This window comes from Paraburkholderia aromaticivorans (assembly GCF_012689525.1).
GTDB lineage: Bacteria > Pseudomonadota > Gammaproteobacteria > Burkholderiales > Burkholderiaceae > Paraburkholderia > Paraburkholderia aromaticivorans_A.
In genome coordinates, this window is record NZ_CP051515.1 from 1,835,783 (window position 1) to 2,758,528 (window position 922,746).

The 922,746-nt window shown below is 62.9% G+C and carries 807 protein-coding genes, 4 tRNA genes, 6 rRNA genes, 12 pseudogenes and 2 riboswitches (1 of these 831 running past the window's edge); of the genes and pseudogenes, 372 read left to right on the top strand and 457 right to left on the bottom strand.

The window, feature by feature from the left end:
* Positions 1-445 precede the first annotated feature (445 nt).
* The 5 genes from HF916_RS20100 to HF916_RS20120 form a co-directional block, all read right to left on the bottom strand.
* A complete protein-coding gene (locus tag HF916_RS20100; protein WP_168790596.1) occupies positions 446-1,252 on the bottom strand; it encodes a hypothetical protein in 807 nt (268 codons plus the stop codon).
* Between the two features lie 143 nt (positions 1,253-1,395).
* Entirely contained in the window at positions 1,396-5,580 is a 4,185-nt protein-coding gene (locus tag HF916_RS20105; RefSeq protein WP_168790597.1) for a DUF6861 domain-containing protein, read from the bottom strand.
* A 154-nt stretch (positions 5,581-5,734) separates the two neighbouring features.
* Positions 5,735-6,382, bottom strand: coding sequence for a hypothetical protein (locus HF916_RS20110; RefSeq protein ID WP_168790598.1), 648 nt, complete (start codon positions 6,380-6,382; stop codon positions 5,735-5,737).
* A gap of 2 nt (positions 6,383-6,384) precedes the next feature.
* Positions 6,385-8,973: a phage tail protein gene (locus HF916_RS20115; RefSeq protein WP_206001827.1), complete on the bottom strand. Its 2,589-nt coding sequence runs from the start codon at positions 8,971-8,973 to the stop codon at positions 6,385-6,387.
* A 317-nt stretch (positions 8,974-9,290) separates the two neighbouring features.
* A complete protein-coding gene (locus HF916_RS20120) occupies positions 9,291-10,058 on the bottom strand; it encodes an eCIS core domain-containing protein (protein ID WP_206001828.1) in 768 nt (255 codons plus the stop codon).
* Between the two features lie 708 nt (positions 10,059-10,766).
* Between HF916_RS20120 and HF916_RS20125 the strand changes: the two genes are divergently transcribed.
* From HF916_RS20125 to HF916_RS20135, 3 genes are all read left to right on the top strand, one after another.
* Entirely contained in the window at positions 10,767-12,302 is a 1,536-nt protein-coding gene (locus tag HF916_RS20125; RefSeq protein WP_168790600.1) for a hypothetical protein, read from the top strand.
* Between the two features lie 128 nt (positions 12,303-12,430).
* On the top strand, positions 12,431-12,907 hold the full coding sequence (locus HF916_RS20130; protein WP_168790601.1) for a lysozyme: 477 nt from the start codon (positions 12,431-12,433) through the stop codon (positions 12,905-12,907).
* Entirely contained in the window at positions 12,907-13,344 is a 438-nt protein-coding gene (locus HF916_RS20135; RefSeq protein WP_168790602.1) for a lysozyme inhibitor LprI family protein, read from the top strand. Before HF916_RS20130 ends, HF916_RS20135 begins: the two co-directional genes overlap by 1 nt.
* Positions 13,345-13,401: 57 nt before the next feature.
* Here the strand turns inward: HF916_RS20135 and HF916_RS20140 are convergent, their stop codons facing one another.
* From HF916_RS20140 to HF916_RS20185, 10 genes are all read right to left on the bottom strand, one after another.
* Entirely contained in the window at positions 13,402-15,579 is a 2,178-nt protein-coding gene (locus HF916_RS20140) for an ATP-binding protein (protein WP_168790603.1), read from the bottom strand.
* A 10-nt stretch (positions 15,580-15,589) separates the two neighbouring features.
* Positions 15,590-16,603 carry a hypothetical protein gene (locus tag HF916_RS20145; RefSeq protein ID WP_168790604.1) on the bottom strand — a complete coding sequence of 338 codons (1,014 nt, stop codon included), beginning with the start codon at positions 16,601-16,603 and terminating at the stop codon, positions 15,590-15,592.
* Positions 16,578-17,261, bottom strand: a complete 684-nt coding sequence (locus tag HF916_RS20150; protein ID WP_168790605.1) for a phage tail protein — start codon at positions 17,259-17,261, stop codon at positions 16,578-16,580. Before HF916_RS20150 ends, HF916_RS20145 begins: the two co-directional genes overlap by 26 nt.
* Positions 17,254-18,354, bottom strand: coding sequence for a hypothetical protein (locus HF916_RS20155; protein ID WP_168790606.1), 1,101 nt, complete (start codon positions 18,352-18,354; stop codon positions 17,254-17,256). The genes HF916_RS20150 and HF916_RS20155 overlap by 8 nt, the downstream gene beginning before the upstream one ends.
* A gap of 5 nt (positions 18,355-18,359) precedes the next feature.
* On the bottom strand, positions 18,360-21,296 hold the full coding sequence (locus HF916_RS20160) for a putative baseplate assembly protein (protein WP_168790607.1): 2,937 nt from the start codon (positions 21,294-21,296) through the stop codon (positions 18,360-18,362).
* A complete protein-coding gene (locus HF916_RS20165; protein ID WP_168790608.1) occupies positions 21,293-21,709 on the bottom strand; it encodes a GPW/gp25 family protein in 417 nt (138 codons plus the stop codon). Before HF916_RS20165 ends, HF916_RS20160 begins: the two co-directional genes overlap by 4 nt.
* Positions 21,710-21,785: 76 nt before the next feature.
* Complete coding sequence (locus HF916_RS20170) at positions 21,786-22,433, bottom strand: phage baseplate assembly protein V (RefSeq protein ID WP_168790609.1); 648 nt, start codon at positions 22,431-22,433, stop codon at positions 21,786-21,788.
* On the bottom strand, positions 22,430-23,500 hold the full coding sequence (locus HF916_RS20175) for a phage late control D family protein (RefSeq protein WP_168790610.1): 1,071 nt from the start codon (positions 23,498-23,500) through the stop codon (positions 22,430-22,432). Before HF916_RS20175 ends, HF916_RS20170 begins: the two co-directional genes overlap by 4 nt.
* Entirely contained in the window at positions 23,497-24,222 is a 726-nt protein-coding gene (locus HF916_RS20180; protein WP_168790611.1) for a CIS tube protein, read from the bottom strand. Before HF916_RS20180 ends, HF916_RS20175 begins: the two co-directional genes overlap by 4 nt.
* Positions 24,213-25,175, bottom strand: a complete 963-nt coding sequence (locus tag HF916_RS20185; protein ID WP_168790612.1) for a hypothetical protein — start codon at positions 25,173-25,175, stop codon at positions 24,213-24,215. The genes HF916_RS20180 and HF916_RS20185 overlap by 10 nt, the downstream gene beginning before the upstream one ends.
* A 736-nt stretch (positions 25,176-25,911) precedes the next feature.
* On the opposite strand from HF916_RS20185, the gene HF916_RS20190 reads away from it, so the two are divergent.
* Positions 25,912-26,151: a hypothetical protein gene (locus HF916_RS20190; protein ID WP_168790613.1), complete on the top strand. Its 240-nt coding sequence runs from the start codon at positions 25,912-25,914 to the stop codon at positions 26,149-26,151.
* A gap of 760 nt (positions 26,152-26,911) precedes the next feature.
* Here the strand turns inward: HF916_RS20190 and HF916_RS20195 are convergent.
* From HF916_RS20195 to HF916_RS20220, 7 genes are all read right to left on the bottom strand, one after another.
* Positions 26,912-27,343 (bottom strand): phage tail protein, encoded by a 432-nt coding sequence (locus tag HF916_RS20195; RefSeq protein ID WP_168790614.1) that lies wholly within the window; start codon positions 27,341-27,343, stop codon positions 26,912-26,914.
* A gap of 9 nt (positions 27,344-27,352) precedes the next feature.
* Positions 27,353-27,580: a DUF6760 family protein gene (locus HF916_RS51725; RefSeq protein WP_346777718.1), complete on the bottom strand. Its 228-nt coding sequence runs from the start codon at positions 27,578-27,580 to the stop codon at positions 27,353-27,355.
* Positions 27,523-27,891 (bottom strand): phage tail assembly protein, encoded by a 369-nt coding sequence (locus HF916_RS20200; RefSeq protein WP_168790615.1) that lies wholly within the window; start codon positions 27,889-27,891, stop codon positions 27,523-27,525. The genes HF916_RS51725 and HF916_RS20200 overlap by 58 nt, the downstream gene beginning before the upstream one ends.
* Positions 27,888-28,334, bottom strand: coding sequence for a phage tail protein (locus HF916_RS20205; RefSeq protein ID WP_168790616.1), 447 nt, complete (start codon positions 28,332-28,334; stop codon positions 27,888-27,890). Before HF916_RS20205 ends, HF916_RS20200 begins: the two co-directional genes overlap by 4 nt.
* A 14-nt stretch (positions 28,335-28,348) precedes the next feature.
* On the bottom strand, positions 28,349-29,641 hold the full coding sequence (locus tag HF916_RS20210; protein ID WP_168790617.1) for a phage tail sheath family protein: 1,293 nt from the start codon (positions 29,639-29,641) through the stop codon (positions 28,349-28,351).
* A 22-nt stretch (positions 29,642-29,663) separates the two neighbouring features.
* Positions 29,664-31,637 carry a phage tail sheath C-terminal domain-containing protein gene (locus HF916_RS50990; RefSeq protein WP_240975447.1) on the bottom strand — a complete coding sequence of 658 codons (1,974 nt, stop codon included), beginning with the start codon at positions 31,635-31,637 and terminating at the stop codon, positions 29,664-29,666.
* Between the two features lie 63 nt (positions 31,638-31,700).
* A complete protein-coding gene (locus HF916_RS20220; RefSeq protein ID WP_240975448.1) occupies positions 31,701-32,504 on the bottom strand; it encodes a DUF4255 domain-containing protein in 804 nt (267 codons plus the stop codon).
* Between the two features lie 296 nt (positions 32,505-32,800).
* On the opposite strand from HF916_RS20220, the gene HF916_RS20225 reads away from it, so the two are divergent.
* Together HF916_RS20225 and HF916_RS20230 are read left to right on the top strand one after the other, a co-directional pair.
* Positions 32,801-34,438, top strand: coding sequence for an FHA domain-containing protein (locus HF916_RS20225; protein WP_168790618.1), 1,638 nt, complete (start codon positions 32,801-32,803; stop codon positions 34,436-34,438).
* Positions 34,439-34,511: 73 nt separating this feature from the next.
* A complete protein-coding gene (locus HF916_RS20230) occupies positions 34,512-35,813 on the top strand; it encodes a PP2C family protein-serine/threonine phosphatase (RefSeq protein ID WP_206001829.1) in 1,302 nt (433 codons plus the stop codon).
* A gap of 257 nt (positions 35,814-36,070) precedes the next feature.
* On the opposite strand, the gene HF916_RS51530 is transcribed toward HF916_RS20230, so the two are convergent.
* A complete protein-coding gene (locus HF916_RS51530; RefSeq protein WP_277352280.1) occupies positions 36,071-36,196 on the bottom strand; it encodes a hypothetical protein in 126 nt (41 codons plus the stop codon).
* Here HF916_RS51530 and HF916_RS20235 point away from each other — a divergent pair.
* The 7 genes from HF916_RS20235 (at position 36,195) to HF916_RS20265 (ending at position 41,796) form a co-directional block, all read left to right on the top strand.
* The gene (locus HF916_RS20235; protein ID WP_168790620.1) at positions 36,195-36,728 is read left to right on the top strand and encodes an FHA domain-containing protein; all 534 of its coding nucleotides are present in this window, start codon (positions 36,195-36,197) and stop codon (positions 36,726-36,728) included. The genes HF916_RS51530 and HF916_RS20235 overlap by 2 nt on opposite strands.
* A 6-nt stretch (positions 36,729-36,734) precedes the next feature.
* A complete protein-coding gene (locus HF916_RS20240) occupies positions 36,735-37,676 on the top strand; it encodes a serine/threonine-protein kinase (protein ID WP_168790621.1) in 942 nt (313 codons plus the stop codon).
* 146 nt (positions 37,677-37,822) lie between these two features.
* Positions 37,823-38,440: a hypothetical protein gene (locus HF916_RS20245; protein ID WP_168790622.1), complete on the top strand. Its 618-nt coding sequence runs from the start codon at positions 37,823-37,825 to the stop codon at positions 38,438-38,440.
* Positions 38,441-38,494: 54 nt separating this feature from the next.
* Entirely contained in the window at positions 38,495-38,953 is a 459-nt protein-coding gene (locus tag HF916_RS20250) for a hypothetical protein (RefSeq protein WP_206001830.1), read from the top strand.
* Positions 38,946-40,064 carry a S41 family peptidase gene (locus HF916_RS20255; RefSeq protein ID WP_168790624.1) on the top strand — a complete coding sequence of 373 codons (1,119 nt, stop codon included), beginning with the start codon at positions 38,946-38,948 and terminating at the stop codon, positions 40,062-40,064. Before HF916_RS20250 ends, HF916_RS20255 begins: the two co-directional genes overlap by 8 nt.
* 3 nt (positions 40,065-40,067) lie before the next feature.
* On the top strand, positions 40,068-41,387 hold the full coding sequence (locus HF916_RS20260; protein WP_168790625.1) for a serine/threonine-protein kinase: 1,320 nt from the start codon (positions 40,068-40,070) through the stop codon (positions 41,385-41,387).
* 19 nt (positions 41,388-41,406) lie between these two features.
* Complete coding sequence (locus HF916_RS20265; RefSeq protein ID WP_168790626.1) at positions 41,407-41,796, top strand: DUF4280 domain-containing protein; 390 nt, start codon at positions 41,407-41,409, stop codon at positions 41,794-41,796.
* A gap of 170 nt (positions 41,797-41,966) precedes the next feature.
* On the opposite strand, the gene HF916_RS20270 is transcribed toward HF916_RS20265, so the two are convergent.
* From HF916_RS20270 to HF916_RS20280, 3 genes are all read right to left on the bottom strand, one after another.
* Entirely contained in the window at positions 41,967-44,612 is a 2,646-nt protein-coding gene (locus tag HF916_RS20270; protein WP_168790627.1) for a PASTA domain-containing protein, read from the bottom strand.
* A 671-nt stretch (positions 44,613-45,283) separates the two neighbouring features.
* On the bottom strand, positions 45,284-45,808 hold the full coding sequence (locus tag HF916_RS20275) for an FHA domain-containing protein (RefSeq protein WP_168790628.1): 525 nt from the start codon (positions 45,806-45,808) through the stop codon (positions 45,284-45,286).
* Positions 45,809-46,727: 919 nt separating this feature from the next.
* Positions 46,728-47,882 (bottom strand): branched-chain amino acid ABC transporter substrate-binding protein, encoded by a 1,155-nt coding sequence (locus tag HF916_RS20280; RefSeq protein WP_431311404.1) that lies wholly within the window; start codon positions 47,880-47,882, stop codon positions 46,728-46,730.
* Here HF916_RS20280 and HF916_RS20285 point away from each other — a divergent pair.
* The 5 genes from HF916_RS20285 (at position 47,881) to HF916_RS20305 (ending at position 52,667) form a co-directional block, all read left to right on the top strand.
* Positions 47,881-48,075 (top strand): hypothetical protein, encoded by a 195-nt coding sequence (locus HF916_RS20285; RefSeq protein ID WP_168790629.1) that lies wholly within the window; start codon positions 47,881-47,883, stop codon positions 48,073-48,075. The two genes, HF916_RS20280 and HF916_RS20285, sit on opposite strands and share 2 nt — an antisense overlap.
* Positions 48,076-48,126: 51 nt before the next feature.
* Complete coding sequence (locus HF916_RS20290) at positions 48,127-49,212, top strand: GlxA family transcriptional regulator (protein WP_168790630.1); 1,086 nt, start codon at positions 48,127-48,129, stop codon at positions 49,210-49,212.
* 192 nt (positions 49,213-49,404) lie between these two features.
* On the top strand, positions 49,405-50,652 hold the full coding sequence (locus HF916_RS20295) for a D-amino acid dehydrogenase (protein ID WP_168790631.1): 1,248 nt from the start codon (positions 49,405-49,407) through the stop codon (positions 50,650-50,652).
* A 59-nt stretch (positions 50,653-50,711) separates the two neighbouring features.
* A complete protein-coding gene (locus tag HF916_RS20300; RefSeq protein WP_168790632.1) occupies positions 50,712-51,704 on the top strand; it encodes an asparaginase in 993 nt (330 codons plus the stop codon).
* A gap of 48 nt (positions 51,705-51,752) precedes the next feature.
* Positions 51,753-52,667: an ornithine cyclodeaminase family protein gene (locus HF916_RS20305; RefSeq protein WP_168790633.1), complete on the top strand. Its 915-nt coding sequence runs from the start codon at positions 51,753-51,755 to the stop codon at positions 52,665-52,667.
* 64 nt (positions 52,668-52,731) lie between these two features.
* Here the strand turns inward: HF916_RS20305 and HF916_RS20310 are convergent, their stop codons facing one another.
* The 4 genes from HF916_RS20310 to HF916_RS20325 all read right to left on the bottom strand — a co-directional run bounded on the left by HF916_RS20310 (position 52,732) and on the right by HF916_RS20325 (position 56,415).
* Complete coding sequence (locus HF916_RS20310) at positions 52,732-53,172, bottom strand: MarR family winged helix-turn-helix transcriptional regulator (RefSeq protein WP_168790634.1); 441 nt, start codon at positions 53,170-53,172, stop codon at positions 52,732-52,734.
* 3 nt (positions 53,173-53,175) lie between these two features.
* Positions 53,176-55,089, bottom strand: coding sequence for an FAD-binding monooxygenase (locus HF916_RS20315; RefSeq protein WP_168790635.1), 1,914 nt, complete (start codon positions 55,087-55,089; stop codon positions 53,176-53,178).
* A 102-nt stretch (positions 55,090-55,191) separates the two neighbouring features.
* Positions 55,192-55,965 carry an SDR family oxidoreductase gene (locus tag HF916_RS20320; protein WP_168790636.1) on the bottom strand — a complete coding sequence of 258 codons (774 nt, stop codon included), beginning with the start codon at positions 55,963-55,965 and terminating at the stop codon, positions 55,192-55,194.
* Positions 55,966-56,001: 36 nt separating this feature from the next.
* Positions 56,002-56,415, bottom strand: coding sequence for an acyl-CoA thioesterase (locus tag HF916_RS20325; protein ID WP_168790637.1), 414 nt, complete (start codon positions 56,413-56,415; stop codon positions 56,002-56,004).
* A gap of 113 nt (positions 56,416-56,528) precedes the next feature.
* Between HF916_RS20325 and HF916_RS20330 the strand changes: the two genes are divergently transcribed.
* The 4 genes from HF916_RS20330 (at position 56,529) to HF916_RS20345 (ending at position 60,670) form a co-directional block, all read left to right on the top strand.
* The gene (locus HF916_RS20330; RefSeq protein WP_168790638.1) at positions 56,529-57,233 is read left to right on the top strand and encodes a Crp/Fnr family transcriptional regulator; all 705 of its coding nucleotides are present in this window, start codon (positions 56,529-56,531) and stop codon (positions 57,231-57,233) included.
* A 144-nt stretch (positions 57,234-57,377) separates the two neighbouring features.
* The gene (locus HF916_RS20335; protein ID WP_168790639.1) at positions 57,378-58,745 is read left to right on the top strand and encodes an MFS transporter; all 1,368 of its coding nucleotides are present in this window, start codon (positions 57,378-57,380) and stop codon (positions 58,743-58,745) included.
* 59 nt (positions 58,746-58,804) lie between these two features.
* Entirely contained in the window at positions 58,805-59,725 is a 921-nt protein-coding gene (locus tag HF916_RS20340) for a 3-keto-5-aminohexanoate cleavage protein (RefSeq protein WP_168790640.1), read from the top strand.
* Between the two features lie 3 nt (positions 59,726-59,728).
* Positions 59,729-60,670 carry a 3-hydroxyacyl-CoA dehydrogenase NAD-binding domain-containing protein gene (locus HF916_RS20345; RefSeq protein ID WP_168790641.1) on the top strand — a complete coding sequence of 314 codons (942 nt, stop codon included), beginning with the start codon at positions 59,729-59,731 and terminating at the stop codon, positions 60,668-60,670.
* Positions 60,671-60,919: 249 nt separating this feature from the next.
* Here HF916_RS20345 and HF916_RS20350 read toward each other — a convergent pair whose 3' ends face one another.
* Complete coding sequence (locus HF916_RS20350) at positions 60,920-62,302, bottom strand: FAD-dependent oxidoreductase (RefSeq protein ID WP_168790642.1); 1,383 nt, start codon at positions 62,300-62,302, stop codon at positions 60,920-60,922.
* 118 nt (positions 62,303-62,420) lie between these two features.
* Here HF916_RS20350 and HF916_RS20355 point away from each other — a divergent pair, with 118 nt between their 5' ends.
* The 3 genes from HF916_RS20355 to HF916_RS50995 all read left to right on the top strand — a co-directional run bounded on the left by HF916_RS20355 (position 62,421) and on the right by HF916_RS50995 (position 65,307).
* Positions 62,421-63,971, top strand: a complete 1,551-nt coding sequence (locus tag HF916_RS20355) for an alpha/beta hydrolase (RefSeq protein ID WP_168790643.1) — start codon at positions 62,421-62,423, stop codon at positions 63,969-63,971.
* A gap of 423 nt (positions 63,972-64,394) precedes the next feature.
* Positions 64,395-65,012, top strand: coding sequence for a CobW family GTP-binding protein (locus HF916_RS20360; RefSeq protein WP_240975449.1), 618 nt, complete (start codon positions 64,395-64,397; stop codon positions 65,010-65,012).
* 31 nt (positions 65,013-65,043) lie between these two features.
* Entirely contained in the window at positions 65,044-65,307 is a 264-nt protein-coding gene (locus tag HF916_RS50995; protein ID WP_168790644.1) for an SH3-like domain-containing protein, read from the top strand.
* Positions 65,308-65,328: 21 nt separating this feature from the next.
* On the opposite strand, the gene dhaK is transcribed toward HF916_RS50995, so the two are convergent.
* From dhaK to HF916_RS20455, 18 genes are all read right to left on the bottom strand, one after another.
* On the bottom strand, positions 65,329-66,318 hold the full coding sequence (gene dhaK / locus HF916_RS20370; protein WP_168790645.1) for a dihydroxyacetone kinase subunit DhaK: 990 nt from the start codon (positions 66,316-66,318) through the stop codon (positions 65,329-65,331).
* A 14-nt stretch (positions 66,319-66,332) separates the two neighbouring features.
* Complete coding sequence (gene dhaL, locus HF916_RS20375) at positions 66,333-66,971, bottom strand: dihydroxyacetone kinase subunit DhaL (protein ID WP_168790646.1); 639 nt, start codon at positions 66,969-66,971, stop codon at positions 66,333-66,335.
* The gene (locus tag HF916_RS20380; protein WP_168790647.1) at positions 66,968-68,005 is read right to left on the bottom strand and encodes an ABC transporter ATP-binding protein; all 1,038 of its coding nucleotides are present in this window, start codon (positions 68,003-68,005) and stop codon (positions 66,968-66,970) included. The genes dhaL and HF916_RS20380 overlap by 4 nt, the downstream gene beginning before the upstream one ends.
* Complete coding sequence (locus tag HF916_RS20385) at positions 67,998-69,101, bottom strand: ABC transporter ATP-binding protein (protein WP_168790648.1); 1,104 nt, start codon at positions 69,099-69,101, stop codon at positions 67,998-68,000. Before HF916_RS20385 ends, HF916_RS20380 begins: the two co-directional genes overlap by 8 nt.
* Positions 69,102-69,104: 3 nt before the next feature.
* Positions 69,105-69,299 (bottom strand): hypothetical protein, encoded by a 195-nt coding sequence (locus HF916_RS20390; RefSeq protein ID WP_168790649.1) that lies wholly within the window; start codon positions 69,297-69,299, stop codon positions 69,105-69,107.
* Positions 69,296-70,249 (bottom strand): carbohydrate ABC transporter permease, encoded by a 954-nt coding sequence (locus HF916_RS20395; RefSeq protein ID WP_168790650.1) that lies wholly within the window; start codon positions 70,247-70,249, stop codon positions 69,296-69,298. The genes HF916_RS20390 and HF916_RS20395 overlap by 4 nt, the downstream gene beginning before the upstream one ends.
* Positions 70,246-71,202: a carbohydrate ABC transporter permease gene (locus HF916_RS20400; RefSeq protein ID WP_168790651.1), complete on the bottom strand. Its 957-nt coding sequence runs from the start codon at positions 71,200-71,202 to the stop codon at positions 70,246-70,248. Before HF916_RS20400 ends, HF916_RS20395 begins: the two co-directional genes overlap by 4 nt.
* A gap of 71 nt (positions 71,203-71,273) precedes the next feature.
* Positions 71,274-72,605, bottom strand: a complete 1,332-nt coding sequence (locus HF916_RS20405; protein WP_168790652.1) for an ABC transporter substrate-binding protein — start codon at positions 72,603-72,605, stop codon at positions 71,274-71,276.
* A gap of 113 nt (positions 72,606-72,718) precedes the next feature.
* Complete coding sequence (locus tag HF916_RS20410; protein ID WP_168792085.1) at positions 72,719-73,738, bottom strand: substrate-binding domain-containing protein; 1,020 nt, start codon at positions 73,736-73,738, stop codon at positions 72,719-72,721.
* Positions 73,739-74,160: 422 nt separating this feature from the next.
* Positions 74,161-74,898, bottom strand: coding sequence for a BON domain-containing protein (locus tag HF916_RS20415; RefSeq protein ID WP_168790653.1), 738 nt, complete (start codon positions 74,896-74,898; stop codon positions 74,161-74,163).
* A 66-nt stretch (positions 74,899-74,964) separates the two neighbouring features.
* Entirely contained in the window at positions 74,965-75,450 is a 486-nt protein-coding gene (locus HF916_RS20420) for an aminoacyl-tRNA deacylase (RefSeq protein ID WP_168790654.1), read from the bottom strand.
* 249 nt (positions 75,451-75,699) lie between these two features.
* A complete protein-coding gene (locus HF916_RS20425; protein WP_168790655.1) occupies positions 75,700-76,401 on the bottom strand; it encodes an AIM24 family protein in 702 nt (233 codons plus the stop codon).
* 80 nt (positions 76,402-76,481) lie between these two features.
* Positions 76,482-78,023, bottom strand: a complete 1,542-nt coding sequence (locus HF916_RS20430) for a DUF2235 domain-containing protein (protein ID WP_168790656.1) — start codon at positions 78,021-78,023, stop codon at positions 76,482-76,484.
* Positions 78,024-78,056: 33 nt separating this feature from the next.
* Entirely contained in the window at positions 78,057-79,418 is a 1,362-nt protein-coding gene (locus HF916_RS20435; protein ID WP_168790657.1) for a sigma-54-dependent transcriptional regulator, read from the bottom strand.
* Positions 79,408-81,273 carry an ATP-binding protein gene (locus HF916_RS20440; protein WP_168792086.1) on the bottom strand — a complete coding sequence of 622 codons (1,866 nt, stop codon included), beginning with the start codon at positions 81,271-81,273 and terminating at the stop codon, positions 79,408-79,410. Before HF916_RS20440 ends, HF916_RS20435 begins: the two co-directional genes overlap by 11 nt.
* Positions 81,274-81,364: 91 nt before the next feature.
* The gene (locus HF916_RS20445; RefSeq protein ID WP_431311405.1) at positions 81,365-82,720 is read right to left on the bottom strand and encodes a 2-hydroxycarboxylate transporter family protein; all 1,356 of its coding nucleotides are present in this window, start codon (positions 82,718-82,720) and stop codon (positions 81,365-81,367) included.
* Positions 82,721-82,827: 107 nt separating this feature from the next.
* The gene (locus tag HF916_RS20450; RefSeq protein WP_168790659.1) at positions 82,828-85,533 is read right to left on the bottom strand and encodes a CoA-binding protein; all 2,706 of its coding nucleotides are present in this window, start codon (positions 85,531-85,533) and stop codon (positions 82,828-82,830) included.
* Between the two features lie 42 nt (positions 85,534-85,575).
* Positions 85,576-86,868, bottom strand: a complete 1,293-nt coding sequence (locus HF916_RS20455) for an ATP citrate lyase citrate-binding domain-containing protein (protein ID WP_168790660.1) — start codon at positions 86,866-86,868, stop codon at positions 85,576-85,578.
* 204 nt (positions 86,869-87,072) lie between these two features.
* Here HF916_RS20455 and HF916_RS20460 point away from each other — a divergent pair, with 204 nt between their 5' ends.
* Positions 87,073-87,414 (top strand): hypothetical protein, encoded by a 342-nt coding sequence (locus HF916_RS20460; RefSeq protein ID WP_168790661.1) that lies wholly within the window; start codon positions 87,073-87,075, stop codon positions 87,412-87,414.
* Positions 87,415-87,558: 144 nt separating this feature from the next.
* Positions 87,559-90,315: a UPF0182 family membrane protein gene (locus HF916_RS20465; RefSeq protein WP_168790662.1), complete on the top strand. Its 2,757-nt coding sequence runs from the start codon at positions 87,559-87,561 to the stop codon at positions 90,313-90,315.
* 72 nt (positions 90,316-90,387) lie between these two features.
* Here HF916_RS20465 and HF916_RS20470 read toward each other — a convergent pair whose 3' ends face one another.
* Both HF916_RS20470 and HF916_RS20475 read right to left on the bottom strand, forming a co-directional pair.
* Entirely contained in the window at positions 90,388-91,899 is a 1,512-nt protein-coding gene (locus HF916_RS20470; RefSeq protein WP_168790663.1) for a sensor domain-containing diguanylate cyclase, read from the bottom strand.
* A 416-nt stretch (positions 91,900-92,315) separates the two neighbouring features.
* On the bottom strand, positions 92,316-93,317 hold the full coding sequence (locus HF916_RS20475) for a bifunctional helix-turn-helix transcriptional regulator/GNAT family N-acetyltransferase (RefSeq protein WP_240975451.1): 1,002 nt from the start codon (positions 93,315-93,317) through the stop codon (positions 92,316-92,318).
* A 138-nt stretch (positions 93,318-93,455) separates the two neighbouring features.
* Here HF916_RS20475 and HF916_RS20480 point away from each other — a divergent pair, with 138 nt between their 5' ends.
* Both HF916_RS20480 and HF916_RS20485 read left to right on the top strand, forming a co-directional pair.
* Positions 93,456-94,364, top strand: coding sequence for a LysR family transcriptional regulator (locus HF916_RS20480; protein ID WP_168790664.1), 909 nt, complete (start codon positions 93,456-93,458; stop codon positions 94,362-94,364).
* Positions 94,365-94,632: 268 nt separating this feature from the next.
* A complete protein-coding gene (locus HF916_RS20485; protein ID WP_240975452.1) occupies positions 94,633-95,505 on the top strand; it encodes an enoyl-CoA hydratase/isomerase family protein in 873 nt (290 codons plus the stop codon).
* A gap of 364 nt (positions 95,506-95,869) precedes the next feature.
* Here HF916_RS20485 and HF916_RS20490 read toward each other — a convergent pair whose 3' ends face one another.
* The 3 genes from HF916_RS20490 to HF916_RS20500 all read right to left on the bottom strand — a co-directional run bounded on the left by HF916_RS20490 (position 95,870) and on the right by HF916_RS20500 (position 99,215).
* Positions 95,870-97,003, bottom strand: a complete 1,134-nt coding sequence (locus HF916_RS20490) for a branched-chain amino acid ABC transporter substrate-binding protein (protein ID WP_168790666.1) — start codon at positions 97,001-97,003, stop codon at positions 95,870-95,872.
* 40 nt (positions 97,004-97,043) lie between these two features.
* Positions 97,044-98,120 (bottom strand): ornithine cyclodeaminase, encoded by a 1,077-nt coding sequence (locus HF916_RS20495; protein WP_168790667.1) that lies wholly within the window; start codon positions 98,118-98,120, stop codon positions 97,044-97,046.
* A 63-nt stretch (positions 98,121-98,183) separates the two neighbouring features.
* Entirely contained in the window at positions 98,184-99,215 is a 1,032-nt protein-coding gene (locus HF916_RS20500; RefSeq protein WP_168790668.1) for a histone deacetylase family protein, read from the bottom strand.
* A gap of 116 nt (positions 99,216-99,331) precedes the next feature.
* On the opposite strand from HF916_RS20500, the gene HF916_RS20505 reads away from it, so the two are divergent.
* On the top strand, positions 99,332-99,820 hold the full coding sequence (locus tag HF916_RS20505; protein ID WP_168790669.1) for an Lrp/AsnC family transcriptional regulator: 489 nt from the start codon (positions 99,332-99,334) through the stop codon (positions 99,818-99,820).
* Between the two features lie 24 nt (positions 99,821-99,844).
* Here the strand turns inward: HF916_RS20505 and HF916_RS20510 are convergent, their stop codons facing one another.
* From HF916_RS20510 to HF916_RS20520, 3 genes are all read right to left on the bottom strand, one after another.
* A complete protein-coding gene (locus HF916_RS20510) occupies positions 99,845-100,225 on the bottom strand; it encodes a response regulator (RefSeq protein ID WP_240975453.1) in 381 nt (126 codons plus the stop codon).
* Positions 100,226-100,251: 26 nt separating this feature from the next.
* On the bottom strand, positions 100,252-100,893 hold the full coding sequence (locus tag HF916_RS20515; RefSeq protein WP_168790670.1) for a response regulator transcription factor: 642 nt from the start codon (positions 100,891-100,893) through the stop codon (positions 100,252-100,254).
* A gap of 280 nt (positions 100,894-101,173) precedes the next feature.
* A complete protein-coding gene (locus HF916_RS20520) occupies positions 101,174-102,604 on the bottom strand; it encodes a sensor histidine kinase (protein WP_168790671.1) in 1,431 nt (476 codons plus the stop codon).
* Between the two features lie 529 nt (positions 102,605-103,133).
* On the opposite strand from HF916_RS20520, the gene HF916_RS20525 reads away from it, so the two are divergent.
* Positions 103,134-104,489 carry an epoxide hydrolase family protein gene (locus HF916_RS20525; RefSeq protein ID WP_168790672.1) on the top strand — a complete coding sequence of 452 codons (1,356 nt, stop codon included), beginning with the start codon at positions 103,134-103,136 and terminating at the stop codon, positions 104,487-104,489.
* Between the two features lie 91 nt (positions 104,490-104,580).
* Here HF916_RS20525 and HF916_RS20530 read toward each other — a convergent pair whose 3' ends face one another.
* Entirely contained in the window at positions 104,581-105,225 is a 645-nt protein-coding gene (locus HF916_RS20530; protein WP_168790673.1) for a glutathione binding-like protein, read from the bottom strand.
* A gap of 71 nt (positions 105,226-105,296) precedes the next feature.
* Between HF916_RS20530 and HF916_RS20535 the strand changes: the two genes are divergently transcribed.
* Positions 105,297-105,974 (top strand): TetR/AcrR family transcriptional regulator, encoded by a 678-nt coding sequence (locus HF916_RS20535; RefSeq protein WP_168790674.1) that lies wholly within the window; start codon positions 105,297-105,299, stop codon positions 105,972-105,974.
* A 28-nt stretch (positions 105,975-106,002) separates the two neighbouring features.
* Here HF916_RS20535 and HF916_RS20540 read toward each other — a convergent pair whose 3' ends face one another.
* Positions 106,003-108,051: a pyridoxamine 5'-phosphate oxidase family protein gene (locus HF916_RS20540; protein ID WP_168790675.1), complete on the bottom strand. Its 2,049-nt coding sequence runs from the start codon at positions 108,049-108,051 to the stop codon at positions 106,003-106,005.
* A gap of 33 nt (positions 108,052-108,084) precedes the next feature.
* The gene (locus HF916_RS20545; protein ID WP_168790676.1) at positions 108,085-108,726 is read right to left on the bottom strand and encodes a glutathione S-transferase family protein; all 642 of its coding nucleotides are present in this window, start codon (positions 108,724-108,726) and stop codon (positions 108,085-108,087) included.
* 110 nt (positions 108,727-108,836) lie between these two features.
* Between HF916_RS20545 and HF916_RS20550 the strand changes: the two genes are divergently transcribed.
* Positions 108,837-109,757, top strand: coding sequence for a LysR family transcriptional regulator (locus HF916_RS20550; RefSeq protein ID WP_168790677.1), 921 nt, complete (start codon positions 108,837-108,839; stop codon positions 109,755-109,757).
* Between the two features lie 51 nt (positions 109,758-109,808).
* On the opposite strand, the gene HF916_RS20555 is transcribed toward HF916_RS20550, so the two are convergent.
* Positions 109,809-110,957 carry a porin gene (locus tag HF916_RS20555; protein ID WP_168790678.1) on the bottom strand — a complete coding sequence of 383 codons (1,149 nt, stop codon included), beginning with the start codon at positions 110,955-110,957 and terminating at the stop codon, positions 109,809-109,811.
* Positions 110,958-111,227: 270 nt separating this feature from the next.
* A pseudogene (locus tag HF916_RS20560) lies at positions 111,228-111,896 on the bottom strand (glycine betaine ABC transporter substrate-binding protein); the annotation flags it as partial.
* Between HF916_RS20560 and HF916_RS20565 the strand changes: the two are divergent.
* Positions 111,889-112,170, top strand: a pseudogene (locus HF916_RS20565) (hypothetical protein); the annotation flags it as partial. The pseudogenes HF916_RS20560 and HF916_RS20565 sit on opposite strands and share 8 nt — an antisense overlap.
* A 138-nt stretch (positions 112,171-112,308) precedes the next feature.
* A complete protein-coding gene (gene purU / locus HF916_RS20570; RefSeq protein WP_168790679.1) occupies positions 112,309-113,184 on the top strand; it encodes a formyltetrahydrofolate deformylase in 876 nt (291 codons plus the stop codon).
* 95 nt (positions 113,185-113,279) lie between these two features.
* Here purU and HF916_RS20575 read toward each other — a convergent pair whose 3' ends face one another.
* From HF916_RS20575 to HF916_RS20620, 10 genes are all read right to left on the bottom strand, one after another.
* Complete coding sequence (locus tag HF916_RS20575; RefSeq protein WP_168790680.1) at positions 113,280-114,137, bottom strand: glycine betaine ABC transporter substrate-binding protein; 858 nt, start codon at positions 114,135-114,137, stop codon at positions 113,280-113,282.
* Between the two features lie 138 nt (positions 114,138-114,275).
* The gene (locus HF916_RS20580; protein WP_168790681.1) at positions 114,276-115,523 is read right to left on the bottom strand and encodes a hybrid-cluster NAD(P)-dependent oxidoreductase; all 1,248 of its coding nucleotides are present in this window, start codon (positions 115,521-115,523) and stop codon (positions 114,276-114,278) included.
* Positions 115,524-115,556: 33 nt separating this feature from the next.
* Positions 115,557-116,870: an aromatic ring-hydroxylating oxygenase subunit alpha gene (locus HF916_RS20585; RefSeq protein ID WP_168790682.1), complete on the bottom strand. Its 1,314-nt coding sequence runs from the start codon at positions 116,868-116,870 to the stop codon at positions 115,557-115,559.
* Positions 116,871-116,943: 73 nt separating this feature from the next.
* A complete protein-coding gene (locus HF916_RS20590) occupies positions 116,944-117,720 on the bottom strand; it encodes an electron transfer flavoprotein subunit beta/FixA family protein (RefSeq protein ID WP_168790683.1) in 777 nt (258 codons plus the stop codon).
* The gene (locus tag HF916_RS20595; RefSeq protein WP_168790684.1) at positions 117,717-118,898 is read right to left on the bottom strand and encodes an electron transfer flavoprotein subunit alpha/FixB family protein; all 1,182 of its coding nucleotides are present in this window, start codon (positions 118,896-118,898) and stop codon (positions 117,717-117,719) included. Before HF916_RS20595 ends, HF916_RS20590 begins: the two co-directional genes overlap by 4 nt.
* 4 nt (positions 118,899-118,902) lie before the next feature.
* On the bottom strand, positions 118,903-120,816 hold the full coding sequence (locus tag HF916_RS20600; RefSeq protein WP_168790685.1) for a (Fe-S)-binding protein: 1,914 nt from the start codon (positions 120,814-120,816) through the stop codon (positions 118,903-118,905).
* Positions 120,817-120,818: 2 nt separating this feature from the next.
* Entirely contained in the window at positions 120,819-122,882 is a 2,064-nt protein-coding gene (locus tag HF916_RS20605; protein ID WP_168790686.1) for an NADH:flavin oxidoreductase, read from the bottom strand.
* Positions 122,883-122,942: 60 nt separating this feature from the next.
* A complete protein-coding gene (locus HF916_RS20610; protein ID WP_168790687.1) occupies positions 122,943-123,479 on the bottom strand; it encodes a DUF5943 domain-containing protein in 537 nt (178 codons plus the stop codon).
* A 53-nt stretch (positions 123,480-123,532) separates the two neighbouring features.
* Positions 123,533-124,504 carry a dipeptidase gene (locus HF916_RS20615; protein ID WP_106280831.1) on the bottom strand — a complete coding sequence of 324 codons (972 nt, stop codon included), beginning with the start codon at positions 124,502-124,504 and terminating at the stop codon, positions 123,533-123,535.
* 18 nt (positions 124,505-124,522) lie between these two features.
* Positions 124,523-125,797 (bottom strand): serine hydroxymethyltransferase, encoded by a 1,275-nt coding sequence (locus tag HF916_RS20620; protein WP_168790688.1) that lies wholly within the window; start codon positions 125,795-125,797, stop codon positions 124,523-124,525.
* A 444-nt stretch (positions 125,798-126,241) separates the two neighbouring features.
* Here HF916_RS20620 and HF916_RS20625 point away from each other — a divergent pair, with 444 nt between their 5' ends.
* On the top strand, positions 126,242-127,237 hold the full coding sequence (locus HF916_RS20625; RefSeq protein ID WP_168790689.1) for a GlxA family transcriptional regulator: 996 nt from the start codon (positions 126,242-126,244) through the stop codon (positions 127,235-127,237).
* 191 nt (positions 127,238-127,428) lie between these two features.
* On the opposite strand, the gene fdhA is transcribed toward HF916_RS20625, so the two are convergent.
* Positions 127,429-128,628 carry a formaldehyde dehydrogenase, glutathione-independent gene (gene fdhA, locus HF916_RS20630; RefSeq protein WP_168790690.1) on the bottom strand — a complete coding sequence of 400 codons (1,200 nt, stop codon included), beginning with the start codon at positions 128,626-128,628 and terminating at the stop codon, positions 127,429-127,431.
* A gap of 290 nt (positions 128,629-128,918) precedes the next feature.
* On the opposite strand from fdhA, the gene betI reads away from it, so the two are divergent.
* The 5 genes from betI (at position 128,919) to HF916_RS20655 (ending at position 134,452) form a co-directional block, all read left to right on the top strand.
* A complete protein-coding gene (gene betI, locus HF916_RS20635) occupies positions 128,919-129,506 on the top strand; it encodes a transcriptional regulator BetI (RefSeq protein WP_168790691.1) in 588 nt (195 codons plus the stop codon).
* Positions 129,507-129,549: 43 nt separating this feature from the next.
* Positions 129,550-131,019: a betaine-aldehyde dehydrogenase gene (gene betB, locus HF916_RS20640; RefSeq protein ID WP_168790692.1), complete on the top strand. Its 1,470-nt coding sequence runs from the start codon at positions 129,550-129,552 to the stop codon at positions 131,017-131,019.
* A gap of 12 nt (positions 131,020-131,031) precedes the next feature.
* Positions 131,032-132,717 carry a choline dehydrogenase gene (gene betA / locus HF916_RS20645; RefSeq protein ID WP_168790693.1) on the top strand — a complete coding sequence of 562 codons (1,686 nt, stop codon included), beginning with the start codon at positions 131,032-131,034 and terminating at the stop codon, positions 132,715-132,717.
* Between the two features lie 149 nt (positions 132,718-132,866).
* A complete protein-coding gene (ampC, locus tag HF916_RS20650) occupies positions 132,867-134,033 on the top strand; it encodes a class C beta-lactamase (RefSeq protein WP_168790694.1) in 1,167 nt (388 codons plus the stop codon).
* Positions 134,034-134,050: 17 nt separating this feature from the next.
* Positions 134,051-134,452: a cupin domain-containing protein gene (locus HF916_RS20655; protein ID WP_168790695.1), complete on the top strand. Its 402-nt coding sequence runs from the start codon at positions 134,051-134,053 to the stop codon at positions 134,450-134,452.
* A 45-nt stretch (positions 134,453-134,497) separates the two neighbouring features.
* On the opposite strand, the gene HF916_RS20660 is transcribed toward HF916_RS20655, so the two are convergent.
* From HF916_RS20660 to HF916_RS20690, 7 genes are all read right to left on the bottom strand, one after another.
* Positions 134,498-135,916: an MFS transporter gene (locus HF916_RS20660; protein WP_168790696.1), complete on the bottom strand. Its 1,419-nt coding sequence runs from the start codon at positions 135,914-135,916 to the stop codon at positions 134,498-134,500.
* Between the two features lie 142 nt (positions 135,917-136,058).
* Positions 136,059-136,322, bottom strand: coding sequence for a hypothetical protein (locus HF916_RS20665; protein WP_168790697.1), 264 nt, complete (start codon positions 136,320-136,322; stop codon positions 136,059-136,061).
* A gap of 56 nt (positions 136,323-136,378) precedes the next feature.
* Complete coding sequence (locus HF916_RS20670; RefSeq protein ID WP_168790698.1) at positions 136,379-137,035, bottom strand: sarcosine oxidase subunit gamma; 657 nt, start codon at positions 137,033-137,035, stop codon at positions 136,379-136,381.
* Positions 137,025-140,027 (bottom strand): sarcosine oxidase subunit alpha family protein, encoded by a 3,003-nt coding sequence (locus HF916_RS20675; RefSeq protein WP_168790699.1) that lies wholly within the window; start codon positions 140,025-140,027, stop codon positions 137,025-137,027. Before HF916_RS20675 ends, HF916_RS20670 begins: the two co-directional genes overlap by 11 nt.
* Positions 140,024-140,350: a sarcosine oxidase subunit delta gene (locus HF916_RS20680; RefSeq protein WP_168790700.1), complete on the bottom strand. Its 327-nt coding sequence runs from the start codon at positions 140,348-140,350 to the stop codon at positions 140,024-140,026. The genes HF916_RS20675 and HF916_RS20680 overlap by 4 nt, the downstream gene beginning before the upstream one ends.
* Before the next feature lie 28 nt (positions 140,351-140,378).
* Entirely contained in the window at positions 140,379-141,623 is a 1,245-nt protein-coding gene (locus tag HF916_RS20685) for a sarcosine oxidase subunit beta family protein (RefSeq protein ID WP_168790701.1), read from the bottom strand.
* A gap of 58 nt (positions 141,624-141,681) precedes the next feature.
* A complete protein-coding gene (locus HF916_RS20690) occupies positions 141,682-143,076 on the bottom strand; it encodes an L-serine ammonia-lyase (protein ID WP_168790702.1) in 1,395 nt (464 codons plus the stop codon).
* Between the two features lie 193 nt (positions 143,077-143,269).
* On the opposite strand from HF916_RS20690, the gene HF916_RS20695 reads away from it, so the two are divergent.
* Positions 143,270-144,352, top strand: a complete 1,083-nt coding sequence (locus HF916_RS20695) for a GlxA family transcriptional regulator (RefSeq protein ID WP_168790703.1) — start codon at positions 143,270-143,272, stop codon at positions 144,350-144,352.
* Between the two features lie 131 nt (positions 144,353-144,483).
* Here HF916_RS20695 and HF916_RS20700 read toward each other — a convergent pair whose 3' ends face one another.
* The 9 genes from HF916_RS20700 to HF916_RS20735 form a co-directional block, all read right to left on the bottom strand.
* Positions 144,484-144,984 carry a hypothetical protein gene (locus HF916_RS20700; RefSeq protein WP_168790704.1) on the bottom strand — a complete coding sequence of 167 codons (501 nt, stop codon included), beginning with the start codon at positions 144,982-144,984 and terminating at the stop codon, positions 144,484-144,486.
* Positions 144,984-146,120, bottom strand: coding sequence for a hypothetical protein (locus tag HF916_RS51000; RefSeq protein ID WP_240975454.1), 1,137 nt, complete (start codon positions 146,118-146,120; stop codon positions 144,984-144,986). Before HF916_RS51000 ends, HF916_RS20700 begins: the two co-directional genes overlap by 1 nt.
* Entirely contained in the window at positions 146,050-147,045 is a 996-nt protein-coding gene (locus HF916_RS51005; protein WP_240975455.1) for an RHS repeat domain-containing protein, read from the bottom strand. Before HF916_RS51005 ends, HF916_RS51000 begins: the two co-directional genes overlap by 71 nt.
* A 356-nt stretch (positions 147,046-147,401) precedes the next feature.
* The gene (locus HF916_RS20710; protein WP_168790705.1) at positions 147,402-148,337 is read right to left on the bottom strand and encodes a choline ABC transporter substrate-binding protein; all 936 of its coding nucleotides are present in this window, start codon (positions 148,335-148,337) and stop codon (positions 147,402-147,404) included.
* Positions 148,338-148,402: 65 nt separating this feature from the next.
* Positions 148,403-149,401, bottom strand: a complete 999-nt coding sequence (locus tag HF916_RS20715) for a GlxA family transcriptional regulator (RefSeq protein WP_168790706.1) — start codon at positions 149,399-149,401, stop codon at positions 148,403-148,405.
* A gap of 7 nt (positions 149,402-149,408) precedes the next feature.
* The gene (gene choW / locus HF916_RS20720) at positions 149,409-150,311 is read right to left on the bottom strand and encodes a choline ABC transporter permease subunit (protein WP_168790707.1); all 903 of its coding nucleotides are present in this window, start codon (positions 150,309-150,311) and stop codon (positions 149,409-149,411) included.
* Entirely contained in the window at positions 150,304-151,482 is a 1,179-nt protein-coding gene (locus tag HF916_RS20725; protein WP_116144550.1) for a quaternary amine ABC transporter ATP-binding protein, read from the bottom strand. The genes choW and HF916_RS20725 overlap by 8 nt, the downstream gene beginning before the upstream one ends.
* Before the next feature lie 711 nt (positions 151,483-152,193).
* Positions 152,194-153,489, bottom strand: a complete 1,296-nt coding sequence (locus HF916_RS20730; RefSeq protein ID WP_168790708.1) for an MFS transporter — start codon at positions 153,487-153,489, stop codon at positions 152,194-152,196.
* A 95-nt stretch (positions 153,490-153,584) separates the two neighbouring features.
* A complete protein-coding gene (locus HF916_RS20735) occupies positions 153,585-154,703 on the bottom strand; it encodes a tartrate dehydrogenase (RefSeq protein ID WP_168790709.1) in 1,119 nt (372 codons plus the stop codon).
* 113 nt (positions 154,704-154,816) lie between these two features.
* On the opposite strand from HF916_RS20735, the gene HF916_RS20740 reads away from it, so the two are divergent.
* On the top strand, positions 154,817-155,728 hold the full coding sequence (locus HF916_RS20740; RefSeq protein WP_168790710.1) for a LysR substrate-binding domain-containing protein: 912 nt from the start codon (positions 154,817-154,819) through the stop codon (positions 155,726-155,728).
* Positions 155,729-155,832: 104 nt separating this feature from the next.
* Here the strand turns inward: HF916_RS20740 and HF916_RS20745 are convergent, their stop codons facing one another.
* From HF916_RS20745 to HF916_RS20755, 3 genes are all read right to left on the bottom strand, one after another.
* Positions 155,833-156,147: a hypothetical protein gene (locus HF916_RS20745; RefSeq protein WP_206001831.1), complete on the bottom strand. Its 315-nt coding sequence runs from the start codon at positions 156,145-156,147 to the stop codon at positions 155,833-155,835.
* 160 nt (positions 156,148-156,307) lie between these two features.
* A complete protein-coding gene (locus tag HF916_RS20750; RefSeq protein ID WP_168790711.1) occupies positions 156,308-158,005 on the bottom strand; it encodes a long-chain fatty acid--CoA ligase in 1,698 nt (565 codons plus the stop codon).
* Between the two features lie 87 nt (positions 158,006-158,092).
* The gene (locus tag HF916_RS20755) at positions 158,093-158,866 is read right to left on the bottom strand and encodes an SDR family oxidoreductase (protein WP_168790712.1); all 774 of its coding nucleotides are present in this window, start codon (positions 158,864-158,866) and stop codon (positions 158,093-158,095) included.
* Positions 158,867-159,133: 267 nt separating this feature from the next.
* Between HF916_RS20755 and HF916_RS20760 the strand changes: the two genes are divergently transcribed.
* The gene (locus HF916_RS20760) at positions 159,134-160,939 is read left to right on the top strand and encodes an acyl-CoA dehydrogenase (protein WP_168790713.1); all 1,806 of its coding nucleotides are present in this window, start codon (positions 159,134-159,136) and stop codon (positions 160,937-160,939) included.
* A gap of 315 nt (positions 160,940-161,254) precedes the next feature.
* The gene (locus HF916_RS20765; protein WP_168790714.1) at positions 161,255-161,617 is read left to right on the top strand and encodes a BON domain-containing protein; all 363 of its coding nucleotides are present in this window, start codon (positions 161,255-161,257) and stop codon (positions 161,615-161,617) included.
* A gap of 137 nt (positions 161,618-161,754) precedes the next feature.
* Here the strand turns inward: HF916_RS20765 and HF916_RS20770 are convergent, their stop codons facing one another.
* On the bottom strand, positions 161,755-162,324 hold the full coding sequence (locus HF916_RS20770; RefSeq protein ID WP_168790715.1) for a helix-turn-helix domain-containing protein: 570 nt from the start codon (positions 162,322-162,324) through the stop codon (positions 161,755-161,757).
* A gap of 238 nt (positions 162,325-162,562) precedes the next feature.
* Between HF916_RS20770 and HF916_RS20775 the strand changes: the two genes are divergently transcribed.
* The 3 genes from HF916_RS20775 (at position 162,563) to HF916_RS20785 (ending at position 165,854) form a co-directional block, all read left to right on the top strand.
* A complete protein-coding gene (locus HF916_RS20775) occupies positions 162,563-163,954 on the top strand; it encodes an LLM class flavin-dependent oxidoreductase (RefSeq protein ID WP_168790716.1) in 1,392 nt (463 codons plus the stop codon).
* 83 nt (positions 163,955-164,037) lie between these two features.
* Positions 164,038-164,583, top strand: coding sequence for a flavin reductase (locus HF916_RS20780; protein ID WP_168790717.1), 546 nt, complete (start codon positions 164,038-164,040; stop codon positions 164,581-164,583).
* A gap of 26 nt (positions 164,584-164,609) precedes the next feature.
* The gene (locus tag HF916_RS20785; protein WP_168790718.1) at positions 164,610-165,854 is read left to right on the top strand and encodes an MFS transporter; all 1,245 of its coding nucleotides are present in this window, start codon (positions 164,610-164,612) and stop codon (positions 165,852-165,854) included.
* A gap of 20 nt (positions 165,855-165,874) precedes the next feature.
* Here HF916_RS20785 and HF916_RS20790 read toward each other — a convergent pair whose 3' ends face one another.
* From HF916_RS20790 to HF916_RS20820, 7 genes are all read right to left on the bottom strand, one after another.
* Entirely contained in the window at positions 165,875-166,090 is a 216-nt protein-coding gene (locus HF916_RS20790) for a YXWGXW repeat-containing protein (protein WP_206001832.1), read from the bottom strand.
* Positions 166,091-166,323: 233 nt separating this feature from the next.
* On the bottom strand, positions 166,324-167,472 hold the full coding sequence (locus tag HF916_RS20795) for a DUF1501 domain-containing protein (RefSeq protein WP_168790719.1): 1,149 nt from the start codon (positions 167,470-167,472) through the stop codon (positions 166,324-166,326).
* Positions 167,473-167,477: 5 nt separating this feature from the next.
* Positions 167,478-169,097, bottom strand: a complete 1,620-nt coding sequence (locus HF916_RS20800; protein WP_168790720.1) for a DUF1800 domain-containing protein — start codon at positions 169,095-169,097, stop codon at positions 167,478-167,480.
* Positions 169,098-169,170: 73 nt separating this feature from the next.
* Entirely contained in the window at positions 169,171-169,701 is a 531-nt protein-coding gene (locus HF916_RS20805) for a periplasmic heavy metal sensor (protein WP_168790721.1), read from the bottom strand.
* Positions 169,698-170,126: a hypothetical protein gene (locus tag HF916_RS20810; RefSeq protein WP_168790722.1), complete on the bottom strand. Its 429-nt coding sequence runs from the start codon at positions 170,124-170,126 to the stop codon at positions 169,698-169,700. Before HF916_RS20810 ends, HF916_RS20805 begins: the two co-directional genes overlap by 4 nt.
* Positions 170,123-170,683: an RNA polymerase sigma factor gene (locus tag HF916_RS20815; RefSeq protein WP_240975456.1), complete on the bottom strand. Its 561-nt coding sequence runs from the start codon at positions 170,681-170,683 to the stop codon at positions 170,123-170,125. The genes HF916_RS20810 and HF916_RS20815 overlap by 4 nt, the downstream gene beginning before the upstream one ends.
* A gap of 359 nt (positions 170,684-171,042) precedes the next feature.
* Positions 171,043-171,363 (bottom strand): YXWGXW repeat-containing protein, encoded by a 321-nt coding sequence (locus HF916_RS20820; RefSeq protein WP_168790723.1) that lies wholly within the window; start codon positions 171,361-171,363, stop codon positions 171,043-171,045.
* On the opposite strand from HF916_RS20820, the gene HF916_RS20825 reads away from it, so the two are divergent.
* The 4 genes from HF916_RS20825 to HF916_RS20840 all read left to right on the top strand — a co-directional run bounded on the left by HF916_RS20825 (position 171,362) and on the right by HF916_RS20840 (position 175,976).
* Entirely contained in the window at positions 171,362-171,580 is a 219-nt protein-coding gene (locus HF916_RS20825) for a hypothetical protein (protein ID WP_168790724.1), read from the top strand. The genes HF916_RS20820 and HF916_RS20825 overlap by 2 nt on opposite strands.
* Before the next feature lie 181 nt (positions 171,581-171,761).
* A complete protein-coding gene (locus HF916_RS20830; protein WP_168790725.1) occupies positions 171,762-173,528 on the top strand; it encodes a phospholipase C in 1,767 nt (588 codons plus the stop codon).
* A 200-nt stretch (positions 173,529-173,728) separates the two neighbouring features.
* Positions 173,729-175,171 (top strand): cytochrome-c peroxidase, encoded by a 1,443-nt coding sequence (locus tag HF916_RS20835; protein WP_168790726.1) that lies wholly within the window; start codon positions 173,729-173,731, stop codon positions 175,169-175,171.
* A 112-nt stretch (positions 175,172-175,283) separates the two neighbouring features.
* Positions 175,284-175,976, top strand: coding sequence for an HAD family hydrolase (locus tag HF916_RS20840; RefSeq protein ID WP_168790727.1), 693 nt, complete (start codon positions 175,284-175,286; stop codon positions 175,974-175,976).
* A gap of 96 nt (positions 175,977-176,072) precedes the next feature.
* Here the strand turns inward: HF916_RS20840 and HF916_RS20845 are convergent, their stop codons facing one another.
* Both HF916_RS20845 and HF916_RS20850 read right to left on the bottom strand, forming a co-directional pair.
* The gene (locus HF916_RS20845) at positions 176,073-176,465 is read right to left on the bottom strand and encodes a carboxymuconolactone decarboxylase family protein (RefSeq protein ID WP_168790728.1); all 393 of its coding nucleotides are present in this window, start codon (positions 176,463-176,465) and stop codon (positions 176,073-176,075) included.
* Positions 176,466-176,565: 100 nt separating this feature from the next.
* Positions 176,566-176,784 carry a hypothetical protein gene (locus HF916_RS20850; protein ID WP_168790729.1) on the bottom strand — a complete coding sequence of 73 codons (219 nt, stop codon included), beginning with the start codon at positions 176,782-176,784 and terminating at the stop codon, positions 176,566-176,568.
* Between HF916_RS20850 and HF916_RS20855 the strand changes: the two genes are divergently transcribed.
* On the top strand, positions 176,783-177,031 hold the full coding sequence (locus HF916_RS20855) for a hypothetical protein (protein WP_168790730.1): 249 nt from the start codon (positions 176,783-176,785) through the stop codon (positions 177,029-177,031). The two genes, HF916_RS20850 and HF916_RS20855, sit on opposite strands and share 2 nt — an antisense overlap.
* 243 nt (positions 177,032-177,274) lie before the next feature.
* On the opposite strand, the gene cysS is transcribed toward HF916_RS20855, so the two are convergent.
* From cysS to HF916_RS20885, 6 genes are all read right to left on the bottom strand, one after another.
* Positions 177,275-178,663: a cysteine--tRNA ligase gene (cysS, locus tag HF916_RS20860; protein ID WP_168790731.1), complete on the bottom strand. Its 1,389-nt coding sequence runs from the start codon at positions 178,661-178,663 to the stop codon at positions 177,275-177,277.
* Positions 178,664-178,980: 317 nt separating this feature from the next.
* Positions 178,981-179,313 carry a cytochrome o ubiquinol oxidase subunit IV gene (cyoD, locus tag HF916_RS20865; RefSeq protein WP_168790732.1) on the bottom strand — a complete coding sequence of 111 codons (333 nt, stop codon included), beginning with the start codon at positions 179,311-179,313 and terminating at the stop codon, positions 178,981-178,983.
* A complete protein-coding gene (gene cyoC / locus HF916_RS20870) occupies positions 179,314-179,919 on the bottom strand; it encodes a cytochrome o ubiquinol oxidase subunit III (protein WP_168790733.1) in 606 nt (201 codons plus the stop codon).
* Positions 179,919-181,907 (bottom strand): cytochrome o ubiquinol oxidase subunit I, encoded by a 1,989-nt coding sequence (gene cyoB / locus HF916_RS20875; protein ID WP_168790734.1) that lies wholly within the window; start codon positions 181,905-181,907, stop codon positions 179,919-179,921. Before cyoB ends, cyoC begins: the two co-directional genes overlap by 1 nt.
* A gap of 3 nt (positions 181,908-181,910) precedes the next feature.
* The gene (cyoA, locus tag HF916_RS20880) at positions 181,911-182,810 is read right to left on the bottom strand and encodes a ubiquinol oxidase subunit II (RefSeq protein WP_168790735.1); all 900 of its coding nucleotides are present in this window, start codon (positions 182,808-182,810) and stop codon (positions 181,911-181,913) included.
* 368 nt (positions 182,811-183,178) lie between these two features.
* A complete protein-coding gene (locus HF916_RS20885) occupies positions 183,179-184,735 on the bottom strand; it encodes an NADH-quinone oxidoreductase subunit M (RefSeq protein WP_168790736.1) in 1,557 nt (518 codons plus the stop codon).
* Positions 184,736-185,433: 698 nt separating this feature from the next.
* On the opposite strand from HF916_RS20885, the gene HF916_RS20890 reads away from it, so the two are divergent.
* The 3 genes from HF916_RS20890 (at position 185,434) to HF916_RS20900 (ending at position 190,593) form a co-directional block, all read left to right on the top strand.
* Positions 185,434-186,168, top strand: a complete 735-nt coding sequence (locus tag HF916_RS20890; protein ID WP_168790737.1) for an ABC transporter ATP-binding protein — start codon at positions 185,434-185,436, stop codon at positions 186,166-186,168.
* Positions 186,155-188,728 (top strand): FtsX-like permease family protein, encoded by a 2,574-nt coding sequence (locus tag HF916_RS20895; protein WP_431311406.1) that lies wholly within the window; start codon positions 186,155-186,157, stop codon positions 188,726-188,728. Before HF916_RS20890 ends, HF916_RS20895 begins: the two co-directional genes overlap by 14 nt.
* A gap of 794 nt (positions 188,729-189,522) precedes the next feature.
* A complete protein-coding gene (locus HF916_RS20900; RefSeq protein ID WP_240975617.1) occupies positions 189,523-190,593 on the top strand; it encodes a carotenoid 1,2-hydratase in 1,071 nt (356 codons plus the stop codon).
* Between the two features lie 95 nt (positions 190,594-190,688).
* Here HF916_RS20900 and rrf (HF916_RS20905) read toward each other — a convergent pair.
* The 5 genes from rrf (HF916_RS20905) to HF916_RS20925 form a co-directional block, all read right to left on the bottom strand.
* Positions 190,689-190,802 (bottom strand): 5S ribosomal RNA (gene rrf, locus HF916_RS20905).
* Between the two features lie 149 nt (positions 190,803-190,951).
* Positions 190,952-193,833, bottom strand: a 23S ribosomal RNA gene (locus HF916_RS20910).
* A 321-nt stretch (positions 193,834-194,154) separates the two neighbouring features.
* A tRNA-Ala gene (locus HF916_RS20915) sits at positions 194,155-194,230 on the bottom strand.
* Positions 194,231-194,304: 74 nt separating this feature from the next.
* A tRNA-Ile gene (locus tag HF916_RS20920) sits at positions 194,305-194,381 on the bottom strand.
* A 65-nt stretch (positions 194,382-194,446) separates the two neighbouring features.
* Positions 194,447-195,979: ribosomal RNA gene (locus tag HF916_RS20925) — 16S ribosomal RNA — on the bottom strand.
* Together the 16S, 23S and 5S rRNA genes with 2 tRNA genes alongside form the textbook arrangement of a ribosomal RNA operon.
* A 654-nt stretch (positions 195,980-196,633) precedes the next feature.
* On the opposite strand from HF916_RS20925, the gene HF916_RS20930 reads away from it, so the two are divergent.
* The gene (locus HF916_RS20930; RefSeq protein WP_168790739.1) at positions 196,634-197,578 is read left to right on the top strand and encodes a flagellar brake protein; all 945 of its coding nucleotides are present in this window, start codon (positions 196,634-196,636) and stop codon (positions 197,576-197,578) included.
* Positions 197,579-197,613: 35 nt separating this feature from the next.
* Here HF916_RS20930 and HF916_RS20935 read toward each other — a convergent pair whose 3' ends face one another.
* The 4 genes from HF916_RS20935 to cobW all read right to left on the bottom strand — a co-directional run bounded on the left by HF916_RS20935 (position 197,614) and on the right by cobW (position 204,262).
* On the bottom strand, positions 197,614-198,159 hold the full coding sequence (locus tag HF916_RS20935; protein ID WP_431311433.1) for a vWA domain-containing protein: 546 nt from the start codon (positions 198,157-198,159) through the stop codon (positions 197,614-197,616).
* 131 nt (positions 198,160-198,290) lie between these two features.
* Complete coding sequence (locus HF916_RS20940) at positions 198,291-199,361, bottom strand: ATP-binding protein (protein ID WP_240975457.1); 1,071 nt, start codon at positions 199,359-199,361, stop codon at positions 198,291-198,293.
* A complete protein-coding gene (gene cobN, locus HF916_RS20945) occupies positions 199,358-203,164 on the bottom strand; it encodes a cobaltochelatase subunit CobN (RefSeq protein WP_168790741.1) in 3,807 nt (1,268 codons plus the stop codon). Before cobN ends, HF916_RS20940 begins: the two co-directional genes overlap by 4 nt.
* A gap of 6 nt (positions 203,165-203,170) precedes the next feature.
* Entirely contained in the window at positions 203,171-204,262 is a 1,092-nt protein-coding gene (gene cobW, locus HF916_RS20950; RefSeq protein ID WP_277352281.1) for a cobalamin biosynthesis protein CobW, read from the bottom strand.
* Positions 204,263-204,459: 197 nt separating this feature from the next.
* Positions 204,460-204,741: riboswitch (cobalamin riboswitch) on the bottom strand.
* 67 nt (positions 204,742-204,808) lie between these two features.
* A riboswitch (cobalamin riboswitch) is annotated at positions 204,809-205,058 on the top strand.
* Positions 205,059-205,285: 227 nt separating this feature from the next.
* Between cobW and cobA the strand changes: the two genes are divergently transcribed.
* From cobA to bluB, 5 genes are read left to right on the top strand one after another with little or no spacing between them, the layout of a single operon-like run.
* Positions 205,286-206,059: a uroporphyrinogen-III C-methyltransferase gene (cobA, locus tag HF916_RS20955; protein WP_168792095.1), complete on the top strand. Its 774-nt coding sequence runs from the start codon at positions 205,286-205,288 to the stop codon at positions 206,057-206,059.
* On the top strand, positions 206,056-206,520 hold the full coding sequence (locus HF916_RS20960; RefSeq protein ID WP_168790742.1) for a cobalamin biosynthesis protein: 465 nt from the start codon (positions 206,056-206,058) through the stop codon (positions 206,518-206,520). Before cobA ends, HF916_RS20960 begins: the two co-directional genes overlap by 4 nt.
* A complete protein-coding gene (cobO, locus tag HF916_RS20965; protein WP_007177053.1) occupies positions 206,517-207,119 on the top strand; it encodes a cob(I)yrinic acid a,c-diamide adenosyltransferase in 603 nt (200 codons plus the stop codon). The genes HF916_RS20960 and cobO overlap by 4 nt, the downstream gene beginning before the upstream one ends.
* 3 nt (positions 207,120-207,122) lie before the next feature.
* Entirely contained in the window at positions 207,123-208,421 is a 1,299-nt protein-coding gene (locus HF916_RS20970; protein WP_168790743.1) for a cobyrinate a,c-diamide synthase, read from the top strand.
* A complete protein-coding gene (bluB, locus tag HF916_RS20975) occupies positions 208,405-209,064 on the top strand; it encodes a 5,6-dimethylbenzimidazole synthase (RefSeq protein ID WP_168790744.1) in 660 nt (219 codons plus the stop codon). Before HF916_RS20970 ends, bluB begins: the two co-directional genes overlap by 17 nt.
* Before the next feature lie 12 nt (positions 209,065-209,076).
* Here the strand turns inward: bluB and HF916_RS20980 are convergent, their stop codons facing one another.
* The 9 genes from HF916_RS20980 to HF916_RS21020 all read right to left on the bottom strand — a co-directional run bounded on the left by HF916_RS20980 (position 209,077) and on the right by HF916_RS21020 (position 221,757).
* Positions 209,077-209,721, bottom strand: coding sequence for a DUF4136 domain-containing protein (locus HF916_RS20980; RefSeq protein ID WP_168790745.1), 645 nt, complete (start codon positions 209,719-209,721; stop codon positions 209,077-209,079).
* On the bottom strand, positions 209,718-212,201 hold the full coding sequence (locus HF916_RS20985; RefSeq protein WP_168790746.1) for a CHASE2 domain-containing protein: 2,484 nt from the start codon (positions 212,199-212,201) through the stop codon (positions 209,718-209,720). The genes HF916_RS20980 and HF916_RS20985 overlap by 4 nt, the downstream gene beginning before the upstream one ends.
* Positions 212,202-212,267: 66 nt before the next feature.
* Complete coding sequence (locus HF916_RS20990; protein WP_168790747.1) at positions 212,268-213,722, bottom strand: FecR domain-containing protein; 1,455 nt, start codon at positions 213,720-213,722, stop codon at positions 212,268-212,270.
* On the bottom strand, positions 213,719-214,456 hold the full coding sequence (locus tag HF916_RS20995; protein ID WP_168790748.1) for a response regulator transcription factor: 738 nt from the start codon (positions 214,454-214,456) through the stop codon (positions 213,719-213,721). Before HF916_RS20995 ends, HF916_RS20990 begins: the two co-directional genes overlap by 4 nt.
* Before the next feature lie 846 nt (positions 214,457-215,302).
* The gene (locus HF916_RS21000) at positions 215,303-215,923 is read right to left on the bottom strand and encodes a septal ring lytic transglycosylase RlpA family protein (RefSeq protein ID WP_168790749.1); all 621 of its coding nucleotides are present in this window, start codon (positions 215,921-215,923) and stop codon (positions 215,303-215,305) included.
* A gap of 99 nt (positions 215,924-216,022) precedes the next feature.
* Positions 216,023-216,820 carry a peptidoglycan DD-metalloendopeptidase family protein gene (locus HF916_RS21005; RefSeq protein WP_168790750.1) on the bottom strand — a complete coding sequence of 266 codons (798 nt, stop codon included), beginning with the start codon at positions 216,818-216,820 and terminating at the stop codon, positions 216,023-216,025.
* A gap of 73 nt (positions 216,821-216,893) precedes the next feature.
* Positions 216,894-217,142 (bottom strand): hypothetical protein, encoded by a 249-nt coding sequence (locus HF916_RS21010; protein ID WP_168790751.1) that lies wholly within the window; start codon positions 217,140-217,142, stop codon positions 216,894-216,896.
* Between the two features lie 240 nt (positions 217,143-217,382).
* A complete protein-coding gene (locus HF916_RS21015) occupies positions 217,383-220,850 on the bottom strand; it encodes a DEAD/DEAH box helicase (protein ID WP_168790752.1) in 3,468 nt (1,155 codons plus the stop codon).
* A gap of 124 nt (positions 220,851-220,974) precedes the next feature.
* The gene (locus HF916_RS21020; protein WP_168790753.1) at positions 220,975-221,757 is read right to left on the bottom strand and encodes a DeoR/GlpR family DNA-binding transcription regulator; all 783 of its coding nucleotides are present in this window, start codon (positions 221,755-221,757) and stop codon (positions 220,975-220,977) included.
* Between the two features lie 274 nt (positions 221,758-222,031).
* Between HF916_RS21020 and HF916_RS21025 the strand changes: the two genes are divergently transcribed.
* Positions 222,032-224,527 (top strand): GcvT family protein, encoded by a 2,496-nt coding sequence (locus tag HF916_RS21025; RefSeq protein WP_168790754.1) that lies wholly within the window; start codon positions 222,032-222,034, stop codon positions 224,525-224,527.
* Positions 224,528-224,534: 7 nt separating this feature from the next.
* Here HF916_RS21025 and HF916_RS21030 read toward each other — a convergent pair whose 3' ends face one another.
* The 3 genes from HF916_RS21030 to HF916_RS21040 all read right to left on the bottom strand — a co-directional run bounded on the left by HF916_RS21030 (position 224,535) and on the right by HF916_RS21040 (position 226,543).
* Positions 224,535-225,074 (bottom strand): cytochrome b, encoded by a 540-nt coding sequence (locus HF916_RS21030; protein WP_168790755.1) that lies wholly within the window; start codon positions 225,072-225,074, stop codon positions 224,535-224,537.
* The gene (locus HF916_RS21035) at positions 225,071-226,162 is read right to left on the bottom strand and encodes a catalase family peroxidase (RefSeq protein WP_168790756.1); all 1,092 of its coding nucleotides are present in this window, start codon (positions 226,160-226,162) and stop codon (positions 225,071-225,073) included. The genes HF916_RS21030 and HF916_RS21035 overlap by 4 nt, the downstream gene beginning before the upstream one ends.
* 111 nt (positions 226,163-226,273) lie before the next feature.
* Positions 226,274-226,543 (bottom strand): DUF4148 domain-containing protein, encoded by a 270-nt coding sequence (locus HF916_RS21040; RefSeq protein ID WP_168790757.1) that lies wholly within the window; start codon positions 226,541-226,543, stop codon positions 226,274-226,276.
* A gap of 279 nt (positions 226,544-226,822) precedes the next feature.
* Here HF916_RS21040 and HF916_RS21045 point away from each other — a divergent pair, with 279 nt between their 5' ends.
* The 3 genes from HF916_RS21045 (at position 226,823) to HF916_RS21055 (ending at position 229,037) form a co-directional block, all read left to right on the top strand.
* A complete protein-coding gene (locus tag HF916_RS21045) occupies positions 226,823-227,545 on the top strand; it encodes an anti-sigma factor family protein (protein WP_168790758.1) in 723 nt (240 codons plus the stop codon).
* A gap of 149 nt (positions 227,546-227,694) precedes the next feature.
* The gene (locus HF916_RS21050; RefSeq protein ID WP_168790759.1) at positions 227,695-228,213 is read left to right on the top strand and encodes a sigma-70 family RNA polymerase sigma factor; all 519 of its coding nucleotides are present in this window, start codon (positions 227,695-227,697) and stop codon (positions 228,211-228,213) included.
* Positions 228,210-229,037 carry an anti-sigma factor family protein gene (locus tag HF916_RS21055; RefSeq protein ID WP_168790760.1) on the top strand — a complete coding sequence of 276 codons (828 nt, stop codon included), beginning with the start codon at positions 228,210-228,212 and terminating at the stop codon, positions 229,035-229,037. Before HF916_RS21050 ends, HF916_RS21055 begins: the two co-directional genes overlap by 4 nt.
* 160 nt (positions 229,038-229,197) lie before the next feature.
* Here HF916_RS21055 and HF916_RS21060 read toward each other — a convergent pair whose 3' ends face one another.
* Positions 229,198-230,124, bottom strand: coding sequence for an AraC family transcriptional regulator (locus HF916_RS21060; protein ID WP_168790761.1), 927 nt, complete (start codon positions 230,122-230,124; stop codon positions 229,198-229,200).
* A gap of 205 nt (positions 230,125-230,329) precedes the next feature.
* Between HF916_RS21060 and HF916_RS21065 the strand changes: the two genes are divergently transcribed.
* Together HF916_RS21065 and HF916_RS21070 are read left to right on the top strand one after the other, a co-directional pair.
* Complete coding sequence (locus tag HF916_RS21065; RefSeq protein ID WP_168790762.1) at positions 230,330-231,247, top strand: NAD(P)H-binding protein; 918 nt, start codon at positions 230,330-230,332, stop codon at positions 231,245-231,247.
* Between the two features lie 24 nt (positions 231,248-231,271).
* On the top strand, positions 231,272-231,478 hold the full coding sequence (locus HF916_RS21070; RefSeq protein WP_168790763.1) for a hypothetical protein: 207 nt from the start codon (positions 231,272-231,274) through the stop codon (positions 231,476-231,478).
* 128 nt (positions 231,479-231,606) lie between these two features.
* Here the strand turns inward: HF916_RS21070 and ribA are convergent, their stop codons facing one another.
* Positions 231,607-232,257: a GTP cyclohydrolase II gene (gene ribA / locus HF916_RS21075; RefSeq protein ID WP_168792096.1), complete on the bottom strand. Its 651-nt coding sequence runs from the start codon at positions 232,255-232,257 to the stop codon at positions 231,607-231,609.
* Between the two features lie 270 nt (positions 232,258-232,527).
* On the opposite strand from ribA, the gene HF916_RS21080 reads away from it, so the two are divergent.
* Complete coding sequence (locus tag HF916_RS21080; RefSeq protein ID WP_012426849.1) at positions 232,528-232,971, top strand: CBS domain-containing protein; 444 nt, start codon at positions 232,528-232,530, stop codon at positions 232,969-232,971.
* A 378-nt stretch (positions 232,972-233,349) separates the two neighbouring features.
* Here the strand turns inward: HF916_RS21080 and HF916_RS21085 are convergent, their stop codons facing one another.
* Positions 233,350-233,694: a DUF4148 domain-containing protein gene (locus HF916_RS21085; RefSeq protein WP_168790764.1), complete on the bottom strand. Its 345-nt coding sequence runs from the start codon at positions 233,692-233,694 to the stop codon at positions 233,350-233,352.
* A 282-nt stretch (positions 233,695-233,976) separates the two neighbouring features.
* Positions 233,977-234,618, bottom strand: a complete 642-nt coding sequence (locus HF916_RS21090; RefSeq protein WP_168790765.1) for a DNA-3-methyladenine glycosylase — start codon at positions 234,616-234,618, stop codon at positions 233,977-233,979.
* 416 nt (positions 234,619-235,034) lie between these two features.
* Here HF916_RS21090 and HF916_RS21095 point away from each other — a divergent pair, with 416 nt between their 5' ends.
* Both HF916_RS21095 and HF916_RS21100 read left to right on the top strand, forming a co-directional pair.
* Positions 235,035-235,391: a BON domain-containing protein gene (locus HF916_RS21095; protein ID WP_168790766.1), complete on the top strand. Its 357-nt coding sequence runs from the start codon at positions 235,035-235,037 to the stop codon at positions 235,389-235,391.
* A 503-nt stretch (positions 235,392-235,894) separates the two neighbouring features.
* Entirely contained in the window at positions 235,895-236,977 is a 1,083-nt protein-coding gene (locus tag HF916_RS21100; protein WP_168790767.1) for a calcium:proton antiporter, read from the top strand.
* A gap of 66 nt (positions 236,978-237,043) precedes the next feature.
* Here the strand turns inward: HF916_RS21100 and HF916_RS21105 are convergent, their stop codons facing one another.
* On the bottom strand, positions 237,044-237,937 hold the full coding sequence (locus HF916_RS21105) for a LysR substrate-binding domain-containing protein (RefSeq protein ID WP_168790768.1): 894 nt from the start codon (positions 237,935-237,937) through the stop codon (positions 237,044-237,046).
* A gap of 546 nt (positions 237,938-238,483) precedes the next feature.
* Between HF916_RS21105 and HF916_RS21110 the strand changes: the two genes are divergently transcribed.
* The 7 genes from HF916_RS21110 (at position 238,484) to HF916_RS21140 (ending at position 244,970) form a co-directional block, all read left to right on the top strand.
* Positions 238,484-239,578 (top strand): ABC transporter substrate-binding protein, encoded by a 1,095-nt coding sequence (locus tag HF916_RS21110; protein ID WP_168790769.1) that lies wholly within the window; start codon positions 238,484-238,486, stop codon positions 239,576-239,578.
* A complete protein-coding gene (locus tag HF916_RS21115; protein WP_206001833.1) occupies positions 239,575-240,549 on the top strand; it encodes an ABC transporter permease in 975 nt (324 codons plus the stop codon). The genes HF916_RS21110 and HF916_RS21115 overlap by 4 nt, the downstream gene beginning before the upstream one ends.
* On the top strand, positions 240,546-241,436 hold the full coding sequence (locus HF916_RS21120; protein WP_168790770.1) for an ABC transporter permease: 891 nt from the start codon (positions 240,546-240,548) through the stop codon (positions 241,434-241,436). Before HF916_RS21115 ends, HF916_RS21120 begins: the two co-directional genes overlap by 4 nt.
* A gap of 36 nt (positions 241,437-241,472) precedes the next feature.
* Positions 241,473-242,546 carry an ABC transporter ATP-binding protein gene (locus tag HF916_RS21125; protein ID WP_168790771.1) on the top strand — a complete coding sequence of 358 codons (1,074 nt, stop codon included), beginning with the start codon at positions 241,473-241,475 and terminating at the stop codon, positions 242,544-242,546.
* Positions 242,547-242,671: 125 nt separating this feature from the next.
* Entirely contained in the window at positions 242,672-243,496 is an 825-nt protein-coding gene (locus tag HF916_RS21130) for a transporter substrate-binding domain-containing protein (protein ID WP_168790772.1), read from the top strand.
* Positions 243,497-243,564: 68 nt separating this feature from the next.
* Positions 243,565-244,311, top strand: coding sequence for an amino acid ABC transporter permease (locus HF916_RS21135; RefSeq protein WP_168790773.1), 747 nt, complete (start codon positions 243,565-243,567; stop codon positions 244,309-244,311).
* A 2-nt stretch (positions 244,312-244,313) separates the two neighbouring features.
* The gene (locus HF916_RS21140; RefSeq protein WP_168790774.1) at positions 244,314-244,970 is read left to right on the top strand and encodes an amino acid ABC transporter permease; all 657 of its coding nucleotides are present in this window, start codon (positions 244,314-244,316) and stop codon (positions 244,968-244,970) included.
* Positions 244,971-245,048: 78 nt separating this feature from the next.
* Here the strand turns inward: HF916_RS21140 and HF916_RS21145 are convergent, their stop codons facing one another.
* Genes HF916_RS21145 through HF916_RS21155 form a run of 3 tightly spaced genes read right to left on the bottom strand, consistent with a single transcriptional unit; the run spans position 245,049 to position 249,051 of the window.
* On the bottom strand, positions 245,049-246,329 hold the full coding sequence (locus HF916_RS21145; protein ID WP_168790775.1) for a cytochrome c: 1,281 nt from the start codon (positions 246,327-246,329) through the stop codon (positions 245,049-245,051).
* Positions 246,330-246,341: 12 nt separating this feature from the next.
* Entirely contained in the window at positions 246,342-248,594 is a 2,253-nt protein-coding gene (locus HF916_RS21150; protein ID WP_168790776.1) for a xanthine dehydrogenase family protein molybdopterin-binding subunit, read from the bottom strand.
* A 1-nt stretch (position 248,595) separates the two neighbouring features.
* On the bottom strand, positions 248,596-249,051 hold the full coding sequence (locus HF916_RS21155; protein WP_168790777.1) for a (2Fe-2S)-binding protein: 456 nt from the start codon (positions 249,049-249,051) through the stop codon (positions 248,596-248,598).
* A 410-nt stretch (positions 249,052-249,461) separates the two neighbouring features.
* On the opposite strand from HF916_RS21155, the gene HF916_RS21160 reads away from it, so the two are divergent.
* The gene (locus HF916_RS21160; protein ID WP_168790778.1) at positions 249,462-249,860 is read left to right on the top strand and encodes a hypothetical protein; all 399 of its coding nucleotides are present in this window, start codon (positions 249,462-249,464) and stop codon (positions 249,858-249,860) included.
* 471 nt (positions 249,861-250,331) lie between these two features.
* Complete coding sequence (locus HF916_RS21165; RefSeq protein WP_168790779.1) at positions 250,332-251,150, top strand: alpha/beta fold hydrolase; 819 nt, start codon at positions 250,332-250,334, stop codon at positions 251,148-251,150.
* 10 nt (positions 251,151-251,160) lie between these two features.
* Here HF916_RS21165 and HF916_RS21170 read toward each other — a convergent pair whose 3' ends face one another.
* The gene (locus tag HF916_RS21170) at positions 251,161-252,123 is read right to left on the bottom strand and encodes a peptidoglycan DD-metalloendopeptidase family protein (protein ID WP_168790780.1); all 963 of its coding nucleotides are present in this window, start codon (positions 252,121-252,123) and stop codon (positions 251,161-251,163) included.
* Positions 252,124-252,749: 626 nt separating this feature from the next.
* Positions 252,750-253,166 carry a hypothetical protein gene (locus HF916_RS21175; RefSeq protein WP_168790781.1) on the bottom strand — a complete coding sequence of 139 codons (417 nt, stop codon included), beginning with the start codon at positions 253,164-253,166 and terminating at the stop codon, positions 252,750-252,752.
* Between the two features lie 165 nt (positions 253,167-253,331).
* Between HF916_RS21175 and HF916_RS21180 the strand changes: the two are divergent.
* Positions 253,332-253,493, top strand: a pseudogene (locus tag HF916_RS21180) (SRPBCC family protein); the annotation flags it as partial.
* A gap of 146 nt (positions 253,494-253,639) precedes the next feature.
* On the opposite strand, the gene HF916_RS21185 reads toward HF916_RS21180, so the two are convergent.
* From HF916_RS21185 to HF916_RS21200, 4 genes are all read right to left on the bottom strand, one after another.
* The gene (locus HF916_RS21185; RefSeq protein ID WP_168790782.1) at positions 253,640-254,911 is read right to left on the bottom strand and encodes a cytochrome c; all 1,272 of its coding nucleotides are present in this window, start codon (positions 254,909-254,911) and stop codon (positions 253,640-253,642) included.
* Positions 254,908-255,630, bottom strand: coding sequence for a (2Fe-2S)-binding protein (locus HF916_RS21190; RefSeq protein ID WP_168790783.1), 723 nt, complete (start codon positions 255,628-255,630; stop codon positions 254,908-254,910). Before HF916_RS21190 ends, HF916_RS21185 begins: the two co-directional genes overlap by 4 nt.
* Complete coding sequence (locus tag HF916_RS21195; RefSeq protein ID WP_168790784.1) at positions 255,627-258,455, bottom strand: xanthine dehydrogenase family protein molybdopterin-binding subunit; 2,829 nt, start codon at positions 258,453-258,455, stop codon at positions 255,627-255,629. The genes HF916_RS21190 and HF916_RS21195 overlap by 4 nt, the downstream gene beginning before the upstream one ends.
* Positions 258,456-258,924: 469 nt before the next feature.
* Complete coding sequence (locus HF916_RS21200; protein WP_168790785.1) at positions 258,925-259,680, bottom strand: DeoR/GlpR family DNA-binding transcription regulator; 756 nt, start codon at positions 259,678-259,680, stop codon at positions 258,925-258,927.
* 122 nt (positions 259,681-259,802) lie between these two features.
* Here HF916_RS21200 and HF916_RS21205 point away from each other — a divergent pair, with 122 nt between their 5' ends.
* Positions 259,803-260,390, top strand: coding sequence for an NUDIX domain-containing protein (locus HF916_RS21205; protein WP_168790786.1), 588 nt, complete (start codon positions 259,803-259,805; stop codon positions 260,388-260,390).
* A 221-nt stretch (positions 260,391-260,611) separates the two neighbouring features.
* Positions 260,612-260,941, top strand: coding sequence for a hypothetical protein (locus HF916_RS21210; protein ID WP_168792098.1), 330 nt, complete (start codon positions 260,612-260,614; stop codon positions 260,939-260,941).
* 139 nt (positions 260,942-261,080) lie between these two features.
* Here HF916_RS21210 and HF916_RS21215 read toward each other — a convergent pair whose 3' ends face one another.
* Positions 261,081-262,082, bottom strand: coding sequence for an aldo/keto reductase (locus HF916_RS21215; RefSeq protein WP_168790787.1), 1,002 nt, complete (start codon positions 262,080-262,082; stop codon positions 261,081-261,083).
* Positions 262,083-262,345: 263 nt separating this feature from the next.
* Between HF916_RS21215 and HF916_RS21220 the strand changes: the two genes are divergently transcribed.
* Positions 262,346-263,293: a LysR family transcriptional regulator gene (locus tag HF916_RS21220; protein WP_168790788.1), complete on the top strand. Its 948-nt coding sequence runs from the start codon at positions 262,346-262,348 to the stop codon at positions 263,291-263,293.
* 12 nt (positions 263,294-263,305) lie between these two features.
* Here the strand turns inward: HF916_RS21220 and HF916_RS21225 are convergent, their stop codons facing one another.
* Positions 263,306-264,466, bottom strand: coding sequence for a porin (locus HF916_RS21225; RefSeq protein ID WP_168790789.1), 1,161 nt, complete (start codon positions 264,464-264,466; stop codon positions 263,306-263,308).
* 523 nt (positions 264,467-264,989) lie between these two features.
* Here HF916_RS21225 and HF916_RS21230 point away from each other — a divergent pair.
* Both HF916_RS21230 and HF916_RS21235 read left to right on the top strand, forming a co-directional pair.
* Complete coding sequence (locus tag HF916_RS21230; RefSeq protein ID WP_168790790.1) at positions 264,990-266,099, top strand: OpgC domain-containing protein; 1,110 nt, start codon at positions 264,990-264,992, stop codon at positions 266,097-266,099.
* 175 nt (positions 266,100-266,274) lie between these two features.
* Positions 266,275-267,165, top strand: coding sequence for an alpha/beta hydrolase (locus HF916_RS21235; protein WP_168790791.1), 891 nt, complete (start codon positions 266,275-266,277; stop codon positions 267,163-267,165).
* Positions 267,166-267,224: 59 nt separating this feature from the next.
* On the opposite strand, the gene HF916_RS21240 is transcribed toward HF916_RS21235, so the two are convergent.
* Entirely contained in the window at positions 267,225-268,307 is a 1,083-nt protein-coding gene (locus HF916_RS21240) for an AI-2E family transporter (RefSeq protein WP_168790792.1), read from the bottom strand.
* Between the two features lie 374 nt (positions 268,308-268,681).
* Here HF916_RS21240 and HF916_RS21245 point away from each other — a divergent pair, with 374 nt between their 5' ends.
* Both HF916_RS21245 and HF916_RS21250 read left to right on the top strand, forming a co-directional pair.
* On the top strand, positions 268,682-268,963 hold the full coding sequence (locus HF916_RS21245; RefSeq protein ID WP_106311561.1) for a DUF3331 domain-containing protein: 282 nt from the start codon (positions 268,682-268,684) through the stop codon (positions 268,961-268,963).
* Between the two features lie 274 nt (positions 268,964-269,237).
* Positions 269,238-271,814: an adenosylcobalamin-dependent ribonucleoside-diphosphate reductase gene (locus HF916_RS21250; RefSeq protein ID WP_168790793.1), complete on the top strand. Its 2,577-nt coding sequence runs from the start codon at positions 269,238-269,240 to the stop codon at positions 271,812-271,814.
* A 192-nt stretch (positions 271,815-272,006) separates the two neighbouring features.
* Here the strand turns inward: HF916_RS21250 and HF916_RS21255 are convergent, their stop codons facing one another.
* The 7 genes from HF916_RS21255 to HF916_RS21285 form a co-directional block, all read right to left on the bottom strand.
* Complete coding sequence (locus tag HF916_RS21255) at positions 272,007-272,957, bottom strand: dimethyl sulfoxide reductase anchor subunit family protein (protein ID WP_168790794.1); 951 nt, start codon at positions 272,955-272,957, stop codon at positions 272,007-272,009.
* 19 nt (positions 272,958-272,976) lie between these two features.
* Complete coding sequence (locus HF916_RS21260) at positions 272,977-273,720, bottom strand: 4Fe-4S dicluster domain-containing protein (RefSeq protein ID WP_168790795.1); 744 nt, start codon at positions 273,718-273,720, stop codon at positions 272,977-272,979.
* 27 nt (positions 273,721-273,747) lie between these two features.
* Positions 273,748-276,672 carry a molybdopterin-dependent oxidoreductase gene (locus tag HF916_RS21265; RefSeq protein WP_168790796.1) on the bottom strand — a complete coding sequence of 975 codons (2,925 nt, stop codon included), beginning with the start codon at positions 276,670-276,672 and terminating at the stop codon, positions 273,748-273,750.
* A 252-nt stretch (positions 276,673-276,924) separates the two neighbouring features.
* On the bottom strand, positions 276,925-277,923 hold the full coding sequence (locus HF916_RS21270) for an Ldh family oxidoreductase (RefSeq protein ID WP_168790797.1): 999 nt from the start codon (positions 277,921-277,923) through the stop codon (positions 276,925-276,927).
* Positions 277,924-278,109: 186 nt separating this feature from the next.
* Positions 278,110-279,480, bottom strand: a complete 1,371-nt coding sequence (gene dctA / locus HF916_RS21275) for a C4-dicarboxylate transporter DctA (RefSeq protein WP_206001834.1) — start codon at positions 279,478-279,480, stop codon at positions 278,110-278,112.
* A 195-nt stretch (positions 279,481-279,675) separates the two neighbouring features.
* Positions 279,676-280,851 carry a UxaA family hydrolase gene (locus tag HF916_RS21280; RefSeq protein WP_168790798.1) on the bottom strand — a complete coding sequence of 392 codons (1,176 nt, stop codon included), beginning with the start codon at positions 280,849-280,851 and terminating at the stop codon, positions 279,676-279,678.
* A 75-nt stretch (positions 280,852-280,926) separates the two neighbouring features.
* Positions 280,927-281,271, bottom strand: coding sequence for a UxaA family hydrolase (locus HF916_RS21285; RefSeq protein ID WP_240975458.1), 345 nt, complete (start codon positions 281,269-281,271; stop codon positions 280,927-280,929).
* A 255-nt stretch (positions 281,272-281,526) separates the two neighbouring features.
* On the opposite strand from HF916_RS21285, the gene HF916_RS21290 reads away from it, so the two are divergent.
* The gene (locus HF916_RS21290) at positions 281,527-282,285 is read left to right on the top strand and encodes a GntR family transcriptional regulator (protein ID WP_168790799.1); all 759 of its coding nucleotides are present in this window, start codon (positions 281,527-281,529) and stop codon (positions 282,283-282,285) included.
* Between the two features lie 25 nt (positions 282,286-282,310).
* Here the strand turns inward: HF916_RS21290 and HF916_RS21295 are convergent, their stop codons facing one another.
* Positions 282,311-283,243, bottom strand: a complete 933-nt coding sequence (locus tag HF916_RS21295) for a 2-hydroxyacid dehydrogenase (RefSeq protein ID WP_168790800.1) — start codon at positions 283,241-283,243, stop codon at positions 282,311-282,313.
* Positions 283,244-283,500: 257 nt separating this feature from the next.
* Here HF916_RS21295 and HF916_RS21300 point away from each other — a divergent pair, with 257 nt between their 5' ends.
* Entirely contained in the window at positions 283,501-284,979 is a 1,479-nt protein-coding gene (locus HF916_RS21300; protein ID WP_168790801.1) for a sensor domain-containing diguanylate cyclase, read from the top strand.
* 122 nt (positions 284,980-285,101) lie between these two features.
* Here the strand turns inward: HF916_RS21300 and HF916_RS21305 are convergent, their stop codons facing one another.
* A complete protein-coding gene (locus HF916_RS21305; protein ID WP_168790802.1) occupies positions 285,102-285,404 on the bottom strand; it encodes a putative quinol monooxygenase in 303 nt (100 codons plus the stop codon).
* 293 nt (positions 285,405-285,697) lie between these two features.
* Here HF916_RS21305 and HF916_RS21310 point away from each other — a divergent pair, with 293 nt between their 5' ends.
* Complete coding sequence (locus HF916_RS21310; RefSeq protein WP_168790803.1) at positions 285,698-286,114, top strand: VOC family protein; 417 nt, start codon at positions 285,698-285,700, stop codon at positions 286,112-286,114.
* Here HF916_RS21310 and HF916_RS21315 read toward each other — a convergent pair.
* Positions 286,111-287,511 carry a heavy metal sensor histidine kinase gene (locus tag HF916_RS21315; protein WP_168790804.1) on the bottom strand — a complete coding sequence of 467 codons (1,401 nt, stop codon included), beginning with the start codon at positions 287,509-287,511 and terminating at the stop codon, positions 286,111-286,113. The genes HF916_RS21310 and HF916_RS21315 overlap by 4 nt on opposite strands.
* On the bottom strand, positions 287,508-288,179 hold the full coding sequence (locus tag HF916_RS21320; protein ID WP_168790805.1) for a heavy metal response regulator transcription factor: 672 nt from the start codon (positions 288,177-288,179) through the stop codon (positions 287,508-287,510). Before HF916_RS21320 ends, HF916_RS21315 begins: the two co-directional genes overlap by 4 nt.
* Positions 288,180-288,373: 194 nt before the next feature.
* Between HF916_RS21320 and HF916_RS21325 the strand changes: the two genes are divergently transcribed.
* From HF916_RS21325 to HF916_RS21335, 3 genes are all read left to right on the top strand, one after another.
* On the top strand, positions 288,374-289,006 hold the full coding sequence (locus HF916_RS21325; RefSeq protein WP_168790806.1) for a hypothetical protein: 633 nt from the start codon (positions 288,374-288,376) through the stop codon (positions 289,004-289,006).
* A 92-nt stretch (positions 289,007-289,098) separates the two neighbouring features.
* Complete coding sequence (locus tag HF916_RS21330) at positions 289,099-289,734, top strand: cytochrome b/b6 domain-containing protein (protein WP_168790807.1); 636 nt, start codon at positions 289,099-289,101, stop codon at positions 289,732-289,734.
* Positions 289,731-290,507, top strand: coding sequence for a molybdopterin-dependent oxidoreductase (locus tag HF916_RS21335; RefSeq protein ID WP_168790808.1), 777 nt, complete (start codon positions 289,731-289,733; stop codon positions 290,505-290,507). Before HF916_RS21330 ends, HF916_RS21335 begins: the two co-directional genes overlap by 4 nt.
* Positions 290,508-290,532: 25 nt before the next feature.
* On the opposite strand, the gene HF916_RS21340 is transcribed toward HF916_RS21335, so the two are convergent.
* On the bottom strand, positions 290,533-291,501 hold the full coding sequence (locus HF916_RS21340; RefSeq protein WP_168790809.1) for an AraC family transcriptional regulator: 969 nt from the start codon (positions 291,499-291,501) through the stop codon (positions 290,533-290,535).
* A gap of 318 nt (positions 291,502-291,819) precedes the next feature.
* Between HF916_RS21340 and HF916_RS21345 the strand changes: the two genes are divergently transcribed.
* Positions 291,820-292,872: an NAD(P)-dependent alcohol dehydrogenase gene (locus HF916_RS21345; RefSeq protein WP_168792100.1), complete on the top strand. Its 1,053-nt coding sequence runs from the start codon at positions 291,820-291,822 to the stop codon at positions 292,870-292,872.
* A 221-nt stretch (positions 292,873-293,093) separates the two neighbouring features.
* On the opposite strand, the gene HF916_RS21350 is transcribed toward HF916_RS21345, so the two are convergent.
* A protein-coding gene (locus HF916_RS21350; RefSeq protein WP_240975460.1) for an IS3 family transposase occupies positions 293,094-294,643 on the bottom strand; the annotation gives its coding sequence in 2 pieces (ribosomal slippage) (positions 293,094-294,169 and positions 294,169-294,643; 1,551 coding nt in all).
* A gap of 655 nt (positions 294,644-295,298) precedes the next feature.
* On the opposite strand from HF916_RS21350, the gene HF916_RS21355 reads away from it, so the two are divergent.
* Positions 295,299-296,255, top strand: coding sequence for a LysR family transcriptional regulator (locus tag HF916_RS21355; RefSeq protein WP_168790810.1), 957 nt, complete (start codon positions 295,299-295,301; stop codon positions 296,253-296,255).
* 41 nt (positions 296,256-296,296) lie between these two features.
* Here HF916_RS21355 and HF916_RS21360 read toward each other — a convergent pair whose 3' ends face one another.
* The 7 genes from HF916_RS21360 to HF916_RS21390 form a co-directional block, all read right to left on the bottom strand.
* Complete coding sequence (locus tag HF916_RS21360; protein WP_168790811.1) at positions 296,297-297,439, bottom strand: nucleoside hydrolase; 1,143 nt, start codon at positions 297,437-297,439, stop codon at positions 296,297-296,299.
* 354 nt (positions 297,440-297,793) lie between these two features.
* Positions 297,794-299,275 (bottom strand): glucose-6-phosphate dehydrogenase, encoded by a 1,482-nt coding sequence (gene zwf / locus HF916_RS21365; protein ID WP_168790812.1) that lies wholly within the window; start codon positions 299,273-299,275, stop codon positions 297,794-297,796.
* Positions 299,276-299,564: 289 nt separating this feature from the next.
* Positions 299,565-300,497, bottom strand: a complete 933-nt coding sequence (gene lhpI, locus HF916_RS21370; RefSeq protein ID WP_168790813.1) for a bifunctional Delta(1)-pyrroline-2-carboxylate/Delta(1)-piperideine-2-carboxylate reductase — start codon at positions 300,495-300,497, stop codon at positions 299,565-299,567.
* Between the two features lie 45 nt (positions 300,498-300,542).
* Entirely contained in the window at positions 300,543-301,649 is a 1,107-nt protein-coding gene (locus HF916_RS21375; RefSeq protein WP_168790814.1) for a potassium channel family protein, read from the bottom strand.
* A gap of 94 nt (positions 301,650-301,743) precedes the next feature.
* Entirely contained in the window at positions 301,744-301,995 is a 252-nt protein-coding gene (locus HF916_RS21380; RefSeq protein WP_168790815.1) for a hypothetical protein, read from the bottom strand.
* Between the two features lie 97 nt (positions 301,996-302,092).
* Entirely contained in the window at positions 302,093-302,725 is a 633-nt protein-coding gene (locus tag HF916_RS21385) for a C39 family peptidase (protein WP_168790816.1), read from the bottom strand.
* A gap of 35 nt (positions 302,726-302,760) precedes the next feature.
* Entirely contained in the window at positions 302,761-304,101 is a 1,341-nt protein-coding gene (locus HF916_RS21390) for an NAD(P)/FAD-dependent oxidoreductase (RefSeq protein ID WP_168790817.1), read from the bottom strand.
* 265 nt (positions 304,102-304,366) lie between these two features.
* Between HF916_RS21390 and HF916_RS21395 the strand changes: the two genes are divergently transcribed.
* The 3 genes from HF916_RS21395 to HF916_RS21405 all read left to right on the top strand — a co-directional run bounded on the left by HF916_RS21395 (position 304,367) and on the right by HF916_RS21405 (position 307,112).
* Complete coding sequence (locus HF916_RS21395; RefSeq protein ID WP_168790818.1) at positions 304,367-304,621, top strand: helix-turn-helix domain-containing protein; 255 nt, start codon at positions 304,367-304,369, stop codon at positions 304,619-304,621.
* 2 nt (positions 304,622-304,623) lie between these two features.
* A complete protein-coding gene (locus tag HF916_RS21400) occupies positions 304,624-305,964 on the top strand; it encodes a type II toxin-antitoxin system HipA family toxin (RefSeq protein WP_168790819.1) in 1,341 nt (446 codons plus the stop codon).
* 293 nt (positions 305,965-306,257) lie between these two features.
* A complete protein-coding gene (locus tag HF916_RS21405) occupies positions 306,258-307,112 on the top strand; it encodes a helix-turn-helix domain-containing protein (RefSeq protein WP_116121330.1) in 855 nt (284 codons plus the stop codon).
* 82 nt (positions 307,113-307,194) lie between these two features.
* Here the strand turns inward: HF916_RS21405 and HF916_RS21410 are convergent, their stop codons facing one another.
* Positions 307,195-309,039, bottom strand: a complete 1,845-nt coding sequence (locus tag HF916_RS21410; protein WP_168790820.1) for an ATP-binding protein — start codon at positions 309,037-309,039, stop codon at positions 307,195-307,197.
* Positions 309,009-309,551, bottom strand: a complete 543-nt coding sequence (locus HF916_RS21415) for a molybdopterin-dependent oxidoreductase (RefSeq protein WP_168790821.1) — start codon at positions 309,549-309,551, stop codon at positions 309,009-309,011. Before HF916_RS21415 ends, HF916_RS21410 begins: the two co-directional genes overlap by 31 nt.
* 288 nt (positions 309,552-309,839) lie before the next feature.
* On the opposite strand from HF916_RS21415, the gene HF916_RS21420 reads away from it, so the two are divergent.
* The gene (locus HF916_RS21420; RefSeq protein ID WP_168790822.1) at positions 309,840-310,787 is read left to right on the top strand and encodes a phosphoribosyltransferase; all 948 of its coding nucleotides are present in this window, start codon (positions 309,840-309,842) and stop codon (positions 310,785-310,787) included.
* A 16-nt stretch (positions 310,788-310,803) separates the two neighbouring features.
* Here the strand turns inward: HF916_RS21420 and HF916_RS21425 are convergent, their stop codons facing one another.
* Positions 310,804-312,498: an ATP-binding domain-containing protein gene (locus HF916_RS21425; RefSeq protein ID WP_168790823.1), complete on the bottom strand. Its 1,695-nt coding sequence runs from the start codon at positions 312,496-312,498 to the stop codon at positions 310,804-310,806.
* Between the two features lie 214 nt (positions 312,499-312,712).
* Between HF916_RS21425 and HF916_RS21430 the strand changes: the two are divergent.
* Both HF916_RS21430 and HF916_RS21435 read left to right on the top strand, forming a co-directional pair.
* Positions 312,713-313,337 (top strand): annotated as a pseudogene (locus HF916_RS21430) (glutathione S-transferase family protein).
* 132 nt (positions 313,338-313,469) lie between these two features.
* Entirely contained in the window at positions 313,470-314,042 is a 573-nt protein-coding gene (locus tag HF916_RS21435; protein WP_168790824.1) for a Fur family transcriptional regulator, read from the top strand.
* A gap of 135 nt (positions 314,043-314,177) precedes the next feature.
* Here the strand turns inward: HF916_RS21435 and HF916_RS21440 are convergent, their stop codons facing one another.
* A complete protein-coding gene (locus HF916_RS21440; protein WP_168790825.1) occupies positions 314,178-314,690 on the bottom strand; it encodes a response regulator in 513 nt (170 codons plus the stop codon).
* 479 nt (positions 314,691-315,169) lie between these two features.
* Here HF916_RS21440 and HF916_RS21445 point away from each other — a divergent pair, with 479 nt between their 5' ends.
* Positions 315,170-315,889 (top strand): ribonuclease activity regulator RraA, encoded by a 720-nt coding sequence (locus HF916_RS21445; RefSeq protein ID WP_168790826.1) that lies wholly within the window; start codon positions 315,170-315,172, stop codon positions 315,887-315,889.
* 82 nt (positions 315,890-315,971) lie between these two features.
* Here HF916_RS21445 and HF916_RS21450 read toward each other — a convergent pair whose 3' ends face one another.
* Positions 315,972-316,766, bottom strand: coding sequence for a TetR/AcrR family transcriptional regulator (locus tag HF916_RS21450; RefSeq protein WP_168792101.1), 795 nt, complete (start codon positions 316,764-316,766; stop codon positions 315,972-315,974).
* A 74-nt stretch (positions 316,767-316,840) separates the two neighbouring features.
* Here HF916_RS21450 and HF916_RS21455 point away from each other — a divergent pair, with 74 nt between their 5' ends.
* The 3 genes from HF916_RS21455 (at position 316,841) to HF916_RS21465 (ending at position 321,316) form a co-directional block, all read left to right on the top strand.
* Positions 316,841-318,382: an MDR family MFS transporter gene (locus HF916_RS21455; RefSeq protein ID WP_206001835.1), complete on the top strand. Its 1,542-nt coding sequence runs from the start codon at positions 316,841-316,843 to the stop codon at positions 318,380-318,382.
* A 386-nt stretch (positions 318,383-318,768) separates the two neighbouring features.
* Positions 318,769-320,031 (top strand): hypothetical protein, encoded by a 1,263-nt coding sequence (locus HF916_RS21460; protein ID WP_168790827.1) that lies wholly within the window; start codon positions 318,769-318,771, stop codon positions 320,029-320,031.
* Positions 320,032-320,239: 208 nt separating this feature from the next.
* Complete coding sequence (locus tag HF916_RS21465) at positions 320,240-321,316, top strand: TAXI family TRAP transporter solute-binding subunit (protein ID WP_168790828.1); 1,077 nt, start codon at positions 320,240-320,242, stop codon at positions 321,314-321,316.
* Positions 321,317-321,369: 53 nt separating this feature from the next.
* Here the strand turns inward: HF916_RS21465 and HF916_RS21470 are convergent, their stop codons facing one another.
* Entirely contained in the window at positions 321,370-321,897 is a 528-nt protein-coding gene (locus HF916_RS21470; RefSeq protein WP_168790829.1) for a hypothetical protein, read from the bottom strand.
* Between the two features lie 493 nt (positions 321,898-322,390).
* Here HF916_RS21470 and HF916_RS21475 point away from each other — a divergent pair, with 493 nt between their 5' ends.
* From HF916_RS21475 to HF916_RS21505, 7 genes and pseudogenes are all read left to right on the top strand, one after another.
* Positions 322,391-323,278, top strand: coding sequence for a DMT family transporter (locus tag HF916_RS21475; RefSeq protein ID WP_168790830.1), 888 nt, complete (start codon positions 322,391-322,393; stop codon positions 323,276-323,278).
* A gap of 234 nt (positions 323,279-323,512) precedes the next feature.
* A complete protein-coding gene (gene sapR / locus HF916_RS21480; protein WP_168790831.1) occupies positions 323,513-324,409 on the top strand; it encodes a sap1 transcriptional regulator SapR in 897 nt (298 codons plus the stop codon).
* Positions 324,410-324,431: 22 nt separating this feature from the next.
* Entirely contained in the window at positions 324,432-324,995 is a 564-nt protein-coding gene (gene ddpX / locus HF916_RS21485; RefSeq protein ID WP_168790832.1) for a D-alanyl-D-alanine dipeptidase, read from the top strand.
* A gap of 56 nt (positions 324,996-325,051) precedes the next feature.
* Complete coding sequence (locus tag HF916_RS21490) at positions 325,052-325,312, top strand: hypothetical protein (RefSeq protein WP_168790833.1); 261 nt, start codon at positions 325,052-325,054, stop codon at positions 325,310-325,312.
* A 192-nt stretch (positions 325,313-325,504) separates the two neighbouring features.
* The gene (locus HF916_RS21495; protein WP_168790834.1) at positions 325,505-326,098 is read left to right on the top strand and encodes a GNAT family N-acetyltransferase; all 594 of its coding nucleotides are present in this window, start codon (positions 325,505-325,507) and stop codon (positions 326,096-326,098) included.
* Between the two features lie 167 nt (positions 326,099-326,265).
* Positions 326,266-327,131 (top strand): annotated as a pseudogene (locus HF916_RS21500) (MerR family transcriptional regulator).
* Positions 327,132-327,451: 320 nt separating this feature from the next.
* Positions 327,452-328,446, top strand: a pseudogene (locus tag HF916_RS21505) (sulfonate ABC transporter substrate-binding protein).
* A 44-nt stretch (positions 328,447-328,490) separates the two neighbouring features.
* Here HF916_RS21505 and HF916_RS21510 read toward each other — a convergent pair.
* Positions 328,491-329,045: a putative glycolipid-binding domain-containing protein gene (locus HF916_RS21510; protein ID WP_168790835.1), complete on the bottom strand. Its 555-nt coding sequence runs from the start codon at positions 329,043-329,045 to the stop codon at positions 328,491-328,493.
* A gap of 255 nt (positions 329,046-329,300) precedes the next feature.
* On the opposite strand from HF916_RS21510, the gene HF916_RS21515 reads away from it, so the two are divergent.
* The 3 genes from HF916_RS21515 (at position 329,301) to HF916_RS21525 (ending at position 331,352) form a co-directional block, all read left to right on the top strand.
* Entirely contained in the window at positions 329,301-330,245 is a 945-nt protein-coding gene (locus tag HF916_RS21515; RefSeq protein WP_168792103.1) for an urea transporter, read from the top strand.
* A gap of 92 nt (positions 330,246-330,337) precedes the next feature.
* Positions 330,338-331,114, top strand: coding sequence for a class II aldolase/adducin family protein (locus HF916_RS21520; RefSeq protein WP_168790836.1), 777 nt, complete (start codon positions 330,338-330,340; stop codon positions 331,112-331,114).
* 52 nt (positions 331,115-331,166) lie between these two features.
* Complete coding sequence (locus tag HF916_RS21525; protein WP_168790837.1) at positions 331,167-331,352, top strand: 4-oxalocrotonate tautomerase; 186 nt, start codon at positions 331,167-331,169, stop codon at positions 331,350-331,352.
* Between the two features lie 271 nt (positions 331,353-331,623).
* Here the strand turns inward: HF916_RS21525 and HF916_RS21530 are convergent, their stop codons facing one another.
* The 7 genes from HF916_RS21530 to garD form a co-directional block, all read right to left on the bottom strand.
* Complete coding sequence (locus tag HF916_RS21530; protein WP_168790838.1) at positions 331,624-332,823, bottom strand: porin; 1,200 nt, start codon at positions 332,821-332,823, stop codon at positions 331,624-331,626.
* Between the two features lie 98 nt (positions 332,824-332,921).
* A complete protein-coding gene (locus tag HF916_RS21535) occupies positions 332,922-334,274 on the bottom strand; it encodes a TRAP transporter large permease (protein WP_168790839.1) in 1,353 nt (450 codons plus the stop codon).
* A 7-nt stretch (positions 334,275-334,281) separates the two neighbouring features.
* A complete protein-coding gene (locus tag HF916_RS21540; protein ID WP_168790840.1) occupies positions 334,282-334,761 on the bottom strand; it encodes a TRAP transporter small permease in 480 nt (159 codons plus the stop codon).
* 147 nt (positions 334,762-334,908) lie between these two features.
* Complete coding sequence (locus HF916_RS21545) at positions 334,909-335,901, bottom strand: TRAP transporter substrate-binding protein (RefSeq protein WP_168790841.1); 993 nt, start codon at positions 335,899-335,901, stop codon at positions 334,909-334,911.
* A 625-nt stretch (positions 335,902-336,526) separates the two neighbouring features.
* On the bottom strand, positions 336,527-337,456 hold the full coding sequence (locus HF916_RS21550) for an SMP-30/gluconolactonase/LRE family protein (protein ID WP_168790842.1): 930 nt from the start codon (positions 337,454-337,456) through the stop codon (positions 336,527-336,529).
* On the bottom strand, positions 337,453-338,295 hold the full coding sequence (locus HF916_RS21555) for an NAD-dependent epimerase/dehydratase family protein (RefSeq protein WP_168790843.1): 843 nt from the start codon (positions 338,293-338,295) through the stop codon (positions 337,453-337,455). Before HF916_RS21555 ends, HF916_RS21550 begins: the two co-directional genes overlap by 4 nt.
* A 65-nt stretch (positions 338,296-338,360) precedes the next feature.
* Positions 338,361-339,950 carry a galactarate dehydratase gene (gene garD, locus HF916_RS21560; protein WP_168790844.1) on the bottom strand — a complete coding sequence of 530 codons (1,590 nt, stop codon included), beginning with the start codon at positions 339,948-339,950 and terminating at the stop codon, positions 338,361-338,363.
* Between the two features lie 224 nt (positions 339,951-340,174).
* Between garD and kdgD the strand changes: the two genes are divergently transcribed.
* The 3 genes from kdgD to HF916_RS21575 all read left to right on the top strand — a co-directional run bounded on the left by kdgD (position 340,175) and on the right by HF916_RS21575 (position 343,598).
* Complete coding sequence (gene kdgD / locus HF916_RS21565) at positions 340,175-341,092, top strand: 5-dehydro-4-deoxyglucarate dehydratase (RefSeq protein ID WP_168790845.1); 918 nt, start codon at positions 340,175-340,177, stop codon at positions 341,090-341,092.
* A gap of 208 nt (positions 341,093-341,300) precedes the next feature.
* A complete protein-coding gene (locus HF916_RS21570; protein WP_168790846.1) occupies positions 341,301-342,653 on the top strand; it encodes an MFS transporter in 1,353 nt (450 codons plus the stop codon).
* Between the two features lie 201 nt (positions 342,654-342,854).
* Positions 342,855-343,598: a FadR/GntR family transcriptional regulator gene (locus tag HF916_RS21575; protein WP_054040224.1), complete on the top strand. Its 744-nt coding sequence runs from the start codon at positions 342,855-342,857 to the stop codon at positions 343,596-343,598.
* Positions 343,599-343,699: 101 nt separating this feature from the next.
* On the opposite strand, the gene HF916_RS21580 is transcribed toward HF916_RS21575, so the two are convergent.
* Positions 343,700-345,283, bottom strand: coding sequence for an aldehyde dehydrogenase (NADP(+)) (locus tag HF916_RS21580; protein WP_168790847.1), 1,584 nt, complete (start codon positions 345,281-345,283; stop codon positions 343,700-343,702).
* A 222-nt stretch (positions 345,284-345,505) separates the two neighbouring features.
* Between HF916_RS21580 and garL the strand changes: the two genes are divergently transcribed.
* The 3 genes from garL to HF916_RS21595 all read left to right on the top strand — a co-directional run bounded on the left by garL (position 345,506) and on the right by HF916_RS21595 (position 349,482).
* Positions 345,506-346,306, top strand: a complete 801-nt coding sequence (gene garL, locus HF916_RS21585; RefSeq protein ID WP_168792104.1) for a 2-dehydro-3-deoxyglucarate aldolase — start codon at positions 345,506-345,508, stop codon at positions 346,304-346,306.
* A 31-nt stretch (positions 346,307-346,337) separates the two neighbouring features.
* The gene (locus HF916_RS21590; protein WP_240975461.1) at positions 346,338-347,231 is read left to right on the top strand and encodes a 2-hydroxy-3-oxopropionate reductase; all 894 of its coding nucleotides are present in this window, start codon (positions 346,338-346,340) and stop codon (positions 347,229-347,231) included.
* Between the two features lie 235 nt (positions 347,232-347,466).
* The gene (locus HF916_RS21595) at positions 347,467-349,482 is read left to right on the top strand and encodes a glycoside hydrolase family 28 protein (RefSeq protein ID WP_168790849.1); all 2,016 of its coding nucleotides are present in this window, start codon (positions 347,467-347,469) and stop codon (positions 349,480-349,482) included.
* Positions 349,483-349,649: 167 nt separating this feature from the next.
* Here the strand turns inward: HF916_RS21595 and HF916_RS21600 are convergent, their stop codons facing one another.
* Complete coding sequence (locus HF916_RS21600) at positions 349,650-350,942, bottom strand: MFS transporter (protein WP_168790850.1); 1,293 nt, start codon at positions 350,940-350,942, stop codon at positions 349,650-349,652.
* A gap of 29 nt (positions 350,943-350,971) precedes the next feature.
* Positions 350,972-351,808 (bottom strand): NAD-dependent epimerase/dehydratase family protein, encoded by an 837-nt coding sequence (locus tag HF916_RS21605; protein WP_168790851.1) that lies wholly within the window; start codon positions 351,806-351,808, stop codon positions 350,972-350,974.
* Positions 351,809-352,201: 393 nt separating this feature from the next.
* On the opposite strand from HF916_RS21605, the gene HF916_RS21610 reads away from it, so the two are divergent.
* Positions 352,202-352,744 carry a DUF2867 domain-containing protein gene (locus HF916_RS21610; protein ID WP_168790852.1) on the top strand — a complete coding sequence of 181 codons (543 nt, stop codon included), beginning with the start codon at positions 352,202-352,204 and terminating at the stop codon, positions 352,742-352,744.
* Positions 352,745-352,873: 129 nt separating this feature from the next.
* Here HF916_RS21610 and HF916_RS21615 read toward each other — a convergent pair whose 3' ends face one another.
* Complete coding sequence (locus HF916_RS21615) at positions 352,874-353,695, bottom strand: alpha/beta fold hydrolase (RefSeq protein WP_168790853.1); 822 nt, start codon at positions 353,693-353,695, stop codon at positions 352,874-352,876.
* A 766-nt stretch (positions 353,696-354,461) separates the two neighbouring features.
* On the opposite strand from HF916_RS21615, the gene HF916_RS21620 reads away from it, so the two are divergent.
* From HF916_RS21620 to HF916_RS21635, 4 genes are all read left to right on the top strand, one after another.
* On the top strand, positions 354,462-355,874 hold the full coding sequence (locus tag HF916_RS21620; protein ID WP_168790854.1) for a cytochrome ubiquinol oxidase subunit I: 1,413 nt from the start codon (positions 354,462-354,464) through the stop codon (positions 355,872-355,874).
* Positions 355,875-355,914: 40 nt separating this feature from the next.
* Positions 355,915-356,919 carry a cytochrome d ubiquinol oxidase subunit II gene (cydB, locus tag HF916_RS21625; RefSeq protein WP_168790855.1) on the top strand — a complete coding sequence of 335 codons (1,005 nt, stop codon included), beginning with the start codon at positions 355,915-355,917 and terminating at the stop codon, positions 356,917-356,919.
* The gene (locus HF916_RS21630; RefSeq protein ID WP_168790856.1) at positions 356,894-357,094 is read left to right on the top strand and encodes a hypothetical protein; all 201 of its coding nucleotides are present in this window, start codon (positions 356,894-356,896) and stop codon (positions 357,092-357,094) included. The genes cydB and HF916_RS21630 overlap by 26 nt, the downstream gene beginning before the upstream one ends.
* 357 nt (positions 357,095-357,451) lie before the next feature.
* A complete protein-coding gene (locus HF916_RS21635; RefSeq protein WP_168790857.1) occupies positions 357,452-358,225 on the top strand; it encodes a response regulator transcription factor in 774 nt (257 codons plus the stop codon).
* Between the two features lie 57 nt (positions 358,226-358,282).
* Here HF916_RS21635 and HF916_RS21640 read toward each other — a convergent pair whose 3' ends face one another.
* The gene (locus HF916_RS21640) at positions 358,283-360,253 is read right to left on the bottom strand and encodes an ATP-binding response regulator (RefSeq protein WP_168790858.1); all 1,971 of its coding nucleotides are present in this window, start codon (positions 360,251-360,253) and stop codon (positions 358,283-358,285) included.
* A 365-nt stretch (positions 360,254-360,618) separates the two neighbouring features.
* Between HF916_RS21640 and HF916_RS21645 the strand changes: the two genes are divergently transcribed.
* The 3 genes from HF916_RS21645 to HF916_RS21655 all read left to right on the top strand — a co-directional run bounded on the left by HF916_RS21645 (position 360,619) and on the right by HF916_RS21655 (position 366,031).
* Positions 360,619-361,410, top strand: a complete 792-nt coding sequence (locus HF916_RS21645) for a hypothetical protein (protein ID WP_168790859.1) — start codon at positions 360,619-360,621, stop codon at positions 361,408-361,410.
* Between the two features lie 203 nt (positions 361,411-361,613).
* Positions 361,614-365,072, top strand: a complete 3,459-nt coding sequence (locus HF916_RS21650) for an alpha/beta fold hydrolase (RefSeq protein WP_168790860.1) — start codon at positions 361,614-361,616, stop codon at positions 365,070-365,072.
* Between the two features lie 176 nt (positions 365,073-365,248).
* Entirely contained in the window at positions 365,249-366,031 is a 783-nt protein-coding gene (locus HF916_RS21655) for a substrate-binding domain-containing protein (protein ID WP_168790861.1), read from the top strand.
* 22 nt (positions 366,032-366,053) lie between these two features.
* On the opposite strand, the gene HF916_RS21660 is transcribed toward HF916_RS21655, so the two are convergent.
* Positions 366,054-367,466, bottom strand: a complete 1,413-nt coding sequence (locus tag HF916_RS21660; RefSeq protein ID WP_168790862.1) for an FAD-binding oxidoreductase — start codon at positions 367,464-367,466, stop codon at positions 366,054-366,056.
* Positions 367,463-368,452 carry an isopenicillin N synthase family dioxygenase gene (locus HF916_RS21665; protein ID WP_168790863.1) on the bottom strand — a complete coding sequence of 330 codons (990 nt, stop codon included), beginning with the start codon at positions 368,450-368,452 and terminating at the stop codon, positions 367,463-367,465. The genes HF916_RS21660 and HF916_RS21665 overlap by 4 nt, the downstream gene beginning before the upstream one ends.
* A gap of 288 nt (positions 368,453-368,740) precedes the next feature.
* Here HF916_RS21665 and HF916_RS21670 point away from each other — a divergent pair, with 288 nt between their 5' ends.
* The 5 genes from HF916_RS21670 to hutC (HF916_RS21690) all read left to right on the top strand — a co-directional run bounded on the left by HF916_RS21670 (position 368,741) and on the right by hutC (HF916_RS21690) (position 372,744).
* Entirely contained in the window at positions 368,741-369,568 is an 828-nt protein-coding gene (locus HF916_RS21670) for a transporter substrate-binding domain-containing protein (protein WP_168790864.1), read from the top strand.
* Positions 369,569-369,664: 96 nt separating this feature from the next.
* Complete coding sequence (locus HF916_RS21675; RefSeq protein WP_168790865.1) at positions 369,665-370,315, top strand: amino acid ABC transporter permease; 651 nt, start codon at positions 369,665-369,667, stop codon at positions 370,313-370,315.
* Between the two features lie 21 nt (positions 370,316-370,336).
* Positions 370,337-370,999, top strand: a complete 663-nt coding sequence (locus HF916_RS21680) for an amino acid ABC transporter permease (protein ID WP_168790866.1) — start codon at positions 370,337-370,339, stop codon at positions 370,997-370,999.
* Between the two features lie 19 nt (positions 371,000-371,018).
* Positions 371,019-371,888: an amino acid ABC transporter ATP-binding protein gene (locus HF916_RS21685; protein ID WP_168790867.1), complete on the top strand. Its 870-nt coding sequence runs from the start codon at positions 371,019-371,021 to the stop codon at positions 371,886-371,888.
* 52 nt (positions 371,889-371,940) lie between these two features.
* Complete coding sequence (gene hutC / locus HF916_RS21690) at positions 371,941-372,744, top strand: histidine utilization repressor (protein ID WP_168790868.1); 804 nt, start codon at positions 371,941-371,943, stop codon at positions 372,742-372,744.
* 23 nt (positions 372,745-372,767) lie between these two features.
* Here the strand turns inward: hutC (HF916_RS21690) and hutC (HF916_RS21695) are convergent, their stop codons facing one another.
* The 8 genes from hutC (HF916_RS21695) to HF916_RS21730 form a co-directional block, all read right to left on the bottom strand.
* Entirely contained in the window at positions 372,768-373,496 is a 729-nt protein-coding gene (hutC, locus tag HF916_RS21695; RefSeq protein ID WP_206001941.1) for a histidine utilization repressor, read from the bottom strand.
* A 124-nt stretch (positions 373,497-373,620) separates the two neighbouring features.
* Positions 373,621-375,270, bottom strand: a complete 1,650-nt coding sequence (locus tag HF916_RS21700; protein WP_168790869.1) for an aromatic amino acid ammonia-lyase — start codon at positions 375,268-375,270, stop codon at positions 373,621-373,623.
* A gap of 38 nt (positions 375,271-375,308) precedes the next feature.
* Complete coding sequence (locus HF916_RS21705; protein ID WP_168790870.1) at positions 375,309-376,100, bottom strand: ABC transporter ATP-binding protein; 792 nt, start codon at positions 376,098-376,100, stop codon at positions 375,309-375,311.
* A 35-nt stretch (positions 376,101-376,135) separates the two neighbouring features.
* Entirely contained in the window at positions 376,136-376,888 is a 753-nt protein-coding gene (locus HF916_RS21710) for an ABC transporter permease (RefSeq protein ID WP_168790871.1), read from the bottom strand.
* A 14-nt stretch (positions 376,889-376,902) separates the two neighbouring features.
* Positions 376,903-377,625 carry an ABC transporter permease gene (locus tag HF916_RS21715; RefSeq protein WP_106311831.1) on the bottom strand — a complete coding sequence of 241 codons (723 nt, stop codon included), beginning with the start codon at positions 377,623-377,625 and terminating at the stop codon, positions 376,903-376,905.
* A 102-nt stretch (positions 377,626-377,727) separates the two neighbouring features.
* Positions 377,728-378,588: a transporter substrate-binding domain-containing protein gene (locus HF916_RS21720; RefSeq protein WP_168790872.1), complete on the bottom strand. Its 861-nt coding sequence runs from the start codon at positions 378,586-378,588 to the stop codon at positions 377,728-377,730.
* 291 nt (positions 378,589-378,879) lie between these two features.
* Positions 378,880-379,560, bottom strand: a complete 681-nt coding sequence (locus HF916_RS21725; RefSeq protein ID WP_168790873.1) for a methyltransferase family protein — start codon at positions 379,558-379,560, stop codon at positions 378,880-378,882.
* Positions 379,561-379,572: 12 nt separating this feature from the next.
* Positions 379,573-380,409, bottom strand: a complete 837-nt coding sequence (locus tag HF916_RS21730; RefSeq protein ID WP_168790874.1) for an arylamine N-acetyltransferase family protein — start codon at positions 380,407-380,409, stop codon at positions 379,573-379,575.
* 480 nt (positions 380,410-380,889) lie between these two features.
* Between HF916_RS21730 and HF916_RS21735 the strand changes: the two genes are divergently transcribed.
* The 6 genes from HF916_RS21735 (at position 380,890) to HF916_RS21760 (ending at position 388,794) form a co-directional block, all read left to right on the top strand.
* Entirely contained in the window at positions 380,890-382,413 is a 1,524-nt protein-coding gene (locus tag HF916_RS21735; RefSeq protein WP_168790875.1) for a carbohydrate porin, read from the top strand.
* A 101-nt stretch (positions 382,414-382,514) separates the two neighbouring features.
* Entirely contained in the window at positions 382,515-383,666 is a 1,152-nt protein-coding gene (locus HF916_RS21740) for a hypothetical protein (RefSeq protein ID WP_168790876.1), read from the top strand.
* A 37-nt stretch (positions 383,667-383,703) separates the two neighbouring features.
* Complete coding sequence (efeB, locus tag HF916_RS21745; protein WP_168790877.1) at positions 383,704-385,011, top strand: iron uptake transporter deferrochelatase/peroxidase subunit; 1,308 nt, start codon at positions 383,704-383,706, stop codon at positions 385,009-385,011.
* Positions 385,012-385,071: 60 nt separating this feature from the next.
* Positions 385,072-386,103 carry an iron ABC transporter substrate-binding protein gene (locus HF916_RS21750; protein ID WP_168790878.1) on the top strand — a complete coding sequence of 344 codons (1,032 nt, stop codon included), beginning with the start codon at positions 385,072-385,074 and terminating at the stop codon, positions 386,101-386,103.
* On the top strand, positions 386,103-387,707 hold the full coding sequence (locus tag HF916_RS21755) for an ABC transporter permease (protein WP_168790879.1): 1,605 nt from the start codon (positions 386,103-386,105) through the stop codon (positions 387,705-387,707). Before HF916_RS21750 ends, HF916_RS21755 begins: the two co-directional genes overlap by 1 nt.
* A 28-nt stretch (positions 387,708-387,735) precedes the next feature.
* Entirely contained in the window at positions 387,736-388,794 is a 1,059-nt protein-coding gene (locus HF916_RS21760) for an ABC transporter ATP-binding protein (RefSeq protein ID WP_168790880.1), read from the top strand.
* Here the strand turns inward: HF916_RS21760 and HF916_RS21765 are convergent.
* Positions 388,779-389,657, bottom strand: a complete 879-nt coding sequence (locus tag HF916_RS21765) for a LysR substrate-binding domain-containing protein (protein ID WP_168790881.1) — start codon at positions 389,655-389,657, stop codon at positions 388,779-388,781. The two genes, HF916_RS21760 and HF916_RS21765, sit on opposite strands and share 16 nt — an antisense overlap.
* A 101-nt stretch (positions 389,658-389,758) precedes the next feature.
* Between HF916_RS21765 and HF916_RS21770 the strand changes: the two genes are divergently transcribed.
* Positions 389,759-390,679, top strand: coding sequence for a DMT family transporter (locus tag HF916_RS21770; protein WP_168790882.1), 921 nt, complete (start codon positions 389,759-389,761; stop codon positions 390,677-390,679).
* Positions 390,680-390,755: 76 nt separating this feature from the next.
* Here the strand turns inward: HF916_RS21770 and HF916_RS21775 are convergent, their stop codons facing one another.
* From HF916_RS21775 to HF916_RS21785, 3 genes are all read right to left on the bottom strand, one after another.
* On the bottom strand, positions 390,756-391,052 hold the full coding sequence (locus HF916_RS21775) for a Txe/YoeB family addiction module toxin (protein ID WP_431311407.1): 297 nt from the start codon (positions 391,050-391,052) through the stop codon (positions 390,756-390,758).
* Positions 391,009-391,302, bottom strand: coding sequence for a type II toxin-antitoxin system Phd/YefM family antitoxin (locus HF916_RS21780; RefSeq protein WP_168790884.1), 294 nt, complete (start codon positions 391,300-391,302; stop codon positions 391,009-391,011). Before HF916_RS21780 ends, HF916_RS21775 begins: the two co-directional genes overlap by 44 nt.
* Before the next feature lie 263 nt (positions 391,303-391,565).
* Entirely contained in the window at positions 391,566-392,864 is a 1,299-nt protein-coding gene (locus HF916_RS21785; protein ID WP_206001836.1) for an MFS transporter, read from the bottom strand.
* Between the two features lie 177 nt (positions 392,865-393,041).
* Between HF916_RS21785 and HF916_RS21790 the strand changes: the two genes are divergently transcribed.
* The 8 genes from HF916_RS21790 to mdcH are packed head-to-tail and all read left to right on the top strand — an operon-like array spanning position 393,042 to position 400,150.
* Entirely contained in the window at positions 393,042-393,815 is a 774-nt protein-coding gene (locus tag HF916_RS21790) for a GntR family transcriptional regulator (RefSeq protein ID WP_168790886.1), read from the top strand.
* 8 nt (positions 393,816-393,823) lie between these two features.
* Entirely contained in the window at positions 393,824-395,506 is a 1,683-nt protein-coding gene (gene mdcA / locus HF916_RS21795; protein ID WP_168790887.1) for a malonate decarboxylase subunit alpha, read from the top strand.
* A 2-nt stretch (positions 395,507-395,508) separates the two neighbouring features.
* A complete protein-coding gene (locus HF916_RS21800) occupies positions 395,509-396,516 on the top strand; it encodes a triphosphoribosyl-dephospho-CoA synthase (RefSeq protein ID WP_168790888.1) in 1,008 nt (335 codons plus the stop codon).
* Complete coding sequence (locus HF916_RS21805) at positions 396,504-396,818, top strand: malonate decarboxylase subunit delta (protein WP_168790889.1); 315 nt, start codon at positions 396,504-396,506, stop codon at positions 396,816-396,818. Before HF916_RS21800 ends, HF916_RS21805 begins: the two co-directional genes overlap by 13 nt.
* Positions 396,815-397,699: a biotin-independent malonate decarboxylase subunit beta gene (locus HF916_RS21810; protein WP_168790890.1), complete on the top strand. Its 885-nt coding sequence runs from the start codon at positions 396,815-396,817 to the stop codon at positions 397,697-397,699. The genes HF916_RS21805 and HF916_RS21810 overlap by 4 nt, the downstream gene beginning before the upstream one ends.
* Complete coding sequence (gene mdcE / locus HF916_RS21815; protein ID WP_168790891.1) at positions 397,696-398,514, top strand: biotin-independent malonate decarboxylase subunit gamma; 819 nt, start codon at positions 397,696-397,698, stop codon at positions 398,512-398,514. Before HF916_RS21810 ends, mdcE begins: the two co-directional genes overlap by 4 nt.
* Positions 398,514-399,218 carry a malonate decarboxylase holo-ACP synthase gene (locus HF916_RS21820; protein WP_168790892.1) on the top strand — a complete coding sequence of 235 codons (705 nt, stop codon included), beginning with the start codon at positions 398,514-398,516 and terminating at the stop codon, positions 399,216-399,218. The genes mdcE and HF916_RS21820 overlap by 1 nt, the downstream gene beginning before the upstream one ends.
* Positions 399,218-400,150, top strand: coding sequence for a malonate decarboxylase subunit epsilon (mdcH, locus tag HF916_RS21825; RefSeq protein ID WP_168790893.1), 933 nt, complete (start codon positions 399,218-399,220; stop codon positions 400,148-400,150). The genes HF916_RS21820 and mdcH overlap by 1 nt, the downstream gene beginning before the upstream one ends.
* Positions 400,151-400,179: 29 nt before the next feature.
* Here mdcH and HF916_RS21830 read toward each other — a convergent pair whose 3' ends face one another.
* Positions 400,180-401,118, bottom strand: coding sequence for a LysR family transcriptional regulator (locus HF916_RS21830; RefSeq protein ID WP_168790894.1), 939 nt, complete (start codon positions 401,116-401,118; stop codon positions 400,180-400,182).
* 183 nt (positions 401,119-401,301) lie between these two features.
* On the opposite strand from HF916_RS21830, the gene HF916_RS21835 reads away from it, so the two are divergent.
* The gene (locus tag HF916_RS21835; RefSeq protein ID WP_168790895.1) at positions 401,302-402,081 is read left to right on the top strand and encodes a putative hydro-lyase; all 780 of its coding nucleotides are present in this window, start codon (positions 401,302-401,304) and stop codon (positions 402,079-402,081) included.
* Positions 402,082-402,147: 66 nt separating this feature from the next.
* The gene (locus tag HF916_RS21840; protein WP_168790896.1) at positions 402,148-403,449 is read left to right on the top strand and encodes an MFS transporter; all 1,302 of its coding nucleotides are present in this window, start codon (positions 402,148-402,150) and stop codon (positions 403,447-403,449) included.
* A gap of 16 nt (positions 403,450-403,465) precedes the next feature.
* Here HF916_RS21840 and yjfF read toward each other — a convergent pair whose 3' ends face one another.
* From yjfF to HF916_RS21865, 5 genes are all read right to left on the bottom strand, one after another.
* On the bottom strand, positions 403,466-404,563 hold the full coding sequence (yjfF, locus tag HF916_RS21845) for a galactofuranose ABC transporter, permease protein YjfF (protein ID WP_168790897.1): 1,098 nt from the start codon (positions 404,561-404,563) through the stop codon (positions 403,466-403,468).
* Positions 404,560-405,615 carry an ABC transporter permease gene (locus HF916_RS21850; RefSeq protein ID WP_168790898.1) on the bottom strand — a complete coding sequence of 352 codons (1,056 nt, stop codon included), beginning with the start codon at positions 405,613-405,615 and terminating at the stop codon, positions 404,560-404,562. The genes yjfF and HF916_RS21850 overlap by 4 nt, the downstream gene beginning before the upstream one ends.
* Complete coding sequence (locus HF916_RS21855) at positions 405,612-407,243, bottom strand: sugar ABC transporter ATP-binding protein (RefSeq protein ID WP_168790899.1); 1,632 nt, start codon at positions 407,241-407,243, stop codon at positions 405,612-405,614. The genes HF916_RS21850 and HF916_RS21855 overlap by 4 nt, the downstream gene beginning before the upstream one ends.
* Positions 407,244-407,472: 229 nt before the next feature.
* Positions 407,473-408,459 (bottom strand): ABC transporter substrate-binding protein, encoded by a 987-nt coding sequence (locus tag HF916_RS21860; protein ID WP_168790900.1) that lies wholly within the window; start codon positions 408,457-408,459, stop codon positions 407,473-407,475.
* Positions 408,460-408,810: 351 nt separating this feature from the next.
* A complete protein-coding gene (locus HF916_RS21865) occupies positions 408,811-409,422 on the bottom strand; it encodes an alpha-ketoglutarate-dependent dioxygenase AlkB family protein (protein ID WP_168790901.1) in 612 nt (203 codons plus the stop codon).
* 155 nt (positions 409,423-409,577) lie between these two features.
* On the opposite strand from HF916_RS21865, the gene HF916_RS21870 reads away from it, so the two are divergent.
* Positions 409,578-410,162, top strand: coding sequence for a malonic semialdehyde reductase (locus HF916_RS21870; RefSeq protein WP_168790902.1), 585 nt, complete (start codon positions 409,578-409,580; stop codon positions 410,160-410,162).
* Positions 410,163-410,193: 31 nt separating this feature from the next.
* Here the strand turns inward: HF916_RS21870 and HF916_RS21875 are convergent, their stop codons facing one another.
* Positions 410,194-410,514, bottom strand: a complete 321-nt coding sequence (locus tag HF916_RS21875) for a hypothetical protein (RefSeq protein WP_168790903.1) — start codon at positions 410,512-410,514, stop codon at positions 410,194-410,196.
* Positions 410,515-410,902: 388 nt separating this feature from the next.
* On the opposite strand from HF916_RS21875, the gene HF916_RS21880 reads away from it, so the two are divergent.
* The gene (locus tag HF916_RS21880; protein ID WP_168790904.1) at positions 410,903-412,066 is read left to right on the top strand and encodes a metallophosphoesterase; all 1,164 of its coding nucleotides are present in this window, start codon (positions 410,903-410,905) and stop codon (positions 412,064-412,066) included.
* Between the two features lie 19 nt (positions 412,067-412,085).
* On the opposite strand, the gene HF916_RS21885 is transcribed toward HF916_RS21880, so the two are convergent.
* Entirely contained in the window at positions 412,086-412,610 is a 525-nt protein-coding gene (locus tag HF916_RS21885; RefSeq protein ID WP_168790905.1) for a hypothetical protein, read from the bottom strand.
* A gap of 671 nt (positions 412,611-413,281) precedes the next feature.
* Here HF916_RS21885 and HF916_RS21890 point away from each other — a divergent pair.
* The gene (locus tag HF916_RS21890; protein ID WP_168790906.1) at positions 413,282-413,989 is read left to right on the top strand and encodes an MgtC/SapB family protein; all 708 of its coding nucleotides are present in this window, start codon (positions 413,282-413,284) and stop codon (positions 413,987-413,989) included.
* A gap of 161 nt (positions 413,990-414,150) precedes the next feature.
* Positions 414,151-414,405 carry a GlsB/YeaQ/YmgE family stress response membrane protein gene (locus HF916_RS21895; RefSeq protein ID WP_011491455.1) on the top strand — a complete coding sequence of 85 codons (255 nt, stop codon included), beginning with the start codon at positions 414,151-414,153 and terminating at the stop codon, positions 414,403-414,405.
* Positions 414,406-414,477: 72 nt separating this feature from the next.
* Here the strand turns inward: HF916_RS21895 and HF916_RS21900 are convergent, their stop codons facing one another.
* From HF916_RS21900 to HF916_RS21910, 3 genes are all read right to left on the bottom strand, one after another.
* Positions 414,478-415,992 carry an acetyl-CoA hydrolase/transferase family protein gene (locus HF916_RS21900; RefSeq protein WP_168790907.1) on the bottom strand — a complete coding sequence of 505 codons (1,515 nt, stop codon included), beginning with the start codon at positions 415,990-415,992 and terminating at the stop codon, positions 414,478-414,480.
* 192 nt (positions 415,993-416,184) lie between these two features.
* Positions 416,185-416,400 (bottom strand): hypothetical protein, encoded by a 216-nt coding sequence (locus tag HF916_RS21905; protein WP_168790908.1) that lies wholly within the window; start codon positions 416,398-416,400, stop codon positions 416,185-416,187.
* Positions 416,401-416,571: 171 nt separating this feature from the next.
* Positions 416,572-418,737 carry an FUSC family protein gene (locus tag HF916_RS21910; protein WP_168790909.1) on the bottom strand — a complete coding sequence of 722 codons (2,166 nt, stop codon included), beginning with the start codon at positions 418,735-418,737 and terminating at the stop codon, positions 416,572-416,574.
* A gap of 202 nt (positions 418,738-418,939) precedes the next feature.
* Between HF916_RS21910 and HF916_RS21915 the strand changes: the two genes are divergently transcribed.
* Complete coding sequence (locus HF916_RS21915; RefSeq protein ID WP_168790910.1) at positions 418,940-419,923, top strand: LysR family transcriptional regulator; 984 nt, start codon at positions 418,940-418,942, stop codon at positions 419,921-419,923.
* A gap of 235 nt (positions 419,924-420,158) precedes the next feature.
* Here HF916_RS21915 and rrf (HF916_RS21920) read toward each other — a convergent pair.
* The 13 genes from rrf (HF916_RS21920) to phnS all read right to left on the bottom strand — a co-directional run bounded on the left by rrf (HF916_RS21920) (position 420,159) and on the right by phnS (position 434,276).
* Positions 420,159-420,272, bottom strand: a 5S ribosomal RNA gene (rrf, locus tag HF916_RS21920).
* A 149-nt stretch (positions 420,273-420,421) separates the two neighbouring features.
* Positions 420,422-423,303, bottom strand: a 23S ribosomal RNA gene (locus HF916_RS21925).
* A 321-nt stretch (positions 423,304-423,624) separates the two neighbouring features.
* Positions 423,625-423,700: transfer RNA gene (locus HF916_RS21930), tRNA-Ala, on the bottom strand.
* Positions 423,701-423,774: 74 nt separating this feature from the next.
* A tRNA-Ile gene (locus tag HF916_RS21935) sits at positions 423,775-423,851 on the bottom strand.
* A 65-nt stretch (positions 423,852-423,916) separates the two neighbouring features.
* Positions 423,917-425,449, bottom strand: a 16S ribosomal RNA gene (locus tag HF916_RS21940).
* Between the two features lie 579 nt (positions 425,450-426,028).
* Positions 426,029-426,589, bottom strand: coding sequence for a phosphonate degradation HD-domain oxygenase (locus HF916_RS21945; protein WP_168790911.1), 561 nt, complete (start codon positions 426,587-426,589; stop codon positions 426,029-426,031).
* A gap of 4 nt (positions 426,590-426,593) precedes the next feature.
* The gene (phnY, locus tag HF916_RS21950) at positions 426,594-428,045 is read right to left on the bottom strand and encodes a phosphonoacetaldehyde dehydrogenase (RefSeq protein WP_168790912.1); all 1,452 of its coding nucleotides are present in this window, start codon (positions 428,043-428,045) and stop codon (positions 426,594-426,596) included.
* Positions 428,042-429,313: a phosphonoacetate hydrolase gene (phnA, locus tag HF916_RS21955; RefSeq protein WP_168790913.1), complete on the bottom strand. Its 1,272-nt coding sequence runs from the start codon at positions 429,311-429,313 to the stop codon at positions 428,042-428,044. Before phnA ends, phnY begins: the two co-directional genes overlap by 4 nt.
* A gap of 56 nt (positions 429,314-429,369) precedes the next feature.
* Positions 429,370-430,104, bottom strand: coding sequence for a phosphonate utilization associated transcriptional regulator (locus HF916_RS21960; RefSeq protein WP_168790914.1), 735 nt, complete (start codon positions 430,102-430,104; stop codon positions 429,370-429,372).
* Positions 430,105-430,185: 81 nt separating this feature from the next.
* The gene (gene phnV, locus HF916_RS21965; protein WP_168790915.1) at positions 430,186-431,049 is read right to left on the bottom strand and encodes a 2-aminoethylphosphonate ABC transport system, membrane component PhnV; all 864 of its coding nucleotides are present in this window, start codon (positions 431,047-431,049) and stop codon (positions 430,186-430,188) included.
* A complete protein-coding gene (locus HF916_RS21970; RefSeq protein WP_168790916.1) occupies positions 431,039-431,983 on the bottom strand; it encodes a 2-aminoethylphosphonate ABC transporter permease subunit in 945 nt (314 codons plus the stop codon). The genes phnV and HF916_RS21970 overlap by 11 nt, the downstream gene beginning before the upstream one ends.
* A complete protein-coding gene (phnT, locus tag HF916_RS21975) occupies positions 431,961-433,061 on the bottom strand; it encodes a 2-aminoethylphosphonate ABC transport system ATP-binding subunit PhnT (protein ID WP_168790917.1) in 1,101 nt (366 codons plus the stop codon). The genes HF916_RS21970 and phnT overlap by 23 nt, the downstream gene beginning before the upstream one ends.
* Before the next feature lie 126 nt (positions 433,062-433,187).
* A complete protein-coding gene (gene phnS / locus HF916_RS21980; RefSeq protein ID WP_168790918.1) occupies positions 433,188-434,276 on the bottom strand; it encodes a 2-aminoethylphosphonate ABC transporter substrate-binding protein in 1,089 nt (362 codons plus the stop codon).
* Positions 434,277-434,631: 355 nt separating this feature from the next.
* Between phnS and HF916_RS21985 the strand changes: the two genes are divergently transcribed.
* Complete coding sequence (locus tag HF916_RS21985) at positions 434,632-435,774, top strand: 2-aminoethylphosphonate--pyruvate transaminase (protein WP_431311408.1); 1,143 nt, start codon at positions 434,632-434,634, stop codon at positions 435,772-435,774.
* Between the two features lie 20 nt (positions 435,775-435,794).
* On the opposite strand, the gene HF916_RS21990 is transcribed toward HF916_RS21985, so the two are convergent.
* Positions 435,795-436,550 (bottom strand): DeoR/GlpR family DNA-binding transcription regulator, encoded by a 756-nt coding sequence (locus tag HF916_RS21990; protein WP_106286413.1) that lies wholly within the window; start codon positions 436,548-436,550, stop codon positions 435,795-435,797.
* 185 nt (positions 436,551-436,735) lie between these two features.
* On the opposite strand from HF916_RS21990, the gene HF916_RS21995 reads away from it, so the two are divergent.
* Both HF916_RS21995 and HF916_RS22000 read left to right on the top strand, forming a co-directional pair.
* Positions 436,736-438,295 (top strand): ABC1 kinase family protein, encoded by a 1,560-nt coding sequence (locus tag HF916_RS21995; protein WP_168790919.1) that lies wholly within the window; start codon positions 436,736-436,738, stop codon positions 438,293-438,295.
* 120 nt (positions 438,296-438,415) lie between these two features.
* Positions 438,416-439,288 carry a DMT family transporter gene (locus HF916_RS22000; RefSeq protein WP_168790920.1) on the top strand — a complete coding sequence of 291 codons (873 nt, stop codon included), beginning with the start codon at positions 438,416-438,418 and terminating at the stop codon, positions 439,286-439,288.
* Positions 439,289-439,376: 88 nt separating this feature from the next.
* Here the strand turns inward: HF916_RS22000 and HF916_RS22005 are convergent, their stop codons facing one another.
* Positions 439,377-440,363 carry a L,D-transpeptidase gene (locus tag HF916_RS22005; RefSeq protein WP_240975462.1) on the bottom strand — a complete coding sequence of 329 codons (987 nt, stop codon included), beginning with the start codon at positions 440,361-440,363 and terminating at the stop codon, positions 439,377-439,379.
* A gap of 329 nt (positions 440,364-440,692) precedes the next feature.
* Between HF916_RS22005 and nadE the strand changes: the two genes are divergently transcribed.
* Positions 440,693-441,553, top strand: a complete 861-nt coding sequence (gene nadE / locus HF916_RS22010) for an ammonia-dependent NAD(+) synthetase (RefSeq protein WP_168790922.1) — start codon at positions 440,693-440,695, stop codon at positions 441,551-441,553.
* A 118-nt stretch (positions 441,554-441,671) separates the two neighbouring features.
* Here the strand turns inward: nadE and HF916_RS22015 are convergent, their stop codons facing one another.
* The 6 genes from HF916_RS22015 to HF916_RS22040 form a co-directional block, all read right to left on the bottom strand.
* On the bottom strand, positions 441,672-441,938 hold the full coding sequence (locus tag HF916_RS22015) for an RNA recognition motif domain-containing protein (RefSeq protein ID WP_168790923.1): 267 nt from the start codon (positions 441,936-441,938) through the stop codon (positions 441,672-441,674).
* Positions 441,939-441,943: 5 nt separating this feature from the next.
* Entirely contained in the window at positions 441,944-442,102 is a 159-nt protein-coding gene (locus HF916_RS22020; RefSeq protein WP_168790924.1) for a hypothetical protein, read from the bottom strand.
* 278 nt (positions 442,103-442,380) lie between these two features.
* A complete protein-coding gene (locus tag HF916_RS22025) occupies positions 442,381-442,731 on the bottom strand; it encodes a hypothetical protein (protein ID WP_168790925.1) in 351 nt (116 codons plus the stop codon).
* A gap of 112 nt (positions 442,732-442,843) precedes the next feature.
* Positions 442,844-443,497, bottom strand: a complete 654-nt coding sequence (locus HF916_RS22030; protein WP_168790926.1) for a hypothetical protein — start codon at positions 443,495-443,497, stop codon at positions 442,844-442,846.
* A gap of 264 nt (positions 443,498-443,761) precedes the next feature.
* The gene (locus HF916_RS22035; protein WP_168790927.1) at positions 443,762-445,423 is read right to left on the bottom strand and encodes a S10 family peptidase; all 1,662 of its coding nucleotides are present in this window, start codon (positions 445,421-445,423) and stop codon (positions 443,762-443,764) included.
* 71 nt (positions 445,424-445,494) lie between these two features.
* Positions 445,495-447,054 carry a S53 family peptidase gene (locus tag HF916_RS22040; RefSeq protein ID WP_168790928.1) on the bottom strand — a complete coding sequence of 520 codons (1,560 nt, stop codon included), beginning with the start codon at positions 447,052-447,054 and terminating at the stop codon, positions 445,495-445,497.
* A 302-nt stretch (positions 447,055-447,356) separates the two neighbouring features.
* On the opposite strand from HF916_RS22040, the gene HF916_RS22045 reads away from it, so the two are divergent.
* Positions 447,357-447,866 carry a DUF1993 domain-containing protein gene (locus HF916_RS22045; RefSeq protein WP_168790929.1) on the top strand — a complete coding sequence of 170 codons (510 nt, stop codon included), beginning with the start codon at positions 447,357-447,359 and terminating at the stop codon, positions 447,864-447,866.
* Positions 447,867-447,965: 99 nt separating this feature from the next.
* On the opposite strand, the gene HF916_RS22050 is transcribed toward HF916_RS22045, so the two are convergent.
* A complete protein-coding gene (locus HF916_RS22050) occupies positions 447,966-448,286 on the bottom strand; it encodes a YnfA family protein (protein ID WP_091802314.1) in 321 nt (106 codons plus the stop codon).
* 133 nt (positions 448,287-448,419) lie between these two features.
* Between HF916_RS22050 and HF916_RS22055 the strand changes: the two genes are divergently transcribed.
* On the top strand, positions 448,420-448,593 hold the full coding sequence (locus HF916_RS22055) for a DUF1289 domain-containing protein (protein WP_106301649.1): 174 nt from the start codon (positions 448,420-448,422) through the stop codon (positions 448,591-448,593).
* Between the two features lie 97 nt (positions 448,594-448,690).
* Here the strand turns inward: HF916_RS22055 and HF916_RS22060 are convergent, their stop codons facing one another.
* Positions 448,691-449,344: a LysE family translocator gene (locus HF916_RS22060; protein WP_168790930.1), complete on the bottom strand. Its 654-nt coding sequence runs from the start codon at positions 449,342-449,344 to the stop codon at positions 448,691-448,693.
* Between the two features lie 154 nt (positions 449,345-449,498).
* Here HF916_RS22060 and HF916_RS22065 point away from each other — a divergent pair, with 154 nt between their 5' ends.
* The 4 genes from HF916_RS22065 (at position 449,499) to HF916_RS22080 (ending at position 453,083) form a co-directional block, all read left to right on the top strand.
* Positions 449,499-449,966: an Lrp/AsnC family transcriptional regulator gene (locus tag HF916_RS22065; RefSeq protein ID WP_168790931.1), complete on the top strand. Its 468-nt coding sequence runs from the start codon at positions 449,499-449,501 to the stop codon at positions 449,964-449,966.
* A 65-nt stretch (positions 449,967-450,031) separates the two neighbouring features.
* Positions 450,032-450,265 carry a hypothetical protein gene (locus tag HF916_RS22070; RefSeq protein WP_012426650.1) on the top strand — a complete coding sequence of 78 codons (234 nt, stop codon included), beginning with the start codon at positions 450,032-450,034 and terminating at the stop codon, positions 450,263-450,265.
* 882 nt (positions 450,266-451,147) lie between these two features.
* Positions 451,148-451,303, top strand: coding sequence for a hypothetical protein (locus HF916_RS22075; RefSeq protein WP_168790932.1), 156 nt, complete (start codon positions 451,148-451,150; stop codon positions 451,301-451,303).
* Between the two features lie 121 nt (positions 451,304-451,424).
* Complete coding sequence (locus HF916_RS22080) at positions 451,425-453,083, top strand: NRAMP family divalent metal transporter (protein ID WP_168790933.1); 1,659 nt, start codon at positions 451,425-451,427, stop codon at positions 453,081-453,083.
* 55 nt (positions 453,084-453,138) lie between these two features.
* On the opposite strand, the gene HF916_RS22085 is transcribed toward HF916_RS22080, so the two are convergent.
* Positions 453,139-453,615, bottom strand: coding sequence for an OsmC family protein (locus tag HF916_RS22085; protein ID WP_168790934.1), 477 nt, complete (start codon positions 453,613-453,615; stop codon positions 453,139-453,141).
* 90 nt (positions 453,616-453,705) lie between these two features.
* Entirely contained in the window at positions 453,706-454,044 is a 339-nt protein-coding gene (locus tag HF916_RS22090) for a hypothetical protein (protein ID WP_168790935.1), read from the bottom strand.
* A 160-nt stretch (positions 454,045-454,204) separates the two neighbouring features.
* Between HF916_RS22090 and HF916_RS22095 the strand changes: the two genes are divergently transcribed.
* From HF916_RS22095 to HF916_RS22105, 3 genes are all read left to right on the top strand, one after another.
* Positions 454,205-454,849: an HD domain-containing protein gene (locus tag HF916_RS22095; protein ID WP_168790936.1), complete on the top strand. Its 645-nt coding sequence runs from the start codon at positions 454,205-454,207 to the stop codon at positions 454,847-454,849.
* Between the two features lie 113 nt (positions 454,850-454,962).
* On the top strand, positions 454,963-455,661 hold the full coding sequence (locus tag HF916_RS22100) for a glycine zipper 2TM domain-containing protein (RefSeq protein WP_168790937.1): 699 nt from the start codon (positions 454,963-454,965) through the stop codon (positions 455,659-455,661).
* Between the two features lie 86 nt (positions 455,662-455,747).
* Positions 455,748-457,754 (top strand): bifunctional DedA family/phosphatase PAP2 family protein, encoded by a 2,007-nt coding sequence (locus HF916_RS22105; protein WP_168790938.1) that lies wholly within the window; start codon positions 455,748-455,750, stop codon positions 457,752-457,754.
* A 184-nt stretch (positions 457,755-457,938) separates the two neighbouring features.
* On the opposite strand, the gene HF916_RS22110 is transcribed toward HF916_RS22105, so the two are convergent.
* Positions 457,939-458,220: a GCG_CRPN prefix-to-repeats domain-containing protein gene (locus tag HF916_RS22110; protein WP_206001837.1), complete on the bottom strand. Its 282-nt coding sequence runs from the start codon at positions 458,218-458,220 to the stop codon at positions 457,939-457,941.
* A 332-nt stretch (positions 458,221-458,552) separates the two neighbouring features.
* Here HF916_RS22110 and HF916_RS22115 point away from each other — a divergent pair, with 332 nt between their 5' ends.
* Both HF916_RS22115 and HF916_RS22120 read left to right on the top strand, forming a co-directional pair.
* Entirely contained in the window at positions 458,553-459,107 is a 555-nt protein-coding gene (locus HF916_RS22115; protein WP_168790939.1) for a hypothetical protein, read from the top strand.
* 156 nt (positions 459,108-459,263) lie between these two features.
* Positions 459,264-459,407 carry a hypothetical protein gene (locus HF916_RS22120; RefSeq protein WP_168790940.1) on the top strand — a complete coding sequence of 48 codons (144 nt, stop codon included), beginning with the start codon at positions 459,264-459,266 and terminating at the stop codon, positions 459,405-459,407.
* A gap of 25 nt (positions 459,408-459,432) precedes the next feature.
* Here HF916_RS22120 and HF916_RS22125 read toward each other — a convergent pair whose 3' ends face one another.
* Positions 459,433-459,714 (bottom strand): hypothetical protein, encoded by a 282-nt coding sequence (locus HF916_RS22125; protein WP_168790941.1) that lies wholly within the window; start codon positions 459,712-459,714, stop codon positions 459,433-459,435.
* On the opposite strand from HF916_RS22125, the gene HF916_RS22130 reads away from it, so the two are divergent.
* Positions 459,713-460,396: a response regulator transcription factor gene (locus HF916_RS22130; protein ID WP_168790942.1), complete on the top strand. Its 684-nt coding sequence runs from the start codon at positions 459,713-459,715 to the stop codon at positions 460,394-460,396. The two genes, HF916_RS22125 and HF916_RS22130, sit on opposite strands and share 2 nt — an antisense overlap.
* Positions 460,393-461,379, top strand: coding sequence for an alpha/beta fold hydrolase (locus HF916_RS22135; RefSeq protein WP_206001838.1), 987 nt, complete (start codon positions 460,393-460,395; stop codon positions 461,377-461,379). The genes HF916_RS22130 and HF916_RS22135 overlap by 4 nt, the downstream gene beginning before the upstream one ends.
* Here the strand turns inward: HF916_RS22135 and HF916_RS22140 are convergent.
* The 3 genes from HF916_RS22140 to HF916_RS22150 all read right to left on the bottom strand — a co-directional run bounded on the left by HF916_RS22140 (position 461,342) and on the right by HF916_RS22150 (position 463,111).
* Entirely contained in the window at positions 461,342-462,346 is a 1,005-nt protein-coding gene (locus tag HF916_RS22140) for an alpha/beta hydrolase (RefSeq protein WP_168790943.1), read from the bottom strand. The two genes, HF916_RS22135 and HF916_RS22140, sit on opposite strands and share 38 nt — an antisense overlap.
* A 134-nt stretch (positions 462,347-462,480) precedes the next feature.
* Positions 462,481-462,762 (bottom strand): hypothetical protein, encoded by a 282-nt coding sequence (locus tag HF916_RS22145; RefSeq protein WP_168790944.1) that lies wholly within the window; start codon positions 462,760-462,762, stop codon positions 462,481-462,483.
* Positions 462,763-462,838: 76 nt separating this feature from the next.
* Positions 462,839-463,111 carry a hypothetical protein gene (locus tag HF916_RS22150; RefSeq protein ID WP_168790945.1) on the bottom strand — a complete coding sequence of 91 codons (273 nt, stop codon included), beginning with the start codon at positions 463,109-463,111 and terminating at the stop codon, positions 462,839-462,841.
* 250 nt (positions 463,112-463,361) lie between these two features.
* On the opposite strand from HF916_RS22150, the gene HF916_RS22155 reads away from it, so the two are divergent.
* The gene (locus HF916_RS22155) at positions 463,362-463,547 is read left to right on the top strand and encodes a DUF3563 family protein (protein WP_168790946.1); all 186 of its coding nucleotides are present in this window, start codon (positions 463,362-463,364) and stop codon (positions 463,545-463,547) included.
* 106 nt (positions 463,548-463,653) lie between these two features.
* Here the strand turns inward: HF916_RS22155 and HF916_RS22160 are convergent, their stop codons facing one another.
* On the bottom strand, positions 463,654-465,048 hold the full coding sequence (locus tag HF916_RS22160) for a carotenoid oxygenase family protein (protein ID WP_168790947.1): 1,395 nt from the start codon (positions 465,046-465,048) through the stop codon (positions 463,654-463,656).
* 271 nt (positions 465,049-465,319) lie between these two features.
* Between HF916_RS22160 and HF916_RS22165 the strand changes: the two genes are divergently transcribed.
* Positions 465,320-466,519, top strand: a complete 1,200-nt coding sequence (locus HF916_RS22165; protein WP_431311434.1) for a hypothetical protein — start codon at positions 465,320-465,322, stop codon at positions 466,517-466,519.
* Between the two features lie 17 nt (positions 466,520-466,536).
* A complete protein-coding gene (locus HF916_RS22170; protein ID WP_168790948.1) occupies positions 466,537-469,113 on the top strand; it encodes an ATP-binding response regulator in 2,577 nt (858 codons plus the stop codon).
* 46 nt (positions 469,114-469,159) lie between these two features.
* Here HF916_RS22170 and HF916_RS22175 read toward each other — a convergent pair whose 3' ends face one another.
* Complete coding sequence (locus tag HF916_RS22175) at positions 469,160-470,326, bottom strand: hybrid sensor histidine kinase/response regulator (protein WP_168790949.1); 1,167 nt, start codon at positions 470,324-470,326, stop codon at positions 469,160-469,162.
* Positions 470,327-470,635: 309 nt separating this feature from the next.
* On the opposite strand from HF916_RS22175, the gene HF916_RS22180 reads away from it, so the two are divergent.
* The gene (locus tag HF916_RS22180) at positions 470,636-472,471 is read left to right on the top strand and encodes an ABC transporter ATP-binding protein (RefSeq protein ID WP_168790950.1); all 1,836 of its coding nucleotides are present in this window, start codon (positions 470,636-470,638) and stop codon (positions 472,469-472,471) included.
* A gap of 34 nt (positions 472,472-472,505) precedes the next feature.
* On the opposite strand, the gene HF916_RS22185 is transcribed toward HF916_RS22180, so the two are convergent.
* Entirely contained in the window at positions 472,506-472,727 is a 222-nt protein-coding gene (locus tag HF916_RS22185; protein ID WP_168790951.1) for a hypothetical protein, read from the bottom strand.
* Between the two features lie 423 nt (positions 472,728-473,150).
* On the opposite strand from HF916_RS22185, the gene HF916_RS22190 reads away from it, so the two are divergent.
* From HF916_RS22190 to HF916_RS22205, 4 genes are read left to right on the top strand one after another with little or no spacing between them, the layout of a single operon-like run.
* Complete coding sequence (locus HF916_RS22190; RefSeq protein WP_168790952.1) at positions 473,151-474,413, top strand: efflux RND transporter periplasmic adaptor subunit; 1,263 nt, start codon at positions 473,151-473,153, stop codon at positions 474,411-474,413.
* A 15-nt stretch (positions 474,414-474,428) separates the two neighbouring features.
* Positions 474,429-477,554, top strand: a complete 3,126-nt coding sequence (locus tag HF916_RS22195; RefSeq protein ID WP_168790953.1) for an efflux RND transporter permease subunit — start codon at positions 474,429-474,431, stop codon at positions 477,552-477,554.
* Positions 477,551-480,871, top strand: a complete 3,321-nt coding sequence (locus tag HF916_RS22200; protein WP_168790954.1) for an efflux RND transporter permease subunit — start codon at positions 477,551-477,553, stop codon at positions 480,869-480,871. The genes HF916_RS22195 and HF916_RS22200 overlap by 4 nt, the downstream gene beginning before the upstream one ends.
* Entirely contained in the window at positions 480,868-482,355 is a 1,488-nt protein-coding gene (locus HF916_RS22205; protein ID WP_168790955.1) for an efflux transporter outer membrane subunit, read from the top strand. The genes HF916_RS22200 and HF916_RS22205 overlap by 4 nt, the downstream gene beginning before the upstream one ends.
* 33 nt (positions 482,356-482,388) lie before the next feature.
* Here HF916_RS22205 and HF916_RS22210 read toward each other — a convergent pair whose 3' ends face one another.
* Together HF916_RS22210 and HF916_RS22215 are read right to left on the bottom strand one after the other, a co-directional pair.
* Positions 482,389-483,222, bottom strand: a complete 834-nt coding sequence (locus HF916_RS22210) for an ABC transporter substrate-binding protein (protein ID WP_168790956.1) — start codon at positions 483,220-483,222, stop codon at positions 482,389-482,391.
* A gap of 74 nt (positions 483,223-483,296) precedes the next feature.
* Complete coding sequence (locus HF916_RS22215; RefSeq protein WP_168790957.1) at positions 483,297-483,524, bottom strand: hypothetical protein; 228 nt, start codon at positions 483,522-483,524, stop codon at positions 483,297-483,299.
* A 278-nt stretch (positions 483,525-483,802) separates the two neighbouring features.
* On the opposite strand from HF916_RS22215, the gene HF916_RS22220 reads away from it, so the two are divergent.
* From HF916_RS22220 to HF916_RS22230, 3 genes are all read left to right on the top strand, one after another.
* Positions 483,803-484,345 carry a hypothetical protein gene (locus tag HF916_RS22220; protein WP_206001839.1) on the top strand — a complete coding sequence of 181 codons (543 nt, stop codon included), beginning with the start codon at positions 483,803-483,805 and terminating at the stop codon, positions 484,343-484,345.
* Positions 484,346-484,556: 211 nt separating this feature from the next.
* Positions 484,557-485,624 carry a catalase gene (locus HF916_RS22225; RefSeq protein ID WP_168790959.1) on the top strand — a complete coding sequence of 356 codons (1,068 nt, stop codon included), beginning with the start codon at positions 484,557-484,559 and terminating at the stop codon, positions 485,622-485,624.
* A gap of 252 nt (positions 485,625-485,876) precedes the next feature.
* The gene (locus HF916_RS22230) at positions 485,877-486,743 is read left to right on the top strand and encodes a helix-turn-helix domain-containing protein (RefSeq protein ID WP_168790960.1); all 867 of its coding nucleotides are present in this window, start codon (positions 485,877-485,879) and stop codon (positions 486,741-486,743) included.
* A gap of 140 nt (positions 486,744-486,883) precedes the next feature.
* On the opposite strand, the gene HF916_RS22235 is transcribed toward HF916_RS22230, so the two are convergent.
* The 16 genes from HF916_RS22235 to HF916_RS22310 form a co-directional block, all read right to left on the bottom strand.
* Entirely contained in the window at positions 486,884-488,155 is a 1,272-nt protein-coding gene (locus tag HF916_RS22235; protein ID WP_168790961.1) for an MFS transporter, read from the bottom strand.
* A gap of 153 nt (positions 488,156-488,308) precedes the next feature.
* Complete coding sequence (locus HF916_RS22240; protein ID WP_168790962.1) at positions 488,309-488,827, bottom strand: GlcG/HbpS family heme-binding protein; 519 nt, start codon at positions 488,825-488,827, stop codon at positions 488,309-488,311.
* A 269-nt stretch (positions 488,828-489,096) separates the two neighbouring features.
* Positions 489,097-489,846: an SDR family NAD(P)-dependent oxidoreductase gene (locus HF916_RS22245; protein WP_168790963.1), complete on the bottom strand. Its 750-nt coding sequence runs from the start codon at positions 489,844-489,846 to the stop codon at positions 489,097-489,099.
* A 169-nt stretch (positions 489,847-490,015) separates the two neighbouring features.
* Complete coding sequence (locus HF916_RS22250; RefSeq protein ID WP_168790964.1) at positions 490,016-491,149, bottom strand: porin; 1,134 nt, start codon at positions 491,147-491,149, stop codon at positions 490,016-490,018.
* A complete protein-coding gene (locus tag HF916_RS22255; protein WP_168790965.1) occupies positions 491,146-491,514 on the bottom strand; it encodes a Rieske (2Fe-2S) protein in 369 nt (122 codons plus the stop codon). The genes HF916_RS22250 and HF916_RS22255 overlap by 4 nt, the downstream gene beginning before the upstream one ends.
* A 12-nt stretch (positions 491,515-491,526) precedes the next feature.
* Positions 491,527-492,402, bottom strand: a complete 876-nt coding sequence (locus HF916_RS22260; protein WP_168790966.1) for an intradiol ring-cleavage dioxygenase — start codon at positions 492,400-492,402, stop codon at positions 491,527-491,529.
* Positions 492,399-493,490 (bottom strand): branched-chain amino acid ABC transporter permease, encoded by a 1,092-nt coding sequence (locus tag HF916_RS22265; protein WP_240975464.1) that lies wholly within the window; start codon positions 493,488-493,490, stop codon positions 492,399-492,401. The genes HF916_RS22260 and HF916_RS22265 overlap by 4 nt, the downstream gene beginning before the upstream one ends.
* 10 nt (positions 493,491-493,500) lie before the next feature.
* The gene (locus tag HF916_RS22270; RefSeq protein WP_116121178.1) at positions 493,501-494,367 is read right to left on the bottom strand and encodes a branched-chain amino acid ABC transporter permease; all 867 of its coding nucleotides are present in this window, start codon (positions 494,365-494,367) and stop codon (positions 493,501-493,503) included.
* Entirely contained in the window at positions 494,364-495,074 is a 711-nt protein-coding gene (locus tag HF916_RS22275) for an ABC transporter ATP-binding protein (RefSeq protein WP_168790967.1), read from the bottom strand. Before HF916_RS22275 ends, HF916_RS22270 begins: the two co-directional genes overlap by 4 nt.
* 2 nt (positions 495,075-495,076) lie before the next feature.
* Complete coding sequence (locus tag HF916_RS22280) at positions 495,077-495,799, bottom strand: ABC transporter ATP-binding protein (RefSeq protein ID WP_168790968.1); 723 nt, start codon at positions 495,797-495,799, stop codon at positions 495,077-495,079.
* A 20-nt stretch (positions 495,800-495,819) separates the two neighbouring features.
* Positions 495,820-497,121: an ABC transporter substrate-binding protein gene (locus HF916_RS22285; protein WP_168790969.1), complete on the bottom strand. Its 1,302-nt coding sequence runs from the start codon at positions 497,119-497,121 to the stop codon at positions 495,820-495,822.
* A 41-nt stretch (positions 497,122-497,162) separates the two neighbouring features.
* Positions 497,163-498,221 (bottom strand): maleylacetate reductase, encoded by a 1,059-nt coding sequence (locus HF916_RS22290; RefSeq protein ID WP_168790970.1) that lies wholly within the window; start codon positions 498,219-498,221, stop codon positions 497,163-497,165.
* Positions 498,222-498,227: 6 nt separating this feature from the next.
* Entirely contained in the window at positions 498,228-499,691 is a 1,464-nt protein-coding gene (locus HF916_RS22295; RefSeq protein WP_168790971.1) for an aldehyde dehydrogenase family protein, read from the bottom strand.
* Between the two features lie 94 nt (positions 499,692-499,785).
* On the bottom strand, positions 499,786-500,781 hold the full coding sequence (locus tag HF916_RS22300) for a hydroxyquinol 1,2-dioxygenase (protein WP_168790972.1): 996 nt from the start codon (positions 500,779-500,781) through the stop codon (positions 499,786-499,788).
* A gap of 35 nt (positions 500,782-500,816) precedes the next feature.
* The gene (locus HF916_RS22305) at positions 500,817-501,308 is read right to left on the bottom strand and encodes a hydroxyquinol 1,2-dioxygenase (RefSeq protein ID WP_106301548.1); all 492 of its coding nucleotides are present in this window, start codon (positions 501,306-501,308) and stop codon (positions 500,817-500,819) included.
* 164 nt (positions 501,309-501,472) lie between these two features.
* Entirely contained in the window at positions 501,473-502,438 is a 966-nt protein-coding gene (locus HF916_RS22310) for a LysR family transcriptional regulator (RefSeq protein WP_168790973.1), read from the bottom strand.
* 317 nt (positions 502,439-502,755) lie between these two features.
* On the opposite strand from HF916_RS22310, the gene HF916_RS22315 reads away from it, so the two are divergent.
* The 4 genes from HF916_RS22315 (at position 502,756) to HF916_RS22330 (ending at position 508,879) form a co-directional block, all read left to right on the top strand.
* A complete protein-coding gene (locus HF916_RS22315; protein ID WP_240975466.1) occupies positions 502,756-504,396 on the top strand; it encodes an MFS transporter in 1,641 nt (546 codons plus the stop codon).
* A 426-nt stretch (positions 504,397-504,822) separates the two neighbouring features.
* Positions 504,823-506,109 carry a c-type cytochrome gene (locus tag HF916_RS22320; RefSeq protein WP_168790974.1) on the top strand — a complete coding sequence of 429 codons (1,287 nt, stop codon included), beginning with the start codon at positions 504,823-504,825 and terminating at the stop codon, positions 506,107-506,109.
* The gene (locus tag HF916_RS22325; protein WP_168790975.1) at positions 506,106-506,618 is read left to right on the top strand and encodes a (2Fe-2S)-binding protein; all 513 of its coding nucleotides are present in this window, start codon (positions 506,106-506,108) and stop codon (positions 506,616-506,618) included. Before HF916_RS22320 ends, HF916_RS22325 begins: the two co-directional genes overlap by 4 nt.
* Positions 506,615-508,879 (top strand): xanthine dehydrogenase family protein molybdopterin-binding subunit, encoded by a 2,265-nt coding sequence (locus tag HF916_RS22330; protein ID WP_168790976.1) that lies wholly within the window; start codon positions 506,615-506,617, stop codon positions 508,877-508,879. The genes HF916_RS22325 and HF916_RS22330 overlap by 4 nt, the downstream gene beginning before the upstream one ends.
* Positions 508,880-508,914: 35 nt before the next feature.
* On the opposite strand, the gene HF916_RS22335 is transcribed toward HF916_RS22330, so the two are convergent.
* Complete coding sequence (locus HF916_RS22335; RefSeq protein WP_168790977.1) at positions 508,915-509,847, bottom strand: LysR family transcriptional regulator; 933 nt, start codon at positions 509,845-509,847, stop codon at positions 508,915-508,917.
* A 119-nt stretch (positions 509,848-509,966) separates the two neighbouring features.
* On the opposite strand from HF916_RS22335, the gene HF916_RS22340 reads away from it, so the two are divergent.
* The gene (locus HF916_RS22340) at positions 509,967-510,620 is read left to right on the top strand and encodes a DsbA family oxidoreductase (protein WP_168790978.1); all 654 of its coding nucleotides are present in this window, start codon (positions 509,967-509,969) and stop codon (positions 510,618-510,620) included.
* Between the two features lie 94 nt (positions 510,621-510,714).
* Positions 510,715-511,980: an MFS transporter gene (locus HF916_RS22345; RefSeq protein WP_168790979.1), complete on the top strand. Its 1,266-nt coding sequence runs from the start codon at positions 510,715-510,717 to the stop codon at positions 511,978-511,980.
* A gap of 313 nt (positions 511,981-512,293) precedes the next feature.
* Here the strand turns inward: HF916_RS22345 and HF916_RS22350 are convergent, their stop codons facing one another.
* The 9 genes from HF916_RS22350 to HF916_RS22390 all read right to left on the bottom strand — a co-directional run bounded on the left by HF916_RS22350 (position 512,294) and on the right by HF916_RS22390 (position 520,566).
* Positions 512,294-512,650, bottom strand: coding sequence for a BON domain-containing protein (locus HF916_RS22350; protein WP_206001840.1), 357 nt, complete (start codon positions 512,648-512,650; stop codon positions 512,294-512,296).
* Positions 512,651-512,907: 257 nt separating this feature from the next.
* Entirely contained in the window at positions 512,908-513,975 is a 1,068-nt protein-coding gene (locus HF916_RS22355; RefSeq protein ID WP_168790981.1) for a porin, read from the bottom strand.
* Positions 513,976-514,162: 187 nt separating this feature from the next.
* A complete protein-coding gene (locus HF916_RS22360) occupies positions 514,163-514,954 on the bottom strand; it encodes an alpha/beta fold hydrolase (protein WP_168790982.1) in 792 nt (263 codons plus the stop codon).
* Between the two features lie 107 nt (positions 514,955-515,061).
* The gene (locus HF916_RS22365; protein ID WP_168790983.1) at positions 515,062-515,718 is read right to left on the bottom strand and encodes a c-type cytochrome; all 657 of its coding nucleotides are present in this window, start codon (positions 515,716-515,718) and stop codon (positions 515,062-515,064) included.
* Between the two features lie 117 nt (positions 515,719-515,835).
* Entirely contained in the window at positions 515,836-516,774 is a 939-nt protein-coding gene (locus HF916_RS22370; protein WP_168790984.1) for a fumarylacetoacetate hydrolase family protein, read from the bottom strand.
* 155 nt (positions 516,775-516,929) lie between these two features.
* On the bottom strand, positions 516,930-518,219 hold the full coding sequence (locus tag HF916_RS22375; protein WP_168790985.1) for an MFS transporter: 1,290 nt from the start codon (positions 518,217-518,219) through the stop codon (positions 516,930-516,932).
* 97 nt (positions 518,220-518,316) lie between these two features.
* Positions 518,317-519,522, bottom strand: a complete 1,206-nt coding sequence (locus HF916_RS22380; protein ID WP_168790986.1) for an acetamidase/formamidase family protein — start codon at positions 519,520-519,522, stop codon at positions 518,317-518,319.
* Between the two features lie 37 nt (positions 519,523-519,559).
* Positions 519,560-520,123 carry a GlcG/HbpS family heme-binding protein gene (locus tag HF916_RS22385; protein ID WP_206001841.1) on the bottom strand — a complete coding sequence of 188 codons (564 nt, stop codon included), beginning with the start codon at positions 520,121-520,123 and terminating at the stop codon, positions 519,560-519,562.
* Between the two features lie 164 nt (positions 520,124-520,287).
* Positions 520,288-520,566 (bottom strand): YciI family protein, encoded by a 279-nt coding sequence (locus tag HF916_RS22390; protein ID WP_168790987.1) that lies wholly within the window; start codon positions 520,564-520,566, stop codon positions 520,288-520,290.
* Between the two features lie 423 nt (positions 520,567-520,989).
* Between HF916_RS22390 and HF916_RS22395 the strand changes: the two genes are divergently transcribed.
* Positions 520,990-522,123 (top strand): FAD-dependent monooxygenase, encoded by a 1,134-nt coding sequence (locus HF916_RS22395; RefSeq protein ID WP_168790988.1) that lies wholly within the window; start codon positions 520,990-520,992, stop codon positions 522,121-522,123.
* A gap of 50 nt (positions 522,124-522,173) precedes the next feature.
* Here HF916_RS22395 and HF916_RS22400 read toward each other — a convergent pair whose 3' ends face one another.
* The 3 genes from HF916_RS22400 to HF916_RS51735 are packed head-to-tail and all read right to left on the bottom strand — an operon-like array spanning position 522,174 to position 524,617.
* The gene (locus HF916_RS22400; protein ID WP_168790989.1) at positions 522,174-523,598 is read right to left on the bottom strand and encodes an efflux transporter outer membrane subunit; all 1,425 of its coding nucleotides are present in this window, start codon (positions 523,596-523,598) and stop codon (positions 522,174-522,176) included.
* A complete protein-coding gene (locus tag HF916_RS51730) occupies positions 523,595-524,212 on the bottom strand; it encodes an HlyD family secretion protein (protein WP_346777719.1) in 618 nt (205 codons plus the stop codon). The genes HF916_RS22400 and HF916_RS51730 overlap by 4 nt, the downstream gene beginning before the upstream one ends.
* Positions 524,213-524,227: 15 nt before the next feature.
* Complete coding sequence (locus HF916_RS51735; RefSeq protein ID WP_346777720.1) at positions 524,228-524,617, bottom strand: biotin/lipoyl-binding protein; 390 nt, start codon at positions 524,615-524,617, stop codon at positions 524,228-524,230.
* A 560-nt stretch (positions 524,618-525,177) separates the two neighbouring features.
* On the opposite strand from HF916_RS51735, the gene HF916_RS22410 reads away from it, so the two are divergent.
* Complete coding sequence (locus tag HF916_RS22410) at positions 525,178-526,317, top strand: FAD binding domain-containing protein (RefSeq protein WP_168790990.1); 1,140 nt, start codon at positions 525,178-525,180, stop codon at positions 526,315-526,317.
* 66 nt (positions 526,318-526,383) lie between these two features.
* Here HF916_RS22410 and HF916_RS22415 read toward each other — a convergent pair whose 3' ends face one another.
* A complete protein-coding gene (locus HF916_RS22415; protein ID WP_240975467.1) occupies positions 526,384-527,709 on the bottom strand; it encodes a porin in 1,326 nt (441 codons plus the stop codon).
* A 318-nt stretch (positions 527,710-528,027) separates the two neighbouring features.
* Between HF916_RS22415 and HF916_RS22420 the strand changes: the two genes are divergently transcribed.
* From HF916_RS22420 to HF916_RS22450, 7 genes are all read left to right on the top strand, one after another.
* The gene (locus tag HF916_RS22420) at positions 528,028-528,933 is read left to right on the top strand and encodes a LysR family transcriptional regulator (RefSeq protein WP_168790991.1); all 906 of its coding nucleotides are present in this window, start codon (positions 528,028-528,030) and stop codon (positions 528,931-528,933) included.
* A 290-nt stretch (positions 528,934-529,223) separates the two neighbouring features.
* Positions 529,224-530,336 carry an alkene reductase gene (locus HF916_RS22425; RefSeq protein ID WP_168790992.1) on the top strand — a complete coding sequence of 371 codons (1,113 nt, stop codon included), beginning with the start codon at positions 529,224-529,226 and terminating at the stop codon, positions 530,334-530,336.
* A gap of 267 nt (positions 530,337-530,603) precedes the next feature.
* Positions 530,604-531,242, top strand: a complete 639-nt coding sequence (locus HF916_RS22430; RefSeq protein ID WP_240975468.1) for a TetR/AcrR family transcriptional regulator — start codon at positions 530,604-530,606, stop codon at positions 531,240-531,242.
* Positions 531,243-531,594: 352 nt separating this feature from the next.
* Entirely contained in the window at positions 531,595-532,080 is a 486-nt protein-coding gene (locus HF916_RS22435; protein WP_168790994.1) for a VOC family protein, read from the top strand.
* 2 nt (positions 532,081-532,082) lie between these two features.
* Positions 532,083-533,306 carry an FAD binding domain-containing protein gene (locus HF916_RS22440; RefSeq protein WP_168790995.1) on the top strand — a complete coding sequence of 408 codons (1,224 nt, stop codon included), beginning with the start codon at positions 532,083-532,085 and terminating at the stop codon, positions 533,304-533,306.
* Between the two features lie 81 nt (positions 533,307-533,387).
* Complete coding sequence (locus HF916_RS22445) at positions 533,388-533,750, top strand: DUF485 domain-containing protein (RefSeq protein ID WP_168790996.1); 363 nt, start codon at positions 533,388-533,390, stop codon at positions 533,748-533,750.
* Entirely contained in the window at positions 533,747-535,381 is a 1,635-nt protein-coding gene (locus HF916_RS22450; RefSeq protein ID WP_168790997.1) for a cation acetate symporter, read from the top strand. The genes HF916_RS22445 and HF916_RS22450 overlap by 4 nt, the downstream gene beginning before the upstream one ends.
* A 91-nt stretch (positions 535,382-535,472) precedes the next feature.
* On the opposite strand, the gene HF916_RS22455 is transcribed toward HF916_RS22450, so the two are convergent.
* The gene (locus HF916_RS22455; protein WP_168792113.1) at positions 535,473-536,846 is read right to left on the bottom strand and encodes an MFS transporter; all 1,374 of its coding nucleotides are present in this window, start codon (positions 536,844-536,846) and stop codon (positions 535,473-535,475) included.
* 138 nt (positions 536,847-536,984) lie between these two features.
* Entirely contained in the window at positions 536,985-538,118 is a 1,134-nt protein-coding gene (locus HF916_RS22460) for a porin (protein ID WP_168790998.1), read from the bottom strand.
* Positions 538,119-538,658: 540 nt separating this feature from the next.
* Here HF916_RS22460 and HF916_RS22465 point away from each other — a divergent pair.
* Complete coding sequence (locus HF916_RS22465; RefSeq protein ID WP_168790999.1) at positions 538,659-539,216, top strand: DUF4863 family protein; 558 nt, start codon at positions 538,659-538,661, stop codon at positions 539,214-539,216.
* A 139-nt stretch (positions 539,217-539,355) separates the two neighbouring features.
* Here HF916_RS22465 and HF916_RS22470 read toward each other — a convergent pair whose 3' ends face one another.
* From HF916_RS22470 to HF916_RS51010, 4 genes are all read right to left on the bottom strand, one after another.
* Entirely contained in the window at positions 539,356-539,961 is a 606-nt protein-coding gene (locus HF916_RS22470) for an NADPH-dependent FMN reductase (RefSeq protein WP_240975470.1), read from the bottom strand.
* A 73-nt stretch (positions 539,962-540,034) separates the two neighbouring features.
* Positions 540,035-540,724: a nitroreductase gene (locus tag HF916_RS22475; protein WP_168792115.1), complete on the bottom strand. Its 690-nt coding sequence runs from the start codon at positions 540,722-540,724 to the stop codon at positions 540,035-540,037.
* Positions 540,725-540,845: 121 nt separating this feature from the next.
* A complete protein-coding gene (locus HF916_RS22480) occupies positions 540,846-541,817 on the bottom strand; it encodes a LysR family transcriptional regulator (protein WP_168791000.1) in 972 nt (323 codons plus the stop codon).
* A gap of 303 nt (positions 541,818-542,120) precedes the next feature.
* Positions 542,121-542,402 carry a hypothetical protein gene (locus tag HF916_RS51010; protein ID WP_168791001.1) on the bottom strand — a complete coding sequence of 94 codons (282 nt, stop codon included), beginning with the start codon at positions 542,400-542,402 and terminating at the stop codon, positions 542,121-542,123.
* 621 nt (positions 542,403-543,023) lie between these two features.
* On the opposite strand from HF916_RS51010, the gene HF916_RS22490 reads away from it, so the two are divergent.
* Positions 543,024-544,196 carry a porin gene (locus HF916_RS22490; RefSeq protein ID WP_168791002.1) on the top strand — a complete coding sequence of 391 codons (1,173 nt, stop codon included), beginning with the start codon at positions 543,024-543,026 and terminating at the stop codon, positions 544,194-544,196.
* 286 nt (positions 544,197-544,482) lie between these two features.
* Here HF916_RS22490 and HF916_RS22495 read toward each other — a convergent pair whose 3' ends face one another.
* Entirely contained in the window at positions 544,483-545,469 is a 987-nt protein-coding gene (locus HF916_RS22495; RefSeq protein ID WP_168791003.1) for a LysR family transcriptional regulator, read from the bottom strand.
* A gap of 331 nt (positions 545,470-545,800) precedes the next feature.
* On the opposite strand from HF916_RS22495, the gene HF916_RS22500 reads away from it, so the two are divergent.
* The 3 genes from HF916_RS22500 (at position 545,801) to HF916_RS22510 (ending at position 549,436) form a co-directional block, all read left to right on the top strand.
* Positions 545,801-547,420, top strand: coding sequence for a class I adenylate-forming enzyme family protein (locus HF916_RS22500; protein ID WP_168791004.1), 1,620 nt, complete (start codon positions 545,801-545,803; stop codon positions 547,418-547,420).
* 131 nt (positions 547,421-547,551) lie between these two features.
* A complete protein-coding gene (locus HF916_RS22505; protein ID WP_168791005.1) occupies positions 547,552-547,983 on the top strand; it encodes a TerB family tellurite resistance protein in 432 nt (143 codons plus the stop codon).
* A 277-nt stretch (positions 547,984-548,260) separates the two neighbouring features.
* Positions 548,261-549,436 carry an FUSC family protein gene (locus HF916_RS22510; protein WP_168791006.1) on the top strand — a complete coding sequence of 392 codons (1,176 nt, stop codon included), beginning with the start codon at positions 548,261-548,263 and terminating at the stop codon, positions 549,434-549,436.
* 386 nt (positions 549,437-549,822) lie between these two features.
* Here HF916_RS22510 and HF916_RS22515 read toward each other — a convergent pair whose 3' ends face one another.
* Together HF916_RS22515 and HF916_RS22520 are read right to left on the bottom strand one after the other, a co-directional pair.
* Entirely contained in the window at positions 549,823-551,556 is a 1,734-nt protein-coding gene (locus HF916_RS22515; RefSeq protein ID WP_168791007.1) for an FAD-dependent oxidoreductase, read from the bottom strand.
* 214 nt (positions 551,557-551,770) lie between these two features.
* Positions 551,771-552,076, bottom strand: a complete 306-nt coding sequence (locus HF916_RS22520) for a DUF4148 domain-containing protein (RefSeq protein WP_168791008.1) — start codon at positions 552,074-552,076, stop codon at positions 551,771-551,773.
* Between the two features lie 271 nt (positions 552,077-552,347).
* On the opposite strand from HF916_RS22520, the gene HF916_RS22525 reads away from it, so the two are divergent.
* Positions 552,348-552,770 (top strand): VOC family protein, encoded by a 423-nt coding sequence (locus HF916_RS22525; protein ID WP_168791009.1) that lies wholly within the window; start codon positions 552,348-552,350, stop codon positions 552,768-552,770.
* A gap of 25 nt (positions 552,771-552,795) precedes the next feature.
* On the opposite strand, the gene HF916_RS22530 is transcribed toward HF916_RS22525, so the two are convergent.
* On the bottom strand, positions 552,796-553,317 hold the full coding sequence (locus HF916_RS22530) for a GlcG/HbpS family heme-binding protein (protein WP_041759553.1): 522 nt from the start codon (positions 553,315-553,317) through the stop codon (positions 552,796-552,798).
* 335 nt (positions 553,318-553,652) lie between these two features.
* Here HF916_RS22530 and HF916_RS22535 point away from each other — a divergent pair, with 335 nt between their 5' ends.
* Both HF916_RS22535 and HF916_RS22540 read left to right on the top strand, forming a co-directional pair.
* A complete protein-coding gene (locus HF916_RS22535; protein WP_168791011.1) occupies positions 553,653-554,660 on the top strand; it encodes a TIGR03571 family LLM class oxidoreductase in 1,008 nt (335 codons plus the stop codon).
* 555 nt (positions 554,661-555,215) lie between these two features.
* A complete protein-coding gene (locus HF916_RS22540; RefSeq protein WP_168791012.1) occupies positions 555,216-555,647 on the top strand; it encodes a (R)-mandelonitrile lyase in 432 nt (143 codons plus the stop codon).
* A 190-nt stretch (positions 555,648-555,837) separates the two neighbouring features.
* Here HF916_RS22540 and HF916_RS22545 read toward each other — a convergent pair whose 3' ends face one another.
* From HF916_RS22545 to HF916_RS22555, 3 genes and pseudogenes are all read right to left on the bottom strand, one after another.
* A complete protein-coding gene (locus tag HF916_RS22545) occupies positions 555,838-556,527 on the bottom strand; it encodes a cysteine hydrolase (protein WP_431311409.1) in 690 nt (229 codons plus the stop codon).
* 385 nt (positions 556,528-556,912) lie between these two features.
* A pseudogene (locus HF916_RS22550) lies at positions 556,913-557,086 on the bottom strand (aldo/keto reductase); the annotation flags it as partial.
* A 61-nt stretch (positions 557,087-557,147) separates the two neighbouring features.
* A complete protein-coding gene (locus HF916_RS22555; RefSeq protein WP_168791014.1) occupies positions 557,148-558,131 on the bottom strand; it encodes an aldo/keto reductase in 984 nt (327 codons plus the stop codon).
* Positions 558,132-558,243: 112 nt separating this feature from the next.
* On the opposite strand from HF916_RS22555, the gene HF916_RS22560 reads away from it, so the two are divergent.
* Entirely contained in the window at positions 558,244-559,176 is a 933-nt protein-coding gene (locus tag HF916_RS22560; RefSeq protein WP_168791015.1) for a LysR family transcriptional regulator, read from the top strand.
* A gap of 120 nt (positions 559,177-559,296) precedes the next feature.
* Here HF916_RS22560 and HF916_RS22565 read toward each other — a convergent pair whose 3' ends face one another.
* Together HF916_RS22565 and HF916_RS22570 are read right to left on the bottom strand one after the other, a co-directional pair.
* Complete coding sequence (locus HF916_RS22565) at positions 559,297-559,842, bottom strand: carbonic anhydrase (RefSeq protein WP_168791016.1); 546 nt, start codon at positions 559,840-559,842, stop codon at positions 559,297-559,299.
* 88 nt (positions 559,843-559,930) lie between these two features.
* Positions 559,931-560,917 carry a nitrilase-related carbon-nitrogen hydrolase gene (locus HF916_RS22570; protein ID WP_168791017.1) on the bottom strand — a complete coding sequence of 329 codons (987 nt, stop codon included), beginning with the start codon at positions 560,915-560,917 and terminating at the stop codon, positions 559,931-559,933.
* Between the two features lie 220 nt (positions 560,918-561,137).
* On the opposite strand from HF916_RS22570, the gene HF916_RS22575 reads away from it, so the two are divergent.
* Positions 561,138-562,094 (top strand): GlxA family transcriptional regulator, encoded by a 957-nt coding sequence (locus HF916_RS22575; protein ID WP_168791018.1) that lies wholly within the window; start codon positions 561,138-561,140, stop codon positions 562,092-562,094.
* 48 nt (positions 562,095-562,142) lie between these two features.
* Here the strand turns inward: HF916_RS22575 and HF916_RS22580 are convergent, their stop codons facing one another.
* The 3 genes from HF916_RS22580 to HF916_RS22590 form a co-directional block, all read right to left on the bottom strand.
* Positions 562,143-562,757 carry an HD domain-containing protein gene (locus HF916_RS22580; RefSeq protein WP_168792116.1) on the bottom strand — a complete coding sequence of 205 codons (615 nt, stop codon included), beginning with the start codon at positions 562,755-562,757 and terminating at the stop codon, positions 562,143-562,145.
* 92 nt (positions 562,758-562,849) lie between these two features.
* Complete coding sequence (locus HF916_RS22585) at positions 562,850-563,899, bottom strand: patatin-like phospholipase family protein (RefSeq protein WP_168791019.1); 1,050 nt, start codon at positions 563,897-563,899, stop codon at positions 562,850-562,852.
* Between the two features lie 20 nt (positions 563,900-563,919).
* Positions 563,920-567,378, bottom strand: a complete 3,459-nt coding sequence (locus tag HF916_RS22590) for an adenylate/guanylate cyclase domain-containing protein (RefSeq protein ID WP_168791020.1) — start codon at positions 567,376-567,378, stop codon at positions 563,920-563,922.
* Between the two features lie 325 nt (positions 567,379-567,703).
* Here HF916_RS22590 and HF916_RS22595 point away from each other — a divergent pair, with 325 nt between their 5' ends.
* The 3 genes from HF916_RS22595 to HF916_RS22605 all read left to right on the top strand — a co-directional run bounded on the left by HF916_RS22595 (position 567,704) and on the right by HF916_RS22605 (position 570,957).
* A complete protein-coding gene (locus tag HF916_RS22595; protein WP_168791021.1) occupies positions 567,704-569,380 on the top strand; it encodes a 3-(methylthio)propionyl-CoA ligase in 1,677 nt (558 codons plus the stop codon).
* Between the two features lie 118 nt (positions 569,381-569,498).
* Positions 569,499-569,984: an adenosine-specific kinase gene (locus HF916_RS22600; protein WP_168791022.1), complete on the top strand. Its 486-nt coding sequence runs from the start codon at positions 569,499-569,501 to the stop codon at positions 569,982-569,984.
* Positions 569,985-570,033: 49 nt separating this feature from the next.
* Positions 570,034-570,957, top strand: a complete 924-nt coding sequence (locus HF916_RS22605; RefSeq protein WP_168791023.1) for an ATP adenylyltransferase family protein — start codon at positions 570,034-570,036, stop codon at positions 570,955-570,957.
* A gap of 171 nt (positions 570,958-571,128) precedes the next feature.
* Here HF916_RS22605 and HF916_RS22610 read toward each other — a convergent pair whose 3' ends face one another.
* Both HF916_RS22610 and HF916_RS22615 read right to left on the bottom strand, forming a co-directional pair.
* Entirely contained in the window at positions 571,129-572,640 is a 1,512-nt protein-coding gene (locus tag HF916_RS22610) for an aldehyde dehydrogenase family protein (RefSeq protein WP_168791024.1), read from the bottom strand.
* A 58-nt stretch (positions 572,641-572,698) separates the two neighbouring features.
* A complete protein-coding gene (locus tag HF916_RS22615) occupies positions 572,699-574,324 on the bottom strand; it encodes a GMC family oxidoreductase (RefSeq protein ID WP_206001842.1) in 1,626 nt (541 codons plus the stop codon).
* Between the two features lie 654 nt (positions 574,325-574,978).
* Between HF916_RS22615 and HF916_RS22620 the strand changes: the two genes are divergently transcribed.
* From HF916_RS22620 to HF916_RS22655, 8 genes are all read left to right on the top strand, one after another.
* Positions 574,979-576,679 (top strand): DUF1302 domain-containing protein, encoded by a 1,701-nt coding sequence (locus tag HF916_RS22620; protein ID WP_168791025.1) that lies wholly within the window; start codon positions 574,979-574,981, stop codon positions 576,677-576,679.
* A gap of 106 nt (positions 576,680-576,785) precedes the next feature.
* A complete protein-coding gene (locus tag HF916_RS22625) occupies positions 576,786-578,153 on the top strand; it encodes a DUF1329 domain-containing protein (RefSeq protein ID WP_168791026.1) in 1,368 nt (455 codons plus the stop codon).
* 122 nt (positions 578,154-578,275) lie between these two features.
* Complete coding sequence (locus HF916_RS22630) at positions 578,276-579,403, top strand: WD40/YVTN/BNR-like repeat-containing protein (protein WP_168791027.1); 1,128 nt, start codon at positions 578,276-578,278, stop codon at positions 579,401-579,403.
* Between the two features lie 31 nt (positions 579,404-579,434).
* A complete protein-coding gene (locus HF916_RS22635; RefSeq protein ID WP_168791028.1) occupies positions 579,435-581,942 on the top strand; it encodes an efflux RND transporter permease subunit in 2,508 nt (835 codons plus the stop codon).
* A gap of 39 nt (positions 581,943-581,981) precedes the next feature.
* Positions 581,982-582,959 (top strand): lactoylglutathione lyase, encoded by a 978-nt coding sequence (locus HF916_RS22640; RefSeq protein WP_168791029.1) that lies wholly within the window; start codon positions 581,982-581,984, stop codon positions 582,957-582,959.
* A complete protein-coding gene (locus tag HF916_RS22645) occupies positions 582,960-583,787 on the top strand; it encodes an enoyl-CoA hydratase/isomerase family protein (RefSeq protein WP_168791030.1) in 828 nt (275 codons plus the stop codon).
* Positions 583,788-583,791: 4 nt separating this feature from the next.
* Positions 583,792-584,649 carry an SDR family NAD(P)-dependent oxidoreductase gene (locus HF916_RS22650; protein WP_168791031.1) on the top strand — a complete coding sequence of 286 codons (858 nt, stop codon included), beginning with the start codon at positions 583,792-583,794 and terminating at the stop codon, positions 584,647-584,649.
* Complete coding sequence (locus HF916_RS22655) at positions 584,646-585,437, top strand: alpha/beta fold hydrolase (RefSeq protein ID WP_206001843.1); 792 nt, start codon at positions 584,646-584,648, stop codon at positions 585,435-585,437. The genes HF916_RS22650 and HF916_RS22655 overlap by 4 nt, the downstream gene beginning before the upstream one ends.
* Before the next feature lie 49 nt (positions 585,438-585,486).
* On the opposite strand, the pseudogene HF916_RS22660 reads toward HF916_RS22655, so the two are convergent.
* Positions 585,487-585,909, bottom strand: a pseudogene (locus HF916_RS22660) (MarR family winged helix-turn-helix transcriptional regulator); the annotation flags it as partial.
* 115 nt (positions 585,910-586,024) lie between these two features.
* On the opposite strand from HF916_RS22660, the gene HF916_RS22665 reads away from it, so the two are divergent.
* The 3 genes from HF916_RS22665 to HF916_RS22675 all read left to right on the top strand — a co-directional run bounded on the left by HF916_RS22665 (position 586,025) and on the right by HF916_RS22675 (position 590,087).
* On the top strand, positions 586,025-587,590 hold the full coding sequence (locus HF916_RS22665; protein ID WP_168791033.1) for a DHA2 family efflux MFS transporter permease subunit: 1,566 nt from the start codon (positions 586,025-586,027) through the stop codon (positions 587,588-587,590).
* 125 nt (positions 587,591-587,715) lie between these two features.
* Positions 587,716-588,570 carry an SDR family oxidoreductase gene (locus tag HF916_RS22670; RefSeq protein WP_168791034.1) on the top strand — a complete coding sequence of 285 codons (855 nt, stop codon included), beginning with the start codon at positions 587,716-587,718 and terminating at the stop codon, positions 588,568-588,570.
* 242 nt (positions 588,571-588,812) lie between these two features.
* Positions 588,813-590,087, top strand: coding sequence for an MFS transporter (locus HF916_RS22675; RefSeq protein ID WP_240975471.1), 1,275 nt, complete (start codon positions 588,813-588,815; stop codon positions 590,085-590,087).
* A 117-nt stretch (positions 590,088-590,204) separates the two neighbouring features.
* Here HF916_RS22675 and HF916_RS22680 read toward each other — a convergent pair whose 3' ends face one another.
* From HF916_RS22680 to HF916_RS22695, 4 genes are read right to left on the bottom strand one after another with little or no spacing between them, the layout of a single operon-like run.
* Entirely contained in the window at positions 590,205-591,089 is an 885-nt protein-coding gene (locus tag HF916_RS22680; RefSeq protein ID WP_168791036.1) for a fumarylacetoacetate hydrolase family protein, read from the bottom strand.
* A 2-nt stretch (positions 591,090-591,091) separates the two neighbouring features.
* A complete protein-coding gene (locus HF916_RS22685; RefSeq protein WP_168791037.1) occupies positions 591,092-592,042 on the bottom strand; it encodes a VOC family protein in 951 nt (316 codons plus the stop codon).
* Positions 592,043-592,085: 43 nt separating this feature from the next.
* On the bottom strand, positions 592,086-592,844 hold the full coding sequence (locus HF916_RS22690) for an SDR family NAD(P)-dependent oxidoreductase (protein ID WP_168791038.1): 759 nt from the start codon (positions 592,842-592,844) through the stop codon (positions 592,086-592,088).
* Between the two features lie 20 nt (positions 592,845-592,864).
* On the bottom strand, positions 592,865-593,095 hold the full coding sequence (locus HF916_RS22695; protein ID WP_168791039.1) for a ferredoxin: 231 nt from the start codon (positions 593,093-593,095) through the stop codon (positions 592,865-592,867).
* A 346-nt stretch (positions 593,096-593,441) separates the two neighbouring features.
* On the opposite strand from HF916_RS22695, the gene HF916_RS22700 reads away from it, so the two are divergent.
* The 7 genes from HF916_RS22700 to HF916_RS22730 all read left to right on the top strand — a co-directional run bounded on the left by HF916_RS22700 (position 593,442) and on the right by HF916_RS22730 (position 600,706).
* Entirely contained in the window at positions 593,442-594,290 is an 849-nt protein-coding gene (locus HF916_RS22700; RefSeq protein ID WP_168791040.1) for an IclR family transcriptional regulator, read from the top strand.
* 270 nt (positions 594,291-594,560) lie between these two features.
* The gene (locus HF916_RS22705; protein WP_168791041.1) at positions 594,561-595,874 is read left to right on the top strand and encodes an amidohydrolase family protein; all 1,314 of its coding nucleotides are present in this window, start codon (positions 594,561-594,563) and stop codon (positions 595,872-595,874) included.
* Positions 595,875-596,060: 186 nt separating this feature from the next.
* Complete coding sequence (locus HF916_RS22710; RefSeq protein WP_168791042.1) at positions 596,061-597,209, top strand: acyl-CoA dehydrogenase family protein; 1,149 nt, start codon at positions 596,061-596,063, stop codon at positions 597,207-597,209.
* A gap of 6 nt (positions 597,210-597,215) precedes the next feature.
* On the top strand, positions 597,216-598,307 hold the full coding sequence (locus HF916_RS22715) for an acyl-CoA dehydrogenase (RefSeq protein WP_168791043.1): 1,092 nt from the start codon (positions 597,216-597,218) through the stop codon (positions 598,305-598,307).
* Positions 598,304-599,107 (top strand): crotonase/enoyl-CoA hydratase family protein, encoded by an 804-nt coding sequence (locus HF916_RS22720; RefSeq protein WP_168791044.1) that lies wholly within the window; start codon positions 598,304-598,306, stop codon positions 599,105-599,107. The genes HF916_RS22715 and HF916_RS22720 overlap by 4 nt, the downstream gene beginning before the upstream one ends.
* An 80-nt stretch (positions 599,108-599,187) precedes the next feature.
* On the top strand, positions 599,188-600,312 hold the full coding sequence (locus tag HF916_RS22725; RefSeq protein ID WP_168791045.1) for an acyl-CoA dehydrogenase family protein: 1,125 nt from the start codon (positions 599,188-599,190) through the stop codon (positions 600,310-600,312).
* A 70-nt stretch (positions 600,313-600,382) separates the two neighbouring features.
* Positions 600,383-600,706 (top strand): 2Fe-2S iron-sulfur cluster-binding protein, encoded by a 324-nt coding sequence (locus tag HF916_RS22730; protein ID WP_168791046.1) that lies wholly within the window; start codon positions 600,383-600,385, stop codon positions 600,704-600,706.
* Positions 600,707-600,780: 74 nt separating this feature from the next.
* Here HF916_RS22730 and HF916_RS22735 read toward each other — a convergent pair whose 3' ends face one another.
* On the bottom strand, positions 600,781-602,058 hold the full coding sequence (locus HF916_RS22735) for a cytochrome P450 (protein WP_168791047.1): 1,278 nt from the start codon (positions 602,056-602,058) through the stop codon (positions 600,781-600,783).
* Between the two features lie 195 nt (positions 602,059-602,253).
* On the opposite strand from HF916_RS22735, the gene HF916_RS22740 reads away from it, so the two are divergent.
* The gene (locus HF916_RS22740; RefSeq protein ID WP_168791048.1) at positions 602,254-603,900 is read left to right on the top strand and encodes a phytoene desaturase family protein; all 1,647 of its coding nucleotides are present in this window, start codon (positions 602,254-602,256) and stop codon (positions 603,898-603,900) included.
* Here HF916_RS22740 and HF916_RS22745 read toward each other — a convergent pair.
* The 5 genes from HF916_RS22745 to HF916_RS22765 all read right to left on the bottom strand — a co-directional run bounded on the left by HF916_RS22745 (position 603,856) and on the right by HF916_RS22765 (position 609,537).
* Complete coding sequence (locus HF916_RS22745; protein WP_168791049.1) at positions 603,856-604,611, bottom strand: TetR/AcrR family transcriptional regulator; 756 nt, start codon at positions 604,609-604,611, stop codon at positions 603,856-603,858. The genes HF916_RS22740 and HF916_RS22745 overlap by 45 nt on opposite strands.
* 157 nt (positions 604,612-604,768) lie before the next feature.
* Positions 604,769-605,503: an SDR family oxidoreductase gene (locus HF916_RS22750; RefSeq protein ID WP_168791050.1), complete on the bottom strand. Its 735-nt coding sequence runs from the start codon at positions 605,501-605,503 to the stop codon at positions 604,769-604,771.
* A 52-nt stretch (positions 605,504-605,555) separates the two neighbouring features.
* Positions 605,556-607,010, bottom strand: a complete 1,455-nt coding sequence (locus HF916_RS22755) for an acyl-CoA reductase (protein ID WP_168791051.1) — start codon at positions 607,008-607,010, stop codon at positions 605,556-605,558.
* 7 nt (positions 607,011-607,017) lie between these two features.
* Positions 607,018-608,436: a hypothetical protein gene (locus HF916_RS22760; RefSeq protein WP_168791052.1), complete on the bottom strand. Its 1,419-nt coding sequence runs from the start codon at positions 608,434-608,436 to the stop codon at positions 607,018-607,020.
* 123 nt (positions 608,437-608,559) lie between these two features.
* Positions 608,560-609,537: a helix-turn-helix domain-containing protein gene (locus HF916_RS22765; RefSeq protein ID WP_168791053.1), complete on the bottom strand. Its 978-nt coding sequence runs from the start codon at positions 609,535-609,537 to the stop codon at positions 608,560-608,562.
* Between the two features lie 232 nt (positions 609,538-609,769).
* On the opposite strand from HF916_RS22765, the gene HF916_RS22770 reads away from it, so the two are divergent.
* The 4 genes from HF916_RS22770 (at position 609,770) to HF916_RS22785 (ending at position 613,235) form a co-directional block, all read left to right on the top strand.
* Positions 609,770-611,056, top strand: a complete 1,287-nt coding sequence (locus HF916_RS22770; protein WP_168791054.1) for a cytochrome P450 — start codon at positions 609,770-609,772, stop codon at positions 611,054-611,056.
* A gap of 79 nt (positions 611,057-611,135) precedes the next feature.
* Complete coding sequence (locus HF916_RS22775; protein WP_168791055.1) at positions 611,136-612,167, top strand: hypothetical protein; 1,032 nt, start codon at positions 611,136-611,138, stop codon at positions 612,165-612,167.
* 69 nt (positions 612,168-612,236) lie between these two features.
* Positions 612,237-612,593, top strand: coding sequence for a nuclear transport factor 2 family protein (locus HF916_RS22780; RefSeq protein WP_168791056.1), 357 nt, complete (start codon positions 612,237-612,239; stop codon positions 612,591-612,593).
* A 96-nt stretch (positions 612,594-612,689) separates the two neighbouring features.
* Positions 612,690-613,235 (top strand): glutathione peroxidase, encoded by a 546-nt coding sequence (locus HF916_RS22785; RefSeq protein WP_168791057.1) that lies wholly within the window; start codon positions 612,690-612,692, stop codon positions 613,233-613,235.
* 126 nt (positions 613,236-613,361) lie between these two features.
* Here HF916_RS22785 and HF916_RS22790 read toward each other — a convergent pair whose 3' ends face one another.
* From HF916_RS22790 to HF916_RS22810, 5 genes are all read right to left on the bottom strand, one after another.
* On the bottom strand, positions 613,362-614,537 hold the full coding sequence (locus HF916_RS22790) for a thiolase family protein (protein ID WP_168791058.1): 1,176 nt from the start codon (positions 614,535-614,537) through the stop codon (positions 613,362-613,364).
* Positions 614,534-615,436 (bottom strand): 3-hydroxyacyl-CoA dehydrogenase, encoded by a 903-nt coding sequence (locus tag HF916_RS22795; protein ID WP_168791059.1) that lies wholly within the window; start codon positions 615,434-615,436, stop codon positions 614,534-614,536. The genes HF916_RS22790 and HF916_RS22795 overlap by 4 nt, the downstream gene beginning before the upstream one ends.
* 23 nt (positions 615,437-615,459) lie before the next feature.
* Complete coding sequence (locus HF916_RS22800) at positions 615,460-616,308, bottom strand: fumarylacetoacetate hydrolase family protein (protein WP_168791060.1); 849 nt, start codon at positions 616,306-616,308, stop codon at positions 615,460-615,462.
* Complete coding sequence (locus HF916_RS22805; RefSeq protein ID WP_097392597.1) at positions 616,305-617,387, bottom strand: amidohydrolase family protein; 1,083 nt, start codon at positions 617,385-617,387, stop codon at positions 616,305-616,307. The genes HF916_RS22800 and HF916_RS22805 overlap by 4 nt, the downstream gene beginning before the upstream one ends.
* Positions 617,388-617,710: 323 nt before the next feature.
* Positions 617,711-618,484, bottom strand: coding sequence for a TetR/AcrR family transcriptional regulator (locus tag HF916_RS22810; RefSeq protein WP_240975472.1), 774 nt, complete (start codon positions 618,482-618,484; stop codon positions 617,711-617,713).
* Positions 618,485-618,657: 173 nt separating this feature from the next.
* Here HF916_RS22810 and HF916_RS22815 point away from each other — a divergent pair, with 173 nt between their 5' ends.
* Positions 618,658-620,307, top strand: a complete 1,650-nt coding sequence (locus HF916_RS22815) for an ATP-dependent acyl-CoA ligase (RefSeq protein ID WP_168791062.1) — start codon at positions 618,658-618,660, stop codon at positions 620,305-620,307.
* 103 nt (positions 620,308-620,410) lie between these two features.
* Here HF916_RS22815 and HF916_RS22820 read toward each other — a convergent pair whose 3' ends face one another.
* Positions 620,411-621,211, bottom strand: a complete 801-nt coding sequence (locus HF916_RS22820; RefSeq protein ID WP_168791063.1) for an SDR family NAD(P)-dependent oxidoreductase — start codon at positions 621,209-621,211, stop codon at positions 620,411-620,413.
* Between the two features lie 128 nt (positions 621,212-621,339).
* On the opposite strand from HF916_RS22820, the gene HF916_RS22825 reads away from it, so the two are divergent.
* A complete protein-coding gene (locus tag HF916_RS22825) occupies positions 621,340-622,074 on the top strand; it encodes a DUF2889 domain-containing protein (RefSeq protein WP_168791064.1) in 735 nt (244 codons plus the stop codon).
* A gap of 89 nt (positions 622,075-622,163) precedes the next feature.
* Here HF916_RS22825 and HF916_RS22830 read toward each other — a convergent pair whose 3' ends face one another.
* The 4 genes from HF916_RS22830 to HF916_RS22845 all read right to left on the bottom strand — a co-directional run bounded on the left by HF916_RS22830 (position 622,164) and on the right by HF916_RS22845 (position 626,732).
* Positions 622,164-622,730, bottom strand: a complete 567-nt coding sequence (locus HF916_RS22830; RefSeq protein WP_168791065.1) for a 3-phenylpropionate/cinnamic acid dioxygenase subunit beta — start codon at positions 622,728-622,730, stop codon at positions 622,164-622,166.
* 40 nt (positions 622,731-622,770) lie between these two features.
* Complete coding sequence (locus HF916_RS22835; RefSeq protein WP_168791066.1) at positions 622,771-624,162, bottom strand: aromatic ring-hydroxylating dioxygenase subunit alpha; 1,392 nt, start codon at positions 624,160-624,162, stop codon at positions 622,771-622,773.
* Positions 624,163-624,338: 176 nt separating this feature from the next.
* Positions 624,339-625,253: an NAD(P)-dependent oxidoreductase gene (locus HF916_RS22840; protein ID WP_168791067.1), complete on the bottom strand. Its 915-nt coding sequence runs from the start codon at positions 625,251-625,253 to the stop codon at positions 624,339-624,341.
* Positions 625,254-625,301: 48 nt separating this feature from the next.
* A complete protein-coding gene (locus HF916_RS22845) occupies positions 625,302-626,732 on the bottom strand; it encodes an aldehyde dehydrogenase family protein (protein WP_168791068.1) in 1,431 nt (476 codons plus the stop codon).
* A 188-nt stretch (positions 626,733-626,920) separates the two neighbouring features.
* Here HF916_RS22845 and HF916_RS22850 point away from each other — a divergent pair, with 188 nt between their 5' ends.
* The 7 genes from HF916_RS22850 (at position 626,921) to HF916_RS22880 (ending at position 633,106) form a co-directional block, all read left to right on the top strand.
* Positions 626,921-627,868: a LysR family transcriptional regulator gene (locus HF916_RS22850; protein ID WP_168791069.1), complete on the top strand. Its 948-nt coding sequence runs from the start codon at positions 626,921-626,923 to the stop codon at positions 627,866-627,868.
* Between the two features lie 136 nt (positions 627,869-628,004).
* Entirely contained in the window at positions 628,005-628,655 is a 651-nt protein-coding gene (locus tag HF916_RS22855) for an RraA family protein (protein ID WP_168791070.1), read from the top strand.
* Positions 628,656-628,675: 20 nt separating this feature from the next.
* Positions 628,676-629,449: a fumarylacetoacetate hydrolase family protein gene (locus HF916_RS22860; RefSeq protein WP_168791071.1), complete on the top strand. Its 774-nt coding sequence runs from the start codon at positions 628,676-628,678 to the stop codon at positions 629,447-629,449.
* Positions 629,450-629,489: 40 nt separating this feature from the next.
* Positions 629,490-630,968, top strand: a complete 1,479-nt coding sequence (locus HF916_RS22865; protein WP_168791072.1) for an aldehyde dehydrogenase — start codon at positions 629,490-629,492, stop codon at positions 630,966-630,968.
* Positions 630,969-631,090: 122 nt separating this feature from the next.
* Positions 631,091-631,627 carry a thiamine pyrophosphate-binding protein gene (locus HF916_RS22870; protein WP_168791073.1) on the top strand — a complete coding sequence of 179 codons (537 nt, stop codon included), beginning with the start codon at positions 631,091-631,093 and terminating at the stop codon, positions 631,625-631,627.
* Entirely contained in the window at positions 631,624-632,229 is a 606-nt protein-coding gene (locus HF916_RS22875) for a thiamine pyrophosphate-dependent enzyme (protein ID WP_168791074.1), read from the top strand. The genes HF916_RS22870 and HF916_RS22875 overlap by 4 nt, the downstream gene beginning before the upstream one ends.
* Positions 632,230-632,236: 7 nt before the next feature.
* A complete protein-coding gene (locus HF916_RS22880) occupies positions 632,237-633,106 on the top strand; it encodes an alpha/beta hydrolase (protein ID WP_168791075.1) in 870 nt (289 codons plus the stop codon).
* A 61-nt stretch (positions 633,107-633,167) separates the two neighbouring features.
* On the opposite strand, the gene HF916_RS22885 is transcribed toward HF916_RS22880, so the two are convergent.
* The 12 genes from HF916_RS22885 to HF916_RS22940 all read right to left on the bottom strand — a co-directional run bounded on the left by HF916_RS22885 (position 633,168) and on the right by HF916_RS22940 (position 645,848).
* The gene (locus tag HF916_RS22885) at positions 633,168-634,238 is read right to left on the bottom strand and encodes an oxygenase (protein ID WP_240975473.1); all 1,071 of its coding nucleotides are present in this window, start codon (positions 634,236-634,238) and stop codon (positions 633,168-633,170) included.
* Positions 634,239-634,271: 33 nt separating this feature from the next.
* Positions 634,272-635,216 carry a Rieske 2Fe-2S domain-containing protein gene (locus HF916_RS22890; protein WP_168791076.1) on the bottom strand — a complete coding sequence of 315 codons (945 nt, stop codon included), beginning with the start codon at positions 635,214-635,216 and terminating at the stop codon, positions 634,272-634,274.
* A gap of 111 nt (positions 635,217-635,327) precedes the next feature.
* Positions 635,328-636,353 carry an amidohydrolase family protein gene (locus HF916_RS22895; protein ID WP_168791077.1) on the bottom strand — a complete coding sequence of 342 codons (1,026 nt, stop codon included), beginning with the start codon at positions 636,351-636,353 and terminating at the stop codon, positions 635,328-635,330.
* Positions 636,354-636,487: 134 nt separating this feature from the next.
* The gene (locus tag HF916_RS22900; protein WP_168791078.1) at positions 636,488-637,318 is read right to left on the bottom strand and encodes an SDR family oxidoreductase; all 831 of its coding nucleotides are present in this window, start codon (positions 637,316-637,318) and stop codon (positions 636,488-636,490) included.
* Positions 637,319-637,333: 15 nt separating this feature from the next.
* Positions 637,334-638,104: an SDR family NAD(P)-dependent oxidoreductase gene (locus HF916_RS22905; protein ID WP_168791079.1), complete on the bottom strand. Its 771-nt coding sequence runs from the start codon at positions 638,102-638,104 to the stop codon at positions 637,334-637,336.
* Positions 638,105-638,168: 64 nt separating this feature from the next.
* Positions 638,169-639,221 carry a phosphotransferase family protein gene (locus tag HF916_RS22910; RefSeq protein WP_168791080.1) on the bottom strand — a complete coding sequence of 351 codons (1,053 nt, stop codon included), beginning with the start codon at positions 639,219-639,221 and terminating at the stop codon, positions 638,169-638,171.
* Positions 639,222-639,240: 19 nt separating this feature from the next.
* Complete coding sequence (locus tag HF916_RS22915) at positions 639,241-640,515, bottom strand: acyl-CoA dehydrogenase family protein (RefSeq protein WP_168791081.1); 1,275 nt, start codon at positions 640,513-640,515, stop codon at positions 639,241-639,243.
* Between the two features lie 36 nt (positions 640,516-640,551).
* Positions 640,552-641,289 (bottom strand): SDR family NAD(P)-dependent oxidoreductase, encoded by a 738-nt coding sequence (locus tag HF916_RS22920; protein ID WP_168791082.1) that lies wholly within the window; start codon positions 641,287-641,289, stop codon positions 640,552-640,554.
* A 20-nt stretch (positions 641,290-641,309) separates the two neighbouring features.
* Positions 641,310-643,628, bottom strand: coding sequence for a CoA transferase (locus tag HF916_RS22925; RefSeq protein ID WP_168791083.1), 2,319 nt, complete (start codon positions 643,626-643,628; stop codon positions 641,310-641,312).
* Positions 643,625-644,632 (bottom strand): fumarylacetoacetate hydrolase family protein, encoded by a 1,008-nt coding sequence (locus HF916_RS22930; RefSeq protein WP_168791084.1) that lies wholly within the window; start codon positions 644,630-644,632, stop codon positions 643,625-643,627. Before HF916_RS22930 ends, HF916_RS22925 begins: the two co-directional genes overlap by 4 nt.
* Positions 644,629-645,153 carry a bacteriohemerythrin gene (locus tag HF916_RS22935; RefSeq protein WP_168792120.1) on the bottom strand — a complete coding sequence of 175 codons (525 nt, stop codon included), beginning with the start codon at positions 645,151-645,153 and terminating at the stop codon, positions 644,629-644,631. Before HF916_RS22935 ends, HF916_RS22930 begins: the two co-directional genes overlap by 4 nt.
* Complete coding sequence (locus tag HF916_RS22940; protein WP_168791085.1) at positions 645,153-645,848, bottom strand: SDR family NAD(P)-dependent oxidoreductase; 696 nt, start codon at positions 645,846-645,848, stop codon at positions 645,153-645,155. Before HF916_RS22940 ends, HF916_RS22935 begins: the two co-directional genes overlap by 1 nt.
* Before the next feature lie 166 nt (positions 645,849-646,014).
* On the opposite strand from HF916_RS22940, the gene HF916_RS22945 reads away from it, so the two are divergent.
* The 5 genes from HF916_RS22945 (at position 646,015) to HF916_RS22965 (ending at position 651,152) form a co-directional block, all read left to right on the top strand.
* Positions 646,015-646,428, top strand: a complete 414-nt coding sequence (locus HF916_RS22945; protein WP_168791086.1) for a Zn-ribbon domain-containing OB-fold protein — start codon at positions 646,015-646,017, stop codon at positions 646,426-646,428.
* Entirely contained in the window at positions 646,425-647,615 is a 1,191-nt protein-coding gene (locus HF916_RS22950) for a thiolase family protein (protein WP_168791087.1), read from the top strand. Before HF916_RS22945 ends, HF916_RS22950 begins: the two co-directional genes overlap by 4 nt.
* 195 nt (positions 647,616-647,810) lie before the next feature.
* Entirely contained in the window at positions 647,811-649,112 is a 1,302-nt protein-coding gene (locus HF916_RS22955; protein WP_168791088.1) for an MFS transporter, read from the top strand.
* Positions 649,113-649,134: 22 nt separating this feature from the next.
* Entirely contained in the window at positions 649,135-650,373 is a 1,239-nt protein-coding gene (locus HF916_RS22960) for an NAD(P)/FAD-dependent oxidoreductase (RefSeq protein WP_168791089.1), read from the top strand.
* A 77-nt stretch (positions 650,374-650,450) separates the two neighbouring features.
* Positions 650,451-651,152: a hypothetical protein gene (locus HF916_RS22965; RefSeq protein WP_168791090.1), complete on the top strand. Its 702-nt coding sequence runs from the start codon at positions 650,451-650,453 to the stop codon at positions 651,150-651,152.
* A gap of 36 nt (positions 651,153-651,188) precedes the next feature.
* Here HF916_RS22965 and HF916_RS22970 read toward each other — a convergent pair whose 3' ends face one another.
* The 5 genes from HF916_RS22970 to HF916_RS22990 form a co-directional block, all read right to left on the bottom strand.
* The gene (locus HF916_RS22970; protein ID WP_168791091.1) at positions 651,189-652,943 is read right to left on the bottom strand and encodes a GMC family oxidoreductase; all 1,755 of its coding nucleotides are present in this window, start codon (positions 652,941-652,943) and stop codon (positions 651,189-651,191) included.
* A 107-nt stretch (positions 652,944-653,050) separates the two neighbouring features.
* Entirely contained in the window at positions 653,051-654,541 is a 1,491-nt protein-coding gene (locus HF916_RS22975; RefSeq protein WP_168791092.1) for an aldehyde dehydrogenase family protein, read from the bottom strand.
* A gap of 72 nt (positions 654,542-654,613) precedes the next feature.
* The gene (locus HF916_RS22980) at positions 654,614-656,287 is read right to left on the bottom strand and encodes an AMP-binding protein (protein WP_206001844.1); all 1,674 of its coding nucleotides are present in this window, start codon (positions 656,285-656,287) and stop codon (positions 654,614-654,616) included.
* 87 nt (positions 656,288-656,374) lie between these two features.
* Positions 656,375-657,214: an enoyl-CoA hydratase-related protein gene (locus HF916_RS22985; protein ID WP_168791093.1), complete on the bottom strand. Its 840-nt coding sequence runs from the start codon at positions 657,212-657,214 to the stop codon at positions 656,375-656,377.
* 75 nt (positions 657,215-657,289) lie between these two features.
* The gene (locus tag HF916_RS22990; protein WP_159001107.1) at positions 657,290-658,141 is read right to left on the bottom strand and encodes an enoyl-CoA hydratase/isomerase family protein; all 852 of its coding nucleotides are present in this window, start codon (positions 658,139-658,141) and stop codon (positions 657,290-657,292) included.
* A gap of 219 nt (positions 658,142-658,360) precedes the next feature.
* On the opposite strand from HF916_RS22990, the gene HF916_RS22995 reads away from it, so the two are divergent.
* Together HF916_RS22995 and HF916_RS23000 are read left to right on the top strand one after the other, a co-directional pair.
* A complete protein-coding gene (locus tag HF916_RS22995; protein ID WP_168791094.1) occupies positions 658,361-659,593 on the top strand; it encodes a CaiB/BaiF CoA transferase family protein in 1,233 nt (410 codons plus the stop codon).
* A 68-nt stretch (positions 659,594-659,661) separates the two neighbouring features.
* Complete coding sequence (locus HF916_RS23000) at positions 659,662-661,308, top strand: class I adenylate-forming enzyme family protein (RefSeq protein WP_168791095.1); 1,647 nt, start codon at positions 659,662-659,664, stop codon at positions 661,306-661,308.
* Between the two features lie 6 nt (positions 661,309-661,314).
* Here the strand turns inward: HF916_RS23000 and HF916_RS23005 are convergent, their stop codons facing one another.
* Both HF916_RS23005 and HF916_RS23010 read right to left on the bottom strand, forming a co-directional pair.
* Positions 661,315-662,184 carry a PaaX family transcriptional regulator gene (locus HF916_RS23005; protein ID WP_168791096.1) on the bottom strand — a complete coding sequence of 290 codons (870 nt, stop codon included), beginning with the start codon at positions 662,182-662,184 and terminating at the stop codon, positions 661,315-661,317.
* A 124-nt stretch (positions 662,185-662,308) separates the two neighbouring features.
* Complete coding sequence (locus HF916_RS23010) at positions 662,309-662,695, bottom strand: PaaI family thioesterase (protein ID WP_240975474.1); 387 nt, start codon at positions 662,693-662,695, stop codon at positions 662,309-662,311.
* Positions 662,696-662,945: 250 nt separating this feature from the next.
* Between HF916_RS23010 and HF916_RS23015 the strand changes: the two genes are divergently transcribed.
* Together HF916_RS23015 and HF916_RS23020 are read left to right on the top strand one after the other, a co-directional pair.
* Complete coding sequence (locus HF916_RS23015) at positions 662,946-664,046, top strand: porin (RefSeq protein WP_168791098.1); 1,101 nt, start codon at positions 662,946-662,948, stop codon at positions 664,044-664,046.
* A gap of 65 nt (positions 664,047-664,111) precedes the next feature.
* The gene (locus HF916_RS23020; protein ID WP_168791099.1) at positions 664,112-665,419 is read left to right on the top strand and encodes an MFS transporter; all 1,308 of its coding nucleotides are present in this window, start codon (positions 664,112-664,114) and stop codon (positions 665,417-665,419) included.
* A 24-nt stretch (positions 665,420-665,443) separates the two neighbouring features.
* On the opposite strand, the gene HF916_RS23025 is transcribed toward HF916_RS23020, so the two are convergent.
* Both HF916_RS23025 and HF916_RS23030 read right to left on the bottom strand, forming a co-directional pair.
* The gene (locus HF916_RS23025; RefSeq protein WP_168791100.1) at positions 665,444-666,328 is read right to left on the bottom strand and encodes a PaaX family transcriptional regulator; all 885 of its coding nucleotides are present in this window, start codon (positions 666,326-666,328) and stop codon (positions 665,444-665,446) included.
* 13 nt (positions 666,329-666,341) lie between these two features.
* Positions 666,342-668,021 (bottom strand): AMP-binding protein, encoded by a 1,680-nt coding sequence (locus HF916_RS23030; protein ID WP_168791101.1) that lies wholly within the window; start codon positions 668,019-668,021, stop codon positions 666,342-666,344.
* 349 nt (positions 668,022-668,370) lie between these two features.
* Here HF916_RS23030 and HF916_RS23035 point away from each other — a divergent pair, with 349 nt between their 5' ends.
* From HF916_RS23035 to HF916_RS23070, 8 genes are all read left to right on the top strand, one after another.
* Positions 668,371-669,573 carry a cytochrome P450 gene (locus HF916_RS23035; RefSeq protein WP_168791102.1) on the top strand — a complete coding sequence of 401 codons (1,203 nt, stop codon included), beginning with the start codon at positions 668,371-668,373 and terminating at the stop codon, positions 669,571-669,573.
* Positions 669,574-669,628: 55 nt separating this feature from the next.
* Complete coding sequence (locus HF916_RS23040) at positions 669,629-670,732, top strand: Zn-dependent alcohol dehydrogenase (RefSeq protein ID WP_168791103.1); 1,104 nt, start codon at positions 669,629-669,631, stop codon at positions 670,730-670,732.
* Positions 670,733-670,770: 38 nt separating this feature from the next.
* Entirely contained in the window at positions 670,771-672,186 is a 1,416-nt protein-coding gene (locus HF916_RS23045) for an aldehyde dehydrogenase family protein (RefSeq protein WP_168791104.1), read from the top strand.
* Positions 672,187-672,268: 82 nt separating this feature from the next.
* Positions 672,269-672,505 carry a ferredoxin gene (locus HF916_RS23050; RefSeq protein WP_168791105.1) on the top strand — a complete coding sequence of 79 codons (237 nt, stop codon included), beginning with the start codon at positions 672,269-672,271 and terminating at the stop codon, positions 672,503-672,505.
* Between the two features lie 552 nt (positions 672,506-673,057).
* On the top strand, positions 673,058-674,362 hold the full coding sequence (locus tag HF916_RS23055; RefSeq protein WP_168791106.1) for an MFS transporter: 1,305 nt from the start codon (positions 673,058-673,060) through the stop codon (positions 674,360-674,362).
* 157 nt (positions 674,363-674,519) lie between these two features.
* On the top strand, positions 674,520-675,734 hold the full coding sequence (locus HF916_RS23060) for a porin (RefSeq protein WP_168791107.1): 1,215 nt from the start codon (positions 674,520-674,522) through the stop codon (positions 675,732-675,734).
* Positions 675,735-675,792: 58 nt separating this feature from the next.
* Positions 675,793-677,217, top strand: a complete 1,425-nt coding sequence (locus tag HF916_RS23065; RefSeq protein WP_168791108.1) for a M20 family metallopeptidase — start codon at positions 675,793-675,795, stop codon at positions 677,215-677,217.
* 79 nt (positions 677,218-677,296) lie between these two features.
* Complete coding sequence (locus tag HF916_RS23070) at positions 677,297-678,256, top strand: LysR family transcriptional regulator (RefSeq protein ID WP_168791109.1); 960 nt, start codon at positions 677,297-677,299, stop codon at positions 678,254-678,256.
* A 345-nt stretch (positions 678,257-678,601) separates the two neighbouring features.
* Here the strand turns inward: HF916_RS23070 and HF916_RS23075 are convergent, their stop codons facing one another.
* Genes HF916_RS23075 through HF916_RS23125 form a run of 11 tightly spaced genes read right to left on the bottom strand, consistent with a single transcriptional unit; the run spans position 678,602 to position 686,336 of the window.
* Positions 678,602-679,435 (bottom strand): shikimate dehydrogenase family protein, encoded by an 834-nt coding sequence (locus tag HF916_RS23075; RefSeq protein WP_168791110.1) that lies wholly within the window; start codon positions 679,433-679,435, stop codon positions 678,602-678,604.
* Between the two features lie 27 nt (positions 679,436-679,462).
* Positions 679,463-679,660, bottom strand: a complete 198-nt coding sequence (locus HF916_RS23080) for a hypothetical protein (protein ID WP_168791111.1) — start codon at positions 679,658-679,660, stop codon at positions 679,463-679,465.
* Positions 679,661-679,705: 45 nt separating this feature from the next.
* Complete coding sequence (locus tag HF916_RS23085) at positions 679,706-680,518, bottom strand: sugar phosphate isomerase/epimerase family protein (protein WP_168791112.1); 813 nt, start codon at positions 680,516-680,518, stop codon at positions 679,706-679,708.
* Positions 680,519-680,533: 15 nt separating this feature from the next.
* Positions 680,534-681,598, bottom strand: coding sequence for a 4-hydroxy-2-oxovalerate aldolase (dmpG, locus tag HF916_RS23090; RefSeq protein ID WP_168791113.1), 1,065 nt, complete (start codon positions 681,596-681,598; stop codon positions 680,534-680,536).
* Entirely contained in the window at positions 681,598-682,557 is a 960-nt protein-coding gene (locus HF916_RS23095; protein WP_168791114.1) for an acetaldehyde dehydrogenase (acetylating), read from the bottom strand. The genes dmpG and HF916_RS23095 overlap by 1 nt, the downstream gene beginning before the upstream one ends.
* 21 nt (positions 682,558-682,578) lie before the next feature.
* The gene (locus tag HF916_RS23100) at positions 682,579-682,797 is read right to left on the bottom strand and encodes a 2-hydroxymuconate tautomerase family protein (RefSeq protein WP_168791115.1); all 219 of its coding nucleotides are present in this window, start codon (positions 682,795-682,797) and stop codon (positions 682,579-682,581) included.
* A gap of 4 nt (positions 682,798-682,801) precedes the next feature.
* Positions 682,802-683,569, bottom strand: a complete 768-nt coding sequence (locus HF916_RS23105) for a 2-keto-4-pentenoate hydratase (protein WP_168791116.1) — start codon at positions 683,567-683,569, stop codon at positions 682,802-682,804.
* The gene (gene mhpD, locus HF916_RS23110; RefSeq protein WP_168791117.1) at positions 683,566-684,384 is read right to left on the bottom strand and encodes a 2-keto-4-pentenoate hydratase; all 819 of its coding nucleotides are present in this window, start codon (positions 684,382-684,384) and stop codon (positions 683,566-683,568) included. The genes HF916_RS23105 and mhpD overlap by 4 nt, the downstream gene beginning before the upstream one ends.
* Positions 684,381-684,593 carry a tautomerase family protein gene (locus HF916_RS23115; RefSeq protein ID WP_168791118.1) on the bottom strand — a complete coding sequence of 71 codons (213 nt, stop codon included), beginning with the start codon at positions 684,591-684,593 and terminating at the stop codon, positions 684,381-684,383. Before HF916_RS23115 ends, mhpD begins: the two co-directional genes overlap by 4 nt.
* Before the next feature lie 46 nt (positions 684,594-684,639).
* On the bottom strand, positions 684,640-685,395 hold the full coding sequence (locus HF916_RS23120) for an ABC transporter substrate-binding protein (RefSeq protein WP_168791119.1): 756 nt from the start codon (positions 685,393-685,395) through the stop codon (positions 684,640-684,642).
* Positions 685,392-686,336: a dioxygenase gene (locus tag HF916_RS23125; protein WP_168791120.1), complete on the bottom strand. Its 945-nt coding sequence runs from the start codon at positions 686,334-686,336 to the stop codon at positions 685,392-685,394. The genes HF916_RS23120 and HF916_RS23125 overlap by 4 nt, the downstream gene beginning before the upstream one ends.
* 210 nt (positions 686,337-686,546) lie before the next feature.
* On the opposite strand from HF916_RS23125, the gene HF916_RS23130 reads away from it, so the two are divergent.
* Positions 686,547-687,452, top strand: a complete 906-nt coding sequence (locus tag HF916_RS23130) for a LysR substrate-binding domain-containing protein (RefSeq protein ID WP_168791121.1) — start codon at positions 686,547-686,549, stop codon at positions 687,450-687,452.
* Between the two features lie 43 nt (positions 687,453-687,495).
* Here the strand turns inward: HF916_RS23130 and HF916_RS23135 are convergent, their stop codons facing one another.
* The 4 genes from HF916_RS23135 to HF916_RS23150 form a co-directional block, all read right to left on the bottom strand.
* Positions 687,496-688,371 carry a glyoxalase/bleomycin resistance/dioxygenase family protein gene (locus HF916_RS23135; protein WP_168791122.1) on the bottom strand — a complete coding sequence of 292 codons (876 nt, stop codon included), beginning with the start codon at positions 688,369-688,371 and terminating at the stop codon, positions 687,496-687,498.
* Between the two features lie 55 nt (positions 688,372-688,426).
* Positions 688,427-689,776 carry an MFS transporter gene (locus HF916_RS23140; protein ID WP_168791123.1) on the bottom strand — a complete coding sequence of 450 codons (1,350 nt, stop codon included), beginning with the start codon at positions 689,774-689,776 and terminating at the stop codon, positions 688,427-688,429.
* A gap of 127 nt (positions 689,777-689,903) precedes the next feature.
* Entirely contained in the window at positions 689,904-690,905 is a 1,002-nt protein-coding gene (locus HF916_RS23145; protein WP_240975475.1) for a Gfo/Idh/MocA family protein, read from the bottom strand.
* Positions 690,906-691,157: 252 nt separating this feature from the next.
* Positions 691,158-691,868, bottom strand: coding sequence for a FadR/GntR family transcriptional regulator (locus tag HF916_RS23150; RefSeq protein WP_168791125.1), 711 nt, complete (start codon positions 691,866-691,868; stop codon positions 691,158-691,160).
* 112 nt (positions 691,869-691,980) lie between these two features.
* Between HF916_RS23150 and HF916_RS23155 the strand changes: the two genes are divergently transcribed.
* The 5 genes from HF916_RS23155 (at position 691,981) to HF916_RS23175 (ending at position 697,624) form a co-directional block, all read left to right on the top strand.
* Positions 691,981-693,201, top strand: a complete 1,221-nt coding sequence (locus HF916_RS23155) for a mandelate racemase/muconate lactonizing enzyme family protein (RefSeq protein ID WP_168791126.1) — start codon at positions 691,981-691,983, stop codon at positions 693,199-693,201.
* Between the two features lie 101 nt (positions 693,202-693,302).
* Positions 693,303-694,706 carry a sodium:solute symporter family protein gene (locus tag HF916_RS23160; protein ID WP_168791127.1) on the top strand — a complete coding sequence of 468 codons (1,404 nt, stop codon included), beginning with the start codon at positions 693,303-693,305 and terminating at the stop codon, positions 694,704-694,706.
* 25 nt (positions 694,707-694,731) lie between these two features.
* Entirely contained in the window at positions 694,732-695,694 is a 963-nt protein-coding gene (locus HF916_RS23165) for a 2-hydroxyacid dehydrogenase (RefSeq protein ID WP_168791128.1), read from the top strand.
* A gap of 479 nt (positions 695,695-696,173) precedes the next feature.
* Complete coding sequence (locus HF916_RS23170; RefSeq protein ID WP_168791129.1) at positions 696,174-696,476, top strand: ArsR/SmtB family transcription factor; 303 nt, start codon at positions 696,174-696,176, stop codon at positions 696,474-696,476.
* Between the two features lie 86 nt (positions 696,477-696,562).
* Positions 696,563-697,624: an alkene reductase gene (locus HF916_RS23175; RefSeq protein ID WP_168791130.1), complete on the top strand. Its 1,062-nt coding sequence runs from the start codon at positions 696,563-696,565 to the stop codon at positions 697,622-697,624.
* A 189-nt stretch (positions 697,625-697,813) separates the two neighbouring features.
* Here HF916_RS23175 and HF916_RS23180 read toward each other — a convergent pair whose 3' ends face one another.
* Positions 697,814-698,341, bottom strand: coding sequence for a GNAT family N-acetyltransferase (locus tag HF916_RS23180; RefSeq protein WP_168791131.1), 528 nt, complete (start codon positions 698,339-698,341; stop codon positions 697,814-697,816).
* Positions 698,342-698,479: 138 nt separating this feature from the next.
* Between HF916_RS23180 and HF916_RS23185 the strand changes: the two genes are divergently transcribed.
* Complete coding sequence (locus tag HF916_RS23185; protein ID WP_168791132.1) at positions 698,480-699,127, top strand: VTT domain-containing protein; 648 nt, start codon at positions 698,480-698,482, stop codon at positions 699,125-699,127.
* Between the two features lie 17 nt (positions 699,128-699,144).
* Complete coding sequence (locus HF916_RS23190; RefSeq protein WP_168791133.1) at positions 699,145-699,756, top strand: LysE family translocator; 612 nt, start codon at positions 699,145-699,147, stop codon at positions 699,754-699,756.
* Between the two features lie 30 nt (positions 699,757-699,786).
* Here HF916_RS23190 and HF916_RS23195 read toward each other — a convergent pair whose 3' ends face one another.
* Genes HF916_RS23195 through HF916_RS23205 form a run of 3 tightly spaced genes read right to left on the bottom strand, consistent with a single transcriptional unit; the run spans position 699,787 to position 701,084 of the window.
* A complete protein-coding gene (locus tag HF916_RS23195) occupies positions 699,787-700,284 on the bottom strand; it encodes an SRPBCC family protein (RefSeq protein ID WP_168791134.1) in 498 nt (165 codons plus the stop codon).
* Positions 700,281-700,619: an ArsR/SmtB family transcription factor gene (locus HF916_RS23200; RefSeq protein WP_168791135.1), complete on the bottom strand. Its 339-nt coding sequence runs from the start codon at positions 700,617-700,619 to the stop codon at positions 700,281-700,283. Before HF916_RS23200 ends, HF916_RS23195 begins: the two co-directional genes overlap by 4 nt.
* A 3-nt stretch (positions 700,620-700,622) precedes the next feature.
* Positions 700,623-701,084 (bottom strand): VOC family protein, encoded by a 462-nt coding sequence (locus HF916_RS23205; RefSeq protein ID WP_168791136.1) that lies wholly within the window; start codon positions 701,082-701,084, stop codon positions 700,623-700,625.
* Between the two features lie 150 nt (positions 701,085-701,234).
* Between HF916_RS23205 and HF916_RS23210 the strand changes: the two genes are divergently transcribed.
* From HF916_RS23210 to HF916_RS23220, 3 genes are all read left to right on the top strand, one after another.
* On the top strand, positions 701,235-701,687 hold the full coding sequence (locus HF916_RS23210) for a MarR family winged helix-turn-helix transcriptional regulator (RefSeq protein WP_168791137.1): 453 nt from the start codon (positions 701,235-701,237) through the stop codon (positions 701,685-701,687).
* Between the two features lie 16 nt (positions 701,688-701,703).
* Positions 701,704-702,267 (top strand): isochorismatase family protein, encoded by a 564-nt coding sequence (locus HF916_RS23215; protein WP_168791138.1) that lies wholly within the window; start codon positions 701,704-701,706, stop codon positions 702,265-702,267.
* Between the two features lie 64 nt (positions 702,268-702,331).
* Positions 702,332-703,672 carry an MFS transporter gene (locus HF916_RS23220; protein ID WP_168791139.1) on the top strand — a complete coding sequence of 447 codons (1,341 nt, stop codon included), beginning with the start codon at positions 702,332-702,334 and terminating at the stop codon, positions 703,670-703,672.
* A gap of 88 nt (positions 703,673-703,760) precedes the next feature.
* Here HF916_RS23220 and HF916_RS23225 read toward each other — a convergent pair whose 3' ends face one another.
* Positions 703,761-705,284, bottom strand: a complete 1,524-nt coding sequence (locus tag HF916_RS23225; RefSeq protein ID WP_168791140.1) for a CoA-acylating methylmalonate-semialdehyde dehydrogenase — start codon at positions 705,282-705,284, stop codon at positions 703,761-703,763.
* 259 nt (positions 705,285-705,543) lie between these two features.
* Positions 705,544-706,500: a LysR family transcriptional regulator gene (locus HF916_RS23230; RefSeq protein ID WP_168791141.1), complete on the bottom strand. Its 957-nt coding sequence runs from the start codon at positions 706,498-706,500 to the stop codon at positions 705,544-705,546.
* Between the two features lie 276 nt (positions 706,501-706,776).
* On the opposite strand from HF916_RS23230, the gene HF916_RS23235 reads away from it, so the two are divergent.
* The 3 genes from HF916_RS23235 to aroQ are packed head-to-tail and all read left to right on the top strand — an operon-like array spanning position 706,777 to position 709,765.
* The gene (locus tag HF916_RS23235) at positions 706,777-708,183 is read left to right on the top strand and encodes an MFS transporter (protein WP_168791142.1); all 1,407 of its coding nucleotides are present in this window, start codon (positions 706,777-706,779) and stop codon (positions 708,181-708,183) included.
* A gap of 33 nt (positions 708,184-708,216) precedes the next feature.
* The gene (locus tag HF916_RS23240) at positions 708,217-709,284 is read left to right on the top strand and encodes a Gfo/Idh/MocA family protein (protein ID WP_168791143.1); all 1,068 of its coding nucleotides are present in this window, start codon (positions 708,217-708,219) and stop codon (positions 709,282-709,284) included.
* Between the two features lie 43 nt (positions 709,285-709,327).
* A complete protein-coding gene (gene aroQ, locus HF916_RS23245) occupies positions 709,328-709,765 on the top strand; it encodes a type II 3-dehydroquinate dehydratase (protein ID WP_168791144.1) in 438 nt (145 codons plus the stop codon).
* Between the two features lie 64 nt (positions 709,766-709,829).
* On the opposite strand, the gene HF916_RS23250 is transcribed toward aroQ, so the two are convergent.
* Positions 709,830-710,918, bottom strand: a complete 1,089-nt coding sequence (locus HF916_RS23250; protein ID WP_168791145.1) for a hypothetical protein — start codon at positions 710,916-710,918, stop codon at positions 709,830-709,832.
* 202 nt (positions 710,919-711,120) lie between these two features.
* Here HF916_RS23250 and HF916_RS23255 point away from each other — a divergent pair, with 202 nt between their 5' ends.
* From HF916_RS23255 to HF916_RS23265, 3 genes are all read left to right on the top strand, one after another.
* The gene (locus HF916_RS23255; protein WP_168791146.1) at positions 711,121-712,026 is read left to right on the top strand and encodes a LysR family transcriptional regulator; all 906 of its coding nucleotides are present in this window, start codon (positions 711,121-711,123) and stop codon (positions 712,024-712,026) included.
* Between the two features lie 136 nt (positions 712,027-712,162).
* Positions 712,163-712,834, top strand: coding sequence for an HAD family hydrolase (locus HF916_RS23260; RefSeq protein WP_168791147.1), 672 nt, complete (start codon positions 712,163-712,165; stop codon positions 712,832-712,834).
* Positions 712,835-712,854: 20 nt separating this feature from the next.
* Positions 712,855-713,994, top strand: coding sequence for a DSD1 family PLP-dependent enzyme (locus tag HF916_RS23265; RefSeq protein ID WP_168791148.1), 1,140 nt, complete (start codon positions 712,855-712,857; stop codon positions 713,992-713,994).
* A gap of 61 nt (positions 713,995-714,055) precedes the next feature.
* Here the strand turns inward: HF916_RS23265 and hpaR are convergent, their stop codons facing one another.
* The gene (hpaR, locus tag HF916_RS23270) at positions 714,056-714,463 is read right to left on the bottom strand and encodes a homoprotocatechuate degradation operon regulator HpaR (RefSeq protein ID WP_168792122.1); all 408 of its coding nucleotides are present in this window, start codon (positions 714,461-714,463) and stop codon (positions 714,056-714,058) included.
* Between the two features lie 180 nt (positions 714,464-714,643).
* Here hpaR and HF916_RS23275 point away from each other — a divergent pair, with 180 nt between their 5' ends.
* The 7 genes from HF916_RS23275 to hpaI all read left to right on the top strand — a co-directional run bounded on the left by HF916_RS23275 (position 714,644) and on the right by hpaI (position 720,717).
* Entirely contained in the window at positions 714,644-715,417 is a 774-nt protein-coding gene (locus HF916_RS23275; protein WP_168791149.1) for a fumarylacetoacetate hydrolase family protein, read from the top strand.
* Complete coding sequence (locus HF916_RS23280; RefSeq protein WP_168791150.1) at positions 715,414-716,172, top strand: fumarylacetoacetate hydrolase family protein; 759 nt, start codon at positions 715,414-715,416, stop codon at positions 716,170-716,172. The genes HF916_RS23275 and HF916_RS23280 overlap by 4 nt, the downstream gene beginning before the upstream one ends.
* Positions 716,173-716,252: 80 nt before the next feature.
* Positions 716,253-717,710, top strand: coding sequence for a 5-carboxymethyl-2-hydroxymuconate semialdehyde dehydrogenase (hpaE, locus tag HF916_RS23285; RefSeq protein WP_168791151.1), 1,458 nt, complete (start codon positions 716,253-716,255; stop codon positions 717,708-717,710).
* 73 nt (positions 717,711-717,783) lie between these two features.
* A complete protein-coding gene (gene hpaD / locus HF916_RS23290) occupies positions 717,784-718,647 on the top strand; it encodes a 3,4-dihydroxyphenylacetate 2,3-dioxygenase (RefSeq protein ID WP_168791152.1) in 864 nt (287 codons plus the stop codon).
* A gap of 20 nt (positions 718,648-718,667) precedes the next feature.
* Entirely contained in the window at positions 718,668-719,069 is a 402-nt protein-coding gene (locus tag HF916_RS23295) for a 5-carboxymethyl-2-hydroxymuconate Delta-isomerase (RefSeq protein WP_168791153.1), read from the top strand.
* A gap of 20 nt (positions 719,070-719,089) precedes the next feature.
* Entirely contained in the window at positions 719,090-719,893 is an 804-nt protein-coding gene (gene hpaH, locus HF916_RS23300) for a 2-oxo-hept-4-ene-1,7-dioate hydratase (protein ID WP_168791154.1), read from the top strand.
* A gap of 20 nt (positions 719,894-719,913) precedes the next feature.
* Positions 719,914-720,717: a 4-hydroxy-2-oxoheptanedioate aldolase gene (gene hpaI, locus HF916_RS23305; protein ID WP_168791155.1), complete on the top strand. Its 804-nt coding sequence runs from the start codon at positions 719,914-719,916 to the stop codon at positions 720,715-720,717.
* A gap of 59 nt (positions 720,718-720,776) precedes the next feature.
* On the opposite strand, the gene HF916_RS23310 is transcribed toward hpaI, so the two are convergent.
* Both HF916_RS23310 and HF916_RS23315 read right to left on the bottom strand, forming a co-directional pair.
* Positions 720,777-723,110, bottom strand: coding sequence for a bifunctional diguanylate cyclase/phosphodiesterase (locus HF916_RS23310; protein WP_168791156.1), 2,334 nt, complete (start codon positions 723,108-723,110; stop codon positions 720,777-720,779).
* 118 nt (positions 723,111-723,228) lie between these two features.
* Positions 723,229-724,374, bottom strand: coding sequence for a diguanylate cyclase (locus tag HF916_RS23315; RefSeq protein WP_168792123.1), 1,146 nt, complete (start codon positions 724,372-724,374; stop codon positions 723,229-723,231).
* A gap of 553 nt (positions 724,375-724,927) precedes the next feature.
* Between HF916_RS23315 and bcsD the strand changes: the two genes are divergently transcribed.
* The 7 genes from bcsD to HF916_RS23350 all read left to right on the top strand — a co-directional run bounded on the left by bcsD (position 724,928) and on the right by HF916_RS23350 (position 737,969).
* Positions 724,928-725,383 (top strand): cellulose biosynthesis protein BcsD, encoded by a 456-nt coding sequence (bcsD, locus tag HF916_RS23320; protein ID WP_106304586.1) that lies wholly within the window; start codon positions 724,928-724,930, stop codon positions 725,381-725,383.
* A gap of 177 nt (positions 725,384-725,560) precedes the next feature.
* On the top strand, positions 725,561-726,487 hold the full coding sequence (bcsP, locus tag HF916_RS23325) for a cellulose biosynthesis protein BcsP (RefSeq protein ID WP_168791157.1): 927 nt from the start codon (positions 725,561-725,563) through the stop codon (positions 726,485-726,487).
* The gene (gene bcsQ / locus HF916_RS23330; RefSeq protein WP_168791158.1) at positions 726,484-727,272 is read left to right on the top strand and encodes a cellulose biosynthesis protein BcsQ; all 789 of its coding nucleotides are present in this window, start codon (positions 726,484-726,486) and stop codon (positions 727,270-727,272) included. Before bcsP ends, bcsQ begins: the two co-directional genes overlap by 4 nt.
* Positions 727,269-729,473, top strand: a complete 2,205-nt coding sequence (gene bcsA / locus HF916_RS23335) for a UDP-forming cellulose synthase catalytic subunit (RefSeq protein ID WP_168791159.1) — start codon at positions 727,269-727,271, stop codon at positions 729,471-729,473. The genes bcsQ and bcsA overlap by 4 nt, the downstream gene beginning before the upstream one ends.
* Positions 729,474-729,476: 3 nt before the next feature.
* Entirely contained in the window at positions 729,477-732,044 is a 2,568-nt protein-coding gene (bcsB, locus tag HF916_RS23340) for a cellulose biosynthesis cyclic di-GMP-binding regulatory protein BcsB (protein WP_168791160.1), read from the top strand.
* A gap of 10 nt (positions 732,045-732,054) precedes the next feature.
* Positions 732,055-733,236: a cellulose synthase complex periplasmic endoglucanase BcsZ gene (gene bcsZ / locus HF916_RS23345; RefSeq protein ID WP_168791161.1), complete on the top strand. Its 1,182-nt coding sequence runs from the start codon at positions 732,055-732,057 to the stop codon at positions 733,234-733,236.
* Positions 733,227-737,969 carry a cellulose synthase subunit BcsC-related outer membrane protein gene (locus HF916_RS23350; protein ID WP_168791162.1) on the top strand — a complete coding sequence of 1,581 codons (4,743 nt, stop codon included), beginning with the start codon at positions 733,227-733,229 and terminating at the stop codon, positions 737,967-737,969. The genes bcsZ and HF916_RS23350 overlap by 10 nt, the downstream gene beginning before the upstream one ends.
* A gap of 62 nt (positions 737,970-738,031) precedes the next feature.
* Here the strand turns inward: HF916_RS23350 and HF916_RS23355 are convergent, their stop codons facing one another.
* Positions 738,032-739,264: a DUF2252 domain-containing protein gene (locus tag HF916_RS23355; RefSeq protein ID WP_168791163.1), complete on the bottom strand. Its 1,233-nt coding sequence runs from the start codon at positions 739,262-739,264 to the stop codon at positions 738,032-738,034.
* Between the two features lie 456 nt (positions 739,265-739,720).
* On the opposite strand from HF916_RS23355, the gene HF916_RS23360 reads away from it, so the two are divergent.
* Both HF916_RS23360 and HF916_RS23365 read left to right on the top strand, forming a co-directional pair.
* Positions 739,721-742,432, top strand: coding sequence for a hybrid sensor histidine kinase/response regulator (locus HF916_RS23360; protein WP_168791164.1), 2,712 nt, complete (start codon positions 739,721-739,723; stop codon positions 742,430-742,432).
* A 34-nt stretch (positions 742,433-742,466) separates the two neighbouring features.
* Positions 742,467-743,387 carry a DUF72 domain-containing protein gene (locus tag HF916_RS23365; RefSeq protein ID WP_168791165.1) on the top strand — a complete coding sequence of 307 codons (921 nt, stop codon included), beginning with the start codon at positions 742,467-742,469 and terminating at the stop codon, positions 743,385-743,387.
* Between the two features lie 114 nt (positions 743,388-743,501).
* Here HF916_RS23365 and HF916_RS23370 read toward each other — a convergent pair whose 3' ends face one another.
* Positions 743,502-744,410 carry a LysR family transcriptional regulator gene (locus HF916_RS23370; protein WP_168791166.1) on the bottom strand — a complete coding sequence of 303 codons (909 nt, stop codon included), beginning with the start codon at positions 744,408-744,410 and terminating at the stop codon, positions 743,502-743,504.
* Between the two features lie 184 nt (positions 744,411-744,594).
* Here HF916_RS23370 and HF916_RS23375 point away from each other — a divergent pair, with 184 nt between their 5' ends.
* The 5 genes from HF916_RS23375 (at position 744,595) to HF916_RS23395 (ending at position 746,728) form a co-directional block, all read left to right on the top strand.
* Entirely contained in the window at positions 744,595-745,149 is a 555-nt protein-coding gene (locus HF916_RS23375; protein WP_168791167.1) for a hypothetical protein, read from the top strand.
* Positions 745,150-745,221: 72 nt separating this feature from the next.
* Entirely contained in the window at positions 745,222-745,968 is a 747-nt protein-coding gene (locus HF916_RS23380) for a GntR family transcriptional regulator (protein ID WP_168791168.1), read from the top strand.
* Positions 745,965-746,201, top strand: coding sequence for a hypothetical protein (locus HF916_RS52080; RefSeq protein WP_431311410.1), 237 nt, complete (start codon positions 745,965-745,967; stop codon positions 746,199-746,201). Before HF916_RS23380 ends, HF916_RS52080 begins: the two co-directional genes overlap by 4 nt.
* Positions 746,198-746,353 (top strand): DUF1634 domain-containing protein, encoded by a 156-nt coding sequence (locus HF916_RS23390; RefSeq protein ID WP_168791169.1) that lies wholly within the window; start codon positions 746,198-746,200, stop codon positions 746,351-746,353. The genes HF916_RS52080 and HF916_RS23390 overlap by 4 nt, the downstream gene beginning before the upstream one ends.
* A 108-nt stretch (positions 746,354-746,461) precedes the next feature.
* Positions 746,462-746,728 (top strand): hypothetical protein, encoded by a 267-nt coding sequence (locus HF916_RS23395; RefSeq protein WP_168791170.1) that lies wholly within the window; start codon positions 746,462-746,464, stop codon positions 746,726-746,728.
* Between the two features lie 43 nt (positions 746,729-746,771).
* On the opposite strand, the gene HF916_RS23400 is transcribed toward HF916_RS23395, so the two are convergent.
* The 6 genes from HF916_RS23400 to HF916_RS23425 all read right to left on the bottom strand — a co-directional run bounded on the left by HF916_RS23400 (position 746,772) and on the right by HF916_RS23425 (position 755,059).
* Complete coding sequence (locus HF916_RS23400) at positions 746,772-748,127, bottom strand: ATP-binding protein (protein ID WP_168791171.1); 1,356 nt, start codon at positions 748,125-748,127, stop codon at positions 746,772-746,774.
* Complete coding sequence (locus HF916_RS23405) at positions 748,124-748,837, bottom strand: response regulator (protein WP_168791172.1); 714 nt, start codon at positions 748,835-748,837, stop codon at positions 748,124-748,126. Before HF916_RS23405 ends, HF916_RS23400 begins: the two co-directional genes overlap by 4 nt.
* 21 nt (positions 748,838-748,858) lie before the next feature.
* Positions 748,859-751,990, bottom strand: coding sequence for an efflux RND transporter permease subunit (locus HF916_RS23410; RefSeq protein ID WP_168791173.1), 3,132 nt, complete (start codon positions 751,988-751,990; stop codon positions 748,859-748,861).
* On the bottom strand, positions 751,987-753,060 hold the full coding sequence (locus HF916_RS23415) for an efflux RND transporter periplasmic adaptor subunit (protein ID WP_240975478.1): 1,074 nt from the start codon (positions 753,058-753,060) through the stop codon (positions 751,987-751,989). The genes HF916_RS23410 and HF916_RS23415 overlap by 4 nt, the downstream gene beginning before the upstream one ends.
* 23 nt (positions 753,061-753,083) lie before the next feature.
* Positions 753,084-754,655 (bottom strand): efflux transporter outer membrane subunit, encoded by a 1,572-nt coding sequence (locus HF916_RS23420; protein ID WP_168791175.1) that lies wholly within the window; start codon positions 754,653-754,655, stop codon positions 753,084-753,086.
* A gap of 113 nt (positions 754,656-754,768) precedes the next feature.
* Positions 754,769-755,059 carry an EF-hand domain-containing protein gene (locus HF916_RS23425; protein WP_168791176.1) on the bottom strand — a complete coding sequence of 97 codons (291 nt, stop codon included), beginning with the start codon at positions 755,057-755,059 and terminating at the stop codon, positions 754,769-754,771.
* Between the two features lie 424 nt (positions 755,060-755,483).
* Here HF916_RS23425 and HF916_RS23430 point away from each other — a divergent pair, with 424 nt between their 5' ends.
* A complete protein-coding gene (locus HF916_RS23430) occupies positions 755,484-755,819 on the top strand; it encodes a hypothetical protein (RefSeq protein WP_168791177.1) in 336 nt (111 codons plus the stop codon).
* A gap of 387 nt (positions 755,820-756,206) precedes the next feature.
* Positions 756,207-756,452, top strand: coding sequence for a hypothetical protein (locus HF916_RS23435; protein ID WP_168791178.1), 246 nt, complete (start codon positions 756,207-756,209; stop codon positions 756,450-756,452).
* A gap of 49 nt (positions 756,453-756,501) precedes the next feature.
* On the opposite strand, the gene HF916_RS23440 is transcribed toward HF916_RS23435, so the two are convergent.
* Positions 756,502-757,752, bottom strand: a complete 1,251-nt coding sequence (locus HF916_RS23440; protein ID WP_168791179.1) for an arsenic transporter — start codon at positions 757,750-757,752, stop codon at positions 756,502-756,504.
* 133 nt (positions 757,753-757,885) lie between these two features.
* Positions 757,886-758,911 (bottom strand): sensor domain-containing diguanylate cyclase, encoded by a 1,026-nt coding sequence (locus HF916_RS23445; protein WP_168791180.1) that lies wholly within the window; start codon positions 758,909-758,911, stop codon positions 757,886-757,888.
* A 208-nt stretch (positions 758,912-759,119) separates the two neighbouring features.
* On the opposite strand from HF916_RS23445, the gene HF916_RS23450 reads away from it, so the two are divergent.
* The 3 genes from HF916_RS23450 to HF916_RS23460 all read left to right on the top strand — a co-directional run bounded on the left by HF916_RS23450 (position 759,120) and on the right by HF916_RS23460 (position 760,980).
* Positions 759,120-759,674 (top strand): cytochrome b, encoded by a 555-nt coding sequence (locus HF916_RS23450; RefSeq protein WP_168791181.1) that lies wholly within the window; start codon positions 759,120-759,122, stop codon positions 759,672-759,674.
* A gap of 106 nt (positions 759,675-759,780) precedes the next feature.
* A complete protein-coding gene (locus tag HF916_RS23455; RefSeq protein ID WP_168791182.1) occupies positions 759,781-760,356 on the top strand; it encodes a YceI family protein in 576 nt (191 codons plus the stop codon).
* 45 nt (positions 760,357-760,401) lie between these two features.
* On the top strand, positions 760,402-760,980 hold the full coding sequence (locus tag HF916_RS23460) for a YceI family protein (protein WP_168791183.1): 579 nt from the start codon (positions 760,402-760,404) through the stop codon (positions 760,978-760,980).
* Positions 760,981-761,111: 131 nt separating this feature from the next.
* On the opposite strand, the gene HF916_RS23465 is transcribed toward HF916_RS23460, so the two are convergent.
* Positions 761,112-762,095, bottom strand: a complete 984-nt coding sequence (locus tag HF916_RS23465) for a hypothetical protein (protein WP_168791184.1) — start codon at positions 762,093-762,095, stop codon at positions 761,112-761,114.
* A gap of 77 nt (positions 762,096-762,172) precedes the next feature.
* Between HF916_RS23465 and HF916_RS23470 the strand changes: the two genes are divergently transcribed.
* Entirely contained in the window at positions 762,173-762,547 is a 375-nt protein-coding gene (locus HF916_RS23470) for a hypothetical protein (RefSeq protein WP_240975480.1), read from the top strand.
* 201 nt (positions 762,548-762,748) lie between these two features.
* Here the strand turns inward: HF916_RS23470 and HF916_RS23475 are convergent, their stop codons facing one another.
* Positions 762,749-763,966, bottom strand: a complete 1,218-nt coding sequence (locus tag HF916_RS23475; protein WP_168791185.1) for an FAD-dependent monooxygenase — start codon at positions 763,964-763,966, stop codon at positions 762,749-762,751.
* Between the two features lie 173 nt (positions 763,967-764,139).
* Here HF916_RS23475 and HF916_RS23480 point away from each other — a divergent pair, with 173 nt between their 5' ends.
* From HF916_RS23480 to dinB, 3 genes are all read left to right on the top strand, one after another.
* Positions 764,140-765,084, top strand: coding sequence for a LysR family transcriptional regulator (locus HF916_RS23480; RefSeq protein WP_168791186.1), 945 nt, complete (start codon positions 764,140-764,142; stop codon positions 765,082-765,084).
* Between the two features lie 164 nt (positions 765,085-765,248).
* Positions 765,249-766,148: a hypothetical protein gene (locus tag HF916_RS23485; protein WP_168791187.1), complete on the top strand. Its 900-nt coding sequence runs from the start codon at positions 765,249-765,251 to the stop codon at positions 766,146-766,148.
* Between the two features lie 89 nt (positions 766,149-766,237).
* Entirely contained in the window at positions 766,238-767,404 is a 1,167-nt protein-coding gene (dinB, locus tag HF916_RS23490) for a DNA polymerase IV (RefSeq protein WP_168791188.1), read from the top strand.
* On the opposite strand, the gene HF916_RS23495 is transcribed toward dinB, so the two are convergent.
* The 6 genes from HF916_RS23495 to HF916_RS23520 all read right to left on the bottom strand — a co-directional run bounded on the left by HF916_RS23495 (position 767,371) and on the right by HF916_RS23520 (position 776,451).
* Entirely contained in the window at positions 767,371-768,828 is a 1,458-nt protein-coding gene (locus tag HF916_RS23495; RefSeq protein ID WP_168791189.1) for a heavy metal sensor histidine kinase, read from the bottom strand. The two genes, dinB and HF916_RS23495, sit on opposite strands and share 34 nt — an antisense overlap.
* On the bottom strand, positions 768,825-769,511 hold the full coding sequence (locus tag HF916_RS23500) for a heavy metal response regulator transcription factor (protein ID WP_007176723.1): 687 nt from the start codon (positions 769,509-769,511) through the stop codon (positions 768,825-768,827). The genes HF916_RS23495 and HF916_RS23500 overlap by 4 nt, the downstream gene beginning before the upstream one ends.
* A gap of 101 nt (positions 769,512-769,612) precedes the next feature.
* Positions 769,613-771,109 (bottom strand): efflux transporter outer membrane subunit, encoded by a 1,497-nt coding sequence (locus HF916_RS23505; protein WP_168791190.1) that lies wholly within the window; start codon positions 771,107-771,109, stop codon positions 769,613-769,615.
* The gene (locus tag HF916_RS23510) at positions 771,106-772,329 is read right to left on the bottom strand and encodes an efflux RND transporter periplasmic adaptor subunit (RefSeq protein WP_168791191.1); all 1,224 of its coding nucleotides are present in this window, start codon (positions 772,327-772,329) and stop codon (positions 771,106-771,108) included. The genes HF916_RS23505 and HF916_RS23510 overlap by 4 nt, the downstream gene beginning before the upstream one ends.
* 35 nt (positions 772,330-772,364) lie before the next feature.
* The gene (locus tag HF916_RS23515; protein ID WP_168791192.1) at positions 772,365-775,595 is read right to left on the bottom strand and encodes an efflux RND transporter permease subunit; all 3,231 of its coding nucleotides are present in this window, start codon (positions 775,593-775,595) and stop codon (positions 772,365-772,367) included.
* Positions 775,596-776,016: 421 nt separating this feature from the next.
* Complete coding sequence (locus HF916_RS23520) at positions 776,017-776,451, bottom strand: VOC family protein (RefSeq protein ID WP_012427720.1); 435 nt, start codon at positions 776,449-776,451, stop codon at positions 776,017-776,019.
* A gap of 143 nt (positions 776,452-776,594) precedes the next feature.
* Between HF916_RS23520 and HF916_RS23525 the strand changes: the two genes are divergently transcribed.
* From HF916_RS23525 to HF916_RS23535, 3 genes are all read left to right on the top strand, one after another.
* Complete coding sequence (locus HF916_RS23525; RefSeq protein ID WP_168791193.1) at positions 776,595-777,479, top strand: LysR family transcriptional regulator; 885 nt, start codon at positions 776,595-776,597, stop codon at positions 777,477-777,479.
* Between the two features lie 239 nt (positions 777,480-777,718).
* On the top strand, positions 777,719-778,357 hold the full coding sequence (locus HF916_RS23530) for a LysE family translocator (protein ID WP_168791194.1): 639 nt from the start codon (positions 777,719-777,721) through the stop codon (positions 778,355-778,357).
* 87 nt (positions 778,358-778,444) lie between these two features.
* Positions 778,445-778,774, top strand: a complete 330-nt coding sequence (locus HF916_RS23535) for a hypothetical protein (protein WP_240975481.1) — start codon at positions 778,445-778,447, stop codon at positions 778,772-778,774.
* A 49-nt stretch (positions 778,775-778,823) separates the two neighbouring features.
* On the opposite strand, the gene HF916_RS23540 is transcribed toward HF916_RS23535, so the two are convergent.
* A complete protein-coding gene (locus HF916_RS23540) occupies positions 778,824-780,536 on the bottom strand; it encodes a SulP family inorganic anion transporter (protein WP_168791195.1) in 1,713 nt (570 codons plus the stop codon).
* A 706-nt stretch (positions 780,537-781,242) separates the two neighbouring features.
* Here HF916_RS23540 and HF916_RS23545 point away from each other — a divergent pair.
* A complete protein-coding gene (locus HF916_RS23545; protein WP_168791196.1) occupies positions 781,243-782,100 on the top strand; it encodes a PA4780 family RIO1-like protein kinase in 858 nt (285 codons plus the stop codon).
* 56 nt (positions 782,101-782,156) lie between these two features.
* Here HF916_RS23545 and HF916_RS23550 read toward each other — a convergent pair whose 3' ends face one another.
* From HF916_RS23550 to ftrA, 8 genes are all read right to left on the bottom strand, one after another.
* Positions 782,157-783,200 (bottom strand): LacI family DNA-binding transcriptional regulator, encoded by a 1,044-nt coding sequence (locus tag HF916_RS23550; RefSeq protein ID WP_168791197.1) that lies wholly within the window; start codon positions 783,198-783,200, stop codon positions 782,157-782,159.
* 50 nt (positions 783,201-783,250) lie between these two features.
* Positions 783,251-784,378 carry an ABC transporter ATP-binding protein gene (locus HF916_RS23555; protein WP_206001947.1) on the bottom strand — a complete coding sequence of 376 codons (1,128 nt, stop codon included), beginning with the start codon at positions 784,376-784,378 and terminating at the stop codon, positions 783,251-783,253.
* A 100-nt stretch (positions 784,379-784,478) separates the two neighbouring features.
* Entirely contained in the window at positions 784,479-785,396 is a 918-nt protein-coding gene (locus HF916_RS23560) for a carbohydrate ABC transporter permease (RefSeq protein ID WP_168791198.1), read from the bottom strand.
* On the bottom strand, positions 785,396-786,340 hold the full coding sequence (locus HF916_RS23565) for a carbohydrate ABC transporter permease (protein ID WP_168791199.1): 945 nt from the start codon (positions 786,338-786,340) through the stop codon (positions 785,396-785,398). The genes HF916_RS23560 and HF916_RS23565 overlap by 1 nt, the downstream gene beginning before the upstream one ends.
* A 9-nt stretch (positions 786,341-786,349) precedes the next feature.
* Positions 786,350-787,588 (bottom strand): ABC transporter substrate-binding protein, encoded by a 1,239-nt coding sequence (locus HF916_RS23570; protein ID WP_168791200.1) that lies wholly within the window; start codon positions 787,586-787,588, stop codon positions 786,350-786,352.
* Positions 787,589-787,683: 95 nt separating this feature from the next.
* A complete protein-coding gene (locus HF916_RS23575) occupies positions 787,684-789,096 on the bottom strand; it encodes a GH1 family beta-glucosidase (RefSeq protein ID WP_168791201.1) in 1,413 nt (470 codons plus the stop codon).
* A gap of 366 nt (positions 789,097-789,462) precedes the next feature.
* On the bottom strand, positions 789,463-790,677 hold the full coding sequence (locus HF916_RS23580; RefSeq protein WP_168791202.1) for a DUF2252 domain-containing protein: 1,215 nt from the start codon (positions 790,675-790,677) through the stop codon (positions 789,463-789,465).
* Between the two features lie 163 nt (positions 790,678-790,840).
* Positions 790,841-791,806: a transcriptional regulator FtrA gene (gene ftrA, locus HF916_RS23585; protein ID WP_168791203.1), complete on the bottom strand. Its 966-nt coding sequence runs from the start codon at positions 791,804-791,806 to the stop codon at positions 790,841-790,843.
* A 133-nt stretch (positions 791,807-791,939) separates the two neighbouring features.
* Here ftrA and HF916_RS23590 point away from each other — a divergent pair, with 133 nt between their 5' ends.
* Both HF916_RS23590 and HF916_RS23595 read left to right on the top strand, forming a co-directional pair.
* A complete protein-coding gene (locus HF916_RS23590; RefSeq protein ID WP_168791204.1) occupies positions 791,940-792,374 on the top strand; it encodes a rhodanese-like domain-containing protein in 435 nt (144 codons plus the stop codon).
* Positions 792,375-792,454: 80 nt separating this feature from the next.
* On the top strand, positions 792,455-794,524 hold the full coding sequence (locus tag HF916_RS23595) for a putative bifunctional diguanylate cyclase/phosphodiesterase (protein WP_168791205.1): 2,070 nt from the start codon (positions 792,455-792,457) through the stop codon (positions 794,522-794,524).
* Positions 794,525-794,694: 170 nt separating this feature from the next.
* Here the strand turns inward: HF916_RS23595 and HF916_RS23600 are convergent, their stop codons facing one another.
* The 4 genes from HF916_RS23600 to dapA form a co-directional block, all read right to left on the bottom strand.
* Complete coding sequence (locus tag HF916_RS23600; RefSeq protein ID WP_168791206.1) at positions 794,695-795,129, bottom strand: bactofilin family protein; 435 nt, start codon at positions 795,127-795,129, stop codon at positions 794,695-794,697.
* Between the two features lie 134 nt (positions 795,130-795,263).
* Positions 795,264-795,662, bottom strand: coding sequence for a hypothetical protein (locus HF916_RS23605; protein ID WP_168791207.1), 399 nt, complete (start codon positions 795,660-795,662; stop codon positions 795,264-795,266).
* Positions 795,655-796,662 carry a M23 family metallopeptidase gene (locus HF916_RS23610; protein WP_168791208.1) on the bottom strand — a complete coding sequence of 336 codons (1,008 nt, stop codon included), beginning with the start codon at positions 796,660-796,662 and terminating at the stop codon, positions 795,655-795,657. The genes HF916_RS23605 and HF916_RS23610 overlap by 8 nt, the downstream gene beginning before the upstream one ends.
* A gap of 322 nt (positions 796,663-796,984) precedes the next feature.
* On the bottom strand, positions 796,985-797,908 hold the full coding sequence (gene dapA / locus HF916_RS23615; protein WP_168791209.1) for a 4-hydroxy-tetrahydrodipicolinate synthase: 924 nt from the start codon (positions 797,906-797,908) through the stop codon (positions 796,985-796,987).
* Positions 797,909-798,294: 386 nt separating this feature from the next.
* On the opposite strand from dapA, the gene HF916_RS23620 reads away from it, so the two are divergent.
* A complete protein-coding gene (locus HF916_RS23620) occupies positions 798,295-799,587 on the top strand; it encodes an aspartate carbamoyltransferase (protein ID WP_168791210.1) in 1,293 nt (430 codons plus the stop codon).
* A gap of 48 nt (positions 799,588-799,635) precedes the next feature.
* Here the strand turns inward: HF916_RS23620 and HF916_RS23625 are convergent, their stop codons facing one another.
* Both HF916_RS23625 and HF916_RS23630 read right to left on the bottom strand, forming a co-directional pair.
* The gene (locus HF916_RS23625; RefSeq protein ID WP_168791211.1) at positions 799,636-800,487 is read right to left on the bottom strand and encodes an alpha/beta hydrolase; all 852 of its coding nucleotides are present in this window, start codon (positions 800,485-800,487) and stop codon (positions 799,636-799,638) included.
* Positions 800,488-800,693: 206 nt separating this feature from the next.
* A complete protein-coding gene (locus HF916_RS23630; protein WP_168791212.1) occupies positions 800,694-801,470 on the bottom strand; it encodes an NAD(P)H-dependent oxidoreductase in 777 nt (258 codons plus the stop codon).
* A 71-nt stretch (positions 801,471-801,541) separates the two neighbouring features.
* Here HF916_RS23630 and HF916_RS23635 point away from each other — a divergent pair, with 71 nt between their 5' ends.
* Complete coding sequence (locus HF916_RS23635; RefSeq protein WP_168791213.1) at positions 801,542-802,450, top strand: LysR family transcriptional regulator; 909 nt, start codon at positions 801,542-801,544, stop codon at positions 802,448-802,450.
* A 50-nt stretch (positions 802,451-802,500) separates the two neighbouring features.
* Here HF916_RS23635 and HF916_RS23640 read toward each other — a convergent pair whose 3' ends face one another.
* Complete coding sequence (locus HF916_RS23640; protein ID WP_168791214.1) at positions 802,501-803,382, bottom strand: aldo/keto reductase family oxidoreductase; 882 nt, start codon at positions 803,380-803,382, stop codon at positions 802,501-802,503.
* A 104-nt stretch (positions 803,383-803,486) separates the two neighbouring features.
* On the opposite strand from HF916_RS23640, the gene HF916_RS23645 reads away from it, so the two are divergent.
* A complete protein-coding gene (locus HF916_RS23645; protein WP_168791215.1) occupies positions 803,487-804,386 on the top strand; it encodes a LysR family transcriptional regulator in 900 nt (299 codons plus the stop codon).
* A 101-nt stretch (positions 804,387-804,487) separates the two neighbouring features.
* Here the strand turns inward: HF916_RS23645 and HF916_RS23650 are convergent, their stop codons facing one another.
* A complete protein-coding gene (locus tag HF916_RS23650) occupies positions 804,488-804,847 on the bottom strand; it encodes a response regulator (RefSeq protein ID WP_240975482.1) in 360 nt (119 codons plus the stop codon).
* Positions 804,848-805,129: 282 nt separating this feature from the next.
* Here HF916_RS23650 and HF916_RS23655 point away from each other — a divergent pair, with 282 nt between their 5' ends.
* Both HF916_RS23655 and HF916_RS23660 read left to right on the top strand, forming a co-directional pair.
* A complete protein-coding gene (locus tag HF916_RS23655; RefSeq protein WP_168791216.1) occupies positions 805,130-806,347 on the top strand; it encodes a sensor histidine kinase in 1,218 nt (405 codons plus the stop codon).
* Between the two features lie 23 nt (positions 806,348-806,370).
* Positions 806,371-806,859, top strand: a complete 489-nt coding sequence (locus HF916_RS23660; RefSeq protein WP_168791217.1) for a GNAT family N-acetyltransferase — start codon at positions 806,371-806,373, stop codon at positions 806,857-806,859.
* Between the two features lie 309 nt (positions 806,860-807,168).
* Here the strand turns inward: HF916_RS23660 and HF916_RS23665 are convergent, their stop codons facing one another.
* The gene (locus tag HF916_RS23665) at positions 807,169-807,387 is read right to left on the bottom strand and encodes a hypothetical protein (RefSeq protein WP_168789127.1); all 219 of its coding nucleotides are present in this window, start codon (positions 807,385-807,387) and stop codon (positions 807,169-807,171) included.
* Between HF916_RS23665 and HF916_RS23670 the strand changes: the two genes are divergently transcribed.
* Both HF916_RS23670 and HF916_RS23675 read left to right on the top strand, forming a co-directional pair.
* Positions 807,306-809,153 carry a S10 family serine carboxypeptidase-like protein gene (locus HF916_RS23670; RefSeq protein ID WP_168791218.1) on the top strand — a complete coding sequence of 616 codons (1,848 nt, stop codon included), beginning with the start codon at positions 807,306-807,308 and terminating at the stop codon, positions 809,151-809,153. The genes HF916_RS23665 and HF916_RS23670 overlap by 82 nt on opposite strands.
* An 84-nt stretch (positions 809,154-809,237) precedes the next feature.
* Positions 809,238-809,630, top strand: coding sequence for a 2-oxoglutarate dehydrogenase (locus HF916_RS23675; protein WP_240975483.1), 393 nt, complete (start codon positions 809,238-809,240; stop codon positions 809,628-809,630).
* Between the two features lie 484 nt (positions 809,631-810,114).
* Here the strand turns inward: HF916_RS23675 and HF916_RS23680 are convergent, their stop codons facing one another.
* The 7 genes from HF916_RS23680 to HF916_RS23710 form a co-directional block, all read right to left on the bottom strand.
* Positions 810,115-811,215 (bottom strand): hypothetical protein, encoded by a 1,101-nt coding sequence (locus HF916_RS23680; protein ID WP_168791219.1) that lies wholly within the window; start codon positions 811,213-811,215, stop codon positions 810,115-810,117.
* 286 nt (positions 811,216-811,501) lie between these two features.
* Positions 811,502-812,488, bottom strand: a complete 987-nt coding sequence (gene lipA, locus HF916_RS23685) for a lipoyl synthase (RefSeq protein ID WP_168791220.1) — start codon at positions 812,486-812,488, stop codon at positions 811,502-811,504.
* Position 812,489: 1 nt separating this feature from the next.
* On the bottom strand, positions 812,490-813,602 hold the full coding sequence (locus HF916_RS23690) for an acetoin dehydrogenase dihydrolipoyllysine-residue acetyltransferase subunit (RefSeq protein WP_168791221.1): 1,113 nt from the start codon (positions 813,600-813,602) through the stop codon (positions 812,490-812,492).
* Between the two features lie 3 nt (positions 813,603-813,605).
* A complete protein-coding gene (locus tag HF916_RS23695) occupies positions 813,606-814,610 on the bottom strand; it encodes an alpha-ketoacid dehydrogenase subunit beta (RefSeq protein ID WP_168791222.1) in 1,005 nt (334 codons plus the stop codon).
* A gap of 94 nt (positions 814,611-814,704) precedes the next feature.
* Positions 814,705-815,688, bottom strand: coding sequence for a thiamine pyrophosphate-dependent dehydrogenase E1 component subunit alpha (locus HF916_RS23700; protein WP_168791223.1), 984 nt, complete (start codon positions 815,686-815,688; stop codon positions 814,705-814,707).
* 40 nt (positions 815,689-815,728) lie between these two features.
* Entirely contained in the window at positions 815,729-816,793 is a 1,065-nt protein-coding gene (locus tag HF916_RS23705; RefSeq protein WP_168791224.1) for an ATP-NAD kinase family protein, read from the bottom strand.
* Positions 816,794-816,944: 151 nt separating this feature from the next.
* On the bottom strand, positions 816,945-817,112 hold the full coding sequence (locus HF916_RS23710; protein WP_206001845.1) for a hypothetical protein: 168 nt from the start codon (positions 817,110-817,112) through the stop codon (positions 816,945-816,947).
* 118 nt (positions 817,113-817,230) lie between these two features.
* Here HF916_RS23710 and HF916_RS23715 point away from each other — a divergent pair, with 118 nt between their 5' ends.
* From HF916_RS23715 to HF916_RS23725, 3 genes and pseudogenes are all read left to right on the top strand, one after another.
* Positions 817,231-819,219, top strand: a complete 1,989-nt coding sequence (locus HF916_RS23715) for a sigma-54-dependent Fis family transcriptional regulator (RefSeq protein WP_168791226.1) — start codon at positions 817,231-817,233, stop codon at positions 819,217-819,219.
* A 165-nt stretch (positions 819,220-819,384) separates the two neighbouring features.
* Positions 819,385-820,955: pseudogene (locus tag HF916_RS23720) on the top strand (IS3 family transposase).
* Positions 820,956-821,247: 292 nt separating this feature from the next.
* On the top strand, positions 821,248-821,628 hold the full coding sequence (locus HF916_RS23725; protein ID WP_168791227.1) for a DUF2917 domain-containing protein: 381 nt from the start codon (positions 821,248-821,250) through the stop codon (positions 821,626-821,628).
* 146 nt (positions 821,629-821,774) lie between these two features.
* Here the strand turns inward: HF916_RS23725 and HF916_RS23730 are convergent, their stop codons facing one another.
* The 9 genes from HF916_RS23730 to HF916_RS23770 all read right to left on the bottom strand — a co-directional run bounded on the left by HF916_RS23730 (position 821,775) and on the right by HF916_RS23770 (position 831,359).
* Positions 821,775-822,347 (bottom strand): hypothetical protein, encoded by a 573-nt coding sequence (locus tag HF916_RS23730; protein ID WP_168791228.1) that lies wholly within the window; start codon positions 822,345-822,347, stop codon positions 821,775-821,777.
* 511 nt (positions 822,348-822,858) lie between these two features.
* The gene (gene pcaF, locus HF916_RS23735; RefSeq protein WP_168791229.1) at positions 822,859-824,061 is read right to left on the bottom strand and encodes a 3-oxoadipyl-CoA thiolase; all 1,203 of its coding nucleotides are present in this window, start codon (positions 824,059-824,061) and stop codon (positions 822,859-822,861) included.
* Positions 824,062-824,442: 381 nt separating this feature from the next.
* The gene (gene denD, locus HF916_RS23740; RefSeq protein WP_168791230.1) at positions 824,443-825,423 is read right to left on the bottom strand and encodes a D-erythronate dehydrogenase; all 981 of its coding nucleotides are present in this window, start codon (positions 825,421-825,423) and stop codon (positions 824,443-824,445) included.
* Between the two features lie 17 nt (positions 825,424-825,440).
* Positions 825,441-826,229, bottom strand: a complete 789-nt coding sequence (gene otnI / locus HF916_RS23745; RefSeq protein ID WP_168791231.1) for a 2-oxo-tetronate isomerase — start codon at positions 826,227-826,229, stop codon at positions 825,441-825,443.
* Between the two features lie 69 nt (positions 826,230-826,298).
* Positions 826,299-827,636: an MFS transporter gene (locus HF916_RS23750; protein ID WP_168791232.1), complete on the bottom strand. Its 1,338-nt coding sequence runs from the start codon at positions 827,634-827,636 to the stop codon at positions 826,299-826,301.
* Positions 827,637-827,713: 77 nt separating this feature from the next.
* The gene (locus HF916_RS23755; protein WP_168791233.1) at positions 827,714-828,376 is read right to left on the bottom strand and encodes an aldolase; all 663 of its coding nucleotides are present in this window, start codon (positions 828,374-828,376) and stop codon (positions 827,714-827,716) included.
* Positions 828,373-829,683 carry a 3-oxo-tetronate kinase gene (gene otnK, locus HF916_RS23760; RefSeq protein ID WP_168791234.1) on the bottom strand — a complete coding sequence of 437 codons (1,311 nt, stop codon included), beginning with the start codon at positions 829,681-829,683 and terminating at the stop codon, positions 828,373-828,375. The genes HF916_RS23755 and otnK overlap by 4 nt, the downstream gene beginning before the upstream one ends.
* 13 nt (positions 829,684-829,696) lie before the next feature.
* On the bottom strand, positions 829,697-830,587 hold the full coding sequence (gene ltnD / locus HF916_RS23765) for an L-threonate dehydrogenase (protein WP_168791235.1): 891 nt from the start codon (positions 830,585-830,587) through the stop codon (positions 829,697-829,699).
* A gap of 67 nt (positions 830,588-830,654) precedes the next feature.
* The gene (locus HF916_RS23770) at positions 830,655-831,359 is read right to left on the bottom strand and encodes a FadR/GntR family transcriptional regulator (RefSeq protein ID WP_168791236.1); all 705 of its coding nucleotides are present in this window, start codon (positions 831,357-831,359) and stop codon (positions 830,655-830,657) included.
* Positions 831,360-831,564: 205 nt separating this feature from the next.
* On the opposite strand from HF916_RS23770, the gene HF916_RS23775 reads away from it, so the two are divergent.
* Positions 831,565-832,389 (top strand): IclR family transcriptional regulator, encoded by an 825-nt coding sequence (locus HF916_RS23775; protein ID WP_168791237.1) that lies wholly within the window; start codon positions 831,565-831,567, stop codon positions 832,387-832,389.
* 45 nt (positions 832,390-832,434) lie between these two features.
* Here the strand turns inward: HF916_RS23775 and HF916_RS23780 are convergent, their stop codons facing one another.
* Together HF916_RS23780 and HF916_RS23785 are read right to left on the bottom strand one after the other, a co-directional pair.
* Positions 832,435-833,736 carry an MFS transporter gene (locus tag HF916_RS23780; RefSeq protein WP_168791238.1) on the bottom strand — a complete coding sequence of 434 codons (1,302 nt, stop codon included), beginning with the start codon at positions 833,734-833,736 and terminating at the stop codon, positions 832,435-832,437.
* A gap of 66 nt (positions 833,737-833,802) precedes the next feature.
* A complete protein-coding gene (locus HF916_RS23785) occupies positions 833,803-834,993 on the bottom strand; it encodes a M20 aminoacylase family protein (protein ID WP_168791239.1) in 1,191 nt (396 codons plus the stop codon).
* A 134-nt stretch (positions 834,994-835,127) separates the two neighbouring features.
* Here HF916_RS23785 and HF916_RS23790 point away from each other — a divergent pair, with 134 nt between their 5' ends.
* The gene (locus tag HF916_RS23790) at positions 835,128-836,036 is read left to right on the top strand and encodes a LysR family transcriptional regulator (protein WP_168791240.1); all 909 of its coding nucleotides are present in this window, start codon (positions 835,128-835,130) and stop codon (positions 836,034-836,036) included.
* 6 nt (positions 836,037-836,042) lie between these two features.
* Here the strand turns inward: HF916_RS23790 and phnN are convergent, their stop codons facing one another.
* From phnN to phnF, 3 genes are read right to left on the bottom strand one after another with little or no spacing between them, the layout of a single operon-like run.
* Positions 836,043-836,597 carry a phosphonate metabolism protein/1,5-bisphosphokinase (PRPP-forming) PhnN gene (phnN, locus tag HF916_RS23795; protein ID WP_168791241.1) on the bottom strand — a complete coding sequence of 185 codons (555 nt, stop codon included), beginning with the start codon at positions 836,595-836,597 and terminating at the stop codon, positions 836,043-836,045.
* Positions 836,598-836,599: 2 nt separating this feature from the next.
* Positions 836,600-837,322 (bottom strand): DUF1045 domain-containing protein, encoded by a 723-nt coding sequence (locus HF916_RS23800; RefSeq protein WP_168791242.1) that lies wholly within the window; start codon positions 837,320-837,322, stop codon positions 836,600-836,602.
* Complete coding sequence (phnF, locus tag HF916_RS23805) at positions 837,319-838,077, bottom strand: phosphonate metabolism transcriptional regulator PhnF (protein WP_168791243.1); 759 nt, start codon at positions 838,075-838,077, stop codon at positions 837,319-837,321. The genes HF916_RS23800 and phnF overlap by 4 nt, the downstream gene beginning before the upstream one ends.
* Before the next feature lie 181 nt (positions 838,078-838,258).
* On the opposite strand from phnF, the gene phnG reads away from it, so the two are divergent.
* The 7 genes from phnG (at position 838,259) to HF916_RS23840 (ending at position 844,218) form a co-directional block, all read left to right on the top strand.
* Entirely contained in the window at positions 838,259-838,756 is a 498-nt protein-coding gene (gene phnG / locus HF916_RS23810) for a phosphonate C-P lyase system protein PhnG (RefSeq protein ID WP_168791244.1), read from the top strand.
* The gene (gene phnH / locus HF916_RS23815; RefSeq protein WP_168791245.1) at positions 838,756-839,391 is read left to right on the top strand and encodes a phosphonate C-P lyase system protein PhnH; all 636 of its coding nucleotides are present in this window, start codon (positions 838,756-838,758) and stop codon (positions 839,389-839,391) included. Before phnG ends, phnH begins: the two co-directional genes overlap by 1 nt.
* Positions 839,391-840,521: a carbon-phosphorus lyase complex subunit PhnI gene (locus HF916_RS23820; RefSeq protein WP_168791246.1), complete on the top strand. Its 1,131-nt coding sequence runs from the start codon at positions 839,391-839,393 to the stop codon at positions 840,519-840,521. The genes phnH and HF916_RS23820 overlap by 1 nt, the downstream gene beginning before the upstream one ends.
* A complete protein-coding gene (locus HF916_RS23825) occupies positions 840,518-841,450 on the top strand; it encodes an alpha-D-ribose 1-methylphosphonate 5-phosphate C-P-lyase PhnJ (RefSeq protein WP_168791247.1) in 933 nt (310 codons plus the stop codon). The genes HF916_RS23820 and HF916_RS23825 overlap by 4 nt, the downstream gene beginning before the upstream one ends.
* The gene (gene phnK / locus HF916_RS23830; RefSeq protein ID WP_168791248.1) at positions 841,447-842,217 is read left to right on the top strand and encodes a phosphonate C-P lyase system protein PhnK; all 771 of its coding nucleotides are present in this window, start codon (positions 841,447-841,449) and stop codon (positions 842,215-842,217) included. Before HF916_RS23825 ends, phnK begins: the two co-directional genes overlap by 4 nt.
* Before the next feature lie 8 nt (positions 842,218-842,225).
* Positions 842,226-842,990, top strand: a complete 765-nt coding sequence (phnL, locus tag HF916_RS23835) for a phosphonate C-P lyase system protein PhnL (protein WP_168791249.1) — start codon at positions 842,226-842,228, stop codon at positions 842,988-842,990.
* A gap of 94 nt (positions 842,991-843,084) precedes the next feature.
* Positions 843,085-844,218 carry an alpha-D-ribose 1-methylphosphonate 5-triphosphate diphosphatase gene (locus HF916_RS23840; RefSeq protein WP_168791250.1) on the top strand — a complete coding sequence of 378 codons (1,134 nt, stop codon included), beginning with the start codon at positions 843,085-843,087 and terminating at the stop codon, positions 844,216-844,218.
* An 85-nt stretch (positions 844,219-844,303) separates the two neighbouring features.
* Here the strand turns inward: HF916_RS23840 and HF916_RS23845 are convergent, their stop codons facing one another.
* The 5 genes from HF916_RS23845 to HF916_RS23865 all read right to left on the bottom strand — a co-directional run bounded on the left by HF916_RS23845 (position 844,304) and on the right by HF916_RS23865 (position 848,824).
* On the bottom strand, positions 844,304-844,750 hold the full coding sequence (locus tag HF916_RS23845) for a lytic transglycosylase domain-containing protein (protein ID WP_168791251.1): 447 nt from the start codon (positions 844,748-844,750) through the stop codon (positions 844,304-844,306).
* Between the two features lie 56 nt (positions 844,751-844,806).
* The gene (locus tag HF916_RS23850) at positions 844,807-845,148 is read right to left on the bottom strand and encodes a hypothetical protein (protein WP_240975484.1); all 342 of its coding nucleotides are present in this window, start codon (positions 845,146-845,148) and stop codon (positions 844,807-844,809) included.
* Positions 845,149-845,159: 11 nt separating this feature from the next.
* Positions 845,160-845,468: a hypothetical protein gene (locus tag HF916_RS23855; protein WP_206001846.1), complete on the bottom strand. Its 309-nt coding sequence runs from the start codon at positions 845,466-845,468 to the stop codon at positions 845,160-845,162.
* Positions 845,469-845,861: 393 nt separating this feature from the next.
* Positions 845,862-847,676, bottom strand: coding sequence for a sensor domain-containing diguanylate cyclase (locus tag HF916_RS23860; protein WP_168792128.1), 1,815 nt, complete (start codon positions 847,674-847,676; stop codon positions 845,862-845,864).
* Positions 847,676-848,824 (bottom strand): extracellular solute-binding protein, encoded by a 1,149-nt coding sequence (locus HF916_RS23865; RefSeq protein ID WP_168791253.1) that lies wholly within the window; start codon positions 848,822-848,824, stop codon positions 847,676-847,678. Before HF916_RS23865 ends, HF916_RS23860 begins: the two co-directional genes overlap by 1 nt.
* Positions 848,825-849,317: 493 nt before the next feature.
* Between HF916_RS23865 and HF916_RS23870 the strand changes: the two genes are divergently transcribed.
* The 3 genes from HF916_RS23870 (at position 849,318) to HF916_RS23880 (ending at position 852,086) form a co-directional block, all read left to right on the top strand.
* On the top strand, positions 849,318-849,560 hold the full coding sequence (locus HF916_RS23870) for a hypothetical protein (RefSeq protein ID WP_168791254.1): 243 nt from the start codon (positions 849,318-849,320) through the stop codon (positions 849,558-849,560).
* A gap of 380 nt (positions 849,561-849,940) precedes the next feature.
* Positions 849,941-850,723 (top strand): ABC transporter substrate-binding protein, encoded by a 783-nt coding sequence (locus HF916_RS23875; protein WP_168791255.1) that lies wholly within the window; start codon positions 849,941-849,943, stop codon positions 850,721-850,723.
* A gap of 247 nt (positions 850,724-850,970) precedes the next feature.
* Positions 850,971-852,086: a succinylglutamate desuccinylase/aspartoacylase family protein gene (locus tag HF916_RS23880; protein WP_168791256.1), complete on the top strand. Its 1,116-nt coding sequence runs from the start codon at positions 850,971-850,973 to the stop codon at positions 852,084-852,086.
* A gap of 122 nt (positions 852,087-852,208) precedes the next feature.
* Here the strand turns inward: HF916_RS23880 and HF916_RS23885 are convergent, their stop codons facing one another.
* Positions 852,209-853,015: a MetQ/NlpA family ABC transporter substrate-binding protein gene (locus HF916_RS23885; protein ID WP_168791257.1), complete on the bottom strand. Its 807-nt coding sequence runs from the start codon at positions 853,013-853,015 to the stop codon at positions 852,209-852,211.
* A gap of 294 nt (positions 853,016-853,309) precedes the next feature.
* Here HF916_RS23885 and HF916_RS23890 point away from each other — a divergent pair, with 294 nt between their 5' ends.
* The gene (locus tag HF916_RS23890) at positions 853,310-854,464 is read left to right on the top strand and encodes a porin (RefSeq protein ID WP_168791258.1); all 1,155 of its coding nucleotides are present in this window, start codon (positions 853,310-853,312) and stop codon (positions 854,462-854,464) included.
* Positions 854,465-854,759: 295 nt separating this feature from the next.
* Positions 854,760-855,575, top strand: a complete 816-nt coding sequence (locus HF916_RS23895) for a class II aldolase/adducin family protein (protein WP_168791259.1) — start codon at positions 854,760-854,762, stop codon at positions 855,573-855,575.
* Positions 855,576-855,687: 112 nt separating this feature from the next.
* Here HF916_RS23895 and HF916_RS23900 read toward each other — a convergent pair.
* Positions 855,688-856,113 (bottom strand): annotated as a pseudogene (locus HF916_RS23900) (helix-turn-helix domain-containing protein); the annotation flags it as partial.
* 2 nt (positions 856,114-856,115) lie between these two features.
* Here HF916_RS23900 and HF916_RS23905 point away from each other — a divergent pair.
* Positions 856,116-856,271: pseudogene (locus tag HF916_RS23905) on the top strand (SDR family oxidoreductase); the annotation flags it as partial.
* 116 nt (positions 856,272-856,387) lie between these two features.
* Here HF916_RS23905 and HF916_RS23910 read toward each other — a convergent pair.
* Positions 856,388-857,041, bottom strand: a complete 654-nt coding sequence (locus HF916_RS23910) for an OsmC family protein (RefSeq protein ID WP_240975485.1) — start codon at positions 857,039-857,041, stop codon at positions 856,388-856,390.
* A 406-nt stretch (positions 857,042-857,447) separates the two neighbouring features.
* Here HF916_RS23910 and HF916_RS23915 point away from each other — a divergent pair, with 406 nt between their 5' ends.
* The 5 genes from HF916_RS23915 (at position 857,448) to HF916_RS23935 (ending at position 864,924) form a co-directional block, all read left to right on the top strand.
* Positions 857,448-858,953 (top strand): efflux transporter outer membrane subunit, encoded by a 1,506-nt coding sequence (locus HF916_RS23915; protein WP_168791260.1) that lies wholly within the window; start codon positions 857,448-857,450, stop codon positions 858,951-858,953.
* 73 nt (positions 858,954-859,026) lie between these two features.
* Entirely contained in the window at positions 859,027-860,178 is a 1,152-nt protein-coding gene (locus HF916_RS23920; RefSeq protein ID WP_168791261.1) for an efflux RND transporter periplasmic adaptor subunit, read from the top strand.
* A 12-nt stretch (positions 860,179-860,190) separates the two neighbouring features.
* Positions 860,191-863,244 carry an efflux RND transporter permease subunit gene (locus tag HF916_RS23925; protein ID WP_168791262.1) on the top strand — a complete coding sequence of 1,018 codons (3,054 nt, stop codon included), beginning with the start codon at positions 860,191-860,193 and terminating at the stop codon, positions 863,242-863,244.
* A 177-nt stretch (positions 863,245-863,421) separates the two neighbouring features.
* A complete protein-coding gene (locus HF916_RS23930; RefSeq protein WP_431311435.1) occupies positions 863,422-864,297 on the top strand; it encodes a glutamate/aspartate ABC transporter substrate-binding protein in 876 nt (291 codons plus the stop codon).
* 213 nt (positions 864,298-864,510) lie between these two features.
* Positions 864,511-864,924, top strand: a complete 414-nt coding sequence (locus HF916_RS23935) for a DUF302 domain-containing protein (protein WP_168791264.1) — start codon at positions 864,511-864,513, stop codon at positions 864,922-864,924.
* Between the two features lie 40 nt (positions 864,925-864,964).
* Here the strand turns inward: HF916_RS23935 and HF916_RS23940 are convergent, their stop codons facing one another.
* Positions 864,965-865,390, bottom strand: a complete 426-nt coding sequence (locus HF916_RS23940; protein WP_168791265.1) for a PqiC family protein — start codon at positions 865,388-865,390, stop codon at positions 864,965-864,967.
* A gap of 62 nt (positions 865,391-865,452) precedes the next feature.
* Here HF916_RS23940 and HF916_RS51535 point away from each other — a divergent pair, with 62 nt between their 5' ends.
* The 5 genes from HF916_RS51535 to HF916_RS23970 all read left to right on the top strand — a co-directional run bounded on the left by HF916_RS51535 (position 865,453) and on the right by HF916_RS23970 (position 868,520).
* Entirely contained in the window at positions 865,453-865,824 is a 372-nt protein-coding gene (locus HF916_RS51535) for a hypothetical protein (RefSeq protein WP_277352291.1), read from the top strand.
* Entirely contained in the window at positions 865,706-866,146 is a 441-nt protein-coding gene (locus HF916_RS23955) for a transporter suffix domain-containing protein (RefSeq protein ID WP_240975486.1), read from the top strand. Before HF916_RS51535 ends, HF916_RS23955 begins: the two co-directional genes overlap by 119 nt.
* 102 nt (positions 866,147-866,248) lie before the next feature.
* On the top strand, positions 866,249-866,638 hold the full coding sequence (locus HF916_RS23960) for a DUF6232 family protein (protein ID WP_168791267.1): 390 nt from the start codon (positions 866,249-866,251) through the stop codon (positions 866,636-866,638).
* 176 nt (positions 866,639-866,814) lie between these two features.
* A complete protein-coding gene (locus HF916_RS23965; protein ID WP_168791268.1) occupies positions 866,815-867,174 on the top strand; it encodes a hypothetical protein in 360 nt (119 codons plus the stop codon).
* Between the two features lie 254 nt (positions 867,175-867,428).
* Positions 867,429-868,520, top strand: a complete 1,092-nt coding sequence (locus tag HF916_RS23970; RefSeq protein ID WP_168791269.1) for a hypothetical protein — start codon at positions 867,429-867,431, stop codon at positions 868,518-868,520.
* Between the two features lie 88 nt (positions 868,521-868,608).
* On the opposite strand, the gene HF916_RS23975 is transcribed toward HF916_RS23970, so the two are convergent.
* Complete coding sequence (locus tag HF916_RS23975; protein WP_168791270.1) at positions 868,609-871,062, bottom strand: glycogen/starch/alpha-glucan phosphorylase; 2,454 nt, start codon at positions 871,060-871,062, stop codon at positions 868,609-868,611.
* Positions 871,063-871,781: 719 nt separating this feature from the next.
* Between HF916_RS23975 and HF916_RS23980 the strand changes: the two genes are divergently transcribed.
* Entirely contained in the window at positions 871,782-873,149 is a 1,368-nt protein-coding gene (locus tag HF916_RS23980; RefSeq protein ID WP_168792130.1) for an MFS transporter, read from the top strand.
* A 116-nt stretch (positions 873,150-873,265) separates the two neighbouring features.
* Here the strand turns inward: HF916_RS23980 and ltaE are convergent, their stop codons facing one another.
* The 3 genes from ltaE to HF916_RS23995 form a co-directional block, all read right to left on the bottom strand.
* Positions 873,266-874,273, bottom strand: coding sequence for a low-specificity L-threonine aldolase (gene ltaE, locus HF916_RS23985; RefSeq protein ID WP_168791271.1), 1,008 nt, complete (start codon positions 874,271-874,273; stop codon positions 873,266-873,268).
* 149 nt (positions 874,274-874,422) lie between these two features.
* A complete protein-coding gene (locus HF916_RS23990; RefSeq protein ID WP_168791272.1) occupies positions 874,423-875,190 on the bottom strand; it encodes a peptidoglycan DD-metalloendopeptidase family protein in 768 nt (255 codons plus the stop codon).
* 155 nt (positions 875,191-875,345) lie between these two features.
* On the bottom strand, positions 875,346-875,657 hold the full coding sequence (locus tag HF916_RS23995; protein ID WP_012427812.1) for a cupin domain-containing protein: 312 nt from the start codon (positions 875,655-875,657) through the stop codon (positions 875,346-875,348).
* Positions 875,658-875,908: 251 nt separating this feature from the next.
* On the opposite strand from HF916_RS23995, the gene HF916_RS24000 reads away from it, so the two are divergent.
* Positions 875,909-876,229, top strand: a complete 321-nt coding sequence (locus HF916_RS24000; RefSeq protein ID WP_054041885.1) for a hypothetical protein — start codon at positions 875,909-875,911, stop codon at positions 876,227-876,229.
* A 143-nt stretch (positions 876,230-876,372) separates the two neighbouring features.
* Here the strand turns inward: HF916_RS24000 and HF916_RS24005 are convergent, their stop codons facing one another.
* The 7 genes from HF916_RS24005 to HF916_RS24035 all read right to left on the bottom strand — a co-directional run bounded on the left by HF916_RS24005 (position 876,373) and on the right by HF916_RS24035 (position 881,807).
* Positions 876,373-876,690, bottom strand: a complete 318-nt coding sequence (locus HF916_RS24005) for a DUF4148 domain-containing protein (RefSeq protein ID WP_106282431.1) — start codon at positions 876,688-876,690, stop codon at positions 876,373-876,375.
* A 267-nt stretch (positions 876,691-876,957) separates the two neighbouring features.
* Entirely contained in the window at positions 876,958-878,367 is a 1,410-nt protein-coding gene (gene gndA, locus HF916_RS24010) for an NADP-dependent phosphogluconate dehydrogenase (RefSeq protein ID WP_168791273.1), read from the bottom strand.
* Positions 878,368-878,535: 168 nt separating this feature from the next.
* A complete protein-coding gene (locus HF916_RS24015; RefSeq protein ID WP_168791274.1) occupies positions 878,536-879,168 on the bottom strand; it encodes a DUF938 domain-containing protein in 633 nt (210 codons plus the stop codon).
* Positions 879,169-879,193: 25 nt separating this feature from the next.
* A complete protein-coding gene (locus HF916_RS24020) occupies positions 879,194-879,799 on the bottom strand; it encodes a pyridoxamine 5'-phosphate oxidase family protein (RefSeq protein WP_168791275.1) in 606 nt (201 codons plus the stop codon).
* A 29-nt stretch (positions 879,800-879,828) separates the two neighbouring features.
* Positions 879,829-880,698: an NAD-dependent protein deacetylase gene (locus tag HF916_RS24025; protein WP_168791276.1), complete on the bottom strand. Its 870-nt coding sequence runs from the start codon at positions 880,696-880,698 to the stop codon at positions 879,829-879,831.
* 54 nt (positions 880,699-880,752) lie between these two features.
* Positions 880,753-880,965, bottom strand: coding sequence for an oxidoreductase-like domain-containing protein (locus tag HF916_RS24030; protein WP_168791277.1), 213 nt, complete (start codon positions 880,963-880,965; stop codon positions 880,753-880,755).
* A gap of 77 nt (positions 880,966-881,042) precedes the next feature.
* A complete protein-coding gene (locus HF916_RS24035; protein WP_168791278.1) occupies positions 881,043-881,807 on the bottom strand; it encodes an SDR family oxidoreductase in 765 nt (254 codons plus the stop codon).
* Positions 881,808-882,026: 219 nt separating this feature from the next.
* Here HF916_RS24035 and HF916_RS24040 point away from each other — a divergent pair, with 219 nt between their 5' ends.
* Complete coding sequence (locus HF916_RS24040) at positions 882,027-882,893, top strand: polysaccharide deacetylase family protein (RefSeq protein ID WP_168791279.1); 867 nt, start codon at positions 882,027-882,029, stop codon at positions 882,891-882,893.
* A gap of 92 nt (positions 882,894-882,985) precedes the next feature.
* Here HF916_RS24040 and HF916_RS24045 read toward each other — a convergent pair whose 3' ends face one another.
* Entirely contained in the window at positions 882,986-884,398 is a 1,413-nt protein-coding gene (locus HF916_RS24045; RefSeq protein WP_168791280.1) for a DUF2252 domain-containing protein, read from the bottom strand.
* 89 nt (positions 884,399-884,487) lie between these two features.
* Positions 884,488-885,501 (bottom strand): hypothetical protein, encoded by a 1,014-nt coding sequence (locus HF916_RS24050; RefSeq protein ID WP_168791281.1) that lies wholly within the window; start codon positions 885,499-885,501, stop codon positions 884,488-884,490.
* Between the two features lie 437 nt (positions 885,502-885,938).
* Between HF916_RS24050 and motA the strand changes: the two genes are divergently transcribed.
* From motA to HF916_RS24070, 4 genes are all read left to right on the top strand, one after another.
* A complete protein-coding gene (gene motA / locus HF916_RS24055) occupies positions 885,939-886,808 on the top strand; it encodes a flagellar motor stator protein MotA (RefSeq protein WP_168791282.1) in 870 nt (289 codons plus the stop codon).
* Between the two features lie 14 nt (positions 886,809-886,822).
* Positions 886,823-887,812 (top strand): flagellar motor protein MotB, encoded by a 990-nt coding sequence (motB, locus tag HF916_RS24060; RefSeq protein ID WP_168791283.1) that lies wholly within the window; start codon positions 886,823-886,825, stop codon positions 887,810-887,812.
* 86 nt (positions 887,813-887,898) lie between these two features.
* Complete coding sequence (locus HF916_RS24065; protein ID WP_168792131.1) at positions 887,899-888,582, top strand: Pr6Pr family membrane protein; 684 nt, start codon at positions 887,899-887,901, stop codon at positions 888,580-888,582.
* 168 nt (positions 888,583-888,750) lie between these two features.
* On the top strand, positions 888,751-889,038 hold the full coding sequence (locus HF916_RS24070; RefSeq protein ID WP_168791284.1) for a CsbD family protein: 288 nt from the start codon (positions 888,751-888,753) through the stop codon (positions 889,036-889,038).
* A gap of 97 nt (positions 889,039-889,135) precedes the next feature.
* On the opposite strand, the gene HF916_RS24075 is transcribed toward HF916_RS24070, so the two are convergent.
* The 3 genes from HF916_RS24075 to HF916_RS24085 form a co-directional block, all read right to left on the bottom strand.
* On the bottom strand, positions 889,136-889,948 hold the full coding sequence (locus HF916_RS24075; RefSeq protein ID WP_168791285.1) for an exodeoxyribonuclease III: 813 nt from the start codon (positions 889,946-889,948) through the stop codon (positions 889,136-889,138).
* Between the two features lie 24 nt (positions 889,949-889,972).
* The gene (locus tag HF916_RS24080) at positions 889,973-890,191 is read right to left on the bottom strand and encodes a hypothetical protein (RefSeq protein WP_168791286.1); all 219 of its coding nucleotides are present in this window, start codon (positions 890,189-890,191) and stop codon (positions 889,973-889,975) included.
* Positions 890,192-890,333: 142 nt separating this feature from the next.
* On the bottom strand, positions 890,334-892,391 hold the full coding sequence (locus tag HF916_RS24085) for a D-(-)-3-hydroxybutyrate oligomer hydrolase (protein ID WP_277352292.1): 2,058 nt from the start codon (positions 892,389-892,391) through the stop codon (positions 890,334-890,336).
* 209 nt (positions 892,392-892,600) lie between these two features.
* Here HF916_RS24085 and HF916_RS24090 point away from each other — a divergent pair, with 209 nt between their 5' ends.
* The 4 genes from HF916_RS24090 (at position 892,601) to HF916_RS24105 (ending at position 897,241) form a co-directional block, all read left to right on the top strand.
* A complete protein-coding gene (locus tag HF916_RS24090) occupies positions 892,601-893,326 on the top strand; it encodes a 2Fe-2S iron-sulfur cluster-binding protein (RefSeq protein ID WP_168791287.1) in 726 nt (241 codons plus the stop codon).
* A 12-nt stretch (positions 893,327-893,338) separates the two neighbouring features.
* Positions 893,339-894,340: an FAD binding domain-containing protein gene (locus tag HF916_RS24095; RefSeq protein ID WP_168791288.1), complete on the top strand. Its 1,002-nt coding sequence runs from the start codon at positions 893,339-893,341 to the stop codon at positions 894,338-894,340.
* Positions 894,337-896,559 carry a xanthine dehydrogenase family protein molybdopterin-binding subunit gene (locus HF916_RS24100; protein ID WP_168791289.1) on the top strand — a complete coding sequence of 741 codons (2,223 nt, stop codon included), beginning with the start codon at positions 894,337-894,339 and terminating at the stop codon, positions 896,557-896,559. Before HF916_RS24095 ends, HF916_RS24100 begins: the two co-directional genes overlap by 4 nt.
* 94 nt (positions 896,560-896,653) lie before the next feature.
* Positions 896,654-897,241 carry a nucleotidyltransferase family protein gene (locus HF916_RS24105; RefSeq protein WP_168791290.1) on the top strand — a complete coding sequence of 196 codons (588 nt, stop codon included), beginning with the start codon at positions 896,654-896,656 and terminating at the stop codon, positions 897,239-897,241.
* Between the two features lie 132 nt (positions 897,242-897,373).
* On the opposite strand, the gene HF916_RS24110 is transcribed toward HF916_RS24105, so the two are convergent.
* A complete protein-coding gene (locus HF916_RS24110; protein ID WP_168791291.1) occupies positions 897,374-897,916 on the bottom strand; it encodes a PaaI family thioesterase in 543 nt (180 codons plus the stop codon).
* Between the two features lie 349 nt (positions 897,917-898,265).
* On the opposite strand from HF916_RS24110, the gene HF916_RS24115 reads away from it, so the two are divergent.
* A complete protein-coding gene (locus HF916_RS24115; protein ID WP_168791292.1) occupies positions 898,266-899,753 on the top strand; it encodes a UdgX family uracil-DNA binding protein in 1,488 nt (495 codons plus the stop codon).
* A gap of 78 nt (positions 899,754-899,831) precedes the next feature.
* Here the strand turns inward: HF916_RS24115 and HF916_RS24120 are convergent, their stop codons facing one another.
* Entirely contained in the window at positions 899,832-901,133 is a 1,302-nt protein-coding gene (locus tag HF916_RS24120) for a type II toxin-antitoxin system HipA family toxin (protein ID WP_168791293.1), read from the bottom strand.
* Positions 901,130-901,507 carry a helix-turn-helix domain-containing protein gene (locus HF916_RS24125; RefSeq protein WP_168791294.1) on the bottom strand — a complete coding sequence of 126 codons (378 nt, stop codon included), beginning with the start codon at positions 901,505-901,507 and terminating at the stop codon, positions 901,130-901,132. Before HF916_RS24125 ends, HF916_RS24120 begins: the two co-directional genes overlap by 4 nt.
* A 361-nt stretch (positions 901,508-901,868) precedes the next feature.
* Here HF916_RS24125 and HF916_RS24130 point away from each other — a divergent pair, with 361 nt between their 5' ends.
* A complete protein-coding gene (locus tag HF916_RS24130; RefSeq protein WP_168791295.1) occupies positions 901,869-902,573 on the top strand; it encodes a PIG-L deacetylase family protein in 705 nt (234 codons plus the stop codon).
* 10 nt (positions 902,574-902,583) lie between these two features.
* Entirely contained in the window at positions 902,584-902,826 is a 243-nt protein-coding gene (locus HF916_RS24135; RefSeq protein WP_168789129.1) for a hypothetical protein, read from the top strand.
* Between the two features lie 33 nt (positions 902,827-902,859).
* Here HF916_RS24135 and HF916_RS24140 read toward each other — a convergent pair whose 3' ends face one another.
* The 3 genes from HF916_RS24140 to aepX are packed head-to-tail and all read right to left on the bottom strand — an operon-like array spanning position 902,860 to position 906,853.
* Positions 902,860-903,927 carry a 2-aminoethylphosphonate aminotransferase gene (locus tag HF916_RS24140; RefSeq protein ID WP_168791296.1) on the bottom strand — a complete coding sequence of 356 codons (1,068 nt, stop codon included), beginning with the start codon at positions 903,925-903,927 and terminating at the stop codon, positions 902,860-902,862.
* A gap of 32 nt (positions 903,928-903,959) precedes the next feature.
* Positions 903,960-905,123: a phosphonopyruvate decarboxylase gene (gene aepY, locus HF916_RS24145; protein ID WP_168791297.1), complete on the bottom strand. Its 1,164-nt coding sequence runs from the start codon at positions 905,121-905,123 to the stop codon at positions 903,960-903,962.
* Positions 905,120-906,853 (bottom strand): phosphoenolpyruvate mutase, encoded by a 1,734-nt coding sequence (gene aepX, locus HF916_RS24150; RefSeq protein WP_168791298.1) that lies wholly within the window; start codon positions 906,851-906,853, stop codon positions 905,120-905,122. Before aepX ends, aepY begins: the two co-directional genes overlap by 4 nt.
* Positions 906,854-907,457: 604 nt before the next feature.
* On the opposite strand from aepX, the gene HF916_RS24155 reads away from it, so the two are divergent.
* From HF916_RS24155 to HF916_RS24165, 3 genes are all read left to right on the top strand, one after another.
* Positions 907,458-908,999 carry a methyl-accepting chemotaxis protein gene (locus HF916_RS24155; protein ID WP_168791299.1) on the top strand — a complete coding sequence of 514 codons (1,542 nt, stop codon included), beginning with the start codon at positions 907,458-907,460 and terminating at the stop codon, positions 908,997-908,999.
* Between the two features lie 400 nt (positions 909,000-909,399).
* Entirely contained in the window at positions 909,400-910,023 is a 624-nt protein-coding gene (locus tag HF916_RS24160; protein WP_168791300.1) for a trimeric intracellular cation channel family protein, read from the top strand.
* A gap of 25 nt (positions 910,024-910,048) precedes the next feature.
* Positions 910,049-911,782 (top strand): peptidoglycan D,D-transpeptidase FtsI family protein, encoded by a 1,734-nt coding sequence (locus HF916_RS24165; RefSeq protein ID WP_168791301.1) that lies wholly within the window; start codon positions 910,049-910,051, stop codon positions 911,780-911,782.
* A 122-nt stretch (positions 911,783-911,904) separates the two neighbouring features.
* On the opposite strand, the gene HF916_RS24170 is transcribed toward HF916_RS24165, so the two are convergent.
* Complete coding sequence (locus HF916_RS24170; RefSeq protein WP_168791302.1) at positions 911,905-913,020, bottom strand: GGDEF domain-containing protein; 1,116 nt, start codon at positions 913,018-913,020, stop codon at positions 911,905-911,907.
* Positions 913,021-913,294: 274 nt separating this feature from the next.
* Here HF916_RS24170 and HF916_RS24175 point away from each other — a divergent pair, with 274 nt between their 5' ends.
* Positions 913,295-913,552: a DUF2866 domain-containing protein gene (locus HF916_RS24175; protein WP_012427844.1), complete on the top strand. Its 258-nt coding sequence runs from the start codon at positions 913,295-913,297 to the stop codon at positions 913,550-913,552.
* A gap of 39 nt (positions 913,553-913,591) precedes the next feature.
* On the opposite strand, the gene HF916_RS24180 is transcribed toward HF916_RS24175, so the two are convergent.
* The gene (locus HF916_RS24180) at positions 913,592-914,230 is read right to left on the bottom strand and encodes a 2-hydroxychromene-2-carboxylate isomerase (protein WP_168791303.1); all 639 of its coding nucleotides are present in this window, start codon (positions 914,228-914,230) and stop codon (positions 913,592-913,594) included.
* A gap of 312 nt (positions 914,231-914,542) precedes the next feature.
* Here HF916_RS24180 and HF916_RS24185 point away from each other — a divergent pair, with 312 nt between their 5' ends.
* Positions 914,543-914,911: a hypothetical protein gene (locus tag HF916_RS24185; RefSeq protein ID WP_168791304.1), complete on the top strand. Its 369-nt coding sequence runs from the start codon at positions 914,543-914,545 to the stop codon at positions 914,909-914,911.
* 54 nt (positions 914,912-914,965) lie between these two features.
* Here the strand turns inward: HF916_RS24185 and HF916_RS24190 are convergent, their stop codons facing one another.
* Positions 914,966-915,592 carry a LysE family translocator gene (locus HF916_RS24190; protein WP_168791305.1) on the bottom strand — a complete coding sequence of 209 codons (627 nt, stop codon included), beginning with the start codon at positions 915,590-915,592 and terminating at the stop codon, positions 914,966-914,968.
* 291 nt (positions 915,593-915,883) lie between these two features.
* Between HF916_RS24190 and HF916_RS24195 the strand changes: the two genes are divergently transcribed.
* The 3 genes from HF916_RS24195 to HF916_RS24205 all read left to right on the top strand — a co-directional run bounded on the left by HF916_RS24195 (position 915,884) and on the right by HF916_RS24205 (position 917,971).
* Positions 915,884-916,468 carry an IMPACT family protein gene (locus tag HF916_RS24195; RefSeq protein ID WP_116122022.1) on the top strand — a complete coding sequence of 195 codons (585 nt, stop codon included), beginning with the start codon at positions 915,884-915,886 and terminating at the stop codon, positions 916,466-916,468.
* 231 nt (positions 916,469-916,699) lie between these two features.
* Positions 916,700-917,239 carry a hypothetical protein gene (locus HF916_RS24200; protein ID WP_168792133.1) on the top strand — a complete coding sequence of 180 codons (540 nt, stop codon included), beginning with the start codon at positions 916,700-916,702 and terminating at the stop codon, positions 917,237-917,239.
* 111 nt (positions 917,240-917,350) lie between these two features.
* Positions 917,351-917,971 carry a LysE family translocator gene (locus HF916_RS24205; protein ID WP_168791306.1) on the top strand — a complete coding sequence of 207 codons (621 nt, stop codon included), beginning with the start codon at positions 917,351-917,353 and terminating at the stop codon, positions 917,969-917,971.
* 105 nt (positions 917,972-918,076) lie between these two features.
* Here HF916_RS24205 and HF916_RS24210 read toward each other — a convergent pair.
* From HF916_RS24210 to HF916_RS24225, 4 genes and pseudogenes are all read right to left on the bottom strand, one after another.
* Positions 918,077-919,334 (bottom strand): annotated as a pseudogene (locus HF916_RS24210) (IS256 family transposase).
* Between the two features lie 15 nt (positions 919,335-919,349).
* A complete protein-coding gene (locus tag HF916_RS24215) occupies positions 919,350-920,522 on the bottom strand; it encodes a polysaccharide pyruvyl transferase family protein (RefSeq protein WP_168791307.1) in 1,173 nt (390 codons plus the stop codon).
* 17 nt (positions 920,523-920,539) lie between these two features.
* Positions 920,540-921,703 carry a glycosyltransferase gene (locus HF916_RS24220; protein WP_168791308.1) on the bottom strand — a complete coding sequence of 388 codons (1,164 nt, stop codon included), beginning with the start codon at positions 921,701-921,703 and terminating at the stop codon, positions 920,540-920,542.
* A 6-nt stretch (positions 921,704-921,709) separates the two neighbouring features.
* Positions 921,710-922,746: the 3' portion of an EpsG family protein gene (locus tag HF916_RS24225; protein WP_168791309.1), read on the bottom strand. 4 nt of this gene lie beyond the right edge of the window; 1,037 of the gene's 1,041 nt are visible here — the last part of the coding sequence; its start codon lies off the right edge, out of view; its stop codon occupies positions 921,710-921,712.

The window sequence follows — 922,746 nt, forward strand, 5'->3', positions numbered from 1 at the left end:
CAGTCGCGTGCATGAAGAGAATCCAGCGAATGTGGGATTGCGAACATAGTCGTAAGGCACCCGTTAGAATGCCTGCATTGGGGTTACTTTCCTTGCGATAGGACTACAGCTACCGTGCGGTCCGATGTGACTCTGCTAGAGAAAGACGAGTGGCGAAGATGTGGTTTCAACCTTTAACCGGCGTCGCAGTACATGATTTGACGGAGACCGTATTTCATAGCGTCATGGACCGATTGCGTGATCTGCAGACTGTGGAGTCCGCTGATCGCGCTGATAAGCCGGACCGTGTATCGTGACTTCGCATCGATCGGTATGATGAGGAATACTTACATCACGAACGGATAGAACTGCTCATTCCGTCCATCGTATGCGCCCGTTACAACAAGCGCATGATTGAGTCCACTGAATACGCCGGCGTCAAGCGGTCGAACGTTGCGCGACCTGGTTAGCTGGTGAGGGGCAAATCGTCAGGCGCACCGTAGTGCTCCGACGTGACGATCCTTCCCCATCGCGGAAAGGTCGTCACATGCAGCGTGCCGACCTTGCGTTGAAACGCAAGCTCAATGAAAAGTGCCCGTAGCGCGATTTGTCCATCCGAGCTCAGCGTTTTCATGCGCGCCGCCGCCGCCGTTTCCAAACGCTCGCGCAGCAGCGCGCGCTTGGCCTCGACCTCGGCAATGCGGCCAGGCAAAGCTGGATGGCTGCATCCGTTGGCACGCTCGAAAGCGTCGGCGCGGTTGAGCATGGCCGCCAGATTCAGCAGCACGGAGAACGCGTGCGGCGCCGCAGCGTCCGGTGCCACGGTTGCGAAATCCCTCGCGTTAAGCGAAATGAGCGGCAACCACCAGCGGATGTAGGGCTCCAGTGAGCGCTGCTCGATGCTCGCCTCGAAAGCGAGGGCATACGCGAGGCGGCGGCGGTAAGCGACGTCGAAGCCATAGATCCAGCTCCCCTCGGCTTGCTCGATGACGCGCAGCGCAACGCGCTGCGCGTCGGCGGCGCGGCGAGCCACCGTGTTCAGCATCTCGATCTCCGCTCGATGGATCGCAAGCCGGGTCTGGCGCTGCTCAGGCCGCCTGTCGCTCGCCGCGAACGCGTCACTGGCATGCATTCTGTCCTCCGCGTCCGTTTCCATCGGGTAGTCGCGGTACAGGCCGATGCCCGCCTGGCAACTCCATGCGAGCGATATGCCACAAACGCCGCGGGCCGGGCCAGGCGGCTCTGGCGCGCCATCCGTGCCGAACAGCGTCATCAGCCGCCACGGCTCGTCGAGCGCTGCTTCAGCGGCAATGCTTTGCAAACCCAGCAGGAGAATCCGCGCGTCAGATGCCGTCAACGTGCTGGCGGCCTCCAGCGGATCCACATCAAGCGCTAGCAGATCGCTAAAAAAGGTACTCATTTGCCGCTCCCGCCGGTGATGATCTCGCGCAGGCGCGGGTCCATCTCGATCTCGATGTGCGCGGGTGTAGAACGAGCGGGAACACCGATGCCCGCATCATCGAGATGGTAGCCTTCCGGACTGATCCGATCGAGGTGGGGTTGCCGGTTAAGCATGTATGGGCTCGTGTTACCCGATCCGGGAATGTCTACATCGATGCGGCTCCCGTCGCCGAACTCCCAGGTGGCGCGTACCGCGCCCGTGGGCATTTCGCTCGGCTTGAGCCCGGCAGCCGCGCCTTCGATCTGATCGGGCGGACGGCCAATCGCCCGCTCGACCTCCGAGAACGGCTGGCCACGGAACGGACCAAACTTCGCTGCTGCGCAGTTCGAAGCCACACCGGTGCCGAACGGGTCCTCACCTTGGTTCAAGCGAGTTCGATCCTTCGTTAGTGTGTCAAGGTGGTCGAGGAGTTTGTCGAGCGAGCCGCCCTTGCCGTGTTGCTCCAGCGCAGTGTCTTCGATTGCCTGCAAGGCGTCGTTGGCGGTCTTCATTCCCGCCGGGTCGCCGGCCTCGCGCGCCGCGCGCAAGTCCTGGAGGACCTTCGTATATTGACCTATCAGGTCGTGCTCTTCGGGTGTCGGAACGCGCAGCGGCTCAGCAGCTGGCTTGCCGACCCGCAGGCGTTCGAGTTCCGCCCGTAGCCGAACCTGTTCGGCCACCTTCTCTGCTGGACTCAGCGTCTTGGCGTGCTCGACAGCAGCTTTCAGCGCCTCGTTCGCGGGATCTTCCAGGATCGTGGAGAACTCACTGGCGAGGTCGCTGATCTCGCAACTCCTGCAGATAACCACTCGCCCGTCGTCGAGCGCCTTGATGGTCGCACCGTCGCCGGTGGGCGCCTCCGCCAGCGCGCGGCCACCCTCCACGCCGGGTGCATGGTCGGCTGGCTTCACATCGCTTGCGCCGCCTTCCGGCACCTTTATTTCGGGCCCCTTCTCCCCCCTGAAGAGGCCAGTGACACCTTCCCAGACCGACTTCGCCAGCTTCGCCGCAATTTCGCCGATCAGCATCATCGCAAGCGTTATCCCAACGGTGAGCGTACTGCCTCCGATCTTGCTGTAGTCTTGCTCGTCCTCTTCAGGCTTGTCATTGCCGATCGCGAGATCGGCGACCGACTTCACGATCACTGCCGACTCCGTGACTATCAGGGCCGCGACGAGCGCTTCACCGACTTCGCCCGCGAATGCCGCGCCGGCGAGCGCGCCTGGAATCGCGCCAACCCCGCCGAAGAATGCCCCGATGATTGCGCCCACCAGTACCGAGGCGATAAAGAACCAGCCATAGAGGTTGCCGAGAATGCTGTTGATTTTCTGTTCGATGGCGAGAAAGTCGTCGATGACTTTGCTCACGCGCAAGTGATAGGCGTCGTCGAAACCAGTCTTGATCTGTTTCCAGATGTCCTTCAGGTCGCCCCATACCGCGGGCCAGGGCCATAGTAGATTCCAGCCCACCTTCTTCAACTCATCCCACCAATGGATCTTGAGATGATCGAGGCCCTTCTCCAGATACCGCCGTATGCCCTTGAGGTGATCCGAGGCGCTGACATGCCGTTTGGCAGGTGTAGATGCCGCGGGCTCCCGTTGGACCCGCAAGGCCTGGCCCGGCGCCCGACTCGCAGCAGCGGGCGCGGGTGTCGCCGACGCCAGGGTTGCGCCGCCAAGCTGCCCCGCCAGTTCCTGCAGTTTCGCGTGCGCCTTGGCCGGCGTCTCGCTCACCATCGCGCCGAGGGACTTCTTGAGCCCTTCGATGACCTGATCCGCGAGCCCTTCGAGATCCAGCGCACCGGTCACAAACTTGCCGTACTTTGCGACCCATTGGACCAGTTTAGCGAGCGTTTCCATCGCCTGGAACGGCAACAGCGCGAGTTTCTCCAGCACGTCGATCGCCTTGTTGAAGGCGGTCTGCAGGAGGCCGAGCGCCGTATCGATCGCTTTCGCCACAGCGTCGAGGATCGCGTCGGCTGCGCGGTGAAGGGCCTCAGCCGCCCGGTTGACGGCGTCGCTCGCCGCCTTGACCTTACCGTCGATCCACGCACGCGCCTTCTTCGCCAGTTCCGGAAACGCGGCGAGCGCCACGCTCACCAGACCCTTCACGAACTCGCCGAACGTATGGATCATGCCGACTATCACTGAGCGGCAGGCCTCGATTAGCGCATGCACCGCGCGCCTCGCTGTGTCGATGATGCCTTTCACGACTTGCCGCAGCTTGTCGAAAATCGCGTTCACGGCCGAGCGGATCGCATTGAATGCATCCGACACAGCACCCTTGACGCGATCCCACCAGCTGCGCGGTTTGCTCTCTTCGTCGCGCTTCCTGTCGGTCGCCTCCTTCTCAGACTTGGCCTTTTCGCCTTCTGCCTTTGTTTCGGCATCCTGTAGATGCGTGTCCGCTTCGCGATGAGTGGCGGCAACTTTCTCGTTGATCTGTCGATCGATCTCCTGCCGCTTTGCCGAACTCTGAGCGCCGACCTGCTGCTGGATCTTGCGGTTCTCCTCCTGCCAGCGGCCGCGCTCGGCAGCGACGTCGGCATGCACCTCCTTGCGCAGCGTTTCCTGCTCGGCGCGGGTACGCTTCGTCTCGTCGTCGAGTTCGCGCTTGCCGGTTTGCTGCGCGTCTTCGGTCGCGCGCTCATAGATGCCGCGTTCCTTGCCGTAGACGCCGAGTTGTCCATGGATCTGCTCGTCGAGCCAGGGCTTCGCTGAATGATCGAATTCGGCGCGTTCCTTGGCTGGTAGTACGGGCGCCTGCTGCGCGGCTTTTCCCGCCGGGCGCGCCGCAGGAGCGGGTTGGTAGGCGGGCTTCAGCTTGCCGACCGGCACGGTCGGATACACGGCGTTTTCGCCGAAATCGGCGCGGGAGGCGACGTCTGCCACGGTTCGATGCGCTGCGACATCCTGCTCGCCAGCCTGTTGGTGCGTCACGTTCTGGGCGGGATCCGATTCGCCCGACATGTCGACGCGCTGCGGCGGGCCTGCTGAGGTCGATACATTCGGGTCGCTCGTCGGCAGCGATCCAAAGAAACCCTGCAAGCGATCGACGAGCCAGTTCCACCAACTTCCGCCACCACCATCAGGATCCTGTCGCGGTTCGGACGGGACAGTCGACAGCTGGCTTGCCGGGAGCGGTCCGCCTGGCGCGGCCTGGAGGGGTGGCTCGGCAGGCGTAGCGCGGCCGGCGGCCGGCGGCGGCGGGACGCTGCGACCTTGCGGCAGGCTGGTCGGCGCCGGCGGATTTTGCGGCGCCATAGCAGGCAGGCCGGTCGGCTGGTTGATCGCGGGGATTGCCGCCTGCGCGCGCGCTTTCTCCTGCTGCTGGAGGCCGGGTGCGATTGCTTTCGCGATCCCGAGTGCCTGTTCCAGACCGCTCACGGGCGATGAGGCGATCGACGCCAACAGCCCTTCCGTGCTGCTGGAATCGATTGCCGGCGCGGCGGGGCCGAAGGCTGGCACTGCGGATTCGCCGGCTGCGCCCAGCGCAGCTGCCGGAATGGCTGCGCCGGCGCCTGCACCGCCTGCCCCCGCGCCGGTTTGCGCGCGTTCGCGCGATGAGATTTCCGGCCTGTGGTCGTTGGCGCTGTCCGCGGTTTGGGGACGCCCGGCGGAAGGCCCCACGGCAGCGGGCGCGTTCGGCACAGGTCCGGCCGACGTGTGATTCGATGCAACGATGGACGTGCGTCCTGCAGGCAATTGCGTGTCCGTTGGATTGGGATCTTTCGAGCGCGGTGCGACGGGTGGCCTGTCCTTGCCCGGTGTGCCGGATGCGTCGTCATTGGCAGAGCGAGATGCCTGCGAGTCCCCGACGGCGGGCCCGACCTGCTGATGGACCTCGGACACGGTTTCGGCGTCTGGCGGTGCCGAAGCGGCCCGCTTGAGCGATGCCACAACCTTCTGAAAGTGATGATTTCCCTGCGTCCGGCCGATGCTGCCGGCCATCGCGCGCTTGCAACCAAGAGGAAGCCGCGTGTCGTTGAACCGTGCTCCCTGCGCTTCGACGCTTGCATCGGCGAGTGCTGCAGGCAGGCCGGGCACGGCTCGCCGGCCGACCGCTTCGGGCGTACATGCAGAGCACGTACCTGGTTGACTCGCGCGACGCCCCAAAGCCGAATTCTTGCGAAGTTCGAGGTCTGCGGCGACATTTGGCATAGTGGCGCTCCAACATGCGGTTCTGTTACTACCGAGTCGTTTTCCCTTCGGCGCAAGGCCGATCGTCGCGGCCGAATTTACTTGAGGGTTCCTAAGTTAAGACTGGCGATGCCGACTTAACTGTCTCGCGCACGTGTCGGGACCGCCCCTGTCATCACGCGCTCCCTTCGAGCCGTTTTCGCAGCGTCGATGGGAGGCCAGGCGCAGCAGACATGGCTCGCTCGAGTTGTTTGTCTACTTCGCTACTATCGCCTGCGGCCCGCTCAAAGCCGTGCACGAGGGCCACAAGACGGTATAGGTGGCCGATAGCGCGCTGGCTGGCGGTCCACCGCTCCACTTCTTGAGCGTAACGGATGTCGAGTTCGCGAGCCGCGTCGCGGAGGATCGGATCGTCAATGGCCTGCGGATCGGCTCCACTGGGAAGGACGAGTCCACGGGGAAGATCCGGCACCGCCGATACATGTTCCGGTCCAGCGGCAGCTTCAGCAACGAGCTGCCGCCACGCCTCAAGCAATAGCGCATGAATCCGGCGGCGAGAAGTCGCGGTTGCTGGATCGGAAGCCACGGCCAATAGCTGCTCGAAGATACAGGCGCGGGAGTCGATCAATCGCGGAGCGTTACGATGCAGTATCGCGTCAGCCAGCGCGAGAAGCGCCTCGAGCCGCTCAGGCGTGTTCATGCCAACGTCGAGTCCTTCCAGCATCTCGCACATAACGCGATCGTACTGCTCAGGAAGCATGGCGCTCCAGGAGCGCTGTTCCTGCTCCAGGCGTTCTCGAATGAAGGGTTCCGGTACGTTCATGGTCAAGGTGTCCTCGGTCCGCCGACCGCCCCCTCCTTAGTCGTCGTTTCTTCGCCAGTTGATCCGGTCATTTCCTGAATGTGGTCGCCGGTGCTGTAATTGATTGGACTTCCGGTGCCCCCAACACGATACTCCTGGGGAATCGGCCAGTGGAACTTGCCTTTGCTGAAGGGGGGCGGGGTTCCATCGGGCGCAACGCTCCCAACCGTGTCTCGGATGCCGCTGTTCTTTACATCGACCGCGAGCCACGCTCCAAGCTTGTGGGGAATGTTGTTCCAGTGCAGGACGGTATCGTAGTAGCCACTGGCGACGGACATGACCGTGTCCTCGCGTACCTGGATGCGCGAGAAAGAGACGTTGGTCGGCTGGATCACGACTTGTGCGACAAACCCTGACCCAGCACGACCCGCAGTGTACGACTGGGGTGCTGGGTTGATCAGCGACCGGTGGCTCGGCGCATGAGCCACAACCGTCACAGAACAGGATCGGGCGCCGCCGGGTGGCTGTGCAGTGATGACGCACGAGCTGGCCTTATCCGGTGCCGTCCAGATACTCGTGGACGGTCCGGTCGGCGTGATGGTGCCGCCTTTAGCGGACCAGCTTACGGCTGTCGAAGCTGTCAGCTCGACCTGCTCATTGACGCCAACCGACGCGCGAGAATCGGGCGAACCGTCCGGGGCAGAGACCGAAGTTCGAGTCGTGATCTTGCAGGAGGGCGGACGCGGTCGAAGCCGTTTCGTGATGAGGCGAATCAGTAGAACAAGCACCAGCAGCGCCAGAACCAGCACGACGATGACTGCAACACCGACCACGATGAAGGCCGCCGCTTCGGTGAGGCCCAGTGCCACGAGCGCCGTGATGACGATGGCAAGCTCTGGAACCAGATAGACGATCAGCGCACCGACCACAAAAAAAGCCGCCAGGACAACTCTCACACCGGGCAGTGTGATCGGGCCGCCCGGAGGACGCGGTTTTGTGATCGGCCCGCGTGCAGTTGTGAAACCGCGAATGGCATCCCCGATACTCGCGAGCACACCGCCCCCGCTGAGGAGCGCCCGCGCTAGCGTGGAGGCCAGGTTCCCGATCCGCGTCGAGATATTCGTGGCTGCACTCAGCAGCGTATCCACGGGAGCCTGAACGACCGAGCGCATCCAATCCAGCATCGCGGCAACCGTTGCCATGACCGGCTGCACCACCGATTGCACGAGACCAATCACACTTTCCACAGCCTGTTCCAGCGCCTGAACCACTTGCCCCACTCGCGTAACCGCGGTCTGCACAGCTCGGGCGAGCCCCGTGGTAATGCCCTGGATCACTTTTGCGACGCCAGCGGCTAGGGTGTGGAACAGCGACGCGACTGTCCCGGAGATCTTCGCATCGAAGGTTTGTATGATCGCGCGATTGTTCGCCATCGCCTCCTGAGCGATTGCGCGAATATCAGCGAGCGCATCGCCTGTGGCGCTCTTGCCGTTTCCCCCATTCCCGCCGCCAGCCGCAGGATGGACTGCATCCGCAAGCGCCTTGATGTGCTGCTGCCGGTTCTTGCGTATCGCGCTCAGCGCGCTCTGCTCTCCTTTTCCGATTGCGTTGGTGATTTGACTTTCAAGCCGGTTGAGCCCCGGGTTGAGAGCTGTGCTTAAGACTCTCCCGATACCCGAGACGACAAGACCCGTTACACGGCTGAGCGCGCTCGCGACCAGCGTGCTCACGCGCGTGATCTGCGAAACGATGGCGGACAACGCCATGCTCGCGAAGCCTCCTACCGCGCCGACAATCGAAACAAGGGTTTCCATCGCGGCACTCAGGGCCTGACGGATGAATCCGAGTACGCTCGACAATGCGGCGTTCACGGCGCCACTCGCCTGCTTCAGAAGACCCGTAGCGGCATCGCGTATAGCGGTGACGCCTGGAATATCGGCACCAGGAATCGCGTTGACGAAGCCAAAAATCTGTTCAACGATTCCCTTCACTCTGCCTTGAAGGGAAGACGTGGCAGATTCAATGAAACTGCTCATTGCTTCGCGGATGTGGTTGGCGCTGGCCCGAACTGCAGCGACCGCGTCGGCAATCAGCTTCTGGACTGACCGGGTGACGCTCGCAACGGCAGCCGCCATCTCCGCCTGCTTCGCGGAAATAGCACGCTGAACACCGGTGCTGGCATTCCGGAAGAAATCGGATAGCTCGATTCGGATTGCAGCAAAACGGTTGGCGACTTCCGCCCGGCGCGTCGCTGCAATGCGTGCGACCTGAGCCTCGCTTTGAGCGGAGTCCGAGTCGATCAATCGCGCTTGCCCGGTCGCTTCAGCATCGACGGCGGATTTCGCAGGCTCAGCGGCGCGCGAGGCCGGCACTGATGGAGCAGCCTCGGGGGGCTGCACAAAGGCTGGGGAAGGTGACGTCTCGCTGGGCGGCGGAACGTTTCCGATCGGCGGCTCGTCGCGCTTCCTGTTCTGCGGAACCGGCAACTGCTGACGGTCGGACAGGGACTCGGCAGCCGATGCATGGGTTGACACCGAGGACGGAGGTTGTGGCATGAGGCGCTGCACGGCGCGGTTTCCCACCGCCCTCTGGAGCGCGCGGAAAGTGCTCACGTGCCTTACGTTGCCTGCGCGGCTGGGGCACCCGGCGTGTGGCATGGCATCTTTCAGCGAGCTGCGGGACACGCTGCGCAAGCCGGTTGCGAGGTGCGGTTCGTCCCGTCGTCCGGCACAAGACTCCGGCATAGGTTTCCTCCCCGCAGGCTTATGCGGCGCCAAACCGGTAGTCTCATCCAGCGCCTTCATCGTGTCGTCGCCCTCACGCAGTCTGGGCCTTGAGCACATCGGACCGTTTGACTAACATCGCCCCCGACTATGGCCTCTGATGCTCTCATGAACGGTCAGCTATAGTTGCCACGATCCTCCTGGCCTCACCCCGCCGCCCCGTCTTCGCTCTGACGCGCAAGCGCGCCCAAATCACGCTTCAGATGCGCCTTCTTCTTCTCCTCCTCGTCCAGCGGCTTCGGTGCCTCGGGCTGGCGCTGCAAGCCGTCGGCCGCCGGTTTGGTCGCGAGATGCTTGTCCTTGTCGTCGTCCTTGTGCGCATCTTCCCGGTCGATCACCTGCCGGTCAGTCGTCCCTGAATGTTCCTGCTGGATAACCGCATGCGCCATCTTGTCCGCCTCGACCTCATGCGGATCGCCCGGCTCGCTCACGCTCATCTTGCGGCGAATGCCGTCGCCAGTCTGTTGCACGACATGGGTCAGTTCGTGCGCAAGAAGCTCGCGCCCCGACGACGAGCCGGGATGATACTCACCTTGCCGAAAAAACACGTCATGCCCGGTCGTAAATGCGCGGGCACTCAGCGAGTTGCTCAGGCCATCGGCGCGACTGTCGGTATGAATCCGCACGCCGGAAAAATCGGCGCCGAACGCCGTCTCCATCCGGGTACGGGTGCCATGATCCATGCCGTGGCCGCCACCGCGAGCCGAGTCGATAGAACGCTCGATCCCCTCCATTTCATGGGTCGCCTCGCCGCCGCTGCTCACGCGGTTCAGTACGCGCCCCACATACTGATTGCCATAGCGCATCTGCAAACGCAGCAGCGACTGTTGCCCGGATACCCCGTTCACGCGCATTGAGCGGTGCAACACCCCCGCGTGCGCGCCCGCGCAAGACGCGTCGCCGGCGCGGCACACCACGCTGTCGACGGGATCTCGCGAAACGAACGGATACGTCAGTTGGCGCATGAGCTCGGCTGCTCGAGGGGCCGGCGCGTCGCTGCGTCGTGCCATCAGAAGCACGGCGCTTCGCGCAGAAGTTGGTTCCTGATCGCTCATGTCGATAACTCCTCTCTCCATTAATCCGGGGTAGCAAAATCGCTTAAAAAACTTCCCAGATCAGTTCGTTCAACACTACATACAGGATATGCAATACGGTCCGGTTTCGCGAGTTCGAAGCGCGCAATCATTTGCCGTGAATGCCACCCACGCACGGGCCCATTAAGCGCGGGTTTAACAGAGTCCACAACGTAGCGACGCCTTATGAAAGACGCGAACGCAGTGCATTGAATTCAATGCCGCACGGCTTACCGCTACCACTTTGGCAAAGCAAAACAACATGGTGCTGGATCGCGGCAAGCAACTCGCACGCGGACGGATTACTTTTTTACTTCGTCTTGCGAAGCAAATGCTTTTGAACGTAGCGTTGTACCCGGTTGCATAACCAAAATCGCTATCCTATCTTCATGAGACAAACCCATTAGCGCAATCCGCATCTCGAGGCATGACGCCTCTTCGCGATATCGAATCCATCTTTCGATCGACTCCTCATCGCACGGTAGTGTCAGTCGTTTTCCGCGATCGATTCGCCATTTTGCGCCACTGGTCTCAATTGAAAGGCCAATCATGTCCGCGAGACCAAAGTTAAATGCCGACGGCGAAATGCGCATGCCGTTTTTCCTGCGCGGATGGCAACGTGGTCTCGCGTTGTGGACGGTAGTTCTGGCCGTCAATGTGATCGGCAATCTGACGGCGTACGCACTATTTGTGCGAGGCCCGCAGACCAGCGGCTGCATGGTCACCTCGATAACGCCGCTCGTGCCGGGTCTGGACGCTGCCGCAATCATGCCTCGCTGGTGGGATGCGTTCAGGATCACGACGCCTTGCCAGCTTTTCCCGGCAGGCTCACTGGCCTTCTCGCGCGACGACCTCGAACTCGGCGCGATCCTCGGCGCCATCGCGACGGCCATATGTGCCGGCCCGCTTATCTGGTTTCTAATGCACACGTGGTTTGCGCGCTACGACGAGTTTCGCAACAGCCTTAAAGACGGCGCGCTGCGTGCCTATCTGGAACGCTTCTGGGCCCGCAGGCTAATCAGCGAGTTGTCCGACCGCAAGCTGATTCCGCGAGCCTCGGCTGAGGAAAGCACGGGCGCAGCGGACTCATGGCGCGTCGCCGCCGATTCGAATCCGTTGATCTGCCAATACGTATTCAAGGCGATCTATCACAATCAGTACGGTTTAAGCGCGTTCCTGACGCCATTTGCGCTGCTGATCGCGGTCTCGTATGTATCGGCCCTCCTCGTGGCCTGCATGCGTGGCTGCATCGCGACAGGCGCGACCTGCTCCCCGTTCCTGTTCGCCAACCAGGCGCCCGTGGTGATCAGCGCGATCGCCGGCGCATTCATGTTTGCGGTCGGCGACTCGGTGCGTTGCATCAGGCAGCGCTGCATGACCGTGTCAGATGCGTTCTGGTATGCGCTGCGCCTGTTTCTTGCCATTCCGGTGGGCCTCGCGGTCGCCCGCTCCGCCGATCCCAAGGTGGCGCAGACCGCGGTGGCATTCGGTCTCGCGATGTTTCCGCTAAACGACTTTCTGAAAGTGATCCGGCGTTTTGCGTTCCCACAGATCCTTTCAAACGACAACGCCGAAAACGGCGACAAGCTGCTGATGCTCGGCGGCGTCACGTTACCGATTGCCGCGATGTTTGCAGCCGAAGGCATTTACTCGATCGAGCAGTTGGCAACGACCGATCCGGTGGTTTTGTCGATACGCACCGGCTTACCCTTTCGCTTCCTGCTGTCGCTCGGCTCGCAGGCCGTCGTGCGTCGTCATCTCGGCGCTCAGGCGGACAAGCTCAGCGACATCGGCCTGAGCGATGCGTTGTCGATTCTCGAGGTCGTGCGCGCGCTGGATGCGCAAGAGGGCACGCCGGGCCTCAAGACGAAAGAGCCGCGCAAGATTATCGGGAGCGCGGTGAAACAGCTAGGCGGCGGCGATGCCAGCCCGATCAACGATGCCGTCATCGAAATGAAGTTTCGCGAAATCGCCGCCGACGAATACACGCATTTCCTGGATCACGTGATGCCTTTTGAACCCGTGCAGAGCCAACCGGTTACGCAGCCGGAGCCGAGGCTGGCTCCGGTTCCGGCAGTCGCATAAGCGCGCTTTCGCCAATCCAGCAGCTTAAAACGCGCAACCACGCAATCGTTATCGAAGTACCGTGAATGCCACTCGTCATGTCCGACCGGGCGGCATCCGTCGAGTGATATGTTTCCCGGAGAGAGATCATGCAAATGAGTGACCATGGGCGAGACCTGCTGACCCAGTGGGAAGGATTCAAGACCCACGCCTACAACGACATCGTCGGCGTCGCGACAATCGGCGTCGGCCATGCGCTGACGCCGACAGAGAAGAGCGCCGGCGCGCTCGACATTGACGGCACATCCGTGCCGTACGCGGGAGGCATTTCCGAAGATCAGGTCAAAGCACTGCTGGGGTGCGACCTGCACCGCTACGAAAGCGCGCTCAACGACGCGATCGCTGTCGATCTCGCGCAGAACCAGTTCGATGCGCTAGTATCGTTCTGCTACAACATCGGGATCAACGGCTTCCAGGGCAGCAGCGTGCTCAAGGACGTCAACAACAGTAATTTCGACGCCGTGCCCGACGATCTTAATTTGTGGAACAAGGCGGGCGGCCAGGTCAGCCAAGGCCTCGTCAACCGGCGTGCCAACGAAGTAAGCCTCTGGCTAGGACAAATATAATGCGCTTCAGCGACAGTTCAGGCAGTCGACGCCTACCCGGCGTGCCGCTCGCCCTTGCGTTTCTGCTCTGTGCGGGCTGCGCGTCGTCACCCGTCGGCGCGCCGTCCGCGGCACCCACGATGCAGCAGACAGCGCAGGAAGCCTCCGACCGGCTAAAAGCCGACACGCAACAACTCAACCAGTTGCTGCACGAACTGAACACGTCGCTGCCGCCGGAATCCGCGAAGCAACTCAGGCAAACCCAGCCGCGCTGGGAGACGCTAGCGCGAGACGAGTGCGGCTGGCAACGCGACCTTTCGGGCGGCGGCTCGATGGCGCCGCTCGTCTATCTCACGTGCATGGATCAGCGTGTACGCGAGCGCATCAACTGGCTGAAGCTGTTCCTGTGTGAAGGGTATGGCAGCACCGGCGAATGCGCGGCGTCAAAACGCTATTGACGCCGACAGTCGCGTTGGCTTCCGCCAGCCGCGCGCTTCACTACCGACTCACCCGACTCACCGCCCATTCGCACCCCCCATCCCGCCAAATTCGCCATCGGCTACCAGCTTGCCCATTTTCTGATACTCGCGCTGGGTCGCCGCAATCAGATGTGTCATGCGGACGATATCGGCGCCATCGGCCGCAAGAAAAGCCGCGGCGAGCGCAATGTTTCGGATATTGCCGCCCGACAGATCGAAGCGGCGCGCAAGCAGAGCAAGGTCAAGCGCAACGTCGCGCGGCGTCTGTTCGGGCAATACCCTTTGCCACATCCGGAAACGGTCGGCTTCGTCGGGCAATGCAAAGTCGACGGTAAACTGCAGGCGGCGCACGAATGCTTCGTCCATATTGCGCCGGAAATTGGTGGCGAGAATCGCGACGCCCTCGTATTCCTCGATGCGCTGTAACAGATAGCCCACTTCGATATTCGCATAGCGATCGTGCGAATCCTTGACTTCGCTGCGCCTGCCGAATAGCGCGTCAGCCTCATCGAAGAACAGGACCGCATTGGCGCTCTCCGCTTCGTCGAAAATGCGGCCGAGATTCTTCTCGGTCTCGCCAATGAACTTGCTGATTACCGACGACAAGTCGATCTTGTACAGATCGAGGCCCAATTCCCCCGCGATGATTTCCGCCGCCATCGTCTTGCCGGTACCTGACGGTCCCGCGAACAGCGCCATCAAACCCTTGCTTGAGATGAGCTTGCGATCGAATCCCCAGTCGCCGAACACCTGATGCCGGTACTTCATGTGATTGCAGATTTCGCGCAGTTGCGTGAGGCGATCGGCTGGCAACACGATGTCGTCCCATCCGACTCTGGGGCTGATCTTGTGCGCGAGCGTCGACAGCGTGCGATTCGAGTGATAACGGCAAGCATCGTACACATCCTGCACGCCAACCTCGACGCTCGCGGGATCGCGCCACCGTGCGAGTTCTTTTGCGGTTTGCAGTGACTGCCTGATCTGCCGCGGCGTGAAGCGAAAGCGCGTGGCGATACCGGTCAGGTCGGCAGCGGCGTGATTGAATGGCTGGCGGTCCAACGCCTTGTGCCATAGCTCGAGCCGTTGCGCGACCGTGGGTAACGCCAGCGTCACCAGGACATGGTGCGTGTTGCCCGATGCGCGCTCGGGCAAACGCAATGTCTCGCTGGCGATGAACCCCAGCGACGGTCCGGTATCGACAAGCGTTTCGAAAGCCGACAGCAGCGCGCGATTTTCGCCAGCCCTGAGGACGTCGACGTTGTCCCAGTACAGCGCCGCGCCGGCGAGACGCGCCTCCCGATCGATCAGCATGGCGCAGGTCGCGAAATCCGCGTCGGTGTTCAGCCTGACGAGATCGACTGCGATCATCGGCACGCCACGCTCATGACACAACGCCCTTGCAACCGCGTGCCGCCCGATACCCGGCCGCCCCTGCAAGTGCACAACCAGCCGCGACGTCGCGGCGGACCGCACCGCGAGTCCTTGCAAGCCGCGCCTCATCGCGTCGTCGAGAACGAGCGATGCAAGATCGTCGCCCGCTTCGCTGCGCTCGACATAGCGTGCAATCCGTTCGCCCGGCTGGTCGGAGCCGAGCAGAAACGCGGCGATGCGATCGTCCGCCTTGAGATATTGGCCAATCAGTGGCGGCATGGCGCGTGAGGCGTCGTCGAACACTTCGAGCAAGCGATAGCGGATCAGCGGCGCATCGGGATCGAAATGCGCCCGCGCGGCCATGCGCCTGAGTGGATCCGTTTCGGCGAGAGACAACACGAGGTCGACGCTCGGCCGCGTCTTCGTGACATCGTCCTGCAGGTACGCATAAAGCTTCTCGTAACGTGTGTCCAGGGCGATCGCAAGACAGATCAGCAGGATACGGAGATCGAATTCGTCGAGGCCGAACAATTGCTTCAGGCGTTCGAGCCGCAAATCGATACCCGCGTCGAGGCTGGCTTGCTTGCGGTTGTCGATCTGCTTTCGCAATATCGCCAAACGCGGCGTGAGTGCCGTGTCGCCGTTATCGGCAAGCAGCCAGGACGGCATGCCGAGCGGTGCATCGAGCAGCGCATCGACGCGCTGCTCCGACAGATAGAGCCCGCGAAACTGGTCGTCTTCGGTCTGCTGCCTGCGTACGCGAGCGACCAGCGCCCGAATCGACAGATCGATCCACTCCATTTCAGCGAGCAGATGCGCGAGCGAATTGTCGAAGGCAGCCATGATCCGCGGCTTATGCGTCCTGCGCCGGCGGACGACCCGTGACGTGTTCGTACGTCACCTCGACCGCGACGAGCGACACGCGGGCATAGCCTTCGGCGTGGATTTCCAGTGCGAGCGTCGACGTCTCCAGATGCAGGTCGCCTTTTTCAATTTCCCAGGTGGTATCGAACGCGCCGGCAGACAGATTGGCTTTCAACACATTACGCGCGACATGCTTGCGAGCAGCGGCGTCCCAGCCACCGATCACCAGTTCGACATGCATAGGTGCTTCGTTTTCGGCTCCGGCAAGCCGCAAGCGCAACACGCGAGTCACACCTGCCGGCAACGTAATCGCCATGGTGCCCGCAGCGCCGCGCGTGTTCGGCTGCTCGTTATACTCACGGTGCGAACGCGCTTCAGTTGGACCGACCCGGAACGGCGGCGGCGGCGTTTGCTTGTCCGGCGGAAGCGGCATGGGCCGGAACGGTGATCTCAGCCAGCCGGTGCGAAGATGCGCGTCGAGCGCCGTGGCGTTCACCGAACCGGGCAGCAACAGTGTTTTGAGCTGCCGCCGGTTGGCGACGCTGATCCCGTGATGGCCGATATGGCCTTTTTCATCCAGTTGTACGGTCGCGAGTACGACCGCGCCCTCGGCAACGCCCACCGCCGCGCTCAAGACCGCGTAGCAATGCAATGCGTGCTGCTGGTTATCGCCGCCCAGATTCGCGGGGTCCTCCTCTTCGTAAATCAGACTGACGGCGACCTGTGCTTCCGTCGGCGCCGACGTCAGACTCAGCTTCTCTTCCTGCAGCAACGCGATCTCGTGGCCGTGTCCGTCGATCGCGAAGCCCGCGCTGACGACGAGCGTCGTCTCATCGGCGCGTCTCACCTCCAGACCCTGCACGACACCCCAACCGTGCAGATTCAGTGCGTGACGATACCGCGCGGTCGCGTGATAGCGCTGCTCGGCGATGAAGTCGTCCTCCAGCAGCAACTGGCCGCGGAAATAGCCAGGCTTCTTATGAAGCAACTGTTTCTTTTGCATTTGAGGTGCCTCTTCTCAACACCAGCTCGTACACCGTATGCGCCGGCTTCGCAAAATCCACGACAGCTCGCACACGGTGTTCGAGCGATTGTGATGGCTCATGCTGCGCTCCGCCCGTCGCCTCGCTGATCGCAATTTCGATGCGGAAGCGCCCCGGTGCCTCGCGCACCAGTATCGAGTCCTGACCGAGCCGTGCGCGCCCGATCGTGAAACCGTGCAGCGGGTTTTCGTCGACCCGCACTTCGCTCACGCCGTCAAAACACAAGCGCAGCAGCGCTTTCAGATACTGACGCGTGCCCCGCCGCCCGTACAGCGGCACGATTCCGGCGATGATGATTCTCAACCGGTCAGGCGGGAACAACCGGTAAGGACTGAACGCGACCCACTGCGCAAGCCACGGCAAAAACCGGTCGGGCGTGCGCGCATGAGGATGGGTCTGCCCATGCGCCGAAGCGTCGATACCGAGCGGCGCAAGCAAGCCAGGAATCGCATCGATCTGCTGCGAAAACGACGGCGCTTTGGGGTCCGCACTGTCAAGCAGGATGGTTTCGAACGCGGCGAGCAACGCGCGCAATTGCCCCGACTGGTCCGCGGCCCGGTATATCGCGGGCAGGTTGTCGAGCATGCGGTCGCCGGGTTTGGTGCTGCCGTTATTCATCGCGGGCCCCCTGGTATGCGATCGGGCCGGACTGATCGCGGTCAATTTCACGCATGCCGTCGTGCGTGATCGAGAGCCGCAGCAACTCCCATGGCCGCAACGTGATCGACGCAAGCACGCCCTCGCTGTCCCGTATCAACCTGTCCTTGTAATGCGGCGGTGGACCGCCAATCCGTGTATCGATACCGAGGCTCGAGCGCGTGCCGACCTGCACGCCGAGGCTCGCATCGCGATGCGCAGCGGACTCGGGCCCGTTCCCCAATTGCAGCACGCTGAGATTCTCGACGTAATCGACGTCAGGCACGTCGTCGATCGTTCTGGCCACCTCCGCGAGGATCAGCGGCGCGCCCAACGCGGTGTCCGCCGACGCGGCCGTGCCGTCATAACCGAAACGCGCCTGCAGCGCGGCCGCGATGCGCGTGCGAGCGGCCTGCGGCGACACGCCGGCCAATAACGCGACGTCGAAGCCGATTCCAACGTACAGCGTGTCCGGCGCGACGACGTGCAGACGGGTCGTCAGCAGACAGCGAGGCAGTAGAAAGCGCCGCACTCTGGCGCGCAGACGCGCGGCGTCTTCAGGCGAGCGTTCGTCTAGCGGCGCGACGATCACGCTGACGTGGCCGGTCTGCTTCGTCAGCGCGTGGTGCCGGTTGCCGCTCAGATCCGCATCGACGACGCAACGCGCGATCACATCGTGTGGCTGCGTGACAGAAGGTGAGGCATGACGTCGCGCGGCCAGCAGGGCGAGTTGCTCGAAGTCAGCCGCGGTCGCCGCGCATTGCGGCTCGCCAAAGTCCTGCAACACGCGCTCGATTGCGCACTGTAGCGTCGCCCGGTCGGCGCCGACGAGACTCGCGGCGTCGTGCCGCGCGCCGCCGTTCAACAAACGCAGGAACTGCAGCAGCGCAGCCGGCGTCACGCGGCCGGCGCGATACAGCAGAATGTCCGTGAAATAGGCGAGCAGTTCGACCAGTGTGACGCCTGGGTCCGACGGATTGTGATTGGTCCAGTCGGGCGCGTAGATCGGCAGCAGCGCCATCCCCTCGCTGACCAGGTCGTTGAAATCGAGCACGTCGATATGGGTTGTCGCCATGATCGTCAGCCTGCGCGCAGCGCATGAGTGCCTGCGCAGACGAGGTAACGCGCCGCGCCCGGTGCATCGGGAAATGCAGCGTCGAAACGCAGCCTGATCGATTGCGCGTAGTCAAGCCCGTCGACGCCGGCCAGCACCTCATGGAAATCCGACGCGTGCGGTCGCGCGCCGAACCCCCAGCCGCGCCCTGCCCGTCCGCCAGTCAAAGGATGCAGGAAGAGGTCGAGACGCTCCAGGCATTGGGCAATCACACGAGATGCCTGGGTGTCGGCATCGATCGCGAGCGTGGCACTGACGCTGACGCGCAGATAGCTCGGGCCGAACAGCATCAGATCGACACCCGCCGGCCGGCGCGCGTCGAGAAAACGCTTGACGTTGCGCAACAGCGCGGCCGAGGGCTGCGGTTCACGCGCCGTGCTGTATGGCACGATCGCGACCCCGACAGCACCCGGCGACTGCGGCATGCCCGACGCGCCCCCCTTCAGCTCGGCGGCACCGAGCGCACTCGCGCGTGCCACTTCGGGTGAGGCACGCAACGCCAGCGCCGCGTAGTCGTCGATGCAGACGGCGCGGTCACGGTGGCCGAGCCACGCCAGCGCGGCCCGTCTCGAGGCATGCTCGCCCTGCGCGTCCTGGCCGCCGCGGGCGGCGTCCACATTGGTGACCGACTCGATATGGGGGATCGTCGTGCGCAACTGCGCGATCTTCTGCGGCGCGCAGTTGCCCTGCGCCCCGCCGCCCGCCGCATAAGTCACACGCAGGTTATTGCCGCCCGCGGGCGGAATCCGTCCGCGCCGGCCGTCGCCAAAAGTGATCGCGCCGGTGAGCCGATCGACGACAAAAGCCGTCGACTGCGGCGTGGCATCGTCGAATGACGCGACGCATTGCCAGTGCAGCCACGGCTGGGCGGATGCGGCCACGCCTTCGCGAACTTCAAGTTCGACCTCGCCGACAAGCGGAGCGCGCGCCGTATGGAACACCATCCCGGCTCGGCCCGTACTCGAACCCAGCAGTTCCCGTTCGAGACGGATCGACTGGATCGCCGGCACCACGTTCACCGCGATGTGCTGGAGCGACGGCAGCCTCGGTCCGTCGTCCTGCGGGTCAAGCAGGCAGCGCAGCCACAGCAGCTTGCGGTCCGGCTCGGCAGCCGCATCGACCCATGCAGCAACGTCCGGTCCGACGGACAGCGCGATGAAACCGGATTCGCGCAACCCGGCCGTTTGATCGACGACCTCGCAATCGCACCAGCCGGACGCGCCACGCACCTGCCAACGCGACGCCGTGCCGCCCGTTATTGCCGCGTCGCGACAGACGGGCGGCGCGTCGCCGGTTGCGATGGCGACGTAGGTATTCAGCTTGCGCTTCGCGAGATCGGTCGGGGCCGCCTGAACGCCGAGATACAGCATCTCGCCAGCCTGCCCGGTGGCTGGGAACGGGCGAAACGGCAAGCGCTGCCCTTCTGGCGTCGTACCGATCTGGATCTGTTCGAGGCCATCGTCGAGCACGACCTGCTCGAGTTGCAGCGGCCCCCGCGTCATCGACACGCTCGTGCTGATTCGCGCGATCGACGGCGCCACCACGGAGAGCGTCATTGCGCTGTCCAACGTGGGCCTGGCCACGCCATAGCTGCCGGACACCAGACGGGCCCGCAACCAGCCGCTGACGACAGAACCCATCATCGTCAGGCCGGCGTCGGCGGGAATCGTCAACATCACCGTGCCGTTCACGGTGAACGATCTCGTCCCGTCCGTGACGGGCAACGGCGCCCAGCCCGACGGCGTCTGGATATCCCATTGCACGCGTGGCTCGCCTTCGGTGCTCACCAACGCAATCGGCGCGGCGTCCGGATCGCCGTCAGCGGGATTGGTCAACGTCAGGTGCAACTCGACGTGAGCGCCGCCCAGCGCAATATACTTCGACGCCACGTAGAACACATCGCCAAAACGCGGCCGTTCGCCGAACGGGAAAAAATCGCGCGTCACGTCGAGCGGAATACGCCCATACCATGCGGCCTCCACCGGCGCCGCAGCGAGCGCGTGCTGAGTCGACACGCTCAACGCGCGGATCAGCGCGGACGGCGATGCGGGATTCGCGCGCGAGGTAACGGCGCCGTCTGACATTCGCGGCCCGGGTGCCGCGGTCGAACCGAAGCGCGCGCTCAGCCAGCAGTTCTGGATGCCATGCACGGCCGTCTGGGGCCACGTGGGCATGGGCAGCGCACCGAAGCCGACCTGCCCGCTTTGCGCGAGACCTTGAGTGGTGTCGGACAACGGAGTCAAAGTCATGAAGCCCTGCGGCGTCGCGATGCCCCATTCGAGCGCCGCACCGTTAGGCACTGCCCACGCATTGTCCAACTCGACGTTCACCTGCATGCCCGTCAGCACCGGCGGCGCGCCGAGCGCCTGCAAGCCGAGATGCATCGCGCGCACGAGCGGCGTGGCCGGCAATGGCGCACTGACACTGGCCGCGGCCCCGCTAGCCACCATCGCGCTGACGTCGGTCAACAGCATGCGGCGCAAATCCACGCGCAGCGCGCGTTCAGGTTCGACACGCAACACCTCCAGATCACGCGTGGTCTGGAACACGACGGGCGCGCCACTGCCATCGGCCGAGGGCGCCGCGACTTCCGTATAGCGAGGAACCACCGGCGCATCCAGCGTGGTCGATGCACGTGCCGGCTTGAACGACAGCGGCGCGCTCGCCGGCACCGGCGGCACCGGCCGGATCGGCAGGAGCGCCACGAACGCCGCCAGATGAAGCTCGGGCGCGCGGTTCAGCGCATCGGTCAGAAGCCGGCAGTAATGCGCCATCGCAGCCTCCAACGCGCCGCGCAAAGGGTCGACCCCGTCCGCGTTCGCCAGCGCGCGTGACACCGCGGCGTCGATTTGCGATACCGTCCAGGTTTTCCTGCTGAGTTCCGGTGCGCTGTCGAAGTTCACACGATCGGCCTGTCGACATAAAACGGATACACGAGGTTGTAGCGGCTGTCGGTCAAACGGACCCGGTAGTCGATATCGATCAGCAACTGCTCGCCCTGCAAGCCGCCACTTGAAGCGACAACATTCAGCACGTCGATGCGCGGCTCCCAATCCTGTAACGCTTCACGCACATGGAACGCGGCCATCCCCTGCGTCGCGCTGCTGTTGACTGCGAACACGAGTTCGTGCAGACCGCAGCCGAAAGTCGGCCGCATGACCCGCTCGCCCTTCGCTGTCGAAAGAATGATCACGATCGACTGCCGCACGCTTTCCTCGTAGCGCGCCATCGACATTCGCGCACCGCCGGCCGCTTTGGCCTGCTCGTCCAGTTCGACCGGGAAACCCCAGCCCACTCCCAGCACTTCAGCTGGCATCGCCCGTTCTCCCTGGCACGCGCGGCATCCATTCGCCGCGCCGCGAATATCGGTTCTGTCAGTCCGGTCACTTCATTCAGTTCAGATTGATCACCGCGCCTTTCAGACTCATCGGCGCGGTCGCGGTTGCGTCGATGGTCGTGGCCGCCTTGACCGTCACGTCCGCCTGCGAATTCAGTTCGATGCCCACAGCCTGGATCGACACCTTGCCGGTCTGCGAGCGCAGCGAGATGTCGCCTTGCGCCTCAATCGCGATCGAGTTGTCCGCGGCATGAATGACGATACGGTTTTGCCCGGTCTTGTCGATGATCTCGATGCTCTCCTCGCCGGCCCGATCGCACAGACGCACCACATGGCCGCTGCGCGACTTGATGCTGCGATTGTCGTTATTGCCGTCCGAGTTCGATTCGTGCGCGACATCCTTGCCGTTCCACAACGCGCCGATCACGAACGGCTGCTCGACGCTGCCGTGCTCGAACGCGACCAGCACTTCGTCGTCGACCTCGGGCAGAAAATAGGCGCCGCGTCCGTTACCCGCCATCAACGTGGCGACACGCGCCCAGTTGCTCTCGTCGTCCTGTTTCAGCCAGGGAAAGCGCACTTTCACGCGGTGCATGCTGTCGGGGTCCTGGTTATTCGTGACGACGCCAACCACCACGCCGTAATAACGGCCGTCGGCGTTCGCGCCCGCGAGCAGGCTGTGCAGCAGGTCGTCGTGCATCATGTCGCGTTCCTCCTTACAGCAAAGCGCGTGCGGTAGCCCTTCGCGATCGAAAAACTCTGCTCCGTCGCGGTCACGTAATAAAGGCCGCTAAAGCGCGCGCCAAGTCCTTCGATCTTGACAACGACGCCAGCACGCATCAACGGCTCGCCGATGCAAACGCCATCGGCTTTGATATAGCCAAGCGCCATTTCTGAAAAACGCTGTTTCGCCATCTGATCCGCTTCCTGCTGGCTTTGCACCGGGACGCGCACCACGGTGCTGCCGGACGCGCCGAAAATCGGCTGCACGCTCGCCGCGCCGGACTTCTTTCCGCTCATCAACGAGGGTTCGTCGCCAACCGCGGCGCGCGCAACGAACTCCTTTTTATCTTTCGCGTTCCAGCCGCGCACGACGAGTTCCTGAACCTGCCCCATCGTCGTCATTCGAGGGCGGAATTGCAGTAGTTCGATTTCGCGCCGCAGCGTCAGTGTTGCGCTCTCGCTGATCTTGCGTGGCCGGTAAATCAGCGAATGGCCATCCACCACCACTTCGTGATCGATACGCCGTGCGCGGCTCAACAGGAACTCGAGGTCCGTCTGGCCGTGTTGCAGCACGTAAGGCAGCACCACCTGGGTGTCGTCGATCTGCGGCTTGAGGCCAGCGGCGCCCGCCAGTTGACTGGCAATGTCACTGTCCTTCAGGTTGATATAGGAGCGCGTCTTGTGCTCGCGCATCATGCGATGACGCCGGTCGTATCCGCGCACGGTGAGCGTTGGCGGGCCGTTTTCGGGGAAGCTCGGCTCGAGCCCGGTAATCTCGCCGCTGAACAGAACTCGCCGGTTGTCTCGATAGCCCATTTCGATCTCGACGGGATTGCCTTCGCGGAACAGATCGTCGTCGATCCATTTGACCTGCATCTGCGCCGTGTCCATGCAGGTCAGCGAAAACGTGAACATGCCCATCGTATTCACGTCGTCCAGCACGTTAATGCCGATCAGATCCGCGGCGGCGGCAAGCGGAAGCGCCGCGCCGTTGATCTTCAGCGCGAATTCCGGGGCCAGCGTGTCGAAGTTGCTGCGCGAGTTCATGGTTCCGCCAGATAGGCGCCGCCGTTGGCCTGAGTGTTCGGCGTCGTCGACAGGCGCAGCGCGGGCAGCAGCAAGGTCGTGCCGGGCTGCAACGCAAGCGGGTCGTCGATGCCGTTCGCCTCGGCGATCTGCCGCCAGTAGCGCGGATCGCGATACTCCAGTGCCGCGATGCTGGCGAGCGTCTGACCGCGCCGCACGGTCCACACCTTGACCACGTCCGACGACATCAGGTTCTGCTTTTTCAAGTCTTTCTGGTTGCTGCGCCATTGGGTGAACGTGCACTTCACCGTCGCGCGCACGGGCGTGCCGTTGTCCAGGAACATCGTGTATTGCGTGTCGAGGCCTTGCAGCACGCCTTGAAAGATGATCGCTTCTCCGCCCCACTGAATCTGGCAAACCGGCGGCCGGTGCTTGTCACCGGTTACCGATGTCAACGCGAGCAGCTTGCTGGTGTACTTGAAGACGCTCTCCTTGGCGGGATTCGGCGTGTCATAGGTGTCGAAGAACAGTTCGACGCTGAGCGTCGCGGGGTCGGCTGTCGTGAATTGCAGCTCCGGGCTGTCACGTTTGGACGCGTCCTGGCTCTTCCATTGCACCTGCCGGGTGACGCTCAAACTCTTCGGGTTGAACATCGCGACGATCCGCGAGTCCTCGGAGGATTCGCTGAATTGCAGGTTTTCGCCAGGCAGTTCGATGAGGATGGTCAGTTTGTTCAGGGCCATGACGCGTACCCTCGCCGTTCGCGCTCGACGGCCAGCTTGTCCTGAATCACCTCCCAGACCTTTTCGGCCAGTTCATTCGGGTCGGCCGTCTTCTGCGCAGCGGGCGCCGGCGCGGTTTGCGCAGGCGCCGTTGCGCCTGCGGGTCGAGCGGCCGTCTTTTGCGTGTCGACTGGGATGACACCGTATTGCTCGGCCAGCCGATCTATCGCGACCGGCGGCGTGGATGGGTCACTGCCCGTTGGGCTGGCCGCCGCGGCGTGGCGTGCTGGCGCGCCATAGGCGGGCAACAGCGGCAACGGCGAGCGCTGGACAGCGCGCGCGCCCGTCGCGCGCATGGCCCACGAGCCCGACGGTGTGAACACCCGATGCACATACGGCGAGCGAGCGACGGGCGCTCCCCGCACACTGGCGGTGCTGCGCTCGTCGATGGATGGGGGAGAAAAGTCGTACGACGGCGGTTGACCCCTACCGCCAGGTTCGTGCGTGAAATCGGCCTGGCGCTCGACGCTGGTGTGCATCGATGTCGGAAAATCGTGGTGGAACATCATGCCACTGGGCTGCGTCAGCGGCTTCGCAATCCATTGCGGGTCGGACGACACCGCCGTACTCCCGGGCACCACTTCATTTGTCGATGTTGGCCGGGGCTGCGGACCGCTCTCGAGTGTTCCCGCCGCCGCCGTCGATGCTGACCAGGGCGCGGACGGTGGCGTCGCGGTTCGGGCGACAACGCGGGCCAACGTGGCGGCTTCGCCAGGACCGGCGGCGCCGCTGAGCGACGCGGTACGCGATCCGGCCGTCTCGCGCCCCGCGTGGTTCGGTGGGATCGGCTTGATCGGCAGATGCGAGGATGGCTCGGCGACAGCGGGGGCATCGGCCAGAACCTTGGCGTCTGATTCGATTGCGGGATCGCGCTGCAAGCTCCTGCGCTCGCTCGAACCTCGCAACAGATTCACGATGGCTCGCGCGTTCACATCGGTTAAGCGGGCAACCGGTAACGTTGCGACCGGCTCATGAGGCTCATGAGGCCGATGAGCTTCGGACGAAGCCTCGGCGCGGGACGGATTATTGGCGTCGGCGTGGAGCACAGCAGCCGCAACCTGGGTGCGTGCATCAGCGGGGTTGTGTGACGATGCTGCGGTTTCGCGCGCAGGGGCGCCGGCCCATTCGCGGGCCGGTTGCGACGGCGCGCTGACGATGGGAGCCGGCGCGAGAAGTGTGTGGTGGTCCACAGCTAATCGACGACGCTCCGGCAAAGCAGACGCGGCGCGGCTCACTGATCCGTACACTGAGGCGCGCTGCATCGTATTTGCCGTCGGCCACATCGCGACCGCCTCGCGAGTGGCCCGATCGATAGCCCGCTCGGTCCGCACGGGAGCAACGTCGCTCGGGATTCGCGATGCGGTCCGCGCAAGGACAGCTTCCCCTACGACGTTCGACGCAGTCCGCGCAGCGGCAGCGTCGGTCTGGACTCGCGATGCGATCCGTTCACGGACGGCTTCGTTTACGGCAGGCCATACAGTCCGCGTCGCCGAGGTCGAAGCGCTGCTTGCGCCCTTCAGGTTCAAAGACGGGTTGTGGGAAGCGACGCGCATCGGACTGGCCAACGGCTGCTCCAACGTCCCCCGGCGGCCGCGCTCGCGATGAATCACGCCGTGCATCACGCCGGGTAGGGGTTGCCTGGATGCCGTCGTGAGCATCGTCGAAGGTCGAGGCGTCGCAATCTCGTGCGTGCCGGACGCGACCGATGCGGCCATCGGCATGCGCATCGTGACGGACGTCAACGCGTTCGTTACCTGTGCGCGAGACTCGACCGAGCCACGCGCACTTGGCTCCCCGATCGTCAAGCTGCCGGAGGGGACCAAGGGCGTGCGCGATTGCGGCACCATTGCGTCCCGCACGCTAGCCGAGCCCTCGCCCGCGTGCTGTTGAACTGACTCACCGTGAACATGACCGGTGCTGATGGAGCGCTGCAGCGCAGTGGCGTCGGTCAGATCGCCGGCAACGGATTGGTCCGCTCGCACGTCCGGCTTCCGCGCAGCCTGCTGGGGCGCTGCGTGAACCTGCGGCGACTCCGGCTGTTCGCTAGCGGTCGCACTTGCCACCCGGTCAATGGCGCGACGCCCGATCGGCGCGACCGGATCGGGCGCATGCGCAGGTTGAGCGCCATCGCGCGCCACAATCGACGCAATCGCCGCGCTCGCCGCAGTCGGCACGGATGCCACCGGTGACACGGTCGGTGCACTCTGTGCGCCAGCCTCATCCGCCGCGCTCGCCGCAGCGGATCCTGCACGATCGGTTGAGGCGTGCGTCCGCGGTATCTGTCCATCATCCTGCCGAGCGTCAGTCGTCAACAGCAGTGCGTCCGCGCTGAACTGATCGTGCGCACTGGCCACCGGCAACTCCGTCAGTTGCGCGCGCGCGACCACCCTATGCGTCCCGGCGAGGGGCACATCAGGCGGCTGCGGATCAAATCGCGTACGCCACCCAACCACAACAGGCCAGTTCTGCGCGTCACCCGTTGCGTCGCGGCCGCTTGCGCGCCGCAATGGCCCGGCGACGAACTCCGTGTGTCTGTCCTGGATCGCGGCGCCCATCCGCGTCGCCTCCCACGACTGCCCCGAGCGGTGCCGCGCGATATGCGTATGACGCTGCCACAGCGCGTCACCGAGCGATCGCGTAACCGACGTAGTCACTTATGCACTCCCCGATGTACAACCTCAATCGACTCGAATGCGACCGCCGACGTGTTCGCGTGCATCTCCGGTCCGGTCCACTTGACGGGGCACGCATCCATGAACGTCCAGTGCAAGCCGGGCAGGCCGCGCGTGCCGTTCAGAAGAATCGTCAACGGCTGTCTTGCGATCTGTCCATTCAACACCAGTAGATACCAGTGCCACAGATCCTGAGGATCACCGAGACCGCGCTTCAGCACGAGCCGCGACGAGTACTTCGTCGGCCCCACCAGTTGGTGTTCGAAATCATTCACGCCGCCTTCGCGCAGCGACTCGACCTCGGACTCGACGACCAGCCCCGACACCTCGTTAAACCCGGCGACCACACGAGGGCCGATCGAAACGGAGAACACGAAACCGACATACAGGTTGTCTGCTCTGATTGACATGGCCATGTGCTACTCCAGAGCGCCTGGTTGCGCGTGATTGATGCGCCCGTTGATTCTGGCCACCTCTTCCACCCACCGCTGACGCTCGAGATGGTCGAGCTTCATCAGTTGCGAGTGTGGCCAGTGAAAGTGATACGCGACGTAGGCTACCTCCTCGAAGAGCTGGTCGGGGGGGTAGCCTATGGCTCCCCCGATTCTTCGATTTCCACCTCGAATTTCTTTTCGCAGCCTGGACACGTCACGCGCACGCGATTGTGGCCATTGCTGTTGATTCGCTGGTATAGCGCCTCCAGATGCGCAAAGTCTGCCGAAAACAGTTCCTCGATTACGCGCGGGTTGACCTGCGGCAACTCGCCAAGCTGCGTCACCACGCGCGATAAAAGAATGATCGCCAGATAACCGGGGTTCGATTGCACACGCGGATCCTTCATTGGCGCAATCTCGTCGTTCGCGGTCGCGAGCCGCATCACGCCATCGCGATGCAGCGTGCCCTGCGCATCGACGTAGCCATTCGGCAGCGTGAAGGGGAATTCAGTGATGAGGCTCATTTGGTCCGATCCAGCCCTTCATGCACAAGTTCGATCGTATCGATCGCGACTTCGTTAGCCGTTGCGTTGAACGTCGGCCCGGTCCATTTGGTCGGCCACGCTTCGACAAAATCCCACTGCGCGACGTCGTTGCCTTCGTCGTCCATCAGAATGATCGAGCCATTCTTGCGGCAGTCCTTGATCTTGCCGTCCATCACCTGCTTGCGCCATTTCCACAGGTCATGGTCGTCGGTAATGCCGCGCTTCAAGGTGAGATTCGAGAACTTCTTCAGCCCCGGCAGCTTGTGAATCGTCAGGGTCTTGTCATCCCCTTCGCGATAGTCGATCGGATCCGTGGCTGCGTCGAGCCCCGATACTTCCCGAAAGCCTGCCCTTTGAATCCCGTCGATCGACACCCTGAATTTAAAGCCACGAAACGGATCAGAACGCTTTCCGGTTGCCATGATGTGACTCTCCTCTATACCGTGGCTGTAGGTCCAGTAACGGTCACGCCGCTCGCACTCTGCGTGATCCTGACAATGACAAATTCGCTCGGCACCTCGGGCGCGAGGCCCACCTCTGCGACGACAACGCCGCTATCGCGGCTGTATGGCGGATTCGTTTCGGCATCGCACTTCACGAAATAGGCTTCTGACGGGCGCTGCCCCTTCAGTGCGCCATGCCTGTATAGCTCCGCGCAATGACGGTCGATCCGTTCGGTGATGATTCCCCACAAGACCGGATCGTTCAGTTCGAACACCAGATCGCGCAGATCGTGATCGAGCCAGCGCTTGAGTGCGAGCATCACGCGGGTGACGTTCACGTACATCCACGCGGACCGGTCATTTAGTGTGCGTGCGCCCCACACGCGAATACCCCATCCCGGCGACGCGCGCAGGCAGTTCACGCCAGCGCCGTTCAACTTCGTCTGCCCGCTGTCGTCGAGATCGAACGACAGATCGAGCGCGCCTTCCAGCAGTTCGTTCGCGGGCGGTTTGTGTACGCCGATGCGCCGGTCGCTGCGCGCATACACGCCCGCGATGTGACCGCAAGGCGGAACCAGCATGTCCGCACGCGCAGTGCCGTCGCTCGCCCGGTGACCCTTGACCCGAATCCACGGAAAGTAGAGCGCGCCGTGATTCGCCGGCAGCGACTGCCAATGGCCGACTGCATCCATCACCACATCATCGTGACGCGGGTCGGTCATGGAGCTGTCCGGGTCGGTGGCACGCACGTCCAGAATCGCAAACCGGTCGCCCATGCGCGCGCAGTATTCCATCACGGAGCCTTGCAACTCGATCACGCTCTCAGCGGAGCGCGCAATCACTCGCGTCATGATGTCGGGCACACAAACGAGATCGATCTCCTCGACTTGTTCCAGCGGGCCGCCGATCTCAAACAATGCGAGAAACGCCGACGTTACGTGGCTTGCGTGCATGTCGACGCCCACCTCCGCGGGCGGATCGGGCGCCAGTTCGACTGGCATCACGTAGCACAACCGGCCACCATTTTCGAAGAAGCCGCGCACCGCGCACGCGAGCAGGCTGCTCACCGAATCGCTGGCGAACGCTTCGTCGAATTGCTGCCAGCGTGTCAGGCGGCGCACGGGCGCCGCGTCCTGCCCCGGCTGCACAGGGCCCGTCAAGCCGACAAACAGCGGCACCCCGCTCGGCAGCCGCGCCGGCGCGTTGGCAGCAATAGCCTGCCAGTCGAAGTAAAGACCGGGCGGACGCTGGAAGTCCGCACCGGGCGGGGGCAGTCGTGTGCTCATCGCTCACTCCGGACGAACCGGCTCAGGTCTGCAGCGCACCGGTGGACTGGGTGATGCGGAAAATCACGAATTCGGCGGGCCGCACGATCGCCACGCCGATTTCCGTAATCACCTGGCCGACGTCGCGCACTTCAGGTGGATTGAGTTCCGCATCGCACTTCACATAGAAAGACTCTTCCGGTGTCGCGCCGAATAGTGCGCCGCTGCGCCATACGTTCTTCAGGAACGCGGAGATGTTCAAGCGGATCTTGGCCCATAAAGCCTCGTCATTCGGTTCAAAGACGATCCATTGAGTCCCTTCTTCAATCGACTTCTGCAGGAACAGGAACAGGCGCCGCACACTGATGTACTTCCATTCACCGTTCGCATCGCCGCCGATAGTGCGAGCCCCCCAAACGGTGACCGCACCGTTCATGATGCGAATCGCGTTGACGCCCTGCGGGTTGAGCATTTCCTGCATGGGTTTGCTGACGTAGTACTTGACCTCAATGGCGCCACGCACCACGCAATTCGCAGGCGCCTTGTGCACACCGCGCGTTTCGTCAGTCAACGAATAAATGCCGGCAATGTGTCCGCTCGGCGGCACATACGTGCGGCCTCGATATTTCGGATTGACCTTGCGTGCAAGGTCACTGTCCTGCAATTGCTTGGCGGGATCGATCACCTCGATGTGCGGAAAATAGAACGCGGCGTCCTTGCACGGGCGCGGCAGCGCCTCGCTGATTCCCCCACTGCTGGTGTAGCTCAACTGCTCGATGTCGAGATCGTTGTCAATTTCGTCGTTGACTACCTGCTCGCTGTCGAGAATCGCAAAGCAGTTTTCGCGGTCTTCCACGTGGTCCATCAACGCCTCCCACGTAGTCGGGTTCTTCGGCAAACCTGGCGCGGCGATAATGGCGAGTTCGTCGATCGACCTGAACTTCTCCAATGCGTCTTCAAGCTGATCGACGTTGTCGATTCGCGCCACGAAAGCCTTGGTCCCGCCGTTTCTGAAGAAACCATTGAGTGCGTGCGTCAACGCGTGATGGCCAGGATGCATCGGACCGAATATCCTGCTGTCAGGACTGTCGTCCGGGTTATCGGCGAGCGCTTTATAAGCCGAGAAATTGCCGAAACGCTGCACGTATTCGGTGAAGTTGGTGCACAGCTTCGTGTCGAGCGCGGCGGTTGGAATAACGAATTCCTGCAGCACGAACGGACTCAGAATCGAACGGGCAAGAAGCTCGTTGCCGCCCGTCACGTCCTCGAAATCGGCGTCCTCCTGCTCGACGAAACTACTTTTTGGCGGCGTCCTGGCCGGCGGCGCGGCCGCGGGCGCTTCCGCCACCGCGACGGCTCCCTCAGCGGCTTCTGCGCCACCAGCAGGAGCAGGCGCCGGCTGCGTTTTTGCCGCAGCCAGCTTCTCCTTGAGTTCATCGAACTCCTGCTGTTTCTGCGGTATCTCCTGCTCTATCTCGGCAAGATTTCTTATCGCCGTCGCGTGGGCTTTATCAGCTTTCTGCTCAGCCGCGCGGGCAACGTCGACCGCTCTCTTTTTCGTGTCCCGGTCCGCATCGTCAGTCGCGGCGTTGAGTGCAGTGGTCGCACTTTCCAGCGTCTGCGCCGCGGCGACCAAGGTTGTTTTCGTCGCGTCCACCTGCTGCTGCGCTAGCGGCTGTTTTTTGGTCAAATCCGCAAGCGCGGCGCTCACGCGTTGAACGGACTTGTCGAGGACCGCAATTGCCTGCGCTTTCGCCTCCGCCGCGACGGCTTCTCTGCCAGGATCGACAGGCGCACCCGGCACCGCCGCCGCCTGGCCGGCTAACAGGTCCGCAAGCTGCGCCGCAGCGCGGGCAGCCACCGGATCGTAGTCGGGATTGGGCACCGGAATATAGATCTTCGGACCGAAGACACCGATAAATCCGGCGACATTGGTTCCCACACCCGCAATCGGTTGCTGTGCGGACGCGACTTCTTCCACATAGACGCCCGGGGCGAGATAAGTTGCACTTGACATGGACACGTCCCCTTTCAGTCGATATTCCTGCGCACAATGATCCGTTTCAACCGCTCTGCTGCGTCACCCGCCCTTGTACGCCATCTCATCGAAATGGAAGATTCTCTCCTTGACGAGATACACCTCTTGCGGCGCGGCAACGTCGATGGAGAGCGTAACGGTGTAGTTGATCGCAGCCTTGGGCTTGCCACCCATGGCCTGCCAGAATTCGCCGAGGCTCTGCAGACGCCCCGGCTGTAATGCACTGACCGGCAACGGCAGTTCGCTGGCGGCAAGCGTCCCGTGCAGCAGATCCTGCGGCAGCGTGCGGTAACGCAACAACACGCGCATCACCTCGCCGAGCAGGCGATGTTCGTCTTCCGCCGGATTGGCGATCCCTTCGCGCGGCCATGCCGTAATCAGATAAGAAGCGTCAACGCGCACCGGCATAAAACGGCGCAACGCGATGCCGTTTTCATGCTTTTCAAGCTCGACATCGTTACTGCGCAATTCGAGGTTTTCGCGCACGTCGTAAAGAAACAGATCGACCGCCGGCGTGGTGACAGATTGCGGCGGAAAGCGATCATCCGGCGCCTCGAAGCTCACCTGGATCTGTTCGCTCAAACCAGGTGCGAGTTCGCGTCTCAGCAATGCCGCCAAGGTCTTGTCGAGGTCGTCAATCATAGGGGCGAACGCATCCCTTGGCAGTGCGCCAGACAGTTCTTCGAACACGGGGCGTGCGTCTTTCGACGATCGGCGCGATGCACGTTGGATAACGTTCGATTGAACACCGAACTCAACTGTGTCGCGTCTCTTTGAATACGAAATCTCAACCGCTTTATGGATAGGGCAGATCTTTAACAATGTCAAGGATACCGATGTATTCACCAATTTCGACTGCGAGGCGTGTCGAAAAAACCGCTATTGCGATGCACTCTCGTGCACCGTGATACATGGCCATGCACTGTGCAAATCAGACGCACGTCGGCTCATTCCAGCCAAATCTTGACAAACACGAGTCGCGAGTCTAAACCTCAGTTCAATAATCCGCGTTGTGTTCGAGGTACGCGTTATTTGCGAACGACGCTTAGTAGCACACGCTCAAAAAGTTGCATGGGATACGCCAGCCGGACGAGAGCTGAACGGCGCGCAACGCCTTGAGTTGTGATCTGAAGGGCCTGGCCATGCCTGTCGAACCTCGTTCCGATGCCGCGAGCGGCGGAGTTGTAAGGACGCGACTCCTTCGCGTCGTGCAGGCGGGCGCGATGTTCGCCGCGTGGCTAACTTCATTGTGGATCTTTTCGACGGGTCTCGCACTCGGGGCCGATCTGCAAATTGTGTCGGTCAAGGAGGCCAGCCCCGGCTCGGTGGTCGCCACGGTTCGAACTGCCGACAGTCAGCCGCCCGCCACAGCGTTCCATCTGCACTTCCCCAATTCGCCGACCCGGGATGTCGTCGCGAATCAGGTCACTCCCGTCACCGATCTTGCGTCCGCTCAGCCTACTGCGGTGATCGTCGGCGTCGACCGCAGCGGCTCCATGCGGCTCGCGGTGCCCGCCATCAAGCAGGCGTTGACCGAGGCCTTTGCCGTATCGCGTCCGGATCTGCAGATCGCGGTCCTGCCGTTCGGTTCCGCCATTCCACCACCCCAGCCATTCATGTCGGACCAGGCGGCCGTCACGGGCGCTATTTCAGGCGTGCAGGCCGAGCGCGGCAAAGATGGCAAGACGTTGCTTTACGACACGGTCAACCACGCGCTCAATCGCTTGCGCGATCAGTCGCAAGGGCGTGGCCGCCTGCTCATCATTTCCGACGGCAAGGACGAAGGCAGCCAACTCGCACTCCAGAGCCTGCTCGAAGAAGCAAAAGCGCGCGGCGTCCCCATCGATACCGTTGGCTTCGGTCCCGAAGCCCATGGCTTTGCGGGGTCGCTGCAGGCCATGTCCATGGCAAGCGGAGGCAAGTTCGTTCTGGCAGGCGACGGCGGACAATTAGCCGACGCCGTTCGTAGCGATCTCGGGGTCAAGCCAGTGCCGACCTTCGATCTGCATTTCCAGTACCCCGCAAACCCGTCGGCAAGACCTGACGCTTCGGCACAACTTCGCTACGCGGTGGCCGGAGCCACTGCCGTGAGCGTACCGGTGAACCTGGCGCTGGCACTACCGGCGACGGCTCCCGCCCGCGCCGCCGTGCAGCCCGTGAAGCGCCCCCCACCGCCGCCGCCGGAAAAAAACTTGCTGGAGAAATTCATAAAGCTGCTGTCTGGCTCGTCTCCTATAGCGAAGGTGAACATCGGCACATTTGCTGCGGTGATTCTCGCGATGGTCGCGGCGCTCATCTGGTTACTGACCTATCTGTTGCGCCCTCGCCCACCCGAACCGCCGCCTGCCCCCACGCCGCCGCCCGAGCCTTACGCTCGCCCGCTACGCGCAGGCACGCAGATCGGCGCGTTTTTCGCCGCACCGGCGCGAGGCCGTCCGAACGCCCAGTTGATCGGACGCTCTGGCCCGTGGCGGGGCAAACAGTTTGCAATCGAGCAAGCGTTGATTCACGTCGGAGCTGACGCGAAGAATGAACTGGCACTCACAGGCGATGAATACGTATCGGGCAACCACGCGACGATCCGCTTCGAAGGAGGCTCGCTGTATCTGAATGATTTGTCGTCGACTAACGGCACGTTCCTGAACGGCACCCGTCTGAGTGGCACGGCTGGCGTGCTCGCGCCTGGCGACGAAATCCGTTTTGGACGGACCACGTTCGAACTGCACAGCATCAGTGAAGGCGCGATTCGCCACAACGAAGATCGGCACAGGGTGCCGTAGCGCCCGTCACCCAACATGCTGAACGCACCGGCGACCAGGTATGACGGCAACGCCCAGAACGAACAGATGGTCGGTGGGACAGCGCTCCGAGACCGGGTATGTGCGCACCGAGAACCAGGATCGCATGAGCTGGGTGCGCACTGCGCAAGCGGATATTTTTGCAGTGCTGGACGGTATGGGCGGCCATGCGGGTGGCGCGATCGCCGCGCAACTGGCAGCACGGGTTTTGCAGCGGCATTTTGAGGCCCTGGCGTCGCCGGATACGGCGGACGCAGTGTTGCGCAGCGCGCTGCGAGACGCCAACGAAACGATCTATGTGCAGGCGCAAAGCGGCGATCCGGCCACGCTGCGCATGGGTACGACAGCGGTCGTACTGGTTGCCGCGGATTCGCGCATCATGCTGGCGCATGTCGGCGACAGCCGCGCGTATCTGATGAAGCGTAACGGCGAATTACGCGCGTTGACGAAGGACCACAGCCAGGTCCAGAAGATGGTCGACGCGGGCCTGCTGACCCAGGCACAAGCAGCGAGCCATCCCGACGCAAATGTGTTGGAGCGGGCTTTGGGACACGCTGCGCAGGTCGAGGTGGAGGTCAGCAAATGGCTGCGGCTGCGTAGCGGCGATAGCTGCATGCTCTGCTCCGACGGCTTGCACGGCTATGTCAGCGACGTCGACATCGCCGCCGTGCTGCAAAGCGCGCGCTCGCCGCAGGAACAGGCTGATGAGCTCGTCAAACTCGCGCTGGAGCGCGGAGGTGAAGACAACGTGACGGTCCAGGTCATCCGCTATGGCGAGCGCCGGGGGCTGCGCTCAGGCAGAGGCTTCGGCGCATTCGTGCGCAAAGCCGGCATCGTGATCGTGCCGCTGCTTTGCGTCGCAGTGCTGGTGCTCGGCTGGTTCACATGGCTTGTCTCGCCGTCCAAAGTGACGGAGAACAACGCGCAGACCGCGGACCTCAGGGCGCTCGCGAGCAGTTTGCGCGGCGAACTTGCGGAAGCCAAAGCGCAACATCAGGCAACCGAACAGGAACTGGTGGCGCTTCGCAAGCACGTTGCCGATCTCGAGGCGAAGCTGCCCGCGCCGCCGGCAGCCCGCGCGGCGAGCGCGGCCGGTGCAGTGAGCGCGGTGGGGCCATCCGCGATACGCAAGCCGCCGCTCGCGAAAGCGAAATCCGATAACCGGAAGCCTCCGGAGCAGCATCGCGGAACAGCGGGCGCCCAGACCGCCGCGGGGGGGCGCGCTGCGAGTAAGGAGACCAAAGCCGACACGAAGGCGAGCGCGAATGCAGCGACAAGCGCCGCGGCGAGCAGCAGCACACCCGTGCCCGATGCGCCGGACACGCCTGCCTCACCGAATGCGGCGCCCGTGCACTGAATCACGGAGCGAAACCATGGAAACGGTTCAATTGACAAGACGGCCACGACCACGCGCGACTCACCCGGCCGACGCTGGCGGCCTCACGGGCCATTTCGATGGATGCACGTGCCGTGCTGAGCAGCGGCAAGCGCACAGCATCTGGGGCGGCCGGTCATGAGCGAGAAGTCAATCTGGTCCTCCGTCTCGCGTTTGCTGGGTGGCGGCCGACAGACAAGCACCGACAGCGGCGCCTCGGAATATACCTGTCCGAAAGGTCATCCAATGGACCCGAGTTGGACCAGTTGCCCGCGTTGCGAAGCGGAAAGCCGCGCGCAGGAACGCAGCACGGTGGACCCCATGTCCCAGTCCGCGAGCGAAAAAATCGAGAGGAGTTCGAGCATGGCGCACAACACCATCATCGCGCCGGAAGGCACAGGTCAACCAGGCCGCGGCGGCACCCGCGTGGACACCAGCGACCCGGAAATGATGCCCGTCACACGGCGCGCCGAATCGGGCAACAAGATAACCGGCGTGTTGTGTACGTTCGTCTGGCGAGCGCAAGGCGATCTGTTCGTGCTTTACGAAGGGCGAAATGTGATCGGCAAAGGCTATGTCGAGAGTGAGGGCGGCCGGCCGTGCGACGTGCTGTTGAACTCCGACGCGTCGATGTCGAGCGAGCATGCGGTCATTCTGTGCCGCGCCGGACGCTACGAACTCTTCGACCGGCAGAGCACGAATGGCACCTTCGTCGACGACGTATTCGTCGAAAGCCACGGCATCATCCTGAAGGACGGCGCGAGAATCAAGACCGGCGCGACCATCTGGTTGTTCCGCAAGATCGAATCGGATTCGAGCGGCGTAGTGGCGAGCCATACACGGCGTGACGAGCCGCCCGGGCTGCCCCCGACGCGAGACCCGTCGACCGTGCTTTGACCGCATATGAGCTTGCGGGTGGGTCAGCGCGTCGGACCATACGTCGTCGAGAGTCTGCTCGGCGCCGGCGGTATGGCCACGGTATGGCGCGCGTGGGACGACAGGAGTTCGGAGCACGTCGCGATCAAGATCATGGCCGACGCACTCGCCGACGACGCGCAACTCACCGCCCGTTTCATCGACGAATTGCGCCGTCACGTGCAATTGCACCATCCGCATATCGTGGCGGTGCGCGACGTGTTCAGCATTGGAGGTAAGCCGTGCATGGTGATGGACCTCATCCCAGGCGGCTCGCTCGCCGCGGCGCTCGACGCGAGTCCGGAACGCCGCCTGAGTGTGGAGGTTGCGCGGCCGTTGATGCTAGAGGTGCTGGACGCGCTCGACTACGCGCATCGCAAAGGCATTGTGCATCGTGACGTGAAGCCGTCGAACATCCTGCTCGACGCGCAACACCAGCATGCATGGTTATCGGATTTCGGCATCGCGCTGACGGAGGGCGAAAAGCGGCGCACGCGGGTGGGTGTGTCGGTGGGTACCAACGCATACATGAGCCCGGAACAGATTCGCGCCGAGAAGATCGATTTTCGTTCGGATGTCTATGCAATGGGCTGCGTGCTGTACGAAACGCTCACGGGGCGCCCGCCGTTCGTCGCCGTCGCGAGCGGTGACAACTCGATACGCGCCGCAGTGCTCGCCGCGCATCTGCGCGATCAGCCGGTGGCGCCACGCCGCCGCGTCGCGTCGATTCCGGCGAACGTCAGCGAGTTGATCATGTCGGCGCTGATGAAGGATCCGGCGCGGCGCGTCGCCGGATGTGCGGAATTCGCGCGCCTGTTGAGTGCGCCCGCGCGGACGCCGGGCGGGGCCGTTCCGCGCAAGGTATGGATTGCCGCGCTCGTGGCGCTGGCGCTGATAGTGGGCGTGCTTGCACTGTTGGCCGTGCGATAGACGAGAGACAGGCAAGCGATAAGGAAGCGACAAGCAGGTGATAAGCAGGCGACAAGCAGACGAAAACGATGTCTTACCCGGGCGGCGAACCGCGCGCAATGGCGCGCGAACGCCGATGAAATGAAGAGATTTCGAGGGGACCAGTGATGATCAGAGGGCTTATCGCGGTGGCGCTAGCGTCACTCACCGCCGCCTGCGCGACGGAACAACAGAATGCGTCACTCGAGTGTGGCGCCGTCGGGGTAGGCCTCGGTTTTCTCGCGTGCAAGCTGGCGGGCGGCAACGACGCGACGTGTGCCGCCGTCGGCGCCGGTGTCGGGCTCGGCGGTGGTGCGCTCTGCTACAAACTGTCGGACAACCTTGACAAGCAGCGCAAGGAACTGGCAGGCCACGAGAATGACCTCGACGCGCGGCTTCGCTACATGAAGGCGGTCAACACAGCCAGCGCGAAATACAACGACGATCTGCAAAAGCAGGTCGTTACGATCACGCAGCACACCGACATCGTGGTCCAGCAGATCCACGACAAGACGATCGACCAGAAAGCCCTCGACAAGGAACGCGCCAAGCTCGACCAGGCGGTGAAAGATGCGGACCAGTCGGTTGCCGCGCAAGAGGAAGCGGTCAATTACATGCATGGTCTGCAGGCCCAACACGCATTCAAGGAACACGAGTACACCCAGGAACTGCAGCATCAACAGCAACTGCTCGCGCAGACACGCGTGACCGCACAGGCGGTCGCGGCACAACGGCAACGCGTGTAGCGGCCGCGACAAACTTCTGCAGGGGATGCGTCGATGTGTAGAAACATGATGTGGATGCTGTTCGCAGTCCTGGCAGCATGGACAGCGTCCGGCTGCACGCTGATGAATCAGTACCAGGACGTGCAAGCGACCCAGCAGCGGGTGCAGTACAAGGAGACAGACCTCGCGCAGGAGCAGGCGATACGGGATGAGTTGAATCGCCAGACGCGGCAACTCAGCGCCGACCTCGCGAACCGGCAGATGACCGCCGGGCAACTGGACCAGCGGCTGGCGGCCTTGCAGAAGCAGAATGATCGGCTCGCGGCGACCAATGCGAAGGAGCGCCAGAAGACCGCGCAGCTACGCCAGCAGATCGCCGGCTATCGCGCGCAACTCGACGCGCTTGAACACGATACGACGTCGAATCCGGACGACATCCGCGCAAAGATCGACCAGGTCAAGCTGGAAATCAGGCAGCGGCTCGAGGTACAGGCCGGCGTTCGTTCGACCCCGGCCGCCCCGCCGCATGAATAAGGCCATGCTGCTCGCCGTGCTGGTCACGCCGCTCGTCAGCGCGTCGGGGCCGACGCGCGGGCCGTCCGACTGCCCGCTCGATTGCGCGGCGCAATCCGATCCCGCGTTGCAGCTCTATGCGCAGGCGCTTTCGCTGATCAGCACGAAGGCGGTCTTCGCGCGCGGTGACCCGTTGCAGATTGTCGGCGAGACGCTCGGCGACTATCTGGCCACGCAAGATCCCTATTCCGGCTTCCTGACACGCGACGAATACGTCGCGTACCTCGGCGTGCGCAACGGCCACTATTCAGGCGTCGGCGCGGACCTCGAACGGCGGCGCGACGGCACCACCCTGTTCTATCCGTATCCGCAAGGGCCGGCCGCGCGTGCCGGCATCCGGTCCGGCGAGCAGTTGCTCGCCATCGATGGGCAGCGCGTCAGGGGCAAACCGCTCGCCTTACTCGCCGCGCTGGCGACCGGCCAGGCCGGCACGCAGGTCAGACTGCAAATCGCCGATGCGCGCGGCGCAGTGCGCGAAGTCAGCGTGACGCGCGAGACGCTCGACGCCTCGCCAGTCTCTGACTACACCGTCGGCGACATGCACGTGCTGAAGATCACCGACTTCACCAGCTCGACGCTGAGCGACGTGAAAGCGACGCTGTCACGCTGGGACCGCAACATGCCGGTCATCATCGATTTGCGCGATTGCGGCGGCGGCGATTTCTATACGGCGATCGATACCGCGATGCTGTTTCTGACCAGCGGCATGCCGATCGTCTCCGTGATCCAGCGCGGGCTCACGCAGACCTACACGAGCACGACAGCGGGACTCGCGCTTGCGCAGCCGGTTTTCCTGTGGCAGAGCGAACACACGGCGAGCGCCGCGGAACTGTTCATCGGCGCGCTAACCGACAACGGACGCGCCATCTCAATCGGCCGCACCAGCGCGGGCAAAGGCAGCCGGCAGGACATTCTGCCGCTCAGCGATGGTTCGGCACTAATCCTGACCACTGGCTACCTCGTCACGCCTCAAGGTGTGCGTTTCGACGGTCAGGGACTCGCGCCGCAACGCCCCGTCATGGACGGCGCAGCCACCACCATTTATCTACAGGCTACCGTCGCCACGGAGTAAGCGATGCAAGACGATTATCTGATCGGCCGGACCGTGCACGGCAACCTGTTGATCAAGGCGCGCATCGGCGAAGGCGGGATGGGACAGGTCTATCTTGCGTCCAACGTCGAGGTGCAGGAGAGGCGCTACGCGGTGAAGATCCTCAAGCGCGAGCTCACGCACGACGCCAGGTTTCGCCAGTACTTTTACGACGAAGCGCGGCATCAGGCGCAGCTCGATCACCCGAACATCGTCCAGATGATCGATTATTTTCATATCGACGACGACTATTACCTGGTACTCGAATACGTCGACGGCCAGTCGCTCAGCGAAATGATCGAAAGCAAGGGTAAGAACGGTCTGCCCGAAAAGCAGGCGCTGTCGACCGTCAAGGGTGTGCTTGCCGGGCTCGACTGTGCGCATCGGCTGGCTATCCTTCACCGCGACGTCAAGTCGTCGAACGTGCTGGTCGACCGTTCCGGCCGCGCGCGCCTGACCGACTTCGGGATCGCAATGCAAGCCGGCGGTCCGGGCGCGTCGCAGGGAGCGAACGTGATGGGCACGCCCGCTTACATGAGCCCTGAACAACTGCGCAACAGCGCGGACATCGATCATCGTTCGGACGTGTATTCCGCGGGCGTCGTGCTATTCGAAGCGTTGACCGGCAGGCTGCCGTTCACGGGCGAGACCTTCGAGGCCGTCCAGGCTCAGCAGATGGCGCATGCTGCGCCGGATCCGCGCCGGTTCAATCCGAAGATCCGCCGTGGCGTGGCCGAAGTCGTACGGCGCGCGTTGCGCATCGATCCGGCCGAACGCTTTCAAGGCTGCGGCGCATTCCTGAAAGCGCTCGAGAAGCTCGACAGCGACAAGTGGAAATATGTGCTGGTGTCCGCGTGCGTGATGGCGGCGTTGAGCGTCTACCTCGTCAAGGCACTCGTGATCGACAGGCAGGCGATTCACAACGTGCTGACCAGCGCGACGCGCGCGCACAACCTGCTGTGCCGCGAGCAGACGTTACGCGAATTTCGCGAACGGCAGAGGGACATTGCGACTGCGGACGGCTTCTCGGATCTGACCACCAGTTTTACCAAACTGATCTCCGACAGCGATCGCAACATGGTTACGTTCTCGTCCGACTACAGCCAGGCACTGCATCGCCTGACAGATTTCAATCAGCTGGCAGTTCGGCAGGTGCTTGACGCGCCCGAGTCCGATCCCCACACACGCGAGACGAAGCCGCGGCTGCGTGCCGATTATCAGCAGTATCGCGAGACCGGGCAGCCCCCGTCGACCCAGGCGATGCGCGGTAATTGTCCGCAGATCGGTTACGACGCTTCCGAGTAATGACTGGCAGGAGATGGCAATGGCACAACAGGTCACGATGGGCGCACTCCTGCAGTGCAGTTTTGGCGTCGCGCCCGCAAGTCTCACGGTGTTGCCGGTCAATCGCGTGATGGCCGAAGGTCCGCCGGCAGCAACCATTCAGGATCATGTGCCGCTCGTCAATATTGGCTCGTTCGGCATGTGCATGTCGATTGCCAATCCGGCCGTGGCGGCCGCGACAAGTGCGGCGCTCGGCGTACTGACGCCGATGCCGTGCATTCCCGCGACCGTGAGTCCATGGGTGCTAGGCGCGCCGACCGTGCTGATCGACGGCATTCCGGCGCTGGACAATCTGTCTCAATGCATGTGCATGTGGGCAGGCGTGGTGACGATCTCCGATCCCGCGACGGTGCGCACCAATGTGCCCTAGCCGGAGTATGCCGCCGCGAGCGCGTGACTTACGAATCCCGCCGCGAGCTCGGGTGCAGTCGATCGGGCGAGCCGGGCATGCCGGGAACCGGCATGCCCTTGCGGAGGCAACGAATCTGACAGGGTGTCCGCGCGGCCCCGTGCCGCCCCCCGGCAGACCGACCGGCGCCCTTACCTCGAGCTTTTAACCCGCCTATGCAGACCGGCAGCTTGCCGCGAACTGGACGGCACCGGAGAACCAAGCTTCGCCTTCCGATGACTCCACCAATACTTCGCCAGCGGAATCAGGAGCGTCACCCACAACCATTTCCAGTTTGCTGCAATGAACCGGGCGACGAGGCTCATCGGCGTCACGGTGACATCGATGTTCTCGGCGTACGTCTGGATCGTCACCGGTTCAGATTTACCATTAATCGAGACCAGCGCTTCAAGTTCCAGACGAAGTGCGTGCTTGCCCCAGGTCTTCGGCGTAACCAGCCAGGTCCACACGGCCGGTCGCTTATCACTGACCGCCTGCCGCTGCCACCCCGCCGGGTCGATGAGGAAGTCGGCGGGGTCGGCCGTCAGCTTCGCGTGCATGACATCGGATATCTGAACCCGGTTGTGGTGGAAACCGCTAGCCGACGGATTCATATCGGTGATCATGGCCTCGATCTGTGGAATCTGCCGCGTCGCGTCGAGGACAAAGTCGATCCGGCATGGGCAATTGTCGTCGACGTCCACGACATCTGGCACGTTAAAGACTGCATTGGCTGACTTCATTTGCGCGAGCGCAGCGTCGACGGATTTGAACCCCGTGGATGTCGCGGCCGGTTGGGCGGCCAGATCCGCCGCCGCGTCATGCGCCGTATCAGATGAAGCCTGTCCCGCAGTTGCCGCGTCGTTCGCATGGCTCGCGAGCACGCCCGCACCGGCCGCCCCCGCCAGGGCAGCCGCCGCCCCTGGCCCCGGACTGGCCGCTGCGGCGGCCGGTGCCTCAGGTGCTGCAACAGGAGGTGCGCCTGCGAGGGGCGCCTCAGCCGTAGCAACAGGAGGTGCGCCTCCGAGGGGCGCCTCAGCCGTGGCAACAGGAGGTTCGCCGATGGCTTGTGCTTCGCCAGGGGCGGGCTGCCCTTCAATTGCGATGCTTCCCGCACCCGTCTGATCGGGTTCGGGCTGCGCCGCCGCGACGTCGGCCGCAGGGGATGTCGCCACATCAGGCGTGTCTGTTTCATCCGGGGCGGCCTCGACGGTCGCCGCATCTGCGGGCGACGTCATTGCACCCGCTGCCGCTCCGGTGGTGCCCGCTTGCGATGGTCGATCCGACAACGTCGCCGTGGCACCGACTCCCACGGACGGGTGACCTCCCGAGTCTGGTTGATTTGGTCCCGTGCTCGCAACCGCCGGCGGCGGCTGAACCGTTCCGGTCGCCGGCCGGGGCCCCGGTGCGGTGGGCGACACGACATCCCTAGGCTGATTTGCGGCAGAAGAGCCGATTGCCCCTTTTGAACCGCCTGCCCCCGAATCGGTGATGCGCGATTGCGCGGTTATGGACATCCCTGCGCCCCTCCCGTCGCCTTTCAAAACATCACGCCTGTCGTCATGTCCGGATTGCCCGGGCCCCGGTATTTTCAGCATATACACCGTGACGGGCGTGCCCAAGGGCACCTCGGTGCCCGGCGCCGGCACCTGGTTCAGGATTTGACCGGCATGAGCCGATCCGTCATTTTCAGCGAAAGCCAGGACCAGGTTGCTCGCGCCTAGCCGGCGCCCCGCATCTGCGACGCTCGAATTCGTGAGGTCGGGAACCTTGACACTGGCCGCCGCTGTGCCGGTGATGGATACATTGACAACTGTACTGGGAGACACGTGCGTTCCTGGTAGCGGCAGTTGCGTGTGAATGGTGCCGGTGACCTGATTAGCACTGACGCCGCCTATCTGGAGCCCACTATTGCGTATCTCCCGGCGTGCTTCCTCCAGAGTGCGCCCGACCACTCCTGGAACGACGATGTACACGACCTGAAGGGGTGGCATGTAGGGCCGCAAATTAGTGGCCGGCACGCCTGAAACGTTGCTGGTCTTCGAATATGGGAGCTTGACTGTCGTCGATGGCACTCCCGCACGGGAATAGGTGGACGCGTTGCCAACCTGTTGCTGATGGGAACCCAGGGCGGGAGTCGCCACGTTTTGATTCTGAGCCGCGGACATCGGCTGTGAAAGGTTGCCAGCGGTGCCGGGCTTCTGCTGAGTCCGCCGCATCATCTGCTGTTGCTGCGCCTGCTGCGCCTGCTGCCGTTGCTGCGCCTGCTGCTGCGCCTCCTGCCGTTGCTGCATCCCCCGCTGTTGCTGCGCCTCCCGCTGTTGCTGCATCTGCCGCTGTTGCTGCGCCTCCCGCTGTTGCTGCGCCTCCCGCTGTTGCTGCGCCTCCCGCTGTTGCTGCATCTCCCGCTGTTGCTGCATCTCCCGCTGTTGCTGCATCTCCCGCTGTTGCTGCATCTGCCGCTGTTGCTGCATCTCCCGCTGTTGCTGCATCTCCCGTTGTTGCTGCATCTCCCGTTGTTGCTGCATCTGTTGCTGAGCAGAGGACGTGGATTGCTGGCATTGACCCATCTGAAAATTACAAGCGACGCCGCCCGCAAAAGCCAAATCAAGCTGGCAGCCCGTCTCAATCGTGACGCAGGCTAAAACCAGGCACCAGAGAAAACGCCTGAACGTTCCACGTGACCGGTATTCATCCAGCCAGCGCGTCGAGAGCAAGCGTTCGAATGACACAGCAGCCTTTCGTGGCAACGTCAACAGAGCGGGATGAAACGGGCGGTCAGCTTGCTGCACTTCCATGATGACTCTCCCCTCCTGGCATGAGAGCAGTCCGCCGATCGTTGGGACACGCGCAGGTCTCGACTCGGGCGGGCGACGGTGCTTCAGGACGTCTTGTCAGGCGCTCCGGACGAAAAAGACGGGCAAGCGCCAGGTCTGTCAAGCCAAAGCCCGCCGTTAAACGGCGTGCCGCCTGCCGTTATGCACCTGTAGCGTGCAGGACATCCGTTGCAGCCGGGTCAACGCTGCCCCTGTCACTTCAATTGCCTGCCTCTGGCTTCGCCTGGTCGAACCCGCATCTCATCGAGGCTAGTCTTCGCCGCGTTTTGCGGCACCCGCTGTCTTTCATTCTATGTCGCTCACTTCTGATGTACAGGAATGCGCAACAATGCTCCGCGTTCGTGCTGGCGGGTACGAATGTCGTGTGATTGCGCTTCGCATCACGCAGGCAAGGTATGGCCCGCCATGCACTTTTTCGCGCACGCACACGCACACGCACACGCGCACACAACACGATGGGGTAAACAGCGAAAACCTCAAGGCAGGTATCGTCTTGCGAGGGTAGCGGGCCCGGCTGAAGCCTCGTGGATTGTGCGTCGGGTCAACTCGGCATCGACCTGTTGCGTCGTCTTCCATAGAACGACCGACGGACAGCTTTTTTTAGCACATCGTGCAGCAGGCGCGAGCCGGTCTTAGCGCGGACGCGCGGCGCCACCGGAATGGCCAATCCTGCGAAGTTCGTAGGTCGTGCGTCCAAAGCGAATCAGGTCCCCAGGCGCGAGCATCACCACGCTTTGGCCGACCCGCGTGCCATTGCGAAAGGTACCGTTGCTCGATCCGAGATCCTTCAGATAGAGGCAGCCCTCCTGAAACCGAATGTTCGCATGCTTACGGGATACATACGCGTCGCCACGGATGACGAGGTCATTTTCATCTTCGGTGCCAATCTGCACCTTCGATTTCTCAATCGGAAAGCGCGTGTCACGGTGTCCGCCCCCATCCTTGAACAGGATCGCCGCGGGCCGGCCCGGAGCGGGATTCGGAAAAACCACGCTCACCCGGTTAACGCCATGCGCGAGCGGCGGCAGCGGCTTAACCACTTTTGGCTGCGGGACCACAGTAACCGGATTCGGACGACGCCCCCAGTGGCGGATCACGGCCCATCCAGCGACGCACGCGAGCAGAAACCCAAAGACTCCGCGCAGGTCGAACCGCACGCTATCGATCGTGACCGACCACCAGCTCTTCGGGACCGGCTGCCACAAAGACGGCCGAGGAGTGGCTGGTGTAGCGAGCGGCACCTGTGACTCGGGCATGGCGAGTGCGACGCTGACTGGCATCAGTGTCGCCGGTTGCGACTTCGATGCGGTCACGGTGAGCCGTGTTGCGGCTGGCGGATTGAATCCGGTGAAAGCCCGCAGTTCGGTGCGTGCCTGCGCCATCACCCCACCAGGCGCTCGCCATTCCTCCGCGGAGGCTTGCCGGGAGGCGGCGGCGCCTGTGGCAAGTACCACTATTAGCGAAGCTGAGCGAACTGCTTGAATGTTCACAGTCCCTCCATGCGCGTCCATCGTGGGAATCTGGAAAACGCCCGTTGACCGGCAATTTCGCGTGGGATCGTCGGGTCGAGAGAATCGTAAGCGCGTTTTGCGTGCCACGTATCGCACATTCTGGCATCGCATCGAATCCGGCCCGTGCTGGAAGCGGACGCAATCCGCGCCATGGCGGCCCTCACATCAACAGTTCGTGTGACTAACTAAATCATCTATAGAAGACCACTTTTGCTTTGTCAAGACAACGCCCTGCACCCCATTAAACGAACGTCTAACAGGCCATTTCAAATGGGTTCGCGGTCTGCGAAACCTATGCAACCGCTCAGGCGACCAGAGTCTGGCTGTTGCGGGAGTCCGCCTTAAGCATTCATTCCGTCTCCCATTTGGTGCGAAGGCGTGAACCTCCGTTCCAGTGAGGGTGTGATTGGAACGCTTATGAAGCGTCGCCAGTCACCGCAAAGCGATAACCAAAAATCGTGATGTCGTAAAACAGCGGCACATAAAACACGCTCCTGTGCCGCTGTACGCACCGCAAGCTGAAAACGGCGTTGCAGCGGAGACAAGACAGACTGCTAAAGCGCCCTTACTTCTCCACAACGCCCAGTAACGCCTGTTTGCCACCGACGTATTTGTACAGCGAGATCACACCGTGCCGCAGATCGCCTCTCGAATCGAACTGCGTTTCACCGAGCACGCCGTGATAATCGGTCGCCGGCATCGCGGCGAGAATCTTCGCGGAGTCAGTTGACTGCGCGCGCTTCATCGCGGCAACGATCACGCCGACTGCGTCGTACGCAAACGGAGAATTCAAGACCGGCGCGTAGCCGAAGCGCTTCTTATAGCGTTCGACAAACGCCGGACCTTCGGCCATTTTGAGCAGCGGCGCGCCGGCAATCGAGCAGATCACGTTATCGGCGGCGTCCCCCGCGAGCTTCGCGAGGTCGTCGGCACACAAACCGTCGCCGGCAAGCACTTTTATCGTGATGCCGAGCTGCTTCGCCTGCTTCGCAAACGGGCCGCCGGTGCCGTCGAGGCCACCGTACATGATCGCGTCCGGCTTTTCGCCCTTGATCTTCGTGAGAATCGCGCGGAAATCGACGGCCTTGTCGGTGCTGGCGTCGTGCGACAACACGGTGATGCCATTCGCCTTCGCCCGCTTCTCGAACTCGACCGCGAGGCCCTGGCCGTAGGCGGTCGAGTCGTCGACGATCGCAACCGTCTTCACGTTCAGCGTTTTCGCCGCGTAGTCGGCAAGCGTTGGCCCCTGCTGCGCGTCGGTGGCGACCACGCGGTACGCGGTTTTGAATCCTTGCAACGTATACGCCGGGTTGGTCGCGGACGGCGACACCTGCACGACACCGGCATCGCTGTAGATCTTCGACGCGGGGATGGTCGAACCGGACTGCATATGACCGACTACCGCGACCACCTTGTCGTCCACCAGTTTCTGCGCGACCTGGGTCGCCTGACGCGGATCGCCCGCGTCGTCCTGCGCGTCGAACACCAGCGTCACCTTCTGTCCGCCGATCACGAGCCCCTTCTGGTTGATTTCCTCGATCGCAAGGCGCGCACCGTTTTCCGTATCCTTGCCCAGATACGAAGCCGGCCCGGTCACGGGCGCGGCTTCGCCGATTTTCACCATCTCGTCGGCACGGGCGACGCCCACGGCAGCCGCCGCCAATGTACCCAGAATGCCGACAGTCGCCATGCCGCGACCCAAGGCTGTGCTTTTGCTCATGCTTCACCCGAAAAGTAGTGATGGTTGGGGCACGCGACTGCATGCGGCCGGTCTTCCTGCCTTCGCCGGATCGCTCGCACCTCGCGGCGCGGCGTCGTTCGTCAGCGGTTCCAAATTTATGCAGCCAGAAAGCGGCGGCATTGAACCGATCTGCCGGAAAATAGAAGAATTGCGTCAGGCGCCGATTGCGTGAATTCGCGGCACCTCACCGTATAATCAGCGCGAACCGCCCTCGAGTTCGCGCATGCCGACTACCCGCTCTTCCCATCCTGTGTCCCCTGCGCCGACGGCTCATGAACTGGTTGAGCAACTGGACGCGCTGCCGCGGGCGTTGCAGGCCCGCCCGAGCCGCTCCGACGCCGAGTTGAGCGTCGGCATTCTGTTGTGGCCGCGTTTTCCGATGCTGTCGCTCGCCGGCTTGTGCGACGCACTGCGCCACGCGGCGGATCGTGGCGACCAGAGCCGCCAGTTGCGCTGTCTGTGGACCATCATCGGCGTTCAGGCCGAAGCGGTCGAAGCGAGTTGCGGCATTCCCGTGCAGGTGCAATCGGCGTTTCCGGATGTCACGCAATTCGACTACGTGGTCGTGATCGGCGGATTGTTGCCGCATCTGGATCAGGTCGACCGCCGCTACTGGGACTATCTGCAGCAGGCCGCTCACGCGGGCATACCGCTGGTCGGCATGTGCACCGGCAGTTTCGTGCTGGCGCGGGCCGGTCTACTGGAAGATCGCGTCGCCTGCGTGCACAGCTTCCATCTTGACGACTACAGGCGCATGTTTCCGGCACTGCGCGTGATCACGCACGCCGACTATCTGATCGACGGCAACCGCATCACCTGTGCGGGCGGGATTTCGGTGGTCGAACTCGCCGCGCGTCTGATCAGCCTGCACTGCGGACCAGACCGCGCGTCGAAAGTGATTCATCAGATGACCGTCAGCCGTCAGGGCGGCTCATCGTTCGTCGAGCGCCGTGCCGCGCTGGGTTATCTGTCGGTCGAGGACGCGACCGTGCGTCACGCGGTATTGCTCATGGAAGAGAATCTGGAAGCGCCGCTGAACATCGCGGTCATCGCGAAGATGATCGGCACGAGCGTGCGTAACCTCGAACGCGCGTTCATGACCGAGATGAACGCGTCGCCGAATGAATTCTATCGGCGGATGCGGCTGCGCTACGCGCGCTGGATGCTCGTCAACACGGCGCGCAAGATCACCGACGTCGCCTACGAATGCGGCTTCGCGGACTCGGCGCACTTTATCCGGGTCTTTCGCGAAGCGTATGGCGTGACACCCGGCAAGCTGCGCGCCTCGCGCGGCGCTGTCGCCGCCTGACCTTTCCAGGGCCGACGCCGCACCCGCGAGCGCTTCATTGCACCAGGCAGAGACCTGTCGCATTTCTTCTACTTTTCGGCAAATCGATGCAATTCCTCCGCATCGGCCTCGTCGTACAGTCGGGTCATCGGGCAAGCCATGCATCGTGCTGCCTCTAACGCAAAGACTATGTAAGAGAGCGAGTGCAGCGGTATGCGGATATTGATCATCGGCGCGGGCGTCATCGGCCTGTCGAGCGCGTATTATCTCAGCCGCGCGGGCTACGACGTGACGGTGGTGGAGCGGCATGCGGAGGTCGCCAGCGAAACCAGTTTCGGCAACGGCGGACAACTGTCGTATAGCTACGTCGCGCCACTCGCCGGCCCCGGCGTCGTGTCGAAACTGCCGCGCTGGCTGACGCAGCGCGATTCGCCGGTGCGCTTCCGGCCGAAGCTGAGCGTCGAACAGTGGCGCTGGTGCTTCGAATTCCTGTCCGCCTGCACGCGCGCACGCAGCGAACTGACCACGCAAAAACTGCTGTCGCTGTCGTTCCTGAGCCGCACGCTGATGCACGAACTCATCGTCGCCGAGCCCTCGCTCGATTTCGATTTCGTGCGCTCCGGCAAGCTCGTGCTGCATCGTGACGCAAACGCCATGCAAAGCGCGGTGAATTTGCTGGCGTTCCAGCGCACGCTCGGTTGCGAACAGCAAGCGCTGAGCGCCGATGCATGTGTAGAAATCGAGCCGGCACTTGCGCACGCCAGATCGTTTCTGGTTGGCGGCATTCACACGCCGAGCGAAGACACGGCCGATTGCCAGCGCTTTTGCAAGGGTCTCGAAGCCGTGCTGCGCGAGCGCGGCGTACGCTTCCTGATGAAAACGTCAATCGATGCCCTGAAGCCCAATGCAACAGGCGTCGAAGCAACCTGCGACGGAGCACCGCTCGCGGCGGATCAGATTGTCGTCGCCTCGGGTGCGGGCGCGGCGCGATTGCTCAAGCCGCTCGGCATCCGCGTGGCGATCTACCCTATCAAGGGCTACAGCCTGACATTCGATCTTCAGCCGCACATCACGGCGCCGCATGTGAGCGTCACCGACTTCGCCCGTAAGGTCGTTTATGCGCGGCTTGGCGAACGGCTGCGGGTCGGGGGCATTGCCGATATCGACGGCTATTCGCTCGAAGCGGACCCCGCGCGCTTCGCGACGCTGCGCAAGGAGACGGCAGCGCTGTTTCCCGAGGTCGCCCAATCCACCGCTACCAGCGAATGGACTGGCTTGCGTCCGGCCACGCCGCACGGCCTTCCGATTGTCGGACCGACGCGCTACCCGAACCTGTGGCTCAACGTAGGGCATGGCGCGCTCGGTTTTACGCTCGCGACCGGTTCAGCTGCGCTGCTGGCGGATGGACTCGCGGGCAGCAACAGCCGTGAACTGAGCAGCGCATTTGTCCTTTCGCATTGACGTTGCAACGCCGATTCCTTAATGACCGCGTTTCTACTCCCCAACCTGACCAGACCGGCATGACAGCAAAAGCCAACATCGTGGTGATTGGCACAGGCGGTACTATCGCCGGCCAAGGCAAAGGCAGCGTCAACACGTCCACTTACATGTGCTCGGTGCTCGGCATCGACGAGATTCTCGGCTCGATTCCACACGCGGGCGAACTGGCGAATCTGCGCGCGGAACAACTGCTGCAAACCGGCTCCGAGAATTTCAACAACGCGCATCTGCTTGCAATCGGCAACCGCGTCGGCGAACTGCTCGCACGAAACGATGTTGACGGCGTGGTCATCACGCACGGCACCGACACGATCGAGGAGACCGCGTACTTTCTGCATCTCACCCTCAAGAGCGCAAAGCCGGTGGTGGTAGTGGGCTCGATGCGTCCGCCATCGGCGATGAGTTCCGACGCGGCGCTGAATTTATACGATGCGCTTGCGGTTGCAACGCATCCGTCGTCGCGCGGACTCGGGACGCTGGTGGTTGCCAACAATGAGATCCATACGGCGCGTGATGTGGTCAAGAGCAACAGCTTCAAGCTCGACGCATTCCGCTCGCCATACGGCGCGCTAGGGTATGTGATCGAAGGCGCGCCGCGCTATTACCGTCGGCCCGCGCGCGTCCATACGCTCGACACGCCATGGTCGATCAATACGCTTTGCTCACTGCCCAAAGTCGATATCGTCTATGCGTATGGCGCGCTCGAACCCGGCGCGGTCGACGCAATCGCCGCGAACGCGCGTGGGTTGATCTACGTGGGGACCGGTAATGGCAACGTCGCCAGTCATCTGATCGACCCGCTTCGGGATGCCGTGAGGCGGGGCGTGCATGTGGTTCGCGCCTCGCGCACCAGCAGCGGCATCGTGTTGCACAACGGTGCGCAACCCGACGACGACTACGGCTGGCTCACAGTCGACGACCAGATTCCGCAGAAGGCCCGCATCCTTCTGACATTGGCGCTCACGCAAAGCGACGACACAGCCGCGTTGCAGGCCGTCTTCGAGCGCTATTGAAGCGCGCCCATCTGCTTTCTGACCCACTCTCATCCGACCACACCCATCATGCAATTCATCACCGACGATCACGTGCGCCGCCTCATCACGATGCGCGACGCAATTGCCGAACTGCGCATCGCGCTCACGGAACACGGCGCGGGCCGCGCTTCGGTTCAACCGCGGGTCAGAACAAAGGGCGAGCATGTATCGATCAGCATGATGGGCGCGATCCTGCCGTTCCGCGGCGTGTGCGGTGCCAAGGTTTATTCGACGCATGGCGGCCGGTTCGATTTCGTCGTTCCACTCTTTTCGAGCGACGACGGATGCTTGATATCGATTCTTCACGGCGACGCACTAACCGAATTCCGCACCGCAGCGGTCACGCGTATCGCCAGCGATGCACTCGCCCGGCCCGACGCACGCGTGCTCGCGGTGTTCGGTACTGGCCGGCAAGCCAGAGCACATATCCGTGCGCTCGCTGACGAGTCCAGCATCGAGCGCGTGCTGATAGTCGGAATCGACCACGTGGCGCAAACGGTTGCTGAAATGCAGGCGCTGTTCCCGGACAAACTGATCGAAGCCAGCCACGCGCAAGCGGTCGCTCGGGCCGCCGATGTGATCGTCACCGCCACGCGTAGCACGACGCCGCTCTTCGACGGCACGTGGGTAAAGCCGGGCGCATTCATCGCGGCGATCGGTTCAAGCAAACCCGATGCGCGCGAACTCGACGACGCGCTGCTGGCGCGCGCGAGCACGCTCGTCGTCGAGTCGCTGGAGCAGGCCCGCAGCGAAGCGGGCGATCTGCTGATGGCAGCGCCGGGTGTCGTCGATTGGGACAACATCGTCGAACTGGGCGCGATACTCGCGAACCATCGGATTGCGCATCGCGCGCGAGGCGACGTGACGATTTTCAAGTCGCTCGGGTTCGGTCTCGCTGACGTTGCGTTAGCCGGTTTGATCGCGCGTCGCATGACCCGCTGAGGGCAGTAGCGCTGCCCTCCGGATCATGCATGAAAACGACGAGGCTATGGTCGAATGACTAGCGCTATTCCGCAGTCGGCAACAGTGCCAAAAGCAGGCGCCGCAACTCCAGACATTCGCGTGGCGTCAGCCTCGCAGTGAGAATGCGCTCGACCTCTTCGACACGTGGACGCAACGTCGCAAGATGCTTCTTGCCTTCGGGGGTCAGGAACAGCACATAACTGCGTTTGTCGACGGGATCGTCCGAGCGTTCGATCAAATCATTGCGAACCATGCGCGCGACGAGATCGGCGATTGTCGAACGGTCCACGTCGAGTTCATCGCCGAGTTGTCGCTGATTGATGCCGGGCGTTATCTGCAAGATTTCGAGCGCCGCGTACTGGACGCTCGTGATCTCGGTGGAAACTTCGCTCAGCCATATTGCTACGTGACGCTGCTGGGCCCGGCGCACCAGGCTGCCCGTGAACTTCGAAAGTCCTTTGGGGTAGTCGTGTTTGATTGGCAATTTCTAGACGTTTGGCGAAGGTGTGTTCGTTCGGAAAATGGGCCGCAAAAACGCATTCAATTCGGCGTAGGCGTCGAGCGGAAGTACATGCGCGACGTACTGGTCCGGACGGACCACGACGAGCGCGCCGCGTTCGCGGTCGATACCGCGTGCCGTGAAGATATCAGTCGATGCGTCGCTCGTAAATGCCTTCTCGTAGTCGATGAGTCCGTAGCGGCCCTTGCGCGGCAGCAGCAACGCATGCAGATCTTCGAGTCGTACTTCACGATGAGGTTGCTGCAACACTGCGCGCAGATCGAAGACGCTATCGGCATCGGCATCTTTTGATGCGAGGAGACGCAGGACAGAATCGGGCGACGCGGCAAGATGGTCGCACAACGCATTGAGCGCGCTCCCGCTCGCGTCCGAAAAGGCATACAGGCGCCAGCGACCGTCGGCGCGTGCAACATGGCCGAGGTGCATCGGCTTCGCATCGGCGAGACGAACGACAGGCGAGGAATGAAAGCGCATGCCGATCGTGAAGCCACTGGCGAGCGATTGATGCGTCGATTCGCCCGTCAACGCGCCCGGGCGATATCGCGCCGCGACACCCGCCGTATAGTGGCCCGCACGCACGAAGTAAGCCTGAAGTTCCGCGGGATCGACACCGCCTGCTTCGGGCCGATTGGGATCTTTCGGCGGCGCGGCCATCATCGCGGACCATTCCTTGTCGAAGTCGATCAGCTCTTGCGCGATGGGCTGGCGTTCATCGGAATACGTGCGCAGGAGGTTGATGTCGCCGAGTCCTTGCAGAACGGCGCCGAGCTTCCAGCCGAGGTTGAAGCCGTCCTGCATCGAAACGTTCATGCCCTGACCCGCCTTTGCGCTATGCGTATGACAGGCATCGCCGGCGATGAAAACGCGTGGCTCGCGGGATGTTCCATCGGCGGCGATAGCGTCGTCGAAGCGATCGGTCAAACGCTGTCCCACTTCATAGACCGAGAACCAGGCGACTTCTTTTACGTCGAGCGAATAAGGATGCAGAATCCCTTGCGCGGTCTGAATGATGCGTTCGACCGTGATCTGTTTGATGGTGTCGCGATTCTCAGGCGTGACTTCGCCAAGATCGACGTAAAAGCGCACGAGATAGCCGCCTTCGCGCGGAATGATGAGCAGATTGCCTTTGCTCGCAGATTGAATTGCAACCTTCAGCCGGATGTCCGGAAAGTCGGTAACGGCGAGCGCATCCATCACACCCCACGCATGATTAGCCGCATCGCCGCGCAGCGTTTGGCCGATCGCCGTGCGCACGTGACTGCGCGCACCATCGCAGCCCACGACATAGCGCGCGCGCACGACGACTTTCTCATCGAGGCGCGACGCATCCGTGCGGCGTAACGTGACGCGCACCGGATACTCGCCCTCGTTATCGCGTTGCACGTCCACGACTTCGAGATCGTAATCCGGCTCGAGTCGTTGCGCGGAACGGCGCATCACATCAAGTAGATAGTCCTGCACGCGGGCCTGATTGACGATGACGTGCGGAAACTCCGACATGCCTGTTTCCGTATCCTGAACACGTCCGGTACGCTTGATCGCGCCGCGGTCGTTTGCATCGGGCCGCCAGAAGACCGTCTCGTTGACCCAATAGGCTTCGCGCAACAGGCGATCGCTGAGGCCGAATGCATTGAACATCTCGACGGTCCTGCACGCGACGCCATCCGCTTGCCCCATCAGCAACGGGCCCGAGCGACGCTCGACGATGCGTGTCGTGATCGACGGAAACTGCGACAACTGCGCCGCAAGCACGAGCCCCGCCGGCCCGCTTCCGGCGATGAGCACGTCCACCGTATCGGGCATGTCGACGCGCGGCGCGCCATCAGCGGCCGGCTCGATCGTCGGATCTCCGACGCGAAAACCGTTGAGATGAAATTGCATGATGTCTTCCTCCAATTAGTCTCGATCACCTTGGTGACGAATATACTCCGTACGCCAACCATTTAAAAGTACTTCATGTCGTCATGGATGTTTACCCTGATCTCAGGATGCGCTTTGCGAATCTCCGTCGATCGGGATTATTTGCCCGGAAATGGATCGACCGGCGTCGGATGCCAGAAAAACAGCGAGCGCCGCGATGTCCGCTGGATCGACGAAGTGCCTGATGGACTGGTTGGCGAGCGCAGCCGCCTCTTCCTGTGCGACGGTGCGGCCGCTGGCCGAGGCACGTCCCGCCAGCACCTGCTGAATCCGTGGACCGTCCACGGCGCCCGGCAGGATCGCATTGACCCGTATGCCGAATTCGCCCAGCTCACGAGACAAGGTCTTCGCGAATCCGATGAGCCCCCACTTGGTCGTTGCGTAGGGACTGCGGTTCGGGTAACCGAAGCGGCCGGCAAGCGACGACATGATGAGAATCACGCCCGCGCCTGATTGCTTCAGGAAAGGGATCGCTTGCTGCGTGACCATGAATGTGCCGGTGAGGTTCAGACGAAGCACGGCTTCCCAGGCGTCCGGATCCATCTCCGCGACGCTCGCGGTCGGTCCAGCCATGCCTGCGTTGTTGATCAGGACATCCAGTCCGCCGAGAGAAGACGCGGCGTCCGCGACCATGCGCGATGCCGCCGCGCGATCGGCGATGTCGCATACCGATGTCCTGACGCCCGGCAATTGCGCCTGCATCTGTTGAAGCGCCGCTTCGTCGATGTCGCAGACAAAGACGCTCGCGCCCGCCGATACGAATGCTTCCGCGATGGCGCGCCCTATCCCACCCGCACCCGCCGTCACCAGCACGCGCCGGCCTTTTGATGTGGTCATGAAATCCTCTTTTCTGAGTTGGGTCACGCTCGCCGCTCAGTCGCAGGCAGCACGTATAAACTCGGGCACGGGGACGGCCTTCAGCCGTCCATCGTCCTGTTTGATGCACAACGCGCGAGTCGCTCGCCCCTCGCAAATCAGCGTATCGTTGCGCATGATTCGATGGCTTTGGATAAAGACTTTGCCTCGCCATTCCTCAATGCGGGTATGCACCTCCAGAGTTTCGCCATAGGTCGCCGAGGTGTGAAAGCGGGTGTGGACCTCGAGCAACGGCGCGCCAATGCAATTGGGCAGCGTTTGCATCTCCCGCCATGGCGGCAGGCCGCACTGGTTAAAATAATCGTGCGAAGCGGCGTCCATCCAGCGCGAGAAGTTCGGAAAGAAGACGATTCCGGCTGGGTCGCAATCGCCGAATTGCACGTCGATACGATAGACAGTTTCTTTACTCACGGGTCTATGCTCCAGTTTCCAGTCCTACCATTGTGTGTGTATTGCACTCGCAACACTGTCCGCGCAGCGACAGTTCGCATCGCCTGCCGGACGAGCAGTTCTGGGAGAAGAGGATGACCAGACAAAAGCGGATCGCCACTGTTTCGCTTACGCTCGACGAACTACTCGCACAGTCGCCGTGGTTCGCACGGCTGGACGAACCCGTGAAGTCCCGCGTGCGCGCCGACGCGTCGGAGCGCGCCGTCGCCGCAGGTCAGACTCTCGGGCACCACGGCGAACGGCAACACGTGTGGTTTGGCATGCTGGAGGGCCTCATCAAGTGGTCGATCACCGCGCGCGACGGACAGACGGTGACTTTAGGCGGACAGTCGGTCGGCAGTTGGTTCGGAGAAGGCACGCTGATTCGCAACGCGCCGCGCGAGTCCGATCTCATCGCGTTGCGCGACAGCCGCGTCGCGCAGATTCCACGCACCACGTTCAATTGGCTGCGCGAGCATCAACCGTCATTCAACGAATTTCTGCTGCTTCAGGTCAACGAGCGTCTGCACTGGTTCATGGGCGCCGTCGCCGCGTACGGATTGCTCGATACCGACAGCCTTGTCGCACGGGCGCTGGTAGGCATGGTGCAGCCATTGTCCAATCCGGGCGGCGAGGGGCATCTGCCGATGTCTCAGGAAGAACTTGCCAACCTGGCCGCCGTGTCGCGTCAAACGTGTAATAAAGCGATGACCCGCTTCAAGAGCGCCGGCCTCGTGCGTACCGAGTACGGCGGCATCGTCGTATTGGATCTGCCAGGGCTTCATGCCTTGGCACGCTAACGCCGCACATCGTTCTTCGCGAATCGTTGCCGCCGGCGTTCGCGCATTGCTTGGTGTTTACGCTGACTCCAACTGTCGCGCGATCGACAGTCGGGGGAGCGGTCGATCGAAATAATGCGTGTCATACAGAACCAGGAGACACGCATGCATCACGCTCGTTCGCTGCCAGCCGCAGCCGCGCTCGTCGACAGCTCGACGGATCGCATAGTCGAAGACGCCCTCTTTCGTAAGATCAGCTGGCGCATCATGCCGCTCGTTTTGATCGCGTATGTCTGCGCGTTTCTCGATCGAATCAATATCGGATACGCGCAACTGCAGATGAAGCAGGATCTTGCTTTCTCCGATGCCGTGTATGGACTCGGAGCGGGCATCTTCTTCGTCACCTATCTGCTGTTCGAGGTGCCCAGCAATCTGCTGCTCGAAAAGATCGGCGCGCGCCTAACCTTTCTGAGGATCATGGTGCTGTGGGGCCTCACGTCGGCGGCGACCGCTTTCGTTACGGCACCGTGGCAGTTCTATGCCATCCGGCTGCTGCTGGGCATATTCGAGGCAGGCTTCTTCCCCGGCATCATTCTGTACCTGACGTACTGGTACCCGAGCCAGCGACGCGGCCGTGTGACGGGGCTGTTCCTGTTCGGCATGCCGATCACGGGCGTTCTCGGCGGCCCACTGTCGGGAACGATCATGAGCGGCATGGAGGGCCTTGGCGGCATGCATGGATGGCAGTGGCTCTTTCTCGTCGAAGGCTTGCCGACCGTTCTGCTGGGGTTTCTGCTGTATCGCATGCTGCCGAACGGACCAAGCCGCGCTCCCTGGCTGAACGATGGCGAGAAAGCGCGGGTGCAGTCGGTCCTGAATGCCGACCACCGAGGCGAGGCGAACGCCGGGCATCATGGCAGGCTCGTCGCGGCGCTGGCGGACCCGAAGACTTACGTGCTTGCCTTCGTCTACTTCTGCTGCGCTTGCGCCGTCTACACGCTGACGTTCTGGCTACCGACCATGATCAAAGGCCTCGGCATCGCGCCGATTGCGACGATCGGCTGGTACACGGCGGTGCCCTATATCTTCGGTGCGCTCGGTGTGCTCGCCATCAGCCGCAGTTCGGACCGTTTCAAGGAGCGTCGCTGGCATGTTGGGGGAACCCTGGTTCTCGGCGCGGTGGCTTTGGCCTCCACATCCTTCCTTGGCAACGCGATCGTCCCGGTGATGGTCCTGCTGTGTGTTGCCTCGTTCTTCATCTTTGGCGGCGGCTCGCTGTTCTGGTCGATTCCCCCGACCTACCTTGGCCGGGATGCAGCCGCAGCCGGCATCGCAGTGATCAGCTCACTGGGCATCCTCGGCGGCTTCGTCAGCCCGACGCTGATCGGCTGGATCAAGGGCGCGACGGGCAGCATCCAGATGGGTCTGCTGGCCTTGACCGCACTTGTCATCGGCGGCGGCCTGACGATCCTGCTGGGCCTGCCAAAGAACGCGGTCCGAGTAGGCCCGGACGACGGCGCGAGCGCGCACTAGTCGAACAACCCCAGCCAATCCTGTCCTTCAGACCCATTTCTTCCTTGGAGAAGACCAGCATGAGCAAGCCCAAAGTCATCGTGACGGTTGCCCCGACGGGCGGCATGGCCAACAAGAAAATGAACCCGAACCTGCCGACACAGCCGCACGAAATCGCCGACGACACCTACCGCTGCTACAACGCCGGAGCCAGTGTCGTGGCAGTGCATGCACGTCGTCCCGACGACGAGGCCACCTGTGATCCCGCAATCTATAGCCACATCAACCGGCTGATTCGCGACAGGTGCGACATCATTCTGAACAACTCCACCGGCGGCGGCATTAACGGCGACATGGTCCGCGAACTCGACAACGGTTTGTGGGAAATCCAGTGGGAAGAACGCCTGAAGGGCATGCAGGGTGACGGGGTCGAGATGTGCACGCTCGATGCACAGACCGTGATCGCAAGTTTCGGCGGCAAGGAAATCCTGGTGGCGACGCCGCCGTCGCGAATCAGGCAGATCGCCGAGATGATGAGAGAGCGCGGCATCAAGCCGGAGTGGGAGGTGTTCGGTCTTGCCGACATCGTTCAGGATGTTCAACGGGCCATCAGCGAGGGCCTCGATGATGCCCCGCACTTCATCAATATCGTCATCGGTGCCAACGCCTTCCAGGGCGCATTGCCCTACACGCCCCGCCTGTTGCAGACTATGGTCGACCATCTGCCGCGCAACACCGTCTTCAATGTGAGCGCCATCGGCGCGGCGCAGTTGCCCGCCGCGATGAATTCGCTTTTACTGGGTGGGCACGTGCGGGTCGGGCTCGAAGACAACCTGTACTACAAGCAGGGCGAGTTGGCCACCAACGTGCAACTGGTCGAGCGGCTCGTACGCCTCGTGCGTGAGATGGGTTACGAGCCGGCCACACCGGCCGAAGCACGGGAGATCATCGGACTGCGGCCGTTGCGCGAAACAATCAACGCTACCTGCCTGGAGAGTTAGACCATGACAAAGCAAGCCGTCAACATCGCCATCGTCGGCGCGGGCGTCATTGGCGCAGGCTGGGCGACACACTTCCTGGCTCATGGGTTCGAGGTCACAGCGACGGATCCCGCCGACGGGGCCGAGTCGCGCCTGCGCGACTGGATCGACAACAGTTGGCCCGTAGTCGAAAGACTCGGGCTGGCACAGGGTGCCTCGCGGGACAAGCTGACTTTCACGACTGACGTGGGCGCGGCGGTGCGCAACGCCGATTTCATTCAGGAGAGCGGCCCAGAACGGCTGGATGTCAAACACTCGTTGATAGCAAGCATCGAATCGGCGGCAAGGGCGGACGTGATCATCGCGTCGTCGTCGTCGGGACTGGCAATCAGCGACATTCAGGCAGGCGCGAGGCACCCGGAACGAATTGTCCTGGGTCATCCATTCAATCCGTCCCACATCATTCCGTTGGTGGAGGTCGGCGGTGGCAGCCTCACATCGCCCGAAAACATAGCGCGGACCATGGCGTTCTATTCGTCGACGGGCAAGAAGGTCATCCGGATCAACAAGGAAGTCAAAGGTCATATCGCCAACCGTCTGCAGGTGGCGATATGGCAGGAAGCCATTAGTCTGGTACAGCGCGGGGTCGCCTCCGTGGAGGACATCGACGCGGCGATCTCCTACGGCCCGGGTCTACGCTGGGCGCTGCTCGGCCCGTTTCTCAACCTTCACGCTTCCGGCGGCCCCGGCGGCATCGCGCATGTGCTGCGGCATCTAGGCCCGGCCCAACGCGAGTGGGCCAAAGACCTCGGCACGTATCCCGAGACAGACGACTACATCGAGTCCATTGCGAAAGGCGTCGATATCGAATTGCAATCGTACGATTTTCCAGAAATGCTTCGCCAGCGCGATCAATTGCTGATTCAGCTGATCGAGACGAAGCGAAATCTTTCTCAGATTCCGTAGGTGAAAGGAACCAGGAACTGAGTAGAGCTTGAACGCAAATCCCGTGCTGAGGTGGCACACGTTGAAACTGCCATTCTTGCAACTGGAAAGACGCACTTGTTTCCGTTTGGCGATGCGAGGAATGATGAATGCCTGGTCCCTTGCTTTTAAGGTGTTGCTCAGCGCGACATAACCAATTGGCCGAATCGACGCTAATTATCGGATGATTATCCCGCTTTCCGTCAGGCACTTTGCGCGTTGGATGCCTGCTCAAGACGACGCCCTATTCCGCCTCGCTGCTTCGATTGCAGGCGAGAGAACCGATAGCTCGGGCCTCCTGTTGCCCTGCCAGACCCGCCAGGCGATTGCGGGGCCGAGCAGCGACGACGGCGGCATCATCAGGTTGACAACCTTTAGAAACGCAATCGCCAGCGTGCTGTCGCGTGTCGCGGCGCGGTGAAGCTTGCCTATGTACCAGTTGATGAAACGCAGCATCGGCGGGCGCGCGCCCTTGACCTGTGGATGGCGGAGGTCGTTGCCAACCGCAATGTCCCACGGAATATCGACGATCTTCGCGGCCGCCTTGAAGAATCGACGCGCAAGATCGTTCGAACCCGCGCGCAGGCACCGCTGCAGCGTCAGCGCTTCCTCTGCCGCGACCGTCATACCCTGCCCGTAGACAGGGTTGAAGCTGCAGATGGCGTCACCGAAAACCAGATAATTTTTGGGGAAGCGTGCGAGCTTCTCGTACCGCCGACGCAGGTTGGAGACGTAGCGGTAGCGCCTGTAGTCGGTGAGCGGCTCCGCTCGTGCGACAACGTCGTGAATCTCCATGGTCGGAAGCGTCGCCAGATAGGCGAGAAAGCCCGGGTCGTCGTCGGGGGCGTCGTCGCCAAGAAAACCGCCGGCACTGACGATCCAGCTGTCGCTTTCCTGCGCGAGCATGACGCCGTTGCGCCAGTTCGGCGCACTCCCGGCGACAACGATACCCTGCTTACCGTCGAGATCGGTCGCTCGACGTCGATAGGTACGGGTCATGTAGCAGATGCCGATCTCGACCTCCTCTTTGGCGGGAGGTAGGTAGCCGAGCGCTTCGAGCCACGCCGCACTGGATGAGCCACGGCCAGTCGCATCGACGACAAGGTCCGCGTTGATGGTCTCTTCCGGCCTGCACTCGACACATGTGCGCACACCGGTCACGCATCTGCGAGCGGGGTCGGTGGCAAGCCCCCGCACAGCGCAATTTTCCACGACGCGCACGTTCGTCAATCCCAGCAGCCGCCGGCGTAGATGACCTTCGAGCACGGGACGGCTCGCGAGCAGACCGGTCAGCTCGCTCGTGCCGTTGGCAAGCCTGACGTTGCGACCTATCCAGATCACATCGTTGGCTACATCACCGATCAAGCCGCCGCTTTGCGCGACAACCTCGTCGTTATATCCGGGCAAGAATTCGTCGAGTATCGCGCTGCCGCGCGCAAGAAGCCCATGGGTATGACGACCCTGTGGCACGCCCTTGCGCGGCATGTCAGCTGCCGGAAACGCATCGCGTTCGAGCACGGTGACGGTGGTGAAGAAATCCGACAATACGCGGGCGGCCAGGAGCCCACCCATGCTGGCGCCGATCACGATCGCATGTTCGCCCAGGTTCTTCATGGCAATCCTCCAGTTCAATCCATCGCGATGAGTCCAGTGACCATCGCTTGCACGGAATGGTAGGATTGCCCCGTCCCCTGAGCGTCCCTCGGACGCCGTCATTGAGGGTCGCCTCGCCATGGCTCTGTTCAGCGTGCGGACGCTTGGATTTCCGGAGGTCCGTCGGGACGACCGGCTGTGCCCGTTGCCCTTGCGCAAGGGCCTGGCCCTGCTGGTCTACCTGGCCGAAGCGAAGGGCTCAGTCGCGCGCGATGCCGTCGCTACGATGTTGTGGCCGGAAGGCGGTGAAGAGGTTGTACGGGCGCGGCTGCGGCGTCTGTTGCATCGCCTCCAGCACACGCTCGGCGACGACGTTCTCACCACAGACCGGTCAACCGCTCGATGGTCGGCCGCGATTGATCTGCAAGTGGATTCCCAGCTGTTCGAGCAAGCCTGCGACCGCGGCGATTTCGAGCGGGCGTGCCGCCATTATCCCGGCGACTTTCTCGAAGGTTTTTCGCCCGGCGACTGCCCGCAGTTCGACGAGTGGGCTTTTTTTCGCCGGGAGGCCTTGCGAGGCCGGGCGATCCAGGCGCTAGAGCGAGTGGTGCACCACAAGAACGCAGCCGGCGACTACGCGGCCGCGGCCGCGCATGCCGGCCGTCTTGTCGAGCTCGATCCGCTCAGCGAAGTGTACGGCCGGCACCTCATCCGCAACCTTCTGCTCGCTGGAGACCGGACCACGGCCCAGCGGCAGTTCGAGGCCCTGACACAGCGACTTCGCGACGAGCTCGATGTGGTGCCCGAATCCGAGACCCGCATGCTGCTCGACGCCGGCGCGGCGTTGCCCTTCGAGGATCCGCCGTCGACGCGCTACGTCAGCGGTGGCGGCGTCCATCTCGCCTACCAGACGTACGGCGCCGGCCGCATTGATGTGCTGGTGCTGCCCGGTTTCGTGTCTCACGTCGAACGGGTGTGGGAGGAGCCTCGCTGCCGGGCGTTCCTGTCTTCCCTTGCCGAGATGGGCCGTCTCATCCTGCTCGATCGTCGCGGCGTCGGGCTTTCCGACCGGGTCGGGTTCAATCCCAGCGTCGACGCGACCGCGCAGGACATCGGCACCGTGCTGGACGCCGCCGGCAGCCGGAGGGTCGTGTTGTTCGGCGCGTCAGAGGGCGGACCCGCATGCATCAGGTTTGCCGTTGATCACCCCAATCGCGTCGCCGGCCTCATTCTGTTCGCCTCGTTGGCGAAGGGAACCGCAACGCACGACTATCCCCACGCACTTCACGCCAGTCAGTACGACATGTGGCTGCAGCAGCTCATCGCGGTCTGGGGCGGCCCTGCAGGCATTGAAACATTCGCGCCGAGCCTGTCCCGCGATCCTCAGGCGAGAGCCTGGTGGGCAGGCTTGCTTCGGGCCGCGTCGAGCCCGGGCGCCATCAAGGGCGTGCTCGAGGCGTTGCGCGACATGGATGTGCGACATCTCCTGGGCCGAATTTCCGTGCCGACCCTCGTGCTGCATCGTCACGACGACCGCGCCGTTCGCATCGGCGCGGGCCGGCATCTCGCCAGCCACATCGCGCAGGCGCGATTCGTCGAGCTCGACGGCGCCGATCACTGGGCCTTCGCGGGCGATCAGCAACCCGTCCTGGACAACATCAAGCAATTTGTCGGCAGTCTCGCTGGGTAATCGTGACCGGAAGATGCGGCACAAAGACTTCCGTCCGGGCAGAGCGCGATTCAGAGGGAATCCGCCACATCGACCGCGCGCGAATGGTCCGATAGCCATGTGAAGCTCCGTGCGACTTATCGGCGCTTTGCGCTGACAAGTCGCACTCTTCTGGACCGGACATGCACTGTTTGAGCGCAACGGCATCTCTCCGGCAGTCGTACGTTCGCAAAGGCGAGATGACGAAACGACACCCGTCATGGCCGTTTTGTACAAATCGGACGCATCCGGCCACCGACCCCAGCAGATCATGCCAACTAAGGCGCCGACTAGGACAGCCCGTCAAATGCGGCCCGGAAGTCGCTAAAGACCATCCAACTTCGTTTGTACCGGCACGCAAAATCCGCGAGCCAAACGGTCGGGCGACTCTAAAGGATGACAGCGATGCGACTCGGCAAAATCCCCGTGACGGTCATTACCGGCTTTCTCGGCGCAGGCAAGACCACGCTCGTCAATCACATTCTCGACGCAACCCGGCCGATGCCGATCGGCATCATCGTCAATGAATTCGGCGAGGTGGGCATCGACGGCCAATTGATCGTGGCCAACGAAGAAGCCGTGGTCGAGATCAACAAGACTGATGCCGCTACGCCCGCTCAACGCGCAGCGCTGGCCGACATCATTGCCACGCTGAATCCGACCGCGAAGCTCGAATTCACGGCTCACAGCGTGATCGACGTCAACGCGCTGCTCGGCGTGCGCAGCTTTTCGCTCGACAACCTGCTCTCGATCGAACCCGATCTTCTGCAAGACGGCGCGCACGATCACGAACACGACAACTCGATCGCGTCTTGCGCGTTCGTCGTGCAGGGCGACGTGTACGCCGAGCGCTTCAACCGCTGGGCCAATCAGCTCGTGCAAACGCATGGACAGCAACTGCTGCGCATGAAGGGCGTGCTCAACATGCGTGGCGAGGCACGGCGGCTCTATTTTCACAGCGTGCACATGTTGATGGACACGCGCTTTGGCAAAGCCTGGGCGCGCGACGAAACGCGCAGCTAATTCGATTCCTATCCGTCTGCGTAGACGTATCGTGAAACTACAGCATCACCTTGGCGGCATTGAAAATCTCGGACCTGTCAGCACGGGAACACGCGTGTTCGTCGAACCGTGGGAAAAGCGCATCTTCCGGCGCCGACTACAGATCAATCCCGCGGAGTATCGCGAACGTTTCAGGTCGAGCAATGCATCATCCAGAACAGGTGTGAGCACGGTCCCCGCTGAAACGCATCCGGCCGATAGCGCGAGCCGCGCTCTGAATACGTCGCTCAAGGCCCGCACTTTGGCTGAGGCATGACCCGTTTGCGGCCAGCGCGCCCTACATCCCCCACCGCAACGACGGCGTATGGACCGGGCTGTCCCAGTGGCGTGCCATTTCGTCGTCCAGCACACATAACGTAATCGACGCGCCCGCCATCTCGAGCGAAGTCGTCAGTGCACCCACCTGTGCCCGGCCGACCTTCAGGTCGCGTTGCTGGAGCCACGCGCGCGTTGAGTTGAAGAGCAGGTAAAGTTCGCCAAGCGGTGTTCCGCCAAGGCCGTTGATGAGCACCAGCAATTCAGTTCCGGCTTGGGGCTTGAGGTCATCAACGATCGCTTTGAGCAGCTCTCCGGCAATCGCATCGGCCCCCGCAAACTTCGCCCGGCGCCGGCCCGGTTCGCCATGAATGCCGACGCCGACTTCGATCTCGTCGTCGCCGATCTTGAACGTCAGGGTGCCGGCCGCCGGCACTGTGCAACTGGTGAAAGCCACGCCCATCGACGCAGTGCGCTTGTTGATCCGGTCGCCAAATGCCTTGCATTGTTCAAGGTCTGCGCCGCCTTCCGCCATGCTGCCGACCAGCTTCTCCACGATCACCGCACCCGCGACCCCGCGCCGTCCGGTGGTATAACTCGAGTTTTCCACGGCCACATCGTCGTTGATCAGCACCATCGCGTTCGGGACCTCCGTCATTTCCGACGCCATTTCGAAATTCATCAGATCACCAGAGTAATTTTTCACGATGAACAGCACGCCGGCCCCGGTATCGACGGCGCCGGCAGCGGCCATCATCTGGTCCGGTGTGGGCGACGTGAAGATCTGGCCCGGGCAGGCCGCGTCGAGCATCCCATAGCCGACAAAGCCCGAATGCAGGGGCTCATGTCCCGAGCCGCCTCCCGATATCAGAGCCACCTTGCCAGGCTTGAGTGTCTTGCGCCTCACGAACACAGGTTCGGTGTTGACCACGACCAGATCGCTATGTGCAGCGGCAAATCCCGCCAGGCTTTCGGCGAGGAAATCGTCGACATGGTTGATGAATTTTTTCATGGTCTGGCCTCCATTCACGGTTGGTTTCGCGCGAGATGCGTGCACACCGCTGCAATCATGATCTGACTGGAACGCGCACCGGGATCGATATGACCACGCGAGCGTTCGCCCAGAAACGACGCCCGCCCTTTGGTCGCGAGCATGTCGCGGGTGGTGAGCATGTTCTCTTCGGCCACCCGTGGCAACGTATCGAGCACCGTCTGCCGCGTCGCGGGCGACCCGGTTGCGGCCAGCTCGTTAAAGCGCGCGGCGACCGGAATCAGCACGTCCATCATCGTCTTACTGCCGACTCCCGTCTTGCCCCGCTGTCCGACCGCCTCGACGCCGGCCGAATAGATACGCGCAAAACCCGCAATGTCCATCGGATTGTCCACCGAGGCTTTCGACATCCCGCTGAGCAACGAAAAGAACAGCGGCCCGGATGATCCGCCGACCGTCGATAGCACCTTGCTCGCCGCCAGTTCCAACGCGGCCCCTAAGGTTTCGGCTTCGATATCCGCGCGCACTGCGAGCAAGGCCTCCATGCCGCGCAGCAGATTGAAGATGTGATCGCCATCGCCGATCTGCTGGTCGAGTAAGGCGATTTCGTCCGTGTGCTCCTTCAGCGCTGCGTATGCGGCGTCGATACACTCCATGACCGTTTTGCCGTTCATGTCGGGATCCTCCTGCCGTCTGCACGGAAATATAAGAGACTGCGTGTGGGCAGCGACACGCCCACCGACTGCCCCGGGCTGAAATTGCGCTCGGCCATCGTGGTCGCCACAACCGCGGTTCCAGCGCGCTCCAGAATCAGAAGATGACGCAACGGTGAGTATTCGAGCACCTTCAGGTCGAGTGCATGATGGCTGCCGGGTGCATCACGCGCTTCGCCATCGCGCAGCACCACGTCTTCAGGACGAATCGCCACGGTCGCGGTACCAGACGGCACGGCTACCGAATCGAACAGGCCTGGCGGCAGCAGGTTGATCGGCGGCGAGCCGAGCCGCTGCGCCGCGCTCAATGAAACCGGATTACCGTAGACCTCGCGCGGCGTGCCGAGCTGCACCAGACGGCCGTGTTCAAGAATGCCGATGCGGTCGGCCAGTGTGGTGGCTTCCACCTGATCATGCGTGACGTAGAGAATGGTCGCGCCAATCGTACGATGTAGCCGCTTCAGCTCGGTACGCAATTCCTCGCGCAGTTTTGCATCGAGCGACGACAGCGGTTCGTCCATCAGAAACACTTTCGGCTCCCGCACGAGCGCACGCCCTATCGCGACGCGCTGCATCTCGCCCCCTGACAAATGTGTTGCCATGTTGTCGAGCTTCGCTTCCATATGCAGCATCTGCGCGACCGCGTGCACGCGCGCGCGGACCTGTTCCTCGCCGCTGCGACGACGTGGCGAACGCAGCGGAAACGCAAGATTGCCGAACACAGTCAGATGCGGATACAGCGAGTATTGCTGAAAGATAAACGCGACATCGCGATCGGAAGGATGCACGCTGGTGGCGACCACGCCGTCGATTAGCACGTCGCCGGCATCGGGACGTTCGAGTCCCGCGATCAAGCGCAGCGTCGTGGTCTTTCCCGCGCCGCTCGGCCCGAGCAGCACGACGAATTCGCCGTCTTTCACGTCGATCGACAGGTCGTCCACGGCAACAATGTTGCCGAAGCGCTTCGATACATTGCGTAGCTGGATTTCAGCCATGACCGCCTCCGTTGGCAGAAAGCGTGGCAGCGGCGCCCGGCAGCAGGCGTTCAGTAGCGGCGTCATAAAGCAGCGTGCGTTCTTTCCGAAACAACAGACCGACGGTCGTGCCCGCGGCAACACGATCGTCTTTGCTTGCCCGCACGCGCACGACGCCGAGCGCGGTTTCAACCGCCAATATCTGGTGCGAGCCGAGATATTCGTCGGCGATCACTTGACCGCGCAGCGGGCCGTGCTCGTCGATCACGATGTGCTCCGGTCTGATGCCCAGCAACACGCGCGCGGCGGCGGCATCGCAACGGGGCACGGACACCGCCGCGCCATGCAGATTCACCTGCTCCTGGCCCATCATGACCGCTCCGTCAACGGGCAAGAAGTTCATGGGCGGACTGCCAATGAAGTTGCCGACGAACACAGTCGCGGGGAAGTGATAGATCTCATGGGGCGAGCCCGCCTGCAACACTTCACCCTGGTTCATCACCACGATATCGTCCGCCATGGCCATCGCCTCACTCTGATCGTGTGTGACGTACACCGTGGTGGCGGCAAGCGCGTTGTGCAGTTTGCGCAACTCCAGGCACATCAGTTCACGAAAGTCCGCATCGAGGGTGCCGAGCGGTTCGTCCATCAGGAATGCTTTCGGTTGCCGCACGATCGCGCGGCCGAGCGCCACGCGCTGCCGGTCGCCGCCGGACAAACCGCCCGTCTTGCGATCGAGAATGTTCTCGATGCGCAGCATATGCGCCGCCGCGTCGACACGGGTGACGATCTCGCGGCGCGATACATGCTCGTTTTTCAACGGGAACGCGAGGTTATTGCGCACCGTCATGTGCGGATACAGCGCGAACATCTGGAACACGAAGGCAATGTCGCGTTGCCTTGCGCGCAGCGCCGTCACGTCCTCGCCGTCGATCAGGATCTGACCCGAGGTCGGCAACTCCAGCCCGGCGATCATTCGCAGGGTCGTGGTCTTGCCGCAGCCCGACGGGCCGAGCAGCACGACGAAGCGGCCAGCGCCGATCGTCAGGCTGGTGTCACGCACCGCGATGAAATCGCCGAAGCGCTTGTGGAGGTGAGAGAGAGCGATCGTGGACATGATTCACTCAGGAAAGTGGCTGGTGACGATGAATGCGAGCGCGCCCACCAGAATGACCGGAAACGACCAGGTGAAGAGCGCTAAAGAAAACGGCTGCACCAGCATCCCTACCCCCAGACCGATCAGGACCGTCGACGCGCCCTCGCTGTAGCTGCGGCGCAGCAGTCGGCCGCGCGGCAAAGCGGCTTCACGTTTCATTTGCGCACGGCTCCAAAGGTGATGCCGCGCAACAGATGCTTGCGAAGCAAGACGGTGAAGAAGAGGATCGGCAGCACAAATAGCGTCGTCGCTGCTGCCACAGCGGGCCAGTCCTGGCCACCCTCACCGATGATGAACGGGATGAAAGGCGGCATCGTCTGCGCATCGCCGCTCGTCAGCAGCGAGGCGAACGCGTACTCGTTCCACGCGAAGATCAGGCAGAAGATCGCCGTGGCGGCGATGCCGGTCATTGCCTGCGGCAACACCACCTTCACAAAGGCCTGCAAGCGCGTGTAACCGTCCACCAACGCAGCCTCTTCGTACTCGCGCGGGATCTCATCCATGAATCCCTTGAGCAGCCATACCGCCAACGATACATTGACCGCCGTGTACAGCACGATCATGCCGACATAGCTGTCGCTCAACCCTAGCGCGCGGTACATCAGGTAGATCGGAATGGCGACCGCGATAGGCGGCATCATCCGTGTCGCCAGAATGAAGAACAGCAGGTCGTCGGCCAGCGGCACCTTGAAGCGCGAGAACGCGTAGGCTGCGAGCGTGCCGAGAAACACGGCCAGAAATGTCGAGCCGAAACCGATCACGAGCGAATTCACGAAGCGCGGCAAGACCTTGGATGGCCCGGCGATCACCAGATTGCGCGTGCGTACCTCGCGCTCATACCAGGTGCGCGCAGGCGGCAAACTCGCAATAAACTCCGGTGTCTGCCGCGAGCGGATCGTGAACAGGTTCACATAGCCTTCCAGCGAAGGCTGAAACAACACAACGGGAGGATAGGCGATCGCATCTTCCTGCGTCTTGAAGCTCGTCAGAAAGATCCAGACCATCGGCAACGTGGCGACAAGCGCATACGCGATGACGACCGCGGCCGCAAACCGTTTGCCGCGCGGCGACGCCGCCACCACCGAATATTGGGTCGTAGTCGGTCTCATCGCTGTTTCATCCGGTTGAGCGCCTTCACGTAGATACTCGCCGCGCCGAAGACCGTCACGAACAGGATGATCGCGAGCGCCGACGAGTAACCGGTCTGCCATTTCTCGAATGCGGCACGCTTGAGCGTGATCGATACGGTCTCCGTCACCGACCCCGGGCCGCCCGATGTGAGCAGGTTCACCATATCGAACATCTTGAAGTTTTCGATGCCGCGAAACAGGACTGCCAGCATCAGGAACGGCATGGTCATAGGCAACGTGATCGACCAGAACTGACGCCACGGCGTCGCGCGGTCCACTTCCGCTGCTTCGTAGATATAGTCGGGGATTGAACGCAGGCCCGCGAGGCAGATGAGCATGACGTACGGTGTCCACATCCACGTATCGACCATCACAATGGTCCACGGCGCGAGCGATACGTCGCCGATCATCTGGAACGACCCCGGCGCGATGCCGGTGAAGAAGCTGACGATATCGTTGAAAAGCCCCGTCTGCGGTTGCAGCAGGAACGTCCAGAAGTTGCCGACCACGGCGGGCGACAGCATCATCGGCAGCAGGATGAGCGTGGTCCAGAAGCTATGTCCGCGGAACTGCCGGTTGATCAGCAATGCAAGACTGAAGCCCAGCAACACCTCCAGCCCGACCGACCAGAACACGAAACGCGCGGTCACTTGCATCGCGTACCAGATATCTTCGTCGGTCAGGATGTCGACATAATTGTCGATGCCGACAAAACGCGCCGGCACGCTCGGCATGTTCGACTTGAAGTTGGTGAACGACAGTCGAAGCGCCCAGATCAACGGGAAAATGTTGATCGCGAGCAGCAGCAGAATGGTCGGAAGAATGAACAGCCACGCGATGGCCCGATCCGACAGTCCGCTGAGCCGCTTTGCGATGCGCGTTGACGCACCCGCTTCGAGACTCGTGGGAGAAAAGGGTTTGTCTGCCAACATGCCTGGCTCCTTCAAGCGGACCGGAGACAGGCCGTTCAGCCGTCGCCGGTCCAGTCAAGTCCAGCTAAAAGCTAATACTTCCCTTCTTCCTTAAAGACCTTGGTCCAGTCTTTCACCAGCAGATCCAACGCATCTTTGGCCGTGCCCTTATCGGCGACGACGTAGTCGTGCACACGCTTCTGCATGTCGAGCAGCAGTTCGGCATAAGCGGGCTCTGCCCAGAAGTCTTTGACGATTGCCATCGACTTCAGGAAGGCAGGTGCGAACGGCGCGCTCTTCGGAAAGTCCGGTGCGTCGACCACTGATTTAGCCGCCGAATAGCCGCCCAGTTGCCACCATTTCTTCTGCACGTCAGGTTGCGCAAACCATTTGATGTACTCGAGCGCGTCTTCTTTATGGTCCGAATACGAGACGACCGAGATGCCCTGCCCGCCCAGTTGCGTGTATTGCTTCAGCTCACGCGGATTGACGAAGAAGCCGATCTTGTCGCCACCGACGTTCGGGTCTTTATAAAGCCCTGGAAAGAACGCAAACCAGTTCATCTGCATCGCCACCTGACCGGACTTGAACGCGTCGAGTCCTTCCTGCATGTAGGCGTTGGTCATGCCCGGCGCCGTGCAGCACTTATAGAGCGCCTTATAGTATTCGAGCCCCTTCACCGCGCCTGGCGAGTTCACGAAGCCATCGAGGTGATAGGGCTTCTTGGGGTCCTGATACTCGAAGCCGAAGTTGTACATGGCGTTGGTCACGCCCATAGTAATCCCCTCGGATCCACGCTCCGTGAAGATGTACACGCCATAGACCGTCTTGCCGTCGATCTTGCGACCTTGGAAGAATTCCGCAGTCTGCTTGAGTTCATCGAGCGTACTGGGCGGTGCGAGTTCACGGTTGTATTTCTTCTTGAATTCCGCGCGCAGCTCCGGGCGCGCAAACCAGTCCTTACGGTAGGTCCACCCGACCGCGTCAGCCATCGCGGGTAAGGCCCAATAGTTCGGCGTATTCTTTGGCCACTCCGAATATCCCACCACCGTTGCCGGCACGAAGTCGTCCATAGAGATCTTGTTCTTGCTAAAGAAGTCGTTGAGCTTGACGTAATGCCCATTGACCGCCGCGCCGCCGATCCACTGACTGTCGCCAATGATCAGATCACACAGCTTGCCGTGCGAATTGAGTTCATTGATGAAGCGGTCGGCATAACTGGTCCACGGCACGAACTCGAACTTCATCTTGATGCCGGTCTTGGACGTGAAATCCTTCGAAAGTTCGACCAGTGCATTGGCGGGATCCCATGCCGCCCAACAGAGTGTCAACTGCTTGTCCTGTGCGTGCGCGCCCGTTGCAATGCCGAGCCCCAGCGATATGAGGGTTGCCGCCACTACCCTCGCTGACGTTAGACGTGACATGTCTCTTCTCCTTGTCTTTCTCGGGTCTCCAACCTGATGACATTCAGCGCCCATGCGCCGGGCACCGTATTTCGGCTCTGGCGGATCAGAAGTCGGTCCGCGTGTCGCGAGCGTCAGGCATGCGCATTCTCACGAAGATAAATCCGGGTTTCCGGCGTCGGGATGGCAAGCGCCCCCCGGACGTCGTTAAGAAAGTTAATGGCGGCGAGCCCCGCCCAATGTACGATGCCGCGGACGTCCTGATCGAGGATCACGTCGATCGCGCGTTCCGATAGTTGGATGCGAGTTTCCGCGGTGCATTCGTGGCCGATCAGGACCAGGTGGGCCTTGTCTCCGGACTCCTGCAATGCCGCTGCAATGCCGGAGATGCCGCCGCCTGTCACATAGACGCCGACGAGATCCGCATGGCGCGCGCGCAAGCCCTGCACGGCAAGACCGGCGCCGTCGTCGTCTTCCGCGAAGTCCGGCTCGGCGACCCAGCGCAGGTTGCGGAAATCCTCTTCCAGCACCTGCGAGAATCCGGTGCGGCGCTCCACCTGATCATGCAGACGGGACGATCCCGATAGTACGGCGACCGTACCGAGTCGCATGCCCAGAAAGCGGCCCATCAGCAGTCCCGCGGTGCGTCCGGCAATCCGGTTGTCGACGCCGACGTAAGCGGCGCGGCGGCTTGCGGGCAAATCGGAGAACACCGTAACGACCGGCACGGCTGCGTCGCTCATCTCTTCGATCACACGCTCCACCCAGGGATAGTCGAGCGGTGCGAGAACCAGTGCGTCGTAGTCGACCATCTGAGCGGCGAATGCAGCGGTGTCGCGCTGCGTGGAGAAGTCGCACCGGTAAAACGAGGGGGTGATGCGGTGCTCGCGAAAGAAGCTGGCAGACAGCGCAATGTCGCGTTCGACGTGATCCAGAAAGCGCGAGTTGACTTGCGGAAGAACGAACGCGACGCGAAATGAGCTGATTTTTGCCGGACGGCCGCGGCTCGCCCGCTCGTCGCGCAGATTGGCGAGCGCCAGGTGAACACGCTCGGCGGTTTCCGGGCGCACAGCATGATCGTCGCGCAAGACACGATCAACCGTGGCGACGCTTACGCCGGCCCGACGCGCAATCATCGTACGAGTAGCCGGCATGGTCTCCTCCGGTGCCGAGCGTAGAGCGATTTTGTTTACAGAAAGTAGTTTTTTCTGAGAAAAATGCAAGCTTTTTCTTCGAGAAAAAAGCGTCATTGTTTTGATAAACAGAGCAGCGCCTAATAGGCGCCCGCAAGCGCAACGGAACGCGCAGCGAACCCGAAGATTGCGAATCGCAGGGAGAGTCGATGGTGTGCGGCGGCGACTAACGGCCGACGAGAAGTGCCGGCCGAGACAAACTCCTCGTTCACGCCACCGTTCAAGCGTCGTATATGTGTGCGTGAATACAGCGCGCCCGGCGATGCGCGGAGGGAGAAAATCTCGGCGAGGTTCGTGCCGTTCTCAGGAAGGCGATGGCAGAGCACGCGATCAGCAGCGCCCGCCGCTTGCGCGTACTCATTTCCAGCGGGCCTGCAGTCAGATCAGGCACGCACCTGGATACGATTGACGACGCCCCCGATAGCATCCATGCACCAGGCGTCGTGTTCCGCCTGCCGTTTTTCAGCTTCGGTCGCCACCCAACCTGCCAGGGTGATCCTGTGGTTTTCCACGTTGATGGTGATCTGCCCGGCGCGCACGCGCGGGTCGGTTTCTAGCACCAAGTGCAGGATCTCGGACATTTCATCGTCGCCGTCGGCTTCGGCGGGCACCAACTCCAGCAGGTTCACCACGTCGCGGCAGCCGCCGACCCACCAGGCAGTCACACTCGCCAGGCGCCTGTGAGACAGGCTGATCACCTGCCCCGTCAAGGTCACCACACCGTCCTCGACCGTGATCTCGATGACGCCGCTGCCGTCGTTGCCCGCTTCGTCCATGGTGCCGCGCAGCACTTCGAGTTGGCCCTTCACGCGTGCACAGATCACGCAGTTGCGGAAATCCACCGCCTGAGCCAGCCGTTCGCCGATACGTATGCGCAACTCGCCATCGGCGACCGGTGGGTTGGCGGTGACACGTAACTGATCGACCAGGCGCTTGTCCTCGCTGTGCATCCGGGCCAACTGAAGAAGACGCTTCTTGGAGGCGACATCCGGCACCTCGCCTGCCACGATCAAGGCACCGTCGTCGAAACTGATATGAATGGGATGATGGTGAAGCTTCAGGTGTGATTCGCGTTCGAAGGCTGCCATCACCTGCTTCAGGACCGTATCGCTGCGTTGCATGATCTGCCTTGCGCAAAGGTTGGGTGACGCAGCGCGCCTTATGGCGCACTGCGCAAACCAGGCCAGTCACATTGGCATACCCTGCATGCGACGGGCGAAACGTGTCCGCTCGGCTCGGTCCATCAGGTCCAGGAATTGATCCGTGCCCATGTGAATCAGCGCTTCATGATCGCCGGCCTCGAAATAAACGTCCGGCTGCAGGGCGAGGCTCTCGTCGAGATAGGTTTGCATACCATAGGCCGTACAAACCGGCGGGAGCGCTCCCGCGTCGCAATCCTTGAACAACTCCCGCAAATCGGTCTCTTTGGCTAGCAGGAGATGGCGTCCGGTCTTTGCCCAAAGCTCGGACAGTCGCACGGCGTAGGTCGATGGCAACACCGTTGCCACATAGCCGTGCTCGTCTTCAAAAAGCACGGTCTTGGCAAGGCGATCGCCAGGAATATGGGCTGCCGCCGCGGTTTCGACGCTGGAATGGCTGTAAGGATGACGCACGATTTCGTACTGCGAGCCCTTGCTGCGCAGGCAGTCCTGAAGCGTGGCTGACATTGACATGACGCACCTCCGCTGGAAGCAAACAGGAAATTGCTTTCGCAAGATTCTTTAAGAATAGTTCGCTTTCGCTGGCGCGTGAAAAACATGCGGACAACTGCGCCGTGACTGCGCGGGCGCGGCAGCGAATGGGACATTTTCCCCATATGGCACACACGTGTACCCGACGAATCTCAGCCGTCGACGTGCCAGAAAGCCGCAAACAGCGATGCCACGCAACCTGTCCACGACGCATCCGTTGAATTGCGTTTCCTACCTGTCGCTTGTCGCATTGTTTACATACATGGACTGGATCCCTACGCGGCCCGGACCGGTGAACCGGTTCACGGTAAAGTTGAAGCCCGATGCGAAAAGACCGCTCGTCAGCCTGTCAACCACGGTGTCCATCTTGACGTGCGGATCCTTGTAAAGCCATCCGCCCGGTTCCACATCGATCGTCTCCCCCGCAGTCAGCACCTTTTCGAAGACGTTTCCGTACCCATGTAACCAGAGCACGCCCTCTCCGGCGTGTCCACGAAACTTGTCGACGAAAAAACCGGTCTGGCCGAAAAGCATGTTGGAGATTCCGCGGATCCGCTCGAACGTGTATTCGATATTAGCCGTGGCAGCCAGGAATTGATGTTCCCGCACGTGAAGCTCCTCGTCCGCCCGAAGATGAATCGGCACGACATGACCGGCGCCGTCGCGGCTGAACGCGATTATTCCGTCGCCACTCGCCTCCGTGACGAACACCTGCATGCCCGCGAGCATGCGCTTGACTGCCCCCTTCACGGGCCTGATGCTGATGCGGACGTTTGAGTTTTTCCAAAGCAAAATATGGTGTTCGAAGTAGACCGGGCGGTTCGATACGTCAACCGACAAAACCGGCACAAGCTCACCGCCGATGTGATAGGTCACTCCGCCGAAGGTTTCATCTGACGCCGCAGTCGGCAAGAGCCGGGGTAACTGATTCATTTTCTTTTCCTACTCGTGGTCGCCCGACGATTTCCGAGCGCATATCGGCCGTTCAGGCACAAACTTCAATGCCTGACTTGTCATGATGGTTGACCCGCTCCGGAACCTCCGGGTGCTGTTGCAGGTGCGGTCAGGTTATCAGCCGCTCCATTGCTAGCCGGCATGCCGCCTGATTCGGTTATTTCAACCCGCAGACTGCCTTGATTATTCCAATACGCCCAACTGGCGTCGTTGGCGAAGCAATACAGGTAACCCGAGCAGGGAGCCTTGATCTCCACTTCCCTACCAATTCTGAAGTAGAAGGGTTGAGGTGACACGTCTGTCTTGGCCGCTTGCCCCGAATATGAAATTGCACCGCAGAGTTCGAACCACTTCGCCTCCCTGACCCGCCTGGGCCAGGCAAACAGGCGTTGCATCCAGTTACCCGGCATTCCCTCCGCACCGGATGGCGTGTCCCCATCCAGCCACGCCTGACCTTCAGGCACCTTGAACCGGTAGCGCGTCCCCTCCTTCATGAAAATACCGGTCCAATTCCACAACGGGCTGGCGAAAACCCGCACCTGAACAGCCGTCGCAGGGTCTATGTTCGGTCGATAAGGAGCCTGAAAGATGGGAGGACTAGCCTGCCGTTCCACCGTCAGGTCCGATATCGATTCAGAGCATCTTCGTGAACCCTTCGCCAGATACGGAAAGGATCGGGGACGAAAGCCGATTCTCCTGTAAAAACCGGTGAGCGAATTGTGGAGGACACCATGTACCGCCGATGGCGACAACTGGTCCGCATCGGCTAACTGCTTCAACATGTCTGACTCAAACTTCGCACCGCACCGCGCGGCCTCGGAAATCATCCATTTGAGCGTGGCATCGGAAAGTCCGGTCTCTTTATAGCCGCCCCCAACGTCAGCATGCACGCCAGGGAACCACACCTGCAACACGCGTGACAGGTCGCAACCATCCGAGTCCGTCCACAACGTTGGAGAGAAATTGTTCCGCTGCTCGTCGATTGCAAGGGCATGGACCGCGCGTTCAACTTCCGGCGGGAGCGTCGTGTCATGAAATTCGTAGCGCTTTCTGCTGAAACCGAACAAGTCCACAATTCCCGGGATGCCAAGAGCGCCCACCGTCTCCCACACTCCCAGGAAGCGGATAGGCGGAGGTTTGCCATGCTCGATGCGGAACCGTTCCTGCCGGCTGACGCTTTCGGGTATGTTTGGGTCAAGCCGGTACAGGTTCCATGCCTGCCTGACCAGCGCCCAGGTTGCCTTGTGAGGAAGTCCGCAATGGTGCAGCATGCCGACCAGGCTTCGAGCTGTGAACGCGCCACGAGAGAAGCCGATGACAAAAATTTCAGAACCTTCTTCGTAATGGTCGGACAGCCACTTGTACGCGGTTCGAATGTCACGGGAGAGGCCTAGTCCTAGCGCACCATCCACGAGCCGACGCAGCCGGCCTTCGTTGGCGCCAATGCCGACGTGATAGTACTTGAGCTGCTCGACGCCATCCTCACCGTGGTCGCTCAACGCGTTGAAAAAGCGAACGACATTGGTTGGAACGGGCACGCCCTGAAACCGGTCGCTCTCCGAGTTCCATGTGCCGTCACAGCAGACGAAAAGTCTCTTCATGTTTGCGGCCCTGATGGCGATTCATGCCGGCTCTCACGCGTCGAGTCCTTCACTTTCCGCGTCTCCCGCCGAAATCTTCAATTGACGCACCTTGTGATACAGCGTCTTTTTCGGCATTCCCAGTTCCGCGCTGGCCTCAGCGATATTTCCATTGTGCCGTCGCAGCATATCGTCGATCAGCATGTGCTCGAAATGCGCAAGTTGCTCCGCAAGTGTTCCACTTTTGATTCGCTGACTGCCGTTCGGCAACAGACGATCGCCACCGAGACCCAGCACAAATCGGTCTGCGACGTTCTGCAGCTCCCGCACATTGCCCGGCCACTGATGCGACATCAGCTCGGAGACCTGCGATGCAGACACGATCGGAGCGGACTGTCCGAAACGAAGTGCGGCAGCGAGCACAAAGTGCTCGAATAGCAGCGGTACGTCTTCACGACGTTCGCGCAAAGGCGGCAATTCGATCTGCGCGACGTTCAGCCGGTACAGCAAGTCGGCCCGGAAACGTCCGTCTGTCGAAAGCTCTGCGAGATCCGCCTTCGACGCAGCCACGATCCGGCAATCGACGGCGATCTCCTCGTTTGCGCCCAGCCGCTCGATTCGGCGTTCCTGCAGTACTCGCAGCATCTTGATCTGCAGTGCGATCGGCATGGTTTCGATTTCATCGAGAAAGAGCGTGCCGCCGTTGGCCCATTCGATTTTGCCAATCCGATTCTTGATTGCACCCGTGAACGCGCCGGCCTCATGACCGAATAACTCACTTTCGAATAGCTGCTCCGGGAGACCGCCACAGTTGAGAGCAACAAAATGATGATCGCGGCGCCCGCCGAAATCGTGCAGCCCGCGCGCGATCAGCTCCTTGCCCGTGCCAGTTTCACCCGTGACCAGCACGGACACGGAAGTATCCGCGAGCCGCAGAATCTTCCTGCGAACCTCTACGATTGCGGGTGACTTGCCGAGCACGAGGCCCTCTATGCCTTTCCAGTTTCGCAGCGCCGCGCGCAAGCCCTGTACTTCGAGCGTCAAACGACGCTTCTCGACAGCGCGTGCGACTCGACTCGCGATGTGGTCCGACGAAAAAGGCTTTTCAATGAAGTCATAGGCGCCCGTTCGCATCGCACCCACTGCGGTCGCGATGTCCGCGTGCCCGCTGATCAGTACCACAGGGATCTGCGCATCGATCGCGAGGACGCGTTCAAGCAACTTCAGGCCGTCGATGCCCGGCATCCGGACATCGGACACGATCACCAGCGGTGCCGCCGGCGTGACCTCCGCCAGCGCCTCAGCCGCAGCCGCATAAGCACGCACAGGAAATCCCGCGAGAGCAACCGCCTGCTCGACGCCGAGCCGCACGTTCTCATCGTCCTCGACTACAACAACGCAAATCTCATCGCCCATTTGCTGCCCCCTGTGCCGTCGTCTCGGAGAATTCAATCGTGAATTGTGCGCCGCCGTCGGGTCGATTGGCAGCGAAGATCCGCGCCCCAAAGCCATTGACCAGTCGGGAAGTGATAGCGAGTCCGAGTCCCAGGCCGTGGCCTCGCGGCTTCGTGGTAACAAATGGCTCGAACAGATGCGCCAGAACCTCCGGTGCGATGCCGGGGCCACTGTCGGTGACGGTGAAGAGTACGCGACCCGCCTGTTCGCTCCTGGAAGCTTCGATGGCGATAACACGCCTCGCCTGGCCGGCAACGGCATCGAGCGCATTGCCGAGCAGATTGACGATCACCTGCTGCAACTGGCTCGGCTCCGCGCATATCGTCGTGCCGGCCGGGATGAAGATATCGAGTTGCACGTGTTCGTCGCGAATTCGCGCTTCGTAGATCAGCACCGCATGCGTCACCGCTTCATTCAGTGACACCGCAACCCGTTCGAAATCAGGCTTGCGGGCGAAAGTCTTGAGTTCACTTGTCAGTACCGCCATGCTGTCGACCAGGCGCGAAATTCGTTGCAGGTTTCCGATGGCAGGTGCAGGTTGATTGCGTTCGAAAAACGTGAGGGCATTTTCGCAAAGCGTTTTGATGGCAACGAGCGGCTGGTTCAGTTCATGGGTCAAACCGGCCGCCATCTGTCCAAGCACGGCAAGCTTGCCCGCATGTACGACCTCTTGCTGGGAGTCCCGCAGGAGCTGTTCAGCGCGTGTGCGCTCGACGATCTCCTGCCGCATCCGCTCGTTGGCCTGCGTCAGTGCTGCCGTGCGCTCGCGAACCGTGATCTCCAGCCGATCGTTGGCGCTGCGCAACGTGTCCTGTGCTCTTAGTTTTTCCGCAATGGTGCGACGGCGCTGGATCGCATAGAGGCAATAAAGCCCCACGATGAGGAAAGCCCCCGTGACGAACGCAAGCGCAATTTGCTGCTGGTGCCGCGCCCCGGCGATGTCGAGCAGAACCAGGATGGAATCGCCGGCCTGGGGCGCGGTTCGCGACATCGCCAGATAGCGCCGCTCGTGGCCAGGGTGCGCCCAGTCGGGAAAGCGTGCAAACCACGCCGACGTGCCCCAGTCATCAAGACGCCGATACGGCAGCGCATCAACGCTACGGCCCGCGTATTGCCGCGACGTCTGGATGCGGTGCTGCTGCTCAGCGGTAATCGGTCTGAGCGCCGTGAACTTCCACGCCGGAATCGTCGAAATGACAATCACGCCGTTTGCGTCGATTACCATCGCCGCTTCGCCCGGCGTCCTCCACGCGGATTCGAGCGCGTCGACGCTGACCTTGACTGCCGTCACACCGATCGGCCCACCCGCATCCCGCACCGCGCTCGCGAAATAAAGGCCAGGCATCCCGGTGTTGGTACCGATGCCGAAAAAGCGACCCGCCCCATGCGCGAGCGCGTCCTGGAAATACGGTCGATATGACACGTTTGTGCCGACGAAACTCTCTGGCCGATTCCAGTTGCTCGCGGCAATGACCAGGCCGTGCTGGTCGATCACATCCACGGCAACGCTGCCAGCCTCGTGATTCACTGCGTCAAGATAGCTATTCACCGTTTGTAGAAGTTCGGCCGCCGGGTCGGGCATCGCGCCCAACAATTCACGCACGCTTTCCTGTCTCGCGACGATGGACGGCATCACCTCGTACCGGCCGAGTTCACTTCTGAGGCCGGCGGCATACAAGTCGAGCCGGTGTGCGCCGATCTCCGCCAGCGCATTGATCGAACGGTCCCACGCAAACTCGACCGCAGCGGCCGCCGCGCCGAAGTAAAGCGCGGCCGCGGCCGCCAATCCCCACCATGGAATACCGCTTTTCCTCACGCTCAAGGTCGCCCCGCCGATCGCCCGATTGCAGAATGACCGCCGAACCCGACGTACAGTGCGGCGTCCCGGCGGTCGCCAATAGCGATGATCATCCCATGTGCGCTAGCACGATCAACGTGACCGTGACGACAATCGCCCCGCCGATGCGGGTGGCGATCTGCGCAAACGGCATCAGTTGCATACGGTTGGCGGCGGTGAGGATGGCCACGTCGCCGGTCCCGCCCTGTCCACTGTGACAGGCGTTCACGATCGCCGTGTCGATAGGGTACATCTTCAACACGCGCCCGACCACAAAGCCGGTCCCCATCAGCGTCGCCACCGTTGCGACGATGGTGATGATGTTGACTAGTGTGAACGCCGCCATCAGTTTGTCCCACGGCGTCATCGCCACGCCGATCGCGAACAGCAACGGATAGGTAACGGCCGTCGAAAAGAACTTATAGACGACAAAAGCACCTTCCTGCAAAGGCGGCGACACTGCGCGGGCGAGCTTGACCAGCACCGCGAGAAACAACATGGCCACCGGCGCCGGCAGTCCGAACATATTGCGGCACATCAGCCCCAGCAGGTACAGCGTGATCGCGGTGATTCCCGCTGCTGCGATATGGGAGACGTCGACATGTCCGCGAATTTCCTCCTGCACCGGATCCATTTCGTCCTCCTCTCCGACCTGCAGACGGCCCTGACCCGTGAGATGCGGCAGGCGTTTTCCGATCATATCGAGCGCGCCTGCGAAGATGATCGCGGTGAGACTGCCGAGCATCACTGGCGGCAGAACTTGAGCGAACAGTTCGCCCTGCGGCAGGTGAAGGATTTCCGAATAGCCGATCGACAAAGGTATCGCGCCTTCACCGATGCCGCCCGCCATGATCGGCACCACCACATAGAAGAACGTATGGCGCGCGCCGAGGCCCAGCGCCGTGCCGACCAGCGTCCCGACAATACCTGCCGCGATCGAGCCGAGGGCGAGCGGCACGAAGATCTTGATGAAGCCCCGGATCAGCACGCGGCGGTCCATGCTCAGGATACTGCCCACGATGATCGAGGCGATGAACAGGTAGAGGAAGTTGGTCGACTTCGTGAAGTCCGTCGTGAGCGTAATGATCGGCTTCGGCAGCAAATGATAGTAAGTCAGTGCCGACGGGATGAAGGTAGCGAAGATTGCGGCAGCTCCGATATTGCGGACGATCGGCAGGCGCTTGCCGATCTCCGCGCAGGTGAAGCCGAAAAACGCCAGCACGGCGATGGCCATCGAGATCTCACCGGGCACCTTTCCGGTGATCGCGAAGCCCGCGATCAGCGCCAGCAGAATGACGTAGACCGGCAGCGGGATGATACCGATCCGGTATTCCATCAGCTTCCACCAGCCCTCAGGCCAGAAATGCGGCTTGATCTGGGGTTGCTGCGCCGGCGCCGGATCTGATGTGTGTGAAGTGATTTGCACGAAGCGTCTCCTCGCGGTTAAAGACCGGTGCTGCATTGCAATAGAGCAGTCGAATGCGGCCCGGGCTTTGTCTGATCAGTGGATCGTAGTGGCAGCGTTCAGTCTGCTCAGGCGACGAATCGAACATTAGACTGCGGTGTGCGAGTGTCAAGGTTTCGACCGCGATTCAGGTGGTCGTCAACCTCCGCGGCGCAGCCGATCATCCGGCCGTACAGGAAGACCGTGAAGGCGGCGGTCTCGAGTGCCTGGTTGGAGAAGTCGCCCGCACGATGGCGCGCCCACAGCATTTTTAGCAGCACCGAAGCAATCACTGCATCGACGTTGACCGCGAACACGTTGCGCGTCACGTTCTCGTCGTACAGCGCCTGCACGAGTTCCCGATAGTAGTGGTGGAACACGTTGTATTCGCCCCGGGCCTCGAAGCGCTGACGCACGAACTCTTCACGTGGATCGACGTTCACGGGCTTGCCCTTGAACACCGGATGGTTGATGCAGGGCAGCGCGGTCGCTTGCTGGGCGCCGACCTCCTTGCGCTGTGCCCGCTCCTCGCCATAGGCACGCGCGAATCCGGCGGCCATCGCCTTCAGGTCGAGGCCGTGCGCCGGGTCGCCGGGATCGGACATCGCGACCTCCCTGAAGCGTTCGAGCAGGAACGCCACGCCCTCGAAGCCATTGCCGCCATGTGCGTAACCCGCATGCGTCAGAAAGCCAACCATGGCCTTGTTCAGTTGCACGCGCTCCGGGGTCTCGGGACCGTCCGCCGATACCGCGCCCTTCGCTCCTTGCGCGGAAATCGCCCCCGGGCCGTTGGTGAGCAGCAGGCCCACGAGTGTCTGGAATCCGAAAAGCTCGGCTTCATCGGGCTTGCCCCCAATCAACGCGGCGCACGCAACATCGGTCAGTGAGCGTTGTCCTAGCACCTCGTCCATGGCGATACCGCAAAAGCGCCCCACTTCATGCTGGCGTGCATCGACCGACGCGCCGATCAGCGTGCCGAACAGGCGCATCCACCATGGCAGATTTTCGACGCTCATCCGCGATACGCGCTTGCGCATCAACGGTCCCCACGCGAGCGTCGTGGTGATGGCAGCCAGCACGGCATCCGCGCTCGGATGCCCGTCGAGGCTCTGTAAGTAGCGGATGAACACGGACTTCGCCTCTCTTTTCGTGAGACCCGCGAGCATCGCCGTGGCCTTTTCGTCAGGCGCATCGCACGTGAGCAATGTGCGCGCCTCGGAATCGCAATGCATCGACGTTACGTCGAAACCTTCGTCGAGCGCATCGCGCAAGCCCGCCGCGGTGCCGAGTTCGACCAACGCCCGCGCGGCCCGGCGCGCGCCGTCCGCGCGACGCGGGCCGACAATACTCGCCGCCGCCGCGAGCACGCTGTTTGGCGCGTTGCCCGCGTCGCGTGCAGCCTGAGCCGCCGCAAGCGTCGCGTCGCCAAGCAGATTGAGCTCGGCTCCGACCGCGACGCTGACAAGTCTCGCGTCGTTCACGCCTCCCGGCTCATGCAGCAGCGCGAGACAAAGGTTGCCCTCGAGCGAATACTGCGCGGCCTGCAGCACCGGAACGCCATGCAGGCTCGTCACCTGCGTGCCCGGGTCCATCTGCGAGGCGCCCGAAGCGTCCTTCATGTTCTGGCGGGGAAACACGATGCCGACTTGCTGGTTCAGTGTGGCGATCTGCGCGTCATACGGCGACAGCGCTGCGACAACGGGCAGGTCGAGTTCGGGCGGCATGGCAATTCCGTTCGACGAACGAAACCACGGTTTGAGCGCGAGGTTGCCTTCCGGCTCGAAATCCGGCCGCGCGCCGTTTTCGCGCATGACCGCCGTCAGGGCCGCCGGAATGTAGGCGATGTTGGTCACCAGCGCGCCCTTTGCACTGCATACCGGATCGTCCGGTGTGAACGGCCGATCGACGCCGAACTTCTGCATGAACCAGCGCTCCTTGGACGCCGCGTCGTCATTGCCGCCTGCCAATGCTCCCGCATGACCGACGGCGCGCGTCAGCTTCTGCTTCCAGCGGCCGACCACACAAGCCACCACCGGTTTGCTGAATTCCGCTTCGAGTTCGTAGTACCCGCCCGGCTCCGAGTACAGGACGGCCGCTTTGCTGCGTGCGTCATTGGCGAGCGCGAACGCGAACTCCGGCGCCGCGAAGTGGATATAGACGTCCTTGCCGCTCGACATGAGCGTGGTCGTTCCCCACCCGGCCATTCGCAGGTAGGTGGCGATCGTTGTGGTGAAGTTGCCCGAGTTGGAGAAGATCGCAATCGAACCTTTCTTGAGCGCCTCGTCGGGACTATCACCGCCGAGTGCACCGCCGATGCGCACGCGGTTCCAGGCATCGGCGATACCGAGGCTATTGCCGCCGAAAATATCAATGCCGTTTTGCTGCCCCATCGCCCGTATCTCGCGCGAATCATGCACGGACAATTTCTCCGTGACGATGAAGATCTTCTTCAGTTCGGGATTGACGCGAATCAGTTCCGCCACACCATCGCGCGCGGCGGATGGCGGCAAGTAGATCACCCCGCAATTGAAACGGTGGCCGTCCTGCAGCCCCTCCAGCACGCTGTTGTACACGGGGATATTGCCAAGCGACGTCTCGAGCACCTGTCCGCGTCGCCCGGGCGATGTGCCGAAAACGACGTTACCACCCGAATACACGTGGCCGACCGGCGTGACCTGCTTCGACTCGCCGCCGAGTATGTTCAGCACGCACACGCGGTCCTCGCGGCTGGCCGCCTGCGCGAGTGAACTGATGCCGACGTAGTATTTGAAATCTCCTGCACCTTGCCTGTACATGGTCTTCCTCCAGATCGATTTATGCGTTCAGGTTGTGGCGGCTCATGCCTGGGCGGGCGCGCTTTGCGCGCTATTGAGCCTTGCGGCGACCTGCTCACGGCCTCCTGCCTTCATCCATCCATCGGCTGCCTTCGCGTACTGGATGACTTCGCTAATATCCGAATCGAATCCGAAAATGCTGTATGGCAGACCGAGCGCATCGCAGGTATCGCGCATCGCACCCATGCCGCGCACGAGATTTGGTCCGCCACGGCCGATCACAACGTAGAGCGGCGTCGGCCCGTTCTTGCTGAAGTGCTCGCGCAAGGCGTCGGCCATGGCGCGCAACGTCTCGAAGATATCGGTGTTGTTCGACTTCCCACCGATGATGAACAGTACGTTGGTCTGCTTCAGCCAGTGCTTGAAGCAGATGCGAGCCACTTCCTTCATCTTTTCGTAGGGCGGATTTCCACCAAAGTCCGAGGAGATGATCGCGTCGTCGCCGAGCATCTCCGACACGAGCGAGTTCGCCCCGCCGCCAAAAGTCGGCGCGAGGATGGTGCCGCTTTCGTTGATCACGTAGACGTCGCTTTGGCCCTGGTAGGTCCGCAACTGATTGATCTCCGATTCGAAATCGGAATAGTCGACCGAGAACACATGGGCGGGTATGTCGAGGCGCTGCCAGCGAAGGTCGTCGCGGTCAAAGCCGCATTTGAAGTCGCAGGCGACGGGCGTCAGTCTGCCGTCGCGACCCGGCTGCATGCGAATCGGGTTCAGTTCGAGCGTAGTCATGCCAAAGTTGTGATACAGCTCCCACAGCTTCGGCAGGTGTTGAACCAACGGCGAAATAATCTCTTTAGGCGCATTCAGGCGTGACAGCGCGTTGGCGACGACGAACGCCTTCAGGCCGGTGAGTGGATCGAATGGCACATGCGCGATCATGCTGGGGTCAAGCTCCTCGATGTCGACGCCGCCGTGATGCGTGATCGTCATGGTCGGCGCCCTGAAACGCGTCGAATCGGTGATCGAGAAATACACTTCGTGCTGAGCCGGTACTGCGCCCTCGAAGGTCACGCCATTGGCCTTGGCAGTCTGATTGCCATGCCGGTGTTCGGCGAAGTACAGGCGCTCCTTCTCCTTCAATGCGGTTTTCAGGTCGCTCGCGCGCCCGATCAGTCCTGCCTTGCCCTTTTTGCCTATCCCGCCCTTGAACATCGGCTTCACAAACACTGAACCATAACGATCGATCAGGGCCTTGATCTGCTCTTCACTCGCGTCAGGGCCGAGCACTTCGGCAGTCGGAAAGCCGCCGAACTTCAGCAGTTTTGAGCCGTACAACATTCCGGTGACTTGCATAACGTCTCCTTTCGGGTTGCTTCCTGAATGAAACTGAGAGTTGGCGTCGTCGGGGACATGCATTTACGAGCCGAACGACGGCCGAACGACGGACGCATCTTTCCCGCCGGCCGCATAAAGCGGTCGGTGCTGAAGCCGGCTGGGAAACGGTAACTTGCGGTGTGCTAGCGCCGCGCGTTTGCGCAAGGGGGGATAAATAGAATCATGGGTGTCGTCTCCGTAATCGCGCCGCTGAACGGACGCCTTGATGGCGTTAAACGCCTGTGCACCAAGGAATGCAAGGCCCGTGCCAATGATCGACGCTCGACAAGATCACGTATGTCTTTGATTTATTTGACTTTAATTCCATTGAAAGCGCGGGGGTCGGCAGGGGAAGTCTCGAACGTCAGAATTCGCTGGCTGCGCAGGCTTAAACTTCATCCACGGGAGAAAGCCAGCGGACATGAATTGGCCTCGGTTCGGCGCGGGGATCTGGCGAACGTGGTGCGCAACCAGGCGAACTCGCACAGCATCCGCGTCCTGCCGCACCCGAACTACAATCATTGATAGGGTCCCTATTGAGTTCTGGTGGTGTGCCGGCTTTTTCGGCGCGCGCATTGACAGAACGCTCTGCCTCGCTCCTAGCGGATCAGCGGTTTAACAGGCCCGATCGCAGCAAGCCATGAGCGGCGTCCCGGCACAGGAGGATCGATGCGTTCGCAGGCAAGCTCCCGCGTGCGCTTCAAACGCACCGCAGTCACGGTTGCGATCATTGTTGTCGGCCTGATCGTCGTCGGGCGGATCACGGGCATCGTGGTCGACTGGCTGTGGTTTTCTTCAATCGGCTATGCCCAGGTTTTCTGGACGGTCATCTCCGCCCGGACACTTCTGTTTGCCGCGGTGTTCGCCGCCTCGGCGGGCGCAATAGGCGCATCAGGGTTCCTCGCGCATTATTACGCGCGGCGTCCCGGTAGCTGGCGAGTGGAACCCCGTCATCCGCCAGCTACGCCGGAGATCATCAGCGGACTGGCGGACCAGTTCGCGCCGTACATTCCCTGGCGCGCCAGCATTGCCGGCATCGCCATTATCCTGGGACTGGTCATCGCCGCCGGCGAAATCGCCAACTGGGACCTGGTGCTGCGCTTCCTCTATCAGGTGCCCTTTGGCGAGCGCGATCCTGTCTTCGGCAAGGACTTCGGCTTCTATCTATTCTCGCTGCCCGCCTACATCGCGTTCAAAAACTGGCTGCTGCAGTTGCTGTTTTGCAGTTTGATCGTTGCCGGCGTGGTCTACGGAATACGCGGCGACATCACCTTCGAGCGGCCGGCACGCCAACTCTCGGCTGCTGCCGCCGCTCATGGTTCTGTGCTGCTCGGTGCGTTCTTCGTCCTGAAGGCGTGGTCCTACGCACTCGACCGCTTTTTGCTGCTCTACGGCGATAACGGCGTCGTGGTCGGCGCCGGCTATACCGACGTCCATGTCGAACTCCCGGTCTTGTGGGTGCTCATCGGCCTTGCCATCACCGCAGCCGTCGCATCGTGGGGCAATATGCGCCGGCGGGACTATCGAATTCCTGCCGCCTCGGTGTTGCTGGTGTTCGGCACCTCGTTCGTGTTCTCCGTGATCTACCCAGCGCTGTTCCAGCGCCTCCATGTCAAGCCGAGCGAGTTGCAACTGGAAACGCCCTATATCAAGCACAATATCGCGCTAACGCGAATGGCCTACGGCCTCACGCAGATCGCGGTCAAACCGTTACCGGTCGAGCAGGGATTGAATCTCGCCTCGCTCGAGGCCAATCGCGCGACCATCGACAACATCCGCCTGTGGGATGTGCAGCCGCTGATGGATACCTACGCGCAGCTACAGGAGATCAGGACTTACTACAAGTTCATCTCCGTCGACATCGACCGCTACCGGCTCGACGCCGGCTACCGGCAGGTGATGCTGTCGGCCCGCGAACTGGCGCCCTCGATGCTTCCCGCCAACGCCCAGACCTGGGTGAACCTGCACCTCCTGTTCACGCATGGCAACGGCATCGTGATGTCGCCAGTCACCGAAAAATCGACGGAAGGTTTGCCCTCCTTCTATCTGCAGGATATTCCGCCCGTCGCCCATGGCGGGCCGGCCATTCGCGAGCCACGTCTGTATTTCGGCGAAGGTGGCGAGGGTTACGTCATCGTCAAAGGCAGCGTCGCCGAATTCGACTACCCCAAGGGCAAGGACAACGTTTACACCACTTACAACGGCAGCGATGGTATTGCCATCGGCAGCACCGCGCGCCGCAGCCTCTTCGCCTGGCAGTTCGACGATCCGAACATCCTGCTGACCGACTACATCACGAACGCTAGCCGCATCCTGCTGCACCGTAACATTCAGGACCGGGTGCGCATGATCGCCCCGTTCCTCAGCCTCGACCATGATCCCTATCTCGTCACAAGCAACGGGCGTCTTTTCTGGATGCAGGACGCCTATACGACAAGCCGCTGGTTCCCCTACGCCCAGCCGGGTTTCGGCGATGGCGCCAACTACATCCGTAACGCAGTCAAGATCGTGATCGACGCGTATAACGGCACGGTCGATTTCTATGTCAGCGATCCTGCCGATCCGATCCTGCGGACTTACCAGCGCATCTTCCCGGATCTGTTCAAGTCTCTCGCGGCGATGCCGCAAGATCTGCAACAGCATATCCGCTACCCCGAAGACCTGTTCCAGATTCAGGCGCAACTTTATCGGCTTTACCACATGGATGCGGCGGAGGTCTTCTACAACCGCGAGGATCTCTGGCAGTTCCCTCGGGAATTGGTCGGCATTAATGGTGCGAATAGTCCCGGCACACCGATGACGCCGTACTACATGATCATGCGGCTGCCCGAGGAATCGCGCGAGGAATTCGTCCTGATGCTGCCGATGGTGCCCAGTCAGCGCGACAATATGATCGCGTGGCTCGCTGCGCGTTGCGATCCACCTAACTACGGCAAGCTTATCGTCTACTCGTTCCCCAAGGACAAGCTCGTCTATGGGCCGTTCCAGATCGAGGCGCGCATCCAGCAGAACACCGAGATTTCGCAGCAGATTTCGCTGTGGAACCAGATGGGTTCGCGCGTCATTCGCGGCCATCTGGTTGTCGTGCCGATTGAGCACTCCGTCCTCTACGTCTCTCCGCTCTATCTGCGCGCCGAGTCGGGTCAGTTACCCGAGTTGAAGCGTGTCATCGCCGCGTACGGTGACCGCGTGGTGATGGAGGAAACCTTGGGAGCAGCGCTCGCTGCGCTCTTCAAGGAGAGCGCCACGCTCGCGCCGTCGCCCCAAGGCACGGCGGACGCGCGTGCCCACGAGGCGCTTGCTCACTATGATCGTGCGATCGAGCGATTGAAGGCAGGAGACTGGAGTGGTTTCGGCGCGGAACTGGATGCCTTGCGGCCGCTGCTCGAGACGCTCGGTGGCACTAGCTCGCAGGGCAAGAGGTAACGCGTGAGAAAAGATTGCCCGGCTGAGCGCTCGTCGGGGCGAAGCGGCTATCCCAACAACGTGACAGCCTTTCTATGCCTCGCAGACCCGGTTACGTCCGGTTGACTTCGCTTCGTATAGGGCCGAGTCGGCCATGTTCACCAGAGTCGCGCCATCGTGAGCCCCCCTCCCCTGGGACGTCACCAGGCCGATGCTCACGGTCACCCGACCATACCGGCTTTGGACGTGCTCAAGATTGAGATCGAATACGGCGCGCCGAATGGTCTCCGCGACATTCGTGGCGCCAGTCGCGTCGGTATCTGGAAGGGTCACCACGAACTCCTCGCCGCCATATCGGGCGACCTGGTCCGCCGATCGTAGAACGCACAGACCCACACATTGAGCAACGGCCCTCAGCACCTCATCGCCCGCCTGGTGACCATAGTAGTCGTTGTAGGCCTTGAACTGATCAATGTCGATGAACAGCAACGAGAGCGGACGGCCCGAGCGATTGGCTCGTTGCCACTCCTTCTGCAGCGTATCGTCAAAGGTGCCCCGGTTGCTCAACCCCGTGAGGGCGTCCGTACGCGCCAGATGTTGTAGTTTCGATTCTGCAAGCTGCCGCCGCCGTAGTTCTCGCGACAACAGCAACGATCCGGACCCAAGGATCATGCTGAACACCGCCATCACGATCTCGAGTCGCGTGGCCCGGCGTTGCCATTCAGCGTAAACGTCGCTCTCCGCAGGCGCCACGTCGACGATGATCGGAAGCCCGGGCAAGTGCTTGTACACGTAGAGCCTGCGGATCCCATCAATTGAGGCAGTGCCCGCGAACGCACCTTCGTTCGTCGACATCGCCTGAATAAACACCGGGGCGCTTCGGATGTCACGCCCGACCACCTTCGGATCGTAGGGCAAACGCGTGATCATGGTGCCGTTAGTCTCGATCACTGCCGCGGTGCCGCGCTCCCCCACGGACAGGCCGTCCAGCAAAGCGCGAAAATAGTCAATGCTCAGCGTCCCGACCACGACACCACCGAAAGAGCCGTCCGTGCGCGTAATCCGACGGCTCAGGGCAATCGTGAGCGCCCCGTCCCGCAGTCGTGACGCGTAGGGCTTGCTGATGTAGAGGCCGGTGTTGCCGCTGTTGCGGTGAAAGCTGAAATAGTCACGATCGGCGAAATTGCCGGCTCGCGCCGGCATGAATCCGGAGTCCAGGATGATGTCACCACGCTCACTCATCACGAAGATGGAGCCGAGGTACTTGCCGGAAGCGGCGCGGTCGAACAGCACCCCGTTTCGAATCTTGGGGGGGAGCGCCATCACCTGCGGATCCGCAACCCCTTCCACTACCGCTTGCAGTGAAAGGTCGTAGAGTTCGATGTTGCGAGCGATGTCCCGCTCGATAACCAGCATCAGATTCCGCGCGTTTTCCTCGGCGTGGTTGTAGGCATCGGCACGTGATTCGAAAAGCACCCACGCGCAAAGACTGCACGTGAAGAGTATCAGCAGAACGCCACAAACAATTACGCCGGATGGTGACAGCACCCGCGAGGCGGATGACGAAACGGATCGCCGCACAGAAAGCGATAGTGACGAACGCATGGAGCCTCATGAAACGAATTCAACCACACGGCCTGAAAGAACGTCGCCGCGCACTGGGGCAGCAGGTGCTGCATGACGATTAACCAGTTTTCGCTATTTCCTGCGACGCACGAAACCCCCGAAATGAATGCGATTATCGCCGCACAGGATCTGACAAAATCATTACTTGAGTAATTTAATGGAAAGCTAAAGACCGCCTTATCGAATACTTGAGGCGACACGCGCCCCCGGCGCCGCCGGGTAGACGAGCGGGCCGAGGTGAGCTTACCCGCCTGAGGCGATGGTCTCGATTGGGAGTACCGGCACTGCGACCGATCGCTATGGTATCCGAGAATCACAACGCGCCGCGATTGTCGAACCGCCAGCATCTTCACGTGGGCGACGATCGTCATCGTGAAACCGGCGAGAACGGCGGTTCAGACCAGTCGCTTTTCAAACCAGTGATGGGCATACGGTTCCGCGCTGAACGCATCGACTTCGACGTAGCCACATTGCCGGTATAGCGAAATCGCCTCGCGCAGAGTTCGATTTGTCTCCAGGCGAATAACGCGCGCTTTGGCCTGCCGGGCACGTTTCTCCGCCTCGACAATCAACCGACGGCCTACACCCATACCGCGAGCGGAAGGACTGACCCACATTCGTTTGAGCTCGGCCGGAGACTTCTTATGAAACTTCAGCGCGACGCAGCCGATCGGGCTTCCATGGAGTCTCGCGACGATCAACGCGCCTTCCGGCGCCGTCAGTTCATCGGCATCTGCCGACAGACTCATGGACGGGTCGAATCCTGCGTCAAAGCGCTCATCGAGTTCGCCGAAATACTGTTCAAAGCACCACCGCGCGTCATCGCTATCCGGCTTCTCAAGCGCAAAATGCACAAGAGATGCCTGTAGCAAGCGCTCAACTTCAGACATGGCTGCGACCAGTCTCCGACGCTGCTCATCGCCGAGCGGTTCGAGCGCGCGTAAAGCGACCGCGTTGGAAAGCCGTTCGAGTTCAGCCCTTTCCACGAGGCCCTTCTGAGTCAGGCAAGCCCGGCGTACCCGGCGGTCGTCCGGATGAGTGAGGACAGCGACAAGTTTTTGCCGTTCAAGAGACGCCAATGTACGGCTGACATAGCCTGAATCAAGATTTAGCCGTGCGCGAAGAGTACGAATATCCGCACCTTCGACACCGATCTCCCATAGCAGGCGTGATTCACCCATCGGGTGGCCCCGTCCGAGGAAATGATCGTCGATAGCGCCAATGCTTTCGGCGACTATGCGGTTAAAGCTACGAATCTGGAGAATGTCGGATGCGCTCATATCTCTGACTTTAGTCAGAGATATGGATCCCGTCAACATAAAGTCGAGGAATGCTGTGCCTTCGGAAGTGGACCGAAACTCCGGTATCAGGCTGATCGCCCAGCGCATCGGTCTCATCGTCGGACTTCTTGCACGTTCGATCGCCGAAGCTTCTCAGTCGGGCGACAGGGAAGCCATATCCAAGTTGATAGAACAAGTACCGAAAATGGAAGATGATTGGGAAAATGGATTTCCTCGCTCCCGTCAATTTGTCACATGGATAACTTCGATCTCAATCTTTTGCGCGTCTTTGATGCATTACAGCGTCACGGACATCTTGGTAAGGCGGCCGAGGAGCTGAATCTGAGTCAGCCTGCGGCTTCTTACGCCTTAAAGCGTTTGCGTGAAGAGCTTGGAGATGCGCTCTTTGTCAAAACCAGATCCGGCATGCAAGCAACGCCACGCGCGATCCAGCTAGCACCCGTGGTTCAGTCGGTACTTGCCGATATCCGTGAACGAGTGTTGAGGGCTCCGAATTTCGTACCGGACAAAGCTCAGCGCACGTTCACGATTGCCATGTCGGACGTCGGTGAGATGGTCTCCCTGCCGCGACTACTGCAGCGGGTCACAAGTCTCGCTCCCGGCGTCAATGTGACGACAGTGTCCCTGGCTCCCAGCCAGCTATTGGCCGCACTTCAGCGAAGCGAAGTCGATCTTGCGATTGGATATTTTCCTGATCTTGACGGCGTCGACGTCTTTCAGCAGCGCCTGGTTCGACATTCGTTCGTGTGCCTCGCCCGGCAGAATCATCCGGCGGTACAGGGTCGGCTGACAAAGAAGCTTTTTTGCGAACTGCCACATGCGGTGGTTCAGGCGGAAGGCCGCCGCCAGGAAATCGTTGAGCAATTCCTGAAAGAGCACGGAATCCAGCGCAGAGAGCTCCTCCACACTCCGCATTTTTTAAGCATCCCGATGACCATTGCAATGACAGATCTGGTAGTCACGGTTTCCAGCGATGTGGGCAAGATATTTGCGCGCATCGCTGAACTCGAGATTTTAGATCCCCCGTACAAGATGCCGCAGTTTGATGTCAAACAACACTGGCACCGCTCGCAGCATGATGATCCCGGTAACCGCTGGATGCGAGGCCTCGTCCGGGAGCTCTTCGTGCCGATACCTGACTGACTGCCTCCGCGGCGTCCCGACGCCGGTTATCAGGTTGGTGGAAGAGTGTTATTTGTGAGATCGGCTTGTTGAATGTTCGCCTTGGCGCGACACTCTTCTAACCCGCTCTTCGAGCAAGTTCGGCCGGCGCAGAACCGGTTATGACTCGTTGTCCTCCGAACGCGGGAGCACGTCATTTGATGTTTGCGCCGCTATGCCGACGCGGGTCTCACCCTGAGTGAAATTGAAATTATCGCTAAGCCCGCAGTGTCGAAAGCAGCCGGCGCCCGTGTATTTCAACGCATCGCTCCGTGTAGTCGCCGACAGTTATTCCGTCGATCTTCACCCCACTCCAACTTATAGGTCACTTCACATGCCGGTTATCCGTTTCGAACGCCAAGGTAATGTTGGGCACATCATTCTGGCCGATGCACCGCTGAATCTGATCAACAACCGGTTCTGCGAAACGCTTAAAGATGCCGTACACGAGGCCAGTCGCACCGAGATTCGGGCACTACTGGTGCGCGCCGAAGGCGAGAATTTTAGTCATGGCGGAGATGTCCTTGATTTTATCGATAAGGGCTTCAACGATTGGCGCACGTTCATCAGTGAGATGAACCAATCCTACCGCGCTATCGAGGCGCTACAGATTCCAACCGTCGCAGCCGTTCGTGGTGCGTGCTTCGGTGGAGCGTTCGAACTGGCGTTGGCCTGCGACTTCATCGTTGCTGCCGATAACGCGGTCTTTCACCACTTCGAAGCTTCGGTCGGTTCCGCGCCGGTGGCAGGCGGCGTTCAGCGCCTGGCAGAACGCGCCGGGCGCGCTATTGCCGCTCGCTACACCATGCTGAGCGAACCGATGACCGGCAAGACGGCCGGCGAACTCGGCGTGGCTGCGTTCGTTTGTCCCGACACGGACGTCGAAGCCACTGCAGTATCACTGGCCACCCGGCTTTCCAATGGGCCGACCCGTTCGCATGCAGCAATCCGTGCACTTCTGAAGGCGTGGTCGGGTGGCGGCGTGCCCGCTGCCGACGCCGTTCTGCTGGACATCACAATGCCGCTGCATGGTACGGAAGACGCACGCAAGGGCAGGACCGCACGCGTCGAAGCAATTAAGCGTGGAGTCGAGCCAGAGCCCGTTGTATTCACTGGCCGATAATTCCGCGGGATCGCGGTTACGGATCACGCGCAAGCAAAAACGGCTGTGAGCGGACTGGTCGAACGACTCGGTCTCTTCGGCGTCGACCTGGTTCGCTGGAAGCCGGGGGCCAGCTCGTTCAAGTCTCTTCAAGACCCGGCGCACCACCGACCCGGCAAGCCGGAATCTACCGGATCGCACTTTCAACGCCAGATCGCCAGGCGCACTGCCGATACCGCCAGAACCGCCGAGTATCACGCAGACCTTTCCTTCCAGTGACATGTGCCATGTCAACGCCTACGCAAGAATGGAAATACCGGTTGTCGCGCTGTGCGAGCGACGCCGTAACGGTCGGGCCAGGGAAACGCTCATGGATGTTATCGCGTCACATCCGAATGACATCAAGCAGGATTTTCTTCCCGTCCTTGTACGAGAACACCGAGATCGCACCGTGCCTGAGATCACCCTGTGCCGTGAAACTTGTCTCGCCAATCACGCCCTTGTAGTCGGCGGACGGCATGGCGGCCACTACCTTTGCCGGGTCGATCGAGTTTGCCCGCTTCATCGCGTCGACGATGATGTACACCGCGTCGTAAGCAAAGGGCGCATAAACCTGTAATGGCTGATGGAAGCGCGCCTCGTACTTCCGCGCAAACGCCGCACCGCCAGGCATCTTTTCCAAAGCCATGCCGGCCTCCGAGCAAACCACGTTATCCGCTGCGGCGCCCGCCAGCTTGGGGAGATCCGCCGAACAAACGCCATCCCCGCCCAAAATCTTTGCCCTCACACCCAACTGCCGCGCCTGCTTCGCGAACGGCCCGCCAGTTGCGTCCATTCCGCCGTACAGGATCGCGTCCGGATTTTCGCCCTTGATCTTCGTGGCGATGGCGCGAAAATCGATGGCCTTGTCGTTCGTGGCGTCGCGTGACACGACCTTCAGGCCGACGCCCTTGGCCGCTTTCTCGAACTCATTGGCAAGACCTTGTCCGTAGGCTGTTGAATCGTCCACGATCGCGACTGTCCTCACACCGAGGCTTTTGCCCGCGTAGATGGCCAGCGCGGGTCCCTGTTGCGCGTCGGTGGCGACAACCCGGTACGTCGTGTTGAAGCCCTGCTGCGTGTAGGTGGGATTCGTCGCTGCCTGCGAGATCTCGACGATGCCGCCATCCTTATAAATCCGCGACGCTGGAATCGATGTGCCGGAATTCAGGTGACCGACGACGCCGGCCACCTTATCGTCGACGAGTTTCTGCGCGACCTGGGTGGCAGTACGTGGATCGCCCGCATCGTCTTGTGCATCGAGCTGCAATGTGATTCGCTTTCCTCCAATCACCAGGCCCTGTGCGTTGATTTCTTCGACCGCGAGCCGCGCGCCGTTTTCGCTGTCCTTGCCCAGGTGCGCGATGGCGCCTGTGAGCGGCGCGACGTGACCGATTCGCACGACCTCCTCAGCGTGGACAGCGAATGAGCAAGCGATTGCGGCAACCGCGACCGCGATTTTTCTGTGATGTCGAGTCATGTCCCTTCCTCTTCGTGAGGCGCCGGAGGCGCTTGTTCAATCAATGACGAATCGTGTCAGCCAGCGCGGGTTCGACGCGCTTCAGCGGTTCACACGGGGCGCCGCCGATCGCCACGCCATAGAGATTCTTCGGGTCAAGCGGCGTGGGAATAAGATCGAGTTCGATGCCGATGTTCCGTTCGCGTGACGCAGCATTCAGGTAGCGCAGCGCGGAGAAGTCTTCCAGCGCGAAACCGACCGAGTCGAACACAGTGACCTGCGAGGCGGATTGGCGACCTTTTTCCGCGCCGGACACGATCCGGTGGAACTCGACGACGGGAAAGTCCGGCGTGAGCTGCTGGATATCACCTTCTATGCGCGTCTGCGGCTCGTACTCGACGACGACACGTGAGCGCCGGAGAACATCCGCATGCAATTCCGTCTTGCCCGGACAGTCGCCCCCGACGGCGTTGATATGCATGCCGTCTTCGATCATCTCCGGCGTCAGAATCGTCGCGTTTGTCTTGTCCGCGGTGACCGTGGTCACGATGTCCGCGCCTCGGACCGCGTCCGCTGCGGAGTCGCACCGTATCACTCGAAGCGTCCTGAACGGCGCGAGGTTGCGCACGAGCTTTTCCGTCGCGGCCTCGTCGACGTCGAAGACTCTGATCTCGTCGATACCCAACATCTCGTGAAACGCAATGGCCTGAAATTCGCTTTGGGCACCATTGCCGATCATGGCCATCGAGCGCGAGTCCGGTCGTGCAAGGAAGCGTGCAAATAGCGCCGATGTCGCGGCCGTCCGAATCGCTGTCGTCAACGTCATCTCACTCAGGAGTAACGGATAGCCCGTGTCCACATCCGCGAGCACGCCGAACGCCATGACGGTGAGCAGGTCCGACTGTGTATTCTTCGGATGCCCGTTGACGTACTTGAACGAGTACAGCCGGTTATCCGACGTCGGCATCAGTTCAATCACGCCATCGGTCGAGTGGCTTGCCAACCGGGCAGTCTTTTCAAACGTATCCCAACGGCGATAGTCCTGTTCGATGTATGACGCCATCGTCGTCAGAACCTGCGTCATGCCGATCTCGGCGACCAGCTTTGAAACGTCTTTCACATCTATGTATCGCGTCATGCTTTTAGCTCCTTGTGTGCAGGCGACGGTCAGATCGCGCAGCAACGAATCGGTAAGACAACATCAGGCTCTGCCTTCAAAGCCCAACAGAACGTTGACCGCGTTGATTCCAATCTCGTCCACCATGTATCCGCCCTCCATCACGAAAAGCGTGGGGACGTTGAACCTTGCGATTGCCTCGCCGATGCGCAGATAGTCTGGCGTGCGCAGGCGGAAGTGGCTGATAGGGTCGTCTTCGAACGTGTCGACCCCGAGAGAAATGACCAGCGCGTCGGGGGCGTGCCGCCCGATCGCCGTGCCGGCGTGGCGCAACGCGTGGTCGAAGCCTTCCCAGGCCGTTCCCTTCGGAAGGGGGAGGTTCAGATTGAAGCCCTCTCCGGCGCCGACGCCACGCTCGTCGGCATGCCCTGAGAAATAGGGATAGGACACCGTTGGATCACCGTGAGTCGATACGAACAGAACATCAGGTCGATCGTAGAAGATGTCCTGCGTGCCGTTGCCGTGATGGAAGTCGATGTCGAGAACGGCTACGCGCTTTGCGCCGCCGTCGATGCAATGCTGGGCCGCAATCGCCGCGTTGTTCAGATAACAATAGCCGCCCATGTATTCACGGCCAGCGTGGTGGCCCGGCGGGCGGCAAAGCGCGAATGCGGCGCGCGCGCCACTCGACAGCGCATCCATGCCCGTCAACGCTGAGTTGGCACTGGAACTGATCGCGGCCCACGTACCCGCGTTGATGGGGGAACCGGCGTCCATCGAAAAGAAGCCAAGCTTGCCATCGATGAATTCAGGCAACTCGTGACTGGGCAAACCCCTCACGGGCCAAACGAGCGGCAGAGCCTGACAGGTCCTGCCCGTCGCGAGCCATTCGTGCCACGCGCCTGCCAGAAAGTCGATGTACCGCTGGCTGTGCGCGCCCGCATAGTCCGCGCGTTTGTAGGCCTTTGGGCTGATGACATCGCCGAGTCCGGTGGCCCTGACTTGCGCAAGCACCGTCTCGGCGCGGAGGGGCTTCTCGAAGGAGTCGGAGATGGCGCCGTCCTTGAGTTCGACGCCATGGTGCAAGCGATGATCGCTACTGTAGATGGTGAGCATGGTTGACTACCGCGTTGAAGATAGCCAACAGTTTATTGAGCGGCCGCCGCATTGATTTTGCTTTCGAATGCGGAAAAGCCTAATATTTTGGGAAATTTGTCTAACGGGAATGAAAGATGAGCACAAATCGCCCAAAAATCGAAATGGACGCGGTCGACCGCTCAATGTTGCGCCTGCTTCAGGACGACGGCGCCGTATCGAATGCGGCACTCGGGGAGAAACTCTCGCTGAGCGTGACGCCATGCTGGAGGCGGCGCAAGCACCTGGAAGACGAAGGTGTGATTACCGGTTACCAGGCGAACATCGACCGGCGCGCGGTCGGCCTGAATCTCCTTGCGTTCGTGCATCTCCGCTTTAACGTGCACTCGGACAAAACCGCGGACAACTTCGAAGCCGTCATCCGCGGTCGACCGGAGGTTCTCTCGTGCCACAAAATCACAGGCGATGCGGACTACATCCTGCAGGTGGTCGCCGCTGATCTGGACGCATATGGTGAATTTGTCGAGCGGGTGCTACGACGGCAGCCAGGCATCGCGTCGATACAATCCAGCCTTGCGCTACGCGAGGTCAAGTTTTCGTCCCGGGTTCCGATTCCTGACGCCTGAACGCAACCTCGACATAGTAGACGTTCAAGCGATGCTATCCAGAAGGTCCAGCAAGGCGTCGCCGTCGACAGGCTTTCTGAAGAAACCCAATGCGCCTCTTTGCAAATAGTAGTCTTCTGTATGCCCGCTCGGGTTCCCTGTGATAAGGATAACGGGCGTATGTGCGTTCGAATGAACCGTTCTTTCGAGTACTTGAATGCCGTCGACGGGCCGCATTCCCAGGTCGGTGATAACGCATACCAGACCCGAGTAGCCATCGGCAAAGAAATCCAGTGGAGATTCGTAGACCCGTGTTCCGTACCCGCCAGAGGCCAGCAGGTTCGCAAGAGACCTCAAAACGCGCCGATCGTCATCAATGACGGCAACGGTCCGAACCGAAGGCATGGGCATTTTTTCTCCGGCCATCGCTTCTCACGAAGGATTAATCGACCTCAAACATCGGAGGTAGTCGTCGACGATGTTTCGAGTTGCAGTTTGCTGGCTTGCCTGACGAGAGTAGCAAACGAATCCGCCTGCATTTTTCTCATGATGTGACCGCGATGTACCTGCACGGTGTATTCGGTGATGCCCAGGATTGCTGCCGCCTGCTTGTTGAGCAGACCGCTTGCGAGTAACGGCAAAATTTCCTGCTCACGAGGCGTCAGGGATTGATAGAGCGCCTGGAGTGTCGTCGCGTCCTCCGCTTCCTTGCGAAGAACGTATGCCCTGGCAATGGCTGCATCGACCGCGTGCATCAACGCGTCTTCATTGACGGGCTTGGTGAGGAAATCAACTGCCCCGCCCTTCATGGCAAGGACCGCGGACGGCACATCGCCTCTCCCGGTAATGAAAATGACGGGAATTCGCGAGTCCGTGCGAACCAGCTTCTGAACTTCCAGTCCGTTCATATCCGGCATTCGCATATCCAGGATCAGACATGCAACGACATTCTTTTGACGCGGCGTATCCAGAAACTCTCCACCGGAGCTAAACGCCTGAACGTTTCTTCCGTTTGCGCGCAGCAGCGCGGAGAGTGCTTCTCGCACCCGCCTTTCGTCGTCGACCACGTAGACTAATTCGCTTGCGGATTCCATGGAACCCCTCGGTTGTCAGGTGAAAGTCCCTCCTGACTTCGGCACAGCCGGCCCACGATAGTCCCGCTGAATGTTCCTCTCACGCGGTCGTGCCGACAAAAAATAGCCATGGGAAACGTCATATGAGACCACGGACGGCTGAGTTGTGCATCACATGAATATGTAATGGCACCGCTCAATATGACGTTGTAGGCTCGAAACCCGTTGCGAAATGACCCATGGAGTCTGATAAGGATGCGCTGAAAAAGTCCTTGCGCCGACGTGCGGCTGAGAGTCCTCGTCAACGTGCTGTTGCGTTCGACCGCTCTATCGGAAGACTGAAGCTAAAGGTTACGCCCCGAGACACATTGCGCACGGCCCAGATCCGGCCGGCGTGTGCTTCGATGATGGACCGGCAGATTGCCAGTCCCATGCCCATGCCTGTTTCCTTCGTGGTGAAGAACGGCTCGAAGATCTTCTCGAAGTCTAGCTGCCCCGTACCATGATCCTCTACGTCGATCACCACGTTGTCCGCATCGCGACGCGAGCGGATCACTAGCAGCCTCGGCCGTTCCTCCGATGCGGCTAACGCTTCGATGGCGTTGCGCACGAGATTCACGATCACCTGCTGAATCTGCACCGCGTCTGCGCTGATCTTCGACACGTCTTCGCCCAATATTGTCTCGAGCGAAACCGCGCTGCGCTGGATGTCGTCGGCCATCAGCGTGCATACCTGAAGAATCAGCTTGTTGATATCGAGTTCGACCTTTTGGGGAGGCATGTGTCTGAAGAGCGCCCGAATGCGGGATACCACGTCAGCCGCGGCATTCGCGTCGCGGAGCAGCTGCTCGGCCGAATATTTGGCTTCGTCGATTCTGGGCGGCGTTGCGGCGAGCCATCGCACGCATGCGCGCCCATGCGCCACGATGGCCTGAAGCGGCTGGTTGAGTTCGTGGGCGATGGAGGCCGACAGTTCGGCAACAGCCGCGAGCCTCGACGCCTGCGCGAGCTGCTCCTGCGCATCGTGCAAGGCCTTCGACAGTTCTGCGCCGTCGTCGATATCGACATCGAGGCCGAAGAACTTCATCACTTGCGCGGCGGGCGTTTCAGTACCACGCTGCTCTCGAGCGTGGTCGACTTCGAGCCTCGATAGCAGCTCCGGCTCGTCCGATAACTGCTCGAGGAGCGCGACGAGATGGTGTCGCACGCTTTCGGAGCGGCGTGCACCCTCTTCGATTGCGATGGCCAGTCCAGCCCCCCGCGGCTGCCGATATTGTTCACCCAGATAGGACCGGACAATGATCTGCGCAATGAAATCGAAGTGGTCGAGGAGGTACAGCGAGACATCGGCCAGAAGTTCTTTGGCGATACGCTCGTCCAACGCTCCCAGCGCGATGTAGGTGCTCCAGGTTTCTCGCAAGCCCAGCCGCAGCGCCTGAAGGAGGTTCTGCAGCGGCACGCGCTGATGCTCACGTCTTTGGCTGATTTCGCGGAAAGCGTCCATGTCCTGTGCCGATGGAGGTTCGCCCGACAACAGCGTCTCAAACCATACTCTGGCTGACAGCGCAACGGATTCTTGAACGTCCCGTTTCGCTGCTGGCGCGAGCAAAATGTATCCATCGAACTGCGTCAGTATCGCAAGCGTGCGTTCGACGACAAGCGTCAGATCCGCTGCGATGGACACGGTTTTTTCCCGCAGGTGATGGCTGATCTTTGGAACTTTGGCTAACACGGCTATATGTCTATCGGTAACAGGCGCGTGATTTCGACTGACAAGGAACGCCGGCGCTGCGACGTCGATGGCTGCGCACCGACCGGTTCGCGCCTGGTACTCTGCAATGCGGTTCGATGCGGCGTATCAGGTGGCGGAAACGAGTCGCTCCCGGCGAAGCGCCAGTGAGCCGCCCGGCAGTGATCGACAGGCGCGCTGCGCTTCTCCGGGGGGCACGCTTCGATCCCAACCCGGTGCACGCATGATCTCCTGGCGCGGCGCGGCCCACCATCCCCCATACAGGGGATGCCGGCAAGCGCGGCAACCAACCTCGTACGCCGACACGGCCCCTCTTTGTATCGCAACGTATCTGCCGGGTGCATCGATACCCGCGCATACAAAAACCGCCCTTCCCGACACATGCGCGATACCTCCGCGCGCTCCAATACGTCCACCCTACGTCGAACACCGCCACCCAACGGCGCGCGAAATCGTGAAATCATGTCGCCGTTGATGGGTAAGCCTGGCTTCATCGCCGATCGGAGAATTTATGTCAGACAACCTCCCTCCTCAATCGCCCTCTCGCCGCCGTTTTGTCAACGTAGCAGCGGCGGCCGTCGCTGCCGGCTCATTGAGTCAGCTCGCGTTCGCAGAAACGAATCGAGCGATTACTGAAGTTGCTCCCGCGACGGGCGGCGACAAGACCGCCATTCGCCCGCTCCGCGTGCATGTGCCGGAATCGCAACTCATCGACTTGCGCCGACGCATCAAGGCGACGAGATGGCCTGATCGGGAGACCGTCACCGACAATTCGCAAGGCGTGCCGCTCGCGATGATTCAGGAACTCGCGCGCCATTGGGCGACCGATTACGATTGGCGCAAGTGCGAAGCGAAGCTCAACTCGTTGCCGAATTTCGTGACCGAGATCGACGGACTGGATATTCATTTCATTCACGTCCGTTCGAAACATGAAAATGCAATGCCGCTCATCGTCACGCATGGATGGCCAGGTTCGGTGATCGAGCAGTTCAAGATCATCGATCCGCTGACCAATCCGACCGCCTATGGCGCGAGTGCGTCCGACGCGTTTCATCTGGTCATTCCGTCTTTGCCGGGCTACGGATTTTCAGGCACGCCGACCACGACCGGCTGGGGCCCGGAGCGGACCGCGCGTGCGTGGGTCGTTCTGATGAAGCGCCTTGGGTACGAGAAATTTGCCGCGCAAGGCGGCGATCTGGGCGGCGTTGTCTGCAACGTCATGGGCAAGCAGGCGCCGCCGGAATTGTTAGGCATCCATGTCAACTTCCCCGCGACGGTTCCACCCGAAATCGCCAAGGCACTCCAAGCCGGCGATCCGCCGCCCGCCAGCCTCTCTGCCGACGAAAAGCACGCTTACGAGCAACTGAGCTCAGCGGCCATGAAGCGACGCGCCTATGCGTTGGAGATGGGCACACGCCCGCAAACGCTCACCGGCCTGTCGGACTCTCCCGTTGCCCTGGCGAGCTGGCTTCTCGATCACGGTGACGGGTATGAGCAGCCGGCGGCGGCATTGACCTCGGCCGTGTTCGGGCACCCGGTCAACGGGGAATCGGCGGGCGACTTGACGCGCAACGACGTACTCGACGACATCACACTCTACTGGCTGACAAACACGGGGATTTCCGCAGCGCGTTTCTATTGGGAGTCGCACTTCAATTTCCTGGCCGCCGCCGATGTATCCGTCCCCGCTGCGGTCAGCGTCTTTCCGCGCGAGAACTATCAGGCTCCGCGCAGCTGGACAGAGCGGGCGTATCACAACCTGATCTATTACAACAGGCTCGACAAAGGCGGACACTTCGCGGCGTGGGAGCAACCGCAGCTATTTGCCGAAGAGGTCCGCGCGGGATTGAGGCCGCTGCGCACCTAGTTGGCAAGCTGCCAGACCCGGACCACTAATCGCAACGCGCGACAACGGTCCGAGTTCGGCGTATGAAGCGGCCGCATCCCGCTCCGGCATTTCACGCAGCATTCACCTGCCGCCTGGCCTGCTCCTCGAGATAAAGCGCCACCTCTTCGGCCAACGCCTTTGCGACCTGCGGACGATGCACCATTCGCTTGTAATACGCGTCAACAGAAGGCCACTCCGCAAGATCGACACCGCTATGCTGCGCCCAGTTGAGGACGGTGACGAGATAAGCATCCGCCACCGTGAAATGCTCGACGAGAAATTCCCGCCCGCGCAGATGTTCTTCGAGCACGCCAAGCCGGAGGCTGATTTTCTTGCGTGTGTAGGTCTGAACGTCGGCCGGGGCATGCGGATCGAGCAGCGGCACGAATACGCCTTTATGCAGCTCGGTGCTGATGAAACCCAGCCATTCCTGCAGCTTCGCGCGCTCCGCGCTTCCCGCTGCCGGCGCGAGCCGCGCTGCCGGAAATGCGTCTGCGACGTACGGCAGGATCGCGGTGTTTTCCCTGAGCAGCCAACCCTCGTCGGTACGCAAGACAGGCACCTGCCCTAAAGGGTTGATCGGATAAAAATCGGAGCCGTCACGCAACTGCTTCGACTTCGTATCGACTTCGATGAACTGCGCGTCGGCATTGGCCTCGTACAACGCAATCCGTGTCGCAAGCGAACAGGCGAGCGGCGAGAAGTAAAGCTGCATGCTGATGTCTCCGGTCGTTGGGATGATTTTTGTACTATAGTGTATAAAAATCAACGCGGCCAGATAATTTCATGCACAACGGTACAAAAAGTGAGAAGCGTGCGCGCGGAAGGCCTCGTGGCTACGATTCGGAGCAGGCGCTGCGCGACGCGCGGGACGCGTTCTGGCACGGCGGCTATTCCGGCACGTCGCTCGACTCGCTAAGCAACGCGACCGGCATGAACCGGCCCAGCCTGTACGGCGCATTCGGCGATAAACATGCGCTCTATCTGAACACGCTGGATCAATACATTGAACTCGGGCGCCAGGGGATGGAAGTCGCGCTGGCCGGAGATCGCCCATTGGCGGAGGCCTTGCAGTCGGTGTACGACGCCGCGCTCGCCATGTACCTTCCGCCCGGCGAGGCGCCTCGCGGATGTTTCCTGATCGGCACGGCAGTCGTGGAATCGAGAAGCGATGCCGAGGTTCGCGACAAGCTGCTCGGCGGCCTGACTATCTATGATCACGCATTCGAGCGACGGCTCGAACGCGCCAAAGCGCAGGGCGAACTCAGTGCGGCTTCGGACCCGGTCATGCTGGCGAAAATCGCCTCGGCGATTCTTCACAGCATCGCGCTGCGCTCCCGCGCGGGCGATTCAATCGATTCGTTGCGGGCGACCGCCGAGGCCGGCGTCGCGTTGATCTGCCGCACGCGCGGCGAGCCGCCAGCCAATCCGCCACCACACGTGCGACGCAAATCGAAGTCTTAGACTTTTATCGAAAGCCAGAGGCTGTCGATCAAAGATCCAACGTCACACCCGCATCGCCGGCAACCGGATGCGCCATGCAAACCAGCGCTGCGCCGGGTTCGATTTGCGCCTCGACTTCGCCGTCGTACTTGACCTGGCCCGACAACAGACGCGTCGAACACGTCCCGCACATACCCGACCTGCAACTCGACGGCGCGTCGATACCATGCGCTTCGGCAAATTCAAGCAGGCTGCCGTCACGTGGCAGCCATTGGATCGTGCGCTCGGAGCGCGCGAAGGTCACTTGCACAGCGCCCGCGTCTTGTGCCGACGTGCCCACCGGCGTCGGCTCGCGCTCGACGACAACCGCGCGCTTGACGCTCGCCGGACCGAACGCTTCGAAACGAATGCGCTCATCGGCGACATTCAATCCGCGCAGGCCTTCATACAGATCACGCATGAACTGCTCGGGGCCGCACAGATAGAAGTCGTAGTCGTCGAACGGAAGCGCGCGCTTTAACGCGTCGATGCTCACACGCCCGGCCGACACGCCTTCGGCGAGCCCATCGGCGGCGCTATCGAAAAGATGCAGGGAAAGCGCCGCGTTGCGCGCGGCAAGCGCTTTCAATTGCGCACCGAACGGACGTTCGCGATCGCTACGCGCACCGTGAAAGAAGAACACCCGCTTCGCTTGCGCACCCTCACCGGGAGATGTTGCCAACGCATGCCGAAGCATCGCCATCATCGGCGTGATGCCGATGCCCGCCGAGATAAAGACAGCGGGCCGCGGGCTGTCTTCATCGAAGACGAACGCACCGCGCGGGTTCATCGCTTCGATCTTCGCTCCGGCGACCAGATGCTCATGCAGCCATTTCGATGCAACGCCTTCGCGCTTCACGCTGATTCGATACCGCTGCGGATCGTGCGCATCGGAAAGCGTGTAGGTACGCGACAAAGGCGTGGTGGAGTCCGCCACCGGCACGCGGATCGGCAGAAACTGTCCCGGCTTGTACGACGGCAACGGCGCTCCGTCGAGCGATTCGAAGTAAAAGGAGCGAATCGACGCTGTCTCCTCGACCACCGCCGCCACCTTCAGCTTGTGCCACGGCGATGCAGCCACCGGCTTTTGCACCGCCGCCGCAAACTGTGGCGCGTACTCGACGTCCGACCAGCGAAACGGCAACGCGCTCCGGCTGCGCCGCACTTCCTGCACGTGAAACCGCACGAGCCGTTGCGCGCCTTCGAAGGCAGCCAACTCCGCGCCGTCCCATACGATTTCCGCGCGCGCCGCGATATACAGCAGATCGCCGCTCGCAAAGTCGATGAACAACAGCCCGGCACGCGGATCATGGATCAGGTTGCCAATCGTGTTGAAGAAGTTGTTGCCGATAAAGTCCGGCGTCGTCAGCGTGTGCTCATCGTCCACACGCACAAAGCCCGGTGCGCCGCCGCGATGCGAAACGTCGACGCCGCGTGCAAGATCCGCGTCCTCCGCAAGATTCGCGCTCGCGATGAAAAACGTATCCGCCCGCACCAGGAACGCGCGGTCGGCATCGCTGAGTTGAGTCGCTATTTCCGGCGGCATGGAAGGTTCAGACGTACTCTGCTGCACCCAGGTCGGGGTACGGCTCTGGATGTACTTATTGCAGTTGCCGAAGCTCTGGCGAACCTCGAGCGTCAACGCCGCCCCGTCCGCCGACGTCACCATGCCGTTGATCCGGTTGCGCCTGCGAGTCTGCGGCTGCAGCCCGAGGCCGCCGATCATCGAGCCCTTCTGCCAGCTATCCGCAAGCGGATCGCCGGGTAACGCGCCGCCTTCGATGCGCAGCGTCTGCGCATCCGGCGACGACACAAAACCCCGCATACCGGCGCGCACCGTCGCCCACGGCTGGCCGTGCGCGTCAACGCCGCCGAACACCATGAACGGCTGCTCGGCGAAAAACTTGCGGTGCTGGTCCGGCATGTGGCGGCGAATCCCCCGGCGTCCCGACGCTTCTGCCACGCTTCTCACCCCCGCGCGCTGCTGGGCGGCGAGTTCGGCGGCATGAAACGGCGAGGTTTCGACGCCCCAGCCATTCAGAGGGATAACGGTGGACATGACCGGACTCCGGTGTCGTAAAGGATCAGCCGTTCATTCAGCGAGCAGCCCCGCTTTTGTCGACGGCATCGCGACGAACCGCGGAAGTGCCTCGACGCGGCGCAGCCACGCAACAATGTTCGGATACGGGTCGAGCGACACGCCGCCTTCCGGCGCGTGCGCAATGTAGGTGTGCGAGGCGATGTCGGCGATCGTCACCTGATTGCCCGCCGCGAACGGCTTGTCCGCCAGTTCGCGGTCGAGCACCTCGAACAGCTTCACGGCCAGCTTCTTCGCGGTCTCGTGATCGTGCGGCGCACCAAACACGGTGACGAGCCGCGCCGTGCACGGCCCATACGCAATCTGGCCGGCCGCGAGCGACAGCCAGCGCTGCACCGCAGCCGCGCCGAGCGGGTCATCCGGCAACCACGAGGCGTCGCCGTAACGCTTCGCCAGATACACCAGAATCGCGTTCGAATCGAACAGGGTGATGTCGCCGTCCTGAATCGTCGGCACCTGGCCAAACGGGTTGAGCGCCAGATAGTCCGGCTTGCGGTTGTCGCCGGCCTTCATGTCCAGTTCGACCACTTCGAACGGCAGATCGAGCAGGGTCAAAAACAGCTTCACCCGATGGCCGTGGCCGGAAAGCAGGGTCGTATAGAGGCGGATCGGCTGGACGGGTCGGGCAACGGGCATGACAGGTTCCGGAAAACGTGAAGGGATGGAGCGAGCATAATCCGCACGCGCCACCTTGCAGAAGCCTGATAATCCGGGAAACACAGTCAATCGAAGATGGACAATCCACCATGCCCGACGTACGCGACGTAAACCTGAACCGGCTGGCGATCTTCGTCGCGGTCGTCGAGGCAGGCTCGCTGACCGCCGCGGCAGCGCGTCTGGGTCTCGCCAAGACGATGGTCAGCACGCACATGCAGCGGCTCGAGGCCGAGGTGGGCGCGAGCCTGCTGGTGCGTACGACGCGGCGGCTCGGTTTGACCGAGCCTGGCCGCGCATTCTACGACGCGAGCGTGAAAATCCTCCGCGCCACGGAAGACGCGCTCTCGGCGATCGGCGGCGAAACGGCGCCCGTGCGCGGCACGTTGCGCGTGAGCTCGCCGATCGATTACGGTTCGCTTGCGGTCGCGCCGGTGCTGGTCGAACTGCGCCGCACGCATCCGCAACTCAATGTCGAGTTGCTGTGCACCGATCACTATGTGGATCTGATCGCGGACGGTATCGACGTCGCGATTCGCCTGGGCCGGCTTGCCGATTCCAATTTCCGCGCGGTGAAACTTGGCAGCTTCGTCAAATGGGTCGTGGCGAGCCCGGATTTCGTCGAGATATGGGGACAGCCGCAGACGCCCGCCGAATTGTCGGCGATGCCCTTCTGCGCGTTGACCGTGTTGCCGCGTCCGCTGACGCTCGACCTGCAGCGCAACGGTGGCAAAGGCGATGGCGACGCCGAAAGCGTGCGCTGTGAAAACGCGTTGCTGGTGAACACCGCCGACGCCTGCCGTGCAGCGACTCTCGCCGGCGGCGGCTTCGGCCTGTTGACGGACTTCTCGATCGGCGGCGACATCGCTGCTGGCCGGCTGATTCGCCTGCTACCGGAATGGGCGACCGAGCCCGCGAGTATCCAGGCCATCTTTCCGCCCACCAGTCATCCTCCGCCAAAAGTGCGGGCGCTGATCGAGACGTTCAAGAAGCATCTCGAGCGCGCTTCGTAATGGCGCGGACGGTGTCCCGCGAGGCGGGACACCAAAAGCCTTCAACGCGCGTCAGAACGAATGCCGCATGCCGATCCGCACGTCGGTCTGCGTGTTCGACGTGGACGGCGTGAAGCTGTAGCCGATCACCGCATTCACGCCATCCGACGCGCGCAGATAGTCGCCGGAGATATAGACGTCCGTGCGCTTTGACAACAGGTAATGCAGCCCGAGCGAGCCCTGGTTCCAGTGATTGCCTTCGAAGCGCGTGTACTGATAGCCGCCGTACAGCATCAACGCGGGCGTGAAGGTGTACGAGGCACCCGCCTCATAGACCTGCATATGCGAGGTCTCGCCGAGTCCCTTGATCGTCGTGTAGGTAAAGTCGCCGCTCAACATGACGTTACCGATCGTATAGGCCGCACCGACTGCGAACGCCCCTTGCTTGTCGACCGGAAACGACGACGAGCTATATAGATCCGTCACTGCGCCGGTCGCCGGATCGACGGACACGGTTGGCTTGCCGAGGAACGTGCGTGTGCCGATCATCGCGTACGGGTCGAATGCATAGATGCCGTTCGGGTTGTTCAACTGCGTATAGGCCGCGCCCATGTTGAACGCGCTGTGCTCGTAACGCGCACCTACGCTCCACGCGCTCTTGTTGTGGAAGTCGCCGGCGGTATTGCCGAACGAATACATGCCGCCGAACGAGAAGCCTGCATAGTCGTTGGAGAGGAACTTGACCGAGTTCGGCAGCCGGTCGCCGTTCATCCGGTCGAAGTCGCCCTGATGGATCGCGTAGCCGCTCGCCCACGCCGAGATGTTATAGAGGTAGACGAACTCCTCTGTCATGTCGAGCTGATTACCCAGCGAGAGTTGCCCCCAGTTGTTCTTCAGGCCCACATAAGCCTGGCGTCCGAACTCGGCACCGCCGAATGCATATTGCCCGTTGCCCAGGTGAAAACCCGATTCGAGCGCGAACACCGCCTGCAAGCCGCCGCCGAGATCCTCGACGCCTTTGAAGCCGATCCGGTTGCCGTATGAAATACCGTCATCGAACTTGAACTGGTGAGCCCCGCCGGCATTGTTCACATAGGTAATGCCGGCATCCAGAATGCCATACAGGGTGACACTGCTTTGCGCATGAGCCGCCGTCGGCGCACATACAGCGCTTGCCGCGATAGCGAGTCCCGAAAGGCTGACGGCATTTCTCTTCTTCATCTAATTCTCCCCTGCTCTTTGCCTGCGTATTTCGTTGGATAAAGCGATCCCTGCTGCGTGCTGTTGACCAACGCGCGGCGCTTCTCGCATGACGGGCAGTTCAGAAACCGGCTGAGACCGAGTGAAACGAATTGGAGCTATCTACGATGCATGCAATGACCACTCATGTCCGCATCGCGGGATAAAGAATACGGGTCCAGATTTAGGAGGATTCGACCGGATGCGACATAAATCTGTCGCACCGCGACCTCATCGTTAGGAATGCGGCTGTTATTTCACGCCGAGTGCGGTTTGCACGGCTTGCAGGCCACTGGCGCCACTTGCCGTGGTCACGCCGTCGAGCCATGACTTCAACAATTCGGGGTGACGCTTGAGCGCTTCCGTGGCGGCGACATCCACGCCCGTTTTCTTTTCGAGTACTTCGGTAATCACGCCATTGTCCAGATCGACATTGAAGGTCAGTTGCTTGAAGAGCCGCCCGACATTCGGACACTGCGCGGCATAGCCGCTGCGCGCAACCGTATTGACCGTGGCGCCACCGTAGTTGGGCCCGAAGTACTTGTCGCCGCCGTCGAGATAGGTGAGCTTGAACTTCGTGTTCATCAAATGCGGCTCCCAGGCGAGAAAGACAATCCACTTCTTCTCGCGCACCGCGCGCTCCACTTGCGTGAGCATGCCGGTTTCACTCGATTCGACGAGCTTCCAGTTGCCGAGGCCGAACGCCTTGTCGTCGACCATTTTTTTGATGTTCTGATTGGCCGGCGCGCCGGGTTCGATGCCATAAATCTTGCTGTCGAACTTGTCGGCATTCTTCGCCAGATCCGCGAATGAATGGGTGCCGGCAGCGGCGACATAGTCGGGCACGGCCAGCGTGAACTTGGCGTTGCTCAGATTCGGATGCACGACCTCGATCGACTTTTCTTCCTCGAACGCCACCACCGAAATCCGCTCACGGCGCACGCCGCAAACGCTCACACTCTCCACCGACTTCGGCTTCGCGACCTATTGGCTGATGCCGCGTCTATCGCAGTTCACGCTGGGCTGGGCGCCGCTGGTCGACGAACTGCTGGCCACCGGGCAACTCGTCGAACTGTTCGACCCGCCGGTCGTCACGGAGCGCGGCTATCTGCTCGTCGCGCAGCGCGCGGCGACGCCCGTCGTCAACGCCTTTCGCCACTGGCTGCTCGGCGAATGCCGGCTCGACGCGGAATAAGCGCTTGCGCGCCGGCCTGACGCTCCCGTTCCAGCGCGACGGCGGTTAGCTTCTATCCGCGCGCCCGCCTGATTTGCTCTACTGCGAAGATGCATGCCGCGCCCCGCGGCATCGTCCTATCGTCCAAGTGGAGTGCGCATGTCCGCCGATTCCCGTCCCGATCAGCTGGTTCTCACCGTCGCCTGTCCGAGCGCGGCGGGCCAGGTTGCCGCCGTCGTCGGCTTTCTCGACCGGCATCATTGCTATATCGACGAACTGACCGTTTTCGACGACGACCTCAGCGAGCGCTTTTTCGTGCGCTGCGTGTTTCATGGTGTCGACAGTCAGGAGACGCTGCGGGTTGCGGCGCTCAAGCGCGAATTCGAGCCGATCGCCGAGCGCTTCCGTATGACGTGGGCGATGCACGACGTCGGCACGCGGCCGAAGGTTCTGATCATGGTGTCGAAACTCGAACACTGTCTCGCCGACCTGCTGTTCCGCTGGCGCATGGGCGAGTTGAAGATGGATATCGTCGGCATCGGTTCGAATCATCGCGATTTCGAACCGTTGGCGCAGCAGCACGGTCTGCCTTTCCACCATTTGCCAATCACCGCCGACACGAAGCCGCAACAGGAAGCGCGTCTGCTCGATCTGTTCGAGACTTCAGGTGCAGAGCTGATGATTCTCGCGCGCTATATGCAGATTCTGTCCGGCGAAACGAGCCGTGCGCTGGCGGCGCGAGCAATCAACATCCATCATTCGTTTCTGCCCGGCTTCAAGGGCGCCAAGCCGTATCACCAGGCGCATACACGCGGCGTCAAACTGATCGGCGCGACCGCGCATTTCGTCACCGACGATCTGGACGAAGGTCCGATCATCGAACAGGTGGTGGAGCGTGTGGATCATTCGTATAGCCCGGAGCGTCTGCTTGCCACTGGGCGCGACGTCGAGTGCATTACGCTTGCGCGGGCCGTTAAGACGTTTATCGAGCGCAGGGTGTTTATTAACGGCGACCGGACAGTTGTACTGCAGTAAACAAAAAACGCCGCTAGAAAGCGGCGTTCACCTCTCTTTGAACGTTGCCGCTTTATCAAAGCGGCAACGTTTTCACACGAACACGACCAGCAGAATCACTTCACCCAGCTATCCACCCGGTCGCCATGCGCGCTAATCCACGCATCGGCCGCGGCGGTCGGCTTCTCGCCGTTTTGCGTCGCCAGCATCACGCTGTCGATCTCACCCGGCTTCCATTGAAACTTCTTGAGGAATGCGACGACCGGCGGCGCCTTCTTCTCGAGTTCAGGATTCACGACGCTATCCACATGCTCCGCTTCGCCGAACACCTTCTTCGGGTCGTCGAGGAATTTAAGCTTGTACTTCGCGAACATCCAGTGCGGCTTCCACCCGGTCACGATGATCGGCTTGCTCGCCGCTTCCGAACGCGCCAGTTCAGCGGTCATCGCGCTGCCTGAGCTCGGCATCAACTGATAATCGAGTCCATAGGCCTTGATCGCCTCACTGGTCTTTTGCATCACGCCCGCGCCCGCGTCGATCCCGACGATGCGTGAGCCGAACTCCGCCTTCTTCGCTTCCAGATCGCCCAGGCTCTTCACGTCGGCGTTATCCGGCACGATCAGGCCGATCTTCGCGTCGTTGAAATTAGGACCGAGGTCGACCACCTTGTCCTTGAAGTTGTTCCAGTACGCGCCGTGAGTGACCGGCAGCCACGCCGACAGCGTCGCATCGAGGTCACCGCGCGCCACGCCCTGCCACATCACACCGGCCGCGACCGGTACGAGTGTGACCTGATAGCCGAGGCGCTTTTCGATCACGCGCGCGGCCACGTTCGAGGTCGCGACGCTATCGTCCCAGCCTTCCACGTAACCGATCTTGATGGTCGGCTTGCTATCGGCCGACACGCTCACGCTGCTCGCCGCCAGCGCCGCGCTCAAAGCGCTCAACACGAATATCTTTTTGATCAGTCTCATCGCCGTTCTCCCTTTTGCCGTCACAACCACCCAATGAGCATTTAGAATCGCCAGCCAGAATTGCCGGGTAGCGTTGTTTTCCGACATCCAGTTGTCCGCACGCGACTTCGCGCCACTGGACCCATCCTCCTTCTCGTCTTACTTATCCACGACGAGATCGCTCAATGGCTTGCTGCAGCACAGCAGCACCATGCCCTGATCGATCTCACGCTGGCGAATGCCGCCGGCGTGTTTCATCGCGACTTCACCCGACACCAGCTTGACCTTGCAGGTGCCGCACATACCCTGTGTGCACGAGGCGGCCAGACGTACGCCCGCTTTCTTCGCCGCGTCGAGCACGTGCTGGCCGCTGCCGCATTCGATCTCGCGGTTGCTTTTGGCGAAACTTACCTTGAAGCGGGTATCGGTTTCGGTGGAAAGGGGCGCGGGAGTGACCCCCGGCGCCTCCTCACGCGCCTCGATGAAACTGTCCGCAGTCGCCGGCGCGCCAATGCCCTGCAATGCGTCCGCGACATGCGCGGTGGTCAATTGCGCGGCTACTTCGCTGACCGTCTCGAAGGAAAAACTCTCCTCGTGATAGTGGCTGCGATCGAAACCGCCCTCGTCCAGCAGATTGCGCACGGCTTGCATATACGGCGCGGGTCCGCAGGTGAAAATCTCACGCTCCAGATAATCCGGCGCGATGAGCTTAAGCAGCGGCAAGGTCAGAAAGCCAGTCACACCCGGCCAGTTCGTGCGCGCGCCAACTCGCTCGCAAACGAACGCCGTGCGGAAACGGGCCTGATTCGACGCGATCAGATCGAGTTCGCGCGCGAAGATGATGTCGTCCGGCGTGCGGGCGCTGTGCACGAATACGATATCGCTGTCTTCACCGAGTTCGTGATGCGCGCGGCTCATCGACATCAGCGGCGTAATCCCCGAACCGGCCGATAGAAACAGGAACTTGCGCGCCGGATGCCGCGCGCAGGTGAACTCGCCCGACGGCCCCAGCACCCGAACCTCGGCGCCCGCATGCAGATTGTCGTGCAGCCAGTTCGACACCTTGCCGCCCGGCACACGCTTCACGGTAATCGAGATCGTATGCGGACGCGTGGGCGGCGACGAAATCGTATAGCAACGATTGATCGATTCACCGTCGATCTCCAACTCCAGCGTAATGAACTGCCCTGGCTCGAACACGAACGCCCGCCCAGACGGTGCGCGGAAGAAAAAACTCTTCACGTCGTGCGTTTCCTGGCGAACCTGGCAGCACACCAGTGTGTCGTCGGTATCGCTATTCCAGCGTGGCGGCAACGTCTCCCAGAACCGCGGCTGCGTGACGCGGCTCGCAGCGTGATCTGGAGCCGGTTCGGGGCTCAGTTGAAACGTCGCCTGATCGCGCATCATTGTTTTCTCCGACTCCTGGTTGCAACGTCGCGCTCAGCGCATGAAGGACACGACTTTTTCGCCATGCGAAGCCGGCGCGGTATCGCCGGCGTCATGGGCTTGGGGCGCATTGCTGTAATCCGCCATGCGCGCGATATACCACTCGCAGAACTTCTCGACGAGACCTTCCGTGAACGGCGAATACGGACCCGGTTCGTATGCGCTGCTGTTCGCGCCGCGTTGCGAATACTCGACGAGCGCGCGATCCTGGTCGTTGGTGGCGCGCCACACGGCCGTGAGATTGTTCACGTCGTAGTCGATGCCTTCGCGCGCGTCCTTGTGGACAAGCCACTTGGTGCGCACCAGCGTCTTACCCGCCGACAGCGGAATCACCGAGAAGCTGACGATATGATCGCTCATGAAGTGATGCCACGAATTCGGCTGCGTCCAAAATGACAGTCCACCGAGATCGGCCTGCTCGAAACCGCCGAGCAGTTTTTTCGACGCCACTTTCGCATCGAGCGTCTGCGATTCGCCATCGCGATCGAGCGGCAAGCGTTGCGTGCGGAAACCCGTGACCAGATCGGCCAGCCGTTCGATTTCCGCCGACGGCAGCTGCATCGCTTCCCATTGCGCGGTACGGCGCGCCACGGTCTCTTCGAAGGCGGCCATGCCTTCTTCGTTGGCCGGCGTGCGTTGATAACCAAAGCCGTATTCGTAGAGCGAAATGGTCAGCTCGGGATGGTTCGCGACGCAGTGATAGCACTCGCGATTGTTCTCCATCGTGAGCTTCCAGTTGCCATCTTCAATGATGTCGATCGAGGCCGCGATCTTGCAGCCGGCCAGATCGTGCGGCTGCAGATACGGTTCCATCGCGGCACGCATCACGGCAAAGTCGGCGGGCGGATTGTCGGCGAGGCAAATGAAAATGAGGCCCGCCAGATTCTCGACATGCACGGCCTTCAGGCTATGTTTGCAGCGGTCGAACTGATCGCCCATGTGTTCGGCGAACATCAGATCGCCGTTCAGGTTGTAGGTCCAGCTGTGATACGGGCAGACGATATTGCCGAGCGAGCCTTTGTCGGTATTGCACAGGCGCGCGCCGCGATGGCGGCAGACGTTGTGAAACGCCCTCACCTGCATGTCGTCATCGCGGACGATCAGGATCGAATCGTTGCCGATCTCCATCGTGATGTAATCGCCCGGTTCCGGAACGTCTGGTTCCACCGCGACCTGAATCCAGTGTTGCCGGAAGATCGCGTCCATGTCGAGCGCGAAAATCGCCTCGCTCGTATAGAACGGCGCTTCCAGCGTGTAATTCTTTTTGCGGCGTTCGATCATTGCGCGAACGTCTGCCGAAACTTTCATTGTGTGCTCCGTTGCATGTCACGTCTGGCGCCGCGCCAGGCCCTCCTGGTCGCGTGCTGGCCCGAACCGGAAATCAGTAATCCACGAGTTGATGCTCGCGCAAATACGCGAGAATCACTTGTGCTTTTTCGACAGAACTTCCTTCAATTACGACGCTGCCACCACGGCTTTCGGTCGTCGTCGCCGAGAGCATGCGGGCGTGGCCGGAGCGCTTCTCGGCCGCGGCGAGGCGCACCGGTTTGGCGCCGGCCGGGCGCACGGTCCAGGCGAGGTCGTCGGGGTTGGCAGCGGCGGGTGTCGCGACCGGGCGGATCGTGCCTTCGCGCAAGCGCGCATAGGCATAGGTCGGTGCGGCGCTGGCGAGCGGATGCACGGCGATCAGCGCGGGCAGCCGCACTTCCACGCGACGGCGCAAGCCCTTCGGCATGAATTGACGGACTTCCGCGCAGCCGTCGCGCAGCGTGATCTCGACGGCTGCGCCGACCAGTGGCATTTCCAGCGCATTGGCGACGCGATACGGCAGCATGCCGCTGTCGAATGCGCCTTCAGCACGCGTGCCGGTCAGAACGAGGTCGTAACCACGCAGACGCGCGGCGAGCGGCGCGGTTGCGTCGGCTTGCAATTCAGGTGTTGTGTCGATTTCAAGCACTTCGACCGAACGTGCGCCGAGCGCCAGATACTCTTTCAATGCGGGATTGGAACGGTCGCCCGCATGGAGCACGTCGAGCCTCGCGTTGTGCGTTCTGGCAAGCGAGAGCGCCAGGGTCAGCGCGGCGGCGTCGTTGCGGCTATAGCGCGCGGTGCCACTCACCGGATGACGGCCCACTGAAACGAGAACAGCGATCTTCATGCGAGCGCTCCTTCGGCGACAGCCGTTGAATTCAGCAGCGCAGCACCGGTTCCGCGTGCCGTGCGCGCCGCGGCCGCCGCTTCGTTGAGCGCGGCAATGGTTTCCTGCGCGTCGGCAATCACCGTGAGATTCGCGCGTTTGGCGATCGGCGCGCTGGCGTCGAGGTTCACCGCGATCACATGCCGGCAATCCTTGATCCCTTGCAGATGCTGCACCGCGCCGGAAATGCCGAAGGCGATATACACACTCGCTTCGACGGTCTTGCCGGTCGCGCCGATCTGTTTGTCACGCGTGAACTTGCCGTCGTCGACGGCAACGCGGCTTGCGCCGATCGCCGCGCCCAGCGTGGCCGCGAGACGCTCGAACGCCGGCACGTCGCTCACGCCATTGCCGGCCGACACGATGAAATCCGCTTCTTCGAGCGCGAGTTGCGCTGCGTCGATTTCCTCGATGCCGAGATCGCGCACCGCGCCCTGGCCTTGCTGCGACGCGGGTTCTCCGTCGAAACGCCACATGACCCGTTCGCCCGCGCCAACGAACGGCAACTTCGGATCCACCGTGTTGGGCGCAAGCAATACCACTTCAGGCAAGGCGCGCGCCGCGAACGCTGTATTCGCCTGAACATAGCTCGCCACATGCGCGGCATCGATCTCGACGACATGCGTCGCAACGCTTGCATTCGCGGCGGCTGCGTAACGGCGACCGAGATCGCCGTCGCCGGTTGCGTTATCCGGCAGGAAAATATGCACCGGCGCGTAGGCCGCGACGCACGCAGCCAGCGCGTTCAATTCGTTCAGCGGCGCAAAGTTGCGGCGGTCGAACATCGGCAATTCGATCAGTTTGTCGGCGCCGAGCGCGGCCGCATCGCCGCTGAACTCGCCGAATACCAGCAGCACGACTTCGGTCGCGGCGTCGGCAATCAAGGCCGCACCGGCCAATGTCTGGCGTGCGTGATCGTCCAATGCGCCACGGTCCGCATGCGCGGCCACGAGTATCACGCGCTGCGGCGCTAACGTGCTGCGGCGCGGTTTGGCCTGTTCGCGATGCAAAGCGCCGCCGCCGTGCGTGGCCGTTTCCATTGAACCGGCCGCACCCGTCACGCCGAGCGTGATGCGTTTGAGTCCGTCTGCAGTGATCGTGAACGGACGGCGCGGATCGATTCGTTTGAGAGTGTTCATCGCGTTACTCCAGCGCCGCTGCAACCAGTTCGACGACGTCCAGCACTTCCGGACGCGGCCCGACCACGCCTTCGAGCATCGCCGTGCAATTCGGACAGCCCACCGCGACGATCTCCGCGCCGACGGTTTTCGCGTCGTCGATGCGGATATCAGGAATACGCCGCTTGCCTGGAATGTCGGTTAAAGGCGCACCGCCACCACCGCCACAACAGCGTCCGCGCATGCCGTTACGCTCCATTTCCACGACCTTGATGCCGATGGTCTTCAACAGCTTGCGCGGCGCTTCGGTTTCGCCGTTATAGCGGCCCAGATAGCACGGGTCGTGATACGTGATCTTGCGATCCGCGAAGGCCGCCACCGCGCGCGGCGTCAGCTTGCCGCTCGCGACCAGTTGCTCGATCAGCGCCGTGTGATGTTGCACTTCGTAGAAACCGCCGAGCGCGCGATACTCGTTGCGCAGGCTATGCAGCACGTGCGGGTCGGCGGTGACGATCTTGCGGAACGAGTACTTCGAGAGCGTGCCGATCAGCTTGAGCGCGAGTTGCTGGAAGGTCGCTTCGTCGCCGAGACGCCGGGCCGTGTCGCCCGTATCGGTTTCCACGCCGCCCAGCACCGCATAGTCGATACCCGCGCGATTCAGCACTTTGACTAAAGCGCGCAGCGTGCGTTGATAGCGCATATCGAACGCGCCTTCGCCGGCGATCAGCAGCACATCCACCGGACGCCCCGGCTGCGCGACCTGCACTTGCAGATCGACGGCCCAGTCGTAACGCGCGCCGATGTCGTAGCCGTTCGAACTGCCCGTCTCGCGCAGATTCGCGAGCGTGATCGGGCCTTTGCCCGGCACGTTACCTTCCACCAGCGTCTGATTGCGGCGCATATCGACGATCGCGTCGACGTGTTCGATCAGCATCGGGCACTCCTGCACGCACGCGCGGCAGGTCGTGCAGGACCACAGCGTGTCCGCTTCGATCATCGTCGAGATGAGCGGCTTGTCGGGCGCGCCGGCATGCTTGCCGACCGGAATACCCGGCGTGGGACTGCCCGCGTATTCCGCGTCCGTGCCGCCCACCATGCCGGTGACGAGATCCTGAATCAGCTTCTTCGGATTGAGCGGCTGACCGGCGGCGAATGCGGGACAGGCCGCTTCGCACTTGCCGCACTGCACGCACGCATCGAAACTGAGCAACTGGTTCCAGCGGAATTCGACCGGCTTGCCGACACCGTATTCCTTCGCGTCGAGCAGCGGCGCTTTCAATGCAGTCGGCGGCACCAAGTCGTTGTCATTGCGCTCGGCAAACCGCTCCTGACGCGGATGAAATGCGAGGTGCAGCAGACCGGCGAGCGCATGCTTCATCGGACCGCCGCGCGCCGCACCGAACGTCATCGCAAACGCGCCTGCCGCGATCAATAGCGCAACGATGATCGCAAGCGCGCCGGACATCGCGCCAGCAGGCAGCGCAATAAAGAGCACGAGACCGAGTGCGAACGACCCGAGCAACAGCGGCAGATGATCCCAAGGCCCACGCGAAAGCCGCGCCGGCACCGCTTTCGCGCCGTGGCGGCGCCGCCAGACGAACACCGCGCCGACCAGCATCACAAGCGCGGCGAGGAAGATCAGCTTGTCGAGCCACGGCGAGTAAATCGCCAGACCGTAGTTGACGAACACCAGCGCCATCGCGAGAATCGCGCCGCCTGCTGTCGCCACGTGCGTTTTGGCGATGTACGGATCGCGCGCCACCACATGATGCAGATCCACGAAATAGCGTTTGGGGATCGACAGCAGATTGGTCCAGCCGTACGCGCCCGCAGCGGTCGCGCGGCCTTCGCGCCAGTATGCCGCGCGTTTGACGAGCGCGAACGCCAGACCCGCTACCGACAACCACAGCAGGACGGTGATGACAAACACGGGGCTCATCGTCAGAAATCCTTGCAAAGGCGCAGCGCGTCGTAAATCGCGCCGTGAATGTTGTGCATGGAAATGCAGTCGCCGACACGGAACAGGAGGAAGCGGCCGTCACCGAGTTCTTCGGCGAGCGACGGCTGCGGCTCGGAGGCGAACAGCTTATGCACGTCCACCTGACCGCGATTCACCGACTCCGGCTTGAGCTTCCAGTACAGTTCGTCATTCGGCGTGCTGCCGTTCTCGATCACCACCTGATCGACCGCGCGCTCTTCCTGCTCTTCGGTGTACTCGTTGCGGATCACGGCGATCTTCTTGCCGTCTTCCTCGTAGACCTTGTCCAGCCAGTAGTTCGGCGTGTGGATCACGCCTTGCGCGTAAAGCCGCCGGTAGAAAATCGGGAATGTGGTGCCGCCTACGTCGTCGGCGACCTTTACGTCCGGCGTCACGATCTCGACGTTCGAACCGCGGCTCGACATGAAATCGGCCACGCCCGCGCCGGCATGCGTGCTCACGCCGTCATACACCAGCACGTTCTTGCCCGGCTCGACCTTGCCCGAAAGCACGTCCCACGAACTCACGGCGAGGCCTTCGTCGACGCCCCACGCCGCCACTTGCGACGTGAACGACGAGCCGCCCGTGGCGAGCACGACGATGTCCGGCTTCTCGGCCATGATGGCTTTTTCGTCGGCGGCGACACCGAGGCGCCGGTCCACGCCGAGGCGCTTCGTCTCCATGTCGAACCAGCGCACGATGCCTGCCATCTGTTCGCGTTGCGGCGCTTTCGCGGCCAGCATGATCTGACCGCCGACGTAGTCGTTCTTCTCGAACAGCACCACGTCGTGACCGCGCGACTTCGCCACGCGCGCCGCTTCGAGTCCCGCCGGACCCGCTCCGACCAAGACGACCTTGCGCTTCGGCCCACGCGTTTTGGCGATCACGTGCGGCATCGTTTCTTCACGCGAAGTCGCGGCGTTCTGCACGCACAACACGTCGAGCCCGTTGTACTGACGGTCGATGCAATAGTTCGCGCCGACGCACTGCTTGATTTCATCCTCGCGGCCATCGCGGATTTTGATGACCATATGCGGATCGGCAATCTGCGCACGCGTCATGCCGACCAGATCGACCATACCGCTCGCGAGCAGCCGCTCGGCCTGCCCCGCGTCGCGAATGCTTTGCGCGTGCATGACGGGCAGCTTCACCACCGACTTGATGCCGGCCGCGAGATGCACGAAGGGTTCGGGCGGCAGCGCCATCGGCGGCATGCAGTTGGCCAGCGTGTTATGTGTGTCCGCACCCGAACCGATCACGCCGAGGTAATCGATCAGGCCGGTTTCGCTCATCGCCTGGGCGATTTCCTTCAGTTGTTCGTGATCGAGCCCGTCTTCGTGGAACTCGTCGCCGCACATGCGCAAGCCGATGCAGAAGTCCGCGCCGACTGCTTCACGCACGGCCTTCAATACTTCCGTGCCGAAACGCAGACGGTTTTCGAGCGAGCCGCCCCACTCGTCGGTGCGAAAGTTGGTGCGCGGGCTCCAGAACTGGTCGATCAGATGCTGGTGTGCCGCCGAGATTTCGACGCCATCCATGCCCGCGTCTTTCACCCGCTTCGCAGCCGCCGCGAAATCGCTGATGATGCGGCGAATTTCCTCGACTTCGATGATCTTCGCATTGCCGCGATGCACCGGCTCACGCACGCCGGACGGCGACATCAGATGCGGCCAATGCTCGCCATGAAACGCCGAGCGGCGTCCCATGTGCGTGGCCTGAATCATGATTTTCGCGCCGTGCGTGTGCATCGCTTCGGCGAGTCGGGCGAGCGGGTCGATGATCTTGTCGGTCGACAGGTTCACCGATTTCCACCAGCCTTGCGGGCTGTCGATCGACACCGGACTCGAGCCGCCGCACACCGCGAGGCCGACGCCACCCTTGGCCTTCTCCTCGTAGTAACGGATATAGCGGTCGCCGGGCAATCCGCCCGGTTCCGCATAGACCTCCGCGTGCGCGGTGCTGACGATGCGGTTGCGCAAGGTCAGCTTATTCAGCGTGAGAGGCTTGAAAAGGTTCGGGTAACGCATCGCGATCGACCTCGGAATGAATGGCTTGTTGCGCTGTGCCGTGCGCCGTTATAGAAGCGGTTACGACGCGAGCGGCGATACTTCGAATACGCAGTGACCGTGATGCTCGGCCGCGCATTGCGCTTCTCTCGAATGCGACGGCGGGCCCTTGCGCGAGGCGTCCGGCGCGGTGTCGTTGACCCAGTCCATCGCGCCCGCGAACCAGCCGGCGAACATGTAGCAAAGCTTGCCGACCTTGTCCGGCTGCGCCAGCACGAACGACGAGTGATGCAACTCGATGCGCGCGTGCGAACTCGACGGATCGGCTTCGGTGATCGTGAAGATGCCCCAGCCGCGTTGCGACAGACGCTTCAGGTAATGCTCGAATACCGCCATGCCGGCAAGGCCGTGCTGCTTCGCTTCCTTGTCGCACCAGAAATACGCGGACTTGTAGCCGGCCTTGTAGAGAATCTCGGCATACGTATCGAGGCCGAGTGCTTCTTCCACGGCGGTGTGGTTGTTCGTGAAGAAGTGACGCGGCACGTACAGCATGGGCAGCGCGTCGGTGGTCCAGACGCCGGTGTTCGCATCGACGTCGATAGGCAGTTGAGGTTGCATGTGGAGGCTCCGGTTTTTATGTGTGCGAGTCAGGGTTCATCAGCGCTAGAAGGTCACACCTTCCACACTTCGCCGAACACCCGCACCCAGTTTTCACCCATGATCTTCTTGATGCGCGTCTCGCTCCACCCAGCGCGTTCCATCGCCGCCGTCAGGTTCGGAAACTCGCCGATCGTGCGGATGCCTTCCGGATTCACCACCTTGCCGAAGTTCGTCAATTGACGATAACGGCCTTTGTCGTGCGTGATCCAATCGAAGAACTCCGTGCTGTAGCCTTGCGTGAAATCGGTGCCGATGCCGACCTGGTCTTCACCAATCAGATTCACCACGTATTCGATCGCTTCGATATAGTCTTCGACGGTCGCGTCCGGGCCGCGCTTGAGGAACGGCGCGAACATCGTCACGCCGACGAAACCGCCCGCGTCCGCGATCTCTTTCAGTTGCTCGTCGCTCTTGTTGCGCGGATGCTCTTTCAGACCCGACGGGCAGCAATGCGAGTAGCACACCGGCTTGTTCGACGCCGCGATCGCTTCAGAGGACGTCTTGCCGCCCACGTGCGAGAGATCGACCATGATGCCGACGCGGTTCATCTCCTGAATCACTTCGCGGCCATAGCCCGACAGGCCGCCGTCGCGCTCGTAGCAACCGGTGCCCACGAGGTTCTGCGTGTTGTAGCAAAGCTGCACCACGTTCACGCCGAGGTCCTTGAACGCTTCGATATAGCCGAGGTTGTCCTCGAAAGCGTGCGCGTTCTGGAAGCCGAAAATAATGCCCGTCTTGTTCTCTTTCTTTGCGCGGAAGATGTCGTCCGTGGTACGCACGAGCGTGAGGATCTCGCCGTACTCGCGGATCTGCTGCTTCATTTCGGCGATGTTGTCGACGGTCTTCTGGAAGCTCTCCCAGACCGAGACCGTGCAGTTCACCGCGGTCACGCCGCCCTTGCGCATGTCCTCGAACACCGAGCGCTCGAACTTCGAAATGTTCAGACCGTCGATGATGATGCTGTTGTCGTGCAATGTGCTCATCGTTTGCTCCAGGCGTGCTCAGTAGATGGGAAAGCGTTCGCACAGCGCGAAAATCTCGCGGCGCACGCGTTGTTCGGTAGCGGCATGGCCTTCGGGGTGATCACGCAGCGCGTCGAGCACCTCGACGATCAGCCGCCCGATGTCGCGGAACTCGCTCACGCCGAAGCCGCGCGTCGTGCCCGCGGGCGTGCCGAGGCGGATGCCGGAGGTGACCGTGGGCTTCTCGGTATCGAAGGGAATGCCGTTCTTGTTGCAGGTAATGCCCGCGCGTTCCAGCGCCTGCTCGACCTGGTTGCCCTTGAGGCCCTTCGGCCGCAGATCGACTAGCAGCAGATGGTTGTCCGTGCCACCCGTGACCAGATCGACACCACCTGCCTTCAGCACTTCGCCAAGCGCTTGCGCATTGGCGAGCACGCTGTCGATGTAGGTCTTGAAGCCCGGTTCCAACGCCTCGCCGAACGCGACCGCCTTGCCGGCGATCACATGCATCAGCGGGCCGCCCTGCAAGCCGGGGAACACCGCCGAGTTGATCTTCTTCGCGATGTCTTCGTCATTCGTCAGCACAAAGCCGCCGCGCGGGCCGCGCAGTGTCTTGTGCGTGGTCGACGTGACCACATGCGCGTATTCCACCGGATTCGGGTGACGCCCCGCCGCGATTATTCCGGCGATGTGCGCCATATCCACCATCAGCTTGGCGCCGACGCCGTCGGCGATCTCGCGCAGCCGTGCAAAGTCCAGCGCGCGCGGATAAGCCGAAAAGCCGGCGATCAGCAGCGCGGGTTTATGTTGTTGCGCGAGTTCCTCGATCTGCTCGTAATCGATCAGCATGGTGTCGCGATTCACGCCGTACTGCACCGCGTTGAACCACTTGCCGGACATGGCCGGCTTGGCGCCGTGCGTCAGGTGGCCGCCCGCGTCGAGCGACATGCCGAGCACCGTGTCGCCCGGCTTCACCAGCGCGAGCATCACCGCGCCATTCGCCTGCGCGCCGGAATGCGGCTGCACGTTGGCGAACTTCGCGTTGAAGAGTTGCTTGATGCGATCGAGCGCCAGCGTTTCCACCACGTCGACGTATTCGCAACCGCCGTAGTAACGCTTGCCTGGATAGCCTTCCGCATACTTGTTGGTGAGCACCGAGCCCTGCGCTTCGAGCACCGCGCGCGACACGATGTTTTCCGACGCGATCAGTTCGACTTGCGACTGCTGGCGCTCGAGCTCTTTCAGAATAGCGCCGCGCACGGCCGTATCGCGCGTGGCCAGCGATGCTTCGAAGAAAGGATTCGGGTTCGACATGGAAGGTCCGTGGGGAGTCGTTGACGGAAGACCGGAAGCCGCCGTTGGGCCTTGCTTCGCCCCTGCTACGACCGGTGTGCATTGCGTCTATTCTTGACGCTCCCCTCGCGCGTCAATTTATGAATTCAGACGCGTTCTTTGCCTTTTCCGCCATACACGTCCTTTTTTCACAAGTCGGCGCTCCCGCGCTTACGGCAATGGTCGAACGACCGTGCTGAACTCGGCATCATGCTGCACTGCACCCGGACGTCGTGCGCGCTTCCGGTGCGCGAGCGGACCTCTGCGGTTCCGTTCTGGTGCCGCTTGTTTAGCTATCCGAGTCGAATCCGGGTCAACCGAGGGTTTAGCCTGATGGCACGGTAGTTGCCATAGTCCTCAGAATTGAAGAAGTCGCTGCTCCCCACGGCGACGTGACATTACAGATTCGAAGGAATCATTCCTCCCATGTCCACCGATCGCACGGCGTCGTTGTCGCATTTCGCATTCATGCCGGTTCCCAACTTCACCATGATTGCGTTCACCAACGCGATCGAAGTCCTGCGCATGGCGAACTACCTCACGGGCCAAACGCTTTACCGCTGGTCGATCGTGAGTCCCGACGGCGGTCCGGTCATGGCCAGCAATGGTTTATCGGTCGATACGGGACCGGTTGAATGCGTCGGACAGCCGGACATCGTGTTCGTGGTCGGCGGCATCGACGTGCAGCGCGCCACCACGCCAGCCCATCTTTCCGCATTGCGCCGCTTCGCGCGGTTGGGCTGCGTGCTCGGCAGCCTCTGCACCGGCACTTATGCGCTGGCGCGCGCCGGCCTGCTGGCCGGTTATGCGTGCGCGATTCACTGGGAAAACATGTCGGCGCTCAAGGAAGAGTTTCCCGACACGCGCTTTCTGAAAGAACTGTTCGTGGTCGATCGCGATCGCGTCACGTGCACGGGCGGCGTGGCACCACTCGACATGATGCTGAACCTGATCGCGCCGCGCGTCGGCACGGCACGCGTCACGCAGATCGCCGAGCAGTTCATCGTCGAACATGTGCGCGATACCAGCGCGCAACAGAAAATGCCGCTCGTGGCGCGGCTCGGCTCGGCCAACAAGTCGCTCTTCGAAGTGATCTCGCTGATGGAGAACAATATCGAAGAGCCGCTCTCGCGCGAAGAACTCGCGCGGCTCGCCGGCATGTCGCAACGTCAATTGCAGCGTCTGTTCCGCGAACATCTGGGCATGACGCCGACGCATTACTACCTGACGCTGCGTCTGCGGCGCGCGCGCGAGTTGCTGCTGCAAACCGATATGTCGATCATGCACATCACGATGGCGTGCGGCTTCCAGTCGGCGTGCCACTTCTCGAAGAGCTATCGCGACGCGTTCGGCACGGCGCCGACGCGTGAACGACGCAGGCAGGCGCCGTCGCTCGCTGCGGTGCCGGTGCTGGCGGCTTGAGGCGACTGATCGCTTGACGGCTGGATCGCCCGGCCGCAAAAAACAAACGCGTTGAGCGGTTTTCCGTTCAACGCGTTTTTTTGTGGATCAGCGGTTTCGGTTTCGGTTGTTCACCTTTCCGCACGATGACGACGACAGCTCAGCGCTGCACGAGACTGCGCATGCAGTCCCGCCTCCACTTCATGCCGTCATCAAGCCGCCTTCAGCAGTCCATGCGGGTCGATCACAAACTTCTTCGGCGCACCACCATCGAACTGGCGATAACCATCAGGCGCCTGGTCGAGCGACACCACGGTCACGTTGACGATATCCGCAATCGGCAAGCGATCCCACAAGATCGCCTGCATGAGATTGTGGTTGTACTTCATGACCGGTGTCTGTCCGGTATGGAACGAGTGCGACTTGGCCCAGCCCAGACCGAAACGGATGCTCAAGCTGCCTTTGCGCGCGGCGGCATCGGCGGCGCCCGGATCGTCCGTGACGTACAGGCCCGGGATGCCGATCGCGCCCGCGGCCCGCGTGATTTCCATCAACGAGTTGAGCACGGTGGCCGGCGCTTCCTCGTGCGAACCGCTGCTGCCGTGGCCGTGCGCTTCGAAGCCGACGCAGTCCACCGCGCAATCCACTTCGGGCTTGCCGAGAATCTGCTCGATCTGCTCGCCGAGCGTGGCGTCCTTCGACAGATCGATGGTCTGGAAGCCCATCTTGCGCGCATGCGCGAGACGCTCCTCGTTCATATCGCCGACGATCGTGCAGGCTGCGCCCAGCAAGTGCGCCGAAGCGGCCGCCGCCATGCCGACCGGCCCCGCGCCCGCGATATACACAGTGGCACCGGGTTTCACGCCTGCCATCACCGCGCCGTGATAGCCGGTCGGCAGAATGTCGGAGAGACACGTGAGGTCGCGGATTTTCGCCATCGCCTGGGCGTGGTCGGGGAATTTCAGCAGATTGAAGTCGGCGTACGGCACCAGCACGTACTCGGCCTGGCCGCCGATCCAGCCGCCCATGTCCACGTAACCATAAGCGCCACCCGCGCGCGACGGATTCACGTTCAGGCACACGCCGGTATGCTGCGCCTTGCAGGTCGGACAGCGCCCGCAGGCCACGTTGAACGGCACCGAAACGAGATCGCCGATCTTGAGCGTTTCCACGTCGCGGCCCACCTCGATCACTTCGCCGGTAATCTCGTGACCGAGCACGAGCCCGACTTCGGCGGTCGTGCGGCCGCGCACCATGTGCTGATCGGAGCCGCAAATATTCGTGCTCACCACCTTCAGGATCACGCCGTGACCGATCGACCGGCCACGCGGATCGATCATCTTTGGAAAGTCGATCGACTGCACTTCCACCTTGCCCTGCCCTAGATACACGACGCCGCGATTGCTGCTCATTGTCTGTCTCCATGTCTTGTGAGCGGCGCGCCGGGTACGCCCAGTTCGCGAAAGCACGCCGTTCAACGAGCGTAGCGCCCGCTGAACAAAGCGCATGTGCCGAACGCGACATGGGTTTGGCCGGAACCGACACGACGAGCGGAGCCCTTGCCTATCCTGATGCACTTGGTTTGTTATTGATTGACCGTTCAATATAAAAAAACTACCATGGCCGTTCGAATCCACCTGGACGGATTGCTTTCGTCTTACGCGGTCCGCCCGAAGCCAACGCCAGCTACAGCGCCCGTACCATGCCCAAACTCGGAATGCGCGAAATCCGCCGCGCGCAGTTGATCGACGCCACGCTCCACACGATCGACCAGACCGGTCTCGCGGGAGCCACGCTAGCTTCTGTCGCGCAGCGCGCGAGCATTTCCACCGGCATCGTCAGCCACTATTTCGGCGACAAGGACGGTTTGCTCGAAGCCACCATGCGTCACGTGCTGCGCGATCTATGGCAAGCCACATCGCGCCGGCGCCGGGCGGCGAAGTCCGATCCGCGCTCCAAACTGCGCGCGGTGGTCGCCGCCAATTTCGACGCCGAGCAGACCAGCGGCCCGGTCATGAAAACCTGGCTCGCGTTCTGGTCCGAGAGCATGCACAAGGCGCCATTGCGGCGGCTGCAATACGTGAACACGCGCCGTCTGAACTCGAATCTGTGCGCGGATTTTTCCAAGGCCATGCCGCGTGCGGCGGCGCGCCGCGCGGCGAGCGGTCTCGCGGCGCTGATCGACGGCCTGTGGCTGCGCGGCGCGCTGTCGGGTGAGCCGTTCGACACCAAAGCCGCGCTCCGCGTGGCCAACGACTATATCGATCTGGTCCTCGCATCGCGCGAGTAAGGATTTAAAACAGACCGGCGACACATTCAGAAAGGAGCAAGTCATGGCGGTATTCGCAACGCAACGACTCTATATCGGCGGCGTGTACGTCGACGCCACCAGCGGCGAAACCTTCGACACGCTCGACCCCGCCACCGGCGAGACGCTCGCGAGCGTGCAGCAGGCCTCGGCAGCCGACGTCGATCGCGCGGTACGATCCGCGCAGGAAGGTCAACGCGAATGGGCCTCGCTCACGGCCATGCAGCGTTCGCGCATTCTGCGCCGCGCGGTGGAGTTGCTGCGCGAGCGCAACGACGAACTCGCCGCGCTCGAAACGCGCGACACCGGCAAGCCGATTGCGGAAACGCTCGCGGTGGATATCGTCACCGGCGCGGATGTGATCGAGTACTACGCGGGGCTCGCCACTGCGATAGAAGGACAGCAGATTCCGTTGCGGCCCACCTCGTTCGTCTATACGCGGCGCGAACCGCTCGGCGTTTGCGCGGGCATCGGCGCATGGAACTACCCGATCCAGATCGCGTGCTGGAAGTCGGCGCCCGCGCTCGCGGCCGGCAACGCGATGATCTTCAAGCCGAGCGAGATCACGCCATTGTCGGCGCTGAAGCTCGCCGATATCTATACCGAAGCCGGCGTGCCCGCGGGCGTGTTCAACGTCGTGCAAGGCGACGGACGCGTCGGCGCGATGCTCGCCGCGCATCCGGACATCGAGAAAATTTCCTTTACCGGCGGCGTGGAAACGGGCAAGAAAGTGATGTCGATGGCGGCCGCGTCGTCGCTGAAAGAAGTGACGATGGAACTCGGCGGCAAATCGCCCCTGCTCGTATTCGACGATGCCAATCTAGAACGCGCCGCCGACATCGCGATGAGCGCCAACTTCTTCAGCTCCGGCCAGGTGTGCACCAACGGCACGCGTGTGTTCGTGCAACGCGGCGTGCTCGAACGCTTCGAGGCCCTGGTGCTGGAACGCGTCAAACGCATTCGCGTGGGCGCGCCCACTGATGCCGATACCAACTTTGGTCCGCTAGTGAGCGCAGTGCAATTGCACAAAGTACTGGGCTACATCGAAAGCGGCAAGCAGGAAGGCGCGCGGCTCCTGGCGGGCGGCAAGCGTCTCACCGAAGGCCACTTCGGCAACGGCCAGTATGTCGAGCCGACAGTTTTTGCCGACTGTCATGACGACATGCGCATCGTCCGCGAAGAAATCTTCGGGCCGGTGATGAGCATCCTCGTTTTCGACGACGAAGGCGAAGCCATCGCGCGCGCGAACCGCACCGCTTATGGCCTCGCCGCAGGCGTCGTGACCGAGAACCTGGCGCGCGCGCATCGCGTGATTCATCGGCTGGAAGCAGGTATCTGCTGGATCAACACGTGGGGCGAATCGCCCGCGGAAATGCCGGTGGGCGGGTACAAGCAATCGGGCGTCGGGCGCGAAAACGGCATCACCACGCTCGAACACTACACTCGCATCAAGTCCGTGCAGGTCGAACTCGGCCCGTATCAACCGGTGTTTTGAGGAGAGCTGGCGATGGCTGCGAACGAATACGACTACATCATCGTGGGCGCGGGTTCGGCGGGTAACGTGCTCGCCTCGCGCCTGACCGAGGACGCGGACGTGACCGTGCTGCTGCTCGAAGCAGGCGGCCCCGACTACCGCTTCGATTTCCGCACGCAGATGCCGGCCGCGCTCGCCTTTCCGCTGCAAGGCCGCCGCTACAACTGGGCGTACGAAACGGACCCCGAGCCGCACATGAACAACCGGCGCATGGAATGCGGGCGTGGGAAAGGGCTCGGCGGATCGTCGCTGATCAACGGCATGTGCTATATCCGCGGCAATGCGCTCGATTACGACGGCTGGGCCGCGCATGCCGGACTGGAAAACTGGACCTATCTGGATTGTCTGCCGTATTTCCGCAAGGCCGAAGCGCGCGATGCGGGCCCGAACGCGTACCACGGCGGCGACGGTCCGGTGCACGTGACCACCAGCAAGCCCGGCAACAACCCGCTCTTTGCCGCGATGGTCGACGCCGGTGTGCAGGCCGGCTTTCCGCGCACCGACGATCTGAACGGCTATCAGCAGGAAGGTTTCGGCCCGATGGATCGCACGGTCACGGCGAACGGCCGGCGCGCCAGCACGGCGCGCGGCTATCTGGATCGCGCGAAGACGCGGCCGAATCTGACCATCGTCACGCATGCCGTGACGGATCGCGTGCTGTTCTCCGGCAAGCGCGCGGTCGGCGTCGCGTATTTGCATCATGGCAATGCGGTGAAGGCGCAGGCACGCCGCGAGGTGCTGGTGTGCAGCGGCGCGATCGCCTCGCCGCAATTGCTGCAGCGCTCGGGCGTGGGTCGCTCGACATGGCTGCGCGACCTCGACGTGCCGCTCGTTCACGATCTGCCAGGTGTCGGCGAGAACCTGCAGGACCATCTGGAGATGTATATCCAGTACGAGTGCAAGGAGCCTGTTTCGCTTTATCCGGCGTTGCAGTGGTGGAATCAACCGGCTATCGGACTCGAATGGATGGTCAAGGGCATGGGCATCGGCGCGAGCAACCAGTTCGAGGCAGGCGGTTTCATCCGCACGCGTGACGACGATTTGTGGCCCAACATCCAGTATCACTTCCTGCCGGTCGCGATCAACTACAACGGTTCAAATGCCATCAAAATGCACGGCTTTCAGGCGCACGTCGGTTCGATGCGCTCGCCGAGCCGCGGCCGAGTGAAGCTCACGTCGCGCGATCCGAACGCGCATCCGAGCATCCTGTTCAACTACATGGCCGATCCGCTCGACTGGCGCGAATTCCGCGACGGCATTCGCATCACGCGCGAGATCATGCGGCAACCGGTGCTGGACCGGTATCGCGGCCGCGAACTGAATCCCGGCGCCGAGCTGACTACCGACGAACAGCTCGACACTTTCGTGCGCATGCGGGCGGAGACGGCGTTTCATCCGTCGTGTTCGTGCAAGATGGGCTACGACGATATGGCCGTGGTCGATAGCGAGGGCCGCGTGCACGGCATGGAAGCGCTGCGCGTGGTGGACGCGTCGATCATGCCGCGCATCACGACCGGCAATCTGAACGCGCCGACCATCATGCTGGCGGAGAAGATCGCCGATCGGATTCGCGGACGTGAACCGCTGGCGCGAGTGGACACGCCCTACTTCGTGGCGAATGGCGTGGCGTCGAGAAAGCGCGAAATCGCGACGGTTTGACACCGCTGTCTGCCCACAAGTTTTTCTTTACCCTCGCGCAAGTTATCCTCGATTGTCAGCGTCTGGCAAAAGTTGGATAGTGCGGCCTCAAGGCGCTCCGAGTGATTGTGGAGCGCCTCCGCCGACAGACATTCAAGGAAACGCGAGAGATGAAGTTCAGAGCCCTCAGCCTCACGGCGACCGTAGTCTTTGCGTTAGCCGCTCCCATGAGCCACGCAGCCGATACCACGCAAGACAGCATCAAACGGACGGTCGACGCGGCGATCCAGCCGCTCATGGCGAAAGACGGCATTCATGGCATGGCGGTCGGTATCATCGTCGGGGGCAAGCCTTATGTGTACAACTACGGCGTGGCGTCGACGGAAACCGGCAAGCCCGTGACGCGCGACACGCTGTTCGAACTCGGCTCGATCAGCAAGACCTTCACGGCGACGCTGGCTTCGTATGCGCAGGTCAGCGGCGATCTTTCCCTGTCGGATACGACGAGCAAGTATTTGCCCGTGCTTCAGGGCAGTCAGTTCGGCAACGTGAAGCTCGTCAATCTGGGCACGCACACGCCCGGCGGGCTGCCCTTGCAGGTGCCGGACGAAATCCATAACGACGACGAACTCATGCAGTATTTCAAGGCATGGCAGCCCAGTTGCGCAACGGGCACGTGCCGGACTTACGCTAATCCCGGCATCGGCACGCTCGGGCTGATCACGGCAAAGAGCATGGGGCAGGATTTCACGGCGTTGATGGAACGGCGCATGTTTCCCGCGTTGGGATTGAAGAACAGTTATATCGACGTCCCGACAGCGCGGATGCCGGATTACGCGCAAGGCTATAAGAAAGACGGCGCGCCGATCCGCATGGCGCCCGGCGTGCTGTCCGCCGAAGCCTATGGCGTCAAGTCCACCGCCGCCGACATGACGCGCTTCGTGCAGGCCAACATGAATCTGCTTCAACTCGATGCGAAGTTGCAGCGCGCGATCACGGAAACGCACACCGGCTACTTCAAGGCAGGTGTGTTGACCCAGGATCTGATCTGGGAGCAATACGCGTATCCGGTCGCATTGAAGACGTTGCTGGTGGGCAATTCGTCGGCGATGGTTTTGAAGGCGATACCCGCTGTTGAAATCAAGCCGCCGCTCGTGCCTCGTTCAGATGTCTGGATCAACAAGACCGGTTCGACCAATGGGTTCGGCGCTTATGTGGCTTTCGTTCCCGAGAAACAGTTGGGCATTGTGATGCTTGCCAACAAGAACTTCCCGAACGAGGATCGGGTGGCTGCTGCCTATAAGATTTTGACGGCGCTTGCTGAGTCCGCGCGTTGAATAGGGGCGACTCGATCATGAACAGCTTGCGTTGCGTGCCGTTGATCGCTGCGGTTCTTATGAATCTGCCTTCGGCTAATGCCGGCGAAAAAGCGCCTGATGCCAAAGAGACCGTGGTGCTTCAACGCGTCCCCGTTCCGGGAACGGACCGCGAAATGGGCATGGGCATCGCCGAATTCCCACCCAATGCGGCCAAGCCGAAGCACAAGGCAACCGGGCCGGAGGTCGCCTATGTGCTCGAAGGCGAAGTCACGGTGCAGGTCGAGGGGCGAGCGGCGCAAGTCGTTCACGCCGGCGAGAGTTACCGGATGCCGGCGAATGTTGTCCATGTAACGACTGCCGGACCGGTGGGCGCGAAAGTGCTGGCGACGTGGGCTTGGGTGCCTGGGAAGCCGTTTAATATTCGCGTGCAGAATTGAACGACCAAGGGTGCAGTTCAACGGACTGCACCTTGAGTCACGCGCTCACTCCCGCACCGGACTCAACACCCCCCGCGCATCCGTTTCAACCGCTTCCGACACCAGCGTCTCGAGCGCCAATCCACGCGTCTCGATGCCAAGGATCCACACCGCCGCCGCCGCGATCACAAAACACATCGCGCCGAGCGAGAACACGCCGCCCTGGCCAAACATCGGCAACACCACGCCCACCACGTAAGGCCCGATCAGCGAACCGACGCGGCCGATTGCCGACGCGAAACCCGAACCCGTCGCGCGCGCACCGGTCCCGTACAGTTCCGGCGTATAGGTGTACAACACCGCCCACATCGCAAACAGGAAGAACTGCATCGCCAGCCCAGCGCAGATCAGCAAGGTCGGCGTCTGCGCATGTAGCGCCGTTTGTCCATAGACGTAGGCCATTACCGCGCTGCCCGCGAGCGACGCGATGCAAGTCGGTTTACGCCCCCAACGTTCGACCAACCACGCCGCGCAAATAAACCCGGGAATCCCACCGAGTGAAATCAGCACCGTGTACAACACCGACTTCGTCACCGCAAAGCCTGCCTGCTGCATCAATGCGCCGAGCCACGAAGTCAGCCCATAGAAACCGAGCAGCGCGAAAAACCACAGCGTCCACACCATGATCGTGCGACGCCGGTAAGCCATACTCCAGATCTCACGGAACGCCCCCGTACTTTTCGCGGCCGGCGGTTCTGCGAGCATGACAGGCGCGCGCAACTGACTCAGCCCGGCCGCTTTCATCACCTTCACTTCGATCTCGGCGAGAATCTTGTCCGCTTCACCGAGACGTCCGCGATGTTCGAGCCAGCGCGGCGATTCCGGCACGACGCGGCGCACGATCAGCACGAATACAGCGGGAATCGCGAGCAGCGCAAACTCCGTGCGCCAGCCGAAGGACGGTAAGACGAAGTACGACACCACGCCCGAGGTAATGAAGCCAAGCGGCCAGAAACCGTCCATCAGTGCAATCAGGCGGCCGCGCGACGCAGCCGGCACGAACTCCGACAACAACGTCTGCGCGATCGGAAACTCCATGCCCATGCCGAAGCCGAGCAGCACGCGATAGAAGATCAACCCTTCGACGCTCTGTGCCGTCGAGCACAAATACGACGCGAGTCCCCACAACACCATGCTCCACTGAAACACAGGCCGGCGTCCGAAACGATCCGCCAGCAATCCCGCGATCGCCGCGCCGATCACCATGCCGAAGAAACTCGCGCTGGCCACCAGCCCGGCCGTTGCGGTCGATAAGCCGAATTCCGTCTTGATCGAACCGAGCACGAAGGTCATCGTGCCAAGATCGACGGAATCGAAAAAGAACGCGATGGCGATGATGATGAAAATGGTCCGGTGATAACCGGAGAACGGCAGTCGTTCGAGTCGTGCGGCGGCGCTCGCGCGCGGCGGATAGGCGGTGGACATGTCATCCCCTGGTTAATGCGGCGAGTGCCGCGTGGGTACTCCGAGGTGTTTTCAGTAGAAGCCGACATAAATCGGCCACATAGAAGAAATACGTCATCGGGATGGAACGGGCGCGTCGTTCCTTCCATGCAGGTCGCGAGGCTCAGGGCCGCAAACGCGCCCGTGCAGCGCCGGCAATGCGCGAGAGCGCATCCGCGCTCAGCCGTGCGGCGATTCTTTCGACGTATTCATGATGACGCGCCTGCAACGGCGCGCCGAGTTGCTGCGCGAGGAGATAGCGGATCAGCGCGATGCGCCGATGCCGCAGCACGATGCTCTGGTCGAGCAACGCAAGCGCGGCATGGGCATCGCCTTCGTGGCACGCCCGCTCGGTGAGGCGCGCGGTGGCTAGACGTGTCGACGTCATGGCGAATATCGAGGATGAAACGCGCGAGCGGTTCGAACAGGACCGCTCGCTGCGCCTTACGACATCAGCGGCTCGGCCGCGTCGAGCATCATTTTCACGAAATAGTCCGCAAAGCTGCGTCGCACGACGATGTCGAAGCTGCTCGCGCCGGTGGGCAGCAACGTCATCGATGCCTTGAAATAGTGGCTCTGCGCGCATTGCCCTTCGCCGAACAGCTTGGGATGCAGATCGAGCGGACAACCGCGCGACAGCACTTCACGCGTGCGCGTGCCGCTGATTTCGAGCACCGTATAGCCGCTGCCGATATCCACTGCCGACGCGAACACGCCCGCGAACGCCGCGCCGAGTTTCGCCTGCAACGGCGCGGTACGCGTCGCGTCGTGCGCCGTGGCCGAGCGCACCAGCCACTCGTCCGGGCCGAGCCACATCACGTCGTAGCCGTTGCCGCGCGCCACCGTGTTCGCCTTTTCAGGCGGACGGCAGCCGAGCACACTTTCAAAGGCGCGCACGAACGCGGCGTCACGCGTATCGCCGCGCACGTTCACGAGTTCCAGAAACGGCCGCTCGTTCAATCTGAACGTCGCGTTTGCCGTCGCCTGATGCTTCTTCAGCAGCGCGTCCGTGCCCACCAGCGGCGACTCCTGCCACACGCCGGTCTGCTTGCCGACAGCACGATCCACGACCGACGCCGTCCCTCTCGTTTCATTCCACATGTTGACGTGCTCCTTCGCTGTCGTAGAACACCGAACTGGTGACCTTCGCTGCAATCTGTTTGCCGCTCGAAAGCGGAATCGTGACCGTTTCGCCGATCTTGTCGAGACCGCCCTTGACGACCGCCATCGCGATCGAGCGCTTGAGGATCGGGCTGTAGTAGCTCGACGTGACATGGCCGAGCATCGCCGCCGTCTCGCCCTGGAATGGGCCCGCGACGATCTGCGAACCCTCGGGTATCACGAACGACGGATCGTCCGAGAGCAAGCCGACCAGTTGTTTGCGCCCTGCCTTCGCGGTGTCCGAGCGCGTCAGCGAACGCTTGCCGAGAAAGTCCTTCGACTTCGCGACGAGCCCGCCCATGCCGAGGTCGTACGGCGTCATCGAGCCGTCCGTATCCTGGCCGACGATGATATAGCCCTTCTCCGCGCGCAGCACGTGCATGGTTTCGGTGCCGTACGGCGTGATGTCGAATTCCGCGCCCGCCGCCATCAGCGCTTCCCACACCGCGCGCCCGACGTTGGCCGGCACGTTCACTTCATAAGCCAGTTCGCCCGAGAAGCTGATGCGCATCACGCGTGAGGCCGCGCCCGCCACCGTGCCTTCGCGATAACTCATGAACGGAAACGCCGCGTTCGCGAAGTCGATGTCCTGGCAGACCTTCTGCAGCACCTTGCGGCTGTTCGGACCGACCACGGCGAAAGTCGCCCAATGATCCGTCACCGACGCGAGCCGCACGCGCATGTCCGGCCATTCGGTTTGCAGCCAGCGTTCGAGCCACGTCAACACGCGCGCCGCGCCGCCGGTGGTGGTCGTCATCATGTAGTGCTGGTCGGCGAGGCGCACGGTCACGCCGTCGTCGAAGATCATGCCGTTTTCGTCGAGCATCAGACCGTAGCGGCACTTGCCGACCTCCAGCTTGCTCCACGGATTCGTGTAGACCCAGTTCAGCAGCTTCGCCGAATCCGGGCCCTGAATGTCGATCTTGCCGAGCGTGGAGGCGTCGAGAATACCGACGCTCGTGCGCACCGCAAGCGATTCGCGCGCCACCGCCGCGTGCATGTCTTCGCCCGCCTTCGGGTAGTACCACGGACGCTTCCAGTTGCCCACATCCTCGAAAGCCGCGCCGTTTTCCACGTGCCATTCGTGCACCGCCGTCTTGCGCACCGGATCGAGAAATTCACCCAACTCGCGGCCGGCAAACGTGCCGAAGGTGACGGGCGTGTAGTTCGGACGGAAGGTCGTCGTGCCGGTCTCGGGAATCGTCTTGCCGAGCGCCTGCGCGAGAATCGCCATGCCGTTGATGTTGCCGAGCTTGCCCTGGTCCGTGCCGAAACCCATCGCCGTATAACGCTTGACGTGCTCGACCGATTCGAAGCCCTCGCGCGCCGCGAGGAAAATATCCGCGGCCGACACGTCGTTCTGGAAATCGATGAACTGCTTCGGCCCGCGCGTAGCCAGTTCGCGGCCGCCGACCAGCCAGAGCGGCTGCATCTTCGCTTCCGTGATCTCGGCCACCTGCACGGGATTCGGACGCGCGACGATAAAGCCCGCCGCGCGGGCCGCCTCGACGCCGGCATCGACCGCAAAACGGATGCCCTGGCCCAGCGTGAAGTCGCCGGCACAGGCGCCGACGCTCGTCTCCGGCTGCATCGCCTTGCCCGGCACGAAGCAGGCCTTCTCGTCATGCCAGTGCGCCTTGCCGCCCGATTGCGCGAACAAATGCAGCACCGGGCTCCAGCCGCCGGACATCGCGAGCAGATCGCAAGAAAGTTCGCTCTGCTTCGCACCGATCTGTCCGTTCGAATACGACGCGACGTCCACCGAGGCCACGCGCAGTTTGCCGTGCGCCGCCGTGATCACGACACCGTTCAACACTTTGACGCCGTATCGGCGTGCCAAAGCGGGCAGCGTGCCCTTCGACTCGCTTGCGCGCGGATCCACCACCGTCACCTGGGCGCCGGACGCTTTCAGATCGAGCGCGCATTGATAGCCGTCGTCGTTATTGGTGAACACCACCGCGTTGCGGCCCGGCAGCACCGCATAGCGATGCAGATAGGTCGACACGGCCGACGCCAGCATCACGCCCGGCAGATCGTTGTTGCCGAACACGATGGGACGCTCATGCGCGCCCGTCGCGAGAATCACGCGTTTCGCGCGGATCTTCCACATCAGCTCGCGCGTGCCCTTGCGCTGCGACACCGGCAGATGCTCGGTGAGCCGCTGCGTCACCGTCACGAGATTGTGGTCCTGATAGCCGAATGCCGTGCTGCGGCACAGGATCTTCACTTCGGGCATCTGCCGCAGTTCGTCTTCGATTTTCTGCACCCAGTGCAGCGCAGGCTTGCCGTCGATCTCCGCGCGGCACGACAGCAGCGAGCCGCCGAGTTCCGGCTGATCGTCGACCAGCGTCACGCGCGCGCCGGACAACGCGGCGGCATGCGCGGCCGCGAGGCCGGTCGGGCCACCGCCCACCACCAGCACGTCGCAATGTGCAAAGCACTTGTCGTAGCGGTCCGCGTCCGTGTGTTCCGGCGCCTTGCCGAGACCGGCGGCGTCGCGGATCACTTCTTCATACTTCGGCCAGAATTTGCGCGGCCACATGAAAGTCTTGTAGTAGAAGCCCGCCGGAATGAAGCGCGCGAACTTCTGGTTGACCGCCATGCGGTCTTTCTCGATGCTCGGCTTCGCGTTCACGCTAGTGGCGACGAGCCCTTGATACAACTCGACTTCGGTCGCGCGCGCGTTCGGCACCGTGTACGCGCCGGTTTCGAGTTGCACGACGGCATTCGGCTCTTCCACACCCGCCGTGACGATGCCGCGCGGCCGGTGATATTTCCAGCTACGCGCGACGAAATGCTCGCCGTTCGCGAGCAGCGCCGAAGCCAGCGTGTCGCCCTGATAGCCCTGGTACTGGCGGCCGTTGAAGGTGAACGTCAGCGGCTGGGCGCGATTGATGCGGCCGCCGTTGGGGAGTCGGTCTTTCTGGCTCATGATGCCTTGCCCTCTTGTGCCTTGTTTTGTGCTTTGGCGTCAGTGCTGTCCATCACGAGCAAAGGCCGCTCAAATGTTTCGTAGCCCTGGATCTCGTAGCTCACCGTTTCGCGCTGCGCCTTGAACCAGCGGCGGCAGCCTTGCGTGTGCATCCATTGCTCGCGATGCACGCCGCGCGGATTCTTGCGCATGAACAGGTAGTCGCCCCATTCCTTGTCGGTGAGTGTGTCGGTGTCGAGCGGACGGGCAATGTCCGCTTCGCCGCCGCAGGAAAATTCGGTTTCGGCGCGGGGCCCGCACCACGGGCATTCGATCAATAGCATCTGGTTTTCCTCGTCGCAATGCGTGGTGTTAGTGGGCAACAGCGGCGGCGCCGTGTTCGTCGATCAGGTGGCCGGTATAGAAACGCTCCAGCGAGAAAGCCGCGTTCAACGGATGCGGCTCATCCTTCGCAATGGTGTGCGCGTAGGCCCATCCGGAACCCGGCGTCGCCTTGAAGCCGCCCGTGCCCCAACCGCAATTGAAATACAGCCCCTTCACGTCGGTCTTGCTGATAATCGGGCACGCATCCGGCGATACGTCCACAATGCCGCCCCACTGTCGGTTCATCCGCACCCGCGAGAACACCGGGAACATTTCGACGATCGCTTCGAGCGTGCCTTCGATAATCTGGAAACTGCCGCGCTGACCAAAACCCGTGTACTGGTCCACACCCGCGCCGATCACCAGATCGCCCTTGTCGGACTGGCTGATATACGCATGCACCGCGTTCGACATCACCACGGTGTTGACCACCGGCTTGATCGGCTCCGACACCAGTGCCTGCAACGGATGGCTCTCCAGCGGCAGCCGCACGCCGGCCATGTCGGCGAGCGTCGAGGTATTGCCCGCCGCTACGATCGCGACTTTCTTCGCCTTGATGAAACCCTTGGTGGTGTCCACGCCGATCACCTGGCTGCCGTTGCGGCGAATGCCCGTGACCTGGCAGTTCTGCACGATGTCGACACCGGCCTGATCCGCGCCGCGCGCGAATCCCCAGGCCACCGCATCGTGACGCGCCACGCCGCCGCGACGCTGGATCGACGCGCCGAGCACCGGATAGCGGCTGTTCAGATTGATGGTCGGCTCGATTTCCTTGATCTGCGCGGGCGTGAGGAATTCGGCGTCCACGCCGTTCAGCCGGTTCGCATTCACGCGGCGCTCGGTGTCGCGCACGTCTTGCAACGTGTGCGCGAGGTTCATCACGCCGCGCTGGCTGAACATGACGTTGTAGTTCAGATCCTGCGAGAGCCCTTCCCACAGCTTCATCGCTTTTTCATAGAGCGCGGCCGACTCGTCCCACAGATAGTTCGAGCGCACGATGGTCGTATTGCGCGCCGTATTGCCGCCGCCGATCCAGCCCTTCTCCAGCACGGCGATGTTGCGCACGCCGTGTTCCTTCGCGAGGTAATACGCGGTGGCGAGACCGTGGCCGCCGCCGCCGACGATCACGACGTCGTATTCACGTTTGGGCTCGGGGCTCTTCCACTGTCGCTCCCAGTTCTCGTGATACGACATCCCGTTGCGCAACAGGCTGAATATCGAATAGCGGCTCATCGTGGGTCCTTGTTGGTGCTGTCTTGACTAATGCTTCGTATTTGATAAAAAGCGGGATTCAACACTCGATCACGTTCACGGCCAACCCGCCGCGCGACGTCTCCTTGTATTTCGTCTTCATGTCGGCGCCGGTTTCGCGCATCGTCTTGATCACGTTGTCGAGCGACACGTAATGCTGGCCGTCGCCCTTCATTGCCATGCGCGCGGCGTTCAGCGCCTTGATCGCACCCATCGCATTGCGTTCGATGCACGGAATCTGCACGAGTCCGCCGACCGGATCGCAGGTCATGCCGAGGTTGTGTTCCATGCCGATTTCGGCGGCGTTTTCGACTTGCGTGGGCGTGCCGCCCATCACGGCGGCAAGCGCCGCGGCGGCCATTGAGCACGCCACGCCCACTTCGCCCTGGCAGCCCACCTCGGCGCCGGAAATCGACGCCGTTTCCTTGTAGATGATGCCGATCGCCGCGGCCGTCAGCAGGAAGTTGACGATGCCCTCGTCGTTCGACGCATGCATGAACTTCACGTAGTAATGCAGCACCGCGGGAATCACGCCGGCTGCGCCATTGGTCGGCGCCGTGACGACGCGCCCGCCCGCCGCGTTTTCTTCGTTGACGGCCATCGCGTACAGGTTGACCCAGTCGAGCATGGAGAGCGGATCGCGCAGCGATTCTTCCGAGCGCGAACGCAATTGTCCGCACAGGTCGGCGGCGCGGCGCTTCACGTGCATCGGACCAGGCAACTCGCCACGCGCCTTGCAGCCGCGTTCGACGCAAGCGGCCATGGCGCGCCAGATCGCCAGCAAGCCTTCGCGCACTTCCTGTTCGGGACGCGCCGCGCATTCGTTGCGCAGCGTGATCTGGGCGATCGACAAACCGGTCTCGCGGCATACGCGCATCAGATCGTCGCCGGTACGAAACGGATACGGCACGTCCGCGCCGGCGCGCACGCCGTTCACGCGATCGCCTTCGCGATTCACCACGAAGCCTCCGCCGATCGAGTAATACTCCTTCTCCACCAGCAGTTGGCCGTTTTCGTCGAAGGCCTGAAAGCGCATGCCGTTCGGATGCACGATGCCCGAACCCGGCGCACCCGGCATCAGCTTGCGGAAAAAGCCCAGATGCTCGCGCTCGTCGAATCTCACGGGATGCTTGCCGAGCAGCACCAGTTGTTTGGTCGCGCGGATCGTCTGCAGGCGCGGCTCGATCAGGTCCGGGTCGATAGAATCGGGCAAATTGCCTTCGAGTCCCAGTAGCACCGCCTTGTCCGTGCCGTGCCCCTTGCCGGTCGCGCCGAGCGAGCCGAACAGGTCGACCTTCACGGCGCGCACGAAGCCGAGCAGATTGGCGTCTTCGATATGCGAAGCGAAGCGGCATGCAGCGATCATCGGCCCCACGGTGTGCGAGCTTGAAGGACCGATACCGATCTTGAACAGATCGAAGACGCTGACGTTCATGGCGTGCCTTGTGCGTTGCGATGCCTTGGGTGGATTGGCCTCTATTGCACCGCAGGTCAAATTGAACCGATAGAATAAAAACGGCATGGCAGTGGGATAGTGGCGTCAAGCGGGCCAATTGCGCTCATATACGCGGTAGCCGCTATCCGCGGTGCTATGCTTGATCCAACCCTTTCCCTCGCTGGCTGCATGCATGAATTCCGCTGAACCGCTTCCCCCTCAATCGATCGACGGCACTTCGAAGCAGCGCATCCGCTTCGGCATCATCCTGTTGCCGAACTTCACGCTGACGGCGTTCTCGGGTTTCGTCGACCTGCTGCGCCTGTCCGCGGACGAAGGCGATTTCAGCAAACCCGTGCGCTGTTCGTGGAGCGTGATAGGGGAAACCCTCGCTCCGGTGCGCGCGAGTTGCGGCATCCAGATCACGCCGTGGGAAACGTTCGACAGCGCCGAACCGTTCGATTACGTGGTGGTGGTGGGCGGCCTGCTGCATTCCGGGCCGGCCGCGAACGACGCCACGCTCGCCTTCATCCGCCGCGCCGCCGCCACCGATGCGACGCTCGTCGGCATGTGCACGGGCGTGTTCTCGTTGATGCGCGCGGGCGTGCTCGACGGCTACCGCATCTGCGTGAGCTGGTTTCACTACTGGGATTTCATCGAGCGCTTTCCGTCGGTGAACGAGGAAGCGCTGATCGCCGACCGCCTGTTCGTCATCGACCGCCGGCGCATTACGTGTTCCGGCGGACGCGCGTCGATCGACGTGGCCGCCGCGATCCTGTTGCGTCATTTCGAAACCGCCACGGTGCAGAAGGCGCTGCGCATCCTGCTCGTCGACGACATGCAGAAAGGCAATGCGCCGCAGCCGCATCCGCCGGGGCTCGCGCCGGCCACGCATCCGAAGGTCAAGCGCGCGATTCTGCTGATGGAGCAGCATGTGGGCCGTTCACTGTCGCTCGATGAACTCGCGCGCAAGCTCGATCTTTCGCCGCGTCAACTCGAACGGCTCTTCAAGGCGCAAACGGGCAAGGCGCCGCAGGCCTACGCGAAGCAGGTGCGTTTGCGCACCGCCGCGTGGCTGCTGACGAGTTCGGATAAGACCGTGGCCGACATTGCGTCGAGCTGCGGGTTTTCCGATGCTTCGCATCTCGGCCGCGAATTCCGCAAGCAATTCGGTTTGCCGCCGATGATGTATCGCGAGCAACGCGGCACGGCGGCGGAAATGGAAGATAGTGGGGACTATGATGAAACGTTTCCGGGGCGGGCGCAGGCGATTTGAGGGTGGGTGAGGCGCCATGAACTTCATTGAGCGAATGCCCACGGTGTAAGCGTGTGTTCGGACCTGTCGATCGGGACGCGCGCCCCTCCGCCACAACCTCCCATTCCACGATCGCGGCAAATCAAAAAAATTCAACCCGGGTTTTCATAAAACGCAAAGCGTTGCCGAGCAAATTTTATGACGTCCTGAGGACCACCGAAGACACCGGTTCCGCCATCCCATCCTCGATCGGCATAAAAGAACCATTCTCCCGATACAGGCAAGACTGCGTACTGCTCAGAATAAAAACCAATCGCATCAGCCGGACTGTCTCCTGGATCCTTCATCAGTATTTTAAAAAAATCGTCGTCGGTATGCTGCGCTTCGACGATGAATCCCGGGTACTTGCCGAAATGCATATTGAAGTAGCTGAACGGGTCCGGATTGAGAACCACAACAGCGAACTCGCCCGTTCCGTTGAACGCTGCAATGTTCCGGATAAGGTCGAGAAAAACTTGCGTCCCAATGTTAGAAGAGTCGTAGTGCAACAACTCCGAAGCCAAGGTGACTGACACCCGTTCCATACACTCACGTGCACGCCGCCAAAGCGGCGTGAATGTCTCGCGGTCGTTGATGTAATCAATGTTGCTCATTAGCTGCCCAAGCGGATTTTGACGGTTGCGCCTTTTGAACCAGCAGGAAAATAGTCTGCAGTGGGCTGGCCCTGGTTCGACTGATCACGTACACCATAGCGATTCCCATCTTTAGTGAAGATATCCATCTTGCCATCTTTGCTAAGCGTCTGCTCCCAGCCGTCATTGCGCAAGTTTGCCTCAAACTCCGCTTTGCCTACGTCGGTTTCGATATTACAAACGCTGTCACCAACCGTAATATCTTCATACTCCGAAGTGATCCGCCCCGGCGGAATCCCATCCACCTCCGTCTCCGCAGCGGGCTTACACATCTGCTTGATGCGATCCCAGTTCTCCGCAGCTTTTCTCGCCCCCTGCCCAATGCCATAGCGCACGACCGGGTTCTGCAACAGCCGATAGACCACCGCGATACCGCGTATCGTGCCGTCGATCAGCCCGGCCGAAAAATGACAGCCGCTGCAAACGGTTGACATGCCCAGGAAGTTATCGCCGAGCAGTTGTCGCGCGCCCTGCAGATTGGCAGGCGGTCCCACCGGCGAATCACCATAGTTATAGTTATCGATCCACTGATTGGTTTCTTCGCTGGAGATCGGTATGTCCGTGCCGTCGTTCAGGTCAAGAGCGCTGCCGTTCTTCGCAACCGTACCTGTGCGTGACACAACCCGTCCGTCTGGCGAGTAGCCGAACGTGGCCTTGAACACGCGTCGAATTCCGCCGTTCGCCGGACTCGCGTATTCATTGAACTTGAAGTTGTCGATGCGTCCACGTCGGTCATAACGGAGAAAAAAGTCACCCGTTGGGTTATAGCCGTACTGGACGCGGTGTGCCGCGTCGCGGGATATGAACTCAGTCGCTTGCGGAATGTCTCCCAGCATGACAATGGCGAACGCATTGCCAGTTGAGTCACGATTGACTTTCCACTGGGCAGCAGCCTTTCCGTCCGCCAGTTGCATCACAAACGCGAGCCGGTTGTCGGCGTCGTAGGTCATGCCGTACGCGGTCGTCACCCCGTCAGCTTTGGTTGCGTCGAAAACGCTGGAGCCGGTCGGGTCGGTAGTCGGCGTCTCACTTATCCCGGTTACATTGCCGTTCGCGTCGTACACGAACGACTGGATCAGCTTTGGCGATGCGATCATCGCCGGACGTAGACCGGTCGACCTCGCCAGTCAGCGCGTTCTTGAAGCGCGTGTCGTCGTAGACATAGCGTCGCGCATAACCATCCGGCCAGGTGACCGAAACAAGATTGCTATTTGCGTCGTAGCCGTACTGGGTCAGACCACCTAGCGGATCGCTGAGACGTGACAGACGACGCTTATCGTCATAGCCAAGCCGGAGCGTAATGTCCTTGTTGGCGTCCGTGCCTTCAGCGTGCTGCGTGACAGTGGTCAGCAGCCCCGAGCCGTCATAGCTCAGCGTACGAACAAAGCCGGTCTTTGTGCGCTCAGCCAGCAGCACACCCTGGCCGGAATACGATTCAGCAGTGTCCGTGTTGAGGTCGGTGAGCGTCCATCCAGAGCCATTTTGCGCCAGTGCCAGACCAGTGAAGGCCTTGGTGCGCCAGGTACCAGCCGACCAGACGAAAGTAATGGGCTCACCATTCTCCCGATAGGCCAGCACCGTTGACGTGCTGCCGTTATTGGCATTCGCTAGTCCGAGGTTACGCTGCCAGCTATGGAACCAGACCGGCCCCATCGCCGTCGCCGATGCTGTCAGCGACTTTGAACGATACGTCCGCGCGAAAAGCATCGGAATGTCGTCACCGCTGACAAAATCGGCCTCCGTCAACGTGACCGCTCCGCTGCCGGGATACACCGGGTCAGCAACCGGACAACTGGCCTCGGGCTGATCATCCGCCGGTGTCGCGCACCACGCGTCGATAAGCGGCAAACTCACGCAGTTGTAGTACTGCATGCCGCCTGGCACGCCAGCGTAAGCATCCCACCTGCAGCTGGACGAACCTGGCTTTGCGCCAGTGGCCGCCCACACCGCATTGCAATCAGCCGCGTTCGCCCCGAACGCCATCATGAGCAGCATGAATGCAGCGAGCAGGCGGGCCGCCATCCCGGCCTGACTCTCTTTAATTCTGTTTCTTATCATGGTTGTCCCTATTGGTTGTACTTGGTTAAAGCCCAAGCACCCTATAGGGACAGCAACAAACGAAAAATCCGACAATTCCTAAAATTACGAAAAGCCTTCACCAACTTTAACGTGAGTCGACAAACACCGACGCACGTCGTAGGAACTCTGGATTACAACTGTCAGACGACATTGAAGTGCGCTACAAAAATTGCCTGATTTGACATCGACACACGAGACTGTCGACCGATCGCCGAGTTGCAAAATAAAGGAGAAACGAGGCGACGTAAAAGACATTCCCGAGGAGCGCCCCCTAGCCGCCGCATTCTACAAATCCCCCTTTACTTCCCCGCCACATAAGCCTTCACAGCCGGCAACCCATCCTTCCCGTCATACGTCTTCACCCCCGCCAGCCACTTATCGAGCACCGCCGGATTTGCCTTCAGCCATTCGCGCGCGGCCTTATTCGGATCGGTCTTGTTCATGATCGGCAGCATCACGTGATTCTCGATATCGGTCGTGAACTGCAGATTCGACACCAGCTTCGCGACGTTCGGGCAGCGCGCCGAATAATCGCTCGGCGTGACCGTCAGCACTTTGGCTTCACCATAGTTCGGACCGAACACAGCATCGCCGCCGGACAGATAATCGATCTTCATCTGCACGTTCATCGGGTGCGGCTCCCAACCCAGAAACACGATCGGCTTCTTGTCGCGAACCGCGCGGTTCACTTCGACCAGCATGCCCGCCTCGCTCGACTCCACCAGCTTGAACTTGCCAAGCCCATATTGATTGGTGTCGATCATCTTCTTGATCAACGCATTGCCGTCGTTACCCGGCTCGATCCCGTAGATCTTGCCGTCGAGCTTGTCGTAGTTCTTCGCGATGTCGGCGAACGTCTTGATACCGGACTGATACGCGTAATCGGGCACCGCCAGCGTGTATTTCGCGCCGGTCAGATTCGGCGTGGGCAACACGCTGAGCTGGCCGGACTTCCTGAACGGATCGATCATCGGGTCCATAGTCGGCGACCAGTAGCCGAGGAACACGTCGATCTGCTTGCTCTTCACACCGGCGAAGGTGATCGGCACCGAGGCGATCGTCTTGGTCGGCTTGTAGCCGAGCCCTTCGAGCAGGGTCGACGCCAGCCCGGTGGTCGCCGCGATATCGGTCCAGCCGACATCGGCGAACCGCACGTCGCGGCAAGTGGCGGGTTCCGCGGCAAACACAGACGACACAGACAGCGCGCACAACGACGCAGCCCACAAACGTTTCATGGCGTTCCCTCAGGGTGATTGATGTTTGACTGGTTTTGACGAAGCGGATTGTTTTACGCCGCTCACTACGCGGACAAGCGCCGCTCGACGCTCGGCGCGTGACCGAACTGCGCGCGATACGCCTTGCTGAAATGACACGCCGAATGAAAGCCGCACACGGCCGTCACGCGCGCAATCGACGCATCCGTATTGCGCAGCAACTCACGCGCGCGCCGCAACCGCAGCGTCAGGTAATAGTGCGTGGGCGACACGCTCAGGAACATCTTGAACATGCGTTGCAAATGCCGCTGCGACAGGTGCACGAGCCGCGCAAGTTCGTCGAGCGATAACGGCTCCTCGATATTCGCTTCCATCAGCCGCACCACCTCGACGAGTTCCGCGCGCGAGAAGCCGACCCGCGCGTCGACGGGAATATGCTGGTAGTCGGTCGAGCCGCGAATCCGCTCGACGATGAACTGCTCGGACACCTGTGCCGCCACCGCATGACCCAGCCGCATGTCGACCAGCTTCAGCATCAGGTCGAGCGGCGCGGTGCCGCCGGTGCAGGTCATGCGATCGCGGTCGATCACGAACAGTTCGTCGGCGAAACGCACATGCGGGTAACTCTTGTGCAACGGCGACATGTCTTCCCAGTGCACGGTGCAGCGGTAGCCGTCGAGCAGGCCCGCGGCCAGCAGCGCATACGGTCCCGTGCAAATGCCGCCGAGCGGTATGCCCTTTTCCGCGACGTCGCGCAGCAACGCGATCACCGTGTCGTCCACGTAATCGCGCACGTGCCAGCCGGCGCAGACGATCAGCACATCCGGCATGCCGGCTTCAGCGAGCGTCGTGGTGGGTTTCACCGTGATGCCGTTACTCGCTCGCGCCGGCTCGCCGTCCGGCGTAATCACCGACCACCGGTAGTGCTGCGCGCGGCCCACGTAGTTGGCCATGCGCAGTACCTCGACCGCGCTGGTGAACGCGATCATCGAAAAATTCGGCAGCGTCAGAAAGCCGACGTGCGCAAGCCCGGACAGCGGCGAATCGGCCTCGGGCTCGACTGGCGTGAGCGCGTCGCGCTTCATAGGTGGCTCAGCCGTGTTGCGCGGCCGGCTCGCGGCGCACTTTCATGACGCTGCGCAAGCCCGACAGCAGCGGCGCACGCGCCGTGCCCGGCGAACGGCCGAAGCTTTCCGTGATGCGGTCCAGAATGATCGCGAGCATCACCACTGAGAGTCCGCTTTCAAAGCCGAGCCCGATGTCGAGCCGTTGAATACTGGCCAGTACGTCGTTGCCGAGACCGCCCGCGCCCACCATCGACGCGATGATCACCATGGAGAGCGCCATCATGATGGTCTGGTTAACGCCGGTCATGATCGACGGCAGCGCATTCGGAAACTGCACCTTGTAGAGCAGTTGCAACGGCGTGCAGCCGAACGCCTGCCCTGCTTCGACGATTTCCCGGTTCACATGTTTGATGCCGAGCGACGTAAGACGCACCGCCGGCGGCATGGCGAAAATCACCGTGGAGAGAATCCCCGGCACGCGGCCGAGACCGAACAGCATCGCCGCCGGAATCAGGTAGACGAAGGCCGGCATGGTCTGCATCAGGTCGAGCACGGGTCGCACGATCATCTCGACCGTGCGGCTCTTCGCGGTCCAGATGCCGAGCGGCACGCCGAGCAACAGACTGATCAACGTCGACGACAGCGTCAGGCCAAGCGTGATCACCATCTGATCCCAGAACCCGGTCCCATAGATCAACAGCATGGCTAGCAGCGTGAACAGCGCGAAGCGCCAGCCCACCCGCCACAGGCCGATGCCGACGAAGAACGCCATCAGCGCCCACATCGGCACAGCTTGCAAGCTGTGTTCGATCACCGCGGCAAAGCTCTCGATCACCTTGCCGATGGAATCGAAAGTTTTTGCGTCGTGGTCGAGCAGGTAGTGAACGCCGTGATCGACCCAGGCGCCAAGTGGAATGACTTCAGACATGGGAACTCCGATGGCGCGTGAGAACGTTCAGCACGTTCGTCTTGTTGACCGAACCACAGTAGGAGCCGTCGGCTTCGACAACCGGCAGCGGCGCGCGGCTCGCCACCACGCGTTCGACGACGTCGTCGAGCGGCGTGGTGCGGCGGATGCATTCGATCTGATTGAGCTGCGGCGAGGCGCTGCCCATTGCGTCGCGGCACACGAAGCCGCGAATCTTGCGCTCGCTATCGAGCACGAACGCGTAGTCGGCGCTGCCGTTGAGCGTGGCGGCCACGCTCGATGCGTCGATCTGCGGCGAGTGCTGCATGAGCGGCACGGCGTCGGTCTGCATCAGATCGCCGGCGGTCAGATAGCGGCTGGTGTCGATGCCTTCGAAGAACGCGCGCACGTAATCATCGGCGGGATTGGTGATGATCTGCTGCGGGGTGCCGACCTGCACGACCCGGCCGCCTTCCATGATCGCGATGCGGGTGCCGATGCGCATCGCCTCTTCCAGATCGTGCGACACGAACAGGATCGTGCGCTGCTGTTCGCGTTGCAGATCAAGCAGCACGTTCTGCATTTCCTTGCGTTTGAGCGGATCGAGCGCGGAGAACGCCTCGTCCATGATCATCAGTGACGGGTTGACCGCCAGCGCTCGCGCCAGACCCACGCGCTGCTGCATGCCGCCGGACAGTTGCGCGGGCAGCTTCTGCGCGAAGGGCGCGAGGCCGACCTGCTCGAGCACGGTCATCGCGCGCTTCTCGCGCTCCTTGCGCCCCACGCCCGCCACTTCGAGCCCGAAGGCCGCATTGGACAGCACGGTGCGCTGCGGCATCAGCGCGAAGGACTGGAACACCATGCTCATGTCCTTGCGGCGCAGCGCCGTCAGCTCGGAGCGCGGCACGCTGGCCACGTCGCGGCCGTCGATCAGCACCTTGCCGGCGGTCGGCTCGACCAGACGGTTGATCAAGCGGATCAGCGTCGACTTGCCGGAGCCGGACAGGCCCATCAGCACGAAGATCTCGCCTTCCTTGACTTCGAACGATACGTTGTGGACGCCGACAATCTGACCGGTGCGCGCGAACACTTCTTCTTTCGTCGCGCCGCCAGCCAGCATGCCGATCGCCTGTTTCGGGTTGGTGCCGAACACCTTGCACAGCCCTTCGACCACGACCTTGGGGGAATTCATTGAATACTCTCCTATGTCGACCGGAGTTAGCGCTTTAACGCTTACTCCGGTCCTATGCACCGCGTCGACCGGAGTTGGCGCTTTAGCGCTTACTCCGGTCCCATGCAAGATAGTTGCTGCAGTGGCGGACGTCTGTCCGCGCTGTGCATACATAGTTGCCAGAAAAAAGTATCGCTAGCCGACTATTTGCGACAGGCACATGTGGAAATGCGACACCCGTTTTTTGGGCATGCCGGCCAGTGGGGGCTGGAGCCTTGTGGGGTAAGGGTTTGGCGGGTGTCGAGGGGCGCTTCGAGGCGTGTCGCGTTAGAGCAAGTGGAGGCGATGCGACGCAGAAAAGTGCTGTTCGTGGGAGTCTTCAGGCCTTATTGCCGCAACGCAGCAGCGCACGTACCCGAAACCTCAGCCGAAAAACCCGTTGTGCCCGCCATTCAACGGCGAGATGTGCGCACCAGGGTAGCGTTCACGAAAACGAGACACCCCTCTTTCTCGACCTCGGCGAGTGTTTCGTACAGCGCGGCGCTGTGCAGTTCAGCGGAGAGGTCGGTTTTGTATCGTTTGACTTTGCGTCTGGATGCCATGGTGCTGTGCCCGTCTATCGAGTCCACAGCATCAGAGCGTAATCGATTCAGATACGCAAAAGATCAAAGCCCTAAAGCGCGTCGTGAGCGAGAACGACAACGCTTCTCTTCACCATTCGAGGGGGCTGGATCATCGCGCCGCGTGCGCGGTCCGATACCCTCGCCGACCGACAGCCAACGTGAGCAGAGCCGAAACCGCAAGGCTCGCCGCCACCACATAGAGCCCGGCGGCATACCCGCCCGTCACGCTTTTCAGCCAGCCGATCGCGAACGGCCCAACGAAGCCGCCCAGGTTGCCGATCGAATTGATCATGGCGATGCCGGCAGCCGCACCCGCGCCCGAGAGAAAGGTGCTTGGCATCGCCCACAGCGGCGCCTTCGCCGCGCTGATGCCGACGTTCACCACGACCAGTGCCAGCACGACGCCGAGCGCCGTGTCCGCGAGGCCGGCCCAGGCGAGCCCGATGGCCGCCGCCACGCAAGGAATCACCACGTGCCAGGTGCGCTCGCCGCGACGGTCCGAATGACGCGCCCACACCACCATGCCGATCACCGCCAGCACACTCGGAATCGCATTCAATGCGCCTGTGCGGAGCGCGCTGAAACCGAACTGACGAATGATAAGCGGCGCCCACAGGCCGAGCGTGTAGAGTCCCGCGGAGGTGCCGAAATAGATCATCGACATGATCCACACACGCGAGTCGCGTAGTGCGGCGAGCGCACCCGCGGCATGGCCTGACTGCGATTCGCGTCCCATCCGTTCTTCGCGCAAGGTGGCGATGAGCCACGCTTTTTCATCGGCGGCAAGCCATTTGGCTTTGTCCGGTGAATCGGTGAGCGCTTTCAATACCACGAAGCCGAGTAGCACGGCGGGAATCGCTTCGATGACGAAAAGCCACTGCCAGTCCTTCAGGCCGAACAACGCGGGCATCTGCATGATCGCGCCGGAAATCGGCGAGCCGATGGCCGTCGAGAGCGGCGCGGCCGCCATGAACGCGGCGGCCGCGACGGCGCGCTGGCGGGCGGGAAACCACTGGCTCAGATAAAGGATGATGCCAGGGAAGAAGCCGGCTTCGGCCACGCCAAGCAGAAAACGCAGCGTATAGAACGAGGTGGGCCCTGACACGAATGCCGAAGCCGCCGACACGAGACCCCACGTCACCATCACGCGTGCGATCCAGATGCGCGCACCGACCTTGTTGAGAATGAGATTCGACGGCACCTCGAACAGAAAATAACCGAGGAAGAAAATGCCGCCACCGAGCCCGAACATGGTCGGCGTCAGGCCGAGATCCTTGTTCATGGTGATGGCCGCGAAGCCGACGTTCACACGGTCGAGAAAGCTGACAAAGTAAAGCAGCATCACAAAAGGCAAGATGCGCCAGGTCAGCTTGCGAACCACTCGGGCCTGCAATTCATTGTTCATAGCTGTCTCCACTCTATCTCTGCTCGGTGCAGTGAGATCGCCCGTGACGCGTTGGTCCGGGCGTTATGGTTTTGTGTGATGTGTGCGTGGCGGCTTCAGGCGGCCTTGACGCTCGCAACCGGTTCGGTCGACGTCGGCGTCGACGACCCCGCGGCCAGGATCGCGCACACGGCATCGGTCACCTGCACGGTCGTGGCCGTGCCGCCCAGGTCGCCCGTATGCAGCGACGGATCCGCCGTGACGCGCTCGATTGCCGCCATCAATTGCTGCGCGGCGGCGTGCTCGCCGAGATGCTCCAGCATCATCACCACCGACCAGAAGGTGCCGACCGGATTCGCGAGGCCCTTGCCCATGATGTCGAATGCGGAGCCGTGAATCGGCTCGAACATGGACGGATAGCGGCGCTCAGGGTCGAGATTCGCGGTCGGCGCGATGCCGAGACTGCCGGCCAGCGCCGCGGCCAGATCACTGAGAATATCGGCGTGCAAGTTGGTGGCGACGATCGTGTCGAGCGTGGCAGGCCGGTTGACCATGCGCGCGGTGGCGGCGTCGACGAGTTCCTTGTCCCAGCGGACATCCGGAAACTCCTTTGAGATCTGCACGGCGATCTCGTCCCACATGACCATGGCGTGACGTTGCGCGTTGCTCTTGGTGATCACGGTCAGCAGCTTGCGGGGCCGCGACTGTGCGAGCTGGAACGCGAAACGCAGAATGCGTTCGACGCCCGCGCGGGTCATCATCGAAACATCGGTGGCGACTTCGATTGGATGGCCCTGATGAGCGCGGCCGCCCACGCCGGCGTATTCGCCTTCCGAGTTCTCGCGCACGATCACCCAGTCGAGATCCTTCGGCCCGCAGCGCTTCAACGGCGCGTCGATGCCGGGCAGGATGCGCGTGGGGCGCACGTTCGCATACTGATCGAAACCCTGGCAGATTTTCAGGCGCAGACCCCACAGCGTCACGTGATCGGGAATATGCGGGTCGCCCGCCGAGCCGAACAGAATCGCGTCCTTGTGACGAATCGCATCGAGTCCGTCGGCCGGCATCATCACGCCATGCTCGCGGTAGTAGTCGCCGCCCCAGTCGAAATCCTCGAACTCGAAGCCGAAGGCGTCGCTGCGCGCCGCGATGGCTTCCAGAACGCGCCGGCCCGCGGGTACGACTTCCTTGCCGATGCCGTCGCCGGGAATGGTTGCGATGCGATAGGTCTTCATTGGGCGTCTCCATGATGTTGAAAGCATGGAGCGCATCGTAGAACGGCCACTGCCCGAAAAAACGCTGCTAGACTCAAAGCATCCTTAACTCCAGGTTAACAATAGGCCGCTTCATGACCTCGTCGATCCAGCCGGACGATCTGGCTTTTTTCTCCACGCTCGCCGCGAGCGGCAGCCTGACTGCGGCTGCGCGCGAACTCGGCCTGAGCACGGCGGCCGTCAGCAAGCATCTGACGCAGATGGAATCGCGGGCCGCCGTCTCGCTCGTCAACCGCACGACTCGGCGCATGAGCCTCACACCGGAAGGCGAGCTGTATCTGACGCGCGCGCGGCGCATTCTGAGCGAGATGGACGACCTCGCCCAGTTGCTCGGCGGCTCGCAGGCAGCGCCGAAAGGCCTGCTGCGCGTGAACGCGACGCTCGGTTTTGGCCGCAGCCACGTGGCTCCGCTGATCTCGCAATTCGTGCGGCGCTTTCCCGAGGTGGACGTGCAGTTGCAGCTTTCCGTCGATCCACCGCCGCTCAGCGACGACGCCTTCGACGTGTGCGTACGTTTCGGCGAGCCGCCGGATGCCCGCGTGATCGCGCGCCGGGTTGCGTCGAACCGGCGTCTGCTGTGCGCTTCGCCGCGCTATCTTGCCGAGCGGCGTGCGCCGCGCAGCCCGGCCGAGTTGGCGCAGCACAACTGCATCGGCATTCGCCAGGGCGGCGACGCTTACGGCGTCTGGCGTCTGACCAGCGGACGCGGCGCCACGGAAAAGACCGAGACGGTCCGTGTGCGCGGTAACCTGACCACCAACGACGGCGAAATCGCGGTGAAGTGGGCGCTCGACGGCCACGGCATTCTGATGCGCGCCGAATGGGATATCGCGGAGTATCTCGCCGATGGCCGGCTCGTTCACGTCCTGCCCGACTACCGCACGCCGGGCGCGGATATCTATGCAGTGTACCCGCAGCAGTTACAGATGACGGCGCGGGTCAAGGCGTTTGTCGACATGCTGGTCGAGACGCTGGGCGCGCGTTGAGTGAGTGTGGCTGAAGTGGGTTGAGTCGCGTCGCATGGCTCGCGGACGCGATCCGTACTGGCAGCCGCGCGACGTTCAGTCCCGCCGCGCGGCTGCCTGCACGATTACTGGCTCGCGCCTGCTCCGACACCGGCCTTCTTCTGCGCTTTCTGCAGCTTGTCCGGATAGTTCGGGTCGTTCTGACCCGGCTGATAGCCTGCGTCTTCAAGCTTCTTCAGCTCGGCATTCTTCTTGGCTCGGGCTTGCTTGCGCGCCTCTTTACGCTCCGCTTTGGTGGGTTTCGCACTGCTCGCCGCGGCGGGCGCAGCCGACATGGCAGCGTCGCTGGCGCCTTGAGCCGCGGCGAGCGGAATGGTGCCTGCCACCATGGCGGTGACGGCAAGGCCGAGCATGATCTGTTTAATGGCAACGCTCTTCATTGTTAATTCCCCTCTCGAAAGTTGGCAATAGCATTCAAGCTTGTCTATGAGTCTTCTGTTCACCACGCGAGCCGCGCACGACACTCAGTACGGACTCGCGCTCAAAGCTTACAGGCAAACCATCAAAAGAGTCATTTCAGCGCCGCCAGAGGGTGTTGCATCAAGCAGACGAATCTCCCGAGCCAGCCACGCGCGCCGCATCCTCTTCCTGCAATTTTCGCCACAAGATCTTGCCGCTGCCCGACTTCGGCAGCGACGCCACGAATTCGACGACGCGCGGCGCCTTGTACGAGGCCATCTGCTCATGCGCCCAGTCGATGATCTCCTGCGCAGTAATCGTGCCTGCATGCGCCGCGTCGGGCACCACCAGCGCCTTCACGGTCTCGCCGCGCTTCTCGTCCTTCACGCCGATCACGCAGAACTCGTGAATCGCCGGATGCCGGTACATCAGCGCCTCGACTTCAGCCGGCCAGACCTTATAACCGGACGCGTTGATCATCCGTTTGAGACGATCGGTCATGAAGAAATAACCGTCCTCATCGATATGGCCGAGATCGCCGGTTCGCAGAAACCGCTTGCCGTCGAGTTCGATGAACACTTCGGCCGTCGCCTTCGGATTACCCCAGTAGCCCCGCATGACTTGCGGCGCATGGGTGACGATCTCGCCGGTTTCGCCTTGCGGCAGCTCCGCCAGCGAAACCGGATCGATCACGCGCGAGTCCACGTCGAACACGGGTATGCCCAGGCACTGCGGCTTCGGACGATGCGGCGGATTGATGTGCGTGCCGGCAATCGTCTCCGTCATGCCGTAGCCTTCGACGTAATCGAGACCGGTCAGCGCCTTGAGCTTTCTGGCAATCGCGTCCGGCATCGCCGCGCCGCCGCCGCGCGTGCCGGTCAGGCTCGACAGATCGTATTCGTTGAGCTTCGGGTTCGAGAGGAAATCGACCATCATCGTCGAGATCGACTGCCATGCGGTGACGCGATATTTCTGCATGCATAGCGCGGCGGCCTCGCGATCCCAGCGCGGCAACAGCACGATCGTCATGCCGGAGAAGACCGCGCTGTTCATGCCGCCTTGCATGCCGGTCACGTGAAAGAGCGGCAGGACAGATAGATAAACGCCGTCCGGCGGCGACGAGAACCAGACGCAGCCGCCGAGCAGCGTGCTCATCACGCTGCGGTGCGTATGCATGCAGCCTTTGGGCTTGCCGGTGGTGCCCGACGTGTAAGGCATCACGCACAGATCGTCGGGACCGGTGGTGAGCGGCCCCGGCGCGATACGTTGCTCGATCACTTCTTGCCAAGACGTGACGCCGGGAAGATTGAACGTCTTGCGCGGCGCGGCGACGAATTCAGGCACGGGAATCGGCGAGGTCTTCTTCAGATAATCGCTATACGTCGCGACGATTGCGTGCTCGATGCCCTTTCCGGGCCCGCTGCCGATCAGCGGCTCGACGTTCGCGAACAGGCATTGCGGCGCGATGATCGTGGTCGCGCCGCTGTCCTCCACGTAGTGCGCCAATTCGGCGGTCATGTTCATCGGATTGACCGGCACCACCACCGCGTTCGCCCGCAGGATGCCGTAGTAAGCGATGATCCATTGCGGACTGTTCTGCATATACAGCAGCACGCGGTCGCCTGCTTTGACCTGACACGCCTGCTGCAGAAAACCCGCGATCCGTTCGGCTTCGTCCTTGAATTCGGCGAACGTGATCGCCGTGTCGTAGAAGATGATGAACGGCTTGTCGGGATAGCGCGCCGCCGAGACTTCGGCGTTATAGAAAAGATTGGTCTCGGGCAGCGTCAGATGCAGCGGCACTTGCGGCGGCCAATGCGGGTGATGGCGTTCGTTCATCAGCGTCTCCAGCTTTTTACTGTCGGTGCGCGCTGGCTTGCTGCCGCGCGCTTCGTTCGCATCGCCGCGTCTGACCAGACGTGACACTCACACGATGATCGCGCCGCCGTCCACCGCGAATTCCTGGCCGGTGATATGGCGCGACGCCTCGCTCGCGAGAAACACAATCGGACCTTTGAGATCTTCGTCGCCGCCCAGACGTTGCAAGGGCGTGCGCGAGACTATCGCTTCTTCGAGTTTGTCGAGCAGACCCGCCGTCATCTTCGAAGGAAAAAAGCCCGGGCAAATCGCATTGACGTTGATGTTGTACTTGCCCCACTCCGCGGCGAGCGCCCGCGTGAAATTGATCGCGGCGGCCTTGGACGTGTTGTACGCAATCGTGTTCATGCCCGGCGGCGAACCCTTTAAGCCCGCCACCGAAGCGATATTGACGATCTTGCCCGCGCGCCGCGGGATCATGCTGCGCTTGCCGACTTCGCGAGCGAGAAAGAACGGTGCGTTGACGTTCAGGTTCATGACCTTGTGCCACGCTTCGTCGGGATAGTCTTCGGCGGGCGCGCCCCATGTCGCGCCCGCGTTGTTGACGAGAATATCGATGCGGCCATGCAGGCCCAGTACTTCGTCGACGAGACCGGGGATGCCTTCGAAGCGCTGCAGGTCGTTGACCACCGTTTGCACTTCGATGCCGATCTGTTGCAGATGCGTTTTCGCTTCAGCGAGTTCGTCGGCCTTGCGCGCGGTGATGGCGACGCGGCAGCCCATTTCGCCGAGTGCCTCGGCCATTTGCAGACCGAGGCCGCGCGAGCCCCCGGTGATGAGTGCCACCTTGCCGTCCAGTTGAAACAGGTCCTTCACAGACATTGCGTCGCTCCTCCAGATTTGTTCTGCTATGCAGATGGGTATGCCGCGTTTTGCGCCCATCATACGTGCCGAAATTCGGCCTGTAAATAAAAGCACGATCATTCACTTTCAATATAAACTGACACGCATCGTCGAGTAGCGGAGCATCGGGAAATACCCGAATACCGCGCTTCTCAACCGCGCCGGGCCGATATGGTCGAGGGCGTTTTTACGCTTGCCTTACGTCGCTGTTCCGCAAAGCGGCTTACTTTTCACGGGTCTTCTCTCATGCAAGATGCGCTGATCATCAACTCACGTGATCTCGAGTTTCAGTTGTTCGAAGTGCTCGAAGCGGAGACGCTCACGCGCCGCGCACGTCACGCCGATCACAGCCGCGAGACCTTCGACGCCGCGCTCGACACCGCGCATACGGTCGCCGTGGAAAAGTTCGCGACGCACAACCGTCTCTCGGACGAACACGAGCCGCAGTTCGACGGTCAACGCGTCACCCTGCCCGTCGAGGTCAAAGAGGCACTCGACGCCATGCGCGCCACCGGCTTTCTCGCCGCGGGCAAGGACTACGAATGGGGCGGCATGCAGTTGCCGTCGGTGATTTCGTTTGCGTGCCTGTCGCTCTTCAAGAGTGCGAACATTGCGACCGCGTCGTATGCCATGCTGACCACGGCGAACGCGAACGTGATCGAGCGCTTCGGCAGCGAAACGCAAAAGCGCAAGTATCTGCAAGCGCTCTTCGAAGGCCGCGCGTTCGGCACCATGGCGTTGACCGAACCGCAAGCGGGTTCGAGCCTGTCCGATCTCGTCACGAGCGCCACGCCCAATGCGGACGGCACCTATTCGATTCGTGGCAACAAGATTTTCATTTCAGGCGGCGACCACGAGTTGAGCGAGAACATCGTGCATCTGGTGCTGGCGCGCATTCCAGGCGGGCCGCCGGGCGTCAAAGGCATTTCGCTCTTCACCGTGCCGAAGTTCCATGTCGACGAAGACGGCAGCCTCGGCGCGCGCAACGACGTCGCCCTCGCGGGACTGATTCACAAGATGGGCTGGCGCGGCACGACGTCGACCATGCTGTCGTTCGGCGAACACGGCGAATGCATCGGCGAACTGGTGGGCGAGCCGCATCACGGTCTCGCCTATATGTTCCACATGATGAACGAGGCGCGCATCGGCGTCGGACTCGGCGCTGTCATGCTCGGCTACCGCGGCTATCTCGCGTCGCTTGATTACGCGCGCGAACGCCCGCAAGGACGTCGCCCCGACAACAAGAATCCGCTCGATCCGCAATTGCCGCTGATCGAACACGCCGACGTGCGCCGCATGCTGCTCGCACAAAAAGCCTATGTGGAAGGGGCTTATGCGTTGTGCCTGTACGCGGCGCGTCTCGTCGACGAACAGAACACCGGCGAGAGCGAAACCGCGCGCACCGAAGCGGGCCTGCTGCTCGATCTGCTGACGCCGGTGGTGAAATCCTGGCCGTCCCAATGGTGTCTCGAAGCGAATAGTCTCGCGATCCAGATTCACGGCGGCTACGGCTACACGCGTGAATATCCGGTCGAGCAGTTCTATCGCGACAACCGGCTGAACATGATTCACGAAGGCACGCACGGCATTCAGGCCATCGATCTGCTCGGCCGCAAGGTGACGATGAAACAGGGCGCCGCGCTCAAACAACTGGCCCGCGAAATCCAGCACACCATCGACGCGGCGCGCGAACGCCCGGCATTGCACGCGCACGCCGATGCGCTCGGCGAAGCGTGGACCGATCTGACTGCCACAGTCGAGGCGTTGCTGCCCACGCTGACCCATGAAAGCGAACGCGCGCTCGCCAACGCGAATGCGTTTCTCGAAGCCTTCGGCCATATCGTGATTGCGTGGACATGGCTGCGTCAGGCGATCGTCGCAAGCGCTGCGCTACCTGCTTCGCATAGCGAAGCAGACGCGGACTTCTATCGCGGCAAGCTGCATGCGTGCCAGTGGTTCTTCCGCTGGGAATTGCCGCGCGTCGCCTTGATGCTCGCCACGTTGCGCACGCTGGACGACACCACGCTCAGCATGGCGCCGCAATGGTTCTAGGCGTCGCCGCATTGACGCGCATTGACGCGCATGGACGCGCATTGACAAATCGGCAACCGGATATGTGGAACATCGTCGTCACAAGTGCGCAACACAAATAGTCGCAATGATCGCCGGAATGGCTGCCAATGCGGCGTTCCAGCCAGTTTTTCCAGCATGAGCGCTTCGGCTGGAGTATTGTTTAAGCGCGCCGGGAGCGTCGCAGCATCACTCTTCTACAAGACAGGGTGCTCCTCGTGAGCGGAAAAGTGCTCGCAAGCGCGTGGTTTTTTGCATGCAACGAAGCGACATCAACTTTTCGAGGATGGAGAAAACGTGAAAACAGTCAATCTTTTGAAGGCGCTCGGCATCGCATTGTGTTTAGCAACGGCGGCAAGCGCCTATGCGCAGTCGAGCGACGCGATGGCGTCCAGCGACACGTCGGCGCCCAGTGCTAAAACGGTCAAGAAGACGGACCGCTCGCTGGGTCTGCAAGTGCGCAAGGCTCTGTCGAAAGCGCAGGGTTTTGACGTGTCGAACGTGTTCGTCCGGGCCCGTGGCGGCGCGGTGACCCTGACCGGATCGGTGCCCGACGGCGCGCAGATTCCGCAGGCAGAGGAAGTGGCGAAGGGTGTGGCCGGCGTGAAGTCGGTGAGCAATAAGCTCACGATCGGCACGCAAGGCGGCGGCGGAGGTTAAGCGCCCGCTTTCACCCGGTGACTTGCCGGTGACGACAGGCAACGCCGCTCGTCGCTCGATGCGAGCGTGAGGCGTTGCCTGTCGTCCTGGTATTTGAAACGCTTATTGAAGCGCTCATTGAACGTACAAGGAAGCGTCTATCGTCGAACGAGGCCGACCACGTAACGGCACGCGTCTTCGCCCGCGTTGAAGAACTCGCATTCGAGCGGCGCGCCAAGCTGCAGACAATCCCCGGCTTCCAGCCGGTAAAGCTGCTTGCCTTCCCGGAAGGTCAACACGCCAAGCGTCACCCATATCTGTTGATGCTGGAACACGAAAGCATCCGGCGGGTACGGCACTTTCACGCCCGGCGGCAGCTCGATCTCCAGCAATTCCAGCACGCCGCCCGTGGGTGGCGAGATTCGCCGGCGCGTGTAGCCGGTCTCCGGGTCTTGCCAGACCGCTTGTTCCGCATACCGCACGAGCCGTTCGCCAGTCTGCTCGGCAAGCGCCAGCAAGGTCGACAAGGTCAGGCCGAACGCGCCTGACAGACGCCCGAGCACCGTCGCCGTGGGACTCGCCTCGCCTCGTTCTATCTTGCTGATCATCGCCTTCGACACGCCCGAGCGCTCCGCCAGTTCGCTCAGCGACCAGTTGCGCGCCTCGCGCTCGGTCTTCACGCGCAAGGAAATCGCCTGGGTCAGATCGATGGCAGCGGATTCGGACATGGAAAGATGGACGAGTTGGAAGGTGAGGAAAGCGGGCACCGCAAATTATATCGAGGCAGTGTAGACATGGACGCTGGCATCCACGCTCGCCTCGCCGCTCATTAAAGGCCGAAATCAATGTCTTGCATAGTGATTTTTCGTCCACTATATTAAACGCAAGATCGCGACAGCAACCCGCACAACCGCACGCGACTCGAACGTCAGCCGTAAGCATTCGTCCACCCAGCCGGAAGACACCATGCCGAAGGAAATCGTTCTCAACGCGTTTGACATGAACTGCGTCGGCCACATCCAGCAAGGGATGTGGACTCATCCGCGCGATCAGTCCGCGCGCTACACGGATTTGCAGTACTGGACCGACTACGCCCGCACGCTCGAAGCGGGCCTGTTCGACGGCATCTTTTTCGCCGATGTCGCCGGCGTCTACGACGTCTACGGCGGCAACCCCGACGCGGCAATTCGCGGCGCCGTGCAGGTGCCGGTCAACGACCCGACGCTGCTGATCCCGGCCATGGCGGCGGTGACGCGTCATCTGTCGTTCGGCGTCACGTCCAATCTCACGGTCGAGCAGCCATATCTGTTCGCGCGGCGCATGTCCACGCTCGATCATCTGACGCGCGGCCGGGTCGGCTGGAACATCGTCACCGGCTATCTGGACAGCGCGTCGCGCGCGATCGGCCTCACCGGCCAGATGGCGCACGACGACCGCTACGACCTCGCCGACGAATACATGGAACTGGTCTACAAACTGTGGGAATGCAGTTGGGAAGACGGCGCGGTGCTGCGTGACAAAGTTCAGGGCGTGTATGCGGACGCGTCGAAGGTCCATGTGATTCATCATCACGGCAAGCAGTATCGGGTGGACGCGATGCATTTAAGCGAGCCGTCGCCGCAGCGCACGCCGGTGCTGTATCAGGCGGGGTCGTCAGCGCGCGGCAAACGGTTCGCCGCGGCGCACGCGGAGTGCGTGTTCGTCAACGGCCAGGCGAAGCCGGCCGTGAAAGCGATCGTCGACGATATTCGCGCGCACGCCGTTGCGGGCGGCCGCAAAGCCGACGACATCAAGGTGCTGCTCGGGCAAACCGTCATCACCGGACGCACGGACAGCGAGGCGCAGGAGAAGTACGCGGAGTACCGCCGTTATGTCAGTTCCGAGGCGGCGCTCGTGCATGCGGCGGCGTCGCTCGGGATCGACTTCGCACGCTACGACCTCGACGAGCCGATCGAAACCGGCAAGAGTCAGGCCATCGTCTCGAACGTCGAAGCCATGACGCGCGCCGCCGGTCCGCAGTGGACCAAACGCAAGCTGCTCGAACAGATGGTGCTGGGCAGCCGTCAGGCGCCGCTCGTCGGCTCGGCCGAACGGGTAGCGAGCGAACTGATCGCGTGGACCGAGGAAGCGGGCGTGGACGGTTTCAATCTATCGCGTACGGTCGCGCCCGAATGCTTCGAGGATTTCATCGCACACGTCGTGCCGATTCTGCAGGAGCGCGGCGCCTACAAGCACGCGTATCGCGACGGCACCTTGCGCGAGAAACTCTTCGGTCATGCGCGCTTGCCTTCCAGCCACACGGCGGCGAAGTTCCGTTCGCCCGCTTGCGCCGCCGCTCCGGTTCCTGGCAATGTTTAGCAATCGCGCCGTGATGCACGCCTTCACTTCGTGCCGCCCGCGCCGCCACGCAGCGGCGCGGCGATTCTTTCGCAGAGGCTCACATGCTTGACAGGAACACCTTTCGCGACGCGATGGCCGGCCTCGGCGCCGCCGTCAACATCATCACGAGCGATGGCGTGGCGGGTCTGGCCGGCTGCACCGCGTCGGCGGTCTGCGGTGTGACGGACGAGCCGCCCACGCTGCTCGTCTGCATCAATCGCAGCAGCCGCAACAACGCGGCTTTTCGCGCCAATGGCAAGCTCTGCGTCAACGTGCTGAGCGCCGAGCAGCAGACGCTCGCCGCGCACTTCGCCACCAGCACGCTGCCGATAGCGGAACGCTTTGCCGCCGCGCAATGGGACACCCTCGCGACGGGCGCACCGGTCCTGCATGGCGCGCTCGCTTCGCTGGACTGCGAGATCGAATCGGTCACCGAAGTCGGCACGCACACGGTGTTCTTTTGCGCCGTGAAAGCCGCGCATACGCACGTCGCCGGCGATGCGCTGATCTACTACGGCCGCCGCTATCACCGCGTCGGCGCGCGCTCCGTGCACGCGACGCATGCGGCCGAAGCCAGCGACGCGCTCGCTGCTGAATCGGCCGGCTAACGCACGATGCACGGCACCAGACACGCATGAAAGAAGCCTCGGCAAGCCCGCATCGATCGAGCCGCGCGATGGCCGGCAAGACGCGTTCGCTCGTGATTCTGCTGCTCTGCCAGGTGGGCGCGATGAGCGTGTGGTTTTCATCGTCGGCCGTCGTGGCGATCGTCAGGCAGGTAGAGAGTCTGTCTGCCTTGCAGGCGACCTTGCTGACGAGCGCCGTGCAGGCCGGCTTCGTGGCCGGCACCGTCACGAGCGCCCTGCTCTCCCTTGCCGACCGCTTCGATCCTCGGCGGCTCTTCATGATTAGCGCGTTGACGGCGGGCGCCGCCACCGCCTGTCTCGTATTCCTCGCGCCAGCGAGTCCGCTTGCGATCCTGTTGCGGCTGTTGACGGGCATCTGCATGGCGGGCGTTTATCCGGTCGGCATGCGGCTCGCGGCAACCTGGGCGAAAGGCGATCTCGGTTTATTGATCGGGCTGCTGGTCGGCGCGCTGACCTTCGGCTCGGCGAGTCCGCATCTGCTGGCGGCGCTCGGCGGTTCGAACTGGCGCGCGATCTATGGCATCTCGGCGTGCTGCGCGCTGCTGGCGGGCGTCGCGATTCTGCTGTGCGCCGTCGGGCCGAATATGGCGCGCGCGACGCGCATCGAATGGTCCGCACTGGCCGGCGCCTGGCGCAACCCCGCGCTGCGGCTCGCGAACCTCGGTTATCTCGGCCACATGTGGGAGTTGTACGCGATGTGGGCGTGGCTCGCCGTATTCCTGCAAGCGAGCTTTACGGCGGCCGGTATGCCGCAGCCGCGCGCGGCGGCCGAATGGCTGACCTTCGGCGCGGTCGCGGCGGGCGCGCTCGGCGCGTGGCTCGGCGGCGTGCTGGCGGATCGGCTCGGCCGCACCACCGTGACGATCGGCGCGATGGCCGTGAGCGGCGCGTGCGCCGCGTTGATGGGCTGGCTGCTCGGCGCGCCGGTCTGGCTGGTCGGCTGCGTGGCGCTGTGCTGGGGGATTTCGGTGATCGCCGACTCCGCGCAGTTTTCGGCGAGCATTGCGGAACTCGCCGAGCCGGCGTCGATCGGGACGTTATTGACCGCGCAGACCTGCGCGGGTTTTCTGTTGACGCTGGTGAGCATTCATCTGGTGCCGGATGTCGTCGCGTTGGCGGGTTGGCGCGGCGCCTTCGGCATGCTCGCGATCGGGCCGCTGCTCGGCTGTATCGCGATGCTGCGTTTGCGGAATTTGCCGGATGCGCGACGGCTTGCGGGTGGCCGGCGTTAGAACGCCGAGCCGCTACCTGGTCATCCTCTCCAATGTCCCGGCATCCACGCCCAATGATTGCCTTCCCAACGATAGTGGCCTTTCACCCAGTGATAGCCCGGCGCGGGCGCGGCGGGCACCACCTCGACGAGCGGCTCGGGTTGCGGCGGCCGCGCCGGCTCGACCACGCAGGCTGATAACAGTGCGGCGCAAAGAGCCGCGAGCGATACGGCGCGTAGATTCGATTTGATTTTCAAGTTCCTCTCCTGAGCGTTCTGATTGGATGTAAGCCGGTCCTTTTGCCGACTCTTTGGGTGACAAACAGGTGAATCGGCGCCATGCCGGCTCGCCGGGTGACTTCAAGTGAACTGCTCTCCTTGCCGCTCTTTGAACGACATCATCTGAGCCGTCCCGTTGCCGGCTCTTTGACTGACGACGTGGATGAAAGCGGATTCATTTGCGGCATCCAGTCAATCTCCATACGCCACCACTACGCGCGCACGATGCCGCTCAGCGGCCGCCCCGCCGACGCCCGACCAAATAGCGCGGCCGCCGTGCGCTGCGGATCGAGTCCGAGACTTTCGCTCGCGGTGCCGGCGATCAAGGCATCGAGCGAGGTGGTCGGCTTGAGGTCACGCGCTTCGTAAAGGTTGTGCGGCGCGAGACCCGGCCAGTCGGCGATCACACGTCCGCCCTGCACCGAGCCGCCGAGCACCATCGCCACCGATCCCGTGCCGTGATCAGTACCGCCCGTGCCGTTGGCGGCGGCGGTTCTGCCGAACTCCGTGGCGACCAGCACGGTGGTCTTGCTCCACAACGGGCCCATGCCGTCGCGCAACGACGCGAGCATCGTGTCGAGCGCTTTCAACTGATTAGCGAGGCGCGCGTTCTGCGCGCTGTGTGTGTCCCAGCCGCCGGTTTCGATCATCGCGATCCGTGGCCCGTTCTCGCGTGACAGGAAACCAGCGGCGAGCTTGCCGAGACTCGCCGGATCCTGACGCGCGCTGGCGTCGCCCGCCAGACCGCGCGCGGTCATCGCCGACTCCCACAACGGACGCAACTGCGCGTCCTGATCGTAGAGTTGCGAGACGCGCGTGAGCAGATCGTCGGGGGCTTGCGGCAAAGCCGAAGGCGCATACGACGTCACCGCCGCCGGCCCGCGCAACGCCATCGGCACGGTCGGCGCGAACGCGATTGCGTTCTCACGCGTGGCCGGCAACTGCGCGACGAGCCGGTTCAGCCAGCCGTCTTTCATCTGATACGGCGACGTGCCGCCGGTCTCGAGCACGTTCTGTCCGTCGAAGTGCGAACGGTCGCGATACGGCGACGCCACCGCGTGCACGAACAGCGCCTGATGGTTCGCATACATCGCGGCGGTCTGAACCATCGCGGGATGCAGCGCGAAGGTGCCGTCCAGGCGCGGCGCGTTCGAAGTGTCGATGGCAAGCGCGCCGCGCAGTGTGGCGTAGGCGGGTTCGGCGTACGGCACGACGATGTTCAGACCGTCGGCGGCGCCGCGCTGGATCACGAACACGAAACGGCTCTCGGTGGCGACGCTTGCGAACGCGATCCGCGGCGACACGAGCATCGCGCCCGCGCCGGCGGCGGCGACGCTCAGAAACTTGCGGCGTGACAGCATGGCATTCATCTCCGTTGAAAATCCGGCGAGACCAGCAACAACGCGATCGCCGTTGACGCGCTCTCGGCGCGCGATACCGCCGTGGCCGTCGGCGCACTGAGCGAACCGGCGAGCAGGGTCTGGCCGAGTGCGCGCGCATCGAGCCGGTCGCCGACTTGCGACGCGAAACGCTGCGCCACTTCGACCCGGCGCACGAGCGCGTCGGGCGCGGCCCAGCTAGCGGCGATGTCGTCGTAACCGGCGGGCGAGCCCGGACGCCACACCGGCTGACCGAGTTGCGTGAGAATGGGCGCCGTCTGCAGCTTGCCGAGGTCCTGCCAGCCGAGTCCGCGCATCGAGGAAATAGTCCATTCCCACGGCGTTTTGAATTTCACGGCCGTGGGCGACCACGCTTGCGGCATGTCGATCAAGGCGCGATAGACGGTCGGCAGATCGCCGCCGCTGCGCTCGAACGCGCTGGCCAGATGTTCGCTCACGCCGGGCGGCGGATTATCGGCGACGAAATGACGGGCCAGCTTGCCGCCGATATGCTGCGCGGTCGCGGGCGCGCTCGCGAGGTCGTGCAGGATCGCGAGCGACTGCTCAACGCCCACCTGATCGTAGCGACGCCCCATGATGGTCCGCGAACCGGGCTCGTGCAGCGCGGCGCGAAACACGAAGGTGCCCGGCGCGGCGTTCTGCTGCATGGCCAGCCGGCCCGCATTGCCGGCATTGCCGGCATTGGCTGGATTGCCCGCGACGCTCCAGCCGGTCAGCGCGCGGGCGAATTCGGTGACGTCGTCCTGGCTGTAGCCGCTGCGCACGCCGAGCGTGTGCAGTTCCATGATTTCGCGCGCGAGGTTTTCGTTCAGACCGCGCTTGCGCTCCGGATTGCGCTGCGCGGCGCGCATGGCCGCCATGCTGTCCGGTCCGACCGAGCGCGTCTGATCGAGAAACACTTGCATGGCCGGATGACGTTCGACGGCCACCAGCATGTCTTCGAAGCGGCCCAGCACGTGCGGGCGAATCGCTTCGGCCTCGAACGAACCGGCCAGTGCCGCGACGCCGGGCTTCTCGGTGGAGACCGCGAAATGGTTGGACCAGAAATGCACCAGCCGCTCGATGAACGGCGTCTGCGTGGTCAACGCACTCGTCACCCGTGCATTTACCGATGAGCGGTATATGTCGAGTATTTCACCTCGAATCGCTTTTCGTTCGGCTTGCCTGGCGGTTTGCGCGGTTGCTTGCGTTGAGTTTGGTGTGTCGGCCTGCGCGTTTGCTTGTGCGTTTGCCTGAGTACGGGTTTGCCCGTCAGGCATGGTCATATTTTGCGCGTTCGCCGTTCCTGAGCTGGTTTGGCCATCAGACGTTGCGATGTTTTGCGCGTTCGCGGGACCCGTCGCCGCGCCGTCGCCCGCATTCTGACGAGCCTGCTGATTGAACTGCATACGCTGCTGCACGAGTTCAGTGGAGAGCGCCACCGAGTCGGGCTGATTCGCCCACGCGGCAGGCCGCGCCTGGTACTGTTCGAACTGCGCGAGCAGCCAGCCTTTTGGATTGGCGGGCGGCGTGTCGTCGGCACGCGCGCCCAGACCGAAGCGGTTTAGCGCAATCGCCGCGGCGTTCAGGTTCGGTGAGTTGGCCATACCATCCTCTTCGGCTGTGGATAGTCCTTAAACGGCTGTCACGCAAAAATCCGTCGCAGCCGCTTCAGGTTTTTTACTCGCCCGAAGTTTCGCTCGATGCCTGATTCGCCGGCTTCTTCGCCGCGTTGTTCGCATTCGCCGCCGGCGCGGGTTCACGCCATTGCCCGCGCACTTTCAGGCTGTCGGCGAATTGAACCCGCTCCTCGGGCGACAAGGTCGCCGCGAAGTCGGCCACACGGCCTTCCACTTGCGCGCGCAGATGGCTGTCCGCCTGGCGCGTGCGCTCGAGCGCGGCGTCCAGCGCGGCGCGATCGAACTGCGGCGCCGCCAGCAGACGCAACACGTCGCGACGCCCTTCGCGGCCTTCGCGGGCGTATTGCCGGCCGTCGCGGCGTGCGTCTTTCAGGCCGTCGATAAAGGCTTTCTGGCGCTCGGTGGACAGCGTTTCCGCGGCGAAGCGCAGCGCGCGCTGTTGCGCCAGCACGGGCGCCGTCGCGCCGCGCGCGGCAAACCATTGATAAGCACCGCCGACGATCGCGCCCACCAGAAACACATTCAGCACCAGCGAGGCCACCAGCACGACTTTCCATGACCGGCCGTTCATTCGTCGCTCCAATCGGCGGACGAACCACCGAAGCTCGAAGTTAAATAAGACGACTCATGTGTGAGCGGCGCCTGCGGCCCGGTCTCCGTCAGCACGAAGAACGACACGGCGAAAGCGCCCGCCACACCACCCAACAGTCCGACGCCCGCGACCGCCGCGCCCGACCACCACAGGCGGCGTCGCGGCGGCGCCGGCTGCCGCACCGGCGCGCTGTCGAGCACGCGCTTGACCAGGGCCGCGTCCGGCGGCTCGACCTTGTCGGCGGCGAGCCACGCATCGACGCCCGCCGCCTCCGTCAGCAGCGCATCAGCTTCGGCGCGATGCGACTGCGCCCACGCCTGCGCCGCCGCGCGCTCCTGTTGCGGCCAGCGGCGCGGCTCGGCGCCGTAGGCCTCGACGATCTGCTGAAATCTTTCAGGCGTCATGACTTGTCCTTGCTAAGGCCGCTGCCGGCCAGTTGAGCGCGCAGATTGCGGCGCGCGCGTGCCAGCAGACTTTCCAACGCATCGACGCTGATGCCCATCAGGGCCGCGGCGTCGATGTTCGACATTTCCTGGTAGTAGTTGAGTACCAGCGCCTCGCGCTGGCGTGCCGGCAGCGCGGCGAGTGCATCGCGAACCCGCTGGTCCTGGGCGCGCGCTTCGAGTCTGGCCTCAGGCACCGGCGCGGGATCGACCTCCTCGGGCATCTCGTCGCGCGGCTCTTCGCGCCGGCCGCGCAGCCGGTCATAGCAGAGATTGAGCGCGACGCGATGAATCCACGTGTCGAACTTCGCCTCGCCTTCCCGCCAACGCGACGCCTGTTTCCAGATGCGCACGAACACCTCCTGCGCCACGTCTTCCGCTTCCATGCGGTCGCCCAGCATGCGGGTGGCGAGCGCAAGCAGACGCGGCAGCTTGCGCGAGACGAGCGAGCGGACGGCGGCCGGATCTTGCCGGCCGATCTGTTCGAGCAATTCCGCGTCGGGGTCGCGTTCGCTCAAGGCACGGCGCTCCTCGGCGCGAGTGCGTGCCGCCGCATGAATCTCGCCGTGGGTTGAACGTCAGTCACGCAGAAGCCACTCCTTCCGATGCCTCTCATGCCGCCTACACCTCACACGGATGGTTGCACGCGCACCGGTTCGAACGGTGCGCGCGGACAGTGAAGACGGCGCGTCTCGCCATGCACTGGCGCGATCAATATACGACGACCGCCGGCCGATAGTAGGCCGGCCGCGCCGGGTACACCACACAACCGGCGAGCGTGGCCGCCAGCAGAATCATCACGAGCATTTTCATAGCAGTCTGCCTGTTTGGAGAACGCAGCGTGCCGAAAAAAATCGACCGCCGTGGCGCTCCCGGGTCATGCCCAATGGCCTTCCACCCAACGCCAGTTCGGACCACGCGCTACCCAGTGCCCCGGCACCCAGCGATGACCGACGCGCACCGCCTGCCAGTGGCCGCCCACCCAGACATAACGGCCCTGGGCCCAACGCCAGTGGCCCGGATCCCATGCGTAACCGGCACGCGGCGCCGGCACCACTTCGACGCGCGGCGACGGCGGCGCCATCGGCGCGACGATCACCGCCTGCGCGAAGGCCGGCGCGGCGCTGAGTGTGGCGGCGCAGGTCAGCGCGGCGGTCAGCATGGCGGTGAGCAGGCGAACCGGTTGGGTGGATGTCATGTTGGTTTCTCCCATCAAAGCCGAAGCCGGAAAGCGGCTCCGTTTCCTGTTGAACGCAGCAGCGGAAGCAATCCGTCGCTGCGGGCAGTGTGAAAAATCAAAAGGAAAGAAGGATGCGGGAAAAACCGTGGTGAAACGCGAGGCGCAGCGTCGCGGCCGGCTGCGCGCCGCGATGCGGCGTCAGCAGAACGACAGCAAAGGTTATGCAAACGAATAAAACCCGAGGGCTTCGGTAAGGTTCGCGCCCCGAAATCTTAATTATCGAATGGTCCAATGCGCGCAGTTTGTCGCGGTAAGACCACTAGCACTAGCTGTATTTCTAACAATATCCCCAGCGAACATCCACACCTACGTTGATGCAAACGCTGAACGGCGAAGTCGAATCTGGAGCCTTTCAAATGTTCCGTAGAACCCTCTTACCCATCCCGTTTGCAGCGCTGCTTACGCTCGCAGCTTGCGGCAACAACAGCGTGAGCACGCCTGCACCGGTGGTATCGGCTCAGGACGCCGTGGCCACGACCACGCCGATCAAGCACGTCGTGGTGATTTTCGGCGAGAACGTTTCGTTCGATCACTACTTCGGCACCTACCCGAACGCTTCCAACCCGACGGGCGAGCCACAATTCGTGGCGGCCACAGGCACGCCGACGGTCAACAACCTCAGCAGCAACAACCTGATCACGGCCAACCCGAACGCGCTGGCCACCTCGCCGAACACGGCGGGCCGCACGGTCGGCAGCGTGACGATCGCGGGCCTGGGCCTGCCGGCCGCCGATCTGCTGCCGTTCCGCCTGGACCGCTCGCAAGCCAATACGTCGAGCCAGAACCACGCCTACGCGGCCGAAGAGCTCGCCTATAACAACGGCGCGATGGACGCGTTCCCGCTCTTCACGGCAGCCACTTCGACGATCGCCGGCAGCACCGGCGCGTTCGCCACGAAGGGCCAGGTGCTCGGCTACTTCGACGGCAACACGGTCACGGCGCTGTGGAACTACGCGCAGAACTTCGCGATGAACCAGAACGCGTACACGGACACGTATGGTCCGTCGACGCCGGGTGCGCTCGAAGTGGTATCCGGTCAGAACAACGGCGTCGTCGTGACCGGCGGCACGTCGGCCAATGCGATTCCCGACTCGGCAGGCAGCTTCACGATGATCGGCGACCTCGACCCGACCGGCGACGTCTGCACGATCTCGGCAAAGAGCACGCCGACCGGCGCGATGTCGTCGAATAACAAGAACATCGGCGACCTGCTCAACGCGAAGGGTCTGACGTGGGGCGGCTTCATGGGCGGCTTCAATCTGCAGACCGTCAACGCCAACGGCACGACTGGCTGCTTGCGCTCGACCTTCTCGCAAGTGCTGAACGCGACCAAGGCCGACTACGTGCAGCATCACGCGTGGTTCCAGTATTACGCGAGCACGGCCAACCTGGCGCATACGCGTCCGTCGTCGACGGCGATGATCGGCTCCGCCGATCCGCTCGACAACTCGGCAACGCCGGTGCACCACCAGTACGACACCGACGACTTCTTCGCCGCGGTGAAGGCGGGCAACTATCCGTCGGTGAGCTTCCTGAAGGCGCCGGCGATTGGCGACGGCCATCCGGGCAACTCGGATCCGATCGACGAACAGGCTTTCGTGACCAAGGTGGTCAACTTCCTGCAACAACAGCCTGACTGGAAGAACACCGCCGTGATCATCGCCTACGACGATTCGGACGGCTGGTACGACCACCGTTTCAAGGCACCGACGAGCGCATCGTTCGATTCGACCACGGCGCAATCCGCGGGCGGCAAGACGGTGGCGGGCACCGACAACCTGAGCGGCGTGGGTCAGTGCACGGCAGCAGGCGCAGTACAGCCGCAAGGCGTGAACGGCGGCGCGGTGAACGGCCGTTGCGGTCCGGGTACGCGGACGCCGTTTATCGTGGTGTCGCCGTGGGCGAAGGTCAACTTCGTCGACGATACGCCGATCACCCAGGCCTCCGTGGTGCGCTTCATCGAGGACAACTGGCTGGGCGGTCAACGCCTCGGCGGCGGTTCGTTCGACGCGACGGCGGGCAGCATCATGAACATGTTCAACTTCACGGGCTCCGGCAACAATCCGGCGCTGTTCCTGGATCAGAACCTGGGTACCAAGCTCGCAGCCGCGCCGGCGAGCTGATCCGCGGACGTGCCGTGCCCTCTTCTCCTGCGCTTGCCGTTGCGTGATGCGCGAGTCTCATTCGTGCCTCACGCCGCGTGGCGGCGCGTAGCGGGAAGCGTCACGCACCCTATGTCGTAGTTGGGCGTCGAGCCAGTGCAAACGTGCTGGCTCGATTTTGCTTTTTATCGCACCCGATCGAATCATCTGTCATCACCGCCATGAACCATCCTTCTGACGCCGCATTGCCTTCGCCTCTGCCCGCGGGCGGCGAGCCCAGCCCCGTGATTACCCGCCGCTCGTGGCTCAGACTGCTCGTGTGGAGCGCGGCCGGTGTCGTGCTCGCGTTCATCGTCTACTGCGCGTACGCGCTCGCGTACCCGGAGCGCATGCCGCCTGCGGTCGGCGAGATCGTCGAGGAAATCACCGGCGCGAATCCGCATCCGGTGACGTTGATGCGTCCGCAGAATGTGCCGCTGAGCGCCGTGGCGCTGCTCGGCAAACAGATTTTCTTCGACCAGAGTTTGTCGGCGTCGGGTACGCAGTCGTGTGCGTCGTGCCACTCGCCGCAGCATTCGTATGCGCCGGATAACGCGTTCCCGGTGCAACTCGGTGGCGCGCATATGAACCAGGCGGGTTATCGTCCGCCGCCGTCGCTCACGTATCTGTACCGTCAGGCGCCGTTCAGCATCGGCCCGGATCAGGGCGACACCGACGTGCCGGTCGACATGACGCAACTGGCGACGCAAGCCGTCGGCGTGCAGCGCGCGCAAAAGACAGCGCTCGCCGCGCCCGCCGCTCCGGCGATGGTGCCGCAAGGCGGATTGTTCTGGGACGGCCGCGTCGATACTTTGCAGGACCAGGCAATCGGTCCGCTGACCAATCCGGTGGAAATGGCCAACGCGACGCCGGAGGATGTCGCCCACAAGCTGCTGGCGACCAGGTATCTGGATCAATTCAAGCAGATTTTCGGACCCGGCATCGTCACCAATCCGAGCCTGATGATCTCCGAGGCGATGTTCGCCGTCGGGCGTTATCAGATCGAGGATCCGTCGTTCCATGCCTTCAGCAGCAAGTATGACTACTGGCTCGAAGGCAAGGCCCGTCTGACGCATGCCGAGTTGCACGGCCTGCAGTTGTTCAACGACAAGGACAAGGCGAACTGCGCCGGCTGCCATTTGAGCCAGCCGAGCAAGGATGGCTTGCCGCCGGTGTTCACCGACACGCAATACGAAGCGCTCGGCGTGCCGCGCAATCCGGCGATTCCGGTCAACAAGGATCCGAAGTTCTTCGATATGGGCGTGTGCGGACCGTTCCGCGACGACCTCGCCAAGCAGACGCAGTATTGCGGCATGTTCCTCACGCCGACGCTGCGTAATTCGGCTGAACGCAAGGTGTTTTTCCACAATGGCGTGTACCACGATCTCAAGCAGGTGATGGACTTCTACAATCTGCGCAATACGTCGCCGGAGAAAATCTATCCGCGCGATGCGTCGGGCAAGGTGCAGAAGTACAACGATCTGCCGGCTCAGTACCATGCCAACGTGGACGTGGCCGACGCACCGTTCGACCGCAAATTCGGCGATCAGCCGGCGATGACCGATCAGGATATTCAGGACATCATCGCGTTCATGAAGACGCTGAGCGACGGGTACAAGGACTGAGGTTCCATGCGTCGCCGTGCTGCAAAGGCCGCTCATGCGGCCTTTGCGCGGCGGGCCGCGAGCCGCTGAGGTATCCTTGCCGGTTCCGCGAACTTTATCCGTACCCTGCCCGATGGCCGATTTCCCCTTCGACGCCGTACTCTTCGACTGCGACGGCGTGCTCGTCGACTCCGAACCCATCACCAACCGCGTGCTCACCGAGATGCTCGGCGAGTTGGGCTGGCACTTGAGCGTCGAAGAGACGATGCGTATTTTCGTCGGCAAAGCCGTCAGGGACGAAGCCGCGCTGATCGAAGCGCGCACCGGCTTCGCGATCACGACCGACTGGCTCATGCAGTTTCGCGAGCGTCGCAATGCGGCGCTGGATCTCGAACTGGTCGCGATTTCCGGCGCGCCGGATGCGGTGCGCGCGCTCCATGCGGCGCTGAATGGGCGCATTGCGGTGGCGTCGGGCGCGGATCGTATCAAGGTGGAAATGCAACTGGTCAAGGCCGGCATTTTCGACTGTTTCGAAGGACGCATTTTCAGCGGCCACGAAATGCCCCGTAGCAAGCCCTTTCCCGATGTCTATCTGGCGGCGGCTGCCGCATTGGGCGTGGACCCGCGCCGTTGCGCGGTGATCGAAGACACGGTGACAGGCGCCACCGCAGGCGTGGCTGCGGGCGCCACCGTGTTCGGCTATTGCCCGATCGAACTCGGCCACAGCAGCGCGACCGCGTTGCATGGCGCGGGTGCCGCGTATGTGTTCAGGGACATGGGCGCGTTGCCCGCCTTGCTGGCGGGATGGCGCGCTGAAACGCACTGACGAAAGATGCTGACTTCGGCGCTGGCCTCCGCGCCGCATCCCGCATTGACGACGGCGCGGAAAATATCGCGCCGACTCTAACGTTCGCTGCAGCCCCTATTCGAAAGCCGGATCGATCGGCACACGGTATCCCACTGCCAGCCGGTTCGTCTCGTTGGCCATGCCGACGACCGCGAGCAACTCGCCGAACATCTCGTCGGTCATGCCGGCGCGGCGCGCTGCCGCCGTGTGGCTCGCCACGCAGTAGCCGCAATTGTTCGTCACGCTCACGGCGACGTAGAGCAGTTCCTTGATCAGCGGATCGAGCGCGCCGGGCGCCATCACGTCCTTCAGACTGTCCCACGTGCGCGCCAGGGTCGGCGGATGCTGCGCGATGTACTTCCAGAAATTGTTGACGTCGTCGACCTGACGGGTCTGCTTGATATCGTCGTAGACGGCTTTGACCTCCGGCGGCGCTACGGAATATTCGACGGCTTTGAGCTGGCTCATGCGTTCTCCTTTCCTTGCTGAAGAGATTCCGCGAACCCTGCGCGCAATGCGCAAGGTTCGCGGCGGCGGTCTATTGTGACGTGATTTTCAGCCAGCTTCATCACTGCATGACGAGCGGACGGATGTCGGCGAATTGCCGACATCGCCTTGCAGCCAGTTGGCCGGTCTCCATCACACTTGCTCGGAAAACAGCGGAGAAGCACGCGACACGCCGCTTTGCCGCCGATGGCATGGTGTGTGCAATCAACCGCATGAGTGCGGCATTTTTCCGCTCTCCTCGATCCACCTTGATCCACTCACTCCGCTGGAGATCCACCATGAAAACGCTCGTCCTCAAAGACCTGGCCCGCATCGACGAACTCGACCGTGCGGCATCGCTATCCATTCGCGGCGGCATTGCCTGCCTGACGCGTGAAGCGCCGTCCGGTTGTGGCGGACTGGAGCAGCCCGCGCTCATCCGACGCGGCTTGGACCTGTGTCCGCCGGCTCATGTCAGTTGCGGCCCGGTCTACTTCCCGTTCGGCAAGCTGCCTTCGTACTCGGAACCGGTCCTGGGACCGATGTAACGCACTGGCAGGACAGGATGCAAACGGCGCGGCCTGCGCTGCGGCGTGGCGTGGCGAGTGCGTGAATTTGAGCGCCATCGCCACGTCTTCCGTCTGTTGCGCTATTGCGCTGTTGCGCTGTTGCGTGTTGGCATGCTATTGCGTGTTGGCATGCTATTGCGCGTTGGCATGCTATTGCGCGTTGTCAGGCTATTGCGTGTTGTCGCGCTATTGCGTGTTGTCAGGCTATTGCGCGTTGGCATGCTATTGCGTGTTGGCATGCTGCCGCAGCACCGGGCCGCTTGCGCTGTCTTCCACCAGCCAGCCGGCCGCCGTCAACACGTCACGCAAACGGTCCGCTTCGGTCCATTGCTTCGCGGCGCGCGCTTGCTCACGTTCGTTTGCCAAGGCCGCGATCGCTGCGGGAATCTCGGCCGCATTATCGTCTTGCCATTCGGCGAGACTTAACCCAAGCACGGCATCGAAGCAGTCGACGGTCGCCCTTCGCGTCGCTGCCGGCAGATCGCTTCTGACCACGTCCCACAACACCGCGAGCGCGCGCGGCAAGTTCAGGTCTTGATCGACCTCTGCCTTGAAGCGCACCACGCTTTTTTCGTCCGGCGTGCCGCCTTGCGGCCATTGCAGATAGGTTTTGCGCAAGCGGTCCAAGGCAGCTTGCGCGGCATCCAGCGCGGCCTCGCTGAAACGCAAACTGCTGCGGTAGTGCGCGCCCAGGCATAGATAGCGATACGCGAGCGGATCGTTACCGCACTCGATCAGCGTTTGCAAACGCACGAAATCGCCGCCCGACTTCGACATCTTGCCGGCGTCAAGCAGCAGGAAATGGCCGTGCATCCAGAAGTTGGCGAGCCGCGTGCCGTGGCGCGCCTGGGTTTGCGCAATCTCGTTGCTGTGATGCACGGAGATGTGATCTTCGCCGCCGCAATGGATGTCGAACCACGGACTCAAATACTTCGCCGACATCGCCGAGCACTCGATATGCCAGCCAGGAAAGCCGCGGCCCCACGGACTGTCCCACTCCATTTGCCGCGTGGCGCCGGACGGACTGAATTTCCACAGCGCGAAGTCGGTCGCGCGCTGCTTCTCGCCAGGCGCAACACGTTTGCCCGCCTGCAAGCCCGCCACATCCAGACGCGCCAGATAGCCGTAGTCGTCCTGCCTGCTAGTGTCGAAATAGACGCCGTCGGTCGTGCGGTACGTGTAGCCGTTGCGCTCGAGTTCGGCAATAAAGTCGATCTGCTCCGCAATGTGATCCGTCGCGCGGCACCATAGGGCAGGCTCCAGCAGGTTGAGCGCGCGCCAGTCGTTCATGAAGGCCGCCGTGTACCGCTCGGCGATCGCCCACGCCGATTCGCCAGTGCGCCGGCTGCCCTTCTCCATCTTGTCCTCGCCTTCGTCGGCATCGGACACCAGATGGCCGACGTCGGTGATGTTCACCACGTGCCGCACGTTGTATCCGTTCGACAGCAGCGCGCGCCGCAGCACGTCTTCGAACACGTAGGTCCGCAGATTGCCGATATGCGCGTGGTCGTACACCGTCGGGCCGCAGCAATACAGGCCGACGTGATCCGGATGAATCGGCGTGAATTCGCGCACGGCGCGCGTCCAGGTGTCGTACAGGCGAAGCGGCATGTGATGTCTCCAGTCGCTGGGTGTTCAAAAGCAAAAAGGCCACCGGTCGCGTGACGGGTGGCCTCGGGGATGCGGACTTGGCGCAGATCGACTTGCTAGACGCAAGCTCCCCTCGGCAGGCTGTGACAGCATGCGCGCAAAGAATGCGGACGGGAAAGGATAGAAGCGATCATGGCAACGATCCTAACGCGGGTTCGCCGGTTCGGTCAATCTTCAACGCACTTCAGCCGCCCAGTGTGCTTGCGCTCGCCGCACGAAAAAAGCCCCGCAAGACTTTCGCCTTGCGGGGCTTCGTTTCGAACGGAATGATCGTTCGTTTAGCGCGACATCATGTGCATGCTGACGTTGTGCATGACCCACAACGTGCCGCCGATCACGATGACGGCGGTCAGCAGCGTGAAGGCAAACGCCATCACATTCCAGCGCTGCTCCGACGACGTATTCAGATGCAGGAAGAAAATCAGGTGCACGACGATCTGCACGAGCGCGAGGCCCGCAATCGCGAGCAACGCGTTCTCGCCCGTCAACGTGCCGGTCATGACGAGGCCGAAAGCGGCAACGGTCAGAACGACGGAGAGAATGAAACCCACCGTATAGCTACCGAGGCTGCCGTGACTTTCACCTGCGTGGGCGTTATGGCTATGGTCCATTTAGATCACGCTCGCAAGATAGACAAAGGTGAAGACGCCGATCCACACGACGTCCAGAAAGTGCCAGAAAAGGCTCAGGCACGTCAGGCGGATCATGTCGCGTTCGGTCAGATCACGATGGCTGATCACCTGAACGGCGAGCACCACCATCCAGATCAGGCCGCACGTGACGTGCAGGCCGTGCGTGCCGACCAGCGTGAAGAACGACGACAGGAACGCGCTCCGGCTCGGGCCGGCGCCTTCGGCGATCAGGTGCGAGAACTCGCGCAGTTCCAGCACGAGGAACGCGAGACCGAGCAGGAAAGTCACGCAGAGCCAGAACAGCAGCACGCCCTTGCGCTTCTTGTGCGCGCCGAGCATTGCGAAGCCGTACGTGATGCTGCTCAGGAGCAGCATCGACGTTTCGAGCGCGACGCCCGGAATCTCGAACAGATCCTTGCCGCTCGGACCGCCCGCGAACTGGTGGCCCATCACCGCGAAAACTGCGAACAGCGCCGCGAAGATGATGCAGTCGGTCATCAGATACAGCCAGAAGCCGAATACTGATTGCGACGGTACGTGGTCCGCGTCGTGATGCGAGCCGGCGTCAATAGTCTTGGTCAACATCACTCCACCTCCAACGCGACCTGCGCACCAGCGCCGGAGCGTTTCTCTTCAATCGCCGCAACCGTGGCGGCCGGGATGTAATAGCCTTCGTTCTTCTGGAAGCTGTAGACGATCACGGTGCCGACCGCGCCGACCAGGCCGACGATCGCCAGCCACCAGATGTGCCAGACACCGGCAAAGCCGAGCACCAGCGAGAACAGGCCGGCGATCACACCCGCGGACGTATTCGACGGCATGTGAATGTCGCGATACACCGGCTTGGCTTCCGTGTCCTTGCGCGACTTCATGTCGGTGAACGCGTCCAGCTTGTGCACCGTCGGGATGATCGCGAAGTTATAGACCGGTGGCGGCGAGCTCATCGCCCATTCCAGCGTGTGGCCATTCCACGGATCGCCCGTGACGTCGCGGTTCTGCGGCAGATTGCGATCGCGAATGCTGACGACGATCTGCAACACCTGGAGCGCGATGCCGATAGCGATCAGCGCCGCACCGCCCGCGGCCAGGATCAGCCACGGGTGCCACAGCGGGTTGTCATAGTGGTTGATACGGCGCGTCATGCCCATGAAGCCCAGCACGTACAGCGGCGTGAACGCCACCCAGAAACCGATCTGCCAGAACCAGAACGATGCCTTGCCCAGCTTTGCGTTCAGCTTGAAGCCGAACGCTTTCGGGAACCAGTAGTTGAAGCCGGCCAGATAACCGAACAGCACGCCACCGATGATCACGTTGTGGAAGTGAGCAATCAGGAACAGACTGTTGTGCAGCACGAAATCCGCACCCGGGATCGCCATCATCACGCCGGTCATGCCACCGATCGTGAAAGTAATCATGAAGCCGATGGTCCACAGGATCGGCGGGGTGAATTCCAGTCGGCCCTTGTAGATCGTGAACAGCCAGTTGAACACCTTCACGCCGGTCGGAATCGCGATCACCATGGTGGCGATGCCGAAGAACGCGTTGACGTCAGCGCCCGAACCCATCGTGAAAAAGTGATGCAGCCACACGAGGAACGACAGCACCATGATCGCGCAGGTCGCCCACACCATCGTCTTGTAGCCGAACAGCGGCTTCTTGGCGAAGGTCGCCACGACTTCCGAGAAGATACCGAACGCCGGCAGGATCAGGATGTACACCTCGGGGTGACCCCAGGCCCAGATCAGGTTCAGGTACATCATGGCGTTACCGCCGCCATCGTTCGTGAAAAAGTGCATGCCGAGGTAGCGGTCCAGACCCAGCAACGCGAGCGTCACGGTCAGGATCGGGAACGACGCCATGATCAGCACGTTGGTGCAGAGCGCCGTCCACGTGAACACCGGCATTTTCATGAACGTCATGCCCGGCGCGCGCATCTTCACGATGGTCGCGAAGAAGTTCACGCCAGTGAGCAAGGTGCCGATGCCGGAGAGCTGCAGACTCCACAGGTAATAGTCGACCCCGACACCTGGACTGAACTGCAACTCCGACAGCGGCGGATAAGCCAGCCAACCCGTTTGCGCGAATTCACCGATCACCAGCGAGATGTTGATCAGGATCGCGCTGACCGCGGTCATCCAGAAGGAGAGCGAGTTGATGAACGGGAACGCGACGTCGCGTGCGCCAATCTGCAGCGGCACGATGAGGTTCATCAGGCCGATCATGAACGCCATCGCCATGAAGAAAATCATGATGACGCCGTGCGCCGTGAACACCTGGTCGTAGTGATGCGGCGGCAGGTAGCCCGGGTTCGCATAAGCGAGCGCCTGTTGCAGACGCATCATGATCGCGTCCGCGAAGCCGCGGAACAGCATGATCAGCGCCACGACGATGTACATCACGCCGAGCTTCTTGTGGTCCACCGACGTGAGCCACTCGGTCCACAGATAGCGCCACTTGCCAAAATAGGTGATCAGACCCAGCAGCGTCGCACCGCCGATGGCGATCATCGCGGCTGTCACCATGATGATCGGCTCGTGGTACGGAATCGAGTCTAGTGAGAGTTTGCCGAACATGTGTTACCCCTTGCCCTTTGGCGCACAGTTGGCGTCCTTCATGTTGTCGAGGACGTTACCGTTGTTGTATCGGGCAATGATGTTGTGAAAGAGCTTCGGATCGACCGACGAGAAGTAGCGCACTGGCTCCTTCTCGGTCGGCGCCGAGACCGTGTGGTAACGGTCCATGCTGAGGTTGTCCGACGAAGCCCGTACTTTCGCAACCCATGCGTTGAACTCTTCAGGCGAGGTGGCGAGCGCGCGGAACTTCATGTCCGAGAAGCCCTTGCCGCTGAAATTCGCCGAGGCGCCCGCGTAGTTGCCGGCTTCGTCCGCGATCAGATGCAGGCGCGTTTGCATGCCCGCCATCGCGTAGATCTGGCCGCCGAGTTGCGGGATGAAGAACGAGTTCATCACCGTGTCCGACGTGATCGTGAAGTTCACCGGCGTGCCGACCGGGAACGCCAACTGGTTCACCGACGCAATGCCGAGGTCCGGATAGATGAACAGCCACTTCCAGTCGAGCGCGACGACTTCGACGTTGATCGGCTTGACCTGCGACTCGAGCGGCTTGTACGGATCGAGCTCGTGCGTGGTCTTCCACGTCAACACGGCGAGGAACAGAATGATCAGCGTCGGAATCGTCCAGATGGCGATTTCGATACCGGTCGAATGCACCCAGCCCGGACGGTAGTCGGCGTTTTTATTCGACGCGCGATAACGCCACGCGAACAGCAGCGTGAGCGCGATAACCGGAACGACCACGATCAGCATGGCCCAGGTGGACGTGGCAATCAGCTCACGTTCCGCCAGCCCCACACTGCCCTTCGGATTCAGAATATCGAGGTTGCTGCAACCCGAGAGCAACAACACGAGGCTCGCGGAAATGAAGCTCATCGACCCTCGCAGAGTCTTTCCTTTCATATCCATTGCCTCTTTTTTACGTCTTCAACGAACGTCATTCGACCGCTCTCCAATAGTAAGCGCTCGCATAATAGGGGCACGCTCGGCCGTAATAAACACTCGATTTAGCAACGATCTATTGCGTCGCAGCACCGTGCGACACGTTGCCGCACGCCTGCGCACAGGTCAGCAATTGAAATGCTCCGCGACAAGGAATCGAAGTATCGGCCAAACGCGAAAACCCCTTTAAACAAGCGCGAAAACGCGACGTGACCAGAGTGGCCGCACCGCGCGTCATGCGTGCAAAGAGACTTGATCCATAAGGGAAAAGTGCGTTGACGGCACAGCATTCGATGCGTGAATGCTGCGCTGCGCAATGCCTTGTTCGATCAGCCCGGCGAGCGGGCCGTCGCGGCCGCCGGTGCGGGCACTGCGGCTTGCAGATGCTCGCCGCCATCAGCCGGAACGGAGTCCGACGGATGAGCCGAGCGCTCCGATTGAGCCAGCAGCGTGCCGACCGACGGATCGATCGCGTCGGTGAACGGCTTCGGATCGATGCCGATGGCTAGCACCAGCAGCGCCATCGCGCCGAGCAGCACGAACTCGCGCTTGCCGAGGTCCTTGAGGTTCGCGACGCGCGCGTTGGCGATCGCGCCGAAGATCACCCGCTTGTACATCCACAGCGTGTAGGCCGCGCTCAGAATCAGCGTGGTGGCCGCCATCGCGCCGATCCAGAAATTGAAGCGGATCGCGCCCATCAGCACCATGAATTCGCCGACGAAACCCGAGGTGCCCGGCAGCCCGATGTTGGCCATGGAGAACAGCATCACGAACGCGGCGAAGCGCGGCATGGTATTGGCCACACCGCCGTACTCGGCGATCGACGCGGTTTTCGTGCGGTCGTAGAGCATGCCCGTGCACAACAGCATCGCGCCCGACACCACGCCGTACGACAGCATCTGCACGATCGCGCCGGCCTGGCCGATACGGTTGAACACGAAAAGGCCGAGCGTGACGAGGCCCATGTGCGCGACCGTCGAATACGCGAGCAGGCGGCGCATGTCGGTCTGCACGAGCGCCAGCAGGCTCGCATAGATCACCGCGACCAGCGAGAGCGTGATTATCATCGGCGCGAAGAAGTGGCTGGCCTGCGGCGCGATCGGCAAGGCGAAACGCAGCAGACCGTAGCCGCCCAGCTTCAGCATGCCGATCATCACGGCGGCGCCCGTCGGACCGTCGAGGTGGACGTCCGGCAGCCACGTGTGCAGCGGCCACATCGGCACCTTCACACCGAACGCAGCGAGGAAACCGAGGAAGATCAGGACCTGCGGCCACGTGCCGAGGTGCGTCTCACGCCACAGCGCGAGGTCGAAGCTGTGCGTCTGGCTGTACAGATACAGCATCGACATCAGCATCATCAGCGAGCCGAGGAACGAGACGAAGAAGAACTTCACCGCGGCGTACGAGCGGTTCGACTGGCCCCACGTGCCGATCAACAGATAGAGCGGAATCAGCGTCGCTTCGAACGAGATGAAGAACAGCATGCCGTCGAGCGATGTGAACACGCCCTGCATGAAACCCGACAGCATCAGGAACGCGCCGAAGTACTGCGCGGTCCGCTCGGTGATCGACTCCCACGAGGCGACCACGATGATGATCGTGGTGAGCGCGGTGAGCGCGACGAGCCACAGCGAGATTCCGTCCACGCCCACATGCCAGGCGATATCGAACGTGGGCGACCACCGCGCGTTTTCGACGAACTGCATCGACGTGACGTCGTTGCGGAAATTCGACACCAGCGGAATCACCGGCAGGAAACCCGCAATCGCGCCGATCAGCGCGAGCCACCGGGTGCGACTACGTGCCGCGTCGGATCCGGCACGCAAAACCACCACGCCGGCGACAATTGGGATCCAGATGAGAAGGCTAAGAAGAGGCAATGGCATGTGCTCTGTCGAAAACTTGAAGTACAAAACGCCGCATCAACGCCTTCAAAATGGAAAGCATTGAAATGGATATGTAGGCTGGATTTCGCTGAAATTGACGTGCAATCGGGGTTGGCCGCTACACGTTTACCCGCAGTCGAATGACCAAGGGTGGGAGATTACCAAGATAAGAATACTTTTGCAGCGCAACAACGCTGCAAAGCCGGTGGCAATGGTTTGTTGCCACGCCTACGCTTGCGAAATGGATAAAAATGTGCAGATGCACAAACTGACGGACGCGGTCGGTCCGTAGCGAATTTTGCGCGAAAAAGCGTGCAGTTGATCGTCAGTTAGAAACTCTTGCGCGGATGCTCAGGCGTGCGCCTCAAACTGGAATAGAACATGCTGGTGCATGGCGCGGTGGCGACGCGTATTTCGCACGTCGGGAGAAAATTTTGCTTGTCCGCGAGCAGAAAATTTTTTTGATCCTGCACTCTAAATAATCCGGCGCGCGGCGTCGAAAAGTTCGGGCGCAGTTGACCGGCGGCTCCTGTGTCATCGTGGTCCCTGCACGCGCGTTGGGCGCCTGCGTGCCTTACAGAAGCCGAATATACTTCGGCGATTCAAGGGCCGATGTTCGTGCATGAGTGCGCCGCTTTCTGGTCCGCGTTTCGCCCGTCCGGACACCGCCCTCACCGGCCACACTTTTCGGAAACCGCATGCTTTGTGACGAAGGCGTCGTTCCCGCGCTCGAGTGCCGCGGGCTCAGCAAGACCTACGGCGCAGGCCGCATCGTGCTGGCGCAACTGGATTTCATACTCGGACCGGGCGAGTTCGTCGCGATCATGGGCGATTCCGGCGTCGGCAAATCGACGCTGCTCAATCTGGTGGCCGGCCTCGACAGTGCGGATAGCGGCGACGTGATCATTGACGGCAGCGCCGTTTCGCGTCTGGACGACAACGCGGCGACGCGCCTGCGCCGGCAGAAACTCGGCTTTGTCTTCCAGGCGTTTCACGTGCTGCCGCATCTGACGCTTGCGCAGAATGTGGCGCTGCCACTGCTGCTCAACGAATTGCCCACGGCCGCCGCGCTCGACATGCTCGCGGCGGTCGGACTGGGCGGACGCGGCGATGATTTTCCTCGCCAACTCTCGGGCGGTGAACTGCAGCGGGTTGCGATTGCGCGAGCGCTCGTGCATCGCCCGAAACTGCTTCTCGCCGACGAACCCACGGGCAACCTCGATCCCGATACCGCGCACGAAGTGCTCGGCCTGTTCCGCGCGCAAAGCAAGGCGACCGGCGCGGCCACGATCATGGTGACGCACTCGGAAGCCGCCGCGGCCGTTGCCGACCGCATCCTGATCCTGAGCGACGGCGGCCTGCATGCTGCGTCCGGCGCAGCCGTGACTTTCGGCTCCCGCACTCGCGCGCCTTCCGCCGATGATGTCCGCTGATTCTCGTCGTCTGCTGCGCTTGCGAGGTCATCGCGTTCTCGCGCGCTGGCTGCTGGGCGCCGAATGGCGCAGTCATCGCGGACGCGCCCTGGTTGCGATTGCAACGATCGCGCTCGGCGTCGCGCTCGGTTACGCCGTGCAGTTGATCAACAGCGCGGCCTTCAACGAATTCTCCGCGGCGACCCGCAGTCTGTCGGGCGAAGCCGATCTGCAGGTGCGCGGCGCCCAACCGTTAGTCGACGAAGCCATCTATCCGCTGCTCGCAAACGAGCCCGGAGTCGCGCTGGCCAGCCCCGTGCTCGCACTCGACGTCACCGTGCCCGACCGGAGCGCTGCACTGCCGGTACTCGGCATCGACGTGTTCAAGGCAAGCCGTATTGCGCCCGATCTGATCGGCGTGCCGTCGCCGGATAAGCCGTTCGATACTCTCGCGGCCGATACCGTGTTTCTCTCGACGGCGGCCCAGCAATGGCTGAACGTGAAAGCAGGCGACGAGGTGGCGCTGCGAAGCGGCACCTCGATCGTGCATTTGCGTGTGGCCGGCGGCATCGTGAGAACACCGCCAGGCCAGCGGCTCGCCGTCATGGATATCGCCGCCGCGCAGTGGAAGTTCGGCAAAGTGGGCAAGCTGTCGCGAGTCGACGTGCAGCTCGAACGCGGCGTCGAGCGGGAGCGCTTCAGACGTGAGATGCAAGCGCAGCTCGGCAACCAGTGGGTCATCGCCGAAACGCGTGACGCCGAAAGCCGCACCGACCGCCTCTCGCGGGCGTATCGGATCAATATGAATGTGCTCGCGCTGGTGGCGTTGTTCACTGGCGCGTTTCTGGTGTTTTCGACGCAGGCGCTGAGCGTCGTGCGACGCCGCGCGCAATTCGCCATGCTGCGTGTGCTCGGGCTGACGCGCGGCCAACTGCTACGCCAGATCCTGATGGAAGGCGCGCTATTGGGCCTGCTCGGTTCGCTCGCGGGACTCGCGCTCGGCTACGCGATGGCGAGCGGCGCGCTGCATTTTTTCGGCAGCGATCTGGGTGGCGGCTACTTTCCCGGTGTCCAACCGCAAGTCGGCTTCGAACCGCTGGCGAGTGCGTTGTTTCTGATGCTCGGGCTCGCGGTGTCGGTATTGGGCAGTCTCGCCCCCGCACTGGAAGCGGCGCGTGCGCGCCCCGCCACGGCGCTCAAGGCAGGCGCCGAAGAAGGCGCGTTGGCGCGGCTCGCCACACCGTGGCCCGCCCTGCTCTGTCTGCTGGCCGCCGCGGTGCTCACGCAATTGCCGCCGCTGTTCGATGCGCCGATCGGCGGCTATCTGGCCGTCGCACTGCTGCTGGTGGGCGGGATTGCGCTGATGCCGCGCGTGACCGCGCTCATCTTCGGCGCGGCAAGCCGTGCTTTCGCCGCGCGACGCCGGACCGGCGCGACCGGCACGCTGGCGCTCGCGCGTCTCGCGAACGCGCCGGGACACGCGTCGATCGCCATGGGCGGCGTACTGTCGAGCTTTGCGCTGATCGTCGCGATGGCCATCATGGTGGCGAGTTTCCGGGTTTCCGTCGAAGACTGGCTGGTTCATCTGCTCTCCGCCGATCTCTATGTCCGCGTGGCGCCGAACGGCGACACCGGCGGTTTGCGGTTGGACGAACAGAGCCGCCTCGCGGCCGTGCCCGGCGTTAGAACAGCCGCATTCGCCCGCACTTCGCATCTAACGCTTGACCCTGCGCGGCCCGACATCGCTCTGCTCGCGCGCGAGATCGACGCAGCCGACCCGGGCGCGAATCTGCAGATGACCGGAGCCGTGCTGCCGCCTGCTGAACTTCGCGCAGGCGAAACACCTGTTTGGGTATCCGAAGCAATGGTCGATCTGTATGGATACAAGCTGGGTCAGCGAGTTCGATTGCCGTTTGGTGAACGCGGCCACGTGTTCGTGGTGGCTGGCGTATGGCGCGATTACGTGCGGCAGACCGGTGCCATTCAGATACGGCTCGCGGATTTCCGGCGCTTGAGCGGTGACACTAGTGCAACCGATGTGGCAGTCATCGTTCAGCCGGGGACGAGCGTCGAGCGGATTGTCGCGGGGCTGCGCGCGCTGCCCTTCGGGGCACCGCTGGATTTGTCGCTACCAGGTGAAATCCGCGCGCGCACGCTGGTGATTTTCGATCGCAGTTTTGCGGTCACCTATCTTCTCGAAGCGGTCGCTATCGTGATCGGCTTGTTCGGCGTGGCGGCGACGTTCTCCGCGCAGACGCTCGCGCGTTCGCGTGAGTTCGGCATGCTGCGGCACGTCGGCGTGACCCGCTCGCAGGTGTTCGCCATCCTCGCGCTCGAAGGCGGCATGCTCACCGCGTGCGGCATTGCACTGGGCTTCGTGCTCGGGTTCGCGATCAGTCTGATTCTGGTGTTCGTCGTCAATCCACAGTCGTTTCATTGGAGTATGTCGCTGCACGTGCCATGGATGGCGCTCGCCACCGTCGCGTTGGTGATGCTCGCTTCGTCGTGTTCGACGGCGGTGATTGCGGGACGCGGCGCCGTGTCGGTCGATGCGGTGCGCGCCGTGAAGGAGGATTGGTGATGCGGGATTTGTCGCGCGATTTGGCACGATGGGTTATGCGGGCGGTGGCGGCGCGCTTTGATTTCGCCGGTGACGGAAGTTCGCTCGTTTTGTGGCGGCGTGAGTTGGGGATGGCGGGGGCGGTTTTGGGCGGGAACACGTCGAACAACGCGTTGGTTGGCCGCGAAGGGTCTTGGGCGGGGGCGCGCTTCGATTTGTCCTCTGGCGGCGGGTATTGCGCCGGTCTGCAACGACGTGAGTTGCGGATCATGGGTGTGGTTTGGAGCGAGAGTATGCCGGGCTACACGTCGATTGGGCGCGAGGTGTCTTGGGTGGGAGCGCGGTTCGATCCGGCCACCGGCGGTGAATATTGCGCCGCTCTGCAAGTGCGTGAGTTGCGGATCATGGGCGCCGTTTGGAGCGCGACTATTCCGGGCTACACGTCGATTGGACGCGAGGTGTCTTGGGCGGGAGCGCAGTTCGATCCGGCCACCCGCGGTGAATATTGCGCCGCTTTGCAGCGACGTGCACCGCCGACCACGTACGCGGTTTCGAGCGAGAGCATGCCCGGCCATGCGTCGATCGCACGCGAGATGTCATGGATGTCAGCGCGCTTCGATGTCGATGTCGCCAGTGGCGGATCCTGCGTCGTCCTGCAATCACGTGCGCCGCAGTTGGCGCGCGCGGCGTCGGGCGAGACTGTGCCTGGCTACACGTCGATTGCACGCAAGATGTCATGCGAGCCGCCGGTTAACTCCGCTCGTGTCGCGAATCGGCGCATAGGTCTGCGTATTCGCGGCTTGCTGTCCATCTGGATGCTGACTGCGTCGCCCGCGTTCGCTGCGGCGGCCGAATTTGCGGTGGTCACGCCCGATCACGCTATCGCCCTGCCGCAGGACAGCGGTGCGCACGCGGCCTTTCGCACCGAGTGGTGGTACGCGACGGGTTGGCTCACCACGCCGGATAATCAGCCGCTCGGCTTTCAGATCACATTCTTCCGTTCCGCGACCGGCCACGATGCCGCCGATCCAAGTGCGTTCGCGCCTTCGCAATTGATCATTGCCCATGCCGCGTTAAGCGATCCCGCGCTCGGCCATCTTGCGCACGATCAGCGCATTGCCCGTCAGGGCTTCGGCCTGGCGTATGCGAAGGCGGCCAACACCGACGTCAAACTCGACGCATGGAAGATGGTTCGGGCCGCTGACGGTCACTACGACGTTGTTGTCGACGCGACCGGCTTCTCGTTGCATCTCATGTTGACGCCGACGCAAGCACCTTTGATTCAGGGCGAGCGCGGCTATTCACGCAAAGGTCCGCGGCCTGAGCAGGCGAGTTATTACTACAGCGAGCCGCAATTGCGCGTGGCTGGCAAGGTGGTTCGGCCAGTCGCCGCGGGCGGTCAGTCACATGGCGACACCGCCGTGACGGGCATTGCGTGGCTCGATCACGAATGGTCGAGCACATTGCTCGACGCCAATGCGGTCGGATGGGATTGGCTGGGCGCCAACCTCACCGACGGCTCTGCCCTGATGGCATTCAAAGTACGAAGTCGCGATGGACACGCCGTGTGGGCGCATGCGGCATTTCGCAAACCCGACGGCGAGGTGACGACATTCGCTCCCGATCAAGTCGACTTTACGCCGCTTCGCACATGGCGCTCGCCGCGCACGAACACTTCCTATCCTGTCTCGATGACGGTCAAAACCGGCACGCTGACGTGGAAACTCGATCCGTTGATGGATGATCAAGAGCTCGATTCGCGGCAATCGACGGGCGCGGTGTACTGGGAAGGCGCGGTGCGGGTAAGCCGCGAAGGTGTCGATGTCGGACGGGCGTACCTGGAACTGACGGGCTACGCGAACACGCTGCGGATGGGGAAGGAGTGAAGGCGGTTTATCCCGCGTGTTTTTTGCCTGTTTTCCGGCCGCGTAAACGCAGAAACCCCACCTTTGCGGGGTGGGGTTTCTGTTGCTGCTAGGGAGCCTGACGATTACCTACTTTCACACGGGTAATCCGCACTATCATCGGCGTGGAGTCGTTTCACGGTCCTGTTCGGGATGGGAAGGGGTGGGACCGACTCGCTATGATCATCAGGCATGACTTGTTGCCGTACTGCCGGTGGGGCAGTACCGCCAATCTGGAAGAAGTAGTTTCTGGTGATGCTCACCAGAGCTAAAGCGTTGGGCTGTGTTGTTCGAGGCACAACAAACGATCACTCAACCGTGCGCAAGACACACCGGTTATAGGATCAAGCCTTACGGGCAATTAGTATCAGTTAGCTTAACGCATTACTGCGCTTCCACACCTGACCTATCAACGTCCTGGTCTTGAACGACCCTTCAAGGGGCTCGAAGCCCCGGGGATATCTCATCTTAAGGCGAGTTTCCCGCTTAGATGCTTTCAGCGGTTATCTCTTCCGAACATAGCTACCCGGCGATGCCACTGGCGTGACAACCGGTACACCAGAGGTTCGTCCACTCCGGTCCTCTCGTACTAGGAGCAGCCCCCTTCAAATATCCAGCGCCCACGGCAGATAGGGACCAAACTGTCTCACGACGTTTTAAACCCAGCTCACGTACCTCTTTAAATGGCGAACAGCCATACCCTTGGGACCGGCTACAGCCCCAGGATGAGATGAGCCGACATCGAGGTGCCAAACACCGCCGTCGATATGAACTCTTGGGCGGTATCAGCCTGTTATCCCCAGAGTACCTTTTATCCGTTGAGCGATGGCCCTTCCATACAGAACCACCGGATCACTATGACCTGCTTTCGCACCTGCTCGACTTGTCGGTCTCGCAGTTAAGCACGCTTATGCCATTGCACTATCAGCACGATTTCCGACCGTACCTAGCGTACCTTCGTACTCCTCCGTTACACTTTGGGAGGAGACCGCCCCAGTCAAACTGCCTACCATGCACTGTCCCCGATCCGGATTACGGACCAAGGTTAGAACCTCAAACAAACCAGGGTGGTATTTCAAGGGCGGCTCCACGCAGACTGGCGTCCACGCTTCAAAGCCTCCCACCTATCCTACACAGACCGGTTCAAAGTCCAATGCAAAGCTACAGTAAAGGTTCATGGGGTCTTTCCGTCTAGCCGCGGGGAGATTGCATCATCACAAACACTTCAACTTCGCTGAGTCTCGGGAGGAGACAGTGTGGCCATCGTTACGCCATTCGTGCAGGTCGGAACTTACCCGACAAGGAATTTCGCTACCTTAGGACCGTTATAGTTACGGCCGCCGTTTACCGGGACTTCAATCAAGAGCTTGCACCCCATCATTTAATCTTCCGGCACCGGGCAGGCGTCACACCCTATACGTCCACTTTCGTGTTTGCAGAGTGCTGTGTTTTTATTAAACAGTCGCAGCCACCAGTTTATTGCAACCCCTTCACCCTTCTGGCGCAGGCCAGTCAAGCTACAGGGGCGTACCTTATCCCGAAGTTACGGTACCAATTTGCCGAGTTCCTTCTCCCGAGTTCTCTCAAGCGCCTTAGAATACTCATCTCGCCCACCTGTGTCGGTTTGCGGTACGGTCTTGTTAAACTGAAGCTTAGAGGCTTTTCTTGGAACCACTTCCAGTTGCTTCACCGCCTAAGCGGCTCGTCCCATGCCCTTGAATTGCGCACCCGGATTTGCCTGAGTGCCTTCTCCAACACAGAAACCGGGACTTCCAACACCCGGACAACCTTCCGCGATCCGTCCCCCCATCGCATTTAACAATGGTGCAGGAATATTAACCTGCTTCCCATCAGCTACGCATTTCTGCCTCGCCTTAGGGGCCGACTCACCCTACGCCGATGAACGTTGCGTAGGAAACCTTGGGCTTACGGCGAGGGGGCCTTTCACCCCCTTTATCGCTACTCATGTCAGCATTCGCACTTCCGATACCTCCAGCGCACTTTTCAATGCACCTTCGCAGGCTTACGGAACGCTCTCCTACCATGCACATAAATGTGCATCCGCAGCTTCGGTATATTGCTTAGCCCCGTTACATCTTCCGCGCAGGACGACTCGATCAGTGAGCTATTACGCTTTCTTTAAAGGATGGCTGCTTCTAAGCCAACCTCCTGACTGTTTTAGCCTTCCCACTTCGTTTCCCACTTAGCAATATTTGGGGACCTTAGCTGGCGGTCTGGGTTGTTTCCCTCTTGACACCGGACGTTAGCACCCGATGTCTGTCTCCCGTGATTGCACTCTTCGGTATTCGGAGTTTGCTATGGCGTAGTAATCCGCAATGGACCCCACAACCATGACAGTGCTCTACCCCCGAAGGTGATACACGAGGCACTACCTAAATAGTTTTCGGAGAGAACCAGCTATTTCCAGGTTTGTTTAGCCTTTCACCCCTATCCACAGCTCATCCCCTAACTTTTCAACGTTAGTGGGTTCGGACCTCCAGTACGTGTTACCGCACCTTCATCCTGGCCATGGATAGATCACCTGGTTTCGGGTCTACACCCAGCGACTGAATCGCCCTGTTCGGACTCGCTTTCGCTACGCCTGCCCTAATCGGTTAAGCTTGCCACTGAATGTAAGTCGCTGACCCATTATACAAAAGGTACGCCGTCACCCTCTTTCAAAGGCTCCGACTGTTTGTATGCATGCGGTTTCAGGATCTATTTCACTCCCCTCCCGGGGTTCTTTTCGCCTTTCCCTCACGGTACTGGTTCACTATCGGTCGATCACGAGTATTTAGCCTTGGAGGATGGTCCCCCCATCTTCAGACAGGATTTCACGTGTCCCGCCCTACTTTCCGTACACCTAGTTCTTCCTCGCTGTTTTCGTCTACAGGGCTATCACCTGCTATGGCCGCACTTTCCAGAGCGTTCGACTAACAATGAAGATAAAGAGTACAGGCTGGTCCCATTTCGCTCGCCACTACTCTGGGAATCTCGGTTGATTTCTTTTCCTGCGGTTACTTAGATGTTTCAGTTCACCGCGTTCGCTTCACGTAGCCTATGTATTCAGCTACGGATACTCCATACGGAGTGGGTTTCCCCATTCGGATATCGGTGGATCAAAGCTCGTTTGCCAGCTCCCCACCGCTTTTCGCAGGCTACCGCGTCCTTCATCGCCTGTGATCGCCAAGGCATCCACCACATGCACTTGTTCGCTTGACCCTATAACGAGTGTGTCTCGCCACCCCTGTGTTGCCACAGCAGCAGTTCAACAGTCGCTACAGGTTGAGTATTCGTGTTGCGCCGTATTCCAAAAGCGATCTTTCGATCTCTCTTTTCATACATTGATACAATCACAACCCTGATTCACCTACTCACACACCCATCTCTAGATGTCCTTTCGTGAATCTCTTTACTACTTCTTCCTGATTGTTAAAGAACGACAGCCGATATCGCGGTTGCTATAACCGCGTATCACTCTGACTGGCTCAATCGCCAATGCACAACGCTCTGCTTCTCACAGCAACGCTACGCATTGAGGATTGGTGGAGGATGACGGGATCGAACCGACGACCCCCTGCTTGCAAAGCAGGTGCTCTCCCAGCTGAGCTAATCCCCCAGTCATACACAGATATCGCTATCTGTACGGATACCCCAGGGGTTGATCAATTAGCGCAGCCACCGCAGAAACAGTGGTGGGTCTGGATGGATTCGAACCATCGACCCCCGCCTTATCAAGACGGTGCTCTAACCAACTGAGCTACAGACCCCTGAGTCTGTCCATTTTCACAGCCGATAAGCGTGAGCGCTCAACGTTCGACACGTCTAGCTCGAGAAAGGAGGTGATCCAGCCGCACCTTCCGATACGGCTACCTTGTTACGACTTCACCCCAGTCATGAATCCTACCGTGGTGACCGTCCTCCTTGCGGTTAGACTAGCCACTTCTGGTAAAACCCACTCCCATGGTGTGACGGGCGGTGTGTACAAGACCCGGGAACGTATTCACCGCGGCATGCTGATCCGCGATTACTAGCGATTCCAGCTTCACGCACTCGAGTTGCAGAGTGCGATCCGGACTACGATCGGTTTTCTGGGATTGGCTCCCCCTCGCGGGTTGGCGACCCTCTGTTCCGACCATTGTATGACGTGTGAAGCCCTACCCATAAGGGCCATGAGGACTTGACGTCATCCCCACCTTCCTCCGGTTTGTCACCGGCAGTCTCCCTAGAGTGCTCTTGCGTAGCAACTAGGGACAAGGGTTGCGCTCGTTGCGGGACTTAACCCAACATCTCACGACACGAGCTGACGACAGCCATGCAGCACCTGTGTTATGGCTCCCTTTCGGGCACATCCACCTCTCAGCAGACTTCCATACATGTCAAGGGTAGGTAAGGTTTTTCGCGTTGCATCGAATTAATCCACATCATCCACCGCTTGTGCGGGTCCCCGTCAATTCCTTTGAGTTTTAATCTTGCGACCGTACTCCCCAGGCGGTCAACTTCACGCGTTAGCTACGTTACCAAGTCAATGAAGACCCGACAACTAGTTGACATCGTTTAGGGCGTGGACTACCAGGGTATCTAATCCTGTTTGCTCCCCACGCTTTCGTGCATGAGCGTCAGTATTGGCCCAGGGGGCTGCCTTCGCCATCGGTATTCCTCCACATCTCTACGCATTTCACTGCTACACGTGGAATTCTACCCCCCTCTGCCATACTCTAGCCCGCCAGTCACAAATGCAGTTCCCAGGTTAAGCCCGGGGATTTCACATCTGTCTTAGCGAACCGCCTGCGCACGCTTTACGCCCAGTAATTCCGATTAACGCTTGCACCCTACGTATTACCGCGGCTGCTGGCACGTAGTTAGCCGGTGCTTATTCTTCCGGTACCGTCATCCCCCCCAGGTATTAACCAGGAGGTTTTCTTTCCGGACAAAAGTGCTTTACAACCCGAAGGCCTTCTTCACACACGCGGCATTGCTGGATCAGGGTTTCCCCCATTGTCCAAAATTCCCCACTGCTGCCTCCCGTAGGAGTCTGGGCCGTGTCTCAGTCCCAGTGTGGCTGGTCGTCCTCTCAGACCAGCTACAGATCGTCGCCTTGGTAGGCCTTTACCCCACCAACTAGCTAATCTGCCATCGGCCGCCCCTGCAGCGCGAGGTCCCGAAGGAGCCCCCGCTTTCATCCGCAGATCGTATGCGGTATTAATCCGGCTTTCGCCGGGCTATCCCCCACTACAGGACACGTTCCGATGTATTACTCACCCGTTCGCCACTCGCCACCAGGGTTGCCCCCGTGCTGCCGTTCGACTTGCATGTGTAAGGCATGCCGCCAGCGTTCAATCTGAGCCAGGATCAAACTCTTCAGTTCAAACCTGTTACTGTTTTTCGGTCTCTTCCGAGACCGGTCGCTCACTCAACGTACTGACGAATGATCCAACCATCTTGCGACAGTCAAACCTTCCTTTCATTACTGTGTGAGACTTGATACTTTCGCTTGTTCAGCAGATCCCGAAGGATCCACCGCGCGTCGCGCATCAAGCGCCCACACTTATCGGCTGTTAATTTTTAAAGATCGAGTCCGCATTCACTACCGAACCGGCACCGCACTTCAACTACCCGGCACCGCTTCGTTCTGCGTCGCTGCATCAGCAGCAGAGAAACGAGATTATGGAGAGCGAGAGAGGGGTCGTCAACCCCCTTCGCGCAATATTTTTCAGAAAGTTGAGAGACACGGAAACAGACCACCACCACAACGCCGTCAAATTAGTTAGTCATCCGATCTAATTGACCACTCACGAGGCAATCGTACTCGTGACGGCCAGCCAGGTAGTCAGCGGCCGCACCTCCCCGCTGCCAAATCAGCCAAACGAGCCTCCTTACTATACAGAGCCACGACACACATCCGGCGCACACCCGACAGCAGCGTCGAAAGAACGGGAAAGCCGGCACCGCCGAAAAAACTAAAGTTTCCCCCTCGCCAGCCGTCAACCAAGATATCCCGTCACTTAAATAGCCGCCGATCATGGACAATCCAGTCGAGGAACACGTCGAGGAAGCCTCTTCCGCAGCCCAAACGCCAGCCCTAGATCCGGAAAAGGTGCCGGTAGGCACGCCTCTCGACTGGCCGATCGTCGACGCCGACGGCACGCTTCTTTTCGCCAGCGGCACCATCCTGGCGACCCCGGACGAGCGCAAATTCCTGTTCGGGCACTTCCGTCCGCAGCGCGGCGACTTACTGGGCGCGGCCGCGCAACCGCCGCGCCAGGCAGAGCCGCAAGCGGATCCCAACGGCGAACTGACGCTCAAGGACATGCACCTGGAAATCGGTGCATTGATCGGTGTGCGCTCGCAGCTCGGCAGCGGCGCGCCCATGCATCCGTGCCGCATCATCGGTTTCGCGCCGAATCATTCGCTCTTCGTCACTCCGCCGATGCACGAAGGCCGCATCTTCCCGCTGGGCATCGGCGAAAACATCGAAATCGTCGCGATCGCCAGCCATGCGGTGTTTCGTTTCGTGTGCACGATCGAGGCGATCTGCCGCGCGCCGTTCGACTACGTCGTGCTGTCGAAGCCCGGCGTGATCCGCCGCCTGCGCGAACGCAAATCGATCCGCGTCCGCGCGCACCTCGCGGTGCGTTTCGGCATCGGTCAAAGCGGGGAATCGTATGAGGGCCTCGGACTCGCGAAAGGCATCAGCGCACTCGGCATGTCGCTGGACGCCTCGTGGACTCTCGGCGCTGTCGGCGACCGGTTGCGCGTTGCGTTCTGCCTGAAATCGAAGGATCTCGACACGGAGATCGAAACCACGGCGGTGATCCGCAACGTGCAGAAAGGTAGCGGCCCGGGTGAGCCTTCGACGCACGGGCTCGAACTCGATCAACTCGATGCAGCCCAGCAGATGGCGATGAAAGTCTTCGTGTTCGACCGTCAGGACGATGTGGTGTATTGGTCGAGCGGCCTGAAATAAGCGCAGGCCCGAGAGCGGCAAGGCCCGCGTGCCGCTCAGCCCATCACTATCAGTTCTTCTGGCGTGAAACGCCGCGCGCCCCACGCATCGGCGAGCACTTCGCAGCGGCCCAGCCGGATCGCCTCGCGCTCGAAATCGACGAACACCACTTCGTCCGCATCCAGCGGCCGCGCCGGCATGTCACGCGTGCGGCCATCGGTCAGAATCCACAACCAGCGTTGCTGCCCGGGCTTGCGACGCGCGCTGCGATCCAGCAGTTGGGATGCACGCTGAACGCCTGCGGCCAGCGGTGTGCCGCCTCCGCCGCCCACTGGCCTCAGCCACTGCTCGTTCCACCAGCGCGGCACAGCGGGACCGAAACGCACATCCGCACCAGTGCCACCGAAACAGACCAGCGCCGCCTCGGCACGCGCCGCGCTCGCGCGGTCGAACAAGGCGATCAGCAATCCCTTGGCGAGCGCAAGGCGCTGCCCGGCCAGCATGGAACCGGAGCAATCGAGCACGAAGCAATGCAGCACGCCGCCACGCGGCGCTTCGCGCATGAAACGCAGATGCTCGGCGCGCAGCGCGTTCTGTCGCATCGCGGCGAGTGTCGGCGGCCAGTCGATGCGCTTGCCCGGTTGCCCGCGCAAGCGCCCGCGCGCATCTGCGCCAGCGCCTTGAAACCATCGAAAACCGCTGCGCGAGTCAGCGGCGGCGCCCTTCCGATGGCTCAGCGTTTTTTTACGTTCAGTGGAATGACGCCTTTGACGTGCGTGGTCGCGGCCGGCTCGGGCGCGAGGTAGCCCCAATCGCTCTCGCCGGCAGCCGCGGCCGGCGGCGCATTGCCTTCCGCGGATGAAGAGCGGCTATCGGAAGAAGCCTCCCGCTCGCCGTCACTCTCACGCGCATCACCTGCCGCCGACGACTCGCGAACCTGCCGCCGATGAGCCAACACCGCCTCAGCCACCCGATCGACATGCTCCGCCGTCACCGCGGCCGCCTGTTCGAGCGCCGCCAACGCACGCGCCGCGCGCAGCATCACGAGATCGGCGCGCAAACCATCCACGGCGGCGTCGATGCACAGCGCGCTCACATGCGCATGCACGGCGTCATCGAACGCGAGTTGCGGCAACCTGCCGCGCGCCGCTCGAATCCGCTCGACATGAGCCGCCTGCTGCTGCGCATAGCCCGCACGAAAACCCTGCGGATCGAGATCGAACGCCAGCCGCGCTTTCACTATCGCCTGACGCACACGCGGCTCGAAACAGTTCTGCAACTCGACCATCAAACCGAAACGATCGATCAATTGCGGCCGCAGTTCGCCCTCTTCAGGGTTCATCGTGCCGATCAGCACGAAGCTCGCGTCGTGGCTATGCGATACGCCATCGCGCTCGACGGTATTCACGCCGCTAGCCGCCGCGTCGAGCAAGGCATCGACGAGCGCGTCGGGCAGCAGATTGACTTCGTCCACATACAGCACGCCGCGGTGCGCTTTCGCGAGCAGACCGGGCGAGAAGCGCACCGAACCGTCGCGCAACACGGTTTCGATATCGAGCGTGCCGATCAAGCGATCTTCGCTGGCGCCAAGCGGCAGATTCACCAGTTGCCCTTCCGACAGCAACTCAGCCAGCGCGCGCGCCGCGGTCGACTTCGCCGTGCCACGTGGCCCGGTGACCAGCACGCCGCTTAAGCCCGGATCGATGGCGGCCAGCAGTAGCGCCTGCTGCAACGGCGCCTGGCCGATCAGCGCGGCAAAGGGAAAAACGGGCCGCGCGTTGGCCGCACTCATCGCTGGATTCATGTTTGCATTCCTTCGATCTGCTGCTCGCTCGCAAGCAGATGCTGTTCGACTTGCGCGCGATAGTCGCCGGGCGCCTGCCACAAACCGCGCTGCATGGCTTCGAGCAAACGCTCGCAGATCGAATGCAACGCGTGAGGGTTGTGCCGCTGCAAGAACTCGCGGGTGTCCGCGTCGTTCAAATAAGCATCCGTCACGAGCGCATATTGATGATCCGCGATCACGCGCGCGGTCGCGTCGTAACCATACAGATAGTCGACGGTCGCAGCGATTTCCGCCGCGCCCTTGTAGCCGTGACGCTTCACGCCATCGAGCCATTTCGGATTGACCACGCGCGAGCGGATCACGCGCGCGATCTCCTCATGCAGCGTGCGCACGCGCGGCGCGGCCGGATTGCTGTGGTCGGCGTGATACACACTCGGCTGATCGCCGGCCAGATGCCGCACCGCGGCGACCATGCCGCCCTGGAACTGGTAGTAATCGTTCGAATCGAGCAAGTCGTGTTCGCGGTTGTCCTGGTTCTGCAGCACCACGTCCATTGCCGCGAGGCGCGTGCCGAACGCGTGACGCGCCTCTTCGCCCGCGCTCTTTTGCGTGTATGCGTAGCCGCCCCACGCCTGATACGCGTTCGCGAGATCGGCGTCGGTCTGCCATTGCTGCGAGTCGATCATGTCCTGCAGACCCGCGCCGTAAGCGCCGGGCCGCGCGCTGAACACGCGCCAGCCGGCGCGCTTGCGCGCTTCGGCGGCGTCCATGCCGCGCGCGATCAGCGCATCGCGCTCGCGCAGCACGCGTGCGCGAATCGGATTCAGGTCCTCGGGTTCGTCGAGTTCGGCGACGGCTTGCACGGCGGCGTCGAATAAATGCATGACGTTGGCGAAGGCGTCGCGGAAGAAACCGGACACTCGCAAGGTGACATCGATACGCGGCCGGTCGAACACCTCGATCGGCATGATTTCAAAATCGGTCACGCGATGGCTGCCCGGTGCCCACTTCGGCCGCACGCCGAGCAACGCGAGCGCCTGGGCGATATCGTCGCCACCCGTGCGCATGGTCGCGGTGCCCCAAACGGACAGACCGATGGCGCGCGGATAGTCGCCCTTCTCCTGCAAATGCCGTTCGATCAGTTGCTGGGCGGATTTCAAGCCGAGCGACCAGGCGGCTTGCGTGGGAACCGCGCGCGTGTCGACCGAATAGAAGTTGCGGCCGGTGGGCAGCACGTCGGGCCGGCCACGCGATGGCGAACCGCTCGGTCCAGGCGGCACGAAACGCCCTTCGAGGCCACGCTTTAGCTGAAGCATTTCCTGCGGGCCGCAGGCGTCGAGCCGCGGCAGTACGTCGTCACGCAGACGCTCGATCACTTGCTCCGCTTGCGGCAAGCTAACCGCAAGAAACGGCGCTGCTGATGCGTCCGTTCGATCGCCGCACACGTCTCGCAGCAACTCGGCCGCCAGCAACTCCAGCCGTTCGCGCGTATCGCCGCAATGCCGCCACGGCGCATCGCTCACACGCTGCAGCGCATCGGGACGCGGCCCGTCCCACACCGCCGACCAATCCACCGACAACGGATCGAACAGATGATCCATCTTCAGATCACGCGCCAATGCATCGATCAACCCGGCCTTGCCGCCTTGCCCATCGCCGACAGGAAAGCGTCCCAACGCCAGCAACGTATCGCGCCGCTGCACGCCATCAGGCGATTGCCCAAACGTATGCAAGCCATCGCGAATCTGCGCTTCCTTCAACTCGCACAGCCACGCATCGACGCGCGTGAGCAGCGCGTCTTCATCATCCTGCCCGTTCGGCGCCGCAAGACTCAGTTCCTCATGCAACTTATGTTCGACGATGGTCGCCAGAATCGTGCGCCGCAACAGCTTCGAGCGGCGCGGATCGACCATCAACGCTTCATAGTATTCATCGACCTGGCGCTCCAGGTCCTGCAACGGTCCGTAACTTTCGGCACGCGTGAGCGGCGGCATCAGGTGATCGATAATGACGGCCTGCGTACGGCGTTTCGCCTGGCTGCCCTCGCCCGGATCGTTGACGATGAACGGATACAGATGCGGCATCGGCCCAAGAATCAGATCGGGCCAGCAGGTATCGCTCAACGCGACGCTCTTGCCGGGCAGCCATTCGAGATTACCGTGCTTGCCGACATGCACGACCGCGTCGATGCCGAACTGGTGACGCAACCAGAAATAGAACGCCAGATACGCATGCGGCGGCACCAGCTCGGCGTCGTGATAACTCGCGTAATCGCCCTGCTCGCGCGAACGCGACGGTTGAATGCCGACGAACACCTGCCCGCAACGCCAGCCCGCGATCATGAAACGGCCGCGTCGCAGCGTCGGATCCTGGTCGGGCGTGCCCCAACGCGCGTTCAGCGCCTGGCGCGTTTCGGCGGGCAAGGCGTTGAAGTGCGCGAGATAGTCGTCGAGCGCGAGGCTTTGCAGCGCGGGACGCAGATCGCGCACGACCGGATCGTTGGTCACGCCTTCGGTGAGCTTTTTCAGCAGCGCGCCGCCGTCCGTGGGCAAGTCGGCGAGACGATAACCTTCGTCGCGCAGCATCGACAGAATGCCGACCACCGAGGCCGGCGTATCGAGTCCCACGCCGTTGCCGATGCGCCCTTCGCTCATCGGATAGTTGGCGAGGATCAGCGCGAGTTTCTTGTCCGCGTTATCGAGTGAACGCAGACGGCACCAGCGTCGGCTCAGCTCGGCGAGAAAACGCACCCGCTCGGCGTCCGGCTGATAACGCACCACATCGACCTGAGTGTGCGGACAACGGTACGCGAGGCCCTTGAAACTGATCGCGCGCGTGATGATGCGGCCATCCACTTCCGGCAGCGCGATATGCATGGCGATATCGCGCGAATTGAGACCCTGATTGTCCTTGACCCAATCCTCGCGGTTGCCGCCGCTCAGGATCACCTGAAACACCGGCGCGTCGCCGGCGAGCGCGAGCGGCTCGGGGTCGTCGATTGCGGACGCGGCGAACGCGGTCGTGTTCAGCACCAGCGCGACATCGTGCTGCGCGCACAGCGATTGCACGACGTCGCGGCTCATCGCATCTTTCAGAGAGGTAATCGCGATCGGCAGCGGATTCAGACCTTGCGATTCGAGCGCGTCGATCAGCGCATCGAACACGGCCGTATTGGCCGCCTGCAGATGCGCCTTGTAGAACAGGATCGCCGCGACCGGCGCGTGCTGTTGCCAACGCGCCTGCCAGTCGGCCATGGTCGGCGTGTCGCGTTCGGGATGGTAAAGCGTCGCGGCCGGCAACGCGCGCGGCGGCGCGGGCTCACGTCCCCAGCCAAAGGCGCGGTGCGCGATGCAGCGCAGAAACGCCTCGGCATTTTGCGGGCCGCCTTCACGCAGATAGCGCCAGAGCTGATGGCACAGATCGGGGCTCGCAGTGCTACGCGCGAGCAGATTCGGATCTTCCTGCAGATCGCCGGAGAACATCGCGAGCGTCTGCTGCTTGCGCTCAGCGAGCGCCACCACCTGCTCAATGCCGTAAGGCCAATACGCCTCGCCACCGAGGTGATCGACCACCACCACGCGTGCATGCTGCAAGACGTCTTCGAGATAAAAATCCACCGACGCCGATTGCCGCAAATACGTGACGTTCGCGAGCCGTACGCTCGGGAAGCCTTCACCGAGCCGCGGAAAAACGCTCGCCAGCAGCGACAGCGTGGTATCGGCGGAACTGAGCACCACGATATCCGCGGGCTGCTGATCGATACGGATCACGCCTTGCGTATCGTCGACAAAACCGCCCGGCGTGGTGCGCAGCAGATGCATGAGCGCTTACGCCTGTTGCGTTTCGACGCTCGACGGCACGCCGAGCGCCGCGTCGAACGCACGCTGCAGCGCGGGCTGATCGAGGTCTTCACCGATCAGCACGAAGCGGCTCGGGCCGCTTTCGCCGGCCTGCCAGCGTCGATCGAAATAGCTGTCGAAGCGGCGCCCGACGCCTTGAATCACCAGACGCATCGCCGCGCCCGGCAGCGCCGCGAAACCTTTGACGCGGTAGATCGTGTTGGTTTCGACGAGCTGTTGCAGCGCGGCGATCACCGCCTCGCGCGACGACGCGTTCGCCTGCACGACCACCGAGTCGAACTCGTCGTGATGGTGGTCGGCGTCGTCGGCGGAACCGTGGTGATCGTGGCGCAAGTGGATCGACTCTTCCGACGCCGCTTCGAGGCACAGCAACGTATGCAGATCGAGCTGGCCCTTGTGCGCGCGCACGATCTTCACTTGCGGCGGAATTTCTTCGCGGATCGAAATTTCAACCGCGCTTTGCTGCGCGTCGTCGAGCAAATCCGTCTTGTTCAGAATCACCAGATCGGCAGCCGACAACTGGTCTTCAAACAATTCGTGCAACGGCGACTCGTGATCGAGATTCGGATCGGCCTTGCGCTGCGCATCCACGGCGATCGGATTGTCGGCGAACTGACCGCTTGCCGCGGCCGGGCCGTCCACCACGGTGACCACGGCATCCACGGTGAAACTGTTCTTGATCTGCGGCCAGTTGAACGCCTGCACCAGCGGCTTCGGCAGCGCGAGCCCCGACGTCTCGATCAGCACGTGATCGATCTGGTCGCGGCGCTCCACGAGTTTTTCCATCACCGGAAAAAACTCTTCCTGCACGGTGCAGCACAGGCAGCCATTCGCGAGTTCATACAGTTGACCTTCGGTTTCGACGCCGTTTTCATCGCAACCGATGCCGCAACCCTTGAGGATTTCCCCGTCGATGCCGAGCTCGCCGAACTCGTTGACGATCACCGCGATGCGCTTGCCGCCCGCATGCTGAAGAATATGCCGCAGCAGCGTGGTCTTGCCGCTGCCGAGAAAGCCCGTGACGATGGTGACGGGGATCTTGCGCATTTGAGTTTGCATCGTGAGGTCCATCCGTAGGAGTTGCACGTGCACGCCGGCGTGTTTGTCTATCTGTCTGCGCGCAATGGCAAACGGAGCACACGCCCGATGAGCCACGACGATAACAAAACACGGGGACGAACGACGGCGTTGCCGCGACAACAGAAAAACAGAAAACGGGAATGAGATCATGAACGCAGCGCCGCATCCCCGCGGCGTTCGTTCTTCGTATTCTGGCCGGTATCCGGGCTGGCGAAAGCGCCGCTTCCCCTTCCCGGGCGAGTGGTTTCTCGCCCAGTGGGTAATATGCCGACGCGGCCTTGCGCGTGGACATCGAAGCCGGCTCCGCGGCGCTAAAGCTCTGAACTTAGCACCACATTTCGCTTACCGTTGCGGGGGCAGCACAGGTTGACCCGATCCATGGCAGGCAGGCACCCTGTTTCCCGTTTAACTGCATGCGCACGAGCGCGCACACGAGCACCAAAGTGCGTGCGAGTGTAGGCCCGCGGCCCGGTGCCGTCAAGGAAACGCAAGCCGCAAGCGCTTATCGGGCGGGGCGCCATGTGCTATCGTATGCGCGCGTTTGGTGCCCGCACATGCATTCGCGTGTGCAGTTAAACGGGAAACAGGCAGCGCTCTGTGCGCTCAATCTGTGCTGTCCCCGCAACGGTAAGCGACCTGCGGCGCGATGTTGAATCGACTTGCGCCGCGCATGCGTTTTTTATGCCACTGTCCGGCACATTTCATCGAATGCGGACGGGAAGGCAAAGCGCATGAGGCCGCCAGCCCGGATACCGGCCAGACGCGGAGGTGGCGAACGTCACGCCGCCGGACGCCGGAATCCGCGAGGGACGGATGTGATGGCGCTGAAGCACGACGAAGTGTGTCCGCGTAGGCGGGTTCCGTCTGGAATCGCTACGAGCCGCACATGGCGCCGTGCCTGAATCCGTAGCACTGCATGACCCCAAAGTCCGCCGTCTGGCGACCCTTCGCGCTTCATCCCTTCCTGCTCGTCACGACATGGCGCTCGCCATGCACGTCGCGATGACCCGCGCCTGGCTGATCGGCGCCGGCCCCGGCGACGTCGAGCTCATGACCATCAAGGCCACCCGTGCATTGGCGCAAGCCGATGTAGTGCTGGTCGACGACCTGGTGAATCCCGAGGTGCTGCAGTTCGCGCGCGCCGACGCGCTCGTCGTCTACGTCGGTAAACGCGGCGGCCATCCGTCCACGCCACAGGAAGGCATCGTCGCGCAGATGCTCGAACATGTGCGGGCCGGGCGTAGCGTCGCGCGTTTGAAAGGCGGCGATCCGTTCGTATTCGGCCGTGGCGGCGAAGAACAGCAGGCGCTGCACGCGGCGGGTATCGAGGTGGAAGTCATCAACGGCATCACGGCGGGCATCGCGGCGCCCGCGGCGATCGGCATTCCGGTCACGCATCGCGATCACGCACAGGGCGTGGTGTTCGTCACCGGACACGGCGCGGGCAGCGGCGAGCCCGACTGGGCCGCGCTCGTGGCCACGCGCATGACGCTCGTGATCTACATGGGGATGCGGCGGCTCAACGATATCGTCGGCGCGCTGCTCGCGGCCGGCATGAGCGCCGACACGCCGTGCGCGGCAATCGAATCGGCCACGCGTCCCGAGCAACGCCATGCGCTCGCGCGGCTCGGCGAGTTCGCCGACACCGTCGCGCGTGCCGGACTCGGCTCGCCGGCGATCGTGGTGATCGGCGGCGTGGCGTCGCTCGCGTTGGCGCGCGCGGCGGCGCATGCCGACGCTGCAACGCCGCCCGCGGACGGAACGGATACGCGATGAAAACGCTGAGCGTCGGCATCGGTTGCCGTTTGCACAGCTCGGCTGGGCAGATCGAAGCCGCGGTGCGCGCCGCGCTCGGCGTACATTCATTTGACGAAATCCGTACCGTCGCCTCGCTCGATACCAAAGCCCGTGAAGCGGGCCTGCTCGAATTTTGTGCGCGTCATGCGCTGCCGCTGACATTCTTCAGCCTTGAACAGATCGCGGCGGTGCCGGTGGCGGAGCCTTCGGCGGCAGTGCGCGAGCATCTCGGCGTGGACGGCGTCTGCGAGCCGTGCGCGCTGCTTAGCGCGGCGGGCGGGGCCGGTCTCAGTGAATCCGCAGGGTGCGACGCGCCTCGCGCCACGCTCCTCGTGCGCAAAACCGTTTATGCCGGCGTCACCGTGGCGATCGCGTCAGCCATCACTCACGCCGAACGCAAACACCCAGACAACGACACACAGAAACAGGACTTGCCATGAAGACCGATCCCGAATCGCATCAACGCATGACCGAGCGCCGCCGTGAAGGCCACGAGAAAAAACAGGCCAACGCCACCGTCGAAAAAGGCCTGCTGATCGTCAACACCGGCACTGGCAAAGGCAAAACTACTGCTGCGTTCGGCATGGCCGTGCGCGTGCTGGGCCACGGCATGCGTCTGGGCGTCGTGCAGTTCATCAAGGGCGCGCTGCACACGTCGGAGCGCGACTTTCTCGGCGCGATCGCCAACTGCGATTTCGTCACAATGGGCGACGGCTACACCTGGAACACGCAGAACCGCGACGCCGACATCGCGACCGCGCGCAAAGGCTGGGACGAAGCGCGCCGGATGATCGAAAGCGGCGACTATCAGATGGTGATCCTCGACGAGTTGAACACCGTGCTCAAGTACGAATACCTGCCGCTCGACGAAGTCCTTTCAGTGCTGACCGCGCGCGCGCCGATGCTGCACGTGGTGGTGACCGGCCGTCACGCGCCGGACGCGCTGATCGAAGCCGCCGATCTCGTCACCGAAATGCGCATCGTCAAGCATCCGTATCGCGAGCAAGGCGTGAAAGCGCAGCGCGGCGTGGAGTTCTGAGCCATGGCCGCGTGCCCCGCCCTGTTCATCAGCGCGCCCGCGTCGGGTCAAGGCAAGACCACGATCACCGCGGGTCTGGCGCGCTACCATCGGCGGCTGGGGCGACGCGTGCGTGTCTTCAAGACCGGACCGGACTTTCTCGACCCGATGATTCTGGCGCGCGCGAGCGGCGCGCCGGTCCTCTCGCTGGACCTATGGATGGTGGGCGAAGCCGCCTGCCGCGCGCTGCTCGCGCAAGCGGCCGCCGAAGCCGACCTGATCCTGATCGAAGGCGTGATGGGTCTGTTCGACGGCACGCCGAGCAGCGCGGATCTCGCCACCACGTTCGGCGTGCCGGTGCTCGCGGTGATTTCGGCGAAGGCGATGGCGCAGACCTTCGGCGCGGTCGCCTTCGGTCTCGCGCAATTCCGGCTACAGGTGCCGTTTTATGGCGTGCTCGCCAATCGCGTCGGCTCCGCGCGGCATGCGCAGATGCTTGAAGAAGCGTTACCACCGGGGCTGCGCTGGTGCGGACACATTGCCGCGAGCGATGAAATCGCGCTGCCCGATCGCCACCTCGGCTTGCATCAGGCGGACGAAATCGACGATCTTGACGCGCGCCTGGATCACGCCGCCGACACTTTAGGCCGCACCGCGCTGGCCGAATTGCCGCCGCCGGTCGAGTTCGGCGAGGCTGCGCCGGAGATACTGCCGCGCCTGCTGGATGGCAAAACGATTGCGATTGCACGCGATGCCGCGTTCTCGTTCATCTATCCCGCCAACATCGCGCTGCTGGAAGCACTGGGCGCGCAAGTCGCCTTCTTCTCGCCGCTCGCCGACGAACCACCACCCGAACACGCGGACGCTGTCTATCTCCCCGGCGGCTACCCTGAACTGCACGCCGCCACACTGGCAAGCAACACGCACAGCGCAGCAACCATCCGCGCGCACGCGGCCGCCGGCAAACCACTCATCGCCGAATGCGGCGGCATGCTCTATCTGCTCGACCAGCTCACCGACACGCACGGCGCGAGTACGCCGATGCTCGGCCTGCTGCCCGGCCATGCGACGATGCAAACGCGCTTCACCGCGCTCGGCATGCAACAGATCGACAGCCTGTACGGGCCGATGACCGGCCACACATTTCACTACTCGAAGCTGAACACGTCGCTCACGCCGCTGCGCTCAGCCACAAGGCCGCAAGGCGACGCGCCCGGCGAGGCTATCTATCGCGCCGGCTCGATCGTGGCGACTTACATGCACGCTTATTGGCCCTCCAACCCGGCCTTCACGGCCGCCCTGTTCCATGGCGAAGCCTTTTAACGATTCCGAGCGCGACGCCGTCTACCGCGCGATTTACGAACGCCGCGACATGCGCCATTTCGTGCGCGATCCGGTCGACCCGGCCGTGCTGCAGCGTCTGCTCGACGCGGCGCATCACGCGCCGAGCGTCGGCTTCATGCAGCCGTGGCGGATCGCGCGGATCACCGATCCCGCGCTGCGGACAGCCTTGCATGACACAGTGGAGAGCGAACGCCTCGCCACCGCCGATGCGCTCGGCAAACGCCGCGAAGAGTTCATGAAGCTGAAAGTGGAAGGCATGCTGGACTGCGGCGAGTTGCTGGTGATGGCGCTGATGGACGGCCGCGAGCGCCACATCTTCGGCCGCCGCACCTTGCCGGAGATGGACCTCGCGTCGGTGGCGTGCGCGATCCAGAACATGTGGCTGGCCGCGCGCGCCGAAGGTCTCGGCATGGGCTGGGTATCGCTGTTCGACGTCGACGCGGTTCGCCAACTGCTGCACATGCCCGAGGGCGCACGTCCCGTGGCAATTCTGTGTCTGGGCCACGTCGACCAGTTTTATAGCGAGCCGATGCTGGAAACCGAACGCTGGGCGAGCCGCATGCCGCTCGCCGATTGCGTGTTCGAAAACCGCTGGCCGGAAGACAGCGATGCACCGGAATGACCTCGACGCGCGTTACGGCTGAAGCGGCTTGACCGACATCACTGCCGGCACGCCGCCAGTTTCGTCGGCGCGCAATTTCACGCGCCAATCGGGCGGCGCATCGAAGGGAATCCTGGCCAGCGCGCTTTTGACGAGCGTCGGCATGGCATGCAGCGGATCCGCGTCGCGGTCGCTGCTCACCGCGCTGACTTTGTAGACCTCCTGTCCGCTCGCGCGCTCGAAAAACCGCAGCGTCAGCGCATGCTGGTACGCGGGACCGCCGAACAGCGAGAACGGTGTTTCGGGCGGCCGGGCACACTCGCCCGACGTACAGCCTTTTTCACCGACACCGATCGTCGCCGGCCGCGTGTCGTAGGCAACCGAGAGCAGATAACGCGCGGGCTGCCCCGTCGTTTCAACGAAGCCCTGCTTCGTCAGCTCTTCCGCCAATAAGCGTTCGAATTGCGGATGATCCGCGCTGGCCTCTTGCGACGGCATGCGCGCGATCGTGTAAGTCCGTTCGCCTTGCAGCGCGGCGGCCGCGTTCGCGGCATCGGCAGTATGCACATCGGCGCTCGGGCCCGCGCAACCGGTAAGACTCGCCGCGGCCAGCGCGGCACAGATCAGGATTGCTTTCACCATCTTCTCGCTTCGATAAGGTGCGTGTTCATACGTCATGTGCGCGGTGTGAGGGAGGCGCCCGATTGTGCGTCTTCGAGCACCGGCAGGCAGATCGTAAACGCCGTGCCCTGGCCGGGCTCGCTGGCCACCTCGACATCGCCACCATGGCGCGTGACGACTGTCTTGACGAAGGCCATGCCGAGCCCCGCGCCGCCCACTTCCGGCCGCTCGGTTTCGTGAAACCGCCGGAAGCGCTCGAATAGCCCCGCCTGCTGCTCCTTCGGAATGCCGTAGCCCTGATCGCGAATCGTGCACGACACACGCCTGGCCGCGCCCGGCACGCCCTTCGGCGTCAGGCTCGCCAGGCTGCACACGATCCGCGTATCCGGCGGACTGTACTTGACCGCGTTGTTCAGAATGTTGACGAGCGCGCGCGTCATTAGCGAACGGTCGGCGCAGATCCAGTGGCCGTCGTCGGCTGCGTCGGCAGCGCCAGTCTCCGCGTGCAGCTTGATGCGTTTGGCGTGCGCCTGCGGCCAGACTTCGTCGCTCGCGTCGATCAGCAACTCGGCCAGGCTCACCGGTTCGAGCACATAGGTTTGCGATTCGGCGCGCGCCAGTTGCACGAAGTCGTCGGCCAGCGTGAGCGCGCGCTGCGCGTAGCGTTCGATGCGCTCCAGCAAGCCGCGCGCGAGTACCGGCTCGCGCCGGGCACGCTCGATCTCCACCAGCGCGAGAATCGACGCCTGCGGCGAACGCATGTCGTGCGAGAGGAGCCGCAGCGCGTCTTCCCGCTGACGCTCGGCCGCATGCAAGGCCGACACGTCGACGAGGCCCGCGATCCAGCCGGTGGTCTCGCCCTGCTCGTTGGTGCAGTTCGCGTAGCGCAGCAAATGGTCGCGCTCGTGGGCGTCGCGCACCTCGACGCCGTGCGCCATCAGCGCGGCGAAATCGTGGCGCGCCGGATCGAGCGGCGCCGGCCAATGCGTCCGAGCGAGCAGATTGTTTTCGGCATCCGACGCCGCATCGGTGTCGATCGTCTTCACGAGCGTCAGTCCGCCCAGCACGGCCTGCATCGAACGGCCTTCGGGCAGCGGCGCGCCGAGGCGCGCGAAATGCGCCTTGGCGGCGTGGTTGGCGATCAGCACGACGCCGCGCACGTCGCTGACGAGGATCGGCTCGGGCATGCTGTCGAGGCTGTCCCACACGAAACGCTTCATGTCCTGCACGCGTTGCGCGGCCTGCGCCATCAGCGCCATATGCTGCTCCAGCACGTCGCCGCCGAACTCGCGGCGGCGCTGCGGCGTTTCGGGCAGCAGATGGGGTTCGTCGGCGAGGCGTTGCAGTTCTCCGCGCAGATAGGCCATCGTCATTTCGAGGCGCCGCCAGTTCCAGATCGGATAGACGGCCACGAGACCCACGATCGCCGGCACCGGCGACATCCAGAGCCGCGCGCCGTACAGCAACGCCGCGCTGCCGGCCGCCGCGAGCAGACACAGTGCGCCGGTCAGCAGCAACGAACGGCGCGGCGACAGTACAAGAAATCCGGCCAGCAACGCGGCAAGCGGCACGAGCGACACCGCGAACAGAATCCACGGATAGACCGGCTCGATCTCGCTGCCGGTGAGCAGCGTGTCGAGTACGTTTGCGTGGATATACACGCCGGGCAGCGGACCGAGTTCGCCGGACACCGGCGTCGCGAAGCGGTCGTACAAGCCGGACGCGGTCACGCCGATCAGCACGATGCGGCCGCGCAACTGCTCCGGCGTCACGTCGCCGGCGAGCACGCGCGCGAAACTCAGCTTCGTGTAGTTCTGCGCGTTCGGACCGAATGGGATCAGGAAACGGCCTTCGCCGCCGTCGTCGTCGGCGGCTTCGGTCAAGGGGTGGCTGCGTTGCCCGCCGTTCAGATGGAGCGAGCCGTGCTCCACCGCCTGGGCGACCGGCACCATCAATTGCGGCCAGCGCGAATCGGCGTCGTCCTCGTACCGCGCGACGCTGCGCACGATGCCGTCACTGTCGACTTCGAGATCGATATGGCCGAGCCCCGCCGCCGCATGCGCGAGCGGCGCCACCGGTTCGACCACGACGCGGCGCCCGCGCTCATCGGGCGCGGTGAGCAATACCGGCAAATAGGTCGGACTCAGCGCGATGGCACGGGCGAGTTCGGCGTCTTGCGGATTGGCTTCGGTGAACAGCACGTCGTAGATCACCGCGGCGGGCTTTGCGCTGGCGATCTGTTCGAGCAGCTTCGCGTGAACACTGCGCGGCCACGGCCAGCGGCCGAGTTGCGCGATGCTCGCATTGTCGATTTCGACCACCACGATATCGCGCAACAAAGGAGGCGCATGCAGGCTCAGAAAGCGGTCGTAGACCAGTTGATCGACGCTCGCACTCAAACGGCCGAGCGAACTGAGCAGAATCACCACGAGGCCGAGACAGCCGATGCCCACCCATTCGATCAGGAAGCGGCGGCCGGCGCGCCGTCCGAGACGGGCGCGCGGATCGAGGCTCAGGCGCGTAGGTGTGGTCGGCAAAGGGTTGCTTGGTTCGAAGCCAGAAAGCGGGCGGATGCGTGGCTCAGCCCCGTGAATCTACCAGCGTCAGCGCGCAAGCGTAAACGAGCGCACCGCGCTGCTCTTTTCATAGAAGCGGTCGTTCTCGAACTGCTCGGCGACGATCGTCCAGTAATAGACGCCGGCGGGCAGATCGCTCACGACCAGTTGACCGCCCGACAGATCGGTGCGATCCACGAGCGGATGTCGCAGATCGGCGGTGGTCGCCAGCACGAAACGGAAGCGTGTCTCGACCGTGGCGCGGCTGACGAACCAGCGGAATTCATAGTCGCGGCTGCCGGCCCGCTGCGTCGCCGACGCGGCCAATCCGAACTGGCGGCGTTCGAATGCGTACACCTGCGGCAGGCCTTCGAGACCGTGGGCGTCGATCGCGGCGATACGTACGAAATAGGTGCCGTCGGCCAGGTCGCCGAAATCCGCGTGTGGCTCGCTCACGCGCTGGTCGCGGATCAGGTCGAGTTGGTCGGCGTCGCGCGCGATCTGCACGCGATAGCTCACGGCACGGTCGGCCGGCACGAGATCGAAAGCGACCGTTTTGCCGTCCTGCACCTTGGCCGGCTGAGTGAGCGCCGACGCGGGCAGCAATTCGACCGGGCCGCCGATCGTGCCGCCCGCCCGCGTCACACTGCCGAAGCGCGCCTTCACGAGTAGCGCGGAGGCCTGCAGCGGCACGCCGGGCAGCGGCGCCGAGGCACGGCCGCCGAGCGCGGCCGGGTCGACGCCGACTGCGCCGTCCAGCACTTCCACCGCGGTGGTTCGCGCGTCGCCGTCGTAGGCGACCTTGAAGCGCGTGCCGCGCACGCCCGCCACAACCGACGGCGAGCGGATCTGGAAGCGGTCGTCCTTTTTCGTCGCGTGTGTGACCTGGCTTTCGACTTCGCCGTTGCGCAGTTCGAGCATGCGATCGCCGGCGCCGGTCAGCGTGGTGCGCCGCAGCGTGCCGATATCCAGCAGGCCGTTCTGCCCCACCGTGACGTGCGAGCCGTCCGGCAATTCCAGCGTCACAAAACCATTGTCCCCGGTGCGCACGCGGTCGCCTTCGCCGAGCGTCGTGCCTTCGGCGAGCGGCACGTAGGGGTTCTTGCCGAACGCGTGCTCGGCCGGTCCGCTGGTCGCGATCACGCGGGCCGATTCCTGTTCCTGTTTGAGCTTGTCGGCGGGCAGAAGCAAGGCGATGCCGGCCGGCATGCGGCGTGGCGCGGGCACATGATTCAGGCGGCTCAGCACGGCCCAATCATTCGGGTCGCGCATATAGCGGCCGGCGATATCGTAGAGCGTGTCGCCTTCGTGGGTCAGATACGAGACGTATACCGGCGTGGCGGCTTTCGCACGTGGCTTCGGCGCGCGCGACGATTGTGTGGACGCCGACACCGGCGCGAAACAGGTCATCGCGAGCAGGCCGGCTGCCGCCAGCCATGCGCCACTGCGGCGGCCCGGCGAAACCAGGGTGCCGCGCGCTGCCCCATCGACGGAAACCGTCACGCCTCCCCCGCTTCAGGGCGTTCGCCGGCTGGTGCCGGCGGCGCGGCGGAATCGATTCGCTCCAGCCGGTAGCCATAGCCGTAAATCGGCGTCAGCCGATAGCCCTGCTCCGGGCGCAAACCGAGCTTGCTGCGCAGCATCGACACGTGGGTGTCCATGGTGCGCGACGGAATGTCGGTCGCCTGCTTCCAGATCACGTCGAGAATATGCGCACGCGACAGCGGCCGGCTCAGATGCTGGAACAGCAGGAGCGCGAGTTCGAACTCCTTCTGCGTGACGGCGACCGTCGTGCCGCGCACCACCACGTGCTTGGCGCCCAGATCGAATTCGAATTCGCCGAAGACTTCCTTCGCCGCGGGCGGCTTGAGGTGGTACGCGCGGCGCAAGAGTGAGCCGACGCGCGCCAGCAAGACCGCGGCGGACACCGGTTTGACGACATAGTCGTCCGCGCCTGTGTTGAGAATCGACGTGATGTCGGTTTCGCGGCCGCGGCTCGTCATGAACAGCACCGGCAGGCGCTCCGAGAGGCTTTCGCGCACCCAGCGCAGCACCTCTTCGCCCGACATGTCGGGCACGTTCCAGTCGAGCACCAGCAGATCGAACGTCTGGCGCCGCAACTGCCGCACCAGTTCGCGGCCCGCACCGTACGCGTGACAGATATGGCCCGCCGCCGACAGCGTTTGGCAAACAAGGTCGGCCTGAGCCGAATCGTCATCCAGGACAGCAATTCTCATAAAACCCCGCAACGCGACATCCTTCGTAACTGGTGGCCGGCTAGCCGGCAGATGACCGGGATGACGGCGTGAGCGCCGACGATCCGGCTTCCAATTTCATCTTCGGCTGCACATTTTTCGACGAGTGGTCCTTTGCCTTGCGCCCTGTTCAGGCCTGCCGCCGCCGTCTCGATAGGAAGACACGCGATTCGCTTTATGGCGTGAGGTATCGAGGGGGAAGGCCATCATAATCGAAAAACGGCCGCTGTTTTCCGAATGCGATTAAGCCGCTATCCGATCCGGCTATGCGACGCCATTTATTGGTATCGACCGCACGAGTCGTAGTTCGGGTCGGCTGATCTCGCTCGCACGGTGAATGGCCCGTTCGCCGTTGTCTTTCCAGGCCGCGTCCTGCATTCAGCTCGTGGTGATTTGACAATTTGCGAGTCAGTATAGGAACAGTCTCAAAATAAATCGTTTAAAGATTGTTAAACCGCGAGGCTCGCGATCCGGACAAAAAATGCGGCGTGGCCTCAATCCGAAGCCGACGCCGCTCAAAACATCACACGCTCGCAGGGGTCCAGCCGCACGAGTGAAGTCAAATTAGCCTGTCAGAAAATCGACCTCAAGATGAAAGAACTGCTTTTGTAACTGACAGCGAGGTAGTTATTACGTAGGACGTAATCCGCGCGGGAGGGAAACCTTGCGCCATATGCGCTGAAAATCGTATGAATTGAAACGTCCGCAACCGGGAATTTACATACGCAGAGATTTTGTTACAGTCGACGCGGTTGTCGGAGTATGACGGCAGCCTTTAATCAATCGGCCACATGTTCGGCCTTCACTCTTTCGTAGTCACAGTCGGCGTCAGGCGGCGGCTTCCAGGCAGCGGCGTGCCGTCGCGACGCGTTCCACCGTGACCTGCGCTTTACCTGCCGAACCGAAGCCGAGCGCCTGCGCGGCGGCATACGACAGATCGATGATCCGTCCGCGCACGAACGGCCCACGATCGTTGATGCGAACGATCACCGAGCGCGCGCCGCCGAGCGCCGTCACCCGTACGCATGCGCCCAACGGCAAGGTGCGATGCGCCGCGGTGAACGCGTGCATGTCGTAGCGCTCGCCGCTCGCGGTGCGGCGTCCGTTGAACTGCTTGCCGTACCAACTCGCCATACCGGTTTGCCGGAGCGTGTTGCCGCATGCGCAGGCGGGCGTGGACGATGCGGCATCGTCGTTCGCCACTGGATTGGGCGGCGGCTCGTCACTCGCGGTGTCTGATGCGCGCGATGCGTCGATGTCGCCGGTTTGCGCCGCGTCCTGTGTTGCACTTTGCCCGTTGCGTGCGGCGGCAGCACTGCCGCTCAGCGAATCGCGACCGGTGCCCGGTTGTGCACATCCGGCCAGCGCGAGCAGCGCGCCGAGCAGCAAGACTGGCAAGACTGCGGACGTGCGCCGGCCCGCCGCAAAGCAATGTAAATAGAAAGTCATAGGCATCACGTCGCGCGACGCACTGCCTGCAGCAGGCTCCGCGTCGCGTTCGAGTTCAAGGTCACTACAGATGAGCGGCGAGGCCGCGAGCGCGCCGCGTTACTGGCGTTTCGGGAGGTACTCGAGCGGATCGACGGGTTTGCCGTCCGCGCGCACTTCGAAGCGCAGCGACGCCTGGCCTTTGTCGTCCGCGCCCATTTCGGCGATCACCTCGCCTGCCTTGACGTCCGTGCCTTCCTTGACGAGCAGCGCGCGGTTGTTGCCGTACGCCGTCAACAGATGGGCGTCGTGCTTGAGGATGATCAGCTTGCCGTACGCCGCAATGCGCCCGCCCGCGTAGACCACCCGGCCGCCCGACGCCGCCCGCACCGGTTCGCCGACGCGCCCGCCCACCACGATCCCTTTCGTCTTGCCCGATACGAACGGCGCGGTCACCAGACCGCTCACCGGCCACGCGAGTCGTGCTTTTGCGGACGCAGGCTCGCTCGGGCTATCCGCGAAGATTGCGCGCGCTTGCGCGAGTGAATTCGATGGCGCGCTGGCTGCGGCCGAGGCGCCGGCAACTAGCGGTGGCGCTACGCGCAGCACCTGACCGGCGCGCAGGCCGTCCGCGGGCGACAAGTGGTTCCACTGCGTGATCGCCGAAGGCTCGCGACCGAACGCCTTGGCGACGCCGATCTGCGTGTCGCCGGGATTGACGCGGTAGAAACCGGCAGGGACTTGCAAAGTCGGCACCGGTGCAGGCAAAGATGCAGGCGCGGGCGGCGGTGCTTCGTCAACATGGGTCGGACGTGCCGGCGGCGCGGGCAGCGCGCAACTCGTCAAGGACGCGGCCAGCAGCCACGCGAACAGCATGGAAGAGCCCGATTTGGCATAGCGGGACAAACAGGTTTTCATCGGGGAGATCCGGGTAAATCGAACCGGGCCGGCGACCTACGCCGGCCCGCATCTTCACATCGTCGGGCGATGCTTACGGCTTGACCGGCGCCGCGTCGTCATTCGACGAAGCGGCTTGCGCGCCGCCAACAGCCGACGCCGCCTGATGGCGATGCGCGTGCTTGTGATGCTTCTTCTTGTGGTGATGCTTCGCAGCCGACGCCGAGGCTTCCTGCGTAGCCACGCCTGCTTGCGACGATGCGTCGACCGGCGTGGATGCCTGGGCGAATGCGCCGATCGAGAACAGACCCGCGACCGTAACGGCGAAAATGTGCTTCTTCATGGACGGTATTTCCTTAACGAACTGCGTTGACTGACCGCTTCACGGTCGCGTGTTCAACGAGTGTCAGGACAAAGCGTTGACGGCATCGCCGGGAACAGAGCGTTCCTTGACGATTTGTCACGTTTGCGCTCACGGCAGCATCGAATCTGGAGATATTTGAGCGCCCGCGAACGGGCGCGACGTCGCGCGGCGCGGCATGCGCGCCGGACGTTTCAAGATGGTTTTCTGGATTGCCGGTTCCTACCGGCCGCCTTCGATTTCGGGCATCGGCGCGAACAGCGCGTCGAGATCGTCGTCCGAGAATTTGGCGGCGCCGGCGGCGTCTTCGGAAAGAATGCTGTCGGCGAGCCCGGCCTTCTGCTCCTGCAACTCAACGATCTTTTCCTCGATGCTGCCCGCCGCGATCAGCTTGTAGACGAACACCGGCTTGTCCTGCCCCAGCCGATGCGCGCGATCGGTCGCCTGATTCTCGGCGGCAGGGTTCCACCATGGATCGTAGTGGATCACGGTGTCGGCGGCGGTCAGGTTCAGGCCGACGCCGCCCGCCTTCAGGCTGATCAGGAACAGCGGCACCTCGCCCTTCTGAAAACGCTCGACCGGCGTGACGCGATCCGTCGTGTCGCCGGTGAGAACCACGTAGGGAATCGCGGCTTCTTTGAGCGCTTCCGCGATCAGCGACAACATGCCGGTGAACTGCGAGAACAGCAACACGCGGCGCCCTTCCTCGATCAGTTCCGGCAGCATCGACAGAAGCAGATCGAGCTTGGCCGAACGCATGGCGCGTGCGCCCTTCTCCACCTTACCCATCCGGTCAGGTTTTTCCGGAACGTCCCCCGCCTCGCTGGCCGCCTTGAGCGTTCTGACGAGTCGCGGATCGCAGCACACCTGGCGCAGCTTCAGCAATGCGTCGAGCACGATGATATGACTGCGCGCGAGACCCTGCGCGCTGACGGCGGCGCGCACTTTCTCCTGCATCGCCGTGCGCACGGTTTCGTAGAGATCGCGCTGTGCGCCTTCCAGGTCCACCGAGCACAGGATCGTGGTCTTGGCCGGCAACTCCTTGGCGACCTCGTCCTTGCGACGGCGCAGCATGAACGGCCGGATGCGGCGCGCCAGCAACGCGCGGCGCACGCCGTCGCCATTCTTCTCAATCGGATTGCGCCAGCGTTTGGTGAAGTCTTTCTGGCTGCCGAGAAAACCCGGCAACAGAAAATCGAATTGCGACCACAGCTCGCCGAGATGATTCTCCAGCGGCGTGCCCGTCAAACACAGCCGATGCCGCGCGCGCAGCCCGCGAATCGCCTGCGCGGCTTTGGTGCTGGCGTTCTTCACGTACTGCGCTTCGTCGAGAATCAACAGGTGATACTCATGCTCGGCGAGCACCTTCTGATCGCGCCATAACAGCGCATACGTGGTCAGAATCAGTTCGTGTTCGCCGATCTGTTCGAAGCGCTCCTTGCGCTGCGGACCGTTAAGCACCAGCACTTTCAGTTCGGGCGCGAAGCGGCGCGCTTCCTCGCGCCAGTTGTGCACGAGCGTGGTCGGCACGACGATCAGCGCCGGCCGTGTCAGACGCCCCGCTTCTTTTTCCACGAGGATATGCGCGAGCGTCTGCACGGTCTTGCCCAGCCCCATGTCGTCGGCGAGCACGCCGGCGAGGTTCTGTTCGCGCAGAAACTGCATCCAGTTCAAGCCTTGGTGCTGATAGGTCCGCAGTTCGGCCTTCAGCCCGCGCGGCACCTGGACTTCACGCAGACCCGGCCCGGCTTGCAGACGCTGCGCGAGTTGGCGGATCGAATCGTCGCCGCGGAACTGCCAGCGGCCCGTGCCGTTCAGCGCTTCCAGCCGGCCGGCATCGACGGATGCCACGCGCAGCGGCGCACCGTCCGCAAGCGAGCCGCCGAGTGCGTCGAACAGATCGACCAGCACGCGCACCACCGGCTTCAAACGATCGGCGCGCAAGCGCAGACGTTTGTTCTCTTCGGTCTTCAGCTCGATCGGTTCATCGTCGGCGATGGCTTCGAGCGCGCCGCCCAGCCAGCGCCGGTCGCGCCGGAACAGATCGGCGAGCAGCGGTTCGAGCCGCACGTTGCGCTCGCCGATGCGGATGCCCATCTCCAGATCGAACCAGCCGTCGCCGGCCTGATGCGCGGTGCCTTCGATCGCGTCGATCTCGATCACGTTGTAGCGGAACTCGGGCGCCATCGTCACGCGCCAGCCTTTGCTCACGAGTTCCGGCACCGCGTCGTTGACGAACGCGGACCACGCCTCGGCATCGGGCAAGCCGAGCATGGTGTCGGGCAGCAGGCGCGATGCGTAAACCCGGCTGGTCGGCACCTTCTGCAAACCGGTCTTGCGCAGTTCGAGCAGACGCTTTTTCTCGGCCTCGTAACGGCGCCGTATGTGAATGACGTCGCCGCCCGGCATCGGCACGAGCGTCACGCTGCTGTCCACGTTGATGCTCACGCCGTCGTAATCGAAACTCACGCCGGCGAGCTCGACCGCCGCGGATTGACGCAGCCCCGCCTTGCTCGTCGACGACGGCAGCGCGTGACTATTGAGCGAGAGCACCGGCACGGGATCGACGTCGATCACGCGAATCGCGGACGCGTCGTGCGTGGGCGGCAGCGGCAACTCGGGCGCGATCTCGCGCAGCACCGAAGCGACCAGCGGCGCTTCGGCGAGCGAGATCGGCGGCATGGCGAGGTAATCGGGCAACTGCTGGAATGGCAGCGACGACTGGACGATGCCCGCCTCATTCGCAACGCCGTCCACATACCAGACCGGTTCGGTCGGCAGCACCATGCTGGCGCGCGGCTCGGTGCAGAGCACGGGCCGCAGACGCTCGTCGGCGAGCGGTTCCCATTCGATCCGGCCGGGCCGGTCGGCGCCGCGCGACAGCGCGGCCGGTCCGGCCTCGCCGGGCGCGGGCTTGAAGTCGAAGAACAGCCGCCCCGTCGCGATCAGTTTTTGCAGCATCTCCGCGCCGCTCGTGCCGCGCAGAATGAACTGGCCGAAGTCTTCACGGGAGCGGCCGAGCCAGAGGCCGCGCAGGATCGACAGGTCTTCGTCGGAGACGAACTTCGGCTGCTTGAGGAGCGCCGCTTCCACATTGCCCCACGCTTCGTCGACTGAGACGACCGCGCCGGCAGCATTGCAGCGCGCGCGGTACAGCACCACCTCGTGGCGCTTGTGGAAGCTGGACCAGTTCAGCTGGTACGCGAGCGTCTGCGTGCGCGGCGCGCTCGCCTTCTGCGCGTCGGCATCGGCGGCCTCGGCACGGGCGCGAAAACGTTCGAGCCAACTGACCAGTTCGGGCCGCACGCCTGACGGTTGCCCCATGTGCCCCATGTGCGCAATCCGCTTCTGCGGCAGATCGCCCGCGGTCTCACCGTTGTCCAGTTCGACCTGGGTGATATGGTCCATCTCGTCGTGGTACTCGAGCTCGGCGAACAGCAGCGCGGCGACGTGCTTGCAGTTGCGGCCAACCGGACACGTGCAGTCGCCCTGCGCCCAGGGTGAACCGCCATCGGTACGGAACCGTACCCGCGTCTTGTACGGAAGCGGCCGGGTGCCCTGCACATCGCCGCTGAGCGTGGCGCCGTTCCATTTCACGTTGGTGACGGCGCCGACCGAGCGCGCCTTGGCGACGGTGTGGTCCCCGAGCCATTCTGCAATCCGTTCCCGATCAAAGAAAACTGACGACATCAGCGTCCAATCCTATTCAAGCCGGCTTGGGCAAGCGCGCGGACAGAATCAGCCCGACAGAGCGCGGATGGCGCCGGCCGGTGAATGTCTGTGCGGCATCGATTGCCTGTGGTAACCGGCCATTTTACGCGTTGGACGAAATGGGTTGTGTGCCCACCTCCACATCCACCCCCGCCGCCGCGAACACCTGAGCCAATGCGGGCGCCGGTGCTTCATCCGTCACCAGCAGATCGACCGCATCCGCGCCGAACGCGTGCACCAGCGCGCTGTGGCCGAATTTCGCGTGATCCGCCGCAACCATGCGCCGTTCTGCCTGGGCGAAGGCCGCCTGCGAAAACGCCGCATCGGCGGGCAGTGCGTCCATGAAACGCCCCTGCATGTCGATCGCGGTGACCGAGACGATCGCGTAGCGCACGTGAAACTGCCGCAGGAAAGCCAGCACGCTGTCGCCGACCGCGGCGCAATCGTCCGGCCGCAACTCGCCGCCCGCGATGAACACCCGGTTGCCATTGCGCGGCGCCAGCACGCGCGCGACTTCGATGGAAGGGGTCACGACCGTGAGCCGCGAGCGGGCGGCGAGCGCCTGCGCAATATGCAGACAGGTCGTGCCGCCCTCGAGGATCAGCGAATCGCCGTCCCGCACCAGTTCGCCGATGCGCGCGCCGATTGCCCGCTTGCCCTCCAGGCTCGCCGTCATGCGCCGCTGGAACGGCGGCTCGTCGAGACGCTCGGGCAGCATGATGCCGCCGTGAACCTTGATCAGCAGGCCGTCCGCGATGAGCGGCTTGATGTTGCGGCGGATGGTCTCGTCGGACACGTCGAAACGGCTGGCGAGATCCGTGATCGTGCAGGTGCGCTGCTCGCGGACGAGTCGCAGGATTTCGGCTTGGCGCTGGTTGGAGAACATGGGGATTGGGGGGGCGATGATTCATTGGAGTCTAGCAAAAGACACGGTTTGGCGGGTTGGATAGCCACACGTTTCCAACTAAAACCACATTTTAGTGGTGGTCGCGGCGAGTCCTCTTCTTCTGAAACATGGCTGCGGTGGGACTGCCTCATTCTGAAACATGATCATGTGACCACCGCATGACGCCGCCGCAATCACAACAGGGCTGCATGTCCGTTGCATTCTGTGTCTTTTTGCGGCAACCTACACACACTTCATCCACGCATTTCCACACATGTCCACATTCATTCCCACCCACGCTCGCGTCGTCATCGTCGGCGGCGGGATCATCGGCTGCTCGGTCGCCTATCATCTGACGAAACTGGGCTGGACCGATGTGGTCTTGCTCGAACAGGGCCAGTTGTCGTGCGGCACGACCTGGCATGCGGCCGGGCTCGTCGGCCAGTTGCGCGCCCAGGAGAGCATGACGAAGCTGATCCGCTATTCGACCGCGCTGTACGCCGAACTCGAAGCCGATACCGGCCTCGCCACCGGCTGGAAGCAATGCGGCTCACTCTCGGTCGCGCGCACGGCCGAGCGGATGACGCAACTCAAACGCACCGCCGCCGTCGCGCGCGCTTACGGCGTGGCCTGCGACGTGATCGGCCCGCGCGAAGCCGGCGACCTGTGGCCGGTCATGCGCACCGACGACCTGCTCGGCGCCGTCTGGCTGCCCGGCGACGGCAAGGCGAATCCCACCGATCTGACCCAGGCTCTAGCCCGCGGCGCCCGTCAGCGCGGCGCGCGCATCGTCGAAAACACCCGCGTCACGGCGATCCACACGCGCAGCGCGCAAGACGGCAAGTCGAGCGGCGCGCGCGAAGTCAGCGGTCTCGCGTGGCGCTACAAGGACGGCGAGGAAGGCACACTCGGCGCGGACATCGTCGTGAATTGCGCGGGCCAGTGGGCCAAAGCCGTCGGGCGTCTGTGCGGCGTGACCGTGCCGCTGCATTCGGCCGAGCACTACTACATCGTCACGGAACGGATTGCCGGCGTGCATCCGGATCTGCCGGTGATGCGCGACCCGGACGGCTTCATCTACTTCAAGGAAGAAGTGGGCGGCCTCGTGATGGGCGGCTTCGAGCCGGATGCGAAACCGTGGGGCATGAACGGCATCCCCGAGAATTTCGAGTTTCAACTGCTGCCGGACGATTGGGATCAGTTCGAAATCCTGATGGAAAACGCGCTGCAGCGCGTGCCCGCTCTCGAGACGGCGCAGGTGCGGCAGTTCTATAACGGCCCTGAATCGTTCACGCCGGACAACAACTTCATGCTGGGCGAAGCGCCCGAACTACGGCGCTTTTTCGTCGGCGCGGGTTTCAATTCGATGGGGATCGCGTCGGCGGGCGGCGCCGGCATGGCGCTCGCGGAATGGATCGTCGCGGGCGAGCCGACCATGGATCTGTGGCCGGTCGATATTCGCCGCTTCGCGCGCTTCAACGGCAACGACACGTGGCTGCACGATCGCGTGAAGGAAACGCTCGGCCTGCATTACGCCATGCCGTGGCCGAATCGCGAACTCGACAGCGCGCGGCCGTTTCGCCGATCACCGCTGTATTCGCTGCTGCGTGACGAAGGCGCGTGTTTCGGCAGCAAGATGGGCTGGGAGCGCGCCAACTTTTTCGCGCCTTCGCCGGCAGAGGCCAAGATCGACTACGCCTTTGGCCAGCAGAACTGGTTGCCCTGGAGCGGCGCCGAACACCGCGCGTGCCGCGAAGGCGTCGCGCTGTTCGACATGACGTCGTTCTCCAAATTTCTCGTCAAGGGACGCGACGCGCAAAGCGTGCTGCAAGGCATCGTCGCCAACGACGTGGACGTGCCGACCGGCAGCACCGTCTACACCGCCATGCTCAACGAGCGCGGCGGCTATGAATCGGACTTCACGCTCACGCGCCTCGCCGACGATCAATACCTGCTCGTCACCGGCACCGCGCAAACCACGCGCGACTTCGACACCATCGAAAAGGCCATTCCGCACGACAAACACTGCATGCTCGTCGACGTCACCGGCCAATATGCCGTGCTCGCCGTGATGGGCCCACGTTCGCGCGAACTGCTGCAAAGCGTGTCGAAAGCGGATTGGAGCAACGAAGCGTTCGGCTTCGGCCAGAGCCGCGAGGTCGATCTCGGCTACGCGACGGTGCGAGCCACGCGCCTCACCTACGTCGGCGAACTCGGTTGGGAACTTTACGTGCCGGTGGAATTCGCGGTCGGCGTGTACGAGACGCTGCATGCAGCGGGCAAAGCGTTCGGCCTCGTCAACGCGGGCTACTACGCGATCGACTCCTTGCGCATCGAGAAAGGTTATCGCGCATGGGGCCGTGAGCTCACGCCGGATACGAACCCGTTCGAAGCGAGTCTGTCGTTCGCCTGCAAGCTCGACAAGGACATTGCGTTTCGCGGCCGCGACGCGCTGCTGACATTGCGCGCCGAACCGCTGCGCAGACGCATGGTCGTGCTGACCGCCGACGGCGCCGTGGATCGCATGCTATGGGGCGGCGAAGCGATTCTGCGCGACGGCAAGCCGGTGGGCTTCGTGAGTTCGGCGGCGTTCGGCCACACGCTCGGCTGTCCGGTGGCAATGGGCTACGTGAACAATCCCGACGGCGCAGCGGATGTCGCGTATCTGAACAGCGGCAGCTATGCGATCGACGTCGCCGGCGAACTGCTGCCGGCAACGCTGCATCTGAAGGCGCCTTACGATCCGCGTTCGGAACGCGTGAAGCGCTAAAGAGGCACTAACGCTCGCCGCGCGCCATGCTTGAAAACACGCCGTCGCGTCGGATCAGCCCATGAAACAACGCGGCCGCGAGATGCAGCAGCACGGTGGCGAACAACGCGAATGCGAGCCACGTGTGCAATGCGCGCAGCAACGCGAACAGCTCGACGTTATGCGGCGCGATCGGCGGCAAATGCAGCGGACCATAGAGCGTGACCGGATAACCCGCAGCGGACAGCATCGCCCAGCCGATCAGCGGCATTGCCGCCATCAACACATACAGCACCAGATGCGAGGCCTTCGCCGCGAAGCGCTGCGGCGTGGGCATATCGTCGGGCAACGGCGGGCTGCCGCGTGTGATGCGCACGCCCACGCGCAGCACCACCAGCAGCAGCAACGCAATGCCGAGCGGCCGGTGAATCGCGATCAGCGTGTTGTGCGCGCGAGAGACGGTGGCGACCATGCCCACGCCGATGAACAGCATCGCGATGATCAAGGGCGCCATCGTCCAATGCAACAGGCGCGCGAGTGGACTGAAATGGGTGCGCGTCGGCCTCATGAGTGATCTCCGTTTGTCTGGACTTGATGAACCGCCGGGCGCAAGGCTTCCTCGCGTGTGCGGCGCTTGTACGACAGCGCATACGCCGCCGAACGGGCGGCGAGCAAGGGATCGTCCGATGGCTTGATGCCCGAAGGCAGGATCGTCGGATCGAAGTTGACGTCGCGGCACGTGCCGTTTGCCTGCGACGTCGTGTGATCGATCACGAGCGTGCCCGCGTCGATATGTTGACGATCGTCGGGCCATTGCAGCGTGGCGTCGTCGGTGGGGTCGCCGGGTTTCGCGACGGTCAGAATGAGATGCCAGCGTAAGGGTCCGTTTTGCAGGCGCTGATCGAGGTCGGCTTCGAGGAAATTCTTGCTGGCTTTTTCGGCGTCCGTGATCGGCGCATACGGCGTCTCCGGCACCATCGCCCAGCGCACCGCGCGCGTATTGCCGGCGCCGTCGGTAAAACGGAATGCGTTGATGCTGTAGTACGCGGCATTCGCCAGACTCGACGAAGGCGGATGCGCCTTCACCCACGCCTGAAACGGCTGGGTTTCGGGATTCGCGGCGTAAAACGCCTTGAGTTTGGCGGGGTCCGGTTTGCCGGTTGCCGGGTCGGGCATCGCGGCGGTCAGTTGCTGATAGAACTGCTCGGGCGTGTGCACCGCGAACACCGGCGTCGAATTCATCCCGGTGCGCCACTGCTCGCCGTTTTGCAACGGGAACAGCAACGCGAGGCTGCGCACGGGCGAACTGGTATCCGGCGCGGACGGGTTGCCGCCGGGCACCGCGAAGCGGCCCGTGACCGGCGTGCGGCCGGCCGCGAACACCGCTGCGCTGGACAGCACCGCGCCATCGCCGTTGCTGTCGAAATAACCTTCGATGCACAGACCCTTCGCATGATTGCGCCGATAACCGGGATGCGGCTGACCGGCCACGGCTTCGAATGTGTTGATGATGCGCGGTGCGCTCAGACCTGCCGGCGTCACCCAGCCTGCCGTGTAAGCGAAGCCGCCGGCGAGCACCAGCACGGTCGCGCCGATCGCGGCGAGTCGGCAAGGCACGCAGACAGGCCCTGGCTTGGGAACGGATGGTTTTGCCACGAAAACTCCTCTCTCGGATAGATGCGCTTACCGGGCTAACACACGATGCAGCGATCTATTCCATTCGATATCCGGCGCGCCCGTTCCAGTTGCGCGCCGGGTATCGGCACTTCAATTGACGCTGCCTGCCTGCGCGTCCTGGCTTGCAACGCGGTTGGTGGCCGCCGCTTCCTTGGCGAGTGCTTCCTTGTGTTGCGCGACCTGCTGCGCGAACACCGGGCTCACGTCGGGATACGATGCATCGGTGACGTAATTCAGGCCGTTCTGCTGGGCCTGGATCAATTCCTGGTACACCTCAGCACGCGTCTTGCCTTGAGCGAAAGCGCTCGACGAAGCAGCGAGAACAGCAATGGACAACGCGGCGAAAGCGATCTTCTTCATGATGAACTCCAGTGAGTTTTGTGCGGGTTTGCATGAGGGAGAACCACAGGTCCGCGGTTTTTATTCCTGCCTCGAAGCGAGAGAAAAAACATAGTTGGAACTGGGAATAAACCGTCACACAGTCGGGTTAGCTCGCGCTTCGGCGGCGCGGTGAAGGGCGCATGACAGTGCGCTCTTGCCGCCCCGGCAGCGTTGAAATTGGCGTGTGAACATATGGAATAAACTGGGCTGTGTGCGTGTTCGCCCCTCGACAGCCGAACTCCGACGCACGCCGACACCATGACCACTGACGCCCCTTCCGATTCGCCGCTTTCCGAAGCGGACATTCAGGCCTACGCCGACGGCACGTTGACGCCGGAGCGCGCCGCGTTTCTGCGGGACTATCTGGGCAAGGATCCGGCGGAGGCGCGCCGGGTGGCGTTTTACGGCAGGCTGAACGCGCAGATCCAGCAGGCTTTTCAAACAACTGACGAACCCGTGCCGGGCCGCGCCAAGGGGTGGCGCCGCGCAGTCGGGCGCATCAACATGTCAAAACGCACGCGGAAGTGGGTCAACACGCTGGCGGCGCTCGCGCTGACGTTGGCGGTGGCAAGCGGCTGGCTCGCCGCGACCCAGGTGTCCGCCCAGGCGCTGAACAACGCCGCGGTAATGGCGCTCGCCGAAAGCGCCGCCGGGCAGGTTTCGGCTGCGTCGCCGACGCGCGTCGATCCGTCCGCGCCGAATCTCTCGGCGATCGGATTGCGTCTCGTGGACCAACGAGTGGTGGCGCTGGGCCCACTGCAGCGGGTCAGCGAATTCATCTATCTGAACGGCGACAATCAACCGGTCGTGCTGCTTTCGGCTCTGGCGCTGTTCGCGCCGGCGCAGACCCAGTGGTCCGCGAGACGCATCGGCGAGATTCGCCTGTTGCTGTGGACCGCGCAGCAGCAGCGTTTCGTGGTTGCCGGCGACGCCCGCACCCACGGCCTGATGCGAGCCGCCGACGCGATGACCATGCGATGACGATGTGATAAATCCAGCACGCGATTCACGATCTCAGACACTGCGGCGGAATAAAGTGCACGCAACTGTGTTCGCATCTCAAATGCGTCTTTTCGCGCGACAGGAGGACACCTCCCTGCCCGCGGAAAACCCCACGATCGGGATAAAAAATGGATGTCCGTGACGAGTTGATGGAGCATGTGCCGCGTTTGCGGCGCTACGCGCGAGCGCTGATCAACAATCGCGACCTTGCCGACGATCTGGTGCAGGACACGCTCGAGCGCGCGCTCGGCCGCACCGGCATGTTCCAGCCGGGCACCGACCTGCGCGCGTGGCTGTTTACGATCATGCATAACGTGTTCGCCAATCAGGCGCGCAAGGCGTCGGCGCGCGCCGTCCACGTGGCGGTCGACGACGAAAGCGTGCCCGAGAGCGAGTTCGCCGTGCCCTCCGAGCAGACCCGCTCGCTGGAAATGCGCGACCTCGACTATGCGTTGCAGCGTCTGCCCATGGAGCAGCGCGAAGTCGTGCTGCTGGTGGGCCTGGAGGAAATGAGTTATGCCGACGTGGCGCTTGCGCTGAACATTCCGCTCGGCACGGTGATGTCGCGGCTGTCGCGCGGACGCGAACGCTTGCGGGCGTTGATGGCGGGCACGCAGCCCGGTGCAAAATTACAGGTGGTGCGATGAGCGACCAAACTATGCCGATCGGCGAAGAAGACCTGCACGCGTACGTGGACGGCACGCTGTCCGACGAACGCCGTGCCGATGTGGAGCGCGCGCTCGAACAGAACCCCGACCTGGCCGCGCGCGTCAGCGATTATTTTTCGCTGAACAGCATGTTTCATGAGCGCTACGACCGCGTGCTGAACGAGCCCGTGCCGAAGCGCCTGCAAGCGCCCGCCCCGCGCCGCTGGCGGATTGCCGCCAACTGGCCGCAATTCGCCGGGATGGCGGCGGCGCTGGTGATGGGCGTGGGTATCGGCGTGGGCACGCATATGGGACAGGACGTGATCGCGCCGGTCGCGGGCGGCCACTCGGACACGCGCCCTGTCAGCGCGGACAGCTCGGAAATGTTCGCACGGCAGGCGGCGGTGGCGCATGTGGTCTACATGCCCGCCGTCGACCGGCCGACCGAGCTGAGCACCGACGACCACGAGCAGGATTTCGTGCAGTGGCTCTCCAACCGGCTCGGCACCAACGTGCATCCGCCGATTCTCTCGAAGAGCGGCTTCAATCTCTCGGGCGGACGCCTGCTGCCCGGCGCCGATGGACCGACCGCGCAGTTCATGTATCGCGGGCCGAACGGCGAGCGGGTCACGCTGTGCATTTCGCGTCGCCAGCAGAATTCGAACACGACCGCGTTCAAGCTGTATCAGGACGGCCCGGTGAACGTGTTCTACTGGATCGACGGCGACTTCGGCTATGCGGTGTCGGGCGGAATCGAGCGCAAGCAGCTGCTGCAACTGTCGCATGACGTTTATTCGCAGTTGACGGGCGCGGCGCCGGGTTGATCGCTGGCGGCCACTACGTTTTGCGCAGCGTCGGCTGGCCTCAGCTAGACGGCGCGTTGCGCTGTTTCGGACCCGCGTGTTTGCGTGGTCCGTGCATGCAGCGTGTCGAGCGAGCCGGCCGATTTCTGCGCGCGCTTGCGTCCAGCGTGCATTTCGGACGTTATCGCGATGTAGCAATGCGGCGGACTTGGCTCGCATCGAACTCGACAATACTGCCCGCATTCGCACTTGATCTGATCAGCTCGCGCGGCGTCACGCCCAACAAGCGGCCCATCCAATGCGCCATGTGACTCTGATGCGCGAAGCCCGTATCGAGCGCGATCTGACTCGCGTTGAACTTGCCTTGCAGCAGCATCGTTCGCGCGCGCTCCACGCGCCGCTGCACCACGTATTGATGCACTGGCATGCCGAGCGTCTCTCGAAACAGCACCTTGAAATGCGGTACGCTCAACTCGACGAGCGCGGCCAGTTCGCTTAGCGTGAGACGCTGGTCCAGATGCGCTTCGATGAACTCGATCACGCGCGCGGCCGTTTTCGGCGCGAGCGTGCGCCGCTTGTTATCGAGCCTCGGCGCACCGCCGATCAAGCGCACCACCATCGCCGTACACAGGCTTTCGGCGTAAAGCGGATCGGATGTCTCGTCCGCTTCGAGTTCGGCGCGCAAGGCCCACGCGAGATGCTGAAAGCGCGGATCGCGCATCTGGAATTGCGGACGCAATTGCGCATCGCCCGATTTCAACGACAGTTGCTCGACGGTCCGCTGCGCAAACGCCTCGCTGATCCACACGCTGAAAATCGTGCAGGCGGCTTCGTCGCTCCACTGCCCGTCGAGGCCGGCGGGAATTACGTCGGCGTCACCATGCGCCTGGATTCGTGAGTGGCGGCGCTCGTTGCACAGGCAGCGCGCCCTGACCGGCGCGCCGACATGCACGCCCACCCGGTGATACTTGAACGCGGGAATACGGTGCAGCCCGGCCGACACGTTGACCAGTTCCGCGCCGAAGCCCTGCCAGCCGAGCAACCTGCTCGAACGCAACGTGAGGCGGGAACCGCTATGCGGTTGCGGTATGGGTGTCACTGCATTCATTGCTTCCCTCGTGGATGACGGCGAGTGAGTGTGCATTGTGCGACGTTTTGCGTGGCTTCGCTCGACTCTACGGGATTCAACGCTTCTGCTGCGGCGCGGCAAGTAAAACCGTCATCCGAATCTGCGCGGCGCGATCCTTGCCCGCGCGCTTTCCCGCCGCTGCGTCCCTAAGATGAGGCCATACCGAGCCAACCAGGAGCGCAACGTGTTCGTGATTTTTGGAGCTGCCGGCAATGTCGGCAAATTAAGCGCGGCGGCATTGCGCCGGGCGGGCCGCAACGTGCGTGCGGTCGTCCGCGATAAGCAACAGGGCGAATTCCTCGCCGGGCTCGGCTGCGAAATCGTCGTCGCCGATCTGCTCGACGCCGCGACGGTGGCACGCGCCATCGAAGGCGCGCATGCCGTGCAACTGCTATGTCCGCTGCCGCATGGGCACGCCGATCCCGCGCAGGCGATGCGGCGCATGATCGACGTGAGCGTCGCGGCATTGCGTGCCGATCCGCCGCCGCGCATCCTCGCGCTCTCCGACTACGGCGCGGAACATCCGGCCGGAACGGGCATCACCACGCTGTTTCACGAGCTTGAAACGCAACTGCGAACGGTCGATTCGCAGTTGACGTTTCTGCGCGCCGCCGAACATATGCACAACTGGGCGCGCGTGCTGCCGATCGCGCTCGCGAGCGGCGCGCTGCCGAGTCTGCATCATCCGTTGCGCAAGCGCTTTCCGACCGTCGCCGCACAGGACGTGGGCGTGCTCGCCGCTGAGCTGTTGCTCGACGATGGAGTGCAACCGGTCTCGCCGCGCGTGGTGAGCATCGAAAGCGACGAGCGCATCAGCGCACTGGACGTGGCGCGCACGATCAGCGAACTGGCGGGCCGTGCCGTCGTCGCACGCGAAGCGCCGCGCGGCGAATGGGCCGCGATGCTGCAAGGCGCGGGGCTCGGCGAACACCATGCGCGTTTGATCACCGATCTCTACGACGCGCACAACGCGGGTCGTATCGATGTCGAAGCGGACATCAGCGAACGGCGCTTCGGCGTGACCAAGCTAGCGGAAGTATTGGCGGCGATTCTGCCGCGCGTGGCCGCGGCCGCGGCAACTGCCAGCGGCATCGCTCGCTAAAGAGCGCTGAAGAGGAGAGACTGCATGCATACCTGCCCTTTGCTACGCGCATCGATCGACGCGCGCAAGCTCGCGCCTCAACAACATCGAACGCAGTCGACGCGCATGAGCACGCGTGCGCGTCGCTGGCTGGCGATATCCGCGAGTCTTGTGGGATGGTTCGGCTGGCGCGCGCTGCGGGACGTGCTCAACGCCATTCCCGACAGCAACGACGACTTCAGCCTGTTCTGATCCGCGGCGCTTCGATATAGCGAAGGCACAAAGCAAAGCGCCCGGCATGCCGGGCGCAAGATATTGACGAATCCGCCGCTACAGCGCCGGCCGCCATTCACACACAGCGGCCGGTGCATGCGCGTGGTTCATTCGTTTTCGTCGAAGTAGTGACCGAACTTCACCTGCTTGGTGCGGATATAGCGCTCGTTTTCCTCGCGCATCGGAATCGCCAGCGCGACCCGCTCGCACACCGGAATGCCGTGCTTGGACAGCGTGTCGAACTTCTCCGGATTGTTGCTCATCAGACGCACCGAGGTGACCTTCAGCGTGCGCAGAATGCCCGCGGCCGAGTCGTATTCGCGTGAGTCGTCCGGCAAGCCGAGATCGAGATTGGCCTCCACGGTGTCGCGCCCTTGCTCCTGCAGCGCATATGCGCGAATCTTGTTCGACAGGCCGATGCCGCGCCCTTCGTGCCCGCGCAGGTACAGCAGCACGCCGCAGCCTTCCGCCGCGATGTAGCGCAGCGCGAGGTCGAGCTGCTCGCCGCAGTCGCAGCGGTACGAGCCGAGCACGTCGCCGGTGAGGCACTCGGAATGCAGGCGCGTCAACACGGACGACTGGTTGGCGACGTCGCCCATCACGAGCGCGAGATGTTCGGCGCCGCTTTCGCACACGCGGAACACGTAGGAAGTGAACGTGCCGTAGCGCGTGGGAAGCGTGGCGGTAGCGTCGAGAATGACGCATTCGCCGTTGGGTGCGCCGTCTACTGCGGGCAACGGATCGTGAGACGTGAGCATGGCGTTAGACAGTGGTGCTGACATGAACCCGATCAAACCGGGAATAAGGTACGGACTGGGAGTTTACCGCTAATCGGCGTCCCGCACCTGTATGCCCTTGCATGCAGCACGGAACCGCCGCCGTGGCGCGCCGCTACCCGAGTTAAACGGAACGCGCGCCCCAGGTATTCCCGCAGTACCTCCGTGGCGCGTCACGCCTATACTGGAATCGCCTGTCCCTCACGACAGCGCGCCGCGCCGGCGTGCTGCACTGCGAAACGGAGCCGCTCCATGACAAGCGTTGCACAACTTCTTAAAACGAAACCGAACAACACCACCGTTTTTACTGTCGGGGCCGACGACTCAGTCTATGAGGCAATCAAGCTGATGGCCGAAAAGGGCATCGGCGCGCTGGTCGTGACGGACGGTGATAGCATCGCCGGAATCGTCACGGAGCGCGACTACGCGCGCAAGGTCGTGCTGATGGACCGTTCGTCGAAGGCCACGCCGGTGCGTGACATCATGAGCAAGGCCGTGCGCTTCGTGCGCCCGGACCAGACCACCGACGACTGCATGGCCCTCATGACGGAGCGGCGTATGCGCCACTTGCCGGTGATCGAGAATGACCGGCTGGTCGGCATGGTATCGATCGGCGATCTGGTGAAGAACATCATCGCCGAACAGCAGTTCACCATTCAGCAACTCGAGTTCTATATTCACGGCGAGCGGCCCTGACGCACGGCGCACACCGCGGAACCGGACGCGCAAAAAAAGCCCAATCGATCAAACGGTTTGGCGAAGCTACCTTGCGGCAGCGGAGGTTCCTTGACTTGTGGGCCGCGACTCGCGCGGCACGGCGGTCCCGTGGCGCTCGCGGCGCTGCCGCCGCGTGACGCGCTCAAGCGATTCGCTGCTTGCAACCGTGCGCGCCATGATGGGGCGCGCACGTTTTTCTCAACTTCAGACTGCTCGCTGCGGTTTCAATTTCGATATCGAGGTAGCGAATCGCTCCTCTAAGCGCGGTTCGATCGATCCGCGCGGTTCCGTGTCGTTCGGCGCCGGACCGGGCAAGCCGGCCACTGGGCGCCGAATCCGCCTGTCCGGCTAACTCGCTTAGTTACCGAAGTACACCGACTTCGGGCCCGACATCGGCTGAACCACGCCGCCGGCTTGCGACGAACCACTCGTCGCGCCACCGAAACCGCTGGTATCGGCGACCGGTTCCTGGGTTTGCGCGACGGCAGGGTTTTGTGCCTGGGCACGCTGTTCAGCGGCCTGGATATCCGACGGATAAGTCGGGTCGTTCGACGCGGCCGGGTTATAGCCTGCTTGTTCAACCCGGATCAGATCGGCGCGAACTTCCGCGCGGGTCACGGGCTGTTGGCTCGACTGAGCGAACGAAGCGATCGGAGCGGCGAGAACGGCTGCAATGGCGACTGCCTTGATGAGCGATTTCATGATGAATTACCTCCAGACCTGGTTTTATTCGCGACGCTTGCCACACGATGTGAGAAGCGAGTGAATTCAGTCTAGTCATCAGATCGCCAAGGGAAAACCCTTGATTAAGAGATAGATAATTGTTGGAATCGCAAGAATGGTCCGAAAATTACCGCAACGTCCGATCCAAATAGCGTCTTTGGCGTAATAATTGTCGGGATCGTAACCCTTTGTGTCTGAAGTTTCAAAAATACGTCTGATCTGAGCGCGTTCTACCGTCATACGCGGGTTTGCTGGGCAAATTTACGCCCGCTTCGGCGCACCGGACTGGGGCATCAGCAGGAGCTTGCGCGGCCCGCTGACAAAGGCGCTGCCGGGTTCGAAGAACCTGAGCGGCCGATGCATTTCGCGCGACAAGCCAATGCGCGTCGTCACCCCTACCGGCACTTCGCCCCGCTCGATGACGCCGATCCACAAACCGCGCCCCGAGCACAGATCCCAGCCGTCGAACGGCGGTCCGATGCCGAGCGCCATCGTGAGCCGGCCGGGTCCGCGCGCGAGGTCGCGCAGCGGCACGCCGGGGCGCCGCGCTTCGATCAACGGCAGGCCTTCGAGCGGCTCGATCGCGCGCAACAGAATGCCGGCTCCGACTTCCTCGGCTTCGGCGGACATGTTGAGCATGTACGACAGCCCATAGGTCAGCCGCACATACGCGTGACCCGGCGCGAGAAACATCGAACCGTTATACGGCCGACGGCCCATGAACGCATGACTGGTCGAATCGCCGAGCGGATACGCCTCGGTCTCGACGATTCGTCCGCTCATGCGCCCTTCGGGCAGATCGTGCACGAGGTATTTGCCGATCATGAAGCGCGCGAGTTCGACGGTATCGAGCGGTAAATCGTCACGAAGCAATGGCAGGATGGGGAGTTGATGTTTCCGCATGCGTCAGGCCTTATTTTTAAAGCGCATGGTTGTGGGGCTTAAAAGAAATGCGAACGGCATGGAATGCGTGCAATCGAGCCGCCGCGCGAGCCGTAAACGGCGCGATGCACGCATTGGTTCCAGCGATTGAGCGCCATCGGCCAGTTTTCATCGGCCCATTCGTTGTACCAAAACCTCACTTCTGTGCTGCGCCGCCATCACCATGGCACTAATTGGAGTATCGTGTGTTTCCGGCCTGCAGCACAGCCTTTGCCGGCTCGCGTGTGTTTCGGCCCGCCCGAATCAGCATACAGATTGAAAGTATTTGCACGATTCGCAGCACCGTTCCATTCAGTTTTGATCCCGATGTACCTGCTGGTGTAGCGCACTGCCTCATTCGGGGGCGGTTGTACCCAATGACAATAGGAGAGAGTTGAATGAAAGCATTCCCGGCAATCAAGATGATCGGCGGCGCGCTGATCGTTCTCGCGTCCCTCAACGCGTATGCGCAGAGCAGCGATGCCGCAGCCCCGGCGGCGGCATCGGCGTCACCGACGGCCAAGCAGACCAAGGCGGCCGACCGCGCTTTGGGACGCAAGGTCCGCACCGCCCTGTCGAAGACGAAAGGCCTGAGCGTGGCCAACATCACCGTGCGCGCACGTGGCGGCGCAGTGACGCTGGCCGGCTCCGTGCCCGAGCAACCGCAAGTCGACCTGGCCACCCAAGCGGCACAAGGCGTAGCCGGTGTGACGTCGGTCAAGAACGCGCTGACGATTCGTCCGGTCGGTCAGTAATCGAGTGAACCTGCTGTAACAACATAGCCGGACGCCAATGCCTTCTCGCAGGGCATTGGCGTTACCGGAGGCTTCAGGCGGTTTCGAGCAGTTTCGCCGGGCGCTGCGCACCCGTAGTATGCTCGGCACACCGAGGTTTGCCCTGCATCCCGCGTTCAGCCAGCGAAACCTCAATGCATACCGGTCGCCATCGCCGCCGCGCATTAGCGACGCACCAGCCACGCACCAGCCACGTCCGCCACGCGTTATCCGCGCAATTCTGCGTGACCCGATCCTTTTCTCCAGCAGTCGCCGTTTGCGCTACAGCATGCCGGGCGCACGCCGTCGTCATGTGTCCCTGAGAATCGACAAAGCCTCGTACACGAACAACTATCCTTTATAATTTAAAGCGTTAGAGCGTGTTGTTTAGAAGATCCATGAACATGCACGCTCGCTTCGAGCCAAGGCGGAAGCCGTTCGCGTCCCGCCGGGCCATTCACGACAAGCATTAAAAGGAAGCCCGAATGACCACGCCCGCGACCGTTCTGCCCCGCTGGACCATTGCCGCGCCGTTCGTTGCGTGGATCGTGCTCGGTATCGCCTATGCCATGCCAGACAGTGGACTGCTGCTCGTGCTGGTCGGCGTGGCGCTGTGCGCGGCGGTCTTCACCGCCGTGCATCATGCGGAAGTGGTCGCGCATCGCGTCGGTGAACCGTTCGGCACGTTGGTGCTGGCGGTGGCCGTCACCGTGATCGAAGTCGCGCTGATCGTTTCGGTCATGCTCACGTCCGGTCCGGAAAAGGCCGGTCTCGCGCGCGACACGGTCTTCGCCGCGGTGATGATCGTCTGTAACGGCATTGTCGGCATTTGCCTGCTGGTGGGCGGCATTCGCCATCGCGAGCAGGATTTTCAAAGCCGTGGCGCTGCTGCGGCGCTGGCCGTGCTCGCGTCTCTGTCCGTGCTGACGCTGGTCATGCCGAACTACACGACCACCAGCGTCGGGCCGAGCCTGTCGTCGTCACAACTGGCGTTTGCCGGGGTGTCGTCGCTGGTGCTGTACGGCGTGTTCGTGTTCGTGCAAACCGTACGCCATCGCGATTACTTCCTGGCCGGCACGCCGGATGAAGACGTCCACGCCGCGCCGCCGAGCGCCGGCCAGGCGCTGGCGGCCGGCGGCCTGCTGCTGGTGTGCCTCGTCGCCGTGGTGTTGCTCGCCAAAGTGCTCTCGCCGGTAGTCGAAACCGCGGTCAAGAATGCGGGCGCGCCGCCGGCCGTGGTCGGCATTATCATTGCCGCGCTCGTGCTGTTGCCTGAAGGACTTGCCGCGGTGCGCGCGGCGCGCGCCGACCGCTTGCAGAACAGCCTGAATCTCGCGCTCGGCTCGGCGCTGGCCAGTATCGGCCTGACCATACCGACCGTCGCCTGCGTCTTCCTGTACACCGGCCAGCCGCTGGTGCTCGGCATCGACGGCAAGGAAACCGTGCTGCTCGTCCTCACGCTGATCGTCGGCACGCTCACGCTCAGTTCGGGCCGCACGACGATTCTTCAAGGCGCCGTGCATCTGTCGCTGTTCGCGGCGTATCTGTTTCTGTCGTTCGCGCCTTGAGCCGGGGCCTCAGAGCCTGAAGGAGCGGCGTCGGGTCCGCTGCCCCACGCCGCCGCAACGGCGGCACTACTCTTCCCAATGCGCCGCGATCCAGTCGCGGAACAGATTCAGCTTGTGCTGATGCGCGACCGAGTCCGGGTAGACGAAGTAGTAACGCCACCCGGTCTTGAGCACTGTATCGAACGGCCGCACGAGTCGCTTGGCCGCCACGTCCTCGTCGATCAGCGCAAGGTCGCTGATCGCGACGCCAAAGCCCTGTAGCGCGGCGTTCGTGGCCATATCGAGCGTATCGAAGCTCGGCCCATGCTCGGCGTCGATCGCCGCAGCGTTCGCGGCATCGATCTCGGTTACCCTGGCGAGCCACATCTTCCAGTCGCGATGGTCGCGTGTGGGATGCAGCAGCGTATGGCGCGCGAGGTCGGCCACCTCGGCGAGCGGCTTGTCTTTCAGCAGATCGGGCGCGCACACGGGCGTCAGACGCTCCTCGAACAACTGCACCGCCTGCACGCCCGCCCCCGGCGACGAACCGTAGATGATCGCCGCGTCGAACGGTTCGAGCTGGAAATCGACGTCGTGCTGCCATGTGGTCGTGATCTGCACGTGCAGTTCGGGATACTCGGCCTGGAAGCGCATGATCTTCGGCAACATCCAGCGCATCACACAGGTCGGCACTTTCAGCGCGAGGTCGGTGCGCTGCCGTGTGAGGCGCAGCGAAATTTCCTCGATGCGCGCGAAGCTCTCCTTCACGGCCGGCAGCAACAATTCCCCTTCCGCGGTGAGCGTCAGGCCTTTCGCATGGCGCTTGAAGAGCGGAAACTTGTAGTAATCCTCGAGCGCGATGATTTGCCGGCTGACCGCGCCCTGCGTCAGGCATAGATGATCGGCGGCACGCGTGAAACTGCGATGCCGCGCCACGGTTTCGAAAATCTGCAGCGCGTTGAGCGGCGGTAGTCGTCGCATTGTGAGTGTCCAGTACGATCAGGAAAAGTCATTGCGTGGGCGTCGCGGCGCGGCTCGTCGCATGCCGCCGGAACGCCTCTCCCGGGCCTACAGGATACGCGATCCCAAATTGCCGCACGAGAAGCGGGCAACGCGGTACTCATGCATTCGGCTCATGCCGTCGCCGAACCTTGCGGCCCAGCAAGCCCCCGTGCACCGACACAGGGCAAAGCGTGTCCCACAATCGCACCAGAACCGAGCTTTCCTCATACCTCCACCAAGGCGCGAAGCGTCGGCGAAACATGGACGTTAACCCGCATGCGCTACTGCCTCGGCGCTCCCGCCGTCTGACGGGCCTGCGCCACCGCAGTCGCGCGACGGCCGTCGCATGAGCTTATGTCATACCGTCCATGCGCATATTTCGTTTGTTGAGGGATTTTGGCAAACCTAGAGTGCTTTCACACGCAGCGCAGGCAGACAACGCAAATCAGCGATGCGACGGCGGCGATCACAGCGATATCACCAGCGAACCGGCATTCAACAAGGCGTTCAACACAGGAGACCGCCATGCAAGAGATCAAACGGGGTAGAAGGCAGGCCATCAAGACGCTCGGCGCGGCACTTGCGGCATCCACCTTGCCGATGCCGTTCATCAATCTGCGCGCTCAGGAACACAACTTCAGCGGCAAGACGCTGCGTCTGTTGACCTGGTCGGACGACACGGGCGCCGCCGCATTGCGCAATATCGCCGCCAGCTTCACGGCGAAAACCGGCGCCAAGGTCATCGCCGACCGCGCCGACGGCACCTCCGGCATGGTCGCGAAGGTCAAGGCCGCGGGCGATCGCCCGACCTACGACGTCATCACATTGGCCGGCGTCGGCGCGTCCGGTCTCGGCGACGCCGGTCTGCTGATGAAGCCCGATCTGGACAAACTGCCGAACCTGAAAGACGTCGCGCCGCAGTACCGCACGGGCGCGAACGGCTTCGGCGTCGGCTATCTGCTGTGGTCGGACGGGTTGATCTACAACACTTCCACGGTCAAGACCGCGCCGGGCTCGTACGAAGCCTTGTGGGATCCCAAATACGCCGGACGCCTGTTCCTGCCGCCGCCCGAGTGGGCCGAAGCGGTGGACCTCGCGATCATCGCCGCGAAGATGAACGGCGGCTCGCAGCAGAACATCGAGCCGGGCTTCAAGAAATTGATGCAACTCAAAGATCGCGTGATGACGCTCGGCGAGAATCCGAACCAGGTGGCGGATCTGTTCCGCACCGGCTCGCTGGATATCGGCGGCATCTATTCGCCGGCGTTCTTCCCGGACCAGATCCGCAAGCCCGAGTACAAGATGGGCGTGACCTACGGCATGAAAGAAGGCTTCGCCACGCAACTGATGTTCACCGTGATCCCCAAGTCGCATCCGGGCGACAGCGATCTGATCCACGCCTTCATCAACCATTCGCTCGACGCGGGCGTGCAAGGCCGCATGGCCGCCGACGTGCTGAACGGCCCGGTGAATTCGAAAGCGGTGATTCCCGCCGAGAGCCGCGCGTTCGTGCCAAGCCCGCAGCAGATCGCCGAGAAAGCCGTGCTGCATGACGACAAGGCGCTCGCCGTGGTGCAGCCGGCGTGGATCAAGCGTTACACCGAAATCTTCGCGGCATGACGACGATGCTCGCGCGCTTCTCGCGGCGTGCCTCATCGGCGTCCGGCGCTTCGTCCGATCCGGCGTCGGGCGCGGCGTCGGGCGCGTCCGGTCTCGGACCGGACACGCCTGCCGCCACCGCGATGGCAACGGCGCGGCCGTGGCTGCTGCTCGCGCCGATCCTGTTGTTTCTCGCCATCCTCGGCGCAGCGGCGCTGGTCGTGCTGCGCATGAGCTTCGGCACGCAGGGCAACGAGTGGCGCGGCTTCACGCTGCAAAACTACGCGGACCTGGTCGACGGCTACTTCCTGAAGTCGTTATGGCTGACGTTGAAGCTCGCGTTCCAAAGCATGATCTGCGCGGTGCTGCTGGCGATTCCCGTCGCGCTGGCGATGGCGCGCACGAAGTCGCGGCTCGCGCGGCGGCTTCTGCTTGCAGGCGTGCTGCTGCCGCTGCTCGTCAATCTGCTGCTGCAAGGCTATGGCTGGCTGATCATTCTCGGGCCGGCCGGTCTGCTCAATCACGCGCTGCTCGGCAGCGGCCTCGTGCAACGTCCGTTGATGTGGCTGTACCGCGAAAACGGCGTGCTGCTCGGATTGATCCAGACGGCGTTTCCGCTCGCCGTGTTGCCGCTTTCAAGCGCGATGCGCGCGGTCTCGAGTTCCTACGAAGAGGCCGCCGCCACGCTCGGCGCGACACGCTGGCAAACGCTGCGTCACGTGCTATTGCCTTTGGCGATGCCCGGTCTCGTATCCGGCGCGCTGCTCGTGTTCGCGTACAACGCGAGCGCGTTCGCCGTGCCGCTGCTGCTCGGCGGACGCCGCGTGCCGATGCTCGCCGTGCTGGTCCACGATCAGGTCGCGCCGTTGCTGAACTGGCCGGCTGCATCCGCGTCGGGTGTCGTTTTGATGATCGCCACGTTGACGGTGATGGCGCTCTCGCAGCGCCTTGTGCGCCGTACGCAGCGTCTCGCTGAGGAGCCTCACGCATGAGCACGCCGATTCAAACCGCGCCGCCGCCGCGTATGCCGGGCGCGCCGCGCTCACCACGCCTCGCGGCCGTCATGCCCGGCCAGCTAGGCAAGGCCACCGCCCTGCTCGCGGCGATCGTTCTGTTCCTCGCCGCGCTGCCGATCCTCACGATGATCACCATGTCGTTCAGCGCGGCCGACACGCTCGAATTCCCGCCGCACGCCTACGGCTTGCACTGGTATCGCGCCGCGTGGCATAGCTTCGTGTCGCCGGACGCGAGCGACACACTGTCGATGGGCGGCGCGTTGAGCACGAGCCTGATCGTCGCGCTATCGACTATGGTCATCGCCACGCTCGTCTCGGTGCCCGCCGCTTACGCGCTGAGCCGCTACCGCTTTCGCGGCAAGCCCGCGGTCGAACAGCTGGTCGCGTTGCCGCTCGTCTATCCGCTCGTGATGCTCGGCCTATCGCTGCTGCTGGTGTTCAACGTGCTGCCGGTCGAACTCGGCGTGTTCCGCCTGATCATCGCGCACGTGATTCTGGCGCTGCCGTTCACCGTGAAGAATTGCGCGGCGTCGGTGGCCTCGATCGGCCCGGAATTCGAAGAGGCCGCGTGCGTGATGGGCGCGAGCCCAGGCCGTGCGCTCGTCGACGTGATCCTGCCGCTGATGCGCCCCGGCATTCTGGCCGGCATGCTGTTCGCGTTCATCATCTCGTTCAACGAATTCACGGTGACGTTCTTCCTTTACGGCATCGATACGATGACGCTGCCGGTGTGGCTCTACAGCCGCACGGTGTCGTCGCTCGATCCGACCGTGTTCTGTTTCGCCGTGTTCATCGTCGCGATCGACTTCGCGCTGATCTGGCTGCTCGAAAAGCTGATCGGCGACGAAGGCGTCGCCTTGTGATCCCGCGCTCATGACGCCCAACTGCTGGAGCATCCGATGACCCATTTAACGTTGCAGGCCGTGACCCGGCGTTTCGGCGCGGCGCATGCCGTCGACAGCGTCGATCTGAGCGTGCCCGACGGCAAGCTGGTGTGCTTCCTCGGCCCGTCCGGCTGCGGCAAGACCACGCTGCTGCGGATGATCGCCGGGTTGGAAACGCCGACCTCGGGCAGCATCCATTTCGCCGGGCGCGACATCACGCGCCTGCCGGCGAACCAGCGCGACTTCGGCATGGTGTTTCAGTCGCTCGCGCTGTTTCCGCACATGACGGTCGCGCAGAACATCGCGTATCCGCTGAAGCTGCGCAAGACCGCGAAGGACCAGCAGACGCGCCGCGTGGCCGAATTGCTGGAACTGATCCAGTTGCCCCACATGGCGAACCGGCCCGTCACGCAACTCTCCGGCGGCCAGCGCCAGCGCGTGGCGATTGCGCGCGCGATCGCCTCGCAGCCGAAACTGCTGCTGCTCGACGAGCCGCTCTCCGCGCTCGACGCCAAGCTGCGCGAAGCGATGCAAGTAGAAATCCGTCTGCTGCAACAGCGCCTTGGCATCACGACGATCATGGTCACACACGACCAGCGCGAAGCGATGACGATGGCCGACGAAATCGTCGTGATGGAGAAAGGCCGTATCGCGCAGGTCGGCAAGCCGCTCGATATCTATCGCGATCCGGTCAGCGAGTTCGTCGCCGACTTCATCGGCCTCGGTAATATCCTGCCGGTCACCTACGACGGCGCGGGCGGCGTGAGCCTGCCGGGCGGCCGGCGCATCAGCGTGGTACAGCCGGCGCGCGTGCCGGAGTCGAGCAGCGATATCCGTCTGCTCATCCGCCCGGAAGACGTGTGCGTGAAAGCGGCGTCCGACGCGGCGGGACCGAACCGGTTGCAAGGCACGGTGACGTTCATCCGCGACGTGGGCGCGTCGCTCGAAGCGACCATCGACTGCGCCGGCTTCACGTTGACCGCCGCCACCACGCCGCGTGAAACGCCAGGGCTTACGCTCGGCATGCCGGTGCTCGCGGAATTGCCACCGCACGCGTGCAAACTGATCGCCGCGCGCGCCGCGCATTGAGTCGCGGCGCTGACGGCACTCACGGCATCGGCGCCGCTGACAGCAGCGAACTGCATCAAAGCGCATCACTGAATCGCGCGGCCTTGCGCCTATAAATACCAACATTTTTCGACAGAGGAAAGACCATGAACCACCGCTCCGCTACCCCAAGCCGCACCCGCCGCGTGTTCGCCACGCTCGCCGCGACGCTGGCCTTCACCGCTCTCGGCGCACTGTGCGCGTTGCCGTCGGCCGCGCATGCGGACGCGCTCGATAACATCGCCAAATCGGGCACGGTGCGCATCGGCGTGTTCGAGGACTATCCGCCGTTCGGCTCGATCGGCCCGGACATGAAGCCGATGGGCTACGACATCGACGTCGCCAACCTGATCGGCAAGGCGCTCAACGCCAAGGTCGAACTGGTGCAGGTGACGGGCGACAACCGCATGGCCTACCTCGCCGACCACAAGGCGGACATGCTGCTGTCAGTCGGCCAGACGCCGGAACGCGAAAAGGTGATCGATTTCTCGCAACCGTACGCGCCGTACTACCTCGCCGTGTTCGGCCCGAAAGCGCTGCCCGTGAAGAACGCCGCCGACCTCGCCGGCAAGTCGATTTCAGTCGCGCGCGGCACGCTGGAAGACCTGAGCGTGACCAAGATCGCGCCGCCCACGGCGAACATCAAACGTTTCGACGATCCTAACGGCGCAATTTCGGCGTTTCTTTCTGGTCAGGTACAGTTGATGGTAGTCGGCAACGACGTCGGCGCTACGATTCTCGCGCGTCATCCCGCTAACGATCCCGAGCAGAAGTTCTCGCTGTTCAGTTCGCCGGATCACGTCGGTTTGAACAAGAACGAGCCGCGTCTGAAGCAGAAGGTCGACGAAACGATTGCCAAGGCCCGCAAGGACGGCACCATGAACGCGATTTCGCAGAAGTGGCTGCGTGCGCCGCTGCCGGCCGACCTCTGAACCTTTTTTTGCACGGACCACGAAGTGTGGTCCGCGCCGGAGTTTGACCTCACGATGAGCGCCACGCCATGACCTATGCGTTCGATTTCAGCGGCTTCGGCCTCTATGCGGGGATGCTCACGCGCGGCGTCGCCGTGACCTTGGGGCTGACGGCCGTCTCGACCGTGCTCGGTGGGATCATCGGCATTGCGGGAGCGAGCGTGGCGGTGGCCGGGCCGAAGTGGGCGCGCTGGGTGGTGGCAAGTTATGTGGAGCTGATCCGCAACACGCCCTTCATCGTGCAGTTGTTCTTCGTGTTCTTCGGCTTGCCGAGCCTCGGCATCCATATCGATGAAGTGCAGGCCGCGATTCTGGCCATGACTGTCAATCTCGGCGCTTACGCCATCGAGATCGTGCGCGCCGGCATCGACTCGATTTCGCGTGGCCAGGTGCAGGCGGCGCAGGCGCTCGGTCTGCACGGGCGGCAAGTGTTTCGCTTCATCGTGCTGCCGCAGGCCATCGCCAACGTGTTTCCCGCGCTGCTGAGCCAGGTGCTGATCGTGATGCTCGGCTCGGCAGTGGTCTCGCAGATCTCCGTGCCCGATCTCACCTATGCGGCCAACTTCATCCAGTCGCGCAACTTCCGCTCGTTCGAGAGCTACCTGATCATTACCGCGACGTATCTGTTGCTGTCGATCGTGTTGCGGCAAATCCTCAACCGGCTCGGCCGCGGTCTGTTCGCGGGGCGTGTGGCGCGCGGCAACGAGAGCGCGCCGCGTAACTGGCGCAACCGCCTGACGTGGCGCGGCGCCCGCACTCTGCCCACGGAGCGTTGATCATGGTCGAATTCACGCTGTGGGACATCGCCCGCAATCTGTTGCTCGCCGCCCGCTGGACGGTGCTGCTGTCGCTGATCGCGTTTGTCGGCGGCGGTATTGTCGGGCTGATTCTTCTGGCGATGCGCGTGTCGCCGATCGCCTGGCTGCGCCGTATCGTCGTAGTGTATGTGGAAGTGTTTCAGGGCACGCCGCTCCTGATGCAGCTCTTTCTGACGTTTTTCGGCTTGCCGCTGCTCGGTGTCGATGTGTCGCCGTGGGTTGCGGCCGCTGTCACCTTGACGCTCTACACGAGCGCCTATCTGGTCGATATCTGGCGCGGCTGCGTCGAAGCCGTGCCGCGCGGTCAGTGGGCCGCCGGCGCGAGTCTCGGCATGACGTTCGGTCAGCAGTTGCGCTATATCGTGTGGCCGCAGGCGCGGAAAATCGCGGTGGCGCCGACGGTCGGATTTCTCGTGCAGGTGGTGAAAAGCACGGCGCTCGCGTCGATCATCGGCTTCACCGAATTAACCAAGACCGGCACCATGATCACCAACGCCGCGTTCCGCCCGTTCCCGATCTACGGCATGGTCGCGATGATTTACTTCGCGATGTGCTTCCCGCTGACGTGGTACGCGCGGGTGCTGGAGAAACGGCAGAAGGTGGGGCAACATCGCTGAGATTCGCTGCGGCGCGTGCATTGAAAAGCGGCAACCCTGTGAAGCGGTTGCCGCTTTTTCATTAGCAGGCTTGCAGGACTAGCGAGCCGCGTGCGTCGACTTGCGCAGCTTCGCCACGTCGTCCGCCGTCACCGCCGGCGCGCCGTTGTTCCACCCGGCGCGCACGAAGGTCAGCACATCGGCGATCTGCTGGTCGTTGAGCACCGGCGCGTACTTCGGCATCGGATACGGCGCGGGAATGCCGCCGATCACCAGGTCCTCGGTGCCGTTCAGCGTCACGTTGATCAGCGACGACGGATCCTTCTCCAGCACGTTCGGATTGCCGGACAACGGCGCGAGCATCGGCGCGAAGCCGCGTCCATCGACACCGTGGCAGTGCATGCAATACGCCGTATAGACGCGCGCGCCGGCATCGTTCGCGGGCCGGTTCAGCGACACCTTCGTCGCCTGCGGGTCGTACTTATAAGGCGGCGCACCGCTGCCGCCGGCCGGTGGTAGCGACTTCAGATACGTCGACATGGCGGCGATATCCGTATCGTTCATCCCCTGCGTGCTGTTGTTGATCACGCTGGTCATCGAACCGAACGCCGAGGCATGGCGATTCGCGCCGGTCTTCAGAAACGCCTGCAAGTCCTGATCGTTCCAGCGGCCCAGACCGACGTTGTGCTCGCCGGTGAGGTTCGCCGCGAACCAGCCGTCGAGCACGCCACCGGTCAGGAACGCGCTGCTGCTTTCATCGAGCGCCTTTTCCTGGAACGCGATGCCACGCGGCGTATGGCACGACCCGCAGTGCCCGAGCCCCTGAATCAGATACGCGCCGCGATTCCATGCCACGTCCTTGCCCGGCTTGTCCTGATAGACGCTTTTATCCAGGAACACCATGTTCCAGAACTTCAACGGCCAGCGCATGTTCAACGGCCACTTGATGTCCGGCACGCGATTCGCCTGTTGAACCGGCGCCACGCCGCTCATGAAATACGCGTACAGCGCTTTCATGTCGTCGTCGTTGACCTTGGCGTAGGACGGATACGGCATTGCCGGATAGAGATTGTGGCCGTCTTTCGCGACGCCTTCGCGCATCGCCCGCGCAAAGTCCTCTTCCGTATAGCCGCCGATGCCGGTCCGCTGGTCGGGCGTGATGTTGGTGGTGTAGATCTGGCCCATCGGCGTGGTCATCGGCAGGCCGCCCGCGAACGGCTTGCCTTTCGGCGCCGTATGACAGGCGACGCAATCGCCGACCTTCGCCAGATAAGCGCCGCGTTGCACCAACGCCTGATCCGCCGCTCGCGCCGGAGCCTGCGCGAACAACGGCAGCGTCACGCACAGCGCCGCGCCGAAACCCTTCAGAGTGTTTTTCATGTCGGGCTCCGGTCAGGCGGTTTGCAGTTGGCTGCCGACCGGCAATTGCCGCAGCCGCTTGCCGGTGGCCGCATAAATCGCGTTGGTCAGCGCGGGCGCGAGCGCCGCCGTGCCGGGTTCGCCGATGCCGCCGGGCGCCTCGCTGCTCTTCACGATATGCACGTCGATCGGCGGCGTTTGATCGATGCGCAGCATCCGGTAGTCGGTGAAGTTGTTCTGCTCGACGCGGCCGTCCTTGATCGTGATCTCGCTATAGAGCGCCGCCGTGATACCGAAGATGATGCCGCCCTGCACCTGCGCTTCGATCGTGTTCGGATTGACCACCATGCCGCAATCGACCGCGCACACCACGTGCTTGACCGCCACCTCGCCCTGCTCCACCGCGACGTCGACGACGATCGCGAAGAAGCTGCCGAACGCATGCATGACCGACACGCCGCGCCCTTGCCCCTTCGGCACGGCGCCGCCCCAGTTCGCCGCCTGCGCGGCGGTGTTGAGCACGTTCAGCGCGCGCGGTGTTTTGCCGAGCAGATCCTGACGGTATTTGACGGGATCGACTTTGGCCTGCGCCGCGAGTTCGTCGATGAAACTCTCCACCACGAAGGTCCCGCGCGTCGGTCCCACGCCGCGCCAGAATGCGGTGGGCACCGCGTGCGGTTCCTGGCGAACGTAGTCGATTAACTGGTTGGGCAAGTCGTACGGCAAGTCTGAGGCGACCTCGACCGCGTCCGGATCGATGCCGTTCTTGAAGGCAGGCGGCGCGAACCGCGCCAGTATCGACGAACCGACAATCCGGTGCTGCCACGCGATTGGTTTGCCATTCGCGTCCAGTCCCGCTGAGATCTTGTCGTAGTAATACGGGCGGTACATGTCGTGCTGAATGTCTTCTTCGCGCGTCCACACCACCTTGACCGGCGTCGACAACTGCTTCGCGACCTTCACGGCTTGCGTGACCATGTCGAACTCGAGCCGCCGGCCGAAGCCGCCGCCGATCAGATGGTTGTGAACGACGATCTTGTCGGCGGGCAAGCCCGTGACCGCCGCGGCGGCATCCACCACCCGCGTCGGCACCTGCGAGCCGAGCCAGACATCGCAACCATCGGGGCGCACATGCACCGTGCAGTTGATCGGCTCCATGGTGGCGTGCGCGAGGAACGGCTGCTGATACACGGCGTCGACGCGCGTCTTCGCATTGGAGAACGCATTGCCGACGTCGCCGTCTTTGCGCGCCACCGCGCCGTTGCGCTGCGAGGCATTGGCGAGATCGTCGACGATCTGCTTCATCGACAGGTTCGCGCCCGCGCCTTCGTTCCATTTGACGACGAGGGCCTGCACGCCGCGTTTGGCGGCCCACGTGTGGTCGCCGATCACCGCGACCGCGTTGTCGATCTTGATGACCTGGCGCACGCCGGGGATTTTTTTCGCGTTGGTGTCGTCGACGCTGGCGAGCGTGCCGCCGAACACCGGGCAGTTCGCAATCGCCGCGTAGACCATGTCGGGCACGCGCACGTCGAGCCCGAACAGCGCGGTGCCGTCCACCTTCTCCGGCGAATCGAGGCGTTTGGCGGCCGTGCCGATCAGCTTGAAGTCCTTCGGGTCCTTGAGCTTGACGTCTTGCGGTGCGGGCAAGCTGGCAGCGACGGTCACCAGTTGGCCGTAGCCGATGCTGCGCTTGCTGGCCGCGTGAATGACCTGCCCGGCCTGCGCATGGCAGCTTGCCGGATCGACCTGCCATTGCTGCGCTGCCGCGCTGATCAGAATGGTCCGCGCAGTGGCGCCCGCTCTGCGCATCGGCTCCCACGCGTAGCGGATCGAGGTCGAGCCGCCCGTGAGTTGGCCGCCGAGCAGCGGGTCCATGAAGAGCTTTTCGTTCGGCGGCGCGTGATCGACGGTGATCGCGTCGAGCGGCACTTCGAGCTCTTCGGCGATCAGCATCGGAATCGACGTGTAGACGCCCTGGCCCATCTCGACCTTCGGAATCACGAGCGTGACCTTGCCCGCAGTATCGATCTGGATGAACGCGTTCGGCGCGAACACGCCGCCTTGCGGCGTCTCGACACCGTCGCCGCCGATCACCGATTTGCCGGCCTTCTGATCCTGGCTGGCGGCCGGCATGCTGAAGCCGAGCAGCAGACCGCCGCCCGCCGCCGCGCCGACCGTCACGCCGAATTTCAGAAAGCTGCGGCGTGAAAAGCCACCTGCAGCGCGCGCGCCGCCCTTCGACGCCTGCGCGCCATGCTGTGAATCAAGCAATCCCTGGGACATGTCATGCCCCCTTTGCGGCTTGCTTGATCGCCGCGCGGATGCGGTTGTAGGTTCCACAGCGGCAGATATTGCCGGCCATGGCGGCGTCGATGTCCGCATCGGTAGGATTGGGGTTGCTTGCCAGCAGCGACGCGGCCGACATGACCTGCCCCGACTGACAGTAGCCGCATTGCACCACGTCCAGTTGACGCCAGGCCTGCTGCACCTTCTGACCGGCCGGCGTGCTGCCCACCGCTTCGATCGTGGTGATCTTTTTATCGCCGACAGCCGCTGCCGGCAACACGCACGAGCGCACCGCCACGCCGTCGATGTGCACGGTGCACGCGCCGCATTGCGCGATGCCGCAACCGAACTTCGTGCCGGTCAGACCGACGATATCGCGCAAGACCCACAGAAGCGGCATGTCGGGCGGCGCGTCGACCGTATGCGTCTGGCCATTGATATTCAGCGTTGTCATTGAGCGGCTCCGAGTGGGGCTTATTGTTTATCAGGCTGTTTAGACAGAGACGTCGAACCAAAACGTAAAGACTCGCCGCGTTTATTCGACACACCGGACTAATACGCATAGCGTTTTTCCGGTCGTTGAAAACGGCGGTAAATGCACGGGCGCGAACGCGCCGATACTGACCGGCGAATTGTAGACGCGCATTAAAAAGTTCGCCTTGCGGCTGCACACCGGTGGCCGACCGGAAGAATTTCGCGGATGCTGATTGCGTATCTGAAAGGTGTTTTTAATCGACGGGAGACGATCCGCGCATCGGCCCGAACGGTCGGCCTTTATACGATCAGCGAATCTTGTTGAATCAATGCCGGGCGATTTTGTTAGCATGGATCCGGTCTGACTGACTATCCGAAGGAGCAGCACACATGAACGACTCGCAATGCACTCAATTCCTCTCGGACATTCGCCGACCGCTGTTGGCGCTGCACAAAGCCGTTCTCGATCACGAGCGTGCCGTGTACGAAAAGGAATTCGGCCCGGTCACGCCGGCGGCTTTCCTGCAGGTGCTCATCAACGGATCGGGGTTCCGCTGGCTCACACCGCTCTCGACGATCATTGCGAACGTCGACGAAATTCTCGACGATAAGGAAGCCGAAGCCGCCGATCGGACCGCCGCGGCCGAAGCGGTGACGGGACTCTTCTCGCCCGACCAGCCGAACAATGCTTTTCTGCCGCGCTATCTGCCGCTGTTGCAGGCCGATCCGGCCATCCTGCATCAGCATGGCCAGGTGTCGCAGCTGTTGCGCGGGATTGAATCGAAGTAGCCGGTTGCGCGCGGCTTCGTGTGCTCGCACGGTGCGAGTTCGGGCCGCGCGTTGATTGCGCGTTGATTGCGATTTGCCGTCGCGAGTGCGGCGCGCAGCGTTCATGCCGCCTCGGCTCCCGAATTTCCTCACCATTGAAAACGCGCTTTCCGACCGACCGCGACTTGTCTGGTCGATGACAGCATGCGTGCGTCATCGGCCGATTACCAGGCTTTTCGACCACGGCCAACACAACGAGGCCTTATTTCAGGCCAATTTATGCGCGTTTCGTAAGAGTGCGTGTTGCCTGCCCCGCTCGTTTGCGCTTGAAACGAGTGCGCGATCGAGTCATGGCTGAATTTGCCTGGCTTTGCTGAATAAAACAAAGGTGAGCTTCTGCGGGAGATGGTCAGCGGGAGCTACGAAAAGCCGGTCAGCATGCTTCACGAAGCTTTGCTAAGGTAGGCAGACCTTCTTGCGACGCTCATCGCTATGCAAAACTGGCCGCTGTCCGAAAGCTATACCTTCCGCGATCAAGCCGTGCGCTTCAACGTGACCGGCAATGGTCCGCCGCTGGTGCTGGTTCACGGCACGCCGTTTTCTTCGTATGTGTGGCACCGCATTGCCCCGCATCTCGCCCAGACACGCACGGTCTATTACTACGACCTGCTCGGCTACGGGCAATCCGAACAGCGCGACGGCCAGGATGTCTCGCTCGGCGTGCAGAATGGTTTGCTCGCGGAATTGCTCGCGCATTGGCAACTGACAAGCCCGGATGTCATCGCGCACGATTTCGGCGGCGCGACTTCATTGCGCGCGCATCTGATCGATGGCTGCGACTATCGAAGCCTCACGCTGATCGATCCGGTGGCGGTGGCGCCGTGGGGTTCGCCGTTCGTGCGGCATGTGCGCGAACACGGTGACGCCTTCGCCGGACTGCCTCCGTACATTCATGAGGCGGTGGTGAAGGCGTATGTGCGCGGCGCGATCGCGCGCGAAATTCCGGACGACGAACTCGCGCCTTATGTGACGCCATGGCTAGGCGCAACCGGCCAGGCCGCGTTCTACCGGCAGATCGCGCAAATGGATCAGCGCTACACCGACGAGGTCGAAGCGCGCTATCCGCAGTTACGCTGTCCGGTGCAGATCCTGTGGGGTGAAGAGGACCAGTGGATTCCACTGGCGCGCGGCCGTCAGCTGGCCGCGGCCATACCCGAAGCGCGCTTTCAGGCGGTGCCGAAAGCCGGCCATCTGATGCAGGAAGACGCGCCGGAAGCGATCGTCGCCGCGGCGCTGCTGTGGCTCGATTGAAGCCGCGTGCCTAGCCGCGTCCTTGCGGCAGGTACGGCATGGGGTCGATCGGTTTGCCGTCGCGGCGCAACTCAAAGCCCACGGAAACGCGCGAGTTGTTTTCGTCGCCCATCTCGGCAATCTGCTGTCCCTGCACGACGATATCGCCGGTTCTGACCAGCAGCTTGCGGTTGTGCGAGTAGGCGGTCAGAAAGTCCTTGTTGTGCTGGACGATGATCAGACTGCCATAGCTGTTCAGACCCGTGCCGGCGTACATCACCTTGCCGTCGGCCGCGGCCCGCACCGGATCGCCCGGCTTGCCGCCGATTTCGATGCCGCGTGTTTCGCCCGGCTGGAATCCTTCGACCACGCGCCCGCCCGCGGGCCAGGCCAGCGCTACGCCGTTCGCGTGCCGCGCGGTTTGGTGCGCCACTTCGCGTGCTTCAGCGGCGCTGAGCGCCGGCGACTGCACGGACAGCGCGGATTGCGACGGTGACTGCGCCGCACCCGATGCGGAGGCCGGCGCCGCCTGCCGCGCCGCGACCGAAGCCGCCGGCGCGGACGCCGCCGCGGCTTTCGCTGCCGCAATGGCCGCGTTCACCGCCCGCACCGTTTCCGGCGACGCGACGTGCAAGACCTGTCCCAACTTCAAGCGCGAGGACGCCTTCAATCCATTCCAGGCCTGCAACTGCTTCACGCTGCAGTGATGATGCTGCGCGATGCGCGCCAGGGTGTCGCCACGTTTGACGCGATACACGAGCGGCGGCGATTTCTTGAGCAGTTCGCTCTGGTCGGCGGTGATGCCGGCTGGCGCAACCGCCGTCGCATCGGATGCCGGCGCGCTCGCCGCCGGCACTCCGGACGCAGTTCCTGCCCCCGCTGCCGCGCCTGTCTGCGCGCCCTGCTGCCCCACATTCGCACAACCGCTGACCGCCAGCGCGACCCATACGCCGGCCAGACTGGCCATCATTGTTCTGTCGAAGCGCTTTCCCATCTTGTTCGACTCCTGCCTCGTTCATTGACGAGCCGGATGCCGCCTTATCGCATGCGACGCGCGCGCCCGGACGGCGCGCTGCTTTCCCCTGCGACACGGCAAAGCCGCCTCGTGCGGCATTCACCCATGCCCTGCCGACCAACCCAACCCCTCGCCTTCACAAGCTGCCGGATACCCGGGACGCGCACATGCCGTCCGCCAAAACAGCCGATCTTCCGCGAAAAGGGCCAGATTGCTGATTAAAATTCAAGCGGAATTGTAAAGTGCGTTTTATAAAAAACGCGTCAACTCACATACTTTGATACAAACCTTACGCAGGGTATTGCGACATCGTTGCGCATACAACGTGTACGGCGGCGGCGCGTGCCCGTCAGGCATCCGCGTGGCCGCCGCAAATCCGGTCTTTACCGGACCGCGTTTCATGCGCCGCTGGCGGATCGGGTGCGCGTTTGCCAGTCATGCAAAACGCACCTACGGCGACGCCTCGGCAAGCGCACGATAACGTTTGCATTAACGGCAGAGTGGCATGGAAACTTGAATCGCCAGCGTCGGCGGCCGTAGGCGTGGAGTAAGAGTCGTGTCGGCGCTCGGACGGAACGGCGTCCGTCCGGCTCGCTGGGATGCGGCTAGCTGTAGTACTGCCCCTGGTATTTCACGTAACCGACCGGATGATGCGTGAAGTGCAGCACCGGCAGAACGGGATTGCGATTGTCTTCGGTGGGATAGGCGCTGGCGTCGGGGATGTATTCGCCTTGGGCTTCGATCGGTTGCCCTGCCTGCAAGTTGGGGATCTCGTGCGCGAGGCCCTCGTTGTCGCCGAAACGAACGGCGACGAAGACCTCGGTGCCCACGAGATTTTCCGTACCGCCTTCGAACTTCACCACCGTGTCGATCTTGATGATGAAGTGCTGATGATTGGCGCCGTTGTGATTTTCCGGGCTGGCGAACACCTTGCTGATCGTGCCTTGCACGCAGGCCAGCGGCGCGCCCAGTGAATGAACGTAACTATGATGAGGAAGGATCTGCGTCGCGCGATTACTCATGAAGTCTCCGTGAAAGGAATCTGTCTTGCCTACGGCGAAACGTAAGGCGCGCCGCAAGCCGGCAGCGGCGCGATACCATTTGAGCGGACCAAGGCGCGCGAGTTCATTGCGCGCCGTTCACAGCAACCATCTTGCATGGGGCCGCCTTGCATGGGACCACGCGAGATCTATATACCGCTGCGGGTGATCGCGAACGGCAGCGGCTGCGATGTGCAATTCACGCTGTTTCGCGTGCCCGGCATGACGGACGGGAAATTTGCCGCCGACGCGCAATGGGTCGAACGGGATTTGCGCAAGCTGAAGGCGTTGGTCGAAGCGCGGAATTGACGTGCGTGGCCTTGACGGTTTTTGTCCAGACTGCCTGCGTATGACCACCGCACAATAAAAAACCGACGCCCTTAACCAAAGAGCGTCGGTTTCTTTAAATGCCTGCACCCAGCGCCTGATACAAACGCCAGAAGTACAGCAACAGTTCAACGCAGCGCTTTCACCGCATCCGCCGTCACGTCAGCCGGCTGGCCGCCCCACGTCGCACGCAGATAGTTGGTGAGCTGCGCGAGTTCCGCATCGCTAAGTTGGGTGGCGAAGCCCGGCATCTCCTGCATCCGCTCGAGGCCCGGAAAATCCTGTGCGCCGATACCGTCGAGCATCGCCACGATCAGATTGTGGGCATCGCTTTGACGCAGCGTCGAATTGCCATGCATCGGCACGGCGACATGCGGCTTGCCTTCGCCGTTCAGACCATGACATCCCGCGCACACGGCGAGATACACGTTGCGCCCCGCTTCGAGCTGAGCGGCATCCGCGGAAACGGACTGCAGCGGTTGCGGCGCGGGCGCCCGATCGCCGAGCAGATAGGTCGACATGGCGCGCAAGTCGTCGTGCGTCAGGTACTGGCTGCTCAGATGCACCACGGGATACATCTCGCCGAAAGCCGAGCCCTGCGGCGCGATGCCGGTGGCGAAGAAGCTCTGCAGATCGGCCGCGTTCCAGCCACGCGCCGCGAGACCGTGCGGCGTGATATCCGGCGCCGCGATCCGGCCGAGTGCCGCGCCGGTCAGCGGCTTCGCGCCGTCGAGTTGGCCGAACGTACCGCGCGGCGTATGACACTCGGCGCAATGGCCGAGCGCGCTCGCCAGATAGCGGCCGCGATTCCACTCCGCGGACGCCCCGGACGAGGTCCCGGCCGACGCATCCGGCAACGCGTCCTTCAGGAACACCCAGTTCCAGAAGCGCACGCCGAAACGCAGGTTGAACGGGAACGACAGCTCGGGCTCGTGGTTCGCCACCGCCGCCGGCTTCTGCGCCATCAGGTACGCGTAGATCGCATCGCTGTCCGCGCGCGACAACTGACGGTACGACGTATACGGCATCGCCGGATAGAGCCGCTTGTCCGGCGTGACGCCGTCGTGCAGCGCTTTGTACAGATCGTCCGCGCTCCAGTTGCCGATACCGTGGTCCTTATCCGGCGTGATGTTGGTGCCGTAGAAGGTGCCGAACGGCGAAGCCAGCTTCACACCGCCGGCGAACCGCGCGCCGTCGGCCGTGGTGTGGCAGGCGGCGCAATCGGCGGCCTTGACGAGGTAGCGGCCGCGTGCGAGCGGATCGGCGGCGGTGGATTGCGGTCCCAATGCGGCAGCCGCGGCCAGCGCGCCGGAGTCGTCGTGCTTGCCGCACGCGCTCAGCGCGAGCGCGGTGCCGAGCAGCAACAGCGCGCGGCGCAAGGTGATCGGTCGGCTCATCATGCGGCGTCCTTTACGAGGCCCGGCGTCGTCAGCACGACTTCCTTCACGGCTTCGTAATAGCGCACGTAGCCCGTACAACGGCAGATGTGATCGTTCAACGCTTCGGTAATGGTTGCCTCGACCTTGTCTTTGGCAACCGGCTGACGCTTCAGGCGTTCGATCAACACGGTCGCCGCATTGACGAAGCCCGGCGTGCAGTAGCCGCACTGAAAACTGAAATGCTCGAGAAACTTCTGCTGGATCGGCGACAGTTCGACGACCTCGCCCGCTTCGTTGTGCTTCGCGTGGCCTTCGATCGTGCGAATGGATTTGCCGTGGAAAAAATTCGCGCCGGTGATGCAGGTGCGCACTTCTTCGCTGGTGCCGTCCGGTTTGTCGACGATCACCACGCACGCGTGGCAGATGCCCTGGCCGCAGCCGAGGCGCGAGCCGGTCAGGTGCAGGTACTCGTGCAGGTAATCGATCATCATCAGCCCGGCGGGCACATCGGTCGGGCCGACGATCTCGCCGTTCACCTTGATCGACAGCGGCATCGAACGAAAATGCGTTAGCGGACGCTCGACCACGGCGGCAGCAGGCGTGCTAGCGGCGACGGTTGTCGAAGCCGCGGCGACGCCGCTAGCCGGAGCCGCGCCGAAAGCAGCGGATGCGCCGCTTGCAGCAGCAGTGCTCACCGCGCCACTCGCGCCGTTAGCCTGAGTTTGATTTAGGGCCGTCATGCGAGCACCTCCTGAATACGTTGCGGGGTGACTGGCAGGTCGGTAAAGCGATGTCCGATCGCGTGCGCGATCCCGTTCACAATAGCGCCGACCACCGGAATCATCACCACTTCAGCGATGCCCTTCGGCGGATCGGTCTCCGTCAGCGGCGGCAGCACTTCGCCGGTCTGGGTCCAGACGGCGACGTCCGTAGCGCGCGGCAAGTGGTAACGATTGAAGTTCCACGTGCCGTTGCCGGGACCGTCTTCGTAGAGCGGCAGATATTCATGCAGCGCGTGGCCGATGCCCATCGCCAGACCGCCTTGCAACTGGCCCGACACAAGTTGCGGCGAGATCTGATTACCGCATTCCATGATCGAGTGATGCGCGAGCAGATCGACCTTGCCGCTCGCTTCATGCACCGACAGTTCGACCAGCGTGCCGACCGCGCTGTAATACGTCACGGCCGCGTTGTTGCGCTGGACCGGCGGAATGAACACGCGCTGACGATCCAGCACGCGGTAACGATTCGGCGTGGTCTGCATCTTCTGCTTGTCGGCAGACACGTTGTCGCCGTAGCGCACCGCGAGTCCATCGAGCGGCCAACGCTCGACGCTGCCGTCGATCTCGAAGTCCGCTTCGGTCCACTGCCAGCGGTTGAACACGTGCACGGTCGCGCCGGTCACGAGTCCGAGTTCGTGCGCCTTCTTCGCGAGCTGTTCGAACGGCAGCGCTTCGAGGCCCGCGGCGGAGAGCTTGCCGTCGACCCAGCGCGCGTCTTCGATACGCACCACCAGCGGCGCGGCCTGGCCGCCGCCGATGCCCTGACTCCAGATCGACATCGCCGCGGGCCACAGACCATGCGTGAACACGACGCGCGCCGCTTCGCGCGTGCTGTGCGTGAAGTAGTAAGCGGAATTCGTCGCGCTCGACGGCGATGCGTAGCCCGGCGACCAGCGCGGATTCGCCGCGAGCTTGTCCTGCTCCGCTTGCGACATCATGTACGGATCGCCGCTCGTGACGACCGGCAGATCGGGCCAATCGGTGATGGCGACATGCACATCGGTGGCCGGCTTGCCGAGCCATTTCGCCACCGCGACGGCCTGCGACGTCGACATGCCGGTGCCGATTTCGGCGGCCGTGTGTTGCAGGCTGATCTTGCCGTCGGCGCTGAACTCGACCTTCGCGAACGACGTTTCCGCGCCGGTGCCGAAGTCCTTCTGCACGCACGCGAAGCCGACGCCGTAACGCTTGCCCGGATGCGCCGCTTCGAACTCGGTTTTGCGCTTCGCGCGGTTCAGCCACAGCGGATGCACACGGGCTTTGTTCAACACATCGTCGACGCGAATCGCACCGGCCGGCACCGCGCCTTGCGTGTTCTTCATGCCGGAACGCAGCGCGTTTTTCAGGCGGAACTCGATCGGATCGAGTTCAAGCTGCGCGGCGATCTCATCGATCATCATCTCGGTCGCGGCCATGCTCTGCAGCGTGCCGTAGCCGCGTGCGGAACCCGCGTCGATTGCGCGCGTTGCAATCGCCACCGCCGACAGATCGTTCTTCGGGAAGTAGTAGATCGACTGCGCGGCCGTTGCGCCGACCATCGCCACCGACGGCGAGAAGTTGCAGCGTCCGCCGCCGTTCGCTTCCATCTCCGCCTTGAACGATTGCAGCAGACCGCTCTTTTTATCGACGGCGATGCGGTAGTTCATCTTGAACGCATGGCGCTTCAACGAAGTCTGGAACTGCTCGTAACGATCGTTGGCAAGGCGCACGGGACGGCCGTCGGCGTACATCGCGCAAACGAGGCCATAGAACGGCACGTTGAAGTGATCCTTGGAACCGTAGCCCACCGTGTAACACGGGTGGATGAACAGGTTCTTCACCGGGAACGCGCACTTCGCGACCATGCCGGCCGCGCTGTCGGCGACCTCGGACGGCGCCTGGGTCGGCACGACCATATGCAGCGATTGCGTCGCCGCGTCGTACCAGCAGTTCGCGTTGTCGGGCTCGAGCGCAGCCGTATCGATCGACTGCGTGTTGTACTCACGTTCCATCACCAGCCAGTCCGCCGACGGCTGATCGAGCTCCTGCTGGATCCGCGCGGCGTGGAACATGCCCTGCTCGTCGAGCTTGCCGTGTTCGACGCCGTCCGGCCACACCGGCTGATGCTTGCGCATCATGCTCGGGAAAACGGGTGCGTCTTTCAGACTGGAGAAGGCGTCATCGTCATACGGCGTCTTGCCGCCGACGCGCACGAAGCGGAACGTGCCCCACGGATCGCGTTCGAGCGCGCCGGTTGGCGCGCCGTAACGGATGATCTGATCCTGGAACTTGAGCTTGTCTTTCGCGAATCGGAAACGCGCGAAGTCGTGATAGATCAGGATCGCCACCGCCTGGCCGAGATACGCGGGCGTCTTGCCCGGCGGCAGCAGCATGTCGTCGCCATAGAAGGCCGGGAAGACCAGGCCGTCGCGCGCGAGATCGGCGGCGGTGATCACGCGGTCCGGTTTCAGTTCGTCGCCGAGCAGCGTCAGGTCGAAACCTTCATAGCTGCGGTCGGCTTGCGTCGTGCGCAGAATGAAAGCGTGCGACTGCTGCTGCGGCCAGTGCGGCATGTCGGCGGCGCGAATGTCGCGGGCGAACACTTTCGAGCCGGTGACTTTGGCAATCCCGTCGATGCGGAACTTGGCCTGACCGTTGGCCGCATCCCACTGCACGGGCGTCAGGATTTTTTCTTCGAACAACGCAGCGAATGCGCGGCTGCCCATCGGCGTGATATACACCGACACACCCGCCAACACGCTGGCCTTCAGAAAACTACGACGCGAAAGGTCGAGTTTCCCCATGGACTTCTCCTTTAGTGAATACGGCGGCAACCGGGGCTTCTTCAAGGCGTCGTCCGAGGGGCTTCCATCGAGGCGGCCCATAAGAGTACTTCCTTCTGGCGTCGTCAGAAAAACGCGGGCACGGACCGTCACGCGCGCGGGCTGGCACACGACGAACTTGCGCTGGACGGCTGTCACCACGAGGGAGGTATTCGAGCCGCGGGCGCTATCTAACGCCCGGGCGTACCGGCGACCTGCGACGACCGTCACTTTGGTCGTGCCGCAGTCGATCTGATTGACCTTGAACTACCGTGAGTTGCCTTTCCTCGCCCCACAGAGGGCAAGGGGCGGGATTATCGCGCTGATTCGCCGTAGGGTGCGTCAAATTTTGTGCGCTATCTGGCGAATAACGAATCTGGTATGAAGCGCTATATTCGCGGGTTTACAGCGGTTTTTGACGGGTTTTATACTTTTTTATCAGCATGTCGAACTATGCGCGCACGATGCTGATGCCCAAGGCCTCGAATGGCGCGGTCAATGCCTCGTCCGTATTCCGTTCGACGACGATCGTGCTGGCCGCCGTCACGTCCGCGATCTTGTAGGCCGAGGCCGCATTGAGTTTTTCCGCCGACGCCAGCACCACCGTCTCCGCGGCATGTTCCGCGAACGCGCGTTTCACATAGGCCTCTTCCCTATCGCCGGTGCTCAGGCCCGCTTGCGGATGCACGCCGGTCACGCCCATGAAATACAGGTCCGCGCGAATGTGGCTGAGCGCTTCGATGGCCGCGGCGCCGACGTTGACCATCGAATGCCGGAACAGGCGGCCGCCGATCATGACGACCTCGAGCTCGGCGTGCTCCGCGAGTTCGACGGCGATGCTCGGGCTGTGCGTGACGATCGTCGCGCGCAAGTCACGCGGCAGATGGCGCGCCAGTTGCACGGCCGTCGTGCCGCCGTCGACGAACGCAATCTGGCCGTGCGCGATCATGCCGGCCGCCGCCCGGCCGATCGCCGCCTTCGACGCCGATTCGATCCGCTCGCGCCCGGCGAAATCCACCGCCGCCGGCGACGCCGGCAGTGCGCCGCCATGCACGCGCTGAAGCTGGCCTTCGGCGGCGAGTTCGCGCAGATCGCGGCGAATCGTGTCCTCGGAGACCTCGAATTCGGCGCTCAAAGTTTTGGCGATCACTTGCCCGTTGCGTTTGAGCGCGTCGAGTATCAACTGCTTTCTTTGCGATGTGAGCACGGTGGCGGTCCTTACCGAGTTTCAGCAGTTTGCACGAAATTACTTGTTTTTGCACGATATCGCACGATACCATGATTCGCATGCGGAGCGAACCGCGTTTCCTATAGGACAGGATGCGAGCCATGAACGAAATCGCCGAACGGGTCAGGATTGTCGACGTCGAGGTGCTGTCAGACGACTGGTACGTGCTGAAAAAAACCACTTTCGACTACCAACGCGCCGACGGCAGTTGGCAGCGCCAGAGCCGCGAAACCTACGACCGCGGCAACGGCGCGACGCTGCTGCTCTACGAACCGCACCGGCGCACGGTCGTGCTGACGCGGCAATTCCGTCTGCCGGCGTTCGTCAACGGCCATCACGGCATGCTGATCGAGACGCCGGCCGGGCTGCTGGAGACCGCGTCGCCGGAAGAGCGGATTCGCGCGGAAGTCGAGGAAGAAACCGGCTATCGCGTGCACGACGTCCGCAAGGTCTTCGAGGCCTTCATGAGTCCGGGGTCGGTCACGGAGAAACTGCACTTTTTCGTCGCCGAATACGATGCGGTGGCAAAAGTCGGCACAGGCGGCGGCCTCGCCGACGAAGGTGAAGATATCGAGGTGCTGGAACTGCCGGTGGATGAAGCGCTGGCGATGATCGAGCGCGGCGAAATCGTCGACGGAAAGACCATCATGCTGTTGCAGTACGCCAGGCTGAATCTGTTCGGCAGGTAGTTCGAACGTGGCGAGTTTCCGTGCTTTTCGGACTGATCCTACGGGGTATTAGGAAAAGGACGATAGGTTGGACCCGGCAATAAAAATATTCTTACGCATCCCATTGAGGTCGACCAGCGCCGCAGTCTAGGCGGCGCCGGTTTATCGAATGGAAAACCCTTCCGTCAGAATATTTTCGATTCGCCGCCTTGATCAAGGCGGCGCATCAAGCCGAGGTTCAAGTGGATTCTCTCAGTTCAGCAAACCGATTCATGAGCGGTTTTTTCTTCGGCACCCTGATTGCGGCCGTGATCATGGTGCTCCTGTGCAATGCCGGCGAATTTTCGCCGTTTATGGCCAAACTGCATGCACTGGAACAGGTTATCGTGACCGCGCTGATTTCCAGCGTGATCGTCGACGCCAAACCGTTGGCCTATAAGACCGTCTGGCGCGAGCGCCGCTGCAGCTTCGTTCTCGATGAAGACATCAACGCCACGCTTCGCGGCCGGACCTTCGGCATTCCGTTCGGCGTGGTTGTCGGCATTCTGTTTCAGAATTACGTGATGAATTGAGCGTTAATCCGTTTTAATACGTCGCTCGATATTCATCATCTTCAATTCGCGCGCCTTGCGATAATCCGTTATCCAAGGCGCGCGATTCGTTTACCTCTCCTGTTTTCCGTAACGGTCGATCGGACAGCCGAGTAGCCGATCAATGCCCGCTGCGTTCGCTGTCCAGATGCGCCATCTGCACCTCGTTGTAGCGCGAGCCCGCCACGGCTTCAGGCGGAATCGCAGCTTCGATGCGCGCCAGTTCGTCGGCGCCCAGTTTTAAGCCGGTGGCGGCGAGCGCATCCGTCAACTGGCTGCGGCGCCGTGCACCGACCAGCGGCACGATGTCGTCGCCGCGTGACAGCGCCCATGCAATCGCCAGTTGCGCCGGATTGGTGCCGCGCACGTCGGCGATGGTGCGCAACGTTTCGACCAGCGCCAGATTGCGCTCGAGGTTCTCACCCTGAAAGCGCGGGCTCACGCTGCGAAAATCCTTCTGCGCGCCACGCTCTTTCGACCACGTGCCGCTCAGCAAACCACGCGACAACACGCCGTACGCGGTGATGCCGATGCCGAGTTCACGGCACACCGGCAAGATTTCGGCCTCGATCCCACGCGACATCAGCGAGTATTCGATCTGCAGATCGGCAATCGGCGCGACGGCCCGCGCCCGGCGCAGCGTGTGCGCACCGACTTCCGACAAGCCGATATGGCGCACGTAGCCTTCCTTCACCAGATCGGCGATGGCGCCGACGGTCTCCTCGACCGGCACCGCCGGGTCGAGTCGCGCGGGACGGTAAATGTCGATATAGTCGGTGCCGAGCCGCCGCAGCGTGTACGCGAGGAAATTGCGCACCGCCGCCGGCCGCGCGTCGAAGCCGATCCAGCCGCCGGCCGGATCACGCATCCCGCCGAATTTCACGCTGACCACCACGTTCTCGCGCTGACGCCCTTGCAGCGCGTCGCGGATCAGCATTTCGTTGTGGCCCATGCCGTAGAAGTCACCTGTGTCGAGCAGCGTGATGCCGGCGTCGAGCGCCGCGTGAATCGTGGCGATGCCTTCGTCGCGGTCGGCCGGACCGTACAGATCGGACATGCCCATGCAACCGAGGCCGATGGCGGAAACGCGCGGGCCCTGTTGGCCCAGTTGACGTGTGTTCATTGCGTGCCTTCCCGAAGTCGTTTGATCGCGTTGAGATTGGCGGCGAACCGGCCTGCCCGAAGACGCGCTTGCAGCCGCGTTTGCAGCCGCGTTTGCAGCCGTGTTTGCAGCCGCGTTCGCCACGCCTGAACGGCATTCTGCGCCTGGCCAGTGTAGCGATAAAGGCGCGGCGTTCGATCAGATTGGTCGAAAACGGTTAACAATCGGGACAATGGAAAGCCACCTAACCCAGCCCGACCGAACCCAGACGGAGAGCATTGTCGATGGATCACTTGCAGGCCATGAAAGTCTTCGCGCGCGTCGCGCAACTCGGCAGCTTCACCAAAGCCGCCGAGCAGATGCAACTGCCGCGCCCCACCGTGAGTAACGCGATCCAATACCTCGAAAGCCATCTGCGTGTGCGGCTGCTTCAGCGCACCACGCGGCGCGTCGCGCTCACGCCCGAAGGCGCCGCTTATCACGAGCGTTGCGTCCAGGTGCTGGCCGATATCGACGACGCCGAAGCGCTATTCGCCGATGTCGCCGCCGGCCCGCGCGGCGTGATCCGCGTCGACTTGCCGGAGCGGCTGGCGCTGCACGTGGTGATCCCCGCGCTGCCGGACTTCTTCGCGCGTTATCCGGACATTCGCGTCGTGCTAAGCGCGACCGATCGCATGATCGATCTGATCGAGGACGGCGTGGATTGCGCGGTGCGGGTCGGCAGCATGGGCGACGCGACGCTGGTCGCGCGGCGCATCGGCGAGTTCGAGCAGGTCAATTGCGCGTCGCGCGGCTACATCGAGAAACATGGCCTGCCGCGTACGCCCGCCGATCTGGACAGCCATGTCGCCGTCGGCTTTTTCTCGAGCCGCAGCGGGCGCGATCTCGACTGGGAATACCAGGAGCAAGGCGAACTGAAGACGGTGGCGATGCGCAGCGCCGTCTCCGTCAACAGCGCGCATGCCTATATCGGCTGTTGCCTCGCCGGACTCGGCATGATTCAGGGGCCGGTCGGCAGCGCGGACGCGCCGCTGTTCGAGAGCGGTGAACTCGTCGAAGTGCTGAAGGACTGGAAAGCGCCGCCGCTGCCGGTGTCGGTGGTGTTTCCCCATGGCCGGCATCTGGCGCCGCGCGTGCGGATTTTCGTCGACTGGGTGGCGGAGTTGATCGGCAAGCGAACGCCCGCCGCGGCGGCGCCCAAAAACAAACGGCCGCGCGGCACGGCTAGATAGCGTGAAGCGAACTCAGAACTTATGCCGGATCGCCGCGCGCACCACGACCTGCTTCGAGGTCGATGACGGCGACTGCGTGCCGACGTTGAAGGCATCGTCCAGAATCGAATAGGTCGAGTCGCCGGTCACCTGCTGATACTCGCCCTGAATGTAGACGTCGGTGCGTTTGGACAGGTTGTAATCCGCCATCAGGCCGAACGAATGAATTTTCGGCTTCACGCCGCCGGTCGAGGCGTCGTAGGTTTCCATCGTGTACACGTATTGCGCGCCGACGAACAGCATCGGCGAAATCTGATACTTGCCGTTCACCTCGAAGTTCTGATACTTCAGCGAGTTCAGCAATACGCCCGGCGGCACGAGCGGCGTCACGCCGAGATAACCGTTGCCGATCGGGTCCAGATAATTCGAGTTGGTATAGACGAAGCCAGCCGTCGCCGGACCGAACGTATACGTGATGCCGCCGCCGAACACGCGCATGCGGGCGGCGATGAAGCTGGCGTCGTTCGCCGTGATCGCACCGTTCGCGCCATTGCCGGGATTGTCGGCCTGCAGATACGCCGCGGCCACCAGCAGACCGCCATAGGAATACTGCCCGCCGAAACTGTACGCGCGATTGTTGGCGAAGTTGGTGTCGTTGCTAAAGCTATAGACGCCGCCGAACTGGAAGCCGGACAGCGACGGACTCGTGTACTTGACCGAGTTGTCGAGCCGGAACGAGTTGTCCGTATTGTCGTTGTCGTACGGGTGCGAGAAGAGCGAGCCGGCCCAGTTGCCGTTGGCTGTGGTCTGGGCCAGATAGTCAACCACCGAATCGTACTGGCGGCCGAACGTCAATGTGCCGTAGCGCTCCGCGCTCAAGCCGACTAAGGCCTGGCGGCCGAACATCCGGCCACCCTGGTTGAGCCGCCCGGAACTCACGTCGAAACCGTTTTCCAGCTGGAAGATCGCTTTCAGGCCGCCGCCCAGTTCCTCGGCGCCCTTCAGCCCCCAGCGGCTGCCTTGCGCATAGCCGCTCGCCAGCTCATAGACATGGCCGCGGCCGACATTGTTGGTGTAGTTGATGCCTTCGTCGAGCACGCCGTACAGCGTGACGCTCGTCTGCGCCGAGGCGGGCGCGGCAAAAGCGGCAAACATGGCGGCGGAGACAGCTAGCGCGAACACTTGCTTGTTCATGACGATCTCCCTGCACTCGAGCAATGGGACAACTCGATCCGGCCGCTTTGTTCTTTGCGCCTCACAAGGTGCTGCACCGACCCTGACGCGCTTTACGGAAATCCTCACACGCCGTTGGCTCGCCGTCCATTGGGTGTCGTGTCGATATCTTAAAACGTTGCGAAATCTCCACTTGGTGCGGTGAGCCCTTTTGTCGCGGCGCTCATTCAGGTAAACGGCGCAACGCCACGCGGACTTGATACCGGCCGCGCATCACGCGCGCCGACTTGCCCTGCCTCACGCCGATTTGTCACGAAAAGAAATATAATCGCAAGCTTCTTGCGGCGGCGCAGCGGAACTCCGCGCCGCCACGCGGGTCACTTTTACTGCCTCCTGCAACCGTGCCACGTCCGGCCGGTTGGAAAGCGGCGACGCGGTCGCGTATCCGCCGCAGCATCCCAATCCAATTTCTAAAAGCCTTGTGAGACGCCTGCCGCGCTGAACCAGCGCGCCGTCGCACGGGGTTTGCTTTTGGCGCCACACAATGCAAAAGTCGCAATCCCGCCTGATCGAACTTGATTTTTTTCGAGGGTTGGTCCTTCTGATCATCGTGGTCGATCACATCGGCGGCAGCATTCTGTCGCGCGTCACGCTGCACGCCTACGCGCTATGCGATGCCGCCGAGGTGTTCGTGTTCCTCGGCGGCTTTGCGACCGCCACGGCCTACGCCGCGCTGGCCGAACGGCGCAACGAGACGATCGCGCGCAGCCGCTTCCTGCGGCGCTCGCTGGAAATCTATCGCGCGTTCCTCGTCACTGCCGCGCTGATGCTGCTGGTCAGCGCCGTGCTCAGCGCGTTCAGCATCGACGGGCCGAATCTCGCCACCACCGATCTCGACGATCTGATGGACACCCCGCTCGCGGCGCTCGGCGACATCCTGCTGTTCCGCCGCCAGCCGTATCTGGCCTCGGTGCTGCCCATGTACGCGTTCTTCGCGCTGCTGGTGCCGATGATCCTGCCGCTCGCGCGCAGCAAGCCGTGGCTGCTGCTGGCCGGCAGCGTCGCGTTGTGGGCCGGCGCGCCGGCCATCGACGCCTACCTGCCCGCCGCGCCGGACATGCACTGGGATTTCAATCCGTTCGCGTGGCAATTGCTGTTCGTACTCGGCGTGCTGGCGCGTTGCCAGCCGGTCTATCAGCGCGTGAGCGCGCACCGTCTGAGTTGGCTCGTCAGTCTGCTGGCGTTCGCCGTGGTTGCGGCGGCCGCTTACTACAAGCTGTTTATCGAGCACGAGCCGCTCGATGGCAGTCTCAAGCAAAATCTTTCCTACCTGCGGGCGGTCAATTTCCTCGCCATCGCGTGGCTCGTCGCGAATCTGATTCAGCTCGGCTGGGCTAGGAAGCTCGCGCAATGGGTGCCGTGGGTCGGCGTGATCGGACGCAAGGGGTTGCTGTGCTTTATCGCCGGCGCGGTGATCTCGCTCGTGGTCGATTCCGTGCTGTACGCGGCGACGGACGGCTATCTGAACTATCCGCTCGGACTGCTCGCGGATGCGATCGCGATCGGCGCGCTGTTCGCGGTGGCGCTGGGCATCGAGCCGCTCAAGCGTCTGGCCGGCCGGTTGTATAGCGGGCGGCTGCGGACGTCGCCCTGAGCGGCGTGCATACGTAAAAGCGTGGGCTCACCGCCTGGCGACCACGGGCTATTTCTCTGCCACTCGGTCACGTTCCATGCCGCCGTCCGCTGAACTCAATAGTGGTCAAAATGTTCTGCCGATCCTGATAGCATGACGGCCGCGCGCGACCTGCGCGGCGGCCTCCTACTCTGACATGCGTCTATTCCTACGTTTCGCCTTTGTTGCGCTCTGCGCAGCCTCGACCAGCGCGCCGGTGCTCGCCAGCACCGTGATCAGCCGCAGCTTCCATTCCGACGCGCTCGGCCGCGACTGGGCCTACACGATCTATCTGCCGACCGGCTATCGTCATGACGCCGGCCGCCTGCCCGTGCTGTATCTCCTGCACGGCAACAACGGCGACGCCAACGACTGGATCACGCAAGGCCACCTGCAAAGCGCGGCCGATGCGCTGATCGAGCATAAGGACATGCCGCCTGTCGTGATCGTGATGCCGCAAGGCGGCACGGACTGGTACGTCGATCGCAAGGAAAAGATGGAGACCGCGTTCTTCGACGATCTGCTGCCCGAGATCGAAGCGCGCTATGCGGTCTCGACGCAACGCGCCGCACGGATGATCGGCGGCGTCTCGATGGGCGGCTTCGGCGCGCTGCGCTATGCGATGACGCAACCCGAGCGCTTTTGCGGTGCGCTGCTGCTGAGCCCCGCGATCTATCCGAATGAGCCGCCGCGCGCGTCGGCGGCGCGCCGCGTCGGCGTGTTCGGCGAGCGCGAATTCGACGCGCGTATCTGGCGCGAGCTCAACTATCCGGCGCAGTGGGACCGCTACATGAGCCGGCCGTACCGTCTGCCGATGTTCATCGCCGCCGGCGACGACGACCTCGCGATCCAGGCCGATGCGTCATCGCTCTATACGCACCTGCGGCTGGCGGGCAATCCGGCGGCGCTGCGCATTATCGACGGCGGTCACACGTGGGACGTCTGGAGCGCGCTGCTGCCCGCCGCGCTCAAATACACGGTCGGCTGCGTGAAGTCGCCACCGCAGCAGCCGCCGCCGCTGGAGCATCCTTCGAATCAGCGGCCCTGATCAGCGGCCCTGAACGGTTCAGCAGTACCGCCTGAAGTCGGCCTGAAAAACCCGTGCAACTATTGCACGAGGTCGGTCCACAACACCATCAGCACGGTCATCAGCGCGGGACCGATGAAGATGCCGAGCAGGCCGAACGTTTCCGCGCCGCCGAGAATGCCGAACAGCACGAGCAGGAACGGCAAACGCGTCGAGTTGCCGATCAGCACCGGCCGCACGAAGTGCTCGGCGATGAACACCACGACGGAGCCGAACACGGCGAGGCCGATGCCCGCCGCCACCGAGCCTTGCGAGACCAGCCACAAGGCCGCGAGACCAAAGGTGATCGGCGCGCAGAACGGCAGCATCGCGGCGATCGCGGTGACGAGCGCGAGCAGCGCGACATGCGGCAAGCCCGTCACGAAATAGGCGACGCCCATCAACGCGCCCTCGCAGAGTCCGACCACGACCAGTCCCGACACCGTGCCGCGCACCGCCGTGGCCATCCGTAGCAGAAGCTGCGCGCCGTCTTCGCCGAAGCCGCGCCGCATGCCTTTGAGCAGCGAGCCCGACAAGCGCGGCCCCGCCTGAAAAATCACGAACAGCGTGATCAGCATGAAACCGAACACCGCCACGGCATGCACCGCGCGCGCGCCGAAGTGCCGGCCGAGCGTCATCACCGTGGTGCTGTGCAGTCCTTTCATGGCCGCCGAGCCGCGCAGCGGCTGAGCAAGGTTGGCCTGCCACCACGTGGAAGCCTGTTGCGCGCCGAGCGGCAGATGCTGGATGAAATCCGGCAACGGAATGCCGTTTTCCTGCGCGTCTTTGAACCACTCGCTCATGTCGTGCGCTTCGCGTAGCGCCTGGGCAATGCCGATGCCCACCGGCAACACGACCAGCAACGCGATCGCCAGCGTCAACACGACCGCGATCAGCGTCGTGCGGCCGGTGAACCAGCGGTTGCCCTCGACCCTGCGCAACAGCGGCCATAGCGCAATCGCAAGCACGGCGGCCCATGCCACCACCGCAATGAAGTCGCGCGCGACCCACAACGCCAGCAACACCAGGCCGATGTACAGCACGAGCGAGGCCGCTTTCTGCTTCTTCAGGCAGTCCGACGCGTCTGGCGGTTCAGGCGGTGCCACAGGCGGGCGTGAATTCATGTGAGCTCGTATGGTTTTGTGAAGGCGCCCCCAAGGGACTTCCTTCGGTATGTGCGCGCGAGCCGACCGGGAAAATGCAAAACCGCTACACTGGCGCTGCCCGGTTGCTCATCAATAACCACATCTTAAAGGAAGCACCGGCGCCCTTTGCGGGTGGCGCGCTTGTCTCACTGCGTACAACACTGCGTTGCAAAAATCCGCCCTATCGTAAATTCAGCATAACAATGGCCCGCGAAGGCCCGTCTTTTCGGGACAGCGCGAATGTCAAGTTTCATTGTTGCTGTTTGAAGAACAGTGTTTCAACCGCGGCACAATGGCTATCCGGCGCGCGCGGGACTACATTCGGCACACCACACAATACGGAGCCGACGACGATGACCTTAGAGTCCATCCCCCTTGACGGTACCAATGGCGTCCGCATCGAGATTCTCGAGCGCTCGGACACGACGCTCGTGATTCGCTGGGTCGAGCCGGGAAAATGTCATTACGGCGAGCAGCGGTGGCGGCGCCGGTCGGCACATACCTCGGGAACCTGCGCGGTATCGCGCCGCAAGATTCGCCGCGGCGACGCGGTGTTCAAACCGGCCGAGCGGCCGGCGCCTTTGAATGCTTCCGCCATGATCTGCGCTGAACTGCTGGAGTGCGTCGAGGCCTGAGCCTCAATCTCCCTGCCGGCGTCGCGCGCACGTTCTGGCCAACGCGCGTGACGCGCCCGATCTGCCCGGCGGACCAACCCACATAGCGGCACGCGCATCGCGTGACCCGCCTCGCGCCGTGGGTAAAACACCCTCTGATTGCGGCCCCTCGCCACGTGCGTTAAGGTGGACGTCGTTGCGTCAAGTCACCCTGCCGGCTCCACGCACGGCGCTATCGTGACCCGCATTCCACCCACCGCGCCGCGCCCCTTGCGGCGCCGATTGAGGGCATACCATGGCCGAAGACACGCCGGAAACCCGCACGCCAATAGCGCCTCCCGCGCCTCCCGCTCCACTCGTCGCGCCGCAACAATTCTCCTTGGACGTCCTGCTCGAGAAGTACGCGAAAGGCGACGAGCAATCGGCTGACGACGTGTTCAAGCGTGTCGCGCGCGGCGTCGCCGAGGCCGAACCGCAAGCGCTGCGTGAATCGGTCGAGGCGCTGTTCGTCGACAACCTGCGGCACGGCGCGCTCGGCGCCGGCCGCATCATGAGCGCGGCGGGCACCGGCATTGCGGCCACGCTGATCAATTGCTTCGTGCAGCCCGTGGGCGACGCGATTCAGGGTGTCGACGAACAAGGTCTGCCCGGCATTTACGTCGCCTTGCTGCAAGCAGCGGAAACCATGCGCCGCGGCGGCGGGGTCGGCTATAACTTCTCCGCGATCCGTCCCAAGGGCGCGCGCGTTCACACCACCAGTTCGTCGGCGTCCGGCCCGTGCAGTTATATGGACGTCTTCGACGCGTCGTGCCGCACCGTCGAAAGTGCCGGTTCGCGGCGCGGCGCGCAGATGGCTGTGCTCGATTGCAATCACCCCGACCTGCTGGAGTTCATCGAGGCCAAGCATTCCAAAGGCCGCTGGAACAACTTCAACGTCTCGGTCGGCGTGACCGATGAATTCATGCGCGCCGTCGAAGAAGATCAGCCGTGGCAACTCGTGCATCGCGCCGAGCCCTCACCGGCCCAGCGCGCGGCCGACGACGTGCGGCAACGCGAAGACGGCCTGTGGGTCTATAGCGAGCGTCCCGCGCGCGCGATCTGGGATCGCATCATGCGCTCCACTTACGACGTCGCGGAACCCGGCATCGTGTTCATCTCGCGCATGAACGAGGACAACAATCTGCGCGCCGTCGAAACCATCCGCGCCACCAATCCGTGCGGCGAACAACCGCTGCCGGCGTATGGCTGCTGCAACCTCGGGCCGCTGAACCTCACGCGTTTCGTGATTGATCCGTTCGCGCAAATGAAAGGCCGCAAGCCTTCGTTCGATTGGGACGGCCTCGCCAGACGCACGCGCACGCAGGTGCGATTTCTCGACAACGTGCTCGACGTCACGCTGTGGCCGCTCCCACAGCAATACGACGAATCGCGCGCCAAGCGGCGCATCGGCGTGGGCTTCACCGGCCTCGGCGACACGCTCGTCATGCTCGGCTTGCGCTACAACTCGCAGGAAGGCCGCGACTTCGCTGTGCGCATCGCGCAACTGATGCGCGACGAGGCGTATCGCGCCTCCGTGGAACTGGCGCGCGAGCGCGGCGCGTTTCCGCTTTTCGACGCCGCGCGCTATCTGGAAGCCGGCACGTTCGCCTCGCGTCTGCCGGAGGACATCAAGCAGGCGATCCAGCGTGACGGCATTCGCAACAGCCATCTGCTCTCCATCGCGCCGACCGGCACGGTGAGCCTCGCCTTCGCGGACAACGCGTCGAACGGCATCGAGCCGGCCTTCTCGTGGACCTACACGCGCATGAAGGTGATGGCCGACGGCGGCCGCGAATCCTTCGACGTCGAAGACTACGCGTATCGGCTTTATCGCGAGCTTGGCGGCGACACGAATAAGCTGCCGGACTATTTCGTCAGCGCGCTTGAGATGTCGGCACGCGACCATCTCGACATGATGGCGGCCGTGCAGCCGTACGTGGACACGTCGATCTCGAAGACGGTGAACGTGCCCGCCGACTATCCGTTCGAAGCGTTCGAAAGCCTTTACTTCGATGCGTGGAAAAACGGCCTCAAGGGTCTCGCCACCTATCGGCCCAACGAAACGCTCGGCGCGGTGCTCAGCGTGAGCCCGCCGCAAGCCGACGACACGTTGACCGAGAGCGATCTCGATCCGTTGCGTATCGCAATCGATCATCGGCCCAAAGGCGAGTTGCCCGCGATTATCGAGAAGGTCGAATATCTGACGCAGGCGGGTAAGAAGTCGCTTTACGTGGCAGTGTCGTTCATCGAAGTCACGGGGCGGCTGGGCGGTGAAGACGTCACCATCGAGCGGCCTATCGAGTTCTTCATTCCGACCGGTCAGCGCGACGAATCGCAGCAATGGATCACGGCAACGATGCGTTCGCTGTCGCTGGCGGCGCGCGGCGGTTTTGTCGCGCGCAATCTGCAGGACATGCGCAAGGTTTCGTGGGATCGCGGCCAGGTGCGGCTCGGCGACGTGCTGCGTCTTGACGGGCACCGCGCGCCGCGTTGGCACGATTCGGAAGTGGCCGCCCTCGCCTTCGCGATCCAGCAGATTCTGCATCGGCGCGGCTTTCTCGATGCCGAAGGCAATCAGGTGCCTTCGCGCATGCTGGCGCGTTTGCCGCGCGGCCAGATGCGGGCCGAGACGGCGTTACCGGCGGATTTCGGCATTCGTCCGCATCCCGTTGAGACTGACGCCGACGCGCTCGCGTTGACGCAGCCCGGCGGAGCGCACGGCCTGCATACGATGCTCGGGCGCAAGTGCGGGTCGTGCGGGGCGAATGCGGTGATTCGCAAGGACGGGTGCGATTTCTGCACCGCGTGTGGCGAGGTGGGCGCATGCGGGTAGCGTTCTCGAGTGGCGCTCTCGACTGACACACTCCACGGCCGCCAATTCTGGCGGCCGCGTTCTTTGCCTCTACCTGATTGAGACCCCGAGCGTCTCGCACGCGCGGTCGTCGACCGTCTCGCATCCGCAAATGCGACTGCCAATCGAGCTGATCGTACGCGGCACGACCGCAAAGCCGCGCGAGTTCACGCCTCAGCCCACTCTCGCGTAATAAAGATTCTGCGGATGCTTCGCCTCGGCAAAGAAAAACCAGCGCTCCGCCACCAGACCCGCGTATTGCACGAGGCACGCCGCGGCCAGCAAGCCGAGCGAAACGCCGATCGAATGCAGGCTCGCCCCTAGCGCCATCAACACGACCGGCGCAACGAACGCTGTCGCGAGAAAGCCCCATTTGACATTGCGCAGCGTTCCCGCCGATTTACCGTGAAAGAACTCGCGCAGATTGAACGCACCGGCGGTAAAGCCGCGCGACACCTGCACCAGCTTCGGATTGCGAATGCCCGTGGCGCTCTGCACTGTCGACTTCGGCCGCAAGCGCGCATTGCGCATGAGCGACGCCGAGCGGCTCGCCAAGCCGGCGAGCGTCAGCACACATGCGCAGACAGCGAGTCCAACGGTCCACTCGGGCGCGAACCACGCGCTCAAGGCCGTCGCCAGCGTGAAGCCTGACGCGCAGCCGAGCAGCGCGAAGTTGACCAGCGTGAGCGGCGTGGCCCACTCCTGCAGAAAGCGCAGACACGCATAGATCATCGCCGTGCAGACGAACAGCACGGCGCTCGCCAGCACGCCGAGCCAGCCGATCGCGAGCGACCACGGCGAGCCGAACCCATGCGCGACACCGTAGAAAAACGCGCAGGCGAGAAACGCCGGCAGGCACAGACACTCGCGCGACAACCACGACGTCCGCCACATGGCAATCGCGCGCCATGCGCGTTCGGGATGACCGAGATGGAAAAACGACGCGATCAGTCCGAGCCCGCCCAACACCACCGACACACCCGCGCCGGCGATATAGAACGCAACGGCGGGCGACGCGAGCAGGCCCAGATGCGCGGCAGTTTCCACGCCGACGAGCGCGATCAGCAGGCCTTGGGCCGCGCCGCTCAAAGTGGTTAGAAAAACCACGGAGAATGCGGGATTCATCGTGAGGTCCTATCAGTCGTTAGATGCGCGTCGCCATCGACGCAAGATGCAAGTCGCCGCGCTCGAACTGCGCATCGAGCGCTTCCGGTTCCTGCATCGAGCCGGCCGATTTGCACGAGCACGAACCGCTGCCGCAACCCGCGGCCTCGGTGGGCACGCGCGGCAAATAGTGATTCGCCGGCCGCGTGTTCCACTCGGGCATCAACTGATAGCCGCCGCGCTCCTCGATCGCTTTCGACACCACCGACTCCGGGTCATGAATATCGCCGAACAGCCGCGCCGAGGTCGGGCAAGCGAGCACACAGGCCGGCTGACGGTCGCGCTCGGACAGATTCTCATCGTGGATCCGATCGACGCACAGCGTGCACTTGGTCATCTCCTTGCGCGCTTCGTCGAGCTCGCGCGCGCCGTATGGGCACGCCCACGCACAATACTTGCAGCCGATACAGCGGTCGAAGTCCACCAGCACGAGCCCGTCTTCCTTGCGCTTATAGCTCGCACCGGTCGGACAGACCGGCACGCACGGCGGGTCCTCGCAGTGCAGACACGACTTCGGAAAATGAATCGTCTCGGCGTTGGGAAAACTGCCGGCTTCAAAGCTCTGCACCCGGTTGAAGAAGGTGCCGGACGGATTCGCGTCGTAGGGATTCAGGTCGGCGAGACTGCCCGATTCGCCCGACGTGTTCCACTCCTTGCAACTCGTCACGCAAGCGTGGCACCCCACGCACACGTTCAGATCGATCACCAATGCCATCTGTGTCATCACAGGCTCCTTGCGGCTGTCTCGATGCTATTTGCGCCCCGTCGCGCCGCGCAGCCGCGCCGCGAACTCCCCTCGTCCCGCGAAGTAGGTCTGCACGATCCGTGAGATCACGCCGTTCTCGCCCGGCACCGCGGGCATCGCCGCGAATTGCGGCAGCGTGTGCCGCGCGTCCGCCTCTGCCGGATAGATGCGTACGCGCACGTCGTACCACGCAGCCTGGCCCGTCACCGGATCGGAGTTCGACATGCGTCGTGCTACGTCGTCGGCGCGGTTGGGCAACTCGTCGGTGATGAGGTGATTGAGCAGGAAACCACGTTGCGATTCGTTCGCGCCCGGCCCGAGGCTCCATGCACCCGACGCCTTGCCGATCGCGTTCCACGTCCACACCGTGCCCGGCTCGACGGTCTCGCTGAAACGCGCCATGCAACGCACGCGGCCCCATTGCGATTCGGCGTAGATCCAGCCGCCGTCGGCGATACCGTTTTCGGCCGCCATCAATGGATTCATGTAGAGGTAGTTCTCGCCATGAATCTGTCGCAGCCATGCGTTCTGCGAGTCCCACGAGTGGTACATCGCCATCGGCCGCTGAGTCACCGCGGCGAGCGGAAACTTGTCGAGGTCGGTCGCCGCGCTTTCGAGCGGCGCATACCAGAACGGCAGCGGATCGAAGTACTTCTCCACACGCGCGCGCAAGTAATCCGGCGGCTGCCTGCCGCTCCTGCGACCCTGCGCGGCGAGCCTGAACTTCTGCATCACGTCGGAATAAAGCTGGATCAGGATCGGCTCGCGAAACTTGCGGAAACCGTGCTTGACCGCCCACTCGAGATACGGCCCGTTGCAGTTGCGCATATATTGCAGCGTCTCGGGCAGCGGGTAATGGAACACGCAATTGTTCTTCGCGTACTGCTCCCACTGCTTCGGATTCGGTTCGCCCACCAGCGCCTTGTCGCCATCCTTGCCGCGCCAGCCGATCAGAAAGCCCACGCCGGAATCCGGTGAAGTCGTAAAATTGACGACGAAGTCGGGGTAGTCGCGATAACGCCGTGCGCCCTCGGCGGTCGTGAAAGCAGGAAACTTCAGACGCGACGCAAGCTCGATCAGCACTTCCTGGAACGGCTTGCATTCGCCGGTAGGCGGCACGACCGGCACGCGCACCGAATCCACCGGGCCGTCGAATTCGGAGATCGGACGGTCGAGCATCGACATCGCGTCGTGCCGTTCCAGATAGGTCGTGTCGGGCAGGATCAGATCGGCGAACGCCGTCATCTCCGACTGGAACGCGTCGCACACCACCAGAAACGGAATCTTGTACTCGCCGCTGGCGTGCTTGTCGACCAGCATCTCCCGCACTTTCATCGTGTTCATCGACGAATTCCATGCCATGTTGGCCATGAAAATCATCAGCGTGTCGATCGGATACGGATCGCCGCGCCACGCGTTGGTAATCACGCTGTGCATCAGGCCATGCACGGCCAGCGGATATTCCCACGAGAAGGCCTTGTCGATCCGCACCGGCCCGCCCTGTTCGTCGATGAACAGGTCCTCGGGCGCGGCGGGCCAGCCGAGCGGACCGGTGGCAAGCGGCGTGTTCGGCTTGACGGCGTCGGGACTGTTCGGCGGTTTTGCCGACGGCGGCACGGCGCGCGGAAACGGCGACTTGTGACGAAAGCCACCAGGCGTGTCGATCGTGCCGAGCAGCGACATCAGCACGGCCAGCGCGCGGATCGACTGGAAGCCGTTGGAGTGCGCCGCGAGGCCGCGCATGGCGTGGAAGGCGACTGGGTTGCCGGTGACCGTTTCGTGCGTCTCACCCCACGCGTCGGTCCAACGGATCGGCAAGGTGATGCGATGAGCGCGGCTCGTCTGGATCATTTCACCGGCGAGGCGGCGAATCGTGTCGGCGGAAATGCCGGTGATGCCTGCGGCCCATTCGGGCGTGCAATCGGCCACGCGTTCGCGTAGCAAGGCGAACGACGGCGTAACGGGCGTGCCGTCCTCAAGCGTATAGCGGCCATTGAGCGCGGGATTGACGCCGGCCGTGTGATGCGGCACGGCACGCGCGGCGTCGGCGTCCCACCAGAGATGATTCTGCGGAAATAGCGGATTGCCGGCCGGCCGCTCGGGGTCGCGCACGAACAGGCCGAAGTTTTCGCTGGCTTCGTCGAGATCGACGAGTTCCGCCGCGTTGGTGTAGCGGCGCACGAACTCGTGATCCCACGCGTCGGCGGCAATCAGTTCGTGCAGAAACGCCATGAACAGCGCGCCATCGGTGCCGGGTTTGATCGGCACCCATTCGTCGGCGATCGCCGCGTAACCGGTGCGGATCGGATTGATCGCGATGAACCGGCCGCCCGCGCGCTTGAACTTCGAAAGAGCGATCTTGAGCGGATTCGAATGATGATCTTCCGCCGTGCCGATCATGAAGAAGAGCTTGGCGCTGTCGAGGTCCGGCCCGCCGAATTCCCAGAACGAGCCGCCGATCGTATAGATCATGCCGGCCGCCATGTTGGACGAGCAGAAGCCACCATGCGCCGCATAATTAGGCGTACCGAACTGTTTGGCGAACAGTCCGGTCAGCGCCTGCATCTGGTCGCGGCCGGTGAAGAGTGCGAATTTTTTCGGATCGGTGGCGCGAATCTCGCCGAGGCGCTTTTCGAGCACGTCGAAAGCGTGCTCCCACGACACCGGCTCGAACTGCGCGCTGCCGCGCTCCGCGCCCGGCTTGCGCATCAACGGTTGAGTGAGGCGCGCGGGCGAGTACTGCTTCATGATGCCGGAGGCGCCCTTCGCGCAAATCACGCCCTGGTTGAGCGGATGCTCCGGATTGCCGTCGATATAGCGCACCTCGCCTTCGCGCAGATGCACCCGAATGCCGCAACGGCAGGCGCACATGTAGCAGGTGGTCGTCTTGATGTCGAGCCGTTCGTCCTGCGTGCGAGCGTGATGTTCCATGCGGGATCTCCGTCGCTGCTCCAGCGGTGCCGAAGCGGTGGTGATGCAATACCGCCCATCCTATGCGCCGTGGCCTCACAAGGGAAATCGCCATTTTCGAGAGAAACTATCCGCCACGCCGATAGTTTATGTTTGGCTTTCAATGGCGAGTCGGCGACGGTTCGGCCACGCCGCACGCGCTTTCCGACACGCTGCGCCTCGCCGGACAACTGGCGCGGGGGCGTGGTGAGGTGGCGCCTTGCTGGACGTCGGCTAAGCGCGGCCTTCGAGTTGTGCGATCAAAGCGTCTGGAATCTCCACGCCGTCTTTTCGCGCTGTGTCCGCGAGATGCTCCCTTCGATCGCCGGGCAAGCGCACGTCGTCGTCCATGAGCATCATGTCGATCAGCGTCTCCACGCGCAACAGATAGGTTTCGTCGCCGGCGAGCGCGCCTGGATCGATCGCCCAGAACAGATGGCCGATGCGCGAGCGCTCCCCCTCTTCGGTCAGAAAGGAGCCGGCTTCGTAGCCGAAGTTCGCGCCCGTCAGGGCCGCCGCCAGCAGTTCGACGACCAGTGCCAGCATCGCGCCTTTGGCACCGCCGAACGGCAGCATCATGCCGTCGAGGGCAGCGCGGGCGTCGGTGGTCGGCTGGCCGTCGCGGGTGGTCGCCCAGCCTTCGGGAATCGGCTTGCCGTCGCGCGCGGCCAGCGCGATCTTGCCGCGCGCGATCTGCGACAGCGCGAGGTCGATCACGAGCGGCTCGCCCTTGCGGCGCGGGAACACGGCGGCGATCGGGTTGGTCCCGAACAGGGCGCGCCGGCCGCCCCACGCGGGCATCGCCGCCGGTGAATTGCTGAACGCAAGCGCGACCATGCCCGCCGCGCCGAGCGCGGCCAGATGGGCGGCGCCCACCCCGAAATGGTGGCTGCGCTTCACGCCCGCGACCGCGCTGCCGAATTGCTTCGTGCGCTCGGCCAGCGTGGCGACCGCAAGGTCGCACGCGGGATAGGCCAAACCGTCCGCGCCGTCGATGAGCACCGCCGCGCCGCGATCCGCCACGATCGTCGCTTGCGCGGCGGGGTCGACGCGGCCGTTGCGCAACTGCGCGCAATACATCGGCAGACGCGATACGCCGTGCGACGACAAACCGCGCAGATCGGCATAGACCAGCGCGCGTGCCGTGGATTCGGCCGTGGCCGGCAACGCGCCCGCGCGGCGCAGAGAATCGACGGCAAGCGTGGTGAGCGCGTCGGGGGACAGTCGGGCCATCAGGTATTCCTCAAGGTGTGGTGTTGAAATTGGTCGGGCACCGCGGCGAACCGTTCAGCCGGTAGCGCCGCTACGCGCCGGGCGACGAGTGTGGGATCGAAGCGCTCGCAAAGCAATGCCGCAATGTGTCGATTGCGGCATCGTCCGTGCCGATCCTCTTCCGGATCGTTGTTGTGATTGTCCTACTTAACCGCCCTTTTCCAGCAGCGTCGTGCCGGCAGCCGGGTGTCTTTCCTCGAGACCAGGTTGAGTCGACGACGGCTGAGCCTGCGGTTTCGGCTGAGCCTGCGGCTGCACCTGATCCCGCACTTCGCGCGGAGCCGCGAGGAATTCCCTTGCCGCCCGCGCATCGAAAGCACCTTCCCAGCGCGCGACCACCAGCGTCGCCACCACGTTGCCGATCATATTGGTCAGCGCGCGGATTTCGTTCAGCACGCGATCGACGCCGAGAATCAGCGTGATGCCCGCCACGGGAATGATGTTGTGCGTGGACAGCGTCGCCGTCAACGCAACCAGCGCCGCGCCCGCCACGCCCGCGCCACCCTTCGACGTCAGCATCAGAATCGCCAATAGACCCAGTTGCTGCATCAGCGAGAGATGCGTGTTGGTGGCCTGCGCGATGAAGAGCGAGGTCATCGTCAGATAAATCGCGGCGCCGTCGAGGTTGAACGAATAGCCCGTGGGCAGCACGAGCCCGACGATCGCCCGCGGGCAGCCCATGCGTTCGAGCTTCTCCATCAGGCGCGGCAGCACGGATTCCGTGGTGGACGTGCCCAGCACGATCAGCAGTTCCTCGCGGAAGTAGCGCAAGAGCGGCCAGAGTCCGACGCCCGCCCAGCGCGCCGCCGCACCGAGCACGACGACGACGAACAGGATGCTGGTGATGTAGAAACAAAGAATCAGCAGACCGAGCTGCTGCAAGGTGCCGATACCGTATTTGCCGACCGTGAAGGCGATCGCGCCGAATGCGCCGAGCGGCGCGAGCCGCATGATCATCTCGACGATGCGCATGAGCGTGTCGCCGAACTGTTCGATGCCGCGCATGAGCAAGCGGCTGCGCTGCGACATGATCGACAGCGCGATGCCGAACAGCACCGAGAACAGCAGCACTTGCAATAGATCGCCGCGTGCAAATGCGCCGACGACCGAATTCGGCACGAGCAGATCGAAGAAGCTCGACGACGCCGAATGCGCGTCCGCCACGTAGTGCGTCATGGCGTGCGCGTCGAGCGTGGCCGGATCGATGTTCAGCCCCGCGCCGGGATGCAGCACGTTCGCCACGACCAGCCCGATCACGAGCGCGATGGTGGTCACCACCTCGAAGTAAAGCAATGTTTTGAAGCCGACGCGGCCGACCTGCTTCAGGCTTTCCATCCGCGCGATGCCGACCGACACGGTGCAGAAGATCACCAGCGTGATCAGCATCTTGATGAGACGGATGAAGGTATCGCCGAGCGGTTTCATTTCGACGCCGAACGCAGGCGCGAAGTAACCGACGAGAATTCCGGCCGCAAGCCCGATCAGGACCTGCACGTAGAGATGTTTGAGCACGCGCAAGATGGTGTCTCCTCCACTCGCTGCCGCCAGATGTCGAAACCGGCGCCGTTAGCGGCATGGCTTGCCGGCAACGGGCGGCGGCGTGGCCGTTCTCCGTGCCGGCGCGCGCCGGGGTTGGGGGTCCACTGCGATACTACCAGGCAAACGCGGCAAGCGCGGCAACCGCTCCGGCCACGCTTTGCCTGGCCGCCAGACTCAGGCGCTTTCGAACAGCCGCGTCAGCACGAACTCGCGATGACCGAGCGCTTCCGCCGCGGTAAAGCGGCCGTTGATCGTGGCCATCATGCATTCGAGCAATTTGTCGCCGCTCTGATCAAGGTTCTGTTCGCGCTGCAGGATGCCGGTCACGTCGACGTCGATATGCTCGCCCATGGTGCGCACCGTACGCGGGTTCGCACAGATCTTGATGACCGGCACGATCGGATTGCCGATCACGTTGCCCTGCCCCGTCGGGAAGAAGTGCACCGCGAAGCCGGACGCCGCGCACAACGTCACCATCTCGGCCGCCGCCGACGACGAATCCATGAACCACAGACCGGCATGCGTCGGTTCCTCGGCTTTGTCGAGCACGCCGTCCACCATGCACTTCTTGCCGATCTTCTGGATGTTGCCGAGCGCCTTTTCCTCGATGGTCGTCAGGCCGCCGGCGATATTGCCCTTGGTCGGTTGCGACTCGGAAAGGTCGTCCGTTTTCCAGCGGTTGATCATGTCCTGATAGCGGTCGAACATGAACTGGAAACGCTCGCGCACGCCGTCGTTGGCGCAGCGCGCGGCCACGATCTGCTCGCCGCCGGTCAATTCCGACGTCTCGCCGAACACGAGCGTGGTGCCGAGTCCGTACAGCTTGTCGAAAGCATTGCCGACGGTCGGATTGGCGCCGCAGCCCGAGGTCGTATCCGACTCGCCGCATTTGGTGGAGACCCACAGATCCGAGATCGGACATTCCTCGCGATCGAGCGACGTAGCGTACTGCACCATTTCCTTGGCCGCTTTCGAGGCGCGCATGATGGTGTCGTGATCGCCGTGCAGTTCGATGCCGAAGCCCATCACCGGCTTGCCGGTTTTCGCAATGCCGTCCACCACGCGCTTGGTCCAGCCTTCCTCGATGCCGATCACGATCACCGCCGCGACGTTCGGATTGCTGCCCGCGCCGATCAGCGTGCGAAAGTGCAGATCAAGGTCGGCGCCGAACTGTAGCCGCCCATACGGGTGCGGCAGCGCCATGGTGCCCTTGATGTTGTTCTCGACGGCTTGCGCCGCGGCGTTCGACAGATCGTCGACCGGCAGGATGATCACGTGGTTGCGTACGCCAACGCGGCCATTGTCGCGACGATAGCCGCGGAAAGTCGTATCCAGGTCAATCACGCTCATGGTGTATCTCTCGTTCAGATCGTTCAGATGTGGGGCGATTCGATTGCGGCAGTGCGGGTAGTCGACCAGCGCGACTTACCAGCGCTTCGTCTTGATGTTGTGCACGTGGGCGTGTTCGCCGGCGCTGATCGGCGCGACCACCTTGCCGATATCGACGCCGTACTTGAACACCGTGTCACCCACCGCCATGTCCTTGAGCGCCACCTTGTGACCGATCGGAATGTCCTGTTTGGCCGGGAAGGTCACGATCTCGTCGTCGTCCATGATCCACGCATTGAGTTGCGTTCCCGCCTTGATGCCCTCGACGACCGCCACACCGACCGTGTCTTTCGCCTCGTGCAACACGATGTGAATCGTCTTGCGTTCGGGCGACGCGCCCGCTGCCGCGGTGCCCTTGATGTCTGCCGTGGGATTGCTCATTAGCGTCTCCATTCGTGAATTGAATGCGGTGTCGTGCCGCTGGGAAAGCGCAGCCAGATGCGCTGCTGTGGAATGGATATTAGGCGGCGCATCGATGGATGTCAACTAGGTCATCTATATGTGTTACATGAGTGTTTTCCAGTAGAGCCGCAGAATTCAGGTCATCTGGATGGACTAGATGAGTTTGTCGTTTAAAATCGGGGCGGGTTTAACTCGCGAGCGGCATCGCACGGCTCGCGCATTTCAGAGGTCTTCATGAGCACGCTCGCCATTAATCCGCCCGCGCTGGGCGGCACGCGCTACAAAGAGGTCAAGAGCGCGATACTCGCCGCGCTCTCGGCAGGCGAATGGAAAGGCGGCGAATGCATTCCTTCGGAGAAGCGGCTCGCCGAGCGCTTCGGCGTATCAATCGGCACGCTGCGCAAGGCGATCGACGAACTGTGCGCCGAGAACATCCTGATCCGTCACCAGGGACTCGGCACGTTTGTGTCCATGCATCAGCGCGACCGGCATTTTTTTCGTTTCTTCCGGATCGTGCGGCGCGACGGCGACAAGGCCTATCCCGTCGTCACGCTGATCCATTTCAAAAAGGCCCGGGCCTCGCGCGAAGTGGCGGCCGTGCTCGGCGTTGAAAACGGCGCGCGCGTGTTCCAGTTTGTCAACGGCCTGGCGCTGCATGGCAAAACGGTGCTCATCGAACATATCACCGTGCCGGAGGCGCACTTTCCGGGTCTCACCGAAACGAAACTGCGCAACCGGCCGAACACGCTGTACAACTTCTATCAGGATGGTTTCGGCATCAACGTGGTCGAAACCGATGAACGCGTCAGCGTGGGTCTGGCGAGCGAACTGGAAAGCGCCGAGTTAGGCGTCGAGGCCGGGGCGCCCTTGCTGGAGATCCGGCGTATCGCCTACTCGTATCATCGTGCCGTGGTCGAGTTGCGTGTTTCGCGGCTCAACACCGAAGAGTACGAGTACATCGGCAACCGGCCGGGCAGCAACGAAGAAAAGTAGTCGCGGAGCGCGCTGGTTGTGGACGTCAGATCGGCGTCAATACCGCTTCTCCCGCAAAATGCCGGCTGGCGTTGCTCAAGAAGTTGTCGACCGAGGCCGTGATCGCTTCCGGTGAGCGGCCGCCCACGTGAGGCGTCAACACGACGTTGCGCAGTGTCAGCAAGGCTTCGGGCGGATTGGGCTCGCTCTCGTAGACGTCGAGCGCCGCGCCGGCAATCGTCCCTGTTGTGAGCGCCTGCGCGAGTGCCGCCGTGTCGAGCACGCTGCCGCGCGAGACGTTGACCACGAAGCCGTGAGAACCGAGCGCCTCGAACACCGCCGCGCCGATCAGATGACGCGTACCCGCACCGCCCGGCGTTGCGACGATCAAAAAGTCGCTCCAGCGCGCGAGCCTTTCCACGCTGTCGAAGTACTGATGCGGCGAGCCTTCGCGCGGCTTACGGTTGTGATAGCCGATTTCCATCTCGAAGCCCGTGCCGCGCCGCGCGACCTTCTCGCCGATATTGCCGAGCCCGACAATGCCGAGGCGCTTGCCGGAGACATTCGGGCGCATCGGCAAGGTGTCGCGCCAGACGCCCTCGCGCGTGGCCTGATCGAGTTGCGGCACGTCGCGCACCACCGCGAGCAGCAAGGCGAACGCATGATCGGCCACGCAATGATCGTTGGTGCCCGCGCCGTTGACGAGCACGATTTCGCGCGAGCGGGCGTGGTCGACGGCGAGGTTTTCATAGCCCGCGCCCATCGCGCTGACCAGTTCGAGTTGCGGCATGCGGTCGATGTCCGCGGCGGCGAGCCCGGTCGTGCCGTTGGTCAGCACGGCGCGAATCGTCTTGCCGTGCGCGTCGAGCGCGGCGGCTCGCCCGGCGGCGTCGGGCGCATAGACGACGTCGAACGCGGCCTCGATCTTCGCGCGGCTTGCATCGTTGAGGTGGATCAGAACCAGTAGGGATGGCTTCATGGCGGCGCTTTTTCCTGGCGACGTGGATAGACGGACAATTTTCAGGCCAGTGTAACAAGCGTCCGGAAGGCTTGCCGGCAAGCCGGCTCAAGGGCTGGATGCCCCGCCGGCTGCGCCCCGGCGTGTCTCAAGTCCAGCGGAACCCCGCCGTTATCTCGTTGGATAGCCTGACGCAAAAATGATGCGTAACCGGTCTTTCTTTTCAGCCACCGCCCAACCCGTCTTAAAATAGCGGCACTTCCGATTTTGAGAACCTCATGCTGGATATCCTCCCGCGCGGCCCCGCGCCCGCCAACGACGATTCCGAGATGTTCGAACTCGCGCCCGTCTCGCTCTGGCTCGAAGACTTCAGCGGCGTGCGCACCTTGTTCGATACATGGCGGGCAGACGGCGTGACCGATCTGCGCGCGCATTTCGCCGCGAATCCGGGCTGCGTCGCGGAATGCGCGCACAGCATCCGCGTCATCAAGGTCAATCAGAAGACCCTGACGCAATTCGAGGCCGCCGATTTCGAGGCGCTCACCGGCAATCTCGCCTCGGTGTTCCGCGACGACATGCTCAAGACGCACCTGGAAGAGTTATGCCAGTTGTGGGCCGGGCAATCGCAGTTCACCAGCCAGACGGTCAACTACACGCTCGGCGGACGACGCCTCGACGTGCTGCTCAAGGGCGCCGTGCTGCCCGGCCACGAGGCGCGCTGGGACCGCGTGCTGGTGTCGGTCGAGGACATTACGGAACTGGAAGGCGCGCGGCATCGCGTGACGCTTGCCGAGCAGTATGTGCGCGGCCTGTTCGAGTATTCGCCGGTGTCGCTCTGGGTGGAGGATTTCAGCGCGGTCAAGCGTCTGCTCGACGAAGCGCGTGCGGCCGGCATCAACGATTTCCGCGTGTTCACCGACGTGCATCCCGAGTTCGTCGAGCGCTGCATGCAGGAAATCCACGTGCTCGACGTGAACCAGCACACGCTCGACATGTTCGCGGCGAAAGACAAGAAAACGCTGCTGTCGCATCTCGCCGACGTGTTCCGCGACGACATGCGTCCGCATTTCCGCGAGCAGCTGGTCGATCTGTGGGACGGCAAGCTGTTCCAGCAGCGCGAAGTGCTCAACTATTCGCTCGACGGCAGCGAGGTGCACGTGCACTTGCAGTTTTCCGTGCTGCCGGGGCATGAGAAGAGCTGGGATCTGGTGCTGGTGGCGCTCACGGACATCACGGCGCGCAAGAAGGCCGAAGCCTACCTTGAGTTCCTCGGCAAGCACGACGTGCTGACCAAACTGCGCAACCGCTCGTTCTACGTGGACGAACTGAACCGGCTCGAACGCAAGGGCCCGTGGCCCGTGACGATCATCGTGGCCGATCTGAACGGTTTGAAACGCGTGAACGATCAGCTCGGCCACGCGGCGGGCGACGCGCTGTTGCGGCGTGCCGGCGAGGTGCTCGCCAAAGCGACCGAGACGCCGTTTCATGCGGCGCGCATCGGCGGCGACGAGTTCGCGATCCTGATGCCGGACACCGACGAGCGCGGCGGTGCCGCGATGGTCGATGCGATCCGGCAACTGGTGGAGCTGAACAATCAGTTTTATCCGGGCTCGCCGCTCAGTTTCTCGATGGGCGCGGCCACCTGCCAGCGCGGCGACCGGCTCGAAGCGGGCGTGCAGCGCGCCGATCTGCTGATGTACGAGGAAAAGCGCGCGACCTACGCGAGCCAGCCGGCGGGCGACCCGGCGGGCCGCTGAACATTGCCTTGGCCACGCCGGATCACGGCGTCGCGTCGGCACGGCCAGCGCAATTTTTGCGTTGCGGCATCGGCGAACCGGACGACGGCGCGACCGGCCACGCCCCGCCGTCCGTAGTTCGCTCAGCCCGGCAACTTGGCCGCCAGCACATCGACCTTTTCGATCGTGGGCGGAGAGGCGAACAGGTCGCCGGCCTTCGCCATCAACGCGGCCGCCACCTTGCCGTTCAGGTGCGCGTCGCGGCCGGCTTCATCCGGAAAGGCGTCGAAGATACCGAAGGTGGACGGCCCCAGCTTCAAACCGAACCACGCGACGGTGCCCGGCTCCTCCTCGACGAGCGGCAAGCCGCCAAGCAGAAACGCTTCGACTTCTTTTTCCTTGCCGGGCTTGGCTTCGAGACGAACGTACAGTGCGAGTTTGACCATGACAGAACTCCTGCTGTGAGATTCGAACAATGGTGTGCTTTGCCAGGTTTCGCAAAGCGCGACGAGACATGCGGGGTCGCCAAGGAAGGCTATCGAAAAAGTATAGTCCGACGCTCGTGTAACGTCGCGTCGCGACGCACCGCTCGCGCCCGTATCCGCACCCGCCGGTTTGCGATGGCGCAGCATCCCGCGTACCGGACGCCGGCAACTTCATGCTGAAGGCCGCGTATCTGAAGAAGGTTTGAACGAACGGCGCTGGCCGGCACAGGCAGCACTCAGGAGGAGCGACAGCGATGCTTTCCCACGTTTTTATCGGTATCGGCGATTTCGAGCGCGCTTGCGGCTTTTACGGTGCGCTGATGGGCACGCTCGATCTGCGGCTCAAGTTCCGCGATCCGGACGCGTGCTGGGCCGGCTGGATGGCGGCGGATGCGCCGCGCCCGCTGTTCGTGATCGGCAAGCCTTACGACGGCCAATCTGCGTCGGCCGGCAACGGTCAGATGATCGCCCTGCTCGCCGCCGACCGCGTCACGGTCGATCGCGCGCACGCCGCGGCGCTTGCCCACGGCGGCACGTGCGAGGGGCCGCCGGGTTTGCGTCCGCAGTATCACGCGAACTATTACGGCGCGTACTTTCGCGATCCGGACGGCAACAAGCTCTGCGTGTGCTGTCACGAACCGGAAACCCCGGCCACCCCGACCAGATCTTAAGCGCCCGGAAAGCGCAACTCGAAGCGCACCACGCCTGACGCAGGACACACCACGCGCGCCGTGCCGCCATGCAGATGCATGATCGCCTTGACGATCGCGAGACCCAGACCGCTCGATTCGGTGAACGCGCTGCGCGCCGCGTCCCCGCGATAGAAACGATCGAACAGACGGCCAAGTTGCTCCTCGGGAATCGGCGCGCCGTCGTTTTCGACCACCACGGTGGCGCCCTCCTCGTCCTGCGTGCCACGCAGACGCACCACCGTATCGCTCGCGCCGTAACGCACGGCATTGACGACCAGGTTGTTGATCGCACGGCGGCACAGCATCGGATTGACCGATGCCACGCCTGCGGCCTCGACCACGAAGCGCATGCCGCGTTCGTCGGCGGGACCTTCGAAATAGTCTGCGATCCTGACGAGTTCCTCACGCAGATCGACCGGCTCGCGTTCCACCGAGAGCGCCGCATGGTCCGCATGCGCGAGAAACAGAATGTTCTCCGCGATATGGCTCAGGCGACTCAGTTCTTCGAGATTCGATTCGAGCACCTGCTGATACTCGTCGGGCTCGCGGGTGCGCGCGAGCGTCACTTGCGTCTGCCCGATCAACGCGCCGACCGGCGTGCGGATCTCGTGCGCCAGATCGGCGGAAAACTGCGAGAGCCGTTGATAGCCATCGGCGAGACGGTCGAGCATGGCGTTGAACGCATGCGTGAGCTGGCGCAATTCGAGCGGCGCCGCCTCGCTGTCCAGCCGCACCGACAGGCTCGTGGGGCTGATCTGCGCGGCCCGCGCGGCAATCTCGCGAACCGGGCGCAACGCGCGGCGCAGCACGTACCAGGCGAGCAGCGTCGCGGCCAGCATGCCAATCAGCGTGGCCAGCACGATGCGGTTGCGGTACGCGGCCAGCATGCGAACTTCCTCCGTCATCGGATGGCCGGCGATCACTTCGACTTCGGTACCGTCCTCGCGCGCCTTTGCGGTTGCGATTGCCCAATGCACCGGCACGTCATCGGGCAGGCGCGTCTGGCGGATGTCGGCAAAGGTCGGCACGCGGCCCTCCACGCCGGCTTGCAGCGCGGGCACGGCCACGCCCGCCGGGTTCACGTCGATGAACGGCGCTTCGCCCGGACGGCGAAACAGCAGCACGTCCTGTTCCGCGCCGAGCATGGTCTCGAACAGCAATGGCCGGCTCTTCAGTTCGCTGACCGAATAGAGATCGCGCACGATGCGGCTGAAATGCTCGACGCGGGCGGTCAGCACCACGTCGGCGCGGCGTTGCAGCGAGACTTCGGCGGAGTGATAGAAATACGCGCCGAGCGTGCCGATCACCACGCACGCGATCGACGCGAACAGCACCGTGGTGCGAGCCGTGAGCGAGCGCCCGGTCCAGAATTTCATGAGCCGTCGCCGAAGGTGTAGCCGATGCTGCGCACCGTATGGATCAGCTTCTTTTCGAACGGATGGTCGACCTTGGCGCGCAACCGTTTGATGGCCACGTCGACCACGTTGGTATCGCTATCGAAGTTCATGTCCCACACTTCGGAGGCGATCTGCGTGCGCGACAGCGCTTCGCCCTGGCGACGCACCAGCAGATGCAACAGCATGAATTCCTTGTTGGTGAGCGGAATCTCCACGCCTTCGCGCGTCACCTTGCGGCGCAGCACGTCGAGCTTGAGGTCGGCGATCTCGAACACGTCGCTTTCGCGGATCACGCCGCGGCGCAGCAGCGTGCGGATACGCAGCACCAGCTCCGTAAATGAAAACGGCTTGACGAGATAATCGTCCGCACCGAGTTCGAGACCGCGAATACGGTCGCTGACGTGGTCGCGCGCGGTCAGGAAAATCACCGGCAGATCGCGCCGCGCCCGCAGTGCACGCATGATTTCCCAACCGTCGATGCCGGGCAGCATCACGTCCAGCACCACGAGGTCGTATGCATTTTCGAGCGCCATATGCAGGCCGTCCGTGCCGGTGCGCGCGAGATCGACCGCATAGCCGCTCTCACGCAAACCCTTCTTCAAGTAGTCGCCGGTTTTCGGATCGTCTTCGATGACGAGGATGCTCATGGTGCTCGGTGCTCCGATTCGGACGTCCGCTCAGAGGTTCGCTCTGGCGCTCGCCGAATTTTGGACGTGGATATGCCGGCCATTTTACGTGGCCGTTGCGCGCCATTCATGACGTTTTTGTCATCCGTCTGTCACTCGCCGGAGCCCGTCCCGGGTCTAATCTGCCCCTATCCTTCACCACTTGGAGCAGATTCATGAAGATCGTTTCCGCGCGTGCGTTGCGCGCCTTCGCGGCCCCCGCGCTCGTCGCCGCTGCTTTCCTCGCTGCCGGACCGGCTGCACAGGCCCAGAGCGCCGCGCCGACCGGCGTGCGCGGCACGGTGACGTCGCTGTCGGGCGATCTGCTCAAGGTCCACACGCGCGACGGCAAGGACGTCGACGTGAAGCTCGCCAAGGACACGCCGATTCGCGGCGTGGTGCTCGCCAACATCAACGACATCAAGCCGGACAGCTATGTCGGCACCGCCGCGATTCCGCAGGCGGACGGCACGCTGAAGGCGCTCGAAGTGCACGTGTTCCCGGCGAGCATGCGCGGTTCCGGCGAAGGCCATCGTCCGTGGGATCTCGGCGGCAACAGCTCGATGACCAACGGCACAGTCGGTTCGCTCGTGGTCAGCAACGGCCGCACGATCACCGTGAAGTACAAGGACGGCGAAAAGAAAATCGTGATTCCGCAAGACGTGCCTATCGTCGCGCTGGAACCGGGTGACCGTTCGCTGCTCGTGCCGGGCGCGAAAGTCGTGTTGTTCGCGCACAAGGAAGCCGACGGCTCGATGGCCGCCAACTTCATCTCCGCGGGCGAGCATGGCGTGACGCCGCCGATGTAATACGGCGTTGCCAGCTGTCCTGTTTGCTTGAACAGCCGCGTTCTTCAATGACGCGGCTTTCCTCTTCCTGTTCGTCTCGCGACCCTTGCACCATGCCCGAACCGCAAACGCGCCTGCTCGTCCACCCGCTCGTCGTGCGAATCACGCACTGGATCAACGCGTTCGCGATGGTCTGCATGGTGATGAGCGGCTGGGCCATCTATAACGCGTCGCCGTTTTTCCCGTTCAGATTTCCGGTTTGGGCGACCGTCGGGGGATGGCTGGGCGGCTCGATTGCGTGGCATTTCGCGGCGATGTGGCTGCTCTGCGCGAACGGGTTGCTGTATTTCGCGTATGGCGTTGGACGTGGGCATTTCCGGCGCAAGCTGTTGCCAGTTCATCCGCGCGACGTGGTGCATGACGCAAGCCTCGCGCTGCGCTTCAAGCTGCCGCACGATTCCGGCAAATATAACGCGGTGCAACGTGCACTGTATCTGCTCGTGCTGTGCCTTGGCGTGTTGCTAGTGGCGTCGGGGCTGTCCATCTGGAAGCCCGTGCAATTCTCGTGGCTCACCGCGCTATTCGGCGGCTTCGACTTTGCGCGGCGCGTGCATTTCATCGCGATGGCGGGCGTGGTCGGTTTCGTGGTCGTGCATCTGGCGCTGGTACTGCTCGTACCGCGCACCTTGCTGCCGATGCTGACGGGACGCGCACGGCCACATTCGGCGCATGAAGGGAGCCAGGCATGAGCGCATCCAAACCCAACGGCAACGCGCGCCAATCCCGCATCGTGCTTGCCGATCATCAGCCGCAAATCGAGCGCCTGCAACGGCGGCTGTTCCTGCGGTCGTCGCTCTCCATCGGCGCACTGGCGATGCTCTCGGGCTGCAACATGCAGGACGGCGATTCGGTCGACAAGGTGCTCTGGGCCATGTCGCGCTGGAACGATCGCGTGCAAGGCTGGCTGTTCGACCGCAACAAGCTCGCGCCGACCTATTCGGCACGTGAAATCACGGACCCGTTCCCGTTCAATGCGTTTTATCCGGAGTTCGACGCGCCGGACATCGACGGCTCGACGTATCAACTGGAAGTGTCGGGGCTCGTCTCGGACAAGCGCACCTGGAATCTCGATCAGCTACGCGCATTGCCGCAGGCTTCGCAGATCACACGCCACATCTGCATTGAAGGATGGAGCGCGATCGGACAATGGCGCGGCGTGCCGTTTCGCACGTTTCTGGAGCGCGTCGGCGCCGATCTGAATGCGCGCTATGTCGGCTTCAAATGCGCGGACCGCTATTACTCCAGTCTCGACATGGCGACGGCCCTGCATCCGCAGACGCAGCTCACGCTCGATTTCCGCAATGAGCCGCTGCCGGCCAAATACGGCTACCCGCTGAAGCTGCGCGTACCGACCAAACTCGGCTTCAAGAATCCCAAGCACATCGCGGCGATCTTCGTGACCAACACGAATCCCGGCGGCTATTGGGAAGACCAGGGGTACAACTGGTTCAGCGGTTTGTAACCTATAGCGCGGCAAGCTCGCCCGATCACACCGCGGTGACGTAACGTGCCACCGGTTTGACCACGCGCGGCGGCGGCGCATCGTAGACGGCACGCATGCGCTTCACTTCGTCGACCGGGCTCAGCCCGAACAGACGCTTGAACTCGCGGCTGAATTGCGACGCGCTTTCATAGCCGACCCGCGCCGCGGCCGCGCCCGCATTCAAACCATCCTGCACCATCAGCAAACGCGCGTGATGCAAACGCGTGGTCTTCACGTATTGCATCGGCGAAGTCGCGGTGACGGCCTTGAATTGCGCATGGAACACGGCGAGGCTCATGCCCGCTTCGGACGCGAGCGTATCGACGTCGAGCACGCTGTGGTAATCCGCATGAATTCGCCGCAATGCTTTGGCAATGCGGCCGAAATGATTCTGATGCGTGAGCGCCGCGCGAATCGCGTCGCCCTGCTCCCCAGTCAGCACGCGATAACAGATTTCGCGCACCACACCGGGCGCGAGAATGCGCGCGTCGAGCGGCGAAGCCAGCGCGTCCATCAAACGTTGCACCGCGTTGCTCAGCGCCAGGTCGAGCGGTGTCGAATAGATGCCGACGGGTTCGTTCTGCGCGGCGCCGTGCGTTTCGTTCAACGCCATCAGCAATTCGGCCACCATGGTCAGATCGACGCGCACCGAGATCGCGAGGAATGGCTCTTCCGGGCTCGCCTCGGTCTCGCATTCGAATGGCAAGGGCACCGAGAGCACCAGGTACTGCTGCGCGTCGTACTGGAACACCTGATCGCCGAGAAAGCCGCGCTTACGGCCCTGGCAGACGATCACGATGCTCGGCTCGTACATGACCGGCATGCGCGGCATGGGACTATTCGCGCGCATCAGATTGACGCCTTCGAGACTCGTGCGCGTGAGGCCCGGGGTGGGCGCGAGCACATCGAATAACTCGACCACGCGCTGCTGTGCGGGATCGACCGATACGGGTTCAGCGGAACGGGGGGACATGACGGTATAGTGACGTGCGAGAGAATAATGCTTGAAATTTAGCACCAAACGACCTATCGCGCTCCTTGCCAGGAGTTTTAGGCAAATCTTCAAGACATTCAGGTATTCCAGGGCTCCCTGGCCGCTCCTATCATGGGAACCCTGCCGGATCATCCTTTTCCGCGCTGCGCCGGGCTCGGTTGCCAATTCCCAGTTTGACGAATTTGCCAGCCACCGCCCGCGCCGTGATCCCGGTTCATGACGAGGTTGGCCACATCGGCGACATGCGTCGCCCATCGCCGGCGCCTTGCGACTTCACCCTCTTTGCTGGAGCTACCCATGAGCACGACTTACGCCTATGCAGCGACCGACGCTACCACGCCGCTCGCCCCGTTCGAAATCCAGCGCCGCGAACTGCGCGCCCATGACGTGCAGATGGAAGTTCTGTTTTGCGGTGTGTGCCATTCCGATTTGCATCAGGCGCGCAACGAATGGAAGAACACGGTGTTTCCGGTTGTGCCGGGCCATGAGATTGTCGGCCGCGTGACCGCGGTTGGTCCGGACGTGACGAAATACAAGGCGGGCGATCTGGTCGGCGTCGGCTGTCTGGTCGATTCGTGCCGCACGTGTGCGAGTTGCGAGGAAGGTCTCGAGCAGTATTGCGAGAACGGTTTTGTCGGCACGTATAACGGTGTCGACCGGGTTGATGGGCAGATCACTTACGGCGGGTATTCCACGCAACTCGTCGTGGACGAAGCGTTCACGCTGCGCGTGCCGGAGAATCTCGATCCTGCGGGTGTCGCGCCGTTGCTTTGTGCGGGGATCACCACGTATTCGCCGCTGCGGACCTGGGGTGCCGGTCCTGGCAAGAAGGTCGGCATTGTTGGTCTTGGCGGCCTGGGGCATATGGGTGTGAAGCTCGCTCGTGCGATGGGTGCGCATGTTGTGTTGTTCACGACGTCGCCGTCGAAGATCGAAGATGCGAAGCGGTTGGGTGCGCATGAAGTCGTGATTTCCAGGAATGCCGAGGAAATGGAAGCGCATTTGAATAGCTTCGATTTGATTGTGAATACGGTTGCCGCTCAGCATGATCTGAATCCGTTTTTGAACCTGCTCAAGCGGGATGGGACTATGACGCTGGTCGGCGCGCCGGAGCATGATCATCCGTCGCCGCAAGTTTTTAATCTGATCTTCAAGCGGCGGCGTCTCGCTGGGTCGTTGATTGGGGGGATTGCTGAGACGCAGGAAATGTTGGACTTCTGCGGGGAACATGGGATTACTTCGGATATTGAGGTGATTCCTGCGCAGGGGATCAATGAGGCTTTTGAACGGATGCTAAAGAGTGATGTTAAGTATCGGTTTGTGATTGATTTGGATTCCTTGCGGAAGTGATTTTTGGTTTTTTTTGGCTTGCGCCGGGGGTCGTTTTTTTTGGCCTGCGGCGTGGGCTTTTTGATCGGGTTTTTTGTGCGTCGTTTTTTGACTGTGTTGTTTATGGTTTTGGCCTTTCCTTGAATTCATGGTGGTCTATTAGCGTTGCCCCTGTGCGGGGCGGCACTTACTTCTCTTTGCCGCCGCCGGTGTGTGTCAAGGTAGTTGTCGCCAGAACCGCGTTACGCTGCCTGCCTGTACATTTTGGCTGAGGCCGAGGTTCGTTCCGGATTCAGATAGACCGCGTCTGTCAGGTGCCAGTTGCGGATGGCCCCTGACCAGCGCGCCGGGTTTTGCATGCGCGCGCTGCGGTACAGCGCACGCCGTCGGGCCAGCAGGTCGTTGGCTTCGCCGCGATGCCGCTGGCCCGGGCTGACATACTTCAGGCCGCTGTGGCAGTGCTCTTCGTTGTACCACTGCACGAAGCGCTGCACCCATTCCCGAGCCGCCTCCAGCGTGTCGAACGGCTGCTCGGGCCACAACGGACAGTACTTTGCCGTGCGGAATAGCGACTCGGCAAACGCGTTGTCGTTGCTCACGCGCGGCCGGCTGAACGAAGGCTGCACACCGAGATCGATCATCGCCGCGCGCATGGTGGCACCTTTCATCGCACTGCCGTTATCCGAATGCAGCACCAGCGGCCGCCCGGCGAGGCCTTCACGCAAACATCCCTTGGCCAGCAGGACGCTCGCATGCTCGGCCGACTCCTGCTCCCAGACCTCGTTCATCACCAGTTTGCGGCTGTAGATGTCCTTCATCATGTACCAGTAGAAGTACCGGCCCCTGACTGTGGTCGGCATCCACGTAATATCCCAGCACCACACCTGATTCGGACCCTGCGCACAATGCGTCGTGAGCGTGCGTCGTCGCGGGGCTCGCGCACGGCCTCGACGCTGGCTTTGTCCTGCCGCTTTCAGCACCCGGTAAAACGTCGATTCGGATGCCAGATAAATCCCTTCATCCGCCAGTTTCGGCACAATCTGGTGCGGCGTCAGACTCGCGTAGCCCGGGCGGTTGGCTGCGTCGAGCACGGCCTGACGCTCGGCCTCACTGAGCTTGTTGGGCGGTGCCGCACGCTTCACCTGGGTGCGCCCGTCCTGCGGCGACAGGCGCCAGCGCTGGACACTGCGCACGCTGAGCCCCAACTGCTCGCATGCACGCGAGCGGCGTGCCCCATGCTGTACCGCTTCATCGATCAACTGCATGGCTTCATCGCGATCCGGGCTGCTGATCAGTCTTCCTCTTCCTTGCCCCAGATCGCTTCGGCTTTTTTTCGCAGGTTCAGCAACGCCGCTGCCTCCGCCCGCGCGGCATCGCTGCGCCTGAGCTGGCGCTCCAGCTCACGGATGCGTTTGTGAGCGGCCTTTGCTTCATTGCGCTGGGCAGCCGTTGGCTTTGTTTCAGGCGCTACGTTGGCCTGCTCGCACGCCTCGCGCCACTGCCGGATCTGCTCCGGATAGATGCCCTTGCTGCGACAGTACTGGGAGGTCTCGGCCTCGTTGAGCGACGCCGTCTCCAGCACCACCCTGAACTTGTCGGCGCTTGACCACTGATCGCTGGTTCTGCCATTACCCGGCATGAATACCCCTGCATCCCTTGCATGTTGCCGCCAGGTCCGTAGCGTCACCGTGGTGATGCCCGTCGCTCCCGCCAGCTCAACGACCGCACGATTAAACGGCGGCATCATCTGTTTGATTACCCACTCCCGGGTTTCCGCTGAATAGCGTTTCATCTTCCATTCGCTGTCCGCCCCCCATCTTTACACTAATCGGTTCGGGTGAGGCGACAACTAGCCTGACATGGAGGGCCGCAAAGAGAAGTAAGCAAGAGAAAGCGGCTCAAACCGCTAATTCTTAAGCGGGTCCCCCGTACAGTCGCGGTAGTGGTACATCTGGAATCAGTGCCCTCGCACATTTAGCCATACTGACAAAGCAGTCATACTTCCGGCGGCGCTACGCGCCCCGCGGCACTTCATTAAACCCACCGGTTTTTTCGGCATGTCGCCGAGGCGAAGCCGATGGCCCCCCGCCACACACACACAAACAAATCCACTGGTTTTTCGCGGATCGCTCCGGCGAGCGCGGAGCGCGAGGCGGGAAGTATGACGGCTTTGTCACCGGGGCCAAATGTGCGAGGGCACCGATTCCAGATGCACCACTGCCGCGACTGTACGGGGGACCCGCTTAAGAATTAGCGGTTTGAGCCGCTTTCTCTTGCTTACTTCTCTTTCGGCGGCAAAGAGAAGTAAGTGCCGCCCCGCACAGGGGCAACGCTAATAGACCACCATGAATTCAAGGAAAGGCCAAAACCATAAGTATCCCAAACAAAAAACACAGCGCAAGCAAAAAAAACCGCAAAACCTTAACCCTCGACTGGAGCATGAACCCGTGATTGACAGAATAACTGCAATGCGCACCTTCATCCGAATCGTGGACACCAACAGCTTCACCCGCGCAGCGGAATCATTAAACATTCCACGCGCCACGGCGACCACCATCGTCCAGAATCTGGAAGCCCTGCTAGGCACCGTCCTCCTGGCCCGCACAACGCGGCGCCTAAGCGTCACCCCCGAAGGCGCGGCCTACTACGAACGCTGCGCGCAAATCCTCGCCGACATCGACGAAATGGAAGCCAGCATCCGTCATGCGACGGATAACCTGACCGGCCGTCTGCGCATCGAAATGCCCGGCGCCGTAGCAAGCGCCATCGTGCTGCCAGCTCTGGACGACTTCCACACGCGTTACCCCAACCTCGATCTCGCGATCGGCATCAGCAACCGCACAGTCGATCTGATCACTGAAGCCATCGACTGCAGCATCCAGCTCGGCGAATTGCCGGACTCGAATCTGGTCGCGCGCCAACTCGGCACGCTCGAACACGTGACCTGCGCGAGTCCGGCCTACCTGGCCCGCTACGGTACGCCCACGGATCTCGACGATTTGCGAGGACATGCGGCCGTCAATTGCATGTCGCCGCATAACGGCCGCGAAGTAGATTTCGATTTCGAGGTGGACGGCGAAGCGCAAAACGTGAAGGTGAAAGGCTTCGTCAAGGTCAGCGACGAACAGGCCTATCTCACCTGCGGCCTGCAAGGCCTCGGCTTGATCCAGCCCGCGCGGATCGCCGCGCAACCGTATCTCGACTCGGGACTATTGCGCGAAGTCATGCCGCAATGGAAGCCCGTGCCGATGCCAGTCTCGGTTGCCTACGTGAAGAATCGCCGCGTGTCGCCGCGCGTGCGCGCGTTCGTGGACTGGCTGGCGGAGTTGTTCGAGAAAGCGGAGCACGTCGATCAGGATCTCTCGCGTGTCCGTCAATTGCTGCGCGGCCTGCATCCCGCCTGAGGCGGATTGAATGCAGGCGCGCAGCGCGGTAGAAAACCGCGTCAGCTCGGCAGCGTGACCGGCACCGGCCGTGTCAGCAGGTCGACATAGAAGTTAAAGAAATTCGGATTGTCGAAGCGTTTCACCACCGTCATCTTCTGCAAGACCGCCGGCGGCGAACTCGTATAACCGGTCGCCTTGCCATCGTTCGCACCGAAGCTCATGTCCACGTCCACCCATTCGTCCACGGACTGCGTGGCGAACGAAGGATGCATCAGATACGCCAGCGTCAGCGTGTCCCAGATGTTCGTCGTGTAGTTCGGGTTGGTCTCGAAACCGTTCTTGCCGTCGAAACCATAGCCATTCAACGTCTTGAACAATTGCGTGATGATGGTCTGCTTCGTCGGGTCGTGCGCGACACGGTCGTACAGCGCTTTGTCCATCTTCACGGTGTCGGTTACATCGAGCGGAATCACCACCTGTTTGATTGGCAGGCGCAACACGGTCTTCGCCGCTTCCGGATCGAACCACCAGTTGAACTCGGCAGTCGGCGTGGTGTTGCCCGGCACGTCGATCGCTCCGCCCATGTAAATGATCTGCTTGATCAACGGCACGATCTCGGGATGCTGGCGCGTGGCCAGCGCAATGTTGGTCAGCGGGCCGATCGCGAGAATCGTCACCTCGCCGGGGTATTGCGTCACCGAGTCGACGATGAAATCCACCGCGCTCTTGCTCTGCACCTTGGCGTGCGTCGCGAAGCCGTCAGGCGGCGCGACGAGGTCGCTGTCGGATTTCGGCTCAGGAGTATTCCATGCGCCGAGATAGCCGTCGCCGCCGGGGAATTGCTTCTGCTCGGCCTGAATGGTGGCGAAGTCGTGCGACAAGGCGTAATTGGCACCCGCATACACGCCGATCTGATTTTCAACGCCCAGACGTTCGACCGATTTCAACGCATCCGCCACGCCCTGCTTCAACCATTGATTGCCGGAGACCACCGTAATACCTAGCACTTTCAATGAGCCTTGCGCCTGCAATTGCGCGGCCATGACGCCGAGTTGGCCATCGTCGCTCAGCGTGTTGTAGTCGCTGTCGATAATCACTTTCGGCGGGTTCTGCGCATTGATCTCGCTACCGCCGCACGCCGAGAGCGCCGTGACGGCCACCACGCTTGCCACACACGTCATTGCCACGAGAAGTCGCTTCACTCATGTCGCCTTTTTTATAGCGCTGTGCCACGCGAAGGAGGCTCATCATAGACGTAATCCAGATGAAATCAAATCGTCATGTCGAATGGATAATTCACCGAGAGTGCATGCGCGCGAATGACGCGCATGACGAGCCGCAACAGAGCAAAGTCTGTTGCGGCCGATAACGCTCATGCAGGCGCGCCATCCCTCTTTGGCGGCAGCACGCATTTCGGGCTATCTGATCGCAACCGTCGTTGTTGTATTCGCAAGCGCATTCGCATGGAAGCGCCTGTCCAACGGGCGACAGGTTTCGGAGTAGACAGCTTGTGGCCCGCAAGCATCTTGCGGGCTTTCACAGCGTTGAGGCAAAGCTTATTGCGACTCTTCCGCCCACACCGCATTTTCGCGCGCCATCAATGCCGTCGAAGCAGCCGGTCCAAACGTGCCCGCCGTATAACCGCGCGGCTTTTCGCCCGATTTGCCCCAGCCTTCCAGAATCGGTTCGGCCCACGCCCATGCCGCTTCGAGTTCGTCCCGCCGCATGAAATGCGTGAGGCGTCCGCGAATCACGTCGATCAGCAAGCGCTCATACGCTTCCGCGCGACGCTCGGTGAAGGCTTGCTGCAAATCCAGATTCAGATTCACCGGCAGCATGTGCATACCGCTGCCCGGCTCTTTCGCGAGCACCTGCAACTGGATCGATTCTTCCGGCTGCAACTGGATCACCAGACGATTGCCGTAATTGCGCCCGCCCTTCGGAAAGATCGAGAACGGCAGTTCGGCGAATTCGATGACGATCTCCGACACCTTCTTCTGCATCCGCTTGCCGGTGCGCAGGAAAAACGGCACGTGCGCCCAGCGCCAGTTGTTGATATGCGCGCGCAATGCAACGAAGGTTTCGGCGCGACTGCCCGCCGGCACATTGTCTTCTTCCTGGTAACCCTTCACTGCCTCGCCGTCCACGGCGCCCGCGGTGTACTGCCCGCGCACGGTATCGCGCACGATGTCCTCGGGCGTCATGGGCCGCAGCGAACGCAGCACCTTGAGCTTTTCGTCGCGGACCGCATCCGGGTCGAGCGACACCGGCGGCTCCATCGCGACGATGCACAGCAATTGCAGCAAGTGGTTCTGCACCATGTCACGCAGCGCACCGGTTTTATCGTAGAAGCCCGCGCGGCTGCCCACGCCGACCGTTTCCGCCACCGTGATCTGCACGCTCTTGATATACGGCGCCTGCCACAGCGGGCCGAAAATCGGATTGCCGAAGCGCAGCACCATCAGGTTCTGCACGGTTTCCTTGCCGAGGTAGTGGTCGATCCGGTAGATCTGCGCTTCGCTGAAATGCTTGCCGACCGCCGTGTTGATTTCCTGCGCGGAGGCCAGATCGTGACCCAGCGGCTTCTCGAGCACGACGCGCGAGTTGGCGTCGATCAATCCCGCGGCGGCGAGGTTGTCGCAGATGTTAGTGAACAGATCCGGCGACGTCGCGAGATAGAACACGCGGCGCACGCCTTCGCGCGACACTTCTTTCAGACGCTGATAGTCCTCGACCGAGTCGACGTCCATGCGCACGTATTCGAACAGCGCAAGAAATTTGTCCCAGGCGCCGGCATCGAACGCTTTCTTTTCGATGAAGGGCTTCGCCTTCAGCTCCATGAATTCGTTGATGTACTCCTCACGCGACCAGGGCTTGCGGCCGATCGTGAGAATGCGGGTGTTCGGCGGCAGATTGCAGTGCAGATGCGCCATGTAGAGCGCGGGCAGCAGTTTGCGAAACGACAGATCGCCGGTACCGCCGAAGATGATCATGTCGAGCGGCAGGTCGGGAGTGGCAGAAGCGTGTTGGGTCGTCATAGCGCGGTCGCAGCGTCGTGAGGGATAAGGCGTCGGTCAACGGGCAGAAAAAAGCAGCAGCGCAGTGCCGGCGGACTGGCACTTTTTCTGGCAAACGCCTATGGTGCAACGTTTTGAGATTGTTTGCACGGCAACATGCGCCTCAGGTTGGCGCAATATGCCAACCTGGCGCGCTAAAGGCCTGTTTTCAGGACCTTTTTCGCATTCGCGGGCAACGCCCCATTCTGTGGCAAAGCACGCCCGCAGGCCGCTCACACAGCCCTCTCGCGCGCGCCTGTTCGCCAAACCTTCAACCACCCGACAACGCCTCGCGCGCCACGCGGCACGCCGCCAGATCCCACGCCGCGCAGCCGACGCTTTTAAATACGATCGGTTTTTTTTGCGGCAATAACGCTGCATTGTCGAGCACCGAAGCGATGCCGCCGACCTGAGCCCAGTCGACGCCGGCCTGAATGAAGTCGCCGGCTTCGTGGCGCGCGCCGGCTTCGTCGTCGACGAACAGCGCGCTGCCGCCGAGGGTGTGCGCGCCGATCTCGACCATGGCCGGTGTGAAGGCGCCGACGCCGATCACGAGGCGATCCGCGCGCGCCGCTTCGTCGTAGACGGGCTGTCTGCTCGTGGTCAGCGCGATCACCACGTCGACTGAGTCGGGGATCGTGGCGCCGGCTTGAGTCAGCGGCTGCAGATCATGCGCGTTGCCCTGATGCGCGGCGCAAAACGCCTCGGCGCGCGCGGGCGCGCTGCCCTTCACCCATACGCGCGCGTCGGGAAACAGTTCGCCGATCGCCTCAAGATGGTTGAGCGCCTGCGTGCCGGTGCCGATCAGCAGGAATTCGCGCGGCGTTGCGGCGAAGGTGTCGACGCCGAGCATCGAGATCGCTGCCGTACGGCGTCCCGTCACGGTCGGGCCGTCGAGGATGAAAAGCGTCTCGCCGGTGTCGGCGTCGAACGCCATCACTTTGCCGTGGATGGTCGGCAGGCCGCGTGCGCGATTGGCCGGGCATACGTTGACCAGTTTGTGGATCGCGAGATCGGGCGCGGTGGCCGGCATCGACAGCATGATGCCGTCTTCGTTGAGCGGCACGACGAGCCGCTCGGGACTCGCGATGCGCTGCTGCGCATAGTCGATCGTCGCGCGCTTGAGTGCATCGACGAGCGCGGCATAGGGAATCAGCCGCGTGGTCGCGGCGGCGTCGAAAGTCTGCGTGGTCGGGTGGGTCATGGGCAGGTTGTTCCAGTCTTTGGCAGAAGTTTGAGTTCGAATGGGCTAGCAGGAAGCGGACGTTTCATTCGGCTGGCGCGACGACTGGATCACCATCAGCAGATCGCCCGTCTCGATCGGACACGGCTCGTCTTCGTAAAACGACAGCACGCGCCCCGCGCGCACGAGACCCACCACCACCGCGCCCGGCAGCGCATTGCTCCAGCGGCCGATCTCCTGCGCCGTCGCCCGACGTTCGACCAGGTTGACGCGGCCGCGTGCCGACAACAGATCGTTCACGAAGGGCACGATGTATTCGCTGTCGACCGCGTCGGCAAGCAGCAAGCCGCCGATCTTGGTCGACGAGACGATCACGTTCGCCCCGGCCTGGCGCAACTGGCGCTGATAGGTCTGCTCCTGAATCCGCACGACGATCTTGGTCTGCGGCGCGACGCTGCGCACGGTCAGCGTGAGCAGGATCGCGGTGGCGTCGTCGGTGACGGCAATGATGACCGCGCGGGCGATCTGCACCTGCGCCTGCTGCAACAGATCCTCGCGCGACGGATCGCCGAGCAGCCCGGCGACGCCCAACGCCGTGGCCGCTTCCAGCGCCGCCTGCTGCGGATCGATCACGACGATCGATTCCGCGGTGAAACCGCTTTCCAGCAACTCGCGCACCGCGACCGAACCGCTCAATCCATAGCCGCAAATCACGACGTGATCGCGCAACTGCTTTTGCAGGCGTTTCATGCGGAATTCCTCGATGACGCGTTGAATGACGAACTGATAGGCGGTGCCGAGAAACACGAACCAGATGACGATGCGGATCGGCACGATAAAAAAAGCGTCGATGAGCCGCGCGCGGGCGGTCACCGGCACGATGTCGCCGTAACCGACGGTGGCCACGGTGACCATCGTGAAGTACATCAGATCGACGATGCCGAGAACTTTGCGGTTGGCATCGCGCAGGCCGTCCCGATCGAGATAGAGCACGGCGAAGGCGAGCACGCACAACCCGACCACCAGATAGACGCGATGCAGCAGCATGCGCTGCGGCGACGCTGCCGGCCGCGTGAACAGTGTGCGGGCGCGCGGCGCCTGCCAGGGCGTGCGGGCGCGGCGCGGCAAACGGAAGCGCGGCAGACGTGGCTCCGGCTTGGGCGAATCTGGCACTCGGCGGCTCCGGGAGTCGAGGACAAGCGATTCTACGACGCCGGGCGCGCCGAGGGGCCGGATCGCGAAAGCGGGACGGTGAGTCGCGCCGCCGTTACTGCGACGTATTTTTGTCGCCGCCCTTCTTACCGCTCTTGAACATCGCGCGGCACGCCGGGCTCAGTTCGTCGACGTGCTGCTTCATGCAGGCGGTGATCTTGTCTTCGTTGGGAATGTCGGCGGCGCAAAAATGCATGGCGTCGCCGCGGCAGGCCTTGGTCTGTTCGTCGCGGCTGGCAGCGTCCGCCGAGGCAGCGGAGCCAAGAGCAATCAAGCTGGCAGCAAACAGGGCGTAGGTTCGTTTCATGGCGGTTCCGGTATCGCAGAAGTCGGTACCGGCTCTCCAGCAGAAAACGGGCCCGATCACCGCGCTCACCGCACGACCTACTCGCCGCGCGTCGCGTCTAGCGCACGATCCGGCTGAGCGTCATGCCGCGTCCCGCGTAGAAACGCGTCATGGTGTCGAACGGCAGATACACATCCGCCTGATGCGGCGCGATACCCGAGGGATTGTGAAACCACACGCCATCGCGGCCGCGTCCGAGCAGCAAGATCAGATGGCCGCCCTGCCGCTGATTGGGCCGGTCGGGATAACGGATCTCGGGGCTCACGGAGACGATTGCCAGCGTCTCGGCGTTCAGGCGCGCGGCCATGTCTTCGAGCGGCGCCTGCGGCAGCACGTCGACCCGAACGCCGAACGCGCCGGCCACCCAATCGGCAAATGGCCGGTAGATCAAACCGTCGACGCCGCCATCCTCGCGCATGCGGTACACGCCATGCCGCAACGCTTCGTCGAGCAGCGCGGCGCGCGACGCGTGTTCGATGCGCCAATAGTCGAGCGCCGACTCGAGACACGTCAGACCGCACAGGCGCTTGGCCCAGAAGCGGTAATGCTCGGGGTCGGAGAAGCCGCTGCGCTGCCAGCCGGGATCGTCGCAGGGGTCGCCGTGCTGCTCGACGATCCGGCCAACCCATTCGGGACTGCCCCATTGCGTGTAGTACGGCACGCCGGCGTGGCGCAAGGTCGGTTCGTTCATCGGTAATGTTCGGAGTGGCTTGAGACGTGCGTTTTTTACAGCATGCTGCGAGGCCGTTGCATCGTGCCGTCGAAGAAACGCTGCAAACGGAACGCCGACAGATCGAGCGACGCCTGGCCGCCATCGTTCAATTCCGCGAGCAGTTTGCCGACGATCGGCCCCATCGCGAAACCGTGACCGCAAAAGCCGGTGGCGATGGTCAACCCACTGACCTGCGGCGGCGCGTCGATCACCGGAATGCCGTCGGGCAGCACGTCGATCAGGCCGGCCCACGATTCGACCACCTGCGCGTCTTTCAACGCCGGGAACAAGGCGCGCAGTTTTTTCAACGCACGCGGCGCGTGGCCCACGTTCGGCTGCGGATGTGGGTCACGCGGATGCAGCACACGTTCGTGTTTCGGCACGCCGCCCGGCAAACGCTCGCGCAGATCGCGCAGGCTCGCGCCGTTCAGATGGAAGCTGAACTTCTCGCGCTGCGCCCACAATTCCGGCAAGAACCACTTGAGCGCGCGGAAATGGCCGAGCGTCATGTCGACGTCGACCTGCATGTCGTCGGCGAGATTGATCGCGCCGTTCGCGCGCTGCCGCACGCCGAGGCCGTGGCCCCAGAACGTCGACGCGGTGATGCGCGGCAGCGGATTGGTGCGCATGCACGTGCCGCGCACCGCCTGCTGCGGCAGTTCGAGCCCGAGCGTTTTGAGTAGACGCCAACTGCTGGCGCCGGCCGCGCAGATAAAGCGCGAGGTCCGCAGCGTGCCGCGCTCGGTGACCACGCCGGCAATCGCGCCGCCCGCGCGTTCGACGCCGATCACGCCGCAGCCTTCGAAGAACAGCGCGCCGGCCTCCGCTGCGCGCGCCGCGAAAGCGGCCGCGGCGCGGCGCGGTTCCGCCTGGCCGTCGCTCGGCGTGTAGAGGCCGCCGAGCGCCGGGGCATGCATGCCGGTCACGACCGTGTCGATCTGCTTGCGATCGAGCGTGCGCGTGTCGAGTCCGTGCTGACGCGCGACGTCCATCCATTGCCGGAACGAGGCCCAGTCCTCCTCGCCGGTCGCGACGTACAGACAGCCGCCCTGACGCCATTCGAGATCGAAATTCAGTTCGCTTTCGAGTTTTTTCCAAAGCGGGATGCCGGCCATCATCAGCGGCACTTCGGCGGATTCACGGCCCTGCTGGCGCACGAATCCCCACGCCCGCGACGACTGCTGCCCGGCGATTCGCGATTTGTCGAGCACCACCACCGAGAGGCCGCGGCGCGCCAGATAGTAGGCGGCCGCGCAGCCCATGATGCCGGCGCCGGCGATCACCACATCGGCATGTTTCGGGAACGCCTGGTCGGCGGAAGTGAGGTTCGCGTGCAGCGGGTAAGTCGTGGTCATCGGACAGGCAGGTTTTAAGTGTGGGCATAATCTTCGCAGGCGGCCCGGTTGTCCGCAATGCCCCTGTGACTGAAGACTGGCGGTGTAGACACGTGGAAGCCCGTCCGCAGGGGCCCTCACCTCCCATTCCCGCCGTTTATTCGCCACACAGATATCTGCATTTTATTCGCCAAACAGATATTCGTAAAATATGCGTCACACGAATATTTGACAAATATTCGTGTGACGCATAAAGTGCGTTTATTCGTGTCGCGGATAATTTGCCATGCTCCACCTCATCGCCAAGTCGGACCAGATAGCCCAGCTGCTTGCCGCCAGCCGGCGGCAAGCCGGCCTCACACAAGCCGAGGCCGCCGCGCGGATCGGCGTCAGCCAAAGCCGCATTTCGGCATTCGAAACCGACGCCGATGCCCTCACCCTCGCACAATTGCTGGCCTTGTGCGGCGTCTACGGCCTGCAATTACAGTTGCGCGACAAGAGCCAGTCGCTGCCGGGCCCGACGCCGTTGATCGAGTGGTGAGCATGGGCCGCCAAACTCACTCACGCGCGCTATCGGTATGGGCGAATGGCGAGCGCGTCGGCGTCTGGCGCCTGCCCGCTCGCGGGCCCATGGAGTTCGCCTACGATCCCGCGTGGGTTGCCTCGCCGGCGGGACGGCCGTTGTCGCTGTCGCTGCCGTTCACGCCGGGCAATCTGGCGCAAAAAGGCCCACGCGTTCTCAACTATTTCGACAACCTGCTGCCCGACAGCGAGGCGATCAGAAAGCGCATCGCCCAACGCTACCGGACCGAGGCGCTCGATGCGTTCGATCTGCTGCAAGCCATCGGCCGCGATTGCGTGGGCGCCGTCCAGTTGCTCGCCGAAGACGACGTGCCGCAAGGCGTCGAGCGGATCGAGGGCACGCCGCTCAACGACGCCGAGATCGAGACCATGCTGGCGCGCACGGTCAGCAACCCCGCGCTCGGCGCGCCCGACGAGACGGACGATTTCCGCATCTCGCTCGCCGGCGCGCAGGAAAAAACCGCGCTGCTGTGGCACGACGGCAAATGGCAGCGGCCGCACGGCGCCACGCCCACCACGCACATTTTCAAGCTGCCGCTCGGCCTTGTCGGCAACAAGCTCGCCGACCTCAGCACCTCGGTCGAAAACGAGTGGCTCTGTCTGCGGATCTTGCACGCCTATGGCCTGCCGGTCGCCAACACGGAGATCATGACGTTCGGCAAGCAGCGGGTGTTGAGCGTCGAGCGCTTCGACCGGCAAATGCATTCGAGCGGGCAATGGCTGTTGCGCCTGCCGCAGGAAGACTTCTGCCAGGTGTACGGCGTGCCGTCGCATCGCAAATACGAAAACGAAGGCGGCCCGGGCGTGCTCGACCTCGCGCGAATTCTCCAGCAATCGGTCGAGGCGCGGCAAGACATCGAGACGCTGCTGGCCAGCCAGATCCTGTTCTGGATGCTGGCGGCGCCGGACGGCCACGCCAAGAACTTCAGCATTCGCCTGCTGGCGGGTGGCCACTACCGCCTCACGCCGCTTTACGACGTGATGTCGATCTGGCCGGTGGAAGGCAGCGGCCCGAACCAGTGGTCATGGTTCAAGGCGAGGCTCGCCATGGGCATGTGGTCGCGCAGCAAGCACGACGCGTTTCGCGACGTGCAGCGGCGCCACTTCAACACCATGGCGCTGAAGTGCTCGTACGGCGCGGACGCGGAACCGCTGATCCAGCGATTGATCGAACAGACGCCCGGTGTGATCGAGCGGGTCTCGGCGGAATTGCCCGAACGTTTTCCGGCCAAGGTGGCCGAACGGATTTTCAAAGGCCTGAAAAGCTCGGCGGCGAAGCTCGGCACGATGCCTGCCGGCTAGACGCTTCGGGCGCATGGCATCGCGTGACATATTTCTATGCAGATACAGCGAGGTTTCATCGGTAAAATACATTGATGCTTAGTGCATAAAAAGATCGCCAAACCGGTCCGTTTCGACTCTCGCACCGACGGGCCAGACGGCGGTCGTACAAAACGACAGACTGCGATACTTTTTACGGTACATTTGCTATCCCCTGCGTCGCCGCGTCCCTGCGCATTGCATGTGCATGGTCGCGCTGCGCCTGTCGTATCGCACTCCCCAGTACCCTTTAAGACGGCGGATTCTCACGCAGTATGGCCAACGAAACACACTCACCTGACTCCATCGCAGTCGCCGAGCGCGTGCGCGAGTTGATGAGCCGGCACGGAATCGGCAAACGCCAGCAGACCACGGAGCTGTGCCGCATCCTCGATCTGAGTTTTTCACAGGGACACCGCAAGTTGCGCGGCAACAGCCCGTGGACGCTCTCGCAAATCAAGAAGGTCGCCGAGGTATTCGGCGAACCGGCCGCCCAGCTATTCGGCGCGCAATCGCTCGATCCGGGCATGGTCGGCGCGATCGCCCAGGAAGCCGTGTTCAGCATCGGCGCGATCGAACTGGCCTGCACGGCCTGGGTCGGCGCCGCGCTCGAGGCGGGCAGCCGCCCGGAATTCGTCGCGTACTCCCGGCTCGGTCAATGGCGCGTGGCGCGCCACGACGGCACGCTGTACCAAAGCGCGTACGAGGTCCACAAGATCGAAATCTATCCGCGCCGCGCCGAAACCGACAAGCCGACCATCGCCGTGGTCGACGACGATCAGGCCAGCGCCGACAACCTGCGCGACTATCTGGAGCGCAGCGGCTTCGCGGCGGTGGCGATCTACGGACTCGCGGCCTTTGCCGACCAGCTGCAAACCCAGGTGTTCGACGGCATCGTGATCGACTGGCTGTTCGGCGCGCAGACTTCGGCGGCCGCGATTCGCGCGGTGCGCGCCTCGGAAAATCCGGACGCGCCGATCTTCGTGCTGACCGGCGAATTGCTGACCGGCAAGGCCAGCGAATCGGAGATCAGTCAGGTGATCCGCAATTACGACGTCGCGTGTTATGAAAAGCCCGCGCGCATGGCGATCCTGGTCGCCGATCTGTCGAAGCGGCTGAACCGGCCTTAAGCGGATCGACCCGCGCCGGCAAACGGCTGAAGGCGTGTGCTCAGGTTGATGCCCACCTTCGCCCAGCCGCCCACGCTTCGCATCACACCGTATGCCGCGAAGCCAAAGCCCGCTGCAACGCGCTGCGGAGCTCCTCGTAATGTACCGGCTTTAATAACGCGTCGAAGAACGGCTGCGAGCCACCTCCTCCCTCTTCCGTCACGCCCGCCTCCGGCGCATACGCGCTGACCACGATCACCGGCACACCCGCGGACGGCCCGCCCCGCGCGGCAAAATCCGCGAGAAACGTATAGCCGTCACGCTCGGGCATATGCAGATCGAGCAACACCACGTCGCAGCGGCGCGCGTCGAGCCAGGCGAGCGCATCGTCGGCATTGGCGACGGCGTGCGCGTCGAAATTCATGTGCGCGATCATTTCGCTGAGCGACTCGCGGATCAGGCGGTTGTCGTCGACGATCAGCACGCACGGACGCGCGCCGCCTGGCTCGGCGCGCGCCGCCACATCCTGCGGCTGCGCAGCCGCGACCGGCGTGACCGGAATCGTCACGGTGAAGGTGGTGCCCTCGCCGACCTTGCTCGCCACCTCGACGGTGCCGCCGAACAGCTTGACCAGCCCCTGCACGATCGTCAGCCCCATGCCCGCGCCCTCGAAGCGGCGCGTGCGCGACGCATCCAGTTGCGTGAACTCCTGAAAGATGAGCGGAATCTGCGCATGCGGCACGCCCGGCCCCGTGTCGCTGACGACGAAGATCAGCAGCGCCGGCCGCTGCCGCAACTGCACGCGCACGGTGCCGGTTTCGGTGTAGCGGATCGCGTTGGTGACGAGGTTGTTGACGATCTGGCGGATGCGGTGCGGGTCGGAATCGACAAGGCCGCTCATGCCGCTTGCCTCGCTCTCCAGTTGCAAACCGCGCGCGGCGGCCGACATGGCGTGCTCGTCGACGATCGACGCCAGCAGTTCGCGCGGCTCGAAATGCTCGTGACGCAACTCAAGCTTGCCGGCGCCGAGGCGCGCGTAGTCGGTCAGATCCTTCATCTGCGCCTCCAGATGCCGGCCCGCGGTTTCGAGCCGCTGGATCACCTTGCGATCCGCCTCGGAGTGATAGTTGAAGCCCAGCAATTCGATCGACGACACGATCGCATGCAACGGCGTGCGCAGTTCGTGGCTGATCATGCCGAGAAACGCATCCTTGGCGTGACTCGCCTCGCGCGCGGCGCGGCTCGCCTGGTGCTCGGCTTCGAGCGCCGCGTGCTGCTGATGCATCAGGCGCGTACGGCGCCGTCCGTTCAACACGAGCAACAGCGTCGCCGCCGCCGACAGCAACAGCAGCAACATGCCGGCCGCGAACAGGATGCGGCGCTTGTCGATGAAGTCGCGGTTCATCGCCTCGCGATCGGCGACGTCGGCGAAACGGCGGCTCAGCGCGAGATCATTGACCTCGTTCCAGTGCTGGCGCAGTTGCCCGACAATCCGGTTGGCCTGGCTGCGGTCTTTCGGCAGCGCGTCGACTTCAGGTTCGATGCCGCCCAACAACTGATCGAGCGAATGGATTTCGTCCAGTTGCCTTTGCAGCAGCGAGAGTTGCGTGGTCAGACGGCGTGTGGAACCCGCCATCACGTGCAGCTTGGATTGCAGCAACTGGTAACGCAGCATCAGCCGCTGATAGTCGTCGTCGACACCCGACTGATAAAGCAGCAACTGATTCTCGAAGCGCGCGTAAGCGATCTGCAGTTGCGCGGCGTCCCAGTAGAAGCCGTCGTACGAGCCGGTCAACTGCTCGGTGGCACGCGGGTTGAGGAGATTCGCGTACAACAGATAGCCGATCGCGCCGACCGGCGCCGCGAGCGCGGTCAGCCAGATCAGCACGTAGAGCGCACGGCGCCACGGACGGCGCATTATTTGACGATGAGGGCCTTGATCTGCCATACGAATTTTGAATCGCCCGAGGCGCCCGTGAGTTCATCCGGGAACGCATCGCGCGGGTAGATAAGGAACAGCGGCCCGAAGTCTCTGATCTTCAGACGCCGGCCGTTCATGCTGTATGCAACGACCACGCCATAACGATTGGAGTCCGATACCGGAATGGTGTAGGTATAGTCGTCGAGCGTATGGATCTCGACCTGGCTGCCATTCGCGCCGACTGTCTTCAGAATATCCGCCAGCAACGGTCCTGTGAAGGTGGAACGCGGCGTCCACGTGGTCGAGGTGGTGATCGAATGGACCGGCAGCGCGAGCAGTTGGGCTTCGGTGAAGTGGTACGTCTTGTGCGCGGCGTCGGTCGTCTTGCCGATCTTGCCTTGCACGTCGAGCGATAAAAGTGACGGCTCCGGCTGAGCCTGCGCGTTCCAGGCGGCCAGCGCGAGCACGAGGCTCGCAGCCCAGCGCGCGCCCGTGACGGCGCGTTGTCGGTCATTCACCCCGGTGGTCGACTTGGTCATGTGTTTTTTTATTCCGTTATCTATTTTTCTTGCGGGCGGCCCGATAGTCGCCGGCTCGGTCTGTGCCGGCCCGCCGCCCCTCATCCCTCATCCCTCGTCCCTTGCGCCGGCCGCGGTCGCGCGTCGGGTTACCGCGTGTCACCTCGACGCGCGATCTTTGAACCGCATGCATAATATCGCCAAAATTCTCTGTCTCAAAAACGAGGTCCCGCGGCCGCGCGCGCTCCGCAAGCCGCTCCCGCGCCAGGGACGCTCGCCCCACACGCGCCACGCGACGCCCTACGAGTCATGAACAAGCCGGTTTTGCCACTGACGTACGAACAACTCGATCACTGGATCGAATCGCTGCAGCCAGCCTTGCTGGCGGAGCGCTTCACGATGGCGATCGGCATTCTGCGCGGCGGCGCGCCGCTCGCGCTGATGGTCTCGCACGCCGTCGGCACGCCGGTCGCCTTTCTGCGCTACGACCGCCTGGCGCGCACGGTGGCCTGGGATTCAACGCTGCCGATCCCGGCCGCAGGCTCGACCGTGCTGCTGTGCGAGGACATCGCGGGGCGTGGTTTTACGCTGACCGATTGCATCGCGTTTCTTCAGCAGCAAGGCCTCGTGGTGAGGACGCTGACTGGCGCCGTCGACGAGTTGAGCCGCGCGCAACCCGACTATGCGATCGACGCGCGCGGCTACTTCGCGTTGTTTCCGTGGGAGCGCCAGGCGTACACCGAGCGTTATCGCGACGACTGGGCGCGGGTCGAATCAGGCGCCGCACCCGCGATGGCCGACGATCACGAATACGCCACCTACGCGATCGACCTCGACGGCATTCTGCTGCCCGACGTGCCGCTCGCGCGTTACGACGAAGATCTCGCCGCCGCGCTTGCCGAACGCGATGCGCTGCTGCCATTCGAGATGCTGCCCGACATCGACCTGCAGCGGGTTCGCACGATCATCACCGGACGGCCCGAACTGGATCGCGCGCGCACCGAAACGTGGCTCGCGCGGCACGGCTTCGGCCATCTGCAACTGGTGATGCGCACGCCCGACACGCACGATGAAAGTCCCGCCGGCAGCGCCGCGCACAAAGCCGCGGCCGCATTGCGCGGCGGCGTCACGCATTTCATCGAGAGCGATCCGGTGCAGGCGCTGCTGATCGCGCAGCAAGCGCCGCTCTTGCGGGTGATCTGGTGGGACGCGCACACGCAAACCGGCATGCTGGTCGGCGCGCGTGCGTGGATCTGAGCCGAGCGTCCGGGCGCTAGACCTCTTTCGCTTCTTTCACTTCGCGGCTCTCCTTGCCGTCGCGCAAATGCAGATGCCGCGCGGCGCGCTGCGACGCAACCACGATCAGCTTCATCGTGGCGCGCGTGGCGCCGACGAACAGCTTGCGCGCGATGCGTTCGTCGAAAGTCTCGAAGTCGACCTCGGTGAAAATCACGCACGGCGCCGCCTGCCCCTTGAAGCGGTAGATCGACTCGAACAGCACGTCCCCTTCGCGGTACTCGGGGTTGCCGAACAGATCGTACTTGCCCGTGAAACTACGCAGCCGATGCGGCCCGAGGTGATCCAGCGCGCTCATCGCCGAGCCTTCGCGGCCGCGAAACGACAGCACCACGATGTCCTGCTTGCGAAAGCCGAGCGAGAGCGCCTGCGTGATCGCGCGCTTGGTGGCCTCGATGCTGCCTTCGGCGGCGTTCGCTTCGTCGTAGACCGAGAGCGAAATATCGGAGCCATCGAACGGACTGCCCGACGCGAGCGCCGCGGCGAGCGGTACCGAAGCGCCGACCACGTCGCGCACATAATCGAGAATGTCGCGCGGGCTGCGATAGTTGGTGGTTTCCTTCAGCGTGGTCCAGCCCGGTAGCGCGACGGGTTCACGCATATACAGATTCTGCAGCGGGTCTTCGAGCCACCACCACGCGGCGCCGGGGCGCAACAGACGCTCGAGTGCGGCCACCCACGGCTGCTGGAAGTCCTGCCCTTCGTCGACGATCAGCACGTCGAATTGCCAGCGCGGATCGATCGGCGTTTTGGCGAACGTGGTTTCGAGCTGAGCGAATACATCGCCCGCCTGGAAATCCGGTTCGCGGCCCGCGTCGCGCGCGATCCAGTCGCAGAGCTGGTGATAGTTCGCCACCTTCGCTTCGGACGGCGCGACTCGCGCGATGTGATCCGCCAGCGGCCGGTTGAAGCACACGTACAACGGACGCTGGCCACGTGCCACTGCGTCCTTCATCACCTGCACCGCGAGTTGCGTCTTACCCGAGCCGGCGGTGCCGATCACGCGCAGCCGGAACGGCGCGAATTCGAGCCGCCGCGCCCACGTTGCCAAACCGCCCGCGAGACGCGTGACGAGCGTGCCCGCCTGTCCGACCAGCGCGCTGGCGTCGGGCGTGAGCGCCAATTCGTCGGCGAGAAAGTGATGGATTTTCGGCGCGCAGGCAAGACGCGGCTCGTCGGCCGGCAACGCTTCGCGGATGATCGCCGCGAGCCGGTCTTTACGCGTCGCATCGACGATCCGCGCGGGGTTCACGCCGGCGATCGCCGCGTCCTTGACGATGTGGTCCGGACAGTACAGCAATTCCTCGACGAAATACGTGCCCGCGCCAAACGCCGCCGTAAAGCGCCGATGCAGACTTTCGATGGTGTGCGCGAGCGCGATCGCCACATTGCGCTCGGTTTGCAGATAGACCTTGACGAGCCCTTTCGGCGTTTCGCGCAGAAAACCGGTTTTCTGTTCGACGATCATCACGCGTCCTGCCGGGCTGACGATCACGAAGTCGGCTTCGCCGAACACCGAGAAGTTCTGGTTCAGGCGCGTCCAGTGCACGCCGTGATAGACGGTGTAGTCATCGGGCAGCGCTTCTTCCAGTAACGCCAGCGTTTCGCGTTCGCGGGCCGCCGCGCCAGTCGCGGCGAGGCTCTTCCAGTCGTCGGGAACAATGCGGGCCATGCGTGCCTCGTCGTATTCGGGTGGGCTCATTGTACGCAACGCGCGCGCATTGCCGAATGCCTGGCGGGGCGCCGCTTTCAGACGTGCTTCACGTCATGTTCGGTCCGCCTGGCTGGCGCGCGGCGGCACGCAAAATCATGCGCATCGTGTATCGTTACTGGCTGAACGCCGCGCGACGGGCGCGGCTTACCAACGAAAAAAAAGGATTTACCGGATGATTACGATCTGGGGACGCGCCAATTCGGTCAACGTCCAGAAAGTGTTGTGGTGCTGCGATGAGCTGGTGCTGCCGTATGACCGTGTCGACGCCGGCCTGCAATTCGGCCGTAACAACGAAGCCGACTATCTCGCGATGAACCCGACCGGGAAGATCCCGACGCTGGTCGACGACGACTTCGTGCTGTGGGAATCGAACGCGATCCTGCGCTATCTGGTGATGCAATACGGCGAAGGCAGCCTGCTGTATCCGTCCGAGCCGGCATCGCGCGCCAGCATCGACCGCTGGCTGGACTGGTCGCTGTCCACGCTGCAACCCGCCGAACGTCCGGTGTTCTGGGCGCTGGTGCGCACGCCCGCCGCCGAGCGCGACGCCGCAACTCGCCACCGACTTCGACGCCGTCACCGCGCTGTGGCGCATGCTGGACACGCATCTGCAAGGGCGTTTCTTCCTCGAAGGCGAGAAGTTCACGCTGGCCGACATCGTGATCGGCGCCTACGCCAAACGCTGGTTCGGGCTCGACGGCGTGGCGCGTCCGCCGCTGCCGAATCTGGAACGCTGGTATTCGCGTATTGCGACGCGCACGGGTTTCAAGAAGTACGTTGATTTCCCGCTGACTTGACCCGGCAGGCTGCGCGTGGTCCGTGCTCGGGCCACGCGCCCAACTGTCTGATCATGCCGCGCATGGCCAAGGCGGCGGCCAGACGCATCGCGCGCCGGCACAGCGAGACGCGATGGCCTTTATAATCGACGCATGAAGACCGCCAAGCCCGCCGCGACCGCCGACAAAGCCACCTCCGCCGCCTCCGTTCACTCAGATGAGCCGGGGCACACGCACGGTGTTTCGCAGGAAGCCGCACTGACACTCGCGGAAGAATATTGCCGCGAACGCGGCGAAAAACTCACGCCGATCCGCCGCAAAGTGCTCGAATTGCTGCTGAATTCCGGGCGCGCCACCAAAGCGTATTCGCTGCTCGACGAGATGCGCCAGATCCATCCCGGCTCGGCGCCGCCCACGGTGTACCGGGCGTTGGACTTTCTGCTCTCGGCGGGACTCGTGCATCGGATCGAATCGATCAATGCCTTCACCGTCTGCCACGATCTGACGCAATGCCAGCACGGCATCCTGGTGGTGTGCCAGCAATGTGGCAACGTCACCGAATTGCATCAGCCGAAACTGCGCCAGGCGCTAGTCGCCCAAATCGAAGACTCGGGCTACCGTCTCGCGAGCGATGAAATCGAATTGAAGGGATTGTGCGCGGCCTGTCAGGCGTTGGAAGCCGCCGCGTCGAGTAAGGATACGGGGACACCCGTCGCCGTCAAGTAACGTCAACGTTCGGCAACGTTCGCGAACCGCACTCCACCCTGCTTTGCCATCAAGCCAGGCATCTGAAGGTGTGGCGCCTCGCGGCACGGCTGTCACGCCGCGCCGAGAATTCGTCGGCTAAATCGAAGTCCTGATTCAGCCCGCTGCGCGAGCGTGAAGCGCATCGTGCAGCAGCGTCACGAGATCTTCAGGCAAAGCCGGCTTGGTCATGAAATGCTGGAAGCCTTCGCCGATGCTGCGTAAGCGGTAAGCGTCGTCAGTGTGGCCGGTGAGCGCCACGGCAACCGACGGTGGGTGGTCGCCGCGAATCTCGTGGTCGCGCAAGCGCTGGATCAGGTAGAAACCGTCCATGGCGGGCAGTTCAAGATCGCACACCACGGCGTCGGGCAACAATCGCAGCGCCGCCTCCACGCCCTCTTCCGCATCCGCCACAGCGACGACATGCGCACCTTCTGCTTCGAGTAATAAGGTCAACGATTCCCGGCTGTCCGGGTCGTCTTCTACGAGCACGATCGTGGCCTGATCGAGTCTCAATGCTCCGTTCATTTTCCGTTGTTGCTCTAAAAAACCGGTTAGGCCGTCCGAATTGGCCAACGTTTCGCCCTGCTGCTTGCCGCCGATTTGCGCGGCTGCGCTATTGCTGTTCATGGTTCCGACTCGATTTCATGCGCGGAGTTGCAACCAGGCCCAAGATTGTAAAGCATGGCCCGAGCGCCAACGCGCGCGCACAGTAACGCGCCAAAATTGCACGCCGATGAAAAACCGGCCCTCGGCGCCACAGTCGTGGCTTTCCGATGCCGACCCGATTCGCCGCGGCGGCTCGTGCAAACCCCATTGGCACGGCCTTTCCCGCCTGGCTTCTCTTTTCCCATTCCTGTTCTTGTGCGATGCCGGCGACCTGATTGATGCCGCCTGCATTCACCTCACCCCACCAGCAGCACGTTGTGTGCCTCGCCGGTTCCGGCATCGTACGAATGTGTCGCGGCGCGGAGATCGGCTGCACTGGCTGCGTGGGGCGCTATCATCATGTGCGCGAGACCGCATCGGACTTTGCGCCGCTGCGGCACCGCGCGGCATGCGGTTGCCATGACCCGTTTCCGCTTCCAACCTTGAGGCCGCCCGACACCATGTCCGATCTCGACTCCGCCACGCTCGAAGCACTCCGCCGAGTCAGCACCGCCACGCTGACTACTCAATTATTCAAGCGCGGCCTGCGCAATACGTTCATGCAAGGCGTCGCGCCGCTCGCCGCGCACAGCGGCGCGAATCTGGTCGGGCCGGCGTTCACGCTGCGCAACATTCCATCGCGTGAAGACATTGACGTGCTCGAACTGTTTGCCGATCCGGAATACGCGCAGCGCAAGTGTGTCGAAACGATTCCGGCCGGCCATGTGCTCGTGCAGGATTGCCGCGGCGAGCGCGGCAGCGCGTCGTTCGGGTCGATCCTGACGCAACGTTTGCAGGTTCGCGGCGTGGCGGGCATGGTATCCGACGGCCCGGTGCGGGACAGCACGACGATCGCCGCGCTCGGCATTCCCGTGTTCTGCGCGGGGGCGAGCGCGCCGCCCAATCTGATTCGCCATCACGCAGTGGATATCAATGTGCCGATCGGCTGCGGCGGCGTCGCGGTGTTTCCAGGCGACGTGATCGTCGGCGATGCGGACGGTGTGGTGGTGATTCCGCTAAAGATGGCGGTAGAGGTCGCGCAAGCCGCTGCCGAACAGGAGCAACTCGAAGCGTTTCTGACCGAGCGGATTCGTGATGGCGCCGCCCTGCCCGGCACTTACCCGCCGAACGAAACGACGAAAGCCGCTTATGAGGCGTGGAAGGAAAAACGGAAAGCGTGAGACGGTGTGGCGCGGCGATGGGCGATGGGCGATGGTTGATCGCGCCCGCGCGACGCCGGTGCGGTTCAGCGAGCGCCGGCCGTCAATCGGCCTTCTTCGGACCGATACCCTGCACCAGCAAAGCCACGGCATGCCGCGCGATTTCCGCTCCGCCGATGTTGCGGCGCAAGGGATCGTTGCACCACAGCTTCGACGTAGCCAGCGGCAAAATCGTCAGCCCAAGCAACGTGACGAAGACGAGCGCGGGTTCCAGTCCGGCGTTCAGCCGCCCTTCCTTCTGCCAGCGAGCAATGGCCGACAGCGACGCCTTCTGATGCGCGTTGCCGAAGCGCTCGTGCATGCGCTGGCGCAACAGGCCGCCGTCGCTGATCACTTCGCGCACCCATAGCGACGGAAACCACGGATGGTCGGCTGCCACCTGCACCAGCCGCTGCGTCAGTTGCGTGATGGCCGCGACCGGATCGTCGGGATTCTCCTGGAACGGCACGCCGAGCCCCGCGCGCAGCGGCGCGAAACGTTCGTCGATCAGCACGTCGAGCAGTTGATCGCGCGTCTTGAAGTAGTAATGCATCATCGCCGGCGTGAAACCGGCCTCGCGGGCGATCTCCCCGAGCGTGGTATCGACGATGCCCTGCCGCGCGAACAGCACGAGCGCGGCGTCGAGCAGGCGGTTGCGCTGCTCCGGTCCGCGCGCGGCGCCGGAAGGCCTGCCCGGACGCCGTGCGGGCGCGGCCGCCGCCTCCGGTTGCACCGACCAAACGCCCGCGGCGGCTTCAACACCCCTGCTGGGCGCGGAACGCGTCTTGCGAACCTTCACGGCAGCCGTATCAGGCAGCGTGCTTTTCACCTTTCGATCGTCGGACGGAATCCTTGCCATTGCATTCAATTTGACTGGTGACACGATGTCGCATATATTAATCTCCGAGTTAATTAATTTCAACCCGCGATGCCATGGACCAATTGACCACGACACAACCCGCCGAACTGACGCAGCCGCACGCGCAGGCGACCGCGCCCGCCCACGCAGCCGATCATCCGCCGATCCGTCTGCTATTTCCGGCGCTGCTGCTGGTCATGCTGCTCGCCGCGCTCGATCAGACAATCGTCTCGACGGCGCTGCCGACCATCGTCGGCGAACTGGGCGGCCTCAATAATCTGTCATGGGTGGTGACTGCCTACCTGCTCAGTTCGACCATCGTCGTGCCGCTGTACGGCAAATTCGGCGACCTGTTCGGCCGCAAGATCGTCTTGCAGACGGCGATCATCGTGTTTCTGGTCGGCTCCGCGTTGTGCGGCGTCGCGCAGGACATGACGCAGCTCATCGTGCTGCGCGCGCTGCAAGGTCTCGGCGGCGGCGGCTTGCTGGTGGTGACGATGGCCGCCATCGCCGACGTGATTCCGCCGGCTGAACGCGGCCGTTATCAGGGCGTGTTCGGCGGCGTGTTCGGTCTTGCGACCGTGATCGGCCCGCTGCTCGGCGGCTTTCTCGTCGAGCACCTGACGTGGCGCTGGATTTTCTACATCAATTTGCCGCTTGGCATCATCTCGCTCGTCGTGATCGGCGCGGTCTTCAGGCCGCACGTTCGACACGTGAAGCACACCATCGACTACATGGGCGCCGCGTTTCTCGCCGGCGCCCTCACCTGCATCATCCTGTTCACAAGCCAGGGCGGCACGATCCTGCCGTGGTCGTCGCCGCAACTCTGGTTTACGCTGGGTATGGGGCTCGTGGCGATCTGGGGTTTCATCCACGAAGAACGCACCGCGGTCGAGCCGATCATGCCGCTCGAACTCTTCAAACAGCGCACGTTTTTGCTGAGCAGTCTGATCGGCTTCATCATCGGCGTATCGCTGTTCGGCTCGGTGACGTTCCTGCCGTTGTATTTGCAGGTGGTCAAAGGCTCGACGCCAACGGAAGCCGGCATGCAGATGCTGCCGATGATGGGCGGTTTGTTCCTGATGTCGATGGTGACCGGCCGGGTGATCAGCAAGATCGGCAAGTACCGCATGTTCCCGATCGCGGGCACGTTTCTCGTGGCGGTTGCGATGCTGCTGCTCGCACGCCTGCAGATCAGCACGCCGATTCATGTGATGTATATCGACATGGGTATTCTCGGCTGCGGACTCGGCATGGTGATGCAGGTGCTGATTCTCGCGGTGCAGAACACCGTCGAGTTCAAGCATATGGGCGTGGCGACTTCGGGCGCGACACTGTTCCGCTCGATCGGTGGATCGATCGGCGTGGCCAGCTTCGGCGCCGTGTTTTCCAACGGGCTCGCCGCGCGCCTCGAAAAGCTGATCCCGCCCGACACCGAATTGCCGCATGCGCTCGGACCTGCCGCGATCCACGCGTTGCCGCAAGCGTTGCGCGACGATTATCTGCAAGCATTCGCGGGCGCGTTGCACACGGTGTACCTTTCGGCTGCGTGTGTGGTGGTGCTGGCGTTCGCGCTCGCGTGGCTGCTGAAGGATCATCCGCTGCGCAAGCATTGATTTTTTCCCGCTTCCTTCAGACGCCTGATGCAGACGCTTGATACAAGCGTTTAATGACGAGGTCGGACGCCATGCGCGCCGACCTCGTTCTGTTTTCACCTTCGCTCAATTCGTGTGAAAAAACCTCGACGCCCGTTCGTCCTGCCGATGTAGGGCTATTTCGTCGTACCTACAAATGTTCGCTAGCGCACATAAGATAGGTAGCAACGGCGATTGACGTTCTGATTGAAACGCCACATATTGCACTCAGCGGCAGCGCAAGCGTGGGCTGGCCGCCCAAGACTCTCCGGCGCATGTGGATCGTGATTTTCGCGGACATTGCTCCCGCTTCAACATGATCCGGAACATGCCGTAATGGCATCGTTTTCCAAAGGTGGGTCCACAGCATGTCCACCCAGACACTACTCGGCCACAGTTTTCCGACGCCTTGCAAGCGGTGTGGCGGCGCACTGTACCGGCAAGTCGACTATTGCCCCTATTGCGGCGCGGTGCATCCACTCGACGCGGGTCCGCATAAGCGCACCGTGATTCCCGGCAGCCGCGCCAGCGCCATGAATAAAGTAGCGCAGAAAAACAGCCTCGACCCGGCGACAGCCGATGAAACCGACCCCACGACGCGTGCCACGTTCATGGGCGAACCTGCTCGTGCCGAGGCAGTCATGCCTGGATCTGCACTCGTTTCACCGGACAGGCCGATTCCGCCTCTTCCCGCGCTGCCCAATGCGGCGGGTCGCGGCGCAATCTCGCTTCGTAAAATGCTCTATGCCATCGGGGCAGTTGTCGTAATCGGCCTGGCGTATGTCGGATATGCGCTATTCAGCGATCACGATTCGTCGAACGGCAATAGCGACCAGTCCGCCGAAAGCGAAACTACTCAGGATGCCAGAACGACGACCGGCACGATCGCACTGTATGCACCGACCAGGTCGGCCAACCAGGCTGCCGCTGTGGGCAGACCCGCCACGTCAGTCAATCCCGCCAGGCCGGTACAGGCGGTGCCAGCGACGCCTGTCGCGCCGCCGGTGGCCGCTGTACCCGCCAGACCCGCGCCCCAGTTCCGCGATGCCGCGCAAGCTGTGCAGGCGGCGCGCCTCGCCTTCCGCGCCAACGATCTCTCTTCGGCACAAGCCGCGCTCGGCGTCGCGCAAACGATGCAACCTGGCAATTCCGACGCACAAGACCTCGCGTCAGAATTAACGCCGCTGACGGCCCGCCGCGACGCCGCGTTGCAAGCCGCGCAAACTTGCGCCGCGCAGCAGTCGTGGCCCTGCGCACGCCAGCACGCCAACGAAGCGCTCACGATCGATACCGGCAACGACACGGCGAAGTCCATACTTGAACGTGTGATTCGCGAGACCGGCTGGGCGCCGCTCAGCCCGCGTGGAGCGGCAGGCACGCCGCCACAAGGCAAACCGTCGGCGCAAGCGCAAGCCGCTCCGTCGTCACAGCAGGTGGTTCAACTGCAGACTCCATTGCCCAAAGGCATGCCGCCGAACAGCGAAGTCGCGGTGGCCACCCCGCGTTCCGCCGCCGCGACGCCCGACGGCAATAGCGTCGAGGCGCGGGAACGCGCCATCAAGGACTCCGGCTGGAAGCGTCCGGCGGCGAATGCCGCGAAGCCCTCCGCAGGTGGCTCACCGAGCCAGTGACAGATAGTTTGGATACCGAATCGTATAACGAATCTGCCCGAGAATCGCACGTATCAGCGCGTTTGGTTTGAGAGGTTTTGGTTTGAGAGGTAACAGACGGACGTAGCAGGCGCGGCACATAGAACATGACATGGCAATCCGGCTCACTGGTGCTTCGCGCGCTTCGACGCGCGAAGTCATACGAACCTGACCGATAGGTAGAGAGACCATGCTGAAGAGACTTCTCGCGGGATGGCTGGGGCTGGCGCTGATGGTTGTGTCTTCACTGGCCTGCGCGGAGCCGGCGCATTACAAGATCGTTACCGGTCCGGAACGGGGCACGTATATCCAGATCGGCCAGGATCTGTCGAAATGGGTTGCGCAACCAGCGGGCATCGATCTGGAAGTGATGGCGTCGAAGGGCTCGGCTGAAAACGTGCAACGCATGCGCTTCGAGCCTGGGGTGAAACTGGCGCTCGTGCAATCCGACGTGTACCAGGCTTACATCGACATGGCCAACGCCGGCAATGCCGACGCCGGCACGGCGATCCGACCGCTGCGGCTCATCATGCCGCTCTACGACGAGGAAATTAACGTCGTGGTGCGCGCGGACTCGCCGCTGAAAACCCTTGCCGATATCAAGGACAAAAGCATTAGCGTCGGCCTGATCGGCAGCGGCACCGCGCAAACGGCCACGACGCTTTATCACCTGATGTTCGGTCAGGCAATTCCGGAGCAGAACATCCAGCATCTCAGCAACGAAGATGCGCTGGCCGCGTTGATCGTGAAGAAGGTGGACGTCGCGATCATCGTGGTCGGACAGCCGGCCAAACTGTTCAACGACATGAACCCCGACCTGTTGCAGCAAATCCGCATTCTAAAAGCCGATCCGGCCGCACCCGAAACCACCCGCGCCAAACAAACCTATTTCCCCACGACGATTCGCGCGACCAGCTACCCCACCTGGCTCAAGGAAGATGTGCCCGCGCTGACCGTCAAGGCGTTTCTCGTCACCTACGATTATGGCCTGCGCGATACCGTCGGCAATCTGAATCACTTTGCCGACTCGCTATGCGCCAACTTCGACAATCTTCAGGAGCACGGGCATCCGAAATGGAAGCAGGTGAAGCTGGAGTTGCCGCCCCTCGTGCGCGGGTGGAAATACTACTCGCCGGTCGAGAAACATCTGCGCGCGTGCCTCGCGAACAAGGGCGCCGCGATGAGCGCCACGGCGGCCCAGCAGGCCGCGCCGAAACCGCGTCCGACGTGTACGGATCAGGAGCGCCTGCTTCTGCTGTGCAAGTAAAGTTCGGCGCATTGACGAGCGAATGTTCAGGCGCGCCATGGGCAACGGCTGAACTAGCCGCCAGCCTGACCCACCGGCTTTGGCGGCATTGGACCGAAGAACATCGCCATGAACCTGTCACGGCCGATCACGCGGACCAGTCCGGCGACTACGCAGTAAATGACGATCAGGGTCACCAGCAAGATCTGGATGGCCCAGAAATGCGGCCAGTTCAGATCGGCGAGCAGCTTCTGGTTGGCGGCGGCGAGACTCGGCGCCTCCTTCCAGTATTCATAGAGATGCTCCAGGTAGTGCACGACCAAAGCCACCAGCGTGTAGATCGCCGTCTTCCAGCCGATATTCCAGATCAACGGCTTCTGGGGGAAACGGTTGATGAACGGCAGCATGTTGGCGATCAACACCGACTTGCCGAGAATCAGTGCGGCGATGGTCACGGAGACCGACGTCGGCAGCGTGACGTCGTAGCCTCGGCTGATCAGCGCGCGCACGATCGCGACAATGTGCAGGATGACGAAGAAGTAGATCGTCGGCGGAAGCATCTCCATGAATTCGTGCTTGATCTTGGCGGTCAGTTTGCTCATGTTCGTCTCCTGTGTCGATGGGAGTTAGCGCTTTAGCGCTTACTCCCATCCCATGCACCACATCGATAAGAGTTAGCGCTTTAGCGCTTACTCCCATCCCATGCACCGCATCGATCAGAGTTGGCGCTTTAGCGCCTTACTCTGGTCCCATTGCACAGCGGTCGACCAGATTGGGCGCTTTAGCGCTTACTCCGGTCCCCATGCAAGATGGTTGCTGACGCGGTCGGCCGGTTGCTGTGGACCCGCAAGTTCATGATAGACGCCTATCCGAATGGCGTGATTCAACGTAGGGCCGCGGACTACATTACGCCCAACGAGGCTGCATGCGTTGATCGCGGGATGCCCGACGTCGACATTCGGCGTGGCGTCAGCCAGACCGCTGTACCGCCCCATTCCTCGGTACAGTTTGGACGATTTGCGCCGATCCGTACCTTACCGTCCATGGCCGGATAGCGGATGCTATCAATCTCTTTCCTGCGCACGGACCCTCCCGATGGACAAAACAACAAACGGCTGGCTGAGCGGTTTCATAGGGGTGTTGATCTTCAGCGGCTCGTTGCCGGCCACGCGCGTCGCCGTGCAAGGCCTCGACCCGCTATTCCTGACGGTCGCCCGCGCGACGATCGCCGGCACACTCGGTCTGCTGCTCCTGCTCGTATTCCGGCAGGCGCGGCCGTCCCGACGTGATCTGATTCCGCTGGTGATCGTCGCACTCGGCGTGGTAATCGGCTTTCCGTTACTGACGGCACTCGCGCTGCGCCACGTGAGCGCGGCGCATGCCGTGGTGTTCGTCGGCCTCCTGCCGCTCGCCACGGCGATCTTCGGCGTGCTGCGCGGCGGCGAGCATCCGCAACCGGCGTTCTGGCTGTTCTCGGCGCTCGGCAGCGGCGCGGTGGTGGCGTTTGCCCTGCGTCACGGGCTCGACGCATCGCCGATCGGCGACGCGCTGATGCTGGCCGCCATCGTCGCATGCGGGCTGGGCTATGCCGAAGGCGCGCGCCTGTCGCGCCACCTCGGCGGCTGGCAAGTGATTTCGTGGGCGCTCGTGCTGTCGCTGCCGCTCATGCTGCCGCTCGCGGTATGGACACGGCCCGTGTCGTTCGACGGCGTCAGTCAGGCGTCGCTCTGGGGTCTCGCCTATGTGTCGCTCTTCAGCATGCTGATCGGCTTCGTGTTCTGGTATCGCGGCCTCGCGCTCGGCGGCATCGCGGGCGTCGGGCAGTTGCAGTTGCTGCAGCCGTTCTTCGGCCTGCTGCTCGCGGGACTGCTGCTGCACGAGCAGGTGCCGCCCGCGATGATTCTGGTTACCGTCGTCGTGGTGGGCTGCGTGGCGGGCGCGCGGCACTTCTCGCGGGCGACGCCGGCGCGGCCGGCTGTCTGATGCGTGTATTGCGGGCGTTTTGCAAGCTTATCGCCAGCGTATCGTCAGCGTCTTTGCTTGTGAATCGTCCGCATATCGTCGCCGTCTTTGCCGGCGGCTCGCATGCGCAGGCAAGTGGCTAGCGTGCCGCCGGCATGCGCCGCATCGATTTTCGAGCCCGCGCGGCGCGGGCGGCCGGTCGAATATGTCATCATTCCCACGATCGACTAACCACAACCCAGCGCCGCGACTACGATGCCGACCGCTTTCGCTCAAACCGTCGAAGCCCGCTTTGCCGAACTCACGCCCACTTCCAAGCGCGTCGCCAGCTACATGCTCGCCAATCTCGACCGGCTCGGCCTCGAAACCGCCGATCAGATCGCCCAGCAAGCCGGCACGAGCGGCATTTCGGTCGGCCGGTTCCTGCGCAGCATCGGCTATCAGAATCTCGACGATCTGAAACGCGAACTGCGCGGCGCTCAAGAACGTCCGTGGCTGATCACGGACCGGCTCGACGCGTTCCGCCGCGCCGCCGGTCAACACGATGAAACGACGCCGGACGCAGATTCACCTGCCGAGCCCAACCTCGCGCTCGCCCATTCGCTCGAACTCGAAATCGGTGCGATCCAGCATGTCTACCAGCTCGCGCAATCGCCGGTGTTCGCGCGCGTGGCCGAACGCATCGCGAACGCGGATGCCGTCTACATTCTCGGCATTCAGTCCACGCGCGGCATCAGCAACGCGTTCTATAGCTACCTCGAATACATCCGTCCGCGCGTGTTCTATTCCGACGGCATGTCGGGCTCGTACGTCGATTCGCTGAACTCCGGCTTCGAATCGCCTTATCTGATCGTCACCGACACGCGCGCTTACTCGAAGGTCGCGCGCCGCTATTGCGAAGCCGCCACGCGCCGCGGCCTGCCCTTCGCGCTCATCACCGACATTTACTGTCCGTGGGCACGCGAATTCGACGGCGATCTGCTGCAGGTGAAAACCGACGTCGGCCAGTTCTGGGATTCACTCGCGCCGCTCACCTGCCTCTTCAATCTGCTGATCTCGGCGATCGTCGAAAGACTCGGGCCGCGTATCGACGAACGTGTCGCGCGCAACCGGGAACTGCAAAGCGAATTCGATCAGTTCGACGACCTCTGATGCACGCCACTTCCTTCGTCTCATGACCGATCATCGACTTATCGAAATCACGCCTGCCACGCATGGCGTGGATATCGACCTCGTTTACGCCACCTCACGCAACCTCACCGGCAAACCAATCTACAAGGCCGCGCATTGTCTTCTGCTTGAACCGGCGGAAGCGGCGCTGCGCTGCGCGGTTGAACTCGCACGCCAGATCGGCGCGACGTTGCGCATTTTCGATGCGTACCGGCCGCCGCAAGCGCAGCAGGTGCTGTGGAATTTTCTGCCCGACCCGACTTACGTGGCGGACCTGACGCGCGGCTCGAACCATAGCCGCGGGACAGCACTCGACCTGACATTGCTCGACGGGCACGGCGAGGAACTCGACATGGGCGCCGGCTTCGACGCCATGACGATCGAATCGGAGCACTTTCATCCCGGCTTGCCGGTAGAGGTGCAGCGCAATCGCATGCTGTTGCTGGGCGTGATGCATGGCGCAGGCTTTACGCACATCAAGAGCGAATGGTGGCACTACGAGTTGCCTGGTTCGCGCGCGTTGCCGCTGATCGACAACAGCGCGAGCGGGCCGCTGCGCCTGATGTGACCGATCGACTGTCAGGAAAACGGGTATCCTCACCGGCTCGTTCAGCAGGAGGATCCATGAAGTTTTCAATTTGCCTGGCGGTTGCCGCCCTGACGCTCTCTGTCGGCGCGTACGCCCAAACCACGCAAACCTTCCGCTTCGGCGAGGGCCAAAGCTCGCTGCCGTCCGGTCATGCGCAGGCCCAACCGGCGCCGGCTCCGCAGCAATCCGCCGAACAGCATGCGCCGACAACCGAGGCCAAGCCGAAACATCAGGCCAAGCATCACCGGCATCATCGTGGGCATGTGACGCAGCCGGATACGTACTCGCATAGCTGAGTGGTGACAGACGGGTGAGCGTGGGAGCGCGTCGTCTTCGCTAGAGATTGCTGAGGCACGCTGCTCCGCGCGCATGGGCCAAAGCTAAATACCCGCCATACGTCGGGGCGATTTTTGACTCACTTCAAATTCGCGCGCGCGGCGGGCATAGTAAAACGTATCCGCCGATTGATTGCCACGACAGGAACACGTATGAGCACCACCCACACCACGCCCGCCACTTCAGGATCAGCGTCCGCAGCCGCCCCGCTGATCCGCGACGCCACCGAAGCCGATCTTCCCGCGATCCAGGCAATCTACGCGCACCACGTGCTGACCGGCGTCGCCTCGTTCGAAGAAATCCCGCCTTCCGTCGACGACCTGCGCACGCGGCTCGCGTCGGTACGCAGCCACGGGCTGCCGTACATGGTGGCGGAGATCGACGGCGAAGTCGCCGGCTATTGCTACGCGACGCCTTACCGGCCACGCGCCGCGTATCGCAACACCGTCGAAGATTCGATCTATGTGAACGACGCCTATCGCGGCCGAGGTCTGGGACGCGTGCTGCTCCAGGCGCTGATCGAGCGCTGCGAAACCGGACCGTGGCGTCAGATGGTCGCCGTGATCGCGGACGGCGGCAGCGGCGGTTCGCTGTCGCTGCATGCGCAGTTGGGTTTCGAATTGACAGGCACGTTGAAGGCGGTGGGCTTCAAACATGGCCGCTGGCTCGACACGACGTTGATGCAGCGCACGCTCGGCAAAGGAGACTCGAGCGTGCCGGACGACGTATCGGCAGGACGCGCCTGAAGCGCCGCGCCCTTATATTCGGCTCAGCGCTGGTTGCGCAGCACCGCGGTATAGGTGACCGGCCAGTCGTCCGAGGGCACACCCCGGCACTCCGGCATTGCACTTTGCTTCAATGCCTCGAACGACTTGCCGTCCCACGCCCAGTCCGCGCGCGCCGCCGCGTTAAAATCCCTCCCAGGCCCGACACGCCGCCTCCTGTCCCGCCCTTGTCCGCCGACTCGCACGACGCGGCCGGTGCCACGCCGCGCAACGAATACACCGTCGACGAACTTGCGCGCGTCACCGACACGACCGTGCGCAACGTGCGCGCGTATCAGGACCGGGCCTGCTCGCGCCGCCGGAAAAACGCGGCCGCGTCGGCGTGTACGACGACACGCACGCTTCGCGTCTCAAGCTGATCAACCATCTGCTCGCGCGCGGCTACACGCTCGCGAACATCCAGGACCTGATCATGGCCGTCGACGAAGGCCACGATCTGCGTTCCATCCTCGGCCTGGAAACGGCGATCGGCGGCCGCTGGTCGCGCGAGCGGCCGAAAAAATACTCGCTGATCGAACTGCTGCACATGTTCGGCGACAAGGCCACGCCGAGCGCGCTCGGCAAGGCGGTCGACCTCGGTCTGCTGGAGCGCGACGGTCTCTCGTTCGTGTCGGGCAGCCCGACGGCGCTGGCCGCCGGCGCGACCATGGCGAAGGAAGGCATTCCGCTTGCCGACCTGCTCGACGCCGTAGGCATCGCGAGGCCGCATTTCAACGCGGTCGCCAAAGCGCTGGTCGATCTGGTGGTCCGCCAACTGGACCGCTACGACGCCGACGCGCTGCCGCCGCCCGCCGACGTGCCGGCTCTCGTCGACGCCATCTGGCGCGTGCGGCCGCTGGCCATGGTGCTGGTGGAGAGCGAAATGAACCGGGCGCTCGAAGAAGCTTCGGGCGATTATCTCGGCGAACGTGTCGCGGCCATCATGGCAAAGAAACTGGGACATCCAGCTGAAGGCGCTGCGGGCGCGGCGAAGAAAGACAAAACGAAGAAGTAGTCTGCGCGCGTAGTCTCGTTCTCGCCTTCGCGTCCACCTTCGCCCGCGTCTTAGCCTTCGGCCTCACTCATGCTTCTGCGCACGCCCGCTTGCGCGGCTAGACGAAACACCGAGACCGCGCCATGTTCCGCCGCGCGTCATATTCAAATCTGCATTGCTTCGTTTGAACAGCGTGACGTCCATGCGACGATTCCCGAACGTCGCCGCAACGCGTTTTCTGCCGCATCCGCGAGCCCGCGCCATGTTTTTCGCGGACCCGACCGAAGTCCGCAGACAACCCACGGCGGCCACACCAATCGAACGCAATGGAGATTCGCAGGATGGTCCGTCACGCCCGTTATTCGCTTCAACTCGCCGCCGCCTTGCTCGCGGCATTCACCAGCTTGAGCGCCACCGCGCAGACCGGCGGCAACGGCAGCGAGCCGGCCAAGGTACTGCGCATCGGCTATCAGAATCGGGCCTGCTTGCGATCCTCAAGGCCCAAGGCTCGCTCGACGAAAAACTCAAACCGCTCGGCTACAACATCAAGTGGTTCGAATTCCCGGCGGGACCGCAACTGCTCGAAGCGTTGAACGCGAACAGCATCGACTTCGGCTACACGGGCGCCCCGCCGCCGGTATTCGCTCAAGCGAGCGGCGTGCGCTTCGTGTACGTCGGCGCCGAGCCTTCGGGAAGTCATGCCGAAGCGATCCTCGTCAAAAGCGATTCGCCACTGCATAGCGTGGCCGATCTGAAGGGCAAACGCGTCGCGCTGCAAAAAGGCTCTAGCTCGAACTATCTGATACTCGAAGCGCTCAAGAAAGCGGGCCTGCGTTACGAGGATATTCGTCCGGTGTATCTGCCGCCCGCCGACGCGCGCGCCGCTTTCGAAAGCGGCAGCGTCGATGCATGGGTGATCTGGGATCCGTACTACGCGTCCGCGCAACAGGCGCTGAAGGCGCGCACGTTGGCCGACTACACCGAACTCAACGCCCCATACAACTTCTATGAAGCAACGCGCGACTTCGCGCAGCAGCATCCCGACGTGATCGGCGCGATTCTCGGACAGTTGCGCACCGCCGGGCTGTGGGTCAACGCGCACCCGGTGGAAACCGCTGCGCTGATCGCGCCGAAGGTCGGGCTCGATCAGAAGCTGGTCGAAACGTGGGTGCGCCGATATCCGTACGGCACGACCGCCGTCACGGACGAGATCGTGCGTTCGCAGCAGATCGTCGCCGATGCGTTCTACGGCGCCAATCTCATCCCGGCGAAGATCACCGTCAAAGACAGCGTCTGGCAAAACCGCGACGTCACCTCGGCTCTGGCCGCGAAGTAGTTAGCGGCGGGCCTCCGAGCCTGGAGGCGGGCGTCTAACCGCCCTCAACGCTGGCGAGGCAGGCGTGTGAACAGCGTCGGATAGTCGATCACGAGACCGTCGTCGTCCACTTTCATGTCCGCCGTGAAGTTGCGGAAGATGCCCTCGTAGCGATACTCGCGATGCAGTTCGATGCACGAATACGCCTGCTCGACGCGCGTGACCTGCAAATCAGGCGTCGAAATATACGCCACCGAAATGGGTTGACGCTCGCCTTCGGCCAGTTGCAGGCGACGGATCGGCAGCGTATTGGTGAACGGCGTAGCGGCGATATCGATGTCGATGCAGCCTTCGATCGCGCTCAGCGCGAGGCCGTGTCCGTCGTGCCAATGGCCGGCGCCATCGCCATGCAACTCCAGCCCACCGCCGCCGACGATCTTCAGCCACGCGTAGTGTGTGCGCCATTGCGCGTCGCAGCGCACCTTGTAATGCAGCCCGTACGGCTTGCCGTAGCGCTGGCCGACCACGACGCTTTCCACCGCGAAGCCGTCCTCGTGCGCGTCGAACGCCAGATGTTCGATGCCGTCGCCCTCTTCCGATGCCCACCGTAATTCACGCATCTGCCTGTCTCCTCGTGAAGCGGCGCAGCCGGGTCCTGCCAGGTTCCGCCGGGTTTCATATCGTAGCGCGAAAGCTTTCGTTTCGGCGACGCACGGTATGGCGGATAGGTGTCGCAAATAGCCACTATCAATGCACGCGATGCCCAGCGCGGCGTAGCTGGCCTATGCTCGCGGTTCGCAGTCATCCGACCCGGCGCGCGCCCGACGCTCGCGCAGCGGAATTGCGCATCATTGAAATCACGCCGCCTTCCCATCATGCACGCCGCCGCGACCGAAGCTCGATCCGCCGCCCTGCGCACGCTGCTGCGCAGCCTCGGCCAGATCGTGCTGCAACCGAACGCCTTCACAGGGGCGTGCCTGCTCGCCGCCTGGCTGCTCTACGACCCGCGCCTCGCCTGCGCGGCGCTGATGGGCGCGGTCGCGGCCAACGTGAGCGCAGTATTGGCCGGCTATCGCGAAGACGATACACGTGCCGGCTTGCACGGTTTCAACGGCGCGCTGGCTGGGCTGGCCGCCTTCAACTTCATCGCCGACAATGCGACAGCGGGCGCGGTGGCGATTCTCGCCGCCACGTGCACGGCGTGGTTCTTAGAGCCGTGGTCGCGCTGGCTGCGTGCGCGCGGACTTGGCTTTTTTTCGAGCCCGTGCCTGATCGTCACGTGGCTTTGGCTGCCGATGGTTACGGTCAACGCGCCGTCAGCAAGCATAGCTCCGGCGCATGTACTGAGCGCGACGCAATTGGGCAGCGGCCTGCTCGCCGGCTTCGCGCAAACGGGTTTTGCGTCGGACGCGTTGCCCGGTTTGCTGGTGTTGATCGGGATTGCCGCGGCGTCGCGCAGGCATGCGCTGCGGGCGCTGATCGGGGCAGCGGTCGCAAGCGCTGCGCATCTGCTGCTCGGCGCAACGATAGCGTCGTTCGACGCGGGCCTGTTAGGATTCAACGGCGCGCTGACCGCGCTCGCGCTAGCCGACTGCGGCCTCGTCACGATGCTCGGCGGGGTGGCCTTGTCGAGCGTGCTGCAAGCGGCGGCGGCATACTTCGGCTGGCCGGTCATGACTGCGCCCTTCGTCCTCGCGACGTGGAGCGTGCAGTGGCTCAAGCAGCGCCTGGCGCATGGCGTGGCCGCCGTCGAACCGGCGCAACCTATGGACACTGCACGCCGCGCGACGACGCCGGTTCCGGCCAGACGCGCGAGCTAATCAGGCCACCAGGTTCGCCACGCGCCCGCGCCACACGCGCACACACGCACGCGTTTCGGCGATCAAGCAATTTCAGGATTCAGGAGACAGACATGCCGTTCACTCACACCCCTGCGGGCCGCGTCGCCGAGACGGGGCCATTGTCCGACGCGGAGCGGCAGACCCGTGTCGACCTGGCCGCGACCTACCGGCTCGCGGCGCTCAACGGCTGGGACGATCTGATCTACACACATATCTCGGCGAGCGTTCCGGGCGAGCCCGGCCACTTCCTGATCAACCCATTCGGCCTCGCCTTCGATGAAGTGTGCGCCTCGAATCTCGTGAAGATCGATATCGCGGGCAACGTCGTCGGGGCGAGCGACTATGCGGTGAATGCGACCGGCTTCGCGCTGCACGCGGCAGTCCACGCGGCGCGCACCGATGCCTTCTGCGTGATGCATCTGCACAATACGGCGGGCGTGGCGGTCTCCGCGCAACCAGCCGGCTTGTTGCCCGCCTCGCAACACGCGCTGCGCTTTTACGGCCAACTCGCGTACCACGATTACGAAGGCCTCGCGTTTTCGCCGGCGGAAGGCGAGCGCCTCGTCGCGCATCTCGCCGACAAGCCCGCCATGCTGTTGCGCAATCACGGCACGCTGACCACCGGCCGCACGGTCGCCGAAGCCTATGTGCTGATGGCAACGCTGCTCAAGGCATGCGAGATCCAGTTACAGGCGCAAGCATGCGGCGCGGAACTCGTGGTGCCGAGCGATGCGGTCGCCGCACGCACGGCGGAACAACTGTACGATGGCGGCGCCATTGAAGGCGCGCTCGAATGGCCGGCCTTGCTGCGCAAACTCGACCGCCTCGATCCCAGCTATCGCGATTGAATTCGCGCCGCGCTCATTGCAACCCCAATCTCATCCTTAACGGAGTCACACCATGCCCACGTTTCATATCGAACTCTTCGAAGGCCGCTCGGTGGAACAGAAACGCCAGTTCGTGGAAGCCATCACCAAGGCGACCTGCGAATCGCTCGGCGTTGAAGCGAACTCAGTGGATATTATTCTGACCGACGTGAAACGCGAAAACTGGGCAACGGCTGGGCGTTTGTGGTCCGACGCCTGAGCGTGACGTGTGCGGCAGGATTTACGACGCTTGCCGCGCGCTGGCGCTTCAAACTCGCGTTACCAGGAGTTTTCGCCGTGAGCACTGAAGAACCCGCCGGTGGTGACGATCTGGCTGAACGCACTGGTCGGGCCGACACGCGCAATCCCCGAGGACCGGGCGCCGCCGAAGACGCTGCGCGCGTTGCGCGCGCAGCTAGTGATGCTCAGCGAAGCGTAATTAAACGCGTCGCCGTGGCGGCATAGCAACACACCGCCACGAAGTTACGTCATCAGAACTTGTGGATGATGCCCACGCCGGCAGCAAACTGGCTGCGTGACGAGGACGGCGCGGGGTTCTGGCCGTCGCCGACACTGGCCGTCGCGTTGATGATGCTCACGCCGTTCGTACCCAGGGTCTGACCACCTGCGCGCTGGTATGCCTCGAGCGCATACAGCCCGGTGCGTTTGGAAAGGCTGTAGTACTGCGAGAGGTTGAACTGCTGGTAGCTAGCCGAGCTCGTGATGCCGTTCGCCTTGGTTGCACGCGTATAGCTGTAACCCGCAGCCAGGTCCAGCGCCGTCAAAGGCTTGAAGTGCAGCACGGCGCCGCCCGTGTTGAAGATCGCGGTGGTGTGGAACGGCGAGTTGATACCCGGAATGTATTGCACGTTCGAGTACGAGAACGACACGTCCCACGCCGGGCTGAACGCATAGCCGCCCGTGACCGCCACGCGCTGCTGAGCCTGCGCGCGCTGATAGCCGTTGTTGATGGCCGACACGCCAGCCTGAGCGCCGTTGTTCGACGTCGTGGAGTCAGCACCCCATGCGCCGCCGCCAGACGTCGAGTTGTTAATGCGCTGGAAGCCCGCCGCGATGCCGAACGGACCGTTCAGGTACTGCAAAGCCGCGCTCCACGTCGAACCGGCGTTGAAGCTGCCCGGCACGCCGCCCAGCGCATACGAGCCGCTAGCCGTCAGGCCGTACAGGTTCGGCGACGTGTACACCAGCGAGTTGTTGACGCGGTACAGGGTATCGAGAGAGTCGATATCGCCCGGGTGCGCGCCGTACGCGCCCGTCAGCCACGTGGTCGGGCTGTACGGCGAGAGCAGCGTGTAGTACGACGTATATTGACGGCCTGCCGTGAACGAACCATAGTTCGCATTCGTCACGCCGACATAAGCCTGGCGGTTGAACGCGAGACCGGAAACAGACTGCGCGCCGGTTGCGCTGTTAAAGCCCTCTTCCAACTGGAAGATCGCCTTGGTACCGCCGCCCAGATCCTCGGCGCCCTTCAGGCCGAAGCGGCTGCCGGCCCAGATGCCGTTGACCATCTTCACGGCCGAACGGCCGCCGCTGGTCGAACCGAGCGACGTCTGGCTGCTCTGATAGCCGATCCCCGTATCGACGATCCCGTACAGCGTCACGCTGCTCTGAGCGTGTGCGCCGAGGGCGACCAGACCAAGCGCCGAAGTTGCCAATACCTTTTTCATTTCTGCTCCTCTTTAAAAGATTTTTCTTTGATCGCGGCCGTGTTCGAGCGCCGCTGAGTGTGGATATTGTTCGAACGCCAAAGCGTTAATGAAGGACTTCAAAATACCGGATGACCATTGATCAGGCTAGGCAACCATGTCGAGAACATCGGTACGTAAGTGACGATGTTGATCGCGCTGAAGATAGCCAGGTAATACGGCCACGCCACCTTGGTAGTTTCACCAATCGACACATTGCCAATCGCGCACCCGATAAACTGCACCGAGCCGATTGGCGGATGCACCAGACCCAATGCGCAATTCAGCAGGATCATGATCCCGAACTGGACGGGACCCACACCGGCGTGCATCGCCATCGGCAGGAACAGCGGCGTGGTGATCAGGATGTGCGCCGCCATGTCGACGAACGTGCCGAGGAAAATCTGGATCAGGTTGATGTACAGCAGCATCAGCCACGGGAAGCGGGTCGCGCCATCGAGCATGTGTTCGATCGCATCCGGAATCTCCAGATAGGCCATCTGGTAACGCAGCATGTTCGACACGCCGATCAGCAGCAGCACCACGCCGGTAGTTTTTGCCGCCTTCGACAGCGCGTGGAACAGCTTCTTCATCGTCATCGAGCGATACACGACGATTGTCAGTACGAGCGAATAAAACACGGCAATAGCGGCAGCTTCCGTTGCTGTAGCAATACCCTTTGCCACGCAAACCAGAATGATCGCAATCACCATCAAGCCGGGCAATGCGCCGAGGAATGTACGGGCAACGGCGTACCAGCCCGGAAATTTCTGCAGTTCCGTCGAACCATCAGGACGACGCGGATAACCGTACTTGACCGCTTGCCAGTATGCGGCGATCAGCACGAAACCCATCACCCACAACACCGGCAGCAGACCAGAAAACAACAGATCGCCGATCGAAACGCCGCTCATCGGGTGTCCATTCAACGTGCCGGTGATGCCCTGGGCCGCGAATGCATAGATGATCATGTTGGTCGACGTCGGCATCAGCGCGCCCGCCAGCGACGAGTGCGTCGTCACGTTGACCGCGTAGGCCGCGCTGTAACCTTCGCGCTTCATCAACGGAATCACCACGCCGCCCATGGCCGACGTATCCGCCGAGGGCGAACCGGAGACCCCGCCGAACAGCGTGCAGGCGACCACGTTGGCCATGCCAAGGCCGCCGCGGAAATGCCCGACCGTGGCTTGTGCGAAACGCAGGATGCGGTCCGCGATGCCACCGTGCAGCATCAGTTCACCGGACAGAATGAAGAACGGCACCGCGAGAAACGAAAAGCCGTTGATGCCCGAAATCATCGACTGCATGGCGGTGGCCGCCGGCAAGCCTTCGTACAGGTAAGTCAGGACACACGAGAGCCCGAGCCCGAAGGAAACAGGAACGCCGAGAAGGAGAAAAACGAGAAAACTAATGGCGAGGATGGCAAGTTCCATGATTGCTCTATTTTTGTTTCTGTGCGAAAAGCGCCAGCAGGTTCTCAATCGAGAACGTTGCAATGCAGACGCTGGCAATGACCGGAATGCAATAACGCAAGGATTCAGGCAAGCCGATAATTGGAATCCGGTCGTCGGCGGTGGCGTCCACCATCTGAAGACAGCCGAAGAAAACCGCCGCCGCAAACACGATCAGGCAACTATGCTGAAACGCCGTGGCGACGAGTTGCCCTTTCGGCGGCAATTTCTTCACGAGCGAATCGAGACCGATATGGCCGCCCTCGCGCACCTTGAGCGCGGCGCCGAACATGGCGATCACGATCACCAGGAGGAGCGCGATGGGCTCGACGAAATCCGGTGCATCGCTGAAGACGTAGCGCATCACGACGCTGTAGATCACCAGCAGGCTCAGCACAGCGAGACTCACCGACGCCAGGACAACCAGCGAGCGGAACAGAAAATCATTTGGGCGCTTCATGAATCTCATTGACCCCATCCTTGCATACGGCCGACCTGTCTTTAATATTCAGCGATCCTGCTCGACTCATCCGATTCAGGAAGCGCACAGCGGCAGAGCCCGTGAAGCTTCTCGCAGGCTCTTCCCGTCACCGCGGCACCTCCGTTCGGGCGAGCCTTATTTGACTGACTGGATCTCGTCGACGAGTTGCTTCATTTGCGGGGTCTTTTCGTATTTCGCCCAGACCGGCTGCATGGCCTTGACGAACGCGGCGCGATCGATCTGCGACGAGGCGACGATGGTCGCGCCGCCCTTCGTGACCGTCTTGCTCGCGTCGGCTTCGCGCGCGGTCCACAGCTTCTGGTAGTACGGCACCGAGTCCGCCGCAGCCTTCTTGATGATGTCCTGCTCTTGCGGCGTCAGCGTGTCCCACACTTTCTTCGAGAACACCAGCACTTCCGGCGTCATCGAATGCTGGGTTTCGGAGTAGACCGGCGCGACTTCGAAGTGCTTGGTTTCTTCGTACGACGGCAGGTTGTTTTCAGCGGCATCCACCAGACCCGTCTTCAGGCCCGTATAGACTTCGGCGAACGGCATCGGCGTGGGCGTGCCGCCCATTGCGCGGATTTCGTCGACCATCAGGTCGGACGGCTGCACGCGAACCTTGAGGCCCTTCATGTCAGCCGGCGTGTGAATCGGCTTCTTGGTGTAGATGGAACGCGCGCCGCTCTCGTAGAACGTCAGCGCGATCATGCCCTTCGCCTTGAAGGCGTCGAGAATCTTCTGGCCTTCCGGGCCGTACATCACTTTGCGGAAATGGTCGATGTCGCGGAACAGGAACGGCAGCGACGGGATCATCGATTCGGGGACGATCTCGTTGAACGCGGCACCATTGGCGCGCGCCATGTCCAGTGCGCCGATGCGCACCTGATCGATCGTGTCGTTTTCGGAGCCCAGCGCGCTATTGCCGAAGACCTTCACGGAGTCTTTGCCGCCGGTTGCCTTGTTGATCTGTTCCCCCATATATTTCACGGCCATGTTGGTCGGGTACGTGTCGCCATGCACATCGGACACGCGGAACACACGCGCTTGTGCCGACACGCTGCTGAAGGCCAGCACCGAAGCTGCGACGATCAGCGAAACACGGGAAGAGGCAAACTTCTTATTCATCGTGAAATTCCTTGAAAAATTGACCATCCAATCGATTGCGGAGGGCCCGCTTGCGGGGGCTACCCGCGGATGCGACATGGTTTGCTGCGTCTCCCGGCTCGACGCTCGCCACCATTTGCGGTCACGAGCGCTTTGCCATGCTGGTCTGTGCAACGTCCCCGGCGCAGATGCTCAGCACTCCTGTCAGACAACTCGACTCTTTTACTTTTGCTTCAACTGCATCGGCTTGCGTCTCGTGTGCGAGTAGTCGCGCACGTCGACGCCGCCTCGTTCATACCGAAAACTCGAAATTTAAAGAAAGCAATTTGTTTGGGCTTATATGTTGTACGACGACATATGAAGTCTATAAAACGCAGTTTGAGTTGTACAGACGGTATTTACCCGCACCAGGACGGCATCCGGCACGGATGACCGATGTATCACGCGGCGAGTCCCCACGCCAGCTGGCACGGCGCTGCCGGGGTAAACCGGTATCTCCTGGGCACGCTGTTTTTCGTAGCAGAATTGTGACGAGACCGTAGTCTTTACACCACAATGTTGTACGACGACCTATGAATATCGAGCAGACAAACAAAGGGCGCCGGACATGTCGACATGCCCGGCGCCCTTTTCGCGCAAGCTCCGCTTACAGTTTGCCCGCGAACTCCGGCTCGGGTAACCCGGTTACACCAGGACGCACGGCGAACAGATGGCCGTCGTGCTCGCTCGCGTTCGCAGCGGGACGAATCGACGTAACGAACAGCGTATCCAGATCGCGCCCACCGAATGCGCACATGGCCGGCTTGATGGCCGGCACGGCAATCTGCCGGTCCAGCTTGCCTTCGGGTGTGAAGCGCAGCAGCAGGCCCGCGTCGTTCGCGCAAATCCAGTAGCAGCCGTCGGCGTCCACCGCGGCGCCGTCGGGACGGCCCGCATGGTGATTCAGATCGGCGAACACGCGACGGTTGCGCGGCTCGCCGGTTTCGACGTCGTAATCGAATGCCCAGATCTGCCTGCGCAACGGATGCGAGTCCGACAGATACATGATCGTGCCGTCCGGCGACCACGCGAGGCCGTTCTGCGTGATGAGCGCGTCGACGACCGGCGCGGACAGCACGCCGCGCTCGTCGAAACGATAAAGCGCGCCGGCCGGCTTGGCCGCCGCCATGTCCTGCACCATCGTGCCGGCCCAAAAGCGCCCTTGCCGGTCGCAACGGCCGTCGTTGAATCGCATGTCGTCGCAAGCGAAATCCGGTGTGGCGAGTTTGCGCCCTGTCACCTGCACGGGTTCGCCGTTGGCCGTGGACTCAGTCAACGTGACCGCAAAAAGCCCCGTCTCGCAGCCGGCCAGCACCGTGCCGCGATGATCGAACGCGATGCACGCGACTTTCTCCGGCAACAGCCATTCAGAGCGTTCGCCCGAATCGATCCGCAAGCGCACGATTTTCTGCGCCGGAATATCCACCCAATACAGCGCTTGTTCCGCAACGCGCCAAACCGGACTCTCGCCGACCGAAGCCGGCGCCTGCCCCGCTGCCTCGACTCGCTCCACTCGCGGGTTCGCTGCGGCGCTCACCGCTTCGGTTCCATCGGACCGGCGAGCACGAACGGGCCGCCCTGAAAACGCTGCGTCGGATCGTCGAGATCGGCAGTGGGCGCAGTGACTGGAAAGAGATGCTCGAATTCGACCGAACTGTCCTGCGGACGAAAACCGAGGAACGCGGCCTTGGTGTTATCCACCCACTTGGTCCGGTTATCCGACACGCCGTAGACGATCGCGTGACCCACGCGGTTGGTGAACAGCGAGCAGCGCACCAGTTCGATGAGGTCGCGAAAGCTCAGATAGGTCACGAGCATGCGCGGATTTTTCGGTTGCTCGAACGACGAACCGATGCGCAGGCACACCGTCTCCAGACCGAAGCGATCGAAGTAGTAACGCGACAACGATTCGCCGAAGCACTTCGTCACGCCGTACAGGCTATCGGGACGCAGCGGCGCGTCGGTATCGACCACCTCCGTCACCGGATGAAAACCCACCGCGTGATTCGAGCTTGCATACACGATGCGCTTCACGCCCTGCTTCTGCGCCGCCGAATAAAGGTTGTACAGGCCGCGGATATTCGCTTCGAGCAGATCTTCGAACGGCGCCTCGACGGAAATGCCGCCGAGGTGAATCACCGCGTCCACGCCTTCGAGCAGCGCGTGAACCGCGGCTTCGTCCGCGAGGTCGACGGTCGAGGCTTCCTCGTGCGCCGCCACGTCGCCGAGCGGTGCGATATCCGTGATGCGCACGATATCGGCCCACGCGGCGAGCGCGCCGCGCAGTTGCTTGCCGAGGTTGCCCGCCGCGCCGGTGAGCAGCAGACGGCGAAAGGGTTTCTGTGCCGCGCTGCGGTCAAGGTTCGAGTCAGTCATGTTTCTATATTGGTATGAGTGCGATCAGAATCAGCCAGCCGGGCCGGCCGGATCAAGCGGACCAATCAGGTCACCGGCGCCGGATTGAACAGCGTCAACGCATTGTGGAGCTTGAGTTTTTCCGCGCAAGTCTCCTTGCGGCCGCTGGCGACGTCGAGCATCAGACGGAACAGTTCCCAGCCCACCTCTTCGATGGTCGCCGCGCCGGTCGCGATCGTGCCGGCGTTGATGTCCATCAGATCATGCCAGCGGCGCGCCAGATCCGAGCGCGTCGCGACCTTGATGACGGGCACTTCGGCGAGGCTGTACGGCGTGCCGCGGCCCGTGGTGAAAACGTGCAGGTTGATACCCGCCGCGACTTGCAGCGTGCCGCAGATGAAGTCGCTAGCCGGCGTGGCCGCGTAGATCAGGCCTTTCTGGCGAACCTTCTCGCCGGGCGACAGCACGCCGGAAATCGCCGAGTTGCCCGACTTGATGATCGAGCCCATGGCCTTTTCGACGATGTTCGACAAGCCGCCCTTCTTGTTGCCCGGCGTGGTGTTGGCGCTGCGATCCGCGCCGCCGCGCTTCAGATAATCGTCGTACCACTGCATCTCGCGGATGATCGCCGCGGCGACCTCCGGGTTGGCCGCGCGCGCCGTCAGTTGATCGACGCCGTCGCGCACTTCGGTGACTTCGGAGAACATGACCGTGGCGCCGGCCCGTACCAGCAAGTCGGTCGCGTAGCCCACCGCCGGATTCGCGGTGAGACCGGAGAACGCATCGCTGCCGCCGCATTGCACGCCGATCACGAGATCAGCGGCAGGACAGGTTTCGCGGCGGCGATTATTCAAGCGCTTCAGATGACCGTCGGCCATTTTCATGATCGACTCGATCATCGACTGGAAGCCGACGTGCGCTTCGTCCTGAAGCACGACGACGTCGCCGTTCAGATCACCCTCGATATCGCCGATGTCCGCGACTTCCGCCACATTCGCGGCCGCGGCGATCGGAATCGTACCCGGCGGCATCAGGCGCTCGGGCTGCAACTTCTCGCAGCCGAGGCTGACCATCATCACCTCGCCGCCGAAGTTCGGATTCAGGCTGATGTTGCGCACGGTGCGGATCGGCACCATCGCGTCGGGCGCGTCGATCGCGACGCCGCAACCATAGGTGTGGCCGAGGCTCACCACGTCGTCGACATTCGGGTAGTTCGGCAGCAGTTCGGCCTTGATGCGGGTGACCGCATGCTGGACCACGTCGGCCACGCATTGCACCGTGGTCGTGATGGCGAGAATGTTGCGCGAGCCGACCGAACCGTCCGCGTTGCGGTAGCCCTCGAACGTGTAGCCCTCGAGCGGCGGCATCTCCGGCGCCTTGATCGTGGCGATCGGCAGATCTTCGAGTCCCGGCGGGCTCGGCATGCGAATCACGTGTTCGTTGATCCAGCTGCCCTTCGGCAACGTCTTCAGCGCATAGCCGATCACCACGTTATAGCGGATGACCTCGTCGCCCTCGGCCAGGTCGGCCAGCGCGACCTTGTGCCCTTGCGGTACGCGCTCACGCAGCGCCAGACCATCGGGAAATACCGCGCCCTCACCCAGCCCGCCGTCGTTGACGACGATCGCGACATTGTCATTGGGGTGAACGCGAATGTAGAGCGGAGATTGTTCCATTGCATCGATCCTTATGGCGTTGTACGCCTGCTGCGCCAGCTATTCATACGTCATCCTACAACATGAAATATCGCGCAGACGTTCCGTATTTACCCTAGGGCAAGCATTATGCCGTGAAATGACCGTTGAGTTAGCCGATTTGTTGTTGTACGATGACGTATAAGAAATCTCAATTTCTACCGATCAAACCAACCGCGAACCATTCGACGCTCTGGATACTCATCATGACGACACCGCAGGAACTCAAGCAGATCGTTTCCGAAGGCCTCCTGTCCTTCCCCGTTACCGACTTCGACGAACAAGGCGATTTCCGCGCCGACACCTATGCTGAGCGCCTCGAATGGCTCGCTCCTTACGGCGCGTCGGCGCTGTTCGTCGCCGGCGGCACGGGCGAATTCTTCTCGCTCACGCACAACGACTATTCGAACGTCGTGAAAACGGCTGCCGAAGTCTGCAAAGGCAAGGTGCCGATTCTCGCCGGCGCTGGCGGCCCGACGCGCGTCGCGATCGCCTATGCGCAGGAAGCCGAGCGTCATGGCGCGAACGGCATTCTGCTGATGCCGCATTACCTGACGGAAGCCTGCCAGGAAGGTATCGCCGCGCACGCGGAAGAAGTCTGCAAGTCCGTGCCGAACATGGGCGTGATCATCTACAACCGCGCGAACTCCAAGCTTAACGCCGATATGCTCGAAGGGCTGGCCGAGCGCTGCCCGAACCTGATCGGCTTCAAGGACGGCGTGGGCGAGATCGAAAACATGGTGACGATCCGCCGCCGCCTCGGCGACCGCTTCTCCTATCTCGGCGGCCTGCCGACCGCGGAAGTCTATGCCGCGGCCTACAAGGCGCTGGGCGTGCCGGTGTATTCGTCGGCGGTGTTCAACTTCATCCCGAAGACCGCGATGGACTTCTACCGCGCCATCGCCGCGGACGACCACGCGACCGTCGGCAAGCTGATCGACGAATTCTTCCTGCCGTATCTGGCGATCCGCAACCGTCGCGCAGGCTACGCGGTCAGCATCGTCAAGGCGGGCGCGAAGCTGGTCGGCCACAGCGCCGGTCCGGTCCGCGCACCGCTGACCGATCTGACGGAAGAAGAAATGGGCAAGCTGGACGCGCTCATCAAGACGCTCGGCCCGCAGTAATCCGGCTGGCGTAACCGCAGCAATCAACACCCGGCGGCCGTGCGAACGATGGCCGCGTAGACGGCACCGCAAAGAGCGCCCGGGACGGTAACGTCGCCGGGCGTTTTTTGTACCGCCGCACGAGCACGTATCGAAAGGCCCGTGGCCGCTCATTGCGCCACGACGCCTGGGAGTCCGCTCCCGCGCATAAGAAATTCAGGAGATGACCATGGAAATGAGCCGCACGGCGAGTGCCGCCCACGTCGCAAAGCGCACCCGAGTCCGCTATGGAATCCTGCTGCTGATCTTTCTGATCACGACCTTCAACTACGCGGACCGCGCCACGTTGTCGGTGACCGGCTCGGCCATGCGCGCCGAGTTTGGCTTCGACGCGATCCGCATGGGCTACATTTTCTCCGCGTTCAGTTGGGCCTACGTGTTGTCGCAACTGCCGGCTGGCTGGCTGCTGGACCGCTTCGGCGCGCGGCGCGTCTACGCAGCGAGCATTTTCTTCTGGTCACTCTTTACGCTGCTGCAAAGCTCCATCGGCTTGCTGGGCAGCGCGGCGGCCGCCGTCACCGCGCTGTTCGTGCTGCGCTTCGCGATGGGCGCGGCCGAATCGCCGGCGTTTCCGGCCAATGCCAAGGTGGTGGCGAGCTGGTTCCCGACCAACGAACGCGGCACGGCGTCGGCCATTTTCAATTCGGCGCAATACTTCGCCGCGGTCATCTTCACGCCGCTGATGGCGTGGCTTACCCACGCATTCGGCTGGCACATGGTCTATGTCGTGATGGGCGTGATGGGGCTTCTGCTCGCGCTCACCTGGCTGAAGGTCATGAAGAATCCCGCGGACCATCCGCGTGTTTCGCGCGCTGAACTGGAGTACATCGAACAGGGCGGCGGCGTGGTCGACGGGCAGAAGAAAACCCGCTCCACCGACAAGATCGAAAATACCGGCGGCTGGTCTCTGGTTCGCCAACTGCTCAGCAACCGCATGCTGCTCGGCGTCTATCTCGCGCAGTACTGCATCAACGTGTTGACCTACTTCTTCCTGACCTGGTTTCCGATCTACCTCGTGCAGGCGCGCGGCATGACCATCCTGCAAGCGGGTCTGGTCGCCTCGCTGCCGGCGATTTGCGGATTCTCCGGCGGCGTGCTCGGCGGCATTCTCTCCGACGGGCTGATCCGCCGTGGTCATTCGCTGACGATCGCGCGCAAGGTGCCGATCGTCGGCGGCATGCTGCTGTCGGTGTGCATCATCGGCTGCAATTATGTTTCCACCGATTGGGTCGTCGTCGCACTCATGTCGCTCGCGTTCTTCGGCAAAGGCATCGGCGCGCTCGGCTGGGCTGTCGTCGCCGATACATCGCCGAAGGAAGCGCTCGGCCTGTCCGGTGCGATCTTCAATATGTTCGGCAACGTCGCCGGCATCGTGACGCCGATCGTGATCGGCTATCTCGTGGCGAAGACCGGGTCGTTCAACGGCGCGCTGGTGTTCGTGGGCATCAACGCCCTGCTCACGGTGTTCAGCTATCTCGTGATCGTGAAAGACATCAAGCGGGTCGAACTGCGGCCGAGCTGATCACGCAGCGGTTATCGTACTTCCCTGCGGACGGCGAAATGAGTGTCGCCGCAGCGTGAAACGCAGGCTAGAAAGGGACTCCGGCGTGGTATCGGACGCCGGCCCGCAAAATGATATGGCGTGGTTATAATCAGTCGTCAGACGACGGTATAATGAAACGCATGAAGTGTCTGCAACTATCTGATTCAAGGGGCGTTTTCGATGGCTACACCACTGGCATCCGCGGCACCGCCACGACGCGCGCGTAATCTTGCCGAGTTCGTCGTCAGCTACGTGACCGAGCAAATTGCGTCCAACGCCTTGAAGCCCGGCGACAAACTGCCGACCGAATCGCAACTCATGGTCACGCTGAGCGTGAGCCGCACCGTCATCCGCGAGGCGATTTCGCGTTTGCAGGCGGGCAAGATCATCGAGACGCGGCACGGCATCGGCAGCTTCGTGCTGGAACCGCAGCGCGAAAAGCTGGGCATCGACATGGTGCCCGCCACCACCCTGCGCGACGTGTTGTCGATTTTGGAACTGCGCATCAGCCTGGAAACGGAATGCGCGGGTCTCGCCGCCCAGCGCGCCAAGCCGGACGACCTCGCGCGCATGCGCGCCGCGCTCGACGCGATCGAAGCCACGCGCCATAACGGGCTGGACAGTGTCGACGCCGATCTGCAGTTTCATATCTCAGTGGCGCGCGCCACCGGCAACCGCTATTTCGTCGACATCCTCACGCAAATGGGCAGCGCGCTGATTCCGCGTAACCGGCTCGACTCGGCGGGCATTGCGCGCGCGGAACCGGACGCGTATCTGTCGCTCGTCAATCTCGAGCATGAAAGCATTCTCGAAGCGATCACGCGCCACGACGCGGAAGGCGCGCGCGCGGCCATGCGCATGCATCTGTCCAATAGCCGCGAGCGTCTGCGGCGCGCCAACGAAGCCGCTGAGGCGAATAGCTGATTCGGTTCGCCTTCGAATCGGGTTCGCCTCGGCGGACCCAATAAAAAAATATGGCCGGGATATCCCGGCCATATTTTTCATCTCACTCGATCATTCGCCACTTAGCTGCGCTTGATCTCGCCATCGCGACGACGCCACAGGTCCAGCGGGTTGCTGTCAGTCAGCGCTTCCGGCAGCAGATCGGCCGGGAAATCCTGGTAGCACACCGGACGCAGGAACCGCTCGATCGACGTCGTGCCAACCGACGTCGCGCGGCTATCAGATGTAGCCGGGAACGGGCCGCCGTGCACCATCGCGTGCGACACCTCGACGCCCGTCGGGAAACCGTTCACCAGAATCCGGCCGGCCTTGCGTTCGAGAATCGGCACCAGCTTTTTCGCCGCCGGCAGATCGGCGCTGTCCATCTGCACCGTGGCGGTCAACTGGCCGTCAAAGTACTCAGCGACCGCGAGCAGTTCCTGCTCGTCCTTGCAACGCACGATGGTCGACGCCGGGCCGAACACCTCGTCTTCCAGCGCGGGCGTGGCGAGGAACGTCTGCGCATCGGTCACGAACAACGCGGCGCGCGCCTGGGTCGGGCCGCTTGTCTCGACACCGCGAGCCGCGGCCTCGACGCCCTTCGTCGTCGCCAGCTTGCCCTCGCCTTCTGCGTAAGCGGCGCAGATGCCGGACGTCAGCATGGTTTGCGCGGGCTTGCCACTCAGCGCGTCGGAGGCGGTGGCGATGAAACGCTCGAGCGTGTCGCTGTCGACGGCAATCGCGAGACCCGGATTGGTACAGAACTGACCGGCGCCGAGCACCAGCGAATCGACGAAGCCGCGCGCGATGCTCTCGCCACGCTCAGCCAGCGCATTCGACAGCAGGAACACCGGATTGATGCTGCTCATTTCCGCGTAGACCGGAATCGGCTCGGCACGCGCCGCCGCGACGCGCATCAGCGACGTGCCGCCCGCGCGCGAACCGGTGAAGCCAACGGCCTTGATCGCCGGATGCGCGACCAACGCCTCGCCGACGGAATTACCCGCGCCGACGATCATCGAGAACACACCTTCAGGCAAGTCCATTTCCTGCGCGACACGCTGGATCACGCGGCCGACCATCTCCGAGGTGCCGAGGTGAGCGCGATGCGCCTTCACCACCACCGGGCAGCCGGCTGCGAGCGCCGCCGCCGTGTCGCCACCCGCCACCGAAAACGCGAGCGGGAAATTGCTGGCGCCGAACACCGCGACCGGGCCGAGCGGAATCTTCTGCATGCGCAGGTCGGAGCGCGGCAGCGGCTTGCGCTCCGGCAGCGGCGAATCGAGCGTGGCGGCGAGCCACTGGCCGGCGCGCACGACTTGCGCGAACAGCTTGAGCTGGCCGGTGGTACGGCCGCGCTCGCCTTCGAGACGCGCCTTCGGCAGACCCGATTCCTGGTGCGCCCGTTCGATCAGCGCATCGCCCAACGCCGTGATGCCGTCGGCGATACGCTCGAGAAACTCGGCGCGCACCGTGAGCGGCAGTTGGCGGTACGGATCGAACGCCTGCTGCGCCAACTCACACGCCCGTCCGACGACGGCCACCGAGCCGCTGCCAAAAACCGGCTCCGCGATATCGGATCCCGTGGCAGGATTGAACGCATGCAATGGTTTTTCCTCGCCGCGCACCGCTTGGCGGCCGATCAGCATTTCGCCGGTAATCAACATTTGCTTTCCTTGAGTGAAGGCCTAAGATATAAGTCATCCTACAACATTGTGAGGCATGCGCGCAACCTCAAACGCTTGCCTGGCGAGGAATTCGGGTTTACGTGGCCGTTACAACCGGCGAGGCCGGTGCTAATCTGCAACCAAGACATACGACGACCTATAACTCATGTTGAGCCGTCGTCGGAGCTTGCCCGATCCATTGTCGTTCGAGGAAACCAGCCCATGCCAGCCGTTACACCTTACCAGCCCTTACCCAATAGTTTCCGCCGGGCAGTCTGCGGCGGTGAAACCCTGATCGGCTGCTGGGCGTCGCTCGCCAGCCCGATCGTCACCGAGCTGCTCGGCATTGTCGGTTTCGACTGGATGCTGCTGGATGCCGAGCACGCGCCGAACGACGTCCTCACGCTGATCCCCCAGTTGATGGCGCTCAAGGACAGCGCCAGCGCACCGGTCGTGCGGCCGCCCGCCAACGACAGCGTGTTCATCAAGCGGCTCCTCGACAGCGGCTTCTCGAATTTTCTGGTGCCGTTCGTGGAAAGCGCCGACGACGCAGCCCGCGCTGTCGCCGCTACGCGCTACCCGCCGCAGGGCATTCGCGGCGTGTCGGTAAGTCATCGCGGCAACCATTATGCGACCGTGGCCGATTACTTTAGCGTCGCCAACGACAACGTCTGCGTGATCGTGCAAATAGAAAGCCGTAAAGCCGTCGACGCGATCGACGAGATTCTCGCCGTCGACGGCGTGGACGCCGTGTTCGTCGGCCCCTCCGACCTTGCTGCCGCTTACGGCCAACTCGGCAACCCGAATCATCCCGACGTGCAACAGGCGATCGCGCGCGTGTTCGAACGCGCGCAGGCCGCGGGCAAGCCCAGCGGCATCCTCGCCCCGGTGCAGGCCGATGCGGAGCGCTATATCTCCATGGGCTGCCGCGTCGTCGCGGTGTGCGCGGATATGGGGCTGCTGAAAGGCGCCGCGCAGACGGTTCAAAAACACTTCATGCAGAAACAGGCGGGCCAGCAGTAACCCGGCCGCCATGACATCTTCGGAGCATTCCATGCAAAAAGCAGGCTTTATCGGACTCGGCATCATGGGCAAGCCCATGGCCGCCAACCTACTCAAGAACGGCGTCGCGCTGGCAGCGTTCACGCGCAGCGGCGTGCCCGACGATCTCGTCCAGGCGGGCGCCGTCGCGTGCGACAGCCCCGCCGCCGTGGCCGCGCAGGCCGACGTGATTTTCATCATGGTGCCGGATACGCCCGACGTCGAGCGCGTGCTGTTCGGCGAACAGGGTCTTGCGAGCGTATTGCGCGCGGGACAAACCGTGGTCGACATGAGCTCGATTTCGCCGATGGCCACGCGCGAGTTCGCGGCCCGCGTGCGCGAGAGCGGCGCGGAGTATCTGGATGCGCCGGTGTCGGGCGGCGAAGTCGGCGCCAAGGCGGGCTCGCTGACCATCATGGTGGGCGGCGAAACGGCGACCTTCGAGAGCGTCAAGCCGCTCTTCGACATGATGGGCAAGAACGTCACGTTGATTGGAGGCGTCGGCGCCGGCCAGGTGTGCAAGGTGGCCAACCAGGTGATCGTCGCAGCGACCATCGAGGCAGTCGGCGAGGCGCTGTTGCTCGCCTCCAAGGCCGGTGTCGATCCGGCGCGCGTGCGTGAGGCGCTGATGGGCGGCTTCGCGTCGTCGCGCATTCTCGAAGTGCACGGCGAACGCATGACCAAACGCACCTTCGATCCGGGCTTCCGCATTGAACTGCACCAGAAGGATCTGAACCTCGCGCTCTCGACCGCGCAATCGCTCGGCGTGTCCCTGCCGAATACCGCCACCTGCCAGGCGCTGTTCAACGCCTGCGTCGCGCACGGCGGCAAGGCGTGGGATCACTCGGCGATGGTGCGCGCGCTCGAATTCCTCGCCGATCACGAAATCGGCCAGAAAACCGCTTAAGCCGCTCGCCGCTTTTTGATGCGCCGCTCCGCTTGCCCTAAAAGATAGGCAAGCAGCGGCGCATTCGTGCGTTCGCCTCCTTCGCCGCGAGTTGACAAAAGTTGCGTCGTTTTCATCGGCAAAGTCTTTTTACAAATATTAAGGATACCTTACGTAAACAAAACAGTTTCGACGAGCTGCATCTCGAAAGTAGCAACGATTATTGACAACGCCCGCAAAGGGCAAGGAGACATCCGTGGCAACCATAGATAGAACCAACGGCAAGCGGGCAACATCGAAAACGCCCGGCCAGGCTGAACCGAATTCTCCCGCTCGCCGCGCGTTTATCGTGCTGGCGGGTACGTCAGCGGGGGCAACCCTGCTCGGTGGTTTGTCTGCATGCGGCGGTTCCGTCAACGGCGGCACATCCGCGCCGCCTGTCGTACAGGATCCGATCTGGGGAACCTCCGGCGCCGCGACGCAGATCATCGCGTCCTTGCAAGGCATCACCCAATCGATGTTCGCGGCACGCGATTTCGTGGTCACGCAGTACGGCGCCGCGCCGTGCGCCGTGGTCGCCGCAACCAATCCGTACACGGGCTCGGCATCGGTCGCGAGTCCCGGTTCGAACCTGACCAACGCAGCCGCTTCGTTCGACTCGCGCCCCGCGTTTCTCGCCGCCATCCAGGCCTGCAACGCGGCCGGCGGCGGACGCGTGGTCGTGCCGGCCGGCACATGGTATTGCGCCGGACCGATCGTGCTGCTGAGCAACGTGAACTTCCACCTCAGCGCGAACTGCACGATCTATTTCAGCCCGAACCCGGCGGACTACGCAAAGGACGGCCCGGTCGCCTGCGGCGCCAACGGCAATCTGTTCTATAGCCGCTGGCAGGCGAACGATTGCCTGAACTACGGCTCGCCGGTCTACGCACGCAACCAGACCAACATCGCCCTGACCGGCGAAGACGCGACCTCGGTGCTCAACGGGCAAGCCATGACGCCGTTCGCCGGCAGCGGCAACACCGCCACGTGTTGGTGGACCTTCAAGGGATCGAATGGCGCGTACGGTTGCGTGAGTTCGTCGACGCCGTCGCAGGCGTATCTCAATCCGAAGAACGTCGACCTGAAGACCGCCGCGCCCGGCATTTCCGACACGCTCTATGCGCAACTGACCAGTCCCACGACACCCTGGCAGGAGGACCAGAACTACCTGCCCGCACTCTCCGAAGCCGGCGTGCCGGTTGCGCAGCGAGTCTTCGGCGTCGGCCACTATCTGCGCCCGTGCATGGTCGAGTTCATCGGCTGCACGAATGTGTTGATGGAGAACTACAGCACGAACAACACGCCGTTCTGGCAGCATCATCCGACCGATTGCAAGAACGTCGTGATTCGCGGCGTGACGACCAACAGCATCGGCCCGAATAACGACGGCTTCGATCCCGACGCCTGCAACAACGTGTTGTGCGACAGCGTCACGTTCAACACCGGCGACGACTGCATTGCGATCAAGTCGGGCAAGGATCTGGATACGCAATACGGCCCCGCGCAGAATCACGTGATCCAGAACTGCGTCATGAACAGCGGCCACGGCGGCATCACGCTCGGCAGTGAAATGGGTGGCGGCGTGCAGAATATCTACGCCCGCAATCTGCAGATGCTGAATCAGAACTGGGCGACCAATCCGCTGAACATCGCGATTCGGATCAAGACGAATATGAATCGCGGCGGCTTCGTGAAGAACTTCTATGTCGATACCGTTACGCTACCGAACGGCGTCAGTCTGAAAGGCGCGGGCTACGGCAGCGCGTTGCTGAGCGGCAGCCCGATCAACGCCACGGTGCCGCTCGGCGTCGTGACGGCGAGCGCGGCCAATCCGTCGGCGGCACAGGGCGGCCTGATCACGTTCGACTGCGATTATCAACCGGCGAACGACGCCATTCGAATCCGGCCGGCGGTCGTGCAGAACGTGAACATTTCGAACGTGACGGCGAGCAACGTGACGCTCAACGGCGTGACCGGCTCGTGCTTTCAGGCGATCGTCGCTCAAGGCCCCGTCGCGTTCGACTACAACGGCGCGGCCCCGACGCCGACCATTCCGCCGATCAGCGGCGTGATGATCTCTAACTGCAATCTCGGCACGGCGGTCTCGGCCGGACCCGCGAGCGCGACCACGCCTGGGCCGATCTACGCGTACAACGTCAATGGCATTACGTTGAGTAACGTGGTGATTGGCGCGACGGTCTATAACACGACAGTCGTTGATAAGCGTTAAGCAGCAAGCGGTTGAACGGCTGGGCGAAGCGCGAGCTTCGTCCAGCCGTGAAGATTCAGGACATGCAGTGAACAAGGCAAAAAAATGGCGGCGCCCGAAAGCGCCGCCATTTCCATTTTCCCGGCTCGACTGATCAGCGTCCGGAATTCATCGTGACCCGGCCAGACTCACTTGACCACCGCGCCAGTCGGCGTCCAGTGCGGCTCCGGCGTCTTGTCGGCGCTCTTCGCCAGCAGGCACACCACAGCGGCCGCGATGATGTCGAACACCGCCAGCACCACGAACAGCGGACTGTAGCCGATCTGCGTAACCAGCACGCCGAACAGCGCCGTGAACGCAGCAGCGCCCAGATAGCCCGCCATGCCGCCCATGCCGGTCGCGGTAGCGACTTCGTTCTTGCCGAACATATCGGACGTGATCGCGTACAGCGCACCCGATAAGGTTTGATGCGCAAAACCGCCGACGCACAGCAGCGCCACCGCCACATAAGGACTCGCCACGAGGCCCACGCAAGCCGGTCCGATCATGAACAACGCGCCGACCACGAACACCATCTTGCGCGACGTGAACAGCGACACCTTCGCGTACTTGTGAAACAGCGGGCTAAGATAGCCGCCCAGCACGCAGCCAATGTCGGCCGCCAGAAACGGCATCCATGCATACAGCGCGACTTCCTTCAGGTTCATGTGACGCTCGGTCATCATGTACAGCGGAATCCACGCGTTGAAGGTCTGCCAGGCCGGTTCGGAGAGCATGCGCGGAATCCCGATCGCCCAGAAGTCGCGGCTACCGAGCATCGCGATCCAACTGCGCTTGGCGGCGCCGGCGTCGCTGTGCTTCGTTTCCTGGCCGCTGAGAATGTAGTCGCGTTCAGCGTCGCCCAACAGTTTCTGGTTGCGCGGATGCTTGTAGAGCACCATCCACAGCACGCTCCACACAATCCCGGCCACGCCGACGATCACGAAGGCCAACTGCCACTCGCCGCGCAGCAACGCCCACACCACCAGCGGCGGCGCTAGCAACGCACCGATCGACGAGCCGATGTTGAACCAGCCGATCGCCACCGAGCGCTCCTTGGCGGGGAACCACTCGCTCGTCGCCTTGACGCCGGCCGGAATGCCGGCCGCCTCGGCGATGCCGAGCAGGCCGCGGAAGAACGCGAGGCTGCGCCAGCCCGTCGACCACGCCGCCGCCGCGCAAGCCAGCGACCATGCCAGCGCGAACGCCGCAAAGCCGATCTTGGTGCCGACCGTGTCGAGCAGGAAGCCCGCGACCGGCTGCATGAATGCATAGCAAAGCTGCCACGCCACGACCACGTGCGCATACTGCTCGGTGGTGATGTGGAGGTCTTTCATCAGCGTCGGCGCCGCGACTGACAGCGTATTGCGCGCGAGGTAATTGATAATGAGCCCGGCCGCGACCAGACTGACCATCCACCAGCGGATGCCCTTGATTTTCATTGCTGCGTCTCCTCGTGATCCTGAACGGCTCAAACAGGCCGCGTAGCGGAAGCGGCCGAGCCGTCCGGAGCGGCATCATCGCGCGAATAATCGATACCCACGAAGCTGCCGCCCTGGAAGCGCTGGCCCAGCGCGTCGAGCGGATTCGGTCGCGCGAGAATTTCTTCCGCGTAGACCTCGGCATCCTGCGTCGGCTGATAGCCCAGACGTTCGGCGCCGCTGTTGTCCCACCAGCTGCGGGTGTTGGCCGACACGCCCCAGATGGTCAGGAAGCCTACGTTCTCCGCTTCGACGCAGCGATCGAGGAAATGCAGCAGATCGCGATGACCGAACCAGGTGCTCAGGTGCCGGGGCTCGGTCGGCCGTTCGAGACAACTGCCGATGCGCACGCAAACACTTTCGATGCCGTGCTTGTCCCAGTACATTCTGGCGAGCGCTTCGCCCCACACCTTGCTCAATCCGTAGAAACCGTCCGGACGCAGTTCGCAGTCGAGGCTGAGATGCTCGGTGACCGGATACATGCCGATCGCGTGATTGGAGCTCGCGAACACGATGCGCTTCACGCCCTGCCGGCGCGCGCCTTCGTACACTTCGACGAGCCCGCGCAGATTGTTTTCGATAATCTCGGGCAGCGGACGCTCCACGCTCGTGCCCGCGAAATGGATCAGGACGTCGACGCCTTCCAGCAGACGATCCACGACCGCCGGATCGCGCAGGTCGCCGTGCATCACGTCCTCGCCTTCCACGAGCGGCACGAGGGCCTTCGAGCCCGCCGCCGAACGCAACGGCGTGCCGCGTGCGATCAACGCCGCGCGCACCACCGAGCCTAGCTGGCCACCGGCTCCACTCAGAGCAATCTTCTTCATAAGGTTCCTTTCCTGCGCCGCGCGCGATCGAACTGGGGTACAGCAGTCGCTTCTGTCATGACGACGGTATTGACCTGTTCAGCGATAGTTGTACGATAACGTACTATCAGCGATGCTAGGCCGGATTTCAATTAGGCACTTACCCTTATTCATGCTTGCTTACAGCTAGATTTCCCCTATTAAACAAGCAAATACGCGGCGCCTATTCATGTGACATCGTATAACTAGAAACGTGTTTTTAGGCGGAATCCGCGACGTGCAGAACCGCGTCGGCCGGCTGCGCGCAGGCGCACGCAAGCGCGTAGACTTGATGCGCTCACGCGTAAGCCGAGCTGCCGCCATGACCCGGCGCAGCGCCCCTCGTCGATTCATTGTTTAGCGCCGCACGTCACCATGCTCACTGCCCACTGTCCCGTGCAATCCGTCGCCCTACCGGCTGAATCAGGCGTCGCGCGTTTGTACGACGCGCCGGACCTGGCCGACGCGTATGCCGTCCGCCTGCCCGAGAACGCCATCGACGATCCGGAATTGCTCGCGCGCTTCGTGTTCGCGCATCAGGCGGGATGGGTCGCGAGGTTGATGAGCGTGCGCGATGCGATCGTCGCGCGTGTTGGCTTGAAGACTGCCAGGCAGTTACGCAGCATCAAGGATCCCGCCGCCGCAAGGGAGCGCCTCGACATCTTCAGGATCTATACGCGTAGCGCGCACGAGATCATTCTCGGCGAGAACGACCGTCATCTCGACTTCCGGGTGTCAGTGCTGCAGCAGACCCGTGGCACACGCGAAGGCCGCTCGCGCTATCTGATCCTGTCCACCGTCGTGCATTGCCACAATCGACTCGGCCGTTTCTATATTCTCGCGATCGCGCCGTTCCACCGGCTGGTGGTGCGCTCGTCATTGCGACGAGCGGCGCGCATCGGCTGGCCGACCGCCTGAAACGGCTCGAACCGCGGGCGCGAGTACGGCCCGCGGTTCAGGTTCGAGTTCGACCGGTCGCGCGTGCCTGCCCGCGACCCGCCGCACTCGCGGCATCAACACATATCACCGCACCACCGCGTCACTGCATTACGACCCGATGAACTCCAGCAGATCGCCGTTCACCTTGGCGGCCTCGACGGTGCACATGCCGTGCTGGCCGCCCGGATAGACCTTCAGCGTGGCGTTCTTCACGATCTTCGCGGTCAAACGGCCCGCCGCATCGATCGGCACGATCTGGTCGTCGTCGCCGTGCAGCACCAGGGTCGGCACGTCGATCTTCTTCAGGTCTTCCGTGTAGTCGACTTCGGAGAACTGTTTGATACAGTCGTACAGCCCCTTGATCGAGCCGGCCATGCCCTGGACCCAGAAAGAATCGATCACGCCTTGCGACACCTTCGCGCCCGGACGGTTGTAGCCGTAAAACGGCAGCGCGAGATCCCTGAAAAACTGCGAGCGGTCGTCTTCGACACCTTTGCGGATGCCATCGAACACGTCGATCGGCGTGCCGTTCGGATTGCTCTCGGTCTTCAGCATCAACGGCGGCACCGCGCCGATCAGCACGGCCTTCGCGACGCGTTGCGTGCCATGGCGGCCGATGTAATGCGCGACTTCGCCGCCGCCCGTCGAATGGCCGACGAGCGTGGCGTCCTGCAGATCGAGGTGTTCGATCAGCGCCGCGAGATCGTCGGCGTAGGTATCCATGTCGTTGCCGTCCCACGTCTGCTCCGAGCGGCCATGCCCGCGCCGGTCATGCGCGATCACGCGAAAACCTTTGCTACCGAGAAACAGCATCTGCGCGTCCCAGGCGTCCGCGCTCAACGGCCAGCCGTGCGAAAAGACGACCGGGCGGCCCTTGCCCCAGTCCTTGTAGAAAATCTGCGTACCGTCTTTCGTCTTGATCGTGCTCATCTGCTACTCCTTTTAGTTGAAGTCTGCCGTTGCCGGCAGGTGGATGAAGCGTGCCTTCTCGAACCATTCGCGCGGCACGCGACACGACGCCCGTTCAGGCACGGCATGCCTAGGACCACACGTTGATGACGGATTCGCGACGCGCCGGGCCGTTCGGCCGGTACGTCGGCTATGACTAATCGAAGCGAATAACGGGAAAAAATACTGGAATGGCTACACGGCGTGCACGCGTAAGTAGCATGCGCTCTTTCGAAAAACGCTGCCGTCTGGCTGCCTGCATGGTATGAGCAAACGGGCTTATTGGCTAGCCGCCGCGCGCATGGAAAGTCGGTTCGGACGGAGTGATTGTCGGTTGCTGACGAGCCGATCCCAATTGCCGAACATCGCCTTGCCGATCGACTCGCCTTGCAGCTGCCGTAGCTGCCGCAGGAAAACGCCGGACTCGGATCAGAAGCGTGCTCGAATCCGCCCATGCGACAATGCTGCAGCGCGGTCGATTGCCGCAGTTGCACAGCCAAAGCGTGGAAAACGTTCGCATCGCGCGCAGCAAGGCAATCAGAGAAACTTGATACCCATCAACGATTTGCCGTCCCAAAAAAGAAAATCGCCACAAAACGAGGTGGTTTTTTGACGCACGTCGCGTCGCAGCAAAAAAATCGACCATCCCCTACTCTTGCGCCATCTGCCCAGCGCAGTGCGCACCGACAACGGTCGACGCGCGTAGTCCGCTCCTGCGGACCCCACGCACTTCAAGCACGTCACGCTCATGAACTCCGCTCTATCGGCATTCGATCTCGCCCGCATCCAGTTTGCGTTCACCGTCTCGTTCCACATCGTTTTTCCGGCGCTCAGCATCGGCCTCGCCAGCTTCATCGCCGTTCTCGAATGGCGCTGGCTGAAAACCCGCAAGGCGTACTACAAAGACCTTTGCCTGTTCTGGTCGAAGATCTTCGCAGTGGCCTTCGGCATGGGCGTGGTTTCCGGCGTGGTGATGAGCTATCAGTTCGGCACCAACTGGTCGGGCTTCTCCAGTTTCGCCGGCCCCGTCACCGGTCCGCTGTTGATGTACGAAGTGATGACCGCGTTCTTCCTCGAAGCGGGCTTCCTCGGCATCATGCTGTTCGGCTGGCAGCGCGTCAGTCCGCGCGCACACTTCGGCGCCACGCTGATGGTGGCGATCGGCACGCTGATTTCGACCTTCTGGATTCTCGCCTCCAATAGCTGGATGCAAACGCCGCAAGGCTTCGAAGTCGTCAACGGCCGTGTCGTGCCGCTGGACTGGTTCAAGATCGTGTTCAATCCGTCGTTTCCGTACCGGCTCGCGCATATGGCGCTCGCGGCGTTCATCGTCGCGGCGCTGGTGGTGTCGGCGGTAGGCGCGTGGCATCTGCTGCGCGGACGGCGCGATCCGGCCGTCAAGAAGATGTTCTCGATGGCGCTCTGGCTCCTGCTGATCCTCACGCCGATCCAGGCGTTCGTCGGCGATCAGCATGGTTTGAACACGCGCGAATATCAGCCCGCCAAGATTGCGGCGATCGAAGGTCTGTGGAACACCGAGAAAGGCGGCACCGCGCTGAACCTGTTCGGCATTCCCGACATGCAGGCGGAAACCACGCGCTACGCCGTGTCGATTCCGCACCTCGGCAGCCTGATCCTCACGCATAGCTGGGACGGCGAAATTCGCGGCCTCAAGGAATTCCCGCCGCAAGACCGGCCGAACTCGACGGTGGTGTTCTGGAGCTTCCGCATCATGGCCGGCCTCGGCGTGCTGATGATCCTGATGTCGGTGGCCGCCTGGGTGCTGCGCCGCCGTGGACGCCTGTTCGAATCGAAGTGGTTCCAGCGCGTCGCCGTGGCGATGGGACCGACCGGCTTCATCACGCTGCTGGCCGGCTGGGTCACCACCGAAGCGGGCCGTCAGCCGTGGGTCGTGTACGGCGTGATGCGCACCTCGCAGGCCGTGTCGCCGCTCACCACGCAGCAGGTCGGCATCTCGCTGATGACCTTCGTGGTCGTGTACTTCCTCGTGTTCGGCACCGGCGTCTACTACATGCTCAAGCTGATGCGCGCGGGTCCCGCGCTGCCCGGACACACGCCGCATGAAGCGCCGGCGCGCTTGCCGAATCAGACCGCGCGCCGTCCCCTCTCCGCCGCCGATCACATGATCGACGCCGCCTGAACCACCCTGCTTCACCCGCTACTTGCGATAGAGAAAGAACATGGACGTAACCGTAGTATGGGCCGCGATCATCGCGCTGGGCCTTTTCATGTATGTGGTGCTGGACGGCTTCGATCTGGGCATCGGCATCGTCTTCCCGTTCTTCCCCGATGAGAAGGAACGCGACCTGATGATGAACACCGTCGCGCCGGTGTGGGACGGCAACGAAACCTGGCTGGTGCTCGGCGGCGCGGGTCTGTTCGCCGTGTTTCCCGCGGTCTACTCGACCGTGCTGTCCGCGCTGTATCTGCCGCTGATCTTCATGCTCGTCTGTCTGATCTTTCGCGGCGTGTCGTTCGAGATTCGCGCCAAGGCCAATCGTACGAAGCATTTGTGGGACCTCGCGTTCATCGGCGGCTCGGCGGGCGCGACGTTCTTTCAGGGCATTGCGCTGGGCGCGTTCCTGCAAGGCATTCCGGTGGTCGACGGCGCGTATGCCGGCGACGCTTTCGGCTGGCTCACACCGTTCAGCCTGCTCACGGGCCTTGGGCTCGTGGTGACCTACGCGCTGCTCGGCTGCTGCTGGCTGGTGGCGAAGACCGAAGGCGATCTGCAACGCCGCCTGCATCGCGTGGTCTGGCCGTTGACGATCGTGCTGCTCGGCTTCGTCGCGATGGTCAGCCTGTGGACGCCGCTGCAGGATCCGAATATCGCGCAACGCTGGTTCCACGACGGCCTCTTCTATCGTCTGCTGCCGGTGCCGTTCCTCGTGGCGGTCGCTGCATTCCTCATGCATCGCGCGGTGCGTGAGCGGCATCACAACACGCCGTTCGCGCTCGCGCTGCTGCTGGTGCTGCTCGGCTACGCGGGGTTGCTGGTGAGCTTGTGGCCGTATGCGATTCCGTCGAGCATGACGCTGTGGGAAGCGGCCGCGCCGCGCTCGAGCCAGATGTTCACGCTGGCCGGCGCAGCCGTGATTCTGCCGATCATCATCGGTTACACGACGATGGGTTATTGGGTATTTCGCGGCAAGGTGCGTCATGGCGACCAACATCACTATCACTAAGCAGACGAACTCCGGCGCGACTCACGGCGCATTGACGGCAACCGCGGCGCCGGCGCGCAAACTGCCGGGCTGGCTCTGGTTCATCGCGCTGTGGTGCTTCGGCGTGGGCTCGGCGATGTCGCTCGGATTCGCATTCAAGATTCTGATGAATGCGACGTTATTTGCAGTCAAATAGAGACTGCTTCAGCGCGCTTCGATCCGGCGCGCATAACCTTCGGAATCCTGCATGGACGCCTTCAAAAAAGGGCGATTCGGCTCGTCTACCAAGCAAGCCGAAAACCTATGTGCGAGAGACCTGCCTTGGACATCATGCGGTGCATCGGACCCGACGGCGATTTAACAAATAAACTGGCATTTGGCGGCGTCCCGGCGGAAGTCCCCTTGGGGAAGTCGCCGGAAGATGCGCCGCGCCACCGATCAGGCATATGATCGCGGGGTGGGCGGCAATGATGCGATTCACGAGGCTAGAAGTAAAACGAGACCCTATAACGGCGGTAGCCCACATCGGGCAGGCCCGACTCGCGGAGACATCATGAAGTTTCTTGTAGCCGACGACCATGAATTGATCCGGCAAGGCGTCAAAGGCATGCTACGCGGCCTCGATCCCGACGCCCAGTTCGACGAAGCCGACAACTGGGAGACGCTCGCCATGCTCGCGCGTCCCGACGCCGATCACGATCTTGCCATCGTCGATCTGCATATGCCGGGGATGAGCGGCGCTTCATCGCTCGAAGTGCTGTTGAAGGCGAACCCCGCGCTGCCGCTCGTCGTTCTCTCCGCCGAAGAATCGCCCGACGAAATGCGCGCGGTGCTGGCCGCCGGCGCGCTCGGCTTCGTACCGAAGCGCCAGCCCGCCAGCGTCATGCTCAAGGCGATCGAACTGGTGCTGTCAGGCGGCGCTTATGTGCCGATGGAAGCCCTCAGCCTGCTGGGCTCGCGCGATACACAGGCCGCGCCCGCGCGCGCCGAAGCGGTCGCCGATCCGGCGCTACAACATGCGGCTCCGGTCGGCGCGCACGCCACCAGCCAGAGCGGCGGCGCCACGCTGACGGAGCCCCTCACGCAAATCCCGGCACTGCAGCCGCACCAGCAGCATCTGCTGGAGAACCTGTCGCCGCGTCAGCAAGACATCATGCGGCTCGTGCATCGCGGTTGGACCAACAAGATGATCGCGCGCGACCTGGGTGTCGCGGAAGGCACGGTGAAGGTGCATCTGTCGGTGATCTTCCGGGCGCTCGGCGTGCATAACCGGTCGACGGCGATCGCCGTCATCAACGGCTGGCTGGAAGCCGGGAAAACCCTGTAGCACGAGATCGACGAAGGGCGGCGTGCGCGCCGCCTGTTTGCACTGTCCGCTCTACGTCTACTTCTGCGGTTCGCTCTGTGACTGGTTGGCCTGTGACTGAGCAGTCTGCGACTGGCTGCCTTGCGACTGACTCTGCGCTCTCAACCTCGTTTCACCTTGCGCCACATTCTCGGCGGCCCGCATCCCGCCACCCGCGAGCCGCCCGCCCACTTCATTTCCCGTTTGATCCACGCGTAATGCCAACGCGGCGGCCGCCCGCCCCTTGTCCAGTTCGGCCTGCTGCCACAGCATCTCGAGCGTGCGCCGCAAGCGCGCCGGCGTGACCGGTTTATGAAGCACCGGAATGCCCTGCAAGGCGAGTGCCGCCAGTTCGGCCGACGCCATGTCGCCCGTGATCAGCAGCGTCACCACGTTGTCGTGTCCCGCGCGCGCGAGCACGTTGCGCACGGCCGTGAGCGCCTGTGCGCCGGTACGGTGATTTGCCAACTGGTAGTCGCACAGCACGGCATCGGGCACGAAGCCGCCTTCGAGCGCCGCGAGCGCATCGATCTCGTCGCGCGCGCCGAGCACGCTGCAACCCCAGCGACCCAGCAGACTCGCGAGGCCTTCGAGAATCGATGGATCGTCGTCGATACACAGCACGCGCCGCCCTTGCGCCGACGGACCGCCGGCCACCGCTTCGTTCAGGCTCGCGACGATGCCGCCGGGGTCGCCCGCCTGCACCGGAAAGCGGAACACCGACCCGCGGCCCGGCGCCGAGCGCAGTTGCAACTCGCCGCCCAGCATGCTGACCAGCCGCTTCACCGTCGGCAAGCCGAGGCCGTGCCCCTGGCGCGCGTCGCGTTGCGGATTGGCGACCTGATAGAACTCCTCGAAGATACGCGCGTGCTCCTCGGCGGGAATACCGATGCCCGAGTCGCGCACTTCGATATAGCCGCCCGTCTGCCGCCCGGCGCGGCGCAAGCCCAGCCAGATCGCGCCGTCTTCGGTATAACGCACCGCATTCGACAGCAGATTGCTCAGCACGCGTTCGAGCAGCACCGGATCGTCGTGCACGACCATCGCGGTCGGCGCGATGCGCAGCGCCAGCCCCTTGGCGGCCGCCTGCGGACGATACTGGCTGCCGACCCGCTCGAACAGTTCGGACAGCCGGAAATGCAGCCGGATCACCTGGGTCACGCCGCTTTCGAGCCGCGCCAGATCGAGCACCTGGTTGAACAACTGGTTCAGCGCCTCGACGTTGTAGACGATGTGTTCGGCGGTCTTCGCGTGCTGCACCGGCGTTGCCGCCGCGTCGTTCAGCGAAGCCGCGAGCAGGCCGATCGCATGCAACGGCTGGCGCAAGTCGTGACTGGCGGCCGCAAAAAAGCGCGTCTTGGCGAGGCTCGCTTCTTCGGCCACGCGTTTTTGCGCGGCCAGCGACTCCGCCAGATATTGCTGATCGACGCGCGCCTGCACGACCTGCTGGAACAGCTTGCGATAACTCAGCGCGTAGACGTTGATCGCGCAGAAGAAAAACGCGAGGACGATGGCGAGAATCGTGCGGTCGAACGTATGCACGCCGAAATGCATGACGATCGACGGAAACAGCAGAAACGGAATCGAGGTCGAGAAATTCAGCAGGTCGAAGCCATTCGCCATGAACACGCCGGCGGCCAGCGTGACGAGCATGACCGTGTGCAGCAGCGGCAAATCGGTCTGCGGACTCTGGAACGCGAACCAAACGGCGATGCCCGGCCCGCTGTAAAGCAGCATGCCGCGCACCGCGTGAAGAATGATCCAGCCGCGCGGCGAGACGAGCTTCGGGTAACGGCGATTGCAGACCCAGAGCGCGAGGCCGGCGCAATTGGCCGCGGCATAGAAACCAAAGCACGCGACGAACAGCGGCGGCGACGGTATTTTCGGCCAGTAAATCGCCACCAGCACCGCGATCGAAAACCAGTGCGAAAAGAAAGCGATCGGATCTTGCGCGTACAGCACGCGCACCAGGTCTTCGTCGATAGCACGCTGGATCGGGTCGGCCCGCATCACGCGGTCTCCTGGGACTCGGCAAATTCGGTTGTGTGGATCGGAGGCGCGCGACGCAAGCGGCGCGAACCGCATCGGACACTTCGGATACGGCGTGGCTCTGCGTCTGCGATGCAACTGCGTAGCCGCAGTGCGATGCAATATTCCAGTGCAGCCCGTTTCTCTTCAGACGAATAAGATGCACTTTGCCGGATGGTTTACCCGGCAGTTTACCCATCAGCTACCACTTAATCCATATAGGCGAAGCCGCCGCTGGAAACCATACTGGCTTCACATTCCAGCGCGGCCTTAAAGCTTCAACATCCACACCCCGCCTGCAGTTCAGGCTCACCGCGCTCCTTGCCTTTCCCCTTATGGAGGTTTTCATGGGCGCAGTTCCGAGCCACGAGTTCGTCCGCAATCTCGACGATGCAATCCTGCCGGATTTGTGGCGCCGGCGTACCCGGTTGTCCGGCGACGAAATGGTGTCGATGGTCGAACTGGTCAAGCGGGCTTTGCGGACCTATCACCCGCTCGAACTGCAGGCGCTCGGCGAGGACAAGGAAGAACTGGTCGCCCAGTTCATCTACGCCAAGGTGCTGCGCCTCGCGCCGGGCCACACCGAAACCAACGCCTGCGCCGACAGCGCGCCGTCCAACGGCTACGCATTGTGCGCGTATTTCCGCCGCTACCTGATCGACTGCCTGCGCAGCGCCGGCCATCAGCGCAACGTATCGATGGAAAACGACGGCATGGCGCAGGAAATCGATCTGCACGCGCAGGCGCTGGAAGATCCGGTGGAAAGCGTGCTGCTGCAATACGGCCTCGACGAGCAGCGCGTGCGGCTCTCGGCGCGCGCCTTTATCGAAAGCCTGGACGAACCGGAGCGGATCGTGCTGGCCGGCAGCCTCGGCTGGTGCTCGGAAGGTAAAGGCGGTCTGTCGGCAGTCGCAGCGCAGCATCGTGTGCCCTCGTATCACTATCGCGCCGTCAAGCTCGGCGTCACCATGAAGAAGACGGCTGGCGCCGAGGATTTTTCGAATACCAAGATCGGCCGCTGGCTCACGGACGTGCTCGGCATCGAGATCGAGGTCGACAATCGCCCGGCGATTCTGCTCGCGCTGAACCTGCTCGCCGCCGAATCGAGCGACAGCGAAATGAATGAAGCGGCCGCCTAATTGACGCGGCCGGGCGCCCGCCGGCCCGTGTCACCTTCTCACGACGCCCCGGACGCGGCACAGCAGGCCCGCGCGCCACATACGATGCGCCTTTTTTTGTGAGCGCGCACCGCCTAGGATAAAAAAGCTGTCGCCGCACGCCGTCTTGCTTCCGAAGTCCCGGTTGTCTTTCCCCGCATTCCATTCCAGACGAGGTGGTCGTGATGAACCGCTTATCGAGCGTCGTGACTGCAATCCAATCGCATTACGACGTGGTTGTGGTGGGTTCCGGCTATGGCGGCGGGATAGCCGCAAGCCGTATGGCGCGCGCCGGGCGCCGCGTGTGCCTGCTCGAACGCGGGCGCGAATTCATGGCCGGTGAATTTCCCCGCACGCCGTTTCAGGGCACCGAGGAGGTGCAATACAACACGGCGCTGGCGCATATCGGCTCACCGCTGGCGTTGCTCGAAGTGCATGTGAACGACGATGTGAACGCGGTAGTCGGCTGCGGTCTCGGCGGCACCTCGCTGATCAACGCGAACGTCGCGCTCGAAGCCGATCCGCGTCTGTGGGACGATCCGCGCTGGCCGGCCGCGTTGCGCGCCGACAAGGATGGACGCGACAAAGGGTACGTGGCCGCGCGAGCGATGCTGCAACCGTCGCGGGTGCCGCAGAGCTATCCGACGTTGCCGAAATTGCAGGCACTCGAAAGGTCGGCGCAGGCGCTCGGCATGGAAGACCAGTTCTCGCGTCCGGAGATCACCGTCACCTTCGAGGACCGCACGAATGCCGCGGGCGTCGAGCAGAAGGCTTGCGTCGGCTGCGGCGACTGCAATTCCGGCTGCAATTACGACGCAAAGAATTCGACCCACATGAACTATCTGCCCGACGCCGTCGCGCACGGCGCGCAGATTTTCACGGGTACCGCCGTCCATTCGGTGCTGCGCGACGCGGCCACGGGCAAATGGATCGTGGGTTACCAGCTGGTGAGCCTCGGCCGCGAAAGCTTTGGCGCGCCCGATCTGTTCGTGAGCGCCGATATCGTCATCGTGTCGGCCGGCACGATCGGCTCGACCGCATTGCTGTTGCGCTCGCGCAAGCAGGGCTTGAGCGTCTCCGGCATGCTCGGCAAACACTTCACCGGCAATGGCGACGTGCTCGCCTTCGCCTACAACACCGAGCCGGTGATCAACGGCGTCGGCTGGGGCGCGCATGAAAAAGGCGAAATTCCTCCAGTCGGGCCGACGATTACCGGCCTCATCGATCATCGCGGGACTCCCAACGTCAAAGACGGCTACGTGATCGAAGAAGGCTCGCTCGCCGGTCCGGTGGGCGCGGCGCTGGTCGGCCTGCTCGGCGTCGCCGCGCCGCTCGAAGGCGTGGATGTCGCGCCGCGCTCCGTCGCGGAACAGCTCGCTTACGACGCCCGCGTGGCCACGAGCTTTCTGCGCGGCCCGTATCACGGCGCGCTCCATCACACGCAAAGCTACCTCGTCATGGCGCATGACGACGAAAACGGCGAGATCGACGTGGACGACAAAGGCCAGCCGCGCATCGTGTGGAAGAACGCCGGCAAGCAGCCGATCTTCCAGGCGATCGAAGAGGTGCTTAAGCAGGCAACCGTGCCGATCGGCGGCAAATACATGCGCAATCCGATTTCCACCGACATTCTAAAAAACCGCACCGTCACCGTGCATCCGCTCGGCGGCTGCGGCATGGGCGAGGACGCCGAGCGCGGCGTGGTCGACCACATGGGCCGCGTATTCAGCGGCGCCGCGGGCAATGCGGTGCACGACGGCCTGTATGTGATGGACGGTTCCGTCATGCCGATGTCGCTCGGCGTCAATCCGCTCCTGTCGATTTCCGCGCTGGCCGAACGCAATTGCGAGTTGCTGCTGGCCACGCATCCGCTAAACGCCGCGCCAGCAGAAGGCGCGGCGGTCACGCCGACCTTGCCGCCTCCGCCGACGCCCAAGGCCGCGTCCTCGTCGTTGACGCCCTCCTCGCCGCAGAAGATCGGCCTGCATTTCACCGAAACGATGATCGGCACCTACACGCCGATCGTGGCGGGCGAAGTGGCCACGAGCCCGATAGAGTTCACGCTGACCGTTGAATCGGAAGATCTCGCCGACATGCTCAGCAATCCGCAGCATCTGGCGCAAACGGCCGGCACGCTGACCTGCCCCGCGCTCTCCGCGCAGCCGATGACGATCTCCAACGGCACCTTCAATCTGTTCGTGGTCAATGAGTCGGACGTGGACGAGCGCAACATGAATTACCGCATGACGCTCAACGCCACCGAAGGCAAGACGTACTTCCTGAGCGGCAAGAAGATCATCACGCGCACTTCGCCGATCAATTTGTGGGAGCAGACCAACACGCTCTATGCGGAGGTCCGCGAGTCGGAGCAAGCCGATGCGAAGTTGCTCGGCAAAGCGACTCTGATCATCACGCCGGAAAATTTCCTCAAGCAGCAGCGCACGCTCGAAGTCACCCACGCGCCCGATCTGAAGACGCGTCTCGAATGGACCCTGAAGTTCGGCAAGTTTTTCGCGGGCGTGCTGTTCACCGAATACGGCGGCGTCGCCGCACCCTTGCAGTATTTCGACCCGAAAGCGGAGCCGCGTCTGAAGCGTGCGTTGCGCGCGCCGGCGCCGCAAATCGTCTTCTTCGATACGCCCGACGGCACGAAGCTCAGGCTCACGCGCTATCACGACCCCGCGCGCAAAGCGGCGCGTCCGGTGCTGCTGATTCACGGCTCGGGCGTATCGAGCCGCATCTACTCCACTGACCTGATCGCGACCAACATGGTCGAGTATCTTTTCGCCGCCGGCTACGACGTGTGGCTCGTGGATCTGCGCGTCAGCATCGAAATGCCGAGCGTGTTCGTGCCGACCAACGTCGACAAGGTGGCGCGCGAGGACATTCCGTCGGCGGTCGCCAAGATCCGCGAGTTGACCGGCGTGCCGGAGATTCAGGCGCTCGGGCACTGCATGGGCGGCGTGGCGCTGACCATGTCGCTGCTGTATGGGCTCGAGGGCGTGCGCTCGGTGTTCATTTCGCAGGTGTCGGCGCATCCGGTGCCGGGCACGCTGGAGAAGATCAAGGCCGGCCTGCATATTCCCGACTTCATGGAACATCTCGGCCTGCTCGACGTGACCGCCTATACGGAACACAAGTCGTGGCCGCAGAACCTGCTCGATGAAGCGCTGAAGTTCTACCCGCTCAATCACAAGGAAGGTTGCGGCAATCCGATCTGCCATCGCGCGACCTTCCTGTATGGCCTGCTGTATGAACACGAGCAGTTGAACCAGACGCTTCACTCGAACCTGCAGGAAATTCTCGGTGTGCACGATGTCGGCGTATTCAAGCACCTGGCCGCGATGGTGAGAGCACACAAGGTGGTCGATGCCGAAGGCAAGGATGTCTATCTCACCGGCACCGATGGCATGAAAGGCCTGGAGGGTATGCGCCGGCCGATCGGGTTCATCCACGGCGATAAAAACGAAACCTATCTGCCGATCAGCACGCAACTCACCTATGAAATGCTGATCAAGCATTTCCCCGAGCAGCCGTACGAGCGGACCATCATTCCCGGCTATGGGCACATCGACTGCATCTTCGGCAAGAACGCCGCCGTGGATGTCTATCCGGTGATCGTGAAGTATCTGGACGCGCATTGACGACGCGCGTTGGCCGTACCTGACAGGCGCGCGCGAGCCTCGCGCGCCTGTCTTCCATTCGCTCGCTCACACGCCGGGCTTCGACAGCATTCGGCGGGTTCTCGTTTGCCTCGCGTTCATGTATGGTCTGTAACCTGCAACACGTTCATGCACGTTAGACCTTCATGCTTACGCCAATGAAAACATTCCTTCTGTCCGTGTTGACTGCCGGCTTGCTGGGCAGCACGGTTGCCGCCTCGCAGGTGCAGGCGACGGAGCTTCACGTCATGAGTTCGGGTGGCTTCACCACCGCCTATAAACTGCTCGGCCCCAAGTTCACGGCATCGACGGGCAATACGCTCGACACGATCCTCGGCCCTTCGATGGGCCAATCGCCGGAAGCCATTCCGAACCGGCTCGAACGCGGCGAACACGCGGACGTGGTCATCATGGTCGGCTACGCGCTCGACGAGCTGATCAAGCAAGGCAAGGTGATGCCCGGCTCGCGCGTCGAGCTGGCGGACTCGCGCATCGGCATGGCCGTGCGCGGCGGTGCGCCGAAACCGGACATCAGTTCGGTCGATGCGCTGAAAGAGACCTTGCTGCACACGAAATCCATCGCTTACTCGGACAGCGCCAGCGGCGTCTATATCGAGCGCGAGCTGTTCAAGCGGCTCGGCATCGAAGATCAGGTGAAGGCCAAGGCGAAGATGGTGCCGAAGATCCCGGTCGCGTCGGTCGTTGCCAACGGCGATTACGAAGTGGGATTCCAGCAGGTCAGTGAATTGCTGACGGTCGCGGGCGCCAGCTTCGTCGGCAAGATCCCGGAGTCGGTGCAGTCGGTGACGCGCTATGCCGCGGGGATTCCGGTCGGCGCGCAGCATCCGAAAGAAGCGAAGGCACTGCTCGACTACCTCGCCTCTCCCGACGCGCAAGCCGCGGTCAGATCGACCGGGCTGGATTCCGTCGCCACGCATTGAAGCTCGTGGCGGCGTAGCGTGATCAAAACAGCTTGCCCGGATTCAGAATGCCATGCGGGTCCAGCGCATGTTTGATCGCGGCCATTGCCGCCAACTCCGCCGGCGAGCGCGAGATCGGCAAGAACTCGCGCTTGAGCAAACCAATGCCGTGTTCCGCCGACACCGAACCGTGTAACGGCCCGAGCATGTCGTAGACGAACGCGTACACCGCGTGATGATCGACGCCGGGGATCGAATGGCCGTCGACGGTGACATGCAGGTTCGAGTCGCCGATATGCCCGAAGAAATACGATGCGTTGCCCGGCCAGCGCTGATCGAGCGCCGCGCGGCAGCGGTCCACGAAGACGCCGATCTCGCCGATCGGCAGACTCACGTCGAAGTTGATCGCATCGAGCCGCACCGGAAACTCGGCGGTGCATTCGCGAATCGCCCATAGCGTGCGCACGTCGGCCACCGACTGTGCGATCACCGCGTCGCGGATCGCGCCCGCGTCGAGCGCTTCGGTCAGCGCGGCTGAGAAACGCGCGCCGTCGTCGGCCGCATCGAAGCTCGCGTGTTCGATCAGCGCATAGAGCGGATGTGCATCGGCGAACGGCGAACGCGTGCCGGTCAGCTTCACGCCGAAGTCGTAGAAATCCGGCCACATGATTTCGAACGCGCCGATATCGTTGCCGAAGCGCGTCGTCAAACGGCGCAGCAGATTCACGGCGGCGTCGTAGCCGTCGAGCGCCACCAGCGCCGTGTGACGAGCGGCGCGTTGCGGATGCAGCCGCAGCACCGCGCGAGTAATCACGCCGAGCGTGCCCTCCGAGCCGATGAACCAGTGTTTCAGGTCATAACCGGTGTTGTTCTTGACCATCTTGCCTAGGGACGTCAGCACATCGCCATCGGCCAGCACGACTTCGAGACCGAGCACCTGATCGCGCGCGGTGCCCGACTGGATCACCCGGTTGCCGCCCGCGTTGGTCGCGAGATTGCCGCCGATCTGGCAGGAACCGCGCGCGCCGAGATCGAGCGCGAGTTCGAAGCCGGCTTCGGCGGCGGCTTCCTGCGCGGCTTGCAACGTGGTGCCGGCGCGCACGGTCAGCGTGGCCGACGCGCTATCCACTTCTTCGACACCGACTAGCCGTTCCAGCGACAACGCAATATCCGTGGCGCGCGCAATCGCGCCGCCCGCGAGGCCGGTCATGCCGCCTTGCGGCACCACCGGCTGATGAGCCGCGTGGCAAATAGCGAGCGCGCGCGAGACCTGCTCCGTGGTGCGCGGCAGCAGCAACGCGGCGGGTCGCGTCGGTTCGTGGCGCGTCCAGTCGGTCATGGCGCGTTCGCCGATCTGCTCGCCCACGCGTACGCTGTCTTCACCGAGCGCGGCGCGCAGCGCGTCGAGTGTCGCCGAAAGCGGCGCTGTGTGATTCGCCGTCCTGTTCTCTGTCATGCAGTGGTTCCTTGCGCGCCCTCAACAGCGTGTTTCTTCCGATAGCCCATCGAGTCGTTGATACGCCCGAGGATATAGTCGCCCGCGGCGACCGGCTGATACTTGAGATCGGCGTCGCTCGTGCCGAGTTCGCGTGGATCGACCAGCGCGCCGTAAGTCGGATCATAAAACGTCGCGATCGAATAGCGCTCGCGCCCCGACGCATTGATCACACGATGCAAGGTGGAGCGGAAGCGGTCGTTAGTCCAGCGCGCGAGCAGATCGCCGACGTTGACCACGAAGCTGCCGTCGACCGGCGGCGCCTCCACCCACGTATCGTTGGCGATTTCGCGCACCTGCAGGCCGCCCACCTGATCCTGCCACAACAGCGTGATGCAGCCGTAGTCGGTATGCGGCGCGACGCCGAACTGATCGTCGTCCGACTGGGACGGCTGCGGCGGATAGTAGACCATCTGCGTGCGCTGCATCCGTTTGGTGTACCGCGGCGCGAAGAAGTGTTCATCGACGCCGAGGCTCACCGCGACCGCGCGCAGCAGATCGGCGCCACATGCGGCCACCGCCTCGTAATAGCCATACAGCGCGGGACGCAACTCCGGCATGAAGTCCGGCCAGTTGTTCGGGCCGCGCAGCGCCTGGCCGGCCAGCACGTCGGGGTCGTCCTCCGGCAATTCGAGGCCGATGCTGAAGAACTCCTTGTAGTCGGGACGTTTGGCCTGATACATGGTCGCGTCGCCGAGCGCATTGAAGCCGCGATGCCGCTGATTGACCGCCGCGCGCCGCTTGGTCTCCACCGGAAACGCGAAGAAGCGTCGCGCGGCTTGCGCGGCGGCATCGATCGAGGCTTGCGGCACGCCATGATTGACGATGTAAAAGAAGCCGATCGTCGTGCACGCTTCACGGATTTCCCGCGCCACGCGCTGCAAAGCTTGCGGGTCGCCCGCGCGAACGCCGGCGAGATCGATGATCGGAATGCGGGTCACGGGCATCGCGCTGCTCCTGAAGGTGCGGCCGAATCGGCTGATGAAGGTGGCGGTTCAATCGTCTGCGGGAAGACGCATTTTCGCCTCGTGCATTGCAGTTGTATATACCGCCAAAAGCGCACCCGCAAGTTGCTTCGCAGCGCTTCGCATAAGGGCTTTTCTCTACTCGCGTGTTTATTTATTTCGCGCGAAAACTGCGGTATATACTGCCTCGCATGACTCGCGCCGAGTTCGCACCGGACTCGTTTCATGCACCACTTTCGCGCGACACCGCTTTGCCAACCGGAGAATCTCATGAGCATCCTTGCAGGCTGGAAGTGTCGTTTGGTCATGCTGGCGTTGTGCGCGGCAAGCGTCACCGCCCACGCGGAAGACCAGCTCGCCAAAGTGAAGAAAGCCGGCGAACTGGTGGTCGGCACCGAGATGCAGTTCGCGCCCTTCGACTTCCTCGAAAACGGTCAGCAAGCCGGCTTCAACAAGGACCTGTTCGCCGAAGTCGGCAAGGAAATGGGCGTGAAGGTGCGCTTTATCGACTTGCCGTGGCCGAGCGTGCTGCCGGGTCTCGAAGCCGGCAAGTTCGACATGGTGGGCGGGCCGCTCACCGTCACCAAGGCGCGCATGGAGCGCTATACGTACACGCTCCCCGTCGCGGACGCCACCGACGCGCTGCTCAAACGCGCGAACGATTCGTCCGTCAAGCAATCGTCGGATATCGTCGGCAAGACGGTCGGCGCGGGCAAGGGCTCGGCGCAACTCGACCAGTTGAAGGCCTACGTCGCCACCCTGCCGAAGCCGCCTGAAATCCGCGAATACGTCGACAACAATCAGGCTTATGCCGATCTCGCCGCCGGCCGGATCGCGGCCGTCGCGAACTCCATGACCAATATCGCGTATGTGGCCAAGCAGCGCCCGGAAACGTTCGCCGTGGTGCAGCCGCCGTTCGGCGCGAAGGTGTACTTCGCTTACTGTCTACGCAAAGACGCGGACAGCAAGCCGCTCGCCGATGCCTTCAACGCCGCGCTCGTGAAAATGCATAACGACGGACGTCTCGCAACCTTGCAGAAGAAATGGTTCGGTGTCGCGATGGATGCGCCGACGACCATGCCCACGCCGAACTATTGATCGACGTTCTGATGTCGATGCACATGGCTTGATGCACGCGATGCGGCCTTTGCAACGGTCCGCATCGCCCTCCCCGTTCCAGCGAGTGCGACGCTTATGTTCAGCACGACCGTCTTCCTCCAGGGCTTGCCGCTGCTGCTGCACGCGGCGCTCGCCACCATCGGCATTTCGCTGACGGGTCTTGTGATCGGCTTCTTCGTCGCGATCGGCGTGTGCGCCGCGCGACTCTCGCCGAACCGCGCGGCGCGCATGTTCGGCGGCGCTTATGTGTTCTTCTTTCGCGGCGTGCCGATGCTGGTGCAGTTGCTGCTCGTGTACTACTTGTTGCCGTTCGCGGGCATCAACGTGTCGCCGATCGTGGCGGCGCTCAGCGCTGTGTCGCTGTGTTCAGCCTCGTATATCGCCGAGATTCTGCGCGGCGGTTTTCTCAGCGTTCCGCCGGGCCATCTCGAAGCCGCACGCATGCTTGGACTTTCACCGTTCGACATGCTGCGGCGCATTCTCGTGCCGCAAGCGTTCCGTTTGACGCTGCCTTCGCTCGTCAATGAAATGGTGCTGCTCATCAAGGCTTCGTCGCTGATCTCGGTGGTGGGCGTGGCCGAGTTGACGCGCACCGCGCAGAACATTGCGGCCAGCACCTATCGGCCGCTCGAAGCGTACGTCGCTGCCGGGTTGATCTACTTGGTGATCTGCGGCGCGCTCGCGCTCGTCGCGCACGCCGCCGAATACCGCTTGCAGCACGCCTGAGCTCGACATCGACACCACGCCATGCAAAAGCTCGATCCCACCGTCATCACCCACAACCTGCAGCCGATCGCCGCGGGGCTCGCCACGACGCTCGGCACCTGGGCCGCAGGCGTGGCGATCGGCATTCTGATCGGCTTTCTGATTGCCGTGCTGCAACTCTTTTGCGGACGCTGGGTGCGCGGCGTGTTGCGCTTCTATATCGAACTGTTTCGCGGCACGCCGTTTCTCGTGCAACTCTTTTTGCTGTACTACGGCGGCCCGTCCTTTGGGCTCACGCTCGAACCGATGACCGCCGGCGTGCTCGGCTTGGGTCTCTACGGCAGTGCGTATTTCGCCGAAGCCTTTCGCTCCGGCTTTCAATCCGTGCCGCCGGGTCATCTTGAAGCGGCATCGTGTCTCGGCCTCACGCGCTGGCAAGCGGTAGTGCGGATTCAGGTGCCGCAAATGCTGGTACTGATCGTACCCGCGCTGACCAATCTGATCATTGTGTTGAGCAAGGAAACGGCCGTGTTGTCCATCGTCACCGTGCCCGAACTCACGTTCGTGCTGACCGGCATCGGCTCGGCTACTTTTGCTTTCGTCGAAACGCTGCTGGTGCTGTGCGTCTGCTATCTCGCGCTGGTCGAACTGACTTCGCGCGCGGGCATGTGGGCCGAAACCCGCATCGCGCGCTTCATGGCATGAACGGAAACGGGACCCTCTTATGAACGCCATCGCCGACATGCCCTCCTCCGCGCCCACTGCCAACCTCGGACCCTCGCCCGGCGCACCGCTGATCGAAGTGCGCGATCTTCGCAAACGATTCGGCGAAGTCGAGGTGCTGCGCGGTGTCGATCTCCAGATCGCACGCTCGGAAGTGGTGTGCATCATCGGCCCGTCGGGCTCGGGCAAGAGCACGCTGCTGCGTTGCCTCGCCGCGCTCGAAACCTACGATCAGGGCGATGTGCGTATCGAAGGCGAACTGCTCGGCTACAGCGAGCGCAACGGCAAACGCGTGCGCGCCTCGCAAAGCGAGATCAACCGCGTGCGGCGCAACGTCGGCATGGTGTTTCAGCAGTTCAATCTGTGGCCGCATATGACGGCGCTCGGCAACGTGATGGAATCGCTGCTGCGTGTGCGGCATCTGTCGCGCGACGAAGCGCGCCGCCGCGCCAACGCGATGCTCGAAACGGTCGGCCTCGCGCACAAGGGCGACGCGTATCCGGCCAAGCTTTCGGGCGGCCAGCAGCAGCGTGTGGCGATTGCGCGCGCGCTCGCCATGGAGCCGCATATCATGCTGTTCGACGAGCCGACCTCGGCGCTCGATCCGGAACTGGTCGGCGAAGTGCTGCAAGTAATGAAACAGCTCGCGCGCGACGGCATGACGATGGCGGTCGTCACACACGAAATGGGCTTCGCCGCGCAGGTCGCGGACAAAGTCATGTTCATCGATCAAGGCCGGATCGCCGTGCAAGGCAAACCGCGCGATGTCTTTCACGATGCCGGACAACCGCGCTTGCGGCAGTTCCTGCAAAACTACTTCGATCGCAACGCCTTCTGGACGCGTGGCCCCGACGACGCGCAGCCGCTATGAGCGCGCGCCGGTTTCTGCCTGCCTCACGCGGACACTGACGTAAGGGCCGCCGATGTCCTCCACCGTTCGCAGCCGCACTCACGACAAGCCGCCTTCCGCGTCGGCGCTGAAGGCCGCGCGCGCCGTGGCCGACGCGCCGGCCGCGCGCTACGAACAGGTCAAGAGCCATATCCGGCAGATCATCGAATCGGGCAAACGCCGGGCCGGCGACCGTCTGCCGTCGGAACTCGATCTGGTCGGGACGCTTGGCGTATCGCGCATGACGGTCAATCGCGCGCTGCGTGAACTCGCCGAAGAAGGACTCGTGACGCGCGTCTCAGGCGTCGGCACCTTCGTCGCGCAAAGCAAGCCGCAATCGACGCTGCTGATGATCGCCCATATCGGCGACGAGATCCGCTCGCGGGGCCATGAATATCGCTGCGACACAGTTCTGTCGCAACGCGAAACGGCGTCGGTTATGGTGTCGAATGCGTTAGGGCTTGCGCCGGGCGCTTCGGTGTTTCATGTGATCTGCGTGCATCGCGAGAACGGCTTGCCGGTGCAACTGGAGGATCGCTACGTGAATCCGGCCATCGCGCCGGATTTTCTGCTGCAGGATTTTTCGGCGATGCGGCCGTCGGAATATCTGTTCGAGATCGTGCCGGCGCACGACGTCGAGCATATAGTCGACGCCGGCCTGCCTACGCGCACAGAAGCGGAACTGCTTGAAATTCGCGCGGAGGAACCCTGCCTCACGCTGATGCGCCGCACGTGGACGAGCGGCGTGGCGGTCACGTTCGCGCGATTCGTGCACCCTGGGTCGCGCTACCGGCTAGGCTGCCGCTTCTCGCCGGAACTGTCGCAACGCCAGGGTTGAAAACGCGCTGGCGTTAAACCGCGTTACACGTTCCCCGCAAGATGGAAACGCGACGCAGGGTGCCACAACTGCACCGACGTCGCCACGTCGTCGCCCACCCACGTGCGGCGCCAAAGTTGCAGACACGGTTCGCCGATATCCATCAACAGATGCCGGCGCACATAGGCGTCGGGCTTCTGCGCATAGATGCGAAACTCGGCGCGCTGAATCGGCGCGAGCCGAACCATGTAGTGATTCGGCGTCTCGATCGTGAAATCCTGGTTCAGATAATCGGGGAACACCTTCGGGTTGACGTAGCGGTCCTCGTACTGGATCGGCTCGCCCTCCTCGCTGTGCACGATGCACGAGTGAAAGGCCGGACCGCTGGCGAGACCGAGTGCTTCTAGCGCCTGCGGGTCGTCGCTCGGTTCGAGCGTCAGCACACGTGCCGAATGGCGATGGCCGCGCGCGGCGATTTCGTCGGCGATATTGCGGATTTCCAGCACCGTCGATTCGTAGCGCTGCGGCGCGACGAACGTGCCGGAACCTTGTACGCGCGTGAGCACGCGTTCGGTGGTCAATTCGCGCAACGCGCGCGACACGGTCATGCGCGCGACGCCGAATTCCTTGACCAGTTCCGTTTCGGACGGGATCAACCCGCCGGGCTTCCAGTCCCCCTCGCTGATGCGCCTGATCACGTAGCGTTTGATCTGCTCATAGGCGGGCATAGCTTTCGCCGGTGTCTCCTGACTGCGATCAGGGCGGTCCTGCATCTCCGCGGTTCGCGTGCTTGTAGTTGTGTTCACTCCGACCTCGTGGGTGGTACGCCGGTTGTACCTGGTTGGTACAACTTGGCCGGCTTGCCGGCGGATAGCCCGCTCACCGGCATTGTCTGCGTCATGCCATGTGCGCGGCAACCTGGCCATCGTTGACGGCGATACTCGCCGCCGCGCGGACGTGACCCGCGGCCGCCAGATTCGTGACCGTTGCCGGTGCCATCAGGTCCGCGCCGTCGGCCGACGTGACCGGCCGAGGGCCAATCTTACCAGGGTTCGGCAACGGCGGCGGCGCCTCGTCGGCGATCATGCGAAACGCGATACTCATGTCGTCCGCGAGTGGACGGTCGTCGCGGTAGACCGGCACGACGCGGCGCACGCGCTGCCAGAGCGCTCCGGTGTGCGGCGCGCGCGGCGCGTCGATACTTTGCAGGTCGTAGGCTTGCGCCGCCGCGAGCAGTTCGATCGCCACGATGCGCCCGGCGTTGTCGATTATCTCCAGTGCTTTCAGCGCGGCGGGCGTGGCGTGGCACAGGTGGTCTTCCTGCAAGCCCGAGGTGATGCCGCCGTCGAGGCTCGCGGGCAGCGCGAGCCGCCGGTTCTGCGCGACCAGCGACGCCGCCGTGTACTGCGCGATCATGAAGCCGGAACAGGTGCCGCCCGGCTCGGCGAGAAACGCCGGCAGGCCGCTCACCAGCGGATTGACGAGACGATCCAGACGCCGCTCGGCCATCGCGGCGACTTGCGCGATCGCGGTGGCGAGGCTGTCCATCGCCAGCGCGATCGAAGCGCCTACCGCGTGCGCCTGCGAGTAGACGCGCGGCTCTTCCGGCGTGCCGGCGACGATCGGGTTATCGGTCATCGACGCGAGTTCGCGATTGACCACGTCGGCGGTCGCGGTGAGCACGTCGCGCGCGGCGCCATGCACGTGCGGAATGGTCCGCATGCTCAGCGGGTCCTGCGTGCGATGGCCGACCACCGCCGCGAGAATGCCGCTGTCGGCCAGCGCGGTGCGCATCCGGTCGCCGACCCTGTTCAGTCCCGGCGAGATGCGCAAGGCGAGCGATGCTTCATCGAAAGCCGCGAGCTGGCCGCGCAGATTCTCGAAGCTCATCGAGGCGACCATGTCGGTCCAGTCGAGCAGGCGTTCGGCGCGCGCCAAGGCCAACGCCGCGAGGCCCGTGACGCACGGCGTGCCGTTGACGAGACTCAGCCCTTCCTTGGCTTCGAGCACGAGCGGTTCAAGCCCGAGGCGTTGCAGCGCGTCGCGTCCTTTGAGCCGCTCGCCGCGCAAGCGCGCGTAGCCCTCACCGATGCAGACGAGCGCGATATGCGCCATGTGACTCAGATAACCCACCGAGCCGAACGCGGGCACTTCCGGCAGGCAATCCGCGTTGAGCAGCGCCACCAGTTGGTCCGCGACTTCGAGGCGAATCCCCGAGTGTCCGTGCGCGAAGTTGTTGACGGCCGCGGCCATGACCGCACGCGTTTCGGCGGCACCGAGCGGCGCACCGACGCCGACCGCATGGCTCATCAGAATGTTGCGCGACAACGTGCGCTGTTCGCCCGGCGAGACGATGACGTCGCACAACGCGCCGACGCCGGTATTCACGCCATACGCGCGAATCCCGCGCTCGACGATCTGTTCGACTAGCACGCGCGCCGCGGCGATGCGTGCACGGGTGTCGGCGGAAAGCTCGAGCGGCTCACCGGCGGCAACCGCTGCCACCTGAGCCCAGTCGAGAGGACGATTGGAACGGATCACGGCCATATGAGTGCTCTGCCTGGTAGATTACCTGGTGATGCTGATTAGTTGGTGGTGCGGTCCTGATGGCTCGAAACGAATTGCCGGAAGCGATCCGACTTGCATTCGACGAACACTTCGTCGGGCGTGCCGTCGGCTTCCACTTGCCCCTGATGCAGGAACATCACGCGATTGGACACATGACGCGCAAAACCCATTTCGTGCGTGACGACCAGCATGGTGCGGCCCTCTTCGGCCAGCGAGCGCATCACGCGCAGCACTTCACCCACCAGTTCGGGATCGAGCGCCGAGGTCGGCTCGTCGAACAGCATGACTTTCGGATGCATCGCCAACGCACGCGCAATCGCCACGCGTTGTTGCTGGCCGCCGGACAGATGCGCGGGATAGTGGCCGCGCTTTTCCGCGAGACCGACTTTTGCCAGCAGCGCTTCCGCCTCTTCCACCGATTCGGCGCGGCTGCGCTTTTGCACGCGCATCGGCCCTTCGATCAAATTTTCCAGCACCGTCATATGCGACCAGAGATTGAAGTTCTGGAACACCATGCCGAGTTGCGAGCGCACCCGGTCCACCTGGCGGCGGTCGGTCGGTTGCAGTTTGCCATCGCCGCGGCGCTTCATTTTCAGCTCTTCGCCGGCAAGCGAGACCGAACCATCGTCGGGCGTTTCGAGTAGATTCAGGCAGCGCAGAAACGTGCTTTTGCCCGAGCCGCTCGCGCCGAGAATCGAGATCACGTCGCCTTGATGAGCGTCGAGCGAAATGCCTTTGAGCACGTGATGTTCGCCGAACGATTTGTGAATGTTCTTGACCGACAGTGCAACGGGTGCCGTAGCGTTCATGGGATTCTCCAGATTCATCCAGGATGGGCGGCCGTTCAAGGCGCGGCGCGGCGTGCTTCGGTGGTGGCGGAAACCGGGCGGCTCGCCGCAGCCGGGCGCGCCGCGCGCAGATGACGCGACAAACGCGTTTCGAGCATGCCGAGCAACCGCACGATGACGAAATTCAGGAACAGATAAATCAGCGCGGCGCAGATGAAGACTTCCGTCGTGCGATAGGTTTGCTGAATGATCTGTTGCGCGACGCCGGTCACTTCCCACACGGTGACGAGGCTCGCGAGCGCCGTCGATTTGACGAGCAGCACCGCTTCGGTCGAATACGCCGGCAAACACTGGCGCAAGGCGATCGGGCCGATCACGCGGCGCAGCAACGCGAAGCCCGACAGGCCGATTGAATAACCTGCTTCGATCTGACCGACCGGCACGGCCATCAAACCGCCGCGAATGATCTCGGCGGTATAGCCGGCCGTGCATAGCGCGAGCGACAACACCGCGCACATATAGGGCTCGCGCAGCACCGGCCACAGGAAACTCTCGCGGATCACGCCGAACTGCCCCATGCCGTAGTACACGAGGAACATCTGGATCAAGAGCGGCGAGCCGCGGAACACGAGGATATAAGCGCGTGCGAAGCGATTCGGCAGCCGGTGCGGCGACACGCGCATCGTGACGATCACGAGCGAAAGCAGGCCGCCGAGAATCAGCGAGCAGAAGAACAGGCCGAGCGTGGTCGGCACGGCCGCGATCAGTTGCTTGATCGTGTCGAACAGAAAGTCGAAGTCGAAATGCATGATGGCCGCCCTCGTCAGTTACGCGCGAAGTTGCGCTTGAAGGACCGGCCCACGTGCGCTTCGGCACGGTTGAAGACCCGGTTCGAGATGCTGGTCATGAGCAGATAGAGCGCGCCGCCCACGACAAAGAACGTGAAGTATTGGTGCGTGGAACCCGCCGCCACCTGGCTCGTGCGCAGCAATTCGGCGAGCCCCGTCACGGAGATCAACGCCGAATCCTTCAGGCTCAATTGCCACACGTTGCCGATGCCGGGCAACGCGAAACGCAGCACTTGCGGAATCAGGATGCGCCGCGCCATGGTCAACGTCGGCATGCCGATCGAGCGCGCGGCTTCGAGTTCGCCGCGCGACACCGCCAGCACCGCCGAGCGGTACACCTCGGCCTGATAGGCGCCTGAAATCATGCCCACGGCTAGCGCGCCGACCACGAACGGCGGCACGCCGACGAAGCCCTCCGCGCCGAACAACTGGCCGACGGTCGTGACGAGCGTCGAGCCGCCGAAATAGAACAGATAGATGACGAGCAGTTCAGGCACGCCGCGAAACACGGTGGTGTAGATATCGCCGATCACGCGCAGCGTACGAAAACGCGACAGCTTGGCGGCCGCCACCAGCGCGCCGAATACGGCGCCGACCGCGAGCGCCGCGAGCGTGAGCGCCACCGTCATCAACGCCGCGAGCAGCAATACGCCGCCCCAGCCTTCCGGCCCGAAGCCGAGCATCTGTATCAGAGCCATTCCCTACCTCTCATCTTCATCCATTGCGGCGGATCGAACCAGCCGGCATGCGCGGCTCTTTCGCCACGCGCGCCTGCCGTTACCTCTCGACGTGTTGGCGAATCAAGGCGTGACGTCGGTCTTGAACCACTTGTCGGAGAGTTTCTTGACCGTGCCGTCGGCGAGCGCGGCGCTGATCGCGGTGTCGAACTTCGCTTTCAGGTCGGCGTCCTGCTTACGGAACGCGAGGCCTTCGCCCGGACCCCAGATCGGGCCACCGATCTTCGGGCCGGCCATCACGATCGACGCGGTTTCTTTCTTGTCGATGTTGGCGGCGTAGTACGTGACGTCGTCGAACGAGGCGTCGATGCGGCCGTTGGCCAGATCCAGATCGCGTTCGGGCGAGGTCTTGTAGACGCGGATCGTGGCAATGTCCTTGAAGCCTTCATTGATGAACTTGGTGTAGACCGTGCCCGACTGGATGCCGATGGTCTTGCCCTTCAACTGCTTGCGCAAGGCGTCGACGGTCGGCTGATCGGTCTTCGGATCACCCGATAGCTTGACGACGCCGGCGCCCGGCGCGGACTTGGGCAGCACTTTGGCATCGGCCACGGCGAACGTGGCGGGCGTGGCAGCGTACGGCTTCGAGAAGGCGATGATCTTTTCACGCTCCGGCGTGATCGAGATCGCATCCATCAGGACGTCGAACTTACCCGCTTGCAAACCGGGAATCATGCCGTCCCAGTCTTGCGCCACGAGATTGCATTGCAGTTTGATGCGCTCGCACAGGTTGGCGACCAGTTCGGGTTCGAAGCCGCCCAGCTTGCCGCCCGGCAAGGTCAGATTCCACGGCGCGTAGCCGCCTTCGAGCGCGATCGTCACCGTCTTCCAGTCTTTGGCCTGCACCGGTGCCGCGAAAATCGCCGCGGCGCCGAGAACGGCGCCGATCAATGCTTTTGCTGCCGTCGTGCGCTTCACTTTCACGTCGAAACTCCTTTGATTGAGGAAACCGTCGAGCTGGATGTTTAACCGTTGCTGAATTTGTATAGACAAGTCTGCATGAGTCAAAAAGCGGTCGCAAGAGAATTTGCGAGAAATTGACGGAATCGTCGGGTAAGCCCCTATAAGACACAGCGCAGCGCGGCTTTGCGGGGAGTTCTTAATGTGTGAAAGATGCATGGCGTGCGTCACGGCATGGGCGAGCACAATCCGTTTTGTCTAGACAGGTTGATGCAAGCTGAGCAAACGCGCGCGGAGGCGGCGGCTCGTTGCGCCCTACCAGATGAACGGCACGAAGCGATAACGCACGCGCGCCATGTAGTCCGTGTAACCGTCGAGTTGCGCGGCTAATACGCGCTCTTCACGCACCGCGCGCCAGCCGATACCGATCACCATCACCGGCACGAAGGCGAGACCCCACCACGAGCCGAGCAACAAGGGCGTGCCGACGAACAGCAGCAGCGCGGCGGAATACATGGGATGGCGGACATACGCGTAAAGACCGGTGTCGATCACCTTATGCCCACGGCTCGCCTGGATCTTCACGACCGGCGCGGCATAGCTATTGGCCTGGAACACGAAGCGGCACATGAAGAGGCAAAGGAACACGCAGAGCGAGCCGAGGCTGACCAGTGCGACCGGCAGCGGCGCGGTCCAGTGAAAGCGCATCGCGTCAAACGCCATCAGGACCAGCCAGCCGCACCACGCCACGGAGACGCTCACCATGAAAATGCGGTCCCAGCGGCTTTGCTGCGCCTGCACGAACGGTGACAGTCGCTCGGCGAGCAGGCCGGGATCATGACGCGCCAGCCACAAACCGATCCACAGGCTCAGCACGCCCAATTCGATCACATACCACCAGGCGGCCGGCCATGCAAAGGTGCCCGCCGCGCCGAACAGCAGCGCGCCCATGCCCATCAGCCAGACGACCGTTTGAAAGATGAGGCGCGCGACCATGGCAGTTCGTTGCTACGCGGCTTTCGCCGGCGTGCGTACGCGGTCGAATATCCCGGCGATGTCGAGGTCGCCGGTGTTGATGCCGAACTGATCGCGCAGGCATGCCGCGAGTTCGCCGGCGCTCTTGAGTTGCCGTTCACTGATGAGCCGGCCATCGGCCGCGCGTTCGCTCAGTTGATCGTTGAGCAGCGCGAGCCGCGCTTCAGACAACACGCGGCACACGATCAGCGTGCTCGCAAAAATCGCTTCCGGCGAGGTCGACGTGTACCAGTTCGAGGTTTCGTAATCGATCCACTCGACCGGATGCAGATCGAAGCGATACACCCGCGCCCAGCTTTCGTCGCGCGCCTGCACTTCGAGATAAAGCGCGTCGCGCGATGCGTCGGCGAGACGGAACGTGCCGAGTTCGGTGGGTTGCGCGAGACCCGCGCTCAGGCGCAGCGGCGCGGTCAGCGTCACGCTGCCGAAGCCGACGTCCGCGATCCAGGCTTCTTTGTCGATGTCGAGGCGCAACACCATATGCGTGCGCGGCGGCGGCGCGTCCGATTCCCGGCCCCACAGCACGCGCCCGAGCAACGGCGTGACCGTGAAGCCCAACTGCATCAGCACGTCGGCGAACAGCGCGTTCTGTTCGAAACAGTAGCCGCCGCGGTGTTCGGTGACGAGTTTGCGCTCGACCGATTCGAGGTCCAGTTTCACCGGACGCCGCGTAAGCGGGTTCAGGTTCTCGAACGGAATCGCGCGCGGGTGCAACCGGTGAAGCGCCTGAAGGACGTCCAGGGTTGCCGCGCGCGGCCCTTGGTAGCCAATGCGGGCGAAGTAGTTGTCCAGATTCACTGTGTGAGACATCGGCAGGGTTCCGGTATGGTTTTGGGCGCTGGACGCTTACTGGTCACGCGCGCCTGGGCGGTTTCGGAAATCGATCATAGCCGCTTTTGCGGTCAACTCGCAGCGGCGGCCTTGACCGGTTTTCGTAGTCGCCGTTCGGCGCCGCCAACACCCGCCGTTTTGTCATATCCCCTCTCCTGAATTTGCGTTTCGGTCAACTCGCACGAGTTCGATATGACCACCACCATTCGTTTTCATTACATTCACATTAACCGTAAATTACGTGCAAATGCCGTTTAGTAGCAGTCCGTAAAGAACAAAGTTATATGCCAGTAATATTGATGCGAATCGTTCTCATTTGTGTTGACTCACTAAATCCGCATGCGTACGATCTCGCCATCTGCTGTATCGGGCGTCGCGAACCGATACGGCAAATCGCGGGCAGGCGGCGACGCGCCGCGATGGTTCAAATCAGTCGATACAACACCAATAAGGATTTCGATGCAGTTCGCCCATTTCAACGGACCCGGCGCAGAAGCGCGTCCGTTTCGCGATTCCGCGCCGCGCGCCGATCTCACGCGCCGTTCGCGTTTGCCCTCGATGCGGCGTGCCGCACTCTGTACGGCGTTCGCCTGGGCGTCGCTGACAGCCGGCGTCGCGATGGCCGAAGCCAATCCCGACGCTACGCCCGAAGCGCCCGAGGCCGACCTGAACATCCAGGCGGCCCAGACGAACCAGTGGACCGGCGTCTGGAACCGGCAGCAGTTGCTCGGCGACATTGGCGGCCTGCGTCCCTGGCTCGGCAAATACGGTGTGACCTTCACGCTGACCGAGACCAGCGAAGTGCTCGCCAACCTGCGCGGCGGTCTCGCGCGTGGCGCCGACTACGACGGCTTGACGACCGGCACCGTGCAATTGGACACGCAAAAAGCGTTCGGCTTGCCGGGCGGCCTGTTCAACGTCAGCGCGTTGCAGATTCACGGCGCCAATCTCAGCGCCAACAAGCTCGGCACCCTGAATACGGCGAGCGGCATCGAAGCGGACGACGCAACCCGTCTGTGGGAATTGTGGTACCAGCAGTCGTTCCTGAACAAGCGCATTGACGTGAAGATCGGTCAGCAAAGTATCGACCAGGAATTCATCACCAGCACGTACTCGGCGCTGTTCGTCAACACGATGTTCGGCTGGCCGGCCCTGCCTTCGTATGACATGCCGTCCGGCGGCCCGGCGTATCCGCTGTCCGACCTCGGCGTGCGCGTGCGCGGCCAGATCACGCCTTCGTTGACGGCGTTGGCCGGCGTGTTCGACGGCGATCCGCTCGGCAACAATCCGGACAACAAGAGCGGCACCAACTTCAATCTGCACAACGGCACGCTGTTCATCGGCGAATTGCAATACGCGATCAACCAGCCGGCCGACGGCGAAATGGTCGGCGCGGGCGGCGGTGGTTTGCCGGGTACCTACAAGCTCGGCGTCTGGTACAACAACGGCGGCTTCGCGGATCAGCGCTTCGACAACACCGGTTTATCGCTCGCGGATCCGGCCACGAGCGGCGTCGCCCAGAATCATCACGGCGACTACAGCTTCTACGCCGTGGCCGACCAGATGATCTGGCGTCCGGATCCGGACGAGCCGCGCAGCATCGGCGTGTTCGCCCGCGTGATGGGTGCGCCCGGCGACCGTAACCTGGTGAGCCTCGCCGCCAACGTCGGCGTCGTGATGAAAGCGCCGTTCGCCGGCCGGGACAACGACAGCGTGGGCCTTGCGCTCACCTACATCAAGGTCGGCAATCATGTGAACGGCCTCGATGCGGATACCCGCGCATTCACCAACGGCCCGTACGGTGTGCGCACCAGCGAAACCGCGCTCGAGGCGACCTATCAGTACCAGGTCAATCCGTGGTGGCAAGTGCAAGCCGACGCGCAATACACGTTCAACGCCGGCGCCGGCCAGAATCCGAACGATCCGACGCAGCCGCTGCGCAACACGTTCGTCATCGGCGTGCGGACCAACATCAATTTCTGATGACGTTCGCGCCCAACTCACACGCTACCGACCCAATCGAATCCCATGCTTTCGATCATGACCGCAATCACCGCTTTGTGCGCAGGCACGGAGGCTCAATCGTGAACAATCCCTCGCGCAAGTTTTCGCCGCGCGCCGCGCGGGCCCTGATCGCCGCCGCTGTCGGCGCGACTGCATTCGTGACCGCCGGCAGCGCGCACGCCGAACCGCAAGGTTTCCTCGAAACCGTCAAGCATCACACCACGCTGATCAACACCGTGCCGGGCAACGGCGACCAGAATCCGTATGCGGTGGTGGTCGCGCCGGTCACGGCGGGCACGGTCAAGCAAGGCGACGTGCTGGTCGGCAACTTCAATAACTCGACCAATCTGCAGGGCACCGGCAGCACCATCATCAACTATCACCCGGATACCAGGGAGATGACGGTGTTCGCGACGGTGCCGCGCGATCTGAAGGAATGCCCCGGCGGCATCGGCCTGTCGACCGCGATGACGATGCTCAAGTCCGGCTACGTGATCGTCGGCAGCACGCCGAGCAACGACGGCACGACCGGCACCAAGGGCGCCGGCTGCCTGATCGTGATCGATCCGCAAGGCAAGGTCGCGTCGACCATCAGCAGCCCGAACATCAACGATCCGTGGGGCAACATGGCGGTCGTCGACAACGGCAGCAGCGCGACGCTGTTCGTCAGCAACGCCGGCTTCGGCGTGGGCGGCGCGGACGGCAATCCGCCGGTGTTCAAGCAGGCCACCGTGCTGCGTCTGGACCTCGACGTGCCGGCCGGCAAGCCGCCGGTCGTGAAGAAGGAAACGGTGGTGGGCAGCGGCTTCGGCGCGCAGGCGGACAAGGGCGTGTTCCTCGTCGGCCCGACCGGACTCGCGCTCTCGGCCGATCAGAAACTGCTGTTCGTGTCCGACGCGATCGGCAACCGCATCACCGAAATCGACGAACCGATGACGCGCGACACGAGCGCGGGCGTCGGCCGTCAATTGACCGCCGACGGCCTGCTGCACCGGCCGCTCGCGATGGTGACCGCGCCCAACGGCCACCTGCTCGTCACCAACGCGCTGAACGGCCAGATCGTCGAAATCGATCCGGCCAGCGGCAAGCAGATCTACGCGCGCTGGATCGACACCGACAAGGCGCAATCGCCCCCCGGCAACGGCGACCTGTTCGGCCTCGCGATGACGCCTGAAGGCGACGGTTTCTACTACGTGCAGGACGACGTGAACACGCTAGTGCTCGCGAAGTAAGCTCAATATTTCAAAGCCGAATGAAGGTGAAGTAATCATGGCAAACGATCACCCCCCGCGGCCCTCACGGCGCGGATTTCTCAAGGCCGGCGGCGCCGCAGTTGCGGCCGGCGCGAGCCTGGGCGCGGGTCTGGCGACGTCCCAGAACGCGCTCGGCAAGACGCAACCGCACGCCGCCGCCGATCCGCAAATGGCCGTCGAGCCGTTCTACGGCGTGCATCAGGGCGGCATCGTCACGCCGCAGCAAAGTCACACCTACGTCGCCGCCCTCGATCTCACCACGGAGAAGCGCGAAGACGTGATCGCGCTGCTGCGCGCATGGACCGATGCGGCCGCGCGTCTCACGCAAGGTGGCACGGCCGTGCCGCTGCCGACAGGCGACGCCGGCGAGAACAAAGCCGCGCCCGATTCCGGCGACGTGCTCGGTCTCGGCCCTTGCGGATTGACGATCACGTTCGGCTTCGGGCCGGGTCTGTTCACGCATGAAGGCAAGGATCGCTACGGCCTCGCCGCGCGCCGCCCCGCCGCGCTCGTCGATCTGCCGCGCTTTAACGGCGACCAGTTGATCAAGGAAAAGACCGGCGGCGACCTGTACATCCAGGCCTGCGCGAACGACCAGCAGGTCGCGTTTCACGCGGTCCGGCAGTTGTCGCGTCTCGCCTACGGCACGGCGGCGATGCGCTGGGGCCAGTCCGGTTTCCTGTCGGGTCCGCGCGGTCAGACGCCGCGCAATCTGATGGGCTTCAAGGACGGCACCAACAATCCGTCCACCGCCAAGCCGCCGTTGATGAACCAGATCGTGTGGGCGGGCGCCAGCGCCGACGCGCCGTGGATGGAAGGCGGCACCTACACCGTCGTGCGGCGCATCCGCATCACGCTCGAACACTGGGACAACAGCGAACTGGACTTCCAGGAACAGGTGTTCGGCCGCCACAAGTACAGCGGCGCGCCGATCGGCAAGAAGAACGAGTTCGACGCCGTGGACCTGAAGGAAGAGGACAAGGACGGCAATCCGGTGATTCCGGAGAACTCGCACGTGCGTCTGTCGAATCAGGCGAGCAACAACGGCGCGCAGATTTTGCGCCGTTCGTATTCGTACAACGACGGCACGAACTTCTACATCGAGCGCTGGCCGCCATGGCGTCAGGAAACGGAGTACGACGCGGGTCTCATCTTCATTGCGCACCAGAGCGACCCGCGCAGCGGCTTCATTCCGATCAACGACAGGCTCGCGAAGTTCGACATGATGAACCAGTTCACGACGCACGTCGGCAGCGCGATTTTCGCCGTGCCGCCGGGCGCGAAGCCGGGTTCGTATGTCGGCGCGGGGTTGTTCGAGACCTGAAGCACGCTGGACAGCTAACAAAACACAAATCAACTACAACATCACAACGGACTCTGGATCATGGCTTACAACTGGTTTGGCACTCGTCTGCGCGTTCTGAGCAGCGCGGCCGCGCTCACGCTGGCCGCTTTCGCGACGGTGCCGTCGGCGGCCGAGGCCGCGTCGATCACGCTGTATAACGCGCAGCACGAGCAGGTCGTCAATCTGCTCGCCAAGGACTTCGAAAAGCAATCGGGCATCTCGGTGAGGATCCGCAACGGCGAAGGCCCGGCGATGGCCGCGCAGATCGTCGCCGAAGGCGCCGCCACGCCCGCCGACGTGTACTTCACGGAAAACTCGCCGGAGTTGATGCTGCTCGAAGAGAAAGGCCTGCTGAACAAGGTGGACAGTTCGACGCTCGCCACCGTGCCGGCGCGCTTCAGCTCGCCGACCGGCGCATGGGTCGCGGTGACCGCGCGCGAAAACGTGCTCGCCTACAACACCACCAAGGTCCAGGCATCGCAACTGCCGCAATCGCTGTTCGATCTCGCCAAACCGGAATGGAAAGGCAAGATCGGCATCGCCCCGAGCGACGGCGACTTCCTGCCGCTCGTGAGCGCGGTGCTCGCGCTGAAGGGCGAAGCGCAAACGGTGCAATGGCTCAAGGGCCTGAAAGCCAACGCGCAGATTTTCGACGACGACGAAGGCGTGGTCGCCGCCGTGAACCGCGGCGGTGTCGCGACCGGTCTGATCAACAACTACTACTGGGCGCGTCTGCATGCCGAACTCGGCGACGGCAAAACCCGCAGCGCGATCTATCACTTCGGCAACGGCGACGCCGGCGCGGCCGTGAACGTGTCGGGCGCCGCGGTGCTGAAGTCCGCGCACAACACGGACGGCGCGCAGAAGTTTCTCGCCTATCTGGTCAGCGACCGCGCGCAACAGTTGATGGCCAATAGCCACGTGATGTTCGAGTACCCGCTGCACGCAGGCGTCGCACCGGATCCGATCCTCAAGCCGTTCGCCGAACTGAGCCCGCCGCCGCTGACGATCCAGCAACTCGGCGACGACAGCCAGGCCGGCAAGCTGCTGCGCCAGGCAGGCCTGCTGTAATGAGCGAAGCTTTGTCAGCCGGGCCACCGGCTGTCCCCACTGTCCCGGCGCGCGCCCGTTCGCGCGCGCCTCGCGGGCTGTTCGCGGCAGCGGCACTCAGCGCTTTGCTGGTGTTGCTGCCGATTGCGTTTACGTTCTGGCGCGCCGCCAGCTTCGGCGCGGCCGAGGCGATCGACCTGGTGTTCCGGCCGCTCGTCGGCGAACTGCTGGTCAACACGTTGATGATTACCGTCTCGACCACGCTGGTCTCGGCCGTGATCGGTACAGCCGCCGCGTGGTTCGTCGAACGCACGCATTTGCCGGGTCGTCGCGCGTGGGCCGTGTTGAGCGCCGCGCCGCTCGCCATGCCGGCTTTCATTTCGAGCTATGCGTGGGTGTCGCTGAGCCTGGATCTGCAGGACTTCGCGGGCGCGTTGCTCGTGCTGACCTGCGCGTATTTTCCGCTCGTCTATCTGCCGGTCGCCGCCGCGTTGCGCGGCATGGATCCGGCGCTCGAAGAAAGCGCGCGCGCACTCGGTTGCAACCGTTGGACCACGTTCATTCGCGTGGTGCTGCCGCAACTGCGCCCCGCATTGCTCGGCGGCATGCTGCTGGTGGCGCTCGGCGTGCTGTCGGAGTTCGGCGCATTCACGCTGCTGCGTTTTCACACGTTCACCACGCAAATCTACGCGGAATTCCGCACTAGTTTCGATGGCGGCGGCGCTTCGCTGCTCGCGTGCCTGCTGATCGTGATCTGCCTGATCGTGCTGGCATTCGAGTTTCGCGTGCGCGGCGCGGCGCGTTACGAGCGCGTCGATCGCGGCACGCGGCGCGCCGTCTTGCGCTACGACCTCGGCGTATGGCGCTGGATCGTCGTCGCCGGCTTTGCGCTGCTGTCGATCACCACGCTCGGCGTGCCGCTCGGCATGATCGGCTACTGGCTCACGCAACCGGGCGCGGCAGCGGTCACACCGGCTGATGTGTCGCCCGAGCTGCTGTTCAATGCCACGATCTCATCGCTTGGATTCGGGCTCGCCGCCGCATTGCTGACCACGCTGCTGGTCGTGCCGCTTGCATTTCTACTGGTGCGCTATCCGACCCGTTTCGCGACGCTCTTCGAGCGCACGGTGTTTCTCGCGCAAGGGGTGCCGGGTCTGGTGATCGCACTGGCGATCGTGTCGCTCGCGGTGCACGCGCTGCAACCGCTTTATCAGAGCGCGACGCTGCTGGTGATCGCCTACTCCATGCTGTTCATGCCGCTCGCGCTGGTCAGTGTGCGCGCCGCCTTCATGCAGGCGCAGCCGCGCCTCGAAGAGACCGCGCGCGCCCTCGGCCTGAACTGGTCGCAGACGCTGTTCCGCGTGGTCTTGCCGCTCGCCGGGCCAGGGCTCGGCGCGGCGGCGGCGATGGTCTTCATCTCGGTCGTCACCGAACTGAACGCCACGCTGCTGCTCTCCCCGCTCGACACGCAAACGCTCGCCACCCAGGTCTGGGCCGACACCTCGACGATGGCGTTCGCCGCGGCGGCGCCCTACGCGGCGTTGCTCACCGGCATATCGCTGTTCGCCTCGGGCCTCCTGTTCGCACTGCTCGGCAAATCGGCGCTACTCGGCGAACGCAGCTAACGCGCTGCGCTTTTACCATCGGATTTTCATGAGCGAACTTCGTATCCGCGGGCTGCAAAAATCCTTCGACGGCACGCCGGTGCTGCACGGCATCGATCTCTCCGTCGAGCGCGGCACGCTGCTGGCGCTGCTGGGTCCATCGGGCAGCGGCAAGACCACCTTGCTGCGCTTACTGTGCGGTTTCGAACGCGCGGACGGCGGCACTGTGGACATCGACGGCCGGCGCGTGGCCGGCGACGATCTGCATGTTCCGTCCGAACAGCGCCGCATCGGCTACGTGCCGCAGGAAGGCGCGCTGTTTCCGCATCTGTCGGTGGCGGACAACATCGTGTTCGGCTTGCCGCGTGCGCAGCGGCGAGCGCGGCACCGTGTGGCCGAGTTGCTGGAACTGGTCGGCTTGCCGGCGAACTTCGGCGACCGCGCCCCGCAGCAGTTGTCCGGCGGCCAGCAGCAACGCGTCGCGCTGGCGCGCGCGCTCGCGCCGTCGCCCACGCTGGTGATGCTCGACGAACCCTTCTCGTCGCTCGACGCCGCATTGCGGCTCGAAACCCGCCAGGCCGTGGCCAGCGCGCTAGCCGCCACGGGTGCGACGGCCGTGCTGGTCACGCACGATCAATCCGAGGCGTTGTCGCTCGGGCATGAAGTGGCGGTGTTGTGGAACGGCCGGCTGATCCAGACGGCGACGCCAGAGACGCTCTACCGCCGGCCCGTGACGCGCGAACTGGCATCGTTCGTCGGCGAGGCGGTGTTGTTGCCGGGCATAGCCACGCAGGATCGCGTGCGCTGCGAACTGGGCGAGTTGCCGTTATCCGGGCCGATGGGCCAGGGCGCTGTCGATGTGATGGTGCGGCCCGAGCAGATCCGCCTGTTGCGCGCCGAAGAAACGATGCCCAACGGCGCGGCGGCGTATGACGCGGTCGTCACGGAAGTGATCTTTCAGGGGCAGGACGCGGGCGTCGCGCTGCAATTGCGTTCCGACACGCGGACGATGGTGCGCGCGCGGGTGCCGGGTTATCTTTGCCCACGGCCGGGCGAGCACGTGCGGCTCGCGGTGGATGGCGAGGTGACGGCTTACGCTCGTGTTTGAGCCTGAGGCCGCTGCGACAGATCCTGCATCATTTGCGCGGCCAGATAATCGCAGGTCGGTCGATCCGATTTGGCGCTGCGCGCCACCACGATTTCCAGCGGCGCGATCTTCGGCAATCCTTGCGCTTCACCGAGAATCGTGAGTCGCGGCGGCACGCTGCAACGCGTGAGCGCGATCACCGACAACCCCGCATCCACGGTCGCCACCAGTCCCATCAGGCTCGCGCTGCTGAACGCGGCGCGATAACGAATCCGTGCGCCGTCGAGCGCGGCCAGCGTATGCTGGCGAGCCACGCAACCGGGCTCATAGAGTCCCACCGGCAGCGGCGACACCGCCAGCACCGGCGTATCCACCGACGCGCCCACCCACACCATCGGCTCACTGCGCACGAATTCGCCGCGCAACTTGCGGTCGCGCGTGACGAAGGCGAGATCGATCTTGTTGTCGGCGAGCATCGGCGCGAGCGACGTGCTCTGCGCGCAGACGATTTCGATCTCCACGTGCGGATACAGATTCGAGAAGCGCCGCAACACGGGCGACAGCAGCGACGACACGTAGTCGTCCGGCGCGCCGAGCACCACGCGCCCGGTCACCTCCGGCCGCACGATCGCCGACCACGCCTCCTCATGTAGCGCCAGCACGCGCCGCGCATACTCGAGCAGCGTATTGCCCGGCCGCGTGAGCGACAGATTGCGCGTGTTGCGGGCGAACAGTGTGGTGCCGAGCATGGTTTCGAGCCGCTTGATCTGCATGCTGACCGCCGCCTGCGAGCGATGCACGGTCGTCGACGCCTTCGTGAAGCTGCCCGTTTCCACCACCGCGACGAAGGTGCGCAGCAGATCGACGTCGAATTCGGGGTGCATAATTTATCAATCCAGCTTATGGAATTGCTCAATTTAATTCGTTTGTCGATGCCGTGCAAGGCACGCAATACTCGGGACATCACGTTACGGAGCCGTTGCGCATGTCCCTCACCCAACGTCAACACGGCGCCATCACGCTGGCCAGCGTTGGGCTTCTGATGGGCACGCTCGGGATCTTCGTCGAGGAAGCGCGGCTCGGCGCGCTGACGCTCGTATTCTTTCGCTGCCTGTTCGGCTTTCTCTCGCTCGCCGCGTATTGCGCATGGAAAGGCTTCTTCACGCGCGCGCATTTCACGCGACGCACCGTCACGTTGGCGCTGATCACGGGCGTGCTGATGGTCACGCAGTGGGTCGGTTTCTTCGATGCGATTCATCGCACCAGCATCGCGGTTGCAACCGTGGTGTTTCATGTGCAGCCGTTCTGGGTCGTCCTGATCGGCGCGGCGTTGTTCAACGAGCGGCTCGGCATGGACCGGCTCGGCTGGATTGCGGCCGCTTTCGTCGGACTCGTGCTGGCATCGGGCGTCGTGGCCACGGAGAATCTGCAGGGTCATACGAGCTATCTGATCGGCGTCGGCGAAGCGCTGGCGGGCTCGGTGCTGTATGCCAGCGTCACGTTGATCGCCAAAGGGCTCGGCAATTTGCGGCCGCATCTGCTGACGCTCGCGCAGTGCGCGGTCGGCGTCGTGTGCCTGCCGTTGATCGCGCCGCTTACTGCCGTGCATATCGGCCCGATGCAGTGGTTCTGGCTGGTCGGCATGGGCGTGCTGCACACGGGGCTTTCGTATGTGCTGATTTACGGCGCGTTGCCCAAACTGAGCACGCCGATCATCGCCGTGTTGCTGTTCGTGTATCCGCTGACGGCGATCGTGGTCGATGCTGTCGTGTATGGACGGGCGCTGTCGATGCCGCAACTGGCGGGCATGGTGTTGATCGTGGTCGCGAGTCTGGGGGTGAATCTCGGGTGGCCGCTGCTTTCGGTGCTGTGGCCAGGCGGGCGGGCGCGGCGGCAGGTGGAATGAGATTCCGGGGCGTTCGGCTGATGTCGCGGCATCGAACAAAAAACCGGGCGCTGGCGCCCGGTTTTTCTCAGCTTTCTTAGTGGAAGCGACAGGCGATCACGTAGATCTTTCCGTCTCGCGGCAGGTAAACGAGGCGGTCGGCGAGCGTAATACGGCGCGACCACAATCCGCTCAAGCTACCAAGCAGGGCCTCTGGTTTCCCCGTACCACGATAAGGATCGCGCCGGCACTCCTCTAGCAGCGTATTGATCTTGCGCAAGACCTTTCGGTCCGTCTCTTGCCAGTAAAGGTAATCGTCCCACGCGTCGTCGGTGAACATAAAAATGCTGTCAGCCTTTGCGGCCTCCTCGTTGCGGCTTTTGTGTCTGTTCATCGGTCAGCAGTTCGCGCGCAGTCGCACTGCCGGCGTTCAACTGGGCGATAGACCTGGCGAGCCGCTGGGCGTTCTTCGACGAACTCAATAGATACAAGGTCTCCTGCATCGCATTGAAATCCTCGAGCGAAACCATGACCACGTTTTCGCCGGTCTGCCTCGTGATCAGCATGGGGGTGTGATCGCGGCAGACGTCGTCCATCGCTTGCTTAAAGCCGGCACGCGCCTCGCTGTAAGTAAGGACGTTCATCTGTTTTCTCGACTTGAGAGGTTGCCCTCCAGTCGCTCCTGTCAAAAGTTAGGGACGATTCCGCCGCCGAACGACACGGCCGCCTTGCGGGACCGCGCGTTGAGCCGGTGGCCCGGAGCGAAAACGCCTCTGAACCACCGGCGATCATTGTACGGGTTTCTGTACAGATCGGCAAATCTGAAACAGCGGAGAAATACGTCCTCTAACGGATAGAAAGGATGCCCGCTTGCCGTTCCACTCGCCACTCAGCCGAACGGCCAACCTCACTGCGGCAAAACCTCGCCCTTCGTCTCCGGCGCAAACGGAATCACGAACAGGCCGACGATAAACGCGACTGCCGTCCACGCCACCGGCACACCGAGCGTATGCATATGCAGCACCGCCGCGCCGAGCAAAAAGTTGACGCCCGCGCCGACGAACCGCCCGAACGACGTGCAGAACGCGAACGCCGTCGCCCGCACGCGGGTTTCGAACTGCTCCGGCAGCCACAAGCTGAACAGCGCGAAATTGCCGCCGAAGAACCCCAGCACGAAGAGCCACGCAATAAACGGCGCGAGCCCATTCGGCAGGTAAAACGCCCAGCCGAAACTGCCCACGATTGCCAGCGCCATGCCGAGGAAGTAAATCGCCAGCGTCTTCTTGCGGCCGATGCGCTCAGCGAGCGGCGGCAACGCGAGACAACCGAGGATCGTCGCGATCGACAACAACCCCGTGGCCAGCGACGCCGTTCTGATCGCGTCGTTCCTGGCCATGCCGGCCTTGGTCGCCAGCTGAATCACGGCCGACGGCTCGTACACCGCACCCGCCCACAGCCCGATGATGGCGATTGTCAGCAGAATGCACGCGACCCAGGTGCGGCGTCGATAAGCCGGCCCCATGATCTCGCGCAGCGGCTTGGTGCGCACGGTGCGCGCCTCGGCCTTCTCCCACTTCTCCGACTCCTTCACGCGCAGCAGGATCAGAATCGCGACCACCACCGGCACCGCGCCGGTCAGGAACATCGCGCGCCAGCCGTAATGCACGCCGACCGTATAGTTCAGCGCCGCCGCGAGGAAGAACCCGGCGTAGTAGCCCGTTTGCAGATAACCGGCGCCCATCTTGCGACGATCCTCCGGCCATGCCTCGGCCACATAGGTCCCGGCCAGCGCCCACTCGCCGCCAATGCCGACGCCCGCAATAAAGCGATAGATGCCGAGTTCCCACACGTTGTGCGAAGTCGCCGCGAGTCCCGTGAAAATGGCGAACGTGAAAATGGTGCCGGCCAACACCTTGGTGCGGCCGTAGCGGTCCGCAAGCGGCCCCCAGATGAACGACAGCCCCCACCCGACCAGGAACAGCGCGAACAGGATCGAACCGGCCAGGCCGACGTTCGCCGGCGTCGCCGCATACCCCGAGCGCGGCAGCAGTTCGGTCAAGGCCGGCGTCAACACGAGCGCGTAGATGAACGAGTCCATCCCGTCGAGCGTCCAGCCTGCCCACGCTCCCCAAAAACCTGCGATCTGCGAACGATTGAGCGGCGTGCGGCGCCGCGCGACCGGCGTGCGGTCGGTTAGTGAATTCATCATGCTTCTCCGGTCCGACAGTTGGCGTACCTAACGGGAACGACGAGATGGCGCGTTTGTGATGAACCGGGGTGTCCTTGCACATCCGGTCAGCGGACTCTGCAGACAGTACGGTGAAAATTTTTCCGGGTTTGCCCGCGTTTAATTCGTGTATTTTTATATATAATATTTGATATTATGAGCGACGCAATCGATGGTTTTCCCCTGGACGCCCCGGCGCACATCCCGCTTTTACCCGCGGCGGCGCCGCGTGAAAGCACGTCCCGCGTGATCGCGGAGGCGCTGCGTGCGGCGATTGTCGACGGCACGCTGGCGCCCGGCGCGCCGCTGCGGCAGGACGCGATCGCGCGGCATTTTTCAGTCAGCGCAATTCCCGTACGCGAAGCGCTACGTCAGTTAGAGAGCGAGGGCTGGGCCAAAGCGGCCGTGCACAAGGGCGCGACGGTCGCGCCTTTGTCGGCGGAAGAAGCGCGCGAAATCTACGAGATCCGTTCCGCGCTGGAGAGCCTCGCCATCGGGCTCGCGATTCCCAGGCACACGGCCGCCACGTTGCGCGAATCCGCCAGGCTGTGCCGCGCCGCCGAACTCGAGGCGAACCCATCACTGTATGTCGAGCGCAATGCCGCGTTTCACATGAGCCTGTATGCGCCCGCCGCCCGTCCGCAACTCGAGGACATGATCGGCACGCTGCATCGGCGTGGTGAAAGATATCTGCGCCTGAAATTCGGCTTGCCGTCGTACAAGGGCGAGTCCGACAATGAACACGCCGCCCTGCTCGACGCCGTGCAACGCCGCGACATTCCCGCCGCGCAGCAGTTGGTCGTCGCGCATCTGCTGGGCACGGGCGACCTGCTTTATCGTTTCCTCACCGAACGCACGCAGGCCGAAGCCGCGCTTGCGAATCAACCCAAGCCGCGCGGCAGACGCCCGCGCGCCACCACCGGGAGCTGACTAAGCCGATGAACCGACCCGCCGAAGCCGCTGCGTCCGCAGTGTCGACACCCACCGCCGCCCGTTCGTGGACCACCCGTCGCGACGAAAAGAACCGCCGCCTCGCCACTATTGCACCCTGGCTCGAAGACGGCGTGCTGCGGCCGGAGCGCATCGTCGACGCGCTCGAAACGCTGATTCAGCCTGGCGACCGCGTCGCCCTCGAAGGCGACAACCAGAAGCAGGCCGATTTCCTCTCTCGCTCGTTCGCCAAGGTCGATCCGCAGAAGATTCACGACGTGCATCTGTTGATTTCGAGCATCGGCCGCCCTGAGCATCTGACGCTGTTCGAACGCGGCATCGCGCATAAGGTCGACTTCTCGTTTGCCGGCCCGCAAAGCCTGCGGGTCGCGCAACTGCTCGAAGACGGCCAGCTGGAAATCGGCGCGATCTATACGTACGTCGAGTTGTACGCGCGCATGTTCGTGGATCTGACGCCGCACGTCGCGCTGCTGTGCGCGGAAAAGGCCGACCGTCACGGCAATCTGTACACCGGCGCGAATACCGAAGACACGCCTACCATCGCCGAAGCTGCTGCTTTTCGTCATGGCATCGTGATCGTGCAGGTCAACGAGATCGTCGACGAACTACCGCGCGTCGACATTCCCGGGTCATGGGTCGACGTGGTCGTGCAGGCGGACCGGCCGTTCGCCGTCGAGCCGCTATTCACGCGCGATCCGCGCCATATCGGCGACCTGCAGGTGCTCACTGCGATGATGGTGATTCGCGGCATCTACGAGCCCTATGGCGTGACGTCGCTGAATCACGGCATTGGCTTCGACACGGCCGCGATCGAATTGCTGTTGCCCACGTACGGCGAATCGCTCGGCCTGAAGGGCAAGATCTGCCGCAACTGGACGCTTAATCCGCATCCCACCATGATTCCCGCAATCGAATCGGGCTGGGTCGACAGCATCCATTGTTTCGGCAGCGAAGTCGGCATGGAGCCGTATATCGAGGCGCGTCCGGACGTGTTCTTCACCGGCAACGACGGCAGCCTGCGCTCGAACCGCGTGCTGTGCCAACTGGCCGGGCAATACGGCGTCGATCTGTTCATCGGCTCGACCTTGCAGATCGATGCCGACGCGAATTCGTCGACCGTCACGCGCGGGCGTCTTGCCGGGTTCGGCGGTGCGCCGAACATGGGCCACGATCCGCGCGGCCGGCGTCATTCGAGCGAAGCGTGGCTCAAGCTGCTGCGCGATGAGGGCCCGGTGTCGCGTGGCCACAAGCTGGTCGTGCAGATGGCCGAGACCTACAAGAAAGGCGGCGAGCCGACCTTCGTCGATGAACTCGACGCCGTCGCGGTCGGCGCGAAAAGCGGCATGCCGGTTGCGCCCGTGATGATCTACGGCGACGACGTCAGCCATGTGGTCACCGAGGAAGGCATCGCGCATCTGCACAAGGCCGAAGGCATCGACGAACGGCGCGCGGCGATCGCCGCCGTGGCCGGCGTGACGCCGATCGGGCTACGCGCGAAGCCGGAGAAGACGGCGGAGTTGCGCCGGCGCGGCATCGTCGCGTATCCCGAGGATCTCGGCATCCGGCGTGGCGAGGCCAAGCGCTCGCTGCTGGCAGCACGCAGCATCGACGATCTGGTGACGTGGTCGGGCGGCCTGTACGAACCGCCGGCGCGCTTCAGGAGCTGGTGAGCATGGCGCCCGCTGCCTGGCTCGCGCGAGAAGAAGCGCAGGCGCCGTGCGGTCGCGCCGCGCGCGCGACGGCGGTCGATTCGCGAGCCGACGTCACCGGGGTTGCCGACGCCTTTCACGCCACGGCCCGCGCCGCCCACCTCGCGCCCACGCTTTCCGACACACAGTTGGCACGTCACGCCATCACCGCGCTGATCGACGAAGCCCAACTCACGCCCAAGCCCGCGCTAGTCGACCGGCGCGGCAGCGGCGCGCATCGCGACCTCGATCTCGACACCATGCTGCGCTCGGCGCACGCGCTCGAGCCGACCTTCGCGGCGCTCGCACGCGCGGCGCGCCGCCGCGGCGAACCGTCCGCGTTGCTGCGCACCGAACTCGCGCAGATCGGCCGCGCCGGCGAACTGGACATGCTGAACGCCACGGGAGGCAGCAACGCGCATCGCGGCGCGATCTGGATCGTCGGCCTGCTGGTCGCGGGGGCGTCGCTGCCCGCCGGCGCCATGCGTGCGAACGCATCGCGGATCGGCACGCGTGCCGCGCAGATCGCCTGCTTCCCGGATCGCTTCGCCGCGCCTTCCGACAGTCACGGCGAACGCGCACGTCAGCGCTATCAGGTCGGCGGAGCGCGCCGCGAAGCGCAGGACGGTTTCCCGCATGTCGTCGACGTGGGCCTGCCCGCGTTGCTCGCGGCACGTGAGCGAGGCATCGACGAAAACGCCGCGCGCGTCGACGCCCTGCTCTCGATCATGGCCACGCTGGACGACACCTGCCTGCTGCATCGCGCGGGCTTGCCCGGTTTGCACGCCGGACAACACGGCGCGCAACGCGTGCTCGACGCGGGCGGCAGTTCGACGCCCGCGGGCCGCGCCGCGCTCGCCGCGCTCGAACACGACTTGCTAACGCTCAACGCATCGCCCGGCGGCGCAGCCGATCTGCTCGCCGCCACCCTCTTTCTCGACATGCTGGCGCATCACGACGCCGACCGGAGCCCCGACTCATGGAACATCTGACCTTCGACTATCCGGCGCAACGCGCCGTCACGACCCGCGCGCATGTCGGCGTGGTGGGCTCGGGCGATCTGGAAGTGCTGCTCTCGCCCGCCGATCAGGCTAGCGCACTGAACGCGCACGTGGTCGTGCGCACCAGCGTCGACGGCTACAGCCACATCTGGAAAAGCGTGCTCGACCGCTTTTTCACCCGCTACGACGGCGCAGCGCAAATCGAAATCAACGACTTCGGCGCGACGCCCGGCGTGGTCGCGTTGCGGCTCGCGGAAGCCGTCGAAGCCGCCGAACAGGGAGACGACGCATGACTACGGTTGCGACCGCTCATCCCGCGCCGATGCTGCGCGAGAGTTTCATCGAACTGCCGGCGCGTGAGCGCGCCCGCTCGCTGCTGGATGCCGGCACCTTCCGCGAACTGCTCGGCCCGTTCGACAAGATCGAATCGCCGTGGCTGCCGCTGCAGGGCGTCGTCTGCCAGGCGGATGACGGCTGCGTGATCGCGCGCGGCACCATCGACGGCGAACCCGCCGTGGTCGCCGCGATCGAATCCGCGTTCCAGGGCGGCAGCATCGGCGAAGTGTCGGGCAGCAAGATCGCCGCGGCGCTCGAACTGGCCTTGCGCGACTGCGAACGCGGCAAGATCGTGCGGCCTGTCGTGCTGTTCGAAACCGGCGGCGTGCGGCTGCAGGAAGCCAACCTCGGCCTCGCGGTGATCGCGGAGATTCAGGCCGCCATCGTCGCGTTGCGGCGGCATGTGCCGGTGGTCGGTGTGATCGCGGGCATGGTCGGCTGCTTCGGCGGCATGTCGCTGGCGGCTGCGCTGTGTTCGTACCTGGTCGTCACGAAGCAAGGGCGGCTCGGCATGAACGGGCCCGAAGTGATCGAACAGGAAGCCGGCATCGAGGAACTCGATGCCAGCGACCGCCGCCGCGTGTGGCAACTGATCGGTGGCGAACAGCGCACGGCGACGGCGCTCGCCGATCAACTGGTCGACGACGATTCCGACGCGGTGAGCGCCGCCGTGCGTTCCGCGTTCGAGCAAGGCGTGCCGGCCGCGCATCGCAGCGAACAGGTCGACGTGTTTCTGAACCGGCTCGCGCAGATCGATCCCGCCAGCGTTACACCGGAAACCATGCGTGACGTATTCAACCGTCACGCGCAAAACGAATCGCGCAAGGAGCAAGCATGAGCGACGCACAACTTAGCCGCGGCGCGCGCTGGTTCCAGGCACTGGCCGGCGAATCGGTCAGCCCGGCGCCCGTGTTGAGCGGCGACGCCCCACTCGGCGGCGAGACCGCGCACTTCTTCTCGGTCGTGCCCGATCCCGCCAACCGCTTTCCGCGCGCGACCGATAACGTGGTCGGCCTCGAACAGGGCTGGCGGCTCGCGCGCGCCGTGCGCGACGCCATTGCGCAGGACGAAGCGAGCGGCACGCGCCGCCCGATCGTCGCGATCGTCGACGTGAAAAGCCAGGCGTACGGCTATCGCGAGGAGATGCTCGGCATTCACCTCGCCTGCGCCGCGGCCGTCGATGCCTACGCCGCCGCACGCGACGCCGGTCATCCGGTGATCGCGCTGATCGTCGGACCGGCCATGTCGGGCGCCTTCCTCGCGCACGGCTATCAGGCCAACCGCATCGTCGCGCTCGACGCGCCCGGCACCATGGTTCACGCGATGGGCAAGGAAGCCGCCGCGCGCGTCACGCGCCGCACGGTCGAAGCCCTCGACGCGCTCGGCGAAACCATCGTGCCGATGTCTTACTCGATGGCGTCGTTCGCCAAACTCGGCCTGCTCGATCAGTTGATCGACGGCGTCGATGCCGATGCGCCGGACGCCGCGCAGATCGAGCGCGTGCGCCAGGTGTTGAGCGAGCAGATTCGCAGCGTACGCGACGATGGCCGCCGCAATCTCGCGCATCGACTGGAGTCGGCGGCGGCGCAGAAGAATCGCGCGGCGTCGATCGAAGTGCGCCGGCGTCTCGCCGAACAATGGGATGCCGTGTGATGCGAGTCTGTGCCGCGCCGCCGTTTGCAATCGACCACGCGTTGTCGTGCGATGCACGATGGCGGCCGCACGACTTGCTGCGTCTGCAACGCTTGCAAGCGTTTGATAATGAACCGGCGTGGGTGCGCGAGGCGTTCGGGCGCGCGCCGTATGCGGTCGTCCGACGCGCGCTGGCGGCCGACGGGTTCGTCGCGATCGGTATGCGCGGCGTCGGGCGGTCGGAGCGTTACGGTACGTGGGCATCGTCAGCGGATGTGGTGAGCGCCGTGTCGCCGGAGGCGCTCGCTTTTTCACGCACGCCACTCGCCGGCCGTGATGCATTGCCGGCCTTCGCCGCGCTCGCCGCGTTGCAAAGCGACGCGACCGGCCCGTTGAATGTATTCGTCTGGGGACCGACCGGCAGCGCCGGTTTCGAACTGGCGGCGCAGGTGCCGACGGTGACACCATCGAGCGACCTCGACCTGCTTATCCGCACGCAGGAAAACCCGCTCACACGAAACCTCGCGATCGAATTGCTGGCCTATCTGCAAGCGCTCGCGCAACGCGTCGGCGTTCGCGTGGACGTGCAACTCGACACGCCCGCCGGCGGCGTGGCGCTGGCCGAGTGGGCCGCGGGCACACCGCGTGTGCTGGCACGTCACGAGCGTGGCCCACAACTGATCGCCGATCCCTGGGCCGCCGCGTCTCATGGCGACGACGCCTGATGCTCGCGCTGCTTTTCCCCGGCCAGGGCGCGCAGACCGATGGCTTCCTGCATCGTCTGCCGGAGCATCATGCGGTGCGCGACACGCTCGAGGAAGCGTCGCAAGTGCTCGGCGTCGATGTGCTCACACTGGACACGCCGGACGCCTTGCGCTCGACCGTCGCCGTGCAGATCGGCTTGACGGTCGCAGGCGTGGCGCTCGCGCGCGCGCTCGCTGCTGAACGGTTCGTGCCGGAGATCAGCGCGGGATTATCGATCGGCGCGTACCCGGCGGCGGTGAGCTGCGGCGCGATTCACTTCAAAGACGCGCTGAAAATGGTTCGCCGCCGGGCCGAACTGACGGAGACCGCGTACCCATCCGGCTACGGTCTCGCCGCGATATCGGGTTTGACCGAGTATCAAGTGGAAACGCTCGTTGCGCGCCACGCCGATGAAGTCGAGCAGCATGTCTATATCGGCAATGTGAACGCGCCGCGCCAGATTGTCATAGCGGGCGCAAATGCCGCATTGGACGCCTTCATAAAACGCGCGCTGGCCGCGGGCGCGCGCAAGGCCACTCGCCTCGCGGTGAGCGTGCCGTCGCATTGCGAACTGCTCGCGCAAGCCACGGACGAGCTGATCGCCTATGCAAAGGACGTGCCCTTCCAAGCGCCGCAAAGCATCTATGTCGGCAATCGCGGCGGCCGTCCGCTGTATACGGCGGACGCGATCCGCGACGACCTCGCGACCAATATGCGCTATACCGTGCGCTGGTTCGACGCGCTCACGGTCATGCAGGAAATGGGCGCGCACGTGCTGATCGAAGCGCCGCCGGGCCAGGTGTTGACCGACATCGCGCGCGAATACCTGCCGGAGACCGCCGCGCTCGCAGCCAGCACTTTCTCGTTCGATCGACTCGTGGCCACCGCGCAACGGCGTCTCGATACGAACTGAATGAGCCGATTCGGGTTCGTCAGCATGCCTCAGCGTTTCTCGATCAACTGCCGCCCCATCGCCCTCGCATACTGATCGCACGCATTCCGCGCGACACGCGATGCCGCGAGCACGCCGACATCGGCATCGTCACGGTAATACATCGCGACGTCGATCGGCGGCGGCAACGGGCGCACCTGCAATTGCCCCAGTTCACCATTGCTCAGATAAGGCTCGACAAATAGCGCGGGCACCGCCGCGATTCCATAGCCGTCGCGCAGCAGTTTCACGATCACCGCGACCGACGGCATGCAGGTCACCTGGGTCTGCGCGAGCGGCACACCGGCGCGTTTTGCGAGCGCCTGCACAATCGCGTCGACGGCGACTTGCGGCGCGGTGCCACGGCCGAACGTCAGTACGGGTTTGCTCAACACCGTCTGCACGTGTTTCGCGCGGCTGGCCGGAATCAGATCGCTGCGAGCGATCCAGCGCACGGGATAGCTCGCCAATAAGGTCGACACGATCGACGCCTCATGCTCGCCGGTTTCCTCCACCTGAATCACCAGGTCCAGTTCGCCCGCCCGCAAACGCGGTCCGAGTATCGCGCTCGAATCCACCGTGAGATCCACGACGATACGGTTGTACTCGAGGTTCAGCATCCGGATGTAGTCCGGCAGCCAGCTATGCACCACCGTTTCGATCACGCCGAGGCGCAAACGCGTCGCCACTTGCGTCTCGTCCTGCGCGGCCAGTTGCAGCGAGCGCGTGGCCTGCACCACCGAGCGCGCATGCGCGAGCAGCCGCTCGCCATTCGCGGTGAGCTGAAATTCCGCGGCATCGCGCTCGATCAACTCGACGCCCAACTCCGCTTCGAGTGTCTTGATGCGCAGTGAAATCGCCGCGGGCGTCGCGTGCATGGCGGCGGCGGTCGCGCGAAAACTGCCCAGGCGGGCAAGCGTCAGAAACGTTTCGACAAAGCGGGTGTTCACGGCGGAGTTCTCTCAACAGCGACGGATGCACGCGATCATCGCCATAAACGAGTCGCTGCGCCGTTAAGTTTAATTTAACGAAACGCAATAAAAACTCGCTGGATGGATATTTTTGACGTTACTAATCTGGCTTGCATCGCTGAAGTTTTTCAGCCACGCGATCTACCTGGAGCCGAGCAGTCCATGTCCTACACGCCATCCGAGTTTCGTCAGCAGATACGCAGCCGCCGTCTGTCCGGTCCCACCGCGGGCTATTGCGGCGGCTATGCGCAAGCCAATCTCGCCATCCTGCCCAAACAGCACGCCGACGATTTCCTGCGCTTCTGCACGCTGAATCCGAAAGCGTGTCCGCTGCTAGGCATCGGTGAACCGGGCGACTGGCGCATGCCCGCGCTCGGTGCCGATCTCGACATCCGCAACGACGTGCCGGCGTTTTATGTGTATCGGCATGGCGAGCGCGCCGAAGAAGTGCGCAGTCTCGACGAACTGTGGCGCGACGACCTGGTGGTGTTCGCGATCGGCTGCTCGTTTTCTTTCGAAGAGATGTTGCGGCGCGAAGGCATCGCGCTGCGGCATATCGAACAGCAGGTCAATGTGCCGATGTATCGCACCCGCGAACGCAATGTGGCGGCCGGCGTGTTCGGCGGCAATCGCGTCGTGTCGATGCGGCCGATGAAAGCCGCCGACGCCATCCGCGCGATCCAGATCACCAGCCGTTTTCCCGCCGTGCACGGCGCGCCGGTTCATATCGGCGATCCGTCGCTGATCGGCATTCGCGATCTGGCGCGTCCCGATTTCGGCGATGCCGTCGAAGTGCGCAGCGACGAACTGCCCGTGTTCTGGGCTTGCGGTGTCACACCGCAAGCCGCCATCGAAAGCGCGCGTCTGCCGTTCGCGATCGCGCACAAACCTGGACACATGCTCGTCACCGACATTCCCAACACCACGCTGGCGGTGCTGTAGCCGCAGCGTTTGTCCTCAACACCCGCCGTGCGACGAGACGCGGCCAACGACGACCGGAGTGCAAGCATGGAAACCGAAGCGCAGTTGACCGCCGACGCCGAGCATTATGGCGAGTCCGGTGCAGGACAAGGCCCGTTCGCGTGGTATCGGCAAATCTCCGCCAGTGAGAAGCGCGCCTTCTGGAGTTGCAAGATCGGCTACGTGCTGGACGCCATGGACACGCAGTTCCTGAGCTTCGTGATTCCGACGCTGATCGCGACGTGGGGCATCACGCGCGGCGACGCCGGTCTGATCGGCACCGTCACGCTGCTGAGTTCGGCGCTCGGCGGCTGGGCTGCCGGCGTACTGTCGGATCGCATCGGCCGGGTGAAGACCTTGCAGATCACGATTCTCTGGTTCGCGGTGTTTACGCTGGCTTGCGCGCTGGCGCAGAATTTCTCGCAATTGCTGTGGGCGCGCGGGCTGATGGGCCTCGGCTTCGGCGGCGAGTGGACGGCGGGCGCGGTGCTGATCGGCGAAGTGATCCGCGCGCGCGATCGCGGTAAGGCAGTAGGACTCGTGCAGGCGGGCTGGGCGATCGGCTGGGGCATCTCGACGTTGCTCTTCATGGCCGTGTTCTCGCTGGTGCCCGCCGATTACGCGTGGCGCGTGCTGTTCGCGATCGGGATTGCGCCGGCACCGTTCGTGATCTGGATCCGCCGCTTCGTCGATGAGCCCGAGGTGCATCGGCAGCAGAAAGCGGCACAGGCCGCCACGCAAACGCGCACTTCGCTGCTCGATATTTTCCGTGGCGAGATCGTCTGGACGACACTGCGCGCGTCCGTGCTGGCCACCGGTGTGCAGGGCGGCTACTACGCGGTGACCACGTGGCTGCCGACGTATCTGAAAACCGAACGGCATCTGAGCGTGATCGGCACCGGGAGCTATCTGGGCGTGGTGATCGTTGGTTCGTATTGCGGCTATCTGACGGGCGCTTATGTCAGCGACCGAATCGGCCGCAAGCGCGCCTTCATCGCGTTTGCATTGGCGTCGTGCGCGATTGCGTTGATCTACACGCAACTGCCGCTCGACAATCTCTGGATGCTCGTGCTCGGTTTCCCGCTAGGCTTCTGCGCGTCCGGCATTTTTTCCGGCATGGGCGCGTTCCTCACCGAACTGTTTCCCACGCGGATTCGCGGCTCCGGTCAGGGCTTCTGCTACAACTTCGGACGAGCGGCCGGCGCGACGTTTCCGTTCCTGATCGGCTACGTCTCGCAAACGATGACGCTCGGCCACGCGATCGGCGTGTTCGCAGCGGCGGCGTACGGCATCGTGATCCTCGCCGCGTTGACGCTGCCTGAAACCAAAGGACGGCAGCTCAGCGCTTAAGGCATCGTGGCAGCGCTCACGCCTGTTCGGGCGCGCGTCCGATCACATGCGAATCCGACGCCGTCGATCCATCCGCATGACCACGTTCGCGTCCCGCGGTCACGACCGCGCCGGTGCCACCCGGACGTCCCACTGATTTGGCATGACGCTCGATCAACCGTTGCAACAGGCAGAACGCGCAAAGCAAGGCGCCGATCACGATGCGGGTCCACCACGAACTGAGCGTGCCGTCGAAGGTGATCAGCGCCTGGATCGTGCCGAGAATGCCGACGCCGAACAGCGAGCCGATCACATAGCCGACGCCGCCCGTCAGCAGCGTGCCGCCGATCACGGTCGCCGCGATCGCGTCGAGTTCCATGCCCTGCCCTTGCAAGCCGTAGCCCGACAACACATAGAACGTGAAGACCGCGCCGCCGAGCGCCGAACAGAAGCCGCTCAGCGCATACACGCCGATGCGCGTGTGCGCCACCGGCAAGCCCATCAGCAAAGCCGAGCGCGCGTTGCCGCCGATCGCGTAGACATTGCGGCCGAAGCGCGTGAAATGCGCCACAAAGATCGCGGCCAGCAGTGTGACGAACGCGATCAGCACATTCGCCGTCACCGAACCTACGCCGATGTCGAGACGAAACGCCGAAATCTTCTGGAACGTCGGATCGGTGATGGTGATCGACTGGGTCGTGATCAGAAAGCACAAGCCGCGCGCGAAGAACATACCGGCCAGCGTGACGATAAACGCCTGCAAGCGGAAGAAGTGGATCAACGCGCCCTGCACCGCACCGAACACCGTGCCCATCAGCAGCACGGTCGGCAGGATCACCCAGACCGGCCAATGCAGATGTTCCGACAGCACCGCCTCGACGATTGTTGTCAGCGCGACGACCGAACCCACCGACAGGTCGATGCCGCCGGACACGATCACGAACGTCATGCCGATTGCCACGATCAGCAGGAACGCGTTGTCGACCAGCAGATCGAGCAGCACTTGCCACGAGAAGAAACCGGTGTACATCACCGAGCCGAATCCGAACAGCGCGCAGAACAGCAGGATCGTCACGGCGATCGGCAGCGTGCGCGGATCGACGATATGAGCCCAGGCTTCGAGGATGCGTCTCATCGCGCCACCCCGCGTTGCTTGATGACGGACATGCGGACCGACCTGCCGAACGACATGGCGAGTCCACGCGCCGTCGGCGACTGGATCACGCTCACCGCGAGCACCACGGCCGCCTTGACGACGAGCGTGGCCTCCGGCGGCACGCCGATCGAATAGGTGGTGTAGGTCAGCGTCTGGATGATCAGTGCGCCCAGCACCGTCCCCGCAAGGCTGAAGCGGCCGCCGAGCAGCGAGGTGCCGCCGAGTGTCACCGCGAGGATCGCATCGAGTTCGAGCAGTAGGCCCGCATTGTTGCCGTCGGCGCTGCGCACGTTCGAGCTGATGAGAATGCCCGCCATTGCCGCGGTCAATCCCGAGAACCCGTACACCGCGAAGACGAGCGCCTTGGAGCGCAAGCCGACCAGGCGCGTGGCGACCGGATTGACGCCTATCGCGCGAATGAACAGCCCGAGCGCGGTGCCTTCGACGAGCGCGGCGGTCGCCAGCACCGCCGCCGTGGCGATCCACACCGAGCACGGCACGCCGAGCCAGTAACCACCTCCTACAAATAGATAGCCGGGCGCGCCGATCGGAATGATCTGTCCCGCTGTCAGCAATTGCGCGATGCCGCGTCCGGCGACCATCAGGATCAAGGTGGCGATGATTGGCTGCATGCCAACGAAGGACACCAGCAAGCCATTCCACATGCCGCTCAGCACACCGACGATCAACGCCGCCAGCAGTGCCTGCGCAATGAGTCCACCGGTCGGCAGCGGCTGGGTCGCCAGTATCGTGGCCGCGGCGGCGCCCGCGATCGCCACCACCGCGCCGACCGAAATGTCGATGCCGCGTGTCGCGATCACGAGCGTCATGCCGGTGGCGACGAGCACCAGCGGCGCGGCACGATTCAGCACATCGATCGGCGCGCCGAACAGATGACCGTCGAGCATGCGCAGCGACAGGAAATGCGGATTGACCCACAGGTTCAGCCCGCACAACAACACCAAGGTGACGCACGGCCAGATCAACGGACGCTCGGCGCCGTCGCGCACGAACCAGTTCGATAGCTTCATTCGCCGCTCCCCGCGATGAGTCGATAGATATTGTCTTCGTTTGACGCTTTGCCCACCACTTCGGCGATCTTGCGACGGTCGCGCAACACCACCACGCGATGACTGACGCGTAGCACCTCGCTAATCTCCGACGAAATGAACAGGATGCTCAACCCGCTCGCGCATAGCGCCAGCAGACGATCCATGATGTCGAACTTGGCCGCGACGTCGATGCCGCGCGTCGGTTCGTCCAGGATCAGCAGCTTGGGGTCGGTGGCGAGCCAGCGCGCCAGCAGCGCTTTCTGCTGATTGCCGCCGGACAGCAGGCCGATCGGCTGTTCCGCATCCGACGTCTTGATGCCGAGCCGCTCGATCCATAGATCGGCCAGTTCACGCGCGCGTTGCCGGTTGATCTTGCGCCACCAGCCACGCCGCGCCTGCAACGCCAGCAGGATGTTCTCGCGGATCGACAGTTCGGCGACGATGCCCTCTTTCTTGCGGTCTTCCGCGCAATAGCCGATGCCGTGGCGCACCGCGTCGCGCGGCGAACGCAGCCGCACGGGGCGGCCCTCCACCAGAATCGTGCCGCTGTCGGCACGGTCTGCTCCGAACAACAGCCGCGCGGTTTCCGTGCGGCCCGAGCCGAGCAAACCGGCAAGGCCGAGGATCTGACCCGGCTGCACGTCGAGGTCGATCGGCTGCATCGTGCCGCGCCGTCCGACACCGCGCAACTCGACGAACGGCTGGACGGCCTGCGCGGCTTGCGGCCCTTCATGGACGTCGTGCCCTTCATGCGCGGCTTCGCGCAAACGCGCGCTCATGCGCTCGTGGCCGACCATCTTCGACACGAGTTGATCGGCCGGCAGGTCACGTGCGAGATATTCGCCTTCGCGCTCGCCATTGCGCATCACCGTAATACGATCGGAAATGGCGTACGTCTGCTCGATGAAGTGCGTGACGAACAGAATCGCAATACCCGATTGCTTAAGATGGCGAAGTATTTTGAAAAGCTGGCTCACTTCGCCGTCGTCGAGGCTCGAGGTCGGTTCGTCGAGGATCAGGACGCGCGCGTCGACCGAAAGCGCCCGCGCGATGGCCACCATCTGCTGCACGGCGATCGGATAGGCGTCGAGCGAACGGGTGACGTCGAGTGTCACGTCGAGGCGCGCCAGCGCGGCTTGGGCGCGCCGCTTGATGTCGGGCCAGTCGATCGCGCCGAAGCGCCTCGGCTGCCGGCCCGCGAAAATGTTCTCTGCCACGGAGAGATTCGGGCACAGGTTCACTTCCTGATACAGCGTGCGCACGCCGGCCGCTTCGGCTTCCTGCGGCGAGGCGAACGCCACCAACTCGCCACAGAGGCGGATCGTGCCGGCGTCCGGCGCCAACACACCGGTGAGCACATTGATCAAAGTGGATTTGCCCGCGCCGTTCTGCCCCATCAGCGTGTGAATCTCGCCGGGGAACAGGCGAAAATCGACCCGCTGCAGCGCCTTCACGCCCGGGAATGTCTTGCTGACGCCGGCGGTGGCGAGAATGGGTTCGAGTGCGTTCGTGGTGCCGTCGGCATGGGTTGCGCCGCCGGCAGTCGCGCCAGTGGCACCCGCGGTGTCGCCAGCTGGCGGATTCGGTTCGGAAGCGGGATGCGTCATAGGCCTCGCTCGGTCGGCGGTGCGTGGTTCGGCGGCCTCCAGCGGCCTCAAGCCGGCAGTGCGCGGAAAAGAGGCCGCCCGCTGCCCAAGCAGTCGGACGGCCAGGCACCACTGGAGAAACCTTTTTCGATCCGTCGGTACTGCGCTTCCCTGTTGCGCTTTCGTCCGCGCGTTTATGTTCGCGCGTTTATGTCCGCTTATGACAGTCAGGAAGCCTTATCAATCGACGTCAGTACTTGCGCGTCGGCAGTGTCTGCGCGGCGACGCTCATCGGGAAGACTGTCTCTTCCGTCAGGATACGCTTGGGCAGCGGCTTGCCGGCCACCACATCTTTCACCGCCGACATCAATTGCGGCCCGAGCAGCGGACTGCACTCCACATCGACGTTCATCTTGCCCGCAGCCATGGCCTGGAAGCCGCCCTTGGTCGCGTCGAACGAAACGACGGTGATGTCCTTGCCCGGATGCATGCCGGCCTCTTCCATCGCCTGGATGGCGCCGAGCGCCATATCGTCGTTATGCGCATAAACTACATTTATTTTATTTCCATATGTCTTTATAAACGCTTCCATGACCTGCTTGCCGCCGGCGAGCGTGAAGTCGCCGCTTTGCGACGCAATGATCTTGAACTTGGGATCGTTCTTGATTACTTCGAGGAGACCCGAGTGCCGGTCGTTGGCAGGCGCCGACCCGACCGTTCCCTGAAGTTCAGCGATGTTGACCGGGCCTTGATCGTTTTTAAAGTGATCTGCGAGCCAATGACCACCGCGCCGACCTTCTTCCATGAAGTCCGAGCCGATCATCGTCACGTAGAGCGAGGTGTCTTTCGTATCGATGTTGCGGTCGGTGAGAATCACCGGAATCTTCGCGGCTTTAGCCTCGCGCAGCACCGGTTCCCAGCCCGACTCGACGACCGGCGAAAACGCGATCACGTCGACTTTTTGCGCGATGTAGGAGCGGATCGCCTTGATCTGGTTTTCCTGCTTTTGCTGGGCGTCGGAAAATTTGAGCTTGATCTTCGCGTCGGCCGCCGCGGACTTGACCGACTCGGTGTTGGCGGTTCGCCATGCGCTTTCCGCGCCGACCTGCGCAAAACCCAGCGTGATCTGTTTGTCCTGCGCGTAAGCGCCCGGCGTGGCCAGCGTCAGCGCACCGAAGCCCGCGCAGAGTGCGAGCGCGCCCAACGCACGACATGCGGCGCGTCGTGTATTCGCCATGACTGTCTCCTGATCGTTGTTGTGTAGGCGACCCATCGAATCCGCCCAGCCGTTGCGGCCCTCACGGTGCGTGGATCGTGATGTAGCGTAGTGTGTAGGGCGTTAACCGTCCAATCATATGATTCGCGTCGGCGATATCAATTTTGGTATAGCAGGCGGTGGCGGTTGTGGGGTGGACGCGGAGCGTGATGTTGGTGTGGCTGGGGTGCGTTGCCTGGCGCGATGATGTGTTTTGCGCTTTTTTATGCGCTTACGTGTTCCATGGCTTGGTCGGCTTGGTCGGCTTGGTCGGCTTGGTCGGCTTGGTCGGCTTGGTCGGCTCTGCGCCGCCGTCGACCAACGCACGTCGCATCAGCCAACACCCGCGCGCGGCGTCACCCATCGAAACGTCAGATTGATGCGCTCGCCCGCCACGCGCGGCTCCTTCGGCACCCGATGCCGCCAATCCGCCTGCGTGTTGCCCTTCATCACCAGCAAGCTGCCGCCCTTCAGCGAAAAAGACTGCACGACGCCGGTCTTGTTATGCCGCAGATCAAACGTGCGTGCGACGCCCAGGCTCACCGAGGCGATCACCGGCCGCGTGCCGAGTTCGGGCTCGCGATCCGCATGCCAGCCCATGCTGTCCGTGCCGCTGCGGTAGCGGTTGATCAGCACGCTATTAAAATGCGCGTTGCAAATCGACTCCACGGCGGACTTCAGTTGGGCGACGGTCGGTGTCCACGCTTGTGGCACGTTGCGAATACCCGAGTAGACATAAACGGCGTCACGCTCGCCTTGCCAGGCGGTCAGCCGTGGCAGCGGCACACGCCCGGCAGGCGTGCCCATCATGTCCTGACGCCATTCGACTTCGTCGATGAGTTGCGTCAAGGCCCGTGCCGCCACTTCAGGCGACAGCCAATCGGAATGCCAGTCGACGTCGGGCGCCGGCAGAGCATCGGAAAAATCCGCAAAGAGATCCGTCATGGGAATGCCTGAGTACAATCGCGCGCACAAAGCGCGACCGGATGAGAACCTTGGCTATTATGGCGGCAACGATGACGACGCGCTTACGCGCGGCTTGCGGTTTGATCCGGCGCCGTCCTTTCTCATTTCACCTATAACCTTCAAGGAACAATCAAATGATTCTTTCCGACCAGGCGCTCGATCAGCTTTTCCGAGAAGCGCGCACGCATAACGGCTGGCAGCAAAAAACGGTCGACGACGCCGTGCTCAAGCAACTCATCGAACTCGTGCTGCTCGGCCCGACCTCGGCCAATTCGAGTCCGGGCCGCTTCGTCTTCGTCAAAACGCAGGAGGGCAAGGAGAAGCTGCGCCCGGCTTTGTCGCCAGGCAATCTCGAGAAGACGATGGCAGCGCCGGTCACGGCGATCGTCGCTATGGACATGGCGTTTTACGAGCACCTGCCGAAGCTGTTTCCGCATGCCGATGCGCGCAGCTGGTTTGCCGGTAACGACAAGGCGATCGCCGACACGGCATTTCGCAATTCGACGCTGCAAGGCGGCTATCTGATTCTCGCCGCGCGCGCGCTCGGCCTGGACACGGGTGCAATGTCGGGTTTCGACACCGCCAAGGTCGACGAAGCGTTCTTTGCCGGCACGACCGTGAAGTCGAACTTCCTGATCAATCTGGGCTACGGCGACCCGTCGAAACTGTTCCCGCGCAGCCCGCGCTTCGCTTTCGATGAGGCCGCGCAGATCGTCTGACGCACGGCGCCCGACCCGCTGTTGGGTGCGGTCAATTGAAGATCGCCACGTAGAACACCACGGCGCCGATCAACGCGCCAATGAAGCAGAAGCCCTCTTCGGCGTCGTCGCCGTTGGACCGCACCCAGGCCCCGACGACGCCGAATAATCCCGCAATACCGAGAGCGACGCTGAGCATCACGACATAGAACAGCGCGCTTTTGCCCAACTCCGAAAAATCGATGTTGCGCACGCCGAAGTACAAGCCGATCGCCATCACCGAAATGACCACGAGCGGGAGCATGACATGGCTGCCCTCGTGTCCGACGTGATGCGCGTGGCGGAACTGGTTGCCTGATCTGAGCAGCTTCATATGCGCCTCCTGCTTCGCCCTCTGCCGGCGACAGAACGAACCGCTAGCGAACTGCGGCGGCCTTCGCTGTGGCCCTTGCCCTGGCTGTGATACAAGCCGGTTCTATTTGAGAATAGTCCACGCTCGAACACAATTCAAAGCCCATTTAATTCGACCATATCAGCACCCTGAACGGCTTACCTGCAGCCGCGTGGGTTGCTGCAATGCAATACCTTGCGAGCGCCTTTAGTTATGGACGGTTCGCCGCAGCGGCATCAATTCGGCGCGGCCGGCAGGCGGTTGCACATCTCGGTAGAATGGATCGGCGCGTTCGCCGTGGCATTCCGCAGCCGGCGAGCCGCCGCCGCTCCTCCGTTTGTGCCGGCCCCTTCCCGCCCTGATCCTCTCTATGCGCCGCTCATCGTTTCTTGTTCGCTTCATCCTGATTGGCATTCTCCTGCATATCTACGTGGGCTTGCGTCTGATTCCGGACATGCCGATCGATATGACCGGCCGTTGGCTGTGTGCGTTGTGGCTTGTGCTGTCGATCTTTCTGATTCCGCTCGGGATGCTGGCGCGCACGATCAAACAACAACCGCTCGGCGACCGGTTCGCATGGGTCGGCCTGCTGGCGATGGGCTTCTTCTCGTCGCTGCTGGTCCTGACTTTCGCGCGCGACCTCGTGCTCGCTTCGCTTCTTACCGTCGATGCAATCTGGCCGAACACGATTGCTATCCCGCACTGGCGAACCGGCTCCGCAGCGGCTGTGCCGCTGCTCGCGCTGCTCTCCACGCTCGTCGGCCTGTTCAACGCTCGCCGCCGCGCCAAGGTGGTGACGATCGAAGTGCCGATCGACGATTTGCCCGCCGCGCTCGACGGCTTCACGATCGTGCAGATCAGCGATATTCACGTCGGCCCGACCATCAAACGACGCTATGTCGATGCAATCGTCGACGCGGTGAATCGCCTCAAGCCGGATCTGATCGCTGTCACCGGCGATGTCGTCGACGGCAGCGTGCCGCAACTGACCAACCACACGCAGCCGCTGTCACGGTTGAGCGCGCGCCATGGCGCTTTTCTCGTTACTGGCAATCACGAGTACTACGCCGGCGCCAACGCCTGGATCGATGAATTCCGCCGCCTGGGACTGAATGTCCTGCTGAACGAGCACGTGATCGTGGATCACGACGGCGCACGCGCCGTGATTGCCGGCGTGACCGATTATTCAGCGGGCCATCACGACCCGGCGCACCGCAGCGATCCAGTCGCGGCGCTGGCCGGCGCACCTGGCGACGTATTGATCAAGGTGCTGCTTGCCCACCAGCCGCGCTCAGCCGAAGCCGCTGCAGCAGCCGGTTTTACGCTGCAGCTATCGGGCCACACGCATGGCGGCCAGTTCTTTCCCTGGAACTTCTTCGTGCGCTTTCAGCAGCCGTTCACCGCCGGTCTCGCACGGCTGAACGGACTCTGGGTGTACACGAGCCGCGGCACCGGCTACTGGGGACCGCCGAAGCGCCTGGGCGCACCTTCCGAAATCACGCGCTTGCGCCTCGTACCCGGCGAGCCCGATTAAGACCCGACGAAGGCGCCCGTTACTGCACGGGCGCCACGGCCACGCTGACTTGCGGCGCAAACGCCACCACTACTTGCATACCCGGTGTCACGCCGGTGATCTTTGCGGGATCGCGGCCCTGGATATGAAACACGGAACCATTCGGGCCTTTGAGCGCCATGATGCCCGAAGCATGGTCGACGGATTCAACCAGGGCGCTCACGCTCTGAACCGCGTTCGGTTGTGCGATCTGAGCCGTCGCGGCTTGACCGTCCGCACCCTGCGTGACGCTGATCACGGCATTGCGCATCATGCGGATGTGAACCTTGCCGCCTTGCTTGATCTGCGCGAGATTGCGCGTGTCGGTGATGTTGAACGAGGCTTCGCCACCTTGTGCGTCGAGCACAGTGACCGAATGGTGGGCCTGATCGACCGACTTCACGACGCCATCTGCCTGCAGCGTGCTGCTGCCTTCAAACGGCGCTGGCAGACCTGCGGCAGACGACACGAGCGGAGCGGCAGCGATCAACGCGCCGACGATGATGCCAACAGCTTTAACTTTCATACATTCCTCAATTCGAATGAGCGGCGGAAACGACGACGTCGTGCGGATCGCGGCGCAGCGCCGTCTGAACGGTGCATAAGCGCAACCGCAAGAAACAAGAACACGGAATTGAGCGCCAAGGCCGCACGACGTGTTCCGGGTGATGCAGACAGTGTGTTTTCCGGGATGGACATCGTCAATATTCGGAGTCCGTATTTATGCGGGAATAGCCCTCCCATGCGCGCGGAAATTTCCCCATAGGTGGCGTGCAATTCATTCGTCGCCTCGCCTGATCGCGACTTGACTTACCTTTGCAGAGGTGCCTAAAATTCGCCCAGTTCATTTACCCGGAATCACGATCTTGGACAGTAGCAGTCGTACCCGTCGAGCTTCGATTCGCCCGATCGCCTGATCGGCAAGATTTCCGCGCCAGTCTTTGTCTGTCGCCGTCTTGCCTTCGGGCCGGCGGTGCACGTCGTTGATACCCCTTTTTACCAGCGAATTGCCAGTGAAGTTGCAGTGAAGCGCCGCACGGCTCCATGTCGTGCAGAAGTTGCGCGCCTGTCAGCGCCGCGAACCTTCGTTCGCGCTGCGCCACGCGCTGAACGCGCCCGCGTCCCATCGAGACGGACGTGCCGCTGTCACGCGCACGGTTCACACTGTGCGAATCCGCGCCTCAACCTTGCTTACCGATGACAATTGAATTCGTCTGGCGGCTTCTCGCCGCCTTCGCCTGCGGCGTCGCGATCGGCCTCGAACGGCAGATACGTCAGCGCAATGCCGGCCTGCGCACCATCACGCTGGTCGCGAGCGGCGCGTGCCTGTTCGTCACGCTCGGCGTACTGAGCGGCAACGGCACGGCCGGCATCACCCAGATCGCCGCGTATGTGGTCTCCGGCGTCGGCTTTCTCGGCGGCGGCGTGATCATGCGCGACAAGGGTTCCATTCAGGGGATCAACACCGCGGCGACCTTGTGGTGCTCGGCCGCAGTGGGCGTTTTATGCGGCGCGGGCCATTACGGCCCGGCGCTCGCCGGCACCCTGGTCGTGCTGTTGACCAACACCGTGCTGCGCGAAGTCAGCCGTACGATCAACGCGACGCCGGTATCGAACGCCGACCTCGTCCGCGAATATGTGTTGACGATCGTCTGCCGGGAAGCCGACGAGATCCACATTCGTACCGCCGTCTCCAACTCCATGTATTCGACGCCGCTGTCCTTTCAAAGCCTGATGAGCGAGGACGTCGAAAACGAGCCAGGACGCATTCGTGTTACGGCAACGTTGAAGATGCATCCCAAGGATCAGTCGAAGCTCGAACAGATGGCCAGCCGCATCAGCATGGAAAAGAGCGTCTCCAGCGTCAGTTGGACGGCCAGAGAAGCGGAGCCGACGCCGGAGTAAGCGTAACGTGTAAGTTCCCCATCTGCGCGCGCATCGTCTACACTTGATCTGCAATAGATTTAGACAATGTTAATTCCGCGTCCTGAATATGGACTGTCCCATAACCATCGACTAAGCTCTGTCACCGTGAAATTTTCACACTCAACTAGGGAGTCTCGATTATGGAACACGGCATCATTGCATGGCTCATCATCGGCGCGATCGCTGGCTGGCTGGCTGGCGTGCTCGTCAAGGGCGGCGGCTTCGGCCTGATCGTCGACATCATCGTCGGGATTGTCGGCGCGTTCATCGGCGGCTGGCTCGCCGGCGTGCTGCACATTTCGCTGGGCGGCGGCTGGCTCGGCTCGATCATCACGGCGGTGATCGGCGCGGTCATTCTATTGTTTCTTATCCGCCTCATCCGACGAGGCACCTGAGCGTAGCACCTGATGTCTTTCGGCGTCAGGGGCGAACGCCACCTGACGCCGGTTTGATCCGACAACCCGCTTTTAAAGGCTTGCCTCCGCCGCCGGCAACATCGAACCGGTGTCCCGCAGCCGCGTATGCCAGGCGAAAGCCTGATCCAACTGATGCGGCGTTTGCCCGCCTCCCTTCAACGCTTGCCCGTAGTAGTCGCGCAGCAGATCGCGATACAGCGGATGCACGCAATTGTCGATGATCAACGTGGCGCGTTCCCGCGGCGCGAGACCGCGCAAATCGGCGAGTCCCTGCTCCGTCACGACCACGTCCACGTCGTGTTCGTTGTGGTCGCAATGCGGCACCATCGGCACGATGCTCGAAATGCGGCCGCCCTTCGCCATCGACTTGGTCGCGAAGATCGCGCACGACGCGTTGCGCGCGAAGTCGCCCGAACCGCCGATACCGTTCATCATGTGCGTGCCGCCCACATGAGTCGAATTCACGTTGCCGTAGATGTCGAATTCGAGCGCGGTATTCAACGCGATCAGACCCAGCCGGCGAATCACTTCAGGATGGTTGCTGACTTCTTGCGGACGCAGCACGAGACGATCGCGATAGCGTTCGAGTTCGCCGAACACTTGCGCCTGGCGCGCGGCCGACAATGTGATCGATGCGCCGGAGGCGAACGTCACCTTGCCGGCATCCATCAGATCGAAAGTCGAATCCTGCAGCACTTCTGAATAAATTTCGAAGGCGTCGAAAGGCGAATCGACGAAGCCCGCCAGCACGGCATTGGCGATCGTGCCGATGCCGGCCTGCAACGGCGGTAAGCGCTTAGGCATGCGCCCGCGCGATACTTCGTGCTCGAAAAACTCGATCAGATGACCCGCGATCAATTCAGTCTCGGCATCCGCGGGCAGCACCGTGGACGAACTGTCCGCCATATTGGTGATGACGATCGCCGCGATTTTCTCGAGCGGAATCTCGATAGCCGGCGTGCCGACCCGGTCTTGCGGACGAACGATCGGCAGCGGCTCGCGGTTCGGCCTGCGGCCCGGAATCCAGATGTCGTGCAGCCCCTCGAGCGCGAGCGGCTGCGCAAGATTGATTTCGACGATGACCTTGTCGGCGAGAATCGCGAAGCTCGCCGAGTTGCCGACCGACGTGGTCGGCACGATGCCGCCGGTCTCGGTAATCGCGGTGGCTTCGATAATGGCGACGTCGAGTTTGCCGAGCTGGTTCGCGCGCAGCATCTCGACCGTTTCAGACAGATGCTGATCAACGAACATGACTTCGCCGCGATTGATGGCGTCGCGCAGCGTCTTGTCCACCTGAAACGGCAAGCGGCGAGCCAGCACGTGCGCCTCGGTGAGCGTGCGGTCCACATCGTGACCCAGCGACGCACCGGTCATCAACGTAATGCGCAACGGCTTGCCTTCCTGACGGGCGCGCTCGGCAAGCGCAACCGGGACGGCTTTGGCGTCGCCGGCGCGCGTGAAGCCGCTGGCGCCGACACACATGCCGTCCCGAATCAGAAGCGCCGCCTCGGCGGCTGAAGTGATTTTTGCGCGCAGCTCGGCGCAGCGAATCCGGTCTTGGTACATGAATCTGAGTCTCTCCATAGTCACCAGTCCAGACTACCGGTGCGCACGTCTGCGGTGTGCTTCGCTCAGTAGCCGGATTGTCGCACCCGCCGCGGCGTCACGACGGGACGGCGTCGCAGCCGGGTGATTCGTCGCGCGTCGAACGTTCGCGACAGGTCTTGCTCGTACTTCAGATATGACGCGTGGCGCTGTCTAGCTGCCGAAGTAGATGTTGCAGAAGCTCACAGGCCCAACGCACTCGTCAGCTTTGATTGCCGGTGTGATGATGCGGCCTTGCGGTTCGGCATTCTTCGCGCGCGGCGCGTTCGCTTGGGCGACCTGTTGTTCCGGGGCGGCCGGCGCCGTTTGTGCGTGAGCGACGACAGCAGACAAAGAGCAGGCAATCAGGGCGATCTTCAACACGTTCATTTCGTTCTCCAGGACTTACGGTTCTGCCTCGCAGGAAACCCGCTTGGGGGACTGCGTGGCAGTGATGCAACTATATGGCTGCCTGTCCCGCGGATAAATGGGGCGGTCCGGAAGTGATCTTTCCATCTCGCAGAAGGATCGATACACAGAGTCCATCGTCGCGTGCATGGGTCAATGCGGGTTGAACGGCGCGTCCTTGTCGAGCAACGCCGTGCGGATGAAGTGCAGGCAACTCAGGATGCGCTGCAAGTCGTGACGCTTGTCGCGATCGGCATGAACCGTTTGCAGCACGTCCTGCGCAAGCCACGTGGCCGCGCGCACGGACACCAGTGCTCGCTCCAGACCACGCGCATCGGGCCGCTCGAAGAGCCGCGCGAGGTCGTCGCGCATATGCTCGACAGTGCTGGTCCAGCGCGGATGAAGCGTGTGCGCGTAATCGGCGCGCGCCGTTTCGTTGCGCAGGTCGATCACGGCGTGGCCCACTTCGAGCGTCGCGAGCGTCCAGCGCAACGCATCGCGGCGGCGTCGGGAGCGTCGCGTCAACAGCATGCGCAACTGCGAAGTCAGATCGTGCGTGCTCGACTGAAAGCGTTGATTGAGACCCGGCAGTTCGTCCTTGCACGCGGATACGACCTGCGCGCGCAAATCACCCATGATTTTCCCGATGAGCCAGGGCATGTCGGCCGGGAAAACCACCGCGAAAACGAGTGCCGCCAACAGCATCGACGCGGTCAGCGCCATGCCGTTGTTGATCAGCAGATCCGGCGCGTAAGTGACGACGTTGTCGGGTCCGGCGAGCAGGCAGAAGAACACTGAGAAACCAATCCCATAGCCCGCCGCTAGCTTGCGCGTGGCGATGAATGCGCCGAGCGCGAGCACCGGCGCCAGCGTCATGCACAGCAGCGGAAAGCCGTCGATGTTCGGATACACGTAGCACGTGAACAGGTAGCCGGTCATGGTGGCCAGCACGGCGCCGACGGCCATCTGCACGGCCATCTTCGACGGGTTCGGCGCAGTCGATGTCAGCGCGCACGCCAGCGCCGCGCCGATCACCGCAAGGCCGCCGCTCGGCCAGTCGGTCATGATCCAGAACCAGCCCGCGATTGCCATAACCACAGCCGAGCGGATAAACGTCAGCGCAACGACAAAGCCGTTGGTTTTGCTGACGTAGCGGCTGGTGGTCGCTGGTTGACTGGCCGGCTTGCGCTGCGTCAGCGACGCGTAGGTGTGCGAGTAGCGGATCCATTCATCGACGAACCGGTACAGCAGTTCCGCCGCCGTATCGAAGTCGGCCAGCGATTCGGCTGGCGCGCCTTCCAGCGGCCGTCTCGTTTCGCGCACACGCCGTGGCAAGCTGGCCTGAAAGTGCTGCAAACGGGCGGACGTGCGCGATGCATCTACGGTGACCTCGAACTGCGGCGCCATGAGCGCGGCCAGTTCGTGGAAATACGGTTTAATCGCCGCGACGATCGGCGCCGAGCCGTTCACGCGCAGACGCTTGAGCAGTTGATGCAGCGCATGCAGCCGCGCGCAGGCATCCATGAACTCGCCGTTCAGACGGCCGAGATGCTGGCTGCGTGAACGCATGGCCGGGTCTTCGAAGGCGGCGAACGTGCGCGTCGCCTCGAAACCGACGATCTCGTCGACGAGATCCGCGAAGCGCCGCTCGAACTGGCCCCGCTTGATGCCGCGAGCCAACACGTCGGCAGCGAACGCAGTAAAATTTCCGTACCGAATTTGTAGCGCGCGCCGCAGTGCAAGGCTGGACCGCTGCGGCACGATCAGCGCGCTCACCGCGCTCGAAGACACGATGCCGACCGCCACTTCCGCCGCGCGCGTGAGCGCCGCCAGAAACAGGTCGTGAGGCACCGTCACATTCGGGATGCCGATCAGCGCAGCGGTATAACCCGCGAGCACAAAGCCGTACCATCTGAAATGCCGATACCGGACCGCTGCCGCAATGCAGGCGCTCACCCAGCCGATCATGCCGAGCATGTACAACTCGGGCTGCTGGACGAACAGCGCGCCGAGCACCAGCGCGGCGACCGTGCCCACCGCCGTCCCGAGAATCCGGTAGAAACTCTTGGCCAGCACCATGCCGCTGAACGGCTGCATCAGCACGAACACGGTGGTCATCGCAATGCGCGGCTGCGGCAGATCCAGCAGCATCGCAATGCCGAGCGCCAGCAAGCCCGCCGTCACGGTTTTCAGCAGATGCAGCCAGATCAGACCCTCGCTGGCCGCCCAGTCCCGGGCTGCCGGGCTCAGGGTTCGCAACATGACGCCCCACTGCCGGCGGGAATCCGCCGTCGGTTCGATCGCATGTTGGCGTTTCATCTTGAAGCTGGGCGCCCCGGTTGGTCGCTTAAGGAAGCACCGGCGATGAAAACTGCTGACACCGGCACGCAAGCCGCCGATTGTAGGAGCATGCTATGCGCGCATTAAGAGGACGGCCGCGGAACGTCCCTTCCAGAACGAACAACAATACGCACCCGGGACAGGCGGACAATACGGCTTCAGCCGTGAAATAGAAGGATCGATGGATACGTTACAAAATATGCGAGTGTTCGTGCGCGTGGTCGAAGCCGGTAGTTTTACCGCCGCCGCGCAGTCGCTCAATTCAACGACCGGCGCGATGTCCCGCGCGGTCTCGGAACTGGAAGCTCATTTGCGGACGCGGTTGCTCAACCGCTCGACGCGACGACTTGCGCTCACCACCGCGGGCGAGCGTTATCTGAAACGATGTCAGCAGATACTTGCAGATGTCGACACGGCGGAAGAAGAAGCCAGTTGCGCGCACGAACGCCCGAGCGGCGCGTTGCGGATGCACAGCTTTGCCAGCATTGGCCAGCACTACGTGTTGCCGGCCATTTCACGCTATCGCGCGCTGTATCCGGAGGTGACGGTCGAACTGACATTGTCGCAACGCATGCCGGATCTTTTCGAAGGCAGCGCGGATGTCGCGGTGATCGGCGCTTCCACTTTGCCTAATTCGGAACTCGTGTCGCTTCCGCTGGGGACGACCTTTAGCATCATGTGCGCATCGCCGGCGTATGTACGCGCACACGGCGCGCCGCAGCAGCCGGCCGATCTGGCGCGCCACGAATGTCTGATCCTGCACACGCCGGCGTTTCCGCCGCACGATTGGGTGCTCGATGGGCCGAATGGCAGCGAAATGATGGAGGTGAATGGGCCGGTGCACGTGAACATCGCCGAATCGCTGATTGTCGCGATTCGCGAAGGAATGGGCATTGGCATGCTGCCGCTGTACGCGGCCATTTCGGGATTGCGCGATGGCACGCTAGTGCGCGTGTTGCCGGAATATACAGCACAGAAGATGAATGTTTACGCGCTGTATCCGTCGCGTAAGTTCATCGATGCGAAGACGCGGACCTGGGTCGAGTTCCTGCGCACCCATCTGCCGAAAGTCATTGCACGCGATGAGGCGCTGCTTGCAGAAGTCGGCGAAGCGCAGACTGGCGATGGCATGGTGCCTGCGGGCGCAAGCGGTGTGGGGATGTAGCGATGCGGTGAGTCACGGTTGAAGTATGTTGGGTGCCGCCGGCCGCGCTTGGGCGTGGCCGCTGTGCTGTGCGGGTGTCTGCAAGCGGAAATGGCCGTTGACGGAGTGTGTTGCAACGATTGCTGGGTGCAGATAGCAAACTGAAGTCTCTAACCGCCTATTTTCACCTGTTTTCGGGCCGCGTAAACGCAGAAACCCCACCTTTGCGGGGTGGGGTTTCTGTTGCTGCTAGGGAGCCTGACGATTACCTACTTTCACACGGGTAATCCGCACTATCATCGGCGTGGAGTCGTTTCACGGTCCTGTTCGGGATGGGAAGGGGTGGGACCGACTCGCTATGATCATCAGGCATGACTTGTTGCCGTACTGCCGGTGGGGCAGTACCGCCAATCTGGAAGAAGTAGTTTCTGGTGATGCTCACCAGAGCTAAAGCGTTGGGCTGTGTTGTTCGAGGCACAACAAACGATCACTCAACCGTGCGCAAGACACACCGGTTATAGGATCAAGCCTTACGGGCAATTAGTATCAGTTAGCTTAACGCATTACTGCGCTTCCACACCTGACCTATCAACGTCCTGGTCTTGAACGACCCTTCAAGGGGCTCGAAGCCCCGGGGATATCTCATCTTAAGGCGAGTTTCCCGCTTAGATGCTTTCAGCGGTTATCTCTTCCGAACATAGCTACCCGGCGATGCCACTGGCGTGACAACCGGTACACCAGAGGTTCGTCCACTCCGGTCCTCTCGTACTAGGAGCAGCCCCCTTCAAATATCCAGCGCCCACGGCAGATAGGGACCAAACTGTCTCACGACGTTTTAAACCCAGCTCACGTACCTCTTTAAATGGCGAACAGCCATACCCTTGGGACCGGCTACAGCCCCAGGATGAGATGAGCCGACATCGAGGTGCCAAACACCGCCGTCGATATGAACTCTTGGGCGGTATCAGCCTGTTATCCCCAGAGTACCTTTTATCCGTTGAGCGATGGCCCTTCCATACAGAACCACCGGATCACTATGACCTGCTTTCGCACCTGCTCGACTTGTCGGTCTCGCAGTTAAGCACGCTTATGCCATTGCACTATCAGCACGATTTCCGACCGTACCTAGCGTACCTTCGTACTCCTCCGTTACACTTTGGGAGGAGACCGCCCCAGTCAAACTGCCTACCATGCACTGTCCCCGATCCGGATTACGGACCAAGGTTAGAACCTCAAACAAACCAGGGTGGTATTTCAAGGGCGGCTCCACGCAGACTGGCGTCCACGCTTCAAAGCCTCCCACCTATCCTACACAGACCGGTTCAAAGTCCAATGCAAAGCTACAGTAAAGGTTCATGGGGTCTTTCCGTCTAGCCGCGGGGAGATTGCATCATCACAAACACTTCAACTTCGCTGAGTCTCGGGAGGAGACAGTGTGGCCATCGTTACGCCATTCGTGCAGGTCGGAACTTACCCGACAAGGAATTTCGCTACCTTAGGACCGTTATAGTTACGGCCGCCGTTTACCGGGACTTCAATCAAGAGCTTGCACCCCATCATTTAATCTTCCGGCACCGGGCAGGCGTCACACCCTATACGTCCACTTTCGTGTTTGCAGAGTGCTGTGTTTTTATTAAACAGTCGCAGCCACCAGTTTATTGCAACCCCTTCACCCTTCTGGCGCAGGCCAGTCAAGCTACAGGGGCGTACCTTATCCCGAAGTTACGGTACCAATTTGCCGAGTTCCTTCTCCCGAGTTCTCTCAAGCGCCTTAGAATACTCATCTCGCCCACCTGTGTCGGTTTGCGGTACGGTCTTGTTAAACTGAAGCTTAGAGGCTTTTCTTGGAACCACTTCCAGTTGCTTCACCGCCTAAGCGGCTCGTCCCATGCCCTTGAATTGCGCACCCGGATTTGCCTGAGTGCCTTCTCCAACACAGAAACCGGGACTTCCAACACCCGGACAACCTTCCGCGATCCGTCCCCCCATCGCATTTAACAATGGTGCAGGAATATTAACCTGCTTCCCATCAGCTACGCATTTCTGCCTCGCCTTAGGGGCCGACTCACCCTACGCCGATGAACGTTGCGTAGGAAACCTTGGGCTTACGGCGAGGGGGCCTTTCACCCCCTTTATCGCTACTCATGTCAGCATTCGCACTTCCGATACCTCCAGCGCACTTTTCAATGCACCTTCGCAGGCTTACGGAACGCTCTCCTACCATGCACATAAATGTGCATCCGCAGCTTCGGTATATTGCTTAGCCCCGTTACATCTTCCGCGCAGGACGACTCGATCAGTGAGCTATTACGCTTTCTTTAAAGGATGGCTGCTTCTAAGCCAACCTCCTGACTGTTTTAGCCTTCCCACTTCGTTTCCCACTTAGCAATATTTGGGGACCTTAGCTGGCGGTCTGGGTTGTTTCCCTCTTGACACCGGACGTTAGCACCCGATGTCTGTCTCCCGTGATTGCACTCTTCGGTATTCGGAGTTTGCTATGGCGTAGTAATCCGCAATGGACCCCACAACCATGACAGTGCTCTACCCCCGAAGGTGATACACGAGGCACTACCTAAATAGTTTTCGGAGAGAACCAGCTATTTCCAGGTTTGTTTAGCCTTTCACCCCTATCCACAGCTCATCCCCTAACTTTTCAACGTTAGTGGGTTCGGACCTCCAGTACGTGTTACCGCACCTTCATCCTGGCCATGGATAGATCACCTGGTTTCGGGTCTACACCCAGCGACTGAATCGCCCTGTTCGGACTCGCTTTCGCTACGCCTGCCCTAATCGGTTAAGCTTGCCACTGAATGTAAGTCGCTGACCCATTATACAAAAGGTACGCCGTCACCCTCTTTCAAAGGCTCCGACTGTTTGTATGCATGCGGTTTCAGGATCTATTTCACTCCCCTCCCGGGGTTCTTTTCGCCTTTCCCTCACGGTACTGGTTCACTATCGGTCGATCACGAGTATTTAGCCTTGGAGGATGGTCCCCCCATCTTCAGACAGGATTTCACGTGTCCCGCCCTACTTTCCGTACACCTAGTTCTTCCTCGCTGTTTTCGTCTACAGGGCTATCACCTGCTATGGCCGCACTTTCCAGAGCGTTCGACTAACAATGAAGATAAAGAGTACAGGCTGGTCCCATTTCGCTCGCCACTACTCTGGGAATCTCGGTTGATTTCTTTTCCTGCGGTTACTTAGATGTTTCAGTTCACCGCGTTCGCTTCACGTAGCCTATGTATTCAGCTACGGATACTCCATACGGAGTGGGTTTCCCCATTCGGATATCGGTGGATCAAAGCTCGTTTGCCAGCTCCCCACCGCTTTTCGCAGGCTACCGCGTCCTTCATCGCCTGTGATCGCCAAGGCATCCACCACATGCACTTGTTCGCTTGACCCTATAACGAGTGTGTCTCGCCACCCCTGTGTTGCCACAGCAGCAGTTCAACAGTCGCTACAGGTTGAGTATTCGTGTTGCGCCGTATTCCAAAAGCGATCTTTCGATCTCTCTTTTCATACATTGATACAATCACAACCCTGATTCACCTACTCACACACCCATCTCTAGATGTCCTTTCGTGAATCTCTTTACTACTTCTTCCTGATTGTTAAAGAACGACAGCCGATATCGCGGTTGCTATAACCGCGTATCACTCTGACTGGCTCAATCGCCAATGCACAACGCTCTGCTTCTCACAGCAACGCTACGCATTGAGGATTGGTGGAGGATGACGGGATCGAACCGACGACCCCCTGCTTGCAAAGCAGGTGCTCTCCCAGCTGAGCTAATCCCCCAGTCATACACAGATATCGCTATCTGTACGGATACCCCAGGGGTTGATCAATTAGCGCAGCCACCGCAGAAACAGTGGTGGGTCTGGATGGATTCGAACCATCGACCCCCGCCTTATCAAGACGGTGCTCTAACCAACTGAGCTACAGACCCCTGAGTCTGTCCATTTTCACAGCCGATAAGCGTGAGCGCTCAACGTTCGACACGTCTAGCTCGAGAAAGGAGGTGATCCAGCCGCACCTTCCGATACGGCTACCTTGTTACGACTTCACCCCAGTCATGAATCCTACCGTGGTGACCGTCCTCCTTGCGGTTAGACTAGCCACTTCTGGTAAAACCCACTCCCATGGTGTGACGGGCGGTGTGTACAAGACCCGGGAACGTATTCACCGCGGCATGCTGATCCGCGATTACTAGCGATTCCAGCTTCACGCACTCGAGTTGCAGAGTGCGATCCGGACTACGATCGGTTTTCTGGGATTGGCTCCCCCTCGCGGGTTGGCGACCCTCTGTTCCGACCATTGTATGACGTGTGAAGCCCTACCCATAAGGGCCATGAGGACTTGACGTCATCCCCACCTTCCTCCGGTTTGTCACCGGCAGTCTCCCTAGAGTGCTCTTGCGTAGCAACTAGGGACAAGGGTTGCGCTCGTTGCGGGACTTAACCCAACATCTCACGACACGAGCTGACGACAGCCATGCAGCACCTGTGTTATGGCTCCCTTTCGGGCACATCCACCTCTCAGCAGACTTCCATACATGTCAAGGGTAGGTAAGGTTTTTCGCGTTGCATCGAATTAATCCACATCATCCACCGCTTGTGCGGGTCCCCGTCAATTCCTTTGAGTTTTAATCTTGCGACCGTACTCCCCAGGCGGTCAACTTCACGCGTTAGCTACGTTACCAAGTCAATGAAGACCCGACAACTAGTTGACATCGTTTAGGGCGTGGACTACCAGGGTATCTAATCCTGTTTGCTCCCCACGCTTTCGTGCATGAGCGTCAGTATTGGCCCAGGGGGCTGCCTTCGCCATCGGTATTCCTCCACATCTCTACGCATTTCACTGCTACACGTGGAATTCTACCCCCCTCTGCCATACTCTAGCCCGCCAGTCACAAATGCAGTTCCCAGGTTAAGCCCGGGGATTTCACATCTGTCTTAGCGAACCGCCTGCGCACGCTTTACGCCCAGTAATTCCGATTAACGCTTGCACCCTACGTATTACCGCGGCTGCTGGCACGTAGTTAGCCGGTGCTTATTCTTCCGGTACCGTCATCCCCCCCAGGTATTAACCAGGAGGTTTTCTTTCCGGACAAAAGTGCTTTACAACCCGAAGGCCTTCTTCACACACGCGGCATTGCTGGATCAGGGTTTCCCCCATTGTCCAAAATTCCCCACTGCTGCCTCCCGTAGGAGTCTGGGCCGTGTCTCAGTCCCAGTGTGGCTGGTCGTCCTCTCAGACCAGCTACAGATCGTCGCCTTGGTAGGCCTTTACCCCACCAACTAGCTAATCTGCCATCGGCCGCCCCTGCAGCGCGAGGTCCCGAAGGAGCCCCCGCTTTCATCCGCAGATCGTATGCGGTATTAATCCGGCTTTCGCCGGGCTATCCCCCACTACAGGACACGTTCCGATGTATTACTCACCCGTTCGCCACTCGCCACCAGGGTTGCCCCCGTGCTGCCGTTCGACTTGCATGTGTAAGGCATGCCGCCAGCGTTCAATCTGAGCCAGGATCAAACTCTTCAGTTCAAACCTGTTACTGTTTTTCGGTCTCTTCCGAGACCGGTCGCTCACTCAACGTACTGACGAATGATCCAACCATCTTGCGACAGTCAAACCTTCCTTTCATTACTGTGTGAGACTTGATACTTTCGCTTGTTCGGCAGATCCCGAAGGATCCACCGCGCGTCGCGCATCAAGCGCCCACACTTATCGGCTGTTAATTTTTAAAGATCGAGTCCGCATTCACTACCGAACCGGCACCGCACTTCAACTACCCGGCACCGCTTCGTTCTGCGTCGCTGCATCAGCAGCAGAGAAACGAGATTATGAAGAACTTTCGCTACGTCGTCAACAGATTTTTCCAACTTTCTGAACCTGCCCACTTCGCTGAAAGCCTTGCCACTGCTGGCTCTCCCGCCTCCCGTGCCCCGTTGTCCGAAGCACGAAAGAGCGAGATTCTAGCGAGCCACACTCCGCCTTGCAAGCGTTATTTTGATAGGCATGGATTGCGCCAAAAACGGCGCAAGGACGACGACAAAATCGCAAGACCAACAAGTGCAAGAAGGACCGAAAACCGCGCTACCGTCAACGGCCCCGAAAGCACAATCAAACAGCAGCGTGCTTAAGCATCACTCGTTCGACAACACCCAAATAGTGATCGAGATCCGGCGTCGCGCGGTTCTCTTCCTTGGCGAGATCGTCCCACCTGCGCAGACGCAATGCGTCTTCTGCGTAGGGTTTCTGCAGGAACGCCTCAGCCTCCTCTTTGCTGAAGATGCCACCCTGCAATTCCAGACTCCGCACCGAATCGGCGGAAAGCTGGCCGAAATACGTGTCGTCGATCGCGCACAGGCAGCGCTTAGCGTCGACGTGCAAACGGATCGGCTCCAATACCGCGTTCGACAAAACCGGCCGCAAGAACGGCAGCGCGAAATACTGATGCAGATCGTCGATGCCCCGCTCCGTCGGCGTCTCGCCTTGCAAATTGAGCAAGTGGCCGAGGTCGTGCAGAAACGCCGCGGTGACCAACTCCTCGTCAGCGCCAGCCTCTTCCGCCAATAAGCCACTCTGCAACGCATGTTCGAGTTGCGTCACCGGCTCGCCGCTATAAGCCAGCTTGCCGAATTGCTCGAACAGGGAACGAATATCCTTCACACTCAATGCCACGCTCTTACTCCCACGGTAATGAAAAGGTCTTCAGATTGGTGAAGCTCTTCATGGCTTCCTGAACGCCTTCCTTATAGCCAAGCCCGGAGTCTTTGATGCCGCCGAACGGCGTCAACTCGATCCGGTAGCCGGGCACTTCCCACACGTTGACCGTCCCCACGCGCAATTCGTTGATGAAACGCGTGATCGCGTCCTGCCGGTTCGTGCACACACCCGACGACAACCCGAACGGCGTGCCATTGCTGATGCGGATGGCGTCGTCGATTGTGTCGAAGGTGATGATCGGCGACACCGGCCCGAAGGTCTCCTCGCGCACCAGCGTCATCGACGGATCGACGCCGTCCAGCACCGTCGGCGCATACAGCGCGCCCTTGCGCTGGTTGCCGATCCGCAAACGCGCCCCACTCGCCACCGCCTCATTCACGCGCGCTTCGAAAAGCTGCGCCGCGGCGACGTCGATCACGGTACCCATCTGATTCGATGCATCGAACGGATCGCCAAAACACCAGGCGCGCGTCTTCTCGACGACCAGATCGGTGAAGTCCGCGGCCACGCTTTTCTGCACCAGCATCCGCTTGACCGCCGTGCAGCGCTGTCCGGAGTTCTTATACGAACCCTGCACGGCGAGCGTCGCCGCGCGTTCGAGATCGGCGTCGTCGAGCACGATCAGCGGATCGTTGCCGCCCAGTTCCAGCACCACGCGCCGGTACGCCGCTTTGCCCGCAATGTATTTGCCGATCGCCACACCGCCCGTGAACGTGACGAGCTCCGCCAACGGATGCGTGATCAGTTCATCGGCGATTTCGCGCGGATCGCCGGTCAGCACCTGTAGCATCGGCGCGGGCAAGCCGGCTTCGTACAGAACGTCGGCGAGATACAGCGCCGACAGCGGTACTTTTTCCGATGGCTTCAGCACCACCCGATTGTTAGTCGCAATCGCAGGCGCGATCTTGTGCGCGACCTGGTTCATTGGATGGTTGAACGGCGTAATCGCGACGATCACGCCCGCCAGCGGCTCGCGCTGCGAAAACACGCGGCGTTTCTTGCCATGCGGCGTCAGATCGCAGGAGAAGCTCTGCCCGTCGTCGCGCAACGCTTCGATCGATGCAAACTTCAACACATCGGCCACGCGGCCGATCTCATAACGCGAGTCCTGCTTCGACAACCCGGACTCGAGCGAAATCAGATCCGACGCCTCTTCGGTCCGCTCGCGCATGAGCACCGCCGCGCGCTCCAGAATCTGCGAGCGCTCGTAACGCGTGAGCTTCGCCTCATAGGCCGCCGCGTAGTCGAACGCGGTGCGCACGTCGTCGACGCTTGCCAGCGGGACCGTCCCCACGCGCGTTCCCGTATAAGGATCGAACACATCGAGCGTGCGCGAGCGCGTCACGCGCTCGCCTTTGAGCCGCAGCGCTTCCGCCCGAAAAGCCGGATGGTCCCGCAGCACGGCGTTCATGATGACGACACGCGATTCAAGGCGATGTCGAAGATATCGAAGTTGCGCAGCCTCTTGCCGCCATCGCCACCACTGGACGGCAACGCTTCGACACGCCGGTTGAACAGCAGCGGCACTTCCTGCTCGGAAATCCCGCCATGCGAGCGCAGCGGCACGGTCAGCCCGGACAGATCGTGGTCAGCGCGCCGCGTGCCGAGCACGACATGCTTCGTGCTGACCACGACGATATCGCCAACGCGGTCGTTCGGCAGCTCGAAACGTTCGCACGCCGCCGCGTTGTCGAGCACGGTAGCGATCCCCTGCAAGCCGCCGATCCGCTCGATCAACTGCGCGACGCCGACATCGCGCGGCAGATAGATGGTCGCAAACGAGCCGAGCGCGCCGTGATGCACCACATACGGATCCGTGATCGGCAGAATGACGCGCGCGCGGCCGGCGCCGAGCCAGTCGTCGAGCACGTCCTGCAGATAGATCACATTCGGCTCGCCGGTCTGCGGATCGTGCTTGGCGTTCATGCCGTGATCGGCGGTCAGGCCGATCACCCAGCCGAGCGCGTCGAGCTTCGCGAGGTAGCCGTCCATCATCGCGTAGAACGCGTTCGCGCCCTCGGTGCCCGGCGCCCATTTGTGCTGGATGTAATCGGTCGTCGACAGATACATCAGGTCGAGCTGGCGCGTTTGCGCGAGCCGCACGCCGGCGGCGAACACGAATTCGGACAGCCCGGCGCTATACACATCGGGCACCGGCAAGCCGACCAGATCGAGCACTTCGCCGATGCCGTTTTCCTCGAGCGTGACCTTGTCGGCTTTCTCCGCCGAGAAGCAGATGCCCTTCAGCTGCCAGCCGAGCAGCCGGCGCAACTTGTCTTTCGCGGTGACCACGGCGACCGCCGCGCCGGCGTCGGCAGCAGCGGCGAGCAAGGTGCCCGCGCGCAGATAAGCGGGGTCGTTCATCATCACTTCCGCGCCCTCGCCGCCGTTCGCGTCCGGGTCCCAGAAGTAATTGCCGCAGATGCCATGCACCGAAGGTGGCACGCCGCACACGATCGACAAATTGTTCGGGTTGGTGAACGACGGGATCACGCAGTCGCCCTTGAAGGCGCTGCCGCCCTTGAGCATCTTGCCGATGAACGGCGCGACGCCCGCCGCGACCGCGGCTTCGAGATAATCGAATTCGCAGCCGTCGACGCACACCACCACCGTCGGTTGCGAGGGTAGCCGGTAGCTGCGGCCGTTGACTTCGATCGTACGTTCGCTGGTGTTTGCCATCGTTACCTTCCATGCGTGCCGGGCACGCGCGTTGTAGTCAGTCAGTTGCAACTATCTCAATCGTCCGATGCCGCCGGCATCCGCACCACGCTCAACGGCCCCGCCGCTTCGCACGCCGCGTGGGCGCGCTGCAAGCCGCCGTTCACGTGCGCATGCATGAGCGCGGCGGCATGTTCGGCGTCGCGCGAAGCCAGCGCCTTCAGGATCGCGCGATGTTCGGCGAGCGAGCGCTCCATCGCATCGGCATGCACCACCAGCGCGGCACGTCGAAACAGGCTCAACTCACACACCAGCCGTCGGTACGTCTCATACAGCTTCGAATTCCCCGATGCCGCCACCAGCGCATCGTGAAACGCCACGTTCGCGCATGCGTAGGCATCGTGATCCTGGGCGTCGAGCGCCGCGCGCATCGCATCGAGCCAGCCGCGCAACGCCGCGAGCTTGCGAGCATCGATACTCACCGCCAGCATCCGGCACGCCGCCTCTTCGAGCACCGCGCGCACCGCGTAGATCTCATCCGCTTCCGCCAGCGACACCGTCCGCACGAACACGCCGCGGTTCTTCTCGGTACGCACGAGTCCGGCCTGCTCCAGTGCGCGAAACGCCTCGCGCACCGGACCGCGCGACACCTGCAGACGCGTGGCCCAGTCGGCTTCGTTGAGCTTGTCGCCCGGCGCGAGCGCCCCCTCGATGATGTGCCGTTCGATTTCGTCGCGAACCAGCGCCGTCAGCGAATGCCTGCGCACAACCTCGATCGGATCGACAGCAGCATTTTGCACATATTCGGTCATTTTGACAAATTTCGCCACATCGATATGTGCATGTGTTGCGCGCCGTCAAGGCACACAAACACACGCATTGGAGGTCGCGCGTCAGTCCGCCCGACGGCGCGGGACGCGCGCCGCGATCAGCAGCAGCGCAGCGAGCGAGACCAGCAGGAGAATCAGCGACAGCGCGGAGGCCGGCAGGTAATACCCGCGCTCCACCTGACCGACCACCACGATCGGCACCGTCGCGAATCCCGGCGGATACACGGTCAGCGTGGCGCCGAGTTCGCCGAGCGAAAGCGCGAAGCCCAGCGCGAGACTCGCGCGGATCGCCGGCACCAGTTGCGGCAACACGACGCGGCGCAGCACCATCGAAGGCGGCGCACCGAGACTCGCCGCCGCTTCGCGCAGAATCGTCAGCTCGGGGCGCAACGCCGCGGCGGCGCATCGGTAGCAGAACGGCAGCACCAGCGCCAACTGCACGAACACGACGATCGCGGCGGAGCTCGACAGATCGAACGGCCGCTTGTGATACGCGATCAGCACCGCTAGCCCCAACACGACGCTCGGCACGCCATTGGGCATCATCGCGATGGTATCGACGATGGCGCCGAGTCCACGACGGTCGCGGCCTTCCAGCGCCAGCGCGAGCCATAGGCCGAGAATCGTGCCGAGCACCGCGACACTCATGCCGATTTCAAGGCTGGTCGTGAGCGCGTCGAAGTCGCTCGAACCGAGACGCTCGAACCAGCGCATGCTGAAGCCGTCGGGCAGGATCGTGCCGGACCAGTGCGCGGCCACGCTCGAGAGCGCGACGACCAGCACCGGCAACACGAACAGCCAGAAGCACAGCAAGGCGGAAAAACCCAGAAACGCGCCGCCGAGCATGCGCACCATCAAACTGCGGCGCACCGGGCGCGCTTTCTTGTGCATGACCGGCAAAACGGTCGGGTCGAGTTCAACGGCCATGGCCCGCTCCTTTCACCTTGCGACGGTTGACCTGGCGGTACAACGCGTACAGCGACAACGACATGATCAGCATCACGACCGCGCCGGCGGCGGCGGTCGGCAGATCGAGATCGACGGTGGCGGAACTGTAGATCGCCACCGGCAGCGTGATCAGATGCGCGCTGCCGAGCACGAGCAGAATGCCGAACTCGTTGAGCGTCAGCAGAAAGCACAGGATCGTGCCGGCGGCGATGCCCGGCCACGCGAGCGGCAGAATCACCTTGAACGCGACCATCCAGCCACTCGCGCCGAGACTGCGGGCGGCTTCGATCAGCCGCATGTCGAGCGTGGCGAACGAAGCCAGCGTAGGACGCACGACGAACGGCGCGTAGAACACCACTTCCGCGAGAATCACGCCGCCCACGCCGAACAGGAAATCGAGCGGCGGCGCCTGCAGATGAAAGAGCCGCTGCAAGCCGATACTGACAGAGCCTTGCGAGCCGTACAGAAAGATCAGCGTGAACGCGACCAGAAACGACGGGAACGCCACGAACAGTTCGAGAAACCGCGTGATCATCCGCGCGCCGGGAAACGGCTTGAAGAACAGGATCGACGCCAGCGCGACGCCGAGCAGTGACGCGAGCCCGGCGCTGGCAAACAGGATCCACAGCGTCGTGCCGATCACGCCGCTCGTTTCCGGATTGCCGAAGAACGCCGAGTAAGCGTGCAGGCTCAAGCCGTGCGGTCCGGTCAGACTCAGCAGCACGAGACGCACGAGCGGATAGACGACCAGCGGCCCGAGCACGACCACGGCAATGAACAGCAGATGCCATTGCGCGGCGCGTTCGCGGCGCTTCACCGCGGCCGTATGCGAGGCGGCGCTGGCGCTGCGGCGGGCGTCGGCGGCGGCTGTGCCGAGCGAAGTGGGCGTATCAGGGGTTGATAAGGACGACATCGTCAGCCTCGTAACGCAAGGAAATACGCGCGCCCTTCTCCGGCATCATGCCGTGGCCGCGCTGCATGGTGACGAGCACCGGCTCGTTGGGCATCGCGTCCAGTAAGACGGAGACCGACAACACCGCGCCATACCATTCGACCGAGGTGATCGCGCCGTGCAACTGCCCCTCGCCGAGCGGCACGATACGCAGCGCCTCCGGACGCAGACAGGCCACGCGATCGCGCTCGTTGTAGCGTGTATCGCTCATGCTGAAGGCGACCTGCGGCGGCAGCAGATTGGCCGCGCCCAGATAACGCGCGACGAAGCCGTCGGCCGGCGTGTCGTACAACTGCTGCGGCGTGCCGAGTTGGGCGATGCGGCCTTCGCGCATCAGCAGCGTGCGGTCGGACAACACCAGCGCGTCGTCCTGATCGTGCGTCACGCAGACGATCGTCAGATTCGGCAGGCGCTCATGCAGCGCCTTGAGTTCGGAACGCACCGACGCGCGCAGATTGGCGTCGAGTGCGGAAAGCGGTTCGTCGAGCAGCAGCACATCGGGCTCGATCACGAGCGCGCGCGCGAGCGCCACACGCTGCTGCATGCCGCCCGACAACTGCGCGGGCATCACATGCCCGGCATCGCCGAGTTGCACCAGCTTCAGCGCGTCGGCGACACGGCGCGCGACATCTTTGGACGGCGTGCGGCGCGCGCGCAACCCGAAGGCCACGTTCTCGAACACCGATAGATGGGGAAACAGCGCATAGCTCTGAAACAGCAGCCCGAGATTGCGCTTATGCGGCGGCACATGCGTGAGGTCGTGACCGGCCACGGTCAGCGTGCCGGCCAGTCCGTCCGCTTCGATAAACCCGGCGATGAAACGCAACAACGTCGTCTTGCCGCAACCGCTGCGGCCGAGCACGGTGAGCAATTCGCCGCGCTGGATGGTCAACGACAGATCGTCGAGCACCGTGCGCGAACCGAAGCGCACCGTCAGATGATCGATCTGCACGCCGCCCGGCGTAGTCGAACGCACGGCATCGAGCGCGTCCGGTGCGGCGCCGAGCGCGCCTGGTTGAGCAAGACTGGCGGTATTCACCGGGTTCATCCTCCAACTGGATTAATGCTGACGCGGCGCCTCGGGGAGTCCCGCAGGCGCCGCCTGATTCTGCGACGTCACCCGGTTACGTGACTGGGCGACGTCGATGACGCGACGAACGACGGCTTACTTCGGCTTGACCACTTCGATCTGCTTGCCCGACGAACCGATCACGTCGTTCTTCCAGCGCGCCGTCCAGTCGGCCTTCTTCGCCATCACCTGATTCCAGTCCACCGGAATCAGCTTGACGCCCGCGATAGCCTGCTTGACCGCTTCGCCGTTCTTGCCGGCGAGCGGCACGTCCGTGCGGCCCGGAATACCGAAGATGTCCGGCACTTTCGCCTGCACTTCCTTCGACATCAGGTAGTCGATCAGCTTCTTGCCTTCCGCCTGGTTCGGACCGTTCTTGATCAGGCCGATCGCGTACGGCAACTGGAACGTGGTCGGCTGGCCGCCTTCGTGCGCGAGGAAAATCGGCTTGAGCGACAGGCCGCCGTTGGCCGCGTCGTCCAGATCCATTTGCAGGTCACCGTTGGCGACCGCGATTTCGTTACGCGAGAGCAGCACGTCGAGGTAGCCCGTGCCCTTGGTGTGGAACTTGGCGCTGTTTTCGAGCTTCTTCAGATAGTCGAACGCCTTGTCTTCGCCCATCAGCGACGAGGTCAGGATGATCACCGCCATGCCGTCGCCCGCCGTGGCCGGGTTCGAGTAGGCGATCTTGCCGCTGAAGTCCGGATGCAGCAGGTCGGCGAAGGTCTTCGGCTGGGTCTTCGTAACTTCCGGGTTGATCGCGAACGAGAAGTAGTTGTTCACGAAGGTCGCCCATGCACCGTTCGACGCCTTGGCGATCGCCGGCACGTTCTTGTAATTGGCGCTCTGATAAGCCTGCAGCAGGCCGCTCTGGTCGGCTTGCTGGATGAACGGCGGCAGCGTGACAAGCACGTCGGCCTTCGGCTGATCTTTTTCGATGGTCGCGCGGTTTACCACTTCGCCGCTACCCGCCGTGACGATGTTGACCTTCACGCCTTCCTTCTTTTCGAAGGCCGGCAGCACATCCTTGTAGAGGTTCTCGAGGCCGTCGGCGGTGTACAGCACCACGGCGTCGGCTGCGTGCGCCTGCATGGCCGTAGCGCCGAATGCTGCCGCGGCGACCAGCGCCGGCAGCAGTTTGCGTGCGAGGCCGGCCGTGGCGTGAAGGGAATTCGTCTTTGTCATGTCGCTTTCTCCGAAAGGCAAAAAACCAGACGGTCGGGAGATCCCGATACCTGTTGTGATTGAACGGCGGTAGCGCCGCGCCGCTTGCGTGATGCCCGCATCAAGCCGTCGTGCAGATTCATGCGGATTGCAGATTGCCAACAACTTTGCTGCCCTCTTGTCGCCTCTTTCCAGCCTGACTCACAGCCCCGCTACGACACTCGCGCCGCCGGCCATGCCTGAATGGGCACGGCAAGGATCACAGGTTTCCATGACAACGCCATGACGATTCTGCCGAATTCCAAAAATTGACACAATTCGCCAATAATATCCAAATCAATCCTGCCGTCGCCCGGCCTGGGCGGCGTTCGTTCAGATGATGATGGAGGCCGATGTGATCTCTCGTGTGATCCTTGGAAACGACCCAATCCTGTTGACCCCGGGACCGCTCACCACCTCACCCCGGACGCGCGAAGCCATGCTGCACGACTGGGGTTCGTGGGACGCCGCGTTCAACCGCATGACCCACAGCGTGTGCGCCGACCTCCTGAAGATCGTACATGGCGAAAATGACTATGTATGCGTACCGCTTCAAGGCAGTGGAACGTTCGCCGTCGAAGCGACCCTTGGCACGCTGGTGCCGCGCCAAGGCTGTGTGCTGGTTCCGAACAACGGCGCGTATTGTGCCCGGCTGATCAAAATATTGCAGCGAATGGGCATCGCCTACATCGAATTGGCGTTGCGCGAGGACGAACCGGTCGGCGCCGCCGCCATCGAAGACGCCTTCAATATCCATTCGCGCATCAGCCACGTCGCGCAAGTACATCTGGAAACGAGCGCCGGCCTGCTCAATCCGCTCGACGATATCGCCGCGGTATGTCAGCGGCACGGCAAGAGCCTGATCGTCGACGCCATGAGTTCGTTCGGCGCCTTGCCGATCGACCTGCGCCACGGCGGCATCGACGCGCTGATCTCGGCGAGCGGCAAGTGCCTCGAAGGCGTGCCCGGCATGGGCTTCGTGATTGTGCGGCGCAGCGTACTGGAGGACAGCGAAGGCCGGTCGCCCTCGCTCGCACTGGATCTGCACGACCAGTACGTCTATATGCAGAAGACGACGCAGTGGCGCTTCACGCCGCCGACCCATGTGGTGGCCGCGCTGCGCGAGGCGCTCGACCAGTTCAGCGCCGAAGGCGGCCAGCCGGCGCGCGGCGCGCGGTACGCACGCAACTGCGCGGCGTTGGTCCACGGGATGAAAGCGCTCGGCTTCGAGCCGTTTCTGAAGCCGGAGGTGCAGGCCCCGGTGATCGTCACCTTCCACGCGCCGCGCGACCCGGCGTGGCAATTCGCGGCGTTCTATGCCGCCGTGCGCGAGGCCGGCTACGTCCTGTATCCGGGCAAGCTGACGCAAGTGGAAACGTTCCGCGTGGGTTGCATCGGCGCGCTCGACGCGAACGAACTTCACGACGCGGTGGCCGCGATCGGCCGCACGCTCGAGCGGCTCGGCATCCGGGTGCAATAGTTGGGCAAGCCGTGGCGCGCTCAGGCGATCAGGATTTCCGGGCCATGCGCCGTGATGGCCTTGCCGAGCGTGCGCTCGGGAGCCAGCTCGGTCACCAGATAACGCGCCGACTCGATACCGTTGATGCGCACCGGCGTCACGCGGCCGAACTTCGAATGATCGGCGACGACCACCACCATGTCCGCCGCGGCGATCATGCGGCTACGCACCTCGGCGGCCATGCGGCTGTAGTCGGTCAGATAGCCGTCCGGCGAAATCCCGCCCGCGCCGATGAAGGCGAAGTCCGCGTGATACTGCGTCAGTTGATGGACGGTATCGAGTCCGAAGGTGGCGTCTTCGATGTCGGACAGCTCGCCGCCCAGCAGCGTGATGCGGTTGTCGTTGCGGCGGCCGAGCAGCAGCGCGATCCGCCAGTCGTTCGTGTACACGGACAAACGATGCCGGTCGAGCAACGCCCGCGCCACCGCCTGCGTGGTGCTGCCCGAATCGATGATCAGGGACGCGCCGTCCGGCACGAACTCCGCCGCGCGTTCGCCGATGGCGCGCTTCGCGCCGGCATTCGCGGCTTCGCGTGTATCGAGGTCGGGCTCGCGCCGATCGCTCGACAGCGCGCCGCCGTGAGTCGTGACCAGCAGGCCGCGCCCGGCCAGCGCGTTCAGGTCACGGCGAATGGTCTCGCGCGACACGTTCAGTTCGCGCACCAGCTCCGCGACCGAGAGCGCGCCGGTTTTGGCGACTTGCGCCAGGATGTATTGGTGACGTTGTTCTGCGAGCATCGATGAAAGGCCGGAAGCCGGCACGCTTAAGTTTCGCCACGGTTGGAGAAGGCCGGCGTATTGTATTACGCGTCGCGCGGCGATGCTCCCCTCGACGCCCTTACCTGCTAACCTGAACGCCCTGGCCGTGCGCGAATGCCCTTCGATAGATGTGGACGCCGCATGGCCCGTCAACCGAACTGCCGATGCCGCCACTGTTTCGCCGCCTACTGTTGCTGTTCCACGCGCTGCGTTACGGCGCGCGCCTGATCTGGCTTGCCGCGCCGGCAGACCACAAACTGCACTGGACGATCGAGCTGATCGGCCGCTTGCACGCCGCCGGAAGCAGCGGTCAGAGCCTGAACGGCGTGCTGCCGGCGCTCGGGCCATTGGCGAGCCGGTTCGCGCAAACGCTGGCCGAACGGCCCGAACTCGCGACCGGCACCTTGCACGACGCCATCGACGCGATCGATCACATGGAAGCCCCGCTGCCGCCGCAGGAGTCCGAACAGGCGCTCGCGCGCGCTTTCGGCAAGCCGCTCGCCGCGCTGTTCAGCGCGGTGGATCTGGTGCCGGTGCGCGGCGGCTTCGCCGAACAGACGCATCTCGCGCGGCTGCTCGCGCCAGTGAACGGCCATCACGAAGTGGCGATCAAACTGGTGCGCGCCGACCAGTTGCAACAGATCGGCGACGAACTCGCGCTGTTGCGCTGGGTCGCGCGCTGGCTGGAGAAGTTCTCCGGCACCGCGCGCCGCCTGCAATTGCGCACGCTGGCGCAGACCTTCACGGACGACATCCTGCGCCGCTTCGATCTGCGCGCCGAAGCCGCCAATCTCAGCCAGACCGGCCATCATTTCGACGGCGACAAGCGCATCGTCGTGCCGGACGTGATCTGGGATCTCTGCACCGCCTACACGCTGACCATGCAACGCGTCAGCACCTTGCCGGCGAGCGATCTACCCGGCTTGCACGCGCATCACATCAAGCTCGCGCCGCTCGCCACCCATATCGTCGAAGTGGTGACCGAGCAGGCGTTCGAGCACGGCTTCTTTCACGCCACGCTCGACGCCCGCCGCGTGCGCGTGAGCATCGAACCGGACACGCTGGGGCGCCTCGTGCTGGCGGAATTTTCAATCATGTCGAGTCTCTCGACCGGCGAGCGCGAGTTCTTCGTGCACGGCGCGACCGCGCTGTTCGACCAGGACTACGGGCGGCTCGCCGAAATGCATCGCGACGCCGGACACGTGCCGCACGACACGCGCGCCGAGATGCTCGAAGCCGAGTTGCGCACCCGCGCGGAGGCGCATTTCGCGGCCGAGCCGGAAGACCGTTCGGCGGGTTCGCTGTTTCATCATCTGCTGCATGCGGTACATCCGTTCGAGGGCGCGGTGCCCGGGCGGCTCGCGACGGCGCAGCGCTCATTTCATCAAGCGGAAATGCTGGCGCGCGCGCTGCATCCCGGCGTCGACACGTGGAATATCACCCGCGGCGTGCTGGCGGATATCGCCCGGCGCGATATCGATCACCGCGGCTGGCTCAAACGGATTGGACGCGAGTTGCCGCATCTCGCGCATATGCTGCCGCGTGTGCCGCAACTGGCGGTTCGATATCTGCAACACGAGCATGATCGCGCGCGCACGCCGCAGCAGAGTGCGCAACTGATGGCGGAGATTGGCCGCGAATACCGGCGCACGCGTGTGCTGCTGTGGGCGTGCGCGGTGTGTGGCGGCGTGCTCGGCGCGGGGACGGTGCTGCTGATGTGGTGATTTGCGTCGGTTCGCGGTTCAAACCACACTTTGCCGACGCGTTTTGGCCGATTGCAGCTTCGAACAAGACGCGCGTTGCGTCTCCCGACAAGATGGCGGCTTTTCTCGTAGCGCTTTCCGATGCTCGCTTCCTTTATCGCCGCTGTTTTCGTCGTGTTGTGGTCGACCGGTTTCGTGGTCGCCCGCGCGATCACACCGTACGCGGATCCCAACCTCTTCCTGCTCGCGCGCTTCGGCGGCACGGCGCTGATATTCGCGCTGGCCGCGCTGTTTGCACGCGCCACCTGGCCGAGTGGGCGCGACCTCGGCAAACATCTGGTGGCGGGCGCGCTCCTGCAAGGCGTCTATCTCGGCGCGGGTTACTGGGCCGTCGCGCAAGGCTTGAGCGCCGGCGTGATGGCTTTGCTCGGCGCGCTGCAACCGCTCGCGACGGCCGCCGTCGCGGCGCCGCTCTTCGGCGAGCGGTTGTCGCGGCGCGGCTGGACTGGCATGGCGCTCGGCCTCGCCGGCGTCGTGCTGGTGCTCGAACCGAAGCTGACGGCGGCCACGGCGCCGACGCCGCACGGCAGCGCGCCCGCATGGCTGGTCGTGCTGATCTCGATCGCCGCGATCGGCGCGATCACGGCGGGCACGTTGTTCCAGAAGACTTCGCTGGCCAGGGCCGATATTCGCAGCGCGAGCGCGGTGCAGAACTTCGGCGCCGCGCTCGTCGCGGCCGTGCTTGCGCTCGCGCTCGGTGAACATCGCTGGATTGCGTCCGCCACGCTGTGGGGATCGCTCGCGTGGGGGATCGTGATGCTCTCCGGCATCAGCGTGACGTTGCTGGTGTGGATGGTCAGACGCGGCGACGCTGCGCGCGCGACTGCGCTGATGTTTCTCGCTCCGCCGCTCGCCGCGCTCGAAGGCTATGTCGGCTTCGGCGAGACGCTGCTGCCGCTGCAGATCGCGGGGTTTGCCGTTGCGTTGGTGGGGGTGTTGCTGACGCGGTCGTGATGGGCGGCGTGGGCGTGGTGAGTGACGTGCTCATGACGAGCGGCGTCGTCTCGGTGCGCGGCGCAGTCGCGACGAGCGCCGCCGCGAATCAATCCGCCGTGTCCGCCCCGGCCGGCACTTTGGCGCGCGCCTTGCTGCCCGGCGCGGGCGCCCACGCCGGCCGGCTCTTGCGCGCCGAATCCACCACGGCGATGTAACGCCCAGCCCACGGCGTCACCTGTCGATCGCTTTTCATCACCCACAGCGATTTACCCGACTCGACGAGCGCGACATACTCGGCGTCGAGAATGCCATAGTGATCGATAAACGAATTGAGCGATGCGGCAATGCGCACGCAACCCTTCGAATGACGAATGCCGAGCAGCGATTCGAGGTGGTCGGGGTCGGTGGCGTGCATCTGGAAACGCATCTGCGACATGCCGCCCTTGCCCCAGCCGCGCTCGCCCTCGGCCCAGCCGAGGTCGAAGATCCGCATGTCACGCTTGCCGTAGCCGCGAATATGGTTTTCGTTCTGCGTGCCTTCCGAACGGAAATCCATGTTGGCCGGCGTATGCTCGAATACGCCGAGCGGCGTGATGAAGTGGTCGTACTCGCCCGGCTGCCCCGTCGAAACCGGCGACGCGCCAATCATCTGCCAGGTGTCGGCCGGCGCGGCGCGAAAATAGATGAACAGCGCCTGCACATTGGCATTGCGATCGACCAGCACGACATACTCGCCCGACAGATCGCCGAGTATGTGCGCGCCGAGCGCGGCTTGCAGCCGATTGGCATAGGCTCGCTGATCCGCGGCCGGCACTTTCAGCGTGCGCGTGACGTTCTGCGCGAACACGTCCCGCAGCACGAACGCGCGACGCGGATCGACCACGCCGGCGGCATCGGGTACCGCGACAGCGGACGCATTGACGGCGGCCACCGGATGATTCGCCGGCGTCGGCGCCGATGCCGCCACGGGCGCCGAAGCTGCGATCGCCGCGCCGCACGACACCATGCAAAACGCGGCGCTCAACGCACGTGCCAAACGGCGAAAAGAAGGCAACGCGCGCACGACGCTCCGCACGGAAAGTCGATACGACATACACGACACGTCGCGCGGACGATTCCCCGACGCGAAAGTCAGACGGTCAACTACAGGCTGGCCAGGCCGGTTGGTGTGGTTCATCGCGTGTTTGAGCAAACCTGATTATTATTGACTGCTCGCCGGCTCATGCGGCGCTCTCGGAACGAGGATGTTACTAAGCACATTGCGATCTGTCGATGAAGATTCGACGACTCTTTGATACCGCTGTAATAACTGGACATCTTGGCCGATCGATGCAGCAGATTCAAAGCGGTGCGAAGGTGAATTGAACCCGGGCCGGTAACGGTTCGACATTTGCGCGAGCGCGCAGGGAGCAAAGAGGAATCATGACGCAACACGATCCAGTCGCACGCCAGGCAAGCATCTCTGAAGAAATGCACATCAGCGCCGAGTTCGATGCTGAATATGAAATCGAACGCCGGCTTGCTTTTCTCGCGAATTATCTGCGGAGCAGCGGCCTGAAAACGTATGTGCTCGGGATCAGCGGCGGCGTCGACTCGACAACCGCGGGGCGGCTCGCGCAACTCGCGGTCGAACGGTTGCGCGCCGAACATTACGAAGCGCACTTCGTCGCTATACGTCTGCCTTACGGTGAACAGAAAGACGAAGCCGACGCGCAACAGGCATTACGTTTTATTCGCGCGGACGAAAACCTCAATATCGATATCAAACCCGCGGCTGACGCCATGCTCGCCGCGCTGGATCATGGCGGCGTGCTATACAAGGATGAATCGCAACAGGACTTCGTGCACGGCAATATCAAGGCGCGGCAGCGCATGATTGCGCAGTACGCGGTGGCCAGTGCGCGGGCTGGTGTGGTCATCGGCACGGATCACGCGGCTGAATCGCTGATGGGCTTCTTCACGAAGTTCGGCGACGGCGGCGCCGACGTGTTGCCGCTCACCGGGCTCAACAAGCGTCGCGTGCGCGCCGTGTCCAAAGCGCTGGGCGCACCGGAAGCATTAGCGCACAAGGTGCCGACCGCCGACCTCGAAATGTTGCGTCCGCAACGACCCGATGAGGATGCCTATGGCATTCCGTACGACGCTATCGACGACTTTCTGGAGCGCAAACCCGTGAGCGATGCAGCGCGCGCGACCATCTTGCGCTTTTACGACGTCACGCGTCACAAGCGCGCGTTGCCGTACACGCCGTTCGATTGGCCGGTGCAGACAAGCGGAGATTGAGAAAGGGATGGGTGTGCAGGTGATGCGCTGCGTGCGGCGACGTTGGCGCGTCGGCAATACTGCAACCAAGGCGCGCTCGTCTCACGCGTCGCATTTGGGGTGACCCGATCGCGTCAGGTTAGTGAGCCGCCGGCGGTTCGTCGCTGAACAGATCGGCGCTGGCCTCCAGCGTCTGGCCGCCCAACTGCTTGCCGTGAATCTGCCGCGCGATTACTTCGCCCACATAGGGCACCTCGGCGTCCAATTCGACCGTGGCGTACGCGCTGGGCTTGCCGGCGTCGACCACCTCGATGTTTTTCGCGTAATGCCCAAGTTCGTGCTTGAGGAATTCCCGCACTTCCTGCTCGCTGCACGATTCCGCGATGTTGCGCACGATCAGGTTCATGCGGCCTACCCTCGCCGCGTGTTGCGGCCAGCGCCGCGATCCGCGGACTGCACGCGCACGGGGCGCAATGCGGCACGCTGTTTCGCCTGCTCGGCAGCGAGTTGGCGGATCAATGCTGCGCCGGCGGCGCCCAAAGCGGCCAATGACAAATAGAAGGCGATCATTTAATTCTCCCCTGCGAATTTCGTCCTGTACTCAGGATAGCCACAATCGACAGTAAAAGCGATGCAACACAGTGTCGTCAAAAAACGGACTTAAATATGTCCGTCAATGCACTGTACCTGAATAAGCGGCGTCAAAAATAGCAAAACAGCTGTTCATTTCCCGCTACAGGCCCGGCAAACGCATCGAGCGCGGACGCTGAAGGCAAAAACCGGGCCGCGACATGCATCGCCACGGCATCCTGCGGGGACCTGCGCAAAAGGCGGACTGGTTGTCGCGATCAGTCCGCCGCTTGCACGTTGGCCGAGCTCACCCACCATGCATTCTTGCCCTGCGGCAGCTGAACCAGCACCGCGGACGGATCGTCGACGCCGTCGTCAGCGATTTCACATACTGCGAGACCGTCAGGCAGGCGCTTCACCTCGCCGGCCGACTCGAACAGCGCAACACGTTGCGCGCTCAACGGCCGCAACTGGCGGTACACGTCGAAGCTGATGGCCGCGGGCACATCGCCGCGAATTTTCAGCATATCGGCCTGGCCGCAACGCACCGGCTCGGCGGCGAACACCGCGGCGCTGCCGAACAGGCAGCCGATAGAAAGCGCCATGGCGGCAAAACGTGAATGGATCATCATGATTCTCCGAAGACTACATGGGGCCACGGCCTGCGAGTTGCAAGCCGCGCGATTCAATAGTTGCTAGATGCGAATGAACGAAGCAGTTCCGCAAACAAGGTAGCCAGCTTCATGGCGGGTTGTCGCGGCGGGCGCCGTGGCCGTTGTCGCCACCGGTGGCCAAGTCTAGCCGACTCACGTCGCAAGACGTTTGACTGAAGCCCGAATAAACCACCGACCAGTTGCCGATAATCGCGGCTTGCGCTTCGGCGAGGCTCAGCTTGCCTTCACAGACGCAGCGCTTGAGCATGACCGCCGCGCGCGCCTTGCGGCGCTCGCCCTGGTGGCCTGCCCACGGCAGAAGATCGAGATTGGCGGGAGCGTCCGGCGAGCCGCCGAGCACGATCGGCACACGCCGGTCGAGCGCGAAGGCAGCGCCGTTGTCCGCATCGATGCCGCGCGCGGCGAGCATGCGGTCTTTGTGCGCCATCAGTTCGCCGAACGGCGGCGCAACCGTGTCCGCGTAACCGGGACGGCAAATCGTGTCCCCCACCGATTGCTGAGTGACGCGTTCGTCGAGCATGCCGGCGTCCTGCGCGCGGGCGTCGCCCATGCGCAGCATCACCAGCGCCGTGAAGCCGAGCACGAGCGCAAAACGCGTATTGCCGAAGGGACGCGCAACGCCGCACCGGCGCGCGAGCACCGGCAAAGCCGTGTCATACATACTGCTGGTCGCGTCGCTGGAATACTCGGTGCGACGCCTGTCTGCAATGCCTGCGTTCATTCGTCGGCGCGCCGGGAGCGGCACGCAATAGTTCAATTCGCAGACTAATTAAAACACATCAATATGCGTAAGTAAAAAAGCCTGCCTATGCGCGCCGCGCGCATAGGCCGCATTTAGCGGATTTCGCAGGCTGCGGAAACCGACGACGCCACCGCTCACGCGTCGCCAGTCCCAATCCCCCGCCAGGCACCCGCCGCCAGCCGCCCCCGTGGCGCCAGGCATCCCGCACCCGTCACGCCTGCAACGCGACGCGTCGATCCGCCGCTACTTCGGCACACGCGCCTGCAGTGCGCGGATACGGAGTAGCGCCGGCGCGTTGGACACCGTCGTGTCGTACATCTTTGCGAGATCTGCCTTCAGCGCGGTGCGCGACCCGCCGTCGAGATAGACCATATGCCCCGACGGATAAAAGCGCGCCGACAGGTTCTGCCGGACCTGCTGGCTGAGCAACGGCATTTGCTGCAGATCGAGCACGGTCTGATAAAACGGCGTCACGAAATCGAAGAAGCCGTTCGCCGACAGCACCTTCAGATCGGGATTGAGCGCCATCACGGCGGCCAGGTCGCCCGCGGTGTACAGAATGACGTTGCCCTTCGAGTCGACGCCCTTCTGCGCGCCGGTCGGATCGATGTGACTGAAGTCCCAGTACTTGAAGGCCTGGTCGTTCAGATCCGTGAACGACGAGTTCGACGTGTACTTCAGCTGCTCGTTCAGATACACGTTCCACATCGTCGTGTAGACGCCGGTGACCGCCGTCATGGTCGGGTCGTTGCCGCCGGAATTCGGGTCGATCTTGCCGGCAATGCCCGTGCCGATCGCCGTCACCCGGCCGTCGTACTCGCCGAGCGCAAGACCCTTGGATTTCAGCAGCGTGGTGAGGAAGAGCGAATTGCCCCGGCTGTCGTACGAGGCGATATCCAGACTCCACGCGAGCAAGGTCGTTTTGTCGATGCCGGTGTATTCGCTGAGCTTTTCGACCGTTGCCGTGTCGGTGGTCGGAAACTTGCGCAACGCGGCCAGATAGTCGGTGCGCGCGAACTGCGCGACTTCTTCGGCGAATGTGCCGAGATCGGTCGGCCGCGGCGCGATGCCGAGCTTCTTGTGATACCACGCGTCCGCGGCCGCCGTGGGGAGCGCGCCGACCGGGTTGCCGGCCTGCGTGTAGTCGAGAATCGACGATTGCAGCGTAATGCCGTTCAAATCCACGCCGTCTTCATGCAAGCGGTACGCCAGCACGCAACTGCGCGCCGTGCCATACGACTCGCCGAACAGGTACTTCGGCGAATTCCAGCGGTTGTTCTTGGTCAGGAAGCGCTTGATGAACTGCTTGATCGAGTCTGCGTCCTGGTCGACGCCCCAGAAGTCGCGGTTCTTCTTCGGCGCGATCGCCGCCGAGTAGCCGGTGCCGACCGGGTTGATGAAGACGAGATCGCTCTTGTCGAGCAGGCTATCCGGATTGTCTTCCATCGAATACGGCGAGGGCGGCGTGAAGCTCGGCATCGACGTCTTGATGCGGCGCGGCGCGAACGAGCCCAGCAGCACGAACACCGACGACGACCCCGGGCCGCCGTTATAGAAGAACGTGACCGGCCGGGCTTCTTCCTTCTGGTTGTCCTGCGTGAACGCCACGTAGAACATCCGGGCTTCCGCCTGTGAACTGCTCGGGTCGACGATGACGAGGTGGCCCGCGTTCGCCGTGTAGTTGATCTTGCGTCCGCCGATGGTGACCGAGTGGTGCGTGATCGCGGCACTTTCATCGGTTGCGGTGACAGAATCGTCCGGCCCGTTGCCGTAGGCAACCGGGTCGAAGAACGGTTGATCCTTGGCTTTGTGCGGCGCGCTGGCCGGCGCGGGCGCCGGCGCGCCCGAAGCATGCGAATTGTGCGACGGCTGCGGACTAACAGAAGCTGACTCGGTATTCGTCATGATCGCTCCATGGGTTCGTTCACGTCTTGTGTGTCGCCCCGAAGGACTTCCTTCGGGGCGCGTGTTGCAGACTATAGTGCGGCTGCCACCTTCTGACCATTGGGACTGCCGAGCCCCGTGCAGGCATCCCAACCCGCGGATGCCGCGAAACTGCCGTTGTTGCCTTGCGTGATGTCGTTGCACGCGCCCGTCGCCTTATACAGCTTAGGGTTGATGAAGCCGGCCGGCTGCCCTTTCGCCGCATTGATGCGCGCGATCAGCGCGGCCCACAGCGGCGCGACCGCGCTGGTGCCGCCGACCACCGTCTGCGTACCGTCGATCAATACACTGTAGCCGGTCACCGGCGAAGCGTCGCCCGCCACGTCCGGCACGCCGCGCCCGCTGAGCGCTTTCTTGCCGCCCTTCGTCGACGTGGCGGACAAGCCCTTCTGCCATGCCGGCACCGGGAAAGCCTGGCTCACGCCTCCGCCGGTCGCGCCGCCCTGCGCGCCGTCGTTCCAGACCGCCTCGTGCGAGATCGAGGTGCCCGACGCGGTGAGGCTCGTGCCGCCGCAGGCGAGCACATAGGGGCTCGACGCCGGGAAGTCGACCTGATCGCCACTGCTCGCGCCGTCGCTCGAACCACTGTCGCCCGACGCCGCGCAGACCGTCACGCCAAGGGTCGCCGCCGACTGCAGCACGCTGTTGAAGGCCTGCAACGACTGGCTGGTCCAGTTCGACTCCGGCCCGCCCCAACTGATCGAAATCACCGACGGCTTGTTGGTCGTGTCGTGCACCGCGCGGCTCACCGCGTCGATAAAGCCGGCGTCGCTGTTCTGCGTGAAATACACCGCGATCGTCGCGCCGGGCGCGATCGCGCCGACGATTTCGATGTCGAGCGTGACTTCGCCGTCCGGCCCGTTCGGATCGCCGGTCGGCTGATTGCTGCCTTGATCGACGCCGACCGACTCCACCTTGGGCGAAGCGACACCGAGGCTCGCGAAGTAGGACTTGAGGTCGCTGGCGTTATACCCGCCGCCCAGTTCGATGATGCCGACGCACTGACCGCCGCCGTCGCCTTGCGGAAAGTGGTAAAGCGACGCGAGTTGCGGTGGCGTGAACGAAACCTGATGACCGCGGGCCGGCTGGAACGGCGGCCGGATGCGAAAGTGCGGCCGCGCCTGCGGGCGGTTGTCCAGGCCAAGCACGGCTTGCACCACGCCGTGCAGATCGTCGGGCACGCTGATCGTGCCGATGCGGCCACGGAACTGGCCAGACGTCTGGTGTTCGTAATGTTCGAGCTTGACGGCAAACGCGTCCTGGAACTGGGCAATCGTGCCGCTCAGCAGGACCGAGCGCGCGGCCGGATCTTCGCGCACCACCGTCAAACCGTGTGCGGTGGCGAAGGTCTTGACCTTGGCGATGTCGTCCGGCGCGGCGCCGTAGTCCTTGGCGAGCGTCTCGCGCGACAGCGGCTTGACACTGGGATCGCCCGCTTCGATCTTGCTCATCAATGCGTCGAACTGCGCCTGCTGCTGACGGCGCAACATGACGAATACTTCGATCCGCTCCGCCGGATCGCATTGCCCCACGACTTTCGAACCCTGTTCCACTGTTCGCTCACTGCCTGGCAGCGGGTGCTTATTGACCATGGTGTCGACTCTCCAGTTAGCGTGACGGCAGGCTCCACGAGTTGGATCCACGCGCCACGCGCCTCTCGCAACCTCATCGCCTGAAACCGGCGGCATGTTTGCTGTTTCAAGGACGTCAAACGGTCCGACCAATCCATTCAAACACAGTTCCGGCGTGCGCGGCAGTTGTCCGAATGGCTAACGCCGCGTCGCCTCGATACGCATCCTTCACCGCTCGCGCTATGATGCTGCAGCGGCAATCCAGCCGTTACGTTGCCTCGCGCGCCATCCGCGCGCACGATCAAAGAATCAGAGGAAGCTCCATGTCAATTTCGATGTATCAAGCATCACTGCCCTTGTTGATCCGCGGCCTGACGAACCTGCAGGTTATTCTGGGCAAAGCCGAAGCGCACGCCGCCGCGAAACAGATCGAGCCCACGGTGTTCACCACCGGCCGGCTCGCACCGGACATGCTGCCGCTGACGCGCCAGGTCTATATCGCGAGCGACACCGCCAAGGGCTGCGCCGCGCGTCTGGCCGGCGTCGAAGCGCCGAAGTACGAAGACGTCGAACAGACTTTTGAAGACCTGATTGCCCGCCTTCAAAAGACGATCGATTATCTGAAGGAATTCAACGCGGAGCAGATCGACGGCTCGGAAGAAACTGCGATCACGCTGAAGATGCGCACGGGCCCCATCGAGTTCACGGGCCAGTCGTATCTGCTCGGTTTCGTGCTGCCGAACTTCTATTTTCACGTCACGACGGCATATGACATTCTGCGTCACAACGGCGTCGATCTCGGCAAGCTCGACTATCTCGGCGGCATCAAGTAAAGACGCGCCTGCGTGGCGCTCGAGGGTTGCGCAGAGGCGGCAATGAGCGCTTAGAGCGATGCATCTTGGGGTGCGGCAAAGATCCGCGCCCCGGCCAGCTCAAACGCGCGGCTGAAACGCGATGATCGCCATGCCGGCCAGCGTGAAGGCCACGCCGGCGGCGTCCCACAGCGTGGGCCGCACCTTGTCGACGCACCATAGCCAGGCAATCGCCACCGCCACATACACACCGCCGTAAGCCGCATACACGCGGCCTGCGGCGGTGCCGTGCAAGGTCAGCAGCCAGGCGAACAGCGCGAGGCTGAGCGCGCCCGGCACCAGCAGCCAGATCGAACCGCCCTCTTTCAGCCAGCGCCACGGCAAATAGCAGCCGACGATTTCAGCAACGGCGGTCACGGCATAGAGCAGAAAAGTTTTCATTTGAGCGGGAAAGCGAGTGGTTGTGTTGCCACGAATGAGGTGTGGCGCTCTATTGGCTTTATTAACACAATCACTTTGCGTGCGGGCATGGCGCATGCGAGAGTCTTCGCATTTACTTTAATTGCCCATCGCCATGAGCATCGCGTCACCCTGCATCGACATCTGCAAGTTCGACAGCAAAACTGGTTTCTGCATCGGCTGCATGCGCACACGCGACGAATGCAAAAGCTGGAAGAAGATGAAAGACAAGCATCGCAGGAAAATCATCGAGGACCGCTCGCGGCGCGAGCACAAGCTGAGCAAATGAGCGGCCTCTCTTGCGCGGATCGCGGCCTGGCGGTGTGAAGACGCGCCGCGGACGTGCCGTGCCGTGCCGTGCCGTGCCGTGCCGTAACCAGCCTGAATCAGTCCAGCGAGAGCCGCAACGCGAAACCGATCAACGCGGCCGAGAAGGTCCAACGCTGCAGCGTTTGAGCAAGCGGATGAGCGCGCATCCAGCCGGCGATCCGCGCGGCGCCGATCGCGTACATCACGTCGAAACAGGCACCGATAGCCAGCAGCACCAGACCGAGTTCGACCATCTGCAAGGCCACGGGCCCCGCCTCCGGGCGCACGAACTGCGGCAGCAGCACCGAGCAGAACAGCAGCGCTTTCGGGTTTAGCAAGTTGGTCAGCAGACCTTTGACAAAAGCCGCCCGCAGCGGGTGTGACTCGACGCTTGCCGCAGCATCCGCGTTGACACCCGCGGCAGTACCGCCAGGCAGCGCAAACACCGGCGAACGAAAAATCTGAATCCCTACCCACGCGAGATAAACCGCGCCGCCATAGCGCACCACTTCGTACAGCCAGGGCGCGCTGCGCAACAGCGCCGCCACGCCGCATGCCGAGAGCGTAACGTGCGTCGCGCGCGCGAGACCGAGGCCGCCGGCAGCCGCGAAGCCGCTGCGCACACCGCGTCCGATACTGGTTTGCAGCACCAGCGCCATGTCCGGTCCAGGCACGGCATAGACGACGAAAAGCGCTGCGATATACACGGCCAGCAGATGTGCGGAAATCATCAGATTCTCCTGTTTTCAAGGCTCTATCTTGCTATCGTCGGCGGAGGGTTTGCTGGCGAATTACTGGCCATGAGACCTCACCCTTGGAGGAATGCGCTAACATTGCGGCCCAAGCACCGGCTTTCCTCCAATCCGTCATCAGCACCACTGAGCCATGACAACCGACCTCGATAAAACAGACCGCGCGATCCTCGCCGCGCTGCAGAAAGATGGCCGCATGTCCAATGCGCGGCTGGCCGAAATGGTCGGCCTCAGCGAAACGCCCTGCGCGCGCCGTCTGAAGCGCCTCGAAAACGACGGCTATATCGACCAGTACCGCGCGATGCTGTCGCGCTCCGCGCTCGGCTTCGGCGTGGTCGCCTTCGTCTACGTGCGCTTTGCCGTGCACGACCGCGCGGTGGCGACGCGCTTCGAGCGCGAGGTGCAGGCCATCCCGCGCATCCTCGCGTGTCACAACGTGTCGGGCAGCGCCGATTACATCCTGCAGGTGGTGGCGCGCGACCTCGACGACTACGGCACGTTCATGCGCGACGAGATGCGCAGCCTGCCGGGCGTCACATCGGTGGAATCGGCACTGTCGTTGCGCGAAGTGAAGGCGAACGGCGGCTTGCCGCTGTCCTGAACGCTGACGTGGCATAGTCACCCCTTTGAAACGGCGCGAGCCGACCAGACGAATACGGAGTTCTCATGGATCACGAACAGGCGCGAGCCGAGGAAACCGCAGCAATGCAACGCGTATTGACCGCGACGCAGCGGGTGCAGTCGGCGTTCGCGTCGCTGCAATCGCAATTCCCGCCGGCCGGCAGCGGCAAGCCTTCGCAGTTCGCGCTGCAAACATTCGACGCCGCGCTGCAGGAACTCGAAGACGCGCAAGCCGCATTCGACGAACTGCTTGGCGATCTGCTCGACGGCAATCGTTGAGGCGCCTCGAAGCGTGCTTCGCGGTGTAGCGACAGCGAAGCGCGCCCGACAATCGACGCCATCGCCCAGGCGCGCTCGCGTGTACTCGCGAGTCACCAACGCGGGGCAACCGCCTCGTGTTTTCGTCAGCGCCGGCGCCGGATCAAGCCGAGTTGCACATGGACCGCGGCCCGCAATATCGCCCAAGTCTCTCTCCGCCAGCGGCGAAAAACACACCCTTCATTAGCCTTTCTTTCCTGTCGCAATTGAAAGACAAGACGCTTCCGGCGACCGCAACGTGCCCTAACCCACGCCCCATCAAAGAATATTTGCTTCGTTTAACGAAGCATGTTGACTTCCGCTTGCGGGAGTGCCTAAAATTCGCCGTCTTCACAAACGGGGCCCATGCCTTGGACACCAGCAGTAGTCGACTTTCGAACAGTTTCACTGCCTGACCGGCCCGACGCCCGCGCTCTCTTTTCCTAGCCGCCGTCTTGCCAGCAGGCAGACGGTGCGCGCCGCAGTAACTCTCTCCGTGCACCTTGATTAGCGCCATCCGGCCGCGCCGTGCTTACTCACGTGCGTCTCGCCGAATGGCATTGCGTCGCGAGCCTCCACTCGCGGCAGCGTTTGCTCGCGCCGTTTCGATTCGTTCGAAGCGTGGCGTGGCCGAACGCGTGGACAAACACGTGCGTACTGAACGCCGATAAGGAGCCGCCATGGACAGTGACAGTTATCCCATATGCCGCCTGGTTGCCGCTCAGTCACGACCGAGCGGGCAGGCAAAAAATTATTTGCCCAAGGAAAGCGAGTAGACCTCCTTCGCCGCGCGCCTGATGCGCCGCGCTCCGTGTCTGCTGGCTTTCCGCAATCCGCGTCAAGCCATACGCCCGGAGAAAAAACATGTACCTCGCCATCCTCGTACCGACACTGCAGCAAACCCACACCCACAGCGACGCCGCTCTCGCGCTGCACGGCATCAAGCCGCACTGGCTCGCCGTGGCCTGGCACCGCCTCAGGGCGCTCGCTTTGCGTCCCGTCTCGCGGCCCGCTTCGTAATTACACACGCTCAGCGCGTCTTCGCGATCCGCCCGCGCCGCCGTCGTCGTCCGACCGCGCAAGCCCCGCGAATCCTGAAGACGCCCCGCTCAATCCAATCAAACCTACTCAGGCGGCTAGCATGTCCACTCCGATCAACGTCTCACCACCCCGCAGCGCCGTTCTCGACGACGCGCACCTCGGCGACATCAAGGGCGCACTCGGCACCATCGCTCATCACGACACGGGCGCGCGCAACAGTTGGTGGGCCCGCCTGCGCACGTTGCTCGCGATTCTCGGGCCCGGCCTCATCGTGATGGTCGGCGATAACGATGCCGGCGCCTTCGGCACCTACACGCAAGCGGGACAGAACTACGGCACCACCTTGCTGTGGACGATGCTGCTGCTCGTGCCCGTGCTGTTCGTCAATCAGGAGATGGTGCTGCGTCTCGGTGCGGTGACCGGCGTCGGTCATGCACGGCTGATCTTCGAGCGCTTCGGCAAGTTCTGGGGCGCCTTCAGCGTCGTGGACCTGTTCATCCTCAACGCGTTGACGATCGTGACCGAGTTCATCGGCATTACGTTCGTGCTCCAGTTCTTCGGCATTTCGAAAGTGGCCGGCGTCTGCATCGCCGCGGCGGTAACCATGGCCGCGGTCAGCACGGGCAACTTCCGGCGCTTCGAACGCTTCGCCGTGGTGCTGTGTCTGATGAGCCTGTTGCTGGTGCCCGTGCTGGTGTCGATTCACCCGCCGGCCAGCCAGATGGCGCACGATTTTCTGATTCCGGGCTGGCCCGCCCACTCGAAACTCAGCGACGTGATGCTGCTCGTGATCGGCATTGTCGGCACCACCGTCGCGCCTTGGCAGTTGTTTTTCCAGCAGAGCTACATCGTCGATAAACGCATCACGCCGCGCTTCATGAAGTACGAAAAGGCCGACCTGTGGATCGGTATCGTCTTCGTGATGATCGGCGCCGTGGCCATGATCTCGTTCTGCGCGGCGCTCTATGCGGGCAAGCCGGAATTCGGCCATTTCACCGATGCGGGCGGCGTGATCGCCGACCTCGAAAAGTATGCAGGCCGCACGCCCGCCGTGCTGTTCGCCGTGGCGCTGCTCGACGCGTGCATCATCGGCGCGGCGGCGGTGTCGTTGTCGACCGCCTACGCGATCGGCGACGTCTTCAAGATTCGCCACTCGCTGCATCGCGGCGTGTCGGATGCAAAGGGCTTCTACCTCGTCTATTTTGGCATCGTGGCGGCCGCGGCGACGCTGGTGCTGATTCCGGGCAGCCCGCTCGGTCTTCTGACGGAAGCGGTGCAAACGCTCGCTGGCGTGCTGCTGCCGAGCGCGACCGTGTTTCTGCTGCTGTTGTGCAACGACCGCGCGGTCCTCGGACCGTGGGTGAACTCGAAGAAGCTCAACGTCTTCACAGGCGCAGTGGTCTGGGTGCTCGTCATGCTATCCATCATTCTCACGGCATCGGTGATGTATCCGGACATCACCGGCGAAGCGATGCTTGAAGTGCTCGCAGGCGGCACGCTGCTGGCCGTGACAGGCTATGCGGCCACCGTCGTGGTCCGCAAGCTGCGGCGGGAATCAGGGAACGCTGCGGCTCATGAAAGCGAGCTCAGGTTGTCGAAGGAAACGCGCGCGGCCTGGCGCATGCCGCCTCTGGACGAGCTGCCGGCGCCGCAATTGACGATGTCCAAGCGTGTCTGGATGGGCGTGCTGCGCGGTTATCTGATCGTGGCGGTCGCGCTGGTGATCGTGAAGGTCGTGCAGATGGCGCTGCTGCATTGAATCGATAGCGCCCGGCCGCCGCCCGTTCCTGCAAGCGGCGGCCGGCGCGCCTCGCTCAATCCTGATCCGTTTGGATGACCGCTTCGCAGAGAATCGGAAAATTGACCGAGTTCGCGATGTAGCACTTCTCATGCGCCACGTGATGCAAGTGCGCGGCGAGTTCGACATCGCCGCCCGTCCGAATCACGACGCGCGGGCGCAGCACGATCTGCGAAAAACGGCCTTGCTTCGGATCGTCGAGCATGGTGCCTTCGGCCTCGTCGCGATACGCGGTCACCGCGATGCCGGCATCCGCGCATAGATGCAGATACCAGAGTTTGTGGCACGCGCTGGCCGACGCGACCAGCAGATCTTCGGGATTCCAGCGATCGGCGTCGCCGAGAAAGGCCACGTCCGATGAACCTGGAATCTCGGGCTTGTTGCCCGCTGCGATCACATGATCGCGCCCGTAATCGCGGTAGCCGGAAGTGCCGCTTCCGCGATTGCCGGTCCACTGCACCGACACCTTGTATTTGTGCTCGCCGTACGCCACGCCAATCTCCTTGCTGTTGAATCGGATCCGCTTGCCGAGGCGTGCATTCTATACGCGGCGATCACGCGATGGACACGCTTGGCTTGCTGACTAATTCCGCGGCGCCGCCATGCCCTTGCCGGCGAGATTCGGCACACGCGGGTCCGGGTTCGCGTTCAGGCTCGTGCCGTTCGCCCGCATGGTGTTGAGTGCCGGACCGGCCCCCGCGCCGCCCATCGTTCCCGCGCCCGGCGACATCGGGCTCATGCCGGCGGCCGTTCCTGGACCCGTTCCCGCTGTGGCACCCGCGTTGTTGGTCATGCCGGAAGGCGCGCCATTGACGGCAGCCGCGCCGGTGGCGCCCGGCTGCGTGACCGACTGCCCATACGCTACGGCAACGGCACCGATCATCAGTGCCGACGCCACGATACCGCCCTTTACGATCTTCATAGCCCACTCCGTTACATCGTCGAATTGCGCGGCCGCGATGTTCGCATTGCCGGCCGCTCAAATAGTATGACGACGCCCGGCCCGCTTCGTTCACCGCGGCCAAACAAGGGCTCGACGACCGATGCGCGATAATCGACGGCTTTCTTCACAGACTGCACCGATGACCCAAGCCGCTTTCGCCCCCTTTCAGGATCTGGCCCGAACCCTCCTGCCGCACGCTTACGACGACAACGGCGACGGTTCGCACGACACCTCGCATCTGCAACGCGTCTGGAAAAACGCCGCGGCCATTCAGGCGGAAGAAGGCGGCGACACGCAGGTCCTGTTCGCCGCCGCGCTGCTGCACGATTGCGTAGCGGTCGAAAAGAACTCGCCGCTGCGCGCGCAGGCGTCGCGCCTGTCCGCGGAGAAAGCGACACGCGTGCTGACGTCGCTCGGCTGGCCGCAAGCGCAAGTCGAGGCCACGGCGCACGCGATCGAGGCGCACAGTTTTTCTGCCAACGTCACGCCGACCACGCTCGAAGCGAAAACGCTGCAGGACGCCGACCGGCTCGACGCGCTCGGCATGCTGGGCGTGGCGCGCTGCTTCTACGTCGCCGGACGCATGGGCCGCGCCTTGTACGACCCAGCCGATCCGCACGCAACGCAGCGTCCCTTGGATGACACGCGCTACACGCTCGACCATTTCCACACCAAGCTGCTGAAACTGTCGGCGGGATTTCAGACGACGACCGGCGCGCGTCTGGCCGGCATCCGCCATGACCGCCTGCAACGCTTCCTCGACGAATTCAGCGACGAAATCTGAACGTGTAACCACGCGCGCGAAGTTGTACAAATCCTTACAAAGGAGCACGCAGTCCGTGTGCACCGGGCGCACTTTCGCGGCGTTATTGCAGGCACCTACCCGCGGAGTCCGCCATGAACACGAACCTCACTTCCAACCAACCGCAACGCGGCCGCATTCATCCGCTGGTTGCCGGCGCGGCTGTCGCCGTCATCCTGGCGAGCGCAACCGGCATCGCCGCGATGACCGGTCTGCTGCCGACTTCGCACGCCGTCACGGAACCCGCGCTGCCGGTCACGGCAGCGGAGGCGCCGATCGCCAGCGCGCCGGTCGCGGCGCCGCAACCGGCTCCGGTTCAGCAGACGGCGCAGCAAGCCGCCCCTGCCCGGCCGCCGGTTCATCATCCGCACCGCGCAACGCCGGTGGCCGCGCCGAACTACGCAAACAATCAGGGCTACCAGGCACCTTATGACGCCGCGGCGCCGCGCCCGGTCGCCGCCTACCCGTACGCGGGCGAAGTGGTCGCCATCAATACGGTGCAGGCGCCCGAGCCGACCACGGGCCTCGGCGCGCTGGGAGGAGCGGTAGCGGGCGGCCTGGTCGGCAATCAGATCGGCGGCGGCCGCGGCAAGATTCTCACGACGATTGCGGGCGCGGTCGGCGGCGGCTTCGCCGGTAACGGCATCGAACATGCGGTGCGCAAGCAGACCACCTACCAGGTCCAGGTCCGCATGCAGGACGGCAGCTACCGCAACTTCAGCTACCCGACGCAACCGGCCGTGCAGATCGGCGAACGCGTTCACGTCTCCGGCGATTCGCTTAGCGCTTCGTGAACATGCGGCCGGCGTCCAAAAAGGAATAAGTCAGCTCCCTCGCGCGTTATGATCAATCGTTACGCCAGAACGGCTGATCGCGCACGATGGAGCACGCCTACATCCACCTCTTGCATCTGTTAGCCGGCCATCCCGGCTGGACGCTCACGGTCATCTTCCTGGCGGCCTTTCTGGAGTCCCTCGCCGTCGTCGGCACTTTCGTTCCGGGCAGCACCGCCATGTTCCTCGCCGGCGCGCTGATCGGCACCGGCTCGCTGAGTCTCGGCTGGGCACTCCTGTGGGCGATCGCGGGTGCCATCGCCGGCGACGGCATGAGCTTCTGGATCGGCTGCCGCTACAAGGACCGGATCGTCCAGTTCTGGCCGTTCTGCAAACATCCCGAGGTGCTCGAGGCAGGCCACCGCTTCTTCCGCAAACATGGCGCGAAGAGCGTCGTGCTGGCGCGCTTCATCGGCCCCTTGCGGGCGATCGTGCCGGTGGTGGCGGGCATGCTGGGCATGTCGCCGCTGCGCTTCTACGCGATGAACGTGCTGTCGGCGCTGATCTGGGCGCCTGCCCATATCCTGCCGGGCATGATCTTCGGCGCCTCGGTGCTGCTGGCCGGCGCGGTGTCGTTCCGGCTCGTCGTGATCATTGCGCTGCTGGTGGGCATCGTCTGGCTGAGCTTTCGCGCCGCGCGTTTTCTGCTCTCGCATGCCAATGCGTGGTCGAGCGCGGCGGGCCAACAACTGGGAAGTTGGGCCTGCCGGCATCCAGGCCCGTTCGGCCGTTTCGCGCGCAAGATGCTCGACCCCAGTACGCCGGACGTTAGCAGCATCCTGCTGACGTCGCTGGTCGTACTCGTGTCGGGCGCGCTTTTTTTCGGCGTACTCGACGACGTCGCCAGCGGCGATCCGCTGACGCAAGTGGACGTCTCCGTCTATCACTTCCTGCAATCGGTACGCACGCCCTGGAGCGATACCGTTCTCGCCGGTCTCTCGACGCTCGGCAGCAGCTTCACACTCGCGGCGCTGGTCGTGACGGTCGCGGTGTGGATGCTGCTGGAGCGGCGCTGGCGCACCGTCGGCTACTGGCTCGCGGCGGTGGTGTTTTCCCAATTGCTGATCTACGTGCTGCAGTTCGCGATGCACCGCGCGCCGCCCAATGCGCTGATGGTCGGCGCCTATGTGTTTCCGAGCAATCACGTCGCCGCGACCGTCATCGTGTACGGTTTCCTCGCGTTTCTGCTGGCGCGCCGGGTCGGCCGGCTGGAAGGGGTGCTGGTGGCGGCCGCGAGTGCGATCGTGGTGATCCTGGTTGCGCTCGCGGGACTGTACTTCGGCAGGTACTGGGTGTCCGACGCGATCGGCGGCGCCGCGCTCGCGTATATCTGGGTGGCGATCGTTGCGTTGACAGCGATGTGGCGGCACCCGGAAGCGCCACCCGAACGCGCGCTCATGCCCGTCGTGGTGCTGGCGGTCGTGCTGGTCAGCGTGGGCTTGCAGGTCGGCTTCAGCATGCCTACCCTGCCGCCGGACAGCGCGCTGCGCCCGCCTCCCGTGCTGGTCTCGCAATCGCAGTGGACGCTCTCCGTATGGAAGCGCCTGCCGTGTTACCGCTCGGACATGGGCGGCGACCTCAAGGAGCCGCTCACGCTGCAGTGGGTCTCGAACCTCAATTCGATCCGCGGACAGTTGCGCGCCCAGGGCTGGGTCGAAGGCACGGACGTCTCGGCGCACAGCCTGCTCTCGCTAGCCTCGCCCAATGTGGCGGCGGTGTCGCTGCCGGTCTTGCCGAAGCTCAACAACGGCGTGCCGTCCTCGGTGGTCTTCATGCGTCCGGGCGACACGCGCGACGAACGCGACGTGCTGCGTTTCTGGCCCAGCGGTTATGCGGTGGGCAACGGCACGTCCGTCACGCCGCTATGGGTCGGCGCTTTCGCGCACGAACGGCTGTCGCGTGCGTCGTGGCCCATCAACATTCTGCGGGTCGACCGGGAGATGACCTCGTTCGATGCGCACAAGAAATCGAGTGCGGGCCTGGACGCGGCGCTCGTCGCCCGAGTCAGTTGCCGTGGCGTGCCGGTGTCGTTGCTCGCCACGCCGACGGAGTGAGCGCGTTCGCTGCTCCAGAGAAGAAATCCTTCTGCACTCAATCAGTTATGTCGCTTGGCCAGGAGTTGTCCACAGGGATGTGAACATTTTCTGTGGATAAGGTGCGCGCACGCGACGGGCCCGGCATGTCCAGCACGATCCGCCGCCGGAGCCATCTCCGTCGACGGACAAAGCTTCCACCCGCTCATTGCCATCCGCCGTTCGGCAGGCGGCCGTGATACGGCGTGTCGCGGCAATGACCCCACGGGCCCAGCCAGTAGCCCGGAGGGCACGCATAGGTCGAGACCGGCGGCGCTGCATAAATCACCGGACGTGGCGCGACATAGACCGGCTGCGCGTAATGGCAATGGCCCCAGGTCCCGCGCCAGCCGTTCGGGCCGCAGCCGTCAGCGGCGTGAGCGGTACTCACCCCAAGAGCGGACGCGGCCATCACGACGCCGGCCAAAGCTGTACGAAGTGTTGACATGATGATTCTCCTTCACCCTGGTTGTTTTCAATAAGAGTCGTTTCGTGTGCTGCAGGACGCATGATCGGCTCCGACAGTTAGGTGGAAGTGAGCACGGCGACGACGCTCGTCTGCAGGTCGATCGGCGTCGGCGTCGCGGTGACTCGCCCGCCGAACGAATGACACTAGCCCCCCATCATTTCCACTTGACTCGCGCTGAAAATATAGGCAATATCTTTCCACTGTAAACATTTTGGTATCTGGCTTCGCATGGCCGCCATCCATAGTCCGCGTTTTGCGAAACCCACGGCCGACTGCCACAACGCGAACCTCCCCCTACTCTGGAGTCCACGATGAATCTCTTGCTGAGCTTTGCCCCGTTTCTGGCCTTTGCGGTAATCGAACGCCTTGCCGGCGCGCAGGCGGGACTGATTGCCGGTGCGCTCGTCGCCGCCGCGCTGCTAGTGCGCGATTTCGTGAGCCCGGCTCGCCACGTCAAGCTGCTGGAAATCGGCACCGTCCTGCTATTCGGGGCGCTGGCCGTCTACGCGCTGACCAATGACGTGCACTGGTCGATCGCCGCGGTGCGGCTGCGTGTCGATGCGGGGCTCGCGCTGATCGTGCTGGCGTCGATTGCCTTGCGCCGGCCATTCACGTTGCAGTACGCACGCGAAACCATCGGCCGCGAGCATTGGAACAGCGCGCGCTTCATCCATGTCAACTATGTGATCAGCGCAGCCTGGGCGCTCGCGTTCGGCATGCTGGCGCTGGCCGACATCGCGATGGTTTATGCGCCGGCGCTGCCCCATTCGACGGGCGTCATGGCGACCGTGATTGCGCTGGTCGCCGCGGTCAAGTTCACGTCGTGGTATCCCGAGCAGCACGCGGCCGCGCAGACATCGCGCTAGTCACTGCGTTTCGCAGCCCTGCGCCTGTCCATCGCAGGGTTCGGAATACCGACTAATTTCGCGCTAATTCACGAGGATCACGATGACTCTGTACCGCACGGAAAGACCCTCCGGGATCTCCGCAGATGCGGTTCGATCATCACGAGGATTAGCATCATGGACACGCAAACCGCCCTTTCCACCGAGCCCGACGACACCGCCAACGCAACCGCCGACGCATCCGGAGCAGCGCTGGAGCCGCCGCTATCGGACGAGGATCTGCTGCCGTTCTATCTGCTCGCCATGGCCGGCGCCTATTGACGACACCGCGAACCGCCGCGCCGCGTCACGTGGCGGCTCGATCTGCCCCATGCGCCGGCGATATGTCGGCACGCCACGAGTCCCGGCCACCCATCGCTTCGCGCGCAGCGAAGTCCTCGACTCGTCCCGCGTCCACGCTTGCGTCCGCACGCACCAGACTTCTCATCCGTTCGACCAGATCGGCACGCCGGATCATGCCGCCGCGCGTGCGTCGGTTATCATTCAATCGCTCGCTTGCCGTGGCCCGGCCACGCACGCGCGAGCTGCGAGTCAGGCACAACCTGACTGTTGCCGACAGGACGATCATGAGAATTCTCCTCGTTGAAGACGACTTGCAGATTGGTCAAAGTCTGCTGCGTGCACTCAAGGACGCCGACTATAGCGTCGACTGGGTGAGAGACGGCATCGCCGGGCGCGACGCGATGGCCAATGCCGAATACACCGTCGTGCTGCTCGATCTGGGCTTGCCCGGCATGAGCGGTATCGAGTTGCTGAAGTCGTCGCGCGCGGCTGGCAACGCGGTCCCGGTGCTGATCCTGACCGCCCGCGACGATCTCGATTCGCGGGTACAGGGTCTCGATGTCGGCGCCGACGACTACCTGCTCAAACCTTTTGACGTCCCCGAACTGCTCGCCCGCATCCGCGCCGTCCTGCGGCGCAAAGCGGGCTACGCATCGTCGCGTCTCGGCGACGAATCGCTCAGCCTCGATCTCGACAAGCGCACGCTGACCTGCAACGGCGCCACGACCGTGCTCTCCGCGCGCGAATTCGCGCTGATGCTCGCGTTTCTCGAACGCCCCGGCACGATCCTGTCGCGCGAACAACTCGAGGACCGTTTGTACGGCTGGGGCAAAGAGGTCGAAAGCAACGCGGTGGATGTGCTGATTCATTCGGTGCGCAAAAAATTCGGACTTTCGGTGATTCGCAATGTGCGAGGGCTCGGCTGGACCGTCATGCTCGGCGAAGCCGGCAAAGGACCGGCGTCATGACGCACCTGCGCACCCTCATCGCGGCGACTTCGCTGCTCGCGCTGTTCAGCGCCACGCAGCCCGCGCTCGTCGAAGCGAAAACCGTCCACTACGCGAACGAGAAGGCCTGCCCTGTCGTTGCCGATCGGCCGGACCACAAGGCGTCGATTCGCGAGCAGATCGCGCATACGGTGAATGGCGACATCGCGTACTACCGCTTCGGCCACGGCACACCGATCGTGCTGCAAACCGGCTTTCGCGCGACGGTCGCCGAATGGGACGCGGCCTTTCTGACCGATCTCGCCAAACGGCATGAAGTGATCGTCTTCGACAACCGCGGCATCGGCCGCTCGGAGCCGGCTGCATCGAGCTTTTCGACGCGGGACATGACGCTCGACGCGGCCGCGCTGATCGACACACTCCGACTCTCCGATGTCACCTTCGTCGGCTGGTCGATGGGCGGCGCGATTGCCCAGCAACTCGCGTTCGACCCGCCGCTCGCCGTGCGGCGCATCGTCCTCATGAGCGCGCCCGCGCCGGGATCGCTCGGCGTGCCGGTGACGCCCGACGTCGAAGCCACGCTGTCCGGCAAACCGGGCACCACCTTCATGGACGTCATGCGGGTCCTGTTTCCGCCCACCGCGGTGGAGGCAGCGCAACGGTGCTTCCGTCAGAATATGTTCCAGCCGGCCGGCTACCAGTCGCCCGCCATTTCCGCGACGGCGACCGAAGGCCAGTCCGCGCTGCTGCACGATTGGGCCGGCGACGAGGCCGCCGCGGCAGCGCTGAAAAACGTGCGCCTCGCCACCCTGATCCTGACGGGCGCCGACGATCAGGTTCTGCCGAAGCAGAACTCGGAAGCGCTCGCCGGGCAGATTCCGCATGCGCAACTGCTCGTCGTGCGTTCGGCGGGCCACGCGATGATGTATCAATACCCGCACGCGCTGGCCGCCGCGATCAACGCGTTCATCGCAACGTCGCGCCCGCCCAGCAGCGCCGAATAAATCCCGCAGCCTCGGCCAGCGCCGCGCGCGCTTCCGGTACGAACGGCGAGAAGCATTGCCACGCGTGCGGCATCGCATGCCATTGCGCGAACTCCACGGCAATGCCCGCGCGCTGCAGTCTTGCCGCAAGCTCGCGCGCGTCGACGCTCAGCGCCTCGGCGTCGCTGGTTTGCACGTGAATCGGCGGCAAGCCATGCAGCCTCGCGCGCGCGGGCGACGCAAGCGGCTCGAAGCGCCTGACGTTGCGCAGATACATGTCGGCGGCCACTTCCATCGCGGTGCGATTCATCGACAACACCGTGTGGCTCGCGCGCCAGATCGTCGTCAAATCCGCCCACGGCGAGAACAGCACGGCCCCCGCGGGCAGCGGATCGCCCGCGTCGCGCAACGCCACCAGCGCGGCGAGCGCGAGACCCGCACCCGCCGAATCGCCGGCGAACACGATCGAGCTCGGCGCGATGCGCCGCGCCAACAGCGCCCGATAGGCCCGCAAGGTGTCCTCCAGCGCGGCGGGAAACGGATGTTCGGGTGCGAGGCTGTAGTCGAGCGCGAACACGGCCGATTGCGTCGAGCGGGCCAGTTCGATGGTCAACGCACGGTGCGTCGTGGGCGACCCGAAGTAGTACGCGCCGCCGTGCAGGTACAGCACCACGCTCTCCTCCGATTCCCGTGAAGCGCCGGACGGACGAATCCATTCGCCCTTCAGTTCGGCATCGGCGTGACGGCGCACGCGCGGATAAAGCCATGCAGCGGCGAGCCGGCCAGGCAAGCTGTAGCGATGCGCGCGCAAGCGCAGCGCATGCACGTCGGGCGCCGGGCGGCGGCTCGAACTGAAATGCAGCGCCATCACTAGCGGAATCGCGCGGCGCAGCCAGGCGGCCTGCCAGCTTTCGGCATGCGCTCGTGCCTGCGAGTCGTGCGGCACGCCATGATCGGTCGAAGTGGGCTGGGAATGCTGAACGTTCATGATGATGATCTGAGCGGAAAGAAATAGCCGATGCCGAGGTCAGCGCGAATCGGCGATACGAGCGAGGCCGGTCGCCGCGAATTGATCGCGGATTCGACGTAAATGTGCTCCGCTCGTCCAGGTGGACGACGCGCTCAACGCGTCGCCATTTCGGCGGAGGCCTGCATCTCCGCGCGCGCCTCCTGCATCAAGGCAATCGCCCGGCCTGCATGGCCACCCATGTCGTAGCCGTTGGCGCGCTGCGCGGCGCGCATCCGGTCGATCGCCTGCTGCGCGTTGAAGTCCGCCGCTTCGATGTTCGGATGACGGCTCATGTAGTAGCCGTAGGCGTAGCCATCGTCGGCGACGGCACAGCCGGATACGAGTGATAGCGCCAGCGCGGTAGCGGCGACCAAAGCCAGTTGACGTTGCTTCATGACTGATAATCCTCTTGATCGTTGATCGTTGATCGTTGATCGTTAGTTCGGGGTCCTGCCGGTTCAGGTCCGCGCCTCAACGGCGCCAGTAGCCATAACCGTAACCCCAGCCGCCGTAATAGCGCGGATACTGCGGACGCCCGTAGTACCCGATCACGACAGGCGCCGCGTACACCGGCGGCGGAGGCGGCGGTGCGTAGTAGACCGGCGGCGGCACGTAAGCGGGCACCACCGGATACGCCGGCACGCCTACTCCGACACCGACACCGACGAACACATGAGCTTGGGCGCAGCTCACCAGGCCGGCGCCGAGCGCCGCGGCGACTATTAGATGGCGAATGACTTTCATTTTCTGTTCCCCTTGTCGGTCGGTGCGAGTCGGTTGGCTGCATCGAATGACTGCATTGTGGTCACGCAGAATGAGGGGGAAATTAGCGGCGTGTCAGTCCGAAATTCGCGCTCGGCCGAGGTGTGATCCGCCGGTTTCGAGCGCTCATTTCCGGCTCATTCTTCGCGCCTAAGCTTCATTCCATCGACGGGCAACGCCGGCTCCCGCAGCCGGATCGAAACACTCGTCGCAACACGGACTGGAGAAAATCATGTTCACTGAACTTGCGAAGAAACTGAGCGCCTTGCTGATCACCACCGAGGACCACGAACGCGAGGCCTATCTGGCGTCGTCGGTCGATCTGGTCGATCTGGAACACCGCATCAACGTGGTCGAAACACATGCGGATCCAGCACGCTGGTATGGGGCCAGCACGCCCCATGAATGGAGGATTTGAAGCGCGTCTTCCCGCCCACGCTCTATGCGTGCTTCACTCAAATGTGTCCACGAGGTTGTGGATCGACGGGCTCGCGTGCTCCGGCGCAATGCGCCATTCACGCGGGCTAATCGCGCGCCGCCAGCCAGTTGCCGTGAAAGCCGTTCGGCACGCGGTGCGGATTCTCCACCGTGGCAAGCGGTCCCGCCGCGACCTGCAACGCGTCGAACACCAGCAGGTCGCTGCGCTGCTCGGCACCGCGATACACCACGGCGAGGATCCAGCCGTCGCCCTCCGCGGCGTCGATCGTGCGCGCTACGAAGACCGGCTCCGATGTCGCGTCGCCGTCCGCGAGTCGATAGTTATCGAGCGCTCGCGGGTTGGCATGATCGACGTGGGTGATCTGTGAGAACAGTCCGCCGCCATCGTCATCGCCCGAATGCGCGGCCAGCCATCCATGACGATACGGCCTGCCGGCGAAACGCTCGTCGATGCGGGGAAATTCGCCGCTCACATCGGCGATGATCGTGCTCGTGAAGACGCGCTCCTGGCCGCGCCGGTCGAGCGTCCAGCGGCACAGGCGCGCATGGCCGGCGCCGTCGATCGCGCGGCCGTCGGGCCATGTGAAGTCCGGCGGAGCATCGAACTGCATCACGTCGATGTAGATGCAAGCGTCGTCCTCCCATGCGTTCATTACGTGAAAGACAAAGCACGCCGGCCCGCTCCACCAGTCGACTTCGCCACTGCCGTCGCGTCGCAGGACACCGACGAAGCTGCCGAACTGCGGCTCCCACGCGTAAGGCGGCAAGCCCGCGCGCATCCGCGCCGCGCTCGCCGTGAGCGGCATCACCGGAAAGAGCAGATGCCGCGCGCTAAACGCGAAGTCATGGACCATGCTCGCGTAAGGCGCGTCGAAGCGCGGCAGATGCGTCACGTGCCCGCCCGTATCGATGCTGCCGGCCGTCATGCCCGCCCCCAAACCATCGGGTCCGCCATAGCCGAAAAACAGCAACTCGCCGGTATCCGGTTCGACCTTCGGATGCGCCGTGAACGCACCCTGCAGCGCACCGCCAAAGTCGACCTGGCCGAGCGTGTTCAGTGTCCGCGAGTGCAACTCCACCGGCAGATGCGCCTCCTCCAGCGCAAGCAGGCGGTTGCCGTGCATCAGCACATTGGTATTGGCGACGCCGTCATCGCCCGGGATTGCCTTCTCCGGCGGAGCGCCGAAGGCAGTGACGTCGGCGGCCCCGCCGGCCCGTTCGGCAACCCAGCGCTGCGTGCGTACCCAGCGGTTCCGGTACGTCACGCCGCCGTTCGCGAACTCGAAGCGATGGACCATGCCGTGCCCCGCAAACCAGTGCCGCGCTGGATCGGGATGAAGCGGATTAGGGCCGTTGCGGACCAGCACGCCCGCAAGCCCGGACGGCAACTCGCCGCGCACAGGCAGCGGGCCGCAGTCGGTTTCGAAATCGATCGGCGCCAGATTGGCGCGGTATCCGTCCATGTCCAAACGTTCGTTCATACGGCCGCCTAAAATTTTCCAATGGAAAGATTTTGACTTCACCGGCTCGTTTGGTCAACACATCTTCTCATTGGAAAAATCTACCGGACCGGATCGCCAGAGACGCCCATTCCCGGCAATGCGAAGCAACAGACGGGCACATCGCATCAGTTTTCTCTAGAGTTGAAGGGTCGACCATCTAACACGCCAGTCGACTTTGTCGCGCTGATTGTCCAGCGTGAGTTTCAATCAAAGGGAAAATCAAATGAGAACTTCTGTTCACCACGAAGTAATGACCTATTCCGACGAGCAAACCGGGGTTCGTCAACTTCAAACGGGCGCCTTGGCACTTAAACACACGATCAGCCCGGACGAGATCCGGGATAACCTGCCCGCCGGTCAAGGCGGCGTCGGGTTTTTATTTCACGCTACCGACTGGGAAACACTTTCGTTTTCATTTCACAATGTGAAGCATCGAAATGCGTCATTCGAAGAAGAGCTTTGGAACACCAAGCCTTTCATTGCCTCACCGATCTATTCGGGATCCCAGATCATCGGCGCCAATATTGCCTGTCCGGTGCCGCTCGAAATGTGGCTCGGCAGCCCGCGCGGCATCAAGCGATTCCGCGAGACGCAATTTTTCCCGGCACTGGAGCTGGCAAGACAGGCCGGCCTGAACATGGTGGCGATGGGCGCCTCCACGCCTTACGCCTGCAACTACGGGGCACTGCCGCGCGATACCAAGCCGCCGCATATCACCACGGGTCACGCCGCCACCGCCGCGATGCTGAAAGATTGGGCCATGCACTGCTGCAATGAACTCGACCTCGAATTCGGTAAGACCAAGCTTGCTCTATTCGGCGCGGCCGGCCGGCTCGGCACGACGGTGGCCAAATACGCGCTCTACAAAGATGCACCGCGCGAGCTTGTTCTGATCGATCTGCCGGACAAGGTGAACCTGCTCACGGAACAAGCCAAGGAGTTGATGGCGTCGGACCTGCTCGGTAAAACGCGGGTTTCCGTGCACACCTTCAGCCCGAACACCCCATTGCCGGACTTCGATGGCGCAATTCTGGCGAGCAGCACCAGCGTGCCCTACCTCACCGCGGCCGATCTCAAGCGCGCGCACTTCTGGATCGACGACTCCCACCCGCGGGCGGCGAGCGTCGAGGCTGAACTCGCGTCACGCGGTCATACGCTATATATTGAATGCTTCGCCCGTGGGCCGGCCGGACTCAACACCGCGTTCCCGTTCCGGCTGCCGACCACGCGCGATTGCTATACCTGTTTCGCCGAAGGCTACTCCGCCTGGCAGGAAGGCATTGCGTCCGACTTCATCATCGGCAGCCCGCCCGTGTGGTCCGTCTCGTACACGCACAGCCTGCTGAAGAAGTACGGCTTCGCGGTCGGCCCTTTCCACGGGAAAGACGGTTCGCCGATCGAGCTGGCGGATGCACAACTTCGCGGCAAGCAAGAATTGATGGGCTCGTAAACGTCACTGGAGGCCTGATGGTAATGCCGCGCGAGAGCATGCGGGACGTGCTGGAACGAAGCCGGTTTGCAATACGATGGGGCGGCGCACTGGGCCTCCTGTGCCACCCCATCTACTACGTAGTCTGGACGTATGTCCTGCCACAGCCTTACGACAATCTCTCCCTTCGATTGAGTGCGGCGCTCGTCTGCATTCCATTGATTTTCCAGGCGCGCTGGCCAAAGCGGTTTAATCATTACCTGCTGATCTATTGGCATTGCTGCCTGATCTACGTCCTGCCATTCGTTTGCACATTCCTCGCGATCAGAAATTCATTCTCCACCATGTGGATGATGACCGAGGTCATGATGATCTTCATCATGGCGCTGTGCATCGACAATCCGCTTTTGCTGATGGGCTGCATCGGCATTGGCGTGTTTTCCGGGGCGCTTGCCGCGGTGATCAGTTCGCCGGTTCCGATTGTCGTGACTGCGGCCGATCAGTCGAATCTCGCCTTGCTGCCGGTCGTCGTCCTGTGCAGCATGGCCTTCAGCCATGCGATCAGTAAAGGACGCATCTTCGTCGAAAAGAACCGCGCGTTGCAGGCTCTCGCCGGTTCGATCGCGCATGAAATGCGCAATCCTCTCAGCCAGTTGCGCTACGTGCTGGATCGCGTGGAAGAAGCCCTGCCCGCGACGATGGGATCCAACCGGCCGCTGGCACTCACGCACGACGGGAACGACAGGCACGACAGGAACGAGAGCGCCGCGGGGCTGTATCGCCATCTCGCCCAAGGGCAGTTGTCGATCGAGCGCGGCCTGCGCATCATTGCCATGACGCTGGACGAGGTCAGCGCCAAACCCATTCGCCCGGACTTCCTCACTTATCTGAGCGCGACGAGTACCACGCGTAAGGCGCTGGAAGAATACGGCTTCGGCGACGAAAAGGAACGCAGCAAGGTCAGGCTCGTGGTGCGGGAAGACTTCACCTTCAAGGTCGACGAAACCGTTTATCTGTTCACCCTGTTCAACCTGATCAAGAACGCGCTGCATCACATCGCCACGCACCCGGCGGCCACGCTCACCCTGACGATCGAGCAGCAGTCGGTCATGGTTCGCGACACCGGTCCCGGCATTGCGCCCGACATGGTGTCGCATCTGTTCGAGCCCTTCCGTACGGCGGGCACTTCGGGTGGTACCGGGCTCGGACTCGCCTACTGCCAGCGCGCGATGCGCGCCTTCGGCGGCAGCATCAGTTGCCGCTCGGAAGTCGGCAAGTTCACGGAATTCACGCTGCAATTTCCCGTCGTCCCGAAGAGCGAAATCGTGGACCACGAGCGGCAGATTTTTGAACGCGCCACGCCGATCTTCAAAGGCAGACGCATTCTCGTCGTGGACGACGACGCCGGTCAGCGCGCGCGAGCCTGTCGTGCATTGTCGAAAGTGGGCGCGCACGTGAGCGAAGCGGAAAACGGCGCGATCGCATTGACCGTGCTCCGGGAGTCGGCTCCCTACGACCTCGTGTTGATGGACATCAACATGCCCGTTCTGGACGGCTACACGACCGCCGAGAGAATTCGCGCCGGCCACGACTATCCAAGCTGGAATGTCCTGATTGCCGCCTACACGGCCGAGCCCGGAACGGTGGTGCGCGTGCTCGCCCGACGCGCCGGCATGGACGAAATCATCAGCAAATCCTGCAGCGTGCTCGAATTGATCACGACGCTCCAGGCGCTCTTCGAAAACGGCAACCGCCACCATCCGAGCCAGAAATCCGACGCGTTCTCCGGCAAATCGATCCTCGTCGCGGACGACGACACCTACAGCCGGCTGGTGGCCAAAGCCTATCTGGAGCGATGCGGCGCGAGCGTCGTCGAGGCCGAGCATGGGCAGGCCGTGCTCGCGCATCTGCAGGCAGACGGCGTGATCGACGCCATCGTCATGGATATGAATATGCCGGGAATGGGCGGACTGGAAACGACCGCGTCGATTCGCGCCCGCGCCGACTCGTATGCCACCGTGCCGATCATCGCCTTGACCAGCCAGTCCGATATCAAGGCAGTCCAGACCTGTCTGGCAGTGGGTATGAACGAAGTCATGATCAAACCGGTGCAAGCCGGCTCGCTCTACGCGTGCCTTGCGCGGCAGTTTGCCCAGCAACGCGGCTCGGCCGTGTCGACAGAAGCCGACCTATCGTCGACGCCGGCGGCCACGCCGATCGGCAAGCTGCCAATCGTGACGGAAAGCGAACTGCTCGACGAGAAACACCTCGAAGAGTTGGCGTCGCTCGATCTGCTCGACGAATCGTTCCTCAACGGCATCGAGCAGATTCGCCAGCTGGTGGCGCGGCTTGCGACCAGTGTCGCGGCCAGCGACCTCGAATCGACGCACGGCGCGTTGCACGTCCTGCTTGGTGTCAGCGGCAATATCGGTGCAAGAGCGCTGCATCAGTTCGCACGGCAAATCTATCCGCGCGTGGTGGAAGGCGAATGGCCGGTGGAAACCGATTGGCTCGCGCGCATCGGCATCTTGAGCGAGCGTTCAACCGATGCGTTGCAGACGTATTTCGCTACGGCCAAGGCACGCCGCGAGCATCGGGATTTTCTGAGCGACTAGGGACGATACGGGCGGCGAGGCAAGCGGCCATGCAAGCCTTTCGATTTCATCGCGAGGCCACCTGACTGTCGGACGGTTCTTCGTCGTCAGCGGTGTGCATGCGGCTATTGAAACTGGGAAAGCCCATGGTCACCGTGGTGCCCGCGCCGACCGTGGATTCGATCCGCAGGCATCCGCCGAACGATTGCATGATGCGGTTGCAAAAGATCATGCCCATGCCGTGGCCGCCGGCGCCGGCGTAAGTGGTGACCGGATCCTGCAGCAGACGCGCCTTGACCTCGGGCGCGATCCCCGGACCATTGTCGCGAATGCGGATCTCGGGTTCAGGGAACGCCACCACTTCGAGCCGCAACGAAGGCGCGCTGCTGCCGTCGAGCGCGCGCAGCGCGTTGGACAACAGCGAAGACAGCACGAGCGCCACGCAATTGGGCATGGCGTGCACGACAAAATCCCCCTCCACCTCGACCTTCACCCAATCGCGCTGCGACGCGACAAACGGATAGGTGTCGAGCAGCGTAGCGATCAGGCGCGTCGCTCTGACCGCGCGCGTGCCGCCGCCCGACGCGGACTTCTGCCCGCCGCTCTTGTGCACGGTCGCCCAGAACGACGAGATCAGCGTCAGGCAATACTGCGCGTTGTTCAGCATCGACTTCGCCGCGAGGCCGATCTCCCGCTGACGCTCCGGATCGTATTGTTCGGCCACGTCGTTCTCGACGGAGCGCGCGAACAGCGAGATCGTCGCCAGCGGCGTGTTCAGTTCGTGGGCAAGGAAAGCGAGCGTCTCGTCCATGGCCAGCAGCCGCTGCTGACGCGTTTCCCGTTCCGTGTAACGCGCGGTTGCGAGTTGCAGAACCTCGCGCACCATGTCCGTTCGCAGCGGCTTTTCGATAATGCGGAACACGTCGCCGGTATTGACCGTTTGCAGCAGCATGTCCTTGTCGGCATAGGCGGTCACGAGAATGCGCACGATTTGCGGATACTCCTGCGCCACCTGGCGCAGCAGATCGTCGCCGTCGCGGCCCGGCATGCGGAAGTCCGTCACCAAAACGGCAATCTCCGCAGCGTGCTTGCCTAGCACCGTCATCGCCTCGTCGGCGCTTTGGGCGACATACACTTTGTAATCGGCACTCATCGCGCGCGCGAAGTGGTTGCGCGACATCTCGTCGTCGTCGACGAAGAGAATGGAAAACGGCGGCTGCATAGGGTCACTCATCGCATTCCCAGCGGATGGCGGCGGGTCGACATTGAACGACGCCCACGTTGCGGATGATAAAAATGGCTTGCCGCGCGGCAAGCAACGGATCGTTTTGGCGTTTGGAAGTATAGGGCATCGCGTCTCGCGAAAAATGGGGGATCACCGCACAGCCTTATCCAATATGCATTAGCGCAAAGCAGACCGGCTCGCCGCGCACAACGGCACGTTGCTTGCGTGCGGACAGAGCCGGACTGATCCACTGTCGCCCGCGCCGCGGGATCGCACAGCATGGACGCCCGACACCTTCCACCAGGGGGAAGCGGTGTCATGGAACTGACCAACGATGGCGATGCCGGCCGGGCCGGGCGCGTGCGCAGACGGCGGCAGTCCCGCGTGCTGTCGCGATACGCCGGGCGGCCCATCCCGCTGATCTGGCGTTACGTAGCGCGCCGCAAGCTGGCGCACGCCGTCGTGCTGGCCAGCGTCGTGGCGGCAGTCGGCTGCGCGCTGGCGTCGCAATATGGGATCCGCAATCTGATCGACGCGTTGCCGGGCGGCCGCGCCCAGCCGCAACACGTGATTCACGCGTTTGCCGTACTGGTCGCGCTGATCCTCGCCGACAATCTCTTCTGGCGCATTGCCGGCTGGATTTCGGCGCGCACGTTCGTGGCCGTGACGGGCGACATCCGCCGCGAGATGTTCGACTATCTCACGGTGCACGCCCCCACCTTCTTCGCCGACAAGCAACCCGGCGTCCTGTCGAGCCGGATCTCGGCGACGGCCAACGCGGTGTACGTAATCGAAAACACGGTGGCGTGGACGGCCTTTCCACCGTGCCTGACCGTCGTCGGGGCGATCGTCATGGTCGGCGCGGTCAGCGTTCCCATGAGCCTCACGCTGGTCGGCATTTCGGCCGGACTGGCTTTCTGCCTGTTCCTGCTGGCCCGCAAAGGCACCTCCCGGCACGAGGCGTTCGCCGCGCAGGCTGCTTCGGTCGACGGTGAACTGGTGGACGTCATCGGCAATATGGGGCTGGTCCGCGCCTTCTGCGCCGTGGTGATCGAGCGGCGGCGCTTCGACACGCTGCTCGCCGCCGAAGGCGATGCCCGCAAACGCAGCCTGCTTTATCTCGAGAAGCTGCGCCTGTTGCACGCGTTCGCCATCTGCATTCTGTCGGCTTGCGTACTCGGGTGGACCGTGTGGCTGTGGAGCGTCGGGCGTGCGACGACCGGCGACGTCGTTCTGGTCGGCTCGCTGGGTTTCTCGATCCTGCACGGTTCGCGCGACATTGCCGTGGCGTTCGTCGACCTGACCCAGTATTTCGCCCGGCTTGGCGAAGCCTCGGAGACACTGCTGATCCCGCACGCCATGCCGGAACCGACCAGAGCGACGCCGCTCGAAGTCCGGCACGCCACCCTGGACTTCGAAAACGTGACGTTCGCGTATCCGGGCCGCCGCCCGGTGTTGACCGGTCTGAACCTGCATATCGGCGCGGGCGAGCGCGTCGGTCTGATCGGCCCCTCGGGGGCGGGGAAATCGACCATTTTCGCGCTCCTTCAGCACTTCTACGAGCCGGGCTCCGGGTACGTGCGCATTTCGGGCCAGGACATTGCGCAGGTCACGTTGCAAAGTTTGCAAGGCGCCATCTCGGTCGTGCCGCAGGACGTGTCGCTGTTTCACCGCTCGCTGTTCGACAACATCCGCTACGGTTGCCCCGATGCCACCGAGGCCGACGTGCGCCGCGCGTGCGAGGACGCTTACTGCCTGGATTTCATCAACGCGATGCCCGAAGGGCTCAACACCATTGCGGGCGATCGCGGCACCAAACTCTCCGGCGGACAGCGGCAGCGCATCGCGATCGCCCGCGCCATTCTGAAAGACTCGCCGATCCTGCTGCTCGACGAAGCAACGTCGGCGCTCGACACCGCATCGGAGATCGCCATTCAGGCGGCGCTCGAACGGCTCATGCAGCATCGCACCGTCGTCGCGATCGCTCACCGGCTGTCGACCTTGCAGTCCTTCGACCGGATCGTGGTGCTCAACCGCGGCCGCGTTGTTCAGCAAGGCACGCCGGCCGAACTGGCCGCCGTGCCGGGCATCTATCGCGACACGCTGGCGCGGCAGATCAGACGCACGCCTGCGCCGCGCCCCGATCTCATGTGATTCGAGACGCGGGCGACGGCGCAGGGTGTTTCTCTCACGCGCCCGCGCCCGCGCCAAACAGGCGGCGCACGAGTTCACGGCCGCGGCTGGTCAGCCGCAGCGTCGACGTGCCGCCCACTATCACACCCTCCTCGCGCCGGTCGATTTCGACCAGCTCGTATCGGCTCAGGGCGAGCACGTCGGGATCGATGGCCTCCGGACGCCGCCCGGTGCCCGCGAGACGCAGCAGTGTCGCGAGTTCATGATGGCTCAGCATCGGTTACCTCGTCGGTTGAGACTGGACAATGCCGACATGCTAGTTGGCGAGCCCGACATTCAGGCTACGGTTCTGTTGCGTCAAGTTACGCGGTTACACGTTGGCACCGCGCGCTTGCCTCGCTTGCTCCCCAATCACGGCCCGCGTCGTTGCTACTTTTTCCCGTATGGCCGCGCTCGCGCCTGGACAGACTGCACAGCGCCACGGCCCGGTCGACGGTAACAAATCGAAACGCCCGTCAAGGGACTGTCGTGAGAATTAGCTCCAGACTCAGATAGACTCTGTTCGTGATTGTCTGGATTCCTGTCGCCGGCAACGGCGATGCCCTATCCTGGGAGTTCGTATGACGCTCTTCGACAGCAATTGGCCGGGCCGTCCATCGACGGCGTTCGCCGGCTGCAACGGATCAGGCGGGAGACCGTCATGAGCGAAGCGTCGTCAATCCAGGTCAAGCGTCCGCGGCGTGGCCGCATCGTGCTCGCCATCGTGGTGCTGGCGCTGATCGCGCTGGTGGTGTTTCATCTGCTGCGCTCGAAGGCGCCCAAGCCCGCCGTGGCGCCTCAGGTCGTGACGGTCGCCGCCGCCACCACGGGACCGATGCCGGAGACGCTGAGCGAACTGGGCACCGTGACGCCCGTCGCCACTGTCACCGTGCTGCCGCAACTGAGCGGCTACCTGACTGCCGTCGGCTATCGCGAAGGCCAGGACGTGCAGAAAGGGCAATTCCTCGCGCAAATCGATCCGCGTCAGTACGAAATCAGCAAGCGGCAAGCGGAAGCCCAACTCGCCAAGGACAAGGCGGCGCTCGCGCAGGCCCGTGCCGATCTCGCGCGCTATACGCAACTGAATGAGCGCAAATCGATTGCCGAGCAGACCTATGCGGACCAGCGGTTTCTCGTCCAGCAGGATGAAGCGGCCATCAAGGCCGACGAAGCCAACATCGCGCAATTCGATCTCGACCTGATCTACTGCCACATCACCGCGCCGGTGTCAGGCCGGGTCGGGCTGCGTCTCGTCGACCCGGGCAATTACGTAACCGCGTCGAGTCAACCGGGCATTGCGGTGATCACGACCATGAAGCCGACCACCGTCGAATTCACCGTGCCGCAAACGGCGCTCGACAAGATTTTGCAGCGCACCAACGCCGGCGCGCAGTTACCGGTCAGCGTGTTCAGCAGCGACAATTCCCGGCAAATCGCCACCGGCACGTTGTACGCGATCAACAACCAGATGGCGACCGCAACCGGCACCGTCACACTGCGCGCAACCGTCCCCAACGACGATGAGGCGCTCTTCCCCAGCGAGTTCGTCAACGTCAAGCTGCTGGTCGACACACTGCAAAACGCGGTGCTGGTGCCGACGCCCGCGGTACAAAGCGGCGCGCCTGGCGACTATGTGTATCTGGTCAACGCCGACAACACCGTATCCGTGCGCAAGGTCACGCTGGGACCGGGCGACGGCCAGCATACGGTAATCACGACAGGACTCGCCGCGGGCAACGTGGTCGTCACCGACGGGATGGATCGCTTGAGCGACGGCGTGAAGATCAAGGCGTCGGCGGCGCGGGCGGGGTCGGGTGCCGCGGGCGCGTCGGCGGCAATGCCAGCGACACCGCCTGCCACCGCGTCCGCAGCACGCCGCACGCGTCCTGCGTCCGCGCCCAACGCGGCTTCCACGGCTTCGTAGCACGCCGCCCCGTCGATGAACTTCTCCCGCCTGTTCATCCTCCGACCCGTGGCGACGTCGCTGCTGATGGTCGCGCTCGTGCTCGTCGGCCTGGTCGCGGTGCGCTTCCTGCCGGTCTCGTCGCTGCCGGACGTCGACTATCCGACCATCCAGGTCCAGACCTTCTATCCGGGCGCGAGTCCGAACGTGATGGCGACCACCGTCACCGCGCCGCTCGAAGTCCAGCTCGGCGAAATCCCGGGCTTGCAGCAGATGGTGTCTTACAGTTCGGAAGGCGCGTCGGTGATCACGCTGCAATTCGATCTCTCGCTGAACCTCGACATCGCCGAACAGAACGTGCAGCAGGCGATCAACGCCGCCAACAGCTTCCTGCCGAGCGGCCTGCCCGCGCCGCCGACCTACGCCAAGGTCAATCCGGCCGATCAGCCAATCCTCACGCTCGCGGTCACGTCGAAGTCCATGTCACTGACGCAGTTGCAGGACACCGCCAACAATCGCCTCGCCACCAAGATTTCCGAAGTCCCCGGCGTCGGTCTCGTCACGACCGCCGGCGGCAACGTACCGGCCGTGCGCGTCGAAGCGGACCCGCAGAAGCTCGCCGCCTATGGCCTGAATCTCGACGATCTGCGCACCCTGCTCGCGAACGTCAACGTCAGCCAGCCGAAAGGCAATTTCGACGGTCCGGAGCTCGACTACACGATCAACGCGAACGATCAGATCGTGGACCCGCAAGATTATCTGGCCACGGTGATCGCGTATCAGAACGGCGCGCCGGTGTATCTGCGCGATGTCGCGCGCGTGAGCCAGGCCGCGCAGGACGTGGAACGCGGCGCGTGGTACAACGGCACGCCGGCTATCGTGCTGAACGTGCAGCGTCAGCCGGGCGCGAACGTGATCGCCACCGTCAACCAGATCATGAAGCAGTTGCCGGCGCTCGAATCGACGCTGCCCGCCGGCCTGCAAGTCACGGTGGTCGCGAACACCACGGGCGTGATCCGCTCATCGGTCTCGGACGCCGCGTTCGAACTGGTGCTCGCCGTCGTGCTGGTGGTGCTGGTGATTTTCGTCTTCCTGCGCAACGTGCCCGCCACGATCATTCCGAGCATTTCCGTGCCGGTCTCGCTGATCGGCACGCTCGCCGTGATGTATCAGCTCAACTATTCGATCGACAACCTCTCGCTGATGGCGCTGATCATCGCGACCGGTTTCGTCGTCGACGACTCGATCGTGATGATCGAGAACATCGTGCGCTATCTGGAGGAAGGCAAGACGCCGCTCGAAGCCGCGCTCGAAGGTGCCGGCCAGATCGGCTTCACGATCCTCTCGCTGACGGTCTCGCTGATCGCCGTGCTGATTCCGCTGCTGTTCATGGGCGGCGTGATCGGCCGGCTCTTCAGCGAATTCGCCATCACGCTCGCGGTGACGATCGTGATCTCGGCGGTGGTCTCGCTGACCGTCGTGCCGATGCTGTGCGCGCGCCTGTTGCGCGCGCAGGCGCAACGCCATCCGAGCCGCTTCGAGCGCATCAGCGAAGGGCTGTTCGACAAGACGCTCGCCGCGTACGAGCGCGGCCTGGTCTGGGTGCTCGATCACCAGTTGCTGACGCTGGTGGTCGCGCTGATTACCGTCGCGCTCACCGCGATCCTGTACATCGTGATTCCGAAGGGCCTGTTCCCGGTGCAGGACGTCGGCGTGATTCAGGGCATCAGCGTAGCCGACAACTCGGTGTCGTACACGGCGATGGTCCGGCGTCAAAGCGCCCTCGCCGAGGCGATTCTGAAAGATCCCGACGTGGTGTCGCTGACTTCGTATGTCGGCATCGACGGCACCAATCCGACATTGAACAACGGCCGCTTCCTGATCAATCTGCGCCCGCGCGACGACCGCTCGGTCACCGCCGAGGAAATCGGCCGTCGCATTCAGCAGGAAGTCGCCGACGTGCCCGGCATTCGCCTCTACCTGCAACCCGAGCAGGACCTGACGCTCGACACCTCGATCTCGCGCAACCAGTACAACTTCGTGCTGCGCGGGCCGAATCAGCAGGCCTTCAACCAGTACGTGCCCGCGCTGATCGCGCGCATGAAGCAGATTTCCGTGATCACGGATGTCACGAGCGATCTGAACACCAACGGCCTGAGCGTGAACGTCGAAGTGAACCGTCAGCTTGCCGCGCGCTACGGCATCACGGCGGCCACGATCGACAACGCGCTGTACGACGCGCTCGGCCAGCGCATCGTCTCGACCATCTTCCAGCAGTCCGATCAGTACCGCGTGATTCTCGTGGCGAAGCCCGAGACGATCCCTACGGTGCAATCGATCGGCAATCTGTATTTGCCGAGTCAAACCAGCAGCACCGGCCAGGTGCCGCTGTCGGGGATCGCGAAGATCAGCATCACGCAATCGCCGCTGTTGATCAGCCATCTTGCGCAGTTCCCGTCGGTCACGATCTCGTTCAACCTCGCGCCGGACGCGTCGCTCAGCGCCGCCGTGGCGCAGATCCGCGACGCTGAGAAAGCGGTGGAATTGCCGCCGTCGATCACGACATCGTTCCAGGGCGCGGCGCAGGCGTTCGAAGATTCGCTTTCCAGCGAGGTGTATCTGCTGATCGCCGCGCTAGTCGCCGTATATATCGTGCTCGGCGTGCTGTACGAAAGCTACATTCACCCCGTGACGATTCTCTCGACGCTGCCGTCGGCCGGCATCGGCGCTTTGCTTGCGTTGATGATCGCGGGCAGCGACCTCGACGTGATCGGCATTATCGGCATCGTGCTGCTGATCGGCATCGTCAAGAAGAACGCGATCATGATGGTCGACTTCGCACTCGAAGCGGAGCGCGTGCACGGCAAGCCGGCGCGTGAAGCGATCTTCGAAGCGTCGCTGCTGCGCTTCCGCCCGATCCTCATGACCACGCTCGCGGCTATGCTCGGCGCGCTGCCCATGTTGCTCGGCACCGGCACTGGGTCGGAACTGCGCAGGCCGCTCGGGCTTGCGATCATCGGCGGGCTCACGCTCAGCCAGGTGCTGACGCTGTTCACGACGCCGGTGATCTATCTGTTCTTCGACCGCCTCGCGCAGCGCGTGAAGAACCGGCGCCGCGCCGCGAATGACGGCGCCACCGCGCCGCCGGAGAACACGCCGTGAACATCTCGGCGCTCTTCATCCGGCGCCCGGTCGCGACCGCGCTGCTGGCGGTCGCGATCCTGATATCCGGCGCGCTTGCGTATTTCCGCCTGCCGGTGGCGCCGCTGCCGAACATCGCCTTTCCGGTGATCGCGTTGCAGGCGAACATGGCGGGGGCAAGTCCGGAAATCATGGCCGCCACGGTCGCCGAGCCGCTGGAACGGCGCCTCGCCACCATCGCCGACGTGAACCAGCTCACCTCGATCAGTTACGTGGGCTCGTCGATGATCATCGTGGTGTTTGGCCTGAACCGCGATATCAACGGCGCGGCGCGCGATGTACAGGCCGCTATCCAGGCCGCGCGCGCCGATCTGCCGACCACGCTGCGCAGCAACCCGACCTATCGCCAGTACAACCCGGCCGGCGCACCGATCATGGTGCTCTCGCTGACCTCCGACACGCTGACGAAAGCCCAGCTCTACGACTCCGCCGATTCGGTGATCCAGCAGCAACTGTCGCAGATCGACGGTGTCGGGCAGATCACGCTCGGTGGCGGCGCGTTGCCCTCGGTGCGCGTCGAGTTGGAGCCGGGCAAGCTGAACAGCTACGGCATCGGCCTCGAAGACGTGCGCGCGGCAATCGGCGCGGCCAATGCGAACAGCGCGAAAGGCCATGTCGACCAGGGCGAGCAGCGCTACGTGGTGACCTCGAACGATCAGATCAGCAAGGCCGCGCCGTATCGCGACGTAGTGATCGCCTATCGCGACGGCGCGCCCGTCTTGCTGCGCGACGTCGCCCAGGTGCGCGACTCGAACGAAAATATCCGCAATGCCGGGCTCTACAACGGCAAGTCGGCCGTGCTCGTGATCGTCTATCCGACGCCGGGCAGCAACGTGGTGCAGACGGTCGGGCAAATCCGCGCGCGCCTGCCGATCATCGAGGCCGCGTTGCCGAGCGCGATTCATGTGAACGTCGCCATCGACCGCTCGGAGTCGGTGCGCTCCTCGGTGGCCGACACCGAGCGCACGCTGTTCATCGCGGTGCTGCTGGTGGTGGGCGTGGTGTTCGTGTTTCTGCTGTCGCCGCGCGCCACGCTGATTCCGGCAGTCGCTCTGCCGCTGTCGATCGTTGGCGCCTTCGGACCGATGTATCTGCTCGACTATAGCATCGACAACCTCTCGCTGATGGCGCTGACGATCGGCACCGGTTTCGTGGTCGACGACGCCGTGGTGGTGCTGGAGAACATCGTGCGCCACCTCGAAGCCGGGCTCGAGCCGAAAGAGGCCGCGCTGCGCGGCAGCGCCGAGGTCGGCTTCACCGTTATCTCGATGAGCCTCTCGCTGATCGCCGTGTTTTTGCCGATCCTGCTGATGCCCGGCATTGTCGGGCTGCTGTTCCACGAGTTCGCCGTCACGCTATCGATCGCGATCATTTTGTCGCTCATCATCTCGCTGACCATCACGCCGGTCATGTGCGCTTATCTGCTCAGCCACGAACGCACGATGCATTCAAAGGCACGCTGGGCACGCTGGGTCGAGGCGCAGTTCGAGCGCTTCAAGCAGGCGTATTCCCGCTCGCTCGCGGTGGCGCTCGATCATGCGCTCGCGGTCGTTCTGCTGCTGATCGGCCTGCTCGTGGCCAACGTGTTCCTGGCCCGCCTCCTGTCCGGGACGTTCTTTCCGGAGCAGGACACCGGCATTCTGATCGGGCAGATCATCGCCGATCAAAGCGTCTCGTTCAACGCCATGGAAAAGAAGCTCGCGCAATTGCAGTCGATCGTCAAGCAGGACCCGGCGGTGGCGTCGGTCGCGGGCTTCACCGGCGGACGCGCGCTGAATACCGCCAACGTGTTCATCGAACTGAAACCGCTCGCGCAACGCCATCTATCGGCGACGGAGGTGGTCAACCGCTTGCGGCCGAAGCTCAACGCCGTCTCCGGCGCGCGGCTCTTCCTGCAGGCGCAACAGGATCTGCAGATCGGCGGACGCCAGGCCGCGGCCGAATACCAGTACACGCTCTCCAGCGACGACGCCAACGCGCTCTTCACGTGGGTGCCGAAACTCGTGACCGAACTCGGCAAATACCGCGGCAAGATGGAAGACGTGAACTCAGACCTGCAACAGAACGGCTTGCAAACCTACGTGAACTTCAGCCGCGCGACCGCCACGCGCTACGGTTTCCAGCCGAACCAGATCGATAACGTGCTGTACGACGCTTTCGGCCAGCGCACCGTGTCGACCATTTACAACCCGCTGAATCAGTACTTCGTCGTGATGGAAGTCGCGCCGGCCTATTGGCAGTATCCGCAAGCGCTCAATCAGATCTACCTGAGCACGGCCGCAGGCAACGCGAACGGCACGCAGCAAACGCAGATGTCGCGCGCCACCGTCAAAGCCGTGCAACAGGCGGCAGCCATCAGCAGCGCGTCGAGCACCAACGCGAACACGAATTCGCAGAATACCGATGCCGAAGCGAACCAGCAGACCAACAGCATCTCTAACAGCAAGGGCGGCAATTCCAGCGGCAGCGCCGACAGCACCGCGGCCGAAACCATGGTTCCACTGGCCGCGCTAATGACCTTCTCGAACAGTCACACCGCGACGCAGGTGAACCACCAGAGCGGCCTCGTGGCCGGCACCATCTCGTTCAATCTGCCGACCGGCGGATCGCTGAGCGAGGCCGGTCAGATCATTGCGCAGGCCGAGCGCGACATCGGTATGCCCGCATCGGTCCAGGGCGCATTCGCGGGCGCCGCGCAAGCGTATGCGCAGTCGATGGGCGCGGTGCCGTTGCTGATTCTCGCCGCGCTGGTGGTGGTCTACCTGGTGCTCGGCGTGCTGTACGAGAACACGGTGCACCCGCTTACGATCCTGTCGACGCTGCCGTCGGCGGGCATCGGCGCAACGCTGGCGCTGCTGATCTTCGGCACGCCCTTTTCGGTGATCGCGATGATCGGCATCATTCTCCTGATCGGCATCGTCAAGAAAAACGGCATCATGATGGTCGATGTCGCGATCCAGTTGCAGCGTCATGACGGCATGAACGCGCGCGATGCGATTCACCAGGCCGCCGTGGTGCGGCTGCGCCCGATCATGATGACGACCGCGGCCGCGGTGCTGGGCGCCGTGCCGCTCGCGATCGGCATCGGCCAGGGCGCGTCGCTGCGCCAGCCGCTGGGCGTGACGGTCATGGGCGGCCTGCTCGTGAGCCAGGTTTTTACGTTGTACACGACGCCGGTGATTTATCTGTACCTCGACCGGCTGCGCGCGCGACTCGCGAAATGGTCAGCGCGCCTGCCGTGGAATCGCCGCGGCGAAGCACCGGATACGAGCGCATGATGAAGACGATCTCCCTCACCCGACTGGCCGGCGCGATGCTGGTGTTATCGACTGTGATGACAGGCGGCTGCACGGTCGGCCCCGACTATCATCGGCCGCCCGTCGCGACGCCTGCCACGTGGAAAGAACTGCCCGGCTGGACCGAGGCGCAGCCCGCCGCCGAGCGTCCGAAAGGCGACTGGTGGACGGGCTTCAATGATCCGCTCATCGATCAACTCGAACCGCTCGTGTCGGTGTCGAATCAGACCGTGCGCCAGGATTACGCGAACTACCAACAGGCGCTCGCCGAAGTGCGGCTCGCGCGCAGCGCCCTGTTTCCGACCATCGGCGTGACCGGATCGGCGACCCGCGCGCGGTCGGCGACCGGCGGTCTCAGCAGCAGCACGCTTGGCGGCGCGAGCGGCTTTCAGCGCGTGAACAACGCCGGCTCGCTCGAAGCCAACGCGAGCTGGGCGCCTGATTTGTGGGGCCTCGTGCGCCGCAACATCGAGGAGAGCGCCGCCACCGCACAAGCCAGCCAGGCCACGCTCGCGAACGCCACCCTCTCCGAGCAGATTGCCTTGGCGAGCGCGGTCATCAATCTGCGCGTGACGGATGCGAATATCGACTTGCTCACTCACACCGTCGACGCGTTCGAGCAATCGCTGCGCGTCGTCGCCGACCAGGACAAGGCCGGCACCGTGCCGCCTTCGGACCTGGTGAGCGCGCAGACGCAACTGGAGTCGGCGCAATCGAGTCTGATTGCATTGGGCGTCGCACGAGCGCAATACGTTCATGCGATTGCCGTGCTGGTCGGCAAAAATCCGGAAGAGCTGGACGTCCCCCAGAACACCACGCTGCCGACGCTGCCATCCACGCCGGTCAGCGTGCCGTCCACGCTACTGCAGCGCCGGCCCGACATTGCCGCCGCCGAGCGCCTGATGGCGGCGCAGAACGCCGCGATCGGCGTGGCCGTGGCCGCGTATTACCCGACGATTTCCCTATCGGCGCTGGACGGCTTCACGCAGTCGCCGTTGGCCGGCCTGCTGCATATCTCCAACTATGTCTGGTCGTTGGGCGGTCAGGCGAGCGAGACGCTGTTCGACGGCGGACAGCGCAGCGCGCAGGTCGATGCGGCGAAGGCGTCTTATGAAGCGGCGGTGGCCGCTTATCGCGGTACGGTTTTGACGGCGTTTCAAGGTGTGGAGAACGATCTTGCGGGCTTGCGGATTCTCGCGCAACAAGCCGAGGTGCTGGAGCGCGCCGTGCGCGACGCGACGCGCGGCACCGAGATCGCGCGCAATGAATATCAGGCGGGGACGGTGGACTTTACGACGGTGGCGACTGCGCAGACCACTCAGTTGAATCTTCAGCAGACTGCATTGAACGTGCAGCAAACGCGGCTGCTCGATGCAGCGTCATTGATCGGCGATCTGGGCGGCGGCTGGTCCGATAGCGAACTGAGAGATCCGCGCAAGGCGGGGCAACAGAACGCATCGCCGTGAGGCGGTCTCCTCCGCACATGATGCGAGGTCGCGCTAGTCGTTCTCTTTCGCCACCACCGCGCCGGCGATCTGATGCCGTGCCAGCGACGCCGTGACGAAGCCGGACGCCTTCATGTCCTCGACGAATTTCGACAGGTAAGCGGCGGCCTCATCGCCTTTTGCTTTGGGTACGCCCATCGCCTGACGAATCACCATGAAGCGCTGATCCAGTATCCGCAGCCCGCCCGTTCTGGCCGCGTCCTTTTCGAGTTGCTGCCTGACGCCGGCGGCCACGTCCAGATGCTGATCGAGAAAGCCCTGCACGACCGCGGGCGAAGTCGGAATGCGGACAACTGTCGCGTGATGTAGCTCGCGCGTCAGAAACAGATCGTAAGCGCTGCCTTTGCCGACCGCGACCGTCACGCCGGTTTGATCGACCTGCTCGTTCGTAGTGATCGGTGAACCCTCGCGCACCAGATAAAAACCCTCTATCAGCACGTACGGCTTCGTGAAGGCGATTTCCTGTCCACGCTTCGGATCGACGGCGAAGAAACCGATGTCGGCCTTGTCCTGCTCGACGTTCTCGACCGACGCGCCCGCCGACTTCACCGCGACCAGTTGCAGCGGCACGCCGAGCCGTTTGGCGAATTCCGTGGCGAGATCGACGGACACGCCGACGGGTTGGCCCGTCGCCGGATCAAGCGCGGCCAGCACGGGGTTGCCGAGATTGATCGACGCGCGCAACGTGCCGCTCGGCGCGAATGCGGCGGCCATCGATGCGCTGGCTGGTTTTGAAGTGGTGGCTTGCGGAATGCTCGCGTCGTTGGGTTGCGCGAATGCGGGCAAGACTGCGCTGGATACCAGGAGGGATGCCAATATTCTGAGCATGCTGCTGTGTCGTTCCATGTTCGAAAGTGTAGTTGCCAGTGCACGCACGCGCTTCCGCAGCGCTCGATATCTCATCAGGATATCGAAGCAAGCATGTTCGACAGCCGTCTGATGTGAGCCTTGAATGCGTCGCTTGCCTCACGGTCGCTGGTGGGATTCAGATGCGAGGTCTCGGCGAGTTGAGCCTGCTCGTGGAAATCGTTAGCGACCGCGCGTCGCACGTCCGGTGGCAACGACCGCACGATGGAGACCAGTAATGCCTCTTCGGCGTGGATCATGCCCAGAATCGAATGAGTGTCCATGGAAACAACTCCGTTGATGGCGCGATAGGTCCAATCTAGCACGCTCCGCGCCGAGTATTCCGGTTACTTCCGCATACCTCTCGTTACAAACCGCCAGCGGCCGGTTGGTTATCATGTGCGATCGCATCGCTCTGAGCACCCGTTGGCAAATTATGAGGAATATCGGAAAAGCATTGGTAGTCGGTTTGGTGCTTGCAGAAGTCGCCTTCACCGTCTACCTACTGTCCCCAAAAAGTGATCCGTCGACCCGCGAACCCGGCGCCGTTACGGACGGCTCTGTGGCGCTGGCTTCGGATAAGGTTCAGTCCGGCACCTTGCATGTGACCGCCGACAACGCAATCGGCGCGCCGTCGCCCGGCGCAAGCGCGAATGACGCCGCACGCGTCCCCGCGCAAATCCCCGCTCAATCTGTGCAGGGACACATCACGTCTGCGCCTGCGCCCGAACCGTCAACGGAGCACGCCGCGCAACTGCCGCGGCAACAGGCACAACCGCACCCGCAAACCGTGCCAACGCCCGCAGTGGCCACCGTCCTCGCCGCCACCGATTCAAAAACAGCCACCGCCGTGCAACCCGGCCGCGGCCGTGACGGTCTGTATCGCCGCGATTCGAATTCGGTTTCGTCCTCGGCAACGGACGAACTCGTCAAGGAATCCGCCAAGCTCGATCCGGCGCTCCCACCGCCTGAGCCATTGGCGCACGATGATCAGCCTCATCGCGGCTCGAACGCGGTAGGGGCCGCGATGACGGAACAACTCGTCAGAGAGTCCGCCAAGCTCGATCCGGCATTGCCGCCGCCGAGCTCGTCGAGCATGCACTAATTGGGTGAACCACCGCTTGCGCGACCGCAGCGACCGCGGCGACCAACGTGATCGCCGCGATCACACGCCGGCTGCTCAAGCGATGATGCGTTCGATTGCGCCGTAGTCTACGATGTAGTGCACATCCATGCGCTCCAGCAGCAGCACGATTGCTATCCCAGCGCAGGCTTAGACGCATTCCCATCGCAGCGAACCTTGATGGAGGACGAGCATGGCCAACGACGCCCCCGACAAAGCAGAACGTGGCACCGGCTGGATCGACCAGCCCGAAAATGCTCAGGCGATCGCTCTCCTCGTCGAAAAAATCAAGGCGCAGCAAGCGACGATTGCCGCCAGCAGCGCGACTCATCTGGACGGACGCGTCGACCGTGGTCAGCATCAGAAGCAAACGCTCGGCGCCTTTGGCACGCTGCGGATCTTCGAAACGATACCCACTGCGCTCAAGCATGGCCCTTTCGCGAAACAGGACGATCTGGAGCGGTCGCTATGCTATCGGGTCGCCTGCCGCTTTTCGAACGGCCAGCCCTGTCCTTTTTCCGACCAGGCCGCCGACGTTCGCGGTGTCGCCATCAAGTTGTTCACCGCCCAAGGCATTGAAACCGATCTCCTCATGACCAACGAGGGTGGCCGTTCGCACGCGCGAAACGCGGTGCAGTTCATGGACTTCGCCGATATCCTCGTCGCCCAGATCGCCAGAGGCGCGCTTGGGGCATTGGAGCAGGCGTCGATCGAACTGTTGAGCGGCAAACTGGGCCCCGTCGAGACGGCCCGTATCGTCGCAATCCTCGCCAGGGAAACGACGCTGCACTCCGTCGACAGTCTCACGACCGAGCGGTTCTGGGGCTCGGTCGCCAAGCTCGGCGCCGCGGCCATCAAGTACTCGCTTCAACCCGAAGATATAACCGTGCAAGGGACGAATGGCGACCGCCACGGCGACGACTATCTGCGCGAAGACCTGTTGAACCGCTTAAAAGCCGGTCCGCTGAAATGGCAACTCTGCGTGCAGTTCTTCGTGGATGAAGAGAGCACGCCGGTCAACGATGCATCGGTGGTATGGGCGGGGACGCCGATTGCGATAGGTGTGCTGGAGATTGCGTCACTGCCCTCCGCCGACGACGAAGCGCGCATCAACCAGATGGCATTCAACCCGGGCAACGGCTTCGAACCGCTCGGCATCACGCACGCCCGCAAGGACGTTTACGCGGCTAGCGCCGCGAACCGCAAAGAGCGCGGCGTATTGTCGAGCGAGGAGGCACGCCGGTATATAGAACCCATGTGAAGCTTCCTGTTCAAGCATAGCGACGCTCTGCGACTACCCACTTCCGCTCGACCCAACTTGCAAATAGCGGCGACGTCAGCACGTTTTTACTCATTGACGCATCTCCTCTCATTTGTTTAAGTAGAGCTTACGAGAACAATGTCTCGATGTCTTCGGCATCGAATCGAACCGCTTACCCAAGCGTCTTTTTTTGTTGAGTCGAAGGACCGCGTCTGCGCACGGTAGCCGAGGTTCATCGAGGAGAAGTGTGGCATGACAACAGTACCAACCGACGGCGACAAGCCCGTCTGGATCCTGCAGGGAAGCTTCGGCCGGGCAACGGTGAATTTCATCAGCCGTCCGCTTGTGGCTCACGCGCATTCTCAATACCAGTTCCTCTTCAAACTCGGCGGAAGCGATTGCCCGTTCCGAATCGGCGCTCAAGACTGCACGCTCAGCGCCGAACGCGCGATCTGCCTGAACCCATGGGTCGAACACGCGAAGGGCGGCAGCGACGACCAACCGTCATTGATACTTTCGCTCGTTATCGAGGCGCCGTGGCTGCGTGCGCGATTGCAGCTCGGTGAAAACGGTACGGCGAACATCTTTCCAGAACCGCTCGTCGTGGTGACACCCGACGTCCACCACCACGTGGAACGCCTTGCCGCTGCGATCACCAATCATCTGGTGGCTCAGGACGACGGCTGCATGAGCATTCTCGAAGATCTGATTACCGCGCTTGGGCGTGACTTCGCAGACCCGGCCCTGACCGCCGGCATTACGCCGTCGGGCCGGCCGGTCGACTTCCGGATCCACAAAGCGCTGAGCTTCATCAAACACACTTCGCTCGCCAATCCGACGGTGGCAGAGGTGGCCGCGCAGGTCGGATTGTCGCGTTCGCGCTTCTTCGAACAGTTCCGCCGCTGTATGGGCGTTTCTCCGCAACACTATATCGACTGGGTTCGTATGTCGCACGCAATCCAGTTGCTGGGCACGAGCGACAAGCCGCTGTCCGACATCGCCGCCGAGCTCGGCTTCGAAGAGCATAGTCACTTCACGCGCTTCTTCTCGCAGCATATGGGCGTCCCGCCCAGCGAGTTCCGCAGGCGCTCGGTAAGGCTTAACGTGCACGCCGGTTAATCAATCAAATCGACTTGCTGCCGCCGTCGTTCGACGAGGCAGTACGCGACCGCCACGTTGTCTCTTCGGCTGACACAAGACGCTTCATCACTGGCCAGCAGGCAAACGCCTTCACAGCCCCTTCAGAACGCCAGCGCTTTCTAGTGCTCGGCGATCGCGACGCGCCCAACGTATCGAGGCGCGCCGCGACCCATCAGCGACAGGCCGCATAGCGTAACGATCGCCGCAGCGGCCGGCACAATGGCGGTGAGCAAAATCTCGCGGGCCGGCCAACCGCGCGACAGCAACGCGCCGCCGATAGCGGGACCGACGAACGATCCGACGCGCCCTATTGCCAGCCCCCAGCCGACGCCTGTCGCCCGCATCTCGGGCGGATAGAAAGCGACCGCCAATGCCGTTTGACCCATGATGCCGTTGACGAGACCGCCGCCGATTACACCGATGAACAGCAGCACGAGGCCTTGCGATGCGGCGATCTGACTGAGACCGGCCACGCAGACGATCACCAGCATGACGCCCATGGTCAACGCGGATTTCACGCGGACCTTGCCGGCTAGCGTCATCGCGGTGACGGCCACCGTCATCAGAATATTGCCGCTCAGGCCGCCGATGCTGAAAGCCGCCATGCCAACCGGCGCACGGTCCGCGGAAAAGCCGAACGATGGCAGCAATGTGGGAATCCAGAACAGCAGCGCGTACACGTCCATGAAAATCAGGAACGAGAATAACCAGAGCAGGCACGTGTATCCGGCAAGCCCGTTCCGGAACAACGTCTTCAGTGAATTCACCGGCCGCTTTTCCTCGGCTTCCCGATTAATGGACGAAGCGTGCGGCAGAACACGGAAAAACAACGGCACCAGCACGAAGGGGAGCGCGCCGCCCACGACAAAGATGGCTTGCCAGCCGAAGTGGCGCATGAGAGGGCCACCTGCAATTCCACCAATCACGGCGCCCACCGACATGCCGGTTGTGACGAGCAGCGAAGCGGCGACCTTATGCCTTACCCCGATCAGGTTCGCCGATGCCGTGATAGCAATGGGCAGCGCCGCGCCGAGTCCGATCGCCGCAACGAGACGCATGGTCGACAGGCTTGCGATATCAAACGCGAACGCTGTCGGCAGCGTGCCGCCGCCAAACAGCACAACGCTCGCCACGCCGATTGCGCGATGCCCGAAACGGCCGGCGAGCGGCCCGACAATCACGAAACCCAATGCCGCGCCGATGTTAGTCGATATGAAAACAGGCGTGAAAAACGACGGTGCCTGCCGCCATTCAATCGCGAGTCGGGGAACCACAAACGAGATCGAGGTGGTGTTGAATCCGTCGAATACGATCACGAGAAAACATACGAGCAACGCCAATATTTGGCTGCGCGAGACGCCCCCGGACGGCGCCTGCTGGTTCGACTTCATCAACTTTTCCCTGCAACGCAAGCGGGCGAGAAACGCGTGACTGCGATGTGTGCAGCCCACATGCCTAGTCCTGCCATGACGACCGGCATTTGGCGCTGTTCTGTATGTCGAGTCATCAACCTTCTCACTTCTGGTTCAACGGAAAAGAACCATTCATCGCGTGCTAGTCGCGCCGATGGCTTCGATTGCGTCCTTGACGGCCTGCTCGTCGACCTCCGACGGTGCACCGCTGGCGCCCAGCGCGCCGACCAGATGACCGCCGATGAAGATCGGCAGCGCGCCTCGCGCCGGCAGGAACGGGGCGTAGTAGCCGGCGGCGGACATATTGGTGTATTCCGACGGGTTGTCCTTGAAGCGCTGCTCAAGCGTTGCCCCCGCCTGGCCGCCCAGTGCCACCGAAGCGAACGCCTTGCCCCGCGCGAAGTCGACGCTGGCGAACGGCGCGCCATCCATCCGCGCCGCGGCGATCAGATGTCCGCCTGGGTCGACTATCGCGAAGCTCAATGCCAGCTGGTGTGACTTCGCAGCCGCAGTCGCGTTATCGAGCAGCCTCGTCGTCGCCGCGTAGCTCAACGAGTAGGTATCGACCGTTGCGGAATCAGGCGGCGTCGACGATGCCACGTCGGCCGCGCTTGCGGCATGAGCGACGTATCCGCCACACAGCGTCGCCATGGCAAGCCATCTTGCCAATCGATGTGGAAAGGGTAATTTCAGGGCCGTCTCCAACGTGTTGTATTCGCGTGCGCCTCTTCAGTCGAAGCGTACGCCGGCAAGTGAAGACCGCCGTGATCAAAAGGCCCGCGGATTTACCACTGAGTCCGATAATTTTTTCCGATGCCGCGTTGACTGCCGGCTCGCGAAACGGCGAGCCCCGCCTCTTTTTGTTATCGACGCCGCGTCGCATGCCGTGAGGCTCACGTGGGCTACGCCGACCGGCGTGCTCAATTCAGGCGGCGCCCACCGTCGACGACCACGGTGACGCCCGTGCTGAACGTCAGATGCGTCGCGCACGCCTCGATGGCCGAAGCCACGTCGTCTGGCGTGCCGATGCGGCGAAGCGGTGTCGTCGCCGCGACTTTCTCATTGAAGTCGGCGCCGCGCCCGGGCACGAACGTCGTGTCGACCGCTCCAGGGGATACGTTCAACACCCGAATGCGCGGCGCCAGCGCCCGTCCCAACGAAGCGGCCATCACGTCGAGCCCTGCTTTGGCGGCGCAATAGGCGATATTGCTGCCCTGCCCCGTGGTCCCCGAGATGGACGAAACGTTGACCACCAGACCATCGCCGCTTGCATCGAGTAGCGCACGGAAAGCGCGGATCGCCGCAAACTGCGCTCGCCAGTTCACGGCAAATATCTGGTCGATCAGTTCGTCGGTGAGTGCATCGAGATTCGCGTGCGGCACGGCCTGCGTGATGCCAGCCGTATTCACCAGCATATCCGTGCGCCCATAGTCGGCTTGCACTTTCAAGGCCAGATCGTTAAGCGCGCTACTGTCGGTGATTGAAACTGCCGCGGCGAGATGGCCGCTTCCTGGCAGCGAGTCGACAACCGCTTGCGCCTTCTGCAAATTCGCATGGCTGGTCACGACGATCCGCGCGCCCAGTGCCGCCAGGCGCCTCGCCGTCGCACTGCCGATACCGCCGGAACCGCCGAGTATCACGCAGACTTTCCCTTCCAGAGACTGTGCCATGTCAACACCTACGCATGAATGGAATACCGACTGTCACGCCGCGTGCGCGACGCCGTAACGACCGGGTCAGTGAGGCCCTCAGGAATGGTATCGTCTCCCGGGAAGTGCGCCTGACAACCACTTTCGAAATTCGGACAATCCCTGGATCAGGCCCCGGCCGCCCGGATCGTCAAAAGCTCGTGCGCAAACCAATGCGCGCGAGCGTCTGCGACCGGTTGCTCGCCGCACCGTCCGGTTGCAGCAGACCGTTGATCCATGCCCGCGTCACAGCCGCGTCGCCACTGGCGCGCTGATAGATCGCTTCGACATAGGCGGTGGTGCGTTTCGAAAAGCTGTACTGCAACGCGGTGGTGACCTGTTGCGCCTTGTTGTTCAGCAGCACGTCGTTGCCCTTCATGTACGCGTAGTCGAGACCGAGCGTCCACGGACCTGAGATCGTCCACGACGCGCCGCCCTTGTAGACGTCGATCTTCGCGCCGCTCGCGGTATTTTTCGTATTGGTGTAGAGCAACATTCCCAGCACGCTGCCGAAGTTGTAGTGCGCGCCGAAGCCGAAATTGCGGATGCCGTCGTGACCGTCGCCCAGTTGCGGATACTTCACCTCGACATACGCGGCGCCGATGCCCAACGGGCCATTTGCATAGTTCGCGCCGAAGCTCATCGTCGAGTCCGACGAGAACGAGCCGGGCACGCCACCGAATCCATAGAGCGCACCGAAGGTGAAACCCGAGATGTCCGGGCTGCGATACTTGACCGAGTTCCCCACGCGCGTCGCGCCCGCCATCCGGTCGAAATCGAATGAACCGGTCGGATTGTTCGGCACACCCAGCGCGGTAAACGGCCCCTGGCGAAAATCGTAGATGCCGCCGAACAGGAACGCGCCGTCATACAGACCGAGCGTCAGCGTTTCGAACATGAAGTCGTACTGGTTGCCGAACGTGAGCGAGCCGAAGCGGTCGTTGGTGAGACCGACCAGCGCCGTGCGGTTGAACAACTGCCCTGCGCCCGGAATGGTCGCGCCGCTGCCCAGGTCGAACTGCGACGTGAGTTCGAAAATCGCCTTGTTGCCGCCGCCCAGATCTTCGCTGCCTTTGAACGTCAGCAGGTCCGGCGAGAGCACACCACTGTCGAACAGCGTCGCGGCGCCGCCATGCTGATTGTTCACATACGTGACGCCCGCATCGATCACGCCTTGCAGCGTCACGCTGCTTTGCGCGACGGCGATACCTGGCGCGATACCCGGCGCGATGCATGCAAACGTGCAGCCTGCGATCGCCAGGCGCTTCGGCTTCCTGCTTTTCATAGCTGTCTCCTCCAGTCGTTGTTGAATATCTGTCGTTGTTCGATGCGGATGTCGACCGGTGTGAGCGATGCGCCCTCACACGGTCCATCGATGCACACGCCGTCTTCGAAGCGGAACATCGCGCTGTGGTGCGCGCACATCAGCAATTCGGCGTCGTAGGCCCAGAACGTGTTCGGTTCGTAGTTCAGTGGAATCGAAAAGTGCGGGCACATGTTGCGGTAAGCCCATGCGTCGTCGCCGCGACGCAGAACCACGATGCCTGGCACGCCGGCATGGTCGGCGGGGATTTCAAGCGCGCCGCCGTCGGGAATGTCGTCGAGCGCGCAGAGAAAGCCTTGGTGAGGTTCAGGATTCGCGGCGTTCATCGCGTCGCCTCCTCATGCGTGATGAGCGGACAGCACGAAGTCGCGCTGCACTTCGAAGAACGGGCTCGGCAGTGCCCACTCTTTTGCAGCGGCCGCGTCGTGGTTCGGCACGTAGTCGATCACGAGCGACGGCTTCGAGCCGAACACCGCGTCGGAGTGAACGTAGGGATCGCCGTCGGAGTAAAGCGCTGTTGTCAGCGTCTCGTAGCCCGGCGCTACGATCAGGAAATGGATATGGGCTGGCCGCATCGGATGACGCCCGGTCGCCATCAGCATCCGACCGACCGGGCCGTCGGTCGGAATGGGATAGCTGGTCGGTTTGATGGTCCTGAATGCGTATTCGCCGTTCGGCCCCGAGAGGAATTTACCGCGCAGGTTGCTCTCGGGCTGATCGGGATCCTGGCCTTCATACATGCCGTTGTTCGCGGTTTCCCACACCTCGATCAACGCACCGGCCACCGGCGCGCCGCGTTCGTCGACGAGATGGCCATGAATCAGCGTCGGCTCGCCTTCCGTACGCGCGATGTTGGCGCCGAATTCTTCTTCCTTCGCGCCTTCGCGATAGAACGGGCCGAGCAGGCTGCTCTCGGTGGTGACGCCGCCGGGCCCATGATTGATCGCATCGACCATGATCGACAGGCCGAGCGTGTCCGATAGCAGGATGAACTCCTGGCGGATGCCTTTGCACATCTTGCCGGTGGCTGTCAGAAACTCGATGCCTCGAAGCCATTCGTCGCCGGTCAGTTCAACTTCGCTGGCGAAAGCATGGAGGTGTGTGACCAGCGCGGTCATGATCTGCTTGAGGCGTGGATCGGTGCAATCGGCAAACGTGTCGAGCACGTTCTGAGTTAACGGGTGGATGGTTTTATCGTTCATGGTTGGCCTCATACACGGTGTGCCGCCGAGCCCGCGTCGAGCGAATCGGACGCGCCGTCCGGCGAGCGTTGTTGAGAGGGACCGGCGTCGCGGAATACGACGCGCCGGCCCACGGGGAACAATTGCAGGCCGTAGCGGTGCGAGACGAAGCCCCACAGTCCTTGCGGAAAGAACAGGGTCACGACGATCGCCAGTGCGCCGAGGCCGATCAGATACCAGGTGCCGAAATCGGACAAGAACTGGTTCAAAAGGAAGAAGATCAGCGCGCCGATGATCGGCCCTTCGAGCGTGCCGAGTCCGCCGATCATCACGATGAAAATACCGAACGCGCTCCAGTTCACCGAGAACGCGGCGTCGGGCGAAATGCGCAGGTTGCCGATGAAGTACAGGCCGCCCGCCAATGCGGTGCCGCACGCTGACACCAGATAGACGATCAGGCGTGCGCGCTTCACGTCCACGCCCTGGCTGCTGGCCGCCACCGCGTTGTCGCGCATCGCGGTCAGCGCGAGGCCGGCTTTCGAGCGCAGAAACAGATACAGCAGGCCGATCGCCGCCGCGACGATGGCCAGCGCCAGCCACAGCGTCAGCGATTCGCGCAACGCACGTGGCACGTCCTGCAATGCGGTGAGACTCGTGCCCGAGCCGCCGCCGAGCACCGAGACGTTTGCCACCGTCAGCCGGAACACTTCAGCGATCACCCAGGTGCCGATCGCGAAGTAGCCGCCTTCGAGCCGGAACGCCACGATCGACACCGGGATCGCCACCACCGTCGCAATCACCGCAGCAATCGGCACCGCGATGAACGGCGAGATGCCGCAGTAGTTGGCGAGAATCAGCATCCCGTATCCGCCGATGCCGAAAAACGCCTGCTGTCCGATCGACACCATCCCGCCATAACCCGCCAGCAGGTTCCACATCAACGCGAATACCAGATAGGACGCCAACTGCACGAAGTCGCGCATGGCGTCACGTCCTGCCCACCATGGCGCGCTCGCCACCGCCAGCGCGACGATCAGCAGCACGATCACCGCCACGCGGCTCGCACGCGTCGCGCGCCGCACCTCGAAGCCCGCTGCGGGCTGGTTCAATTGCATGGTCATGTCGAAGCCTCTATGCGGTTTTGGGCAGCAAGCCCTGCGGCCGCGCCACCAGCACGCCGAGAAACACCACGTGGCCGAGCCAGATGCCCCAACCGGGGTCGAAGTAAAAGCCCACCTGCTGCGCGATGCCGAGCGCCATGCCGCCGACGAAGGTGCCCCAGAACGACCCCATGCCGCCGATGATCACCGCCTCGAACGCATACAGCAGCAGCGCCGGACCATCGGTCGGCGACACTGCCGTGCGCATCGAGTACAGCGCCGCGGCCACCGCGATCAGCACGAAGGCGATGCCCATCGCCAGCGCGTAGGTGCGGCGATACGAGACACCCATCAGCTGCACGATTTCGCGATCATCCGAGGTGGCGCGAAACGCACGGCCGAGCGGCGTGCGGCCGAACAGCCACTGCATCGCGAAGGCGAGCGCCACCGTCGCTACCAGCGTGACGAGCGGCAAATAGCCGAGCGTGATGCCGCCCGCGAGCGTGATGCTGCGCGACTCGAAACTGCCGGTGGCAATGGAACGTGGATCGGCGGAAAAGATCTGCTGCAACACGTTCTGAATCACGATCGACAGACCGAACGTGACGATCAGCGACGGCAACGGATCGCGGCTGCTGACGCGGTTCAGAAGCGCGAACTGCACGCCATAGCCCGCACCGAACGCGATCACGAGCAACAGCACCAGCGCGACGGCGAGCGGCAGATGGGCGAAGCTCGTCAACGCGAACAGCACGAACACCAGCAGCACGATGAAGTCGCCATGCGCGGTATTGGTGAGACGCATCACGCCGAACACGAGTGACTGGCCCATCGCGAAGAGCCCGTAGAGCGCGCCCAACAGCACGCCCTGCACGACGATATTGATGAACGTGTTCATGCGGCCACTCCAAAATACGCCTGCGTGATCGCCTCGTCCGACACCTCAGACGAGACGCCCGTCAACGACACGCGCCCTTCCTGCAAGCAATAAAACCGCGCCGACACGCGGCGCGCCAGTTGCACGTCCTGTTCGACGACGATCGCGCTCATGCCATGCGCGACAATCTCGGGCAACGCCGCATAGATTTCTCGGACGATCACCGGCGCGAGCCCGAGCGAGAGTTCGTCGCACATCAGCAGATCGGGGTTGCTCATCAGCGCGCGGCCGATCGCGACCATCTGCTGTTGACCGCCCGACAACGCGGTGGCCGCGTGGTGACGGCGCGCCTGCAACGCCGGGAACAGCGCATAGACGCTTTGCAGGTTCCAGCGCCCCGGCCGCTTGCTGAACGCACCGAGCAACAGGTTCTCTTCGACGGTCAAACTCGCGAACAGACGCCGCCCTTCCGGCACCAGCGCAATGCCCTTGCCGACGATGCTCGCTGCCGCTGCCCCGCCGATCGGCTCGCCGCGATACAGAATCTGCTCGGCAGTGCGCGGACGCAGCAGGCCCGCCACCGATTTCAGAAAGGTCGATTTACCCGCGCCGTTCGAGCCGATCAGCGCGATCACTTCGCCCGGCGCGACCGTCACGTCGATGCCGAACAGCGCCTGGAAATCGCCGTAAAACGCGCTCAGCGCGCGAGTCTCCAATAGTGCCGACATGGTCACGCCTCCAGTCCGAGATACACGCGCCGCACTTCGGGGTCGTCCATCACGGCGGCGGGCAAGCCCTCCGCGAGCCGCTTGCCGAAGTTGATGACCAGCAGACGGTCGGCCACCGCGAGCAGCGCATGCACGACATGTTCGATCCACACGATCGTCACACCACGCTCCTTGACGCGGCGAATCTCGTCGACGAGTGCGTGCGTTTCGGGTTCGGTGAGACCGCCGGCGATCTCGTCGAGCAGCAGCAGTTGCGGCTGCGTGGCGAGCGCGCGAGCCAGTTCGAGCCGCTTGCGGTCGAGCAGTCCCAGCGTGCCGGCCAACTGGTTGGCACGGGCCTTGAGGCCGGTGCGTTCGAGCACGTCGACGCACACGTCATAGGCGGCGTGGCCGGTCAGTTCGCCGCCAAAAGTCGCGCCGACCAGCAGGTTTTCGAACACGGTCATGCCGCCGAACGGCCGCGGCACCTGATACGAGCGGCCGATTCCCGCTGCGCAACGGCGATGCGGTGGCAAGTGGTTCACATCCTTGCCGTCGAATTCGACGCTGCCCTGATCGGGCCGCACGTCGCCGCTGACGAGGTTGAACAGCGTCGTCTTGCCGGCGCCGTTCGGGCCGAGAATGCCGTAGGTTTCGCCACGTTCGACCGCGAAGCTGATGTCGTCGGTCACCTGCAGCGCGCCGTATCGCTTCGACACGCCGGTGAGTCTGAGCACTGGGTTCATCGCTGCTCTCCGCTTCGAATTCAGGCAATCAACTTGAGGGGGCCGGACAGCGGCACGCTCGGCGCGAGCTGGTTATTGACGATGGCGAGATCGAAGGGATGCTTCTGCCCTGATCCCTGTGCCCTGCGCCACTGCCCGCCAGCAAGCGGCGTCTTCGCGACGTTCTTCACCGGGCCGTTGCCCCACGCGACATGGCCGACCAGCGTATCGAGCTTTGTCGACGCCACCGCGTCGCGGATGGCTTCGTTCGAGTCGATGTCTTTCGCGCGCTTCAACGAATCGACGGCGATTTCGAATAGCGCGTGGGCGAATCCGATTGGCTGGGTCCATTGCTTCGAGGTGACGCGCTCGTAGTCGTCGGCGACCTGGCGTGCGGTTTGCCCCGTCAGCGACGACTTGAACGGATGCGAAGGCGACCACCACACCTCGGTGGACAGTCCGTCGCCGAGATCGCCGAGCGCTTCGATCGAAGTCGGAAACAGCAGCGCCTTGCCGATCGAAATGACCTTGGGCTTCAAACCCTGCTGACGCGCCTGAACGAGAAAGTTCTTGGCATCGGGCGGAATCACGACGCCGGTGACGATCTGCGCATTCGACTGCTTGAACGACGAAATCTGCGCGGAGAAGTCCTGCGTCATGCTCTGGAAGCGGCCCGGATCCTTGAGCGTGAAACCCTTCTGCGCGAGTACGGGCGGAAAGCCTAGCTTGGCGTCGCCCCATGCGTTGCCGTCGCCGTCGTTGGGAAAGAGGCCGCCCACGCTGCGATTGGTTTGCACCGATTGCCACATGCCCGTATAGACGGTGATCACATCTTCCAGTCCCCAGAAGAAGTGATAAGTGAAGCGGAAACCCTTCTTCGGATCGCCCTTTCTGCCGAAGAACCACGGCTGCCACGGCACCACCGTCGACACGCACGGCATTTCGTTCAGCTCGCACGCGTCGCTCACCGGATTGGCCGTCTCCGGCGTGCCGGACACCAGCATGATGTCGACCTTGTCCTTGAGGATCAGGTCGTTGGCGACTTCGCCGGCGCGATTCGGATTCGACTGGCTGTCCTTGACGACGATCGATACCGGATACGTCTTGCCGCCGATCACGATGCCGTTTTTCAGCGCCGTCTGCATCTGCTGGATCGTGAAGCGATCCGCTTCGCCAAACGGCGCGAGCGGTCCGGTTTGCGGCGATACGTAGCCGATTTTCAGTGTGCGCGGACCGGCCGCGAAAACGAGCGGCGAAAACGCCGAGGTCGTGGCGGCGAGCGCGCCGCCTGCCGCGAGGCTGACAAAGCGGCGGCGTCTCGCATCGAAAGTAGGTGAGTCCATGGTTGTCTCCTGAATTTTTTTGTATGAGTAAGGTGGGCGCGCTAGTCGGGTCGTCGCCCGTCGAAGGCGGCTTCGAGCAAGGCACGCAGCGGTATTCGCTCGACCGGCCGCGGATTCCAGTACGGGTTTTTCAACGCGAGATCGAGTGCGAGATCGAGATCAGTAGCGGTTAGGCCGATGTCTTTCAGCGCCGTCGGTGCTCCGTGATCGCGTGCGAGATCGAAGACGGCTTGCGCGGCATCGTCGGCGTGCAATGCGTGGGCGATTCGCTTCATCGCCTCGGGCGCGGCCGCACGGTTGTAGGCGAGCACATGCGGCAACACGATGGTGTGCGTCTCGGCATGCGGCAGATTGAAGGTGCCGCCGAGCGTATGGCACAGCTTGTGATGCAAGGCCATGCCGACACTGCCGAGCACCGCGCCGCATAGCCAGGCGCCGTACAGGCAATCGCCGCGCGCTGCGAGATCGCCGGGTTCCCGCATCACGCGAGGCAGACCCTGGCCAAGCGCGCGGATGCCTTCTTCCGCCATCAGGCTGATGATCGGATTCGCGTCCTGTGCGTAGAGCCCTTCCGCCGCGTGGGCTATCGCGTTGATCCCGCTCGTCAGCGACAACGCGGGCGGCAGCGACGTCGTCAATGCCGCGTCGTAGATCACCGTCTTCGGTAACACACGCAGATCGCGGCCGGTCTTTTTGACGCCGCCCTCGGTTAGGCCGTAGATCGGCGTCATCTCGGAACCTGCATACGTGGTCGGAATCGCGATGATCGGCAGCGAGGTTTCCAGCGCGATCGCCTTGCCTAGTCCTGTCGTCGAACCGCCGCCTATCGCGATCGCGCAATCGGCGCCGACACTTGTTGCGAAGTCGCGTGCCGCGCGAGCGGTTTCGACCGGCACATGCATCACGGCTTCCGCGTAGATGCCCGCCGCCAGCGAGCCGAGACTTGCCGCGAGCGTTTCGGCCTGCGCGCGCTGTTGCGGCGTGGACAGCACGATCGCCCGCTTGGCGCCGAGCAAGCCGATCTCGCGATCGATCTGCTCAAGACTGCCCGCGCCGAAGATCACGCGTGACGGCAAGCCGTTATAGATGAACGGTTCCATGGCGGGTCAGCGCGGGTAGTAAGGCGGGATCTGCGCATCCACGTTGACCCAGACCGACTTGGGCTGCGTGTATTCGCGCATCGCTTCAAAACCCATTTCGCGGCCGTAGCCGCTTGCGCCGACGCCACCGAATGGCGACGCGGGGCTCACGCGCTTGTAGCAGTTGATCCACACCATGCCGGCGCGAATCTCGCGTGCTACAAGGTGCGCGCGTTGAAGATCGCGAGTCCAGAGACCCGCGCCGAGACCGTATTCGGTGCCGTTCGCGATTGCGAGTGCTTCTTCGTCGGTGCGGAATGTCGTGACCGTCATGAACGGACCGAACACTTCTTCTTGCGAGACCCGATGCTCCGGCTTCGCTTCGACGATAGTCGGCTCCACATAGCAACCGTTAGCCAGTGCGGCATCGTCCGGCGCTTTGCCGCCTGCCAGCACGCGGCCACCCTGTTCGCGAGCGATATCGACAAACGAGAGCACGCGGTCGCGGTGCTGACGCGAGGTGAGCGGTCCCATCTCGGTCGACGGATCGAGCGGGTCGCCGATTTTGATCGTGCGGCTCAATGCGGCGAACTTTTCGAGCACTTCGTCGGCGATCGATTCATGCACGATCATCCGCGAGCCGGCGATGCACGCCTGCCCCTGGTTGTGGAAGATCGCGAACGCCGAGCCTTGCACCACGGCATCGATATTGGCGTCGCCGAATACGATGTTCGCGCCCTTGCCGCCGAGTTCGAGCTGCACCTTCTTCAGATTGCCGCTCGACGCCTGCACGATCTTGCGGCCCACCGCAGTCGAGCCGGTGAAGGCGACCTTGCTGATTTCCGGATGCTCGGCAATGTACTGGCCCGTCACATGACCCAAGCCCGGCAGAATGTTGACGACGCCTTCCGGAAAACCCACTTCGGCCATCAGTTCGGCAATCGCCAGACTCGACAGCGGCGTCAGCTCGGCGGGCTTCATGATCACGCAGTTGCCCGCGGCCAGCGCCGGCGCCATCTTCCAGCTCGTGAACATCAGCGGGAAATTCCACGGCACCACTTGCCCGACAATGCCGACCGGCTCGCGCGTCATATAGTTCAGAAAGCCCTGCTCGACCGGAATCACCGAACCTTCGAACTTGTCGGCCATGCCGCCGAAATAGCGGAACGTGGCCGCCGTGCGCGGCACGTCGAGGTTGCGTGTATCGCGGATCGGGTGGCCGGTGTCGAGCGATTCGAGGCGCGCGAGTTTATCGGCATTCGCTTCGATCGCGTCGGCCAGTTTGAGAAGCAGGCGCCCGCGCTCCGCTGCGGCGAGGTTGCTCCACTTCGGAAACGCCGCCTTCGCCGCCGCGACGGCGCGATCGACATCGGCCGGGCCCGCCATCGCGACGTCGGCGATCACCGAGTTGTCGTGCGGATTGAGGGAGGCGAGCGTTTCGCCGTTTGCAGCCGGCACGAAGCGGCCACCGATGAAGAGTTGCGTTTGCATGTCAGTCCTGTGCAAGTAAAACTGGACGCGACTTTCCCCGCGGCGCCAGCGGACTGGCGCCGTTCGATCGACGATCAGGGGGAATGCCGGTGAGTTACATCTGGATCGGATACGGCGGCAGTTCACCGCTTTCGTAGCGCTTGGGCAGATCGGGCGTGGCGTTCTCCCACACGAGCAGCATCGAACGCTTCTGCGAGTAGCCTTTGTGACGAATGTCGGCCGGCATCGCGGCGATATCGCCCGCGTTCATCGTGATGCGTGCGCGCGGCTCGCCGCTGTCCTTGTCGGCGACGTCCCAGATGATCTGGTCGGACAGTTGCAGGAACCACTCGACGCGGTCGTTGCCATGAAACACCGGCAGCACGAATTCCTCGGTGGTCGGGCAGAACAGACTCTGCTGGCACACCGACGTGACCGATGGATTCCAGGTCACGTCCGAACGCGACAGGTATTTGAAGAGGCTGAACGCGTGCAGTGCGCCTTCAAAACCCGGCTCCGCGTGAATTTCCGGTTCGTCCTGGCCGACGTCGGCAAACTGGCGATTGACCGGCAGATCGTCGCGCAACGGCGAGTCGCCTTCGATGCCCGGCATGCGTTTGGTGGCAATTCGCGTGCGCTCGATTGCGGCAATGTTGTCGCCGTGTTTCGTGCCGAAGGCGGAGCCGGTTTCTTCCGGTGCGGCGAACGGGTCGAAGCCTTCGTTGACCCAGTCCTTCAGGATCGCCTTGAAGGTCGCCATGATGAGCGGCGTATCGAACTGCTGCATATGATCGACGCCCGCTTCCTTGAAGCTCGCGTTATACGCGCCGGCGTACATGTCGACCTTGCCGTAGTGATTGCGCGTGCCGATCACTTCGTCGAAGTTGACCCAACCGTAGAAGAAGCCCCACGCGACGTCGCGCATCATCGCGCGCAGGAAATCGTCGGCGTGCATCTGGTGCGAAAGGATCTGGCCTTTGGCCGGCCATCTGACGGTGGCGAAGTAAGCATCGCGGCTGAATTCGAAATCGCCGAGGCAGAAGGTGCGATAACCGGTGACCGCGTCGGCCTCGCTCGCGGTGACGTTTTGCAGGGTGCTGAGTTTGTCCATGATGAACTCCGGATGGATCGATCGTGTAGAGGGATTCAGTGGATGCAGATGTCGGCCCACTTCTCGACCGAATAGCGTCCGAGGATCGTCTGCACGAGCAGCACGCCTTTAGTCTTCGCTTCGAAGCGATACGCGGCGCCGGCGGGCAGCAGTGCCTGATGGCCGCGACGCAGCCGCACATGACCCATCGACTGGCCCGACGGCTGGCCTTCGAGGCGCACGCTGCCTTCGGTCTGTGCGTCGACCAGCGGGCCGTCCGAGGGCTTGATGAAATAGATGTCGATCTCGCCGTCGAGTACCACCGCGAATTCATCGTGCGACGCAGCAAACCACGGCGACGAACCTTCCGCGCGCAGCGTCTCGATCACGTACTTGAGGTTTTTGCCGACGACGACTTTCTCGTAGGGCTCAGCGCGGCTCGCCACGTCGAACACATTCGACATCGCGTAATGCTCCGGTTTGCCCTTGATGATTTCGATGGAGCCTTTCCGAAAGTTGTCCAGGCTGCCGAACCAGGTTTGTTGCATGTCTGCCTCCAGTTGATCCACGAATGCGTTGCTTGCATCGAAGATTAAGCGGCGACAGGCGCTACAGCAATGCTCTGAGGGTCGGGAAACGCGAACCTTGGGTGCTCCAAAATCGCGCCAGGGAAACTACCTGGTGGCGAACCCTGACCGGCCTCGAATGGGCCTCAGCTGTCGGACAGTTCCTCGCCGACGCTTTTCGTTTCGTCGTCCGGCGGCGCAATGCCGAGCGCCCTATCCCACTGCGGCTCACGCAGATAGCGCGCGCGCAGGAAGTCGACGAAGGCCTTGACCTTGGTGGTCGAGCGATGCGAGGCAGGATACACCGCCGACAGCCACAGTGGCGGCGCCGCGTACTCAGGCAGCACGCGCTCGAGCCGATGTTCGAGCAGATCGGCGGCGGCGACCATGGTGGGCAGATAGACGACGCCCGCGCCGGCCCTCGCGAATTCGAGCAGCAGGTGCACGCTATTGGTTTTGAGCACCGGATTCAGCGCGATCTCGAAGCACTCGTTGCCACGCATCAGCGGCCACTTGTCGCCCCACGGGTAATACGAATAGCGGGCGAAATCGTGGCGCAGCAAATCGAGTGGTGTCTCGATCAGCGGCTCCTCCTTCAGATAGCCGGGCGCGGCACAGAGCACGCCACGCACGGGAAAGAGACGCCGCTCGACCAGCAGGTTCGACGCCGGCGGATAGATTTGCAACGCCAGATCGAAACCTTCCTGAACCGGATCGATAACCCGGTCGTTGACGGTCACGACGAATTCCACGCGTGGGTATGCGGCGCGGAATTCGATCAGCGTCTGCGAAAAATGGCCGAGCGCGAAGCCCGGCAGGACGTGAATATTGAGCGTGCCCGCGAGCGCCTGCGGATCGCCGCGCGAGCGCCCGGACAGATCGTGGACCTTGGTGACCAGTTCGGCGCACTCGCGGTAGTAGGTCTCGCCGAGTTCCGACAGGCGCACCGCCCGGGTCGAGCGATGAAAGAGCGGCACGCCGAAATGATCTTCGAGCTGCTTGACGCGCGAGGTCACCACCGATTTGGCGACGCCCATCTGGCGCGCCGCGCCGGCGAAGCTCTGCGCTTCCGCCGCGCGGACGAACGCTTCCATCGACATGAATAGATCCATGCTGTCTCCTGTGTCGATCGGAGTTAGCGCTTTAGCGCTTACTCTGATCCCATGCAAAGCTGTCGATCGGAGTTAGCGCTTTAGCTTACTCTGATCCCATGCACCCGCATTGGCCGTGGCGAGCGGTCCGTGGTCCGCCGCGGGACTGCTGTCGTTTTCAGGCAATGCCGGCGTCCAGCGTATTCCGGGTCGAGCCGGCATCATCCGGTCTGTACCGAGATCCTATCGCGAATTCGGCGGCTTCATTTTCTACGGCCCCCACGCTCAGTGGTTTCGTCCAAAGCGAATCCCCCTCCCTCCAGCACCCAGAATTTTTATTGCTTCTGTATGATACGGATTCCTACTTACACCCAAGCGCGGCTCAAGTGATGAATTCCCCTATCATTCCGGGCGTTGCAAACAACCCCGCTTCGACCGCCGCGCGCACGCCTCCCCAATCTTCAACTGCTCGCCCGTTCCCCGCGATCGCCGCCGTGCTGCTCGGCGCGATGATTTCCACGCTGACATCCCGCATCACATCGCTTGGGCTCGCCGATATCCGCGGTGCGCTCGGCGTCGGATTCGATGAAGGTGCGTGGATCAATACCGCCTTCACCGCCTCGCAAATGTTCATCGGACCTATCGCGGTGTGGGCTGCCTTCGTCCTCGGAACCAGGCGGATATTACTAGCCGGCGCGGTCGTCTTTATGGCCGCCGAAACACTTCTGCCCCTCAGCACTAACTTTGCGTGCTTCATCTTTTTCCAGGCACTCGCAGGGCTTGCGTCCGGCGTGTTCGTGCCGATTACCGTCGGCTTCATTGTCCGTAGCCTTCCACCCAAGCTTATTCCTTTTGGCATTGCGGCGTACGCGATGAACCTGGAAATGTCGCTGAACATCTCCGCCACGCTCGAAGGATGGTATAGCGAACATCTCAGTTGGCACTGGTTGTTCTGGCAAAACGCGGCGCTCACCATCCCCTTCATCCTCTGCCTGCTCATGTCGGTGCCGAACGAAGCAATCCGGCAAACTCCGGCGCGCAGCGACCATACCGGCATGCTGCTCGGTGCCAGTGGCTTCGTTTGCCTGTTCGTCGCGCTGGACCAGGGTGAACGTCTGTTCTGGTTTCAATCGCTGTTCATCACCGGCATGTTTTACGTCGGTGCCGTATTGCTGGCAGCCTTTGTACTACGTGAACTGGTGACGGAAGCGCCCGGTATTGCCCTTTCATACCTGCTGAAGCCTAACGTCGCGCTGCTGGTGGTGCTGGTCGGATTGATCCGCTTCACCGTTCTGAACACAAGCTTCATTCCATCCATTTTTCTTGCCAGCGTCCACGGCTTGCGGCCGCTCGAGGTCGGCAATACCCTTCGCTGGGTGGCCGTTCCGCAAATCCTGTTCGCTCCGTGCGTGGCGTTCATGCTTCTCCACCTCGACGCACGCCGCGTCATCGCGATTGGCTTTGCTACAGTCGCCGTCGCCTTCGGGCTCGGCACGCAACTCACACCCGACTGGGCAGAAGGCAACTTCATTCCGTCGCAGTTGCTGCAGGCGCTCGGTCAGACAATGGCACTCACTTCGATCATCTACTTCTTTGCCAAACACGTCACCGCCGAACACGCGCTGACTTTCGGTGCGGTTGTGCAAACCACCCGCCTCTTCAGCGGCCAACTGGGCACGACGTCCATCGCGGTGACCCAGCGCGTGATGGAGCAGATCCACTCGAACCTGCTGGGCCTGCATGTCAATCTGTTCAGCAGCGAAACGCTGGAACGGCTGACCGCACAGAGCTCGCTATTCGGCGTGAGCTTGGACGGCAATACCGCTGGTGTGCCGGCCGGTGCGATCGCCCTTCTGGATCGCGCCGTTCGCGTTCAGGCAACGACCCTTTCACTCGCCGACAATTATCGGCTCGCGGCAGCCTGCGCATTGTGTGGCATTGCGTTGACGCTGCTGCTACGACGGGCACCCGCGCCTTGAACCCATCTGCAACGGGTTGAAACCGAACTACCCGATGCTACCGCCTCACGACAGCAAATACATTGCACGTCGCTGAATTTATCTTAAGCAGACGAGGTGTCGAGGTCATGCTACGGAGCGCCGCTTCAGGCCACGCCGCGGACTGGCCCTACGCGAGAGCAACGGAATTAAGCTTTATTAAGGCCTCCATCAGGACATTTAGCTAAGGCCTCGATATGCTTTGTCCAATCGCCATGACGCGAAAGCGTAAGAGCGAAAGCCTCGTCAGGGGACGTCGTGTTAACTGTAAAAGCTGGCTCGATCTCCATCTTAATTTATCGATCGAACATTTATAGTACAATCAAAATAGCACGCGCACATTCGTGCGTTTGAGCGTCGGGCATCCCTGACGACATCGAAAGGATTCTTTTTGCGGAAGGTGCTGCGATGACTCGCAAGCCGATTATTCTCGCGGCCATTGCCGCTGTTGTCGTGGCGTGCGCCGTTGCGGCCGGCATCATGTGGGAGCCCAGCATCGCTGAGGTGCACCCCCCTGCTGCTTCCTCATTCGACCGCCAACTCAAACTCGACGGCGCCCGCGTCGTGGCGCTCGGCGACTGCGCGGTGTGCCACACCGCCAAGGGTGGAAAGCCGTTTGCCGGCGGCTTGCCGCTTGCCACGCCATTCGGGACGATCTACGCGACCAACATCACGCCGGACCCTGAAACGGGCATCGGCGCGTGGTCGCAGAATGCCTTTGCACGCGCGCTGCGCCATGGCATCGCACGCGACGGCCACGCGCTGTACCCTGCCTTTCCGTACATCCACTTCACCCGAATGTCGGACCACGACATCGCGGCGGCCTATGCGTACTTAATGAGCCGCGATCCGGTCAACGCGACCACGCCCGACAACAAGCTGATCTTCCCACTCAATTTCAGGCCCTTGGTGGCGTTCTGGAATGTGCTGTTCCTGCGGCCCGGCGAGCGCGCGGCGGACGCATCGCAGAGCGCCGAATGGAACCGGGGTCATTTGCTGGTGGACGGATTGGGACACTGCGCCGCCTGCCATTCTCCGTTGAACGCCATCGGCGGTGAGAAATCCGGTCAGGCGTTCGACGGCGGCCAGGTCGATGGCTGGGAGGCACCGCCCCTCAACCAGTTGGGCGATGCCGTGAAGCCGTGGACCAGGGAACAGTTGGTGACGTACCTGAGGACCGGCCGCGCGAGCGAGCACGGCGCCGCTGCCGGCCCCATGTTGCCGGTCACGCGTGACCTGGGCACGGTGCCGCAAGAAGACGTCGAAGCCATCGCCACCTATCTTCTTTCGATTCAGAAACCGGCCGTGGCGACCGTCGTGAAGACAGCGTCCGAGTCCATGCAAGATGCCCAGTCAGCGAGCGCCCAGCGCGGCGCGATCCTGTTCAACGGCTCGTGCGCATCCTGTCACGGCAGCGGCTCGCCGATGCAAACCATCGGCACGCGGCCCGGTCTTGCCTTCAGCACTGCGGTCAACGCCGCCACCCCGCGCAATGCGATCCAGATGATGACCGGCGGCGTGCCTTGGCACGGCGAGGATGCAATGAACTACATGCCGCCGTTCGACGATGTATTCAGCGACGATCAACTCGCCGATCTGGCGACCTATCTACGCTCGAGCTACTCGACGCGCGTTCGATGGGACGCGGTCAAAGACACCGTATCAAAGGTGAGAAAGGAGAATGAGACGCGATGATCCAGCTCTCAGTGAATGGCGTGCAGCACGCCCTAGACATCGATCCCTCGACGCCATTGCTCTACGCGCTGCGCAATGACTTGCAGCTGCACGGGGCCAAGTTCGGCTGCGGCCTCGGACAATGCGGCGCATGCACAGTAATCGTGGGTGATCGCGCGGTATTTTCCTGCCTGTTGCCCGTATCGGCGATTGGCAATCGCGCGGTTCGAACCATCGAAAGCCTGGGCACGATCGAACAGCCGGGCGCCTTACAAAAGGCCTTTGTTGAACACCAGGCTGCGCAATGTGGCTACTGTATCGCAGGCATGATCATGCGCGCCCAGGCGCTGCTCGACCGTACGCCGCATCCTACCGAAGCGCAACTGCGCGAGCACATGGAACCGAACCTGTGCCGTTGCGGCACCCACATGCGCATTCTGGCGGCGATCCGGCAAGTGGCCGGACTGCCCGAAAGCGGTGGTGCCGATGCCTCGACCGCTGCGGCATCGGGAAAAGGAGCGACGCAATGAGCGCACACGACGATCACGTCGACGAAGGACGCCGCCGCTTCATGCTGTCCGGCACCCTCGTGGTCGGTTTCAGCCTGGTTCCCGGTGTGAGCGCACTCGCCCAGGAAGTCATTGCCGACGAAGGCAAAGCCGTGCAGATCGGCAAACAAACCGAAGCGCTCGCCGGCAGCCTGAAGACCAATCCGTTGCTCGACGCGTGGATAAAAATTTCGTCCAACGGCAAGGTGACGGTCTTCACCGGCAAGGTGGAACTCGGCACGGGCGTACGCACGGCCTTACTGCAAGTGGCCGCGGAAGAGCTGAATATGGCGCCGTCGCTGATCACGTTCCTCACCGCCGACACGGGCCTCTCGCCGGACGAGGGTTTGACTGCCGGCAGCCATACCATCGCCGACAGTGGCACCGCGCTGCTCAATGCCGCTGCCCAGGTGCGCGGCATTCTGGTCGATGCGGCCGCGCAACGTCTCGGTGTCGAAAGCGCGACGCTGGTCGTCAAAGACGCGGTGATCGCCGCGCCGGACGGGCGCCGCGTGACCTATGGCGAGGCCGTGCAAACTGTCGACCTGCATCGGATGGCGACCCCCACTTCGCCGCTAAAAGATCCGCGCACTTTCAAGGTGATCGGCACGTCGCTGCCGCGTCTGGACATTCCAGGCAAGCTCACGGGCGGTGCGAGCTATGTGCAGGACATGCATCTGCCCAACATGGTTCACGCGCGCGCGGTGTTGCCGCCGGCCTATCAGGCTAACCTGCTAAACACGAATGAAGCCGAGGTCATGAAAATGCCCGGCGTAGTCAAGGTCGTCAGAAACGGCAACATGCTGGCCGTAGTCGCAAGAGGCGAATGGCAAGCGGTCCTCGCGCAAAGGGCCCTCTCGGCCGGCAGCAAATGGAGCGCCGGTCGCCCACTGCCTGACCCCAACACCGTTCACAGCGAACTCAAGAAAATCGCCACGCAACAGATCGAGATCGCCAATGCTCATTCGCCCACGGCGCCGCCGGTCAAGACGCTGAGCGCGACTTATATGAAGCGCTATCTGTTGCATGGCTCGATCGGCCCGTCATGCTCGGTCGCCACGTTCGAGAACGACACACTGACGGTATGGACGCACTCGCAAGGCGTCTATCCATTGCGCGACGGGTTGGCGGAAATGCTCTCGTTGCCAAAGGAAAAGATCCGTTGCATCCACACTGAAGGCTCTGGCTGCTATGGGCACAATGGCGCCGACGACGCGGCCGCGCATGCAGCGCTGATCGCGATGGCGTTGCCCGGACAACCGGTTCGGGTGCAATGGATGCGTGACCAGGAGCATACGTGGGACCATTTCACGCCCGCGATGGTCACCGAGGTCAGCGCATCGCTCGACGCGCAAAACAATATCGTCAACTGGGACTACGCGCTGTGGAGCAGCTCTCATAACGAACGGATCGTCAACGCAGGCCGGCTGATGCCGGCCACCCTGCTGGCCAAGCCCTTCGTATCCGCGCCCTCCACGCCGATGGTGCAGCCCGAGGGCGGCGGCGATCGCAATGCAATCCCGCTCTACACGCTGCCGAACCTGCACGTCATGAACAACTTCTCGCCGACGATGCCACTGCCCACATCGGCCATGCGTTCGTTAGGCGCCCATACCAACGTGTTTGCGATTGAAAGCTTCATGGATGAGCTGGCGTTTGCCGCGCGGATGGATCCTGTCGAGTTTCGTCTGAAACACCTTCAGGATGCGCGTGCGCAGGATGTGATCCGGCTCGCGGCGAAGCAATTCGGCTGGCCGAGACCGGCGCGTCAAGCCGGGCGTGGCGTCGGATTTGCGTTTGGCAAGTACAAGAACCTGATGGCGTACGTCGCGATTGCGGTCGAGCTTTCCGTCGAACGCGAAACCGGCATGGTGCGTGTCGAGCACGCCGTCGCCGCGGTCGATTGTGGTCAGATCGTCAATCCGGACGGTGTCCGCAACCAGATCGAAGGCGGCATCATCCAGTCTTCGAGCTGGACACTGTACGAAGAACTGCAATTCGATACGAAGCAGATCCGAAGTTTTGACTGGAGCAGCTATCCGATCATGCGCTTCCCGGCAGTACCGGCGAGCGTGAAGGTGCACTTGATCGACCGGCCCGGCATGCCGTTTCTAGGCAGCGCCGAAGCCTCGATGGGGCCAACTGCGGGTGCGCTCGCCAATGCGTTATTCGATGCAACCGGCAAGCGTCTGCGTCAGATGCCCTTGGGTGGCGACAACTTGCGCAAGCAGATCGAGGTTTGATCGACATGACAAAGTCTCTTTGACTGCGCACCGACTCAGCCCTCCAGCGAAGTGTGGAGCCGGGCTTCGAGAAACTGAACGAGGGCCCGCACTTTGCTGGAGTGGCGGCGATTAGGCAGGTACGCCGCGTAGACGATTGCATCGCCGCTATGAGGACTCGCGTCGAAGTTCTCGAAGAGGCGCATCAGGCGTCCCGCGCGAATCTCGGCGGCGACCAGCCACTCGGGCAGCAACGCGATGCCGCGTCCCGCAAGCACGGCCTCGAGCAGGATGTCGAGACTGTTCGACAACAAATGGCCGCGCACTTCGACGCGAGCCTCAGTGTGTTGCCCTGTGGCCTCGCGGCGGAAGGTCCAGATCTGGCGAGTCCGATAGCCGCCGCCGTACGCCACGCGCAGGCACTCGTGTGTATCGAGCGCTTGCGGCATTGGCGGCGTGCCGCCGCGTTCGAGGTAGTCGTGGCTGGCCACCACGTAGCGTGGATTGTCCGCGAGCTTTCTGACGATCAGATTGGCGTCGCGGTTGGGCAGGCCGATTCGTATCGCAACGTCGATTCTGTCGAGCGCGAGATCGGCAAAGTGATCGGCGACGACAACATCGAGAAACACACGGGGGTTGTCGGACAGGAAGGCCGCGAGATGCGGACCGAGCCGTAACCTGCTGTATGTCGACGGCACAGCGATGCGCAGCGCGCCGACCGGCGACGCGCCGCTGTCGAATACGCTCTCGTCCGCTTCGGCCAGATCGTCGAGCACCTTGCCGACCTGTTCGACGTACGCAATGCCGGCGTCCGTGAGACTGACCTTTCTCGGTGTCCGGGTCAGAAGCGCAGTACCCAATGAGGCTTCCAGCGAGTCCATCAAACGCGTAACCGATGAAGTGGCCACACCCAAACGCTGGGCGGCTTTCGAAAAGCCGCCGGCGTCAGCCACTTCCAGCAACGTATTCAGGGCGAGGAGCTTGTCCAATATATGGCCTCAACAATGGCTTGGTTGCGCCCGGCGCAATGTGGGATTGCATTTTAGCCCCATTCAGTAAATTTCTCGCAACGCCTATGCTGTGTGCGTTACCTAGTGAGGGACGCAACATGCAAGCCATTCAGGTCGAGGTCAATTACGACTTCATATGTCCGTGGTGCTGGATCGGTCAACGAAATCTTGCTGCGGCGCTCGCCGATTCCGGTGTCGGCGCGGCCGTTTCGATCCATTACGTGCCGTTCGAATTGAACCCGTCGATGCCGCCCGAAGGTGCGGACCGGCGTAGCTATCGAACGCAAAAATTCGGAAGCTGGGCCCGCTCGCAAAGCATGGACGCGCAGGTCGCTGCCGCCGGACTGAGCGCGGGCGTCCAGTTCAACTACGACAGGGTGCTACGCACGCCGAACACGCATCTCGCGCACCGTCTGATGCAGTTCGCTCAAGATCGTCGTGAGCCGCAGAAGACCGCGGCGCTCTATCAAGCCATCTATGCCGCCTATTTCTCGGAAGGCCGCGACATTGGTTCACTCGATACGTTGGTCGCCGTCGCCGCCGAACGCGCTTTCGATGCGGACCAGGTTCGTGCGTATCTGCTGAGCGCCTCGGGCAATCAGGAAGTCGAAGCGGCGCGCAACGAAGCGGACACGCTTGGCATTCAGGCGGTTCCGACCATCGTGGTTGCAGGCGAGTTCATCAGCGGTGCGCAACCGCCCGCTGTATTTGCCCATGCACTGCGTTCGGCCGCGCAACGGAACGCAGCGTGAGAGCGCCCGAAAACCACGCGCCGTCGTGATCGGCGGCTCGTTGAGCTCACATCCGAATCCACGTTCATCCATTTTCTGATTTCAGGGAGTTCTCATGTCAACCCAGTCGTCCACCACTGCCGGCAGCGCAAGTCCGGCAAAGATGACAAGCGGCCTGATCGCGCTGTTCGCTTTCTGTTGCGGTGCCATCGTCGCGAATCTCTACTACGCGCAACCGATTACCGAGCTGATAGCGCCGGCCATCCACATGTCCGGCGGCACCGCGAGCCTGATTGTTTCATTGACGCAGATCGGCTACGCATTCGGCCTGTTCTTTCTCGTCCCGCTGGGCGACTTGCTGGAGAACCGCAAGCTGATGATCACCACCGCACTGGTGTCGATCGTGAGCCTCGCCGCGGCGGCCTTCGCTCACCAGCCGGGTTGGTTCCTCGTGATCTCGCTGCTGGTCGGGTTCAGCTCAGTGGCCGTGCAAATTCTGATTCCGCTCGCTGCTCATCTCGCACCGGACGAAACGCGCGGCAAAGTGGTCGGTACCATCATGAGCGGACTGCTGCTCGGCATTCTGCTGTCACGGCCGATTTCCAGCATGGTTGCCGGGCATTTCGGCTGGCGCGCGGTGTTCGGCTCCGCCGCCGTCGTGATGACAATCGTCACCACCGTGCTCGCGCTGACCATTCCGCGCCGGCAGCCGGATCACAAGGCCACCTACTTCGAGTTGATCGGTTCGCTCGGCCACCTGGTCCGCACCATGCCGGTTCTGCGCCATCGGTCGTTGTATCAGGCGCTCATGTTCGCTTCGTTCAGCCTCTTCTGGACCGCGATCCCCATCGAGTTGATCCGGCATTTCGGGCTTTCGCAAACCGCCATCGCCATCTTCGCGCTGGTCGGTGCGATCGGCGCAACCTCGGCACCGGTCGCAGGCCGTCTGGCCGACGCAGGTCATACCGTGCGGGCGACCTTGATTGCGCTCGTCGTGGGTGCGCTCGCCTACACGCCTGCATTGATCCATCCGGCCTGGGGCGTAGCAGGGCTCGTCGCAACCGGCATCGTGCTCGATTTCGCCGTACAGATGAACATGGTGTTGGGACAACGGGAAATCTATGCGTTGCATGCCGCGAGCAGAAACCGTCTGAACGCGCTGTATATGACCAGCATTTTTGTAGGCGGTGCCTTCGGCTCCGCGCTCGCAAGCCCGCTGTATGAACACGGTGGCTGGCCGCTGGTCGCCGGCGTCGCCACCGCCTTCCCGCTGATTGCGCTAATTCACTATCTGGCGATTGGCCGCCCGCACGCCGCTCGCGAGTGCAAATCGGCCTCCCGCACCGGTCGAGTGCATCTTGACGAGTTGACTCCACGTTGACTTGTATCGAGTTCCACAGAAAGTTGATTCGGACGGAACAGTTGCAAAACGCGCCGGGTACCGACGTGGACAAGCCGCGACTTTTGATAATTTCGGACACGCTTAAATACACTCGTCGACGGTGGTCATGGCATGACGTTCAACGTATTTGCGCTACCTGTCACCGATGAGTTAGCCAGTAGCGCCGAGCGTGTGCCTGGTATCCAGTTTGTACAGGCGGAGGGTAGATTGAACAGTCAGACGCAGCAACTTGCCCGCGTCTGGAGGTGCGATTCGCAATCGGGGGGCGCGCCAGATCGCGACGCGCGTTCGACTACTGGGCGCCTTCCTCTTCCAACACAAGTCGATTATCGACCGACTGCACCTGAGGGACCCGCTTCGCGGCATCACCCGCGAGTTGGATCTGCGAGCTATCCGGCACCGTTCCAACCAAAGAAACGACACCGCCTTTAACCAGTACGGCGATATTGCTGGAAGTCAAACCTTTCGTCGCATAGAGCGCGTGGCGCACAGCCTTCGACAGTTGCCGGTTCTGTGCGCGGATTGCAGATTTGCTGGTGCTTGCAGTCGGTTGCGGCGCGTTGGCGTCGCTAGCGGTCTGGGCGAAAACCAGATCCGCGCTGAGTAACGCAATGAGGCCGCACGTCGCGGTAAAGGTGGAAAGTCGCATGATATTTCCCTGAAAGCGTTGACCACTAAAAGTGGCTCGCAGAAAATCTGTGCTTAACAGTGGCACAGACTGCGCATGAAATAGTGATAGGGATTCGGACCCCACACCAGTTAAATCTTATTAAATAATTTGGCTTTTTTCATTGATCTGCCCAATTTTATGAGTGCCCTCACATCTTTGCATTGTTATCCGCGTCGCAGAGCGGCACGAGGGCCCGTGTCGCCCCGTACCATTGCGCGCCAGTTTCCGACTCGCGCTCAAAAGAAATGGATCATGCCAGTAACGATCGAGCGCTGGTTGATGCCAGGGCTGGCCGGTGAAGTGCTTGAGATGCCAAGCGTACCTTGAGCGTTGTTTCTGGAAAGTCCCGCCTCCGTGTACAGATCCGTCGACTTCGACAGCAGGTAGTGAACGCCCAGTTTGAAGAAGGCACCATTGCGTTCGGAGTTCACCCGGTCGGCCAGATACGTATAGTCCGAAACAAGCCTGAACGCCGGCGTAATATCGTACCGGCCGCCGATCGAATAGTAGTCCTGGCTGCTTCCAGTTGCGGGATCCTGGAAGTTCTGGAAATTCAGACTGACCTTGAATACGCTACCTGTATAGGCCAGGAATACGGTGTAGGCCCGCGCCACTGTGTGATCGGTCAGCCCGGTCGGATCGTTGCCGGAGATATAGCCGGCGCTCGCGGAGACGGGCCCCAGCGCGTAGTACAGCGCAGCCGACACCTCCCGCTGGTTCTGAAAATCGCCCGCGGTCCCGCCAAAGCTGTTCAACACGCTGGCACTCAGGCCGTAGAACGTCGGTGTTTGATATTTGACCGAGTTGTTGGCCCACGTATATTGAAACCCGTTGAAGCCGGTGCGAGTCTGAAAGACCGTGTTTGCCACCGAGCCGAAATTCTCAAAGCCACTGGCATCCGTGCGATAGAGGACTTCGACGAACGGGGTGTAGTGACGGCCAAACGAGATCGTCCCGAAGTCATCTTTTCTCAGTCCCACCCAAGCGCCACGGTCGAACAGGAAACTGCCCGCCGAAGTGGGCTGCCCCGAGTTGGTGCTCTTCCCGGCACCCGGCAGGAAACCCGACTCCAGTCTGAACAGTGTCGCCATCCCGCCGCCCAGATCCTCCGTCCCTGAGAAGATCAGCCGGCTGACAACCAGATTCGCCTGGCCGTATGCCCACTGATTTTTATCAGTCGCGCCCACGCCGTTCGTGAAACTGATGCCGCCGTCGATGATCCCGCTCAAGGTGACACTCGATTGCGCGTGAGCTTCGCCCATCACAAGAGAAACGGCTAGAACAGCAAAAATCTTCTTGTACATTCATGGTCTCCAATGTTCTGCCAATCGCACAGTCCGACGACCGCTTAGATTCGCAATACTAATCATCATGACTTGGGCAGCGACCATCAAAAGAGCCGTCACCAGGTCGGTCGAACCGCTATTCCATGCGTCTTGTCCGACTTCGAAAACGTCCTCTTTGGTCCTGCAGATGGACTGGGAGACGTCGCTAACGCGCGTAGCGCATCAGGAAATCCCGCAGCGCCGGATTGACCCGCTCAGCGTGAGTCAAATTGGGGGTATGCCCTGCTTTGTCGACGAGGACAAAGCCCTTGCAATTCGGCAGTGCGGCGGCGATCGATTCGCCGCACAGCGGACTGATGGCGATATCGTCGCTACCGTGAAAAACAATGGTCGAGTGCGTGATTTCATGAAGTCGTGACGTAATGTCATCCCTTGAAATCAGTGCATTCACCGGATGCTCGAAGTGCTCGGAGCCAAGCCGAAGCCATTTTTCTATCCATGCCGGCGACGCCTCGTAGTTATCGCCGAGCAGGAACGCGGACAGATCCTGAGCGACGTGGGTGGCACCGTTTCTAGCCCACTCTCCCCTGAGATTTTCGAACGATTGTTGAACGGCCTCGGAGTCGATATCGCTGCGTGTCGATATCAGTGCGAGCGCGCGAAAACGGTCGGGTTCGAGCAGCGCTGCCCGCATCGAAAGAAAGCCGCCTTGCGACATGCCGACAAGAGATGCCGAAGCGATCTCCAGGTGATCGAGCAGCGCAATCAGGTCCCGTGCCGAGTCCCAATAGCTAAACGCATTGGTAGTCGGACCCGTTGCGCCAAACCCGCGTTGGTCCCAGACAATGCACCGGAATGCATTGCTGAGTTCGGCGATGTTCGGCTGAAACATCTCCCCGTCCATCAGAAAGCCGTGGCTGAAAACCACCACCGGCGCTCCGGCCGGGCCCGATTCTTCGTATGCGAAGCGGATTCCTTCGCGCTCAAAATACCGCATGCGTCTCCTCCTGATGTAACGTGCTTATCGTGTAAATCACTATACGGCCAACATATGCAGGAAACCTGACCAAAAAGCACACCGGCTTGCCGGATCGTCCGGATTTTTCATTGCTTCAGCGTCGCCACATACGCGGAAACGGCGGCAATTTCGTCCTCGCTCAGCAGCGGAACGATCAGGCTCATCAGCTTCCCCTTGCCGCCACGCGCTCCGCTCTTCCATGCGTTGAGTTGCGTTTTGACATACTCTTCATGCTGACCGGTGATGCGCGGGAAGTCAGGCTCAATACCGCCTCCCGCCGCCCGGTGACAGGAAATGCACGCTGGCGCGCCGTCCGCGCCGCCGTGTGTATAAACCAGCTTGCCGGCATCGACGAGCGCGGCGTTTGTGGCCGCACCCGGCTTGGGCTTTTGCGCCGCATAGAAAGCCGCGAGCGCTTTCATCTCGTCCGGCGAGAGATCTTTCACCATCGCCTGCATGATTTCGTTGTGCCGCAACGGCGGCACGCCAGGTCCACCCTTGAATTGCGAGAGTTGCTTGTACAGATACTCCGGATACTGGCCGGCAAGGCGCGGATAAGTGCCGACCGTGCTGTTTCCGTCGACACCGTGGCAGGCCGCGCATCGTTGTGTCGTTAGTTCTCCGACACGCGCAGTCAGATCGGCGGCTCGCGCGCTCACCGCGGTGCACAGCAGGGCAGCGGCGATCAGCACGGCCTGCGCCGACGGACCCGCCACGCCTCGTGAGAAAGCGTTTCCAGCCATTGCGTGTCTCCTCGCATTGGGTGATGTGAAGCCGGCTCTAGCTGCTGGTCCGAGTCCGTGCCGCCGCATCGGGAGACGCGGCAAGGTCCTGATCTCGGCGGCACCGGCGTTGTGTTGCTACTGCGCGCCTACGGAGTAGGACGTGTCGGACACCACCTGGTTGCGTAGCACGCCGAGTCCGTCGATCTCGACTTCGACACAGTCGCCAGGTCGCATGTGAACGAGGCCAGGTGTCGGAAAAGGTCCATATTGACGGCTGAGATCCTGGCCTTCCTTGTCGTCGGGTTGCGGCTTAAGCGCGCCGGGCGTGCCCATTGCGATGAAATCACCCGGGCGCAAGCAGTAGCCCTGGCTGAGATAGCTGACGACTTTGGCCACGTCCAGCAACATGTCATCCAGCGGTGCTCGTTGGCGGACGACACCGTTGATGCGCGTGAGGACCGAGTGCGTGGCAGGGTCGCCGAACTCATCGCTTGTCATCAGCCACGGCCCATACGAGCCGGATGCCTCGAAGTTTTTGCCGAGGCCGAACTGACGGTTGTGCATCTGATACTCGCGCACCGATCCTTCGTTGATGCACGTGTAACCGGCCACGTGCTCCATCGCCCGCTCGACCGGGATGAAGCGGCCAGGCTTGCCGATCACGACGCCGAGTTCGCCTTCATAGTCGAAGGCACGCGCAACTGCTGCCGGTGGCGCGACGATCGCTTCATTCGCGCCCACATACGAGGCGGCGGTGCGCATGAACAGGTGGGGGAACTCCATCGAGGTTTGCAGTCCGGTCTCCGCAATATGGCTCTTGAAGTTCAATGCGAGCGCCCACATTGCGTTCGGCCGGTCGAGGAACGGCCTGAGCGTGACGTCGGCCAGCGAGCGGTCTCCTTCGCGGCCTCGGAGCGCTTGCTGAAGTCGCGCGAGGCCATCCTCATGCTCGAGGATCGCAATCAGACTGGCGGGCAATTCGGGCGCGATATCGGCGACGGCCAGGAAGTGCGTTGGGCTGGTGACAACGCCCAGCGCGATACGGCCGGCTTCGGCGTAAGCGATGATTTTCATGATCGAGGTTTATCCGTGAAATGAATCGGGAAATAGAAGCTTGCATTGGACGAACCTGCTTACTGCTGGGCGCCGCAAGGGCCTCGCAGGCAGTGCGCGTCCCCACCGCCGACAGCGTGCCGGCGGGGTATCGAGTCTGAATCGCGGCAGACGGTTTAGTGCTCTGCCACAGCGTTGCTGACGAACCCGCGTGCGCCTCTGCGACCGGCCAACGCCAGCGCGCCGAGCAGGAGAATCGCAACCGCTGCGGGCAGCATCGCGGTGAGAACGATGTCGCGTGCGGGCCACCCGGCCGACAGCAACGCACCGCCGATCGCTGGGCCGACGAAGGAGCCGACGCGCCCGACCGCATGTCCCCAGCCCACACCGGTCGCGCGTATTTCTGTCGGGTAGAAGGAAACCGCCAGAGCGGTCTGGCCCATGATGCCGTTCACCAGTCCCGCCCCGATCACCGCGATGAGCAGCAGCGCAATGCCAGGCGCTACAGTGATCTGACTCAGCACGCCTATGCTCAGGATCATGAGCACCCCGCCGAGCGCAAGCGCCGACTTCAATCGGAGCTTGCCGACGATGGTCATCATCGCGACGGCCACGGTCATCAGCACGTTGCCGGCCAGTCCGCCGACGCTGAAGGCCGCCATGCCGACCGATGCATGATCCGACGCAAAGCCGAACGTGGGCAGCAGCGTAGGCAGCCAGAACAGCAGCGCGTAGACGTCCGTAAAGATCAGGAAAGAAAATGCCCACAACAGACCGGTGTAGAGCCCGAGTCCTTCCTTGAACAGCAGCTTGAATGGATTGGCCGTCGGCACGGGTTCACCGCTGGTGGCAGCCTTACCCTCGGCCGGCAGAATCCTGAAAAATGCCGGCACCAGAACGAACGGCAGCACACCGCCCACGACGAAGATGGACTGCCAGCCGAACTCGCTCATCAACCGGCCGCCCGTCACCCCGCCTATGACCGCGCCCACCGACATCCCGGTCGTCACCAGCAACGACGCCGCCACCTTGTGTTTCGTTCCGATGATGCTGGCCGACGCGGTAATGGCGATCGGCAGCGCGCCGCCCAGGCCGATCGCTGCGATCAGGCGCATGGCGGACAGGCTGACGACGTCAGCGGCAAACATCGTCACGAGCGTGCCTCCGCCGAATAGCACGACACTTGCGAGCCCGACGAGCCGGTTGCCGAACCGCTGCGCAAGCGGCCCACTGATCATGAAGCCGATTGCGGCGCCGATATTCGTTGCCACGAACACCGGCGTGAAGCGCGCGGGTGCGAGGCCCCAATCGCCAGCCAGTTTCGGCACGACGAACGAAATAGACGTGGTGTTGAAGCCGTCCAGCACGATCACCAGAAAACACACCAAGAGGGCCCACAACCAGCCGGAACCTTGCGTCTGCCCGAGGTCGTCGCCCCTCATGGCTTGTTTGTCTTTCGCATCCATCGAATCATCTCCTTGCAACGCGCGCGCACTGCCCACGAGCCGCGCTGGACCATCGGCGGCGCGCCGAATCAACCGCTCCAGGTCTGGAATGAACCAGTCAGGTTCGTGTGAACGTCGCGATCCGCTGCTGCAGGACCGTCGAGAAAATGTTCTTCGGCAGCATGCAGTGAATGCCCTTCGGGGGAACCGTCGCGTACACGGTGGCGGTCTGGTTCGCGTATTGCGTGACGCGAAAACTGCCCGCCACACTGAAGATGCCGTAGCAGTCCTCCGGCGCAATGCCGGTCGCCGCGGAGAGCCAGCCGATCATCTGGCGCAGACAGGCCACCAGCGAGTTGTCGAGCGAGTCGGCGAAGCCGAAGCCGATCCAGTAGTCGGGTGTTTCAGCCATCGGAACGTTCAGTGCCGCGCGCTTGTGCAGCACGTATTGAATGCGCATTTCTTCGAAGGCCGTTTCGATCGACGTTTGATCGACATTACCTTCGCCCGACGCGCCCATCGATCCTCCGGTCCACACCCGCCCGCCCGCCATGTGGACAGGCAGCAAGATCGACGTGCCGACGCCGAGCACCGCGCAATCCAGATTGCCGCCGTAATTGCCGGCGAGGTTCGCGCTCACCGGCTTGTCGCCCACGGGTTGCGTACCGATATACGCCTGAAATGGCTTCAAAGGAATATTGACGCCAGGCACATACGCGGCCGAGTTGCGCTCCTTGTCGAACTTCAGATAGCGTAGATAGGGCTTGAAATCGTGCGGCAATGCGCCGACGCCGGGCGGCGCCGAATTCCATCCCCAATCGATCGGCCGCATGCTCAGCATCCGGCATTCGATCAGGTCGCCCGCCTCGGCGCCCTCCATCACTACCGGACCGATCAGCGAGAACGCGCCATTCGGATATTTCTTGCGGATCGGCTCGCGCTCCTTAAAGGTCATGCCGTACTTCGCTTCATTGCCCCAGTTGGTCCACGTGCCGTCGTACCACACGGTATCGCCTGATTTGACCGCGGCGGCGACCGGCGTATCCGGCTCCATCTGGCCTACACGCACGGTTTCTTGCGAAGGCACGAGCCTGACGAGCGCACCGTCCGGCGACGCCAGTCCACCGGCCTGCCCTGGCGCAGCCGTGCTTTGCGCACGAACCGCGCGTGACAATCCGAACGCCCCCGCGGCCAGCGTGCCGAAACCGAGCTTGAGCATCGTGCGACGGCAAACGGCGGTTGCATCCCGCGTCGTCGCGCTACCTTGCTCCAGTGCGCCCTCTTTGACGACGGATTGGAGATCCTGCTGTGTCTCTTTTTTCATAGGTATTCCTGATCTGTTCTCGATGGACCAGCCGAATTCATCGAGCGGTCGATGCACCGATCGATTCGATTGCGCCCTTGACCATCTGTTCGTCTATATCCGAAGGCGCCCCGCTCGCGCCCAGCGCGCCCAGCAGGTGTCCGCCGGAAAAGATCGGCAGGACGCCACGCCCCGGCAGAAACGGTGCGTAGTAGCCGGCGCTGGACACGTTGCTGTATTCCGACGGATCGTCCTTGAAACGCTGCTCCAGCGTCGCGCCCGACTGCCCGCCAAGCGCGACCGATGCGAACGCCTTGCCGCGCGCGAAGTCGAGACTCGCAAAAGGCGCCCCGTCCATGCGCGCCGCGGCGATCAGATGACCAGCCGGATCCACCACGGCGAAGCTCAGCGCAAGATGGTGTGCACGAGCCTCGGCGGTGCCGGTGTCGATAAGCTTCATTGCCTGAGTCAAGCTCAGCGAATAGGTACTGACAGCCGCAGTGACTTGCGGCGTCGAGGCCTGGTCGGCCGCTGCGGCTCTCTGCGCGCCGGCGGCACACAGCGAGCAAAGCGACGCGACCGCTGCCGCCTTCATCAACCGGAACGGACTATTGAACTTCACACTCGTCTCCTCTTTGTTACTGCGCGGCTCGTCTTGAACTGAAGAGTACGTCTTCATCTTTCGCGAGTCGTAACCGTAAAGCCCGCACATTTACCGCTGAGTCCGATTAATTCCACCGAGCTCGAACAAGGCACGGCGCATCGTCACGCGCCGCCGTCAATGGCTCAACCCACCCGGCGATGAAAACGATGAATTCTGACTTCGTCCCAGACCCCAGCTGCGAAGAGCGGATCATTGCGGTTGAATGCCTCGACTTCGTCGCGCGTCTGCGCTTCCACAAGAAAGAAGCTGCCGATCTTGTTCTCGCCGGCGTCGTCCACCAATGGACCGGACGTGACAAGCGTGACCGTCCCGCTCTCCAGATACGCGCGATGTTTCGGGGTAGTGGCATCGCGAAGGGCCAGAGCACCAGGCTTATCGGTGCAGAAAACGATCCAATGCATGATCTTTAGTTCCTATCAAAGTCGGACGGGATAACCTGTACGGAAGAAAAACGGGAGCAGTATCAGTCCATTGCGGCGTAACCGGATGCGCTGCACGTCCTGTGACTTACCGAATGGTCCGATTTTTCTATGTTGGGTAGGCCGACTTGCGCTGTGCCTGCGTCGGTTCAGAATGATTTAGATCTTTTAGCGCGCCGGACGAAATACTTTCGAATATGCTCGATGGACTGCTCGTGAGCGTCCGGCCGTATGCGCCGCGGTCGAGCTATCTCTCCCTACGTAAACTGAATGAAAGTGCGCTGCCTGTTCGAATGGCGATAGATCGGCAAGCAGGTGGCGTGAATCACCAATCCGCCGTCAAGCGGCGACCACTTGCGCAGGCAGATCGAGGCCTGACGCATCGACATTGAGCAGATATCCGATATGAAGATTGCAATCGCAGGCGGTTCGATTTCGGGGCTTGCGGCAGCCCTCACGCTGAATTGCACCGGGCACGACGTGCTCGTGTACGAACGCTCTGCGCATGCATTGCGTGGTCGGGGCGGTGGCGTAGTGCTGCTGCGGCGCATGCTGCGCTTCCTCGAAAATCACGGTCACTACTGCCGCGACATGATCAGCGTGCCGACGCATCGCCGGCGCTGGATCGATGTCGGCGGTGCCGTCACTCGCGACGAACCCGAGATGCTGCCCTTCTCGTCGTGGGACGCGGTCTATCGCTCCCTGTGCAGCATGCTGCCGGCGGAGCGAATTCGCTACGGGCGCGAAGTGGCAGGCTTTGACCAGAACAAGTACGGCGTCGACATTCATTTCGACGATGGCCAGACAGAACATGCGGACATTCTGATCGCCGCTGACGGTACCGGCTCGCGCCTGCGCTCCCGGCTCTTTCCCGACTATCATGCATCGTTCGCGGGCTATATCGCGTGGCGCGGCATTGTCGATGAAGCCACCTTCAACCCCGCTGATATCGCCACTCTCGTCGAAAACATGACACTGCACCGGCAGCCCGGTGAACTCTTCATGGCGTTCCTGATCCCCGCTCTCGACGGCTCGCTGGCGCCGGGCAAGCGGCGCTTCAACTGGCTGTGGTATCGCAACGAAGCTGACGCCGAAGCACTGCGACGGCATTTGACCGACTCCACCGGGCGCAAGCATCACACGTCCGTCAGCGCGGGACAGTTGGCGGCGGCGGCGCTGGCCGACCTCAACAGTCTCGCCGCGCAGCGTTTGCCTGCCGTATTGGCACAACTGGTGCTCGCCACCCAGGCGCCGTTCGTACAGGCCATTTTCGACGCGCTGAGCCCCGCCTTTGTCGACGGACGGGTCGCGCTGGTCGGCGACGCGGCCTGCACGCTCCGACCACACACCGGCTCAGGCACGTCCAAAGCAGCGGACGACGCAGTGTCCCTTGCTGAATTCTTGCCCCCAGACAGCGACGATGTTGCACGACACCTCGCCGACTGGGCAGCGGCCCGGCGCATCGCGGTCGCACCGCTGCTTCAGAAAGGGCCACAGCTTGCGGCCGGATTCGGACTTGGCAGCCCGCCTCCCGGGTGACGAAGGCCTCTCAGCCCCGCCATCAATATTTCCGAATGTCCTGCATGCCCTCAATCGTTGCGGGCGGCTTTCTCCATTCCCGGACGTGCTTCGCTATCAGGCGTCCATCCGCCGCCGATCGCCCGTACCAAAGTAACGATCGCGACCGCCTGCGCCTGGCGGCTGTGGATCAGCTCACGTTGAATGGACAGCGCGTCCCGATCGGAATCGACGACCTCGAAATAGTCGACGTAGCCGTGTTCGTAACGGCTACGCGACAGCCGGGCTGCTTGCGCCGACGTCGAGGCCGCCCGCTCATAGGCGACGATGCGCAGCCGCTGCGCCGCGACATCGTTCAGCGCGTCCTGTACCTGCCGCAACGCGTCGAGCATGAGCGCCTTGGAATTGGCGTCCGCGATCAGATAACCCGCTTGAGCGGACTCGACCTCCGCACGTCGGCGGCCGCCGTCGATCAGCGTCAATGCCGCGCTAATGGCGAGGCCCCACACCGAGCTGTTACGGTCGAGGAACGAGCCCAGATCGCGGCTTGCAAAGCCGCCGTCCGCCGTGAGCGTCAGGGTCGGCAGATACGCCGTTCTGGCAATGCCGATCTGCAAGGATGCTGCATCCAGTCTGCGTTGTGCGGCATAGATGTCCGGGCGCTGTTCGAGCAGCGCCGACGGCAAGCCGACCGGAATATCAGGCAACTCGACGGGGGCCAATCCCGCACCGATCGTCAGATCAGTCACGGAGCGCCCTGTGAGCACTGCGAGCGCATCGACGAGATTGTCTCGTTCACGCTCACTCTCGGCGAGGTCCGCGTTGGCCGTGTTCAACTCGGTCGCTGCGCGCAGGGCGTCGAGGTCGCTGGCGGCGCCCGCCTTGACGCGGCGCTGCACCAGTTGCAAGGCGGCCCGCCTGAGCTCGATGGTCTGCCGCAACTCCGCACTATCCTGCTCGACAAAGCGCAAGGTCAGATAGTCGCTCGCCACTTCCGTCGAAACGCGCAGGCGCACCGCGGCCGCATCCGCCTGCACTGCTAGCGCATCCTCACGCGCCACATCGGCTTGGCCCTTGAGACGTCCCCACAGGTCGACCTCGTACGTGGCATCGACAGGTAACGCCCACGTGCGCAGCATCCGCTTCGGCAACGCATCGTCCACTGTGCCGGAGACACGGTTGCGCGAAAACGACGGTTTAATCCCGACCGTCGGCACCTGGTACGCGTCGCTGGCCATGACCAGCGCACGTGCCTGGGCAATACGCGCGTTGGCCGATGCAATCTCGTAGTTGTTCGTCAACGCGGCATCGATCAGGTTGGCCAGCAGTGGATCGGCGAACAGTGCGGGCCACGCGCCGTCGGAGATGGCGGCCGCATGCGTCGGCTCCGCGTGGCGAAATGGCGCCTCGCTTAACGCAAGCGGTGTGCTTGATTGCGGTGTGACGCTGCATGCCGCAAGCGCGCAAACCGTCAGCAGCATGACGCGCCCGCTCATCGCGACTTGCCCTGCGGCGCAAGCGTTGCCGTGACCGATAACCCCGGTCTGATCCGGTAGTCCGGGTCTTTCAGGCCGTCAAAGCGTATCTTCACGGGCACCCGTTGGACCACTTTCGTGAAGTTGCCGGTCGCGTTGTCAGGCGGCAGCAGCGCAAACTGCGCACCGGTGGCCGGTGCGAAGCTGTCGACGTGCCCATGGAAAGGCGTGTCCGGCACCGCGTCGATGTCCAGATCCACGGCGTCGCCCACCTTGACATGCCTGAGCTGCGTCTCGCGGAAGTTCGCCACGACCCAGACGTCTGCCTCGACCACCGTCAACAGCGGCTGACCCGGCACGAGGCGCTGGCCCGTCTCGACAGTTTTCTTTCCCACGTATCCATCGGTGGGCGCGATGATATTGGTGTACGTCAATTGCAGCGACGCGTCGCGCAGGTTGGCCGTGCTCTGCGACTCCAGTGCCCGCGCCGCCAGCAAACCCGCCTGAGCCGCTTCGAGCTGAGCGGTGGCCTGGCGCACGCGCGCATGCGCTGTTGTGCGCGCGGCATCCGCGGCGTCGAAATCCTGCTGCGAAAGGCCTCGCGGTGCTTCCGCAGTCAGCTCGCGGGCACGCACAAAATTCAGGTCGCCCTAGCGCGCGTCGGCAGTAGCGGCGGCAATAGCGGCTTCAGTCTGACTGATTTGCGCACGCGCGTTGTCCTGGTCCGATCTGGCCTGCTCCACCCTCGATCGTTGCAATGCGACTTGCACGTCAAAGTCACGTGTATCCAGACGCACCAACACCTGACCAGCATGGACCAACTGGTTGTCGTCGACCAGCACCTCTTGCACCGTGCCGCTCACCCGGGATGAAATAGTGTGCAGATGACCGGTCACATAGGCGTCGTCGGTACTGCGCTCACCCTTCACGAATGCAAAGGCCAGAACGGCGGCTAGCAGCAGCGCAAACGCCACTAGCGCGAGAATTGCCATCACCTTTGGCCGCGCGGACGATGTCGGCTCTTCACTGGTCTTGTCCAAAGTGAAACGGCTCCTCTGACTTGCGGGGTTGTCTGCTCACGACCATGTCGAACGGTGCGATTCGTGGTGAGCCGCACCGCAGCGACTATGCGGGCACTCTATTCGGCGCAGGTGGCTTCACTGCGTTCTCCGTCGCGCAGGGCTGACGAGCGCGCCTGCCCTGATTGTGCGCAGCCAATACTACCGAGTTGTGCCATGAAAAAGCCTTGCCCAAAGCTTAATTTCCCTTAAGAGAACAATACCAGGTTCACGCTATGTGGCGGCATGGCACGCAATACAGCGTCGTCACTGAAGACGAACTCGCGTGTGGACGCCGATTGCCGACAAGCACGACGGATTTGAAAGACCTTAGCCGCCCAAATTGGGAGGCGCAAGCGTCTGAAAGGACGTTGACGTTGCGCGCGCTTCTTCAGAACAATTAACCTTGCCAACCTCACCTGCTTCTACCGGCCGAGGCATACACTGGGCTTACGCGGTCGGGCTTTCGTAGAAGGCGGAGAAAGCCAATCAGACGAGCGACTCACCTTGTCGCTGCCCAACGAGACCATCAGGAGCGCAATATGGGCCATGCCGCCCAACCCCGGGCCACCATTATCGGCGGCTCGCTTAGCGGTCTGTTCACCGCGACTGCGCTTCGCGCGGTCGGCTGGGAGGTCAATCTCTTTGAGCAGTCTCCTAACCAACTCGACAGCCGGGGCGGCGGAATCGTACTGCAGCCTGACGTCACGGAAGCCTTCAGGTTCGGCGGGGTCGCACTACCCGCCCCTCCGGGCGTGGACTCCGGCGAGCGCATCTATCTCGATCAGGCCGACCGCATTATCGAGCGGTTCAACATGCCGCAGTCGCAGACCTCATGGAACCTGATTTACAGCACAATGCGACGTGCGTTACCGCCCGAAGTCATTCACCCGGGCGAACGCTTCACCCATTTCGAGCAAAACGGCAAAACGGTCACAGCGCATTTCGAAAGCGGTCGCGTGCAACACGCGGACTTATTGGTCGGCGCCGACGGTGCGCGCTCGACGGTCCGCGCCCAGTTGCTGCCTGGCCTCGATCCCTCCTATGCAGGCTATATCGCGTGGCGCGGCCTCGTCGAAGAAAATGATCTGCCCGCCAAAGCCGCGGACATTCTGCGTGAGCGCTTCACCTTCCAGCAGGGCGAAGCGCATCTCATACTGATCTATCTCGTACCGGGGGAAGACGGCACGGCCGAGCCTGGCAGGCGCCGCTGGAACTGGGTCTGGTATCGGCCGATGTCGCCGGAAAACCTGAAGACACTGATGGTCGACCGGCACGGCAAGCAGCGCAGTACCTCTTTGCCGCCCGGCGCCACGAAGGATGACGATATCACCGGGTTGCGCGCCGCCGCCAGTCAGCTGCTTGCCCCATCTCTACAACTCCTCGTGAACGCGACGGCCGAGCCGTTCGTTCAGGCGATTCAGGATCTTCGGGTGGAAAGGATGGTGTTCGATCGGGCCGTCCTGCTCGGTGATGCCGCCTACGTCCCGCGTCCGCATACCGCTGGCAGCACTGCCAAGGCGGCCGCGAACGCAGTTGCGCTGGCTCGTACCCTGTCGGCCGGAGACACCCGCCTGCAGTCCGCCCTGTCCCGTTGGGAACTATCGCAAAGACGGCTAGGTATCAGCATGTCGGAACTCGGCATCTCTCTGGGCGACCGCATTATGAAGCCTCGCGCCTAGCGCCTGGCTGGAATGCTGAAGACTGTCGCGGCGGCAGCCAGCGCCGCCGCCCCTGGTGATCAAGGCTTAGAAACGGTGGGCCAGTCCTATCGTGTCCGCAATCTGCTGGTTTCTCGCAGACGGCGTCAATCCCGCGATCGAAGCCACCGCGCTTTGTCCCAGTGAGTTCGTTCCGGAGGCACGCTGATAGGCGGCGACCATATAGACGTCCGTGCGTTTGGAGAAAAAGTAATGGGCACCGACCGTCACCTGCTGATAGCGGGCGCTCTGATCATTAGGGCCATCGTCCTTGGTGAACGAATACGACAATCCTAGTGTCACGGGTACCGAAACCTGATATTGCAGGTTCGCTTCGACCGTATTGAAGGTAGAGCTACCCGCGTACGACAGCGGATTCGGTCCCGAAGACGAACCCAATCCGGCAAATCGCGTGTTGGTATAAACGAGGCCCAGCGTTGCCGGGCCAGCCACGTATGAGCCGCCCGCACCAAAGATCTGCTCGCGATGCGCCGACGCGTAACCCGCGATGATCGGGTTTCGTTGTGCGGTTGTCGCGGACCCCAAGGATCCAAAATTGTTCGTTGCAGCGCCGCCCGCAGCGGGCGTTGCTCCATACATCGAGATATTGGGTTCAAACGCGTCCACAAACGCGATGCCCAGACGCACTGCCCCGCCGGTGTAGCCCATACCGACGGACCAGATCTGATTCTCCGAAAAACTCCCCGCGACGCCGCCGGCAGCATACAGTGCGTTGGCTGTCATGCCGTGCCACGTGGGCGACGTGTACTTGAGCGAGTTGTTCTGCCGATTCGTCCCGCCGATGTTGTCGAGATCATCCGGATGGGATCCGATATAGCCGGCCCACTGGGTAATGACCGCGAGGGGGGACACGAAATCCCACATCGACGAATACTGGCGGCCGAACGTGACACGCCCGACCGGCGCCGATAAGCCGACAAATGCCTGCCGTCCGAACAACAGCCCGCCCTGACCCAACGTGCCATTCGCGGCGTTGAATCCGTTTTCGAGCGTGAACATCGCGGTCATCCCCCCACCGAGATCCTCTACTCCCTTCAGGCCAAAGCGGCTGCCGAAGTAGGCGGATGTCGTTGCGTCCATCATGGAGTATTGTTGCCGCCCTGTCAGTTGACCCGCCGAACGGCCCGTCTGTGCATTGTTCACAAAAACAATGTCCGGATCGACAACCCCGTACAACGTGATGCTGCTTTGCGCGTGGACCGCGGAAATAGACATCGTCAGCAACGCAATTGAAGCCCCTATCTTTTTCACTGAAAGATCCCCTCTCGATGTAGTCAAAATTTTTCGGATATGAGTAGTACTCCAACCTAAGCTGGTTCGATCCCGGCGCGCATGATCATGTGTCGGCGACACGGTGCCGGTCGATCCGCAGTAGTTTGTTCACTGCGGCAAAATATAAATGATCACTCGATAACTTGCAACGCGCCGCGTGTTGGGGTATTGCCTGATTTCGCCCCACATGCCCGCGTGCTTTAATTGTTCGACTGATAATCATGGCGCGTTCGATCACGACCAGGTCCCGATTCGCCTGCAACGTCGAGTCGGCGACCAGACAGCCGTATCCCCATCTGAACGATCGCCTGGTCTGATAGCATTTCGCTGAAAATGCATGGCCGCGCTAGTCCGTAGGCGCGGCCATCGTAATCGCGGCACGCCGGATGGAACAACGTTATGGACAAGCTATTGGCTCTGCGGGCATTCGTGGAAGTCGCCGAGGCGGGCGGTTTTTCGAGTGCGGCACGACGCCTCGATCTGGCGACGTCCTCGGTCATGCGCTCTGTCGATTCGCTCGAGAAACAGCTCGGCGCCGCACTGTTCAATCGAAGCACCCGCCAGGTGACCCTCTCCGACGCGGGGACCTCGTACTATGCCAAGGTAAAAAAACTATTCGAGGATATGGCTGACGCGGACGCGTCAGTTTCGGACAGAAGCGGTGAGCCATCGGGCCCACTGCGCGTTTCCGTGCCGGTCGCATTCGGCTCCCGACGCATCGCACCTGCCCTCGCGGCGTTTCTGCGGAAATACCCGAAGCTTGAGCTGGACGTCAAACTGAGCGATGCTTTTGTCGATCTGGTGAGCGAGCGAATAGACGTCGCTATTCGCCTCGGCGAGGTGGCGCCCATGGCCGACGTTGTCAGCAAGCGGATCGGCATCTTCGCCCGTTATCTCGTCGCGAGTAGCGAATACCTCGATCGAGCAGGCTATCCCGTGTCGCCTGACGAATTGGCAGATCACGAATGCCTTCGATTCACCTACACCACCGAACCTCAAGTCTGGACATTTTCGCGTGAGAACGAAGAAAAGCGTGTGCCCGTCAGCGGCCGGCTCAAGGCAAACAGCTCCGAAGTACTGCGCGAAGCGGCGCTGGATGGTATGGGTATCGCGCTTCTTCCCGACTGGCTGGTGGAATCCGACGTTCAGTCAGGAACCCTCACGCGGCTGTTCGCCGAACTCGAGGCGGGCCCGAACGATGCACGGGCTGTTGTGAGCGCGCTCTACCTTCCCAATCAACGAGGATCGCGAAGAGTGAAGGCGTTTATCGATTTCGTGTCCGAACTGGCGAACGGGCCTCAGTGAACGCTCGCGTCAGTCAATAGCAGCTGGCATTCGGCCGCTGCTGGCAATGCCGCTTGCCTGCTACGCCTTCCTTGAGCTTTGCGTGCCACGCAATGCTGTGTAGCGCGCCGTTGGGATTCCGGCCAAGCCCGGTCTCACCTACCCTTGCATTCATCGACCCACCGCGCAGACCTGTAGCGCCGGCGCATGACGGTCAACCACGACCTGTAGTCGCGCGGCGATAAGCGGAGCCTCGACATGCAAACCGCGGGTCTGCACGGCGCACTTCACATCCTCGACGGAGATACACCATGACGAAGCACCTCTTCAATCCGATCAAACTCGGCCGGCTCTCCCTCGGCCACCGCGTCGCGATGGCGCCCCTTACGCGCTCGCGTGCGGGCCGGTCGGGCAATGTGCCGACCGCCCTGAACGTCGAATACTATCGGCAACGCGCCAGCGCGGCGCTGATCGTGAGTGAAGCGACGCAGATTTCACAGCAAGGCCAGGGTTATGCGTGGACGCCGGGCATCCACACGGAAGAACAGATTGAAGGCTGGCGTGCCGTCAGCAAGGCTGTGCACGAAGAAGGCGGTCACATGTTTCTTCAGTTGTGGCACGTCGGCCGTGTATCGCATCCCGTGTTCCAGCCCAATGGCGGCCTGCCCGTTGCACCGACCGCCATGCCGGTGCCCGGAAAGACGTTCATTCTCGATGAAGCCGGCAACGGCGTATGGGGCGACGTACCGGTTCCGCAGGCGCTGACCGTCGAAGGCATTCGGGACATCGTCGCCGACTATCGGCGCGCAGCAAGCAATGCGATCGCAGCCGGCATGGACGGCGTCGAAATTCATGCGGGCAACGGCTATTTGCTGGACCAATTCATCAACAGCAGCAGCAACCATCGGCAGGACAGCTACGGCGGCGGCATCGAAAATCGCGCGCGGCTGCTGCTTGAAGTCGTCGCTGCTGTCAGCGATGAAGTGGGTCCGCAAAACGTCGCTGTTCGCCTGACCCCGATGGGACGGTTCATGGGTATGAGTGACGAAACGCCTGAGGCGACATTCGGCTACATCGTGCGAAAGCTCAATGACTATGGCCTCGCCTATTTGCATCTGGTCGAGCCGGCAATGGTGGGCACCGTGAAGGACGAGAACTTCGACCCGCGTTGGGACGCCATCATGAAACTGCTGCGAGATGAATACAAGGGCGTGTTGATGATCGCCGGCGGCTATGACCGTGAGACCGCGGAAAAAGCGATCGCGAGCGGGCGGGCTGATATTGTCGCGTTTGGACGCCCCTTTATCGCGAATCCGGATCTGCCGGCCCGTCTGCGCAACGGCCACCCGCTGAATGCCACCGACAGCAGCAGCTTCTTCGGTGGCGATGCGGCCGGCTATATAGACTACCCTGCCATGAGTTGAGCGGGAGCCTTCGCACCAGGCCACGGTGGGCGAAACGAGTAACGATACCCGGCCGGTCTAACTGGCCCGTATGCCGCGCCCATCGGTTTGAGATCGCATCTTCGAACCTGCTATATTTCCCTTTCCAGTGATCATCCGATAAGGGAACGAGGGAAGAGGATGCCAAAGCCGAAGCGCCCAATCAACCACCCCAAAGGGCAAGCCGAAGAGGGACTCGCCCATGCTTCGCGAGACCTGGCGGAGGCGCCGGTAACCGCCACACGGCGCATGCTGCCGGAAGAGCGCGAACTGCAGATCGTTGAAAAAGCGATCGAGCATTTCGCCACCCACGGCTTTTCCGGCAGTACTCGCGAACTGGCCAAGCAGATCGGCGTGACACAGCCCCTGCTCTATCGTTATTTCCCTAGCAAGGAAGCGCTGATCGACCGCGTCTACAACGAGATCTACCGTTGGGATCCGCAATGGGAGAGCCTGATCGCCGACCGTTCCATTCCTCTTCAGGAGCGCTTGTGCACGCTCTACAAAGCGTATTCACAGGTAATCCTGCAGCGCGAATGGATCCGCACCTTCATTTTCGCCGGGCTGACTCGGGAGGGTATTAACACCCGCTATCTCGACAAGCTGCGTGAACGCGTGTTCGGACCGGTGATGCGGGAGTTGCGCGCCGCCTATGGCATTCCGGCACCACGCACGCGCGCCGCGCAGGAAGCCGAACTCGAACTGATCTGGAGCCTGCATGCGGGCATCTTTTATATCGGCATGCGCAAGTGGGTGTACGGCCTGCCCGTGCCCAAGGATCTCGACGCGCACGTCGAGCGCATGGTTGACGTCTTTTTGAACGGTACGCCTGCCGTACTGAAGAAGATGACGCCCGCTGGCGCCACTCGAGTCCGCTCAGCCTCGTAGCTTTTTCTGTCGCTTCCGTCGTCACCGCTTGCGTGGCGTGAAGCGGCGCGATGACATCCCCCAGAGAGGCGCCGCCCATTTCCATCTCAGGTGACGGACCGGCGCCGGCAACTGCCGATGCCGCGACGATGGCGAGTTCCGCCGCCATGGCAATCCGCATGGAGACCGCAACGGCCTGTCTGACCGATGCGGCTCAATTTCTTCACATCTAACTTTCGATTACGCCTGAACTGCCACCACCCTGCAAAACGCCAGGGTAAACACCGGCGCATCACCGCTTTCTCCCAAAGACACGGTGACCTACAATTTATCAACCGATCACTAATCGATCGATAAATTGCAGGAGAGCCTCATGGCAATCACCAAGCTAGCCCATTACTCGATCCGTACAACCGACCTCGAACAATCGCGCCTGTTCTATGAACGGGTTCTCGGCTTCAGACAGGGGTACCGGCCACCCTTCGATTTTCCGGGCCTTTGGCTCTACAAGGGCGGAGACGAAGCCGAGTTCGGCACGGTTCATATCATCGGCGTCGATCCGGGCAACCCGGAAGGATTGACGGCGTACCTGGGCAACAAGGAACTCCCGGCCACCGGCACCGGTACCGTCGATCACATCGCCTTCCTTGCGACCGGTGTCGAAGACATGTGGAAAACACTGGAAGCGGAAAACGTCGCGTGGCGCGATCGCACCGTGCCAAGCCTCGGACTTCATCAGATTTTCATCGAAGACCCCTCGGGCGTCACGATCGAGCTGAACTTTCCCGCCGCGGAAGTAGCGCATCTCGAGATCCCGCATCCGGCCGCCGCCAAAGAAGCAGCAAACACAGGAGATTGAACATGATGAACGCTGCAAGCAAACCTAAAGCAATAGTGGTCGGCGGCTCTCTAGGCGGACTCTTCGCCGCGAACCTTCTGACGCGCAACGGTTGGGACGTCGACGTATTCGAGCGCATTCCCGAGGAGCTCGCGAGTCGCGGAGCCGGGATCGTGACTCATCCTGAACTGTTTGAGGCCCTGAGCGCAGCCGGCGTCCAGATCGACGACTCGATCGGCGTCAAGGTGCAAGCGCGGGTGACGTTCGACCAGCAGGGTGCCGTGCTCTCGGAACGGGCAATGCCCCAGACACTCACCGCGTGGGGCAAGATGTATCACGTCCTGCGCTCTGCCCTTCCTGACGTTCACTACCATTCAGGGGGCACCGTCGTGGCCGTCGAAAACGGCCCCGATCATGCGACGGTGACGCTCGGCGACGGAACGGTTCATCGGGCCGATATCGTCATCGCTGCCGATGGATTCAAATCCGCTATCCGGGACCAGTTTCTGCCCGACGTCAAGTTGGAATACGCAGGCTACGTGGCGTGGCGCGGACTCGTCGACGAGATGAACCTGTCGCAACAGACCCGCGACGCGCTGTTCGAGAAGTTCGCGTTCTGTCTGCCGCCGCGCGAGCAGATTCTCGGCTATCCCGTGGCCGGTCAAGGAAACAGCACGGTGCCCGGCGAACGCCGCTATAACTTTGTCTGGTACCGGGCCACCAGCGAGGACGTCGACCTGCCGAACCTGCTGACCGACGCGACCGGAAAACGCTGGACAGGTGGGATTCCCCCAACGCTGATCCGCCCGGATGTCCTCTCGGATATGGAAGAAGCCGCTGTTACGCTGCTCGCACCGCAGTTTGCCGAGGTCGTGGCACGCGCGACGCAACCGCTCTTCCAACCCATCTTCGACCTCGAGGTGCCGCAGATGGCGTTCGGCAGAGTCGCATTGCTTGGCGACGCGGCATTCGTTGCTCGCCCGCACTGCGGCATGGGTGTCACCAAGGCGGCGAGCGACGCCATGGCGCTGGTTGCAGCCCTCACCGCCAGCGCCGACGTTCCCGGCGCACTGGCCGAATACAGCCGCGTGCGCACCCCGGTGGGCGCAGCCATCGTCCAGCATGCGCGCCACCTCGGTGCGTACATGCAGGCACAGCTGAAGAACGACACGGATCGTTTGATGGCAGAGCGCTATCGCACCCCAGAGGCCGTCATGCGTGAAACAGCTGTACCCGCGCGCTTCTGATTTCTTTGCACAGAACAGCCCGGCCCTCGCGCCGGCTCATTCGCTCAGACAGACAAAGGGCGATTCGAAAAAGGAGACATCATGCAGCACACCGTTCCAACTTACCCGGCCGCCGAGCGGCATGGCACTGCGGATCGGGCCGTCACGGCCAATCCCTTGCTGAACGATCCACGCTTCAAAGCGCTGGTGCGTGCACGCCGGACGTTCTCCTGGACGCTTACGCTTCTCATGCTGACCGTCTACTTCGCGTTCATCCTGACGCTCGCCTTCTCACCAACGCTGCTCGGCCACCCGGTCGCCCAAGGTGACTCGACGACTTGGGGTATCCCCATCGGTTTCGGCATGTTCGTTTTTACTTTCGTCCTCGTAGCCGTGTACGTCGCACGGGCAAACTCGTCTTACGATCGCGCCATTAGCGAGATCAGGAATGGAGTCCGACCATGAAACGCCTGACTGCTTTAGCAAGCCTGTTGCTCACAACCCTTCCCGCCTGGGCCGCGGGTTCGTCGGGCGTCGCACAGGGACACAATCCCATTGCGATCGGCATGTTCCTCGTGTTTGTCGCGTCTACGCTTCTGATTACCCGCTGGGCGGCCCGCAAGAACCACAGCGTTTCCGACCACTACGCCGCGGGCGGCAAGATCACGGCCTTCCAGAACGGTTGGGCCATTGCCGGTGACTATATGTCCGCAGCGTCATTGCTCGGCATTTCGGCCCTCGTCTTTACGAGCGGCTACGACGGTCTGATTTACTCGATCGGCTTTCTCGCCAGTTGGCCGATCATCCTTTTTCTGATTGCCGAGCCGCTGCGCAACCTCGGACGCTATACCCTGGCGGACGTCGTATCGTATCGCTTGCAGCAAGGCCCAATACGCGCATTTGCGGCGTCGAGTTCGATCGTGATCGTTCTGCTCTACCTGGTTTCGCAGATGGTGGGGGCCGGCAAGCTCGTCGAGTTGCTGTTTGGTTTCAACTACACGATTGCCGTGGTGATCGTCGGGGTGTTGATGGTCGTGTACGTGTTCTTCGGCGGTATGTTGGCCACCACGTGGATCCAGATCATCAAGGCGGTCTTTCTTCTCGCCGGCGCCGCATTCATGGCGTTTATGGTCCTTGACCGCTTCGGGTTCAGCCTCAATGCGCTCTTTTCGCAAGCGATTCTCGCGCATCCCAAGCATGTGGCGATCATGAGCCCGGGCGGTCTCGTGTCGGATCCGGTTTCCGCGGTGTCGCTGGGCCTCGCGTTGATCTTCGGCACGGCGGGTTTGCCCCACATCCTGATGAGATTCTTCACGGTGGGCAACGTCAAGGCTGCCCGCAAAAGCATTCTTTACGCGACCGGCATTGTGGGTATCGGCTATGCCCTGATCATCATCATCGGCTTCGGCACGATTGCGTTGGTCGCGACCGATCCGAGGTATCACACGTCGTCGGGCGCCGTGATTGGCGGCGCGAATATGGTCGCGATCCATCTCGCCCACGCGGTAGGCGGCAATATATTTCTCGGCTTCATCTGCGCGGTGGCTTTCTCGACCATTCTGGCTGTTGTCGCAGGGCTGACGCTGGCCGGCTCGTCGGCCATCTCGCATGACCTGTACGCGAATGTGATTCGTAAAGGCAAAGCTTCGGATCACGAAGAAATGCGTGTTTCAAGAATGACGACGCTCGTGCTTGGCGTACTGGCCATTCTGCTCGGAATCGCGTTTGAAAAGCAGAATATTGCGTTCATCGTGAGCCTTACCTTCTCGATCGCCGCCAGTTCCAATTTCCCCGTGCTCCTGCTGTCCATCTATTGGCGAGGATTGACAACGCGCGGTGCAGTGCTCGGCGGCTCGCTAGGGCTCGTAACAGCTGTCGCGCTAACCATCCTCAGTCCGACTGTCTGGGTCCAGGTGCTTGGACATGCCCATGCCATCTACCCGTATGAATACCCCGCGCTCTTCTCGATGATCGTTGCATTCGCCGGCATTTTCGTCTTCTCCATCACCGACAGGTCGGCACATGCGGTTCGGGAGCGCAGCCTGTACGACAATCAACTCGTCAACTGCGAGCTTGGCATGGTGGAACAGGGCTAGTCCCAGTTCAGCATATATAGACAAAGGGAGGCGGCTTCGCGCATGCCGGCACACGGCCGCGATGGACTCGGCTGCTGTCCATCGCCGCACCTCACGGACTCGGATCGACAATCACCGCCTGCAAGCTTCCCTGCTTCTTCTTGACCGACACCGCGACAAGCAATGCCATCGCCGCGACACAGGCGGGCGCGGCCATCGAGGTCAAAATGGCGATCATGCTGTAGCCGGCAGCCGAAAGCGCTCCGCCACCGAGCGCGCCGAGAATGCCTCCCAAGCGCCCGATGCCCAGCATCCACGCAACGCCGGACGCGCGTCCGTGCGTGGGATAGAACAGCGCCGCGAGGGCCAGCATCGACATTTGTGCGCCCGTCATGCAGACACCCGCCACGAAAGTCGCGATCCCAAGCGACAGAACATTGTCAGTGCCTTGTCCCATTGCGCAGACAGCACCAGCCAGCAACAGAAATGCGAGCGCGACCACTCGCCAAGGATTAAAGCGGTCCATCAACCAGCCACAACCCAATGCGCCGATTACGCCACCCGCCGGAAACAGTGCCGACACTAGCGACGCCTGACGCAATGTGAACCCCGCTTCATGGATCATCGTCGGCATCCAGCTTGTCAGCATGTAATAGACAAGCAGGCCCATGAAGTACGCTACCCATAGCATCAACGTGCCGAACCTGTAACGCGCAGAAAGGATTAGAGTAAGCGGCGCTTTTTCCTTCTCGCTCACCCGGTCAGAGACAGAGAACTTTGAAACAGTCACTGGTTCACCATTGGCAATTCTTCGAAGTACTCGACGAATCTGCTCATCCGGCCAGCCCTTGATCACCATGAATCGTACTGACTCCGGCAGCGCAACAAGAGCACATGCAAGCAGGACAGGGGCAATGCCGCCCGCGACGAAGATCGCGCGCCATCCGAAGTCAGGTATCAATGCAGCCGACACCACACCACCGGCCGAAGCGCCTAAAGTGAATCCGCAGAACATGACGTTCAGCAGCAAGGATCGAGATCTCGCCGGCACATATTCCGACAACAACGTCGTCGCGTTGGGAAGTGCTGCGCCAAGCCCGATTCCGGTCAAAAAGCGAAAGACCGACAGTTGCCAGACACCCGAAGCGAACACGCAGGCGATCGTCCACACGCCGAAAAAGCAGACTGATCCGATCAAGACCTTGCGACGCCCGATCCTGTCGGCAACAGGTCCGGCAAGCAGCGCACCGAATGCGAGACCCACGAGCGCCGCACTCAGTACGGGGCCAAGCGCGATTTTTGTCACCCCCCACTCTTTCGCGATCGCCGGCGCAACGAAACCGATTGCGCTGGTATCGAATCCGTCCAGTGCGACGATCAGAAAGCAGAAAAACAAAATCAGCCACTGATAGGGTGAAAATCTACGTTCGTCGATGAACTGCTCGACGTTGAGTACATTCTGCTGGCCGATATCCTGTGTGCTCATACAAACTCCGTGATCAAGCAGGCGAAGCGTTCGCCAGAACACCGTCCGCCTGCCTTGATTAATGATTGCCCCGCGGATTCACGGAGCACGATGCCCGTCGCTTCGATCAGGCAACTCGCGCTTCGTCCACGTGCCCAGTCAGAACAGGTGCCGAATTCCTGCCATCGCACCGAACTGACCCACACCCGCCGCCGGTGTCGTGCCCCCGCCGCCCACGCTCGCAGAAAAGTGCGCCTTGGCGCTGTTCCACAAATACGTACCGCCTATATAGACAGCCGTGGCTTTCGACAAGAAGTAAGTGGCGCGAAGCGATGTCATCGTTGCCCGTGCATCCTGCTCCCGGACCACGATCCGAAAGCCTTCGCCATCGATCACAAAGCTCGGTGTCACGAAATACTCGGCGCCTACGAAGTAGAGATTCGACCGTACGTCGGGCGCCGCCATGGAGTTCGTCTCGACGTGTCTTCCGAGCCACCCCGCTCCGACCTTTAACCCGGCAAATTTCACGTAACCGTTCGCCTCGATACGCGTGTCCTTGTCTGCGCCCGACGTAGTGGGAAACGTCCCGATGCCGTCAAAGAAATTCGCTGCGGCGTTTGCACCGCCTCGCTGTTCGTCGTACGCAGTTGCAACGCCAAAGCTTGCTCCGTCGTACTTGAGCATCGCACTCCACTCGTGACATGGGTTGAACTGACCTGGAATCTGACCAGCGCATGTGCCCTGCCCGGGCGAATTGCCGGTGCCAGCCGAGTCGCGTCCGAACGAATACGAGGCGCCGACTGTCACTCCTTTATAGGTGCCCTTGTAGACGATGCTGTTATCGCTCCGCGCATTGGGCAGATAATTGTCCAGCGCGCCAATCCCGTGGACATCGGGGCCCAGCATGTCCGCATCAGACAAAGCCCAATACACCATGTTGTATTGGCGTCCAAAGGTTAGCGCCCCCCACGGCCCATCGAGGCCGACCCACGCCTGGCGGCCGAAAAGACGTCCTCCTTGTCCAATGTCTCCGGCTCTCGTATTGAAGCCATTCTCGAGCGTAAAGATGGCCTTCCAGCCGCCCCCGAGGTCCTCGGTTCCGCGGATCCCCCACCGGGACGGCAATTCCCCGCTGATGGCCGGCATCCGAACGACGTGGTCGCCAGCGGAATTCGCATGAGATACATACTCGATGCCGGTATCGATCAAACCGTACAGCGTGACGCTGCTTTGTGCGAAAGCCGATGCACTCAACATCCCGAGACCGAACGCTGCAAACCTTCCACGCTTCATACTCCTCCCAATGATTAGTTAGTCGCTTCGTTATCCAAAGTACTTTATGTGTTACGGATCATTGGTCCGGAGCTTATGTTTGCAAATAGAAAGCAACAACACGGTGAAACGCGGAGCGACGAAAATCCAACCAACATCTGCCGGACATCTGGAAAATTTAAATTCTCCTGTCAGCGAACAGACGCATGTACTTTTCTTTGCACGACATGATCAGCGGTGATTTTCATGCGATGACGTCCTACAGAGAGAACCACCGGACGCCTCGAATATCGAAATGAATTGTGTTCATATGCCTATTGAACGCAGCAACTCGTAGCCTCCACACGGCGCCTCGACCGATTCCTATTCGGTGTGCGGCACTTGAACATCATTCAATGTGGTATTGAAAACTCTCCCCTTCATCCTCGAGCGGCGATGTGGCATCGTGACTGCAGCGGTGAGCGCCCAGTCGCTATACGTCGACGGGCAAGTTCACCATCTTCGACGCGGCGTCGTCGATCCGGACTGCACACGCAGCCATTCAGACCAGTGAGGAGCAATTTGTCACAAGCCAATAACCCAAGCAGTAGAGATGAACTGATAGCGAGATGCCTGCCCTTTCTTGAGGAGGTCAAGGACCTGACTACGGGTAACGAAGTCGAACAGTGGCTCAACGAAAAATACGGCACGTCGAGCGAGTTCTATAAAGATCTCCAACGCCTGATCACGATTGGCGTAGTGAAAGAAGGCTGGGCGGCGAACATTGAAATATCCGGACGCAAGTATCGGCGCGCACGTCTTGTCGAACCGTCGGAAGAGACCTTTGGATTCAGCATTACGGCTGTTTATATGGACAGCACCGGCAATGACCAGAACAATCCGGAGGGAAGCTTCCGGGGTGATTACCACGCGCATCCCTACGGCGAATTCAACATGGTGGTGTCGCTAAACGAAGGTGCGGCCCTCGCCGGCCCGAACGGTTGGTGTTATGGCGGCTGGACCGCACCGGCGCCGGGCAGTCATCATTACCCGGAAGCAAAGGGCGGTGCAATTATCGCTTTGTTTTTTCTGCCTGCAGGGCGCATTGCGTACAACGTCAAGGCGCCTGACGCAAATTGATGATGCGCAGGACTCGTCGGTAACGGCGTGTCCTGCGCTTGCTTGCGCCGCGCCGATACCGGTTCCGCTTCAATCCGGAAGCTGGAGCGCCAGACCGGCATCACACCGGGCGCGTTGAGTCGCGCCCGCGCACCGACAATCAGTGGGTGGTCAGTTGCTTTGTCACGCCGACGAGACCAAGACCGACACGTCGCACCTCGGCGTCTGCCTTCTCATCGACGAGCCCGCCATTTTCGCCAAATGCCTGATGCGCAGAACCCAGCGAGAACCCTTGAGGAATCAGGATCGCGCCCAGCTTCTCAAGAACACCACGCATTCCGAGCATCGCTCGAATACCGCCCATCGGCCCCGGTGATGCTGAAACAACCGCGGCCACCTTACCCGTGAACAGCGTGAGGCCGGAGCTTCCCGTCGCGGTCGGCCTGCTGACCCAGTCCAGCATATTCTTGAGCACAGCGGTGTAGCCGCCGTTATGCTCAGGCGAAGCGACTAACAGCGCATCATGTTTGGCGAACAATTCCTGCAGTGCTCGCACCCGCTCAGGAACACCATGCGTACTTTCGATATCAACGTCATAGATCGGCAAGGGAAAGTCGGCGAGTGCGATAAACGTGACTTCTGCGCCATCCGCTTGTGCAGCAGATGCAGCTATTTCCAGCAGTTTTCGATTAAGGGACTCACGGCGGGAACTCCCGCAGAAGGCAAGGATCTTTACTGTCATATTTTGAAAAATAGATGCGCGCACCGCAACTGCGGCGTGCGCGGATTCTGAAAGGAGAACGACTGATTAATCGATCGGGAAACAATCGCCTTCGGCGCTATGCCTCTTCGTCGAAGCCGACAAACGTTGCAAATTTTTCGACCGCCTCACGCGGAATAGCGAGTCTGTTGACCACTGAATCCGGGTCTGCGTAACCCAGCGACATTCCGCACACCACGTCGACGCCCGGCTCGAGTGAGAGATGTTCCGCAATGATCGTCTGATAACGCGCGAACGACACTTGCGGGCACGTATCGAGGCCCCGTGCGCGCGCTGCGAGCATGACCGTCTGCAGAAAGAGACCATAGTCGAGCCAACTGTGCTTTTTTAGTCTCGCGTCGATAGTGAAGATCAGGCCGACAGGTGCCCCAAAAAATCCAAAGTTCCGGCCTGTCGCGCCGGCTCGGCCGGCAACGTCCGCCTTGTCGATACCAAGGGCACCGTAGTATCGCGCACCGAACTCCTCCTGCATCGGGCGATAAGCTTCCGGCATCGGGTCTGGAACATGCTGAAGCGGCGGATGCAAATCCGCGACATGGGCGCGCACAAGGGCCTCGCTCAACGACTCCTTACTTCGTCCGCGCAGCACGTGAACCCGCCACGGTTGCATGTTCGAGTTGCTTGGCGCTGCGCGAGCGACATCAAGAATCTCAATGATGTCTTTCTGTGGGACGGCATCGGGACGAAAAACGCGAACGGCTTTCCGTGACCGGATAACCGAATCGACGACTTGAGCGTCCGAATGCATTTGATGACCGGTCTCCACGGCCTTAGGGATATCTATCTGCATAGTGTCCCCATGATGGCATAGCCAGAACATCAAGCGCGGTGAAAAACCTGCAAGATGATCTTGAAGGAAACGGGACTGACTAGCTTCGAACCTGCCGGCCGATGTCGAGTATCTGAGCCCGCAGCCACTGTAACGCCGGGTCGTGGGCGTTTCGCGCATGCCACACCGCCCTGACCGCGGACTCCGGCGGCGGGTACGGCGTCGCGCGCGTTTTCAGCTCGCCGTAGCGCTCGAACTCGCGTCCCAATGGGGAGGGTACGATGGCGAACATCTCGCTGTGACGCAGCAAGGCAGGGATCGCCAGCGAATGAGCCACAGCGACCCGCAGCCGCGGACGCGCGAGTCCCTCTGGAAAGGCATCCTCCAGCGCCTGCCGGTCAAACATTTCCGACTGCCGCGCCAAGCCCCGTTCAACGATAAAACCGCCAACCGCCCCCTCTTCCGCGCCACCGAGCGAGACGGCGACAAGTGGATAGCTCAACAGGTCGTCATGAGTAACGGCCCGGTCGCCAATGGGATGATCCTGACGCGTCACCAGCACATCTCTCTGCTGCCACACCATCATCGACTGAAAGCGCGGGGGCACTTCCGCAAAAATTCCGATGGCGATGTCGATCCGGCCGATGTCGATCTGGCCGGCGAGATCCAACCGCGTGGAAGGCCGTATGACAAGGTTCACCATTGGCGCTTCGGCGGCAAGTCTCTGACTGAGACGGCCGAGAAGAAGCATCGTGATGTAGTCGTTCGCCGCGACGACAAACTCGCGTTCAGCAACGTCAGGCCGGAACGGCTCGTCGCCCAGCGCCACCTGAATCTGGTGCAGTGCGTTGCGCAGCGGGGCTGCCATCGCGACCGCACGCGCGGTTGGCTCCATCCCTTTCGAGGTCCGGACGAACAGGTCATCCTCCAGTGCGTCCCGCAACCGCCCCAGCGCGTGACTCACGGCGGACTGGCTAAGATTCAACCGCTTTCCGGCAAGGACCAGATTGCGGTCCTCGAACACTGCGTCGAATACTCGCAAGAGATTAAGGTCGATCCGGCCGAGGTTCATGTTTTTTAACGGGTTGGCATTACAGTCGGATTATTTTACTCGCGCCGACTCGTGCTTCGAAACCGACAGGCCGCACAGAACAGCAATACATGGCAACAGACGCTTTCGCGCATACACGGGATGGTTTTGCCAGGCGGGAGTGCAAACTGAAATAGCCCGCGGCAACGAGCATGACGGTCGTCGCCAATCCGAGGGCGTTTGTCGAATGTTTTCTTCTGACGTCGAGGCCTGCGCTCCTATTGGCTTGGAAGCAAAGGTTCGGTCGCAGAGCCTTGGCCGACGCGCGCCCCGCGACCGGGGTTATCAATTGCCGCGATACATCACGCCGACGCTATCCGCCGGGGCACGCGCGCCAGACTGCGATCTGACGGATTCGTTACCGCCGACGCCACTACCGTTTCCATCAACCATGCTTCCCGGGCTACCTTCCGCGGCCAACGTCTGAGCGCTTTGACTGCGTTGCGCAGCTGACTCGCCGACGTCGGGGCGATAGAAGGGTGCAGGCCCATAACCGCTCGCGAACGCGGGAGCAGCCAACGAGGCAGAGCAAGCGACTAACAAAGCGACGATAAATTTCGTCTTCATAAGCACTCCAATAAATTAGTTGAATACTCAAATGCACCCGCCTAAGGTCCATTTTCAGCGCGCTATTCAACGTTGACAGGAAGAGGTAAAGGACCTGTCGCGCGCTGACAAGGAGGCTCAAACGAACAACGCATTTCCACTGGAATGTGAGCAATATTGCTGACGCCGCGGCGAAAGCACGAAACCGGTCGTCGTTGCGCCCGCGGCTACAAACGCACGGGTTATGCCAGGCCCGATGCGCCTGCTCTCTCATCGACCCTAACCGCTTGAAAATAAACAGGCTTTGATCTCAACCGAAAAGTTATTTTGCGAGATTGATGAGCAACGATGTGTGACTGTAGCGAACGCTTTTCCGGGCCGCTGTTTGCGGTAATCCAACAAGGCAAAGTTTCTTGTCGATCAGCGTCCACAACTTGCATTTGCTATAAAACCGGCCGCAGATCTTTTGTCCGATGTTTCCGTGCATAGGCAGGCACTTTCGAATTGATTCCCGTGCGAAAACCGTGCACGCAAAAGTGTCAGAATTTCGCGACAGACATTTTGTTTTTGCTTCGGTATCCCAAGGTGTGGGGTTACGCTCAGCTTCGCAACAGCACCCTAATCGTCTGCGTGGAGAAATCGATGAAACGAATCGCTCTATCTACCGTCTCGCTTGCACTGCTCAGTGCAACCGGCGCAGTACATGCACAAAACAGCGTTACCCTATACGGCGTCATCGATGAAGCGTTTCAGTACGTGCACAACGCCAATCCGGAGGGCAAGAACCTGTACCAGATGGCTGGCGGCAACCTGCAGGGCAACCGCTGGGGCCTGAAGGGTACGGAAGATCTCGGCGGCGGCCTGAAGGCGATCTTCCAGTTGGAAAACGGCTTTGACATCAACAACGGCCAACTGAACCAGGGTGGCCGCATGTTCGGCCGTCAGGCGTATGTCGGCCTGGCGCATCAAGCGTACGGCACCGTGACGCTTGGCCGTCAATATGACCCGGTCGTCGACCTGGTTCAGCCGCTAACGGCTGACAACTACTTCGGCAGCACATTCACGACTCCGGGCGACGTCGACAACAACGACAACAGTTCGCGCACGAACAGCGCGGTCAAGTACACCTCGCCGACGTGGTCGGGCTTCCAGTTCGAAGGCATGTACGCGTTCGGCGGCGTGGCAGGCCAGACGGGTTCGCAGCAAACGTGGTCGGGTGCGGCAACTTACGGAACGGGTCCGTTCAGCGTGGCAGCAGGCTACATCCGCATGAACAACGCCAGTTCGAGCGTAATACGGCCGAACAACGCCTTCACGAGCACGTCTGACGGCACGATCGATTCGATCGTCAACGGGGCATATGCAACGGCAAAGTCGATCGGCATCGCCTCGGTTGCCGTGCAATTCGTCACCGGCCCGTTCACGGCCAGCGCGCGTTACAGCAATGCGCAATACAAGCCTGACGGCGCGTCGACGTTCTTTTCGACCGAGCGCTACAACGTGGCCGGCGGCTATTTTGGCTACCAGGTGACACCGGCTGCGTTGCTGGGGCTCGGCTATACCTACACACACGGCTCGGGCGACACGTCCGCATCCTATAACCAGGTTTCACTGGGTGGGGACTACAACCTGTCGAAGCGCACGGACCTTTACCTGGTGGGGGCCTGGCAGCACGCGAGCGGCACGCAGCGGAATCCGCGCAGTTCGCCACCGCAGCAGCTACAAACCGCGGTTGCATCGGTGGCTGACTACGGCTTCACGGGGGATTCGCGCACGCAAGAAATCGTCAGCCTTGGTATTCGTCACAAGTTCTAATCAGAGCTTGTTGCATAGCTGAAGCAAGACGCTGTCAAAGACCAGTGACAGGCGCAAGCCGGTGACTGGTCTTTTTTTCTTGAGTGACGTCCCTTTAACGCGGCCCTCGCATATGGTGCGTGATGAGTGGCTTGCAGCGGGGTTATATGCTTCACAGCGATCCCACCGTTGGCCAATAAGATTAATTTAATCTTAGCGGTTTGCAGACAAGAGCCGATTCGCCGTGAAGTACGGCTAACGTTCTGTCGCTTTCCTTGTCGAGACACCTTCATGGTCCGGAGGAGTGCTAGAGAGCATGGTTTTGCGTGACGTTGCCCGGCATCGTGCCAACGTCGGGCAACGTCGTGACAAGCCATGACAATGCGGCCTGGTCACTAGCGAGACGTTGCGGCAATGCTTCCTTGAGAAACTCGACCCACGCCCTGATTTTTGCATCGAGATGCGGGGCAGAGGAATAAAGCACATAGGCATTGCGTGCCGTCATCCTGTACTCGGGCAGGACACGCACCAACGACCCGGTGCGCAATCCGGGCATCCCAACCGAAACCGGCAAAGGACCAATGCCCAAACCTGCCTGAATGGAATCATGGAGTATGTCGCTCAGATTGCATTGGAGAACTGTGTTGCCAACCGAAAATGCTTCATGTCCATTTGGCCCGTCGAACACCCACTGATTGGATGACGGGTCGTCAGCCAGACGTATGCATCGATGTTGCTTGAGATCAGTGAGTGTTTGCAGCACTCCGTACCGCGCTAGATAGTCCGACGACGCACACAGGATTGACGACGTCGCACCAAGACATTCAGAGGCCATGCGCGGCTCAGGTGGATCCGAGGAGCAAAGAAGTAACACGTCATAGTGGCTGAGCGGTATTTCCGTTACCTGTTGCGCCAGCGTTACGCTCACCGAAACCTGTGGATACCGCTCCTGATAGCTTGAGATCAGATGAGGCAGATGGTGCCGATCAAAGCTGGCGGTCACGCCGATCTTAAGCGTCCCGGACGGCTCGGAGCTCAATCCCAAGGCCTCCGCCTCCGCCTCTGCCAAACGCGTGAGAATCGCTTCACAGTGAAAAAGGTATCGCTCCCCTGCTTCAGTCAATGCCACCTGCCGAGTAGTTCTATTTAACAGGCGAGTGTTCAGATGCGTTTCAAGGTCCGCTATGGCGCGCGAAACCTGAGGCGTGCCGATCGCTAGCTGTTGAGCCGCCGCCGTAAAGCTGCCCGCGGAAGCAACCTGAGCAAAGGCACGGATGCCCTGCAACATATCCATCGTTGGTTTCCGGTACGGTCGGGTTCGCGGTATGGGTCGATGCCTGGTATTGAACAGTCAGGACTCTTCGCGAATTTTATGCCTACTGGACACCGAATGCATCCACCTTGAATTGTCCAAGCACTGTTGCAGGGAGCATTTAGCGAATGGCCGTTGACGGGCCCGAGGCGGACCGTCCACCCAGTTCGACATCTACATCGGCTTTCACGATTCAACGGCAGCGCGCCGCCTCCGCACCCGCTAATTCTCCGCTCATTTTGCAAACCCATAATGCGTGAACACCACAGCCTGATTCGCGCATCGAATCACGCATCACTCAAAGGGAGCAATCGTGGAGAACGACGGAAAAGCAGCCTTTCGGCCCTATGTTGACGCCCTGCTCGATCAATTGGAAAGTCAATCTGATCGGGCAGTACTGCGCTATCTCGACCATGACGTAACGGGCAGGACCCTGCGAAGCGCAATATTTCGCTATGCGCGGGCGCTTGCGGTGCTTGGCATCGGCCGGGGCTCCCTGGTCGCACTGCTCGCCCCCAATTGCCCGGACGCGCTTGCGATTCGCTACGCAGCAAACCTCCTTGGCGCGGCTACGATGTTCGTGCCAGCGTCTGCGAACGCCGAACGGCGCGCAGCCTTGCTGGCCCGCGTCCAACCGACGCTTCTCGTGGCCTTCCCGGAAACGCTTCACCTCATTCCCGTTGCGGTCGAGAGCCACGTGGTCTTCGTCGGCGTCGGTCCCGCGTCTTCGCGCCTGGACAAGCTCGCGCAAGTGCTGTCGGATCTGCCGTTGCGCAGACGACTGAGGGCCGATGACCTCGCAGTCGTCGTCTCGTCGGGCGGCACGACGGGTGTGCCGAAATGCAGCCGACGGTCCTTCGCGACGTATTCGACGATGGTCTGCGCAGCGCACGACCAAGACCGGCGTCAGCTTATCAATGGCCCGCTCGCCTACCTGTCGCAAGTGCTCGTCGACACCACGCTAATCGGTGGCGGCACGGTCGTGCTGAAGCGTCGGTACGGTCCCGCGGAGACGCTCGCGACGATCGAATCGGAACGCATCACCGACGTGCTTCTCGTCGAGCCGCAGCTGTTCGAAACAATGGACCACCCCGACGCCGGCCGGCGCGACCTGTCGTCGCTGCGCGCCATTGCGCACATTGGCGGGTCGGCGCCTGCGATATTGCGGCAACGCGCGATCGCGCGTCTGGGTCCTGTGCTCACCCATCTGTACGGTGCAAGCGAAACCGGGCTCGTCAGCATTCTTCCGCCATCCGCGTACGAGGCGAATCCGGACGTGCTGGGTTGCGCGGGCCGTATTCGACCTGGCGTCGAGGTACGTTTGCGCGGCGCCGATGGAACGCTGGCGCGTGCGGGACAGTGCGGAAACATTGAAGTGAAGTCGGCCGCTGTGGCGGACGGTTACTACCATCAGCCGGTCGACGAGGCTCAAAAGTTTCAGGACGGCTGGTGCCTGACCGGCGACGTCGGTTTCATCGACGAAGCAGCCAATCTGCACGTTCTCGGCCGCGCGGCCGATGTCGCGGAAATCGATGGACTGACGATTGGCCCAACCCATATCGAAGATGTCCTGTGCCGCTTACCTGACGTTCGCTACGCCGTGGCGCTGGCCGCAAACAAGGCTGTCGGCGAACACGGATGGAACGCGCTGATCGAACCATGGGTCGCTGGGCAGGCGGACGTTGCGCGATGCATGCGCAGGCTCGAAATCGCCCTCGGCCCTTTGGTCGCCAGGCGGATTCGCATCGTCGTGGCAGATCGCGTGCCGCTTACTGAACAGGGAAAAGCAGACCGCACCGCAATCGAAATGATCGTGCGAGGCGACCCGCGGTCGAGCCACGCCGCGCTCCAATCGGTCATCACTCTCATCGCTGACCGGCGGCTGAGCGGTCGCCGGAATGCCTCCGCCAATGAACCCCAACCCACCACATGACACACCCAATCATTTCGTTTTCCTCAGTTAGTGAATGCGCGAGATTAACTGAATTGTCACGGCGATTCGCCCGGATCATCTCAGGGTTCATTTCGCCGCGCCGTTCTTGCCGATATGGAAAGGAGTAGCAAATGCGTCACTATCAATGCAACAGTCCCGAGGCAGCGGGCCGCATCCTGGCAGCATGCCTGCTAATCGATGGACACCTCAGCCTCACCGAACTCGACGCGCTCGATCGCTGCGGCATGGAAAGGCGCCTGTTGTTGAATCGATACCGATTGCTCTCGATCGTGCAAACGCTGTACGAAGACCTGACGCGCTCCGGGTATCTGAGTTGGAGCGACATTTGTCAGGTCGATCCCACGACGCTCGCCTGGCTCGCGGCTGATGTGCAGGATCGGCGACTCCGTCGCGACATCATGGAACTGTGCAGCGAAGCCGTCATGGCGGATCGTGGCCACTGCGATCGCGAAGCCGAGTTCCTGAGGCTGCTGCGCGACGCTTGGCAACTTCCGGCCCGTCCTGTTCGGCAAGTTGCGCTAGCGGGCACGTCCGCTTCGTAACGCGCAGGAATCAGGAGAAAACGACGAGCCGTTTCGCGTCACCCGTCTGACGTGCCCCTTGGACCCCGCATCAGCCGCCCATTCGGATCCGTCGGGCCGCGCGTGTGATAACGCGTGGCCTCTCGTGCCACCAGCCATATAATCTGCAGCATGGCTGCGAGGATGACCCGACATCAGTGTCATAGCCCGCGCGATAAAAGGAGACCGGTTCCACATGGATCACTCTGTCTTTTCCGCCATTGTGCTTGGGCTCCTCGTTTCGAGTGCGGTGGCGTAGATGACGCTCGTCGGCACGCTTGCTCAACTCTGCCACACGGCCATCTTCGGGCTCGGGCGTGAACTGGCGGCCTGGAAGGCTTCCAGAGCGCGCGCGACATTTGGGGCCCAGGCGATGCTCTCAGTCGCGCTCTCTGTGGCGCTGGCAAACGCGTTGAATCTATCGGACACGTGGTGGGCCGCGATCAGCGGCTTCGCGGTCATGCAAACGAGTTTTGCCGGCTCCGTGCAGCGTGCCGCACACCGCATCATAGGCACGGTGATAGGCGCCGCGCTCGGGACCATCGCCGGGCCCTGGATCGGTGACCGCCCGTGGGTGTTTGTGCCCGCGCTGGGGGCGATCGGCGCTGTCGCGGTGTATCGAGCCAACGGGTCCAAAGCGGCCTACGCCTGGATTCTGGGCGGCGTGACGGCCCTGATGGTGACGTACGAGGCGCACAAGTTCGCGTCCGTCCGGGCGACCGCATTATTTGCGGCGCTGCGAGTCGCCGAGGTCGCGGTTGGAACACTCGCTTGCCTGCTGGTGGCGAGCGTATTTCATTTCGGGCCGAAGTGGTATCGAAGGAACAGGACGCCCTTGGAGGCTTCAACCGCTCGCGTGGCGGGCGAGTCCGGTGTGACTTCCGCTGCGGATTTGACGCCGCCACTGGAATCGGCGCGCTCGACCCGCATGCTGTTGTGCTTGCAAGCCGCGCTGTCCATCACAATCCTTGCATCCCTGACTTACGTTCTGCATCTGCCGGGTTTCGCGCAAGCCATGGTCACGGCGATCGCGGTGTTGATCGTGCCGCCGGGCCTGGCAGCAGACAGAACGCAACAGCCGGTCATGGAAAAGATGGTACAGCGCGTGGCCGGCTGCCTGCTGGCCGGTGTGATCGGTGTGGCGCTGCTCCCTCTGATGCAGGGGCAAGCAATCCTATGCATGCTCGCGCTGTCCATCGGCGTGTGGGCAGGATGTCACGTGCAAACGGGACGAGAAGGAGCAAGCTACGTGGGCCGGCAATTCACCATCGCGTTCATCATGGTGTTTGTCCAGGATCACCATTGGTCGTCCGATCCGTTACCGGCGCTCATGCGGCTATCCGGCATTCTCACCGGGATTGTCGTGTTGGCAGTGGTGATGCTCGTGACCAGCCGGCTTTATATTTCGCCCATGCCTCAGGATGCTGGTCGTTAAAACCCGTATACACTTCGTATTGTCAGTGAGGTTCTTTTCCACTGACGCATTCACGTAGTAGCAAATCAGCGAGTCAGCGCCGTCTCAGCCCCCACCGCGTCCAGAGTCCAAGCCCCGCAGAGAGCAAGCCAGATTTGCCGAAACGATCACGCGCTCTTCGCGCGTAAGCGCCATCGCGGCGGTGCGTCGTCGGTCAATTAGCGAAATGGCTCATCATGTCAGCGCAATTTACCGCTCACCAATGATGCGACCGAAGGCGTCGCCGCATTTGCTGAAAGGCGTCAGCTGAAATATGAAGGCTGCTAGTTCGAATGGCATCGTCGGCCCGAATACGATTGATATCGGCGAGCTCGTCTGAACGAGATGTCGAGTATGCGGGAACAAGGTCACCGCGCATCGGCCAGGAAACCGTGAATCTGCCCCACCACGGCCGCGCCCTCACCCACTGCCGACGCGACACGCTTGGTCGATCCTGAACGAACATCGCCGATCGCAAAGATACCTTCGACGCTCGTCTGCAGCGGCATCGAATGGACGCCGGCTTCCCCAAGATCAGTCCCCGTCAAGACGAACCCTTTGCTGTCGAGCGACACGCTGCACGTCTTGAGCCATTCCGTATTCGGTTCCGCGCCGATGAATACGAACAGATGATGTGCCGTCATGCTTCCTTCAATGCCGCCGGCACCGCGGTAGCGCACGCGCTCGAGGCGCGCCGCCCCCTCAAGCGCGGTCAGTTCGATATGCGTATGAAGCGTCACGTTCGGCAGCGACGCGACACGCTCGGCCAGATAGTGCGACATGCTGTGCGCGAGGCTCGCGCCGCGAATGAACATATGCACATGCTCGGCGTGTGATGCCAGAAACACCGCCGCCTGCCCTGCGGAATTGCCGCCACCGAGCAGCAACACCGGCTCCTTGCGGCACAGCCTCGCCTCGATCGGCGTAGCCCAGTAATAAACGCCACAGCGTTCGAAGCGCGGAAGGTCCTCGACGACAGGTCGCCGATACTCTGCACCACTGGCGATAACCACAGTGCGCGTGGTAATGCGGCGGCCATCGGCAAGCTCCAGGACTGGCGGTTGCTTGTGGCAATACAACGCCTTGACCTCGCACGGGATGCCAATATGCGCACCGAACTTCTGCGCCTGGACGAACGCGCGGCCCGCGAGCGCCTGACCGGTGATGCCGGTGGGAAAGCCCAGATAGTTCTCGATACGTGCGCTCGTACCGGCCTGGCCGCCGGGTGCGCGACAGTCGAGCGCCGCCACCGACAGGCCCTCGGATGCAGCGTAGACGGCCGCGGCAAGTCCCGCCGGCCCAGCACCGACGATCGCCACATCGTAGACGTGCGCCGGATCGAACTCGGGAATCAGTCCGAGGCAAGATGCGAGTTGCCCCTCGTCGGGATTTCTCAGCACAGTACCGTTCGGACAAACGACAAGTGGGAAGTCATCGGGCTGCGGCGTCAGGCGCTCAAGCAGCGCAATGGCTTCGGCATCCTGCTCTGCATCGAGCGTCATGTTCGGAAAAGCATTACGGCGCAGGAAATTCTGCAACGCGAGAAGTTGTGGGTGATGGGAGGAGCCGACAAGAATGACCCCTTGTCCGCGCTCTATCACGAGGACTCGCCGCAGAATCAGTGCGCGCATGATCTTTTCGCCAAGATCGGCTTCACTGATCATCATGGCGCTGAGTTCGTCGGGCCGCACCAACACCGCTTCGACATCTTCGACGACATGCGCGTCGACAACCGCGGGCTTACTCGAGAGCTGGGTGACGTCCGAGGTGAATTCGCCGCGCTGCGTATAGGTGTGAATGATCCGTTCGTGGCCGAGGCCATCACGGCCGACTATCCGGACTTTGCCCGACAGCAGGACGAACATGCCGGGGCAGAGACTTCCCGCACGGTAGAGCAATTCGCCTTTGACGTAGCGGCACAAGCTGCCGAAGCGGCGCACCCGGTCGACTTCAGCATCCGTGAGCACCGGAAACATCTGCTGGTAACGCGGGTGATCGCGCACGGCCGGGTCGTCTGCGAGCGCGCCGTCGTCGACACGGCTTCCATCCGCGGACGACTGAGGAGCGGGCGTACCGCCTTCCAGCCCTGACTCGTTGCTCATCGCGGCGTCTCCTCCAACGGCTCATGGGCATCGCCGTCGCGCGGCCGGCCGCCTACGCGATTGCAATGAAAAGAGTAATCGAGTTATGGCCGCCGACCAAGATTTCTTATAGTCGTTCTTTGGGTCCGCGTCAGACTTTATGGATGCGCGCCCAGCGCAAACCAGGACGGCAGGCCGCGACGGCCGCGCCTGGTTCAGGAGGACTATCGAACGCTCAGCGGCTATACATGGCATTCCAGTCCGCAGCCGACACGCCGCCACCCGACTGGGACGTGTCGCCACGCGCGCCGCCGTAGTTGCTCGTCGATGCATCGCGCGCCGCCACCTTCGTTTCGGCGGCCTGGATTGCATCAGGATAGTGCGTCGGATCGCCGTCACCGACGTGATAACCCACGCTCTCGAGTTGCACGAGTTCTGCGCGGACCTGCGCACGTGTCGTGTGTTCCGTCGACTGAGCGAACGACGCAACAGGGATCACAAGCGCGCTGGCAATAAGGACTCCACGGATAATTGGTTTCATGGCAAACACCTCGATAAATGTTGAACCTGCCTGCAACACACTCAGTTGTCTGAAGCGGTAAATGGTCTATGCTTCAATGTTGTCGGGGTTAACCCCAGATCGATCAACACATCGTTTACCGGGTGCGCGTGAATGTACGCAACGACTGGCTCGCAATGCACGAATGAGCGTCCCGACTCGATCAATCGCGATCTGATCGCGCCGCCCCGCGCGCCATCGATCGACATTGCTTTTCTGCGGTAGCATCATCACCACAACCCGGAGGCTCGAAATGACTGCGAAACCGCTGACACTTGGCATCGATCACATCGGCTTGACCGTTCGCGATCTGAATCTCACTCGCGACTTTTTCATCAATTGTTTGGGATGGACGCAAATTGGCGAGAAGCCGGACTATCCGGCTGCATTCGTGTCTGACGGGCAGGTGATGCTGACGCTGTGGGAAGTCCAGAATCAGGCGGGCCGCGTGGAATTCGACCGCAAAACGAACGTGGGCCTGCACCACCTGGCGCTGCGCGTCGGCAGTGAAGCAGCGCTCGAAGACGTGTTCTCGAAGGTGTCCAAATGGCCCGGCGTCGAAGTTCAATTTGCACCAGAAACCTTGGGTGCCGGCCCGAAGCGGCACACGATGATTTTTGAACCGGGCGGAATCCGGCTCGAGTTCGACTTCGATCCGCGAGTCGCGACCGCCTGAGCGCGTGCTGTTACCGGAAGCAGACTCAGTGCGGCAGGCGGTCCGCGACTTTCGCTACGCCCGCCGCCGCGCACACTTCGTCCTTGTCGCCGCCGGGTGCGCCGCCGATACCGAGCGCGCCCACCATCTCTCCGTTCACCTTGAACGCTACCGCACCGGGCAACGCCATGACGTTGTGCACGGTCGCGAGTTGCGGTGCGTACGGACTCGTCTTCATCAATTCGAAAAAGCCACTCGACCGGTCGAAGCCGAATTCGGGCCCTAGCGTCACGACGGTGAAGGCTTTGCGCATGCTCGATTCGGCGGTGTGTACCGTGCTCCTGTCTCCGCGCAACACCACTTGCGGCACGCCATCCATATCGAGCACCGTCGCGGTCACCCAGTAATGCTTCGTTTCGCACACGCGAATCGCTTCTTTCGCCGCGTCGAGAGCGACGTCGAGCGGCAAGGTGTAGTGGTAGCCGGACGGCTGCGGTTCTTGCGCCTGACTTGCCGGCGACATAAGCGACGCAATGCATAGCGACGCGGTCAGACTAAAACGTTTCATGATTACACCGTGCGGCGCCGCCATGGCGCCGTTTGAACAGATCGATAAAGGGCAGTAGTGCGCACATCGAGTATTGGCACAGGTTGATTGATAAAACCGGCTTGCGGTCCAAGCGAACTATAGGGGTCGCGGCGGCTGTTTGGCACGGCCTGTCGCTGAACAACAGTTTTTCCTTGATGGAATAAATGCTTCCAGGAGTGGTTGTCTTTGCGTACGCCACGCGTTGCCAATATCGGCGGACTTTCTTGACTCCATGTATCAAGTGTTGTTTGTACGACTGCGTTCTTCCCAGACGAAAAAGTGCGTAATCTCGTGCCACGCTCTGAGGAAACGCCATGGATATGTCCGTCACGCTTGCTCCCACCGACACAGCCGCGACCACGATTCGACTCGAATCGCATCCGGGATACCGCCGCGTATTCCAGCCGCGCGAACTCACTGTCGGGCTGATTCTGCCGTTGGAAACGCACCCTGGAATGCCGCACCCTACAATGCGCGACCACATTTCGATGGCGCAACGCGCGGAGAGCCTGGGCGTCGCAGCATTATGGGCACGCGACATTCCGTTCTTCGATCCCGCGTATGGCGACGCCGGGCAGATTTTCGAGCCGCTGATCTATATCGCGCAACTCGCTGCCGCAACGCGCAACATCACACTCGGCACGACGGGCATCGTGCTGCCTATGCGCGAACCGCTGCTGTTGGCGAAACAGGTCAATTCGCTCGATCAACTGACGGATGGACGCGTTGTGATCGGCATGTCGAGTGGTGACCGGCCGTCGGAATATCCCGCCTTCGGCATTGACTTCGAGACACGTGGCGAACGGTTCAGAGACGCTTACGGCGTTTATCGGAATGTCAGCGAACGCGCGTTCCCACAGTTCGCCTCGGCGCGCTTCGGACGATCGCCAGGTGGGCTGGATATGCTTCCCAAGCCGCCGTACGGCCGAACGCCCGCCATTGCCGTCGGCCGCTCGCAGCAAACGTTGCAGTGGATCGCAGAGAACATGGATGGTTACCTCGGATTCGTTCCGGATCCATCCGAGTTGCGCAGCTTCGCAGAAGAATGGCGAAACCTCACACAGTCCGCCGCCAATACGGCCGCATTCAAACCACTGGCCTTTGGTGGATTCCTTTATTTGCATCCGAAGCCCGATCATCCGTTTACACGAATTCGCGGCGGGTTCGCCATAGGCAGCCGTGCGTTGAGAGACTTCCTTGAGCAGGCGCGAGACGCCGGTGTCAATCATGTCGCACTCAACCCTCGGGTCACGCCGCGCCCGTATGTCGAGATACTCGATGAACTCGGCTCGATCGTACTCTCGGCTTTCCATCCTCAATGACGGCACCGCGGAGTTCGTAACGTTGTCGCTATTCAACTCTGGCGGCGTACGGTGCGGTTCTTCAGGATAGACCGACGATCTGGATCTTCACGAGCGTCGTTCCGAAAGCGGCCTCGTCAGCGCTTAACGCGTGTGCGATCGACTCGCGCAAGAAATCAATCCATGTTCTGATTTTAGCGTCGAGGTACTGACGCGATGCATAGTTTCGGAACGTATCCATATGTTCGACTCCACCGACAGGTTAATCCTGCGACTTTTGTCTCGATCGTTGCGGCACCCAATCGAAATGTGGCGAAGCGTTCTTTTGAATACGACGCGTTGGCATGTCGCGTCTATCTCATGTCTCGGCAACGCGAAGTGCTGCCGGATTTCGGAGCCCGCAAATTGATCGGCCACGCCTCTTTGATTCTGCCATGCATAAGTGCATTTCCAATTTGCCATCTTATCGTCAGGCGCGCCGGCCTATAGACTGCTCTTAAGCTGCTACGCGATGCTCCCCCGCTATTTTCACGTCTGAACCGCTGAGCAATGTCCTCACACTGAAAAGGATCGATCATGAAACTCATGCGTGTAGGTTCGCAACCTTCGATGAAAGGCCCTGAAGCGAACTTCACGGGTACTGTTCGCATTGACCCGTTGAACCTTCCGCCAGAGCCGGCGCGCGTTTCCGTGGTGAGCGTGACGTTTGAACCTGGCGCGCGGAGCGCCTGGCATACCCACCCTCTTGGACAGACGCTGATCGTCACCGCAGGCTGCGGATGGACTCAGTGCGAAGGTGAACCCATCGTCGAAATTCGGGCTGGCGACGTGATCTGGTGCCCGCCAGGTCACAAGCATTGGCACGGCGCATCCGCTACGACTTCCATGACCCACATTGGCGTTCAGGAAGCACTGGATGGCGTAAGCGTCGTCTGGATGGAGAAGGTGACTGACGAGGAATATCAGATCGGGCCTACTAGCGGCGAGCATGGCCACAATCATTCATAGTGCGGTTCAGAATGGGCATCATCTGGGCGCCTAATCGTCGGCGCTCAGCGGCCATCCCTGAGAAAAACTATGAGTTGCCGTGCTCCTCAGCCGGCTGTCCGTCCGGCAAACATACCGGGGCATCTCAACTGGACAAACGCGCTTTTTATGCTGACAGTCTATTCGACTGTCAGCCGCTTCTACTTGTGCATCATTCCATTGAAGCCACCACCTCGTCGGTAGTCAGCACGCCGTGCGCGAGAAATGCGTAGTTGATCATCGCCGCCTTGTATCCGTCGCCCCAAACAGGATGCCGCGGTCCGGCAGTGGCATCGCTAACAACGAAAACCTCGAAGCCCTGTTCGAGCAGATCACGCAGATGTGACTCCACACACATGTTGGCAAGCATGCCTCCGAGTACCACCTTTCTCACTCCCCGCTTGCGCAGTTGAAGGACAAGATCGTTGGTCTGCGGTCCGAAAACTTTGTGCGGACTTACAACAATCGTCTCACCGTCGTTGATGTAAGGCTTGAATTCATCGAGCCAGTCAGCACCGGAGCCTTCGAAACCTTCCAGACTCAGCTGACCACTACGCGCAAACGTGCCGGTAGCGAATTCATCGGCTTCCAACGGTCCATTGAATTTCCATACACGATCGGTCGGGAAAAAATAATGGGGCGATATAAAGACCGCAAATTTCGCGGACTTTGCCGCCTTGAAGATCCGCAGCATGTTTTCTACCGTCTTGTTCTCTGTCACGCTTGCTCCCACCGCGCCCCAGTTCTTGCCGTTCTTGCTTAACACATCGACTTGCGGGTCAATGAAAACCACGCCTGTCTCAGTTCGATCAAAGGACACTTCGGACCTCCAATAGAGTGCGCAAGGCTCGCTAACTTTCATCGATCCGAGCCCCTCCGATCAGAGTAGGAAACGGAGGACTGAAAAGCAACGATGGTCCGACAGATTTCGATGGCGCATCCCGAGCGCGGAGACAACCCGGCGGCGTTCCGGGCCGTCGTCGCAATACTCGTGCTGATCCTCGCGAGCGACCAGTCGGCCACGGGCGGCCGGGCGTTACTCCGGCTGCTATGTCCGCGTCACTGTGTCGGGCGATTTTCCGACCATACGCTGGCGAGTGATGCGCACCTTCACACCTGCGGTGCAGGCACCCGTGGGTTGATCATTGTGCGCCAATAGGCGCCAGCATGGCAGGGACGCGGACCGCAAGCCGTTTCCGGGCAGCGACGGGTCTCACGACACGCAGCAGAAGTATCGGACGAAGGCGCTATGCCTCCAACTTCCGCTCGCTCATCCACTTGACGATCGCCGGATCTCGATGCGAAAAGAAGCTGCTCTTACCAAGGTCGAGTCCGGCGATCAGGGCGAAGTCCGACTCATCAAGCGGGAAGTCGAAGACGTGATGGTTCTCCACCACTCTCTCCTTGCGCAATGACTTCGACGCCATTGTTCAGAGTCACTTGCTGCATATCTGGTCCTTGTTCCCGTTCGATTGACTTGCGTTAGCGGTCAACGCGTTGCTGCATCTGCGCGGGATAGCGCTCTCCGACAATCTGAACATCGTGTAACGCCGCTTCGATCGCCGCGAGATTGTCCGCCGACAGTTCCACAGCGGCGGCCCCCACGTTCTCTTTCAACCGATGCAGCTTCGTGGTGCCCGGTATTGGCACGATCCCTGGCTTTTGTGCGAGCAGCCAGGTTAGTGCAATTTGCGCGCGCGTGACGCCTTTTCCCGCCGCTATCTCGCCGAGCAGGTCGACGAGCGCCGCATTCGCCTTGCGATTCGCTTTGGAAAAGCGGGGCACGATGTTACGAAAATCGTTCGAGGCGAACTCAGTACCTGCGTTGATCGCGCCGGTCAGGAAACCCTTGCCGAGCGGGCTAAAAGGAACGAAGCCGATACCGAGTTCTTCGAGCGTCGGCAGCACGGACTGCTCCGGCTCGCGCCACCATAACGAGTACTCGCTTTGCAGCGCGGCGACCGGCTGTACGGCATGAGCCCGGCGGATCGTCTGAGCGCCCGCCTCCGACAAACCAAAGTGCTTGACCTTGCCTTCCCGGATGAGGTCCTTCACGGTTCCCGCGACATCTTCGATCGGCACGTTCGGATCGACGCGATGCTGGTAGAAGAGGTCGATCCGATCGGTCCTGAGCCGCTTCAACGAGGCCTCCGCGACCGCGCGGATGCGCTCAGGCCGGCTGTCGAGCGGGTTCTTCGAATTGCCGTCCTGGAACCCGAACTTCGTCGCAATCACGATCTGATCACGAAACGGCGCGACCGCTTCGCCCACCAGTTCCTCGTTGACGAACGGGCCGTAGCACTCGGCCGTATCGAAAAACGTGACGCCCGCATCAAACGCCGAACGGATGAGTACGATGCCGTCGGCTTTCTCGACGGCCGGCCCGTAGCCAAAGCTGAGACCCATGCAACCTAGACCGATAGCCGAGACCTCGAGTCCACCGTTACCAAGCTTGCGCTTTTGCATTGCTTTATCTCCTTCGGATCGCCAAATGGCATGTGGAAGGCCCAGCTTAGTCTGCTGCGATGCATTCAACAATCGGCTTACAATTGCATAGGCTTATGAACATTCCTCAACTATGCAGAAAGCTGGCCTTTCGGATCTGACGATCTTCGTGGAGATTGCCCATCAGCGCAGCTTCAGTGCGGCCGCGCGTAGCCTGGGCGTGTCGCCGTCGGCGCTCAGTCATGCCATGCGCGCGTTCGAAGCGCGCCTGGGCGTGCGAATGTTCAACCGGACGACCCGTTCGGTCGCGCTCACTGAGGCAGGAGAACGGTTACTGCGGCGCGTCGGTCCCGCCCTCGCCGATCTGCAAGGCGCGGTGAGCGAAGCGGCTTCCACGCGTGACCGTCCGTCGGGGGTGATTCGCATCAGCGCGTCTGAGTCCGCGGCAAAACCGCTCGTGCGCAGTGTGTTGCCGAGCTTCCTGACGCGATATCCGGACATTCATATCGAAATCGTCGTCGATACGCGCTTGGTCGATATCGTTGCCGACGGATTCGACGCGGGCATCCGCGTACTACAAGACGTTCCGCGCGACATGATCGCCGTGCGCTTCGGAGACGACATGCGGTTCGTAGCCGTGGCATCGCCGGACTATTTGCGGCAACATCCCGCACCGCAGGCACCCCACGATCTTGCGCAACATCGCTGCATCCGCTTTCGTTTCGAGAGCGGCGCCCTGTATCGATGGGATCTCGAACGTCGCGGAAAAAGCGCGAGCATCGATGTCGATGGTCCGATGACGCTCGGCAACCTCAACCTGATGATCGAGGCCGCGCTCAACGGGATAGGTATTGCGTGGGTTCCGGAATACATTGCGGCAGAACAACTGCGGTCGGGGCAGCTCGTCGCGTTGCTCACTGACTGGAGCCCATCGTTTCCCGGGCTCTGCCTCTATTACCCGGCGAATCGCCACCCACCCACAGCCCTTCGATTATTTGCGAACGCAGTTCGGGACTGGGCCGAAGGCGATATGAAAGTCACACCGTCCGCGCCTCGCTGGCAATGACGACGCGTGTATCGGTCGACGGTCGTCTCGTCTATCGAATTCACGCTTGCCCCTTCGGGCTGAGTGAAAAGTCAGTCGCGTCGACGCGTATCGCCCAGCGGCGAGCCACGCTACCTGTCTTCATCGAGCCGCGGACTCCCGCAAAGGTGCCGGGGGGACGACGGTCTCGATCCGGCCGGTTTTGACTTCATAGACCAGACCCGACACGATCACGCCATCGGGGAGGTCCCGGTTTGCTTTAAGCGCTGCGACATCGAGGGCCACCGCCTCGTAGGGCTCCGTAATAGCGAGATCGTCGAGCGCGGCCGTCTCGACACCCATATGCCTCGCGAGCAACGCGGGTGCGTGCTTATGGCAGCCGATAATCCCGCAATCCGTGTGCTGTAGCAGGACGAGATTACGCGCACCATCCGGGCGTCCCGCCGCTTTCGCGACGACGGCGAGGATCGCCAGCGTCTCAAGCAACGATTTGTTGACCCGGCCACCGACGTTACGGATTACCGCCGCTTCACCTTGTTTCAACCCCAGCACGCTCGCGGGATCGACGCGAGGATCGACGCAGCCGACGACAATCGTCCCCGTCGACGGCATCATCTTGAGTTCAGGTGAAAACCCCGTGTTAGCGAAGTCAGCGTTGCGCTCCAGCATGACATCATTGAAGTCCATTTTTTTCTCCAGCGTAGTGAATGCAAAATTGCCCGGTGAATGCCATGGGCGAGATGACGATGACCGTATTGCGCGAGACGACACACCTTCAGGCGAGTACTTCGATATCCCTCACTGGCTCTTCGCCTGGCGCGCGCAGCGTTCGCTCCAGCACGTGTGTCCTCGGCGTGCGGTCGATCACCAGCCCGAGGACGTCCGGACGGCTGTAATGACCGCGTGAGTCCATCATGCGTTTGCGCTTGTCGATCTGCCAGAAATCCAGATCCGCAATAATCTCGCCCTCTCCTTCACGCAGCGGCTGGCCGCCCATGTACTCTCCCTCGGGCGAAATAATGGCAGTGAAACAGCCGCTGGAAATCGGGCCAACCTCGCTGGTATGGGTATCGTGCAGAATCTGCTGTTGCTGCTCGGGGGTCAGCCACGCGGTCGCGTTGACAACGAAGGCGCCAGCCTCCAGCGCGTGCTGCCGGATATTGACGGAGATCTGCTCCGAGAACAGGTCACCCGCGAACGAACCCGGATACATGGCCGAATGGATTTCCTCGCCATCCGCCATCAGCGCATAGCGCGCAAGCGGGTTGTAGTGCTCCCAGCAGGCCAGTTGACCGACCCGGCCCACGGCGGTATCGATTGCGCGCAAGCCTGAGCCGTCGCCCATTCCCCAGACCATTCGCTCGTGATAAGTCGGCGAGAGCTTGCGGCGACGTTGCACCAGCGTGCCGTCGGCATCGAACAGGAGCTGGGTGTTGTAGATCGTGCCGCCGTCGCGTTCGTTGACGCCGATCGACACCACCATTGCGGCCTGGCGCGCCGCTTCGCCAATCGCACGGGTGGTCTCCGACGGAACAGTCACTGCCTGATCGAGCAGCTTGTAATGCTCGGCTCCCATGGCGAATGGAGATTCGATGAACGAAAAGTACGGGTAATAGGGAACGACAGTCTCGGGGAAGGTTGCGAACTGAACGCCCTGCTTGCCGAGTTCCAGAATTTTCCTGACAACCTTGTCGACCGTGCCTTCCCGACTGTAGAGGACGGGCGCGATCTGGACGGCTGCGGCCCGGATGATTTTCGACATGACAGTGTTCCTTTCGTTGACTGCGAGGCGGATGAGAGAAGTGCCTGTACCTTAACGCCGCGGGCCATTACGATGGATGTCGTTGTTGCCACCTTTCATGACGTCTGTCATTCGAGCGCAGGAGATCCACTACTCGAACTCGTTGGCCTGACATTTGGGAATGCGACTCGAACAGCACCGGTTCACGGTCACTTTTATATTGCGGACGGCAGGAATAGATATGCATCGGATCGGCTTCATCGTGCCGCCAAGATTTCAGCTAATGAGCCTCGCGGCCCTGACGGTGTTCGAGCTAGCGAACATGCCGCCGTCAGGCCGGTGCTACGACGTCCATTTGCTGTCTGAACATGGCGGTCCCGTCGAATCTTCGGGTGGCATGACATTGCAAACCGAGGCATTCGGCGATCCGGCATTCGACACGCTTATCGTGGGTTCGATCACTGAAATGAAAATGCCGTCGTCCGATGCAACGATGATTGCGTTCGTGAAACAGGCAGCCAAAGCATCGAGACGAATAACCTCCATCTGCAGCGGTGCATTCGTTCTTGCCGAGGCCGGGCTTCTGGATGGCCGGCGCGCGACCATGCATTGGGCACATGCATCTGAATTCAGGGCGCGCTTCCCGAACGTCATAACGGAAGAAGATCGGATCTTCGTCAACGACGGTCCAATCTGGACTTCAGCGGGAATGACCGCCGGCATCGACCTTGCCCTGGCGTTGCTCGATAACGACCTCGGTCCTGATACCGCGAAAATGGTCGCCAGGCTTCTTGTCATGAATCAGCGTCGGCTAGGTGGGCAGAAGCAGCATTCCGCACTGCTCGACATGACGCCGAAGTCCGATCGGATCGAATCGGTGCTGGCACATATTCGCCGAAACCTGCGCAATCCGCTGACCGTCGAGGAGCTTGCAGATGTGGCCAACCTCAGCCCTCGTCAGTTCAGCCGCGCCTTTGTGGCCGAAACCGGTCAGTCGCCGGCCAAGGCTGTGGAACAGCTTCGGCTGGAAGCAGCCAGATTCATGATTGAGCAAGGCCGGCACACGATTAACGTGGTGGCGCAGGAAACGGGCTTTGCGGACCGCGAACGCATGCGCCGCGCGTTCCTCCGAACGTTCGGTGTGCCCGCCGATTTCCTGCGCAGGAGCGCTCGACGGGAACCGGTCGCCAGCAGCTGAAATCCGCTTGCTTGCCCGTCCGCCGCCAACCCCGCCGCCATCTCACCGTCAGTGGGGCACAGGCAGGCCAAGCCGCCACATCAGATTGCCCCGAGCGCGCGTTTCGCAGAGGGTATGGAAAAAATCAGTGTGATAGATGCGTGAGCGTGCCAGCAGGTTGCCCAGAATCGTCCGTTCGTGCATGTCGTAGGCGCGGTCGTCAAGGTCGGGACGTTCCGCCCTCAGGCGCGCCCCGTCCTCACGAAAATTGTCGCGTCGAGCGCCCAGTACAGCGAGGTCAATATCGCAGGCAAAGCGATCGTCCAATCCGGCCGGCACACGCGTATGCTTCGTCGCCAGGATCATTTCGCAGATGCGTTCGCCCACGACGATGCGGTCATCCGCCCATTGCCGGAACCAGTCCGCGCTGCGTTGCTCGTTGTCCCGTGCGCCGGGAACGTAGATTACGTCGTGACACCACAGCGCAAGTTCCACGACATCGGGATGAGGAATCGCGCTACGCGCCTGGTCGAGATAGTTCAAGCAGCGGCGAATATGACGCAGCGTGTGGTAATGACGTGCCGGTTCGGCATAAAGCTGCACCAGCTCGTCATAAGCGGCCTCGGCGCGCAAGCCGCCGCTGCTTGACCACACTGCGATGAAGCGCGTCTGCGTCTGACTCATTCCCGCCTCTTTCCACCATGTCCGGATCGCGTGACCGTCCGGCGCCGTACCCATCACGACCGCGTTTCTTTGCGCCGATCCACTCGCCATGCTCAAAGAAACTCCTCGCGAATGTCGATACTCGAGCGTTGCCCAACGTCCCGGTAGTGATGCGTGAGCCACGCGTCGGCCTCGCGCCGCCCGTTATCGCGCAGTCCGCAAAGAAAATCCCAATCGGCGTTGTACTTGCTGGACACGCTGAGCGCGCACATTGCCTCGTCGGATCGAATGGAATGGATCAGCATCTCCTTCATCTCGCCACCATCGACTTTGCCTTGCTGGATCAGATCGGTGACGAAGGCGATCGCGCGCATCTCACGCATCAGCGACGAATTAAAGCTGATTTCGCTGACGCGGTTGAGGATGTCGGCAGCCGAGATCGGCACGCCCCGGCGAACGAGCGGGTTGATGTGGACGATCACGACGTCGCGCGTCTTGCAGTGGTAAATCAACGGATAGATGGCCGGATTTCCCATGTAGCCGCCGTCCCAGTAGTGTTCGCCGTCGATGACGATCGCCTGGAACAGCGTCGGCACGCACGCAGAGGCAAGCACGGCGTCCGCGCAGACATCCTCGCCCGTGAAGATGCGTATTTTCCCCGTCTCGACGTTGGTCGCGCACAGATACAGCTGGATGGGACATTGCTTTCGCAACGCGGTGAAGTCGACCTGACTGTCGAGCACCTCGCGCAGCGGATTGAGATTGTTCGGATTGAACTGGTAGGGCGAGAAAATGCGCAGCGCCATGTCGGCGAACGCGTATAACGGCGAATGATCGAACCCGAAGCTGTGCGTCCCTTTCAGCCAGGGCATCCAGCGCAATGGGTTGTAACGCTCGGCGGATTGCGCCACGGCGTACCAGAAGTCGTGCAGCGTCTGCCGTGCGCCCTCCTCGCCTCCTTTCAGCAGCCCGTACGCGAGCACGGCGGCATTCATCGAGCCGGCGCTGGTCGCACTCACCCCTTCAATCGCCAGCCTGCCGTCCTCGAGCAACCGGTCGAGCACGCCCCACGTGAACGCACCGTGCATCCCGCCCCCCTGCAAAGCCAGCGCGACCGGCTTGCGCTCGTCATCGCCGCGACGTTTTGTATTCTTCGTTGTCATTGCCCGTCTCCATCGATCGCTCACCTTTCGCACAACGCCAACGCATCGAGCAAGGCCTTCGCCTCTCGCATGTCGGCGGTATCAAAGCCTTCTGCCAGGCTGCCGTACACCAAGGACAACGCCTGGCGAGCGTCCGCCGTTTTGCCCTGGCATTGCCACAAACGGGCGAGGCTCGATACGGCCCGCAATTCGAACGACCTGGCGCCATGACGGCGGGCCACTGCGATCGCCTGATGAAAGCAGCCCTCGGCTTCTTCCGCACGGGTAGCATGGCCGATGCGATCGCTCGACGCGTCGAGCAGCAGTTGCCCTTTGATCCGATGTAACTCCGCCTCGAAGCAATGCTCGCCCGAACGACTCACCATCGCCATTGCTTCGTCGATCGCGCCGAGGCCCGCGTCCGTCTCTCGCGCTTGCCGGTAGCTGTCGGCGAGCAGCGCCAAAAAGTACGAGTAGCCCATTTCGGCCCCGGTCGCGCGGTAGCCGGCCAGGCCCTCGCGTATCTGCGCAATCCCCTCGTCGCGGCTACCCTGCTGGACCAGCGTCCAGCCGCGCAGAATCGTTCCCCACGCGAGCCAGAACGACATCCCTTGCTCGGTCGCGAGTGACATGACGGCCTCCGCGTACTTGCGGGTCAGCGTCACATCGCCGCGAAACAGATGCAGTTGCGCCGTATAGGCCAACGTCAACGCCAGGGTCGAGCCGCCGGTATATTTCCTGGCCAGTGCCAGACCTTCCTGGCTTCGCTTGTTTGACTGATCGGGGTATCCCTGATGCCACAAGGTCCAGGCCATGAAGTTCAGGGCGCGCACGCCCGGATCGATCACGTGGTCGTAGACCTGCTCGTCATGTCTTTCCTGGAGATAAAAAACCAGAGCTTGTTCCTGGTGGATACGGGCAGCTTCCAGATCGCCCTGGAAGAACAGGCTTGTCCCGAGCGCGAGATGCGCCTCCACGAGCAAGGCCGGTTTGCCGACCTGCCGTCCCATGCGCAGCAGCCGCTCTCCCAGTTCGTTCGCAGTACGGTATTCCGCGCGCAGCTGGTAATACGTCCTCAGCCCCAGTTGCACCGGGAAGATCTTCGATGTCTCGCCGATCCGTTCGCACAACGCCAGCGCGCGCGTATACGCCGCCGCGACCTCCGGTGCGCCATAGCTGCGAACAGCCGTCAAGGCGGGGCCCAGCGAGAGCAGTAGCGTCAGTTCCTGTTGGGCGCGTTCGAGCGTGTCGGGCAAATGCTCGAGTAATTCCCGCGCCGCGCCGAGATGACGCATCGCGTCCAGATGGGCGGAATGCTCGAGCGCCTGTTGCCCGGTGCGGTGCAGATACTCCACGGCCTTCGGAATATTGCCGCTCAGCCTGTAGTGATGCGCCAATTCGCTCCAGTAGTCCGCGATACGGGTGGGGAACAGCGCCTCGATGGCCTGCGCCGCACGCTCGTGCAGGGCGCTACGGCGCTCTGTCAGCAACGAGCGGCCGGCGACTTCCTGGGTCAGCGCGTGCTTGAACGAATACTCGACCTCCGGAAACGCGGGACGCTCGTAGATGAATTCCGCGGCCTCCAGCCGGGCCAGCAGATCCCGCAGCGCGTCATCGGTCGGGGCGCCCGGCCCACCGCAGATGCGCTGGACCAGACTGAACGAAAACTCCTTGCCGAGGACTGCCAGGGCCTGCAGCAAATCCTTCTCAGCCACGGGAAGCCGGTCAATGCGAGCGGCGAGCACCCCTTGTACGGTGGTCGGAATATGCAGCGCAGCCGGGGTATGCTCGATCCGGAAACGGCCGGGTTCGCCAAGCAGCGATTTCTCTTCGACCAGCGTCTGGACAACTTCCTCCATGAAGAAAGGGTTGCCCTCCGTCTTCTCCAGAATGAGTTCTTTGAGCGGCACGAGAGTGGGATCGTCCCCAAGCAGCGCCGAGAGCAATCCCTGGGCCTCCGCCGGACCCAGCGGTTCGAGTCGCAACTGGCTGCAATGGCCCACGCGCTCCCAGACAGGCTGATACTCCGGCCGGTAGTTCACGAGGAGCAGGATCCGCGAATTCACCACACGGTCGATGAGGCTCAAGAGGAATGCTTCGGTCTCCCGGTCCAGCCATTGCAGATCCTCGAACAACAACTCGATCGGCTGGTCGAGGCTCTCCCGCGTCAGAAGCTCGATGATCGCGTCGATGGTCCGGTCACGCCGGATCTGCGGATCCATTTCCGCGAGCGCCGATCCTCGCTCGCCGACGCCAAGCAGAAAGAGAAGGTACGGCACAAGATCCTCGAAGCTTCGTTCGAGGGTCAGCGCCTTGCCCATGACTTTTTCCCGACACTGCCGCTCGTCGTCCCGAGCGGTGATCTGGAAATAGTTCTTCAATAGTTCGATGAGCGGCAAATAGGCGAAAGCCTTGCCGTGCGAAACCGAAAACGTCTCCAGCAGCACACGATTGCCCTGGGAGCGCTCCTTGAACTCATGGAACAGGCGCGATTTCCCGACCCCGGCCTCGCCTGCCACCGCGACGATCTGTCCGCGTCCCTCTTTGGTCTGCTCCAGCGCCGCATGCAAATGGTCCAGTTCGATCTGGCGGCCCACGAATCTGGCAAGGCCGCGATGGGCCGACAGTTGCAGGCGCGTGCGCAACGCGCCGGGACCCAATACCTCATACACGACGAGTGGCTCGGGGACGCCTTTGACCTGCGTGGCCCCCAGCGCCTTGAATTCAAAATAGCCCGTGGCCAGTTTGTGCGTGGACTCGCTCACCAGAATCGACGACGGGGCGGCGATCCCTTCCATTCGGGACGCAATGTGGATCGTGTGTCCGACCGGATCGTAATCGGTGTGCAGGTCGTCCGTACGGATCGACCGCACGACGACCTCCCCGGTGTGGACGCCGACGCGAATTTGCAGCGGGATGCCTTTTTCCAGACGAATCCTGTCCCCGTGGCGGCGCATCGCATGCTGCATCCGCAGCGCGGCATACAGCGCGCGCTGCGGATGGTCCTCATGAGCGATGGGCGCGCCAAACAACGCCAGGATGCCGTCGCCAAGCGATTTGGCGACATAACCCTCGTAGTAGTGAACGGCTTCCATCATCAGCGCGACGACTGGCTCGATCAGGCGCTGGGCTTCTTCCGGGTCCAGGTCGTGAACCAGCGCCGTGGACCCCGCCATGTCGGCAAATAGCGCCGTGACGGTCTTGCGCTCGCCGGCGATCCCGCCGCGGGCTTCCATGGCCGCCTGCTCGGCGCGGATGCGCTCGGCGAGGTGGTGTGGCGTGTAATGGATAGGCGCCGGGGACGGCTCTGAAGCGGAGCGTGACTGCACGGACGCCCCGGCGGGCCCGTCAGTCAACGACGCGCCGCATTCGCTGCAGAACTTGGCGGAAGGCCCCGCCTCGGCCCGACAGCGCGGACAGGTGCGTGCCAGCATGGCGCGGCATGCTTCACAGAAGCTGGCCCCAGCAGGATTCTCGAACCCGCACTTTGCGCAGCGCATACGATCTCTTCCCTTGTCCGGTGCCTGCTTCTAAACATTAGGCGCAGGACCCGGCTGCGACAAGAGGCGACCCGCCAGACCGTATCGTTAGTATCGTTAATTAGCCGACTAAGGGACTTCTTCCCGGTAGGCGCCATCGAGGCTGGCAATATTCCCATTAGCCATTTGCAACAGGTCTGGGGCTAGCCTATCTTGAATCACTGGACGGGATTGGCCGCGTTCGTTGAATCAAAGGCCAATCGAAGCATCAGCCGGTCAATTCGAGCACGGATAGTCAGCCTTCGAGTGCCAAAGGAAGCGTTGACAACAGCAGGGAGACGCGGCTATGACGACACCGCTGCATGGACAGATGATGGACGTGCCGCTGATGGTTTCTTCGTTGCTGGCGCATGCGTCGCGTCACTTCGGCACGACGGAGATCGTGTCGAAGCGCATCGAGGGCGACGTGCATCGCTACACGTATCGCGACTGCGAGCGGCGCGCGAAGCAACTGGCGCAGGCGCTGATCGCGCTTGGCGTCGAAGCGGGCGACCGGATCGGCACGCTCGCATGGAACGGCTACCGGCACCTGGAGACGTACTACGGCACAACAGGCTTCGGCGCCATCTGCCACACGATCAATCCGCGGCTCTTTCCCGACCAGATCGCCTATATCGTCAATCACGCCGACGACAGCTATGTACTGTTCGACATCACGTTCGCGCCGCTCGTCGACATGCTTGCGCCGCAATGCCCAAACGTGCTCGGCTGGATTGCAATGACGGACGACGCGCATAGGCCACGCATGTCGACGGCCGCATCGAGCTACGAAGCGTTGCTCATGGCGAAGGACGGTGATTTCGACTGGCCGCTCATCGACGAGCGAAGCGCATCGAATCTTTGCTACACGTCGGGCACGACGGGCAATCCGAAGGGCACGCTGTATTCGCATCGCTCCACTGTGCTGCATGCGTTAGGCGCATCGCTGCCCGATGCGATGGGCCTGTCCGCGCGCGATTCCGTGCTGCCCGTCGTGCCGATGTTCCATGTGAACGCGTGGGGCATTCCGCATGCCGCGCCGCTAACTGGCGCGAAGCTGGTCTTCCCCGGCAAGGACCTCGACGGCAAGTCGCTCTACGAGCTGATGGAAGCCGAACGCGTCACGTGTTCGGCGGGCGTGCCGACCGTGTGGCTCGGGCTGCTCAACTACGTGCGCGAAGCGGGCGTGCGGTTCTCGTCGCTGGAGCGCACGATAATCGGCGGCTCGGCGTGCCCGCCCGCGATGCTCAGAATGTTCAAGGACGACTACGGCGTCGAGGCCATCCACGGGTGGGGCATGACGGAGATGTCGCCGCTCGGTACGCTTGCAAGACTCAACTGGGAGCAGACGCAGCGCTCGCCCGACGAGCAGCGCAGGCTGCTCGAGAAGCAGGGACATGTGATGTACGGGGTCGACATGAAGATTATCGGCGACGGCGGGCGCGAATTGCCGTGGGACGGCGTCGCGTTCGGCGATCTGCATGTGCGCGGGCCGTGGGTGATCGACCGCTATTTCCGCCACGATGCGTCGCCGCTCGTCGATGGCTGGTTTCCGACCGGTGACGTCGCCACGATCGATCGCGACGGCTTCATGCGCATCACCGATCGCAGCAAGGACCTGATCAAGTCCGGCTGCGAGTGGATCAGTTCGATCGACATCGAGAACGTGGCGGTCGCCCATCCCGCGGTGGCGGAAGCGGCGTGCATTGCCTGCGCGCATCCCATGTGGTCGGAGCGGCCGCTGCTGGTGGTCGTCAAGCGTCCCGATAGCGATGTGACCCAGGACGAGTTGCGTGGATTCTACGAAGGCAAGGTCGCCAAGTGGTGGATCCCCGACGATGTCGTCTTCGTCGACGAGTTGCCGCACACCGCAACCGGAAAGCTGCATAAGCTGAAGTTGCGCGAGCAGTTCCGCGATTACGTATTGCCGACGGCACGCAAAGTTCAGAACTGTCCCTTGACCGCTCGGCCGACGGGCGGTTAGTACTAGCCTGGAAGATGCGGTAAAGCAGTGGACTGGCTGGCGCGAATCTCCGAAGTCAGAATTGCCGGCGCTCTGCGCGTCTTTACCTCTGTGCTGTCGCAACGAAATGAGGTCCGCTATGCAATTGTCCGCCGTCACAATCGTCAAGCCCGAAACGACTAACTTCATCCTCGGGCAAACCCATTTCATCAAATCCGTCGAGGATATTCACGAGGCAATGGTCGGCACCGTGCCGGGCATCAAGTTCGGCCTGGCATTTTGCGAGGCTTCCGGCAAGCGCCTCGTACGCCGGTCCGGCACCGATGAGGGCATGGTCGAGATGGCTTGCAAAAACGCGATGAGCGTCGCCGCCGGCCACAGCTTCCTTGTTTTTCTGGGGGACGGCTTTTACCCGGTCAACGTGCTGAACGCGATCAAAGCAGTGCCCGAGGTATGCCGGATCTTCTGTGCGACAGCGAACCCCGTCGAGGTGTTGATCGCCGAAACGGACCAGGGCCGTGGCATCGTCGGCGTGATCGACGGATTCTCGCCGCTCGGCGTCGAAAACGAGGAGGACGTGCAATGGCGCAAGGATCTGTTGCGCACGATCGGTTACAAGCTTTAGCAGCAATCGACGATCGTGCTCAATCACGAATTTATCTCCCCAACGAACCATGGAAAATCGACGCCTTGCACCGGGAACCCTGTGGCCTGCCATGCTGCGCCAGGCGGAGCACGCGCTGCGCTGCGGCGCGCTGCAGCAGATCGAGACCGTTCAGGCGGTGATCGAAAGCGGCGGCATCCGCTTTGTCGTGCGGCAGGTGTCGAGCCTGACCCGCAAGGAGCAGCAGCGCCGGCAAACGCAAAAGCTTCATGAGGGGGAGCGCCCATTGGCGAATCCATTCCTGCCCTACGAGCCGGATCTCTTTGTTGCCGATATCTCAGACACGCATCTGGCCTTGCTCAACAAGTTCAATGTCATCGACAATCATCTGCTGATCGTTACCCGTGATTTTGAAGCGCAGGACGCGCTCCTCGACCTGGCCGACTTCGAGTCGCTGATTGCCTGCATGGCCGAGTTCGACGGCATCGGTTTCTACAATGCAGGCGCGGCCGCGGGCGCGAGTCAGGCGCACAAGCATCTGCAAATCGTGCCGTTGCCGCTGGGCGACTCTGAACCGCCGGTCCCCATCGAGTCCATTCTGGCAACCACGCTCCTCGATGGTCTGGCGCAAACCGTACCAGGCCTGCCATTCCGGCATGCGTTCGCGCGTCTCGAGCCCGGCGCCGCGATCTCCGTGGATGCGGCGCAGCCGGTCCTCTCCTGCTATCGCGCACTGCTCGAAGCCGCCGGCGTCCGACCAGTCGAGGTCAGCGGTGAACTTCATCAATCGGCGCCATACAACCTGCTCGTTACACGCCGATGGATGCTGCTCGTGCCGAGGTCAGAAGAGCGTGTCGAGGGCGTATCGATCAACGCACTGGGATTCGCCGGGTCGCTCTTCGTGCGCGACGCGGCGCAGATGAAAGCGATCGAGCGGCTCGGCCCGATGGCCGCGCTGCAGCGCGTCACGATGCCCGCTAGCGCTCGGCGATAGCGCGTCCACACCTATTGTGAGTGCACTAATGCTGCCAAGGTTGGGTTGCGAGGAGTTGCGGCGCAAAGTGCGCGAGCCCTAAGTCCGCACTTTGCAGAAGCGCTATCGACAACAGCAAAGTGAGAGATCCCGCTCCGCCTCGGCACAAGCGCGAGCGGGGATTTGTCGAGATCAAACCCCGATCCGGAACAGCACCGACTTCTCCTGCGTATATTCATCCAGCCACTTCTCTCCGAATTCACGCCCAAGCCCGGACCGCTTATATCCACCAAACGGCGCGTCCATCAACGAATACAGGCCACCGTTGATCACCACACCGCCGGTGCGCAAACGCAGCGCCATGTCATAAGCCTTCGCCGGGTCGCGCGAATGAATGCCGCCATACAGGCCATATCGACTGTCATTGGCAATCCGCACCGCTTCTTCGTCACTATCGAAGCCGATCACGCTGGCCACTGGACCGAAGATCTCCTCCTGGGCGATCGACATATCGTTCGTCACGCCGTCGAAAATCGTCACGTCGTAGAAAAACCCTTTATCCAGATGCGCCGGCCGCCGTCCCCCGGCCACGAGCCGCGCGCCCTCGTCCTGCCCCTGTTGCACGAAGCGTTCGACGCGGCTACGCGCCGCTTCCCGGATCAACGGTCCGACCACGGTGCCTGCCGCCGCCGGATCGCCAACGCTCAACTGCTGTGCTATCGCGCGCATGGTTTCGACATACGCGGGACGAATGGCGTTGTGCACGATATGACGTGTGGCTAATGCACAGCCTTGGCCACAATGCGTCGACACCTGAAACACGCCCTCCATCGCCGCTTTCTGCACATCGGCATCTTCCCGGACGATCAGCGCCGACTTCCCGCCGAGTTCGAGCAACGTCTTCTTGATGGTCGGCGCGCCTTGCGCAAGAATCGCCGCTCCCACCTGCTCCGAACCCGTGAACGTCACCATATCGACGCGCGCATCCGCGGTCATCATCTGCGCGACGTCGGCATTGCCGGTGACGATGTTCAGCACGCCGCTCGGCAAGCCTGCTTCCTGAGCCGCCTCGCCGAACAGCAGCGCGGAAAACGGCGTGTGCGGCGACGGTTTGAGCACGACCGTATTACCGGCCAGCAAAGCCGGAAACAGCTTGGCAAGGTTGGTGAGAAATGGTGCGTTGAACGGCGTGATCGCCGACACCACGCCGATCGCTTCACGCACCACGACGCCACTGCCGATCAGTTGCGCACCCGCTGGATCGAAAGGATTGAGCGCGGTCGTAATCGGCAGATGGCGGGCTGTTTGATTCAGCGAGCGCTCGATCGCGGTTTCGACGATCTTCATCGGCGACGCGAACATCATGGTTTCGGCCAGTGCGCGCGTTGCCCCGGCTTCGACGATCTGCAACGCCTTGATGCGATCGGCCCGCGCGAGCAACGCGGCATGCATGCGCCGCATGAAGCCGGCGCGCTCGGCTGGCGACATGCCCGGCCACGGCCCGCGGTCGAATGCTTCACGCGCGGCGGCGAGCGCTGCTTCGGCTTCGACCAGTCCGCCAACCGGCGCTTCGCCGATCACCTCCTCGGTGGCCGGATTCAGTATGGCTTCACGCTCGCCGCTGTGCGGCGTGACCCACGCGCCGCCGATAAAGAGCCGCGTCTGTTCGGTAAATTGCTTCGGCAGTGCCGCAAAATCATTCATTCGATGTCTCCGTCCAAGTCTCTGTCAGATGGCGATAGCCGTGGCAACACGGCCACCGTCATTGCTCGCCGAGTATTAGTTCAGCCGCGCGCATGCCGATCGCCATGGCCGGCGCATTGGTATTGCCCGCGATCAGCGTCGGCATGATCGACGTATCGACCACGCGCAAGCGTTCCACGCCGCGCACCCGCAGTGTGGTATCGACAACTGCGGCGTCGCTGTTGCCCATCTGGCAAGTGCCTGATACGTGAAAGGCGGTCGAACCGAATTTGAAGTACGCGTCGACCAGTTCCTCATCGGACGTGAAGGCGGGACCCGGCGCGGTCTCCTCGGTGAAATGACCACCGAGCGCCGGCTGGCGCAGCATGCTGCGAATCAGCCGGATCAGCTCCACGCTGTGGCGGCGGTCCTGTTCGGTGTCGAGATAGTTGGCGTCGATAGCGAGCGGCGCAGCGGGATCCGCCGACGTGATGCTTACACTGCCCAGGCTCTGGGGATGGGTCAGATAGGCCACCCAGGTCATGCCGGGTTGCGTATCGATCGCGATCTTGCCATCCTTCACGGTCAGCGAATACAGACCGACGCCGATCTCCGCGTTCGGGCGCGTCAGCTCCGGATTGGTTTTGACGAACGCGCAGACCTCGTGTGCCGCATGTGTCATCGGGCCCGCGCCACGCAACTGGTAGCGGAACATGTTGGCGACAAGCGGCCAGCCGCGAAACTGGCGGTTCAGACTGCCGCCCGTGACGCGCGCGCTCAGCATCACCGGCCGGTGTTCGCGCAGGTTGCGGCCTACTGCGGGCACGTCGGCCACCACCTCGATGCCGAGTTCGCGCAATTGCTTGCCGTCGCCGATACCTGAGAGCTGAAGCAACTTTGGCGAGTTCAACGCGCCCGCGCTCACTAGCACTTCCTGGCGGGCATTGACCGTCAGCACGGCGCCCTCGGCCGTGCGCAGCGACACCCCCGTGGCGCGCTTGCCGCTGAAATTGATCCGCTCGACCTCGACCCCGGTGCGGATGTCGAGATTTGCACGACCGCGTACGGGATCGAGAAACGCCTTGGCCGCGCTCCAGCGGCGCCCGCGCCAGATGGTTCGCGGCTGGTAGCCGATCGCCGCATCCGCCGCGCCATTGATATCCCCGACGCGCGGCACGCCGCTCTGCCCTGCCGCCTCGATCACCGCCTCGCAAAGCGGATCGCCCGATGGATGCATCGACACTTTCAGCGGACCGCCGGCACCGCGCCATTGCGCCTCGCCGAGTTCGTGATCTTCCATGTTCTTGAAGCAACGGCCCATGTCGGCCCAGCCCCAGCCGGTGCAACCCGCCGCTTCCCAGTCGTCGTAATCCTGCGGATGGCCGCGCAGATACACCATGCCGTTGACCGAACTCGAGCCGCCGAGCGTGCGCCCTTTCAACCAGTCTTCCGAGCCGCCGCCGCTGCGCTGGGTGGCCCGATAGCTCCAGACGAGCGGGCCGCCCGGGCTCAGTATCTTGCCGATGCCGCGCGGCATGTGAATCAGCGCGCTGCGATCCGGCGGTCCACTTTCGAGCAGCAGCACGGATACGCCCGAATCCGCCGACAAACGATTGGCCAGCACACAGCCCGCCGAGCCTGCTCCGACAATCACATAGTCGTAATGCTCACGAAAAGCCATCGATTCTTCCTGTGACGAGTTCACGGGTTTTGTCCGTCGCCGACGGCGTTGCGCTTTCGAACGCCGCAGCCAATTTTCGAGAGATTATGAACACATATTTAAAATGTGTCTCTTATTTGCCCCTGCCTCCAGGGTATCTCTGGATAGTGCCTATGATCGACGCCCGAAAGGCCGGGTAACCCCTGATAGCGGATAAGTTGAACAGGTTCGATTCTGGTGATCAATTTAAGAAACAGCCAGTGGACGGTCCGACTGGCCAGCGTTATCTCCCGATAGTCAAGCATGCAATCCCACCCTTCATTTCAGTCCCAGCCGGCTATTCCACGCGTCGAAACCCCCGGTGCCATGCGCCGGGCCGTGCTCAGCCCGTCGCGACCTGATCCTGCACCCTATCGGATCTTGTCCTCGTCGACAGCATGGATATGAACATCTTCTGTGTTTTTGTTTCGAATAAGGGAAAACGAGAGAATCGGAGCCAAAATTCTATCTATAGAATTCAATTCCGAATCCAGGTGAATCCAAAAAGTCCCGACGAGCAGACTGCACAGAGTTGAACACTGTGTCTAATTCCCTGGGCGGCAGCGTGGAACCCACGAGGCCAGCAGCACCGTGCCGTCGCCAGCGTCAAAGAAAAACCCAGCCCCACCAGGGAGCCACGGAGACAAGGAGATGAAGGGAATGAGCAGCTGCGCCAGATTCGAGAAAAACCGGATGAGCCTCGGTATTGCGATGGCTCTGGGATGCTGGGCTGCCACGGCCGGCGCCGTGCAACTCAGCTCGAACCCCGATCTGAACATCAACTGGGACAACACGATCAGCTACAACCTGGGCATGCGTGCGCAGGGCATCAATGACTCGATCGGCAATAACCCGCTCTACAGCGAATCGGACTACAAGTTCAAGCACGCCGGCGACATCGTCACGAACCGCGTGTCCGACCTGACCGAACTCGATGCGATCTATCAGGACAAGTTCGGTTTCCGCGTGAGCGCTTCGCTCTGGAAGGACTTCGCGTACGGCGGCGGCGTGAACAACAATCCAGGCATGGCTTATCCGGGCGTGCCTTATTCGAGCCTGAATTCGTACAGCGGCAATCACTACAGCAGCTATACCGAGCGCTATTACCAGCAAGGCGCTGACCTGCTGGATGCGTTCGTGTTCTACAAGTTCGAGATCAACGGCCAGCCCAGCGCAATCAAGGTCGGGCGCTTGACTCAGTACTGGGGCAATGCGCTGATCTTCGGCAATGAAGGCATCAACTACGGTCAGAACGCCTCGGACAACATCAAGGGCGCCGCGTCGCCCGGCACGCAGGCGAAGGAGCTCGCGATTCCGCGCGCCCAGATCCTGTTCGAAACTCAACTCACGCCGACGGTCGGACTCGCCGCGCAGTATTTCGCCGAATACATGCCGACCCGTCTGCCGGAAGGCGGCACGTATCTCGGCACGGTCGGCTTCGGCTTCCAGGGGCCGAATCTGCTGCAGGGCTCGGTGCCCCGCGGGAACGACGTGATGCCGAACAACGGTTTTCACAACGACTACGGCGCCAAAGTCACGTGGGCTCCGCAATGGCTCGGCGGCACGTTCGGCTTCTACTACCGCAATCTCACGGAAACGCAGCCGTGGGTGCTGCTCGGCGTGAATCCGACAACCGGCGCGGCCAACTATCACCTCGCCTATGGCTCGAATGTGAAGTTGTACGGCATGAGCCTCGACCGCCAGATCGGCGACTTCAGCACGGGCTTCGAAGTGTCCTACCGGCATAACACCGCGCTGAACAGCGGCACCGGCCCGCTGGCGAGCGACCTGAGCGGCCAGCAAGGTGCGCGCGGCGACGTCGTCAACGTGATCGGCAACGTGCTGGCGGGCTTGTCGCGCACGCCGTTCTGGAACACCGGCAGCGCGCTGGGCGAAATCACCTTCACGCAGAAGGTCAAGACCACCAGCAACGGCGCGCTCTATAGCGGCGTGGACAACTCGGCCGAATGTCCGACCGGCAGCAAGTGGGCCGGTTGCTCCACCAACAATTCGGTTGCGCTGGCCGTGCAGTTCGATCCGCAATGGCTGCAGGTGTTTCCGGGCGTCGACATCGACGCGCCGATGTTCCTCCAGTACGGCCTGTGGGGCAACACGCCGAGTCTGGGCGGCACCAATCAAGGCTCGATGATCTACACCTTCGGCTTGCACGCGCTGATTCAGAACAAATACAACGTCACGCTGCAATACAACGGCTATCACTCGCACGCAGGCGGCCAGACCAACTTCGGTCTCGCCAACGGTTTGCCGAGCGGCGGTCCTTCGTATTACGCAACGGGCAACGGTCCGACTTTCTATAACGACAAGAATTGGGTTTCGCTCACGTTTTCTTCTTCATTCTGACGGGCGACGGTCGCGCCCGCTTTCTGTCACGGACGCCTTCACGGGCGCCGGATAAAAAGCCGTTTCGCACCAACTGGTTTTTCTGACACATATTCTGGAGACAAGCATGAAACTCGCAATGGTACTGGCAACGATGGCGACGGCAGTCGCCGCCAGTGGGCCCGTGCTCGCGGCGGTCAGCGCCGACGAAGCCAAAGAGCTGGGCGGCGGCAAGCTCACCGAATTCGGCGCGAAGAAAGCCGGCAACGAGGACGGTTCGATCCCCGCTTACGCGGGCGGCGTGAAGGACCTCACGGTCCCCGCCGATTTCAAACCTGGCAGCGGCCGCTATCCCGATCCGTTCAAGGAAGACAAGCTGGTCGAATCGATCACTAAGGCGAATCAGGCCAAGTACGCCGACGAACTGACGCCCGGCACCAAGGCGTTGCTCGACCGCTTCCCGGGCTTTCGCGTCGACGTGTACAAGACGCGCCGCACCATGGCTTATCCGGACTGGGTGCTGAAGAATACGGTGGGCTGCGCGACCACTGCCAAGCTTGTCGGCAAGATCAAGGGTGACGGCGTGGAAGGCGCGTTCGGTTGCATTCCGTTCCCGATTCCGAAAGACGGCTACGAGGTGATGTGGAATCAGAACATGCGCTACCAGGGCGTGCGCACCGACTTCCGCTTCCGCACCATTTTTGTCGACGAAGCGGGTCACAAGACGCTGATGGGCGATCAGGAATCCAAGTTCATCTATCCGTTCTACGACCGCAACGCGAGCAAATTGAACGACGCGTATTTCCGCCTGACCTACACGAACTTCTTCGGACCGGCTTCGCAGGTCGGCCAGTTGTATCTGGCGAAATACAGCTCCAATAACGGCGACCAGGACGACACCACCTGGATCTACATGCCGGGCCAGCGGCGCGTGCGCGTGGCGCCCGAACTGAAATACGACACACCGATGGCCGGTATCGGCGGCACGCTGCTGTTCGACGAAATCGGCGGCTTCCAGGGGCGCATGGACCGCTTTGATTTCAAGCTGGCGGGCGAGAAGGAAATCATCGTGCCGTACAACAACTATCGCGCATATCAGTCGCCGAATCTGGTGGGCGACAAGTTCGCCAATCCGGATGTCGTGCGCTGGGAAAAGCACCGGGTGTGGGTGGTCGAGGCGACCCTCAAGACGGGTCAGCGTGATGTCTACAGCCATCGCACGTACTACATCGACGAAGACACGTGGCTGATCGTGGCGTATGACGCGTACGACCAGAGCAATGCGCTCTACCGCACCTCCTATACGCTGGACATCATTCCTTACGACAAGCCGCGCGTCGGCCAACCGATCCAGGTGGTCTACGACCTGACCAAGGGCAACTACGCGGTGATCGCGGACCAGGGCGATCCGGTCACCCACATGATCCCGTACGACGAACTGCCGAATCAGGCGTACTACACGCCGCAAGCGTTGCAAAGCGCGGGCGTGCGCTAAAGCGGTTCAGGCGCGCTGACTGGACGGAGTCGGTCCGGCCGGCGCGCCGCTGAATTCGATGATGCATTTTCATCAAGAGTTTTGACGACAACTTGTCAACCAGTGTCCGCGGAGACTTACCCATGACTTTCCGGTCAGTGCAATACATGACGGCGAGTGTTACCGCGCTCGTTGCGGCACTCGCGTGCCCGCCGGCGTTTGCCGCGGCGACTGGCGCCGGACCTCAGACAGCGAGCGCAACACGCTTTATCGATCCGCTCGACGCGCCCGCCGAAACCGCCGTCTCACCAGCCACCCGCCCCATGACGGCGGTGGCGAGCGCGGGTCAGCGCCTCGTCGGCGTGGGGCAGCGCGGCGTGATCGTCGTATCTGACGACCACGGGCATCACTGGCGTCAGGTTGCGAGCCCCGTGCAAAGCGATCTAACGGCCATCACCTTTCCCACGGCTGCCGAAGGCTGGGCGGTCGGCCACGACGGCGTGATTCTGCACACATCGAACGGCGGCACGAGCTGGACCAAACAGCTCGACGGACGCGTCTCCAACGAGCGCTTCGTCGCCTACTACCGCGCCGCCGTTGCGCGAGGCGATGCAAATGTCGCGGCCTGGCAGAGCTATCTGAAGCAGGAAGAAAACAACGCCAAGGCCGGCCCTTCACTGCCCTACCTCGACGTCTGGTTCGACGACGCAAGCCATGGCTACGCGGTCGGCTCGTTCGGCTCGTTCGCGGTCACGAGCGATGGCGGCAAGACGTGGCAACCGGGCCTTGAACATATCGACAACCCAGACTTTCTGAACCTGAACGCGATTCGCGGCGTCGGCGGCGAGGTGTATATCGCCGGCGAGCGTGGCACGGTATTCAGGCTCGATCGCGCGAGCGGTCAATTCAAACGGCTGCAATCGGGCTACACGGGCAGCTTCTTCGGCATTGTCGGCAATGAGAAGCGGCTCTTTGCGTTCGGTCTGCGCGGCACGGTTTATCAAAGCACCGACCAGGGCGGCAGTTGGCAAAAGGCCGACACCGGCACCGATTCCACTCTGAACGGCGCCACCGTGCTCGGCGACGGCCGCATCGTGATTTGCGGCAGCCGCGCGATGCTGCTGGTCGCCGATCCGGTCAGCGGTGTGTTCCAGCGCGTTTCGGCCGATACGCCGATGCTGTTCGCGGGCATTGCCGCGGACGGCGCGGATCGCGTGGCGCTCGGCGGGTCGAGCGGCATGAGTGTCGAAGCGATCGGCGCGCGGCGCTGAGCATTGAATCGTATCACTAAAGGTGTTCAACATGAATAACCCCCACGATCAGTCGACAGCGAAGGATCAACCGCAACCGGCGCAGCCGTTCGACCGTCGCTCGGGCGGTCCCGTCGAGCGGCTGATTTTCAATCATCGCGCGCTCATCGTGATCGTCTGCGTCCTGTTGACGGCGCTGTTCGGCGCGCGCGCCACGCGGCTGGAAGTCAACGCGAACTTCCTGAACATGATTCCGCAGTCGCATCCGTTCGTGCGCAACTATCTCGACAATGCCGCGTCATTGCGTGCGCTCGGCAACTCGCTGCGCATCTCGGTCGAGAACACCAACGGCTCGATCTACGACGCCGACTATCTGCGCACGCTGCAAAAGATCAACGACAAGGTGTTCCTGATGCGCGGCGTGGACCGCGCCTACATGAAGTCGTTGTGGACGCCCTCGGTGCGCTGGACCGAAATCACCGAGGACGGTTTTCGCGGCGGCCCGGTGATGCCGGAAGCCTACGACGGCTCCGCGAAAAGCCTCGACGAATTGCGTCGCAACGTGGCGCGCGCCGGCATCGGCGGCTCGGTGGTCGCCAACAACGAGCGTTCGAGCGTCGTGTTCGTGCCGCTGCTCGACAAGGATCCGGCCACCGGTGCGCCGCTGAATTACCGCGAGCTCTCGCACGATCTGGAAAAACAGGTCCGCTCGCTCGAAACCGGCAACGTCAAGATTCACATCGTCGGCTTCGCGAAGCTGGCGGGCGATCTGATCGACGGCCTCGACGGCGTGCTGATCTACTTCGGCGTGTCGGCCCTGATCGCCGCGCTCGCGCTCTATGCGTACACGCGCTGTCTGCGCAGCACCGGTCTGGTCGTGCTATGTTCCGCCGCCGCGGTGATCTGGCAACTCGGCATCGTGCAGTGGCTCGGTTTCTCGATCGATCCGTATTCGATCCTCGTGCCGTTCCTTGTGTTCGCGATCGGCGTGTCGCACGGCGCGCAGAAAATGAACGGCATTACCCGCGACGTCGCACGCGGCGTGCATCGCTATGCGGCCGCTCGCCATACGTTCCGGCGGTTGTTCCTCGCCGGCCTGACCGCCCTCCTCGCGGACGTGGTCGGCTTCGCGGTGTTGATGATCATCGACGTGCCCGTGATCCGCAACCTCGCGCTGGCGGCCAGCATCGGCGTAGGCGTGCTGATCTTCACCAACCTCGTGCTGCTGCCAGTGCTGCTGTCGTACACCGGCGTGAGCCGCTCCGCGGTGCGCCGTGCTCGCCTGAGCGCCGATCCACACGCAAAGCGCGGCTTCGTGGTGCGTAGCTATCAGGCCTTCGACCGCTTTTCCACCCGCAAATGGGCGATTGGCGCAATGGTCGGCGCGTTGCTGCTGTTCATTGGCGGCCTGGCGATCAGCACGCACCTGCAGGTGGGCGATCTCGACTCCGGCGCCCCCGAACTGAAAGCGAACTCGCGCTACAACCGCGATAACGCTTTCATCAACCAGCACTACAACCTGTCGAGCGATGTGTTCGCCGTGATCGTCAAGACGCCGGCCGGCGGCGTGGAGAGCTTTCCGACGCTGACCGAAATGGATCGCCTCGAAGCGAAATTGCGCGAGACCGAAGGCGTGCGCGGCACGGTGTCGGCGGCCGGCGTGGTGCGGCAATACACAGCCGGCAACTTCGAAGGCTCGCCCAAATGGCTGACAGTGAATCGTGACCCGTTTGTCTCCGGTGACGCGTTTTCGAACGTCGTGGTGGCCATGCCCGAGCTGACCAATGCCGACCGCACGGTGGCACCGCTGCTGGTCTTCCTGGGCGACCACAAGGCCGAGACGCTGACGCGCGTGGTGCACGTGGTGAACGACTTCGCCGCCGTGCACGACACGCCCGATCGGCACTTTCTGCTGGCCGCAGGTTCGGCCGGCATCGACGCCGCGACCAATATCGTCGTCGAACAGGCCAATCGCGAGATGCTGCTGCTGGTGTATGCGTCGGTGGCGATCCTCTGCTTCATCACGTTCCGCACGTGGCGCGCCGTGGTCGTCGCGCTGATTCCGCTGATGCTCACCTCGGTATTGTGCGAAGCGCTGATGGTGCTGCTCGGCATCGGCGTGAAGGTCGCCACCTTGCCGGTGATCGCACTCGGCGTAGGTATCGGTGTCGACTACGCGCTGTATCTGCTCTCCGTGCAACTCGCGCGGCAACGCGCCGGCGCTACGCTGCGCGAGGCCTACCGCGACGCGCTGATGTTCACCGGCAAGGTCGTGATGCTGGTCGGCTTCACGCTCGCGGGCGGCGTCGTCACGTGGGTCTGGTCGCCGATCAAGTTCCAGGCCGACATGGGCATCCTGCTCACCTTCATGTTCCTGTGGAACATGGTCGGCGCCCTCGTGCTGATTCCGGCGCTCTCCTATTTCCTGCTGCGGCCGAAAGCCGAACGCCTGCGCGGCGGCTCCGGCAGCGAGCCCGCCGAGGCCAAGCAAACGGCGGTTCACGCCACCTCGGCCACCCGCCTGCGCGCCGCTGCGCCGGTGACCGGCCAGGCATCCTGACAAGCCGTCCATTCAAACACTTTTTGGAGATTCACCAATATGTTCGATCTGCTGATGACCGCCGACATGATGGTTCCGGACCCGGACGGGATGACCGAATTGCTGGTCAACAAGCTGGGGATTCACAAACATCCGAACTGGCGCCAGGCGTTCGGCAACCATCCGTACATCGCCCATTTTCTGCGCGTGCACAAGTCGCTGGCCGTGGCGCCGACGCGAGTCGAGCCGCAAGTGCATCTGGATCGCCCGAACCCCGGCGACCCGTCGTTTCATCATTTCCTGCAGAGCCTCGAAGCGTTTCAAGGCAAGCATCGGCCGATCCTCACGCATTCGATCGTGGTGGCCGCGCATGGTCCGAAGTTCGAGCAGACGGTCGAGCGCCTGATGCGTCGCCGCCTGCCCTTCCGGATGGCGCAGCGCACGCCGGAAATGCCCTTCGACCGTTTGTGGGTCGGCGTGACACCCGAGCGCCCCGAGTACGAACCTTCCGTCGACGGCGGCCTGTGCATCGAGATCATGCCGATGGAGCCGCTGCAACTGCCGCCGGAAACTTTCGCGACGCCCGCGCCGCAGCCACGCGATCTGCAACCGGGCCAACTGGTGCGCGTCACCGCGCGCGGCTTTCTCGTGCGCGATCTGGATGACACGCTGCGCCGTTGCTCGGCGAATCTCGACTGGGAACCGGCCGGCGCGGTGGAGACGCTGGTCGGGGAAGGCTACCGGCGCGCACGGATGGGCTTCACGCTGCCCAACAGCGCGTCGCTCGACGTGCTGGAGGCAACCCGCTGGGACGGCGAGGCCGGTCGCTATCTGAATAGCTGGGGCCCGGGACCGTATTTCGTGCGAATCGCGGTGAACGGCCTGCAAGTGAAGGCCGAAGAATTGAAAGCGCGTGGCATCGGCTTCGACTGGGTCGAATCGTCCGAAGCCGTGGGCGGCCGATCGCTGATTCGCATCCACCCTGCCGAGTTGGACGGCCAGCTATTCGAGTTCGAAGAATTTCAGGCGCCCCGCTAAATGCTGACCACCGACGAGGGGACTTCCACCATGAATGGGCTGACGATCAATCCCACCGTGCGCATCGAGCGCAGCGGTAAAACTGCGTGGATCGTGCTGAACCGGCCGGAACAGATCAACGCGATCAACGACGAGATTCGCCGTGGCGTGCCGCAGGCGCTGCAACTCCTCGACGCCGATCCCGACGTCCACGTGATCGTGCTGCGCGGCGAAGGCCCGCGCGGTTTCTGCGCGGGCGCGGACATCAAGGAAAAGCGCGGGCCCGAGTCATCGCTGCAGGTTCGGCGGCGCATGGAACGCTCGCGCTGGATCGAAGCACTCGATCAGGTGCAGAAGCCTGTGCTCGCGGCGTTGCATGGCTTTTGCATGGGCGGCGGCCTGGAGATCGCGCTCGCCTGCGATATCCGTTTCGCATCGCCCGATACTGTTCTTGCGCTGCCGGAAACCGGCCTCGGCCTGATTCCCGGCGGCGGCGGCACGCAGCGTCTTGCGCGCGTGGTCGGCCACGGCCGCGCGCTCGACGTGCTGCTGACCGGCGACCGGATGAGCGCGCAGCAAGCGAAGGAAATCGGCCTCGTGACGCGTATCTCGGCGACGCCCGAGAGTCTGATCGCCGAAGTGCAGATGCTGGCGGACCGGCTCGCCGCGAAATCGCCGGCAGCGACGATCTATGTCAAGCAGGCCGCGCGCGCCGCGCTCGAACTCGACCTGCGCCGCGGGCTGGATCGCGAACTCGATCTGTTCGCGCTGCTCGCGCCGAGCGACGACGTCAAGGAAGCAGCGCTGGCCTTCAAGGAAAAGCGCACCCCTGTTTTTACTGGAGACTGAGCAGATGACCAGCGGTATTGGAGGCAACGGCGGCACGCAGGCGACGGGCAAGCTCGAAGGCAAGGTGGCCATCGTCACCGGCGCGGGCGGCGGACTCGGCGCGGCCTGCGCACGCGGACTCGCGGCGCAAGGCGCGCGAGTGGCGGTGGTGGATATCGATGAAGAGGCGGCGGTGGCGGTGGCTGCGTCGATCGGGGAACGGGCGATGGGCCTGCGCACCGACGTCTCGTCCGAGGCCGAGGTCAAGGCGATGGTGGCGGCGGTGCTGGAGCGCTTTGGCCGCATCGACATCCTGCACAACAATGCGGCCGTGCTCGACGCCGCGCAACGCAGCGGCGACCGCGATGTGTGCAACGTCGAAGTCGAAGCGTGGGATCGCGCCATGGCGGTCAATCTGCGCGGCCCGATGTTGTGTTCGAAGCACGCGATTCCCGCAATGCTGAAGGTAGGCGGCGGCTCGATCATTCATGCGTCGTCTGGTTTCGGCGCGCAGGGCGATTTCACCTTGAGCGCGTATGCGGCATCGAAGGCCGGCTTGACGATTCTGAGCAAGTCGATCGCCGCACAGTACGGCAAACAAGGCATCCGCTCGAACACGATCCAGATCGGGCTCGTGGTCGCGGAGAACGGCGGCGCGCATCCGCTGCCCGACGACATCAAGGCGGTGATTCTCGACGGCCACCTGACGCCCTATCTCGGCGAACCAAAGCATGTGGCGGACGTGGTGTGTTTTCTCGCTTCGGACGAAGCCGCGTTCATTACCGGCGCGACGCTGCCCGTCGATGGTGGCTTCACGAGCCATGCGCCGACGCTGGCGCCGATGCGTGCGCTGTTCGCGGCGCGCGGCAGAGAAGCATATTGAGCGCGCTGCCGTCACCGCAGGCGGAGCCGGGCTTCGATGCTTCAGTCACGAAGCCGCCAGCCGCCGGAAAGCCGACCATCGTGCTGGTGCACGGTGGCCAGCATAGCGGCGCGTGCTGGCAGCCAACGGTCGACGCATTGCGCGCGCTTGATCCTTCAGCGCAGGTACTCGCCGTCGACCTGCCCGGCCACGGCAACGAACCGGGCGATCTGGCAACGCTGACCATCGCGCAATGCGTCGAGAGCGTGAACGCGCAGATTCAGGCGACACGGCCGAGTCGTGTGATGCTGGTCGGACACTCGATGGCGGGAATCACGTTGCCCGGTGTGGCGGCGCGGCTCGGTGCCGCGCTCGTGCAACGGATGGTTTTCATCGCCTGCTGCATCCCGCCGGACGGCAAGACCGTGCTCGATACCTTGCATGCGCCGATGAACGTGATCGCCTCGCGAGCTGCGCGGCGCACGGCCGTCAGCGCGCCCTTCCCCGCGTTCATCGCTCGCTGGGTGTTCGCCAACGGCATGACGCGCGAACAGAAACAACGCGTGGTGGCGGGCCTGTGCGCCGAAAGCACGCGGGTGACGACCGAACCGGTCGATCGTTCGACATTCCCGCGCGTGCCGATGAGTTGGGTGCTGACGCAACGCGACCGCGCGTTACGGCCGAAGGTGCAGCGCGAATTCATCGGCAATCTGGGCGGCGTGGATGAAGTCATCGAACTGGACACCTGTCACAACGCGATGATCAGCGAACCGGTGAAGCTGGCGGAGATTTTGTTGAGCCGGTGTTGAGGGTCACGTCGGGCGCTTGCTCCGTGCCCCAGCTTGCCAACGCCCGGGCCAGATTCGCCCTCATCCGATGCAACAAGCCGACCAGCATCTCACGCTCGTGAGCATCGAGGCCGGCTAAAGCTTCGTCGGCAACCCGGTCCCCGACGTCCAGCACGTGGACGAGCGCTGCCCGCGCCTTGCCGGTCGCTTTCACACAGTAAGCCCGCCGGTCTTGCGCATCCGCCGCCCGCACCACCCAGCCGCCTTCGGTCATCCTGTCCAGCAGCCTCGTCAACGAAATCGGCGAAATCTCGAGCGTCTCGGCAAGCCTCGCCTGATTCGTCTCGCCGTACCAGGACAGATAAGCGAGCACGCGGCTCTGCGCGCGCGTCAAGCCAAGACGAGCTTTGGCTCGCTCGTCGAAAAGCCGGCCGCACAGCCGGCCCGCGTCCGTGATCAAAAAGCCCAAGCGATTGTCGTAGCCGTTTTCCATGCCGGCGATTATACGAGTCGATCTGGTCAAATGTGAACATGACGGCGATATCTGTCTCAATTACAATAAGCACGCTTATCATTTTTGCGCGCAACGCGACTGAGACCTCTACGCTATGGCAGGACATTTGGCAGGACATTCCACGGCACCCGCCCAGCCGCTGCAACCCGGCGCCGGGCTCAACCGACCGCTCATCACCGTGTCGATCATGCTGGCCACGCTGATGCAATCACTCGACAGCACGATCGCCAACGTGGCGCTGCCGCACATGCAGGGCGCGCTGTCCGCCTCGCAGGACGAGATCACCTGGGTGCTGACCTCGTATATCGTTTCCGCTGCGATCGCCACGCCCCTCACCGGCTGGCTCGCCACCCGCTTCGGTGTCAAGCATCTGCTGGCCGCGTCGATCACGGGCTTCACGATCGCCTCGGGGCTATGTGGACTCGCGGATTCGTTGCCGCAAATCATCATCGCGCGCTTGCTGCAAGGGATCTTCGGCGCGTCACTGGTGCCCTTGTCGCAGTCGATCCTGCTCGATATCAATCCACGCGAAAAGCAAGGCCAGGCGATGGCCGTATGGGGCATGGGCGTCATGGTGGGTCCGATTCTCGGGCCTACGCTCGGTGGCTGGCTCACCGAAAGCTATAACTGGCGCTGGGTGTTCTTCATCAATCTGCCGGTCGGCGCATTCGCGTTGTTCGGCACCCTCGCCTACCTGCCGGAAAACCGCCGCAAGTTCGGCGAGCGTTTCGATTTTTTCGGCTTCGCCACGCTCAGCCTGGCCGTCGGCGCATTGCAGGCGTTACTCGATCGCGGCGAGCAACTGGACTGGTTCAGTTCAATGGAAATTCGCGTCGAAGCGCTACTCGCCGTCATCAGTTTCGCTTTCTTCATTGCCCATACGGCGACCGCGGGGCCACGTTCTTTCTTTCGCTATCAGTTGTTGAAGGACCGCAACTTCGTGACGGGTGTGTTCTTCATCTTCGTGGTGGGCGCAGTGATGTACGCCACGCGCGCGCTATTGCCACCGATGCTGCAATCACTGATGAATTACGACGCCGCCACCGCCGGCTTCGTCAGCGCGCCGAGCGGCATCGGCACGATGATCGCCATGATGGTGGTGGGCCGGCTGATCGGCCGTTTCGACGTGCGCGTGCTGCTCGTGACCGGCTTTCTGATCTCGGCGTTCGCGTTGTGGCAGATGACGCATTACACGCTGGTGCTGTCGCCATCGGACATTGTCTGGCCGGGCGTGGTGCAAGGTTTCGGCCTCGGCCTCGTGTTCGTGCCGCTCAGTTCCGTCACCTTCTCCACGCTGTCCGGCGATCTGCGCAGCGACGGCACCGCGATCTACAGCCTGATGCGCAACATTGGCAGCAGTATCGGCATTTCGGTGGTCCAGACCTTCATCACGCGCAATACCCAGGTGGTGCACGCATCGCTGGCCACGCATGTGTCGGTGTACGAACCTGTGGTGCAGAGCCAGGTCGATCTGCATTCGCCAGGCGCTATCGCGCTGCTGGACATGCAGATCACTCAGCAAGCCTCGATGATCGCGTATATCGACGACTTCAAGCTGATGTTCATCGCCACCTTGCTGGTGATTCCGTTGCTGGCGATCATCCGCCCCGCCCGTCATTCGAGCGCCACACCCGCCGACGCTCATGTCGCGATGGACTAACCGGCCACGTGAATACCTGGAATCGAAAAGGTTTATCTGTACATTTATTGCATTTCTGTTTAGATTATAAAAACCAGACACCATTCAGCGGGCCGCCTATCCTCGCGCCCGACATGAGGAGACATATGCAAATCGACTTGAGCAGCAAGCGCGTGATCGTCACCGGCGCATCACGCGGCATCGGCCGTGCAATCGCGCGGGCTTTCGCAGCCGAAGGCGCGCGCGTCGCCATTTGCGCGCGCACCAGTGCCGACGTCGAAGCGGTGGCGGAAGACTTGAAAGCTCGCGGCGCTTCGGCCGTGATTGCGCACTCAGTCGACGTGACCGATACCGCGGGCGTCAAACAGTTCGTCGAACACGTGGCGCAAAGCTGGGGCGGCGTCGACGTGCTGATCAACAATGCCGGCCAGGGCCGCGGCGGCAACCTCGAAACGCTGACGCCGGAACAGATCCTCGAACACGCCAACATCCTGCAAATGGGGCATTTCCGATTCGTGCAGGCGGTCGTGCCGCATATGCGCAAGCAGCGCTGGGGGCGCATCATCGAGATCAATGCGCTGGCGGGCGTGGTGCCGACGCCGGATGGTATTCCGTCGGTCGTCAATCGCGCGGCCTGTGTGGCGATGTCGAAATCGCTCGGCATGTCACTCGCGAAAGACAACATTCTCGTCAATACCTTGAACATGGGCTGGATCGACACGGGCCAATGGGACCGCCACTATCGCGAGATGCCGCCCGGCTGCACACGCGAGGAGTTCGACCAGATGGTGCTGAAGGTCGTGCCGATCGGCCGCTTCGGCAAGCCGGAAGACGTCGCGGGCATGGCGCTGTTTCTATCGAGCGATTACGCGAGTTTCATCAGCGCGGCATCGATCGATATCGCCGGCGGCATGGGCGGGCAGATCGCCTACTATCCGACGCTCAAACGCGACTTCTATGAAGCGGTGAAAGCGCGCGGCGAGGCTGTGGTCGACCAGTAAGCGGGCGGCAAACTAGCGCGCTTTCGCGGCGCACGTTTTCAGCACGCTGCATTCCATGACGTATGACACCGCCCGCCTCGCGCGGGCGGTTGTCCATCTGCCTCAGGAGTTCCGCTTTGCCCACTGCTTTAACGCCACGGACGCACCACGCCTCGTCTTCTGCGACGGCAACAGGTACAACGTCAAGCTATCCCTCGGCCCGATACGCGTGGTACGTCATCGCCGTTCTTTTCGCGGCCACTTTGCTGTCTCAACTCGACCGTCAACTGCCCGCCCTGCTGGTGCGTCCTTTGCGCAAAGAGTTCGGCATCTCGGATACGGCGTTCAGCTTGCTGCAAGGCTATGCCTTCGCGATCTTTTACACGCTGGCCGGGTTGCCGCTCGGCCGTCTCGTCGATCGCCGCAACCGCCGCAATCTGATCTTCGTCGCACTGCTGTTCTGGGGCGTGGCCACTGCGCTATTCGCCTTCGGCCAGAGTTATATGCATCTGCTACTTGCGCGGGTCGGCGTCGGAATCGGCGAGGCCGTGCTCGCGCCGGCTGCCTATTCTCTGATCGCCGACTACTTTGCGCCGACGCAGCGTGGCCGGGCAATCGCTGTCTATTACGTTTCGATTGCCATCGGCTCAGGCGCGTCATTGCTGCTCGGCGGCTGGTTGCTGGCGGAGATTCCGTCGCACGGTCTGGCGATTCCCGGTTTCGGCAGCGTGCCGGCATGGCGCCTCGCGTTTGTGGCGGCCGCGCTGCCCGCCGTCCCGCTCGCCTTGCTGTTGCTCGTGACGGTGCGCGAACCCGCGCGCCAGGAAATGACCCTGACGGGTACCGGCATCGAGGCGGGCGAGCACGCTTCTGTCGGTGATTTCGTGCGTTATCTACGCCTGCATGCGACTACGTTTGCCCGCGTGCTGACTTATCCGGCCCTGCTGTCGATCATCGGCTATGGCGCGCTTGCCTGGGCGCCTGCGTTGTTCGAACGCAGCTTCGGTATGCCGCCTTCACGTTCCGGGCCCTTGCTCGGCCTGATCATTGCCATTGCCGGTGCGGGCGGCACGCTCGTATGCGGTTTTCTCAGCGATGCATGGAGCGAGCGCGGCGTAACGGCGGCACGTTTTCGGGTCGCGCTGCTCGGCTCAGCGGTGTTCACCCTACCGTGCGTACTATGGCCGCTGATGCCGGATGCGCGCCTTGCATTCGCGCTGTTGTTCGTCAGCGTGTTCGGTCTCGGCATTGCGCAGTCGGCGGCGCCCGCAGCGATCCAGGCGGTCGTGCCCAACCGGATGCGCGGCCAGGCGATTGCCGTGTATCTGCTGTTGGCGGGATTGCTTGGTATTGGTCTTGGGCCGACCGCCGTTGCGCTCGTCACCGATCACGTCTTTCATCACGACGGCGCTTTGCCCTATGCACTGGCGTGCACGGCGGCGCCCGCCGCGCTGTTCGGATTGTGGTTGATCGGCTCGGGCGTGAAGCCGTATGCGCGCACGCTTGCCGCTTTGCACGCTGCGCAGCAGCGTCGGTAAACAACGAAAACGGCGGCGGAGCGTGAGTGCTCAGCCGCCGTGTGACTCTGGTGCGTATGGTGAGCGATTCACGCTTGCCATTGGCATCCCCCAATCGCGGATGTCAATCTAACCTGTTTATTCACCACGCCCCAATCTGCCGATCGCACGCATCGGCGAGAGCACGCGTTTTGCGCCGATTCGATTCCGCAGCACGCCGATGCGCTCGATCTGCGCTTCGATCACGTCCCCTGGCTGCAGGAAGCGGCCATCTTCGAGCCCTACGCCGCACGTCGAGCCGGTAAAGACCAGATCCCCCGGCCGCAACGCAATGCGTGCATCCACATAGTTCAGCAACTCGTCGACCGGAAAAATCATCTGGTCGGTCGTATCGTGCTGACGCTCCTCGCCGTTGATGCGCAAACTCAGCGTCACGCATGGCTGGCCAGGGCCACCGAACTCATCGAGCGTAGTGATCCACGGGCCGATCGGCGCGGTGCTATCCAGCGCTTTTTGCGTGAACAGATCGAGCGAGCCGAGTTGCTTGCCGGCATCGCGCGCGCTGATGTCGTTGCCGACCGTATAGCCGAGCAGACAGGCGCTCGCCTGCGGTTCGTCGCCGAACGCACGCGCGACGACTGCGACCAGCTCGACTTCATAGTCGAGCTGATTCGTGACGGCGGGGTATTGAATCTCGCCGCCCGGCGGCACCAGCGCCGATGCGGGCTTGATATAGGCGAGCGTATGCGGCGGCGCCTGTTTGCGGCCGAGCCGCACCAGATGCGACAAATAGTTCAGGCCGACGCCGAACACCCGCGCCCCGGGATTCACCGGCGGACACAACTGCAATTCGGCGAGCGGTAAGCGGCGCGCATCGAGTTCGAGCGCCGCACCGCCCTGCTCCGCGACCACCGGCGCCCACACTTCGAATGGCGCACGAATGCGCTGCACCTCGCGCGCGCTTTCGTCGACCTGGGCCCAGAAACTCTCGCCCGCCGCGTCGCGGACTCTCGCGAGCTTCATGGCTAGGTCCGCTGACGTTGGGCAGCGAGAATCGCAAGACCTTCGGCATCCATCACTTCTTCCGGCGTGCGCACACTCGGGCCAAGAATCGGGCCGACCAGTTCGTGACCCCACGTACTCAGTTTTTCCGGATTCAGTTCGAATCCGTCGCCGTGCCACGGCTCGAGTTCAGTGATGATCTCGAACGCAAAGCCGCCCGGCGAGAAGTGATAGAACGACACGTGCGGATCTTGCGTGTGCTGGCCGAGCGTCATCATCATCGGCAGCTTGCGTTGTTTGACGATGTCGTAGGTTTCGCCCACGTCACGAAGATTGTTCACGAAGAGGCCGATGTGCTGAATGCCCATCTTGTTTGGCCCAAGTCCGTAGGCAATATCGTGGCTGGTGCTCGTGTTCAGTTTCGAGCGATAGAACGCGGTTTTGCCCTTGCCCGCTCCCGCGCCGTAGTAGTGAAAGCCCATCACCACAGTCAGGAAGTGCTCCAGCTCCGGCGGGAATTCCGGCGTGATCACCACGATATGGCCAAGGCCGCGCGCGCCGGCATTGAAGCCGCCGTGCGGACGGCCCGGGATGAACGAGCGCGGCATCCATTTTTGCGAGTAGAACAGTTCGTGCTGATAGCCGACCGGATCGCGAAAACGCACCACGTCACGCACGCCGCGCAGTTCCGCATCGCCTTGGGTCACTTCGACACCCGCCTCGCGCAGCCGCGCCACAGCCGCCTGAAATTCGAGCTTGCCACGCGCTTCCCAGCCGATATACGCGAGCCGGTCGACCTTGCCGGGATGGAATGCAAAGCGGTGCCGCCGGTCGTCCATGCGGAAGTACAGTGAATCGCGATCCGCTTCCGGCGATGCGCCGATTTGCAGACCCAGCACTTCGGGCCCGTAGGTGCGCCACTCGTCCATGTTGGCCGTCTCGAAGCCGAGATAGCCGATGCCGATAATATCCACGACGTCTCCTGAAATAGTGATCTGTCAGGCATGCCTGGCGCTGTTACAGCGCGAGCATGCCGCCGTCCACGACGATGTCGGTGCCGGTGATGTACGAGGCCTCGTCCGATGCGACGAACAGCGCCGTGGCGACGATTTCCTCCGCTTCTCCCGCGCGTTCCATCGGAATGCCGGCGAGCAGCATGGAACGCGTGGCCGGGTTATCGAGGAACGGTTGGGTGCCAGGCGTCACGACTACGCCCGGGCTGATGCTCACGGCGCGAATCCGCTGCTTGACGCCTTCCACCGCGAGTTGCCGCGTCAGAGCGATCACGCCGGCCTTCGCCGCCGAATGCGCACCAATGCCGGTCGCGGCCGACGCACCCCAAGCCGCCACCGACGAGATATTGACGATCACGCCGCCCTGCACCGCGAGATGACGCCAGGCAAAGCGCGTCGGATAGAACACGATGTCCAGTTCATTGCGCAGCGTGTAGCGCCAGTCGTCCACCGACATCTCACTGATCGGACCGAAGCGCGCCGCCGATGCGTTGTTGTACAGAATGTCGATGCGGCCATAAGTGGCGACCGCGTCTTCAATCCATGCCTGCGCTGCCTGCGGATCGCCCAGATCGACGCTGCCCGTGCCTGCCATATCGAGGCCTTGGCCGCGCAGCAAGGCGATCGTTTCCTGCTGCGCCCCTGCGTTCAGATCGCAACCGAACACCTTGGCGCCTTCGCGCGCAAAGCGCAGCGCGGCCGCTCTGCCCTGACCGCCGCCGGTCCCGCTGATCAGCGCCACCTTTCCTTCTAGCCGTCCCATATGATCGGTCTCCCGTCGGCTCAGGCCGCAACTGCTTCGACGCTCAACGCTTCAGCGGGACAGGCGGCTGCACCTTCGCGCGCGTCTGCCTCGAGTTCGGCGGGAATCGTTTCCGCGTCCAGATAAACGAGACCGTTCTCGTCGAGTTTGTAGACCTGCGGGCACAGCTGCGCGCACAGTCCATAACCGCAGCAGCGGCTCCGATCCGCGCTCACGCGCAGCACCACTGATGCATTGAGTTCCGAATTCATGTCTCCTCCTTTGAGCGCGTGGCCATGCATGACCATTGGCTGGAAATTATATGCACAGATTATGCAAATATGTTTATTTTATGGTCCGGGTTGACCCTGGCTGCGCGTCTTCACGGAAAGGTTTGGTCGCGGGCGCAGGCATCATCGACTGTGCGTCTTTGATCGGGTAAGCCACTATGAACAAAGGCTTTGCGCCGGGACTATTCTGGCTACAGAATATAATCCCTGCCTGTAGAACGATTTCGGAACACTGCGAACACCCTTTGGCGCCGCGTTTCTTACGGGCGAGGACAGAAAATGAACGGCACATGCCAGTGCCCGGACGGCAACCAAGAGACCGCCACCCATGACGACGAAGAAGAACATTGCTGCAAGCGAGTCGATAGGAACCCGAGCGAGCGTGGCGCGCCGCTCTGCTGATCAAGCGCTGAAGAGCCGTGGCGCAACCAGCGCGGTGACGGTGAAGCCTGTTGCGAATGCCATCCGTATCCTGCGTTATCTCACGCACACAGGTGCGCCGGAGCGAGCCGCTGACATTGCGCGGCACCTGTCGATCAATCCGAGCACCTGCTTCAACATTCTGCGCACACTCGTTGCTGAGGACGTGGTCGATTTCAATGGCCTGTCGAAGACGTATTCGGCCGGCCTCGGCTTGGCGCGGCTGGTGGAGCAACTGGTCACGCAGGGGCAGCGGCTGCAACTAGCTGCGCCGCTGATGCAGGATCTTGCCGCGGAGTTCGGCGTCACCGTGACCTTGTGGCGCCGGCTCGGCGCGGACCGGATCGTGCTGGTGAGTTCGGAGGCGAGTCCGACGGATTTGCACATCGATATGCCGGCTGGGCAGCGGCTGCCGATTTTGATGGGCGCCAGTGGACGCCTGTTCGCCGCGCGCCTCGGCCTCACCGACGAACAGTTGCGCGAAGAATTCGAACAGCTGCGTTGGGCGCGGCCCATTTCGCTCGACGCCTACGTGCGCGAAGTGAATCGAGCGCGGCGGCGTGGCTGGGCTAGTGATGACGGATACTTTGCCACGGGCGTAATGGCGATTGCGGCGGCTGTCTGCGACAAGAGCGATAACATCGCGTTTACGGTCTCTACGGTCATGATTCGAGGCGACCGCGCGGAGGCGCAAGTCGATGCGCTCGGCGAGGCCGTGCGCGACCTGGCTCACCGGCTGGAGTCAGTGCTCTTCTGATTTTTTCTTCTCATTCGGGCGCGGTGGTTGTGCGCCCGGAGTCTTGGCATTCGCTCAAGGCATCAGCATTCTCTCTCGAAGTATCCATCCGCATGGCTCGCAAAATCCCCGCGCCCCTCTCCCTGTAAACCCTAAAAACGCCCCATCGCAGGCGGTTAAGTGAACATTATCGTTGATTGTGTTCAACTTGTTATCTACTATCTCCGTATCAACTTGCTCCAAACCCGGCTCGCCGAATCGCAGGTGAGCCCTTCACTACGGGGACCCCCGATGAAACTGGAAGACCTCATTCTCGTCAGCGTAGACGATCACGCGATCGAGCCGCCCAACGCTTTCGCACGTCACATGCCCGCCAAATACAAGGGCCGCGAACCGAAAGTCGTGCAACGCAGCGGCCGCGATGTTTGGGAATTCGAAGAAAAAGCCACCGGCTACATGGGCTTGAATTCGGTGGTGGGCCGACCGAAAGAAGAGTACGGCATGGAACCGCTCGGCTACGAGCATATGCGCCGGGGCACCTGGGACATTAAAGCGCGCGTGGACGACATGAACGCCAACGGTGTGCTCGGTTCGCTCTGCTTCCCGACTTTCCCCGGTTTCGCCGGGCAGCGCTTCCAGAGCTACGAGGATCGCGGCGTGTCGCTTGCAGCGATCCAGGCTTATAACGACTGGCATCTGCACGATTGGTGCAACGCGGCACCGGGCCGCTTCATGCCGTTGATGATCACGCCGTGGTGGGACCCGCAAGCGGCCGCGGCCGAGATCGAGCGGATGGCCAAACAAGGTGTGCACGCCCTGTCGCTCTCGGACAACCCTTCGCTGCACGGCTACCCGTCGATCCATAACGATCACTGGGATCCGGTCTACAAAGCCTGCGCGGACAACAACGTCGTGATCTGCTGCCATATCGGCACCGGCGCGAAAGCCGACCACGCTTCCGACGAATCGCCGATCGACGCGTGGATCACCTCCATGCCGATCTCGATCGCCAATTCAGCCGCAGACTGGATCTGGGGGCCGATGTGGAAGAAATACCCGACGCTGCGCATGGCACTCTCGGAAGGCGGCATCGGCTGGATTCCGTATCTCCTCGAACGCGCGGACTTCACGCACCGTCACCATCACGCGTGGACCATGTCGAACTTCGGCGGCAAGATGCCGAGCGATATCTTCAACGAGCACATCATCACCTGCTTCATCGAAGATCAGTTCGGCTTGAAGAATCTCGATTCGATCAATCTCGACAAGGTCACCTGGGAATGCGACTACCCGCACTCCGACTGCACGTGGCCGAATTCCGCCGACGTGTTCTGGGAACAGGCACAAGCGCAAAACGTGTCCGATGAAGTGATCAACAAGATCACTCACCTGAATGCGATGCGCGAGTTTTCCTACGACCCGTTCCCGATCCTCGGCCGCGAGAACTGCACGGTCGGTGCGCTGCGCGCCAAAGCGAAGCACGTGAGCATCGAACCCGCGCTCGGCATGGGCGGCGCGGCGCCGGTGCGCGATCCGAACAAACCGGTGACGTCCGGCGACATCAACCGGATGTTCGCCGCAGCCGACGCACAGGCCGCGTTGTAAAGCGGTCCACTCACGCCGTGGCAGCCCATCGCCGCGGCGTCGGCAACACAGACCGGGCCGCGCTGCACGTATCGGCTTCGTGGACCAGGCGCGCTACGCGGCCGGTGCGGCTTGCGTAATGCGCTCGACATCCACGGCCATGATCGGCGCAGCCCGGTGCCCGCTCCTTCGCGTCCCATCCGAACTATGTCCGCTACCGCATTTCGCTATCACCGCATTCCCATCGACGCCGAGCCGCTGCGCGAGCAGGTGCGCGCGTTCCTCGCCGAGACTTTGAAAACGCGCTCGCCGCTCAAGCGTGCCGAATCGTGGATGGGCGCCGATCCCGCTTTCAGCCGCGAACTCGGCCGGCGCGGCTGGCTCGGCATGGCGCTGCCCAAACGCTATGGCGGCAGCGAGGCCGGCCCGTTTGCGCGCTATGTCGTGATCGAAGAACTGCTCGCGGCGGGCGCGCCCGTCTCCGCGCACTGGATCGCCGATCGCCAGAGCGGTCCGCTGCTTCTGCGCTACGGCACCGAAGCGCAGCGCGAGCGCTATCTGCCGGCGATCTGCCGCGGCGAAAGCTATTTCTGCATCGGCATGAGCGAACCCAATTCCGGTTCGGACCTCGCGTCGATCCGCACGCGCGCCGAGCGCAAAGGTGACGGCTGGGTGCTCAATGGCCACAAACTGTGGACCACCAACGCGCATTACTCGCACTACATGATCGCGCTCGTGCGCACCGGCGACAAATCCAGCGCGCGGCATGAGGGCATGTCGCAATTCATCATCGACCTGAAAGCGCCGGGCGTCACGATCCGCCCGATTCGTGATCTGGCCGGCGGCGAGCATTTCAACGAAGTGTTCTTCGATGACGTGCAACTGGGCGCCGACGCGCTGGTCGGCACCGAAGGCCAGGGTTGGAACCAGGTCACCGCCGAACTCGCCTTCGAACGCAGCGGCCCCGAGCGCTTTCTCAGCAGCATCGCGTTGCTGCATACGCTGATCGATGCGATCGGCCGTCGGCCCGACGCCCTGCAGGCACGCGAAATTGGCCGTCTGACAGCGCGGCTCTTCACGTTGCGGCAGATGTCGCTCTCGGTCACGGCGGAACTGGCGGCCGGACAAAACCCCGCGTGGGCTGCATCGTGCGTCAAGGATCTCGGCACGACTTTCGAGCAGGAGATTCCCGAAGTCGCGCAACTGCTGCTCGATACGTTGCCCAGCACCGGCGGCGGCAGCGACCACGCGCAAGTACTCGCCTACCTGATGCAGATGGCGCCCTCCTTTTCCCTGCGCGGCGGCACGCGCGAAATACTGCGCGGCATCATCGCCCGCGGACTTGGACTGCGGTAAAACGCCATGAGAGAAATTTTCGAATCCACCATCGAGCGACTGCTCGGTGACATCGTCACGCCCGACGTGCTGCGCGATAGTGAAGCAGGCGCCTGGCCGGCGTCGTTATGGCGTGCCATCGAAGAATCCGGTTTTGCCGTCGCGGCCGCTTCTGAGGCACAAGGCGGGGCCGGCGCGAGCTGGGCCGATCTATTCGTCGTGGCGCGCGCGGCAGGCCGTCACAACCTGCCCTTGCCCCTCGCCGAAACCCTGCTGGCCAATGCGCTGCTCGGCGAATGCGGGCTCGAAGCGATCAATGCGCCGCTCGGCATCGCGGGTGGCGGATCGGTGACGCTGCAACAGGGACGCGTGAGCGGCACGCTGCAGGACGTGCCTTGGGGCCGTCACGTGGGCCACGTGGTCGCCATCACCGCGGGCAAGGAGCCGACCCTCGTGCTGCTCGACACGGCCGACGCACAGGCGACATTGCGCCTGAATACCGCGGGTGAACCGCGCGACGACCTGCGTTTCGAGCGCGCCGCCTGCGTGAGCTGCGTGCCCTTGCCGGCCGATCTGCAAGCCGACGCGCTGCAACTGGGCGCAGCGATGCTGCGCAGCGCGCAGATTGCGGGCGCCTTGCAGGCAGTGCTCGACCTGACGATTCTCTACGCCACCGAACGCGTGCAGTTCGGCAAGCCGATCGGCGCGTTCCAGGCGCTGCAGCAGCAGATCGCGGTGCTCTCCGAGCATGCGGCTGCCTCGGCGGTGGCTGCGGAATGCGCATTCAGCGCATCGCTCGACGGCGCCGGTGGCTTCGCCGCGCTGCCGATCGCCGCAGCCAAAGTGTGCAGCGCCGAGGCGGCGAGTTTCGCAGCGGCCGTGGCGCACACCGTGCATGGCGCGATCGGCTTCACCCATGAACATGCGCTGCATCACTCGACACGGCGGCTGTGGTCGTGGCGCAGCGAATTCGGCAACGCGACCGTGTGGGCGCAACGGCTGGGCGCAGCCGTGTGTGCGGCCGGCTCGGCGGGATTATGGCCGGCGCTGACCTCGGGACGCCTCGCATCACTCGATCGGCCCGTCACGGCAACGCCGCTGCAAGGAGTCGCGGCATGAGCGACACCTTTCTCAATGTCGAACGCGACGGCGCCGTCCTGACCGTGTGGCTGAACCGTCCTGAAACGCGCAATGCACTGTCTGAACCCGCGCAAATGGATGAACTGGTCGATCTGTGCCGGCAGGTGCGCCGCGACCGCACGATCAAGGCACTTGTACTGACCGGTGCCGGCAGCGCGTTTTGCGCCGGCGGCAACGTGAAAGACATGCGCGAGCGCGGCGGCATCTTCGCCGGTTCGCCGCACGAGGTGCGCGATAGCTACCGCGATACGATCCAGCGCATTCCACTCGCACTGTATGAGCTCGACGTGCCGGTGATCGCCGCCGTCAACGGTCCCGCGATCGGCGCGGGGCTGGATCTCGCGTGTATGTGCGACATCCGCATCGCGTCGGAGAAAGCGCTGTTCGCCGAGAGTTTCGTGAAAGTCGGCATCGTGCCGGGTGACGGCGGCGCATGGCTGCTACCGCGCGTGATCGGCATGCAGCGCGCAAGCGTGATGTCGTTCACCGGCGACACGATCGACGCAAACAGAGCGCTCGAATGGGGCCTGGTGGCCGAAGTGGTCGCCGCTGACGATCTGCTCGCGGATTCCCAGGCGATGGCGCGGCGCATCGCCGCCAATCCGTCGCACGCACTGCGCCTGACCAAACGGCTCCTGCGCGAGGGCCAGCATATGCGGCTCGATTCTTTGCTGGAGTTATCCGCCGCGTATCAGGCGCTTGCGCATCACACCGACGATCATCTGGAAGCAGTCAACGCGTTTCTCGACAAACGGCCGCCGCGCTATACGGACAGATGATCGAACGCATCGAGATGAGTCACGCGCATTAGACCCATCCACTCCACCAACACGCAGAGCGAAAATCGCAGGACATGACCATGCGGACCGTTTTCAGGGAAGACCACGAATTATTTCGCGAGCAGGCGCGGCGCTTTATCGAAACCGAGATCGTGCCGAATCTGCACGCGTGGGAACACGCCGGCATCGTGCCGAAATCGCTGTGGCGCAAAGCGGGGGAAATCGGACTGCTGTGCTCGACCGTACCCGAGGAGTACGGCGGCAGCGGCGGCGACTTCGGTCATTCCGCGGTGATGATCGAGGAACTGGCGCGCGTCAATGCCACTGCCATCGGTTTTACCACGCACTCGGAGATCGTCGCGCCCTACCTCGTCGCGTATGGCAGCGAAGAGCAGAAACAGCGCTGGCTGCCGCGCATGGCGAGCGGCGAACTGATCGGCGTGATCGCGATGAGCGAGCCGGGCATCGGCAGCGATCTACGTTCGATGCGCACCGGCGCGCGGCGCGAAGGCGATCAGTACGTGATCAACGGGCAGAAGACGTTCATCACCAACGGCGGCAACGCCGGCCTGATCGTGACCGCCACCAAGCTCGACCCGCAATCACGCGATCTCACGCTGATCTGCGTCGAAGAAGACACCGAAGGTTTTTCCAAGGGCAAGCTGCTGGAGAAGATCGGACTGAAAGGACAGGACACGTCCGAGCTTTTCTTCGACAACGTGCGCGTGCCGGCCAGCAACCGGCTCGGTGAAGAAAACCAGGGCTTTGGCTATCTGACGCATCAGCTCGCGTGGGAGCGCACCATCATCGGGATTCGCGCGGCTGCCTCGATCGACGCGTTGCTCGACGAGACCGTTCAATACACCCGCGACCGGCGCGTCTTCGGCAAACCCGTGTTCGACTTTCAGAACACACGTTTCAAGCTGGCCGAGGTCAAGGCGCAAGCCACCATGCTGCGCGCCTTCGTCGACGACTGTCTGGGCAAGGCGATGCGCGGCGAGTTGACCGCCGAAGTCGGCGCGATGTGCAAACTGGTCGGCTCGGAATTGCAAGGCAGGCTGCTCGACGAACTGCTGCAACTGCACGGCGGCTACGGCTATATGAGCGAGTACAAGATCGGCAAGGCCTGGGTCGATGCGCGAGTCGCGCGCATCTACGGTGGCACCTCGGAAATCATGAAAGAAATCATCAGCCGGTCGCTGTAGGGCTGCTATTCGCTGGCGGCCCCGCCCGATTCGAAAACCGGCGCTTCAACAACGCTATCAGGAGACAGCCATGCCCAAACTCTCATACATCACACACGACGGCGCGCGTACCGACGTAGACGCAGCCGTCGGCGCGACGGTGATGCAGAGCGCGCTCGAACGAAACATCGCCGGAATCAGCGGTGACTGCGGCGGCGCATGCCAATGCTGCACGTGCCACGTATTTGTCGAGGAAGCGTGGCACGACAGATTGCCGCCCATCGACGATATGGAAGACGCCATGCTCGACAGCACGGCCGAACCGCGCCGGGCCAATAGCCGACTGTCGTGCATGCTGACCATGAATGCGGAACTCGACGGCCTTGTCGTGCACCTGCCCGCTTCGCAAATCTAAGCGAATGTTTTTGTGGCAGTAAGCAAGGCGACCTACGACAGGTCGCCTTTTTTACGCGTCAACGCTTTTTCCCGTCAATCCCAGATCACGTGCAACGCGTGCGGTCCGCGCAACTGAGCACCAACGATCCGCGGCTTCGGCCTATCCGGATCGAGCCGCAGGTTCGGCAGCAAGTCAAGGATGGTATTCACCGCCACCGAGAGTTCCACCTTGGCGATGAACTGGCCGATGCACATGTGCGGACCAAAACCGAAGCCGAACGACGGTTTGAGCTTGCGGTCGATATCAAAGCTCTCGCTGTTCTCGAACACCTCTTCGTCGCGATTCGCGGACGACACGATACATTGCACCATCGCGCCCTTCGGAATGCTGAAGCCGCCGATCTCGGTGTCCTGCGCCGCCTGACGCACCTTGAACGTCGCCACCGGTTCGAAACGCACCGCTTCGTCGATTGCCTTGGGCACGAGGCTGCGATCCGCTCGCACCCGTTCGAGCAGTTCGGGCCGCTCCAGCAACGCCACCATCAGCGAGCCGAAAGTGCGCGTGGTGGTCTCACCCGCCGCCGGCAGCAACGAGCGCACGAAGGTCGTCACCTCGTGATCGTCCAGATGACGGCCCTCGTATTCCGCGCGAATCAGCCGGCAAATCAGATCGTCGCCTTGTGCGCCGTTCTTGCGCACCTCGGTCACTTCGAGCTTCACCGCATCGTAGAGCGCCTGGGCGGCCTCCATCGCCGCTTTGCGGGCCTGAGCGGCTTTTTCCGCATCGACTTGCGGGCCTGCCAGGATCGCCAGCGCCCACGCGGCGTATTGCTCGATCTGCTCAGGGCGGTTGTCCGGAAAGCCGATCAGCGAATAGATCAAACGGATCGGAAAATGCAGACCGAAATCCATCAGATCAGCGCGGCGCTTCGGCACCATCGGCTCGATATATTCGTTGCGTACGATCGGCGCCATCTTCGTTTCGCGCCAGCGGTTCACCACGTCGGGCATGAACACCGGCTGCAACAGTGAGCGAGTGCGGCGATGCGCTTCGCCGTCCATGCCGGTCAGGATCAGGCCGTCGAAGAATGCGCCGAGCCCTTCGGCGATGAAGCCGCTGGTGAAATTGGTGGCATCGCGCAATACCGACATCACGTCCTTGTACTTGAACAGCGTAAACGTGGGCCGCTTTGCATCGAGACCGGCGATGTTCGGCACGCCCAGGCGTGCCATGAAGTCTTCCGCAATCACCGGCGAATTGCGACGCATGTCGCGATAAATCGCATGCAGGTCGACGTCGCTGCCTTTGTAGTTGTCCGCGACGCCCGCGAAGGCGCTCTCGAGCGAAGTTGCTGCGGCGGGTGTGCTCATGCCTGTCTCCATTGTTGATATTCGGCGCGCTGTCTCAGGGATCAGCCCGATAACCGTTTGACCCACGGTCAGCGCATTATATTGAACAGATTTGCAGATTGTGATCCACTTAAGGCATGGAGGCAAGACAAAAGGCGCGCGCTGCGATCGACGCAAACGCCGATGCACTCTGACAACAAAACAGGACGGAGACACATGGCAACAGAAGTGACTTACGACGCGTTGATCGTCGGTGGCGGCCACAATGGACTGTCCGCGGGCTGCTATCTCGCCGAGGCCGGCAAGAAGGTGCTGGTGCTCGAAGCACTCGACAAGGTGGGCGGCATGGCTTCGTCAGGTTATCTGCTGGACGGCGCGCCGCAGCACATGGTCCACCCGTGTGCGCTCGACATGATGTCGATGCGCGTGCACCCGCGCGTGCCGGCAGAACTTCAGTTAGAGCGGCACGGCTTTCGCCAGATCGAACTGACGCCCGGCTACGTGTATCTGCATCCGGATGGCACTTCACTGGTGTTCTGGCGCGATCCCGAGAAGACCGCCGCCGAGATTCGCCGCTACAGTCCGAAAGACGCCGACGCGTTTCTTGCCTTCATCAAGGTCGTGTTCGCGTTCATCGACATGGCGATTCCGATGATGCGAGTGGACCCGGCCGATAAAAACCTGGGAGCCAAATTCGAGGCCTTCAAGGCGGCGCTGCGCAACCGCAAGCTGAAACCCGAACTCATGGCGCTGCTCACAGGTTCCGCCTATCAGGCCGCGCAGGAACATTTCGAGCATCCGGTCACGATCTCCGCCATGTGCTGCCTGACAGGCCTCGCCGGTCCGATCACGGCTGACGGTAGCGGCATCTATTACGCGCTGCTCGGCTTTTTGCACCGCTTCGGCGTGGGCCGCGTGGTGGGCGGCATGCAGACCTTGTCCAATGCGATGGCTGCGCGTCTACGGGAACTGGGCGGCGAAGTGATGACCTCGGCGAGCGTCGCGGAGATCATCGCGGACGAATACGCAGCGCGTGGCGTACGTCTCGCCGACGGCCGGACGTTCTATGCGCATGCCGTCATCGCGAGCTGCCATCCGAAGGTCGCGCTCGAACTGGTGACGGCCGGCCGCGTCGAAAAACGCCTGTTGACGCGCATGGCGCATGCGCCGGCTAACGCGCACGGCGCGTCGCCACTGAAGGTCGACATGGCCCTGCGCGGCCAGATCTCACTCAAGCGTTTCGAGGCGAAGCGTGGCGACGGTCTTGATCTGCGCAAGACGTGTTTGCTGATCGGCACCACGGAGGCCGTTCTGGAAAACTTCCGGGCTTCGGCGCGCGGCGAGGTGCCCACTTTGCCCTATCTGACGATCACGGCGCCGAGCGCAGTCGATCCGTCCCAAGCGCCTGCCGGACAGGACACGGTGTACCTTTACCCGCCCGCCATGCCGACCCAGCCGCGCGAGGGCTGGGATGCGATTCGCGAGCGCGTCACGCAACAGGTAATCGACCAGGCGAGCGAGTATGTGGACGGTCTCAAAGAGTTCGAGATTGCGCGGCGCGTGGAAGCCGCCCCGGACTTCACGCAACGTCTGAACACGGTCAACGGCTGCGTGGTGCATATCGACACCAGCACGATGCGCTCGAACAAGTTCCGGCCCGCTTATGGATTGGGCGGCGCCACGTTGCCCGTGCGCGGCTTGTACTTCGGCGGAGCGGGCATTCATCCGGGCGGTGGTGTGAACGGCATGCCGGGCCGCATCGCCGCGCAACGCGTGCAGCGCTATCTCGGCCAGGCCACGCGCCGCGGCACGACACAATCAGGTTTCGTGACGGCCATTCTCGCGGCGTGGGGTGTCTGCTAGCGCCGTCAGCGCCGGCCGCTTCAACGGCGGCCGGCCATTGGCAAGCACGGTGGAGAGCACGAAGTCCACCGAGAATTCACGCCACGCCGCTGCGCCAGCGGCGGATGTCGTGTCGAAACCCGCGACTGCGGATACCGTGTAGTGATTGGTGAATCCGCCGGTAGTCAGCAGCGCGCACGCGGCGTAGAACATGCGCGCATCCACGCCGTCGCGGAACGCGCCGCTCGCCGCCCCGCGCTGCAGGATACGCTCCATCTGCGCGACCAGCTCGGGCGCCAGATCGACGAAACGATTCCGTTCGACAGGATGCGTGTTGTGCTCGTGAAAACGCAGGCTCTCCTGCGCCAATGAGCCAAGCGTGGGATCGGACCGGTATTGATCGATCCCGTGTTGCAGAAATACTCGCAGCGCTTCCACCGGCGGCAGATGATCGAGTTCGAGTGCCAGCAGATCGGCCAGCACGTCTTGCGCGGACTCGTCGAGCACGCTGGCGAACAACTGCTCCTTGCTGCTGAAGTAGTGATAGACGAGCTGCTTGGTCACCCCTGCTGCCCGCGCGATATCGTCCACACGAGCGCCCGCGAGGCCTTTTTCCGAAAACGCCAGGCGTGCCTCTTTCAGCAAACGGCTGAGCGTGGCACGTTTGCGTGAAGGCGAGGAAGGTGCCACGCACGTCGAAGGCGCGGCGGTATCGGTAAGCAGCGAAGGCATGGATAGGCGGCACACAATGCAGGGAAAACGAAGCACCGCTTATGCGGGTGATTGCGCCCTTCTCGAGCGCAATCCGCAGCGGTGCCCGGCTAATGCATTGTAGTGCTGATCGCCAGCAAAAAGCGCCTGGTTCTTACCCCGTTGGCCGTTCTCTGCTTCAGAAACTTTGCGAGAGCGGCCGCACGACGATCTCGTTGACCGCGACCTGTTCCGGCTGCGCGATCGCATAGACGATCGCGTCGGCGATCACGTCCGGCGACATAGCGCCCTCGAACAGTTTTTGCGCGCGCTCGCGGAAAGCCGGCACTGTAATGCTGTCGGTGAGTTCGCTCGCGACGAGACCTGGGCAGATCGAAGTCACGCGCACTTTGCCCGCGCATTCCTGACGCAAGCCCTCGCTGATCGCACGCACCGCGAATTTTGTGGCCGAATAGACTGCCCCGCCTGGCCCCACCGTCAATCCCGCCACCGACGAAATATTGATCACGTGTCCCGCGCCCTGTTCGAGCATGCCGCCGAGCACCGCGTGAATGCCATACAGCACACCCTTGATGTTCACGTCGATCATGCGGTTCCAGTCGTCGACGCAGCCTTGCGCGATCATCGATACCGGCATGATGCCGGCATTGTTGACGAGCACGTCGACGCGGCCAAAACGCTCACGCGCCTTCTGCGCGAGTTGTTGCAGTTCGGCTGGTTGCGTGACATCGGTAGCGGCCCACAACACGTTGGCGTCGCCACCGAGTTGCTCGGCCAGATGCCTCAGTCGATCCGCGCGCCGCGCGGCTAGTACAAGTTTTGCGCCCTGCTGCGCGAGCCGTCTGGCCGTCGCTTCGCCGATGCCGCTGCTTGCACCGGTAATCATGATCACCTTGCCTTCGATCGCATTCATACGCTATTTCCATTCCTTTAAAGTTGATTGTTCGATAGCTCCACAAGCGCACTTAGCCCGCTAGCGATTCCACCAGCGCGGGGTCGGCCGTCTCTTCAGTGACCCATTTCACGGTGCGGCGAATCGGTTCGATCGCGTCCTGCCGATCGAGGTTGTGCTGCAAGGTGGCCGCCGCGCCGAGCGACACCAGCCGCTGCGCGCCCTGATACGCGAGCCGGTCGCGCAAGGTATGTTTGAGTGCTTCTGGAAAAATGCCGATAGTCTGCGTGTACGCGTTGACCGAACGCACGGCCGTGTCGATGTCATCGATCGGAACGAGATTGCCCACGCGGCAACCGAGGATCCGCGAAAAGCTGACCGGCGCGCCATCGCGCGAAACGATCACTGCGCCTTCGTTGCTTTTACCGCCGAAAACCGTGTAGTCGTCCCCGATCATGCGGATGCCGTCGAGTTCTTCTTTCAGTTGCGGATCAAAAGCCTTGTGAGGCGTGGAGAGATTTTCAGGCAGTGCCTGCAGCGCCGCGAACGTCAGTTCGGCGAGCCTGGCGCACCGCGCGAGGCCGGCTTCGTCGGTGCCCGACTGCACGTAGACCACGCGCGCGCTCACACAGGCTTCCTGGTTCTGCGCGCCGATGTCGAGCGCGAGGCGCCTCGCTACGCTTGTCAGCGTCGGCTCATCGGCGAAGGCTTCGTGCCCGATGATCGTGCCGCTCAGTTTCGGATCGAGCGTGATCAGATCCAGTCCCGGTTGCAGATAGCGCGTGATGTGCTTGACGGAATCGAAGCCGCCCCATGCAATCAGCTTCTCGACCTTGCGGGGATCGTAGATATGCCGCTCTACCGCTTCATCGCCGCCCTTCCAGTACGCCACGCTCAGATGCTTCGTCAGCGGATGGTCCGGCGCCATGTCGATCATCGTGCGGGCCAGCGCCATCGAGGTCAGCGGATCGTTCGACGGCGCCTTGATGATCGCGTCGGAGCGCGTGAGTGCGTTGCGAATCAGCGTCAGCACCGCGACTACCGGCGCATTGCCCGCTATCACGTGAACGCAGCGCGCGCCGAATGCACGCGTGCGCGCGGTAACGCCCGGAAGACTGCCCGGTTGCTCGACCCAGCCTTCCAGGTAGTCGGCACCGACCGAACGCGCGACGATGTTGTACAACTCGTCCCGTTGAAAGAGGCGTGGCGTGCGCGTGTAGTGAAAACGCAAAATGCTTTCCGACAGACCCGAGGTGGCGCACGACAATTCGAACGCCTGCTGCAAGTGACGGTTATCGGCGAAATTGAGGTGCTGGCCGAGTTCGACCAGATAGTCGACGATCTGCTCGAGACTCAGCGTGTACAAGTCGGCCATCTGCGACGGCGCGCGCAACGTGAGTTGGTCGACGTGCCGGCTTACGTCTGGCGCCGTGAAAGAAACGCCGCCGCGTCGGCCGCCAAAAGTGAGCTCGTCGCCTTCGATGAGTTTGCCGCGAATGATCAGCGGCACGTTGTAGGAAGTGCTCATGATCGGCTCACTCCGAAAGTTCGGTCAGGAAGTTCAGTGCCTCATCGTGCGCCGCCGGTGCGCCGGCGCAGATCACCTTGTCGTCGCCGCCTTCCTTCTCGCTATAGCGGCGAATCGCGGCCAGCAGATAGGGGCCGCTACGGCCACATTTGCAGGGCTTCTCGTAACCATGCAGCGTGATTTCATCGCCGGTTACGAGGCCCGCCCAATACGTGCTCGGCAGCAGATCGAGCGAAGCGAAGCGCCCCGTCAAACCGTCTTTGCGAGGCAGCGGTTTGCCGGTCGCCGGATCGAGCAGAAATGCGATGGTGGTGGGCGGAATGTGGTAGTGGCCTTCCTCGCAGCGCATGCAGAAACCCATCTGTTCGCTGCAGCCGTAAAACTCGTAGAAATTATCGAAGCCGAGAAACTCGACCAGTTGCTCGCGCCAGTTATCCGGCATGTTCTTGCCTTTCTTGCCGCCGCCCGTGTGCAAGACGCTGCCGTTGCCGAATACCTGACGCGCGCCTCGGGCAAGACCTTCGGCGGCGGTGTCGTACAGGATCGTCCAGACCGCGCCCATGTAGACGTCGCGGCCGGCGAATCGGCTGATCGCTTCGGCGAAGAACTTGCGCAATTGCTCCGGACGTTCGCGCTCCACTCGCACAAGCTCCTCGCGTTTGGCCAGCAAAGCCTCGGAGATGTGCAGCGAGCCAAGTTCTCCTTGCGCTTCGGCTGCCGCGAGGCGGCCCGATAGCGAGGCGACGTCCGCGGAAAAACGCGCGTCGGGATACATGAACAATGCGTTGTGCTCGCCGCCCGCGTACATCTCGACCTGGTAACCGCTGCCGCGAGCCGCCGCGCTCGCGCCCTTGCGATAAGTCGGCGCGATCAACGGGCGTGGGTGGGCGATCAGATCGGGACCGGAGCCCGGACCACGCCAGTCGCGAATGCGGCTCGCCGATAGCGTGATGTTCTGGCGCCACTCACGATCCGTGCGCGGCAGAAAAGACAGCTTGCCCGTGGTGCCCGACGTATGGAACACGCGCAGATTCGTTTGCGCGTCGAGCAGATCGATCCAGTCGTCGATCAGCTTGATGCCGGATGCGTCGACGTGGCTCAGATCTTCCGTGGTCAAACCGTTGAGCCAGCGCGTGAGTTTGTCGAACTGGCCGCGTTCGAGATACGACAGCGGGTACGACTTGTACACCGTGTGCGCGAACAGCAACGGGGCGACGTCGTCGAGGCTCTCGATCGTCTCGATGCCCTGTTCCGCGGCAAGGCGCTCCAGCACCGGAATCTTCGCGCGCATTTCGACGAAGCGCCGGCGTGCGCCGCTGAGTTGTACATCGAGGAGCTGCTGCGGGGTGAAACGGAAGGCGTCGTCATAGCAAGCGGTGACGAGCGCGGCGGGATCGGCAAGGAGCTGCTGGTACAGCGTGGACATGGTGTCTCCGTTCGGACTGTTTGCACTATTCGGACCGCTCGCGGAAGATTCGCGGCACCTGTCTGAATGCTATGAAAACGAGCCGCCGAACAGAACCGCCAGTTGTCACGCTGCGCGGTCAAACTATCGTCGAACGGACATGTCGTGCTCCGGCGCCGTTTGCAAGCCCAACATATCGAGCCGGTAGGCGCGCGGCGTACGCCCGGTGACCTTGCGAAACGCCGCGCCGAACGCCGCCGCATTCGCAAAGCCGCATTCATACGCGACCGTTTTCACCAGCACGTCGGCATCGGCCAGCCGTGCTTTGGCCTGGCGGATGCGCGCGTCGGCAATAAAGGCGCTCAACGTCATGCCAGTGCTGTTCCTGAAGGTGCGCGACAGGTGTCGCGCGCTGATGCGGCATGCCTGCGCCAGTTCGATCACACCCGGTGACGGCCCACACGCGCCCTCGACACGTTCCCTTATCAGGCGCAACTGCCACGGTGCGAGCTTGCTCCCCTCGCCTTCGTTGCCGCGCGGATCGGCGCCGCGAACGTGTCGCGCGATCTGCACGAGCATCGACATCAACAGACTTTCCGCGAGCGCCGCGCTGGCAAATCCCGGACTGATTGCCTCACCGGCTAGTTGCAGCATCGCGTCGCGTACCTGCGTCACGCGCAAATCGCGGCACAGGTCAAGGCGGGCGGCGTCCCACTGCCAGTCGCGCAGTTGATCGAAGCGCGCGGTTTCGAACATGCAGCACACCACGCGTCGTTGCATCGACTCGCAACGCACATGAAAGGTCTGGCCGGCCGGCACCAGCACGCTCTGACCGAGCCGGCCGAACGCCGTTTGCCCGGCGTCGCCACGAAATGCGCCGCACGCGCCGCGCTCGCGTGAATCGAGCGACAAGTCCAGGTAGCCCAGCGACGGACGAAATACGGCATCGAGCGAGTGGGCGAGCGTGAAGCTGCGCACGTTGACCTCGACCGAGGGCGTGGTCAGATGCGCATCCACCGATAAATGCGGGGCCGCCATCCTTTCGCGTCGCACCAGCCGGCCGCTGCCAGCCACGGTGTAGAGGTCGGAAACGTTTGGGTTCACAGTCAGGGCATCCGACATTTTTGTCCTCGATATAAACATTTCGAACAAATATGTTTATATAAACCGTTTCGGCCAAAAACTCCTATAGCAACGAACCCCTATCCCGTCCGGTTTGACGACGCGTCAAACGAACCTCGGGGACATTCCCGCTGTTGCTCGCTAAGCTGCAAAACAAGACGGATACCGCGTCAGCTCACATCAGGAAGCCCGGACTGTTGGGGCGGACACAAAGAGACCCATGAGGAGACACATGAACGCACCCACGCAGGAAGGCTTCACCCTCGATCTGGAGGCGGCCTATCACGCCGTCTCCGACACTTTCCGCGGCCCCGACCTCGATTTACAGGCGCTGTGCCGCGAAATGCGCCATACGCAGCCCGTGATGCAGGGCGATTTCGTCGCCACCCGCCTCGGCGTTCCGACCAACGCGGGCGCCAAAGCGGCGCAATGCGCGGTGACGCTTTTCAAGTATCAGGACGTGATGGCTGTCATGCGCGATGCCGCTACCTTCACCAGCGGCTTCATCGCCGAAGGTCTCGGTGCGTTCTTCGACGGCCTGATCGTGCTGGCGATGGACGGCGACGCGCACCGCCGCGCATGCGGCCTGCTGCAGCCCGTATTCATGCCGGAAACGGTGAACCGCTGGCGGCCCGAACTCGACCGCGTGATACGGCAAGACTTTCTTGAGCCGCTGGTGCCGAACAAGCAGGCCGAACTGATGGACTTCGGCCTTTACTTCCCGATTCGCGAGATGTACGCGCTGATGGGTTTCCCGACCGACGACACCGCGCGCTTCAATCAATACGCCACGTGGGCGCTGTCGATGGTGGCGGGCAACCAGATCGACCCGGAGAAGATCAAGATTTATGGGCCGCTCGCGGGCGCCGCCGTCAAGCATCTTTACGACGCGGTGAAAGAAGTGGTAGTGCAACGCCGCGCCGAAGGTGCCCACGGCGACGATCTGATCAGCCGTTTGATGCGCGCGGAGTATGAAGGCCACATGCTCGACGATCACGAGGTGACCACCTTCGTGCGCTCGCTGCTGCCAGCAGCCGGAGAGACCACCACGCGCACTTTCAGCTCGGTCATGGCGCTGCTGCTCGAGCGTCCTGAACTGGTCGAGCGCGTGCGCAACGATCGCACGCTGATTCCACGTCTGATCGACGAAGCCGTGCGCTTCGAACCGGTCGCGACGTTCAAGGTGCGGCAAGCGGCGCGCGACGTCGAGATCGGTGGCGTGAAGGTGGCGAAAGGCGCGCTGGTGCAATGCATGGTGATCTCCGCGAACCGCGACGAAGATGCATTCGACAACCCCGACACCTTCGATATCGATCGCAAGCCCAAGCCTTCTTTCGGCTTCGGTTTCGGCACGCATATGTGTATCGGCCAGTTTGTCGCCAAAGTGGAATTGCAATGCGCGGTGAACGCGATTCTCGATCTGTTTCCGAATGTACGGCTCGACCCGAGCAAACCGGCACCGAAGATTGCCGGCGCCCAGCTGCGCGGAGCGAAGTCCGTGCCGGTCGTCTGGGACTGATTCTGGCGTTGATACCGCGTTCTTACCGGCGCGCTTGTACCTTGCGCATCCTTACAGCACGAATTCTCTCGAATAAACCATGAAGCACTTCAACACTGTTCCCGAGCGCGGCGATTTCACTTTTCAGACACTGGTCGCGCCGCATAAAGTGAGCGGCCGCGCAATGCACGACCTGCGCGGGTTCTACGGACTGCAACTGACCAAGGGCATGCCGTTCGGTTGCGTGCGTGATGACGACGGCGAAATCTACGCGTTCGTGCGTGCCGTCAACGAACCTGGCAGCACGCCGAACCCGACCAAATTCGTCTACCAGTCGACGCAGGTGGACGGCCAGCATTTACGCATCGACAAGTCGCGTATCGAGCCGCGCGCGATGACCCTATTCCCGAGACGCTGGCTCGACGGCGATACGGCCTGCTGGTCGAGCCTGGAAAGCGAACCAGGCGCGGCGTGGCAACTGACGGCATCTGGCGAGCGTCTGAGCTGGAAAGAAGACGGGTTGTTCGATCTGAGCGGTCCGCTGTTGGGCCAAGGCATGCAGTGGTATCTGCCGGGCTCCGAATGGGGCACGTTCTACGTCTCGCAGATCTACGATATCGCCGGCACCTGCGACGGCCGCAAAGTCAAAGGCCTGATGTGTTTCGACCAGGCGTATATGGCCGAAGGCGGCGCGATCCACTTCAAGAAGGATCTGGTCGTCAACAACAAGATGCATGTGATCTGGTGGTCGTTCGCGACCGTCTATAAAGACGGCACGTGGGACGCGGGCTCCTTCATGGTCGGTCACGACAACCTCGGCTATGCGATCTTTCAGAACCACAAGGGCGAAATCCGCACCACCACCGATATCGAAGGCAGCGTCACGCACAAGGACGGCAGTTACTTTGTAGACAGCGCGCGTATCGTGCTCGACGGACATGAAGAGTGGGAATATCTGCCCTGTCCGAAAGGCGAGATGATCGACTTCGTCGGCGGCTTTCCCATTACGGCACAGCAGGAAGGCCGCTGGCGACGCGTCGGCGATACGCGCGAGCCGGATCGCTGGCTCGGCTGGGGTGAATCCGATCGACGCAACGGCACGGCGCGCAATGTTCGCGGTGCGGATCTTTGACCTGCATTCGAGGCGTCTTTTGAAGTGTCTTTGAAGCACGAAGGTGCGTTCCATTCAAACGAAGCGACTATGTCCACTACCGAAACGACCGAATCCATCGCAACCTTTCTGCACGAGCAAACCGAACACTGGAACAGCGGCGACAAGACCGCATTCTTCGACGCTTACCGCCGCGTCGCGCCTGCGGGACTCACGATCGAATATATCGGCCGGCCGCCGCAAAACGGTTGGCCCTTACTCGAACATATGTGGGAAAACCAGCGGGCGAATATCCGCGCCGAACCGGTAGCGAAAATCATCAACGGCAATGAAGCCTCCTGCTACGTCCGCAATGTGGTGGTCGGCACCGGGCGCGTGATCGAAACGGTCGAACTGTTTCGCTTTACTGCCGGCCAGCTATTCGTGCGCTACTTCATCAAGCAGTAATCTGCACTCGCATGAAGGCACGCCGCACGCGATCGAACAGAATCACGTACAGTGCAGTCAGAGTTTTTTTATCTGTTTGCAACCAGAGGACTCGCAATGAGCACACCGATTTACGACATTCCCGTCAATACCATCGACGGCGCGCCCGCCAACCTCGCGCAGTATCGCGGCAAAGTGCTGCTGGTCGTCAATGTAGCGTCGAAATGCGGGCTAACGCCGCAGTACACGGGCTTGGAAAGCCTCTATCAGGACAAGCGCGCAGCCGGGCTTGAAGTGCTCGGTTTTCCGGCCAACAACTTCAAGGGCCAGGAGCCCGGCTCGGATGAAGAAATCAAATCGTTCTGCTCGACCAGCTACGACGTGCACTTCCCGCTGTTCTCGAAGATTTCGGTGACGGGTGAGGACAAGCATCCACTGTATGCGGCACTGACGGACGCGCAGCCGTCGGCAATCGGCGACGGTCCGTTTCGTGAGCGCCTGAAAGGCTATGGGATCGAATCGGGTGATCCAGTCGAAGTACTGTGGAATTTTGAAAAGTTTCTGCTGAACCGTAACGGCGATGTGGTCGCGCGCTTTGCGCCGGATGTGGCCGCGGACGATGCGCGCCTCGTGGCGGCGATCGATGCGGAACTCGCGAAGTAAGCGTGAGGCTGACTGATTTCACTTGCTGATTTCAGTCACTTACTTCGGCCGCGTGAGAAAACGGCGCGCTGTTTATGGCGCGCCGTTCTGCTTTTCTAAAATTTTCTCGACAGATTAAAACGCGACTCAATCCAGCCGCTCAATAATCGTCGCCGTTCCAAGACCGCCCGCGCAACAGATCGCCTGCAAGCCGTAACGCGCGCCACGGCGTTCCAGTTCATGCAGCATCGAGGTCATGATGCGTGCCCCACTCGCCCCCAGCGGATGACCGAGCGCAATCGCCCCGCCGTTCACGTTCAGCCTGGAATGCGGCACGCCGAGTTCCTTCATCCACACGAGCGGCACGGACGCAAAGGCCTCGTTGACTTCGAACAGATCGATATCGTCGATGCCAAGACCTGCTTTCGCCAGCACATCGCGTGTCGCGGCAATGGGACCGGTGAGCATCAGCGTCGGATCGGCTCCGACGGTGACAACCGCTCGCACACGTGCCCGCGCTTTCACGCCTAGCGCTTTCGCTTTGGCGGCGGACATTAGCAGCAAGGCCGAAGCACCGTCCGAAATCTGCGATGAATTGCCCGCAGTCAGACGCCCTTCGCTGCGAAAACTGGTCTTCAGCGTGGCCAGTTTCTCCGCATGCGTGCCGGGACGGATCGTTTCATCCGCGCAGAAAAGCGGCGCCTCACCCTCGAGCGATTTCTCGCGCAGACGCTGTACCGGCACCGGAACGATCTCGCGCGCAAACCAGCCTTCCGCCGCTGCGGCCGCCGCACGCCGGTGGCTCTCCACCGCGAACGCATCGAGCTGTTCGCGGCCAAGTTTCCACTCGTCACAAAGACGCTCGGCGGCCTCGCCCTGGCTCGTCAGTTCGTACCTTTCGCTCGCCATCCAGCCGAACGCTTCGCCGTGGAGATCGCGATTGCTGCCCATCGGCACGCGGCTCATGTTTTCCGCGCCCCCGGCCACCACTACCTCGGCCGCGCCGAATGCAATCAGGCCGGCGGCAACGTGCACCGCTTCTTCGCCCGAGCCACATTTGCGGTCGATCGTGAGACCCGGAATGCTGTCCGGCCAACCCGCGCCGAGCAACGACGTGCGCGCGATATTCGCCGACTGCTCGCCGATCTGCGTGACACAACCGAAGACCACGTCGTTGACTACATCGGGGGCGAGCGCCACGCGTTTGACCAGTTCATCGATCACGTGCGCGCCAAGATGATCGGCGCGCACACCGGCGAGCGAGCCGCGAAATTTGCCGATCGGCGTGCGCACCGCACCGACGATCACGACATCGCTGCTCATAACGCACTCCCCTTTAGGCCCGACCCGGGCACCCGCTGTCCGTCTTCGTAGCGATATACGCCGTGCCCGGTCTTACGGCCGAGGCGTCCCGCGGACACCATCTTGATGATCAACGGACACGGACGAAACTTGTCGCCGAGCGTCTGATGGAGATACCTCAGCACAGACAGCCGCGTGTCCCAGCCGGTGAGGTCGCCGAGTTCCAGCGGCCCCATGGGATGATTGAAGCCGAGGCGCAGCGCCGTGTCGATGTCCTCCGCGCTGGCCGCGCCTTCCTGCAACATCCACATCGCCTCGTTGCCGGCGAGCGCCGACATGCGGCTCGTCGTCAAACCCGGCGACTCATTGACGATGATCGACGTCTTGCCGATCGCGTCGGAATACTCGCGGGTCAGCGCGACGGTTTCGTCGCTCGTAGCGAGGCCGCGCACCAGTTCGACCAGCTTCATCTTGTGCACGGGGTTGAAGAAATGCATGCCGATCACGCGTTCGGGATGCGCCACCGCCGTGGCGATCTCGGTCACGCTGAGCGCCGAGGTGTTGGTCGCGAACAGCGCGCCGTCGGCCATCACGTCAGCCGCATGCGCGACCACCGCCTGCTTGACCGCGAGCTTCTCCGACACGGTTTCGATCAGAAGATCCGCGCCGTTCGCCGCCGCGGCGAGATCGGTTTTGATGGCGAGCCGCGCCTTCGCCGCGTCGGCTGCCGTGACCTGGAATTTGCCGAGACGCACGCCGTCGTCGAGAATCTTGCCGATGCCTTTATGGGCGCGTTCCAGGGCGTTTTCGTCCGTGTCGACCAGCGCCGTGCTGAATCCCGAACTCGCGAACGCATGCGCGATGCCGGTGCCCATCAGTCCCGCGCCGACCACTACCACCTTGCGGTTTTTCAGAATCATGCCGCTGTCTCCCTTCATGCTGATTAGTTTGTCGTTACGACGTTACGCAATGTGCCGATGCCTTCGATCGAGGCTTCCACCACGTCACCGCGATTCAGAAAGCGGCCTGTGCCCTGCCCGGTGCCCTCGGGCGACCCGGTGAACAGCACATCCCCCGCCTCGAAGCTCGAGCGTTCGTCGACGAAACGCACCAGCGCCGCCACGTCCCACGTCATCTCTCCCGACGATGCATCCTGGCGCGTATTGCCGTTCACTTTCAGGGTCATACGCAACGCCGGACTGCCGGGCGCGAATTCGTCGCGCGTGACGATCCAGGGGCCAAGGCCCGTCGAACAATCCTGACTCTTGGCAGCGAACAGATCCATCCCGACGCCCGGTGGTCCGCTGCGTTGCAGATCGCGCGCGCTGACGTCGTTGCCTACCGTGTAACCCAGCACGCTAGCGAGCGGATCGTTTCGATCCACCCGCTGCGCGCCGATCACGGCGACGAGTTCGACTTCATGGTCGAGTTCCGTGGTCAGCGGCGGATAGCGAATCGGATCGTGCGCGCCGATCAGCGCACCGTATGCCTTCAGGAACGCCACCGGCTGGCTGTGGCTCTTCATGCCGAAGTCGGCGTTCAGATGCTTCGCATAGTTGGCGCCGGCGACGACCACGCGGTTGCCTCGCTCAATCGGTGGCAGCAGGCGCAACTCAGCCAGTTTGCGCGGCGCGCCTGCGAGCTTGAGCGCGTCCGAACCGTCCTGCGGTCTCGCGGTGAGTGCCGGCGCCCATTCCGCGAACGTCCCGGCGATCGGTGTCGCTTCGCCACGCCCGGTATCCACCACGGCCCAGAACGGCGCGCCACCGTCCGTGCAGCGCGCGAGCTTCATGCGCTCACCGCCTGCTTCGGCGCCGGCACGCCGATTTTCGCCGGGTCGAGATGCAGCAGCTTGCAGGCGTTCTGCCAGCGGATCTTTTGCAGGTCTTCATCCGACAAACGCAAACCGTCGGTCAGATCGTGACGCACCGCATCGCTGCCGCCGAAGTTGCTGCCGTACAGAATCCGGTCCGCGCCGATGATGTCGATCAGCGCCTGGCGCATCGGCACTTCATGCAACTCGACGTCGAAATAGAAGTTCTTCAGATAGTCGAGCACCGGCTTCTTGTTGTGCGCGAAGTCGAGATTCGTATTGCACTGGGCAAGACGTCCCAATTGGTACGGCACATAGCCGCCGCCGTGCGTGATATACACCTTGAGATCCGGGAAGCGGTCGAAAACGCCGCCGCAGATCAGATTCCAGAAGCAGCGCGTTTCGTCGTACTGCATGCCGACGATGGCCGTGGTCTCGTAGCGGTCCTCATTGGCCTTCTTGCCCCACGTGACTGACTGGTTATAGCCGTGGATGAACATCGGCAGGTCGAGATCGCACAGCGCTTGCCAGACCGGATCGAGTTCCGGCGAATCGAATTCGAGGCCGCCGAAATTGGCACCACCGGCCACGAGCCCCTTCGCACCGAGTTCGCCGCACGCACGACGGATTTCCTTTGCGGCCTCTTCCGGCACATTCAGCGGCGCATGCGCCCAGAACATCAGACGATCGGGTGCGGCGGAACAGTATTCGGCGAGCGTGTCGTTGACTTTCTTCGCATAGCGCACCGAGAAGTCCGCTTCCGCCCAATACATGTAGCAATGCGAAGGCACCGAGACCACCTGGGCATTCTGGCCGGCGGCGTCCATGCCCGCGAGGCGAACGTTCGGATTGGCCCAGCGCGCGAAGTATTCGTCGAGCTTCAGTCCTTTGCCTGACCGCACCGCGGCTTTGCGCTCCGGTGAGCCCAGCGTCAGGATCCAGTCGCCCACACGCAACTTGACGTCACCGTCCTCATGCTGTTCGAAGAACGGACCCCAATGAGGATGCTGGTTGTAATAGCCCGGGTGGGGAGCGTGGGCGTGAAGGTCGATGAGCATGATGTCTCCTGGCGCTCGACGGCGCAGATGTGGGATTGACCTGTCTGCAGTTCACCGACACCCGGACGTACGGAAGCCAGATGCGCGAAGCAGATCAGACTGCTCGACATCATGCCAATGTTAGTCACTTAATGCAAATGTGTTCAAATTAACGTTTACGCGACCTCCTCGTGGGCCCTTTGTCGTGTCCTCGTTGCTTGCCTTTGGTTTGCCGTCCGTCATGGCTGCGCACTTACGTTTCAGCATCGCAATGTGCCCGCTGCGGCCATAAGATCGGCCGCAAGACGGTCGCTGAAACTGCGGCGTGCGTGAGTATCAGGCGCTCACCGGCGCGCGCGCGTGACGCCGCCAAAGCGGATCGAATCGATAAGACGGCCGATACGGCGTTGCATCGCGCCCCGCTCGGATTCGCTCGACACGAGGTGTTCGCTCATGACGAACCGGATCAGCAGATCGCAGATCAGCTCGCGGTCGAGTTTGACACCCAGACGTTCGTCCCAGGCGTCGAATACCGGCGCCAGCAAGTCCTGAAAGCGCACCACAGCGTCGTGAAAGATGCGTTTGAAAAAGCGCAGCGCGAACTCTGGTGCCACCAGCAACATGCGCCGCGAATTGCCCGCATCGAGGTAGTCCTGCAGGTAGTTGATGACCACGTCGAAGCGCTCGTCCGGATCCTGATAGCGCACCAGCAGTTCAGCCAGCGTCTTATGGAAGTTCTCCCTCTTGTGGCGTGAAAACGCTTCGAGCAATTCGTCCTGCGAGGCGAAATAGCGGTAGAACGTGCCGCGCGATACGCCCGCGGTTTCGCACACTTCAAGAATCGAAATGCGGTCCGCGCCCGATTCCAGTACGACCTTTTCCGTGGCGTCAAAGATGTTGTCGATGGTCTGCTCGGAGCGGCGATTGCTGCGCCGGCGGCGCGGAGCCGCCGGTGCGGCAACGGCCCCGGCGGCAGGCGCAGCCGGCGCGCCTTGCACAGCAGGCGCGCGGCTCTTGCGTGCCTTCGGCGCGGGCGCCACCGACTGCGCCGCGCTCTTGCTGCTCTTCTCGGCGACGGCGCGTTTCTTCGCCGGCTGTTTGACAGCGACTTTTGACATGCCGGTTTTCAGTGAAGCGGTCTGTTTAGCCATAAGTTGTTCAGTTTTCAGAAAAGTGTGCGGGTTTCCCCGCAGATCGGGATCGGAATACAAACACTAGAATTCAATTCTGGGGTTAGAATTTGAGGGCGAGCTGCCCGGTTCATACCCGGTTCAATTTCAAAGAGGTTGATATGGCTGGTATGGGAAGAGCAGAGACGTGGTCGCTCGGCGAACAGGACACCGTTATCGCCGCACTCGAGCGCGCCGTCGCGGCGCATCCGGACCGGGTTCTGCTCGACTTTTCGGGCACGCTCTACACCTATGCGGACGTCGACCGTCTTTCCACGCGCCTTGCCCATTCGCTGGCGTCGCTCGGTATTCAGGCCGGGCAAACCGTCGTCACGATGCTCGACAACAATATCGACGCCGTGATCTCCTGGCTCGCGGTCAACAAACTCTGTGCCGTCAGCGTGCCGATCAATACGGCATTGCGCGGCGAATTCCTGCGCCATCAGATCGCCGATGCCGGCGCGCCGCTCGTGATCTGCGAAGCCGATTATCTCGAGCGGGTTGCTGCAGTCGCGGCGCAATTGTCCGAAGTGAAACAGGTGCTGTATCGCAGTGCCGAAGCGAGCGCGGCGGCCGTGACGGCCACCACCTGCGGACCCTTGCCGCTTGCGCCGCTCGACGCCCACCGTGGCCATGACGACACACCGTTCGAGCGCAAACCGAATCCGTGGGACCTCGCCAGCCTGATTTATACGTCCGGCACCACCGGGCCGTCCAAGGGCTGCATGATCAGCTACAACTTCATGTGCAATCTGGCACGCCTGCAATTGCGCGCCGGCCCCGCGAGCGCCAACGACGTGACGATCACACCGCTGCCGCTCTTTCACATGAACGCGCTGGCGGTGGGCATTCTGTCGAACATCCTGGTGGGCGCGCGCGTGGCCATCATTCCGCGTTTCTCGGTGTCCAATTTCTGGCCCGAAGTGGAGCGCAGCGGCGCGACCATCGCTTCGATTCTCGGTGGCATGGGCGGCCTGCTCGCCAATGCGTCGGATCACGAGGCGGCAAAGCGCTGCTTCGGCCAGATTCATACGGTACGCGGCAATCCGTTCACTGAAGAAAACAAGCAGGTGTGGCGCGAGCGCTTCGGCGCCAAACAGGTGGGCGGCAACGGCTACGGCCTCACCGAAGCGTGTGTGATCACCTCGCTGCCGGGTGGCGACTACGCGGCGCCCGGATCGTCCGGCAAGCGCATTGCCGACTTCGACGTGCGGATCGTCGACGATCTCGATCGCGAACTGCCAGCCAATACGCCGGGCGAAATCGTTTGCCGTCCGCTGCGACCGGACGTCATGTTCATGGGCTACTGGCGCCGTCCCGAGGAGACGCTGAAGCTGATGCGCAACATGTGGTTCCATACCGGAGATATAGGCAAGTTCGACGACGATGGATTCTTCTATTTCGTAGACCGCAAAAAAGACTATTTGCGCCGCCGCGGCGAAAATATTTCCAGCTTCGAGATGGAATCGGCCTTTGCACGCCACCCCGATATCGCCGAGGTCGCGGTCCATGCCGTGCCATCGGATAAAGGCGAGGACGATGTCAAAGTCACCGCCATTCTGAATCCGGGTGCCGCGCTAACCGCCGAAACCCTGTTCCACTGGGCCACCGACGCCGTTCCATATTACGCCCTGCCGCGCTACATCGAGTTTCGCGCGACCCTACCGAAAAACCCGCAAGGCCGCATTCTGAAGTACCAGCTGCGCGATGAGGGTAAGACGGCTTCCACCTGGGATATCGAGGCGACCGACATCAAGGTGGCCAAACGCTGACCGTGGTTTGTTTGGTTAGTGACTAGCCGTAAAGGGGCCCGCGGGGCCCCTTTACTTCATCTACGATCCGCTTTCGTACTCGGCCGCGTGCCCGTTGAATCGTTCAGTACTCGCGCACAGGCACATTGGCCGGCCGCGAGTTGTAGCCTGGCAGATGCAGCCCACCGTCCACGTGCAGCGTTTCGCCAGTGATGAAGCGCGACATCTCCGACGCAAGAAACACCGCTGCCGGTCCGATATCCTCTTCCGGATCGCCGCAACGGCCAAGCGGACGCGCCGCAGCCGAACGTTCGGCAAAGCCGGGGTTCTCCTCGGCCAGCTTGAAGAAGGTCGCGCCCATTGCGGTCGGCGCGATCGCGTTCACGGTGATATTGAAGCGCCCCCACTCCGAAGCCGCACTACGCGTCAACCCGACGATGCCCGACTTGGCGGTATTGTAATCGGCATGCAGCCACGCGCCGGTCTCAGTGTCGATCGAATAGAAGTTGACGATGCGGCCCCAGCGGCGCTCACGCATAGGCGGCATGACCGCACGCATCGCCCACCAGGTGGCCCATAGCGACGAGGTCAGGGTCTGCTGCAACATCTCGTCGGTCTTGTCTTCGAACAGCACGTTGGGCGTTGGAATAAAGGCGTTGTTCACGAGAATGTCGATGCTGCCGAAGTGCGCTACCGTGCTCTGCACGGCGGCCTCTATTGAAGCCTTGCTCGTCACGTCGGTCTTGACGAACAGCGCACGACCGCCGAGTTCCTTGATTTCGCGTTCAACCTGCAAGCCGGTCTTCTCGTCGATCTCGGCGATCACCACGGCCGCGCCTTGCCGCGCAAATGCCCGCGCAACGCCGCGGCCGATGCCGCCGCCGGCACCTGTGACGAGACTCACCCTCTCCCTAAGCAAAGCCATGCCGACGCCTCTTGTTTGTTGAACACAATTTGCTATATCGTACACTTTAAGAATAAAAGTGTCAGTATTTTGCAGGTCGAAATCGAGCTTCACTGCTGTTATCTACGCTGTTTTCGAGGGCTTTCTTCATGTTCAGGCGCCGCATCGTCATCCGCAGTCGCACCGAGACGTCACAGCGCATCACGCGCGCGGCACTCGAAGACGACTTTCATCACTTCCGTGTCGAAGTCGCGAGCGCGCATGGACAGGTGAGTTCCATCGAGGCCGCAGCGCCGCGCCGTCCCTATACACTGTGCGCGCAAGCCGCTGAACGATTGCAGGCGCTGGTCGGCATGGCACTCACGCAAACGGCCCACGAAGTGACTCGCATCACGGACGCCAGCGAACAATGCACGCATCTGTTCGAACTTTCCGGCCTGGCGATCGCCGCGGCTGCGCGCGGTACGCTGCGGCGTCAATACGACATCGAGGTGCCGATGCGGGTAAACGATCGCACCCATTCCAGGCTCGCGCGCGACGGCGTCACGTTACTCGAATGGAATGTTCTGGGCACGGTGATTCAGGGACCGCCGCCGTATGCCGGCATCGATCTGTATCACGGTATGGCACGCTGGGCGCTGACAACGCTATCGAGTGAGGAGGCCGAGGCGGCACTGGTGCTCAGACGCGCGACGGGCATCGCCAAAGGGCGTGGCATGAACCTCGACGCTCAGGTGCATGCGCGCCCCAGCGGTAACTGTTTTGCACAGCAGCCGGTGCGAGCCGACCAGGCGATTCGTATAGTCGGTTCCACGCTCGACTTTGCGACTCGCCCCGCCGACCTGTGCGCCCACGACGAAGCGTGGCTAGGCTTCGACGAATGAGCCACTAAAAATCGCAGACCATAAAAAAGCCCCCTTAAAAAACAGGGGGCAACTTCCTTGGCTCGCGAAGCCTCAAGAAACCACGGCGACTAAAGAAAGATCGCCAGATTCGGTGTGCCGAGCACGGCCTGGTCGAGAATGATCTCGCGGCGCGCCAGCTTGAACGTATCGCCGCTGCGGCGCAGTACGTCATGGCGCTCGCCGCTGATCAGATCCAGTTCATCGAAGTTGAAACGGCTGCGCGTGACCAGCAGATTGCTGCGCACCACATATTCGCCGGCCGCATCGCCCTCATATACCAGCACGTTGGTCACGAGCCGGCGCGTGCGCGACGGCGGGTCTTCGGCCCAGGCGCTCTTGGTGCCCGTGAGACGCATGATGCGGCCCATGATCGAACGATAGTTGTCGTGATAGTGCTGCATCGTCCGAATCACCGACGACGCGTGCTGCGCATACGGCCGCGTTTGCCGCAGCGGCGCCGCGTAGACGAGATCGGTGGCGAGCGTCGCGCCCCATTCTTCCAGACGAATCTCGTCGAGCAGCACCGCCTCGTCGTACAGGAACTCGACCACCGCGTTATATACGGCTGAACCGAGCGGCACGCGAGCGCGTTGCGGCGCTGCCGCCTGGTCTACAGCTTCTTTTACTTCGCTCATCACACTGTCTCCTTGAATGGCTTTGATTGGCGCGCGGCGCTCAACTTTCCGAGGTCATCAGTTCGCGCCAGTGCAGCCACCAGTGCCATTGCGTGTCGTCCTTCGTGAAGCCTTCGTTGACGATGCCCGGGCCCGGCCAGCCCGCGGGCGCGCCGGTTTCGTAGATCGCCTGATACTTGAGCGTCTGCTTCTTGCCCTGCGCGCCCTTCGCGGCGAGCGTCATGTGCGGCCATGTGTCGGAGTCGTCCTGTTCGACCATGCCCGACGTGCCGAACAACTGGATGGTTTGCTTGAGCATCTGCTCGCGCACCTCCGGCGGACAGTCTTTTTCCGCGAAGATCCAGTTGACGAATTCGAGCTTGTCCGGCCCGCGCGGAATATAGGCGTGCAGCGTGATCGAGCCGATCACCGAACCGTCGGCCTGCGGAATATAGAGGAAGCCGAACAACACGTTCGGGAACATGCCGCCCACTTGCGGCGGCATCGAGGTCTGTACCTGTAATTGGCCTTCGTTCAGATTGCGCTTGAGCTGGCTGACCATTTCCTTTGTCATGCCCGCGGGCGGCAGCACGTCGAGCTTCTGTTCGACCGTCAACTTATCCGGGTCGAGCCCAGTGAGACGACGAATCTTGCGGCCGAGGTCGATGCAACGCAGCGCGTGTCCGTGTGGCGAGCTGATTTCGACGCCATACATCTCCGGGCTCAGATCGCCGCCCTTTTCGTCCTTCTTCGAATACGCGCCCACTTCGCCGAGCCAGCGATGCAAGGTCAGCGTGTGATAACCGTCGCCCGACGACTGTTCGCCCGCCGCCTTCCAGTTGGCTCGCACAATGAAGCGCTGCGGCGGCCCGAGCACTTCGATGCCCTTGTCGCTGCGTTTGAACAGCATGTCGTAATACCACTTGGCATCGCCGAGAAATTCCTCGAACGACGGGCCATTCAGATTCCAGGTCGCGAAGATCAACCCACCGTACAGCGTCATTCGCGCCTTTTTCAGCGAGAGTTCGTCTTTAGTACGAATCTTGCCGTGCATGCATTCTTTCTCGACCGGCGCGCCGAGGAACTGGCCGTTCGGACGAAACGCCCAACCGTGGTAAATGCAGGTATGGATCTGCGTATTGCCAGCGTCCAGCGTGGAGACGCGCATGCCGCGGTGCGAGCAGACATTCAGCATGACGTGAATCTCGCCCGACTTGTCCCGCGTGACCAGCACCGAGTCCGACCCCATGTCGCGAACCATGAAGTCGCCAGAGTTCGGAATTTCGCTTTCATGGCCGAGCAACAGCCACGTCTTGCCGAAAATCCGCTCCATCTCCAGTTCGTACAGTTCGGGGTCCGAGAGCGTGCGCATTTGCACCTCCCGCGTTTCGACGTTCACCAGATCAGCGACCTTGATGCCGTCCGCCAGTGTGGGACTGGTCTGCGTCAACATGCTTGTCTCCTTGACTTACCCTTCGTGGGGTTGAATTGTTAATATAAACACTTTTACGATCTGTGTACATATTTTGAGTTTTTGCTCCGGATAATCCCCTAGGGGTGCGAAGCGGGCACGTTCATGCCTGCCCGCACCCGGTTTTCCCCACGAGGCAGCAAACCATGTCGTTAAGTTCAGGAAGCGGTCCAGCCCTTCGGCACGCGCGCCCTGTCGATCTTCGCCAGATCGCAGATCGCGTCGGCGATGCCGGAAAAATCGATGCGGCCATACTCGCTGGCCCGGGCCAGACTGAACGACTCGAACACGGCCGCCGCCACCGGCATCGGCACTTTCGCCGCGTGCGCGGCGCCCAGCACCAGCGCCATGTCCTTGTGCGCGAGGTCGATCGTGAAGCCCGGCGTGGTGTCGCCCGCGAGCACCTTGTTGGGGAAGTTCATCCGCAGTTGGCCATTGCTCGCCGAGGTGCCGTAGAGCACCTGCAAAGTCTTCGTGATGTCGAGGCCGAAGCGTTGCGACAAAGCAAGCGCCTCCGCGTTCACCTGGCACAGCGTAACGGCCACGTAGTTGTTGACCAGCTTGGTGCGCCCACCGGTGCCGACGGCGCCGCAGTGATAGACGGTGGTGCCCATCGCGTCGAGCAAGGGTTTGACGCGGGCGAAATCCGCGTCGCTCGCCCCTACCATGAAGAGCGATTCCCCGCGGTCCGCATGCTCGGCGAGACGGCCCACCGGTGCGTCGACCACCGAGAGACCATGCTCGCGCGCTCGCGCTTCCAGGCGGTCGGTGGCGAGCGGATCGATTGTGCTCATGTCGAGCAATACGCTGCCGCGCGCGGCGTTGGCAAAGATGCCGTCCGTGCCCAGCGCAACCTGCTCCACTTCCACCGAACTCGGCAGCATTGTCACGACGATCGAACAATCGCGTGCGATCTGCGCGACACTCTCGCCGGCCCGCGCACCCAACTCCACCAGTTCCGCCACGGCTGCACGGTTCAAATCCATCACGACCAACTCGAAGCCCTGCTTGCGCAGATTGGCCGCCATCGGCTTGCCCATGCGGCCGAGGCCGATAAATCCGATCTTTTCCATCATTCAGGTCCTGTTGTCGTCCATCGTTGTCCGAGTTGCCGGGCCGGTTCAGTAACCGACGTAGGCCGTTTTACTGTTCGTGTAAAAATCCACCGCGTAAGTGCCCTGCTCACGCTGACCGTAGCTCGATGCCTTGGTGCCGCCGAACGGCACGTGATAGTCGAGGCCCGCAGTCGGCAGGTTGATCATCGCGAGGCCGCTTCTGACGTGCTGGCGGAAGTGGCTCGCATATTTGTGCGACGTCGTGCAGATGCCCGCCGAGAGGCCGTACTCGGTGTCGTTGGCGAGCGCCAGCGCTTCGTCGTAATCGGCTGCGCGAATGACCGTCGCGAACGGACCGAATACTTCCTCGCGATTGACGCGCATGCTGGTCGAGGTCTCGGTCATCAACGCCGGCTGCATGAAGAAGCCGGGCGTACCGGCTTGCAGCAACTGGCCGCCTTCGACCAGTTCCGCGCCTTCGTCGCGCCCGGTCTGGATATAGCCTTGCACCATGTCCAGTTGACGCTGATTGATGAGCGGACCGATGTCCGTGCCCGCAGTCAGTGCGTGGCCGATCTTCAGCGAGCGCATGCGATTGCGCAGCGCGTCGACGAAACGGTCGTGGATCGCCTCCGTCACGATCAGGCGGCTCGATGCGGTGCAACGCTGTCCCGCCGAAAAGAACGAACCGTTGAGCGCGCATTCGACTGCGACGCCAAGGTCCGCGTCGTCGAGCACCACCAGCGGATTCTTGCCGCCCATTTCCAGCTGAACGCGCACCATGTTGGCAATCGCGCTCTGCGCAAGACCTCGACCAGTGCGCACGCTGCCGGTGAAACTCAGCGCGTCGACACCTTCTACAAGCGCCTCACCGGCATCCGCGCCGCGTCCGTTGATCAGATTCGCGACGCCGGCCGGCAAGCCGTTGCGCTCCAGCACGCGAAACAGTTCCCACGCCACCCCGGGCGTTTCCTCCGAAGGCTTGAGCACCGCGGTGTTGCCGAACGCGAGTGCGGGCGCGAGTTTCCACGCGGCAATGGCAATGGGAAAATTCCACGGCGTGATCAACGCGACGACGCCCACCGGATCGCGGCTGATCTGCACGTTGATGTTCGGACGCACCGACGGCAGATTCTCGCCGCCATAACGCACGGCTTCGCCGGCGAAGAACTGAAAGATCTGGCTGGCGCGCAACACTTCGCCGATACCTTCAGCGCGCGTCTTGCCCGCTTCGCGCGAGACCAGTTCGCCGATTTCCTCTTTACGGGCGGCGAGTTCGATCGAGGTCTTCAGCAAAAGATCGCTGCGCACCTGGGTTGTCGTGGCACTCCACGCCGGTTGCGCCGCGCGTGCCGCAGCGACCGCCTCGCGCATTTGCGTCGCATCCGCGAGCGCGTAATGCCCGATGCTTTCACGCGTATCCGACGGATTGATGCTCTCGATCGAACTCGATCCTTCGCGCCATTCCCCGCCGATGAGGTTGGGCTTCACTGTCATGTGGCTTGTCTCCGATATGCGCAGCATTCGCGTAAACGCTCTGCTCAACGCGATGGTGTTTTGGCAGGGAGTCATCTTAGGATTGCGTGCAATTCGTTGTCGAATGACAAAAACTGATCGGCGTATTACGCACTGACATGCGTGTTCGCCGGTTGTATGCAGCATGTGTTTGAACTACTGGACTTGCTATGGATATCCGTCAGATTCGCACTTTCCTCGCGATCGCCGACACAGGCAGTGCGACGCGCGCCGCCGAATTGCTGCATATCGTTCAGCCCGCCGTATCGCGGCAATTGAAGTTGCTCGAGGACGACGTAGGCGCACCGTTGTTCGAACGGGATCGCCGCGGCATGCAGTTGACCGAAGCGGGTCATATCCTGCTCGATCGCGCGCGACGAGCATTGCGTGAATTGGAGTCGGCACAACAGGAGATCCGGCCGACGCCTGGACTCGTGTCCGGCGCGGTGAGCTTAGGCCTGCTGCCTAGTAGCTGCGAATTGCTGACCGCGCCGCTGGTAGGCGCTTTACAGCGGGCATTTCCGCAGATACGGGTTTCGCTGTCAGTGGGTTATACCGACCATCTACTGCGCTGGCTCGAAAGTGGCGAGATCGACGCCGCGCTGCTTTACGACCCGGCGGCTTCGCCGGCTCTGGATATCAAGCCCTTGGTCGAAGAGTCGCTGAGCCTTGTCGGGTTGGCGTCGATTGGCTTGAGCGACGACTATCCGGTTTCCGTCGCGGCACTTGGAGAAGCACCACTGGTTCTGCCGAGTGCCCCGCATCGGCTGCGCAGTCTCGTCGAACATGCCTGTGCAGTGGCCGGAGTCGGGATCACCTTCGCTGCCGAGACCAACGCTTTGAGTGTGCAGAAAGCGTTAGTTGCGCAGGGATACGGCGCGACGGTGATGCCTCGTGTTGCCGTTCAGCAGGAGATCGAGCGTGGGGTGTTCAGCGCTGCGCGGATCGACGGTGAAGCCTTTTTAAGGCGGATTTATCTGGCGATCCCGACGACGAGAAGGTCGTCCACAGCGGTTAGATGCGCGACCACCGTACTGCAGAACTGCGTGAGAGAAATCGCTTGCAGCGGCGCGTGGGAAGGCGCGCGGTGGATCGGACCCAGCCATACCCCGGACTGATCGAAGCATCAACTTTTGTGATTCGACATGCCGCCGATGCGGCTCCTAGAATCCCTTAGCCGCGGATGCGCCGCCAGGAGACACGACACCGTGTGCGCACATCCGCGATATCCGCCCTTTGGCCAAGAGAACTCCAATGACCTCACTCGCCGATCAACTGGCCACCTGCAACACGCCCGGCCTTTTTGATGTCCTGCGCATTCACGGCCTGCCCGTCCACGAACTGCCGCGCGATATCAAAGGCCTCGCGTCCAATATGAAAATCGCCGGGCCGGTATTTACCGTGACCGGCCGCTCCGACCCGACCATCTCGGTGAGCGAGTCGCTCGAATTGTTCATTTCCAAAGTGCTTTCAGGCGCGCCGCGCGACCACGTTGTCGTGTGCCAGCCGCATGACCATGCGCGCTCGGCAATGGGCGATCTCGCCGCCGAGGCCCTCAAACAGCGGGGCATCCGCGGTTATTACATCGACGGCGGTTCACGCGATGCGGACGAAATCGAGGCCATCGGCTTTCCGGTCTTTGCCCGCTATACCAGCCCGATCGACATCGTCGGCAGTTGGCGGCTGGAGGCCACCGATGTTCCGGTGGTCATTGGCGGCGTGACGGTGTCGCCTGGGGATTACGTTCTCGGCGATCGCGATGGCACGCTGCTGATCGAGCGTGAACACGCAGAGTTCGTTATCACCGAAACGGTCAAGACAATGAGCACGGATTCGCGCATGCGCACCGCGATCCGCAGCGGCCGCGATCCGTATGACGCCTTCCTCGAGTTCGGCAAGCTGTAGCACAACCTCAGGAGACCCCCGTGAAAATCGCCCGCTATCAATTGCATGATGCCGTCCACTACGGCGTGCTCGAAGGCGAGCATCTGGAGCGCCTGAGCGGCTCGCCCTTCGACGGCATTACGCCGGTCGGCCAGACGGATGCGCTCGCCGATGCGACGCTCCTCTGCCCGCTGCCCGCCCCGCGATTGTTCGCCGTGGGCATGAACTACATCGGTCATATCGCCGAGGCCGGCGCGAAGACACCCGAGATTCCGCAGTTCTTCATGATGCCGAGTACGGCGGCGATCGGCCCGGATGAAGCTATCGTGCGGCCACGCGAGGCCCAGATGGTTCATCACGAGGCAGAGCTGGCCATCGTAATCGGCAAAAAGGGCCGCCGTATCGATGCCGCCAATGCGCTCGACTACGTGTTCGGCTACACCTGCGCCAACGACGTAAGCGAACGCGTGATCCAGAACCGCGAAATGGGCTACGGGTGTTTGCTGGTCGGCAAGGCCTTCGATACCTTTTGCCCGCTTGGGCCCGTCATCGCCACGGGACTCGGCGCCGGAGATCTACGTGTGCAGTCGAGCGTCAACGGAACGAAGCGCCAGGACGGCAACACGTCGGATCTGCTCTTCTCTGTGCCCTTCATCGTCTCCTATCTGAGTCAGGCGGTCACCCTGCTGCCCGGCGACGTGATTCTCACCGGCACGCCATCGGGCGTCGGCCCGCTGAATGGCGGCGATATCTGCGAGATCACGATCGAAGGCATCGGCACGCTGAGCAACCCGGTCGTCGACGAAGCCGCTTGAACGGCTCACCTCAGCGCCCTCTTTCGAAACAGGAATCGACATGCAACGCTACGCACATTACATCGACGGCGAGGATTCGCTGCCCCAGAGCCAACGTTGGTTCGAGTCGTATAACCCCTATACCGGCGACGTCTGGGCGGAAATCGCGGAAGGCTCCGCCGTCGATGCCGATCTGGCCGTTCAGGCCGCGCACCGCGCCTTCACGAGCGGCGCGTGGCCGCAATTGACCGCGACGCAACGCGGCGAGCTGTTGCGCCGTCTGGGCGATCTGATCGCACGCGACGCGCAAAAACTCGCGGCCACTGAAGTGCGCGACAACGGCAAGCTGTTTGCCGAAATGGCCGGGCAACTGAACTACATTCCACAGTGGTTCTATTACTTCGGCGGTCTCGCGGACAAGATCGAAGGCAGCGTGATTCCGCTCGATAAAAAGGGCTTTTTCAACTTTACGCGCCATGAACCGCTCGGCGTAGTCGCCGCGATCACGCCGTGGAACTCGCCATTGCTGCTCACGGCATGGAAGATTGCACCGGCGCTCGCGGCGGGTTGCACGGTCGTGATCAAACCATCCGAATTCACTTCGGCGTCCACGCTGGAATTCGTCAAGCTGTTTGCGGAAGCCGGGTTTCCACCCGGGGTGGTCAACGTCGTGACGGGTTTCGGACGCGATGTCGGCGCGGCGCTCGTCGAGCATCCGCTGGTGCGCAAGATCACCTTCACCGGCGCGGACAGCACCGGCCGCGCGATCAACGAGACCGCCGCGCGTCACTTCAAACACGTGAGTCTGGAGTTGGGCGGCAAGTCACCGAACATTGTCTTCGCCGACGCGAATCTCGGCGACGCCGTGAACGGCGCGGTCGCCGGCATCTTTGCCGCGACGGGGCAAACCTGCATTGCAGGTTCACGGTTACTGCTGCAGGACTCGATCTACGACACATTCGTCGAGCGACTGTTGAAGCTCGCTCGCACCGCGCGCATGGGCGATCCGATGTCGCCCGATACGCAGATCGGCCCGATCACCACGCGCCCGCAATACGACAAGGTGCTCCGCTACATCGATACCGCACGGAGCGAAGGCGCCACGCTTCTGCTTGGTGGCAGCGCCGGCACGCGACCCGAATGCGGACGCGGCTGGTTCGTCGAGCCGACTATTTTCGGCGACGTCGACAACGGCATGCGCATCGCCCAGGAAGAGGTGTTCGGCCCGGTCCTCTCGATCATTCGCTTCACGGACGAAGACGACGCGCTGCGCATTGCCAATGACGTGCGCTTCGGACTTGGGTCAGGCGTCTGGACATCCGACATTGGCCGCGCGTTCCGCGTGTCGGAGCGGCTGCAAGCGGGCACGGTGTGGGTCAATGCCTATCGCGCGGTCAGCTTCATGTCGCCCTTCGGCGGTTATAAAGACTCGGGCCTTGGGCGCGAGAACGGCGCCCAGGCAATCCACGAGTACTTGCAAACCAAAAGCGTGTGGATCAACACGGGTGCAGGCAGCGCCAATCCGTTCGTGATGCGTTGAGGGCGTATGGCGCCGCCTGCGTCCATGCCAAAAGCTGATAACACCAGCAACCTTTGTTATTGGCGCGGCACCCGCCTCTCACCCTAGCATAGCGTTACTCATTTACGGATGCACGAGGAGACATGAGCACAACCGAGTCGCCAGTATCGAACTGGCAAGAGAACATTTTCTCCATTTTGAAGAGCGGCGGCGTGCGCCAGGTCGCTTATGTGCCGGATGCCGGCCATGCGCACGTGATTCGCCGCGTCCAGCAGGATCCGCAGATGCGCGACATCGTGCTCACCACCGAAGAGGAAGGCGTCGCGCTCACGAGCGGCGCATGGCTCGGCGGCCAACGCGCGGTGCTGCTGATGCAAAGCAGCGGCGTGGGCAATTGCGTGAACATGTTCTCGCTCTTGCAGAGCTGTCGCTTCCCGTTTCTGACGCTGGTGACGATGCGCGGCGAGTATGCGGAGTTCAACCCCTGGCAATGCCCGATGGGCCAGGCCACCCAGGCGGCGCTTGAACTGATGGGGATCACCGTGCTTCGCGCCTCCACGCCGGAAGAAGTCGAAGACATGGTGTCCGCCGGACTCGACGCTGCCTTCGAGGGCGGTCAGCAAGTTGCCGTGCTGCTGTCGCAGCGCCTGATCGGACGCAAAAAGTGGGAGCACAAATGAACGCCTCGTCTTCGACCTCTTCCTCCGCGTCGATCGATCGACGCGAATTCGTCGCGCGTCTGCTCGCGCTGTGCCCGGACGCGCTGGTGGTGACGGGTCTCGGTTCGCCTACTTACGACGTCTTCGCCTCCGGCGACTCGGACCGTTACTTCTATCTGTGGGGCGCGATGGGCGGCTCGACCTCCATCGCGTTGGGTCTCGCACTCGCGCAACCCGAGCGCCCCGTGCTGGCGATAACCGGCGACGGCGAACAGTTGATGGGTGTCGGCAGTCTCGCGACCGCCGGCGCACAACAGCCACCGAATCTGTCCTTAGTCGTGCTCGACAATGGTCACTTCGGCGAGACTGGCATGCAGCGTAGCCACAGCAGTCTTGGCACCAGGCTCGCACAGGTGGCGCGCGCATGTGGCATCGAACAGGCCGCCGAAATCCACTCGCTCGACGGTGTCGACGCGTTGGCCGCCCGGATCAATGCGCGAGCCGGCCTTAACTTCGCGCAGGTGCACATCAAAGCGGACGAGTTTCCGCGCGCGTTGCCCTCACGCGATGGTGTCTTCGTGAAGAATCGTTTCCGTCACGCACTCGGATTCGCTCCGCTGTGATCACGCCATGACGCCTTCCACAACGACTCCACGGTCCACCGAACTTGAAGCGCAATACAACATGCGCCTGCTGCGCCCCGATTTCGAGGCCAGCCTGCTGCCGGAATGGTTGACACGTTCAGCCGCCTTCAGGCGCTTGCCCGGCGCGCAACTGGATGTGGCGTACGGTCCGGGCGAACGGGATCGTCTGGACTACTTTCCCGCCGCGTCCGCTGATGCGCCGCTGCTGATCTTCTTTCACGGCGGCTTCTGGCAACGTGGCGACAAGTCAGTGTACAGCTTCGTGGCCGAACCGTTCGTGGCCGAAGATGTATCGGTCGTGCTGGTGAATTACACACTGTGCCCGGCGGTTTCGGTCGAAGAAATCGTCGCCCAGTCGCAGCGGGCCGTGGCGTGGCTATGGCGTCACGCCGGCGAACTCGAATGCTCGCGCGAGCGCTGGTTCGTCAGCGGCCATTCGGCGGGCGGCCATCTGGCCGCGCGAATCATGGCCACGCACTGGGATACCCTCGGCGATGATTTGCCAAAGCAGATGCTCACCGGCGCGATCCTGATCTCGGCATTGTTCGACCTGGAGCCGCTGTGCGAGACCTCGATCAACGAAGGCTTGCGGCTCGACCGTGAGCAGGCACGCGCCGTGAGCGCGCTCCGGCATCCGCCCGCGACCGACGCGCGGCAGCTGATCGCGGTGGGCGGCGCCGAAACACCGGCGTTTCATCAGCAGGCCCGCGCTTACGAAATGGCATTCGCCAATGCGCAGCGTTTCATGCCACATTATCGGATCGACGACTGCGATCATTTCGACGTGGTACAGGCCTTCGCGAACCGCACTCATCCATTCTTCGAACTCTGCCGCGAGTTCATCCGCTCGCGTTAGCGAAGTGCGCGGGCGTCATGCCCGCCCACTCTCCTCATTCGCTTTCGCCCGCGGAACCGTGTCAATCCACCATGCCAAGCAGCGCGCGGATATCGCGTCCCGGTTCCGCGTCCGATCCGTAGGAGAAGTCGCCGCGCGCCTGCCGTTGCACCAGTTGATCCATCAGGAAGCGATAGCGCGTACCCGGTGCGTCGAAACGCGAATGCAGATCGAGTCGATCGTCCGGATCGAAATAGCGCTCGTTCTGCGGCCGGATCACCGAGTTGTCCTGCGGCTGGATCACGAACGCGATTCGCGGCATCACGTAGCGCAACGGAATCGGCGCCGCTGTCGTATTGAAGGTGACGTCACAGCGTGAGCGATGGCGGCCTACCGGCACGAAAGGTTGCAGATTCGGCACGTCGTAGCCGGGCCGGAAACGTGGGTAGGAAATGCACACGTTGCTGCGCAAATGCACGTGCAGCACCGCACGAAAATCCTGGTACTTCGCACGCACGCCGCCGACCCATCGCATGATCGGCGCGACTGACTTCTGCGTAACGATGCGGGTGCGCGTGACCGTCTCCGAAGTCCATTCCGTTTCGACGATGTCGGACTCGGAGTTCCCGTCGCCAATCGTGTTCGCATGCAGAAAGTCGGCGTGCGTGAGATCGATCAGATTTTCGATCGAGAGTGCCGAGGTCGAATCGAAGCGCACCGTGCGTTGCGTATAGCCGGGCAAGCTGCCGTCGAGCGGCAGAAACGGGATGTGCGGCAGCAATTGCGCATCGGCGCGATCCGGATTGCCGTACCACGCCCAGATATAGCCGTAGCGCTCGACCACGGGATAGCAAGCCGAGCCGCCAGTGAACGCGCGGGCCTGTGCACGACGCTGTTCCAGTTGCTCGGGACGGAACTCGGCGGCGAACGGCTTACCCGTGTGGTCCCGCCACAGAAAATACGGCTGCGAATGGACGATGCGGCGAATCGGCTTTTCCGTCACGTCGCGGCTATGTGAAACGGGGAACCAGGCGTCGCGCAGATCGTAGTTGAGTGGTGTCCAGTCGCGGCGCGCGGATCTCGATGGTGTGACAGCGGGGTTGCCGGCGGTATTGGCCACGTCGGCGGCGAGTGTTTCGGTAACGGCATTCATCGTGCGATGCTCCTTGTCGAAATGGAAGGCCACTCAGGCTGCCTCGCTCAGCGGTGGACGCCGCGCCGCGCGTGCCGTGGCCAGATCACGCGACGGCGCCACCAGCAACGCAGCCAACGCGGCACCGCCGATCTTTCGATGGATCCGGAACGGCGCGCGTGCGCGAAGCCGCGCGAGATACCAGCGCAGCGGCGCACCGCCAACGCGCCTGTCGTGTCTGAAGCCGCGCCAGCACAGGCTGGTGGTGCCGCGCCGATTGGCACTGGAGGCGATACACATAGTCACGAGCGGCGCTTCGTCCGCGTCCAGCAGTTCGACGCGGATCGTGCCGCCTTCGAGCGGCACCGCCGTGCGCACGATCAGCGGATGATCCACAACGAAAGCCGGCGGCAACATCCGCGACTTCCACACCGCGCCGCGATCGACCACGAGATGTCCTGCTTCCACGCGGGGATCGCCGAGGAAGAAATCGGTCATGCGCACGCTGGCGAATTCAAGCAGACATTCGGGGCCATCGAGCATCGCAGCGAGATACTCGTCGTGCGCGATATTGACGACCGCCGTGCCGCTGAACTCGGCGCCTCGCGGCTGATAGTCCGCACCCGGCAACGGCGAGTCGGCGGGATTCCCCTCGCCTAGCCATACGTGCACGAAGCCGCCACTTTCAGCAACCCGATAAGCCCGCGCGCCATACCGCGACGGAACGCGCTCATCCTCGCGCAGATTCGGAATCTCGGTGCACATGCCGGTCGTGCCGTTGAAGGTCCAGCCGTGATAGCCGCATTGCAGACCCTTCGGCGTGACCGTGCCGAGTGCAAGCGGCACGCGCCGATGCGGACACCGGTCCTCAAGCGCGCACAATTCGCCAGCCGCATTGCGGAACAGCACGAGTGCCTCACCGTTGCACACCACCGCGAGCGGCTTCTCGCCGTTCACCGATTCGCGAAGGCTCGCCGTCCACCAGTTGCCTGTCGTCATGCGCGTGTCTCCGTCTTTTTTATCGAGGCTCGCCGGTAGATGCAACAGGGCATCGCACCGGCTCGCGTTACAGACTTCCTTGCGCGTCGCGTGTTTCCCCGCGCTATCGCTTCAGGCGGCCACCTGCTCGCTAACGTCGAGCTTCAGCAACTTAATGGCGTTGCCGCTGCGGATCTTCTCGCGATCCGTCTCCGATAGTCCGAGCCCCTCGGTCAGATCACCGTGGTCATAGGCGCCCCCGAAATTCGTGCCGTACACCAGGTTGTCCACGCCGACCACCTCCACCACGCCGCGGCGCAAACCGCTTGCATGCACATCGAGGTCGAAGAAAAAATTCGGCAGATAGTCCATTACCGGACGCTTGTTGCGCGAGTCCGGCGCCATCACGCGGTTGAGATCGTTCAGGCGTCCAAGCTGGAAAATCGCCATGCCGCCGGCGTGCGTGATGTAGGTCTTCAAGCCAGGGAACGTATCGAGCGCACCGCCGTTGATCAGATTCCAGAAGAACAGCGTTTCATCGAAACAGTCGCCGACGATCGAGGTGGTCTCGAACTTATCGTCGGTATGCTTTTCGCCCCAGTAAATGGACTGGTTGAAACCGTGCACCATGATCGGCGCGTCGAGTTTTTCGAGTTGCTCCCACACCGGGAACAGTTCCTCGCTGTGCGCTTCAAGACCATTGAAATTGGCGCCGCCCACGCACACGCCCTTGGCACCGAGTTGCGTCACCGCGCGCTCGATTTCGCGTGCAGCTTCTGCCGGGTTGGCGAGGTTTGCATGAGCCCAGAACGCGAAGTGATCCGGATCCTTTGCACAGAACGCGGACAGTTCATCATTGCAGATACGCGCGTATTCGTCGCCGAATTCGCCGGCCCAATACATGAACGCGTGCGACGGCGTGGACAGCACCAGCTTGTCGACGCCGCGCTCCGTCATCAGCTTGCGGCGCGCGTCATGCGTCATGCGCGCGAGCAGGTTTGCTTCGGCTTCGTCGTCGTCGCGCGCTTTCGACGGTTGCGTCGTGCCGAGCGAAAAATGACCGACGGTCAGTCCTTTGGTCTTCATGAAGGGGCCCCAGAACTCATGGCGCTTAAGCATCGCGGGGGTGAAAAGATGGGCGTGGACGTCGATCAGCATGGGTCTTTCTCCTGTATGGCGGGGTATCGCGGTGTACGGCCGTTTATGGACGCCGTCGCTACGCGAATGTGATGCGCGCGATGGCGTGATGTTCGAAATGCGTGCATGGCGCGTCAACGCGCGGCGCGCCAAGCTCAATTAGTTCGATCTGCTGCTCCCGGCATGCGGCCCATGAAACCTGCCGCACGCTGATGAAACTGGCCGCTGCCCGATGCGCCCGCCGCCGTGACACCGGAATCGACCACCAAAGTGTGCGCGGTGATATGGCGCGCATCGTCGCTCGCCAGGTAGACGAGCGACGCAGCGATTTCTTCGGGCATCAGCGGTGTGCCGAGCGGCGATGCCGTGGCGGCTGCGTCGAGTGCGGCTTCGAGACTCCCGCGACCCTGCACGATCATGTTGGTGACGGTCGTACCCGGCGCCACCGCGTTGACGCGCACGCCATGCGGGGCGAGTTCCGAGGCGGCTGATCGCGTGAGTCCGATCACACCGTGTTTGGCCGTGGTGTACGCATGCGGGCCGAGTCCGCCGATCACACCAGCGGTACTCGCTACCGAGAGAATGCAGCCGCTCTTTTGCCGCACCATCGCGCGACCGGCGTGCTTGATGCCGTAAAACACGCTATCGAGCAGCACAGCGAGCGTGGCGTGCCAGGCGGCGGCGTCGGTGTCGAGGATTGAGCCGAACGCGCCCACCAGCCCCGCGTTGTTCACCATGCAGTCGAGCCGCCCATACCGTTGCAACGCATGCTCGACCGCCTGAGCGATCTGCGCTTCAATGCTCACGTCGGTGCGGACGAACGAGGCACGCGTCAGTTCCCGCGCTAACGAAGCACCGGCGTCGGCATCGATATCGGCTAGCACGACGGTGGCGCCTTCGGCCGACATGCGCCGGGCCGTCGCCGCGCCTATGCCGCTGGCTGCGCCAGTAATCAATGCAACCTGGCCTTGCAAACGTTCAGTCATGGGGTGCCGCCGCGCTCAAGGGATCATCAGGCCGCCGTCGACCGCCAGCGTCTGTCCGGTAATGAAGTTCGCGCCGTCGCTGACAAGAAAGAGCAGCACGGGCGCCATCGCCGTATCGGGATCGCCGAGGCGCCCGCCGAGCGGAATCTGCTGCGCCATGAAAGCGTCGTGCGCGGCGAGTTGTTCGGCGTCCAGCCGGGCGCGGAATTTCTCATACATCGGGGTCCACATGGCAGGGGCCAAAGCATTGACCGTGATGCCGTATTTGCCCCACTCCTTCGCCGCCGTGCGCGTCCAGCCGAGCACCGCCGCCTTGGCCGCCGAATAGTGCGCGAGCCCCGGCACGCCCATCACGCCCGCCGCCGACGCGAAATTGATAATGTGCCCGCCATGTTCTTTCAGATGCGCGAAGGCCGCTTGATTGGTATTGAGCGTGCCGCGCGCGTTGACGTCGAACATCAGGTCCCAGTCTTCCTGGGTAATCGACTCAGCCGGCGACTTGCGCTCGACGCCGGCAATATTCACGAGCGCGTCGAGCCCGCCGATGCGCTCCACCGCAGCGCTGAATGCGTCGTCGACTTGCGCGCGCTGGCTGACGTCGCAGCGGAAATAATGCGCCTCGCCTGGGCCCATTGCGGATGCCTCAGCGGCGATGTTGCGGCCCGCTTCGTCGTTCAGATCGAGTGCCGCCACTTTCGCGCCCGCTGCGACCAGCGCCTTCACCGCGCTTGCGCCGATACCGCTCGCCGAGCCGGTCACGATCACACGTTTGTTCCGGATATCCATGTCTGTCTCCGTGTTCTGTTCTGTTCGTATCGAATGCGCTATGAGCCGAGGCAAGCGCCACACGCTATGCGAGCTGCGCAATCAGATCTTTGGCCTGTCCAAGCAGGCGCACCGCCGACGCATGATGCTTGCCCCCCAACTCCGTCGATGACTGACCCGCGCACGACCGCGCATAACTCCCTTCAAGCAGAATGCCGAGCTTGAAGCGCGCGAGCACGACGTACCAATCGATCGCGGATAAATCACGATCGCTGCGCTCGCGGTAATAGTCGACCAGTTTGGCGGCGCCCGGAAACCCGAGCCACGGCGTGACGCGAATCGTTCCCGCGCCTTGGCCCTCGGCATCCGGCCACGTCGCCACCAGCCAGCCGAGATCGAGCAGTGGATCGCCGACGGTCGCCAGTTCCCAATCGATGATCGCTGCGAGTTCCGCCGAGTCGTTGCGGAACATCACGTTTGCCAGATGGAAATCGCCGTGCAGGATGCCAGTGCGCGACGGCGCGGGGCGATTCGCTTCGAGCCACTCCGCGACCTCGACCACACCCGGCAACGAGGCCGGACCGGGCCAGCCCGCATGCACCTGGTAATGCTCCAGTTGCGAGCGCCAACGCGCGACCTGGCGTTCGAGAAAGCCTTGCGGTTTGCCGAAGTCGCCGAGACCGACGGCCAATGGATCGACTTCGCCGAGCCGCAGCAGCGCATCCACCATCGAGTAGCCCATGCGTTCTTGCGCTTGCGGCTGCGCATGAAATGTCGGCAACGCCGCAGCGGAAGCGTTGAAGCCTTCCACGGGCGCCATCAGATAGAACGGAGCGCCGAGCACCGTGTCGTCGACACACGCGCCGAACAACTTCGGATGCGGCACCGCCGTTTCCGCCAGCGCGCCCAGCACGCGTGCCTCGCGAGCGATGGTCGCGCGCACCTCCGGCCTCGCATGCAAAGGCGGTCGACGCAAAACGAATTCGCGCGCCCCGCGCCGGAAGCGCAACAAGATGTTCTGCGTGCCACCCGTGAGCGGGTTCGCGTCGACAATCGGCCCGCTTTCGAGTTGCGCCGCATCCATCCATTGCGTGAGCCGTTCGAGGTCCACGGCCGCTTGCCAGCCGGAATTCGTCATCACCTACTCCTGTGAGCGGTTAGCCGAGCGCCGCGCGGAATTTCCGCTCGGCTGCCGCGGCCGCGGTCGGCCGGTGGTAAGCGGGGAACAGCTCCTCGCACGGTTCATATTCACGCAGCAACTGTTTGGCGACGGTGACTTTGTGCACTTCAGTGGGGCCGTCGGCGAGACCCATCTGGAAGGCGCGCGAGATCATGCCGGCGAACGGCATCTCCGTTGAAGCGCCGATCGAACCATGCACATGCAGCGCACGCGCCGCAATGTCGTGCAGCACCTTCGGCATCGCGGCCTTCACCGCGGCAATATCCTTGCGCACCTTCTGGTAATCCTGATAGCGATCGATGCGCCACGCGGTACGCATCACGAGCAAACGGAACTGCTCCAGTTCGAGCCACGAGTCCGCGATCTTTTCCTGCACCATCTGCTTGTCCGCGAGTACGCTGCCCTGCGTGTGGCGGGACAGCACACGTTCGCACAAGGCGTCGAGCGCTTTCTGCGCGAGGCCGATGGTCCGCATCGCGTGATGCACACGGCCGCCGCCGAGCCGCACCTGGGCGACCACGAAGGCTTCGCCGGGCGCGCCAAGCATATGGTCGGCCGGCACTCGTACCTGATCGAAGGCGAGATACGCGTGCGTCGCTTCGGGTTCGTCGGCCATGCCCACATTGCGCAGAATGTCCAAGCCCGGGGTGCCCGCCGGCACGATGAACATCGACATGCCCTTGTAGGCGGAGACGTCCGGATCGGTGATCGCCATGACGATGAAAAAGCCCGCGAACCGCGCGTTCGACGCAAACCATTTCTGCCCGCTGATCACCCAGTCGTCGCCGTCGCGCACTGCACGGGTCGCGAAAACCTTGGGATCGGCGCCGCCTTGCGGCTCAGTCATCGCGAAACAGGAGACGATATCGCCCGCCAGCAACGGCGCGAGATAACGCGCCTTCTGCGCTTCGGTGCCGTAATGCGCGAGGATTTCCGCATTGCCCGAATCGGGCGCCTGACAACCGAATACGATCGGTGCGAACACGGCACGCCCCAGAATCTCGTTGATCAGCGCGAGCTTGACCTGCCCGTAACCCGGGCCGCCGAGTTCGGGGCCGAGGTGGCACGCCCACAGCTTGCGATCCTTCACCTGTTGCTGCAGCGGTTTCACCAGCATCTGAAACTTCGGGTCGTGGATATTCCACGGGCTGCCCAATACATGTTCGAGCGGTTCGACTTCGTCGCGCACGAACTGCTCGATCCAGTCGAGTTCGGCCTGAAAGTCAGGATCGGTTTCAAAGTCCCAGGACATGCGGTTGCCTTTCGAAGTAAGCGTGCAAATCAAGGATCAGGCGAGCAACATGCCGCCGTCGAGCAGCAAGGTCTGGCCAAGCATGTAAGCCGACAGCGGCGACGCAAGGAACAATGCGCCACCGGCCATGTCCGCGGGCGTGCCGAGGCGGCCAAGCGGAATGCGTCGCAGCGCGCCTTCGAGGCGCTTCGGATCGGCGGTCGTCACGCGCGTGAGTTTGGTTTCCACGAGTCCGGGCGCAATGCCGTTCACGCGGATACCGTCGCGCGCCCACGCTTCGCCTAGCGTGCGGGTCAAACCGAAGGCGCCGGTTTTCGACGCGTTATACGCGGGGTTGCCACGCGTCGAATGGAACGCCGCGGCCGAGCTGACGATGATCATCGCGCCGCGCGCCGCTTTCAACGATTCGAAGCAACGGTCCGCGCAAGCCATCAGGCTGGTCAGGTTGATGTCGAGCACCTTTTTGAAGCCCGGCGTCTTGAACTCCTGACGGTCGTAGAGCACCGTGCCTTGCGCCTGCACCAGCACGTCGAGCCTGTCGAACGGCAGTTCGCAGCGTTCGATATTGACCGACTCCGACACGTCCACCTGGGCGTAATGCAGCCCCTTCAGATTCGAATCGATCGAATCGGCGTAGTCGGAGACCGAAGCACGCGTGCCCCACACATGCACCGTCGCGCCACGTTGCAGGAATGCATGGGCGATTCCGTTGCCGATGCCGCTCGATCCGCCCACCACCAGCACGTTCTTGCCGGTGAAATCCAGTTCGTTCATTGTCCTTGTCTCCGTGACGCTCATATGCGCGTGACGCCCTGATTGACCAGCTCTTCGATGTGTTGCGCGTCGAAACCCAGCATCTCCAGCACCTCGCGGCTGTGCTCGCCAAGCGCGGGCGGCGCCCGCTCGATGACGAGCGGCAGGTCGTCGAAGTCCCAGAGCGCGCCGATCTGCTGCAGCGAGCCGTACACCGCGTGCCCATAGGTGGCATGCAGCCCGGCGGCGGCATGCTCGGCGCTGTCGAGGAACGCGTCGCTTTGCGATTCCAATGCGGGCTCGGCGGGTACGTCCGCTGCATGCAACTCGCCCAGCGCCGCCGCTACATCGAGCGCGGCAAACGTCGCTTCCGGTTCTTTGCCAGCGACCCGCGTGAAGGCGTCAGCTTCCGCTGCGCTCAGTGCCGCCACGGCGATCCACCCATCCTTGCAGCGATAGAGGCGATGCGTGGCCGCGATACCGTGCTGACCCGCGTCGAGATGCGCCATCGGCGTCAAGGCGCGCTCCTGATCGATCGCGATAGCCTCGCTCGCGGTCATCGTCATCGCGCCGAGCAGCGACGAGGCAACCGCCTGTCCCTCGCCGGTCCGCATGCGCGCAAGCTGCGCGAGCAACACCGCGAACACCGACGACAAGGCCGCCAGATGATCGCCGACACCAAAGCGCAGCCAGCTCGGCGGATTGCCCTCTCCGCCCGATTCTGTCTCCCAGCCCACCGCTGCCTGCATCAACTGATCGAATCCCGGCCAATCGGCGCGCGGACCTTGCGGACCATACGAGCTGACATGCGCGCAGACGAGCGCCGGCTTGATCGCGCGCAACTGGTCGGGCGCGATGCCGAGCTTGCGCGCCGCCGGCAAGCGCACGTTGTGATGAACGATGTCGGCCCAGTTCGCGAGCGCCTCGATGACCGGTTTGCTGCCTTCGGCGCCGAGCTTCAGCGCGAGTCCGCGCTTGCCGCGCTGCGTGCCGGCGAACGCGCGTTCGAGGCGGCGCATCGCGTCCCCCGCTGGCGGCTCGACCTTGATGACGTCGGCGCCGAGGTCGGCGAGCACCATGCAGGCAAACGGACCGGCGAGATAAGCACCGAGGTCCAGGACCTTGAGGCCTTCGAGGGGCGGACGTGAAGCAGCGAACGCAGCACCTGGCGCGTGCGCTGCGTTCGCGGCATAGAAATCCGCGCGAGCAGTCGCACTAAAACGATTCTTGTCCGACCAGCCGATATCGCGTGCTGCAATCGGCGCTTGCAAAGGTCCACGCACACGTGCTGGTGGATCGACGTGATAAGCCGGTCCGGGTTGAGACGTCTTGCCGAAAACCGGATCGTCCACCCCGACTACATAGCCGTTGAGTCGCGCCTGTTCATCAGCGTAAATCTCGCCGAACGGCGCGGCGATCTGCGCGGCGACGTCGTGCGCCCAGAAATGTTCGACCCAGTCCTGCGCGTTGCGCGTGGCGATGATTTCCCGGTTCGCGCCGAAGTTGGGCGCGACATGGCTCGGCGGCCACTGCGCATTCGCGCGCGCCACCTCGTCCGGACCCATAGCGGCAAGCGCCTCGGCCATCCACGGCGCGGCGTCGGGCGAGTAATGCACGTGAATCCAGCGGCCGTCCGCGCAGCGATGCAGCGGAATCGGCACGCTCTTGTCGAGTCCCTTGGCAAAAACAGGCGTGGGCTGCGCGGCGCGCGACCAGTGCATCGTCATCGGGACGAGCGCGGCTTGCGCGAGACTCGTGTGCGCGATGCCGCCATGCCCGTCACGTTCACGCGCGATCAGCCGCGCCATGACGCCGACCGCGCTCAGCCAGCTCGCGATCCAGCTTGCGAACGGCATGCGGATAAATACGGGACCAGGCCGGTGCCCCGGCTGTTCGTCGAGAATGCCCAGACGCGCCAGCACCAACGTTTCGCGCACCGGCGCATCGGCGAGCACATGACGGCGCGGCCAGCCACCGACGCTCGCGACAACCAGCGCCGGATGGCGTTGCCGCAGTTGCGTGTCGTCCAGCAACCATGCGGCGGCTTCGGCGGGCGTGAGGTCGTGGACCAGCACATCCGCATCCGGCAACAAGCTATCGAGCAGATCGCGTTGGGCTGCGACGTCGCCATCGGTCACCCGGCGCTTGCCACGATCGAGCACATGAAAGAGCGCCGCGTCGCGCTCGGACTCATGGCGTGGCCGCTCGATCTTCACGACGTCCGCGCCGGCTTCGGCTAGATACAGCGCGGTGGCGCTGCCTGCAAGTCCAGTGGCAAAGTCGATCACCTTCAGACCGGCTAGCAGACCCGGCTGCGTGTTTTGCGCCGGTTGTCCGGCGTCGCCTTGCACGGCACTCATGCCTCGACTTCCTGCACGACCGGCCGCACGATCCTGCTGCGCAAGATGCCAATCCCCTCCACGTCCAGCTCGACTACATCGTCCGGTTTCAGATAGCGGAGCTGTTCGAGTCCGCAACCGTTGCCGACCGTGCCCGAACCCAGGAACTCGCCCGGATGCAAGGTCTCAGAGCGAGAGATATGCGCAATCACATCTTCGAATTGCCAGCGCATGTCGCGCGTGTTGCCGCGCCCCCATTCCTCACCATTGACGCGCGCGATCATCGTCAGATCGTAGGGGTCGCCGAGTTCATCAGCGGTGACGAGACACGGGCCCATCACGTTCGCTGTGTCGAAGTCCTTGCCTTTGGCCGGTCCTAGCATGCCGCCCATTTCCGTGGCCTGAGCGTCGCGCGCGCTGATGTCGTTGAAGATCGTGTAGCCGTAGATGTGAGCCCGTGCGTTCTCGCGCGAGACGTCTTTCGCGCGCTGCCCGATGTAGCAGCCGAATTCCAGTTCGAAGTCGAGCAGCTGGCTATAGGCCGGCCAGATCACGTCGTCGTCGGGGCCGATCACGGCGAAACGGTTGCACTTGTAGTAGATCGGTTGACGGTTGAAGGTGTCGATCACGCGATCGTCGGCGCGCGTGTTCATCGCCTTCAGCGTCGCCTCCGGGTCGGGCGTGCGCAGGGCGCGTGCGCGGCGAGCCGCAGCGAAGCTCTGCCGCAGATGCAGTTCGAAGCACGAGCAGTCGCGCATCTGCGTGGGCGGTTGAATCGGTGCTAGCAATTTCACGGCGCTGCGTTCGCGCACTGCGTCGGCGGGCGCGCGGGCCAGCAACGCGCGGGCTTCTTCGAGCAACGGATCGCCGCCGGTCAGCAACGCCTGCACGCTCGCCAACGCGACGCCGTCTCCGCCCCGTACGATGCGGCTCGCCTCGCGCAAATCCAGCACCGCATGGTCGTTGTCGAACAGCGCGCCCGAGCGCTGCGCGCCGTCGGCCAATTGAAAAGTCACGAGTCTCATCGGATGGCTCCGGCTTGAAGAGATGAATCGGGCACAGCGGCAGCGATGCCGGGTATGGCGCGTCGCAGTACGACCGGCAGGCCGCCATGGGTGCGTTTGCTCATCCAGTGGGACAAGGCCGCGTCCATATAATCGGCGTGGCCGGGAAACCAGTCGGCGAGCGCCTGCGCCAGTTCGCGCGCAAGCTGGCAAGTGGCACCGTCGCGCAGCATCTGTGCAACTTCACGCACCGAGCGCAGAACCGCCGCATGTTCGTCCGCGTGGCACTGGGCGGCGGGAAATCCGGTGCGCTGCATCCACTGCTCTTCCTGCGCGAAATGCGCAACCGCATGCTTTTCGAAAGCCGCGAGCGTCTCAGGTACGGACGCTTCATCGCATCGCTGCAAAGCGGCGACACAATCGACGAACTCGTGATGCGTCTCGTCCATCGGCGCGAAGCCGAGCAGGAAACCGTCGTTCCAGCTCAGCGTGGCACCAGGCTGCCGCTGTGTGTTCAGGTCGGGAGACAGCGCGGCGCCCATTACACGCGCCCCGCTACCGGCAGACACGCGCCGGTCACCGCACTGGCATCGTCCGACAGCAGGAATGCGATCACAGCGGCAAGCTTGTCCGCCGCGACCCAGCGCGACGTATCGGCGTCCGGCATATCCGCGCGATTCGCCGGTGTGTCGATGATGCTCGGCAGCACCGCATTGACGGTGACGTTACGGTCTTTCAATTCCTCGGCCAGCGCCTCGGTGAGCCGCGCGACGCCGGCCTTCGACGCCGCATATGCGCCCATGCCCGCACCCGCTTTCAAGGCGGCCAGCGCGCCGACATTCACGATGCGCGCGCTCTTCTCGCGCAGCAGATACGCGAGGACTTCACGCGAAGCGATCGCCGCCGTGCGCACGTTCATCGCATAGAGACGGTCCCATGTTTCGATGCTGCCCGACTCCAGCGTTTCCCATGCGAAGCCGCCCGCGATGTTGACCAGCGCGTCGATACCGCCGAGCCGCTCGGCGATCTGCCCGAACGCGTTCGAGGTACTGACTGCATCGCCGAGATCGACACCGCCGAATACCGCTTCGACACCATCGATCGCCACGCTTGCCGCGCGATCCACCAGCGCGACGCGTGCCCCGCGCGCACTCAGTTCGACGCCGACCTGGCGCCCTAGCGCGCCAAGACCGCCCGTGACGATGACCCTGCGATGGATAAGTTGATTGGTCGGCATAAGAACGCCTGTCTCCTGTGTTTGACCGGGCTTCTGAGTGATTTCCCTGGCGGGAAAACCCTGCGCCGTTCTCGCTAATTTAATACATTTTTCGCATTTCTGTTCATATATTATGGTGACATCAACACACGGTCAACTGCCAGGCAATACGAAATCAAGCGCATCCATGCCGAGAAAACTTCCTCTTCTGACTGCTGAAACCGCGCCGTTCTGGCAAGGCGGTGAGCACGGCCTGCTCAACGTCTACCACTGCGATGCATGCCGCCGTCTGTTTCACCCGCCGGCGCCGATCTGTCCGCGCTGCATGTCGCGGGACGTCGGCGCAAAGCCGGTCTCGGGGCGCGGCAAGGTGGTCAGTTTCACGGTCAATCATCAGGCGTGGCTGCCGGATCTTCCAGTCCCGTATGTCGTCGCGATCGTCGAACTCGCGGAGCGCGAAGGCCTGCGTTTCGTGACGAATATCGTTGGTGGCGAGGTCAGCGACGTGCATATCGGCATGCCCGTGCGTGTGAAATTTGAACAGCATGAGGATGTGTGGCTGCCGCTCTTCGAAGCCGATCCCGAACGGAGCGCGGCATGAGCGAGGATCTGTTCGAGAAGAACGTCGCGATTAGCGGTATCGGTCAGTCGGAAGTGGGTCGCCCATCGAATCGCAGCCCCATGCAGTTGAGCGTCGATGCGGCGCTCGAAGCGATCGCCGACGCGGGCCTGACTCGCGAGGACATCGACGGAATTTCGTGCTGGCCCGGCGACAACGACAACGGCAATCCGTTCTCGCCGGTTGGGCCGAATGCGTTGATGAATGTGCTCGGCCTGAAGGTGAACTGGTACGGCGCGGGCTACGAAGGGCCGGGGCCGCTGACGGGTCTGGTGAACGGCGCGATGGCGATCGCAGCCGGTTTGTGCAAGCACGTACTGGTGTTTCGCACCATTACCGAGGCGAGCGCGCGCCTCAAGAGTAAAACCGCGAGCGCCCTCACCAACAAGACGGTGGGCCGCGACAGCAGCTATTTCTGGCAGTGGTATACGCCATTCAATGTCGTCTCCGGCATCAACCTGATGGCGCTGTACGCGCAACGCCATTTTCACGAGTACGGCACGACGCCCGAGCAACTTGCACAGATTCCGCTGACGTGTCGCGCCAACGCCGCGCTCAATCCGAAGGCGGTGTTTCGCAGTGCCATGACGATGGACGACTACCTCGCGTCGCGCATGATCTCCACGCCGCTGCGTATGTTCGATTGCGACGTGCATTGCGACGCATCGACAGCCATCGTGCTGTCCCGCGCCGACCTTGCGCGCCATGGGCCCAACGCGCCGATCCGGCTCGAAGCGATCGGCTCTGCGCTGCACCAGCCGTGGTCGTGGGATCAGATTTCGTTGACCGAGATCGCCTGCTTCGACGTCGGGCGCATGCTGTGGTCGCGCACTGATCTCAAACCGAAAGACGTCGGCAACGCGCAACTCTACGACGGCTTTTCGATCCTGACGATGCTGTGGATGGAAGGCCTCGGCCTCTGCCCGCGCGGCGAGAGCGGCGCGTTTATCGAAGGCGGCCGGCGGATTGCGCGCGACGGCCAGTTGCCGTTGAACACCAACGGCGGCCAGTTGTCCGGTGGACGCACGCACGGTCTCGGCTATGTGCACGAAGCCTGCGCGCAGCTCTGGGGCCGCGCCGGCGACCGCCAGGTCGCGCCGCACGAGGTGGCGATCGCAGCAGCAGGCGGTGGGCCACTCGGCGCCGGCGTGTTGCTGGTCAAGCAATGATGCGGTTCAGCTTAGGACCGGAACGGCGAATAACTCAGCCGACCGAGCGCTACCCGACAGTCTTTACCGAGTTATCCGAAACAATCTATCAGTAAAATTTCTTTTTTGTTTGCGATATCACCCATGCGACAGACAGCTTCCAACATGCGTTTTGCGCGCACAGTTGCCGCCTGCCGATCCGTAAAGGAACCGCCGATGTCCCTCTCTGACTCGTCTCAATCCGCCGCCATCGACCTCACCGAATTCCGCGCCGGCTGGCGCCCCGTGCTGATGGCGATGCTCGGGCTCGGCGTGGCCGCCAACGCTTCGCTGCTGTATGCGTTCGGATCGCTGGTGATTCCGCTGCAACATGCGTTCGGCTGGAGCCGCGGTGAACTGCAGCCGGCGATCAGCTTTTTGTTCGGTGGTGCGGTGATCGGCGCGCAAATCGTCGGTTGGCTCAATGAACGCTATGGAATGCGGCATGTGACGATCGCCTCGTTGATCGGACTCGCCGTGGTCTACGCGTCGATGTCGCTGATGCAGGTGATGGGCCACTCGATCGGCTGGCTCTATCTGATGTGCACGCTGCTGCCGATCGCCGGCATGGGCACGATGCACATTACGTGGACACATCTCGTCAATCTATGGTTCGAGCGTAATCGCGGCCTGGCGTTGGCGGTGATGTTGTCGGGCACCGGCCTCTCGGCGATTCTGATCCCTTCGGCGGTGACGTGGGTGATCAGCCGTTGGAACTGGCAAGCCGCGTTTCTGTTACTGGCCGCATTACCCCTGGTTCTGGTGTTGCCGCTCGTGCTGATGTGGCTGCACACGCCGACCGGGCAAGACGCACACGAAGGCCGTAGCGAACGTACCTCAGGCCATCGCGCAACGCCACCCGTGCGGGCGCACACGGGCCTCGCATTCCGGGACGCGATTGGTTCGGCGCGTTTCTGGACGCTTAACATCGCTCTTTCGCTCGTGGTGGCCGCAACCGTCTCGATGGTCAGCAACACCGTGCCGCTCTTGCGCGACAAGGGGCTCTCGGCGGTCGAAGCCAGTCATATATTCGGCAGCTTCGGGCTCTCGCTGATTGGTGGCCGGTTGCTGGTCGGCTATCTGATCGACCGTTTGTGGGCGCCCGCCGTCGCTGCCGTCGCGCTGGCCATGCCCGCCCTGGGCTGTCTGCTGTTGTCCACCACCGGCGCCGATCACGCCGCCACGCTTGCGCTTGCCACGTTGTTGATCGGGCTAGGTGCCGGCGCCGAGTTCGACATTGCCGCCTATCTGATGGCGCGTTACTTCGGCATGCGCGATTACGGACGTTTGTTCGGCGTGCACGTCGCGCTGATTACCATCGCGTCGGCGTTGGCGCCGTGGCTCTTCGGCCGGATCTACACGGTGACCGGTTCATACACGACGATGCTGACGATCTGCGGCGGCGCCTTTCTGCTCGGCGCCATCACGCTGCTGCCACTCGGTCGTTACCCGAAATTCGATTCGCTGAATCTTGCCTGACTTCCGCACTCCAGGTCCTCTCATGTCATTGAATAACGTTGTCATCGTCGGTGCCGGCCAGGCCGGATATCAGACCGCGGCCTCGCTGCGGCAGGAAGGTTTCGAAGGCCGCATCACGCTGATCGGCGACGAGCCCGGTGTGCCGTATCAACGTCCACCGCTGTCGAAGGCCTACCTGCTCGGCAAGATTGGCACGACTGCGCTGCGCTTTCGCACGCACGAATGGTTTGAGCAGCAGCGCGTCGAGCGGGTTGAAGCGTGCGTCACTCAGATCGATCGCGAAGCAAAGCGTGTGGAACTCGCGAGTGGTGAGCATGTGCCGTATGACCATCTGGTGCTCGCCACCGGCGCGCGCAACCGCGTGCCACCCATCGAAGGAATCGAACTCGACGGCGTGTTCGGCATCCGCACGCTGGAGCATGCTGACGCGCTCGCGCCATGCGTAGCGGCCGCGCGCGACGTGGTCGTAGTTGGCGCCGGTTTCATCGGCCTGGAATTCGCGGCGGTTGCGGCGGCCAAAGGGTTATCGGTCCACGTTGTCGAACTCGGCACCCGGCCGATGGCACGCGCCCTCTCCAGGCCTATGTCTACGCTGTTTAGCGCTGCGCACACCGGCTGGGGCGTGAAGTTCGACTTTGGACAAACCGTTGCGCGACTGGTCGGCGAAAACGGTCGGGTGGCGGGTGTGGAAACGGGCGACGGTCGTCGGTTGCCCGCGCAACTGGTCGTGTATGGGATCGGCGTGCTTCCCAACACCGATCTCGCTGCCGATGCGGGCCTCGCCGTGCAGAACGGTATCTGCGTCGACGCGCAGTTGCTGACGAGCGACCCGTCAATTTCAGCCATCGGCGACGCCGTCAACTTTCCGTCGGCCTGGAGCGCTGCGCCGATCCGGCTGGAGTCCGTGCAGAATGCCGTCGACCAGGCGCGCAATGTCGCGGCGCGTCTCATGGGCAAGCCGGTCGCATACACCGCCTTGCCGTGGTTCTGGAGCGACCAGGGCGACCTGAAACTGCAGATCGCGGGGCTCTCCGATGGTCATGACGAAACGGTCTTGCTCGGATCGAGCGAGAGTCGCCAATTGAGCGTGTTGTGCTTCCACGCCGGCCAGTTGGTCGCCGTGGAATCGTGTAACCGGCCCGGCGACCATATGGCATCGCGCAAATTGCTGGCCCGCGCCGCCTTGCCGACCATCGCGCAAGCGGCGGCGCCGGGTTTCGATCTGAAGGAATTCGAAGCCGCCACACGCGAGCTGGTCTGAACCGATCTGAAGCTGATTGGCATGAGGTTGCGGGCGTGCAACGACATGGCGGGTCAACTTCACGTGCCGGAGCGTCGATGAGAGCATTCACATGCGCCCTCGCAGCTTTGTGTTTGCCTATCGCGCTCGCGCATGCCGGCGCACCCCTGGCCGGTGGCGCGGCGTCGGATCAACACATCCGTTGCGGCGCCGCCGAAGCGGGCCACTACGAAGTGATCGAGTTTGTCGATCGAACCACGCTTGTCCCCGATGGGCATCTGGTCACGCGCATCGACGTGCCGCAGGCAAGCTGTTATCCGTCGTGCCGGCGCGAACAGGTCGATAGCCATCTATACAGAATCGAAGATCCCGCCGGCGATGAACTCGCGCACCCTTCACTGCAAACCGCCGACTCGATAGATCCAGCGCGCGTGCCCTCCGTCGCGCTTCAGCAGATCGACGCCGGCACGCTGCAACTGGCGGTTCGGACCCGAGGCCGTGCGCACGCCTGGATCGTCGAGGCTGATAAAGTCAAGCGCATGGTCACGTCGAAGAAGGAAACCACGGCTAGCGGCAGCGTGACGGATAACGATCCATTCTTCGTCGTGTTCAACCATGCGGCGTTGCCGACGCTTGTCATCACACTGGCGGACGTTACGGTTGAACTCGGTCCAAGCGAACTGGACCTGAATCAATTGCCTTCCTGGCTAGTCGAGCCGATCGCGCCGCAGCAGTTGGGCGTGTCGACGGTTTATACGCTGAAGATCGTCGGCGCCCGGGGTTGCGGATCAGGCAACTGAGCGTCGGTTGGATAAGCCCAGTTCCAGGCACAGGCATCACGCCGGCGACATCGTTCTATCCGCGATCGTTCCACCATCCGGCTGCACCGACAACAATCCGTCGGCGATCTTCTCCGCGACCATAAGTGTCGGCGCGTTCGTGTTGGCACCCGGAACGACCGGAAAAATGGACGCGTCCACGACCCGCAATCCCTGCACACCACGCACCCGCGCAAACTCATCCGTCACCGCAAGGGGGTCGTCGGCGGCACCCATACGGCAGGTACACGACGCATGCCATACGCCGACACACGCACCGCGGATGAACGCGCGCAATGCCTTATCGTCCCCGAGCAATTCTTCCAGCGTCGGACCGCCGGCCACCACACGCCGCATCAGGAAGCTGCGCAAAGGTGCCGGGCCGTCGAGCAGTTTTGCCAGTACATCAGTAATGAACTTGTTCTTCGCGCTCAGCATCGCTACCTGCCGCACCTTCTCACTGTAACTGGCGGGAAAAGGATCTTTCGTCACGGCCTGCATGCTGGCACTCGCCTGCAACAAGGCCATGCGTTGGAAACCGTCGACGAGCCGGTCCAGATCGCGTTCGTCGTCCAGCAGGTTCAGTGCGACGTTGGGTCGAACACGCCAGTCGCTCGACTGCAGCGTAACCTCGCCTCGCTTCGAGAACGGGTTGTTGACGTAGTTAAGCAAGGTGCCGATGCGGCGACCCACCGCATGCCACGACGTTTTTGTTACGCCGAGGATCAGCATATCGCCTTGCGGCGCGCCGCCGATCTTCGACGAATAGCGGGCTCCGACACGGATATGGTGGCGCGTCACGTCGTTGATGCGCGCGCCGTCGTCGATGAACGACGCCAGTGCGATCGACGGATGTTCCATCAGGTTCTGCCCGACGCCCGGCAGTCCGGCGACAACGTCGATGCCGAGATCGCGCAGATGCGCGACCGGCCCGATTCCGGAGCGCAGCAGCAACGCCGGCGAGCCAATCGCGCCCGACGATACGATGATCTCGCCGCCGCTCACGCGTTTGCTCTTATCGCCTTCCTGAATCACAACGCCCGTGCAACGCGTGCCATCGAAACTCAGGCTCGCGACTTCGGTGCCGGTTCTGATCGTGAGATTCGGCCGACTGCGCGTTGCCGCGTCGAGGTAAGCCGTCGCGACCGACACGCGCTGCTCGTTGAAATTGGAAATCGCAATCGGGAAATAGCCATCGCGGAAGTCGCCGTTCTGATCCGGCAAATAGTCATAACCTTGCGCCTCGAGCGCCGCGGCGACAGCTCGCGCATGGCCGGACCATTGCTCGGGGAAAATGCGCCGCACACGTATCGGCCCATTGGTGCCGTGCAGCGCATCATGAAAGTCAATATCCGTTTCCATCCGCTTGAAGAATGGCAGCACGGAATCCCAATTCCAGCCACGCGCGCCGTGTGTCTCCCAGGCGTCGTAATCGGACGGCGCACCACGGTTGAAGAACTGGCCGTTGATCGACGAACCACCACCGAGGATGCGCGCCTGTTCATACTTGCGTGCGCGGCCCGCCACGCCGTTGATCCGCACGGTCGACGCCTGCAACTCCGGCCAGATGTAGTCCGGATTCAGATAAGCGGTGCCCGGATAGCTGTCGAGGATCGCGGGTGGCACGTTGTCGAGTGAAATGTCGGCGCCCGCCTCGCAGAGAAGCACGCGGTTGGCGGGCTTCGCTGACAGGCGGCTCGCCAGCACGCAGCCGGCTGATCCGCCGCCGACGATGATGTAATCGAAATGCTCAGAAGGAGACGTTGCAGGCATGGGGCACTCCTTTCACATGCGCGCGCACTAACGCTGCGGATATCGCGCACTTCGGGTTCGAGCGGTGGGCTGGTCGGGACATGTGCGTGAGCCAATGGCATCCATGGCTATGCATTGATCCACACCGCCTTCGTATTGAGGAACTCCTCGACGTGTTCGCGTCCAGACTCGCGGCCGTAACCGCTCATCTTGTAGCCGCCGAACGGCACCGCTGGATCCATCGCCTGGTAGCAATTGACCCACACGGAACCGGTGCGCAAGCCACGCGTCACCTGCTGCGCCGTGGCGAGGCTGCGGGTCCACACGCCGCCGCCGAGGCCGAAGTCCGAGGTGTTGGCACGCGCGATCACATCGGCCGCGTCGCTGAACCGCAGTGCGGAAATCACCGGCCCGAAGATCTCCTCTCTCGCGATACGCATGTCGTCGCGCACGTTGGCGAATACCGTGGGTCGCACGAAAAATCCGTTGTTCAATTCGGACTGACCAGCCGGCAGGCCTCCACCGAGCAGCGTCGCGCCCTCATCCTGGCCGGCGCGCAGATAGCCGGCGACGCGCGTCAGTTGTTGCTCGGAGACGAGCGGCCCGAGCTGCATGTCGGGGTCGGCGGGATCGCCGACGCGCAATGCGTTGCCGAACGCCGCAACCTTTTCGACAAACTCGTCGTATACCGACTCCTGCACGAAGAGCCGCGTGCCGGCGCTACAGATCTGCCCGGAGTTGGCGAATACCGCCATCGCGGCAGCCGGCACCGCGGCGTCGAGATCGGCGTCAGCGAAAATGATGTGCGGCGATTTGCCGCCTAATTCCAGCGACAGGCGCTTGATGTTGCCGGCTGACGCCTCGATGATCTTCTGCCCGACGTGGGTAGAGCCGGTGAAGGCGATCTTGTCGACGTCATGGTGCGCGGCCAGTGCCGCGCCCGCGCCGCCGCGTCCGGTGACCACGTTCAGCACGCCCGGCGGCAAGCCTGCTTCGAGGCATAGTTCCCCTAGCCGCAACGACGACAGCGGCGACTGTTCAGCCGGTTTCAGCACCACCGTGCAGCCGGTGGCCAACGCCGGACCGATCTTCCACAACGCCAGGGTCAGCGGTCCATTCCAGGGCGTAATTGCGCCGACCACACCGAGCGGCTCCTTCACCGTGTACGAAAAGATATTGCCAGGGACCGAATTCGGAATCGTCTCGCCGTGAATGCTCATCGCAAGACCCGCGTAATAGCGGATCAGACCGACAGCGCGATCGCGCGAAGCGCGCGTGCGCAGCAAAGGCGCGCCCATATCGAGCGTATCCAGCGACGCCAGTTCTTCGTAGTGTTCGTCGAGGACATCCGCGAGACGCAGCAGCAGCGCCTGGCGCTCAGCCGGCTTGAACCGGCTCCACGGCCCTTCGAAAGCCTTGCGCGCCGAAGCGACAGCGCGATCGATATCGACCGCGTCACCATCGGACACCGTCGCGATCACGCGCCCCGTAGCCGGGTTGATCGACGTGAACGTCTGCCCCGAGGCCGCGCTCACATGCTGACCGTCGATCAATAGTCGTTTCTCGCCTTCGCGTAGGAAAGTCTGCTTTTCGCGCAGCGCGTCGTTGAATGACATCATGCCTGTCTCCTGTGAGCGGCGGCCTGACCGCTCCGTTTTATATCGCGAGCTTTTGCAAGCGGCGGTACGTCTCTATTCGATCGACGCCTTCGCTACAGACGGCACTGCGGTTTGCGAGGCGACGCGTGGTTCGCTCACCAACTCACCTGCCGCGATCTGTTCGCGCAACCTGTATTTCTGGATCTTCCCCGACGACGTCGCGGGAAATTCGTCGACAAAGAACCACAACGCCGGGGTCTTGTACGCCGCGAGCCGTGCGCGGCAAAACGCGTGCAGATCGTCGGCGGTCGGCTTTGGTATGTCGGCTTTGAAGCGCACCACGGCAACCACGATTTCGCCCCACTTCGAATCCGGCGCGCCGACCACCGCGACCTGTGCGACGGCCTCGTGGGTCCACAGCACGTCCTCGATCTCTTTCGGATAGATGTTCTCGCCGCCGCGGATGATCGAATCTTTCAGCCGACCGGTGATGCGCAGATAGCCGTGCTCGTCCATTCGTGCCTGGTCGCCAGTACGCAGCCAGCCGTCCTCGCGCAGCGTGCTTCTCGACGCTTCATGCATGTCGAAATAGCCGAGCATGGATTGATAGCCGCGTGCCCAGATTTCGCCCGTCTGGCCGAGCGGCAGAGTCGCGCCGGTTTGCGGGTCGGCGACCTTCACTTCCATCTGCGGCGCGGGACGTCCGATGGTTTCGGCCTGGCGCTCGGGTGTGTCGTCCGGAAAGGTCTGGCAGATGACGCCGTTCAGTTCCGTTTGCCCGAAGGTGATGGTGAAGCGGCAATCGAAGGTCTGCATGACCTTGACCACCAGCGGCGCCGGCACAGGTGTGCCGCCGCTCATGATCACCTTCAGACTCGTTAGATCCAGTCGCGGCCGGCTCGGATGCTCCATCAACGCGATCACCATGGTAGGCACCGCATGAATGTGATTGCCCCGCTCCGCGGCGATCAGTTCGAGCATGAACGCAGCGTCGAACTGTGTGAGCATCACGAAGGTGCCCAGCCGCGTGAACGCGCCTAACTGACTCCCCGCGCACCCGCCGACGTGAAAGAGCGGCATCGCGCTGACCCACACACCGCCTTCGGGAAAGTTCGCGCGTAACGACGCGAAGCGTGATGCGTTGACCAGGCCGCGATGGTGTAGACACGCCCCCTTCGGAAAACCAGTGGTCCCGGACGTGAACTGAATCTGCACCATATCGGTGGGCTGCACGCGCGGCAATTCAACCGGCGTGTCGCCGTCCTCGCAGAATTGCGCCCAGTCGTCGAAGCAGATCATCTCGCGCAGATGCGGCAAGCTCGGCGCAATCGCGTCGACAATCGCCCGCTGATCGGTATTGCGGTAGGCCGCGGTGAAAAATATTCCTGCCGCTCTCGCACTACGCAATACGTGACGGACTTCATCGGCGAGATAGGCGGGATTGACCGTCACGAGCACCAGACCGGCGAGACTCGCGCCATGCTGCAACAGAATCCATTCGGCGGAATTGGGCGACCACACCGCGACCCTATCGCCGGGAGCGAAGCGCTTCAACAAAGCAAACGCCACGCGCTCGGCAGCACTCAACAGTTCGCGATAGGTCCAGCGTCGAGTGGCCTTCGTGGCCGCGTTGCCCTCCACGAACGCAGTGCGATCGGGCACCTTCCGTGCGGCGTCGCGCAACACGTCGCCCAGTGTGGTTTCCCACAAATCCGGCGCACGATCCGCTGGCCAATACGATTCTTCAAGTTTCAACTCAGCTTGCATCCCGTTTCTCCCTCTTGCCCGACGGCGATGCAGACTGGCGGCCCGCACCTCGTGTGTCCCCTTTCAGCGTACAGCCGATTGCGCGGTTCACGGCGCCGACAGTGCCGCGAACGCCGGCGCGCGTTTTTCCTGCATCGACTTGACGCCTTCCAGATAGTCGGGGGCCTTCATCAATTCGCCGATCAGCCGCTTCGAATCTTCGACGGCAGCGCCCACGTTGGCGCTCAGCAACTCGGCATAGACCTGCCGCTTAGCGGTTTTGACCGCGATCGGCGAGGTGGTCTTCGCAAGGTCTTTGGCGATCTGCATGATCCGCGATTCGAATGTTTCCGCTTCGAACACGCCGTTCAACCAGCCCATACGGTCCGCTTCCTCGGCAACGAGCACACGGCCGGAAATCAGAATATCCATGGCATGCGTCAGGCCGACGATGCGCGGCAGAATCCACGCCAGCCCGTATTCGGCCGGCAGGCCCAGGCGCGGCGTCGAGGTGGTGAGCTTGGCGCCGCTCACCGCGTAGCGCAGGTCACAGAACGACGCGAGCGCCACGGCAATACCCGCGCAGGCGCCGTTGATCGCCGCAATCACGGGCTTTTGCAGACCCCAGTGCCAGACCATCTCGTGATCGAATTCCTCACGCACGCCATGTCCCGGTTGTGGCAACACCTGTGCATTGGTGCTTTCCACATAATCCTGTTTTGCGTCGACATAGTGATCGAGCGCCTTGAAATCGGCGCCGACGCAAAACTGCCGCCCCGCGCCGGTCACGACGATGACCCGCACCTCTGGATCCGCGTCGTGACTCGCCATCAGCCAGCGATATTCCTCGTTCATGCGTTTGGTCCAGGAATTGCCGCGACCCGGGCGGCTCAGGCGCACGATCGCCACGCCGTCTTCCTTGCTCGTTTCCGTGACATGCAGATCCATACTCTCGTCTCCTCTCATGGGCGTGCGACAAGCGCTCAATCACAGCGCCGTTAATGTCTGCACAACGCCGGCGAATCAGTCGAACACCTTGTTGCGTTCTTTAAAGGCGGCAGTGGTGCCTTTGTCGCGCCGCTCGCGCAAAAAGTTGTATTCATCTTCTTCCAGTCGAAGATTGGTCCCGAGCGTGTGGCCCACATAGCCACGATAGAACTGCTGAGAGCCACCGAGACTGTCGAGCGCCATCTGGAACATTGCCTTGCCGGTGACGAGCGCGTCGCGTGGATGCTGCGCGACGCGGCGGGCCCAGTCTTCGACGGTGGTTTCAAGTTGCTCCTGCGGCACGCTTTGATTCACGAGGCCAAGTCGTTCGGCGTCGCGGCCGTCGAAGTTGTCACCCAGCAGCAGTAATTCGCGCGCCTTCTTCGGACCATAGGTCATGATCTGCGTATTCAGATGCCACGTATTGCCGGCCAGTCCGAGGCGTTGTTCCGAATGGCTGAAGCGGGCGTCGTCCGCGGCAATCGCGAGGTCCACCAGTTCCACCAGGTAGAGCCCGGCGCCCGTGCACCACCCCTGCACCTGCGCAATCACCGGCTTCAGCGAATACTGGAACGCCATGTAGTTCTCACCAAGCTTGCGATCGCGCAGCAAGCGCGAACGCTGACTCGGCCGGCGCGGTTTCACACCGGGTTCGGTCGCTTCGAGCCCGTATGAGCGCACCGCGTCGTTGTAATCGTGCCCGGAGCAGAACGACTGCCCTCGCCCTTTCAGGATGATGACTTTGATGTCGTCGTCGGCCTCCGCTTCGTGAAGCGCTTCGACCAGCGTGTCGAGGTCGTCGAACTTCAGCGCGTTGTGCTTTTCGGGGCGATTGAGGATCAACCGCGCAACCGGACCGTCTTTCTCGACCAGGATCGCTGGTTCCATACATAGCTCCATGCAAAAGATTGCCAACCGCGTGGACCGGGCCGTCGACCGTTCAATCCGGCCCACTGCGCCAGCGCCCGAATAAATGCTACATCGTTTGACTAATAGTATCAACGAATGTAGTATTTTTTCAAGGCCAACCCGATCCCTCGCAAGCGCCGCATTGCCATTTAAGGCTTCATCGATCGGGATGCTTCTGGAAAACCCTGGAGAACAGATATGAGCGAGACACCGCACGGCGCCCACGCAGCGCCGCACGATCAAGGCGCACAGCCGCTGGCTGGCATACGGGTGATCGAATTTGCGCACTGGATGGCCGGCCCGCTCGCCGGCGGCCTGCTGGCCGATTGGGGTGCGGACGTGATCAAGATCGAGCCGCCGGGCGGCGAACCGATGCGGGCGATCTTCTCATCGCTCGGTGCGCGCAGCGACACGCCCAATGGTGCGTTTCTGGCGGCCAATCGCGGCAAACGGTCGGTGGCACTCGAAATCAAATCCGAGGCCGGCATGCAAGCGTTCGATGCCTTGCTGGCCAGCGCCGACGTGCTGCTCACCAACTTGCGCCCCGACGCATTGATGCGTCTCGAACTGACACCCGAGGCGATTCGCGAGCGCTATCCGCGGCTCGTCTACTGCTCGGTCAGCGCATACGGCTGGGGTGGTCCCGACCAGAACCGCCCAGGTTATGACGTGGCGGCTTTTTTCGCGCGCACCGGCATTTCGCACGAGATCACCCAGCAGGACAGCGCACCGCTCGCCCTGATGCAAGGCATCGGCGACAGCTTCACCGCGATGACGGCGGCGACCGGCACGCTGGCGGCATTGCTGGAGCGCGAGCGCACCGGCCGGGGCCAATTCGTCGAGGCTTCGTTATTGCGCACCGGCATGTGGGCGCTGTGCGGCGAACTCGGCGTGCAGGCCATGGGTGGCAACCCCAAGCCGCCGTATCCGCGCGGCGAGTCGCGTACGCCGCTGTACAACTCCTATCGCACTCAGGATGGCCGCTGGTTCTTCCTGGTAGGCGTGGAGGCGCAACGCCACCTGCCGTCGGTGCTCGCCGCGATCGGCCGCAGCGATTTGCTGGGCGACGAGCGCTTCAACAGCGCCCGGGCGATCGCGAAGCATCGCGCTGACTTCATTCCCATGCTCGACGCCGCGTTTGCCGCGCATCCGCTCGCGCATTGGGCCGAAGTGTTCGACGAACACGGAGTGTGGTGGGCGCCGGTGCAAACGCCGGCGGATCTGATCGACGACGCGCAGGCCGCCGCCACGGGCGCATGGATTGAAGTGGACACCGGCGCCGACTCGGCATCGGTGAAATCGGTTGAAGCGCCGATCCGTTTCGACGGCAAGCGACGTTCGCGCGTGGCCGGGTCGCCCGCCGTGGGTGAACACACTGACGAAGTCCTCGGCGCGCTGGGTCTTGCCGCACGCCAGTGCACCGATTCCTGAGTCACGCAATGCGTCTCGCGCACGACGCGCCTTCTATCCAATCACAGAGGTAAAAAATGGCGGAAGTCATGACCGAAGCCGGTCAATCCCAACGTTGGGGCCGCGATGTCGAATCGATCACGGTCGATCAGCATGCATGCCGCGCCTATCGAAACCGGCCACGCTCGCTCGCCGAATTGCTGACCGATAGCCTGCGCTGGGGTGAGCGGCCGTTTCTCGTCGAAGGACAACGGCGCCTCAGCTTCGAGACACATGCGCGCGCCGTCGGCGTGGTGGCGACACAGCTTCGCGCGGCCGGAGTGCGAACCGGCGACCGCGTGATGCTGCTCGGCTTCAACAGCGTCGAATGGCTGCTCGCGTTCTGGGCCACCCAGCGTCTGGGCGCCGTCGCCGCACTTGGCAATGCCTGGTGGAGCGACACGGAGACGGCTCACGCAGTGGACCTGGTGAAGCCCGCGCTCATCGTCACCGACCGTCCCGCAGAACGCACTTTTCCGGCCGGCTATTCACGGCTCGCCTTCGATCAGTTGCAAGCGGGACATGGCGCGGACGCGATGTTCCATCTGCCCGACGCGGATATCGCGGAAGACGATCCGGCTATTCTCATGTTCAGTTCGGGCACGACAGGCGCCGCCAAGGCCGTGGTGATGTCGCATCGCGCTGTGATCGCGAACATCCAGAATCTGCTGGTGCTGACCGGCCGCCTGCCGGATGAACTGGGCCCGGACCACGCCGGTACGACCAGCTTGCTGACCGTGCCGCTGTTTCATTTGTCGGGTATTCAGATCAGCTTCTCGACACTGCTGTCCGGCGGCGCACTGATCTTTCTGGAAGGGCGCTTCACACCCGAAAAGGTATTGAGTCTGATCCAGCAGGAACGCGTACGCGTGTGGGGCGGCATTCCGACGATGGTGTCACGCGTGGTCGAGTTCGAGCATTTCGCCGACTACGATACCTCCAGCGTCAAATCGATCCCGATGGGCGGCGCCGCGGTCTCGCCTGAACTGCGCGCGAAAATTCAGGCGGCGTTTCCGCTCATCAAGAAACGTGTCAACAGCTTGTATGGGTTGACGGAAGCCGGCGGCGTTTTGGCTGCGGCATCCGGTGCGGAGTTGCAAGGGCGGCCTGGTTGCGTCGGCCGGCCGTTGCCGGTAGTCGAGATCAGGATCGATAAAGCGGATCTGCACGGCGTGGGCGAAATCTGCGCGCGCACGCCGTCGGCGGCCAGCCGCTATTGGGGCGAAGAAGCGCCGATCGCCGACAAGGACGGTTGGATTCGTACCGGCGACCTCGGCCGTCTCGACGAAGAGAATCGACTTTATGTCGTGGGTCGTTCGAAAGACATCATCATTCGCGGCGGCGAGAATATCGCGTCGGCTCACGTGGAGAGGTGCCTCTCTACGCATCCGGGTGTGCTCGAAGTCGCCGTCGTGGCATTGCCGCATGACGATCTCGGCGAGGAAGTGGCGGCCGCCGTCGTGCTGCGGCCGGGCGCGACGATACGCGCGGACGATCTCGCGGCGCATGCGGGCACGACACTCGGGCGCTTCGAAATTCCGTCCCGCTGGTGGCTGCGCTACGACGCCTTGCCGACCAACGCGTCAGGCAAGATCCTCAAGCGTGAACTCGTCGAACAATGGCCCGCGGCTGACGCAACGGCCAGCCTGCATGACACGCAGCTCACGGAGCCTTCGCGTGTCACCCCCGACTGCTGAAGCCGGTTACCGCGCCGGCGCGGTGCCGGTTAGCTCCGTCCACCTCGCGTGGGCGGCGTCCTGCCAGCGCGCCCGAATCGTGCCCAGTTTCGCGGCGTCCTGGCGTCCCTGCCAACCGGCCGGCAACAGGATGTCCGGCAGACCGGGATCGATATAGGGCAGGCGTTGCAACTGATTGACCAGTTGCACGTGCGCAAACAGGATCGCGTCGTCGGAGCGCGGCCGCATCTTCTGGAAGGCCGATGCGAGTTCGCGATAGTGCTCCGACACGGCGTCGAGATTCCATGCTCGCTGGGCGAGTTCAGCATCGCTCACGCCGAGATCGAACGATTTCCCGACAAACCCGAATGCCACCCCCGACAGACCCAGCTCCGCGAGTACCGCCTTCGTTTCAGCCTGTCTGTTCACATGAGGGTTGACCCACAGCGCGGGCGATGGATTGCCGAAGCCCAACCAGCTCAGCGCGCGATAGGCTTTGACGCGCATCGTGCGATGCGTCTCGGGCAAGGACAGATGCAGGACCAGCCAATGACCGTTCCACGCCTCGCCCGCCAGCGACTTCACACGCAGCGACCCCGCTGCGATCAGATCGCGGCCGCGCGTGGTCAGCGACCAGCTGGCGCGCCGGCCGTCACGTGCATTCTCGATCCATCCTGCCGTTGCCGCACGCGCAATCGCCTGGCGAGCCGCTTTCTCGGCCACGCCAACCCCTTCTAATGCGTGCAGCAAGGTAGCCGTCCACACGGGACGATCCTCGCGCACGACGAACTCGCCGAGCAGCGTCAACAGAAGCGACCGCGCGCTGCCCGGCGTGACGCGTTCTGCGGTATCGGCCTCGTCGCCGAATTCAATTGCGTTGTGAGACGAATCTGCCATGCCGCGTTCCTGATCTGACGAACGTAAAAATGGAGGGTGCTGTTTAAAAACGTCCGATGGTAGGTAGTTTGCCACGGACACGTCAAGCCGCGAAGCGTGCCCACCTGAGCGGCTGCCCTCTGCTTCATGCCGCAAACGTGGCGTGGCTGAACACGCCTTGCGCGGTCGCGATAAGCAAACCGCTGTCGGTCCACGCCTCGCCGTTGGCAAAAAACACTGAACGGCCTTCGCGCTGAACGTAGCCCTTGCCGACGATATGCGTGCCCACGCCCTTCTCCAGATACGACAGCGTCAGCGAAAGGGTTGAGCCTACGCGCTGCTTCCCCTCTTCACGATTGAACAGACCCGCGAGACCACACACCGAGTCCAGCAGCGCGGCGGTTACACCGCCGTGCAGAATGCCGCCGGAATTCAGCAGGCTCGGCGTGACCGGTAAAACGATCTCGGCATAGCCGTCACGCCACACTTCGACCCTTGCGCCAAGCAGATCGATGAACGGATTGAGCTTCACGTGTCCCTTCTCCATGATGAATTAACGAACGCATCCCCCGGCGCCGGAAATCGGCGTTTAAGGGTAAACACGTCGCTGCATAAATGCTACATGAGATGTAAATTGATATCACACAATGTAGCATATCAGAAGCGCTCCGTAACAACCCATGTTCCGCGATGAACGAATCGCGGCTACGCAAAGCGCCACGCCAGATCAATATCCTTAGTCGTACGTATAACAAAAAAATCTTGATCATTTGGAGACGTTGATGAAGAAGATTGCTTTCGGCATGACCTGTCTTGTATTCACAGGCGCCGCGCACGCGACTGTGACGCTCTATGGCCTGATCGACGCGGGCCTCACCTATACCAACAATCAGAAGGGGTCATCGAACTGGCAGACCGCCAGCAGCGTGATGCAGGGCGACGCCTGGGGACTGCGTGTCACAGAAGACCTGGGCGGTGGATTGACAAGCGTCGCGGTGGTGGAAAGCGGCTTCAACCTGTTCGATGGCACTTTCATGCAAGGCGGCCGCGAATTTGGCAGGCAAGCGTATCTTGGCCTGTCGAATCAGTACGGCACGGTGTCGGTCGGCCGGCAATACGACCTGATCGCGGATTTCGTCATCCCGGTCAGCTCGGTACCGTATCTCGGTGTCTATTCCGGGCATGTTCAGGATAACGACAACCTCCAGCACACGTTCCGCCTTAGCAACGCGGTCAAATACATCAGCCCGAGCTACGGCGGTTTTTCGTTCGGCGGTATTTACGCATTCGGCAATGAGGCGGGCTCGTTCGCGACCAATCGGGTATGGAACGTCGGGGCAAGCTATAAACACGGCGCATTTTCAATTGCCGCGGCGTACGAGGCGCTAAGCCAGCCGGCCGGGAACACGACGGGCGCGGTGGGTGTGTCCGGGACTTCCGGCTCGGATTATCCGTCGCTCCCGGCGCTCTACGAGACCGGCACTGTGCTCAAACAACAGATCGCGGTCGTGTCCGGTAACTACCAGATCGGCAAGTTCACCGTCGGTGCGACCTACAGCCATGTGCGTTTCGACGTCACTACCTCGCCCGTGAATGTCGACAACTTCGAAGTCTTCGGCAGTTACGCGGCGAGTCCCGCGTTGTTTCTGACCACCGCACTCGCACAGAGCAACGTCAAGCTGGTGGATTCGGGCATGAAGCCGAAGTATCAGCAAGTTAGCGGCACCGTGGATTACTTCCTCTCCAAACGCACTGACGTCTACACGTCGGTCTCTTATCAGCATGCGGGTGGCGATGCCAAGGTGGCCAACCTGTACTCGCTGCCGGCTTCCTCCACGACCAATCAGCTCGCGGTACGCATCGGCTTGCGGCACAAATTCTAGGTCTTGCGGCGCTTAACCCCTTTTCCTATCCCGCCACCGTTCGTGCAAGCTCAAAGGAAATCCCTATGCAACCGACTTATGAAGCGCCCGGCATCGCGTTGCCCATTGCAACGACGGCGTCGCTATACCGGAAGATCACTTGGCGGCTAATTCCGTTTCTGTGCCTTTGTTATCTCGCCGCGTATCTCGACCGCATCAACATCGGTCTGGCGAAGTTACAGATGTCAGTCGATCTGCAGTTTAGCGAGACGGTCTACGGGCTCGGCGCGGGTCTGTTTTTTGTCGGCTATGTCGCGCTGGAAGTGCCGAGCAATCTGCTGCTCCACCGCTTCGGCGCGCGGCTATGGATCAGCCGCATCATGATCACGTGGGGCGCGTTGTCCATGTGCACGTTGCTCGTGACGACACCGACGCAGTTCTATCTCGTGCGCTTCCTGCTCGGCGCGGCCGAGGCCGGCTTTCTGCCCGGCGTACTGCTCTATCTGACGCAGTGGTATCCGCCGGACCTGCGTGGCCGCGCAGTCGGGCTGTTTCTGATGGGGCTGCCGCTCGCGAGTCTGATCGGCAACCCGCTGTCAGGCTGGATCATGGGCGCCTCCGCCGGCGTGCACGGTTGGACCGGCTGGCAATGGCTGTTTTTCCTCGAAGGCATTCCATCGATCGCACTCGGCCTGCTGGTGCTGATTCTGCTGCCGCGTGACGCCGCGGCGGCGACCTGGCTGACTGCGAGCGAAAAAGACGCACTGCGCGGCGATCTGGCACGCCATCCGCCGATGCTGAAGCACGAAGGCGCCGGCCCGGCGTTGCGTAACGGCTATGTGTGGGTGTTGTCTCTGATCAACATGACGTTGGCGCTGATCATCTATGTGATCGGCTTCTGGTTGCCGACCATTATTCGTGAGTCGGGCGTACAGGGCAGTCTGCGGATCGGACTCCTCACCGCGATTCCGAGCCTCGCGGCGATCCTGTTGATGCTGGTGCTCGCGACACGTTCGGATAAACATCGCGAGCGGCGCTGGCATCTGATCATTCCGCTGTTCACCGCGGGCGTCTGCATCGCCATAGCGGCACGCTTTCTCGACAACACATTTATCACGCTCGCACTTCTCACCGTCGCCAATGCGTGCATTTTTGCGTCGTTTCCTGTGTTCTGGGCGATTCCCGGCAGTCTGCTGAAAGGACGCGCCGCGGCAGCAGGCATTGCGCTCATCAACTCGGTAGCCAACCTCGGCGGGTTCTTCGCGACCTTCCTCATCGGCTGGATCAAGGATGCCACGCATAGCGTCAGCGCCGGGCTCGTGGTATTCGCCGGGCTCGCCATGCTGGGCTGCCTGCTCACATTCCTGCTGCCGGCCAGGATCACCAACCGCTAGCACGACGAGTCGGCGCGACGCCGCTCAGAGCACCGGCGCGGCGCCCGCGAGTTCGCCCCAGCGCGCATGCGCCGCGCCGCTCCAATGCTCGCGCAACGACTCGAGCTTCGCGGCCACCTCGCGGCCCCGCCAGCGCGACGGCAGCAAGGCGGCCGGCAAACCTGGATCGATGAACGGCACGCGCTGCCACGCGTTCACCAGTTTGACGTGCGTGAACAGCACCGAGTCATCGGAGCGCGGTCGCAGCTTGCCGAACTGGTCGAGCAGCGAGTCATAATGTGCCGCGACCGACTCCAGGTCCCATGACTTTTCGACCAGTTGCCGGTCGGTCAAACCGAAGCGCAATCCGGACCCAGCGAATGCGCACGTGAAGGCGGACAGACCCAGTTGCTCGACCACGCGATGCGTCTCGTCTTCGCGTTCCGTGTGCGGATTGACCCAGATACCCGGCATCGGATTGCCGAAACCCGCCCACGACAGCGCGCGATAGAGCTTGATGCGCTCGGGCCGATGCGATTCCGGCAGCGAAATCGCGACGACCAGCCAGCGGCCGTCCCATGGCGCATTGCGGCTCATCGACTGCACGCGCTGCGCACCTTCGTCGATGATGCGGCGCCCGCGCCCGGTCAGCGACCAGCAGGTCTCCCGGCCGATCCGGTGCGCCTCGATCCATCCCGACGCCCCCGCACGCGCGATCGCCTGACGCGCCGACTTTTCCGTGATCCCGATTCCGCCCATCGCGTGAACGAGCGTGGCGGTCCAGACCGCGTGTCCGCCGGGTCGAACGAATTCGCCGAGCAAGGTGAGCAGTAACGAGCGAGCGCTACCGGAATTCATGCGCCGCGCAGCGGTATCCGCGGGGGCGGCACGCGTCGAGGCGTCTGTCGCGAGGGCAAGGCGTGCGGTCATGAGGCCAGCCTGATCAACCGACCGGTTGCACGGGCGTCTTCGTGGCAACCAGCCCGCGATGGCCGCCACCAAGGATCTGCTCGCGCAGCACGTGCCTGCGCACTTTGCCGCTCGCGGTGAGCGGCCATTCGTCGATAAAGAACCAGACGGCAGGTGTTTTGTAGGCGGCGAGACGGCTTCGGCACCACGTATGCAAGCCGTCGACGAATGCCGCGCCGGGAGGCGCCGCATCAGGAGCTGCCCCGTCGTTAGCCGAGAGCCGTATGACCGCCGCCACGACCTCACCCCACCGCTCGTCGGGCAGACCTATCACGCACACGTGCGCAATGCCGGGATGATCGAACAGCACCTCTTCGATCTCACGTGGATAGATATTCTCGCCGCCGCGAATGATCATGTCCTTGAGCCGGCCCGTGACGCGTACATAGCCGCGCTCATCCATTGCACCGAGATCGCCGGTATGAAGCCAGCCGTCTTCGCGCAGCGTGGCGCCGGTCGCATCGGCCGCGTTGAAATAGCCTTTCATGGTCTGATAGCCACGCGCGCAGATTTCGCCCGACGTATCGAGCGGCAGCACCTCGCCCGAGATTGGGTCGGCAATTTTCAGTTCCATCTGCGGTAACGGACGGCCTACGGTTTCGGCCTGATCCTCCGGCGAGTCGTCGCCGCCGGTTTGCGTAATAACGCCGTTCAGTTCCGTCTGACCGAAGAGGATCGAAAACTTGCAGCCGAACGTCGTGGTTGTCCGCCTGACGAGCGTGGCGGGGACAGCCGACGCGCCGGAGAGAATCAGCTTGAGCGACGACAGATCGCGGCGCGGCCGGTCCGGATGATCGAGCATAGCAACCAGCATTGTGGGCACGACCAGCGTGGCCGTACCCCGTTCGCTTTCGATCATTTCCAGCATCTTCGCGGCATCGAAGCCCGGCATCAGCACGAAGGTCCCACGTTGCGCCAGCGCACCGACCGCGGATACGCCGCAGCCACCCACGTGAAACAGCGGCATCGCGTTGATCCACACGCCGCCGTCGCCGAAGCCCGCGCGCAACGCGGCGAAGCGCGATGCGTTGACGATGCCGCGTTGATGCAGACAGGCGCCTTTGGGAAATCCAGTGGTGCCGGACGTGTACTGAATCTGCACCATGTCGCCGGGGGCGATTGCCGGCAGCGGCGTGCTCGCGCTGGCCGAATCGACGAAGTCCTTCCAGTCGCTCAGACACACCGTTTCGCGCAAATGCGGCAGGCGCGCGCGCACCGACGCCAGAACCGCCGACAGATCGTTATTGCGGTAGAGCGGTGCGTAGAAGACGCCAGCAACTTCCGACGTCTTCAGAACGTGCGTGAGTTCGTCGGCGAGAAAAGCCGGGTTGACCGGCACCAGAACGATTCCCGCAAGCCCCGCGCCATGTTGCAACAGGATCCACTCGGGACAGTTCGGCGCCCACACCGCAATCCGTTCGCCGGACGCGAAACGGGCAAGCAGCGCACGCGCCACCTGCTCGGCCGCCTCGAGCAACACGCGATAACTCCAGCGCCGCCGCACTGCGTAGTCTTCGATTCCTTCAACGAGTGCGACGCGCTCCGGCACCTCGGCCGCTGCCTGACGCAACAGGTCGCCGAGCGTGCAGTCCAGCACCTCCGCCGATGTGTCTTTCGCCCAGTATGACTCGGCCAATCCAACCTCCACGCCCATCGCTTCGCTCCATCGATTGTAGTGAATGCGGGCTGTGGCGCGCCATGTTTGTTACGGGCTGCAGGAACACCGCGCCGCACACAGAATTTAATCTACCTAATGAGTTCCTATGTTTATTTTTATGTAGAACATAGTCAAGTCTAAGTCATCGCTTGCGGCAACCTCGATAGGTGTAAACGCGGCATCGGCGCAGCGCCCTTTGCCAGCAAGTTACCGGCGATCTCTAACGACAGCCGGAAGGCATTTTGCCGATCCGGATGCCACACAAAACGTTCTACACACTTTGACATTTTGGATTGTTATATGTAGTGTTAACTGCACGTGACAGGGAACGACATTGGAGACACTCATGAGCGACGCAACGAACGCAAGCAACGTAAAGGACGGCTACGACATCTTCGCGGGCGACTACGCCAACGATCCGGACGCGCTGTGGGCTGCAATGCGGCAAGGCGGCTGCCCCGTGGCGCACAGTGACAAATGGGGTGGCTCATGGGTCGTCACCCGTTATGACGACGTGCGCGACATCGCTCACGACGGCGCGCGCTTTTCGTCACGCGCCGTCGAAGTGGCCGGACCGATTCCGGAGATCGGACATGAACTCTTTTTGCCACCGCTCACGTCGAGTCCTGACGACCACAAGGCGCATCGCGATCTGCTCGCGCCTTTCTTCACGCCCGCGAAGATCGCCGAACTTGAACCGTTCGTGCGCGACGAAGCACGCCGGCTCGCCGCGGCCATCGCCGAGCGAGGTGAAGGCGATGCGGTCGGCGATTTCGCACGCCCGCTTGCGCTCTCGGTGATTTCACACATTCTCAAGGTCCCGCTCGACGCGCAGAACCGTTTCGTCGATTGGGTCGTCAGACTGGTGCGGCTTGGCCCGCTCGACCAGAAAGTGCGCAGCGCCGTCGTGCAGGAAAAGCTGGCGTATCTGGAAAAGCTTCTCGAAGAACGCGCGAGCGCGCCGGGTGACGATCTGATCAGCTATCTCGCCCAAGCCACGCTGAACGGCGAACCGCTCAGCCGCAAGCACAAGCTGGGCAGCCTGTTCCTGCTTGTATTGGCCGGCGCGGACACGACCTGGAGCGCGATGGGCGCGAGCCTGTGGCATCTCGCATCGCACCCCGACGATCGCGCGCAGTTGTTAGCGCAGCCGGACATGATGCGCACGACCGCGGTCGAGGAACTGTTGCGCGCCTATGCGCCGGTTTCGATCGCGCGCCTGACCTCGGAGCCGGTCGAACTCCACGGCCGCTGCATCGCTGCGCAAGAACGCGTGATCCTGCCGCTCGCCGCCGCGAATCGCGATCCGGCCGTGTTCGACGAGCCCGACACCGTCAAGCTCGATCGCAAACGCAACCGGCATCTGACGTTTTCCTCCGGCGAGCATCGTTGCCTCGGCTCGAACGTGGCGCGCCTCGAATTGCGCGTAGCGCTCGAAGAATGGTTGCGTGTCATGCCGAATTTTCATCTCACCGCGCCGGACGCGGTCGAATGGACCGCCGGTCAAACGCGCGGACCGGAACAGGTTCTGATCGCTGTCGATCGATGACTGGCCGGCATACCTGCCCCTCGTCTCTCTCCTCTCCGCGGAAACATCCTCACTTATGAAAACGCAAGCCGCCGTCCTCACCCGTCCGGGCGAACCGATCCGGATGATCGATCTGGATCTCGAACCGCCGCGCGCCGGCGAAGTGCTCGTTGCAATCGGCGCATCGGGTGTCTGTCATTCCGATCTGTCCGTCTTCACCGGGCGCCTCCCCAATCCATTGCCCGTCGTTCTCGGTCACGAAGGTGCCGGCACCGTCATCGAAGTCGGCGAAGACGTGACCGAACTCGTCGCGGGCGATCGCGTCGTGTTGAGCTGGCTCACCCAATGCGGCCGATGCTTTTACTGCCAGCACGAGCAACCGTCGCTGTGCGACTCGGGCACGGCGGCGATGGCGCGCGGCACGATGCCTGACGGCACGACTCGCTACCGATGGAACGGCGAGCCGGTCTATCACATGGCCGGGCTTGGAACTTTCTCGCGGCATTGCGTCGTGCCCGCCCGCGCCGCTGTCAAACTGCCGGCCGAGATGGATCTCGCCCCAGCTTCGCTGATCGGTTGCGGCGTGTTGACCGGGTTCGGCGCGGCGGTCAACACGGCCCGCGTCGCGGTAGGCGAATCGATTGCAGTGATCGGCTGCGGCGGGGTCGGTCTGAACGCGATACAAGGCGCGCGTATCAGCGGCGCGAGCCAGATCATCGCGATCGATCCGAGCGAGGAACGGCTCGCGTTCGCCCGAGAATTCGGCGCCACGCTGACTCTGCAGCCAGGCGCCGAACTGATCCGCCAGATTCGCAAGGCGACAGAGGGACGCGGCGTGGACGCCGCCATCGAAGTGGTCGGCCATCAGGACACGGTGCGCGACGCGATCCGCATGACGCGGCGTGGCGGCCGTGCGGTGCTGGTCGGCGCGGGCCCCGACGACGTGGTGGTCAACGTGCCGTCGTTTACCGGTATCGTCATGACCGAAAAAACCATTCGCGGCTCGCTTTACGGTTCCGCGCATGTCCATCGCGAAGTGCAACGCCTGATTAACCTCTACGAACAGAAACTCTTGAAGCTCGACGAACTGGTGACCCGCACGTTCGAGTTTCCCGCCGTCAACGACGCACTCGACTACTGTGCATCTGGACGCGGCGCACGCGCCGTCTTGCGGTTCTGACCGAACGCGACGCCACCTTTTTCCAATCCGGAGTTTTCATGAGCCTCTACAACATGACGATCGACGGCGGCGAGACGACCGCTGCCTCGTGGTTCGACGTCGTCAATCCCGCCACCGGCGAGGTCTTTGCGCAAGCGCCACAATGCACCCGCGATCAGCTCGACGATGCGATGGCCAGTGCCGCGCACGCTTTCGTGTCGTGGGGCGCGAGCGACGACAGCGTGCGCCGCGCCGCGCTGCAAGGCATCGCGAATGCATTGATCGCGGCACAGCTGGAGCTTGCTGAACTGGTGACAAAGGAACAAGGCAAGCCGCTCACGGCGGCCGCCTTCGAAGTGACCGAGACCGCTCGCTGGTTCAACTATTTCGCGACGCTGCCGCTGCAGCCAGAGACGCTCCAGGACGATGCGCGGGGTCAGGCCGTGCTCGTACGCCGTCCGCTCGGCGTCGTCGCCGCGATCACGCCGTGGAATTTCCCGTTGCTTCTTCTCGGGATGAAGCTCGCACCCGCACTGCTCGCGGGCAATACGATCGTGTTGAAGCCTTCGCCGTTTGCGCCATTGTCGACACTCGCCGCCGGGCGAATCATCGCCGGGCATCTGCCACCTGGCGTACTGAACGTGGTCAGCGGCGGCGATGCGCTGGGTGCGTGGATGACCGGTCATCCGACGGTTCGCAAGATCAGCTTTACAGGATCCGTTGCAACGGGCAAAGCGGTCGCCGCTGCCGCATCCCCGGATCTGAAGCGCATCACCCTGGAACTGGGCGGCAACGACGCCGCGATCGTGCTGGATGATGCCGATCCCTCACGCATCGCGGCCGGCATTTTCTGGGGAGCGTTCACGAACAACGGGCAGATTTGTGCGGGGATCAAACGCGTCTACGTGCCGGACCGGTTGCACGATGCGGTGGTCGAAGCGCTCGCAGACCGCGCCCGTCGCGCACGGGTCGGCAACGGCATGGACGATGGCGTGCAGATCGGTCCGATCAACAACAAACCTCAGTTCGAGCGGGTCTCGAGCCTCGTCGCCGATGCATTGGCTGACGGCGCATTGGCGGCCGCCGGCGGACACGCGATGGACAGGCCGGGCTACTTCTTCGAGCCGACGATTTTGCACGGGGCGCGTGAAGGCATGCGCATCGTCGACGAGGAGCAGTTCGGTCCGGCTTTACCCGTTCTGCGCTACAGCGATCTCGACGAAGCGATCGCGCGGGCCAATGCAACGCCGTACGGATTGTCCGGGTCGGTGTGGAGTTCGGACGAGGAGCGTGCGGCACGCGTGGCCGCCCGGCTCGATTGCGGAAGCGCCTACGTCAATACGCACCTGGTCGTGCAGCCGCATTTACCGTTTGGTGGCTGGAAATGGAGCGGCATCGGCATAGAGAACGGCCAATGGGGACTCGACGCATTCTGTTCGCTTCAGGTCCGCTATTGCCCTCGCGGCCGCTCATGAAGGGACGGCAGCCGCGGCAGTCTATCGCTGGAAACCGTCGCGGGTCTTCACGATCTCATATCGCACACTGCAGGTGAAAACCATGAAGATAAGCATTACGCCGGGCCTCTGTCACGGTCACAACAATTGCAGCCGTCTTGCCCCGGAGCTGTTCGGACTGGACAGTGGCGGCTACGCTATCGTACGAATTCAATCGACGCTGCCGAAGGAGTTGGAAGAGTTGGCGGCGCTCGCGGCTGAGAATTGCCCCGAGTGTGCGATATATGTCGAGGCAGCGGACGAGGTCGGTGAACGTACGACCGAAGAGCGATCGTTGTAGTCGTCAATGCGGCCCTTGAGCCGGTAACCCGTCGGGCAATCGCCCGTTTTGCGCCGCCGGCCTCGTGCCCGGCGGCGCCCGGTCCATTTCCGTCACGGCAGTCCGTGCCTGCTGCGTGCTGCCAGAACGCCATCACGTAAAGATCAGTGCGCGTCGACAGCAGGTAATCCACGCCAAAATCTGCCTGATACCGTCGCCTCAAGTTGCCTGCGGCTATCGGTCGGACCATGCGCCGCGTAGGCACCCGGACAAACTCAAAATCGAGGCGAAGCCGCTGCTCGTTGCAGTGAGCCACGACGTGCTCATCGCCGCGCAATAGCATCGTTTCCATCAGCACTCGACCCGTTCAGCCGCAACCGTTGACGTTGAACACGGCCTGAATGCCCCGACTCGCCCGAGGTACATACCAAAAGTTATCGGCCCAAAAAAATGTGAATAGCCTTAGCTTTTTGGCGCGGAAATACTTGGCTCACCTCAAGCCAATACCGGTCCTCGCACTTCCTACGGACCCCGTGTGCTTGCCATCAAACCGTCGTCCCCTCCGGAAATTCGATGAGCAACGTCACCCTGCCAACCACGGAAACGCCCATTACCGTTCGATCTGTCCAGTCGAGTCGTCAGGTACGCACGATTGCCGCCTGTTCAATCGGCAACGCGCTTGAAATGTACGACTTCACTGTCTACAGCTTCTTCGCCATGCTGATCGGCAAGCTGTTTTTCCCTGTTGATAACGTGTACGGTTCCCTGCTGCTTGCTGTCGGCACATTTGGCATCGGCTTTGTCATGCGGCCGCTCGGCGCATTGGTGATAGGCAGTTTTGCCGACCGGCGTGGCCGCAAGGCGGCGCTGACGCTAACGATCACGCTCATGGTGGGCGGCACGCTGTGCATCGCCTTTGCTCCGACCTACGCAACGGCCGGGACCCTCGGCACGCTCGTCATCGTATTCGGCCGCATGTTGCAGGGTTTCTCGCTGGGGGGAGAAATCGGCGCATCGACCGCGATGTTGATGGAATCAGGCAGCTTCGGCAGCCGTGGTTTCCGGATCGGCTGGCAAGGCGCGAGCCAGGGATGTGCCGCAGTACTCGGTGCATTGAGCGGTGCGGTGCTGTATGCGAGCCTGTCGCCTTCCGCGCTCGAGTCCTGGGGCTGGCGGATGCCATTTTTGCTTGGACTGCTGATCGCGCCCGTCGGCCTTTATATCCGCACTCATCTCGACGAAACGCTTGATGGAGATGCCACGGAGTTTCATCCGCTCGCGACGTTGTTCAGCGAGCACGGCAGCAAGATAGTGCGCGGTGTGTTGTCTATCGTTGCCGGAACGGTAGGCATGTATCTGGTCGTGTTCTTCATGCCGACCTATCTGGTACGCGTGCTGCACCTTTCCACCTCACTGTCGTTGATGGCGGGCTGCGTGTCGGGCGCGACAATGACAGTCATGTGCCTCGTCTCCGGCCTGATCGCCGATCGGATCGTCTCGCGCAAGCCCATTGCGATCGCGTCCGTGGTGCTGACGACCTTGCTCATCTATCCCGCGTTCTGGGCGATGAACATGCATCCCAGCATACCGCTGGCCCTTGTCATGATCGCCATTGTCACTGCGGCGAGTAGCTTCGGCAGCGCCCCGATGTTGCTGTTGCTCATGGAAATGTTCCCGGCCAGCGTGCGGGCGAGCGGGCTTTCCGTTATCTACAGCATTGGCGTTGCGCTCTTTGGCGGATCCGCGCAGTTCATCGTGACGTGGCTGCTGGCAAAGACGGGCAATCCCATGTCACTGGCGCTCTACATGATCGCCTGCGGAATCGTCACCGTGTGCGCGATGTCCAGCCTGCCCGAGCCGCGCAAACGCACCTCATAACGAACGGCACGGCCCGTCTTTGGGCGGCCGGACGCCGAACTCCAAACCGATATTCACCCCGCTGAGTAAACCAGTATTCGCGTTCGAATAAGACGCGAGGGAACGGCTCGTCCCGTTCACCGGCGCATTGATCAAAACACGCAAGTGGAGATTCGCAATGAAAAAAACATTGGGTGTGCTGTTCGCTTCGCTTGGCACATTGGCGTGCACCGGTGCTTCCGCCGAAGTGTCGCCAGGCGCACCGCCCGACGCGGCCGCCAGCATGTACGCAACCGGCTCGCAAATGCAGGCGACGTTCGGTTACTGGGGAGCCGGCCTGGGGCCGCAGACGCTAGGGGTCGCTTCGCAGCGCACCTTTGTGACGCTCTACGGCACGCTGGACATGGGCATCAACTATACGAAGGCTGGACCAGACAGCATCACGCGATTGCAATCGGGCGGCGCACTGACATCGAAGTTCGGCTTCTATGGGCAGGAATATCTGGGCGATCGGTGGACCGTGTTCTTCCGGCTGGAGAACGGCTTCATGGGCAATACCGGTGCGGTTCAGGACACGACGTCGCTTTTTAATCGCGCATCCTATGTCGGGATGCAGAATCCGATGTATGGGCAACTGACCATGGGTCGTCAATATACGTCGGCCGGTGCCGCGGCGCTCGGTGCGGATCCGTTCCTCGCCGTCGCGCACGAGTCGGTCTATACCTATCTTCTCGGCACCTCGGATCTTGGACTCGGTTCGAACAGCGACGCACTGGGACGCTTGCCCAACACGTTGCGTTATATCTCACCGCGGTTCGGCCCGTTCGGCTTCGATCTGAGCTATTCACTCAAAGGCGATCAATCGATAGGCCCCGCCGTGCATCAGCGCTCGGCGATGGTTTCTTACATCGACAAACGAGCTGTGTTGTCAATCGCCTTCGGCCAAAGCTGGTGTGATCCGTCGATGACAGGCAGTTGTGTCGGCGACACAAAAATCGCGCCGACGCAGCGTACTGACACCTATCTGGCCTCCCTGATGTACGACGTCGGCCCGTTCATCGCGCAGGCTGCCTACATCCGCTACGTTCCACAGACGGCCGGCAGCGCGATCGCAAACCTGTATCTGCTTGGCCTGCAAAAGTGGTGGGGAGTCGATTTGCTGCGAGTCTCGGCGGCGTACCGCGATACGACGAAATCGCAGGACTACGCATACGGTTCGACCATCGGTATCGATCACTTCCTGTCGAAAAGAACGTCTGTGTACGGGCGGGTCGGCGTCATGAGAAATGGCCCGAATTCCAGCGTCACCTACAACTACGACAGCGGATCGCCCGCACCTGCGCCCGGGCGCACCGTGTCGAGCGTCACGCTGGGCATCAACCACCAATTCTGAACTGATGCGCGACCCTGTCGCGCATCCATTGTCGTGACCCTAACTAAGGAGATGATCCGTGTCGATCGAACTGGTTCAAGACTTCATCGAGAGCAGCAAAGACAAGTACATCAAGCTATCGGACGAAATCTGGCAATACGCTGAGCTCGGCTATACCGAACAGAAATCCGCCGCCGCGCATATCGCGTTTCTGAAGTCGGCGGGTTTTACCGTGCGTGAGGGCGTTGCCGGAATTCCGACGGCGTTCGTCGCCGAAGCCGGCTCGGGCGGCCCGGTGATCGGCATTCTTGGCGAATTCGATGCGCTGTCCGGGCTCAGTCAGGAGAGTCTCGCGCTGAGTTGCTGCCCGTCGAACGAGATCGTCAACGGCAATGGCCACGGCTGCGGCCACCATTTGCTGGGGACGAGCGCACATCTGGCGGCAGTCGCGGTCAAACACGCGCTGGAGCGTAACGGAATTGAAGGCACAGTACGGTTCTACGGTTGTCCTGCCGAAGAAGGCGGCTGGGGCAAGACCTTCATGACCCGCGCGGGTCTGTTCGACGATGTGTCCGCCGCGGTCACGTGGCATCCCGGCGTCGCGAACACCATCATGAATGTCGAAAGTCTCGCGGTCAAACAGGCGTACTTCCGCTTCAAGGGAGTCGCCGCGCACGCGGGCGCGTCACCGCATCTCGGACGCAGCGCGCTCGATGCACTCGAACTGATGAACATCGGCACGAACTTCCTGCGCGAACACATGATCCCCGATGCCCGCGTCCACTACGCGATCACCGATGCGGGCGGCGTCGCACCGAACGTCGTGCAGCCGAACGCGGCAGCGCTGTACATGATCCGTGCGCCGCGCAATCGCGACGCGCACGAACTGTACGAGCGCGTCTGCAACATCGCGCGCGGGGCGGCGCTGATGACCGATTGCGAACTGGAGATCGAGGTTCACTCGGCCTGCTCGAATCTGTTGCGCAACACAACCTTGAACGAGTTGATGCACGCGAAGCTGAAAGAGTTCGGCGCGCCGCAATATGACAACGCCGAACTGCAGTTCGCCGACTCGATCCATCGGACAACGCGCCCAGACGAGATCGAGATGTCGGGACGGATGCTGGCGGCCGCCTGGCGTCAACCGAAGGCGCTGTTCGACGGCGTCGATTCGCTCGACAACGATCGCCCGTCGAAGATGGGCGGTTCGACAGATGTCGGCGACGTGAGTTGGGTCACGCCCACGGTGCAGTGCATGACCGCGTGCTTCGCATTCGGTACTTCGCCACATTCGTGGCAGTGGGTTGCACAGGGCAAGAGCGCGATCGCGCATAAGGGAATGGTCCTCGCGGCGAAGACGATGGCCGCCACGGCACTTGAACTCTACAGCAACCCCCTGCTGCTCGCGGCTGCACGCACGGAACTGGCGGAGCGCCTCGCCGTTGAACCGTATGTGTGTCCAATCCCGGAGGACGTGCAGCCGCCTCTGCCGGCAGCCGGTTAAGCCGTCGCAACGGCACGCACTCAAGCATTTTTGTCCCGCTAAGCTACGTCCCTGAGAACATGGAAAACTGAGGGGCACCGTGAAGTTGAGACAACTCGACGCGCTGCGCGCAGTCGCTGAGGCCGGCAGTCTGCACGAGGCTGCTCGCCGCCTATTCCTGACGCAGCCGGCCATCAGCCGCTCCATTCGGGAGTTGGAGGCCGAACTGGGCATGCAGTTGCTGACCCGATCGGCGAATGGCGCCACCTTGACGCCATTCGCCCATCAAGTGTTAAAACGCGCATTCGTCGTGCAGCGCGAGGTTGGACGCATCGCGGAAGATGCGGAGACGGCGCGCGGAGCACTCGGTGGTCGGCTGACGCTCGCGGTCACACCACCGGCATCGACGCGCGCGCTCGCCGACTCGTTGATTGAACTGACAAGAGCACGTCCGGACGTGAACTTGCAGGTGATCGAATGGCGCGCCGAGAATATCGCAGACGGATTGCGAAATGGGACGATCGATGTTGCGATCTTTACGCAGTATGGCGAGCCGAAGAACGCAACGTTCGAATGGACACGACTCTATGAGCTCGACGTGCAGCTTACGATAGCGGCGTCGTACCAGGGCAGCAAGACGCTGTCAATCGACCAGATTCACGCGCTTCCGTGGCTTCTGCTGGATTCGCCGAACGACGAATCCAGCTTCGTCGCGACGCTATTCGGTGCGTACGGTATGCCAACGCCGGCACGCACGACGCGATGTTCCGCGATGAATCTCTATCTGGATCTGGCGACGCAGATGGAGGCGGTCACGGTATTTACGTCGATGGCGTTGCCATTGCTGTCGCAACGCGTGGACGACGGTTTGCTCAAATTGCTAAGCCTGACAAAGCCGATGCCCAGGATCGGCATGTACCTCGCTTATTCCAGCGGAGAACTACTCACCGCGACCGCTCAGGATTTCATCCGGCGTTTGCGAGCGAAGCTCGACAGTGATGTCAATGGACGTATGCCTGCGGGCATGGGCTACAGCGATACGCGCGTTGGCGTTCGCTGATCACACGATGCGCAGCGCCGGAGTGTCCCGCAACGCTTCCGCGAACGGTCCGATCGTGACAACCGGCGTCACACCAATCGTCACTATGCCGCTCGCAACGCGACCACGTATCACGCAGCGACTGATGGACCGCTTCCACACTGTCAGCGGGAAAGAAAGAACGGTTGAAGTATCGCGGACGCTCCACCCGTCTCCCCTATAGTCGTGCGACCTCGTTCGCGCGTATCGATTCGACGCGCCGGATCATTGAGTCTGCGTCACCTGAACCAATGCGTCGATTGCGATCGCATACCGGGATTGGACCCATTGAGCACGAGCACTTTTTCATCACGTCAGCTTAACTGCTTACTGTTTGATCTGTGAAACCGCGCGTAACTCTTCAGGCGTGGCCGTGCCGAAGCCGAAAAACTCCAGATAGGCCGGAATCATTTCGTACAGCATGTCGGTGCCGACTTGCACCGCGCAGCCCTTGTCTTTCGCCGCGCGTAACAACGGCGTGTATTCGGCTTTCATCACGACTTCGCCAACGAAGGTCGTGGGCGCGATGCGGTCGACGTCGAACGGAATCGGATCGCCGTCTTTCATGCCGAGCGGCGTCGCGTTCACGATCAGATCGAAACCAGCCGGGTCGTTCGATCCAGTGGTCACACGAAGCTCCGGATAGTGCTCACGCAGCCGGCCAGCGAGTGCTTCTACCGACGGCGTCGCCATATCGAACAACGCCATGTCCCCGACGCCCGCACCGGCCAGCGACGCCGCGATCGCCGAACCCACACCGCCGCTGCCGAGCACCAGCACACGCGCGCCCTTCAGTTCCCGGCCCTTTCGCTGCACGCCGCGCACGAAGCCGGCGCCGTCGAACTGGTCGCCCAGCAGCGTGCCGTCTTCACGCTTGAGGATCGCGTTGCACGCCCCCGCGATACGGGCAGTGGGCGTCATTTCGTCGACGAGCCCAACGGTCGTCACCTTATGCGGCATGGTGACGAGCGCGCCACGAAGGTTGGTCATGCGGAACAGCAGAGGCAGCAACGCCTTGTAGTCGTCCGGCAGCACGCCCATCGGCACCACAACCGCATCGATACCGTTTTTGTCGAACCACGGGTTGTAAATCAATGGTGCCTTAAAACCCTCGGTCGGATAACCGAGGTGGGCAATAAGGGTCGTCTTTCCGCTGATCATTGCTGCACTCCTTCAGGTGTGTCGGATTCAGGCATCGATCTCGACACGCCGCACATCGCCGACAATGAAGATGTACGAAAGCGCGCCGATCAAAGCCGCAACGCCAACATAACCCAGCGCGTAGAAAAACGAGCCGGTTTTTTCCACAATCAGACCGATCCCGATAGGGAGGCCCGCGCCTTTCCTCAAACTCGACCATCTCTTAGCTCGAAAATACCGTCCCATGCCCATTTTTCACCCGCCGATACTGAAACGGCATGGCAAATTCGCTTAATCCAGATCGCCGGCGACGTGCTTCGCGGCGGCCAACGTCTTGCGCAGCCGTTCGTCCAGTTCGAGCGACTCGGCGAGCTTGCGGTTGGGTACTTCGAGACCGAATGGAATGCCCGCCGGCAAAGCCGCGACGAACTCGCGCAGCGGCAAGCCGCCCTCGCCGGGCAACAGGCGGTCATAACGCGCTTCCTCGGAGATAGCCGCCCTGGTCGCAGGCGCCGTTGCGCTGGCGTCGCAGAACTGTGCGTATCTGATGCGGGTGGGATCGATGGCCGCGATGTCGCTGATCCTGCCGCCACTGCGTATCAGATGAAACGGATCGAGCAGCATGGCACCGCTGGGCTGCGCCGCTTCGCTCACAATTGCATTGGCAGCCTGAATGCTGCCGACGCCGAGCCATGCTGCAAATTCGAGCGCACACGAAATGCCGAAGGGTGCCGCCAGTTCACACAGCTGCGCGAATTTCTCGACAGCTAGCGAACGGTCGGCAATATCGATCAGTGTGAGCGCATTGCGCGCGCCGAGACGCATGGCCGTCTCGAACACACGCTTGAAGTCCTGCACATCGCGCTCGGGCGTGAGGAGCATCACTTCGATGTCGAGCACTTCGAGGCCCGTATCGCGCAAACGGGCTTCTGTTTCGAGCAGCATCGGCGAGTTGTCGAACATCGGATGCTGCGCTTCGCCCGCCCGAAACGGGCTCAGGCGCAGACTGACCGCGTCGTAGCCCGTCCGGCTCGCCGCCGCCACCAGATCAGGTGGCGTCAGTTCAATCGCCGTCAGCGGCACCAGAGAATAGAGTCGTGTCACCGCATCGCCCCTGTCTCAGCCTGCTTCGCTCATGGTCGGCTCGGCATGCGTCTGCTCGTGGGCAACCCATTTCAGCAAATCCAGCGCGACGTCGACGATCATGTCCTCCTGGCCGCCCACCATCTTGCGCCAGCCAAGCTCGACCAGAATGTCCACCGTTTTAAGGCCGTACTTGCTCGCCGCCACTTCCGCGTGACGCAGGAAGCTCGAATACACACCCGCGTAGCCGAGCGCGAGGGTTTCGCGGTCAACGCGTACGGGGCGATCCTGCAACGGACGCACCAGATCGTCGGCGGCATCCATGAGACGGTACAGATCGCAGCCGTGGTTCCAACCCTGGCGTTCTGCCGCCGCAATGAATACTTCCAAAGGCGCGTTGCCCGCACCTGCGCCCATGCCCGCGAGACTCGCATCGATGCGGTCGCAACCCTCTTCCACCGCCACCAGCGAATTCGCGACACCGAGACTCAAGTTGTGATGCGCGTGCATACCGGTCTCAGTTTCCGGCTTCAGCACATCCTTGAACGCACGGAACCGGTCACGGATATCGTTCATGCCGAGTGCGCCACCCGAATCCACCACATACACGCAAGTCGCGCCGTAGCTCTCCATCAGCTTTGCCTGTTCTGCGAGCTTCTGCGGCGTGGTCATATGGCTCATCATCAGAAAGCCGACCGGGTCCATGCCGAGCTCGCGAGCAAATTCCAGGTGCTGGCGCGACACGTCCGCTTCGGTGCAGTGCGTGGCGACCCGCACGACGCGCGCGCCGGCGTCGAAAGCCTTGCGCAGATCGTGCGTGGTGCCAATCCCGGGAATCAGCAACGTGGCAATCTTCGTGGTCTTGACGCTTTCCGCTGCGGCCGCGATCCACTCGACATCCGTATGAGCGCCAAAGCCGTAGTTGAAGCTCGATCCTTCGATACCGTCGCCGTGCGCGACTTCGATGCTGTCGACGCCCGCCTCGTCCAGTGCCGACGCAATCGCCTTCACGTTCGCGATACTGTACTGATGGCGAATCGCATGACTGCCGTCGCGCAGCGTAACGTCAGAGATATACAGTTTTTTATCGAGCGATGTCATTACACGGCCTCCTTGTGTCCACGCGCGATGCCGGTGGCAACCCGACGCCGTGCCATCATGTCGCCGCACGCGAGCGCGGCCGACGTCATGATGTCGAGATTGCCCGCATATGAGGGCAGATAGTGAGCGGCGCCTTCCACTTCGAGGAACACCGAGGTTTTCAGACCATGCTTCGGACCGATGCCCGGCACGTTGAGCGGCTGCTCCGGTGAAATCACGTCGAACTGCACCTTCTGCTTGAGGCGGTAGCCGGGCACGTAGGCCTGAACGCTGGCCACCATCTTCGCGATGCTGTCTTCAATGAGCTTCGTATCCACCAGATCGGACAATACGAAGACCGTGTCGCGCATGATGAGCGGCGGTTCGGCGGGATTGAGCACGATAATCGCCTTGCCGCGCGTCGCGCCGCCAAGGATTTCGATCGCGCTGCGCGTGGTCTCGGTAAACTCGTCGATGTTGGCGCGAGTGCCAGGACCGGCGGATTTGCTCGAGATCGACGCGACGATTTCCGCGTAATGCACCTTCGTCACACGAGAAACCGCCGCAACCATCGGAATCGTCGCCTGGCCGCCGCAAGTGACCATGTTCATGTTGCTGGCGTTTTCGGCTTCGAGGTTGATCGCCGGAATCACATACGGGCCGATCGCCGCAGGCGTCAGGTCGATCACCTGCACGCCGTGCTGCTGAAGCGCGTCGTTGTGACGCTTGTGCGCGCCTGCCGAGGTGGCGTCGAACACAATGTCGATGTCCTTGAACACGTCGAGCTTCAGCAAGCCATCGATTCCTTCCGCAGTCGTCGCCACGCCCATGCGTTCAGCGCGCGCGAGGCCATCCGATTTTGGATCGACGCCGACCATCGCGCCCATTTCAAGGTGCTTGCTGTTGCGCATCACCTTGATCATCAGATCGGTGCCGATGTTGCCAGGCCCGATGATCGCTACCTTAACCTTGTCAGTCATATTCCCTCCAGAATCATTGCTTCATGCTTTGGGAAGCGCCGCGCTGCCATCCACGACGCGGTCCGCAAAAGTCTCGTCACCACGTCCCCAGTAATCGAGCGGCACCTCTTCCACCAGCACGCGCACGCCGTCGATCGGCATGTCGAGGCTTTCCGCCATTGCCTGCGACACGCTTTCGGTCAGACGCCGTTTCTTCTCGGGGCTATGGCCCTCGAGGATCTTGATCAGAGCAATCGGCATCGCCTTACCCCTTGATGTGAAAACCCGCACTGCCGAGCTGTTCCATATCGACCGATACGTACTGGCCGGGCTTGATCCATTCGGCCGGCGTCGCGCCGCCCGCCATCACGATCCAGCCGGCCTGCAGCGGCTCGCCTGCCTGTGCCGACAAACGCGCGGCGGCGACCAGCGACCGCAGCGGATGACCGAGCAGTGCCGCCGTCGAACCGACCTGCGCGACGCGGCCGTCGATGTTCAGCGTCAGACCCAGATTCGCGAAATCGATCTTTGGATCGCGCCAAGCGCCGATCACGAAGCCGCTGGAAGATGCGTTATCCGCGATCACTTCGGGCAACGTGAACTTGAAGTCCTTGTAGCGCGAGTCGATGATTTCGAGTGCCGGCGCAATCGCTTCCACTGCGGCGAGCGCTTGCGGTCCAGTCACGTCGCCTTCGAGCGAATGCTTCAGCACGAATGCGATTTCCGGTTCGACGCGCGGATGCACGAAGCGCGAGAAATCAATCGCCGTGCCCTCTTCGATCTGCATGCCCGCGGTGAGGCGGCCCCAGATCACGTCCGAGAGACCCATCTGAACCATCTTCGCGCGGCTCGTGAAACCCATCTTCACGCCGACGCGGCGCTCGCCCCGCTCGACTCGCCGTTTGATCGAAGCCGATTGAATCTCGTAGGCCTCGTCCAAAGACAAGCCTCCTTCGGGATCGAACTGAGAGACTTCGGTTGCTTTACGCGCTGCATCGTCGAGCAGCGTCGCGTATTCGGTGATGGAGCTCATTGGCGTGCCTCGCTCGCGGTTTGCGTGGAATCGGCTTCGAACACGGCGCGCACCGAGCCCAATCCGTTGATGCGTGTTTCGAAGATGTCGCCGGACGTGACGGGCACCATCGGCCCGAGCGCGCCGGAGAGCACCAGGTCGCCCGCCAGAAGCGGTGTGCCGAGCGTGGCCATTTTTCGGGCCAGCCACACCACCGCATTGATCGGGTTGCCCAGACATGCCGCGCCCGCGCCGACTGATACGGGCTCGCCGCGCCGCTCCATCACCATGCCGCACAGCCGAAGGTCGAATTCAGACAACTTGCGCGGGCTGTTGCCGAGTACATAAGCAGACGACGACGCGTTGTCCGCGATCGTGTCGGTGATGCGGATATTCCAGTTCGCAATCCGGCTGCCGACAATTTCGAGCGCGGGCAGTGCGTAATCGATGGCGTTCAGCACGTCGAGTTGACCCGGGTTCGACATCCGCAGATCGCGGCCGATCACGAAGGCGATTTCAGCTTCGATCTTCGGTTGCGTGAGAATGGACGCGGGAATAGGTTCACCGTCGCCGTAACCCATGTCGTCGAACAGCATGCCGAAGTCCGGCTGATCGACACCGAGTTGTTTCTGCACGGCCGCCGAGGTCAGCCCGATCTTGCAGCCGACAATGCGCCGTCCTTCGGCCACGCGCCGGTCCGTGTTGGCGCGCTGGATCGCGTAGGCGTCTTCGATCGTGAGTTGCTCGTAGGTTTCGCGCAGCGGCGCGATGTACTTGCCGCTACGTTCGGCCTCGACCAATGCGATCGCCGCCTGTTCGATCAATTGTGGTGTCATTGTCCGTTCTCCCGTGCGGCTGCGGTGAGCTCGTCCTTGGTTTGATCGCCGACGGCCCAATGCGTGGCCGGTGTGACCGTCGCGTACACGCGGATGCTGCTAAGCGGCGCGCCCAACGTCTCGTGCACTGTGCGGGCTACGGCCTTGACGCACGCTTTGATCGCGGCATCGTCGCGTCCTTCGATGAGTGAAATGTGAATGATGGGCATGGCTTTCCTGAGTGCGTGACGCTGCGTGATGCGACGCCGGATTGGATTACAGTGCGGCGGGCGGAGCCACCGCGGCAGCCGTCTGCCCGCTACGTGCGAGCGAATCGGCAACGCTTCCGTTCGCCTTCATGTCTTCGATGAAAACAGCGAGCGCTGACGCTGCTTCGGTGCGATCCTTTGGCACACCCATCGCCTGGCGGATCGTCATGAAGCTGTCGTCGAGTACGCGCAATCCCTCATGGGTCGAGGCATAACGGCTCACCACCTGACGAACGCCCGCGGCTGCGTCGAAGCCTTGAGTCATGAATGATGCAAACGCTTCGGCGGCGGTGGCGTAGCGTTCGATCTGCGCCTCTTGGAGCGTGCGCGTCAGGTAGAGGTCGTACGCGCTGCCAGCACCTACCGTGATGCGCACGCCACTGCGGTCGACCTGTTCGCTCCGCCGCAATGGCGACTCTTTGCGCACCATGTACCCGCCCTCGATCAGCACATACGGCGGGGTGAAAGCGATCTGCTCGCCGCGTGTCGGATCGATCGCGAGAAACGCGACGTCCCATGCGTGGCTGGCGAGTGCTTCGAAGACTTTGCCCGCTGCGTCGAAGGTGACGAATCGCACCTCGACGCCGAGCCTCGCTGCGAGCTCACGTGCAAGATCGACGGAAACGCCGCTGAGTTCGCCGTTGTCCGCGTGGCGTTGCGCGAGCACCGTATTGCCGAGATTGATCGCCGCGCGCAGCACGCCGCCCGGTGCAAGCTGTTCACGCGCCAACTGGAGTGCCTGCTGGAGTTGTACGTCGCTCATGACTTGCGCTCCAGCACGGACCAGACCGGCCGCGGACCTTCTGCCTTGCCGGTAATCGGCGGCTTCGGCAGTCTGGCCTCGCCTGCTTCGATCCTGAAGTGATGCGCGAGCGAATACCACGGTCCCTGAATTTCACCTGACGGCGCAGGTTCGTTTTCGTGCAATACGTATTGCCCCACAAGCGCCTGGGTCACGCCGAACTGCACGTCGGTGTCGAGGTTGGGATCGTCGCTCGAATAGACCTGCGAGAACTGCGTCTTGAAGCCCGGCTTGTAGATCATGAAGTGGATGTGTGCCGGGCGCATGTTGTGACGCCCTTGCGCGCGCAGCAATTCTCCGACTGGACCCGACAGCGGAATCGGATAGCCCGCCGGCTTTACGCTGCGAAAGGAGATATGTCCTTCACTATCCGTCGTCAGTTTGCCGCGCAGATTCATGTCGGCCTGCTCGGGGTCCTGGTTCTCGTAGAAACCTTCGGCCGACGTGTGCCACACATCAATCTCGGCGCCTTCCACGGGTTTCCCCTCGGCATCGTGCACCCATGCATCGACAAAGATCGGTACGCCAGGCGTTTCCGAGCGAACAATCGAACCGCCGTTCGGCGTAGCGGGCGAATCCATGCGCCAGAACGGCCCCATCAGGTTGGCAGTGGTTTCGGTCTGGCCGTTGTCGCCGTTATTCAGCAGACAAACCAGCGAAGAGAGTCCGATCGAACCCGCCGCCAGCACCACTTCATTGTGCGATGCGGTCGACAATTGCCCGAGCTTCGCAATGAAGCCGCAGGCCTGATGGAATTCCGCTTCGGTGAGTTTGGCGTCGCGTGCGAAGTTGTGCAGGTGCTGCACCGCAGCGGACATGATTTCGCGGAAGCGCGGATCAGGTGCGCGGTCGAGTTCCGCGAGAACCGCCTGAGTGACGTCTTTCTGGTTACTGATGATCATGCGTGTCTCCGATCCTGGGCGCGCTACGCCGGCTGTTCAGTCGCATTGGACTCTACGGGCGATGCGTGGCTTGATGTGTTGCAGCCATGATGCACGCTATGAGAACATACCGTCCAATACCGATTTATAAACTTCTGATACCGTATCGGTATGACACAAGCAGCGCCGGATTCTCCGCTGGTGTCGGCGTACAGACTGGAAAGACAGACCATGGAACTGAAGCAGATGCGCTATTTCCTCGCCCTCGCGGAGGAACTGAACTTTGGGCGGGCGGCAGAGCGCCTGCACATGGCGCAACCACCGCTCACCCGGAATATCCGCGCGCTTGAAGAGGAACTCGGCACCCAGCTCTTCATCCGCACGGCTAAAGGAGCGGAACTGACGGAAGCGGGCCGCGCATTGCTCGATGAAGTGCCGAATATTCTCGCGCTGTCCCGCCGCGCCGAAGAGCAGACCCAACTCGCGGGTCAAGGATATCTGGGCCGGCTCGACGTCGGCATCTTCAGTTCCGGCATCCTGAACGTCATCCCTAGACTGCTCGCCGATTTTCATACCGAGCGTCCGGAGGTGAAGATCGGCTTGCACAACATGTCGAAGGCCGAGCAGATCGCGGCGCTTCGCGAGCGTCGTATCACAATCGGTTTTAACCGGCTGGTGCCAAACGAAAGCGATATTGCGGTCGACTGGGTTCAGCGTGAGCCGTTTCTCGTCGCGCTGTACGAAGGGCATGCATTGTGCGAGAAGAAATCCGTGACGCTGCGCGACCTCGATAACGAGCGCATGATTCTGTATCCCAATGCGCCGGTGCACGGACTCGCGCAGGAGGTGACGGCCGCGTTTCGCGCCGAGGGTGTGCGCCTGCGTGTCGAACAGGAGGTCGAGGACGTCGTCACATGCATCGCGCTGGTTGCGAGCCGGTTCGGGGTTTGCGTGACGACGGAGTCAGCGGTGAACCTGCGTTTGCCCGGGGTGGTGTACCGGCCGCTCAAATCATCGCAGTTGCGGGAGATCGAACTGAGTTGTCTCTATCGGCGCGAAGATACATCGCCGATTCTGCAAGCATTCCTCACGTTGATACGGGCGTCCCGATCGAAGCACGCCCGTATGAAGCACTAGCGGCCTTAGCGAAGCCGCACATCGTGGAAGCTACAAGCGCCGACTAGAACGCGCCGCTGCGCCCATCTCCACCCATACGGTAATCCCGGTTACTTTGCTCCGGATTCCGGTTCACCAGCGGTCGCGCATAGAGCGGATGCCGCAAACTACGAACCTCATGTTCGAGCCTGAAGCAATGCGCGCCGCTCGCGAGATCGATGAGGTCGGCGAAGCGATATTGATGCGGCTCCTCGCTATAGGCCAGCCCACGTGCGACGAGCCGTGCGTACGGTTCGGAGAAGCGGGCCACATAGATCTGGAGGTGGTGCCCGTCATAGTCCGGGCTTGCGTTGGGCGTTTCCGCGTAGATAAGTTGCTGATGCGTGCCGACCGCGACCACCGCCTGCTGCGAACCATGGTGGTCGCGGACTTCGACGGACGCATCGAGCATCTCACGGTAGAACGTCGCAATCGGCCCCGCGCACCCGATGGGCACATCGAGTCGCACGTAAGCCATGCCGAGATCGATGCCCGACCACGGCGCGTCCGCCGGGCACGCGTCCGGATCGAGGCAGTCGTAACGGTTTCCCCACGGGCAGGTGACCTCTATGCGGTCGGCCCGCTCGGTCCATCCGAACCTGGTTTCCTCGAGCACCGACCGAACTGCGCAGAGCCGTTCGACCAACGACTGCCGCGTGCCCACGACCAGACCGACGTGTCCGCGCAGCCGTTGTGCGTCGCCGTGCGGCAAGTGAATCTGTGAACGGCCGATGTTGATCCACATATTGCTCACGCCGGTCATCAGATAAGGATCGCGCGTGAGCCCGAGTCCGCTGACATAGAAAGCAGTCGCGAGACGCTGGTCCGGTATCGTGAGGTTGACATGCTCGAGCAGGACCAGATTTCCCGTGTCCTCGCGTGCGTAATCGAAACGCTCCATCTGATTGCCTTCGAAGGTCTATGCGTTAGGTAACGTCAATGCTTAAGTACGGGGTTCATGCGGAGTTCTTCGTCGCGCTACCGACCTCGGGTAATTCAATGCGCTTGATATCCCCAAGAATGAAGATATACGATGCCGCGCCCAGCAAAGCCACTGCGCTGATGAACACGAGCCCCCAATAGAACGAGCCGGTCAGTGCAAGGATAGCGCCGATCACGATCGGCGTGACGATCCCTGCGATGTTGGCCGTGAAGTTGAAAATGCCGCCGGTAAGCCCCATCAGGCGTTTGGGCGCAATGTCTGGAATGATGGACCAGCCAAGGCCGCCCATGCCCTGTCCGAAAAACGCCAGCGAGAGTACGGCGATCACGGCGGCATCGCTCTTCATGTATATCGCCGCCACGATGCTCGACGAAAGCAACAGTCCGCTAATGATGGGGAGCTTGCGCGCCAGGTTGATGCGTCCGGTGCGTCGCAGCAGCAGATCGGAGAGCCATCCGCCGAACAGCACGCCAACCGAGGCACCGACGAACGGCAGGATCGCGAAGAATCCGACCTTGAGCCACGCCATATGGCGTTCGCTCACGAGATAAGTTGGAAACCAGGTCAGGAAGAACACGACGGTGGAGTTGCCCGCGAACTGACCGATCGCCGCCCCCCAGATCTCGCGACGACCCAGCAGGCTGCGTACGTCGTGCCAGGAGAACGGCCGCTGTGCATCGGCGGCTGCGGTAAGGCCGCCACCGGCTCCGATGTAGTCGCGCTCCGCCTCGTTCATCGTGCGCGACTCGTGCGGCTCGTGATAGCGCAGCCACCAGACGATTGAAAATCCAAGCCCCACTGCGCCGACGATCACGAACATGGCACGCCAGCCGAATGCCGCGATGATCCAGAACAGTAGCGGACTGAACACGGCGAGACCGACATACTGTCCCACCTGATAGATGCTGGTGGCACGCGCTCGCTCACGCTGCGGAAACCAGTGGCCGACGACGCGGCTGTTGGTGGAAAAGCACGGCGATTCGGCAACGCCCAGCCCCAGCCGATAAATGAGCAGGGAAAGCAGACCGCCAGAAAGCCCGTTGAGGATAATGAACGCCGACCAGCTCGCGACGGCAAGAAAGTAGGTCTTTCTCGCGCCGAGGCGATCGAGCAATAACCCGGCCGGTATCTGCGAAAGCGTATAGGTCCAGGAAAATGCAGAAAATACGATGCCCATTACGCCGGCCGACAGCCCCAGATCCTGACTCAGACTCGGAGCCGCAATCCCCAGCACCGTACGGTCCAGATAGTTGATGACGGTGCCGATCGCGAGCAGCGCGAGAATGGTGAAACGGGTTCGTGAGCGGCGCGCCGACACGAGGGGCAAGTCCTCGGCCGGCGATAGCGTTGCCTCTGTCTTCATGTTTGTCTCCGATATGAACAGGCAGACGTCTGTGATGCGTCTGTCACGATTGCGGCCTGATGCGAATGCACGTCCCGCACAGGCGCCCTATTCGCAGCGTGGCTCGCGGCGGCAATCGCCGGTTTCGCTACACGTTTTCCCAGTTGCCGGAACGGACGCTGCGAGCGATGGCTTCGAGCGTCGCGATCGTGTCGATCGACTCCTGTTCCGTGCTGCCCGTCCAGTGCTCAGGACCCAGCGCAATGGCGCGAGCGAAACTGTCTGCTTCAGCGAGAAAGCCGTTGCCGCCCGCAAGCTTGATCGTTTCGCGGGTCGTCGAGGAAGGTATTCCGCGGCGCAGATGAATTTCGGGCGGTCCGGCATCCGGTGGGCTATTCAGGAAGGTCGTCTCGAGAATGCCGTCCGAGCCGGCGATGAGCGCGTGGCGGTGGTAGGCCGTATTGAAACTGCACGCGATCTGGCCCAGCAGACCGCCAGGAAACTCGAGATTGGCGATCACGGTCAGGTCGACCTTCGTTTCCGACCAACGCGCGATCGCATTGACGCGTGATGGCTTCTCGCCCGCGACCATGCGCAGCATGCTTGTCGCATAGCTGCCTGCATCGAGCAGCGCTCCGCCGCCACGCTCAGGATCGAGCCGGATATTGGCCGGGTCGTTGAATTTCACCCCAAAGCACGCATACACCGTTTGCACGCGTCCGATCGCGCCTTCGTCCAGCAGGCGGCGCAGCGCGAGCGTCTGTTCCTGCGCGCGATAGGGGTAGGCCTCCGCCAGAAAACGGCGGTTGCGCCGGGCAGTCTCGAACATCGCGAGCGTGTCGGCTTTGGAAACCGCAATGGGCTTTTCGCACAGCACGTGCTTCCCGGCATCGAGCGCCTTGATGACCCACTCCGCGTGCAAGGTGTTGGGCAGCGGCACATAGATGGCGTCGACATCGGCATCGTGAATCAGCGCTTCGTACGAACCATGCGCTCGCTGCACGCCAACTTCGCTTGCAAACTGCCGCCCCTTCTCAAGATCGCGGCTCGCAACAGCAACGACATCGACAAGCTCCGACGGTGCGACGCCCGCGATAAACGAGCGGGCGATTTTCGCGGCACCCAGTACGCCAAAACGCAAAGGTTTCATTTTTTCCATTGTCCTAAATAAGCGCCTCGTGACTCGTCGGCCACAAGCGCAGCGCAAAACCGGCGCGACCGCGGCAAATGATCCGGCGAACGTTGTGCACCCCTGTGTGGAGATACTAGGGAGTTGTCGTCGAACTGTCGTATGCCAAGTTTCAGTTGACGTATAACTTTTGGTTAATCGCCCGGCCGGGCTTATGAGGATGAATGCTTGTCAGGCCGCGGCTTGGCGCGGCCTTAATGCGGGTCGGCCCTGCTATCGCCCGAAAAGCCGGGCGATTCCCCCGTCAATATGGGCACGCATAGCGTCTCGCGCGGCAGCTGCATCGCCGGCGTCAATCGCATCGAGAATTTGCTCGTGTTCTCGTAAAACCTCCTGCTTACGAGACACAATGGGGCGGCCAGCGAGATCGCGCACCAGACGGATACTGAAGTTCATCTGTTCAGACAATGCCGCCAGGGTGTGGGCGAAGAAACGATTACCGGTTGATTGCGCGACGGCCATATGGAAAGCGATGTCCTGCTCGATCCCAGACTCTCCAGCAGCGAGCGCCTGACCAAGTCTGAGGTGACTCTTTCTCAGTTTCGCGAATGCAACCCGATCGCCCAACTGTGCCGCACACGCCGCGCACTCGCCCTCGAGGCTCCGCCTGAATTCCAGAAAACTTCGCACATCAGGGATGCTTGCCAAGGTCGAGAAAGACAGTGCCTGCGATACCGTCATCTCGTTACCGACATAGCTGCCCGAGCCCTTTCGCGAATAAATCCTCCCTTCGGCGCGAAGCCTGGCCAGCGCTTGCCGCAGCATCGGTCTCGACACGCCGAAGCGCTCCGCAAGAGTTTGTTCCGCCGGAAGCCGGGTGTCGGGACCAAACTCCGGATCGCTTAATAAGGCGAGGAGTTGGTCGTATGCGTATTCGTCCCGCGTATGAGCCGGAATATGCGGGGAGGTTCGGATCGAGTACATGGCGCCCCCAAACAGGTTTCAAAAGCTGTCAGACAGCATATCCGATATGTTTGACTGCCCGCAACGGCGTGGACAGAATCGACTCACTTCCTCAATCCGTCCGCCCATTGCTATGCCCAATATCACAGCGCTGCGAACCATCCGGCTTCCCGAACGCCCGAAGCTCATCTGGGTTGAAATCGAGACGGAAGACGGCCTGACCGGGCTTGGCGAGACCTTCCGCGGCGCCCAGGCCGTGGAGGCGGTTTTACATGAACAGATCGCTCCGGCGTTGCTCGGACGGCCCGCTCAGAATGTCACGGCGATCTCACACGAACTCCTGAATCCGTACGTTGGTTTCGACAGCAGCGGCGCGGAAGTACGCGCCGCCAGTGCGGTCGACATCGCGCTCTGGGATCTGGCTGGCCAACGCAGTGGTATTCCGCTGTATGTCGCGCTTGGCGGCGCGATGCGCGAGCAGGTGCCCGTCTACAACACCTGCGCCGGGTACGATTTCAACACCTCCCTTGGAGGTCGGCGGGCAATCGTCGCAGATGATCGCAGCAAGGGACCGTACGACGACCAGATCGCCTTTATGCGTGATGCGGGGGTACTCGCAGAGAGCCTGTTGTCCGAGGGTTATTCCGCGATGAAAATCTGGCCCTTCGACGATTTCGCGCAAGGCAATGCACACCACATCAGCCTGTCCGATCTGAAGACGGGTCTTGAACCCTTTCGCAGGATCAGGGCCGCCGTCGGCGACCGCATTGAAATCATGTGCGAACTGCACAGTCTCTGGGGAACTCACGCGGCAACCAGGATTTGCAATGCGCTGGCCGACTATCAGGTCCTGTGGGTAGAGGATCCCATCGCAAAGATGGACAACCTGTCCGCAGTCGCCGATCTACGCCGACAGACACGCGCTCCACTATGCGGCGGCGAAAACCTGGCCGGCGCAAAGCGGTTTCGCGACATGCTCGCAGCCGACGCCGTCGATTTCGTCATGTTGGACCTGACCTGGTGCGGGGGATTGAGCGAAGCCCGCAAGATCGCGGCGCTCGCTGAAACACATGCCCGGCCGTTGGCGCCTCATGACTGCACCGGACCGGTCGCCCTCATGGCAGGCCTCCATCTGGCGCTGCACGCGCCAACGGCAATTTTCCAGGAGGTCGTGCGCGCCTCGCTGGCCACCTGGTATCCACAACTCGTGGATCGATTGCCTGAGATCCGCGATGGTGTCGCACTAGCACCGACAGACCCAGGCCTTGGAACCGCTCTACTCCCCGACGTTCATCGAACTGATGGCGCCGTCATACGCGAAAGCGGAACACCGCGACACAAATCGCGGACCTAGCAGAACACGCATGCAGGCGAGCACCTGAACGGTCATCAGAACCGTTGACGCCAGATCAGTGTCGCCACACGGCGACCGGGCAAACTCTGAGGAGACAAGCAATGTTATCGAGAGTCGCAGTCATTATCTGCGTTACAGCCGTGTACGTTCTCATCGTCGCATTCATTGGCTACAGTGTGCGTCGACATGCATCCAGCAGCAGTGGCTTTACCACGGGCGGCAAGCCTTTCTCGCCAATTCTGATCTCCGCTCTGATGCTGTCGGAGTTCATCGGCAGTTCCGTGAGCATTGGCACCGCTCAGAAAGGGTTCGAGGAAGGCATATCTGCAGCGTGGAATCTGGTCGCGCTCTCCATGGGGTTTCTGCTGCTGGGGCTGCTCCTCGTCGGTCGGTATCGGCGCACGGGCCTCAACACTATTTCCGCGATTCTTGAGCGGACCTACGGCCGCGGGGTTCGGTACGCGGCATCGGCATTGACGATCTTCTCCCTGAACGTCGTAGCAGTTGCGCTGTATGCAAGCGGCGGCGCTGTTCTCGGAGCGGTACTGCATGTCGGACATGGAACAGCGACGATAATCGTCGGTATCGTTGTCATCTTTTTTGTCACCGTGGGTGGCTTTCGTTCGGTTGTTTATACCAACACTTTGAACGCCGTCATCAAATACGTGGGTATCGTGCTCGCCCTCGCATTCGCGTTGGCCGAGTCTGGCGGCTACTCGCATTTGCGTGCGTCGCTACCCGGACGGATGTTCGATATGTCCGGTGTCGGCGTGCCGCAGATCGTTGCCTGGATGATCGCCGGAATCGGGTCGATTTTCGCAACGCAGTATGTCATCCAGGGCGTCGTTACAACCCCCGACGAACGTGGCGCCCGACGCGCCTGCTACTACGTGTCCGGGATGATGATCCCGTTCGGCATCATCGTCGCAATGATCGGGATATGCAGTGCGCTGCTCTATCCCGGGATCAGCTCGATTGACGCTTTTCCCACCGTCATCGCGCACATGCCACCTTTCACAGCGAGCATCGTCGTAATTGGGCTAGCTGGCGCGCTGTTTGGGGGCATTTCTGCCAGCACGATCGCCTCCGGCACGCTTTTACTCCGCGACTTTTATGAGCCATTCTTCAAGCACGATGCCAGTGACGACGGGTCGCTTCGGTTCATTCGCGTCGCCACCGTCGTGATCGGTCTTATCCCATTGGTCCTTGCCCTCTTCGCCAGCAAGATCCTGCTCATTGCTTTTCTCGGTAAGTCATTGCGCGCGACGCTCGCGGTATTGATCCTGCTGTCTTTCTATGCACCGCGCTTCGGCACGCCTCGTGGCGCACTAGTCGGCATCGTCCTGTCCGTTATTGCAACGATTTCGTGGTTCCTCGCCGGCAACCCCTTCGGCGTCGACAGTTCATATTTTGCCCTCGGCATGCCAATCGTTGCGATGGCGGTCAGTCATCTTCTGCGGCCGCGATCACCTGAGACACAGCCAGTCCATGCCGGTCGTCCATAGTCGTCAACACTACTCGCGAACTCAAATGTCCTCACATCAGCAAACACCCGCGGACCGGCCCAACGTCCTGATTGCCGGCCCCCTGCCGCCTGACCTGGTCGCGCGTCTGGACGCCGGATACGAAACGGTAAAGCTCTGGCAGGAGAGCGATCGTAGTGCCTTTCTGGCTCGGCATGGCTCGCGCTTCGATGTTCTCGCGACCAGCGGCGTGTTTGGCGCGGACGCTGCCCTCATGAAACAACTTCCCAATCTGCGGCTCATTGCCAGCTTTGGCGTTGGAACAGATCCGATCGACCTCGCAGAAGCGGGTGCTCGCGGAGTCCAGGTGACCAATACACCGGGGGTGCTAAACCCGTGTGTAGCGGACGCTGCGCTTGGGCTACTCCTCGGTCTCGCTCGACGTATCGTGGTTGCGGATCACGCTGTTCGAGCAGGTGAGTGGACCGCCGGGCGTCGTCAACTCGGGACCAGTTTGAAAGGAAAGGTATGCGGGATCGTGGGTCTCGGGGGAATTGGACGCGAGATCGCCCATCGCGTCAGTGCCTGCGGTATGCACGTCGTGTATCACGGGCCGAGACCCAAGAGTGATTCACCCTATCCATACTACGCATCGCTCGTTGACATGGCACGAGACGCTGACGTGCTGATCCTGTCCTTGCCGGGTGGCACCGCCACTCACCACCTAGTCGATGCAACTGTCTTGCACGCGCTGGGCCCCGCCGGCATGCTCGTCAATGTCGCAAGAGGCTCCGTCGTCGACGAAAGCGCGCTCGTCGAAGCGTTGACGCAGCGAACGCTTGGCGGCGCCGCCCTTGACGTTTTCGAGAATGAGCCGCATGTGCCGCCCGCATTGTTGTCGCTCGACAATGTCGTGCTTACCCCTCATATCGGAAGTGGAACGACCGAGACGCGCGAAGCCATGTCGCAACTCGTACTGGCGAATATTGCAGCGTACGCCGCGGGCCGCCCTGCCGTATCGCCCGTTTGATCCTGGCTCAATGGCCATGTTTTCTGCCCAATCTCGAAGCCGTGCTTGTCAGAGTCCACGTTGCGCAGGTCGATTACCTGTTCTCAGAGCTTTGACCGATCCTCACTACGCTCAACGCCGCAGCGCAGCGCACTTCTAGCCTTTTGAGCGGACTTTGTTGCCTAAGAACGGAAAAACCGCGGTTCGAGCAGACTTCGTTGTGTGCCCATAGCCGAACATTGCAATCCCGCTAGCGGAAAACAGACGTGATTGACGCCGAAAGGGGAAAGCAAATTGAAAACATCACGAAATAGCCCGTCCAGCTTGCCATGTGCAGTTTTATTTGTGCGTCCGCACGCCTATCACCCCCATCGCCAGTAGTGCCTTCGTACATATCGTCAAAATACGATATATGATTCGTGTTGTAGCGATGCAATCGCGAGGGCGCTGACCAGCGCCTTCGCCTGCCTGTTGTTGTTGATGACCCTGAAACCCACCCAATGACGCTCGACATCGACGCGATTCACAAAGCGCTTGCCAATCCGGTTCGCCGGGAGATTCTGAGCAGGCTGCGCGAGCCGTACGCGCATTTCGGCGACCAGGAACTGCCGCTCGATTACGGCGTGTGCGCCGGCAAGATCGACGGGCAGTGCGGCTTATCGCAGTCCACTGTGTCAGCCCACCTGGCGGCTCTGCAGCGCGCGGGACTGGTCACGTCGAAGCGGGTGGGTCAATGGGTATTCTTCAAACGCAACGAAGCCGTCATTCAGGCGTTCCTCGAGCACATCAACACCAAGCTCTAGGCGCCGTTATTCGTATCGCCGCGCTTCTTTCATCAAGCAGTTTTTTCAGGCTTGGGCCGCGCGCCCTCGGCCAAAGGTGAACTCATATGCCGACTCTTTTCGATCCGCTGCAAATTGGCGACATCACGCTGTCGAACCGCATCATCATGGCGCCGCTCACGCGCCAGCGCGCCGAAGAAATCCGCGTGCCGAATGCGCTGATGGCGAAGTACTACGCTGAACGCGCGAGCGCCGGTCTGATCATCAGCGAAGCGACTTCAGTCACGCCGCAAGGCGTGGGTTATGCCGAGACGCCGGGCATCTGGTCGCAGGAGCAGGTCGAAGGCTGGAAACTCGTCACGAGCGCCGTGCATGCCGCCGGCGGCAAGATCTTTCTGCAGTTGTGGCACGTGGGCCGCATTTCCGACCCACTGTTCCTGAACGGTGAACTGCCCGTCGCGCCGAGCGCGATCGCGGCACGAGGCAACGTGAGCCTGGTGCGTCCGGAGCGTCCCTATGTGACGCCGCGCGCCCTGGAACTCGATGAAATCGCCAGCGTGATCGAAGCCTTCCGCAAAGGCGCGGAATACGCCAAGGCAGCCGGTTTCGACGGCGTCGAAGTGCACGGCGCCAACGGCTATCTGCTCGACCAGTTCCTGCAGGACAGCACCAACCAGCGTACCGACGCCTACGGCGGCCCGATCGAAAACCGCGCGCGTCTGCTGCTCGACGTCACCGACGCATGTATCGACGTGTGGGGCGCGAACCGTGTCGGCGTGCACCTCGCACCGCGCCGCGACGCGCACGCTATGGGTGATTCCGATCCGGCCGGCACGTTCGGCTATGTGGCCCGCGAACTCGGCAAGCGCAAGATCGCGTTCATCGCCGCACGTGAAGCGCTGGGTGACGACCGTCTCGGCCCGCAATTGAAGAAAGCCTTTGGCGGCCCGTACATCGCGAACGAAAAGTTCACTAAGGAAACCGCGCAGCAGGTGCTCGACGCAGGTGAAGCGGACGCGGTGGCGTGGGGGCAACTGTTCATCGCGAATCCGGATCTGGTGCGCCGCTTCGCTACGAATGCGCCGTTGAACAAGCCGAACCCGGCGACGTACTACGCACGCGGTGAAACCGGCTACGTCGACTATCCGGCGCTGGAAACCGTGGAATAAGGCTTGAAACAGGCGGGAAAAAGGCGAAGCTATGCGGAGCGTTGGCGGAGGTTAAGCGGCTGAATCGACAAGCAGCCAATGCATGGCAGTGCGCCGAAAAACGCGCGGTGGGTGTGACTCGAACGATATGTTCCAGTCATACCCGCCGCGTTTTTTATGCCTCTATGCCAGCAGCGGACACATCACCCTTCACGCAAAATCACGCCGCATGAACACCCGTTTCGATTCGTCGAGTCCCCGCGCGATATGCGCGTCGCGCCGCGCGATCAACGCCGCGTCGAGTTCGGCCTCTTCGATATCGCGAAACCCGAGTCGCCGATAGTACGGCGCATTCCATGGCACCTCGCGAAACGTCGACAGAATCAGTTGCGTGAGTCGTTGCGCGCATGCAATTTGCGCGACCTGCTCGATCAACGCCGCGCCGATGCGCTGCCCCGCGTACGAGGTGAGCACATCGAGTTCCTGCACGTAGATGCGCGTGGGCTGCGGCTCGAACATCACGAAGCCGGCGCACGTTGCATCGGCAGCCACGGCAACGATGATTTCGCGCGCCGCGATCTTGCGCTCGACGATTTCCAGATCCATCGGCGGCGCGTCGGCGATACCCGCCATATCGACGCTGAGGAAGCGCTGCCCCGCTTCGAATTCGATCGTGCGGATTGCGTTCGCATCGTGTTGTTCGGCAAGGCGGAAGGTAATACCGGTAGCGTGTTGCATGGGCGTTCTGGCAGGTTCGTGCTGATGGTTATTCTCGACGACACGCCCCGATATTGACATCACCTCCGAGAAATAGACAAGTCAGCGCGCCGCCGCGGGACTAAACTCCTGAAGATCCAAATTTCCCTTCGACCCAAGATGGATCTGATGCATGTGCTGCAGGTCGCCCTGCACTTCGACCAGCACCTGAGCGGCCTGATCGTGCAATATGGCACCGCCGTCTACGCGATGCTGTTTCTCGTCGTGTTCGTCGAGATCGGTTTCCTGCCGCTATTCTTCTTGCCCGGCGATCCGCTGATTTTCATTTGCGGCGGTCTCGCGGCCACCGGCGCGCTGAACGTCTGGCTCGTGATCCCGGTGCTGTTCGCCGCGACGGTGGCCGGCAGCATCGTCGACTACGCGATCGGGCGGGCAATCGGTGAAAAAGTCTATACCGCCGACTATCGCTGGCTCGACAAGAACGCGCTGCGCAAGGCGCACGCGTTTTACGAAGCGCGCGGCGGACTGACCTTCCTCCTGTCGCCGTTCATCGCCGTGGTGCGCACCTTCGCGCCGTTCGTCGCGGGCGTTTCGCGCATGACGTTCGCGCGTTTCGTGTCGTTCGTCACCGCGGGCGCGGCGCTGTGGATCGTGTCGCTGGTGGCGGCCGGCTATCTGTTCGGCAATGTGCCGCTGGTGCGCGATCACATGAGTTCGATCGTGCTGCTAGGCGTCGCGCTCGGCGTCGGCTCGCTGCTCGTGAGCGCCGTGTGGCGCTTCGTCAACCGGCGGCTGCGCGCGCACTGAAGTTCGTGGAGACCGTCATGACGCTGTCTGCCTTGCTCGTTTTCGCCCTCGCGCTGATCGTCGCGGCCGGTACGCCGGGACCAAGTATCGCCGCATTGGTCGCGCGCGTGCTGACCAACGGCTTTCGCGACGTATTGCCCTTTCTCGCCGCCATGTGGATCGGCGAGGCGCTTTGGCTCACCTGCGCGGTGGCGGGATTGGCGGTGATCGCGCGCAGCTTCGGCATGGTGTTCGTGGTGCTCAAATTCATCGGCGTGGCGTATCTGCTGTTTCTCGCCTGGAAGATGTGGCGCGCGCCGGCCGACGTGCAAGGCAGCGAGTTGCCGAGCGGTCAGTCGCCGTGGCGCATGTTCGTGGCGGGTCTGCTCGTCACGCTCGGCAATCCGAAGATCATGATGTTCTACCTCGCGCTGTTGCCGACCATCATCGACCTGTCGCGCATCGGCACCGTCGCGTGGTTCGAACTCACGCTCACCATGCTGATCGTGCTGATGGCCGTCGACTTCGGCTGGGCGCTGCTCGCCACGCGTGCGCGCAAGCTGCTCACCACCCGGCGCGCCGTGAAGATCGCCAACCGCGCGAGCGCGACGATGATGGCGGGCGTCGCGGCCGCGATCGCCACGCGCTGAGGCTTCCCCGTCGCGGCGACGCCCTCGCGCTCAGTCAGCCGGCCCGGACGCCTGCACCGCGGTTCGTAGCGAAGCCAGCAACGCCCGCCACCATTCGCCGTGCCGCAGCAGAAACACGCGATCGGGGAAATGGTGACGCGCCACATGCTCCTGCGGCACGGCATCCCAGCCACGATGCTCGACGGTCACCCGCGTTTCGTCGCCCACCGCTTCGAAACGCACTTCGACATGCGTGTGCTGCGCGTCGCTGAAACTGGCCTGACGCCAGCCGAAGGCAAGGCGCTCGCCGGGCTCCCAAGCCGTAACGCGGCCAATCTCGAAGACGCTGCCGTCCGCCTGCGTCTCGACCAGGCGGCCTTGGCCGCCCGCTTGTTCAGCCGGTTCGAACGACAACACGCCGGCGCTTTGCGGCGTGAACTGAAACAGCTGATTGGGCCGCCACCATGCGCCGATCTCGCGCGTAAAAACGTCGAACGCGCGTTGCGGCGAGGCGGCCACGCGCAACGACACCTGCACGCGCGAGCTCATCCCTGTGCCTCCAGATGCGCTTTGAACGACAGCAATTGCCCGGCCCACATGGCCTCGGTCTGTTCGAGCCACGCCTTCAACTCGCTCATCGGCGTCGAGCGCAACACATAAAGCCGCACGCGCGCGTCGACGCCGTCATGCGATTCCTCGATCAACTGACTCGAACGCAGCACACGCAAGTGCCGGCTCATCGCTTGAGGCGACAAGCCGGTGGCTTGCGCGAGTTCGCCGGCGCGCATCGGCTGACGGCTGAGCAGATCGACCACGTGACGCCGGTTCGGATCGGCTAGCGCGGCCAATGTGCGGTCGAGCGAGGCGCTGGCAGGCAGGGCCATGCGTTACACCCATCCTTCGATCTTCAGGCCGCTGACGCGCTCGGCTTCCTCGCGCGACACGGTGCGAACCGTCTGGCCGAAGCTCCACACGTGCCCTTCCGGATCGCGGACGGCGTAGACACGGTCGCCGTAAAACTGATCCTCCGGTTCGCGCGTAACCACCGCGCCCGCGGCGCGCGCCCGGGCGCAATGCTCGTCGATGCCGTTACGCAATTGCACGTGCACCGACTGCGTGTTCTTGCCGCCGATCGACGCCGGGCTGGCCGCGTTTTCCGACCATTCGCGGCAGACCATCAGGTAGCTGTCGCCGAAACGCATTTCCGAGTGGCCCAACTGGCCGTCGTTGTCCGTGATGACCATCTGGCGCTCGAAACCGAACGCCCGTTCGAGCCAGTCGAGCGCGGCAAACGGGTCTTTGTAGTACACCGCGGATCCCAATGAAGGACGCTGAAGCGGCTCGCTCATGATTGTCTCCTTTTGTAAACCTGATGGTTAATATTTAACACTATAGTTAAACAAATCACGAAAGCAAGGACGACATGAATGGCTCCCTCACCTTGACCTCAGCCAGATACGAAGGTAACCTTCGTAGGTAACCTTCACATTTGTCATGGCATGAGCAAGAACGATCTACCGGCCGATACCGAAGCCCTGCACGCCATGGCGGAAGATTTACGCGTGCTGGTCGGCAAACTGCGCCGCCGCTTGCGTGAAGAATCGCATCTGGGCGATTTCACCCTTTCGCAGGTGCAGGTCCTCGGCTTGCTGGAGCGAGAAGGTCCGGCAACGGTCACCGCGCTCGCGCGTGCTCACGGCATGCGTCCGCAATCCATGGGCGAGACGCTTTCGGTTCTGAAAGCCGCCGGGCTCGTTAGCGGCGCGCCCGATCCGAACGACGGGCGGCAAACGGTCCTCTCCCTCACACCCGCCTTTCGCAAGAAAATCAAGGCAAGCCGGGCGGCGCGCGAAGACTGGTTGTTCCGCACCATCCAGACGCGTTTCTCGGCGGCCGAGCAACGACAACTCGCTACCGGCGTCGACTTACTCAAACGCCTCATCGACTCGTAACTCTCAGGAGCCACTCATGGCACTCACCACGCTCGACGCAAAAACCGCACTGATCGTCATCGATTTGCAGCAAGGCATTGTCGCGCTGCCCACCGCGCATCCCACCGGCGAAGTCGTCAAGCGCTCGGCTGTCGTCGCCGACGCGTTTCGCCGCCACGGCCTGCCCGTGGTGCTCGTCAACGTGACCGGCGGCGCGCCGGGCCGCGCGGAACAGGCGCGCCACGCCGGCGACTTCCCCGCCGGCTTCGCGGACCTCGTGCCCGAGATCAACGCGCAGCCGTCGGATCATCGGGTCACCAAGCGCACCTGGGGCGCGTTCACGAACACCGATCTCGAAGCGTATCTGCGCGAGCAAGGCGTCACGCAAGTGGTGCTGGTGGGCGTGGCGACGAGCATCGGTGTCGAATCCACCGCGCGCTACGCAAACGAACTCGGCTTTAACGTCACGCTCGTCGTCGACGCCATGACCGACCTCAATGCGGACGCTCACACCAACAGCATCACGCGCATCTTCCCGCGTCTCGGCGAAACCGGCACGACGCAGGAGCTTCTCGATCTGCTCGAACGCTCGCGCGCATGATGTCGAGTTCGAACGCACCGCGCAGCCCGCGCGCCGGCCTAAGCCCGCATAGGAAAACAGTCCGGTGAAAGGCACCTTCCGTTCGCTGCGCAATTTCAATTACCGGGTCTGGGCGAGCGGCGCGATCGTCTCCAACATCGGTACGTGGATGCAGCGCACGGCGCAGGACTGGCTCGTCCTCACGGAACTCACGCGTCACAATGCGACCTCCGTGGGGATCGTCATGTCGCTGCAGTTCGGTCCGCAATTGCTGCTGTTGCCGCTCACCGGTTATGCGGCCGATCACTTCGACCGCCGCAAGCTGCTGTTCGCGACCCAGGCGGCCATGGGGACTTGCGCACTGGGTCTCGGCATTCTCACCGTTACCGGGCTCGTGCAGTTGTGGCACGTCTATGTGTTCGCGGGACTGCTCGGCTGCGTCACCGCGTTCGACTCGCCGGTGCGCCAGACCTTCGTGTCCGACCTCGTCGGCGAAGACGATCTGTCGAACGCCGTCGGACTGAATTCCACTTCGTTCAACATGGCGCGCATGATCGGGCCCGCGGTCGCCGGATTGCTGATCGCCTCGGTCGGCACCGGCTGGGTGTTTCTCATCAACGCGCTCTCTTTCGTCGCGGTGCTCGGTTCGCTGCGCATGCTGCGGCTGCACGAACTGCATCTGAAACCGCACGCGGTGCGCTCGCGCGGCAGTTTCGTGGAAGGTTTCAAATATGTCTGGAAGCGCCCTGATCTGAAGACCGCGCTGTTAATGCTGTTCCTGATCGGCACGTTCGGCCTGAACTTCCCGATCTTCATTTCGACGATGTCGGTCACCGCGTTCCATGCGGGCGCCAGCGAATACGGCGTGCTGAGTTCGACCATGGCGATCGGCTCCGTGACCGGCGCGCTGCTCGCCGCGCGCCGGGCAAAACCGCGCATGGCGCTGCTGCTCAGCGCGGCGGCCATGTTCGGGGTGGGCTGTACGATAGCTTCGCTGATGCCGAGCACCGTGTTATTCGGCCTGACACTCATCGCGATCGGTGTCTCGACGCAGACCTTCACGACCTCCACCAACAGTCTCGTACAAGTCACCACCGAGCCTGCCATGCGCGGCCGGGTGATCGCGATTCTGCTGGCTATTTTAATGGGCGGTACGCCGCTCGGCGCGCCGGTCGTCGGCTGGGTCGCGGACCGTTTCGGCCCGCGCTGGGCGCTCGGGGTAGGCGCGGCTTCGGGATTCGCGGGGGCGGTCGTCGGTTTGCTTTATTTCGTGAAGTACCGCCAGTTGCGCGTGTATATCGAAGCGGGACGTCTGCGCTACAGCGTCGACGATCCGCGTCAGGCGCCCGCTTATGTCAGCCCCGCTGTGGCGGTGCAAAACGCTGTGTTGAGCGAAGCGGAAGAAGATTCGTCTTCAGGAGTTTAAAGGGCCGTCGCCGCGCTTTGATACGAAAAAGCCGCACCTGAATTTTCAGGCGCGGCTTTTTCTCATTTCAACTATCCCGCTGTATGACTTACTTCGCCACCGGCATCGTAAACTCAGCACCCTTGGCGATACTATCCGGCCAGCGCTGCATGATGCTCTTGTAGCGCGTATAGAAGCGCACGCCCTCTTCACCGTAAGCGTGATGGTCGCCGAACAGCGAACGCTTCCAGCCGCCGAACGAATGCCATGCCATCGGCACCGGAATCGGCACGTTGATGCCGACCATGCCCACCTGAATCTGCCGGCCGAACGCGCGCGCCACACCACCGTCCGACGTGAACAGCGACACGCCGTTACCGAACTCGTGCGCGTTGATCAGATCCACGGCGCTCGCGAAATCGGGCACCCGCACCACTGCCAGCACCGGGCCGAAAATCTCTTCCTTGTAGATCTTCATTTCCGTACCGACATTGTCGAACAGCGTGCCGCCGACAAAGAAGCCTTCTTCGCTCGTCACCGGATGCGCGCGGCCGTCGACGATCAGCTTCGCGCCTTCCGCTTCGCCCGACGCGATATAACCCGTCACCTTGGCCTTATGTTCAGCGGTAACCAACGGGCCCATTTCGGCGTCGAGATATTCGCCGTTCTTGATTACGAGCGATTTGACGCGCGGCACCAGTTTCTCGATCAGCTTGTCGGCGACGTTGCCGACCGCGACCGCGACCGAAATCGCCATGCAGCGCTCACCGGCCGAACCATAAGCCGCGCCGATCAATGCGTCGACCGCCTGGTCCAGGTCGGCATCGGGCATCACCACCAGATGATTCTTCGCGCCGCCGAGCGCCTGCACGCGCTTGCCGCGCTTCGACGCTTCCGTGTGAATGTATTCGGCGATCGGCGTCGAGCCCACGAACGACAGCGCCGCGACGTCCGGGTGATCGATCAGCGCATCCACGGCCACCTTGTCGCCGTTGACCACGTTGAACACGCCGTCCGGCAGACCGGCTTCCTTCAGCAATTCGGCGAGACGCAGCGACGCCGACGGATCACGCTCCGACGGCTTCAGCACGAACGTGTTGCCGCAAGCGAGCGCGACCGGGAACATCCACATCGGCACCATGACCGGAAAGTTGAACGGCGTGATGCCCGCGACGACGCCCAGCGCCTGACGCAGATTCCAGTTGTCGATGCCGCCACCGATCTGGTCGGTGAAATCGGTCTTCAGCAGGTTCGGAATGCCGCACGCGAACTCGACCACTTCGATGCCGCGCACCACTTCGCCTTGCGCGTCCGTGAACACCTTGCCGTGTTCGCGTGTGATCAGCATCGCCAGTTCGTCGTGATGCTTGTTCAGCAACTCCTTGAACTTGAACAGAATGCGGGCGCGCTTGATCGGCGCGGTCTCGCTCCAGGCGGGAAAGGCGGCCTTGGCGGCCTGCACCGCCGCGTCCACTTCCTCGACCGACGCGAGGGCGACCGAGGCGGTCACCTTGCCGGTGGCGGGATTGAACACGTCCTTGAAGCGGCCGCTGGTCGGCGCGGCCGGCGCGCCGCCGATGTAGTGGCCCAGTTGCTGCACCGACAGCTTCGCTTGTTCGTTCACTGCATTCATGTCCTTACCTCGTGTTCGGGATAAACCGCGGCGTATCAGCACCGGGCCATAGGCAAAAATCAGGCTACGTCGCACAGCGCCAGAGCGGCGATCCGCTCGTCGGCAGGCTCCATCGAGACCTGCCAACTGTATCGACGGCGCTGGTCATACTCCCGATACAGCCAGATAAAACCGCGCCACACTGTATTGTTTTTTGCGTGGTAACTGTATTGGAACGGAAACCTCATCCGGCGTTGGCAAACGCTGCGGCGCAACGCCGTCAAAAGCCGCCCACGCCGCGCGTCACCAGTGCATACGGCCCGCTCGTCAACTGTTCCCGGAGAAATTCGATGCACACCTGGATCTTCGCCGACGACGACAGACGCTCCGCGGTCACCGCCCACACGTCGGCGGACTGCAGGTAATCAGGCAGCACGCGCACCAGTTCGCCGGCGCGCAGGCTTTCGGCCACGTCCCAGATCGACACCATCACCACGCCGTAACCGTCCTTGGCCCACTGCACGACGATATCGCTGAGGTTGGACGCGACGGTGCCCGTCACCTTGACGCTCTTTTCGCCGTTCGGACCGCTCAGACGCCAGACGCCGAAGCGGTCGTCGCGTCCGCGAAACAGCAGGCAGTCGTGCTGGGTCAGCTCAGCCAGTTCGAGCGGCGCGCCGCGCCGTTCCAGATAATCCGGCGACGCGCAGAGTATCCGCGTGCTCTCCACCATCTTGTGCGCGATCAGGTGCTGCTCATGCACTTCGCCCACGCGAATGTCGATATCGAAGTTCTCGCCGACCAGATCGGCGCGCCGGTCCAGCAATTCCAGCCAGATCTCGAGATTCGGATGACGCTTGCGCAGCAAGGCCAGAATCGGCGACACGTGCTTGCGGCCGAGCCTCAGGCTGGTACTGATGCGCAGCAAGCCGCGCAATTCGGTGCGGCGATCGGCGAACGCATCGGCCATGCCCTGCACGTCGTCGAGTATTTTTTGCGCCCACTGCAAAGCGGCTTCGCCGTCGCTCGTCACGCTGACCCGGCGCGTGGTGCGCTGAAAGAGTTTCACGCCGAGACTGACTTCCAGCATGGCGATGCGCTTGCTGACATGCGAGGGCGACAAGCCCATTTCCGTCGATGCCGCCACGAAGCTGCCCCGGCGCGCGATGTTGCAGAACAACTGCAGATCGCGCAGGAAAGACTCATTGCTGGCTGTGAGCGCATTCTGATTTTCCATTTGGCCGCATTGTGTCCGTGCAGAAGCACATTACCCTAGCCTTAACGATCAGATTGGGCAAGCCGTGCTGGTCGGATGAATTACTCGGGACAACCAGGTACTCGTTAACCCTGAATTGCCGTCGAGCGCTTCGCTGCATGGCAACATCCGCGCATCCGGAAAGCAGGTCGCGCAGTCTGGGGCCAGGTAAGTCCTGGCTTGCATAGTTTTGCTTTCAGTACGCCAATGAATCAGCCGTAGAAGCTGATCAAAAACATTTCTGTTTCAGGAGACAGCATGGAAACGAATACATCGGCAGGCGGACACGAGAACCGCTCGCAGGCTCGCAAAGCAACCGCCAGCGGCTGGATCGGCTCGGCACTCGAGTACTACGACTTCTTCATCTACGCTCAGGCAGCGGCCCTTATCTTTCCACAGTTGTTCTTTCCATCGGGCAATCCAAAGATCGCCATCGTGGCTTCGCTCGCCACCTACGGCGTGGGTTACGTCGCGCGGCCGATCGGCGCGGTGGTGCTCGGGCATTGGGGCGACACCCACGGCCGCAAGAACGTTCTGCTCGTCTGTATGTTCCTGATGGGCTTCTCGACGATGGCAGTCGCCTTTCTGCCGACCTATCACAGCGTCGGGCTGCTCGCGCCCGCCCTGCTGGTGGTGCTGCGCCTGGTTCAGGGCTTCGCCGTGGCCGGTGAAATCTCGGGCGCGAGTTCGATGATTCTCGAACATGCGCCATTCGGGCGGCGCGGTTACTACGCCAGTTTTACCCTGCAAGGCGTGCAGGCGGGCCAGATTCTCGCCGCCGCCGTGTTCCTGCCGCTCGCCTACTTCATGGAAGAGAGCTCGTTCAATTCGTGGGGCTGGCGCATCCCGTTCCTGTTGAGTGCCGTGGTGCTGATCGCCGGCTACTACATTCGCCGCGAAGTCCATGAAACACCCGCCTTCGCCAAGGAAGACGCGAGCGGCAACGTGCCCAAGTCGCCGATTGTCGAAGCTTTCCGCTACAACTGGGGCGATATGCTGCGCGTGGTCGGCTGCTCGTTGATGAACGTGATCCCGGTCGTCGCCACCATCTTCGGCGCGGCGTATGCAGTACAAGCGGCGTACGGCATCGGGTTCTCCAAGAGCGTCTATCTGTGGATTCCGGTGGTCGGCAATATCGTCGCCGTGCTGGTGATTCCCTATGTGGGCAATCTTTCCGACCGGATCGGCCGGCGCCTGCCGATTATCGTCGGCGCGCTCGGCGCGGGTCTGCTCTCGTTCGGCTACCTGTACGCGATCAGCATCCGCAACGTCCCGCTCGCCATGGTGATGTCGATCCTTATGTGGGGCATCGTCTATCAAGGGTATAACGCCACGTTCCCCAGCTTCTTTCCGGAACTGTTCCCGACCCGCTCGCGCGTCTCCGCGATGGCCATCGGCCAGAATATCGGCACGACGATCACCGCTTTGCTGCCCGCGCTGTTCGCCTATGTCGCGCCGCCCGGATCGACCAATGTGCCAATCATCATCGGCACGATCACGTTCGCCATCACCATCGTTGCCGCGGTGACCGCATGGAGCGCACGCGAGAACTACCGCGTCAAGCTGAGCGATCTGGGCGAACCCAATGCGGTGCCGATCGATAAGGTCAGCTACGAGCGGATGCGGGCCGAGACCATGGCTGAAGCCAAGAAAGCCCTCGCGTAATCCATTTCGCCCGAACTTCAAGGGAATCGATCCATGAACAGGACTCGGATCGCCGTGGCCGGCGCGGGCTACATCGGCCGCGCTCACATGGCTGTCGCGCAGCAGAGCGGCACCTGCATGCTGTCGGCGATCGTCGACCCGTCGCCGGCGGCACAGGCGCTCGCTACCCAGGCCGGCGTGCCGCTTTACCGGACGCTCGAAGAACTGCTCGAACACGATCGCCCGGACGGCGTGATCCTGGCCACGCCGAACCCGTTGCATGTGGAGCACACGCTGACCTGTCTCGCGGCCGGCGTGCCCACGCTGCTCGAAAAGCCGATCGCGTCCACGGTCGATGAGGCTGAAACGCTGGTCGGCGAAGTCGAACGCCGCGGTGTGCCGTTGCTGATCGGGCATCATCGCGCGCACAGTCCGATCATGGCCCGCGCGAAGCAACTGATCGACGAAGGCCGGCTCGGCAAACTGGTCGCGGTAATGGGCAGCGCGGTCTTCTTCAAACCGGATGAGTACTACGCCGATGCCCCCTGGCGGCGCGAGCCGGGCGGCGGCCCAATCCTGCTGAACATGATTCACGAGGTGCACAACCTGCGCATGCTGTGCGGCGATATCGTGGCCGTGCAGGCGTTTTCGTCGCACGCGACGCGCGGCTTTCCGGTCGAAGACACGGTGGCGATCAACCTGCGCTTCGCGAGCGGCGCGCTCGGCAGCTTCATGCTGTCGGACACGGCCGCAAGTGCTCGTAGCTGGGAACAGACGTCGCAGGAAAACAAGGCTTATCCGTCGTATCCGGATGAAGACTGTTACGTCATTGCGGGCACCTTCGGCTCACTCGCCGTGCCGACCATGCGCCTGAAAACCTATGGCAAGGCTGGGGACCGTTCGTGGTGGAAGCCGTTTCAGGTCGGCGTCGCCGACATGACTCGCGACGATCCGCTCAAGCTCCAACTCGAACATTTCGTGCGCGTGATCCGCCAAGAAGCAGAACCGCTCGTGAGCGCCCGCGACGGCTTGCAGAATCTGCGCATTACCGAGGCAATCGTCGAAGCGGCCAATGCTGGTTCCGTGGTCAACACGACGCCCGCGGTCGCAGCGGCGCATTGATATCGCATCGCCTTTACTGAACCCATTGCTCCAGGGACACCCCATGAAAACGTTCGTGATGCTTCACGGCATCAACCACAATATGTTCGGCAAGCGCGACCCCGCGCAATACGGCACCGTGACGCTGGCCGAAATCGACAGCAGCCTGCAGGCATTGGGCAAGGAACTGGGCGTTCAGGTCGAGAGCTTTCAGACCAACAGCGAAGCCGCCATGTGCGAACGCATCCACCAGGCTTTCACCGACGATGCCGCCGGCGTCATGATCAACGCCGGAGCGTGGACGCATTACAGCTACGGCATTCGTGATGCGCTGGCGATCCTGACGGTGCCGGTAGTGGAAATCCACATGTCGAACATCCATGCGCGCGAAGCGTTCCGGCATGTGTCCGTGTTTGCGGAAATCGTCAAAGGGCAGATTTGCGGCTTTGGTGTCGACAGTTATCTGCTGGGGTTGCGGGCGGCGGTGTCGGCGGCTGCCTAGTTCTTAGTTGATAGTGATCACGCGTCGCCGTGTTTGGTGTCGGTCACCGGCGCGCGGCGGACGCTCAGCGCCATGCGTCGGTCAGTTCGTTGGCCAACACCATCTTCTCGCGGACCACTTCGACAAAGGCGGCATCCGCGCCGCCCTGTGCCTTGAGGAATTTGAGCGCAGCGGAATGCACGGCACGCATCGCCCTTCCGTCGATGCCGCTCATGCGCGTCGCACCGCGACGCGTCTCTTCCACCAGATCGCGTGCGCTGCTGAAGTCGGGCGACAATCCGCTCTGCGTTTCGAACCCGGCGCGCAAACCCGCCGCGTAGTCGCGCGATGTTCCAAGCCGGTCCATGTCGATCAGCAAATCAACGCCATCCGCCATGCGCAACGCACACAGAATCCACAACGCGACGAACGCCCGATACGCGTTATTGCCCTCCGCCGTGCGCGCATACTGCTCGCAAGCCATTGCATAGGCATCGTCCGAAGTGGGCGCGGCGGGCGGCAAGCTCACGCCGCAGATCTCGATGGCTTGCCTGACCAGCGGGTCCGCCTGATTCAGCCCCAGCACCCGAAACGGCGCGGCCACAAAAAACGGATTGCTCCATTGCCGACTGAGCAGCCACCCCGAAGCGAACTGCGACGCGGGGTTTCGCAGCACACCCACATGCATGGCCTGCGGAAAAGCCTGTTTCAGCCACGGCAGCCGGCCGGACGAACGGCAAAACTTGAAGACCGCCACGCCGCCTTGTTCGATGGTGCGCTCGCACAGATTGCGCAAATAGGCCTGCAATTCGGGGAATTCCGCATCCGGTACGCTGGCGAAGCGATCGAGGCTGAAGCCCCGGCGGTATCCGTCAACACCGCGAGCGCCATCGCGCAAAAACGGGCGATATTCGTCGAAATACGGCGCGTCGAGCGGCGGGTGCCCCGACGTCAGCGTGGGGCGCGACGCGGACACATCGGCCAGGCTCAGGTCCGCGAGCACGTTGCTGAGCGGTTCATAAAAGCCGGTCACGGTGTCGAGTTCGCGCAGTCGCGACCAGACCCACGTTCCCGCGCTACGCCAGCCTGTATGCAGAAACACCGCCTGTTTCAAGGCGCTGTTCTGCGCGGCATCGTTTGACGGACCATTCGACGACCCATTGGACAACGGCATGTGGACTTCTCTTCAAATGAAAGCAACAGGTAGTCGGCGCAAACGCATACTTTAGCGGCTCGCGCCGCCGACCGCGTGACGGCAAGCATCACTTTACCTTGCAAGCCGCACCGCATTGCGCTGGCGCGCGTGCCAGACTGAACTGGAACCGCGAGTCCAAACACTTTAAGCTGCCAGACTTCCGAACTCAAATGTCGCTCATATGAACGATTCGGCCGATATCCGCTTCCTGTTGACGCTGCGCGAAAGCGGCAGCCTGGTCGCCGCGGCGCGCAAGCTGGGGTTGTCGCCCTCGGCGGTCACGCAGCGTCTTCAGCAACTGGAAAAGAAACTGGGCGCGCAACTGGTGAACCGCACGGCACGCCGCCTGCAATTCACGGAAGAAGGCACGCTGCTGTGCGAACGGGGCGCCGACCTCGTCCAGCAGTTCGACGCGCTGTTCGAAGACTTGCAGATGCGCCGCGGCGGACTCGTCGGCACGCTGAAGATCAATGCGCCGCTGGGGTTCGGGCGGCGGCACCTCGCGCCCGCGATTGCCGATTTCCAGCAGCGGAATCCGGATATCGACGTCGCGCTTACGCTATCCGACAAGCCTCTGACCGAGACGATGGACCGCTTCGATATCGTCGTGCATATCGGCGAATTGCCGGTGTCGAATCTGATCGGCTACACGATTGCACCGAATGCGCGATTCGTCTGCGCGGCACCCGCGCTGATCAAGCGAATCGGCACGCCGGATTCTCCGGATGAATTGAGCAAGCTGCCCTGCATCGTGCTGCGCGAGAACAACGAAGATGTCTCGCTGTGGCAGTTCAGTAAGGGCCGCACACGCCGCAGCGTGCGCGTTTCCGCCCATTTGAGTTGCAACGATGGCGATGTGATCCGTCAGTGGGCATGCGAAGGACGCGGCGTGATCCTACGCTCCGAATGGGACGTGGCCGACGACATCGCAAAGGGCAAGCTCGTCCGTTTGCTGCCCGGATGGAAAGCGCCCGATGCCGACGTCATGGCGCTTACGCATCAACGCGCGGGCCTGCCGGCGCGCACCCGCCATTTCATGCAGTATTTGCAAAGCAGGTTCAGGCCGCAGCCGCCCTGGCGGCGATGAATGTTCAAAACCGCTTGCGCGTAGTCGCAAAATGAATCATTCAATCTGGCTGAATCTATGAATTAAACCGTCTGAACGCCGCGCCGCTGATGAAACTTTATAATCAGCTCACCGTCCGCTGCTGGTCAAATCAATCATGACTCTTGCCTCCGTGCCTGCCGCCTATCCCAAAGCGGTCCTGTTCGATCTCCTGACCGCCCTGCTCGACTCGTGGACCTCATGGAATCGCGCGGCCGGTTCCGAACCGGCGGGCCTTGCATGGCGCGCCGCCTATCTGCGGCTGACCTACGGCTGTGGCTCATACATTACGTATGAACAACTGGTGCGCGAAGCCGCCGCACAAGTGGGCCTGCCCGAATCCGCCGCGCTTGCGCTCGAAGCGGACTGGCTGATGCTCGCGCCGTGGAGCGGCGCCCTCGACGCGTTGCAAACGCTCGCACCGCATTGCAAGCTGGCGGTCGTCACCAACTGCTCCACGCGTCTCGGCACACAGGCGGCCCATCTCTTGCCGGTCCGCTGGGACGCGATCGTCACCGCCGAAGAGGCCGGCGTGTACAAACCGGACCCGCTGCCCTACCGCCTCGCGCTCGAAAAACTCGGCGTGCAAGCTCATGAAGCCGCGTTCGTCGCCGGCTCCAGCTACGACATGTTCGGCACCGCCGCAGTCGGCTTGCGGACGTATTGGCACAACCGCGTCGGCCTGTCGCTCGTAACCGGCGCGCAGCCGCCCGAGATCCAATCACCGACGCTGGATTCGCTCGTTCCGTGGCTCGCTCGCTTCGGCACAATCCAGTATGACCACGCATGACCCCATTTCCCGGTGAAAGCATGAAACTCGACCAGATCGAAACCCCCGCCGCGTTGATCGACATCGCACGGATGCAAAGGAATATCGCGCGAATGCAAGGGCATATGAACACGCTCGGCGTCGCGTTTCGTCCGCACGTGAAGACCACCAAATGCATCGACGTGGTCCGCGCGCAGATCGCCGCCGGCGCGCGCGGCATCACCGTTTCGACGTTGAAGGAAGCGGAGGCGTTCTTCGCCGCCGGTGTCGACGACATTCTTTACGCCGTCAGCATGGCCCCGTCGAAGCTGCCGAGAGCGCTCGCGCTGCGCCGCCAGGGCTGCAATCTGAAGCTCGTGGTCGACAATCCGACCGCTGCCTCGGCCATCGCCGCATTCGGCGATGCGCACGGCGAAACCTTCGAGGTGTGGATCGAAGTGGATACGGACGGGCACCGCTCAGGCATCACACCGGAGCAGGACACGCTGCTCGAAGTCGGCCGGATTCTGCATGAGAACGGCGTCAGGGTGGGTGGCGTGATGACCCATGCCGGTTCGAGCTACGAGCTCGATACGCCGGCAGCACTCGCCGCGCTCGCTGAGCAGGAACGCGCGGGCTGCGTGCGTGCAGCGCAGCGATTGCGCGAAGCCGGCATTACCTGCCCGGCGGTCAGCGTCGGCTCGACGCCCACTGCCCTCGCCGCCACGCAATTAGAGGGCGTCACGGAAGTGCGCGCCGGTGTGTATGTGCTGTTCGACCTCGTCATGCACAACGTCGGGGTATGCGCGCTCGACGACATCGCGCTCAGCGTGCTCGCCACCGTGATCGGTCATCAGGCGGACAAGGGCTGGGCGATTCTCGACGCGGGCTGGATGGCGATGAGCCGGGATCGTGGCACGTCGAAGCAGTCGCACGATTTCGCCTATGGCCAGCCGTGTCTGCTGAACGGCACGCCGCTGCCCGGCTACGTGGTCAGCGGCGCCAATCAGGAGCACGGCATTCTTTCTCCAACAGTGGAAAACGCGGACGCCGGCGACGATGTCACGCAGCGCTTCCCGATCGGCATGAAATTGCGCATCCTGCCGAATCACGCGTGCGCTACCGGCGCGCAGTTTCCCGAGTATCACGCGGTGACGCCGGACGGCAACAGCGTGGAGTGGCGGCGCTTTCACGGCTGGTGAAGCGAGAGGCGCCAGCGCAGCGAACACCGCGACACCCGACTCGCGCCGCTGAGCCGCTCCGTCACTCCTCCTCTTCCTCCAGACCCGCCAACAGATCGTCGACAGCGCGATACACGCGCTCGACGATCTCCGGTCCCACCTTGCGCTCCAACTCGCGGTAATGCGCTTCGAGATCCTTCGAAATCACGCGCACCAATTCCACACTCGTGTCCGTCAGCGACACCAGCACGCGCCGCTGGTCTTCGGCAAAACGCTCCTTGGTCACCAGTTCCATGCTCTCCATGCGCGCGAGCACGCCGGCCATGCTCGGGCTCGAAATCGTGCAGATATCGGAGATGTGGCGCGGCTCCATCGGGCCGTGCTCATTGAGCGCGCGAATCACGCGCCACTGCTGTTCGGTCAATCCATGCGCGGTAATCAACGGACGAAACCGCTCCATCATTTTTTCTCTGGCGCGCAGCAACAGCATCGGCAGGTTGCGGTGCAAAACTCGGGTCGAGGCGGAAGCGGACATGTTGGAAGATGATTTAAAAGCAGCCGTCGAAACTTAAGGGAAAACCCGCGATCAGCCGACAGGCTATTGACCATGAATGATATCAAGCGCAATACTACTAACATGTTAGTGTTTTTGCCGAGAGACAGCTAATTTATGTTTGCACTTGCCGATCATCTGCTGCACCCCGAGGGCGAGGCGTTGCCGCGCGACGTGGATGCGCGCACCGCAGCCGCGCTGCTCGCACGTGGCACCGTCTGCCGCGCGCCGATTCGCGGCGCTGTCTATGGAACCTTGCTGAATGACCGCGCCGCGCTCGCAGCGTTGGGCGATGCGGTGCACGCCGCGCCGTATAAAGCGCCGCCGCAAGCGCCAGTGCTCTATCTGAAGCCGCGCAATACGCTCGCCGGGCATCGCGCGCGGGTCGTCGTGCCGGACGATGCGTTGGGCGTGGAAGTCGGTGCGTCGCTCGGCATCGTGATCGGCCGCACTGCAACACGGGTCAGCGTGGCGCAGGCGTTCGACTACATCGCCGGCTACATGCTGGTCGCCGATCTCAGCGTGCCGCATGCGAGCGTGTACCGGCCATCGGTGCGATTCCGGGCGCGCGACGGTTTCTGCGTCGTCGGGCCAGCCGTGGTTGCGTCGCATCATGTTGCGACGCCGGACAACCTGGCGATCAGGGTTCAACTCGGGTCGCAGGACGCATTCACGGCGGGCACCGCGTCGTCGGTACGCAACGTGGCGCAACTGCTCGCCGACGTGACCGATTTCATGACGCTCAGCGCGGGCGACGTCATCACGCTCGGCGTGCCGCATGGTTCGCCTGTCGCGCATATCGGCGACACGGCCACGTTGTCGATCGGCGCCATGCCGCCTCTCACGGTGTCGTTCGTCGGCGCCGAAGAACAAGAAGGGGAACAGCCATGATGCGCGGCCGTGTTGCGTATGCAGGCGCGATTCACGAAGCCTATCCCGACGCCAATGGCGTGCGTCTCGCGGATGGCCGCGTGCGTCGCGAGGATGAAGTGGTGTGGCTCGCGCCGATCGAGGTCGGCACGATCTTCGCGCTCGGCTTGAACTACGCCGAGCATGCGAAGGAATTGCAGTTCAACAAGCAGGAAGAGCCGCTCGTGTTTCTCAAGGGACCGGGCACGGTGCTCGGTCATCGCGGCGTAACGCGCCGCCCCGCCGACGTCACCTTCATGCACTACGAGTGCGAACTGGCGGTGGTGATCGGGCAAACCGCGAAAAACGTAAAGCGCGACAACGCCATGCAGCATGTGGCGGGGTACATGATTGCGAACGACTACGCGATCCGCGACTACCTGGAAAACTACTACCGCCCCAACCTGCGCGTGAAAAATCGCGACGGCGGCACCGTGCTCGGCCCCTGGTTCGTCGACGCCGCCGACGTCGAAGACGTGACGCAACTCGAATTGCGCACGTTCGTGAACGGCACGCGTCAGCAACACGGCAACACGCGCGATCTCGTCACCGACATCCCGGCGCTGATCGAATACCTGAGCAGCTTCATGACCCTCGCGCCCGGCGACGTGATCCTGACCGGCACGCCGGAAGGCATCGTCAACGTCAATGCAGGCGACGAAGTGGTCTGCGAAATCGACGGTTTGGGCCGTCTCGTCAATACGATTGCATCCGACGCGGACTTCAACCGCGCCTGATCGACTGTTTTACATGAGATTGGAGTAGCCGCTGAAGCACTAACTCCGGCTCGACAGCAAAAAAGAGAAAGGACAAGGCAATGCGAATCGAACATCTGATCAACGGTAAAGCGAGCGCGGCGAAAGACTACTTCGAAACGGTCAATCCGGCCACGCAAGAGGTGCTCACCGAAGTCGCGCGAGGCGGCGCGGAAGAAGTCGATGCCGCCGTGCGCGCCGCCAAGGACGCGTTTCCCGCATGGGCCGCCAAGCCCGCTGCGGAACGCGCGAAGCTGGTGCGCAAGCTTGGCGAACTGATCGCGAAGAACGTGCCGGAGATCTCGGAGACCGAAACGAAAGACACCGGCCAGACGATCTCGCAGACGCGCAAGCAACTGGTGCCGCGCGCCGCCGATAACTTCAGCTACTTCGCCGAGATGTGCACGCGCGTCGATGGGCATACGTATCCGACCGATACGCATCTGAACTACACGCTGTTCCATCCGGTCGGTGTGTGCGCACTGATCTCCCCATGGAACGTGCCGTTCATGACGGCCACCTGGAAAGTCGCGCCCTGTCTCGCGTTCGGCAATACCGCTGTCTTGAAGATGAGCGAACTGTCACCGCTCACGGCCTCGATGCTCGGCAACCTCGCGCTGGAAGCCGGCATTCCGGCCGGCGTGCTGAACGTGGTGCACGGCTTTGGCAAGGACACCGGCGAGCCGCTGGTCGCGCACCCGGACGTGCATGCCGTGTCGTTCACTGGCTCGACGGCGACCGGCAACCGCATCGTGCAAACCGCGGGGCTGAAAAAGTTTTCGATGGAACTGGGCGGCAAGTCGCCGTTCGTGATCTTCGACGACGCCGATTTCGAACGCGCGCTCGACGCCGCCGTGTTCATGATCTTCTCGAACAACGGCGAACGCTGCACGGCGGGCTCGCGCATTCTCGTGCAACGGGGAATTTACGCGCGCTTTGCCGAGCGCTTCATCGAGCGCGCGAAGCGTTTGACGGTAGGCGATCCGCTGTCCGACAGCACCATTGTCGGCCCCATGATCAGTCAGGGCCATCTGGCAAAAGTGCGCAGCTATATCGAACTCGGCCCGAAAGAAGGCGCGACGCTCGCATGCGGCGGCCTCGACATGCCGGAGTTGCCCGACGCCATGCGCAAAGGCAACTTCGTTCAGCCCACCGTGTTCGTCGATGTCGACAACCGCATGCGCATCGCGCAGGAAGAGATCTTCGGCCCGGTCGCGTGCCTGATTCCGTTCGACGACGAAGCCGACGCGATCAAACTCGCCAACGACATCTCCTACGGCCTGTCGAGCTATATCTGGACCGAGAACAGCGGCCGCGCATTGCGCGTTGCCGCCGCCGTCGAAGCCGGCATGTGCTTCGTCAACAGCCAGAACGTGCGCGATCTGCGCCAGCCGTTCGGCGGCACCAAGGCATCGGGCGTGGGCCGCGAAGGCGGCACGTGGAGCTATGAAGTGTTTCTCGAACCGAAGAATGTCTGCGTGTCGCTAGGCTCGCATCACATTCCGCGCTGGGGCGCTTGAGTCACCAATACGCTTCGTGCGCCAGGGCTTGGGTGCCCCGCGCGGAGTCAGCCACACCGAATAGGAGACCGCGATGGGCAAACTCGCGCTGGCAGCAAAAGTGACTCACGTCCCGTCGTTATATCTGTCCGAACTCGACGGTCCGCATAAAGGCTGCCGTCAGCCGGCGATCGACGGCCATCATGAAATCGGCCGGCGTTGCCGCGAACTGGGCGTCGATACGATCGTCGTGTTCGACGTGCATTGGCTCGTGAACAGCGAATACCACATCAATTGCGCGCCGAAGTTCGAAGGCGTCTACACGAGCAACGAACTGCCGCATTTCATCAAGAACATGCCGTACGCGTATCCGGGCAATGTCGAACTCGGCAACCTGATTGCGGAAGTCGCCAACGAAATGGGCGTGAAAAGCCGCGCGCACAGCGAGACCACGCTCGAACTCGAATACGGCACGCTGGTGCCGATGCGTTATATGAATGGCGATCAGCGCTTCAAGACCGTGTCGGTCGCGGGCTGGTGCATGTGGCACGACCTCGACACCAGCGCGCGCTTCGGCCTCGCGGTGCGCAAGGCCATTGAAGAGCGTTATGACGGCACCGTGGCGATTCTGGCGAGCGGATCGCTCAGCCATCACTTCGCCAACAACGGCACGGCCGAGCAGTTCATGCATAAGGTGTGGAATCCGTTTCTCGAACAGATGGACCGCAAGGTGGTCGACTTGTGGGAAGCCGGCGACTGGAAGACGTTCTGCGAAATGCTGCCGCTCTACAACGAAAAATGCTGGGGCGAAGGCGGCATGCACGACACCGCGATGCTGCTCGGCGCGCTCGGCTGGGACCGTTACGACGGCAAGGTGGAAGTCGTCACGCCGTACTTCGGCAGTTCGGGCACCGGCCAGATCAACGCGATCTTTCCCGTTACACCGCTGCCCGCCTGATACCAAGCAAGGAGTTCACCGTGCCGCATCTGACACTCGAATACAGCACCAATCTCGCCGGCGAAGAAAGCATCGGCCAACTGTGCCAGGCGCTCGCGCAGTGCCTCGACGCGCAACGCGAGAACGAACAGCGCATCTATCCGCTCGGCGGCATCCGCGTGCGCGCGTTGCGCTGTGAACAGTACTGCATCGCCGATGGCCGCGCCGACGCCGCCTTTCTGCATGCGAACCTGAAGATCGGCGCAGGCCGCTCCGAGGCCGCCAAAAAGGCCACCGGCGACGCGCTATTCGCGCTAATCAAGCAGCACTTCGCCACTGAATTCGAACAGCACGGTCTGGCGTTGTCGCTGGAGATCAACGAATTCAGCGAAGCCGGTACGTGGAAACACAACAACCTGCACGCACGCCTGAAGGCTGAATAGCGGCACTGAGAGAATCCATCATGCTAGACGAACAGACTATCCGCGACCTCGCGGCACAACTCGACCACGCCGAGAAAACGCGCACGCAACTGCGTCACTTTTCCGCCGCCTATCCGCAGATGACCGTGCAGGACGGCTACGCGATTCAACGCGAGTGGGTCAAGCTCAAGCTCGCCGAAGGCCACGTGATCAAGGGCCGCAAAATCGGCCTCACCTCGCGCGCGATGCAGCGTTCGTCGCAGATCGACGAGCCCGACTACGCGCCGCTGCTCGACAGCATGTTCATCGAAAACGGCCAGGACATTCGCGCGGACCGTTTCATTGCGCCGCGCGTGGAAGTGGAACTGGCGTTCGTGTTGAGCAAGCCGTTGAAGGGCCCCGGCGTCACGCTGTTCGATGTGCTGGACGCGACTGCTTACGTGACGCCGGCCGTGGAAATCATCGACGCGCGCATCGAACAGTTCGACCGCGAAACCAGGGCGCCGCGCAAGGTCTACGACACGATTTCCGACTTCGCCGCGAATGCGGGCATCGTGCTGGGCGGCCGTCCCGTGCGTCCGCTGGATGTCGACCTGCGCTGGGTCGGCGCGTTGCTCTACAAGAACGGCGCGGTGGAAGAAAGCGGTCTCGCGGCCGCCGTGCTGAATCATCCGGCCAACGGCGTGGCCTGGCTCGCCAACAAGATCGCTCCGTACGACGAAACGCTCAACGCGAACGACGTGATCCTGAGCGGCTCGTTCACCAGTCCGATCGCCGCGCGCGCGGGCGACACGTTCCACGTCGACTACGGTCCGCTCGGCGGCATCGGTTTGAATTTCATCTGAGCTCATTTGAGTTAGCCGACATGTCCCTCCCGCAAAACACATTCAAGCGCGCCCTCGCCGAAGGCAAGCCGCAATTCGGCCTGTGGGCCGCGCTCGCCGACGCCTACGTGACCGAGTTGCTGGCCACCGCCGGTTTCGACTGGCTGCTGATCGACAACGAGCATGCGCCGAACGACGTGCGCAGCACGCTCGCGCAATTGCAGGCGGTAGCCGCGTATGCCTCGCATCCGGTGGTGCGTCCGGTGCGCAGCGACAGCGCGCTGATCAAGCAATTGCTCGACATCGGCGCACAGACACTGTTGCTGCCGATGATCGACACCGCCGAGCAGGCCGCCGACGCGGTCGCGGCCACGCGCTATCCACCGCAAGGCATTCGCGGCGTGGGCAGTGCGTTGGCGCGCGCATCGCGCTGGAACCGGATACCCGATTACCTGAACACGGCGGCCGACGAGTTGTGCGTGCTGGTGCAGGTGGAAACCGTGAAGGGCATGGGGAATCTGCCGGCGATCGCGGCGGTGGATGGCGTCGACGGCGTGTTTTTCGGTCCGTCGGACCTTAGCGCGTCGATGGGGTTGCTCGGCACACCTGGCGACGCCAGTGTGCGCGACGCGATTCGCTACGGCATCCAGACCGTGCTGCGCGCGGGCAAAGCGGCAGGCGTGCTAGCACCCGATCCCGCGATCGCCGCCGACTACCTCGAAGCAGGCGCGACCTTTGTGGCAGTCGGCACGGACACCGGTTTGCTGAGCCGCGCGGCGGCGGACCTGGCGGCGTCGTATAAAAAGACTGCGACGATGGCGGCATCGCCCAAGGGCGGATACTGACCGGACCCATTCAGAGGAAACACACGGGCCCGCGCTGTGGGAAAAGGAAAGGAAAAGCCTTACTCCCCCGCGGGCCACGGCAAGCCCGACGCCGACCAGTCCAGCTCCACCCCGATCACGGATCGCTCGGCGGCGAACTGCAGCGCCAGCGTCACCGCGATACACGGCCTGCCGCTCGCCAGCGAAAGATAAGGATTACTCGACACCGCCACACCCGGCAACAACACCGCATTGCGGAAATACGGCCGATGATCCCAGCGCGCATCGCGCGGATTCGCCACGGGTTGCAGCGAAGCCCCGTCGGTGCTCCACGCCGGCCCCTGCACCTCGAGACCGATCTGCCTGCCCGAGTCGTCGAGGACGAAACAGCTGATGCAGCGATCGAACCTCGCCAGCGGAGCGAACGCCTCTTCCATGATCACACCGGCCAGCAGGGCGTCGGCAGCGAGCCGCAAAGCAACGCGGTAAGGCTCCACTTCGGTTTCAAACAACGCATACTGATGCGCCCTCCCTTGCGCGATCACATCGAAAGCCTCGTCGATGCGCCGGTGCACCGACTCCGGCGGCGCGATCTCTTTAGCCGGCCGCCCCAGCAGATAGCCCTGCGCGAAATCCACATTCGATTCCACGGCGAGAATCAGTTCCTCCGTGGTCTCCACGCCTTCGACGACCACCAGCATCCCCGCCAGGTGCAGCAGCGAAACGAGCTTCGGCAGAATCGGCTGCTCGGTGCCGTGACCCTTCGCGCGAATCAGTTCGCCGTCGAGCTTGACGAGGTCCGGGCGAATCCTGAGCAGTCGGTCCAGATTCGACTGGCCGGCGCCGAAATCGTCGACGGCGATCAGGAAACCGTGCTGACGATACAGCGCCGCCGCCCGCGACATGTCGTCGACGCTGCCGCCGTGCGATTCGAGAATCTCCAGAATCACCCGTTCGGGTTCGAGCCCCACCGCCCGCACGATTTTCGCCAGTTGATCGGCGTAGCCTTCGGCAATGAACGTGGCCGGCAGAATGTTGAGGAAGAGCCACGCGTCGTCTGGCAGCGACTTGCGCGCATGGGCCAGATGCACGACGTGACTCGCGCGGTCGAGCGCGCCTTCGTCGCTCGATGGCCTGGGCGCGAACAGCACCGCGGGCGGCACCAGCGTGCCGTCGTCCTGCTCGCCGCGCAGCAAGGCCTCGAATCCCACCTGCTTCTGATGCGACAAACTGTAGAGCGGCTGGAAATGCGAGGTGAGGTAGTACTCCTCCCAGCGATGCCGCCGCACGGCCGCCCCGCCCTCGTCGGATCCGTCGTCGGCCAGCAGTTGCAGCGCCTCGCGCGGCAGCGCGCGCTCGGCGCACACCCGGTTTCTGCCCGAGTGCTTGGCGCGCAGCAAGGCTTCGTCGGCGCGATCGAGCAGCACCATGATGCTTTCGCCGCTGCGGTGCTCGGCCACGCCGAAGCTCGCGGTCAGGCGGCCGTCCGGCCGCTCGATCGCGGCAATCGCATGGCGCAGCCGTTCGGCCACGTGAAGCGCGCCGGCGAGACCGTCGCGCAGCAGCAGCGCGAATTCCTCGCCGCCGATCCGGCTCACGCTGTCGTCCGCGGACACCTCTTCCATCAGTACCTGGGCGACCTGGTAGAGCGCGTGGTCGCCGATCGCGTGGCCGAAGCGGTCGTTCAGCGATTTGAAGTTGTCGATGTCGAGAAAGATCGCGCTGATCCGCGTATCCGGCGTGACGGTGTCGAGGCGGCGCTCGGCCTGCTTGACGAACGCACGGCGGTTTTGCAGGCCGGTCAGCGGATCGGTCGCGGCGAGTTGCGCGAGTTGGCTCTCCAGCAGAAAGTGGTTGCGGCGAAACCGGTAGAAGCCGAAGTGAAACACCGCGGAAGTCGGCACGCCGATCGCCGCGATCCACATCCACGCGACGGTCTCGACGTCATGCGTCGGCGGCGCGCCGAACAGCAGCGCGAACGCCGTCGCATAGAACAGCACGCTACCGGTGACGAATTGCGTCGGCGTGAGCCATAGCGGCGCGGCGCAGATCGGTATCACGACCATCGCGGGCAGCGTCCACAGCAGCGGTTGCGCGACGCCGACGATATTCATCGCCAGGCCCGCCACCAGCACCTGCGAGTAAGCGACGCCGATCAAGCCGAAGCTCCACGTCGACCTGGCTCGCGGAATCGCCAGCACCAGCAAGGCGAGCAGCAGCGCGCACGTGAGCCGGTAGGCGAGCGGCGCGGCCGGGCCGTCGACCAGATTGCGCGCCCCGACGAAGCACAGGAACGCGACCACGGTGAATCCCATGGTCACGGTGGACAGCGGACGCTGATGCTCGAGCGCGCGCCGGTGGAAGCGATCGCGCAAACCGGCGTCGGACGGGTGCTGCGTTGCGGTGGAAAGCATATTGATAGATATCAGGCTGGTTCCGGTCACTCTGCCAATGGATATCGGCAAATGTCTGACAAATATTTATGCCTTCCACACAAATAGAACGAAGATTTCTCCTCCGCGGCCCTCCGCCCTACGCCGCCATCACGCGATTGCGGCCCGACGCCTTGGCGGCATACAGCGCGCCGTCCGCCCGCGCCATCAACTGGGCGAGCGATTCATCGCGCCGCAGCTGGTCCACGCCGACGCTGAAGGTGTACCGCAGCCCGCGCGGCAACTCGTCCGACGCGGCCCCGGCCAGCCGACCCCGTAGACGGTCGAGCAGGCTCACCGCTTCGGCGGTGGTGGTGGCCGGGCATAGCACGCCGAATTCCTCGCCGCCCAGCCGGCCGAACACATCGCCGGCCCGCAGGTTGCGGGCGACGAAGGTGGCGAAGTGGTTCAGCACCTGGTCGCCCGCGGCGTGGCCGTAGTTGTCGTTGACGGCCTTGAACGAGTCGATGTCGATGATCGCCAGCGTCACCGGCGAGCGGGTTCGCAGCGACGCGTTCAGCAGCGCGTCGCCGATCGCGAGAAACGCGCGGCGCGACAGCGCGCCGGTCAGGTCGTCGACATTGGCCAGCCGTTCGAGGCGCTCGGCGAGGCGGTCGTGCGCGAGCATCACCACGCCGATCGAAAGACAGGGCGGCGCAAGAATGCCGAGCGCGAGAAAAATGATGTTGGACGGCGACACTTGCAGCAGGCCGCTTTGCATCAGCAAACCGAAGCCGTACATAAGCCCGCGCGAAGTGTGCCCGGCGCACAGCAGCATCGCTGCCACCGCAAGGAAATAGTAGCTATAGCGCGGCCGGTTCGCGGGACGGCCGCGCAGCATGAGCGCGGCGAGCGCGGCATAGAGGCCCGCGTGAAACGCCGACACCAGCGCGACGCGCGCGTTGAAGTCCGGCGCGGCGAAGGTCCAGTACGAGATGCCGAACAGCACGACGACAAGGCCGACGTAAGCCGGCCACGGGCGCGCGCGGTGCCCCAGAAAGCGCAAACAGCCTTCGACCACCAGCAGCAGCGATGCGGCCAGCAACACGTTGGACGCCACGAAGGTCAGCCAGCGCGACGCATGGCCTTGCAAGGCGAAAGCCAGCAACGCGACGATCGCGATCGCGTTGGCCGAGATCCAGTAACCGACGCCGGGAATCGCCGCGCGCCACAACGAGCCGAGCACGGCCATCGCCATGGCGCTCGACAATACGGTGACCAGAAGAATACTGAGTGGATTGAGCATTGCAGTGAATGAATCAAATGGCATCGTCGGCATGCGCCACGTACGCACGTACTTTTTCCATGCGCAGCCCGATGCAAGTTCGCAAGCTTAGCGGCTCGGACAAAAATTGGGCGTGCAAGGACCTCGAAAGATTCAGAAAGAATTTCCCGCGATAGCGATGCCGCTGCTTCCCGCAATCGTGAAGCGTGGCATTTATCACGAAACGAAAACGCTTAATCACTAGCCAAGCTAGCCGTTAATAGCGTCATGACGGATGCATTCTTACCGGCCATCGATGATGGATAAGCGAACAGGCGATTCAAGCAGCAAAAATTACTTAATCGAAAATGCATCCGCTGCAATCAGTTGCGCGTATAACCAGACGAATGGGAAGTGGCTAAAAGTTAATGTCTTAAGTAGACTGCTTCGAAGTGTGGTGGACAGACTAGACAACCCGGTAAAACTAACCTAGGCCGCGTGCAATACGCCATTTCCGGCAACACTTTTTCTTTGCACCCGGTCGTGGCATCTAATTTTTTTAAGCGGCTGAAGCAACGGCCATTTCCCGGAAAACATGGTCCCAATTCTCGATTACCTGCTGGAACGCCAAATCTCGCCGCAGTGGCGCGGCATGCTCACCGCGTTGGCCACCGAGTTCGAAGCGCAGATCGGTCGCGACGAACTGCGTCAATTGATGCACCGCGTCGGCAGCCGGTTTGCGGCGGCCCATCCGCTGCCCGCCTGCGACTCGACCGCCGAACTCGCACGGACCTTAAATTTGTACTGGCATGAAATGGATTGGGGCTACGTCGAATTGGCGGACGAACCCGAGTCGCTGCGCATCGTTCACTACTGCGCGCCGTTGCAGGCATTCGGCGGCGCGGCGCTTGCGTGGACGCCGGCGTTTCTCGAAGGCGTGTATCAGACCTGGCTGAGCGCGTTGGGCGCGCAAGGCTTGTCGGTCGCGCAAACGAGTGGGTACAGCGAGGACACCGCGATCGAGTTCCGGTTGGGCCGTCATCCTGCCTGAACGAAGTGCGTCGGCCGCGTTGCGAATAGACAAAGCAGCAACACGCAGTAGAGGAACGCGCCAGACCGGTGCGCGTGAAGTAGCAGTGAAGTAGCAATGAAGCAGGACCAGCGTTTCAGCGCCGCGAACACAAGTTAGGATCGGGACAAGGCAAGTCATGAACAAGACGGCGGCACTATGAGCTCATCGAGCGACATCGAAAAACTTTTCGATCATTTTGGCGGTGACGCCAACGCGTACCAGGAAATCGGCCGCGAAAACGAAGCGCGTTCGGCGCGCACCCGTTGGCCGCTATTGGTGACGCTCGATCTGACCCAGCCGACGATTCCCGCCATCGGGCAGCGTCGCGAGGCCAAGCCTCAGTCGCAGGCGGTCGAGGCGCCGGTGGCCGTCGATCGTCAGGACACCACGCCAAAAGACGCAGCCTCTGTCACGCGCGCAAAGGCGCCGCTGTTCACGCGTTCGCATCGGCGGGACATTCCGCCGGTCGCCGTGGCCGCTCCAGTGACCGTGCCGCAAGGCGCGTCGCGCTTTGGCGAACTCGAATCGAAAAATGACGCGACGCCGCAAGCGGCAATCGGTGCGGCCCGAGTGGGAGCTGTCGCGCCGGTGGCTGCACAAACCACGCCGGCTGCGTCTCCGGCAGCACAAAGCGCGGCGGCTGCGACTCCGTTCGCGCCGGCTGCGATTCCGGCACAGACAGCGCCGCTCGCCCCCGTGCCTCACGCCGCGCAACCGGCTTCCGTGCCGCCGGCGATTCCGTTGCGGCCACCGGTGATGCAAACGGTCGCTTCCGCCGTTCCGAACTGGGCGCAGACCCCGACGCCTGCGCGTGCTTACGCGAGCACGACTGCGCCGAATGCACCCGCCGCGCCGACGCAACCCGCTTCGATCCTCGGCAAGCTCTTCGCGCCGGAACCCGCATTCGCACCCGCGCCGCCGCAACCGGCCGCGCCCAGCGACGAATCCGCGCCACTGCAATCGGTCTTCGACCGCCTGCGCGGCAGCCCCGCTCAACCCGCCGCAGCACCGGCCGGCGCCGCGCGCGCCGCCACGCCCGCCACCTCCAACTCGTGGCTGATCAACGGCCCTCGTCGCTCATGAAAGTCATCGCGGTGGTGTCCGCCAAAGGCGGGGTCGGCAAGACCACCCTCGCCGCCAATCTCGCTTCCGTGCTGGCCGCCGGCGGCCGGCGTGTGATCGCGCTCGACCTCGACCCGCAGAACGCGCTGCGCCTGCACTTCGGTGTGCCGCTCGACAGCATCGACGGCTTGTCACGCGCCACGCTGACGGGCGATCCGTGGCAAACCGTGATGTTCGACGGCGTCGACGGCGTGACCGTGCTGCCCTACGGCGCGTTGCTCGAAGACGACCGCCGCCGCTTCGAAGCGCACATCGACCAGGAGCCGCGCTGGCTCGCGCAGTCGTTGCAGAACCTGCGGCTCGACGCGTCCGACATCGTGATCATCGACACGCCGCCGGGTTCATCCGCCTATGTCCGCACTGCATTGTGCGCGGCCACTTTCACGCTGAATGTGGTGCTCGCCGACGCCGCGTCGTACGCCGCGATTCCGCTGATGGAGCGGCTGATCGCAGCGTACGCAGCGCCGCGCGCCGAATTCGGCGGCGAAGGCTATGTGATCAACCAGATCGACCAGTCGCGCCAGTTGACCAAAGACGTGCTCAAGGTGCTGCGCCAGATGCTCGGCACGAAGCTGTTCCCCGGCGTGATCCATCTGGACGAAGGTGTGAGCGAGGCGCTCGCGTGCGACACCACGCTGATTCACTACGATCCACTCAGCCAGGCGGCCGCCGATTTCAAGTCGTGTGGCGCGTGGCTGCTGGCGGCGCTCGACGCGATCGCCGTCTCGCCGAGGAACGTCGCATGAGTACGTCTCCATCGCCGGGCCTCGAGCCCGCCGAGCCATCGCGGCTCGAACGCTTCGTCGACGCGCGTTTCTGGAACAGCCGCATCGTCACGGGACTCGTCACGCTGTTCGCGCTGGTGATGCTGTACTTCGTGTTCACCGTGCCGCTCGCGTTCTACGAACAGTTGACGTTCGCGACCTGCTGCTTCGTGACCGCGCTGATGTTCCGCCGTCTGCAAGGCCGTTACGCGACGATGGTGATGATCATGCTCTCGGTGTTGACCTCGGGCCGCTATATGTACTGGCGCCTGACCGCGACCACTTACTGGGAGCATCCGCTCGACGCCGGCTGGGGTCTGCTGCTGGTGTCCGCCGAAGTCTATTCGACGATCGTGCTGCTGCTCGGCTATTTCCAGACCGCCTGGCCGCTCAAGCGCACGCCGATGCCGCTGCCCGCCTCGCGCGACCAATGGCCGACCGTCGACGTGTTCATTCCGACCTACAACGAGCCGCTCTCGGTGGTGAAGCCGACCATCTACGCCGCGCTCGCGCTCGACTATCCGGCCGAGAAGATCTCGATCCACGTACTCGACGACGGCCGCCGCCCCGAGTTCAAGGCGTTCTGCGAGGACGTCGGCGTCAACTGGACGATCCGCACGCACAACCGCCATGCGAAAGCCGGCAACATCAACGAAGCATTGAAAATCACCAGCGGCGAATACCTCGCGATCTTCGACTGCGATCACATTCCGACCCGCTCGTTCCTGCAGATCGGCCTCGGCTGGTTCCTGCGCGACAAGCTGCTGTCGATGCTGCAAACGCCGCACCACTTCTTCTCCGCCGACCCGTTCGAGCGCAATCTCGGCACCTTCCGTAAGGTGCCGAACGAAGGCGAACTGTTCTATGGCCTTGTGCAGGACGGCAACGATCTGTGGAACGCCACCTTCTTCTGCGGCTCGTGCGCGTTGCTGCGCCGGACCATGGTCGAGGAGATCGGCGGCATCGCGGTCGAGACCGTCACTGAAGACGCGCATACCGCTTTGAAGCTGCACCGTCTCGGCTACACCACCGCGTATCTGGCGATTCCGCAAGCCGCGGGGCTCGCCACGGAAAGTCTCTCCGGCCACATCGGCCAGCGGATTCGCTGGGCGCGCGGCATGACGCAGATTTTCCGGATCGACAATCCGCTCACCGGCAAGGGTCTGAAAATCGGCCAGCGCCTGTGCTATCTGAACGCGATGATGCACTTCTTCTACGGCATCCCGCGTCTGGTGTTTCTGACCGCGCCGCTGTCGTATCTGTTCTTCGGCGCGCACGTGATCGAAGCCGCCGCCAGCACGATCGCCATCTACGCGCTGCCGCACATGATGCACGCGAGCATCACCAACTCGCGCATGCAGCGCTCGTTCCGCCATTCGTTCTGGGCTGAAGTGTACGAATCGGTGCTGGCCTCGTACATCACCGCGCCGACCCTGCTCGCGTTGATCAACCCGAAGCTCGGCAAGTTCAACGTGACGGCCAAGGGCGGCCAGATCGAGAAGAACTATTTCGACTGGGCAATCTCACGTCCTTATCTGTTCCTGCTGTTGCTGAATCTGATCGGCTTCTGCGTGGGCATCGTGCACATCTATTTGAACTGGCATGTGCGCAGCGTGGTGCAGACCACCATCCTTAATCTCGGCTGGACCACGTACAACATGCTGATTCTCGGCGCGAGCGTGGCCGCCGCGAGCGAGCGCCGGCAGATTCGCGCGGTGCATCGTGTGGCGATGCAGATGCCCGTGATGCTGAAGTTCTCGACCGGCCGCACGCTTGCCTGCGAAACCATCGACTACTCGGAAGGCGGCGTCGGCGTGGCGCTGCCCGCCGCGATTCAGGTGCCGATGCACGAACGTGTGACCGTGTCGCTCTTTCGCGGCGACGAGGAATACGCGTTCCCCGCGACCGTCGGCTTCACCGCGCCGGGCCGCGTGGGCCTGCGCTTCTCGGCGATGACGCGCGAGCAGGAGTACGAGTTCGTCAAGACCACCTTTGCACGCGCCGACGCCTGGACCGGCTGGGCGGAAGGACGGCAGCAGGACACACCTTTGCGCGGCCTGTCGCATGTGCTGACGGTGGGCGCGCGCGGCATCGCGGGTCTGTTCGAGCATCTCTATGCCGACCTTCGCAGTTCGATGAAAAGCCGTCCAATGGACGTCAAGAAGCTAAAAACGAAAGACTGATCTATGCGCAACTGGATGGCGAAGGGCAACATCGAACGCTCGAATCACGAGCGCAGTGGGACCGGATTGAGCATGCATCGCGTGGCACGCCCCGGCTCGCAACGGCTGATGCGCGGCCTCGCGTGCTGGCTGGCATTGCAGACGGCGCTGGCCGCGCCGCTCGCCTCGGCGGCTGAAGTCGTGGTGGCGGCTACCGGTGGTGCAAGCGCGGCGGACGCCGTGCAGAGCGCGGCAGGCTCAGTTCAGAGCAAGCCGGCCGCGCCGGTTGCGACCGGCGTCGGCACTGCGAGCGCGCCGGGTCCGGCCGTGCCCTACGATCCGAACGCGCTGGCGCAGCCGCAACTGGCGACACCGACGCCGGCGCTCGCCGCTTCGTCGGTGAAAGCGTTGGGCGTCAAGACGCCGACCACCGCCGAGCCGGGCACGCTGGTGCCGGGCGGCCGCCGTCAAACGCTGACCTTCGCCGATCTCGGCGCACTCGACCCGCTGCAATTGCGCGGCACCGACGGCCAGAACGGCGTGGCGTTTTCCGTGCGCGGCGACGAAGTGGTGACGGGTGCGGTCCTGCATCTGGTGTATAGCTACTCGCCCGCGCTGCTCCCGAATATCTCGCAGCTCAAGGTGCTGGTGAACGGCGAAGTCGCCGCCACCCTGCCCGTGCCGCACGAACAGGCCGGCATGCTGGTGGCGCGCGACGTCTCGATCGATCCGCGCTTCATCACCGAGTTCAACCATCTGAACGTGCAGTTGATCGGCCATTACACAACGAGTTGCGAAGACCCGGCCAACTCCTCGCTGTGGGCCACCGTCAGCAATGCGAGTTCGCTCGATCTGACGTACGCGTCGCTCGCCAGCAAGCCGGATCTGGCCGCGCTGCCGCAACCGTTCTTCGACCGACGTGACGTGCGCCGGCTGGAGTTGCCGTTCGTGTTCCCGCAAAAGCCGGGCAACGCGACGCTCGAAGCGGGCGGCATCGTGGCATCGTGGTTCGGCGCGCTCGCCGGTTATCGCGGCGCGGTGTTTCCGGCGCAACTGGACAACGCGCCGCTGTCGGGCAATGCCGTCGTGTTCGCGACGTCCGATCAACGCCCCGCCGGCATCAGTATTCCGGCGATCTCCGGCCCGACCCTCGCGGTGGTCGATCGCGAGGCGCCCGCGCGCGGCAAACTGCTGCTCGTGCTCGGACGCACCGAAGCCGAACTGAAAACCGCCGCGAAGTCGCTCGGCATCGGCCAGAACGCCTTGACGGGCCAGAGCGCGACCATCACGCAATTGAACGAACTCGCGCCGCGCGCGGCGTACGACGCGCCGAACTGGCTGCCCACCAATCGTCCGGTGCGCTTCGGCGAACTCACCGATCCGCGCGATCTGACGGTGTCCGGTTACGACGCCGACGCCGTGCGCGTGAATCTGCGCGTGCCGCCCGATCTGTTCATGTGGCACACCAAGGGCGCGCCGATCGATCTGCGCTACCGCTACACGGTGCGTCCGCTGCGCGACCGCTCGTCGCTCAACGTGAGCGTGAACAACGGCTTCGTGCAGGCGCTGCCGATTCCCGCCGAATCCGCTTCCGTCTTCGAGCTGAGCCATTACTTCGCCACCGTGCTGCCGGACAAGACCGCCGAAGCGCGCCGCACCCTGCACATTCCGCCGCTGCTGCTGACGCCGCGCGCGCAGGTGCGCCTGCACTTCTACTACGACATTCCGAATACCGGCGAATGTCACGGGCGGCTGCTCGACAACGTGGTCGGCGCGATCGACCCGAACTCGACGATCGACCTCTCATCGTTCCCGCACTACATGGCGCTGCCCGATCTGGCCGCGTTCGCCAACAGCGGCTTTCCGTTCACGCGCATGGCGGACCTCTCCGAGACCGCCGCGATCCTGCCGAACGACGCCGATTCGAGCGACTACAGCCTGTATCTGCTGACCATGGGCCGCATGGGGACCTCGACCGGCTATCCGGTGACGGGCGTCACGGTCGGCACCGCCGACGACGCCGACAAGTTCGCCGACAAGGACCTGCTGATTTTCGGCGCGCCGGGCAAGCAGCCGCTGTTGCAGCGTTGGGCCAAGTCGATGCCGTTCTCCAGCGACGGCGACTCGCGCACCTTCCAGCTCACCGACATCGTTTTCAAACTTGAGGACTGGTGGCATGGCGAACGCGGCGTCGAGCGCACGCCCGCGCGCGCCGATCTGACGCTGGTGAGTTCGAACGGCGACGCGTTACTGACCGGCTTCGAATCGCCGCTGCAAAAGAACCGCAGCGCCGTCGCGCTGGTGAGCGCGGCCGGCCAGTCGGACGCCGACCTGTCCGCGGCGCTGCTCGACTCCGACGTGTTGCCGCAGATTCAAGGCGCGATGGCCGTGATCCACGGCCGCACCGTCACCATCACCTCGAACGGCGAGGCGTATTACGTCGGCCATCTGTCGCCGCAGGAGTATCTGCGCTGGGCGCTGTCGTCGCATCCGCTGCTGTTGATGCTGGGCGGCGTGCTTGCCGCGCTGATCATAGCGGGCCTGTTCTACCGGACGCTGCGCTCGATCGCCGCGCGCCGCCTGAAGGACTAATAGGACTGATATGCGGGTTCGAATCAACAAGAAAATCGGCGTGGCGCTGACGCTCGGGCTGGCGGCGTCCGCGAGTTTCGCCAATCTCGTCAAGGTGGCGCAGACCACCACCGCGCCCGGCGCCTGTGGCGACTGGAGCGGCTATCGCGCGTTCGTCGAACGCTTCGTGCAGGCCGACGGCCGTGTGATCGACTACTCCACGCCGGCGCAGCAAACCACCTCCGAAGGCCAGTCGTACGCGCTCTTTTTCGCGCTGGTCGCAAACGACCGCGCGACTTTCGACCGGCTGCTCGGCTGGACGCGCACCAATCTGTCGGGCAATCAGTTCGACGCGCAAAACGTGCGGCTGCCATCGTGGCAATGGGGCAGAAAAGCGGACGGCTCGTATGGCGTGCTCGATCCGAATTCCGCCTCCGACTCCGACCTGTGGATCGCCTACGATCTGCTGCAAGCAGGCCGCCTGTGGCATGAGGCGGGTTATACGCAGTTGGGCGAAGCACTGGCCGCGCAGATCGCGCGCCAGGAAATGACCATGCTGCCGGGCGTCGGACCGATGCTGCTGCCCGGGCCGCAAGGCTTCAAGATCGGCGGCGTGACGCGACTGAATCCGAGCTATCTGCCGCTGCCGGTGCTGCGCTCACTCGCGCACGACATGCCGAATGGCCCGTGGGGCAAGCTCGCCGACAGCGCCTACAAGCTCATCAAGACCACCGCGCCGCAAGGCTTCGCGCCCGACTGGGCGGCCTGGCAAAACGGCCAGTTCGTGGTCGATCCGAAAAACGGCGACACCGGCAGCTATGACGCAATCCGCGTCTATCTGTGGGCCGGTCTCACCTCGCCCGCCGATCCGCTCGCCAAGCCATGGCTCGCGGCGCTCGGCGGCATGCGCGCCCGCGTCGCGCAAACCGGCTTTCCGCCCGAGAAGGTTTCGTCGACCACCGGCACGGCCAGCGGCGAAGGACCGCTCAGCTACTGGGGCGCGCTCACGCCGTACTTCAAGGCGCTCGGCGACGAGCGCGGCCTCGGCCTCGCGCGCACGCATCTCGCGGCGCTCGACACCAACGTGCCGGGCCGCGAACCGGTTTACTACGATCGTGTGCTGGGTTTGTTCGGCACGGGTTTCATCGACGGCCGCTATCGTTTCGACGAAGCCGGACGTCTCGTGCCGAGTTGGAGAAATGCATGCGACTGAGCGCCCTCGCGTTGTCATTACGCCTCGCGCTGAGCCTCACGGCCGTCTGCTGCGTGGCGACGGTTTCGCCGGATGCGCTGGCGCAGGCGTCGAAAGACCCCTTGAACGTGCTGATCGATCAGGGCAAGTACTGGCAATTGCATCAGCGCGGCGACCTCGCCGAGCAGGCATGGCAGAAGGTGCTGCGCATCGATCCCAAGCAGCCTGATGCGCTCTTCGGCATGGGCATGGTACTCGCCGACCGTAAAGACGGCGCCGGCGCGCAGCAATATCTGGCGCGCCTGAAAGCGGTCGCGCCGAACTATCCGAATCTGGATGAGCTCGGCCGGCGCCTCGGTGAATCGAGTGTGCGCGACCAGACCGTGAACGACGCGCGGCGGCTCGCGCAAAGCGGTCAAAGCGCGAGCGCGGTGCAGGAATACCAGCGCGCGCTGACCGGCAAACCGGCCACGCCCGAATTGCAGCTCGAGTATTACCAGGCACTGTCGGCCACGCCGCAAGGCTGGGATCAGGCACGCCGCGGTCTCGAACAACTCGCGCGCGACAACCCCGACGACCCGCGTTACGCCCTCGCCTACGCGCAGCATCTGACCTATCGCGACGTGACGCGCCGCGACGGCATCGCGCGGCTGCAGAAACTGGCGGGTGACAGCACGGTCGGCGCGTCGGCGAAAAAGAGCTGGCGTCAGGCGCTGTTGTGGCTCGACGCGCGGCCCTCCGACGCCCCGCTCTATCAAGCCTATCTGCAGACCGCGACCGATGACGCCGCCGTGAAAGCGCGCTTCGATTCGATGGTCCAGCAGGACAGCGCGGCGCGCGCACGTTCACAGGAAAATGCCGCCGTCGACGCGCGCGGCCGCACGATCGCCGACGGCTTCACCGCGCTCGACCGCAACGACGTGGCAACAGCGCGCGCGAAGTTTTCCTCGGTGCTGGCCACTAGCCCGAACGACACCGACGCGCTCGGCGGCATGGGCATCGCCGCGTTGAAGCAGGAGCATTTCGCCGAGGCCCGCAACTATCTGGAGCGTGCGTCGCGCAACGGCAATCCGGCGCGCTGGAAAACCGCGCTGGACAGCGCGAGCTATTGGACCTACACGAGCGACGCGATCGGCGCGCGCAGCAATGGCGAGACCGCGAAGGCCAAGTCGCTGTTCGAACGCGCGATCGCGCTGAATCCGTCCGACGTCACCGCGCAGGTTCTGCTCGGCGAAATGCTGCTCGCGAACGGCGACCCGAGCGGCGCGGAACAGGCCTACCGGATGGCGCTGCGCCGTCAGGCCGACAATCCCGACGCGGTGCGCGGGCTGGTCGGCGCACTCGCCGCGCAAGGCCGCGGCGACGAGGCCCTGCAGTTCGCCAATCAACTCAACACCGAACAGCAGTCGAAGGCCGGCGGCATCAACCGTCTGCGTGGCGAAGCGCAGGCCGCGCAGGCGCGCGCGGCCGAAGCGCGCGGCGATCTCGGCAGCGCGCGCAGTCTCTTTGAAGACGCGCTGCTGAACACGCCCGACGATCCGTGGCTGCGTCTCGACCTCGCGCGCATCTACGTGCGCCAGGGCGCGGTCGCCAACGCGCGCAGCATGATGGACGGCCTGCTCGCCGCGCATCCCGACATGACCGATGCGCTGTACGCGAGCGCGTTGCTGTCGGCGGAAACGCAGGACTGGTCGGCGGGTCTCGCGCAACTCGACCGCATTCCGGTCGCGCAGCGCACCGACGCGATGACGACCTTGCAGCACCGCTTGTGGGTGCATCAGCAAGCCGATCTCGCCACGCGGATGGCGCGCAATGGGCAGACCCAACAGGCGCTCGCCACGCTGCACGCCGCCGAGCCGGTCGCGGGCAACAGCCCCGAACTGATCGGCGTGATCGCGGCCGCTTACAGCCAGGCCGGCGACCCGAACCGCGCGCTCGGACTCGTGCGCGCCGCCATGAACGCGGCGCCCGGCAACACCGATCTGCTGCTGCAATACGCGGGCATTCTGTCGGCCACGCAACAGGAAGCCGAACTCGGCATGGTGATGCGCCGGCTCGCGTCGATGCAGTTGACGCCGCAGCAACGCACCGACTTCGGCAATCTGAATCTTGGCATCGTCATCAAGCAGTGCGATGCGGTGCGTCAGCGCGGCGACCTCGCCAGCGCGTACGACGTGATCGCGCCGTGGCTCGCGGCCATGCCCGACAATCCCGATCTGCAAGCCGCGCTCGGCCGCCTCTATTCGACGGCCGGCGACGATCGCAACGCGGTCGCCAGCTATCGCGTCGCGCTGCAACGCAAGCCCGACGATCTGAACCTGCTGCAGGCGACGATCTCCGCCGCGGCCGGCGCGAAGCAGTTCAGCTACGCCGAAACACTCGCGAAACAGGCCTTGAACGCGGCGCCCGCCGATCCGGGCGTGCTCGCCACCGTCGGCCGCATGTATCGCGCGGAAGGCAAGCTGTCGCTCGCGTCGACTTATCTGCAGCGCTCTCTGGTCGCCGCCAACACGCCGCTGATGGCCAATGCCCCGCGCAGTCCGGCGAGCAACGTGCCGCGCGGCTGGGAAGTGGCGATGCGCCGGATCGGCGCGACGCCGCTGCCGGGCACCAATCCCTTCGAAGGCAAAACCGCCACGGTCACGCCGACCGACGCCGACAATGCCGCGCTTACCGGCGGCGGTTATAACGCCGCGCGCTCAGCGCTTCCGTATTCGCAGTCTTCCTTGCCGACACAAACCGTGCCGAACTATCCGCCGCCTACGCAGCCCGCGCCTTACGTCGCGCCTTATACAGCGCCGACGCAGCCTTATGCGCCGAACCGTGCGCCTGCCGCCCTGCCGTACAACGCGCCGCGTCAAGGCGTCGACTCGGGTGGCTATGGCCAGGAGACTTACGGGTCGAGCCAGTCGGGCGCGCCGTTGCAGCCTTATCCGGGGCAAGGCCAAAGTCAGCCGCCGATGCAACAGCAGGCGCAGATGCCGCCGATGCAGCAGGCTCCGCAGTACAACCCGGCTTATCCGCAGCAGGCGCCTTATTTGCAGCAGCAGCAATACCCGCAGCAGCAGCCATACGGCGCGCAGGACGGTTATGCGGCCACGCCCTGGCCGATGTCGCCGGCTGCGCGCCAGGCGCAGGCCAACGCGGGTTCGATGCAAGCGCAACCGTATGGCACGCCGCGCGCGAGCGCGAGTACGAGCACGAAGCGCGCGGCCAGCAAGAAGCAAAGCGCGTCGAAGAATAGTGGCAACGCGGCCGCTTATGCGCAGCAGCCGTATGGGCAACAGCAAGGCTATCCGCAGCAGCCTTACTACGGTCAACAGGCGTATCCGCAACAACAGCAACAGCAGGGCTACGCGCAAGAGCCTTATCAACCCCAACCGCCGCAGCAGCAGGCTTACCCGAATCAGGGCTACTACGCGCAACAGCAGCCGTACATTCCGCAGCCGCCGACTGGTTACGCCCAGCCGTACTACCCGGCGCAACCCGGCGCGAACGGCAACGGCAACGCCTACGCGCAGCCGAACGTGGCGAACACGCAAACGCTCGGCGTCGCGGAAGAACTCGCGCAGGTCAATCGCGAGCAGTCGAGCAGCATCTCGGGCGGCATCGTGTTCCGTAACCGCACCGGCGAGGACGGCCTGTCCAACCTCACCGATATCGAAGCGCCGATCCAGGGGCGCATCAAGGCGGGCAACGGACACGTCGTCGTTACGGCGACGCCCGTGACGCTCGACGCCGGCACTCCCGCCGACAATGTCTCGACACTCGCGCGTTTCGGCGCCGGCCTGTCGAACGGCACGTCGGTCTCGGCGGCCAATGTAGGCAACCAGACGGCGAGCGGCGTGGGCCTGTCGGTCGGCTATGAAGGCCGTAGCATCAGCGGCGATATCGGCGTGACGCCGATTGGGTTCCGCGAGACCAACATCGTGGGCGGCGCGCAGTACAACGGCGGCATCACCGACAAGGTGTCGTATTCGCTGGCCATCGCGCGCCGCGCGGTGACCGACAGTTTGCTGTCCTATGCCGGCGCGCACGACGCCAGTTCTGGCCTCGAATGGGGTGGTATCACTTCGACCGGCGGCCTTGCCAGCCTCGCATGGGACGACGGCACGAGCGGCCTGTACGTGAACGGATCGGTGCAGTACTACAAGGGCGACAACGTGCAGGGCAATGTCGCCGTCAAGGGCGGTGGCGGCGTCTACACGCGCCTGCTGAAAGACGCCGATCAGACCTTCACTATCGGCGTGAATACGACGGTGATGGGCTACAACAAGAATCTGTCGTACTTCACGTATGGCCAGGGCGGCTATTTCAGCCCGCAGGAATACGTCATTCTGAACTTGCCGATCGAGTGGACCGGACGCAATGGTGCGTTCACGTACGACGTGAAGGGATCGATCGGGGTGCAGCACTACCGCCAGGATGCGTCGAATTACTTCCCTCTCAACGACAATTCCGGCCGGCAGGCTGCGGCGGTAACGAACGCGACGCAGTTCGGTACGAGCGTGCAGAGCAACGCGCAGTACCCGGGCCAAAGCAAGACCGGCGTGTCGTATTCGCTCAGCGCCGTGGGCGAATATCAACTCGCGCCGCAACTGGCGTTCGGGGCGACCGCTTCGCTCGGCAATGCGTATGAATATCGCGAGTATCTCGCGGCGGTTTATGTGCGGTATAGCTTCAGCAAGCAGACCGGCTTGCAGCCATTCCCGCCCACGCCGCTTGTTTCGCCGTATCTGTCGTTGTCGAATTGACCTTTGCGTGTCTCACGACGGCGCGGCCCGGTTTGGGCTGCCGCCGCCGCGAGCACAACGCATCAAACGTCATCGCGCCCGGTCGCGTAACGCCGGCAATGCTCCAGATAGCCAGCAGCATGGCTGCTCACCAATTCGACGATACCCGTCCAGAGCCACCCCGGCGCATCGAGCGTCTTCGAACGGTTTCTGCGTAGCTCGGTAAGCCACGCCTTGCGCTCGGCGCTATCCATTTGCCGCGCGTGCGCCTTGCCGACCACCATCGCCAGAAAGCGCGCGGCCTTCATCGCTTCATCGCGCGTCAGTTGCTCGATGGTCAGCTTCATGTCCTGCGGCAGCAATTCACGAATCACGACCGCGCGATCCGCGAGACGCGCCGCGCGCATTCGCTCGCCAAGCGACGGCGACAGATGCCGCGCGCCCTCCACCACCCGCTCGGCGTTATCGCGCGGCATGCGCACGCCGGGATAGCGCGGCGCGGCCGCTTGCGCGGCTTCCTTGATATCGATCAGGCACAGGTCGTCGCCCTCCACCGCCGCGCCGTCGATGTCGAGCAGCACCGCATAGCGCAATCTCCCGAGCGAACTGCAGCCTTTCACCCAGTAAGCGGCGTCGAGCACTTCCACGTCGGCTTGGTCGCCGGCGCCGCGCAGCACCGTGGCAAGCCGTGCCAACGAGCCTTTCTCGAACAACGTCTCGATCTCGCGCCGCTCGCTTTTGGCGAGCGGCCAGAAACGCGGGCCGAGCGGAATGCTCGGCTCGAGATCCTCGATACGTTCCTCCGCCAGATGACGCCACGAACGGCGCACGGCTTCCCTCATCACCACCCGCACCGCTTCGGGCTTTTCCTCGTGGATGTCGGCGTTCCCCGCGGCTTCGTCGAAGGCACGCTCGTAACCGTCCGCGATCGCTTCCATCATGCGGACGGTCGTCACGCCCGGCAGGTCCGAACCGCGCGCGGCGGTCGCCAATGACAGACCGAGGCGAATCAGGTCGTGCGCCGGATTGCCGATCACGGTCTGGTCGAGGTCGCGAATCTGGATTTCGACGCGTCCTTGCGCATCGGCGACAGGTCCGAGATTACCGGTGTGGCAATCGCCGCAAATCCAGATCGCGGGCCCTTCCGGCAAAGCATGGCCTTCGATGCCGTCGAGCCATTCGTAGAAATTGCTGGTGTTGCCGCGTACATAAGCGTGCGCCGAGCGCGCCATTCTGGCATTGCGACGTGTGGTCAACAGCGCCTGGCGCGCATCCGGTTTTGGCAGCTTGTTTCGTGTGATGTTTTTCTTGGGCATTGTCTGGTCCGCTTTGATCGACGTTCGAATTGCGCGTGGTGTTCAACTTCGCGGTGCGCCTGTCGGCGCGCGCGAACAAATACCGGCAGCAGGATTCGCGCCTGCGTTCTGAATGCAATCTGTAAGCGGAACAAAGCAACTAAACGCGCGCCTGCCTTTTCCGCATGAAACGCCCACCTGTGTGCCTCTTTCCGCGCGCCGAAGTGCCCGCGCGCATCACCTGGACAATCGTGAATCTGTTAGCAGACAAGGGTTCGGCTAAACCCCATATCGCATGCGTGACGAGTCACCGGCCCGGCGTTGTGGCCTACAATTATCGCGACCGCGTGTCAGCCATCGGCCGGCACGCGGTGCACGGCAGAAGCTTCATCCCGCCTCCTGCTGCGAGTGCAAGCGCGCCACGCGCGCCGGCAGAGTGGGGACACTTTCATCGACGTGACCTCTGTGGAGCGCAGCATGCCTTTTCCGGCACAAGACCACGGCTGCTCCGGCTGGCGCGAGGAGATGGCGCAGCGCATCAGCGCATTCGACTGGGCCGCCACCGGCCTCGGCGCCATCGAAAACTGGCCGCGCAGTCTGACTGCCACCGTCCAGTTGCTGCTCGCCTCGCCCGTGCCGCTGGTGCTGCTGTGGGGCAAGCCCGGCTACATGATCTACAACGACGCCTACGCGATCTTCGCGGGCGGACGGCATCCCTATCTGCTCGGCTGCCCGGTCGAACACGGCTGGCCGGAAGTCGCCGATTTCAACCGGCATGTCATGGCCACGTGTCTCGCGGGCGGCACGCTGTCGTATCGCGACAAGGAACTGGTGCTGCTGCGCGACGGCAAACCCGAAGACGTGTGGATGGATCTCTACTACAGCCCGGTCGCCGACGACAGCGGCGCACCGGCCGGCGTGCTGGCAGTGGTCGTCGAAACCACCGCGCGCGTGCTCACCGAACGCTGGCGGCAACGCGCCGAAGCCGAACTGCACGAAACCAACGAACGGCTGCAGCTCGCGCTCAATACCGGCACGGTGCTCGGCACGTGGGTGCTGGATGCGCGCACGGGCAAGGTCAGCGGCGACGAGCGTTTCGCGCGCACCTTTTCCTTTCTGCAGGAAGAAGCCGCGAAAGGAGTCGAGCGCCACGCCACCCTCCACATGCTTCATCCGGACGACCAGGCGCTCAACGATCAACTGACCGCCGAGGCAATCCGCACGCGGCAGCCGTTTCGCGCCGAGTTTCGAATCCGGCGACCCGATGGCGACTATCTCTGGGTGCAGGCAAACGGCCAGTGCGAATTCGACGAGCATGGCGAACCGACACGCTTTCCCGGCGTGCTGATCGACATTCACGAACGCAAGATCGCCGAACAGTCGCTGCGCCAGTTGACCGAGACGCTCGAACAGCGTGTCGCCGACGCGGTCGCGGCGCGCGCTTTGGCCGAGGAACAATTGCGCCAGGCGCAGAAGATGGAAGCAATCGGCAGCCTCACGGGCGGCGTCGCGCACGACTTCAACAACGTGCTGCAGGTGATCAACGGCAACCTGCAAATGCTCGCCGCCGATGCCGGCGGCCACCCGGCCACGCTGCGCCGCCTGTCCGCCGCGACGGACGCCGTCAAACGCGGCGCGAAACTGGCTGCGCATCTGCTCGCCTTCGCACGGCGCCAGCCGCTCTCGCCGACCGTGCTGAATCCGCGCCGCCTGCTGAGCGGCATGAGCGAGATGCTGCATCGCGCGCTTGGCGAAACCGTCCGCATCGACACGGTCCTGAGCGACGATCTGTGGAACGTGCAGGCCGACCGCAATCAACTGGAAAACGCGCTGCTCAATCTCGCGATCAATGCGCGCGACGCCATGCAGGGAGATGGCACGCTCACCGTGCGCGCGGCCAACCAAGTGCTGGATGCCGCGTTCTGCCGCGGCAAACCGGAACTGTCGCCGGGTGAATACGTGGTGTTTTCCGTCACCGACACCGGCGCCGGCATGCCGCCCGAGATCCTGCAACGCGTGTTCGAACCGTTCTTCACGACCAAGCCCGACGGCCACGGCACCGGCCTCGGCCTGAGCATGGTGTTCGGCTTCGTCAGGCAAAGTGGCGGCCATACCTTGATTGACAGCGAAGTGGGACGCGGCACCACCGTCTCGTTGTTTTTCCCGCGCTGCTGCGAAGCCGAAACCCCGGAAGCCGTCGACGAGACCGCGGCGCCGACCGGCGGCGGCGAAACGGTTCTGGTCGTCGAAGACGATGCCGACGTGCGGCTGACCGCCGTCGAAATGCTCGCGCAACTCGGCTACAAGGTGCTGACCGCGTCGAGCGGCGACGCGGCGATCGAGTTCATCGACAGCGACGTGCCGATCGATCTGCTGTTCACGGACGTGGTGATGCCCGGCAAGATCAAAAGCGTGGAACTCGCGCAGCGGGCCGCGGCGCGCTCGCCCGCCGTGCCGACCCTCTTCACTTCCGGCTATGCACGCGACGAAATCGTCCATCACGGCAAACTCGACGCCGGCATCACGTTGCTCTCGAAACCGTACCGGCGCGACGATCTCGCCCGCAAGGTGCGCGGCGTGTTGCGCGCCGGCGCGGCCACGGCAGCCGGTGTGGCGTTGCCCGTGTCCGTCGCCGAAGGACAGATCGCCGCCTGCGTGCCGCCCGCCGTGTACGACCCCGGCAGGGAATCCAGGCCGGAAAGCCAGCCGCCCGCCGCTTACGACCCCGGCAGCGAATCAAGGCCGGAAAACCAGCCGCCCGCCGCTGAGCCTCTCCCCCAAAGGAAGTCCCCTTTAGGGACGGCGCGCTCGGCTGGAACGCCGGCTCGTGTGCTGCTGGTCGAAGACGACATGGACTCACGCGAAGCATTCAGCGACCTGCTGAACGCCCTCGGCCTCGATTGCACCGCGGTCGCGAGCGCGGAAGAAGCGCTGCCGCTCGTGCCTGCGCAACACTTCGACATCCTCTTCACCGATCTCACGTTGCCCGGCATGTCCGGCGACAGCCTCGCGCGCGCCATGTTGCGGCAGCAGCCGGGTATTCGCGTGCTGCTGGTGTCGGGCTACGGCAAGAGCGCGCAGATCGGCGATGCCATTCCCGGCGCGCGCCTGCTCGGCAAACCGCTCGATATCGCGGAATTGCGGCGCGAACTCGCGGACTGGATCGATCACACCGAAGCAGCGTCCTAGCCGGCGCACGCCACGCATTCAACCGACTTCGCCGATGGACATTCGCTGCGGCACCGCAGGCTGGACCGACAAGACGCTGATTGCCTGCAAGCGCTTTTATCCGCGTGGCAGCAGCAGTGCTGAAGCGCGTCTGCGTTTCTATGCTTCGCAATTCCCGCTGGTCGAAGTCGATTCGGCCTACTACGCGATGCCTTCGGCGAGCAACGCGCAATTGTGGTTCGAGCGCACGCCCGACGGCTTCACGTTCAACTTCAAGTCGTTTCGCCTTTTCACCGGGCATCAGACTTCGCCCGACGCGTTGCCGCGCGACATTGCGATGGCGCTGCCGGAAGGCATCACCGGCCCGCGCAAGAAGAACGTGTACTACCGCGACATGCCGGACGATATCCGCGATGAACTGTGGCGGCGCTATCTGGAAGCGCTCGAACCGCTGCGCGTGAGCGGGCGCCTCGGCGCCGTGCTGTTCCAGTTCGCGCCGTGGATCACGCGCGCGCCGGACGGCCTCGCGCTGGTCGAGGAATGCCGGGCGCGGATGGCGGGCTACATGATGGCGGCGGAATTTCGCAATCAGTCGTGGTTCGATGAGCCGCATGCGGCGTGGTCGATCGAGTTTCTGCGCGAGCGCGGCATCGTGCATGTGATCGTCGACGCGCCGCCGGACGTGACTAACCGCGTGCATACCGTGTGGGAGGTGACGAATCCTGAACTCGCGATGGTGCGTCTGCATGGGCGCAACACACAGACATGGAGCGCGACCGGCGCGGCGAGTGCTGCGGATCGGTTTGATTATGACTATGACGAGGCCGAGTTGACAGAGCTGGCGGTGCCGATTCGCGCGATCGCGACGCGGGCGGGACGCACGCATGTCATTTTTAATAATTGCTTTGAGGATCAGGGGCAGCGGAATGCGAGGACTTTAATGAGCATCCTGGGGGCGATTGCGGACCCGGCATGAGCCGATTCGATGACCGCCTCAAGGAATTAGGTCCATTAGAACTTTTTCCGTTGTCTTTGGTATGGAGCAGTCATGTCGCCATAGCCGCGAGTTAATCGGCGCGTGGCGACACAGTCAGTGATTGTATTTAACGTGCTCGATGAACGCGCGCAGTTTGGGCAAGACCTGGCGTCTGCCTGAGTGGTATAGAAAAACCCCTGGCGTCGTGACGGCGAAGGGCATGAGTAGCGCTTCCAATCGGCCATCGGCAATCGGCGCTGTGGCAAGCGGTCCGGGCACCTGTGCAAGTCCCACGCCTTGAATCGCCGCTCCGAGGAGCGTCGGATAGTCATGCGCGATAAGCGGCCCGGAGACGATTGCCTCAACTGACTTGTTGCCGTCGACAAAAGGCCAAGGCGCGATCGCCCCGTTCGAGCGGCGCATGCGCAGGCAAGTGTGGTTTCGCAGATCGTCGATGCGCTCTGGCCGACCACATCGACGCAGATAGTCAGGGCTGCCCACGACCATGAACGGGAACGGCGGCGTCAGACGCACCGCGACCATGTCGCCTTCGATGAACTGGCCCATGCGGACGCCGGCGTCAAATCCTTCGGCCGCGAGGTCGACCAATTCCGCGCTTGCGACGATCTCGACCTCGACTTCGGGATAGGCCCGGCAAAACGATGCGATCAGCGGCTCCAACACGATCGGCACGACCGCACTCGGCACCGAGAGGCGCAACAGTCCCGCCGGTTTTTGTCCGAGTTCACGCGCAAGCTCGCTTGCACCGATGAGTTCTTCGAAGGCGGGCTTCGCCCGCGAAAGGAATCGTTCACCGGCTTCGGTCAGGCCGACGCTCCGCGTGGTGCGGACGAAAAGCGCGGCGCCGACGCGTGCCTCAAGCATGCGTACCGTTTGGCTGATGGCCGAAGGCGTCACGCCTAGTTCCGCGGCCGCTCTACGAAAGCTGCGGTGCTGGGCCACGCTCAGGAACGCCTCGACACCGTCGAGCGCGCCTTGCCGGACTGTGAAGTTCTGCTTCATAACCCGTCAATATTATCGCGGATAGTCGCTCGCTGAAAGCAGTCCTAGACTCTGCTTGCGGATCAGGAGTGCCGCCCATATCGGCGAACTCGGCACTGAGAATCCCTTCTGCTGGAAGGCCGGCTCGGTATCCTGACCGCGGTGTTCGAGGCCGCGTCGAGCAACATCTGATAGGAGTTCTGCCATGTCACCCGAAACCCTCTTCCAGACACAGCTCGTGCTCGGCTATGTCGCATGGCTGCCTTGCATCATCGTGTACGTCCTGCCCCGGCTCAAGTCGATGGACCGTGCTGGCGCGCAACGCGCCATCGCTACGCTGCACAGCTTCCGTTTCTTCGGACTTGCCTTCATCCTTCCGGGCGTCGTCGGCCCCAATCTGCCGGCTGGCTTCTCCCAGTTCGCCGCTTATGCTGACTTCGCAACCGGAGTGCTGGCCATCCTGGCCCTGCTCACCTTCAGGACCCGTCCGCTCTTCTGGTTCTTTGTGTTCGCCTTCAATCTCGTGGGGGCGGCCGACATCATCGTCGACTACTACCACGCGACCCGGATCGGCCTGCCTGCTGTAGCGGGGCAATTTGGCGCCACCTATGCCATCCCGATCATCTACGTGCCCCTGCTGATGATCACGCACGTCGTCGCGTTCTATTTGTTCATGCGTCCACGCACGAAGGCGGCTTGGCTTGCGCCGGTGATGCGGCCTCTCGGGCTGGATCAGACACGCGAGATGCCTCCCATGTGAACGGTCGCTATCGGCGAATCCAGACATGACCGAACCTTGACACCAAGACATCATGACGTCATGATGTCTCACATGACCACGGACCGCAGCAACCAGCTCCCTCTCTACGCGCAAGTCGAAGCGACCCTCGCCGCACGCATCGCCGACGGCACCTATCCGCCGGGCACCCAACTCCCCAACGAAGCCAGCCTGCTCGCCACGTTCAATATCAGCCGCACCACCCTGCAGAAGACCGTGCAAAACCTGATCGCGCGCGACCTGATCGAAATCCGCCGCGGCAAGGGCACCTTCGTCACCCAACCGCGCCTGACCCGGCCGCTCACCGAACTGAGCGGCTTCGTCGAAGACATGCGCGCGCACGGCCGTCATCCGACCGCCCGGCTGGTCGGCAAGCAGATCGAACAGGCCAGCGAAGCCGTGGCCGGCAAGCTGTCGCTCGAACCCGGCACGCCTGTCGTGCATATCAGGCGCGTGCGCCTCGCCGACGGCACCCCGCTCTCGCTCGATGAAACCTGGCTGCCGCAAGACATCGGCGAAAAGATCATGGAAGACGATCTGGAAGCCGAGCCGATCTTTACGCTGCTCGAGCAAAAGTACGGCATGCCGCTGATCGAGGCGGAGTACCGCCTCGAAGCGATCGCCGCCGACAAAACCATCGCGCGGGCGCTCGACATCGCGCCCGGCAGTCCGATCTTCCTCATCGAGCGCACCTCGTATGGCGACGGCAACCGTCCCGTCGACTACGAAAAGCTCTACTACCGCGGCGATCAGATCCAGTTCGTCACCCGCCTCGCCCGGCGCAAGCCGCGCGGCCAATGACCGGCGCGGCGGCGATGGATCTGCACTACACGTTATGGCTGTTCGCGGTGTCGCTTGGCGCGAGCGCGCTGGGCGGCATGCTCGGCATGGCGAGCGGCATTTTCATCGTGCCGGTCCTGACCATGTTCGGCCACGTCGATATCCACGTCGCGATCGGCGCAAAGATTCCCGCGATGGATACCGCCCTGCGCCGAGTGCCGGTCATCCGGCATCGGCCGGAATGTCGATCGTGACTATCGGCATCGCGCTTTTTATCCTGCTGCCGGTAATGCGGCTTATATTGATGTTAGGCGTGTTCCTGCATCAACGGGATTACCGGTTCAGCGCGATCGCCGCACTCGTGCTGGCGATCGTGGCAGTGGGATTGGTGGTTGGCGCGGCATGAAATGCGCGGCACGCACGCGCCCTGGTATGATGCCCATCGCGCGCCTTTCGTGGAGTTCGGTTCGCCGTCGCTCCTCACGCTGCTTTTCCCATCGTCACGAGAACCATCATGCCCGCCCAACACGACAAAGTCCCCGCTGCCAGCGCCACGCCGGACAAGGCCCCGCGCAAGGTTCTGCCGATTGCCGTGCGCAATCTCCTGATGGTGGCCGTCGGCGTCGCGGTCTTCTCGATCGTAGCGACCGTCGTGCTTTACGGTCCGATTACGTACGGTGATGAGATTCCGAACTTCGGCGTCATTCTCATGCTGACGGTGCCGGTAATTGCGGGCGTGGCGTTCCGGGTCGGGCTGGATGCGTGGCTGGATCGGAAGTGAAGGACGGCCGCCTCGACAGCATGTCGTTTGAAAGCTGCCATCCCTAGCGCGTCGAGCCGCTAAGCGGCAACACCACCCACACCTCAAGCCCGCCACCTTGGCGCGCATGAAACTCCAGACGGCCGCCATGCAGCCGCGCGATCCGCTCGACGATCGCCAGTCCCAACCCGGTGCCGCCGCTATGCGAACGCGCATTGCGGCCGCGCTGGAACGGCGCCTTCAGTTGCTCCAGCTCCTGCGCTGACAGACCTTTGCCGCGATCGCCGACTGCAACGTACACCGCCTCGCGCGTGGCCCAGCTTCGCACCGCCAATCCGCTTCCGCCGTACACGATCGCGTTCTGCATCAGGTTCATCAGCAGCCGCATCATGCTGATCGGGCGGTACGGCACAGCGGGCAAAGTCGCGAGCGACAGCTCGAACTCGTGGCCCAGCCCCGCGAAATCCCCTGCCAGCCGTTCGATCAACGCATTCAGATCGCCGGGTTCCGGCTGCTGTCGCTCACCGCTGCCCGCGTAATCCATGAACTGCTGCAAGATCGTTTCGATCTGATCGAGATACGATTCGGCGGCGACCACGAAGCTGCTGTCGCTGCCGTTGGGCATCGCCATCGCCATCGAAAGGCGCAGCTTGGTCAACGGCGTGCGGATGTCGTGCGAGATGCCCGCGAGCATCAGCGCGCGCGTCGCCTCGGCTTGCTGCAACGCCTGCGTCATCTGATTGAAGGCGCCGCTCACCGTGGCGATTTCCGTGGGGCCGTCGGTCGGCAGCGGCGCGGGCGTTTCGCCGGCGCTGACGCGGCGCGCCGCGCGCGTCAACTCCTGGAGCGGCCGGTTGAGGTGGCGCTGAATCAGGTAGCCGGTCAACGCCGCCAGCGCGCCCAATCCGAGCGACAGCACGATGGCGGCGTCGAGTCCGCTGCCCTGCGCGTCTTCGGGAATCGGCAGCGCGATCCAGTATGGCGCTTGTGGCGCATCGGCCGGCGCGTGCATGCGGATCCACAGGCGCTGGCCGCCGACGCTTTGCCAGCGCGCCGGCATGTCGGCGGGCAGATGCGCGCGCAAGCTCTCAAGAAAGACGTTGCGCTGATAGGTGACATACGCGCGCAAGAGATTCGGCGGCGGCTCGGCGGCGGCTTCGTCCGGTGCCTGCGCGCGCGCGTCGAGGCGAGCCGTCAATCCACGACGCGCATCGGGCGGCGTGGCGGCGAGCAGGTTGTCGAGCGTGGTCACATAAGTGGCGAACACGGCGGCCGCGCGCTCGACGCGAGGCCGCTGCACGTAGTGCAGCAACACGCCGAGCGAGCACACCTGGCTCAACATCACGAGCGCGATCAGCAGCGCGATATTGCGCGCCAGCAGCGTTCTCGGCAGCAACCTGTGCATCAGCGAGCGCGTCATGAGTCGACGTCCGCGATCAGCATGTAGCCGACACCCCACACGGTCTTGATGAAGCGCGGCTTGGACGGATCGTCCTCAACGATCTGCCTGAGCCGCAGCACCTGCACGTCGATGCTGCGATCGAGCGCATCGTGCTCGCGGCCCCGCGCGCGCGCCAGCAGATTGTCGCGGCTCACCGGCCGGTTCGGCGACGACGCTAGCGCGATCAGCAGCAGCATCTGCGCCGAGTGAATGTCCAGCAACTCGCCCGCGCGCGACAACTGCTGCTTGCCGACGTCGAGCGAGAAATCGCCGAAGCTCACGCTTTGCGACGTCACGGTGACCTCGCCCGAGGCGATCTTCTGGCGCCGCAGCAGCGCGTTGATGCGCGCCACCAGTTCACGCGGCAGGAACGGTTTGGCGAGGTAGTCGTCGGCACCGGTTTCGAGGCCGACCACGCGGTCGAGCGGATCGCCCTTCGCGGTCAGCATCAGGATCGGCAAGGTCTGGCCCTGCTCGCGCAGGCGGGCGCAAATGGCAAGGCCGTCCTCTTCGCCGATCATCAGATCGAGCACCAGCAGATCGAAGGGCTCACGCTCGAGGTAGCGGTCGAGACGCTTGCCGTCCTCCGCGACGCGCACGTCGAAGCCGTGCCCGCGCAGAAAGCGCTGCAGCATGTTGCGCAATTCGACTTCGTCGTCGAGCACGATGATTTTGGCGGGGCGATCCATGTGAAGGCTCCTCGATTCAGGCTAGGCGTCGGGCGGCGTTTGCCGTGCCGCATGCCGTTCGCCCAAGCGCTGCAACAGCACATAGAACGACGGAATGAACAGCACGGCGATGCAGGTGGAAGCGAGCATCCCCGAAAATACCGCAATCCCGAGCGAGCGTCGCGCGCTGGCGCTCGCGCCGGTGGCGATCACGAGCGGCACCACGCCGAGAATGAACGCGAACGAGGTCATCATGATCGGCCGGAACCGCAGGCGCGCGGCTTCGATCGCCGCCTCCGCAATGCCGACGCCCTGCGCGCGCAGATGCCGCGCGAACTCGACGATCAGAATGGCGTTCTTCGCCGACAACGCGATCAGCAGCACGAGACCGATCTGCGTGTACAGATTGTTGGCGGCGCCGAGCGCGGCCAGCGTGCCCGCCGTGCCGAGCAAGGCCAGCGGCACCGCCAGCACCACGGCGACCGGTAGCAGCCAGCTTTCGTATTGCGCGGCCAGCACGCAGAACACCAGCAACACGCCCACGGCGAACACCCAGTACGCGGAGTTGCCGACCAGTTTCTCCTGATACGACATCGCGGTCCATTCATAGCCGATGCCCGCCGGCAGAATGCGCGCGGCTTCCTGCTCGAACGCACGAATCGCGTCGCCCGTGCTGTAGCCGGCCGCCGGATTGCCGTTGATGGCCGCGGCCGGCGCGAGGTTGTACAGCGTCGCCACCGCCGGGCCGACGCTCGTATGCGCGTCGATGAAGGTGCCCAGTTCGACCATATGACCGCTATTGCTGCGAATCTGCAAGCGGCGAATGTCGTCGGTTTCGCGGCGGAATGCGCCGTCGGCCTGCACGAATACCGGGAACGTATGGTTGAAGGTGGTGAACTGGTTGACGTAGCTGGATCCGACATAGTCCTGCAGCAGGTCGAACACATTGCCGACCGGCACTTGCAGCGACTCCGCCTTGGCGCGATCGAGCGTGAGTTCGACGGTCGGCACCGACGCGCGGAACGGACTGAACACGCGCTGTAATTCGGGCCGCTTCGACACGCCAGCGATCAGCGCGTCGGTGGCATCCTGCAGACGCTGATAGTTTTGCGAGCCGTCGGTCAGCATGACCTGCATCTGCACACCGCCGCTGTTGCCGAGACCCTGGATCGGCGGCGGCACGATCACCACCGAGCGGATGTCGGGCAGCTTCGCCAGCTCGCTATTCATGCGCAAATAAAGCGAGCGCAGGTCTTCGCCTTTGCCGCGCTTGCTCCAGTCGTCGAGTGTCACGTAGATCAGCGCGGAATTCGGCAGCGAGGCGTTGTTGTCCAAAGGCGAGATGCCGCCGATCGACACCACATGGCTCACACCCGGAATCGCGCCGATCCGCTTCTCGATCTGCGTGCTCGCCTCGCGCGTGCGTCCGAGCGAAGCGGCGTCGGCGAGTTGCGCGGCGATCAGCACGTAGCCTTGGTCTTCGAGCGGAATGAAGCTGGTGGGAATGCGCGTCAACAGGAAAGCGGAGCCCGCGCCGAGTACCAGCGCGATCACCAGCGCCAGCCCGCAGCGCGCGACGAACCACGACACCACCCGCACGTAGCCCTTTTCGACGCGCGCGTAACCCTTGTCGAACACGCGATACACGATATTCGGCTTGCCAGGCCGCGCATGCCGCAGCCAGCGCACGCTTTGCACCGGCTTGAGCGTGACCGCGTTGATCGCGCTAATTACCGTGGTTGCCACGACTACCAAGGCAAATTGACGGTACATCTGTCCGGTCACGCCACCGAGAAACGCCGACGGCAGAAACACCGAGATCAGCACCAGCGTAATGCCGACGATCGGGCCAAGCAGTTCATGCATGGCGTCGATGGCGGCCTGCTTCGGCGTCTTACCCTGCTCGATGTGCTGCGTGATGCCTTCGACCACCACGATTGCATCGTCCACCACGATACCGATGGCCAGCACGATCGCGAACAAGGTCAGCAGGTTGATCGAGAAGCCGAGCATATAGATCGCGCCGAACGTGCCGATGATGGTCACCGGAATCGTCGTGGCCGGCACCAGCATCGCGCGCCAGTTCTGCAAAAACAGCAGGATCACCGCGAGCACGAGCAGGGCCGCTTCGAACAGCGTCTTGTACACGTCGATCACCGATTGCCGCACGAAGGTGGTCGTATCGAACGGCAACTGGTAACTGACGCCCTTCGGCATGTCTTTCGAGAGACGCGCCATGGTCGCCTTCACCGCGTTGCCGACTTCCAGCGCATTTGCTTCGGGTAACTGATAAATGGCGATGCCTGCGGCCGGCTTGCCGTCGAGATTGAAGAACTGTCCGTAACTGGACGAGCCGAGTTCGGTGTGCCCCACGTCGCGAATCCGCACGAAATGGCCGCCGTTATCCGGATCGGCCTTGACAATGATGTCGTCGAATTCATGTGGATCGGAGAGCGCGCCGTGCATCGTCACCGTGAGCTGGAATGCCTGGCCGCCCGAGTTCGGCTCGGAACCGAGCTGGCCCGCGCTCACGTCCTTGCTCTGGCTCTGGATCGCGTTCATCACGTCGGCGGCGGTCAGGTTACGCTCGCTGAGCTTCTGCGGATCGAGCCACACGCGCATGCTGTACTGCCCAGTGCCGAACACGGTCACATCGCCCACGCCCGGCAAACGCGCGAGCGTATCGCGCAGATAGATCACCGCGTAGTTGCTCAGAAACAGCGAATCGTATTTCGGATCCGGCGATTGCAGCGTGTAGAGCTGGAGGATCGCGGTCGAACGCTTGCGCACGGTCACGCCCTGCTGCTGCACCGCCTGCGGCAATTGCGCAGTCGCCGCCGAGACGCGGTTCTGCACCAGCACCTGCGCCTTGTCGACATCCGTGCCGACAGCGAAAGTGACGGTGAGCGTGTAGGTGCCGTCGTTGGTGCTGGTCGACTGCATGTACAGCGCGTTTTCCACGCCGTTGACCTGGGTTTCGATCGGCAGCGCCACGCGGTTGGTCAGCGTCGCGGCGCTGGCGCCGGGAAAGCGCGCCACCACCTGCACGGTCGGCGGCGTGATGGGCGGATATTGCGCGATCGGCAGATTGATCAGCGCGACGGCACCGAGCAGCATCACGATCAGCGCGATCACATTGGCAAGGACCGGCCGCTCGACGAAGAAGCGGATCATGACTGGCCCTGCGTCTCGGCGGCCGCCACCTGCACCTTGGTGCCCGGCGCCACCGCCAGCGCGCCGCCCGTCACGACCTGGTCGTTCGCGTTCAGGCCCGACGTGATTGCACGCAGCGAGCCGAACAGTCCGCCGGTCACCACCGCGCGTTTCTCGATCACATTCGCGCTGTTCACGACCAGCACGAAAGCGCCGGCCTGCTCGCGCAGCAACGCGGTATCGGGCACCAGCAAGACGTTTTGCGGCGCGCCCGCGGGAATATGCACCTCGACCGACATACCCGGAATCAGATGCGCGTCCGGATTGGCGATGTCGGCGCGCAGCCTGATCGCGCCGCTGTTGGAGTCGACTCGCGTATCGACGAATTCCAGCGCGGCGTCCTCGCCCTTGCCCGCCGGCGCGCCGAGCACGTTCACCCGCACTGTGCGCGGCGGCTTGGTGAACAGGCCGATGCGGTTCGCGTCGCGTTCGTTCAGCGTGAAATTCACGTACACCGGCTGGATGCGATCCAGCGTGGCGAGTTTGGTCGAATCGGACGCGCCCACCAGATTGCCGACGTCGAACGAACGCGCGCCGATGCGCCCCGCGAACGGCGCGCGTATCTCCGTGTAGCCGAGATTGATGCGCGACATATCGCGTTTGGCGATCGCCTGGTCGCGCGTGGTCTGCGCTTTCTGCAACGACGACTCCGAGGTCGCGTTATCGGACGTGAGCTGCTTCTGGCGGGTCAATTCCTGTTCGGCGTTGACGAGCTCGGCCTGGTCGTAAGTGAGTTGCGCGCGGTACGTGTCCGGCTCGATACGAAACAGCAACTGCCCTTGCTTGACGTTGGCGCCGTCGCTGAAACCGATTTCCTTCAGCACGCCCTGCACGCGCGCCACCAGCGTGACGGTGGCCGAAGGCGCGACCGTGCCGCTCAGGTCGAGCTGCTCGCGCACCTCGCGCGGCTGCGGCCGCATCACGCTCACTTGCGGCAAGGGCGCATTCTGGGCGGCCGGCGCGTTGCCGTCGTGGCAGGCGGCCAGCGCCATGCCGAGCACGATGCACATTCCCACCCCGAGATGTCTCATTACCCGGCTCTTATCTGCCATTCTTATTTCCCATTCTCAGGCTCGCCTCCGCTCGCGCGCGCCAACGCGGAATTCGCGGGCGGGTTCAACAAGCGGCCCCAATCCGTGCGCTGCGCCATCTGTTCGGCAATCTGTTCGCTCACCACCTGCTGCCCTTGCGCCACTTCCCAGCCTCCGCCGAGCGCGCGATACAGCGCCACCGCGGCGATCGCGGCAAGCCCCTGGTTCTGCGCGAGCGAATCGCCGTCACGTAATGCGGAGCGCGATGCGTCGAGCACCGTGTCGTAAGTGACCGAGCCCGAGCGATACTGCACATTGGCAAGCCGCAGCGCGCGCTGCGAGGCATCCGACGCGCGCGCCGACGCGGCCAGCGCGTCGAGCGTGGTGCGCAGTCCGGCGATCGCGTCTTCCACTTCTTTCTGCGCTTGCAGCACCGTGTTCTGATAGTCGAGCACGGCCTCCTGAAACGACGCGTCCTGAATCCGCACGGCGTTTTTCAATTGACCGCGATCGAGGATCGGCAGCGTGATGCCGGCGGAAAAGAGGCCGATGGTCTTGCTGCCCCATTGCGTCAACCCAATGCCGTGCTGTTCGCCCGACGACAGCCCGAACAAGCCCGTCAACGACAAGGACGGATACAGCTTCGCCTTGGCCGCGCCGATTAGCGCCGATTGCGCCGCCGCGTTGAGCGCGGCCTGGCGCACGTCGGGCCGGCGACGCAGCAGATCGGCGGGAATGCCGACATCGATCTGCGTGGGCGGCACGGGAATCGCGCTGCTGCCTTTGAGTTGCGCATCGACGGCGTCGGGTGGATCGGCGAGCAGCACCGCGAGCGTGTCGCGGTCCTGCGCACGCGCCTTGATGAGCGGCGGAATCTGCGCCTCGGTTTCCGCCACCAGCGTGGCGGCCTGTTCGACATCGAGCTGGCTCGACGCGCCGTGTTTGTAGCGCGCCTGGGTCAGCGTGAGACTCTGCTGGACCGACTTCAGATTCTGCTGCGCGACGACGATGCGTTGTTCGAGCGCACGCAGATCGATGTAGGCATTGGCGACGTCGCCGAACAGCGACACCAGCGCGTTGTCATACGCCGCTTCCGACACGCGCAATTGCGCGCGGTCCGATTCGATCTGCCGGCGATATTTGCCCCAGAAGTCGATCTCCCAGCCCACATTCACGCGCAAATGCTCGGCCCACAGATGGGTCGGCGGAAGCGGGCCGACGCCGCTCGTGTTGATATGGTCGGCGCCCACGGACACGCTGCCCGACTGCGGCAGCAGATTCTCCGCACTGGTCGCGAGTTGCGCGCGCGCCTTGAAGATATGCAGGCCGGCCACTTGCAGCGAGAGGTTGCGCTCATACGCGCGCTGCTCCAGCGCGGTGAGCACGGGATCGTTGAACGCGGTCCACCAGGCGGCTTGTGCGGCAGGCGTGGCTTTCGCCTCACCGGGCAGACTTTCGAGCCACTGGTTTTCGAGCGTCGCTTCCGGTTGTTTGAAATCCGGGCCGACGCTCACGCAACCGCTGAGCGCCGCGCTGATCCACACGACGATCGACGCGCCGGCGATACGCAGATGGCGGGACGTGGCAGGTTTCATCGCGCGTTTTTATTGGTTTCAGAGGACGGCTGAGGGTTCGGCAGGACGGCTCGCGCGCAGGCGGCACACTGCGCCGCGCCACGGCCCCATGGTCCCGCCGATGCCCGCGCGGCTCAGTGCGCTGCCCCGCGTTCCTGCATGAATGCCTCGATCTGCGGCAGGGTGATGTAGCCCGTCTTCTGCGTATCGATCTCGTCGAAGTGTTTGGCGACCATCGGCATGCCCATGGCGGCCTGGTCCTTGGTGAGTTTGCCGTCGTGCGTGGTATTGGCATTCGCAAAGCGCGATTGCAACTGCTGCACCATGCGCTCCATGCGCTGCGGATTGCCGCCTTGCGGCGCGGTCTGGGCGAACGTGACGGTGGATGCGCAGCACAGCAACACAATAGCGATCAACTTCTTCATGACTGACTCCTTCGATTGAGCCACCGTGCGTCGCCTGCTGTTTGCCGCGATCCGTTTCGATGACAGGCCGAATTCTTGGGGAAGCGTCGCCGCAAGGCAACGTCAGAATCATGTCGACTTATGTCATGGCTTTCGTGGCATCGCCGTGCGCCACCACGAGTGCCGTCACGAGTGCCGCCACCGCAATGCAGCATGCGCTCCCTACACCCGCACTCACGCCGGAGCCCGCTGCGGCGTGACATGGAATGAAATGAGTTTGCGATGCCGTTTTGACGACGCTTTGCGTATCTTTCGTCTGCCGGCGCCACCAGCGCCTCGCCGCAACGGCTGAGTTCTCACGTCACCCGAATCAGCCGGCCCGCTTCTTCAGCGGTGCGTCTTGTCGGAACTTGCATCGCACTGCTCAACGCATCAGGAGTACCAATTGACTATCCGTCTCGTCTGCGCCTCAACTGTCACCGCCATCGGCCTCGCCTGTTCGTCGACGGCGTTTGCCCGCGTGGTCGTCTATATGCCTGCCGCCGTGGTCTACGCACCGCCGCCGCGCCCGGTCTACTACTCCGTGCCGGTCAATCCCGTGTATGTGGTGGCGCCCCCGCCGGTTCCCCTGCCCGTGGCGGTTCCGGTCGCGGCCACCGTGACGGCGCCGAAGCCCGTTCCCCTGTATACCACCGTCGTCGTCCCCGCGCCGACCAACTACGCGGTCGTGCCCGCCCCCGCGGTGACCTACGCCCAGCCCGTCATGATGATGCCGCGTTAGGCGCGCTCGGCGTGTCCCTGTCGGCTGTGCCGGTGACAACCCAAGCTGTGGAATCAGCATAGGACATGCTGCCGCCAGCAATGCCTGGTGGATTCCCGTTGTCCTGAGGACTATCCGGCGGCGTGATGGGGAGCGCGAGTCCGTACTGCAAAACTCTGAACGCGCCCTTGGAATAAAGCGGTGGGTTTAGCGGTTATAGAGGAAGGCCGAACGCAGAGGCCAAACGCAGCGCGATTCCGTTCCAGCGGCTATGGAACATCGCTTGCTGAATGTTGTTGATCACTGGGCGCATGTCCATTCGTTGGACATATCCGTCCAACTATGGGACTCGCGAGCGGCCTCCGGGCAGGTTTTCGGGCAGGCCACCACCCTTTGCGGAAACATCAGATGAACTACCAGGAACTCGACAAGGAGATCGCCCACCTCGAACGTGTATTCGGGATGATCTCCACCAACGATCGCATTCCGCTGTCCTATTGGCACAATCGCCTGCGAAATTTGCCCAGACCGACATTGATGCCGATACAGCGCGCGCGGATCGCGCGGCTAGAGGCGACGCTGCGCTCGCTGACAGAAGCCGACGAAGCGTCGTTCTCCGAACCGCCGCTGCGCCCCACCGGCACGCGGGCCTAACGCGGCGGCCCGGACCCGCCGCCGCCCTCGAAGCGGGATTCCGCTCCCCTCAACCAGTCAGAATCCGCGCGCCGAGCGCCAGCACGAGCGCCGGCAGCATCACCAGCGCGCCCACCTTCAGAAACTTCATGAAGCTCACGTCTTCGCCTTCGCGGCGAATCGCGTTGAGCCAGAGGATCGTCGCCAGCGATCCGGTGATGGATAGATTCGGCCCGAGATCGACGCCGATCAGCAGCGCGTCGATCACACGCTCCGGACTGTGCGCCTGCATCACGGTCGAACTGGCGATCAGACCCGCCGGCAAGTTGTTCATCAGATTGCTGCCGATCGCGATGACTGTGCCTGCCCAGCCCGCCGTGGCCAGTTCGTGCTGTTGCGCGGCGTGCTGCGTGAGTTGCGCCGCCGCCGTGATCACACCGGTGTGATCGAGCATTTCGACGAGCACGAACAGCGCGGCGACCAGCGGCAGCACGCTCCACGAGATTTCGCGGATCATCGGCAGCGGCGATTTGCGCTCCAGAATCAGCACGACCAGCGCGGTCAGCGCGCCGAGTATCGCGGTCGGCATGCCGAGCGGAACATCGAACGCGGAGACCGTCAGCAGCACGACGGCCGTCACCGCGATGCCCGCGAGCGCCACGCGCCCGCTCGACGACAGTTCGACCGGGTCGAGATTCGCCTCGCAGGTGCCGGCAAGCGCGTCGCGCTGAGTCCAGCGCAGCATCACGTAGGTCGCGACGATCGACAGCAGCGACGGCAGCGTGAAGCGCATCAGCCAGGCGCCGAGCGCGGGCGTGTGATTGCCGTACAGCACGATGTTGGCCGGATTCGAGATCGGCAGCACGAAGCTCGCCGCATTGGCGATGAACGCGCAGACGAACAGCAAGGGCAACGGATGCGTCTTCGCCTTTTTGGCGGCGGCGAACACGGCCGGCGTGAGGACGACGGCGGTGGCATCGTTCGATAGAAACGCGGTGATCACCACGCCGACCAGGTAGACGAGCAGGAAGAGCTTGCGCGGCGAGCCCTGGGCATGATTGACCGCGAGCACGGCGACCCAGTCGAACAGACCTTCACGGCGGCCCACTTCCGACAGCAGCATCATGCCGAAGAGGAACAGATAGACGTCGGTGCCCTTGCCGATCGCCTCGAGCGCCAGATGGACCGGCAATAGCCCGAGCGACACCAGCAGCAGCGCGCCGGCCACGGCCCACACGGCTTCGGGCCATTTGAACGGCCGGGTGATGACGCCCGCCGTGGCGGCGGCGGCGATACCCCAGGAGAGAAAAATGGAATTCACAAGGTGAGCCCTGAATCATTGATAACGCGCGAGCGCGATGTCCGGCATGGCCGGGCGGGCGCGCCCATGAGGCGGCGGCCGCAGGCGCTGATATAGCAAGTTGCGCGCCCGTCGCCCTGCCGTTGCGCGCGCGTCATCCCACGCGGCTCACCGCCGCAATGCAATCGCGGCCGTTGTCCTTCGCAAGGTACAACTGCGTATCCACCAGATTGACGAAGGCCACTGGATCGGCCGCCGCGGCCGGAATCGTGGTGCCGACGCCGAAGCTGGCGGTGACCGTCTGCCGGAATGGCGAGCGCTCATGCGCGATCTCCTCGGTCGCAATGCGGTCGCGGCAACGCTCGGCGACCTGGCGGGCGGCGTCGGCGCCGCTGTTCGGCAGGATCAGCACGAACTCTTCCCCGCCGAAGCGGCCGACAAAGTCGCCCGGCCGCACCGCGCTGCTCAGCACGCTGGCGACCCGCCTCAGGCACTCGTCGCCCTGCACGTGGCCATAGTAGTCGTTGTAGGACTTGAAGAAGTCGATATCGACCATGACCAACGAGAGCGGCGCCGCATGACGCAAAGCCGCGCTCCATTCGCGCTGCAGGCTGGCGTCGAACGCGCGGCGATTGCCGACGCCCGTCAGGCTGTCCTTGAACGACAGCGCTTCGAGTTCCCGTTGCAACGCGGCCAGTTTCTCTTCGGTCTTCTTGCGCTCGCTGATATCGAACATGAAGCCGACCAGCGACTCCACGTTGCCGCGCGCGTCGCGCACCACATGCACCACGTCGCGCAGCCAGACGTATTCGCCCCGGCTTGTCAACGCGCGATAGTCCGCTTCGTGATCGGTGCCCGCCTGCGATTGCGCGACACAGAATTCCACCACTTTCTCGCGGTCGTCCGGATGCATGCGCGTCGCCCAGTCCTGCACGGTTTTCCAGCTCGACGGCGCCCAGCCCAGCAGGGCTTCGATCTGCGGGCCGATATAGGCGAACTCCATGGTCGCCCAATCGATCTTCCACGGAATCGCTTTGGTCGATTCGAGCAACGTACGGTAGACAGCCGCGTCATGCTCCATGTAGCCTTCCACCCCGGTCGCGGCAGGTGCCACGGGGCTAATCTCGTGCCGCAGAAAATCCGCGCCTAGCGCGATGTTGTTGTTTTCAATCCTGTTCATCGGTCTCAACTCTCCTGGCGATTCAGCCGGCAAATTAACATAGTGGACGACCTCCCGGCCCATTACGGCCGCCGCGCCGGTTTATTCCAGCGACATTAGCGTCACGGCTACAACAATCTGTTCCCTTCTCCCCGGCTATTCAGATTTCATTGGCATCCCTACTATTCGCATTCACTTGCAATACCCTAAAACCCACGAACGTCAAAGAATGAACTCCAGCCCTGTCCGTTCAGACCGCTACCACGGCGCCGCCATAGCCTTGCACTGGCTGATCGCGGCGTTGATCATCTGCGGCTTCTATATCGGCTGGATCATGACCGATATTCCCGGCTTCACGCCCACCAAGCTGAAGTATTTCTCCTGGCACAAGTGGATCGGCGTGACCGTGTTCGTGCTCGCCGTGGCCCGCGTGCTGTGGCGCGCCACCCACCGCGCGCCGGCGCTCGACAGCGCCACGCCCGTTTGGCAGAAGGCCGCCGCCCATCTGGTGCACGGCGTGCTGTATGTGCTGATGCTGGCGATTCCGCTGTCCGGCTACTTCTACAGTTCCGCCGCCGGCATTCAGGTGGTGTATCTCGGCATCGTGCCGCTGCCGACCATCATCGGCCCGGATCAGGCGCTCAAGGCGAGCCTGCGCACCGTCCACATCCTGCTCAATTACACGTTGCTCGCGCTGGTGGCGATGCATGTGGCGGCGGCGCTCAAGCATCAATTCGTCGACCGCGACGGATTGCTCGCACGGATGATTCCATTCCTGAAGTAACGGCAGGCAGTCGCCGCACAGGCGCCGATTGGCTACGGCCTGTTGGCAATCTAATTCCCAGCGGTGCGCAATCAACGCACGCGGGTTCGATAGGATGCGTACCACCATGAAAACAAACTTTTACCACTCCGTTCAACGCGTGACGCTCGCCGGCATCGCGGCCTTCTCGCTCTTCGGCGCAAGTCTCGCGCATGCCGATGTCGATACGAGCAAGAGCAGCGTGATCGCCACCACGAAACAGATGAACGTGCCCGTCGACGGCAAGTTCAGGAAGTTCTCGGCGCAACTGAATTTCGATCCGGCCAAGCCCACCGCCGGCAGCGCCAATGTCTCGATCGACACCGGCAGCTACGACCTCGGCGCCGACGACTACAACAAGCAGGCCCAAGGCAAGGAATGGTTCGACAGCGCCACCTTCCCGGCCGCGACGTTCGTCTCCAGCGCGATCGCGCCGGCAGGCGGCAACCAGTACAAGATCACCGGCAAGCTCACCATCAAGGGCAAGTCGCAAACCGTCGTGGTGCCCGTCACCATCGCCAGCCAAGGGGCCACGCAAACCTTCGACGGCGCGTTGCCGATCAAGCGCTCGCAATTCGACGTCGGTACCGGCGAATGGAAAGACACGTCGGTGGTCGCTGACGAAGTCGTCATTAAATTTCACATCGTCGCTTCGAAGAAATAACTCGACACGAAGCGTCGCAACACTATCTGAAACCTGGAGAACCCCTTGAAGAAACAACTTTTGCTCGCCGCAGGCGCGCTGGCCGCCGCATTGTCGTTCAACGCCATGGCAGCCGACACGTACCAACTCGACCCGATGCACACCGCCCCGAGCTTCGAGACCGACCACTTCGGCGGCGTCTCGATCTGGCGCGGCAAGTTCAAGAAGAGCAGCGGCACCGTGGTGCTGGATCGCGCGGCGAAGACCGGCACGGTCGACGTGACGATCGACATGAGCTCGGTGGATATCGGCAACGATAAGCTCGACGCGGAACTGGTCACGGACAAGTTCTTCGACGCCGCGAAGTACCCGACCGCGACCTACAAGGGCACGCAGATCCGCTTCGACGGCGACAAGCCGGTGGAAGTGATCGGCACGCTGACCCTGCACGGCATCACCAAGCCGGTGAATCTGAAGATCGAATCGTTCAAGTGCTTCGTGAACCCGATGCTCAAGCGTGAAGTGTGCGGCACGGAATCGACCGCGACGTTCAATCGCGACGACTTCGGCGTCGACTTCGGCAAGACCTACGGCTTCAAGATGCAGACCACGCTGCACATTCAGGCCGAAGGCATCAAGCAGTAAGCGCCTGCCTTTCGCGCATGCGTCTCACGCATGCGTCTCATGCATGCGTCTCGCGGTTGCGGCAACCGGTCCCTCGACCGTCATGTTGCCGCAACCCGCTCCCGACTTCCCCCGCCAGCCCGTTCCTTCGCTCAGCCGCTCACGAGCGAGCGGAACGTGTCCACGCTTTCCGTGTAAGTCCCCGTCTGCCCATTCGATGTCACCGTGATGCCGACCGTCGACGCGTCCTTCGGCGTGATGGTCTCGACGGTATCGCTCGTCGACAACTGGATCATGCCGGCCTGCACGTTGCCGCCGCTGATCGTGACCGGCGTCGGCGTCGCGACGTTGAAGGCGATCACCGCGTCGGCCACGTTCACGCTGATGCTGCCGCTGGTGGAGAGCGTGTCCGTGACCGGATCCGTGCCGTGCACGCGCGAGTAATTCAGCGACGTAATCGTGATGGTGCCGCTGATGTTGCCCGAGCCCACCGGCTGCGAACGGCTGAGCGTCACCGTCGGCGCGCTCGCGGTGGTGGTGGTGACGCCCGTCTTCGCGTCGTAGCTCATGGTGAAGCTGACCGTGCCGTTCACCACGGTCGTGCTGTTCGCGGAAACCAGCGTCAACGCATTGGCCGTTTCAACGGCGGTGTACGACCAGTCGTTCGACGCCTTGCCGACCGCGCCCTGCGAACTCTGAATCTGCACGCTCACCGTGCCGGTAATCGAGGCGCTGTCCGATACGCCCGGCGCCTTCACTTGTCCCACGCATTGATTGAAGCTGACGGCCGCGCTTTCGCCGCTTTGCAGGCCGCTCGCGCCCGCACTTTGTGTCGCCACGCTAATCGAACCACCGACCGGGCAAGCGGTCGTGCTATTGGGCGTACCGGCCGTGACACCCGTGACCAGCGACTGCACCACCGAGGTATAGATCACCGCGACGCCCGGCCCCGACAGCATGCCGAACGCGCCCGCATAACGCGCGACGTGCTCGCTTTGCACCGCCGAAGACAATTTCAGCACGTTGCTGCCGGTGCTGGCGCTACTGCCGCCCGAGCCACCGCACGCGCTCAGTAACACCGTTGCGGCTGCAACGACTGCGGCACCGAACGATCGTGACGTTTGAGACAAAAACATAACTGCTCCAGATCCAGAAAGCCGGTCGCGCACACCATCACGACACACGCAAGACGAAGCGCAGCGCGCTCTTTCGCGTGACGGCCGGCGCGCTCATCAACGACGACGAACTGAGCGCGCATGCCGTGCCGAACGCGCAAGGCAACTACAAGATCGGCGACGACTTCGTGCCCGCCGTGGGCGCCGCGCCCTCGGCCATCGTCACGCTGCCGCGCGTGATGCCTTACCTCGGCATCGGTTACGGCCACAAGCCGGTCTCGAAGGGTTTCGGTATGACGTTCGATCTCGGCGTGGCGTACGGCCGCCCGCGCGCCAGCTACAACGTGCCGGCGATCTATTCGATGTTCACGCCGCAGTCGAACATCGACGAGCAGGAGCGCAAGATCAGCGACAAGGTGGAGCGCTACAAGCTCTATCCGGTGTTGCAGATCGGGGTGAGCTACCGGTTCTGAGCACCTTTTAGAAATTGCAATTGGCTAGCCTGCAACCCTTACGTTTGCAGGCTTTTCTCTGTTTACGTTTTTTGCCCTACGCGTACCGCGCTGCGCAGACAGTCTTCGTGCCGCCTCTCGCATGCCGCGGCACGTTTGACACGATCGACGCCGCTGCCCACCGGCCTGAACACCTGGCGCAAGCACTCAGGCGCCGTTGCCTCAAAGCCAGGTCCCACCCTGACGTTCGTTCGGCTCTTCTGTGAGGGCGTCGAAACCGTGAATCCAGTCCAGATGATTTAGCACGCTGTCGCGTGCGCCGAGGCGCGCGTTGCGCGCCTGCGCGGCCGGCCCGTCAGGCAGATGCAGCACATCCGCAGTGGAAATCGACGCGTACTGCACCTTGCGCGTACGGCCCCGGCGCAAGCGCTCGTAGGCTTCCTGCGCCTCGCGCCAATTGACTGGGCCCGCCTTGGCAAGCTGCGCGGCCAGCACGACTGCATCCTCGATCGACTGGTTGGCACCCTGGCCGTGGTGTGGCACCAGCGCATGCGCGGCGTCGCCGATCAGGGTCACGCGGCCCTTGCTCCACCGGCTGAGCGGAGGACGATGGAAGAGCCCCCAGCGCTGGCTGATCGGCACAGCCGTGATCATCTGTGTCACGGCCGGATGCCAGTCCTTGAACAGGCGCAGTTGCTCACCCTCGCTAGCTGACATGACCCAGTCACGCGACGGCCACGGCGACGGATGACGCTCGACCAGCAGGAAGTTCTGATCGCCCTGGTCACCGATCGGATAATGCAGCAGATGGCCCTGTGGTCCGATCCAGAACTGGATGGTCTCGGGATCCGGCAGCAGGTCCATGCTCCCGGCCGGCACCACGCCGCGAAAGCCTGAGCAGCCTGAATACAATACGTCGTCGTAGCCGAGCATCCAGCGCCGCGTGATCGAGCGCGCTCCGTCGGCGCCGATCACCAGATCCGCTTCGATGCGCTGACCGTTATCGAAGGCCAGGCTTACGCGATCCGGTTGCTGTGCGAGATCGACGAGCCGATGGCTCAAGTTGATGCGCTCGAGGCCGACCGCCTTCGACAACACGGCCTGGAGATCGGCACGATGAACACCCCAGTACGAGCCGCCGAATTGCTCACGGTAGGTGGGTGCGCCGCGGTGGTGTCCGATGACGGCGCCACTGCGTCCATCGCGATAGATCAGACCGGGTATCTCGGCGCACACGGTGTCGAAGGCCGCGCGCAGTCCCATGCGTTCGTAGAAGCGCGTGGCATTGGCCGATAGCGCGACGGCCGCTCCTACCTCGCGCAGTTCGTCGGTCTGCTCGTAGAGCTGCGCATCGATTCCATGTTCGCGCAGCGCGAGCGCAAGCGTGAGGCCGCCGATGCCCGCGCCGACGATGGCAATCTTCAGATCCATCTGTTTCATGAAAGTGTCTCCAATATCTTGATCAATCGCTCTGGGGTGGCGTGGGGTGCGCCAAGGTCACATCGAATGTGTGCGCCGTGTGTGTATTCTCAGTACAGGGCGTTCATCCTGCAATAAAATGGAAGGAATCTGCTTCATCACTGAAAGGAATGAGAGTCCGTCATGTCAAAGCTATGGAACTGAGCGATGTCGACCTCAACCTGCTGCTGCTTTTTCAGCGGCTGATGCAGGAACGGCGCGTGTCGACCGTCGCCGAGCAGATGAACATGAGCCAGCCCGGCGTCAGCAATGCACTCGCGAAGCTGCGCCGCCGGCTTGGCGATCCGTTGTTCGTGCGCGGGCCGGGCGGTGTCATACCCACGCCGTTCGCGCTGCGTCTGGCTGAACCCGTCTCGCAGGCACTCGCGACGCTTCACGCTGCGCTCAACCCCGAAAGTGGTTTTGATCCACTGCTTGCAAGGCGCACCATCACGATCGGAATGACAGATATCGGCGAGGTCGTATTCCTGCCCGCGCTGGTCGAACGCCTTTCGCACGCAGCACCGGGCATCGCACTTAACACAGTCCGCAACGCGAGCGTCAATCTGCGCGACGAAATGGCTGACGGCCGGGTCGATCTCGCCATCGGCTTGCTGCCGCAACTCCAGGGCGGCTGTTACCAGCGTCGCCTGTTCGATCAATCGTATGTTTGCGTATTCCGGCGCGGCCATCCACTTGAGGACGCGGCGCTGACACTCACTGCCTGGCGCGAGGCCGAGCATCTGGTAGTGGTGTCAGCAGGCACGGGGCATGGGCAGGTAGACGATTGGCTGAAACGGCGCGGCGTGCGGCGCCAGGTTCGACTGACAGTGCCGCATTTCATGAGCGTGGGCTATATCCTGCAACGCACCGATCTGATCGCCACGGTGCCGGAGCGACTCGCGCTGCAACTGGCCATGCCGTTTTCGCTTAGCCTGCGCGCGTTGCCCGTAGCGCTGCCCGCCGCGCCGATTCATCTGCTTTGGCACGCGCGGGTCCAGCAGGACGAAGGGAATCGCTGGCTGCGCGGGGTGGTGATCGATCTGTTCGCGGATACGGCAGTGCACGTGCGCAAGACAAGGCCTGCGAAAAAAAAATAAGACTGGTCGGTTGCTTCCAGGCATGCAGTGCGACTCATCGCTTCTGCTCACCCGGCAGTTCATTGACCGAAGCGACTGTTGATTCCGCTTCGGCTGTAACATTCAGACAATGCGTGCTTTCGCGCAAGAGCGAGTTTTATCCAAACCAGCAGGAGCGTGTTTTCATGAACACCCAGCGGATCATGCGAATCATCAAACGGCTCGCACTCGTCGCGCTCACGCTGTCGGGTCTCTGGCCCGGCGGCCTCACATGGGCCGACGACAATGCCACCGCGCTCAGGGGCGAGTACGACACGCTCGCGCCACAGCTCAAGTCGAATGTGTTTCATCGCCCGATCCATCTGGACTCGGAGGAAACGCAGAACGCGTTGAAAGGCGATATCTACGCCGTAGTCGATTATCCGTTCGCGACCGTCAACAGCGCATTCAACGACCCGCAGCGAGGCCCCGCGAACTGGTGCGAAGTGCTGATCCTGCATCTGAACACAAAGTACTGTCATGCCACTTCAGGCAGCAACGGCGCGACCATCAGCATGAACGTCGGCAAGAAGACGGAACAGGAACTCGGTGACACGTCGCGTGTGCAGCTCAATTACCGTTCGGTTGCGACGAATCCCGACTACTTCCAGGTCGTTCTGAGCGCTGCGGAAGGACCGCTCAGCACGAAGGACTATCGCATCGTGCTCGAAGCCGTCGATATCGGCACAGGGCGCACGTTCCTGCACCTCACGTATTCGTACGGATTCGGCATGGCGGGACGAATCGCAATGAAGACTTATCTCGCGACCATAGGCAGCGCAAAAGTGGGCTTTACGCAGGCGTCAAACGGCGATTACGTCGGCGGTGTGCGCGGCCTCGTCGAGCGCAATACGATGCGTTATTACCTCGCCATCGACGCGTACCTGGGTTCGCTTTCCATGCCTGCCGACAAACGCGCCGACCAACGCTTTGCGACATGGTTCGATGCGACAGAGCAGTACCCGCGTCAATTGCATGAGTTGAGCCGGCAAGAATATCTACAGATGAAAAAGAACGAATACCAGCGCCAGCAAACGGCGCAATAGAAGAACCGCGGAGGGGGACCGCGCTTGCGGCGGCGTAGCACGGTACTATTACGGTTTGACCGTCGTTGTCAGCCGTTCTATTGCCACCCATGAGTTCTGCAAGCCGCCGCATCGCGCACCTCGACATGGACGCGTTCTACGCGTCCGTCGAGCTTTTGCGCTATCCGGAACTGCGCGGCCAGGCGGTGGTGATCGGCGGCGGCCGCAACGGCATACCGCAAACACTCGAAGACGGCACCCGCCGCTTCGCGAAGCTGCGCGATTACGCGGGCCGCGGCGTGGTGACCACCTCCACTTACGAAGCCCGCGCGCTCGGCGTGTTCTCGGCCATGGGCATGATGAAGGCCGCCGTGCTCGCGCCGGACGCGATCCTGCTGCCCACCGACTTCGACTCCTATCGCCACTATTCGCGCCTGTTCAAGGCGGCCGTCGGCACGTTCACCGACCAGATCGAAGACCGCGGCATCGACGAAATCTATATCGATCTGACCGAGCTGCCGGGCGAGCCGCGCGAGATCGCCGCGCGCATCAAGCAGGCGGTCAATCAGGCCACCGGCCTCACCTGCTCCATTTGCGTGGCGCCGAACAAGCTGCTCGCGAAGATCGGCTCCGAACTCGACAAACCCGACGGTCTCACCATCCTCACGCCGGCCGACGTGCCGCTGCGCGTCTGGCCGCTGCCGGTGCGCAAGGTTAACGGCATCGGACCGAAGGCCGCCGAAAAGCTGACCGCGCTCGGTCTCGCCACGGTCGGCGATCTGGCGGCGGCGGACGCGGGGCTCTTGCAGGACCACTTCGGACGCAGCTACTCGGCGTGGCTCATGGAGGTCGCGCAGGGCTACGATGAGCGGCCGGTCGTGGTCGAATCGGAGCCCAAGTCGATGAGCCGCGAGACGACCTTCGAGCGCGATCTGCATCCGCGTCACGACCGGCCCGCGCTATCGAGTTCGTTCACCGGCTTGTGCGTGCGCGTGGCGGAAGATCTGGTGCGCAAGGGCTATGTGGGGCGTACCGTGGGCATCAAACTGCGTTACGACGATTTCCGCACGGTCACACGCGATCTGACGCTGGACGTGCCGACCGCCGACGCCGCCGAAATCCGGCGCGCGGCAACCGAATGCCTGCGCAGAGTGGAATTGAACCGCAAGCTGCGGCTTCTCGGCGTGCGCGTCAGCGCATTGACGCCGGCCAACGCGACGCCACCGGTGCGGCGTCTGCCGGTTCAGGCCGACTTGCCCTTCACCAGCGACGAATAACCGGCGCCGTCAGCAGCCGCACTCGCGTTGGTGCGCGCCGCCGGCACGCCGACTTCCATCGGCGAGACCGCCGCGACCGAGAACACAAAGGTGTTGATGCCGTGCGCGCTTTGCGCCGACACGCTGCCGCGATGCATCTCCGCAATCGCTTTCACGATCGCGAGACCCAGGCCGTGATTTTCGCGGCTGTTCGTGCGCGAAACCTCGGCACGATAGAACCGGTCGAACAGATGTTCGAGCACATCCGGCGAGATCGGCTCACCGGGATTGGCCACCGCAACGCGTACCTGATCCTCGTCACTCACGATCGTCACGCTGATCTCGGCGTCCGGCTCGCAATGCTGGATGGCGTTCATCAACAGATTCGTACAGGCGCGGCCGAACAGCGAGCGGTTCACGCGCGCTATGGCGTCGCCGCGCAATTGCGCGTGCACTCGCGCTTCTTCGAGCGGTATCTCCAGAAACTCCAGCGTATGCGCGACTTCCGCGGCCAGCGACACGTCGACGAGGCCCGTTGCGCGTTCGCCCTGATCGGCGCGGGCGAGGAACAGCATGTCGTTGATGATCGCCCTCATGCGCTCGTATTCTTCGAGATTCGATTGCAACGTATGGCGCAGATCGTCGACCGAGCGATTGCGCGTCAACGCCACTTCCGTCTGGCCGATCAGAATCGTCACCGGCGTGCGCAGTTCATGGGCCACGTCCGCATTGAACGATTCGAGGCGGCCATACGCGCCGTCGAGCCGCTCCAATGCGCCGTTGAAGGAGTTGGCCAGGTCGTTCAGTTCGAGCGGCAGCGAGGCCGTATTCAGACGCTGTGAGCGGTTATTTGGACTCACGGCGGAAGCGTCGCGCGTGAGACGCGTGAGCGGCGCGAGGCCGAGCCGCGTCACCGAATAGCTGAGCAACAGCACGCCAAGACTGCCCAGCGCCGACAGCGCGGCGAGCGCAGAGCCGAACACGCGCATGGTGCGCACATTAGGCGAATAGCTCGCGGCCACCTGCAATTGGACCGCCGGACGCGCGCCGTACGCCGGAATCGTGGCCGTCGAAGTCAACATATCCTGGCCGCCGCCGGCCGGCGTCACGCGCGCATAGCCGCCCGCCCAGCTCGTGACCACCGAGCCGTCGACCGGCGTGCCGTAATGGAAATACGGATCGGTGCTCGACACGGCATACACCGTGCTGCCGTCGTGCGGCGTCATGTCGGTCAGCTTTTCGCGCGCCATGCGCCACTTCTCCGGCGTCACGGCGTGATACACGATGATGCGCGCGATCTGTGTGCGGTCGTCGAGCGACTCGCGCAGATGGTGTTCGAGCTGCGTGCGCAGCACCAGAAAGAGCCCCGTGCCGACCAGCGTGAACACGGACAGCGCGACGAACGCGAACATCAACGCGAGGCGCCGGGCAATCGAGCGGTTCATGACTGCTCCGCCTCTTCGCGCACTTCGAGCACGTACCCCATGCCGCGCACGGTATGCAGCAGTTTGGAGGGGAACGGGCCGTCGAGCTTGGCGCGCAATCGTTTGATCGCGGTCTCGACCACGTTGGTATGGCTGTCGAAATTGACGTCCCAGACGAGTTCGGTAATCGCGGTCTTCGACAGAATGTCGCCTTGCCGGCGCGCCAGTACGCTGAGCAGCTGGAATTCTTTGGCGGTGAGATCGAGGCGCACGCCGTCGCGAGTCGCGCGCCGGCCGATCAGATCGACGAACAGATCGCCGACGGAAATCAGCGTCGATTCCTGCGAACGGGTGCGGCGCGCGAGCGCATGCAGCCGCTCGACCAGTTCGAGGAACGAAAAGGGTTTGGTGAGGTAATCGTCGGCGCCTTCGCGCAGGCCGCGCACGCGGTCGTTCACATGGTCGCGCGCGGTGAGCATGATGACCGGCGTGGACTTGCGCATACGCAGCGCCTTCAGCACGCTGAAGCCGTCGCGTTTGGGCAGCATCACGTCGAGGACGATCACGTCGTAATCGAATTCGGTGGCCAGATGCATGCCTTCCTCGCCGTCGAGCGCGACGTCGACGACCCACCCCTGCTCTGTCAAACCGGAGCGCAGGTAGTCCACCACCTTGTGCTCGTCTTCAACAATCAGCAATTTCATGCGCGTCCCCTTGTCTGTGCATTATACGAAACGCCTTGCAATCGTCTTGCGCACCGCCGCGTGCTTCTGTTGCCGCCCCTGCTGCTTCATGATCCGGTAGCTCACCGCGCGGGAGCCATCGCCTCCTTCGTGTCGTTGGGCTGCGCGCCCGTGGGCGTATTCGACATATCCGTGCCGACGTCCCAGCCGCCGCCGAGCGCCTTCACGAGCGAGACCGACAGCGTCATCTGCTGGCCGTGAATCTGCACGTCCTGGCGCTCGCTGGTGAGCAGCGACTGCTGCGCGGTGATCACGTCGAGGTAAGCGACGAGGCCGCCCGAATAGCGGTCGTTGGCGAGCGCCAGCAGATGCTGCGCATCGGTGACGGCCTCGCTCGACTGCTTCGCCGCGCCGTCCAGCACGGAGAGTCCGGTGATGCCGTCCTGCACCTGCTGGAAGGCGGTGAGCACGGTCTGACGGTAGTTCGCCTCGGTGGCCTTGTAGCCTTCGCTCGCGAACTTCACGTTGGCCGCGCGGCGGCCGCCGTCGAACAGCACCTGGCCGACTGCCGCGCCGAGCGTCCACATCAGCGTCGGCGCGCTCAGCAGACTGGCGAACTGCGTGCTTTCCCAGCCGATGCTCGGCGCCAGCGTGAGACTCGGAAAAAACGCCGCCTTGGCGACGCCGATCTGCGCATTCGCTGCAGCCATCGCGCGCTCGGCCGAGGCGACGTCCGGCCGCCGTTGCAAGACATCGCTGGGCACCCCGAGCGGAATCGACGGGACCTGGACCGCGAGCACCTTGGGCTCGATCGAAAACTGCGGCGCGGGCACGCCAACCAAAGCGGCGATCGCATGTTCGAATTGCGCGCGCTGATTCAGCAGCAGTTGCGCCTGCACGCGCGTCGAGTCGAGCAGCGACTTCTGTTGCAGCACGTCGAGCCCCGACACCGAACCAAGATCGTGTTCCGTGGTGACGTAGTCGAGCGCCTTCTGCTGCAGTTTCACCGACTGATTCAGCACGTCGATCTCGGCGTCGAATTCACGCAGCGAGAAATAGTCGGTGGCGAGATCAGTGGTGAGCACGAGGCGCGCGTTGGCGAGGTCATCGGCCGATTGCTGTGCGGAAGCCGCCGCGCCTTCCACCTCGCGACGTATCCGGCCAAATAGATCGGTGTCGTAGCTGATGGTGGGGCCGAGCTGCACATTGTTCTGCACCGTCGACGTCGTAGGCGTGCCGTAATTCGTTTGCGGACGATTCTGCGAAATCCGGAAGCGCGATCCCTGGGCCGCGAAATCGACTTCGGGAATCTGCTGCGCGCGGTTGTTCGCGAGCGTCGCCCGCGCCTGCTCGTAGTGCGCGCTGGCCGCCACCAGCGTCTGATTCTGCGCAAGCGCCTGCGTTTCCAGCGTGGCAAGCGTCGGATCGCCGAATGCGCTCCACCAGTCCGGCGCGATCGGCGCATGAGACGGCACGGCCACGCGCCAGTACGAATCGGTTTGCCAGGTGGGCGGCACCTCGGCCTGCGGCCTTTCGTAATTAGGCCCAACCGTGCACGCGGCCAGCAGCGCCGCACCTGCCAGTGTCGTCAGCGCACGGCATGTGGCCACGTGCTTCACGACGCCCCCTTGCCGTTGGTCTGCGGCTGCTTGATCTGCACGTGATCGCCGTCCGCGATCGAATCGCTCGGGTTGATGATGATCTTGTCGTTCGCCTCGATGCCGCTTTCGATTTCGAGCGACTGCCCGAGGTCCTGCGCGATCACGATCTTGTGCAACTGCACGTTGCCCTTCGCATCGACCACCGCAACCCGCGGGCCTTCGGCGCGAAACAGCAGTGCGTTGCCCGGCACCATCAATTGCGCGTGCGCGACGGCCGGCACCGCGACCTGGACATAGGCGCCGGGGCGCAGCTTGTCGTCCGGGTTCGGCAGCGTCACCTCGATCTGCAGCGAACGGGTGGGCACGTCGATCGCGCCGGAAATGTGCGTGATCGTGCCGTGGAATTGCTGGCCCGGCAGTTCGGCCTGCGTCACCACCACCTTCTGTCCCGCCGACACGTTTTGCGCGTACGCCTGCGGTAACTGCACATAGACGCGCAGCGGGTCCGACTGCGCGAGCGCGAAGAGCGCGCGGCTGGTGCCGCTGCCCGCGTCGATCAGGTCGCCGACATCCACATTGCGTTGCGTGACCACGCCCGCGAACGGCGCGACGATGCGCTTGAACGATTCGAGCTGCTGCAGGCGCTTGACGTTGGCGTCGGCGGCGGCGAGATTGGCCACGTCCTGCGTGTACGTGCTCTGCCGTTCGTCGAGCTCCTGCTGCGAGACCGCATCGCGCTGACGCAGTTGCTGCCAACGGTCCAGCGAGCTCCTGGCGAGGCCGAGGCTCGAACTGGTTTGCTGGCGCTGCGCCAAAGCCTGCGCGAGTTCCTGATCGATCTCCGGCGTATCCAGATCGGCGAGCAGTTGGCCCTGCTTCACGCGCGCGCCGATATCGGCGTACCAGTGCAGCAGATAACCGGTGGAGCGCGCGTAAATCGGCGATTCGACGAAGCCGCGCAGCGTACCCGGCAGCAAGGTATTGCCGCCGCCTTCGGTCTGGGTCGGACTCACCACGTTCACATACTGCGTGGCGTTCTGCTTCGTGGTCTCCGCCACCGAACGGTTTTGCATGATGTTCGCGATCACGGTGCGCAAGGCTCCGACGGCCAGCAGCGCCAGCACGATCCAGACGGCGATTTTGGCGCGTTTCCATTCGCGATGGCGCGGCGGCAAGGCGTGGCCGCCTTCGGTCTCTCGCGAGGGAATCGCTAGCGATGCATGAGTTTTTTCGGTCATCTCAGTCAGCCATCTCAGTCAGCCGTCATTTAACTTTACGCGGGCTTGCCGGCGCCGCCGTGGTCGGGCGCGGGGCCGTCGCCGTGGGAACCTGTGTGATTCGCGTCGCCATCGTCACCATCGCCGCGGTGGCGACGCGCGAGGCGGGAGTGAATCGCCGCGAACACCAGCGGCACGAAAAACAGTGTGGACACGGTGGCGAACAGCAAGCCGCCGATCACCGCGCGGCCGAGCGGCGCATTCTGCTCGGCGCCCTCGCCGAGACCGAGCGCCATCGGAATCATGCCGATGATCATCGCGAAGGCGGTCATCAGCACTGGCCTGATCCGGCTTGCACCGGCTTCGAGCGCGGCGGTCAGCGGCGGTGCGCCGGCGGACAGACGCTGACGCGCGAACGACACCATCAGAATACTGTTGGCGGTGGCCACGCCCATGGTCATGATCGCGCCGGTCAAGGCCGGCACGCTCAGGTGCGTGCCGGTCAGAAACAGCATCCACACAATGCCCGCCAACGCCGCGGGCAACGCGCTGACGATGATCAGCGGATCGACCCACGACTGGAAATTCACCACGATCAGCAGGTACACCAGCACGATCGCCATCGCCACGCCAAGACCGAGACCGAAGAACGAACTGCGCATGGTCTGCACCTGGCCACGCACGGTAATCTGACTGCCGCGCGGCAGCGACGCACGCACGTTGTCCACGAGCTTGTCGACCTGATTCGCCACACTGCCCAGGTCGCGCTTCTCGACGCTCACATACAGATCGATCACCGGCCTGATGTTGTAGTGGTTGACTTCCGCAAACTGCGTCTGCGGCGAGACCCGCACCAGGTTGCCGAGCAACTGCGTCGGACCGTTGGCCACACCGGAGACCGGCGTGCGCAACAGTTCATCGATCGACGACACCTGATATTGCGGCGTTTGCACGGCTACGCTGTATTCCACGCCGTTGCGGTTGTTGAACCAGAAACCCGGCGACGTTTGCGAGCTGCCCGACAACGAAATGAGCACGTTTTGCGCCACGTTACTCGCACTCAGATTGAGCTGTTGAAGCCGCGTGCGATCCATCTGAAGATTGATCGCCGGTTCATCCAGTTTCTGCTGGATGTGCGTATCCACTGTGCCGGGAATCATGCGCACCTGTTTCAGCAGTTTGCGCGCGACGTCGAAGTTGCCCTCCTGATCCGCGCCGGAAATCTGCACGTCCACAGCAGCCGGCAAACCGAAGTTGAGAATCTGCGTGACGATGTCGGCCGGCTGAAAGAAAAACTCGACGCCCGGAAAACGCTGCGGCAGGATCGCGCGCAGTTTGTCCATGTAGACCTGCGTCGGCTCGTGGTCTTCATTGAGTGCTACCTGGATCTCGCCGTCAAGCGTGCCGATCGTGCCCGCGTTGCTGTACGAAAGGTTGATACCGCTATAGGGCAAACCGAGGTTATCGAGAATTGTGCCGAGCTCTTTCTGCGGCACGACCTCGCGGATCACATTTTCGACCTGGTCGGCGAGACGCGCGGTTTCCTCGATGCGGGTGCCAGTCGGCGCACGCATATGCAGGCGAATGTCGCCGGCGTCGACGCTCGGGAAGAAGTCTTCGCCGAGCACGAAAATCAGGCCCATCGAGACGACGCAAAAGCCGAGGAACAGGCTGCCGAACCTGCCACGGCGCACCAGCACGCTGCTCAGAATCATGATGTAGCCGGCCCGCATACGCTCGAAACCGCGATCGAAGCGGTGATAGAGGCGCATGAACGGATTCGGCTTCGCGCCCGGCTTCGGCTTGTGCGCGTGACCCATCAGCAACATCGCGAGAGTAGGCACCAGCGTACGCGACAGAACGTACGAAGCCAGCATCGCAAACACCACGGCTTCGGCGAGCGGCACGAACAGGTAACGCGCCACGCCGGTGAGGAAGAACATCGGCACGAACACGATACAAATACATAGCGTCGACACCAGCGCCGGAATCGCGATTTCGCCCGCGCCGTCGAGAATCGCATCGTGCAGATTCGTGCCCATATGCAGATGCCGTTCGATGTTTTCGATCGTCACCGTGGCGTCGTCCACCAGAATCCCGACCGCCAGCGCGAGACCGCCGAGCGTCATGATGTTGATGGTCTGCCCGAGCGCGTGCAACGCAATCAGCGAGGACAAGATGGACAGCGGAATCGAAATCGCGATGATGCAGGTGCTGCGCCAGTTGCCGAGGAACAGCAGGATCATCGCCGCGGTCAGCGCGGCCGCGACCAGTGCCTCGCGCACCACGCCCTGCACCGCTGCTTTCACGAACAGCGACTGATCGAACAATGCAGTGATTTTCAGATCAGGCGGCAATGCGGCTTGCGCACTCGGCAGCAGCCCCTTCAGCGTATTGACGATGGAGAGCGTCGACGCACTGCCGTTCTTGAGCACCGACATCAGCACGCCGCGATGCCCGTCCTGCCGCACGATATTGGTCTGCGGCGAGAAACCGTCACGCACGTGCGCGACTTCACGCAGATAAGTGGTCGCGCCGTTGAGCGTACGCACCGGAATATCGTTGAGCCCTTCCACCGTGGCGGGCGAGCCGTTCATGTTGATCGTGTATTCCTTCGTTCCAATCTTCGCCGTGCCGGTCGGCAGAATCAGGTTTTGCGCGTTAAACGCGCTGACCACATCGGAGGGCGTCAGCCCCTTGGCGAGCAACGCGCGCGTGTTCAGGTCGACCGAGATCAGCCGCGACTTGCCGCCGTACGGATACGGCACGGCCGCGCCGGGAATCGTCACGAGTTGCGGACGCAGGAAGTTCAGCGCGGTATCGTTGAGCGCCTGCTCGGAGAGCTTCGGGCTCGACAGGCCGAGCTGGATCACCGGAATACTGGACGCCGAGTAGCTGATCACCAGCGGCGGCGTGGCGCCCGGCGGCATCTGCTTGATCTGCGCCTGTTCGACGGCCACCGTCTGCGCGATCGCGGTCTGGATATTCGCATTCGGCTGCAGGAACACCTTCAGGATCGTGATGCCCGCGAGCGACTGCGATTCGATGTGTTCGATGTCGTTGACCGTGGTGGTCAGACTGCGCTCGTTCACCGAGGTGATGCGGTTGGCCATGTCTTCGGCCGACAAGCCCGTGTAGGTCCAGATGATACTGACCACCGGAATATTGATTTCCGGCAGCACATCGACCGGCGTGGTGAACAGCACGAATGGCGTCGCCAGCAAGATCAGAATGGCCATCACGATGAACGTGTATGGCCGTTTAAGCGCAACGTTGACGATCCACATGAAACGCGCCCGAATAAATGCAGGTAAGGGATGGGTGAATCAGAGCTTATGCTAGATCGATAGCACCAACGCCTGCATGGCGCGAAAATGGCGAAATTGTCAGGAAGGCTAATGTAAGGAAAAACGGTGCTTGAACTGCGTGGGAGTTTGCCGGGAAGCAAACGTTGATGAGAGAAGATAGCCGAAATTGAGGTGCTGCTTCAATGCGAAGTCACGCGAGCGCGTCGCGTGACTTCGCATAGATTGTTTTGCGCGAAGCAAATACTTCACGCGCATTTTGAATGCTTAGTCGGTCATTTGGTGAATCGCTGAACCTTCGCTTCGAGCAACGAGCAACGAGCAACGAGCAACAAAAAATGCCGGCCAACCTCAACGGTTGACCGGCATTTTCATTGGATAGCGCCGGGTGGTTCCGCCCGCGTTACTTCGCGAACAACGCCGACATATCCGCAAACGCCTTGAATTCCAGCGCATTGCCCGACGGGTCGAGGAAGAACATGGTGGCCTGCTCGCCGACTTCGCCCTTGAAGCGCACATGCGGCTCGATGATGAAGTCGATGCCGGCCGCCTGCAGCTTGTCCGCGGCGGCCTGCCATTGCGCCATCGAGAGCACCGCGCCGAAGTGGCGGACCGGCACCGCATCGCCATCGACCTTGCTGGTATGACGATGGCCGATTTCCTCGGGCGCGAGGTGCGCGACGATCTGATGGCCGTAAAAATTGAAATCGACCCACGCGTCCGAACTGCGCCCTTCCGGACAGCCCAGCAGTTCGCCGTAGAACTCGCGCGCGGCGGCAAGGCTATGAACAGGAAACGCCAGATGGAACGGCGGCAACACGGTATCGGCAACGCTCATGATGGGGAAACTCACTGAATGGAATTAGGTTGAACGTGCAGGCGCCAGAAGCCGCACGCGTGAGGCAAAGTTTAACCATGACTAAAAATGGTGAAAAACGATATATATTTGATCTGACTATCACCAAATTCGATCAATCGAACATGCTAAGCGAACTCAAGACTTTCATCGCCGTGAGCCAGTACGGCACGTTTTCCGGCGCCGGCGCGCGCATCGGCCTGACGCAATCCGCCGTGAGCGCGCAGATGCAGCGCCTTGAAGAGGAACTCGGCTTCGCGCTATTCGACCGCACCGGCCGCTCCGCCACGCTCAACGACGCCGGCCGCGAAACACTCACGCTCGCCGAGGAAATGATGACGCTCTACGCGCGGCTCTCTGAACGTGGCGCGGTCGCGGCGGAAAGCGGCATGCTGCGGGTGGGCGCCATCGCGTCGGCGCAAGTGTCGTTTCTCGCCGACGCGCTCGCACGCTTTCGCGACGACCGCCCCGGCTGGCGCATTCGGGTCGTGCCCGGCGTGTCGCTGGGCTTGCTGGGGCAAGTGGATTCCGGCGAACTGGATCTGGCCGTCATCATCAAACCGCCCTTCGCGCTGCCGTCCGAACTCGAATGGCGCACGCTTGTCACCGAGCCGTTCGTGCTGCTCGTGCCCAAGGCGCTCGCGCGCGGCAAGGGCGAGGCGAGGTCCTGGCGCGAATTGCTGCGTAGCGAACCGTTTATCCGCTACGACCGCGCCTCGTTCGGCGGCAGGCTGGTCGACCGGTTTCTGCGGCGCTCGCGGCTGAACGTGCGCGACGTGATCGAGCTGGACGAACTGCAAGGCATCGTGCAACTGGTCGCGCGCGGCATCGGCGTGGCGCTGCTTCCGAATAGCGCGGGACTCGGCAAGTGGCCCGCCGGCGTCGTCGCGCTCGAACTCGGCGAGGCGACGTTTCAGCGGGAGATCGGCCTCGTGCAGCGTCCGCGACATAGCCGGCAGGCGGTGGCGGGTGCGCTCGCCGATTGCATCGGCATGGCAGCGGGTGCGTGAGCAGAGACGTGAGGGGCCACTTGAACGGCGCTTGGACCGCACTTGGGCCGCACTTGAGCCGCACTTGAGCCGCCGCGCGAAGCACATGATTGTCCTGTCGCGGGAATGAACAACTGTATCTGTGAAATTCGCGCTTCCGCCCCCAAAATTCCCGTTCACGCGACGCTTTGAGATGTATCGCACCCCTACCAGTGTGCGCCCCACACCGCCCGCCCTGCCCGCCGCCGAGGTTCCAGCCCATGATCGCCAGCACCTTCCTCACCGCCGATGTCCTGATCGCCTACAGCGCCTACTTCGTCGGTACGGCGAGCCCCGGGCCGAGCAATCTCGCGATCATGTCACTGGCGATGAGCGCGGGCCGCCGCTCCGCGTTGACCTTCGCGCTCGGCGTGGTGTCGGGTTCGTTCTTCTGGGCGCTGCTGGCGTCGCTGGGTTTGTCGGCGGTACTCGCCACTTACTCGGAATGCCTGGTGGCGATCAAGATCGCCGGCGGGCTGTATCTGCTATGGCTGGGCTTCAAATCCGCGCGCTCCGCGTTTCGTCCCAAGGCGCTGCCCACGGGCACGGCGCGTGACAACGAACCGCTCAAGCGTCTCTATCTGCGCGGCCTGCTGCTGCATCTCACCAATCCGAAAGCGATTCTGGTCTGGCTGTCGATCGTCTCGCTGGCCATGTCGCCGGCCGGTGGCACCTCGCATACCGCGCCGGTGGTGCTCGGTTGCATGTGCATCGGCGTATCGGTGTTCAGCAGCTATGCGGTGCTGTTTTCGACCGCTTCCGCACGCCGCATCTACTCGGCGATCCGGCGCTGGCTCGACGGGTCGCTCGCGATCATGTTCGGCATTGCCGGCATCAAGCTGCTGACTTCGAAAAGCTGAGCGCGTCGGGAGACGCCCGCTGCTCTGCGATACTGTCGCCGTGACGATTGAAGCGGATAGACGAATACGATGAGCGGCAGCAAATAAGTGAACCCGGCGGCGCAGCACTCGCCACGGCAGAAGCGGCTCTATCTGGCGGGCCTCGCGGCGCTGGTGGGCGGTGTGATTCTGGCCGTGATCATCTATGCGACCACGCCACCGCCGGACAGCGCCGTCTCCATGTACAGCGTGGCCGATCCGCGCTATCAGATCGAATTGCAGCGTATCGGCGGCAATGCGGCGGTGCTGATGGCGCAGCTTCATCAGTGGTTCGACGGACTCTGGCACGGCACGGCGCTCGCTTATACGGTGGCCGTGCTGGGCGCCGTCATCGCGGGCGTGTGTTTCTTTATCGGCTATTTCTTCGCTGACGAATAACCGCCACGCTAGAAGCTACGCATCGCGTCGGCCGTGCGCTAACCCGCGCTTACGTGGCCTCTTTCACGTGCCGGTCGGGCTTCTCCACACCGGCCGTGCGCAGCGCCTCGTGCAAAGTGTTGAAAATGCAACTTTCCTCGACGATCGGCGTGATGCCGTGCCGGTCCATATCCGCACGCAAATAGCGGTTCACGCGCGCGAACAGCACCTCGATGCCTTCGCTTTTCAACGTCTGGCACAACTCGCCGATCGAGCGCGAGGCCGAATAGTCGATGTCGGTGATCGCGCTCGCGTCGATCACGAAGCAGCGCACCTTGCTCGGGGCAAGGTCGATCAGGCGCCGCGTATCGTCGACGAAAAAGTGGTCGTTCGCGTAAAACAGATCGGCGCCGAAGCGGTAGACGATCAGGCCCGGCGCGGTCTGAATGCCCGGCGCGGCGGGCACGGGAATCCAGACGCCGTCGTCGCCGGGGGCGAGAATCATCGTGTGCGGACGGTAGCTGTGGCGCACGTGACGCAGCAGCGATAGCGCCACCGCCACCAGAATGCCGTGCTCGACGCCGATCAGCACCACGGCCGCCGCGGTGAACACGGCCAGCGCGAATTCGCCGGGACTTTCGCGGCGAATCGCAAACAAGGTCTTCAGATTGATCAGGCCGATGGCGATCGTGAACACGATGCTGGCAAGAATGCAGTGCGGCAGATACTGCAAAAAGCGGCTGAAAAACAGCAGCACCGCCACCACCACCGCCGCGAAGACGAGTTGCGCGAACTGACTGCGCGTGCCGGCGAGATCGGCCATGGCGGTTTGCGTCGGGCTGCCGTTCACCACGAAGGCGCCTGAAAACGCCGCCGCCGCGTTGGCCGCGGCGATGCCCAGCAGGTCGGCGTTGGTATCGACCGGTTCGTGATGACGCTCGGCGAACACGCGGCTCGCGGCGGCGCTCTGTGCGACGATCATCACGAAGCAGGAAGCCGCCACCGGCAGCAGATCGAGCACCTGCTGCCATGTCACCGACGGCACGCGCAGTGGCGGCAAACCGCCCGCTACCGGGCCGAGCACGGCGATGCCGTGGGCCGGGAAATGGTAGAGATCGCTCGCCGCGATGCCCGCCACGACCGCGATCAATGGCACCGGCACGCGAGGCAGAAAGCGTTTGCACGTCAGAATGGCGACGACCACCAGCAGCGAGATGGCGAGCGTCGGCCGATTGATCTGGGCGGCTTCGCGCACCACCAGCATGAGCTGATCGACGCTGCGCGCGGCGTGTCCGGGCAAGCCGAACATGTCGCCTAGCATCGCAATGCCGACCTGCACGCCGACGCCGGCAAGAAAACCGACCAGCACGGTACGCGACAGGAAGTCGGCGAGAAAGCCCAGTTTAAAAATCCGCGCGATGAACAGCAAGCCAGCGGTCAGCAAGGCGACCATCGCGGCGAGCGCGGCATATTCAGCGCTGGACGCCGGCGCCATGGTGGAGAGCCGGCTTGCGAAGATGGTGGCGGTCGCGGAGTCGGCGGCCACGACGAGGTGCCGCGAGGCGCCGAAAAACGCAAAGGCGATCAGCGGCAGAAAGACCGTGTACAGACCCGTCACAGCCGGCATACCCGCAATACGCGCATAGCCGAGCACTTGCGGAATATCCATGGACGCAAGTTGCACACCGGCCAACGCATCGCGCGCCGCCGCGGCACGGTTCAGAGGAAGGACGCCCTTCAGCACGCTGGCGCGTGCCATGATATTCGCCAGAAAATCTCGCATACGCGATACTGCCCTAATCCAGGTTATCGCGCATCGTGCCGCGACTCGGCACTCAAAGGCAAGACTTGTAGCGAGATCGGCTCAAGAAAAGAGAACAACCGCATCACGCGCCCGAACGGCGCTGCGGAAAACACCCGACTGACGGACTCAACGCTTGAATTGTCCCGTCACCGGATCCACGTGCCGCGCGAAACCAAACAACGCGGCGATGCAGATCGGGCAGGCAAAGAAGAACACGGCCAACATCTCGCACCCCGTAACCTATTGTTACCGGCGAGTTTACGCGATCGGCATGCGAACTGAATGAGGGAAAATAGCAAATCAGTGTGTCGGCAGCTACAACAATCTCGCGTGATTCCACAGCCGTTTGCGTCAAGATATACGCAGAAAATGCGGCATTAACCGTGGCGAACCGTATGTTCAACGGCCGGCGCGATGCGCAAACGCTTGCGAGTTCATTCCCCCACTGCGACCGACACATTGGCATTCCCTTTCACCGCCCGGCAATTAGATGAACGGTTCTAGCGGTTCGAAAGCGCATTGAAATCATCGGGCAAGCAGCGCTCGAGTTCGACCCGTTTCATGGCTGTTTTCATGCTCCCGGCGGTCTCCCCGTATAATCCCGCATGACCCGAATCCTGCATCACCTGCCCTCGCAGCCGGCCGCTTATCGCCGCCGCGCCGACCACCGCTCTTCGGCGGTCGCATGAAAACTCCGAAACGTCTGCTCCCGCTGGTCGAAGAAGGCCTGATCGACGAAGTCATCTGCCAGTTGATGAGCGGCAAGGAAGCCACCGTCTACGTGGTGCGCAGCGGCGACGCCACGCGCTGCGCGAAAGTCTACAAGGACGCCAAGCAGCGCAGTTTCCGCCAGGCCGCGTCCTACCGCGAAGGCCGCAAGGTCAAGAACAGCCGTCAGCAGCGCGCCATGGAAAAAGGCAGCCGCTATGGCCGCGAAGTGCAGGAACAGGCCTGGCAGAACGCCGAAGTCGACGCGCTGTTCCAGCTCGCGAATGCGGGCGTACGCGTGCCGCAGCCTTTCATCTGCACCGACGGCGTACTGCTGATGGAGTTGGTGACCGACGCCGACGGCAATGTCGCGCCGCGTCTGAACGACGTCGAGATGACCGAAGAACGCGCACTCGACTTGCATGCGCGGCTGGTGAACGAGGTGGTGCGCATGCTGTGCGCCGGCATGATTCACGGCGACCTGTCCGAATACAACATCCTGCTTGCCGCCGACGGCCCGGTCATCATCGACCTGCCGCAGGCCGTGGATGCCGCCGGCAATCTCGAAGCGCCCGCCATGCTCGAGCGCGACGTCAACAACCTCGCCACGTATTTCGGCCGTTTCGCGCCGGCGTTACTGGACACCCGCTACGGCAAGGAAATCTGGTCGCTGTACGAAGCGGGTGCATTGCATGTCGACGCCGCGCTGACCGGCCGCGTCGAACTGGACAGCACGCCGATCGATCTCGAAGCCGTGCTTCAGGAACTCGAAGATACGCGGCTCGATGAAGAAGCGCGTCTGCGCTACGAGCAGTCGCTGCGCAGCGGCACCTGAACCTTCGCGCGCGAGCGGCAGGGGCAGCCAGCGCCTCGCCGCCTCACGAGAAGCAGCTACGACGTGCTGCTCAACCGCGCCGCCTTTATCGCACCCGGCGCCGGCCCCACCGACTCACGCATCGTCACGCTCACCGGAAACTCGCGGAAAATCTCCCACGTAGTTCGATAGCACTGATTGACCAGCCAGCGCACGGCGTTCTGCGTCAGTTCCGCAGTCGGAATATGCACCGAGGTGAGTCCGGGCGCGGCATACGCGGCCGAATAATCGTCGTCGTAGCCGACCACCGAGACCTCTTCGGGAATCGCAATACCCGCCTGGTGAAAACGCGCCAGCGCGCTCACCGCCATCGTATCGTTCGCGCAAAACACGCCGGTGAAGCGGCGCTTCGTGTCGAGCAGCTTTTGCGCGGCGGCGTAGCCGCCTTCCGGTGAGAAGTCCGATTCGATCAGCGTGACGTCATCGCGCGCAATGCCCTCGCGCGCCAGCTCGGCGAAGAAGCCTTCCAGACGCGTCTGGTTGTCCGACGCAGTGAAAGGCCCGGAAATCACCGCGATGTCGCGGTGCCCGTGATCGAGCAGTGTGCGCGCCGCCAGTTCGCCGCCACGGTGATGGTCGGCGCAAAACGACGCCTCCGGTAACTGATCGAACGCGCGGTTCAGAAACACCATTTTCGGATGCATGCGGTGCAGCATGATCAGATCCTCGTCGTGCAGATCGTGGCTGATCACCACCACGCCGTCGCAATCGCGGCCGATCAGAAAGCGCACTGCCTCGATGGCCTGCTCGCGCGGCGAGACTTCTCCGCAGCCGGTCGCCACCACGACGTGACGGCGCACCGCGCGCAGTTCTTCGTCGGTCTGCTTGAGGATCGTGCCGTAGTAGGAGCCGAAGAACGTCGGCACGAAAATTCCGACCATGCCGAGCGACTGCGTTGCCATGGCCCGGCCGATGGACGACGGACGAAAGTTCAACTGTTCGATGGCCGCCTTTACGCGGGCGGCGGCATCGGCTGAGATGGGCCCTTTACCGGAAATGGCGCGCGAGGCGGTCGACATGCCCACGCCGGCCAGTGCCGCGACATCTTTGAGTGTTGCCACGCGGATCTCCGTCAAGCATGTTGTATTGTCAGTGACGCCGCGTGCCGGCGCTACAAACGCGCGCCGCCCGCTTCGTCGAACAGAGAGACATGGGTACTGTCGAACGAAAACGCCATGGTGTCCCCTATCGCCAACGGCGTCTTCGTCTGGTCGATCGATGCGACCTGCACTCCATGATAGTCGAGCCAGATGACGCGGTGGTTGCCCATCGGCTCCACCAGCGAAACTTTTGCATGTTCGCTCGCACCTTCGGCCAACCGCACGTCTTCGGCCCGCACGCCGAGCACGCACGGCAATGCGTTCGCGGGCGCGGTCTTGAACGGGTACGCCGAGACGTCGAGCCGCCAATGCTCCGTGCAGAAGTGGAGCGCGCCGTCGCGTGCTTCGAGCGTGCCCTTGAGCAGGTTCATCGCGGGTGTGCCCAGAAACGTCGCAACGAACAGGTTGTCGGGGCGCGCGTAGACTTCGGCGGGCGTGCCGAACTGCTGGATCACGCCGCCGCGCATCACGGCCATGCGGGTGGCAAGCGTCATTGCCTCGACCTGATCGTGCGTGACGTAGATCATCGTCGCGCCCAGGCGCTGGTGCAGTTGCTTGAGTTCGCGGCGCAGTTCGGTGCGCAATTTGGCGTCGAGATTCGAGAGCGGTTCGTCGAACAGGAACACGTCGGCTTCGCGCACGATCGCCCGGCCGATCGCCACCCGCTGCCGTTGCCCGCCTGAAAGCTGCGCCGGTTTGCGCTTGAGCAACGGCCCGAGTTGCAACATCTCGGAGGCGCGCGCCACGCGCCGCGCAATCTCCGCTTTCGGCGTGCCGTTGATGCGCAAGGCAAACGACAGGTTGCGCTCCACGCTCATGGTCGGATACAGCGCGTACGACTGGAACACGAGCGCGATGCGCCGGTCTTTCGGGTCGGCCCAGGTCATGTCCTCGCCGGCAATCTCGATGCTGCCGTCGGTCACGTCGATCAAACCGGCAATGCTGTGCAGCAAGGTGGATTTGCCGCAGCCGGATGGTCCGAGCAGCACGACGAATTCGCCGGCTTGCACGTCGAGATCGAGGTGCTCGATCACCGTGTTCGCGCCGAGTTGAATCGTCAGATTGCGCACGGCCACGTTGGCCGGATTCGTGAGGCCCGCCGCGTCCGCCGCATCGGGACTACTCGCCACGCCCGCCATGTCCGCCGCGCTTGCGACCGGATTTGCCAGCGTGTTTGCCACCGGGTTTGCCACCGGGTTTGCCACCGGGTTTGCCACATTAGCCACGTTTGTCATCGCCCTATCCCTTGACGGCGCCGGATGCAATGCCGCGCACGAACCAGCGGCCCGAAACGAAGTACACCGCGAGCGGCACCATGGAGGTCAGAATGGTCGCCGCCATATTGACGTTATAGAGGCGCTCGCCGGTCGTCGTATTGATGATGTTGTTCAATTGCACCGTCATCGGCAGGTTTTTGGTGCCGGCGAACACGAGGCCGAGAATGAAGTCGTTCCAGATGCCCGTGACCTGCATGATGACCGCCACCACGATGATCGGCGTGGACATGGGCAGCATCAGTTGCACGAAGATACGCCAGAAGCCGCCGCCGTCGATGCGCGCCGCCTTGAACAGCTCCTGCGGAATCGACACGTAGTAATTGCGGAACAGCAGCGTCATCACCGGCATGCCGAAGATGGTGTGAATCACCACGATGCCCGGCAGCGAACTGAACAGATGCACGCTCGCCAGCACGCGCACGAGCGGATAAACCATCACCTGCACGGGAATGAACGCGCCCATCAGCAGCACGCCGAACAGCAGGCCGGCGCCGCGCGGCCGCCAGAACGACAGCGCATAGCCGTTCACCGCGCCGATCGCGATCGACAGAATCGTGCTCGGCACGACGATGCGCACCGAGTTCCAGAAACCGACCTGAACGCCGTTGCAATCGAGCCCGGTGCACGCGGACTGCCACGCGGCGCTCCACGCGCTGAGCGTGAAATGCGCGGGGAATGCCAGCAGATTGCCGAGGCGGATCTCGCTCATCGGCTTGACCGAGGTGACGAGCATCACGTAGAGCGGCAGCAGGAAGAACAGCGCCGCTGTCAGCAAAAACGCGTAGACGCCGAAGCGCGCCGGGGTGAACGTCGAGCGGCGACGGCGGTGCTGCGCGCGGCGAGGCGTGCCGCCTTTCAGCGGCGGACTGAGCGTGTTCATCAGACCTCCTTGCGCATGGCCGCGCGGCTGCGGGCGTAGAAGAATGGCGCGAGAATCGCCAGCACGGTAGCCAGCAACACGATCGACGCCGCCGACGCGAGCCCGATATTGGCGCGCCCGAACAGATAGTCCATGATGAACTTCGCCGGCACTTCGCTCGCCGTACCGGGGCCGCCTTGCGTCATCGCGACCACGGCGTCGTAGAGCTTCACGACCATCACGAACAGCAGCACGAAAGCGGTGGAGATCGACGGCCCGAGCATCGGCACGACGATACTGGCGTAGACACGCCAGCGCGGAATCCCGTCGATGCGCGCGGCTTTCCACAACTCGTCGTCGATGCCGCGCAGGCCCGCGAGCAACAACGCCATCACCAGACCCGAGGCCTGCCACACCGTCGCGATCACGATGGTGTAAATCACCCAGTCCTGATCGACGATCCAGTCGAAGCGCGCGTGTGCGAAACCGAGCTTGTGCAGCACGGCCTGCGCGCCCAGTTCCGGGTTCAGAATCCACTGCCAGACTAGCCCCGTCGCCACGAACGACATCGCATACGGATAGAGAAACACCGTGCGCAACGCGCCTTCCGCGACCACCCGCTGATCGATGAAAATCGCCAGCAGCAAACCGATCAACATGCACGCCACGATGAAGCACGCGCCGTAGATCAGGATGTTTTGCAGCGACAGCAACCAGCGGTCGTTATTGAACAGCCGCGCGTATTGCGTGAAGCCCGCGAAGTCGCCGGAAGGAAACGTGCGCGAATTGCTGAGCGACACGCGCGCGGTCCAGACCATCGTGCCGAGATAGGCGAACGCGACGGTCAGGACCATCGGCAGCAGCGCCAGCCACGCCGCGAACGGAAAACGCTTCTTGAGCGGCTTCTTCAGCCGCGCATTGCGTGCCTTGGAAGACCCGCTGGCCGGCAGCTTGAGCGCGTGCATGCTGCGCACCTAGCTCTTCAACGCACTGGCGAACGCTTTCTGCGCGTCGTCGACCGACTGGTTCTTGTTCCAGAAGTTGGTGATGACGTCGATCAACGCGCCCTGCGTATCAGGCGAGAGCAGCATTTCCGGATTCGGCAACTGACGCGACTTGTCCTTCATGATCGCAATGCCCTCCTTCGCACAGATGTCGAGACTGCTGCCGTCCACGTCGGGACGAATCGGGATCGAGCCTTTCTTCGCGCTGAATGCGACTTGCGCGGCCGGCGAGGTCATCACCGTGGCAAGCAGATTCTGCGCCTTGATCGCGGTGGGATTGTCCGTTTTCGGGAACACGAATACGTCGCCCGCGACCAGATACGGCGAATGTGGACCGAAACCCGGGAAGCAGCCGAAGTCCTTGCCCGCGGTCTGATTGGCCGCCGAGAATTCGCCCTTGGCCCAGTCGCCCATGATCTGAACGCCCGCCTTGCCGGAAATCACGAGCGCCGTGGCATCGTTCCAGTTGCGGCCGGGCGAGCCGGGATCGACGAAATCGTGCAGACGCTTGAACGACGCCAGCACTTTCTTGAAGGCGTCCGACTTCACGGCGTTCATGTCGCGGTCGCGGTACACCTTCATGTAGAGATCGGGACCGCCCACATCGGCCAGCACCGCGTCGAAGGTGATTTTCTCCTGCCAGGGCTGGCCGCCGAGCGCGAGCGGAATCACACCCGCGGCTTTCAGCTTGCCGAGATCGGCGATGAACTCGTCATAGCTCTTCGGCTCGCCGGCGATGCCCGCTTTCTGGAACACCGGCTTCGAGTAGAAGAACCAGGCCGGCATATGAATATCGACGGGCGCGGCGTAGTAATGCCCCTTCACCTTGATACTGTCGAGAATCGACTGCGGGAACACGCCGTTCCAGTTCTCTTTCGCGGCGACGTCGTCGACGTTGTTCAGCAGGCCCTGATCGATCAGGTCATGAAACTGCTTGGACGTATTGAACTGCGCGGCCGTGGGTGGATCGCCGCCGACGATCCGGTTGATCGCCGTGGAGCGCGCCTGATCGGCGCCCGCCACGGCATTGTCGACCCACTGGCCGCCGGCCTTGTTATACGCATCGGCAAACTGGCGGATCGCGGCCGACTCGCCGCCCGAGGTCCACCAGTGAATCACGTTGGCCTTCAAAGGCTCCGCCTGCGCGACGACGCCATAGAACGCCAGTGCCGCAACCACGCCTCGCAAGACCATTTTTTTGCTGTTCATTCCGTCTCCTGTGTCGATGCAGCTGCAATGCAACAGAGTTGCGCCGCGCTTGGCGCTCGTATTTCAAGGTCGACATACAAACCAGCTTTCGCCTGTTATTCCCCGCGTGCCTTGCGCTCCTTCAGGAATTTCGACACCAGCTCCGCGCTGCGTTTGATCGTACGCTTCTGCGTAGCGTAATCGACATGTACGACACCGAAGCGACGCTCATACCCGAAGGCCCACTCGAAGTTGTCCATCAGCGACCAGAGGAAGTAGCCGCGAATCTCCACGCCGGCCTTGATCGCCTGGTCGACCGCGGCGAGATGGCGCTTGAGGAACGAGATGCGCTGGCTGTCCTCCACCTGACCGTCGATCACCTTGTCGTCCGAGGCCATGCCGTTTTCGGTGATGTAGATCGGCGGCAGGTTCGCGTAGGTGGCCTTGAACCCCGTCAACAGATCACGCAGGCCGTCCGGATACACTTCCCAGCCCATCTGCGTGCGCTCCACGCCTTCGAGCGGCAAGTCCCTGAAGCCATGCGCGCCGTCGCTCGCGACATTCGTGCGGAAATAATAGTTGATGCCGAGGAAGTCCAGCGGCGCGGCGATGGTTTGCATGTCGCCGTCGAGCACCAGCGGCTCGGTGCCCGGCCACAACTCGAACAGATCCCGCGGGTAGCTGCCCTTGAGCAGCGGATCGAGAATCCACGCGTTGTGCTGCACTTCGAACAGATGCGCCGCGCGCTGGTCGGCGGCGCTCTCGCTATTGGCCGTGCCGCGTCCGACGTTGGCGACGATGCCGATTTGCGACGCCGGATCGTTGGCGCGCAACACCGGCACCGCGAGACCGTGCGCCAGCAGCAGATGATGCATGGCCTGCGTGGCGTAGCGCGCGTCGGCGAGTCCCGGCGCGTGGTGGCCGTTGCCGTAGCCGAGATACGCCGAGCACCACGGCTCGTTGAGCGTCATCCACGCGTCGACGCTGCCGGCCAGTTCGCGGCTCATCAGGTCGGCGTAATCGGCGAAACGGTAGGCGGTATCGCGATTGAGCCAGCCGCCGCGATCTTCCAGATGCTGCGGCAAGTCCCAGTGATACAGCGTGACGAAGGTCGCGATGCCCTTCTCTTTCAGCCGCGCCAGCAGGCGTTTGTAGAAGTCGAGCCCTTTGCGGTTCGGCGCGCCGGCCGCGTCCATCACGCGCGGCCAGGCGATCGAGAGCCGGTAGCCTTCGAGGCCGAGGCCGGCCAGCAGGTCGACGTCGGCTTCCCAGCGATGATAGTGATCGCAGGCCACCGCGCCGGTGTCGCCGGCCAGCACTTTGCCGGGCTTCGCCGAAAACGTGTCCCAGATGGACGGCAGGCGGCCGTCTTCGTTCACCGCGCCTTCGATCTGATACGAGGCGGTGGCCGCGCCGAGCAGAAAGTTCTCGCGCCACAGCGACGAGTCCGCGGGCGGGGTGAAAGGATCGGCGAGTGATTGGGAACGGGGAGACAGAGCGTCGGATACAGCGGATGTGTCGTTTGCCACGGATTTCTCCTGTGTCGATGGGAGTTAGCGCTTTAGCGCTTACTCCCATCCCATGCAAAGCTGTCGATGGGAGTTAGCGCTTTAGCGCTTACTCCCATCCCATGCAAAGCTGCTGAGGTCATTGAACCGGGTACGGTGGGAAGACGAAACGCCCATGTCCAAGACTTGGGTGGAAGCGCTTCCACAAGACCTGCGAACGATAGCAGCGGCGGATTCGACGCAGCAATCAGGGTTTGTCTGGAGCGATGGCTGGCACGCGCGGCGCGGCGATGCGCCGGGCATTGCGAGAGCCCTTGGTGAGAGGCGGTACGAATGTGTTGCAAGCGCGGCGGCCACGATGTCATGCGCCGCCAGCGCGACGCAATCTCACGGCTTCGGCGTCAGGTAGAACACGCCGCTGTCATAGGCTTCGCAGTAGGTTTTCCAGTCCGCCGCCACCTGCGCCTCGCACTGCGTCGCGATATCCACCAACGGCAACTGCCAGTCCTTGCGATTGCCGAACGCGATCAGATCGTCGGCGATCGACGACTTCTGCCGCCCGCCGCTACGCAGATGCGCCCACGCACTCAACTCGGCCATGCTGTCGACCACCTCTTCGAGACGCGGCAGCTTGCCATCCCAGTCGCTCAAGGCCACGCGATCTTCCGAAGGCTGCAGGCTGCGCAGCACATACGAGCGCTGATTGAATTCAACCGCATGCAGGAATGCCTGCGAGACCGCCTGATTGCGCCGCTGAATGTCGACGACGCGCTGCGCTTCCGTCTGCCACGCCGGCTGCGGCGTACTCAGGTGCGGCGTCACGGAAGAAGGCAACGCCTCTTTCAGATCGATCAGATAGTTGCCGTCCGGCGAGCCTTTGCCTTCGACGAGAATCACGTAACGATCCACACCGAGGCTCCCCGTGCCGGCAATCCGCCGCGCCACGTCGAGAATGCGGAAGAAGTCGGGATTGGGCTCACTCGCGGCGAACTTCTGCATGAACTGCGTGACGGCGGCGCGCTGGGCGTCGCTGACCGCCAGCGCTTTCTTGCCGTCCACTTTCAGCATGCGGGTCTTGCCTTTGAGCGTGGTGCGCCGGTCCAGATGCGCCACCCGCGTGCGGCTGGCGAGCGCGACGAACAGATCGCGCACCATCCCGGTTGCGGTTTCGGCTTCGATCCAGCGCGACTTGCCATTCGCCAGCGCCGCGCCATACTTTTCCAGCGCGGTATGGCACAGCGCCAGCGCCTGCGCGCGGCTCAGCTTGAGATCGCTCGCGCCGACCAGCACGCTCGTCAACAGACGCACCAGTTCGTAGAGATTCGGCGCGAGGCAGGCTTCGTCGAAGTCGTTATTGTCGAAGTAGATCAGCCGATTGTCAGCCTTGTAGCTGCCGAAATTTTCCAGATGCATGTCGCCGCAGATCCACACCGGCGGCGCGTCGTCGAACACCTTGTCGCGCGGCAGACGTTCGTAAAACAGGTGACACGTGCCGCGCAAAAACACGAACGGTGAAGTGCGCATGGCTTTGTATTTCATCGCGAGCCGGTCGGGATCGCGACCGGCGTTAAAGCTGGCGATCGTCTTGGCGATATCGAGCATGAATGTCCTTTGAATGCGAGCACGTTGTGCATTGCCGCGACCGAGCGCGTCAACCGAGCGAAGCGGTGACCGTCTGTTTGACAGTAGACCACATCGCGTCCTGCAAAAGCTCAGTCCCGGCATTGACTTCCGTCAGTACTTGCGGGTCGCGCGCGTCCAAACCCTAAGCCGTTTCCCGCGCGCCGAACTTCTTGCGATACGCCCCCGGGCTCGTCAGTGCAATGCGCCGGAAATGCCGCCGCAACGATTCCTCGGAACCGAAGCCCGCCAGTTCCGCGACGCGCGCCATCGACAGTGGCGCCTGCGCTTCGAGCAGCTCGCGTGCAATGGCCACGCGCTCGCGCACGAGCCACTCATAAGGCGCCATGCCGGTAGCATCGTGAAACTGCCGCTGCAGTGTGCGCGGGCTCATCGCCGCCCGCTCGGCGAGCGAGCGCAACGTGTGCGGCAAAGCGGGATTGCTGCGTACCCAGTCCATCAGTCTGGACAGACGACCGCTGTCGTCCTGCGGCATGGGACGCGGCACGAACTGCGCCTGGCCGCCCTCGCGATGCGGCGGCACCACGAGCCGCTGCGCGACCCGGTTCGCCACCGCGCTGCCGTGATCGCGCCGCACCAGATGCAGCAGCATGTCGAGCCCCGCCGCCGAACCCGCCGAGGTGCTGATCTGCCCTTCATCGACATACAGCGCATCCGGCTGCACGCGCAATTGCGGATAGCGCTGCTGCAATTTGTCGGCATAGCGCCAGTGGGTCGTAACGGTCTTACCGTCGAGCACGCCCGCCGCCGCGAGCACGAACACGCCGGAGCAGATCGAACAGAGGCGCGCGCCGCGCGCGTAGGCGGCGCGGATTTTCTTCAGGAGCGGTTCGGGCGGCACTTCGTCGGCATCGCGCCAGCCGGGAATGACGATGGTGTCGGCGTGCTCCAGCAGCTTGAGCGTATAAGGCGCGGCAAGCGTGATGCCGCCCGCCGCCCGGATCGGCCCCGGCTCGCTTGCGCAGACCGCGAAGCGATACCAGTCCACGTCGAGTTCGGGACGCTCGAGCGCGAACAGTTCGGTCACGCAGCCGAACTCGAAGGTGCAGAGCCGGTCGTAAGCGAGCGCGACGACGAGATGATTGTGCATGGCGTGATGTTACCGGAGATTGACGATTCCGCCACTTATCCGGCGTGGCGCGCAACGCGACAATGAAGGCGTCTGAATCGCGATCGCCAGGCAACCCACACACCTACCGCCTCCTATCGGAACCTCAATCACCATGCCGACCTTGAACGCCGTTACCGCTATTCCCGCCGCCGACAGCGCCGCCGCGCAAGCCCATTTCCAGGCCTCGCTGCAGTTCGAAACCGATTGCGCCGATGTCCACGACGCACTCGCGAGCGGCGCGCCCGGCTTCGTGCTGCTCGACGTGCGCGGCCCCGCGCTGTTCGCGCAGGGCCACGTGGCCGGCGCGCTCAATCTGCCGCACGGCAAGATCGTGGCGTCCAAGCTCGCCGGCTATCCGCCGGAGACGCTCTTCGTCACGTACTGCGCGGGCCCGCATTGCAACGGCGCCGCGCGCGGCGCGTTGCGCCTCGCCCAGCTTGGACGGCCCGTCAAGCTGATGAGCGGCGGCATTACCGGCTGGCTCGACGAAGGCTTCGCGCTGACACACACGGCGCGCGCCGGCGAGGTGGCCGAAGCCAATCGCTAACATATTGAAAATCAATTAAATAAAAGCCTGGAACTGTCGATAACAAGTTCAGCCGCTTCCCCTTTGCGGTTGGACTGAACATGCAGAGCTCATACAATTTTTGGCTGGTCACCATCTCATTCGTCGTCGCGACGCTGGCGTCGTATACGGCGCTCGATCTAACCGGCCGCATTTTCCTGCTCGCATCGGCGCGGCTGCGGCACGCCTGGCGGCTGGGCGGCGCCGCGGCGCTGGGCGTCGGCATCTGGTCGATGCACTTCATCGCGATGCTCGCCTTTTCGCTGCCGATTCCGCTCGGCTACGACTTCGCGACGACCGCCGCGTCGCTCGGGCTCGCGATCGGCGTCTCCTATCTCGCCCTGTACGTCACGACCCATGAACGGCTCACGGCGGTCCGCCTGCTGGCCGGCGGCGTGCTGATGGGCTTCGGCATTGCCGGCATGCACTACACCGGCATGGCGGCCATGCAGATGGCGCCGGGCATCCGCTATCAGCCGGGGTGGTTCGCGGGCTCGCTCGCGATCGCAATCGGCGCGTCGACCGCCGCGCTGTGGATGGCCCGCGCGCTCAGCAACGACGACGCGCGCCACGTCATGCGCAAGCGTCTGGCCGCGGCGCTGGTGATGGGCGTGGCGATCAGCGGCATGCATTACGCCGGCATGGCCGCCGCCGATTTTTTGCCGGGCGCCGTGTGCGGCGCGGCCAAAGGCGTGAACGCCACGTGGCTCGCGACCTCGGTGATCCTGCTCACCTTTGCCATTCTGATCGTCACGCTGATGCTGTCGCGTTTCGATGCGCGCAACGCAATTCTGATCGGCGCGGTATCGAAGCTGAATGGCCAGATCGTGCGGCTCGCCACGGTCGACACCCTGACCGGACTGCCGAACCGGACCACGCTGACCGACCGCATCGAACGCGCAATCCTCAGCGCGCGGCGGCAGCGCACGCTGTTCGCGATCCTCTTCATGGACCTCGACGGCTTCAAGACCATCAACGATTCGCTCGGCCACTCGGTCGGCGACCAGGTGCTGACGGCGTTCGCGCAGCGCCTGCTGCAGTGCGTACGCGAGACCGACACCGTCGCGCGGCTGGGCGGCGACGAATTCGTGGTGCTGGCTGAGAACCTCGGCTCGCGCGAAGACGCCAGCGCGCTCGCGGAAGGCGTGCTTGAGCGCATGCGGCTCGGCGTGTGGACCGACTCGCAGCCGCTGCAGGTCATGCCAAGCATCGGCATCGCCCTCTATCCGCACGACGGCGACACCGTCGAGACGCTGTTGAAACACGCCGACGCGGCCATGTACGAAGCCAAACGCGCGGGCCGCAGCACCTATCGCTTCTTCGAACGCAGCATGAACGAGGCCGCCACGCGCACGCTGCAAATTCAGAACGCGTTGCACGACGCGCTCGCCGCCGGCCATTTCTCGCTGCATTTCCAGCCCAAGTTTCACGGCAGCGGCAACTCGCTGGCAGGCGCCGAAGCGCTGATCCGGCTGCATCATCCGCAACTCGGCGCGCTGACGCCGCTCGAGTTCATTCCGATCGCCGAGCGCTCGGGGCAAATCGTGCAGATCGGCTATTGGGTCGTGCGCGAAACGTGCCGGCAGATTCGCCAGTGGGTCTCGCAAGGGCTGCCGTCGATGAAAGTGGCCGTCAACCTGTCGCCGCGCCAGTTGCTCCAGCCGAACCTCGTCGCGAGCATGCTCGAAATCGTCAACGCCGAAGGCGTGGCCTGCGAGCAGATCATGTTCGAGATCACCGAAACCGTGGCCATGCAGGACGCGCCCAAGACCATCGAAATGATCCGTGAATTCCAGGCGAGCGGATTCGAGATCGCGATCGACGACTTCGGCACCGGCTATTCGAGCCTCGCGTATCTACAGCGCTTTCGCGTCAAGCAACTGAAGATCGACCGCTTCTTCACCAACGGCCTCGACGCGCACGGCCCGGAAGGCAGCGCGATCGTGTCGGCGATCATCGCGCTCGCGCACTCGCTGGAAATGGATGTGGTGGCCGAGGGCGTCGAAACCGAATCGCAACTCGACATGCTCAGGACGATGATGTGCGACGAGATGCAGGGCTTCCTGCTCGGCAAGCCGCTCAGCGCCGACGACTTCGGCAACTTGCTGCGGGAAAGAATCGTGGCCGCATGAACCTGACGACCGTCTGAAGCGGCGCCATGGACCGCCTCGCCGCGAACCGGGAACTGCGCGCGGAACGCAATGTGCGTCCCGTGCCCGGCGATACGCTTGGCCACGACACGCCAACGCAGCGCCAGTCGCTGCCGGGAACGGTCTGATTCACCAGGTGGGCGCCGAGACGCCTAGCCGGCTTTGCGCTCGTCGAAAGCGCTGTCGGCCACCGACACCAGATGCGGCGTCACCGCCTGCGCCGCGTCACGCTTGGTGAGCTTGCCGTCCACCGAGGCGCCGCAATCCATCCGCAACTGCTGGTAGTAGATGTTGCCGGTCACATGCGCATTGCTCTGCAACTCGACGAAGTGATCGGCAATCACGTCGCCGACGATCCTGCCGTTGATCACCACGTCATAGCCATGCACGTTGCCTTCGACGGAGCCACGATCGCTCAGGACCAGCAGCGTCTGGCCGCCCGGCGCGCCGCTGACGTTGCCCGTCACGTGGCCGTCCATGCGCAGGCCGTCGCTGAACTGCAGGTCGCCGGTGATTCGCACGTCGCGGGCGATCAGGGTGGCGAGCTTGGTCTGCTGGATGCCCACGGTTTTCTTCTTCTTGAACATAACAATTTCCTGGAAATGAAAAGGGTCGTCGCGTGATGCTGGGCGCGGCGAAGAGCCGGGGAGCGGCTGGTGCGGTTGCTGGTTTGCGGTGTTGGTTTGCTTGACTGGTTTCCGGGTTCGCCTATTTCGTAAGGTCAGCCGCGCGGCGCTGCGGTGGTTGCCGGAGAACGCCCCCTGCTCTGGCCGCGCAGAAACTGCAATTCCGCGTTGAGCCGCGCGACCTCGGCTGCGGCGCTGTCCGCCGCCTTCTGCACCGCGGCGCGCGCCGCCATCTCTTGCGCCAGCGCGAGCCGCGTGCGGGTCAACTCGGCCTGCTTCGTGGCTTCGTCGACGGGCGCCGCCGCGCACTGCTCCGGCGGCATGCCGGCACGCCTCGCGCGCCAGGCCGTGAGCGCCGCCGCGCCCGCGCAGGCGCAGAGGACGCACACCACGGCCCACACCGTCACGCGAAAAACCAGCGATCGCGCGGGCCGAAGCGTGTAGGCGCGATGGGTCAGACTGCCCGCGTCGCGCGGAAAGCGTCGCTCAACCATGAGGCGTGGGCGCAAAAAGCGCGAGGTAGGCCGCCGGGTTGACCGGCGCGCCGTCGACGAGGACTTCGAAATGCAGATGCGGACCGGTGGAGCGGCCGGTCGAGCCGACATCGGCGATGTATTGACGCGGCAGCACCAGATCGCCGACATGCACGACGATCCGCGACGCATGGCCGTAGCGAGTCATGAGCCCGTTGCCGTGATCGATTTCAACCGCGTTGCCATAGCCCGATTTCTCGCCGGCGAAGACCACGCGGCCGCCCGCCGCCGCCAGAATCGGCGTGCCGGTTTTAGCGACCAGATCGAGCCCCGGATGAAAGCTCAACCGATGCGTGAACGGATCGGTGCGATTGCCGAACGGCGAACCGAAGCGCGCGCCGTCGGCGGGCATGCGGCCCGGAAAAGCGGCGTACGCGATGGCGTGATCGGCGGTCTGCTGTTCGAGCGCCGAGAGGGTCGCGGCAAGGCAATCCAGTTGCTGACCGGTGCGTTCGGCATCCGCACGGCGGCCCAGTGACGGCATGAGGTCGCTACAGCGGCGCGGCGGCAAGGCAGGGCCGCCCTCGCCTTCGCCTTCGCCGTCGGTGGCGTCGGGTTCGGACGCCGCGCCCGCCGCACCCGGTGCGGCGCGTGCCGCACCCGGTGCGGCGCGTGCCGCGGGTGCGCGCCGCGCAGGCCGCGGCGTGTTCAGGCGTGCTTCGAAATCGCGCAAGTCGCCGACCTGCGCCGTGAGTCGTGCGATGCGCGGTTCGATCTGCGCCACCGACGCGTTCAGCTTGCCGAGTTGGTCGATCGCATAGTCGTGCTCGACGCGGACCGCCGCCTGATCGCCGGACCCGTTGCGCGCGGACCAGTGCGTACCGATCGCGAAGCCCGCGGCGAGCGCCAGCACGGCCGTGCCGCCGGCCGCGCTCAGGGCGAGCGTCAGCGCGGTGTGGCGCGTGACGAAGCTGACCGAGCCGCTGGCAAGCTGACTGCCGGCGCGAAACACGGAAGCCATCAGCGGCTCCTCGCGCGCGCCAGGCATGCGGCGCGCGCCCGCCCGCGTGCCGCACGACGCATGCTCGAAACCGGCAACGCGCTAAGCGCGCCGGCCGTGCGACGCGTGCCGGGCGGTTGCAAACGGGACAGAAGATCAGCGAACGAGGCTAACTGCATACGGCATCGACCGGATACGCGCCGGTCGCGATAATGACAGAGGGCGCCGATTATCCCCTGGCAGCACGAAGCATCATCTCAAATACAGGACGACGGGACGTTGTGCCACGCGCGGCGCGAATGCCGTACCCCGCGCGTCCTCCGTCTCGCAATGGGCGCCTCGCTCAAACCGATACTTCGGGCTCCTGCGAGTCGCTCCGCTCCCGTTCGGCCAGCGCTTCGAGCCGCTCGATCAACGCACCGCTGGCGCGCGTCATCGGCATGCGCAGTTCGTCGCGTATCAGGCCCTGCGCGGCCAGCAAGGCCTTGACCGGGGCGGGATTCGGTTCGACGAACAGCGCCTGGATCAACGGCACGAGCGCGTGGAAAATGCGCCGGCCTTCGGCGAGCCGCCCCGCCGCGAGCGCGCGATACATCTCGACGAAGCGCCCGGGCCGCACATGCGCGGACGCCGCGATCGCCCCGCTGCCGCCCAGGCACAAGGTACTGAAAATATTGATGTCCTCGCCGGCAAGCACCTGCAGGCGACCGTCGCGGATCAGCGCGAGCGTGGTGTCGAGCGAACCGGCGCAGTCCTTCACCGCCTGAATCCGCGGATGCGCCGCGAGCGTGAGCAGCGTGTCGAGTTCGAGCCGCACGCCAGTCCGATACGGAATGTCGTACAGGACGACCGGCTTCTCGCTGGCATCGGCCAGCGCCATGAAGTGCCCGACGATGCCCGCTTGCGAAGGCCGGATGTAATACGGCGCGGCCATCAGCACGCCGGCAACCGGCAGCGCGTTCAGTTGCTCGATGCGCTCAAGCATGCTCGCGGTGTGATTGCCCGACACGCCGGCCACCACCGGCAGCGCCCGCCCATCCTGCGCCAGATGGGCGGCGGACTGCGCTTCGTCGAGAATCGTCGCCAGCACGGCGTCCTGTTCGTCGGCGTCGAGCGCGGCGGGTTCGCCGGTCGTGCCGAGCGCGACCAGCCCGGCGATGCCCGCGCCGCTATAGCGACGCACCAGCGCGCGCAAGGCGGTGTGATCGACGGCGCCGTCGGCGAACGGCGTGATGAGCGGAACCCAGATACCCGAAAAAATAGACATGTCTTTACCTCGATGACGACCGTATCGATTCCGTCAGGCGGTGCGAGGGAGGAAAGACAGGAAAGTGCCCAGGCGGGCGTTGACCGGCTGTTCCGTCGCACATCTGACGGAACAGCGAGCTCCGGTCAGATGAGCGGCTGTTTTTTGGCTTTGGCGCTAACGTTCGCACCCCACGCGCGTGCGGCAACGACGCTCGCGTGAGCGAGACGTGCGGAAGTCGACGAGCGGAGTCTGAGCGTTGGGCCGGAATGCATGAGACGCAGTGTAACCGTGACCGGCGCGGCTTGGCAAAGTCCATCGCGAAATTGCTTGACTTCTGCCGCAGGAAAACTAATATACGCACCGCGTACATCAGCCCCGCCATTCCTTCTTCCGACAGGTGCCCCATGAGCGTCCCGCAACAAGCCTTCCTACGCGATGCAATGCGTCGCCTGAACATGACGCGCGACACGTTCGCGAGCCGCATCGGCGTGTCGCGCCGGGCGCTCGACACGTGGCTTCTGCCGGACGACTCGCAGGAATCGCGGGCCATGCCGGAGATTGTCGAGCGCTTCGTGTCGGAAATCGTGGTGCACGGCGAGCCGGGCGAAAAATATACGCAAAGCGTAGACTCACAGTCGCTCGCCAGCCAGATGCTGTTCGAGGGCAAACCGCAGTTGCTGTCGGTGGATCAATTCTCACGCGACTCGGTGGAGGCGCTGTTTCGCGTGGCCGACATCATGCAGCCGATCGCCCGGCGCCGCAAAATCTCCCGTGTGCTGGAAGGCGCGGTGCTCGGCAATCTGTTCTTCGAGGCCAGCACGCGCACCCGCGTGAGCTTCGGCGCGGCGTTCTGCCGGCTGGGCGGCTCGGTCTGCGACACCACCGGTTTCACGTTTTCGTCGATGGCCAAGGGCGAGTCGATCTACGACACCAGCCGCGTGATGAGCGGTTACGTGGACGCGCTGGTGATCCGCCATCCCGAGCAAGGCTCGGTGGCCGAATTCGCGCGCGCCACCAACGTGCCGGTGATCAACGGCGGCGACGGCCCGGGCGAGCACCCGAGCCAGGCGCTGCTCGACCTGTACACGATTCAGCGCGAGTTCTCGCGCCTGGGCAAAATCGTCGACGGCGCGCATATCGCGCTGGTCGGCGACCTCAAATACGGGCGCACCGTGCACTCGCTGGTCAAACTGCTGGCGCTGCACCGCGGCATCAAGTTCACGCTGATCTCGCCGCCCATGCTCGAAATGCCGAGTTACATCATCGAGCAGATTTCGCGCAACGATCACGTGATCGAGCAGACCACCGATCTGACCACCGGGCTGCGCGGCGCCGACGTGGTGTACGCCACGCGCATCCAGAAGGAGCGCTTCACCGACGAATCGTTCGAAGGCTATACGCCGGATTTCCAGATCAATCAGGCGCTGGTGGACAGCGTATGCGGCGCCGATACGCTGATCATGCACCCGCTGCCGCGCGACAGCCGGCCGGGCGCAAACGATCTGAGCGTGGACCTGAATCACGATTCACGGCTGGCGATCTTCCGGCAAACCGACAACGGCATTCCGGTGCGGATGGCGATTTTCGCGGTGCTACTGGGCGTCGAAAAACTGGTCCAGCATTCCATGCGCGACGCGGCATGGCGCGCGCCCGCCTATCTCGGCCCGGACGATGCGGTGTTCCACGGCATCGATTGATGGATCAGTGGGCGGCTTGACACCGCCCCGCCGCGCGCGGGCATGGCCTCAAGCCGCGGCGCTTGCCGCCGTGGCTCCGTTGCGCTTGAACGTCCCGGCGAAAAACAGCACCTGATACTGGACCGCATTGGCCCAGTATTTCCAGGTGTGGCCGCCGGGCCGCTCCGCGTAGTCGTGCGGCACGCCGAGTTCGACCAGCCGCTCATGCAGCGTCCGGTTCGATTGCACCAGCGAGTCGTTCACCCCGCAGTCGATCGTGAGCGCGATATGCGCATTGCCGAAACTGCGCGCATTCTCGACGATTGCCTCGTTGTTCCAGAAGTCGGCATGCCGCATCGGATCGCCGAATACCTGGTCGATGCCGGGCTCATCCTCGCAGCCGCGCGGATCCACCGCACCGCTGATACTGCCCGCGGCGCCGAATTCGTCCGGCCGGTCCAATGCGATATGCAAGGCGCCGAAGCCACCCATGCTCAAGCCGGTAATGGCGCGCGCCTGACGTGTCGCGATCGTGCGGAAATGCGCGTCGACGTAACTCACGACCTCCGTGCCCACATAGGTTTCGTAACGGCTGTGCGGATCGACCGGACTGTCGATGTACCAGCTTTCGTGGCCGCCGTCGGGCATCACGAGTATCACGTGATAGCGGTCGGCCAGCTTGCCGATCTGCGAATTCGCGGTCCAGTCGGTGTAGTCGCCGCCCGAGCCGTGCAACAGATAGACGACCGGAAAGCGGTCGGCCGCCTTGCCGCGCGCATATTGATCGGGCAGCACGACCGTCGCTTCGAGCGACTTATGCATGGCCGCGCTCGGAATGACGACGACCCGCGATTGAAACGCCCAGGCAGGCGCCGTAAAAAGCAGCGTCAGAACGAGCCAGAACGCACGAGCTTGATTCATGGTTTGTCGCTCTTCCCTTTCCAGGAGTCCGAAGAACACTGTCCGGCATACGGCGGCAAAATTCTGTCGACGACTCTAGCAATGGCGACTTACAACCAAATTTCAGCGAAACATACGATCTCGTCAGCTTGGGGCTGCGGTGACAGGCGCGATATCTCGCGCACCTCCTTGTATGAAGGACCTACTACGCGCGCCTTTTCAGAATCCTATTCGACGTGCGCAGCGAAGCCGACCGTTTCCGGCTCGATATCGGCCCGCAAGGTCAATTCCGGAATCGTGTAGGCGCCGCTGTTCTGAGGCCGGAACGGAATCGGCGCGGTGCTCCAGAGATCGTCCAGACGTTGCCCGAGCGCATCACGCACTTCGGGATAGTTCGTTTCGTCGATGCGACTCGTGCGGTAGATCACGAACGGCGGCAGCACGTCGAAGCCGGGGTAATACAGAATGCCGTGCTGAATCGGGAACAGCACGTCGTCTATCGGACCATTGATGCCGCGCGGACTGTAGTGCGATTCCCAGCCGCCCGTCGTGACCATCAGCATCGCGCGCTTGCCGGCGAGTTTGCCTTCGCCGTAACGTTCGCCCCAGCGCGCATTGGAATGCTCGCCGACGCCGTACGCGAAGCCATACGCATACACGCGCTCCACCCAGCCTTTGAGGATGGCCGGCATGGTGAACCACCAGAGCGGAAACTGCAGGATCACGGCATCCGCCCACATCAGCTTTTCCTGTTCGAGTTCGATGTCCTTGCTCTGCAGCCCATTCTCGAACGCATGCTTCGAGTCGAGCGCAGGATCGAAGCGCGCACCGGGTTGTTTGGCGAGGCTGTCGTCCGCATCAAGCAAGGCTTTCCACTTCATTGCGTACAGGTCGGATACCTGAACGGTGTGCCCGGCATCTTCGAGACGCTGGACCGTAAAGTCCCTGAGCGACCCATTCAACGATCTGGGTTCCGGGTGCGCATAAACAAGAAGAACGTTCATCACAAGGCCTTCATGGCTAAAAGAAACCAAAGATAGACCTCGCTTCGGTATATTAGAAATGAATTACCAATATGTCAGGTATAGCCATGAATAATCTCAGGAGACTCGACCTCAACCTGCTCGTCACGCTCGACGTGCTGCTGTCCGAGCACAACGTCACGCGCGCGGCGGAGCGGCTGAACTTCTCCCAGCCGTCGGTCAGCGTGCATCTGGCCAAGCTACGCGATGTCCTCGGCGACCCGCTGTTGCTGCCCGGGCCGCGCGGCATGCGGCCCACCGCGCGCGCCGAGGCGTTGCGCGAACCCTTGTGCGAAGCGCTCGAAGCACTCGAACGCGCAGTGGCGCCGGCACGCCCTTTCGATCCCGCCGAGGCAACGCAAAGCTGGCGCATTGCCGCGACCGACTACGTCGAATCGACGATCATCCTGCCCGCGCTGGCCGGCTTGCGCGCGGCAGCGCCGGGCACGCGCCTCGCGGTCGTCGAACTGGTTCCACCGCGTCTTGCACGGCAAGCGGAACAGGGGGAGATCGATCTGGGATTTCATACCAGCGAAGGCGCGCCCGAAGGATTGCGCCACCGGGTGCTGTTTGCCGAGCGCTATGTTCTGGTGGGCCGCGCGGGTCACCCGCGCCTGAAGCGCCGGCCGACGCTCGCGCAGTTCTGCAAACTGGAGCACGTGATCGTGTCGCCGGACGGCGGCGGGTTTGCCGGCGTCACGGACGAAGTGCTCGCGAAGGCCGGCATGACACGCCGGGTCGTGCTGTCCGTGCCGCACTTTCTATTCATGTTGTCGGCGCTCGCGAATACGGATCTGGTGGGCATGCTGCCCGAGCGACTGGTGCGCGATAACAGTGCGCTGCGGGTAGTGGAGCCGCCACTGCATGTGCCGGGCTACGAGATAGCGATGCTCTGGCACGAGCGCTCGCATCGCGATCCGGCGCATCAATGGCTGCGGGAGACCATCGCGAATTCGGTGTGAAGTCTGCGTGACTCAGCGAAAAACATGTCGCTGAGCCACAGTCCACGCAATCACGCTTTGCCGTTAGCGCGGCCGATCGCATCCAGCTCCGCGCACACCTCGGCGGACAATTTCAATTGCGACGCCTGCAGATTTTCACGCAGATGCCCGACGCTCGACGTGCCGGGGATCAGCAGAATGTTAGGCGCCCGCTGCAACAACCACGCGAGCGCCACTTGCATCGGCGTCGCGCTGAGTGTTTGTGCAATCTCCGACAGCGCTGACGACTGAATCGGCGTGAACCCGCCCAGCGGGAAAAACGGCACGTACGCGATCCCCTTTTCCGCGAGTTCGTCGATCAGTGCGTCGTCCTCCCGGTGAACCAGGTTGTAGTGGTTCTGCACGCAGACGATCTCCGCGATGCGCTGCGCCTCCTCGATCTGCGTCGCCGTTACGTTGCTCAAGCCGATATGGCGCACGAGTCCGCGGCGTTGAAGTTCGGCCAGCGCCGTGACCTGCTTTTCGATCGACCCTTCAGCCGGCGCGTGAATGTCGCCCATGATCCGCATGTTCACGACCTCCAGCACGTCGAGACCGAGATTGCGCAGATTGTCGTGCACGCCGCGCTCGATATCGTCCGGTTCGAGCGCCGGCAGCCACGCGCCGTCGCTGCCGCGCACCGCGCCCACCTTGGTGACGATCACGAGGTCGCCGGGATAGGGATGCAGCGCTTCCCGAATCAACTGGTTGGTAACGTGCGGCCCGTAAAAGTCGCTCGTATCGATGTGGTTGACGCCCGACGCCACCGCTTCGCGCAGCACCGCGAGCGCCGCGTCGCGATCCTTCGGCGGGCCGAATACGCCGGGGCCGGCCAGTTGCATGGCGCCGTAGCCCATGCGGCGCACCGGGCGGCCGGCGAGCGGGAAGGTGTCCGTGGTGATGAGATTCGACATGACGCGCTCCTTGGTGAGTGGTTAAACGGAAGTATGGACGCGGTTGCGCTGTTGAATAAAGCCGTCTAACGTGTACGGGTTGTTCAAAATTCTGCACAATCGCCATGGAATTGAATGATCTGGCTGCCTTCGTCTCAGTCACCCGCGCGGGCGGCTTTCGCGACGCGGCGCGTATCAGCGGCGTGTCGGCGTCGAGTCTCAGCATCGCCGTGCGGCGCCTCGAGGCCAAGCTCGGCCTGCGCCTGCTCAACCGCACTACGCGCAGTGTGGCGCCGACCGAGGCCGGCTTGCGGCTCATCGAGAAGCTGACGCCGCTCTTCAGCGAAATGGAAGCGGCGCTGGACGTGCTCAACGTGTTCCGGGACAAACCGGCCGGCACGCTCAAACTGAACGTGCCGTCGAGCGCCGCGCGCATCGTCCTGCCGGGCATCATCGCCGCGTTCCTGAAGACGTATCCCGACATTCGCGTCGAGGTCGTGGTCGAGGATGGTTTCGTCGACGTGCTGTCGATCGGCTGCGACGCCGGCATTCGCTATGACGAGCGGCTCGAGCAGGACATGATCGCGATTCCGATTGGGCCGCGCGTGCAACGCTTCGCCACGGCGGCGGCGCCAGGCTATCTCGACACGCACGGACGTCCCGATCATCCCAGCGAGTTGCTTTCGCATGCGTGCCTGCGCGGCCAGTTCGCCGGTGGCGCCATGCCGATCTGGTATTTCGAGCGCGCCGGCGAAGTGTTGCAGCTGAATCCATCGGGGCCGCTGCTGGTGCGGCCGGGCGCGGCGATCGATCTCGCGGTCAGCGCGGCCGTCGCGGGCGTGGGTGTCATTCACCTGTTCGAAGACATGCTGCGCCCGCATCTCGACAGCGGCGCATTGGAGCCGATTCTGGAGCCGTGGTGGCAGCATTTCTCGGGCCCGTTTCTTTACTATCCGGGGCGTCGTCATTTGCCGACGCCGTTGCGCGCGTTCGTCGATTTTTTGAAGGTGATCAATTCGGCCTGATGCAGCGAGGAGAAATGCGCAGGGCAATATTGCCGTTCATCAAAGAGGCGGCACGCGCGATTCGGAAGAAACTGCCCGTTGCAGCGCGAATCCATCAATAGTTAATGCCGTTGGTTGCACAGTTGCGCGACCGTCGTTAGAAAAAGCTTCGCGCCCACTGGCTTTCTCAGGCAAACATCCCAGTTCTTGCCTGCGCTCTCGATCGGCGGAACAGCGGTATGCACGAGAATCGGCACGTTAGCGAGCTCCGGCATCGCCTTCAGTCGACGGCACAATTCGGCGCCGTCCATGAGCGGCATCATCCAGTCGGTAATGATCAGGGCGGGTACACGGGCTGCGGCACGCGCGACCGCCTCCACGCCGTTGCTTGCGCAACCGACTTCGTAGCCTTCGTTCTCGAGTATCAAACGCCACGCCGCGAGTATTTCCGGCTCGTCGTCCACCAGCAAGATTGAGTGCATCAGGGGCCGCCGGGTTGAACGACAGGGTAGACCTTATTGTCACGTTCCGACAGCGACGCAAGGGATGTTCCACTGCCCGCGGTTACAGCGATAATGATGTGAATAATCGGCTACCACAACGCTTTTGGAGCACGTGAAGGCGGAACGCTTGCCGGACAGGCCTTTAAGTCACATCACCCGGGAGTACATGTCTGCCAAACACGCCATGCGCGTCCGGCGCGACGCGCCCAAGTGCTGCGAGCCTCTTGTATTGTTGTAGAAACTTCATCCCACCGCGCCATCATGACCGATACACGTGTTAGCCCGCTGCGCAATTTTGCCGACTTCGTCCGCGCGGAACGGACCCGACTGACCGAGGAATGGATGAATGCCGTCTTCGGCGACACCGATCTCGTCGAAGCGGACAAACTCACTTACCAGCAACTCGCGGATCATTTGCCGGAAATTCTCGAAGGACTGTGCGCGGCGCTCGATGTCGAAGATCTCGAACGGGTCGAGACAGCCATCGAGCGCGATGCGAGAAAGCATGGCAAGGTGCGCTGGCGCCAAGGCTATCGCATCGAGGAACTCGTGCGCGAACTCGATCTCTTCCATCAGGTGCTAGCCGCAGCGCTCGAGGAATTCGCCGGCCTCGACAGCACGTTCACGCGCCGCCATGAGAGCCGGGCACGGCGCCTGATCGCCGAAACGTTCAGCATAGTTACGCTCACGTCGATCAAGGAGGTAGTGAGTGAACGGGACCGCAAGATCGACGAGTACACCGGCAGGCTGGAGCGCGCCAATCACGAACTGGTGCTGAAGCAGCGGTTGGTGAGCGACCTGTACGAGTCGCGCATGCAGATCACACGCAGCGTGGTCCACGATCTGCGCAACTTTCTGAACGCGTTTTCCATCGCGTTGCAATTGATCGCGCGCGCGCCTGCAAAAGCCGAAACGGCGTTGACGCTGGCGAACCGCCAGGCCACCGACATGAAACAGCTCGTCGATCAGATGGTCGAGTACTCCGTGGTGCTCGGCGACGGCACCCCGCTCACACTCGAACAGGTTGAACCGCGCGAGCTATACGATGAACTCGTCACCTCGTCGCGTCCGTCGATCGAAACAAAAGGGCTCACGTTGCGCGCGGGGTTCGATCCTGCGTTGACTGCCGTCACATCCAATCGTCTCAAGCTCAAACAGATTGCCATCAATCTGCTCTCCAACGCGATCAAGTACACGAAGTCGGGGCAAATCGAATTGAAGTTCGCGATGGCCGGTGCGGAGCACTGGTCGATTCGCGTCGCGGATACCGGCGTGGGCATTGCGCCATCGGATGCGGACCGCGTGTTCGACGAATTCGAGCGCGCCGCCGGCGAGGATATTCCCGGCACGGGCCTCGGTCTCGCCATCGTCAAGGAACTGTGCCGCGTGTTGAACGGACACATCGATTTCGTCTCGCGCGAAGGGGTGGGGACTACGTTCGAGATACGCTTCCCGCTGGTGCTGGTGGAACCGCAATAGGACCGCACGACCGACGAACACCCATGATCCAGATCACCACCGCCCAATTCCCGCAGCAACTGGAAGCGGTCCGGGCCATCTTCCGCGAATACGCCGAGAGCCTGGGCATCGATCTCAGCTTCCAGAACTTCGAGTCCGAGCTTGCCGACTTGCCCGGCAAATTCGCGGCACCGCTAGGCCGGGTGCTTCTCGCGCACAAGAATGAAGAACTCGTTGGCTGCGTCGCCATGCGGCCTCTCGACGACACCACGTGCGAAATGAAGCGGCTCTATGTCCGTCCAACGGGACGCGGTCTGCAGGCCGGCAAGCAATTGGCAACGCGGATTTGCGATATCGCGAGAGACGCGGGATATCACCGCATTCGCCTCGACTCGCTGCCGACCATGCAGGCCGCGCTCGAGCTTTACGCATCGCTGGGTTTCGAACGGATTCCGGCTTATGTCTTCAATCCGATTACCGGCGCGGTATTTCTGGAGCGCAATCTGATTCGCCCGGAAAATCAATCGACCTAGTCGAGCAACGCCACATTGATTATTCATTACGTTTAGCAAACACCAACTTACATTCTGCAATAAATAATCAGCGAATTAATTGCGACGTAAAGTCCGTACGCACTCACTTCCGCACGAATCCACGCGCGGCTTTCCGAAGCCGTCATTACGGAAATTCGTCGCGTCCTTGACAAAGGACTACGGCGTCACCTATTTTTTATCTGCCGCCAATATACGAATATTCGATTGCGGAAAAACATGCCGGAGATAACCGGAATATCCAATCACAATATTTAGTTATTCTACGCATCTTGCATAACCAGCAAACGGCTATGCATTTTTAAGCAAGTTGGTCTCCACCGCTGTGTTGCGGCGATGCATCCAGAATAATTCGAACTCCGATGCATCTTCATCCGTCATGGCGGCCTTTGCAAAAAAGGTATCTGAATCCACCACCGAGGATAGAGATGAAACGAGACGAGCGTCTTCGAGGCAATCGCCCTTTCCGTCAGCGCAGGCTGCCGGCTCCAGGAACTCTGGCAATGGCATTCGCAGCAACGGTCATGCTGCTCGGCGGCTGTGGCGGCGGGGACGGCAGTTCGTCCTCCGGCACGGCCGTGAGCATGCAGCAGACCGCTGCGAATCAGCAACTCAGCGCGCAGGCGGCCTCGCAGCCGCAAGCGTCGACCGCCAATCAAACCTATATCGACCTGGTCGCCTATTCCGCCAAGCCCAACGACGGCCTCGCGCCCGCCCAGGCTTCCGAGAAAGCGGCGGTCATGCACTACCAATGGACGTTCGGCAGGACGCCGATCAACTACACGACCACCACCGGCCATCTGACGGCGGCCGACGCAAACGGCAACCCCGAAGCGACCATGTCGTATGTGGCGTACACCGCGCCGGGCACGAACGGTGCGGCGCGCCCCGTCACGTTCGTCTATAACGGCGGCCCGGGTTCTTCGTCGATCTGGCTGCGGCTCGGCTCATTCGCGCCGACGCGCGTGGCCACGCCCGATCCGGTGTTCGGCAACTGGCCGAATTATCCGCTCGTCGATAACCAGGAGAGCCTGATCGACACCACGGACATGGTCTTCATCGACCCGCCGGGCACCGGGCTTTCGGAAGCGATCCTGCCGAGCACGAACAAGCAGTACTGGACGACCGACGCGGACGTCAACATCATGCGCGACTTCATCCAGCGCTATCTGGCGGTCAACAATCGCAGTAGCTCGCCGATCTATCTGTATGGCGAGTCGTACGGCACGCCGCGTACCGACATGCTGGCGCTGGCGCTCGAATCCGCCGGCGTGCATCTGACCGGCATCGTCCTGCAATCTGCAATCCTGAACTATTTCTCGGATGCGATCGAAGCCGTCGCCATCACGGGCTCGTCGGAGGAACTGGCGCTCGATACGGATACGCTGGCGGGCTATTTCCCCGGCTACGCAGCGGTCGCGGCGTACTATAACCAGGCCTCGCCGGCACCGCTCAGTCTGGATCTTTATGCGTTGCAGACAAGCTTGTTCGTCACGGCGGAATACAAGAGGTTCAGGCGCTACTCGCAGTCATGGGTGCTCAGCCAGCTCGGCATACCCGGCGCATTGGGCAAGCCCGTCTTCCCCAATGCGAAAACGCTTGAGTCGTGGACCTTGCCGTCGGGTTTGACCGTGCAGGCCTTGCAGGGCTATTTCAACCGCGATCCGTTTTCGACGAGCCTGCTGCCCGGCACGACGATCGGCCGCTATGACGGGCGCGTGTCGTTGCCGAATTCGGACCCGCGTCTGCAAAGCGATTCCGATCCGTCCGACATCCTGATCTCGCAGCCGTTCACGACGGCGCTCGCCACCCAGATGCCGGACTATCTCGGCTACACGGCGCCGAACGCGACCTATATGCCGCTGAACGACAGAATCATCGAGCTCTGGGATTTCTCGCACGACGGGCAGGCCTTGCCCGACACGATCCCCGACCTGCTCGGCGCGCTGACGCTCAATCCGCAACTCAGGGTGCTCTCGGAAAACGGCTTTCACGATCTGGCCACGCCGTTCTTCAATACCGAGAAGCAGTTGGCGCGACTGCAGACCGTGCCCGGCCTGAATCCTGATTTGCAGGTCAATTTCTTCCAGGGTGGCCACATGATCTATCTCGACGACGTCGCCCGTCCGCTGATGAAGCGCGACCTCGTGCGCTTCTATCGCGGCACGCCGCTGCCCGATGCGCTCGCGCTCTGGACGCTGCCGGCGCCGTGGCCCGACGAAAGTCCCGCCAGCGAGCCGACCGCCACCGCCACGGCGCAAGTGACGGCGCCCTGATGGGGCCTTCATGGAAACCTGCGCGGAACCGGTCGGATGGACCTCGTTCGCGATACCCTATTCACTCAATCCATGCGAGTCATCATGTCTCTTATCGATAAGTTACGGCGTGTCTCCCCGTTGATTGCGCTCGGCTGCCTGGTCGGCAGTGCGTATGCGTTGCCGCCGCAAGCGGTAGCGCCCGCGACGCCGCCCAACGGCGCACGCGGCGTCGACGGTCCGTTCTTTCCGCAAACCCGTGCGGCGCCGATCGCGCCATCGACCGGCACGGCATTGCAGCAGCAGGCACAACAACGGCTCGAGGCGCGTCTTGGGGCGAACTCGGCGCTCAGCAACGGCGCGTCGGTCACGAAAGCGCAGGCGCAAAGCCAGGGTCTCGGCTTTGTGGCGAAGCACTTCGATCAGATCGACACGAGCCATAAAGGCAGCGTGACGCTGAGCGACGTCAGGCAGTATTTGCAGCAGCAAGGGCGCTAGCGCGGCAGGTCACTACGCCGCGCATGGCGAAGAGCGCTTTCGGTTCTGCAACCGGGAGCGCTCTTTTTCGTAGCGTGAGTGTCGGGCGTGGCGTGGCGTAAGTGCTGTCCATGCTGTGAGTGACGTGAGTGGCAATCACAAGGCTAGTCCGCCCTCGCACCAGCCATCGACAAACATCCGCTCATCGCGCCGCCTCTGTCGCTCAGCCCGCGCACGACCACTTCGGATGATTTACCATCACGTCTCGCCAATTCCGCAAGATCGAGCAACGCGGCGTAGCGAGCGGAGCATTCTTGCGACGATTCACTCGCGGCACGCGTATCAACTGCCGCAACGAAGCGGCTCGTCCCAATCGCCACGCTCGCGGCAACCACAATCGCTGCCAACGCGCCCGCCTTGTAAAACCACCGTGTCGATGAACACTTGAAAGCCGATCGGCACGTCTGAACTGTTACGCGGGATTTGACTCGCATCACAGCACCTATCAGGACCAGTGCGCCGGCACCCAGACTCGGCCGACCCAGTGGCCCGGCACCCACACGACCGGACGCGGCGCCGGCGCGACATAGACGACTCGCGGAGCGACATACACGGCACGCGGCGGGGGCGGCGGTGCGTAGACGACCGGCGGCCGCACATAAGCAACCGGCGGCGCGACCACAACCGGTGCAGGCGTCATGACAACCGGCTTCGGCACGACTACGACAGGAGCGGGCGTCACCACAACCGGCGGCGGCGCGACCACCACCGGTGCAGGCGCGACCACGACCGCAGGCGGCGGCACATACACAACCGGCGGCGCGACCACAACCGGCTTCGGCGCCACCACCACCGTCGTGCCGCCCGTCGCGACGACACCCGTGGTCGCCACCACCGTCCCGCTCGACGACACCGTGTTGCCGTGCGTGCCCGTCACGCTCGTCGAGGTCGTCACGACGCCCGGTGCCACACGCGTGGCCGAACCGGAGTGATTGACGGTCCCGCCATCCGAACCGGTCACGGTGCCCGAACGCGAGCACGTCGAGCCGGCGCAATTCGTCGACGCCGAGTGGTTGACCGTGTTGCCGTTCGAACCCGTTACCGATCCCGACGACGAATACTGGCCCGGGCCGTTCTTCGTGACATCGCCGGAGGTGGTGGCCGTCTTGCCGTCCGGTCCCGTTAGCGTGCCGGTGTGCGAGCACGTGCCGCCGGCGCAGTTGGTGTCGCCTGCATGCTGGACGGAGTTGCCGTAGCGTCCCGTCGCGGTGCCCGAATTCGAGAACTGGCCCGGCGCATTGCGCGTCACCGTGCCGGTGTTGGTCGCGAGACCGCCATAAGGGCCGGCGACGCCGCCCGCATGCGAGCAACTGCCGCCACCGCACGAGCCGTAGCGCGCGCCGTTATAGGTGCCGTGCGACGTGTAGGCGGTGCCGTGTTGCGACCAGGCGAACGCCGATGCGCTGCCGAGCGCGAGCACGGCGACCGTCGCGGAGAGCACGAGCTTGCGCAGTGCGCCGCGAGCGGATGAGGGGGTCGTCACAGAGGCAGAAGCAGAGACAGAGGCAGCGGCGGTGGCCGGGACGATCAACGAACGATTTTTCACGGTATGTCCTTCTGGGATTCGGGCCACTTCTGTCACTGCTGCGTGGCGACGAAACGGACTATAGAAGGACACGCCGACATAATCGACCGGGAAGATATGTCACCCTGTTTCACCACGAAGACGGCCCGCGCGACAAGGGTTTGCGGGCGTTTTTCGTGCCGCGCGACATATTTCGACATAGATTGTCGCAGGCGAAATAGCGGACCGCGCCTGCTTTTAAACGGCGACATTGCCGCTCCTCGCTGTCGTCTACAACGACAAGCGAGGGCGGCAACCGTTCTTCATATCATTGCGTTGCGCGCGCCATGGCGATATCGGCAATCTGGTCGGCCTGATACGACGAGCGCACCAGCGGCCCGGCCACGACTTCGCGAAAACCCATCGCCAAACCCGCCTCGCGCCAGGCGTCGAACTGTTGTGGCGTCACGTACCGCCGCACCGGCATGTGAAAACGCGACGGCGCGAGATACTGCCCGATCGTCAGGATGTCCACGCGATGCGCGCGCAGATCGCGCATCGCGTCGAGCAGTTCTTCGTCGGATTCCCCCAATCCGGCCATCAATCCTGATTTGGTCAGCATCGCCGCGTTCGCCTGTTTGACACGCGCGAGCAGTTGCAGCGAGCCCTGATAGTCCGAGCCCGCACGCGCGGCACGATATAAAGCAGGTACCGTCTCGAGGTTGTGATTGAACACATCCGGCCACGTGTCCGCAAACGCCTGCAACGCCCGCTCGACACGTCCACGAAAATCCGGTGTCAGCACTTCGACCCGAATGCCCGGCACGCGCTCGCGCAGCAACGCCACGCAGCGCGCAAAATGCGCCGCGCCGCCGTCGCGCAGATCATCGCGATCCACCGACGTCACCACGACATAGCGCAGGCCGAGCGCCGCCACGGCATCGGCGAGCCGCTCGGGCTCCGCTTCGTCGAGCGGCGCAGGACGGCCGTGCGCGACGTCGCAGAACGCACAGCGCCGCGTACAGATACCGCCCATGATCATGAACGTCGCGGTGCGCCGCGCAAAACATTCGCCGATGTTCGGACACATTGCCTCCTCGCAGACCGAATGCAAACGGTGCTCGCGCAGAATCGCCGCAATGCCGGCGACCGTCTCGCTCATCATCGGCTTCGCGCGCAGCCACGGCGGCTTCGGCAAGACCTCACCGTCCGTGGCCGGCACGATCTTCACCGGAATCCGCGCGAGCTTGTCAGCGCTGCGCTTGCCATGTTGACCGAGCGCGGTGACGCTGTCGCCCTGCAATGCGGCAGCCATCTCAGCGCCCCAGAAAATCGTTGAGCAGACGATTCACTTCGGACGCAGCTTCCATCTGCACCATATGCCCCTTGCCGTCGAGCACATGAACGCGGATGTCGCCTGGCAAGCCCTGCGCATGCGCGGCCGGGATGATCTGATCGCCGGCGCCCCAGATCACCAGGCTGCGCGGCGCGAGTTCCGCCAGCCGGTCCCGATAGCTCGTGCGTTGCACGTTGCCGTCGAAGGCCGACGCCGCGATCTTGCGCAGCGCCTCGGGCACGCCTTCGAGCCGCTTGTACTTGACGATGTCCTCCACGAGTTGACGCGTCACGAGACCTGGATCGGCGAAGAGTTTCGCCAACTGCGGCTTGAGCGCATTGCGATTGCTGCCTTCAGTGAAACCGTGGATGTAGTCGCCGTTGATCTCCTTGCCCAGACCCGCGGCCGAGATCAACGCCAGCGACGCCACGCGCCCCGGCGCTTTCGCAGCAACGGTCATCGCGATCAGCGCGCCCATGGAGTGGCCGATCAACTGCACCTTGTCGATGCCGCGATCATCCATGAAGGCGATCACGCTGTCCGCAAGCTCGTCGGCACTGCCGGTCTCGAGCGCCTTGCCCGATTCGCCGTGACCCGGCAGATCCAGCGCCCACACTGCCCGATGCGCGGCAAGGTCGGCGTGATTGAACAGCCAGTTGTTCAGATCGCCGCCGAAGCCGTGAATCAGCAGCGCGGGCGTGCCGCCTTCGCCGAGTTTCAGATAACGCACCGGGCGCCCACCGATCTGCGCTTTCTCCGGCTGCGGGCCACTGTCGCCATCCGCCGACGTGGCCGGCACGAAGTCGCGTTGAAACGCTTCGACCTCGGCATCGATCTGCGCGTCCGGCGTTTCCGCGTCCGCCACTACCGCCAGCAATGCGCCGATCGGCAGCGTGTCGCCTTCCTGGGCGATCTGCCGGCGCAGGATGCCCTCGAACGCACACTCGACCCCCGACGAGATCTTGTCCGTTTCCACGTCGAGAATCTCGTCGCCCTTCACTACCTTGTCGCCGATGGCCTTGAGCCACCCGTTGACTTGTCCCTGCTCCATCGACAAGCCCCATTTGGGCATCGTGATCATATGGATCGGCATCGCTCAAGCCCTCACTTTCAGCACAGCGTCGGCGATCTGCGCGGCCGACGGGATGTACATGTCTTCGAGCACGCCGGCAAACGGCGTGGGCGTATGCGGCGCGGTCACCATTTCGATCGGCGCCTTGAGCGAGTGGAACGCACGCTGCGCGATCAGCGCGGAAATGTCGGTGGCGATCGAGCAGCGCGGATTCGCTTCGTCGACCACGACCACGCGTCCGGTGCGCTTCGCGCTCTCCAGGATCGTTTCTTCGTCGAGAGGCGAGGTCGTTCGCAGGTCGATCACCTCAGCCTGGATGCCGTCCTTCGCGAGTTTTTCGGCGGCTTCGGTGGCGTAGTGCACCATGCGTCCGTAGGTGATGATCGTGGCGTCGTCGCCGTCGCGCACCACGTTCGCTTCGCCGAACGGAATCGCATACGACTCTTCGGGCACGTCGCCCTCGCGGGTATAGAGTAATTTGTGCTCGCAGAAAATCACCGGATCGTTATCGCGGATTGCCTGGATCAGCAGGCCCTTCGCGTCATACGGCGTCGACGGGCAGACCACCTTCAGTCCGGGGATGTGCGTGAACAACGAAGTCAGCATCTGCGAATGCTGGGCTGCCGCGCGCAGGCCCGCGCCCTGCATCGCGCGGATCACGACCGGCGTGACCGCCTTGCCGCCAAACATGTAGCGGAACTTGGCGGCCTGGTTGAAGATCTGGTCGAAACACACGCCCATGAAATCGATAAACATCAACTCCGCGACCGGCCGCATGCCGCAGGCCGCCGCGCCGACTGCCGCGCCGATATAGCCGCCTTCGGAAAGCGGCGTATCGAGTACACGGCCCGGATACTTGTGGAATAGTCCCTTCGTAACACCGAGAACGCCGCCCCATGCGTCCTGTTCACCGGGCGAGCCGGCGCCGCCCGCGTTGTCCTCGCCCATCACGATGACGGTTTCATCGCGGGCCATTTCCTGACTCAGTGCTTCGTTGATTGCCTGAGAGAATGTGATCTTGCGTGCCATGTCTGTCTCCTATTGACCAATAGCGGGCGCTTTGGCGCTTACTTCGGTCCCATGCAAGGTTGATTGCAATTCGTTTAGGTATCCAACGCGTTCGTTACGGATAAGACACGTAGACGTCGCTCAACAAATCCTCGGCAGTCGGCAACGGCGCAGCCTTGGCTTCCGCCACGGCACTGTCGATCAAACTCTTGACCTCGGCATCGACGCCACGCAACTGATCCGCGCTCAGCATTTCGGCGCGTACCACCCGCTCTTCGAAACGCTTCAGGCAATCCTTCTCGTCGCGCAGTTTCTGCACTTCACCGGGCGCGCGATAGGTTTGCGCGTCGCCTTCGAAATGGCCGAAATAACGCGAGAATTTCACTTCGACAAGCGTCGGTCCGCCGCCCTGACGCGCGCGTTCGATCGCTTCACCGAGCGCTTCATGCACCGCGAAGAAGTCGAATCCGTCCACGATCACGCCCGGCATGCCGAAGCCGCTCGCACGGTCCGCGATGTTGTCGGTCGCGACCGACCATGTCGACGACGTCGCTTCAGCGTAGCCGTTGTTCTCCGCCACGAAAATCGCCGGCAACCGCCATACGGAAGCCAGGTTCAGCGATTCGAAAATCACGCCCTGATTCGACGCCCCGTCGCCGAAGAAGCACACGCCCACGCCGCCCGACTTCTTGTACTTCGCGGCGAGCGCCGCGCCGCAAATCAACGGGCCGCCAGCGCCGACGATACCGTTCGCACCTAACATCCCTTTTGACAGGTCGGCGATATGCATCGAGCCGCCTTTGCCGTGACACACGCCGGTCCTGCGTCCGTAGATCTCGGCCATCATGCCGCGCACGTCCACGCCCTTGGCGATGCAATGGCCGTGGCCTCGGTGCGTGGTCGCCACATAGTCGGCATCGTTCAGATGCAGCATCGTGCCGACCGCCGACGCCTCTTCGCCCGCGTACAGATGCACGAAGCCGGGAATCTCGCCGGTCGCGAATTCCACGTGCAGACGCTCCTCGAACTCGCGGATCGTGCGCATCATGCGATACGCCTTCAGTAGATCTTCCTTGCTCAACTCAGTTGAAACCGACATGGTGTGTCTCCTTGGAATGAATGCACTGCCTGCCCACAACCTACTTTTGATGCGCAACCACGTTTGCCACTTCCCGCACCAGTTGACGCGACGCCGCGAAACGCAGCGTGCGTTCGACGTCGACGGTCAGCGGCCCTTCCCAATCCAGCGCGATCTCGTAGCGGTCGCCGCGCTCCAGTTCGATTTCGCGCTCGCCGTCGAAAGCGAGCGTGCCGTGTTCGGTTTCCAGCGGCCGCCACACGCCGACTTCGAAGCGTTCGCAGGTGCGCATCAGCACGCGCTCGACGCGGCCTGGCGCGATCGGCGCCACCAGTGGCACGCCTGATTCACCGGGCGCGGCAAAGCGCAGATGCAACCCGTGCGACGCGGTGCGCTCAACCGGCGCCCAGGCTCCGCCGATCGACGAGAGTCCGATGCCGTCCGGCGCGGCGAACGTGAGAAAGAGTTCTTCGATATCGGCCGGATCGGACACGGCCCGCGCGCCGACGAAGCGCTGACGGCTTACGCAGACATCGACCAGCGCGATTTCCTCGCGGCCGCGATTCGGCCCGGCCGTGCAGCGCACCACGAGTCGCTTGTTGCGCATCAGCGCCACATCCGGCGGCACGGCGCCCGAGGCGACGAGCGCGCCGGCAAGGCCGGCCACGGTGGCTTCGCGCAAATCCGGAAAGGCGTTGTTGGTGCCGGTGGACAAGGTCAGCAGCGGCACTCTCGCGCAATGCGCGGCCACGGCCCGATGCGTGCCGTCGCCGCCCAGCACGGCGATCAGTTCGACGCCCGCCTTCAGCATCGCGGCGACTCCCGCGTGGGTATCGGCGACGCTGTCGGTGATCGGCTGTTCGATGAACTCGACTTCGGGCCAGCGCTGTTGCGAGGCGACGGCGTCGTGCGTATCGAGCGCGCGCAGCAGCAGCGCCGCCACGCCGGTCCGGTCGCGCAAACACAGCACGCGGGTCACGCCGAGCACACCGAGCCCGGCCAGCAGGCGCACGACCATGTTGGCTTTTTCGGAGGTCGGAAACACCGACGCATAGGAGGTGAGGCGGCGGATGTCGCGACCCGACGCAGGGTTCGCGATCACGCCGACGGTGATGGGCGATAGCACTGTGCTTGTCTCCTACCCGCGTCGCACGCGGGCTTGTATAGGTAGCGCCGTCGTCGAACGACAGCGCTTTGTCATGCACAAGACACTGCAAAGGGTGTGCCAATCTGCTGAAAAATCGCGCCACCGCGCGAAAGTGCCCTGTTTAAAGGCTCTACGCATCGAAACGTAGATTGAGATGGTGAGCCGGCACCACGCGATGCAGCGTTCCAGGCGTCTCACGCATGGCGCGTGCGGCATTCGTCGCATGGCCGAGCAGATAGAAGGCGCGGCGCAAACCCTTCACCCGCCTCGATCCGCGCGACAGGGCAAGCCGTCTCACCTGAGACTGAGACAAACGTCTCACGCGTCTCGCGTGCTGCATTGCAGTGTGATTCATCAAGCGGGATGTGATACAAGAAGCCCTGATCTCACTGTGTGTCGCTCGCCTGGAGCTGACCATGCCTTACGTCTCGCAGACCCAGCACATCGACCGCGTGCGTGGCGCCATTGAAGGACGCCTGCCCGCGCCCGCCGATTCTCCGCGGCTCGTTTCGTCGTGGCAGCGTTCGTTCGAACAGTACCGGCTCGACCCGGGCGCCGTGATCGGACCGCGCGTGCTGACGTCGGCAGAATTGCGCGAAGTGCAAGGCAAAGAAGAAGACTTTCTGCGTGCATCGGGCCAATGCCTGAGCCGTCTGCACGACATGATTCGAGTCGCCGACTATTGCGTGATGCTCACCGACGCGCACGGCGTCACCATCGACTACAGGATCGACCGCGAACGCCGCAGCGATTTCAAGCATGCGGGCCTGTATATCGGTTCGTGCTGGTCCGAGCGCGAAGAAGGCACGTGCGGCGTGGCGAATGTGCTGACCGATCTCGCGCCGATCATCGTGCACAAGACCGATCATTTCCGCGCGGCGTTCACCACGCTCACCTGCAGCGCGGCGCCGATCTTCGCGCCGACCGGCGAGATGATCGGCGTGCTCGATGCGTCCGCCGTGCAGTCGCCGGATAACCGCGACAGCCAGCGGCTCGTGTTTCAACTGGTGCGGCAAAGCGCCGGTCTGATCGAAGACGGTTACTTCCTCAATCAAACGACCCAGCACTGGATTCTGTTCGGCCATTCGAGCCGCAACTTTGTCGAGGCGCAGCCCGAAGTGCTGATCGCCTTCGACGAATGCGGCAATCTCGTCGCCGCCAATCGCAAGGCGCGCGAGTGCATTCCGGCGCTGAACGGTCCGCGCCATATCGACGACGTATTCGACACCTCGGGCTCGCACCTGCACGACGTCGCGCGCACGGATGCGATTGTCGGCTTGCGCCTGCGCGCGACCGGGACGACGTTGTATGCGCGTATTCGCGCGCCGCTCAGGCGCATCTCGCGCTCGGCGTCCACGATGAACGACGGCGCCGCACGGTCGTCGCAAACCGCGTCGCAAAACGACCTGCAACTCGGTGCGCTCGGACGTTTTCTGCACAGCGCGGAGCCGCAGATCGCGCACAACGCGGCCGTGGCGTTGCGCGTGATGGGCAAGCGTCTGCCGATTCTGATTCTCGGCGAGACCGGTGTCGGCAAGGAAGTGTTCGCGCACGCGGTGCACGATTCGAGCGCGCGGCGCACGAGACCGTTTATCGCGGTGAATTGCGGCGCGATTCCCGAATCGCTGATCGAAAGTGAACTGTTCGGCTACGCGCCCGGCGCCTTCACCGGTGCACGCAGCCGCGGCGCGCGCGGCAAAATTGCGCAGGCACATACCGGTACGCTGTTTCTCGATGAAATCGGCGACATGCCGCTCGATCTGCAAACGCGGCTGCTGCGCGTGCTGGCCGAAGGCGAAGTGACGCCGCTCGGCGGCGATGCACCCGTACGCGTGGATATCGACGTGATTTGCGCCACGCACCGCGATCTCGCGCAGATGGTCGCGGCCGGCACGTTCCGCGAAGACCTCTATTACCGGCTGAGCGGCGCGTCCTTGCCGATGCCGCCGCTGCGCGAGCGCGCGGATATCCGCGACGTGATCGATGCGGTCTTCGACGAGGAAGCGCAAATGGCCGGCCACGTGCTCACGTTGGACCCACAACTTGCCGAACGTCTTGCCGGATTCGCATGGCCGGGCAACATTCGCCAGTTGCGCAATGTGCTGCGCTACGCCTGCGCGATCTGCGACAGCGCGCGCGTGGAATTGCGCCATGTCGCGCCGGATATAGCGGCGTTGCTCGCGCCCGAGGCCGCGCACAAACCCGCGTTATTGCGGATCGATTTGCATGACGGCCGGCAACGGGACGCGCGGCAGGACCCGCGCGAAGAACGCGCGCGCATTATCGACGCGCTCACACGCCATCAATGGCGGCCCAACGTAGCGGCGCAAGCGCTCGGCATGTCGCGCGCCACTTTGTATCGACGCATTGCGTCGCTGGGCATCGTCGCGCCGCATCGACGATGAAGCGCCGGTTGTCAGTGTGATGCGCGGGCATGTGCAAAACGCGCCAGTCGCCATTGCCACTACGCGTTTTCGTATTCCATTTCGCGCACCCGTTCGCCCCCGGTGTCACAATAGTTGTCGCCTCTGAATTTTCTTAAATTGAAGAGTCAGAGGTGCAGGTTGAAGGTGAAACAAACGTATTCTGTCGAGTTCAAAGAGCAAGCGCTGTCGAAAGTTTTGCAGCGCGGGAGCCGCACGGTTGGATCGGTGGCCGACGAATTGAACATGAATTTACTGACATTAAGGAAGTGGATGAGAGGTAGCGCCGCTGCGGGTCGGAGCTCAGGCTCCGGACAAGCAAAACGTCCAGCAGACTGGTCGCCGGAAGAACGGCTGCTGGCTTTGCATGAGAGCCACGGCCTGGTCGACGAAGCACTGAACGCGTGGTGTCGTGAGCGGGGGCTGTTTGCTCATCATCTAACGCTGTGGCGCATGGATTTTTGCGCCGTCGGCGGGACCGGCGGTCGGCGTGAGAACGGCCAGGAAGTACGGGATCTGAAGCAAGCCAATGTGCAATTACAGCGCGAATTGAACCGCAAGGAGAAAGCGCTGGCGGAGGCGGCGGCGCTGTTGGTGCTGCAAAAAAAGTATCGTGCGCTGTTCGAGGGCGAGGCCGAATGACAGCCCTTGAAGAGCGCAAAACATTGATCGGCCTGATCAGCGAGGCGACCCTGGCGGGGGCTCGCCAGGCGCCCGCGTGTGAGATGCTGGGGCTGAGCGCACGGACGGTTCAGCGTTGGCAAGGTGGCGAACCTGACGCGGTGGACGGGCGCTCGTTACGACGCCATGAGCCATCTCACAAGCTGAGCGCCGAGGAACGCACCGAGCTGCTGGCAGTTGCGAACTCGGCCGAGTTTGGTCATTTGCCGCCGAGCCAGATCGTGCCTCGGCTGGCTGACCAGCAACGCTATATCGCCTCGGAGTCGACGTTCTATCGGGTGCTGAAAGCCGAGAAGCAGCTTGCCCATCGGCGCAGTGAACGGCCGGTCAAATCATGCGGCAAACCACGAGCGGTTCGCGCGGACGCGCCGAATCAGCTTTACAGTTGGGACATCACGTACTTGCCGGCGACGATCCGCGGGCAGTACTTTTATCTGTATCTGTTTATGGACGTGTTCAGTAGGATGGTCGTCGGCTGGCAGGTCTACGCCGAAGAGAGCAGCGCCCAGGCCAGCGAGGTGCTCAAGGATCTATGCGCGCGTGAGGCGATCCAGCCCAACCAGGTAATTTTGCACTCCGACAACGGCGGCCCAATGAAGGGCGCCACGATGCTTGCCACCTTGCAGGCCTTGGGCGTGATGCCGTCGTTGAGTCGCCCCGGCGTGAGCAACGACAACCCCTATTCGGAATCGTTGTTCAAAACGCTGAAGTACCGGCCCGCTTATCCGTTAGAGGCATTCGATACCCTGTTCGCCGCCCGCACCTGGGTTGCAGAACTAGTGCGCTGGTACAACCACGAACACCGCCACAGTGCGATCCGTTTCGTGACGCCGGCCCAGCGCCATGCGAATCTTGATCAGGACATCCTCGAGCGCCGCAAGGCGCTCTACGAGGGTGCGCGCGAACGTCATCCGCTACGATGGAAAGGTGCCACGCGGGACTGGCAGCGCGTTCATGTCGTGCATCTGAATCCCGGTCGTGCTGAGCCGACCGTCGACATTCGACGACCCCGTAACGAGGAATTAAAAGCAGCCTGAATTCAAAACGTCGAGGCGACAACTAGCTGGAAAACTTCCGTTCGAATGGATTGCGATCTTTTCGATTGACAAGACCTGCGGCAAAACGGCACACTCGATCTCATGTTGACGCACATCACCATCGCCAATGCGATTACACACCCGAAGCGAGCCATCATCGGCTGGCCATTGGGAGTGCGTGCGCGTTAGCAGTCTGAGTCTGCGTAACACATCCCCAAGGCCCCGCCGGTAACGGAAGGGGCCTTTTGTTTTGCGGGCGCCTCCGTCAGCCGGCTTGATGACGGAGAACGAGATGGATCAGGCAAGCCCGCAGTGCATGGATGACGAATCGAGTCGGGTGGCGTATCGGCAAGACGAGCGTCTGCCGAAGCTGGTGTTGCATTTTTCCGTGATGCCAGGCGCGACGCTGACCTGGCGCGTCGAAGCCGATAGCACGCTCGCCGTGCAGGGCGCGCGCCTTTGGCTCACACGTGTCAGTTCACCTTACGATCATTGGCTCGATCCGGGCCACACATTCCAGCTGCAACGCGGCGAGCGCGTGTGGCTCAGTACCGATGGCGAATGCGTTGCGCGCGTGTCGTTGAGCTACGCGCTGCCGGCGCGAGGCAGCCTGCTCAGACGCTGGCTGGGACGGCTCGCGTGGTTGAGTCTGGGACCGCCTGGGCCGCGTTAGCCGCGCACGTGATAGCGCGGCTCAGCTCAGCGAGACATCACACGCGGCGGGAAAAAAGCAAACACCCCTGCAATGAGGGGTGTTTGCTTCGCATGCCGGCTTGCATGAACGCGCGATCATGCAAGACAACTCGGCCGCTTGTGACGTTACTTTGGCGTAACCTGCACGGCCGCGGCCGAGACGAATACCGCGTGGATCGTATCGCCGACCTTGACGTCCTTCAGATCGACGTCCGGACCGGCTTCGAGCGTTTGCGTCTGATACGCGCCGCGCAGCGTGACCAGCCGCTTCTTGCGATCGATCTTCTGCACGGTGGCGAGCACTTCGATCTGGCGCGCCGATTCGAATCCGCCCGAGGCCGGGGCATACACCTGCGTGTCGACACGCGCGCGAATGCCCTTGTCCTTGCCGGTGACCTTCTCGGCCTTCACGAGCAGCGCATTCTTGTAGAGCACGTCCACCTGGTCACCCACCTTGAGCTGGTCGAAACCCGCCACCTGCTGGCTCACGAGCACGACCACCACGTTGCCGCCCGACCCCTTGAGCGTGAGCGTGCGAGTGCCCGGATCGATACCGACGATCTGCGCCCTCACATGCACCGGCTCTACCGCGCTGACGATGCCTTGCGCGGCACTGGCCATGGCATCTTGCGCCCAGGCCGGCTGGGCTGCGGCGAACGCCGCGAACATCAACGCTGCTCCAATCGTCGTTGCCTTCATATGCGTGCTCCTTGAGAAATTGTTTGATCCAGCGTGACGGCGATCTGAAACCGCGGGATGCCGATTCTTAACGCCATGAGTGCCTGTGTATCTTCAGGATGATAGTTTTCAAAAGGTACGACGCAAATGATTTTACATGCCTTACAACATCCTGCAATTGATTGAATTGTGATTTTCAAATGAATTCTCGCAGCCCTGTAATGTGCCGCGACGTGGCGTCACAGCGGCATCCTGTCAATCGGCCACGACGTGACATTGCCACCGCCATTCATAATGAGCGACAGGTTTTAAATGCACATAGCATTAAACGCATACTGCATGGCCGTCGAATCGGCAATCAATGTTTTTCGGTATTCGGCCATAATCGGAGGCATCGTTAGATGGAATTAGATGCAGATTCGATATGCGCCCGATGCGCATTGTGCACAAAAAGAAACAGCCTCGTCGCGTGAGCGACGAGGCTGTTTCATCTAGCAGCTTTAACCGAGGCGCGGACTAAGCCGCTAAACCATCACACCCGCTCAATCGCGATCGCAATGCCCTGGCCGACGCCGATACACATCGTGCACAGCGCAAAACGGCCTTGCGTGCGATGCAGTTGATACATCGCGGTGGTCACGAGACGCGCGCCGCTCATGCCGAGCGGATGGCCCAGTGCGATCGCGCCGCCGTTCGGATTGACGCGCGCGTCGTCGTCGGCCACGCCGAGTGCGCGCAGCACCGCGATGCCTTGCGAAGCGAACGCCTCGTTCAGTTCGATCACGTCGAATTGATCGATGGTCATGTTCAGGCGCGCCAGCAGTTTTTGCGTGGCGGGCGCCGGGCCGATGCCCATCACGCGCGGCGCGACGCCGGCCGTGGCGATGCCCAGCACGCGAGCGCGCGGCGTCAGGCCGAAGCGCTTCGCGGTCTCTTCATTCGCGAGCAGCAGTGCCGCCGCGCCGTCGTTCACGCCCGACGCGTTGCCCGCCGTAACGGTGCCGTCAGGACGCACCACGCCTTTGAGCTTGCCGAGCGTTTCAAGGCTCGTCTCACGCGGATGCTCGTCTTGCAGCACCGTGACCGGGTCGCCCTTCTTCTGCGCGATCGTCACGCCGACGATTTCCTGCGCGAGCGTGCCGTCGCGTTGCGCGCGCGCCGCTTTCTGCTGGCTGCGCATCGCGAAAGCGTCCTGATCGGCGCGGCTGATGTTGTAGTCGGTAGCGACGTTCTCGCCCGTTTCCGGCATCGAATCGACGCCGTACAGTTTCTTCATCAACGGGTTGACGAAACGCCAGCCGATGGTCGTGTCGTAAATCTCGGCCTGACGCGAAAACGCGGTGGGCGCCTTGCCCATCACGAACGGCGCGCGGCTCATGCTTTCCACGCCGCCGGCCACCATCAATGCGGCCTCGCCCGATTTGATGGCGCGCGCCGCGATGCCGACCGCGTCCATGCCCGAGCCGCACAGGCGGTTCACGGTCGTACCTGGCACGCCTTGCGGCAAGCCCGCCAGCAACAGCGACATGCGCGCGACGTTGCGATTATCGTCGCCGGCCTGGTTCGCACAGCCGTAGATCACGTCGTCGATTGCGTTCCAGTCGACGTCCTTGTTGCGCTCCATCAGCGCTTTGAGCGGCACGGCGCCCAGATCGTCGGCGCGTACCGACGACAGCGAACCCGCATAGCGGCCGATGGGGGTGCGAATCGCGTCGCACAGGAATGCTTCGGTCATGTGATGTCTCCAGTTGATGTGCTGCGTGCGCTGCGCCGCGGCCGGAACGCCGGCCCGGCGCGAACCGGACGCACCGGCAAGCGCGACGGAAAGCGGCTGCCGGTCAGCCGTCGCGTCAATTCAGCTTAGCGCAGGATGATGAACGGTGGGCTCGAGAATGTCGTGATTTGTTCTTTATACGAACATACGGTCACATATCGAACAACCAGACACGATAATAGGCGCGTGGCCGAAACCATGTCAAGCGCGGCCAGGCCCGCACCAGGGAATACGTGCAGGCCACGACCGTTCTTGCAAAGGATCAGACGAATGACGCGCCCGTGCCGGCAGCCCTGTTTTCAAGGCGCCGGCACGGGGCTTAAAGACTGCGGCAGGGTGTGTCTAGCGGAGCTGAATATGCTCGTCCTCGATATAGCTGCGGATCACGTCGGCAAAATTGCGCTCGCCGCTCAACCCCAGCCCTTCGGCGCGCGACGTATCCCATCGTCCCGGCCAGCTACCCACGATCTTTTCGACGCGCGCATCCGGCTCAAACACGATCCGCCCGGCGACCGCGTCGCCCGCCACCTCGCGCAGCGCGGCGACCATGTCGTCGACGCTCACCGAAATACCCGGCAAGTTCAGTACACGCTGGTTACCGAGCGCAGCCGAGTCGAGTTCCAACCCGGCGATCAGGCTCTCGATCGCCTTGCGCGGCGACAGCAGCCACAGGCGCGTCGAGCCCGCGACCGGGCACACCGCCGCTTCGCCGTTCAACGGCTCGCGAATGATGCCGCTCGCGAACGACGACGCCGCCGCATTCGGCTTGCCCGGCCGCACGCTGATGGTGGGCAGCCGCAACACGCGGCCGTCGACGAAACCGCGCCGCGCGTAATCGTTGAGCAGCAACTCCGCGATTGCCTTCTGCGCGCCATACGACGACTGCGGATTCAGCGCGGTGTCGTTCTGCACGACTTCGGGCAGCTCGCCGCCATACACCGCCACCGAACTCGTAAACAGCACGCGCGGCCGGTGGCCACGTTGCCGGCAAGTTTCCAGCAGCAGCCGCGATGCATCCAGATTGATGCGCATGCCGAGATCGAAATCCGCTTCGGCCTGGCCGCTCACGATCGCGGCCAGATGGAAGATCGCCGAAGTCTGGTCGTCGATCACGCGCTCAAGCACGCTGCGCTCCGCGATGTCGCCCACTTCCGTGCGCACGCGTTTATCGCCGAAATCGTTGGCTTGCACCACGTCGAGCAGCACCAGTTCGGTAATCGCTTGCGGTGCGCCTTGCGGGTCTTTCAGAGAACCCCGCGCGAGCAGTTCACGCGCGAGACGCTGGCCGAGAAAACCCGCGCCGCCGGTAATCAGTACTTTCATGATGTGTTTCGTCCTTGTTAGCGGGTCGCGTTCAGATACGGTTTGAACCAGCCGAGACCGGCCGAGGTGCCCGCGCGCGGCCGGTATTCGCAGCCGATATAGCCGTCGTAGCCGAGCGAGTCGATCAGTTCGAGCAGATACGGGTAGTTCACTTCACCCGTGTCGGGTTCATGGCGTTCCGGCACGCCGGCGATCTGAATGTGGCCGATGCCGCCCATATCGCGTTTGAGTTTCACCGCGAGGTCGCCTTCGACGATCTGGCAGTGGTAGCAGTCGAACTGCACCTTCAGATTCGGCGCGCCGACTTCCGCGCAGATCGCTTGCGCTTCGTCCTGACGGGTCAGAAAGAAGCCCGGCATGTCGCGCGTATTGATCGGCTCGATCACGACCGTGATGCCCTCGGCTTGCGCCGCCTTGGCGGCATGCGCGAGATTGCTCAGGTACACCTCGCGATGTTTCGCGCGCGGCTGATCCGCGCCGATCAGGCCGGCCATGACATGCAGCTTGCGATTGCCGATCACGCGTGCGTAGTCGAGCGCGGTCTCGATGCCGCGGCGGAATTCGTCTTCGCGGCCCGGCAGCGAGGCAATCCCGCGCTCGCCGCCGGCCCAGTCGCCGGGCGGCGCATTGAAAAGCGCTTGCGTCAGACCGCTTGCGTCGATTCGCGATTTGATCTCGTTGGCGGGGAAATCGTAGGGGAACAGAAACTCGACCGCTTCGAAACCGTCTTGCGCCGCAGCGGCGAAACGGTCGAGGAAAGCGTGCTCGTTGTACATCATCGAGAGGTTGGCGGCGAAGCGAGGCATGGCAGCGACTCCTTGAAAACGGTGTAATGCGGCGCGCGGCAGCGATGCATGCCGCGCGTGAGTGTCGATTTATCGATTGACCAGTTTGGCCGGCGTGAGCCACGTAGCGATCGCGCCGATCACGAGCATGCCGGCCAGCACATACATGCCGGTCTGCGTGCTATGCGTGAGATCCTTCAGATAGCCGATCATGTAAGGGCTCGCGAAACCCGCGAGATTGCCGATCGAATTGATGATCGCGATGCCGGCCGCGGCAGTCGCGCCCGACATGAATGCGGTGGGCAGCGACCAGAAGAGCGGCGCGCAGGTCAGCACGCCGGCGGCGGCGAGCGAGAGAAACGCGATCGACACCACCGTGTTGTCCGCGAACGAAGCGGCCACCGTGAAACCGACCGCGCCGAACAGCGCCGGCACGATCAGATGCCAGCGACGCTCACGGCGCTTGTCGGCGCTGTGACCCATCAGGTTCATCACGACGATCGCGCACAGAAACGGAATCGCGCTCAGCAGGCCGATATTGAACGCGCCGGTCACGCCCGTCGATTTGACGAGCGTCGGCATCCAGAACGTCAGGCCGTATTGCCCCGTGACGAACGCGAAATAGATCAGCGACATCCACCACGTGCGCGGATCGCGGAACACCGCGCCGAGCGAGTGTGCCTGGGCTTTTTCCTTCGGCTGCGCGGCGGCGATTTCATCGATGAGCAGGCGCTTTTCGCGTTCGCTCAGCCACTTCGCCGCGGCGATGCCGTTGTCGAGATACAGGATCGTGGCAATGCCGATCGCGATGGCGGGAACCGCTTCGATCAGAAACATCCATTGCCAGCCCGCGAAACCCGAGCTGTTGTGGAACGTCTGCATGATCCAGCCGGACAGCGGATTGCCGAAGATGCCCGACACCGGAATCGCCGACATGAACACCGCGATGATCTTCGCGCGCCGATGCGACGGAAACCAGTACGTCAGGTACAGGATCACGCCGGGATAGAAACCGGCTTCGGCGAGGCCAAGAAGGAAGCGCAAAATGTAGAACTGCATCGGCGTCTTCACGAACACGAACACCGCCGACAGCAAGCCCCACGTGATCATGATCCGCGCGATCCAGATACGCGCGCCGAGCTTGTGCATCAGAATGTTGCTCGGCAACTCGAATAGAAAATAACCGATGAAGAACACGCCCGCGCCCAGACCGAACACGGTTTCGCTGAATGCCAGATCCTGCGACATTTGCAGTTTCGCAAAGCCGACATTCACGCGATCCAGATAAGCGACCACATAGCAGAGCATCAGAAACGGCACGATGCGCCAGAACACTTTCTTATAGGTGCGCTCGACTTCGGCGGCGCCGGGTTGTCCTGTGGCGGCTGCCGCAATCGGGCGGCTGGATTCGGCCTGATACGAACTCATGCATTGTCTCCTTGAATGGATGGCCTGACGCGGCGTGCTGAGCGCAACGCGGCCGGGTTTTGTTTGGTCGGCTTCGACTACCAGCGCGCGCCGAACACGGTACGCAGTTCTTCGAGTGCGGCTTCATCGAGCGGTGCGGGCCGCGGGTTCGTCATCAACCACAGACGTGCGGTCTCTTCGAGTTCTTCGAGCGCATACGCGGCTTGTGCCACTGAACGCTCCCACACCACCGGACCGAGACGTTCGAGCAGCACCGCGCGAACGCTGTCGGCCAGCGTGGCGATCTGTTCGGCGACTTGCGGATCGCCGGGGCGTTTATAACGAATCAGGGGAACGTGGCCCACTTTCATCACGTAGTACGGCGTGATGGGCGGCAGCACGTCGGTCTCGCGCCAGACGCCCGCGAGCGTTAGCGCAACCAGATGCGTCGAATGCGTGTGGACAATGCCGCGTGCTGCGCCGTTGCGCGCATAGATGCAGCGATGCAGCGCCAGCGTTTTCGACGGCCGGCCACCGGACACCGCGTTGCCGTCGAGATCGACCTTGGCGATATCGGCGGGATCGAGCCGGCCAAGACAGGCATCGGTCGGCGTGATAAGCCAGCCGTCGTCGAGCCGCGCGCTGATGTTGCCGGCGGTGCCCACGGTGTAGCCGCGTTGATAGAGACTCGCGCCGGTCACGCAAATTTCCTCGCGTACGCGTGCTTCGTCCGTCGTATGGAGTGCGGGCGCGCCGGTCATTGCGCGGCTCCGTTCAGATGCCGCAGCGCTTTCTCGAAGAAGTCGGTCGTGCCGAAGTTGCCGGATTTCAGGGCAAGCGCGAGCGGTTCGGCGCCGGTCGTGGCCGTGGCCGGGACGCCGGGATCGATCTGCGCGCCGATGCGCAGCGTGTGCACATCGAGCGCCTGGACGACAGCGCCCGAGGTCTCGCCGCCCGCTATCACGAACTTGCGCACGCCGCGTTCGCGCAGACTGCGCGCGATCGACGCCAACGTGTTTTCGACCAGGTGCCCTGCTTCATTCACACCGAGCTGGCGCTGCACCGCCTTGACTTCGTCGGGCGTGGCGGTGGCATAGATCAACATGGGCTCGGCTTTGTCGAGGTACGGCTGCGCGAAAGCCAGTGCCTGTTCGACGACGTTCTCGCCGCGCGCCGCCGCGAGCGGATCGACACGGAACGCGGGCCGTGTAGCGCGCCACTCCGCGACCTGGGCGTTGGTCGCTTTGGATGCGCTGCCGGCCAGCACCGCCGACAATCCCTCCACCACCGGCAACTGCGCGGCATCGCCCTGCTCCTTCAGCAAACCCGCGCGGCGAAAGTTGGCCGGCAAACCCAGCGCGACGCCGGAACCGCCAGTAATCAGCGTGAGGTCGGCGCAGGCTTCGCCGAGTACGTAGAGGTCGGCGTCCGACACCGCATCGGCAATCGCCATGCGCACGCCTTCATTGCGCAACGTATCGCACGAGTCGCGCACAGTCGACACGCCTTGCGCCACGGCGTCATAACGCACGAGCCCGACTTTCGACTGCGTCTGCCGTTGCAGCACGCTCACGAGGTTCGCATCGCGCATCGGCGTGAGCGGATGGTTTTCCATGCCCGACGCGTTGAGCAACGTGTCGCCGACGAACAGATGGCCGCGAAAGATCGTGCGGCCGTTCTCGGGAAATGCGGGGCATGCAATCGTGAACGCACCAGCGTTGCCATCGGCAGACAATGCGTCGAGCAATGCATCCGTAACGGGGCCGATATTGCCCGCGTCGGTCGAATCGAACGTCGAGCAGTATTTGAAGAAGAACTGCCGGCAGCCTTGCGCGCGCAACCAGTCGAGCGCGGCGAGCGATTGCGCGACCGCATCGGCGGCGGGAATCGTGCGCGATTTCAGCGCGACCACCAGCGCGTCGGCCTCCACCGTTTCATTCGATGCGGGCACGCCGATGGTCTGCACGGTGCGCATGCCGCCGCGCACCAGCATGTTGGCGAGATCGGTGGCGCCGGTGAAATCGTCGGCGATACAGCCGAGCAGCGCGCGTTTCGTAGTAGCCGTCATGACGTTCCTCCGCTTACTTCGCCGCCGGCACGTCGATGCCGGGGAAAATCTTGATCACCGCGGAATCGTCTTCACCGCCGTGACCGGCCGTGGACGCCATCATGAACATCTGATGCGCCGCCGCCGACAACGGCAGCGGGAATTTCGAGCGACGCGCGGTATCGAGCACGAGCCCGAGATCCTTGACGAAAATATCGACGGCCGAAAGCGGCGTGTAGTCGCCGTTCAGAATGTGCGGCACGCGATTCTCGAACATCCACGAATTGCCCGCGCTGTGCGTGATGACTTCATACAGCGCATCCGGATCGACGCCTTCGCGCAAGCCGAGCGCCATGGCTTCGGCGGCCACCGCGATATGCACGCCCGCCAGCAGCTGATTGATGATCTTCACCTTCGACCCGGCGCCGTGCTCGGCAGCGAGGCGATACACCTTGCCGGCCATCGCGGCCAGCACGTCCTCGCACGCGGCATAGGCCGCTGCCGGACCGGACGTCATCATGGTCATCTCGCCGGAGGCCGCGCGCGCCGCACCGCCCGAGACCGGCGCGTCGAGCATCTGCAAGCCGGCCGCCTCAATCCGCTTGCCGAGTTCGATCGCGAAGTCCGGCGCCACGGTCGCGCTGGCAATCACCACGCCGCCCTTTTTCATCGCCGCGACTGCGCCCTGTTCGCCGAACAGCACGGCTTCGGTTTGCGCGGCATTCACGACCAGCGTGACGACCACCTCGCACTGCGCGCCGAGTTCGGCGGGCGTCGCGCAACCCACGCCGCCTTCCGCGACGAACGCATTCAGGACCTCGCTGCGCAGATCGCACGCATGGACCCGCAGACCCGCGCGCAGCAGCGAACGCGCGACACCCAGGCCCATTGCACCAAGACCGATGACACCGACATTTCTGGACATGCTTGACCTCTATGAATTCGTTGGACGCTCGCGCCTGAGACCATGCATCGACGCTCAGCAGTGAAGCTCAGCAAATCCCCGCTTCCGCGAGACGCCGTGCCGCGTTGTACATATGGGTTCGCGCCGCATTGCGCGCCGCCATCGGATCGCCGGCGCGGATCGCGGCGGCGATCGCCGCATGCTCTTCGCGCACCTGACGCGAGAAGTCCTCGCGCAACGCTTCGTTGCGGCGCGTGACGACTGTGCCGGCCTCCAGGTACTGATTCAGGAACGTGAGCGTTTTAAGAAAATACGGATTGCCGGTGGCCGCCGCGATCGCGCGATGGAACGCGACGTCTTCAGCCACGCCGTCCTCGCCTTCGGCCACCGCCTCGTCGATCTTCGCGAGCGCCGCGTCGATCGACACCATGTCGGCGTCGCTGCGGCGCATGGCGGCTTCCGACGCGACTTCCGCTTCGATGGCCCGCCGCAACGCGAGAATCTGCACCACCGAGCCGGGCTCGACGGCTTCCGCGTAGTCGATCCGCAGCGGTCGCGCCGTGCCGTGCGCGGCGACGAACACGCCGCTGCCCTGGCGCGGCTCGACCACGCCTTCGTTCTTCAGGCGCGAGATCGCCTCGCGGATCACCGTGCGGCTCACGCCGAACTGCTGCGCCAGCACGGCCTCGGTCGGCAGCTTGCCGCCGCGCTCGAAGGTGCCTTTGTCGATCTGCTTGAGAAGCTGCTGCGCGACCGTGTCGCTCAACGCTCTCGCAGGAATCTTGTCGAACATCGATGCCTCGATTGATCATGTTATCGGGTCATCATACAAATTTTGGATCCCCGCTGCATCCATGCAAACCCTGGGATTTTTGTTCGCCAGGCGGCGAAGTTGGCGAAACAGAAGGCTTAAGCTATCGTCACGCCTTTAGCGCGTCGCGCGGCGGATTCAAGCGCGGCGCGGGTCCGCAGTTCCTCGAACGCATCTTTCAAGGCCCATGAGCAAAGCCCTGCCGCCGTCTTCCGCCGTTCCCGTCAGCGCCGACCCGGCCCCGGACAAACCGGGCGACTCCTATGTGCAGTCGTTCGCGCGCGGCCTCGCGGTGATCCGCGCGTTCGACGCCACGCGCCCGGAACAGACGCTGACCGACGTCGCCGCCGCTACCGGCCTCACGCGCGCCGGCGCACGCCGCATTTTGCTGACCCTGCAGACGCTCGGCTATGTGGAGGCCGAAGGGCGCCTGTTCCGCCTCACGCCGAAGATCCTCGACCTCGGCTTCGCGTATCTGACCTCCATGCCGTTCTGGAACCTCGCCGAGCCGGTGATGGAACAACTCTCCGCGCAGGTTCACGAGAGCGTCTCGGCGGCCGTGCTCGATCGCACCGAGATCGTCTACGTGCTGCGCGTGCCGACCCACAAGATCATGACGATCAACCTGTCGATCGGCAGCCGCTTGCCGGCCTATTGCACGTCGATGGGCCGCGTGCTGCTGGCCTCGCTCGACGACGAAACGCTCGAGGCGACGCTGAGTTCCGCGCCGCTCTACGCGCACACGCCGCGCACGGTCACCGACAAGGAAGAGTTGAAGAAGCTGATCGCGCAGGTGCGCCGCCAGGGCTGGGCAATCGTCGATCAGGAACTGGAAGGCGGTTTGATTTCGCTGTCCGCGCCGATCCGCAATCGCCAGGGACGCGTGATCGCCGCGATGAACATCAGCGGCAATGCGCAGCGCAATTCGGGAAAACAGATGGTGAAGGCGTTTCTGGAGCCGCTGCAGCACGCCGCGCAAACCGTCTCGGAGATGGTGGCACGGCGCGGGTAATCTCGAAGGCGGGCACCGCGCCATGACGGCGCCCCGTTCGATCCATCAATTGATCGGCTTGTCCGCCGTTTCCTTCAGCATCGAGACCGCGATCAACGACACCACGACGCACGCCGCCACATAACCGGCCGGCGCGAGCTTGCTGCCGGTCAGCTTGATCAGCCACGTGGCGACGAGCTGCGCGGTCCCGCCGAACACGCACACGCTCAACGCATACGCGATCGAAATGCCAGTGGCGCGCACGCGCCGCGGAAACGACTCGCACATCAAGGCGAATTCCGACGCCGAGCCCATCGAATAAAACAGCAGCATCAGCGCGGTCAGCGACATGATGACGGGCAACTGCGGAAAACGGTTGATCAGCATGAAGGCCGGAAACAGCAGCAGCACCAGCACGCCGCGTCCGAACAGGATCGGCCGCTTGCGGCTGCCGATGCGATCCGACAGCATGCCGAACAGCGGGCACGTGATCAGCATCACGAAGCCCGAGGCGACGCCCACCAGCATCGACAGCGACATCGGCAGGCCGAGCGTGTGGATCGCGTAGGTCGGCATGTAGAAGGTCAGGATGTAGGTCGAGACCGTGCCGCCCATTACCGTCAGCGTGATCAGGATGAGCGGGCGCAAATGCGCGGTGAAGAGTTCGTGCAGCACGCCGCGCTCGATCGCATGGCCATGCGCGCTGACCGCGTCGTCGGCCAGACGGCGGCGCAGGTACATGCCGACCGGCGCAATCAACACGCCGACCAGGAACGGAATGCGCCAGCCCCAGCTTTCCAGCGAGTCTTTCGGCAACGCGCCGGACAGCGCCGCCGCGAGACCCGAGCCCATCAGCGCCGCGCCGCCCTGCGTGGCCAGTTGCCAGCTCGCGCGAAAACCGCGCCGCGTACCGCCGCCCTGTTCGAGCAGCGTGGACGTCGCCGCGCCGAACTCGCCGCCTTGCGAGAAGCCTTGCACGAGACGCGCCAGCACGATCAGCAAAGGCGCGGCGAGACCGATTTGCGCATAGGTCGGCGCAATCGCGATCAGGCCGGTGCTCACCGCCATCAGCATGATGGTCAGGTTGAGCGCGGCTTTGCGGCCCTTGCGGTCCGCGTACACGCCGAGCATGACGCTGCCGAGCGGCCGCGTGATGAAGCCAGCCGCGAAGGTCGCCACCGACAGCAGCAACGACGTGGTCGGATCCGCCGACGGAAAATACAGCTTGCCGATGATCACGGCAAAAAAGCCGTACACGGTGAAGTCGAAGAACTCGAGCCAGTTGCCGATCACCGCGGCGGCGATCGCGCCGCGGCTGGCGGGCCGGCTCGCCTCGACGGCGTGGCTCGCATGGGTCGTGGTACTCATCGCGTGGTCTTCCTCGTCGTTATGGTTATGCGTCCCGCTGATTCAGGCGCGGCTCGCCGCGCCGGATCACTGGCCCAGATAGCGCTCCACCAGCCGCGTCCAGAACGCCGCGCCGACCGGCAGATTGCGGTCGTTGAAGTCGTAGTGCGGGTTGTGCACCATGCAGCCGTCTTCACCCGCACCGTTGCCGATCCGCAGGAACGTGCCCGGCCGCTTCTGCAGCATGAAGGCGAAGTCTTCGCTGCCCATCAGGATGTCGGTCTGCGCGACCACCTTGTCGTCGCCGACCAGTTCGCGCGCCACTTCCACCGCGAAATCCGTTTCGGCATCCGAATTGACCACCACCGGATAGCCTTCGATGTACTCCACCACCGCCTTGCCGCCATAACTCGCGGCCTGGCTTTCGGCGAGTTCGGTAATACGCTTCTTCAACAGCGCGCGCACTTCGGGGCTGAACGAACGCACGCTCAACTCCAGCTTCGCGCTGCTCGAAATCACGTTGTTCGCGGTGCCCGCATGCATCGAGCCGACCGTCACCACCGCCGGTTGCGACGGATCGACGTTACGCGCGACGATCGTCTGCAACGCCATCACGATGCTCGCCGCCACCACGACCGGATCGACCGTCAGATGCGGACGCGCCGCGTGGCCGCCGACCCCTTCGATCGTGATGATCGCCTTGTCGCCCGCCGACATGAACGGCCCTTTGCGGAACAGCAGCACGCCCGGTTCTGCACCGGGATGGTTGTGCACGCCGAACACGGCGTCGCAGGAAAAGCGCTCGAACAGGCCGTCGTTGATCATCTTCAGCGCGCCGCTGTCGACGCCGCTCTCCTCGGCCGGCTGGAAGTACAGATGCACCGTGCCCGAAAAGTTGCGGGTGGCCGCGAGGCGTTGCGCGGCGCCGAGCAGCATCGTCGTATGGCCGTCGTGGCCGCATGCATGCATCTTGCCGTGCGTACCACTCGCATACGGCAGACCGGTTTGCTCGATGATCGGCAGCGCGTCCATATCGGCGCGAATGCCGATGCTGCGCTTGCCGTCGCCCACTTTCAGCGTGCCTACCACGCCCGTCTGGCCGACGCCGCGCGTGACCTGCCAGCCCCATTCTTCGAGCTTCTCGGCAACCAGCGCGCTCGTCTGATGTTCCTCGTAGGCGAGTTCCGGGTGGTGGTGAATGTGATGGCGAATCTCGCGCAGGCTCTCGGCGGCAGGCGCCAGGTCGGACACTTCGGTAAAACGCGCGGCTTCGCTCATCTCAAGGGCTCCATGGATTCATGGCCGCATCAAAACGCGGCAAACAGGCGAGCACTATAGCCACGCCGTTTTGTTCGAATAAGATGCTGTTTTTTTCACCCCGATTAACAACCGTTATATACGGGATTACCCCAATGAAACCGCAGCAGTTGCAAGCGTTCGTCGCCGCCGCCCATCACCGCAGTCTGCGCGCCGCCGCGCGCGAGCTCGGCGTGACGCAACCGGCCGTCACGCATACGATCCGCGAGCTCGAAAGCGCGCTGAATGCCGAGTTGATGGTGCGCAGCGTGCGCGGCATCGAATTGACGGCATGCGGGCTCGCGCTGCTGCCGCGCGCCGAGCAGTTGCTCGGCGACATGCGGCGCACGGTCGAAGCCGTCGAACAGGTGAAGGGAGAACTGGCCGGCAGGGTGAGCGTGGGGACCATGCCGTCGATCGCGCTCACGGCGCTGCCGCATGCGGTCTCGAAGTTCCGCCGCGCGATGCCGCGGGTCAATCTGCATCTGGAAGAAGTGACGATCCCGGACGCGGTCGCGCGTTTGCGCAACGGCGCGCTGGATATCGCGGCGATCCATCACGTGCAGGCGCTCGACAGCGATCTGGTGCAGGCGCCGCTCTACTCGACGCAGTTCGTCGTCGCCATGCGCGCCGGGCATCCGCTTGCCAATGTGACGCGCCTGCATGAGTTGCTCGACGCGGAGTGGATCGTGACCGTGGGCGCCGATCATTTCCCGCACAGCGTGATGATGGCGATGTTCGACGCGCACGGTTTGCCGGTGCCGAAGCGTCTGCTGAGCGCGCCGTCGTCGTTCGCGGTGACGCTCGGGCTGGTGTCGCAAACCGATGTGATCGGCTGCTTCACGCGGCCGCTTGCGCAGATGGTCGCGCCGCTCGGCATCCGCGTCGCGCAGATCGAAGAGGCGCTGCCGAACTACGATCTCAGCATCATTTCACGGCGCGGCCTGCTGCCGACGCCGGCCGTGCTGCAGTTCGTGTCGTGCTTGCAGGATGCGACACGCGAGCGGATGGCGGCGGCCGGATAGTACGGCTTACTGAACGTCGGCTTCCGCCTTTAAAAACGCAATCAACTCATGCCCCGCGTCGTCGAGCGCGCCGGAATTATCGATCGTGGTACAGCGCACGCCGTCCGGCAACGAGAACGGCGCGCGGCGCGCGAGCCGCGCCGCCACCTGTTCCGCCGACTCGCGTGCCCGCGCGCCGAGCCGGGCTTCGAGAATATGCGGCGCGGCGTCCACGTGCACCACTTCCGTGTGCGGATAATGCGCCAGCACGTGTTGCAAATGCTGGCGCGAGCCGTTGACGACCACCGTGCAACCGCGCGCGAGCCACGCATCGATTTCGATACCGATGCCATAGCGCAGCGAGTGGCTCGACCACTCGAGCGCGAACAGGCCGAGCACGGAACGCGCCGCGAACTCTTCGACGCTCAACGCCACATGCGCCTCGCCATTGCCGCTCGGCCGCGTGATATAGCGATGCGCGAACAGAATCGGCTCGCCCATCAAGTGCTTGCGTGCGAACTCCAGCAACGAATCCTTGCCCGCGCCGGACGGTCCCATTACATAAATCAAACGACCTGTCATTGTTATTTCACCTCGTCGGTCCGGAACGGCACACGTTGCCACAACACGAACGGCTCGCCCGGCGCCGGTTCGACGAAGAGCGCGGCCTGGTCGACAAGCAGCGGCCCGAGCGCGGGCGTTCGAGCTTGCCACCATGCGACCAGCGTGGCGCGCTCCCGCACATCGGCGAGCGAACTGGAGAGCGTCATGTGAAAACGGAATTCGTCGAACACGTAGGGATAACCCCATTCGATCAGCAACGCGCGTTGCCGTTCGCTCAACGAAGCCGCCAAACGGCGCGCCAGATCAGCGGCGGACTGGCGCGCGCGCAAGGCATCGAGCGTTTGCAACGCGCTCGTGGCCACGCCGCGGATGTTGGCTTCGCCTTGCGCATCGGCCGGCCGCAATGCAACGAAATCGCCGAGCGTCGCGGCTTCCACTGGCAACGCGAATGCGCTTTGCGTCCGCGCCCATTCACGTGTGGCTTGCAATAGGTGTGCCTGGGTCACGCCGTCGGCGAGTCGAAACGGCGCGACCAGTGTGCCGTGCCAACCGTAGCGGCGCGGCGCTTCGGTCAACTCGAAGAGTGGACGTGTCAGATCCGAAGGTTGCGGCGCTTCGCACTGCTCGCCGCTTTCCGCATCGCGCGCGAGCCAAGCCGACCCGGCCTGCCACCACGCCGATTCACGCGACGGCACGTAATACACGGCAAAACGAGCCTCGGGGCTCCATTCCACGCCGCTCATAGGTCGTGCTCCACCAGCAGTTGCACGCGGTCCGCTGCGAAGTGCGTGAAGCCGTATTTGACCGGCGTGCCTTGCAGATCGACATCGACGTTTTCGACCCACAGCACCGGTTGCTGACGGTTGATATTCAGGCGCCGCGCCACCTCAGGTTCGGGCAGCACGCTGCCGATGCGGCTCCACTTGCGCAGATAGTCGTTCACGCCGAATTCCGCCATGGCCTTGGTGATGCCGCCGGTGCGCTCCAGCACCGCCGGCAGGTCCGCGAAACGCGCCGCCGGATACCAGTTGCGCGCGAACGTGAGCGGCACGCCGTCGGACTCATGCAGCGATTCGATCCGGTAGACCGACGCGCCGGCCCGCAGGCTCAGCGCCTTCGCGACGCTCGGCTCGGCCTTCACGCGCGCGGCCGACAGCATCGTGCCCGCCGCCGCGTGATGCTGCTGGCGCAAGTTTTCTGTAAAGCGTGTGCGACGGCCAATCGTATAGTCGATCGCGCCCGGTTGCACGAAGGTGCCGCGCCCCTGCTCGACGCTGACGAGGCCCAGCGCTGCAAGACCCAGCATGGCCCGGCGCACGGTATGCCGGTTCACGTCGAAGCGTTTGGCCAGTTCGCCCTCGCTCGGCAGGCGCCCTTCTTCGCCGAAACCGCTGGCGGCGATTTCCGCCGCCAGAATCTGCTCGATCTGCCGCCACACGGCAACGCCCGCGCCGCGTTCGAGCATCGTGCCCGGCGTCGCGTTGTCGTTCGATGTCATGGTGCTGTCATTCCCTTGGGTTCAAATATTCGCTATGACGTGCATTGTAGTGCGCAAGCCGTGATGGAAATATGAAACGGCCGTCATGCGCTACACGGCTCGACAAGCATACCCCTAAACGTCTAGACGTTTAGATGAATAGATGGTCAAATGTTGACTCGCTGGATCAACAGGAAATTCGATGAGTGCCACTTCCGCCTCGCCTTCCTCCGCTCCGCCGCCGGCTGTCCGGCGCGCCTGGATGGCCGTTCTGGCCCGCACGCCGCGCGCCGATCTCGAAGCCGCGCTCGAACGCGCGCTGCAGGACATCCCTACTCCAAAGTATGACTGGCTGCGGCCGCCCGAGATCGGCCTCGCGATGGTGCGCGGGCGCGTCGGCGGCAGCGGCGATCCGTTCAATCTCGGCGAAGCCACGGTAACGCGCGCCACCTTGCGTCTGCGCGCGCCGGGCGACGCGGCCGCGGCTGTCGGCGTGGCGTGCCATCTTGGCCGCGACCGCCGGCGCGCCGAACTGGCTGCGCTGGCAGACGCGCTCCTGCAAATGCCGGAGCATCACGCCGTCTTGCACAAGCAACTGATCGAGCCGTTTGCCGCGCAACTGGCCGCGAAACGCGCCGGGCGGCAACAGGACGCCGCGGCCACGCGCGTCGAATTCTTCACGATGGTCCGGGGCGACTGATGGAAAACTCACAGATTGCATTGTCCACCGCGTTGTCCACCGCGTTGTCCACCTTAGCGCCGGGTTTTGCGGACCCCGTGCACGATACGCAGGCCGTGTTTCGCACTTTGCTCGACGCGCTGTCGCGGCCAGGCACGGTCGGCGTGGTCGAGAACGCGCTGCCCGAAGTGCGGGCCACGCGCGCCGAGTTCGCCGCCTTCGCCGCGCTGCTCGCACTCTGCGATTACGCGACGCCCGTGTGGCTCGCGCAAGCCGATACGGCCTTGGGCTCGGCATTGCGCTTTCATACCGGCGCGCCGCTCGTCGACGAACCGGGACAAGCCGCGTTTGCCTATATCCACGACGCCGGCACGTTGCCGCCGCTGGAAAGCTTCGCGCTCGGCGCGGCGGAATCGCCCGAGCAATCGGTCACGCTGCTGATCCGCGTCGAGGCGCTGACGGGTGGCGCTCCGATCGTGCTGAGCGGCCCCGGCATCCAGCACACGGCCACGATTGCGCCGGTCGGCCTGCCCGCGCATTTCTGGCGCGAACGTGCCGTCCTTGCGCCGCTCTTTCCTTGCGGTGTCGATTGTTATCTCGTCTGCGGCGCGCGCCTGATCGGCCTGCCACGCACAACTCATGCGAAGGTGAACTGATGTACGTTGCCGTCAAGGGTGGAGAACGCGCGATCGAAGCGTCGTGGCGTCTGCTCGACAAGGCACGCCGCGGCGATACGCGGCTGGCCGAACTCAGCGTCGCGCAGATTCGCGAACAATTGCGCCTCGCGGTGGCGCGCGTGATGACCGAAGGCTCGGTCTACGATGAAGAACTCGCCGCGCTCGCCATCAAGCAGGCTGCCGGCGATCTGGTCGAGGCGATCTTCCTGCTGCGCGCGTATCGCACCACGCTGCCGCGCTTCGGCTACACGCGGCCGATCGATACCGAAGCGATGCAAACAGAGCGTCGCATTTCGGCAACCTTCAAGGACGTGCCCGGCGGGCAGTTGCTCGGCGCGACTTACGATTACACGCAACGTCTGCTGGATTTCGCGTTGCTCGCCGAAGGCGATGCGGCTGTTAGCGTAGCGTCGTCGCCGTCAAGTCAAGCCGCCGCAGTGGAAACAGAAGCGATGCCGCGCGTCGTCAGCCTGCTCGACAAGGAAGGGTTGATCGAACAGGAACGCCCCACGCCGAATGCACCGGAACCCGGCGACCTGTCGCGCGAGCCGCTCGCCTTTCCCGCGAGTCGCGCTACACGCCTGCAAAATCTCGCGCGCGGCGACGAAGGCTTTCTGCTTGCGATGGGTTACGCGACGCAGCGGGGCTATGCGCATTCGCATCCGTTCGCGGGCGAGATCCGCTTCGGCACGATCGCTGTGGAAATGGAACTCGACGAGTTGGGCGAGGCGGTCGAAATCGGCGACATCGACATTACCGAATGCCAGATGGTCAACCAGTTCGCCGGCAGCGGCGAGGTGCCGCCGACGTTCACGCAAGGCTACGGTCTCGCGTTCGGCCACTCCGAGCGCAAGGCCATGGCGATGGCGCTCGTCGACCGCGCATTACGCGCCGAAGAACTCGGCGAAACGCTTGCCTCGCCGACTCAGGATATCGAATTCATGCTCTCGCATAGCGATAGCGTGGAAGCGTCCGGTTTCGTGCAGCATCTGAAGCTGCCGCATTACGTCGACTTTCAATCGGAACTGGAACTCGTGCGGCGTTTGCGCGCGCAACACGCCATGCAGAGTCAGGATCAACCCAACGGTCAGCAGGAGCAGGCAGCATGAACGCGCCCGACACATCTCTCGCCACCGCGTCCACCGCGTCATACGACAGCGCCGCCGACGGCTACAACTTCGCGTACCTCGACGAACAGACCAAGCGCATGCTGCGCCGCGCCCTGCTCAAGGCGGTGGCCGTGCCGGGTTACCAGGTGCCGTTCGCCTCGCGTGAAATGCCGCTGCCGTTCGGCTGGGGCACCGGCGGCATTCAGGTCACCGCGGCGATCATCGGCAAACAGGACACGCTGAAGGTGATCGATCAGGGCTCCGACGAAACCACCAACGCGGTCAACATCCGCCGCTTCTTCGCGCGCACGACCGGCGTGGCGACCACGCGCCGCACGGTCGACGCGACGATCATCCAGACGCGTCACCGCATTCCCGAAGCGCCACTCACCGACAAGCAGATTCTCGTCTATCAAGTGCCGATGCCCGAGCCGCTCTATCGCCTCGAACCGCGTGTCGCCGAATGCAAGAAGCTGCATGCGCTCGCCGATTACGGTTTGATCAGCGTGAAGCTCTACGAGGACATCGTGCATCACGGCAGCATCGCGACCACCTACGACTATCCGGTGATCGTCAATCACCGCTACCTCGCTTCGCCCTCGCCGATTCCGAAGTTCGACAATCCGAAGATGCATATGAACCCCGCGCTGCAATTGTTCGGCGCCGGCCGCGAACGGCGCATTCACGCGATTCCGCCGTATACGCCGGTGCGCAGCCTCGACTTCGACGATCATCCGTTCGAGGTGCAGAAGTGGCAGCACGCCTGCGCGCTGTGCGGATCGACGGAAAGTTTTCTCGACGAAATGATCGTCGACGACGCCGGCAAACGCATGTTCGTCTGCTCCGATAGCGACTACTGCCACGAACGACGCGGCGACGCGGATCTCGATCTACCGGCGCGCAAAGCACGCGAAGGAGAGTCCGCATGACGCCGCTCCTGAGCGCCCGCTCGCTCACCAAACAATACGGCGGCCGCAACGGCTGCAGGAACGTCAGCTTCGATCTGTATCCGGGCGAAGTGCTGTGCATTGTCGGTGAATCCGGCTCGGGCAAGACCACGCTGCTGAACACGCTCGCGCTCAAAAACGAAGCCGATAGCGGCTCGCTTCACTACACGGCCACGCACGGCGACAAGCTCGATCTGCTCGCGTTGTCCGAACCGCGCCGCCGTTTGCTGATGCGCACCGAGTGGGGCTTCGTCCAGCAAAATCCGCGCGACGGACTGCGCAGCGGCGTCTCGGCCGGCGCGAATATCGGCGAGCCGTTGATGGCCGTCGGCGCGCGTCACTACGGCGATATCCGCTACGCGGCCACGCAATGGATGGAGCGCGTGGAACTCGACGCTTCGCGCATCGACGAATTTCCGGCGGCGTTTTCAGGCGGCATGCAGCAGCGTTTGCAGATCGCGCGCAATCTCGTCACCGGTCCGCGGCTCGTCTTCATGGACGAACCCACCGCCGGCCTCGACGTGTCGGTGCAGGCGCGTCTGCTCGATCTGCTGCGCACGCTGACGTCCACGCTGCATCTGTCGGTGCTGATCGTCACGCACGATATCGGCGTCGCGCGTTTGCTCGCGCATCGGCTGATGGTCATGCAAGGCGGCGAAGTCGTCGAAGCGGGCCTGACGGATCAGGTGCTCGACGATCCGCAGCACCCGTACACGCAAACGCTGGTTTCCTCGGTTCTGCCGGTTTGAGGCTCACAATGCGATCCATTGAAACAAGCAGTGAAGCGCGCGCCGGCGAGCGCGCATTCATCGACAACGCGGCGCTGATGCTGCGCGCGGTCGGCATCGGCAAGACCTTTACTTTGCATGGCCAGGGTGGCGTGCGGATCGAAGCGCTGGCGGGCGTCTCGCTCGAAGTCGAGCGCGGCGAGTGCGTGGTGCTGGTCGGGCCGTCGGGCGCGGGCAAGAGCACGCTGCTGCGTTGCCTGTACGGCAATTATCTGGCGAGCAGCGGCTCGATTGCGATTCGCGATGCAGCGAACGACGGCCAGCCGGTGTCAATTACCGGTGCCGAGCCGCACGATGTGTTGCGCCTGCGCCGCGGCGTGGTCGGTTATGTGAGCCAGTTCTTGCGCGTGATTCCGCGCGTGCCGACACTCACGCTCGTCGCCGAACCGCTGCTTTCACGCGGCGTGCCGGAAGACGAAGCGCGCTCGCGCGCCGCCGCGCTGCTGGCCCGATTGAACGTGCCGGAGCGGCTCTGGTCGCTCGCGCCCGCTACGTTCTCGGGCGGCGAACAGCAGCGCGTGAATATCGCGCGCGGCTTGATCGCCGAGCATCCGCTGCTGTTGCTCGACGAACCGACGGCCTCGCTCGACGCGGAAAACCGCGACGTGGTCGCCGATCTGATCGTCGAGGCGCGCGAGCGCGGCGCGGCGATCGTCGGCATCTTTCACGACGAAGATACGCGCAACAAGGTCGCCACGCGCCGCCTGAAACTGCAGCCGCCGCTGCGTCACTGACATTCACGAAACGGCACTACACTGACGCATGCGGCGTCGATGCAAAAACACCCACACAGCCACACTCAAGTCTGACTGACTACGGAGCAAGTCGATGTTGATCAGGAACGCTCGCATCGTGACGCGAGACGAAGTATTCACCGGCGTGCTACGCGTCGAAGACGGCGTGATTCGCGACGTCGAGCGCGGCACGACGAGCGCGCGCGAAGCCGAAGATTGGGACGGCGACTATTTGTTGCCCGGCCTGATCGAACTGCACACGGACAATCTGGAGAAGCATCTCGCGCCGCGTCCCGGCGTGCAATGGAATACCGATGCCGCCTTCGTGATCCACGACGCGCAAGTGGCCGCGGCCGGCATCACCACCGTGTTCGATGCGCTCGCCATCGGCTCACGCACGAACGTGGGACTGCGGGGCCGCGATCTGCAGACGCAATGCGCCGCATCGCTCACACGGTTTTCCGAGCGCAAGCTGCTGCGCGCCGAACACTTCCTGCATCTGCGCTGCGAAATCGCCACCGCCGACGTCGTGGAAGTGTTCGACTCGCTGTGCGCGCATCCGCTGCTGCGGCTCGCCTCGGTAATGGATCACACGCCGGGTCAGCGTCAGTGGCACGACCGCGAGCAATGGCGCCGCTTCCAGGAACGCAACGGCAAGCTGAGCGACGAACACGTCGAGACCGCGCTGGCGGAACTGTCGGTCGAGCAGGCGCGTTACGCCGATGCGCACCGCCGCGAGATCGTCGCGCGCTGCAATCGCCTCGGCATTCCGGTAGCGAGCCACGACGACACGCTGATCGAGCACGTCGAACAGGCCAAGCAGGAAGGCATCGTGCTCGCCGAATTCCCGACCACCCGCATCGCCGCCGAGGCGGCGCGCGAGCACGGCATTTCGACCATCATGGGCGCGCCGAACATCGTGCGCGGCGGCTCGCATTCGGGCAACGTGTCGGCGCTCGAACTGGCGAAAGCCGACTTGCTCGATATCCTGTCGTCGGATTACGTGCCGTCGAGCCTGATGACCGCTGTGTTCGAACTGGTCGACAAAGCCGGCTGGACCTTGCCGCGCGCGATGGCAACGGTCTCCGCCGAACCGGCGCGCACCGCCGGTTTGCACGATCGCGGCGCGATCGAAGCGGGTTTGCGCGCGGACTTCGTGCGCGTGACGATGCTCGACAAGTTGCCGGTGCCGCGCGCGACGTATCGCGGCGGGGCACGGATCGTTTGAAGTTTGCAAAAAGCCCTTGTTTCAGGGGTCTTTCGCTGTTCACCCGGCGTGTGCCGGGCGTGTGCCGCACGCCCCGCAAACGGCTTCAGGGCGTGGACGGCAACTGCCCCCACGCCACCAGCACCTTCTGAATTCCACGCGCATAGGCATCGCGCTGTTTCGGCGTTTCCGAGTGGTAAGCGCCGATCGCGCGCCACGTATTGCCGTGCTTGACCATCTTCTGTTTCAGCAGCCAGGCCGCCACGTACACGTTCACGCACGGATCGATCAGCGCGCGATGCGGCACGCCTTCGCGCGCGAGGTCGTCGAAGTGAATCGAGTTGATCTGCAACTGGCCGACGTCGATCGAACCGTTGACGTTTTGCCGTATCGCGCTCACGTCACCCTTCGATTCGTACCACGCCAGCGCTCGCAGCACCCACGGGTTGACGCCTTGATAAGCCGCGGCTTCGTTGAAGCAGTCGTCGGCCGCTTGCGCGACGCCGCACACCGACAGGCAGGCGAGCGCAGTCAGGAGGATCTTCAAGGACATGCTGCATCCTTCCGCTTGTTAGCGATAAAGAGGCGAGCGCCGTGGCGCCGGCCGGATTACTTCGCCAACGCCAGTTCGATCTGGCGTTGCACGGAGTCGAGATAGGCATGCGAGGCGTCGGACACGACGATGCGCACGACCGGCGTCGGCGGACTTCTGCGCTCTTGCGTCTGCGCCGCCACGTGTTGCTTCTTGCGATGCGTAGCCGGCTTGAGCGGCAAGTCGTCGTCGCCCGCGGCTGGCGGCGGGAGCATCGCGAGCGACGGCAACGGCGGATAAACCTTGTCCGCCGCCGGGGGAAACGCGCCGGCGGATTGCAGGTCGGCGCCCGGCTGGCCGGCGAAGGCCGGCCCGCTCAGGAGCATGGCCAGCGCCAGCAAAATGATTCGAACCGTCACGGTGCCCTCCTTCACTGAACCGTCCTGATGGACACGCTATACGGCTGACCCAATCCGGCGGTGCGGTTCTCGAAGTTCACGCGCGCCGTGCGCTGTGCGGGCACGCCCTTCCAAACAGCCTGGTTCAGGTACGCAAAGTCCTGCCCCAACGCGGTCACGAGCACGACCGTGGACTGCGGCTGCGCGGCGGCCAGCGCGCCCGCCTTGGCGAGCACGGCGGCGAGTTGCGGATCGCGCGCACCGAGCGCATCGGGCGGAATGTCGAAGCTGATCACCTCGTTCGGCGCCTTGTCCGGATGGGCCGCAGTCGGCGGAGGCATCTGCGCGCATCCGGCGAACGCGAAAACGGCAGCCAATAACCCTACCTGTCGCTTCACGGAAGTCTCCCGTCAAATTCGTTGCTATATCGGAGTTTTCGGCAGGCTCGCGGCAAAGTTGATATGGCGGAAACGCTTCGTTGAAAATCAAAAAGAGTTGCCTCAAGATCGGCGCAAACGATTGCTTCGACGCTCGGCGAAGCGGAGATCGAGGCAAAGTTGCCTCGCGGTTTTGGCGGGAAGAGAGAAGCAGGCGGTGAAGATAGAAAGTAGTTAGAAAGGATGCGGAAAGCTGAGAGCAAAGTCCCTTGCCCTCAGCGAGCGATGCAGACGGCCACAGCGATGCCCGTCAGAATCGCCGCCAATTCAGGCCAGCAGCCTGCGCGCTCAGTCAGATCACGCCGTCGGCTCGGCCTCGTGCCCTTCCGTTGCGCCAACGCCTGCCTGCGCATGCGCCTGCTCGAACTGTTCGCGGCGGCGCATGTCGAGCACATCGTGGTAGCGCATATAGGCGCAGCGTCCGCCGGATTTGGCCGCGTACATCGCGGCGTCCGCATTGAGCAGCAGTTCCTCGGCCGTGCCGCTGTCACCCGGGAACTGGCTGATGCCGATGCTCGCGCCCACCGTCATGCCTTGCCCGTCCACCTGGAGTTCCTCGTTCAACGCCGCCATGATGCGCGAGGCAATGGCGGGCGCCGCCTCCGCAGAACGCGGCCCCTCGATCAACACGATGAACTCGTCGCCGCCCAGACGCGCCACCACATCAGCGGAACAGAGCACCTGCTTCAGGCGGCGCGCCACCGCGACAAGCACCTTGTCGCCGACGGCATGGCCGAACTGATCGTTGATCTGCTTGAAGCGATCCAGGTCGACGAACAGCACGGCCAGCCCTTCCTCACGCCGCGTCGCTTCGTCGATCGAGTTCTCGAGCTTCTCCATGAACAGCACGCGGTTCGGCAGTCCGGTCAGCACGTCGTGCGTGGCAAGGTGCACGAGTTCGCGTTGCTTGGCGTGCAGCACGTCCATCTGCGATTTGATTTCGCGGCGCAGCCGGTCGAAGCAGCGCGCCAGCACGCCGATCTCGTCGGTGCGTTTGAGCGGCAGCGTTTCCATGGCGTGCTCGGCGAACAGATGCGTCGCCGCGTACGCGAGAATATGCAGCGGCTTGGTCAGCGCGCGCGCGAACAGAACGGCAAGGAACAGCGCCAGCACGCTGAAAATCAGCACCATGCGCACGATCCGGTTGCCAAGCAGATTCGCGCCGGACAAGACGTCTTCGAGCGGCTTGGCGAGACCGAGCACGATGAAGCGGTTGCCCTCCAGATCGCCGAACGGCCTGCGCACGAAAGCGAGCACCTGGCCGGCAGCCTGGCGTGGCCGCGCGAGGCCGTTGACCAGTGCCTCGCTTTGCGTCTGTTCGAAAAGCGGCTTGGTGACGGAGAAACTGTCCTGCATCAGCACGCGCCGGCCGCGATCGAAACCAAAGGTTTTCGAGGCATCCGGATTGACGAGGAAATCGCCCCACTCGTTAGCCAGATAGACCTGATAGTCGCTCGGCAAATCGCTTTGCAGCCGCTTGAACAAACCGGCCAGATCGATGTCGATCACGATCACGCCCACCACCGCGCCATTGCCGTTCGTCACCGGCGTGCCGAGCCGCAAGGTCGGCTTGCCCTCCGCGGCATGCGAGCCGTATTCATGGTTGACCGAGATCGGCGAGGTGTAGATGCGGCCCGGCGAAAACGCCAGCGTGTCGAACACATACGCGAACTGGCCTTTCTCCTGCAGTTTGTTCCCTTCGACGCGCACGAGGCCGTCGGCGTCGCGGTCGAAGCGAACCAGTTCGAGTCCATAGTGCTGACGCGAAATCAGACGGACTTGCAGGTATTCAGGGTGATGCACCATGAAACTGGAATACACCTGCGCCAGCCGTTCGCGCGCCGCGTTCGGGCCGGCACCGTCGTCGGTCTGCGCGACCTCCGCCGTGGACGGCATGCTCGCGAGCACGAGCGCGTCGGCGGCGACATCGTCGATCGAGGTGGAAAAGCGCTGGCCGAGCAATTCCGTCGACGTGAGCAGGCTGCGCTCGGCTTCGTTCACGAGCATCGTGCGATTGGCGTGATACGCGTAATAGCCGGTCGCGCCGGACGCGAGCACGCCGATGCACGCAAGCAGCACGGATAGTTTGAAGGTCAGCCCTGGTCGTATCATCAAAAACGCTCCGACCGGTCCCCGGACACGATTCTGGCCCACAGGTCCTCGCGCCGCTGAATATCTTCCACCGGGCCGATCCACACGATGCGCGCGTTATTGCTGTTTTCCGCGGGCGCCGTCAACGTGTTGGCGAGTCCCTGGCGTTGCGTCAGCAACGCGCTGACGCCCGGTTCGAGCATGTAGTTGATCCACGCGAGCGCCAGCGGCTGGTCGGCCGCCGCGCGCGTCATCGACCAGCAATCCAGCCACGCGAGCGCACCTTCGTCGGGAATCACGTAGCCGACGTCGGCGCCCGCGCGGCGCAGCAATTCGACCTGCTGGGTGCCGTAATTGCCGAACATCAGCGCGACCTTATGCTGGATGAAAAACGCGGTCGCCTCCTCGGGCAACGTGTAATAGGTCAACAGATTGCGGCGCAGATCGACCAGCTTGTGAGCAATCGCGCGCATTTGCGCGGCATCGAGCTGAAAAGGATGGGGATAGCCCAGCGCCAGCGCCGTGAACGAGAAATTGTGCTGCGCGCTGTTGAAGTCGAGCACCTTGCCGCGGTAGCGCGGATTCCACAATTCGCGCATCGAGCGCGGCGCCACGGCGACCTGCTTGCGGTCGTAGATCAGGCCCATCGACGAATACGTAAACGGAATCGCATACGCCTTGCCGCCCGACGTGAGGCCGCCAATCGAGGCGAGCGCCTGAAAGCGCGCCAATTGTCGTTTGGTATTCGGCACGTTGGCGAGATCGAGCGGCGCCAGCAGATTCGCCTGCGTGTAGCGCTGGATTTCCGCGGTATTGGCGGCGAGCACGTCGAAAGGCGGCGTGTTTTTGGCGTGCATCTGGGCCCACAGCGCCTCGTCGGAATCGACCAGCGTTACTTCCACTTTGGCTTTGTAGCGCGCCTCGAAATTCTTGACGACGTCGGCGTCCGCGTAGCCGGGCCAGGCCAGCACGCGCAGAATCTTTTCGTCGGCTTTAACCGGCGACGCCGAAAAAAAACCCAGGCAGATATCCGTGCCGATCAGAAGTGTTAAAAATCCCGGCCAAACGCCGCGACATGACAAACGTGCGCGCGCCAGGGCGGCAGCGATTCGTGAATGGAAGAATCGTCTACAAAAGCGCTTTGCATCTGCCGTCAACATCATGTGCATAACCGACACCGTTTAGCAGAAGGCCTTTCTGACGAGCGCAAACACGCGGACTCGATCCGCGGACGGGTTGCCCGGTGACTTTCTTCAGACAGATACGCTCGATGCTGCATGTGGCGAAGCGCGAGGAGCATCGATGATAGCGCTAAGAAAACCATTTTTGGTTTTTGGCTTAGCCAGAGTCGAAAAAATTGCCAGTCGGACGTGATGCAGCAAACCCGCTCATCTGCATTTAACGGCAGGTTATGCGAAAACTTTAACTCGCCGCTGATCGATTGAAACGCGCGAACACGTGAACCGCGCGTTGTAATGTCGCGCGACAGTCCGAGCTTAATGACGTCATTCGGAAGTCGTCAGCGCCGCTTCTAAAGAAGACCCGCGCCGATGCCGATAAACGATCTCTTGCCCAAGCCGCCGCCGGTGGTCGAGGGCAGCGTCGCCGGATGCCGCGCGGCCTGTCTTCCGGGCAATCGAAGAGTCGGACAAGAAACAGACAATGCGCTTGAGCAAAACAGAGTGGATGTGGGTGGCCGTCGCGGCCGGATCGATTGCGTGCTTCGGCGGCTGGCTGCAGGGCGAAATGAACCGGGCCGCGCTCGCGCGCACCGAGCGCGAGACGCAGGACATGCGCGGCACCTGCGCGGGCATGTCCGCGCAAGACGCGCAGATGATGGACAAAGGCGAACTATGGTGCGGCGAGGTCGGCGCCGGGCGCGCGGATTCGCTGAGCAAGGAGTAAACGGAGTAAATGGCCGGCTTTTAGTCCGCCTGCACTCGGGCGTCTTGAGTCGCGCGTGATTCGGGCAAGCGCGGCAATACAGACGCAATTAGCCAACTTCATTACTAGGCGATTACAAATCCGAAGCGATCAGCCTATCCCATGCAATACGCACCGCAGCCGCTTTTGAATCTCCACCACATTCAGGCTTTAAAAGCTATCCTCATGCGCCATCCGGTGTTTCACTAGCTACCCAATCTTTTTGAACTGATAAGCTTGGCGCGCGCTGCTGGCCGCCCCGGCTGGCAGCTTCAACCCAAGCCCGGTCGTGAGTCGCGCCGGGTGCCCCGCAGCGGCACAATCGCATGCGGGCGTATTTGAACTACACGAGGAGTTAAACAGTGAAAAAACTGCTAGCGGCTTTGACGGTTGCTCTGCTTGCTACCGTCTCGATTGGCGCACACGCTAAAGATTGGTCGACCGTCCGTTTCGGCGTTGACGCCAGCTATCCCCCGTTTGAGTCGAAGGGCTCGGACGGCAAGCTCGTTGGCTTCGACATCGACCTCGGCAATGAAATCTGCGCGCGCCTGAAGGCCAAGTGCGTGTGGGTGGAAAACGACTTCGACGGCATGATCCCGGCCCTGAAGGCGAAGAAGTTCGACGGCGTGCTGTCGTCGATGTCCATGACGCCGCAACGCGCCGAGCAGATTGCCTTCTCGAACAAACTGTTCAACACGCCGACGCGCCTCGTGGCGAAGAAGGGTTCGGGCATCCTGCCGACGGCCGACTCGCTCAAGGGCAAGACGGTTGGCGTGGAACAAGGCACGATCCAGGAAACCTACGCGAAGACGTACTGGGAAGCGAAGGGCACGAAGGTCGTGCCGTATCAGAACCAGGACCAGGTCTATGCCGACTTGCTGTCGGGCCGTCTGGACGCAGCGCTGCAAGACGCGGTGCAAGCTGAAATCGGCTTCCTGAAGACGCCGCGCGGCGCCGGCTTCGACTTCGTCGGCAAGAACCTCGACGATCCGAAGATCCTCGGCAACGGCGCAGGCATCGGCATGCGCAAGGAAGACACCGATCTGAAGGCGAAGGTCGACAAGGCGATCGCCGACATCATCAAGGACGGTACGTACAAGAAGCTCGAGAAGAAGTACTTCGACTTCGACGTGTACGGCGGCTAAACCAGCCATGCGCGTCTGACGACGCGCTTGCCGGTTTGCAGAAACGGGCTCCGCCACAGGCGGAGCCCGTTTCATTTGCGGCGCCGCATAAAACCACACACTGCGTCATATCGGCTAAGATCGTGCGATCGAGGCGCCCAGGAGGCGCCGCCCACCGGCCCACGAATGACCGGCCGTCAAGCAAGTTTCCCCACTGTTATCAACGAGATAGCGCGGCGCGCCCCACTTGGCCGCGGATTTGAAAACCATGCAAACCCAAACCCATCCGCTGATTGCCCCGACGCTCGGCACCGCCCGCGACCTCATGAGTTTCCACTACGGTCCCGGCGGCGGGCAGAAGATCTATATCCAGTCGTCGCTGCATGCCGACGAGTTGCCCGGCATGCTGGTGTCGTGGGCGCTGCGCCGCAAGCTGGCCGCGCTGGAAGCGGCCGGCAAGATTCGCGGCGAAGTCGTGATCGTGCCGGTGGCCAATCCGATCGGCCTGAATCAGCACTTTCTCGGCCATCTGACGGGACGCTTCGAAACCAACACCGCGCAGAATTTCAACCGCAATTTCCACGATCTGTCGGCGCTGGTGCAGCCGGTGATCGAGTCGCGCCTGAGCGACGATCTCGACGCCAACCGCACGGCGATCCGCACGGCGATGCGCGAAGCGCTCGACGCGCAGAAACCGGCAACCGAACTCGAATCGCAGCGCCTCGCACTGCAAAAGCTCTCGTACGACGCCGACGTCGTGCTCGATCTGCATTGCGACTGGGAAGCCGCGATGCACCTCTACACGAACCCGGATCTGTGGTCGGAAGTCGAGCCGCTCGCCTGCTATCTGGACGCCAAGGCGTCGCTGCTCGCGCTCAATTCGGTGGGCAACCCGTTCGATGAAATCCACAGCTTCTGCTGGTCGGATCTGCGTGGCCGTTACGGCGACCGTTTCCCGATTCCGAACGGCTCGATCTCGGTCACGATCGAACTGCGCGGCCAGCGCGAAGTGTCGTACGAGTACGCCGAGCACGATGCCCAGGCGATCATCGAATATCTGACCTCGCGTGGCGTGATCGACGGCACGGCCGCTCCGCTGCCGCCGCTCGAATTCGCCGCCACGCCGCTCGCCGGCGCGGAGCCGATCGTCGCGCCGATGAGCGGCGTGCTGGTGTATCGCTGCGAAGTGGGCACCTGGGTCGACGTCGGTCATGAAATCGCCGATATCGTCGACCCGTTGACGGAGCAAGTCGTCACGCTGAAAAGCAGTGTGGCCGGCGTGCTGTACGCACGGCATTTGACGCGCTTTGCGACGGCCGGGCTGGAGTTCGCGCGCATCGCCGGCGCGAAGGCGTTCCGCAGCGGCTCGTTGTTGAGCAACTAAGGCGCATCGCGGGCGGTGCCGCTTTTATCGCGCAACCCACCCGTAAAGGCTTGAACCGAAACGCAAATCGCCCGCTGGGTCAGCGGGCGATTTGCATTGAAACGTCATGTGTCAAACGCTGATCAGAAGGCCGGAATGATCGCGCCTTTGAATTGCGTATCGATGTACTTGCGCACTTCGTCCGACTCGTACGCCGCCACCAGCTTCTTCACCCACGGCTGGTTGCGGTCCTGCTCGCGCACCGCGATCAGATTCGCGTACGGGCCTTTGAGGTCCTCGATCGCGATCGCGTCCTTGGTCGGCTGCAGGCCGGCCTTGACCGCGTAATCGGTATTGATCGACGCCGCGTCGAGATCGCCGAGCGCGCGCGGCAGCTGCGCGGCGTCGAGTTCGACCAGCTTGATCTTCTTCGGATTCTCGGCGACATCCAGCGGCGTCGCGTTCACCCCGTTCGTGCCGACGCCCGGCTTCAGCTTGATCACGCCGTACTTCTGCAGAAGCAGCAGCGCGCGGTTGCCGTTGGACGGATCGTTCTGGATGCCGACCTTCGCGCCTTCCGGCAAGTCCTTGAGCGACTTGAGTTTCTTCGAATAGAAGCCCATCGGCGACACGTAGGTCAGGCCGACGTTGACGATCTTGTAGCCGCGCTGCTTGATCTGGCTGTCGAGAAACGGCTGGTGCTGAAAACCGTTGGCGTCGAGGTCGCCCGCGTCGAGCGCGGCGTTCGGCTGCACGTAATCGTTGAATTCGATGACCTTGACGTTCAGACCTTCCTTCGCCGCCACTTTCGTCACGACCGTCCAGATTTGCGCGTCCGGGCCACTCATCGTGCCGATCTTGATTTGTTTGTCGTCCGCGTGTGCGAACGTGGCCGTCAGCGAGACGGCGGCGATAGCGAGCAGATTCTGGATGATTGTCCGGCGTTGCATGCGTTGCCCCAGATGGGATGTGTTGGTAGGCGCGCATCGTCGCATGCGGCCGCGGCGCCCGAAAACCAATCGTTTTTCACACGCTTATGCGCGATCCGGAAAAAGCTTATACGCGCATGCCCTGCGCGATTTGCGCCGGCGGCGCTATGTAAGTGTCGCGCCGGCGCGACAGATTTCAAAAATAAGCGATCCTGTCACATACCTTACTCTGCGTTCCCTTAAATTGCGGGCCATCACACGACCTGACCGAAGAGTTGGGCGTGACGATCGCTTAATTTTTAATCGGAGAAGTCCTTGAACAAGAAAATATTTGCCGCCGCTACTCTCGCCGTCTTCGCCACTGCCGCCCACGCGCAAAGCAGCGTCACGCTGTATGGCTTGATCGATGCCGGTATCAGCTACGTGAACAACTCGAAGACCGCAACGGGTCACGACAACCTCTTCAAGTACGACGACGGCGTTGCCCAAGGCAGCCGTTGGGGCCTGCGCGGCACGGAAGATCTGGGTGGCGGCCTGAAGGCGCTGTTCGTGCTGGAAAGCGGCTTTAACAGCGGCAACGGCACGCTCGGCCAGGGCGGCGCGCTGTTCGGCCGTCAGGCATATGTCGGTCTGTCGAAGGACGGCATCGGCTCGCTGACGTTCGGTCGCCAGTACTCGTTTTCGACGGACTACCTGGGCGGCAACTACTCGACCGGCGGCCAGACCGTCGCGGGTAACTACGCTTACCACATCAACGACGTCGACCAGTTGACGTCGAGCCGTATCAACAACGCAGTCAAGTTCAGCAGCGCGAATTTCTCGGGCCTGACCTTCGGCGCGATGTACGGCTTCTCGAACCAGGCTGGCGCATTCGCCGGCGCACCGACGGTCGGCACGACCGCAGGTTCGTCGCGCGCTTATAGCTTCGGCGTGAACTACGCAAACGGCCCGTTCGGCGTCGGCGCGGCTTACACGGACATCCGCTTCCCCGCACAATCGACGCCGGCGTTTTCGACGGCCATGGCCAACGTGACGACGGGCACCGTGCGCGATCTGCGCACGTTCGGCGTCGGCGGCCGTTACACGATCGCCGCGGCAACGCTGTGGGCGTTGTACACGAACACGCGCTTCGAGCCGATCACGGGCGGCACGACGACGTTCGCCGCCTATGAAGCAGGCGCGAAGTACGCGTTCACGCCGGCTTTGACGGCAGGCGCGGGCTACACGTACATGCACCTGAGCAACGCGAACACGGGCCACTGGAACCAGGCGGACCTGAGCGTCGATTACGCGCTGAGCAAGCGTACGGACGTGTATGCACTGGGTATCTACCAGATCGCTTCGGGCCACAACGCGGCAACGGGCGATGTGCAGGCGCAGATCGGTTCGAGCACCAGCTACTTCAACACGTCGGGCACGGGCTCGGACAACCAGCTGGCATTCCGCGTCGGTATCCGTCACAAGTTCTAAAGCGAGTCTCTCTCAGCGGGAATGCGAGTTCCCTGCTGGATCGAGGTTCTGGAAAAAACGCCCTGCGAGGCGTTTTTTCTTTTTGGGCGAGCGCTGTTTCATCCGGGATTAGTCGCCCCGTTGGTTCTGGCTTTCGATCACGGCACCAAGCCATGCGCGAGCAGGTACGGCCAGACGGATTGGTCCTCGTCGACGATAACGGCGTATTGTTTACCGATGCCGCGACGCTTGCCTGCGTCGTCGCCCGCGAACACCACGCACACGACAGCGCGTGCGAACCTCGGAGCCTTTTCAAATGCAAACGACGCAAATATCCGACTCTGCGCTAGAACCGCGTGCCGCACGCAGCGCGCGATCCGGTAGCGAGCAGCATGTGCGGGAAGAACTGGCCGCGCTTTACCGGCTCGTCGCGCATTTCCGCATGACGGACATGATCGACACGCACATTACCGCTCGCCTGCCGAGCGCGCCGGGTGAGCCAGCCGCTTTCCTGATCAACCGCTATGGCATCCTGTTCCACGAGATGCGCGCTTCGGATCTGGTGAAGATCGATCATCAGGGCAAGGTCGTCGACGAGCGCGCGCACACCGAGCCCGCATTGTTTCGCGTGAACGCCGCGGGTTTCACGATCCATTCGGCGATTCATGCCGCGCGGGACGATCTGCATTTCGTGATCCACACGCACACGGCCGCCGGCACCGCTGTATCCGCCCAGGAACAAGGCCTGCTGCCGATCAGCCAGCATGCGTTGAAGTTCTACGGCAAGCTCGGCTACCACGATTACGAAGGCATCGCGCTGGAACTCGGCGAACGCGAACGTCTGGTCCGCGATCTCGGCACCTGCAAGGCGATGATCCTGCGCAATCACGGGTTGCTCGCGGCAGGCGCCACGGCCGCCGAAGCATTCCATGAGATCTACTTCCTCGAACGTGCCTGCCAGGCGCAGATTCAGGCGCTGGCCGGCGGCAGCGCATTGCGCATCCCGCCGCGCGAAGTCTGTGAACTGACCGCGAGCCAGTTCGCTCGCGAAGATTCGGCGGAAATCGCGGAGCTGGCGTGGCAAGCCGCGCTCCGGCTGATCGACGACCCGACATCGGATTACCGCGGCTAGCCCCATTCTCTCCTGGCATTGCCTTTGCGCTCAGCGCCGATGTCCGGGCTGAGCGCCGCCGCCCCCACGACCCAACACCGCAACATGCGCGCGGCGTGAGTGCGGCCGACTGTCAGTGAGACGCCACAAAATCGTCGATCTTCGCGGCGGACGAGAGCGCGAACGACGCTCGCATGTCTCGAGCCACATCGACTGGCGAGCGGCCGAAAAAACGCTTGAATTCGCGGCTGAACTGCGACGGGCTCTCATAGCCGACCCGCGCCGACGCCGACGCCGACGCGGCAGTCAGGCCGTCGCGGATCATCATCAGGCGCGCTTGATGAAGCCGCGTCGACTTGATGTACTGGATCGGCGAAGTCTGCGTGACGGCTCGAAAATTGGCATGAAAAGCCGGCACGCTCATGCCGGCTTCGTCGGCGAGACGGCTGACATCGAGCGGCTCGGCGAAGTCCGCGTGGATCCAGCGTAGCGCCTTCGCCACCCTGCCGAAGCGGCCTTGATGAGCGAGCGCCGCTCGCATCGCCGCGCCACGCTCTCCGCTTTCTCGCCGAGCACGGCAAGAGCGCGCCGATCAAACGGGCGGCCGATCCACGGGAAATCGCCGAAGTGATTGCCTTTCTGGCGTCCGATAAGGCCAGCTATATCGTCGGCGCAGTGGTGATGGCCGATGGCGGCATGAGCGTGGCGCTCAAATAATCCATGGCCCGCGTTCGTTAACCCATTGGCCTCGATCAAGTTCGCATTACTGATCTAGCAAAACCGCTGGAAGGCGGCGCGACGGAACAATTCGAGTCGCGCCGCCACTACTTGGTTCACCCGACCAGCAGCGTCGACTTTAAAGGGACGGCATTCGCCAGATTGTAGAAATTGGGAGAAGTGGCCATCACAGCGCTGTGGATTTCAGCGAACTGTTCCTTGGTGCCGCTGCCCTTGATACGAACGGTGTAGCGCAGGCTCTCGTAGCCGTTGGCCACGTTCGGATCGAGCCCAAGAAATCCTCTCAGGTCGATGTCGCCCTCCGTTTCAATTTCGAGAGATTGAAGCGTGATCCCGCGCACAGCGCACTGCGCCACGTAACCCACCGTCATGCAGGCGTTCAGCGCCGCGATCAGATGCTCCTGAGGATTGGCGAACTGGTTCGAGCCGCCGAGTTCGAGAGGCTCGTCGATATTGATCGTGAATCGACGCGACACGTCCTGCCCTCCGATCGCGAATCCCTTGACCTCGGAGTGACTGCGGGCCTGGCCTTGCCAGGTCGTCGCCACGCGCCAACTGGTGTTGGCTTTCGATGCATCGCCCTTGACGCCCTCGATCAGGGAAAACAGATCGTCGACATTGAGGCCGTTGACGATATTGGATTCTTTGGTCTGTGCATTGGCATTCATATTCCATCTCCTGGACAAACGTGGATTGTTCAGCTTCGGAAAATCTCTGTGCAGAGTGGCGAGCGCGGTCTGGATGCGCATGCCCTGGTCTGCGTGATGTCACTGTCGCTACCGGCCCAGAACCAGGCGGCTGACCTGGCATTCCGGTGGCTCAAATGTACGATTGGGAGACGCGGCGTTCTATGATCAGGTCGCCGTAAGATATGACCGAGACGCCTGAACAGGTTTGACGCGTGTGAATGAACGTTGCATCGGGCATGGCACGGGGCACGCTGAAGGTGGCCGTTTGAAAGATCGTCGAGCGCACTGTCTACGTGATCTCGTGTGCGAGCGCAGCAATCGACCATGCTAGGCTACGCGTAGCGATCGCCCCAGATGGTAGATTCCGACGTCAGGCAGGGAAAGGAAACACCGAAAGTTCACGTTGCCCGAATATCCGCGTCCGCTCGCTCGTTTAGTCAAAACGCAGGCGATATAAGGTGGATCGATGATCGACGCTCAACAGCGTATTGTCCGGCAGCTGCGCCTGTGCGTCGCGCTATGCGGCTGCGCCGCGGTGGCCGGCTGCATGGTCGGTCCTGACTACCGCTCTCCCCCCGCGCCGGCTACCGACACCTACACCGCCTCGCCACTGCCCGAGCAAACGGCCTCTTCGCCAGGGGCGGCCGGCTTGCCGCAACGCTTCGTGCCGGGACAGGACATTCCCGCCGCCTGGTGGGCGCTCTTTCATTGCGAGCCGCTCGATACGCTGATCCGTCAAGCTCTCGTCAACAGTCCGAACATCGCCGCGGCGCAAGCGGCATTGCGGCAGGCGCGCGAAAACTTCTCGGCGCAAGCCGGCGGCACTCTTCTGCCCAGCGTCGATGCGCAACTCGGTGCCACGCGCCAGAAATTGAACGGCATCACGTTCGGCGAGCCCGGACTCGTCGAGGAATTCAATCTCTACAACGCATCGGTGAACGTGTCGTACAAACTCGACGTGTTCGGCGGCACACGGCGCGAACTCGAAGCGTTGCACGCGCAAGTCGATTACCAGCGCTTCCAGTTGCAGGCGGCCTATCTCGCGATGTCAGCGAACATCGTGACCGCGGCCGTCAAGGAAGCGTCACTGCGCGCCCAGATCGAGGCCACCGAGCGGATCGCCGCGGAAGAAGAGGAGCAATTCGGCGTGCTCGGCAAACAGTTCGAACTGGGGGGCGTGGGCCGTACGGCGGTGCTCGCGCAGCAGACCCTGTTGGCGCAGACCCGCGCGACGCTGCCGCCGCTGCAGCAACAACTCGATCAGGTGCGTCACCAGCTCGCCGTGCTGGCCGGCAAACTGCCCAGCGACACCGCCTTGCCCGAATTCAGGCTCGAGATGTTTTCGTTACCCGAGACTCTGCCTGTCAGCCTGCCGTCGGCCCTGGTGCAACAGCGGCCCGACATTCTGGCCGCCGACGCCGTGCTGCATCAGGCCAGCGCGCAAATCGGCGTGGCCACCGCCGCGATGTATCCGCAGATCACGCTGTCCGCCAGCTACGGCGCCGAGGCCCTGACGCCGGCGCAAGTGTTCAAGGCGGGCAGCACGATCTGGAGCCTCGGCGCAGGCTTGCTGCAACCGGTCTTCCACGGCGGGCAACTGAGCGCGCAGAAGCGCGCGGCGGAGGCGGCGTACGAGCAGGCCGACGCGCAATACCGCGAAACGGTTCTGCTGGCGTTCCAGAACGTCGCGGATTCACTGCGCGCGCTCGATCACGACGCGACCGGTCTGAAAGCGCAAACGGAGGCGTGGCGCGCCGCGAACGATTCGCTGGAACTGACGCGTGGGCAGTATCGCGTCGGTGGGGTGAGCTACCTGTCGCTTCTCGATGCCCAACGCCAGTACCAGCAAACGGTGGTGAGCCTCGCGCAGGCGCAGGCCGCCCGCTACGCCGACACCGCGGCCCTCTTCCAGGCGCTCGGTGGCGGCTGGTGGAACGCCGCCGCGCCGGCCAGCGCCGCAACCGCGCATTGACATAGCCCGGCAGGACGCTCGCTGCACCGCTCTTTGCAACACGCTTCGCCCAATGCCGTGCAAGGACATCACGATGACCGAACGAAAACCGATGACAAAACGGATGGTGATCATGCTGATCTGTGTCGGCCTGCTGCTGGCCGCGCTCGTCGGCTTCAACGTGTTCCGCGCGCACATGATCGCCAAATTCATGTCGGGCAACGCGGCGCCGCCCGCCACGGTCTCGTCAGTCGTCGCCCGCTATCAGCAGTGGCAACCGCAGCTTGCGGCGGTCGGCAGCCTGCGCGCCGTGCGCGGCGTGGATGTCACCACCGAAGTCGCGGGCCTCGTGCGCGAAGTCGCATTCAGCTCCGGACAGGAAGCGAAAGCCGGGCAGGTTCTCGTCAGACTCAACGCCGACAGCGACGTGGCGCTGCTCCGGTCGCTAGAGGCGTCAGCCGAGCTCGCGCAGACGGTCTACACGCGCGACAAGGCGCAGTACGACATCAAGGCGATCGCCAAGGCGCAGCTCGACGCCGACGCCGCCGACCTGAAGGTCAAGAAAGCGCAAGTCGCGCAACAGGCCGCGCTCGTCGACAAGAAGACCATTCGCGCGCCGTTTGCGGGACGCCTCGGCATCACCACGATCAATCCGGGGCAGTACATCAATCCGGGCGATGCGATCGTCACGCTGCAGGCAATCGATCCGATCTACGCCGATTTCTACCTGCCGCAGCAGCAACTCGGCCAGCTCGCGATCGGCCAGACCATCGTGGTCGACACCAATGCCTACAGCGGGCAAACGTTCGTGGGCAAGATCCAGTCGGTCAGCCCGAAAGTCGACAGCACGACGCGCAACGTGCAGATCGAAGCCAGCGTGGACAATCGTGAGCGCAAGCTGCTGCCGGGCATGTACGCGAACGTGAAGATCGACGCGGGCGCCGGACAGCGCTACCTGACGCTGCCGCAAACCGCCATCACGTACAACGCCTATGGCGCGACCGTGTTCATCGTCAAGCCGGGCACGCAACGCAATGCGCAGGGCAAGGCGTTGCCCGTCGCGCAGCAGGTGTTCATCACGCCTGGCCCGACGCGCGGCGATCAGGTCGCGATCCTTAAAGGCATCGACGTCGGCACGCAGGTCGTGACGAGCGGGCAGCTCAAACTCAAGAACGGCACGCCGCTCGTCATCAACAACAGCGTGCAGCCGACTGACAATCCCAACCCGACGCCTCAGGAACAATAGAGAGGCCACGCGATGACCTTCACCGATCTCTTTATCCGGCGGCCCGTGCTGGCCTCAGTGGTCAGCCTGCTGATCCTCGTGCTCGGACTGCGCTCGCTGGCCGCCCTGAAAGTCAGCCAGTATCCGCAAACCGAAAACGCCGTCGTGACGATCAGCACGGCCTACTACGGTGCGAACGCCGACACCATCGCCGGCTTCATCACGCAGCCGCTCGAGGCGGCGATTGCCCAGGCGCAAGGCATCGACTACATGTCGTCGACGAGCAGCACCGGTGTGTCGACCATTATCGCCACGCTGCGCCTGAACTACGACGCGAACCGTGCGCTGACCGAGATCAATACGCAGATCGGCTCGGTGCGCAACCAGTTGCCGCCGCAGGCGCAGCAACCGGTGCTGACGGTACAGACCGGGCAGACCACCGACGCGATGTACATGGGCTTCTACAGCGACGTGCTGCCGAGCAACAACGTCACGGATTACCTGTTGCGTGTCATCAAACCCAAGCTCGATTCGATCGAAGGCGTGCAGACCGCTGAAATCCTCGGCGGCCGCCAATTCGCGTTGCGCGCGTGGCTCGATGCGACGCGGCTCGCCGCGCACGGCGTGACGGCAGCCGACGTCTTCACGGCGCTCGGCAACAACAACTATCTCGCGACGCTCGGCACGACGAAAGGGCAAATGGTGAGCGTCGATCTGAACGCGGGCACGGACCTCCATACCGTCGACGACTTCAAGCAACTCGTCATCAAGCAGAAGAACGGCGCGATCGTGCGCCTCGAAGACGTCGCCAACGTCGTGCTCGGCGCCGACAGCTACGACTTCAACGTCGCGTTCAGCGGCAAGCGTTCGGTGTTCATCGGCATCAAGGTCGCGCCGGACGCCAATATTCTCGATGTCGCCAAGCGCGTGAAGGCCGTCTTTCCCGGCCTGCAGAAGCAGTTCCCGACCGGCATGACGGGCGAGATCGTGTATGACGCGACCGATTTCGTCAACACGGCGATCGTCGAAGTCATCAAGACGCTGGTCGAGACGCTGCTGATCGTCAGCGCGGTGATTTTCCTGTTCCTCGGCAGCTTGCGCGCGGTCATCGTGCCGCTGATCGCGATGCCGTTGTCGCTGATCGGCACGTTCTTCGTGATGCAGTGGCTCGGCTATTCGATCAATCTGCTGACACTGCTCGCGCTCGTGCTTGCGATCGGGCTGGTGGTGGACGACGCGATCATCGTCGTGGAAAACGTGGATCGCCACATGAAGGAGGAAGGCAAGGCGCCGTTCGAAGCCGCGCTGATCGCCGCGCGTGAACTCGGCGGGCCGATTGTCGCGATGACCGTCGTGCTGATCGCGGTGTATGCGCCGATCGGTTTTCAGGGCGGCCTGACGGGCGCGCTCTTCACCGAGTTCGCCTTCTCGCTGGCTGGCGCGGTGACGGTGTCCGGCGTGATTGCGCTCACGTTGTCGCCGATGATGTGCTCGCGCTTCTTCCGTGCGGAGCAGGAGTCGGGGCGCTTCGCGCGCTTCGTCGACCGCCAGTTCGAACGCGTTCATCGTGGCTACGGCCGTCTGCTGCACGCGACGCTCGACACCTGGCCCGTGTTCATCGTGATGGGCGCGCTGCTGCTCGGCGGCACGATCTATTTGTTCATGACGTCGAAATCGGAACTCGCGCCCGAGGAAGATCAGGGGATCGTCCTGTCGCAAATCCAGGGGCCGCCGAACGCGACCATCCAGCAGATGCAGATGTACGCAGACCAGGTATTCAATATCTCCAAAGCGTTGCCTGAATACTCGCAGATGTTCCAGCTCACCGGCGCGCCGACACTCAACCAGGGGATCGGCGGCGTGCTGTTCAAGACATGGGACCAGCGCAGCAAAGGCGCGACCGCGTTGCAGCAGGAATTGCAGCAGAAATGGAATCAGATTGCCGGCGCGCGCGTCGCGGCGTTCCAGTTTCCGCCGCTGCCGGGCTCGCAGGGCTTGCCGGTGCAGTTCGTCATCAGCACGACCGAACCGTTCGAGAACCTCAACGAGGTCTCGCAAGCAGTTTTGCAACAAGCCCGCGCGAGCGGGATGTTTTTCTTCGTCGACAGCGATCTCAAGCTCGACAAGCCGGAAGCCACGCTCGTCGTCGACCGCGACAAGGTCGCCTCGCTCGGGCTCTCGCAGAGTGACGTCGGGCAAGCGCTCGGGTCGGCGCTCGGGGGCGGCTATGTCAACTACTTCTCGATCGCCGGGCGCTCGTACAAGGTGATTCCGCAGGTATTGCAGACCGACCGCCTGAATCCTTCGCAGGTGCTCGATTACTACCTGCGCACGCCGGACGGCAGCGTCATTCCGGCTTCGACGATTGCGCACCTCGAACACAACGTCGTGCCGGAATCGATCAACCACTTCCAGCAACTCAACTCGGCGACGATCTCCGGCGTGATCGTGCCAGGCGTGTCACAGGGCGAGGTTCTCGATTTTCTGCGCAAGGCGACCGCGCAAGCCGCACCCGCGGGTTATTCGGCGGATTACTCGGGGCAATCGCGGCAGTTCGTGCAGGAGTCCGGCGGTTTCGTCGTTACGCTGCTGTTCGCGACGATCATCGTGTTCCTTGCGCTTGCGGCCCAATTCGAAAGTTTCCGCGACCCGATCGTGATTCTGGTATCGGTACCGATGGCGCTGTTCGGTGCGCTGATCTTCATCAACATCGGCTTGACGACGCTGAACATCTATACGCAGGTCGGGCTCGTCACGCTGATGGGGCTCGTCAGCAAGCACGGCATCCTGATCGTCCAGTTCGCCAACGAACTGCAGCACGCCGGCCGATCGAAGCGCGACGCTTTGGAAGAAGCAGCCGGCGTGCGGCTGCGCCCGATTCTGATGACGACGGCGGCGATGGTGCTCGGCGTCCTGCCGCTCGTGGTCGCCTCGGGAGCAGGCGCCGCGGGCCGCAATGCAATGGGCCTCGTGATCTTCACGGGGCTGTCGATCGGCACGCTCTTCACGTTGTTCGTGGTCCCCGCGATGTATATGTTTCTCGCCGCCGATCATCATCAGGACGCTGGCGTGGCGAAGGCGGGTTAAGGCCGTACCGCGCCTCACTCAAGCCGCGCCGAAGACGGCGGATGTTTTACCCATCAGTGGTTAACATATGTTGCATTAAATATTTTTCTGGCAACATATGTATCAGACCAGCCGCGCAGGCGCGCAAAGACTGGTTCTCACCACGATGGGGTAATTGCTATGAAACACAGGCTGCTGATGGCCCTCGCGACTTTTGCCGTTGTTTCGACCAGCGCTTCAGCACAGGAGACACAGTCGACCCTGGCAAAAATCCAGAGCGGCAATTCGGTTTCGATCGGTCACCGTGAAACGTCCGTGCCGTTTTCGTACGTTGATACGAATAATCAGGTGATCGGGTTTTCCCAGGATATTTGCAACAAAATCATCGATGCGGTGAAGGCCAGGACTGGCCACCCCGATCTGCACGTCCGCTTCATACCCGTTACCTCGCAGAACCGCATTCCCCTCGTTCAGAACGGCACCGTCGACCTCGAATGCGGGGTGACGACGAACCTGACGTCCCGGCAAAATCAGGTCGCGTTTTCCGACACGTTCTTCGTTGCCACGACGCGTCTCCTGACGCGCAAAGACTCAGGCATCAAGGACTTCGCGGACCTGGCCGGCAAGACCGTGGTAACTAACCAGGGAACCACCTCCGAGCGTCTCCTCAGAAAAATGAACGAGGAGAAAAAGATGAACATGCAGATCATCAGCGCGAAGGATTACGGTGAAGGCCGTGTCACGCTCGAAACCGGCCGCGCCGTGGCCTACATGATGGACGACGTCCTGCTAGCCGGAGCGCGCTCGCTGACGGCGAGGCCCGCCGATTGGGTCCTGGTGGGAACGCCTCAGTCGTCCGAAGCGTATGGCTTCATGCTCCGCAAGGATGACCCGGAGTTCAAGAAGCTGGTTGACGACGTCATGATTCGCGTCATGAAAGGCAGTGATATCAAAACCCTGTACGACAAGTGGTTCATGAAGCCGGTACCGCCGAAAGGCATCAATTTTGATTTTCCCATGAGCGAGGCGCTGGAAAAGTTGTACGCCGCGCCAAACGACAAGGCCTTTGATTGAGACGGGGCGACGCTGCGGCGGGCGACCCCGCCGCACAATCGACCACGCTGCTTCCGGGGAACGCCTAAACTGAGTGGGTGCGCCGGTCCGGACGACTTCGAACGCGGCCGATCGGGTGTCGCGCGAAGCCGTCCCAGAGCAGTTGTAGACTGCTTTGCCGGTCAGCCAGGTTCGCACGATCTGCGAGGGCATACCGTCCGCATTGGAGACACCATGACCACCCACTCAATGGCAGAGAGTGCCGATACCGGCATCGTCACCGTTGCAAGCGCGCGCTCCGGTGCCGCGACGGCCGAGCGCCTCCAACAACTGATCCGGGAACGCGGGCTAACGCTTTTCGCCTGCATCGATTTCAGTGGCGACGCCGAGCGAGCCGGGCTCGCGCTAGGCTTCAGCCAACTCGTGATATTCGGCAACCCGAAGGCGGGCACGCCATTGATGCAACGCGCGCCAACCGCGGCGCTGGATCTCCCACTCAAGGTGCTCGTCTGGGAGGATGCCGATGGCTGTACGCGGTTGTCATTCAACTCGATCGAGTATCTCCGCCAACGTCATGGCCTTCCGGATGATTTGATGAAGCCGGTCAGTGGCGTGGCCGCTCTGGTGGAGGCAGCCGCAGCGCATTAAAGCCTTGAAGCGCGGCTCCGTTGTTCTGGGCCGGCCGCACTCAGCGAGCCGGCGCCGAACTGATCCGGGCGGCGATATCCCGGCTGACCGTGGCGAGGGCTCTGCTGTAGGCTGCCACCAGCGCATCGTAATCACCGCTGGAACAGGGCTCACGCACCGTGGTTCGACCGGTTAGCGGCGAGCTTTTTCCGGGCGGCGATACTGACCACAGCGCGTCGACCGCGACTGCATCGCCGAGCGTGGCATCAAAGCGCTGCACATCGATCCGCACGCGATAAGCCGTCGCATCTCCAACTATCGGGTAAGCAGACACGCGCGGGCTGTTCAGCATCTGTGCGAGATCGGCGGCGATCACATGCGGAATCTGACTCTTCAGCGGCTCCGCCCAACGGGCGAATTCGTTGATATTGACCTGATTGGCACCGGCACGAATCACGATCTGCGGGCGGTCGACAAGTTCAGGCACCGTGACCGCCCCGACCGCAGCCCTTGTCGCTCAAAGCCGGCCTGGGTCTATCGCTGATGGTGATGCTGACCACCGGCACCGGCCTGCTGCTCATCCCGATGTTGCGTTACTACCCGTTCAGCGCCGTGCTGCTGATCGTATGGGGCTGTTCATCGCCGTCACCCTTTACGCCTGCCTGGTGTTGCAGCTTCTCGATCAACGACGCCGCGCGCCGCGGCAATCCGAGGCTTTTGAGTCGCCATAAAAGGAGATTGGGCCATGACAACGTCAGATATCGAAACCGAAGCGTCCACCGCAAGCGGATGGCGTTTCAAATTGGGAATTTTCATCTTCGTCTTCGCTTTCGCGTTGTGGCTGCTTCTTCCGCTCGCGGCTTCCATGGGGGTGCCCGGGGCGCGCATTGCGGCACTGACGGGAACGGTGTTCGTCGCTAACAAGGTCTTGCTGGTGACCTGTATCGCGGTGATGGGCAAGGCTGGATTTCAGCAACTCAAGACAATCGTTTTCGGTCACGCGAAGCGTTTGGCGCCCACCAAAACGGTCGGCCCGACTCGCCACGCCATCGGGCTGGTGCTGTTCAGCCTGCCCTTGATCTGGGCGATGCTCGAGTCTTATGTCGACCAGTTCTGGCCGGGGTTCAGACCAAACATCTGGCAGCTTCAGGTGCTTGGCGACCTCATGTTCATCGGGAGTTTCTTCGTGCTGGGTGGTGATTTCTGGAGCAAGATCCGCGCGCTGTTCGTCCGCGCGGCATAGGTGGTGAACGCTTGCAGCCCGTGAGCCGGCGAAAGGTCCCGTAACTTTAGGCATTCGAAGTCTGGTACGCTGCGCCCTTTGCCACCGCTTGCATGCGACTCGATGGAAACCCCCTTCAATGATCGTGGCGTGTCGGTCACGCGCAACGCACTCTCGTCCGCCGGCCAGGTCTTTCCGCTGCGCGATATCGTGGACGTGCGCGTCGTCACCGTGCCGAAAAACAAGGTCTTGCCGCTGACGATTTCGCTGCTTGGAGTCGCCGGCGTTATTGTCGGCGCGATATTGCGCTCGCCGGTGGGCATGGTGTGCGGCACGATGCTGGCCGTGGTCGGCTGGCTCACCTGGCTGACCCAGGACATCACGCATCGTCTGATGGTGCAGACGGCGAACGGCGATCGCGAAGCGCTGTCGAGCGTCGATCGCGATTTCGTCGAACGCGTTTGTGTGGCCGTGAACGAGGCGAAGGCCACAGCGGCGGCGCCGAAGGTTTGATGCCGTGGTTCGCCGCTATGTGTCGCTATTTTGGCGCGATAGCACGCCACACGCAGCCTGCGCGTTAACACAATTTTGATTCGCCGCGCGGCAGCTTTTGCGCGTCCTTGAGACGCGTGTCGCTAGAGTGGACGGGTGTCAACAACGCGCGCCGCCCGCCGGGTCGGCGCAACCCTATGCACACGTCTGCCGCTACGTCCGATCTTCCCCTCACGCGTACCTCGCGCACCCAGCGCACGCCACAAGCGCCGCGCCTGCCCCGCCGCACGCATATCGTCGTGCCGCTCGTCATTATCGACGTCACCGTGCCCGGCACGTCGTCGGCGAACGGACGGCGCGCGTTGCACGCCGCGCTCGGCGACGATCTGCGTCTCTATGTCGTCACCATCGACCAGCAACGCGAGCGCGTGACGTTCCGCGTCGAAGTCACCTCGCGTACCCTCGAAGACGTGATCGGCCTGCTGACCGTCAAACTCGATCGCGCCACGCTCGGCCGCGCGCAAGCGACCGTGATCCGGCGTCCGCGCGACTATTGATGTAGATCGACCCTTGCACGGGCCGGTTGCCAGCCGCGCCCGCGCCTTCACACATCTTTGCAATTGCACTCGAGCGGCGATGTAGAGTCGCCGCTCCTGTTATCGCGTGTTCCCTCCCGCAGTTTCGCAAGCGACCCGGTTTCATCGATCACGCCGCGGCCAATCCAGCGCGATTGCCGTTCGTGCCGTCCGCCTCGCCGCTTGCGATGCCTCGCCTTCGTCAGGGACCCGCCTTTTTGCAAAGCGTGTGATCTATGTTCCTGTCGTCTCTCGATGCCGCGCGCCGGCATTTGCGCCTCAGCCGGCGTCGTTTCAGCGCGGCCGCGCTTGTCGCCACCGGCGCGCTTGTCGCGCTCAGCGGCTGCGCCGCGACCTTCCCCACGCCCACGCCGCCCGCGCCGGCTGCCTCCCTGATCAACGGCGGCCAGGACGGCCTGCTGATTCCGCTGCAAGTGGAGCGCGTCGACGCGGGTCACGCGCGCCTCGGCCTGCCGATCCAGCTCGACGGCAAGGCGGTCTATGTCGCACTGGATACAGGCACGCAAGGCGTGCGCGTACTGAAGTCGGTCCTGCCGGCCACGGACTATCCGAACGCCGGTCCGGTGAGTTCACTGCCGTTGGCGAACGGCGCACAAGTCTCCGGCGCGGCCGTAAAACTGCCGATAAGCCTCGCGGGCACGAAGTCGGCGCAGATCGACGCGCAAGCCGTCAAATTGGTGAACTGCCAGCCCAACGCCCGGCGCTGCGTGGGCATGGATGGCTACACCGGTGAATTCGGCTGGGCATTCTCAGGTCTGTTCGGCATCGGCGCGGCGCAACCGGACGACACCTGCTGCACCCAACCGCTGCGCGCACTACCCGGCAATATCGGCCAGCGCTATCTGGTGCACTCGAACTTTGCGAAACCTTACCTGGTGCTGAGTCCGTCGAGCGCGATCACGAAGGACTACACGATGGTGCCGATGACCGTCCTGCAAGACGGCACGGCGCAATGGCCGCGAGGTTGCGTCAACGTCGGCGACAAGATGACTTTTTGCGCGCCGCTGGTGTTCGCCACGGCCAGCACCGACATGATTCGCGTCGAAATGGACAAGGCGCCGAACTGGACCGGCGACGACGAAGTCGGCAAGGTGCTCAATCAAGGCAACTACAACGCGGCGCTCGGCACGGGCAAATGGGTGCATCGCTATGAAGGCGCGCAAGTGACGATCGTCAAGGCGAAACCGGGCGCCGACCGCATCGTGATCGGCCTGATGGGCATGCAGAATATCGACGTGCTGTTCGACTTCCCGCACGGCCAGATGGGCCTGCGCGCCGCGAGCGAGGTCGAAAAGCTCGCGCAGTAACCGCGGCGGCTGTCGACAAAAAGGCCGTGCGATTCAACAACAATCGCACGGCCTTGTCACTCCGAGACTGAAACGAGGCAGCCGTCCGCTATTCGATATCCAGCGGATTCACATGCCAGATGTTGCGTGCATATTCACCGATCGTGCGATCCGACGAAAACTGCCCCATGCCCGCCACATTCTCGATCGCGCTTTCCGTCCACGCGCGCTTGTCGACGAAGCGCGCGTCCACCTCGTCCTGCGCCTTGGCGAACGCGGCGAAATCGGCGAGCACCATGTAGTGATCGCCCCAATCGACCAGCGTGTGGAAAATATCCGAGAAGCGCAGCGGATCGTCCGGCGAGAAGAAGCCCGTGCGAATCTGGTCGAGCGCCATGCGCAGTTCGACGTTCTCTTCGTAGATTTGCCGCGGCCGGTAGCCGGTGGCGCGCAGGTTGTCCACTTCGTCGGCGGTATGGCCGAAGATGAAGATGTTCTCGCGGCCCACCGCGTCGCAGATTTCGATATTCGCGCCGTCCATCGTGCCGATCGTCAACGCGCCGTTGAGCGCGAGCTTCATGTTGCCGGTGCCCGATGCTTCCGTGCCGGCCATCGAAATCTGCTCCGACAGATCGGCGGCCGGAATGATCAGCTCCGCCACGCTCACGCCGTAGTTCGGCACGAACACCACTTTCAGGCGGTCGCCGACCAGCGGATCATGATTGACCTTTTCGCTGACGTCGCCGATCAGCTTGATGATGGTCTTCGCCATCCGGTAAGCGGACGCGGCCTTGCCGGCGAACATCACCACGCGCGGCACCCAGGCGCGCTCGGGATTCGCGCGAATCTGGTTGTAGCGCACGATCACGTGCAGCACGTTGAGCAGTTGCCGCTTGTATTCGTGAATGCGCTTGACCTGCAGATCGAACAGCGCATCCGGATCGAAATGCAGTTTCGTGTGATGTGCGAGACGGTGCACGAGCCGCAGTTTGTTCTGCCGCTTTGCTTCACGGAAGGCCTCGATAAAGCCGCTATCCGTGCGCAGGTTGCGCAGTTGCTCCAGTTCGAACAGATTGCTGCGCCAATGCTTGCCGATCTGCTGATCGATCAGCGACGACAGCGACGGGCTCGCCTGCGCGAGCCAGCGGCGCGGCGTGATGCCATTGGTCACATTGGTGAAGCGGTCCGGATAGATGCGCGCGAAGTCGGCGAAGATATCGCGCGTCATCAGTTGCGAATGGAGCTTCGACACGCCATTCACCTTGTGGCTCGCGACGATCGCCAGATACGCCATGCGCACACGCCGCTGCCCGTATTCGTCGACGAGCGAAATGCGGCGGATCATCTCGGCGTCATGACCCGATTGTTCGCTGACGTGCTTGAGAAACTGCGCGTTGATCTCGAAGATGATCTCGAGATGCCGCGGCAGCAGCCGCGCGAGCAACTCGACGTCCCACGTTTCGAGCGCCTCGGGCATCAGCGTGTGGTTCGTGTACGAGAAGATCTGCGTGACATGCTTCCACGCCTTGTCCCACTGCAGATGGTGGACGTCCACCAGCAAACGCATCAGCTCGGGAATCGCCAGCACGGGGTGCGTATCGTTCAGATGCACCGCCACTTTCTCGGAGAAGCGCCCAAACGTGCTGTGCGTGCGCTGATAGCGGCGAATCAGATCCTGCATGGTCGCCGAGACGAAAAAGTATTCCTGGCGCAAACGCAGTTCGCGGCCCGCCGGTGTCGAGTCGTCCGGATACAGCAGGCGCGAGACGTTCTCCGACATGGTCTTGGTGTCGACCGCGTTGCGGTAGTCACCACGATTGAACGCGCCGAGATCGAGCTCTTCGGCGGCGCGTGCCGACCACAGGCGCAGCGTGTTGGTCGCGTCGGTCGCGTAACCTGGAATGACGGTGTCGTACGCGGTGGCGTTCACGTGCTGGGTGTCGATCCATTCCACATGTTCGCCGCGCTGTACCGTGCGGCCGCCGAAGTGAACCATGTACGTGACTTCGGGCCGCGGAAACTCCCACGGATTGCCCGCGCGCAGCCAGTAGTCCGGCGCTTCGACCTGCTCACCGTTGACGATCTGCTGACGGAACATGCCGTATTCATAACGGATGCCGTAGCCGAAGCCCGGAATGCCGAGGGTCGCCATCGAATCGAGAAAACACGCCGCGAGCCGGCCGAGACCGCCGTTGCCGAGCGCGGCGTCCGGCTCGATATCGGTCAGCGCATCCATATCGACGCCCAGACTCGCCAGCGCTTCCTTCACCTGGTCGTGGATGCCGAGAGCGAGCAAGGCGTTCGTAAAGGTCCGGCCGATCAGGAACTCCATCGACAGGTAGTAGACGCGTTTCACGTCCTGTTCGTATTGCAGGCGCGTGGTCTTCATCCAGCGTGCGACCAGCCGGTCGCGCACGGCGAGCGCCGCGGCGTGCAGCCAGTCATGCGGATGCGCGGTGACGGCGTCCTTGCCGACGCCGTACATCATGCGATTGGAAATTGAGCGCCGTAGCGCGTCGACGGTACTGTTGAGCTGGTCGAATTCCAGATCGACGGCTGTCATCGAAGCCTCCGGGGAAAAAAGACGCGGCATACGCGAACCGCACAGATGACGGGCGGGAGGCGCGAGCCGGTCAGGCGGGTTAAGAAACAGAGTAGGACATTTTAAGGCCACCGGACACCGGCGAGCGCGAACGCCTGTTACGCACATGCCATGCCCGCCGACATCAGCCGGCGCGGCGCTTTTTCGCACGCGCGAGGTGCAAGCCATGTGCGCGTGGCACTGCGCGCGTGCATCGGCTGCGCAAAACAGGCAAACGATCGCGAAGCGCCCGATGCGCATTGAATGGACGGCAACGCCATTATTTTTTCGCCGCGTGACGCGCGGATGAATGGGCCGGTGGCTCGATGCGTGGTCAAATCGGAGCCCCTCGTCTGCCAAGCGATTGTGCCCGAGAGGCGTGTGACAACACGAGCGCGCGACAGTTCGCGGACGGTGCGCGGGCTCGACCGTTAGTTGCATTAACGGCGGCGTGATCGGCGCCCTTCTCCGCTCGCGTCCCAGCACGATTTCCGCGTCTCTGTAACAATCACTACATTCGCCGCGCGGCCGCCTGAAATGCTTCGAACGCTGGAATCGGGCCACGCGCGTCTCACGTCCCGCAACCTCTGCCACTCGCGCGCCTCGACTCGTCCGGCTGCGCGCGGGCATGCTCCACCCGACGAGCCACCGCCTTGTCCGACAAACCCAACGCCGCCCACCCCTTTCCCGCGGACGTCCCGATGTCCGCCGCCAACCGCCGCGCGATGGCCGCCATCATGCTCGCCGTCGCGCTCGCCACGCTCGACACCGCCATCGCCAACACCGCGCTGCCCGCCATCGCCGCGGACCTGCATGCGGCGCCGGCGGCGTCGGTGTGGATCATCAATGCGTATCAGCTCGCGATGGTCGCGACGCTGCTGCCGCTCGCCGCGCTCGGCGATATCGTCGGGCATCGGCGGATCTATATCGGCGGGATTGCGCTCTTCACGCTGGCGTCGCTAGCGTGCTCGCTGGCCTCGACACTGCCGCTGCTGGCCGCTGCGCGCGTGCTGCAAGGCCTCGGCGCGAGCGCGATCATGAGCGTGAATACCGCGCTGATCCGCTATCTGTATCCGCCGCACCGGCTCGGGCGCGGTCTCGGCACCAACGCGCTGATCGTCGGCGTGTCGTTCGCGGTCGGGCCGACGGTGGCGTCGCTGATTCTGTCGGTTGCCGCATGGCCGTGGCTGTTCGCGGTCAACGTGCCGCTCGGCCTGCTGGCGTTGGGCTTCGCCTGGCCGGCGTTGCCGCACACCGAGCGCGGCAAGCACAACTTCGATCCGGTGGCGGCGCTCCTGAACGTCATCACCTTCGCCGCGTTGATCTTCGCGCTCGGCGAGGCGGCCCAGCGGGCCTCGACACTACTGGTGCTGAGCGCGGCGGCGATTGCGGTGGTGTTCGGGCTGCTGCTGATCCGCCGCGAAGCGGGCCATCCGGCGCCGATGCTGCCCGTCGATCTGTTCAAGCGGCCGGTGTTCGCGTTGTCGGCGGTGACGGCCGTGTGCTCGTTCGCCGCGCAAGGGCTGGCGTTCGTCTCGCTGCCGTTCTACTTCGAGGACGTGCTGCATCGCAGCCAGGTCGAAACCGGCTTTCTGATGACGCCGTGGCCCGTAGTGGTCGCGCTGGCCGCGCCGCTGGCGGGCAGCTTGTCCGACCGCTATCCGCCGGGACTGCTCGGCGCGATTGGTCTCGCGGTGATGTCGGCGGGGATGGCGTCGCTGGCGCTCCTGCCGGTGCATCCGCACGTGCTCGACATCGGCATTCGCATGGCGGTCTGCGGCGCGGGCTTCGGCTTCTTCCAGTCGCCGAATCTGAAGGCGTTGATGGCGAGCGCGCCGCCGGAGCGCAGCGGCGGCGCAAGCGGCATCGTCGCAACCGCGCGGCTGCTTGGGCAGACCACCGGCGCGGCGCTGGTCGCGTTGAGCTTCGGGATTGCCGGCCGGCATGGGCCGACGCTGGCGCTGAGCACCGGCGCCTTCTTTGCGGGCGCGGCGAGTCTCGTTAGCGGGCTCAGGTTGCTGGCGCCGTCGCATCGGTCAGGCGTGCATGCGAAAGCGTCGATGAAATGAAAAAAGCGGGCGCGCTGGGGTGACAGTGCGTCCGCTTTGGTTTGCTGGGTTGCTGATTTGTTCTGCTGCCTTGCTTGGTGGTGTTGCTCGCAGCGCTTAGCGTTCGGCGTTCGGCTTTACCGCGCCGCGAAATAGCCCTTCACCGCTGCGATAAACGTATCGATATCCCCACGCGATACATCCTTATGCGTCACGAATCGCGATGCATACAGCATCTGCGTGAGAATGCCGCGTTCCTTGAGCCATGCTTCGAGCGGCGCGCAATGCTGCTGCGGAAACTGCGCGAACACCATGTTGGTGGCAACCGACTGCACCTTGACCTGGTCGATGGCTTCCAGACCCGCTGCCAGATGCGCGGCGTGCGCGTGATCGTCGGCGAGGCGCTCGACGTTGTGATCCAGCGCGTACAGGCAAGCCGCCGCCAGTACGCCGGCCTGACGCATGCCGCCGCCCAGCACCTTGCGCCAACGGTGCGCCACGTCGATCAGCGCCCGGCTGCCGACCAACACCGAGCCGACCGGCGCGCCCAGTCCCTTCGAAAAACAGACCGACACCGAATCGAAGGGCTCGCACAATGCCGCAACCGGCTTGTCCGAAGCGACCGCCGCGTTGTACACACGTGCGCCGTCGAGGTGAGCGGACAGGCCGTGCTGACGCGCAAGTTGCACCGCCTCGGCGACATACCCCGCCGGCAGCACCTTGCCACCGATGGTGTTTTCCAGCGCCAGCAGTCGCGTGCGCGCGAAATGGTTGTCGATGGGCTTGATCGCCGCGGCGATCTTCTCCAGCGGGATCGAGCCGTCCGCGGCATTTTCGAGCGGCTGCGGCTGGATGCTGCCGAGGACCGCCGCGCCGCCGCCTTCATATTTATACGTGTGCGCCAACTGGCCGACGATGTATTCGTCGCCGCGCGCGCAATGCGCTATCAAGGCTGCCAGATTGCTTTGCGTGCCGCTCGGGAAGAACAGGCCTGCCTCCTTGCCGGTGCGTTCGGCCAACGTGGCCTGCAAACGCAACACGGTGGGGTCGTCGCCCCAGACGTCGTCGCCGACTTCGGCGGCCGACATGGCCGCGAGCATCGCCGGGGTTGGACGGGTTACGGTATCGCTGCGCAAATCGATCATTGTGTGTCCCTGTGCGTCTGTGAATGACAACCTATGCCAGCCGGTCGACGCACCGCACCGTCGGTATCGACGGGCGGCCACGGCGCCGGCAGTTTAGCCACACAGTATATTCAATTAACGCGGCGCTGAAATCGCGCTAGAAAGAAGCCTCACCCGCCCGACTTCGGCAGCCACGCAAGCGGATCGACCGGCTGGCCGTTCTGGCGGACCTCGAACTGGATCGACGCCACCCCGCGGCTGTCCACCCCGACTTCGCCGATGGTTTGTCCCTGCGCGACCGCGTCGCCTTCCTTGACGAGCAGCGTGCTGTTCTGCCCGTAGGCGGTAATCAGCGAGTCGTCGTGCTTGATGATGATGAGCGGGCCGTACGCCTCGATACCCGTGCCGGCGTACACCACGCGGCCGGTGGCGGCCGCCTTGACCGGATCGCCCGCCCGGCCGCCGATCACGATGCCGTTCGATTTACCCGGTGCGAAGGCTCTCAGCACCGGCCCACGCACCGGCCATTGCAACACGCCCTGCTGCGGTCCGGCGGATGCCGTGGGCGCGCCTGGCGTAGCGGAACCGTTCGGCCCGACGGCGACCGGCGGCGTCACGACGCTGCCCGAGGCCATCGGCGGAGACACCCGCAGCACTTGCCCCGGCGTGACGGCGGCGTTGACCGCAAGGCCGTTCCACGCCGCGATTTCCTGCGGCTTGCGGCCATATGCGGACGCAATCCCGCCGATGGTGTCGCCCGGATTGACCCGATAGAAACCGGCCGGAACCGGCACCGTGCTGAGCGTAGTCGGGCGGGAAGGTGTGCTGCTGTAAAACGGCGTGCTGTCCCACGGCATTGTCGTACAGCCGCTGAATATCACGCTGAGCGCGGCCGCTGCCAGCAACCGGGTCCCCGTCAATTGCCATGGTCTTGTCATGTGATTTTCCTCGGCACTTTGTTCAATCTATCGGATTCAATCGATGCCCAAGCATTTGCCGTGCCGCTCGTCTCGAGGGCGCGGCAGCGGTTATCCATTATGCCGCCGTGCGCAGTGAGAACCGCGCCGGCATGGCATCGGCCGTCCGCCAAGATTCAGACGCTGCCCTCTGCCTCGACGACCAGAATGCGCGCCGCGCCGATCGGATGAGCCACATGTTCGGTGCCGACCGAAGCGTAGAACACGTCGCCCGTCTCCAGAATGGCCGACTGTTCAACGCCGCCTTCGCGATAGCGCATCTCGACGCGGCCGTCGAGCACGGCGAACACTTCCTCGCCGTCGTTGACATGCCACTTATAAGGCTGATCGGTCCAATGCAGGCGCGTCGTGATGCCGCCCATGTTGGCGATATCGAGCGCGCCCCAGGCGCGCGTCGCGGTGAAATTCTTGCTGCGAATGATCTTCATGGTCACGAGGCAGTTGAGAGAAAACAGCGCCGGCAAGGCATACGATTCATTGGACACGGCGGGTCGCCAGAACTCGCGCGAACCGCGTTCCGGCTGGCCCCATTATAGGTGCGCTGGGCGGCGTGCTTGCCGCCAGCGGGCCGCGCGGCGATTTGTGTGAGTATTGAATCCTTTTAGGCCTCGCCTATACTCAGTCATGCTGCCGCAACGCGCCGTAAGCAAAACGTTTGAATCAAGCGAGGGGGTTGAGGATGAACAAAGCCACTTTTCTGGCCGTACAACTCAACGTCGACGATGTCGCGGCGTCGCCCGGTCTGGTCGAGTTGCTGAACACGCACCTGGTGTTCGCCGCCGACGTGGCCGAAGCCGCCGACGCCCTCGTCCAACTAGCCAGCATTGCGGGATTGTCGAGCGGCGTGGAGGCCAGCGTCGAGATTCCCGCTTTGGCGATCGAGCGGCTGCGCGAGGCGCTCGACAATCTGAGCGGCTACGACGAATCCTGGCTGCTCGCTCTCGAACCCAGCCGCGCATTATTCGATGAAATAGGCCGCCGGCATCGCACGCTGCATTAGAGCCGCACTGGCGGGTTGCATCCGCCGCGCCGCGCATCTCCGGCCGCGCCGTAAACGACAAACGCCGCCCGGCAACCCGGACGGCGTTTTCATTTGCTTGCCACCTGGCAATCAGGCGGCGTTTCCATCAGCTTCGGCGCAGATTAGTTGCCGAAGTAGACCGAGTTACGGTCGTTGCTGCTCACCGGACGGCCAGCTTGCGAGCTGCCGGCAATCGGTGCGCCGTAGCCGCTGTTCACAGCTTGAGCGGTGCCGTTTTGCGCATCGACGCGTGCCTGGGCGGCCTGGATGTTAGCCGGGTAGTTGATCTGGTCGCCGATCGGGTTGTAGCCGGCCTTTTCCAGTTGAACCAGTTCAGCGCGAACTTGAGCGCGCGTAACCGGCTGATTCGATTGAGCAAACGAAGCGACAGGAGCGGCCAGAGCGGCGGCGACTACGACTGCAGAGATGAGAGCCTTCATGATGTAAACCTCCAGAACTTGTTTTTTAATTCGCTGCGGATTTGTTGTTCCGTAGCGCTTAAGTAGAAGTTTAGGAGGGTCGGCACCTAGGGGAAACCCCTAAAACGACGAAACTCTATTTCGAATTCCGCAACAGTAGCTGACGGGTCACGTCGGCGGCCAGTCCGCCCGCTGGCTTTCAGCAATAATTCGCCATCTCGAATTTGAAGCGCCTTTGCAGCCCGACGCGCCTTGCTGCAAGGGCGCGCCGGGCCGCGATTCAAACGCTCAGCTCCAGTTGGCGTGGAAGCTGCCCGGCTTGTCGATGCGTTCGAACGTATGCGCGCCGAAGAAATCGCGCTGCGCCTGCACCAGGTTCGCCGGCAGACGTTCCGACCGATACGCGTCGAAATACGCGATCGCCGACGCGAAAGCCGGCACCGGCACGCCCGCGTTGACCGCCGCTACCACGACCTCGCGCAACGCCGCCTGATAATTCTTGGCGATGTCGCGGAAATACGGATCGAGCAGCAGATTGGCGATCGCTTTGTCCTTCGTATAAGCGTCCGTGATCTTTTGCAGGAAGCGGGCACGGATGATACAGCCGGCGCGGAAAATCTTCGCGATCGTGCCGTAGTCCAGATCCCACTTGTACTCTTCCGACGCGGCGCGCAGTTGCGCGAAGCCTTGCGCGTACGAAATCACCTTGCTGAAGTAGAGCGCGCGGCGCACCGATTCGATGAAGGCGTCGCGCTCAGCGCTGAGCGGCTTGGCCGCCGGTCCTTCCAGCACTTTGCTCGCGGCCACGCGCTGCGTCTTCAGCGACGACAGCACGCGCGCAAACACGGCTTCCGTGATCAGCGGCAGCGGCGCGCCGAGGTCGAGCGCGTTCTGGCTGGTCCACTTGCCGGTGCCCTTCTGCGCGGCGCGATCGAGGATCACGTCGACCAGATCCTTGCCGGTTTCGTCGTCTTTCTTGCTGAAAATCTTCGAGGTGATTTCGATCAGATAGCTGTCGAGCTCGCCCTGATTCCATTCGGTATAGACCTTGCCGAGTTCTTCGTTCGACAGACCGACCACCTGCTTGAGCACCGCGTAGCTTTCCGCGATCAGCTGCATGTCGCCGTACTCGATACCGTTGTGCACCATCTTCACGAAGTGGCCCGCGCCGTCCGGTCCCATGTAGGCGACGCACGGCTCGCCATCCGGCGCCTTCGCGGCGATTTCGGTGAGGATCGGGGCCACGAGGTCGTACGCGTCGCGCTGGCCACCCGGCATGATCGACGGACCTTTCAATGCACCTTCTTCACCGCCCGACACGCCCGTGCCGATAAAGTGCAGTCCGGACTTCGCGAGATCCTGATTGCGTCGGATGGTGTCGGTGAAATGCGTGTTGCCGCCGTCGATCAGAATGTCGCCCTTGTCCAGCAGCGGTTTCAACTGGTTGATCGTGGCGTCGGTGCCTTCGCCCGCCTTGACCATCAGCAGAATGCGGCGCGGCTTTTCCAGCGACTCCACGAATTCTTCCAACGTGAAAGCCGGCACCAGCTTCTTGTCCGGATATTCGGCGATGAGTTCGTCGGTTTTCTCGCGGCTACGGTTGAACACCGACACCGCGTGGCCGCGGCTCTCGATGTTGAGCGCCAGATTGCGGCCCATGACCGCCAGCCCCACCACGCCGATTGCCTGTTTGCCCATGTGAATTCTCCAGAGTCCAAAAAATGTCGTGACGCCGCGCCGGAAAGAACGTCGGCGGGACGTCGAGGGTGAAAGAATAAAAGAAATGCCAGCTCGCCGCTCGCTGGCGGGCAACGGGCGGCGCTTCCCACCGAGTCGAACCTGCGGTGAGCCCGCGTTTAACGTGTGTCAGACTCGCGCCGCGTCCGCGCGTTTCCTGAACACCAGACTGAAATTGTTGGCGGGCATCGCGATCGGCTCGTCGCACACGAGGCCGACTGAAGCGCCCAACGCCACGGCCTCCTCCATGTCGCGCACGCCCCATTCCGGGTCGCGGCCGCGCAACTGCTGGTCGAATGCATCGTTGCTCGGAGAAGTATGCGCTCCGCCGCGTTTGTATGGGCCGTACAGGTACAGGACACCGCCATCGACGACACGGCGGCTCGCGCCCGTGAACAGTGCCTGCGCCGCGCTCCACGGCGAGATGTGAATCATGTTGATGCACACCACGGCGTCGAGCGTGTCCACGCCCCAGTCCAGCTGATGGACGTCGAGCGCGAGCGGCGCGCGCACGTTCGTGAGCCCTTCGTGCGCGACCCACGCGGCAATCGAATCACGCGCGCCGGCATCGGCGTCGCTCGGTTGCCAGTCGAGTCCGGGCATGGCGCGGGCAAACCAGATCGCGTGCTGGCCTGTGCCGCTCGCGATTTCGAGCACGCGGCCGGTGACCGGCAGCGCCGCGCGCAACACCGCGAGGATCGGTTCGCGGTTGCGTTCAGCGGATGGCGAATGTTGCCGCAACGCCGGTTGGGAATCGGTCATGGTCTGCTTCGGTTCTGCTTCGGTTTCAGTACAGGGTCGCACGCACGCGTTCGGCGAGTTCGCGATCATAAGTCGCCGCGTCGAACTGCGCGCCGTTGATGCGCCGGTGAATCTCGCCGGCACTCGGCAGCCGCGACCGTTCGACGTGATGCGCCGGGTCCCACAGTTTCGAGCGCACCAACGCTTTCGAGCAGTGAAAGTAGACGCTGTCCACGTCGATCAACAGCACGGTGCGCGGCAGTTTACCTTCGACGGCGAAACTGTCCAGCCATTGCGGGTCGTCGGTAATACGGCCGCGGCCGTTCACGCGCAAACTTTCGCCCACGCCGGGAATGATGAACAGCAGCGCCAGCCTCGGTTCGACGATGATATTGCGCAGACTGTCGAGGCGATTGTTGCCGAGCCGGTCCGGCAACGCGAGCGTGCGTTCGTCAACGATGCGCACGAAGCCCGGCGCGTCGCCGCGCGGCGAACAGTCGAGACCTTCCGGGCCCGCGGTGGCGAGCACGGCGAACGGCGCGACTTCGATGAACGCGCGATAGTCCTCGTTGATGTAGGCAATCTCCTTGCGCACGGCGCGCTCATGCGGCTGACCGTAGAGGGCTTCGAGCTGTGCGATCGTCGTCAACATCGGCGTTCCTTTTTTGTTGATGTGGCCGTTCAATCCAGCGCCAGCCGGCCGGCCAGCGCGGTCAGCGTCTCCGCGCACGGGGCGGCGATTTTTAGCGACAACAGCGGATCGGCGCGCGTGCGCCCGAGATTGATCGCGACGACCGGCTTGCCCTGCTTCTGCGCCCACACGCAAAAGCGATAGCCGGAATAAACCATCAGCGACGAGCCGACCACCAGCACGGCGTCCGCCGCGTCGAGCGCGTGCGAGGCCGCCTCCACGCGCTCCTTCGGCACGCTTTCGCCGAAGAACACCACCGCGGGCTTCAGCAAGCCGCCGCAATTCGAGCACGACGGAATGCGGAACCCGCCGAGATCGTGCCACTCGAGATGCGCGTCGCCATCGGCGGCGGTCTCGGCGGTCACGTCGACAAGCGCGGGATTGTCCGCTTCAAGCGTCTGCTGGATCGACGCGCGCGAGTGTTGCATGCCGCAGTCCAGACACGTCACACCGTCTATGCCGCCATGCAGTTCGATCACCTCGCGGCTGCCCGCCCGCTGATGCAGGCCGTCGACGTTTTGCGTCACCAGCGTCGGCACGTGGCCAGCCGCTTCGAGCCGGGCCAGCGCGGTATGCGCGGCATTGGGCTGCGCGTGCGCGACCACCGGCCAGCCGACCATGCTGCGCGCCCAGTAGCGCTGGCGCATCGCGAGCGTGCCGAGAAACTCCTGCACCGTGATGGGCGGCGAGCGTTTCCATTCGCCGTTGTCGTCGCGATAGCCGGGAATGCCGGAGTCGGTGCTGATGCCCGCGCCGGTCAGCACGAACAGCCGCGGATAACGCTGCACGAAGCGATGCAGATCGTCCAGCGTGTGTGAGTCAGTTAGGGGTTCAAGAGGCGCGGACTGAAGGTCGGTCATGACGGGGCATGGTGAAGGGCTGCGGCGGTCCCGAGGCAACATCTCGAGCGCCGTTCAACGGTGCGAACGCGGCTTGCTTTGCCGCGTTACCGTCTTGTGCTGGGCCTGCTGCGCTTGCCACTCGGCGAGCGCGGTTCGATAACGTTCGAGCGCTTCGTCGTAGAGATCGAACACACACGGATTGCAGCCGCTATGACAACAGTCGTCGAGATCGGGCTGCACGGGCGGCACCGGCTGCGGGTCGTCCTTCGGTGTGGCTCGGGGCACGGCAAATCGCGTTCCATCCAGGCGGGAAGCGAACAGTATAAGTTGATCCCGCGCCGCTTGCTGTTCGTGCGAGGCCGTCAGCCCCGGCCGACGAACGGCATCTTGCTCGCCATGATCGTCATGAACTGCACGTTTGCCGAGAGCGGCAGTTCCGCCATATGCAGCACGGCGTCCGCTACGTGCTGAACGTCCATCAGCGGCTCGACCGCGATCTCGCCGTTCGCCTGCGGCACGCCGCGCGCCATGCGTTCGGCCATTTCCGTCGCCGCATTGCCGATGTCGATCTGCCCACACACGATGTCGTATTTGCGGCCGTCGAGCGACACGGCTTTCGTGAGCCCAGTGATAGCGTGCTTGGTCGCGGTATAGGCAACGCTGTTCGGCCGCGGCGCATGCGCCGAGATGGAACCGTTATTGATGATGCGCCCGCCGCGCGGGCTCTGCGTTTTCATCAGACCGAAGGCCGCGCGCGTGCACAGGAACACGCCGGTGAGATTGGTGTCGACCACCGAGCGCCATTCGTCGATATCGAGTTCGTCGATATCGACGGGCGAACCGTTGCGACCCGCGTTGTTGAACAGCACGTCGAGCCGGCCGCGGCGCGCGCGGATCGTCTCGAACAACGCGGTGACGCTATCGGCGTTCGTGACGTCGCACGCCACGGCGAGCGCGTCGCCGCCGAGTTGCTGCGCTTCCTGAACGACGGCGTCGAGCGGCGCCTGACGACGGCCGGCCAGCACGACGCTATAACCGTGTTCCAGCAGCTTGAGCGCACACGCGCGGCCGATCCCGCTGCCCGCGCCCGTCACCAGCGCGACCTTCTTGATTCCCGTTTCCGTCACAGCAGGTCTCCTCGTAGTTCAGTTGATGCAGGGTGCAGACAGTCTGCGCGCGAACCGGCGCTCGCGGGGCGCCACGTCTTTCAGCTCGCTTTCATTATTTGCTGTTCCTGTCCGCGGACGGGTCGCGGCGCGCATCAATGGTATCGTTTGCTGTTGCGCGCCACGCGCGCGATTCAAGGCCTTCCCAGGAAGGAGGAAGGAAGACAGGAAGCACGCTTTATGAAACAACTCTCCACGCCGCCGCATGGCGTCCACGATGCGCCGCCACGCCGCTGGCCGCAAACCGGCTATCCCGCGATGCTCACCGCCACCGCCGCATGGCACGTAATCGTGCTGGCAGGATGGCTGGTCGCGCCCGCCGCATGGCCCTGGTGGCTGGCCGCGATCTTTGTGAATCACGCCATTTTCACGGTGGCCGGCCTGTTGCCGCGCACCTCGCTGCTCGGCCCGAACTGGACCCGCCTGCCGGCCGACTCACGCAACGCCGACGCGATCGCGCTGACCATCGACGACGGTCCCGATCCGGCCGTCACGCCGCAAGTGCTGGACCTGCTCGACGCCTTCGGCGTGCGCGCCACTTTCTTCTGCATCGGCGCGATGGCGCAGCGTTATCCGGAACTCACACGCGAGATCGTCGCCCGCGGCCATGCGCTCGAAAACCATTCGCAGGTGCACGTCCACACGTTTTCCGTGACGTTGCCGGGCGCCCTCACGCGCGAGATCGACGCGGCGCAACGCACGCTCGAAGCCTTGGGCGGCGAACGGCCGATGTTCTTCCGCGCGCCGGCCGGGTTGCGCAACATCTTTCTCGAACCGGTCTTGCGCAAGCTCGATCTGCGGCTCGCGGCATGGACGCGGCGGGGCTACGACACGCGTGAGCGCGATCCTCAGGTGGTCACGCGGCGGCTGCTCGACGGCCTCGCGCCGCGCGACATTCTGCTGCTGCACGACGGCAACGCCGCCCTCACCGCGGAGGGCATGCCGTTGATCCTCGCGGTGCTGCCGCGTGTCATCGACGCGGCGCGGCAACGGCATCTGCGTTTCGTGACGCTGCGCGAAGCGCGCGTGGACAACCGAGGCGCGTAGACGCGTACGTGCACAGCCCACTCAGCCCATGCGCGGTACACGTAACGCGGCTCGCGCGCCGTTCAACGCGAAGCGAAGCGCGCACACCACCGCTACATGCGGAAATCCGCCGCCATGTCTTCGTCCGTGCGCGCCTCGAGTTGGCCGCTGCGGCACGCCTTCAGGAACACGTCGTAATCGCGCTCCACCTGATCCGCGTAGGCCGTGGCATAGCCGGTGAGCGCCTCCGCGAACTGGTCGCCGCGGCCGATATACGCGCTGACTTCGATGGCCTGCCCGCTCGCCTTGGCATGCGCGCGCGCCATGATCCAGCCGCATAGCCGCGCATAGCCTTCCAGCAGGTCAATGTCGAACAACTCGATGTTCGCCGAGAGCTTCATATCGCGTAGCTGGCGGAAATAGAAATGCCGCCCGAGCGGCCCCGTCGCCCAACCGAGGAAAATATCGCTCGCGGCCTGCAGCATGCGCTGTCCCTGCACGACGCGTTCGCCCTCGTGCCTGGTGCCGGGCGACTTGTAGAACCGCGCGATCACCGAAGGCCGTGCCTCCTTCATTTGCACGAACAGCGGCTTACCCATGTGATCGACCATCAGCACCACCATGCAGCGCGTGCCGACGCTGCCCACGCCCACCACCTTGAACACGATATCCTGCACGGTGAAATGACTGAGCAGTTCGCGCCGGTCATGCGACATCGTCTTCAGATACTCGCCCCACATGCGTTCGAGCATCTTGCGCGAATTCCCGGCTCTGAACGCTTCGGTCTCTTCCTCGGTGAACAGCGAGTTGGCACCGAGCACATGGAACAGCGCAGGCGGCGTGTCGCGGATCGTCCAGTGCTCGCCGTCGTGCTCCGCCATTTTCTCGAGCAGGTTCTCTTGCGTCCGGCTCGCGGCTTTTTCCATGCCGCGCCGCACGGCGCGGCGGCGTTCCGGCGTCAACGCCGTCTCCGCCATGCGGTCGAAGGTGATGCGGTCGTACCAGAGTTCGAGCGCGCCGCATTGCGCATATTGCGACATGCGATCGCGATACTCAGTGACCGCCGTCATTACGAGATTTTCCGCCGCGCCCCGGCTCAGACGCATATGACGCGCGGCGACGACGAGGCTCGCGGTCAGACGTTTCAGGTCCCACTCGAACGGCCCGACCGACACCTCGTCGAAGTCGTTCAGATCGAAGACGAGTTGCCGCTCGGGCGTGGCGAAGCCGCCGAAATTCATCAGATGGCCGTCGCCGCATATCGGCATGGTCAGGCCGGAGTCGCGCACCTGGCTGAGGTCGTGCGCCTGCAGGATCGCGGTGCCGCGAAAAAACGTAAAAGGCGAGACGGCCATGCGCCCATAGCGCAGCGGCACGAGGTTGTGCACCCGACCCTCGCTGCTTTGCTTGAGCAACTCGACCGGGTCGCGCTGCAATTCGCCTATCGCCTTATGGCTCGAACGTTTCGAATGCTCGCGAGCGGCACGGCCCCGGGCCTCCCGTTCGGCGATGGTGCTGGCTTTCATGCTCTTCTCCGTTTTTCTGAGGCTTGAGTAGCGGTTCGAGAGACTGCTTCTGCGGGCACGACAACATCCGACGTCTGGCGCGTGAGCCCTCACCAACGATAGCCCACACCGCCGAAAATCACATCCGAATCGCGATCATAGCGGGTCACGACGCGGTTCCATTCGAGTCGCGCGTTCCAGTGGTCAGTCAGGCGATACGAGCCGGCGATCGTGACGAGGCCGGAGAACTTGCCGGCGCCCGGCCCTGGCGTCGCGCTATTTTCGTTCTCGTTGATCGCATAGTAGGCGCCGAGGCCGACCGCCAGCGAAACCTTGTCGTCGAGAAACGCGCGAGTGGCCCACAACTGGCTCGTCAGGCCATCGCGCCGCGCCGCCTTGCTGCTGCCCTCGTGAAGATAGCCGACTGTCACGTCGAGATACTTCGCGAGGCCGCGCCGGTACTCGATCGCGCCGCCCAGCGCGCTCGGCGAACTGGTCGAATTGACGATGGTTTTGCCGAGATACACCGCTACTTCGTTATCGGTGACCTTGTGGGTGCTGCCGCTCGCCCAGTCGCGCGGACCGGGCGAACCCGGCGCGTCGAGCTGATAGCCGACACCGAACATCACGCCGCTTGAATCCGGTCCGCGCTGAACGTGCACGCGATTCAACTGGAGCTGCGTGATCCAGCGGTTCGACGCGTAGTACGCGGCACGGACGCTGTACACCACGCCCCAGCCGTGCGTGTTGGAATAACTGCCGCCCTGCTCGGCAGTGGTCGTATCGAAGTAGCGATATGGGCCGACGCCCGCTTGCAGGACGAACTGCGGACTACCGACGGGAATGCGCGCCCACAACTGGATCATCTGGCCGTCGCGGTGATGATCGGGAATATGCCCTTCGTTGAGCCACGTGAAGCTCGCGGCGAAATATTGCCCCAAGCCTTCCTGATAGTTGAAGGCCCACGTATAGGTGTTAATACTGCTCGCGCGCGAGCCGCCGCCGAACAGCGAAAATTCCTGAGCGTGACTGAGGGTGGAATTGAACAGCAGGCCGAGTCCCGTAACGCAGGCCGCCGCCTTGGGAACCAGACGGCGTCGAGCAGCAGATGTCCGAGTCCGCATGTGGGATTCTTCTCCGGTTGAGTCGCTAGTGCTGTCAATGTTCATGACCGACCATGATTGACGGAGATTCGTGATGCAGCAAGGCGTCACACGGGAATGACCGTCGATACGGACTGTTCGTCATGCTAGCAGACCGATCGGTAAAAAGGTTACGTATCCGTTTTGCATCAGCGGCATATTGGCTCGCGTTTTTTACCGGGCTCGGCAAATACAAGTTGCAATTGCAACGATCGCAAAACGCGGACAAATCACCGGCACCTATTCAAAAACTAACCGATTGGTGAATTTTTTGGTGTTTCATCCGGGCGAGCACTTCAGCAACGGAGAATTTAGCCGTTTACCCATACATGCAAAAAATTTTGTGACGCACCAGAAAAGTCCTTGAAATAGGAGCTGCTCTGATCGACCGTGCGCCGCGCAAGATAATCGGAGAGAGTATGTTTGTTGCAATCGGGTGGCTTCTGGTGATCGGTTCTGTGATCGGTAGTTTTGTCGGCGTGGGTGGGCACCTGCTGGCGCTCCTCCAGCCGTTCGAATTACTCTGTATTTTCGGTGCGGCAATCGGCGCATTTGTCGTGAGCAATCCGACTTCCACGCTGAAGAAAACCATCAAGGCGATTCCGTCATGTTTCAAAGGCGGCGGCTACACGAAGGAAAAATATCTGGAGCTGATCGCGCTGCTCTATGAATTGCTTCAGAAGGCGCGCAAGGAAGGCATGATGTCGCTCGAAGCCGATGTGGGCGCGCCGGAAGAAAGCGTGATTTTCCAGAAGTATTCGCACGTGCTGGAGGACCATCATCTGCTCGACTTCATCGTCGATTATCTGCGCATGATGTCCGGCGGCAACGTGAACGTACTCGAAGTGCAGGACCTGATGGACGAGGAACTGGCCACGCATCACGCGGAAGCGTCGGTCGCGGCCAACGCCATTCAGAAAATGGCCGACGGCTTGCCCGCCTTCGGTATCGTCGCCGCGGTCATGGGCGTCGTTCACACCATGGGTTCGGTCGGCGCACCGCCTGCCGTGCTCGGCGAGATGATCGCCGGCGCGCTGGTCGGCACGTTCCTCGGCATTCTGCTCGCGTACGGCTTTATCGGTCCCCTGGCCGATTTGCTCAACGCCAAAGGCCGCGCTGAAGCCAAGCCGTACCAGTGCGTGAAGGCGGTGCTGCTCGCCTCGCTATCCGGCTACGCGCCGCCGATCGCTGTCGAGTTCGGCCGCAAGGTGCTGTTCACCGCCGACCGTCCGAGCTTCCAGGAACTCGACGACGCCGTGCGCGCCACCAAGATGCCGAAGTCGGCCTGACGCGGAGCGGCATGATGAGCGAAAGAAGATCGCGCGCCTCGCAGGAGGAACAGGCGCCGGCGCCGGTGATCGTGCGCCGTTCGAGAAAAGGCGGCGACCACGGCGCCCATCACGGCGGCGCATGGAAGATCGCCTACGCCGATTTCGTCACCGCGATGATGGCGTTCTTCCTGCTGATGTGGCTGCTCGGCTCTACATCGAAGTACGACAAGCAGGGTATCGAGGATTATTTCAACACGCCGCTGTCGAGCCTGCTCGGCGGCAACGAAGGCACGGCCGCCGCGCGTCCGAGCGTGGTGCAAGGCGGCGGTCGCGACATCTCCGATACGCGGCCCGCGGTCGGCAAGAAAAGCCAGACCGAACCGACACCGCCCGCCGCGGCCACGCCGTCGGTGACGCCGTCCGATGCGGCGCGCCTCGAGCAACTGAAGGCGAAGCTCACCGCGCTGATTGAGCAGACTCCCACATTGAAGGCGTTCAAGGATCAGATCCGCATCTCGATCACGAACGAAGGGCTGCGTATCGAGATCGTCGATTCGCAGAACCGGCCGATGTTCCCTTCTGGCAGTTCGAAGCTGCAACCGTACGCGGTGACGATCCTCACGCAGATCGGCTCAGCGCTGAACGACGTCGACAACCGCATTTCGATTGCCGGCCATACGGATGCGGTGCCGTACACCGCGGGCCCGGAAGGCTACTCGAACTGGGAGCTGTCGTCCGAACGCGCGAACGCCGCGCGCCGCTCGCTGGTCGCCGGCGGCATGCATGGCGAAAAGCTGCTGCAGGTTCGCGGACTGGCCGACGTATTGCCGCTGAACAGCCATGTCGCCGATGAACCGACCAATCGGCGCATCAGCATCCTCGTATTGAACAAGGCCGCGGAACTAGCCTTCTTTCACGATGGCGGACGCACCGCGATCGACGAAGCCACGCCGGCAAGTTCAGCCATTCCCGCAGTGGTCGAACGCTTGCAGCCGGTGAACGGTTCGCATAGCACGCCGTAGTATTTTTCGGCCTCGCGTCCGATAGATTTGGCGCGTGCGCTCGATAACGCACATTGCAAGGCACCTGTGTGGTTAAAATCGAACGCATGCGCCCTGCCCTTTCCGAGCAACGGGAGCCCGAACTTCCGCTGCATACGCCCAGTGTATCGTCGGTGACACTCGCCGCGATCATCGCCATCATTGCGTGGATTTCGATCGTCGCGCAAGCCGAGATCACGATCGATCGCACGCTTGCTCGCGGGCTGACCGTGCTCGACGGCATCGCCCGCATGAGCAGTTACCTCACCAATCTGACGGTGCTCGCCTGCGCGATCTGTTTTACCTGTGTGGCCTTGCGTGGGCACAGATCGGCGCCCGCGCGGTTTTTCCGGCAACCTACCGTCGTCACCGCTGTGGTGGTATATATGGCGTTCGTCGGGATCGCCTACAACCTGCTGTTGCGAGGTTACTGGACGCCCACGGCATTCCGGCTGCTGCTCAACGAATCGCTCCACAGTGTCTTGCCCATGCTCGCGGCGCTTTACTGGGTGCTGTTCGTGCCGCGCTTTCATCTGAAGCTGCGGCATTGTCTGTTGTGGCTGGTGTATCCGCTGACTTACCTCGGCGTGACCTTCTGGCGCGGGAGTTCGTCGGATTTCTACCCCTATCCGTTCATCAATGTCGAGAGGCTCGGGTTCAGGCACGCCGCGGTGAATTCGGCGTTGCTGTTCGGCGGCTTCCTTATGTTGATGGCCATATTCGCGGGGATCAATTCCCGGCGGCGGCACTGAGCGCCAGTCTGGCGCCGCCTGTTCGGCCTTTTCCGTCGGGCGCGCTTCTTGCGCCCTGTCTGGTGGACGTAAGCCGCGCTTTTCGGCGCGGCGTGCGCGAGACCTTGGTGTGGCCGCGTTGCGATCGCAATGGCTCACACGTAAATTTGACAATGGGAGCAAAAACGTATGGACACCAATTCGGCAGCTAACACAGCGGAAGGCGCAGTCAAGGAAGTCGCGGGCAAGGTTCAGGGCGCGGTCGGCGACGTGCTGGGCGATACCGGCACGCAACTGGCCGGCAAGGCGAAAGAGCTCAGTGGCAAGGCCCAGCAACTGGCCGCGAGCACAACGAGTCTCGTGCGTGAGACCACGGCGGAAAGCCCCTTCACCGCGATCGCGGTAGTCGCGCTCGCCGGTTTCGTGGCTGGCGCGCTGTGGGCACACGGTGCTGCGGGACGCGACTATCGCCGTTAATTTTCGACGCGGCTGACCATCGGGCGATCTGCTTCAGCCGATCGCCCGTTTCGCGTTTATGCACCAACCGTTTGTGCACTACCGCTTATCCACGCCTTTACGCGCCGCTTTTCTTGCGGCGCCCCGCGCCCATCTCCAATTCGACCCACGTCGGCGCATGATCGCTCGCGTGCGGCTCGCCCCGCACCCAGCGGTCGACGCCCGCATCGCGCAAGCGCGGCGCGAGGTCGGCGCTCAGCAGCAGATGGTCGATGCGCAAGCCGGAGTTCGTGTCCCAATGCCGGCGGAAATAGTCCCAGAAGGTGTAGACGCGCTCGTCGCCGACATGCGTTCGCAGCGCGTCGGTCCAGCCTTGCGCGAGCAGCCGCTGGTAACGCTCGCGGCTCTCGGGTTGCAGTAGCGCGTCCTTCAGCCAGGAACGGGGGTTGTAGATGTCTTCGTCGGTGGGAACCACGTTGAAGTCGCCGGCCAGCACGACCGGATGGGCGCTCTTGTATAGCTTCGCCGCGTGCTTGATGAAATGGTCGAACCACGCCAGCTTGTAGTCGAACTTGGGGCCCGGTTGCGGATTGCCGTTCGGCAGATAGAGGCACGCCACCAGCACGCCGCCGACAGCTGCTTCGAGGTAGCGGCTGTGCGTGTCGTCCTCGAAACCGGGCAGGCCGCGACGGCTCTCCAGCGGCGCTTCGCCTTTGGACAGGATCGCCACGCCGTTCCATGCGCTCTGCCCTTGCCAGATCGCGCTGTAGCCCGCATCGCGCAGTTGCTCGACGGGAAACGCGCTGTCCACCGCTTTGAGTTCCTGCAGACAGACAATGTCGGGCGCCTCGCGTTCGAGCCAATGCAGCAGCGCCGGCAGGCGCGAGCGGATACCGTTGATGTTGAAGGTCGCGATTCGAAGCCGGGCCACGGCATGTCCTCCCTGCAAGGCGTCCTATTGCGCAGCCGCGTCGCACCACTCCATCGCCCAGGACTTCGCGCATGAAATGGCATCGGCCTGGTCGGAAAAGGCGTCGATGTCGCCGGAATCATGCGACTGGACGCGCTCGTTTTTGCGCGGCACGCGAGTGATCTTCGCTCTCGCATAGTAGAGGCCGTCGTCTGCGTGGCGGGCGCGGCAATCGATATGGAAATGCCGGTAGTCGAACTGCATTCGCTCTCCTTTGAACGCGCTTCACTTTATCTGCCGTAGCATTGCTTATACCCGGGCGCTGGCTCACAGACGGCCGCTCACGCACGCCGGCTCGCGTGCGTGATTGCCGTTGTTGTGAGCCGGTGTGTACAGTCCGCGCGACTCAGTTCGGCACGTTCACCGCGCCATTAGTCACCGTGATTGCATTGATGCCCGGACTCGCCGCGATCGACGGCAGATTGGCCGTGGTCAGCGCGGGCGCGGCGCCGGCCGTGCCGCCGCGCGGCACCGTGTGAATCACCTGCGACGGCGGCAGCGGCGTACCGCTCTTCAGATGACTCCACATCAGATTGAGCGCCTGAATGTTGTAGTAATGCAGCGGCACGAAGCGCGAATCGAAACCCGCCACGCCGAGGAACGCATCGAAATGCTGGGCGTTCGTCACTTCGTAGAACGACAGCTTGCTCGCGCCGCCTTCGCTCAATTGATTCAGGCCGAGATACGGCCGCGACGCGTGGTTGATCGGCACCAGCGCATCCGCGCGGCCCTGCACGATGATGGCGGGTTTGCCATGCAGATTCGCATTCACGCGAATGGCCTCGACGCTGTTGGTCAGCGTGCCGTTGGTCCACAGCGTACGCAGGCAGGAGGCACCCGCGTAACTGCCGTCGGGGGTCGCCAGCCGGTGGTCCGCCGCTCCGCCGCCCGAGTTGAAGACGAGGTTGATGCCGTTGGTCGGCGGCACCCCGTTGCCATTGCCGAACACCGTGAGCATCGGCGACACGGCAGGCGTCACGCCGGCGACTCCCGTCGAACTCGTCGTGCCGAAGCTGAAGTCGCAGAGGTTGGCGGTGACGCTCGCTCTCGCGTACGCATCCGCGTAGGTCACCGCGACAGCCGGCACCGCTTGCGAGTCCCACATCGGCGCTTGCAGCAGGTCGGAGTCGGTCTGGTAACCGTTCTGATGCAGCAGCGTCAGCGCGTTGAGCGCCTGGGCCGTCACATTTCCACCCGCGATCACGCCGGCGGCTGCCAGCGACGCGCAGCGTGCGGTGCGAATCGCCGTGGTCGCGGCGAGCGGGAGTGCCGTCAGATACGGCGCGCCGGCTGCGGCGGGCGCGAGCGCCGCGCACGGTTGCAGTTGGTTGGCGAGCGTCATGTAGTCCGCGAGCGGCTTGCCGAATGCACCGACGGGCACGCCGCCCTGAGCCACCGACACCTGCGCGGGCAAGCGCAAATTGATCTGCGGCTCACCCACGACGACCGCGGTGATCAAACCGGACGTGTCCTGTTCCGCCGCCGCGAGCGACGCGCCGCCGCCATTACTTACCGAAGCCGCGATAGTCGTGATGCTGCCGCTCGCGTAACGCACGGTGCGGGTCGAACCGTCGAGCGCGCCATACGAATCGTTGAGCGCCCAGTACGCGAACTGGATCGCCTGCAACGTATTGTTGCCCCAATCCTTTTCGGGATTCTGCTGCGAGTGCGCATGCTTGAACGCGTAGCGATTCGCAAACTGGCTGTTGTAAGACGCGAGATCGGTATTGCCGAGGTTAGCCGTGAAGAGACTGGTCTTGCCCGCGGCAGTGGCATCCTGCAAGGTGCCGTCGATCAGTGTGACCCGATTGGACGACAGTTCATGCGCGCCATTGCCGCTGCCTTTATCGGTGTACGCCACCGCGCAACCGCGCTTGAGGCCCCACTCGCCGGCTGCGGAAATCGCGCCGTACACGCCACGCGAACCGGATGACGTTGCCGTGACAATACACGGCTGATCAGCATTGAAGCTCGCCGGTATCTGCACCAGCATGGTGACGTTCTGCGTGCCGCTGCCGTCGTCGGCAAAAGCGAGGTATTCCTTGCCGGCGATCTTGCCTTCGCCGAGCGTGTCGTTGCCGTTCAGGTCGACGTTCGGCCCCCAGAAGCGTCCGTAGCCACCGTTCGCCGTCATGTCGACGAGCGCGCGATAGTTCGCCCAGATGGCGAGGCGCCGGAGTTCGGCGGCGGTAGGTTGCGCAGCGTTGGCAATGGCTGGCGCCGTGGCCAATGCGAGGCCGGTTTTGCCGAGACCGGCGGTGAGCAGGTCGTCGGTATTACCGTCGTAAGCCTGGGTTTTCACCGAGGAGGCAGTAATGAAACTCGGCAGCGTGTTCGCTGGCGGCGGCGAATTATCGTCATTGCCGCCGTGGCAGGCAGTCAGCACGACTGCCACGGCCATCATGATCGCCAGGGTTCGCACCACCGGCACCGATCGTGGCGCGGGCTCGACTCTGAAAGTGGATCTCACGTTTTTCGTCTCCGATATTTGCTAATACCGTTGTGAATGCAACGGCACCGAAATTGCTGCGTATGGTCCAATGGATCGCGACGCTTCGGATACCGACGCATCGCTAGCCTGCATTGACCTTTCAATGGAGTCAATAGAACGTCATGTCCACGCATAACGAAAGTCAGGATCAGGGCGACGCCTCCGCCGCCACCCCACCCAAACCTTCACGCCGCCGCTTTCTTCAATCCGCTGCCGCTGCCGCCACGGTCGGCGCGGCGCCGCATTTGCGCGCGCAAACCCAAACCCCAACCGCGCCACCGGCTCAGGTTCAGCAAGCCGTGCCGCCGCGTCCGGTCACGCTGACGGTGAACGGCCGCGCGTACACGCTGCAACTCGAGCCGCGCGTGACCTTGCTCGATGCGTTGCGGGAATACGCGGGCCTGATGGGCACGAAGAAGGGCTGTGATCGCGGACAGTGCGGCGCATGCACGGTGCTCGCCGATGGCCGCCGCATCAACTCCTGTTTGACACTCGCCGTGATGCATGAGGGCGAGACCATCACCACGGTTGAAGGGCTTGCCGCCAACGGCGCATTGAGTCCGATGCAGCGCGCATTCATTGAACACGATGCCTTTCAATGCGGTTACTGTACGCCCGGGCAGTTGTGTTCCGCGACTGCCCTTCTAAACGAATTCCGCAACGGCACCGCCAGCACCGTCACGGCCGATGTCCGCAGCCGCCCCGCCCAACTCTCCGACGACGAAATCCGCGAACGCATGAGCGGCAATATTTGCCGCTGCGGCGCCTACGCGAATATCGTGGCCGCCGTACGCGCGGTGCACGAAGGCGGCGGACCGAACAGCGGCAACAACACCCCCAACGCCTGACGGAGCGACAGCATGGATGCGATCTCTTATGAACGCGCCGGCGATGTCGCCGGCGCAGTGCGGGCGGCGCAGCAGCCGGGAGCGGTGTTCATCGGCGGCGGCACCAATCTGCTCGATCTGATGAAAGGCGGCGTAGCGCGGCCGATGCGGCTGATCGATATCACGCATATCCGCGGACTCGATACGATCACGACGCTGCCTGACGGCGGCATCCGACTCGGCGCGCTGGTGCGCAATAGCGATGCGGCCAACCACGCGCTGGTGCGCGAGCAATACCCGTTGCTCTCGCAGGCATTTCTGGCGGGCGCGTCGTCGCAACTACGCAATATGGCGACGGTCGGCGGCAACCTGCTGCAACGGACCCGTTGCGGCTATTTCTACGACACGGCCTTCACGCAGTGCAACAAGCGCATGCCGGGCAGTGGTTGCGCAGCGCTCGACGGCCACAATCGCACGCACGCGATTCTCGGCGCGAGTCCGCAATGCATCGCCGTGAATCCGTCGGATATGAGCGTGGCGCTCGCCGCGCTCGATGCGGTGGTACGCGTGAGCGGCCCCGCAGGCGAGCGGACCATTGCGTTCGCCGACTTTCACCGGCTTCCCGGTGACCGGCCCGACGTCGATACCACCTTGCAGTCCGGCGAACTGATTACTGCGGTCGATCTGCCGCCGCCAATCTTCAGCGCGAACTCCCATTATCTGAAAGTGCGTGACCGCGCCAGTTACGCATTCGCGCTGGTCTCGGTTGCTGCCGCATTGCAGATGGACGGCGGCCGCGTGAAGACCGCGCGCATCGCATTGGGCGGCGTTGCGCACAAGCCGTGGCGCGCGAGCGTCGCGGAACAGATGCTCAACGGTCAGCCGCTCACGCAAGCGACGCTGAGCAACGCCGCCGCGGCCGCATTAAGCGAAGCGCGGCCGCAACACGACAATCGTTTCAAGGTGCAACTCGCGCAGCGCGCGATCGTGCGCGCCGTGAACCAGGCCGCCGGCCGCGCGGGAGGTGTCGCATGAATCTGATCGGTCAACCCGTCGACCGCATCGACGGTCTGCTCAAAGTCACCGGCGAAGCGCGCTACGCCGCCGAATTTCCCGAAGCGCGTCTCGCGCACGCGGTACTCGTCACCAGCACGATTGCGAGCGGGACCATCGCCTCGATCGATGCGAGCCGCTCGCAGTCACTGCCCGGCGTGCTGCTCGTGATGACGTATCAGAACGCGCCGCGTCTGCCGAACGGCGGCAAGCCCGCATTGGCGCCGCCGGCCGGGCGCCGTCTTTCGCTACTGCAGGACAATCAGATTCACTACAGCAACGAGCCGGTCGCGGTGGTGGTGGCCGACACGCTCGAACACGCCACCGACGCCGCGCGCCAATTGCGCATCACGTATCAGAGCAGCGCCGCGACCGTGGACTTCGCGCGTGCCAAGTCGAACGCGCACGCGCCGGACAAGCCGCAAGGCCGGCAGACCGACACGCAACGCGGCAGCTTCGACGACGGCTTGCAAAGCGGCGCGGTGCGCGTGGACGCGACCTACGCCACGCCGATCGAACATCACAACCCGATGGAACCGCACGCCACGATGGCGCGCTGGGACGGTCCGCAACTCACGCTCTACGATTCGACGCAAGGCGTCAGCAGCGCGGCGCAGGCAATCGCGAAGACGCTCGGCATGTCGCCCGGCGACGTGCGCGTGATTTCGCCGTTCGTGGGCGGCGGCTTCGGCTGCAAGGGCTCGTCGTGGTCGCACGTGTCGTTGTGCGCGATGGCGGCGAAGCAGACCGGACGGCCCGTGCGGCTCGTGCTCGAACGGCCGCAGATGTTCGGGCCGGTCGGCGCGCGTCCGCGTACCGAGCAGCACTTCGTGCTCGCCGCGCGGCGCGACGGCACGCTGACCGCGATGCGCCACGACAGTATTTCGAATACGTCGGTGATCGAAGACTGGACGGAGACCTGCTGCATGGTCACGCGCATGCTGTACGCGGTGCCGAATCAGGTGACCACGCACCGCATCGTGCCGCTCAATCTCGGCACGCCGACCTTCACGCGCGCGCCGGGCGAAACGACCGGTTCGTTCGCGCTCGAATCGGCCATGGACGAACTCGCGGCGGCCTTGAAGATGGACCCGCTCGCGCTGCGCATCAAGAATTACGCCGAGGCCGATCCGCAGGAAAACAAGCCGTGGTCGGGCAAGTCCTTGCGCGAGTGCTATCAGATCAGCGCCGAAAAATTCGGCTGGTCGCGGCGCACGCCCGCGCCTCGCTCGATGCGCAACGGCGGCACGCTGATCGGCATGGGCATGGCCACCGCGACCTATCCGGCCAATCGCAGCGAAGCCAGCGCCATCGCGCGGATCTTGCCGGACGGCACCGCGATGGTCGCCTCCGGCACTCAGGATATCGGCACCGGCACTTACACCGTGATGACTCAGGTGGCCGCCGACGCGCTCGGCTTCGCGCCGGAAAATATCCACTTCGCGCTCGGCGATTCATCGCTGCCGAGAGCGCCGGTGTCGGGCGGATCGCAATCGGCGGCGAGCGTGTCGCCGGCCGTGCGCGACGCGGCGAGCCAGGCACGCAGCCAGTTGATCGCGCTGGCGCTCGCCGATCAGGCTTCACCTGTGCACGGCATCGCGCTCGACGACATCACCGTGGAAAACGGCTGGGTGATGAGCCGCTCACAGCCGGCCAGGCGCGATCCGGCCGCGGCGATCATCGCGCGCTCGGGCGGCAAGCCGATCGAGGCGAGCGCGACCGTCAAGCCCGGCGACGAAAAGCAGAAGTACTCGTTCCACTCGTTCGGCGCGGTGTTCGCGGAGGTGCATGTCGATGCCGATCTCGGCACGATCCGGGTGGCGCGCGTGGTCGGCGTATACGACGTGGGGCGCGTGCTCAACCAGAAGACGGCGCGCAGCCAGTTGATGGGCGGCATCGTGTGGGGCGTCGGCGCGGCGCTGCAGGAGGAGACCTCGCTCGATACGCGCTATGGCCGCTTCACCAATGCGAATCTCGCCGAGTATCACGTGCCGGTGAATGCCGACATCGGGTCGCTCGACATTACCTTTATCGACCGGCCGGATCCGTATATCAACTCGCTCGGGGTGCGAGGTATCGGCGAGATCGGCATTACGGGCGTGCCGGCGGCGATTGCGAACGCGGTGTATCACGCCACCGGCGTGCGCGTGCGCGATCTGCCCATCACGCTCGACAAGGTGATGGGTGCGATGCAGGTTTGATGCGCGCGCTTTTGCGGTCGCATCTGCATTGGCGCTTGCCTGTGCCCGCGTTGCATCGCACAATCGATCTCATCCTTTCTACCGGTGCCCGCCCATGGCCTACGCTTCGCTCGCCACTGGCGTGTTGCTCGCCGCCGGCTTCGGTTCGCGCTTCGACCCGGAAGGCCTGCACAATAAACTGCTCGCGCGCATGCCCGACGGGACGCCGGTGGCGCATGAAGCCGCGCATCGGCTGCTGCGGGTCGTGACGCAGGTGGTGGCCGTGGTGCGGCCGGGTTCGGACGCGCTCGCGCGACTGCTCAACGATGCCGGCTGCGACGTGGTGTTCGCGGCGGACGCCGAACGCGGCATGGGTGCAAGCCTTGCCGCCGGGGTCGAGGCTAGCGCGGAGGCCGAGGGGTGGATCGTCGCGCTCGCGGACATGCCACGCATCGCCACCAGCACCATCGAAGACGTGGCGCGCGCGCTGGACGGCGGCGCTTCGCTGGTCGCGCCGTTTTACCAGGGACAGCGTGGGCATCCGGTCGGCTTCGGCATCGAGCATCGCGACGCGCTGCTGGCGCTCGACGGTGATACGGGCGCCAGATCCTTGTTCATGTCGCAGCAGGTCACGCGGCTGGACGTCGACGATGCGGGTATTTTGCGCGATGTCGATACGCCTGAGGATTTGCGCAAGCTGTAGTTTTGCTCACGTATGCGCCGAGCCGAACGTCTCATTCGACGGTCGGCTCTTTTCGCTTTTAACCGCGCCTGGTGCTGAAGTGAGCTACGCGACCGACGATCTGGCGGGCAGCGTGCCGCGTGAGGTCTCGACTTATCGGTTAGATATATCGAACACAAGGCAGGTCGTCGTGGCATGCGCGTAAAGCGTGCCGTCGGGGCCGACCAGACGCGCTTCCGCGGTCGCCAGTTGACGGCCGCAGTGAATCACTTTGCCCTCGGCGCGGACACGCTGCAGGCGCGGCGTCACCGCTTTCACGTAGTTCACGCTCAGTTCGGCGGTGGTATAGCCGCGCCCGGGCGGCATCATCGTGTGCACCGAGCAGCCAAGTGCGGAGTCGAGCAGCGTCGCCATCCAGCCGCCGTGAACCGTGCCCAGCGGATTCAAATGCTGGGCGAGCGGCGTGCCCTGGAACACTGCGTGTCCCGCACCGACTTCCATGAGCGTAAAGTCGAGCGTCTTGGCGATCGCGGCGTAGGGCAATTCGCCCGCGACAATCGCTTGCAATACTTCCAGTCCGGTCTTGCCCGCAATCTGCTCCGGACTCGCGAGACCCGGTCCCGGCCCAGCATTGATTTTGACAAGCACGTCCCGTTCTTCTGCAATCCAGCGTTCAAGGGTTTGTTCGTTAGCCAATGCAGGTATCCCCGGCAAATGAAAAGAGAGTGAGGGCGCCAATTAAATCATCAATCGGCCGCAACTGCTGCTCACTGCGCCGAGCGTAAAGCCATGAACGCTGGCTTCGGCGAACGTTGGAAGGCTCGCAGAGGGTCGATCGGCACTGGCCGTTATTGGGCGTTGCTCGGCCATGAAGCGTCATTGGCCCTGACTTAGTCTCAATAGAAGCGCCCAGCTCACGAATTCGTTTTCCCTGCAGCGACACGCTTGATCCGGACCGGCATTCAGGCGCATACTGTATATTTATACAGTATTTTAGTCCGCACGGATTGATGCGTTTAGTTACGCATCGCCGCGGCGCGTCCGCATGAAACGCATTTCCATCGAACCGTCTTTTGCCGCCTGGCGCCATGCGGCGCGGGAACTGCTGCGGCAAGGCGTCGAGCCGGAGCGGATCGAGTGGGTCGAATGCGATTCGTGTGATTCGGCCGGTTCGGATAGCGGCAACGCAAACGCTCAAGACGGTTCCGCCACGGCCCCGGTCGTCCCCACGCCCGCCATTCCTCGTGAACTGCTCGCCTGGCTGAAAACGGCGGCCTGTTTTTACGCGCCGGACCGCTGGTCGCTGCTCTACCGCATCCTGTGGCGTTGGACACACGGCGAACGCCACGTCCTCGATCCGCAAGACGCCGACGGCGCGCTGCTCGATCAGCGCATCCAGTCGGTCGAGCATGAAACCAGTGATCTGGTGGCGCTCACTCTGTTCAGGCGGCGCGATCCGTCCATGGGACCGCCGGAATTCGTCGGCTGGTACGAGCCGCATCATGATCTGCTGGAGCAGGCCGCCGAGCGTTTTGCCGAGCGCATGGGCGATTCCACGTGGATGCTGGCGACGCCGCAAGGCGCGGCGTTCTGGAGCGGCATGCTGCTGCGCATCAGCCGGCCGGCAGCGGCAGAAGACGAGCACGCCGCGCACCCTTGTCCTGAGCGCCAGCAGCAGAATCCGCCAGCCACGCAGGCGTTGCCACCCGGCGCCATGGTCGGCGAAGCCACGACCAGCGAACCCACCGAGGCGCTCTGGCTCGCCTATTACGCCAGCGTCTTCAATGGCGCGCCGGCGCCCGTGCCGCTGCGTTACTGGAGAACGCCGCCTGCGGGTCCGCCGCTGCCCGCGCAGCTCGCGCGCGAACGGAGCCGTCTCGGCGCGCAGCGTGGCACCGTCACCGTTCCGGAGATGCCGCCGCTCGAATATTCGGCGGTGACGCCACCCTTGCGCGAACCCACCGGCCCTCTGCCCACCTGCCGGCGCTGCGCGTTGTGGCGCAACGCGAAGCAGGCCGTCGCGGGCGCCGGTCCTGCTCGGGCGGCGATCATGGTGGTCGGCGAACAACCCGGCGAGCACGAGAACCAGCACGGCGTGCCCTTCATGGGCCCCGCCGGTCAACTGCTCGACACGGTGCTCGCGCGCGCCGGCCTCGAACGCGCCGCGCTCTATCTGACCTATGCCGTCAAGCATTACAAATGGGAAACGCTGGAGCAGCAGCGCGTCCACCGTACGCCCGCACGGCGCGAGGTCGAGGCTTGCCAGTACTGGCTGGACCACGAACTCGCGCAGGTCGCGCCGCGCGTAGTCGTCACGCTCGGCGCGACCGCGCTGAAGGCGTTGACCGGCGCGCATGTCAATCTGTCGGAATATCTGGGGCAGACCATCGATCACGGCGGGCGGCTGATCGTGCCGACGTGGCATCCGTCGTACGCGCTGAAAATGGCCGACGGCCGGTTGCGCGAGGATGTCGTCGCGGGCATGGCGGCGGCGCTCAGGCGCGCGGCGGGGTTAGCGGCGGAAGGGGCGTAGGGTTCGCTTTGGTTCGATGCTGCCCGCACCCGCGCCGACTTCGTTGATTGACTGTCGTGTGTGCCTACGCACCCGAATTCATAGTAGCGCCGCCGCCACCTTGCTCTGCTCGTTTTCGAATGCGGGCTGGAAGGCATCAAGGTCGTCGTCGGTCATGCCGACCGGCTCCGACTTCGCGACTCGTTTCCAGTCGCTGACCGCGTTACGGACTTCATCGAGGATGCGTTTCGCCTCATCGGCCGAGAGCCTGAAGTAGCGGGCTTCGTTCATTACGGCCTCGATCGAGTCGACCGGCCCGTAGTCTTCATTGAGCCATAACTTCAACTCGGGGTCCTTATCCGGAAAAGGGTTGATGTCGAACGCCGGCGCGAGCCGCCACTGCCCATGCTCGACGTGCAGGAAACCGTGGTTCTGCACATGGTCGTCGACATTGGTAATCAGCAGATTGAACACGAGTCGCCGCCACAACTCCGCGAGGTCGCGCTTCGGGTCCGCGCAACGCGCGATGATGCAATCCGCTATCTGGGTATAGGCGTGCTCTTCCTGCCGCGAGGCTTGCAGCATGGAACCAGCCGAGAGGTACGGAATCCGGCCGCCGTTCGCAACGCGATCAAAGCGGCGCACAAGCGCAACCGGGATGTCTTCCGATATGACGATGCGCGATTGCGCCACCGTAATGCCCGCAGCCTCGGCCAGATGAAGGGCGAGCACTTCCCCGCGCGTGACACTGCGGTCGTCGTTGATGCTCGGAAACTTGCCGATGGCCAGTTGCCCGTCCTCATCGAGAATCGTGCACTTGGGCCGCATGCCGCCAAGCGACGTCCCGCGGCCGCGCAAATACTTCAGGTCGGCGGCGGTTTCCTTGTTCATCTCGACCGCGCGAGTGGCGCCGATCAGGTGACCCAGTTCGAGCAAGGGCGGCGTGCCACGCCCTCCGTCTTCAATGCTGCGCAAATAGTTGCCCGCCTCGTCCGCGAGTCGCAGCGCGCCGATCCGGCTCATATCGTCGACACCCAGCAGGTAGTCCATCTCCGTGAGCCCGGCGCGCGGCACATCCTGCCCTTTCTCCTGCGCCGACTTGCGACGCCTTGCGTGGTCACGCGCGATAACCCGGGATCCCCATCCGTCGGGCTCGGTATCCGCAAATGCGAAGTGGAAAATCGAATCGTCTCTGGAAGGCGCCTTACGAAACTGCTGACCCTGAACCAGTTGCAGATCGGGAGAAATCTCGAACCGGTCGGGCGATTGCAGCCACGCTTCGTGATAAGCAAAGGTTGAGCTTTCGCGTGCGCCGTCCTTGTTGAAAGTCAGCACGCCGACGGGAAGCGCAGCCTGGCCGAGCGCCACCTGGACGCTCTGCTGAGATAGGGGCCGCTTCATAGCGCTCCCGATTCGGGCGTGACACGTTTTTTGCGAACTCTCTGCGGCAGTTGCTGGTTCATCAAGGTGAGCCCGATGGTATCGGCAGCGGAGTCGAGTAGTCCGTTGATTCTGTCCAACTCACCCAATACAAGAAATGCCTGCGCGATCGTACCGATGGAAATGCGTTCGTCGCCGTGTTCCATGCGACGCAGCGTAGCCACGGACGTCTGAATGCGCTCGGCCAGCGACGCCTGAGTCAACCGGCGACGACGCCGCGCCAGCGCAAGGTCGGCTCCGAGTTTCTTCAAGGCACGCACGACAGGCAAGGGAAGCGGATCCCTTTTTCTCTTAACGCTCACATGTGAGCGCTTATACGGCTTTGCGGTTTGCATGTGAGCGGTTAAGTCTCTTGAAAAGAGGTTTCCCATTGTCCGCGTGCATTGTTCTGCGGTCAAGAAATTAGCTTAAGCGCTCACGTATGAGCGCTTAAGCTTTTTTATAGATCACATATGCACGGTTAATATAAACGACGGATTCGTGCGGATGGAAACACTTCGCGCCCGGAAGACGCGTTCCAGAATTACCGCCCCACCACCCTCAGGCACGCGGCTTGCGGACCACAAACCGTCGCGCAAGCCGCGACGATTCCGCCTAAGCTGATGTGACGCCGCATTTTCCCAAGCACCGGCGCGACACGCGAGCCTCCGCCTGCTTCGTCCACGGCCCGCGCGTTGCAAACCCATCTCACGCCCCATGAGCGAAACCAGCCCACGCCTTTTCATTGTCTCGCCCCATTTCGACGACGCCGTCTTCAGTTGCGGCGCATTGCTCGCCGCCCATCCCGACGCCGCGGTCTGCACGGTATTCGCCGCGCCGCCCGAGCAGCCGATGCATACCGAATGGGATGAAAAGTCAGGCTTCGCGGACGCCCATCAGGCCATCCACGAACGCACGCTGGAAGACAACCGCGCTCTCGAAGTGCTCGACGCGATTCCGCTGCGCATGCCGTTTCGCGACAGCCAGTATTTGGACTCGCCTTCCATCAGCAAAATGGCGGCGGCGCTCGAAGAAACCATCTACCGCACCACCGCCAACACCTTGCTGATGCCGCTCGGCCTGTACCACGACGATCACGTCCGGGTGTTCGAAGCCTGCTGTGAAATCCTGCCGCGCCTGTCGCATCTGACCTGGTTCGGCTACGAGGAAGCGATTCACCGGCGCACGCCCGGCGTCGTGCAGGCGCGGCTCGCCGATCTCGCGCAACGCGGCATCGTCGCGACGCCGGCCAGTCCGAGCGCCGGCCACACGATCGATGCACAGCGCCGCGCGCAACTCAAACGCGAGGCGGTCAACGCATACCAAAGCCAGTTGCGCGCGTTTGGCGCGGGCAATTACGACGACATCTTCGCGACCGAGCGTTACTGGCAGCTGAGCGTGGGTCGTCGCGTGAAAAAGTAGGAGGCGCGGCGTGCCGGAAAGGCCTACGCTTGAAGAGAACGGCCGGCGTAAGTTCGACGCCGTCGCCGCACCGGCCTCTTCCCCACTCAAAGGTGCTGCCATGAGCTACGACATGCATACCAGTCCGATTCCCGACCCCAACGCCGATCCGAACCGCGACCCGGAAGCCGATCCGCTAGTACCGCCGTCGCCCGGCCATCACAGCGAGGAACCGCTGCGGCCCGATGGACCGCCGGACAAAGATCCGGTGTGACCGCATTGCGCGGCCAGCCACCGGAAGCGCGAATCAGCGCGTCAGTTCGGTAAAGCCTTGCAACAGACGGTCGATGTCGGCGGCGTGAATGTTGCCCATCGTCGAGATGCGGAACAGTTCGGCCGACAGGCCGCCTTGCCCCGCATAGATGACGAAGCCGCGCGCCTTGAGCGCGTCGTGCAGTTGCGGATACGCGATGCCTTCCGGCAAACGGTACGCGCGCAGCACCACCGACGATTCTTCCGGCGGCAACACACTGCCGATGCCGCGCTCGGCCAGCCCCGCGCGCGCCTGTTCGGCCAGCGCCGCGTAGCGCGCGTGACGCGCTTGCCAGCCGCCTTCGTCGGCGAGTTCGCGCAGCGCTTCGACCAGTGCGTAGTACGCATGCACCGACGGCGTGAACGGCGTGTTGCGCTGATCCTGCAACTTCGCGAGACGGCCGAGATCCAGGTAATACGTGCGGCTCGCCGCCTGCGCGAGCGCCGCGCGGCGCACCAGCACGAACGACGCGCCCGGCACGCCATGCAGACATTTGTTCGCCGTGGCGGCCACGGCGTCGAGACTGGTGTCGGCGAAATCGATCGTTTCCGCGCCGAAGCTGCTCACGCCGTCCACCAGCAGACGCAGTCCGCGTTCGCGGCACAATGCGCCGAGCGCCGCCAGATCGTTCAGGCGGCCCGTCGTGGTTTCATGATGGATCACGGCGACGTGCGTGAACGCCTTGTCCGCGTCGAGGCGTTCGGCGATCTTCGCGAGATCGGGCGCCTGCATCCAGTCGTGCTTCAGCGATTCGTGCGCGATGCCGTACTGCGTGGCGATCTGCGAAATACGCTCGCCGTACACGCCGTTTTCCAGCACGAGCAGCTTGCCGCTCTGCGGCACCAGCGCGGCGGTCATGCTTTCGACTGCGGCCGTGCCGGAGCCCGTCATCAGCACCGCCTGCCACTCGTTGGCGTCGAGGCCGTACAGATCGACGAGACGCGTGCGGGCCTCTTCCTGCAAATCGAAAAACTCAGTTTCGCGGTGGCACAGATCCGTCTGCAACAGGCTATTGCGAACGCGTTCGGTGAGCGTCACCGGGCCGGGGTTGAGCAGCAGCATGAGCGATCCTTGAGTTTGACTCGAGTTTGACTTTAAGCGGCGCCAATGTGGCGCATCAGGCGCGTCTTCACATCGGGCGGCGTGATAGTGGGACGCGGCAGCCCGTCGGGCGTGCCGCGGCGAATGGCCAGACGCGCGAAGCGCGGGCCGTCGAGCGGCGCCGCTTCGAACAACGCGTCGATCAGGCGCACGTCGTCGCTTTCGACCGCCGACGCATAGCCGCACGCCGCGGCCACGCCCGCAAACGAAACCTGCGACGACACCGTCGCCTGACCGCCGGTCGAATCGTGCGCGCCGTTATCGAGCAGCACGTGCGTGAGATTCGACGGACCGTACGCGCCGATGGTGGCGAATGCGCCCATGCGCATCAGCGCGGCGCCGTCGCCGTCGAGCGCGACCACGTGCAGGTCAGGACGCGACAACGCAAGACCCAGCGCGAACGGCGTCACACAACCCATCGAGCCGACCATGTACAACTGGTTCGAACGGTCGTCGATCGCGTAGAGTTCGCGCCCGCAAAAGCCGGTCGACGCGAGCACCACCGTCGATTCGAGCGGCGTGTGCGCGACCACCTTGTTCAGCGCGTCGTGACGCGAAGCCAGTTCGCTCGCCGCCACATTGGTGAACTGCGATTGCGGCGTGACGGGCGCGCGGCGCTCGCTTGCACCGCTGTCCTTCAACTCGTATGGCGCCACGCTGCCCTTCTGCATCACGAGCGCGTACGGGCGGCCGGTTTCATCCATATGCGCGATGGCGCGATCGAGTGCCGGGCCAATCGCGTCGGCTTCGATCGGGAACGTCTCCCACGGAATCTCCATGGTGTCGAGCATCGCGGGCGTGACCGGGCCCATCAGCGCGTGCTGCGGTTCGTCGGCGACACCGGGCTGGCCGCGCCACGTGACGATCAGCAATTGCGGCAGACGGAAGGTCCACGTGAGCGAGGTCAACGGGCTCACGGCGTTGCCGAGCCCGGAGTTCTGCATCATGGTGATGCCGCGCCGGCCGTTTTGCGCGCCGAGCGTGACGCCCGCGATCAACGCGACGGCGTCGCCTTCATTCGCCGCCGACACGTAGTGCAGCGACTCGTCCTGCAACACGTAGTTGATGAACGGCGTCAGATACGAGCACGGTACGCCCGCATACCAGTCGAAGCCGCGCTCGCGCGCCGCCTCGACGAACTGTGCTGCCTCGATCATTGCGCGGCTCCGCTCGCTGCGTCCGTTGCGCCTTTGCCCGCAGCGCCGACTGCGGCCGCGAACGGCGCTTGTGCATGCGCGAAGTCGCCCGCACGACGGAAGTCTTCCAGGTCGTTCACACCGCGCCAGTGGCCGTGCACGTATTGCACTTCGATCGATTCGCCCGCTTCGATCAGCGCGTTCAGCAACGCGGGCATGTCGAGCGACGCGAAATCCGCGCGCGCCTGCAACTGGCTCATGACCGCCTGCAAACGCTCACGGCCTTCGCCACGCACGTTCAGCAGACCGACCCAGCGGCCGTGCGGCGTTTGCGACGCGATGGCCGAGGAGGCGTCCTGCCCGCTCGACACGTGACGCAACACGACCTTGTTGCCGAACAAACCGCGATCGTCGGCGGCCGAACACCAGGCGAAATCGCGCACGCTGGCGTTTTCTGCGTCGGTCAGCGAAGAATCGACCACCACGCTGAACGCCGCTTCGCTCTCAACCAGATCGCGCAGGATGTAACTGCGGAACAGCAGATCGCCGTACGAGACCACCGTGTCGCCCGCGAGTTTGTCGACCGCGCAGGCAAGCGACGCGAGTTCGCCGGTTTGTGCATGGCGTTCGTTGACGACGAGCTTGATGCCGGCCGTGTCGATCGCATCGGCGCGATAACCGCCGACCACGGTAATGTCGTTCACGCCCTGCTTCTTGAACGCATCCACGAGCCAGCGCAGCAGCGGCTTGCCGGCGATCGGCAGCATCACTTTCGGACGGTCTTCGGTGACGGCTTCGAGGCCCTTGCCTCGGCTCGCCGCGAGCACCACTGCGCCACCGGCCGCGCGGCCGCTCGACAGGTAACGGTCTTCGGCTTCCGAGTATTCGTCGGCGTCCTGCAGGCGGAAGATTTCGTTGACGGCGGCAATGCTGTCTTCCACATTGACGAGCGTTTCGCTCGCGTGGATTTCCTTGGCGACGGCCTGCATCGCCGAAGTCGCCGCGCGGATCAGATGGTTCGCCCAGATCACCGTGCTGATGCCGGCTTCGCGGAAGACTTCAGTGGGCGTGCTGTAGTACTTGGTCGGCACGATCACGAGCGGGCCGCGGCCGCCCCATTCGCGCGCGAATTCGAGAATTTCGTCGGGACGCGAGAGCTTGCTGTGAATCAGGATCGCATCCGCGCCGGCCTGGCGATAGGCTTCCGCGCGACGCAGCGCCTCGTCCATGCCCCACCCGGCGATCAACGCTTCAACCCGCGCGACGATCGAAAAATTCTCATCGGACTGTGAGTCTTTACCGGCTTTGATCTTGCCGCAGAACTCGTCCATATCGGCGAGCGGCTGCGCTTCGCCGTTGATGAAGCTGTTGGTCTTGGGGAATTGCTTGTCTTCGATACACACGCCGGCAATGCCGCGCTGTTCGAGTTTGCGCACGAGACGGCGCACGTTGTTGAAATTGCCGTAGCCGGTATCGCCGTCGAGCAGGATCGGCAGATCGCTGGCGTCGGCCATGAATTCGAGCGTGTCGACGACTTGCGTCCAGCTTGCTTCGTTGTTGTCGCGCACGCCGAATTGCGCGGAGATCGCGAGGCCCGAGCCCCAGATTGCCTTGAAGCCGGCTTCGCGGACGATCCGGGCGGACAGGCCGTTATGGGCCTCCATCATGAATTCGAGTTCGTTGCTGACGAGCATCTGGCGCAGGCGCGCGCTGCGGGAAGCGGAGACGAAAGCGGGTTCGCGGGCGTTCATTTTATGTACTCCTGGTGGCGGGCTTATTGGTGCTCTTCTATTGCCCGACTGGCGTCTGGAAAATGGCGACTATAGCGGAATTTTTATTTATTCGTCTTTTTCGTGACAGCGGTTTTCTCCATTTGCGGATAAGTGGAAAAATGTGTCGTTTTTTGCAACCCGCTAATGCGAGAAACCGCTTGGATTTTATTGGCGTTTTGTGGAATCCTGACGCAATCGCACGCCAGCGCTTTGATGGGTGGCGCGTCCGTTCGTTTTGGTCGTGGAGCGATTGTGGCGATGTTGAAGTTTAAATATCAGTTTTTTATTTACGGAAAGCCTTAACTCTTAATATCGATTCGCTAACACTGCCATTTTTTAATCGGCAATAGAGGGAAAGCCCGATTGAATCAACATCAAATAAATAAGCCAGTGCGAACGAGCATAAAAACGCCGTCACGACGATAAAAAGACTCTTTATTCAGACGAATAGAAATGCCTGATAGCGGGTTTCCCCTGCCCTGCGCAGCCTCTGCCTCTGCGCCGTAAACACAGTCAGCGACAAGCCACTCGCCGCAAGCGAATCCAATCCCTGACCGACCACTGTGCGAAAGCAGAAACCGCTATGACCTTGAACAAAAAACTGGCGTCAATGATCGCCGTCCTCTGGATCGGCCTGATCCTGATCGGCGGCTTCGGCGCATGGCAAAACCGTGCCTCCATGATCTCGGATCGCCGCGATCAGTTGAGATCGCTTATCGACCAGGCCAACCACATCGTCGACCGCTACTACACGCTCGCCCAGCAGCACACGATCACCGAAGACGAAGCGAAGAAGCAGGCGCTCGACAGCCTCGCGGCGATGCGTTACGGCACGGACGGCTACATCTCCGTCAATAATTCGCAGTCCGTCATGCTGATGCATCCGTTCAAGCCGGAAATGATCGGCAAGGACCTGACGCAATTCACCGATCCGGCGGGCAACCATCTGTTTGTCGATATCGTCAACGCGGGCAATCGCGACGGCGGCGGCTTCGTCGACTACCTGTGGGCCAAGCCGGGCAGCGACAAGCCCGTGGCCAAGACCAGCTACTCGCGTCACTTCGCGGCGTGGGACTGGTATATCGTCACCGGCATGTATATGGACGACGTGCAAAGCGCGTTCTACGCCAATCTGCTGCGCTGGCTCGTCATTACCGTCGCGCTCGGCGCGATCGCCACCGCCGTCATGCTGCTGGTGCTGCGCAGCATTCGCCGCACGCTCGGCGGCGATCTCGAAGTGGCCGTTGAACACGCGCAGTTGATGGCGCGCGGCGATCTCGCCACGCGCGTGCCGGTTCAGTCGGACTACGCCGGCAGCCTGCTGCATGCGCTTCAGACGATGCAGGCCGGTCTCGTCGAGACGGTGTCGCGCGTGCGCCTCGGCACGGAGAACATCAATATCGGCGCGACCGAAATCGCCGCCGGCAACACGGATTTGTCGCAACGCACGGAAGAACAGGCCGCCGCGCTCGTCGAAACGGCGTCGAGCATGGACCAGATGACGGTCAACGTGAAGCAGAACGCGGACAGCGCGCTGCAGGCCGCGCACCTCGCCGGCCAGGCCGCGGACGTCGCCACGCGCGGCAGCCGCGTGGTCGACGACGTGGTCCGCACGATGGGCGAGATCACCACCAGCTCGCGGCAGATCGGCGACATCATCGGCGTGATCGACGGCATTGCCTTTCAGACCAACATTCTCGCGCTCAATGCCGCGGTCGAAGCGGCCCGCGCGGGCGAACAGGGACGCGGCTTCGCGGTGGTCGCCGCCGAAGTGCGCAGCCTCGCGCAACGCTCGGCCACGGCGGCGAAGGAAATCAAGGCGTTGATCGAAACCTCGACGGACACGGTGGAAGCCGGCGCGTCGCTGGTCGCCAACGCCGGCTCGACGATGGGCGAGATCGTGCAGTCGGTGCGTCGCGTGAATGAAATTCTCGAAGAGATCAGCAATGCCTCGCGCGAACAGAGCGCGGGCATCGAGCAGGTCAATCGCGCGGTCGGCGAAATGGATCAGGTCACGCAGCAGAATGCGGCACTGGTCGAGCAGGCCGCGGCTGCGGCGCATTCGCTGAAGGATCAGGTGGGGGTGTTGCGCGAAGCGATTTCGAGCTTCGCGCTGCCGGCCTGAGCATTTTCAGACCGGTCGAAAGCGGCAAAAGCAGCGCACAAAAAAAGAAGGCGCTCAACAGGCAGAGAGCGCCTTTTTAACACGCCGCGTCGGAGTCGACGCATTAATCGAACGAAACAGCCGCGCGGATTTTTCAAGTCCGCGCGGTTTTTTTACGCCTGCGCGCGCCTCGGCCTAGCTTGGGGCCGTCTCCGGCCCACTTGGCGCCGCCCTGTTCAGCAAACGCTTACGACGCCCGAGACTGCAACCAGATTAAGCCGAATTTGGCATCGCCGAATTTTGCTTAAGGCATTTTCAAGCTAACGGCACGCTTACGATAATGGCCGCCTTTCAACGCACGCCGCGCGGGTGCGCTCCACGCCGGAGCCGTCCGCGAGCGCCGCCCTGGAGGCTCGCCGTCATGCTGCTCCATCTCCTCTACCTGCTCGCGATCGTCGCGGAAGCCATGTCCGGCGCGCTCATGGGCATGCGCCGCGGCATGGATCGCTTCGGTCTGTGCCTCGTCGGCACCGTCACCGCGCTCGGCGGCGGCACGGTGCGCGACGTCCTGCTCGGTCACTATCCCCTTGCGTGGATCTCGCATCCAGATTACGTTCTTATTACAATCGGAGCGGCGTCGGTTGCCGCGGCGTGCGCGAAGTGGCTGCGCAACTGGCAAAGGCTCTTCGTCACGGTCGACGCGATCGGCCTGATCGCCTTCACGGTGATCGGCTGCGACGTGGCCGGGACAATGGACGTGAGCCCCGCCATCGTCGTACTGGCCGGCGCGATCACCGGCGTGTGCGGCGGCATGTTGCGCGACGTGCTGTGCCATCAGATGCCGCTGGTGTTGCGTCAGGAGTTGTACGCCAGCATCGCGCTCGGCGCCGGTGCCGTGTATGTGGCCTTGCAAGCCTACGGCGTGGCGCCGGGGCCGGCTTCGGTCGGGGTGCTCGCAGGTGGTTTCGCGGTGCGCATGCTGGCCGTGCGCTTCCGCTGGCAACTCAAGGTATTCGCCGCCGCCGATTCGGGCGGCGCAAGTTAATCGAGCTGTTCGTTATCCGCACCCAATGATCCAGAAGAAGAAATCGCAGTCGCACGATCCCTACGCGCCCGTCGCGAAGCACCCGTTACTGGCCGCGCGCCTGCCGATGTGGCGTTCAAAATTCATCGTCCTGCTGGTGTTCGGCGCGTTCGCCTCGCTCGCGGGACGCGCGTTCTGGGTGCAGGTGGTGAACCAGGACTTCTACGTCGATCAAGGGCAAAAACGCTATCAGCGCACCATCGAACTCGACGCGACGCGCGGGCGGATCGTCGATCGCAACGGCTCGATGCTTGCCGTCAGCCTCGCGACCTACGAGATCTGGGCTTCGCCCAAGCTGATCGACGAAGCGGCTGTCGCGCCGCTCTCGAAGCTGCTCGATCTGCCGCTCGCGGAATTGCGCCGGCGTCTGAACGGCAACAAGACTTTCGTCCTGCTCAAGCGTCAGGTGGATGCCGAGACCGCCGGGCATCTGTCGAAATTGGGTCTCGCGGGCATCACGCAGATCGCCGATTCGAAGCGCTTTTACCCCGAAGGCGAATCGGCGGCGCACGTGGTCGGCTTCACGGATATCGAGGACAACGGCCAGGAAGGCGTCGAGCTCGCCGCCAACGAGCAACTGCTCGGCGTGCCCGGCCAGCGCGAAGTGATCCGCGACCGCCTGGGTCGCGTGGTGTCCGAGACCCGGCCGCTCGTGCCCGCGCAGAACGGCGAAACCATCCACCTGACGATCGACCGGCGGATCCAGCAACTCGCTTATGCGCAGCTCAAGGAAGCGATTGCCAAACATCACGCCGAAGCCGGCAGCGTGGTGGTGCTCGACGCGCGCAACGGCGAGATCCTGGCGCTCGCCAACTATCCGAGCTTCGATCCGAACGACCGCGCCCGCCTGACCGGCCGCCAACTGCGCAATCGCGCGGTGGTCGATACCTTCGAGCCGGGTTCGACGATCAAGCCGGTGGTCGTCGCGCTCTCGATCGACGAGGGCAAGGTGCGGCCGCAAAGCGTCATCGATACTGCGCCTGGCTGGTACAAGATCGGGCCGGCCGTCATCCACGACACCTCGAATCACGGCGCGATGACCGTCGCCGAAGCCGTGCAGAAGTCGAGCAACATCGCGCTCGCCAAGCTCGCGCTGAATTTGCCGGCTGAGAAGATCTGGACCAAGTATCAGGAATACGGGCTCGGTCTGCGCCCCGAGCTCACCTTTCCGGGCGTGGCATCCGGCAAGGTGCGTCCGTACAAACGCTGGCGCCCGATCGAACAGGCGACCATGGCGTATGGCTACGGGCTGTCCACGTCGCTATTGCAGATGGCGCAGGTGTACACGGCCTATGCCGGCGACGGCACGATGCATCGCGTGAGTCTGTTGCGAAACGGAGCGGGCGCGGCCGCGCCATCCGACGACAAGGGCCAAGCGGTCACGACGCCGGCCACCGCGCGCGCCATCCGCTCGATGCTGGAAATGGCGACCGGCGTGGGCGGCACGGGACGCGCGGCGACGGTGGAAGGCTACCGGATCGGCGGCAAGACCGGCACGGCGCGCAAACAGGTCGGCGCCACCTACGCGAAAAACCACTACCGCGCGCTGTTCGTCGGCATGGCGCCGATGAGCGACCCGCGGCTGATCGTCGCCGTGATGGTCGACGATCCGGCGGGCAAGGCGTTTTATGGCGGGACGGTGGCCGGTCCGGTGTTCAGCGGCGTGACGGGCGGAGCGCTGCAGTTGCTCGGTGTGCCGCCGGATGCGCCGGGCACTTGATCGAGAGCGCTAAGCGGCATGCGCGTCGGGCGCGGCACACCGTTTTTTTAGGATGCCATGCCGGCGATTGCCTCGTCGAGCAGCCAGTCACGCGAACTCGATGCGAGCTTCGGCGACTCAGATCAACGAGCCATCTGCTCGCCGTCCGCTTTCACTAGCGCCTCGATGCGATTGCGGCCGTTGCGTTTGGCCTGATACATCGCGCGATCGGCTTCTTCCATCATCGCGCCGCCTAGTTTGGCCGCCTCGGTCGGCGTGCCGCTGATCGTGCGCGCCGCCACACCGATCGACACCGTCAGGACGATGCGCTCGCCATGATCGTCCTGCAAAGCGAGCCTTTCGACCGCCAGCCGCACACGCTCGGCGACGGTGAGCGCGTCGGCCCGGTCGCCTTGCAGCAGCGCGGCGAATTCTTCGCCGCCATAACGCGCCACGGTATCGCCTAGGCGCACCTGTTGCCGCACGCAAGCCGCCACCGCCGCCAATGCGCGGTCGCCGGTCTGATGGCCGTAGGTGTCGTTGATCCGTTTGAAGCTGTCGATATCGATGAACAGACACGCCACCGGTACGCCGTAGCGACAGGCGCGCATGACCTCCTCGCGCATCCGTTCGTCGAAATAGCGACGATTGGCGAGGCCCGTCAACGAATCGGTCATGCCCAGTTGCTTGAGCCGCTCGCGATGCGCGACGTTGTCGAGACTCGCTGTCACGATGCTCGCGAAGCGCTCCAGAATATCGGTGGCCATGCCCTCGGCGAAACGCGCCGGGTCGTCACTGCCGAGACAGAGATAGCCGCTCACGGTGTCGCCCGCGGCAAGCGGCAGCAGGATCGCGCTCGCGGGTGCTGCGCCGGCGCCGAAGAATGCACGCCGCGCCGAATCGCCCATGTCGTGCAGCTTGCCGAGCCAAGGCCGGCCCTCCTCGCACAGACCTTGCGCGGCAAGGCCACCTTCGCGCGAGACCAGCAGCTTCGACTGATCGAGTGCGCGCAAGGCGGCCGGCTCGAGCAGTTCGCGCAGCATCGGCGCGCGGTCGTCGAGCCAGAGCGTCACGCCCGTCAGCGAAAATTCCCGCGGCAACTGAGTGAACAGCGTGTCGAGAAACGACGCGAAGTCTTGAGCACCGATCAAACGCAACTCGACGTTCTGGAAGCGCCGCAGCGTGCGCTCGTTGTGCTGCACGGTATCGACGAGCGAACGAAGGCGCTCGGAAAGCGGCGTTTGGGCGAGGTTCGTCACGTTATCAGGTGTGGGCCCGAAGGCGAAGCGGGGTTGGCGACCCCAATCGCTGTAATAACGGCGGATTTTGCGAGGTCTTGAGGGTCCGATCGCGGCGACTACGCTTTTACGCGATCCGCTGTATGCGTTCTTAAGTCTGGCTTAATTCTTTGCTGTAACCATGGCGCACAACATCCCCTGTTGAAGCCGCCAGAACATCGGCGGCGCTTTTTCCCCGGGGTGTCGACGACGCGCCAGAAGATGGGCTGCAGGCCCGCGAAGAAGGAGTCAAACCATGGTTGAAGACACGGTATTCGAGCATCTGCGCGCCATGCCCGGCAACGAATGGGTCAGCCAGATTCACTCATGCAAGGTCTCGGACCCGCTCCAGCATCCTTGGGGTCGCTCATACCGGCTCGTCGAATGGACCATGAAGCACACCCCCGAATCGAGCCGCCGGGTAGTGCCCGCCGAGAGCACGCCGCTTGAAATCGCTCAGGCTGTCGTGTCGCACGTGCCGGGCCGCCGTTTTTGCCAGGACGGCAACGAGTAACACGGCAGAGCGTCGATCGCGCGTCGGGCATTCGACGCGCTAGCCGCGCGTGGCGATCGATGCGCAGTAGTCCAACGCATCCTCCAGCCGGTCGTTGCCCCAGAACATTTCATCGCCGATAAAAAACGTCGGTGCGCCGAAAATGCCACGGGCTGCGGCCGCCGCGGTCTGCTCACGCAAGCGTAGTTTGTTCGCGTCGCTTTGCGCTTCGGCGATGATCTCCCGCGCGGGCAAACCCAGTTCATCGAGCGCTTCGCTCACCACCTCCATCGAACCGATATCGCGGTCATGCGCAAAGTTCAGCTGCATGATCTTGCGGCAGTAGGCGGCGATCCATTCGCGATCCGCGCCGAGCAGCGCCACGCGCATTGCAAGAAGCGCGGCACGCGGGAACGTGGTGGGACGCGTCAAGGCGATGCCGTATTTGCGGCATTGCCGTTCCATGTCCTTCCACACATACGCGCCCTTCTCCTTCTGCAGCACGAACGGCGAATTGTCGAAACCGAGGTCGCGAAAGACGGGCCCCAGCAGGAACGGACGCCAGCAGATCCGTACGCCCCGCGCCGCAGCCTCAGCTTCGATGCGCATGACGCTGAGGTAGCTGTAGTTGCTGCCGAAGTCGAACCAGAACTCGATTTCCGGTGCATGCGCGGGCACGCGGGTTGCTGTCTCGTTCATCTTTGCCCTCCAGTCATACATAGCGGGACCGCCCTTATGTCTTGCAAAGCTTAACAATCGTGCGGCGCGCTTATCCCTATGATGGCCCTTCACACCGCTACGTCAGATGCTCATAACATGAACTATCCCTACGACATTCTCACCGCCGCGTGTCTTTTCATCATTGTGGTTTCCACGTCCATCATGCTCGCGCTGTCCTGAGCGATTCGCACCCTCTCCCACGGAGCGGGTGAACCGGCGAACGCGCTCTACGCGTTCCCGTAAAAAGACAGGATATACTGTACATATATACAGTATTTTTTCGTCTGAGCAATGCGCCTTCCACCCTTCGAACCTCCCACGCTCGCCGAACTGCGCGCTTGGTGGCGCACGCGCGACGGGCAGGCCGTCCAGCGGCTCATCCTCGAAATCCAGCGGCAACGGCTCACGCTGCTGGAACTGCGCAACCTGATCGACGGCGGCGTCCAGCAGGCGCGCGCCGCAGACCGCACACTGGTCGAGCGCGGCGAACCGTTGATGACACTGCGTATCAGGATCGCCCAGGAAGTGCTGCGTATCGGCGAGATCGACGATACCCGGCAAATGAGCCGCGCCGAACAGGAAAGGCTTGCGGTTCGCACCGAAGGCCAGATGGAGTACGCGCGCGAAGGCCGTCTCAGGCGACAGCGCCGCAATATCTAGCCGGAACGCGGCCTCGCTGTCGCAAACACGACGACGCGAGGCCGCGCGGATCGATCACCGCGTTTGCGTGGCCACACGCAGGCCGAGCGAAATGAACAGCACGCCGATGATCTTGTTCTGCCAGCGTGTCAGCCACGTCAGACGCTTGACGAATTTGCCCAGCGGACGAATCGTCAGCACGATCAGCGTCGTATAGAGCGCGCTCATGCCGACAAAAATCAGCCCGAGCGTGGTGAACTGCAGAAACGTGGAGCCGTGTTCGGGACGAACGAACTGCGGCAGAAACGCGAGAAAAAACAATGCGGTCTTGGGATTCAGCACTTCCGCGGGAATGGCCTGAAAGAAGGCTTTCGAGGGCGACACCGGCGCGACGACCGGCATATGCGCGCTCGCCTGTTTCTCACGCAACGCGCGAACGCCCAGATAGACCAGGTAGGCGGCGCCGACGAACTTGACCGCGTTGAAGGCCAGCGCCGAGGTCATCAGCAGCGCCGAGAGGCCGACCGATGCGCCCAGCGTATGAATGAAATCGCCAACCGCAATGCCGAGGCCGGTGAGAATGCCGGCCTTGCGGCCGCCATGCACGGTGCGCGTCAACACCAGCAGCACAGCCGGACCCGGAATCAGAAAGAGCCCGAGTACAACGGCAACGAAAGTCCCTAACGTGGATAGGTCAAGCATGTCGTCTCCTTGGTGACGCGCGGGTTTCAGCCGACAGGCGCGCGTGTTCAGCGGAAGATTGTAGACGAACGCGTGATTTGTGATTGGTGCGCGCCGTGCGTGCCGCCCGGCGCTTTGCCATGACTTACCCGATAAATACGCGGCGAGCGGCCGGCACAATGCACGCCGGAACCAGGCGCGCAAGCCGTGCAGCGTCGCCTCGGAGATAGTCCGTCTGCGGCCATTGATCCGTTACCATGGCGGGCACGACGCCGCGCGCGGCACGCTTTTTTATCTACCGAAGTCCTTGCCTTGCCCACTTACACCCTGCCCGCGGCGTTGAGCGCGGAACTCGAGATACGCAAGAGCCGATTTATAGCGTACGCGATACCGGTCGCCGACCGCGACGCCGCGATGGCCGAATTGCGGCGCCTGCGCGACGAGCATCCTGCCGCGACGCATGTCTGCTGGGCGCTGCTGGCCGGCGGCCAGTCCGGCATGTCCGACGATGGCGAGCCCTCCGGCACCGCCGGTCGGCCGATTCTCGAAGTGCTGCGGCATCACGATCTGGACGGCGTGCTGGCGGCCGTCGTGCGCTACTACGGCGGCGTGAAACTCGGCGCCGGCGGCCTCGTGCGCGCGTACACCGATGCGATCGCTTCGGCTCTGCTGGATGCGCCGCGTGTCGAGCGGATCGCGCAGGTTTCGCTGACCGTCGAGGTCAGTTACGCCGACGAGGCGAAAGTGCGCCGATGGATCGATGCCGAAGGCTATGCGCTCGTGGACAGCGCCTACGCGATGCTGGTGAAGATGACGATCCGCTTGCCGATCAACGCGGTGGATGATGCGCAGCGAGCGTTGGTGGATATGACTCAGGGAAAAGCCGGCTTCTTCTGACGGCGTGGCGTGCCTCTTTCTTGAGAGAGGCTGAGCGCGCTCCCTGATTAAGAGATGCTTGGGTCCGGGCCGCTGTTACCATGTCGTTTATTCCCCGGAACGACTCAATTTAATAGGGTAACTCCTCTGACCTCGACCGCCGCTTTTTCCAGCACAGCGCCTGAGTCGCCGCATCGGGGCGCGTCAGTGCCGCAGTCGCTCAATGCCACGCGTTCACCGTTGACCTCGGCCGTGCTCAAGGGATGCGGCACGATCGCGCTGCCGTTGATGCTTTCCGCCTGCTCGTGGTCGTGGTTCGGCCTGAATAGCTCGGCACGCGCGGTAGCGCATCCGACCGGCTGGCTTAGCGTCGCCCCTGCAAGTGACTTCGCCTACATGCCCGCTCGCAGCGGACAAGTTTCGCCGAACCGCATCGAAAACACGGCGATGACGGGCATCGTGCTCAAAGACGATATCAATGAAACCGTGCGCAACGGCATTGTGAAGAGCCTGCGGATCGCCGGTTTTCATCTCGACGAGGGCAAGCGGATCCTCAGCGGCAGCATCGAGAAATTCACGGTGGACGACACGCGCTCGCCGGCGTTCTGGACATTGAAAATGCGCTATGTGGTGACCGACGCCGCGACCCAGAAGGTTGTGTTCTCAACCACCAAGACGGTCAAGCAAAAGTCGCCGAAGTTCACCAGTAGCACCATTGCCATTGAAGATACCGTCAAGCTGAGTGTCGACGCGTTGATCGGCGATCCGGGGTTTGTCAAAGCGGTGAATTAAGCGCACCCTCGACATCGGCCTCACCAGCTTCGCTACAATTCGCATGAGGGTGTCGCGCGCGCCGTCTTGCCGCGCGGCCCGTCGCAACTGCCGTTCTTCGTGCGAGCCATCATGTCCGTTACCGCCTGGCTGTTCTTTCTGCCCGCCTGCTTCGCGATCAATCTCGCGCCCGGGCCCAATAATCTGCTGTCGATCAATGTGGCGGCGCGTCATGGTTTCATGACCGCGTTCGTCGGCGGCACGGGGCGTCTGGTTGCATTCGCGGTGATGCTCGTGCTTGCCGCAACCGGTCTCGCGGTCGTGTTGCACGCGTCGGAGTGGTTCTTTCTCGCGATCAAACTGGCCGGTGCTGGTTATCTGATCTGGTTGGCCATTCAGTTGTGGCGTAGCGATGCGCCTACGATCGATATGACGCAGCAGGAAGAGGCATCGCTTGCGCGGGTCGCACGGAGGGAGTTTCTCGTGGCCGCCGGTAACCCGAAGGCCATTCTGGTGTTCACCGCGTTCTTGCCGCAGTTCGTCGATATTGCGAAGCCGATGTTGCCGCAGTTTGCCGTGCTGGGGGCGAGTTTTCTGGTGTTGGAGTGGTTCGCTATCGCGTTGTATTCGTGGGCAGGGATGTATCTTGGTAAATGGTTGGTGCGTGCGAGAGTAAGGCGGTGGTTTAATCGGTGCTGTGCGGGTTTTCTGGCGGCGATTGGGGTGGGGTTTTTGATGGTGAGGCGGGGGTGAGGCCGTTTCGTATCCGTCTTCCCCCAGTGCCCAAAGTCGTCAAGCAATGCCGGTACGCGTCTGGGGAGTGTCTGATTTTTTGTGTGCAAGGGCGATCAGATCATTCTACAAGCGGTATCTGGTGAAGCGATCCTCGTAGAGGATCGCGAACTGGTTCATGGCCGCTTTCCAGTCGTGCGCCGCGTGAGTCCAGCCGGCAGTAATGTTGCGTAGCGCCAGCCATAGGAGTTTGGTCGCGGCGTCGTCACTCGGGAAGCGGCCCCGCGTCTTTACCGTCTTGCGCAGTTGCGCGTTAAGACTCTCAATGGCGTTTGGTGTATATCACCTTGCGCACCGCCGGCGGAAACGCGAAGAACGGGATCACCCGGTCCCAGGCCCGGCGCCAGGTGTCCACCACGCTCGGGAATTTCTGCCCCCACTCGCCCTGTTCAAATGCGTTGAGTTCGGCCTCGGCGGCTTCGACACTCACCGCCGTGTAGATCGGCCTGATGGCCGCAGCCAGCGCCCGGCGATCCTTCCAGCTCGAGTAATCCAGCGAATTGCGCATCAGATGCACGATGCAGGTTTGCAGGGTGGTCGCAGGAAACGCCGCGCCCAGCGCTTCAGGCATGCCCTTGAGGCCATCGGTGACCGCGATCAGGATGTCCTCCACACCACGCACTTTCAGGTCATTGAAGACCTTCATCCAGAACTTGGCGCCTTCAGTATTCTCGATCCACAGACCCAGAACGTCCCGTGTGCCGTCGGGCAGGATACCCAGCGCCAGGTAGATCGCCTTGTTGCGCACCAGCCCTTCCTCGCGGATCTTGATGCGCAGGGCGTCGAAGAACACCACCGGCTACATCGGTTCGAGCGGACGCGCCTGTCAGGCGGTGACTTCCTCCATCACGGCGCCGGTTACCGAACTGATGAAATCCGGCGAGACCTCCGTGCCATACTGTTCGGCGAGAAAGCCCTGAATCTCGCGCACGGTCATGCCGAGCGCGTACATCGCGATGATCTTGTCGTCAAAGCCCGTGAAGCGGCGTGCGTGCCTGGGAATCAGGATTGGGGCGAAGCTGCCGTCGCGATCGCGCGGAATCTCCAGGCGGAGCGGACCGTCGTCGGTGAGTACCGTCTTGCCGGTTTTACCGTTGCGCTGGTTGGTCGCTTCGGGGGGCCGCACAGCGCCCGCAGGATAGCCCAGATGATGGCCGAGCTCGGCACCCAATGCCCGCTCGATCAGCGCCTTCTTGAATGCGATCGAGGCGGCCTGGACCGCCTCAGCGGTCATCGGCCCCTTCACAAACTGGTCGATCAGTTCATCCGGAATTGACGGCAACGCCGTCTGGGCCTCTGCGGCCGGCTTCGGTTTGCGTGGCATACATGCCCCTTTGAGCTACATGTTATGCCTTGAACACAAAATTTCTGACAGACCCCGCGTCTGCGTGTTGCTTACACCAGCGATAAAGTCCATGAACTGTTCGAGATGCGATGCGGCATTAACATAGCGTAGTTCGCTTTTACCGCACTCCAGAAGCTCGGTGACATGCCTGACACAGGCCTCCCCAATGGGTTGCGCTTCCTGTGGGCCAGGCAATCCGTTGTCCTGCAGGAATTCCACGCATTTCCGCTGATAGCAGAACAGCATGATGGGAACGTCATAAACAAAACCGACGATCGCGCCGTGCAGTTTCGAGGTAACGATACAGGTCGCCGCTGCGAGCAGATCGATAGTCTCGGTAATCGAATCGCCGTATTTGAATCGACCCACGCGAATATGCAATGGCGCGAATAGACGCGCAATGTCCCCTGTGACCGCGACACTCTCGTCATCGAGTGCGACAAACAACACCTCATCGACCAGTTGCCGGCTGTCCACTTCAGCAAGTATCGCGAGTACCGTGTCGATATATTGCCGTAGGTGAATAGATACGATCAAGGTTCGTCTAGCTTCGAGTCCGCGCCTTGGCGTGTAGATGGCGGGCAACGCAAATGCGAGATCCCTGAGGTTCGCGGGCACCGCGCCCGTTGCAGCGGTGACTGCATCAACCGACGCCTCGTCGCGAACGGCGATGCGCGGTATGCCTCTAAGAACGTCCGAAAACCTGTGTCGCCGGTCTATTGTTTCGAAGGGCCCGACCGATACACCGAGCGCAGCGACCGGCTTGCCGAGACGCCGTCCCAAGTTCACGACCAGTTTTGCAAAGGAAAGCGAAGCATCGGCGCCGAATAGTGAGCCGCCGCCAAAGATCGCTGCCTGAGCGCACAACATGGCGGCCACATAGGTTAGGCACCGCGCCGCCACCCCGATTGGCCCGGGCCGCGTCCAGAATGCCCGCGCAACCGGCAAATGGAACGGATGAGTCAATTCTTGCACGGCCGTCGCGCCGACGATCAACGGCTGAATGCCCGGTGTCCTGAGGGGTATCGACTGCAACAAATATCCGAACAGGTCGTCGCCAAAGTTATGTCGTCCGTAGAACCCGAAGAAAGCAATGCGTTTCCCGTGGCGGATAGATGCGGGTTGGGCGTCCCCGGAGCGGGACGTTTGAGCGGAAGCGTGATTCAATGCGTCGCCTGGCGGGGTCATTTCAGTGTCCCATGTGAAAGTTGGTTCGCCGCGGCGTGTGACCGCCGGTCGTGTATGGGCGTCAGCAGACGCCGGTACAGTGAAACATATGAACGAAAGAGTTGCGTATCGCCGAACCGGGCAAGTGCGTGCACACTTGCAGCGACGCCCATCCGGACACGCAGTTCCGCGTCGTCGATCAAGAGGCGTGTGTAATGCTCCAGTTCTTCGTCGTCATTCGCGAGAAAACCTGTCACGCCATGGACAATCACGTCGCGGTTTCCGACGATGCGGCTGGCGACCGCCGGAAGTCCTGCTGCCTGCGCTTCGATCAGGGCAATCGGCATGCCTTCCCATAACGAAGGCAGAATGAAGATGTCGCACACCGCCAGTCGTCGCCGAAGCTCTGTCGCCGTGATCCAGCCACTTAACTGGACCACGTCTCGATCGATCCAACGGTCGATCGCATCGTTTCCCCCATCACCGAACCAGACGAAGCGAGTATTGGGTATTTCCGAAAAGCGCTGGGCAAGGCGCGTGAAACGCCACGGTGCTTTCTGATAAGCGACTCGCGCCGACGTACATAGAACAACACCTTCGGCGCCCCGTCGGCTTCGGTCCAATTCGAACTGATCGAGTTTCACAGCATTCTCGACCAGGCTTGTTCGTTCGGCATTCAGAAGGAGCATTCGTGCGTAACGCAACTCGCTCTTCGAGCAGGCAACGATATGCCCACCGCACGCGTGCAGCATTCGCTCGACGAGCAGGAAGAGTTTGACCTTGATTGGCGAGATGTCCTGCTTGAGAAAGGCGAAACCGTGCGGGGAATAAATCGTGCGCGAGGCAATACCAAGCAGACGCGCGGAAATCCGCCCCAATGCTGCCGCTTTCGACGAATGAAGATGAACAATGTCCGGGCGTTCCCGAAACAGGTCAATGACAAGTCGGAACATGCTGACAAGATCATGGGGTCCAACAGCGGTATGCATGGCTACCACCTTACGACGTACCCGAGGGTCGAACAACTCGTCCAGCTTTTCTGCCGACGGCGTGTCTTGCCGCATGGAATGCAACACGACGACGTCGTCACCGGCCGCAGCCTGACGATTGGCTAGCAACACAATGCAATGCAGCACGCCGCCGCCCAGTGCTTCTGTTACGTGTACGATTTTCTGACGCATGACCGTTCACCCTAGGTCCTGTAATGCGGGCACGACTCGATAGGGAAGGAATGGAGATTCTCCGCGCCCTTCTTCATCGCTCATGTTGTGGATCCGTCCAGCGAGTGCGATCAGTCCGATGATGAACAGCCACAACGCGATGTTCTTATTCATGCGCCCCGTCGGCGGAGAGAACTGACGCCACAGCATGACGAGCATGAGATTCACAAGGATCAACTGGAAGCGGATCCCGGCATAACTCACTTGGGTCATGCCGTACAGGCTGGCCGCCAGCACCGCGCAGATTAGCCAGCCGACAGGCGGAATGGTGAACTGCCGTCGATACACGATCATCAGGCCCAGCATCGCTATCTGAATCAACAGGAAGAGCAAACCGGACGAAGCATTCGGTGCGGATATACCGGTGTAGATGCTCGTCTTGTCGGCAAAGTAGGCAGGCATCAGGAGCGAGCCGCCCAAGACAACAATCGCAGCCACCAGGATCATCAATGTGCGGCCTCGCCGGGTCGTTGCGACAAAGAACAGGAATAGGAACGCCGACGAGAAATGCACGGATGTACCGATGACCGCAAATACGAAATATCGAAGTGGCTTCCGCTGTGGCGATATGCTGGTTGCAAACAGGAAGATCGATGAAGCGAGACCGTATCGCATCACGTTCATTGTCAGTTCATAAAACATGCCCGGCACAAGGACCAGGCCACCGAACCAGATACCGAAGCGACTGCGGGAAATGGACCACAACAACAGCAGTGCGGTGGTCATCGAAATGCCATTGATGACGAACCGCGGATCGGGATCGATGTACCAGAGAAGCTGAGCATAGGCATTGAATAGCGGTTCGCCGCCGTAGCCGTTTCCCTGGCCGAGGTCCGTGAACGCCTGGTAATACGCCGCAGTATCGGTACCACAATGGCCGCGCAAGACGGCTAACGCGACCATCGGCAACGCACAGGTGAGAAGGACGACCCGGTTGGTGCCCCCATAGGCGATACAGAGCGCGACGCCGAAGTAAAAGATCAGCAGCGGCAGGAGGTAGTACG

Bases quoted from the DNA above. Each gene is read 5' to 3' on its own strand.
- HF916_RS20100 (WP_168790596.1), bottom strand. From the start codon at position 1,252: ATGACGCTGTTCGGCACGGATGGCGCGCCAGAGCCGCCTGGCCCGGCC.
- HF916_RS20105 (WP_168790597.1), bottom strand. From the start codon at position 5,580: ATGCCAAATGTCGCCGCAGACCTCGAACTTCGCAAGAATTCGGCTTTG.
- HF916_RS20110 (WP_168790598.1), bottom strand. From the start codon at position 6,382: ATGAACGTACCGGAACCCTTCATTCGAGAACGCCTGGAGCAGGAACAG.
- HF916_RS20125 (WP_168790600.1), top strand. From the start codon at position 10,767: ATGTCCGCGAGACCAAAGTTAAATGCCGACGGCGAAATGCGCATGCCG.
- HF916_RS20130 (WP_168790601.1), top strand. From the start codon at position 12,431: ATGCAAATGAGTGACCATGGGCGAGACCTGCTGACCCAGTGGGAAGGA.
- HF916_RS20135 (WP_168790602.1), top strand. From the start codon at position 12,907: ATGCGCTTCAGCGACAGTTCAGGCAGTCGACGCCTACCCGGCGTGCCG.
- HF916_RS20140 (WP_168790603.1), bottom strand. From the start codon at position 15,579: ATGGCTGCCTTCGACAATTCGCTCGCGCATCTGCTCGCTGAAATGGAG.
- HF916_RS20145 (WP_168790604.1), bottom strand. From the start codon at position 16,603: ATGCAAAAGAAACAGTTGCTTCATAAGAAGCCTGGCTATTTCCGCGGC.
- HF916_RS20150 (WP_168790605.1), bottom strand. From the start codon at position 17,261: ATGAATAACGGCAGCACCAAACCCGGCGACCGCATGCTCGACAACCTG.
- HF916_RS20155 (WP_168790606.1), bottom strand. From the start codon at position 18,354: ATGGCGACAACCCATATCGACGTGCTCGATTTCAACGACCTGGTCAGC.
- HF916_RS20165 (WP_168790608.1), bottom strand. From the start codon at position 21,709: ATGCCAGCTGAAGTGCTGGGAGTGGGCTGGGGTTTCCCGGTCGAACTG.
- HF916_RS20170 (WP_168790609.1), bottom strand. From the start codon at position 22,433: ATGATGCACGACGACCTGCTGCACAGCCTGCTCGCGGGCGCGAACGCC.
- HF916_RS20175 (WP_168790610.1), bottom strand. From the start codon at position 23,500: ATGAACTCGCGCAGCAACTTCGACACGCTGGCCCCGGAATTCGCGCTG.
- HF916_RS20180 (WP_168790611.1), bottom strand. From the start codon at position 24,222: ATGGCCCTGAACAAACTGACCATCCTCATCGAACTGCCTGGCGAAAAC.
- HF916_RS20195 (WP_168790614.1), bottom strand. From the start codon at position 27,343: ATGTCAATCAGAGCAGACAACCTGTATGTCGGTTTCGTGTTCTCCGTT.
- HF916_RS20200 (WP_168790615.1), bottom strand. From the start codon at position 27,891: ATGAGCCTCATCACTGAATTCCCCTTCACGCTGCCGAATGGCTACGTC.
- HF916_RS20205 (WP_168790616.1), bottom strand. From the start codon at position 28,334: ATGGCAACCGGAAAGCGTTCTGATCCGTTTCGTGGCTTTAAATTCAGG.
- HF916_RS20210 (WP_168790617.1), bottom strand. From the start codon at position 29,641: ATGAGCACACGACTGCCCCCGCCCGGTGCGGACTTCCAGCGTCCGCCC.
- HF916_RS50990 (WP_240975447.1), bottom strand. From the start codon at position 31,637: ATGTCAAGTGCAACTTATCTCGCCCCGGGCGTCTATGTGGAAGAAGTC.
- HF916_RS20225 (WP_168790618.1), top strand. From the start codon at position 32,801: ATGCCTGTCGAACCTCGTTCCGATGCCGCGAGCGGCGGAGTTGTAAGG.
- HF916_RS20235 (WP_168790620.1), top strand. From the start codon at position 36,195: ATGGCGCACAACACCATCATCGCGCCGGAAGGCACAGGTCAACCAGGC.
- HF916_RS51530 (WP_277352280.1), bottom strand. From the start codon at position 36,196: ATGCTCGAACTCCTCTCGATTTTTTCGCTCGCGGACTGGGACATGGGG.
- HF916_RS20240 (WP_168790621.1), top strand. From the start codon at position 36,735: ATGAGCTTGCGGGTGGGTCAGCGCGTCGGACCATACGTCGTCGAGAGT.
- HF916_RS20245 (WP_168790622.1), top strand. From the start codon at position 37,823: ATGATCAGAGGGCTTATCGCGGTGGCGCTAGCGTCACTCACCGCCGCC.
- HF916_RS20250 (WP_206001830.1), top strand. From the start codon at position 38,495: ATGCTGTTCGCAGTCCTGGCAGCATGGACAGCGTCCGGCTGCACGCTG.
- HF916_RS20255 (WP_168790624.1), top strand. From the start codon at position 38,946: ATGAATAAGGCCATGCTGCTCGCCGTGCTGGTCACGCCGCTCGTCAGC.
- HF916_RS20260 (WP_168790625.1), top strand. From the start codon at position 40,068: ATGCAAGACGATTATCTGATCGGCCGGACCGTGCACGGCAACCTGTTG.
- HF916_RS20265 (WP_168790626.1), top strand. From the start codon at position 41,407: ATGGCACAACAGGTCACGATGGGCGCACTCCTGCAGTGCAGTTTTGGC.
- HF916_RS20270 (WP_168790627.1), bottom strand. From the start codon at position 44,612: ATGGAAGTGCAGCAAGCTGACCGCCCGTTTCATCCCGCTCTGTTGACG.
- HF916_RS20285 (WP_168790629.1), top strand. From the start codon at position 47,881: ATGCTTCACCCGAAAAGTAGTGATGGTTGGGGCACGCGACTGCATGCG.
- HF916_RS20280 (WP_431311404.1), bottom strand. From the start codon at position 47,882: ATGAGCAAAAGCACAGCCTTGGGTCGCGGCATGGCGACTGTCGGCATT.
- HF916_RS20290 (WP_168790630.1), top strand. From the start codon at position 48,127: ATGCCGACTACCCGCTCTTCCCATCCTGTGTCCCCTGCGCCGACGGCT.
- HF916_RS20295 (WP_168790631.1), top strand. From the start codon at position 49,405: ATGCGGATATTGATCATCGGCGCGGGCGTCATCGGCCTGTCGAGCGCG.
- HF916_RS20300 (WP_168790632.1), top strand. From the start codon at position 50,712: ATGACAGCAAAAGCCAACATCGTGGTGATTGGCACAGGCGGTACTATC.
- HF916_RS20305 (WP_168790633.1), top strand. From the start codon at position 51,753: ATGCAATTCATCACCGACGATCACGTGCGCCGCCTCATCACGATGCGC.
- HF916_RS20315 (WP_168790635.1), bottom strand. From the start codon at position 55,089: ATGCAATTTCATCTCAACGGTTTTCGCGTCGGAGATCCGACGATCGAG.
- HF916_RS20320 (WP_168790636.1), bottom strand. From the start codon at position 55,965: ATGACCACATCAAAAGGCCGGCGCGTGCTGGTGACGGCGGGTGCGGGT.
- HF916_RS20330 (WP_168790638.1), top strand. From the start codon at position 56,529: ATGACCAGACAAAAGCGGATCGCCACTGTTTCGCTTACGCTCGACGAA.
- HF916_RS20335 (WP_168790639.1), top strand. From the start codon at position 57,378: ATGCATCACGCTCGTTCGCTGCCAGCCGCAGCCGCGCTCGTCGACAGC.
- HF916_RS20340 (WP_168790640.1), top strand. From the start codon at position 58,805: ATGAGCAAGCCCAAAGTCATCGTGACGGTTGCCCCGACGGGCGGCATG.
- HF916_RS20345 (WP_168790641.1), top strand. From the start codon at position 59,729: ATGACAAAGCAAGCCGTCAACATCGCCATCGTCGGCGCGGGCGTCATT.
- HF916_RS20350 (WP_168790642.1), bottom strand. From the start codon at position 62,302: ATGAAGAACCTGGGCGAACATGCGATCGTGATCGGCGCCAGCATGGGT.
- HF916_RS20355 (WP_168790643.1), top strand. From the start codon at position 62,421: ATGGCTCTGTTCAGCGTGCGGACGCTTGGATTTCCGGAGGTCCGTCGG.
- HF916_RS20360 (WP_240975449.1), top strand. From the start codon at position 64,395: ATGCGACTCGGCAAAATCCCCGTGACGGTCATTACCGGCTTTCTCGGC.
- dhaK (WP_168790645.1), bottom strand. From the start codon at position 66,318: ATGAAAAAATTCATCAACCATGTCGACGATTTCCTCGCCGAAAGCCTG.
- dhaL (WP_168790646.1), bottom strand. From the start codon at position 66,971: ATGAACGGCAAAACGGTCATGGAGTGTATCGACGCCGCATACGCAGCG.
- HF916_RS20380 (WP_168790647.1), bottom strand. From the start codon at position 68,005: ATGGCTGAAATCCAGCTACGCAATGTATCGAAGCGCTTCGGCAACATT.
- HF916_RS20385 (WP_168790648.1), bottom strand. From the start codon at position 69,101: ATGTCCACGATCGCTCTCTCTCACCTCCACAAGCGCTTCGGCGATTTC.
- HF916_RS20390 (WP_168790649.1), bottom strand. From the start codon at position 69,299: ATGAAACGTGAAGCCGCTTTGCCGCGCGGCCGACTGCTGCGCCGCAGC.
- HF916_RS20395 (WP_168790650.1), bottom strand. From the start codon at position 70,249: ATGAGACCGACTACGACCCAATATTCGGTGGTGGCGGCGTCGCCGCGC.
- HF916_RS20400 (WP_168790651.1), bottom strand. From the start codon at position 71,202: ATGTTGGCAGACAAACCCTTTTCTCCCACGAGTCTCGAAGCGGGTGCG.
- HF916_RS20405 (WP_168790652.1), bottom strand. From the start codon at position 72,605: ATGTCACGTCTAACGTCAGCGAGGGTAGTGGCGGCAACCCTCATATCG.
- HF916_RS20410 (WP_168792085.1), bottom strand. From the start codon at position 73,738: ATGCCGGCTACTCGTACGATGATTGCGCGTCGGGCCGGCGTAAGCGTC.
- HF916_RS20415 (WP_168790653.1), bottom strand. From the start codon at position 74,898: ATGCAACGCAGCGATACGGTCCTGAAGCAGGTGATGGCAGCCTTCGAA.
- HF916_RS20420 (WP_168790654.1), bottom strand. From the start codon at position 75,450: ATGTCAATGTCAGCCACGCTTCAGGACTGCCTGCGCAGCAAGGGCTCG.
- HF916_RS20425 (WP_168790655.1), bottom strand. From the start codon at position 76,401: ATGAATCAGTTACCCCGGCTCTTGCCGACTGCGGCGTCAGATGAAACC.
- HF916_RS20430 (WP_168790656.1), bottom strand. From the start codon at position 78,023: ATGAAGAGACTTTTCGTCTGCTGTGACGGCACATGGAACTCGGAGAGC.
- HF916_RS20435 (WP_168790657.1), bottom strand. From the start codon at position 79,418: ATGGGCGATGAGATTTGCGTTGTTGTAGTCGAGGACGATGAGAACGTG.
- HF916_RS20450 (WP_168790659.1), bottom strand. From the start codon at position 85,533: ATGTACAGGCAAGGTGCAGGAGATTTCAAATACTACGTCGGCATCAGT.
- HF916_RS20455 (WP_168790660.1), bottom strand. From the start codon at position 86,868: ATGCAAGTCACCGGAATGTTGTACGGCTCAAAACTGCTGAAGTTCGGC.
- HF916_RS20460 (WP_168790661.1), top strand. From the start codon at position 87,073: ATGGGTGTCGTCTCCGTAATCGCGCCGCTGAACGGACGCCTTGATGGC.
- HF916_RS20465 (WP_168790662.1), top strand. From the start codon at position 87,559: ATGCGTTCGCAGGCAAGCTCCCGCGTGCGCTTCAAACGCACCGCAGTC.
- HF916_RS20470 (WP_168790663.1), bottom strand. From the start codon at position 91,899: ATGCGTTCGTCACTATCGCTTTCTGTGCGGCGATCCGTTTCGTCATCC.
- HF916_RS20475 (WP_240975451.1), bottom strand. From the start codon at position 93,317: ATGAGACCGATGCGCTGGGCGATCAGCCTGATACCGGAGTTTCGGTCC.
- HF916_RS20480 (WP_168790664.1), top strand. From the start codon at position 93,456: ATGGATAACTTCGATCTCAATCTTTTGCGCGTCTTTGATGCATTACAG.
- HF916_RS20490 (WP_168790666.1), bottom strand. From the start codon at position 97,003: ATGACTCGACATCACAGAAAAATCGCGGTCGCGGTTGCCGCAATCGCT.
- HF916_RS20495 (WP_168790667.1), bottom strand. From the start codon at position 98,120: ATGACGCGATACATAGATGTGAAAGACGTTTCAAAGCTGGTCGCCGAG.
- HF916_RS20500 (WP_168790668.1), bottom strand. From the start codon at position 99,215: ATGCTCACCATCTACAGTAGCGATCATCGCTTGCACCATGGCGTCGAA.
- HF916_RS20505 (WP_168790669.1), top strand. From the start codon at position 99,332: ATGAGCACAAATCGCCCAAAAATCGAAATGGACGCGGTCGACCGCTCA.
- HF916_RS20510 (WP_240975453.1), bottom strand. From the start codon at position 100,225: ATGGCCGGAGAAAAAATGCCCATGCCTTCGGTTCGGACCGTTGCCGTC.
- HF916_RS20515 (WP_168790670.1), bottom strand. From the start codon at position 100,893: ATGGAATCCGCAAGCGAATTAGTCTACGTGGTCGACGACGAAAGGCGG.
- HF916_RS20525 (WP_168790672.1), top strand. From the start codon at position 103,134: ATGTCAGACAACCTCCCTCCTCAATCGCCCTCTCGCCGCCGTTTTGTC.
- HF916_RS20530 (WP_168790673.1), bottom strand. From the start codon at position 105,225: ATGCAGCTTTACTTCTCGCCGCTCGCCTGTTCGCTTGCGACACGGATT.
- HF916_RS20535 (WP_168790674.1), top strand. From the start codon at position 105,297: ATGCACAACGGTACAAAAAGTGAGAAGCGTGCGCGCGGAAGGCCTCGT.
- HF916_RS20540 (WP_168790675.1), bottom strand. From the start codon at position 108,051: ATGTCCACCGTTATCCCTCTGAATGGCTGGGGCGTCGAAACCTCGCCG.
- HF916_RS20545 (WP_168790676.1), bottom strand. From the start codon at position 108,726: ATGCCCGTTGCCCGACCCGTCCAGCCGATCCGCCTCTATACGACCCTG.
- HF916_RS20550 (WP_168790677.1), top strand. From the start codon at position 108,837: ATGCCCGACGTACGCGACGTAAACCTGAACCGGCTGGCGATCTTCGTC.
- HF916_RS20555 (WP_168790678.1), bottom strand. From the start codon at position 110,957: ATGAAGAAGAGAAATGCCGTCAGCCTTTCGGGACTCGCTATCGCGGCA.
- purU (WP_168790679.1), top strand. From the start codon at position 112,309: ATGTCCGCCGATTCCCGTCCCGATCAGCTGGTTCTCACCGTCGCCTGT.
- HF916_RS20575 (WP_168790680.1), bottom strand. From the start codon at position 114,137: ATGAGACTGATCAAAAAGATATTCGTGTTGAGCGCTTTGAGCGCGGCG.
- HF916_RS20580 (WP_168790681.1), bottom strand. From the start codon at position 115,523: ATGATGCGCGATCAGGCGACGTTTCAACTGAGCCCCGAACCGGCTCCA.
- HF916_RS20585 (WP_168790682.1), bottom strand. From the start codon at position 116,870: ATGAAAGTTTCGGCAGACGTTCGCGCAATGATCGAACGCCGCAAAAAG.
- HF916_RS20590 (WP_168790683.1), bottom strand. From the start codon at position 117,720: ATGAAGATCGCTGTTCTCGTTTCAGTGGGCCGTCATCCGGTGAGTGGC.
- HF916_RS20595 (WP_168790684.1), bottom strand. From the start codon at position 118,898: ATGAACACTCTCAAACGAATCGATCCGCGCCGTCCGTTCACGATCACT.
- HF916_RS20600 (WP_168790685.1), bottom strand. From the start codon at position 120,816: ATGAGCCCCGTGTTTGTCATCACCGTCCTGCTGTGGTTGTCGGTAGCG.
- HF916_RS20605 (WP_168790686.1), bottom strand. From the start codon at position 122,882: ATGCGTTACCCGAACCTTTTCAAGCCTCTCACGCTGAATAAGCTGACC.
- HF916_RS20610 (WP_168790687.1), bottom strand. From the start codon at position 123,479: ATGCAACCTCAACTGCCTATCGACGTCGATGCGAACACCGGCGTCTGG.
- HF916_RS20615 (WP_106280831.1), bottom strand. From the start codon at position 124,504: ATGAGCACATTGCACGACAACAGCATCATCATCGACGGTCTGAACATT.
- HF916_RS20620 (WP_168790688.1), bottom strand. From the start codon at position 125,797: ATGTCGAACCCGAATCCTTTCTTCGAAGCATCGCTGGCCACGCGCGAT.
- HF916_RS20625 (WP_168790689.1), top strand. From the start codon at position 126,242: ATGTCCACCGATCGCACGGCGTCGTTGTCGCATTTCGCATTCATGCCG.
- fdhA (WP_168790690.1), bottom strand. From the start codon at position 128,628: ATGAGCAGCAATCGCGGCGTCGTGTATCTAGGGCAGGGCAAGGTGGAA.
- betI (WP_168790691.1), top strand. From the start codon at position 128,919: ATGCCCAAACTCGGAATGCGCGAAATCCGCCGCGCGCAGTTGATCGAC.
- betB (WP_168790692.1), top strand. From the start codon at position 129,550: ATGGCGGTATTCGCAACGCAACGACTCTATATCGGCGGCGTGTACGTC.
- betA (WP_168790693.1), top strand. From the start codon at position 131,032: ATGGCTGCGAACGAATACGACTACATCATCGTGGGCGCGGGTTCGGCG.
- ampC (WP_168790694.1), top strand. From the start codon at position 132,867: ATGAAGTTCAGAGCCCTCAGCCTCACGGCGACCGTAGTCTTTGCGTTA.
- HF916_RS20655 (WP_168790695.1), top strand. From the start codon at position 134,051: ATGAACAGCTTGCGTTGCGTGCCGTTGATCGCTGCGGTTCTTATGAAT.
- HF916_RS20660 (WP_168790696.1), bottom strand. From the start codon at position 135,916: ATGTCCACCGCCTATCCGCCGCGCGCGAGCGCCGCCGCACGACTCGAA.
- HF916_RS20665 (WP_168790697.1), bottom strand. From the start codon at position 136,322: ATGACGTCGACACGTCTAGCCACCGCGCGCCTCACCGAGCGGGCGTGC.
- HF916_RS20670 (WP_168790698.1), bottom strand. From the start codon at position 137,035: ATGTGGAATGAAACGAGAGGGACGGCGTCGGTCGTGGATCGTGCTGTC.
- HF916_RS20675 (WP_168790699.1), bottom strand. From the start codon at position 140,027: ATGAGCCAGAAAGACCGACTCCCCAACGGCGGCCGCATCAATCGCGCC.
- HF916_RS20680 (WP_168790700.1), bottom strand. From the start codon at position 140,350: ATGCTATTGATCGAATGCCCGTGGTGCGGGCCCCGCGCCGAAACCGAA.
- HF916_RS20685 (WP_168790701.1), bottom strand. From the start codon at position 141,623: ATGAGCCGCTATTCGATATTCAGCCTGTTGCGCAACGGGATGTCGTAT.
- HF916_RS20690 (WP_168790702.1), bottom strand. From the start codon at position 143,076: ATGAACGTCAGCGTCTTCGATCTGTTCAAGATCGGTATCGGTCCTTCA.
- HF916_RS20695 (WP_168790703.1), top strand. From the start codon at position 143,270: ATGAATTCCGCTGAACCGCTTCCCCCTCAATCGATCGACGGCACTTCG.
- HF916_RS20700 (WP_168790704.1), bottom strand. From the start codon at position 144,984: ATGAGCAACATTGATTACATCAACGACCGCGAGACATTCACGCCGCTT.
- HF916_RS51000 (WP_240975454.1), bottom strand. From the start codon at position 146,120: ATGATCGCATCGCCAAAGCTGATCCAGTCGTTCGTGTACGACGCGAAC.
- HF916_RS51005 (WP_240975455.1), bottom strand. From the start codon at position 147,045: ATGGCGGCCCGCCTGCTCGCTGCATTCATGCTGCTCATGATGGCGTTC.
- HF916_RS20710 (WP_168790705.1), bottom strand. From the start codon at position 148,337: ATGAAACGTTTGTGGGCTGCGTCGTTGTGCGCGCTGTCTGTGTCGTCT.
- HF916_RS20715 (WP_168790706.1), bottom strand. From the start codon at position 149,401: ATGAAGCGCGACGCGCTCACGCCAGTCGAGCCCGAGGCCGATTCGCCG.
- choW (WP_168790707.1), bottom strand. From the start codon at position 150,311: ATGTCTGAAGTCATTCCACTTGGCGCCTGGGTCGATCACGGCGTTCAC.
- HF916_RS20725 (WP_116144550.1), bottom strand. From the start codon at position 151,482: ATGAATTCCCCCAAGGTCGTGGTCGAAGGGCTGTGCAAGGTGTTCGGC.
- HF916_RS20730 (WP_168790708.1), bottom strand. From the start codon at position 153,489: ATGAACAATGAATTGCAGGCCCGAGTGGTTCGCAAGCTGACCTGGCGC.
- HF916_RS20735 (WP_168790709.1), bottom strand. From the start codon at position 154,703: ATGAAGACCTATCGCATCGCAACCATTCCCGGCGACGGCATCGGCAAG.
- HF916_RS20740 (WP_168790710.1), top strand. From the start codon at position 154,817: ATGACCTCGTCGATCCAGCCGGACGATCTGGCTTTTTTCTCCACGCTC.
- HF916_RS20745 (WP_206001831.1), bottom strand. From the start codon at position 156,147: ATGAAGAGCGTTGCCATTAAACAGATCATGCTCGGCCTTGCCGTCACC.
- HF916_RS20750 (WP_168790711.1), bottom strand. From the start codon at position 158,005: ATGAACGAACGCCATCACCCGCATTGGCCGCCGCAAGTGCCGCTGCAT.
- HF916_RS20755 (WP_168790712.1), bottom strand. From the start codon at position 158,866: ATGTCTGTGAAGGACCTGTTTCAACTGGACGGCAAGGTGGCACTCATC.
- HF916_RS20760 (WP_168790713.1), top strand. From the start codon at position 159,134: ATGCAAGATGCGCTGATCATCAACTCACGTGATCTCGAGTTTCAGTTG.
- HF916_RS20770 (WP_168790715.1), bottom strand. From the start codon at position 162,324: ATGTCCGAATCCGCTGCCATCGATCTGACCCAGGCGATTTCCTTGCGC.
- HF916_RS20775 (WP_168790716.1), top strand. From the start codon at position 162,563: ATGCCGAAGGAAATCGTTCTCAACGCGTTTGACATGAACTGCGTCGGC.
- HF916_RS20780 (WP_168790717.1), top strand. From the start codon at position 164,038: ATGCTTGACAGGAACACCTTTCGCGACGCGATGGCCGGCCTCGGCGCC.
- HF916_RS20785 (WP_168790718.1), top strand. From the start codon at position 164,610: ATGAAAGAAGCCTCGGCAAGCCCGCATCGATCGAGCCGCGCGATGGCC.
- HF916_RS20795 (WP_168790719.1), bottom strand. From the start codon at position 167,472: ATGCTGTCACGCCGCAAGTTTCTGAGCGTCGCCGCCGCCGGCGCGGGC.
- HF916_RS20800 (WP_168790720.1), bottom strand. From the start codon at position 169,097: ATGGCCAACTCACCGAACCTGAACGCCGCGGCGATTGCGCTAAACCGC.
- HF916_RS20805 (WP_168790721.1), bottom strand. From the start codon at position 169,701: ATGAACGGCCGGTCATGGAAAGTCGTGCTGGTGGCCTCGCTGGTGCTG.
- HF916_RS20810 (WP_168790722.1), bottom strand. From the start codon at position 170,126: ATGACGCCTGAAAGATTTCAGCAGATCGTCGAGGCCTACGGCGCCGAG.
- HF916_RS20825 (WP_168790724.1), top strand. From the start codon at position 171,362: ATGTTGGTTTCTCCCATCAAAGCCGAAGCCGGAAAGCGGCTCCGTTTC.
- HF916_RS20820 (WP_168790723.1), bottom strand. From the start codon at position 171,363: ATGACATCCACCCAACCGGTTCGCCTGCTCACCGCCATGCTGACCGCC.
- HF916_RS20830 (WP_168790725.1), top strand. From the start codon at position 171,762: ATGTTCCGTAGAACCCTCTTACCCATCCCGTTTGCAGCGCTGCTTACG.
- HF916_RS20835 (WP_168790726.1), top strand. From the start codon at position 173,729: ATGAACCATCCTTCTGACGCCGCATTGCCTTCGCCTCTGCCCGCGGGC.
- HF916_RS20840 (WP_168790727.1), top strand. From the start codon at position 175,284: ATGGCCGATTTCCCCTTCGACGCCGTACTCTTCGACTGCGACGGCGTG.
- HF916_RS20845 (WP_168790728.1), bottom strand. From the start codon at position 176,465: ATGAGCCAGCTCAAAGCCGTCGAATATTCCGTAGCGCCGCCGGAGGTC.
- HF916_RS20855 (WP_168790730.1), top strand. From the start codon at position 176,783: ATGAAAACGCTCGTCCTCAAAGACCTGGCCCGCATCGACGAACTCGAC.
- HF916_RS20850 (WP_168790729.1), bottom strand. From the start codon at position 176,784: ATGGTGGATCTCCAGCGGAGTGAGTGGATCAAGGTGGATCGAGGAGAG.
- cysS (WP_168790731.1), bottom strand. From the start codon at position 178,663: ATGCCGCTTCGCCTGTACGACACCTGGACGCGCGCCGTGCGCGAATTC.
- cyoD (WP_168790732.1), bottom strand. From the start codon at position 179,313: ATGGACCATAGCCATAACGCCCACGCAGGTGAAAGTCACGGCAGCCTC.
- cyoC (WP_168790733.1), bottom strand. From the start codon at position 179,919: ATGTTGACCAAGACTATTGACGCCGGCTCGCATCACGACGCGGACCAC.
- cyoB (WP_168790734.1), bottom strand. From the start codon at position 181,907: ATGTTCGGCAAACTCTCACTAGACTCGATTCCGTACCACGAGCCGATC.
- cyoA (WP_168790735.1), bottom strand. From the start codon at position 182,810: ATGAAAGGAAAGACTCTGCGAGGGTCGATGAGCTTCATTTCCGCGAGC.
- HF916_RS20885 (WP_168790736.1), bottom strand. From the start codon at position 184,735: ATGCCATTGCCTCTTCTTAGCCTTCTCATCTGGATCCCAATTGTCGCC.
- HF916_RS20890 (WP_168790737.1), top strand. From the start codon at position 185,434: ATGCTTTGTGACGAAGGCGTCGTTCCCGCGCTCGAGTGCCGCGGGCTC.
- HF916_RS20895 (WP_431311406.1), top strand. From the start codon at position 186,155: ATGATGTCCGCTGATTCTCGTCGTCTGCTGCGCTTGCGAGGTCATCGC.
- HF916_RS20900 (WP_240975617.1), top strand. From the start codon at position 189,523: ATGCTGACTGCGTCGCCCGCGTTCGCTGCGGCGGCCGAATTTGCGGTG.
- HF916_RS20930 (WP_168790739.1), top strand. From the start codon at position 196,634: ATGGACAATCCAGTCGAGGAACACGTCGAGGAAGCCTCTTCCGCAGCC.
- HF916_RS20935 (WP_431311433.1), bottom strand. From the start codon at position 198,159: ATGCGACAGAACGCGCTGCGCGCCGAGCATCTGCGTTTCATGCGCGAA.
- HF916_RS20940 (WP_240975457.1), bottom strand. From the start codon at position 199,361: ATGAATCCAGCGATGAGTGCGGCCAACGCGCGGCCCGTTTTTCCCTTT.
- cobN (WP_168790741.1), bottom strand. From the start codon at position 203,164: ATGCATCTGCTGCGCACCACGCCGGGCGGTTTTGTCGACGATACGCAA.
- cobW (WP_277352281.1), bottom strand. From the start codon at position 204,262: ATGCAAACTCAAATGCGCAAGATCCCCGTCACCATCGTCACGGGCTTT.
- cobA (WP_168792095.1), top strand. From the start codon at position 205,286: ATGACCCGCGCCTGGCTGATCGGCGCCGGCCCCGGCGACGTCGAGCTC.
- HF916_RS20960 (WP_168790742.1), top strand. From the start codon at position 206,056: ATGAAAACGCTGAGCGTCGGCATCGGTTGCCGTTTGCACAGCTCGGCT.
- cobO (WP_007177053.1), top strand. From the start codon at position 206,517: ATGAAGACCGATCCCGAATCGCATCAACGCATGACCGAGCGCCGCCGT.
- HF916_RS20970 (WP_168790743.1), top strand. From the start codon at position 207,123: ATGGCCGCGTGCCCCGCCCTGTTCATCAGCGCGCCCGCGTCGGGTCAA.
- bluB (WP_168790744.1), top strand. From the start codon at position 208,405: ATGGCGAAGCCTTTTAACGATTCCGAGCGCGACGCCGTCTACCGCGCG.
- HF916_RS20980 (WP_168790745.1), bottom strand. From the start codon at position 209,721: ATGACGTATGAACACGCACCTTATCGAAGCGAGAAGATGGTGAAAGCA.
- HF916_RS20995 (WP_168790748.1), bottom strand. From the start codon at position 214,456: ATGAGAATTGCTGTCCTGGATGACGATTCGGCTCAGGCCGACCTTGTT.
- HF916_RS21000 (WP_168790749.1), bottom strand. From the start codon at position 215,923: ATGACTTTCTATTTACATTGCTTTGCGGCGGGCCGGCGCACGTCCGCA.
- HF916_RS21005 (WP_168790750.1), bottom strand. From the start codon at position 216,820: ATGAAAACCTGTTTGTCCCGCTATGCCAAATCGGGCTCTTCCATGCTG.
- HF916_RS21010 (WP_168790751.1), bottom strand. From the start codon at position 217,142: ATGAAGAAGCACATTTTCGCCGTTACGGTCGCGGGTCTGTTCTCGATC.
- HF916_RS21015 (WP_168790752.1), bottom strand. From the start codon at position 220,850: ATGTCGTCAGTTTTCTTTGATCGGGAACGGATTGCAGAATGGCTCGGG.
- HF916_RS21020 (WP_168790753.1), bottom strand. From the start codon at position 221,757: ATGTTCTCCAACCAGCGCCAAGCCGAAATCCTGCGACTCGTCCGCGAG.
- HF916_RS21025 (WP_168790754.1), top strand. From the start codon at position 222,032: ATGTCCACATTCATTCCCACCCACGCTCGCGTCGTCATCGTCGGCGGC.
- HF916_RS21030 (WP_168790755.1), bottom strand. From the start codon at position 225,074: ATGAGGCCGACGCGCACCCATTTCAGTCCACTCGCGCGCCTGTTGCAT.
- HF916_RS21040 (WP_168790757.1), bottom strand. From the start codon at position 226,543: ATGAAGAAGATCGCTTTCGCCGCGTTGTCCATTGCTGTTCTCGCTGCT.
- HF916_RS21045 (WP_168790758.1), top strand. From the start codon at position 226,823: ATGACCACTGACGCCCCTTCCGATTCGCCGCTTTCCGAAGCGGACATT.
- HF916_RS21050 (WP_168790759.1), top strand. From the start codon at position 227,695: ATGGATGTCCGTGACGAGTTGATGGAGCATGTGCCGCGTTTGCGGCGC.
- HF916_RS21055 (WP_168790760.1), top strand. From the start codon at position 228,210: ATGAGCGACCAAACTATGCCGATCGGCGAAGAAGACCTGCACGCGTAC.
- HF916_RS21060 (WP_168790761.1), bottom strand. From the start codon at position 230,124: ATGAATGCAGTGACACCCATACCGCAACCGCATAGCGGTTCCCGCCTC.
- HF916_RS21070 (WP_168790763.1), top strand. From the start codon at position 231,272: ATGCATACCTGCCCTTTGCTACGCGCATCGATCGACGCGCGCAAGCTC.
- ribA (WP_168792096.1), bottom strand. From the start codon at position 232,257: ATGCTCACGTCTCACGATCCGTTGCCCGCAGTAGACGGCGCACCCAAC.
- HF916_RS21080 (WP_012426849.1), top strand. From the start codon at position 232,528: ATGACAAGCGTTGCACAACTTCTTAAAACGAAACCGAACAACACCACC.
- HF916_RS21085 (WP_168790764.1), bottom strand. From the start codon at position 233,694: ATGAAATCGCTCATCAAGGCAGTCGCCATTGCAGCCGTTCTCGCCGCT.
- HF916_RS21090 (WP_168790765.1), bottom strand. From the start codon at position 234,618: ATGCGGAAACATCAACTCCCCATCCTGCCATTGCTTCGTGACGATTTA.
- HF916_RS21095 (WP_168790766.1), top strand. From the start codon at position 235,035: ATGAAAGCATTCCCGGCAATCAAGATGATCGGCGGCGCGCTGATCGTT.
- HF916_RS21100 (WP_168790767.1), top strand. From the start codon at position 235,895: ATGACCACGCCCGCGACCGTTCTGCCCCGCTGGACCATTGCCGCGCCG.
- HF916_RS21105 (WP_168790768.1), bottom strand. From the start codon at position 237,937: ATGCGACGACTACCGCCGCTCAACGCGCTGCAGATTTTCGAAACCGTG.
- HF916_RS21110 (WP_168790769.1), top strand. From the start codon at position 238,484: ATGCAAGAGATCAAACGGGGTAGAAGGCAGGCCATCAAGACGCTCGGC.
- HF916_RS21115 (WP_206001833.1), top strand. From the start codon at position 239,575: ATGACGACGATGCTCGCGCGCTTCTCGCGGCGTGCCTCATCGGCGTCC.
- HF916_RS21120 (WP_168790770.1), top strand. From the start codon at position 240,546: ATGAGCACGCCGATTCAAACCGCGCCGCCGCCGCGTATGCCGGGCGCG.
- HF916_RS21125 (WP_168790771.1), top strand. From the start codon at position 241,473: ATGACCCATTTAACGTTGCAGGCCGTGACCCGGCGTTTCGGCGCGGCG.
- HF916_RS21130 (WP_168790772.1), top strand. From the start codon at position 242,672: ATGAACCACCGCTCCGCTACCCCAAGCCGCACCCGCCGCGTGTTCGCC.
- HF916_RS21135 (WP_168790773.1), top strand. From the start codon at position 243,565: ATGACCTATGCGTTCGATTTCAGCGGCTTCGGCCTCTATGCGGGGATG.
- HF916_RS21140 (WP_168790774.1), top strand. From the start codon at position 244,314: ATGGTCGAATTCACGCTGTGGGACATCGCCCGCAATCTGTTGCTCGCC.
- HF916_RS21145 (WP_168790775.1), bottom strand. From the start codon at position 246,329: ATGAAAAACACTCTGAAGGGTTTCGGCGCGGCGCTGTGCGTGACGCTG.
- HF916_RS21150 (WP_168790776.1), bottom strand. From the start codon at position 248,594: ATGTCCCAGGGATTGCTTGATTCACAGCATGGCGCGCAGGCGTCGAAG.
- HF916_RS21155 (WP_168790777.1), bottom strand. From the start codon at position 249,051: ATGACAACGCTGAATATCAATGGCCAGACGCATACGGTCGACGCGCCG.
- HF916_RS21160 (WP_168790778.1), top strand. From the start codon at position 249,462: ATGAACGACTCGCAATGCACTCAATTCCTCTCGGACATTCGCCGACCG.
- HF916_RS21165 (WP_168790779.1), top strand. From the start codon at position 250,332: ATGCAAAACTGGCCGCTGTCCGAAAGCTATACCTTCCGCGATCAAGCC.
- HF916_RS21170 (WP_168790780.1), bottom strand. From the start codon at position 252,123: ATGGGAAAGCGCTTCGACAGAACAATGATGGCCAGTCTGGCCGGCGTA.
- HF916_RS21175 (WP_168790781.1), bottom strand. From the start codon at position 253,166: ATGAGTAATCGCGCGACGCAGATCCTTCCTCATCATAGTTACGTTCAT.
- HF916_RS21185 (WP_168790782.1), bottom strand. From the start codon at position 254,911: ATGATGAGCCGACCGATCACCTTGCGCCGCGCGCTGTTGCTGCTCGGC.
- HF916_RS21190 (WP_168790783.1), bottom strand. From the start codon at position 255,630: ATGACGGCCCTAAATCAAACTCAGGCTAACGGCGCGAGTGGCGCGGTG.
- HF916_RS21195 (WP_168790784.1), bottom strand. From the start codon at position 258,455: ATGGGGAAACTCGACCTTTCGCGTCGTAGTTTTCTGAAGGCCAGCGTG.
- HF916_RS21205 (WP_168790786.1), top strand. From the start codon at position 259,803: ATGAACGAAATCGCCGAACGGGTCAGGATTGTCGACGTCGAGGTGCTG.
- HF916_RS21215 (WP_168790787.1), bottom strand. From the start codon at position 262,082: ATGAACACACGTCAACTGGGCCAACAGGGCCCGCGCGTTTCCGCCATC.
- HF916_RS21220 (WP_168790788.1), top strand. From the start codon at position 262,346: ATGGATCACTTGCAGGCCATGAAAGTCTTCGCGCGCGTCGCGCAACTC.
- HF916_RS21225 (WP_168790789.1), bottom strand. From the start codon at position 264,466: ATGAACAAGCAAGTGTTCGCGCTAGCTGTCTCCGCCGCCATGTTTGCC.
- HF916_RS21230 (WP_168790790.1), top strand. From the start codon at position 264,990: ATGCAAAAGTCGCAATCCCGCCTGATCGAACTTGATTTTTTTCGAGGG.
- HF916_RS21235 (WP_168790791.1), top strand. From the start codon at position 266,275: ATGCGTCTATTCCTACGTTTCGCCTTTGTTGCGCTCTGCGCAGCCTCG.
- HF916_RS21240 (WP_168790792.1), bottom strand. From the start codon at position 268,307: ATGAATTCACGCCCGCCTGTGGCACCGCCTGAACCGCCAGACGCGTCG.
- HF916_RS21245 (WP_106311561.1), top strand. From the start codon at position 268,682: ATGACCTTAGAGTCCATCCCCCTTGACGGTACCAATGGCGTCCGCATC.
- HF916_RS21250 (WP_168790793.1), top strand. From the start codon at position 269,238: ATGGCCGAAGACACGCCGGAAACCCGCACGCCAATAGCGCCTCCCGCG.
- HF916_RS21255 (WP_168790794.1), bottom strand. From the start codon at position 272,957: ATGAATCCCGCATTCTCCGTGGTTTTTCTAACCACTTTGAGCGGCGCG.
- HF916_RS21260 (WP_168790795.1), bottom strand. From the start codon at position 273,720: ATGACACAGATGGCATTGGTGATCGATCTGAACGTGTGCGTGGGGTGC.
- HF916_RS21265 (WP_168790796.1), bottom strand. From the start codon at position 276,672: ATGGAACATCACGCTCGCACGCAGGACGAACGGCTCGACATCAAGACG.
- HF916_RS21270 (WP_168790797.1), bottom strand. From the start codon at position 277,923: ATGGCCCGACTGTCCCCCGACGCGCTCACCACGCTTGCCGTCGATTCT.
- HF916_RS21280 (WP_168790798.1), bottom strand. From the start codon at position 280,851: ATGAGCGTGATTGACCTGGATACGACTTTCCGCGGCTATCGTCGCGAC.
- HF916_RS21285 (WP_240975458.1), bottom strand. From the start codon at position 281,271: ATGAGCAATCCCACGGCAGACATCAAGGGCACCGCGGCAGCGGGCGCG.
- HF916_RS21290 (WP_168790799.1), top strand. From the start codon at position 281,527: ATGAGCACGCTCGCCATTAATCCGCCCGCGCTGGGCGGCACGCGCTAC.
- HF916_RS21295 (WP_168790800.1), bottom strand. From the start codon at position 283,243: ATGAAGCCATCCCTACTGGTTCTGATCCACCTCAACGATGCAAGCCGC.
- HF916_RS21300 (WP_168790801.1), top strand. From the start codon at position 283,501: ATGCTGGATATCCTCCCGCGCGGCCCCGCGCCCGCCAACGACGATTCC.
- HF916_RS21305 (WP_168790802.1), bottom strand. From the start codon at position 285,404: ATGGTCAAACTCGCACTGTACGTTCGTCTCGAAGCCAAGCCCGGCAAG.
- HF916_RS21310 (WP_168790803.1), top strand. From the start codon at position 285,698: ATGCTTTCCCACGTTTTTATCGGTATCGGCGATTTCGAGCGCGCTTGC.
- HF916_RS21315 (WP_168790804.1), bottom strand. From the start codon at position 287,511: ATGAAATTCTGGACCGGGCGCTCGCTCACGGCTCGCACCACGGTGCTG.
- HF916_RS21320 (WP_168790805.1), bottom strand. From the start codon at position 288,179: ATGAGCATCCTCGTCATCGAAGACGATCCGAAAACCGGCGACTACTTG.
- HF916_RS21325 (WP_168790806.1), top strand. From the start codon at position 288,374: ATGAAGATCGTTTCCGCGCGTGCGTTGCGCGCCTTCGCGGCCCCCGCG.
- HF916_RS21330 (WP_168790807.1), top strand. From the start codon at position 289,099: ATGCCCGAACCGCAAACGCGCCTGCTCGTCCACCCGCTCGTCGTGCGA.
- HF916_RS21335 (WP_168790808.1), top strand. From the start codon at position 289,731: ATGAGCGCATCCAAACCCAACGGCAACGCGCGCCAATCCCGCATCGTG.
- HF916_RS21340 (WP_168790809.1), bottom strand. From the start codon at position 291,501: ATGTCCCCCCGTTCCGCTGAACCCGTATCGGTCGATCCCGCACAGCAG.
- HF916_RS21345 (WP_168792100.1), top strand. From the start codon at position 291,820: ATGAGCACGACTTACGCCTATGCAGCGACCGACGCTACCACGCCGCTC.
- zwf (WP_168790812.1), bottom strand. From the start codon at position 299,275: ATGACGACCCAACACGCTTCTGCCACTCCCGACCTGCCGCTCGACATG.
- lhpI (WP_168790813.1), bottom strand. From the start codon at position 300,497: ATGACCCACCCGACCACGCAGACTTTCGACGCCGCCGCGACCACGCGG.
- HF916_RS21380 (WP_168790815.1), bottom strand. From the start codon at position 301,995: ATGAAACGAACCTACGCCCTGTTTGCTGCCAGCTTGATTGCTCTTGGC.
- HF916_RS21385 (WP_168790816.1), bottom strand. From the start codon at position 302,725: ATGAACGAACCGACCTTGCGCCACGCCGGCGTGCCGTACTACACGCAA.
- HF916_RS21390 (WP_168790817.1), bottom strand. From the start codon at position 304,101: ATGACCACGACTTACCCGCTGCACGCGAACCTCACTTCCGCCGACCAG.
- HF916_RS21395 (WP_168790818.1), top strand. From the start codon at position 304,367: ATGCTCCACCTCATCGCCAAGTCGGACCAGATAGCCCAGCTGCTTGCC.
- HF916_RS21400 (WP_168790819.1), top strand. From the start codon at position 304,624: ATGGGCCGCCAAACTCACTCACGCGCGCTATCGGTATGGGCGAATGGC.
- HF916_RS21405 (WP_116121330.1), top strand. From the start codon at position 306,258: ATGGCCAACGAAACACACTCACCTGACTCCATCGCAGTCGCCGAGCGC.
- HF916_RS21410 (WP_168790820.1), bottom strand. From the start codon at position 309,039: ATGGCAGATCAAGGCCCTCATCGTCAAATAATGCGCCGTCCGTGGCGC.
- HF916_RS21415 (WP_168790821.1), bottom strand. From the start codon at position 309,551: ATGACCAAGTCGACCACCGGGGTGAATGACCGACAACGCGCCGTCACG.
- HF916_RS21420 (WP_168790822.1), top strand. From the start codon at position 309,840: ATGAACAAGCCGGTTTTGCCACTGACGTACGAACAACTCGATCACTGG.
- HF916_RS21425 (WP_168790823.1), bottom strand. From the start codon at position 312,498: ATGGCCCGCATTGTTCCCGACGACTGGAAGAGCCTCGCCGCGACTGGC.
- HF916_RS21435 (WP_168790824.1), top strand. From the start codon at position 313,470: ATGAAGACCGCCAAGCCCGCCGCGACCGCCGACAAAGCCACCTCCGCC.
- HF916_RS21440 (WP_168790825.1), bottom strand. From the start codon at position 314,690: ATGAACAGCAATAGCGCAGCCGCGCAAATCGGCGGCAAGCAGCAGGGC.
- HF916_RS21445 (WP_168790826.1), top strand. From the start codon at position 315,170: ATGTCCGATCTCGACTCCGCCACGCTCGAAGCACTCCGCCGAGTCAGC.
- HF916_RS21450 (WP_168792101.1), bottom strand. From the start codon at position 316,766: ATGGCAAGGATTCCGTCCGACGATCGAAAGGTGAAAAGCACGCTGCCT.
- HF916_RS21455 (WP_206001835.1), top strand. From the start codon at position 316,841: ATGGACCAATTGACCACGACACAACCCGCCGAACTGACGCAGCCGCAC.
- HF916_RS21460 (WP_168790827.1), top strand. From the start codon at position 318,769: ATGTCCACCCAGACACTACTCGGCCACAGTTTTCCGACGCCTTGCAAG.
- HF916_RS21465 (WP_168790828.1), top strand. From the start codon at position 320,240: ATGCTGAAGAGACTTCTCGCGGGATGGCTGGGGCTGGCGCTGATGGTT.
- HF916_RS21470 (WP_168790829.1), bottom strand. From the start codon at position 321,897: ATGAGCAAACTGACCGCCAAGATCAAGCACGAATTCATGGAGATGCTT.
- HF916_RS21475 (WP_168790830.1), top strand. From the start codon at position 322,391: ATGGACAAAACAACAAACGGCTGGCTGAGCGGTTTCATAGGGGTGTTG.
- sapR (WP_168790831.1), top strand. From the start codon at position 323,513: ATGCCGACCGCTTTCGCTCAAACCGTCGAAGCCCGCTTTGCCGAACTC.
- ddpX (WP_168790832.1), top strand. From the start codon at position 324,432: ATGACCGATCATCGACTTATCGAAATCACGCCTGCCACGCATGGCGTG.
- HF916_RS21490 (WP_168790833.1), top strand. From the start codon at position 325,052: ATGAAGTTTTCAATTTGCCTGGCGGTTGCCGCCCTGACGCTCTCTGTC.
- HF916_RS21495 (WP_168790834.1), top strand. From the start codon at position 325,505: ATGAGCACCACCCACACCACGCCCGCCACTTCAGGATCAGCGTCCGCA.
- HF916_RS21510 (WP_168790835.1), bottom strand. From the start codon at position 329,045: ATGCGTGAATTACGGTGGGCATCGGAAGAGGGCGACGGCATCGAACAT.
- HF916_RS21515 (WP_168792103.1), top strand. From the start codon at position 329,301: ATGCACGCCGCCGCGACCGAAGCTCGATCCGCCGCCCTGCGCACGCTG.
- HF916_RS21520 (WP_168790836.1), top strand. From the start codon at position 330,338: ATGCCGTTCACTCACACCCCTGCGGGCCGCGTCGCCGAGACGGGGCCA.
- HF916_RS21525 (WP_168790837.1), top strand. From the start codon at position 331,167: ATGCCCACGTTTCATATCGAACTCTTCGAAGGCCGCTCGGTGGAACAG.
- HF916_RS21530 (WP_168790838.1), bottom strand. From the start codon at position 332,823: ATGAAAAAGGTATTGGCAACTTCGGCGCTTGGTCTGGTCGCCCTCGGC.
- HF916_RS21535 (WP_168790839.1), bottom strand. From the start codon at position 334,274: ATGGAACTTGCCATCCTCGCCATTAGTTTTCTCGTTTTTCTCCTTCTC.
- HF916_RS21540 (WP_168790840.1), bottom strand. From the start codon at position 334,761: ATGAGATTCATGAAGCGCCCAAATGATTTTCTGTTCCGCTCGCTGGTT.
- HF916_RS21545 (WP_168790841.1), bottom strand. From the start codon at position 335,901: ATGAATAAGAAGTTTGCCTCTTCCCGTGTTTCGCTGATCGTCGCAGCT.
- HF916_RS21555 (WP_168790843.1), bottom strand. From the start codon at position 338,295: ATGACTGACTCGAACCTTGACCGCAGCGCGGCACAGAAACCCTTTCGC.
- garD (WP_168790844.1), bottom strand. From the start codon at position 339,950: ATGGAACAATCTCCGCTCTACATTCGCGTTCACCCCAATGACAATGTC.
- kdgD (WP_168790845.1), top strand. From the start codon at position 340,175: ATGACGACACCGCAGGAACTCAAGCAGATCGTTTCCGAAGGCCTCCTG.
- HF916_RS21570 (WP_168790846.1), top strand. From the start codon at position 341,301: ATGGAAATGAGCCGCACGGCGAGTGCCGCCCACGTCGCAAAGCGCACC.
- HF916_RS21575 (WP_054040224.1), top strand. From the start codon at position 342,855: ATGGCTACACCACTGGCATCCGCGGCACCGCCACGACGCGCGCGTAAT.
- HF916_RS21580 (WP_168790847.1), bottom strand. From the start codon at position 345,283: ATGTTGATTACCGGCGAAATGCTGATCGGCCGCCAAGCGGTGCGCGGC.
- garL (WP_168792104.1), top strand. From the start codon at position 345,506: ATGCCAGCCGTTACACCTTACCAGCCCTTACCCAATAGTTTCCGCCGG.
- HF916_RS21590 (WP_240975461.1), top strand. From the start codon at position 346,338: ATGCAAAAAGCAGGCTTTATCGGACTCGGCATCATGGGCAAGCCCATG.
- HF916_RS21600 (WP_168790850.1), bottom strand. From the start codon at position 350,942: ATGAAAATCAAGGGCATCCGCTGGTGGATGGTCAGTCTGGTCGCGGCC.
- HF916_RS21605 (WP_168790851.1), bottom strand. From the start codon at position 351,808: ATGAAGAAGATTGCTCTGAGTGGAGCCGGTGGCCAGCTAGGCTCGGTG.
- HF916_RS21610 (WP_168790852.1), top strand. From the start codon at position 352,202: ATGCTCACTGCCCACTGTCCCGTGCAATCCGTCGCCCTACCGGCTGAA.
- HF916_RS21615 (WP_168790853.1), bottom strand. From the start codon at position 353,695: ATGAGCACGATCAAGACGAAAGACGGTACGCAGATTTTCTACAAGGAC.
- HF916_RS21620 (WP_168790854.1), top strand. From the start codon at position 354,462: ATGAACTCCGCTCTATCGGCATTCGATCTCGCCCGCATCCAGTTTGCG.
- cydB (WP_168790855.1), top strand. From the start codon at position 355,915: ATGGACGTAACCGTAGTATGGGCCGCGATCATCGCGCTGGGCCTTTTC.
- HF916_RS21630 (WP_168790856.1), top strand. From the start codon at position 356,894: ATGGCGACCAACATCACTATCACTAAGCAGACGAACTCCGGCGCGACT.
- HF916_RS21635 (WP_168790857.1), top strand. From the start codon at position 357,452: ATGAAGTTTCTTGTAGCCGACGACCATGAATTGATCCGGCAAGGCGTC.
- HF916_RS21640 (WP_168790858.1), bottom strand. From the start codon at position 360,253: ATGCGGGCCGACCCGATCCAGCGTGCTATCGACGAAGACCTGGTGCGC.
- HF916_RS21645 (WP_168790859.1), top strand. From the start codon at position 360,619: ATGGGCGCAGTTCCGAGCCACGAGTTCGTCCGCAATCTCGACGATGCA.
- HF916_RS21650 (WP_168790860.1), top strand. From the start codon at position 361,614: ATGAACCGCTTATCGAGCGTCGTGACTGCAATCCAATCGCATTACGAC.
- HF916_RS21655 (WP_168790861.1), top strand. From the start codon at position 365,249: ATGAAAACATTCCTTCTGTCCGTGTTGACTGCCGGCTTGCTGGGCAGC.
- HF916_RS21660 (WP_168790862.1), bottom strand. From the start codon at position 367,466: ATGACAGAGAACAGGACGGCGAATCACACAGCGCCGCTTTCGGCGACA.
- HF916_RS21665 (WP_168790863.1), bottom strand. From the start codon at position 368,452: ATGCCCGTGACCCGCATTCCGATCATCGATCTCGCCGGCGTTCGCGCG.
- HF916_RS21670 (WP_168790864.1), top strand. From the start codon at position 368,741: ATGAGCATCCTTGCAGGCTGGAAGTGTCGTTTGGTCATGCTGGCGTTG.
- HF916_RS21675 (WP_168790865.1), top strand. From the start codon at position 369,665: ATGTTCAGCACGACCGTCTTCCTCCAGGGCTTGCCGCTGCTGCTGCAC.
- HF916_RS21680 (WP_168790866.1), top strand. From the start codon at position 370,337: ATGCAAAAGCTCGATCCCACCGTCATCACCCACAACCTGCAGCCGATC.
- HF916_RS21685 (WP_168790867.1), top strand. From the start codon at position 371,019: ATGAACGCCATCGCCGACATGCCCTCCTCCGCGCCCACTGCCAACCTC.
- hutC (WP_168790868.1), top strand. From the start codon at position 371,941: ATGTCCTCCACCGTTCGCAGCCGCACTCACGACAAGCCGCCTTCCGCG.
- hutC (WP_206001941.1), bottom strand. From the start codon at position 373,496: ATGCAGGACCGCCCTGATCGCAGTCAGGAGACACCGGCGAAAGCTATG.
- HF916_RS21700 (WP_168790869.1), bottom strand. From the start codon at position 375,270: ATGGCCGTGATCCGTTCCAATCGTCCTCTCGACTGGGCTCAGGTGGCA.
- HF916_RS21705 (WP_168790870.1), bottom strand. From the start codon at position 376,100: ATGAACGCTACGGCACCCGTTGCACTGTCGGTCAAGAACATTCACAAA.
- HF916_RS21710 (WP_168790871.1), bottom strand. From the start codon at position 376,888: ATGCATTTCGACTTCGACTTTCTGTTCGACACGATCAAGCAACTGATC.
- HF916_RS21715 (WP_106311831.1), bottom strand. From the start codon at position 377,625: ATGGCTCTGATACAGATGCTCGGCTTCGGGCCGGAAGGCTGGGGCGGC.
- HF916_RS21725 (WP_168790873.1), bottom strand. From the start codon at position 379,560: ATGGTCGCGCGCCTCATCTTTCAAACGGTCGTCTGGCTGATGGGCATG.
- HF916_RS21730 (WP_168790874.1), bottom strand. From the start codon at position 380,409: ATGTCTCACACAGTGAATCTGGACAACTACTTCGCCCGCATTGGCTAC.
- HF916_RS21735 (WP_168790875.1), top strand. From the start codon at position 380,890: ATGCAGTTCGCCCATTTCAACGGACCCGGCGCAGAAGCGCGTCCGTTT.
- efeB (WP_168790877.1), top strand. From the start codon at position 383,704: ATGGCAAACGATCACCCCCCGCGGCCCTCACGGCGCGGATTTCTCAAG.
- HF916_RS21750 (WP_168790878.1), top strand. From the start codon at position 385,072: ATGGCTTACAACTGGTTTGGCACTCGTCTGCGCGTTCTGAGCAGCGCG.
- HF916_RS21755 (WP_168790879.1), top strand. From the start codon at position 386,103: ATGAGCGAAGCTTTGTCAGCCGGGCCACCGGCTGTCCCCACTGTCCCG.
- HF916_RS21760 (WP_168790880.1), top strand. From the start codon at position 387,736: ATGAGCGAACTTCGTATCCGCGGGCTGCAAAAATCCTTCGACGGCACG.
- HF916_RS21765 (WP_168790881.1), bottom strand. From the start codon at position 389,657: ATGCACCCCGAATTCGACGTCGATCTGCTGCGCACCTTCGTCGCGGTG.
- HF916_RS21770 (WP_168790882.1), top strand. From the start codon at position 389,759: ATGTCCCTCACCCAACGTCAACACGGCGCCATCACGCTGGCCAGCGTT.
- HF916_RS21775 (WP_431311407.1), bottom strand. From the start codon at position 391,052: ATGAACAGACACAAAAGCCGCAACGAGGAGGCCGCAAAGGCTGACAGC.
- HF916_RS21780 (WP_168790884.1), bottom strand. From the start codon at position 391,302: ATGAACGTCCTTACTTACAGCGAGGCGCGTGCCGGCTTTAAGCAAGCG.
- HF916_RS21785 (WP_206001836.1), bottom strand. From the start codon at position 392,864: ATGAATTCACTAACCGACCGCACGCCGGTCGCGCGGCGCCGCACGCCG.
- HF916_RS21790 (WP_168790886.1), top strand. From the start codon at position 393,042: ATGAGCGACGCAATCGATGGTTTTCCCCTGGACGCCCCGGCGCACATC.
- mdcA (WP_168790887.1), top strand. From the start codon at position 393,824: ATGAACCGACCCGCCGAAGCCGCTGCGTCCGCAGTGTCGACACCCACC.
- HF916_RS21800 (WP_168790888.1), top strand. From the start codon at position 395,509: ATGGCGCCCGCTGCCTGGCTCGCGCGAGAAGAAGCGCAGGCGCCGTGC.
- HF916_RS21805 (WP_168790889.1), top strand. From the start codon at position 396,504: ATGGAACATCTGACCTTCGACTATCCGGCGCAACGCGCCGTCACGACC.
- HF916_RS21810 (WP_168790890.1), top strand. From the start codon at position 396,815: ATGACTACGGTTGCGACCGCTCATCCCGCGCCGATGCTGCGCGAGAGT.
- mdcE (WP_168790891.1), top strand. From the start codon at position 397,696: ATGAGCGACGCACAACTTAGCCGCGGCGCGCGCTGGTTCCAGGCACTG.
- HF916_RS21820 (WP_168790892.1), top strand. From the start codon at position 398,514: ATGCGAGTCTGTGCCGCGCCGCCGTTTGCAATCGACCACGCGTTGTCG.
- mdcH (WP_168790893.1), top strand. From the start codon at position 399,218: ATGCTCGCGCTGCTTTTCCCCGGCCAGGGCGCGCAGACCGATGGCTTC.
- HF916_RS21835 (WP_168790895.1), top strand. From the start codon at position 401,302: ATGTCCTACACGCCATCCGAGTTTCGTCAGCAGATACGCAGCCGCCGT.
- HF916_RS21840 (WP_168790896.1), top strand. From the start codon at position 402,148: ATGGAAACCGAAGCGCAGTTGACCGCCGACGCCGAGCATTATGGCGAG.
- yjfF (WP_168790897.1), bottom strand. From the start codon at position 404,563: ATGAGACGCATCCTCGAAGCCTGGGCTCATATCGTCGATCCGCGCACG.
- HF916_RS21850 (WP_168790898.1), bottom strand. From the start codon at position 405,615: ATGAAGCTATCGAACTGGTTCGTGCGCGACGGCGCCGAGCGTCCGTTG.
- HF916_RS21855 (WP_168790899.1), bottom strand. From the start codon at position 407,243: ATGACGCATCCCGCTTCCGAACCGAATCCGCCAGCTGGCGACACCGCG.
- HF916_RS21860 (WP_168790900.1), bottom strand. From the start codon at position 408,459: ATGGCGAATACACGACGCGCCGCATGTCGTGCGTTGGGCGCGCTCGCA.
- HF916_RS21865 (WP_168790901.1), bottom strand. From the start codon at position 409,422: ATGACGGATCTCTTTGCGGATTTTTCCGATGCTCTGCCGGCGCCCGAC.
- HF916_RS21870 (WP_168790902.1), top strand. From the start codon at position 409,578: ATGATTCTTTCCGACCAGGCGCTCGATCAGCTTTTCCGAGAAGCGCGC.
- HF916_RS21875 (WP_168790903.1), bottom strand. From the start codon at position 410,514: ATGAAGCTGCTCAGATCAGGCAACCAGTTCCGCCACGCGCATCACGTC.
- HF916_RS21880 (WP_168790904.1), top strand. From the start codon at position 410,903: ATGCGCCGCTCATCGTTTCTTGTTCGCTTCATCCTGATTGGCATTCTC.
- HF916_RS21885 (WP_168790905.1), bottom strand. From the start codon at position 412,610: ATGAAAGTTAAAGCTGTTGGCATCATCGTCGGCGCGTTGATCGCTGCC.
- HF916_RS21890 (WP_168790906.1), top strand. From the start codon at position 413,282: ATGACAATTGAATTCGTCTGGCGGCTTCTCGCCGCCTTCGCCTGCGGC.
- HF916_RS21895 (WP_011491455.1), top strand. From the start codon at position 414,151: ATGGAACACGGCATCATTGCATGGCTCATCATCGGCGCGATCGCTGGC.
- HF916_RS21900 (WP_168790907.1), bottom strand. From the start codon at position 415,992: ATGTACCAAGACCGGATTCGCTGCGCCGAGCTGCGCGCAAAAATCACT.
- HF916_RS21905 (WP_168790908.1), bottom strand. From the start codon at position 416,400: ATGAACGTGTTGAAGATCGCCCTGATTGCCTGCTCTTTGTCTGCTGTC.
- HF916_RS21910 (WP_168790909.1), bottom strand. From the start codon at position 418,737: ATGAAACGCCAACATGCGATCGAACCGACGGCGGATTCCCGCCGGCAG.
- HF916_RS21915 (WP_168790910.1), top strand. From the start codon at position 418,940: ATGGATACGTTACAAAATATGCGAGTGTTCGTGCGCGTGGTCGAAGCC.
- phnY (WP_168790912.1), bottom strand. From the start codon at position 428,045: ATGAACGCCGTGCTGCGGGACCATCCGGCTTTTCGGGCGGAAGCGCTG.
- phnA (WP_168790913.1), bottom strand. From the start codon at position 429,313: ATGGCAAACACCAGCGAACGTACGATCGAAGTCAACGGCCGCAGCTAC.
- HF916_RS21960 (WP_168790914.1), bottom strand. From the start codon at position 430,104: ATGACCGAATATGTGCAAAATGCTGCTGTCGATCCGATCGAGGTTGTG.
- phnV (WP_168790915.1), bottom strand. From the start codon at position 431,049: ATGGCCGTTGAACTCGACCCGACCGTTTTGCCGGTCATGCACAAGAAA.
- HF916_RS21970 (WP_168790916.1), bottom strand. From the start codon at position 431,983: ATGTCGTCCTTATCAACCCCTGATACGCCCACTTCGCTCGGCACAGCC.
- phnS (WP_168790918.1), bottom strand. From the start codon at position 434,276: ATGACAAAGACGAATTCCCTTCACGCCACGGCCGGCCTCGCACGCAAA.
- HF916_RS21985 (WP_431311408.1), top strand. From the start codon at position 434,632: ATGATGATGGAGGCCGATGTGATCTCTCGTGTGATCCTTGGAAACGAC.
- HF916_RS21990 (WP_106286413.1), bottom strand. From the start codon at position 436,550: ATGCTCGCAGAACAACGTCACCAATACATCCTGGCGCAAGTCGCCAAA.
- HF916_RS21995 (WP_168790919.1), top strand. From the start codon at position 436,736: ATGCCGCCACTGTTTCGCCGCCTACTGTTGCTGTTCCACGCGCTGCGT.
- HF916_RS22000 (WP_168790920.1), top strand. From the start codon at position 438,416: ATGCTCGCTTCCTTTATCGCCGCTGTTTTCGTCGTGTTGTGGTCGACC.
- HF916_RS22005 (WP_240975462.1), bottom strand. From the start codon at position 440,363: ATGTCGTATCGACTTTCCGTGCGGAGCGTCGTGCGCGCGTTGCCTTCT.
- nadE (WP_168790922.1), top strand. From the start codon at position 440,693: ATGACGCAACACGATCCAGTCGCACGCCAGGCAAGCATCTCTGAAGAA.
- HF916_RS22015 (WP_168790923.1), bottom strand. From the start codon at position 441,938: ATGAACCTGATCGTGCGCAACATCGCGGAATCGTGCAGCGAGCAGGAA.
- HF916_RS22020 (WP_168790924.1), bottom strand. From the start codon at position 442,102: ATGATCGCCTTCTATTTGTCATTGGCCGCTTTGGGCGCCGCCGGCGCA.
- HF916_RS22025 (WP_168790925.1), bottom strand. From the start codon at position 442,731: ATGATCCATTCACGTTTTGCCGCCATGGCGCTTTCTATCGGCTGCCTG.
- HF916_RS22030 (WP_168790926.1), bottom strand. From the start codon at position 443,497: ATGAACGCAGGCATTGCAGACAGGCGTCGCACCGAGTATTCCAGCGAC.
- HF916_RS22035 (WP_168790927.1), bottom strand. From the start codon at position 445,423: ATGACGAATACCGAGTCAGCTTCTGTTAGTCCGCAGCCGTCGCACAAT.
- HF916_RS22040 (WP_168790928.1), bottom strand. From the start codon at position 447,054: ATGGTCAATAAGCACCCGCTGCCAGGCAGTGAGCGAACAGTGGAACAG.
- HF916_RS22045 (WP_168790929.1), top strand. From the start codon at position 447,357: ATGTCAATTTCGATGTATCAAGCATCACTGCCCTTGTTGATCCGCGGC.
- HF916_RS22050 (WP_091802314.1), bottom strand. From the start codon at position 448,286: ATGAAAACTTTTCTGCTCTATGCCGTGACCGCCGTTGCTGAAATCGTC.
- HF916_RS22055 (WP_106301649.1), top strand. From the start codon at position 448,420: ATGAGCATCGCGTCACCCTGCATCGACATCTGCAAGTTCGACAGCAAA.
- HF916_RS22060 (WP_168790930.1), bottom strand. From the start codon at position 449,344: ATGATTTCCGCACATCTGCTGGCCGTGTATATCGCAGCGCTTTTCGTC.
- HF916_RS22065 (WP_168790931.1), top strand. From the start codon at position 449,499: ATGACAACCGACCTCGATAAAACAGACCGCGCGATCCTCGCCGCGCTG.
- HF916_RS22070 (WP_012426650.1), top strand. From the start codon at position 450,032: ATGGATCACGAACAGGCGCGAGCCGAGGAAACCGCAGCAATGCAACGC.
- HF916_RS22075 (WP_168790932.1), top strand. From the start codon at position 451,148: ATGTACCTCGCCATCCTCGTACCGACACTGCAGCAAACCCACACCCAC.
- HF916_RS22080 (WP_168790933.1), top strand. From the start codon at position 451,425: ATGTCCACTCCGATCAACGTCTCACCACCCCGCAGCGCCGTTCTCGAC.
- HF916_RS22090 (WP_168790935.1), bottom strand. From the start codon at position 454,044: ATGAAGATCGTAAAGGGCGGTATCGTGGCGTCGGCACTGATGATCGGT.
- HF916_RS22095 (WP_168790936.1), top strand. From the start codon at position 454,205: ATGACCCAAGCCGCTTTCGCCCCCTTTCAGGATCTGGCCCGAACCCTC.
- HF916_RS22100 (WP_168790937.1), top strand. From the start codon at position 454,963: ATGAACACGAACCTCACTTCCAACCAACCGCAACGCGGCCGCATTCAT.
- HF916_RS22105 (WP_168790938.1), top strand. From the start codon at position 455,748: ATGGAGCACGCCTACATCCACCTCTTGCATCTGTTAGCCGGCCATCCC.
- HF916_RS22110 (WP_206001837.1), bottom strand. From the start codon at position 458,220: ATGTCAACACTTCGTACAGCTTTGGCCGGCGTCGTGATGGCCGCGTCC.
- HF916_RS22115 (WP_168790939.1), top strand. From the start codon at position 458,553: ATGAATCTCTTGCTGAGCTTTGCCCCGTTTCTGGCCTTTGCGGTAATC.
- HF916_RS22120 (WP_168790940.1), top strand. From the start codon at position 459,264: ATGGACACGCAAACCGCCCTTTCCACCGAGCCCGACGACACCGCCAAC.
- HF916_RS22130 (WP_168790942.1), top strand. From the start codon at position 459,713: ATGAGAATTCTCCTCGTTGAAGACGACTTGCAGATTGGTCAAAGTCTG.
- HF916_RS22125 (WP_168790941.1), bottom strand. From the start codon at position 459,714: ATGATCGTCCTGTCGGCAACAGTCAGGTTGTGCCTGACTCGCAGCTCG.
- HF916_RS22135 (WP_206001838.1), top strand. From the start codon at position 460,393: ATGACGCACCTGCGCACCCTCATCGCGGCGACTTCGCTGCTCGCGCTG.
- HF916_RS22140 (WP_168790943.1), bottom strand. From the start codon at position 462,346: ATGAACGTTCAGCATTCCCAGCCCACTTCGACCGATCATGGCGTGCCG.
- HF916_RS22145 (WP_168790944.1), bottom strand. From the start codon at position 462,762: ATGAAGCAACGTCAACTGGCTTTGGTCGCCGCTACCGCGCTGGCGCTA.
- HF916_RS22150 (WP_168790945.1), bottom strand. From the start codon at position 463,111: ATGAAAGTCATTCGCCATCTAATAGTCGCCGCGGCGCTCGGCGCCGGC.
- HF916_RS22155 (WP_168790946.1), top strand. From the start codon at position 463,362: ATGTTCACTGAACTTGCGAAGAAACTGAGCGCCTTGCTGATCACCACC.
- HF916_RS22160 (WP_168790947.1), bottom strand. From the start codon at position 465,048: ATGAACGAACGTTTGGACATGGACGGATACCGCGCCAATCTGGCGCCG.
- HF916_RS22165 (WP_431311434.1), top strand. From the start codon at position 465,320: ATGACCTATTCCGACGAGCAAACCGGGGTTCGTCAACTTCAAACGGGC.
- HF916_RS22170 (WP_168790948.1), top strand. From the start codon at position 466,537: ATGGTAATGCCGCGCGAGAGCATGCGGGACGTGCTGGAACGAAGCCGG.
- HF916_RS22175 (WP_168790949.1), bottom strand. From the start codon at position 470,326: ATGAGTGACCCTATGCAGCCGCCGTTTTCCATTCTCTTCGTCGACGAC.
- HF916_RS22180 (WP_168790950.1), top strand. From the start codon at position 470,636: ATGGAACTGACCAACGATGGCGATGCCGGCCGGGCCGGGCGCGTGCGC.
- HF916_RS22185 (WP_168790951.1), bottom strand. From the start codon at position 472,727: ATGCTGAGCCATCATGAACTCGCGACACTGCTGCGTCTCGCGGGCACC.
- HF916_RS22190 (WP_168790952.1), top strand. From the start codon at position 473,151: ATGAGCGAAGCGTCGTCAATCCAGGTCAAGCGTCCGCGGCGTGGCCGC.
- HF916_RS22195 (WP_168790953.1), top strand. From the start codon at position 474,429: ATGAACTTCTCCCGCCTGTTCATCCTCCGACCCGTGGCGACGTCGCTG.
- HF916_RS22205 (WP_168790955.1), top strand. From the start codon at position 480,868: ATGATGAAGACGATCTCCCTCACCCGACTGGCCGGCGCGATGCTGGTG.
- HF916_RS22210 (WP_168790956.1), bottom strand. From the start codon at position 483,222: ATGCTCAGAATATTGGCATCCCTCCTGGTATCCAGCGCAGTCTTGCCC.
- HF916_RS22215 (WP_168790957.1), bottom strand. From the start codon at position 483,524: ATGGACACTCATTCGATTCTGGGCATGATCCACGCCGAAGAGGCATTA.
- HF916_RS22225 (WP_168790959.1), top strand. From the start codon at position 484,557: ATGGCCAACGACGCCCCCGACAAAGCAGAACGTGGCACCGGCTGGATC.
- HF916_RS22230 (WP_168790960.1), top strand. From the start codon at position 485,877: ATGACAACAGTACCAACCGACGGCGACAAGCCCGTCTGGATCCTGCAG.
- HF916_RS22235 (WP_168790961.1), bottom strand. From the start codon at position 488,155: ATGAAGTCGAACCAGCAGGCGCCGTCCGGGGGCGTCTCGCGCAGCCAA.
- HF916_RS22240 (WP_168790962.1), bottom strand. From the start codon at position 488,827: ATGGCGACGCTGTGTGGCGGATACGTCGCTCATGCCGCAAGCGCGGCC.
- HF916_RS22245 (WP_168790963.1), bottom strand. From the start codon at position 489,846: ATGGCACAGTCTCTGGAAGGGAAAGTCTGCGTGATACTCGGCGGTTCC.
- HF916_RS22250 (WP_168790964.1), bottom strand. From the start codon at position 491,149: ATGAAAAGCAGGAAGCCGAAGCGCCTGGCGATCGCAGGCTGCACGTTT.
- HF916_RS22255 (WP_168790965.1), bottom strand. From the start codon at position 491,514: ATGAACGCCGCGAATCCTGAACCTCACCAAGGCTTTCTCTGCGCGCTC.
- HF916_RS22260 (WP_168790966.1), bottom strand. From the start codon at position 492,402: ATGAGGCCAACCATGAACGATAAAACCATCCACCCGTTAACTCAGAAC.
- HF916_RS22265 (WP_240975464.1), bottom strand. From the start codon at position 493,490: ATGACCATGCAATTGAACCAGCCCGCAGCGGGCTTCGAGGTGCGGCGC.
- HF916_RS22270 (WP_116121178.1), bottom strand. From the start codon at position 494,367: ATGAACACGTTCATCAATATCGTCGTGCAGGGCGTGCTGTTGGGCGCG.
- HF916_RS22275 (WP_168790967.1), bottom strand. From the start codon at position 495,074: ATGTCGGCACTATTGGAGACTCGCGCGCTGAGCGCGTTTTACGGCGAT.
- HF916_RS22280 (WP_168790968.1), bottom strand. From the start codon at position 495,799: ATGAACCCAGTGCTCAGACTCACCGGCGTGTCGAAGCGATACGGCGCG.
- HF916_RS22285 (WP_168790969.1), bottom strand. From the start codon at position 497,121: ATGGACTCACCTACTTTCGATGCGAGACGCCGCCGCTTTGTCAGCCTC.
- HF916_RS22290 (WP_168790970.1), bottom strand. From the start codon at position 498,221: ATGGAACCGTTCATCTATAACGGCTTGCCGTCACGCGTGATCTTCGGC.
- HF916_RS22295 (WP_168790971.1), bottom strand. From the start codon at position 499,691: ATGCAAACGCAACTCTTCATCGGTGGCCGCTTCGTGCCGGCTGCAAAC.
- HF916_RS22300 (WP_168790972.1), bottom strand. From the start codon at position 500,781: ATGGACAAACTCAGCACCCTGCAAAACGTCACCGCGAGCGAGGCCGAC.
- HF916_RS22305 (WP_106301548.1), bottom strand. From the start codon at position 501,308: ATGCAACAAACCTGGTTCGGCAGCCTGGACAACTTTCGGAAAGGCTCC.
- HF916_RS22310 (WP_168790973.1), bottom strand. From the start codon at position 502,438: ATGGATCTATTCATGTCGATGGAAGCGTTCGTCCGCGCGGCGGAAGCG.
- HF916_RS22320 (WP_168790974.1), top strand. From the start codon at position 504,823: ATGACTCGCAAGCCGATTATTCTCGCGGCCATTGCCGCTGTTGTCGTG.
- HF916_RS22325 (WP_168790975.1), top strand. From the start codon at position 506,106: ATGATCCAGCTCTCAGTGAATGGCGTGCAGCACGCCCTAGACATCGAT.
- HF916_RS22330 (WP_168790976.1), top strand. From the start codon at position 506,615: ATGAGCGCACACGACGATCACGTCGACGAAGGACGCCGCCGCTTCATG.
- HF916_RS22340 (WP_168790978.1), top strand. From the start codon at position 509,967: ATGCAAGCCATTCAGGTCGAGGTCAATTACGACTTCATATGTCCGTGG.
- HF916_RS22345 (WP_168790979.1), top strand. From the start codon at position 510,715: ATGTCAACCCAGTCGTCCACCACTGCCGGCAGCGCAAGTCCGGCAAAG.
- HF916_RS22350 (WP_206001840.1), bottom strand. From the start codon at position 512,650: ATGCGACTTTCCACCTTTACCGCGACGTGCGGCCTCATTGCGTTACTC.
- HF916_RS22355 (WP_168790981.1), bottom strand. From the start codon at position 513,975: ATGTACAAGAAGATTTTTGCTGTTCTAGCCGTTTCTCTTGTGATGGGC.
- HF916_RS22360 (WP_168790982.1), bottom strand. From the start codon at position 514,954: ATGCGGTATTTTGAGCGCGAAGGAATCCGCTTCGCATACGAAGAATCG.
- HF916_RS22365 (WP_168790983.1), bottom strand. From the start codon at position 515,718: ATGGCTGGAAACGCTTTCTCACGAGGCGTGGCGGGTCCGTCGGCGCAG.
- HF916_RS22370 (WP_168790984.1), bottom strand. From the start codon at position 516,774: ATGAAAATCATCGCTTACGCCGAAGCCGGCCGTATCGCGCTGGGCGTT.
- HF916_RS22375 (WP_168790985.1), bottom strand. From the start codon at position 518,219: ATGGATGCGAAAGACAAACAAGCCATGAGGGGCGACGACCTCGGGCAG.
- HF916_RS22380 (WP_168790986.1), bottom strand. From the start codon at position 519,522: ATGAAAAAAGAGACACAGCAGGATCTCCAATCCGTCGTCAAAGAGGGC.
- HF916_RS22390 (WP_168790987.1), bottom strand. From the start codon at position 520,566: ATGCATTGGATCGTTTTCTGCACCGATAAGCCTGGTGCTCTGGCCCTT.
- HF916_RS22395 (WP_168790988.1), top strand. From the start codon at position 520,990: ATGAAGATTGCAATCGCAGGCGGTTCGATTTCGGGGCTTGCGGCAGCC.
- HF916_RS22400 (WP_168790989.1), bottom strand. From the start codon at position 523,598: ATGAGCGGGCGCGTCATGCTGCTGACGGTTTGCGCGCTTGCGGCATGC.
- HF916_RS22410 (WP_168790990.1), top strand. From the start codon at position 525,178: ATGGGCCATGCCGCCCAACCCCGGGCCACCATTATCGGCGGCTCGCTT.
- HF916_RS22420 (WP_168790991.1), top strand. From the start codon at position 528,028: ATGGACAAGCTATTGGCTCTGCGGGCATTCGTGGAAGTCGCCGAGGCG.
- HF916_RS22425 (WP_168790992.1), top strand. From the start codon at position 529,224: ATGACGAAGCACCTCTTCAATCCGATCAAACTCGGCCGGCTCTCCCTC.
- HF916_RS22430 (WP_240975468.1), top strand. From the start codon at position 530,604: ATGCTGCCGGAAGAGCGCGAACTGCAGATCGTTGAAAAAGCGATCGAG.
- HF916_RS22435 (WP_168790994.1), top strand. From the start codon at position 531,595: ATGGCAATCACCAAGCTAGCCCATTACTCGATCCGTACAACCGACCTC.
- HF916_RS22440 (WP_168790995.1), top strand. From the start codon at position 532,083: ATGATGAACGCTGCAAGCAAACCTAAAGCAATAGTGGTCGGCGGCTCT.
- HF916_RS22445 (WP_168790996.1), top strand. From the start codon at position 533,388: ATGCAGCACACCGTTCCAACTTACCCGGCCGCCGAGCGGCATGGCACT.
- HF916_RS22450 (WP_168790997.1), top strand. From the start codon at position 533,747: ATGAAACGCCTGACTGCTTTAGCAAGCCTGTTGCTCACAACCCTTCCC.
- HF916_RS22455 (WP_168792113.1), bottom strand. From the start codon at position 536,846: ATGAGCACACAGGATATCGGCCAGCAGAATGTACTCAACGTCGAGCAG.
- HF916_RS22460 (WP_168790998.1), bottom strand. From the start codon at position 538,118: ATGAAGCGTGGAAGGTTTGCAGCGTTCGGTCTCGGGATGTTGAGTGCA.
- HF916_RS22475 (WP_168792115.1), bottom strand. From the start codon at position 540,724: ATGCATTCGGACGCTCAAGTCGTCGATTCGGTTATCCGGTCACGGAAA.
- HF916_RS22480 (WP_168791000.1), bottom strand. From the start codon at position 541,817: ATGAACCTCGGCCGGATCGACCTTAATCTCTTGCGAGTATTCGACGCA.
- HF916_RS51010 (WP_168791001.1), bottom strand. From the start codon at position 542,402: ATGAAGACGAAATTTATCGTCGCTTTGTTAGTCGCTTGCTCTGCCTCG.
- HF916_RS22490 (WP_168791002.1), top strand. From the start codon at position 543,024: ATGAAACGAATCGCTCTATCTACCGTCTCGCTTGCACTGCTCAGTGCA.
- HF916_RS22495 (WP_168791003.1), bottom strand. From the start codon at position 545,469: ATGGATATGTTGCAGGGCATCCGTGCCTTTGCTCAGGTTGCTTCCGCG.
- HF916_RS22505 (WP_168791005.1), top strand. From the start codon at position 547,552: ATGCGTCACTATCAATGCAACAGTCCCGAGGCAGCGGGCCGCATCCTG.
- HF916_RS22510 (WP_168791006.1), top strand. From the start codon at position 548,261: ATGACGCTCGTCGGCACGCTTGCTCAACTCTGCCACACGGCCATCTTC.
- HF916_RS22515 (WP_168791007.1), bottom strand. From the start codon at position 551,556: ATGAGCAACGAGTCAGGGCTGGAAGGCGGTACGCCCGCTCCTCAGTCG.
- HF916_RS22520 (WP_168791008.1), bottom strand. From the start codon at position 552,076: ATGAAACCAATTATCCGTGGAGTCCTTATTGCCAGCGCGCTTGTGATC.
- HF916_RS22525 (WP_168791009.1), top strand. From the start codon at position 552,348: ATGACTGCGAAACCGCTGACACTTGGCATCGATCACATCGGCTTGACC.
- HF916_RS22530 (WP_041759553.1), bottom strand. From the start codon at position 553,317: ATGAAACGTTTTAGTCTGACCGCGTCGCTATGCATTGCGTCGCTTATG.
- HF916_RS22535 (WP_168791011.1), top strand. From the start codon at position 553,653: ATGGATATGTCCGTCACGCTTGCTCCCACCGACACAGCCGCGACCACG.
- HF916_RS22540 (WP_168791012.1), top strand. From the start codon at position 555,216: ATGAAACTCATGCGTGTAGGTTCGCAACCTTCGATGAAAGGCCCTGAA.
- HF916_RS22545 (WP_431311409.1), bottom strand. From the start codon at position 556,527: ATGAAAGTTAGCGAGCCTTGCGCACTCTATTGGAGGTCCGAAGTGTCC.
- HF916_RS22555 (WP_168791014.1), bottom strand. From the start codon at position 558,131: ATGCAAAAGCGCAAGCTTGGTAACGGTGGACTCGAGGTCTCGGCTATC.
- HF916_RS22560 (WP_168791015.1), top strand. From the start codon at position 558,244: ATGCAGAAAGCTGGCCTTTCGGATCTGACGATCTTCGTGGAGATTGCC.
- HF916_RS22565 (WP_168791016.1), bottom strand. From the start codon at position 559,842: ATGGACTTCAATGATGTCATGCTGGAGCGCAACGCTGACTTCGCTAAC.
- HF916_RS22570 (WP_168791017.1), bottom strand. From the start codon at position 560,917: ATGTCGAAAATCATCCGGGCCGCAGCCGTCCAGATCGCGCCCGTCCTC.
- HF916_RS22575 (WP_168791018.1), top strand. From the start codon at position 561,138: ATGCATCGGATCGGCTTCATCGTGCCGCCAAGATTTCAGCTAATGAGC.
- HF916_RS22580 (WP_168792116.1), bottom strand. From the start codon at position 562,757: ATGAGTCAGACGCAGACGCGCTTCATCGCAGTGTGGTCAAGCAGCGGC.
- HF916_RS22585 (WP_168791019.1), bottom strand. From the start codon at position 563,899: ATGACAACGAAGAATACAAAACGTCGCGGCGATGACGAGCGCAAGCCG.
- HF916_RS22590 (WP_168791020.1), bottom strand. From the start codon at position 567,378: ATGCGCTGCGCAAAGTGCGGGTTCGAGAATCCTGCTGGGGCCAGCTTC.
- HF916_RS22595 (WP_168791021.1), top strand. From the start codon at position 567,704: ATGACGACACCGCTGCATGGACAGATGATGGACGTGCCGCTGATGGTT.
- HF916_RS22600 (WP_168791022.1), top strand. From the start codon at position 569,499: ATGCAATTGTCCGCCGTCACAATCGTCAAGCCCGAAACGACTAACTTC.
- HF916_RS22605 (WP_168791023.1), top strand. From the start codon at position 570,034: ATGGAAAATCGACGCCTTGCACCGGGAACCCTGTGGCCTGCCATGCTG.
- HF916_RS22610 (WP_168791024.1), bottom strand. From the start codon at position 572,640: ATGAATGATTTTGCGGCACTGCCGAAGCAATTTACCGAACAGACGCGG.
- HF916_RS22620 (WP_168791025.1), top strand. From the start codon at position 574,979: ATGAGCAGCTGCGCCAGATTCGAGAAAAACCGGATGAGCCTCGGTATT.
- HF916_RS22625 (WP_168791026.1), top strand. From the start codon at position 576,786: ATGAAACTCGCAATGGTACTGGCAACGATGGCGACGGCAGTCGCCGCC.
- HF916_RS22630 (WP_168791027.1), top strand. From the start codon at position 578,276: ATGACTTTCCGGTCAGTGCAATACATGACGGCGAGTGTTACCGCGCTC.
- HF916_RS22635 (WP_168791028.1), top strand. From the start codon at position 579,435: ATGAATAACCCCCACGATCAGTCGACAGCGAAGGATCAACCGCAACCG.
- HF916_RS22640 (WP_168791029.1), top strand. From the start codon at position 581,982: ATGTTCGATCTGCTGATGACCGCCGACATGATGGTTCCGGACCCGGAC.
- HF916_RS22645 (WP_168791030.1), top strand. From the start codon at position 582,960: ATGCTGACCACCGACGAGGGGACTTCCACCATGAATGGGCTGACGATC.
- HF916_RS22650 (WP_168791031.1), top strand. From the start codon at position 583,792: ATGACCAGCGGTATTGGAGGCAACGGCGGCACGCAGGCGACGGGCAAG.
- HF916_RS22665 (WP_168791033.1), top strand. From the start codon at position 586,025: ATGGCAGGACATTTGGCAGGACATTCCACGGCACCCGCCCAGCCGCTG.
- HF916_RS22670 (WP_168791034.1), top strand. From the start codon at position 587,716: ATGCAAATCGACTTGAGCAGCAAGCGCGTGATCGTCACCGGCGCATCA.
- HF916_RS22680 (WP_168791036.1), bottom strand. From the start codon at position 591,089: ATGAAGCTCGCGAGAGTCCGCGACGCGGCGGGCGAGAGTTTCTGGGCC.
- HF916_RS22690 (WP_168791038.1), bottom strand. From the start codon at position 592,844: ATGGGACGGCTAGAAGGAAAGGTGGCGCTGATCAGCGGGACCGGCGGC.
- HF916_RS22695 (WP_168791039.1), bottom strand. From the start codon at position 593,095: ATGAATTCGGAACTCAATGCATCAGTGGTGCTGCGCGTGAGCGCGGAT.
- HF916_RS22700 (WP_168791040.1), top strand. From the start codon at position 593,442: ATGACGACGAAGAAGAACATTGCTGCAAGCGAGTCGATAGGAACCCGA.
- HF916_RS22705 (WP_168791041.1), top strand. From the start codon at position 594,561: ATGAAACTGGAAGACCTCATTCTCGTCAGCGTAGACGATCACGCGATC.
- HF916_RS22710 (WP_168791042.1), top strand. From the start codon at position 596,061: ATGTCCGCTACCGCATTTCGCTATCACCGCATTCCCATCGACGCCGAG.
- HF916_RS22715 (WP_168791043.1), top strand. From the start codon at position 597,216: ATGAGAGAAATTTTCGAATCCACCATCGAGCGACTGCTCGGTGACATC.
- HF916_RS22720 (WP_168791044.1), top strand. From the start codon at position 598,304: ATGAGCGACACCTTTCTCAATGTCGAACGCGACGGCGCCGTCCTGACC.
- HF916_RS22725 (WP_168791045.1), top strand. From the start codon at position 599,188: ATGCGGACCGTTTTCAGGGAAGACCACGAATTATTTCGCGAGCAGGCG.
- HF916_RS22730 (WP_168791046.1), top strand. From the start codon at position 600,383: ATGCCCAAACTCTCATACATCACACACGACGGCGCGCGTACCGACGTA.
- HF916_RS22735 (WP_168791047.1), bottom strand. From the start codon at position 602,058: ATGAGCACACCCGCCGCAGCAACTTCGCTCGAGAGCGCCTTCGCGGGC.
- HF916_RS22740 (WP_168791048.1), top strand. From the start codon at position 602,254: ATGGCAACAGAAGTGACTTACGACGCGTTGATCGTCGGTGGCGGCCAC.
- HF916_RS22745 (WP_168791049.1), bottom strand. From the start codon at position 604,611: ATGCCTTCGCTGCTTACCGATACCGCCGCGCCTTCGACGTGCGTGGCA.
- HF916_RS22750 (WP_168791050.1), bottom strand. From the start codon at position 605,503: ATGAATGCGATCGAAGGCAAGGTGATCATGATTACCGGTGCAAGCAGC.
- HF916_RS22755 (WP_168791051.1), bottom strand. From the start codon at position 607,010: ATGAGCACTTCCTACAACGTGCCGCTGATCATTCGCGGCAAACTCATC.
- HF916_RS22760 (WP_168791052.1), bottom strand. From the start codon at position 608,436: ATGTCCACGCTGTACCAGCAGCTCCTTGCCGATCCCGCCGCGCTCGTC.
- HF916_RS22765 (WP_168791053.1), bottom strand. From the start codon at position 609,537: ATGTCGGATGCCCTGACTGTGAACCCAAACGTTTCCGACCTCTACACC.
- HF916_RS22770 (WP_168791054.1), top strand. From the start codon at position 609,770: ATGAACGCACCCACGCAGGAAGGCTTCACCCTCGATCTGGAGGCGGCC.
- HF916_RS22775 (WP_168791055.1), top strand. From the start codon at position 611,136: ATGAAGCACTTCAACACTGTTCCCGAGCGCGGCGATTTCACTTTTCAG.
- HF916_RS22780 (WP_168791056.1), top strand. From the start codon at position 612,237: ATGTCCACTACCGAAACGACCGAATCCATCGCAACCTTTCTGCACGAG.
- HF916_RS22785 (WP_168791057.1), top strand. From the start codon at position 612,690: ATGAGCACACCGATTTACGACATTCCCGTCAATACCATCGACGGCGCG.
- HF916_RS22790 (WP_168791058.1), bottom strand. From the start codon at position 614,537: ATGAGCAGCGATGTCGTGATCGTCGGTGCGGTGCGCACGCCGATCGGC.
- HF916_RS22795 (WP_168791059.1), bottom strand. From the start codon at position 615,436: ATGATTCTGAAAAACCGCAAGGTGGTAGTGGTCGGCGCGGGACTGATG.
- HF916_RS22800 (WP_168791060.1), bottom strand. From the start codon at position 616,308: ATGAAGCTCGCGCGCTGCACGGACGGTGGCGCGCCGTTCTGGGCCGTG.
- HF916_RS22805 (WP_097392597.1), bottom strand. From the start codon at position 617,387: ATGCTCATCGACCTTCACGCCCACGCTCCCCACCCGGGCTATTACAAC.
- HF916_RS22810 (WP_240975472.1), bottom strand. From the start codon at position 618,484: ATGTCAAAAGTCGCTGTCAAACAGCCGGCGAAGAAACGCGCCGTCGCC.
- HF916_RS22815 (WP_168791062.1), top strand. From the start codon at position 618,658: ATGGCTGGTATGGGAAGAGCAGAGACGTGGTCGCTCGGCGAACAGGAC.
- HF916_RS22820 (WP_168791063.1), bottom strand. From the start codon at position 621,211: ATGGCTTTGCTTAGGGAGAGGGTGAGTCTCGTCACAGGTGCCGGCGGC.
- HF916_RS22825 (WP_168791064.1), top strand. From the start codon at position 621,340: ATGTTCAGGCGCCGCATCGTCATCCGCAGTCGCACCGAGACGTCACAG.
- HF916_RS22830 (WP_168791065.1), bottom strand. From the start codon at position 622,730: ATGAGCGAAGTAAAAGAAGCTGTAGACCAGGCGGCAGCGCCGCAACGC.
- HF916_RS22835 (WP_168791066.1), bottom strand. From the start codon at position 624,162: ATGTTGACGCAGACCAGTCCCACACTGGCGGACGGCATCAAGGTCGCT.
- HF916_RS22840 (WP_168791067.1), bottom strand. From the start codon at position 625,253: ATGGAAAAGATCGGATTTATCGGCCTCGGCCGCATGGGCAAGCCGATG.
- HF916_RS22845 (WP_168791068.1), bottom strand. From the start codon at position 626,732: ATGACAGTGAAGCCCAACCTCATCGGCGGGGAATGGCGCGAAGGATCG.
- HF916_RS22850 (WP_168791069.1), top strand. From the start codon at position 626,921: ATGGATATCCGTCAGATTCGCACTTTCCTCGCGATCGCCGACACAGGC.
- HF916_RS22855 (WP_168791070.1), top strand. From the start codon at position 628,005: ATGACCTCACTCGCCGATCAACTGGCCACCTGCAACACGCCCGGCCTT.
- HF916_RS22865 (WP_168791072.1), top strand. From the start codon at position 629,490: ATGCAACGCTACGCACATTACATCGACGGCGAGGATTCGCTGCCCCAG.
- HF916_RS22870 (WP_168791073.1), top strand. From the start codon at position 631,091: ATGAGCACAACCGAGTCGCCAGTATCGAACTGGCAAGAGAACATTTTC.
- HF916_RS22875 (WP_168791074.1), top strand. From the start codon at position 631,624: ATGAACGCCTCGTCTTCGACCTCTTCCTCCGCGTCGATCGATCGACGC.
- HF916_RS22880 (WP_168791075.1), top strand. From the start codon at position 632,237: ATGACGCCTTCCACAACGACTCCACGGTCCACCGAACTTGAAGCGCAA.
- HF916_RS22885 (WP_240975473.1), bottom strand. From the start codon at position 634,238: ATGAATGCCGTTACCGAAACACTCGCCGCCGACGTGGCCAATACCGCC.
- HF916_RS22890 (WP_168791076.1), bottom strand. From the start codon at position 635,216: ATGACGACAGGCAACTGGTGGACGGCGAGCCTTCGCGAATCGGTGAAC.
- HF916_RS22895 (WP_168791077.1), bottom strand. From the start codon at position 636,353: ATGCTGATCGACGTCCACGCCCATCTTTTCACCCCCGCGATGCTTAAG.
- HF916_RS22900 (WP_168791078.1), bottom strand. From the start codon at position 637,318: ATGACTGAACGTTTGCAAGGCCAGGTTGCATTGATTACTGGCGCAGCC.
- HF916_RS22905 (WP_168791079.1), bottom strand. From the start codon at position 638,104: ATGGATATCCGGAACAAACGTGTGATCGTGACCGGCTCGGCGAGCGGT.
- HF916_RS22910 (WP_168791080.1), bottom strand. From the start codon at position 639,221: ATGACGAATTCCGGCTGGCAAGCGGCCGTGGACCTCGAACGGCTCACG.
- HF916_RS22915 (WP_168791081.1), bottom strand. From the start codon at position 640,515: ATGTCCTGGGACTTTGAAACCGATCCTGACTTTCAGGCCGAACTCGAC.
- HF916_RS22920 (WP_168791082.1), bottom strand. From the start codon at position 641,289: ATGAACGAACTGGATTTCACCGGCAAGAACGTGCTGGTGGTGGGCGGA.
- HF916_RS22925 (WP_168791083.1), bottom strand. From the start codon at position 643,628: ATGAGTGCCGTGCAAGGCGACGCCGGACAACCGGCGCAAAACACGCAG.
- HF916_RS22930 (WP_168791084.1), bottom strand. From the start codon at position 644,632: ATGAGACTCGTGACTTTTCAATTGGCCGACGGCGCGCAGCGCTCGGGC.
- HF916_RS22935 (WP_168792120.1), bottom strand. From the start codon at position 645,153: ATGGGCGCCGCGCTGTCTCCCGACCTGAACACACAGCGGCAGCCTGGT.
- HF916_RS22940 (WP_168791085.1), bottom strand. From the start codon at position 645,848: ATGCCGACCAATCAACTTATCCATCGCAGGGTCATCGTCACGGGCGGT.
- HF916_RS22945 (WP_168791086.1), top strand. From the start codon at position 646,015: ATGCCGAGAAAACTTCCTCTTCTGACTGCTGAAACCGCGCCGTTCTGG.
- HF916_RS22950 (WP_168791087.1), top strand. From the start codon at position 646,425: ATGAGCGAGGATCTGTTCGAGAAGAACGTCGCGATTAGCGGTATCGGT.
- HF916_RS22955 (WP_168791088.1), top strand. From the start codon at position 647,811: ATGTCCCTCTCTGACTCGTCTCAATCCGCCGCCATCGACCTCACCGAA.
- HF916_RS22960 (WP_168791089.1), top strand. From the start codon at position 649,135: ATGTCATTGAATAACGTTGTCATCGTCGGTGCCGGCCAGGCCGGATAT.
- HF916_RS22965 (WP_168791090.1), top strand. From the start codon at position 650,451: ATGAGAGCATTCACATGCGCCCTCGCAGCTTTGTGTTTGCCTATCGCG.
- HF916_RS22970 (WP_168791091.1), bottom strand. From the start codon at position 652,943: ATGCCTGCAACGTCTCCTTCTGAGCATTTCGATTACATCATCGTCGGC.
- HF916_RS22975 (WP_168791092.1), bottom strand. From the start codon at position 654,541: ATGATGTCATTCAACGACGCGCTGCGCGAAAAGCAGACTTTCCTACGC.
- HF916_RS22980 (WP_206001844.1), bottom strand. From the start codon at position 656,287: ATGCAAGCTGAGTTGAAACTTGAAGAATCGTATTGGCCAGCGGATCGT.
- HF916_RS22985 (WP_168791093.1), bottom strand. From the start codon at position 657,214: ATGGATCTGCATGTCACGGAAACGAGCAAGGAAGACGGCGTGGCGATC.
- HF916_RS22990 (WP_159001107.1), bottom strand. From the start codon at position 658,141: ATGGAACCAGCGATCCTGGTCGAGAAAGACGGTCCGGTTGCGCGGTTG.
- HF916_RS22995 (WP_168791094.1), top strand. From the start codon at position 658,361: ATGAGCGAGACACCGCACGGCGCCCACGCAGCGCCGCACGATCAAGGC.
- HF916_RS23000 (WP_168791095.1), top strand. From the start codon at position 659,662: ATGACCGAAGCCGGTCAATCCCAACGTTGGGGCCGCGATGTCGAATCG.
- HF916_RS23005 (WP_168791096.1), bottom strand. From the start codon at position 662,184: ATGGCAGATTCGTCTCACAACGCAATTGAATTCGGCGACGAGGCCGAT.
- HF916_RS23015 (WP_168791098.1), top strand. From the start codon at position 662,946: ATGAAGAAGATTGCTTTCGGCATGACCTGTCTTGTATTCACAGGCGCC.
- HF916_RS23020 (WP_168791099.1), top strand. From the start codon at position 664,112: ATGCAACCGACTTATGAAGCGCCCGGCATCGCGTTGCCCATTGCAACG.
- HF916_RS23025 (WP_168791100.1), bottom strand. From the start codon at position 666,328: ATGACCGCACGCCTTGCCCTCGCGACAGACGCCTCGACGCGTGCCGCC.
- HF916_RS23030 (WP_168791101.1), bottom strand. From the start codon at position 668,021: ATGGGCGTGGAGGTTGGATTGGCCGAGTCATACTGGGCGAAAGACACA.
- HF916_RS23035 (WP_168791102.1), top strand. From the start codon at position 668,371: ATGAGCGACGCAACGAACGCAAGCAACGTAAAGGACGGCTACGACATC.
- HF916_RS23040 (WP_168791103.1), top strand. From the start codon at position 669,629: ATGAAAACGCAAGCCGCCGTCCTCACCCGTCCGGGCGAACCGATCCGG.
- HF916_RS23045 (WP_168791104.1), top strand. From the start codon at position 670,771: ATGAGCCTCTACAACATGACGATCGACGGCGGCGAGACGACCGCTGCC.
- HF916_RS23050 (WP_168791105.1), top strand. From the start codon at position 672,269: ATGAAGATAAGCATTACGCCGGGCCTCTGTCACGGTCACAACAATTGC.
- HF916_RS23055 (WP_168791106.1), top strand. From the start codon at position 673,058: ATGAGCAACGTCACCCTGCCAACCACGGAAACGCCCATTACCGTTCGA.
- HF916_RS23060 (WP_168791107.1), top strand. From the start codon at position 674,520: ATGAAAAAAACATTGGGTGTGCTGTTCGCTTCGCTTGGCACATTGGCG.
- HF916_RS23075 (WP_168791110.1), bottom strand. From the start codon at position 679,435: ATGATCAGCGGAAAGACGACCCTTATTGCCCACCTCGGTTATCCGACC.
- HF916_RS23080 (WP_168791111.1), bottom strand. From the start codon at position 679,660: ATGGGACGGTATTTTCGAGCTAAGAGATGGTCGAGTTTGAGGAAAGGC.
- dmpG (WP_168791113.1), bottom strand. From the start codon at position 681,598: ATGACATCGCTCGATAAAAAACTGTATATCTCTGACGTTACGCTGCGC.
- HF916_RS23095 (WP_168791114.1), bottom strand. From the start codon at position 682,557: ATGACTGACAAGGTTAAGGTAGCGATCATCGGGCCTGGCAACATCGGC.
- HF916_RS23100 (WP_168791115.1), bottom strand. From the start codon at position 682,797: ATGCCGATTGCTCTGATCAAGATCCTCGAGGGCCATAGCCCCGAGAAG.
- HF916_RS23105 (WP_168791116.1), bottom strand. From the start codon at position 683,569: ATGAGCTCCATCACCGAATACGCGACGCTGCTCGACGATGCAGCGCGT.
- mhpD (WP_168791117.1), bottom strand. From the start codon at position 684,384: ATGACACCACAATTGATCGAACAGGCGGCGATCGCATTGGTCGAGGCC.
- HF916_RS23115 (WP_168791118.1), bottom strand. From the start codon at position 684,593: ATGCCCATCATTCACATTTCACTCATCGAAGGACGCGACGATGCCGCG.
- HF916_RS23120 (WP_168791119.1), bottom strand. From the start codon at position 685,395: ATGAGCGACGTACAACTCCAGCAGGCACTCCAGTTGGCGCGTGAACAG.
- HF916_RS23125 (WP_168791120.1), bottom strand. From the start codon at position 686,336: ATGATCATCAGTAACCAGAAAGACGTCACTCAGGCGGTTCTCGCGGAA.
- HF916_RS23130 (WP_168791121.1), top strand. From the start codon at position 686,547: ATGGAACTGAAGCAGATGCGCTATTTCCTCGCCCTCGCGGAGGAACTG.
- HF916_RS23135 (WP_168791122.1), bottom strand. From the start codon at position 688,371: ATGGAGCGTTTCGATTACGCACGCGAGGACACGGGAAATCTGGTCCTG.
- HF916_RS23140 (WP_168791123.1), bottom strand. From the start codon at position 689,776: ATGAAGACAGAGGCAACGCTATCGCCGGCCGAGGACTTGCCCCTCGTG.
- HF916_RS23145 (WP_240975475.1), bottom strand. From the start codon at position 690,905: ATGAAACCTTTGCGTTTTGGCGTACTGGGTGCCGCGAAAATCGCCCGC.
- HF916_RS23150 (WP_168791125.1), bottom strand. From the start codon at position 691,868: ATGTACTCGATCCGAACCTCCCCGCATATTCCGGCTCATACGCGGGAC.
- HF916_RS23155 (WP_168791126.1), top strand. From the start codon at position 691,981: ATGCCCAATATCACAGCGCTGCGAACCATCCGGCTTCCCGAACGCCCG.
- HF916_RS23160 (WP_168791127.1), top strand. From the start codon at position 693,303: ATGTTATCGAGAGTCGCAGTCATTATCTGCGTTACAGCCGTGTACGTT.
- HF916_RS23165 (WP_168791128.1), top strand. From the start codon at position 694,732: ATGTCCTCACATCAGCAAACACCCGCGGACCGGCCCAACGTCCTGATT.
- HF916_RS23170 (WP_168791129.1), top strand. From the start codon at position 696,174: ATGACGCTCGACATCGACGCGATTCACAAAGCGCTTGCCAATCCGGTT.
- HF916_RS23175 (WP_168791130.1), top strand. From the start codon at position 696,563: ATGCCGACTCTTTTCGATCCGCTGCAAATTGGCGACATCACGCTGTCG.
- HF916_RS23180 (WP_168791131.1), bottom strand. From the start codon at position 698,341: ATGCAACACGCTACCGGTATTACCTTCCGCCTTGCCGAACAACACGAT.
- HF916_RS23185 (WP_168791132.1), top strand. From the start codon at position 698,480: ATGGATCTGATGCATGTGCTGCAGGTCGCCCTGCACTTCGACCAGCAC.
- HF916_RS23190 (WP_168791133.1), top strand. From the start codon at position 699,145: ATGACGCTGTCTGCCTTGCTCGTTTTCGCCCTCGCGCTGATCGTCGCG.
- HF916_RS23195 (WP_168791134.1), bottom strand. From the start codon at position 700,284: ATGAGCTCGCGCGTGCAGGTGTCGTTGCGCGTGGCCGCCTCGCCGCAA.
- HF916_RS23200 (WP_168791135.1), bottom strand. From the start codon at position 700,619: ATGGCCCTGCCTGCCAGCGCCTCGCTCGACCGCACATTGGCCGCGCTA.
- HF916_RS23205 (WP_168791136.1), bottom strand. From the start codon at position 701,084: ATGAGCGAGCCGCTTCAGCGTCCTTCATTGGGATCCGCGGTGTACTAC.
- HF916_RS23210 (WP_168791137.1), top strand. From the start codon at position 701,235: ATGAGCAAGAACGATCTACCGGCCGATACCGAAGCCCTGCACGCCATG.
- HF916_RS23215 (WP_168791138.1), top strand. From the start codon at position 701,704: ATGGCACTCACCACGCTCGACGCAAAAACCGCACTGATCGTCATCGAT.
- HF916_RS23225 (WP_168791140.1), bottom strand. From the start codon at position 705,284: ATGAATGCAGTGAACGAACAAGCGAAGCTGTCGGTGCAGCAACTGGGC.
- HF916_RS23230 (WP_168791141.1), bottom strand. From the start codon at position 706,500: ATGGAAAATCAGAATGCGCTCACAGCCAGCAATGAGTCTTTCCTGCGC.
- HF916_RS23235 (WP_168791142.1), top strand. From the start codon at position 706,777: ATGGAAACGAATACATCGGCAGGCGGACACGAGAACCGCTCGCAGGCT.
- HF916_RS23240 (WP_168791143.1), top strand. From the start codon at position 708,217: ATGAACAGGACTCGGATCGCCGTGGCCGGCGCGGGCTACATCGGCCGC.
- aroQ (WP_168791144.1), top strand. From the start codon at position 709,328: ATGAAAACGTTCGTGATGCTTCACGGCATCAACCACAATATGTTCGGC.
- HF916_RS23250 (WP_168791145.1), bottom strand. From the start codon at position 710,918: ATGCCGTTGTCCAATGGGTCGTCGAATGGTCCGTCAAACGATGCCGCG.
- HF916_RS23255 (WP_168791146.1), top strand. From the start codon at position 711,121: ATGAACGATTCGGCCGATATCCGCTTCCTGTTGACGCTGCGCGAAAGC.
- HF916_RS23260 (WP_168791147.1), top strand. From the start codon at position 712,163: ATGACTCTTGCCTCCGTGCCTGCCGCCTATCCCAAAGCGGTCCTGTTC.
- HF916_RS23265 (WP_168791148.1), top strand. From the start codon at position 712,855: ATGAAACTCGACCAGATCGAAACCCCCGCCGCGTTGATCGACATCGCA.
- hpaR (WP_168792122.1), bottom strand. From the start codon at position 714,463: ATGCTGTTGCTGCGCGCCAGAGAAAAAATGATGGAGCGGTTTCGTCCG.
- HF916_RS23275 (WP_168791149.1), top strand. From the start codon at position 714,644: ATGTTTGCACTTGCCGATCATCTGCTGCACCCCGAGGGCGAGGCGTTG.
- HF916_RS23280 (WP_168791150.1), top strand. From the start codon at position 715,414: ATGATGCGCGGCCGTGTTGCGTATGCAGGCGCGATTCACGAAGCCTAT.
- hpaE (WP_168791151.1), top strand. From the start codon at position 716,253: ATGCGAATCGAACATCTGATCAACGGTAAAGCGAGCGCGGCGAAAGAC.
- hpaD (WP_168791152.1), top strand. From the start codon at position 717,784: ATGGGCAAACTCGCGCTGGCAGCAAAAGTGACTCACGTCCCGTCGTTA.
- hpaH (WP_168791154.1), top strand. From the start codon at position 719,090: ATGCTAGACGAACAGACTATCCGCGACCTCGCGGCACAACTCGACCAC.
- hpaI (WP_168791155.1), top strand. From the start codon at position 719,914: ATGTCCCTCCCGCAAAACACATTCAAGCGCGCCCTCGCCGAAGGCAAG.
- HF916_RS23310 (WP_168791156.1), bottom strand. From the start codon at position 723,110: ATGCTTTCCACCGCAACGCAGCACCCGTCCGACGCCGGTTTGCGCGAT.
- HF916_RS23315 (WP_168792123.1), bottom strand. From the start codon at position 724,374: ATGCTCAATCCACTCAGTATTCTTCTGGTCACCGTATTGTCGAGCGCC.
- bcsD (WP_106304586.1), top strand. From the start codon at position 724,928: ATGGTCCCAATTCTCGATTACCTGCTGGAACGCCAAATCTCGCCGCAG.
- bcsP (WP_168791157.1), top strand. From the start codon at position 725,561: ATGAGCTCATCGAGCGACATCGAAAAACTTTTCGATCATTTTGGCGGT.
- bcsQ (WP_168791158.1), top strand. From the start codon at position 726,484: ATGAAAGTCATCGCGGTGGTGTCCGCCAAAGGCGGGGTCGGCAAGACC.
- bcsA (WP_168791159.1), top strand. From the start codon at position 727,269: ATGAGTACGTCTCCATCGCCGGGCCTCGAGCCCGCCGAGCCATCGCGG.
- bcsB (WP_168791160.1), top strand. From the start codon at position 729,477: ATGCGCAACTGGATGGCGAAGGGCAACATCGAACGCTCGAATCACGAG.
- bcsZ (WP_168791161.1), top strand. From the start codon at position 732,055: ATGCGGGTTCGAATCAACAAGAAAATCGGCGTGGCGCTGACGCTCGGG.
- HF916_RS23350 (WP_168791162.1), top strand. From the start codon at position 733,227: ATGCGACTGAGCGCCCTCGCGTTGTCATTACGCCTCGCGCTGAGCCTC.
- HF916_RS23355 (WP_168791163.1), bottom strand. From the start codon at position 739,264: ATGCCCAAGAAAAACATCACACGAAACAAGCTGCCAAAACCGGATGCG.
- HF916_RS23360 (WP_168791164.1), top strand. From the start codon at position 739,721: ATGCCTTTTCCGGCACAAGACCACGGCTGCTCCGGCTGGCGCGAGGAG.
- HF916_RS23365 (WP_168791165.1), top strand. From the start codon at position 742,467: ATGGACATTCGCTGCGGCACCGCAGGCTGGACCGACAAGACGCTGATT.
- HF916_RS23370 (WP_168791166.1), bottom strand. From the start codon at position 744,410: ATGAAGCAGAACTTCACAGTCCGGCAAGGCGCGCTCGACGGTGTCGAG.
- HF916_RS23375 (WP_168791167.1), top strand. From the start codon at position 744,595: ATGTCACCCGAAACCCTCTTCCAGACACAGCTCGTGCTCGGCTATGTC.
- HF916_RS23380 (WP_168791168.1), top strand. From the start codon at position 745,222: ATGACCACGGACCGCAGCAACCAGCTCCCTCTCTACGCGCAAGTCGAA.
- HF916_RS52080 (WP_431311410.1), top strand. From the start codon at position 745,965: ATGACCGGCGCGGCGGCGATGGATCTGCACTACACGTTATGGCTGTTC.
- HF916_RS23395 (WP_168791170.1), top strand. From the start codon at position 746,462: ATGCCCGCCCAACACGACAAAGTCCCCGCTGCCAGCGCCACGCCGGAC.
- HF916_RS23400 (WP_168791171.1), bottom strand. From the start codon at position 748,127: ATGACGCGCTCGCTGATGCACAGGTTGCTGCCGAGAACGCTGCTGGCG.
- HF916_RS23405 (WP_168791172.1), bottom strand. From the start codon at position 748,837: ATGGATCGCCCCGCCAAAATCATCGTGCTCGACGACGAAGTCGAATTG.
- HF916_RS23410 (WP_168791173.1), bottom strand. From the start codon at position 751,990: ATGATCCGCTTCTTCGTCGAGCGGCCGGTCCTTGCCAATGTGATCGCG.
- HF916_RS23415 (WP_240975478.1), bottom strand. From the start codon at position 753,060: ATGAGACATCTCGGGGTGGGAATGTGCATCGTGCTCGGCATGGCGCTG.
- HF916_RS23420 (WP_168791175.1), bottom strand. From the start codon at position 754,655: ATGAAACCTGCCACGTCCCGCCATCTGCGTATCGCCGGCGCGTCGATC.
- HF916_RS23425 (WP_168791176.1), bottom strand. From the start codon at position 755,059: ATGAAGAAGTTGATCGCTATTGTGTTGCTGTGCTGCGCATCCACCGTC.
- HF916_RS23435 (WP_168791178.1), top strand. From the start codon at position 756,207: ATGAACTACCAGGAACTCGACAAGGAGATCGCCCACCTCGAACGTGTA.
- HF916_RS23445 (WP_168791180.1), bottom strand. From the start codon at position 758,911: ATGAACAGGATTGAAAACAACAACATCGCGCTAGGCGCGGATTTTCTG.
- HF916_RS23450 (WP_168791181.1), top strand. From the start codon at position 759,120: ATGAACTCCAGCCCTGTCCGTTCAGACCGCTACCACGGCGCCGCCATA.
- HF916_RS23455 (WP_168791182.1), top strand. From the start codon at position 759,781: ATGAAAACAAACTTTTACCACTCCGTTCAACGCGTGACGCTCGCCGGC.
- HF916_RS23465 (WP_168791184.1), bottom strand. From the start codon at position 762,095: ATGTTTTTGTCTCAAACGTCACGATCGTTCGGTGCCGCAGTCGTTGCA.
- HF916_RS23475 (WP_168791185.1), bottom strand. From the start codon at position 763,966: ATGAAACAGATGGATCTGAAGATTGCCATCGTCGGCGCGGGCATCGGC.
- HF916_RS23480 (WP_168791186.1), top strand. From the start codon at position 764,140: ATGGAACTGAGCGATGTCGACCTCAACCTGCTGCTGCTTTTTCAGCGG.
- HF916_RS23485 (WP_168791187.1), top strand. From the start codon at position 765,249: ATGAACACCCAGCGGATCATGCGAATCATCAAACGGCTCGCACTCGTC.
- dinB (WP_168791188.1), top strand. From the start codon at position 766,238: ATGAGTTCTGCAAGCCGCCGCATCGCGCACCTCGACATGGACGCGTTC.
- HF916_RS23495 (WP_168791189.1), bottom strand. From the start codon at position 768,828: ATGAACCGCTCGATTGCCCGGCGCCTCGCGTTGATGTTCGCGTTCGTC.
- HF916_RS23500 (WP_007176723.1), bottom strand. From the start codon at position 769,511: ATGAAATTGCTGATTGTTGAAGACGAGCACAAGGTGGTGGACTACCTG.
- HF916_RS23510 (WP_168791191.1), bottom strand. From the start codon at position 772,329: ATGACCGAAAAAACTCATGCATCGCTAGCGATTCCCTCGCGAGAGACC.
- HF916_RS23515 (WP_168791192.1), bottom strand. From the start codon at position 775,595: ATGTGGATCGTCAACGTTGCGCTTAAACGGCCATACACGTTCATCGTG.
- HF916_RS23520 (WP_012427720.1), bottom strand. From the start codon at position 776,451: ATGAGCGTTGCCGATACCGTGTTGCCGCCGTTCCATCTGGCGTTTCCT.
- HF916_RS23525 (WP_168791193.1), top strand. From the start codon at position 776,595: ATGCTAAGCGAACTCAAGACTTTCATCGCCGTGAGCCAGTACGGCACG.
- HF916_RS23530 (WP_168791194.1), top strand. From the start codon at position 777,719: ATGATCGCCAGCACCTTCCTCACCGCCGATGTCCTGATCGCCTACAGC.
- HF916_RS23540 (WP_168791195.1), bottom strand. From the start codon at position 780,536: ATGCGAGATTTTCTGGCGAATATCATGGCACGCGCCAGCGTGCTGAAG.
- HF916_RS23545 (WP_168791196.1), top strand. From the start codon at position 781,243: ATGAAAACTCCGAAACGTCTGCTCCCGCTGGTCGAAGAAGGCCTGATC.
- HF916_RS23555 (WP_206001947.1), bottom strand. From the start codon at position 784,378: ATGGCGGGCGTGGCGAGTAGTCCCGATGCGGCGGACGCGGCGGGCCTC.
- HF916_RS23560 (WP_168791198.1), bottom strand. From the start codon at position 785,396: ATGAACACGCTCAGTCCGCCGCTGAAAGGCGGCACGCCTCGCCGCGCG.
- HF916_RS23565 (WP_168791199.1), bottom strand. From the start codon at position 786,340: ATGCACGCGCTCAAGCTGCCGGCCAGCGGGTCTTCCAAGGCACGCAAT.
- HF916_RS23570 (WP_168791200.1), bottom strand. From the start codon at position 787,588: ATGAACAGCAAAAAAATGGTCTTGCGAGGCGTGGTTGCGGCACTGGCG.
- HF916_RS23580 (WP_168791202.1), bottom strand. From the start codon at position 790,677: ATGCTCGATATCGCCAAGACGATCGCCAGCTTTAACGCCGGTCGCGAT.
- ftrA (WP_168791203.1), bottom strand. From the start codon at position 791,806: ATGCACAATCATCTCGTCGTCGCGCTCGCTTACGACCGGCTCTGCACC.
- HF916_RS23590 (WP_168791204.1), top strand. From the start codon at position 791,940: ATGCCGACCTTGAACGCCGTTACCGCTATTCCCGCCGCCGACAGCGCC.
- HF916_RS23595 (WP_168791205.1), top strand. From the start codon at position 792,455: ATGCAGAGCTCATACAATTTTTGGCTGGTCACCATCTCATTCGTCGTC.
- HF916_RS23600 (WP_168791206.1), bottom strand. From the start codon at position 795,129: ATGTTCAAGAAGAAGAAAACCGTGGGCATCCAGCAGACCAAGCTCGCC.
- HF916_RS23605 (WP_168791207.1), bottom strand. From the start codon at position 795,662: ATGGTTGAGCGACGCTTTCCGCGCGACGCGGGCAGTCTGACCCATCGC.
- HF916_RS23610 (WP_168791208.1), bottom strand. From the start codon at position 796,662: ATGGCTTCCGTGTTTCGCGCCGGCAGTCAGCTTGCCAGCGGCTCGGTC.
- dapA (WP_168791209.1), bottom strand. From the start codon at position 797,908: ATGTCTATTTTTTCGGGTATCTGGGTTCCGCTCATCACGCCGTTCGCC.
- HF916_RS23620 (WP_168791210.1), top strand. From the start codon at position 798,295: ATGAGCGTCCCGCAACAAGCCTTCCTACGCGATGCAATGCGTCGCCTG.
- HF916_RS23625 (WP_168791211.1), bottom strand. From the start codon at position 800,487: ATGAATCAAGCTCGTGCGTTCTGGCTCGTTCTGACGCTGCTTTTTACG.
- HF916_RS23630 (WP_168791212.1), bottom strand. From the start codon at position 801,470: ATGAACGTTCTTCTTGTTTATGCGCACCCGGAACCCAGATCGTTGAAT.
- HF916_RS23635 (WP_168791213.1), top strand. From the start codon at position 801,542: ATGTCAGGTATAGCCATGAATAATCTCAGGAGACTCGACCTCAACCTG.
- HF916_RS23640 (WP_168791214.1), bottom strand. From the start codon at position 803,382: ATGTCGAATCTCATCACCACGGACACCTTCCCGCTCGCCGGCCGCCCG.
- HF916_RS23645 (WP_168791215.1), top strand. From the start codon at position 803,487: ATGGAATTGAATGATCTGGCTGCCTTCGTCTCAGTCACCCGCGCGGGC.
- HF916_RS23650 (WP_240975482.1), bottom strand. From the start codon at position 804,847: ATGCACTCAATCTTGCTGGTGGACGACGAGCCGGAAATACTCGCGGCG.
- HF916_RS23655 (WP_168791216.1), top strand. From the start codon at position 805,130: ATGACCGATACACGTGTTAGCCCGCTGCGCAATTTTGCCGACTTCGTC.
- HF916_RS23660 (WP_168791217.1), top strand. From the start codon at position 806,371: ATGATCCAGATCACCACCGCCCAATTCCCGCAGCAACTGGAAGCGGTC.
- HF916_RS23670 (WP_168791218.1), top strand. From the start codon at position 807,306: ATGAAACGAGACGAGCGTCTTCGAGGCAATCGCCCTTTCCGTCAGCGC.
- HF916_RS23665 (WP_168789127.1), bottom strand. From the start codon at position 807,387: ATGCCATTGCCAGAGTTCCTGGAGCCGGCAGCCTGCGCTGACGGAAAG.
- HF916_RS23675 (WP_240975483.1), top strand. From the start codon at position 809,238: ATGTCTCTTATCGATAAGTTACGGCGTGTCTCCCCGTTGATTGCGCTC.
- lipA (WP_168791220.1), bottom strand. From the start codon at position 812,488: ATGGCTGCCGCATTGCAGGGCGACAGCGTCACCGCGCTCGGTCAACAT.
- HF916_RS23690 (WP_168791221.1), bottom strand. From the start codon at position 813,602: ATGCCGATCCATATGATCACGATGCCCAAATGGGGCTTGTCGATGGAG.
- HF916_RS23695 (WP_168791222.1), bottom strand. From the start codon at position 814,610: ATGGCACGCAAGATCACATTCTCTCAGGCAATCAACGAAGCACTGAGT.
- HF916_RS23700 (WP_168791223.1), bottom strand. From the start codon at position 815,688: ATGTCGGTTTCAACTGAGTTGAGCAAGGAAGATCTACTGAAGGCGTAT.
- HF916_RS23715 (WP_168791226.1), top strand. From the start codon at position 817,231: ATGCCTTACGTCTCGCAGACCCAGCACATCGACCGCGTGCGTGGCGCC.
- HF916_RS23725 (WP_168791227.1), top strand. From the start codon at position 821,248: ATGGATCAGGCAAGCCCGCAGTGCATGGATGACGAATCGAGTCGGGTG.
- HF916_RS23730 (WP_168791228.1), bottom strand. From the start codon at position 822,347: ATGAAGGCAACGACGATTGGAGCAGCGTTGATGTTCGCGGCGTTCGCC.
- pcaF (WP_168791229.1), bottom strand. From the start codon at position 824,061: ATGACCGAAGCATTCCTGTGCGACGCGATTCGCACCCCCATCGGCCGC.
- denD (WP_168791230.1), bottom strand. From the start codon at position 825,423: ATGAAAGTACTGATTACCGGCGGCGCGGGTTTTCTCGGCCAGCGTCTC.
- otnI (WP_168791231.1), bottom strand. From the start codon at position 826,229: ATGCCTCGCTTCGCCGCCAACCTCTCGATGATGTACAACGAGCACGCT.
- HF916_RS23750 (WP_168791232.1), bottom strand. From the start codon at position 827,636: ATGAGTTCGTATCAGGCCGAATCCAGCCGCCCGATTGCGGCAGCCGCC.
- HF916_RS23755 (WP_168791233.1), bottom strand. From the start codon at position 828,376: ATGACCGGCGCGCCCGCACTCCATACGACGGACGAAGCACGCGTACGC.
- otnK (WP_168791234.1), bottom strand. From the start codon at position 829,683: ATGACGGCTACTACGAAACGCGCGCTGCTCGGCTGTATCGCCGACGAT.
- ltnD (WP_168791235.1), bottom strand. From the start codon at position 830,587: ATGTCCAGAAATGTCGGTGTCATCGGTCTTGGTGCAATGGGCCTGGGT.
- HF916_RS23770 (WP_168791236.1), bottom strand. From the start codon at position 831,359: ATGTTCGACAAGATTCCTGCGAGAGCGTTGAGCGACACGGTCGCGCAG.
- HF916_RS23775 (WP_168791237.1), top strand. From the start codon at position 831,565: ATGAGCAAAGCCCTGCCGCCGTCTTCCGCCGTTCCCGTCAGCGCCGAC.
- HF916_RS23780 (WP_168791238.1), bottom strand. From the start codon at position 833,736: ATGAGTACCACGACCCATGCGAGCCACGCCGTCGAGGCGAGCCGGCCC.
- HF916_RS23785 (WP_168791239.1), bottom strand. From the start codon at position 834,993: ATGAGCGAAGCCGCGCGTTTTACCGAAGTGTCCGACCTGGCGCCTGCC.
- HF916_RS23790 (WP_168791240.1), top strand. From the start codon at position 835,128: ATGAAACCGCAGCAGTTGCAAGCGTTCGTCGCCGCCGCCCATCACCGC.
- phnN (WP_168791241.1), bottom strand. From the start codon at position 836,597: ATGACAGGTCGTTTGATTTATGTAATGGGACCGTCCGGCGCGGGCAAG.
- HF916_RS23800 (WP_168791242.1), bottom strand. From the start codon at position 837,322: ATGAGCGGCGTGGAATGGAGCCCCGAGGCTCGTTTTGCCGTGTATTAC.
- phnF (WP_168791243.1), bottom strand. From the start codon at position 838,077: ATGACATCGAACGACAACGCGACGCCGGGCACGATGCTCGAACGCGGC.
- phnG (WP_168791244.1), top strand. From the start codon at position 838,259: ATGAGTGCCACTTCCGCCTCGCCTTCCTCCGCTCCGCCGCCGGCTGTC.
- phnH (WP_168791245.1), top strand. From the start codon at position 838,756: ATGGAAAACTCACAGATTGCATTGTCCACCGCGTTGTCCACCGCGTTG.
- HF916_RS23820 (WP_168791246.1), top strand. From the start codon at position 839,391: ATGTACGTTGCCGTCAAGGGTGGAGAACGCGCGATCGAAGCGTCGTGG.
- HF916_RS23825 (WP_168791247.1), top strand. From the start codon at position 840,518: ATGAACGCGCCCGACACATCTCTCGCCACCGCGTCCACCGCGTCATAC.
- phnK (WP_168791248.1), top strand. From the start codon at position 841,447: ATGACGCCGCTCCTGAGCGCCCGCTCGCTCACCAAACAATACGGCGGC.
- phnL (WP_168791249.1), top strand. From the start codon at position 842,226: ATGCGATCCATTGAAACAAGCAGTGAAGCGCGCGCCGGCGAGCGCGCA.
- HF916_RS23840 (WP_168791250.1), top strand. From the start codon at position 843,085: ATGTTGATCAGGAACGCTCGCATCGTGACGCGAGACGAAGTATTCACC.
- HF916_RS23845 (WP_168791251.1), bottom strand. From the start codon at position 844,750: ATGTCCTTGAAGATCCTCCTGACTGCGCTCGCCTGCCTGTCGGTGTGC.
- HF916_RS23855 (WP_206001846.1), bottom strand. From the start codon at position 845,468: ATGCCTCCGCCGACTGCGGCCCATCCGGACAAGGCGCCGAACGAGGTG.
- HF916_RS23860 (WP_168792128.1), bottom strand. From the start codon at position 847,676: ATGATACGACCAGGGCTGACCTTCAAACTATCCGTGCTGCTTGCGTGC.
- HF916_RS23865 (WP_168791253.1), bottom strand. From the start codon at position 848,824: ATGCACATGATGTTGACGGCAGATGCAAAGCGCTTTTGTAGACGATTC.
- HF916_RS23870 (WP_168791254.1), top strand. From the start codon at position 849,318: ATGCGCTTGAGCAAAACAGAGTGGATGTGGGTGGCCGTCGCGGCCGGA.
- HF916_RS23880 (WP_168791256.1), top strand. From the start codon at position 850,971: ATGCAAACCCAAACCCATCCGCTGATTGCCCCGACGCTCGGCACCGCC.
- HF916_RS23885 (WP_168791257.1), bottom strand. From the start codon at position 853,015: ATGCAACGCCGGACAATCATCCAGAATCTGCTCGCTATCGCCGCCGTC.
- HF916_RS23895 (WP_168791259.1), top strand. From the start codon at position 854,760: ATGCAAACGACGCAAATATCCGACTCTGCGCTAGAACCGCGTGCCGCA.
- HF916_RS23910 (WP_240975485.1), bottom strand. From the start codon at position 857,041: ATGCGCATCCAGACCGCGCTCGCCACTCTGCACAGAGATTTTCCGAAG.
- HF916_RS23915 (WP_168791260.1), top strand. From the start codon at position 857,448: ATGATCGACGCTCAACAGCGTATTGTCCGGCAGCTGCGCCTGTGCGTC.
- HF916_RS23920 (WP_168791261.1), top strand. From the start codon at position 859,027: ATGACCGAACGAAAACCGATGACAAAACGGATGGTGATCATGCTGATC.
- HF916_RS23925 (WP_168791262.1), top strand. From the start codon at position 860,191: ATGACCTTCACCGATCTCTTTATCCGGCGGCCCGTGCTGGCCTCAGTG.
- HF916_RS23930 (WP_431311435.1), top strand. From the start codon at position 863,422: ATGGCCCTCGCGACTTTTGCCGTTGTTTCGACCAGCGCTTCAGCACAG.
- HF916_RS23935 (WP_168791264.1), top strand. From the start codon at position 864,511: ATGACCACCCACTCAATGGCAGAGAGTGCCGATACCGGCATCGTCACC.
- HF916_RS51535 (WP_277352291.1), top strand. From the start codon at position 865,453: ATGCTGACCACCGGCACCGGCCTGCTGCTCATCCCGATGTTGCGTTAC.
- HF916_RS23960 (WP_168791267.1), top strand. From the start codon at position 866,249: ATGGAAACCCCCTTCAATGATCGTGGCGTGTCGGTCACGCGCAACGCA.
- HF916_RS23965 (WP_168791268.1), top strand. From the start codon at position 866,815: ATGCACACGTCTGCCGCTACGTCCGATCTTCCCCTCACGCGTACCTCG.
- HF916_RS23970 (WP_168791269.1), top strand. From the start codon at position 867,429: ATGTTCCTGTCGTCTCTCGATGCCGCGCGCCGGCATTTGCGCCTCAGC.
- HF916_RS23975 (WP_168791270.1), bottom strand. From the start codon at position 871,062: ATGACAGCCGTCGATCTGGAATTCGACCAGCTCAACAGTACCGTCGAC.
- HF916_RS23980 (WP_168792130.1), top strand. From the start codon at position 871,782: ATGTCCGCCGCCAACCGCCGCGCGATGGCCGCCATCATGCTCGCCGTC.
- ltaE (WP_168791271.1), bottom strand. From the start codon at position 874,273: ATGATCGATTTGCGCAGCGATACCGTAACCCGTCCAACCCCGGCGATG.
- HF916_RS23990 (WP_168791272.1), bottom strand. From the start codon at position 875,190: ATGACAAGACCATGGCAATTGACGGGGACCCGGTTGCTGGCAGCGGCC.
- HF916_RS23995 (WP_012427812.1), bottom strand. From the start codon at position 875,657: ATGAAGATCATTCGCAGCAAGAATTTCACCGCGACGCGCGCCTGGGGC.
- HF916_RS24000 (WP_054041885.1), top strand. From the start codon at position 875,909: ATGAACAAAGCCACTTTTCTGGCCGTACAACTCAACGTCGACGATGTC.
- HF916_RS24005 (WP_106282431.1), bottom strand. From the start codon at position 876,690: ATGAAGGCTCTCATCTCTGCAGTCGTAGTCGCCGCCGCTCTGGCCGCT.
- gndA (WP_168791273.1), bottom strand. From the start codon at position 878,367: ATGGGCAAACAGGCAATCGGCGTGGTGGGGCTGGCGGTCATGGGCCGC.
- HF916_RS24015 (WP_168791274.1), bottom strand. From the start codon at position 879,168: ATGACCGATTCCCAACCGGCGTTGCGGCAACATTCGCCATCCGCTGAA.
- HF916_RS24020 (WP_168791275.1), bottom strand. From the start codon at position 879,799: ATGTTGACGACGATCGCACAGCTCGAAGCCCTCTACGGTCAGCCGCAT.
- HF916_RS24025 (WP_168791276.1), bottom strand. From the start codon at position 880,698: ATGACCGACCTTCAGTCCGCGCCTCTTGAACCCCTAACTGACTCACAC.
- HF916_RS24040 (WP_168791279.1), top strand. From the start codon at position 882,027: ATGAAACAACTCTCCACGCCGCCGCATGGCGTCCACGATGCGCCGCCA.
- HF916_RS24045 (WP_168791280.1), bottom strand. From the start codon at position 884,398: ATGAAAGCCAGCACCATCGCCGAACGGGAGGCCCGGGGCCGTGCCGCT.
- HF916_RS24050 (WP_168791281.1), bottom strand. From the start codon at position 885,501: ATGCGGACTCGGACATCTGCTGCTCGACGCCGTCTGGTTCCCAAGGCG.
- motA (WP_168791282.1), top strand. From the start codon at position 885,939: ATGTTTGTTGCAATCGGGTGGCTTCTGGTGATCGGTTCTGTGATCGGT.
- motB (WP_168791283.1), top strand. From the start codon at position 886,823: ATGAGCGAAAGAAGATCGCGCGCCTCGCAGGAGGAACAGGCGCCGGCG.
- HF916_RS24065 (WP_168792131.1), top strand. From the start codon at position 887,899: ATGCGCCCTGCCCTTTCCGAGCAACGGGAGCCCGAACTTCCGCTGCAT.
- HF916_RS24070 (WP_168791284.1), top strand. From the start codon at position 888,751: ATGGACACCAATTCGGCAGCTAACACAGCGGAAGGCGCAGTCAAGGAA.
- HF916_RS24080 (WP_168791286.1), bottom strand. From the start codon at position 890,191: ATGCAGTTCGACTACCGGCATTTCCATATCGATTGCCGCGCCCGCCAC.
- HF916_RS24085 (WP_277352292.1), bottom strand. From the start codon at position 892,391: ATGATGGCCGTGGCAGTCGTGCTGACTGCCTGCCACGGCGGCAATGAC.
- HF916_RS24090 (WP_168791287.1), top strand. From the start codon at position 892,601: ATGTCCACGCATAACGAAAGTCAGGATCAGGGCGACGCCTCCGCCGCC.
- HF916_RS24095 (WP_168791288.1), top strand. From the start codon at position 893,339: ATGGATGCGATCTCTTATGAACGCGCCGGCGATGTCGCCGGCGCAGTG.
- HF916_RS24100 (WP_168791289.1), top strand. From the start codon at position 894,337: ATGAATCTGATCGGTCAACCCGTCGACCGCATCGACGGTCTGCTCAAA.
- HF916_RS24105 (WP_168791290.1), top strand. From the start codon at position 896,654: ATGGCCTACGCTTCGCTCGCCACTGGCGTGTTGCTCGCCGCCGGCTTC.
- HF916_RS24115 (WP_168791292.1), top strand. From the start codon at position 898,266: ATGAAACGCATTTCCATCGAACCGTCTTTTGCCGCCTGGCGCCATGCG.
- HF916_RS24120 (WP_168791293.1), bottom strand. From the start codon at position 901,133: ATGAAGCGGCCCCTATCTCAGCAGAGCGTCCAGGTGGCGCTCGGCCAG.
- HF916_RS24125 (WP_168791294.1), bottom strand. From the start codon at position 901,507: ATGCAAACCGCAAAGCCGTATAAGCGCTCACATGTGAGCGTTAAGAGA.
- HF916_RS24130 (WP_168791295.1), top strand. From the start codon at position 901,869: ATGAGCGAAACCAGCCCACGCCTTTTCATTGTCTCGCCCCATTTCGAC.
- HF916_RS24140 (WP_168791296.1), bottom strand. From the start codon at position 903,927: ATGCTGCTGCTCAACCCCGGCCCGGTGACGCTCACCGAACGCGTTCGC.
- aepY (WP_168791297.1), bottom strand. From the start codon at position 905,123: ATGATCGAGGCAGCACAGTTCGTCGAGGCGGCGCGCGAGCGCGGCTTC.
- aepX (WP_168791298.1), bottom strand. From the start codon at position 906,853: ATGAACGCCCGCGAACCCGCTTTCGTCTCCGCTTCCCGCAGCGCGCGC.
- HF916_RS24155 (WP_168791299.1), top strand. From the start codon at position 907,458: ATGACCTTGAACAAAAAACTGGCGTCAATGATCGCCGTCCTCTGGATC.
- HF916_RS24160 (WP_168791300.1), top strand. From the start codon at position 909,400: ATGCTGCTCCATCTCCTCTACCTGCTCGCGATCGTCGCGGAAGCCATG.
- HF916_RS24165 (WP_168791301.1), top strand. From the start codon at position 910,049: ATGATCCAGAAGAAGAAATCGCAGTCGCACGATCCCTACGCGCCCGTC.
- HF916_RS24175 (WP_012427844.1), top strand. From the start codon at position 913,295: ATGGTTGAAGACACGGTATTCGAGCATCTGCGCGCCATGCCCGGCAAC.
- HF916_RS24180 (WP_168791303.1), bottom strand. From the start codon at position 914,230: ATGAACGAGACAGCAACCCGCGTGCCCGCGCATGCACCGGAAATCGAG.
- HF916_RS24185 (WP_168791304.1), top strand. From the start codon at position 914,543: ATGCGCCTTCCACCCTTCGAACCTCCCACGCTCGCCGAACTGCGCGCT.
- HF916_RS24190 (WP_168791305.1), bottom strand. From the start codon at position 915,592: ATGCTTGACCTATCCACGTTAGGGACTTTCGTTGCCGTTGTACTCGGG.
- HF916_RS24205 (WP_168791306.1), top strand. From the start codon at position 917,351: ATGTCCGTTACCGCCTGGCTGTTCTTTCTGCCCGCCTGCTTCGCGATC.
- HF916_RS24220 (WP_168791308.1), bottom strand. From the start codon at position 921,703: ATGCGTCAGAAAATCGTACACGTAACAGAAGCACTGGGCGGCGGCGTG.